The organism is Sulfitobacter marinus (assembly GCF_900116285.1).
GTDB classification, from domain to species: Bacteria; Pseudomonadota; Alphaproteobacteria; order Rhodobacterales; family Rhodobacteraceae; genus Sulfitobacter; species Sulfitobacter marinus.
Genome location: NZ_FPAJ01000001.1, coordinates 401,828 through 1,107,134, shown reverse-complemented (window position 1 = coordinate 1,107,134; position 705,307 = coordinate 401,828). Strand labels below are relative to the sequence as shown.

The following is a 705,307-nucleotide window of genomic DNA, read 5'->3' as shown; positions in this document are numbered from 1 at the left end:
AGCTATGGCGGTGACATTTCCGGAACGGGGTCCCTCACCAAATCGGGAGCAGGAACCTTGACCCTGACGGGGGCAAGCAGCCACACCGGGGGCACAACGATCTCTGCTGGTACACTGCAAATCGGCAATGGTGGCACCAGCGGCAGCCTGTCCGGCGATGTCACCAATAACAGCGCTTTGGCCTTCAATCGCAGCGATGCGTTAACCTATGGCGGCGACATTTCTGGAACGGGGTCCCTCACCAAATCGGGCACCGGCACCCTGACCCTGACGGGGACGAGCAGCCACACCGGGGGCACGACGATCTCTGCTGGCACGCTTGTGGTCAATGGCAGCACCGGTGCCATCACCCTGAATGGCGGCACCCTAGGCGGATCCGGCACGGTCGGCACTGTGGCCGTCAACTCCGGCGGCACGTTTGCGCCGGGCAATTCCATCGGAACCATCGCTGCGGGCAATACCGTTTTCAATGCGGGGTCCTCCTATGCGGTAGAGGTAAACGCCGACGGTGACAGTGATCTGTTAAATGTCACGGGCACGGTGACGATCAACGGCAGCGCGACTCTGAAAATCGCCCCGGAAACGAATGGCCAAGATGGCAGCACCTACGCGAAATCGACCGATTACACCATCATCAAAGCCAGCAGCGGTGTCACCGGCACCTTCGGGACCGTGACAGACAGTTTTGCCTTCCTTGATGCCAAGGTCAGTTATGACCCGAACAAAGTGAATGTGAAGCTGACCCGCAACGATGTCGCCCTTAAGGATTTGGCAACCACGTCAAACCAGGTCGCCACGGCAAATGCTGTGGACAGCCTTGGCAGCGGCTCTGCCCTTTATGATGCTGTTGTGGCGCTTGAGGACGATAAAGTTGAGGCGGCGTATGACAGCATGTCCGGCGAGGCGCATGCTTCCGCCAAAAGCTTTCTCTTCCAGAATGATGCGGCGATCGCGGGTAGTATTCTGGGTCATATGCGCGACACGTCCGCCACGGGGCCGGCCCCGGCTGTCACCCGTGGCATCCCGGCACCCTCACGCGACACCTGGGGCACGGTCTTTGGGTTCCAGGCCGAGACCGAAGAAACAACCGATGCTGCCGAGATGAAACGCAGTGGCGGTGGCGCGCTTGCGGGTGTCAACCTGATGACATCGCCGGATCTGCAGCTTGGTGTGACACTGGGGGTCAGCAGGTCGGAATATGACATCACCGGTCGTCAGTCATCCGGCACGGCCACTGCTGCGCATCTGGGGATTTATGGCAGCACTCAGCGGGGGCCGCTGAACCTGCGCTTTGGGGCAACCTACGGGTATCATGAGATCGATAGCGAACGCAGGGTCACGGTCGGCGCGACGACAGATGACCTGAGCGCCAGTTACAAAGCCCAATCGGCGACCCTGTTCGCCGAGGCCAGCTATGGCGTTGCGCAGTTCGAGCCCTTTATCAACGCCTCCTACACCATGCTTGATACGGATGGGTTTACCGAAAGCGGGGGCGCATCTGCGCTTACGGTGGATGCGGCCTCGCAAGATATGGTTTTGGCCACGCTGGGTGTGCGGGCCACGCATGACATCATGTTCGGGCCAAAATACGCCAGCCTTGCATGGTCTGTCGCCTGGCAGCATGCGGCGGGTGATCTGACGTCACAGATGGATGCGGCTTTTGACGGCGGCTCAAAGTTCCGCATCGAAGGCGTACCGATCGCAACCAACACAGCCGTCATCACGGCGGGTATCAATGTTGATCTGGGGGCAAGCACCAGCATCGGGTTCGGCTATACTGGGCAGTTCAGCAAAGGTGCCCAACGGCACACGCTGCAGGCCAACCTGACCAAATCCTTCTAACTAATCCCCTTGGCTGGCATGCGGTATCAATCCCATGCCAGCCAGTAGGGTTGTCTCTGCAGGGCACGAACACCAAAATGGGTCCGTCCTGTTCGCGCATGACATAGCGTTTGTCGCCGACAAGCTGTGGCAGGTTTATTCCCCCCGTCATGCCGGATGCGCAGCTCCTTCAGGGATGTTGATACCAAGGGCGTTCCGAATAGGTGCTGCCCTCATCAAGAGTGCGCGCCACGACTGTGATATGATTGAGCTTCAATAAAGACCCATGCGCCATTTTCTATCCTATCTGAGTGTTTCAAAGTTTCCGCATAAGCCAACCGATTGACCCGACATCGAGCGGGCGGCAGGCGAAGCGAGGAAACACGCGAGTTCTGCAATCTCATGTGGGTGGATTATGCGTCCAAGGGATGTATTCTAGACCTCGGCCGCTTGTGCAGTCTCTAGGGAAACACCTGTTGCTTCTGCCTTAGCTGCCAGTGCGGCATCCATGCGCGGGCCTGTTACTGAGCCCGGCAAGATTGCATTCACCGTCACACCGTGCGGCCCCAGCTCCAGCGCAAGAATTTCCTTTAGGCCGATACCCGGGCCAACTCTCGCTTCAAGAGGCCTGATCTCAGCGGCCTGTTCCGCAACCTCTGATCTGACGCGCGGTGACTTCGTAAGCTGCGCCTTCCATTTGTACAGCGACTTGGTGCTAATCCCCAATCGCTCGGCAACTTCGCTGACCGCGTAACCACACTCAACGACCTGCGCCACGGCGTCCTACTTAAACTCATCCGCAAATCGAATGCCCTTGTTCCTATCCGTCACTCCTTAGTTCCAAAATTACTGAAGCGGCGCCTTGCATGAATGTGCTCTACTTTGGTTCCGGCTGTCACGTCGTGATGGGCAGCGCACCGGAAGTTTTCAGTTGCCTAAGGATGAAATTAGTTGTCGTTGTCCGCACGACGCCAAGCCGAAGGAGTTTGTGCATGATGAAGTGCTCCAAAGCCTCTGGTTCAGTCGCTGCAACTTTCAGGATGTAGTCGAAGTCGCCTGTAATGGACGCGCATTCCAAGACTTGCTCGCTTTCTTCGACAAAAGTTTCAAACGTATCGATGGAAGATACATCGTGATTGATGAGGGATATTTGAACATGGGCAAGCGCGTTCAACCCGAGTTTTTTGCTATCGAGAATTGCCGCATATCGGGTGATGAAACCGTCGTCCTCCAACCGTTTGACACGCCGCCAGCACGGGGACGGCGATAGCCCGACTGCATCTGACAAGACTTGGGTGCTGGCGCGTCCGTCGTGCTGCAAGACCTTTAGTATCAATCGTTCAAATTCATCGAGCATGATTTCACCTGAAATATTAGGTTTTTGGGTGTGACTTTCCCCGTTTATATTTAATCCAGGTAAATGAGGAAGAAAAAACCACCTCATTAACGATAGCTTTTCTACGAAGGGCGTAGAAACAGCCATTTGCTAAACAAGCTCAAACTATCAACAGGGACCAGATTAATGAGCCAGAACATCCACGTTTATCAATCCATTGCACGCGCTATAGAGTCCCATGGGACCACGCTGCTGTTCGGACTTATGGGGGATGCAAACCTGTTCATGGTGGATAGTTTCGTGCGCGATTGTGGGGGCCGGTTTGTTCCGGCTGCACATGAAGGTAGCACAATTTTGATGGCATCGGCCTTTGCGCGCGTCTCGGGTAAGGTTGGTGTTGCAACGGTCACGCACGGCCCGGCTTTGACGAATTGCGTCACTGCGCTCACAGAAGCCGTGCGAGGGCAGTCGCCGATTGTTGTCCTTGTTGGTGATACGCCAGCCGACAACCCCCGACATTTGCAAAGCATCGACCAGCGCGAGGTTGTGAAAGTGACAGGTGCCGGATTTGAACAACTCCGCACACCAGCCACAGTCGGACATGATGTTGCACGGGCCTTTTACCGCGCACAGGTCGAGCACCGTCCTATAGTACTCAATATGCCAGCAGATTTCATGTGGCAGAAGGCCCCGTTCGACATGAAGGTACTTGACGTTTTCACCACACCGGGTGCCGTCGCGGAGGATGATACCCTTGATCAGGCGATTGGTCTGATCGCATCGGCACGCCGCCCTTTGATTTTGGCAGGCGGCGGCGCGGTCGCAGCACGTGACCAGATTGTACTTTTGGCGGATCGGCTGGAGGCACCGGTTGCGACGACACTTCAGGCCAAAGGCCTGTTCAATGAACACCCCTACAACATTGATATATTTGGTACATTATCCACACCAGCCGCCTACGAGCTGATCCAGAGATCTGACTGCATTATTTGCTTTGGAACACAGTTACACGATTTTACGACGGACCGCGGAAAGCTCATGCAAGGTAAACGCGTCGTTCAAGTTGATATCAATACGGCTTCCATTGGCGGGGGATTGCATCCTGACGCTGCATTGATTGGCGATGCCGGGCGGACTGCTGACAAAATCCTTTATTGGCTGAACGAGGCCGAAATTCCGGCAAGTGGGTTCACCCGTGAACTTGATTGCAAAACACTCACCACACATCCGGCAGGGGGGGACAAGGCGGCCAAGGGGGTTGTGAATTTTGTATATGCCCTTGAGCGCTTGGAAGATGCTTTGCCCAAAGACCGTGTGCTGGTGACGGATGGTGGGCGTTTCATGACAGAAGTCTGGTGTCGCCTATCGGTGCCGAACCCGCAGAGCTTTGTCAGCACAGTTAATTTCGGTGCGATCGGGTTAGGTCTTCAAGCTGCCATTGGAGCGGGTCTTGCGGCACCGGATCGACCCGTCGTTTTGTTCAGCGGCGATGGTGGTTTTATGATGGGTGGTATCAACGAGTTCAACACAGCGGTCCGTCTAGGACTTGATCTGATCGTGATAATCGCCAACGATTCCGCCTATGGTGCAGAACACATTCAATTCGTGGACCGCAAGATGGACCCAAGCTTAACTGAATTTCAATGGCCCTCGTTTGTCGAGGTTGCAAAATCTCTTGGCGGAAATGGCATTGAGGTCAGATCGAAAGAACAGCTCGAGACCGCAATCCAAGCCATCAAGAGCCGTAATGGCCCTTTCTTAATCGAACTGCGTCTGGACCCATCAGACGTTCCGCGCATGCGTACCTAACCAGTCGTTGCGAAGAACTGTTCAATCGCCGCAAGCGCTGCCGCCGGAGCTTTCTCAGGGACAAAATGGCCGCTGGGCATCGCAGAAAAGGGCATCTGGCGCACCACGCGCGCCAGATGCCCTCGACCTCGACCTCGACCTCGAAGTGCTTTCCGACAACGCATTGTTCTCCAAGCGGCCATCGCTAACGGATCATTTGCACAGGCTGTTCTGTCAGTGTCAGAAGCGCGCCTCCAGATACGCAACGATGGTATCTGACAGCTCGCGGTGAATATCCGCGCGAGGGCGGCCACCAGCATCATCGCAAAGTGGATCAAGCTCGCCTTCGTTGATCAAGATCTGTGCCCCCCGTGGTTTGCACTGCGCTAGAAAGCTGAAATGGATCGCATCGCCAACCACGGTATAATGCGCCGTGGGTATCTGATCAGACGCCGCGCGGGCATAAACTCCGACGGGAATGGTTTCCTCGTCACCAAGGTTGATCACCAACATCGGGATGTCGATCTGTTCAAGGCTTTGTTCTGTCAGCGTTTCAACGATACCGGGGTCGATAATGACGGCTGTTTTGATCCGAGGGTCGCGCAGATCCTGTGACGCTGGCGACAGATCAAAGTCGTGTAAGTTAACGCCAAAATGGGCCAGAAATGCGCAATCGGACATGCCATGATCTGTTTCATCGCAAAAACTTTGCAACAGATCAGGATCAACGCGCGCACCCGCTGTTGCCATTGCCGTATATCCGCCCGCCGAAAACCCCAAGATCGAGATGTTATCGGTATCGATATAGGGATACGCAGCCGCATTTCCGGTGATTTCGTCCAGAACCGCGGATACATCGGCAGGGCGTTCCCACACACGTATCGCGGCTTCGGCAGATGCATTTCCGGTCGTGGTGCCGGGGTGGTTTGGCAAAACAACAACGAAGCCTGCTTGCGCAAGTTCCGACGCGATCCAGCCAAACTGGCCTGCGTTCCCACCCGCCCCATGCGATATAACAACCATCGGAAAGCGGCCAGTTTGATGGGGCGCATCGCGGCCGGCGGGCGTGCCATGGAAAACGCCGTTCCCACCAACCGTGATGGCTTTGCCGCCCGGTGTTGCGGGGTACCAGATGTTGAAATCAATGTCTGTGCTACGGATTGGCGCGGGCGCGGTGCCATAGGTGATCCCCGCGTTACCGTCATATGGCGGGCGCGTGAGATCATAGGCAACCCAGCCTGACACTCCGAGGACTGTGGTAAATGCGATCGCTTTGGCAAATGTTATGAATTTCGACATCGGTTTTCTCCTTGCGAGCCGGATAAGTGATGTCCTTGTTATGGGGAGAATGTTCAAAACCAGCGTCCTGAAACGCGTTTAAGGTCGTGCTGAAACGCGTTTCAGGATACATGTCATCGCAATAGTTCTCCAGAATGAGCGCGCATTTCATGCTTTTTGTCCCTCTTCCTTTGTTCGCCACATTGTTTTTGGTGCTTTTGCTGTGCCGTTTCATGTTGACCCGGGACATGACAATGCGCGCCCATCAGTTATTCGCGGGCCTTTTGGCACTATACGCAGTGCAATCGCTTTTGGTGTCGCTGCGTTGGGGGTATGAGCTTGAGGGCGTCGCGCCTTACCTGATCGTATTGGCACCTGTTTTACCTGCCGTGGCATATCTGTCTTATGCTGCCCTTGCAGGTGGCCAAAAGGGACTCAGGCTATGGCCGCTCGCCGTGGTCGGGTTGAACTGGATCGCATTTGCAGTGCTGCCTGTCATTCCGGATCCGCTTATTCTGATGACCTATCTTGTTTTTGGCTTTCTGCTGCTTGGGTTGTGGTGGAAGGGCGCGGATACCTTATCGCTGTCGCCCATAAACGATGAACGCGAAATCCGTTTTGCGATGCTGCTGACCGGCGCTGCCTTGGTTGCATCAGGGCTGACCGACATCTTTCTGGTCGTCGATTTCATACGCAATGAAGGGCGCAACGCGGGGCTGATTTTGACCTTAGCCCAAACCGGATTTGTTATCGTGATTGGCCTGGCCGCGTCCTTTGGGCGTGCGGCGACTTTGCCGGACCAAGAAGACGACACTACTGCGTCGCCCCCTCAGCCGACCGAGCATGACAGTGAAATCGTGGCACGGCTCGAACGGCTTTTTGCCGAAGACAGGCTTCACCGGGACGAAGATCTCAGCTTGCGACGTCTCGCCCGTCGACTTGGCCTGCCAGACCGTCAGGTATCAAACGCAATCAACCGAACCCGAGGCATAAGCGTGTCGCAGTTCGTGAATGATTTTCGTATTCAGGAAGCCTGTTTGCTTTTAAGGACAACAGACAAATCGGTGCTTGAGGTCTCGCTCGCTGCAGGGTTCGCAACGAAATCCAACTTCAACCGAGAGTTTTTGCGTGTGACTGCGCAAACGCCATCAAGCTGGCGCAAGAAAAAACCGGCGCATTGAACTTGAGACATCGGCCCCTGTGCGCAGAAAGCGGGCAGGGGCTTGATGGTGCGACCGACCCAAAGCCGACATGACCCGTTGCCAAACCTTCCACGTCGATCAAAGCTATTGCGGCGGCGTCAGATGGGGCGGGTCTTCGGGTGCTGATATCGGTCAGGGCCATAGGGCCACCGCCGCCAGAAGAACGGTCATGCCGACCAAGGCCTGCACGATTGCTCCGCCCGTCAGAATTCCGATGGCGCGCCCTTCGCTATGCTCATCTGCCAGAGCGTCCCGCCGGACAAGCCAGTAGTAGCTGTCGTTAGGCAGGATCGCGATGAAAGAACCGAGGCAAATCGCGAAGACGGCTGCAATTTCGTTGACGCCGCTGGCCAGCACCATCGGGGCCGCGACGGGCGCGATAGCTGCGAAAGTGGCCATAGAGGACCCCTGCGCCAGCTTGAACAGCACGGTCAAAACAAAGAGCGCAATCAGGGTGAGGGCCCCATCGCCCTGTGGCACCAGCCGGTCGAGTTGTACCATATCCGTCAGCACGGCACCAAAGGCACTCGCAGCACCAATAACCAGCAGAAGCGATCCTGTCCTTCGAACCGCACTATCCAGACATGCGCGCCGCTCGTGAGGTGGAGTTTGCAAAAGTGCAAGGATAGCAGCGGTGATCAGCGCACCCTTGGGCAATAAGAGAAAGTCAAATACCCCAACGCCGGTCTTGCCGACAACGCCGCCGAGAACCAGCAACCCAGCCATCACCAGAAACGGCGCGAAGGCGCGCAGCAGGCGTCCATTATCTGCGGCGCTGTCCACTTCAGTTTGCGCCGCATTGCTTTTGATCGCAAAGCGACCCCAGATGACGCCCGCTGCCCAGACCGGCAACGTCAGAAGCGCGCCGCACAAGAGCAGCATGGCAGGTTCAATCCCTGTGGCACCAAGCCCTGCCGCGACGATCAAGGGGCCCGCCGGATAGAGCAGTTTGAACCCTGCATAGGCCCCGAAAGCCGTATCCATCTTATAGCGCCCCGCCGCCGGAGAAAGCGCGGCATAAGCTGTGTCCGGGCAGATCATGCCAGCGCCCGCCACCGGCGAGGCCAACGCGACCGTCCGGCCCGCCGCTTTGGACGCGATGTTCTGCCGTGACAGCACCGCAGCCAGCGTAAATGACGGCAAGAGGATCAAGGCAAACTCGCCCAGTGCCCGCCCAAACCCTGTGTTGAACGCCGTCACAACCTCGCTGGCATCCATGCCCGCTGACAGCCCAAGACCGAGCGTCAGAAGAACCATCCAGATCACCAATGGCAAATCCGGCATGTGGCTTTTTAGACCGGATGATGTGAGCGGTGTTAAGGAAGCGTCTGTCATGGCGGGACCAATCTTTTATTTGAGTTCAGATCATGCTAAATCCAGTTATAGGATTATCAAAATGAGAAATGTGAAGCCTACCATGTGTTCAACTCATGCAAAGCCACCACTGCGTTCCCTACAAGTCTTTGAAGCAGCCGCGCGTTGTGGCGGCTTCACCGCAGCTGGAAAAGAGCTTGGCATCACCCAAAGCGGTGTATCGCGCCAGGTCTCGGATCTGGAGGCAATGCTCGGTGTGGCGCTGTTTCTGCGCAACGGCGCGAGGCTAAGCGTGACACCGGCAGGCGAGCGTCTGGCAGCCCAGTTGTCAGAGGCGTTTGCGCATACTTGGTCCGCTGTGGCAGATGCGCGGCGTTCAGATCAGGTTGTCACGCTTTCGATGTTGCCATCCGTCGCGGCGCGTTGGTTTGCGCCGCGACTGGCGGATTTCATGGCAGCAAACCCGGGTATTGATCTTCGTATTACGGCTTCCCGGCATTTGGTGGATTTTGCCTCTGAAGGCGTTGACGCCGCGATCCGCTATAGCCCTGCGCCCCCAAGCGATCTGGAAGCGACCAAGCTTGGCACAGAGAGCATAACGCCCGTTTGCTCTCTGAAATATGCCGAAGACCACGGGTTGCACGCGCCAGCTGACATGTATCGCGCCACTCTTCTTTGCGGGGATATTCCCGAAGACTGGCCCACATGGTTCGAAGCCGCCGGTTGCCAGCACCCTCCACCCACCGGGCCGCGCTTGGGCGATGATGGTGCTATCTTGCAGGCAGCGGTCGATGGTCAAGGCGTGGCTCTCGGGCGATCACGTCTTGTCGCGGATGATATTGCCACGGGGCGGCTAGTAGCACCTTTCGCCGTGTCGCTGGATGCCAGTCATGCATATTGGTTTGTTCGTCCCAAAAATATGGCAACGACGCCTGCGATCGACGCGGTTAAGACCTGGCTTGTTGATCAGTTCGAAGAGTAACACTCAAACGCCGTCGTCGGGCAATGCGCCAACATCTGGCGCACCCCCATGTTTTTAAGGCGTATCAAAGGCTACGACTTTGCCCACTTTCTTTCAAACTCCCAAACCTCTTCAAAGCCGATCAACGTGTTGAACTCGGCGAAGTCGAACAATGGCAAATTGGAAGAGTTTGAGCTGCCCTCTGACTTAAGGACGTTGAGCGCATTTTCGACAGCTTTGGCAGCGGCCAATCCGGAAATGGATGGAAATATCGCCAGCTGGTACCCAATGTCTTGCAGTTCGTCCGCGGTTTTAATTGGGGTCTTTCCACCGTCAGCCATATTGGCAAGCATGGGGGCAGAAATGCGTTCGCAGGCTTGCCGCATTTCATCTTCGCTTTCGAGCGCTTCGACAAAGACGATATCGGCGCCTGCATCCTGAAAACGGAGCCCCCGCTCGACAGCGCCTTCAAAGCCTTCAACCTGACGGGCATCTGTGCGCGCAACGATGAGCGTGTCATCGTTTTCGCGTGCCTGACATGCGACTTTGATCTTATCGCACATGTCTTCCGTGGAAATGACCCTTTTGAACGGCGTGTGACCGCATTTCTTTGGAAACTCTTGATCCTCCAATTGAATGGCGGCCACCCCAGCGGCTTCATAGCCCTTGACGGTGTGATGAACATTCAACAGCCCGCCGTATCCTGTGTCTGCGTCGGCAATCACGGCCGCGTTTGAGGTCCGACATAGGGTTGCGACGCGGTTCAACATTTCCGTGTAGGTGCTGATCCCTGCGTCAGGAATGCCTTCGACGGATGCGGTGCCCCAGTAACCTGAAGAATAGACAAAGTCGAAACCCACTTTGTTGCTGACAACAGCGGAAATCATATCGTGGATACCCGGTGCTGCAATAAACTTGCCTGCTTTCAGGGCGTCGCGGAGGTTGGGTTTTGTCATGAATTATCTCCAATAGTGTCAAGATAAGCTATGGTTTCAGCTTCGGTCACCACGTCGCCGTATTTCGCGTTCATGTCGAAAAGGTTGGCTTCGTGAGGTGCTTCGTGACGGTCCCCGACTGCGTCCCGCACAACGATCGGAATGAAGCCGTGGGATGAGCAATCAACGCATGTCGCGCGCACGCATCCGCTTGTGCTGAGACCGGTCAAGATCAGCGTATCGATGTTCCAGGTTGTCAGTGTCGATGCCAGAGAGGTGCCGAAAAATGCGCTTGGGTATTGTTTGGTGATGACGAGTTCGTCATCCGGCACTTTCAATGCTGCTGGCCAAGCCCCCATGGGGTTGCCGCGAGTGAAGTTGCGCAGCGGCTTTGCCTTTTGGAAAAAGCGGCCGCCGTCAGAGCCGTCGGGCAGATAGCTAACATTGGTATAGATCGTCGGCACATTTTTTGCCCGCGCGGCCTCTCGAATGCGCAAGGCCGACGCCAGCGCATCGTCAACATCTGCATAAAGCTCGCAGTCCTTGTTAAAGTACGCTTCGACGAAATCGATGAATATAAGGGCAGGGCGTTTGCCAAACCCGATTTTGTTGTCGTAAGCGATCCGGTAGTTTTCGCCAAGATCCGGTGAATTGGGCATTTTAGTCTTCCATTTTCGAGGCTGGGTTTGTTGCGGTTTTGGTCAAGGACAGCCATGGCATCGTGAGATCACGTTGTTTTTCATACGCTTCGATTGTGGCTATGTCGTCTTGCAGGATCATTCCCGCCTCATCGAGACCGGACAGAAGCGCCCGCTTGTTATAAGATGAGATATCGAAGGGCAGGGCTGTGCAATCGGGCAGCGAAATGATCTGTTCGCTTAGATTAAGGCTAAGGTTTTGACCCGCGATTGCGGCTGCCTCGACCTTGGCCATTTCAGGGCCGGCACAGACGATCGGCAGCACACCGTTTTTGAAACAGTTGGCAAAGAATATCTCGCCAAAACTGCGGGCAATGACGCAGCGAACACCCAAGTCTGCAATTGCCCATACGGCCTGTTCACGGCTGGACCCGGTGCCAAAGCTTTTTCCGGCCACTAGAAAAGTCGCGTTCGCGTACTGAGGTTGATTGAGCGCGAAGTCAGGGCTGTGACGTTTCCGCTCATGAAATGCGTATTTTCCGAGCCCGTCGCGATCGGCGATCAAAAGAAACCGTGCCGGGAAGATCACATCCGTATCTATGTTGTTTTCCAGGATGGGAACGGCAATGCCTGTCAACTTATCTAGCTTTTCCATGGGGTTAAATATGCTCTCTTACATCGGTCAGATGACCCGTGAGCGCAGCCGCTGCTGCCATTTGTGGACTGACAAGATGGGTGCGTCCGCCCTGTCCTTGGCGCCCTTCAAAGTTTCGGTTGGAGGTTGAGGCACAACGCTGTTTGTCTGACAGACGGTCATCGTTCATTCCGACACACATTGAACATCCGGCTTCCCGCCACTCGAATCCGGCGTCGAGAAATATCTTGTCCAGACCCTCTTCTTCCGCGGCAGCACGTGTTTGTGCAGATCCCGGCACGACCATTCCAGATACATTCTTGGAGATATGCTTGCCCTTCACGACTGATGCGGCGGCGCGCAAATCTTCTAATCTGCCATTCGTGCAAGACCCAATAAAGACCCGATCAATTGCGATATCGCGCAACGCAGTGCCGGGCGTCAGGCCCATGTATTCAAGGCTTTTTTTAAGTTTGCGACGACGATCCAGATTAGGTTCGTCCTGCGGAAACGGAATATGGGCCGTGACGCCAGACGTTTGTTCGGGGCTGGTGCCCCAGGAAATCTGCGGCTCAAGCGACGACACATCGACCAGTGCATACGAATCGTAGACCGCCGTTTCATCGGACTTGAGGGTCCGCCAGTTTTCCACAGCAAGGTCCCATAGTGCACCTTTGGGCGCGTAGGGTCTATCTTTCAGGAAATTCAAAGTTGTGTCGTCCACGGCCACCATGCCGACGCGACTGCCCGCTTCAATCGCCATATTGCACAGTGTCATGCGCGCATGCATGGACAAATGCGGAATGGTCGATCCCGTAAACTCCAACGCATGACCGACGCCGCCATCCGCACCAATCTGCGAGATAAGTGACAGTATGATATCTTTGACGGTGACACCAAAGGGTAGGGGGCCCGAAAGCTCTACCTGCATTGTTTTCTGCCGCTTTTGCCGCAAAGTCTGGGTGCTGAAGACATTCGCGCATTCACTGGCACCAATGCCAAAGGCCAGACAACCAAAAGCACCGTGCGTACAGGTGTGGCTATCACCGCAGACAAGGGTTGTGCCGGGCAATGTAAAACCCAGTTCGGGCCCGATCACATGTACGATTCCGTGGCGCTGATCGTCGGGCGCAATGTATTCTACGTTATGGTTTATTGCATTTGCGCGCAGACGTTCGACTTGTCGGGCTGCCAGACCATCCGCGAAGGTCGCATTTTTGCGAATTGTCGGCACCGCGTGGTCAGGCAATGCGATATGGTTTTCCGGCTTGCGGATCTTATGTCCATCGTCGTCTAACTTGGCAAATGCCTGCGGGCTGGACACCTCTTGTACCAGATGCCGGTCGATGTAGAGCAGGCTGTCTCCATCGTCATACTGCCGCACAACATGCGCGTCCCAGATCTTTTCGTACAAGGTTTTTCCAGCCATAGACATCTCACCACAAGTTAGGGCCTCGGGAAGCCTAGATGTTCCTGAGGGCGTTTTTGGATTGCTGCAAAAATAGTAAAAATATTGCTTGATCTATTTTCGAACTTACGCTTACCTGAATGCGCATTCAGTAAAATCTTGTTGCGACGATTTCGTCAAGGCAAAAGATAGGCGAGGGGATCAAAATTATGAGGCTTGGTGTTGACGTGGGGGGTACCTTTACGGACCTGCTCCTACACGATGAGAAATCTGGAAGAACGTTTCGTGCAAAAACGCCGTCAACGCCGGAGGACCAATCTAAGGGCGTTGCAAACGGTGTGCAGCTGATTTGTGAAAAGGCTGGCATCAAGCCGTCGGATATTTCGCTGGTGCTGCACGGTACAACAGTTGCGACAAATGCCGTTTTGGAAGGCAAGGGGGCGCGGGTCGGTCTGTTGGTTACAAAAGGTTTTGAAAACACGCTGCATCTGGCCAAATCCTGGACACCCGGCCCCTTGTTTGGCTGGATTAACATGGAAAAACCCGAACCTCTGGCGTCGCTACAGGATACGCGTGGCATTCCAGAGCGCATGACCGCGCGTGGTGAAGTCGCTGACGCTTTGGATGAAGACGCGGCGCGTCAAACCATTAAACAGCTGTGCGAGTCCGGGATCGAAGCGCTGACAATCTCCCTGATGCACTCCTATGCCAATGACGTGCACGAACAGCGGCTGAAGGCGCTTGTGGCAGAACAATTCCCGGATATGTCGGTTTCCGTCTCATCGGAAATTCTACCTGAGTTTCGTGAATATGATCGTGCGATCACGACTGTTATGAACGATTACGTCCGCCCGATAATGATCAGATATTTGTCCCGGATTGAGCAACGGTTGGCCGAAGTAGGCGTGACCTGCAAGCTGCACATCGTCCGGTCTGATGGGGGATTGATGAGCGCCGCTGCCGCTGCCGAACGCCCCGTGCATACGGTGTTGTCGGGACCTGCTGGCGGTGTCACCGCAACGGCAATGACGGCGCGGCGCACAGGGCTGAACAAGCTGTTGGCCTTTGATATGGGGGGGACATCGACGGATGTATCTGTTGTGCAAAACGGCGTCCCCGAAATCTCGCGCTCTACCGAAGTTGGCGCATTTCCAGCCAAGGTGCCGACACTCGATGTAAAGAGCGTGGGCGCAGGTGGCGGTTCTATTGCAGAGGTTTCGGAGCTGACGAAATCCTTGCGCGTTGGTCCGCGCAGTGCGGGCGCGATGCCTGGTCCGGTTGCGTATCGCCGCGGTGGTACGGAGCCGACTGTCAGCGATGCCAATGTTGTGCTGGGATATCTGCCCTCCAAACTGTTGGGTGGGGATATGGAGCTTGATGTCGAAGGTGCGCGTCAAGCTGTGGCTAAGATCGGGGATTCACTGGGTCTCACTCCTGAAGATGCGGCACAGGGTATCCTAGATATTGCGAATGAGGTGATGCTGGGCGCGCTGCGCCTTATCACTGTGCAGCGCGGCCTTGATCCACGGGATTTTGGCATGGTTGCCTTTGGTGGTGCCGGGCCGTTGCATGCAAATGCCATGGCGGAACTTCTGGGTTGTTATCCGGTGGTTGTCCCTGCAAACCCCGGTGTGTTGTCCGCCCTCGGATTCCTTGAAGCGGAATTCAAGAACGAGTTTGTGAAGACGCTGATCCGATCCGCATCCGAAGAAGATGAAAAAAAGATCTGGGACAGTTTCACCGCGCTTAAGGCCAAAGCACAGGCTTGGCTGGTAGAACAGAACGTCGATGAGGCGGACCAAGGCATCAGCTATTCGCTGGATCTCCGTTACGAACAGCAGGGCTTTGAAGTCAGTATCCCCGTATCTGCTGATGCGGTCGAAAGCCGAAGCGGCATGGCGCAGGTTCATAAGGATTTCCACGAAACGCACGAGCGTTTGAATGGCGTCCGTTTCGATCTTCCAATTGAGTTGGTGACACTCAGAGCAGTTGCGACAGGGAGCACGCCGCCGGTTGATGAAACGCCGCCGAAGGGGGGGACGACCGATGCCAATGCCGCGATCATGGATACGCAGAAAGCGTATTTTAATGGCAAGTGGTACAACACGCCGCACATAGACCGCGATCGTCTTGCTGCGGGCGCGCGCATCCCTGGCCCCGCCATCATTCGTCAATACGATACAACAACCGTCTTGATGCCCGATCACTATGCCGATGTGGACGAACGCGGCAATTTGATGATCTGGCCAACTGCGAAGGGAGCGTAAGACAATGACTACATCAGTTGATCCAATTACCCTCGACCTGATCGAAAACGCTCTGTTAAACGCGCGCTACGAAATGGATAGCGTCGTTGTACGCATCGCGCTTTCGCCGGTTATCCGCGAACAGCACGACGAATTCCCAATGATCTGCAACGAAAAAGGTCAGATGATCGTCGGGCAGTTCGGGTCGTATATTCCTGCCATCGTAGAACAGTTTGATAGCGACATAAACGAGGGCGATGTCTTCGTTTGGAACGACCCATACGCCTGTAAAGGCTCGATTTCGCACAATAACGACTGGTGCGTGATGATGCCGATTTTCCATGAAGGCAACCATGTCGGCTTTAGTTCGATCTTTGGACATATGGTCGATGTCGGTGGCAAGGTTCCCGGCTCAATGCCGTCGGACGCACGCACCATTTGGGAAGAGGGGTTGAGGGTTCCACCGGTCAAGGTATATGAAAACGGCGTGTTGAACGAAGGCGTTTTGGCCATCATGCTGAACAACACGCGTACGCCCGATATGAACCGCGCCGACCTGATGGCGTTGATTGCAGGGTGTCGGGTCGCAGCCCAGCGAGTGGGCGAGATTTGCTCTCGGTTCGGGCGCGACGCCTACATGACAGCCTGTGATCAGCTGCTTGACCGGACCCGTGATGCCATGCGTGTTCTTATCAACAACTACATCTCGGAAGAGCCGGTGACCTTTACCGACTATGTTGATGATGACGGTGTCGGCAACGGCCCGTTCAAGATGCATCTGTCAATTTACCGCCGCGGCGACGTGGCTGTCATCGACTGGACGGGTACGGATGATCAGGCCGAAGGGCCGATCAACTTCCACATTCACGAGGGGCTTTGTAAGCTGTTCTTTGGTGTCTACATGATCATGGCATTTGACCCGAAGATCATGTTCAACGAGGGCTTCTACGATCTGTTTGAAATCGTTTTGCCCGAGGGGAGTTTGCTGAATCCCAAATTTCCTGCTGCGCTGTCGAACCGTCTGAACACGCACACGCGGTTCTTTGACTGTCAGGCGGGCGCACTGGGTCAGAAGGCACCGCACCTCGCGATGGCCGCTGGCTACGGCACCAGCCCGCACTTCATCTTTACGGGGCATGACAAGAACGGAAAGTACTTTCAGCTGATGGAACTCCTGTTTGGTGGCGTTCCGGGACGGCCCTTGGGAGATGGCTTTGACGGCCATGCATGGTGGCCATTGTTCAGCGCTACGCCATTGGAATATATCGAGAATTACTATCCGGTGCTGGTCGAAAGCTATAAGCCGGTTCGCGATTCCGGCGGCGCAGGAATGCATCGCGGCGGTGCTGGGATCGAAAAGATCTATCGGTTGCTTGAGCCCGGTTCCATCTCGATCCATGACGACCGCGAAGTTGTTCCGCCTTGGGGGATCAACGGCGGCTTGCATGGCGGTACGTCAAGCAAATGGCTTTTGCGTGCTGGTGAAACAACACCTGAACGCATTGCATCCAAGCTGGACAATCTCGCCGTTGAGGCGGGCGACAAGGTTATCTTTATCACGGCCGGTTCCGGCGGATGGGGTGATCCGCTCGAGCGTAAACTTGCGAGTGTTCAGAAGGACGTCCGTGCCGATCTTGTCTCGGTCGAACAAGCAAAGTCCGACTATGGCGTGATTTTCGATGACACACTGACTGTCGATGAGGCGGCCACATCGGCACTGCGCGAGAGCAAGCGTGCTGAACGGGGCGAAGCGGCAGCGTTCGATTTCGGCTTTATTCCGGGTGTTACCGAAGCCGCTGAATGACGCGAAAGCTCTGCTGAATAGCAAGTGGGTGCTAAGGGATCTTAGTGCCCACTTGCTCCATTTGGGTGACCGTTGATCCCTCAAAGAAACGGCCTGGAATGACGCAGCTGTCGGCTTTTACGGTGTCTTCCTCGTCCCCGATCGCGGCTAAAAGTTCCAGTGTTTTCAAGACCATTGCATTAATGGGCTGACGTATCGTTGTAAGCTTATAGGGTTGAAGCTGGCCTTCGCGGATGCCGTCAAAACCGACGATCATAATGTCTTCCGGAAACTTAAGATCAAACCTCTCGCGCAGCTCATCAATGCAACCAATCGCCATGATGTCATTCACTGCATAAATTGCATCGGGAAAGGTCGGGTTCGGGCCTTTAAAGCGCTCTCGGATCGCGTCACGGGCGCCATCATAGCTTGAATTTCCGTCAATTTCCTCAATGCGGACCGCCTCGATTGCTTTGTCCTGAACGGCAAGGCGAAACCCTGCGACGCGGTCGCGGCTGGTTGAACCCTGAGGGTCGCCGCGCAAGATCAAGACTTTGCGTGCGCCGGCATCATAGATAACCTTTCCAAGTTCCTGGCCGCCGCCAAAGTTATCGCAGCGCACCGATAACAATGTCGGATCGTCCGAGCTGCGATTGAATAAGAGAATCGGAATGCCAGCACCCTTTGTCATGCTCACAAGGTCGTTTGAAAGCGGCGCTGATGTCACGATGATCGCGTCGACATTGTATTTCAACGCTTCGAGTACGGCATCATCACAGGCTTTCCCTTGGCTAATCGTGAAGCTGAGGACGTGTTTTCCTGACGCTTGCAGATGCGTGATGAAGGCATGCAACGATTCCACATAAAACGGGTTGTCGAGATTGCCGACGATGACCGCGATTATGTTGGTGCTTGCGCTCGCCAAAGAGCTGGCGATTGAGTTTGGGTAGTAATTCAGCTGTTTGGCCGCGGCGAGGACCCTGTCCTTTTTATCCTTTGCGATCTGGGCACCGGCCGTGAATGCCCTTGAAACGGTGGCCTGCGATACACCGGCAAGTTTAGCAACTTCGTATGAAGTCACCCTTTGTGATTGACGTTTGCGTGCCATAAGCGCCTCGCGGTTGTTTCGTCCTAAAACAGTCATTGACAGAAATGAGAGAAATGTCGAATGTAAAATTGTGAATGCGCATTCAGTGGCTGCTGAAGTGCAAAAAAAAGACGACCCAACCAGTCCAACAAGAGGAGTTATCAATGACCTTAAAGAAGGTATCAACAATTGGAGCGTTCGCATTGCTTGCGACCGCGGGAGCTGTTCACGCTGACCAAGCCGGTATTGATCGGGCGCAAGAGCGGCTCGCCGTTTATTCGAACGAACCGGTGTTCACCAGTCCGGGTGAGCCGTTCGACATTAAAGCATGTGTTGCCGACAAGAAGATGTTGTCGATTCCCAATAGCAGCGCAAATCCCTTTTTGAAGGGGATTATTGATCGCATGAGGGCGGTCGGCGAAGACATCGGTCTTGAGGTGACAGAATGGGAAAACCAGGGTCAACCAAGCCAGTGGGTGCAAGGTTTTGATTTTGCGGTACGCGATGGGTACGATGTCATTAACCTGATTTCTGGCATTTCACCGGATACAGTTCTGCCTCAGGTACAGGCTGCGACCGATGCTGGCGTCAAGGTGACGACCTCGCACTTCTACGATCCGTCATTCGAACCGAATGAGCTTCTGTCGTCGACATTGCCGGTTGGCTTCAACGAGATCGGCAAGATTTTGGCGAACTGGACCACGGTGAATACCGACGGCAAAGCCAAGATCGCCTTGATTGTGTCGCGCGAAGTGCCGCCGACGATCCCCTTGGTGGATGGCTTCATGTCCGAGCTGGCAGAGAACTGTCCTGACTGCGAAGTCGTTCAGGAAATCAACGTTGGTGTGGCTGAATGGGGGACAAAGATCCAGTCATCGGTTCAATCCGTCCTTCAGGCAAATCCCGATGTTGATGTCGTGATCCCGATCTACGATTCAATGTCGCAGTTTGTTGTTCCTGCTTTGCGTCTGACCGGCAAACTGGGCAAAGTGAAGGTTGCGACCTTCAACGGCACGCCATTTGTATTGGACTACATCACAGATGGCTCAGTATCGATGAACATCGGCGAAAGCCTTGACTGGATCGCTTATTCAACGGTCGATGCGACAGCACGGGATTTATGTGATCTGCCAATTCCAGAAAAGCTGAATGTGCCGTTCTTTATCTTCGACAAAGACAATGTTGCTTTGGCAGGCTCGCCTGCGCAATTTGATACGGGCTATGGGGATTCATATGTTTCCGGCTTCCGTACTCTGTGGGGCCTCGAATAAATCCCATGGCGATGACATCTGAAGAAATGTCAAATGATCCGGTGGCAGTGGAAACACTGCCACCAACACTTCGGCTTCGTAATATTTCGAAAGTTTTCGGCGCGACCAAGGCTTTGGACAATGTATCCTTGGATGTTTTGCCGGGGGAAGTGCACGGTCTGCTGGGTACGAATGGATCGGGAAAATCCACACTTATCAAGGTTTTGGCAGGATATCATTCGCCAGAACCGGGCGGCACGCTCGAATTCAATTCAGATAACGTCAAACTCCCGCTTAGGCCCGAGGACTTTCGCCGTCTCGGCATGAGCTTCGTTCACCAAGACCTTGGCCTCGTGCCATCGCTCACCGTCTTGGAGAACTTGCGCATTGCTGAAATCGCGCTGGCCAAAGGTGGTTTGATCAACTGGAAACATGAGAAAGCTGCCGCGAAAACTATTCTCGAGCGGTACGACGTCAATATCGAGATTTGGCGCCGCGTCGACGAGTTAAGCGCGGTGAACCGGGCTTTGCTTGCGATTGTGCGCGCGTTCGAAGACGTGCGCCGCCGTAGCGAGGAAACGGGCAAACCGGGGCTTGTTCTTTTGGATGAACCTACGCCGTTCTTGCCGAGGGAAAGCGTCAATCAATTGTTCGACCTCGTGCGCCGCATAGCGGAGCAAGGATCGAGCGCGATTTTCATTTCGCACGACATCGATGAGGTCATGGAGTTTACCGACAAGGTGACCGTGCTGCGTGACGGCCGCGTGTCCGGCCAGGCCGAAACAAAAACGGCCACGCATGATGATATGGTTGAACTTATCATCGGCCGTCGGTTGGAAAAGACAACAACCACGAAGACGGCAAGCACTGCCAAGCGTACCGTTTTGGCCAAATTTTCGGATATCTCGTCAAAGACCGTGAAGGCGCGGCCCTTCGAAATTGGCAAGGGCGAGATTATCGGCATGACCGGTTTGATCGGTTCAGGCTATGAGCAGCTGCCCTATCTGATGTTCGGCGCGCAGCGCGCTGACGCCGGTACAGTGCAGATTGAAGGGCAAAGCCCGATTGTTTTGTCGGGCCTCACACCCAAGGCTGCGCTTGAACATCAGTTTGCGTTGCTTCCCGGCGACCGGCTGGAAAAAAGCGGTGTCGGCAGCATCAGCATTTTCGAAAACATGCTGTTGCCTGGCATTACCGATTATTCGGCGCGTGGCTTCTTGAATAACGCTGCGATGAAGAAAGAAGCACGCCGCCTTGGCGCGCAATTCGAAGTACGGCCAAATAATCCGGAAGCGCCCCTTGGATCATTGTCAGGCGGCAATGCCCAAAAGGTGTTGATCGCCAAATGGATGAAGCGCAACCCAAAGCTGCTTTTGCTGGATGAACCGACCCAAGGCGTCGACGTTGGCACGCGCGATAATATCTTCAAGGCGCTCCGCGCCGCTGCGCAGCAGGGGATGTCGATCGTCTGCGCCAGTTCGGACGCAGAGCAACTGGAAGCCGTTTGTGACCGGGTTCTGATTTTTGCGCGCGGCCGCATTATCGATGAACTCACCGGTGCGCGACTGACAAAAGATGAAATTATGCAGGCTTGCTATGGGTCTTTGTCAAAACTCACCGAAACTGATCGATCTCAAGAAGTGATAGAGAGCTAAAAATGACCAAATCTACAGAAACTGCCGGTGCCACTACAAGCTACCTCAGGATTTTTGAACGCTTTGCTCTCATCGTCGTGTGGGCTTTGTTGATCCTGTTTTTTAGCGTTCTGATGCCGAGCTCGTTTTTTAATTGGGGGAACTTTGCGATCCTCTTTGCGTCATACGCTCCGGCTGCATTGCTCGCTTTGGCAATCATCGTGCCTTTGACGGCTGGCGACTATGATCTGGCTGTCGGCGCTACTTTGACACTTTCGTCGTGTTTGGTGGGCGTGCTGAATGTCTGGATGGGCCTGCCGATTGTCCTGTGTATCGTGATCGCCCTGTCAGCAGGTGCCGCTGTTGGGTTGTTTCATGCGCTTTTTATCATCTACTTCCGCATACCGTCACTGGTGGTGACCTTGGGCACCACGTCCCTGATGACGGGAATTGTGCAGTGGATGACAAATTCGTCCACGATTGGTGGAATTGACAACAGTTTGATCATGGCCGTGGTGGGCGGGCGTATATTTGGTATCCCGTATTCGTTTTATTACGCCATCGCGGCTGTGCTTGTGCTTTGGTACGTGTTCGAATTCACCCCGCTGGGCCGCAGGCTGCTTTTCGTAGGCCGTGGCCGTGAAGTGGCCCGATTGAACGGCGTATCCGTTGATAAAATGCGTGTTGGGGCGTTGGTTTCATCTGGCGTGATCGCGTCGGCTGCAGGTGTGCTCTATGCGGGAACCTTGGGGTCGGCCGATCCGTATTCAGGCTTGAATTATCTTCTGCCCGCATTTGCCGCTGCATTCCTTGGTTCAACCACGATTTTGCCGGGACGGTTCAATGCGCTTGGTACCTTGGTCGCTGTATATTTTCTTGGGACAGGGATCACGGGTTTGACCATGTTGGGTATCCCGCTTTGGGTGACGAACGTCTTTAACGGTGGCGCACTCATTGCCGCTGTCACCATTTCCCAGTTAACGCGCGGTCGCGAGGCGACTGATATCGGTTGAAAGAGGCTGACTTGGCTGCGTGCCCACGGGCGGCCTTGGCGCGTTCAGGCGCGTGGCACATCGGCTCAAGTTTAGACGCATGACCCGTGGTGGCGGAGGACATCTGCCCTATGGCGCGGCGGCAGAATAGTCGACCCGTCAGATCAGTCGCGGTTTCGTTCCCAACATGGAGGGTTCCACCTTGGACCAATTTCAAAGCAACTTTACTTTTAACACGGTGCCTCGCATCCATTTTGGCAATGGTCGCATGTCAGAGATTGGTACGCTTGAGGCCGCTGCCCTTGGTAAACGCTGCATGATAATCACGGATGTCGGCATCGTCGCGACCGGCATTGTTGATCAAGCTACGTTTGCTCTAAGCTCCTGCGGCATCGCGTACTCTGTCTTTGACAAGGTCGAAGCCGATCCGTCTGAGGCAACAGTACTGGCGGCGGTGAAAGAATGCCGGGAAGCTGATGTAGACAGCGTAATTGGACTTGGCGGTGGCTCATCCCTCGATGTTGCGAAACTGGTCGCGTATTTGTCTGGCACGGATGAGCAACTCGACGACATTTATGGCGTCGGGAAAGCGACAGGTCAGCGCCTGCCTCTCGTGTTGATCCCGACAACGTCCGGCACCGGATCAGAGGTGACACCAATCGCGATTGTAACAACAACCGAACAGGAGAAGATGGGCGCCGTCTCACCGGCACTGTTGCCGGACGCCGCGATCCTTGACCCGCAGCTTACAATTGGGCTGCCTCCAGCGGTCACAGCGGCGACGGGTATTGATGCGATGGTCCACGCGATTGAGGCCTACACCTCAGCGAGCTCAAACAATAATCCGCTATCAGCCACGCTGGCGCTTGAAGCGCTGCGTTTGCTTGGCGGATCGTTGTTGCGTGCGGTGACCCATGGTGACGACATTGAAGCAAGGTCGCGCCTCCTTGTTGGGGCGATGTTGGCGGGGCAGGCTTTTGCGAACTCTCCGGTGGCGGCGGTGCACGCATTGGCTTACCCGATTGGGGGCCACTTTAAGGTGCCACACGGGCTTTCAAATGCGCTTGTCCTGCCACATGTCCTGCGGTTCAACGCTGTAGAAGCACCGGAGGCTTACGCTGAAATGGCACCTGCCGCGTTCCCTGAACTTGCCGCTGTTCCCGCGTCTGCGCGCGCTGCTGCATTTTGTGATGCGTTGACGAAACTGTCGAAAGACTGCGGGCTTCCACAACAGCTGCGTGATCTTGGAATAGGCAAGGACAGTCTGGCCAGGATGGCAAAAGACGCTATGAACCAAAGTCGGCTCCTTGTGAATAATCCCAGAGCCGTTACCCAAGCGGATGCTTTGGCGATCTATGAGGCTGCATGGTAATCTACGACGGGCTTGGTAAATGAGGGAGCGCTTCAAAAGGGTTGCGCAGTTTCGCGTATCTGCCTGATGTGCCTGAGCTTAAACACTAAACTGGCCAGAAGGATCATCAGATGCGCTTGCCGCAAACCCCGTCCTTTCGGCTTGATGGTAAACGGGGTTCTCTCATCAATATCTCCAGCCAATTGGCCCATGTCGGAGCGACCGACCGCGCGGTGTACTGTGCCACCAAACACGCGGTTGAAGGTTTCACCAAAGCCATGGCGATCGAATGGGGCCCTTTGGGCATTCGGGTCAATACGATCTGTCCAACGTTTATTCGGACGGCACTCACTGAAACGACGTTCCAAAATCCAGATCGCGTTGCCTGGCTGACAGAAAAGATCAAACTTGGACGCGTCGGTGAGGTCACCGACATCATGGGGCCTGTCGTCTATCTTGCCTCGGAAGCCTCAGCGCTTATGACAGGCACGCACCTTCTGATTGACGGTGGGTGGACGGCAGACTGATATCGTTTCTGCGCATCCGAGCATCGCAGGCATAACACTGGTGCATTGGATCGCGCATTCAACGCTATGTAGGCGAACGATCAGATCGCTTCTTGCGCAGCAGGTCCGTCCACGATCATAATAGGGTTGCCGCGTGAGCAACGTTCTACCCGGCTTTCGATACCATACAGGCGGCGGATCAGGCTGGGGGTCAACACGTCGAGGGTGGGACCAAAGGCAAGGGTGCGTCCTTCCGCCAGTGCTATGGTCGCTGAGCAGCAGCGCATCACCTGATTCAAGTCGTGCATAGCCAAAATCAGCACCGCTTGGGTTTCCTCGGCATACGCGCGCAGTGACTCTAACACTTCGTACTGGCGGTTGAGGTCCAGCGCCGAGGTTGGTTCGTCCATGAGAACGACTTTTGGGCGGCTCACGAGAGTCTGCGCGATCGAAACTACCTGTCGCTGCCCCCCGGAGAGCTCCGACAGTTGTTGATCCACCAAATGCGTGATGTTGAAGCGATGCACGGTCTCGTCAACGGCGCGCAGTTCTTGGGTGCTCAACCGCCAGCCACCGCCACCCTGTTTCAGCGATAGTATGATCGATTCATAGACCGTTAGTGCGGCGGTCATGCCGGTGTCTTGGGGCATATACCGCAGGTCATGGGTATGGGCCCCTTCAAGTCGGACGGCACCCGCGCCACGTAGATGCCCAGCGATGCGGCGAAATAGGGTGGATTTTCCGGCCGCATTCGCCCCAACCAATGCCGTCAGCATACCGCCTTGCAAATGTGCTGAGGCTTCAAACAGAATTTGACGTCGGCCATAGCGCGCGCCAACTTTATCCAGGGTCAGGCTTACCATGATTTGCGTCCCTTCGTCAGGATCAATGCCGCGAAGAATGGCACGCCTACAAGGGCGGTGATAATCCCGATAGGAAGCACGGCCCCCGGCAGAATTGCCTTGGATAGAACTGAGGTGGCTGAAAGGATCACTGCGCCAGACAGCATCGAACCGGGTAGGAAAAACCGTTGGTCCTCGCCTAATAGCAGCCGCGCCACATGGGGTCCGACGATGCCGATGAACCCGATTGTGCCGACAAAACTGATCGGGACCGCGGCAAGAAGCGACACCAACACAAGGGCTTCGAGGCGCAGCCGTTTCACGGGGACACCCATGGCCGAGGCCCGAACCTCTCCCAGCCGTATTGCCGTCAGCGCCCAAGCGCGTCGGGCAAACAACGGCGTGCAGATCGCCAGAACTATGGCAGTGACTGCGACCTTGCCCCAAGTCGCTTTGGACAGGCTTCCCATGGTCCAGAACACCACCGCCGAAAGTGCTTGTTCGGAGGCAAAATATTGAAGCAAGGCCAGAGCCGCATTAAAGGAAAACACCAATGCGATACCCAGCAACACGATCGTTTCGACAGTCACGCCCCTAAGCGTCGACAGGCCAAAAATCAAAAGAGAAGCCGCCATAGCCATGGCAAAAGCATTGATCGGTACCATTAAAGAAATAGCGCCGGGAAACAAAGCAACGCCCAGCACCATCGCCAAAGCCGCACCGAAACTGGCAGCCGCTGAAAGGCCCAAGGTAAAGGGACTGGCCAGCGGATTTGCCAAAATCGTTTGCATTTGCGCGCCGGCCAGCGACAGGCTTGCGCCAACCGTAACAGCGAGCAATGCCATCGGCATCCGAATATCCCAAACGACGACGCGTATCTGGAGGTCTGCGGCCCCGGGCGCAAAAAGTGTTTTCAGAACGTCCCATACGGCATAGCGCGCAGGCCCCAGTGAGACGTCCACCGCCACCGACAACACTAGCGCCACGGTCAATCCGACAAGGATCGCGATGCGACGGGCCACCAGCCCGCGGTAACTTTGTACGCTTGCGGATTCTGATGGATCTAATTCGGCGGTTGTCATCGTGTATCCAATGGTATTCGGCGGCCCATTACGGGCCGCCCAGTTTAGATGAAAACAGACTTAGTTGTTGGCTGTGTCACCAAGAGAAACCCAATAGCCCGGGCTGTAATCCACTGGCAAAAAGCGGGAATGCAGCTCTTTCAGCGTCGCTTCGGGGTCGAGATCAGGGAACAGGTCAGGGTGAAGCCATGTTGCCAACCTCTGCACCGCGATGAAGCTGTAGGGCGAGTTGTAAAACTGGTGCCAAATGCCGTGAACTTGACCGTTATTTACTGCTTTCACGCCTGTATAGGCGGGCCGCTCCATCAGGGCTGAAAGTTTCCGATCTGCTTCGGCCATGTCCGAGCCGGGACCCATGCCAATCCATGCGCCGCCGGGTACATAAGCGTCCCAATTGCCGCCCGTCACCACGATCTGATCGGGGTCTGATGCGATAACTTGCTCAGCGTTCACTGTGCCAAAGGTGCCGGGAATAAATTCTGACCCCATGTTGACGCCCCCCGCAAGTTCGACAAAACGGCCAAAGTTGCCATTACCAAAGGACATGCAGCAATCCTCGGAATAGCCCCCGGCGCGCTCCACGAAGACCAACGGACGGTTCAGATCCGTCTGCGCTGCGATAACATCAGTGACGAGATTAAGCTGCTCTTCGTAGAAGGCCTGGAATTCCGCAGCTTTATCTTCCTCGCCAAAGAGTTTCCCGACGATATTCATGGACTGCGTGGTGTGCTCGAACGGCTTTTCACGAAAGTCGACGTATACGATAGGAATGCCAACCTTGGCCAACTTGGCTTCGTAGCCTGCCTCGTCTGTCGCAGCCTTGGATTCAAGGTTCATGATCAATACATCAGGGTTCAACGACACCGCTTGCTCGATATCGAAAGACCCGTCCTTGAACCCGCCGAAGGTCTGGATATCCTTCAATTGTGGAAATTTCTCGGCGTAAATATCATAGCTTTCCGGCGAGGCTTGGCGGAGATCGTCGCGCCAACCCACTACGCGTTCGAAGGGATTGTCGTTGTCCAAGACGGCGGTAAAGAAGATCTGCCGACCCTCGCCTAGAATAACGCGCTCGACCGGTGCGTCGACCGTAACCTCGCGACCGGCGATGTCGGTCAGGGTGATGGGATCGGCTTGCACAAGGCTGGCTGCGAAAAGGCTCAGCGCACTTGCGCAGAGAAGAGGGCGAAGGGTCATATAAAGCTCCTGAAGAATAATCTCTTCAAACCGCCTAATATTTCCGACTGTTCTAGTCAATTAATAAGTTGACAGTTTTAATCGACTAAATGAAACAGCAACAACACCACCAGAGAAACGTCATGACATCAACCAACCGAGATCTGCGCGACGATATCCGCGACTATTGGTCAGATCGCGCGGCCACTTTCGACAATGACCCTGGCCATCGCATTGATGACGGTGCCGAAATGGCAGCATGGGAGGTTCTGTTCCGGCGTCACCTTGGCGATGGAGAGGGGCGCGCACTCCTCGATCTTGCATCAGGCACAGGGGAAATCTCGCGTTTGTGCCAGCGGCTGGGCTTCGCTGTGACGGGCCTTGATTGGGCGGAACCGATGCTGGAACGCGCGCGCGGAAAACTACCGGACGTGACATTTCTACAGGCCGATGCAGAGCGTACGACACTGCCCACGGCAAGCATGGATGTAATTGTCACGCGCCATCTGGTTTGGACCTTGGTGGACCCGATGGCCGCCTTTGCGGAATGGTTTCGTGTGCTCAGGCCAAAAGGAAAACTGCTGATTGTGGACGGCGATTTTGTATCCCGCAGTTTGCTGGGCAGGATATTCCAGCGGTTGGCACCAAATGGATCGCACAGCGCAATATCCGCTACCAATGCCGAGCGCCACAAGGATATCCTCGCCAGGGTATATTTCAGCGGTGGGGCGCGGGCCGATCAAGTGGCCGCATTGTTGTATTCCAGCGGATACGACGAGATTGTCATCGACAAACGCCTCGCGCCGATTCATCGCGCACAAGCCACACAACTTGACTGGCGAAAATCGCTTCTGCGGCGATCCGAACATCGCTACGCAATATGTGCCTCCAAGCCCAGAATACCCGAATAAACATCAGAAGTGGCGCGACGCATGGTGCGGGTCTCTCAAAGCGCAGCATTGCAACCACTTGCAGCTCACGGAACGTACGTCGAAAGCTTTTTACTGCTTCGCTGTCAGTGACATTTTCGCGTTGGACCGGGCGAACTTCGGGGACGTTCCAGCAAAGGTGGCGGAGCAGATCAATATCATGAAGCATGGCGGGTCCTGTGCGCCGCGTTGCGTCCAAATATTCGTCTGGCTTGTATAGCAAAACTGGCTGTTGTCCGTCCTGATGTCTCCGATGTGTCGGCGTCTAATCAGGCGGGCATCAAAGACGGCGATAGAAGGGGGCAACACAGCCTAGTCTCGGGTCTTCTTCGCGCTGTCGCGGTGCAGTTCTGCTCCGATGATGTCCTCGATCACACGGGTGCAGACCCAGTTGTCGCCGTCGGGATAGCGCGTGCGGCCTGCGTGAAACAGCTGCATTGCCGCTGCCGCAGTATGGAGGGGCACGCCGAGTTCTTCACCCAGCCCCATCGAGATCGTTAGGTCTTTGTGCATCGTGTGGATGCTGCTGCCTGTGCCTTCAAACTGGCGGTCAATGATCTTTTCCAAGGCATTGTTGACCACGCCGCATCCCGCAGATGAGGTTGAGAAAACATCGAGCAAGACCTGACCTGATACCCCGGCTTTGGCGGCCAGCGCAGCGGCTTCGAAGGTCGCTGAAAACTGTGCACCAATCAGGGATTGAAGGCAGGCTTTGACGGTTTGGCCATCCCCGGGTGCGGTGCCGACGCGGTGGATATTGGCCGAAACGGCCTGCATCACTGGCGCGAACTCATCAAGCACATCCACCGGTGCGGCGGCCATCATGGTCAGTGTCCCACCCTGCGCGCCGGGAAACCCGCCCGAGACGGGGGTATCAATCAAATGCACCCCACTGCCGGCCATATCTTTGCCGATTTCGCGGGCCTCATGGGGCTGGATGGTTGCGGTTAGGATGATCGCGGACCCGTTGGCCATGTTGAGGGCCAAGCCATCGGGGCCCAGAATAATGCTTCGGGCCTGATCGCCATTCATCACCATGACAAAAACGACATGACAGGCCGTGGCCATAGATCTGACGTCCGTCAACACCTGACCACCCAAGTCCTTGAAGGCCGCGACGCGAACGGGATCAAGATCCAGTCCATGTGTCTCAAACCCATTTGCGATCAGGTTCTTAGCGAGGCCTGACCCCATGTCGCCCAGTCCGATGACACCGACCTTCATGTGATTATCTCCTACCTTTGAATTATGATGCCGCGATTTTCGATTGCTTGCGCGGCCAGCTCATTGCCCGCACGAAACGTGGTCACGTTGCAAGTTCCACGAACGTCTCGCTGATCTGTTTCCACGCGAAGGCCAGATGGTCACGCAGCGCTTCTTCGGCTGTGTCCGCATCGCGGCGCAAAATGGCTTCAAAAATTGCGCGGTGGAAATCATAATTTTGCTGATTGCGCGATTCTATACGCTGCATCTTTTGCAACCGCGTCGAAAGCCATTCTGTATAGGCCTTGTGGATCGACGGCAAAATTGGGTTGCCTGGTATTTCATAAAGAACGCGGTGGAACGCGACATCCGTTTCATAAAAGAGCGGCGTGTCCGAAATCGCGGCGAAGTTGTCAGCGAGCGCAGCTTCCAATCGTTTGATGTCATCGGCATTCGCATGAAGAGCGGCTTGGCGCACCAAAGAGGCTTCCATCAGAATGCGAAGACTAAAGAGGTTACGCACACCAGTGGGCTGACCAAGCAACTGGGTTACAATGCTGCCAACTGCGGTGATGGCTGCGTCATAGCCGGGTTCTGCAACAACGGGGCGAAAACCGGGGCGGGCATAGATCAGCCCCTTTCGCGCAAGTGCCTGTATCGCTTCGCGGGCCACCGTGCGGCTTACACCATGCTGTTGAACGATTTCGCGTTCCGTTGGCATGGGCTGACCCGCGCCGGGGTTTCCGTTTAGGATCTCGCGTTCAAAGTGATCGATCAGAAGATCAGCTGCCCTGTTTTTCGGGTGGCGCATTTGTAAAGTCATCGAATAACTCTCTTCCACAATGAACGGTGTCGTTTTTGTATATCCAAAATATGGCGGGGGCACCAGTAAGCGCGGGTCAAATCTGTCTCTGGACCTCTGTTGCAATTATTGTCATACCAAAATCTAATGTCATTAGGTGCCAAACTGAAGTGTCATTATCTGCACAACAGGAGAGGCCTTGATGAACCCGATCGAAAACGTCGAAACTCGCTTGTTCAATGTTCCATTGGTAGAGGTTTTGACGGATGCAAAGCATGGCGACCACACGCATTTTGAGTTGGTTATTTGCACAATTACACTGGCAGGCGGGCAGACGGGCACTGGATATACCTATACCGGCGGCAAGGGCGGGCAGGCCATTGCGGCGATGATCCGTTATGATCTGGCCCCGTTCTTGGTTGGTAAAGATGCCGCTGCGGTTGAGTCATTGTATGACGAAATGCAGTGGCATGTACATTACGTGGCACGCGGCGGGATCGCGTCTTTTGCGATTTCTGCGGTCGATATCGCATTGTGGGATCTGCGTTGTAAGGCGGCGGAGCATCCACTTTGGAAGATGGCGGGAGGGGCGCGCGACCGGTGCAAGGCCTATGCTGGCGGGATTGATCTAAACTTCCCTTTACCAAAGCTGATCAAGCAAACCGAAGGCTATCTGGCGGCAGGATATAACGGTGTAAAAATTAAAGTAGGCCAGCCTGATCTGGCCGATGATATCGAACGCGTCGCGGCCATCCGCGCGGCAATAGGACCAGACCGCGCATTGATGGTCGATGCGAACTATTCCATGACAGTGCCAGAGGCGATTGCCGCCGCGAACGCCTTTGCCGACTATAACGTTTTGTGGTTCGAAGAACCGACCATTCCAGATGATTATGTGGGCTATGGCGAGATAGCAGATGCGACAGGCGTGCCACTGGCGATGGGTGAAAACCTCCACACGATCCATGAATTCGAATATGCGTTTCGCGATTCCAAGTTGAGCTTTATTCAACCAGATGCGTCCAACTGTGGTGGTATTACGGGTTGGTTACAGGTTGCGGCGCTTGCCAAACAACATGGCATTCCGGTGTGCAGCCACGGGATGCAAGAACTCCACGTAAGCCTGGTATCCAGCCAAGTGGATGCGGGCTGGCTTGAAGTGCACAGCTTTCCGATTGATCAATATACAACACGGCCCTTGCAAGTTGAAAACCACTTGGCCGTTGCCCCAAATGATGCAGGGATAGGCGTGACTTTTGATTTTGAAAAACTCGACGCGGCTCATGCGTCCATGACACCGAGGTAACATCATGACCCAGACAATTCAGGCCGCGTTTTATCGTGGTGATCGCACGTTCACCGTTGAGACAGCAGAGGCCGCTGGCCCTGCTGCGGGCGAGGTGTCTATTCGCATTGCCTATTGCGGAATTTGTGGCACCGACATGCATGTCTATCACGGCAATATGGATGCGCGCGTCGGGTTTGAACGTGTGATCGGTCATGAAATGTCAGGTGTTGTTGCCGCTGTCGGTGACGGCGTTACAGGTTTTGCCGAGGGTCAAAAGGTCGTCGTGCGCCCCTTGGATCACTGCGGCGATTGTCCGGCGTGCAACGCAGGGCATCAGCATATCTGCCACAATCTGAAATTCCTCGGCCTTGATACGAACGGCGCGATGCAGGAAATCTGGACGGTGCCGTCCCACACGGTGCATTTGCTGCCCGATGATATGCGTCTGGATCATGCCGCGTTGATCGAGCCGGTTGCAGTGGCCTGTCACGATGTGCGCATGTCGAATTTGCAAGCGGGCGAGGATGTGCTGGTCATTGGAGGCGGACCCATCGGGATGCTCTGTGCGATGGTCGCACGGGACGCGGGGGGCAATGTGGTTGTCTCCGAAGTTAATGAGGCGCGTTTGGCGATTGCTGAGAAGCTGGGATTTGACACAGTGAACCCCGCGAAAGCGGATTTGGCTGCTGCGATCCAGGAGCGGACCGGGGGCAAGGGGGCCGATGTGGTGTTTGAGGTGTCCGGTTCGCAGCCCGGTGTTGATGCAATGACGGCCTGCGCTGCCACGCGCGCGCGTATCGTCATGGTCGCCATCCATGCGCAAAAGCCGCAGATTGATCTGTTCCAGTTTTTCTGGCGCGAGCTGCAGATGGTCGGCGTGCGGGTGTATGAGCCGCAAGACTATGACAAGGCGATTTCCATCGTTGCATCTGGCGGTGTCGATGCGGAAACCTTTATCACCGACGTCAGCCCGCTGGCAGATATCCAGAAAGCGTTTGAACAGCTTGATAGCAGTCCGACCGCCCTTAAGAGCCTGATCAAGGTGGGGGATTTCGCATGACCCTGTTTGATCTTACGGGAAAAACCGCCCTTGTGACGGGCTGCAAACGTGGCATCGGGCGCGGCATGGCCGAGGCCTTGGCAGATGCAGGTGCGGACATTATCGGGGTCAGTGCAACCCTTGAGCCGGGCAGTGATGTTGAAACGGCGATCACTGCAAAGGGGCGCAGCTTCAAAGCTTATCAATGCGATTTTTCTGATCGCGCTGCGGTGCGCGGGTTTGCCGCCCAGCTCGAGGCCGATGGGATCGCGCCTGATATTCTGGTCAACAACGCAGGCACGATCAAACGTAAGCCTGCGGCAGATCATGATGACGCGCTTTGGGACGAAGTGATTGACGTGAACCTGTCGTCGCAATTCATCCTCAGCCGTGAAATCGGGCGGGGTATGGTGGCGCGCGGGTCGGGAAAGATCATCTTTACGGCGTCCCTTTTGACATTTCAGGGCGGGATCACCGTGCCGGGGTATGCTGCATCCAAGGGGGGCATCGGGCAACTGACAAAAGCATTGGCGAATGAATGGGCACCCCATGGCATCAACGTCAACGCAATCGCGCCCGGCTATATCGCGACCGACAACACCAAAGCGCTCCAAGATGATGCGGCACGGTCCAAATCGATCCTTGAACGTATCCCGCAAGGGCGTTGGGGCACGCCGCAAGATTTTGCAGGGCCGGCCGTGTTTCTTGCTTCATCCGCATCCGATTACGTGAATGGCGAAATCCTGGTTGTCGATGGCGGCTGGATGGGGCGCTAAAGCAACGCCGCGATTTCAGGGACGGGCGATTGTGACCTCGCGCATCCCCAAAAGATCGGCCATCAGTGGCTGTCCCGCGGCATGCTTTTGCGGGCCACATCGCGGTAGGATGGGGCACCGCGCAGGGTCATGCCCTTGTCCAAGCCGTTCGTAAGATCACGGAAATATTGCTGCCACGGCGTCTGGCTTTCGGGCACCTGATATCCACCATCGGCCAACAATTGGCGCGCCCGTTCGGCAAGTTCATCCAAGGGCACCAACATGTCCGCCGTGCCTTTCGCCAGATCGAACCGCACGCGGTCGCCGGTCTTGAGCAAGGCAAGCCCGCCGCTTTCGGCGGCTTCGGGGGACGCATTCAGGATCGACGGGGACCCAGACGTACCCGATTGGCGACCGTCACCAATGCAGGGCAGGGCCTCGATCCCTTGCTTCAGCAAATACGACGGCGCTCGCATGTTCACGACTTCAGCGCCGCCGGGATAGCCCTTCGGACCCGCGCCGCGCATGAACAGCACACAGTTTTCGTCAATGTTTTCTGCGGGATCGTCGATGCGCCGGTGATAGTCTTCGGTGCCGTCAAACACGATTGCGCGGCCTTCAAAGGCGTCCATATCACCGGCGTTGGACAGATACCTTTTGCGGAAATCGTCAGAGATCACGCTGGTTTTCATGATCGCACTGTCAAACAGATTGCCCTTGAGGTTAAGGAATCCTGCGTCTGTCACCAGCGGGTTTTCCAACGGGCGGATGACGTCGGTATTGGTGGCGGCGCGACCTTGGCAGTTATCGCCCATGCTGACGCCATTAACCGTAATTGCACCGGGGTGGGGCAGCAGCCCACCACCAATCAGATGTGCCACGACAGAGGGCACGCCACCCGCTCGGTGGTAATCTTCGCCCAGATACTTGCCCGCCGGTTGCAAGTTCACCAACAACGGCACCTTGTGGCCGATGTTTTGCCAGTCGTCGTTGTCCAATGGCACGCCAAGATGCGCCGCGATCGCGTTAAGATGGATCGGCGCATTGGTGGAGCCACCGATGGCCGAATTGATGACGATCGCGTTTTCGAACGCCTCGCGCGTCATGATGTCAGACGGACGCAGGTCATCCCAAACCATCTCGACGATGCGTTTGCCGGTCTCATAGGATATCTGGCCGCGTTCACGGTAGGGTGCGGGGATGGCGGCGGAGCCGGGGAGTTGCATGCCCAAGGCTTCGGCCAGTGAGTTCATGGTCGTCGCGGTGCCCATGGTGTTGCAGTACCCCACGGACGGCGCGCTTGAAGCGGCGATTTCCATGAACTCATCGCCGTCGATATCGCCCTTGGCCATGAGTTCACGCGCTTTCCAAATCACGGTGCCCGAGCCCGCGCGTTCGCCGTTCCAATAGCCGTTCAGCATCGGGCCGACGGACAGTGCAATCGCGGGGATGTTGACTGTGGCCGCCGCCATCAGAAGGGCAGGTGTGGTCTTGTCACAACCGATGTTGAGGACAACGCCATCAATCGGATAGCCATACAGCGTTTCCACAAGTGACAGATAGGCAAGGTTGCGGTCTAGGTTCGCCGTGGGGCGTTTGCCGGTTTCCTGAATGGGATGCACCGGGATTTCGATACAAGTGCCCCCCGCTGCAATGATGCCGTCCCGGACACGTTTGGTAAGCTCGATATGGTGGCGGTTGCAGGGCGAAAGGTCACTGCCGGTCTGAGCAATTGCAATGATCGGCTTGCCGCCCTGAAGTTCCTCACGGGTCAGACCATAGTTGAGATACCGTTCCAGATAGAGCGCGGTTATTTCCGGATCACCTTCGCGGTTGAACCAATCGCGAGACCGCAATTTGTCCTTGGTCATCTTTGACATGTTGTGTCCTATCTCAGCTAGATTCTTTTTTGTGATCGGGTTCGGTATTGTAAGACCATACATCGCTCGAAAGGTTTTGAAAGGCCAGACTTATCCTCAGAATTGTTTGGCAATAATATCAATTCTCCCTTTTAAAACATGTATCTACAGATTTGTTAGCGCAATCGAGAATTTAGATTGCCTAAATTTTACCTTCACTCTAGTTTCGTCATACCAAAATGAGGGGCAGTCAATGCTTCCGGACAATTTACCAAATGGGAGGAACGATATGTCCGCACTGAAAAACCTTAAGCTTGCCGCGTCTGCGGCCGCCTTGGCGATGACGGCAGCTGCCGCTGATGCGCAGCAAACGAACCTGCGTATTCAGACGCATTTTAGCCAAGAAACATTGTCCGGCAAAATGGCTGCGACGTTCATCGATGACGTTCATGCGATGTCTGGTGGAGATATCCAGATTGAGATGTTCTATGCATCATCCGTCGTGAAATCCGCCGAAACCTTCGACGCTGCTGCAACAGGTATCCTTGATTGTGATATGACTGGTGGCTCTTATCAGACCGGTAAGAACCCGGCGTTCCAGTTTACAGGCGATCTGACAGGCGGCTATGCAAACCCCTATCAGCAATACGCATGGTTGCTGCATGGCGGTGGCTATGAAGCGCTGAATGAACTCTATAACCCTTACGGTATGGAATTTGTCGGTTGGTGGATTCCGGGTCCGGAATCGCTGTCCTCCACAAGCCCCTTGGCTGGTGTTGCGGACCTTGAAGGCTGGAAGTTCCGGTCGCCTCCCGGTGTGATCACGCTGATCTTTGAAAACCTTGGCGCGTCTCCAATCGTGATGGACTTTAACGAGATCTTTACTGCGCTGGAAACAGGCATCATCGACGGTGCGGATGCGGCAAACCTGACCAACAACATCGGCCTGGGTCTTTATGATATTGCAGAGCACACAAACTACCCTGGTTTCCACTCAATGCCCGCTGACCACCTTGCGTGTAACAAGGGTGTTTGGGACGCGATGCCGGCCCACCATCAGGCGATCATGAAAGTTGCGATGCAAGCACTTGCCCTGCGCAACACAACGATCAACGAAGTTGCGAACGCAAAGAACTCCGTCATTTTGGCTGAGCAAGGCCTGAATATGTACCAGTGGTCCGAAGAGGACATGGCAACTTATCGCGGTGCGGTTCAGGACGCATGGGCTGAATTCTCCACGACGCCAGAATCCGAGGCGCTGTTGAACAGCCACCTCGACTTCCTGCGCGGCATTGGTGCCATGAAGTAAGGCCGAGAGGTTTGAGATCAGAAAACGGCGGGGGCTTTCCCCGCCGTTTTCACCTTAGAGAGTAAGCAAGTTAGACCATGGCGGGGGCACATGATGAGCGATGCACAAACAGGTGGATTGAAAGAATGGATATATCCTTCAGCGTTTTTGATCTGCGCGGGCTGGGTCGTCTGGCATATCCCCGCATTTATCCTTGATTGGTTCCGCCCCGAAAGCGAAAGCCTTTTCCTTCAGATTTCAGAACTGCACATGCGCAAAGGCGTGCTGCCTAATTTGGGTGGCTTGTTTGGCGGCTTCGCGAATGTGATTGATTGGGTTGCACTGATACTGATCCCGGTTTTCGCGTATCTTGGGTCGCGGTCTGTTGTGGTCGCGCCAATGGAATTCGAACGCTGGCGACGGTGGGACCGTTTCGCGCTGTTCATTGGGCGCGCTACGATGATGATGATCCTAGCCATGACCTGCGTGATGCTGTTTGAAGTATTCATGCGATACGCCGTTGAAAAACCAACAAAATGGGCGAACGAGCTGACGCTTTGGATCGCCGGTTTCGTGTTTCTATGTTCGGGCTTTTACGCCATGCAGCAACGCTGCCATATCCGCATTTCGATCTTGTATGACGTGGTGCCGCGCCCCATTCGCAAGCTGTTTGACGTTTTGTCGACGCTGATGATCGTGACCTTTTCGGTCGGGTTGGTGTTTGGCAGCTATAAGCAGGTGTTCATCAACAAACTATACCGCTGGGAGATGTTCGGCACGGCCTTTGATCCGCCGATCCCGGCGACGATCCAACCGATGATCCTGATCATCCTTATGCTGATTTCCGTACAGGCGATTGCCAACCTTATTGCCGACTGGCACCTCGACCCGGAATTTTACTCACACGACGAGATCGACGAAGATGAAATCGCCGCAATCAAACGCAGCATCGGAGTCGAATAATGGATATTGGCTCAATTTCAATGATCGTCGTCTTGGGCATGATCGTCTTGCTGGCGATTGGTATGCCACTTGGATTTGCATCTGCCGTACTTGCGCTTTTGGTACTGGTGTTGAAGTTCGAACCCACCATCCTGACCGCGCCGTGGACCATTGGGGACGGGATGCTGACGGGCAACCCGGGGACGGGGGCCCTTTATCTTCTGACGCAGAAGATATTCGATCTGATGACCGAATATGTCCTCATATCCGTGCCGTTGTTTATCTTCATGGCGGCACTGCTTGAGCGTTCGGGCATCGCCAAGGAAATGTACAACGCACTTGATTTCTGGTTGGCACGGGTACGTGGCGGCGTGGCGATTGTGACGTCCTTGATGGCTGTCATCATGGCTGCGATGTCTGGGATTATTGGGGGCGAAGTTGTGCTGCTGGGCCTGATCGCGCTGCCGCAAATGCTGCGCCTTGGCTATAACCAGAACCTCGCGATTGGCACGATCTGTGCCTCGGGGTCCTTGGGCACGATGATCCCGCCTTCGATTGTCCTCATCATCTACGGGTTGATCACCGAGACGTCGATCAAGGCTTTGTTCACGGGGGCGTTTGTGCCCGGTTTCATGCTTGCGTCGATGATCATTATCTACATCCTGATCCGGGTGAATTTGGATCACAGTCAGGCACCGTTGCCTGAAGACCCGCCCGATGGCGGCATCTCCGAGGTTGGGATCTCGGCCGCGCCCAAGCTGGTCTTTAGCGCGTTGTGGACCGCCTTTACCGTGATGTTGCTGACCCTCTTGGTGGGCTGGATACTGACTGTGTCAATCCCGACATTGGGCGAAATGGTTGCGGGGCGGCCCAAGACGGTGATCTTTGGTTTCATCATAACCGGCCTGATGTTCTTGATGTCACGATCCGGAAAAGGGCAAGCATTTTTAGCGTTCCTGAGCGTGCTTGGCGCGGGCTTTGCCGCATTGCTGTTGGCCCGGGTTCTGTTCTTTACGATCTTCGGTCAAAACATTCTGGAAGAGGGCGAAGACCCCATCGTTATGGGGATGCCCCATCACATCCCGTACATTGCGGGGGCCGTTGCCATTGGATTGGCGTTGGCGTTTGGGCTTTTCGGGGCCAGACGTACTGCCATCGGGTGGGAGCACGGCAAAGGGCTGGTTCCCCCGATCACGGTTATTGGCGTTGTTCTGGGGTCCATTTATGGCGGCATTACCGGCATCACTGAGGCCGCGGGCATGGGCGCATTTGCTGTTCTCGTCATCGCATTACTGCGCGGTGAGGCCAGTGTTGGGCTGTTGTGGGACGCAATGATGCGCACGCTGAAATCCACAGGTACGATTATCTGGGTCACCATCGGGGCTGCAGCCTTGGCGGGCGCATACACGCTGGCAGGGGGGCCGAACTACATCGCCAACCTGATCGTCGGGTCGGAAATGCCAACGATGCTGGTGTTGCTGACCATGATGCTGATCCTGCTGTTCATGGGCGCGTTCATGGATTGGGTCGGTATCGTTTTGCTGATTATTCCGGTATTCTTGCCTATCGTAAAACGCCTCCCGATTGAGGAAATCGGCCTGATCGGAACGTTGGACCCCAAGCACGTGTCGGTCTGGTTCGGGGTGCTGTTTTGTATGAACATGCAGGTCAGTTTCCTGTCGCCGCCCTTTGGGCCAGCGGCGTTCTATCTCAAATCCGTGGCTCCGCCGCACATCACATTGGTCGACATCTTCAAGGGTTTCCTGCCCTTCATCGGTGTCCAACTGTTGGCCTTGTCTGTGCTGCTTATCTGGCCGAGCATTGTAACATTGCTGCTGTAAGGAGCCGTCACCATGCTGACCCAAGTCCAAATAGACCAATTCAATCGCGACGGATATCTCGTGATTGACGATGTGGTCGATACGGCGACACGGGCGGCGGTAGAAGCAGAATACGCAGAGCTGATGGCAACGCTTTATGACACTTGGCACGCCAAGAGGCTGGTGCCCGCAGCAACACCCGGCATAGGCTTTTGGCAGATGTTGGACGTGGCATATCGTGGCGGGTTTGATTGGTATCAACCGTTGGATATATCGCTGCCGCATGCAGACATCACGGCCCAGACGCCGATGCACATCGGGCCTGCGGTGTTTAATATGGCGACGCATCCGCGCTTGTTGGATATCATCGAAAGCCTGATCGGGCCGGAACTGACGTCCAATCCCATCCAGCACGTGCGCATCAAGCCGCCCGAGGATCGGGTCGCGGAAGATGAAATCCGCGCCCATATCATAGCGACCGATTGGCATCAGGACAAAGGCGTAACGCTCGAAAGCGCAGATGAGACCGAGATGGTGACGGTCTGGCTGGCGATTACAGACGCCACGGTTGAAAACGGGTGCCTACAAGTAAAGCCAGGCATGCGCGATGAAATGCTGCCTCATTGCACGCTCAAGCAAACGGGTATCACTGATACTTACCTGCCAAAGGACGGCGCAGTTCCAACACCCGTCAAAGCAGGCGGTGCCGTTATTTTTCACCCGCTGACGCCGCATTCCAGCCTGTCCAACACATCGGACGGATACCGCTGGTCGTTTGATTTGCGTTATAATGTGACAGGCCAATCCACAGGGCGTGATCAATTCCCAAGTTTTGTAGCGCGGTCTCGCAGTGATCCGGAAACAGAGCTTCGGGATTGGAAAGTCTGGCGCGACATGTGGAAAGATGCAAAAATTCAATTATCCCAAAGCGAACATATTCCACAGCACCGTTGGCCGTCTGATGGCCCTTACTGCGCATGATCTCGGTGTTGAAGCTTGACCCGACTAACAATGCTACCGTTTCGTGCAGACGGCTGAAGATCGGGCAAGGGGGGCGATGGGGCTACGGCACCCGTGTTGAGAACAGAGGGCGCACAATCTATGCTGCGGTCCTAAGGGCCGCGTCACGAACAGAAACCAAATCCGAGGCGCAAGGCTTGGGCGATTTCGTATTCGTCCCCTGGCAAATCGGCACCGTCATATAGGAGACAAAAATGACAAAACCACACATCGGATTTATCGGTCTTGGATTGATGGGCGGGGCAATGGTGTCGCGGCTGCAAGATCAAGGATATGACGTAACTGTCCTGGGCAACCGCGACCGCACGGAAATCGACAAAGCCATTGCGCGTGGCGCGCGCGAGGCCTCGTCCGCCAAAGAGGTCGCGCAGAACAGTGATATCGTCATGCTGTGCATGGGTACCTCCGAACAGGTTGAGGGGCGGCTACAGGGCGACGATGGTGTTATCGCGGGTCTGACCGCCGGCAAGGTTGTTATCGATTTTGGGACCTCCTTGCCCGCATCAACCAAAGCGATGGGCGACGCAGTTGCCGCGGCTGGCTGCACCTATCTGGATGCGCCGATCGGGCGGACGCCGAGCCATGCACTTGAGGGCAAAATCAACCTCATGTGTTCAGGTGACAAAGACGCCTACGATCGCGTGTTGCCGGTTCTCAAAGATCTCGGTGAGAACGTCTTTCACCTTGGCCAGCTTGGCAACGGGCATGCGATCAAACTGATCAACAACTTTTTTGGTCAGACCGTGGCAAGCGCTTTGGCCGAAGGTTTTGTGATGGCTGACATCGTTGGGGTTGACCGAAAGGACCTATACGAGGTGATGCACGCCGGGCCGCTCGGCTCTGTCTTTATGGACCTTATGGCGGCTTATGCGCTGGAAGGTGATCCAACAAAGCTTGCGTTTTCCATTCGCAATGCAGGCAAGGATGTTGGGTACTACGATCAGATGACCAAGGATGCGGGCGCGCCCTCGATCATGGCTGCGGGCGCTTTGGGCGCATTGCGTGATGCTGACGCTCAAGGGCGTGGTGATGCGATGGTGCCGGAACTTCTCGATTACTTTGCGGATCGTTTGAAAAACCGCTGAACAAAACGCCGCGCCAATCGACATGATTTGGCGCGGCGTTGGCCTGATGATCTTGGCCAACCTGCTGTTTTATTTATGGTATCCCGACGAAATGGGTGATCGGGACAGGCCGGATGGTCGTCCAGCCTGCGTTTAACACTTTGAAGCGGCTGAGCGCCCCAAAATGCTAAGCCTCGACCTCTAAGTATATCAGTCGTCCCTAAGTATTTTGGGAGCCTGCCTCTGTGCAGCACGGCTCTCATCTTACTTACGCTCTCCTCGTGGGTGCGATGCTGCATTCAATCCAGCCAATATTCTCAAACCCAAGGCCGCCTCTCAGTAAAGGGCGCTTGGGCGTTCTGAATACATGAATCCCGTGTTCAATCGTCAGAAATACCTCTGGTTGATGGAGTGTGTGATGTTTTTTTGTGCAAGCTTATCCGTTGACGTCTCTCCGGGCGCACTGATCGCATAATTGCTTGACTTCGAATCTTCCTGAACCATTATAAAATTGGTTCAGGCGTAGATTCGAAGCTGACGGGGATAAATTGCGGATGCCAAAACAAGCTAAACCAGATCAGCAACCTGATGGATGCGAAGACATATTGATGTCTCTTCATGATCTGGCTTTGCGGTTTAGAGGCCAAACCAACGATGTCATTGACCGCATTAGCCTGACCGTCAAACGCGGTGAAGTTCTGTGCGTGGTTGGTGAATCCGGGTGCGGCAAGAGCGTAACAGCAATGGCACTAATGGGGCTGTTACCCACTGAATTTGCAAAGATTTCATCGGGAATCTTGGGTATTCAGGCCACCCGGCTGGACCTGTCCAAAGTGACCATGCCAACCGCTATGCGTGGCAACGACATCGCTATGATTTTTCAAGAACCTATGACTTCGCTTAACCCCTCATTCACCATCGGCAACCAGATTATCGAGGCTATTTTGCAGCATAGCGCAGGCAGTCGTACGGACGCGCAGGCGCGTGCTTTGCACATGTTGCAACGCGTTGGGATCGCCAATCCCGAGCAACGACTGTCGGAATTCCCGCACCAATTGTCAGGTGGTATGCGCCAACGGGTGATGATCGCCATGGCGCTGGCCAATGACCCCAAAATACTGATTGCGGATGAACCAACGACCGCGCTGGATGTGACGATACAGGCGCAGATCCTCGATTTGATCCGCGATCTAAGCGATGAGACAGGCATGGGTACGATCATGATCACCCATGATCTGGGCGTTGTGGCGGAAATCGCTGACACCGTTGCGGTAATGTATGGGGGGCAGGTGGTCGAACGAGGCGCGGTTGCCGAAGTGTTCAACGATCCTCAGCACCCCTACACAATCGGCCTGATGAGCGCGATGCCTCAGCTGGACAAGCCGGGGGGCAAACTGGCAACGGTTCCAGGCACCGTGCCCTCGGTTGCAAATATGCCAGAGGGGTGCCGCTTTCGCACCCGCTGCGTTTTTGCCACGCAACGCTGCCAGGTCCGGCCGCCGCTGTCCAATACCACACAAGGGCACGACGTGGCCTGCCATTACGCCCCAATCGAGGCGAACCTGTCGGTGGCGCTATGACAGATGATATCATCCTCGACGCCGTCGACCTTGTGAAAAATTTTGGCGATGCAAGCTCTTGGCTCTCGCGGGCACCCGTTGTGCAGGCGGTGTCGGGCGTGTCGTTGCAGGTCAGACGCGGTGAAACTTTCGCAATTGTGGGCGAAAGCGGATGTGGGAAATCAACCCTGGCACGCGCGTTGATGCGGCTTTTGGCACCGACCTCGGGCAAGGTCTTGTTTGATGGAAATGACATCAGCGACACGCGCGGCGCTGACCTGCGCAAGCTCAGAAAAGACATGCAGTTCATTTTCCAAGACCCGTTTTCGTCGCTCAACCCGCGCATGAGCGTGGGCAAACTGGTGGGCGAACCGCTAGAGGTCCATGCCCCCGAGCTGAGCGCGCAACAGCGGCGTGATCGGGTCGCGGATTTACTGCGCCGCGTCGGGCTACGGGCTGAATATGCGGGACGCTATCCGCATGAATTCAGCGGTGGACAGCGACAGCGGATCGGGATTGCACGCGCACTTGCCTCTGGCCCCAAGCTAATCATCGGCGACGAACCTGTATCGGCGCTGGATGTCTCGGTTCAGGCTCAGGTGATTAACCTGCTTGGGGACCTATCGCGCGATATGGGACTGACGTTGGTGATCATTGCCCATGATCTGGCCGTGATCCGCCACATGAGCGACCGTGTCGCGGTGATGTATTTGGGCCAGATCGTCGAGAGCGGGCCCACAGCGCAGGTATATGACAGCCCGCGTCACCCTTATACGCAGGCGCTGCTGGCGTCGATCCCGGTCATGGGCAGCACGCCCGGCAGAGATAAGACAACCGTATTGGGCGAGATGCCCAGCCCGGCCGCACCGCCGCAGGGGTGCCGTTTTCATACGCGCTGCCCGCATGCGCAGGCCATATGCAAGACGGACAGGCCTGCGCTGGAAGGCGATACATCCGATGGTCATCAGGTTGCATGTCACTTTTGGGACAGCCTTGCCAGTGCCGCACCATTGCCAAACCCACAACCAAAAACCAAGGCCGCAGAAGCCCGGTTTGCCCTGTACCGCGCTGCGGTCGAGGGTGGGACCGTAAAACACAACACCGAACAATAAACAGAGAGGACCTGACCTATGCTAAACTTAAAAACTGCTGTAATCACCGCCTTGTTGGGGGCCACAGCGCTGACCGCCAGCCCGGCCTTTGCCAAGGATCTGCGCATTGCGCTGCAATCTGATGCCGATGTGCTTGATCCCGATCAATCACGTACCTTTGTGGGGCGTATTGTATATGCGTCCTTGTGCGACAAGCTGGTGGATATCACCCCTGATCTGGAAATCATTCCACAACTGGCGACCTCATGGGTAACCTCGGATGACGGCACGTCGGTCACTATGCAACTGCGCGAGGGCGTGTTGTTCCACGACGGCACCGCTTTCAATGCCGAGGCCGTCGCGGCCAATATCGAACGTTCGCAAACCATGGACGAGTCGCGCCGCAAGTCCGAGCTGAAATCAATCACCTCGACCGAAGTGACGGGAGAGTATGAAATCAAGCTGAACCTCGCGGGTCCGGATGCCACGCTTCTGGCACAACTGGCGGACCGCGCAGGCATGATGGTGTCCCCGACGGCGGCAAACGCAGCGGGCGTGGATTTTGGTTTGAACCCCGTTTGCTCGGGCGCGTTCAGCTTTACCGAGCGTGTCGCGCAGGACAAGATTGTACTAACGAAGTTCGCCGACTACTGGAACGCGGATGAGATCCACTTTGACTCCGTGACGTTCCTGCCGATCCCCGACACCACCGTGCGCTTGGCCAACCTGCAATCGGGCGATATCGACATGCTTGAGAGGCTGGCAGCCACCGATTTGACGCAGGCCAATGGCGATGACAGCATCGTCGTCGAAAGCGCCGTGTCGCTCGGCTATCAGGGTATCACCTTCAACATCAACAACGGTGAAAAAGGCGACAATCCTTGGGGCAATGACAAACGTCTGCGTCAGGCGCTGAGCTATGCCATTGACCGCGAAGCATTGAACCAAGTGGTTTTTGAAGGCGCGTTCGCGCCGGGCAACCAGTCCTTCCCATCGTCCTCGCCGTGGTACAACGCCAGCCTGCCACTCGAGGGGGCGGATGTAGCAAAAGCCAAGGCGCTTTTGACCGAAGCCGGTTTCGCAGATGGGATTGACCTTGAAGTGCAAGTGCCAAACTCGACCGAGCCGCTTGCCGTGATGCAGGTGGTGCAGGCGATGGCTGCGCAGGCGGGGATCAACATCCAACTGACCTCCAAAGAGTTTGCGACATTGCTGGCCGACCAATCCGCTGGCGACTTCACCGCAAGCCAGATCGGCTGGTCGGGCCGCGTCGACCCGGATGGCAACAACCACTCCTTCATGGTCGAGGGTGGCGGATTGAATGACGCGAAATACTCCAACCCCAAGATGGACGAGCTGATGAATGCCGCGCGGGTCGCCCCGACAACGGCGGAACGCAAAGCGTTCTATGACGAAGCAATGGTTATTATGCTCGACGATTTGCCGCGTTTGTTCCTGTACCACGTGAACTGGATCTGGGCCTACAGCGACAACATGAAGGGCTTTACCGCCTATCCTGACGGGATGATCCGCCTAGAAGGCGTCACCTGGACGGAATAATTCCTTCGCCCGCGCGGGACATCGCTGCCGTGCGGGCATTTACACAAAAGGACTGACATGCTGCCGTTTCTGTTTCGACGCATTCTGATTGCTTTGCCGACGATCGTGCTGATCTCGATCTTTGTGTTCGCACTGCAAAAATTATTGCCCGGTGATCCTCTGTTGGTTCTGGCGGGCGAAGAGCGCGACCCCGAGACATTGGCGTTGCTGCGCGAAAAATACCGATTTAACGATCCCATCTGGATGCAATATTTCGCGTGGGTCGGAAACGCGCTTCAAGGTGATCTGGGCGTTTCCCTGCGCACCAACCAACCGGTGACTGAACTGATGGGCCAAAAGCTGCCCGTCACAATCCAGCTGGCCGTGATGTCCATGATCTTTGCTTTGGTGATTGGCATTCCCGCGGGCATTCTATCAGCGGTCAAAAAAGGCACCGCGACAGATTACATTGCAAATCTTGTGGCGCTGTCGGGGCTTTCAATACCGAATTTCTGGCTTGGCATCATGCTGATCCTGCTGGTGTCGGTGAAATGGCAATTGCTGCCCGCTTCGGGCTACGTGCCTTTGTCCGAAGATATTTGGCAATCCGTTCGTACAATGCTGATGCCATCCTTTGTCCTTGGGACGGCTTTGGCCGCAACTCTCATGCGGCACACGCGATCATCGATGCTAAGCGTCATGAACGCTGATTACGTGCGCACGGCACGGGCCAAGGGATTGGCGGAGCGGGTTGTGATCCTCAAGCATGCGCTGCGCAATGCGCTGACCCCGATCGTGACGCTGACAGCGCTGTTGTTTGGCGAACTTGTTGCCGGTGCCGTCCTGACCGAGCAGATTTTCACCATCCCCGGCTTTGGCAAGCTGATCGTGGATGCAGTTTTCAACCGTGATTACGCGGTTGTGCAGGGCGTCGTTCTGGTCACAGCGGCAGGTTTCATCGTGATGAACCTATTTGCCGACATGATGTATTTCGTTCTCAACCCACGCCTGAGGGAGCAATAATATGACCAACACTGCCCTCGCTTCCGAGCCGGTTCTCACCGCAAAAACGGAAAACCGTGTCTGGAAGAAATTCCGCAGCCATAAAAGCGCAATGGTTGGCGGCGTGCTGGTTGCCTTCTTCATTCTTATCGCCATCGCGGCCCCCATCCTGCCGATCCCTGATCCCGCTGCCACTGATTGGGGGGCGGTGCGCAAGGCACCCAGCTTGGCGCATTGGATGGGAACGGACGAGATTGGCCGCGACGTCCTGTCCCGCATGATCTGGGGCGCGCAGGCGTCCCTTCTTGCGGGGGTCGTTTCGGTCAGTATTGCGATTGCGATAGGGGTGCCGCTGGGGCTGATTGCGGGCTTTTTCGGCGGTTGGTCTGATGCAGTGATCTCGCGCTGCACAGAGGCGCTTTTGGCGGCTCCCTTTCTAATCCTCGCTATTGCGCTAGCGGCATTTCTGGGGCCATCGCTGACAAATGCGATGATTGCGATCGGGATATCGGCAACGCCGATCTTTATTCGCCTGACGCGCGGCGAGGTTATCAACGTTAAATCAGAGGATTACGTCGACAGCGCCCGCGCGATTGGCCTGCCAACACCGCGCATCCTCAGCCGCTATATACTGCCCAACGTCCTGCCGCCGATCCTTGTGCAGGCCACGCTGACGATTGCCACGGCAATTATCGCAGAAGCGGCGCTTTCCTTTCTGGGCCTTGGGCAACAACCGCCCGACCCAAGCTGGGGGTCGATGCTGAACACAGCGAAAAACTTTCTCAACCAAGCACCATGGATGGCACTGTGGCCTGGAATTTCAATCTTTTTGGTCGTGCTTGGCTTTAACCTTTTGGGCGACGGGCTGCGCGATGCGCTTGACCCGCGCGAACATTAATCCGGAGATATAATGACTGACTTTACAACTCGCCCCGAGATACGTGGGACATTCGGTGCCGCCACCTCGACACATTGGATTGCGTCAGCCGTTGGCATGAGCATCTTGGAAAAAGGCGGTAACGCGTTTGACGCAGCCGTGGCCACCGCGCTGGTATTGCAGGTGGTAGAGCCCCATCTGAACGGTCCGGCAGGGGATATGCCCGCAATCTTCTATTCCGCCAAAACCGAAAAGGTAGAGGTGCTCTGCGCGCAGGGTGTCGCCCCCGAAGCTGCGACAATCGCACATTTCAAAGAGCAGGGGCTGACGTTGATCCCGGGTTCCGGTTTGCTGGCTACGGTGGTGCCGGGCGCATTTGACGGCTGGATGCTGATGCTGCGCGATCACGGCACCATGGGCCTGCGCGACGTGATGCAACCGGCCATTGATTATGCCCGCGACGGGCATCCGATGTTGCCCCGCGTGGCACATACGATTGCCGGTCTGGCAGATTTTTTTGCGCAGGAGTGGCCCACATCCGCGGATGTCTGGACACCGGGCGGCAAGGCCCCCGAACCCCACGCATTGTTCAAGAATCCCGACCTTGCCGCGACCTACGACCGGCTGGCGTCAGCCGCTGGCGAAACGCGCGAGGCGCAGATCGACGCCGCCCGCGCAGAATGGCGCGAAGGCTTTGTGGCGGATGCGATTTTTGACTACCTCAAGGACGCCAATGTGATGGACGTGTCCGAAACCAAGCACGCGGCCGTTCTCGCTCCCGCTGATATGGTGGCTTGGCGCGCAAGCTATGAGGCCCCCTTGTCCTATGACTATCATGGCTGGACGGTTCACAAGACCCAGTCGTGGTCGCAGGGTCCGGTCATGTTGCAGGCTTTGGCGATCCTCAAGGGCGTTGATCTGGCATCCATGGATCCAAATGGCGCAGAATTTGTACATACGGTCATTGAGGCCATGAAACTGGCCTATGCCGACCGCGAAGCCTATTATGGTGATCCGGATTTCAGCGAGATCCCGATGGAAGCACTGCTGAGCGACGCCTACAATGACGAACGCCGCAAGCTGATCGGACGCCAAGCGTCGACGGAACAACGACCTGGCCGTGTGGCAGGGTTCGAGGCGTTGGCCGACGCCTATATTGAGCGCAGCCAACGCGATTTCAACGTGGGCGCAGTCGCGGCACAGGAACCGACCATGTCGCATCTGACCGAGAAACGCGGCGACACAGTGCATCTCGACATCATTGATCGCTGGGGCAATATGGTGGCTGCTACGCCGTCTGGCGGCTGGCTGCAAAGCTCGCCGGTCATTCCGGGCCTAGGCTTCCCGCTCAATTCGCGGGCACAAATGTTCTGGCTCGATGACGGTCTGCCGACATCGCTGGTGCCCAAAAGCCGGCCGCGTACAACGCTGACGCCCAGCCTTGCCGAAAAGGACGGCACGCAGCTGGTGTTTGGCACACCGGGCGGCGACCAGCAGGACCAGTGGCAGTTGATCTGGTTCTTGCGCTTTGTGCATTTTGGCTGGGACTTACAGAAAGGGATGGACGCACCACTTTTTCATTCGATGCATTTCCAAGGCTCCTTTTTCCCGCGCGAAGTCCGAACCTGCGAGATGATGATCGAACCGGGTGTCGGCGAGGATGTCATCGCAGACCTGCGGGCGCGGGGGCATAAGGTGATCGTTGCTGACCCGTGGACCGTTGGCCGTATGACCGCCGCGATGCGTGAACCCGACGGGATCTTGCGCGCCGCCGCAACGCCGCGCCTGATGCAAGCTTATGCGGTGGGCCGATGACCTATTCTCTGATTGCACGAGATACCGATGGCAGTATCGGGCTGATCGTGGCCAGCAAGTTTTTTGCCTGCGGGGCGGCCGTGCCATATGTATCGGGTTCCTGCGCCATCGCGAGCCAAGCCTTCTGCAACCCGATCTGGGGCACAGAAGGACGCGCGCGCATGATGGCAGGGGAAAGCGCCAAAGATGTGTTGCAGGATTTGGTCGCGCGCGACCAAGGACGTGCAATCAGGCAGGCCCATATGATGGACACATCGGGGAATTTTGCCGCCCATACCGGTGCAGAATGTGTGGATTTCGCCGGGCATATTTTGCACGAGGATCATTCGGTTGCCGGCAACATGTTAGCCGGTCCACGTGTGATCGAAGCAACCTCGGAGGCGTTCATAAAAAACTCAAACCTCGCTTTTGCCGACCGCCTCATCACGGCAATGAAGGCCGGCGAAGAGGCGGGTGGTGACAAACGCGGACGGCAGGCTGCGGGTTTGGTGATACATTGCGGTGAGGACCACCCGTGGCTTGACCTGCGTGCGGATGACCATGCCGACCCATTGTCAGAACTGGCGCGGCTTTGGAACGTCGCGCAAGAGCGCTATGTGCATTTCGCCAAAGGCATGCCTACCAAGGCGCGGTTTTCTGGCAATCCTACACGCGACAGCATCGACGCCGATATCGCAGCGGCGTTGGAAAAGCGTATCGCAGAGGGTAGGACAAGTCAGTCACATGCAGTAGAGAACGAGCAATAACAAATAGCAATGCCTGCAACCAACTGACAAAAGAGACATCCAATGAATGAAATGTCTACAAATAACGCTTCAGGCCAACTGCGACAAAGACTGCTTGATTTGATAAAGTCAGGTGATCTTAGCGCTGATGGCCGTCTCCCGACAGAGCGCGCACTGGCTGAAAAATTTAATGTGGGCCGACGTTTTGTGCGGCAGGCGCTTGACGCGCTCGAGACCGAAGGGCTGGTGTGGCGCAGGCAGGGCAAGGGCACATTTGCAGGACAGCCCGCAGATCCGATGGGCAACCTTGCGGCAAGGATCACGGGCCAGACGAACGCGTTTGAAGTTATGGAAGCGCGTCTGTGTATCGAACCGGAACTGGCCGCCCTGTGCGCCAGACGCATGCGCCCCGAAGAAATTGCGCGGCTCCGAACCCTAACACAGCGCCATCAAGAAGCGGCCGACGCACAGGCCATTGAACTTTGGGATGGCGCGCAGCACCGCCTGATCGCGCAATGCGCCCGCAACAAACCCTTGCTGACGGCGTTCTCTCTGCTGGACGAGATTAGGTCTAATCCCGACTGGGTTTCGCTGCGATCCAAAAGCCGCACCCCCGCGTCAATGCAGGTCAGTTATAACGAACACATGGCCATTGTAGACGCGATTGCCGCAGGTCACGAACAGGCCGCGCGCCTTGCGATGCGCGATCACCTTGAGACACGGTTCGCCGCGATCCAGCGCGATTTGGATATCACGACAGATCGGAGTGACGAGCCGGTTTTCGTGGCAGCCCAACCCAAACCGCTCACAGCGGATGAATGAGGCAAAACTTGGTACACACTCAAGTTGGCTCGATGATAAAAGAACAAAGGCTTTTTTCGAGGTTTTATCAGCAACGGAATAGGCGTTGCTGCACAAAACGAGTAGATTTCGGCCCTCCCCTGAAATACTTGGCGTAAGCGCTTATGGAGTCAAATAAGGTGATTTGATAAGATAGGGTTCTTGGCTCATCTTAAGCCTACGGCGACTTTGCGTGGCTCGGATTTAGGAACATATCCAGCATGGCCTCCAACCTTGGGCGACCACTGATCGTATCGTTTTTCGCCTCGAACATACCGGTTAATCTAAGGTCGGTATAGCCGTGCACCAACGACCACAACGCAATCGCATAGGTTTCGGTGTCTTGCTCGCTACACAGTCCGGCCCCTGCAATTTCAGCCCGGCAAGCGTTATAAAACTGATCCATGACATCAAGCAATTCCGGGTCATCATGATTGACTAATCCGGTGTGCCAAAGCAGCCTGTAGCGGTTAGGGTACGCCATTGCATATTCGAACAGTACAATCGCAAAGGCCGAGATGCGCGTGCTCGCGGGTAGGTTCTTGTCGCTCAGTTTTTCCTGAACAGAAGCCAAGATGTCTTTGAACAACACCGTCGCAAGAGCAGTAAGAAGTGCCTCTCGATCTTTATAGTGATTAACCGGAGCGGCATGAGAGACCCCGACTTCCCGCGCGATCGCTCTGATCGTAACGCCTTCAGGCCCCTGTTGATCCAGAAGAGCGCCTGATGCGTCCAGCAATGCCTGTTTCAAGCTGCCATGATGGAAGGGTTGTTTCGTTTTCATCCGACCATATTGACAGCGTCAATTATGATGTCAATATTGACAACGTCAACTTAAAGGAATGGACCATCACTATGACGTATAAAATTCTTGGAAACCCGCTCTCACCGTTTACCCGCAAAGTGGCATTGTTCGCGGCGGAGATGGGCCTGAACACTGACCTAACGCTGGTGAATCCCTACGCTCCACCGGATGGGTTTGAGACAATCAGCCCGCTCAAGCGTGTGCCAGTTCTGCAGGCGAACGGCTTTACGCTGAACGACAGCTCAGCCATTTGCGCCTATCTCAATGCAGCTCATCCCGCGCATACAGCGCTGTTTCCAACGGAACCCGAACATCTGGGCCATGCATTGTGGATCGAAGAATATGCAGACACGGCCCTTTTTTCCGAGATCAGTACCGGTGTGTTTCGGCCCATTTTCATCAACGAGATGCGGGGGCTGCCTATTGATACGGAAACTGTGAAGGCGTCGGTTGCTGAGCATCTTCCGCCCTTGTTGACCTATCTGGAGACACAAATCTCGGGGAAAGACTGGTTTTGCGGGGGCGCAATCTCGATCGCAGATGTGTCGGTCTATTCTCAAATGGCGAACTTACTGCATTCAAAGTGCTTGCCGGATGGAAACCGTTTTCCCTATTTGATGAAGCACTTTGAGCGGATATCCTCACGCCTTGCTGCCGTCGGGCTGTATGAGGCTGAGCTGCTCTATCTCGAACAGGTGCGTGCGAGCTTGCGGTCGTCAGCCTGACTTAGCGACGGGTAAGGATTATTCCGCGATTAGTTCTTTATCGTCATCGTCTGCATTTTACTGCGTTCCTGATTTTACTATTTGTACATGAGAGCCTAAAACCAACCAACCGTCTGGCGCGCGGCACCTACTAACTTTCATAAAGGCGTGTCCCATGGCCACCACACCAAAGCTGCATCCCCGCAATCAACATTCAGATGGTTACGACTTTGAGCGTTTGGTGGCGCAAACACCTGAACTTGAATCTTTTACAACTCGTAATCCAACCGGTCAGGCGACGATTGATTTTCAAGACGTGAACGCTGTCCGTATGCTTAATCGGGCTTTGCTTAAGACGCATTACAATATTGATTTTTGGGATATCCCCAACGGCTATCTATGCCCACCAATTCCCGGTCGTGTCGACTATATTCACTATCTTGCGGACCTGCTTGCCGACGGCAGTAGCCAAGAGATCCCACGTGGGCGTCACATCAAAGCATTGGACATCGGCACGGGTGCAAGCTTGGTTTACCCCCTGACAGGTCAAAGCGAATACGGCTGGCACTTTACAGGCGTTGAGATCGATGCGGGTGCTCTTAAATCCGCTACGCAAATTCGCGACGTTAACGGTTTGAACATTACCCTTAGGCAACAAAATAACCCTAAGGACATCTTCAGAGGTGTGATCAAGACCCACGATACCTTTCACGTAACGCTGTGCAACCCGCCGTTTCATGCGTCGATGAAGCAAGCGAACAAAGGCACCCAACGCAAGTGGGCAGGCCTTGGAAAGGGACACTCTAGCAAACTGAATTTTGGGGGTCAGAATGCTGAACTTTGGTGTCCGGGCGGCGAGATAAAGTTTATCGCCCGAATGGTAGAGCAGAGCATGGAATTCGCCGACCAGTGCCTGTGGTTTACGTCGTTGGTATCGAAAAAGGACAACGTCCAAACGCTTCGCAGAATTTTAGGGAAAGCCAAAGTTGCTGATCTTAAAATCGTCGAAATGGCACAGGGGCAAAAGACCAGCCGGTTTATTGCTTGGACCTATATGAATAAAAAACAACGCGCGTTGTTTTCGGTCGGGTAAGCAACCCAGCAGGTTCCCTTAATTGATCAGCTGCGATCGAGCTGGATGGAACACAGCAGCACAATATGGATTTCAAGAACAAGCGCATCATAGCGATTGTCAACGCGGCGGAACATGGACGAAAAAAATTTGGGGTTTATACTATTTAGATCAATTATTTAGCGAAGTGCAAAGGCCAATAGAAGCAGGCAAAAGATCACACTCACCAGCCAAATCGCGACCGACACGCGCTGGCGTGAGCTCAGACGTTTGAGCGGGTTAATCATAGCTGAACCTCTCTGAGAGGATGCGATCGGACGGCGTGCCGCGCTTAAGCAGGTGGTTCTCGACAATATCCATCATAATCGGCGGCCCGCAGATGACGAAAACCCAGTTTTTGTAATCCTCGGATGTGAAGGCACGGTCCAGCAGGGGGCCGTCAATGAACCCGGTTTCGCCTTGCCAGTTTTCTGGCGGATCTGACAGCACCAAGGTTACGTTTCGGGTGCCAAGTTCGTCGCGATATGCAATCTGATCGACCGACCGATTTGCGTAGATCAGTTTGACCTGTCGCGGATCATCGGTCAGGCGCATCTGTCTGAGCATTCCGAGCAGCGGTGCCAACCCGACGCCGCCCGCGATTAGCGCGACGCCCGGTTCCGGGCGGTCATCGATGGGTAGGTTCCCGAAAGGGCCATCAAGATAGGCAACCGTACCGGGCTGTATCTGGCCAATCGTCTGGGTGAAGTCGCCAAACTCCTTAATCATAAAGGATATTTCTGGCCCAGCCGCCGGGGCAGAAGAGATCGAGAACGGGTTTTCCTGCATTGAAAAGCTACTATGGCCGACATTCAGCCAGACAAATTGTCCTGCTTTGTAGTCAAGACCGGCATGGCCGTTGGGCGCGACCGTTAGCTCCCATTGTTTTGGTGTCATCTGCCTTACAGCGCGCACGCGCCATGCCCGGGTTTTATCGCGAAGCGGGGCCAGCAGGTAGACGTAGCAGAGCGACCCGACCGCTATTGCGGTCATCGCCACCCAGACAGCCGTCATCACCGGCTGCGCGCCGTATCGCCCGGCGTAGATGGTGTGGTGCAGCAATAGTGCGGCGATTAATAGCGCACCGATACCATGCATCCAGCGCCATGTTTCGTATTTCATGTCCAGTTTGCTGCGCCCGATGGCCAGCAAAACAAGGCTGGGAAGCAGCAGATATGCCACGATGCCGGTGGAAAGATCTGACATATCAGTGGTGATCACCAACTGGCGGGTGGGGTCCCACGGGCGCGGGCCGCCAGCGGGCGTGCCGCGGTATAGCAACGGATGAAGCAGCGCAAAGCCAAGCGCAACCCGCGCCATCAACTGATGAACCCGCATCGTCACATCCATGCCGATATCAGTCGATACCGCTTTGAACCGGCCGGACAGGACAAACTCCATCAAGATCATGGCAAATGCCAGAATACCCATGCCAGAGGCCAATTCCTGATGGAACACACGCGGCGGGCCACCGACGAGCCAAGACAGCACCAGAGGGAGCGCAATAACAGCGATGTAGCAAAGGATCAAAAACAGCGGTTTCATATGTTCTGTTGATCCATTTCTCGTAAGGAGGTCAGGTTACCTTTGTAGAAGGATCTTCTACGCCATCGTGGATCGCGGAGTTGAGATATATCAACTTTTGTTCAGAAAGGCGCGCATCTGTGGGCGCATGGCCAGTCATTGCGGCGGTGACGGTTTAGGGCGGCGTTTATACAAAACCCATGCAAAGAGGTTGATGATCAACAAGCTAGTCAGCGATGGCATGATCGAGGCCATACCTGCCTCTTGTCCAAAGGCGATGCTGACAATGATCTTTAGGATTGTACCGGCGTTGATGACCACGAGGCCGTACCAAACGTTCCGTTGCCAAAATGCGTAAAACAGCAGGAAGAGGAAAATGATGACGCTCAAGGTGAGTGCGACAAGGGGCAGTTTACTAGTGTTGGTAAAGAACAGGCGCTCTTCCCACTGGAGATATGCGCTGACGGTTGGCGATACCGTCGTCGGCGCATCGAACCAGAACAGGCTGGTTGCAAGAAGGGCCATTAACCCAAACACGTGATATAGTTTCCGCCGGTAGGCGTAATAGGCGGCAGGGATCATAAAGATTGGCCGCGAATACCAGGAAAACTGATTTTGATGCCGGTCCCAAACCCATGTGCCCATATGCACACCAGAGAGATATGCGGCGACAAAGATGACAGCTGAATAAACCAAGATTGCGCCTATGAGCCATAAGACAAGGCGATCCAGTTTTTCAATATTGACCGTTTTCGTCACGTGGCTTTCTCCCCTTGGGCAGCGAAGTGATTGGCCCGAAATGGCTGTGTTTTCTATCTAGGCCGCGGGTGCCTGTTACAAAACTATAACCAAACCACCACAAAAGTGAATCGATTGCTGCGTAGGCACACCGCAACACGAAGGGGGCGTTATGCTGCAATTTGATCAGATCACCAAAACATTTGGCGCGAATACCGCCGTGGATGCGGCAAGCTTTGTTGTCGATAAGCCTATGATGATCGGGATTATCGGTCGCTCGGGGGCGGGAAAATCCACGCTTTTGCGGATGCTGAACAGGCTGACGGATGCATCATCGGGTGCGATTACTTTTGACGGCGTGAATGTGACGGGTCTGCGCGGCGCGGCCAAGCGCAGCTGGCAGTCACAATGTGCCATGATCTTTCAACAGTTTAACCTCGTGCCGCGCATGGATGTGGTGTCCAACGTGCTGCACGGCACCCTGAACCGCCGTTCGACCTTGTCCACCATGTTCAATCTGTACCCCGACGAGGACATCCACCGCGCCATCGACATTCTGGAACGGCTCGGGATTGCCCAGCACGCGCCAAAGCGCGCCGAGGCGTTGTCGGGGGGGCAGCAGCAACGGGTCGCCATCGCACGCGCCCTGATGCAGGACCCCCGGATTATTCTGGCGGATGAACCGATTGCCTCGCTTGATCCGATGAATGCGCAGGTGGTGATGCAATCACTGCGCGACATCCACGAACAAGACGGCCGTATGGTGATCGCCAACCTACATACGTTGGACACCGCGCGGCGCTATTGCGACCGGGTCATCGGGATGCGTGACGGCAGGATCGTCTTTGACGGGTTGCCAGAGCTGCTGACCACCGCTGCCGCCCGCGAAATCTATGGCGCTGATGCCAGCTTTTCCGAGGCAACAACATCGACCCAGATCGAAACGACCGCCCCGGCCAAGGAACACCTGGCCGGTATCGCAGCGCTATAGCGCGACCCCCTTTACCCGCACTCCAACACCGGGTGCATCAACTGAAGAGAGACCAAAGATGAAAAAGACGATCACACTTGCCCTTCTGACGACAGCGCTGGCGGGCACGGCATGGGCCGAAACCCACGCCATTGACGAATTCCGCATCGGCATTCTGGGCGGCGAAAACGCCCAAGACCGCATGAACAGCAATGAATGTTTGCGCGGTGCCATTGAGGACGCTCTTGGCGTGCCAACCAAGCTGTTTGCACCTGCCGATTACAATGGCGTCATTCAGGGTCTTTTGGGCGGCACGATTGATCTGTCACTGATGGGCCCGTCCTCCTATGCGGCGGTTCACATCGCGGATGAAACCGCAGTGTCGCCGATCCTTGTAAAGGTCAATGTTGACGGCAGCACCGGTTATTACTCGGTTGGTTTTGCCCGTGTGGACAGCGGCGTAAAATCGCTTGAGGACATGAAAGGCAAGGTGTTCGGCTTTGGTGATCCGAACTCCACCTCCGGCTATCTGATCCCGTCGGTCGAGATCCCCGGCCAGATCGGTGCCTCCATGGAAAGCGGCGATTACTTTGGCGAAGTCAAATTCACCGGCGGCCATGAACAAACCATCGTTGCTGTGAACAATGGCGACGTGGATGGCGGCGTGACCTGGACGGATGGACAGGGCAACTGGGAAGACGGTTATACCTTTGGTGCACTGCGCAAAGCGGTGGATGCGGGCCTTGTTGATATGAACGATTTGGTCGAAATCTGGCGCTCCAAGCTGATCCCGGGCGAGCCTGTTGTTTTGCGCAACGCCCTGCCTGACGATGTGCGTGCGACAGTGACAAACATCATCGACACCATGGGCGAAACTGATCCCGAATGCGCGGCGGCCCTTGCCGGCGGCGAAGTCAGCGGTTTCGATCCGATCACCCATGATGCCTATACATCGATCGTCGCCGCCCGTCTGGCGAAATCAAATTAAATCAGTCGATTACATGATTTTTCTGGCTCCGGATTGTCCGGGGCCAGTCACTTAGGCGGGGTAGGGCATGGCAGACAAGACAGAAACCGGCGGGAATGCCACCACAGATGGCGGCGCATATCTTGAGCATATCAAGAAGAAGCGGCTGATGAATTTCATCATGATGGTGGTGTTTTTGGCGCTTTTGGTGTCGGGCTTTTACACCGCCGACAAGCGGAATGCAGGCGGCTTTTGGGACGGGCTTTCCCACATTTTCGACTTTCCGGCCGCCATGTTCAGCGAGGCATTTGAACGTGCACCGTTGATGCCCGGCTATCTGATCAAGTATTTTCCGTCTTTGATCGAGACAATCAACATTGCCGCGGCATCGACCCTGATCGGCGGTTTGTTGGGGTTGGCGATGTCCTTGCTGGTCACGCGCGGTTTTGCGCCCGTGCCATGGCTGGTGAACCCGCTGCGCCGGGTGCTGGATATCCTGCGGGCCATCCCTGAAATCGTCATCGCCTTGGTGCTGATCTTTATGCTGGGCGGCGGGCCTGTGCCTGCGATGATCGCGATTGCGCTGCATTCCGTTGGGGCCTTGGGTAAACTGTTCTCCGAGGTCAATGAAAACGCTTCTCTCAAACCCGTCGAAGGGCTGGCCTCGGTCGGGGCAGGCTGGACGCAGCGGATGGTGCTCGGCGTCATCCCGCAGGTCGCACCGAACTATCTAAGCTACGCGCTGTTACGGTTCGAGATCAATATCCGTGCCTCGGCTATCCTAGGTTTTGTCGGGGCAGGCGGCATTGGCTATGACCTGCGTAACACCATGAGCTGGGGCATCGGGAAATACGACGAAGCCGCAGCGATCTTTATCCTACTTTTCCTGACCATTGTCGTTGTGGACCAGCTATCGGGTCTGCTGCGCAACCGACTGACCCATGGTGCCGCAAACCCACAGGTGATCCTATGACAACCGCCACCCTTCATGCTGCCACGCTGACGGCATTCAGCCGCAAGAAACGCCTGACCATAGCCGTGCCATTGGTCATTCTGGCCTATTTTGCCTATATTTTCGTCTCTTTCGATGTGGCGGGCCTTGGCGACCGGATCAACCTGAACAACGCCCGCACGCTGCTGTCTGACAGCTACAGCTACAAAACCCATGTTGCGCAGAATAACCGAGACGGGGCGATTTCCATCTCGGTCGAGGGCGAGCGCAAGGGGCAATACCCCGGCGGCACCGCGCCCGATTGGGTCAGCTTGGGCGATGCCACAGTGGTTGATCTGGGTAAGGGCCATGTAATCACCCTGGGGCCTCAGGTCAGCTATGACATTCCCGGCTACGGGGTGGTGACGGCGCGGCCTAATGGCACGGGCGTGAATGCGGTGTTTCCGAGAGGTGATCTGCCTGATTATATCAACGCCTCAAAGAACCGCGTTATGATCGCCACCGATGCGGGGCGCTTTACAATCACCCGCGCCCGCGCCGAGGTGTTCAAATACAGCTACGGCTGGGAGCTGTTCTTTTTCACACTCGACAGCCCCTATTATGGCATGGGACCTGTTGAGCTGGCCAGGCATGCCCTGAGCGGTGAGGCGGGGGCGATCTGGCAGGATTTTTGGACCAATAAGATGTGGCGGCACGGGGATGTGCTTTGGGCCTTGTTCGAGACCTTGCTGATGGCGTTTCTGGGCACCTTTGGTGCGGCGATCTTTGCCTTGCCGCTGGCCTTTTTGGCGGCGCGTAACTTTACCCCCTTGGGCATCTTCCGCTTTGCCGCGCGGCGGGTGTTTGATTTCTTGCGCGGTGTGGACGGGTTGATCTGGACCATCGTGCTAAGCCGCGCGTTCGGCCCCGGACCCCTGACCGGTTCGCTTGCGATCTTGCTGACGGACACAGGCACATTCGGCAAGATGTTCTCGGAAGCTCTTGAGAATGTGGATGAAAAGCAGATCGAAGGGATCACATCGACAGGGGCCAAGCCGATGCAACGCTATCGTTTCGGGGTCTTCCCGCAGGTGTTGCCGGTCCTGATAAGCCAGGTGCTGTACTACCTTGAATCCAATACCAGATCGGCGACCATTATCGGGGCAATCACCGGTGGCGGCATCGGCTTGCTGTTGACCCAGGCCATCGCGACCCAAAAGGACTGGGAAGAGGTCACCTATTACATCGTTTTGATCATCTTGCTGGTCATGGCGATGGACAGCCTGTCCGGCTGGTTGCGCCGGAAGCTGATCAAGGGCGATGGCTGATGGCGCGATTGAAAGCGGATGCGCCCTTTCTCCACCCTGATTGCGAGGTGAATGATGCGCGTTTCGGAGCCTTTGTCGAAATCGGACGCGGGACCAGATTGGCGCATAGCCATTTCGACGACTACGCCTATTGCGACAGATATTGTGACATTGCCAATACCGCCGTGGGCAAGTTCGCCAATATCGCGGCCTTTGTCCGGATCGGGGCCACGGATCACCCGATGGACAAGGCCAGCTTGCATCACTTTCACTATCGGTCGGGCGACTACTTTGACGATGCAGATCACGATGCGGCTTGGTTCGACCACAGACGCACGAGGCGCGCGGTCATCGGGCATGACACATGGTTGGGCCACGGCGCACAAGTCCGGCCAGAAGTGACCATCGGTCATGGTGCGGTGGTGGCAGGAGGCGCAATCGTGACCAAAGACGTCGCGCCCTACATGATCGTGGCGGGCATCCCCGCTGTGCCGTTGCGGGCGCGTTTTACCGTTGATATTGCAGATCGGCTGATGGCGCTGGCATGGTGGGATTGGCCCCATGACCGATTGCGGCAGACGCTGACCGATTTCCGGACCCTTACGGCTGAGGCTTTTCTGGAGCGCTATGAATAGTCGCGCCGGGGGTTATGGGTCTGACAGCGTCAATGTCACCTTATCTGCGGCAAACCATGTGCGCCCGACCTCGATCGGGGTGCCATCGGGGGCGACATTCACGTTGATGGTGCGTAAAATTGGTGCGTTCTCGGCAATCCGTAGATGCAGCGCCTGTGTGGCGGTGGCCAGCTTTGCGTTCACCCGTGTCGATGCTCGGGTATAGTCCTCCACACCGCATTTGGCCAAAGCTGCTGTCACCGAAGGATCAGCACGTAGATAGTCGAGCATTTCAGGAAAACGGTCGGCGGGAAAGACACTGCGAAACAGCGCGATGGGCAGGTTTTCGACCAGCGACAGACCCTCGTAGGCATGTACCTTTGCCCCGCTGGCGATCTGCAGGGCGTCCGTCTCGGATGCGTTGGCGGGGCGGGTTTCCAACAGCAGGGCGGTTTTGGCGGGGGTGCGCCCGGCAGCGGTCAGGTTCTGGTGAAACCGGACCCGGCGGCCGATGGGATAATCGGTTGGCGTCATGGTCACGAAAACACCCGAACCGCGCCTTGCATGGACGATCCCCTCATCGGCCAAAGCGGCCAAGGCCTGACGCACCGTGTGCCGGTTAACGCCGAAGCGCGCGGCAAGGGTTGCTTCGGTCGGCAGCTTGTCACCGGCGCAGTAGACACCGCCGGTGATATCTCCGCACACAGTGTCGGCAATGGCTTTCCAGATCGGTGTGCGACGGGTCATGTCATGAAAACTTCATATTATGGGGGATTGGCAGCATGAGAGTTGTTGAGTAGTATTTGTCTAGTTGTATAGGCAACTAAAGAAGGTGTCTAGATGAATATGATGAGTGATCCAAACGCGTCGCGAAAAAGCTGGCTTGGTCTTTTGGCCAAATCTGCGGCCTCAGATGTTGCCCGTCATTGGGCGGCGCTGAACATGACGCCCGACCATACCGTTTTGCGCAGCCCCGAGATTGGCGGCGTTATGGTTCGGGGGCGGGCAGGGGCCGTTGGTGCGGCGTTCAACTTGGGCGAAATGACCGTCACTCGCGCCTCTGTCAGGTTGGCCGACGGAACGGTTGGGCATGGCTATGTGCAAGGCAGGGAGAAAGACCATGCGCTCCACGCGGCCTTGGTTGATGCGCTGATGCAAACGGATGCGGCCGAAACGGTCGAGGCAGTAGTTTTGACCCCGTTGCGCGATGCCATGACGGCCCGCAAGACCGGGCGCGCGGCCAAGGCAGCCGCAACCAAAGTTGATTTCTATACCATGGTGCGGGGGGAAGACTGATGCAGGCACAAACCCTTGAAGGCGGCTTTGCCAATCTGCCCGTTGATGCATCCCATGCCTTTCGTGCGGTGATGACGGCGATGGCACGCCCCGGCGACATTGCCCGCGTGCAGGGCGCGCACCCTCCGTCCCCGATGAGCATGGCCGCCGGTGTTGTCGTCCTGACATTATGCGATCCGGAAACGCCCGTTTTTCTTGCGGCCAGCCATGACACGCCGCAGGTGCGTGACTGGATTACCTTTCATACCGGTGCCCCCTTTACCGATGCGCGGGGCGCGATGTTTGCCCTTGGCGCATGGGATGAATTGCCGCTGTCGGATTTTCCGATTGGCACGGCGCAATATCCCGACCGGTCGGCCACCGTTATTGTCGAAAGCCGGACGTTGTCCAATGACGACGCGATCCTGCGCGGACCGGGGATCAAGGACAAAGCAACCTTATCCTTGCCCGAAACGCAGCGATTTCAAACCAACGCGGCACTATTCCCGCTGGGGCTGGATTTCATTTTCACCTGCGGCGACCGCCTTGCGGCGCTGCCCCGCACAACGAGGGTCGGCTGATGTATGTTGCTGTAAAAGGCGGCGAGCGCGCCATTGATAATGCCCATGCGTGGCTGGCGGATGAACGGCGCGGCGATACCGCTATCCCCGAGCTAAGCGTCGCGCAAATCCGCGAGCAGATGGCGCTGGCCGTGAACCGTGTCATGGCCGAAGGGTCGCTTTATGATCCCGATCTTGCCGCCCTTGCGATCAAACAGGCGCGCGGTGATCTGATCGAGGCGATCTTTCTGATCCGCGCCTATCGCACCACCTTGCCGCGTTTTGGCGGATCGAACCCGATTGAGACCGAAGACATGGCTTGCGACAGGCGGGTGTCGGCAACCTTCAAAGACGCGCCGGGGGGGCAGGTTCTGGGGCCGACCTTTGATTACACCCACCGGTTGCTGGATTTCAAACTGGCCGCTGATGGCGAGGGTGCAGATGTACCGACAGCCGCGCCTTCAGACGCTGCGACGCCCCACATCATGTCCTTTCTGGACCGCGAGGGGTTGATCCAGACCGAACCGACCGGCGACGCAGTACCAGACGATCTGACCCGCACGCCGTTGGAATTGCCCGCAAGCCGCGCCTTGCGCCTGCAATCGCTGACGCGGGGGGACGAGGGGTTTTTGCTCGGCATGGCCTATTCCACCCAACGTGGATACGCGCGCAACCATGCCTTTGTCGCTGAATTGCGCATCGGGACGGTCGCCGTTGAAATGGAAATCCCCGAGTTGGGCTTTGCCATCGAGATCGGAGAGATCACCGTGACGGAATGCGAAACCGTCAACCAGTTTCAAGGCTCAAAAACGCAACCGCCGCAGTTTACCCGCGGCTATGGGCTGGTGTTTGGCATGACCGAACGCAAGGCGATTTCCATGGCCTTGGTCGACCGCGCATTACGCTGGAAAGAACTGGGCGAGGATAACCTCGGCGCACCAGCGCAGGATGAAGAATTCGTTTTATATCATGGCGATAACATTCAGGCGACAGGGTTTTTGGAGCATATCAAACTACCCCATTACGTCGATTTCCAATCCGAACTGGAACTGATCCGCAAGCTGCGCCGCGAAGCGCATGATAATATCAGCCGGGAGGCCGCGGAATGAGCGATTACAACTTTGCCTATCTCGATGAACAGACCAAACGGATGATCCGCCGTGCGATCCTCAAGGGGCTTGCGATCCCCGGCTATCAGGTGCCCTTTGCCAGCCGCGAAATGCCGATGCCCTATGGCTGGGGCACGGGCGGGGTGCAGGTGTCGGCGGCGGTGCTGACGCCCGATGATACATTCAAGGTTATCGACCAAGGGGCGGATGACACAACCAACGCCGTGTCGATCCGCCGGTTCTTTCAAAAGACCGCAGGCGTCGCCGTGACCGAGGCCACATCACAGGCCAGCGTCATTCAGACCCGTCATCGCATTCCCGAAGAGGCGCTGCGCGACGACCAAATCATCGTTTACCAAGTGCCGATCCCCGAACCTTTGCGCTTTCTCGAACCCTCCGAGGTCGAGACCCGCAAGATGCATGCACTTGAGGAATACGGGTTGATGCATGTGAAGCTGTACGAAGACATCAGCCAGCATGGCGATATTGCAACGGCCTATGCCTATCCGGTCAAGGTTGAGGGGCGCTATGTGATGGACCCGTCCCCGATCCCAAAATTCGACAATCCCAAGCTGGAAATGTCAGGCATTCAACTGTTCGGCGCGGGGCGCGAGCAGCGCATTTATGCGATCCCACCCTATACAAAGGTCGTTAGCCTTGATTTCGACGACTACCCATTTCAGCCGACCAAGGCCGATCACGCCTGCGATCTGTGCGGTGCGCCCGACAGCTATCTGGACGAATTGATCGTCGATGACGTGGGCGGACGCATGTTCATGTGCTCGGACACCGACTACTGTGCTACCCGCCGTAAACAGGGGCATGTCGGTGCACAAGGGATGCCCTATGAGGAGGACGCCGCATGACCCCGTTGTTGCAGGTTGAAAACATTGCCAAATTTTATGGTGCCCGGATCGGCTGTACCGATGTGTCCTTTGATCTTTATCCCGGCGAGGTCATGGGGATCGTGGGCGAAAGCGGGTCGGGCAAGTCCACTTTGCTGAACTGTCTGGCAGGGCATATGACCCCTGATCGCGGGGCCGTGCGCTTTGACACCCGTGCCGAAGGGCTGCGCGATACAATCACCATGTCCGAGCCCGAACGGCGGATGTTGGGGCGCACAGACTGGGCGTTTGTGCATCAACATGCCCGTGACGGGCTGCGCATGAATGTCAGTGCAGGTGGCAACGTGGGTGAACGGTTGATGGCGGTGAATGCGCGGCACTATGGCGATATTCGCGCGGAGGCCATCGATTGGCTGGGGCGGGTGGAGATCACCGAAGACCGCATCGATGATCGCCCCACAGCCTTTTCCGGTGGTATGCAGCAACGCCTGCAAATCGCGCGCAATCTGGTGACGCGGCCGCGCTTGGTGTTTATGGATGAACCAACTGGCGGGCTTGATGTGTCCGTGCAAGCGCGCCTGCTGGATCTTTTGCGCGGCCTGGTCCGCGAGATGAACCTAAGTGCGATTATCGTCACCCATGACCTAGCAGTTGTGCGCCTGTTGGCGGACCGGCTGATGGTGATGAAGGACGGCCATGTGATTGAAACGGGGCTGACGGATCAAGTGCTGGACGATCCGCAGCATGCCTATACCCAGCTTCTTGTTTCCTCTGTCTTGCAGGTTTAAGTAAATGATAAGTATAGAAAATATTTCAAAATCTTTCGTGTTGCACAATCAAGGCAGCGCTGAAATTCCGGTGATGCAGGGGGCCTCAATAAAGGTGGCTCCGGGGGAATGTGTGGCGTTGACCGGGGCGTCGGGTGCGGGGAAATCCACGTTGATGCGGATGATTTACGGCAATTATCTTACCGCCTCGGGCCGGATCATGATTGGCGATATTGATGTGGCAACCGCCGCCCCGCGCGAGATTATCCAGCTGCGCCGGCGCACGCTTGGCTACGTCAGTCAATTCCTGCGCGTCGTGCCGCGTGTCTCGACGCTGGATGTGGTGACCGAACCGTTACGGGCCACAGGCACGCCCCGCGCGGCCGCTGTTGCGCAAGCCAAGGTGCTGTTGACCCGGCTGAATATTCCCCAACGGCTGTGGCAGTTGAGCCCGACAACCTTTTCGGGCGGCGAACAGCAGCGGGTGAATATCGCGCGCGGCTTTGCCTATTCCTATCCGGCGCTTTTGCTGGATGAACCGACCGCCAGCCTTGATCCGACCAACCGTGCCACGGTGCTGGCCATGATTACCGAGGCAAAGGCGCGCGGGGCCGCGATCATCGGGATATTTCACGATCATGCGGCGCGTGACGAAATCTGCGACCACCAGTTTGACGTGACCCAGTTCACCCCGGGGCTGGCCGCATGAGCGGGGGGCGCTTTATCGCGATTGTCGGCCCGTCAGGTGTTGGCAAGGACAGCGTGATGCAGGCCATGGCAGCCCGTGACGCGCACATCGTGCTGGCCCGTCGCATGATCACCCGGCCAAGCGACGCGGGTGGCGAGGATTTTGATGGCGTAACGGTCGAAGATTTCCACGCGCTGCACGCCGCCGATGCCTTTGCGCTCAGCTGGGAGGCGCATGGACTGCACTACGCCATCCCCGCGGCGGTTGATGCGTATCTGCGAGAGGGGCGCGATGTGCTGGCAAATCTGTCCCGTGCCGTGCTGATATATGCCAAAGACCGTTTTGCTAATTTTGAGGTGATCAATCTGACGGCTGACCGCGATGTATTGGCCGCGAGGCTGGCAGCCCGGGGCCGCGAAACGGCGGAACAGATCGCGGGTCGGCTCGATCGGGCGGATGCGCGCTTGCCCGGTGGCATGACAGCGCTTCATCTCGACAACAGCGGATCGCTTGATCAAACGGTTCAGGCCGCGCTTGACCATCTTTATCCGGATGTAACCGCGCAGGCGGGCAGGGTACCGCACAAGGTGAAATGATCATGAAAACCATCACATATCACCGGATAGCAAATGGCAGCCTCTTCAATCCCTCAAGTTCCCCGCAGATGCCGAACATCTGCCAAACCAGCGTGACATGCCCATGACCCAGCAGACAACTTTCGCCAATGCCCGCCTGATCTTGAAGGACGAGGTCATTACCGGATCTTTGACCATTGCGGATGGCGTCATCACGGATATCGCCCAAGGTGCCAACGTGCCAAAAGGCGCGATTGATCTTGACGGCGACTACCTCGCCCCCGGCTTGGTAGAGCTGCACACCGACAACGTGGAGCGGCATCTGGAACCGCGTCCCAAGGTAAGCTGGCCGTTTCGCGCGGCCATTCTGGCCCATGACCGAGAGCTGGCAGGAGCCGGGATCACAACGGTTTTCGATGCGATCCGGATCGGGTCCATCGTGTCGGACACGGGGGCAGGCTACCCCAAATACGCGCGCCAGATGACCGACGAAATCATGGGGGTCCGCGCGGCGGGATTGCTGCGGATCAGCCACCACATTCATCTGCGGGCAGAGGTGTGTTCCGAAACCCTGATCGACGAACTTGATGAGTTTTCGGAGGAGGACCGCATCGGCATCGTGTCGATGATGGATCACACACCGGGCCAGCGCCAATTTGTCGATATCTCAAAATTCGAGACCTACATTCGGGGCAAGCGGTCCTATTCGGACGCGCAATGGGACGGGTATGTCGATTTTCTCTACGGGCTTCAGGCGCGGCTTGGGGCCAAACATGAGGCCGCGACGGTGGCCGCTGCAAAACGGCTTGGCGCAACCTTGGCCAGCCATGATGACACGACCGTTGATCAAGTCGCCACTAGCCATTCTTATGGCGTGAGCGTGGCCGAATTCCCCACAACTGTCGCTGCTGCCGACGCATGCCGCGCCAAGGGCATTACCACGATCATGGGGGCCCCCAACCTGATCCGCGGCGGGTCGCATTCCGGCAATGTCGCCGCGGCCGATCTGGCGCAGATGGACCTGCTGGATATCCTGTCGTCTGATTACGTACCTGCGGGGTTGCTGATGGCTGCGGTCCAGCTTGGCGATATCTGGGGCAACCTTGCACGCGGGATGCAGGCCGTCACAGCCACGCCCGCACACTCCGTCGGGCTGATGGACCGCGGGGCATTAGAGGTGGGTCAGAGGGCCGACATCATCCGCTTTGCCCTGCAAGACCAGACACCCGTCCTGCACGAAACCTGGAGCGCCGGAAAGCGCGTGTCCTGAGGGGGACTGCGGCTGGACGGGTGTGGTGAGTGGCTTGAGTAGGGAAGGACGGAGGCTTTGGAGGCAAGCTTTGCGGGACAAAGGGTGCATTCGCGGCGCTTGTGCCAATGGCCGCTTAGTTTTTGGCCTCTCGGACACCAGCCCAAACCAAGCTTGCTCCCATTGCTCCAAAAGCTGCGGCGAAAACACCCTCGAACCACCGTGAGAAACGAGAGTAACCGCGCATCGCGACGCCAGTCGAAAAGAGCCACGCATACGTCCCGTATATGACCAAACCCGACAATGCGCCCATTGGTCCGAATGCAAGCACATGCCAAGCGCTCAATCCTTGCCCAAACAGGAAGGACGCGACCGCTGCCCACATCAGAGCAGCCTTGGGGTTGGTCAGCAGAACCAAAACGCCTCGACGCCACGCAAGTCCATTGGTGAGTGAGCGCGGATCAGGTGCAAATGTTGCGCTACCACCGCCCTTGAGTGTTGCGCGGGCTGCCTTGATTCCGAGAAAGAGCAGGTATCCACCACCCACGAACTTTAGGAAAAGAAGTGACAGCGGAAACGCCTCTATCAAAGCGCCAAGTCCTAAAGCCGTCGCTGCTGACCAAACTAGCATCCCCGAAGAAATTCCAGCCACTACGCAGAGTGCGGGTTTCCGTCCCTGTGCCAATCCGACCGATGCGACTGCTGCAAGGTTTGGCCCAGGCGATATCTGTGCTGCTAAGACACCAAGCCATGTAAGTGCATAAATTGATAACATTTCCGTCCCTCCAATTTTCTGTCTTTTAACATCGTCGCTGAGCACCTTTTTCTTGGCAAGGTTATTCCTCAAGAAGCCGCCATTCATGCATGACGGAGCAACCGTCACTATGGGCTCAAACCCGACATCAACACCTAGGTATCTCCCAATTATATCTGCCGACCAAGCCACCCGCACCGCTCCATCCGCGTGTTTCGATGCCTCTACGCGCACAAGCCGCTTAAAAAACAGGCAGCGCAACAAACTTGGCCCCATTCTCCACCCGATTAGATTTCCTATCCGGTACGCCTGCGCTACCCCAGATACGTGAGAAAAGATCTTCGTATTCTTGTCGTCGAGGCTGATACCGCCAAAGCGAAAAACATCATCGACGCGCTGCTTGAGGCAGGGTGGAGCGATGTGCATGCGATTGCCCAAGTGTCGGGTCTTGAACAGTCGATCCTGAAACATGCCCCCGACATCGTGTTGATCGACATGGCGAACCCGGATCGTGACACTTTGGAACATATCGGCGTGGTGTCGGATACCAAATCGCGCGCGGTGGCGATGTTTGTGGATCAGACCGACCAGGATTTGACCCAAGCGGCGCTGGCCGCAGGTGTCAGCGCCTATGTCGTCGACGGGCTGCAAATGAACCGTATCAAATCGGTGATCGAGACGGCGATCGCGCGGTTCCAGATGATGCGGCAGATGCAATCAGAGCTGGAGGCGGCCAAGCAGGCGCTTGAGGATCGCAAAACCATCGACCGCGCCAAGGGTATCCTGATGCGCCGCCGTGATATGTCCGAGGACGCGGCCTATAAGCTGTTGCGCAAGGCGGCGATGGATCAGGGGCGCAAGGTGATTGATGTGGCCCAAGCGCTGGTCACAGCATCGGATCTTTTGACGTGAGCCGCACCGTTCTGAATTGCGGTTATGTGCCTCTGATCGATAGCGCGCCGCTGATCATCGCGCGCGAATTGGGGTTTGCCGCGGAGGAGGGGCTTGACCTTAATCTCGTTCGGCAACCGTCATGGTCCGCGTTGCGCGATATGCTGGCCTTGGGGCATCTGGATGCGGCGCAGATGCTGTCACCGATGCCGGTCGCGATGTCGCTGGGGTTGGGCGGGTTGCCTGCGAAAATCGACAGTCTGATGGGGTTGTCGGTTAACGGGACGGTGTTTGGTGTGTCGCAAAAGCTGGCGGGCGATCTGGGGCCTGTGCCGTTTGGCGATCCGCATGCGTTGCTGCGCGCGCTGGCCGGGCGGGGGCGCGGCCCCTTGCGCGTGGGGGTGCCGTTCCCGTTCTCAATGCACCGGCTGCTGTTGTCCTATTGGACCCAATCCGCCCCCGATCTTGCTGTTGAAGTGGTCACCGTGCCGCCGCCGCGCATGGCCGATGCGGTTGCCGACGGGCATGTCGGTGCCTTTTGGGTCGGAGAACCCTGGGGCAGTGCCATTGTCGGGCGCGGTGTTGGCAGCATTTTGATGGCGGGGCGGCATGTTTGGGGCTTCGCGCCCGAAAAAGTGCTGGCCGCGCGCCATGACTGGATTGCCGACAATCCCGACCCCACGCGGCATCTGATGCGGGCTGTGTACCAATCCGCCCGTTGGCTCGACATTGAAAAGAACAAACCGCTGGCGGTCGAGATTTTGGGGCGCAGCGAGCATCTGAACCTGTCGCAAGAGGTGATCGAGCCTGCGCTTACGGGGCTGTTGACGCTGACCCAAGGTGGCACGCCGCAGAGGATCGACCAGTTTTTGATGTTCCATAACCACGCCGCGTCTTTCCCGTGGCGCAGTCAGGCGGCGTGGATCGCGGCACGGCTGGGCGCGGATGCGGCGGGTATTGAGCGAGCCAAGCAGTGTTTTCGCAGCGATCTTTATCGCGCAAACCTTGGCCCGATTGGCGCAGACTTGCCCGGCGCATCGGAAAAAGTCGAAGGGGCCATTGCCGAAAAGACCGCCGTTGCGTCCTCTCGTGGTCAGATGATTCTGGCCCCGGATGCGTTTTTTAACGGCCGGATGTTTGATTTTTCAGCATCAAGTGACCAATAATTATGCATTTCGCTGCACGGGCACATATATTTATGCGGCGGTGCAGAATATTTGTTGAACCCGTGTTTGGATTGATGAACTCTAGAATTCAACGGTCGGGCACTGCTGCCTGATCCCTTTCCGCCAATGACGGTGGAAACCTTCCAAGAGCAAAGCCGCTCGTAAGAACCACGAATTTTTCGTGATGCTTACGTGCGGCTTTTTGTTTTCGGGGCGCTTCCCCAACCAGACACAGGATATCACAGATGATCAGAAAACTGCCCTTTGTACTCGCGGCGTCAGGCCTGATGGCCAGCGCGGCCACCGCCGAAATGCTTGATCTGGAAAAAGACGAACTGACCGTCGGCTTTATCAAGCTGACCGATATGGCCCCCTTGGCTGTGGCCTATGAGAACGGGTATTTCGAGGATGAGGGCCTGTTTGTCACCCTTGAGGCGCAGGCGAACTGGAAGGTCTTGCTGGATGGTGTGATCGACGGGCAGCTTGACGGTGCACATATGCTGGCGGGCCAGCCGCTGGCCGCCACCATCGGGTATGGTACCAAGGCACATATCATCACGCCCTTTTCCATGGACCTGAACGGCAACGCCATCACCGTCTCGAACGAGATTTGGGAGAAGATGAAGCCGAACGTGCCCAAGATGGACGATGGCCGTCCGCAGCACCCGATTTCCGCCTCGGCGCTCAAGCCCGTGGTTGAGGACTACAAAGACCAAGGCGTTCCGTTCAACATGGGCATGGTTTTCCCGGTTTCCACCCACAATTACGAACTGCGCTACTGGTTGGCTGCGGGCGGTTTGCAGCCCGGCTATTACTCTGATCAGGATATCTCGGGCCAGATCGGTGCCGATGTGTTCTTGTCCGTGACGCCGCCGCCGCAGATGCCTGCCACGATGGAGGCCGGTACGATCTTTGGCTACTGCGTAGGCGAGCCGTGGAACCAACAGGCGGTGTTCAAAGGCATCGGCGTGCCCGTCATCACCGACTATCAGCTGTGGAAGAACAACCCCGAGAAAGTCTTTGGCATCAGCGCTGAGTTCGCCAAAGAGAACCCCAACACCACGCTGGCCATGACCAAGGCGCTGATCCGCGCGGCGATCTGGCTGGACGAAAACGACAACGCGAACCGACCAGAGGCGGTCGAGATGCTGTCGCGGTCCGAATATGTGGGCGCGGATTACGAAGTTATCGCCAATTCGATGACCGGCACTTTTGAGTTCGAAAAGGGTGACAAGCGCGACATCCCTGACTTCAATGTTTTTTTCCGCCACAACGCGACCTATCCTTATTACTCCGACGCCATCTGGTACCTGACGCAGATGCGCCGTTGGGGTCAGATCGCCGAGCCGAAGTCGGATGAATGGTTCGTGGAGACGGCCAAGGAAGTCTACCGCCCCGATCTTTACCTTGCTGCCGCGAAAATGCTGGTGGATGACGGCACGGCCGACGCGGCGGATTTCCCATGGGACAGCGACGGCTTCAAAGCGCCAACACCTGCCGAGGATATCATTGACGGCATCGCTTACGACGGGCGCGCACCCAACGCCTACCTTGATAGCCTACCGATCGGCCTGAAAGGCGACCAGATGATCGTCGACAACCAGATCAAGGGCTAAGCCCTGCGCGCCCTTCGCGGCATTTACCGCGCGGGGCACCCCCCATGTTTGCCCAGAACACAGGATACACCCCATGTCTGTCACCGACCCCGATACATTGTCCGCCGTCACCTTGGACAAAGAGGCCAAGCGCGCCCGCCTTTTCACCCGCATCAACAAGGCTGACAACTGGTTTCAGGTGTTAGGGCTGGCCTGGCTTACGCCGATCCTGAAAGCGGCCGCTGGCGACAACCCAAAGGCGCAGATCGGTGAAGTCTGGCGTTTGCTGGGTGTTCCTGTTCTGGCAATTGTGATCTTCCTGCTGGCATGGGGCGCTTTGGCCCCCAAGGTACAAACCTCGCTTGGGGCGGTGCCGGGTCCGGTGCAGGTCTGGGAGCAAGCCATCAGCCTGAACGCCGATGCCATCCGCGAACGTGAAAAAGCCGCAGCGTTTTACGAGCGTCAGGACGTGCGGAACGCAAAGCTGATCGCGGACGGTCGCGCAGATGACGTCAAACAGCGGGTCTATACTGGCAGGCCCACCTATTACGCGCAAATCTGGACCTCGATCAAAACGGTTTTCTTCGGCTTTCTGATTGCGTCGATCATCGCCATCCCGCTTGGCATCGCGGCGGGTTTGTCGCAGACGGCGAATGCCGCCTTGAACCCGCTGATCCAGATTTTCAAACCGGTCTCGCCGCTGGCGTGGCTGCCGATTGTGACCATGATCGTGTCGGCGGTCTATGCCAGCAATGACGGCATGTTTTCCAAATCCTTCCTGATCTCGGCCATCACGGTCACGCTGTGTTCGCTGTGGCCCACGCTGATTAATACGGCCCTTGGCGTGTCCAGCATCGACAAAGATCTGGTCAGTGTGTCGCGGGTTCTGAAAATGAATACATGGACCAAGATCACCAAACTGGTGCTGCCCTCGGCGCTGCCGCTGATCTTTACCGGACTGCGCCTAAGCCTTGGTGTGGGCTGGATGGTTCTGATCGCGGCGGAAATGCTGGCGCAGAACCCCGGCCTTGGCAAATTTGTCTGGGATGAATTCCAAAACGGGTCGAGCCAGAGCCTGGCCAAGATCATGGTGGCGGTCTTTACCATCGGGATCATCGGCTTCCTTCTCGACCGCGTGATGTACGCGCTGCAATCCATGTTCACCTTCTCGGCAAACCGGTGACCCGCGCTCAAGCAGCGAAGCGGTAGCGCATAAAGGAAAAACCATGAGCATTCTGTCCATCAAAAATGTGAACAAGGGTTTCGGCGTCGGCACCCACCGCGCCGAGGTTCTTAAAAACATCAACCTCGAGGTTAAAGAGGGCGAATTCCTTGCGATCCTCGGGTTTTCCGGCACGGGTAAATCCACGCTGATGAACCTGATCGCGGGGCTTGAGACACCTGATAGCGGCAGCCTGACCTTCAAAGGTGCGCCGATCACAGAGCCGGGGCCGGAACGTGGCCTGATCTTTCAAAGCTATTCCTTGATGCCGTGGTTGACAGTGGGCGGCAATGTGGGGCTCGCGGTCGATGCTGTGTTCCCCAAGCTTTCTAAATCTGCACGGCAAGAGAAGATCGACCACTACGTAAGCATGGTGGGTCTGTCCCATGCCACGGCGCGGCGGCCGGCGGAATTGTCGGGCGGGATGCGCCAACGGGTCGCTGTGGCCCGTGCGCTGGCGATGAACCCCGAAATGCTGCTGCTGGACGAGCCGTTGTCGGCGCTGGATGCGCTAACGCGGGCCAATCTTGCGGACGAGATCCTTGATATTTGGGAGCAGGATAAAAAGACCTGCATCCTGATTACCAATGATGTGGACGAGGCGATCTTGCTGGCCGACCGCATCGTGCCGCTGAACCCTGACGGCACGCTGGCCGACCTGATTGAGGTGAACATCCCGCGCCCCCGTGACCGGATGGCCATGAACAACGACGATACATTCAAGGCGCTGCGGGCCAGTGTCACGAAATACCTGATGGATGTGGGGATCGAGGCGAAGGTCGAAGAGACCAAGACCCTGCCGGGGGTCACGCCCATCCACGCAGTGCCACGTGCGGTGACCGCAGCACAGCACAGCCCCATAGAAGAGCGGTATCTGAATTTCTCACAACTGCACAAAGTCTATCCAACGCCCAAAGGGCCGCTGACGGTGGTCGAGAATTTCGATCTCAAGGTCAACAAGGGGGAGTTCATCTCGCTCATCGGGCACTCGGGCTGCGGTAAATCCACGGTGCTGACCATGGCGGCAGGGCTTAATCCGATTTCCAAGGGGGCGATCCGGCTGGACGGCTGGAACGTGGAGGGCGCAGACCCCGAACGCGCTGTTGTGTTCCAATCGCCCAACCTTTTCCCATGGCTCACGGCCAAGGAAAACGTCGCCATCGGTGTGGACAAGGTCTATCCCAAAGCCTCTCAGGCAGAGCGGCAGGACGTGATCGAATACTACCTTGAACGCGTCGGTCTGGCCGACAGCATGGACAAGGATGCAGCGTCCCTTTCGAACGGTATGAAACAGCGGGTCGGCATCGCGCGGGCCTTTGCGCTTTCGCCCAAGCTGCTGCTGCTGGATGAACCTTTTGGCATGCTCGACAGCCTGACCCGCTGGGAGCTTCAGGAAGTTCTTATGGAGGTCTGGTCGCGCACCAAGGTCACCGCCGTTTGCGTCACACATGATGTGGATGAGGCGATCTTGCTGGCAGACCGCGTCGTCATGATGACCAACGGGCCACAAGCGACGATAGGCAAGATCACGGATGTGAAACTGCCCCGTCCACGCACGCGCAAAGCGCTGCTAGAGCATCCCGATTACTACACCTACCGGCAGGAGGTGCTCGATTTCCTAGAGGAATACGAGCATGGCAACACCTCGAAAAATGCCAAAGCCGCATCCCCAAAACCCATCGCAGCGGAGTGATGATATGAAACAGAAGCTGATTATTATCGGGGCGGGGATGGCCACCGGACGCGCGCTTGAAACCTTGCTGGAAACCGCGCCGGACGCCTATGAGGTGACGCTGTTCAACGCCGAACCGCGCGGCAACTATAACCGCATCATGCTATCGCCTGTATTGGCGGGCGATAAAACCTATGCTGAGATCGAGACCCATAGCGCGCAGTGGTACAGCGATAACAACGTAACCTGCCGTTTTGGCGAAAAGATTGCCAACATCGACCGTGCCGCCAAAACGGTGACGGCGCAGAATGGCGATGTGCTGCCCTATGACAAGCTGATGTTTGGCACCGGGTCCACCCCCTTTATCATCCCGCTGCCCGGTCATGATCTGGAAGGCGTGATTGCCTACCGCGATCTTGAGGACACCGAACGGATGATGTCCCTAGGACCGGACAACACATGCGTTGTCATCGGTGGTGGTCTGCTGGGGCTTGAGGCGGCGGCTGGCATGGCCGCGCGCGGTGTTGATGTGACTGTGGTGCATATCATGGGCCACCTGATGGAGCGTCAGCTGGACGAAGCGGCGGGATATCTGCTGCGCAAAGCCCTGGTTGATAAAGGCATCACCATCAAATGTTCGGCCAACTCAAAGGAAATACTGGGCACAGACGGTCACGTTCGCGCTTTGCTGCTGGATGACGGGACCGAATTGCCTTGTGATCTGCTGGTTATGGCCGTGGGTATCCGGCCCAATGTGGCATTGGCGTCCGAGGCCGGGTTGGCCGTGGGGCGCGGTATTCACGTGGACGACCAGATGCTGACATCAGACCCTGATATTCTTGCGGTCGGTGAATGCGTCGAACATGACGGCGCGATCTTTGGTCTGGTGGCCCCCTTGTATGATCAGGCCAAGGTCGCCGCCCAAACCCTGCTGGGCACCCATGCAGCATTCGCGCAAAAAGAACTGTCGACCAAGCTCAAGGTGACGGGGTGTGATCTGTTCTCGGCGGGTGATTTTGCCGATGGGGAAGGGCGCGAAGATATTGTGTTCCGTGATCCCGCCCGCGGGGTCTACCGTCGGTTGGTCATCGAAAATAACATCGTCATCGGGGCGGTGATGTATGGCGATACCGCCGACAGCAACTGGTTTTTCGGCCTGATCCGCGACAAGACCGATATCAGCGACATGCGCGATACGCTGATCTTTGGCCCGGCTTATCAGGGGGGAACCCAGCTGGACCCGCTCGCAGCCGTTGCAGCCTTACCGCGTGATGCGGAAATCTGTGGTTGCAACGGCATTTGTAAAGGTCAGATCGAAGACGCGATTGCCGCAGGCGCGGGCGATCTGGCGGCGATAAAGGCGACCACCAAAGCATCGGCATCCTGTGGCACCTGCACGGGGTTGGTCGAACAGGTTTTGGCCGTCACGCTGGGGGATGATTTTGTACTGCCCGCCGCTGCGTCGATCTGTGCCTGCACCGACATGACCCACGAGGACGTGCGCCGCATGATCAAATCGCAGCGCCTGACCTCAATGCCTGCGGTCTGGCAGGAATGCGGCTGGAAGACCTCCTGCGGCTGCCATGTGTGCCGTCCTGCGCTTAACTTCTATTTGCTGGCCGATTGGCCGCTGGACTACGCCGATGATCCGCAAAGCCGTTTCATCAACGAACGCAAACACGCCAACATCCAAAAGGATGGTACGTTCAGTGTCGTACCGCGTATGTGGGGCGGGATCACCACACCGGACGAACTGCGCGCGATTGCCGATGCAGCGGATAAATATATGGTGCCCACGGTCAAGGTGACCGGCGGGCAACGGATCGATCTGCTGGGGGTTAAAGGCGAGGATCTGCCGGCAATCTGGGCCGATCTGAATGCTGCCGGAATGGTGTCGGGATACGCTTACTCCAAAGGGCTGCGTACCGTTAAGACCTGCGTAGGCACGGATCATTGCCGCTTTGGCACCCAAGACAGCACCGGCCTTGGCATCAAGCTGGAAAAGACCCTGCACGGCGCGTGGACACCGCATAAATTGAAACTTGGCGTGTCGGGCTGCCCGCGCAACTGCGCCGAGGCGACGTGCAAGGATATTGGCATCATCTGTGTCGACAGCGGCTTTCAGATCAGCATCGGCGGTGCGGCTGGTATGGATGTCAAAGAGACCGAATTGCTGATGCAGGTCGCGACCGAGGACGAGGCCATCGCGGTGATCAAGGCCGTTACCCAGCTCTATCGTGAAAACGCCAAGTATCTGGACCGTATATATAAATGGATGGCCAAGGTGGGGCTGGACTGGATCAAAGAGCGTATCCAGGACGATCTGGACGGGCGCGCGGCATTGGTCAAACGGTTCGAGTTAAGCCAAAGTATCTATCGTCATGACCCGTGGGCGGCCCATGCCAAAGACAAGGCGGCAAGCTATCAGCCGTTGGCGCGCTTTGATCTGGAGGCGGCGGAATGAGCAAGTGGATCGACATTGCTGCCCTAGAGGATATTCCAAAGCGCGGCGCACGGGTGGTAAAAACTGCGCAGGGCTGTGTCGCCGTGTTCCGCACCGCCAGCGATGAGGTCTTTGCGCTGAATAACAGTTGCCCGCACAAGGGCGGCCCCTTGGCCGAAGGCATTGTGCATGGGGCGTCCGTCACATGTCCGCTGCACAATTGGGTGTTTTCGCTGGAAACCGGCTTGGCGCAGGGCGCGGATGAAGGGCAGGTGGGTACCTATCCCGCACGCGTCGCGGGCGGGCGGATCGAGCTTGATGCCGCATTTCTGGCCGCACGGTCTGCCGCATGAGCCTGACACGCACCACCTGTCCCTATTGTGGCGTCGGATGTGGTGTGCTGGCCGGAGCCGATGGCACCATCAAGGGCGACCCGGACCATCCTGCAAACTTTGGCCGCCTGTGTTCCAAAGGCTCGGCGCTGGGCGAAACCATTGATCTGGACGGCCGCCTGTTGCATCCGCAAATCGGGGGGCAGCGGGCTACGTGGGATAGCGCGCTTGATCAGGTCGCGACCAAGTTCAGCGACGCGATCCGCGACCACGGCCCTGACAGCGTCGCGTTTTATGTGTCGGGTCAGTTGCTGACCGAAGATTACTATGTCGCCAACAAGCTGATGAAAGGCTTTATTGGGTCGGCCAATATCGACACCAATTCGCGCCTGTGTATGGCGTCATCCGTGGCAGGGCATAAACGGGCTTTTGGCACTGATACCGTGCCGGGCACTTATGCTGATCTGGAAGAGGCTGATTTGATCGTGCTGGTCGGGTCCAACCTCGCATGGTGCCATCCGGTGCTGTACCAGCGCATCGTCGCGGCCAAGCAAGCCCGGCCCAATATGCGCGTCGTCAACATTGATCCGCGCAGAACGGCCACCTGTGATCTGGCCGATCTGCACCTGCGCGTGGCACCGGATGGTGATGTGGCCCTGTTCAACGGTTTGCTGACGTATCTGGCGGACCACGGCCAGCTTGATATGGCATATGTCACCGCGCATGTGGGCGGGTGTGAGGCAACGCTGGCGGCGGCGAGGGCCAGTGACCCGCTGCAATCAGGCGCTGCCCCCGAAGACATCACGCAGTTTTTCGCGCTATGGGCGGGCACGAAAAAGGTCATGACCGTCTATTCCCAAGGCGTGAACCAGTCACAATGCGGCACCGATAAGGTCAACGCGATCCTGAATTGCCATCTGGCGACAGGGCGTATTGGCAAGCCGGGGTGCGGCCCGTTTTCGGTCACCGGCCAACCCAATGCCATGGGCGGCCGCGAGGTCGGTGGTCTTTCGAATATGCTGGCAAATCACCTTGATATTGAAAACGCAGACCACCGCGACACCGTGCAAACCTTCTGGAACAGCCCGACGATTTGCACGCAGGCCGGTTTTAAGGCCGTCGATCTGTTTGACGCCTGTGCGGCTGGCAAGATCAAGGCACTGTGGGTGATGTCCACCAATCCTGCGGTCTCAATGCCGAACGCCGAGAATGTCGCGCAGGCGATCAAGAACGTACCCTTTGTGGCCGTCTCGGACATTATGGCGCGGACGGATACCGGCGATTTGGCCGATGTGCTGCTGCCCGCGACGGGATGGGGCGAAAAGGACGGTACGGTCACCAACTCAGAGCGGCGGATTTCGCGACAACGCGCCTTTCTGTCCGCACCAGCCGAAGCGCGCCCCGATTGGCGTATCATCAGCGATGTGGCCGCGCGCATGGGGTTCGCCGACGCCTTTGCCTATGACAGCCCCGCAGATATCTTTGCCGAATACATCGTGCTGGACGCTGCCACACGCCCCTTTGCCCGTGATCTGGACCTGAGCATTTTCGCCGATGCCGATTATGCAAAGCTGGTCCCGACCCAATGGCCACGCAACGATGTACGGTTCTTTGCCGACGGGCGGTTTTACCACGCGGATGGCAAGGCGCGGATGTTGCCTGTGCAGGCACCTGTGGCGCAGCAAACGGGTCTGACCCTGAACACGGGCCGTAACCGCGACCAGTGGCACACGATGACGCGCACCGGAAAATCGCCAAAACTGGGCGCGCATTTGGCAGAGCCGTATCTTGAGATACATCCCGTTGATGCCGCAGAGATCGGCATCGCCCATGGTGATCTGGTCGAGGTGCACAACGTGCAAGGCCGCAATATTCTGCGGGCGCTGGTCACCGATCGCGTCGCATCGGGGCAGCTTTTTGCCCCCATGCATTGGACCCGCCAGACGGCGCGGGGGGCGACGGTCAATGCCCTTGTGGCACCCGTGACCGACCCGTTTTCCGGCCAACCTGCGTTAAAGCGGGGGGATGTGTCTGTTCAACCGTTTAAGGCAGAATGGTACGGGTTTCTGGCGTGTTTGCATCAGCCCGAGGCCCATACACCCTATGCCGCGATTGCGCGGACGGCGACTGGCTGGCAGGTCGAAATGGCAGGCAGTGAGGCCCCAGACAGCTGGACCGAAATGCTGGGCGGCATGATAGGTTTATCCAACGCGGAAACATCTGTTTTTGAAGACCGCGCGGATGGGACCATCCGTGTCGCGCTGCACCGCGAGGGCGTGATACAGGCCGTGTTCTTTGCCGCCCGGACACCGGTGATCCTGTCACGTTCCGCCGCGATTTCACATGTAGGGACAGTCACGCCGCCGCTTGAGGCGTTGGCCGGACGGATGCGCCAAGATCAACCCGATCCGGGTGTTGTTGTCTGTGCGTGTTTCAACGTGGGACGCAACACTTTGCAGGCGGCGGTAACCGCTGGTGCATTTTCGGTTCAGGCCCTGGGAGAGATCACATGCGCAGGCACGAATTGTGGCTCGTGCAAACCTGAGTTAGCTGATATTATTGAACAAAACACAGTTCCGGTGGCCGCAGAATGACCCTCGCCTCCTTTGTCAGAATCGTCGCACAAGGCAAGGGTCGCGCCCGCGCCCTGACGCTGGCTGAGGCTCAGGAAGCGATGAGCGTGATCCTTGAGGGACGTGCGGCACCCGAGGCAGTGGGTGGTCTTCTTATGGTGCTGCGCTTGCGGGGGGAGGAGCCACAAGAAATTGCCGGTTTTACGGCGGCTTTGCGGGCACATGTTTCGGGGGTGCTGCCTGCTGCCGATCTGGATTGGCCCAGCTATGCCGCGGGTCGTAGCCGTGGCGCGCCGCTATACCTGCTTGCGGCGCGTCTGGTGGCACAAAGCGGCGTGCGGGTTTCAATGCACGGGCATAACGCGTTTCAAAATGTCACGATGACCCCGCAAGACATGCGCATGCTGGCCGGGCCGCAGGTTTGCTATGATCCACTGACTGATCTGTGCCCCGAAGCCTTTGCCTTGCTGGGTTTACGGGCTGATCTGGGTTTGCGCTCTTGCATTAATACGGTGTTGCGGATGTGGAATCCGTCCCGTGCAACAGCCACTGTTCAGGGCGTATTTCATCCCTCATACCGCAGCCTTCAGGCACAGGCGGCCGAGATGTTGGGGCAGCAAACCCTGAGCATTATCAAGGGCGGCGGCGGAGAATTCGAGCGGCATCCCTCCAAGGATATTGTCTGTTTCGGCCTGCGTTCGGGGCAGCATATCCAGCACAAAGCGCCCGCGCTGCTGTTGGAAACCCGCCGTTTGCACGAAGAGGATGCGACGGTTGATCCCATGGCGCTTTGGCAGGGCGAAACGCGTGATGCATTCGCCCAAGCGACGGTAACAGGCACTGCGGCACTTGCCCTGTGGACCCTCGACCCCGACGCAACATTGGCGCAGGCCCAAGCCAAGGCGGATGCGCTGTGGTCGAACCGCGCCGCATATGAAGGATGCCTCGCATGAAAACCTTTCCCATGTTTATCAAGATGGCGGGCCGTCGGGTCGTGATTGTGGGCGGCGGCGAACAGGCCGCGCAAAAGACGCGCCTGATGCTCAAGACCGACGCGCAGATCGTTGTGCTGAGCGACATGCTTGACGACGAGCTGGCAGCATTGGCGGCCTCTGGCCGGATCACGCAACAGCGCGGCACCATCAGCACCCGCGATTTTGAACAGACAGCATTGGTTTTCATTGCGACCGGATGCCCCGGGGCAGACAGCGCGCTGCACGGCGTGGCCAAGGCTGCGGGGGCGACGGTGAACGTGGTCGATCAGCCTGCCTTATGTGATGCGATCACCCCGTCCATCGTGGACCGTGACCCCGTTGTGGTCGCCATTGGAACAGAGGGCACGGCCCCGGTTCTAGCGCGCCAGATTAAGACGCAGGTCGAACAGATGTTGGAGCCTAATCTGGGTGATCTTGCGGCCCTTGCCGGACGGCTGCGCGCCAGTGCCGCGCAGCGTCTTGCGCCGCGCTTGCGCCGTGATCTGTGGCGTTGGGTCTTTGGCGATGCACCGCGCCGCAAATACACAAGCGGCGGCGTGCGTGAGGCTGCGCAGATGATCAAGCAGGCGATCGCTACGGGTGATTTCGAACACGACACCGGCGGAAGCGTCGCGTTGGTTGGTGCTGGCCCCGGTGCCAAAGACCTGATTACCCTGCGCGGGGTACAACGGCTGCAAGAGGCCGACGTGATCTATTACGACCGCTTGGTTGATCCCGAAATCCTAGAGCTGGCCCGAAGAGATGCGCAACGTGTCTATGTCGGCAAGCGGCCCGGATGCCACAGTTGGCCGCAAGAGAAAATCACCCAAACGATGCTGGCCAGCGCAAAATCAGGCGCGCGCGTGGTTCGGTTGAAGTGCGGCGATCCCGGCGTCTTTGCCCGCAGCTTGGAAGAGATTGACGCCCTGCGCGACGCCGATATTCCGTTTGAAATCGTCCCCGGTGTGACTGCGGCCTGCGGTGCTGCAGCGGCCGTGGGCCAGACGTTGACGGAGAGAGAGGCGATTGACACGCTGATTCTGACAACGGGGCATTTTACGGACGGGTCCGCGATACCCAACGCGGTTAAAAACCTTAGCCCCGGCAGTTGTGTGGCGCTTTACATGGCGGTCGCTGCGGCACCGGCGATTAGCACCTACCTGTCCGCTCGGCATGCGGCAGACCAGATCAGCGTTACCATCGTCGCACATGCGCAAACTGATCGGCAGATCGTCGCCACATGCGATGTCGCGTCACTGCCTGCGACGCTTGCACAGCACGGCATAAAAAACACGGCGACGCTGCTGCTGAAACTGCGCAAAAATACGGTGCCGGTAAATTCTGCTGTGCCGCCTCATACGGCAAAAACCGCGGCGTTCAGGGTGGCCGAGGGTGCAATGGCGCATGTGACACCGTAGGCGTGATCTGGAGCGCCAGACTGACAATCAGTAACCCGGGACATGCCACCGGCCCGACCAAGGCCGTCTTGACCGAAACCAGAACCGAGACGATGACCAGCACCTTGAGGGTCAGCAGGTAAAGCGCATCAAAGCCCACGACCGCAAGCGTCCGGATGTGGTTTCGCGTGATCTTCTGAAATAACAAGGCGTGATTTTTCGTGCCTTTCGATCTGGATTTAGGCGTCTGTGCCCGCAGCACTTTAACAGGGTCGAACATCAGCCGCGTAGAGCGGCACTTTTCCCATAAATCTAACAGCGTCACGTAGTAAGAGGACGTATTTACGCCTTAATTTGAGGCGTGTGAGGCAGGGGCGCATCGCTATCGTGGTTAAACAACTTGAAATTGAAATTTTGTCACCTCCATGCTTGGCGGAAGTTATGGACCTGTGATACTAAAAATTGGTACGATAATTACTCGAGACGGTGCTACGGCAAGCGGCCTGCTATCCTCTTGGCGGCGTCAAATTTTAACCACAACCGCGTGATGTTTATCGCCTGAAAAATTTAGGTTTAGGCAGAGAAGGTGATGACTTGTTTTGATGACTTGCTTTGCTGACATCCTCATATCCCCGATTTTCTTGGGGGTTCTTGGCGTAAGCGCTGTGGCTGCCTTTGTCATGGTCTGGATGTTGAAGTTCCAGCGGTTCAGCGCAAAACCTTACTATGCAATGGCTTTTGTGGCTTTGATCTGGACGCTGATCGTTGTCGGGGCAGAGGCCGCATCTGATGATTTTACCTGTCAGTATAGATTCGCCATTTCGGCGTGGTTAGGTAATGCCACGGTGCCTGTTGCTTGGTGTTTCTTTATCTTTGGCTATATCGACAACGCGCCGTGGGTCGCGAAGCGGTGGGTCTATGCAGTGCCTGCTGTCATAACGGCTACTGTCTTTGCCTTGGCAGCGACAAACCAGTGGCACCATTTGGTCTATGCTGATGGGACAGGTATGTGGCCAGGGCAAGATCATGTGACTTATGTTCACGGTCCCGGATTTTATGTGATCATCGCGACCCTGTATTCCTTCGTAATGGCGACACTTTGGTGCCTTTTACGCGCCTTTACCCGCTCAAGGTTTTCCGCTTGGCCGTTTTTGGGGGTGTTGGTGGCGGTTACGATAACGCCGTTGGTCACGAATGCGGCTTATGTCATGTTCGGCTTTACGATTTTCGGCCTCGACCCCACTGCGTTTATGTTCACATTCGCCGTCGTCGCCTTTAGCTCGCTGCTGGTGACGAACAAAACCCTGGACATGGCCACGGTCGGACCGTCAATCCTATTCGACACGATGAGCGAACCTGTCGTTTTGATCGACCGGACCTACAACATCGTACAGATGAATTCGGCCGCGAAACGCAGCGGATTACATGACGGGTCAGGGCACCTACTGAAGGAGGTACTAAAGAACATCGAACGTTCGAATACCTCGGAAGAGGTTGAAAACCTGGAGATCAGCGACCGGTTTTATGAGCCGAGAATTCAGGAGGTCGCAAGCCCGCTGGATCCCGCGCGGGCCATCCTTGGGTGGAGCATCACTTTCGTTGACATCACGGACCGGATCGCCATCAGCGCGGAGCTGGAACGGGCCGTCGAAGCGGCGGATCAGGCAAATGAGGCCAAAGACGAGTTTGTATCGGTGGTCAGCCATGAAATGCGGACCCCGTTAACCTCGCTGACGGGCGGGCTGGCGCTGGCGCTGAGCGACCGTTTTGGCGATGTGTCCGCCCCGTTGAAATCCCTGCTTGAGATTGCGCATCGCAACGGCCGGCGGTTGTCGCGGTTGGTCGACAATATCCTGCTGGCCCAGAAAATCGACATTGGTGCCCTGCCTTTGGATACAAAACGTGTCGATCTGGGGGGGCTGCTGCACGAAAGCCTTGAAGAAAACAAGATGTTCGCCTCGACGCGGGGCGTGCGTTTTGTCACCAAGAAAAACGATACCACGGCCTTTATTGTCGGAGATGCTTTTGCCCTGCGCCAGATCGTCGATAATCTGGTCTCGAACGCCATCAAGTTCTCAAAGGAAAATGGCGTGGTCGAAGGCGCGCTGATGATCGATAACGGGCGTGCCAGATTGTCGATCAAGGATTCCGGTCGCGGCATCCCCGAAGGTATGGAAAGCCAGGTTTTTGGGCATTTTGAACAGGTGAAAAGCAGCGGGCAATCCTCGACCCAAGGCTCAGGGCTTGGTCTGCATATCTCCAAAAAACTTGCCCAACAGATGTCGGGGGATGTTTTCTATGACAGTGAGGTCGGTGTCGGCTCGACCTTCCATGTCGAATTTGCCTTGGTTGATGAAGGCGATACCGAACCGGCGCAGCTGGCTGGGTGACATAACTCGCAGAGAATGAACGTGGCTGGCTAACATGCCTGCGCTAAAGGGATGATATCTTCGCCGTCGAGTGCATTTGTTTGCGGGTCGGCTAGCCGACTTGTCCAACATTCTTACGGGGGGCAGGCATTGCTGCCGACCGTCTGACCTCAGAACCCCAAGCCCCGACAGATATAACGTTTCGGTTCAGGTAGAGTTTCAGTGTCGGGACAACAATAAGATCTAGAATTCCGGACAATTGGGCATAATTCACACCGGACAATAAGTCCGAATGCGGTCGTTCCAAAACAGAAAAGGGCGAACCCTAAGGCTCGCCCATTCTACATAACTATCAAGTAGTTAATTGGCTCCGACGGTAGGGATCGAACCTACGACCAATTGATTAACAGTCAACTGCTCTACCGCTGAGCTACGTCGGAACGGTCTGGGCGATATAGCAGTGGTGTTTTGTGCCGTCCAGTGGGTTTGAGCAGTTTTTTACAGCTTTTTCGAAATTGATTTCAGATCAGCTTGAATTCGGCGTCAGCGGATAGGGTTTCAACAGGCGTCACTCGGTTTTTTCCATTCAGATCAACAAGGTGAGCAAGGACATTGCGAGCTGCCGCCCCCAGAAGAGCGGGCGGTGTCTGGGTGTAAATTTGCGCCGCGAGGGCCTGTGCGGTGGCCGGGCCTGCAGCGAGAGCATCCAAAATATCTGCCTCTCTGGATTGGCGGTGCCCGATTAGCCAGGCCAAGCGCCCGGCAGGATCGTCGATCTCGGCCCCGTGACCGGGGTAAAATGTCCGCCAGGCACGTTTTTGCAGACGGGTACACGAGGCCATGAAATCGGTCAGGTCGCCATCAGGCGGCGACACAAGCGAGCTGGCCCAGCCCATCACGTGATCGGCCGTAAAACAAGCATCCTGCCACCCGAGACTGATGTGGTTGCCGATGTGACCGGGGGTGTGAATAACCTCGAGCGACCAGTTGTCGCCGGTGATGTGGTCGCCGTCCTGCACAATCTGGTCGGCGTGGAAGTCTTCATCAATGCCTTCGCCGCCCCCGATCTGTGCGCCTTTGGCCAGTTGGGTCATGACGTCAGAGCGGCCCGCCGAGGCATCGCCAAAGGCCAAGATCGGCGCGCCGGAGGCCTGAGACAGATCGCGTGCGAGAGGAGAGTGATCAAGATGGGTATGGGTGACGATGATGTGGCTGATGTGCTGGTCTGATCCGACGGCAGTCAGAATCGCGTTTAGATGTGCCTGTGACGCCGGGCCGGGATCGATCACTGCCAGAGCGTTCGTGCCAAGCAGATAGGTATTGGTGCCGCGATAGGTCATGGGAGACGGGTTATCGGCCACAATTCTGCGCAGGCCGGGCTCTAGATCCTGGGCGATCCCTACGGGCGGGGCAAAGTCATCGGGGGGCAGCATGGTTTGGCCTTTCGTAGGGGCGGGTGTCTGGCTAAGGTCTACAACATGTTCTTTATGTGGCTCAAACGATATATGCCCCGAGGCATCTATGGGCGCGCGGCGCTGATCTTGCTGTTGCCGGTTGTGATTTTACAGCTGGTGGTGACGGTGATCTTTGCGCAGCGCAACTATGAAGGGGTGACTACCCAAATGACCACCACGGTGCTGCGCGAGGTGGCGCTGGTGCTGGACGTGGTCGCGGATGCCCCGTCGCCCGACGACATTGCGCCGATGGTCACAGAACGGTTGGCCCCTTTGATGATGCGGGCGACGCCGGTACCCTTGGATGAGGTGCCCCGCCAGAACAGCCTGTCTTGGTATGATTATTCGGGCCGCGTGATGATCAAGCTGTTCAGGACCCGGTTGTCCGGGTTTCTGTCGCTTGATCTGAGCGATCCGGACCTTGTGTATTTGTTCGCCGACACAGATAGGGGGCCGATCAAGATCAGCTTTGACCGGCGCCGCATTTCGGCGGCGAATCCGCACCAGCTGTTTGTCTACACCTTTACCTTCGGCTTTCTGATGACGTTGATTTCATTCGTATATCTTCGCAATCAGCTGCGGCCGATCAAACGTTTGGCCCGCGCTGCCGAAGCGTTCGGGCGCGGCCGCCATATTCCGTATACCCCCGCAGGGGCCGTAGAGGTGCGTGCAGCGGGCAGTGCGTTTGTTGACATGCGCGCCCGGATCGAGCGGCATATTGAGCAACGCACATTGATGTTGTCGGGGGTGAGCCATGATCTGCGCACTCCGCTGACGCGCATGCGTCTGAGCCTTTCGATGATGGACGACGAAGACACCGGCCCCTTGCTGCAGGACGTCGATGATATGCAGCGGATGTTGGATGAATTCCTTGATTTTTCCAAAGGCACTGCCGAGGGCGAGTTTGAGAAACTGGACCCGCATGTATTGCTAGAAACCGCTGTGGCTGAGGCGCAACGAGCGGGGCGTAATGTGACCTTGCTTCCCGCCGAAGGGACCGGGTCGGGGACAGTGCGTTTGCGCAAGGTGGCGATCTTGCGGGCAGTGGATAATCTGATCTCGAACGCGGTGCGCTATGGCTCCAAGGCCGAGGTGTCCGTCATGCTGACCGACAAGACGATGCGTATCCGTGTGGAGGATGATGGCCCCGGTATTCCTGAGGCGCGTCGCCATGAGGCCGTGCGCCCGTTTTCGCGGTTGGATTCTGCGCGCAGCCAGAACCAGGGTGGCGGCGGCGTTGGCCTGGGTCTGGCCATTGCCACCGACATTGCCCGTGCCCATGGCGGCGTGCTGCGCTTGGGGGTGTCTGAACGCTTGGGCGGCCTGCGGGCCGATATCGTCATCGCTCGTTAGGTCCATTTGCATCCGCAAAAGTAAATACACTCCGAAACGGGCGGAATGTGTTTTGGGATACGGCCTAGTAAATGCTATAACTTTGCCAATGGTATGAAATTTGCGGCTGCTTTGAGGATTTATCTCTCGTGTTATGGTTGCAAATTTTGTGAATTTGGCCTTTCAATGAAGCGGTATTGTTGGGGTGTGCGCCGGACCGCTGGAGATGTGGGAAACGTTCTTTTTGCGACGATCTGCTAGGTATTTGAAAATACTAACAAATCGGGTTGTTAAATGGAACGAGATGCGCATTATCTTTTCAGTCAGGATCGTGCCGGAAATGCGCCCAAAATTTGGCGGATATCGGCGTGATGGTGAAGGAGGGGGCTAAGGAAACGAGAAGATCGTCAGTCAAGCCAGATATGACGGCAGAGTTTCCATAGCCGATACAGGGAATGTTGAGAAAAAATGATCGATAGCGTCAAAAATTATCTAGCTTCAAAGTCGTTTCTTTTGATGGCTGTAATTGTGATCGGTAGCGTGTCGGGCATCGGCTATACCATCATCAAACTGGACCGTGACAGCCACCTTGCATCGGTGAAACGCGACGTTGAAAACGGGCTTTATGCGACGGCTGAACAGGTTCAGCAGCGGTTCTTTGAGACCGTTCTGACTGCGAAAAGAATTGAAAATATTCTAAGCATTTCCGGCGGCGCGGTTGATACGCAGGTCGTTAATATTGTCACAAAACTGCAAAAGGATTCCCCCACGATTGTCGCCGTGGCTCTGGCCCCCGGACTTGAGGTCACGCATAGTTTTCCACTGAGCGATGATGAGACCGCGATTGGTTTGAAATACTGGCAGGTGCCGGAACAGATGGCCAGTGTGGCGCGGGCGTACCGGGGGCAAAGTGCTGTGGTGGACGGGCCGCTGTCGCTGCTGGGCGGCGAGATGGGTTATATCCTGCGTTACCCCGTGTTCCTACCGCTCCCTGATCGCGATAGGGACCGGTTTTGGGGGATTATTTCGATCGCGATCAGGGCGGATAGTTTGTTCAGCTCGGAGCGTCATGACTTTGGCGACGCCTCGAAATATCTTTTTGAATTGAACGAGATACCAGCCTCTGGTGTGCCTGTGGCGACCGCTGGGAACGGCAATCAATCGTGGCGTTTTGAACCTGTTGTCGTTGACTTTAGCATGTTGGGCAACAGGTGGCAGGCCTTGGCACGGCCGACGGCTGGATGGCCATCATATTCACCGCAAAGCAGCTATCTGGTGGCGTTCTCGTTGTTTTCTGCCGTGGTTCTGTTGGTCGTCTTGTCGGCCTATCGCAGGCTTGCGTTGAAAAAGGACGATGCGCATGCGCTGCTGGCCGAAGCGGTCGGCTGTATCAGTGAAGGGTTCATCGCCTTTGATGACAAAGAACGGCTGATGATCGTGAACCAAAAATATCTTGATTACCACGCCAATATTGCTGATCTGGTGGTCCCCGGCATGACAATGGATGAACTGGTTCGCATTGCCGCGACGCATCAGGCGGCACCGTTTGTCCCCGAGGACCGTGAGGCATGGATTGCCGACCGGATGGAAAATTTCCGTAATCCCGGTGAATCCTTTCTTCAACAGATCAGTGACGATCTCTGGCTCAAGGTTACAGAAGCCAAGACCCCACATGGCTATACGGTGGGGATATGGACAGACGTGAGCGCCGAAAAACATGCGCAAGGTGTTGCCGAGGCCGCGGACCGCGAAAAGACTGATTTCTTGAATAATGTATCCCACGAGTTGCGCACGCCGCTGACGGTGATTTTCGGGCGCGCGACCTTTATGCGCAACAGTGAAAGACTGCCGCAGTCCAAAAAACTGACCAAGGCGATCAGTGCCGATGGCCCGCCAACCCCCGCGGTGACGACGGCGATCAATAAGTACCAGGACTTTATTTCAGAGCAGGGCGCAGGCATTGCGGATTCCGCGCAGCATATGATCCGTCTGGTCGAGGATTTGCTGGATTGGACAAAGGTCGCCCGCGGCAAGTTGGAGCTGGATATGCAGCTTTTGCAGTTGGATGAACTGGCGGCGTCGGTCGTTGAGGATTTACAGCCCAATGCCGAAGCAAAGGGTTTGGATTTAAGCTATGCAGGTGACAGTTCGGCCGAGGCAATGGCTGATAAGGTCAGGCTCAAGCAAATTCTGTACAACCTGATCAACAACGCGATTAAGTTCACCGACAAGGGATCAATCCATTTGGAGATGACCAGAGAAAACGGGCAGATCGTTTTCAATGTCACAGACACCGGGCATGGTATCTCGGAGGAAAATCTGGAACGTGTTTTTCAGCGTTTTCAGCAGGTTGACGGATCTATGTCGCGTAAAAGCGGCGGCCTTGGCCTTGGGTTGGCAATTTCCGAGCAACTGGCCGCGCTCCATGGTGGTACCTTGTCGCTGACCAGCAAAATCGGTCGCGGCAGCACTTTCACGCTTAAGATGCCAAGCAGCGAGCGTGCGGATCAGGGCAGTGAGGGGGCCGGGCAAACCAGCATCACCATCGAGAATGTCGCCTAACAGCAAAGGCACTCTCGGGCGGGCCCGCTCGCTAGATGATTAAAGGGGATATGGCTCGATCTTATCGGCGGACAACGCATAGCCAATGTCTGCCAGTTGCGTCGATACGGAGGAAACGCCGAACATCCCGATCACATTAACTGCCTCGAACAACCCTTTGTTTTCATAGGGAGTTGAGGTGGTCACAAAGACCAGTTGATTGGCGGGCGGAGGCGGTACATGGACACAAGCCCCTACGTAAGGCACCAGAATAAATGCCATAACGCCGATGCCTCTTTGGTCGATGGGAACGATAAACCCGGGCAGGCGGACGATCTGGCCATTCCAATCGGTTCTGACGCCGGTTGATTCAGGCTGTTGCCGCGAGAGCATCATGTCTTCGTCATGGGGCAGCAAGCTGCGCAATGCGTTGGGAATACCTGTTTGGTCTTTCGGCAGCAGGTCTTCCCATTCTAGGTCGATATACCCTTGGGCGCGCGCCAGACGCGGGATAAGCGTTGCGGTGGCCAGCCCGGCAAGAACGGCGCGGCGGTGCAATCCTTGGCTCACCACTCAAAGACCTTCATCTTGTCGGCGGTGAGGGAATAGCCGGTTTGCCCCAGCTTGGTTGATTGCAACTGCGTGCGCAGGGTTCCGGTGACCCAGACCGCATCCCACAGCTGATCACTGGGCCATGGTTTTGCGCTGTTTACCATGACCAGCTGGTTCGCGGGCGGTGGCGGCGTGTGGATACAGGCCCCGACATAGGGCACAAGCATAAAGCTGGTGACGCCCTTGGCGCTGATATCAAAGGGAATGATGAAGCCCGGCATGATGATATAGGCCCCGTTCAATGCCTCGTTCAGCTTGACCGCGTTGGCGTCATATACCGGGTTCCAGGTATCGTTCAGCATGTCGATCTCGCCTTCGCCGATGATCTCGGCATAGGGCAGGCCGGGCGGGATCAGATCATCCCACATGATTTTCCGCGGGCTTGCCGCCAAGCTGGCCTGAGGCGCAAGCGAAAACCCGGACAAGAGCATCAATGCAGTTCTGCGATTTACCATTGCACCCTTCCGATTTTGCGCGTCACGTTCGGACCATCATACCATCAGCAACCGACATTCTGTAAGCCCTCAATGCGGGTAAAAGGCTCACGATTGCGCCAGCACAGATCACGCCGGTGATCACCCAGAGTTCGCGCAATGTTGGTGTCTCGATTGGCAACCAAAGCCCGAAAGACGCATCAAGGACCGGCTGCGCGATGGTCAGCCCGATGTATAAAAACACCAACCCCAGCAATGCACCGACTGCTGCCATCACCATGGCCTCGAGCACCAGCATGCTGAGGATCGTAAAGGGGCGGGCCCCCATGGCCCGAAAAATCGCCATCTCGCGGCGGCGCTCGTTCAAGCTGGAAAAGATCGTGGCCATCATCCCGATCAGCGCGGTCACGACGACCATTGCAGACACCGCAAGCAGAGCGGTTTCTGCGATGCCGACGATGCCCCACAGTTCCTGCAAGGCGACGCCGGGAAGAATGGCGAGCAACGGTTCCTCTGGGTATTCATTGATCGCCCGTTGTAGGGCAAAGGTCTGGAGCGGGCTTTCCACCCCTATCAACGCGGCTGTCACAGCCTTGGGGGTCAGGCCCATCTCGCGGATAACATCTGGTGATGTCGACTGACCGGGCACCTGTGCGCCGCTTTGCCAATCCACGTGGATCGCCTCGATTGCTTCCATGCTGACAATCACGGTGCGGTCAACGGGTGTGCCGGTCTTGGCCAGAATACCCGACACGCGAAAGGGTTGATCCTTGTGCTGGGTAAACGATGCCAGCCCATGCGCCACAATGATCGGATCCCCTACACCATAGCCCAGCGTCGCGGCGACATCGGCACCAATGACGGTATCGAAAAGGTCATCCATGATGACGCCTTCCGCGACTTCCAGCGATCTGCCCTGCCGGTATTTGTAATGTTCGAAAAAGGCAGGTGTGGTGCCCATCACGCGGAACTGGCGATGGCTGTCGCCCAGCGAAATTGGCACGATCCAATCCACCTCGGGGCGCGCTGCAATGTCGAGATAGCTTTCCCAGGTCACATTATTGGTGGCATTGCCGATGCGAAAGACGGAGTAGAGCAGCAGTTGCACCGCACCGGAGCGCGCGCCGACGATCAAATCCGTGCCCGAGATCGTATCGGCAAAGCTGGATTTAGCCCCGGTGCGTATCTTTTCTACACCCAGAAACAGCGCCACTGACAAAGCGATGGCAAGGATGGTCATGCCGACGGTCAGCGCACGGGCAAAAAGCGATGCAAGGGCGAGCCGAAAGATCATGCGACCGTCCTTTCGGTTTGGGCAATCTCTTCCATCTGGATCACCCGGTCAAAGCGTGCGCCAAGGCGGGGATCATGGCTGACCATCAAAAGCGATGTTTCATTTGTGCGCGTCTGCGCAAAGAGCAGATCAAGAAAGGCCGCTTGACTGTTGGCATCCAGGGCAGAGGTGGGTTCATCGGCAATGATCAGCGGCGGTTGCCCGATCAACGCCCGCGCCACGGCGACCCGCTGCTGTTGGCCGACGCTCAGGGCGGAGGCTTTGGCTGTCATGATGTCGGCGGGCAGGCCAAGTGCCGTACATAGGTCTGCGGCATTGGCGGCGGCATCTTGTACGCGTTTGCGCCGGGCAGGGGCAAAGCGCAGCGGCAGCAGGATGTTATCTGCGACAGAGCCAAAGGGCAGCAAGTTAAATTGCTGGAAAATAACACCAATATGTTCGGCACGGAACCTATCGCGCGCGCCGCCCGAGAGCGCGGCGATATTGCGCCCTGCGATATTAACCGTGCCACGGTCCGGCAAGATCGTCCCGCAGATCAGCGAAAGCAGCGTCGATTTTCCCGACCCGCTTTCACCCAGCAGCAATACAGTTTCGCCTTTCGCGATGTGAAAGCTTGGCACGGTCAGCGCGAAACCAGCCCGCCCCGGCCAGTGATAACTGACATCACAAAGGTCGAGAACCGGGCCGGCCACGTTTGATCAGCGCTCCAGATCAAGCAGAGGTGTCGAGCGCTCAACTTCGAACGCCCGCGCACCTGATGCGCTGATAAGCTGCACGTCGATTTCCTGCGCATTGGGGAAGGTTTGGAAATAAGCAAAGTTGATTTCCGTTAGTGCGTCCGGTGTGTCGCAGGTCAGGGTGTAGGTAGCGTGGAATTCCGTGTGACCCGCGTCTTCGGCATGGTCATCATGCCCGTGGTCGTCATGTCCATCATGACTGTCGTCTTTATGGCCGTGATCATCATGCCCATGATCATCATGTCCGTGGTCGTCATGGCTTTCCTCGGCGTGATCATCGTGATGTTCGTCACCGTGCTCTTCATGTTCGCCATGCGCGTCACCACCTTCAAGTTCGGCCTTTGCATCGACCACAGCGCAGCCCGCAGCATCCGGCATCACGAACAGATCAAGCGGCGCGCCCAGTGTTTTGACAGCCTGTGCAATCGCCGCCAGATCGGCCTCGCTGGTTGCCGCATATTCGAACCCGACAATATCCGCGCCGGGTGCCTCAAAACTCAGCGCGACTGTCGTGCCTTCGATGGCGATATCCAATGTGCCTACACCATGTTCATGGGCGTCAAGCTGGCGGGCATGGTCGGCCAAGGCGGGCAGGGCTGCGACGAGCGTGATGAGGGAGAGTGCTTGTTTCATGATCTATCCGTGTTTTGAGTAAGAAAGGTCAGTCTGCGCAGGTGCCGCATTGCCCGTGAATTTCAACAATATGGCGCGCGGCCTGAAAGGCGTTTTGATCTGTCAAACGGGTGAATGTCGGCAAAAGATCGCTTCCGTCATGTTCTTCGACCGATCCGCAGTCTTCGCAGATGGCAAGGACGGGTACGCTTTCGACGTGGTTACAGCGGCACGGTACAAACGCCTTGATTGATTCAAGCCGATGTGCCTGCCCCTGATCGGTCAGGGCTGACAACGTGCGATACACCGTTGGTGGCGCAATGTCGGGCTCACTGACTTGAAGTTGTTCAAGAATTTGGTAGGCGGTCATCGGTCTGGGGGATGCTTTCAGCAATGTCAAAACGTCTGTTTGCCGGGCGGCTGCGCGCTTTCTCATCGGGTGACCTCCATCTTTGTGAAATTGGTATTTTATAAAGTAACAAATGGCAAGGTGGATGCTGTTTCGAACGCCGTTCAGGCAGCGCATATCACCTGTCAACGGCCACAAGTTGCGGGCGCTGCTGAAATCGCCCGCAAAGCTGGTTCAGATTGCGTTATGCGGTCTGCTCAATCTGGATTTTACCGTCATGCAGAAAGCATCTTTTGCTGAACAGCGATAGGTCGACGTTATTTGGCAGGCGGATGTCGTCCATGCCGGGCATACCATTAACCGAAAGATCAAAGCGTCGGTCGATCTGCGAAAGCAGGATAACGCTTGCGCGTTGCGCGACTGCAAAGGCCTTTAGTTTGCGGATCTGCACTTCTAGTGGCGGATTACTGCGCTTTTGATCAAGCAATTGCAGGTAATCGACAAGGATCAACGCAGGCTTTGCCGTGTTGTCGATGCGGCTTATGATATGGTCGGCGCAGATATCATCTGAGGTGTCGATGGTGACGGTCTGGTCGAACTGGTCGGGATCTATGCCAAGCTTGTCCAAGCGGTTCCGTATGTCCAGAACGGTGTCGCTTAGGGTGAAGAAATACCCCGTCCGGTTGGACTTCTCAGCCATGGCGACAAGCTCCAGCCCCAACAGCGTTTTGCCGTGGCCGGGGCGCGCTGCGATGAGGGCCATGTCGCCAGCATCAAGCTGTTGCAGAACGGCCTTGGAGGGTGTGTTCTTGGCATAGCTCGAGGCCAAATGGCCCCAGTCCTGAAACCCCTCGCGCTTTGCTATTTGGTCAAGCGCTTGGTGAAGCTTGATCTCGGTGCTGCGTGTCAGCAGTTTTGCCTCACGCTTGAGTGTGTAAATGGGTGATGACAGTCTCATCTTGAACCTCCTCTTTCGAGCGGTCGACGCAATCCCCCCTTATGCGCGTGCTCGAACAGGATCAGTTCGACATGAAACCGCTCTGCATGGCAAATGCTGCCCCGATGGAGGGAGGAGGCCCGAGCAAGGCCTGATATCGATGCTAGCGCGGATTTTTGAGGTGCGCAATCGGGTATAACCAGTTTTACTGGTGGCGCAGCGCTTCGATCGGGTCGAGCCTGGCTGCCCGGCGGGCGGGGAAATAGCCAAAGACCACCCCGACGACTGCCGAGAACAGGAACGCGCCACCGACGACGGCAGGGTTGGGGGCGAAGGGGATCGCCATCATGTTCGAGGCAAAGATGGCAAGGACCAGACCCAGAATGATGCCAATCAGACCGCCAATGACCGAGAGCACAATCGCCTCAACCAAAAACTGCATCAACACTTGGCTTGATTGCGCGCCCACCGCCAGCCGGATGCCAATCTCGCGGGTGCGTTCGGTGACGGAAACCAGCATGATGTTCATGATGCCGATGCCGCCGACCAACAGGCTGACCGCCGCCACAGCCGATAAAAGGCCGGTCAGCACGTCGGTAATCCCTGACAGCATTTCGGCGATCTGCTTCATGTCCATGACCGTGAAATCATCTTCTTCGCCTTCGCTGATGCGGCGGCGCTCACGCATCAGCGCCTTGATCTCGCCCATCACACGGTCTGTCGATTTTCCATCCTGCACCGCCACAAAGATCATCGCGACATCGCTGCTGCCGGAAATGCGCCGTTGAAAGGTTTTTATGGGCAGGCCGACGACATCGTCCTGATCGGTGCCAAAAGACGATGCGCCTTTGGCCTCGAGCAGGCCGACCACCTCGCAGGTCAGAGAGCTGAGGCGGATTGTCTCGCCGATGGGGTTGGTGTTGCCGAAAAGGTTCTGGCGCACGGTTTCACCAATGATGCAGACGGGCCGGCCCGATGTTTCCTCGGTGTTGAGGAACGCGCGTCCCATCACCAGCGGCCAATCGACAGCATCCAGATAGCGGTTGTCGGTACCGACCACCTGCGTCGTGGTGCTTTCGGGGCCGTATATCGCTGTCATGGATGTTTGCGCATAGGGGGCGGCAGTGTCGACGCTGCCGATCTGGTCAATGATTGCTTCGACGTCCTTAAGCTTGAACGCTTCGGCGACCGATTGGGTGCGCGGGCCTTGTTCCATTCCGCCGGGCATGATCATCACGATATTGGTGCCCAGTTTTTCAACATCTGCGGTAACCTGACTGGACGATCCTTCGCCCACAGTGACCATGGCGATCACCGCGGCGACGCCGATGACGATACCCAACACGGTCAGAACCGACCGCATTGTGTTACGAAAGATCGCTTGAACCGCCAGTCGTATGGTTTCCCAGATCATCGTTTGCCGCCTCCGCCGCTTGGTTTGCCGTCTCGCTCGACCTTGCCGTCCACCATCCAGATCAACCGGTGGGCATATTCGGCCATGTCTTCTTCGTGGGTGACCATGATGATTGTCATCCCTTCGTTGTCATTAAGATCGCACAGCAACTGCATGATTTCGCGCGACATTTTTGTATCGAGATTACCTGTTGGTTCATCCGCGAGGATCACATCAGGGTTGGCTATCAGGGCGCGGGCGATGGCCACACGTTGCTGCTGGCCGCCCGACAGTTCAGACGGCGTATGGTGTTCGCGTCCCTTCAGGCCGACCTTGCTCAAGGCCTCGAAGGCCCGCTGTTTGCGTTCGGCGCGACCAATACCCTTGTAGATGAGCGGCAGTTCGACGTTTTCCAATGCAGACCGCCGCGCCAGTAGGTTGTAGCCCTGAAACACAAAGCCCAGATAGTTCCGGCGTAGCAGGGCGCGCTGGTTGCGATCAAGGCTTGCGACGGGCACGCCGTGGAACAGGTACTCCCCCGACGATGGTCTATCGAGACAGCCGATCAGGTTCATCGCAGTGGACTTGCCTGACCCCGAAGGGCCCATGATTGCCACGAACTCTCCGGTTTTTATGGTGAAGCTGGCACCGTCCAGAGCACGGACTTCGGCCTCGCCCTGACCATAGATTTTGGTGACCTTGCGAAACTCGATGAGTGGTGCTTCGCCGGCCACGTCAGGTGCCCTCGCTCATCTCGACGATCACCTTGTCTCCTTCTGTGATATCGCCCGCCAGAATACGGGTCATCTGGCCATCCGTATCGCCTTTTTCCACGGGCACCTCGACGGCAACGTCGTCGCGCAGTACCCAAACGGATCGGGTAGACCCGGACGTATTGGCGGTATCGTCGCGCGACGGCATCAGCAGGCCCAGCAACCCGCCGCCTTGGGTTTTGTCGTCATCGCTATCCTCGACAATCTGCGGCGGGGCAAAGCGCAGCGCGGCGTTTGGGACGACAAGGACATCATCATACTCAGCAACCGTGATATCAGCCGTTGCGGTCATGCCGGGGCGTAGCATGAGGGCAGCGTTGTCGATAGATAGGATCGCCTTGTAGCTTACTACTCCATCAATGGTTTCAGAGGCATAGCGGACCATGGAAATGACCGCCGGAAATGTCTGATCATCATAGGCGTCGACGGTAAAGGTCGCCAGCTCGCCGGAAGCGACCCGGCCGATATCAGCCTCGGAGACATCCACCTGAAGCTCCATCTTCGTCAAATCCTCGGCGATGGTGAACAGGATCGGCGCAGAGAGCATCGCGGCTACGATCTGCCCTTCATCGACGTTGCGCTCCAGCACCACACCTTTGATCGGCGAACAGATACAGGCCTTCTCCAGTTCGGCCTGTTGCGCCTCAAGCTGGGCCTTGGTCAAATCCATATTCGCGGTGGCGCTAGCCAGATCTGCCTTGGCACGGGCCAGCTTTGCCTCGGCTGCGTTCATATTGGTGCGGGTGGTCACGCCGCGTTCATCCAGTTTTCGAACCGTGTCGTAATTCAACTGGGCTTCCAGCAGCGTTGCCTTGGCACTTGAGACCTGCGCCTCGGCCACGGCATGTGATGCTTTTTGAACGGCCAGCTGCGCCTCTAGCTGGGTCGTGTCGAGCTGCGCCAAAAGCTGCCCCTCCGACACCGTATCGTTGTAGTCAACCAGCACCTTCTTCACGGTCCCCGACAACTCCGAGGAAATTTCGACCAGATTGGTGGGCTCGATGGAGCCTGTTGCCGTCACCGTGACCTGAAGATCCGCGCGGGTTGCTGCTTCGGTCTGGTACGTCACCGCGTTGCGTGTGGCGCTCTGGGTCTGCCACCAGTACAGGCTGGCCCCAAGAAGCGCGAAAGCTACGATATAATAAACCCAACGCGGGATGGGATGCTTATGCTCCCCGACCCCAAGTGCCGCTTCGATTTCGCTTTTCTTATCCGTCATGGTGCCGCTCCGATGGGGGGTGTGGGCGTTGTAGCACCGCGCCGCATCGCGGTGCCTTGATACATGTCAAACGGGGCAAGATCGCAGTTGGCGGCGTGATTTCGGGCAGGGCACCGCCTTAGACCCCACAAAACAGCAACATTAATGACACGATTGCGAATTGCTTGGACGGCTCGGACCCCGAGACAATTGACCAGATACACGCCGAATTCTATTTCCTTAGAAAACAGTTAAAGCTGCCTCACAGGCCTAGATCATTCATTTCTTCCAATGCTGATCAAAGATATTGTTTCGAAAGGAAATTAAATGGCACGAATTTCCGAGTTTGAACAAACTGGTGGTGACCGGTTTGAGATCGCGATCAGCCCCGACGAATATGTTGCGCTTGCGAACGGATTTCAACTGCGTTTGACAGCCTTCGACGAAGACGGGAACGAGGCGACCGACACCGTAAATGGTGGAACGCTGAGCTTTCTTTTGCCGACCGATCAGGCACAGTGGACACAGGATACGAGTACGGGTGAATATATCTATATCCAGCCGGTGCTTGGCGGGAGCTTTTCAGACAATAACCATAACGTAACTTATCAAGGCGTCGTTCTGAGTTCGGTAAACTCATCCGGCTATGACACTGTCGAACAGGCCTACATGATTGGTGGGTTCAATGAACCCTACAACAATAACTTCGCAACCGAGATTAATTCCTCGACCTTTATTGAGCCGGGCGTAGATTTCACCGCAGTCGACCAGCAAAATGTTATAAACGGTCGCGGCGATGCTTCGGTCAGATGGGATGCGCCAAATATTGACACACCGATTGTGTCCTTACGGCCTGGAATGGGCGACAGTGGATCAACGCCGCCGCCGTGTTTTGTGGCCGGAACAATGATTGCCTGCGCGGGCGGTGAACGTCGGGTTGAGAGACTGAAGGTGGGCGATCAGGTGAGGACCCAGCAACATGGGTTGCAAACGATCCGTTGGATTGGTCACCGGCATTTCTCGGGTGTTGAGATCGTTGCAGATGAAAAAATTCGTCCGATCCGTATCGCGTCTGATGCGTTGGGCCCCAGAATTCCCACGCAAGATTTATTGGTATCGCGTCAGCATCGGATCGTCATGGAATCCATGGCGGTTGCCGAACTGTCCGATGCGCAGCGTGTGCTGATCGCGGCGCATCATTTGGCGCAGCTTCAGCGGATATCCTGCGTTTGCCCTGCCAAAGGCGTGACGTATTATCATATCCTGTTTGATCGCCACGAGGTGATATTCGCAAATGGGGTCGCCGCCGAAAGCTTTTACCTCAGCAAAACGGCCGAAAGCGCCAAGTGTCTGTCCACCGATGATTTATTGGATATCGAAGAGCGCGGGCTGTTGAACGATCTTGTTCCTCCGGCCTTGCCAATCCCGAACAACAAGCTGCAACGCGAAATCGTCAAGCAGCATGCAGCACGGGCGCGCAAATTCGCGCTACCGATCTCGGCGCGAAACGTTCAGATAAAAGAGCTTATCTAACCCCTCTGCATTCGCATTTCATCGTATATGATCTTCGCACAGCGGATGCGCTGTTTGGGGCGCGTGATGCCGTTGGGTGTATGTGCACAACGAACCCAGTATTGGGTAGGCAGCGATGCCTCGGTGCTTCATTTTGGCGCGAGCACTGGGTGCGTGCCAGCCACAGGTTTATCGCCTAGGCCGCGCGCGGCAAGGGGCATATCGTATAAAATCGGCAGATTTTTATAGGCTCGCTTAACAGCTTGCAAAGACTTTTCCCTTTAAAGGGACGGGCTGGCAACGGGGCTGGCACACCACAAGGGGTCTTTCTAGTGCTGGCTGTACTGCGCGTGATGGCTGTGATCTTTGGCTTTGCGGGGGGCGCTGCCTCTGCGGCGAACACAGCCGAAGAAAACGCGGTGGCCTACGTCCTAGCGCAGGTCGTCAATCTAGAGCACGAGGGGTCGATCTGGGCAGCTCTTGCTAAAAGCAATTTTCGAAACATGAACTTGAGCTCCCAAGAAGTGCTGGCCCAAGACGACCAGTGGCGCAGGGAAATCGGAACCGGCGATCCGGCGCTGATTGGCCTTGTTACAGCCGTATCTGCATCGGCCTATCTGCGTGCGTTGGTTCAGGGGTCAGGGGGGCGCATTACCGAAATTATCGTGATGGATGCGTTGGGTTTGAATGCGGCGATCAGCAATGTCACCACCGATTATTGGCAAGGCGACGAAGCCAAATTTCTGGAGACTTTTCCAAAAGGTGCAGGGGCCATCCATAAAGGAGGGATCGAATTTGACGAATCCGCAAACACCTACCAGCGGCAAGTTTCGGTGACATTGGTCGATCCGATCACGCGAACCCCGGTCGGTGCAGTGACGTTCGGCATTGATGCCGCCGCGTTCCCCTAAGTCCCCAAGGTTGTGAGAGCTAGAAAATGCCGATGCCAAACCGCGTGAATATCCTGCATTCAGTTGCGACAAAGTTTGCACTTGCCGCTGTGCTTTCTATTTCGATTGTCGTGCTTCCGCTGCTGGTTCTGCAAAATGCATCACTCAGCTACCTCGCGGGTGAAACCTTGGCCGCCCGGGCCGAAGACCGCGGTCAGTTGCTGGCGTCCGCATTGCCTGCGCCGGTTGCCTATAAAAAATATCGCGATATCAACAGTTTGTTCGCGCAGTTCGATGACCGAGATGAAAATTCCTTTATCAGCTATGTCGTCGTCGATGCCGATGGTTGGGTGGTTGCCGAACACGGGGCCAACACGGATGCCGCATTGGCCGATTTCGCGCGCAGTGCCGTCGGGGCCGAAACCCGGATCGTGTCGAAACAGACCAATCTGGTCGCTTTCCCGCTGATACATGGAACGGCCCGAAACGTAGGCGCATTTTCAATGCGCTGGTCCGCTGACCCGCTGGCCGATTTTTTGGCATCCACTCAGATGAAATCACTGATGGCCACGGGCATTATTGGCCTGATTGCGGTGATTGCGACGTTTCTGGCGTTTCACGGCATTATCCTGCGGCCGATGTCGGCCTTGACCAAAACGGTTGAGGCTTTGCGCCAAGGTGATTTCAAGACAGAAGTCGCGAGCGCAGCCCGGCAGGATGAATTTGGTATGATGGGCAAGGCGGTGGAGCATCTGCGCGCTGATCTTGCTGAGGCGGCTGACGGCGCGCGCGAGGCAAGTTTCAAGCGCGAAGCGTTCAACAACTCATCGGCGGCGTTGCTCCTTGCCGATCAAACAGGGGAGATATTTGCCGTTAACCCGGCTTTCGAAGAGCTTTGCCAAAACCGCATCACCCAGTTTCAAAACAGGTTTTCCAGTTTTGATCCCAAAAACCTGGTCGGTAGATCATTGGAGCTTTTTGATGTTATCTCCAGCGATATGTTGGCGGATATCGGTGGGGGCGATGACGCGGCATTTGCGACCACGATTTCAATTGATGACGTCCGTATCTCTCTCAAAATCAAGTCCATCCGCGATAACAAAGACACGAAAATCGGCTTTGTCCTTGAATGGCAAGACGTCACGGATGTTTGGAAAAGCACCGCTCTTATCAACGAGATAAACGCGACCCAGCTGAGGGCTGAGTTTTCCCCCGAAGGAACGTTGCTTGACGAGAACAAAATATTTTCTGCGACGATCGGCAGGCCAAAGGGCATGCCGGGGCATGTAACACTGGCGTCTTTGATGTCGAGCGACGCGGAAGATTTGGTAGCAAAACTCAAAAAGGGCCGTTCTTTCATCGGTAAAATGGTGTTTCGCGGGGTTGATGGCAGCGATGTTATTGTCGAAGGCAGCATTACATCGGTCATCGGTACCGACAAGAAACCGTACCGTCTGTTTTTATTGGGCCGTGACATAACCGAGGCAACGCAAGCCACCGAGCAAGCCCAATGGGAGCGTGCAGAACTAAGCCACGAGCGCGCCAAGGTCGTCGATACGTTGCGCGTTGCCTTTAAACGGTTGCGAGACGGCCATTTGCACGCAAATCTGTCCGAACCTTTCGCAGATCGTTTCGAGGAATTGCGACAGGATTATAATAATGCGGTGGGACAGCTGTGCCAAGCGCTTGGCGGTATCGCCAGCCGCGCTGAAACCATTCGCAATGAATCGCAAGACATCAGCGGCACCACCGAGGTGTTATCGCGTCGAACAGAGGGGACCGCCGCCACGTTGGAGCAGGCGGCCTCGGCCTTGGACGATCTGACCGCCGCCGTGCGCGGCACCGCCGAAGGGGCCCAGAAAGCCGATACTATTGTCGCAGAAGCAAGGAAAAACGCGGAAAAGAGCGGGGTTGTTGTTCTGAAAACGGTTACGGCGATGGACGAGATTTCGATCTCCTCCAAAAAGGTCGCGTCGATCGTCAAAGTCATTGATGATATTGCATTTCAGACCAACCTTCTTGCCTTGAACGCAGGGGTCGAGGCGGCGCGCGCTGGTGATGCTGGCCGAGGCTTTGCTGTGGTTGCATCTGAAGTCAGGGCGCTGGCCCAACGCTCGTCGGAAGCCGCAACCGAGATCAATGGTCTGATCGCGCAGTCGGTTGCCCAAGTTAGAATCGGCGTGGATTTGGTCGGCGAAACAGGAAAGTCTCTGCAAGAGATTGCCACGTCTGTTCATGATATTTCAACGCAGGTTTCCGAAATTGCAATTTCGGCCAGCCAGCAATCTTTAAACCTAGAAGAAATCAACAGTTCGGTAACCAAGCTTGATCAATCAACACAGCAAAACGCGGCACGACTGGAGGAGACCACCGCCGCAAGTGATGCGCTGAAACGAGAAGCCGCAGCCTTGGTCGAGACCATCTATCACTTTCAACTGACAGAACAAGTTGTGGATTTTGCCGAACCCAAAGCCATTGTCGAAACGGCCCAGAAACCAAAGAAGGGGAAAATTGAACGCTTAGAGCCGCCAGTAAAACAGGCGATTGAACCTATGGCCACGGCTACCGGCACATGGACAGATTTTTGATGTGGATAGGGATCATGGACCAATGCAACTGGGAAGGGACCGTTAGATGGCACTATGTCTGAGCGATTCACAGATGTGGCCTGATCAAACCGATGATATTTTCGTCGCACAAGGCGAATTTCAGGTCAGCGATGCCCCCGACGTTGTTTTGAAAACCCTGCTGGGGTCCTGCGTTGCCACATGTCTTTTTGATCCCGTGGCGCGGGTTGGCGGGATGAACCATTTCCTGCTGGCGACGGGCCCCGACGGCGACAGCCATTCCGAGCGATACGGGCTTTTCGCTATGGAGATATTGATCAACGGGCTGTTGAAACTTGGAGCCAGAAAATCACGATTGCGCGCCAAGATTTTTGGTGGGGCGACGATGTCGGGAAGAATGGGCCATATCGGTGCAAAAAATTGCGAGTTTGCGATTAGTTTCCTTGAGATAGAAGGCATGCCCGTTGTGGGAAGTAGCTTGGGCGGGCAGCAGGCGCGCGCTATTCGCTTTACGCCTACGACCGGCCGGGTCAGCCAGTTGCTGGTCGATGATGACGAAGCCGATGTGGTGATGCGGCAAGCGCAAAACCAGTCTTTGGACGATATCCAGTTTTTCGGGAAATGATGAGATGACCTGTAAGATAATGCTTTCCGATCGACTGCACTCTGGCAAGGCAGATGACCTGATCCGATTGCTTGCCCAAAAGAGTGGGCAGGACATCACTATAGACGGCCTCAAGGTGCTTTCTGTGGGCGCGCGCGCGGCTGAAATTCTGCTGCGTTTCCAGCGTTTCTGCCTGTCTTCCGGTCATGTATTCCAAATTGAAGCCTCCCCAGATTTTGTGGATGACTTGAGGTTGATGGGCATGGCTGAGGCCCTTCTAGGAGGAGAGCAACCGCTATGAGTATCAGTATTCTCGCGATTGACGATTCCCGGACGATGCGCGATCTGCTGCGACTGACCCTTGAGGACGCCGGGTTTTTCGTGACCACAGCAGAAGACGGTGCCGATGGCGTGCGAAAATTGGCTGACACAAACCCTGATGTCATCATCACAGACATCAATATGCCGGGTATGGATGGGTTTGGGTTTATTGAAACTGTCCGCAGCACGGGCCAGAATACATCAATTCCAATTCTCGTTCTCAGCACCGAAAACAGTCCCGAGCTAAAGGATCGGGCGCGCAGTGTTGGGGCGACCGGTTGGATCGTAAAGCCGTTTAACGACAGCCGACTGGTTTCTGCAATCCGCCGCGTGGCAAGGTTGTGACCATGTCCTCACTGACCGAATTGCGCGCAATATTTTTCCAAGAATGTGAGGAGCAGCTTGAGGATCTGACGGATGGGTTGAACGCGATAGAGGCGGAAGTCGAAGAGACAAGCCCCGACCCTGATCAGGTGAATAGCATGTTCCGTGCGGTGCATTCGATCAAGGGGGGGGCGGCGTCTTTTTCTCTGGACGCAATTGCGCAATTTGCCCATGCGTATGAAACCATTTTGGACGAATTGCGTGGCGGGCAGCTGTTAACAACCTCTGACAGTATCCCTGTCTTATATCGCGCAGCTGATTATCTGGCGGATTTGATATCCCTCGCTGCGGCAGGTTTTGAGCCGGATCCAGACAGGCTCGCGCTTCAGACCTCCGAGATTATGTCCCTGTCTCAAGCCGAGCCAGTGGCGGAGCCGGAAGGGGATTTTCTGGCGGATTTTGTGCCCCTCGCCTTGGATGATGACGGGGCTTTACCCGTCGATAATGGGCCGGAACTACCCGTTTTCAATATCTCATTCACCCCGACGGCTGCGCTATATGCAAACGGGCATGAGCCTGTTCAGTTGTTTCGCGAGCTTGAAACGTTGGGACGGCTGAAAGTGGATGTTGAATTGGACGAGCAGGCACCCTGGGACGATCCACACCCAGCAGCAACCTGGCGGTTGAGCCTCGCCTCGGACCGGTCAGAGAGTGACATTCGCGAGATATTTGAATTCGCAGAGCCACATGCGCAACTGCAAGTGTCACTCAGTGACGGCACGGTTGATGTGCCACAGCACCCCATGGCCCAAACTGACAATGCGGCCAATGTTCAAGAAGTTGAGGTCGATGACCCGGCAGGCATTACAGAGCCGGATACCCCAGACTCAGTACTGCCCGAGCCGACAATAAAACCGCCCGCGCCGCATAAATCGACGGTGCGTGTCGATTTGGGGCAGGTGGATGAATTGATCAATCTGGTCGGCGAGTTGGTGATCACCCAATCTGTGATGACCCAGTCCCTTTTGGAACACAGCGGCCCGGTCAGCAGGAACGTGATGGCGACGCTTGATGATTTCAAATCTCTGACCAGAATCATTCAAGAGGGGATCATGGCCATTCGCGCGCAATCGGTGAAGCCGTTGTTCCAGCGCATGGCACGTATTGTACGGGAAACCGCACAGATGGCGGGTAAAGAGGTGCGCTTTACCTCGGAGGGAGAGGATACCGAGGTGGATCGCATTATGATCGAACGCTTGGTGGACCCGTTAACCCATATATTAAGAAACGCCGTGGATCATGGGGTGGAAATGGGGCCAGACCGTCTGCAAGCAGGAAAAGAGGAGGCTGGATGCATCAGGCTGTCGGCCGCACATCGGTCCGGCCGCGTGGTGATTGAAGTATCTGACGATGGTGCTGGCGTAAAACGCGATAAAGTTCTGGCCTCGGCCATTGCTAAGGGGCTGATACAGGCGACGGCTCAGTTAAGTGAAGGCGAAATTGACCGACTGCTTTTCATGCCGGGGTTTTCGACGGCGGATGTGGTGACAAATCTTTCTGGCCGCGGGGTCGGGATGGACGTTGTGAACAGTGAAATTCGCCGTCTTGGGGGGCGGGTTTCAATCATTTCAAGCCCGGGCGAAGGGACAACCATATCAATTAGCCTACCGCTCACCCTTGCGGTTTTGGATGGGATGATTGTTGACGTGGGGGGCGAAACTTTGGTGGTGCCCATATCGGCAATCCTTGAAACGATCCGCCCCGATCCGTCGCAAATCCACCAAATAGGCCCGTCCTCTCGTATGGTGGCGGTCCGCGATATGATGGTCCCGATTATCGAACTCGGGCAGGTCTTTGGATATGAGAACAGTTCATGCCGCCGCGACGAGCACATTCTTTTTATCGTCGAAGATGAAAATGGAACGATGTTCGCACTGGCGGTCGATCAGATACGGGATCAGCGACAAGTCGTTATCAAGAGCCTGGAATCGAATTATGGCCATGTGCCCTTCGTCGCTGCGGCCACAATTTTGGGGGACGGTCAGATCGCCCTGATTGTCGATTTAGACGAAGTAACCCATCGAATATCAAATCCGCCGCCGACTTCTGTTAAGCACAAGAGGGCATACGCATGAGTTTTAAAGAACGAAGAAAGTCTTTGCAGAAGATTGAATTCATTACACTTTCAATCGGCGCGCAAGATTTTTGTATGGATATCATCCTTGTGAGAGAGATCCGCGGCTGGAGTAAGGTCACAACGCTTCCTCACTCTCCGTTGGATGTGTTGGGGGTGATGAACTTGCGCGGCGCTGTCGTGCCCATCGTCGATCTATCTGCGCGCTTGGGTTTGGGCCGATACGAGGCGACCGATCGTGACGTGATTATCATTACCCTTATCGGGGATCAGACCGTCGGATTTGTCGTGACGGCCGTGTCCGACATTGTTGAACTGTCACGTGATGAAATTCAGCCAATGCCAAATATTGGTGAGGGGGCTGAAAACCTGTTCGTGAAGGGGATTGTCACATCTGACGATAAAACCCTGCGCGTTCTGGATATTAATAACATAGGGGACTCCATGGCGTTGGCGCGTGAAATTGCATGAGAAACATCATGAGTCCCACAGCTGCCGGCCACGGCGAAATTCTATTATCAGCGGCGGCGTTTGAGGGTATTCGCGCGCTCCTGAAATGCAAGACAGGAATCCATTTGGAGGAAAATTCTGATAGTATGATCTTGTCACGGCTTTCGTCGCGTGTGCGTCGTCAGCGATTGCCTGATTTTGACGCCTACCTTGCGCATGTCCGCTCCGAGGCGGGCGCGCAGGAACTCGTTCAGATGATTAACGCGTTAACCACCAACACCACGCGGTTTTTTCGAGAGCCGGGTCATTTCGATCTGCTCGAGACCGACGTGCTGCCAAATTTGATCGAAAAGGCAAAAAGGGGTGCGCGGATCAGGCTTTGGTCGGCAGCATGCGCAAGCGGAGAAGAAGCATATGGCATCGCGGCCCTTGTTCTTCAAAATTTTCCTGACGCGCGGGATTTCGATATTCGTATTCTGGGAACGGACATCGATACGCATATGTTGCAGCGTGCAAAAGCAGGAATTTACCCCAAAAAATCCATAAGTGGGGTGCCAGACCGCTTTGGGGATATCATGTTCGAACCTGACGGGGGTGATGGTAAACTTCACATCCGGCAACGGTTAAAAGACATGACCACATTTCGCTATCTGAATTTTGTGGATCCCTGGCCGGTGCGTGGTCCATTTCAAGTAATTTTCTGTCGAAATGTAGCGATTTATATGGCTCCAGATACACAGTCGCGCATCTGGCAGGGCTTGGAAAACGTTTTAGATCAAGAGGGTGCGCTGTTTATCGGCCATTCTGAACGGATCAGTCCCGATTTGGCACTTCAACTGGAATTGTTTGGCCCAACATCTTTTCGTCGACCATTAAGCTTTATCGGTCAGAATGCGAACCAGAAGGAGCGCGGCGATGTCACTACGTGAAACTGTTAAAGTACTTGTCGCTGACGATACAAGTGTAAGCCGCGGGCTGATTTGTAATGCGTTGTATGAAATTGGAATTACAAATGTCGATGTTTGCAATTCCGGGGACGCCGCGTTTGTCAAAGCGACGCGTGAGGGGTTTCACCTGATCATTTCGGATCAAAATATGCCCGGCATGTCGGGGCTTGAGCTGTTGGCAAACCTAAGATCTCAAAAAACGACCTCCCGGATTGGTTTCATACTGATTAGCGGCTCGATGACACGGGAAATTCTTGCCGCAGCGCAAAAATGGGGGCTGAATAATTTCCTTACAAAGCCATTTGATACCCCAAAAATGAAATCATGCGTCGAAACTGTTATCGGTCGCCTATGACATCTGTTAAATCGACTTGGCCGGAGGTCCTGCATGGCGTTGAGAGCGAGCTTACCCACGTCGAGACCATGGCACGCAGGGTAGACAAAGCGTTGGCGTCGATCTTGGTGGCCCGCGGAACGTTGACCCAAGATCAGACTGCGGTATTTCAAGAAATGGATATTCTCATCCAGACGGTGGAGGACCTTAGGAATTTTGCCGCACATCTGAAAGAGAACATCCCTGAACACCAAGCTTTTGATATCACTTCAGCTTTAAAGGTTCTACGTCTGGACCGCGTCCGGGACAATTTAAGTCAGGTTAAGCGGGATAATCTCTCGGATGAGGGGCGAGTTACTTTGTTTTAGGGTCGCTATCCACTGTTTTTAAACTTTTTTCGCCAATGGTAGCCGCAATGCGGTTGTCTCAAATCGTTGATTTTCGTGCGTGTTGCTAGCCGGTGCGGAAGCCCACCGTATAGCAGTGTGCATATTAGTATGCTGGGTATGTCTACAATACAGGAGCCTGCAAGCGATTGAATACTATGGCTGAAATTCCTGAAATCTGGCCAAAAACGGGGGGCAGGCGGGCGGTAGCCCTGACATATGCGCCATGGGTTTTGGCCGTATTCTGTCTTGTGGCGATTGTCGGACCTCTCACCTCTATTCTATCCAATGCAGGGCAGCTTGACCGGCAAGAGCTTTACCTCGTCCTGTCATTTGATCCTCCCAACCGCCTCCAAGAGGAACTGGAACGGGCTAGTGGCAGGGAATTGGGACCCGTTCGGGGTATTTTCTCTCGTCTGATTACAGTCGCACCAGCGGGGCATGCTCAACTGGCCCATGCGGGCTATCATCTTATTCCTGCTAGTATATTGGCCGATATTTGCGGTTTCTCACCTAACTTGCCACGGTTCACGGGACGGAGTTCGTGAAGATGGAAATCAACTCGTTAGCAACGTCGGTGAAAATGGTCTTTGGTCTTGCCATCGCCCTCGTGCCTTGCGTTGCAATTACTGCGATTATGGTCGACGGAAACTATATTTTGGCCATCTCTGTTTCGCTCTGTTTTTTGTTGTTGGGTGCTCTGATGTCTCGGGGTCAGCGGCTGTTGACTACAATCGGTGCCGCACTTGCGCTGCTGGGGCAAGCGATCGCATTAAACGGGGCGTTTCAGGGGCATGCGTGGCAGATTGACAGCCATATGCTGTACTTTGCCTTGCTGGCCTCTCTGGTCATTTTGCGCAGCATACCTGTGTTGCTTTTCGCCGCGGCGGTCGTCGCCATTCACCATGCCTCGCTCTCCATACTGATGCCGACGCTCATTTACCCATCCGGAGGGCTATGGGACAATATCGAACGGACCTTGCTTCACGCTGGGGTTGTCATATTGGAAACTGGGGCGCTCGTGATTACGGTTTTGCAGCTTAAACGCTTGCAGAAAGAGATGCAGTCAAAGACGGATGAGGTTTTGCAAAGCTTGGTGCTTTCTGATGCGGCGCGAAAAGAGGCACAGCTTTCGCAAAGACAAGCCGAAGAGGCCAAGCAGGAAGCGCAGTTGGCGCGAGAACGGGCCGAGGCAACGGTGCTGCAATTGGAAGCAGCAGAGGTGACGCGGCGTTCGGCGGAGGTTGAGAAACGCAAAATCCAGAAAGAACATATCGAGCGGGACCAGGCGAAATCGCAAGAGCAGGCCATGGTTGTTGAGGCATTGCGCATCGGGTTAAGGCGGCTTGGAACGGGGGACCTGACCGCGCGGATATCCCGGTCGCTGCCAAAGGAGTATGACGAGTTGAGAGACGGGTTTAACGCCGCTATTCGCTCACTTGAGGAAATGGTGTCCGAGGTCGCGATGCGGTCGATGCAAATGGACGCGGAAATCCATGAAATTTCCATGTCCACCAATGACTTGGCCCTTCAAACAGAGCAGCAAGCCATGACCCTTGGGAGCACATCACTGGCGCTGGATGCCTTGACGCGGATCGTCAAGGAAAATGCCGACAGTGTCGAAAAGGTGAATGCGTCGTCGCAAACCGCGCAGTCGAGCGCGAGACAAAGTGGCGAAATCGTATCTGATGCATCTGTTGCAATGGAGTTGATCAAGGCAGAGGCTCAGGAAATCGCTAAGATTGTCGAAGTTATTGATGCCATATCGTTTCAGACAAACCTACTTGCCCTGAACGCCGGGGTTGAGGCTGCAAGGGCAGGGGATGCGGGGCGTGGCTTTGCTGTTGTTGCCTCAGAAGTACGCGCGCTTGCACAACGTTCCGCGGAAAGTGCGACAGATATCCGTACCATTATTAGCCGGTCAGAAGGGCAGGTCGCGAATGGGTCCGACAAAATCTCGGACAGCGTTTCCGCGCTTGAGAAAGTCGTGGCTGGGGTACAGGCGATAACCGAAAAAATGGAGCTTATTGCCAGCAGCACGCAACAACAAAGCATGGAAATATCGTCGGTCAACGCCTCCGTCGGCGATTTAGGTACAGCGACGCAACGCAATGCAGCGCGATTTGAACAAACCAACGCGGCCTGCCTGAGCCTTGCACAAAATGCCAGCACTTTGCGAGAGCTTACCGAGCGGTTCAAAACCGCCAAAGCAGAGAGGGAAACCTGGAAAGTCGCATAGGTGCCGAAAAGTTCAATTTCGGAGAGACCCTTTGGCGTCTCGCTTATCTGGTTTGCTATCCAGAAATTGGTAGGTACGAGAAACAGGCGATCACAGCGGGAAACGGGTGCATTTCCCATCACATTCAGCCGCGCAGGCTCGTGCTCCCATAATGCTCCTATAGTTGTATTTGTTTCGTGCCGAGGCGCAAAAATTTGAGTTTATCACAGTCGATGAGGAGGCTTTGGAAGCATGCCCTGTTGGAGTGAGTAGGTGGCCTGTTATCACAGCGCGGGCTGAGCCCCAGATGTCCTGTCCGCATACCATTAAGTGGATCGATCAAGCGCATATCCAGTACTGCATTCAAGTTCATAGTGATGATAGTGTTTTGAACGCACATGTCTGAATTGTACGCGCGTTAAAATCTGGGTGGCGACATTCGCTTTTCTTTACCCTAGTGTTCAGCGAAGTGCAGGTAAGGCAAGGAAGAGTAGCGATGGCAAAACCCGAGATTCATACGATGGAGGAGCTGTCAGCCGCCATTGGCGTGTCGCGGCCGACTTTGTCGCGGTATTTTCAGGATCCGAGTAAGGTCAGCAAATCCTCAGTCGAGCGGATCCGCCGCGGATTGGAGCAGGTCGAATACATTCCGAACTTCTTTGCGACACGGATGAACCGAAAGAAAACGGGCATGATCGGCGTGATTATTCCCTATTTGAATGACCTGTTTTTCACGCGCTTGCTAGAATCGATTGAGCGGGCTGCCATGCGGGCCGGATACACCGTCATTACGCAATGTTCGCATTCTGACCCCGAGATCGAGGCCCGCGCGGCCGAGACCTTTTTGTCGATGAATGTGGATGGGGCGGTTGTGGCCCCCCTTGGAAACCGCAGTGATCTTAAGGTGTACGAACGGCTGAATGCGCGGCTGCCTTTTGTATTGATGGATTCGCGCCCTGCACGGCTTTCGGGGGTTGATTTCGTTGGCACGGACCATGTGCAGAGCACCGGTCTTATTACCGAATACCTTTCTCGGGTTGGTGCTCCGCCCGTGTTTTTGGCGATGCCGCGTGTGAATTTTAACGCCCTCGAGCGCGAGATGGCGTACATCTCAAAGATGGAGGAATTGGGGTTTGAGCCGACCATTATCGGCATCGAGTCGCTGAATGGGGAAGGGTATTTTGAGGCACATGGCCTTGCGGTATTGGATGATCACTTTTCCAAGGGCAATTTCATCGATGCCTCAATCCTATGTGCAAACGACCGTGTGGCGATTGGTGCACTGCGGGCGGCTGCACGTCACCGGCTAGAGCCTGGGGCCTTGCACCGGGGCGGTTTACGAATCGCCGGGCACGACGATTATCCGCTTTCGGAGTTCATGATCCCCACATTGACGACCGTCGCGCAGAACGTTCAGGCGATCGGGCAGGCGGCCGTGGACCGATTGATCGAAAAGTTGCGCGTGGAAAAACCTCATGACAATCAAGCAGTTCAACTTATGGATGGTGTTTTAAAGGTCCGCGACTCTGCTTGATGGCATTTCGATTGCTGCGTTGCGGCGTCCCTGGTTGAAATATTGAGTTGACGGAACGCTAATTTGCTCCCTATTCTTAACACGTGTAAAAACGTCTTTGGGAGGACAACCATGAAACTGAAGCAAATTTTGCTGACCTCTGCGGTCGGCTTTGGCCTGTCTGCCAGCATCGCAGCCGCGGATGCGCATGGCACAACCATTACAATCGCAACCGTAAACAACGGTGATATGATCCGCATGCAGGGTCTGACCGAAGACTTCAACGCCAAGCACCCCGGCATCAACGTCGAGTGGGTTACGCTGGAAGAGAACGTGCTGCGTCAAAATTTGACGACAGACATTTCTACCGGTGGTGGTGCGTATGATGTGATGACCATCGGCACCTACGAAGTGCCAATCTGGGCCAACAACGGTTGGCTGGTGTCGTTGAACGAAGGCATGGCCGACGATTACAACAAAGATGACCTGTTGCCTGCCATCGCTGGCGGTCTGACCGTCGACGGAGAGCTTTATGCATCGCCGTTTTATGGTGAATCCTCGATGGTCATGTATCGCACGGACCTGATGGAAAAAGCCGGCCTTGAAATGCCCGACGCGCCAACATGGACATTCATCCGCGAAGCCGCCGCAGCCATGACGGACCGTGCTAACGACATCAACGGCATCTGCGCACGCGGCAAAGCGGGCTGGGGCGAGAATGGTGCCTTCCTGACCGCGATGTCCAACTCCTTTGGCGCGCGCTGGTTCGACGAAGACTGGAATGCGCAGTTTGACAGCCCGGAATGGGCCGACACGCTGAGCTTTTATCTGGACATGATGAATGAATCCGGCCCGGCGGGTGCAGCAAACAACGGGTTCAACGAAAACCTGACGCTGTTCCAACAAGGCAAATGCGGCATGTGGATCGACGCGACTGTTGCGGCATCGTTCGTAACCGGCGCAGATTCAACTGTTGCGGACAAAGTTGGTTTCGCACTGGCACCTGACAACGGTCTGGGTAAGCGCGGCAACTGGCTCTGGGCATGGTCCTTGGCAATCCCGTCCTCCTCGGAAAAGCAAGACGCCGCCAAGACCTTCATTTCCTGGGCAACTGGCCCGGCCTATGCCGAACTGGTTGCGGGTAACGAAGGGTGGGCAAACGTGCCTCCGGGCACACGTACATCCTTGTATGAAAACGCCGATTACCTTGCCGCGGCACCTTTCGCTAAAATGACGCTTGAGAGCATTTTGGCGGCGGACCCGACGAACCCGACTGTTAAACCCGTGCCATACACAGGCGTCCAGTTTGTTGCGATCCCCGAATTTGCAGGCATCGCCAACCAAGTGGGTCAGCAGTTTTCGGATGCTCTTGCGGGCAACCAAACAGCCGAGCAAGCCCTGGCAAACGCGCAAGAATTGACCACAGAAGAAATGGAAGCAGCAGGCTACTAAGCTGCCGCAAAATCCAAAGGGCGGCGCGTTCGGCGCGCCGCCCGACCATCGTAAATACCACTAAAGCAGCAATTGACTGAAGGCTGGCTTTTTCGTGAGGTCCATGTGACCTTTCGTAAGTGCCACCCACAATCGTTCTTCAAACTTAACCGTCAGGAGCTTTGTTATGGCGACAGCACATTCAAAATCCGCAGCCCGTTTCATGATCGCGCCCGCTGTTTTTGTCTTGTTGGTGTGGATGCTGATCCCGCTGTGCATGACGCTCTATTTCTCTTTTGCCGACTATCGGCCGATGCGCGGCGTGTTCGAGGCGTGGATCGGGTTTGATAACTACGCACGGTTTTTCAGCTCCAGCTCCTTTATCAAATCGCTGGTGACGACGCTGTGGATGGTGGGCAGCATCTTGCTGATCACAATCACCGGTGGCGTTATGATGGCGCTGCTGTTGGACAAACCGATGTTCGGGCAGGGTATCGTGCGCATTCTGGTGATCGCGCCGTTCTTTGTTATGCCAACGGTGTCGGCGCTGGTGTGGAAGAACATGTTCTTTAACGTCGATAACGGTCTTTTTTCATACGCATACAAGTTCTTTGGCCTGCAACCCTATGACTTTCTCAGCCAGGCACCACTGTTTTCGATTATCATTATCGTTGCCTGGCAATGGCTGCCCTTTGCGACCCTGATTTTGCTGACGGCTGTGCAATCGCTCGACAGTGAACAGCTTGAGGCCGCCGAGATGGACGGTGCCCCGGCACTGGCGCGGTTTAGGTTTATCATTCTGCCACATCTGAGCCGCGCGATCACCGTTGTGATCTTGATCCAAACGATCTTTTTGCTGTCGATTTTTGCTGAAATTTTCGTCACCACGAATGGTGCCTTCGGGACCCGCACATTGACCTATCTGGTCTATCAGCGGGTGCTGGAAAGCCAGAACATTGGGCTTGGGTCCGCTGGTGGTATCGTCGCTGTCATTCTGGCCAACATCATCGCAATCTTCCTGATGCGGATTGTTGGCAAGAACCTCGATAACTGAGGAAAAGGAGAGCCCTATGGCCCGCGCCATCACCCCCCAGAAAAAGGTCATGTGGACTGCGCTTGCGTGGGCATTTGGTCTGCTGATGTTCTTTCCGATCCTCTGGACGTTTCTGACATCGTTCAAAACCGAAGCTGCGGCAATTTCGGACCCGCCGGTCTGGCTGTTCTTTGACTGGACGCTTGAAAACTATGCCGCTGTTCAGGAGCGGTCTAACTATCCCAAAGCGTTGATGAATTCGATCATCATCGCGGTCGGGTCGACCTTGCTGGGCATCCTGATCGCTGTGCCTGCCGCTTGGGCGATGGCCTTTGTGCCCGGTCGCAAAACCAAGGATATCCTGCTGTGGATGTTGTCGACCAAAATGCTGCCTGCCGTTGGTGTTCTGTATCCGCTGGTGTTGCTGGCAAAATGGCTGGGTGTGATGGACAGCCGAATTTTGCTGATCGTCGTGCTGATGCTGATCAACCTGCCGATCATTGTCTGGATGCTGTATACCTATTTCCGCGAAATCCCGGGCGAGATTCTAGAGGCCGCCCGTATGGACGGGGCGGGCCTGCGGTCCGAGATCATCTATGTGCTGACGCCAATGGCCTTGCCGGGCATTGCATCCACTGTGCTGCTGAACATCATTCTGGCCTGGAACGAGGCGTTCTGGACCATTCTGCTGACCACGGTGAATGCGGCCCCTTTGACTGCCTTTATCGCCAGCTTCTCGGCACCCGAGGGGTTGTTCTATGCCAAGCTTTCAGCCGCCTCGATGATGGCCATCGCGCCCATTTTGATCATGGGCTGGTTCAGCCAAAAGCAGCTTGTGCGCGGTCTTACCTTTGGTGCGGTCAAGTGATGATGCCACGCCATCCCTTCAAATCCACGTCGGTCTGCGACCAACTTGGGGTCTGTGCAGGGCCCCACCTAACGGGAGAACTTTCATAATGGGCAAGATATCCTTGAACCAAGTCACCAAAAGCTTTGGCGATGTGCAAGTCATCCCGCCGCTTGATCTTGATATCAACGAAGGTGAATTCGTGGTTTTCGTCGGCCCGTCCGGCTGCGGTAAATCCACCTTGCTGCGTCTGATTGCAGGTCTGGAAGACACGACATCGGGCCATATCAGCATTAATGACCAAGACGCGACCACCTTGCCCCCGGCCAAGCGCGGCCTTGCGATGGTGTTTCAGTCTTACGCGCTTTATCCGCATATGTCGGTGCGCAAAAACATCGCTTTTCCGATGCGTATGGCGGGAGTGGATGAGGCCACGCAAAAGGCCAAGATCGACGCGGCTGCGGCGGCGTTGAACCTGACCGATTACCTGGACCGCAAGCCGGGCCAACTGTCGGGCGGGCAGCGTCAGCGTGTGGCCATTGGCCGTGCGATTGTCCGCGAACCAGCGGCGTTTTTGTTCGACGAACCGCTGTCGAACCTTGATGCCGCCTTGCGCGTCGGCATGCGGCTCGAGATTATGGAGCTTCATAAAAAGCTTGAAACAACAATGATCTATGTGACCCACGATCAGGTCGAAGCCATGACAATGGCCGATAAGATCGTCGTGCTGCAGGCCGGTGTGATCGAACAGGTTGGGTCGCCGCTTGAGCTATACCACAGCCCGCGCAATAAATTTGTTGCGGGTTTTATCGGGTCGCCCAAGATGAACCTGATCGAAGGGCCAGAAGCCGCCAAGCATGATGCCACCACCATCGGTATCCGCCCCGAACACCTGATCGTTTCCAAAACCGAAGGCGCATGGAAGGGCCGTGTTGGCGTGGCTGAGCACCTTGGCTCTGACACCTTTATCCACGTGCACGACACCGGCCTGATGGACATGATGACCGTCCGCATCACCGGCGATATCGAAGCGCGCCACGGCGACACCATCTATCTGACGCCGATGGAGGATCAGATGCACCGGTTTGACGCCCGGGGTTTGCGCATCGAATGACACGTCTGTCGGGGAAATCGGCCCTGATCACAGGGGCTGCGCGCGGCATTGGCCGTGGCTTTGCAGCGGCTTTTGTCGCTGAGGGCGCGCAGGTGGCTATCGCTGATATCAATCTTGAGGCGGCACAGGCGGCTTCGGCTGAACTGGGCGATGCCGCCTATGCCGTGCAGATCGACGTCAGCGATCAGGTCAGCATTGATGCGGCGGTGGCATCCGTAGTTTCGCAGGCGGGCAAGCTGGATATTCTGGTCAATAACGCAGCACTTTTCGACGCGGCTGAGACGGTGAACATCACCCGCGAAAGTTTTGACAAGCTTTATGCAGTGAATGTGGCGGGCACGCTTTTTACCATGCAGTCCGCTGCCGCGCAGATGATCAAACAGGGTCATGGCGGCAAGATCATTAACATGGCTTCCCAAGCGGGGCGCAGGGGCGAACCGCTGGTGCTGGTCTATTGTTCGACCAAGGCTGCCGTAATCTCGATGACGCAATCGGCAGGGCTGGACCTGATCCGCCACGGCATCAACGTTAATGCCATCGCCCCCGGCGTGGTGGACGGCGCGCATTGGGATCATGTCGATGCGATGTTTGCCAAGCTGGAAAACAAGAAACCCGGTCAGAAAAAGGCCGAAGTCGCAGCAGGGGTGCCAGCGGGCCGCTTTGCTGTGCCTGCAGATTTGGCGGGTATGGCGGTCTTTCTTGCGTCGTCCGACGCCGATTACATCGTGTCCCAGACCTATAACGTCGACGGTGGCCAGTGGATGAGCTAAGCGCATCCGGCATCCGCCCCCTTTACCGGAGAATTTAATGGCTAAGCCGTTGACTCTAGATACTATTAAAGACCTTCCCGCAGATATTCGTGTACCGTCTTATGCGCGTGCTGACCTGTCCCCGGGCATCGTTCATATTGGCCTTGGCAACTTTCACCGCGGCCATCAGGCGTGGTATCTGCACCGTCTGATGGACATGGGGCTGGCCCATGATTGGGCCATCGTCGGGGCCGGAGTGCGTGCCGCCGATGCGGCACAGCGCGAACGTCTGAAGGCCCAAGATTACCTGTCGACCCTGATCAAGCTAGACCCAAACGGCAAATCGGCAGAAATCACCGGATCGATGATCGATTTCGTTCCGGTCGAGGATGATAACGCGGCGTTGATTGCGCAGATGGCTGATCCTGCGATCCGTATCGTTGCGTTGACCGTGACCGAAGGCGGTTATTACCAAAACGGGGCAGGCGGGTTCGATGCGGATCATCCCGATATCGTGCATGACGGGGCGCATCCCGCGACACCCAAAACCGCCTTTGGCGCGATGATTGCCGCGTTGAAACGGCGCCGGGATGCGGGCCATGGCCCGTTTACCTGCCAGTCTTGCGACAACCTGCAAGGCAATGGCGCGATCCTGCGCCGGACCGTGGTGGGGTTGGCGAAACTGTCTGACCCTGATCTGGCGGATTGGATCGATACCAACTGCACCTTTCCCAATGCTATGGTCGATTGCATCGTGCCTGCCACGGGGCCTGCGGAGCTGACCCTTGCCCGTGAATTTGGTGTGGTCGACATGGCCCCCGTTACCCACGAAAATTTCCGCCAATGGGTGATCGAAGACAAGTTTTGCGCCGGTCGCCCCGATTGGGATCTTGCCGGTGCGACCTTTACCGATGATGTGCATGCTTTCGAGGCGATGAAGCTGCGTTTGTTGAACGCGGGCCATCAGATTATCGCAAACCCCGGTGAAATTCTGAACATTGAAACCATCTCGGAATGTATGGCGCATCCGACCATTCGCGCCTTTCTGCGCAAGGTCAGCCTGACCGAAAGCGCCCCGCATGTTGATGCGGTGCCGGGGATGAGCGCGGAGGCCTATATCAATTTGATCGACACGCGGTTCAGCAACCCTGAAATTCGCGACACCGTGCGCCGCGTCGCCTTTGACGGCACTTCGCGTCATCCCGGGTTTGTGCTGCCCATCATCCGCGACGCTCTTGCGGCGGGGGCGGAGGTCGACGGGCTTGCCCTGGTCGAGGCGCTTTGGGCGCGGATGTGCGAGGGGACGCGCGAAGACGGGACAGAAATTGCGCCCAACGATCCCTATTGGAATGATCTGCAAACCGCAGCACAGGCGGCGAAAACCAACCCGCAAGCCTGGCTTGATCAGACGCGGCTATATGGTGATCTGGGTCAAAACGCAGTCTTTGCCAAGGCTTTCGACCGTTGGCTAAGGGCGATCTGGGCCGGCGGTGCAACCGCCGCCATGCAACGCTATATCGACGCATAACACCTTATTTGAACGGCCCGTTATGGGGGAGACAGAGGGCCCACGCTCTACTGCTGATCAGCGGCTGCTCGTTTTTTAAGCGGCGGCACCTTGATGCTTAAACCCTAGCGTGTAGGGCCGCTCCATGTTTTGACCATTTGGTAGAATATAGCTTGACTGGTTCATTGCTTACAAAGCAGGCTTTGAACAATCAAACACCAAATGGGGGTCTATTACGATGGCAAAACTGAATTCTCGGGTCGGTCGGCGCGGCTTTTTGGCGACAACCGCTGCGGCTGCTGTGCTGGCGGGAACACTTGGCGTGCCTGCCTTTGCAGCCGAGCCGATCAGGGTCGCTGGCATCTATACGGTGCCCGTTGAACAGCAATGGGTCAGCCGCATTCATAAGGCCGCGATGACGGCCCAAACCCGTGGCGATATCGAATATGTCTATTCGGAAAATGTCAGTAACACCGACTATGCCCGTGTCCTGCGTGAATACGCCGAGGCGGGCAATACGCTGATCATCGGCGAGGTTTTCGGCGCAGAGCAAGAGGCCCGCGAGGTTGCCGCCGATTACCCGGAAATCGCATTCCTGATGGGATCAAGCTTTAAGGAAGACGCGGCGCTGCCCAATTTCGCAGTCTTCGACAACTACATTCAAGACGCATCGTATCTATCTGGTATTATTGCAGGTTCCATGTCTAAAAGCGGTAATATCGGCATGGTTGGTGGCTTTCCAATCCCCGAGGTCAACCGCCTGATGCATGCCTTTATGGCCGGTGCGACGGAGATGAACCCGGACATCAAATTCCAGGTCAGCTTTATTGGCTCCTGGTTTGATCCGCCCAAAGCCAAAGAGACCGCCTTCGCGATGATCGAGAATGGCACTGACATGCTCTACGCCGAGCGCTTTGGTGTGTCGGACGCAGCAAAGGAAAAAGGCGTGCTGGCGATCGGCAACGTGATCGACACGCAATCCGAATACCCTGAAACCGTCGTTGCCTCGGCGATCTGGAACTTTGAGCCGACCTTGGACAAGGCGATTGCCGAAGTGCAGTCAGGCACGTTCAAGGCGGCCGATTATGGCGTCTATTCCTTTATGAAGGAAGGCGGCACCGTGTTGGCCCCATTGGGCACGTTCGAGGGCAAAGTACCGCAAGCAGCGCTTGATCTGGTGAACAAGCGCCAAGCTGAAATAATGTCGGGTGATTTCGTGGTTGATGTCAACGATACAGAACCGTCGTCGTCGTAACCCCATGACGTCAAACGCAGAAATCGTTCTGCGCCTTGACGCCATCACCAAACGCTTTGGCAAACTGGTCGCGAATGACGCGATCAGTTTGTCTTTGCATCGGGGTGAGGTCGTGGCGCTGCTAGGTGAAAATGGGGCGGGTAAAACGACCCTGATGAATATCCTGTTTGGCGGCTACACGGCCGACAGCGGGTCTGTTCAAGTGTTCGGGCAAACCCTGCCGCCGGGCAATTCACGCGCAGCATTGGACGCAGGCGTGGGCATGGTGCATCAGCATTTTACCTTGGCGGACAATCTGACGGTTCTTGAAAACATTGCGCTTGGCGCACAACCGATGACAGATGTTCGCCTGAGTAAGAAAGAAATATATAATAAAATCAAAATACTGTCAGATGAATTTAATCTGAAGGTTGATCCATCGGCACGGGTTGGCAGCCTGGCAGTTGGGGAGCGTCAGCGGGTTGAGATCCTCAAGGCGTTATACCGTGATGTGAAAATCCTGATCTTGGATGAACCCACCGCTGTTCTAACCCCGCAAGAGGCAGATGATCTGTTTGGCACCCTGAGTTTGGGGATCAAGAATGGTTTGTCGATCATCTTTATTTCCCATAAGTTACATGAGGTTATGGCGATATCTAACCGTGTCGCGGTGCTGCGCCATGGCAAGCTGGTCGCCGAGACCCTTACCGCTGATACTGACAAAAACGCGCTATCGGCTTTGATGATGGGCACGGCGGCCAAGTCCCCCGATATCACCCTAGCTAATCCGGGTAAGACATTGCTTTCATTGCAAGATGTTACCACGCCCGACATCGGTAACAGCCCGGGTCTGAAATCGGTCTCGCTTGAGCTTAAAGCGGGGCAGATTGTCGGGTTGGCGGGTGTGTCCGGCAACGGACAAGCGGCGTTGGCCGATGTGGTTGGCGGGATGCGGATGCCGTCCCAAGGCGCGCTGGTACTGAATGGTAAGACGCTGACGCAGTGGTCACCGCGGGCTGCGGTTCAAAACGGTATCGCCCGCATTCCCGAAGACCGTCACAAGACCGGCACCATCGCGGATTTTGACCTGACCGAGAACGCAATTCTTGAGGGCTATTCGACCGCACCCTTTAGCAAGGGCGGATGGATATCATGGAAGAACGCCAAGCAGTTCGTGACTGATATCATTGAAAAATATGACGTGCGCTGCCCCGGTCCAGACACGCGTATCAGGTTGTTATCGGGTGGAAATATGCAAAAACTGATCCTTGGCCGCGTGCTTGAGGCTGATCCGCAGATTGTGTTGGCCAATCAACCCGTGCGCGGCCTTGATATTGGTGCGGTGAACTATGTGCACAGTCAGCTGTTGGCGGCGCGGGATCGCGGGGCTGCTGTGTTATTGATATCCGAAGATTTGGATGAAGTTATGGACTTGTCTGATGTTATTCACGTCATCGCGGGAGGGCGTCTTTCGCCCGGCTTTGCACGCGGCACCATGACCCCGGCAGAACTGGGCATTTGGATGGCGGGCCAAGGGTTTGATGCGCAGGTGGCCCATGCGTCTTGAACCTATCGCGGACCCGTCTTTGGCGCGCAGCATTGCGCCACCAGCAATCGCAATCATTGCAACGGTCGTGATCGCGTCGCTGCTGGCAATGTTAGCAGGGGCAAACCCGTTTTCCGTGCTGGGGCTCATCCTGAAAGGCGCGTTCGGATCTCAGTTCGCGTTGTTAGAGACGTTGAACCGGGCAACGCCGCTGATCTTTACGGGTTTGGCCATTGCGGTCGCGTTCAAGGCCAAGTTCTGGAACATCGGGGCCGAGGCGCAGCTTTATGCGGGGGCGTTGATCACGGTGGTCTTGGGGACGGGGGCGCTGCCGTGGCCCAGCTTTGCCCTGATCCCGGCGCTGGCGATTGGCGCGGTGCTGGCCGGAGCGGTTGTGCTGCTGGTGCCAGCGATCCTTAAAACCCGTTTCGGCGTGGACGAGGTCGTGACGACCTTATTGTTCAACTTTATCTTTTTGCTGTTCATCTCAATGCTGCTTGAAGGCCCGCTCAAAGACCCGATGGGCATGGGCTGGCCCAAATCCGCACGTCTGATCAGCGAGGCGCGTCTGCCGCGGATTTTCGATGGCTTGCGGCTGCATTGGGGGTTCGCGCTTGCGTTACTTTGCGCCTGTGCGGTGTGGGTAATTCAGACGCGCAGTACCTTGGGATACGAGATGCGCGCCGTGGGTTTGAACCGTGATGCGGCTGCGTTTGCGGGCATTCCGGTGAATGCGGTGCTGGTGAAAACGGCGTTGCTGTCGGGCGGCTTGGCAGCTTTGGCAGGGTTTTCCGAAGTGGCGGGCCTCAAGGGGAGCCTGACGCTCGATCTGTCGCCGGGGTTTGGGTACACGGGCATCATCGTGGCGATGCTGGCGCTGCTGAACCCGCTGGGTGTCATCGTATCCGCGCTGTTCGTCGCGGGGATTTTCGTGGGGGCCGACAGCATGAGCCGCGCTGCGGGTGTGCCCACCTATCTGGCGGATATGATGCTGGCCACGGCGCTGCTGCTGATGGTGCTGGCGATCATGTTGACCAGGTTCAGAGTGGTACGTGACTGATGGAAATTCTTGATATCCTGATCTCGGCCAGTTTCTGGGCCGCCGCCATCCGCATCGCAACGCCGCTGATTTTGGCTACCATGGGCGAATTGATCTGCGAACGCGCTGGCGTGCTGAACCTTGGTATTGAGGGGATCATGGTCGCAGGGGCCTTTGCCGGTTGGATGGCGGTGTATTCGGGGACAGGCCTATGGGTCGGCGTGGCCGTGGCGATGGTGGTCGGCATGGGCTTTGGCCTGTTGCACAGCGTGCTGACCGTGCCGTTTGGGTTGTCGCAGCATGTGGTGGGGCTGGGCGTGACGTTGCTGGCCACGTCCTCGACCTACTACGCCTACCGGCTTGCGTTGCCGCAGGTGAACAGCCCGCCCAAGATTGACGCATTCCAGCCTTATGAAATCCCGCTCCTGTCAGACATCCCATTGCTGGGCCAAGCGTTGTTTTCGCAAACGCCGTTCACCTATCTGGCATTCGCTTTGGTCGCGGCGACCAGCGTGATGCTGTACCGCACGCCAGTTGGCTTGGCTGTGCGCGCAGCGGGCGAAAGCCCCGCAGCCGTGGCCGCGCAGGGGCTGTCGGTGACGGCAATCCGCATGGGGGCCGTGATCGTGGGCAGCGGGTTCATGGCGATGGGCGGCGCGTTTCTGACCATGTCCGCCTTTGACAGCTTTTTCTTTGAGATGGTGAACGGGCGCGGCTGGATTTGTATCGCGCTTGTGGTGTTCGGATCATGGATGCCCGGCAAGGCGTTGCTGGGCGCGGTGTTGTTCGCTGCCTTTGACGCATTGCAAATTCGAGTGCAGCAAACCGGTTTTGGGGCAGATATCCCCTATCAAATCTTCCTGATGGCACCTTATATCTTGTCCATCGTCGCCTTGGTGCTGGTGTCACGCCGTGCCCAAGTGCCTGCGGCCCTGATGGTGCCGTTCAACAAAGGAGAACGCTGATGTTTGATCTGATCGTAAAGGGCGGCACGCTGCCCGATGGACGTGTGACGGATATTGGTATTGCGGGCGGCACAATCACCGCGATGGACCAGCTAGGTGATGCGCAGGCGGGCGAAGTGATTGACGCGACCGGCGATCTGGTTAGCCCGCACTTTGTCGATCCGCATTTTCATATGGATGCGACCCTCAGCTATGGCATCCCGCGCATCAATGCGTCCGGCACTCTGCTTGAGGGGATCGGGCTGTGGGGTGAGCTCAAGCAGGTCATGACGCAGGACGAGGTCGTTGCCCGCGCGCTGACCTATTGCGATTGGGCGGCGTCCATGGGTCTGCTGGCGATCCGCAGTCATGTTGACGTTTGCGATGACCGTCTTTTGGGTGTCGAGGCCCTGTTGCAGGTGCGTGAGCAGGTCAAGGATTACATCGATCTGCAACTGGTCGCCTTTCCGCAAGACGGGTTCTATCGCGATCCGACCGCCCGCGAAAACACGATACGCGCGCTTGAAATGGGCGTAGACGTGGTGGGCGGCATCCCGCATTTTGAACGCACCATGGCCGACGGGGCCGCATCGGTGCGCGATCTGTGCGAGATCGCCGAGGCACGCGGCCTGATGGTGGACATGCATTGCGACGAGACCGATGACCCGATGTCGCGGCACATTGAAACGCTGGCCTACCAGACCACACGTTTGGGGTTGCAGGGGCGCGTGGCCGGATCGCATCTGACCTCGATGCATTCGATGGACAATTATTATGTGTCCAAGCTGCTGCCCCTGATCGCAGAGGCTCAGATTAACGCGATACCGAACCCGCTGATCAACATCGTGCTGCAAGGGCGGCATGACACCTATCCCAAACGCCGTGGCCTGACGCGGGTCAAGGAAATGCTGGCAATGGGGATCAATGTCGGTTGGGGGCAGGATTGCGTGCTGGATCCGTGGTATTCGCTGGGGACGGGCGACATGCTGGATGTGGCATTCATGGGCTTGCACGTGGCGCAAATGACCAGCCCTGACGAGATGTGTAAATGTTTTGAAATGGTGACCAGGGCCAATGCACGCACGATGGGGTTAGAGGATTACGGCCTGCATGTGGGGGCCAAGGCATCATTGGTGGTGCTGGATGCGGGCGATCCGATCGAGGCATTGCGCCTGCGGGCCAACCGGTTGTGCGTGATTGCCAAGGGCAAGGTGATCGCACGGGGGCCACGGTCGGATACAGCGCTGACGCTACCGGGCCGTCCGAGCAGCGTTGTGCGACGGCATAAGACGGCTGGATGATCCTGCTAGGATAATCGCGCTAGGTTGATCGTGTGAAATCCAGCCAGATCGGCAGGTGATCCGACCCGCGTTGCGCGTCATGTGTCTCGACCACGCCGCCGCCCACGACGGTCAGATCATCATCGATTGCAATCCTGTCTAAGGCGGCTACCGGCATGCGCGCATGAAAACTTTTGCCCGGGGCATGGATGGTAAAGTGATGCGCCAAACGGCCAAGACCTACGGTTTGCGACCATTCGTTCATATCGCCCGCGATCAACGTCGGGCGGCGGTCACGTTCGTCCAGATGGGTGATCAAAGAGGTCAACTGCGCGCGGCGGGCCCACCGCATCAGCCCCAGATGGGTTGCAATCACACGCAGTTCGACACCGGCGATTTCGGCATCGACCACCATTGCGCCGCGCGGTTCAGCGCCGGGCAGATTGATATGCTGCACATCTTGGATATCCGCGCGCGGCGTTATCAAGACCGCATTGCCATGCCAGCCGATGCTGACGGGGCTGGGCACGGGCACGGCGACCAGACCTGTTTCAGCTGTCAGTATATCCAGCGGCAGGGCCGAGGGGCGCTTTCCCAGCCGCATGTCGGCCTCTTGCAACACGACAATCTCGGCGTCCAGATCACGGATAATGCGCATGATCCGTTCAGGATCGCGCTGACGGTCCGTGCCTTTGGCCTTGCGCATATTATAGCTGGCGATACGTAGCGTGGGGTGGGTCACAGGATCGGCGCTCCGATACGAAAGACCCCTTCGGCCAGACGGCGTGGCAGATGGGGGTGGGGGCTGTTGCTGTGGCAATCTTTTTGGCGGGCCATAAACCAGTCTGCAAGTTGGGTGACCGATCCGGCATCATATAGAAATATCATCGCCTCAAAGTTCAACAGCATGCTGCGCACGTCGAAATTGGCGGTGCCGACGACCGCCACATCATCAATTACCGCCGCTTTGGCGTGGATCATGCGAGGGGTGAAGTAATATACCTTTGCCCCTGCGGCCTCGGCATCGCGCAGGTATCCGCCACGGGCGAAGTCAGCGATATGCTGGTTGGATTTCTGCGGCACGATGATGCGCACGTCCACCCCACGCAGCGCAGCGATCCGTATCGCATTGGCCAAAGGTTCGGTCGGCACGAAATAGGGGGTCGCGATCCAGATACGGGTATGGGCCAGATGCAGCGCGCGGATCAGCCCGTCGTGCAGCGGGTCTTCGTCGATATCTGGGCCCGAGGCGATCAATTGCAGCGTTGCATTACCAGCGGTGTCGGGGGCCTTGGTAACGGCTTCGACGTCTTTGCCGCTCGCGACCTCCCAATCTGATCGGTACACATCGCAAAACGCCTGCACGCTCATCCCTTCGATGGTGATGGCCAGATCAACCCAATGGTCATCGGCGGGTGCGTCGGTCATGTAGTGGCAGCCGATGTTCATCCCGCCCGAAAAGACGCGCGCATTGTCGGCAATGATGATTTTGCGGTGGTTGCGCAGGTTCAGATGACCCGTGCCGGGCAATTGCAGAAACGGCGAGAAATACAGCACATCGCCGCCTGCCTTTTTAAGCGCATCAAGTGCTTTGTGCGGCCCGCGCATGGTGCCAAAGCGGTCCATCAGAAGCCGGACCTTTACGCCGGCCTTGGCCCTGTTGGTCAGAGCGTTGACAAACCGTTCCCCGGTGTCGTCATCGGCAACGACGTAGAATATGCAATCAATGCTGTGCTGCGCGCCTTGGATCATCTGCATGACCGCGTCGAATGCCGCCTGCGGTGTTTCAAGCAGCTTGAAATGCTGTGCCTCAAGGGCGGGGGGCATCTCGAAGTTCTGAAAAGTGTGATCTAGATCATGGACCGGGGTTTGGTGATGCTCACGGCGTGTGAAACGGATCGGCGCATAGCGTTTGCCCTGTTTGCGGAAACCCAATCCGACAAATACCGGTACAGCCACATAGGGCAGCAACACCAGAAACAGGATCCATGCGGCAGTGGATTGCGGGCTGCGGCGTTGTTGCAGCAGGACAAAGGCCACCATCAGCGTCAACAGGGTGACGCCGACCACTTCGATATGGGCAATGATGAAGTCGATCATGGATGTCTCCGCCAAAGGTCCGGGCGCGGGGGCCGCATGGCAGCCCCCGTCCACACAGATTTAGCAGAGCATTTGATGAAGTCACGGAGAGAGTTACGCCCTAGGCGGGCAGATGGATGTTGAACCGTTCGCGGATCATGCGGTCTGTCTGCGCGTCGAACCGTGCGCTGGCACGTTGCGCAAGAATGTCGTCCTTGCGGGCGGTGGCGCGGGCCAGCAGGTCGGGCCTGCCCAGTTCGGCCCATTCCTTGGGCGATGTGCGGTCCGCCAGCGTGGGATAGATATATTCGGTCTGCATTAGGCCCAGTGTTTGGTCAGACCCCAGATAATGCCCCGGCCCGCCAATGCAGGTGGCGCGGATCACCTCAAGGCTGACGCTGTCCTCGGTGACTTCGATCCCGCGCACGCAGCGCAGGGCTTGCCCGATCAGATCATCGCCCAAGATCAGCGATTCAAGGCAGAACCCCAAGAGCGACGCATGCATGCCCGCGGCCTCGTACACCATGTTCAGGCCGGACATGCCTGCCATCACATTTGACATCGCCTGTTCCCAACCGGCTTGCATGTCGGGCAGCTTGGCATCTGCAATACCTGCCGCCGCGCCGCCGGGCAGATCGTAATACCGGTGCATTTGCGCGCATCCGGCGGTGAGCAACGCCTGTTCGCCCGACCCGCCGGACATCGCACCGGTGCGCAGGTCGCTGACAAAGGGCCAGGTGCCAAAGATTGCAGGATGACCCGGTTTTACGGCGTTGACATAAACCAAACCGGCCAGACATTCCGCAACGGCCTGCACGATTGCACCGGCAATGGGGGCAGGGGCGGTGGCACCGGCCTGACCTGCTGACAGCAGTAGTATCGGCATGCCGCCTTCGATCAAGGCCTCCATCACCAGACAGCTTTCGGTGGCAAATTTCATTGGCGGGACGACAAAGCAGTTCGTGTTCGACACAAAAGGCCGTTCGCGCCATTTATCCTCGCCGCCCGCAATCATGTGCAGCAGTTCCAGACCGTGTGGCACAAAGGAGGGCTCGGTAAAGGAAACGCCCACATGTTTGGTCGTGCCCGCACAGCAGGCATAGATCGAATTGAGATCCATCTCGAGGTTGTCGGGGATGTCGCGGCACACCATGGGGCGCTGAACGAAATGTAAATTGTCGAGCTGGTCGGCGATGTGGGCGGCATCATGCAGGTCTTGCACACCACATTCGCGGTAGGTGCGCCCATCGACGTCAACCAGATGCACGGCTGCCCCGGCGGTGCCGTAATGAACACGCGTGCCAGACAGCTCCAGATCATGTTTGGGGTCACGGGCGTGCAAGGTGACAGACCGGTTGGCGCGGGCAATCGTGTCTTCGATCAAGGCACGCGGAAAGCGGAGCCTGCCATCATCGCCCAAGATCGCGCCCGCAGCTGTCATGTAGGCAATGCCAGAGGGCGGCGCATCAGCAAGGCCGATTTGTTCCAACGCATCCAAGGCGGCATGGTGAATGCGTTCCATCGCGGCGGGGGACAACGGATTAAAGGTACCGCCGGACATGCCCGCGCGAACGGGGCGCAGATGATCGGCAAGGGGGGCGGCGCGGGCCGCACGGCGTGCAGCGCGACCACCAGAGCGGTGAGGTGTTTGTATGGTCATATGGGGTTCCAGCAAGTGAAGGAAAAAGGGGTGGCGGTTGCTAGGCCCGCGCTGGCGCGCCCCGTGCTGCGCGACCCCGTTCAGCCCCGATGGTGCGGATGATACAGATGATGATGCAATGCTCTGTTTTCATGCAGCCTCCCTCCGAATGGTTCCAATGCTGCGCAGATAAATTTTGACCATCTGTCTTGTTTGCGACGCTTATTCTGTTTGCGACCCAATGTTTCTTGGGTCCGGCGGCAAATCCCCGCCGATGAGGTGACGCAAATCAGCAACAAATGACCGATCACCAACCCGTTACTGGGATCGCGTGAACCTAAATCCTACATGCAGCGTTGTGTAACCGAAGCGGGATGACCCGCTGAGTAATTACGAGAGATCAAGGAGTTATGATCATGAAACGTTCAATGAAATATACAACGCTCGCCGCGGCTGCTACTTTTGCCATGGGCGGCGCTGCCCTTGCCGGTAGCTTGGAAGAGCCGATCGTTGAGCCTGTGATGACTGCACCTGTTGTTGTGGCCGATATGGGCGGCAACTGGACAGGTTTCTACACTGGTTTGCAGCTGGGTTACGGTGATGCAGACGGCCAAGGCGCACAAGATGGCGACAATGGCCTTTACGGTTTCCACGCAGGCTACGACCATGACTTTGGTAAGTTCGTCCTGGGTGGTGAACTTGACTATGACAAAACCGACATCGATCTAGGTGGTGTTTCGACGCTTGATTCCGTTGCGCGTGCAAAAATCAAGGGCGGTTATGACCTTGGCAACACTATGATCTATGCAACTGGTGGTTATGCTTTGGCTGACACATCCGGCGGTGACGAAGATGGTGCGTTTTACGGTATCGGCATGAGCTATAAAGTGTCCGAGCAGTACACAGTTGGTGCCGAGCTTCTTGAACACCGCTTTAGCGATGTGGGTGGTACAGCCGGTAACGATCTGGACGCCACAACCTTCACTCTGCGTGGTTCCTACCGCTTCTAAGCGAAACGTCTGAATAATACTGGCGGTGTGCCGTTCGGGGGCGTCTGGAAAGGCGCCTCCGGCGGGGATATTTAAAAGCCAGAGAACAGGGGCCGGAGTATATTCTCCGGCCCTTTTTTTGTTTTTCGCTAAGTGTGTCTACTGTGCGCGGCTTTCCGCGAAGGTACACAGCGTTTTCAGGGCCTGCGCGAATGCGCTGTCTTCGATGGTCATAGCGACCCTGATATGGCCAGCGGCGGCGGTGCCAAAGCTTTCACCCGGCATGACGGCGATATGATGAGTGTCCAGTAGGGCATAGGCGAAATCCTCGCCCGACATGCCTGTGCTGCGTATATCCAGCATCAGGTACATCGCGCCGTCCGCAGGCACCAAGCTTACGGCGTTTTGCTGTGCAATGATGTCTTGCGCCAGAACCCGGCGGCGTTTGAACGGGGCGGCGATGTCTTCCTCGAAGGCGGGACCTTGGTTCAACGCGAATTCGGCGGCGTCCTGGATATAACCGGGTACGCCATAGGTGGTGTGTGTCGCGAGGTTGGTCAGATGTTCAACGGCGTCCTCGGGCCCGATGATCCAGCCGCAGCGCGATCCGGTCATGGCGTGGCTTTTTGACATGGACCCGACCACTAGCGTTTTATCCGCCATATCGGGTAATGCGCGCGGCGATATATGGGTGCCGTTCCACACTTGGGTATCATAGACCTCGTCCGAGATCAGCCACAGCGCGTTATCCTTGCACACCTGTGCAATAGCATCGAGCGTTGGGCGGGTATAAACCACACCGGTGGGGTTGTTGGGCGAGTTGATGAGCAGCGATTTCGCCCCAGGGGCCGCTGCGGCGATTTCGTCGCCCTGGGGTTGGAAGGCGTCCTTGGCATGCGCTGGGATCGCCTTGGGAATGGCGCTGACGCCGCGAATGGTGCCGGGGTAGGTCGCGTAGTAAGGATCAATGAACAGGGCCGTATCGCCGGGATTGGTCGCTGCCGCATGGGCGGCAAACAGTGCGGATTGCCCGCCGGGGGTGATGACCACATTGTCGCGGGTGGTTTTCACGCCAGTGCGGTCCTGCACGCGTCGGGCCACGGTATCGCGCAGGGTTGTGGTGCCCGAGATCGCGGCATAGCCCGTGTGACCGCCAAGGGCGGCGCGGTGCATGTCTTGCAGGATCGGGGCCGCCGTGCGGATGTCATGTTCCCCAATCGTCAGCTCGGTCACGGGGGTGCCGTCGGCAATCATTTGACGCGCCCGTAGGAAAACACCCCAACCGTCTGAACCGCCGCCCAAAATGCTGGTAAGCCGCTTAGATATCTGCATGGTTTGTCTCCCTTTGTGATGTGCTGGCGCAGGGGCGCAGAGGCGGGGAGGATTGTCAATCAGCCTTGACCTTGGGTGCGGCACCGCGCTAGGCAGGTGCCATGAATATGAACGCAACAATTATTTGCTGTATTTCCTGCTGAGACTTTCCAGCGGGCCTGTTCATAGCGTTTTCTTTTCAAACCAAATGTGCCATGCCCGCGCCATACTTGCGTAAGGACGCGCCATATGACGACGATCAAGCTGCACAACACGAAAACCCGCAAACGCGAGGAATTTGTTCCCATCGATCCTGAAAACGTGCGGATGTATGTCTGCGGGCCGACGGTCTATGACCGCGCGCATTTGGGCAATGCGCGGCCTGTGATCGTGTTTGATGTGCTGTTCCGGTTGCTGCGCCATGTGTATGGGCCGGATCACGTGACCTATGTGCGCAATTTCACGGATGTGGATGACAAGATCAACAAACGCGCTGCTGAAAGTGGCCGGTCAATCGGAGAGATCACCGCCGAGACGACGCAATGGTTTTTGGACGATATGGCCGCCGTTGGCGCGCTTGAGCCGAACGAGATGCCGCGCGCGACGGCCTATATCCCGCAGATGGTCGCGATGATCGAAGACTTGATTGCCAATGGGCATGCCTATGCTGCCGAGGGACATGTGCTGTTCCGTGTGCGCAGTTACGAAAAATACGGGGCGCTATCGGGACGGTCGGTCGATGACATGATCGCCGGCGCGCGGGTCGAAGTGGCCCCCTACAAAGAAGATCCGATGGATTTTGTGCTGTGGAAACCGTCGGATGACACAACGCCGGGTTGGGACAGTCCGTGGGGCCGTGGCCGTCCCGGCTGGCATATCGAATGCTCGGCCATGGCGGATGAACTGCTTTGGAAAAAACCGTTGGGCGAGGGGCGGTTGTCGGATGAAGCAAAAAAGCACCCCCATGTGTTCGATATTCATGGTGGCGGTTTGGATTTGCAATTTCCACACCACGAAGACGAGATCGCCCAAAGCTGCTGCGCAAATGGCACCGATGAGATGGCCCGGTATTGGCTGCACAACGAGATGTTGCAGGTCGAGGGCAAGAAGATGTCCAAGTCCTTGGGCAACTTCTTTACCGTGCGCGACTTGTTAGATCAGGGCGTGCCGGGAGAGGTGATCCGGTTCGTGATGTTAAGCACGCATTACCGCAAGCCGATGGACTGGACCGTAGGAAAAGCTGAATACGGAGAAAAAGTATTAAGAGGTTGGAGAAAAGCAGTAAAAGGGGTGAAGGCGAGTAAACCAAACCAAGAAATCATTGCAGCGATTGCCGATGACTTAAACAGCACCTTAGCAATATCAATCTTGATTAGCATGTTTCATGATATTTGGGAGGCTTCTCGAGAAGATGGCGTCAAAAAGCCTTCTGAGTACACTATTGAAGAGTTTCTGGCTTCTGCGCAATTCTTGGGGCTGCTTACGGATGAATTGGGTGATTGGTTCGCCGCAGATGAATCTGTTAACCTGGTTAATTTTGCCAATTTGCTCCAAAAATTAAGGGAAGAAGCTCTCCAAACTAAGGATTTTGCTCCGGTGGATAGCTTGAAAAAGGCTCTAGTAGAGGCTGGGGTCGAGGTGCGTATGTCGAAGGCGGGTGTAGATCTAGCACCAGCTGTAGGTTTCGACCCAGCCAAGCTAGAGGCCATCAAATGATGCGCCTCGTAACACAGGCCAGCCCCCGGCCGAGGGTTGGGGCGAAGCCCCCGCCGTCGTGCTGGAAGCACGCCTGCGGCGTGACTGGGGCGGTCGGGGGCTGGTCGTGCAAAGTGCACGACGTAAGGAAGAATAAGGGAAGGGGGGCGATCTCATGACTAAACAACGCCTCTACCTCTACGACACCACCCTCCGCGACGGGCAGCAAACCCAAGGGGTGCAATTCTCGACCGCCGAGAAGATCACCATCGCCAACGCCCTAGACACGCTTGGTGTGGATTACATCGAAGGCGGATGGCCGGGGGCGAACCCGACCGACTCTGCGTTTTTCGACGATGCGCCGCGCACCCGCGCCAAGATGACGGCGTTCGGGATGACCAAACGGGCGGGCTTATCGGCCGAAAATGACGACGTGCTGGCCGCAGTGATGAATGCGGGCACGGATACCGTGTGCCTTGTGGGCAAAACCCATGATTTTCATGTGACCGCCGCCCTTGGCATCGAACTGGCTGAAAACACCGGAAACATTTCAAAATCAATCGCCTATCTGGTCGCCCAAGGTCGCGAGGCACTGTTTGATGCAGAGCATTTCTTTGACGGGTACCGCGCCAACCCCGATTATGCGCTGACGGCGATCAAGGCGGCCTATGACGCAGGTGCGCGCTGGATCGTGCTGTGCGACACCAATGGCGGCACCCTGCCAGCCGAGGTGGCGCGCATCACCGCCGAGGTGATCGCGGCAGGCATTCCCGGCACCCATCTGGGCATCCATACCCATAATGACACCGAAAACGCCGTGGCCTGTTCGCTGGCCGCAGTGGATGCGGGCGCGCGGCAAATTCAGGGCACGTTGAACGGGCTGGGCGAACGCTGTGGCAATGCGAACCTCACCACGCTGATCCCGATTTTGCTGCTGAAAGAACCCTACGCCAGCGCCTATGACACCGGGATCAGTCTGGAGGCGCTTGAGGGGCTGACTCAGATCAGCCGCAGTTTGGATGAAATCCTGAACCGTGTGCCGATGAAGCAAGCGGCGTTTGTCGGGTCTTCCGCCTTTGCCCATAAGGCAGGGCTGCACGCCTCTGCGATCCTGAAAGACCCCAGCACCTACGAACATGTCCAGCCCGAGCTGGTCGGCAATGCGCGCATCATTCCGATGTCGAACCAAGCCGGGCAATCCAATCTGCGCCGTCGCCTTGAAGGCGCTGGTTTGTCCGTGGCCAAAGGCGATCCGGCGCTTGGGTTGATCCTGGATCAGGTCAAGGCGCGCGAGGCGGATGGCTATAGCTATGACACCGCGCAGGCGAGCTTTGAGCTGTTGGCGCGCCAAGCCTTGGGGCAGATGCCGGACCTGTTCGAGGTCAAGCGCTACCGTGTCACGGTCGAGCGGCGTAAGAACAAGTATAACCAGATGGTGAGCCTGTCCGAGGCGGTGGTGGTCGTCAAAGTCGACGGTGAAAAGCGTCTGTCTGTCAGCGAAAGCATGGATGCGGAGGGCTGTGATCGTGGCCCGGTGAACGCGTTGTCCAAGGCGCTGGTCAAGGATTTGGGCCAATATTCCGCCCTGCTGGAAGACATGCATCTGGTCGATTTCAAGGTGCGCATCACCCAAGGCGGTACCGAAGCGGTCACGCGTGTCATCATCGACAGCGAAGACGGGCAGGGGCGGCGTTGGTCCACTGTTGGGGTTTCGGCAAACATAGTGGATGCGTCGTTTGAGGCGCTGTTGGACGCGATCCGTTGGAAGCTTATCCGCGATAATAAGGCATAAAGGGCAATGAAAACGCTGTTTAAGATTGCTCTGACCATTGTGCTGAGCGTGGCGATCACGCTGGGTGTCGCCGTTGTTCTGGTTCTGACCGATCCGCCCAAACCTGTGGCCGAGCGTAAGGTGTTGGATTTCGACGCATATCTTTCGCAAGACGCGGCCATGCCGGTAATCCCGCCGTTGCTAAGCACCCCCATGCGCGATGGCTATGCGTTGAAATATCGCCGGTTTGACGGGCCTGCGGGCGCGCCGCTGCTGGTGCTGGTACACGGGTCTGGCTGGCACGGTCTGCAATTCGTCGAAATGGCCCAAAAGCTCAGCGAAAAGGCCGCGGTGCTTGCCCCTGATTTGCGCGGCCATGGGACAGCACCGGGCCAGCGTGGGGACATTGATTATATCGCACAGCTTGAGGATGATTTGATCGACCTGATCACCGCCGTGCATGTGCCGGGCCAAAAGATCGTGATGGGCGGGCATTCCTCTGGCGGCGGTTTGGTCGCGCGGTTTGCGGGCAGCGAATATGGCCCGCTGCTGGATGGTGCGGTGCTGCTTGCTCCGTTCCTCAAGTACAACGCGCCGACAACGCAGCAAAACTCTGGCGGGTGGGAAACCGTGCAACTGCGCCGGATGATCGGGTTGTCGATCCTGAACGCATTCCGCATTACGGCGTTGAATGATAGAACGGTGATCCAGTTTGCCATGCCTCAGCAGGTGTTGGACGGCCCCTTGGGTGACACCGCGACCACGGCCTATAGCTACCGGCTGAACTCGGGTTTTGCGCCGCGCGGCGATTATCTGGCGGATGTGGCGGCGTTGCCAAAGTTTTTGCTGGTGGCCGGTGCCGATGACAGCGCGTTTTATGCGGATAAATACGAGGAAACGATGGCATCCGTGAACGATAAAGGCACCTATGTGATCGTGCCGGAATACGGACATTTGGCCATCGTAGACGCCCCTGAAGCGGCTCAGGCCATATCGGATTTCTTGGATGAAATTTAACGACGACCTGACCGCCTGCGCCGCGATTGTTGAACGCGCAGACCCGCTGCGGTTTCGCGCGGCCATGGCGGCCCCGCTTGCGGCGCGGCGTGTTCTGTTCCCGCTTTACGCGTTCAACATCGAAGTGGCGCGTGCGCCTTGGGTGACGCAAGAGGCGATGATTGCTGAAATGCGCCTGCAGTGGTGGCGTGATGTGTGCGATGAAATTGGCAAATCCGGTGCCGTGCGCCGGCACGAGGTTGCAACGCCCTTGGGTGCTGTGATCGCGGCGGATCAGGCGCATCATCTGGATACGCTGGTGGGCGCGCGCAGGTGGGATATCTACCGCGACCCGTTCGAGGACGAGGCGCATTTTGACGCCTATATTGACCAGACGGCGGGCAGCTTGATGTGGGTTGCTGCATCGAGTTTGGGCACGGCGGACGAGGTTGTTGTACGCGATGCGGGCTATGGCGCTGGTGTGGCGGCGTGGTTGCAGGCGATCCCGCAATTGGTGGAGCAGGGGCGCATTCCGTTGCTTGATGGTACCGATGCAGGTGTGTCAGCATTAGCCCGCAAGGCACTGACTCGGCTGGAAAAAGCCCGTCAATCGCGTGGTAAAGTTTCGGCAGCCGCACGGCCCGCACTGTTTAGCATTGGGGCGAGCGCTGCGGTGCTGGAAGCCGCGATTGAGACGCCGTCGCGCGTCGGGTCGGGTACCTTGCCGCCGCTTGACCGGTTTGCGCTGTCATGGCGCGCCCTTAGCGGACGTTGGTAGGCTACGCCTGTTCAGGTTTCTGGCGCAGCACCAGCCAGATCAACGCACCACCGGCGAGCACCAGAAACGGGATCATCGCGATGTTCACGGCGGCCCAGCCTTCGACAGCGCTGCCGCCTGAACAGTTCATCAGCCCGCCACTGGCCAGCGACGCAAAGGTCACGCCACCGAACACCAGCAGATCGTTCAGCCCCTGCATGCGCCCGCGTTCATGGGGTTCATGTGCGCCAGCCAACATCGATGTGGCCCCGATAAAGCCAAAGTTCCAGCCAATGCCCAGCAGGATCAATGCGATATAGAAATTGCTCAGTTCGACCCCTTGCAAGGCGACCATCCCGGCCACGGCAAGAATTGCGATGCCAAGGCCAAGGATCTTTTCGACCCCGAAACGTGCGATCAGATGCCCGGTAAAGAACGACGGGGCATACATCGCCAACACGTGGCCGGTTACGATATGCGACGCGTCCACGATGTCATAGCCACAGCCCACCACCGCCAGCGGTGTCGATGTCATCACCAAGTTCATCAACGCATAAGACACCATGCCGCAAACCACAGCCACGGCAATGCGCGGCGTCTTGAGCAGTTCCATTCGCGAGCGACCCTTGGGCGCATCAACGGCTGGGATCGGCGGCTTGGGGATTTTTAAAAATGCGAACAGCGCCATGCCCGCAGCGTTCAGCGCAATCGCGGCGATATAGACCGGCAAAAACCGCACAACGGTCGCATCCGGGTTGGCCCCGGTCAGCAGGCTGACCAATTGCGGGCCAATGACAGCGGACAGCAGCCCGCCGGCCATCACATAGGAAATCGCCTTTGGCCGGTATTCATCCGATGCGGTGTCCGTCGCCGCAAAACGGAAAAAACCCTGCGAAGACATGTAGATACCAGCCAGATAGCTGCCCAATAGAAAAACCAGAAAGCTCTCAATCATGAGGGCATAGGCGCAAAGTGCTGCGCCCGACATCCCGCCAAACGCCCCCACCACAAAACCCGCGCGGCGTCCGAACCGTTGCATGACGCCCGACAGCCAAGGCGCGGTTGTCATGGATCCGAACACGATCATCGAGATCGGCAAGGTGGCAAGGCACAGGTTGGGCGAAAGCTGTTGCCCCGCCAATCCACCGACCACGAAATACATCGGCATCTGGCTGCCAAGGAAAGCCTGCGCGATGACCAGAACGGCCACATTGCGCTTGGCGCGGGTGTCATCAATCATTGTCATGCGAACGGGGTAAACTCAGGTTTTGGGATCGGCAAGCCCCTTGTGTCTGCGCGCTGGCTGGGCGACGGTTGGCTGATGGATCAGACCTCTCATATATTGTTGATCGCTGGCAGCGCCGAGGCGCATGATATTGCATCCCAATTCACGCAGAATGGGCAACGAATGCAGGCGATTTTGCGCGCGCCGGAACGCAGTTTTGGCCCCTTGGCCGTGCCCTCGCAAATTTGGGCACCCGCGTCTGTGGGGGATATGAAGTTTTTTCTGGCACAGCAGCGCATCACCGCGATTTGCGACGCGGGCCACGGGTTCGATAGCGATGTGGCTGATATGGCCGCAGCGGCGGCCGCCGAAATGGGCCTCGCTTATGCGCGGGTGTTGCGGCCGATTTGGCCGATCGATCCACCCGTCCTGCGCGCCGCGTCTGTCCGAGCCGCTGCTGATATGATTTTTCCCGGCGCACGGGTCTTTGCCGCGACGGGCAGGGGATCTGTGCCCGAATTTACGCTGTTCAAGGGGGACACGCTTTTCCTGCGCCAAAATGACCCAAAGATGCGCAGCGCCTTGCCTGATTTTGTGCAGCCTGTGTTCGGGACACCGCCCTTTACCGTCGCACAGGAAGTGGCCCTGTTTCGAGAACTGGACATCGACACCCTAATTTGCCGGAATGTGGGTGGGTTGCCCAGCCGGCCCAAACTGGACGCCGCGCGGGAAATGGGCCTGCGCAGCATTGTAATCGACAGATCAGCCCCGCCAGCGGGCGCGTTGGTGTTGTACAGGGCCAAGGACGCGCTGGAATGGCTGGATACCCTATGAGCGGCGGGAAGTGAGCGTAATGAAAAATGTCGGTCGGATCATCACCTGCGATGCGGATGTCGCCGAAGGGGCGGCGTGGCTGGCCAACACACAGCCCCGTTTTGCCGATGCGTTGCAGGCCACTGGCCCTTTGCCGCTGCGATTACGCGCCGACGGGTTTGATGCTTTGATCGGGGCGATCATCAGCCAGCAAGTATCCGTTGCCTCCGCCAACGCGATGAGCGCCAAGATGGATGCGCAGGGCCTGACCCACGAGGCCGCGATTATCTCGGCTGGCGAAGAAGGCTTGCGCGCGGCAGGTCTGAGCCGGCAGAAAATTCGCTATGCTTTGGCGCTGGCGCAGTCGGGGATCGATTATGACGCCCTGCGCGATGTACCCAATGATGAGGTGATCAAAACCCTTACCGCGATCCCTGGCGTTGGCACTTGGACGGCGCAAATCTATGCAATGTTCTCGCTGGGCCGCGCCGATGTGTTTGCCGAGGGTGATCTGGCCTTGCAAGAGGCCGCAAAAACGCTTTTTGATCTGCCAGTGCGGCCAAAGCCGAAACAGCTTGCACAGATGGCCGAGGCTTGGTCGCCGTGGCGGTCGGTTGCAGCCCGCGCGCTGTTTTCGTACTACCGCGTTGTAAAACAAAGGGAAGGGATCACATGACACGTGTCTTAAATGCAGAACGCCGCGAACCGGTATCGGGGGAAACGCGGTCTGCCGTCGTGTTCTTGCACGGTTATGGGGCCAATGGTGCTGACCTGTTGGGGCTGGCTGATCCCTTGGGCGAACATCTGCCCGACACGCTGTTTATTGCCCCCGACGCGCCAGAGGCCTGCGCCGGTGCCCCAATGGGGTTTCAGTGGTTTCCGATCCCGTGGATCGATAACTCCTCCGAAGAAGAGTCCGAGCGCGGCATGATGCAGGCGGTTGATGACCTGAATGCATTCCTTGATGCGTTGATGGTGGACGAAGACTTGTTGCCCGAACAAGTGGTGCTTTTGGGGTTTAGTCAGGGCACGATGATGGCGCTGCATGTGGCCCCGCGCCGCGAAGATGCCGTGGCCGGTATTGTCGCGTTTTCGGGCCGATTGCTAAGCCCCGATAGCCTCAAGGACGATGCAACCGTGCGCCCACCGGTTCTGTTGGTCCATGGCGATGCAGACGACGTTGTCCCGCCGCAATCGCTGCCCGAAGCGGCGCAAGCCCTGCAAGACGCGGGTTGGACGGATGTGTACGCCCATATCATGAAAGGCACAGGCCACGGCATTGCCCCCGACGGGTTGAGTGTGGCACTGGCCTTCATGCGCGATAAACTTGGGCTCTAAACGCCCCCTTGGCGGCGTGTCCATTCATCGGCCACGTCGCCCATTGTTTTCGGCACGCCGCTTCGGATCCACGCCATAAACGGGCGGTCAAATTTAAACGCATCGCCGCACTGATTGCGTAGATACCGCCTCACATTCTGGGTCGATTTATAATTGCCATCCAGCGGCGTCGCGCGGTTGATCTCATCCGCATGCCAGTCAAACTTCACATCCTCTCGCTCCTGTGTCGACGGTATTTCGATCATTATATCCGTTATACGGTCATTCTTCACATGCCTGTTACTTAACCATCATACCGTTTCTGCGACATCTTGTGCTTATTTGCGACTTGTCAGGCGCAAAACACGAGATATAGTTTTAACCATCGGCGGGGCTGTTCCCGCCGGACCGGACGCGGAACGGCAAAGGGTTTAAGTTACATGGACGGCGATTTCAGAACAGAATTCACGCGCAGCCCGGCAGGGCTGAAACACAAACCGGCCTTGGTGCTGAATGCGGATTACAGGCCATTGTCCTACTATCCGCTGTCACTTTGGCCCTGGCAAGACGCGATAAAAGCGAAATGGCTGGACAGGGTAGATATCGTCGCCGAATACGATGAATACGTGCACAGCCCCTCGATGGAGATACGCATCCCCTCGGTGGTCGTCCTCAAAGATTATGTAAAACCTCAAAAGCGCGTGGCCTTCACGCGCTTTAATTTATTCCTGAGGGATGAATTCTGCTGCCAATATTGCGGCGCGCGTGGCGACTTGACCTTTGACCATGTGGTACCGCGCGCATCAGGGGGCATCACAAGCTGGCAGAACGTTGTCGCGGCATGCAGTCCGTGCAATCTGCGCAAAGGCTCCAAAGCTCTGCACCAAACCGGGTTTCAACTGCGTAAACCACCGCGCCAACCCGATGCAGAGGAATTGCGCAACATGGGGCGCAAGTTTCCGCCAAACCACCTGCATGAAAGCTGGATGGATTTCTTGTATTGGGATGCCGAACTTCAGGCCTGATGCCTATATTCTCTGGCTTTGAAATATCCCGGGGGTCGGGGGGCTGGCCCCCCGCCGCTTGCCTCAAAAATAACGGCTAGATATCCAGATCAACCCAGACCGGCACATGGTCCGAAGGCTTGTCCCGCCCGCGCACATCCTTGTCGATCTGGCACTCTTGCAAGCTATCGGCCACGGCGGGGCTGAGTAGGAAATGGTCAATGCGGATGCCATTGTTGCGGTTCCACGCCCCTGCCTGATAATCCCAAAAACTGTAATGCCCCGGCCCTTGAGTGCGGGCGCGAAATGCGTCTGTCAGCCCAAGTGCGATCAACCGCCGCCACGCGGTGCGAGATTCCAGACGAAACAAGGCATCCTCGCGCCAGGCGTCCGGTTTGGCTGCGTCTTCGGCTTGGGGGATGATATTGTAATCCCCTGTCATCAAAAATGGCGTTTCTTCAGCGAGCAAGGCGCGGGCCCGGTCCTGCAAACGTTGCATCCATGCCAGCTTATACGCATATTTTCCACCAGCGACGGGCGCGCCATTGACGTCCAACTCCACCGGATTGCCATTGGGCAGGTAAAGCCCGCAGATGCGGATGGCCTGCTTCTCGCCCATCACCGACGCCTCAATATAGCGGGCTTGTTCATCGGTGTCGTCACCGGGCAGACCGCGTGTTACGTCTTCGAGGGGCAGTTTTGACAGAATCGCGACCCCGTTGAAGGATTTCTGCCCATGGGTTTCGACATTATATTCACGGTCCTCGAACAGTTCGCGGGGGAAGTTTTCATCGATCGATTTGATCTCTTGCAGCACCACCACGTCCGGCTGCGCCTCGTCCAGCCACTGGGGCAATGCGTCGATGCGGGCCTTGATGCCGTTAATGTTGAACGTCGCGATTTTCATGATTGCCCCCAAGCCGGTGATTGTTCTCAGCTATCGCGTATCCGGCAGCATGGGGCAAGTGCCGCGCGCGTCAAAATTTGAGACGGGTCACAGCGATTCGGGCAGGAATTTTGCTTGATTCTGGCGGGTTCAACCTAGGATAGATGATGTGGATTATGGCCGAGTTTTGTGGATAACTTTTGGAATGTGTAGTTTGGTAAGAGGCTTATGGCATGCATTCTGTGGGGCCAGAATGTGGATAAATTGACGAAAATTCTACTATAAGAAGAATTAACGCGTGAGTAACTACTTTTCCGATTATTTAGTGACAGATTGCTGCCTCCGGTTGCAATTCAGAAACCTTAACCTCACAGAGGACTAAAAATGACCGCACTAGCCTATGTCGATGAAACACAATTTGCCGCAGCTCCAACGGGGATGGCATCCATGCATGCTGGACAGGGAACAGAGCTGTTCACCACTGGCTCCAGCGCAGGGCCTGTCCAGATGATGACGGGCGGCGGAACAGAGTTGTTCACTACCGGATCCAGCGCGGGGCCTGTTCAAATGATGACCGGCGGCGGTACGGAACTGTTCACCACAAGCTGCGGTCCTGCGGGGACTGAAATGACCTCGGGCCACCTGGTCGAGCTGTTTACAACCAGCTGCTGAGCCTAAGATAAAATCGGTTCTGCGCCCGGCACCTGGCGCAGAACCTTGCCGGAGACTGCTAATGTCAAATATTCTTTCCTTCACACCGCGCCCCAAGGGTACCGCGACCGCCGCCGGGCCTGAGGCCTTGAGCGTAATGTTCGCAAACCAGCGTCGCGCGCGAGGGGATGTGTTCTGGTTGAAAGAAAACGCCGAATGGCTGGGTATTCTGGCGAGCATGTCCGTAGATGGTATTGATGCAGCGCTTGATCCTTATGCGGCGTTTTATGATACGATCCGCCGTCAGCTTGAGTTTTTCCCGCAGTATTATCGGTTTTACCTGTCAATTTGTCTGGATCTTGAGGATCTGGGCGCAGGCGGAACGCAAGGCGAGGCACTGTGCCACTGGGTGGCTGCCCAAGGGCTGGTCGAAGCCGAGCTGTCGGATTTGCAGCGGGGCGAGGCTGCGCGGCTTTTGGCGCGGCGCGGGGTGCAGACGAAATGCCACGCGGCCGGCCTTGGCGACAGGTTGCAGAACTTTATCGCGCGGCCCCGGACCTTTGCGGTGCCCAACAAGAAAGCCGCTTATGAGTTGGCTCATATTGTTTTCTATCTCAGTGATTATGGCCGCTGTGATCCGGGGGTGGCACCTGAGGCATTGACCAGCCTTGAATATGCTGGGCTGTTGGCGTTTTTGGATCAAGATATTGATTTACTATCAGAAATTTGTGCCGCATTGCGCCTTGCGGGCGCGGTGCCCAGCCCGATCTGGGAACGGTTGGTAGTCGAGGCCCATGCAAACTGCACCATGATTTGCGGTGCACCGGGGGCGAGCGATGTCTATCACGGGTATCTGGTCACCGGTTGGCTGACGCATCTGGTGGATCGCCCCGCGTTCAACCATGCGGTCCCTACGGGCCAGGTCTCAGTCCATGGGGCAATGGTCGGGCAGGGCGCATTGCGTGGTCTGTCAGAAAGCCTGTTCGAGCTCGGGCCCAAACGTCTGCCGGATTGGCCGCGGATGCGCCAGACGCTCACAGATCATCTTAGCGGTGTCGAGCAGTCCGTGATCGCACTGGCAGAGCAGTCCAGCCCAAGGTTTGAGGCCTTTTTTCAAGGTTTCTCGCGCGCGTGTTCTGGGGCGATGACCTCATTGGCATGAGGTCAGCCTCCGGCGGGAGTTTTTTTGGCAAAATGAAACCTGGGGCCGGAAGCTACATCGAGAAGGATGTACCGCAACCGCAGGCGCTGGTCGCGTTGGGGTTTTCAATCACGAAACGCGCGCCGATCAGCTCTTCGGAGAAGTCGATTGTCGCATTTGCCAAGAAGGGGAGCGAGATGCTGTCGACCACGACTTTCTGACCGGCCCCCTCGAGGATCATATCGTCGTCCTTGGGATCATCCAGGATGATTTCATATTGGAAGCCAGAGCATCCGCCCCCTTCGACTGCGACGCGCAAGGCCTTGCCATCTGCGGCCGCGCCGATTTCGGCAAGACGGTCAAATGCACGAGAGGTAACTTTGGGTGGCAGGTTCATTTTCGGGCTCCGGTGTGATCGGTTTCCATCTGTCGTTGCTTACAATATAGAAAGCCACAGGACAGGCCACAAGGACCACTGAACATGCGCGCTTCTTTTGCCTCTGATCCGGCAGCGACCCGGGGACGGTTGATGCCGGAGGAGGAGAGTACTTTTCGGTCTTGCTTTCAGCGGGATCGTGACCGGATCATCCATGCCAGTGCGTTTCGCAGGCTCAAGCACAAGACGCAGGTGTTTATTGAGCATGAGGGCGATTATTATCGCACACGTCTGACCCATTCGATTGAGGTTGCTCAAGTGGCGCGCACGATTTCGGGGGCATTGGGGTTGAACGCCGAACTGACCGAGGCCGTTGCATTGGCGCATGACTTGGGCCATCCGCCTTTTGGCCACACCGGAGAGGACGCATTACAGGTATTGATGCAGCCCTATGGCGGGTTTGATCACAACGCGCAGGCGATCCGGATTGTGACCCATCTTGAGCGGCATTACGCGGAATTTGATGGGCTGAACCTGACGTGGGAAACCTTGGAAGGCATTGCCAAGCATAACGGTCCGGTGACCGGGCCATTGCCCTGGGCGCTTGAGGCCTATGGTCGCCAGCATGATCTGGAGCTGGAAACCTATGCCAGTGCCGAGGCGCAGGTCGCCGCGATCGCCGATGATGTGGCCTACAACCACCATGATTTGCATGACGGGCTGCGCGCCGAGTTGTTTTCGACGGATGAGCTGGCCAAGCTGCCCATTCTTGAACGCAACTTTGCCGAAGTGGACCGTTTGTACCCCGGTCTGAACTATTACCGCCGCCGTCACGAAGCGCTGCGCCGGTTCTTTGGCGTGCTGGTCGAGGATGTCATTACTGTTGCAAAGGCCCGTTTGGATGAAATGCAGCCGCAATCCGCGACCGATATTCGCATGGCGGGCCGCACCCTGATCCAGTTTTCGGACCCTGTTTTTCAAGACCTCAAAGTGATCCGCGCGTTTTTGTTCGACCGCATGTACCGTGCGCCGTCTGTTGTGATCATGCGCAAGCAGGTGACCGAAGTGGTCGAGGATCTGTTTCCGCATTTCTGTGCGCACCCCGAAGAATTGCCAAAACAGTGGCGCAAGGATGTCGAGGACGCACAGGATGAAACGGCGCTCGCGCGGATCGTCAGCGATTATATCTCGGGAATGACCGACCGCTTTGCGATTCAGGAACATGAACGGCTGATCAAGGGCTAAGCGCTCTTGATGTTTGGCGGTTTTTCAGGTGATACACAGGGCCAAGCCGAAGGAATGCCCCAATGAACCTATTTGCCGATATCCGCACCCATGTGCTGTCCACGCTTGATGCGCTTGTTGCTGATGGGTTTTTGCCCGCTGGCCTAAGCTTTGACGCCATTGCAGTGGAACCACCACGCGATGCGGCCCATGGCGATATGGCCACCAATGCCGCGATGGTGCTGGCCAAACCGGCAGGCATGAAGCCCCGTGACATTGCCGAGAAACTGGCGGAGAAACTGGCCGAAGATCCGCGGATCACATCCGCCGAGGTCGCCGGGCCGGGGTTCTTGAACCTGCGTCTGGCCCCGTCGGTCTGGCAAGGCGTTGTGAGCGCGATTTTGGCCGAGGGCACTGATTTCGGTCGCGGTGATCTGGGTACAGGAAAACGGGTCAACGTCGAATATGTGTCCGCCAACCCGACCGGTCCGCTGCACGTGGGCCATACACGTGGTGCGGTTTTTGGCGATGCCTTGGCATCCTTGCTGGATTTTGCGGGCTTTGACGTCACGCGCGAATATTACATCAACGATGGTGGCGCGCAGGTCGATGTGCTCGCACGGTCGGTCTATCTGCGGTATCTTGAGGCCCATGGCCAAGAGGTTGCCTTTCCCGATGGCACCTATCCCGGTGACTATCTGATTGCGGTCGGCGAGGCGCTGAAAGCCAAGGTTGGCGACGCCTATATCGGCAAGGACGAAGACGTCTGGCTGGAAGACGTGCGCAGCTTTGCCACCGAGGCGATGATGGACCTGATCCGGGCTGATCTGGCGTCTTTGGGCGTTAAGATGGACGTGTTCTTTTCCGAAAAGTCGCTGTACGGAACCGGTTTGATCGAGGCGGCGATTGAGGATCTGAAATCCAAGGGTCTGATTTACGAAGGTGTGCTTGAGCCGCCAAAAGGCAAGCTGCCCGAGGATTGGGAACCGCGCGAACAAACGTTGTTCAAATCCACTGCGCATGGCGATGATGTGGACCGGCCGGTGATGAAATCCGACGGCGGCTGGACGTATTTTGCCCCTGATATTGCGTATCACTATGACAAGGTGCAACGCGGTTTTGACATGTTGATTGATGTGTTCGGGGCCGACCATGGCGGTTACGTCAAGCGGATGAAGGCGGCTGTATCCGCGCTGTCCGGTGGCACCGTGCCGCTGGATATCAAGCTGACCCAACTGGTTAAGCTGTTCAAAGATGGCAAAGAATTCAAGATGTCCAAACGGGCAGGGACGTTTGTTACCCTGCGCGACGTGGTCGATCAGGTCGGCCCTGATGTGACCCGCTTTGTGATGCTGACGCGCAAAAACGATGCGATGCTGGATTTCGACTTTGCCAAGGTGCTTGAGCAATCGCGCGAAAACCCCGTGTTCTACGTGCAATACGCCCATGCGCGGGTAAACTCGGTTCTGCGCAAAGCAAATGAGGCTGGCGTGGCCACGGATATGGCGGCCTTGCAAGCCGCTGATCTGTCGCTGTTGGACCACGAGGCTGAACTGAAACTGGCTGGCAAGCTGGCGGAATGGCCGCGCCTGGTTGAGACAGCCGCACGCAGCAATGAGCCGCACCGGATTGCCTTTTATCTCTACGAATTGGCGGGCGATTTCCACGGGCTTTGGAACCGCGGTAATGACGTGCCGTCTCTGCGTTTCTTGCAGGATGATGCTGCCGTGTCTCAGTCAAAAATCGCTCTGGCAAAGGCCGCAGCGATTGTAATTGCGTCAGGTCTTGGTATTCTTGGGGTGACCCCGGCAGAAGAGATGCGTTAAACGCACGCCTGCCGGACAGGTAAGTTCAAAGTATAGGACCCGCGCCGATTAATGAGCGGCGGGCAGTGAGGCAAAGATGGCAGATTACACGTCTTCCCCCCAAGCTGGGGGATATTACGCAGATTCCGATATGTACGATGTGGCCCCTCAGCGGTCTAACTCATTGGCGAATATAACCAATATCGCCGGTGCTGCATTGTCGACGGCGCTTGTTATTGGCATCGGCGTCTGGGGTTATAAGCTGATCGTGCGCGATGTCAGCGGGATTCCCATTGTCCGCGCCGCCCAAGGCGACATGCGTGTGCGCCCCGAAAATCCGGGCGGTCAACTGGCCCTAAATCAGGGGCTGTCGGTCAATGCTGTCGCCTCTGAAGGGACGGCGGATCAACTGGCGGAACGTGTTATTTTGGCCCCCAAACCCCTTGATCTTGAGGCCGAAGATCAGCCCATTCTGGCGTCAATGGTTGCACCTGTGCCACAGGCGGCGGCGGTGCATCCTGCGGCAGGTGACGTGCATGCCGCCCTGAAAAGCGGCGATGTCGATGATCTGGTTGCGCAATTGACCGACGGAATGGAACCTATGGACACCGCCGAGATCGAGCCGATCCAAGCGAGTGTTTCAATCGATCCTGCATCGCTGGATTTGGCCGTCTCAAACGCCATTGCAGTTGCCATGGTCGCAGAGCCGGGGGTCAAAGCGTCACTGCGTCCCAAAAACCGGCCCGCTGTGCGTGCAGTTGTGACCCCTGCGGCATTCGACACCAGCGCATCAGCGAGAGAGGTCAAGGAACTTGCTGCTGACAGCCTGCCCACGGGCACGCGCTTGGTCCAGTTGGGAGCTTTTGACACGCCCGAGATCGCGCGAAGCCAATGGGATAAGCTGAACGGTCGCTTTGGGGCCTATCTCGAAGGTAAGTCCCGCATTGTTCAGCAAGCCAGCAGTGGCGGGCGCACGTTCTACCGCCTGCGTGCGCATGGGTTCCTGGATATCGCCGATGCGCGCCGCTTTTGTTCGGCCCTTGTGGCGGAAAACGCTGATTGTATCCCTGTCGTGACCCGTTAATGCGGTTTGGCGCGACGATACTGGATGCCACCGGCTTACGTCTGACAGCGCAGGAAAAGGCGTTGTTCCGGGCAGTTAAGCCCTTTGGGTTTATCCTGTTTGCCCGCAATATCGATACGCCTGATCAGGTCCGCGCCCTGTGCGATGAAATGCGCGACGCGGCGGGCCATAACGCAGTGATTACCGTCGATCAGGAAGGCGGACGTGTGCAGCGTCTGCGCGGCCCGATCTGGCGTGACTGGACGCCGCCGCTTGATTTCGTGCAGGCCGCCGGTGCGCAGGCGGCCGAAGCAATGTACATCCGGTATCGCCTGATTGCGCAGGAGCTTTATGCCGTGGGTATCGACAGCAATTGCGCCCCGATGGTTGATGTCGTCGGCTCGCACACTCATGAATTTCTACGCAACCGCTGCTATGGGACAGATGTCGCGCAGGTGGTAGCATTGGGCCGCGCCGCCGCTGACGGGATGCTGGCGGGCGGTGTGCTGCCCGTGGTGAAACATATGCCGGGGCATGGGCGGGCGACGATGGACAGCCACTTTGATCTGCCGTTGGTCGACGCTGCGCATGGTGATCTGGCGCGCTGTGATTTTGCGCCGTTCAAGGCGTTGAACGATCTGCCGATGGGGATGACGGCGCATCTGGTGTATGATGCGATTGATCCGCGGCCTGCGACGCTGTCACCGGTGATGATGGGGCTGATCCGCGACGAGATCGGGTTTGATAACCTGATCATGACCGATGACATCTCGATGAAGGCGCTTGACGGCAGCCCCAACCAAATCAGCCGGGATGCGCTGGCGGCGGGCTGTGACGTGATCTTGTACTGTAATGCATCCCTTGCGGATCGTGCTCTGGTGGCCGATGCGGCCGGGGAAATGACAGATATGGCGCAAATTCGTGCCGAACGTGCACTATCTATGCGCAGGCCCCCCGATGAGATTGACATTTCTGCCCTGACTGCGAAGCTTGACGCGCTTCTGGGCGAGGAATTGCATGGCTGAAAACCTTTTTGAGGAAGACCAGACAACGGTCGCCGAAAGGCTGGCCGCCGAAGCATTGATCGTGGACGTGGACGGGTTCGAGGGCCCGTTGGACCTGTTGTTGACCCTCAGCCGCACCCAGAAAGTCGACTTGCGCAAAATTTCGGTCCTTCAGCTGGCGCGGCAATATCTGCTGTTCGTGGAAAAAGCCAAGGCGTTGCGGTTGGAACTGGCCGCCGATTACCTGGTGATGGCCGCATGGCTGGCATTCCTGAAGTCGCGGCTGTTGCTGCCGCCTGACCCGACCGAGGAAGGCCCCACAGGCGAGGAACTGGCAGCCCATCTTGCGTTTCAGTTGGAACGCTTGCAGGCGATGCGCGATGCAGCCGCGCGGCTGATGGCGCGCGATCAGCTGGGGCGCGACTTTTTTGCGCGCGGTCAAACCCACGAGGTCAAACGCACGCGCCGCGTCACCTATAGCGCGACCTTGCTGGATCTGATGCAAGGCTATGCGCGCATCCGCACCCGCGATGAATTCCGGCCCTTTGTGATGGACCGTGAAAAGGTGTTCACGATGGAACAAGCCTTGGAGCGGATGCGAGGCTTGATCGGATTTGCGGGGGACTGGGGCGATCTGACCAGTTATCTGCCCGACGGCTGGGCCGAGGACCCGGTCATGCGCCGCTCGGCCACGGCATCGACCTTTGCCGCCTCGCTTGAGCTGGTTAAAGAGGGCCATCTGGAAATCCGGCAGTCCGACAGTTTTGCCCCGATTGAACTGCGAAAAAGAGAGGGACGTGGTGACTGAAGCCATTGAAGATCAAGAAGAAAGCCTGTTTGAAGCCCCACCCGTTGCTGAGCAGGAGCGCATGCTTGAGGCTATTCTTTTTGCCACTGCCGAACCCGTCACGCTGCGCGAGATTGAAACGCGCATGCCTCACGGCTGCGATGCAGCCGAAGCGATGGTACATCTGCGTAAGCGCTATGAAGGGCGGGGCGTGCAGGTGGCCAAGATCGGTGATGCCTATGCGATGCGCACCGCTGCTGATCTGGGGTATCTGATGCAAAAAGAGACGGTTGAGGTGCGCAAGCTATCGCGGGCCGCGATCGAAACCTTGGCCATCATCGCCTATCACCAACCCGCGACTCGCGCCGAGATCGAAGAAATTCGTGGTGTTTCTGTGTCTCGGGGTACATTGGATCAACTGCTTGAGCTTGACTGGATCCGTTTTGGCAGGCGCAAGATGACCCCGGGGCGGCCCGTTACTTTTGTCGTCACCCAAGGGTTCCTGGCGCATTTCGGTCTGGAAAGCCCGCGCGATCTACCTGGCCTGAAAGAGCTACGCTCTGCCGGGCTATTGGAAAGCCGCCCGGCCTTTGGCGGGCTGCCGCTGATGGCGGGAGAAGAGGACGATGTTGACGAAGACGTGGAAGGTCAAAGCGAGCTTTTTGAAGATTAAAGCTGTGGAGGGCCTGAAAAACGTCCCGGACTCTGTTATATTAGGACCAACAGTCAATTTTCACGTGCAATCGACGGGGTCGAGAGATGAACCAGATAGTAAACATGATTATGCGCCGGGTTATGGGGCAACTGATCAACCGCGGTGTGAACCTTGGCTTTGATCAGGCATCCAAAATCGGCAAGGGCAAAAAGAGCACGGGCGAACAGTCTGATGTATCGCCCGAGGAAGATGCGCGCCGTAACCGTGCGGCCCGCGCCCAAGGCAAACAATCACGTCAGATGTTGAAAGCCATGCGACGCTTGGGGCGTTTTTAAGCGTCGTAGTCGGGTGTTGTAGGGGGCTCTGCCCCCCCCCGCTCCAAAAGGGGCGTCCCCCGGGATATTTTTAAGCCAGAGAAGCGGCTTAGCCGGGGGCTGCGAAATGTTTGCTTAGTTTGAGGCCTTGACCTTGGTAGTTTGAGGCAATGCCGGCCCCGTAAAGCTGGGTTGGGACTTCCGCCATCTTTTCATAGACCAGCCGGCCCACGACCTGGCCGTGTTCCAGCACAAAGGGGGCCTCGTGGCAGCGGACCTCGAGGACGCCGCGTGATCCGGCTCCGCCTGATTTATCATGACCAAAACCGGGGTCAAAGAAGCCCGCATAATGGACACGGAATTCGCCCACCATGGCAAGGTAGGGGGCCATTTCTGCGGCGTATTCTGGCGGGATCGTCACGGCTTCTCGGCTGACAAGGATGTAGAACGCGCCGGGATCCAGAATGATCTGGCCGTTGTTGCTATGTACTTCCTCCCAATAGTCGGCGGGGGCGTAGTGGCCGATTTTATCCAGATCAATGACGCCGGTATGCGGCTTGGCACGGTAGCCGACCAAGGTGGTGCCGGGCAGGCGCAGATCAACAGAGAAGCCCAAACCGTCGTCAATGACCGGTGTGCCATCGACCAACGGGGTGGATTTATGCAAGGCGCGCAAGGCGTCGTCGTTCAACGTGGCATCACCGGTCGAGAACCGGATCTGGTTCAGACGCATGCCCGGCCGTACCAGCACCGAGAATGAGCGCGGGCAGATTTCAGCATAAAGCGGGCCGGTGTAGCCGGCGCTCACGCGATCAAATTCGGTGCCGCCATCTGTGATGGTGCGGGTCAGCAGGTCGAGCCGTCCGGTCGAGCTTTTGGCGTTGGCGACGGCAGAGACATCGTCGGGCAGGGCGAGCCCTTCCATCAGCGGGACGACATAAACGCAGCCCTTTTCAAGAACGGCCCCATCGGTGAGGTCAACGCGGTGCATCTCAAACTCGGCCAGACGGTCGGCGACTTTGGCACCATGCCCCGCAAGAAACGAGGCGCGCACGCGGTAGGCAACTGTGCCAAGGCGCAGATCAAGGCTGGCGGGTTGAATTTGGGCGGGGTCAATCGATAGCGTACCGGTTATCTGTCCTGCGCTGATCATTTCGCTGATTTTCTGGTTTGGGATAACACCGCCCATAGCAGGACCTTTCAAATGCAAACACCCGCACCGTTACAGGCGCGGGCGTTTGTTTTATGTCGGTTGGTCGGGCTAGCAGGACTCGAACCTGCGACCTTCCGTCCCCCAGACGGACGCGCTACCAGGCTGCGCCATAGCCCGACATGAGGCGGTAAATACCTGATAATTGCGGGTGCGCAAGGGGGAATTGCCGCAAAGCGCATGGGGTGTCAGTCTTTTGTCGTTGGACTGTGGTCTGAGACCCCAGCAGCCATGGAATCGCGCAGTGCGACAAGCCGGGCCAAGACCGGTGCGATGTCGGTTGCGGCGGCGGGGCTGATCTTGCGGATGCCAAGGGCCGAGGACAGCAATGCCGCGCTGGCGGGGATGTCGGTTTCCGACGGCAAGGTGACATCGACCACACGAGGCTGTGCTGCCTGTGTCGGTGGCGTTGCGGTGGAAGGTGGGCTGGCTTTGGCAGGGGGAGTATTGTTCTCCGCCGTTTGGGCGTCTGCAGCCTCTTGGCGGGGGGCGGCGGCCGATTGCGCAGGTTCAGGTGACGCTGTTTCAGGTGTTTCTGCGGGGGCCTGCGGCGGTATGTCGGGCGCGGCGTCGAGCCTTGGTGAAGACGTTTCTGGTGATTTTATCTGTTTTTCTTCAATGGGTTGCGAGGCGCTCTTAACGTCATCGTTGAGAGAGGCTGACGTGCTTGCGGGGGCAGAGACCGCTGGTGTCTCGGGCCCTGATGGCGTTGGCTCTGCCACAGGTTCCGCGGATGCCTCCGTTACGGGCGGGGCGTTCTTAGCAGCGGCGTCCTGATCGGTCGGTGTTTCTTTTGCGGTTACCTCAGGTGCAGGGTCTGCCGGGCGCGCGGTTTCAAAGGGAAGCACGACGCTTTCGGGTTTGACGGGCTCAGGGGATGGTGCGGCCATGTCAACAGTATCGCCCGTACCTTGGCTCACGTCGTCATGGCCAAGCTCGTCGAGCGGCGCAGACAAGGCAGAAACATAGTTCATACCTTCTTCGCGCAACACTTTCTGGACGCCTTTGATCGTCAGGCCATCCTCGTGCAGCATGCGTTTTATGCCGCCAAGCAGCAGCATGTCGGCGGGGCGATAGTAACGCCGGCCACCGGCGCGTTTTATCGGTTTGATTTGGGTGAATTTGCTTTCCCAGAACCGCAAAACATGGGCTTGGATGCCCAGCCAATCAGCGACTTCTGAGATGGTACGGAATGCGTCCGGAGACTTGGGCATCAGATCAACGCTTGTTCCCGTTTGCGACCCTGTCCTTCATCAAATGGGAGGGGCGGAATGTCAGAACGCGGCGGGGGTTAATCGGAACTTCCTCGCCTGTTTTTGGATTACGACCGACCCGCGCCGATTTATCGCGCACGGAAAACGTTCCGAAGGAAGAGATTTTGACCTGCTCACCTTGCACCAAGGCGTCAGACATGTGCTCAAGAACAGACTCTACCAGTTGGGCGCTTTCATTGCGGGACAATCCCACTTCGCGAAAGACAGCTTCGCTTAGATCCATGCGGGTTAACGTTTTATCGGCCATTATATACCCCTAATTTTTTTTCAGCATAGGCAGGGAATTTTTCACCTGTCAACAACTATGGGTCGTAAGGCCCTGTTTGCGCGGCGAAAAGCGCGTTTACCAGCGCAGAACGACCGCGCCCCATGCCAGTCCGCCGCCGATTGCTTCGGTCACAATCAGGTCGCCTTGCTTGATTTGGCCGCGTTGTTTACCGACAGATAACGCCAGCGGAATGGAGGCGGCCGAGGTGTTGCCGTGATCTTGCACCGTCACGACAACCTGATCCATCGACAGGTTCAGTTTCTTTGCAGTGCCTTGAATAATACGGATATTTGCCTGATGGGGCACGACCCAATCGATATCTTCCGAGGTCACATTGGCGCGTTCCATCGCGGCTGTTGCCGTCGCGGCGAGCTTTTCAACCGCATGGCGAAAGACTTGATTTCCTTGCATCCGCAAGTAGCCTGAGGTGCCCGTGCTGATGCCGCCATCGACGTAAAGCAGGTCGCGGTAGCGCCCATCGGAATTTAGATCCGTGGACAGGATGCCGCGATCAGCAGGTGTGCCGGTGCCTTCTTGAGCTTCAAGCAGAAGCGCGCCTGCGCCGTCACCAAACAACACGCTGGTGCTGCGGTCTGTCCAATCCATTATTTTCGAGAAGGTCTCGGAGCCGATGACCAGCACGCGTTTGGCCTGACCTGACAGAATCAGCGCATTGGCGTTGGCCAAGGCATAGATAAAGCCGGCGCATACTGCTTGAACGTCAAAGGCAAAGCCGTTTTCCATACCCAACTCGGCCTGCACCATGGTTGCAGCAGAGGGGAATGTCAGATCGGCGGTCGATGTTGCAACGATGATCGCGTCTACATCTGCGGCGGCTTTTCCAGCCTCTTTGAGGGCCATCTTTGCTGCTGCCGCGGCCATTGTCGAGGTGGTTTCGCCTTCGCCTACGAAATGGCGGCGTTCAATGCCCGAACGGGATCTGATCCATTCATCATCGGTGTCTATTTTGCCTTCGAATTCAACGTTTTCGACGACACGCTTGGGTAAATAATGCCCGGCACCAATAACAACAGCTCGGATGGTCATTCTTCGATCTCTTTCACCGGCGGGGCGGTGGCAACGCGTGCCGCAAGCCGGTTGGTAAATTCACTTTCCGCCAGACGCGCGGCGAGCTTGATGGCGGATGATACGCCCGTTGCGTCAGCGGCACCATGGGATTTTACAACGGTGCCATTCAACCCCAAAAACACGCCACCGTTCACACGGCGCGGATCAAACCGTTTTTTGACGCGGCCAAGTGATCCATAGGCAAGCAGCGCTGTAAAGCGTGACCAGATCGAATGCTGAAAGGCTTCACGCAATCCGTTGCCGATCAATGTCGCCGTGCCTTCGCCGGTTTTGATGGCGATATTGCCGGTGAAACCATCCGTGACAATCACATCAGCGACATCGCCTGACAGATCGCTGCCTTCGACGAAACCGACGAAATCATACTCGGATTCATCGGCAGCGTCGCGAATCAGCTCAAAGGCTTCTTTCAGCTCGGTGCGGCCTTTGTGCTCTTCTGTGCCGACGTTCAAAAGCCCGATGCGCGGCCGTTCAATATCCATGCCGTTGCGCGCGTATGATTTGCCCATCAAGGCAAAGCGCAACAGATCATCGGCGTCAGCACGCACGTCGGCACCAACATCCAGCATGACGTTAAACCCTTGCGGGCCGGTCGACGGATAGAGCACGGCAATTGCAGGGCGGTTCACGCCGGGCATCTTTTTCAGGCGGATCATCGAAATGGCCATCAACGCGCCAGTATTGCCGCAGCTTACGGCAACCGATGCTTCACCCGTGCGCACGGATTCGATGGCAGACCACATCGATGTGTCCTTGCCATTGCGCAGCACATTGCTGGGCTTGTCGTCCATTGTCACAACACCAGAGGCATCGCGTACGATGCAACGGCCCGCCAGTTCAGGCCGCTTGGCTACCAATGGTTCCAGCGTTTCCGCAGGCCCATGCAGCACAAAACTGATGTCGGCATTTCTGGCCGCAGACTCAGAACACCCGGCAACAACGATTGCCGGGCCCTGATCGCCCCCCATAGCATCAACTGAAATAAGGGTACGCTGAGCGTTCGCTTTCGGGTGATCGGACGAAACCGTCATCTGGTGCGAAGCCTTTTGTAAACTGCGGTCAACGAAAGCAGCTTACGCTGCTTCTTCGTCTAGGTCGATCTCTTCGTTCTGAGCGATGATTTCGTTATCATCATAGTGACCGCAAGCTGCACAAATGTGGTGTGGACGTTTCAGTTCACCACAGTTTGCACATTCGTTTGGGTTCGCTGCGCTGAGCGAATCGTGTGCGCGACGGTTGTTGCGACGCGATTTGGAAACTTTATTCTGTTGGACAGCCATGTCTGGTGCCTTTGCCTTCGGGGTCGTTCAGCGGCATATAGCCAAAGACGACCGTGTTTCAGATCAACTCCCAGTTTGGGCGTGACGTGCGTTTAGGCCGAAGCCTATCCGATGTCCAACCTTAATTGGGGTGAAGGGCGCAAAATACTGCGAAACTTTGCCGATGCAACCCCGTTTTGCCGCGTTTTTCCTGACGATCTACTCTTTGGGGTCTTCCAGCTTTTCACGCAGCTGTGCCAATCCGGCAAATGGGCGCGCGTCTTCGTCTGTCATTGGGGCAACGCCCGGCTCGGCGTAAACGGCCTGTCCCAACTCCGCGCCGTCTGCACGGGGATATTGCGGGATCTCGAGGGCGAGGGCCTCGATCATCACGGCGGCGGGGTCGATCCAGGCTTTCAACGGCTCAGAGCGGTCGTCCTCGGGCATTTCTGCCTCGGGTTCATCCGGCTGTTCGTAATCCTTGGTGAAAAACCGTGTGATGTTTACATCAATGCGGGTCGTCACCGGCTCAAGCGTAACGACACAAGGTTGCACCACCGTCGCGCCGAGGCGGGCATCAAGCTGCCAATCTGTTTTGCCCGAGGCGGCTAATTTCCCTTCGAAGGATAATTTACGCACGGCGCTTAGCCCCAGTTCTTCGGCGATCTGTCGCAGGGTGTCTGCGTCAGGACGCAAGGAAAAAGGGGTGTCAGCGTTCTGCGGCAGATCTGCAACGCGCAATGCAGTCGATGTGGGGGGCGTGCGAGACATGATGTGTTGCTTTCGTTTCTTGAACCATAGGGCATGCTTGGTGTATGCGAGATAAAAGCCATGATCCCCAAGGGCAAGAGGGCACCAAGAATGCGTATCGACCGCCATCTCACAAAGACACTGATGTCTGCCGCTCTGATCAGCGCGGGTCTTATGCTTGGGGCTTGTGCGCCTCAATATAAGAATCACGGCTATGTTCCGCTGCAAGAGGACCTGGATCAACTAACCATTGGCCAGGACACGCGCGATACGGTGACTGCGATGGCTGGCGCACCTGCGGCATCCGGACTGCTCGATTCTTCTAGCTTTTACTATGTACGTTCGCGCCGCAGGGCGTTGGGGTTTCTGGCACCCAAGGAGATCGAACGCGAAGTTGTCGCCATCCGCTTTAGTGATAATGGCGTCGTCGAAAACGTCGAGCGGTTCGGGCTGGAGCGTGGCAATGTCATCGCACTGGACCGGCGCGTGACCAGTTCTTCGGTCAAGGACAAAGCCTTTATTCGCCAGCTTTTGGGCAATATCGGCCGGTTTAACCCTGCCGGTCTTGGCGGCTAGGCATCATATCTTGGCCCATGGGACGCATGTGAGGACATGATCACCATGAGCAAGGGTCGATATGATGTTGTGACGGCGCAAACGTCTCAGGATATCCAATCTGCACAGGCGCTTAGGGCTTTGGCCTTTGGGGTGAAGGCCCCGTTTGACAGCGACGTCTTTGATGACTGCCAACACCATATTCTGGTGCGCGACCGCAGGGACGGGCAGCTTGTCTGCTGTTTTCGGATCGCGGTGTTCGAGGGGGCGGATATCAAACGTAGCTATGCCGCGCAGTATTACGGGCTGGACCGTCTGGCCGGATTTGAGGGCAAGATGATGGAGCTTGGGCGGTTTTGCGTGCATCCGGATGCCTCTGACCCTGATATCGTGCGTATCGCCTGGGCCGCGTTGACCCGGTTTGTCGATTCCCAAGACATCAAATTGTTGTTTGGCTGTACGTCGTTCAAGGGCACTGACCCTCAAGGGTTTCTGGGCACCTTTGCAGTGCTGGCGCGCAGGCATCTCGCTCCTCCCGCGTGGTGCCCCGACGAGGCCGCGGATGAGGTGTTTCGATTCGCGGATCTTGCGCCCACCACAGTCGACAGTGAATACACCATGCGGCAGATGCCGCCGCTGTTGCGTACCTATCTGTTGATGGGGGGCTGGGTCAGTGATCACGCAGTGGTGGACCGGCAGATGAACACGCTGCATGTGTTCACCGGACTTGAGATCGAAGCGATCCCAGAGAATCGCAAGCGTTTGCTGCGCGGGTTGGTGTAATAGATTCTATGCCTTCGGCGAGGATTTAGAACCATTTGGAAACAGGGGTCATTGACCCGGGCGCGGCGCGGATATAGCTGGCAGCCATGGCACGCGCACCCTTATTACAAGTGAACGAGATTACGCTGACTTTCGGCGGCGATCCCGTATTCGAAGATATGTCATTGGTCGTTCAACCGGGCGACCGGTTGGCTTTGGTCGGGCGGAATGGCTCGGGCAAGTCGACCTTGATGAAAGTCATGGCTGGCATTGTTGAGGCGGATAGTGGCGACGTCATTGTCGGCCCCGGTGTATCGGTCGGCTATATGGAGCAGGACCCGGATCTGAATGGGTTTGAGACCTTGGGCGATTTTGCATCCCATGGGCTGGACCCGTCCGAGATGTACAAGGTTGAACGCGCGGGCGAGGGGCTGAAGTTTGACCCGGCGCGCCCGGTCAGCACGGCCTCTGGGGGGGAACGCCGCCGCGCGGCTTTGGCGCGGTTGATGGCATCCGAGCCGGAATTGATGTTGCTGGACGAGCCGACAAACCATCTGGACATCGAAGCGATCCGCTGGTTGGAAGACGAGTTGAAAACCACACGTGCGGCTTTTGTGATTATTTCGCACGATAGGGCGTTCTTGCGTGAATTGACCCGTGCGACCCTGTGGATCGACCGCGGTGTGACGCGCCGGCAGGAAATCGGCTTTGGCGGGTTTGAAGCATGGCGCGACCAGATGTGGGAAGAAGAGGACATGCAACGCCACAAGCTGAACCGCAAGATCAAGGCGGAGGCACGGTGGGCTGTTGAGGGTATTTCCGCCCGGCGCAAACGCAACCAAGGCCGCGTACGTGCCTTGCAAGACCTGCGCGCCGAACGGGCCAGCCAGATCAAACGGCAGGGCACAGCGGCCATGGCACTTGAGGCCGGACCCAAGTCGGGCCGCAAGGTGGTTGAGGCGGTGGGCATTACCAAAGCCTTTGGCGATAAAACGATTTTGCGTCCCTTTGACATTACCATCCAACGTGGCGACAGGATTGCGCTGGTGGGGCCGAATGGCGTGGGTAAAACCACGCTTTTGAACATGCTGATCGGCAAGGAACAGCCTGACAGCGGCACGATCAAAATGGGCACCAACCTTGAGATCGCCTTGTTCGATCAGGCGCGCGCGCAGTTGGACGGGGACATGTCGCTGTGGGACAGCCTGACTGGTGATCCTGAGATGCGCGTTTCAGGTAAAGCGGACCAGATTTTGGTGCGTGGCCAGCCGAAACATGTGGTGGGATACCTAAAGGAATTCCTGTTCGACGAAGGGCAGGCACGGGCACCTGTGCGGTCCTTGTCGGGTGGGGAAAAGGCACGGTTGCTGCTGGCCAAGATCATGGCGCGGTCCAGCAATATGCTGGTGCTCGATGAACCGACAAACGACTTGGACGTCGAAACCCTTGATTTGATGCAGGAATTGCTGTCGACCTATGATGGCACTGTGCTGCTGGTCAGCCACGACCGCGATTTCCTTGACCGTGTTGCCGCGACCACCATCGCGATGGAAGGTGACGGCAAAGCGACGGTTTATGCAGGGGGCTGGACCGATTATCTGGCGCAGCGTCAGCAGGATGATTTCGACCAAAGTGTCGTGGCCAAGACCAAGCCGGGGGCCAAGGGCGAAAAGCCGAAAGCCGCCGCGCAAAAGGGTTTGAGCTTTACCGAAAAGCACCGGCTTGAGGCGCTTCCTGCCGAGATTTCGCGCCTGGAGGCCGAGATTGCCAAGTTGGAAGAGCTCATGAGCGATCCGGCGCTGTACACAGACAATCCGGTCAAGTTCCAAAAGGCCACAGATGCCTTGGTCGAGCGGAACGAAAAGCTGCAGGATGCAGAGGCCGAATGGCTTGTGCTTGAGGAGAAGGCGGAAGGCTGAGGGTGTTTTGTTTTGGGCCGTTTTCTAGGGTCGGAACGCCTAGGTCCGTTTTGCGGACGAAGCTGCCATTTAGAGTTGCTTTGGCTAGGCCTGTCTTCCTTAGGGTTTCTTCAATTTCCAGCCATATTACGCAGCTATTTCGCAGTATTTATGGTGCCTTTGACCAACTCTTTCGTGCTTCCCACCATGTGTGCATTTCCTTGAATACGGGCATCAGCCCAACGCCGTCTTCAGTGGCGCTGTATTCAACTTTTGGCGGCACCTCGGCATAGACCACTCTTTCAACGAGACCGTCGCGTTCGAGGTCCCGTAGTTGCTTTGTCAGCATCGTCTGTGTGATTTCAGGGATCGCTTTCCGAAGCTCTCCAAACCTCTTTGTCCCATCAAAGATGAGTATCTGCAGTATCGACAGCTTCCATTTTCCACCGATCATCGCGAAGACAAGTGGTGCGGGACAAAGGTTCGAACTGGATTTGTCGTGCAATTGAAGCTCCATTAGTATCGTTTTGATACTTAAGTATCAAAATACTGCCTACTTTTCAAACCGATTGCATTGAGTAAGTCTAGATCAACCCAGAAAAATGGAGCCTAGCGTGGTCGAACCGTCAAAAAACTATGAAGAAGTCATTCAAGTGTTTGCACCTCAAGAGGCGTGTTTCCAAGCTGTTTCGAAACAGATGGACAAGTGGTGGACCCGATCTGTCGAAGGTGGCCTCGGCGGGGTTGGTGACAAAGTGACTGCGCGTTTCCCGCCCGATTACGGGTTTTGGACGTTTGAGGCCACTTCATTCGAAAGACCGGACCGCATCGAGATGATTTGCACAGACGCGCATCACAAAGTCGAAGGCCAACCCAAGGAGATCGATCAAGAGTGGCTGGGAACAAAGATCATCTGGGAGTTCAAAACGGTTGGAGACAAGACCGAGATCAAGATGATCCACGATGGATTGACACCGACGCTAAACTGTTGGGAGATTTGCCTTGATGGCTGGAACCATTTCTTCAAGAACAGCCTGAAGTCGTTCTTGTGTGGCGAGGAACCAAGCCCGCATGTCTAAACTTTGCAGGCACTAGTCCAACGCGCAGCGTCTGTTGGCTTGGGCTCGAAACGGAACTTAGATACTTTTTGCAGTAGAGGGCAGAGTGACCCGCCCCCCGTTATGTCTACCCCAGTTGCACCAGCGCATGGCGTTTCTTACCCGCGCTCAGCTTGATCGGAGCGGCAAGGGCTGCCGCGTCAATCATCATGCCTGCGTCCGTCAGCGGCGCGTCATTGATCCGCGCGCCGTTTTCCGAGATCAGGCGTTTCGCCTCTTTCCCGGAACCCGCCAGCCCGGATTTCACGATCAACTGCACGATCGACATGCCGTCGCCGATGTCTGAGGCGGTCAACGTCAGGGTGGGTAGGTCATCGCCTACGCCACCCTTTTCAAACACTTCACGGGCGGTCGCTTCGGCGGCTTTGGCCGCTTCGGCACCGTGCAGCAGGGTTGTGACCTCGTTGGCCAGCTTGATCTTTGCGACGTTGATGTCGGACCCTTCCAGCGCGCCCAAACGGTCGCATTCGTCAACCGGCAATTCGGTATAAAGCTTGAGGAAGCGACCCACGTCAGCGTCGGTCGTGTTGCGCCAGAACTGCCAGAATTCGTAGGGCGACAACATGTCAGGGTTCAGCCAGATCGCGCCGGATTGGGATTTGCCCATCTTTTTACCGTCAGATGTGGTTAGCAGTGGCGTGGTCAGGCCGTAAACTTCGCCATCGATCACACGGCGGGTCAGGTCGATACCGTTAACGATATTGCCCCATTGGTCCGATCCGCCCATTTGCAGGATACAGCCATAGCGGCGGTGAAGCTCCATGAAATCATAGGCTTGCAGGATCATGTAGTTGAATTCGAGAAAGGACAGAGACTGTTCGCGGTCAAGGCGTGACTTAACGCTTTCAAACGACAGCATCCGGTTGATCGAAAAATGCCGCCCGATGTCGCGCAGGAAATCGAGGTAGTTCAAATCGTCCAGCCATTCAGCATTGTTGATCATCTGCGCAACATTTTCTGGCCCTACCGCTTCGCTACTTGAGGGCATCGGCCCTTCTTCATAGGTCAGGTAGGCGCTGAACACTTTCTTAATGCCCGCAATGTTATCGTCGATCTGGTCCGGGGTCAGCAGCGGGCGTTCGTCCGCGCGAAACGACGGGTCGCCCACCTTGGTGGTGCCGCCGCCCATCAGGGTGATCGGTTTGCCGCCGGTCTTTTGCAGCCAGCGCAACATCATGATCTGGATCAACGATCCGACATGCAGGGACTTGGCAGTCGCGTCAAATCCGATATAGCCGGGTTGCGCGCCCTTCAACAACGCCTCATCGAGGCCTTGATAATCCGTGCAGTCGGCGACAAAGCCGCGTTCCATCATGATGCGGATAAATTCGGATTTGGGGTGGTATGTCATGGCGCTTGCCCTCAGCTTGGGTGGTGGTGCACTCTATAGGTGCTGAGCAGACAAAGGAAAAGGCCATGAATAAGGCTCACAGGGATCCTATTGCGAAAACAGGTGTATTACGGGCCGCCGGCGCGATGAGCGGGACGTCGCTGGACGGGGTCGATGTGGCTGTGATCGACACGGATGGCCACGATATCATGGGCTTTGGCACATCGGGATACCGTGAATATTCGGGCGAGGAACGCAAGGTGATTGCAGCGGGTTTTGGCAAGTGGTCTGGCCCCGAGGTGCAGGCCGCCACGCAAGTGATCGAGGCCGCGCATCTGGAGGTTTTACAGGATTTCACAGACGTTGATGTGATCGGCTTTCACGGCCAAACGCTGGCCCATGCACCACGCGTCCAAGGAACGTTGCAAGTGGGTGATGGGGCGGGTTTGGCGGACGCTTTGGCCACGCCTGTGGTCTGGGATTTTCGCAGCGCTGATGTTGAACTAGGGGGCGAGGGCGCGCCGCTCGCGCCGTTTTTCCACCATGCCTGCGCACGCTATGCAGGGCTAAGCGGGCCGGTCGCTTTCCTGAATTTGGGCGGCGTGGGGAACCTTACCTGGGTCGATCCGAGTATCAACCGGCCCGAGGCTGAGGGCGCGCTGCTGGCCTTTGATACCGGTCCCGCAAATGCGCCGATCAACGATTTGATGCAATCACGACTGGGATTGACCTATGACATGGGCGGCAAGATCGCGTCAAAAGGCACGGTCGAAACCGGCGCGCTTGAGCTGTTTTTGGCGGAACCCTATTTCGCACGTATGCCGCCCAAGTCATTGGACCGTAATGATTTTGCCGAAATGGTAGCGTTGGTGGGGGAGCTATCTGACTCTGATGCTGCTGCAACCCTGACTGCTATGTGTGCGGCAGGCGTGGCCGAGGCGATGGCCCATTGCCCGCGTGTGCCTGACCGTGTGCTGGTGACGGGCGGCGGGCGGCATAACCCGATATTGATGAAGATGCTGGCGGTTAGTTTGGATTGCCCCGTTGTCCCTATTGAAGATATCGGGCTGGACGGTGATATGCTGGAGGCGCAGGCGTTTGCCTATCTCGCCGTGCGCGTCGCACGGGGGCTGCCGACGTCCTGTCACAGTACCACGGGTGTTCGGGCGGCCGTCGGTGGCGGTACAGTAAGCCTGCCCAAACAAGAAAAAAGCGCGCCGGAACAGCGCGCCTTTTAAATTTAACGGTACAAAACGCCCGCGCTTACCCTTTGAGGATCGAGCGACCTGCGTATTCCGCCGTAACGCCAAGCGCCTCTTCGATGCGGATCAGCTGGTTGTATTTTGCCAGCCGGTCTGACCGCGCCAAGGATCCTGTTTTGATCTGGCCACAGTTTGTCGCCACGGCGAGGTCCGCAATCGTCGCGTCCTCTGTCTCGCCCGACCGGTGGGACATCACGTTGGTAAAGCCCGCGCGATGCGCCATATCGACGGCTTGCAGGGTTTCGGACAGGGTGCCGATCTGGTTGACCTTAACCAGCATCGAGTTTGCCGATCCGCGCTTGATCCCTTCGGCCAGACGGGCAGGGTTGGTCACGAACAAATCATCGCCCACCAGCTGGATCTTATCGCCCAAACGGTCGGTCAGCAGTTTCCAACCGTCCCAGTCATCCTCTGACATGCCGTCTTCGATCGAGATGATCGGATAGTCGGCGCAAAGGGCGGCCAGATAGTCAGCATTTTCGGCGCTCGACAGCGTTTTGCCTTCGCCGGACAGGACATAGTTGCCGTCTTTGTAATACTCAGTCGCCGCGCAATCGAGCGCGAGATAGATTTCCTCGCCGGGTTTGTAGCCTGCTTTTTCAACAGATTTCAGAATAAAATCAAGCGCATCTCGGGTGGAGTTGATGTTGGGGGCAAAGCCGCCCTCATCGCCGATACCGGTGGACAGGCCTGCGGCAGACAGCTCTTTCTTCAGGGTGTGGAACACTTCGGAACCCATGCGCACAGCGTCGCGGATGTTTTCGGCGGCCACTGGCATGATCATGAATTCTTGGATGTCGATGGGGTTGTCCGCGTGTTCGCCGCCATTGATGATGTTCATCATCGGTACCGGCAGCATCCGCGCAGATGTGCCGCCGACATAGCGGAACAAGGGTTGCGAACAGAAATCTGCGGCAGCTTTGGCAGCCGCCAGTGACACACCCAAAATGGCGTTGGCCCCCAGACGTTCCTTGTTATCGGTGCCGTCCAGTTCGATCATTGTTCCGTCGATTTCAACCTGTTCGGTCGCATCAATGCCCACCAGCGCATCCGCAATCTCGCCGTTCACGGCTTCGCAGGCTTGCAACACGCCTTTACCCATATAGCGCGCTTTGTCGCCATCGCGACGCTCGACCGCCTCGTAAGCACCTGTAGACGCGCCCGATGGCACTGCTGCCCGGCCCATTGTGCCGTCTTCCAACGTTACATCGACCTCGACGGTAGGGTTGCCCCGGCTGTCCAGAATTTCGCGGGCATAGATGTCTACGATGGTGCTCATGAGGGGAGATCCTTTTGGCATGGGTGTTTTCGCGCCGCTTTTAACCTGCGGGGGGCAAGATGGAAAGTGTTCAGGCGATGTCTTTGACTTTGCGCTCGCGCCACACGGTATAGATCCCCGACGCAACAATGATCGCAGCACCGATATAGGTCAGCAGATCGGGGCGCTCGCCAAAGATCATGATGCCGATCACAATGGCGAAGAGCAAACGCGTATATCGGAACGGCGTGACAAAGCTGATCTCGCCGATCCGCATAGCCGCAACGATGCCGTAATAGGCCGCCATTCCGATGGACAGCGCCGACACCATGTAAACGCATTGCAAAGCCGTCATAGGGGCAAAGAATGTGCCCGTGGACACCATATGCAGCAACCCGGTCGGTACCAGGGCCAAAAACGCCAGAAATGACAGTTGGAAACTTGAGGTGTGCGTGGGGACGCGCCGGGTTGCCAGATCGCGCATGGACAGGCCTATAACGCCAACCACAGCCAGTAATGACAGCGCTTCAAAGCTCTCCATGCCGGGGCGGATGATCAGGAGTACGCCAAATAGCCCGACCAGGATCGCGCTCCACCGGCGCCAGCCTACGGGATCGCCCAGAAACAGTGCCGCGCCCAATGTAACGGCCAGCGGCGTTGCCTGTAAAATCGCAGAGGCCGAGGAAATCGGCGTAAGTACGATGGCCGACACAAAACCCAAAGTGCCTACGATCTCTCCGAATGCGCGCAGCATAATGGGCCGCGTCAGCATGGACCGCTCAAGCAATGGCTGCGCCTTGACCCGAACGACGATGCCGAAACAGAGCGCACCGCCCAAGCCCAGAATGAACAATATCTGGCCGATTGGAATTTCGTCGCCCATCAATTTGATGAACATATCCTCAAAGGCAAAACCCAGCATCGAAAACACCATGATGATAGCGCCGCGCAGATTGTCCATTTGTCCAAGCCTTTCAAATCATTCCGTCGATCCATGCCGATTTGGCAGGCAATGTGCAAGCGGGGTCGCAGGCCCGTGGGGTGGCGCTGTGGTGTTTGGCTTCACCTTAGTTTGCTACAAGGCGTTGACTTTGCCCGGCGATGCGCCCATCTAGCGTTCAAGCGATGCCTTCTGCCGCGTGAGCAGTTCAGCCTTTGACCCGGATGGGCCATGTCAGTGCAGAGAGATAAGGCCGCCGATGTTCCCAAAATCACGCGTGGGGCCAAGCGCAACAGACAGGGTGTTGGCATCAGGCCGCCCCCTGTGATCTGTTTTGCGTCCCTCGCGGTGGTGCCCTTTGTGCGGCAGCCGCGTGATTTAGACAGGGCCGGCGTTTTGCCGCGCCCTTCGGAAAGACGATAGAAGATGAGCGATTTTGAAATGATGGGCCTGCCGCGCCGTTTGGTCAAAGCCTTGACCAAGATGGGCATGACAGACCCGACCCCCATTCAAAAACAAGCGATCCCCCATGCCATGAATGGCCGCGACGTGATGGGCCTTGCCCAGACGGGCACTGGTAAAACAGCGGCGTTTGGTGTGCCCTTGGTGGCCCAGATGCTAGAGATGGAGGCGCGCCCCGAACCGCGCACTGTGCGCGGGCTCGTGCTGGCCCCGACCCGCGAGCTGGCCAATCAGATCATGGAGAACCTTAAAGGGTTCTGCGAAGGCACCCAACTGAAGACAATGATGGTTGTGGGCGGTCAGTCGATTAACCCACAGATCAAACGCATGGAACGCGGTGTTGATTTGCTCGTGGCCACACCGGGCCGTTTGCTGGACCTGATGGACCGCCGCGCGGTGCTACTGCACAAGACCTCGTTTCTGGTACTCGACGAGGCCGACCAGATGCTGGACATGGGCTTTATCCATGACCTGCGCAAAATCGCGTCCGTGTTGCCCAAAGAGCGCCAAACCATGCTGTTCTCGGCCACCATGCCCAAACTGATGAACGAGATCGCCAACAGCTATCTGATCAGCCCGATCCGCATCGAAGTATCCCCTCCCGGCAAGGCCGCCGATAAAGTCACCCAAGAGGTGCATTTCATCGCCAAGGCCGAGAAAAAATCATTGCTGATCGAATTGCTGGGCAAGCATACCGAAGAACGTGCATTGGTCTTTGGCCGTACCAAACATGGCTGTGAAAAGCTGATGAAGGATCTGGTCAAGGCCGGATTCAAAGCGGCCTCAATTCACGGCAACAAAAGCCAGGGCCAACGGGACCGCGCCATTGAGGCCTTCAAAAAGGGCGATGTAACCGTGTTGGTCGCAACCGATGTGGCAGCGCGCGGTTTGGATATTCCCGATGTGAAACATGTCTATAACTACGAATTGCCCAACGTGCCTGATAACTACGTGCACCGGATCGGCCGCACGGCCCGTGCCGGCAAGGATGGTGCTGCGATTGCCTTTTGCGCGCCCGATGAGATGGGCGAATTGAAAGACATCCAAAAGACCATGAAAATCTCGATCCCTGTTGCCTCCGGTCGCCCGTGGGAGGCGATTGACGAACCGGCCAAGCCCAAAGGCGGCCGGGGGCGTGGTCGCGGCCGTGGTGGGCGTCCAGGTGGCGGTCGCCCGGGTGGTAACGGTGGCGGCGGTAATGGCGGCGGCGAGGGCAAGCCCGTAGGCGCATCCCGGCGTCGGCGCAAGCCCGGTGGCGGTGGCAAACCCGGTGGCCAGCGCGCAGCGTGATCCCGTCTTTACATAAACTGACGATCGGCATTCTCTATGTCGCGGTGGCGCTGCTTGTTGCAGTGCCACCCGTCTACATTATGGGGCTGCCCGCGTCCTGCACGACCCCGCCCTGCGCATTTTCGTCCAGCATGCTTTTCAAGGGTGATGTCATCCTGCTTTGGCTGCTGCCGTTCAGCGTCGCAGCTGTGCTATTGGCGCTGGCGTTTCGGTTAAAAACCACCCGCTGACCGCTTTCCAAATGGACTAAAATCCTCGCCCGAAGGGCGAAACCAGCGCGCTTTACTACACAAGCCTACGCTGATGGTTCACGCACCGCCGCATCTCTTTTGGCAATCCGCCCCATCCGAAGCATCAGTAAAAAACCGGCCGCAGCCAGCGCCAGCACCGACGTGATCAACAGATCAATATCGCCGTCGAACATCAATCCGATGGGGGAGGCGATTAGCGCTGCCAGCACTGTTGATACGGCACCAATCACGGATGCGGCCATGCCCGCAATATGACCCATCGGCTCCATCGCCAAGGCGCTTAGATTGCCCAGGACCAGCCCGGCCTGGAAAAATAGCGACACCTGCCAGATCATGTAAAAGCCAAAGCCAAGAGGATCGGGCAGATTGTCTAGGCCCGCAAACAGCATGATTGCAGAGAGAATGATCTGCGCGCCAAGGGTCAGCGTCACAATCCGCTGCATGCCCAAACGCACCACCAACAGCGCGTTAATCAGGCTCGAGGACCCCGATATCAAGGCGATAACCCCAAACCACAACGGAAAGCTGTCGGCGCGTTCATAGACTTGATCGAAGATGGGCTGCACCAACATCAATGTCGCAAAAAGGATCGACATCGCAAGCGTTTGTACCGCGATTGACAGCCGCACCATGGGGTTGCTGAAAATCTCGACCACGGCGTTCCATAGCAGGCCGATACGCATCGGGCGCCTGTCTTCAACAGCCAGAGTTTCAGGGAGCCGGACCCGCATCCAAATCGTTGAAATTGCTGAGAATACGATAAAGCTGACGAATATACCGCGCCAGCTGGAGAAACTGATAATGACCGCGCCCATGGCGGGGGCAAAGGCGGGCACCAGAACAAAAATCATCATCGCAAATGACATGATCCGCGCCATTTGACGCCCGGAATAAAGGTCACGAATGATCGCAAGCGATACGATACGCGGCCCCGCAGCACCCAGCCCTTGAACGACACGCGCGGCCAGCATCACGTCAAGCGACTGGCTGGCCCAGGCAAGGACGGTTCCCGCGATATACAGTGCTGCTCCGCAGTACACGATGTTTTTCCGCCCATATGCATCAGATAGCGGACCGGTAAAGAACGTCCCCAGACCAAGGCCAAAGATAAAGGCTGTCAGGATCAGGGGCACACGCTCGGGCGTGGCGGGGGCCAAATCAGCTGTGATTTCGGGCAGGGCGGGCAGCATTGCATCGGTGGAAAACGCGATCGTGGCAAATAGCATCGCGATCAGCGCCACAAATTCGGCGCTGCCCATGGGAAAATCAGGTCTGTCGGATTGCATCTGCGCCGCTCCTAGGGGATAGAGCAGCAAATTGCGCCCGTTAATTCACGTCTAGCGTGCACTGCTGGGGAGTGCAATGCGGTGAATAATCAGGCCGACTTTAGGGTGGTATTGTTCCAGTGCGGTATCGGACCTGCGGGCAGATTTACGACCTGCACAATATCGTGCAAATCCTCTATCATGCCCGGGTTGCCACCGCGCAGGGCCAACACCGAAACGTTGTAGTTCACGATGTCGGTACGACGTTGGTCCCAACTGTCCCATGCGATCACACGCGTGACATAGCGGCAGCTTTCCAGGATTGCGCGGCGTGTTTCAAAGGGGGTTGCCGCTCTGTTGCCCACCTGTGCGCAAAACGCATCTGTGGCACATCCCACGATCACTTCGGTGCCCATGCTGGACAGGTCCGCCAGCAGTTTTGCATGGGATGTTTGAAACCCGTCAAAGCGGCCATAGGTCAACACGCTGCGTGACGGCTGGATGGGTCTCTTGATGACACCGGGCACAGCCTGCGCCCGATTACGCACCCCAAGGGGTGGTGTGGAATGATCTAACGTACTGCCCGCTCAATTTTTGAACTGGGGTCTTTGCCCCGTTTAATGAGGGTGATTCTAGGGGGACTGGCCCGCAAAGGCAAAGTGTTTCTGCGGGTTTAGCTGCGGTTTTTGAACGATCAGCCTTGCTGGCGCAAATCGGCCAGCACTTGTTTCCACAGCTCGGGCGGTTGTGCGCCGGGCACAGCATGTTTGCCGCCGACGATAAAGGTGGGGACAGAGTTAATGCCCATCTTGCGGCTATGGGCGTCGCGGTCACGAATGTCTTGCACATCTGAATCCGACGCCAACAAGCGACCGACGACAGATGCATCCATCTCGATCCCGTCAGCGATATCGGCCAGAACTTCGGCATCGCCAATATCGCGCGCATCCACGAAATACGCCTTGAACAGGGCGGATACGGCGGCGGTCTGACGCCCCTCGATACCGGCCCAATGGATCAGCCGATGGGCATCCAGCGTGTTTGGCGTGCGCTTCATGTCCTCGAAATTGATGGTCAGACCGGCCTTTTTCGCGTGCTCTACCACGGGGGCATAGGCTTTGACCGCGCCCTCTTTACCGCCGAATTTGCCTTCCAGATAGGCGCGGCGGTCCATGCCTTGCGCAGGCATGTCGGGGTTCAGTTGAAACGGGTGCCATTCAATCACAAACGGGTGGTCCGGTTCCGACGCCAAGGCGCGGTCCAGATGGGCCTTGCCAATATAGCACCACGGGCAAATCGGATCGGACATGATATCAAGCTTGATCGTCTCAGTCATTTTGCGCCTCATAGCCCGCGCGCAAGGCGCGGCGCAGCAATTTGCCGTTTGCCCCCATGGGCAGCTCTGGCAGATGAACATAAAGGCGCGGTTGTTTGTAGCGCGCCAGATTTTCTTGTGCATAAAGCGCCAGTGCGGCTTCGTCCAGCGGGCTATCTGCTGTGTAAAATGCTGCAATCACGGTCACGTCGGCACGTACGGACACCTCGGTCGCGCCAATGGCCGTGATGCCGGGATATTGGGCCAGCTTTTGTTCCACCTCGATAGGTGACACACGAAACCCGCCGGCGTTCATCATATCGTCGTTGCGCCCCAGATAGGTGATCTGTCCATCCGCGCCCATCACGCCCTGATCGCCTGTCATAAACCAACCATCCTGGAACTTTTCGGCGGTCTGTTCCGGCGCGCCGAAATACCCCAGCATCAGGCCCGGATCGGTTTTATAGACGGCAATCGTGCCCTCGGTACCATAGGGCACAGGGCCGTCGGGGCCGATCAGCGCCACACGCCGCCCCGGTTGCGGGTATCCCAATGATCCGTCGGGCGCAGGACGCGCAGGCGATCCTGACAGAAAGGTTGAACATTCCGACATGCCGTAGGCCTCGTATATCTGCGTGCCGCTGGCCGATTGCCACGCGCTGCGCAGGGCCTCAGGCAATTTCTCCCCCGCGCTTAAACCGTGGCGTAGGCTGGGGATGTCGATGCCGTCATTATGTTTCAGGATCTGCCGGTACACGCCCGGTGCCGCGGCAAACAGGCTCGCGTTCTCTTGGCGCATGATCTGCGGAAGATCGGCCGCCGCGGTGCCCGCTGCGGGGATCAACGCTGTGGCCCCCATTGTCCAAGGGTCCATCAGGCCGGTGCCCAATGTATAGGTCCAGTTGAATGCGCCCGCATGCATTACGCGGTCGGTCTCACGCAGGTCGTACCAACCATCATACATCATTTGCCGCGCCCAGATCGCGCGATGCGCATGCATGACGGCGCTTGGTTTGCCCGATGTGCCTGAGGTGTAAATGATATAGCCCAAGCGCTCGGGATCGCCCATGTGCCAATCGGCGGGCGGCAGATCGCGCATGGTCCGTAAATCCTTGACATCAACCACGCCAGAGCCCTTGGGGCAGGGCACGAGGGGATCACGCAGGATCGCCTTGGGGCGCAATGTGTCAATGATCGCAGATACTTCGGGTTCGGTCAGTGCGGCGGCAGTGGGGACAGGCACCAACCCGGCAGCCAAGGCCCCCAGATAGGCCAGCGGAAAGTCCACCGTATTGCCAAGCCGCATCAAGACGATATCGCCGGGCTTCAGCCCAAGCGCCAAAAGCCCCGTTGCCGTGCCCCGTACCGCGCTCTCAAGGACGTGGTAGCTCCAGTTCTCAGCCCCGTCCTTGCCAATGATCCGCAAGGCGGTTTTATCCCCCAGCCGCCCCGCATGTGTCAGCACATGGGCCGCCATATTAAACGGCGCAGGGCAGGGCGCGTATCCGTCCGAGGGGGAGAGTGATAACATAGCCCATCGCTAGCGCGGGTTCCGGCCCGTTGCAAGCGGCGGGACCGGGCGATATACGCGGTATATGACAGATCAAGCGCCTAAATCCATGATCCAGATCGCCCGCGAAAGCGGCGAAGCCGAAACCGCCCCTCCGGTTAATCTGGGCGCGCGGGTACGCGAATTGCGCAAGGCCCGCAATTGGACGCTGGAACAGGCGGCGACGCAGGCCGGGCTGGCACGTTCAACCCTTAGCAAGATCGAAAACGGCCAGATGTCACCCACATATGACGCGCTGAAAAAGCTGGCTGTCGGGCTCGAGATTTCTGTGCCGCAGCTCTTCACACCGCCCTCCGCTGCGCAGATCAACGGGCGCATGTCTGTGACCAAATCCGGTGATGGCACCAGCAAGGCGACAACAACCTACGAGCATGAATTGCTTGCAGATACCCTGCGCAAGAAACAGATGCTGCCCTACCGCGCCCGCATTCGCGCCCGCAAAATGGAAGAATTCGATGGCTGGGTCCGCCATGACGGCGAAGAATTTCTATACGTCCTCACAGGCGTCGTGCGGCTTTACACCGAATTTTACGAACCCGTTGAAATGCGCCGCGGTGACAGTGCCTATTATGATGCTACCATGGGCCATAATGTCGTCTCAACCAGTGACGAAGACGCGACAATCCTCTGGGTCACATCCCTGACGTAAAGCCACCCAGTTTCATTTTGCCAAATAAACTCTCCCCGAAGGGTCGGTCTGCGACTGGGCGCTAAAACCGCTATTATCCACTCACTGCCCGGCTTCAATCCACCAGACTTCGGGCATATAATTCGGCCCATCCCCATACAGCGGCACGTGATCGGGATATTTCATCTCGGCGATATGGGCGATACGATCCTGAGTGAACTGCCAGAACGGCACCACATAGCGCCCCGCAGTCAACAACCGATCAAGCGCGCGTGTTGCGGCAATGAAATCCTGCGTCGTGGTGGCATTGACCATTGTGTCAATCATCGCATCAATGGCGGGCGATTTCACCCCCATCAAGTTGCGGCTGCCCTGCTGGTCTGCCGCCTCGGATCCCCAATAATACCGCTGTTCATTCCCGGGGCTCAGCGACAGCGCGCGGCGAAAGATCGCCATGTCAAAGTCGAACTCGGCATTACGCGCCACGAATTGCGCATCGTCAACCGCCTCGACGATGGCCTCAACGCCAAGCCGTTTGAGCGCCTGAATATAAAGCTCTGCAATCGCCATATTCTCGGTACTGCCCTTGGACATCAAAATGCGAAAGCTCAGCGGCTTGCCATTTGTATCCCGCATGATCCCGCCTTGCGCGGAATAGCCAGCCTCTTGCAGGGCCTTCATTGCGTGGCGAATGCCGCGCCGATTGCGGGCGGATCCGTCCGATACGGGCAAGGCATAGCCTTCCATCGCACCCATTGGCAGGCTGTCTTTGAACGGGGTCAGCAATTCGGCGACGTGGCCCTCGGCCGGACCATGGGTCATGGCCAGAGGCGAGTTTGAAAAATACGAGGTGATCCGCGGCTGCGCACCGCCGGTCAAGGTCTCGTTGATATATTCAAAGTTAAACGCAGCAATCATCGCCTCGCGCACGCGGATATCGTCAAAAGGCGCGCGGCGTGTGTTCATGACAAAGCCGGTCATGCCGGATGGTTTCTGGTGGGTGAAGGTCGACTTTACGACATCCCCCCGATGAACCGCTGGAAAATCATATTGGGTGGCCCAAGTTTCGGCGTTGAATTCACGAAGGGCGGAAATCGCGCCCGCTTTGAATGCCTCGAACAGCACATTGGCATCACCATAAAAATCAAGCTTGATCTGATCGATATTATGGGTGCCGCGCCGAAACGGGACATCCTTGCCCCAATAGTCGGGATTGCGTGTCAGCGTCACCTGCCGCCCGGCCTGATAATCCGTGACACTATAGGGGCCGGATCCAAGCGGAATATCGGCCAAAGCGGCATTGGCGAAATCGCGCCCTTCCCATTGCGCTTTGCTCAGGATCGGGCGCATCCCCGCCAGCAGCGCCAACTCGCGGTTTTCGGCGTTGAACGTCATGCGTACGGCCCGCGGCCCAGTCTGCACGATACTGTCGATCTGCGCACGCAGCCCGTGATAGCGCGGATGCCCCTCAGAGCCGAGTATATCGTAGCTAAAGATCACGTCATCAACGGTGACCGGGCTGCCATCAGAAAAACGCGCTGTGGGCCGCAGGGTGAATTCTACCCAAGCGCGGTCCTCGGGGACTTCAACCGATTCGGCCAAAAGACCGTAAAGTGTGAACGGTTCGTCCCATGAGCGGCCCATCAACGCCTCATGTGTGAAAAATGCAAGCTGCCAAGGTGCGGTGCCTTTGCGCACGAAAGGGTTAAGGCTGTCAAAGCCTCCGGTGTTGCCCAAAATGATCGAGCCGCCCTTGGGCGCGTGCGGGTTCGCATAAGGGAGCGACACAAAATCCGGTGGTAGAGCAGGGGTCCCATACATAGATATCCCATGCGCTGGCTCGGCTTGGGCAGGGCCTCCGAATAGAATCAGTGAAGAAACAGTCGCAACCGCCCGACAGGTTTGGAAAAAATTTAGCACCATTTTTGAAACAATCCCGCGCTGCCCTTGTTTTATTACGCCAACTCTTAGCGGCGTGGCGGGGGCTAATCAAACTTTAAGCTTGGATTGCGGCGAAGCTTTGCGTATAAAGACATCACTGCTCGATAGGTTTCTTGCCTGTATGAAACCTGCCTCAATAACTTAACGTCCGCTTCGTGCGGACGTTTTTTTTTGACCATTTTGGCGCGGCAGAATTCTCTCCAATATTGGCGAAACCGCGCCGTTGAGATTCAATTAGTTATTTTCATTCTCGGGGTAGCGTTCCATGATGCAGTTGCAGCAAACCGCAGGAGAACACCATGGCCTATAGCATCGACCTTTCGCAAAAAACCGCCCTGATCACGGGGTCGAACTCGGGCATCGGGCTTGGCATTGCTTGGGCGCTGGCGCGGGCTGGGGCGGATGTCGTGTTGAACTCCTTCACCGACCGCGATGAAGACCACGCTATCGCCGCAGAGATCGCCAAAGAGACCGGCGTAACCGCACGCTATATTCAGGCCGATATGTCCAAGGGCGACGACTGCCGCCGGTTCGTGACCGATGCAGGGCGCTGCGATATTCTGGTCAACAACGCGGGCATTCAGCACGTGGCCCTGATCCCCGACTTTCCCGTGGAAAAATGGGATGCGATCATCGCCATCAATCTAAGCTCGGCGTTTCACACCACGGCGATGGCGCTGCCGATGATGCGCAAGGCTGGCTGGGGCCGGGTGCTGAACATCTCATCCGCACATGGGTTGACGGCGTCGCCCTTTAAATCAGCCTATATCGCCGCAAAACATGGCATCGTCGGTCTGACCAAAACCACCGCGCTTGAAACCGCCAAAGAACCGATCACCTGCAACGCCATCTGCCCGGGTTATGTTTTGACCGACATTGTGGAGAAACAAATTCCTGACACGATGAAAGAATACGGGATGAGCCGTGACGAGGTGATTAAAAACGTGATGCTTGAACGCCAACCCAGCAAAGAATTCGCGACCGTTGAGCAGTTGGGCGGCACGGCCACATTCCTGTGTTCGGACGCAGCGGCGCAAATCACCGGCACGACCGTCAGCGTCGACGGTGGCTGGACCGCGCTTTAAGAACTTTTATGCCTTCGGCGAGGATATTTAAGAGCCAGAGAATATAGAACCGGTCCAGGGCTTCTCTGGCTCTTAAATATCCCCGTCGGAGGCGGTCTTTCTTGAAACGGGGCGGGGCAATCCAATGGTGAAAAAACAGATAAATCTGGGCTTGCAAGGTGGCGGCGCGCACGGGGCCTATACGTGGGGTGTTCTTGATCGGTTGCTTGAGGAAGACGATCTGGAGATTTCAGCGATTTCTGGCACGTCTGCGGGTGCTTTGAATGGGGCCGCGCTTAAGGCGGGGATGATTTCGGGCGGGCGTCAGGGCGCAAGGGACAATCTGGACTGGCTTTGGCAGAAAGTGTCTGGCGTGGGCGAAAGCCAATTGTCGGGTTGGCTGGCCCCTTTCGGCGTTGGGGCAATCAGTCGGGCGATGGAATACAGTTGGCATAGCGCTGTCAGCACTGCGATGACGCAAATCGTATCGCCTTATGTGTACGGCCCAGCCTATAAAAACCCGCTGCGTGATATCGTTGAAAAGTTCAATTATGATCTGGTGTGCGGGCAGGATGCGCCTCGGTTCTTTGTCGGGGCCACGAAGGTGCGCGATGGCAAAATCAAGATTTTCGAGGGCGACGAGATTGGCCCGGACGCATTGTTGGCCTCTGCCTGTCTGCCGACCTTGTTTCAGGCGGTTGATATCGTTGATCCGGAAACCGGAAAATCCGAGGCCTATTGGGACGGTGGCTATACCGGAAACCCTGCGCTTTTCCCATTATACACCCGTAATTTGCCGCCGGATATTGTCGTTATCAACATCAATCCGTTGGAGCGCGCCGACCTGCCGAAAACCCCGATAGAGATTCAGAACCGGATCAACGAGATCAGCTTTAACTCCAGTTTGTTGCGCGAATTGCGGGCCATCGAATTTGTGCAGCGATTGCTGGACATGGGGCGGATCGAAGAGGGGCAAATGAACCGCGTCTACATTCACATGATTGCCGATGATGATCTGATGTCCAAGCTGTCGATCGCCACCAAAACCGTGCCGAACCCGGCGGTGATTTCTGCGCTTCGGGCGGCGGGGCGTGTCTCGGCCGAGCAGTTTCTAACCCATGATATTGATCACGTGGGCAAACGCAGTTCGGTCGATTTGAAGCAGATGTTCAGCTAGGCTCTATCGGGGGCGGTCGCCCCGTTTGACCATCAACGGGCAGGGGGTGCTCTGGCGGATACACAAGCCCTGCCGAGATGACCAGCTTGGCCGCATCTTCGACGGACATATCCAATTCGATGATGTCATTGCGGGGGAAAAACAGTAAAAAACCGGATGTCGGGTTGGGCGTTGTGGGAATGAAAACGCCGACCAGTTCTTTGTCGACCCCGACGTGGCGGGCAACCTCGCCCTTGGCCGAGATCGAAATAAACCCAAGCGCCCAAGCCCCTTTCCGGGGGTATTCCACCATGCAAGCGGTTTCAAAGCTGCGTTCGCTTTGGGCAAAAATTGTCTCGGAAATCTGTTTGATGCCTGAATAGATGGTGCGCACGACCGGAGTACGCTGCACCAACCCTTCGGCAAAGCGGATAAAGGACCGGCCGATGATGCCCTTGGCCAGCCAGCCCACAATGATGGTGAACAGTAAAAAGATGATAACGCCAATGCCGCGCACGTTGATCTGCGCCGACGGGTCTAGCCCGAAATAGGTTTGGATCAGCCGGTCAGGGTGATAGGCGAGCGGCACCATAGGAAGCACGATGCCGTCGATCCAGCCGATGACCGTCCAGATCAGCCATATGGTCAGGCCCACCGGTGCAATCACTACCAAACCCGTCAGGAACGACCCGCGCAGCCGCGCAAAAAGGGTCCGCTTTGGCGCTTCCGGTGGCGGTGAAGGTGAAAATGGCGTGTTCATCGGCGTGTTTTTCTTCCCAATCATTCCATTTCAGAGCTAAGTGCTTTGTCCGCCTGCTACAATGGAGTGCGCATAAAATTTGGGCTTCAATTGCTGTTTGAGGCCAGTTCAGCCGCAATTTTGGAGGCCAAACGGGCATTGTTGCGCACCAGCGCGATGTTTGCTGTCAGCGAACGCCCCTCGGTAAGCTCGAATATCCGTTGCAACAGATAGGGCGTGACGGATTTGCCACTGATGCCGTGGGCGATGGCGTCGTTTTGGGCGGTGGCGATGATCGGGGCCAGTTCGGCTGCGGGAATTTCATCGGCCGCGGGGATCGGGTTGGCCACCAATTGTCCGCCCGGCAGTCCAAGCTGCGCACGAAGGCCATGGGCCGTGGCGATCTGCGCGGGATCATCCATGCGCAGGGGGGATTTCAACGGCGACGTGCTGCTCCAGAACGCGGGAAAGCTGTCTTGGCCGACGGTGATCACCGGCACGCCTTGGGTTTCCAGCACCTCAAGGGTTTTTGCCACGTCAAGGATTGCCTTGGCCCCGGCGGCGATCACGGTGACGGGGGTTTGGGCCAGTTCCAGCAAATCGGCTGAGATGTCAAAGGTGTCTTCGGCCCCTTTATGCACGCCGCCGATGCCGCCTGTGGCGAAGACGGCGATGCCCGCCAGATGCGCGGCGATCATTGTGGCGGCAACGGTGGTGGCCCCAGTGCCACCTGTGGCGATGCAGGCGGCCATGTCGGCGCGCGACAGTTTCGCAACGCCTTTGGCCTGGGCCAGTTGGCTCAGTAGCGCATCCTCAAGCCCGATATGAAGCTGCCCGTCGATCACCGCGATTGTGGCAGGGGTCGCACCGGCGGCGCGCACATCCGCCTCGACCTGGCGGGCGACTTCCAGGTTTTGCGGATAGGGCATGCCATGGGTGATGATTGTGCTTTCAAGCGCCACAATCGGGGTGCCTTTGCTATGGGCTGTGGCAACTTCTTGTGAGCGGTGTAGCGTGATCATATTTTGGTTTCTCCGGAAACATATTGTGCAGCAGCGGCAAGGGCTTGGGTCAGGGCCGCATCTGATGCAGCGCCATGGATTTCAGCCGCGATATGGGCTGCCATAAAGGTATCGCCTGCGCCGGTCACACGGATGACAGAAACGGCGGGCGGGACTTGGGTGATCAGACCGCTGGCCTGTCCTACGGTCGCAGGATTGCCGCCATCGGTGACAACAGCCCGCACAGCACCGCGTTCAAGCAAGGCCGCAGCGGCATCGCGTGAGCTGTCAAAGGTGGTTTGGCACAGCAGGCCCGCCTCTTCGAGGTTTACGTAAAGCGTGCCGCGTTTGGCCTGAATAAAGGGGCTAAGGCGCATTGCCTTGCCGGGGCTGGCAGGGGCCACGCGCAAATCAGCCTCGGTCAAAAGCGGGCTACGGGCCATCTCGGCAAGCAGATCAAGGGTCAGGTTGCCATCAAGGGCGACGGTCCCGCGATAGGGCGCAGGCAGTGATCCATCGGCAAAGGGGCGCAGGATCTTGCTGCCAGCCGCCTCAAGTGAATGCGCGTCCGCGATGGCGGCGATCAGGCCGTTTGTCCCCTCAACAGCCATATAGCGGTCGGTGGGCAGATCATCCGAGCGGTAGACGAAATTGGTGTTCAATCCGCGCAGCTGGCAGGCCGAGATCAGCTCGTCGCCTTCGGTGTCGCGGCCCACGGCGCTGATCAGCGCGGGCGATAGGCCAAACCGGGCCAGCGCCATCGCGATATTAAGGGCAACGCCGCCGGGCAGTCGTGTGATACGGCCCGGCATATCCGACCCTAGCCGCATTTGCGTCTCGGCGCGCCCGATGATGTCCCACAGGACCGAGCCAATACAAAGTATATTTGGTGTATCTGTCATATTGCCCGTTCTGCCGAGACCTGCGCCGGGGCGCAAGCCCGGTTAAGCGATTGAGCGGTCAAGATTGCGGCGATTAATTTGGTACAGCAAAGGTAAGCGAGGCCCAAAGGCTTTCCCACTGCGGGCTTTTTGATGTTTCGCCCGCATCCGGGGCCGGGCGCAGGACCACGGAATCCACCAGGTAGGTCATGCCGCGCGCGACCGGAAAGGTAAGATGCCCCTGATCGTCGCTGCGATAGACGGTGACTGTGGGGGCGATCTTGGCAGATTTTTCATAAACTTCGATCTGCACGTCTTGGCGTGGGGCCCCGTCATAGGTCAACGCAACTGTCATCATCCCGTCAAAATCCGCGTCATATGGATTGGTTAGCGCAACAAATTCGGTCGCAAGGCCAAGTTCGCGGTCACTGCCATGGCCATCGCCAATCGCAATCAGCGCTTTGGAGTGGCGGGTATAGCGTTCGCGCACGTTTTCCTTGGGGTAGCCTGCGTTCAAATGGTCGACGAGGGCGGTCTTGAAATCCTTGTGTTCGGTAAAGCCGACGAAGGTTTTCCAATCTTTATAAGTCAGTGAGGATGGAGAGGCCTCGTGCGCCACGATCAGCAAACCATCCCTTGGCGGGGCTGTGATCTGCAGGGCGGGGACGTCGCCCATGCGCCCTTGAACGGGGAGGGTATCGCCCTCAAAACTTAGATCGAAACGGTCTGTGCGATTTGCGAAATAGGCAAGATTGGTGCCTTCAAAAAGCTGGCCGTTCTTAATGTTGGTTGTCAATTCCGCGCCGGGCTGTACTTGATATACGGGCGCTTCGAGCCAGTATTCATGGGCACTGGCAGGCAGCGCGCCCAAAGCGAATGAAATAACGAGTATGAGACGGGACAAAAACATGAAGAACACCTTATATGCGGTCATTCTAAAGCTGGCCTACGCGGTGCTTTTGTCAAGTGTCGCAACGGGGGCCGCCCGCGCGCATGAGGTTGTTCCGACCATCGCAGACCTGACCGTGGCTGAAGGTGTCGCGGATCTGGTGCTGCGTGTGAACCTTGAGGCGTTGATGTCTGGCATTGATCTGGATGCAGTCGCCGACACCAATGATGCTGAAAACGCTGAAGATTATGACAACTTGCGTGCCATGTCCGCCGACCAGATCGCTGCGCGCGTGCCTGAACTGCTGGCCGGATGGAACGCGGCACCCTTGCTGCGCGCCGATGGTGAGGCCGTAAACCTGACCACCGTGTCCGTCACCGTTCCCGAAGATGTGAATGCTGAGCTGCCGCGTATTTCGCAATGGGTGCTGCAAGGGCAGGTGCCTTTGACTGCGCGTGGCGTTGTGGTGTCGTGGCCTGCTGGATCAGGGGCGATGGTCCTGCGTCAACAAGCTGTTGATGAACCCTATACCGGATATCTGGAGGGCGGTGCCCAAAGCCCCGAGATCGAGCTGGCAGGCGGCGGTCAGGAAACCGCGTGGCAGGCCTTCATGGGCTATATTCCCGTCGGATTTGACCACATTTTGCCCAAGGGGCTGGATCATATCCTGTTCGTGCTGGGCCTGTTCTTTTTGTCGACCCATCTGAAGCCGCTGATCTGGCAGGTGTCCGCCTTTACCGCCGCGCATACCGTGACGCTGGCCCTTGGGGCGCTTGGGCTGGTGACGGTGCCGGGATCGATTGTCGAGCCGCTGATCGCAGCCTCGATAGTCTATGTGGCGGTCGAGAATATCTTTACCTCGGGGTTAAACCCTTGGCGGCCTTTTGTGATTTTCGGTTTCGGATTGTTGCACGGGCTGGGATTTGCGTCGGTTCTGGGCAAATTCGGCCTGCCAAGCGATCAGTTCGTTCCAGCGCTGATCGGCTTTAACATCGGGGTCGAGATTGGCCAACTGACGGTGATTGCGATCATGGCGCTCTGCGTCTGGCAAGCCTTGCGCGTGGCGCGGGGTGAGGGCGGTGCAGAGCGCACCAAGCTGATTTATGTCGGGCTGGCTGTCGTGGCGCTGGCGCTTTGCTTGGTACCGATGCCCGGTGTCGCGGCGGCGTTGGAAGCGCCCGTGCCGCTGTTTTTGGTGCCACTGGCGCTGGTCTTTACCGCGTGTTTCCTGTCGGTCCAGTTCCGCCAGACAGAAGAACCCTATCGCCGTTTCGTGGCGATCCCGGCGTCTGTCGGAATCGCGGCCGTCGGGGCCTATTGGTTCATTGAGCGGGTGTTTTTATAACGCCCCGCCTGGTTCACGCTATCGCGGCGACCAGTGTTGCCAAGGCTTGCGCCGGATCGTCTGATGTCCAGATTTCATCGCCGATGCCAAAGAAATCGGTATAGGGGCTAAGGTTGCGGATCAGGTCCTCGTCCAAGCCGCCTTCGGCGACGCAGGGGACTTCGATCACTTCGGACCACCATTGAAACAGGTCCAGCTCGGCGTGTGACCCGTCGTCCAATGCACTTGGGCGCACCGGACCAAAGCTGATGTAGTCCGCACCTGCTTCGCCTGCTGCCATGCCGTCATGGCGCGAGCCTGCGCAATAGCTGCCAACGATGGCGTCATCGCCCAAAGTCTTGCGGGCGTGGCGGATTGAACGTGCTGCGTCGGTAAGATGGACGCCGTCCAAGCCAATACGTTCAGCCAGCAACGTGTGATCTGCGATCACCAGTGCGATATCGCGTGCATCAGTGATTTCGCGCAAGGCGTCGGCGGCGCGCAATACGACATCTTCGTCGCGGGTGCTGAGGGCAAGGCGCACGCAGGCGATGGGCTGGCTATCAAGAACGCGGGCCAAGGTCTGGGGAAAGGTTTCCAGCTCAAACGCGGGGGGTGTGATCAGGTAAAGCTGCGGTTGTTCGGGCGTCGTCATGGCAAGCGGTCCTTTGCTGTGTTGGCGTCAATTAACGGATCGCGCGCAGAAAGAAAAACTTTTATGCCTTGGGCGAGGATTTTTTACCATTTGGAAATACGGCGTGTTCTTGTGAGAGCGCTGTTGCGCGGGTAAGAGGCGGGGATGAATGACAGTGTAGAGAACCCCAAAATACCGGCTTTTGTGTTGGTGCGCCCGCAAATGGGCGAGAATATCGGTGCCGCCGCGCGCGCCATGTGGAACTTTGGTCTGGACCGGATGCGCATTGTCGCACCGCGTGATGGCTGGCCGAACCCTGCGGCTGATGCAATGGCATCGGGTGCGGGGCGTTTGCTGGACGAGGCCATTGTTTATGACGATCTGGCGGGATCACTGGGGGATGCAGCGTTTGTGTTTGCCACCACTGCACGGGACCGGGATTTGACGAAGCCCGTTTATAGCCCCGAGGCCGCGATGGCTAAGGCTGCCGAGCTGATCGCCCAAGGCCAGCGGGTCGCGGTGATGTTCGGGCCCGAGCGTGCGGGGCTGGAGAATGACGATATCGCACGGGCTAATGCGATTGTATCTGTCCCTGTAAACCCGCAGTTTGCATCGCTTAATCTGGCGCAATGTGTGTTGTTGATGGGGTATGAATGGATGCGCGCCCAGGCGGAGATTATTCCCGAACAGGTCGAGATGGCCGGCACGGATTGGGCGGATAACAGCGAGATCGAACATCTGGCGCGGCATTTCGAGGAGCGGCTCGATGTGGCGGGGTTTTTCTATCCTGAGCACAAGGCGGCCAGCATGAAAGTTAATCTGCGCAATATGTGGTCGCGCCTGCCCTTGACCCGCGCGGATGTACAAACCTTGCATGGTACCCTGCGACAGATGGTGCGCTGGAAAGAGCGCGGCTAGACCTTTGCGCCTGTGTGACCTATTTCTGCATCAAACCTAGCAGACAAGAGGCACCATGGCCGAGAAACGTAAGCTTTTTGAGGAAGTGGGCGATGCACAAGCGGCACGCCCTGTTGCGAACGCTGGTATGATCGACCGGGGTCGTGGTGGCGCGCGTGGCGCGATCCGCGTTTGGCTGTTCATATTGTTCGCGCTGGTCTTTGTGATGATCGCGGTTGGCGGTTTGACGCGTCTAACCGATAGCGGGCTGAGCATCACCGAATGGAAACCCTTTACCGGGGCGATGCCCCCGTTGAACGCGGCGGATTGGCAATCGGAATTCGCGAAATACCAAGAGATTGATGAGTTTCAGGTTCAGAATGCGTGGATGGAACTGGCCGATTTTAAACGGATTTACTGGTGGGAGTGGGGCCATCGCCAGCTGGGCCGTGTGATCGGGCTGGTTTGGGCAATCGGCTTTTTATGGTTCTTGTTGCGCCGTCAGATCCCGACCGGCTGGACCGGTCGCTTGTTGCTGTTAGGCGGGCTAGGCGGCCTGCAAGGGGCGATTGGCTGGTGGATGGTGTCATCGGGCGTCAGCACTGGCGGGGCGGTTCTGGATGTTGCGAGTTATCGGCTTGCCACCCATCTGGGGCTGGCCTTTGTGATCCTTGGGTTCATCACCTGGTATGCTTTGATGCTGGGCCGCACCGAAAAGGATTTGATGCAGGCGCGTCGGGCCAAGGAGAGTAAACTGTTTAGGATGTCGACAGGGCTGCTGCATTTTGCATTCCTGCAGATTTTGCTGGGGGCCTTGGTTGCGGGGATTGATGCGGGGCGGTATTTCGTTGATTGGCCATTGATGCAGGGGCAGTTTTTTCCGCCAGATGCGTTTAACATTGCACCTGTCTGGCGGAACTTCTTTGAAAACCCGGGCCTTGTGCAATTCATGCATCGGATGGCGGGCTACCTGTTGTTTGCCTTTGCTGTGGTTGTCTGGCTGCGCGGGCGCAAATCTGCGCACCCGAACACACGCAATGCCTTTAACTTTATGATGCTGGCAATGGCCGGGCAGATCGTTCTGGGCATTGTAACTGTTCTGAACGCGGCCCCCGTGCATATCGCCATCTGGCATCAGGTGCTGGCTGTCATCCTATGGGTGCTGATCCTGCGGGCGCGGTTCCTAAGCGGCTATCCCATTCCAACATCCCTAAGAGGAAAAACCCAATGAGTGCTTTTGACGATCTGATGGTCTTTCAACGCGAGACTGAGGCGTTGGCTCAGATTGCAGGCCGTTTGGGGTGGGATCAGGAAACCATGATGCCACGCGGGGCAGCTGCACAACGCGGCGAAGAAATGGCCGCCGTCGAAGGCGTGCTCCACGCGCGCCGTGTTGATCCGCGCATTACGGACTGGCTTGAGATGATCGACGAGGGCCATCTGGACGACGCCGGCAGCGCGCAGTTGCGCCATATCCGGCGGTCCCATGCCCGCGCCAGCAAAGTCCCTGCAGCGCTTGCCGCCCGCTTGGCGCGTATCACATCCGAGGCGCAGGGCATTTGGGCCGAGGCGCGCGAAAACGAGGATTTTGCAGCCTTTGCGCCGACCCTGTCCGAGGTGATCACCTTGAAGCGCGAAGAAGGTATGGCGCTGGCGGCTGGCGGCGACATCTATGATGCGATGCTGGACGACTATGAACCCGGTGCCACGGGGGCCGAGCTTGAGGCGATGTTTGGCGCGCTACGCCCTGAACTGACCCGTCTGCGCGAAGCGGTCCGCAGTGCAGAGGCCCCGCCCGTGCTGCAAGGCAAGTTCGACGAATCTGCGCAGATGAAGCTGACCCGGCAATTGGCCAAGACCTTTGGTTATGACATGAGCATGGGCCGCGTCGACAAGGCCGTACATCCGTTTTCAAGCGGTTCGGGCCTTGATGTGCGGATCACCACGCGCACCAACGAGACGGATCCGTTTAACTGCTTTTATTCGACCATCCACGAGGTCGGCCATGCCTGCTATGAACAAGGTATCGACCGCGCCTATCTTCTGACGCCGTTGGGCGCGGGGGTATCGATGGGGGTCCATGAAAGCCAAAGCCGGATTTACGAAAACCAGCTGGGCCGCAGCCGCGCCTTTACCGGATGGTTGTTCGGCCAGATGAAGGATGCCTTTGGCGATTTTGGCGTCGCGGACGAGGATACATTCTATCGCATCGTGAACCGGGTGTCCGACGGCTATATCCGCACCGAAGCGGACGAGTTGCAGTACAATCTGCACGTCTTGCTGCGCTTTGATCTTGAGCGGGCGTTGATGGGCGGCGAGTTGCAAGTCGATGATTTAGAGGCCGCGTGGAATGACCGGTTCAAGGCTGATTTCGGCTATGAGGTGGATAAACCATCAAATGGCGTGCTTCAGGATGTGCATTGGTCCGTCGGGCTGTTCGGCTATTTCCCGACCTATTCGCTGGGCAACGTCTATGCGGGCTGCCTGAATGATGCTTTGCGCAAGGATGTCACGGATCTGGACGACCAGCTAACGGTTGGTGACACGCGCGCCGCCACAGGCTGGCTGCGCGAAAATGTGCAAAGTCACGGGGGGCTGTATCACCCAAAAGAGTTGATCACCCGCGCGACTGGCTCAGCGCCGAGCGAGGCCCCTTTGTTGTCGTATCTCAGTTCAAAGTTCGGAGAGTTGTACAGCCTTTGAAGCCCGCCGGGGATGTCTGTGAGTGGCTGGCCTATAACGGTCGCTGTTGGTCTTACTAACGCTAAGTCCCTAACTATAGCCGCTGCTCTGGACGATGAGGTAAACACCACAACCCGCACAAAAAAAAGACCGTCCAGTATAATACTGCACGGTCTTTTGCGTTAACCAGCTTGGCGCGCTTTGGGTCAGGTTTCCTCTGTAACCTCGCCATCGATTGCATCGTCATCCCCTTGATCTGCGATCCATGCAACACTGACAACGACCTCGCCCTTGCCGGTGTCGAACACCTTCACACCGCCTGCGCTGCGCGAGCGGAAGGAAATGCCTTCGACCGGAACGCGGATCGATTGCCCTTTGGACGTGGCCAGCATGATCTGGTCGTCCAATTCAACCGGGAAGGACGCCACGATCTCGCCGCCGCGCATCGCCTTGTCCATTGCTGTCACGCCCAAACCGCCGCGGCCACGTACAGGATAGTCGTGGCTGGATGACAGCTTACCCGCGCCTTTTTCTGTGATGGTAAGCAACAGGTTTTCGGCGGCTGACATCTCTACATACCGCTCGTTCGAGAAGTTCGGATCGGCGGGCGCTTCGTCTTCGTCTGCTTCTGCATCGTCAGTCAAACCTGCCATCGCACGCCGCATCTTGAGGTATGCGGTGCGTTCCTCCGATGTTGCGTCAAAGTGGCGGATGATCGACATGGAAACGACTTTGTCGTCGCCGTTCAGTTTGATCCCGCGCACCCCAACCGACGCGCGGCTGTTGAACACGCGTACATCCGTGGCCGGGAAACGGATCGCGCGGCCCGAATTGGTGACCAGCATCACATCGTCATCATTCGACGCAATCCGCGCATTAATGAGCGTGGTGTTGGCGTGATCGTCCTCGAATTTCATCGCGATCTTGCCGTTGCGCATGACGTTGGTGAAATCGGACAGCTTGTTGCGGCGCACGGTCCCTGCTGAGGTGGCAAAGACCACTTGCAAGTCGTCCCATTCGGCCTCGTCCCGATCGACGGGCATAATCGCTGCGATCGACACACCGACAGGGATCGGCAGGATGTTGACGATTGCCTTGCCCTTTGATGTGCGGCTGCCTTGTGGCAGGCGCCAGGTCTTGAGCTTGTAGACCATCCCATCGGTCGTAAAGAACAACAGCTGCGTGTGGGTATTGGCGACGAAAAGCGTCGTAACCACGTCTTCTTCTTTGGTCTGCATGCCCGACACGCCTTTGCCACCACGGCGCTGGCTGCGGAAATCCACCAAAGGTGTGCGTTTTATATAACCGCCTGACGTGACGGTCACGACCATGTCTTCTCGCGCGATCAGGTCTTCGTCGTCCATGTCACCGGACCAATCGACGATCTCGGTGCGGCGCGGTACGGCAAACTGGTCTTTGACCTCGGCCAATTCGTCCGAGATGATGCCCATGATGCGTTCACGGCTGCCCAAAATCTCAAGGTACTCCTTGATCTTCTTGGCCAGCTCTTCCAACTCATCTGTGACTTCCTTGACGCCGATCTGGGTCAGGCGCTGCAAGCGCAGTTCCAGAATGGCGCGGGCTTGCGCCTCGGAGAGGTTATAGGTGCCATCGTCGTTGGCGGTATGGGTCGGGTCGTCGATAAGTGCGATGTAAGGCAAGATCGCTTCAGCGGGCCAACGGCGCGTCATCAGCTTTTCACGTGCTTCGGCAGCATCGGCTGAGGACCGAATGGTTGCGACGATTTCGTCGATATTGGTGACGGCCACGGCCAAACCACACAGGATATGGCTGCGCTCACGGGCCTTGCGCAGCAAGAATGCAGTGCGTCGGGCAACCACGTCTTCACGGAAATCAATGAAGTAAGTCAAGAACTTGCGCAGGGTCAGCTGTTCGGGGCGGCCACCGTTTAGCGCCAGCATGTTACAGCCGAAATAGGTTTGCATTGGCGTGAACCGGTACAATTGGTTCATCACGACTTCGGCCGTCGCATCACGCTTCAATTCGATCACGACGCGCACACCATTGCGGTCGGATTCGTCTTGAACATGGGCGATGCCTTCGATCTTTTTCTCGCGCACCTGTTCGGCGATCTTTTCGATCATGGTGGATTTATTCACCTGATAGCAGATTTCGTCGATGATAATGGCAAAGCGGTCTTTACGGATCTCTTCAACGCGGGTCTTGGCGCGCATGATAACGCTGCCACGACCTTCAAGATATGCTTTGCGCGCACCTGCACGGCCCAACATGACGCCGCCGGTTGGAAAGTCGGGGCCGGGGATGTATTCGATCAAATCTTCGGAGGTCAGATCAGGATTTTCGATCAACGCCTGACAGGCATCGATAACTTCGCCCAAGTTATGGGGCGGGATATTGGTTGCCATACCGACGGCGATACCGCCTGCGCCGTTCACCAACATATTCGGGAAACGCGCTGGCAAAACAGTGGGTTCACGTTCCTTGCCATCGTAGTTGTCGATGAAATTAACGGTCTCTTTGTCCAGATCGCTCGTCATGAAGGATGCGACCTTGTCCAGTCGCGATTCAGTATAGCGCATCGCGGCCGCGCTATCGCCATCCATGGAGCCGAAGTTGCCCTGACCGTCAATCAGCGGCAAAGACATCGAGAAATCCTGTGCCATCCGCACAAGCGCATCATAAATCGCGCTGTCGCCATGCGGGTGATAGGAGCCCATCACATCGCCCACGGATTTCGCAGATTTACGATAGGTTTTGTCGTGGGTAATACCCTTTTCATACATCGAATAGATGATGCGGCGGTGAACCGGTTTCAGGCCGTCCCGCAGGTCGGGAATGGCGCGGCTGACGATGACCGACATGGCATAATCCAGATAGGATGTGCGCATCTCGTGTTCGATGGTGACCGATGGGCCATCAAACACAGGGCGCGAAGCCGGAATTTCATCATCATTTTCAGGTGTTTCTGGCGTGTCGTTCACGTAATCGGCCTAGCTCTTGCTGGTTCTATATCTTGGGGTTTTGTATAGCAGATGGCGTATATAGGGTGCAATGCCTGCGGGCTTTCTGGGCTCATTTGAATCGGGCGGATCGGCTAAGGCACTGAAAACACGTGCGATTAAATCAACCATATTTCGCGTGGCGTAACGTCAGAATAATAGAATTTCCAAATCTCACGAGAACCGGACTAGGATAGGCGCGGGGTCATCAGGGAGGGACAGATCATGCAGCGCATTTTGGTAAACCAAACATCAATTGCACAGACTCGGACAGAGAATGTGGAAAGCGCGCCGCTTGAGGCCGGTCAGGTCCGTCTCGGGGTGGAAAGCTACGCGTTGACCTCGAACAATATCACCTATGCGGCAGCGGGATTTGATATTGGCTATTGGCACTTTTTTCCAAGCGGAACAGAAGGTTGGGGCATCGTTCCTGTGTGGGGTACTGCCAAGGTGATCGAAAGCCGCAGCGACCAGCTGGAGGTGGGGACGCGGCTTTACGGGTTCTACCCGATGGCGGAGGAACTGGTCATTACGCCCGCATTCGCACCGGGCGGGTTTATCGACGCGGCCGAGCACCGCGCGAAACTGCCGCTGATCTACAATCAATATACGCCCACGCGGTCTGGAAATGACGATGACGATCACCTGCGCGCCATTTTGCAGCCGCTGCTGGCGACGTCATTTTTAATATTTGACTGGTTGCAGGATAATGCATTTTTCGGGGCCGATCAGATCGTTATCGGCAGTGCGTCGTCCAAAACCGGGCTGGGCCTGTGCAAATATCTGGCTGAACCTGCGGACCGTGCCTATCAGATCGTGGGGCTGACATCCGAGAAAAACCGTACCTTTGTCGAAGGATTGGGGGCCTGTGACAGCGTTCTGACCTACGATCAGATCGACGACATTGCACAGATCCCGTCGGTCTATGTGGATATGTCCGGCAACACCGAGGTCAAGATGGCGCTGCATGATCATCTGGGCGACCAGCTTAAGCATTCTTCGGCCGTGGGGCTAAGCCATTGGGATCATTTTGCCCCCGCGCAAAAGCTGTCAGGCCCCAAGCCGGAATTCTTTTTCGCCCCGTCGCAGGTTGCGAAGCGACGCGCGGAATGGGGCCCGGGCGAGATTGAAAAACAGATCACAGCCGCGTGGAAAAGGATCGCGGCTGATGCGTCAAACTGGATGGATGTGAAGGTCTATAACGGTGTCGCCGCATCCGAGGGCCCGTATCACGCATTGGTCACGGGGCAGGCGGATCCAAAGGTCAGCGTCGTTATCCGGCCCTAAGGATTAGGCCGAACAGCTGGCGCCGCCCAAAACGCAGAATTTAGCGCAATGGGGATGATTCAAGGCCACGTCTTTTTCGGCCTCTTCAAGGCTATTACCCAGCTCGAATTCAGGGCTGTAGGGCAGCAGTGTGCAGGCCAGAACGGCGGGTTTTTCTGCGCCCTTGCGTTTGACCACCATCCGCGAACTTGCGCACATGATCGCATCAGGGGACTTGTTTAAGATACCCCAGCAAGCTGTTGTAATTTCAGGAACTTCGACGGTTTCGTCCATCTCGGGGAACAGCACGGTCATGCCAGGGTCATAGGCGTCGATGTCAAATCCGTGCTCGGCGTAGAAGGCACCATATCCTGCGCGGCTGTCTTCGTCGCTGTCACCAAAAACGGATCGTCCAGCGACTGCCATGCGAAAGCCGTTATCGCGCAGCCATGTCATACCTGTAATGGTCTTTTCCAGCGCGCCCGCGCCGCGTTCGGCATCGTGTAGATCGGCGTGGTAGTGATCCACGGAAATGCGCAGCGTCAGCTTGCCGGGGTAGGCCGCGTTCAGCCGTGTCAGGCCCGCCAACACCGATTTTCGCATCATCGGCCGCATGGCGTTCGTCAGAATCAGCACGTCATACCCCGCCTCAAGCGACGCCTCGGTGATGTCGATCATCTGTGGGTTCATAAAGGGTTCACCGCCGGTAAAGGCAATCTCGGTCACGGGCCAGTTGCGCGCAGTGATCTGGCCCAGATAATCGCGCACTTCATCGGCGGTGATATAGACCAACGCATCGTTGGTAGGGCTGGATGCGATGTAGCAGTTCACGCATTCTATGTTGCACAGGGTGCCGGTATTAAACCACAATGTTTGGGGGTTGGTGAGGCTGACGGTCGCGCGGTCTTCGCCCTTGGCCGTCACCGCGGGGTTTTCGAATTTGCCTGCGTTTGCCTGTGCAAAGTCTTTCATAGACACTGCGCCCTTAGATGGTTTGCGTTGTTTCTTTGTCTAGGCGAATGGTAAAATCAATAAAACCCTGTGTATTCTTTTGCACAGACTTGTGAAGCGCGGCAAAATCTATATGTTTGCGCTAACATTAATTGAACGCCCAAGCGCTGCGCCCCTGCAGCAAGGAGAGTTGCCCGATGGTCTCACGCGTTATTCCAGTTGATCCGTTTGATCTGGTGATTTTTGGCGGCACCGGCGATTTGGCGCGCCGTAAAATCTTGCCGGGCCTGTTTCGCCGCTTCTGTTCAGGTCAAATGCCCGAGAATGCCCGCATTGTCGGTGCCGCGCGCACAGATATGGACGCCGATGGCTACCGCGAGATGATTGCCGAGGCGATTGCAGAGTTCAACACGGATTTCGAGCATGAGAAGGGCCAGCTTGAAGCGTTTTTGGCCAGCTTGGAATATGTGACCATCGACGCCAAAGGCACCGATGGTTGGGAGGCATTGCAAAAGCTGATGGCCGGAACGGATCGGGTCGAGGCGTATTATTTCTCGGTATCACCGGCGTTGTTTGGCGACTTGGCAGAGCGGTTGCAACATTGGGGCATGGCAGATGCACGCAGCCGGATTGTGGTCGAAAAACCCTTTGGCCGTGATCTGGAAACCGCCCGCGCCTTGAACGACACGCTGGCCAAGTATTTCGACGAAAGCCAGATTTACCGGATCGATCATTATCTGGGCAAAGAGACGGTTCAAAATCTGATGGCAGTGCGTTTTGGTAACATGTTGTTCGAGCCGCTTTGGAACAGCCAATATGTCGATCATATTCAGATCACGGTGGCCGAAACCGTGGGCGTCGGGGGCAGGGGCGAATATTACGATAAATCCGGTGCGATGCGCGACATGGTGCAAAACCATTTGATGCAGTTGCTCTGCTTGATCGCGATGGAACCGCCTGCACGGTTTGACCCTGACGCTGTGCGTGATGAAAAGCTCAAGGTGATCCGCGCGCTGGACCCGGTTTTGCCGCATCATATCTCACGCGGGCAGTATCAGGCCGAACCATGCAACGAGACGGAGCACCCCGGCTATCGCACTGCCGTCGGAGACCCCCGTTCGCGCACCGAAAGCTTTGTCGCGCTCAAGGCGCATATCAGCAACTGGCGGTGGGCGGGCACGCCGTTTTATCTGCGCACCGGCAAACGTATGGCGGCGCGGTCCTCGGAAATCACGGTCGTGTTCAAGGAAACCCCGCATTCGATTTTCGCGGAAGACGCGGGCCGGCACCGCAACGTGTTGTCGATCCGCTTGCAACCCAACGAAGGTATCACCCTTGGCGTGACGATCAAGGAACCGGGCCCCGGTGGGATGCGTCTGATTGATGTGCCGCTGGACATGACCTTTGCCGAAGCGTTGGGGCCGGACGGATCCGAGAATGTGGATGCATATGAGCGCCTGATCATGGACGTGATCCGCGGCAACCAAACCCTGTTCATGCGCGGAGACGAGGTCGAGGCTGCATGGGCGTGGACCGACCCGATTATTCAGGGTTGGGAGGCGCGTAATGACGTGCCTAAACCCTATGACAGCGGGTCAGATGGCCCAACGGATGCCAATGAAATGATGCGGCGCGACGGTCGAAAATGGCGGGAGCTTTCGATATGAAACTGATTAAATATTCTGACCGCGAGGCGCTTGCGATTGACGTGGCGAATATACTGACGGGTGAGTTGAAAAATGCGCTGTTGTCCAATGATCGCGTCAGTTTGGCCGTGCCCGGCGGCACAACGCCGGGGCCGATTTTTGACAGCCTGAGCGCGGCCAGCCTGGATTGGTCACGGGTGCAGGTCATGCTGACCGATGAACGCTGGGTCGCCCCCGATCACGAGATGTCGAACGCGCGTTTGCTGCGTCAGCGTCTGTTGGTGGGTCCAGCGGCAGCGGCGGGATTTACGCCGTTTTTTGTGGATGGGCTGACAGCCGCCGAAGCGTCGGAAAGCCTGTCCGATACCGTGTCCCAGTACCTGCCGCTTTCGGTGCTGGTGTTGGGTATGGGAGCGGATATGCACACGGCCTCGCTTTTCCCCGGATCAGACGGTTTGGCGGAAGCTATGGCCAGCGATGCCCCGGCGGTCTGTCCGATTAATGTTGCAGGCCAGGACATTGGCCGGATTACGCTTTCTCGTCCCGCGCTCGAAGGGGCCATGGCAACGCATCTGGTGATCTTTGGTGATGAAAAACGCGCAGCGGTGGAGCGGGCCTTGACCCTCCCGGCCCATGAGGCCCCCATCGGTGCCCTATTGAAAGAGGCGGTAGTCCATTGGGCGGCATGACAAAATTCGACGATCTGATGGCGATGGAAGCAGCGGTGCGGGGGCGCTCAATCCTGTCCTTGTTTGACGATGCAGACCGCGCGGCGACCTTCAGCGCGCAAACCGGCGACATGTTGTTCGATTTCTCCAAGACCAACTTGGATACCGACACGCTGGGCGCTTTGCTGGCCTTGATCGATGATGCCGATGTTTCGGCGCGCCGCGACGCGATGTTTGCGGGCGACAAGATCAACGACACCGAAGACCGCGCCGTTTTGCACACCGCCTTGCGCAATCTTGACGGTGGGCCGGTGATGGTCGACGGCGTCGATGTGATGCCGGGCGTTCTGGCCACGCTGGACCGGATGCGCGATTTTGCCGATCAAATCCGCGCCAGTGACATAACCGATGTGGTGAATATCGGCATTGGCGGATCTGACCTTGGCCCTGCGATGGCTGTGCAAGCGTTGTCGCCTTACCATGACGGGCCGCGCTGCCATTTCGTATCAAACGTGGACGGCGCGCATATCGCTGACACGCTGCGCGGGCTGGATGCGAAAACCACGCTGGTGATTGTCGCGTCCAAGACGTTCACGACTATTGAGACCATGACCAACGCCCGCACCGCGCGCGCTTGGATGACGGAAAACGGAGGCGATCCTGCGCGTCAATTTGCAGCACTCAGCACGGCCCAAGACAAAACCGATGCCTTCGGGATCAACCCCGCGCAGGTGTTCGGCTTCGAAGACTGGGTGGGCGGGCGTTATTCGGTCTGGGGGCCGATCGGCCTGTCCTTGTTGATCGCAATCGGGCCGCGCGCTTTTCATGCGTTCCTGCGCGGTGGGCAATCGATGGACCGTCATTTTTGCGCCGCAGCCCCTCATGAAAACCTGCCGATGCTGCTGGCGCTTGTCGGCATATGGCACAACCAAATTTGCGGCTACGCAACCCGCGCCGTACTGCCCTATGATCAACGGCTGGGTCAATTGCCCGACTATTTGCAACAGCTTGAGATGGAATCGAACGGCAAGACCGCCCAGATGGACGGTGCCACCGCGCCTTTCAACACTGGCCCCGTCGTTTGGGGCGCGCCGGGGACCAATGGCCAACACGCGTTCTACCAGCTGATCCACCAAGGCACCCGTGTCATCCCATGCGAATTTCTGATCGCGGCAAATGGCCATGAGCCCGATCTCACCCATCACCACAAATTGCTGATCGCCAATTGCCTCGCCCAGTCCGAGGCCCTGATGCGCGGGCGCAGCCTGCAAGAAGCGTCTGAAATCATGGCGGCCAAGGGCCTGACAGGGGCCGAGCTTGACCGTCAGGCGCGCCACCGCGTGTTTCCGGGCAACCGCCCATCCACAACCCTCAGCTATCCACTGCTCGACCCGTTCACACTTGGCCAGATCATCGCGCTCTACGAACACCGCGTCTTCGTCGAAGGGGTGATCTTAGGCATCAACTCCTTCGATCAATGGGGCGTGGAACTGGGCAAAGAACTCGCCACATCCCTGCAACCCATTGTTGATGGCTCGGAACCGGCCACAGGTAAAGACGGATCAACCGCAGCGCTTGTCGACTTCATCGCAAAACACGCAGACTAATCCCTTAATCTGTTTCATTTTGCCAAATAAACTCCGGGGAGTTTGAGGGGCCGCGCCCCTCATTCACCTTACAAAAGACCTATACCAAGTCCGGATGCCGCCCGACACGGTTGGCCAATCTGGCGACACTTAGGCCTTGGACAATGATCGAAAACACCACAACGATATAGGTGCAGGTCAGGATCAGCGGCTTCCATTCCCCGTCCGGCAGCGACAGCGCCAAAGCGACGGAAATCCCGCCCTTCAAGCCGCCCCATGTCATGATCGGGATCACCCCTTGGTTAAAATCTCGGAACGGGCGCAAAATCGCGATAGGGACTGCAACGGCGACCAAGCGACCCAGCAGGGCCAGGATGATCGCGGCCATGCCCGTCAGGAACAGGTCCCCGTTAAACGCGATGGCGAATACTTCGAACCCGATCATCAGGAACAGCACCGCGTTCAAAATTTCGTCGATCAGCTTCCAGAACGCATCGACATAGCGGCGGGTTTGCTCAGACATGCCACGTGCCGCGCCCACATCGCCAATCAAAAGCCCCGCGCAGACGGCCATGATCGGGGCCGAGACATGCAGTGCTACGGCCAATTCATAACCGCCAAAGGCCAGGCCGAGCGTCAACAAAACCTCAAGCGGATAGTCGTCAATTCGGCGCATCACGCGAAAGGTCAGCCAGCCCAGCACCAGCCCCAAAACCGCGCCGCCAACGGCCTCTTGCAAAAACAACTGACCTGCGGCCACCACGGGGTTTCCGTCTGAGCCATGATCACCTGCCATCGGATAGGCCAGACCCACCAAAATTAGGAACACCACATAGCCGACACCGTCGTTGAACAGGCTTTCGCCCGCGATCTTGGTCTCCAGCGATTTGGGCAGATCCGCCTCGCGCAAGACGCCTAAAACGGCAACCGGGTCGGTGGGCGTTATCAGGGCCCCGAACACCAGCGCGGTTAGCAACGGCATGCCTGTCAGCCATGAGAAACCAACGCCCACGATCGTGGTCGACAGGGCAACGCCCAGCGTTGCCATCAGCGCCACAATTACCCATTCGCGGCGCAGGTCCGAGGTTTTGACATGCAGCGCACCTGCGAACAGCAGCAAGCCCAACATGCCCTCCAGCAGTGCCTCGGAAAAATCGATGCCCGTCACGACCCCGCGCACAGAATCCGCGATGCCCAGACTGGGCACCAGCAGATCTATCCCCAGCAATCCAAAAGATGCAATCAGTGCCACCACCAAAATACCGATGGAGGAGGGCAGCTTCAGGAACAGATAGTTAATTGCCCCAAACCCGCCAGCCAGGACGATCAACAGGGACGCGATTTGCAAGAAGGTCATGGCACTGTCTTTCGTGGTTTATCGTGATCGGGTTTACAGTTTGATGTCGTAGGTAACCCACGGCGTGCGCGTGGCTAGCTTGTCATAAACCGCGCGGCCGCGATAGTTGTCTTCGGCGGTGATCCAGCGCACGGTGCCCCAGCCCTTGTCTTGGGCCACGGTTTTCACCGCCCCGATCAAGGCTTGCGCGGCCCCTGATCCGCGCGCGGCAGGATCCACAAAAAGATCGTCCAGAAAGCAATTGGTCATGGCGCGCAACTGGCTGACAAAGGGCCGGAAATGCGTGAACCCGATCACTGTGCCTTGGGCGTCTTCGGCGACGATGCAATTGCTGCTATGTGTATCATCCATCAACCAGCCAAACACAGTTTCGCGCATGTCTGGCGTCTGATCGACCTTGTAAAATTCTGCGTATCCGGCGAACAGGCGCTCCCACTCGGGGCGGTCTGTGGGCGCAAGCGGGCGTGTTTTCAGAGTCATATCAAATGCCTTTCAGCCGAGATTAGGTTTCTGCGGTTGCCTTGTCGTGGGTCTCAAAATGGCGTTTCAAACGGTCGGGCAGGGGATAGCGGCCTGATCCGTCCTTTTTCAGCAAGACCAGCACACAATCAAAGGTCGCGCGGAGCTGCCCGCCGACCCAGATTTGCTGGCTGATGCTATAGGATGTGTTGCGAAACCCTGTGCAGCGGCAGGTCACAATGTAATCTTCACGTTCCAGCAATTCGTGTAAATACCGGATCGATCCTGACCGGATCACGACGCGCGGCCCTGGGGCATCCATCAACCTCTGTTCCACCAGCGTTTGCGTATATCTGATGCGCAGCCGTTCGAACCATTCAAAGTAGGTGCAGTTGTTGACGTGGTTGTTGGTGTCCAGATCGGAATACCGCACTTGATCAGCCATCGCCAAGGGTTGTGGGTCGATCAGACCGGCGTCGCGCTGTTGATCTGCGCTAAGTGGCGAATGGTAAACAAGTTTCATTCACCCTGCGTAATCATGTGTGTGTTCGCTTGCAAGACCCGGTTGGATTGGTAAATGTGTGGCCAAACCAAAATCGGGAGGAAGCGCCATGCTTGGCCAAATGATGAATAAGTCGCTAACGATCTCTAGCCTGATCGAACACGCGCAGCGCTATCACGGGACGGGCGAAATCTATTCGGTCAATACCGGCGGCGGGGTCGAGGAAACCACTTGGGGCCAAGTGGGCCGGAATTCGCGCGCCTTGGCATCGGCACTGACGAACCTTGGTCTGGAACCACAGGCGCGTTGCGGCACCATTGCATGGAACAACCGTCGTCATCTTGAGATTTATTTCGGTGCGTCCGGTGGTGGCTTTGTCTGTCACACGATCAACCCGCGCCTGTTCCCCGAACAGTTGGTGTATATTTTGAACCACGCCGAAGATAAGGTGTTGTTTATCGACAAAACATTCGTGCCGTTGATCGCGGCGATCAGGGACAAGCTTGAGCATCTGGACCACATCGTGCTGATGGAAGGCACCGACGCTGAGGCCGCCAAACAGATCCCCGGCCTCAAGTTCTATGATGATTTGATTGCCAGCGGTGATCCCGAATTCGACTGGCCTGAACTGGATGAAAACACCGCCTCCAGCCTGTGCTATACCTCTGGTACCACCGGCAATCCCAAGGGTGTGCTGTATTCGCACCGCTCGACCGTCTTGCACAGCTTTGGCATTAACCTTGCCGACAGCATCGCGATTTCCGCGAAAGAGGTCGTGCTGCCCGTTGTACCTATGTTCCACGTCAACGCATGGGGCGCGCCCTATGCATGCGCGATGGTTGGTGCGCGTATGGTGATGCCGGGCCCCGGTCTGGATGGACCGTCGCTGGTGGGGTTGATCGACACATACAAGATCACGCTGGCACTTGGCGTTCCGACGATCTGGCTGGGTCTGCTGGGCGAGGCTGATAAAATCGGATCGTCCCTGAGCAGCCTCAAGCGCACGGTCGTTGGCGGCTCGGCCTGTCCGCCGTCGATGATGACAGCATTCCGCGAGAAATACGGCGTTGAGACGATCCACGCCTGGGGCATGACAGAAATGTCGCCCGTGGGCAGTATCAACCAGCCCTTGGCCAAGCATCTGGACCTGCCAGAGGCCGACCAGCACAAGCTGCGCGAAAATCAGGGGCGTCCGGTGTACGGGGTCGAACTTGAGATCATGGATGATGAGGGCAATCCCGTCCCCCATGATGGCAAAACCCAAGGCGATCTGGTGACCAAAGGCTTCTGGATTTTGGACTCCTACTTCCGCAAAACCCGCGAGGAAACCCTGACCAAAGATGGTTGGTTTGACACCGGCGACGTCGCGACGATGGACGAAGACGGCTATGTTGAGATTCGGGACCGGTCCAAGGACATCATCAAATCGGGCGGCGAATGGATCAGCTCGGTTGAGCTGGAAAACATCGCGATTTCGCACCCCAAGTTGTCAGATGCCGCCGTTATCGGTGCGCGTCACGAGAAATGGGACGAACGCCCGATCCTGATTGCTGTCAAAGCCGAAGGACAAGAGCCGACAGAAGAAGAAATTCTGGCGGTGTTCGACGGCAAGATCGCGAAATGGCAGATCCCTGACCGCGTGGTGTTTACCGATGTACTGCCACGCAACGCGACGGGCAAAGTGCTCAAGCGGAACCTGCGCGACAGCTTTGGCGAAGTGCTGATGATGGGCTGATATCGTCGGTTGCTGGCCCTGAAACCGGGTCAGCAACCGTCTGGGCAGCCGTTGTTTAGGCACGTCAATACAATGCCCCGCTTTGCATTGCGGCCTGACCGATTTCACATGGCAGACTAACGCTTTGGCTTGAATTTAGCAGCCTGCCATAACGACGCGACCATCCGCAAGGTATTCTCCTAGGGGATGAGGGACTTGAACCCCCAGCCAAAGCGTTATGAGCGCTCTGCTCTAACCAATTGAGCTAATCCCCCAGGAGCAGCCGCTGACTACAACAATCATGACAGCGCAACAAGACGTGTCTGGCGCAAATCTGCGTTTCTTGCGCGCGGGTGGTCCGGGGCGCACGCGTTCCCTTTGAACAATGATTTCGAAACAGGCATAAAATATCAGCGTTTGACTTAGACCTTGGTGTTCGTTGTGTCTTGCATTGCGCGCCCGCGTCGGGTGATGTAACCCGCTTTCGCATAGGCAATAAGCGGCGGGGCCCGACGATGACCAACTCCAAAAACGGAATCACCTATGCGGATGCAGGGGTGGATATTGATGCGGGCAACGCGTTGGTGGAACGGATCAAACCAGCCGCCAAGCGGACCAAACGCCCCGGTGTGATGGCGGGCTTGGGCGGATTTGGCGCGCTATTCGATCTCAAGGGGGCAGGGTACACTGACCCGATCCTTGTCGCGGCCACGGATGGTGTGGGCACCAAGCTGCGGATCGCCATTGATACCGGCAATGTCGACGGCGTCGGTGTCGATCTGGTGGCGATGTGTGTGAACGATCTGGTGTGCCAAGGGGCCGAGCCACTGTTTTTCCTAGACTATTTTGCCACGGGCAAGCTGGAAACCGAAGAAGCCGCCCGCATCATCGAAGGTATTGCGCGCGGCTGTGAGGGATCGGGCTGCGCATTGATCGGGGGCGAAACCGCCGAGATGCCCGGCATGTATTCTGACGGTGATTTCGACCTTGCAGGCTTTTCTGTCGGTGCGATGGAACGTGGCGCGGATCTGCCCAGTGGCGTTGCCGAGGGCGATGTGTTGCTGGGGCTCGCCAGCGACGGTGTTCATTCCAACGGCTACAGCCTTGTGCGCAAGCTGGTCGCGATGTCAGGCCTTGGCTGGAACGCCGATTGCCCATGGGCCGACGGCAGCCTGGGCGAGGTGTTGCTGACGCCCACGCGGCTTTATGTAAAACCGGCGTTGGATGCCGTGCGGGCAGGCGGTGTACACGCGCTGGCCCATATCACGGGCGGCGGTCTGACCGAAAACCTGCCGCGTGTATTGCCGGATGATCTGGGCGCTGACATCAATCTGGATGCATGGGAATTGCCCGGTGTTTTCAAATGGATGGCGCAGGTCGGGGGCATATCTCAGGCCGAGATGCTCAAGACCTTTAACTGCGGTGTTGGCATGATTTTGGTCGTGGCCGCCGATCAGGCAGATGCGCTACAAAAGCTGCTGAGCGACGCGGGCGAAACCGTCTATCCGATGGGGCATATCACCACGGGTGCCGGGGTTGAATACACGGGCCAATTGCTGTGACCAAACGGGTCGCGATTTTTCTGTCAGGTGGCGGCTCTAACATGCGTGCGCTGGTCGAGGATATGACCGGCGACCACCCGGCGCGGCCCTGCGTTATCGTGTCGAATGTGGCTGATGCGGGTGGTATCGCATGGGCCAAGGCCCGTGGGATCGCCACCGAAGTCGTTGATCACAAACCGTTTCAAGGCGACCGTGCGGCGTTTGAGGCTGAACTGTCATCGCGCCTTGCCGCCCATGCGCCCGATATCATCTGCCTTGCGGGCTTCATGCGTAAACTGACCGCCGGCTTCACTGACGCCTGGGCGGGGCGCATGATCAATATTCACCCGTCATTGCTCCCATTTTACAAAGGGTTACATACCCATGCTCGCGCGCTTGAGGCCGGGGACAAGGTCCATGGCTGCACAGTGCATGAGGTTACGGCGGCTTTGGACGACGGTCCTATTTTGGGGCAGGCACGGGTGCCGGTATTGGCGGGTGATACCGCCGATGATCTGGCGAAACGCGTCTTGGTCCAAGAACACCGCTTGTATCCGGCGGTATTACGGCGCTTTGCAGCCGGGGATCGCAGCCTTTTAACCCTCGATAGTTGACGATCAGGTCTTTTGCCCTGACTTGTTCCGATTACACATTGCCTGTTGGCTCAGCTCTGGTCAAAGTACTGATATGAAAACAATTACCACAACCGACGCGCTTGAGGCGTTTTGCCTCGAAGCTGCAACCCATGAATATGTCACCGTTGATACCGAATTTCTGCGGGAACGGACCTATTATTCGAAGCTCTGTCTGATCCAGCTGGCAATGCCGGGCACGGATGATTCCAACGCCGTGCTGGTTGATCCGCTGGCCGGCGACATGTCGTTAGAGCCTTTGTATACGCTGTTTCGCGATACGTCCGTGGTCAAGGTGTTCCACGCCGCGCGTCAGGATCTCGAGATATTTTTCGTAGATGCGGGCGTGTTTCCCGAGCCGTTGTTTGACACGCAGGTCGCGGCGATGGTCTGCGGTTTTGGCGAACAAGTCGGCTATGAAACCCTCGTGCGCAAAATCGCGCATCAGGCTGTCGACAAGACCTCGCGGTTTACCGATTGGTCGCGCCGCCCGCTGAGTGAGGCACAGGCCAAATATGCATTGGCAGACGTGACGCATTTGCGGCAGGTTTATGAATTCCTGTCCGCCCAGTTGGAGAAAACTGGCCGCGCGCGGTGGGTCGCAGAAGAGCTGAAAACGTTGACCAGCGCCGATACATATACGACGGCCCCACGGGACGCGTGGAAGCGGGTAAAAACGCGTACAAATTCAGCGAAATTCCTTGCTATTGTGCGCGAGCTTGCCGCCTTTCGCGAGGAATATGCCCAAACGCGAAATATTCCACGCAGCCGGGTGTACAAGGATGATGCGCTGGTCGAATTGGCCAGTAACAAGCCCAAGAACCACGAAGAATTAGGCCGCGCCCGACTGTTGCTGCGGGATGCCCGCAAAGGCGAGATTGCAGAGGGTATTTTGAAAGCCGTCGCTGCTGGTGTGCAGTGCCCGGCATCGGATTTACCGCAACCGGACCGCAGCCGCGACAAGCTACAAGTGAACCCGGCGCTGGCCGATCTTTTGCGCGTGTTGCTTAAGGCGAAAACAGAAAGCGCAGGGGTCGCGGCCAAGCTGATTGCACCTGCCGCTGATCTGGATGCGATTGCCAGTGGTTTGCGCGATGTCGCTGCGCTGAAGGGCTGGCGCCGCGAAGTGTTCGGCGATGATGCATTGCGCCTCTGCGAGGGTAAGATCGCGTTGACCGCCGCAGGGGCGTCGGTCCAAGTGGTTGAGCTTTAGTCCGTAACTACTTGTAAAGTAATTGTAAATTTTAGCGTCGCGCCGTCATTGCGTTGCGTTGGCCTTCGACGCGGATGACGCGAACACCTGCCAGCATTTGATCGGTCAGCTTGCGACCTGCAATAACTTCGCGGGTTGGCTTTGGGCCGATGGCGGTGTTTTTCGCGGGTGCGACCCCCTCAAGGCGGTAGGTCAAAACCCCATCGACGGGCATCTCTTCAGGGTTTTCCGGGGTCAGCCGTACTTCGTAAATACCCTGCCGCGCTGCCAGCCCTGTGGCGCGCACGATGGCACCGCCCGGGATACGTTCAATCGTCAGGTCTGTGACCTGATCAAAGGATCGCCCGGCATAGGTCGCTTTGGCCTTGCGCATCCCGGAAAACAGCCCCGAGGACTGCGGAATAAGAGGGTTGGTGCTGGCTTCGCTGCTGGCAATTGGTTCGGAACGGGCAGAGCCGAACCAGTTGAACGGGTTGACCCGGCTGTCGCGCACTGTCGAACAGCCCGTCAGAACCAGTGTTGATACCAAAATGGCCGAGAAAATTTTGCGCATAGGGTCCGCCGTGAAATTGCCGTGTCATTTGACTAACCGATCCCAAGGCGGTTGGGAAGGGGTGGACCTTTGCCAATACGCAACCTACCTGTGGGCTACGAAAAGCGAGGGCATAACCGTGGCGACTGAAGTATTTGAAGAACTGGTCGAGGATTTTGAATTTCTGGACGATTGGGAAGATCGTTACCGCCATGTCATCGATCTGGGCAAGGCGATGGAGCCTTTGGAAGACGCCTTGCGGGTGCCTGCCACCAAGGTGGACGGTTGCGCCAGTCAGGTCTGGCTGCACGCAAATTTCGAGAACGGTGTTTTGCATTTTGACGGGGCCAGCGATGCGATGATTGTATCGGGACTGATTGCGGTTTTGCGCACGCTTTACAACGGATTATCCCCTAAGGATGTGCTGGGCGTGGATGCCCGCGCCGAGATGGGCCGGCTTGGACTAAACGAACATTTGTCTGCGCAGCGGTCTAACGGGCTGACCGCGATGATCGAACGGGTACGTGAAACCGCTGCCGCGCAGGCGTGATGGCCGGGTGCGGTTTTGTCTAGTGGTCGGACAGTTGAGTTTATTTGGCAAAATGAAAATCAAAGGGTTTTCAGTGTTTCCTCAAGATCGCCATAGCCCGTAAAGCGCCGCTCGAACGCTAGTCCAAGCGTTTGCGCGCAGGTTTCGGCCTTGGCCGTCAGAGCGGGATCATCGGTTTGCGCTTGATACACCAGCTTTTCGTAATTGCCGAAATACATATCACGCAATTCAGGATGCCGGTCGAGGCCCATGGGTTTCATGATAAATGCGTCGAACTGGCGGACCAGAAAATCGGTCAGATAGAAGGTCGTGATTTCCGTTTGGGCGGTTTTGGCAAAGCTGTCGTTCCCCTCGAAAAAGCTGTAGCAATGCGGGCCGGCCACCATTCTTACACCCATCTCATCGCAGGCTTTTTGCAGCATGCCGCCGGTGCCGCAATCGGCATAAACCACAAATATATCAGCATATTGACCCCGGTGTTTTGCGACGGTGGCACGCACGGAGTCTGTGATCTTTTCCGGGTATAGATGCAGTTTGGCGGGCAGGCAGGTCAGGTCGAGATGGGTCCAGCGGTTGGCGGCCTTGAGGTCTAAAATCTCGCGGGCCAATGCGCCGCAGGCAATCAGCAAAATACGCCCTTTGCCTGCCGCGAGCGGCAGGCCTTTCTCAGTCAGATGGGTATCGCTGGGCGTGTCCATGTTGTTCCTATAACGCAAAAGGCCCCTCCGGTCAGGAGAGGCCTTGCACTTAAATGATCAAAACCTCAGGCTTTGGCGCTATTGTGTTTGCGGCTGACCCATTCCTTGGCGGTTTCCACGGCAACTGCTGCGTCGCGGCAATAGGCATCTGCGCCGATGGCCTTGCCGAATTCTTCGTTAAGGGGGGCACCGCCGACCAAAACGATGTAGTCATCGCGGATGCCCTGTTCGACCATCGTGTCGATGACCACCTTCATATAGGGCATTGTGGTCGTCAAAAGCGCGGACATACCCAAGATATCGGGCCCTTCGGTTTCCATCGCCTCGAGATACTTTTCGACGGAGTTGTTGATGCCCAGATCGACGACCTCGAAGCCGGCACCCTCCATCATCATCGACACAAGGTTTTTGCCGATGTCGTGAATGTCGCCTTTGACCGTGCCAATGACCATTTTACCAACGCGCGGCGCGCCGGTTTCTGCTAGCAAGGGTTTGAGGATGGCCATGCCGCCCTTCATCGCGTTGGCGGCCAGCAGCACCTCGGGCACGAACAAAATACCGTCACGGAAATCCGCACCAACGATGGTCATGCCGCCAACAAGCGCCTTGGTCAGCACGTCATAAGGGGCCCAACCGCGACCGATCAGAATGTTTACGCCTTCTTCGATTTCTTCGCGCAAGCCGTCATAAAGATCGTCAAACATCTGTTGAACAAGATCTTCGTCGTTCAGTTCGGCAAGGATAATTTCGTCTTCATCCGACATCGTCGTTCCTCATCGGTTAGCGTGCCCATGGGGCTTTTGTTCTTGTGTCATGAAATCAGGACAAACCGCGTGCATTTTGCGACACGGTCGGCTTCACAAGCGACGCATTCATGCAGGTTAAATTAGCGTCAATGGTCCTGTAAAACAATGGCTTGGCAGTCTTTACTTGACGATGTTCTTATTTTGTTCCAGAAGATTTTAATGGATCGTGAGGACATCAGATTTAAACTTGCTGGGCGGGGTACATCGTCAAACCACGCGGGGCGGTTTGAACGGTTTTCCACCACTGCAATTGATGACGGATGGGCGGGCGATGATGATCCTTTGCCCGTGTTGCGGACCCAGGTCAGCGTGGAAATACCGCGCAGTGTGATCAGCTATAATCGGTCGCCGGATTTGCCGTTTGACAGGTCGATTAATCCATATCGGGGATGCGAACACGGGTGTGTTTACTGTTTTGCCCGGCCCAGCCATGCGTATCTGGGAATGTCGCCGGGTCTGGATTTTGAAACCCGGCTGATTGCGCGGCCCGACGCGCCGGATGTGTTGCGCCGCGAATTGGCAGGCAAACGCTATCAGGTTGCCCCGATCGCGATTGGAACGAACACCGATCCCTATCAGCCGATCGAGAAAGATCACCAGATCATGCGGCGGTTGCTTGAGGTTTTGTCAGAGGTGAATCATCCCGTGGCGATTGTCACCAAGGGAAGCCTGATTGAGCGGGACATTGATATTTTGGCGGACATGGCGCAGCGGGAGCTGGTGCGGGTTGGGGTTTCGGTTACCACGCTTGATGCGAAGCTTGGCCGGTTGATGGAACCGCGGGTGCCCGCGCCAAAACGCAGATTGCAGATCATTGAGAGGCTGGCAAATGCCGATATTCCGGTGCGGGTCATGGCCTCGCCGCTTGTGCCTGCGTTGACCGACCCTGAGTTGGAGGCGATTTTGCAAGCGGGGCGTGATGCGGGGGCGCAATCTGCCAGCTGGATTATGCTGCGCTTGCCCCGCGAAGTGTCGATGTTGATGCAAGATTGGCTGCAGCAGCATTACCCGGATCGGGCGGAGCGCATTATGTCGCGTTTGCGCGAAATGCACGGCGGCAAGGAATATGACGCCAATTGGCATACCCGCATGCGCGGCGAAGGCCCCTATGCCCAGATCATCGCGCAACGCTTTGATCTGGCGGTCAAACGGCTGGGGCTTTCCACGCTATTGCCGCCCATGCGCTGTGATCTGTTTCGCCCGCCCAAACGGGCAAGCGCGCAGTTGGATTTGTTTTAGCTGGTTTTTGAACCGCGGCGGCCGCGGCGGGGGGCGCGTACCGGACCTTCGCCATCAGTGCCATCGCTGGCTGACGAAAACGGGCCCAAGGCTTCGACGATTTGTTCCAAGCTGGGTGCGTCACCTTTGGGGCGGCTATCAAGGGCCGCGCGCATATGCACCAGATGTTCGGGCATGGTGCCGCAGCAGCCGCCGATGATGGACGCGCCGCAATTGCGGGCCAGTTCAGCGTAATCGGCCATCAATTCGGGCGTGCCGTCATAGTGGATGTGGCCTTCGACATATTTTGGGATGCCCGCATTGCCCTTGGACACGATCGGGGTTGGCATGCCCTTGGCGGCAAAGCCCAAAACCGTGCGCAACACGTCTGACGCACCTGTGCCGCAGTTTGCGCCATAGGCCAGCGGCATGTTTTCAAGTTCGTGAACCATGTCGACCATGGCCGCAGATGTCATGCCCATCATGGTGCGTCCGGCTGTGTCAAAGCTCATCGTGCCAACCCAATCGAGACCGGCCAGTTTGAACCCTTCGGCAGCGGCGCGGTATTCTTCGGGGGCGCTGATTGTTTCAAGCCAGCCCACATCGGCACCGCCAGCCTTTAGGCCATCAGCGGTCTCGTGAAACATCTCGACGGCCAGCGCGTGGGTCAAGGGGCCTACGGGTTCCATAATCTCGCCGGTGGGACCGACGGAGCCTGCGACGATCACCTTGCGTCCTGCGGTGTCTGCCACTTCGCGGGCCAATTCGGCGGAAACGCGGCTTAGCTCATGCGCGCGTTTTTCCGCGCCGTGCAGTTTCAGCCGCGATGCATTCGCGCCAAAGGAATTGGTCAGGAAGATATCGCTGCCTGACTCAACGGCACCTTTATAGAGTTTGATGATATTTTGCGGCTCGTCCGTGTTCCACATTTCGGGCGCGTCACCAGACATCAGCCCCATGTTGAACAGGTTTGTGCCAGTGGCACCATCCGCCAGCAGCGTGCCTTTTTCAGCCAGAAGATCGGTAAGAGGATTTGACATGAAAGGCTCCGCAAAAAGATGTGATTTCGCGTCATCTCACGATGCTAAACGTGGGGCAACCTCATAATTTTCATCATCGTAATGAGATTGGCTATCATTCGGAGGGCGGCCGGGCCGGTGAACGGCGCGGGCGATATCCACCAAGGCAAGCGTAAGCAGCGCGCGGTTTGGGGCCGCAGCATAGAGCGGCTGCCAGTTGGGGCGGAAGTTTGATTTGAACTGGCGCAGACCCGGCCCGCCCATTTTGCGCACCACGATCTGAGACAGCTTAACCATTAGTGCCGAGGAAGGATCGGGGCAGGCTGGCACGGCAGCAAGGCTGAGACGGGCAATGCCTTGGCTCGCGGCATCGCGGATTGCGGCGTGAACAAGCGTGTGCATGGTGCCATCTGGGGCGTCCGGATCCTGACGCATCAGGTCAAGGCACCATTCGCGGCTGGTGCGGTGAAAGCTGGCAAAGGCGACAAGGCGGCCCTTGTGATGTGCCAGATACACTTGTTGATGGGCCACATATTCCGGGGCGAATATCCCCATCGTTCCGCCACGCGCGCCGCCACGGGTCTGCTGCCAACGATGATCAATGCGAGCCATGTCAGGCAGGGGCAGGTGCGCTGGCTGCGATATGATTATCTGTGCCTTGTCAGCGGCACGCAGCTTGCGGCGCAGGCTTCGAAATGGGGCGGTGGTGGTGGCAAACTTTATTGGATTCACGACAGCCTCGTCCGCGACATGGGAAACAAACCAGCCTTTTTGACGGGCCGGTAGCGCAGTGCGGGCAGAGCATTTATATAGGGCCGGGATCAGGTTTCGGTCACGCGCTTGGGTTGAAACCGTCGCAATAGGGTCCTGTGCGTCGCCCGTCAGCGGGTCAAACAGGGCGCAAAGCGTTTGGCTGCAGGGCCAAAGGGCGCTGTGATCTGCAATAAAACCACCGTTCTGCCGGATCACGCCAACTTCGGCCCTTGGGGCGGTTGAGATATCACCTATTGCGTGGGATTTTGTCTCGTGGCTGCGGGTATAGGGCTTTAGCATCAGCGCCATCGCGATCAACGCCGGTACTGCATAGTAAATTGCACGAAAGGCGATGATCCCGGTCAGAACCGGCACCGCGTCGCCCCCCGGAAGGGCGGCGAAAAACACCAATTCAAATGGCCCAACACCCCCCGGTGTCCCGCTGAGCAATGCCGAGCCGAGGGCGATCAGAAACAGGGGAAGTACAACGGTAAAAGATATCTCGCCCCCCGGAATAAGCAGGTATAGCGCCGTTGCAGCGGCCAGCAGATCAATTACCGTCCACAGCAAGATCGAGGCGAGCGCACGCAGACTGGGCAGGCGAAACTTGAAGCGGCCCAGAGAAATTACAGGACAGAGATACAGGCCAGTCACCGCGGCGGGCAGGGTGGTGACAACAATGACAGAAGGCCAGAACATGAAGGCCGGTGCCGGAAAGATAAGGCAGGCCACAGCCGCCACAACCAGCAATGCCACCATGAATGTCAGGCAGACAAAAACCGACAGACGCAGGGCCATCGCCATCGAGATATCGGGCAACATGCGCCAGCGTGCAAGCGCACCGGTCAGCACCCCGAGGCCGAGGGTCTGCGCCAAAGCAATGGCGATGGTGCCCGCACCGCAAGCCTGCAAGGTTGGCGTACCGGTTCCCAAATGACGGTGCGCCACCGCGTCGTAGCGGCCAAGCGCAAGAAAGCTGAGACCTGTGCAGCAGGCCGCCAGCACGACAGACAACGGATCAAGGCCGCGCAATTCGGCGGTAACATCCCGCCAGAACCCCGCAGACAGCTGACCGGTCAAGACCCACAAGCACACCGCGCCAATTGCAACCGAGACGGCAAGCTGCGCAGCGCGCGCGCCTTGCCCCGAAAGAAGCCATTTAATCATGGTTGTGTTCCCCGACCCAACGTGGGCCGGAATATGAGGCCGGCATCCTTCCAATAAGTTAAGATCACCAAAAAACGCGCCCCAGATTTAACTCAAAGGCGCGCTTGTTTTTCTACGATGTCGTGGTGGGTTAGCTTAGGTCCTGCATCAGCTGCGCCTTGGCCTCGGTCGTCAGCTCGGCCATCTTGGCGCGAATTGTCGCCTCGTCTGCGCGGCTGCCCAGATCGCCGGAAACTTTACGATAGACGTCTTCTTCGCCGGCTTCTTCAAAATCTGACTTCACAACCTCGGCGGCATAGGCGGATGCATCATCGCCTGTCTTGCCGAGCAAACCCGCTGCCCAAAGACCCAGCAATTTGTTTCGCCGCGCCTCGGCTTTGAACTGCATTTCCGAATCGTGTGCGAACTTGTTTTCAAAGGCGTTCTCACGGTCATTAAAGGTCGACATATGTGTTCTCCTGAAAATGTGACTTGGGTGATTAATAGATGGGAATGGTTTCGGCCTGCCACAAGTGTTGGCAGCGGTGCGGCACTGCAGGTCATACGCTTGCGCGAAAGGGATGGTTGGACTATGTGACACCTCAAAGGCCCGACGGCCCCTGCCGTTCGCCTGATGTCTGGAAGGTATGCGCATGGCCCGTCGCACCAAAATCTATGAAGGCAATGCCAAGATCCTGTACGAGGGGCCGGAGCCGGGGACGATTGTCCAGTATTTCAAGGATGACACTGCCTCTATCGGGTCCGGCAAACAGGCCGTGATCGAAGGCAAGGGTGTGTTGAATAACCGGTTGTCCGAGTTTTTCATGACCGGGCTGAACAGCATCGGTGTACCGACCCATTTCATCAAACGTCTGAACATGCGCGAGCAATTGATCCGTCAGGCCGAGATTGTTCCGCTGGAAATCGTCGTGCGCAACTATGCCGCGGGAAGTTTTTCAAAGCGGCTAGGGATCGAAGAAAGCATGCAATTGCCGCGCCCTATCGTTGAATACCACTACAAAAACAACGAACTCGGGAACCCGCTGGTCACCGAGGAACATATCGCGGCCTTTGGTTGGGCGGGCCAGCAGGATATGGAAGACATCCTGAGCCTGTCCTTGCGCGTCAATGATTTCATGTCCGGCGTGATGATGGCCGTCGGCATCCGGCTGCTGGATTTCAAGATCGAGGTTGGCCGCGTCTATGACGGTGATTTCCAGCGTTTGATCATCGCAGACGAGATCAGCCCGGACAGCTGCCGCTTGTGGGATATGGAAACCGGCCAAAAGCTGGATAAGGATGTGTTTCGCCGCGACCCAGGCGCGCTGGCAGATGCCTATACCGAAGTCGCACGGCGTTTGGGGGTGATGCCCAAGACGTCGACACCGATGATGAAACCGACGTTGATCAATTGAGGCAGGCGTCGGATATGAGTTTATTTTGCAAAATGAAGCAGGGGGACGCGCCATGAAAGCACGGGTGCATGTGATGTTGAAGAACGGTGTTCTGGATCCGCAAGGCGAGGCCGTGCGCCATGCGCTTGGGGCCATGGGCTTTGACGGGGTCAAAGGCGTGCGTCAGGGCAAGGTGATTGAGCTTGATCTGGATGCAGGCGTGACCGAGGCCGATGTTGAGGCGATGTGCGAGAAGCTGTTGGCCAATACGGTGATCGAATCCTACAGCGTGGAGATGATCTGATGCATGCAGCCGTCGTCGTTTTTCCGGGTTCCAACTGTGACCGTGATCTGGCGGTTGCATTCGAGGCCGCCGGGGCCAAGGTTTCGATGGTTTGGCACAAGGACACGGAACTGCCCTCTGGTGTCGATATCGTCGGCGTACCTGGCGGTTTTTCCTATGGTGATTACCTGCGCTGCGGGGCGATTGCGGCGAATTCACCGATCTGCCGCGAAGTGGCTGCACATGCGGAGCGTGGCGGCTATGTCATGGGGATCTGCAACGGCTTTCAGGTATTGACGGAAACCGGTCTGTTGCCGGGCGCGTTGCTGCGCAATGCCGGTTTGAAATACATCTGCAAGACAGTGGGACTGAAGGTTGCCACGTCGGATAGTGATTTCACATCCGGTTATAACGCCGGTGCCGTGATCGATATTCCCATCGCGCATCACGATGGCAACTATTACGCGGATTCCGATACCATCACCGAGTTGCTGGCAGAGGACCGTGTTGCCTTTACCTATGAGGACAACCCGAACGGCGCGCAGGCTGATATTGCGGGCATCTTGTCGGCCAACCGGCGCGTGCTTGGCATGATGCCGCACCCCGAGCGCCGGGCCGACCCTGTGCATGGTGGCACCGACGGGGTGGCGCTCTTCCGCGCATTGGCGGGTGCACTGGTCACAGCGTGACTTGAGTGCATGGCCGAGGTTGCGTAGATTGGGGTAATGAGCCAATCAACGCCCCCTAGCGCCTATCCTATATCAGTCAGCTGGCGTTTGCGGCTGGCTTTGGCGATCTTATTGGTGATTGCGGTTGCCACGATTGCGATCACAAACAAGCTGCTGACGGACAGGTTCACCGACAGCACCCGTAACCGAGCCGAACTGCGGATTGCATTATACAGTGGTAACCTGCTGGCTGAATTGCGGCAGAATGCGATTGTGCCGCAGCTGCTGGCGCGGGACCCCACGTTGATCCAGGCCTTGATCCAGGCCGATTATTCCCTGTCCACGCAGCGCTTGATCTCATTTGTTGAAGAAATCGGCGCGGCGTCTTTGATGCTGTATGACATCGATGGGCGGATGGTGGCGGCGACGGATCGTAATCGTTTGGGCGCAACGCACCGTACGGATGCGTATTTTGTGGATGCTTTACGTTCAAACTCCACAGTATTCAGCGTTATTCCGCGCGAAACCGGCGGTTATCAGTTCTTTTATTCGCGGCGCATCCAACAGGGTGGCGCGACCCTTGGGGTGATTGCAGCCGAGGTGGATTTGCAACGGTTTGAACGTGCTTGGGCCGGTATTTCGGATGCGGTGATCGTGACCGACAGCACTGGTAACATCATCATGGCGACCGAGCCCCGTTGGCGCGGCCTGACCGAGACCGAGGCGCTGTCGAACCAGACCCCGCAAAGCGCGATTGAACGCGCGATCAAAGCCACAGCAGATTGGACGGCCTTGCCCCCCGATGCCTATCTACAGGGCGAGGCCGTGATGCGGCTTTCCTCGCGTATTCCGTTTCGCGGCTGGCGGATTACCAGCTATACGACCTATGCGTCGGTGCGTGAAAAGGTGAATGGCGTTCTGGCGCTTGAGGTGATGGGCTTCGCGATCTTGCTGGCCCTGACATTCTATGCGCTAAGCCGGCAAACCGCTGGCAGGGCGGCCTTGTTCCAGCGCGAATCCACTGAACTGCGGGCGCTGAACGCGGCCTTGCAACGGGAAATTGCCGAGCGCAAGCGTATGCAAGAAACTTTGGCCGTAGCCGAGCAAACCCTTGAGCAGTCAAGCAAATTGGCAGCCTTGGGCGAGATGTCAGCCGCGGTCAGTCACGAGTTAAACCAACCGCTCGCGGCGATGAAAACCTATCTGGCAGGCGCGCGGTTGTTGATCAGGCGTAACCGCACGGATGAGGCGTTGTCGTCTTTTGGCCGAATTGACGATCTGATTGAACGGATGGGGGCGATCACCCGGCAACTCAAAAGCTATGCACGCAAAGGGCAAGAGAGTTTCTCGCCCTTTGATATGCGTGATGCGCTGGCATCGTCGCTGTCGATGATGGAACCACAATTGCGACAGCGTCAGGTACATATCAACCGCATCTTGCCTGATGCGCCCGTGCGGGTGATGGGCGACCGGATGCGGGTGGAACAAGTGTTGGTCAATCTCTTGCGCAATGCGTTGGATGCCACCAAGTCAGAACGTAACCCACAGGTCGAGATTATGCTTTCGGCGGGCGAGACCGCCACCTTGACTGTGCGGGATAACGGCCCGGGCATCGAGGATCTCGATGCGTTGTTCGAACCGTTTTACACAACCAAGCAGCCCGGCGATGGAGTTGGGCTAGGGCTTGCGATCTCATCCGGTATTGTCACCGAATTGGGGGGCAGGCTGACAGCGCGCAACGGCCAAAATGGCGGCGCGGTCTTTGAAATGCAGCTGCCCATTATGGCCAGCACAGATAACACACAGGCGGCAGAGTAAATTATGGCTCAGGCAATGAAAATCGCGATTGTTGATGATGAACAGGACATGCGGCAATCGATCAGCCAATGGTTGGCGTTGTCAGGATACGACACTGAAACCTTCCCAAGCGCGGAAGATGCGTTGAAAAAGCTGGGGCCGGATTACCCCGGCATCGTGATTTCCGACATCAAGATGCCCGGCATGGGCGGGATGGAGTTCCTGAAAAAGCTGATGGGCAGTGACAGCGCGCTGCCGGTGATCATGATCACTGGTCACGGCGATGTCCCAATGGCGGTTGAGGCAATGCGCGTGGGAGCGTTCGACTTCCTTGAGAAACCCTTTAATCCCGACCGGATGAGCGAGCTGGCAAAGAAAGCCACCAGCGCGCGGCGTCTGGTGATGGACAACCGTGCCCTGCGTCGGGAATTGTCCGACGGCACCCAGCTGATGAAAAAGCTGATCGGCGGGTCGCCGGTGATGGAACGTCTGCGCGAGGATATCCTTGATCTGGGGCAAGCCGACGGTCACGTGTTGATCGACGGTGAAACCGGGACGGGCAAGACACTGGTCGCCCATGCGCTCCATGCGGTCGGGTCACGTGCGGGCAAGAAATTTGTGCTGGTCAGCTGTGCCGCGCTTGAGGAAGACGCCCTGAGCAAACGCCTGTTTGGCCCGATGATGCCCGAAGACGCGCAATTGCCCGCGATTGAGGAAGCCCGCGGCGGCACGCTGGTGCTTGAGGGGATCGAGGCGCTGAGCGAGACGCTGCAAGCGCGGCTGTTAAGTGCGATCAACGAACAAGGCACCCCGGCCGAAACGCGGATTGTCGCGATCTCGAACCTGCAAGAGGCGGGGCGTACGTCGGAGGACGCGCTGCGCCCGGATCTATTCTATCGGTTGGCGGCGTTGCGTATCACCGTGCCGCCCTTGCGCCAGCGTGGTGAGGATATTCTGACCCTGTTCACACGGCTGAGCGAAGAGTTTGCCGATGAATACGGTTGCGATGCGCCGCAAGTATCCGCGCAGGAAGCTGCGCAACTGTTGCAGGCCCCATGGCCCGGCAATGTGCGCCAGCTGATCAATGTGGCGGAGCGTGCGGTGCTGCAATCGCGGCGCGGATCGGGGTCAATCGCATCGCTGCTGATGACCGATCACGAGGAAATGCAGCCGGTGATGACCACGGACGGTAAACCGCTCAAGGAATATGTTGAAGCATTCGAGCGGATGCTGATCGACAACACCATGCGCCGCCACAAAGGGTCAATCGCATCCGTGATGGACGAATTATGCCTGCCGCGCCGGACCTTGAATGAAAAGATGGCGAAATACGGATTGCAGCGCTCGGATTATCTCTGAACGTTGATCGTTTTGCCTAAACCCAGATTAGACGCGCGAGGTTACAGCCGCGTCTCGATCAACTGCTTTGCGGCACCGTTTTCATCGGTATAGCAGGTCCAGGGCGCGATGCCCGGCACGTTGATGATATATTGGCGCGTCTCGACGATTGGGATCGTCGTGTTGATCACACCGCCTGAAACACCGGTGTGTTTTTCAACAGCGCGAAGGCAGCTTCTGTGGGCCTTTAGTTCGGCGCGCGCTGCAGGGTCGTTTGCAACAGCCATATCTTCGCAAGCGGTAAGCACCATGAATGGCAGGCAAAGCGCAAAGCGCAGGGAAACGTGCATCTTATCTTCCTTATTTTCGGGGCAAGCCCCACCGTAGGTCCAATCCCAATATCGACCAACAGGCCTGATACGAGTGTTTCCCACACGCAGACGTGATGTCAAGCAATGGCACTTTTGGCCGCGCAATGGCCCATACCAAATCGCTCCAAACGCGATTGACCATTGTCATTTGCCCGCTTCTACCTTTAATTGGGTACAGGGCTGATTGCGTTACAGACGCAATCGCAGACCCTTTGACAGTTTCGCTGCCTCGGTTACCCGGCAAACCGGTGTCCAGGCAGACCGATAAGGCCCTTAAAAAAGGCCAGAGAACCGCTGACGGATGGCATGGGCCAAGGCCCTGATCAAAAGCAGTAATTAATGGATGTGAACCGCGCCAAGGTGCCTTTCACGTCGGAGAAGAACCGCGATGACGCGCGCAGACGCCACGAGCAGACAAACAGGCGGCCTTTTGGGCCCTGTTTTAGCCGCGTCACCTATCGCCCTGACAAGACATACCCTGCCGCGAGGTGCCCCACCCGGACACCTGCGTGCGCAGCTGTGCAAAATGGATTTATGCCTAAGAAAATGCTTATCGATGCCACCCACGCTGAGGAAACTCGCGTTGTTGTGGTTGACGGAAACAAGGTCGAGGAATTCGACTTTGAATCAGAGAATAAACGCCAGCTAGCTGGCAACATCTACCTCGCGAAAGTCACGCGGGTAGAGCCTTCATTGCAGGCGGCCTTTGTGGATTATGGTGGAAATCGCCATGGTTTCCTGGCGTTCTCGGAAATTCACCCTGACTATTACCAAATCCCCGTCGCCGACCGTATCGCGCTGATGGAGGAAGAACGTGCCTATGCCGAAGCGCAAGCCGCCAAGGACGAGGACGACGAAAAACCCAAGCGCCGCACCCGGTCACGCAGCCGCAGCAAGGCCAAAGCCGAAGACACGGTAAGCGAAGATGCCGTGGCCACCAAGGATGCGGATAGCGATCAAATCGACGGTATGGAAACCGTTGATCTGGACGACGAGGAAGGGTCCTCTCCGATGGAGCGTGTCGCCGAGACGCCCGTTGAAGAACCCGATCAGGATGAGGCATCTTCGGATGCTGACGACAGCGACGCCGATGTAGATGGCGACGATGACGAGCCCGAAGCGAAAGCCAAAGACGCATCTTCAAAAGATGACAGCATCGAATCTGTTGCGGATGATGACGACCAGGAAGACCTGCGTCCGGCGCGCAAGCCACGCCCGAAGCGCTATAAAATTCAGGAAGTCGTAAAAGTACGTCAAATCCTGTTGATTCAGGTCGTCAAAGAAGAGCGCGGCAACAAAGGCGCTGCCTTGACCACCTATTTGTCGCTGGCAGGCCGTTATTGCGTCTTGATGCCCAACACCGCACGTGGGGGCGGGATCAGCCGCAAGATCACCAACGCCGCAGACCGCAAGAAGCTGAAAGAGATCGCAAACGAAATTCAGGTGCCCAAGGGCGCGGGCCTAATTGTCCGGACCGCCGGTGCTCAGCGCACCAAGGCCGAGATCAAGCGTGACTATGAATATCTGCAACGCCTGTGGGAGCAAATTCGCGAGCTGACGTTGAAATCAATCGCGCCTGCGAAAATCTATGAAGAGGGCGACCTGATCAAACGGTCGATTCGCGATCTTTATAACCGCGATATCGACGAAGTATTTGTCGAAGGCGAGCGCGGCTACCGCATTGCCAAGGACTTCATGAAAATGATCATGCCGTCCCACGCGAAAAACGTGAAGCTCTACAGTGATTCATTGCCGTTGTTCGCGCGCTATCAGGTCGAAAGCTATCTTTCGGGTATGTTCAACCCAACGGTACAATTGCCGTCGGGGGGCTATATCGTGATCGGCGTGACCGAAGCCTTGGTTGCAATCGACGTCAACTCGGGTCGTGCCACCAAAGAAGGTTCGATCGAACAGACAGCGACCAAGACAAACCTTGAGGCCGCCGCCGAGGTTGCCCGTCAATTGCGTCTGCGCGATCTGGCTGGTCTGATTGTCATCGACTTTATCGATATGGACGAGCGCCGGAATAACATCGCCGTCGAAAAGATGATGAAGGACAAGTTGAAAACCGACCGTGCGCGCATCCAGGTGGGCCGAATCTCGGGCTTTGGTTTGATGGAAATGTCCCGCCAACGTCTGCGCCCCGGCATGATCGAGGCAACGACCCAGCCCTGCCACGTGTGCCACGGCACAGGGTTGATCCGGTCGGATGACAACCTTGCCCTGTCGATCCTGCGCGAGATCGAAGAAGAGGGGACACGCAAACGGTCCCGCGAGGTGTTGGTGACAGCGCCTGTCGGTATCGCCAACTTCTTGATGAACCAAAAGCGTGAGCATATCGCCCATATCGAGGGCCGCTATGGCATGTCCGTGCGCATCGAAGGCGACCCGACATTGGTCAGCCCCGATTTCAAGATCGAAAAGTTCAAAACGGCCACACGTGTGGTTGCACAAATCGAACATGTCGTGTCGGTCGATACTAGCCTGATGGATGAAATCGACGAACAAGAGGCCGAGACCGTAGACGCTGATGAAGGCGCGAACGAAGATCAACCGGCGAACCGTGGCAATGGCCGCGCGCATGACAATGACGGTGAGGATAACGAGGGCGAGGGTAAACCAAAACGCCGTCGCCGCCGTCGCCGTCGTCGCGGTGGTAAATCCAACGGGGATGATGCTGCAAACGGTGAGAACAACGGCGCTGAAAGCGCAACGTCGGACGATAACCAGCCTGCTGAGGCCAAGCCCGACGATAGCGATGCTGGTGCCAAGGCAGATGATGCGGCTGAAAAAACCGCTGACGCTGACGCAACCGAGGCAAAACCCGAAGCTGCTGAAAAGCCCAAGCGTACCCGTCGGCCCCGCAAGCCCAAGGCCGACGTCGCAGCGGAGGCCGATAGCGCCGATGCGACAGTGAGTGCTGAAGCGACAGACGCGGCCGAGGAAGCGGCCGAAGAAAAGCCCACGCCTAAAAAGCGAACCCGCACGCGCAAGCCCAAGGTTGCAGAGGAAGACAAAGCCGACGGCAAATCCGACGACAAGCCGGAGAAAAAGCCAGCTAGAAAGTCGAAACCAAAGCCGGAGCCAACGCCGGTTCCAGCGCCCGAGCCTGCGCCGGTAGAGCCAACACCGGCACCGGTTGAGGTTCCGATTGAAGCGCCAGTCGAGGTACCGCCAACGCAAGAGGTGGCACCCGCACCGGCAGTGGAAGAGGTCCCCGACCAGACCGCTGCGCCAGCGCCTGAAAAGGTCGAGGGAAAACCCGCCAAGCCAAGACGGCGCGGTTGGTGGTCATTGGGCGGCTCGTAAGCTGACAAAATACTGAAAAGGCAGGCCTTCGGGTCTGCCTTTTGCATTTGGGGGCTATTTCTTGCGGATCACATAGGTCTGCGGGGTCGTATCCAAATCCTGACGGATCAGATCATGCCCTGCCTCGGCGCAAAAATGCGGGATATCGATGATCGCGGCAGGATCATCAGCCTGAACTTCCAATACGCCGCCCGACGGGATCGCCTGCAACCGCTTGCGCGCTTTGAGCACGGGCAGGGGGCACAGCAGCCCGGTCGCATCAAGGATATGTTCATCATTCATAAGTCTCAGATAAGGCAGATGTTTCAAAGCGTCCACAACCTTGTGACAGGCCGCCGCGCAACAACGCGTGACGCCACCGCCAAAGCGCAGTAAAGATGCGATATGTTTGGAATTGATCTGATTGACGCTGGCCTGCTGCCCGCCATTTTCATCGCATTGACGGCGGGGATTATCAGTTTCCTCAGCCCTTGCGTCTTGCCGATTGTACCGCCCTATCTGGCCTATATGAGCGGCGTCACCCTAAACGATATGTCCGCCGTCGGATCAGCGCGGCGCAAGGCGATCATTGCAGCGCTGTTCTTTGTCATGGGGCTTAGCACAGTCTTTTTGATCCTCGGCTTTACCGCGTCGGCATTCGGTGCATTTTTCTTGCAAAATCAACTGCTTTTCGCCCGCGTGTCCGGCATTGTAGTGATCATTTTTGGCCTGCATTTTCTGGGCGTCTTCCGCATTCCGTTTCTGGATCAAGAGGCGCGATTGGATGCAGGTGACAAGGGCGGATCGTCCTTTGGGGCCTATGTGTTGGGCCTTGCATTTGCCTTTGGCTGGACGCCTTGCATCGGGCCGCAACTGGGGGCGATCCTGTCGCTTGCCGCGTCCGAGGCATCGGTGGCACGCGGTACCTTGCTGCTGGGGGTCTATGCGGCGGGGCTTGGCATTCCGTTCTTGCTGGCCGCGATGTTCATCACCCGCGCTACGCTGCTGATGAACCGGATCAAACCCTATATGAAGCTGATCGAACGGATCATGGGATTGCTGTTGATCGCCGTCGGCGTCGCGCTGCTGACCGGTGCTTTCTCGGCGTTTTCATTCTGGCTACTCGAAAGCTTTCCTGCACTCGGATCACTGGGCTAGACACCTTACACTTGGCTAAAAACCTGTCTAAGCTGCGGCTAACGACAGGTGGGACATGGCCGCAGAAATCGATCAATCAGTCAAACGGCGCCGGGTGTTCTACATTCCGGGCTATGACCCGATCCATCCCCGTCGCTACCGCGAATTATACCGCAAGGAATCCGGGGATCAGGCGCGGATTTCCGGTTATGAAATCGGGCTAAAGCCGAAAACCACCAAGGGTATTTATGGCTGGGTCGTTGATGCCGAAATCGACGGGGCGCAGGTGAATGCGCAGGTTGAGGTGTTGGTGTGGTCCGACATCGTGCGCGTGTCGATGCACAATTCGATTTTGGCGACCTATGCGCAATTGATCCGCACTGCATGGGTATATATCGCGTCCGGCGCGTTGTGGCGGTTGATGCAACTGCGCAAAGGTCCCGTGATTGCAGCGCTTTACCCTGTGGGGATGTTGTTGTTGCAGTTGGCGGTTGCCGTTCTGATCGGGGCGTTGGCCTATGCCGCGCTGACCTATTTCGGCGGACCCTTTTGGACCAGGGGCCTTGCAGCGGCGGTTAGTGTGGTTGTGGGATGGGCGGTGTTGAGCGGGTTCAAGAAACGGGACGGCAGGTTCTACGCCCACTATCTGATGCATGATTTCGCCTATGGCGCTGCCTTGCGCGGCGCGAACCCGCCCGCGCTTGAGGCGCGAATGACTCAGTTCGGCACGGCAATTGCCGAGGCGTTGAAATCCGATGTGGATGAGGTGTTGGTGGTCGGTCATTCCTCGGGCGCGCATTTGGGTGTGTCCGTTCTGGCCGATCTGGTGCGGGCGGGGGCGGTGCCTGACAAGGGTCCCAAGTTGGGGTTTCTGACACTGGGGCAGGTGGTGCCGATGGTATCGTTTCTGCGTGACGCTCATCGGTTACGCGCCGACCTGCGGTATTTGTCGCAGCGGGACGAACTGACCTGGATCGACGTGACAGCTCCGGGCGACGGTTGCTCCTTTGCGCTGTGCGACCCCGTGGCGGTGTCCGGTGTCGCACCGGAAAATCAGAAATGGCCGTTGGTCTTTTCGGCGGCGTTTACCCAATCGCTCAGCCCTGCACGTTGGAAGGAATTACGCTGGCGGTTTTTTCATCTGCATTTTCAGTACCTTTGCGCATTCGATGCGCCCAAAGACTATGATTACTTTCAGATCACGGCGGGGCCAAAAACGCTTGCTGAACGCTATGCGGACCGGCCCGCGTCAAAGTCGCGTATCGTGAAACCGGTGAATAAATTCACCTCGGTTACGCCATGACCCAGCCGCCCAAACCAGACAGTAGGCCTGATAAGGTGTCCCTGTGGCGCTATGCCAAGCTGTTTCGGCGCGACATCCTGTCGGCGCAACCTGTCCGTTTGTACCGTGCTTGGATGGCCGAGTTTAAGACGCCGTTTTTCCGCAGCTATCTGATCAACCAGCCTGATCTGATCAAAACCGTGCTAAAAGACCGGCCTGATGACTTTCCCAAATCGAACCGCATTGGCGAAGGGCTGCGGGTTTTGCTGGGGAACTCTGTGTTTTTGACCAATGGTAAAACATGGAAACGTCAGCGGCGCATTATCGATCCTGCCTTTGAAGGGGGGCGGTTGCGCAGCAGCTTTCCCGCCATGTGGGAGGCGGCCGAGGCGATGGCCAAGCGGCTGGAGCCGCAAGCGGGCCAAGTAATTGAGATCGAAGCGGAAACCAGCCACGCCGCGGCTGATGTGATTTTTCGCACGCTGTTTTCATTGCCTATCGAACATCATCTGGCGCGCGAGGTGTTTGAAGAGTTCAAAACCTATCAACGTAGCCAGCCGATCCTGAACATCGCGGCATTTATCCCATTGCCGCGCTGGTTGCCGCGTTTGTTTCGCAAAGACACAAAATCAAGTGCGGCGAAGATCCGGCGCTTGATCACAGAGCTGACCGAAGCGCGGATGGTCGAGATTGCAAAAGGCACCGCGCCAGAGGATCTGGCCACCAAGATCATGACAACTGTCGACCCCGAGGACGGCGGCACCTTTAGCACCCAAGAAATGGTCGATCAGGTCGCGATCTTTTTCCTAGCGGGGCACGAGACCAGCGCATCGGCGCTGGCGTGGGCGTTGTATTTGATGGCCACGCACACTGACTGGCAGGATAAATTGGCCGAAGAAGCGCAGCAAATCGATATCTGCGACTTCGCTGTTATGTCCAAGCTCCGCCTGAGCCGGGATGTGTTCCGAGAGACGCTGCGGCTTTATCCTCCGGTGCCTATGATGGTCCGAGAGGCAACCTGTCCGGAGCAGTTCCGGGGCCGTGACGTTAAAACGGGCGCGCAAATCGTGATCAGCCCCTGGCATCTGCATCGGCAGGAACGTTTGTGGGACAATCCCGATGGCTTTGATCCCATGCGGTGGCACAGCGAAAACGGGCAGAAATGTCAGCGCGAGGCCTATCTGCCCTTTAGCGCGGGGCCACGTGTCTGCCCGGGGGCGGGTTTCGCGATGATCGAAGGGCCGTTGATCCTGTCGCGTCTTTTGCGTGACTATCGGGTCGCGGCGGTTGCATCAAAACTGCCCGTGCCGGTCGCACATCTGACGGTAAGGTCACAGAACGGCATTTGGCTGCGTCTTGTCCGACGCTAACGATATATCATCGCGCGTTGAGATGCATTAAACCATGCAAAACGGAATCAGTAAGGGCCGAACCACCATGAGCACGACAGACGCACAACGCACACAGATGGCAACCGGCAACGGCTTTGTTGCCGCATTGGACCAGTCCGGTGGGTCAACGCCAAAGGCGCTTAGCTTGTACGGCGTTGAACCGTCGGATTATTCTGGCGACGCGGAAATGTTTCAAGCGATGCATGACATGCGCGCGCGGATTATCCTCGCAGATGATTTCACCAGCGACAAAGTTCTGGGTGCGATCCTGTTTGAACGCACGATGGACGATACAATCAATGGTAAACCCGTCGCCGATGTTTTGTGGAATGATCGCGGCGTCGTGCCGTTTCTAAAGATCGATAAGGGCCTTGAGGACGAAGCAAATGGCGTTCAACTTCTCAAACCGATGCCCGATCTGGATGCATTATTGAAGCGGGCCAAGGCGGCCGGGATTTTCGGTACGAAAGAACGCTCTGTGATCCAATCGGCCAATGCATATGGCATCCGCGAAGTGGTTGCACAGCAATTCGAGGTCGCAAAAGCCGTCTGCGCCGCAGGTTTGGTGCCGATTATCGAGCCCGAGGTGAACATTCATTCCGATAGTAAAACGGACTGCGAGGATATACTGAAAACGGAGTTGGAAAACCAGCTTGCCTTGTTGGGTCCGGATCAAATTGTGATGCTAAAGCTGACACTGCCCGAGAAAGCAGGGTTGTATGATGATCTTGCTGACTTGCCGAATGTTTTGCGGGTTGTTGCACTGTCGGGGGGCTATTCGACCGATGATGCCAGCGCACGTCTGAGCAAAAATAGGAAGATGATCGCAAGCTTTTCGCGTGCTTTGACCGAAGGGTTGAACGTGAAGATGACGGATGCAGAATTTAACGCTGCATTGGGCGCAAACATCGACAAGATTTACAAAGCATCAGTGGCGTAACAAGACGGAATTTTTCAAAAATTCCGAACCGTTTTCTTTCAAAGAAAACGTCTACAGAACAACGCGGACCGGTTCCTGATTACAGAAAATCACGAGCTGGCCCGCGTTCTCTACCGCGTGAAATCCGCGGCGCATTAATTCCTGCTCGAATTCTGCTTTCCCCACATATCGTTCAATGTCCCGCATTTTGCGGCGTATCACACCGCCGCTACGCGCAGATTTAGAACTGAATAAATCTAGAACCCATTGATTGGGGGATAAGGGGGAAGGGCGTGCCAGTATCATACGAAACGTTATTCCGACGTTGGTAAACGTTCCTTTAAGCTCCGCAGAACAAAGACCCGAATAGCCGAGGCAAGGCCGGCTTCCATTCCACGATCTGCATCAATTTTCGTCACAAGCGCATTGATCGGAAGATTAAGATCCGCGGCGATTTCCTTGAACTCACTCCAGAATTCATCTTCGAGAGAGATCGATGTTCGGTGACCCCGTAGGGTCACCGAATGTTTGACAGGCCGCGCGCTCATGTCTCGCGCTTATGGGCTTCCAGATTGCGCGAGATTTGCGCCAGACGTTCTTTCAGCACCTCTTTTTGGTCCTTGCTTTGACCGAATTGCACTGAATTTTCATCAGCGCGGGCCTTGCGAGACGCGCGGTTGCGCTCTTTCTTGACCTTATTGAGGTTAATGGGGGCGCTCATTCTTTTGGTCCGATCATTTGCTCCGGCCGCACCACGCGGTCGAATGTTTCTGCATCAACAAAGCCCAAGGCGATTGCTTCTTCCTTGAGGGTCGTGCCGTTCTTGTGGGCGGTTTTGGCAACCTTGGTCGCGTTGTCGTAACCAATGGTCGGCGCGAGGGCCGTTACCAGCATCAGGCTTTCTTTCATCAGCTTGTCGATGCGTTCGACATTGGCTTGCGTGCCGACAACCATATTGTCCGTGAACGCCGACGCGCTATCACCCAAAAGCTGCATGGATTGCAATACGTTATAGCTCATCATCGGGTTATAGACGTTCAGCTCAAAATGGCCCTGCGATCCAGCAAAGCCAACGGCGGCGTCATTACCCATGACATGGGCGCAGACCATTGTCAGCGCTTCGGCCTGCGTGGGGTTCACCTTGCCCGGCATGATCGATGATCCCGGCTCGTTCTCCGGCAAGATCAGCTCGCCCAGACCGGACCGCGGGCCGGAGCCCAGCAAACGCATGTCATTGGCGATCTTGAACAGCGATCCCGCAACGGTTTTCAACGCGCCCGAGAACATGACCATCGCGTCATGGGCGGCCAGCGATTCAAACTTGTTTGGTGCCGTGACAAAGGGCAGGTCGGTGATCTGCGCCATGTGCGCGGCGACCGCCTCCGCCCAGCCTTTTTTGGTGTTCAAACCGGTACCGACCGCTGTGCCGCCTTGGGCCAGCTCGTAGATGTCGGGCAGGCAGGCGTTGACGCGTTCAATGCCTTTGGCGACCTGATGCGCGTAGCCGGAAAATTCCTGGCCCAGCGTCAGTGGCGTCGCGTCCTGGGTGTGGGTGCGGCCGATCTTGATGATGTCCTTGAAATCTTCCGATTTGGCGGCCAGCGCATCGTGCAGCTTTTGCAAGCCGGGCAGCAACACATCACGGGCCTGCATGGCAATCGCCACATGCATCGCCGTGGGGAATGTATCGTTGGACGATTGCCCCATGTTACAGTGATCATTGGGGTGAACGGGTGTCTTAGACCCCATTTCGCCGCCCAGCATTTCGATGGCACGGTTCGAGATAACTTCGTTCGCGTTCATGTTCGACTGGGTGCCAGAACCTGTCTGCCACACAACCAAGGGAAAGTTATCGTCGAACTTGCCGTCAATCACTTCGGAGGCCGCGGCGACAATCGCGTTGCCAACCTCGGCGCTCAGCCCGCCTTGCTTGAGGTTCTCCATCGCACAGGCTTTCTTCACCACACCCAAGGCGCGGATGATCGGCACCGGCTGTTTTTCCCAACCAATGGGGAAATTGATGATCGACCGCTGGGTCTGCGCCCCCCAATATTTATCGGAAGGGACTTCCAACGGGCCAAAGCTGTCTGTTTCTGTGCGTGTATCGGCCATGTGCAGGCTCCTGATCTTGGCAATATGTTGGATCAGGGTTTAGCCTGCGCGGGGGCGCGGCGCAATCAAGCGATGGCGCTAACGCCACTGCAATCTGCCAAGTTATTTGCGAAAACTGTCCAAAGACACGATTTCGGCAGCCTTGGGCGTGTCTTCAGCGACCTCAAGCTCGCTTTCGTCTTGTTGGGTCAGATCCGCGTCATCGTCTTCGACGCTCTCTTGTTGCTCGAATTTCAGGCCAAACTCGACAGAGGGGTCAACGAATGTGCGGATCGCGTCATAGGGGATATACATCGGCTCTGGCGCGTCGCCAAAGTTGAGCGTTACCGAGAATCCCTCGTCTGTGACCTCAAGCTTGTCATACCAATGTTGCATGACTACGGTCATCTCGCCGGGATAGCGGTCAGAGAGCCAATCAGCCAACTCTGCATCGGGATGTTCGGTGTCGAAGGTGATGAAAAAATGATGATTTCCGGGCAAACCATTCGCTGCCACGTCCAAAAGCACCTGCCGGATCAGTCCGCGCATGGCGTCGTGCATCAGATTGCCATACTCAATGCTTCGGCTCATTGTACCTGTCTAACTCCCAAAGTTGTTAGAGCTAGCATACGCCATTTAGCATCAGTGAAAAGGGGCAACCTGAAGCAGATTTAAAATGGGTCCCGCAGGATTTACCCAACGAGGGCAGGAACAAGCGCTGCGGCACCGAGCACAGCCATGGTGAAGACAAATCCGCGTCCGAGAACAAGCATTAATATGCCAGCCAACCCGGTCAGGATCATCGCCGTAAGGTTAAAGCTGGACCAGACCGGCAAGGGCATCGCCAGAATGCCGGCGGGTATAACCTTTCCAAACAGGACATGCAGGCCAAACCACACAGAAAGATTACCGATCACCCCGACGACAGCGGCGGTAATGGCGCGCAGGGCAGATCCAAGACGCGGTTGTGTCGAAATCGCTTCAAGATAGGGGCCCGCAAGGAATATCCAAAGAAAACACGGGGTAAAGGTCACCCACAGCGCCAATAGACCAGCCACGATCGCACCGGTGACGCCACTTTGCGCGAATCCGGCCAGCAGGGCGACAAATTCGGTCACTAAAATCAGCGGGCCGGGGGTGGTTTCGGCCAGACCCAACGCATCGATCATCTGCTGGGTGGTGATCCAGCCGTAATCTTGCACAACGCTTTGGGTCATATAGGCTAAAACCGCATAGGCACCGCCAAACGTCACCACCGCCAGCTTTGAGAAAAACAAACCCAGTTGCAGCAGAAACTCCTGCCCCATGGCCCAAACCAGCAGCAGCGGCGCGGCCCATAGCGCGCCCCAAATCAATCCGGTCTTCAGCGGTCTGGCGGCCCCCGCAGACGGGGCATCCACCGGTTCAACCGGCCCGGATTGACGGCTAAAGCCCCACAGTCCCGCGGCGAGGATGATCAACGGGAAAGGCAGCCCCAAGATGAAAAGCGCCGCAAAAGATGCAAGCGCCAGCACCCAACCTTCGGTGCCGGTCAATGCCTTTGCCGCGACCTTTCTAAGCGCTTGGAAAACCACGATGATCACGGCGGCTTTGATGCCCAGAAACGCGGCCTGAACCAGGGGCAGCTGGCCGTAATAGGCATAACCCAAGGCCAATATGCCAATCACCACCGCGCCGGGCACCACAAACAGAAGCCCCGCCAACAGCCCGCCCGCCGTCCCGCGCAATCGCCAGCCTGCATAGGTAGCCAGTTGCATGGCTTCGGGTCCGGGCAACAACATGCACAGCGACAGCGCCCGCAGATATGCGGCCTCGGTCAGCCAGCCGTGCTTTTCCACCAATTCCCGGTGCATCAGCGCGATTTGGGCGGCAGGCCCGCCGAAGGACAGCAGGCCAATCCTTCCGAAAACCTGCCCCATGCGAGACCAGCTTGGCGCGCTCATGCGCTGCGATCCCCGGGCCAGTCATGGGTTTCACCTGCGCCGTCGCGGGCCCAACGAAACAATGCATCATACATCAGCAAACCCTGCGCCAACTGGTCTTGGTCCTCTTTAAACTGGCGGGACAACCCCACAGACAAGGCCAACAGCCCGGCCGCCTCGGGGGCCAGATCATGGCGGTTGGTATCGGCGGCTCGTATGACCAAGGCCAGTTGATCCAATGGCGCGCAATGCAGTTCAAACACGTCCAGCATTGTGTCAAAGGTGCAGTTCTCTCCCTGATGGGAAAACGCGACCCCTTCAACATCAAAGGGCACCGCTCCAAAGCGATCTGCCACCGCCAGCACTTCGCTTGGCGAAACGAACAAGAACCGCGCAGCCGGATCGACAAAACGCCGGATCAACCATGGGCAGGCAATGCGGTCGATCTTGGGCCGGTGGCGGGTCACCCACAGGCTCGCGCCGTCCACAGGCTCGGGCAGGGCAGCAGCGGGAACACGCACAGTGTCGGGGTGATCGCGCCACGCCTGCATGCCGCCCGCCAGATATTCCGCGGCAATGCCATCAGCGCGCAGCCGCGCCGCGAGCCCTTGGCCCAGTTTGATGCCTCTTGCACAGATTATGACGCAAGGCCGCCCGGCCAGAATGTCCTTTAGGCCTGCAACATCTTTATGGGTGTGCCGAATGGCACCGGGGATCAGATAGGGATCTTCGTTGAAATCAGAGTCTGTGCAAATATCAACCAGCACGGGCGCATCAGTTGTGCCGATCAGGCGCAACAGTTGCGGGACGGTAATTCCATTCAGAGCAGCCATAGCATGCATCCTTTCATAGCGGAAACATGCGAACTTCTGGCTGGCGCCTCACGGGGCGTTCGCGGAAATCCCCATGAAAACTTTCTGACACACCAACATACACCACGTCAAGCTGCGCGGATCGTCTATTCCAAATGGAAAAAATCCTCGCCGAAGGCATCTTTTGGACAGTCAGCAGCATCAGGAGGGACGGCAGCAATGGACCAAAAAGCCAGATCAAGGGGCAAATCAGGGGGAGGGGTAAAGTGCAGGTTTCTGTTGCCAGGTACCTGCGAACCCCGCCTTAGGTCGCTAAACGTAAGGACTTAAGTTTCAATAGTTCCGGTCGCTTACGCGGCCATCGCCATTGGAGCACGATTGTCATTTGCAATTGTACATTTTACGCCGATAACGGTGGCAGTCAGCCGAGATAAGGCTACATCTTTAGACGTTCGTCGATCCTATTTCGACCCCATGATCCGCAAATGACGGATTATTGGTGGAGTCGCCGGGTACCGCCCCCGGGTCCGAACCGCTTATTACATGCGCGTTTATACCCATAGTCCCGAAGGACAATCATAACATAGGAAGCTGCGCAGGGTTTGCAAGGCGTCATCGGCGCGAAAACCGATAAAGATAGCAGGTCAAACTTGAGCAGTATTTCCGCTGCGCTGCGCAAAAATACGGTGGGCAAGGGCTTGGGTCTCGGCCTCAAGCGCAGTGAGCCCGGCACTGGCTGCGGCACCGTCGCCAGCCTCGATCGCATCGGCAATTGAGATATGCAGCGCGATGATTGCATCGCGGGATCGGGCGGTGAAGGTGATCATGTTCATCAGCGGCTGCATTGCCTCGACCGCACCGGCAAGCTGATAGGACAGCACCGGATTGCCCGCGCCATCGACCAAGGCACGGTGAAAGGCGACATCAGAGGCGCAAAATTCCTCATCGGTCAAATTCGCTTCGCCTTGTACCTTAATTTCATCCCGCATTGCATTGATATGGTACTGTTTTCGGCGCTCAGATGATAGCGGCGCGCAGGCGCGTTCCAAGGCATATCGCGCTTCGCAGGCGGTCTCGAAACTCACATCATTCATCGACAACAGCAGCGTCGAGGTGGTGATCTGCTGGGCTTGCGCTGCCTCAAAGCTGATACGATTGACGAAAGCGCCGCCAGTTGCCCCGCGCTGTGTGCGGATCAGGGATTGCGCTGCCAGCCGTTTCAGCGCCTCTCGGACTGTGGCGCGGGATACGTTGAATTTCAGCGATAGCTCCGCCTCCGAGGGCAAGCGCTCGTCCACAATCAATGCACCACTTACGATGGCATCACGAATATTCGCAGCGATCTGCGCCGATAGGTCGGCTGAGGGGACAAGTTTAGATTTCATATGTCTTACATTTAATATTTGGAAAAACTTTAAATGTCTGACATTATTTTTTCAAGCACCGAGTCGCGCAAGTCTGGGAGGATAGCGTCACATGGCACCCGTCATTCGTTCCGCTCTTTGGCTTGGCTTTTTCGGCGTGATTTTGGCCGCTTGGGTCATGATGTATGTGATGAGCACTGGCATGGGGCTGGATCTGCTGGGCCGTCCCGACGCCATGGGCCAAATGATGCGCGGCATGGACCCGCGCATGGACATGTATATGCCCATGGCCAGTTTCGGGCCTTTGGCCGTGATGTGGGCGGCGATGATGGCGGCGATGATGCTGCCTACGATGATCCCGACTCTGCGCAGCTACGAAGACCTCATGGTCAGTGCCAACGGCACGCGGGCAGGGTGGTTTGGCGTGTTGCTGGGCTATTTCATCATGTGGGTCGGCTTTGCGCTTGTCATCGCGGCGGTGCAGATGGCGCTGCTGTATGGTGGGGTCATCGACATGCTGGGCATCGCGAAATCACGCTGGTTTGCCGCCGCATTATTGCTGGCCGTGGGGGTGTTTCAATTCACCCGCGCCAAGGAAATCTGCCACGGCGTGTGTCATTCCCCGATGATGTATTTCATGGGCCATTGGCGCGCGGGCTTTGCGGGCGGTGTGCGCATGGGGCTGGGGCTTGGCACGTTTTGCGTGGCCTGTTGCTGGGGTTTCATGGCGCTTGGCTTTGCGGGCGGTGTGATGAATTTGGCATGGATGGGGCTGGCCACGGTATTCATGGTTCTCGAAAAATTGCCCCAGATCGGGTTGAAAGTGATAAAACCGTTGGGTGTCCTGCTGATCCTTGGCGCATGCGCCGTGGCAGCTTGGCCCTTGTATTCAGGAGGATAAGATGGCGACCAACAAAAGAGCGGACGCAGACCGTTTGCCGATCAGTCAGCGCATTGATCAGCGCATGCCCAACCCGAAACGGCGCGAGGCGACCCCGACAAACTGGCAGATCAAGGGCGAATTATTCCTCAATTGCTCGTGCGAGATGTTCTGCCCCTGCGTTGTCAGCCTTGGCGCGCACCCACCCACAGAAGGGCATTGCCACGCGTGGATGGCCATCGCCATCGACGAGGGCCATTATGAGGGTGAAGACCTGTCGGGGCTGAACGTGGGCTTGCTGGTTGATATTCCTGGCCGCATGGGCGAGGGCAACTGGAAAGTCGCGGCCTACGTCGATGAAAATGCCAGTGGCAAAGCCTATAATGGTATTTTGCAGATATTTTCCGGTGCGGCGGGCGGTACCACGGGCCTGTTTACCATGCTGGTGTCCGAGATCATCGGGGCCGAGCGCGCGCCCGTGAAAATCATCCGAGATGGCAATAAACGGTCGATCCAAATTGGCCGCAAGATCGCAGGCGAGATCGAAATGATCGCGGGTAAATCGCCGGATCATCCGGTGATGATCTCAAATTCGAAATACTGGATGGGGCCGGATATTATCGCGGCACGCGGGTTGAAATCCAAGGTGCGGGACTATGGCAGGGTCTGGGATTTTGGCGGCAAATCAGCCGAGATTTGCCCGATCGATTGGCAGGGCCCGAACCCATGATCAACGTCGGCTATGCACGGATGATGGCGCGTTATAACAGTTGGCAAAATGATCAACTGATACCGCTTTTTCTGGATATGTCGCAGGCGGATTTGACCAAAGATCGCGGGGCGTTTTTTGGCTCGATCCTGAGCACGGCAAACCATATCCTAGCGGCTGACATGTTGTGGTTGTCGCGGTACGACCCGTCGATGGAGTCCCCAATCGAGAGCTTTGATAAATGGTTGATGCTGCATAAGGACGCCCGCGATTGGGCAGCGGATCGGCAGCGGGTGGACGGAAAAATCAGCCATTGGGCAAACAGTTTGCGCGAGGTGGATTTGCTGGGTGATCTGCATTGTGTCCCGGCGGGGGGCGGCCCGGCTTATGACCTGCCAAAAGGGCAGGGCGTGTTGCAATTGTTCAATCACCAGACCCATCACCGGGGTCAAATCCACGCGATGCTGACGGCGGCGGGTCAAAGCGCACCTGTTACGGACATCGCCTTTTTGCCGGAGACCGCATAAATGGCCCTGATTTCCCCCTCGCGCCGGATCAGGCGCACGATGTTTTCCGAAGGTGTCGAAGCAGCGGGGGTCAAGGCCTATACGGTCTATAACCACATGCTTTTGCCCACGGTTTTCAAAAGCGTGCAAGAGGATTATCACCACCTGAAAGAGGCTGTGCAAGTCTGGGATGTATCCTGCGAACGACAGGTGGAACTGCGCGGGCCGGATGCGGCAAAGCTGATGCAAATGCTGACGCCACGCGATCTGCGCGGGATGTTGCCGGGGCGGTGTTTTTATGTGCCCATTGTTGATGAAACCGGGGGGATGTTGAACGATCCGGTGGCCGTAAAGCTGGCCGAGGACCGCTGGTGGATTTCTATCGCCGACAGTGATTTGATGCTGTGGGTCAAGGGGATCGCCAATGGCTACCGGCTGGATGTATTGATTGATGAACCCGATATCAGCCCGTTGGCGATCCAAGGCCCCAAGGCGGATGATCTGTTGGCGCGCGTCTTTGGTGACGCGGTGCGTGATATCCGGTTTTTCCGCTTTGGTATGTTCGATTTTGAGGGGCGATCCATGGCGGTGGCCCGGTCTGGTTATTCAAAACAGGGCGGGTTCGAGATTTACGTTGATGGCGAAGATAAAGGTATGCCGCTGTGGAACGCGTTGATGGAGGCGGGCCGTGATCTGGACGTGCGCGCAGGCTGCCCCAACGGGATAGAGCGCGTCGAGGGCGGTATGTTGAGTTATGGCAATGATATGACCGACGATAACACGCCCCATGAATGCGGCTTGGGCCGGTTCTGTGACACCCAAACGGCGATTGGCTGTATTGGTCGGGATGCGTTGTTGCGGGTTGCCAAGGAAGGCCCCACCAAACAGGTCCGCGCGATAGATATTGCGGGCGAGGCCGTGCCACCTTGTGACCGCGTTTGGGACATCGAGGTAAAGGGAAAGAAGGTCGGTCAGGTGACCTCGGCCGCGTATTCGCCGGATTTCAAAACAAATGTGGCGATTGGCATGGTGCGGATGACCCATTGGGACGACGGATGCGAGGTGCAGGTACGCACGCCCCAAGGGCTGCGCGATGCGGTGGTCCGCGAGAAATTCTGGGCGTAATCGCCTGGATGAGAGTTGGGGATCGAGGGGCCAGCCCCTCGGGCTCCCCGGAGTTTATTGGCAAAATGAAAAGGGTGGCGAAGTGTCATCTGGATAGGAGAGAATATGTTTGATGCGTTGATGGTGACCAAGGATGAAGAGAGCGGTAAGACCTCTGCCGCGGTGACGCAGATTGAGCTGGATCAGTTGCCTGCCGGTGAAGTGACCGTCGCGGTCGAATATTCGACTGTGAATTACAAGGATGGTTTGTGCATCGGGCCGGGTGGCGGATTGGTGCGGAATTATCCGCATATTCCGGGCATCGATTTTGCAGGCACGGTCGAGGCGTCGGATGATGATCGCTATAAGCCCCGTGACAAGGTCGTTTTGACCGGCTGGCGTGTGGGCGAGGCGCATTGGGGCGGGTATTCGCAAAAGGCGCGGGTGCGGGCCGATTGGTTGGTGCCGCTGCCCAAGGGCCTTGATACCCGTCAGGCGATGGCCGTGGGGACCGCCGGGTTCACTGCGATGCTTGCAGTGATGGCGTTGGAGGATCATGGGTTGAAAACCGGCCATGGTCCTGTGCTGGTTACAGGTGCCGCGGGCGGTGTCGGTTCGGTTGCCGTTGCGATTCTAGCCGCTTTGGGTCACGAGGTTGCCGGTGTGACGGGACGGCCCGAGACGTCGGATTACCTTAAGGCACTTGGGGCCAGTCAGATCGTTGCACGGGACGAGATCAACGAGACGGTCAAGCGCCCGCTTGAGGGCGAAACCTGGGCCGGGTGCATTGATGCCGTAGGCGGCGCGATGTTGGCGCGCGTTTTAGGGCAAATGAAATATAGCGCGTCTGTTGCCGCTGTTGGCCTGGCCGGTGGCGCGGCCTTGCCTGCGACGGTTATTCCGTTCCTGTTGCGCGGTGTGAACCTGTTGGGGATTGATTCCGTGATGCAGCCCTATGACAACCGTTTGCGCGCGTGGGAGAGGGTCGCCAAAGACCTGCCGATGGCCAAGCTAGAAGATATGGTTGTGCCTGCGACGCTTAAGGATTTACCACAGCTCGGCAAGGATATCCTGAATGGACAGGTGCGGGGCCGTGTCGTCGTTGACGTCAACGGCTAAACGCCGCGCGACCGGGCCGCGCCGACAGGCAGCGGCCCGTTTGATTATCGCGCAGGCGGGGCGGCTTTTGGTCTTGAAAGCCGGCATTACGGGCTATGTTCGTTCATACCCTATGAAGAAGGTTAACATTGTCTGATACGTCCCCGATCCTTGTGTGGTTTCGCCGTGACCTGCGGTTGACCGATCACCCTGCCTTGTACGCGGCGGCGCAAACCGGCCGGCCGGTTATTCCCGTTTTCATCCATGACGATCTCGTTGAAGGTCTTGCCGCCGCCCCGAAATGGCGGTTGGGGCTGGGGATCGGGTGTTTCGCGGACGCATTGCGCGATAAATCCAGCCAGCTGGTGCTGCGCAAAGGTGATGCGTTGGAGGTGCTGCAAGAGTTGATCACCCAAACCGGTGCCGGGTCGGTCTACTGGTCGCGGCTGTATGATCCGGAAACCACGGCGCGGGACCGCCGGGTAAAGGATGCGTTGAAAAACCAAGGCGTTGAGGCGCGGTCTTTTGGCGGGCATTTGATGTTTGAGCCTTGGACGGTCGAGACTAAGACCGGCGGGTATTACAAAGTCTACACGCCGTTCTGGAATTCGGTGAAAAATCGCGCGGTTGATGCGCCGCTTGCCGCGCCCGCGACGTTGACGACGCCTGCGCAATGGCCGGATAGCGATGATTTAGCAGACTGGAACCTGGGCGCGGCCATGCGGCGCGGTGCGGATGTGGTACGGCCCTTTGTTCAGCTGGGTGAAAAAGCAGCTCAATCCCGGCTTGGCGCATTCATGGCGCATGGTGTGGCCGAGTACAAAGCAAACCGGGATCTGCCGGGGGTGGATGGCACATCGAACCTGTCGGAAAACCTATCGCTTGGCGAAATCAGCCCGCATCAATGTTGGCATGCGGGGCAGCGCGCCTTGCATGATGGTAAAAAAGGGGCAGAAACTTTCCTCAAGGAACTGGTCTGGCGCGAATTTGCCTATCACCTGATGCATCACACACCGCGCCTTCTGGATCAGAACTGGCGCGAGGAATGGGCGGGGTTTCCGTGGAACGAGGACGAGCGGTGCGCCGAGGTCAAGGCATGGAAACAGGGCCGGACGGGCGAGCCCTTTGTCGATGCAGCGATGCGAGAGCTGTACGTAACGGGGCGCATGCACAACCGCGGGCGCATGATTGTGGCGAGTTATTTGACCAAACATCTTATGTGTCATTGGCGTATCGGCCAGAAGTGGTTCGAGGACTGCCTGATCGATTGGGACCCTGCCAGTAACGCAATGGGGTGGCAATGGGCGGCGGGGTCCGGGCCGGATGCAACGCCGTATTTCCGGGTGTTCAACCCTGCAACCCAGCTGGATAAATTTGACAAGAACCGAGATTACACCAGCCGCTGGATCGCCGAAGGGCGCGCCAAAGCGCATCCCGATGCGTTGGCGTTTTTTGAAGCGATTCCAAAGCATTGGAATATGTCGCCCGATGATGACTACCCCGACCGGATTATCGCATTGGACGCGGGCCGTCTGCGGGCGCTGGATGCCTATAAGAACAGAAATTTTTGATGGGTGATAATCGCGTTTTTGGTGTATAAACCTTAACGCGGCTATGACCCCACGTACAGGGACCCGAGATGATATTTACCAGTACAGAAGGGCAAAAATCCCTTCCCCGATATTTCGCAAGTGTTTTTGCAACGGCCCAACAGATGCATCACGGGCAGATCGATTTTGTTCTGCCGGATGGGCGCAGGTTCCGGGCTACAGGGGCAAACCCGATGCCGGTGGCTGAAATTCAGATCCACAATGCTGATCTGTTTGCACGGCTGATCCGCGAGGGGGATTTGGGTTTTAGCGATGCCTATCTGGACGCGTGGTGGAGCACCCCGGATCTGCAAGCCTTCATGGATGTCGCCCATGCCAACGAGGATATCTACGATTCATTTCCGGCGATGGGGCTGGTGCGCAGGTTTGAATCCCTGCGGTTCTGGCTGCAAAGCAACAGCAAAAAACAGGCGCGCAAGAACATCAGCTATCACTATGATCTGGGTAATGATTTCTACAAGCTGTGGCTGGATGATACGATGACCTATTCCAGCGCTTTGTTCGAGGAAGGCCCGCAGCAATCACTGGAATCTGCCCAGACGGCAAAATATGCGTCGATGGTGGATCAGATGGGCGTGCAGCCCGGCGATCATGTGCTTGAGATCGGATGCGGTTGGGGCGGATTTGCCGAATATGCTGCCAAATCACGCGGGCTAAAGGTGACATGCCTGACCATCAGCACGGAGCAGTTTAACTACGCCAAAGAACGCATTGAAAATGCTGAAATTTCTGATGTTGTTGAGATCAAGTTGCAAGACTACCGTGATGAACGTGGCGTCTATGATGGTATCGCGAGTATCGAGATGTTCGAGGCTGTGGGCGAGAAATACTGGCCCGCTTATTTCAATACATTACGGGATCGGCTGAAGCCGGGAAAATTCGCGACCTTGCAGATCATTACGGTGCAAGACCGCCGTTGGAAGGTATATAAACGAGGGGTTGATTTCATTCAGAAATACATTTTCCCCGGTGGCATGCTGCCAAGCCCGACAGTGCTGCGTGAACAGATTGAAAAGGCCGGCCTGGCGGTAGAAAAATCGATAGAGTTCGGCAAAAGCTATGATCTGACCCTGCGCCGTTGGCATCAAAACTTTAACGAAAAGTGGGATGATATTGCGGCCATGGGCTTTGACGAGCGGTTCAAAAGGATGTGGGATTTCTATCTAACCTCCTGCGCTTCTACCTTTGACAGTGGCAATTGCGATGTGACACAAATCACGGTGAGACGCCCCGGATAAAGGGCCCGTGTGATCCAAGGAGCAGTCGATGCCTACAGGTGCCAAGTTGGCCGCCGCCATGTGTTTGGCCGTCTTGGGCGTGGTTCTATCGGTGATCATCACATCGTTGATACCCGAGCTTTCCCGTTTCAAATATCTGGTGCCGTTGACAGTCGCTCTTGGTGGGGTGATTGGCTGGTTTTTCATGGCCCCGCGCGCCGGTGGCGGTGTGGGCCATGCGATTGCCAATGGGGTAACTTGTGCTGTAGCCTTGGCGTTTTGGATGCTGACGGCGCTTGCGGTGATCCGGGTGATCGATTTGTCTTTGAAAGGTCAGTATCGCGGGCTTTCTGACGCCATTGTTGCGGTCGTTATGATCGGCGCTGAATATGCCTTGTTGCTGGCGATTTTGCCGGTTGCTGCGGCGTTGGCTGTGGGCGGTGTTGTCAGCGGGTTTGTCACAAATTTTGCCGACAGGAAGTGGTCGTAAGTTGATGAAAAACTTTTTCTTTTACGGCACGCTTCGGCATGTTCCTTTGCTTGAGATCGTGCTGGGCCGCGCCGCAGCTGACATCAAATTCACCTCAGAAAAATTGCACGATCACGCCGCCCTTGCCGTTGCCGAAGGGCCATTTCCCTGCGTGGTAGAGCGTGCTGGTGCCGTTACCGATGGGCTGCTGGTCGAAGGGTTAACCGATACCGATATCGCGCGGTTGAATTTCTACGAAGGCAGCTTTGATTATGACTTGCACGATGTGGTGCTGGCGGGCGGGCAAACGGCGCAGGTGTATTTCCCCGCGCCGGGGGCTTGGACCACAACGGATGCGTGGGATTTGCGTGCATGGGAGAACGACTGGGCCGCCCTAAGCTGTTTCGCGGCGGACGAGGTTATGGATTACTTTGGCAAATACACCGCGGCACAGGTGGCCAAGATGTTCCCGATGATCCGCACACGGGCTGCGGCGATGGTAAACGCCGCCCATTCGAAACACGGCGCAGGGACATTGCATGGCGCAATCGATGTTCAAAAGATTGACCGCGCGTATACCAACTATTTCGCGCTGAACGAATACAAGCTGCGCCATGAACGTTTTGACGGCACCATGTCACAGCCGGTCGACCGTGCCGTTTTTGTGGTGTCAGATGCGGCGCTGGTGTTGCCTTATGACCCTGTACGCGACCGTGTCATGGTGGTGGAACAGGTGCGCATGGGGCCTATCGCGCGGGGGGATCGGTCGGTTTGGCAGTTTGAACCCATCGCAGGCAGGGTCGACCCGGGCGAGACCCCGCAGCAGGCCGCTCACCGCGAAGCCGCCGAAGAGGCGGGGATCGTGTTGCAATCTCTCGAACCGGTAGCCGAAGTATATGCGTCACCGGGATGCACCACGGAATTTTTCTATATCTACGTGGCGCTTGCCGATCTGCCGGATAAAGCGACCGGTGTGGCCGGTTTGGACAGCGAAAATGAAGATATCCGGTCGCATTTGATGTCTTTTGACGCTTTGATGGCGATGGCGGACGCACAGCAAGCCGCCAACGCACCGCTGGTGACCGCAGCATATTGGCTTGCACGTCATCGCGACCGCTTGAGGTTGGTCCCCCCCAAGGCTACACCTGATATAACATGATTTAGGAGCACCCCATGCACGTCGCATCTGATCTGGCGCAAGCCATTGGCAACACCCCTCTTATCCGTCTGCGCAAGGCAAGCGAGGAAACCGGGTGTGACATCTATGGCAAGGCGGAATTCATGAACCCGGGCCAATCGGTCAAGGACCGTGCGGCGTTGTTCATCATTCGCGATGCCATTGAAAAAGGCACGCTGCAACCCGGCGGCACAATTGTTGAAGGGACCGCGGGCAATACCGGCATCGGTCTTGCGCTGGTCGGTGCCTCTATGGGGTTCAAAACGGTGATCGTTATCCCCGAAACCCAAAGCCAGGAAAAGAAAGACATGTTGCGTCTGGCAGGCGCGGAGCTTGTACAGGTGCCAGCCGCGCCTTACCGCAACCCCAACAACTTTGTCCGCTATTCCGAACGGCTTGCGGCCGAACTGGCCCGTTCAAGCAACCATGGGGTGATTTGGGCCAACCAGTTTGACAATGTGGCCAACCGTCAGGCGCATATCGAAACGACGGGGCCTGAGATTTGGGACCAAACCGGCGGCAAGGTGGACGGATTTTGCTGTGCTGTGGGATCGGGCGGTACGTTGGCGGGCATCGGCATGGCGTTGCAGCCAAAAGGCGTGAAAATCGCATTGGCCGACCCTGACGGCGCAGCGCTGCACAGCTATTACACCACAGGCGAACTGGTGGCCGAAGGCGGGTCCATCGCCGAAGGCATCGGTCAGGTCCGCATCACCAAGAACCTCGAAGGTTTTACCCCCGATTACAGCTATAATATCCACGACAGCGAGGCGCTGCCGATCGTGTTTGACCTGTTGCAGCACGAGGGCCTGTGCCTTGGGGCGTCGTCGGGTGTGAATGTTGCCGGTGCGATCCGGATGGCACGCGAGATGGGGCCGGGCCACACTATTGTGACGATCCTGTGCGACTTTGGGACACGGTATCAGTCCAAACTGTTCAACCCTGATTTCCTGCGCGAAAAAGGCTTGCCCGTTCCTGAATGGTTGGACCGCGCGCCGCAGTCCATCCCCGGCGTTTTCGAGGACCAATGAGCCAGCCTTTGCGCATGGTCTTTACCGGGCTTTGCCTGACGTTTTGGCTGATGGTCGGGGCGGCGTTCGCCCAAGAGGAGCCAGCGCAGCCTGCTGACCGCTGGAATAATGTCGCCACCCGTGCCGAGACAGTCGTGCAGGACGCGACAACCAGTGACACTGTTTTGGAAACATTGCGGGCGCGGGTTGTCGATTTCCGTGCGGTTTTTGATAGCGAACGCAATGCCAACGCCGCGCGCATTGCCACGCTGCGCGAACAGATTGCAGCACTTGGCGATCCGCCCGAAGGGGAAAATGCCGAACCCGAGGCCTCGGCCTTGGCGCAGACTCGTGCCGATCTGAACCAGCAGCTGAACGCGCTGTTGGCCCCTGTCCAAATAGCCGAACGCGAATATTTACGCGCTGACGGGCTGGTGCGCCAGATTGACCAGATATTGCGGACGCGGCAGGCGGAAAAATTGCTGACCACGACGCCCAGCCCGCTGAACCCCGAACATTGGGTACCGGCGCTGCGTGACCTGACGGATGCCTTTGGCGCGATGTTGATTGACCGCGGTTCGCTTAGCAGCGCGCAGAAATTCGCGGCGCTGCGTGAAAACCTGCCCTTGGTGTTTTTTGCAACGGTTGTGGGGCTTTTGCTGCTTTTGCGGGGCCGTCCTTGGGCGATGATGATGGTGTCGGGGCTGCGCAGACATCAGGCGCGGGGCATTGGGATCTGGCGCTTTGTCGTCTCATTGCTGCGTATTATTCTGCCTTTATGCGGATTGTTCCTGTTGGCCACGGCGGCCCGTCAAAGCGGCTATCTTGGGGTGCGCGGCACCGAGGTGATCCGCCTGCTGCCCTTTATGGGTGTTATGGTCTTTGGCTTTCGATGGGTGTCGGAACGGGTATTTTCGCGCGACGATGACGAAGCATTATTGCTGCTGGATCAAACCCAACGGCGTCGGGCCCGGTTTTATGTAAATGGTATTACTGTGGTGATGATTGTGTCGATTATCACCAATCAGATCCTCGAGTTTGAGCTGCCAGGTGCCGCAACGACTGCGGTGATCGCGTTTCCCTTTGCGGTGCTGATCAGCTTTGCGCTGTTCCGGATTGGCCAAATCCTGCGCGGCTATCAAGACGCCGAGGAAGAAGCCCAAGACCCGGATGACCCACAGCGCAGTTCGACACTTGCACGAGTTGTGCGCAGTTTCGGGCTGGGGGCAATGGCGATTGGCATCTCCGCGCCGCTGTTGTTTGCCTTTGGCTATCAGGATCTGGCGGATGCGATTTTGCGCCCGTTTGTGGTGACACTGGTGATTTTAGGGCTGGTCATGGCGCTGCAACGCTTTGCAGCAGACGTATATGGCGCGATTACGGGGCAGGGGATCGCGGCACGAGAGGCATTAATGCCGGTGTTTTTCGGCATGATCCTGTTAACGCTGGCCACGCCGGTTCTGGCGCTGGTCTGGGGCGCGCGGCTGACCGATCTTAGCGAATTATGGGCGACATTCTCGAACGGTTTTTCGATTGGCGATACGCGTATTTCGCCGACGAACCTGCTGACCTTTGCGGTAATATTCGCTGTCGGTTTTTTGTTAACGCGGCTTTTGCAGGGCGCGTTGCGGTCAAATGTGCTGCCTAAGACGCAGATTGATATAGGCGGGCAAAACGCGCTGCTGTCAGGCTTGGGCTATGTCGGTATTTTCCTCGCGGCGCTGGCGGCGATCACCGGGGCGGGCATTGACCTTAGCTCGCTTGCGATTGTGGCGGGGGCCTTATCTGTCGGTATCGGTTTTGGCCTGCAAAACATCGTTAGTAACTTTGTTTCGGGGATCATCTTGCTGATCGAGCGTCCCATTTCTGAAGGGGACTGGATCGAGGTCGGCGGTAAAACCGGTTATGTGCGTGATATTTCCGTACGCTCGACCCGGATTGAGACTTTTGACCGCACCGATGTGATTGTGCCCAACGCCGATTTGGTAAGCGGTACCGTTACCAACTACACCCGCGGGAATACCGTGGGCCGTGTGATCATTTCCGTCGGTGTGGCCTATGGCACCGACACAAAACGGGTCGATAAAATCCTGCGCGAAATTGCCGAAGATCAGCCGATGGTATTGGCGAACCCGGCCCCTAATGTCTTGTTCATGAATTTTGGCGCTGATGCATTGGAGTTTGAAATCCGCGCATTCCTGCGTGATGTGAACTGGATGATGAGCGTTAAAAGCGATATCAACCACGCCATTGCAAAACGCTTTGCCGAAGAAGAAATCGAAGTGCCCTTTGCGCAGCGCGACATCTGGCTGCGTAACCCCGAGTCGCTGAAAGGGAAGACCGACACATGACGCAGCCGCTGTATCTGGATGATGCCTATCAACGCGAAGCACCCGGCCGCGTGACGGCGATCACCGAAGAGGGCGGGATCGTGCTGGACAAGACGATCTTTTATCCCACGGGCGGCGGTCAGCCCGGTGACAGCGGTTGGCTGATGTGGGACGGTCAGCGCTTGCCGATTGCGACCACGGTCAAGGGGCAGGGCGATGCGATTGCCCTTGTCCCCGCCGAACCGTCGCATCTGCCCGATGTGGGCACCCATCTCACGCAGCAGCTTGATTGGGACCGCCGCCACAAACACATGCGCGTGCATACCATGCTGCATCTGTTGTCGGTGGCCGTGCCGTTCGGGGTCACTGGCGGGCAGATTTCGGCACGCCATGGCCGCCTGGATTTTGATATGCCGGACGCACCAGAGGATCGCGATGCGATCGAGGCGGTGTTGAACGACTATGTCGAAGCCGATTTGCGCGTGACGACCCATTGGATCACCCAAGACGAACTGGCCTCGGCGCCCGAATTGGTCAAGACGATGGCGGTCAAGCCGCCCAAGAGTGCAAACAAGGTGCGACTGGTCGAGATCGGCGATGGCACAAGCTGGATTGACCTACAGCCCTGCGGTGGCACCCATGTGGCGCGCAGCGGCGAGGTCGGCGCGCTTGTACTGGGCAAGATCGAAAAGAAAGGCCGCAGAAACCGCCGTATTTACGTACATTTGGATGGTTAACGCTGTTGTTGAAATTGGCGTGATTTACCCCTTGCGCCCAGACCATACCTCACGCTAAACACCGCCCTAATGGATCGGTGGCCGAGTGGTCGAAGGCGCACGCCTGGAAAGTGTGTAGGCGGGAGACCGTCTCCAGGGTTCGAATCCCTGTCGATCCGCCATTACCCCCTTTTGTTGGCCAAGATACGGTTTTTCTGTTCTGGTTCAGCCGGCGTTGAACATCAATTTGAACCCAGTTATCTGCAAAGGGTGGTCCCGTTTTAACCTGCAAAGTTAAATTTCGATGATCGGATATTTTGGCCTGTTTTCGGCTGCGTTCATCGCCGCGACTTTTCTGCCGATGCAGTCCGAGGCCTTGCTGGTCGCGTTGATGCTGGGCAATCAGCACGTGTTGGCGGTTTTGCTTTTGGTCGCGACGGCGGGCAACGTTCTGGGGTCGGTGGTGAATTGGGTCTTGGGGCGGGTTGCTTTGCAGTTCAAACATAAACGCTGGTTTCCGGCCAATGACGCTCAGTTGGCGCGGGCGGAAATCTGGTATCACCGCTATGGGCGCTGGTCGCTGCTGGTCAGTTGGTTTCCAGTGGTGGGTGATGCGCTGACGATTATGGCAGGCGTTCTGCGCGAACCACTTTGGTCGTTTGTAGCAATTGTCACGGTGGGCAAAGCGGCGCGTTATGTCGCGTTGGCGATGATAACGCTGGCGTGGTTTCCGCCAAGCGTGGACTGATTTTCAGTATGCAGCAAAAGAAAAGCGCCTTTCGGCGCTTTGTTCTCGTATTGAGATCGGCAAGGGGGGCTTAGCCGCCCCAGCTGCGGACCACACCGCAATCCATATGCACGAAATTGGAACCAGAATATTTGCCAACCCCGCCGCCATGACATGCGATTGCCGCCTTGGCCATTTGGTTGACGGAACGTGACGCCAAACGCAAATCTGCTGCCTGACCCCGCATGTGGAGAGAGTTTTTTGCAACACCGCGCGAGCGCGACCGGAGCATCGCGTTTGTTTGCGGGCTGCGGTAGCCGGACAAGAGCATGTAAGGTTCGCTGACATCCAGCAGATTATGGGACGCGGCCATGATATCAATTGTGCGCAGATCCATGGATTTGACACTATTGGTCCGCCAGTCGCGCATGAAATGGTTCACTTCCTTCACGGCGTCTTTGATATAGTCACCCTCGATCCAATAGATCATGTCGAGGCGTTCACCTGTGCGGCCCGAATACATCTTGATGCGGCGAATATCACCGGCACCGCGCAAAAAACCTGCTGCATTTGCGAAAGTGGGGGCGGCTGTTACTGCTGTTGCTGCGAACGCGCCCAATAGGGCACGGCGGGATAAACCCGAAGAATTGATACCAGTCATGCGTCTTACGTCCCGTACTAAACCCGATCTTTCATGATGTTACATGCAAGATCTCAACCATCCCCAGATGCAACGCATTTATGTCATAGGGCGATTCTTTTACCAAGGGCTGAATTGAAAAGGTTCCATCTATCAACAAATTTAGGCGAATAATTGCGCAAACACCCAGAGTGTGGTCATTTTTGCAACATCGGCGATGCTCAAACACATCAGCGCCGAACAATATGCTGACGTCACACGTAATGTTATTGGACAAAATCAAACGCTTGTACCTGTTATAAGGCTCTAGTCGCGTTTTAGGTATTTGGGGGATAGGATGACTAAAATTCTAGGTATCAAACAAGGTGCCACAGGTAGATTAACCACAATTCTTGGTGCTGCCGCTGTCGCTTGTGCGATGCTTATCAGCCCTGCGCCCGTTTTTGCGCAGTCGATTGCCTTTAAGCAGGCGGTCGCCGAAGCCGCGTCTCGTGACGCCGATATTGCGGCCTATTACCGGTCCCACGATTACGCACCTGTCTGGACCGACGGGTCAGATACGCAACGTGGCCGCCGTGCCGCGCTGATGGCGGCGATCTCAACCGCTGATAAACATGGGCTTCCCATGGCGCGTTATGATCCCATCGGCCTGATGGAACAGCTGAAAAATGCCAAAACCGCCCGTGATCGCGGCCTTATCGACGTCGAGATGACCAAGGTATTTTTGCAATATGCCCGTGATCTGCAAACTGGCGTGGTGGTGCCGTCTCGGATCGACAGCGCCATCGTGCGCGAAGTGCCGTATCGCGACCGCCAAGGGTATATGACCGATTTTACGGCCTCTGAGCCGATGCAGTTTTTGCGCAATCTGCGGCCTCGGACGCTAGAGTATAATGCGCTGATGCGCGAAAAGCTGGCAATGGAATATCTGCTGGCAAAGGGCGGTTGGGGCCCTGCGGTGACTGCAAAATCTCTGAAACCCGGTGCGCAGGGTGCTGCGGTCGTAGCGTTGCGTAACCGGTTGATTGCAATGGGCTATCTCAAGCGGTCCAATTCCATGACCTATGATGCGGTGATGGAAGAAGCGGTGCGCGAATTCCAGCAGGATCACGGTTTGAACACCGATGGCGTGGCGGGTAGCGGGACCATGTCCGAGATCAACAAAAGCGTCGAGACACGCCTGAAATCTGTGATCGTTGCGATGGAGCGGGAACGCTGGCTGAACAAAGAGCGCGGCGCGCGCCATGTGCTGGTCAATATCCCGGCGTTCACAGCTGCGATTGTCGATGATGGCCGCGTGACCTTTGAAACACGCTCGGTTGTGGGGGCCACAAAGGCGGGGCGCTACACGCCCGAATTTTCCGACACCATGGAATATATCGTGGTTAATCCCACTTGGAACGTCCCCCGGTCTATCGTGACCAAGGAATATCTGCCCTCGATGAAGACGAACGCGGGTGCGGCGGGACATATCGATTTGATTGACGGGCGCGGGCGTGTCGTCAGCCGGGATTCTGTGGATTTCAGCCAGTATAACGCGCGCAATTTCCCCTTTAGCATGCGTCAGAAGCCCGGTTCGCGGAACGCGCTTGGCTTGGTGAAATTCATTTTCCCGAACAAGCACAACATCTATTTGCACGATACACCGTCAAAAAGCCTGTTCGCGCGCGATGTGCGTGCGTTCAGCCATGGCTGCGTGCGTTTGCAAGACCCGTTTGATTTTGCCTATGCGCTATTGGCGCGGCAGGAGGCCGATCCGGTAGCCTTTTTCAAGGCGCAACTGGCCACGCGGCGCGAGACCTTTGTGCATCTGGACGTCGAATTGCCGGTACATCTGATTTATCGCACTGCCTTTACCACACCGCGGGGCCACACCCAGTACCGCGCTGACATCTATGGCCGTGACGCCAAGATATGGGATGCGCTGAGCAAGGCAGGGGTAGCAATGGGCGCTGTTCAGGGTTAATTCATCCCCGATAAGGGGAACAAACCATGCGTCACACGATCCAAGAAATTGCCGCATCACTGGGGGCGGTTGCCGTTGGTGACACGTCTTTGACGATCCGGAAACTTTCCGAACCGGCGCAGGCTGGTCCGGAGGATCTGGCCCTCGCGATGAACCCCAAATATGCCGCCAGCCTGACCGAAGGGTCTGCGGTTGCCGCGATGTTGTGGCCAGATGCGGATTGGCAGGCGCTTGGCCTTAAGGCCGCAATCCTGCCCGACCGTCCGCGCTATGCCATGTCGGGCCTTACGAAAATGATGGATCCGGGGCAGGGGTTCGAGCCGGGCATTCACCCGTCGGCAATTATCGACCCCACCGCCGAGCTGGATGCTGATGTGTCTGTTGGCCCCTTCACCATTATCGCGGCAGGGGTGAAAATCGGTGCAGGCAGCATGATTGGTCCGCAATGCTACATCGGCAACGACGCGGTTTTAGGCACAAACGCCTATCTACGCGATCACGTGAGCATCGGCGCGCGGGTGACCATTGGCGATGATTTCATCGCGCAGCCCGGTGCCTGCATCGGCGGAGATGGATTTTCATTCGTTACGGCCGAGCCGAGCACGGTTGAACAAACCCGCAAGACATTGGGCGATCGGGGCGACACAAAAGCGCAACAATGGACGCGTATCCACACCCTAGGCAGTGTAACGATTGGGAATGACGTTGAATGCGGCATGAATTGTACCATCGACAGCGGCACCATCCGCGACACGGTGATCGGCGATGGCACCAAGTTGGATAATCAGGTGCATCTTGGCCATAACGTCGTGATCGGCACCAACAGCCTGATTTGCGGGCAGGTTGGCATCGCGGGCTCCGCGACCATCGGCAACAACGTTGTGCTGGGCGGGCAATGCGGCGTCAGCGACAATATCTTTGTCGGGGATGGTGTGATCGCGGGCGGTGGCACCAAACTGATGTCGAATACGCCCGCGGGCCGGTCGATGCTGGGCTATCCTGCGACCGAAATGGCCAAGCAGATCGAAAGCTACAAGTCGCTGCGGCGTCTGCCGCGGTTGTTGCGTGAATTCACGGCGTTAAAGAAAGAGTTGTCGAAACCCGAAAGCGACGCCTAGCGCGGGGCAAAATCGGACGTAGTGTAAGGAGAGTTTCGTTGGGTATCCAAGATCAAGTCATTCATATTCTTGCAGAACAAGCGGTGCTTGAGCCGTCAGATGTGACGATGGATAGCACGCTTGAGGATCTGGGCATCGATAGCATGGGAGTGGTCGAAAGCATCTTTGCGATCGAGGAAGCATTCGATATTTCCGTACCGTTCAATGCCAACCAGCCTGCGGACTCAGATTTCGATATCTCAAGCGTGGCCAGCATCGTGGCGGGTATCAAGCAGTTGAAAGCCGAGCAGGGATAAGCCGGTGAAACGCGTCGTTATCACCGGTGCGGGGACGATCAACGCGCTTGGTCTGAATGTGCCGGACACAATGACCGCCATGAAGAATGGTGTCTGCGGGATTGGCCAGCTTGAGTTTCGGGACGTGGAGCGGCTATCGATCCAGATAGGCGGACAGGTCAAGAATTTCCCGCCCCCCGAACGCTACAACCGCCAGCAACTGTCGCTGTATGACCGGTTTACTCAATTCACGCTGGACGCGGCAGAGCAGGCGATTGCCCAGTCTGGCCTTGTCTTTTCGGGCGATCTTTCGGCCAAGGCTGGGGTTGTTCTGGGCACTGCCGGGGGCGGTGTCAGCACATGGGACGACAATTACCGCGCCGTTTATGAAGAGGGTAAAAACCGCGTTCATCCCTTTGTTGTACCCAAGCTGATGAACAATGCGGCCGCCAGTCATGTCAGCATGGAATACAACCTCAAAGGGCCGTCGTTTACCGTGTCGACCGCCTGTGCCTCGTCCAATCACGCGATGGCGCAGGCCTTTGCGATGGTGCGTTCCGGCATGGCCTCGGCGATGATCACCGGCGGGTCTGAATCCATGCTGTGTTTTGGCGGCGTCAAAGCCTGGGAGGGCCTGCGCGTCATGAGCCGCGACGCCTGCCGCCCGTTTTCAGCCAACCGCAATGGTATGGTGCAGGGCGAAGGTGCAGGCATCTTTGTGTTCGAAGACTACGACCACGCCCGCGCCCGCGGTGCTGATATCCTGTGCGAGGTTGCCGGTTTCGCCATGACCTCAGACGCCAGCGATATTGTAATGCCTTCCAAGGCCGGTGCCGCCCGCGCTATGCAGGGCGCATTGAGCGACGCGCAGATCAACGCCGATGAGGTGGGGTATATCAACGCTCATGGCACCGGCACGGCGGCGAATGACAAAACCGAATGTGCGGCGGTGGCGGATGTATTTGGGCCCCATGCGGACCGGTTGATGATCAGCTCGACCAAGTCGATGCATGGCCATCTGATTGGCGGTACTGGCGCGGTTGAACTGCTGGCCTGTATCATGGCGTTGCGGGACGGGGTGATTGCCCCGACAATCGGCTATCAGGAACCTGATCCCGAATGTGCCCTTGATGTGGTCCCGAACACGGCACGCGATGCCGATGTATCAGTCGTCTTGTCCAACGCTTTTGCCTTTGGCGGATTGAACGCGGTGATGGCGCTGCGCAAGGTATAGCTGTGCATTGGATAGGCGCTGACATGAAAAAGGCCGCCTCGGTATCGAGACGGCCTTTGGTTCTCTGAAATCGATCTTTATTTACTGATCAATAACGGACGATTTATCAAAGCTTGCGGTAAAGCCGTCCAGTGACAGGACCAACTCGACCTTTTGGTCGGGGGCCAGCGCGGGCACGATGGAAATCACCGCCTCTTTACCCCGTTTAAACGCGGCAACATCGTCCTTGGTCAGACCCATGCGGACATAGCAGCCAACGGGGTTACAAAACGCAAAGGGGTAGCGGCGGGCCTTACCACCATCGACCGCAAGGCTCAGCTGCGCGGGCAAGGCAGTTTCAAGCGGTACAACGACTGTCGCACCTGCTTCGGCCTTGCCATTTCCGGGCAAGCGGAACAACGAAAATTCGGCAACTGGAACACCTTCGCCATCATCCATCAGCTGGTACATCTGGCAGGGGTCATTCTCTTCTTCGGTCTTGATGCAGCGCATTTCCCACGCGCCGATGACTTCTTTGGTATAGGGTTTGCCCAGATCGGGGTCGCCATCCGCATCGGTACCCATGCTGAGCTGCGATTCCACTGAACTGGCGGCGGGTGCATCTTCTGTGGCGGGTGCGGCAGCAGGGGCTGGTTTTTCACTGGTTGTGGTTGTCGTCTGTGCAAAGGATCCCGCAGGCAAGGTCATCGCCAAGGCGGCACACAGGGGAAGGATGTTCAAATACTTGTTCATGCTCGTTCCAAATCTATGAAATTTATTGCCATCTATCACGGCACGAAACGGTTGTCCCGCAAGTTGCACATGGTTTTACCGCTGTTCCGGCATTTTTTTGCTGATGACTAAGGGGGAGCCTAAAAAGAAAAAAAGGACGCAAGCGCCCTTTTTTCCTGTTCTTCGTTTCTCCCCGTCGGACTGGGCCGACTTATTGGGGGAACGTTACGAAAGCAGATCAACGCGGTCAATAGGAAATATGCAACCCTGCCGATAACTTAACCGTAAAAAAAGGGCCGTACCCGAAGGCACGGCCAGTCTGACAGGGAGGAAGTGTTCACGGATCGAAAGGACATGTAGATCCGGAACAATTTCACTATGGTGCCGAAAGGTTAAGTTTGTATGCTTATGCGGCACTTTGCCTGCTATGGCGGGACCCAAAAGGATGATGAATACGTGACAAATGATATCTTTATCGGCGGCGGCGGCACGGACTACGCCACGCAGCAGTTTCTTAACATTGGATATGCCAACCGCCACGGCCTGATCGCAGGGGCAACGGGCACCGGTAAAACAGTGACGCTGCAAATTCTGGCCGAAGGGTTTTCCGCTCAAGGCGTGCCGGTGTTTCTCTCCGACGTTAAAGGGGACCTGTCCGGCCTCGCCGTCGCCGGAACGCCCTCGCATAAACTGCATGAACCCTTCATGTCCCGCGCCGAAACCATCGGGTTCAGCGATTATAGTTACGGCTCCTTTCCGGTCGCGTTTTGGGATATGTTTGGCAAACAGGGCCACCCTGTGCGCACCACCGTGTCCGAGATGGGGCCGCTTTTGCTGGGCCAGCTCCTAGGCCTCAGCGAAGCGCAAGAAGGCATCTTGAATATCGCTTTCCGCGTGGCCGATGAGGAAGGCATGCCGCTGCTCGATCTCAAAGACCTGCAAGCCCTGCTTGTCTGGGTGGGCGAAAACGCCTCCACGCTGGCCTTGCGTTATGGCAACGTCTCGCCGGCTTCGGTGGGCGCGATCCAGCGCCGCTTGCTGGTGTTGGAAAATCAAGGGGCGGCTGATCTCTTCGGCGAGCCGGCATTGGAACTGTCCGATCTGATGCGCACCGATAAAGATGGCCGTGGTTTCATCAATATTCTTGCCGCGGACAAGCTGATGAGCGCGCCCAAACTATACGCAACATTTCTGCTGTGGCTGCTTTCCGAGCTGTTCGAAGAACTCCCCGAGGTAGGCGACCCCGACAAACCCAAGCTGGTGTTCTTCTTTGACGAGGCGCACCTACTGTTTGACGACGCGCCCAAGGCGCTGGTGGATAAGGTGGAACAGGTCGCACGGCTGATCCGGTCCAAGGGGGTTGGGGTTTACTTCATCACACAAAACCCGGCCGACGTGCCCGAAGACATCTTGGGCCAGCTTGGCAACCGCATCCAGCATGCCCTGCGCGCCTTTACCGCCAAGGACCGCAAGGAGTTGCGCATGGCTGCGCAAACCTACCGCGAAAACCCGCGCTTCGATACCGAAGAAGCCATCCGCGAGGTCGGCGTCGGCGAGGCCGTAACATCCATGCTTCAGAAAAAGGGTGTGCCCGGCGTAGTCGAGCGGACATTGATCCGCCCGCCTTCGTCGCAGCTCGGGCCGATTGATTTGGGAACCCGCGCGGTTTTGATCGCGCAAAGCGCCATGGCGGATAAATACAACACCCGTTTAGATCGTGAATCCGCCTTTGAAATTCTCACCAAACGCGCGGACGAGGCTGCCAAAGCCGCCGCCAAAGCAGAGGAAGAAGCAGAAGAAGCTACGCCCGTCTTGCGCGAATTCAACGCCGCGCGCCGTTATGCAGGCAAGGGCGTGTCCCGTTCGTCTTCAAAACGCACATCAAAACCCAGCGAAAGCTTTGGCGGTGCGATTGCAAGTGTGGTGATCAAGGAACTCAAGGGGACAACAGGCCGCCGCATCGTGCGCGGTATCTTGGGCGGGCTGTTCAAAGGGCGCTAACGCCCTCGTTCCAAATGGACTAAAATCCTCGCCGAAGGCTAGCCTTATCCCGTTTGGGATAAGGCTATTTCTTTAACTGCAGATGATACCCTATTTCTCAGGGATCAATCCGCGCGGGCTGAACCGCAGGACCAGCAGCAGAACCGCGCCCATGGTCATCAGCCGCATATGGGCGGCAGATTCAATCAGATGATCCTTCAGCCAATAGCCATCCGCCATGCCATAGGTGATCGCATTCATCAGCCACAGGCCCATGGGTTCAACCATCACCCACAGATACCACATCAGGAAGCCGCCCAAGACGGCCCCAAAGTTATTGCCCGACCCGCCGACAATCACCATCACCCAGATCAAAAAGGTAAAGCGCAGCGGCTGATACGACCCGGGCGTCAGCTGGCTGTCCAGCGTGGTCATCATCGCGCCTGCGATCCCGCAGATGGCCGAGCCAAGGATAAATACCTGCAGATGCCGCGCGGTGACGTCCTTGCCCATAGCCTCTGCCGCGACTTCGTTGTCACGAATGGCGCGCAGCATCCGGCCCCAGGGGGAATTCAGCGCGCGTTGGCTCATCCACAATAGGATCAGCAAGACGGCGGCAAAGAGCAGAATGTATAGAAACTTGACCCATAGGGTGGATGCCTCAACCGGATCAAAACCGAAACCTGCCGCACGTTCGACAAAGCCTGCGTTATTCTGCAGGTCGATCTCGTAGGGGACGGGGCGCGGGATGCCGATCACGTTTTTCACGCCCCGCGACAGCCAGTCCTCGTTCTTGAGGATGGCAATGATGATCTCGGCGATCCCCAGCGTCGCAATGGCCAGATAATCGGACCGCAGCCCAAGCGCGGTTTTCCCGATCACCCAAGCGGCCCCGGCGGCGAACAGCCCGCCCACGGGCCATGCGATGATCACCGGCAGGCCAAGGCCACCCAGATATCCGGTATGGGCAGGGTTGATGTCTTCGACCGCCGCGACAGAAGGGTCAAAAATCGCGCGGAACAAGAAGAACCCGCCGATCAACAGCGCCAGCACCACCAGCGTGCGCAACCAGCCTTTGGCCATGCGCTTCATCACTTGGACCGCTGCAACCACAGTCGCAGCCCCCAGCAGCAGTGCACCCAGAATGCCCCAACCGCCCGCAGACCAAGCACCTTCGGTTGCGGGCATGCCGATCAGGATCGCAGCAAGGCCACCCAAGGCGACAAAGCCCATGATGCCAACGTTAAACAGCCCGGCAAAACCCCATTGCAGGTTCACCCCCAAGGCCATGATGCTGGAAATCAGCCCCATGGAAATGATCAGCAGCGCGGCATTCCAGCTTTGTGCAAAGCCGGTATAGACAATAAGGGCAGCAATAATCGCGAAAAGCGCGGTGTTTCTAAGCGTCTCGTTCATACCGATTGCCCCTTGAACAGACCTGTGGGTTTGAACAGCAACACGATCAACAAGATCACAAAGCTGACGGCGAATTTATAGTCGGTGGACAAAAGCTGAACCAAGCTGTCGGGCGCAAGGCTGTCGGGCAGCAAATAGCCCAGCACCTTCTTCCACGCATAGGTGATGGTGACTTCGGAAAAGGCGATGACGAAGCCACCGGCAATAGCGCCCACAGGATTGCCCAATCCGCCGACAATTGCCGAGGCAAAGATCGGCAGCAGCAGTTGGAAATAGGTGAAGGGTTTGAACGACTTGTCCAGCCCGTACAGAACGCCCGCGGTGGTCGCCAAACATGCCACGATGATCCACGTGATCATCACCACACGTTCGGGGTTGATGCCTGACAGGAGCGCCAGATCTTCGTTATCGGAATAGGCGCGCATGGATTTGCCGGACCGGGTTTTGTTCAGGAACCAGAACAACACCGCCACCACGATAATAGCGGTAATCACGGTCAGCCCTTGGGTGGTTTTGATCGCCAAACCTTCTTGTAGACCGGTCATTTTCTTAAAGGTACGTGCCGAGATGATGAACCGTTCGCCATCAAGGAAATTCTTGTCATCCGACCCGATGATAAAGCGCGTGATGCCGTTATAGATGAACGTCACCCCCAGCGATACGATCACAAAAATCACCGGTTTGGCTTTTTTCTCGCGGTAGAATTTATACACCACCCGGTCGGTGCCCAGCAGCAACCCGATGGTCACTAAAATCGCAAAGGGCAGGGCCAGCAGCGCGGTGGGCAGCACCCATAGATGCAGACCGATGGCCTGAAACCCCCAAGTAATCAGCACGGCCGACATCGCCCCAAGCGCCATGGTGTCCCCATGGGCAAAGTTCGAAAACCGCAAGATGCCGTAAACCAGCGTCACCCCAAGCGCACCAAGTGCGAGTTGCGAGCCATAGGCGATGCCGGGGACCAGCACATAATTGGCCAGCGCCACGAAAGCGTTCAATAAATCCATCAGTTGCATGTCCCTAGATAGCTGATGACGAAAGGCCCGTCAGCATAGTGCACGGTATAGCGTGTCGCACCGTTTTCTGTGATCGTGATCATGTGGCGTGCAGCAAAGGTGCCACCGGCCAGTGACATCGATTTGCCCGAGGTCACCCCAAGCAGTTCGACGGTTTCGGCATCCGTGATCATTTGCGCCTGAACGCCCAGATCATCCGCAGTGAGCCCGCCACCGATGCCCGTGATCTCGGGGGTGAATTCTGTTTCGGTGCAGGGTTCGTTCTCAACGCATTCGGTTACAAAATCGCATATCCGCAAGATGTCTTGGCGGTAGGGCGCGGTCTCAAGCGCCGTGGCTTCGTCTGGCGTGATGTCCGCCACCGCCGCGTCGGGTGCTTTTTCCTGCGCCACGGCGGGCAGGGTCGAAATCAGCACAAGGGGGAAAATCCAGCGCATTCCTAGCCCCCCAAGAATGATTTGCGGACTTCTGGATCGTTTAGCAGCTCTTTGCCCGTGCCGGTAAACGCATTGGCACCTTGCACCAAAACATATCCTTTGTCAGCGATCTCAAGGGCTTGTCGGGCGTTCTGTTCCACCATCAAGATGGGAATGCCGGTGCGTGCGACCTCAATAATACGGTCAAACAATTCATCCATCACAATGGGGCTGACGCCTGCGGTGGGTTCATCCAGCATCAACACCTTGGGCTGGGTCATCAGCGCGCGGCCCACGGCAACTTGTTGGCGTTGACCGCCCGATAATTCACCCGCCGCCTGAAGCCGCTTTTCCTTGAGGATTGGAAACAGGTCATAGACCTGTGCCATCGTATCACGGAAATCATCGCGGCGGATAAAGGCACCCATCTCAAGGTTTTCCTCGACCGTCATCGAGGTAAAGATATTCGACGTTTGCGGTACAAAGCCCATGCCCTTGGCCACGCGATCCTGTGGCGACAGCTCAGTGATGTCTTCGCCGTCCAGCCGTACGTGACCCTCGCGCAGGTCCAGCATGCCGAACACGGCCTTCATCGCGGTGGATTTGCCAGCGCCATTGGGCCCAACGATCACGGCAATTTCGCCCTTTTCCACGGCGATGGTGCAGCTGTGCAGGATGTCCGGTCCTTTGCCGTAGCCGCCCGTCATTGCCTCGCCAATCAGGAAAGGCCCGCCGGGGGCCGGGTGGCTTTTGCCGCCTTGTTTGACAGGCTGCGCGGTGCCTTGGCCTTTGGTATTTCCGATCGACAGGTCTTTGTTGCCTCGATCACCATATGGGTCGCTCATATCAGTCTCTTTCAATCGGTGCCGCTGTGCAGCGGCTCAATGGTGTCAGCGCAAGACAACGGGTCCTCGCAGGTGTCGCGCAGCATCATGGCCACGTCAAAGGACATCTTTTCCATATCCTCAAACGGTGTTGTGTCGGCTGTATCCAGGTACAACATGATCCGCGCAGGGCCGACCTGTGACAGCATGACAGCACTTAGGGTGCGGTCGCCGTTGATTAGGTCATATTGCAAATGGCGCAGGGTCAGGCCGCGTGGGGTCACGATTTTGTCCACCTGCAACACTTCAAGCGGGGCATTGCCATCTGCGTCAATCCAGGCGTCATAGGTCGCGAATTGTTCCTCAAGCGTGGCGATCGTGTCGGTGATCTCGTAACCAGGCCATTCTTGTGTGAAATTCAGGATGTAATCGTCGATATAACGGGCCGATCCATCCCCGATCACGTCCCATTTCGCCGCTTCCCACACGGTACCCCGGTCGCACATCCACACATCCGCCGACAATTGCGCACAGGCGGCAGATGCCTGCGGCAACGCCATGGCGGCGGCGAATACAATGAGGGAAGGGCGGTGCTTCATGCGGTCTTGTTCTTGAGGCCGGTGCCCAGATAGGCCTCGATCACCTGTTCGTTGGCTTTGATTTCGGGCAGGGTGCCTTGGGCCAGAACCTTGCCTTCGGCCATACAGATGACCGGATCACACAGGCGTCCGATGAAATCCATGTCATGTTCGATGACGACAAAGGTATAGCCGCGTTCCTTGTTTAGGCGAATGATCGCGTCGCCGATGGTGTTCAGCAGCGTGCGGTTCACGCCTGCGCCAACCTCGTCGAGAAACACAATCTTGGCGTCGACCATCATGGTGCGGCCAAGTTCCAGCAGTTTTTTCTGCCCGCCCGAGATTTGACCGGCCTTTTGCTCGGCCAGATGTTCGACCGTCAAAAATTCCAAGACTTCATCAGCTTTGGCGCGCAGGGCGCGTTCCTGATCGGCGATGCGTTTGCGGCCAAACCATGTATTCCAAAGGGTTTCGCCCGCTTGATCGCCGGGCACCATCATCAGGTTCTCGCGGCAGGTCATGGACGAAAATTCGTGTGCAATCTGAAACGTGCGCAGCAGACCTTTGTGGAACAGCTCGTGCGGGGGCAAGCCGGTGATGTCCTCACCGCCCATGGTGACACGGCCCGAAGTTGGTTTAAGAACGCCTGCGATCACATTGAAAAGGGTGGTTTTTCCAGCGCCGTTAGGGCCGATCAATCCGGTGATTGAGCCTTGTTCAATGGTCAGGCTGGCACCGTCGACGGCATGAAAACCACCGAAGTGTTTGTGTACATCGTCAACGACGATCATATGGTTATCCCCGTGTCCGCGTCGTGAATGCGCGGTTATATCTAGAAAACAGCAGCCCGGTTGCCCGGACTGCTGCAATGTCACTGTAAGAAAGGCTTACTTGAAACCGATGGTTTCGATCACGCCGTCTTTGACTTCAATCATGCGGTATGTACCGGCGGATTCACCGGGGCCGATCAGTTCGACTGCGGATGCGCCGACATAGTCAACATCCTTGCCAGCTGCGATCAGCTCAAGCGCTTTTGCCAGTTCGCCGGGATAGATTTTTTCGCCCGGTGCGTTGGCCACATCAAGGATCTTGGGGCCGTACACGGCTGGATCTGTGGATTCTGCCGCCTGCATCGCCAACATGAACAGCGCCGCTGCGTCATAGGATTCAGGGGTGTAAGGCGATGTCCCGTTAAAGCCTTCGCCTTCGGCCATTTTGGCGAAAACATCGATGCCTTGACCCTCGGAACCGGCGATTTGACCGTAAGAACCGTTCAGATCATCGCCGATACGACCGGGCAATGTGTCACCGATCATACCACCTGGCAGACCGAATGTGTCGAATGCACCGGTATCAAGGGCGGCGTTGATGATGCCAGGACCACCTTGGTCAAGGTAACCCGCAACAACCAGAATTTCACCACCAGCAGACGCCAGCGCGCCAACTTCGGCAGAGTAATCTGCTTTGCCGTCTTCGTGGGCCGCAACGATTGTCACTTCACCACCTACGGCCTCGAACGAGGTTTGGATCGCGTCAGCAAGACCCTTGCCGTAGTCGTTGTTTGTGTAGGTCAGGGCGATGGATTTCACGCCACGCTCTTGCAGGATTTCCGCCATAACCTGACCTTCACGCGCATCCGATGGGGAGGTGCGGAAAAACAGACCGTTGTCTTCCATTGTGGACAGACCGGGCGATGTGGCGGAGGGCGAAATCATGACCATGCCGTTTGGAATGGCGACGTTTTGCAAAACCGCACCTGTCACGCCGGAACAATCCGCGCCGATCAGACCGTTGATGCCCTCGGAAATCAGACGTTCAGCACCGGCAACCGCCAGCGCGTTGTCGATACAGCCGGAATCCGCGCGCAGACCTGTGACAGTCGCGCCGCCCAGCAGTTTGCCGCTGTCGGTGACTTCTTTCATCGCCATTTCAGCGCCAGAGGCCATGGGGCCGGTCAGCGATTCAATTGGGCCGGTAAATCCGAATTCGATCCCGATTTTCACTTCTGTCGCGTGCGAACCCGCAAAAGCGTTTGTCGCAAGCAGTGCCGCAGCCGTTGTGGCCATAAGCATCTTTTTCATTGTTATCTCCCTTGTTGGAACTTTTTATGTTCGGAGCAAAGCCTATGCGGGGTTTTTCAAAAAGAAAAGCGCAATCAAGCGTTCACCGTAGGTCAAGCCGCGCTGGCGATTGAAAAATCCTGCCCTGCGGTGCCAGATTTGGAAAAAATCGCGCGCTGGTCAATGTAGGGCACATTCGAGTTGCCTAAATGGACAACCGTGCTGCATGTGATCCGCGTTCGCGGTACGGGGTGGTGTCGTAATGCGCCCGGTAGCATTTTGAGAAATGTGAGGGCGAGGCAAAGCCGCAGGCCAGCGCCACGTTGATCACGCTCATATCCGTTTGCATCAACAGGTTGCGCGCCTTTTGCAGACGCAGTTCCATATAGTACCGTTTAGGGCTGCGGTTCAGATAGCGGCGGAACAGGCGCTCCAACTGGCGGGTCGACATACCCACGTCTTTTGCCAAGGTCGAGGGGCTGATCGGTTCCTCGATATTGCGTTCCATCATCTGGATGACTTGGCTTAATTTGGGGTGGCGCACGCCGATGCGGGTTGGCACGGACAAACGTTGGGTGTCTTGGTCTGTGCGGATCGACGAATAAATCAGCTGATCGGCCACCGAATTGGCCATTTCCTCGCCCTGATCATCGGCGATCAGTTTCAGCATCAGGTCAATCGAGGACGTCCCACCCGCTGTGGTCATCCGATTGCCGTCAACCACGAAAACCGATTTGGTCAGGGTGACGTCTTCGAATTCCTCGGTAAAGCTGTCTTGATTTTCCCAGTGGATCGTCGCCTTTTTGCCATCCAGCAATCCGGCTTTGGCCAGTGTAAAGGCCGCAGTACAAAGCCCGCCGACCATCATGCCCTTGCGGGCCTCGCGGCGCAGCCAGCCCAACAGCTTTTTGGTGGTGGCGGCCTGAACGTCGATGCCGCTGCAAATCACCAGCGTATCCTCGCGGCGCAATTCGTCCAGATCGCCATCAAGCGTGAACTGTGCGCCAGCTGAGCAGCTAACATAGGTCCCGCCTTCGCCGATCAAACGCCAGTTATACACCTCGCGGCCCGCCATCCGATTGGTTATGCGTAAACATTCCACAGCCGACGCAAAGCTCAGCATGGTAAAGTTTTCGAGCAAGACAAAAACAAACAGCTTTGGCCTATCTTCGTTAACCGGGATGCGGATGGCCGATTGCGTGTCTGACATCGCTGCTCTTTCAGTAATGTGGAAATTTTCGTAGGTCAGGTTCCTCTGGCGTAAAAACCTGCCGAAAACCTTGCCCGCGTGAGGGGGCAAAGGTCAATAGGGGGAATTCGGTTCTGGTCACTGGGCGCTGGCTTTTGTATACCGTTGGCTCAACCGTTAGCGCAGGACATCCGGCGCTATGCCTACTTCGGAGAGAGAAGATGACCGATTGGACAAAATCAAGCTGGCGCGACAAACCGCGGATCCAGATGCCCGACTATCCAGACCAGGCTGCACTGCAGGCTGTCGAGGCAGAATTGTCCCGGTATCCATTGTTGGTTTTTGCAGGCGAAGCACGCCGGTTGAAAAAGCATCTGGCCGCCGCTGGTCGCGGTGAGGCGTTCTTGCTTCAGGGCGGCGATTGCGCCGAAAGCTTTGAGCAATTCAGCAGTGACATGATCCGCGATACATTCAAGGTCATGCTGCAAATGGCGATCGTGCTGACCCATGGTGCCAAGGTGCCTGTGATCAAAGTGGGGCGTATGGCGGGTCAGTTCGCCAAACCGCGTTCCGCCCCGACAGAGGTGGTCGATGGCGTTGAGCTGCCCAGCTACCGTGGTGATATCATCAACGGGCTCGACTTCACTCCGGAAGCCCGCATTCCAGACCCGCAAAAGATGCTGCGCGCCTACACGCAGGCGGCTGCGACGCTGAACCTGATCCGCGCCTTTTCAACGGGCGGCTATGCTGATGTGCATCAGGTACATGGATGGACCTTGGGCTTTACCGAAAGCGAAAAGGCCGAGAAATACCGCGACATTGCCAACCGGATTTCCGACACTTTGGATTTCATGGCGGCAGCGGGTGTCACGGCCGAGACGGCTCATACCCTGCAATCGGTGGAATATTATACAAGCCACGAATCGCTTTTGCTTGAGTATGAAGAGGCGCTATGCCGTCAGGACAGCCAAACCGGTAAATGGTTGGCAGGCTCTGGCCACATGATCTGGATCGGCGACCGTACCCGTCAGCCGGACGGTGCCCATGTGGAATTCGCGCGTGGCGTACAAAACCCAATCGGGTTGAAATGCGGCCCGACCATGACCAGCGACGACCTGAAACTGCTGATGAAAAAGCTGAACCCGCAAAACGAGGAGGGGCGCTTGACCCTGATCGCGCGGTTCGGTGCGGGCAATGTGGGTGAACACCTGCCGCGCTTGATCAAAACCGTGCAGGAAGAAGGCGCGAACGTGGTTTGGACCTGTGACGCCATGCATGGCAACACGATCAAATCGTCCAGCGGCTATAAAACGCGGCCCTTTGATTCCGTCCTGCGCGAAGTCCGTGAATTCTTTGCAGTGCATGCAGCCGAGGGGACCGTTCCGGGCGGCGTACATTTCGAGATGACCGGCCAGGATGTGACCGAATGTACCGGTGGTGTGCGTGCTGTGCAGGATGAAGATCTGTCAGACCGTTACCACACAGCTTGTGATCCCCGTCTGAACGCCAGCCAGTCGCTGGAGCTTGCGTTCCTTGTGGCCGAAGAGCTGTCGGCGCGCCGGACGGCACATCAGGCCAAGGTCGCAATCTAAGCGGTTAAAAAGGTTGAGTAAAAAGGCCGCGCATCATGTGATGCGCGGCCTTTTTTGTGGGAGGTTATGGATAGCTGCCCGTCAGCTGTCGGACTTTACCAGCCGCAGATAGGGAACGCTGCCCCCGTCCGTGCACTGCTGTCGTACAGGGCGCTGCGCTTTTGGGGCGTCAGCCACGGGGGGCTGAGGCGCGCGGTCAAACACAGGTTGCTGAGCCATAAGCGGGCGAACTTGGATATCTTCGATGTTAAATCGGCACGGGTCGGCGGCAATGTCACCTTTGGTCACGAAACAGCCCAACATGCGGGTGACATCGCCCATGTCGCTTTTCAACGGCAGCAATACCATGCGCCCTTCGGCGGCCCCTGTCTCGTTGCGCAGGGCAAGGGTGCCTACAGCGGGGGTGCTAAACAGCTCTTCCAGCGTGTCACTGAACCTGCGCCGCGACTCCGTCGACAAGAATGCAGTGATCGGCATGCCGCGTACTTCCATGCCCATCAGATCGCTCAGATGGCTACCTGCGATGCGCATCCGCGCGACGCCGGGGGCGACCCGTTCCAGGATAAAGGCATATTCCAGCGCCGCTTCGATCCCGCGCGGGTCGATGTCCGACCGTTTGGGCAGCAGCCTGTCTTGGCGCAGACCTTCCCAATAGGCTTCGACCTGGGCGATGGCCGAAAAGCTGTGATGCGCGTGAAAATCGTTCAACTTGACGATATTCTGGGGGTCTTTTGGATGCTCGTACATGAATTCCGTCTCGTCTTGGTTGCGTCTGTGTTGTGGTCGGCGCTTATTGGTTGTTTCGACCGCTGCTCGTATTTGAGGGCAGCACAAAAGTGCCGCTTTGATCCTGTTATAACAATTTCATCGCAAATTTGCATACAAATCTCATGAAGTGGTTAACTTTTGGCTAGGGATAGCGGGCGCGGGAACTTGCCCATGGGGCTTGCCCAGAACCGCAGTTTGGATTTTAAAGCGGGGCAGAGCCCCAGCCCACAGGATGCCCTATGATACGTTCAATGACCGGTTTTGCCTCAGCCAGTGGCGCATTGCCTCCCCATAGTTGGGGGTGGGAATTGCGGTCGGTCAACGGCAAGGGGCTTGATCTGCGCTTGCGCGTGCCAGATTGGGTGGACGGGCTAGAGGCGGGACTGCGCAAACAGCTTAGCGCGCAGATCGCGCGGGGAAATGTTTCGTGCAATCTGCGGATCGCCCGCGACGAAAATACGGGCAGCCTGACGGTGAATGCCGCCCAGCTGGATACCGTGCTGGAGGCGCTGCAACAGATCGAAACGCGTGCAATGGATGCGGGCGTGTCGCTGGCCCCGTCCAAAGCAAGCGATATCGTGACCATGCGCGGTGTCTTGGAACAAGCGACCACTGATGATGATGTCGAAAGGCTGGCCAAGGCGCTGCTGGCCGAGTTCACAACGGTTCTGGCGGCTTTCAACGCCATGCGTGCCCGCGAAGGGGCAGCGCTGGAACAGGTACTACAAACACAACTGGCTGAGATTGAAGCGCTCACCCTGCAAGCCGCGGCGCTTGCCGAACAGCGCAAAGCCGAGATGGCACAGAACTTGCAGCGCAATCTGGCGCGGGTGCTTGAGAACACCGAAGGCGTGGATGCGGACCGGCTGGCGCAAGAACTGGCGCTGATCGCGGTCAAGGCGGATATCACCGAGGAAATCGACCGTTTGCATGCGCATGTCAGCGCGGCGCGTGATCTGCTGGGCCAGGGCGGGCCGGTCGGCCGTAAGCTGGATTTCTTGATGCAGGAATTCAACCGCGAGGCTAATACCTTGTGCTCAAAGTCCCAGAATACCGAGTTGACGCGCGTCGGGCTGGCGTTAAAGGCCGTCATCGATCAGATGCGCGAGCAGGTGCAGAACGTCGAATAAATCCTGCGGGCAGGGTGCTTACTGATTGGTGTCCTGCTGTGCACAGGCCTCCTCAATCAAAGCTTTTTTCTACCAGCCTTCAGTAGTTGAGTATAAAAGTCGGGATTGTCGCGGCGCCGTTTGTTTGGTAGCAAACGTGGAATCACGCGTTTTGGTGAAATTGTTTAATTTCCAGCGCCGATGACCAGCCAAGGGCGCACGCCGTCTTAGCCAACACAGCAACCATTACCCGGTCAGGAGTCTCCATGCCCCGTTTCCGTTTCGCCTTTCTGGCGGTACCGCTTGTTTTGTCGGCGCAGATCGCTTGCGCACAACAATCTGACACCGGCGGTCATATCGCGGTCGAGCTGAATGCCGCTGAATCAAGCGCCGAGGCCTGCACGTTGTCTTTCATGATCACGAACGGGATGAAAACACCTGTTGATAAACTGGTCTACGAGGTCGCCTTGTTTGACAAGGCAGGTCAGGTCAGCCGCTTGACCCTGTTCGATTTTGGCACATTGCCGCCCGAACGCCCCCGTGTGCGTCAGTTCGCCGTGCCGCAAATCAGCTGCGATGATCTGGGTCGCGTATTGTTTAACGGTGCCAGCACCTGCGAAGGCGACGGCATTGCGCCAGATGCGTGTGAAACCGGTCTGCGCCCATCGTCGCGTGCCGACATCGAGGTGTTGGGCTGATGATGGGTATCGTGAACGCCATCGCAGAGTCCTTTGCTCAGATCGCCGAGACCGGCGGCCCGGTTGTGGTCGTTCTGATGGCAGTCGCTGTGCTGACCCTTGCCGTATCCATATATAAAGCATGGCAATTTTGGCGTTCGGCTGTTGGCCGTCACACGGCGCTGTCTCAGGCCGTTGCGGCATGGGATCAGGGGGACCGCGCTGGCGCACGGACGGCATTGGGCCGGTCCAAAAGCTATCTGGTGCCTGTGGTAGATCAGGCGATGTCAGCGCCCCAAACCGGGGCAGAGCGGCTTCAGGCCGAGGCTGAGGCCCAGTTTGCCAAGCTTGAAACCGGTTTCCGTTTGCTTGATTCCGTTGCGCAGTTGGCCCCGTTGTTGGGGCTGTTCGGAACGGTATTGGGGATGATTGAGGCGTTCCAGGCTTTGCAAGCTGCCGGGTCGCAGGTCGATCCGTCAATTCTGGCCGGTGGTATCTGGGTGGCGCTTTTGACCACAGCCGTGGGGCTGGTGGTGGCCATGCCCACCGCCGTGATCCTTAGCTGGCTTGAACAGCGGATGGAGGCCGAGCGCGTGATCGCTGACAAGGCGATCCTGACCGTTCTGCACCCCGCCGCAGGGCCATCACCTAGTCAGGCCAGCGCATATGAGGGGGCAGTTGCCGCCCATGGCTAGGCCACGCACGCGCAGACGCAGATTATCGATGACGTCGCTGATTGATGTCATTTTTCTGCTGCTCTTGTTCTTTATGCTCACTTCTACCTTTTCAAAATTCTCCGAGGTGGAGCTGGCCGCGGCGGGACCGGGGACGGCCGCCCCTAGTGATGCCAAGCCGTTGTTTTTGCAGCTTGGCACTGAAACCCTGCGGGTGAACGGCGACGATGTGGGGCTGGACGCATTGGCGTCATCCAGCGTCGGTCAGGCTCAAGAAGGTACGGTTTTGCTGGTCTCGCTCAAGGCGGGTGTCGATGCGCAACGGCTGACGGATTTGCTGGTGGCGCTGCGCGGTTTTCCTGCTTTGCAGGTCTCGGTTCTGGGGGGCTGAACATGCGTAAGTTTGCAAAAGCCAAGCCCCAACGCGAACCGACCATCGCCTTGATCAACATCGTCTTTTTGATGCTTGTGTTCTTTATGGTCGCGGGCACCTTGGCTCAGCCGCTTGATCCGTCCCTGACGCTGGTTGAGACCCGCGAATTGGACGGCCAAGCCCCGCCAAATGCCTTGGTCGTCTATCCCGATGGGCGCATCAGCTTTGAGGGCGAAGATCAGGCCGACGCTGCCACCTTTGTCGCGAGCCTGTCTGAGGAAGACCGGGAAACCGTGCGCATCGTGCCGGACCGTACGCTTCCTGCGGCGGCGCTGGTCAGCCTCACACGGGATTTGCGCAGCGCAGGGGCACAGCGCGTCATGCTGGTTACAAAAAGGGCTTTGGAATGATATTTCGCTCTCATCTTGCCAGGGGTGTGTCGTTGGTTCTGGCGACGGGTATTGTTGCTGGCGCGGCGCAGTTCAGCGTGCCCAAAAACCGGATCGAAATGGCTGGCGGGGGTGCCCCGGTTGAAGCCAGAATGGGGTCCACATTTGAGGATATGGCCGTTGGCACCTTGACGGCAAAGACGCCCGATACCGAGGTAGAACAACCTGTCGAACCTGAAGTGATCGAGCCTGTAAAAGCGGAGCCCGTTCGACCCGAGCCCATTGCGAAGCCGGAACTGGCACTGACGCCCGAGCTGACACAGCCGGTGACACCGACCCCTCTCGTGATGGCGGCGTTGACGCCGGTGCCTGCGACCCCTCCGGCACCCACTGGGGCCCCAAAGCCCGAGACGATTGTCACCGAAACGCCCAAGACCGATGCCCCGTTGCAGTCGCAGCGCCCCAAGGAAAAGACCCCCGAAGTCGTCAAGAAAAAGCCCAAAAAGAAACCGGTAAAAAAGGCGACGGCGCGTGGCAATGCAAAGCGTAACAACACCAAGGGCGCAGAGACGGGCAAAAACAAAAACGCCAAGGCGACAACCACAGGCAAGGCCAAAAAAGCCGCCTCTCAGGCGGGGAATGCTGCGGTCAGCAACTACCCCGGTCAAGTGATGCGCCGGATCTCGCGGGTGGGCAAACCGCGGGTCAAATCCAAGGGCGAGGCCGTGATTGCCTTTACGATCTCGGCGAGCGGCGGTTTGGGCGGGGTTTCTGTTGCGCGCAGTTCGGGGTCGGCTGCGCTGGATCAGGCGGCTCTGACGCTGATCCGCAAAGCTGCGCCATTTCCCAAACCGCCGGCAGGCGCGCGGCGTCAATACACGATCAAGATCAAGGGGCGCTAGGCCAGCTGCGCCGTGCTCCTCAGCACTAATCATATAATCAGAGTAGGAAGTTTCATGTTACGCGTTTTGATGAGTATCGGGGTCGCTTTGTGGGCAACGTCAGCGGCAGCGCAGGAATTCCCGGTCACAATCGAACACGCCTTTGGGCAGACAGTCATCGAAGCGCGTCCCACCCGTGTGGCATCGGTCGGCTGGGCCAACCACGAGGTGCCGCTGGCCTTGGGCATCGTTCCTGTGGGCTTTGCCCGTGCGTCCTGGGGCGATGATGATGGTGACGGGTTGTTGCCTTGGGTGACTGAAAAGCTTGATGAATTGGGCGCGCAGGCCCCGGTTTTGTTTGACGAGGGCGACGGCATTGATTTTGAAGCGGTTGCGTCGACCAACCCTGATGTGATCCTTGCGGCCTATTCCGGTATTTCGCAATCGGATTACGACACGCTTAGCCGGATCGCCCCTGTTGTGGCCTATCCTGATGGCGCGTGGACCACCACATGGCGCGAAATGATCCGCCAGAACGCGGCAGGGCTTGGCATGGCGTCCGAGGGCGAGGCGATGGTTGCGCAGATCGAAGAGCGTATCGCGACAGCCCTACAGGACTATCCCCAGCTTGCGGGGAAAACTGGCATGTTCGTGACCCATCTGGATATTCGCGACCTTAGCACGATTGGCTTTTACGCCGCAGCGGATCAGCGGGTGCAGTTTCTGGAAGACCTAGGCATGGCCACGCCCCGCGCGGTGCGCGAAGCCAGCGAAGCGGGCAAATATTCCGGCCGTGTCAGCGCCGAGCGGATTGATTTGTTCAATGATGTCGATGTTGTCGTGACATATGGCGACATGGCGCGTCTCAGTGAGTTGGTGAAAAACCCGCTGATTGCCCGTTTCCCGGCGATTGCACGCGGGTCGGTGATCTTGCTGGCCAATGATCCGATGGGCACCGCAGCCAACCCGACGCCGCTTTCGATCGACTACGTGCTTGAGGATTATCTGACCCGTTTGGCAGATGCTGTGGCGCGCGGCGAGGGGTGACCCTAAGCCGCGATCATAAGGCCATGCGTGTGTTTGGTGTCGTTGCGCTGCTGTTGGCGACCGTTGGGTTGTCGCTGGCCGTTGGGACGCGCAGCGTGCCATGGTCCGAGATTTGGGACGGGCTGACGGGGCGGATCGAAACCATTGGTGCCGCTGCTGTCGCAGTGCGGATGCCGCGCACGGCACTGGCCGTTCTGGCAGGCGGAGCCTTGGGGATCGCGGGAGCGGTGATGCAGGGTATTACCCGCAACCCGTTGGCCGATCCGGGAATTTTGGGCGTGAATGCCGGTGCTGCCCTGTTCGTTGTGGTGGGCGTCGCGTGGTTCAACATCAGCGGTGCGACAACATTTCTATGGCTGGGCATTGCCGGCGCGGGCTGTGCGGCGGTTTTTGTCTACGCGATCGGATCAACCGGGCAGGGCGGTGCGACGCCTCTCAAGCTGACCTTGGCGGGTACGGCGACCTCTATTGCCGCATCTGCGTTTATCATTGCGGTGGTGTTGCCGCGCAACGACATCGCGGGCAGCATTCAGTCTTGGCAGGTGGGCGGCATCGGCGGCGCGCGGTTTGACACGATCCTGCCCAGCCTGCCGTTCCTTGCTATCGGGCTTTTGCTTAGCTTGGGATCGGCGCGCATTCTGAATGCACTGGCCTTGGGCGAGGAAATGGCCGCAGGGTTGGGGCAAAACGTAGCGTGGGGCCGCGCGATGGCGGCAGCTGGGGCGATTGTGCTGTGCGGTACGGCGACAGCGCTGTGCGGCCCCATTGGCTTTGTCGGGCTGGTGGTGCCGCATATGTGCCGGATGATTGGGGGTATTGATTACAGAACCATTCTGCCGTTGTCGGCGCTTGGCGGTGCGATCCTGTTGGGGATGGCCGATGTGTTGGGGCGCATCGTCGCGCGTCCGAACGAACTGGACGTGGGGCTTGTCACGGCATTCGTCGGCGCGCCGTTCTTTATCTGGACCGTTCGGCGGCAAAGGATGCGCGGGTTGTGAGCGTTCAAACGGCAGAGGCATCGGACGCGGTGCAAGGCGCAATCCGTCAACGGGTTAACCGGCGCAGTGTGGTGATCTTGGCCTTGTTGATCGCGACCGCACTGATCCTGACGGCTATCACCCTAAGCTGCGGGCGCGGATGCTTTGCGCCCGGTGACGTGATTGCTGCGTTGATGGGCGATGATGCATCTGGGGCGACATTTGTGGTCAACGACCTGCGGTTGCCGCGTGCGCTGATGTCGGTGGTAACGGGGCTATGCTTTGGCTTGGGCGGGGTCGCATTTCAGGTGATGCTGCGCAACCCTCTTGCCAGCCCCGACATCATCGGGATCAGCGCCAGCGCCGGTGCCGCAGCGGTTTTTGCGATTGTTATTTTAGCTTTTGACGGCTGGCTGGTTTCTGCCGTTGCCGTTGTATCCGGTTTGCTGGTTGCGACCCTGATCTGGGCGTTGTCGTCCAATCGGGGTGCGGCCGGGGCGCGGTTGATCCTGATCGGGATCGGCGTGTCGGCGATGTTGGACAGCGTCACGGCCTATATCCTGCTTGAGGCTCCCGCATGGGACCGCGCCGAGGCGATGCGCTGGCTGACGGGCAGTGTGAACGGGGCGCAATTGCCGGATGTTATTCCCGTTCTGGGGGCGTTGATTGTTTTTGGCGGGCTGCTGGCGGCCAGCGCGCGGGATTTGAATATCCTGCGTTTGGGCGATGACGCGGCCCGTGCCCTTGGCGTGCATACCGAAGCCACGCGGCTGCGCGTCACCTTGGCGGCCGTTGGGTTGGTGGCTTTTGCCACGTCCGCTGCGGGGCCCATCGCCTTTGTCGCGTTTTTGTCCGGGCCTATTGCCGCGCGTTTGCTGGGCGGGTCGCGTGGTATTCTGGCGGCTGCGGGCCTTGTCGGCGCGATCCTGGTGCTGGCGGGCGATTTCACGGGTCAGTTCTTGCTGCCCGCACGGCTGCCTGTGGGCGTTGTCACGGGGGCGGTTGGTGCACCGTTTCTGTTGTATCTGATCGTGCGCACCAACCGGAACGGGGGCACAATATGAGCTTTGATAGAACGCTTGAAGCACAGATGCTTTACGCCGGATACGATCAACGCGCGATCCTTGAAGATGTCACGCTTGGGCTGAGGCCGGGGCAGATCACGGCAATCGTCGGCGGCAATGCATCGGGTAAATCGACGCTACTGCGCACGTTGGCGCGGATTTTGCCGACGCAGTCCGGGACGGTTTTGCTGGATGGCAAATCCTTGCATCAAATGCGGTCACGCGATGTGGCGCAGATCATGGGGTTGTTGCCGCAATCGCCCATCGCCCCCGAAGGCATTACCGTTGCCGATCTGGTCGGGCGGGGCCGCCATCCGCATCACGGGCTTTTCTCGCGGTGGGGCGATGATGACGAACGCGCCGTGTCTGAGGCGCTTAAGGCGACGGGAATCGAAGCGCTGGCCGAGCGCGAGCTGGATACATTGTCAGGCGGGCAGCGGCAGCGGGCCTGGATCGCGATGGCCTTGGCCCAAGAAACCGAGCTGCTGCTACTGGATGAACCCACCACATTTCTGGATGTATCGCACCAGGTCGATGTGCTGGATGTGCTGGTTGATATGAACACCAGCCGGGGCACCACCATTGTGATGGTCCTGCATGACCTGAACCTTGCGGCGCGGTATGCGGATCATCTGATCGCGGTGGCGGACAAGGGGATCTACGCCGAAGGCGCGCCCGCTGACATCCTCACCGAAGCGCTGGTGCGCGATGTTTTCGGGCTGGAATGCCAGATCATCAATGACCCGGTTTCCAACACGCCAGCCATGGTTCCTATCGGCCGCCACAAGGTCGCGCGCCGCACGAACAACGCCGCATAAAAATAACCTACAAAAAGAGTCGCATTAGGCTAGAGCTTTGAGGCTATGCGATTTATAGCCTTATCTTAGTGATTCACTAAGTTATATCGGAGCTTCCCTTGTTACCTTCTCTTTCTACACCCCGCCGCTTTGGGCATGGATCCCTCAAGTCATTGTTGATGTGCTGCACGGCAATGTTGCCAGCTGCCGCAGTCGCGCAGGAATCCTACCGTCTGGACGACGTGACACTAGAGGCCGAGGGTTCCCACAGTGGTGCCTCTGATGCGCAATCGGTGGTGGCAACTGGTATCGATTCGGGGGGCAAGTTTTCCGGCGACCTGTTGGACATCGCGGCAAGCGTTTCGGTTGTAACCAGCAAAGAGATCAAGCAGCGCAATGCCGACACCGTCGAAGAGGTGCTGAACTACACCGCCGGTGCCTCCACGGATAGTTACGGTGCAGATGATCGGTATGATTATTTCACGTTGCGCGGTTTCACGGCGCACACCTACCGCGATGGTCTGATGATCGGGAAAAACTTTGGCGGTTTCCGCGAACAGCCGTTCGCCTATGAGCGGGTCGAAGTCTTCAAAGGTGCGAATTCCGCTACTTTTGGTATCTCTGATCCCGGCGGTTCGGTGAACTACGTCACCAAAAAACCGCGCGATGAGAAATTTGGCGAAGTTTACACCCAAATCGGATCTTTCAATACGCAAGAAGTCGGTCTGGATTTTGGTGACAAACTGAACGACGATGGCACGCTAAGCTATCGTTTGACAGGTCTGCTGCGCAACGGCGAGCTTGAATACCCGTTCTCTGAAAACGATGAACTGTTCATCATGGGTGGGCTGACCTGGCGCCCGTCTGATGCGACGGAACTGACCCTTGTTATTGACCATGTTGACATGGACTATGTGCCGGGCAGCGGTGGTTTTCCTGTCGGCTATGATTTCGATCGCAGCTCTGCCTTTTATGGCGAGCCGGACTATAACTATCGCGGGGCCGAGCGGACCTCCGTGTCACTTATGGCCGACCACAATTTCGGCAACGGGCTGAAATTCTCGGGAAATCTGCGCTATGTTGATCGCGAAGACGACTTTGGCTACGCCTATGTGAACGGCACGACTGGGACCACCGTCAACCGTGCGTTCTTCCAAAGCGCCGGCACCACCAAAGCGCTGATCGCTGATGCGCATCTGACCTATGATACCGTCATCGGGGGCGTCAAAAGCAAGACCGTTGCAGGTGTCGAATTTTCGCAATCCGAAACCACCGACCATCGGGATTGGGGATCGGCCCCGTCGGTTAATTTGAACAACCCTGTGCCCACCGGTGCACCGACCAGTGTAGCGGATTATGCTGACGAGGATACCGACACCGATAGCCATGCAGTATATGTGCAACAAGAGCTGAACTGGAGCGATAAAACGATCCTGTCCTTTGGCCTGCGCCACGACTGGATTGATATCACCAAGCAAAACAACCTCAAAAACACCACCACTCAGAATGACATATCTGAGACGACAGGCCGCATCGGGTTGACCTACAAGATCACCCCCGAGGTATCTTTGTACGGTAGCTACGCCCAATCGGTTGTGCCTGCGGGCGCAGGGGTCGATCCCGAAAGAGGTGATCAAATCGAGTTTGGCACGAAATGGCGCCCGGCTGGCACCAATGCGTTGTTCTCGGCGTCGGTCTATCAGCTGTCCAAGACCAACATCAGCCGGACTAACCCGGTGACCAACATGTCCGAACCCATTGGTGAGGTCCGCGTGCGCGGTCTGGATCTGGAAGCAAAGGCCGAGTTCGGTGCATATGATGTGACGGCAGCCTACAGCTTCCTTGATGGCGAGATCGTCGAGAATGGAACATCGGGTAACGTCGGCAACACGCCTGCGTTGGTGTCGTCGCATATCGCGTCGATCTGGGGCAGCCGCACCTGGGAAAACGTTGGACGCGGTGATCTGACAGCGGGTGTCGGCCTGCGCTTTAACGGCGGCTATTACTTTGCCGACTCGAACACGTCTGGTGAGACAGGCAGCTTCTTTGTTGTGGATGCGGCGGTGTCTTATGATGTGACCAAGCAGACAACACTGTCTGCAAGCGTGACCAATCTGTTTGATGAAAAGCACGTGGCCTATGGCGGTGCTTATGCAAACTTCTACAGCCCTGGCCGCGAAGTACAGGTCAGACTGACCCATAGTTGGTAACCAGTACGAGGGCGGCGCATATCTATGCGCCGCCCTTTTTTCATTGGTTAACGTCCATATTCCTTAGCCAAACCAAAGGTTAGCTATGCAAAAAGTCACTGCAGAAACCACCATCGCCCTCGCTGCACCACAGGCGTTGCTGGGTGAGTTTGTCGCGCATATGCGCGACGATCATGGCATGTTCTTTAACGTCGCCGATGATGGCGCGCATAGTTTTGAGAATGATGGCTACCGGATTGAACTTTTCCCGCAGGACCGAGGTCTGCGCATCCGCCTTGAGGCCCCGGACGAGCACGCGATGAGCTTTACCAAAGAGGGGATCGTTCATCACGTTGAAGAATTCGATGTCGCTGCAGCTGAAAGCATCCGCTGGAATAACGAGCAGGCACAGATTGGCACCACGCCCGAGAATTTTCGCGTGCTTACCGTGCTAAAAAGCGAAATGTTGTTTGACGGCATGCAGCGGGTCACCTTGCATTACCCGGATATTAAGGCGCTTCAGTCCCGTGGGATTCATCTACGGCTCATCTTGCCTTGTGATCCGTCCCGTGTGCCGGTCTGGCCGGTGATGGGCGAAAACGGCGCGCCGATTTGGCCCGTGGGCGCAGACGAGTTGCACGCCCGCTATGTCACCTTGAAAAACATCCGTGCGGATGTCGAAGAGGTCGATATCGATATTGTGCGCCATGGCACCGGTATGATTTCGCAATGGGCCCAAAACGCGAGCCAAGGGCAATTGGTCGGGGCGATGGGCCCTGCAGGTATACGAAACCTGCCCGAGGCGAAATCTTATTTTCTTGCGGCTGATGGCACCGGACTGCCAGCGGTTGCGCAATTGCTGTCGCGGCTGTCGCAGGATGCTATGGGCGATGTGGTCGTAGCGCTGCCTGCCTCCGTCGACTATCGTAGCTATCTGCCAGAAACGGGGCTGACCGTTCACACCCTGTCGCCAGACGCGTTTGAGGAAAACGTCGTCGCGATGGCCGAACGGTTGACCATCAAGGACACGACCGGATACGCGTTTTTCGCCGGTGAGTTTGGCAACGCACAAGCCCTGCGCGCGCATTTTAAAAAGGTGCTGGGCCTCGATAAAACAACGCAGATCAGCGCCACCTACTGGCGTCGGGATCGGTGATTAAATCCCGGCTATAACACGGCGGAATCTGCCCTATGCTTGTTGACAGTCGCCAGTTCATGCATTCTTTGTCCGTCCAACAAAGTATGTGGAGACAAACATGAGCGATCGTCGCGGCCTTTTGATTATCCTCAGCTCCCCCTCGGGGGCGGGTAAATCGACCCTTGCGCGCAAGCTGCGCGATTGGGACCCGTCGCTGCAGTTTTCCGTGTCCGCCACCACTCGTACCCCTCGCGTGGGCGAGGTCGATGGCAAAGACTATTTCTTTACTGACGAAGACAAGTTTCGCCACATGGTGAAATCCGGCGAGATGCTGGAGCATGCGCGGGTCTTTGGCAATTACTACGGATCGCCCAAGGGACCGGTGGAAGCCTCTATCGACGAAGGCCGTGATGTGTTGTTCGATGTCGACTGGCAAGGTGCGCAACAGATCAGCACCTCAGCGCTCAAGCAGCATGTTTTGTCGATCTTTATCCTGCCGCCCACGATCCGCGAACTGCGCCGCAGGCTGGAAACACGCGGCCAGGATACCGCCGAAACCATTGCCCTGCGCATGGAAAAAAGCTGGGACGAGATCAGCCATTGGGATGGCTACCACTATGTTTTGATCAACGATAATCTGGCCGAGACCGAGGCCAAGCTGAAGGCGATCATCGTGGCAGAGCGGTTGCGGCTTTCCCAGCAGCCCAATCTGGTGGATCATGTCCGTACACTGCAAGCCGAATTTGAGGAAACAGAATGACCCTATATGCCTTGGTCGATACGGCCCCGAGGGTTGATGCAGATGCGTGGGTTGCACCGGATGCCAATGTGATTGGCAATGTCGTGCTGATGGCCGGAGCGTCGGTTTGGTTCGGCTGCACCCTGCGCGGTGACAACGAGCTGATCACCGTCGGCACGGGCAGCAATGTGCAGGAAAACTGCGTGTTTCATACCGATCCGGGCTGCCCGCTGACCATCGGCGAAAACTGCACCATTGGTCACAAAGTCATGCTGCATGGCTGTACCATTGGCGACAATTCACTGGTGGGCATGGGGGCGACGGTCCTGAACGGGGCCAAGATCGGCAAGAACTGCCTGATCGGGGCAGGGGCGTTGATCACGGAAAACAAGGTGATCCCCGACGGGTCGCTTGTGATGGGCGCGCCGGGCAAAGTTGTGCGCGAACTGGACGCAGCCGCGATTGCAGGGCTGACCGCCAGCGCCAAGCATTACCAAGAAAACGCGCGCCGGTTCCGCCGCGATCTAAAACCCGTCTAGCGGATGGTGATCCGGCCGCTCTTGCCCGATCTGCTGGCGGCATTGCCTTTGCCGACCCTTGCGGTTGATCGCGCTGAACGGATTGTTGCCATGAACACGGCGGCACAGACCCTTGTAGGGACTGCCGCATTGGACCGGCATTATATCAATGTTTTACGCCAGCCCACGGTGGTCGACGCGGTTGAACAATGCCAACGTGATGGCAAACCCCACGAGGCACATTACCTGTCCAGTGACGGGGGCAATGACACGCGATTTCAGGTCTATGTCAGCGCGGTCAGCGGGTCCGATTATGTGTTGCTTAGCTTTCAGGACATCACCCAACTGACCAAGGCCAGCCAGATGCGTCGCGATTTTGTGGCAAATGTCAGCCATGAATTGCGCACGCCGCTGACCGCCTTGATGGGGTTCATCGAAACCTTGCGCGGGCCGGCGCGCGATGATGCACCTGCACGTGACCGATTTTTGGGGATCATGACCGGAGAGGCCGAGCGCATGAACCGCTTGGTGGGCGATTTGCTGTCGCTCAGCCGGGTCGAATCCGAAGAACGGCTGCGGCCAACGCAAAAGGTTGATCTGCGCTATGTGGTGCAATCGACCTTGCGCAACCTGAACCCCCTCGCGGTCGAGGCCGAGGTATCCTTGGTGCCGCGCATGGCCGATAATGATTTGCCGATGATTGGCGATTCTGATCAGTTGTTGCAGGTGTTTACCAACCTCATTGAAAACGCGATCAAATATGGCGGCAAAGGCAAAACCGTCGAGATTGACGTTGAAACTACCTTGCGTGATCCGTCTTTGCGCGGCCCAGCGGTACGGGTCACGGTCATTGACCACGGCCCCGGCATTGATCCGCTACATATCCCGCGCCTGACCGAGCGGTTTTACCGCGCCGACAGCCACCGCAGCCGCGCACTTGGCGGGACGGGGCTGGGTCTGGCGATTGTAAAACATATATTAAGCCGTCACCGCGGACGGTTGAAAATCGACAGCGAGCTTGGAAAAGGCAGCCGGTTCACGGTGATTCTGCCCTTGGACCCGGCCCAAGACTAAGGGCAGGTGAAAAAAAAGATGACAGTTTCCTGCGCTGTCATAAAACTGTAACACTACTGTCACAAAAGCCAAACGAAGCGCACATAGTGCTGCGGAGAGATCACCATGGGGGTGGTCAAAAATTTTTGCTGACAGGAGACATCATGTCGCTCGTTAAAATCACTACATCCGCATTGGCCATTTCCGCCGTTTGCGCGACAGCTGCCGTTGCTCGCGATCAGGTCCAAGTTGCTGGTTCTTCCACAGTTCTTCCTTACGCGTCCATCGTTGCCGAAGCATTTGGTGAAAACTTTGATTTCCCAACACCTGTTGTTGAATCCGGTGGTTCTTCTGCTGGTCTCAAGCGTTTTTGCGAAGGTGTGGGCGAAAACACAATCGACGTTGCAAACTCCTCGCGTCCGATCCGTGACAGCGACATCGAGCTGTGCACCAAGAACGGCGTGACAGACATTATCGAAGTTCGCATCGGTTACGACGGCATTGTTTTCGCCAGCCAGATCGACGGCCCGGCATATACTGCCTTTGAGCCTGCCGACATCTTTAACGCTTTGGGATCCAAAGTGCTGGTTGACGGCAAAGTCGTCGCAAACCCGCATACACAATGGGCCGACTTTAACGCTGATCTGCCAGCGTCCGACATTCTGGCATTCATCCCCGGCACCAAGCACGGCACCCGCGAGGTGTTCGAAGACAAGGTTCTGCTGCAAGGCTGTGAAGATACAGGCGCGATGCAGGCCATGATGGACGGCGGCATGGACGAAGATGCGGCAGAAGATGCATGTATCGAAGTACGTGGCAACGGCATCACCGTCGATATCGACGGCGACTACACCGAAACCCTTGCACGGGTAGACAGCAACCCCAACGGCATAGGCGTGTTCGGTTTGGCGTTCTACGAGAACAACACAGACAAGCTGAAAGTTGCGACAATCGGTGGCGTCGAGCCAAAGACAGAAACCATCGCGTCCGGTGAGTATCCTGTGTCCCGCCCCTTGTTCTTCTTCATCAAGAAAGCCCACATCGGCGTTATCCCTGGCCTAAAAGAATACGCTGAATTCTTTATCGCAGACGAGATCGCAGGCCCAGACGGCCCGCTGTCCGCCTACGGCCTCGTATCCGACCCCGAGCTGGCAACGACACAAGAAGCCGTCAGCAACGAAGACACATTGAACTAAATCCATCTGGGCGGCCCGTTCGCGGGCCGCCTTACTCTCGGGGTCCCGCACAATCGCTTGTAATCGCGGGGGTCGCGATCCCACATTCAACCAAAGAGGCCCCCCGCAATGCCCGCCAGCTGGATCCTTCTAAGCGTACTGGCTCTTACCCTGATCGGGTATTTCCTTGCACGCCAACGCGCCGTTGCATCGGCAGGGGGGGATCGGCGCTTGCTGCATTCCCTGCCCAATTACTACGGGCTGAACGCAGCCCTTGCCGCCGCTGTTCCCGCGCTCGCATTGCTTTGTGCCTGGATGATTATCCAGCCCCTTGCCATCAACAGCTACATTTCAAATGACCTGCCCGCCGAAGTTCGTGCAGTCCCCGGCGAGCTGTCGCTGGCCATGGCCGATATCAGCCGGGTTGCCGACGGGCTGAGCGAAGCGGTCGCCCGCGGGGCAATCACCACCGAGGAACTGGACAAGCTTGATGCGGAGGCTTCGGACGTGCGCAGCCTGCTTGCTGGCGTTGGTGTAGCACTTGGGTCTGACGTGGATGCGCAAAGCCTTGATCTGGCCCGCAGCTACCGCGCAGCGACCAATACCGGAAACATCCTGCGCAATGTGGTTGTGTTGCTCGTTGCACTGGCAGGCATGGCCATCGCGGTCATGATCACCAACAAGGATTTCCGCGCCCGCAACTTTGTTGAACGCGCAATTCTTTTTCTGCTGGTCGCGGCGGCCTCCGTCGCGATTTTGACCACCATCGGAATCGTCTTTTCACTGATCTTCAACACCGTTGATTTCTTCTCGCGCTATCCGGCGGACGATTTCTTTTTCGGAACACGGTGGGAGCCAAGCTTTTCTGGGCGTGGCGGGGCATCGGATCTGGGCTTTCTGCCGCTGATCTGGGGGACCTTGTTTATCTCGCTGATCGCGCTGATTGTCGCCGTGCCGCTTGGGTTGATGTCCGCGATCTATCTTTCTGAATACGCCTCAAAACCGGTGCGTGCCGTCGCAAAGCCCTTGCTTGAAGTCTTGGCCGGTATTCCAACCATCGTTTACGGGCTTTTCGCGCTGCTGACGGTGGGGCCGCTGCTGCTGGATATCTTTGGTCGTGACGGTGCGCTTGGCGTCAACTGGATGTCGGGCGGTACGGCTGCGATGACAGCGGGGTTGGTCATGGGCATGATGCTGATCCCTTTCGTATCTTCTCTGTCAGACGATATCATCAACGCCGTTCCCCAAGCGATGCGCGATGGGTCATACGGGTTGGGTGCCACACAGTCTGAAACGCTCAAGCAGGTGATCCTGCCTGCCGCGCTGCCGGGTATTGTGGGTGCCATTCTTTTGGCGGCGTCCCGTGCCATCGGCGAGACAATGATCGTTGTTCTTGGGGCAGGGGCGGCGGCATCGCTTTCGATGAACCCGTTCGACGCCATGACCACCGTCACCGCCAAGATCGTCAGTCAACTGACCGGAGATGGTGAATTCAACAGCCCTGAAACGCTGGTCGCCTTTGCGCTTGGGATGACGTTGTTCGTTATCACACTGGCCCTGAATATCTTCGCCCTTTGGATCGTCCGCCGCTATCGGGAGCAATACGAATGACCGACACAAACACATCTATGGCCCCCGCTGGCGAACCCAAACGATTTGGGTCACTGCTGGAGCAATCGGACCGGACAAAGCGCCGCAATGCAAAGGAAAAACGATTTCGTTTGTACGGTGTTGCAGCCATCGCGGTTGGTCTGATTTTTCTGACGGCGCTGGTTGTGACGATCATTCTCAACGGTATCCCGGCGTTCACCCAAACCCACATGACGCTGCAAATCGAACTGCCCGCAGACAAGCTGGACAAGAAGGGCGAACGCAATCTTGCGGACATCAAAAAGGTTTCGACATTCGGGTATAATCCGCTGATTGACGCCGCCTTGGTACGTGCCGTCACCGAGGCTGGAGTTGAGACGGATATTACGAAAGGCAAAGACCTTCGTGACATGCTGTCCAGCGGGGCAGGTGCTCAATTGCGCAATGCCGTGCTGGAAAACCCTGATCTTATTGGCACCACCCATGCTTTTACGCTGCTGACCTCTTCACGCGTGGACGGCTATATGAAGGGACGCGTCACACGCGTTAGTCTGGCCCGGGATAAAAACCTGACGCCTGAACACCTGAATATTGTGGATGGGCTTGTCGACACGGGTGCAATCCGCCGTAGCTTCAGCTGGAATTTTATCACCGGTACGGATGCCTCCGAAAGCCGCCCTGAACAGGCTGGCATGGGCGTTGCGATGCTGGGGTCGTTTTTCATGATGCTAGTCGTGCTCGTGCTGTCCCTACCAATCGGGGTTGCCGCATCGATCTATCTCGAGGAATTCGCCCCCCAGAACACCTTCACCGACTTTATTGAGGTGAATATCTCCAATTTGGCGGCGGTGCCCTCTATCGTGTTTGGTATCTTGGGCCTTGCCGTGTTCATTCAGTTTGCGCATCTGCCGCAATCGGCACCTATCGTTGGTGGCTTGACCCTGACCTTGATGACCCTCCCGACCATCGTGATTTCGACCCGCGCCTCACTTAAATCGGTGCCGCCGTCGATCCGCGATGCTGCACTTGGGGTTGGGGCGTCCAAGATGCAGTCCGTGTTGCACCATGTTTTGCCGCTGGCCATGCCCGGCATCTTGACCGGCACAATCATCGGGTTGGCCCAAGCTCTTGGCGAAACAGCGCCATTGCTGCTCATCGGGATGGTCGGCTACATCGCGACGAACTACCCCGACGGGATCGCCTCTGGCTTTTTGGACCCGAACTCGGCCATGCCCGCGCAAATCTATGAATGGGCCAAACGCGCAGACCCGGCATTTTACGAACGTGCCTGGGGTGGTATCATTATCCTGCTGGTGTTCCTTGTTACCATGAACGCCATCGCCGTTATGCTGCGGCGCAGGTTCGAGCGGCGCTGGTAGGAATGGGCGGTAAGGCTATGAAAGACAATATTATTTCGGAGATGGACGTGACGACAGACAAGATCAAAATCTCGGCCCGTGACGTGCAGGTCTATTATGGTGACAACCACGCCATCAAGGATGTCTCGGTCGAGATCCAGGATAAAACCGTTACGGCCTTCATCGGCCCATCGGGCTGCGGTAAGTCAACTTTCTTGCGTTGTATCAATAGGATGAACGACACAATTGATATCTGTCGCGTCGAAGGAGATATCCTGATTGACGGCGAAGACATCTATGACAGCAACGTTGACCCCGTGCAGTTACGCGCCAAGGTGGGGATGGTGTTTCAAAAGCCGAACCCGTTCCCCAAATCGATCTATGACAACGTCGCCTACGGCCCTCGTATCCACGGCCTTGCGCGCAACAAAAGCGAGTTGGACGATATCGTTGAACGCGCCCTGAAACGAGCGGCGATCTGGAACGAGGTCAAAGATCGCTTGCATGCGCCGGGCACCGGCCTGTCAGGTGGCCAGCAGCAGCGTCTATGCATTGCGCGCGCCATCGCGACTGAACCTGAAGTGCTGCTGATGGATGAACCCTGTTCCGCGCTTGACCCGATCGCCACCGCGCAGGTCGAAGAGCTGATTGACGAACTGCGTCAGGATTATTCCGTGGTGATCGTCACGCACTCCATGCAGCAAGCGGCGCGGGTCAGCCAGAAAACCGCGTTTTTCCACCTGGGTAACTTGGTTGAATACGGCGAAACAGACAAGATTTTCACATCGCCCGAGGACCCTCGGACGGAAAGCTATATCACAGGCCGGATTGGATAAATATCATGTCAGATCAACATATTGCCTCTGCTTTTGACCGCGATCTGGAAAGCGTTCAGGCGCAGATTATGAAAATGGGCGGGATGGTCGAAGATGCCATTCGCCTTGCCGCGCAATCGCTTGAGGCGCGCGATGAAGAACTGGCCGCGCAGGTCCGTGACGGTGACAAGGCGATTGATGCGCTGGAAGAACTGATTAACGAACGCGCCGCCCGCGTTATCGCGTTGCGTGCGCCAACGGCGATTGATTTGCGTCTGATCCTCAGTGTGATCAAGATCAGTGCCAGTCTGGAACGTATCGGTGACTATGCGAAAAACATGGCCAAGCGGAACACGGTTCTGGCGCAACTGCCCGAGGTCAGCGACAGCACCGGCGCGATCCGTCGCATGTGTAAAACCGTTGAGGCCATGCTGAAGGACGCGCTGGACAGCTATGTGCAACGCGACGCCGAGCTGGCGATGGACGTCATTGGCCGCGACAAGGACGTCGACCAGATGTACAACGCCTTGTTCCGCGAATTCCTGACCTTTATGATGGAAGATCCGCGCAATATCACCTCATGCATGCATCTGCATTTCATCGCCAAAAACGTGGAGCGCATGGGCGATCTGGTGACATCCATTGCCGAACAGGTCGTGTATCTGGTCACCGGCACGCAACCGGACGAAGATCGCCCCAAAGCCGATGATACTTCGACCCAGCTAAAGGCGTAAATCATGTCTGTGGCACATCCTCAGATACTGCTGGTGGAAGACGAACCGGCACAGCGCGAAATCCTCGCCTATAACCTGACATCCGAGGGCTTTGAGGTGCGGCGGGCCGAGAATGGCGAAGAGGCGATGCTGCTTGTTTCCGAAGCGCTGCCGGATTTGGTGATCCTTGACTGGATGATGCCGCTGCTCAGCGGGATCGAGGTGTGTCGCCAGCTTAAGAACCGTGAGGACACGCGCCATATTCCCGTGATCATGCTGTCCGCCCGATCCGAAGAGGTCGACACCGTGCGCGGCCTTGAAACGGGCGCGGATGACTATGTGGTCAAACCCTATTCCATGCGCGAATTGATGGCCCGTGTCCGCACCCAATTGCGCCGCGTGCGCCCGGCCTCGGGAGGTGTATCGCTAAGCTTTGACGACATTACCCTTGATCCCGAAACGCACCGTGTGAACCGTGATGAACAGGCGTTGAAACTGGGGCCGACGGAATACCGGTTGCTGGTGACCTTGCTGGAGCGTCCGGGGCGGGTATTCAGCCGCGATCAGCTTTTGGATCACGTATGGGGGCGTGACATATATGTGGATACGCGCACCGTGGACGTCCACATCGCACGTCTGCGCAAAGCATTAACCCAGCACGGTGGTAATGATCCGATCCGCACAGTGCGCGGCGCAGGGTATGCATTAGGGTAGCCTGTTAATCGTTTGATTTTGTTTGATTTTCATCCAAGTAGATGTTTTGAAAATCTTAATGTATTGGTTTAAATTATATTCATAAGATTTTGAAATGTTAACAAAATTTAATGTAGCGAAGGCGGTCCGTCTTATGCCCTTTATGGCAAATTGATACTGATCAACTCACCTGTCCAGCCTCTTGCATAGTGTTTCCGCATACTGAACCTATCAAAGGAGAGTGACGATGATCGGACTGATGAGAGTGCTCACGACCTGCGCCGCGATGATCATTGCTGGGCAAGCCGTGGCTGAGACGGCGGAACGCACGCTTGGCGATGACATATTCCGCGCTGGAGATACCACAATGCCCGTGCAAGGCGCACGGGATGTGTTCGCGACAGGGACCACGGTGACATTGCAAGGCGAGATTGCCGAGGATGCGCATGCCGTCGGGTTTGACGTGGACGCGGAGGTGGCCACGGGCGGCGATCTTTACCTTATTGGCTTTTCTGTCAGCCTAAGGGGCAGTGTTGGCGGTGATTTGAATGCGTCCGGGTTCCGGGTCAGGACAGCCCCCGACGCGAATGTGGTCGGCAATGCCCGGCTGGCAGGTGGGCAAGTCACGATTGACGGGCCTGTGGGCGGTGCACTGATGGCGGCAGGCGGGAAGGTGACGCTGAATGCGCCTGTAGGCGGTGACGTTTTGATGACCGGCGAAACTCTGGAATTCGGCAAGGACGCGCGTATTGATGGCAGGCTGACCTATTCTGCGCCGACCCGCCTGAATATCCCCACCGATGTCATCGCGGCGGACCGGGTCACATTCGAGCCCTATCACCGGGGCGATGTTATGAAAGACGCGCGTGACATGTGGTCTGATTGGGAAAACCCTGTCCTGCCGACCTTTATGTCGATGTTCAGCGCGTTTTTGGTGACCGTGGCGTTCTTTGTGGTGATCGGTGCGTTGTTTCTGACGCTTGTCCCCAACCGCGTGCGCGCTCTGCGTCGCAAAATCGAGGCGCGGCCCGGCAAGGCGTTGTTGTTTGGTGTGGTGGGGCTGTCGATTTTGGTCGGTTTGGTCCCGATCAGCGCGATGACGGTGATTGGCCTGCCGCTTGTGCCGATCGTCTTGCTTGGGGTGGTTGCGATCTGGACGCTTGGCTACATCCTTGGGGCCTATGCGCTCACGATCCGCGTCTTGCACAGCTTTGGCTCTGACGAGAACCCGAAAATCTGGGTGCGGCTGCTGGCGCTGGTTGCCGGCGTTACCTTTGCGTCGCTGTTGAATTTTATCCCCGTGATCGGATGGATTGCGAATTTTGCCTTGGTATTGCTGGGGATCGGCGGCATGACGATCGTGCTTTTCGAACGCATGGGCGGCGACACCGGCCCGGTTCTGGATGCGCCAGACTGATCGCGGCGAGACGGTCATAGGGGGCGGCGCTGTGCAAGGCCCCCTATAAAACACGACCCTCTGCAAACAAAATGACCGCTGGCAGAAATGTCAGCGGTCATCGTTTGTGCCTGTCATGGCCTGTCGGCCAAGGCCGGGGTGCTCAATCTTCGGATTGTGACGCGTCCAGCAGGGCCCCCGTGTCGAGCACCAGAACCGTTTGAGGTGTCTCAAGAGAAATGACGCCGTCCTTGCGCAATATGCTGAACGTGCGGCTGACGGTTTCAACGGTAAGGCCCAGAAAATCGGCAATGTCAGCGCGGCTCATGGGTAAGGAAAACGCGGTGTAATTGCCAAGCGGTGCGCCGGTGCGATTGGAAATGGCCAAAAGGAAAGACGCCACTTTCTCGGCTGCGGATTTGCGGGCAAGCATCATGAAATGATCTTGCATGGCGGTGATTTCGCGCAAGGCCGCGCGCAAAAGGCGCTGATGCGTTTCAGGATCACCCGCGCCGGTTTCCAGTTTAGAGCGGCGATGCGCGATGATTTCGGCGGTGGCTACCACATCGCAATCGGTGTGGTGTGCGTCGCCGTTGGGAAAGCCGATGATGTCGCCGGGCAATCCGAATGCAATCACCTGCCGCCGGCCATTCTCAAGCACCCGCGTCAGACGCAAAACACCGGACTTCACCTCGTAGACATGGTTGGCGGTGTCACCTTCGTGAAACAGGTTGGCACCCGTGGCATAGGTTCTGTGTTGCGTGTGAGAAGCGGCGGGCTGCGACAAAAGGCGTGCGCCCATCGCTTGATCTGCTGATGTGGATTCGCTTGAAAGTGTTACGTACATGATGCATTCCCCAATTTGATTGAGGAGACATTCTCAAGTAATGGTCGCAGCAGGACGTGCATCAGAGTATCAAATTGTATCGGTTTGTATCCGGAGACGACACCACTCATACGGGTGGAAAATATTTGGCATTTACTTTATGTTATTAACTTCGAGGGGACCGGAGCTATGACGCAGAAGAGAATTCTTGTCGTCGATGACGATCTGAAAATTCGTACGCTCCTTCGGCGGTGTCTTGAAGGGGATGGATATCACGTGGACGAGGCCACCAATTCCCAAGAGGTGCGCGACGCCTTTGGGGCCGGTATGCCGGATCTGGTGACCCTTGACCTGAACCTTGGCGACGAGGACGGGTTGAACATCGCCCGTGACATTCGCCGCGACCACGAAGTCCCGATCATTATGGTGACCGGTAAGGACGACGTTATTGACCGCGTTGTCGGGCTGGAACTAGGTGCTGATGACTATCTAACGAAACCGTTTCATGTGCGCGAAGTTTTGGCGCGGGTTCATTCGGTGCTGCGCCGCGCCGAACGGCATGCACCTGTAAAGGCCGATGCCAGTCCTAAAACGCCGCAAAACGACGGCTTGCTAGATCTGGATGGTTTGAAAATCGGGCTGGACCAAATGCTTTTGGTTGACCGCGCGGGGCAGCATAGCGAATTGACCACTGCCGATTTCAAGCTACTGGCGGCCTTTTTGAACAACCCGCAAAAGCCGCTGTCCCGTGACAGGTTGATGGATTTGATCGGGGGGCATGACTGGGCCCCGCTGGACCGGACCATCGACAATCAAGTGGCGCGCCTGCGCAAGAAAATCGAGCGGGACGTGTCGCGGCCCGTGTTGATCAAGACGGTGCGCGGCATCGGCTATATGCTGACAGCGCGCGCCGTGGATCAGGGCGCTGTTTCGTCGAACACCGCCTGAAGCGCCTGGGCCAGTTCGGCCTGACGGTATGGTTTGCGCAGGATCGCGGTGTCGGCACCGATTTCTTCTGCGCGCAGCACGCCTTCGAAAAACCCTGAGGTCATCAACACCCGCAATTGCGGTTTCTCTGCCGCGATCCGCTTGGCCAAGTCATGGCCTGTCATCTTTCCGGGCATCACCAGATCGGTGAACACCAGATCGATATCGTCGCGCTCTTGCAATATGGCCCATGCCGCATCTGCGGTTTCGGCGGTGATGCAGCGAAAGCCAAAGGCTAGCAGGCGGGCCTTGGACAGGCGCATGACACGCACGTCGTCCTCGACCAAAAGGATCAGCCGGTCCGCGCCGATGGTCCCATAGGCCTGGTCATCATCCTTGGCGGCGACCTCTTTGGTTTTAGCATCCATTGAGGCCGGGAAATACAGGCTGATTGTGGTGCCTTGGCCCAGCTCACTGTAGATCGTGACATGGCCCGAGGATTGTTTGACGAAACCATAGACCATCGACAAGCCAAGCCCGGTGCCTTCGCCGGTTGGTTTCGTGGTAAAGAACGGCTCCATCGCGCGGTTACGGGTTTCGGGCGACATGCCTTCACCGGTATCACTGACAGACAGGCGGACATAGCTGCCGGTATCAATCCCGATTTCCTGCGCGATATAGGAATCGTCCAACACGACATTGCGGGTTTCAAAAAACACTTTGCCGCCATTGGGCATCGCATCCTGCGCGTTCAGGGCAAGGTTCAGCACAGCGGTTTGCAGCTGTGTTGCGTCCGCGCGGGTGTGCCAAAGATCATCGGCCAGCGCGGCCTCGACGGTGACATGGGCACCGATTGTCCGCCGAAGCATGGACACGGCCCGCGATACCTCATCATTCATTGCGACGGTATCAAGCTTGAGGTTGGTGGTGCGCGCAAATGCCATCAACCGCGAGGTTAGGTCCGCGCCCAACTCGGCTGCCTCAAGCGCGTCGGTGATCATCGCGCGGCTTTTTTCACGGGTTTCATCCATCTCAAGCAGCTCAAGATTTCCGATAACAACGGCTAGCAAGTTGTTGAAATCATGCGCGATTCCGCCTGTCATCTGCCCAATCGCATCCATGCGCTGAGATCGCGCTGCGGCTTCCTCGGCGGCACGTCTACGGGATTGATCATGCAAAATACCGACAAAGGCGACTTCGCCGGCAATATCGGCACGCCCGACCGACAGATGCAGCGGAAAGATCGTGCCATCCGCGCGTATGCCCTCGACATCCCGGCCCAGCCCGATGATCCGCTTTTCGCCCGTCTCAAGATGGTGGCGCAGAAAGCCGTCATGCTGCACGGCCATGCTTTGCGGCATCAGGACCTTTACGTTCTGACCTGTAAGGCCCTCGACCGTATGCCCAAAAAGGGTCGCAGCGGCCTTGTTCACACGCAGTATTGTGCCCGATTGATCCGAAATCAGAATTGCATCAACCGCCGCATCCAGTAGTGCAAGCAGGACAGCGCCGTCGTCCTCAATTTCCATCTATTCACTTCCGCGTCAAAAAATCCGGGCCGGTCATATTGATGACCATCGGCCTAGTTTTCCACACATAGAAGAGACGCGCTAGTTAATATCCCGTGAAACGTTCAACAGGGCCATCATATTGGCAAGCGTAATCACCCCAACAAGGTCATGCGCCTCGACAACCAGGAATTTGCGTCGGCCGGTTTTCTGCATCAGTTCGATCAGATCCACGGCCATCACGTCAAAAGACACAGTGTTTTCGGACGATGTCGGTTCTACAACGTCTTCGACGATGGTGGTGGTCCAGTGCTCACGGTCGATCTTGTGCAGAATTTGGGTATCGACATACCCCAGCAAGGTGCCGCTTTCGACCACGGGGGCAAAGCTGATCGAATGTTTGAGAAAGACCCGGTTGACCAGCTCTGACAACGACATGTCGGGTTCAGCCGTCCATGGGTTCCGTGTCATCAGGCTGGCCACGCTACGCCCCTCCAGCGCGGTTTTTGTCTCAAGCTGGGTCAATGTCGCGCGCGAGGTTGCGAGCAGGAACAGCCCGATCAGGACCGGCCAGAAGCCTGACGTCGGCGCGCCGGAAAACACGGCATAAAGGCCAAGCGCCATCAGCCCGTAGGCAAAAAAGCTTGAGATCGCGACTGCTCTGCGCGTGGATGCCATCAGATCGCCGGACCGTGCCCAGAGCCATGCGCGCAATACGCGGCCCCCGTCCATCGGAAAGGCGGGCAGCAAATTGAACAGGGCCAGAACCAGATTGATGACCGCCAGATAGGACAGGATCGCCTGCACCGGAACAGATAGCCCGGCAAAAGAGGCCGCCAGCTCACTGAACCAAAACGCCAGGGCGATGGCGGCGCTGGCCAAGGGGCCGGCGATGGCGATCCAGAACTCAGTGTTGCCGCTTTGAGGTTCTGACTGGAGCTCGGCCACACCGCCGAACAGAAACAAGGTGATCCCGGCGACCTTAACCCCGAAACGCGCGGCGACCACGGCGTGGGCCAGTTCATGCAGCAGCAGCGATCCGAACAGCCCCAGCATCGAGATCACAGAGATGGTCAGGATCGTCGGTCGGCCAAGGTCTGGCAATTGGCTGGGGAAATAGGTCGTTGAAAGGCTCCAAACCATGAGCGCGGCGATCAACACCCAACTGGCATCAATCTTGATGTCAAATCCGCGCAGCTGCGCGATCTTTATGGCATTACCCCACATATTTTACCCCGTCGGCATCTTTGTTATTTTTGATCTGGCGGGCCGACCTGCGTGCTGCATATGCGCAGGGCAGGGCGGCTGGACGCGTCTTTGTACGTTTCGTTTCTGGACATGCTGGATTCCTGTGCCCGGCACCTTACCCCTTTGTTAGCTCAGTTTTTTTGATAGGGGTTGATGGAAATCAATCGATCAAATGGCTACGGGACCTTGCCGCTAGGCAGTGGCATCGGGGAGGCTGTGCCGCTTTCAAAAGCCGGCAAGTTTCATGCGTGAGGGTTCGACGGGGCGTGTCAGAGATACGCTGCTCATGCGACGGCGGCAGGGGCTGTTGCATGGGCCAGCAGCTGCGCCATCGCGGCCGAGGCGATGCGCGATAAAACACCATCCGCGCGGCTGGTCAGTATGATCGGAATGCGCGCCCCCACCACAACCCCGCCTGCATCTGCACCGGCAAGATAGATCAGCTGTTTTGCAATCATATTGCCCGCCTCAAGGTCTGGCACGATCAAGATATCCGCCTGTCCCGCCACGTCTGATGTGATCCCTTTGGCGTCAGCCGCCGCCTTCGAGATGGCATTGTCAAATGCAAGCGGCCCATCCAGCAAACCGCCGGTGATCTGGCCGCGGTCCGCCATTTTGCACAGCGCCGCCGCATCGACGGTCGAGGGCAGGCTTGATGTCACTGTTTCAACAGCAGAAAGTAGCGCGACCTTGGGCAGATCGACCCCCAGAGCCGTGGCAAGGTCAATGGCATTTTGGACGATATCGCGTTTGGCGGGCAGATCGGGAAAGATATTGATCGCCGCGTCGCTGATCAGCAAAAGCTTGGGGTAGGTGGGCACATCCAGCGCGAAAATATGGCTCATCCGGCGTTCCGTGCGCAAACCGGTGACTTTGTGCAAGGCAGGTTTCAACAGCTCATCGGTGTGAATCTTACCTTTCATCAGCATATTAACCTTGCCCGCACGGGCCAGTGCCACGGCCTGTTCGGCGGCGGCATGGCTGTGGGGGGTGTCGATGATTTCGATGCCGGACAGATCGCAACCTGCATCTTGCGCCGCCGTTTCGATCTTGGCGCGGGGCCCGACCAGAACAGGGATGATGATGTTCTTCTCGCCCGCCTCAAGCGCCCCTTGTAACGACGCGGCATCACAGGGATGCACGACGGCAGTACGGACGGGGGCCAACGCCGAGGTCGCTTTGATCAGGTCTTCAAAGCGGCTGCCGCGCTCGTGCAGGTGTACCTCTGGCAAAATGGCGCGGGGGCGACGAACTTTGGCGGTGGGGGCCACGACAACGGCTTGCCCCTCGATGACAGTTTCGCCTTTTTGGTTGGTGCACAGGCAATCAAGCGTGACGTGATGATGCTTGGCGTCTTTGGCGGTGACGATCACCTGAATTGTCACCGTATCGCCGATCCCGACGGCCTGCAGGAATTTCAAATTCTGGTTAAGATAAATCGTGCCCGGACCGGGCAGCTCGGTGCCCAAAACCGCTGAAATCAGCGCGCCGCCCCACATGCCATGTACGATAACTTTGTGGAACATGTCCGAACGGGCGTATTCCTCGTCCACATGGGCGGGGTTCACATCGCCGGACATGACCGCAAACAGTTCGATATCCGCAGGCCTGAGCGTCCGGGTCAATTCGGCGCTTTCGCCCAGTTTAATCTCGTCGAAGGTGCGGTTCTCAATGAATTGCATCAAAGCATGCCTTTAAAGGGGGGCGTTGGTATCGGGATTTACTCCTGAAAAACATAGGTGCCTGGGGCGTCGCAAAGCGGGGCGTATTTTTCGTCTTTGGTGCCCATGGGTGGCGGCGGGACCGGTTCGCTTGATCTGTCCTCCAGCCATGCCACAAGGGCCGGCCACCACGATCCATCAACCGTTTTGGCGGTGTCGGCCCATTGCTCGGGGTCATGATAAGGCGCGTCCTTGTGCTTGACCCGCATGCGGTAGTGGCGATGGGGGTGGCCCGGTTCTGACACGATGCCAGCGTTATGGCCGCCGCTTGTCAGAACAAAGGTGACATCAGTATCGGACAGCAGGTTGAACTTGTACACAGATTGCCACGGTGCCACGTGATCGCGTTCTGTGCCCACCATAAAGACGGGCGCGCGGATATCCGTAATCGCGACGGGCTGCCCCCCGGCAAGGAAACGCCCCTCGGCAAGGTCGTTGTTCAAAAACAACTGCCGCAAGTATTGTGAATGCATCTTGTAGGGCATGCGCGTGGCATCCGCATTCCAGGCCATCAGATCGTTCATCTCGGAGCGGCCGCCCATCAGATAATCATGGACCACCCGCGACCAGATCAAATCATTGGAGCGTAAAAGCTGGAAAGCGCCTGCCATCTGTTTGCTATCAAGATAGCCCTTGTCCCACATCATATCATCAAGATAGGCAAGCTGGCTGTCGTTGATAAACAACGTTAATTCGCCCGCTTGGGTGAAATCAACCTGCGCGGCCAGCAGTGTCATGCTTTGTAGTCGGGGGTCATTGTCGCGTGCCATCGCTGCTGCGGCAATCGACAAGAGCGTGCCACCAAGGCAATAGCCGATCGCGTGTACCTGCCTGCCGCCTGTGATGGTATCAACTGCGTCAATGGCATCCATCACGCCACAAGACAGGTAATCATCCATGTCTAGGTCACGGTCATCGCTGTCCGGGTTCCTCCACGAGATCATAAACACCGTAAAGCCCTGCGCCGTCAGATAGCGAACAAAGGAGTTTTCCGCGCTCAGGTCGAGAATATAATATTTCATGATCCATGCAGGGACAATTAAGATGGGCTCTGGCCGCACCTTGTCGGTCGTGGGCGCATATTGGATCAGTTCGATCAAGTGATTGCGATAGACGACTTTGCCGGGGGTGGTCGCCAGGTTTTCGCCGACTTTGAATGCCTCAAGGCCGACGGGTTTTTCGCCGTTGTTGGCCCGCGCCGCGTCTTCGATGAAATTCTGCCAGCCGCGTATCAGGTTCATCCCGCCCTCGCGTGCGGTTTTGGCCAGTACCTCGGGGTTGGTCAGCGCAAAGTTCGAGGGGGAAAAGACGTCAAGAATCTGGCGCGTGACGAATGTCACCACATCTTCGTGTTGACGGGTCACGCCCGACACGCCGGTTGTCGCGTTTTGCCACCATTGTTGGCTTAGCAAAAATCCCTGCGACATCATGTTAAAGGGCCATTGTTGCCAAGATTCGTCTTTGAACCGTTTGTCCTGAGGCAGCGGCGTGATGCAGGTTTCCGACGTGTTGGGGTTCTGAGCGCAGCGTGCGGCGTAGGTTGAAAAACGCCATATCTTTTGGCCGGCTTTCTCAAGCAGCTGCAGCTGTTTGCCGGGGGCAGACGACAGATGCAAAGCCCAGTCCGAATAGGCAGCAGCAAGGGCGATTGGGGAGATCCCCCCGGTGAAATGCGCCTGCGCGGCTTTCATCCCCTTGTCCAAGGCTTGTTCCATCGTCGCATGCACATGTGACCGGTGTTTCACATCCATCTCGCCGGACAGGGCGTGCGCCTTTGGGGGGCTGCGGTGCGGTGCATGGGATGTGTTGGGATGGAGTGAGGCGACGTTTGCCATCTTCGGGCCCTTTCCAATTAACGCGACTTTATCCCCCGATACACATGATCCGCCGATAGCAAATTGACCTGCATCAATCATCGGCCTGTCATGCACGTGTTTTGCGCTGTCCGGCTGGCGGGTTTACGTCGCCAAGGGCGTGATCCGCAGCGCGCGAAGGGCGTTCAGAATAACGGCTACGTCGATCACTTCTTGGATCAGCGCGCCCTGAACGGGCGTCAGATAACCCAAGGCCGCCGCGATCATGCCGATCACTGACAACCCGATCCCCGCGACCACACTTTGCAAGGCAATGCCCCGGGATCTGCCCGCGATATCCATACCCAAGGCCAGCCGGTCAACACGGTCAATCAGTAGCACAACATCTGCCGCCTCGGCCGATGCCGCAGCGCCACGTGCGCCCATTGCCACGCCCACATCGGCAGCAGCTAGGGCAGGGGCGTCGTTCACGCCGTCGCCGACCATCATCACCGGGCCATTCTTGCGTTCAGTCAGGACCAGCAGCACCTTTTGTTCCGGGGTCAGATCGGCCCGGATTGCGTCCAGCCCCAAATCCTTGGTCACCTGTTCGGCCACCGCCACGCGGTCGCCGGTGGCAAGCAATATCCGCCCAACGCCGATCCGGCGAAGATTGGCCAGCATGGCGGCAATCCCCTCGCGCAGGGGATCTGCCATCACCAGATGCCCCGCCATCACGCCATTTACCGCGACAGCAACGACGACGGACCCCGCCGTGCGCGACAAATCCGACGGTACTGTCGCACCGACCTGATGGGTCACAAAGCTTTCTCCGCCGACGATGACATTGCGTCCGTCGATCTGGCCAGAGAGACCTTCGCCCGGGGTCTCGATCACTTGGGAAGGAACGGGCAGCGACAAATCGCGCGCCTTGGCGGCGGCAACGATGGCCTGCGCGACCGGGTGGGTCGAGGTCTGGTCAAGCGCTGCGGCAAGGCAGAGCATGTCATTTTCACCAATATCCCCAGAGGTTTGAATTTCAACGATCCGGGGCCGCCCGTCGGTCAAGGTGCCGGTCTTGTCCAAAATCAGCGTCCGAATGCGCGCCATTTTTTCCAGCACGCCCGACCCTTTGATCAGGACCCCGAAATGCGCGGCGCGCGACAGTCCTGCGACCAACGCAACCGGCACAGCAAGGATCAGCGGGCAGGGCGTTGCAATCACCAGAACGGCCACGGCGCGGATTGGATCGCCCGTAAACCACCACGCGGCAAAGGCGATTGCCACTGTTACGACCAGAAAGCCAAGCGACCAGCGATCAGCCAGCCGCGCCATCGGCGCTTTGGAACGTTGGGCTTCTTCGACAAGGCGCATGATGCCGGCATAGGTGCTTTCGCTGGCGCGGTGTGTCGCCGTCAGTTCGAACGGGTCGCCCGCATTTGTGGACCCGCTTAGCGCCGGTGCGCCGCGCGCAAGCCGTGCTGGCAAGGATTCTCCGGTCAGCGCGGATGTGTCGACAAAGGCAATATCTGACGCGACCGTCCCGTCGACCGCCACGGTGTCACCCTTGCGGATCAACAGCAGATCCCCCGGTTCGATATCCTCAAGCGGGATATCTTCGAGGCTGCCGTTTTTGTGCCGCGTCGCGGTGCGCGGCACCCGCGCCAGCAGGTCGTGCATTTCGCGGCGCGCGCGGCCTTGGGCAAAGATTTCCAGAAACGTACCGCCGGAATACATCACCGCAACAACCGCCGCCGCAAGGGTTTCGCCAAAGACAAGGGCCGCGGTCATCGACAGTGCCGCAACGATGTCCAACCCGACATCACCGCGCGACAGACTGCGCAAAATCTCGACCAGCAGGGCGATCAGCACGGGCACCACGCCTACAGTCCATAGCAGCGTGGCAAGATCAGCTTGGCCAGCCAAATAGAGGGCAATACCCGACACCAGACCAAAAACAGCGCAGATCAGCAGCGCAATTTTCACCCAGTCATTAGCGGCTCGTGTCATATGGCGTTGCTTCCTTGGTCAAACGGTGGCTGTCGCGTGGTGAAAAAACGGGGTGCCGGGCGGAATATGGCCCGGCACCCCAATATGGCATAACTTTACCCTGCGCGCCCTGATAGGCACCTAAGGGAGGATCAGGTTTTCTGGTTCTTCTTCCATGCATCTTTAAACGCTGCTTGGGCTTTTGCATTCGCAGCATCAAAAGCGGAACGGGATTCGGTCAAAGCGGACCGTAATGCGGCCCATGAGGCCTTGCTTGCGTCACTCATGTTTTCAAGCTTTGCCCCGGCATTCTGGGCAATATGGTCCGCTTTGGCGACGGCTGCGTCGACTTCGGCATCGCGTTCTGCCTTGAGGTCGGCGGCAGCCTGCCTGATGCGCTCTGCGGTATCGTTCCATGCTTTTTGCTGGGCTTCGGCCTGTGCCTTAAACGTGTCTGCGACTGCATCGGCTTTTTCGCCCACGTCTTTCCAATAGGCCTCTATATCATCCTCGAACGCGTCCCATTCCGCTTCGAGTTTCGCACTTGTTTCTTTCCAAACCTCCGCGTCGTCTTTGTATTCAGCCTTCAGCTTGGCCCTAAACGCATCGCGGCGCTTCCTCATGTCCTTAATCGCCTGATCGGCATTCTTGCTTGTATCTTTCTTGACGCCTTCGACCGTATTTTCAAAGACTTTCAATACGGCTTCCATCTCGTCGAGGCGGCTTTTGACCCATTCTGTATAGGGGGAAATGTCTGCTTTCTTTTTCATGTCACTCTCCTGATGCATGCCTTAGGGTTATCTTTCCAGATAGGAGGTCCATCCTCCAAGGCGGGTTTGATATTCGGTCAAATGGCGTGGTCGGTTTCAGAAAAATCGCCAAAGGCGCGGCTTACCGCGATGGGGATCATCACAAAGCTCCAGCCTGAAATCATGATGCTGATCCCCGCCAACGTGCCCAAGGCCCAGAGTGCGGCAGATGGCATCTGCCAGATCAACAGGCCGCCCAAAAGGGCGGTGATCAGACCGTCAAAAAGAAGCCAGCCCCAACCGGACAGCGGCCGCATGCGGAACGAAAGAACTGTCTTGATGACACCTTCCGTCAAGAACATCGCGGCGAGGACAATGGTCAGGACAACCACCCCTTCCAATGGGAAGAACATCAAATACACCCCGGCAAACAGCCAGACGGCGGCGACCAAGAGGCCCAGGATGACGCCGCTCCACTTGGGGTAGCTGAACGCACCTATCGTTTGCGCGATGCTGGCAATGATCAGCATGACTGCTGTGATCCACACGACGCTTAATGTGCTGATGAAGGGAAAGACGATGGCGGTAAAGCCGACAATGATCATCACGACGCCAAGGGCAATCATCACGTTGCGACCGCGTTTTATGCCGTCAGCGAATGGGAATTCTTCGGTAGGGTTCATGGTCATGGAAAATCTCCAACTCTATTTCTAACGTTCATGCGCGCCGCTTTGCTGAGAATGAAAACGGCCAATTTGAAATCTGTTTTGCTGCGCTTATTGCGGTCGGTTTAGGCGCAAATTGGTGTAGGGGCGGTAGCAATGCCCCCAGTACCTGAGAAAACGATTACACGATTCGTGGTCTTCCAGATTGACGCACATCAATTGTTGATCGGGTGCACTTGATGCCGATCAAGTCAGGCCTGCAAAGGAGCGGTAGTTTGGTCCCGGCCTCAAGCAAAGGAAAAATCATGTCCAACGCAAATTCTCGTCCGCCTTCCGACAAGCCTGCCAAGGAAGTGCCCGCGCCAAACGATCCCAAGCCAGCCCCAGAGCCGCCGCAGCCAACCGGGCCGCAAGATCCACAGCAAAACCCTGCCCCGTCAGAGGTTCCGCAGCCCGACATCGGGCCCGAGGATCCTGCTTATGATCCGTTTGATGATGGGAACTTCCCTGTTTAAGGCATTCAAAATCTGATGCTTTTAAATGCATTGAAAGCGGGCCGCTGCTGTCTTGCGGCCCGCCGTCTGAAATGTCGTTGTGATACGCTATGCGATGGGAAAACAGCGCATCAATGCGCCAAGAACACCGGCAGGTCCGTTTGCTCAATCATCGACCGTGTCGTGCCGCCCAGAACGGCTTGAACCATCCGCGCGTGCCCATAGGCCCCCATGACCACAAGGTCGGCCCCGAATTCCTGCGCGCGGTCCTGAATGCATTTTTCGATAGATAGTTTTCCGCTTGGGTACTGTGAAACGGTGACGTTGCAGCCGTGGTGGCTTAGCCATGCGGCGACATCGGTGCCGGGATCCTGACCATCTGCGTCGGCCATCATCACCGGATCGATGCTGGCGATCAGCACTTCTTTCGCCTCGATCAGATAGGGCAGGGCGGCGTGCAGCGCGCTTGCTGCGGCCTCACTGTCATCCCAAGCGACAAAAACACGGGCGATCTTGTCGGCGATTGACCCGTTGATGCGCAGCCCGATCGGCGAGTGGAACAAAACACCCGACGCAGCTTCGCGCAGAAAGTCTGGCGTGTCGCGCAGGTTGTCGGCCAGATACGCCTCGTCGCAGACCCGTGCGAACCGTGCGACGGCATGTTTTGCATCGGCAGTGGCGCAGATGACCGACTGCACATCGCCCGCTGCATTGCTTTTGGCCAGCAGCGCTTCGACTTCTTGGACGCGGTCTTGTTGGGTTTGTTGTACCTCTGCAACCAGTTCGCTCCAGTTATCCGGGACGGTGCCGGCCCCGTATGGCGATACATAGACCGGAAAGAATGGCGATGCGCCCAAGATTAGGCAAACCAAACGGTGGCCTTGCTCGGCTGCGGCTTCGGCGGCCGCGCTGATCAGGGTGTCGGCGGTGTCGATGTTCATCACAAATAATATCGTGCGGCGCTTCATGCTGTTCTCCGTTCCAAAAATGCACCCCGTCAACGGGTGGGGCAGTTGTGTAGAGGTTAACAGCCCGCTGAACCAAAGAAATGATACAGATCAAACGGCGGCTGAAATTTGCGGGCATTATGAAATCAACAACTTTCAATGGACGATTGGCAAATGGATTTCAAAGATTACTACAAGGTGCTTGGCGTCGCACGCGATGCAAGCGATGACGAGATCAAGAAGGCGTTCCGCAAGGGCGCGCGCAAATACCATCCCGACATCAATTCAGATGCGGAATCCGAGGCAAAGTTCAAAGATGTGAACGAGGCCTATGAGGTTCTAAAAGACCCCGAACGCCGCGCGGCCTATGACCAACTAGGCCAGGAGCCGCCGCAAGGCCAGGGCCGCTATCAGCCGCCGCCCGGCTGGGACAGTGGTTTTTCATTCTCTGAAGGCGGGCCAGAGAGCGACGAAGGGTTCAGCGATTTCTTTGAAAGCCTGTTTCGCCGGGGCGCTGGTCCGTCAGGCGGTATGGGCGGTATGGGTATGGGCGGTGGCCGTGGTGCCGACAGCCACGGGCGTATCGAAATCTCGATCGAGGATGCCTATCGTGGTGCTGATCGCACCTTAAGCCTAAGATCGCCGGTTGTGGGCCCAAACGGCACCGTCACCATGCAAGATCGCAAACTGTCCGTCCACGTGCCCAAGGGGGTATCGCAGGGGCAGCATATTCGGCTGGCAGGTCAAGGCGCACCGGGTGCGCAGGGCGCAGGTGATCTGTTTCTTGAGGTCGCCTTTGCGCCGCATCCCATATACCGGCCGGACGGGCGGGACCTTTACCTTGATCTGCCCATCACCCCATGGGAGGCCGCATTGGGGGGGCAGGTCGTGATGCCCACCCCCGGTGGCAAGGTCGATCTGCGTATTCCCAAAAATGCGCGATCAGGCCAGAAAATGCGACTGAAAGGCAAGGGGCTGCCCGGCAAACCTCCGGGCAATATCTATGCCACGTTGAAGATCGTAAATCCGAAAGTTGAAACAGAAGAGGCACGCGCGTTCTTCGAGAAAATGGCCAAAGAGATGGCCTTTGATCCGCGGGTCGGGCTTGGAGGGAAATGAAATGAAAAAGACAACGATAAAGTCAGACGTCGTTGATGCGCTGTCATTGCCTGACCTATGCCGGTTTTGTCAGGCTGATGAAACATGGGTCATCGAACTTGTCGAACATGGTGTGATTGATCCGATGGGCAGCAACAGCGGCGATTGGCGGTTCATAGGGGCCAGCATTTCGCGTGCGAAAAAGGCGCGGCGGCTTAACCGCGATCTGGGGATCAATACTGCGGGCGTTGCCTTGGTGCTGGACCTGCTGGAAGAACGGGACGCGATGATGCGCCGCCTTGCGCGTCTCGAGGCGATTTGATTGAGTTAGGGGCGCATATTGCCCCAACGCGCAGCACTTCAAAGCCAGCTGAAAGCCGTCGATGACCCGTTTAGAAGACCAAACACCCGTTTTTGAGATGACCGATACCCATTGGCGGTCGCTGCAAAAATCGGGCGCGGCCCATAAACACCGCTATGGGCACGCCGCGGTTATTGCCGGTCCCTTTGGTCAAGGTGGTGCCGCGCGGCTGGCCGCCAGAGGTGCGTTGCGGATCGGGGCAGGGCTGGTCAGTGTGGTATGTCGCAGTGATGCGGTGGCCGAACATGCCGCTCAGTTGAATGCAATTATGGTTAAACCCTACACGCAGGACGGCGAATTTCAGGACCATCTCACGGGGATCAAGCCACAGGCGATTTGCATTGGCCCTAATCTGGGATTGTCATCCGGCAACAAAACGCAGGTCGGGCAGACGCTGACGCTGGGGCTGCCGATGTGCATCGATGCCGATGCGATCACCCATCTGTCAGACAGGGGCGATCCGCTGCCCGGCATTTCCAATCCGCAAAGTGTCATGACCCCGCATGAGGGCGAATTGCGCCGGTTTATTCCAGAGGCATTCAACACAACATCCTGCCGCGTGACCCTTGCCCAGCATGCCGCAAAGAAAGCCGGCTGCGTTGTTCTGTTCAAAGGGCCCGATACCGTGGTTGCAAGGCCCGCGCACGCGCCCATGATCGTATCCTCCAAGCGTTTCCAACACAGCAGTTGGTTGGCCACGGCGGGATCGGGGGATGTGCTATCGGGTTTTATCACCGGCCTGCTGGCCCGAGGCTTTGATGCGTTCGATGCGGCCTGCCTTGCAGCCGAGCTGCATTTTCGCTGCGCCGAGGCCTTTGGCCCCGGCCTGATCGCAGTGGATATTCCCGAAATGCTGCCAAAGGTTCTGCGTTGACCTAGATCAATCCGCCGCGTGTCTCGACGTTTAGTCTGACCGAAACACAGGTGAAAATATGATCAGAAAACACGAATGGCGCGCTGCATTTCCGGATCTAGCCGGGATATCTGACGATGTGTCGGACCAGCTTGACCGGCACGCCCGCCTGATAACGCGCGCGCAGGGTGCTGCGATATCAGGCGCGGATAACGTGACCGATAACCTGTTGCTTGTCGTGACCGGCACCGTTCGGGTGCAGCAATATTCGCCGATGGGCCGGAAAATCGCGATGTACCATATCCATTCCGGCGAGAGCTGCGTTTTGACCTCGGCCTGTTTACTGGCCTATCGTGGCCGCGCTGTTCAAGCGGTTGCCGAAACCGACGTCGAGGCGGTGTTGATCCCCTGCAATGTATTCGACGCGCTGATGCTTGAATCCAAGGCGTTCCGCGCCTTTGTTTTCGCCTCATACTCCAAACATCTGTCAGAGCTGATGGGCAGCGGGCCCGCCCAAAGCCCCGCAGGCCCGCATATTCGTATTCACTAAGTACCCGTAAGAATGGAGAGTAAAATGAACGTAAATGTTGGAAATATCGACCGCGCCCTAAGGATCATCCTTGGGCTTGCGCTGATCGGTGCGCGGGTTTTGAACATCCCCGATATCTGGAGCAATCCAGTGCTGGGCTATGGCAGCCTGCTGGTGGGGCTGGTGCTGGTTGTCACCGGGATTTTCCGGTTCTGCCCGCTCTACCGCTTGCTGGGCATTTCGACCTGCAAGGTGTGACAGGCGGCTTCGGCGGCTCATGAACCCTCGCCCCCGAAATGGGGCGCACCTCGCGAATAATGAAGGATACAACATGCTTGACCACTCTCACTACGCCGGATTGATCAAGGCGCGATTGCAGGAATTAGACGCCCGCATGCACGAGGTTGATCACGAGTTGGGTACGCCCAAATCGCCCGATATGGACGATCAATCCATTGATCTTGAGGACGATGAGGTGCTCGAAGGCATCGGGATCGCCGCCCAAAAGGAAATTGCATTGCTTAGGCTCGCCATGGAGCGGATCAAGAATGGCAGCTATGGCGTATGTAAAAAATGCGGCGGGCCGATTTCCGACGCCCGTTTGACCGCCGTTCTTTACACCCCGTTGTGTAAAAATTGCGCCGCAAACCGATAACCATCCTGCGCGGATTGGCCGGTAAGGCGGCAGATGCAGTGCAATATGTTAGTGAGGGTATCGGCGCATTGTCGGGGTCTTCGCCATACAACCAAGGGGCTGCTGTCACAAAGAATGATGGTGCCCACAGCCCCGACACTTTAGGATAAATGGCATGACTGAACCCGCCGCCATGCCAGCCAAGACGATCCAGAGTTCGACGTTCGATGGGACGTTGACCCTGTCGGGGCGTTTGCTGATCGACACGCTGCTGCAGCTTGAGGGGCGCGGGGGCCATGCCGCCGCTGAACCGTTCCATTCTATTGATATTACGGACTTATCCCAGATGGACACCGCAGGCGCGTGGTTCTTGATCGATCAAAAGATGCGGGCGGCACGGCACAATATCGCGCTCGAAATTCGGGGCGCGTCTCAGGCGCAGGCGCAATTGATCGCGACGGTTGAAAAGAACATGCCCCCCAAGGACGCGGCCGCTGCCAAACCTCTGAGCATCGCCGACCGGTTCGAAGTCTATGGCCGCAAGGTCGTGCGCGCATTGCGCATGACGGTTGAGCTGACCTCGTTCCTGGGGCAGGTGATTGCAACGCTTGGCGGTATTATCCGTCACCCCAGCCGGTTGCGTCTGACATCGGTGGTGCATCACTGTCAGGAAATCGGCGTGAGCGCGGTGCCCATTGTGGCGTTGATGGCTTTCTTGATCGGGGTGGTCTTGGCCTTTCAGGGGTCGGCACAGCTGCGCCAATTCGGTGCCGAGGTGTTTGTTGTTGATCTGATAGCCATTTCGATCCTGCGTGAACTGGGTATCCTGTTGACGGCGATCATCGTGGCGGGCCGGTCGGGATCGGCGTTTACCGCGTCTATTGGGTCGATGAAAATGCGCGAAGAAATCGACGCCATGCGTACTCTTGGCCTTGATCCCGTGACGATCCTTGTGGTGCCGCGCGTGCTGGCGCTGATGCTGATGTTGCCAGCACTGGGGTTCATCGCGGATATTTCCGGTCTGGTCGGCGGCGCGCTGATGTCGTGGATCGATATGGGGGTGTCCCCTGCGGTGTTTCAAACGCGGCTGGTCAACAACACAGATGTTTGGCATTTTAGCGTTGGCATGATCAAGGCACCGTTTTTCGCGCTGATCATCGGGATTATCGGTTGTTACGAGGGGATGAAAGTTGGCGGCGACGCGGAATCGCTGGGGCGGCTGACCTCTGCCTCGGTGGTGCTTTCGATCTTTATGGTGATTGTGATGGACGCGTTGTTTTCGGTCTTTTTCGCGGTGGTGGGTGTGTAATGACAGCAGTAAGTGACCCTATTATCCGTGTGCGCGGTTTGGTGACGCGGTTCGGAACGCACACGGTGCATGACGGTCTGGATCTGGATGTGAAACAAGGCGAAATCATTGGCGTGGTCGGCGGGTCCGGCACCGGGAAATCTGTGTTGCTGCGGGCCATTGTTGGTCTGCTTGAACCCGATGCGGGCCAGATCGAGGTGTTCGGACAAAGCGTGCGGTCCACATCTGACGCAGAGTTTCGCGCCCTGCGCCGCCGCTGGGGCGTGATGTTTCAGGACGGTGCGTTGTTTTCATCGCTGACCGTGCGCCAAAATGTCGAGGCACCGATGCGCGAGCAGTTGGCCTTGCCTGACGACTTGCGTGAAACGCTTGCCGGTATCAAGGTGCGCATGGTCGGATTGCCGGAAAATGCGATGGCGAAATACCCGTCGGAATTGTCTGGCGGTATGCGCAAACGTGCCGGTTTTGCCCGCGCCATTGCCATGGACCCCGAGATTGTCTTTCTGGATGAACCCACCGCAGGGCTTGACCCGATCGGGGCGGCGGCGTTTGATATCCTGATCAAACAATTGCAGGCTTCGCTGGGGCTGACGGTGTTTCTGGTGACACATGATCTGGACAGCCTGCATGCGATCTGTGACCGCATCGCGGTATTGGCTGATCAAAAAGTATTGGCCGTAGGAACAATGGACGACATGATGCAGGTCGATCACCCGTGGGTGCATGAATATTTCCACGGTCCCCGTGCGCGGGCGGCTTTATCCTCTGCCCAAAGAGAAGGGGCGCAATGATGGAAACCCGCGCGAATTATATCCTGATCGGGATATTCACCCTGCTGTCCATCCTTGGGACCTTGGCGTTTTTCATCTGGTTGGCCAGCGTTCAGATCAACAAGCAATATCAAACCTACGGTATTCTGTTTGAAAACGTGTCGGGGCTGGATACGTCGGGCGATGTTTTGTTCAATGGCATTTCGGTCGGCAAGGTTGTCGGTTTGAAAATAGCCGATGAGGACCCGTCAAAGGTATTCGCGACCATCGAGATCGAAGGCGATGTGCCGGTCCGGTCCGATACGGTGGCCCAGCTGCAATCGCAGGGGGTGACGGGGGTGGCGTATATTTCGCTGTCGGGGGGCACGCCGACGGCACCGCCGCTGGTTGCGAATGCTGATGGCTGGCGGATGATCCCCTCGCGCCGGTCAACCGTGCAAACGCTGGTCGAAGACGCGCCGGACATTCTGATCGAGGCCAAGAAACTGCTTGTGCAGTTTCAGAACCTTGCAGGCCCCGAGAACCAAGAACATGTGACCAACATCCTGCGCAATATCGACACCTCTTCCGATCGTCTGGATGAGGCGCTGAGCGATTTTTCAAAGATCAGTGGCACAGTGCGCGATGCGACCGATCAGATCACCCGGTTTACCGACCGGCTTGATAGCATTGGTGCTGCGGTGACAACGACCCTTGAGCAAGCTGACAGTACGCTCGAAGCGGCCACAGTGACGTTTGGCACAGCGGACAAGGCGCTGACAAGTTCGGTCGCTGCCATCGATAGCGCCAAAGAAACCTTTGATCAGGCCAAGGCGCTGTTATCGCAACAGGTTCCCGAGATTCTGGCGCTGGTGTCACAGGCGTCAGCGCAGGCGAATGAGGCGATTGCTGATGTACAGCACCGCACGGGCACCACACTGGATGGGTTTGCCCAGACGGCTGAATTACTGAACGCGCGCCTGATTGAGCTTGAGACAGCACTTGAGGGGGCCAATACCGCCTTTACTGCCGTAACCGAAGCGTCAGACAGTTTCGACCATCTGGTAGATGGTGATGGGACGCTTTTGGTGGCCGAGGCGCGTGTGGTTCTGGCAGATGCAAAAACAGCGATTGATGCGATCAACGCGGTCGTTGCGAATGACGTCCCTGCGATCACCGCCGATATCCGCAGCGGCGTTGCCACGGCGAACCAAGCTATTGAGGACGTCGCGGCGCAATTGACGGGCTTTACCGGGCGGTTGGACCCCATGGCGGATGACGTGCAGGCGGCGCTCCTGTCTGCCAAAACGCTCTTTAATCAGGCGCAAGGCAGTTTGACCCGCTTGGATACCACGCTCGTTGCTGCCGATGGTGCGCTTGGATCGGCGCAAACCACGTTTGATGCGGCGACGGAGGTTCTGGACACCGATCTGGAACCCATGATGACCGATATCCGCGCGGCCGCGGACGAGATCAGCCGTGCCGTAACGGACGTGACCCGCGACATGCCTGCCATCACCTCCGAACTGCGCGCGCTGATCGCCCGCAGTGATGCCGTCGTGCAGCAGATACAGAACGCTGTGGCAAACAGTACCCCGGGGATTGGCGATTTTGCCAACAAGGGGCTGCCGGAACTCACAAAGCTCGCCACCGAGGCGCGCATATTAATCGACACATTGGGCAGTCTTACGCGCCGCATTGAACGCGATCCCGCCCGCTTTATCTTGGACGGCCGTGTCCCTGAATACAGGAGATAGACCTATGCAAACCATAACCCGCCGCGCCGCTTTGTTGGGGGCGGTGTCCACGCTCAGCGGCTGCGCGGCGATATCGTCGATCAACAGCGCTGCAGCACCGCTGGATACCTTTGATCTGCACCCCGTCGCCGGATCCACCAGCGGTGGCCGCAGATCACGTACCTTGCTGGTCGCGCGCCCGCAAGCGTCGGCTGCGCTGGCCACGGACCGGATTATGATCAAGCCGGGTGCGGCGTCGGTTACCTATCTGCCCGATGCCCGCTGGGTCGATGAATTGCCGGCGGTCTTGCAATCCTTGTTGATACGCAGCATCTCTGGCACCGGGCGTATCGCATATGTCGGGCGCAGCGACGCGGGGCCAATCCCGGACAAGGCGTTACTGGTGCGCATCGACGCTTTTGAGGTCAACGCATTGGACGGCGGTACATTCGACGTCACTGTCGATCTTGATCTGACGTTGATCAATGACAGCAACCAACGGGTGGTTGCGTCGCGGCGGTTTACGAAAACGACCCTGGTTGCCTCGGACGATGTGGCTGAAATCGTTGGCGCATTTCAAAGCGTGTTGAATGACCTTTTGCCTGAGATGGCAGATTGGGCGGTCGCGCGGACCTGAAAACATCGGCGCGCGCTTGGTCATATAGGGCAGGGGCACAGGGTTGATTTGGATCAATATGCAGGCAGGCGGCCCGTCTAGATTAGGGCCAAATCCCGTATTGCCCAAAAGGACGATCCCATGACCGCGACAAACGAGCCAGACCACAAACCCACCGTCATTAAAATCCCGGAGGCCGTCGGCGTTTTTGACAGTTACGAAGACCTGCAAAAGGCATTTTATGATTTGCGGATGGTCGGTTTCAGCCGGTATGACATCAGCCTTCTGGGCGGCGAGGACACGCTGAAGGAAAAGCTGGGCACTGCTTATTGGCGCTCGCCCGAGCTGGAAGACGACCCGAACGCGCCCCGCGCGGCATTCGTTTCCGAAGAAGCAATCGGCGAGCTTGAAGGCGGCATCGCAGGCGGTTTTTTCTTTCTAGGTTCATATGTTGCCATGGCGGCGATGCTCACGGCGGCCAGCACATTGGCCGCGTCGATTGCTGCTATCGCGGTCGGAGGCGTACCTGCGGCAATCGTCGGCGCGCTGCTGGCCCGGCGCGTGGGACAGCACCACAAGGACTATTATGCCACCCAGATCGAACATGGCGGGATTTTGCTGTGGGTCCGGGTAAAAGACAAAGAGCACGAAGATCTGGCGGTCAAGATTATGAAAGAGCATTCGGGACGCGATGTTCATGTCCACGGCTGGAGTGAATAAGCTTCTGATATAATTGGCCGAAACGCCCTTGAAGGCCTGAAATCAGGCCCTTTCGTTGTATCTATCCCAGTTGCGCCTGTACCATGGTCACCGGCACGCTATGCTTGGCCAAGGGACTGAGCGGAAAGGGCTGGGGCTATGCGGTTGGAAGCGCCGTTGTGGATCGACAAAATACGCGCAGAAGAAGACGCGCGCGGGGCATTGACCGCCGTTTTGAACACCAAGCACGAGGTGCAACGGTTTACCTTGGGCGACGCCCTGAAAGTTAGCTTGAAAAGCTGGGTGTTTCGGGCAACGATCAACGGTGAAGATGCTGTCGTAAAACGGTTTTTCGACGGCGATGTGCCGCAGGTTCTGCGCAACCTCAAGGTGGAGCTGGACTTTCTAGAGCGATCCTTTGACGACCCGCGATATCAGGCGAACCGGTGCCTTTACACTTGGCCCGAGGACGGTATCGCTGTGCTGAGCTTTGCGCCGGGAAAGCGGCTGGGTGACGAGATCGCACAGGCCTCCGGCGATGCCCGGCGACAGCTTGTGTGGCAAAGCGGTGAATGGCTTCGCCGCTATTGTGAATTCCGGAAAAGAGATAGCCGTTTCGGCCCCAGACATTGGGTGAAAAAGATGACATCGGTCAAGACAGATCGGGTGTCGGTCCCGGCGGATCGATTGCTTTTGGACCGTCTGCGCGCGTCCGTGGTGGGGCAAACTGATGCGGTAAGGGGCGTGCCTGTCGTACAGGCCGCGACCCATAGCGATTACGTCGGTTTGAATGCCCATTATCATCAGGGCACGATCTATGGCGTTGATATTCAAGGCGAAAGCTGGCTCGCTGTTGCCAAAGACGTCGCGCGTTTTCTGGTCTGGTTGCAGATACACGTCCCAATCTCCGAAGGCGGACAGCGTTATGGGATTGCACTGGAATATATTGATCCGTTTTTGGAAAGCGGCGTTCTGAGCGCGCAAGAGCAGGTGACGACGTTGCCATTTTTGATTGGCGAGCAGCTGAACGGTAGGTTTGTTGAGGTCTACGCGCGCCCCCATCTGCGCGACATCACACGCGCCGCGATTGAGATGTATCTGGCGTAAAGCAGGGGCATCGTGCCGCGTGTACGTGACAATTTTGATGCCCATGATGGATTGAATTGACAACTGGTATAACAAGGTACTAGTCATGGAGAATGTCTAGAAAGATCAGCACCCCGAGCGGTGGCGATACGCCCCTGCCTGCTCAGAAACCGCGTGTCGCATGGTATGCGGACGACTTTACCGGTGCGGCCGCGACGATGGAGGTTTTGAACTTTGCTGGTATCAAAACCGTCCTGTTTTTGGACGTGCCGACGCCCGACCAACTGGACCAGTTTCCCGGTATTGAGGGGTTTGGCGTCGCGTCGACCGCGCGGGCGCAAACGCCTGATTGGATGGACCAGAATCTGCCCACAGCCTTTGACCGGATCAAGGCATTTGAGCCCGAAATTTTCCACTACAAGATATGCTCAACCTTGGATTCCGCGCCGCATATCGGATCGATTGGAAAGGCCATAGAGATCGGCGCAGATTGTTTCGATAGCCAATCAATCCCCGTTCTTGTCGCGGCCCCAAAAATGCTCAGATATCAATGCTTTGGCCAGCTTTTCGCGGGAATGGGCGATCGGATATTTCGTTTGGATCAGCACCCGGTGATGGCCCGGCACCCGGTTACGCCCATGCAGGAACCCGATGTCGCTGCACATATCCTCAAGCAATCAGGGCGTCTGGACGCAACGTTGATACCGCTCAATGAGATGGGCGCATCTTTCAGCTATACGCCGCAGGCAGACGCGCGGCCGGATGGATTATCGCTTGTTTCGATTGATAGCGTGAATGATGATACGGATGCGATCGCAGGGCGTATTCTATGGGAAAACCGTCGCCAGATGCCTTTTGTCGTCGGCTCGCAAGGAATTGAATATGCGCTGGTTGAACATTGGCAGCGGACCGGAATTATCGCGCAGACGGCACCGCCGACCAGCATCGGAAGGGCAAGTGCTATGATGTGCGTCTCGGGGTCGGTATCGCCCACAACGGCCAGCCAGATTGAATGGTCGCGGCAAAACGGGTTCGAGTGTATCGCATTTGACGCGACCCAACTCTGCCGTGACCCCGAAGCGGTAAACCGCGAGGCGGCCCGTGTAATCGCCGCGTCCAAGGAAGCACTGTCCAAGGGGCACGATCCGTTGGTGTATTCGGCGGCGGGGCCTGATGATCCGATGGTGGCACAGCTCATCGAGGCGGTGGCGAAGTCCTCTCACAGCATGGCTGAGATTAACCGGAAAATTGGCGAAACTCTGGGGCTGATCCTCAAACAGATATTGACCGATTGCGGTGTCCGCCGTGCTGTCGTGTCGGGTGGGGATACCTCTGGCAGCGTCACGCAACAGCTCGAGATATTTGCCCTAACCGCGCTGGCCCCAACCATTGCGGGCGCATCGATTTGCCGGGTGCACGCCAGTAATGGGTTCGACGGCCTGGAGCTGGCACTGAAGGGTGGGCAAATGGGATCACAAGACTATTTCGGGTGGGTCCGCGATGGCGGCGGCCCACGGCAGTAACAGCGCAACACCAACCAAAGGCCCAAGCCCTTATGAACAGCGAATGGATCCACGTAACCTACCGGCTTGAAACGTCAGGCGATGTTGGCGCTTTGGCCGAAAAAATCGCCTCTGATCAATCAACTGGCACCTTTACAGAGCTGCCCGGAGAGACCGAGGCCGTGCGCAAACGCTGTGCCGCGCGGGTTGTGAAGCTGACCCCGTTGGAGCCTGCCGAACAACCGTCGCTGCCGGATGCGCAGGGGCAGGGGCCGTACAACCGCGCGCACGCCGTGATCGCATACCCGCTCGAAGCCGTTTCTACGGATATCGCGGCCTTGATGACGATTACCATTGGCGGCGTGTTCGCCGTGCGCGGGCTGAGCGGGGTTCGGGTGATGGATATTGATCTGCCTCAGGCGTGGGATTGTCATCCGGGGCCGCAGTTCGGCATCGCCGGGTCGCGCCGTCTGACCGGGGTTGAAAAAGGGCCGATTGTCGCATCGATTATCAAACCCTCGCTCGGGCTGCTGCCGGCCGAGACTGCCGAGGTCGTGCAGTTGCTTTGTGATGCGGGTGTCGATTTCATCAAGGACGATGAAAAGCTGATGAACCCCGGCTATTCCTCTGTCGCGGATCGCGTAAAGGCGATCATGCCTGTGATCAAAAACCACGAGCAAAAGACCGGTAAGAAGGTGATGTATGCATTTGGGATTTCCTCGGCCGATCCCGATACGATGATGAAAAACCATGATCTGGTCGTCGAAGCCGGCGGCAATGCAGCGGTGATCAACATCAACTCTATCGGCTATGGCGGCATGTCATTTCTGCGCAAGAGATCGCAGCTTTGTCTACATGCCCATCGCAATGGCTGGGACATTCTAACGCGCCATCCCGGTCTGGGGATGGAGTTTCGGGCCTATCAGAAAATCTGGCGGTTGCTGGGGGTAGATCAGTTTCAAATTAACGGCATACGCGCCAAATACTGGGAACCGGACGAGAGTTTCGTGAAGTCCTTTGAGGATGTCACAACCCCGATTTTCCGCGAAGACGACTGCGCGCTGCCAGTGGTGTGTTCGGGTCAATGGGGCGGGCAGGCTGTCGAGACTTATAATCGCACCGGGCGCAGTCTGGATCTGATGTATCTGGGCGGCGGCGGCATCCATGGGCACCCCATGGGCGCGGCGGCGGGCGTTAAAGCGATCAAACAGGCGTGGCAAGCCGCCGAGCAGGGCGCCGAGCTTGAAGCCTTTGCAACCACGCATCCAGAGCTGGCCGCAGCACTGGCCAAATGGGGCTAATCACGGCACCCGATTTGATCCGCGTCCGCTGAGGGATTGATGTTTTTGTGATGTGCCCGAGCGCGCCGAGATATCTTGCATTACCTCTAAAAGCATAATAATCATGTGATCATACCAGTTGGTATGAATACGCGAGGTCGGGAGCGTTCAAGCATGAAATGGGTCGGAACCAGTTGGAAGATGAACAAGACTCTGCCCGAGGCAGAGGTTTTCGCTTCAAAGCTGGCGCAGGCTGACATTGATGCGGATCCAACCATCCAGCGGTTTGTCATCCCGCCATTCACCACGCTACGAGAGGTGAAACACCTTTTATCCGCTACGTCGGTCAAGGTAGGTGCGCAAAATATGCATTGGGCCGATAAAGGGGCCTGGACCGGCGAGATTTCGGCGCCAATGTTGGTCGATTGCGGGGCGGATATGGTCGAACTGGGCCATTCCGAACGGCGTGCGTTCTTTGGTGAAACGGATGAATTCGTCGGACGCAAAACCGCAGCCGCCGTGAAAAACGGCCTTATCCCTTTGATTTGTATCGGGGAAACGCTGGACCAGCGTAACGCGGGCGAGGGGCCCGAAGTACTGGAACATCAGGTACGTGCCGCATTGGGTCTGATCCCCGAATCCAAATATGATGCAACAGTTCTGTTCGCATATGAGCCGGTCTGGGCCATCGGAGAGAACGGAACGCCCGCCAGTTCCGGCTATGCTGATGACCGTCATGCCGAGATTATAGACGTTGCAACACGTGTGTTGGGGCGGCGTGTCCCATGTCTTTACGGTGGGTCGGTCAACCCGGGCAACTGCGCCGAGCTTATCGAATGTCCGAACATCGACGGGTTATTCATTGGCCGCTCCGCATGGAACGTCGACGGCTATCTGGACATTTTGAAACGCTGCGCTGCCGCGCAAACCAACTAGGAGAGATGTCATGAAAATTGCAGTCGCAGGCGACAGCGCCGGAGAACCATTGGCCATTGCCTTGGCGGAATACCTGTCAGCACGTTTCGACGTTTCCGAGATATCGCGCACCGAGAACGGCCCGGATGACTATTACGCCAATCTCGCAGATCGCGTTGCATCGCAAGTGGTGGACGGCACGTATGACCGTGCGATTTTGTGTTGCGGCACGGGGATCGGCGTTTGTATTGCGGCAAACAAAGTACCCGGCATTCGTGCGGCGCTGGTCAGCGACAGCTATTCAGCCGGCAAAGCGGCCACATCAAACAATGCGCAGATTATCACGTTAGGCGCACGCACCATTGCCGTTGAATTGGCCAAGACGATTGTCGACGCGTATCTGGAGAAAGAGTTTGATCCTAACGGGGCGTCCGCACAAAACGTCGAAGCGATTGATACCGTTGGCGGGCGTTATACGGCTGGCTAACAAGAGCGTCAGGGCATTGGACGGACGGATATCGACAATACTTATAATTGGTATTATGTAATATATTGATGTGCTGAGATGGTGATGGATGTGCGCAACTAAGCTTTTGGTATCTAGTATAAAAACACCTAAAGCGTCTATTTCCGTGGTCTCACATAGTGCTGGCCTTTGTAGGCCCTGACATCAACCTCACTGTCTTGGCCCGCCTTTACCTCTCTTGATCTACTGTTCATAGTTCGCCGTGAAGGCGTCGGCGCGATCTCATGTGTATCGATACCGTCGTGAACGGATGACGGCTGGCTTGAAAGGGTTTGAAAATGGCCAAATTGAAAATCTCCTCTGCGCAGATGGTACAGGCCGCGCGTGCCCGGATCAGAGAGGTCGAAACCCCGGATTTGATCGCGATGCTGGTGGATCCGGCGATTGTGATCGTCGATCTGCGCGACATACGCGAACGCCAGCGCAGCGGTTATATCCCGGGCAGTTTTCACGCGCCGCGCGGCATGATCGAGTTTTGGGTTGATCCGGATAGCCCCTATTTCAAACCGATTTTCGGCGAGGATAAGACCTTTGTTTTTCATTGCGCGTCGGGCTGGCGGTCGGCCATCACCACGGCAACATTGCAGGACATGGGGTTTGAGGCCACACATCTGAAAGAAGGTTTCTCCACCTGGAAAGACCATGGCGGGCCCGTCGAATTCCCTGAAAAGAAAGACTAAACAGGCGTTGGCGGCTGTGCTAAACCTGCGGGAAGACGACAAAAGGCATGGCTTATGACATCTATTCTGATCCTGAACGGACCTAATTTGAACCTTTTAGGCACACGCCAGCCCGAGGTGTATGGCGCGACTACATTGGCGGATGTCGACGCGCTGTGCCGCGCCCATGCCGATACGCTGGGTCTAACGATCGGGTTTGAGCAGTCAAACCACGAGGGTGCGATGATCGATCACATTCACGCGGCCAAGGGCAACCATGCGGGAATTATCCTGAACGCGGGTGCCTATACCCATACGTCGATTGCGCTGATGGATGCGATTTCGTCGGTCGAATTGCCCGTGGTAGAGGTACATCTGAGCAATATCCACGCCCGAGAAGCATACCGGCACAAATCCTATATCGCACCTGTTGCGGTGGGTCAGATCTGCGGTTTCGGCGCGCAGGGCTATGTATTGGCACTGGATGCACTGAAGGCGCATTTGGCGATTTAACCCGCTAGTATTAAACGAAAAAAGGCGGAAACGCATCTGCGCCCCCGCCCCTCAATCTTGCTGTTGGATCGCTTAGCCTTTGGCGGCTTTTGCAACTTCGGCAGCAAAGTCTTCTTTGACGACTTCGATGCCTTCGCCAACTTCCAAACGTACAAAACCGGTGATGGTTGCGCCGGCTTCTTGTGCGGCGGCACCCACGGTCAGGTCTGGGTTCACAACAAAAGACTGGTTCAGCAATGTCACTTCGGACATGTATTTTTGCATCCGGCCAACGATCATCTTTTCGATTACGGCGTCAGGCTTGCCGGATTCGCGTGCGATATCCATTTGAACCTGCTTTTCTTTTTCGACTACAGCCGGGTCCAGATCAGCTTCGGACAGGGCTGCTGGGTTGATCGCTGCGATGTGCATGGCGACCTGTTTGCCGAACGCTTCATCTCCGCCGGTCATGGCAACCAGAACGCCGATTTTGCCCATGCCAGGTGCCGCGGCGTTGTGCACATAGGACACAACGATGTCACCATCGAGCGCCTGCATACGGCGCACGGACATGTTTTCACCGATTGTCGCGATGGCGTCTGTGATCACGGTCGAGACGGGCTTGCCGCCCATGTCGGCTGCGTTCAACGCGTCAACGTCCGAGACATTGATCGCGACATCAGCAATGCCGGAAACCATTTTCTGGAAGTCGGCGTTTTTGCCAACAAAATCGGTTTCGGAGTTTACTTCGACTGCAACACCGTGGCCGCCTTCGACTTTAACGGCGACCAGACCTTCTGCTGCGGTGCGACCGGATTTTTTAGCCGCTTTGGCCAGACCTTTGGTGCGCAGCCAGTCAACGGCGGCTTCCATGTCACCGTCGTTTTCCGTCAACGCCTTTTTGGCGTCCATCATGCCGGCACCGGTGGTGTCGCGCAGTTCTTTGACCATGGATGCTGTGATTGCCATCGCTTTGGTTCTCCTTGAATTGGGATGATATGAGGGGCAGGTTTGGCTGCACTCATGTCTCAAAAATGTATCGGTTTGACGACAGGCAGGGGAATGTCCCCTGCCCGCCTCCGGGTTCAGTCGCTTAGGACTTTGCCGCTTCTACAGTTTCCTGCTTGGATTCGATATCCAATGGTGCGTCGGCGCTCATTGCGTCGTTGGAAACAGTTTCGGTGGATGCTGCGCCCACTTCAACGCCGCCGCCTACCAATGCTTCTTCCTCGGGTGCTTCTTCCATGGCACCAAGGTCAACACCGGCCGCACCAAGCTGAGCGGACATACCGTCAAGCGCTGCACGTGCTGCAAGGTCGCAATACAGGCCGATGGCGCGTGCCGCGTCGTCGTTGCCTGGGATGATATAATCGATGCCATCTGGCGAGCAGTTGGTGTCAACAACGGCGATCACAGGGATCCCCAGCTTGTTGGCTTCTGCAACGGCCAGCGCTTCTTTTTTCACGTCGATGACGAAGATCAGGTCAGGACGGCCACCCATTTCGCGGATACCACCAAGGGAAGCTTCCAGTTTGAACTGGTCACGCTCCATGCCAAGACGCTCTTTCTTGGTCAGGCCGGTAAAGCCGTTTTCGGATTGCTCGTCGATGGATTTCAGACGCTGGATCGACTTGGAAACAGTCTGCCAGTTGGTCAATGTGCCACCCAACCAACGGTGGTTCATGTAATACTGTGCGCATTTTTCTGCGGCATCAGCGATCGGCTGTGCGGCCTGACGCTTGGTACCAACGAAAAGAATGCTACCGCCTTTGGCGACGGTGTCACGGATGGCTTGCAGGGCCTGGTCCAGCATTGGAACAGTCTGTGTCAAATCCATGATGTGGATGCCGTTACGCGCGCCATAGATGAATGGACCCATACGTGGGTTCCAACGCTGCGTTTGGTGGCCGAAGTGTACGCCTGCTTCAAGCAGTTGGCGCATGGAGAACTCTGGAAGAGCCATGTCTTTATACCTTTCCGGTTTTGCCTCGTCGGGGGTCTCGATCCCGTGTTGGGACCAACCGGCGGACATTCAAGGATTTCTCCCTCAAAGGCCCAACCCCGACTGCGGGTTTAAGTAGCGCGCGTATAGGATGGTTTTTCCCTATGCACAAGGGGTGTTTTCGGGCCTCCGGGCTAGGGATGACCGTCGATATCATCTAAAAAGGAGAAATTTCAAAAAAGCCTCTCGCAGAAGTTGATGCTTTGCGATGTTTGCTGTTATTGGGTCCCTATTGCGCGATTTTGAACCATTTTTGCCAGCCGTATTGCTAAGGAGCTTATTTTTTTGGACGATCCCATCCCGCTACCGCCGCGCGTGATCTCTCGATCCAAGGCGGTCCCGATGATCGATGTATTTGCTCATGATGTGCAAAATATCCTGGGCGAGCAAGGCTACTTGATTAACGACCGACTGCTGATGCTTTTGGTTTTGGCGCGTGATGCTTTGCGGATGGAAGATGTTTGCATTACGCAGTTTCGCAAAAAGCGGGTGCGCGTGCTATGCGCCACAAGCTCTGCTCTTTGGCCGCAATCTGTGCCGGTCAAGGATATCGATCTGTACACGACCGGACAGATCATTCAGCAAAAGAGAATGGTCACCTCGGATGTGCTCAACGCGACGCCGATGACGAAAACGGTGGACCTGACCGGCCGCAAACCTGAACGGTATATTGGCGTTCCTATTCTGTTTGACGGTACGGTTTGGGGCACCGTCGAGATGTCAGGCACCGCGCAGCCCGGTGGTTTGAAACCGGACGAGATTACAGCAGCGGTGTTTCTTGCGGCGGTTCTGTCGGTACCACTGGCGTTGCTGGCCTAGGCATCGCTGCCTAAAAGGTCGGCCTGATGTCCGGCACGGACAATGCGTTCGCAGGTCATGGCCAGTGTTTTGCGATCGGAAAAGTCAGAGACCCTGAGCGGCTGGTGATAGCGTGTAATCACCACCCCGTGGTCCTTAGCCGCGAGGGTCGCCAGCAGATGCGCGCCAAAGGACATATCGCCCCACCAGCCATAGAAGCGGTCATCTGACCCGTTCGGCGTATTATAGGTCACGCTGACTGGCTGGATCCAGATGACATCGCGCAGCTGCGGGGCCATGAAGGCCTGAAACAACGTTGTTTTAAAGGGCAAAACCCGCTGCCCGTCGGTGCTTGTGCCTTCGGGAAAGAACAGCAAACGGTGATTGTGCAACAGCCGCTGTTGAAACAATTCGGTCTGTTCGCGCGCGCGCTTGGGGTTGCGTTCGATAAAAACAGTGCCCGTGGCGCGGGCCAGCCAGCCGATACCGGGCCAGCTGGCGACCTCGGACTTAGCGACGAAATAGATCCGTTGGCTGGCATTCAGCGAAAAGACATCCAGCCAGCTGGCGTGGTTTGCCACCACGGCACCGGGGTGCTGCATGGCGGTGCCGATCCGGCGGCGGCGCAGCCCGATGATCCAGAAAGCAATGCGGCAAACCGCTTGGGTCACATAGGGCGATACCGGCCTGCCCTGCCCGCACAAGGGTCGTTCAACCAGCCGGATCAGCATCAGGATGATCAAGCCGATGGTGACAAGCAGCGCGAGCGCCACACCACGCCCCAGAACGCGCAGCCACCCGACCGGGCCAATCTGATGCTCGATCTGTGGGTCCGAGCCGTCCCAACGTGCGTTCATCTTGCCGATCCACTATAGATGCGCGCCTGCCGGCTGCTGAGTTTTGCCGTGTCCATGATCAGGCAGACGTCGGTTGTGTTAAAGCTGTGATCAATAAACGCGCCATCGCCGACGCAGCCGCCAAGGCGCAGATAGGCTTTGATCAGGCTGGGCACCTGAACCATGGCGCGGCGGCGATCCAGTTCTTCGGCGGGTATGATGTTCATATCCTGATAGGCATCCTCGTGGGCGCGCACCCGTAAATCGGGCGGCGCAAGATGGTTCAGATGCAGCAATGACAAGGGCTGTGCAAGCGCTGAAATGTCGGTTCCGTGAAAGCTGGCAACGCCGAACATGATTTCGATGCGGTGCTCTGCGACATAGCTGGCAAGACCGGACCACAGATGATGCATCGCCATTCCGCCACGGTAATCGGGGTGCAAACAAGAGCGGCCCAATTCCAGCAGACGTCGGCCCGAATGTTTGAGCGGGGCCAGATCATATTCGGTCTCGGAATAGAAACCACCTGCCCTTTCAGCCGCCTCGGCGCGCAAGAGCCGGTAAACGCCCGCGACCCGCCCAGTGGTCTTGCACGACAGGATCAAATGGTCGACAAATTCGTCGAAGCGGTCCTGTTCGAGCTGCTGTTCATGATCAACAAGCGCACCGCCCGCGCCCAATTCGGTCACGAATACATCATACCGCAATCGCTGCGCGGCGCGCAGCTCGGCTGGCGTTTGGGCCAGCTTAAGCTCAAAATCTGCGGCGGTTCCAATGGTCAATGGGCGATTCCTTGGTCGTGGTGGTCGAAGGCACATGGCCAAAGTAGCCTTATAGTGGTTAGGCTGATATTAACCTTTTGCTAACCTAGAACTGTCACCAAAGACAGGCGTCAAACCGACCCGGAAACTATCTATGACCATTTTGCCTTCGCTGCGAAAGTTCACTGTCACTTTACCATCTATGTTACTTTGGACCTGTCCGACACCCCAGTTTGGGTGTTCGGGGTGCTGTACCAACATGCCCGGCGTCAAAATGGCATTCAGATCATCCATGGGGTTTCCTTTAGCGGGGGTGGCAACGCATGCCTAATTCAGAGATCGAGCTTGCGGCGTTGGTGGGCAGCCGCATTTGCCATGATTTGATATCGCCCATCGGCGCTGTCAACAACGGGTTGGAACTGCTTGCGATGGCGGGCACCGGGTCAAGCGCGGAAATGAGCCTTATTGGTGATAGTGTGTGCAGCGCCAGTGCGCGCATACGGTTTTTTCGGGTGGCATTTGGTGCAGCAGAAAATCAGGTTATCGGCGTGCCGGAAACCATCGGCATTCTGGATGACTATCACCACAATACACGCTGGAATGTCGACTGGGCCCTGAAAGAGGCGCAACGGCGGACAGAGACCCGGATGTGCTTTTTAGCGCTGCTGTGTATGGAAACGGGTATGCCTTACGGTGGCACCATTACGGTTAGCGCGTCCGGCACCAAATGGGTGCTGACCGGACGGGCCGAAAAGCTCAACATCGATGCTGAGCTTTGGTCGGTTCTGGCCACCGGGCAAGCTGCGGTCAAGCTGCGGCCAGCGCAGGTACAGTTTGGGTTGCTGCCGATCATCGCACGCGAGGCGGGCAAACAGGTGACGTCCCAGATTCTCGAAAACGAGATTACGTTGTCGTTTTAAGGCCCGCTATTCAGTAGGTTAGCTGCGCACAGCACCATCGCCGCGCACAAGATATTTAAAGCTGGTCAACTGCTCGGCCCCCACTGGGCCACGTGCGTGCATTTTCCCGGTGGCGATCCCTATCTCGGCGCCCATGCCGAATTCTCCGCCATCGGCAAATTGCGTGGATGCGTTATGCATCAAGATTGCGGAATCCAGACGCGTCATGAATTTGGTCGCTGCCGCATCGTCTTCGGTGATGATGCAATCGGTGTGGTTGGACCCGAATTCGCGGATATGCGCGATGGCCCCATCGATATCAGGCACGGTTTTGGCGGCGATAATCATGTCGAGATACTCGTGCCCCCAGTCTTCATCGGTCGCAGGCACGGTGCCCTCGATATCGGACAATGGGGGCGCGGCGCGGACTTCGACGCCTGCGTCGATCAGCGCTTTGATCACACCTCTACCGATGGTGCGCGCGACTTTTTCGTGGATCAGCAGACATTCGGCCGAGCCGCAAATACCTGTCCGGCGGGTTTTCGCGTTCAACACGACCTTTAGAACCTTTTCGGGATCGGCAGCCTCGTCGATGTAGATGTGTACGATCCCTTCGAGATGGGCAAAAACCGGCACACGGGCCTCGCGCTGGACAAGGCCGACCAACCCTTTGCCGCCGCGGGGCACGATCACGTCAATCGTATCGGTCATGGTCAGCATTTCGGTGACCGCAGCACGGTCACGGGTGGGCACAAGCTGGATCGCGTCCTTGGGCAGGCCAGCGGCCTCAAGCCCCTGTTGCAAGGCGGCATGGATCGCGCGCGAGGAATGAAAGCTTTCCGAGCCTCCGCGCAGAATAACCGCATTCCCGGCTTTCAGGCACAAGGCTCCGGCATCGGCAGTCACATTGGGGCGCGATTCATAGATCACGCCGATCACACCCAAAGGCGTGCGCACGCGCTGGATATGCAGACCTGACGCCTGGTCCCACTCGGTCAGAACCTCGCCAACGGGGTCTTTTTGCGCCGCAATGCTGCGCAGGCTGTCGGTGATCGCCTTGATGCGCCCCTCGTCCAGCAACAGACGGTCCATCATCGCGTCAGACAGCCCCTTGTCGCGACCAAATTCCATGTCTTGCGCATTTGCGGTCAAGATATCAGCGCGCGCCTCCCACATGGCGTCGGCGGCGTTTTCAAGGGCGGTTTGTTTTTGATTGGCGCTGGCAAATCCAAGGGTCGCGGCGGCGGCTTTGGCACGGCGGCCAATGTCTGCCATCAACGCGGGAATGTCGGATGTCTGTGTCATGTCCAAGGTCATCGTTTCAGATCTACTTTTATTCATTTCGGCTAAGCACTACCTAAAGCCTTCGGCGAGGATTTTAAACCATTTGGAAATCAAGAGAGTGCCAGATCATCCCGGTGGATCAAAGCTGCACGGCCCGGAGAACCCAAAAGCTCTTCTATTTCAGTGCTTTGGTGGCCTTTGATGATCTGCGCCTCGTGAGAGGAATAGCGCGTAAGCCCGTATCCGATGGGGCGCCCGTCCGGCGTTAGGATCGAGATGCTATCGCCCCGCGCAAAGGGGCCCTGCACCGCCGTGACGCCGGCAGGCAGCAACGATTTGCCCCGTGACATGGCGGCCACGGCACCGGCATCAAGGGTCACACTGCCGCGCGGTTTCATCGCTGTGATCCAAAGCTTGCGGGCGGTTTGCGGGTCGGACTGCGCGGTGAACCACGTCGCATTCGCACCGTTTTCCAATGCAAATAGCGGCCGCAGAGGCGACCCTTCGGAGATGGCCATGGCGCAGCCCGCGGCAGTCGCTGTTTTAGCGGCCATCAATTTGGTTTTCATACCGCCCTTGGACAGACCGGAGCCAGCATCGCCGGCTTGTGCTTCGATCTCGGGGGTGATGGTGGTGACGGTTTCATAGCGGATGGCAGCGGGGTCATCATTGGGGTTGGCTGAATAAAACCCGTCCACATCGGACAGCAAGATCAGCTGATCCGCCCCCACTGTCACCGCGATTTGCGCAGCAAGGCGGTCGTTGTCGCCAAAGCGGATTTCATCGGTGGCAACGGTGTCATTTTCGTTGACGATGGGCACGGCGCCTAGCGACAACAACTGCTCGAGCGTGGCGCGGCTGTTCAGATAACGGCGTCGGTCGGCACTGTCTTCGAGGGTGACCAACACCTGCGCCGTGGTAATGTCGTGTGGTTCCAGCACCTCTTCATAGGCGCGGGCCAATCGAATTTGCCCAACGGCGGCGGCTGCTTGGGATTGTTCCAACGCCAGCGTAGTCATGGGCAAACCCAACACACCACGGCCTAAAGCGATGGAGCCTGAGGAGACAAGCACAACATCTTTGCCCTGCCCCTTGAGCCATGCCACATCTTGCGCGAGCGAGCGCAACCAATCGGCGCGCAGCTGGCCTGTCGCCCTGTCCACCAACAGGGCCGAGCCGATTTTAACAACGATACGTTTGCCGTCGCTTAGGGTTGCCAAGGCGCTTCTTCCTCGGCGGGGCGGAACCGCAGACGGTCGTCGTCGATCTGGCCACGCAAGGCACGCAGCACATCGGTCACGCCTTCGCGGGCAACGCCGGACATCATCATCACGTCGCTGCCGCAGGCTTCTTCCAGTTCGGCCCGCGCGGCTGCGCGTTCTTCTTCGTCCAAGGCGTCGATCTTGTTCAGCACGGTCACGCGAGGTTTGTCGGCCAGATCACCGCCGTATTTCTCAAGCTCGGTGATAATGGTTTGGTAATCCGCGGCAATGGTCGCAGAGGTGCCGTCGATCAAATGCAACAGCACGGCGCAGCGTTCCACGTGACCCAAGAACAGATCGCCAAGACCGCGCCCTTCGGACGCCCCTTCGATCAGACCGGGGATGTCGGCGACGACGAATTCGGTGTTATCCACGCCCACAACGCCCAAATTCGGGTGCAATGTGGTGAACGGGTAATCGGCAATTTTCGGACGCGCGTTAGAAGTGGCGGCCAGAAACGTGGACTTGCCCGCATTTGGCAGCCCCAGCAGACCCACATCGGCGATCAGTTTCAGACGCAGCCAGATCGTGCGTTCAACGCCTTCTTGGCCGGGGTTGGCGCGACGAGGAGCTTGGTTGGTGGCCGATTTAAAGTGCAGGTTACCCCAACCGCCATTGCCGCCACGGGCGAGTTCGATCCGTTGGCCCAGTTCGGTCATATCGGCGAGAACGGTTTCCTGATCTTCGTCCAGCAATTCAGTGCCAACGGGAACGCGCAGAATGATATCATCGCCATCTTTGCCGGTGCGCTGTTTGCCCATGCCGGGCTGGCCGTTACGGGCAAAAAAATGTTGCTGATAGCGGAAATCGATCAACGTGTTCAGACCGTCAACCGCTTCGGCCCAGACAGAGCCACCGGCCCCGCCATCGCCGCCATCAGGACCACCATATTCGATGTATTTCTCGCGGCGGAACGACACACAGCCGCCCCCGCCTGCGCCAGAGCGGATGTAGACTTTGCACAGGTCGAGAAACTTCATTTCAGGGGCCTTTCCGGGGCACGGCAGATCACAGTTTGATGCTATATGTCCATGTAGGTACGCAGGTCTCGCGCGCCAGACAATAGCTTTCGGCAGTCCCGAGATAGCGGAAACCTGCGTTGGTTAATACTTTGGCCGAGGCCGGGTTGTCACGGAACACCGACGCGAACATGTTATTATTGCCAAGCGGGTTTGCCTGAACCAGCGCTTGCACGGCTTCGGAGGCGAGATGGGTGTTCCAGAATGCAGGTGCCACCCAATAGCCAACCTCGGATTGGTCGCGGTCCATTTTGACAAGGGAGATGACCCCCATCACTTCGGAGCCACCGGTTTTCAACCCGTCCATCACCCACACGTCTTCGATACGCTCATCGCTGGTGGCGCGTTTGATATAGGCCTCGATCACGCCGGGGGGGAGCGGATGGGGAATGGAGACGGTGTTATTGGCCACGCGCGGATCGCTAGCATAAAGTTCGATCAGGCCCAGATCGGACTGGCGTACGGGACGCAGGTCAAAGCGCTCTGTTTCAATCACGGGCTGCGTGGGGATTTGTAGAGTTTTCATCGTCATGCTCCTCCTCCGAACAATACGAATAGGACTGATGCAACTGTCAAAGTGGCCAGAAACCACATCAGATATTTTTCCCAGATGGTACCGGCGACAGTCTTTGCAATACCTGCCCCGGCCAGTGTCCAGAGGGGGTGCAAAATAGCCTGACAGCATAGCAACACAGCGGCGACTGTCGCGGTGGCAGCCAAGGTTGGCGTGCCGGGGGTGACAAATGCGGTAAAGCTGCCAACGATCATCGCCCATGCCTTAGGGTTCAGGGGGTGCACAATCAGCCCTGCCGCAAATCCGGGGGCATTTTCCGTCTCGTGCCCCTGCCCCAACCGCAGGTTTGCCACCTTCCATGCCAGCCAGATGATATAGGCCGCTGATGCGAATTTCAGCAGTGTGAACAACAGCGGTGCCTGTTCGGCCAGTTGCATCAGGCCAAAACCGATGGGCCAGATGATCAGTTGTTTGCCCAATGCCACGCCTGCGACGAATGGCAATGCGGCACGAAAGCCAAAGCGCGCGCCGGTTGCCATCATCGCCATATTGGCGGGGCCTGGTGTGCCGACCTGACTGACAGCAAATACCGCGAGTGATGCGATTGCGACGCTCATGAGGGCACCCTAACCGATAGGGATGCTGACAACAGTCGGAGGGCCACAGATGCGCAGATTTCACGCGCCGCCGTCGCAATGATCCGGAAAGAGCGTTGTGGCAGTGTCATCTAAGCCCTTCCTTTCTGGACAGAGAAATTAAACAATTGATTAACAACAAAAAGGGACCGGCGTTTCCGCCGATCCCTGAATTTTTTCAAAACCCTTGTAGGTACGGCTTACTCTGCGGCTTCTGCCACTGGCAGGACCGAGATAAACGTGCGGTTTTTCAGACCCTTGTGGAACTGAACCTTACCGTCGACCTTGGCAAAGATGGTGTGATCTTTGCCCATGCCAACGCCTTCAGCTGGCCAGAATTTTGTGCCGCGCTGACGCACCAGAATGTTGCCGGGAATAACAGCTTCGCCGCCGTATTTTTTTACGCCAAGACGACGTCCTGCGGAGTCGCGACCGTTACGGGATGAACCGCCTGCTTTTTTATGTGCCATTGGTGTCTCTCCTTAGCCTTTTGCCAGTTCTTTGGCCTGTGCGATCCAGTCTTCACGACCCACACGACCTTTGAACGACAGTTTCTCTTCGATTGCTTCTACGTCTGCATCTGTCCACGCTGCGATTTGTGCAAATGTGGTGATGCCTTCGCCGTTCAGCTTACCAACGATGACGGGGCCAACGCCAGAGATCTTGCTCAGATCGTCTGCGCCTTCAGCTGCAGCCGCTTTTTTGGCTGGCTTTGCTTTGGCTGCCTTCGCGGGCTTTTCAGCAGCAGGGGCTGCCGCTTTTTTCTCTGCTTTGGTTTTCTTCGCAGGCTTGGCTGCGTCAACCTTGGCGGCTGCTTTGGATTCGATGGCTGCAACGGCTGCTGCGCTGACCGACCCTGTGCCGATGGCTGCTTTTGCGCCGGACTTGCCTGCGCCAGATGCCATGATCTCGCCGATTTTAACCAGCGTCAGCTTTTGACGGTGGCCTTTGGTGCGCTTGGAGGAGTGCTTCCGGCGGCGCTTGACGAAGTGGATGACTTTCTCGCCCTTGATCTGGTCAACAACTTCGGCCTGAACGCCGGCATCGTCTACCATGGGGGAGCCAACAACAGGGCTGTCGCCGCCCAGCATCAGAACTTCGTTGAATTGGACTGTTTCGCCCGCGTCAGCAGCCAAACGTTCTACCCGAAGCATATCGCCGGATTGAACTTTGTACTGCTTGCCGCCTGTCTTGATGACCGCAAACATGCGTTTTCCTTTTTCGCTTTCGCGTCCTGTGGTCCCCTTATCGGGTGTTTTCGGGCCTTGGCCCACCTCGGACAGCGCACCCCATTTCGGGATGATCATAAAATAATAAAGGCATCCGAGACGGATACCTTTGGGTTGAGAGCTGCCAAATGCACCACTGCCGCCTTTATGTCAAGCGGCGAACCGGCGTTTTAGGGGCTAAAGCTCCTCTGCGACCATATTCAACGCAACGGCCCGACCCAAGGTATAAGAAATATCAGCATAGGCGGCACCATAGCCATCAAACAGCGCCCGGTTCAAAGCCATGCCAGCCTTTGTCTGCGCAAAGGTAATATAGCGGTCCAGCGCGTCATCCTCCAGCGGTGAATAGGCCATGAGTAAATAACCGTACAGCCAGCCTGTAGTATCTTCAGTAATCTCTTCTTGCTGTTCGCCGACTTCCGCCAGAATCTCTTGCTCGGTCATGTCCACGGCACCGCCATCGGCCAGACCGCGCATGAACTGATAGTTCGCATTCATCGCGGCGGTAACATTGCGGTTGATCATATCGCCAGCATCAATCAGCGCGGTAATTTGGGCCAGACGCGCATCATCGCTGCCCTCCAGCTCGGCAAACTTGGTGCGGGCGGCGTTTTCAATCTCTTGATCCGTGATGGCGGCGCGGGCGGCATTTTCCAGAGTGATGATCTGCGCGCCGATGCCCGAAGCGAAGAAATCGATCGTCAGCTCGCGCATGTCACCTTGCAGCTCAGCCTCTAGAAAACCGCGCAGGGTTTCGACCATCCGCTGAGGGCTGTAAATCGCATCGACCTGTATCTGCCAGCCTGCACCACCCTGCCCGCCCAACATGTCTTGGTTCAAGGTCTGGGCATAGTCCAACCCCTCGGCCTGCAAAATCGCGGCGACCTCGTCGATCTTAAGAGCATCCATTAACACCTGCGCCCGCGCATCGGCCCAGAGCGGTGCCGCCAACAGCCATAGCAGCGGCAGCCATAGCAGCGGCGAGATAAACAGCAGGCGCATCAAAGGTCCTGACTGGGCTGCATGCCCGCCAAGCGCGCCGCCACCGCCTCAAAACGATTGGCCATGATCTCGTATTGCACGGCATTCATTAGCGCATAGACCTCTTGCATCGTGGGGTGTTCCAGCGCTTGCGCATAGGCCTGCACCTCATCGTCGGAAAATGCCTGATAAGTGTAGGCTGACGTTTCCAGTGCGTTTTGCTGGATTGATGCGCGCATCTCGGGCTCTTGGCTACGCAAAACCTCGCGCAGGTCGGGTTCTTCCATCTGCAAGCGGATCACCCCTGCCCCGGCTGCGGCCATCAAAAACCTGATCTGCACCTCTTGGATCGCCCTGATTGAGCTGTCTTCGACATCGCTGGCCTCGTTTAACCTGGTAAGCAGCGCAGCGCGGGCCGGATTAACACGCTGGACCCCTTCAAGAATGGCAATGCCAGCCTCGGACTTGGCCGCGCCATCATCCATCATATGCGACGCGTTTTCCGCCGTCACCAAACGTTGACCCAGATCTGACGCATAAAACCCCGCCGCATGTTCAAGCGCCTCTTCGCTTAGCGTTTGCGTCAGGATGTCAGAGCCCATCTGCAACATCACATCTGTGTCAAACACTTCGCGCACCAGCCGGGACCATTCAGACCCGAAGGCCTGAGCATCAATGCCGAGCATTTCAGGCGCAGAATCCGCCGACAGCCGAATGCTTTCCAGCGCCACTCCAAACCCCGTTACCTCAAGAAATGCATCAACGCGCCGCTGATCCGCGGCATGCCCGGGGCTTGCAACCGCCGTCATCCAGACGGCCGCGGCCATGATTGCCACGTGACAAATTCGTTCCAGCGCCCGCATTGCATGATCCTTGTATTACCAACCGCTGTGATCTTAGGACAAATAAGGCGGGCGGCAATGAAAATCCCCGTGACCCAGAATTATCCCCCCGCCCCCCTTGTCACCCCGCCAAATCGGGACTAAACGAGCGCACCACACCGATGCGGAGAGGTGCCGGAGTGGTCGAACGGGGCGGTCTCGAAAACCGTTGAGCCTTCACGGGTTCCCAGGGTTCGAATCCCTGTCTCTCCGCCATTATTTCCAATCAGATAACAAAAACCCTCAGGTGGTACCGCGCCGGCGTGGTGTGCTTTCAACTGATGCTTGAAATCACATGCCGATAATCGTGCGGGCAGTCTTAGAATTGCCAATTTCCTTTTATATCATCTGGAAAGCGCCAATGAACGCACTGGTAATTTTTAAGGAGTGTTCCCTTTCAAAAGGTGACACAAATATTACCCCAAGGAGATTTTGGCCGGGCTGGTCTTGGGGGAAATGAGGTTAGAATGATCTGCATAACGTTAATAATTTTAGCACACGCTGCACTATTGGGGACTGATGCATGATCCTCCCGCCTGTCCCAAAAAATGAAGCGGAACGGCTGGCATATATAGATCTGTTGGGCCTCGACTTAGCTATTCCATATGAGGAGATACAAGGGCTGTGCGAGGTGGCGTCGGCCTTGGCGGGAGCACCGGTTGCTTTGGTGACATTGATTGCCGAGACCCAGCAACATGTGCTGGCTGGCGTCGGCTTGGGCGGGGTAAAGCAGACCAGCAGGGACGTCTCATTTTGTGCCCATGCGATCATGGGTAGCGCGCAGTTCGAGGTGACAGATGCACAAGCGGATCCCCGGTTTGAAGATCATCCGTTCGTTGTGGGGCAACCGGGTTTTCGGTCTTATCTTGGGACCGTTTTGGAGCCTGAAGAGGATATGCGTCTTGGCACGCTTTGCGTTCTGGATGTTGAGCCCAAGACCTATTCTGACGATGTAAAGGCGGGTCTTTCAAAGATTGGCGCGGCGATCACCGCATTGATTGTGTCCTATCGCGAAAAGAGGGATCTCATCGGTTACGCCAAGGAACTTGCCACACGGAACACAGAGATGATCGACCTCACAGGGTCGCTTCGGCAGTCGATGGAAAAGCTGGTCGCGGCAGAGAATACCAAGAACGAGTTTGTATCGATCGTCAGCCACGAGTTGCGCACGCCGCTGACCTCGATCAAGGGCGCGTTAAGCCTGATGCGCAAAGACATGCAGGAAGCCAGTTCGGCAAAGGCGCAACGTCTGGTTCAAATCGCCTATGAAAACAGCGAGCGGCTGCTGTCTTTGGTTGATGATATTCTTAGGCTGCGAAAACAAGAATTTGGCACCGGGCAAGTCAGCTTTGGCCCGGTTGATCTAAGTGCGCTGATCGACATGTCAGCGGAGGCCTATCGCAATTATGCCGCAGACCGGCAAGTGACGCTTACGGTTTCGGGAACAGGCCAGCCCTGCATTGTAAGCGGTGACAAAAGCCAACTGGATCGGGTATTGGCGAATATCCTGTCTAATGCGTTCAAGTTTTCCAAACGGGGCGGTAATGTCGAGATTAGCCTGCACTGTGACGAAGACGGGCCTCAGATCATAATAAAAGATGACGGTGTGGGGATCCCGGATGGGTCAAAGGAAAAGGTTTTCGGTCTGTTCTCGCAGGTGGATGGGTCCGACGCGCGGTTGCAGAACGGGGCCGGCCTTGGAATGCACATCTGCAAGCAGATTTTGACGCAACACGGGGCCACCATCGACTATGAAAGCGAGCTTGGCGTCGGAACGATGTTTACGATCCGCTTCGCAGCGGCCGACCAGAGTGAAACGGCAGGTTAATTGGCTCATTCACAGGCGTTTATCCCGTGCCAATAAGGCGTGACTGTAGCCACAGCAGTGACGGATAGGCCGCAATCCAGAACCATAAAAACCGGTTCAACCCGAACAGCCAGGCGTTCGCCAAATGGAATGTCGCGGCAATGAACAGCGCGGCGATCAGCAGTGTCTCGTTTAGAAAGCTAAGCGGGAAGAGCACCTCAAAAAGCATGACAGCCCATGATGCCCCCCACAGCAACCGCGGGAACTGCGCCAAACCGCGTAGGTTTTCGGCGACGGGATAGGCCGAAAAGCTGAATACGTCGGACAGCGCCCGCCCGCTGCGCCATTCGGGGTTCACGATCTTGACCTGCCCCGAGATGAAGTAGGACAGGATGACCTGTATGCCCAGATATCCGAATGCGGCTTGGGCCAGCAGACCATCAGGCAGCCAACGTGACAGGCACAGGCAATATAGTATCAATAGTCCCATACGGTCACTGCCGCCGTTATAGGGCCCCTGAAAGCGATGCAAAATCAGTACGCTATGGATGCAGAGCGCCAGCAGAACCCAAGAGCTGTACCAGCCTGAAATCAACGCAATGCTAAGCATCGCACGCGGTAAAAACAGCAACGGTGCCGTATGGGTGCCGGTCAGATGTTCGGCCGATTGCTGCAAAAATGCGAGAGCCAAGAGGATTTCCGTGGCCCGCAGCGCGCATTCAAACGTCATTATGCTGCTGCACCTGCGACGGGAAAGGGATCGGATTGAAAAAGGGTTTCCTGACGCATCCCTGTTCCTTCGCGAGATATAAATACCAACCGGAACTGTGCAGCATGCGCGTCTGAAACGGATGATCCATGTGTCAGGTCGTCATGTGTCAGGTCACTTAGAATACGCCGTTGTATTTCGCTGATGCTGTGCGCGGTTGGGCTTTCTGTAATGCGTTCCGCGCAGCTGACCACAAACAGCGCGTCGTTCCGGGCACCGTTCCAGATCAGCCGTGTCAGCATTTGCAGCACAGTTATCGTCGCGGGGCGCGGTCTGAATTCCCGCCAGTCGGCCACGCCGTCCTTTGACAACAGGGTCCACTGCACCCGGGGAGAAGGCTCAATCGTTTGGAAAAACCGCCAGGACGGCAGGAGCACAGGTAGAACAAGCGACAGGGTTTTGAGCATGAAACACAGTTAACGGGCTGGTCATTAAGATCACGTGAATTCGACCCGCAGATGTAGAGGCCCGCGTCTAGTGCATTGTTTCCGATGTCAAAATACGCGCTTCATGGGCACGTAGCAACCGGCGTGCAGCGGCGTAGTTTGTCAGGCCTCCGGGGCGCTTCAACTCTGGGAACAGGGTCAGAACTTCGTCGCGTTGCTCGGGCAGGATACCTGCCATTGAATGCTCACCGGGTTGAAAGCTTTCTGCCCACGCCCCATCCGCCAGCACGACCTCGTGTTGGTCGAACAAGATATGGATATAGCTGACCCGCGCCGCGCGAATTTGGTTAACACCATCCAGCCCGACAAGATGCTTTGCCGCGACCAGAACTTCGCGTTCAAGGAACATCACCTCGGCCAGATTAGATGTTATCAAGATGCGGTGGTTCGGGCTGACCACCATATCCCATTGCGGCAGATTGTTACCCAAGGCCCCTGCCCGGATCATAATCGGATGAAAGCGCGGTGCCGCGACAAGCTCTGCGCGGCTGAGGTTGCGGCGACCGATCCAGCGGACCGGCTGCAAACCATTGTCACGGGTGATCAAAAGGTCGTCGACCTTCAACTGCTGGACCGGAATTTCGCCGCGCCGGGTTGCGATGCGTGTGTCAGGCGTAAAGCAAATAACCACGTCTTCGATTTCGGAATAGGTTGTTGTCCCTGTGATATTCCCGCGGGAATCCTGAAATTCGATCCTACCGGATTCCGGCCCTTCTTTGATCAATTTGTAACTCGACTTGTCGAGCCCGGTCAGATTAAGAACATCGTTATCAAGGCCATCAGCATCTTCACCACCGACGATCGTGTGATTGCCACCTGAGGTAAAGTTGATTAGATCGGAGCCCTGCCCGCCGTCAGCCAGATCATCGCCGCCCCCGACGGTCAGCGTGTCGTGGCCTTCGCCGCCGGACATCTTGTCGCTTCCTACGCCGCCATCCAGATTGTCATCGCCGCCTTGGCCCAGCAGCGTGTCATCGCCCAACCCGCCAAAAAGCGTGTCATCGCCTGCCACGATCGGCACTTCGACCGGTTCATCAATCAGATCACCCGACAACGTGAAGCCGGACTGCGTTGTGCGTGTCTCCAAGGTGAATTCGATGAATTCACGATCCTCGAACCGGCCTGAAAACCACGAATCCTGATCGTTGGGGTCATTTTGTTGGGTGCCGGTTGCTGTGACAGTACCGTTTTGGGTTGTCACGTTCAGCGCGGAATCGTCGCTGGTGGCAAAGGCGGTAAAACTGTCGGCGTCCAGCGTAACGGATTCCTGATCGCCGTCGCTGTTTCTGTCGAGGTCATTGAACGTCGCGGTAGAATTCAGCGAGACAGGTAAACCGGTGTTCGGGTTAAAGAATTCCAACCGGAAGCTCGCAGTTTCCCCACCATATTGGGGTCTTGACTGACTCCCCGCGTTCAACAGGATTTCGAACCCCTCGCCGCCCGACAGGTTTATTGGCATGTTCTCGTTCGAGGTGCTGACCAGAACCAGTCTGGCATATACCGGTGTTCCATCGGTCAATGTGGCGACGTCGCGGTACACGACCTTATCGCCCGGTTTGGCCGTATCGCCGCCGCCGCTGGAAACCCGATTGTCAAAGGATAGCGTGACCGGCGTTGCGTCGTTGCCCGGCGCCGTGCCGACACCCGCATCACCGTACAGCACGTCATTGCCCGCACCGCCGTCAATCAGGTCATTTGCACCTTCGCCGGACACGCGGTCATCGCCGCCGCCAGTTTGTATCTGGTCGTCGTCAGCCGTGCCCTGAATCGTGTCAGAGCCCGACGTCCCATTTATCGTTGCCATCAAAGCAGCCTTTAAGTGTCGTATCGTCATGAAAGGTTCAGCAGCGAACCCGGTTTCAGACGCAGTAGAATTTGACCCTCACCTACATATAAAGTTGCAGGAGCGACAGCCGACATTCGAAATTGTGACCGCATTTTGGCGGTCGTAAGCGTCGAATGACGTAACGATTCTATTATTCAGCATGGTTTTTGGGCACGACTTTGCCGACCCTCAACCGACGCGTGTTACACGGGGTAAAAATATGCGCGCCAGATTCCCACAAACATCAAGATGCTGCCGATGTTGACCCATATGTGCCAGATGGCATAGCGCATCGGCATGGTCTTGCGCGCATAAAACGCCGTCCCCACCACATAGGCAGCCGCACCGGCAAGGACACACCACAGCGTCTCGGCGGGCACCATGTTCAGATCAGGGAGCGCTGATAGGCCAATCGCCCCCAGTCCTAGGTATGAGGCCGTCGACCAGCGCGATTTTACCTGTTCGTTGGTGATCTTGTTCCAGATTGCCACGGCGGTCAGGACCCAGCATAGACATAGCAAAAACATCGTCCACGGGGTGCCTGCCAGTACAAAAAACGGCGTGAAGGTGCCTGAGATACTAGGATAAATGGCGGCGTGATCAATGCGGCGCAACTGTACGCGCTGCGCATGCCAAGGCAGGAAATGATAGGCCCAAGAGGCCAGATTGGACGCCAAAGCGCTGAGCACGTAAACCCACACGGCAATGATTGGGGCGATGCCCAACTCGGCTGTGGTCTTGCTGATTAAGGCACCACCTGCCCCCAGAACCAGTACCAAGCCAAAGATGTGAACAGCCATATCCGCGCGCCTGTGGCGGGGGTTGGCACTGGGGAATGTCGTATCTATCATGGGCGTCTCTGGCAAAGCTTGCAACGTCGGTAGCCGCCGCCCCGCCAAAAGTCCACCACGCCGGTACGTAAGCTTGGCGCGTTTACGGCGCTGGCGCGGATTTGCCTGCCAAGATGGCTTCGATCAGGATTTGAACGCGCAATGCCTCGGGCAAGGTTGCCAGACGGTTCGGTTTGCCCTCGATCAGCAGCACCAGATCATCCAACTGCGCGCGCAGGCTGGTTGCGCGCGGGTCGGCGTATTCCTCAACCACCGGGGTGAAAGCACCGCCTGTTGACACATCATCCAGATAGAACTCTGAGATACGTCGGCTGGCCTTGGTCCCTTTGATGGTCAATTCCTGACGGTCCGGTTGTGCGCCACCGACGCTGCCCATGATGGTGACAGGCGCGCCAGTTGCCGATACCAGCCGTGCGGCGACATGGGTTTCACACAGATCGGTGCCCGCTGGATAGTCGGGTTGCGCCCAGACCAGTTCGAGCGGGCCCAATATACGTTCGGAAAAGAACAGAAAATGCGAGATTACTTCGCGAGTCAGGCCGCCCTCGGCACGAAAGCGCAGCCAATCTGCGGCTTGCTGCCACGCACGCGGCCATGCGGCATAGGTCACGATGATATCCGCACCAGCCAGATCGCCCAGATCGCCTGCCTTGGCCGCCGCGTGAACATCAGTCAGGGCTGCCCCAGCCGCTTGGGTGAAGTTCACCGCAGCGGGAACCCCAAAGGCATCAATCTTGGCAACCAGATCGCGGCTTTCTCCGATATCGATGCCAAGGGGTTTTTCAAGGAACACGGCCTTGCCAGCCTCGGCTGCGGCCAAGGCATAGGCCTTGCGCGGAACGGGCGGACAGGCAAGGTAGACCAGATCGGCAGCGGCAATCGCGTCTTCGGCGGTGGCTGTCAGCGTTACATCCGGGGCGGCAGCCCTAGCTGTGGTGCAGGCATCATCGCTGGGGTCCCAAATCGCGACAACCGAATAGGCGGGATGCTTTTGCATATGCTCAAGCATGCGCTGACCCATAATGCCCAGACCGATGATTGCTGTCTTAATTGTCATGTCGTCCCTCAAAATTCAGATGCCCGCGCACCCAATTCATACAGGGGCATCAACGGCTTGCGTTGCTTTAGCACAGGAACATCCCGAACCGCGAGGCGAAAACCCTGCCCTAAAATATGAAACCCCCGCATAGCGCCGGGCCATGCGGGGGTGAAATCTCTGGGTGGGTTCTTGGCGCGGGTTAGCGCAGAACGCCTGCCTGTGCGGCAATATGGCGGATTTCGCCGCGCGCAACGCCGATATCGGCCAGGTCGCGGTCGCTCATCGCGGCCAGTTCGTTATAGGTTTGACGTTCGGCGCGCTTTTGGGCGCGGTTCGCGCGAAAGCCTTCGATCAGGCTGTGCATTCTTGCAGCGACGTCAAAGCTTGATGTGGTTGCTGTTGTATAGCTCATTTTATTCTCTTCTCATCTTCGGTTTGCGGTGGCCTATCCACCGCAACGGGTTGGTATCGCGTTTTGGTCCCTGTTATAATTTGGGGACAAGTCGCATGATTTACGCAGGAACGGCCCCACGTGGTGTTTTCGAAAACAGACCGCGCAGTTTTGCGGATGCTTTGATCGCGAGCGATGCGATGAACGCGCTGCGCTCTGCATTGGCACGCGCAAGGATCCGGTCAACTTCTAGCGGTGTGGCGGTACGGTATGTGACGTTGGTAGTCATGTTCAGCTTTCCATTTCTGGGCTTCATTGCCCGTGGACTGCATATGTGCCTGACCGTGCAAAGGTGCAAACCATAGTCGATATGCAGTTTTTGCATGGCTTTCGAAATGGCGGAATACTGCCGAATTTGGGCGCGGTGCAGGCACGAAATGGCCATATAATTGCCCTTGGCCTGCCTTGGGATGGACAGAGTGGTACGGCTGAATTAACCGGCCCGCGAGATAAAACTTCGCACCCTAATGGAGCAGTTAAATGGCCCAAAGCATCCCCACCCCCGTCAAGGCGGCACCCGTGCCTACAAAACCCGTACAGCCTCAAACAAAACAGCCGGTTTTCACGGATTACGCCAGCATCTGACGGGTGACAGCAGGTGGCCAAGACGATACACTTTTCGTCATGACAGACCCTGTTTCCTCGATCCGCAATCTTGGCCCCGCGTTTGAACAAAGCCTGGCCAAGGTTGGCGTGCACAGCGCCGAACAACTGCGCGACCTTGGCGCGGATGCGGCCTATGAAATGCTGCTGCGCGCCGGACACCGGCCCCACTTTATCGGCTATTACGTACTGGTGATGGGCCTTCAGGGCCGCCCGTGGAACGATTGCAAAGGCGAAGAAAAGAAAGCTTTGCGAGTCAAGTTCGACGCGATGAAGGAACGGGCCTTTGATCCCGCCCAGTCAGAGTTTGAGCGCATGATGGACCAGATCGGTATCAGGGCACCCGGAACGTAAAAGGCAGCCCATAGGAACCGGATGATCCCCGAGCGCGTTATCTTTTATATTATAGATGACAGCTAATGAGGACCCAATGGCGCTGCACTCTACCACTGAAAAAGATCTGGATCGCTTGCAAGGGCTGGCCCGCAGTATGGATTATGCATTCCGCATCCCTCTGCTTGGCATTCGGTTGGGTTGGGATTCACTCTTGGGCCTGGTGCCGGGGATCGGGGATGCACTTGCCTTGGCCCCTGCTGGCTACATCATGAAAGAGTCGCACCGCATGGGCGCAAGCGCCGCAGTATTACGGCGCATGGGGGCAAATGTGGGCATCGACCTTGCGATTGGGGCCATCCCACTTGTCGGTGATCTGTTTGACATCGGCTGGAAGGCAAACACCCGCAACGTGGCCTTGTTGAGGGATCATTTGAATCACCGTAGCTCGGCCGAGGATGTGGTTGAGGGGAAACTTTCGTCGCATCACCCCATCCTGCGAGGGTAAGCGGCTGATACGAAAAAGGGCCGCAGTTGCCTGCGACCCTTAATCAGTTCTCAAAATCAGGAAGGCTTAGCCAACCAGTTCAAGACCAGAGAAGAAGTAAGCGATTTCAACTTCGGCTGTCTCAGGTGCGTCCGACCCGTGAACCGAGTTTTCGCCAACTGATTCAGCAAATTCAGCGCGGATGGTGCCGGCCGCTGCGTCTGCAGGGTTGGTTGCGCCCATAACTTCGCGGTTTTTCGCGATGGCGTTTTCGCCTTCCAGAACTTGGGCAACGATTGGCGCGGAGGCCATGAATTCGCACAGTTCGTCATAGAAGGGACGCTCGGCGTGTACTTTGTAAAACTCGCCTGCTTGCGCTTTGGACAGGTGAATACGCTTGCTGGCAACAACGCGCAGGCCTGCGTCTTCGAATTTCTTAACGATTGCGCCGGTGAGGTTGCGGCGTGTTGCGTCTGGTTTGATGATCGAGAATGTGCGCTCAAGGGCCATGATAGCTCTCCTATAGGGGTTAAATTGGGCGCTCCCTAACATGGGGATTGCCGCGTGAAAAGGCGCGATTGACGCGGGGCCAGACATGGTTCACACCGCGCCCATGTTACGCATTTCAGAAATCAACTATTCCATCGAAGGCCGTCCCTTGTTTGAGGAGGCCAGCGCCGTCATTCCCGAAGGTCATAAAGTGGGCCTCGTCGGCCGCAATGGCGCGGGCAAAACCACCTTGTTTCGCATTATTCGTGGGGAATTGGGGCTGGACGCCGGTGAAATCACCCTGCCGTCGCGCGCCAAGATTGGCGGCGTCGCCCAAGAGGTGCCATCGTCGGAGGTTTCGCTGATTGACACGGTGCTGGCGGCAGATATTGAACGCGCCGCGTTGATCGTGGAATCCGAAACCACCAAAGACCCCGCGCGCATTGCCGAGGTGCAAACCCGCCTTGCCGACATCGACGCGTGGTCGGCCGAAGGGCGCGCGGCCTCGATCCTCAAGGGGCTTGGTTTTGACGATCACGACCAGCAACAGCCCTGCTCCGCCTATTCTGGCGGCTGGCGCATGCGTGTGGCCTTGGCCGGTGTGCTGTTCGCCCAGCCTGATGTGCTGCTGCTCGATGAGCCGACCAACTATCTCGACCTTGAAGGGGCGTTGTGGCTGGAAAACTATCTGGCCAAATATCCCCACACGGTGATCATCATCAGCCACGACCGTGGATTGCTGAACCGCGCCGTCGGTGGGATCTTGCACCTCGAAGACCGCAAGCTGACCTATTACCAAGGTAACTATGACCAATTCGCCAAAATGCGCGCCGAAAAACGGGCGCAACTGACGGCGCAGGCGAAAAAGCAGCAGGCGCATAAGGCGCATATGCAAGCCTTTGTGGACCGGTTCAAGGCCAAGGCATCCAAGGCCAAACAAGCGCAGTCGCGGATGAAAGCCATTGAAAAGATGGTAACAATTACCCCACCCGAGGAAGCGGCGCGCAAGGTCTTTACCTTCCCGCAGCCTGATGAGCTGTCCCCCCCGATCATCAGCATCGAAGGCGGGTCGACAGGCTATACCGAAGGCAATCCTGTGCTCTCGCGGCTCAACCTGCGCATCGACCAAGACGACCGCATCGCGCTTCTGGGCCGCAACGGTCAGGGCAAATCGACCCTGTCGAAGCTGCTCTCCAACCGTCTGGTCCTGTTCGAAGGCAAAGCGGTTAATTCCAACAAACTGCGCATCGGATTCTTTGCCCAGCATCAGGTGGATGAGCTGATCATCAACGAGACCCCGTTGCAGCACATGATCACTGCGCGCCCCGGCGTGATGCAGTCCAAACTGCGCGCGCAACTGGCAGGTTTTGGCCTTGGCCCCGACCAAGCCGATACCGAGGTTGGCCGCCTGTCCGGTGGTCAAAAGGCACGCCTGTCGCTGTTGCTGGCAACCCTTGATGCGCCGCATCTGCTGATCCTCGATGAACCGACCAACCACCTTGATATCGAATCCCGCGAGGCTTTGGTCGAGGCGCTGACCCGTTATTCCGGCGCGGTGATCCTTGTCAGCCACGACATGCACCTGCTGTCGATGGTCGCAGATCGTCTGTGGCTGGTGTCCGATGGCACGGTCAAACCCTACGAGGACGACCTCGAAGCCTATCGCAAGATGCTGCTGACGGTTGAAAAGCCCGTGAGTAAGAACCCTAAGCCTGTTAAAGAGGCCCCAAAACCCAAGCGCGCCAACCGCGAAGACATCCTTGCCCTGCGGTCAGAAGTCCGCACAGCCGAGGCCCGCGTGACCAAAATCAACGACATGCGCGATAAGCTGGCCAAGAAACTTGCCGACCCTGCCCTTTACGAAAAGGAAAAAGTCGGCGAACTTGAGGTGTGGAACAAAAAATACGCCGAAGTCATGGCAGCCCTTGAACGTGCGGAAGCGATCTGGATGGCGGCTCTGGAAAAACTGGAAACAGCCTCCGCCTAAGATTTCTCTGGCTGACAAATATCCCGGGGGATGGTTTCTAGAAACCACTTCTCAAGCGAAATGGATGGGGCTGGCCCCCGGTATTACATATGATGACACTCGACATTGCCTTTATGATCACGGCCTTTGCCACGATGATCGTCATCATCGACCCCTTTGCGATTGGGCCGATGTTTCTGGCCCTCACCCCCGGCCTGTCCCATGCGCAGCGCCGCCGTGTCGCATGGCGCGGTGTGTTTATTGCCGGGCTGATCTTGTTTATTTTCGCCGCCTTCGGCGAGGCCGTGCTGGGTTTCATCGGCATTTCCATGGCCGCCTTTCGGGTGGCTGGCGGGGTTTTGCTATTTCTAACTGCGCTTGAAATGCTGTTTGACCGGCGCACAAAGCGGCGCGAGCAAGCCACGACAGACCCGGACCATGACGCCGAGGATCACGACGACCCGTCAGTGTTTCCGCTGGCAATTCCGTTGATTGCGGGCCCCGGTTCGATTGCTTCGGTGATCCTGCTGACTGGCGAAAAGCCGGGTATCGAAGGGTTCGTGACGGTGATGGGGATCACCTTTGCGGTGTTGGCCCTGATGGGGATCACGATGCAGGCAAGCGGTTATCTTGAACGTGCTTTGGGCAAGGTTGGCATTAACGTGATCACCCGGCTTTTGGGCATGCTTTTGGCAGCACTTTCGGTGCAATTCGTGCTTGATGGCCTTAGCGCCTTTGGTTTTGGGCCGGGTGCGGGCTGACAAACCCCATCACGCGCCCCATATTCCACCCAAGGAACAACGGAGCGTCCAATGGCAGAATTTGAAACCGGTCGTTTGATATATCTTTTGGTCTTGCTGGCGATGGTCGCTGGCTGGTTCTTCATGCAGGGCCGCGGCGAAGGATTTAACAAAACCCTGCAACAGGCCGCAATTTGGGGCATGATTTTTGTTGGTGCCGCAGCAGGTTACGCGCTGTGGGATGACATCGCGCGCAATTCCGGCGCGCCCCAGCAAAGCTATTCAGGCGGGATCGGCACCGTCACCCTGCCCCGTGCCCAAGATGGCCATTATTATTTGACGGTGCAGATCAATGGCGCGCCGATCCGCTTTGTCGTGGATACCGGTGCCAGTGACATGGTCCTCACCCGCGAGGATGCGCAGCGCGTCGGTCTATCGCCTGATACGCTCAACTATCTTGGTCGCGCCAATACCGCCAACGGAGAGGTGCGCACCGCCTTTGTGCGGTTGAACGAAGTGCAATTGGGCGATGTGCGCGATTTCGACGTGCCTGCCGTGGTGAATGACGGCGAGATGCAGCAATCTCTGCTGGGGATGGGCTATCTGCAACGCTGGGGCCGGATTGAGATTTCAAATAACGAGCTGATTCTGACACGTTAGCGTCGCGCAGTAACCTGTTCAGGTCTCGGCCTTTTTCTCCCAACGGCCGCTTTCTTCCGACCAGTATTGCGCTGACGCACCTGCATCCTTCAGTTTCTTCCACTGCCCGCGCGCTTTGTTCAGGGCCAGATCATCCAACCCGTCAAACAAAATGCACACGCGATCAAGGGCCGCGACCTCGTCCGCTGTTACGTCGGCACCGTGGATCGAAAACACACAAGTGGCCCCATTTGGCGCATCGGTTTGGGTGGTCAACAGAACCGGTTGTTCCGCATCATGGGGACCGCCAGCCAACCCGTGTGGCAGAAACCCGTCGTCGGGGCCCTGCCACAGGGCGGCATCCATTTGCGCCAATAAATCGGTATCGGTGCCGCGCACCGCCACGCGCCACCCAGCCCCTTGGGCCTTGCTCAACAGCATGGTTAACGTCTCGACCAAAGGTCGCTGTGTCAGATGGTAAAAATACGCGGCACCCATTGGGTTATTCGCCCTCGAAATTGTCCGAAATCAACCGGTTCAGGGATGCAACGCCCCATCCAGTAGCCCCGATCGGCGACAAGGTTGTCTCAGTTTTAAGCGAGGCAACCCCGGCAATATCAAGATGGATCCAGGGGGTTTCGTCCTTGACGAAGCGCCCCAGAAATTGCGCCGCTGAAATGGCACCGCCATCGCGCCCGCCGATGTTTTTCATATCCGCGATCCGGCTTTTCAACAGCTTGTCATAGCCCGGCCCCATGGGCATCCGCCATGCGCCTTCGCTCTCGGCCTCAGCAGCCTTGAGAAAGGCATTGCATAGCGCGTCATTATTCGAGAACACGCCGGCATTTTCATGGCCAAGGCCGATCACGATGGCGCCTGTCAGGGTGGCCAGATCAATCATACCAGCAGGTTCGAAACGGTCCTGCGCGTACCATAACACATCGCACAGCACCAAACGGCCCTCGGCGTCGGTGTTGATCACCTCGACTGTGTCACCCTTCATCGTTTTAATTACGTCACCGGGGCGCGTTGCCGTGCCCGAGGGCATGTTTTCGACCAGACCGACCAGACCGACAACATTTGCCTTGGCCTTGCGCAGGGCCAAAGACCGCATAACCCCGGCCACGACCCCGGCGCCGCCCATGTCCATGGTCATATCCTCCATGCCGACGCCGGGTTTCAGGCTGATGCCGCCTGTGTCAAACACAACGCCTTTGCCGATCAGCGCCAGTGGGGCTGCGTCTTTTTCGCCGCCATTCCATTTCATAACAACGACATAAGACGGGCTGGCCGATCCTTGACCGACGGATAGAAGGGTCCGCATCCCCAGCTTCTCCAGCGCATCATCGTCCAGCACCTCGACCTCAAGGCCGATGTTTTCCATTTCGGCTAGGCGGTCAGCGAATTCGGTGGTTGTGAGCACATTGGCCGGCTCATTGGTCAGGTCGCGGGTCATAAAGACCCCGTCAGCGATGGCCAGCAGGGGTTCTGCCGCCTCTTTCACCTCATCGGGTTTGCTGGCCATGATTGTGACCGTCCCCTTGCGCGGTTTGCCATCGCTTTTGTTGTCCTCAAAGCTGTAGTCGCGCATGGCAAGGCCAAAGCACAGCTCGGCCGATTTGCGCAACCCGCCTGTCAAAACCAGCAAATCGGTCGCACCGCGCAGCTTGGCCAGGCTTGCCCCAGCTTTGCGCAGATCATCAATATTCGCGTTGTTTGCCAAGTGGATCACATCGACCGCTTCTGCCGTCATGCCGGTGGGATAGCCCATGCTCAGTACCTCGCCGGGTTTAAGATCGGCGAATTTGGTTGTTTGAATTAGACGTTCCAGCGCACCTTTGGTCAGTTTGTTGATCCGGCGCGCGCTTGGGTTCATCTTGCCTTCGGAATCAATGGTGACGGCAACACGGCCCGCGTGCCCGGCAATTTGGTCGATGTCAGTTTGGGCAAAGCTGATTGGGGTCAATGCGGTCATGATCGGCGTCCTTTTCATATGAATTACCTACAGACCTAGCGCGCAGTCGCCGCTAAGGCCAGATAGCAGTTTTCGCCGAGGAAAATTTGTTTTATCCTGCGTCGAAAATATCCGCTAAAAACCCAAGGGACGCAGAATGGCTAAGTTCGACCGCTATATGTTGTCCCAGTTTCTGATCCTGTTCAGCTTCTTTGCGCTGGTCCTGGTCGCGATTTTCTGGATCAACCGCGCCGTTATCTTGTTTGACCGCCTGATTGGCGATGGCCAGACGGCGCTGGTGTTTCTGGAATTCACCGTGTTGGGTCTGCCCAAGTTGATCACCACAGTATTTCCCATCGCGGCATTTGCAGGATCGGTCTATGTGATCAACCGCATGACCAGCGAGGCTGAGCTAACCGTGCTTCAGGCGACGGGCAGCGGCCCTTGGCGTTTGGCACGCCCGGTGCTGGTCTATGGGATCTGCGTTGCGGCGATGTTGTCTGTTCTGACCCATTTTTTGGTGCCAATGGCCAAAGCGCAACTGACCCAACGCGAGGCTGAGATTTCACGAAACGTATCCGCGCGGCTGCTGACCGAGGGCGAATTTCTGCACCCCACGTCCAAGGTGACGTTCTACACCCGTTTGATCGGCCCGAATGGCGTTTTGCGCGATGTATTTTTGTCAGATCGCCGTGATCCTAATGAGGGCATGATATATTCCGCATCCGAGGCCTATCTTGTGCGCAATGGTGACGGGAAGACCGTGATTATGGTAGACGGTCTGGCGCAACGTCTGAACAATGAAACCAACCAGCTATCGACGACCAAGTTCCGCGACTTTTCCTTCGATATATCGGCGCTCGTTAGCGACATCACCAATAATTATACGTCGGTCGATACGATGGTGACCCCTGCGTTGTTCACAGGTTGGTCCGCCCTTGGAGCCAAGGTCAGGGTATCCCAAGGGATGATCGCTGAAGAATTTCACAGTCGGTTTGCTGCGCCGCTGTTTTGTATCGTCGCGGCCATGATTGGCTATGCCACATTGATTTTGGGCGGGTTTTCACGGTTTGGCGTCTGGCGTGAAATTGTGATCGCTTTTGGGCTGTTGATTGCCATTGACGGTTTTCGTGGAACGATAGAAGGCGTGGTGCGCAGCGATGCCAGCCGGTGGCCGCTGATCTACCTGCCAAGCTTGATAGGACTAACTATTGCGCTGGCGATGATCTGGCAAACCGCGCATCCCGGCGCGCTGCGCCGGATGCTACGGGTGAAGGGGGCGGCATGATCCTGCATTTCTATTTCGCGCGCCGTTTTCTGACGGGCTTTTTGCTGATATCGGCGGTGCTGTTTGCACTGTTGATCTTGATCGATATGGTTGAACATGCGCGTAAATTCGGCAGCTATGATATCGGGTGGCAGCGCATTTTGGGGCTGACCCTGCTTAACACCCCCGAAACCATGAACCTGATTTTACCCTTGATCATGATCTTGGCGACCGTTGTTTTGTTTTTGTCTCTCGCGCGATCTTCCGAACTTGTCGTGACACGTGCGGCGGGGCGGTCCGCGCTTGTTGCCTTGCGCGCACCTATTGTGACTGCGTTTCTCATCGGTGTGATGGCCGTTGGCATGCTCAATCCGATTGTGGCCGCCACTGCGAAACGTTATTTGCAGCTGACCGAGAATATTCGCGCGGGCGGTGCCTCTGCTTTGTCGATCAGCGCCGAAGGTCTGTGGCTGCGTCAGGGCGGTGAGCTGGGACAAACGGTGATCCGAGCGTGGCGCTCTAATGAGGACGCGTCGGTGCTCTATGATGTCACCTTTATTGCCTACGCCCCCGAGGGTGGCCCCATTCGCCGGATCGAGGCGACTAGCGCCGCGCTGGAAGATAACACTTGGGTGCTGAGCGGCGCAAAGTCATGGCCGCTTGAAGTCGGGGTGAATGCCGAAGCCAATGCCGAGTATTTCGAGACGCTGACATTGCCATCCAATCTAACGCTGGACCGTATCCGCGAAAGCATCAGTGATCCGGGGGCGGTCTCGATTTATGACTTGCCTGATTTTATCCGTCAGCTGGAGCAGGCAGGGTTTTCGCCCCGCCGCCACAAAGTCTGGCTTCAGACCGAAATGGCGCGCCCGTTTTTCCTGGTGGCGATGGTTCTGGTTGCGAGCGCATTCACCATGCGCCATACGAGGTTCGGGGGCACAGGCATTGCCGTGTTGGCATCTGTTCTGTTGGGGTTCGGTTTGTATTTCATTCGCAGTTTTGCACAGATTTTGGGGGAAAACGGACAGATTCCAGTTGTCCTGGCGGCTTGGGCACCACCGTTGGCGTCGATCCTATTGGCGCTTGGCTTGTTGCTGCATGCGGAGGATGGCTAATATGCGGCAGTTGTTGTTGGCGCTTTGCTTGCTGCTGCCCCTGCCCGCAGTTGCGCAAACACCCGATGAGCGTCCCGCCGTTTTGGTGGCGGATGACCTGTTGATCACTCGCGATCGTGTGTTGATTGCGCGCGGCAACGTCGAGGCGTTTCAAGGCGATACCCGCATTCAGGCCAAATCAATCAGCTATGATGAGCAAACCGGCGCGCTTACGATCGAAGGGCCGATTGTACTGACGGATGGCGGGGATACTGTCATTTTGGCTGATGAGGCGCAATTGGACAGGGATTTGCAAAATGGTCTGTTGACTGGCGCACGTATGGTGATGGACCAACAGGTGCAATTGGCAGCGGTGCAGCTCGACCGGGTGGATGGGCGCTATAGTCAGCTCTATAAGACGGCGGTAACATCCTGTAAGATATGCGAAAATGGGGAAGTCCCTTTGTGGCAAATCCGGGCGCGCCGGGTGATCCACGACAAGGTTGAACAGCAACTTTACTTTGATGACGCGACCTTCCACATCAAAAACGTGCCGGTCTTTTACCTGCCCCGTTTGCGCATGCCAGACCCGACATTGTATCGCGCGACCGGTTTTTTAACATCATCAATACGGACAACATCGCAACTGGGCACCGGCCTCAAAATTCCATATTTTATAAAATTGGGCGACAGCCGTGATCTGACCCTGACCCCATATCTGTCGAGCGCTACCCGCACATTAGAATTCAGATATCGGCAGGCATTTGTCGACGGGTATACCTCACTCGAAGGGGCCTATACCCGAGATGACGAGATCCCCGGTACAAACCGCGGCTACATTAATTGGCTGGGCTGGTTCGATTTGGAACGCGATTTTATACTGAGCTTCAACATCAAGATCGTCAGCGACGAATCCTATTTGACCGAATACGACTATCTGGGCGGCGTGGGCGGAGACCGTTTACGCAGCGATATCGTCGTCAGCCGTACACGGCGCGATAGTTACGTACAGGCGAGCCTGTATAATTATGAATCGCTTCGCGACGGCGAGATAAATTCGACCTTACCAACCATCGTCATTGACGGAGAGTTTGAGCGTCGCTTCTTTCCTAAATCGGTTGGCGGCGAAGTACGCCTGTCACTGAATGCGCATAGCCATCGCCGTAGCTCGACCGTGGACATCACCGGCCGCGATCTGGCGCGCATCAATGGCAAGTTGGAGTACTTGCGCCGGTTTACCCACCAAAGCGGCTTGGTGTCGGACGCCCGTGCTGGCTTGGGGTTTAACGGCTTTGATATCACCCAGGATTCTACATATGCCCAAAACCACACCGATCTGGTGCCATTCGCCTCCGTTGGCCTAAGCTATCCGATGGTGCGCGCCGGGGCCGGTGGTGTGACGCAAATGCTGACGCCGCTGGCTCAAATCGGCTGGATCGGTGGTGATCGTCTGGACATCCCGAACGAGGAAAGCACACGGGTCGAGTTCGATCAGGGAAATTTGCTGAGCCTGTCGCGTTTTCCCAGCCCGGATCGTCAGGAACGCGGCACTGTGACTGCGGTGGGCATGAACTGGTCGCGCTTTGATCCGCAGGGGTGGGATGCTCATATTTCGGCGGGTCAGGTGTTCAGGGCGATCCTGGACGAAGATTTCACCGAATTGTCGGGGCTTTCGGGACACCAATCAAATATCTTGCTGGCCGGTCAACTCCGTAATCAAACGGGAATGTCGCTGACAGCCCGCAGCTTGTTTGACACCGATTTTGAACTGACCAAAGCCGAAATACGTGGCGATTGGGGCTTTCGGAACATCGTCCTTGGCGGCACATATGTCTGGATGGAAGCCGATGCAGCAGAAAATCTCAACGAACCCGTGTCAGAGATTTCTCTGGATGGAACCTATGATTTCCACAATCATTGGGCGGCGAATGGTGATGTCCGTTATGACATTGAAAACAACCGTGCGACCACGGTCGGGCTTGGGCTGACCTATATCAATGAATGCGTCAGCGTCGACCTTTTGGTGCGCCGTCGCTATACCTCATCAACAAGTGTTGAGCCCTCGACAGATATCGGGTTTAACATCGGCGTGCGGGGCTTTTCTGCCTCCAACGGAAAAGAAAGATATGTGCGATCATGTGGGATGTAACTAAGATGAACCTGAGCCGTCTGACACAGCGCCTTGCGATTGCTGGATTTGCGGTCATGGCCGCCGCACCCGCCTTTGCGCAAAACCTTTATGCGCCTGTCGCTAAGGTGAACCAATCCGTTGTGACCGAATACGAAGTGCAGCAGCGGCAAAAGTTTTTGCAGCTTTTGAATGCACCTGGTGCCACCCGTGACAGGATCGTAGACGTCTTGATCGACGAGCGCATCCGCAACGAAGCGGTGGCCGACGCGGGGATTGAGCTGACCCCCGAAGGCATCGATGAAAGCCTTGCAGAATTTGCAGCCCGCGCAAATCTGAGCACCGAGGAATTTACCAAAGCGCTTGGCCAGTCCGGCGTCTCGCCCGAGACATTTCGCGATTTTGTGGTGAATTCCATCGGCTGGCGTGAGTTGGTGCGGGCGCGCTATTCATCGCGGGTCCAGATCACCGATGCGGAAATCGACCGCGCACTGGGCACAGCCAGTAACAGCGGCGTGCGGGTGCTTGTCTCCGAGATTATTATTCCAGCCCCGCCTGAGAACGCTGAACAAGTGACGGCCTTGGCCGAACAAATCTCGCAGTCGCAATCGGTGGGGGAGTTCTCCAATTATGCCACGCAATATTCCGCAACCGCCTCGCGCGGACGTGGAGGCCGTCTAGGCTGGCAAGACCTGTCCTTGCTCCCGCCGACATTGCAGCCGCTGATCCTTGCGCTTGCACCGGGCGAAGTGACAGCACCCCTGCCGATCCCCAATGCGGTGGCTCTGTTCCAGTTGCGCGATATTCAGGAAACCGGCAACCCTACCAGCAGCTATTCCTCGATTGAGTATGCCGCGTATTATCTGGCTGGTGGCCGTAGCCCCGAAACCTTGGCCCAAGCTGCGAAAATTCGCGCCCGCGTTGATACCTGCAACGATCTCTACGGGGAGGCCCAAGGCCAGCCCGCCGAGGTGCTTGAGCGTACCACGAAGGCCCCCGGCGAGATCGCCCAAGACATCGCGATTGAACTGTCCAAGCTTGATCCGGGTGAAGTGTCCACGGCGCTGACCCGCTCCGATGGCCAAACGCTCATGTTCCTGATGTTGTGCAGCCGCACAGCCACCGCGAACCAAGAAGCCAGCCGCGATGCGGTGATCAATGCGCTGCGTCAGGAACGTCTGGCGGGCTATGCGGATCAATTGCTTGATCAGCTCAAGGCCGACGCCCGTATCGTGCGCAAATGACCGGCGCGCGGCCTGTCGTCATCTCATGCGGTGAACCGGCAGGCATCGGGCCAGAGGTCGCAGCCCGCGCTTGGGCTGTGCTGGCCGGCGAAGTGCCAATGGTCTGGCTCGGCGATCCGCGCCACTTACCGGCGGATATTCCGCACCGTGTGGTTAATGATTGCGATCAGGTACTAAATACATCCCCCGACGCGCTTCCGGTTTTAGCACATGCCTTTCCTGCGGATAACGTGCTGGGGCAAGCCAACCCCGCCAATGCCCAAGCCGTGATTGACGTGATCGCACGCGGGGTGGATCTGGTGCGCGCGGGTGATGCCTGCGCCCTGACCACGGCCCCTATTCATAAAAAGGCGCTCAAGGACGGCGCGAATTTCGCTTATCCGGGTCATACGGAATACCTCGCCGCACTTGCCGGTGTCGATGACGTGGTGATGATGCTGGCCTCGGATCAGCTGCGTGTTGTGCCCGCGACGATCCACATCGCGCTGGATCAAGTCCCGCATGTCCTGACACCCGCCCACCTGCGCCGGGTAATCGAAATCACCGCTGCTGGCCTGAAAACCCAATTCGGCATCGCGCAGCCTAAAATCGCCATCGCGGGCCTGAATCCCCATGCGGGCGAAGGCGGCACAATGGGTCGTCAGGAAATCGACTGGATGAACGATCTGGTCAAGACCATGCAAGACGAAGGGTTTGATCTGATGGGGCCCTTGCCCGCTGATACGATGTTCCATGCCGCCGCCCGTGCTCGCTATGATGCGGCGATTGCGATGTACCACGATCAGGCGTTGATCCCGATTAAAACACTGGATTTTGACCGCGGCGTGAATGTTACGCTGGGGTTGCCTTTCATTCGCACCTCACCGGATCATGGCACTGCCTTTGACATCGCAGGCACAGGCATCGCAAACCCCACCAGCATGGTCGAGGCGATCCGCCTAGCCTATAAAATGGCGACGTCCTGATGCTTCTCTGGCTCTTAAATATCCTCGCCGAAGGCGAAATCACAACATGACCGCAATCGATACGCTTCCGCCTTTGCGCGATGTCATCAACACCCATGATCTCAAGGCGCGCAAATCGCTGGGGCAGAACTTCCTGCTTGATCTCAACCTGACCGCCAAGATCGCGCGCCAAGCGGGCGATATGTCCGGCTGCGACGTGCTCGAGATCGGTCCTGGTCCCGGTGGCTTGACCCGCGGCTTGCTGGCCGAAGGGGCGCGGCGGGTGCTGGCCATCGAAAAGGACAAACGCTGCCTGCCCGCGCTGAACGAGATCGCGCAGGCCTATCCCGATCGGTTGACCGTGATCGAAGGCGACGCGCTTGAAATTGACCCGCTGGCCTATCTGACTCCGCCCATCAGGATCGCGGCCAATCTGCCTTATAACGTGGGCACGGAATTGCTGGTACGCTGGCTGACCCCTGCTGAATGGCCGCCGTTCTGGGACAGCCTGACATTGATGTTCCAACGCGAAGTGGCGCAAAGGATCGTGGCCCAGCCCGGTTCCAAGGCTTATGGCCGGTTGGCCTTGTTGGCGCAGTGGCGGGCGGACGCACGGATCGTGATGAACCTCCCGCCCGAGGCCTTTACACCGCCGCCGAAAGTATCCTCTGCCGTGGTGCATTTGACCGCCCTTGCGGAACCCCGTTTTCCCGCTGATCCTGCTGTGCTGAACCGCGTTGTTGCGATGGCCTTTAATCAACGGCGCAAAATGTTGCGCGCAGCGCTCAAGGGGGCTGCACCGGATATTGAGGATCGTCTGATCGCTGCGGGTATCAAACCAACGGAGCGGGCTGAACAAATCCCTCTTGAAGGGTTCTGTGCCTTGGCGCGCGAGATCGCCAAACCTTAGGCCCCCTAACCCGGCCCTAGAAATAACGGCCCTGAAATGTGAAAGGCCCCGCATAATGCGAGGCCTTTTTAAATATTTCTACCGGTCTATTCAGCAGCTTCGTTGTGATCACCGCCGTCAGAAATCGGCCCTGATGCATCATCCGGTTTGGCCTGCGGCTTGCGCCGGGGTGCGCGGCGTGGCTTGGGCTTGTTCTCGGGTGTTTCAACCAGCGTGCTACCGTCGTCCCCGCCCTGCGCCGCGCTATCGCCTTGAAGAAGGTCGGGTTGCTTGGCATTGCGGTTGTTGTTGCGACGGCGCTTGGGCTGCTGATCTTTGTTGTCTTGACCATGTTGCTGGGACTGGTCAGTGCCGCCCTGATTGCCCGTGTCAGCATCACCGTCATTTGACGGCCCACCATTGGCCGCTTCGCGTTCCTGACGCTCGGCCCGTTCGCGGTCACGTTCGGCTTGGCGTTCGCGGTTCTGGCGCTCCTGCTCTTCCTGACGTTCGCGCTGCTGGCGTTCTTGTTCCTCGCGGCGCTGGTCCATTTCTCGCTGTGCTTCGGATAGCATGCGCAGGTAGTGTTCTGCGTGTTGCTGAAAGTTTTCAGCTGCAACACGGTCATTGCTCAACTGTGCATCGCGGGCGAGCTGGTTGTATTTCTCAATAACCTGCTGCGGTGTGCCGCGGACCTTGCCTTCGGGGCCAGAGCTGTCGAACACGCGGTTCACGACGTTGCCGCCACCATGTGGTTGACGGTTGCGACTGTTCTTGGATCTGGAACGTGATCTTGAAGATTTCATGTAATTCGTTCAGCCTTGTTGTGCTGTGCTTCGAGAAAGCCGCCGGATGCATCGGCATCCTTCAAAAGCGCGCCATACGATTTGTTGGGCTTAACGCCGCGCGGGACCGCCAATAGGCATCCACCGCTGCAACATGATTGAATAAGCACGGCTGTCAGGCGTGATCAAGCACAAACTGTCAAGAATGCGATAGATCGTGCTGATTTTGCGATATCATGCTGGTGTATCGGCCCAAAGCACACGATCACGCCCGTCAAGATCAGGTAAAATGCGCACGCGGCCCCATCCGGCGGCTTTGAAAATCCTGGCGACATCGGCCCCTTGCTGCCAACCGATTTCCGCCAAAACCCGTCCCGTCGCGGTCAGATACCCTTGGGCTTGCGACGCGATCACGCGGTAGGCACTTAACCCGTCAAGCCCGTCCGTCAGCGCCATTTCAGGCTCATGTAGCCGCAACTCGGGTGACACGGCGGCCATTTCCGATTTTGCCAGATAGGGCGGGTTTGCCACAACCAGATCAAACCGGCCATTTGCGGCCTCGAACCAATCAGATTGGCGGATGTCGGCGCGGGTGTGCACACCGTGCAAAACGGCATTGGCGCTGGCTTGCAGGCAGGCTGATTCTGACAGGTCCAACCCAACGCCTTGCGCCTCTGGCCGTTCAGCCAGCAATGTCACCAGAATGCAGCCCGATCCGGTGCCAAGGTCCAGCACAGTGTCAAACGGTTCAGACAGCGCCAGCTCGATTAGGGTTTCGGTTTCGGGTCGTGGGTCCAATACATCGCGGCTGACTTTGAAATCGCGTCCGTAAAAGGCGCGCTGCCCGACCAGATGCGATACCGGCACCCGCACCGCGCGCAACGCGATCAGGTTCTCATAGCGCTCTGCGATTTCTGGCGCGATCTCTTCCGGTGCGATCAAGGTGACGCGTGAGGCGTCCACCGATGCCGCATGGGCCAATAGCAGCCGTGCATCGCGTGCGGGGTCTGGCACGCCAGCGGCGCGCAATCTTGCAACCGCCGCCGCCATCGCCTGCGCCGCAGTCGGTGCGCTCACTGGCCCATCTCCGCCATCATCCTGGCTTGGGCATCCGCCGTCAGCGCGTCGATGATTTCATCCAGATCGCCCTGCATAATGGCATCAAGCCGATAGAGCGTTAGATTGATCCGGTGATCGGTCATCCGCCCTTGGGGAAAATTATAGGTCCTGATCCGCTCTGACCGGTCGCCCGACCCAACCTGCGCCGCGCGATCCGCCGACCGCGCGCTGTCGACCCGCTGACGTTCCGCATCATACAGCCGCGCTTTCAGGACCTGCATCGCGATCTCGCGGTTGCGGTGCTGTGATTTTTCAGACGACGTCACAACGATGCCGGTTGGAATATGGGTGATACGGACCGCGGAATCGGTGGTGTTGACGTGCTGCCCCCCTGCCCCCGAACTGCGCATCGTGTCGATCCGCAAGTCATTGGCGTCGACGTGAATATCCACATCCTCCGCTTCGGGCAGTACGGCAACAGTTGCCGCCGATGTATGAATGCGACCGCCGCTTTCCGTTGTCGGCACACGCTGCACGCGGTGCACACCGGATTCGTATTTCAACCGGGCAAAGACGTTCTGACCCTTGATATGGGCGACGACTTCCTTGACGCCCCCCAACTCGGTCATTTGCTCTTCGATCAGATCAAACTTCCAGCCCTGGGACTCGGCATAGCGTTGGTACATCCGCAACAGATCAGCGGCAAACAGCGCAGCCTCGTCCCCGCCGGTGCCGGGCCGTATCTCAAGCATCGCAGGTTTCGCATCCGCTGCATCCTTGGGCAGCAACGCCAATTGCAGAGCGTCCTCCGCTTTGGGCAAGGCTGCCTTCAGGCGCGGCAGTTCCTCCTCGGCCAGCTCCGCCATCTCTGGGTCTTTGAGCATGGCGCGCGCATCGTCCATGTCTTGCAACAATTGGCGGTATTCTTCGATCTGCTCCACCACCGGGCGCAGGTCGGCATATTCCTTCGCCAGCTTGGCAAAATCAGCGCCGTCTGATCCAGACGACATAGACGCCTCCAGAAACTGGAAACGTTGAGTAATTTGGGCAAGGCGGTCCATGGGGATCATCGGGTTTCTGTCGCTGATGATAGCGCTTTGGTCAAGGGCCGCCGCGTGTTAATATGATGGCTCATGAAACAGATTGCTCTGATATCGGGGCTGATACTTGGCCTGACGGCACAATCGGTGCCGGCACAAGCGACCTATCCCAGTGGTAAGGCGGTTGATTGCTACTGCACCAACACCCAAGGCCACCGCGTCGAGCTGGGCCAAACCATTTGCATGAAAATCGGCGACCGTATGTTTCAGGCGCAGTGCCAGATGTCGTTGAACGTGCCGATGTGGCGCGAGGTTGGGCAAGGCTGCCAGACCTCAAGCTTAGACAGCGATGCCAATGGTGCCTAAAATCTCGCGCAACCGTTTGCGGTTTACCCCCATATCCGATTTGCCAAACCGCAACCGGCTATAGAATGTCGCGCGGGTTTGATCGTCTGACAGCGCAGCGGTTGTGTAGTCGGGAAAGCCCCAAAGCAACGACCGCGTCACATAGATCCGCTGCCTGTCCACCACACCCAGTCTGTGCGTGCGCGGCTGCGCCATCATGGCGGTGTCAAAGCCATCCAGAACAGCATCCGGTGCGTTACCAACCTCCGCTACCACCCGAAAGCCACCCTCCTTAGGGTATGTACCGGGTGCATTTGCATTGGCATCCACCGTCCAGTTCTCGGCGTCGCTGGGCGCAAAGCGGATATAGGCTTGCAGTCCTGCAAACACCAAGACCGCGACCCAAAAGAAACTCATCATTCGCGTTGCTTTCATTTTGCCTTGTAAACTCCCCGCGGAGCGTCCGGCAGGTCAACGGTATGCAACACCGGGAAGGATGCACATGATTTCAAACAGGATATTTGCGCCGGTCAGCGCCGTGTTGCCTGTCGTGTCATAGGGCGGCGACACCTCGACCAGATCGGCCCCAACAATGTTCAGCCCCTTCAACGCCCGGATCAGTTCTAACGCTTGCGGGGTGGTCAGGCCGCCGATTTCCGGCGTACCGGTGCCCGGCGCATAGGCGGGGTCCAGACTGTCGATATCATAGGTGACATAGACAGACGCGTCGCCGATATCGCGTCTGATTTCGGCCCCTAGTGGTGACAGGCTGCGGTGCCACAGCTCTTGCGCGGGAAACTGCTGAAAGCCCCAGCCGGTGGCTTCGGTGAAATCATCCGCGCCATAGCCGGTGCCGCGCAGGCCGATTTGATAGGTTTTATGAGGGTTAATAAGGCCTTCCTCATAGGCACGGCGAAACACGGTGCCGTGGGTCTCGCGTTCGCCGAACATATCGTCGTTCACATCCGCATGGGCATCCACATGGACCAAGGCCAAAGGTCCGTGCCGTTTGGCCATGGCGCGCAGAATGGGCAGCGTAATCGAATGATCCCCACCAATCGCCAAGGGCATCGCGTCTGACCTTAAGATTTCGGTGTAACTATCTTGAATAATTGACAAACTATCTGAAAGCGAAAACGTGTTGATCGCCAGATCGCCGATATCTGCGACCTGAAGTGAATCAAACGGTGCCGCCCCGGTGCCCAGATTATAGGGCCGCAGCATCGCGCTTTCTGCCCGGACTTGCTTGGGGCCAAAGCGGGTGCCAGATCGCCATGACGTGCCGATGTCCAGCGGAATGCCCAGAACCGCGACGTCCAACCCCTTGAGGTCATTTGCAGCGGGCAACCGCATGAAGGTGTTCGGGCCTGAAAAGCGCGCCAGATCATTGCCGCTGATAGGTTGATTTTTTACGTTCATCTGTTCCGCATTCTCCATCCCAGCAGGCACAGGATCTCGGTCGCCACATGGGCACCTGCAATGGCTGTGGCCCCGGTTGTATCAAAGGGCGGTGATACTTCGACCACATCGCCGCCCACAATATTGATCCCCGCCAGATCACGCAACATGATGGCGCATTGCGCCGAGGTCAAACCGCCCCAAACCGGTGTGCCGGTACCGGGCGCAAAGGCTGGATCAAGTGCGTCAATGTCAAAGGTCAAATAGCAAGGCCGGTCGCCAAGTATTTGTTTTATCTTGGTAACTGCCGCTTGCGGCCCTTTTTCATGAACCTCGCGCGCGTCAATGGTGGTGACGCCCAAAGTATCGGGGTTCGTGGTTCTGATGCCCACCTGAAGGGATGTCGCCGGGTCAACGATGCCAGATTTTACGGCCTTGTAGAACATGGTGCCGTGGTCGATCCGGTCCATATCGTCGTCGGGCCAAGTGTCGGAATGTGCATCAAATTGCAGCAGGCTGATCGGCCCGTATTTTTCTGCATAGGCCTTGAGGATCGGAAAGCTGATATAGTGATCGCCTCCCAGCACCACGCTTGCGGCACCGGCATCCAATATCCCCTTGATATGTTTGGTCAATGTGGCGGGGAACTGGCTGGTGTGGCCATAATCAAACGCCATGTCACCATAATCGGCGATGGCACATTCGCTCAGCACATCGAAATCCCAGCCATAGGGCGGATCATAGGGTTGCAGGCTGGACGCCTCGCGGATCGCACGCGGGCCAAGCCGGGTGCCGGTGCGGTTTGTCACCGCCTGATCGAACGGCACGCCCGTCACAGCAATATCAACGCCCGTCAGGTCCTTTGTATAGCGGCGGCGCAGAAATGAGGTCGCCCCGCCAAATGCATTTTCAAAGCTGGGCCCCTTCAGATCATCGCGGGTAAAAGCCTGATCTACTTGTGTTTTTGCGTCTTCTAGCGCCATTATTTACCCGCCGCCGGTTGTAGCTGTTCAACCAACTGCACAAAGAACGACGCGCCCACGGGGGCCACATCATCGTTGAAGTTGAATTTGGGGTGGTGCAATCCGGCACCCTCGCCCGCGCCGAGGAAAAGATAGGCACCGGGACGTTCTTCCAGCATATAGGCAAAGTCTTCGGCACCTGCGACACGGGGGAATTCGGCGTCGACATTTGCGTCGCCTGCAACCGTCCGCGCCACATCGGCAGCCAGCGCTGTCTGTTCGGGGGCGTTTTGGGTGCTGGGGTATCCGACCTCGTAATCAAGTGCTGCGGTCACGCCATAGCTGGCCGCTTGGCCTTGTACGATTTCCTCCATCCGGGTGCGGATCAGCGCCTGCACGTCCTTGTCAAAGGTCCGCACGGTGCCGTTGATCATCGCCGTGTCGGGAATGATGTTGCTGGCCGAACCCGTGTGGATTTGTGTGACCGAGATCACCATTTCCTGCGCCGATGGCACGTTGCGGCTGGTGATTGTCTGGATCGCCTGAACGATGCCGCAGGCCGCGACGACGGGATCGGCGGTTTCGTGCGGCATGGCACCGTGCCCGCCGCGCCCGTTGATCTGGATAGTAAAGGAATCAACCGCCGCCATGATCGGCCCCGGTGTGGTGAAAAACGAACCAAATTCGGCCCCCGGCATATTATGGATGCCATAGACCTGCGCGATATCGAAACGGTCCATCATGCCTTCGGCACACATGACTTGGGCACCGCCGCCGTCTTCTTCAGCGGGTTGGAAAATAAGCGCGACGCGCCCCGCGAAATTGCGTGTTTCGGCCAGATATTTTGCGGCCCCCAGCAACATGGCCGTGTGCCCGTCATGGCCACAAGCGTGCATTTTGCCCGCATGGGTCGACGCATAGTCAACGCCGGTTTCCTCAAGGATCGGCAGCGCATCGAAATCAGCACGCAGGCCGATTGTGGGGCCATCACCGTTGCCATTAATGATTGCCACAATACCGGTTTGCGCGATGCCCTCGTGGATTTCGTCCGCACCCAGTTCCTGCAACCTCTCTTTGATAAACGCCGCTGTTTTTGGGCAGTCAAAGCCCAGTTCCGGGATCGTGTGCAGATGTCTGCGCCATTCTTTCATCAAGGGGGCGAAATCCGCGATACGGTTCACGACGGGCATTGGGTGGACTCCTGCATATATCTTGGTCAGGTTGCATCTGACACCAGACACGCGGGGGCTGCAATGGGCGAGACATCGAAAGATGCACTGATCTTTGATCAAAGCGCAGGGATTGAGCGGCTTTTGGAAATCATGCGCCGATTGCGTGATCCCGAAACCGGCTGCCCGTGGGATATCGAACAGGATTTCGCCAGCATTGCCCCCTACACCATCGAAGAGGCCTATGAAGTCGCCGATGCGATTGAACGCGGTGACTGGCCTGAACTGGAGGGCGAGCTGGGCGATCTGTTGCTGCAAACCGTCTATCACACGGCTATGGGCGAAGAGGACGGACATTTCACCTTTCAATCGGTGGTGCGCAATATCAGCGATAAGATGGTCGCGCGGCATCCGCATGTATTCGGCGATGAATCGCGTGATAAATCGGCCGATCAGCAAACCGCAGATTGGGAAAAGATCAAAGCAGCCGAACGGGCTGGCAAGGCCCAAGGCGGCGCGCTTGATGGGGTGGCTGTCGGCCTGCCAGCCTTGCTGCGCGCTTACAAGCTGCAAAAACGTGCGGCACGGGTCGGGTTTGACTGGCCTGATACCGGCGAGGTCGTCGCTAAGATCGCTGAGGAAGCCGCTGAGCTGGTCGAGGCCCGCGATATCCTGACCCAAGCAGAAGTCGAAGAGGAGTTCGGCGATCTTATGTTTGTGATGGCCAATCTGGGCCGGCATCTGGGCCTTGACCCAGAAGCGGCCCTGCGCAGCGCCAACGCCAAGTTTATACGCCGTTTCGAGGGTGTCGAGGCGCGGCTTGCGCAGATCGGGAAAACCCCAGAACAAAGCGATCTGGCCGAGATGGACGCGTTGTGGGACGCAGTGAAACAGGCGGAACGCAGCTAGATCAAGCGCTTGTGCTGGACAAGGACCGTCGCATCCGGCAAGGCTCGGGCAACATAAAAGACAGGAGATAGGCCATGACACCGCGCAAGATTATCATCGACACCGACCCCGGTCAGGACGATGCGGTGGCGATTTTGCTGGCGCTGGCCAGCCCCGAAGACATCGAGGTTTTGGGGATCACCTGTGTTGCGGGAAATGTGCCACTGGATCTGACGGTGCGAAACGCGCGGATCGTTTGCGAATTGGCGGCCAAAACGGACGTGAAAATCTTTGCCGGATGTGACCGCCCGCTGGGCCGTGAATTAGTCACGGCGGAACATGTGCATGGCAAAACCGGCCTTGATGGGCCTGTGCTGCCCGAACCCACAATGCCAATCGCAGATGGTCATGCGGTGGATTTTATTATCGATATGTTGCGCGAACACGCGCCCGGCACCGTGACGCTCTGCCCGCTGGGGCCGCTGACAAATATCGCGACGGCGCTGCAAAAGGCCCCCGATATCGCCAACCGCATTGCGAAAATCGTGCTAATGGGCGGTGGCTATTTCGAAGGGGGGAATATCACCCCTGCGGCCGAGTTTAACATTTACGTCGATCCGCAAGCCGCTGATATTGTGTTTAAATCCGGTGCGTCGATTGTGGTTATGCCGCTGGATGTCACCCACAAGGCGCTTGTTACGACCGCCCGCAATGACGCGTTTCGCAACATCGGCAGCCGCGTAGGGATCGCCGTGGCCGAGATGACTGAATTCTTTGAACGGTTCGACAAGGAAAAATACGGCTCTGAAGGGGCGCCGCTGCATGATCCTTGCGTGACCGCCTATCTGATCCGGCCTGAGTTGTTCAAAGGCCGTCATATCAACGTCGAGATCGAAACTGAGTCAAAGCTGACCATGGGCATGACCGTCGCGGATTGGTGGGGCGTCACGGACCGCGTGCCGAACGCAACCTTCATGGGTGATCTGGATGCGGACGGGTTTTTCACCTTGATAACCGAACGTCTGGCTAGACTGTGAGCGCCGCCTTTACCCTTGCCAAGCCCGAACATCTTGAGCGGTTGATTGCCTTGGTGGCGGCCTTTCATGCCGAGGAGGGAATTGAACAATCCGACGAGGATCGCCGCAACGCGATTGCGCCGCTGCTCGACGGTATTCCCCACGGCATCGCCTATTTGATGGGGCCACCACGGGCACCCATCGGGTATGTGGTGATCACCCTTGGCTGGTCGCTCGAGTTTGGCGGGTTGGACGCGATCATTGACGAAATCTATGTCCGCCCCGGCGTGCGCGGTCGCGGGATCGCGTCCGAGGCGCTGCTGGCGCTGCCCAATGCCTTGTCACAGGGTGGTGTGAAAGCCGTGCATCTTGAGGTCGACAAGGAAAATCAGATTGCGCAGAAACTATATACCCGTGCAGGGTTTAAGCCACGTGATAACTATATGTTCATGACGCGAAAGCTTTGATCGCACTGGCAAAGTAACTTTTGATCGTTATATCTAAGCCATGACATTCAGCGCCCCCTTCGATAACAGCTTTGCCGCGTTACCGGCCAGCTTTTACACCCGCATCACCCCGACCCCTGTGGCTGACCCCAAGCTGTTGGCTTTCAATGCTGATTTGGCCAAAACGCTTGGGCTCGGTGAGGCGGGGGACGAGGATCTGGCCTTTACCTTCAGCGGGAATGAGCTGCCGCAGGGTGCCGACCCGTTGGCGCAGCTTTATGCGGGCCACCAGTTCGGTAACTTCAATCCCCAGCTTGGTGATGGTCGTGCGATTTTGCTGGGCGAAGTCGTGGACAGCACCGGCACCCGCCGCGATATCCAGCTTAAGGGCTCTGGCCCGACGCCTTATTCGCGCGGCGGTGATGGACGTGCGTGGCTGGGTCCGGTTCTGCGCGAGTATGTGGTGTCCGAGGCAATGCATGCGCTTGGCATTCCCACCACCCGTGCCCTCGCTGCCGTCGCCACGGGCGAAGACATCTACCGCGAAACCGCCCTGCCCGGCGGTGTGTTGACCCGCGTTGCGGCCAGCCATTTGCGCGTCGGCACCTTTCAGGTCTTTGCCCACCGTGGCGAGGTCGAGAACCTGAGCACCCTTACCGATTACGCGATCGAGCGGCATTATCCCAACGCCGACGGCCCCATGGGGCTGCTGCGCGCGGTTTGCGCCGCGCAGGCCGAACTGATCGCGGCGTGGATGTCCGTTGGTTTTATCCACGGCGTGATGAACACCGATAACTGTTCGATTTCGGGCGAGACGATTGATTACGGTCCTTGTGCGTTTATGGATGCGTTTCATGCCAATCGGGTGTTCAGCTCGATCGACCGTCAGGGGCGCTATGCGTTCTCGAACCAGCCGCAAATGGCGGTGTGGAACATGGCGCAGCTGGCCACCGCGCTGATCCAGCAGTTGGACGACCCGGACGCCGCTGTCGCCGAGGCGACCGAGATTGTGCACGCCATGCCTGCACTGATTGAGGCGGCTTGGCTGAAACGCTTTGGCGCGAAAATCGGGATCGCTGAGCCGCTGGCAGAGGACGCGGCGCTGATTGATGATCTGCTGGCGCTGATGCAGCAAGACGGTGCAGACTTTACCAACGCCTTTCGCGCGTTGTCTGGCGAGACCCCACAGGATCAGTTCCTTGACCAAGGTGCCTTTGCCACGTGGCAAGCCGAATGGCAGGCGCGCATCGCATCAGAAAGCGATCCGGTGGCCGTGATGAATGCGGCCAACCCTGTGATCATTCCGCGCAATCACCGGATTGAGCAGATGATCCAAGCTGCCGTTGCCGGCGATATGGCACCGTTTGAACGCTTGATGAAAGCGCTGGCAACGCCTTATCAGACCACAGATACCGATCTGCGCCGCGCGCCGACGGATGGCGAAATCGTACCGGCGACGTTTTGCGGGACCTAATGAGCCACGCGCGGTTTGCGGTTGATCAGGTAAATCCCGAGGGCCACCAATATCAACGCGGCCCAGACCGATAGGGTGACGTCCTCGGACAGCAGCAACCAGCCAAGGATCACCGAAAACACCGGCGACAGAAAGCTGAACGAGGCCACGGTCGAGGCCGGATATACCGACATCAGCCAGAACCACGCCAGAAACCCGATGCTGGCAACCGCAATAATCTGAAAGGCCAACCCCGCGATATGAATCATCTGCACGTCGCGGATCAGGGGCCCGAACAGCGGGGCGATCAGCACCAGAATGGGCCCCGAGATCGCAACCTGGCACATCAGCTGCTGCGCAGGCGGCACCTTTTCCAGCGGGGTCGCGCGTACCAAAAGGGCAATGGCCGCCCAGCATACAGCAGCACCCAAGGCCAGCAAATCGCCTGTCCAACTTACATGTCCACCGCTGCGCGCGCCAAGCGCCACAGCCACGCCCGCCATGGCCAGCGCGAGGCCCACGATCTTGGCCCTTGTCAGGCGTTCGTCAGGCAGCATGAAATTGGCCGCAATCGTTACCCAGACCGGCATGGAGTAAAATATCACCGATGCCCGACTGACCGTTGTGGTGTCCAAGGCGATGAAAAGACAGGTGAATTCAAAAGTAAACAACAGCCCCGACAGCACGGCCCAGCCCCATGTAGGCCGTGGAAATGAAAAGCTGACCCCGCGATATTTCATCCAGAGCGTCAGGATGACAACCGCCCCAAGGGATCGGAACCCCGCCGCAAGAACCGGATTGAAGCCCCCATTCGTGACCTTGATCACGACTTGGTTAAAGGCAAGGTTCAGCGCAAAGGCGGTTAGCGCGAGCGCGCCGAATGTGTCGATTTGGGTTTTGCGGTCCATGCCCCCACAGACCCGCGTTAACCGCCTATTGTCAATCGCAATAAAACGCCGAGTTTCGCGCAGATGATCGCTATCTGGTTGTGTCCGGCGCTGATTTACAACACAATTCCGTGCATAATTTACCAACGGGGAAATCGACAAGATGAGCTTGATGAAAACTTTGGCCAAAGTGGCTATCGGCGTGGCCGTGGCCAAAGGAGCCAGCGCCATGATGAAGAAAAACGGCGGAGGTTCGGCCGGCACAGCGGGCGGTCTTGGCGGTTTGCTGGGCGGATTGGCCGGCGGCTCCGCAAGCGGGTCTTCTGCGGGGGGCTTGCAGGACATGCTGGGCGGCCTGATGGGCGGCAGTGCAGGGTCAGCTGGCGGTTTGGGCGGCTTGCTCAACCAGCTTGGCGGCAGCTCTGGTGCCTCCGGCGGCTTGGGTGGTTTGTTGAACCAGTTGGGCGGCGCTGGCGGGTCTGGCGCGTCCGGTGGCGGTCTGGGCGGATTGCTGGGCGGTTTGGCCGGTGCTGCGGGCGCAGGCGGCTTGATGGCAGGCCTTGGCGGATCAACCAGCGGCAAGCCCGAGCGTGAAGAAGCCGATTTCGGCGCGGTATTGAATTCGCAATTTGATGCAAACCCGACCCCCGCGATCCAACCCTCGCAGGACCAGGAAGTCTTGGCTGCGCTGATGATCGCCGCGATGATCCAAGCGGCGAAATCTGATGGCACATTTGATCAGGCAGAGCGTGAAAAGCTACTTAGCCATCTTGGTGATGTTGATGCCGAGGAAGCCGCGTTTGTAAACGCCCGCATGGATGCGCCCGTCGATGTCGATGGCTTGGTTGCGCAGACGCCCGAGGGCATGGAAGCGCAGGTTTACGCAATGTCCCTGCTGGCCATTGATCTCGATACCCAAGACGAGGCGCAATACCTGCATCAGCTTGCCAAGGGATACCGGATGAAGCCTGCGACCGTGAATGAAATCCACGCGCAAATGGGCGTGCCGTCGCTTTATACCTGATCCAGATAGCCTAAATGACAGCGTGAAAGCCTGGGCCTCAAACGGCTCAGGCTTTTGCCTTTTTAGCTTTCTTTTCCTTGGCGATGACATGTTCGGCCAGATCACGGGCAATGGCGAAGGCACCTTTGATCTTGTCCGCATCCGTTGCCCAATCGCGCTTCACAACGATCTTGTTGTCTTTGACCTTGGCCAACCCGCGCTGATCTTGGATGAAGGTTACCAGCCCCTCGGGTGAGGCGAATTTATCGTTGTGGAACTGGAGCGTCACGCCTTTTGGCCCGCCGTCCAGCTTGGCGATCCCTGCCCGTTTGCACATCGCCTTGATGCGGATCACGAGGATCAGCGTGTTAACCTCGCGCGGCAGCTTGCCAAAGCGGTCGATCATTTCAGCGGCAAAACCTTCCAGTTCGACCTTGGTGGTCAGGCTGGACAAGCGCCGGTAAAGCCCCAGACGCACATCAAGATCAGGCACATAGGTTTCTGGGATCAGTACAGGCACGCCCAGATTGATCTGCGGTGCCCATTGGCCGTCGTCGTCGATCACGCCCTCCAGCTCGCCCGCCTTGATCTTGGCAATCGCGTCTTCCAGCATGGATTGGTACAGCTCGAACCCGACATCGCGCATCTGGCCGGATTGTTCCTCGCCCAGCAGGTTGCCGGCACCGCGAATGTCCAAATCCTGCGACGCCAGTGTGAACCCTGCCCCCAACGTATCAAGGCTGCCCAACACCCGCAGACGTTTTTCCGCGGTGGCGGTCAGTTTGGCGCGCGGTTTGGTGGTCAGATAGGCGTAAGCGCGGGTTTTTGAGCGGCCTACACGTCCGCGAATTTGATACAGCTGCGCAAGGCCGAACATATCGGCGCGGTGCACGATCATCGTGTTGGCAGTTGGAATATCCAGGCCGGATTCAACGATCGTGGTGGCCAGCAGGATGTCGTATTTGCCGTCGTAGAACGCGTTCATGCGGTCATCCAGCTCGCCCGCCGCCATCTGACCGTGGGCGACCAGGTAGGTCAGTTCGGGCAGCTGTTCCTTCAGGAACGCTTCGATCTCGGGGAGGTCCGAAATGCGCGGCACCACATAGAACGACTGCCCGCCGCGATAATGTTCGCGCAGCAAGGCTTCGCGCAGGGTGACGCTGTCGAATTCGCTGACATAGGTGCGGATCGCCAAACGGTCGACGGGCGGCGTGCCAATGATCGACAGATCGCGCACCCCTGTCAGGCTTAGCTGCAAGGTGCGCGGGATCGGCGTCGCGGTCAGGGTCAGCACGTGGATATCGGTGCGCATCGCTTTCAGGCGTTCTTTGTGGCCGACCCCGAAATGCTGTTCTTCGTCAATGATCAGAAGGCCTAAGTTGTTGAACTTGATGTTTTTTGCCAGCAGCGCATGGGTGCCGATAACAATATCTACGGTGCCTTTGGCCATACCTTCGCGGGTGGCGTTCGCCTCTTTCGTGGTGACGAAACGCGACAGTTGACGGACCTCAAGCGGAAAGCCGCGGAACCGTTCGGCGAAGGATTTATAGTGTTGCCGCGCCAGCAAGGTTGTGGGCGCAATGACCGCGACCTGAAGGCCGGACATGGCCGCGATAAAGGCGGCACGCATCGCGACCTCGGTCTTGCCAAAGCCGACATCACCACAAATCAGACGGTCCATCGGGTTGCCGCTGGTCAGGTCGTCGACCACGTCGTTGATCGCAGACATCTGATCGTCGGTTTCGGTATAGGGGAAGCGTGCGGAAAACGCGTCCCACATGCCCGGAGGCGGATCCATGACTGGCGCGCGGCGCAGTGCGCGTTCGGCGGCAATACGGATCAGTTTATCCGCCATCTCGCGGATACGTTCCTTGAGCTTGGCCTTTTTCGACTGCCACGCCCCGCCGCCCAGCTTGTCCAGCAGACCCTCATCATGGCCGTATTTCGATAGCAGTTCGATGTTCTCGACCGGCAGGTATAGCTTTGAATTCTCGGCATATTCCAGCAGCAGGCATTCATGGGCAGCCCCTGCGGCGGTGATGACCTCCATCCCCAGATAGCGGCCGATACCATGGTCCACATGCACCACCAGATCACCCGGCGTCAGCGATTGCGTTTCGGTGAGGAAGTTTTCAGCGCGGCGCTTGCGTTTGGTACCCCGGATCAAACGATCACCCAGAATATCCTGTTCGGAGATAACAGTCAGCTTTTGCCCGTCGCCGGATAAAGGTGCCTCGAACCCGTGTTCCAACGCCCAAACCGCCTGATAAAGACCGCGTTTGCCGATGCGTGTGCCATTGGCGATGGGGATGGTTTCGCCCATGCCTTCGTCTTCGATCAATCCGGTCAGCCGCTCGCGTGCCCCTTCGGAATAGCTGGCGACGACAACGGGGCCTTCGCTTAACTTTACCTTAAGATGCGCTGCCAAGGCACCAAAAAGGCTGATAGATTCCTGCTGGCGTTCCGGCGCGAAGTCGCGGCCGATACGCCCGCCTGCGTCCAGAACATTCGGCCCTGTGGGCTGCGGCAGGGGTTTGAACTGGATCACCCGCTTGCCGATCAACGCCTGTTCCCAAGCGGTATCTGTCAGGTACAACCCTTCAGGCGGAGCAGGTTTGTAAACGTTGTCCATCTTGGACCGGTTCGCCATGGCCAGCCGCCGTGTCTCGTATTGATCGGCGATGCTGTCCCAGCGTGACAGCCGCTGCGCGGTGATCTGATCATCCAGCGTGACCGTGGCCGTGGGCAGATAGTCAAATATGGTCTCGAGGTCTTCGTGAAAGAACGACATCCAATGTTCGGCACCCTGATGTTTGCGCCCTGCGCTGATCGCCTCGTAGAGCGGGTCGTCCGTGCCCGCCGTCCCAAACTCGATACGGTAGTTCTGTCGGAAACGGGTGATCGCCGCCTCGTCCAAAATCACTTCGCTCACGGGGGCGAGTTCAATCAGGTCCAGCTTTTCTGTGGTACGTTGGGTCAGCGGATCAAAACGGCGCGCGCCATCCAGTGTATCGCCGAACAAGTCCAGCCGCACGGGGCCCAGATCGCCGGGCGGATAGATGTCGATAATCCCGCCGCGAATTGCGTAATCACCGGGTTCAGTCACCGTTGGGCTTTGCACAAAGCCCATGCGCGCCAGAAAGTTGCGCAACGCGGCCTCGTCAATACGGTCGCCCACACGCGCAGAAAACGCAGCATCCCGCAGTACGGACCGTGCGGGCAGCCGTTGCGTCGCGGCGTTCAAGGTGGTCAGCAGGATAAACTGGTCCGGCATCCCATGCACAAGCCCCGCCAGAGTCGCCATGCGCCGCGCCGAAATATCAGCGTTGGGCGACACGCGATCATAGGGCAGACAATCCCACCCCGGAAAGGTAATCACAGGCACATCGGGCGCAAAGAAACGGCAGGCCGCCTGCATCGCCGCCATCCGCTTGTCGTCGCGCGCGACATGGATCACGGGGCGTTTGTTTTTGGTCAGCTCGTCCAGCAAGGCGCGGGCATCAAAGCCTTCGGGAACCCCTGAGAGCGTTATCTGAGCAGAATTCGACATGACGTGTCAGTTGATCCTTGGGCGATGTTTGTCAACCGCCGAACGGACCCACATAGAGGTTTTGATACATGCCCCAGATCGATGTGACGAAAATCGAGATGATCCCGATGATCTGCGTATAGAGACGATGGCGCGACAAACGTTTGTGCAACAAGTCACCGGTGGCGGATTCCTCGAATATCTGCTGGGCCGTAGAAACGTTCAGCAATCCGATCACGGACAGTGGAAACGCAAGAAACAACACGGCTTGGGCAAATTCGACGTCGTAATAAAGCGCCAATATGAACAGCACCGTCAGGACAAAGCTGGTGAGCGCCAAAATTAACATCCCGGAAACCTGCGTAATATAAAGCGTGCGGTTCACATTGATGCGGACCATGTCTTCGAGATCGATTTGGGTTTGCTCTCCGAAGCGGCGCGCCCGCAGGACCATATCATAAGGGACGCCCAAGACCCAGTGGCTGACCGACGACCATAGCGCAGCCAGCACAATCCAGAACCAAAGGTTTGAGAACGACCGCGTGTCGATCACTTCTAAGATTGTCTGGTACAAGTTCAAGGAATGCCTGTCTTTGCTGGTAAATAACTCGATCTGCGGCATTTCCTGCCGCTCTTACGCCCTCATAGCCGTGCTTGGTGCTAATTCCTAGCCTTGAGCCGTACAAAAATAAATGCAAAGCCTTGTATCGAAACATCTAAGGTATTTTGCATGAGACCCCAACAAGCCGCCTATCCCGCCACACGGTTGCGCCGTACCCGTCAATCTGCCGGTATCCGGGCGCTGGTGCGTGAAAACACGCTTGAGCTGGGGGATCTGATTTGGCCGGTTTTCGTGCGCTCTGGTGAAGGCATTGAGGAACCCGTCGCGTCTATGCCCGGCGTGTTCCGTCGCAGTGTCGACAAAGTGGTCGAAGCGGCGCGCGAGGCGGCTGATCTGGGGATCGGGGCCATGTGCATCTTTCCCTATACCGGGATCGAGGATCGGACAGAGGATTGCGCAGGCGCTTGGGATCCTGAAAACAACGCCAACCGTGCCATTCGCGCCATCCGCGAGGCAGTGCCAGAAATGGTGATCATGACGGATGTGGCGCTGGATACCTATAATATCAACGGCCATGACGGGTTTGTCGAAGACGGGATTATCGTCAATGACCGCACGGTCGAGGCATTGGTAAAGATGTCGCTGGCCCAAGCCGAGGCGGGCGCGAATATCATCGGACCGTCTGATATGATGGACGGGCGTGTCGGTGCCATCCGAGCAGGTCTGGAAGCTGCGGGCCACAGCGATGTGATGATCATGAGCTATTCCGCCAAGTACGCGTCAGCATTCTATGGGCCATTTCGCGATGCCGTAGGTGCCTCCGGGGCGCTGACGGGCGACAAGAAGACCTATCAAATGGATTACGCCAACAGCGACGAGGCTTTGCGTCTGATTGAACGTGATCTGCGCGAGGGTGCAGATATGGTGATGGTCAAACCCGGCCTGCCCTATCTGGATATTTGCCACCGGGTGAAAACCACCTTTGGTGCGCCGACATTCGCCTATCAGGTGTCGGGTGAATACAGCATGATCAAGGCCGCCGCGCAAAATGGCTGGATCGACGAAGAGCGTGTGATGATGGAAAGCCTGATGGGATTCAAGCGTGCGGGCTGTGATGGTGTGTTGACCTATTTCGCGCCGCAAGTGGCCCGTTTGATGGCGCAGGGGCGCTGATCAGGCGCAAAAGCCGTCGCTTGAGGGCAGTTCATCGCCGGTTCACGGCCTAAAATGGTGACATCCTCAATTTTTCGGCATAAGGTCGCGCATAAGTCGGGACAAACCGGCACAGGCAATTACAGGCATAGTATTATGAACAATTCTTCTTTTTCGCGCCGCGCGTTTGCGTTGGGCGCACTCGCAACTGCCGGGACCGTGGCAGCCTGCGGTAATGGGGTTGGCAGCGGCGGCAGCGGTTTGATCGATGCGCGGGCGGATGCAACCCTGCAAGAAATGTACCGCCAGTTTCCCAACACCCAACAGCTGGCTGCGAAATCAAATGGCATGCTGATCATGCCGTTGGTGACCGAGGCAGGCTTGGGTCTGGGCGGCGGTTACGGGCGGGGCGCGCTGCGGATCAACAACGTCTCGGTTGATTATTATTCGATGACCAAGGCGTCAGGCGGTTTGCAAATCGGCGCGCAGCAATATGCCCATGTTCTGTTTTTCATGACCGAGGACGCGCTGAACAGTTTCCGGCGCTCGCCCGGTTGGGTCGCCGGGGCGAATGTCGAATATGTGATCGATACTGTGGGCGACAGCGTCAACGCTGACACGACCACGTCGCTTTCGCCGGTTCTGGCCGCTGTGTTTGGCCGCGCTGGTCTGCGCATCGGTGCCACCCTTGAGGGCAGCAAATACACGCGCATTATCCCCTAAACGATATGGCCCGGCCCGCAGCAGCTGCGGACCGGGCTTTGCCCTTAGCCGACGGCGTTCAGACGTTTGATCAGGCTTGAGGTGTCCCACCGGCCACCGCCCAGTTTCTGCACATCCTTATAGAACTGATCGACCAGCGCTGTGACCGGCAGGCTTGCTTGGATTTCATCTGCGGTGTCCAGACAGATACCCAGATCCTTGCGCATCCAATCCACTGCGAAACCGTGGTTGAATTCATCGTCCAGCATCGTCTCGAACCGGTTGGACATTTGCCAGCTGCCTGCGGCACCTTGGCTGATGACTTCGACAACATCACGGCCATCAAGCCCGGCTTTCTGTGCGAAATGCAGCGCCTCTGACAGGCCCTGGACCAGCCCGGCAATGGCGATCTGGTTGCACATCTTGGTCATCTGGCCGGCACCTGTGTCGCCCAAACGGCAGCAAATCTTGGAATAAACCTCCATGATTGGCAGGGCGCGATCAAAGGCCCCCGCGTCACCGCCGCACATGATCGACAGCTGGCCGTTTTCCGCCCCCGCCTGCCCGCCCGAAATCGGCGCATCAATAAAACTGATCTGCGCGGCATTTGCGATGTCATACAGCTCGCGGGTTACGGCGGCGGAAACGGTTGTGTGATCGACAAAAATTGCCCCTTCAGCCATGCCGGCAAAGGCCCCGTCATCGCCCACACAAACAGACCGCAGGTCATCATCATTGCCCACACATGAGAACACGATATCGGCCCCTTGCGCCGCGGCGCGCGGGGTTTCCGCCATGTCGCCGCCATAGGTGTCGGCCCATTGGCGGGCTTTTTCAGTTGTGCGGTTGTATACGGTGACCGCGTGGCCCGCTTTTTGCAGATGACCGGCCATCGGCCCGCCCATTACTCCCAGTCCCAGAAACGCGAGTTTTGCCATCGTCTTTTCCTTATCTATTAGTTGCGCTATTGGCTGGTATAACATCTAACAGCCCACAGAGTTTGGTCAATCAACTGAGGGGTTTATTCAGGAGCACCCAATGGCAGTGGTATTTAAGTGGCTTATGCGTCTGGCCACCTTGTTGATTGTCTTAACGGTGGTCGCCGTTGTGGGCATTTATTGGCTCGCGTCGCGATCTTTGCCCGAATATGACGACACGGTTGTGGTGCCAAATCTGCGCGCCGAGGTCGAGATCGTGCGCGACAATGCCAATGTGCCGCACATTTTCGGTCAAAACGATCAGGACGTGTTTTATGGTCTGGGTTTTGCCCATGCGCAGGATCGCCTGTGGCAGATGATCACCATGCGCCGCACCGTTCAGGGGCGCCTGTCCGAGGTGTTCGGCACGGCGACAATCGGGATTGACCGCTTGCTGCGCCGGTTCGATCTCTACCCCCTTGCGGTGCGATCGGTCGACGCCCTAGACCCCAAAACCCGCGCCGCGCTCGAAGCTTACTCCGCAGGCGTGAACGCACGCCTCGACCAGATCAACTCAGAGGCATTGGGCCGTGGTGCGCCTGAAATGCTGATGTTTGATGTGCCCGTCGCCCCGTGGCGCCCCGCAGATTCACTGGCCATGGCAAAATTGATGGCGTTGCAGCTCTCGGGGCATTTGGCCGCAGAGGTGAAGCGCGCACGGACGTCGCTTGCCCTGCCCGATCAAAAACGTCTGCTGGATATTCTGCCAGACGCGCCAGGCAGCGGCATTGCGGCCCTGCCCGAATACGCGGCCCTTGTGCCTGGGCTGCCGCAATTTGCCGAAAACATCCCCCTTGATCGCAACCCGCTGTCGCCGTTCAAGCCCTTTGACCTTGCCGGTGCGTCCAACGCGTGGGCTGCGGCGCGCGATCGGTCTGCGTCTGGCGGCACGTTGATTGCCAATGATCCGCATCTTGGTTTTACCGCGCCCAGCATCTGGTATCTCGCGCGGTTGGAACTGCAATCCGGCGGCGTGATCGGCGGCACCATTCCGGGCCTTCCCGTGGTGCTAACCGGCCGCTCCGCCGCCTTGGGGTGGGGCATCACATCGTCCTATGCCGACGATCAGGACATCTATGTAGAAGAGCTGAACCCCGAAAATCCGGAAGAATACCGCACACCAGACGGGTTCAAACCCTTTGCCAAACGCGCGTCCATCATCACGGTCAAGGACTCCGATCCCATCACCCTGACGCTGCGCTGGACGGATAATGGCCCGGTGCTGCCCGGCAGCCACTACAACCTTGCGGCCATTACCCCGCCCGGCCATGTGGCAACCGTAAGCTGGACGGCGCTTAGCCCCGCCGACACGTCGCTTGCAGCCGCCATGGCGCTGATGGAGTCGAAATCGGTGGAAACCGGTCTTGCTGCCGTAGCCGATTATATCGCGCCGTCGCAAAACCTGACGCTGGTGGATTCCGAAACGATTGCGATGAAAACCATCGGGGCGCTGCCCGCCCGTGACCCGGCCCACCAAAGCCAAGGGCGTCTGCCAACGGTTGGCTGGAACGCCGCAAACCGTTGGCAAGGGGTCCTGCCCTATGCGTCCAACCCTGAATTTGTGGCACCGCTGGGTGGTATTCTGGGTAACACCAACAACAAGACGCTGGACCGACCCTTCCCCAACCATGTGTCGTTTCTATGGGGCGATACGCAGCGCATTCAACGCTGGCGCAATCTGATGCAACGCAGACAAGTCCACACGCGCGACAGCTTTATTGAGGCGCAGCTGGATACGGTCAGCTTTACGGCGCGCAGTTTGCTGCCGCTGATCGGGGCCGAGCTGTGGTTCACCGGAGAGGCCGCCGCCGAAGGTACCGCTGAGCGTCAGCGCGAACGCGCGTTGATCCTGCTTGCCGGATGGTCGGGTGAGATGAACGAACACCTGCCCGAACCGCTGATCTATGCTGCGTGGCTGCGCGCCCTGCAAGACCGCCTGATCCAGGACGAACTTGGCCCGCTGGCGCAGGAGTTCGACCATGTTGAGCCGCTGTTCATCGAACGGGTGTTCCGCGATGTCGATGGTGCCGCTGTCTGGTGTGACGTGCTGCAATCGGCACCAGTGGAAACCTGTCCTGACATGGCGCGGCTTGCCCTTGATGACGCGCTGATCTGGATCAATGAAACATGGGGCAGCCAGCTTGAATCCTTGCGATGGGGCGATGCGCATCAGGCCACGCATGATCACCCCACGTTGGGCGAGGTGCCAATCCTACGCTATTTCGTCAACATCCGCCAATCAACCTCAGGCGGCGATAACACCCTGCTGCGCGGCCGGACGAAAGGCACCAGCCCCGATCCGTTCTTTAACGTACACGGCGCAGGATACCGGGGCGTCTATGATTTCGCCGATCCGGATTCGTCGGTCTTTATCACCTCAACCGGCCAGTCCGGGCATTTCCTGTCGCGCTACTATGACAACCTCGCCCAGCTGTGGCGGCGCGGCGAATATATCCCCATGTCGCTGGACGAGGACCTGGCCCGCGCGGCTTCTGTGGGCGTGACCAAACTGATCCCCGCGCAACCATGAACCGCGTGATCCTGTTCAACAAACCCTTCGGGGTGCTGTCGCAATTCACCGACAAAGGCACCGAAGGGTCGCCGCGTCCGACCCTGTCGGCCTATATTGACGAAAAGGGGTTCTACCCCGCAGGCCGCCTTGACCGCGACAGCGAAGGCCTGATGGTGCTCACCGACAGCGGACCGCTACAGGCCCGGATATCACACCCCAAATACAAGCTCGCGAAAACCTATTGGGTTCAGGTCGAAGGAACCGCGGACGACGCAGCCCTGAATGCCCTACGCAGCGGCATCACACTTAAAGACGGTAAAACCGCCCCCGCCACAGTCAGTGAAATCGACGCGCCCGGAAATCTCTGGGGCCGTGACCCACCCGTGCGGTTTCGTAAATCCGTACCCGATGCATGGCTTTCGATCACCATCACCGAAGGCCGCAACAGACAGGTGCGCCGCATGACAGCCCATGTAGGCCTGCCGACACTTCGCCTGATCCGCGCCCAAGTCGGCGACTGGCAGCTCAACAACATGCAACCCGGCACATGGCGCTTTTCCTCAGAAACAGGGCGCTAATTCCAAATGGACCAAAATCCCGGGGGCGGCCAAAGGCCGGGGGCTGGCCCCAAACCCCATGTGCCGCCTAAGAAACCGCCCGCGTCACCCAAACACCAACGGTTGCAGAAACACCGGTTAACACCACACCCCATGAAAAATCAGTGGCGACCATCTGCAGTGTCCAGTCTTTCAGCGTCGCAAGATTGGTAAATTCATAGGTACCGTATCCCAACGCCCCAATCAGCGCGGCGTTTGCAAAGACCCAAAGCAAACTCCTATCCTGCATCAGCGCAGGCAAAGACACGAAATAGAGCAATACAGCGATGTAGAACGCATAAAAGGCCAAGGCCGGCACCATGCGAAACCGATCCAGCAACAGCGGATCAATGTAGCGCGAAAAGACGGGTTTGACCAAATAGGTCAGCCCTAGAACGTCCAGGCCCAGAAAAACTACAAAAGTTAGCACGTATAGAATAATCAACGTCATAAGGGCCCTCCTGCCATTTTACAGGCTACAATATGTAGCATGCGCCGAAAAATTCGAATTTTCCGGTCAAAATTTTTCGAAAAAATTTTGTTGCGTACGGATCAGCGCGTTATAGCCGCTGAAACTGGGCTTCCTGGGCGGCGGACCAGCGCACCTTCAGATCAAAACCGTCCTCGGTCTGCTTTTCATCCAAAACAACTTCTTGAGCAAAGAGCCAGGCGCGTTTTTTACCTTCAGCAAACCCAAGCACCAGATCGGCCTCGCGCACCGCCCCTTGCAGGGCTTCGGCAATCACCGACTGGAATTCATCCAGCCCCTCGCCCGTTAGCGACGATATGGCCAAGACGTTCTCATCGCGTGCCGCACGGGCACGCACGGCGTCTGCACGGTCCGGGCTGAGCAGGTCAATCTTGTTCCAGATCTCGAAGCTGCGGGTTTCTTTGGGCACGCCCAATGACGCCAGAATATCGCGCACATTCTGGGCCTGTTCTTCGGTCTCGGCATGGGAGATATCGCGCACGTGGCAGATGATATCGGCGGCCAGTACCTCTTCGAGGGTCGCGCGGAACGCGGCAACCAGTTCGGTCGGTAGGTCAGAGATAAATCCAACCGTGTCGCTTAGAATAATCTCGGGGCCATCGGGCAGCACAAGGCTGCGCATGGTCGGATCAAGCGTGGCAAAAAGCATGTCTTTTGCCATCACATCCGCACCGGTCAACCGGTTGAAAAGTGTCGATTTACCTGCGTTTGTATAGCCAACCAAAGCGACAATAGGGAACGGCACCTTGGCGCGGGCCGACCGGTGCAATGCGCGGGTCTTGACGACTTTGTCCAACTGGCGGCGCAGCCGGACCAACTGTTCATCAATCGCCCGTCTGTCCGATTCAATCTGGGTTTCACCCGGACCGCCGACAAATCCCAATCCGCCACGCTGGCGTTCAAGGTGGGTCCATGCACGCACCAGCCGTGTACGCTGATAGTTCAGCGCGGCCATCTCGACCTGCAGCACGCCCTCGCGGGTGGCGGCGCGGTCGCTGAAAATCTCAAGGATAAGCCCGGTGCGATCCAGCAGCTTCACGCCCCATGCTTTTTCAAGGTTTCGCTGTTGAACCGGCGTTACATGCCCGTCGACCAAGACCAGATCGACCTCGGCGTCCTCCATGCGATGCTTTAACTCTTCAATCTTGCCGGACCCGAACATCATACCTGCGTTCACGGTGCGCAGAATAACGACCTCCTGCCCCACGACTTCCAAATGAGGCAGCGCTTCGGCCAGCGCTACGGCTTCGGCCAGGGCCGGTTCCGCGATTCGGCGGCTGTTGTCTGTTTTGATGTCAGGGTGCAGCACCCAAGCCCGGGTTACCTTCGGGCCTGCCGTGTCGTCGATCTGGAAAGGAGGTCGCGTCAATTCGCGTCTTCACCCTCGTAAAGCGAGATCGGCTGGCTTGGCATTATGGTCGAGATCGCATGTTTATACACAAGCTGCGACTGGCCATCCCTGCGCAAAAGCACACAAAAGTTATCAAACCAGGTGATCACCCCTTGCAGCTTTACCCCGTTGATCAAAAAGATCGTTACCGGCACTTTGGTTTTGCGCACATGGTTCAGGAATGCGTCCTGAAGGTTTTGTCTGTCAGACGCCATATTGGTCTCGCCTTTATTCTTGTTGTTTTTTCGTGCTGATGCTCGCGGACCGAGCTCCGATTTAGAGCGATTATGTCGATGCCTGTCAGGAGTTTCCACCCCAAATGTCACAAGGCACCCTACGGCTGATCGCAATTCGTGTCACGCACGCCACAGGTCCGGGGTCAGCAAGGCGATGATGGCAAGGGTTTCCAGCCGTCCCAGCACCATCGCGCCGATCAGGATTATCTTGGCCGGATCGCCCAATTCGATCAGCGCAATCGGTGCGTCCGCGGCAAATTCGATCAGCGGTCCGGTGGTAGAGAGGCTGGCAACGGACATCACCAGCGCGTCCTCGAAGGGGGCCCCTACAAAGGTCAACAGCAGCGTGACGCCGGCCAAAGACAGCGCGAAGAGCATGAAAAATATCCAGGCGATAAAGGCACCGTTGCTTTGCAGGCGTCTGCCCGTGGTCCCTGCCCCCGATACCGAGTGCGGATGCACCAGCCGTTCCAACTCGCGCGCGCCGTTGCGATAAAGCGCAAAGACCCGCAGCAGCTTGACCCCGCCTGCCGTGGTCGCGACCCCGCCGCCGATCAACGCCAGCCCCATCAGGATCAGCCCCGGTGTTTCCAATCCGGACCAGCTTTGGGCCTCGGCCCAGGACGCGCTGACAAACCCCGTGGTGGTCAGAAAGGATGTGACGGTAAAAACTGCCCCCCAAAGGGCCCTGCCGCTTTCATAGGCTTCGCCGCTGGCAGATACGTCAAAAGCCCCCAGAAAATGCCGCGCAAATAGAATCAAGGGTACACCAATGATCAGCGCCAGCCCCATGCGAAATTCAGGATCGGTGCGTAATCCGCCTTGGGTGGCGGTCACCGTGTCTTTGGAAAAGGTCAGCCGCGACAACGAGAACAGCATGAACAGCATCATCACCGCCTCGGCCCCAAAGCCGACGCCGGTATCATGGGTGCCGCCCAGAGGCGAAATACCGGATGTCGCCATCACCGACATCGCATGGCACAGCGCCACCAGTGATCGGTCGCCATTGGCCAGCAGCAACACCCACAACAACAGGGTCAACGCCAGATAGGTCGGCGTCAGCGCGCCTGCCGCGCGCAACAGACGGCGGCGCGGATTGACCGGCGGGCTAACGGTGGTGCGCCGGTCGTCAGGGTTGCCCGGCTCGGCCTGGGATGTGACCTCGAACCCGCCAAGATGCAGGGGGGCCAAAATCGCTGAGGCCGCGATCCACATCAGCAATCCGCCCATCCACGCGACCTGTGCGCGCCACAGGTGCAATGTGTCGCTAAGCCGTCCGGGATCATCAAACAGGCTGGCCCCTGTCGTGGTGATGGAACTGACCATATCGAAATAGCCGTTCACAAACCGCGTGGTGGGCAATGCCTCGAGAAACGGGATCGCCAGAATTGCAGGTAAGATCACAAAGCTTGAGAACAGCGACAGCAGCGGCCCCAATGATCCATGCTGCGCCTTGCGCCCAGAATGGGTGATTGCAATCATGATGAAAACGATGACACCCAGCAGGCAGGAATAGAAAAACGCCCGCGAGGCCAGCAGATCGTCGGTGACAACAGCAAAGAATGCCGGGACGATCATCGAGGCGCTGAACACGCCGAAAATCAGCAAAAACAGCGGTAGATTATAGATTTCCCGGCGAATATGGCTTTTCCGTCTCATGATGGGGCATCCGCGTATCGCATCAGAAAAAGTCGATCGATACCTGCATCAACTGTTCGACCTGCGGCACATCCTTGGCCAGACAGAAAACAGCGATCACATCGCCCTCGTCAATGCGTGTGCTGCCCAAGGGACGGATCACTTCTTCGCCCTTTTGGACCATACCGACCAACACCCCTTCGGGAAAATCAATATCACTGATGCGCTTGCCGGCCAGCGGCGAAGTGGACAGCACTTCGGCCTCGATCACCTCGGCTTCGGCATCACCGATGGAATAGACCGACCGGACACGGCCATGGCGAATATGGCGCAGGATTGAACTGACCGTGGTGGCGCGTGGGTTGATATAGGCGTCAATGCCAAGGGGCTGCATCAAAGGGGCCAAGGTCGGATCATTGATCAGCGCAATAACAAACGGGCAGCCTTCGGCTTTGGCGCGCACGCAGGCCAGCATATTGGTTTTGTCATCATCGGTGATGGCCATCATGGCATCGGCGCGGCCGATCCCGGCTTCGGCCAACAAGGCCGCATCCAAACCGTCGCCATTCAGAACGATCGTGCGTTCCAAGGCCTCGGCGGCGCGTTCCGCAATGGCGCGGTTCTTCTCGATGATTTTGGTGCGGACGCGCTTTCCCTTGCTTTCCAGATCGCGCGCGACGGCCAGACCGACATTCCCGCCGCCGACCAGAACAACACGCTCCAGCTTGCTGGTTTTCTTGCCAAAAATATCCAAGGTGCGCGGGATATCATCACGGTGGGTAAAAACATAGCAGGCATCACCGGCAAACAGCTGGTCCTTGCTTTCGGGGGCAAACAACGTGCCGTCGCGGCGCACACCGACCACAACGGCGCGCAGGGTGGAGAACAGATCAGACAGCTGGCGCAGCGGCGTGTTGACGACCGGGCATCCCTCTTCGATCTGGATGCCGATCAGATGGGCCTTACCATCCATAAAGGTTTCCGTATCAAACGACGCGGGGGCCGACAGACGTTGCAGGGCGGCGGCCGCGACCTCTTTTTCGGGGCTGATGACCACATCGATGGGCATATGGTCGCGGCGGTAAAGATCGGAATAAATCGCCGTCAGATAGGATTGGCTGCGCAGGCGGGCGATCTTGCGGTTAATACCGAAAACCGAATGGGCCACCTGACAGGTAACCATATTCACCTCGTCCGAATGGGTGGCAGCGATGATCATTTCCGCATCACGCGCGCCTGCACGGTCCAACACATCGGGATAGCTGGCAAAGCCCGCAATACCCTGTACATCCAGCGTATCGGTGGCACGGCGGACCAAATCGGCATTACTGTCGACGATTGTCACGTCGTTGCGTTCGCCCGACAAATGGCGCGCGATTTGCCAGCCGACCTGACCTGCACCGCAAATAATCACTTTCATGAAAGGTTCCTTTGGTGTTGCGCCTGATCATGGGGCAAGGCGGAAACCACCCGCTTGTTTGTTGATTTGAATGACAGATGGCTTTGCAAGGGTCAATTCAAATGTCTACATGGGGCTGAAGGCAAAACAGGGGCTGTGCAATGAAACAAGCGACAAAGACGGCGGCGGTTCTGATCGGCCTTGGGGCCTGCGCACCGCTCAATACCTATTACAAGCCGGGTGCAGATATTACCGCCGTGCAGCGCCAAACCACTGCTTGCGAGGTCGAAGCGCTGGCCAAGGTGCCGGTTTCATCGCAAATCCGCCGCGCGCCGCCCCGCTTTATCCCGCCGCGCGAGATATGCAACAGCGCGGGCCGGTGCCGTGTCATTCCAGGGTATTACGAGCCGGGGGCTATCTATACGGTCGATCCTAATGTTGATCTGCGCGACCGGGTCGAGACCCAATGCATGGCCGATAAGGGGTTCGTTCCTGTTTCAATCCCCTCCTGCCCCAGTAGCGTCGCGGACGCGGCCCCAAAGCGGGCGACAACCACCCTGCCCGCTTTGAATGACCAATCCTGCGTAATCCGTTATGACGACGGCAGTTTTCAGATCGTTACACGGGGTTAATCGGCGACTTCGGCCTCTTCATCGACATGGGCGATACGGGTGCCGGATTTGGCCGATGTCACAACGCCCAAGCTCTTGAGCTTGCGGTGCAAGGCTGACCGCTCCATGCCGACAAAATTGGCGGTGCGGCTGATATTTCCGCCAAAACGGTTGATTTGCGTCAGCAGATATTCGCGCTCGAACGCCTCGCGGGCCTCGCGCAGCGGCAAGGTCGCCAAGGCACCTGACAGCACAACGCGGCCCTCTTGCTCGGCGGTATCATCCTCGCCGGGCAGCTCTCGGGCTTCGATGGGACCAGTGCCATCGCCTAGGATCAGCACCCGCTCCACAAGGTTTTTCAACTGACGCACGTTGCCCGGCCAGACCATAGTTTGCAGCAACGCCACCGCATCGGGCGAAAACTGTCGCAGCGGCAGGCCCTGACTGCTGTTGAAATCGGCGATGAAATGCTCGGCCAGCACCGGAATATCCTCGCGACGGTCCTCGAGCGATGGCACAGAAATCGGAACAACGTTCAGCCGGTGATACAGTTCCTCGCGGAATGTTTCGGCTTTGATTGCGGCATCAAGATCCTTGTTGGTGCTAGACACAACGCGCAAATCGACGCGGACCTTGTCATTGCCGCCAACGCGGGTGAACTGCTGATCCACCAACACCCGCAGGATCTTCGACTGGGTGCCAAGCGGCAGATCCGCGACCTCGTCAAAAAAGATCACGCCGCCATGGGCCTGTTCCAAAAGCCCCGGTTCAATGCCGCGCTCGGCGCTTTCAACACCGAACAACACCTGTTCCATCCGTTCGGGCGCGACGCTGGCACAATTGACGGTGACAAAAGGCGCTGACGCACGGGCGGAGTTGTTGTGGATATAGCGCGCGGCGATTTCCTTGCCCGATCCGGCAGGCCCGCGCAGCATCACGCGGCCATTGGATTTTGTGACCTTGTCCAATTGACCGATCAGCGTTTTGAACGCGGTGGAAGAGCCGATCATTTCGGCATTCACCACATCGCGACGTTTCAGTGACAGGTTCTCGCGGCGCAAACGGGATGTTTCCATCGCGCGGCGGATAACCACCATTAACTGGTCGATATTAAAGGGCTTTTCGATAAAGTCATAGGCACCTTGCTTGATCGCGGCGACGGCAATTTCGATATTGCCATGGCCCGAAATGATCACCACCGGCACATCCGGGTTATCCCGCTTCACGGCCTTGAGGATATCGATCCCGTCCATCTGACTGTCTTTGAGCCAGATGTCCAAGATCATCAGCGCGGGCGGTTCGGCGTTGATCGCGGCCACCGCTTCGTCTGAATTGCCAGCCAGACGGGTGGCAAAACCTTCATCTTCGAGAATATCAGAAATCAGCTCGCGAATATCGCGTTCATCATCCACGATCAGGATATCACTCATCTTGGGTCTCCAATGCGGGTGTCTTTGGTGCGGTGGCCAGAGGCAATGTAATGATTGCCATGGCCCCGAAGTGGGATTGTCCTTTGAACAATGGGGCATTTTCCAACACCAATGTTCCGCCATGCTCTTCGATTATCTTTTTCACTATCGGCAAGCCTAGGCCCGTCCCTTCACTGCGGGTGGTCACATAGGGCTCAAATAGCCGCGCGCGGTCTTCTGGCAAGCCTATTCCATTGTCTGCGATCGAAATTTTTAGGTTGGTATCTTGTACGGACAAGGTGACTTCGATCCGCGGATTAAATCCGTTAGGGGTACCTTTTTTTATCAAGCTTTCAATAGCTTCGCCTGCGTTCTTAATCAAATTCATCAAGGCTTGGGACAGCATGGTTGCGTCGACCTGCGCTATGGCAGGCGCGTCTGGTAACGTCGCGTGAATGGTCACATCGGGCTGGCCGCTTTGTTGCAACACCACTGCGTCCCGGACCAACTGGCAGACATCTTGCGTGGTTGTTTCCGGTTCCGGCATGCGCGCGAATTTTGAAAACTCGTCCACGATGCGGCGTAAATCGCCGGTCTGGCGGATAATCACCCCGGTCATCTGTTCAAGTGCTGCGGCATCATCGGGCAGTTTGCGGGCGAATTTGCGTTGGATACGCTCGGCGCTAAGCTGGATGGGGGTAAGCGGGTTCTTGATCTCGTGGGCGATGCGGCGAGCCACGTCGCCCCATGCCGCCATGCGTTGGGCGCTGACCAGATCGGTGACGTCGTCAAAGGCAACAACATAGCCTTCAAGGCGGCCATTTTCGCTGCGCCTTGTGGCGACGCGCACCAGCAGATTTTCCATCTGGCCCTGACGTGATACCTTGACCTCGCCTTGGGCAACTTCGTCTTGGCCGGACACCACGGTGTTAAACAGCGGCCCGAACTCCGGCACGGCGACAGAAAGCGCGAGCGATTGCTGATCCTCGGTCCAATCCAGCAGCCGCATCGCGGATTTGTTCACAAAGGCCACGCGCCCTTCGGGGTCCAGCCCGACAACCCCGGACGTGACCGAGCTTAGCACGGAATCGAACAGCCTGCGCCGACGTTCAATCTGGCGAGTATTGTCCAGCAGGGCCTCGCGCTGGCCCTTCAATTGCTTGGTCATCTGGTTAAAGTAACGGCCCAACATGGCGATTTCATCGTCGCCGCTTTCCTCGCGCACCTGCACCTCAAGATCACCAGCCCCGACCTGCTGCGCCGCCCCTGTCAACCGCCCCACGGGGCCGGACAGACGTTCGGCGAACCACAGGCCCAGCCACACGGCCGCCAGAATAAGGATCAGCGCGAAACCGACATACAAAAGGCCAAACTCGAATAGCAATTTGCCACGTTCGTTTTCAAGCTGTTGATACAGGCGTACTGTTTCTTTGGTATCGTCCAGCAGGGACAAGATTTCACCATCCACATCGCGGCTGATGTACAGCAAACGGTCCAGATATGAATTCAACGTGACAAGGGCGCGGAATTCGTTGTTCGGCCAATCTTCGATCACCAAGGGCTGGCCGTTGTTTTCCTGCGCGCGTCTGATCTGATCCGAATTTGGTGCTTCGTAGTTAAACAAATACGACCGGTCGCCACGCGCCCGGATCTGCGCCGTGCCGTCGATCAGATACGCCTCGCGCAGGCCGCGCTGAATCTGCAATTGCCCCTCGGCCAGCAGTTGAGAATCGGGCAGCGGCACGCCTTGGGCGCGGGCACGGTCGATGGCCCGGGCCAGCGATATCGCATCTTCGATCAGATCATCGCGCTGCTCGGATTCGTAGGCCTGTGCGGCAGCAAGCGAATTGCCGACAACACTGCGCACGCGGTCCGAAAACCATCCCTCGAGGCCCACATTGATGGTCAAACCGGCAAAAACCGCCACGCTGACCGTTGGGATAAGCGCCATCAGCGCGAACACCCCGGTTAGTCGCAGGTGCAAACGCGACCCTGCGGATTTCGCGCGGCGTGCTGCGATCAATCGGGCAACCTGAATGAAAACAAGGGCTGCCACCAACAAGATATAGACAAGGTCTGTCAGCAGGATCAGCCGCAAACTGGGCGTGTTGCCGCCCTGCCCGAGCGGCCCCAGCACCAGATAGGTGATGATCGCCAGAACAGGCCCCAGGCCCACCAGCCCAAGGGTCGCCAAGTTGCGATATCGCCGAATACGGCGCAGTCGCTCAAGACGTAACAGATAATAACTGCGTGACCGGGTTAGCACCCGCATTCCTCACCGATGATGTGATGCAAAACTGCATCCACTGCCTATTAATGTGGTCCTGATCGGGCTATGAGGCCCGATGGCCACGGTTATGTGGCTCTTTTACATCATCTTGCGACCGCGTGTCACCTCAATATCGAGGTCAGTGATCTTTTTTCTCAAGGTATTGCGGTTGATTCCCAGCAGATCGGCACATTTAGCCTGATTTCCGGCTGTCGCAGCCAGCGCTATTTCAATCAACGGGGCCTCGATTTCACGTAGAATCCGCGCATAAAGGCCCGGAGGCGGCAACATTGACCCGTGTTGATCGAAATACCGGCGCAGATGACGTTCGACAGATGCACCCAGCCTTTCTGTATTGGCTTGTGCCCGCAAAGGTTCGGGGTCGGGCTGCGCTCCCAAGACCTGTTCGGCCTCAATCTGGGTAATCTCCGGCGCGCGGCTGGTGAGCGCCAACTGGCGCATGGCATGTTCCAACTGGCGGACATTGCCGGGCCATTGATAATTGGCAAAGACTTTGGCAGCACCTTCTGACAATGCACGCGGGACGGTATTGCCGCTTTCCGACCGTTCAAGAAAATGGGCGGCAAGCAGGCTGATATCTTCGACCCGGTCACGCAATGCAGGCACGTGCAATGTGGCACCCGACAGGCGGTAATAAAGGTCGCGGCGCAAGGTGCCTGCCTTCATCGCGGCGGCCAGATCCGACTGGCTGGTCGCAAGAAAACGCGGTGCGTGCTCTCCGGGTGTGTCCATCATGCGTGCAATACGAGCTTGAATTTCCTCGGAAAAATCACCGATTTCATCGATCAACAAGGTGCCGCCCCGCACCCGAGCCAACACACGAGCTGGCCCTTCGATGTCTTGTAGATCAGCAGATGTCACTGTGACGAAAGGCAGGTTGCGCCGGTCAGAGAAGTCGTGAATGGCCTTGCCGATCAGAGATTTCCCGGTGCCGGATTCACCCCAAATCAACACCGGCAAATCTGTGTTCATCACCCGCGCCACCACGCGGTAAAGCGATTGCATCACCGGGGTGCGCCCAACGAGCGGTAGATCATCACGATCGCCTGCGTCATTGGCCTGCACGGCGCGCCGTGTTGCCCCGTTACGTTCCAACGCCCGCGCTGTGCGCTTCATCAGGTCAGGCAAATCAAACGGTTTGGGCAGATAATCATAGGCTTCGGCCTCGGCAGCCTTGATCGCGGTCATGATGGTGTTTTGCGCCGAAATAACGATGACCGGCAGGCCGGGGCGATCCTTGGCGATCTTTGGCAACATCTCAAGCCCGTTCCCGTCGGGCATCACCACATCCGAGATAACGACATCGCCTTTACCCTCACCGACCCATCGCATCAATGTGGTCAGGCTCGAGGTCGCATGCACCTTGCACCCAGCCCGGGTCAGGGCCTGCGTCAAAACGGTGCGAATGGTGCGGTCATCATCGGCGACCAGAACTGTGCCATCCATCTTTATGTCTCCTGTTCGGGGGCGAGGGCCGCCAGCATCGCCTTGTCGGCGCGTGGCAATGAAATGCGAAATACGGTTTTGCCGGGCGCAGAATTGACCGAAATCCAGCCGCCGTGGTCCGAAATAATCTTGCTGACCAGCGCCAGCCCCAGCCCGGTGCCGTTTTCACGGCCAGACACAAAGGGTTCGAACACGTCATCCTGAATGGATTGTGGCAACCCCGGGCCGTCATCGATCACCTCGATCTGCAAGGGTAACGATTGCCCGCTGCCATCCGCGCGGCGCATCCGAAAGGAATGCTCATAAAAGCTGTGCAGCCGAATGGTGCCGCCGGTCTCTCCTGCGGCTTCGGAGGCATTTTTCACAAGGTTCAGAACGACTTGGAGCAGTTGATCTTTATCCCCTGCGGCCAGTGGCAAGGACGGGTCATAGTCTTCGACGATAGTCATGCGCGCACCAAAACCCAATAGCGCCGACCGGCGGGCGCGGTCCAGTACGTCATGTAGGTTCACGGCCCCCAGTTCGGGTGGCATCAGATTGCCAAACTGTTCGACCTGTTCCAGCAGCTTTACGATCCGGCGCGATTCCGCGACGATCAAATCGGTCAGCTCAAGGTCTTCTGCGTTCAGGTTCATGCTGAGCAATTGCGCGGCACCGGTGATCCCGGCCAGCGGGTTCTTGATCTCGTGGGCCAGCATTTCAGCCATGCCAATTGCGGATTTTGCTGCGGATTTCACCTGATTATTATGGCTCATCCGCCCTACAAATTCGCGCGGGGTGATCATTAGCAACATGTGACATGGCATGCCGTTCAGCGGTGCCAGATGCAGATCGGACAGCGCCGGCGGGCGTTGGCCACTACCCACATCAACGTCATTCACAAACAGCGGCGTGTCATGCTTGCGCGCCCGGGCAAAGGCTTCTTCCAGCGGGGCGTTCACCGCAATCAGATCCCAGACAGGCACGTCTTTTGCCGATTTGGCCGAGGTGTTCAGGAACCCTTCGGCGGCAGAGTTCAGATCGACGATTGTATCATCCGGACCGATCAACACGGCGGGCACCGGCAGCGAGTTAAATACTGCATCGATCTTCATCATGCTGCTGCCTTTGCAGGGTGCGCGACCATGGCGTCATCAATCAGACGGTGCACAGTTTGCGGTTCGGGTGCTGTCAGAATGGCGCGGCGCAGATCGGTCGGGGTGGCGCAGGTGTCCATGTACCAGCCCAGATGTTTACGTGCGGCACGCAGCCCAATGGTGGTACCGTAAAAGCGGATGATCTCTTCGTAGTGATCGGCGACCATGCGGGTGAAATCCGCGCCCTGCGGCAACAGCGGTGCCGGCGTGCCATACATCTGATGCGCGATTTGCGCCAAGAGCCATGGCTGCCCTTGCGATCCGCGTCCGACCATCACGCCATCTGCGCCGGATTGCTTCAGGGCCGTCCGCGCGGTGTCACTGTCGATGATGTCGCCGTTTGCGATCACCGGAATTGATACGGCGTCTTTCACCTTGGCGATGGCGGCCCAATCGGCGGAACCTTTGTAGAATTGGCAGCGCGTGCGCCCGTGGATTGTGATCATGGTGATGCCCGCGTTTTCTGCCGCTGCCGCGATGTGCGGTGCGTTCAGCATCGCGTCATCCCAGCCGAGGCGGGTTTTCAATGTCACCGGTACCGATACGGCATTCACCACCGCCTCGATCAACGTCAGGGCATAATCGGGCGTGCGCATCAGGGCGGAACCGGAATAGCCTTGGGTGACCTTTTTGGCGGGGCAGCCCATGTTGATATCAATCACCCGAGCGCCTTGCGCTTCGACCATGCGGGCGGCCTCGGCCAGCGGCGCGGCTTCGCGACCGGCAAGCTGCACGGCGGTGCCTTCGATGCCCAGACCCAGCTCGGCTTTCTCGCGGGTGCCGGGGCGGGCGTTAATCATATCTTCCGATGCTACCATTTCAGATACCACCAGCCCTGCCCCAAAGGACGCGACCAGATTTCTGTAGGGCAGATCCGTGATCCCGGCCATAGGGGCGAGTAATACAGGCGGGTTCAGGGAAAATGGCAAATCGGTAAGACCCAAATGATTAATCCTTGTGCATTTCCATTCGGTGTAGCGACAGCCTTTGCTGAACTCAAGAAACGCTCAGGCTTTATGGCAGATATATGCGTATCGCTGCCTAATTTTTAAGCAGATACGCCAAGAGATTGCACCGCAGTCCTGCTTTGCCTAAAACCACGTTAAGACTTCAAGGGGCCGCCGATGTCATCACCGCCAAGAATTGCCGCCATTATCGTCGCCGCAGGTCGTGGCACGCGTGTGGGTGGTACTGTGCCTAAGCAGTGGCAGGCGCTGTGCGGCAAGCGCGTGATCGACCACACGGTGGCCGCGTTTCTGAACCACGACAGGATAGACTCTATTGTGGTTGTTCTGAACGACAGCGACATGGATCAGGCCGACGGGTTCCGCGCCAGCGGTTGTTTGATCGCCACGGGTGGTGCCGACCGCGCCGCGTCGGTACGCAATGGTCTGGCGTTGGTCGATGGGTCCGATCAGGTGCTGATTCATGACGCGGCCCGTCCTTGCGTTTCCCGTGCCGTGATTGATGGCGTGCTGGATGCCTTGGTCGATGGCCCCGCCGCCGCGCCGGGATTGCCGATTACCGATGCGCTGTGGCTGGGCGAAGATGGCGAGGTTGCGGGCACACAAGACCGCACAGCGCTTTATGCGGCCCAAACACCGCAAGGCTTTGACACCGCCGCCATTCGCGCCGCCCATGCCGCGTTCGAAGGCACAGCGGCCGATGATGTCGAAGTGGCCCGCGCCGCCGGATTGCCCGTTGCCATCACCCCCGGCAGCGCCGATAACCTGAAAATAACCATGCCCGGTGATTTGACCAGGGCGGCGCGCATATTGGAGAGCCAGATGGACATTCGCACCGGCAACGGCTTTGACGTACATGCCTTTGGTCCCGGCGATCATGTGATGCTATGTGGCGTGAAAATTGATCATAATCAGGGGCTTGTGGGCCATTCTGATGCTGACGTTGGCATGCACACGGTGACCGATGCGATCTATGGCGCGCTTGCCATGGGTGATATCGGCCAGCATTTCCCGCCCTCTGATCCGCAATGGAAGGGCGCTGCCAGCCATGTCTTTTTGACCCATGCCGCCGATCTGGCCCGATCCCACGGGTTTACCCTGACCCATGTCGATTGCACGTTGATCTGCGAACATCCCAAGGTCGGCCCACATGCCGCTGCGATGCGCGACGTTATGGCGATGTATCTGGGAATCGATGCGGATCGCGTGTCGGTCAAGGCGACCACATCGGAACGTCTGGGATTTACCGGTCGGGGCGAAGGTATCGCCTGTTTGGCCACAGCAACATTGGTGAAACTATGAAACTTGCAAAGCTGATAGCGACTGTTTTGGGCGTCGGATATATCCGCCCTGCCCCCGGCACATGGGGGTCGCTGGTCGCCCTGCCGTGGGGCTGGTTGTTGCATGTCATCGGAGGTTTCCCATTGCTGGTGATCGGCATCATCGTGGCCTTTGCCGCCGGTTGGTGGGCGACTTCGAAAATGACCGAAGGCAGCGATGACCACGACCCGTCCGAGATTGTGATAGACGAGGTCGCAGGCCAGTGGATCGCGCTTTTACCGCTCAGCTATGCGGCGTGGTCAATGGGCTTGAACATCCTTGTGATGTGGCCGGGCTGGATCGCCGCATTCGTACTGTTCCGTCTGTTCGACATCTGGAAGCCGCTGCTGGTGGGTTGGGCCGACCGGCGCGGGGATGCGCTTGGCGTGATGCTGGATGATGTGATTGCCGGTATCTTTGCGCTGATCTGCGTGATTGCCTTGGCGGGACTTTATCATGGGGTTCTCTGACGCGGCTGTATTGCTGGAGCGTGCGATCGCACGCGGCGTCATGATCACCTGTGCCGAAAGCTGCACAGGCGGCATGGTCGCGGCGGCCCTAACCGATTTGGCCGGATCATCTACAATGTTTGATCGTGGATTTGTGACATATACCAATGACGCAAAAATCGATCTGCTGGGCGTTTCGCCGGAAACCTTGGATCAATTCGGTGCTGTTTCTGAGCAGGCCGCGCGGGAAATGGCGCGCGGCGCGCTTGCCCATTCAAAGGCGGATATCGCGGTGTCGATCACGGGGATCGCAGGCCCTGGCGGATCAGAGCATAAGCCCGAGGGGCGCGTGTGCTTTGCCCTTGCCAAGGCGGATCAAGTCAAGGCCCATACCGTCGAATTCGGCCCCCTGGGGCGCGGCAACGTCCGCTTGGCAGCGCGCGATCATGCGCTGACGCTTCTTTTGGATGCAGTTTCAAACTGACTATAATTTAGTCACGCATGACCATATGCCGCCTATAATTAAGGCATTTACATAAACGCATCATTAAATGGCGGCTTTGCCTAGTTTTTAACTTTCGCTACTGGCGCCCATCCGCTTTGTCCCCTCCAAACTAGATAAATGGGGGGGATTTCACCAATGAATGCTGCTGATACAGCCTGGATCATGACCGCGACGGCCTTGGTTTTGTTTATGACACTGCCGGGGCTTGCGCTGTTCTACGGTGGCCTCGTGCGCGGCCGTAACGTGCTTAGCGTGTTTATGCATTGTTATGCGATTGCATGTTTGATGAGCGTGCTTTGGTTCTTTGTGGGCTATTCCATCGCCTTCGGCTCCGGCACCTCCGGTTTTTGGGGGGGCTTGGACAAAGCGGGCCTAAGCGGCGTTACAGCCGACAGCCTGTCTGGCACCCTACCCGAGATCCTGTTTTTCGCGTTTCAAATGACATTCGCCATCATCACGCCTGCGCTGATCGTCGGTGCCTATGTTGAACGGATCGGCTTTGGCTTTGTCATGTTGTTTTCAGGCCTGTGGATGCTGATCTGCTATGCGCCGGTGGTGCACTGGGTCTGGGGCGGCGGTTTTCTGGCCGACGGCGGTATCTTTGGTGACGTGGGCGTGCGCGATTTCGCGGGCGGCATCGTTGTTCACGAAACCGCAGGTATTGCAGCGCTGATCATCGCGTTCTTCCTGGGCGCACGCAAAAACCACAACACGCCCCCGCACAACCCCGGCTTTGTCATGATCGGTGCGGCGATGCTGTGGGTCGGTTGGTTCGGCTTTAACGGCGGTTCGCAACTGGCCGCTGACGGTGGTGCCGCCATGGCGATCACTGTCACCCATATCTCGGCCGCGACGGCATCGCTGTCTTGGGCATTGTGGGAGCGTATCAAGTTCGGCAAATCATCGATGGTTGGCATCGTCACCGGCACCATCGCCGGTCTGGCCTCGATCACCCCTGCATCCGGTTTCGTCGGCCCGTGGGAGGCATTGATCATCGGTGCCGTGGCTGGTGTGCTGTGCCAAGAGGCCGTTGTGCTGATCCGCAACAAAGCCAAAATCGACGACACGCTGGACGTCTTTGCCGTACACGGTGTGGGCGGTATTTTCGGTACGATCATGATCGCCGCCTTTGGTGCCGGTACATGGGCCGCGCAGCTCGGGTCACTGGCGATTGTAGGCATCTACACCACAGTTGTAACCGTGGCGCTGCTGTTCATCTGCAAAGCGATCACGCCCCTGCGCGTCTCGGAAGAGGACGAGATCACCGGCCTAGATCTGGCCGTGCACGGCGAACGCGCCTACGAGCTAACAAGCTAAGCGTTTAAGGGCCTGCACCGCCTTGGTGCGGGCCCCTTTTGTCGCGCCATTACTCCAAAAGTCATGACGAAACGGATGGTATCCGGGCAAAGCTGAAAACCAGCATCATGTCGGCGCGCTATCTAGAAAGCCGGGTAAAAGCATCTGACAAGATAGGTTTTCTATTCTTAAGGTGCCTTTGGACAAGCATTTTGCTTCTAAGTCCCTTGGCAAGCGGCGCCGCTGGCTTGGGTTGCCTATCAAGACCGAACTCGGGGAACATAAGAGAGATTTCCGCGCGAGTCGTATCTGGCAATGCCTTGAGCGCCTCTGCCCCGAGAAAAAGCGTTTCGGTTGGCGTGCCATTCGCAAAAACAACTTGGTGATCGTCACAGATGAAATGCCAATACTCGACATGCGCATCATCATCGACAATTTCGACGCCCGGTAACGGCAGCAGTTTTTTCGCCGGTATCAGCATATCGCTATCGTGAAACATGCGATCTGCAATCTTGGAGGATATAAGGATCCTGTGTTGTGGTGAAACGATCAGGTCACAGGCGGGAACGCCCTCATTATCCAATGCACCTTTCGAAATTTTGATGGGGCGCAAGTTCGGGTTCAAGCTTAAGTCTTCGGGGAATATGCGGCGCTTTCGGATCCATCGGATCGGTTGGACCCCATGGTGCAGCGTTTTGACCATGCTTCCCACCGTAAGGTTTTCGATGGGGGTTTCCCCCTGATCTGTCAGGATCAAGGTGCCTGCCGTAAAGCAAACCACCATTTCGGAATAAGGCACCGTGGGCGAATTGCTAACGATGGACAGAACATCGTAGCTTAGCCCCGGCACAAGCGGCGCGTCAGTGGCAACACCGTGGAGCGTGTTATCCATCCGGATACCATAGGCCGTAATGTTGTCTGCGGGATCGCTCGATCCTACGACACGTACGATATAGCTATATTCGACCTGAATGTTATCGCCCGGAGAAAACGAGGCACCGTCAAAACTGACAGCACTTGCAATATCCTGCGAGGTCGCATCGTCGTTTTCCAGGTTTGCGTCATTGTCGACCACGTCAATCGCGTGTTTGGTAGAACCACCGTTGATAGAGAATGTGGAAACGCCAACCGCGCCATCATTACCGTCCATCGTGTTGGAAAACACATCAGGACCGGACGACGTTATATCACTGATTTGCCAGAGATAGATGGTGGGCATTGGCGTGTAGGCTCCAAATTCTGGGGCGCTCTTCTGATCGTATTCTATTCGGCTAAATTCCGGCCTTGTGAATGGGTAACAGCGGTCAGTTAAAGAAGCGTTTCTATCGTTTTTGTTTTCACAATAGCCACGCTTGAAGCCGTGAGGCTGAAAGATAGCTAAGTCAAAGGTCAGAACCATAAATGAGGTGCCAATACACTTTTTTCAGCTTGCACTACTGAAGGTCAAAGGCCTTTGTTAGGCGGGTTTTGGTGGAGATGTCGGAGAGCCTTTCTGAACTGCGGCTCTGCTTCCTGGACCTTCCTGTCGGTCGTCGGTTGCTATAACCTGACAAAACGACAGATCAAAAGGTGGCGCGCATGCTGAAAACAATTTGGATGTCTGACCCTCATTTTTCAGATGAAGATGACATATTGGGCCACGATCCCCGCGTTCGGCTGGAAAACGCCTTGGATCACATCAACGGCAATCATTCTGACGCCAGTTTTTGCGTGATTTCTGGGGATATGGTCAACCAAGCGACACAGGAAAATTACGAGGCAATATCCAAGCTGCTTGAAAAGCTTGACGTTCCCCTACTGCCAATGGTGGGGAACCATGATGATCGTAAGCTGTTCAGGAAAAACCTATCGTTACCTGATGCTTGTATGAAAGAATTCATTCAATTTTCGGTTTCTACGCCCAGCGGATTGATTGTGTGTTTAGATACATTAAAGGTCGGATCAGACGCTGGCGAGCTATGCGAAGAGCGTCTGGATTGGCTTCGTAACCTATTGGAAAATAATGTAGGCAAACCAGTCTATATTTTCATGCACCATCCACCCATGGCTGTTGGTTTGCCGATGCAGGACACCGACGGTTTGGCTGATGGCGATGTTTTTCTGGAGTTGGTTTCGAAATATGACTGTGTGAAGTACTTGTTCATCGGGCATGTTCACCGTCCCATTTCGGGCACGATACGCGGTGTGCCGTTTTCGACGATGCGCTCAATCCTATATCAAGCCCCAGCTCCGCGACCACAATGGAATTGGGATACTTTTACGCCAAGTGAAGAGGCCCCAAATATCGGTGTCATCACGATTTCGGACTTGGGTGTGAACCTTCAATATGAGCAATTCTGCCGGTTTGAAGAAGGCATCTATCTCAAGTAAGTTTGGACCGATTGCTGCCGTTGCCGCGACATCCATCCTCCCCCCTTGCAGCTACCTCTTTTCCCCTAAGCCGACGGCCCATACAAATCGGCCGCGCGTTTCTCAAAAGCCCGCACCACGCGTTGCATGGCCTCATTAAACACCACGCCGATGATCTTTTGCAGCACAAGGTTCTTGAACTCGAAGTCGACAAAGAAATGCACCTTGCAGGTGCCCTGCCCCGCGTCCTCGAAATGCCAGTTGGATTTCATGAACTTGAACGGCCCGTCCAGGTATTCGGTGTCGATCTTTTTCGCCTCGGGCCACAGCACAACGCGGCTGGTGAACCGCTCGCGGAATACTTTGAAACTAATCACCAGATCAGCATCCATTACCTCGTGATCGCCTTTGTCGTCGCGGCTTTTGATGCGCGCGGCGGCGGTCCACGGCAAAAAACCGGGATAGGATGCCACATCGGCCACCAGATCGTACATCTGTTGCGCGGTGTAGGGCAGTTCGCGGGTCTCTGAATGGGTAGGCATTGATTTCCATCTGTCTAGAAGTTAGCCCTTATGAAATCTTAAATACCCCTTTTTCAAGGTTAAACCCATGCCAGCGCGTCCTTATGTTATCGATCAAATGATTTCGGCCAAATCGATTGCGGCGCGGATCGAGAGTTTGTGCGGCGAAATTCAAGCTGAGTTCGAGGGTACAGAGAAGCTGTTCGTGGTCGGTTTGCTGCGCGGGTCGTTCGTATTCATAGCCGATCTTGTGCGCGAACTGGACCTGCCGATCGAGGTCGACTTCCTTGAGGCGTCCAGCTATGGTGACGGTATGGAAAGCAGCCGAGAAGTTCGTATTCTCAAAGACTTACGCGGTGCAATCGAAGGGCGCGACGTGCTTGTTGTCGAGGATATCGTCGATACCGGACATACGCTTCACCACGTGCGCAACCTGCTGATGTCGCGTGAACCGGCGCGTCTGAAAACCATTGCGCTGCTGGATAAACCCAGCCGTCGCGAGGTGGACATGAAAGCTGACTGGATCGGCTTTGAAATACCGGATGAATTTGTTGTGGGCTATGGCATTGACTTCGCCCAAAGCGACCGCAATCTGCCCTTTATTGGCAAGGTGCGTTTCACATGATGAGCCCCGTCTGGTTTATGCGTATGAAACGCTGGGCGCAAAACCCGCCGTCGCCCGGGCGGGTCAAGTTTGTCTTTGCGATCATTCTGGTCGCGGCGATCATCTTTGGTCTGGAATACGCAGGCTATTGGCCTGAATGGTTAACCGCGACCCGTATCGGCCGCGGATTTTAACCTAACGCGCGGATAGTTTCGCCAGACGGGCCGCCCGCAGACGGGCAAAATCGTCGCCCGCGTGATAGCTGGACCGGGTCAGCGGTGTCGCTGATACCATCAAGAACCCCTTGCCGAATGCCGCCTTTTCATAGGATGCAAATTCATCAGGATGCACGAAACGATCCACGCGGTGATGTTTGGGCGTGGGTTGCAGATATTGTCCGATGGTCAGGAAATCGATGTCGGCGGCGCGCATGTCTTCCATAACCTGAATAACCGATTGGCGATCTTCGCCCAAGCCGACCATGATCCCGGATTTGGTGAACATCGACGGGTCAAGCTCTTTGACCCGCTGCAACAGACGCAAGCTGTGGAAATAGCGCGCGCCGGGGCGGACTTCGGGATAAAGGCCCGGTACGGTTTCAAGATTGTGGTTAAACACGTCGGGCCGCGCTTCGACCACGGTTTCAAGCACGGACGGATCACAGCGGATGAAATCAGGTGTCAGAATTTCGATCGTTGTATCGGGTGACCGTTTGCGAATAGCGCGGATGGTTTGGGCGAAATGTTCGGCCCCGCCGTCGTCAATATCGTCACGGTCTACGGATGTGATGACAACGTGGTTTAGGCCCAGCTTGGCCACGGCGGCGGCGACGCGGCCCGGTTCAAACACATCCAATGCCTCGGGCGGTTTACCGGTTGCAATGTTGCAGAAGGTACATGCGCGGGTACAGACCTCGCCCATGATCATCATGGTGGCGTGGCCCTGTGACCAGCATTCACCAACATTAGGGCAACCCGCCTCCTCGCACACCGTCACCAGTTTGTTTTCGCGCATGATCTTGGCCGTATCGGCATAGCCCTGACCGCCGGGGGCTTTCACGCGAATCCAGCTTGGCTTTTTCGGCTGCGGATTGTCGGGGCGTTTGGCTTTCTCGGGGTGGCGCTGTTCGGGAATCTTAAGGTCGCGCATGATCAGGCTCCGTATGGCGGTTCGTTGGCAATGTAGTCGGTTCGTGCCCTACAGGAAAGGGGCACCAGACGCATGGCGGGTTTTCGTAGGTGAACATGTTTCCAAACGGTTACGCACCCGCAGGGGACACGCGAGGATCGCCAGCATCCGCACATGTTTTTCCTTCGCCAAACAGGCTATAGACCCTATGACTGTCTGAAAGTTTAATTGTCACAGTAAAGAGGGAAATTTTATGTCTCAACCGACCGATATCCAAGACGTCTGCATTATCGGGTCCGGCCCTGCCGGGCTGCAGGCTGCCTATTATTTTGCCAAAAAGGGGCTGTCATTTACCATTCTGGAACGGTCGGACAAGATCAGCGCGTTTTTGCGTAATTTTCCGCGCCACCGCACATTTATTTCGATCAACAAGGTCCACACCGGGTTAAACAACCCCGAAACCCGCCTGCGCCACGACTGGAATTCGCTGCTGAATGACGAGGGGGTTTTGTTCAAGGACTGGAGCCGCAAGTATTTCCCCAGTGCCGATGACTTTATCAGCTATGCCGAAACCTTCGCCAAGCCGCTGGCCGATCACATCATCTGCAATTCCGATGTTCAGAGAATCGAAAAATCCGATACCGGGTTTTTGATCACCTGCGCGGACGGGGCCACCCACCGTGCGGCTAATGTGATCGTTGCCACCGGTGTCAGTCAGGCCTGGGATCCGGGCATCAAGGGCTTTGAACTGGCGGCGAATTACACCGAGTTCAAGACTGACCCCGCGCTTTACGAAAACAAGCGGGTGCTGATCCTAGGCAAGGGCAACTCCGCGTTTGAGACTGCGGATTCGCTGGTCGAACACGCCGCCAGCATCCACGTAATGAGTCCCAACCCGATCAAATTCGCGTGGCAGACCCATTTCGTGGGCAACTTGCGGGCAGTGAACAATAACTTTCTTGATACCTATCAATTGAAATCCCAGAACGCGGTAATCGATGCCAAGGCGCTTGAGATCACCAAAGACGGTGACGTCTACACCGTGCGCGCCGCAATGACGGCGGCCGAGGGGCATGAGATCGTGCTGACCTATGACCACGTCATCGCCTGCACCGGGTTCCAGTTCGACAATTCCATTTTTGCCCCCGACATTCAGCCTGCCCTGCGTCATTTCGATAAGTTTCCGGTCATGACTGGCGAATGGGAAAGCGAAAATGTCAAAGGGCTGTTCTTTGCCGGGACGATCATGCAATCCTGCGACTACAAGAAAACCATGTCGGGGTTCATTCACGGCTTCCGGCACAACGTCAAAAGCCTGGCTGATTTGATCGTGGCGCGGGTTCGGGGCACCGACTACCCCACCAGCCACACACCGCTGACCGCGACGGCTCTCGGCGACAGCATCATTCACCGGATCAGCACCGCTTCGGGGATTTTCCTCCAGCCCGGTTTCATGGCCGATCTGGTTTTTCTGGATGGAGATGAGGCGGGAAAAACCTATCACGATGTGCCGGTATCCTGGGCACAAAATGCGCCGTTTACCACTGGCCGGTTCTTGCAAATCACTCTGGAATATGGGGATTTCGGTGCAGACGCCCTTCATGTGAAACGCCAGAACAATGTCTTTGGCAAAGAGCCGGATGCGTTCATTCACCCCGTCATCCGTCTAATTCACGATGGCCAAGTCGTGGATGAAATGCACATGGCGGACCATCTTGACGCAGATTGGCGCCCCCGCGAAACCCGCGATGGCGATCAGGGCACCGTCTTGCAGATGACCTTTGCTGATGCAGGGGGCACGGTTGACCCTGCCGATGTTGCGCGCCGGCAGCTTGACGCATTTCTGGCCCGTGTGGGGATCGCCAAAGGACAGCAACAGGCTGCCGCTGAATAGAGAAACGGCGCGGCGATAATATGCCGCGCCGCCTCTGCCCCCGCCGTTTCCGTTTCAGGTCACCCGATCATCGCGCTTTCAGGCCCCAGCGTTTCATCGTAATGCGTGCGCAGCCGCATCAAGGCGATGCGCAGCACGATTTTGCCGGACCGCGCCGACCAGCCAAGCCGCCTTTCGGTGGTTTCCAGCCCTTCCAGATAGCAACAGCAACGCAATACGATATCCGATAGCCCCGGCCCCAGATCAGCCAGCGCCGACGCCACGCGTGCCCGTGCGGCTGACGGAGCGCTGCCGCTAAAACCACCGGTAGGTGCATCGCCACCGGGGGTCAGGAAACGGTCCCAGTTCTGGGTTGTCTTCTCGCCCATCTGGGCCAGCTCGAAATCCTCTCTGAGCCGCTCACCAGCCTGCACCAACCGGTCGGACAGGAAATTTGTCCCATCTTTGTCCCGGCGCCGCGCAAGGGCGGCCAAGGGGCTCTCGGCCAAACTATACCGTGCCCTGCGCGAGATGCGCGGCGCTTCGTCGGTGTCTTGCCGGGGGGTGAACTCAGCTTGCGCATCGGCGAAACCTTGGGGCGTGCGGGGTTTGTCCTGCTGCAACATCTGTTCAAGCGCCGTGCGCCCCGCGGCCGTAATGAAATAGCGTGTGATCCGCCCGTTGGTATTCGTCGCGATCCATCCTTTCAGGGCCATGGCCTGCGCAATGGGCCGGTCGACCACGGCAGTTCTGGTGCTTGTTCCCCCTGCGCCGTCGCGCACAACAACGGCCTTTTCCATTTCCGCCGCCACGGCCAAAACGGCACCGGTTTCGCACAAACGGCGTAAAATGCGGCGGGCTTCGCAGGTCAGCGTTTCGTCATCTGGCATATTCGGGTCATTGGGCTGGGTCATCGTGGGCCTTTCGATATCTGCGGGCTTCTCGCGGCGACTGGCGCGGCCCAGAGTTTCCAAAGCATCGTCAATCAGCGGATCATCGCGCCGCGTCTCGAGTTTTCTGATCTGACGTAAGATGGTTGAGGCATGGCAGTCAGCAGAGCGCGCGAGCGCCCGGATCGGCCGTCCCAGTTCCACATGTGAAAGGTAATGCCGCGCCTCTGTTGGCACCCAGCCCGGAATTCTCGATCCCGCAGAAAATGGCGGGGTGTGTGTGTTTAATAGCCCTGTCATAGTAAATGTCCTCTTCCAATAATGGCCAATTTATCCCCAGCTTTATCCACACAACCTACGGATTGACTGGTTACGTGATTGTTAAAATTCGACCGTCCCACCCATCATTGTTTCTAATTCGTAAACAGCCGTAACCGGTCCGTGCGGAGCGCCTAAAGGCGACGCAACGGATCAAAAAATCGTGGAAAGCTCGAGGTTCCCCTTGCGACAGATGCGGGGCCGTTCAACCCTTTAAGGATATGAAAACGTGCAAGATATTATTTCCCGACTGAACAACTTACACCGCCCGGCTCTCTTGATGCGGGCCGCGCGTATTGGTGCAGACAAGTACCGGCGCACGGGCCATTTATGCCGCTTGCTGGGGGCCGGTACCCCGCCCCGCCACGGGCCCGCGTTAATGCATTTGATCGAGATGGAGGCAGAGTTGAACGACCAACGAAAAATGGCGGACGCAAGCTATTGCCTGGTCCGCCATGTCGAGGTTGTCATTGCGATCATCGGCGAGGCCCGCATGCTGCGCAGCGGCCCTGACCAGATCACATAAAGCTGTCTGGCTCTGCCGCTTTGCGCTCTGCCACAAATGCATCGAGCGCCTCGCGAATGGCGGGGTCCATCGGGGGCTGAACATAGTCGCCCAACAGCTTCTCAACCCGCGCCGTTGCCAAGGTTTGGGTATCGCGTGCCCCCTCGTCGGACCAGGTTTCAAACGGTTTGTAATCCAACAGATCGGATTTCCAGAATGCCTGCTTGAAATTCGCCTGCGTGTGGGCGCAGCCCAGATAATGCCCACCCGGCCCAACCTCACGGATCGCATCCAGCGCCTGGGCGTTCTCGTCCATCTCAATGCCGCGGGCCAGATGGTGCAAGGTCCCCAGCTGATCGGCGTCCATGACGAACTTTTCAAAGGAGCTGACCAAGCCCCCCTCAAGCCACCCGCAGGCGTGGAGCATAAAGTTCACCCCCGACAGCAGGCCCATATTCAGGCTGTTCGCGGTCTCATAGGCGGCCTGCGCATCAGGCAGTTTCGACCCGCAGAACGATCCGGCAGACCGAAAAGGCAGTTTCATCCGCCGCGCCAATTGCCCCGCACCATAGGTAATATGCGCAGCCTCGGGCGTACCAAAGGTTGGCGCGCCGGAATTCATATCAATTGATGTAACAAATGCCCCGAAAATCACCGGTGCGCCTTTTCGGATCAGCTGGCTATAGGCGATACCTGCCATCACCTCGGCCAGAACCTGCGTCAATGTCCCGGCTACCGATACCGGTGCCATGGCGCCGCCCACGATAAAGGGTGAAATGACCGCGGCCTGATTGTTTTCGGCAAAAACCTTGAGCGCGCCCATCATTACATCGTCAAATGTCATCGGCGAGTTAATGTTGATCAGCGATGTCATCACCGTGTTTTGCTGTACAAAATCAGCACCAAACAGGATTTTGCACATGTCCACCGAATCCTGCGCGCGGCTCGGTTCGGTCACGGATCCCATAAACGGCTTGTCGCTCAACGTCATATGCGCGTGCAGCATGTCCAGATGGCGCTTGTTCACAGGCACATCCGTCGGCTCGCAAACGGTGCCACCCGAATGGTGCAGCCATTTCGACATATAGCCTAGCTTCACGAACTTGTTGAAATCATCCATCGTGGCATAACGCCGTCCGCCCTCCGCATCCCGCACAAAGGGGGGGCCGTAAACCGGTGCCAACACCAGATTTCGCCCGCCAATCACGACATTACGATCCGGGTTGCGGGCATGTTGCGTGTATTCAGACGGGGCCGTCTTGCACAATTCGCGGGCCAAACCACGCGGAATACGCACGCGATCCCCGGTAACATTTGCCCCAGCAGCACGCCAAAGCTCCAACGCTTCGGGGTTGTCTGGAAAATTCACGCCAATCTCTTCAAGAACGATGTCGGCGTTGCGTTCGATGATCTCAAGCGCTTCGTCATTCAATATCTCAAAGTTCGGAATATTGCGCTCTATATATTTTGCAGTTTCAAAGGATACGGCCGAACGCGCTGCCCGCCGTGCTGCTCCACCGCCGCCGCGCCCACGTCTTGCTGATTCCGCCATGATATTTTCCTTTTCGCCAAATCTGCGGCCTAGCTACCTTATTCTCAGGCACCGCTTCACGCAGATAACGGCTTTAGGCGTCAAAAACCGACATTGTCCGACGTTCATCCCTTCTCTGGCTCAAAAATATCCCGGGGGTCTGGGGGCTGGCCCCCAGTCCTCTCTTGCCACGCGGGCCATCCGCCCATAATCAGTCTGCATGACAGATATCTCCCATGACCGCCTTCTCATCATCGACTTCGGCAGCCAGGTCACCCAGCTGATCGCCCGCCGGTTGCGTGAACTTAATGTGTTTTGTGAAATTCATCCGTTCAATACGGTGGATGACGCCTTCCTCAGGGAGTTTAATCCCAAGGCGGTGATCCTATCTGGCGGGCCGTCGTCGGTCTTTGCCGAAGGGGCACCAATGCCACCGCAGTCGGTGTTCGAACTGGGCGTTCCGATCTTGGGCATCTGCTATGGCCAGCAGGTGATGATGCATTGTCTGGGCGGCAAGGTGGAACGCGGTCACGGCACGGCAGAGTTTGGCCGTGCGTTTGTGACCCCCACCCCAGAGCGACTTGAATTGCTGGAAGGCTGGTTCCTTACCGAAAAAGAACAGGTCTGGATGAGCCACGGCGACCATGTCAGCGCCATTGCCCCCGGCTTTGAAGTCTACGGTACCTCGCCCAACGCGCCATTTGCCGTTACCGGCGATGTGTCGCGCAACTTTTATGCGGTGCAGTTCCACCCAGAGGTCCATCACACGCCAAATGGCGCGCGGCTGTACGAAAACTTCGTTAAGCTGGCCGGCTTCAAGGGCGACTGGACCATGCGCGCCTACCGCGAGGAAGCCATCGCCGCGATCCGCGAACAAGTGGGTGACGCCAAGGTGATTTGCGGCCTGTCCGGCGGGGTTGATTCGTCGGTTGCCGCCGTCTTGATCCACGAGGCCATCGGCGACCAACTCACTTGCGTTTTTGTTGACCACGGTCTGTTGCGCAAAGGCGAAGCCGAAGAAGTCGTGACCATGTTCCGCGACAATTACAACATGCCGCTGATCCATGCCGACGAACAAGAGCTGTTCTTGGGCGAATTGGATGGGGTTTCCGACCCTGAAACCAAGCGCAAGATTATCGGCAAGCTGTTTATTGATGTGTTCCAGAAACATGCGACAGCCGTGGGCGATGCCAAGTTTTTGGCTCAAGGGACGCTATACCCTGATGTGATCGAATCTGTGTCCTTTTCCGGCGGGCCGTCGGTCACCATCAAATCGCATCACAATGTCGGCGGTTTGCCCGAAAAAATGGGGCTGAAGCTGGTCGAACCCCTGCGCGAGCTGTTCAAGGACGAGGTCCGAGCTTTGGGCCGTGAACTGGGTCTGCCCCCCAGCTTCATCGGGCGCCATCCCTTTCCCGGCCCCGGCCTGGCCATTCGGTGCCCCGGCGAGATTACCCGCGAAAAGCTGGCGATCCTGCGCGAGGCGGACGCGGTCTATATAGATCAGATCCGTAAGCATGGCTTGTATGATGAAATCTGGCAGGCGTTTGTCGCGATCCTGCCCGTGCGCACGGTTGGCGTGATGGGCGATGGTCGAACCTATGATTTCGCCTGCGCCTTGCGCGCAGTTACGTCTGTCGATGGTATGACAGCGGATTATTATCCGTTTACGCATGAGTTTCTGGGCGAGACCGCGACACGTATCATCAACGAGGTGCCGGGCATAAACCGCGTCACCTATGACATCACATCCAAACCCCCTGGCACGATTGAATGGGAATAAAGGTCAAAAGAGATTCTTTGCCTTCGGCGAGGATTTTAGCCCATTTGGAAATAGTGTTGTGAGCCCGACCCTTACGGCAGCGTTTTGGATGGTCGGGTCGATCAGTTCATTTTCCGCGATGGCTGTCGCGGGTCGCGAGCTTTCGGGGGTTTACGATACCTTCGAGATTATGATGTACCGATCAGCGGTTGGTGTTCTGGTCGTTATGACACTTGCATTTGCCACCGGTGCGTGGCGGCAGATCAACACCCGTGATTTGGGGCTTCAGATCGGGCGCAATCTGGCGCATTTCACCGGGCAAAACCTGTGGTTTTATGCGGTGACGATGATTCCGCTGGCACAGGTTTTCGCGTTGGAATTTACGTCGCCCTTATGGGTGATCGTACTGTCTCCGCTGATTTTAGGTGAAAAGCTTACCAAGATCAGGGCCTTGGCGGCGATCATGGGTTTTGTCGGGATTTTGATTGTGGCCCGGCCCACGGTTGCAGGGATCAATGCGGGTGTTGTGACGGCGGCATCCTCGGCGATCTTCTTTGCCCTGACGATCATGCTGACGAAACGTTTGACGCGCACGCAGACCATCACCACGATCCTGTTTTACCTGACCGTGACGCAGTTGTTTTTTGGATTAGTTATGGCGGGATATGATGGGGATATTGCCCTGCCAGCCGGGCAGCACGGATTGCTTTTGCTGGTGATCGGGATCGCCGGGCTGGTGGCACATTATTGTCTGACGACTGCCTTGTCCATCGCCCCCGCCACGGTGGTCGTGCCGATCGATTTCATCCGCCTGCCCGTCATCGCGATCATCGGTATGCTGGTTTATGCCGAAGCGTTGGATGTTTGGGTCTTTGTCGGGGCTGCCATCATATTTGCAGGAAATTATATCAATATCTGGTTTGAAACCCACAAGCAGGCCTAGCGACATTGGGCCATAGTGTTCAATTTTGGCTGCGACAGCACGGGTGGCTAGTTTATCTGCAAGCCATTTGATAGTTAATGCAAAACCGTTTGGTCCAAGGACGATACCGATGCTTTACCCTTCTGCTGATGCATGGCGTGCGGCACCGCGCAAAAAGGTGCTGTTGTTTGCCATGTCGGGCCTTGGGAAAACCCACCTCGCCCATCTGTTGCGCGGCAATGGCAACTGGTTTCACTATTCCATCGATTACCGCATTGGCACCCGTTATCTGGGCGAAACCATTGCCGATAACGCCAAAGCCGAAGCGATGAAAGTACCGTTTCTGCGCGATCTTCTGCTAAGCGACAGCATTTATATCGGGTCGAACATCACCTTTGATAACCTAAGCCCCGTCGCCACATGGCTGGGCAAGCCGGGCGATCCGGCCAAGGGTGGTTTGCCGATGGCGGAATACGCAAAACGCCAGGAAGCGTTCAAACAAGCAGAGCTATCGGCGCTGATGGACACCGCGCATTTTGCCGAGCGAGCGCAAGCATTGTATGATTACCCACATTTCATCTGCGACACTGGCGGATCAATTTGCGAATGGGCAGACCCAAACGATGATCACGATCCGCTGATGACGGCGCTGGCCAAGGAATGCCTGCTGGTCTGGATCAAAGGCGATGAGGCGCATACGCAGGAATTGATACGCCGCTTTGATAAGGCCCCCAAGCCGATGGCCTATCAGCCCGAATTTTTGGCACGGGTTTGGGATGAATATCTGAGCGAAAACAATTGTGAAGAGGACGAAGTTGATCCTGATGCCTTTGTGCGTTGGACCTATGCCCAAGCGCTTGCCCACCGTCAGCCCCGCTATGAGGCGATGGCCCGTTGGGGTGTGACCGTGACCGCCGATCAAGTGGCCGCATTGACCTGTGAAGACGATTTTGTCGACCTCATCGCCAACGCAATCGACGGCTGACCCTTGGCAGTGACGCCCGCGCGCTCTATCTACTGATCACCCTTTTCTAGCCGTTTGTTTCAAGTTGGACTTCACCTATGCCGATCAAGCTCCCTTCTGACCTGCCCGCCTATGATGTGCTCACACACGAAGGCGTTATGGTGCTTGATGAAGGTCAGGCGGCCAAGCAGGACATCCGCCCGCTGCGCATCGCCTTGCTGAACCTGATGCCAAAAAAGATCCAGACGGAAAACCAGTTTGCCCGCCTGATCGGGGCGACGCCCTTGCAGATTGAATTAAGTCTGCTGCGCATGTCAGACCACCAGTCGCGCAACACGGCCGCCGAGCATATGGAAAGCTTTTACCGCCCTGTGTCCGAAGTCTGGGACGAGAAATTCGATGGTTTGATCATCACAGGCGCGCCGATCGAGCATATGGATTTCGAGGACGTCACCTATTGGGATGAATTGACCCGCGTGATGGATTGGACCCAAACCAACGTGCATTCGACCTTTGGCGTTTGCTGGGGCGGCATGGCGATGATTAACCATTTCCACGGTGTGAAAAAGCACATGCTGGATCACAAGGCCTTTGGCTGTTTCAGACATACAAACCTGATGCCGTCCTCGCCCTATTTACGTGGTTTTTCAGATGATTGCGTGGTGCCTGTCAGCCGGTGGACCGAAATGCGCGCGGCGGAAGTAGAGGCCGTGCCGGGTCTGAACATTCTGTTGGGCAGTTCCGAGGTTGGCCCCTGTCTGGTCGAAGATGCGGCGCACCGCGCGCTCTATATCTTTAACCACTTTGAATACGACCGCGACACGCTGAAAGACGAATATGACCGCGATGTCGAAGCGGGCGTGCCGATCAATGTGCCGGGTAATTATTATCCCAATGACGACCCCGCACAGGTGCCGCTGAACCGGTGGCGCAGCCATGCTCATCTGCTGTATGGCAACTGGATCAACGAAATTTACCAGTCGACGCATTTTGATATCACAAAAATTGGCACTTAACCTATGCTGACAACTGTCCTGCTGATTGTGGGGCTAACGGCCCTTGTCCAATGGCGCGCTTACCGTCGCGAGGCCGCAGCGAATGCACAATATCCCCCTATTGGTGAACTGCTGGATGTTGGCGGCACAAAGGTGCACGCGCTGGTCCGTGGCAGCGGGCCGGATCTGGTGCTGATCCACGGCGCATCGGGCAATATGCGCGATTTCACCTTTGACATGGTTGATGAACTGGCCACCCGTTACCGCGTGATCCTGTTCGACCGTCCCGGCCTTGGCTGGACCGACGTTTTGCCGCAGCACGCCGGTGCGTGGAACAAGCGCGCCGCATCACCTGCCGATCAAGCGGCGCTGTTGCAACAGGCAGCCGATCAACTGGGCGTTCATAAGCCGATCGTTCTAGGTCATTCTTACGGTGGGGCGGTCGCTTTGGCATGGGGTTTGGCACGGCCCGATCAGACCAGCGCGCTCGTTCTTGTCTCTGCCGTGTCCGAGGAATGGCCCGGCAGCCTTGGCTGGCAATATCAGCTGACCGGATCGACCCTTGGCAGTGGTTTGTTGATCCCTGTCATCATGGGATTTTGGCCTGAAAAACTGGTGCAGCACAGCATCGACAGTATCTTTGCGCCTCAGCCCAGCCCGGCGGGGTATATCAGTCATATCGGCCCCGACCTTGCCCTGCGCCGCGTTTCGATGCGGGCCAATTCCCAACAGGTGAATTCGCTTTTACCCCATATCAAGGAAATGGTCCCACGCTACAGCAGCCTGACCATGCCGGTTGAGGTGATCCACGGCACCGCAGATACGATTGTGCCGATGGATATCCACGCCAAGGTTTTGATGACGCAACTGCCCAACGCCCATCTGACCACCCTGCCCGGCATCGGTCATATGCCCCAACATGTTGAACGCCGCGCGGTTTTTGACGCGATTGACCGCGCAACCGCGCGTGCGGGTTTGCGCTAGGGGCCGGAACGCTTCATAACAAGATAACAACACCACTCAGGAGGCCGCCATGGACCTGCCATTTGACGGGGCAATCAGCGCCTATTTCGAAAATGAAGCCCCCGATTCAATCCGCAAAGAGATCAAGCGCGCGGAAAAGGACGATATTTTGGGCGACAGCTATCCGCATTCCGAACGGATGGGCCGCAAAAGCTATGACAAGGAAATGGCACGTCTGCAGATCGAACTGGTCAAATTGCAATCATGGGCGCGCGACACTGGGACCCGGATCGCCATGGTGTTCGAGGGGCGCGATACCGCTGGCAAGGGCGGCACCATTGAGCGTTTCCGCGAAAACCTGAACCCGCGCGAGGCGCATATCGTCGCCCTGCCCAAACCCACCGAAACCGAAATGGGTCAATGGTATTTCCAACGTTATATCCAGCACTTACCGACCGCTGGCAATTCGGCCTTCTTTGACCGGTCATGGTATAACCGTGGCGTGGTTGAGCCGGTGTTTGGCTTTTGCACCGATGCGCAGCGCGAACATTTTTTCTCTCAGGTCGTGCCGTTTGAGCAGATGATCGTGGATGACGGTATTCATCTGTTCAAGTTCTGGCTGAACGTTGGCCGCGCCGAACAGCTGCGCCGCATGCTGGCGCGCGAACGTGATCCGCTCAAGCAGTGGAAGCTCAGCATGATCGACGTCAAAGGCCTGGCCAAATGGGATGTCTATAGCGCCGCAATCAGCGACACACTGGCGCGCAGCCACAACGACATCACGCCCTGGACGGTCATCCGGTCCGATGACAAACGCCGCGCCCGATTGCAGGCGATCCGTACTGTGCTACATGCGTTTGATTATGCCTATAAAGACGTCCGCGCCATCGGCACGATTGACGATCAGATTTGCGGCGGTCCGGATATCTGGGATGCCTAAGCAAGGGTATCATCACGGCAATCTACGCCAGGCGCTGATCGACGCAGCACTCGAGCTGATCGAGCTGCGCGGTCCCACGGGATTCACCCTTTCAGAGGCGGCCAAACAAGCGGGTGTAACCCCCGCCGCCGTGTACCGCCATTTCGAGGGGCGCGAAGACCTGATCGCCGAAGGGGCGCTGCAAGGCTATGTGATTTTCGCAGAGCTGATGGAGACCGCGTATAATTCCGGACAACCCTCCGCGCTCAAGGCGTTCGAGGCAACCAGCCGCGCCTATCTGGCCTTTGCCCGGGCCAACCCCGGCCATTACATTGCGATGTTCGAAAGCGGCATTTCCGTCAATCGCACGCCCGAACTTGCCGCCGCAGCCAATCGGGCCAACAACGTTCTTGAGCAAGCTGCAAGCGATCTTAGCCAGCATATTCCGGTTGAAAAGCGGCCCCCTGCGTCAATGTTCTCGGCCCATGTCTGGGCGTTCAGCCACGGAGTGGTCGAACTTTTCGCGCGCAACAGCCCCGGGCGGGCATCGCCCTTTCCAGCCGATGAGTTGCTGGAAAGCGGCGTTGGCATTTACCTGCGCGGGCTGGGCTTGGTCGATCCCGACACGTAAGCGCGACTTATCAAGCAGCCACCTGCCCCGTCAGGTCTGACAACACTTCCGCCGCGATCTCAAAGGATTTGACCCGCGCCGCATGATCGTGGATTTGCCCCGTCAGGATCATTTCATCGGGTTGATAGCGTTCAATCAGCGCCGCAAGCTGGCTGCGCACGCTATCTGGGCTGCCGACGGCAGTGACCCGTAACGCCTGATCGACAGCGCGCCGCATCTGCGTGCCAACTTCGGCGTCAATATCATAGACAGGGCGCGGCAGCTTGCCGGGTCTTCCCGTCCGCAACCTGACAAAGGCTTGCTGCATTGAGGTGCGCAAATATGCCCCCTGTTCATCGGTATCTGCAGCAAACACATTTGCGGCCAACATAAAATGTGGCTTGGCCCATTGCGCCGAGGGTTTGAAATCACGTCGGTAAATCGCAATCGCATCCTCCAACGCATCCGGCGCAAAATGCGAGGCAAACGCATAGGGCAACCCGAAATGCGCCGCCAATTGCGCGCCATACAGCGATGATCCCAAAATCCAGATTGGCACATGGGTGCCTTGGCCCGGATGCGCCTTGACCGGCACATTGGGCTGCGCGTCGTCAAGATACCCTATCAACTCTGCCACATCATCGGGGAACCGGTCACCGCCCTGCATTCCACGCCGCAGCGCATGATACACGGCCTGATCACCCCCGGGCGCGCGGCCCAAGCCCAAATCGATCCGGTCGCCATGGATTGTCGCCAAGGTGCCAAACTGCTCTGCAATGGCCAAGGGCGCGTGGTTGGGCAACATAATCCCACCCGCGCCAACCCGGATCGTTGAAGTATGATCTGCCACATGGCCGATTAAAACCGACGTCGCAGCTGACGCAATCCCCGGCATGTTATGATGCTCTGCCATCCAGTAGCGGTGATACCCTACCGCCTCGGCCCGCTTTGCCAAATCAATAGTGTTTGCAATGGCTTGGCGCGCATCCGACCCTTCCGGGACGGGCGAAAGATCCAGAACAGAGTAACGCATGGGGATGTCTCCTTTAACCTTAACGTCAATCTAAGCACGCAAGGGTCAAAACAAAACCACCCCGCCCGTTTCATTTTGCCAAATAAACTCTCCCCGAAGGGCCGGTCCGCCCCAAGCACCACACGAAAAAGGCCGCCCCGGACAGGAGCGGCCTTTTCCAAATGTCTTGTAGATAAAACTTAGCGCTTGGAGAACTGGAAGCTCTTACGCGCTTTGGCCTTACCGTATTTCTTACGTTCAACAACACGGCTGTCACGGGTCAGGAAGCCTGCCGCTTTCAGCGCGCCGCGCAAGGAGGGATCATAAAGCTGCAGCGCTTTGGAAACACCGTGCTTAACCGCGCCGGCCTGACCGGACAGACCGCCACCTTTAACAGTTGCAACAACGTCAAACTGACCGTCAGTGCCTGTAATTGTGAAAGGCTGTGCCAAGATCATCTGCAAAACGGGGCGTGCAAAATATTCGTTTTGCGCCTTACCGTTTACGATGACCTTGCCGGAACCGGGCTTGATCCAGACGCGGGCAACCGCATCTTTACGCTTTCCGGTTGCATAGGAACGGCCAAGCGCGTCACGAACGGGCTCGCGTGGGGTCATTTCAACTTCGGTGCCTTGAACAGCGCCGATGTTCTCGGTTACAGCCGCTTCGAGGCCTTCGAGTGTTTTGATTTCATCAGCCATGCTTATGCACTCCGCGTGTTTTTAGGGTTCATGGATTTCACATCCAGAACCTCGGGGCTTTGCGCCTCGTGGGGGTGTTCGGAACCCGCATAAACGCGCAGGTTTGTCATGATTTGGCGGCTCAGGCGGTTGCCAGGCAACATACGCTTTACGGCCAATGTCACGACGCGCTCGGGGTGTGCACCCTCAAGGATCTGTGCCTTAGTACGTTCTTTGATCCCACCGGGGTGGCCAGTGTGCCAATAGAAGTTTTCTTCGCGCTTCTTGCCGGTCATCTGGATTTTCTCGGCATTGATAACGATGACGTTGTCGCCGCAATCCATGTGAGGTGTGTAGGATGCTTTGTGCTTGCCGCGCAAACGCATGGCGATGATCGATGCAAGACGGCCAAGGACGACGCCTTCAGCGTCGACAATGATCCATTTCTTGTCGATATCTGCCGGTGTTGCAGAAAAGGTTTTCATTGAGGGAATTCCCGTTAATTTGGTGAAGGGGCCCGAAACGCGAACCCCGCTATCTGATGGCTGGGTTATAAACACGCCCCATGTCGCGTCAAGCGCCGCTTTTCCGAAATAATCGTTCAAAAACAATGTCTTGAAAATTAGGTATAATAATACCCCATAAAATCACACGCTCAACTGCTCTGGCGGGTTGTCCAGAAGCTGACGCAGCCGCAAAATCGCCGCTTCATAACTTTCGAGCGAAACACCCGCATTCACGGCCATACGCACCGCATGGGGTGCGCGGGCGTCACGGCTGACGAATTCCTCGGCGGACCGGATCTGCACACCTTGGGCTTCTGCTGCCTGGCAAAACGCCCCTGCCCGCCAGCCGTGCGGTAAGCGCAGCCAAAGATAGGGCACGTTAGCCCGCCAGCTTACGTCATAGCCGCCCAGAATGTTCACAGCGCTTTGTACATAGACGTTAAAGCCTTGGCGCGTGTTTTCCGCCAAGGTGTCGATTTGGGGGTGGGTCAGCAGCTTGGCGCAGAGGTCAATCAACGGCGTAGCAAGGCCAAAGCAATTGTATTCCGCCACGCGGCGCAGATCGGGGGTGCGTCCTTCGGGGGCGATGGCAAAACCGATCCGCAAGGCCGGGGTCAGGATTTTTGCCAGCGACGAGATATACCAACCGCGTTCTGGTGCCAGCATGCGGTAGGTCGGTGCGCGTTCGACCCGCATCCGGTAACAATCATCTTCGACGATCTGAATATCATATTTCCGCGCGACCCGTACCAACTCATTGCGCCGTGCGACGGGGGTAAAGCCGCCGGTCGGGTTGTGAACCTCTGGCGATGTGCAAAAGATCTGCGCATCGTGATTTTTCGCGGCCTCTTCCATCGCCTCGGGGATCACACCATCGGCGTCCATCGCAAGCGGGATCACATCGGCGCGCAGCAGTTCGGCAGCGCGGCGAAAGCCGGGATAGGACAGCTCTTCGATCAAAATCGCAGGCCTGCGCCCGTGCAAGATTGCCTGAAACGCCAGCAATAGCGCATGCTGCCCCCCGTGTGACAGGACGATATCACTTTGACCAAAGGCACCCATCGGTGTGCCGGTTAACCATCGCACCACTGCTTCGCGGGCCGGTTGCGCACCGATACGGCTGGGATAATGCATGATGCCCGAGGGCGGTTCTTGCGCGACTTCTGCCAACAGCTTGCGGATCAGCGATGCCTGCCCGCGTGACGGTAGATGCGGCGAAAACATATTAACGTTATAGTGGTCATCCAGCTTTTGCGACTGGTGGGCGATCACATCAATTTCAATGGGGCCTTCTGGTTCGGGTGTCGGCGCCTTTGATGCAACAAAAGTCCCACGCCCGACCTCAGCCAGCAATGTGCCGCTTTCGGTCAGCATCGTATAGGCGCGCGCCACGGTGCCCGGAGTGATTTGTAAGGTCCAGGCCAGATCCCGCACCGGGGGCAGTTTGTCCCCCTCTTTCAGCGCGCCTGTTTCAATACCGCCCCGAATGGCTGCAATGACAGCTTTGTACTTAGGTCCCTGCCCGTGATCCAGCGAGGGCTGCCAAATTGTACCCATTACAATGTTTTCCTTTTCAAAGCGTATCAGTTTTTGTACCACTTTATTACGGTACATTCAATATTGTGTCAATACAATTAGAGATTAAGGAGATACTCATGACACAGACCCTTACCCTTTCCACTGAAAACGTGGCCATCCTGAACCAGCGCGGAACGCCAATTCTAGCTGTTATTGCGGTAAAATTTGCGGTCTGCGTCACGACAATGGCATCACGTCGCCGCACACGCCAGGCTTTGAAACAGCTAGAGCCATGGCAGCTGAATGACGTGGGACTGACACCCAAACAGGCTCATGACGAGTCTATTCGGGTGTTCTGGAAAGCGTAACGTCCCTGTGGCGCTTGCCAGACCTCTTCACTTGGGCCGGTAAATACCGGCCCTTTTTTCGATTGTACCGAACGTGCTTTGATACATTTATTTTGGCGGAATGGCATAGGTTAGCGATGCCCGCGCCACGGGTTGCTCCATCCCATCGGAAAACACCAAAACATCACAAACCGACAGTAGTTTACCCAGCTTGAGCAGCCGCGTTTTGGCGATCAGATCGACGCCGGCCTCGGGTTTGCGCATGAAATCAATCGAACAGTTTGTCGTCACCGCCAACGCCTTTGGCCCAATCCGCGCAAGTGTCATCAGATAGGCGCTGACATCGGCCAGCGCGAAAATCGACGGGCCTGACACCGTGCCACCGGGGCGCAGATGGCGGTCGCTGACCAACAGCCGCGTGGTCAGGTCGGTCTCTCCCACATGGTCAATGGCAAAATCATCAGCGACTTGTTTAAACACGTTTTTCATAAAAACGGCGAGCGCGTCGGCATCCATCATAATCGGCATACTTGTCTTCCTTCTTATGTCGGGGATACGCTCTGGCAAATTGATCCGGAGGGCAAGATGACAATTCTCGAAGTTGAAAGTGACGGTGCGGTAGCAAGGTTAACCATGAACGCGCCCGAGCGGTTGAATGCCCTCTCGGATGAAATGCTGGCAGCGTTGCAAACCACATTGGACAAGATCGCCGATACACCTTCGATACGGGTCGTTACCCTTGCCGGGCGTGGCAAAGCGTTTTGCGCAGGCCATGACCTCAAGCAGATGACAGCCATGCGTCAGTCCGAGGATGGAGGTGCGGCGGCGTTCAAGGATCTGTTCGAGCGGTGCAGCCGCGTGATGGCGCGCATTCAATCTATGCCGCAGCCGGTGATCGCTCAGGTTCACGAGATCGCCACGGCCGCCGGATGCCAATTGGTTGCGACCTGCGATATGGCCGTCGCCGCCGAGGGTACGCGTTTTGGCGTCAATGGCGTCAACATCGGTTTGTTTTGCTCGACCCCCATGGTCGCGCTGAGCCGTAATATCCCGCGCAAACAAGCGTTTGAGATGCTTACCACCGGCGACTTCATCGACGCTTCCCATGCCCAAGAGCTGGGGTTGGTTAACCGCGTCGTGCCCGAACATGAGTTGGCCATGGAAACACAAGCGCTGGCTGACCAGGTCGCGGCCAAACTGGGCGTCGCTGTCAAAATCGGCAAAGAGGCGTTTTACGCCCAACTGCAAATATCCACGGATCAAGCCTATGCTTACACGGGCGATGTTATGGTCGAGAACATGCTGCACCGCGATACCGAGGAAGGGATCAGCGCGTTTTTGGAAAAGCGTGATCCAAACTGGGAACAGTAACCGCAGCTTTGGCCACGTTTAGGTTTTGGCGGGGCTCTATTGCATAGATACCGCCCCTGCCCTACATCGCTCGTATGACACAAACACTTCATATCATCGGCGGCGGAATGGCCGGATCAGAGGCCGCTTGGCAGGCCGCGAACGCTGGCATTCAGGTCGTTCTTCACGAGATGCGGCCCAAGGTCGGCACCTTTGCCCATCAGACCGGTTTACTGGGGGAAATGGTGTGTTCAAATTCGTTCCGTTCGGATGATAATGAACAAAATGCGGTCGGCCTGCTGCATTGGGAAATGCGCGCGGCCAACGGGTTGATCATGGCCACAGCGGAAAAACACCGCCTGCCAGCGGGCGGTGCGCTGGCCGTTGACCGCGATCCATTCGCTCAATCGGTAACTGACGCGCTGATGGTTCATCCGAATGTGACTGTTGAGTATGGCGAGATCACCGAGCTGCCGCGCAACGGCCATTGGATCATCGCCACGGGGCCGCTGACCTCGGGCAATTTGGCGCAGGCGATTGCGGCTGAAACCGGTGCCGAGGCGCTGGCGTTTTTCGACGCCATCGCGCCGATCATCTATCATGACAGCATCGACATGACCAAGGCGTGGATGCAATCGCGCTATGACAAGGGCGAGACCGAGGAAGAGCGCACCGCTTACCTCAACTGCCCGATGTCCAAGGATCAATACGAGGCGTTCATCGACGCGTTGCTTGCTGCCGATAAAACCGAGTTTAAAGAAGGCGAAACCGCCGGCTATTTTGACGGCTGCCTGCCGATCGAGGTGATGGCCGAACGCGGCCGCGAGACCCTGCGTTTTGGCCCGATGAAGCCGGTTGGACTGACCAATGCCAATGATCCCGAGAACAAACCTTACGCCGTGGTGCAGCTGCGCCGCGATAACAAGCTGGGTACGCTTTATAATATCGTCGGTTTCCAGACCAAGATGAAATACGGTGCGCAGACCGAAGTTTTGCGGATGATCCCCGGCCTTGAAAACGCGTCCTTTGCGCGGCTTGGCGGCATTCATCGCAATACATTCCTGAACTCTCCGACGTTGTTGGACGATCAGATGCGCCTGCGCAGCCAGCCCAACATCCGTTTTGCGGGTCAGATCACTGGCGTTGAAGGCTATGTTGAAAGTGCTGCCATGGGTCTGCTGGCGGGTCGTTTGGCCGTGGCCGAGATTAAGGGCGAAGCCGCCGCACCGCCCCCACCGACAACAGCGACCGGCGCGTTGATCACCCATATCAGCGGCGGGGCTGAGGCAAAGACGTTTCAGCCGATGAATGTCAATTTCGGCCTGTTTCCCCCGGTTGAAGGGCTGAAATCCGGCCGACGTGGCCGCAAGGACCGCTACAAAGCCTATACCGACCGCGCCAAGCAAGACTGGCAGGCCTGGCTGAACGGCGCGCCCGTTTCCGCGTGAGTTTTGTGACCCGATTTGCGCCGTCCCCGACGGGGCCGCTGCATCTGGGGCATGCCTATTCCGCGCTGCTGGCCCATGACATGGCGCGCGCGGCGGGCGGCCAGTTTCTACTGCGGTTCGAGGATACGGACCTGGAGCGGTCAAAGCCCGAGTATATTGCGCAAATCATCGATGATCTGACGTGGTTGGGCATTACTTGGGATGCGCCACCCTTGATGCAGTCCGAACATTTTAATGCATATAATCAAAGCGTTGAGGCCTTGATTTCAATGGGGCTAACATACCCCTGCCGGTGTAGTCGCAAGGACATCACCGCCGCCTTGGCCGCTCCCCAAGAAGGAGTGCCACATGCGATCTACCCGCAGACCTGCAAAAACCGCAGCATGTCCGAGCGTGGTCCGACCGACGCGCTGCGTCTGCATATGGACCGCGCGATGGACGCTTTGGCCGGCAAGGAATTGGCATTTACCGAGCTTGGCGATTTGAGAAAAGGCGTTCATGTCATTGACCGGGATGAGATCATTCAATCGGTCGGTGATATCGTGATCGGGCGGAAGGACATTCACACGGCGGCCTATTTCCTTGCCTCAGCCCTAGATGACATCGCCCAAGGGATCACCCATGTGGTGCGCGGGATTGACCTGTTTGAATTTACGCAAGTACAGGTGCTGTTGCTGCATTTGCTTGGGCATAAGCCGCCGCTTTACCATCACCACAAACTGATCCGCGATGAACATGGCAAACGCTTGGCCAAACGTGACGACGCACGGGCGATATCGCTGTATCGAGATCAGGGCGCATCGCCGCAAGATATTCGTTTAATAGTAGGTATTTAGAGGGCGTTATTAATCCATAACCTCCAGCGTAATATGTTCGACACCATTATCGACCAAGGTGTAAAAGCAATTGCGCCGACCGGTGTGACAGGCCGCCCCGGTCTGGTTCACAATGACCAGCAGACAATCGCGGTCACAGTCGATGCGGAACTCTACCAGTTCCTGAATGTGGCCGCTGGTCTCGCCCTTGATCCAGAAGGATTGCCGCGAGCGGCTCCAATAGGTGACCCGCCCCGTCTCTAGCGTTTGGCGCACGGCATCGGCGTTCATCCAGGCCATCATCAGCACCTCATCCGATGTGGCATCTTGGGCGATTGCGGGGATCAGCCCGGCCTCGTTATACTTCAATGTGCTTGGATCGAATTCCATGAGGATCCCCAATTTATTTTTGCATCATCCGTTTAGTGGCTTATGTAGGATGTACGCGCAGAAAGGAACAGCCATGAGTGCCGACACGGATCTGATCAAGCTCTACTCCGCCCGAATTTTGGGCTTGGCGGCTGACATTCCACATGTTGGGCGGTTGGATCATCCCGATGCGACGGTCACGCGGCGTTCCCCCCTTTGCGGGTCCACGGTAACGGTGGATGTGGTTGTGAAAGACGGCAAACTGGCCGAGATGGGCCAAGACGTCAAAGCCTGCGCATTGGGTCAGGCGGCGGCGGCTGTATCTGGTGCGGCGGCAATCGGCACCACCTTGCCCCAGATTGAAACAGCGCGCGACCAGCTCAAAGCGATGCTCAAGGGAAAAGGCCCGGTTCCTGACGCGCCTTTTGATGGGTTCGAGGTGTTGACGCCCGCCGTGGACTATAAAAACCGGCATGCGTCGATCCTGCTCACGATCGAGGCACTGGCCGAAGCAATGCAGCAAAGCCAAACCGAAGGCGTTGTCCAAGCCCGTTAATCCTCCAAAGAGCGGCCAAAAAAAACGCCGCACATCCAAAGGGATGGCGGCGTAGTCACGCTATATTTGTGCAGGCTCGCGTTAATCCGGTGCCGAGGGGACAATCGGCAATCTCAACCAGTACAGGCAGTGTGGTTGAACGCATGAAGTTTGGGACCGATGCGTTTTCCAAATCAATGCGACACAAAATGCGCAGGCAGAAGTCAAACAAAAGAGGGGATATGCAAACCGGCAACAAGGATCACAACCAAGGCGGCCATACCAACAGCATCTTGTAAAATGGTATCTTGCGACCGTTTGGCGATGGCTTTGACTGTTCTCAGCATTGTCATGTGCGTGCTCCACTCTCTGTTGCTTCTTTGTTCTCATTTCTTTCACGAATTGTAAAGAACTTTTTAAGAACATTTGCGAACAAAAAGGGTGTGTATCCGCTAACCCACTGTAATCAAACGGATCGCCTCATCCTGCCGCATGAGCCACAATAACATCCGCGCGGCCTGCCCTCGGGGGCTCGCCAGTTCGGGGTCATCGGCCAGCAATTTGCGGGCGTCGGATTGGGCAGTTTGCATCAATGCGGCCTGACGTTCCAGATCGGCGACCCGAAAACGCGGAACACCCGATTGTGCCGTACCGATCAAATCACCGGTGCCGCGCATCTTAAGATCGGTTTCCGCGATCACGAACCCGTCCTCCGTCTCGCGCAGCACTTCGAGCCGTTGTTTGCCTGTCTCGCTTAGCGGGGATTTGTACAGCAGCAGACATGTTGATTCCGCCTGCCCCCGCCCCACACGGCCGCGCAACTGATGCAACTGCGCCAAACCAAAGCTTTCGGCGTGTTCGATCACAATGATGCTGGCATTGGGCACGTCAACGCCAACCTCGATCACCGTCGTCGCCACCAGCACTTTGGTTTCACCATTCTGGAACGCTCGCATGGCGGCGTCTTTTTCAGCGGGCGGCATCTGCCCGTGCACCAAGCCAACCACGCCTTCGCCCAGTGTTGCGCGCAGGCGCTTAAACCGTTCCTCAGCCGCAATCAGATCGCTGACCTCGCTTTCTTCGACCAGCGGACAAACCCAATAGCATTGCCGCGCTTCGTTAACAGCGGCGCGCAGGCGTTCGACCACTTCGGGAATGCGGTCGGTACTGACCAAGGCCGTGCGGATCGGTTTGCGCCCCGCTGGCTTTTCATCCAAGACCGACACGTCCATATCGCCATATTGCGCCAGCGCGAGGGACCGGGGGATCGGCGTTGCCGTCATGACCAACACATCCGCCAGATGGCCCTTTTGCCCCAGCTCAAGCCGTTGCCGCACGCCAAAACGGTGCTGTTCATCAACCACGGCAAGGCGCAAATCGGCAAAGCTGACATCGGCCTGAAATACTGCATGGGTGCCGACCAAAATCTGGATCGCACCACTCGCCAAGGCGGCCAATTTGGCCCGTCGTTCGGCCCCTTTGTCGCGGCCGGTCAGGATTTCCAGAACCACACCGGCTTGTTCAGCAAGCGGTTGCAGCCCCTCAAGATGCTGACGCGCAAGGATTTCTGTCGGGGCCATCAACACGCCCTGCCCGCCGGATTCAACCGCCGCCAGCAGTGCCATAAATGCGACCAAGGTCTTGCCCGCGCCCACATCGCCCTGCAACAGCCGGTTCATGCGCTGCGCGCTGGCCATATCCGCGGCGATCTCTGCAATTGCACGGGTCTGCGCGCCCGTCGGTTTATAGGGTAACGCGGCCAGAACCCGTTTTTGGAGCTCACCAGTGCCAATGCTGGGCCTGCCCTTTTTGCGCCGTTCCTTGGCGCGGGCCAAGGCCAGCGTTAACTGATGCGCCATGAATTCATCATAGGCCAACCGTTCCCGTGCGGGGGCCGTCGCCGATAAATCGGCCATGGTTTCAGGGTCATGGGCGGCGTGGATCGCCACGTTGAAATCGGGCCAACCAGCCTTGGCTTTCTGCGACGGATCAATCCATTCGTCAAATTCGGGTGCCCGGGCCAGCGCCGCCCGCGTGGCCTTGTACATCAGTTTTTGCGTGATCCCGCTGGTTAACGGATAGACAGGCTCGAACGCGGGTACCTGGTCTGCTTCATCATCGGCCACCATAAAGTCGGGGTGCACCATCTGTGCCATTCCGTCGAATAATTCGACCCGCCCGGACACAATCCGACGCGATCCTTCGGGCAATTGGCGTTTAAGATAATCCCCCCGCGCGTGGAAAAACACCAGTTGAAACGACGTTTGCGAATCTTCGACATGGATGCGGTACGCGCCGGTTTTATTCGCCGCGGGCCGGTGTGGGCCGACGGTGATGACCACGGTCACCGTGTCGGGCAAAATCGCGTCTTTGATGGTCGGCCGCAATTGCCGGTCAATCCCGGAATATGGCAGTGTAAACAGCAGGTCACGCGGTGCGAGAATGTTCAACTGTGCGAAATGCTGCGCCGTTTTCGGCCCGACCCCTTCAAGGGTTTCAAGCCCCGCGAACAGCGGGAAAAGGGGTTCGGGCCGGCCCGTCATAAGCCTGCAATCAGGTCAAGCCATTCGTCTTCGTCCAACGTCTTGATCCCCAGATCAGCGGCCTTTTTCGCCTTGGAGCCCGCGCCCGGCCCGGCCACCAAGATATCCGTTTTGGCGCTGACCGATCCCGACACTTTCGCGCCCAAACGTTCCGCGCGCGCTTTCGCCTCTGCGCGGCTCATTTTCTCAAGCGTGCCGGTAAACACAATCGTTTTGCCCGCGACGGGTGACCCTTCGGTCGAGGGGCGCTTGGTTTCTTGAATGGTTAACTTCGCCACAAGCCGGTCAATCGACGCGCGCTCGGCCTCTTGGTTAAAGCTGTTAACCAAAGATTGCGCCATCACCGCACCCACGCCATCGACACCAATCAGATCATCCCAAGCGGGCCCTTCCATCGGTGCCGCTTGGGCCATCGCGGCCTCGAACCCGGTCCAGGTGCTATAATGTTGGGCCACAAGATTTGATGCGGCTTCGCCCACATGACGAATACCAAGGGCAAAGATTAAACGAGAGAGAGGTATTTTGCGTTTATCCTCGATCGCCTGAAATAGCTTTTCCGCTGATTTCTCGCCCCAACCCTCACGGTTTTTCAACTGCTGCATGCCACTGCCGAAACGTTCTTTCAGCGTAAAAATATCTGCGGGCTCGCTGATCCAGCCGTCGGCATAGAACTGTTCGACCTGTTTTGCGCCCAAACCGTCGATATCAAAAGCTGCGCGGGAAACAAAATGCTTCAATTTTTCGACAGCCTGCGCCGGGCAGATCAACCCGCCGGTACAACGGCGCACGGCGTCCCCCTCTTCGCGGATCGCGTCGCTACCGCATTCGGGGCATATGGTCGGAAATTCATAGGGTTCGGTATCGGCGGGGCGTTTGCTTAGATCAGTATCAGCAATTTTAGGTATTACATCGCCTGCGCGATACACCTGAACCCAATCACCGACGCGAATGTCTTTGCCGCATCGGATTTTATTGCCCTTACTGTCCAACCCTTTGATGTAATCCTCGTTGTGAAGCGTGGCGTTGGACACCACGACACCGCCGACGGTGACAGGCTTCAACCGTGCCACAGGGGACAAGGCCCCGGTTCGCCCCACCTGAATCGTAATATCTTCAAGCCGCGTCCAGGCCAGTTCGGCGGGGAATTTATGCGCGATGGCCCAACGCGGGGTCGTCGACCGAAAGCCCAAGCGTTCTTGCAATGACAGATCGTTGGTTTTGTAAACCACGCCGTCGATATCGTAACCAAGCGTTGCGCGCTGTTCTTCGATCTTCGCATAGTGATCGATCAGATCCTGCGGTGTTTTGCAGATCGCCGTCAGTGGGTTGATCGAAAAGCCCAAGCCCTCAAGACGTTTGATCGCCCCATATTGGGTGTCCGACAACGGCGCGGACAAAGCACCCCAAGCATAAGCAAAGAATTTCAGCGGGCGTGAACGGGTGATTTCGGGATCCAACTGACGCAGCGACCCCGCCGCTGCGTTGCGCGGGTTGGCAAAGGGCTTGCCGCCGTTGGCCAATTGGCGGGTATTGAGCGCCTCAAAATCGGCGTGGCTCATATATACCTCGCCGCGTACCTCAAGCAGGTCGGGGGCACCTTCCAGCATTTGAGGAATATTGCCGATGGTTTTGGCGTTGGCCGTCACGTTTTCCCCAACCGCCCCATCGCCGCGTGTGGCTGCTTGGATCAATTTGCCCTGCTCGTAGCGGAGCGATAGTGACAAACCATCAATCTTTGGCTCGGCCGTGTATTCAAGCGTAGCTTCCTGCGACAGACCTAAATACTTACGGATCCGCGCATCGAAATCAATCACGTCCTCATCATCGAAAGCGTTGGACAGCGATAGCATCGCGACCGCATGGGTTACTTTGGAAAACCCTTCGGACGGGCCTGCCCCGATCTGCTCGCTGGGGCTATCGCCACGTTTGAGGGAGGGAAACCTGTCCTCAATCTGCGCGTTGCGTCGCTTGAGCCTGTCATACTCTGCATCGCTGATCCGTGGCGCATCGGCACCGTGATAGTCCAGATTGGCTTGCCCAAGGATGGATGCGAGTTCCTCTAACTCAGCCCGTGCTTGGGTTTCCGTGAGGTCGCGAACGGCGATATCTGAATTCAAGGCCCTGCCCCAGTTTACTGTCACTACTGGTGCATGAATACGCAGGCATCTTTGGCAGGTCTAGCAGATATCACACCCGCCGGATCAAAGTCCGACGGCCATTTTCTCTTGTCCGGACATTGCCGTCGGTTCGGGATCTCGCAGGACATAGCCCCGGCCCCAAACGGTTTCGATGTAATTTTCACCGCCTGTTGCGACGCTTAGCTTTTTACGCAGTTTGCAGATGAAGACGTCGATAATTTTCAATTCGGGCTCGTCCATACCGCCATAAAGGTGGTTGAGAAACATTTCTTTGGTCAATGTCGTGCCTTTGCGCAGGCTCAGCAATTCGAACATTTGGTATTCTTTGCCCGTCAGATGCACGGTCTTTTGATCCACAGTGACAGTCTTGGCATCTAGATTGACCGAAATCTTTCCGGTATTGATAACCGATTGGGAATGCCCCTTGGACCGCCGGATGATTGCATGAATGCGCGCGACCAGTTCTTCGCGGTGAAATGGCTTGGTCAGGTAATCATCGGCACCAAAACCAAACCCTTTGATCTTGCTTTCAGTGTCATCGGACCCCGAGAGAATGAGAATAGGCGTCTCAATTCGGCTGAGTCTAAGCTGTCTCAGAACCTCGTGCCCGTTCATGTCCGGCAAATCCAGATCAAGCAGGATAAGATCGTAATCATACAGCTTTGCCAGATCGATCCCTTCCTCCCCCAAGTCGGTCGCATATGTATTCAAATTGGCGTGGGTCAGCATCATTTCGATGCTTTTTGAGGTTGTAGGATCGTCTTCTACCAGCAATACGCGCATTCGGTTTCTCCGCTACTTCATTCTGTGGTCTACCCAAGCACACCGTGGACAAAAACAATTAATCACACGTTAATGGCATATAATCAAAACAAAAACAACCTAGAGTTGCCTGTATTTTTGTAACGCCGTCGTGCGCAAGGCTGCCTCTCCATGCTCTGACACAGCCCGGACCCATTCAAGGAACTCATCCTCGCTAATACTGTATCTCTCAAATACATCAGATTGACTAATCAATCCATAGACTACACCGCGCACCACCGCCGCCTTGCGTGATGCGACCCATCTGCGGGTCGCCCGATCAGGCAAATCCGCATGACTGAACGTTGTTCCGTCCGGCAATGTGACCGCCCTCGGCCCGTCGACTTTCTTTAGATACATACCATCTACCACCATTCACCAATCCTAGTCATAAAAGCGATTGTTGATCGGTAGCCTTAAGGACATATGAAGTGCCCCCTTGAGAATACGGCGCATTTTCTTATATATCGCATCAAACCTCCCGGAGAATTCTCATGCCACTCGATCGCACACCGCCGTTGAACTCATTGGGCTTTGCAAAAGCCCCGGCCGACACGCGGGTTGTCGTCGCCATGTCGGGCGGCGTTGACAGCTCGGTCGTGGCCGCGATGCTGGCCGAGGAAGGCTATGATGTCGTTGGTGTCACCCTGCAACTTTACGACCACGGTGCAGCTCTGGCGAAAAAGGGTGCCTGCTGTGCGGGTATCGACATTCACGACGCGCGCCGCGTGGCCGAAGACATGGGGTTTCCCCACTATGTGCTCGACTATGAGAACGTGTTCAAAGATGCGGTCATCGATGAATTCGCCGACAGCTATCTGGGCGGCGCGACCCCGGTTCCGTGCATTCGTTGCAATGAGCGGGTGAAGTTCAAAGACCTGCTTGAAACCGCCAAGGATCTGGATGCTGATTGCATGGCGACCGGTCACTACATCCAACGCAAAATGGGCGAGAACGGTGCGGAACTGCACTGCGCCGCCGATGCGAACCGCGATCAAAGCTATTTCCTGTTTTCCACCACCAAGGAACAGCTCGATTACCTGCGTTTTCCCTTGGGGCACCTGCCTTCCAAGAACGATACGCGCGCGCTTGCAGAGAAATACGGGCTGAGCGTGGCGGACAAACCCGACAGCCAAGACATCTGTTTTGTGCCAAATGGCGATTACGCGGCCGTCATCCGCAAACTGCGCCCCGAGGCCGCAAACCCAGGCGATATCGTCGACACAGACGGCAACGTTCTGGCGCGCCACGACGGGGTGATCAACTATACCATCGGCCAACGCCGCGGGCTTGGCATTGGGGGCCTCGCCGATCCGCTGTATGTCGTGCGCCTTGACGCCGATAAAGCCCAAGTCGTCGTGGGTCCGAAATCCATGCTGGCCACACGCACCGTCCCGCTGCGCGAGATCAACTGGCTGGGCGACACCCCACTAATGTCAAAATCCGAATGGCCAATCGCCGTCAAAGTACGCTCAACACGCCCGCCGATCGACGCCATCCTGCGCCCGATCAGCGACACCACAGCCGAGGTTGAATTGCTGGTGCCAGAGGAAGGCGTTTCGCCGGGCCAAGCCTGCGTGTTTTACGATCCCGAAAGCTCGCGGATCTTTGGCGGCGGTTGGATCCACAAAGGCTAAAATACTTCCAAATGGATTAAAATCCCGGGGAGTTTGAGGGGCAGCGCCCCTCATTCGTCCCGTGAAACCACCGCCATCCGGTCCAAAACAGCCCTCGCCGCGCGCAGACCGGGGGCCTCACCACCCTGCCCTAACCGCGCCATCGTCAGCGTCATCGCTGCTTTTTGCGCGTCAGGCGCTTCGAACACATCCCTTAATCCGCCTGCAATCTGATCCGGCGTACAGTCAGGGCCCAGAAACTCCGGCACGACACGGGTGTCGGATACCAAATTCACCAAGGTCACGGTATCAATCAGTGCCATCGCCTTGATCAAACGAAAGCTGAGCCAATGCATGCGGTAGGTAATGACCATCGGGGTCGCAGCAGCAGCAAGTTCCAACGAAACCGTTCCAGACGCCGCCAGCGCCAAATCTGCCGCGCGAAATGCTGCCAGCTTGCGCGCTTGTGCGTCCTCTCGGCTTAGCCCGCGTGGATCGAGGATAATTGGCATGACGTCCCAGCCCTGACAGGCCTCCATAACGGCATCGGCAACGGGGCCTGCCGCAGGGATGACAACGCGTAAATCCGGCACGCCTTTGGCAAACCGTGCCACGGCATCGCCAAATACACCCGAAAGCTTGGCCACCTCTGACCGCCGTGATCCGGGCAGAACCATCAAAATCGGCGCGTCGCCAATCCCGAAGTCCGAGCGAAACGCATCCGCTTCGTGCTGCGTCGCAACAGGTTCGGCCACAACCGGGTGCCCCACGAAGTCACAATCCATGCCTTCGGCCTGCATCAACGGCGGCTCGAACGGGAACAGCGCCAATACATGATCAATATAGCGGGCCATCTTTTTGGCGCGACCGGGGCGCCATGCCCAAACGGTGGGGGCGACGTAATGGACCGTGCGAATGTCGGACTTTGCCTTGACCCGCTTGGCCACGCGCAGCGAAAAATCGGGGCTGTCGATGGTGATCATCACGTCGGGCCGCGCTGCAATCACCGCGTCGGCCGTCTCGTTAATTCGGGCCATCAGCGCGCGGTATTTCGGCAGGATCTCGGCGATGCCCATGACTGATAATTCGGACATATCGAACCGGCTTTGCAGGCCTTCGGCGGTCATGTCACTGCCACCGATTCCCTCAAACGTCACATCAGGGCGCAGGGATTTCAACCCGGCCATAAGGGCACCACCCAAGCGATCCCCCGAGGGTTCGCCCGCGATGATAAACACCTTCATTCCGGCGCTCGCGCCCAAAGGACCAGACCCAGCTTATCTGCAAGGGTCGCACAGTTTTCAGGCTCCAGAACAATCACGCCGCCCGCCGCTATCACGACACCTGCAAGCCCTGCATTGTAGGCCGCCTCGATCGTCGCGGGTCCAATGGTGGGCATGTCGATCAAGCGGCTCTGACCGGGTTTCGGCCCTTTGAACAGGATGGCGCGCGAGGTTTTCACCCGCTCTGGCAAGGTGGCCAGCAAATGATCGGTGCCGCCGATGGCTTCGATCCCAAAGACCTGACCACCGCCAACAACACAACACTGCCCGATGTCCAAGGGCGCAAGCGTCGCGACCACTTGTGCGGCACGGGTCGCGTCCTGCTCCATCGCGGCATCAGGACCATGCGCGCCTAGAATGCCGGCTTTCGTCAACAGATCCGGTGCCAGTTCATGGGCGGCAATCACCGCCATGCCGGCCTGTTCGAAAATCTCGATCAACACGCGCAGGGCACCGTCATCACCGGCCGCCAAGGCCTTTTGAAACAACGGCACCAGAGGCATCGTATCCGCGTCCAGCTTTGACGGGTCAAAACGCGGGCGCGGTACGCTGCCACAGAAACAGACGCGGGAAACGCCCTTTTCTTTCAAAGCCTTAATCAAGCTGCCAAGAGTTTCTAGCCGAAACGTCAGCGCGGGCGCCAGCCCCTCAACGGGTACGCCCTCATAGCTACATACAACTGGTGCATCTGCCTGCGTGGCTGCCACCCGTTGGGGCAGTCCGCCGCCCCCTGCGATCAGCGCCAGCATCAGCCCGGTGTCAGAAAATGACGGCCCGTATCGGCCATGACAAAATCGACGATCTCACGCACATAGTCGCTTTCGGTTTCCTCGCCCAAGCGCTGTGCCCGGTTTTGGAATGTGCCCTCGCCTTGGGCCAACATCTGGAATGCCGCCCGCAATGCCGTGATATCGCTGCGGGCAACGCCGCGCCGTTTCAACCCGACAAGGTTCAAGCCGTCCAAGGCCCCCCGAGGGGCCTGCACAAGCCCGTAAGGAATCACATCATTGGTCACCATCGTTACGGCACCGATGATGGCGCCGTGGCCGATGCGCACGAATTGATGGATGCCCGCAAGCCCGCCGATGATCACGTCATCGTCAATAATGCAATGGCCTGCGACGGCGCTGCTGTTGGCCATGATCACCCGGTCGCCCAGAATGGCATCATGGGCCACGTGACAGCCCGCCATAAACAGACCGTCATCACCGACCTTGGTCAGCCCTCCACCGCCTTCGGTGCCGCAATTCATTGTCACATGTTCACGGATGCGGTTGCGCTTGCCGATAACCAGACGGCTGGCCTCGCCTTTGAATTTCAAATCCTGCGGAATTTCACCGATCACGGCAAACTGAAAGATAACCGTGCCCGCGCCGACCTCGGTCTGGCCGGTGACAATGGCGTGGGATTTCAGAACCACATCCGCATGCAGCACGACCTGAGGGCCAACGACGCAAAACGGCCCAACGCTGGCCGACGGGTCAATCTGCGCGCCCTCTTCGATTACCGCACTTGGGTGAATATGCCCCATCAGGACATGTCCATCATGGCTGTGAATTCGACTTCGGCAGCCATCTCACCCTCGACGCTGGCGACACCGCCAAAGCGCCAGACCTTGCCGCCTGGCTTGCCGCGCAGGGTTGTCAGCTCCATCTGCAATACGTCACCGGGGACGACTTTGCGGCGGAATTTACACTTGTCGATGGCCATGAAATAGACCTTCATTTCCTTATCCGCCATTTCGAGGGTTACACCGACCATCACCGCTGCGGTTTGGGCCATCGCCTCGACGATTGTGACGCCGGGCATGATCGGCAGGCCGGGGAAATGCCCCTGAAAATGCGGTTCGTTCATGGTCACGTTCTTAATGCCCACGGCGCTTTCAGTGCCCTGAATTTCGACCACCTTATCAACCAGCAAAAACGGGTAACGATGGGGAATGATCCGCTGGATCATCTGGATGTCAGCGCTTGGCAGGGTGTCAGTCATTGCGGGTCCTGTCTTTTAAAAAACTACGTGTGGCTAGCAATATTGCAGCGCTTGAGCAAGCGGGCGGTCTAGTCTTTCCCGCTGCCAAGTGATGCATCCAGACGCGCGATGGCCTGATTGGTGATGTCGATGGCATTTGCGCTCACAAAAACCGAGCGGCGCTCAAGGATCACGGCCGCACCTGTGTCACGCATCAGTTCTTCCAGCACGGGGCTTGCGGCATTCAGAAACAACTCGCGCTCCTGCTCGACCAGGTCATTCAGCGCGCGTCCCTTGGCCGCTTGGGTCTGGCGGGTCTGCTGTACCTTTTCATCAAAGGCATTGGCCATCGCACGAAAAGCCTCGGCGTTCATTGTCTTGCGCAGCGCGGTCAGTTTTTCTTCTTCTGCCTCAAGAGTTTTTTCAATCTTGCGGTTTTCTGAAGAAAGCTGCGCGCTTTGTGCTTCGATTTCGGCTGCGACCCGTAGACCAAAGGCGCTTTCGTTAAAAACGCGATCGGAATCGATGGTCAGGATCGGACTTTGGATCAAGGCCCCTGCCGCAGGGCCGCCGGCCTGCTGCGAAAATCCCGGCCCCGTCAATAACGACAAGGCCGGGATCAAACATATCATCAATTGTTTCAGACGCATCTGGTCATCAGAACTGGGTTCTCAGGGTGACTTCGAACGATTGATCCTCGTCATAGGTTTCCTTTTGCAAGGCCTTTGAGACGTTGAATTGCAACGGCCCAACTGGTGTCTCCCAGAAGATCGAAAAGCCGATGACATGGCGGAACGAACCGTCTTCGCCAACAATGTTACCACCTGTTGTGTTTACGTCAGACAGGTCCCAAAGGTTGCCCACATCATAGAACACACCGCCGTTGATGCCGTATTCCTCGGGCAAGCCGATGGGGAATTCAGCCTCGAACCGGGCAACCACATAAAGGTTACCACCCAGCGGATCATCGAAACTGCCGCTTTGGTCACGTGGGCCGATGCCACCAGCCTCAAAACCGCGCATAATGGATGGGGCCAGCAAGAAACGATCAACAACGCGGTTGGTGCCTTCATTCCACGCCAGCGCGCCGCCTTCAAGGCTGGCTCGCAGGGTGATTTCTTCGTTGAAGATTTGCTTTTCCCCAACAATCTTGGCGGTTGTTTTGACGAATTTCGCATCGCCACCCAAACCGGCAAAGTCCTGACCGAATTGTAGCAACATGCCAGTGGTTGGGTCAATGCCGGCCCGGCGCGTGTCATAGCTGAAAGTATAACCCACAGACGACGCGGTTTGCGAACCTGCGGCGATGTCATTGCCAATGACAGGTCCATGCTCTGCTGGATCGCGGGCGATCATCTCGAAGTCTTCATAGCTATAACGTAGCTGCAGACGGCCATTTTCGCTGACCGGGAAGGACAGGCTGGGGCTAAAGGTCAAACGTTCGGAATCAAAGGTCGCGTAGGACGAATTGGTTTCCACGTAATCAAGGTTCAGGCCAAAGGCCACGTCGCGGCCCAGCAGGCTGGGCTCGACAAAGCCTAGACCATAGCGTTTTGCGTCTTCTGCGGTGCTGACCGTCAAGTTCAGTTTCTGCCCGCGCCCAAGGAAGTTATCCTCGGCAAAGCTGACCGCAACACCAACGCCGTCTGTGGACGAGAACGACCCACCAAAGTTCAGAGACCCGGTTGGTTTTTCGACAACGTTGACGTCGATCACCACCTGTTCGGCGCTTGACCCTTCGCGGGCGTTGACCTCAGCAGTTTCGAAATAATCAAGCGCGCGAATACGTTCGGCACTGGCGCGGATTTCGCGGGGGTTGAACGGATCACCCTCAACGCTGTCAAACTGGCGGCGGACAACGCGGTCCATCGTTGTTGTGTTGCCTTCGATGTCGATCCGTTCGACAAAAACCCGCGGCCCACGGGTAATGCGGTATTCTACATCCAAGGTCAGATCGCGATCATTGCGTGTAATGACCGGCTCAATCCGCATAAAATCAATGCCGTCCCGGATCGCCTGCCGTTCCATCCGCGCGATATCGGTCTCAACCAATGTGGGCGAATAGACACCGCCGGACTTGGCTTTGACGATATTACGGTAAACGGCCGGATCAACGCCGTTGATTGTCGAGGTGACCGACATATCGCCGAACTTGAACTGCTGACCTTCCTGGATGTTGAACTGCACGAAATATCCGTCGCGTTCTTCGGTCAGTTGGGCGTTCACGGCGGAAATCCGCATGTCGACATAGCCACGCGAATTATAGAAATCACGCAACATCTGACGGTCAAGATCCGTGCGTTGCGCCACAAAAGTATCGCGTTTGATCAAAGCGCGGAACAGACCCGCCTGTTTGGTTCCCAAGACGCGGCGCAAACGGCGGTCGGAATAAACACGGTTGCCGACAAAGCTCAGGCGCTCGATCTCGACGTTGTCGCCTTCGAAAATCTCAAACACCAGATCAACGCGGTTTTGGCTGCGGCGAATGATCTTGGGCTGGACCCGTGCCGAAATGCGGCCATCGTTACTATAGGCCTCGGCGATGGAATTCGCGTCTTTTTCGGCCTGCGTAGGGTTAAAGACGCGGCGTGCGTCCGAGCCGATCATCGCGGCCAGCGCATCGTCTTTGATGCGGGCGTTACCCTCAAAGCTGATGCGGTTGATGGTAGGGTATTCGACAACTGAGATCACCAGTGTGCCGCCGCGCGGTTCAATCGCAACGGATTCAAACAGCCCGCTGGCCTGCAGGTTTTGGTAAGCGTCATTCAACTGACCACCTGACACAGCACGGCCCCGCACGATTCCAGCACGGCTTAGAACGGCGCTGTCGCCGATCCGGTTGTTACCTTCGATCTGAATGGTGCTGAATTGGTAATTCTGAGCCTGCCCCGGTGACCCAGGAACGAGCCAAGCAATTGATAGCATTACACAAAATGAAGCGCTACGCAGCGATCTTGAGAATGGCATTACCGCCGACGACCGGACGGAATTGCCCAACCCATTTTCATGCCGCATTTGATACACCTGTATTTGAATCTATTTTGAATCTGATTAGACAAATTAACGCCCATTGTCAAAAGCAACAAGCCGATGAAGCGCCCCGAATAAGGGCTTCAATCGGCTTGTTTCGCGGTCAGATTGTAACAGGTAGAAAGCTTAGGCAGAGCCGAGGCAGGCCCCCGCAGCCAGCGCAAGGATCAAAGCGCCCAAGTAAATCGCACGGTCCCAGTTGAGATCGATCAAAAGGCTTAGGCCACGGTAGTTGGATTTGATCGCATTCATGAGATACCCCTTTGCTCACACAGCAAAATGACTAGCGCTCAAATAAGGCGAAACTTTTCGCTAATTATGGCGATATTGCGGCGAACACATATCTTCCGCCCTTAGGGGCAGAAAATATCGTTGCCAAGCGCAAAGACCATCAATGCCAGCACAAGCGTCAACCCAATGGTCATCAAGAACCGCAACGCGCCATCGCTCGGTGGTTTTCCGGTCACGGCCTCATAGGCATAGAACACCAGATGACCGCCATCCAACGCGGGGATTGGGAACAGGTTCAGCAGCCCCACCGCCGTTGACAACACCGCGATGAAATAGATGAACGATTGCGCGCCTTGGGCCGCCATCGCGCCAGAGGTTTGGGCAATACCAACCGGGCCGGACAGGTTACAGGTGCTGATATTCCCGATGATCATATGCTTAAGGCCGGAAATCGACCCTTCGATAATGCGGCCCGTGTTGGCCACGCCAGCCCATAGCGCATCCAGCACGCCGGGGGATGTGGTGGCCGCGTCAAAGGCTGTGCCGCCCGCGATGCCAATCCGCGTCTGTGACTTGAAACTGCCGTCGGGCTGGGGTTCATCAACCAGCTTGGGGCGAAGGGTAAACTCAAGCGTTTCACCGTCCCGCCAGACGGTCAGCAACAACGGCCGTTCTTCGGACGCTTCCACAAATTTCTTGAGCTGGCTAAAGGCAAAGATCGGCGCGCCGTCGACTTCCGTGATCACATCGCCTGCGACCAGCCCCGCCTCGTAAGCCGCCGATTGTGGCATAACTTGCTTGACCAATGTCGGCATGAGATAGGGGCCCGGCACGGTCATTTGCTGCCCGTCGCGCATCACATCATAATAGAGCGGCTGCCCCAACGGGATTGCGTCAAACGCGTCTGCATAGGCGGTAGCATCATCTGCCGAAGGGATATCAATACCCGCCACTGACAGAATTTCATCACCCGGTTGAAGTTCGGACTGCTCAAAGGGCAAAGGGCGCATGTCGCCGACGGTCAGCGGATCTTTTGGCACACCGACCTGCAAGGCAATCACGGTGAAAATGATAATCGACATGGCAAAGTTGAACAGCGGACCCGCCGCAACTGTTGCCGCGCGTGCCCACAACGGGGCACCGTGCATCGTGCTGCGCAAGCGGACGGGATCATCCTGCGCCGCTTCCATCGCAGCGTCATCCTTGCCCGACGCCGCATTCGCGTCGCCTGCAAATTTCACATATCCGCCAAACGGCAGTGCAGCGATCTGCCAGACAGTGCCGCGTTTATCCACCCGGCTGTACAACACCGGCCCGAACCCCAGTGAAAACACATCAGCGTGAATGCCCGACCAACGCCCCACAATGTAGTGGCCGTATTCATGGATCGCGACAATCACCGACAGCGCGATCACAAAGGCCAAGAGCGTCCAGATCAGCCCGCCAAATTGAGGTATCAGTGCAAAAATATCCAAAACGCTATGCCGCCCTTTTTTTGATTATGGCCTGTGCTGCCTGTCTTGCCAGATGGTCCACCTGCGCCACGTTATCAAGGGTCATACCCGCATCAATCAGCCCGTTATCCGAATTTAACCGGTTTAGCGTGTCTTCAACCACTTCGGCCATCTGCGTGAACCCCAAGCGACCGTCAATAAAGCCGTCCAGCGCGGTTTCCTTGGCGGCGTTGAACACAGCCCCCGCCATGCCGCCGCGTTCCATCACTTCGCGCGCCAAACGCAATGCGGGCCAACGCGCTTCGTCCGGGGTGCTGAATTCAAAACGGCCGATCTTGGCTAGATCCAGCCGTTCCACCGGCAGTAGTTTACGCTGCGGGTGATGCAGGGCAAAGCCGATGGCGTGGCGCATGTCAGGTGGTCCCACATGGGCCATCAGCGCGCCATCATTGAACCCGACAAGCGCATGGATCATGGATTGCGGGTGTACCAAGACTTCGATTTGCGCCGGGTTGATATTGAAAAACTCATGAGTTTCAATGACTTCCATCGCCTTGTTGAACATTGATGCGCTATCAATGGTGATCCGCGGCCCCATGTCCCAATTGGGATGGTTCAACGCCTGATCCAACGTCGCATCCGCCAGCTTTTCCATCGGCCAATCGCGAAAGGCGCCGCCGCTGGCCGTGATGATGATCCGCTCGACGGCGGCCATATCCTCACCGATCAGCGCTTGAAAGATAGCGGAATGTTCGCTGTCCACGGGCAGGATTGCGGCACCGTGGGTCTGGGCCGTATCCAGTATCAACTTGCCCGCACAGACCAGCGATTCCTTGTTGGCCAGTGCCAGTGTCGATCCCTGCTTCAGTGCTTCGATCCCCGGTGCCAGCCCCGCCGCACCGATGATGGCCGACATCACCCAATCCGCCGGGCGGGTCGCCGCCTCGCGGATGGCGTTGGCCCCGGCGGCGGCCTGAACCCCACTGCCCTGCAAGGCGTCGCGCAGATCATCAAGCAGAGTGTCATGGGCCGTGATTGCAATATCTGCGCCCAGTTCTTTGGCATCCGCCGCAAGCTGCGCAATATTGCCCGCACCCGTCAGCGCCACGACATCATAATCCTTAGGCGCGCGCCGGATCAGATCAATGGTATTTTGCCCGATAGAGCCGGTGGCCCCGAATATACTGACACGCCGTTTCATATGGGATCAGTTCAAGGTCGGGGTGATCGTCAGAAACTGGCCAATGATCAGCAAGAACAAAGCCGCCCCGAGCATACCATCAAACCGGTCCAACAAACCGCCATGGCCGGGGATCAGGTTCGAACTGTCTTTGGCCCCTACCCGCCGCTTCATACCGGATTCGGCCATATCGCCCATTTGCGACGCCATGGACACCGCAACGGAAACACCGACCAACTGCATCCCGATGCCGGTGTTGACGGAGAAAAGATAGCCCACAATGGCAGCACCAACCCAACCAGCGGCCGTGCCGGACCATGTTTTCTTGGGGCTGACGCGGGGCCAGAATTTCGGGCCGCCAATCGCACGGCCCGCGAAATAGCCAAACACATCGGTAATCACAACGACCACCACCAACCACATCATCCAGCCAAAACCATAGCCGTCGCGAATTTGGACCAACCCAAAACCCGCCAGCATGATCATGACGGTAAAACACATGAAAATCGTGCGGTGTTTTTCGAGCTGCCCAAAGCCGACCAGCGCCGGGGCCAGCAGGACGGGCAAGGCATACCCCATTGGCAGATAGATCGCTGCAAGCGTCGCGCCGCCGACAAGCAGACCCATCTGGATTTTAACCTGAGGGCGGTCGGGGTTCAACATGCCCACCAGTTCCCACGCCATCAGCCCGCAAATTATGGCCACCAAGACATGAAAAATCGGGCCGCCCATTGCGATACCACCAAGGCCGATCACGATCATCGCAATCGCCGATCCGACCCGTGCTGCCAGGTCAGACCATTTTTCCGAAGTTCCCGTCATAGGACAAATCCTTTTGCACTGGCCTTTGTAATGGTCATGTTTTCACGGCACCAAACCGGCGATCCCTGCCGCCGAACGCAGTGCAAAGCTTGCTAAATTCTTCCTTTGAAAAATCCGGCCAGAGCGTGTCGATGAATTCATATTCCGCATAGGCGGATTGCCATAGCAGAAAGTTGGAAATCCGCGCTTCGCCACTGGTGCGGATCACCAGATCAGGGTCTGGAAGCACGTGGGTGTCAAGATAGCGCGGCAGCGTTTCCTCGCCCACGTCATCAGGATTGAGCAGCCCGGCGGCGACATCCTTGGCCAACCGTTTGGTGGCACGGGCAACCTCGTCCCGCCCTCCATAATTCAGCGCGACGGTCAGATGAGTGCGGGTGTTGTCTTTGGTCTCGTCCTCGAGATCGTTCATCAACTTGACCAGCTTATCGTCCAGGTTGACTCGATCCCCGATAAACCGCACGCGCACACCGTTTTCTTTCAACGCCTTTTTTTCCTTGGCGATATAGCGGCGAAACAGGCTCATGAGGCCCGCGACCTCAGTTTGGGTCCGTTTCCAGTTTTCGGTCGAAAAGGCAAAGATCGTAAGATATTCCACGCCGAATGCCTGACAGGCCTCAACGATCTCGCGCACGCGTTTGGCACCTGCGTGATGGCCCATTAGCCGCGGCCTGCCGCGCTGCGTCGCCCAACGGCCGTTGCCATCCATGATTATTGCCACGTGGCGTGGCGCTCCTGGAACCAGCTCGCATGTTGGGTGAGACGCGTTGGGCATCAGACCTGCATGATCTCGGCTTGTTTGGTCTCAAGTTGCTCGTCGATCATGGCGATGTATTTATTCGTCATATCCTGAACTTCGCTTTCCCAGACTTTCTGGTCGTCCTCGGACATACCATCGGCCTTGGCCTTTTTGATCTGGTCCATGCCGTCGCGGCGGATGTTGCGAATGGAAACACGGGCGTGTTCGCTGTACTGACCGGCGACCTTAGTCAATTGCGTGCGGCGTTCTTCGTTCAGTTCGGGGATCGGCAGCATGATGATGGTGCCGTTAAGTTGCGGATTAATGCCCAAGCCGGATTCGCGGATCGCTTTTTCGACTTTGCCCACCAATCCCTTATCCCAGACATTGACCGTGACCATGCGCGGCTCTGGTACGTTTACCGTGCCAACCTGGTTAATCGGTGTCTTGGTGCCGTAGGCGTCAACCATCACAGGCTCCAGCATGGAGGCCGATGCACGGCCAGTACGCAAGGATGCAAATTCGGTCCGCAAGGACGCGATTGCCCCATCCATGCGGCGCTGAAGGTCGTCGGTATCCAACATAAAATCGTCTGACATGATGTCCCCGGTCGTTTTCTAATTGTTTATATTTTTATCGATATAGCGGTATCGCCCCCCTTTTGTATAGAGAGCAACACCATGCGGGGCGCGTAGTTACCCTTGGACGCGGGTATATGTGCCCTCACCGGCCAAAATCCCGCGGAAACCGCCCGGCTCGTCCAGCGAAAAGACGATGATCGGCAGGTTGTTGTCCCGTGCCAGAGCAATCGCAGAGGCATCCATCACCCCGAGCCGCTTTTGCAGCACGTCGTCATAGCTAACGGTATCATAGCGCTTCGCATCGTCGAATTTTGCGGGGTCTTTGTCGTACACGCCGTCCACCTTGGTACCCTTAAAGATCGCTTCGCAGGCCATTTCATTGGCGCGCAGGGTCGCGGCTGTGTCGGTGGTGAAATACGGGTTGCCGGTACCGGCCGCGAAAATACACACGCGCTTTTTCTCAAGGTGGCGCACGGCGCGGCGGCGAATATAGGGTTCGGCGACTTCGTTCATGGTGATGGCGGAGATTACGCGGGTGTGGATATCCAGCTCTTCAAGGGCCGATTGCATGGCCAGCGCGTTCATCACTGTGGCAAGCATCCCCATATAGTCTGCCGTCGTGCGCTCCATCCCTTGGGCGCTGCCCTGAAGGCCGCGAAAGATATTGCCGCCGCCGATGACCATGCAAATCTCGACGCCCAGATCGTGCACGGATTTGACTTCGCGCGCGATACGCTGGACCGTTGGCGGGTGCAGGCCAAACCCCTGATCGCCCATTAACGCCTCACCCGAAATCTTGAGCATCACCCGATTGAATGTCACGGCGGGGAGGGTATCTGTCATGGAGCGCACCTTTCGAGGGTGAGAGAAGGGTTTTCATTGCGCTGTAAAATGTCGCAAATAGCAGAAATGTTCAATGCTCCGTCAAAGGTCCGTGCAAAGAAATGCCGCAAACTTCCCTTACGTCCATCGATGCTGTGATCGCATCTGTCGATCCCGCCCTGCCTGTGTTGATCGCAGGGCCCACCGCGTCAGGCAAATCTGCGCTCGCTTTGGCACTGGCTGAAACCCAAGGTGGGGTGATCGTTAATGCCGATGCAAGTCAGGTTTACAGCTGTTGGCGGGTGATCTCGGCGCGTCCCTCAGCGGCCGAGGAAGCGCGGGCCGAACATCTGCTATACGGTCACATTTCGCCTGATCAGTCTTATTCGGTGGGGCATTGGCTGCGCGAGGTCGCCGGGATTATGGCGCAAGGGGTCAGGCCGATCATCGTAGGCGGCACGGGTCTATATTTTGGTGCGCTGACACAAGGGCTGGCTGAGGTTCCCGCCACGCCAGACGCCGTTCGGGCCGCGGGCGACGCCATGACGCGCGAAGAAATGATTGCCCAGCTTGATCCGCTGACCTCCGCGCGGCTGGACCTGAACAACCCGATGCGGGTGCAGCGCGCCTGGGAGGTGTTGACCGCGACGGGGCGCGGATTGGCGCAATGGCAAGACGAAACACCACCGCCGCTGTTGCCCTTGTCTGCGTGCACCGCCATCGCGGTGGATGCCAACAAGGACTGGCTGAATGATCGGATTATCCAGCGCTTTGATCAGATGCTGGAACAGGGTGCGCTGGACGAAGTTGCCGCCGTGCGCCCTGACTATGACCCGTCCCTGCCCGCGCACCGCGCCATCGGTGTGCCAGAGCTGATGGCCTATCTTGATGGGAATGCGACCTTGGCCGCCGCCCGCGAGAACGCGATCATTGCGACGCGACAATATGCGAAACGCCAACGGACATGGCTGCGGAAAAACGCGAAATTGTGGCGGAAATACGGACCATCCTAAGTTAAAATAATATCACAAACAGGACTTTAATTCGCCACATAAGTGTATAATAGTTAAGATATCTGTAATAATTGTGATGGTTTCGTATGATGAATAAAGGCGTGGTTCAAATCCTTTCCTTGGCACAGCTTTCGCAGGGCCAGGACTGGCGATTATATTTGTCCCATGACCACCCGTCACATCTTCTGCTCTGGATCACCAGAGGCCAAGGGCTGTTACAGTTGGACGGGCAACGGCGTGGGCTGGGTGCGCATAACGCGATCTTCGTGCCGTCCGGTTCGTTGTTTTCCATGGAGCTGGGGCGGCAGGGCTTTGGGCAGGCCGTGGTCATTCCCGATGGTACGCCGCTGAACCTGCCCCATATACCGCGCCATTTGCGCGTCAGGGACGTACGCGCCCAATCTGAACTCACCGGCCTGATCGAGGCTGCACAGCGCGAACAACAAGATCCCCGCGCGCTGGCCAGTCAAGCGCTTGAGGCCCATGCGGCGCTGATGTCTGTCTGGTTGCGCCGCCAGATCATGCAGGATGAACATGTGCCCGACCACATCAGCGCGGGCGGTCGGCTGAGCGCACGGTTTTGCAGGATGGTATCGGAACGCTTTGCCACGGGTGCGCCTATGGCCACCTATGCCGATGTGCTGGGTGTCACCCCCACCCACCTGACCCGCGCCGTCAAAGCGGCTACCGGAAAAACCGCCGCTGACATCCTGACCGAACGTGTTGTCTATGAGGCACGCGATCTGCTGACGACGACCGAACATTCCGCCCAAAGCATTGCGCAGCAGCTTGGATTTGGATCGGCGGCGTATTTTACGCGATTTGTTCAGCAGCATACCGGACGCCCGCCCAGCAAGCTGCGCGCCGCCAATCAGGGGCTACCTCTCCAAGGCAATACCGCGCCCCCTGCACTTGCCAATGTCGCAAATAGAATTGCGTGATGTCGCATTTAATCCCTTAAACGCCGAAAGCTGACATTGACCTTTGGCCCGTTCTCGTGCCTCATGAGGCGATAATAAGGTGCCGCCGCGGATCAAAAGCCGTAAAATAGGTGCCAAGGGAGAGATGCAACACGCGAGAGCGGCCAAAGGCCCGATGATGTGCTGCGCAGACAATCAACAAGGGCCAAGCTGCCCGAAATCCGGTTGGGCGTATTCCGTCTGCCACGCAACAGGGATGTTTCATGGGGATTTTTATTCTGCGCCGTCTTGGCCTGATGCTTTTGACCGCGCTCTGTCTGACGTTCATCGTCTTCTGGCTGACCAATCTTTATCCCAATCTTGAAAAACTCGCCAAGACCCAAGGTAACTTCCGCATGTCGGACGAGGCCGTCACCAGCTATCTGGAAAACCGCGGCTATTTGCAGCCCACCCCTGTTAAGTTTGGCCAATGGTTGGGGGTTATGCCGGGCTGGGTGACAGAAGCCGAGGATGGCACTGTCACTGGCCGTTGTTTTAGCAGTACCACCCCGACCGAAGATCGCCCCCGGTTTTGCGGTGTCTTACAAGGCGATTGGGGCTTTTCCACCGTATTCAAGGAGAATGTCGGCGCGACCGTGCTGACCCGTCTGGCGCTGACCGGAAAGCTGATGCTGTGTGTCTTGGCGCTGATGGTACCGTGCGCGTTGATCGTGGGCGTGCTTGCGGGCATGCGCGAAGGGTCGCGTCTGGATCGGTCGCTGTCGACCTTTTCGATCGCCACCACAGCCACCCCTGAATATGTATCCGGCGTGATTTTTATCGCGCTTCTCGCCTCTTCACGCTTTGGCATATCACCATGGCTTGCTGAAATGGGCTGGATCGACGGCAAGACGTTGTTTCTGGGCTCTGCGACGTCGGCGATGAAGGACGCGACATTTTGGAATTTCTTCCTGCCTGTCCTGACCATCTCGCTTTATGGGATGGGCTATATCGCGCGGATGACCCGTGCGTCGATGACCGAGGTGATGACCGCACAATACATCCGCACGGCGCGGCTGAAAGGCGTCAAGTTCCGCGATATCGTGCTGAAACACGCGTTGCGCAACGCGTTGATCGCACCCTTTACCGTGATCATGCTGCAAATTCCGTGGTTGCTGAACGGGGTCGTCATCGTCGAGACCCTGTTCAATTACAAAGGCTTTGGCTGGCTGTTGGTGCAAGCCGCCGCCAATAACGATATCGAATTGTTGCTGGCCGTCTCGGTCGTGTCTGTCATCGTGGTTCTGGCCACACAGCTGATTTCCGATATCGGCTATGTGTTTTTGAACCCGCGCATTCGCATCACATAAAGAAAGGGCGGGCACATGGAAGCTTTGACATGGACAGGCTCGATGGCGTGGCTGAACCCGGTCTTGGGGGTCGCGGTGATCGTCGCGCTATGCGCTTATCTGCTGCAAATAGCACTGTCGTTTATCCCTAACGCCGAAATGCGCAGTGTGGGATCGGGCAGCGTCAGCACGGCGGATCAAGGACTATCGGGGCTGTTGGGACGCATCGGCGCTTACGGCTTTCTCGCAGCGCTTGCACTTTTGCTGGTCTACGTGCTGGCAGGGGTTGTAATGGGCCCCGGCGCGGGGATTTTTGGCGGCCTGTCACGACAGCTTTTGCCTGTGTGGATCGCCCTTGTGATGCTGTTCGCTGTGTCCATCACCTACAAGCGTCGGCTGGGCCTATATGGCAAGCTGTTCGACAGCACCGTCGGGATGATCGGTTTCGGACTGGTGATGTTCTGGGTTTTTGCAGGGGTTTTTGGCGGCGTTTTTGACATGCTGATCACCCATGACAGCCTAAGCCAGGTGTCGGGCATGAAGAACAAACTGCCCGGCACGCCGTTGGCACGGGCCGAGCCTGAGGACTATCAATGGTTTTTGCTTGGCGGCGATAATCTGGCCCGCGATGTGTTCAGCCGGTTGATCAAAGGGTCGTGGGTTGTGGTGCAGATCGCGCCGATGGCCACGCTGTTTGCCTTTATGGTCGGGATTACGCTGGGCCTGCCTGCGGGGTATTATGGCGGCAAGCTGGACGTGTTTTTAAGCTTTCTGGCCAACCTCATCCTCGCCTTTCCGGTGATCTTGCTGTTTTACCTGCTGGTCACGCCCGAGATCGTCCGGACCGGCATCCCGAACTATATGGCATTGGTTCTGTTCATCTTTCCCTTGGTATTTCTGGCCGTATTGCTGAATTCACGTTTCTATACGCAGCCGTCCCTGCGCACGCCGCTATTGATTGTCGCCCTCGGGATCGCCGGGTGGCTTTACCTGTCGCTGGTGTCCACCGGTGGGGCGATCGTTGACGCGCCGACGTACCGCATGCCCGGCTTGCCCGCATCGCTGGACCTTTTTGATATAGACCCCGGCGTTTTGGTGGTGTTCGTGTCGGTTGTGTTCGTAAATGCCCCTACAGTGTTCCGGATCGTACGCGGTTTGGCGCTGGACATCAAAACCCGCGACTATGTGGCCGCTGCCCAGACCCGCGGCGAAGGGCCTTGGTACATTATGCTATGGGAAATACTGCCCAATGCGCGCGGCCCGCTGATCGTCGATTTCTGTTTGCGCATTGGCTATACGACGATCCTTTTGGGCACCTTGGGGTTCTTTGGCTTGGGGCTGGAATCCGAAAGCCCTGACTGGGGTACCACGATCAACGCAGGGCGCCGTTTGCTGGCACTTTACCCCCATGCAGCGATTGCGCCTGCGGTGGCATTGCTGAGCCTCGTGTTGGGACTAAACCTGCTCGCGGATGGTTTGCGCGAAGAAAGCTTGCGGGATTGATGCAAAGACAGGACCGGGGGCCAGCCCCCGTACCCCCGGGATTTTAGACCATTTGGAAGCAAAATTTGCGGGCATTTGGGTGAAGGAGACTAACCATGGCGACGCAGGATTATGATGGGCCGATTTTAGAGATTGATAGATTGTCGATCTCGTTTTTCACGCGGTTGCGCGAAATTCCTGCGGTGATGGATTTCTCGGTCTCGGTCAAACCGGGTGAAGCCGTTGGTTTGGTCGGGGAATCGGGTTGCGGTAAATCCACCGTCGCCTTGGGTGTGATGCAGGATCTGGGCGTCAACGGTCAGGTGGTTGGCGGAACGATCAAGTTCAAGGGCCGCGATCTGGCCGAGATGAGCGATGAGGAACTGCGCGACATTCGCGGTAGTCAAATCGCGATGATCTACCAAGAACCGATGGCGTCGCTGAACCCTGCGATGCGGATCGGGCGGCAGTTGATGGAAGTGCCGATGATACATTCGGGCATGTCCGAAGCCGATGCCCACGCCCGCGCCTTGCAGGTGGTGACGGATGTGAAACTGCCCGATCCTGAGCGCATCCTGAAGGCCTATCCTCATCAATTGTCGGGCGGGCAGCAGCAGCGCATCGTGATTGCCATGGCGCTGATGGCCGAACCGGCCTTGTTGATACTGGACGAGCCGACCACAGCCCTGGACGTCACGGTTGAGGCTGCCGTGGTCGAGTTGGTCAAAGATCTGGGAAAGAAATACGGCACATCAATGTTGTTTATCTCGCATAATCTCGGCTTGGTCTTGGAAACCTGCGATCGGATTTGCGTGATGTATTCAGGCGAAGCGGTCGAGCGCGGATCAATCGAGGATGTGTTCGACGAGATGCAGCACCCCTATACGCAGGCGCTGTTCCGGTCGATCCCCCTGCCAGGTGCCGACAAGAATGCCCGCCCGCTTGTCGCGATCCCCGGCAATTTCCCCCTGCCCCACGAACGCCCGCCGGGCTGCAACTTCGGCCCGCGCTGTGATTACTTTGAGGCGGGGCGCTGCGATCAAGGGCCGATATTCATGGCGGACGTGCCCGGCAACGAGCGCCACGCAACGCGCTGTCTGAGGTTTCAGGAGATCGACTGGAACGCGCCGCTGGAACTGGCCGATGTCAAAACCAAAGGTCAGATCGGCAAAGTCGTTTTGAAGATGGACAAGCTGAAAAAATACTATGAGGTCGCTGCCAATTCCATGTTCGGCGGCTCGGCCACAAAGGTGGTGAAGGCCAATGAAGAGCTAAGCTTTGAGGCGCGCGAATCCGAGACGCTGGCGATTGTCGGCGAATCCGGCTGTGGTAAATCCACCTTTGCCAAAGTGTTAATGGGGCTGGAGACGGCGACCTCTGGTCAGGTCTTGCTGGATGGTGCGGATATTGGCGCGGTCCCGATCGAAGAGCGGAGCACGCAAAATGTGGCGGACATCCAGATGGTGTTCCAAAACCCCTTTGATACGTTGAACCCGTCGATGACCGTGGGCCGCCAGATCATTCGCGCGCTTGAGATTTTCAAGATCGGCAAGAATGAAAAAGAACGGCGTCAGCGCATGCTCGAACTGCTTGATCTGGTCAAGCTGCCCCGCGAATTTGCGGGCCGCATGCCGCGCCAGCTGTCGGGCGGGCAAAAGCAGCGTGTCGGCATCGCACGCGCCTTTGCCGGCGATGCACGGATTGTGGTCGCGGATGAACCTGTATCGGCGCTTGACGTATCGGTTCAAGCGGCGGTGACCGATCTGTTGATGGAGATCCAGCGCGAACAAAAGACCACGCTTTTGTTCATCAGCCATGACCTGAGCATCGTGCGCTATCTGTCGGACCGGGTGATGGTCATGTATCTGGGCCATGTGGTTGAGTTGGGTACCACGGATCAGGTGTTTTCACCGCCCTACCACCCCTATACAGAGGCGCTTTTGTCTGCGGTCCCCATTGCGGACACGCACGTGACCAAAAAACACATCGTACTGGAGGGTGACGTGCCTTCTGCGATGAACCCGCCCCCCGGTTGCCCGTTTCAGACACGCTGCCGTTGGAAATCACAGGTGCCGGGCGATTTATGCGAAACGGTCGTTCCCGGCTTGCGCGGTCTTGAAGATGGTCACGAGGTGAAATGCCATCTGACCGATGGCCAGCTGGCCGAAATGGAACCGGTGATTGAGGTCAACATCGCCGCCCAATAGCCCCCGAAACATATAAAGGCGGCCCGCGCAGCAAAGCACGGACCGCCCCCATAACAGTGACCGCGCAGTGGGGGCCGCGCGATCACTGTTTGTGCTTATCGCGGTTAATGCGTGTTGATTGTGTCAATCCGCTGCACGACCGTGTCGGCAAAACCTTCGATCATCGCCGAATAAAAATCCTCCTCGGAGGGCGGCACGGTGATGAACCCTTCGGGCGCGATCTGGTCGGCGGGGTATGCTGCGACATTCACGGCAAAGCTTTGTGCGCCAATGCTGTTATTGTCATCTGCGATCGCAACCACGCCCGAGATTTCGTTGAAGCCTTCAAGGGAGGTTAACATCGGGTTGCCGTTAAGGGAGATCTCGCGGATATCGATTTTGATCGTCGGCAGCGAGGCATCGGACCCGGTTTGCACGCGCGATGCGATGGCCTGTTCCAGATCGGTTACAATCTCGGGAAAGACATCCAGCGCATTGGTGTTTTCAGCGGCACCCATTGCGGCAGAGACGTTGATTTCCGAGAAAATGATTTCTTCATTTGCGTTGGCCACTGTGGACAGGGCTGCAAGGCTGACCGACGTGGCCAGAGCGATACGCTTTACTGAGTTAAACACTGAATAGTCCTTATCATCATACTTACACGCAGGGGTTATGTGACCCGAGTTGCGTTCTGTGTGATTAACCTTGGACTGTGGATTTGGTTCCCTGCGCGCCACCGATTATTGCGCGCAGCCTTTAGGGATTAAAACGCCTACCGACTATTATCATATTCAAAGTGGCACCTTAGAGGCCGGCAATGACCTTAACGTAATTTCTGGTTTCTTTGAATGGCGGGATGCCGCCGTATTTTTTCACCGCACCGGGGCCCGCGTTATAGGCGGCAAGCGCCAGCTTCCAACTGCCAAAGGCACGGTACTGCAGCTTGAGATAGCGCGCACCGCCATCAAGGTTTTCGTAAGGGTCATGGGGATCAACACGCAAGACACGCGCGGTTTCGGGCATCAACTGCGCCAACCCCAAGGCCCCCTTGTGAGATTTCGCCCGAGGGTTCCAGCCGCTTTCTTGCTGTACCAGGCGCAAAAACAGATCCTCGGGGATCGCGTTGCGACGCGCGGCCTCACGCGCCATGCTGTGATACTGGCCTTTGTATTTGCCTGCGTATTTCGGCAGATCCCATTTGGTCGGCGTGACCACGCGGGTCGGCTGCAAACGGACCGAGGCCCCGTATTGGCTGGATGCGCGCGTATCCAACAGCTTTTTCTGCGAGGCAAAAAGCTTGGACCGGCTTTTGGAAGAGAACACTTCGGCCGCGACCGGGTTGCACAGCAGAGCGACCGAGCACAGTGATGCGACGATAAACTTCTTCATAAAACCCTCAATCCGGCCATAATTCGCAAACATTAACAAAATGGCGCGCCGGTGCCACCACTTATTGACCCTATTCGAAATTGTGATCGTGCATTTAGCGGCCCTTTACGCTGTTTCTTGGGGGCAGCACTGATATAACAATCTTCAACGCAAGGGTCTGCGGGATTCGCATGGCACTTTCAATCGTATAGCAGACAGGGGGCATCATGGCCGGCTCAGTAAATAAAGTGATCCTTATTGGCAATCTTGGGCGCGACCCCGAGGTGCGTTCGTTCCAGAATGGCGGCAAAGTGTGCAACCTGCGCATTGCGACCTCCGAAACATGGAAGGACCGCAACACGGGCGAGCGCCGCGAGAAAACAGAATGGCATTCGGTGGCGATCTTTCAGGAAGGTCTGGTGCGCATCGCAGAACAGTATCTGAAAAAAGGGTCGAAAGTGTATATTGAAGGCCAGTTGCAGACCCGCAAATGGCAGGATCAGTCCGGGGCAGACCGCTACAGCACCGAAGTCGTTTTGCAGGGCTTTAACGGCACATTGACCATGCTGGACGGCCCATCGGGCGGCGGATCCGGCGGTGGCGGTGGCGGATATGACAGCGGCCCGTCTGATCAGGGCGGCTATGGCGGCGGTTACGATTCCGGTCCGTCCAGCAGCGGTGGCGGCAGTGGCCAGTCCTCGCGCGATCTGGATGACGAAATCCCGTTCTAATCAGATTGGGTTCATTGCGGCGGTTCAGAGCATCTGACGTCGCAAAGCACGATCCAAGATATAGAAACGTACAACGTAAAGCGCCGTCATTCTTTATGACGGCGCTTTCGTTTTAGAATTCGATTGTGATCGCGGGCTTGCTGCCTGCATTTACGGTTACCGCTGATCCAATGCGTCTACCAATACTTGTCGGACCATGTCGCGTGGAACATCGCCCGTCACGAAGGCGTCGCCAATCCCGCGCGCCAGAACAAAGCGCAATTCGCCGCTCACTACCTTTTTGTCTTGGCCCATCAGCTCCAACAACCCATCGGCATCCGGCAACTCACCGTCGATATCGCGCAGGTCCGTCATCATGCCCATGGTCTTCAGATGTGCGCGAACCCGGCTTGGGTCTTCTTGCGAACATAGCCCCAAACGTGCCGACAGCTCGAACGCAAGGGCGCAACCGATGGCGACACCTTCACCGTGCAACAACCGACTGGAATACTGCGTCGCAGCCTCGAGCGCGTGGCCAAAGGTGTGACCAAGGTTCAGCAGCGCCCGTTCGCCCTGCTCGGTCTCGTCGCGCATCACGATATCGGCCTTCATCTGAACCGACCGGCGCACCGCTTCGATCCGCGCGGTCATATCGCCCGCGGCCAGCGCCGGACCTTGGGTTTCGAGCCAATCAAAAAACGCGGCGTCGCCGAGCATGCCGTATTTCACGACTTCGCCGTAGCCGGCCAGAAAATCGCGCGGCGCAAGCGTGCCCAGCGTATCGGTATCGGCCATCACCAACGTGGGCTGGTGGAATGCCCCTACCAGGTTCTTGCCCTGCACCACGTTTATCCCGGTTTTACCGCCAACCGAGCTATCAACCTGCGCCAGCAGCGAGGTTGGAATTTGCACAAATCGAACACCCCGGCGCAAAACAGCCGCTGCAAAGCCCACCAGATCGCCAATAACGCCGCCGCCCAAGGCGATGACAATGTCATTGCGCTCGACCTTTTGTTCCAGCAACCAATCAACGCAATGGGTCAGTTGTGACCAGCATTTTGTCGCCTCACCGGGCGGCAGGCTTAGCGCGGTGAGCGTGATACCATCTGCGGCCAGACCTGCGCGCAGGCTATCCAGGTGCAGACCCGCAACGGTTTCATCACTGATCACCACGACCCGAGGGCGCGGCAAAAACGGCGCTATGTATTTTCCCGCCTCGGCCAAAAGACCCGGCCCGATCTGAATGTCGTATTCTCGGCCCGGCAGGCCCACATGTACGGTTTTATGCATCAGTTCTCTCAAGTACGTCAGGGCGTGACAGTAACGTATCCAGCACCTTGCTGGCCATTTTTTCAACGGACAGATCAGGCTTGGACGTCGTTGAAAGATTGGCAAGTTTATAGATCGGAACCCGTGCGGTGAATATCTCTTGCAGGGTTTTTCGCGGGTTATTGCTACGCAGCAATGGCCTTGTGTTGCGATGTCTTACGCGGTTCCAGATCAGATCAACATCGGCCTCAAGCCAGACCGAAACCCCCTTGGCAGAAATAAGATCGCGGTTCTCCTGCGCCAAGAATGCGCCCCCGCCGGTGGATAGAATACCGGGCTGCTCTTCCAAAAGCCGGGCAATCACCTCAGTTTCACGCTTGCGAAAAAACGGCTCGCCGTCGCGCGCGAATATTTCCGGCACCGTCAGGTTGGCGGCGGCCTCGATCTCGTGGTCGCTGTCCAGAAAGGGCACCCCCAGTTTGGCCGCCAGCGCGCGGCCCACTGCCGTTTTTCCCGCGCCCATCATGCCCACCAAGACGACCGATTTTTTCAAACGGTACTGCGGCTTTCCGGATGCCGGATCGGCTGGGGTTTGCTCAAATTCGTTCATTTGTCTTTGAATGACGTGATCTTAGTGAAAAGGCCATATATAGTTGTCCAAAATGTTCGAAAGAAAGCAGGCAGTAATTATGGGTAAACTAATCAAGTTATTGATTTTCCTTTTTGTTTTTTGGTTATTCAGTCTTGCGGTTTATGCGTATGTCGGCCCGTTTTTTGGCGCTGACTTCGCTCCGGATCAGGTCGAAGTGCGTGAACCTGTACAATTGCCGGCCCAGTGACACCGATGACGCGGCAGATTTTGACGTTTTGCTTACTGTGCTGGCCCATGTCCGTCATGGCGCAGGCCCCTGCGGCGGATACCGGCCCGCTGTCGGTGATCGACTGGCTGGGCGAGCAACCCAAAACCGAGCCGCGTAAACCCAAACGCCCCATGGCACCGGCCGAGGCACCCGTGGCGAAAACCGCTTTGCCGCCCCAGGTGACCGTAACCGTGTTGGGCGAAGGCCGCCCCCGCGCGATTGGTCTGGTTCCAGCCAAAGTCACCGGTTTGCCGCAGGATCTGTGGTCGGGCAGCACGGTTGGCGATATTACCGACCGACTTGATCGCATGCCCGATCTGCATTTACCAGCGGCGCGGGCGCTGTTTTACCGGCTTTTGCTGGCCGAGACGACTGCGCCTGCGGGCCGCGCTGCCGAAGGGGACGCCCTCGCCCTTGCCCGTGTTCAGGCGTTGATCGACAATGGGGCCGTCGACCCTGCGCTGTCTTTGATTGAACAGGCCGGTGTTGCCACATCGCCCGAACATTTTGCCCTGTGGATGCAAATCAGCCTATTGGTCGGAACAGAAGATCGCGCCTGCGCCTTGCTGACACAAAAGCCCTATCTGACCAGTGATTACAGCGTGCGCATTTTCTGTGCGGCGCGGGAGGGCAATTGGGATATGGCCGCATTGACCCTTGGATCGGCCCAAGCTTTGCAATTGCTCCCCCCAGAACGGCTGGCGTTACTGGACCGGTTTTTGAACCCTGACCTATTTGAAGGCGCACCCGGCCTGCCGGTGCCGCGCAGCATGGACGCCATGGGATTTCGCCTTTTCGAAACCATCGGCGAGCGCCCGCAAACCCGGCCCCTGCCCCCGGCTTTTGCGGTAGTGGATCTGCGTGATGTTGCAGGGTGGAAGGCCCAGCTGGAGGCAGCAGAGCGGCTGACGCGCCTTGGTGCCTTGCCCGACAACCGGTTTTTGGGAATTTATTCAGACCGTCAACCCGCTGCGTCTGGTGGTCTATGGGACCGCGTCGCGGCGCTGCAACGTTTTGAGACAGCTCTTGGCACGGGCAGCGTCGACGCCGTGGCAAAAACACTGCGCCCTGCGTGGATTGCCATGCAAGAGGCCGAGTTAGAAGTAAGTTTCGCAACTCTCTTTGCCGACCCGTTGCAAGCCATTCCCCTTGACGGTGCCGCCGCCGCATTGCGCGCGCGGATATTGCTGCTATCGCCGCTCTATGAAACGGTTGGGGCTGTGGATGACCAAGTTCCCGAGGCGGCATTTCTAGCGGCCATCGCGACCGGGTCTGCGCCAGAACATGTGCCGGATATGCGTCACGCTGATGCAATAGCCAGCGCGTTCACCGCACTGTCACCACGTGCGGCCCTGATTTCGGACGCCCAGAATGGCAAATTGGGCCTATCAATTTTGACCTGTATCGCGTTGCTTGAAGATGGCGCAAACGGCGATACCGCAGCCTTGCGCGATGCGCTGTCGACGCTGCGCGCGTTGGGCTTGGAAGACATAGCCAGACGCGCGGCGTTGCAGGTTCTTTTGCTGGAGCGTAGCTGATGCAAAGTGACACGGTTCATTGGATTTCCGCCTTTCTTGAGGCCCAAGCCGCCGAGTTGGGCGCCGCGACGAACACGCTGTTGGCCTATGGCCGCGACCTCAAGGATTTTGACAGTTTTCTGGCCCGTAAAAACCTTGATTTTGACAGCGCCGCACGCGCGGATGTCGAAAGTTATCTGGTCTGGTGCGACGCGCAGGGCCTTGCCAAATCGACCCGTGCGCGCAGGTTGTCGGCGGTTAAACAGCTCTACCGCTTTGCCTTCGAGGAAGGGTTGCGCACGGACAACCCCGCCATCCAGATCACCGGCCCCGGTCAGGAAAAACGCCTGCCCAAAGTGCTAAGCGAAGACGAGGTGGACCGCCTGCTCGACGCCGCCCGAAACTCTGGCCGTAACATGCAAGATCAACTTCGCAACACCTGCCTGATGGAGCTGTTATACGCCACCGGTATGCGGGTGAGCGAGCTGGTCAGCCTGCCCGTCAGCGCCACACGCGGCGATCCACGCTTGCTATTGATCATGGGCAAGGGGGGCAAAGAACGTCTGGTCCCGCTGTCACCGCCTGCCCGTCAGGCATTGGCTGATTGGCTCGTTGAACGCGACAAAATCGACGCTGCCGCACAGGAGAAAAAACAGCCGCCCTCGCGGTTCCTGTTTCCGTCCCGCGGCGCTTCCGGCTATCTGACGCGGCACCGGTTCTATCTGATGATCAAGGAATTTTCCGTCGCGGCCGGTGTTGATCCGTCCAAGGTCACACCGCACACGTTGCGCCACGCCTTTGCGACCCATCTATTGTCCAATGGGGCCGATCTGCGGTCGATCCAGACAATGCTGGGCCACGCCGATGTCGCCACGACCGAGATTTACACCCACGTTCTTGAGGCGCGGCTGTCTGAATTGGTGCTTGAAAATCACCCGCTGGCCAAAGCGGAACGCCGCAACGCCGGTGGCAACACATCCTCTGACGGCCAATAACCGCTCTGCAAGGCCGTGTGATAGCCTTGGGTGAGGCCGGCTTGTTCCATCGCGTGAACTGCACTGCCCACATCATAGTCAAGCGTGTGAAACGTCACCTGCCCTTGATCCAACACCGCAAACCGCGTCTGTTGCCCGCCGTCATGGGGCGGCATGCCAATCACGCCTGCATTGATCCAGCGGCCCTTGGCGCAGTTGCGCGTAAACGGTATCCCGCTATGCCCCGCAACGATCCCGTCCACCGCCCCAATTACGGCCTCGACGGCGTTCCATTCCCCCTCAAAAACATGCCCCGCAGAGGTTGGCCAAATGAACCGCGCAATATCTGTGACGCCTCCGTGGATCACGGCAAACCGCTGACCACTGTGGGTAAAGCCGATGATATCGGGCGCGTCCCCCATCCAGTCGCGCTGGCTTTGGCTCACTTGCACGTTGGCAACACTGTACCATCCGGCCGACAGAAGATCGCAGGTGGTGCCCGCATCAAAGCCGCAACCGCAGTCCAGCGCGTGCGCTGCCAGCTGTTTTTCACAATTGCCAGCAATCAAGGCGATCCCCGCCTGCCGCACCGCATCAACGGTCGCCGACGGATCCCCGCAATAGGCGACAACATCGCCAGTACAGATCATCTGGCGCGCAGGAATGCCCAGACGTTGCGCCGCCGCCATCAGCCCCTCAAACGCCTGTAAGTTCGAGTATGGACCGCCAAACAGCAAAACCGGCCCGGTCAGGACGCCTAAATCTTGATGCTTCACAATGCTCTTCCCTTGAATGAAACCGCCCGCACGCCCATAACGTAACAGCAACCGCAAAAGGTATATTCGCAAATGGACACGGCCCCCGCAATGCTAGACAGCGCGTTCTGGATCAGCATCGGTATCATTCTGTTTCTTCTGATCCTCTCGGGTTTCTTCTCGGGTTCTGAAACGGCGTTGACGGCGGCATCACGCGGCAAGCTGCGCGCGCAGGCCGACAAGGGCTCGCGGGGGGCGCAGCGTGCGCTTGTGATCACCGAAGATAACGAACGGCTGATCGGCTCTGTCCTGCTGGGCAACAATCTGGTGAACATCCTCGCCGCCTCTCTCGCCACGGCGCTGTTCACGCGGTTATTCGGCGAATCCGGTGTCGCCCTAGCGACCTTGGTCATGACATTCTTGGTGCTCATCTTTGCCGAGGTGCTGCCGAAAACCTATGCGATCACCAACGCCGAACGGGCTGCTGGCCTCGTGTCGCGCCCGATCTCGCTGGTGGTGTTGATCTTCAGCCCGATGGTGAGCGCCGTGCGCTTTCTAGTACGTGGAATGCTGCGTCTGTTTGGTGTCACCATCGACCCCGACAGTAATATCCTTGCCGTCCGCGAGGAAATCGCCGGCGCGCTGCAGCTTGGCCACTCCGAAGGCGTTGTCGAAAAAGAAGACCGCGACCGCATTCTGGGTGCCTTGGACCTGCGCGAACGCGTGGTGGAAGAGGTTATGCTCCACCGTTCGGGCATCGAGATGATCGATGCACGGCTAGAACCGGAAAAGATACTTGAGCAGTGCTTGGAATCCAATCACACCCGCCTGCCCGTTTACCGCGATGATCCTGAAAACATCGTGGGCGTCATCCACGCCAAGGACCTGCTGCGCGCCATGTACAAGCGGATCACCGATGCCCAAGGCGATGCCGAACCGTTCAAGGATTTCAACATCACCGACGTGGCGATGAAGCCCTATTTCGTGCCTGAAACCTCGACACTTGACGAACAGATGCGCCAGTTCCTGCGCCGCCGCACGCATTTTGCCTTGGTGGTGGATGAATACGGCTCCTTGCAGGGTCTCATCACACTCGAAGACATCCTCGAAGAGATCGTAGGCGAGATCACCGATGAATTCGACGCCGAGGCGGATATGGGCGTGACCAAGGCTGAAGACGGCCAATATTTCGTCGATGGGGCCATGACGATCCGCGACATCAACCGCGCAACGGATTGGAACCTGCCCGATGACGAGGCCAACACCGTCGCCGGGCTGGTGATCCACGAGGCTCAAATGATCCCGACCCCCGGTCAGGTCTTCGTTTTCCACGGATTCCGCTTTGAGGTTACCGCCCGCGACGGCAACCGCATCACCCAATTCAAGATCCGCCCCCTCTAACCCCCTTCTCTGGCTTTAAAATATCCCGGGGGTCTTGGGGGCTGGCCCCCAATCTGGCGACGGGTTTACCCGTCGCAATCCCTATTGCTATGGCAAGGTTAACCGCGCAGCCGTTCACCTTGGGGATCAAACGGCGCGTGTTCCAGCACGACAGCACCATGGGGCATACCTAGCACCATCACATCCACCCTTTCCCCGGCTTTCACATCTTTCACAAAGCCAAGTGCCAGTGATTGCCCGACAGCATATCCATAAGCACCCGACGTCACACGCCCGACACCTACACCATCCTTGAATATCGGCTCCCCACCCGTGGCATCCGCGTTCGACGCATCCGTCGCATCGGCATCCAACGCCAAGAGCACCAACCGCTCGCGGGCGGGCCTTTGCAGCACCTCCAACAGCGCGGGCTTATTCAGGAATTCCTTGTCCAGCTTACACAGACGGTCCAGCCCGACCTCTTGCGGCCAATATTCTGGGCTGTATTCGCGACCCCACGACCCATAGCCCTTTTCGATCCGCAGCGACATCAATGCACGTGATCCAACAGGGCCCGCCCCAACATCGCGCCCTGCGGCGATCAGCGCCTCATAAAGCGTGATCTGATCGCCAGCGGCACAATGCAATTCCCACCCCAAATCACCCGTAAAGGACACCCGCAGCGCCAACACGCGGACGCCTGCAACCTCCATCCATTGCGACCGCATGAACGGAAACTCAGCACTTTCCAGTGATGTATTCGTCAGGCGTTGCAACATCGCGCGTGATTTCGGCCCCGCGACATTGAACCCGCACATGTCATTGGTTTTGCTCTCAAACACTGTCCCATCGGGCAGCGGTACCGCGTTAAAGAACCGCTGGTAATAGCGTTCCGCCATGCCCGACCCGATAATCCAGAATTCATCCTCGGCCAGACGTGTGACGGTGAAATCGCCCGCGATCCCGCCACGCACGCCGATAAGCGGTGTCAGGCAGGATTGGCCAACAACCGATGGCATCCTGTTGGCGAAAATGCTGTTCAGCCAGCTTTCCGCACCCGGCCCTGCACAGCGGTATTTCGCAAAGTTCGAGATGTCGATGATCCCGGCGTGTTCACGCAGCATCCGGCATTCGTCGCCCACAGGCCCCCACCAGTTCTGGCGCGTGAACCCGTCGGTATCGACGGTGCCAGGGGTGTCAGAAAACCACAAAGGGTGTTCCCAGCCATAGTTCAGGCCGAACACCGCGCCCATCTGTTTTTGCAACTCATAAACCGGGCGCGTGCGCACGGGACGGCCGGCAGCGCGTTCCTCGTTCGGAAAATGTATCTTGAACCGGTTGGCGTATTGATCCCCTACCCGCGCCTTGGTGAATGCCGCATCGGCCCAGTCGTCAAGCCGCGCCACGTCCCACGCAAACATGTCATAGCGCGGCTCACCCGTGACAATCCAATCTGCGGCCAACAGGCCCATGCCGCCGGACTGTGAAAACCCCGGAATGATGCCGTTACAACAGAAATAATTGCGCAATTCTGGTACAGGGCCGAATAGCACATTGGCGTCAGGCGACCAGATCATCGGCCCGTTGATCACCCGCTTGATCCCGGCAGTGCCCACCGCTGGGACGCGGTCAATCGCGCGCATCATGTTGGGCTCGATCCGCTCCAGATCATCTGCGAACAGCTCATGCCCGAACCCTTGCGGCGTGCCATCTTCGGCCCAGAACCGCAGGTCCTTCTCATAGGCCCCGACCAGCAGGCCTTTGCCCTCTTGGCGCAGGTAATATTCGCCGTCGCGGTCGGCGACCGATGGCAGGCGTCGATCAAGGCCTGCGATCTCGGGGATGGTTTCGGTCACGAAATACTGATGCTCGGTCGGTTGCAGCGGCAGGGTCAGCTCCGCCATTGCGGCGACTTCGCGGCCCCACAGCCCTGCGGCGTTCACGATCCACTGTGTTGCGATATCGCCCTTTTCCGTGCGGACGATCCACGTCCCGTCAGGCTGTTGTTCCGTCCCTGTAACCGGGCAAAAGCGGATGATCTCGGCCCCGTTTTGCCGTGCGCCTGCGGCATAGGCGTTAGTCACACCGGACGGATCCACATTTCCACCTGATGCTTCGAACATAATGCAGCGGATGCCATCGAAGTTCACCAGCGGGTGCAGGCGTTCGGCCTCGTCCCGGCTCACCTCGTGAAAATTCAGGCCATAGTATTTTGCCTTGGCCGCTTGCAAGCGCAGTTGATGTTCGCGGGCTTCGGTCTGGGCCAGATACAGGCTACCGGGTTGAAAGACCCCGCAAGATTGGCCCGTTTCGGCCTCAAGCGCATTATACAGACCCATCGTGTAATTCTGGATGCGGGTGATGTTGTTGTTATCGTGCAGCCCGTGGATATTCGCAGCGGCATGCCATGTGCTGCCCGATGTCAGCTCTGACCGCTCCAGCAGCACAACATCGGTCCAGCCCAATTTGGTCAGATGATAGAGGATCGAGCAGCCAATGACGCCGCCCCCGATGACAACTGCCGATGCGTGGCTGCGCATGATCATATTTCCGTTTTGCTGTTCCGTCACCCTCAGACTGACCCGCGCGGCGCGGAGCGGGTTGCCCAAAACCGACAAAACCCGTCGCGCCCAAGACAGGCGGCGAAATGCGCCTAGTCGTTCTGGGCGTTATCCAGTTCGGCGGTGACATGATCGCGCACGTCTTTGGCCGCACTGCTGAGCAGCTGATCACGGTCTGGTCCAAAATCGATCTTTGACAGCGCCCGAAACAGATGGCGTTGCGCGGCGGCACCTGCGGCTTTGCGCAGCCCCTTGTCGGGGTGGCGCATCAATCCGGCCAAGGTAGATTGCAGGCATTGCTGCACCTCGACCACAGCGACGCCATCGCGGGCCAGGGCCCCGAAAGCATCCTGTATCAAATCAGCCGGATCAATGGGTTCGACAAAGATGCTGTCCAGAACTTCGTCCCGATCACGGCCTACTTCATCTTCGTAATCGGTCAGAATACGGCCAATGCGGTGGATAACATCAATCGCGGTGCCCGGATCATTCACCCCCGGCGATAGCGCTTTTGAGGCGACTTCACCCATCACGATCATGCCGAAACGTGGATCTTGGTCAAAGGTACGAACATCGCCAAGAATGATCGCCCGCTGGATGCCCCTGCGCAGGGTTTCATCGTTATGATCCTCGTCCATGGCATCGCCAATACGGTCGACCTGGACCAGGGGTTCGTTCATGAACACAAAGCTACCGATATTGCGCACCATATAGATGCGGACGCCATGGTTTTTGGCAAGCTCGTCAAGGGCTTCTGGAAAAATATGCTGAATATAACCGCTTTCGCTTGCAACGATGACCTCGGCGCTATCGGGGATGGGATCAACCAGCGGATTGGCCCCAAGACAGGGATTGGCCAAGCGGTCGCGGAACATCTGGCTGGTTTCGCTTTCAATCTGGCGGGAGGTGTCGATCAGGCTGCCAAAGCTTTGCAGGTGCAAGACCCAGCGGATCAGATAAAGCACGATCAGTACCAGAACCAGCACCGTGGTGATGAAAAGGACAAAGGCGCTTTTGTCGTCAAAAACGCCCAATTCACGCATGATAATCGCGATCAGCGCATAGACATAGGCACCGATGAACACCGCCAGCGTGTTTTGGGTGGTCTGATCCTGAATGATCAGGCGGTGCACGCGCGGGGTCCATTGGGTTGACGTACTGCGGTACACCGTGACCATGACGCTGAGTGAAAAGGTGGTGACAACCAACATGGCGTTGGCGATGATCGCCAGCAACCGGTCCGCCGCAGCACCTGTTAGCGTCGTGGCTAGTTCCTCGGGGATCCAGTGTTCGATCACTGAACTCAGCCCCACGGCGACCACAGCAAGCAGCCCCATGATCACCACCCGCACAGACAGTTGCCTGCTAAGATAGCCCGCTTTGCGGATCAGGGTCGATGGGTTGAGCATATCAATATCCATAGATTCCATATCTAATGCAGCGCGGGGCCTTGTCCAGCGCTGCATAGGTTGCGTGCCGTCCGAACCACAAGCAGGGCGCATGACCCAAACCCGACAGAAAATGTCGCTGCGCAGCATGCCGCCCGCTTGGCCCCTTGCAACGATCCCTTAAACCAACCCGATGGAGGCACCAGATGAAAACCACCACCCGTGCGCTTGTTATTGGGGGCGGCGTTGTTGGCGCGTCGGTTCTGTATCACCTGACCAAACTGGGCTGGAAAGACGTCATGCTGGTCGAACGGTCCGAGCTGACATCGGGTAGTACTTGGCATGCGGCGGGCGGTTTTCACACGCTGAACGGCGATACGAATATGGCTGCGTTGCAGGGCTATACCATCCGTCTGTACAAAGAGCTGGAGGAGATCACCGGCATGTCCTGCGGGCTGCATCATGTCGGTGGTGTAACCCTTGCCGACACGCCGGAACGCTTTGACATGATGTTGGCGGAACGGGCCAAACATCGGTTTATGGGGCTGGATACCGAGATCGTCGGGCCTGAGGAAATTGCCAAAATCGCGCCGATCACCAATCTGGATGGCATCATCGGTGGGTTGTATGATCCCTTAGACGGGCACCTTGACCCGTCGGGCACGACCCACGCCTATGCCAAAGCGGCGCGCATGGGGGGTGCCACGATTGAAACCCATTGCATGGTACGCGAAACAAACCAGCGGGCTGACGGCACATGGGATGTGGAGACCGACAAGGGGACGATCCACACCGAACATCTGATCAACGCAGGCGGGCTTTGGGCGCGTGAAGTTGGGGCCATGGCGGGCGTGTATCTGCCGCTTCACCCGATGGAGCACCAATATATCGTCACCGATGACATCGCCCAGATTTACGAACGTGACGCCGAGCACCCCCATGTGATGGACCCCGCCGGAGAAAGCTATCTGCGCCAGGAAGGGCGCGGGCTGTGTATCGGGTTTTATGAGCAATCCGCGCGGCCATGGGCGGTGGATGGCACGCCTTGGAGTTTCGGGCATGAGCTGCTCCCCGATGACTTTGACAAGATCGAGCAAAGCATTGATTTCGCGTATAAACGTTTCCCCGTTCTGGCCACCGCCGGGGTGAAATCGGTGATCCACGGGCCATTCACCTTTGCCCCCGACGGCAACCCGCTGGTCGGCCCCGTGCCGGGCCTACACAACTATTGGTCGGCCTGCGGTGTGATGGCCGGGTTCTCTCAGGGTGGCGGCGTCGGGTTGATGCTGGCGCAATGGATGATCGAGGGCGAGCCGGAACGCGATGTGATGGCCATGGATGTGGCGCGGTTTGGCGATTGGATCAGCCCCGGCTATACCCTGCCCAAGGTGATCGAGAATTACCAAAAGCGCTTCTCAGTCTCCTACCCAAACGAGGAACTGCCAGCCGCACGCCCGCACCGCACCACGCCGATGTATGATATTTTCAGCGACATGGGCGCGGTGTGGGGCCAGCAATACGGTCTTGAGGTCGCCAATTACTTTGCCCAAGGCGACGAGCCGACATTCGAGACCCCGTCTTTCCGCCGGTCCGACGCGTTCAGCGCCATCGCGCGCGAGGTTACTGCCGTCCGCGCCAGTGTCGGCATTAACGAGGTGCAAAATTTCGGCAAATATCTGGTCACAGGGCCTGATGCGCGGGCATGGCTTGACCGGATCATGGCCGGGCGCATCCCCAAGACAGGGCGCATGTCATTGACGCCGATGCTGTCCGGGAATGGCAAGCTGATCGGCGACTTCACCGTCTCCTGCCTGGGTGATGAAACCTTCCAACTGACCGCATCTTATGGCGCGCAGGCCTATCACATGCGCTGGTTCACCCAGCATCTAAACGGCGATGCCAAAGTAGAAGTTGAAGTTGAAGTTGAGAATATATCGGACAGGCGCAACGGGTTCCAGATCGCGGGGCCGAACGCGGCCAAGCTTCTGCAAGCCTGTAGCCGCGCAGATGTCAGCACGATCAAATTCATGGATGTGCGCGAAATGACCGTCGGCATGGTGAATTGTCTGGTACAGCGGGTCAGCTACACCGGCGATCTGGGGTTCGAGATTTACTGCGATGCGATGGACCAACGTAGCCTTTGGACCACCCTATGGAAGGCAGGCCGCGCCTTTGACATGGCGCCGTTTGGCATGCGCGCGATGATGTCCCTGCGCTTGGACAAGTTTTTTGGCAGTTGGATGTCCGAGTTTTCACCCGATTACACCGCCGCTGAAACGGGGCTGGACCGGTTCATAAATTTCAAGAAAGACGTTGATTTCATTGGGCGATCCGCCGCTGAGATCGAACGGGATAAAGGTCCGGATCGCACGCTTTGCGCCTTTGAGGTTGATAGCATCGACGCCGATGTGCATGGCTACGAGCCGATCTGGCACGACGGTCATGTGGTGGGGTTCTGCACCTCAGGGGGCTATTCGCATTTCGCGCGCAAATCCATCGCGCTGGGCTTTGTCCCGACGAACAGCAAGCGTGAGGGGCTGATGGTCGAGATCGAGATTTTGGGCAAGATGTGCCCTGCCCGATTGATCACCACGCCGCTGTTTGACGCCGACGGCACCCGCATGCGCGGCTAGGGCTTAACCACAGCCCGAAATCCCGTTAATGATAGAGCATGAGCACATCCAACATCCCGATTATCCTGCTTGCTGCAGGTCAATCAACGCGCATGGGCGGGCGCGACAAGCTGCTTGAGGTCGTCGATGGTATGCCCTTACTGAGACGTCAGGCGCTCATGGCTCTGGCAGCTAAGGCGGGTCCGGTATTTGTAACACTGCCACCGTGGCCGCATCCGCGATATGACACAATTGACGATTTAAAGGTAACCATTGTTCCTGTGCCTGATGCTGCCGAAGGGGTGAATACCTCGATCAGGCGCGGTGTTGCCGCCTTACCGCCGGACACCACGGCCGCAATGGTGCTGCTTGCCGACCTGCCCGATCTGACCACAGCGGATCTGGTCACCTGTTTGGCGGCTGTTGATTTCGGGTCAAGCATGTCGATCTGGCGCGGTGCGACACAAGACGGCAAACCGGGGCATCCCATCATCTTTACAGCCCGACATTTTGCTGCCCTGACCGATCTGCGCGGCGACAGCGGCGGACGCGATATCGTAGCGGCGGCACAGGCCCAAACCCATCTTATTCCCCTGCCCGGCAAACACGCCCGCCGTGATCTGGACACACCCGAAGCGTGGGAGACTTGGCGGCGCGAGAACCCGAATAGATAGCGTTTCGATCAGAATACACGGGCGCTGAGGCCGGCTTCATTGCACAAATCGCGTGAAGGATTCACTGTATGAATCCAGCATGATAGCTGGGAGTTGTGAGCAGTTGGTTCCCTACAAGATACCAGACGACCAACTGGTCGTCATACAATGACAGTTTGAAGCGTCGTGGCTCACGGTCGATCCATTGACTGACAGGGCATCACATAGCGATGTCCTGAGAGGTTGGTTTAATCCTGAGATGGTATGGGTACCACCACCGAGCGGCAAACTTGGTCGGCAACAGAACTTTGGTGATGCTTCGATCCAAGCATGTCTCACTTTGAAAGTGCTGTTCGGACTGCCTTTGCGACAGGCCACAGGTTTTATGCAAAGCCTGCTGCAACTTATCGGGCTGGATTGGGCGGTGCCAGACTTCAGCACCCTTTGCCGTCGTCAGAGAACGCTGAACGTAAGCCTGCCATATCGCGGTGAAACTGGTCCGCTGAACTTCTTGATCGATAGCACCGGCATCAACATTGGTGATGCGCTCGTGTTGCCCGATCTCTTGAACGAAATTCCGCCCTACCAAGACATCGACAGTGTCACCGCAGACGGAGCGTACGACACGCGCAAATGCCAGGAAGCCATTGCTGTCAGAAACGCTCACGCGGTGATCCCACCGCGCAAAAATGCCAAACCCTAGAAACCCCCTCTTGTGCATGCTGACATGCACTGTTTGAAACTGATGGGCCAATCGCTCATGGCACGGAACTTCGACAGGCAGGTTGCGGAAATCCAAATCCGTATCGCCGTGCTCAATCGCTATTCTGCGCTTGGCATACCTGTCACTGAGCCCCTAAGCTAAATCCGTATGGGGTAAGGGGAAGAACGTCCTTCACCCGATTTGTGCATCAAAGCCTATAGAAGAGATAAAAGCCGCCACGCCTGCTGTAAACGACCACACCAACAGCGTACTAATAACGGGATATTCGCTTGGTGCAACAGTCAGTGCTGTATTAGATATCATTCTGGAGATACTGATGAGATAGCCATTCACTGGCTCTAACAAGCTTGTCCAACCGTTGGCTGGGAATTGGGGTACAATGTATACGCCGTCTTCGTTCCATACTTGAGGGTTGGAGAGATGAGAACCTCGACGGCTATAGAGTAATGCGACTGCTGATATTGCCGCTATAAGTTCTGGGTTTATTTTTTTCATATACACCCTAGATCAACTAGGCCTATTTGTATGGCCACTTTAAGTGGTGCCAGGCCTGAGTGCGCGAAAGGCAAACAGAGGCTGTTCTAGTTTTTCGACCATTTTGTATTCGAGTTAAGGTGGATCAAGATTCCATGTCAAGCTGCTAATCTCGCTGGTTCTGTTTCACTCGCATAGACCTCGTTTGAGGCCAAACGGGGACAAGATCAATAAGTAACAATCCAGAAGAGGCACGTAAGCACGAGAAAATGATGATTGTGCCTGACGCAACAGGTTGGCGACCAAAATCAGTTGAAATTCGTCATCAATCCGGCTAGCGACTTGCCTAGCGCATAACCTCTTCGGTGTAGGTATTTAGTGACAATGAATTGGAACAGTAAAACAAAATGGTAAAATTTCTTGAACAAGACGTTTGCGAACCGACATATCAACCGCTCATCACGTCTTGGGTCGAGCATGGCCCCTTTGCAATGTGGTTGGTTCAGGCGCTACAGCCGAAGCGGATCGTGGAATTGGGTACCCATTACGGTTATTCGTACTTTGCAATGTGTCAGGCCGTAAAGCAGGCTAAACTTTCGACCGAATGCTTCGCCGTTGATACATGGGCTGGTGACGAACATTCAGGCCTGTATTCTGAAGATGTTTTTGATTGTGTACGTGCTGAAAACAAACAGTATGATGGCTTCAGCACCCTTTTGAGAAAAACATTTGACGAAGCGCTAAGCGACATTAAAGATGGTAGCATCGACTTGCTGCATGTAGACGGGCGTCATTTTTACGAAGATGTGAAACACGACTTTGAGAGCTGGGTGCCAAAACTCTCCAAGCGGGCGGTTGTACTATTTCACGATACGGTTGTTCAGGAACGGGGTTTTGGCGTCTACAAATACTGGGCTGAAATTTCAGATAGTCATCCGTCGTTCAATTTCACCCATTGTCACGGTCTTGGCGTCCTTTTGTGGGGGCCAGAAGTGCCGCTTGATGTTCAAAATCTTGTACCGCTATCGCATGCAAAAGGTGGCCCAGGTATTATTGAGAGTTTCTTTGAGGCTGTTGGCGCGTCTGCTACCCAAAAACGTTTATTGGAAGATAAAGCTGAGCAAATTAGAGCTGAGCAAATTGAAGCGGCTCAAATTAGAGCTGCGCAAATTGCAGCTGAAACGGCTGCACAGATCGGGGAAGCTGAAGGAAATATCAAAAAGCTCGCAGGGCTTTTGGCGGATGCGCGTAGACGCCCGCTCAAACAGTTTAAACGGCTGATCGTTCGGCAGCTTCTTCTGGCGCTGTCGAAGGCAAGCCCTCCGTTATCAAAACGGACCGCAAAGCGGTTTACGCGTTCTGCCGAAAAGCGAGATCCAAATCGCTCGGAAATCAGACGCGAACGCTCTGCCAACAGTTATGAAAATATCCTTGAAGAGTGGTCCAGACAACGTCTCGCCATGTCCAAAGAAACCAATGACCTTGTGCAACGGCTATCAGATGGGCCAATGTTTTCGGTTATTGTGCCAGTCTATAACACCGAGCCAAAACTGCTTCGGGAGATGATCAATTCTATCCTTAACCAAAGCTACGCGAACTGGGAACTTTGTATCGCTGACGATGCCTCGACCGATATGCGCACCCAAGAAGTTCTGCGCGATGCTGCAAAATCTGACAACCGCATCAAAGTCGTGTTCCGTACAGAAAACGGCCATATCAGTAACGCGTCGAACAGCGCCATTGAGGTTGCAAATGGCGATTTTCTTGTGTTGGTCGATCATGATGATCTACTTGACCGCGATGCGCTGTTACACGTGGCAGAGGTTATTGACCAATATCCAGATGCAAAAATCATTTATACAGATGAGGATAAAATCCGCGAAGATGGCACCCGCTATGACCCACATTTCAAACCGGATTGGAATCGTGAGCTGCTTTACAGCATTAATTACGTTTCGCATTTGGGATGTTACGATACACAACTGGTGAAAAAAATCGACGGTTTCCGTGTTGGTTTTGAAGGCGCACAAGATCACGATCTGTTGCTGCGGTGTCTGGCGCATGTATCAGACGCCCAAATCCAACATATCCCTAAAGTATTGTATTCATGGCGTGCTTCGCCAGGGAGCACGGCAGATTCGGCCGACGCTAAACTTTATGCTTGGGACGCGGGCGTACGCGCTGTTTCGGCTGCTCTAACTGAGCAGCACGGGCAAGAAATTGAAGTTGCAAGGGGGCCCCACCCGTTCACCTACATACCCCGCTGGCCAAATGATGCAGAGCCTTCCGTAACCATCATTATTCCGACACGTGATCGGCTGGACATAACCAAACTGACGGTGGACTCAATCCTTGAAAAGACAGATTATGAAAACTATGAAATTATCATAGTTGACAACGGAAGTATAGAACCGGAAACGCTGGCGTGGTTTGAAAAAATTTCTCGTTCTGCTTGTGTACGCGTCATTCGAGACGATGGGCCCTTCAACTATTCTGCGCTGAACAACAAAGCCGTGGCTCAAACCAAGGCCGACATTGTCGCGCTGGTCAACAACGACATCGAAATAATCTCAAAAGGGTGGCTGCGTGAAATGGTAAGCCTCGCCAGCCGCCCGGATGTCGGTTGTGTCGGAGCAAAGCTATATTACCCTGACAATCGTATCCAACATGCAGGCGTGATTGTCGGAATAGGAAGGGTGGCTGGACATGCATTCAAGCGCGCGATGCGATCAGACTTTGGATACTTCGCGCGACTAAATTTACCCCAAGAATACACCGTTGTTACGGGGGCCTGTCTAGTTGTGCGCAGGGACGTTTACAATGCGGTTGGTGGTTTGAATGAGGAACACCTTGCTGTTGCATTCAACGACGTGGATTTGTGCTTGAAGATAAAGGCGGCAGGGTATCGCAATCTGTGGACCCCACTTGCCGAAATGTATCACCATGAATCTGCCTCTCGCAAAACTGATGATACCCCCGAAAAAAAGGCACGTTTTGATAGTGAATTTCAATATATGATTGATAAGTGGCAAACCGACACTTTTGAAGATCCTGCCTATAATCCCAATCTTTCGTTAGATCATGAAGATTTTAGGTTTGGAGCGGCGCGATGGTGAAAAAGACAAATTCAGCCGCGTGGAAGCATTCGTAAGGGAACAGGTGGTCAAAGCGAACAACTGCGCGACCTCGATAATCACAGTCACATCTGGCCAGTCAGTACCGAAAATGGCCGGATAAGTTCTACGAATGCAAACGGTTAAAAATGGCGGATTAGATTTCTTTTGAAAAATATTCCGAGTACTGCGTCATGATATCCGGCAAACGTGCGATGGTGCCAGACAGATGTGTGCGCATGGCATCGGTGGCGGCGTGCCGGTCACCCGAACGGATAGTTTCGACAATGTTGTCATGTAGGTTGACCACTGATTCCAGCTTGCCTTCGCTTGGCAAATCCAGATTTCTTAGTCGCGTCATCTGGATCGTGCGTTCGGACGAAAACTGATACAATGTGCCCTGCCCCGCAAGTTCAAATAGCGCTTGGTGAAAATCTGCGTCGAGTTTTCGAAACAGATCCAGTTGATCGTGGTCTTCCAGCAGAACGCGTTGCATTTTCACGATCGCCGACACTTTGTTCAGAGGTTCTTTGTCTTTCATCGCGGCAAGGGTGTTGACGACCTCACACTCAACGGCGGTGCGCAGGAAATGTTCGCGCTGCAGCTGGCCGCGGTCGATGCTGGTAACAACGGTGCGGGATTGGCGAAAGGTGGCGACCAGCCCGTCGCGTTCAAGCTGTTGGATTGCTTCGCGCAGGGGTGACGCGCTGACGCCGAATTGTTGCGCCAGATCAGGGCGCGACAAACGCTGCCCAGGCGGTATCGCCAAAGAAATGATCTGCGCGCGCAATGCCTCGTAAACGCGTGTCGAGGCTGGAAGATGCGGCGCTGGCGCTGTTACATCAATCCCGTTCACCTGAATTTCCCCGGACTGTAACATCGCGATAACCTTTTCAAAAAACTGCCCATGCTACATCAGCGCATTGGGCAGTGCCGTGGACAAGGACGGTAGCATTGCAAGGACAATAAAGAAAACAAGCAGGGCGAAAAAGAATGGCAAAGCTGCGCGTGTGTAGGCCCCTGTTTTGACGTCCAGTATCCCGCACACGGTAAACATGATCACCCCGACAGGCGGTGTCAGCCCGCCCAGATTGATCAAAAGCACCATCAAGATGCCCATATGGATCGGGTCAAAACCTGCGGCCGTCAGCACTGGCATGACAATTGGTGTAACCAGAAGAATATTGGCGGCACCTTCCAGAAACATCCCTGAAATCACCAAAACCCCTGTGATCATCAAAAGAATTATTGCGGGGTTATCGGACAAGGTTGTGACAAATTCGGTCACTTTCTGCGGTGCGCGTTCGATCGTGATCGCATAACCCAGCACGCCCGCCATCATGATCAACAACATAATCATGCCCAAATCATGCAGGGATGTTTCCAGCGCCTCGAACATTTTGGCGAGGGTCAGTTCGTGATAGATGAAGATGCCGATGAACAGTGCATAGAACACCAAAAACGCGCCTGCCTCGGTTGCGGTGAATATCCCGAACCGAAAGCCCACGATCAAGATGATTGGAAACATCAGCGCCCAGACACTGTCTTTGAAACTGGCCCAAAGTTCGCCGCGCGTGGGCGGTGAGGCAAGCACGGGTGCATAGCCGTTACGCTTTGCGATCACCCATGCGGTGAACATCAAGACCAGAGTCAGAATGGCCCCTGGCACGATCCCCGCAAGAAACAAACGCCCGATGGATACTTCGTTGATAAAGCCAAACAGGATAAGCCCGATTGACGGCGGGATTGTCGCTGTGATGATCGACCCGAACGCAAGGATCGCGGCGGTCATCGGTTTGGAAAATCCCTGCGCGATCATTGAGGGCCCCAACAACCGGCTTTCCATCGACGCATCTGCGACTGCCGAGCCTGAGATCCCCCCCATCATAAATGACAGGATGATCGACACCTGCGCGAGCCCCCCAGCAAGCCATCCGGTCAGCAGTTTAGAAAAGTTCACCAACCTGTCGGTAATGCCCGTGATGTTCATCAGGTTACCGGCAAGAATAAAGAACGGCACTGTCAGCAAAGGAAAGCTTTGTGTTGCCGAAACCATCTTTTGGATCGCGACAGTAGGCGGCATCGTTCCGGTGATCACAAATACCGGAATAGCTGCAATTGCCAGCGCAAACGCGACAGGCTGGCCCAGCAACAGAAATAGCATGAAAAGCACTGCAATCAGGATCAGCATCTAAAGGGTATCTTTCATAAATGACGTGCCGCGCCACACAGCATAGGTCTGCGCAATCATGGTGCGCAGCAAAAGGCAAAGCCCTACAACCATCGACGCATGCAGGTATGACCCGTGCATCTGCGTAGCCCCGATCAACCGCGGATGCATCAGATGCGCGTTGTGCCAAGCGTAGTACAACAAAAGCCCCAGCAGGATGATCAGAACGGCGCGGTTAAACAGCTCAAGCAGCCGTTTTCTTGCGGGCGACAGCGCGTCAGACAGCAGTGACAACCCGAAATGGCGTCCGTTTTGCATGGCAAGATCCGCGCTTAGCATGCACAGCCAGACAAGACAAAGCTGGGCAATTTCAACCGACCAGATGATCGGGCTGCCAACCACACGGGCGATGGATGCAATTGCGACAAGAACGACAATCGCAACCAGAAGCAGGACGGCGCAGACTGTTTCGACACGTTGGCCAAAGTTGGTAGCATGACGAAACATTCTGCGCCCTCCCTTTTTTTGCAGACTACTCCGCGATGATCTCGCGGACAATCGCGGCCTCTGCCTCAAGGTTCAGCATCGGGAAAACACCCGCGACCGCTTCTTTGAAGGGTGCAAGATCAACCTCGGACACTGTGACGCCCGCAGCGGCAACATTGGCCAACGCCTCTTCGCCCAACTCGATTGTCAATGCAGACGCATAGCGACCGTTTTCAACTGCCAGATTGCGCACAATGGCCTGATTTTCGGCGGACAGTTCGTTCCAGCTTTCGGTTGAAACGACAAGCGCGGTCACCAGTTGGATGTGCCCTGTCTTGGTCACGTGGTTGATCACCTCAAACAGTTTGGCACCCCAAATCGCGGTGGGCTGTGCTTCTGCGGCGTCAATCGTGCCAAGCTGCAAGGCGGAATAAACCTCGCCCCATGCGATTGGTGTCGGCTCGGCACCCATTGCGCGAATGGTTTCGATCCAGACGGGTGCACCGATTGTGCGCATTCGGACGCCTGCCAGGTCAGCAGGACCTGTAACCGGATCCTGTGTCAGCGCGTGGCGCGCGCCTTGATACCAGTTTGACGCCAGCATCACGAGGCCGGCCTCTTCTACCAGCTCATCACCCCAGCCCAGATAGACATCTGATCCCGCGAATTTGTCGGCCTGATCATATGTGTCAAACAAGAACGGGGCCGACATTATCGCCAGCGACGGCACAAATGACGACAGGCGCGCGACATCTGTGATCGTGCCGACATTTGCACCCGCGCGGGCCTGGTCGATCATTTCGGTAGTATCGCCAAGCTGGCTGTTGTGGAAAATCTCCACAACGACATCGCCGCCTGTTGCTTCTGCGACTTCGCTGGCAAATTTATCCAGCCCCTGACCCATCGGGTCATCGGGGGCCAGAACTGTCCCGATCCTAAGCGTGGTTTCGGCGGATGCTGTTCCTGCGATGGTAAAGCCCGCGACAACAGCCGCGGCAAGTATGCGCATTTTTTTTGAATGTTTCATGTTGTTTTCCTCCCTAAATGGCGTGATGACCAAACCCCCAACTGATATATTAGTTGAAGTGGGACATTAATTATACGAAAAGAATTATGTCAACCACCATTCAAAATAGCCAATATGGCAAGGGTATTATGACCTACGACATCGTCGACGCACTCTTTGTACCACTCACACAGACCCGCGCCAAACTGGGCGAAAGCCCTGTGTGGTCTGACGCGCATGACGCCATTTGGTGGGTGGACATCCAAGGGCACAAGGTTCTCCGGACCACACTAGCAGGCGAAACGCAGGCATGGACAACACCGGAGATGCCGGGCTTTGTGCAATGTATTGGGCGCGACGTTTTTATCGGAATGCAAAGCGGTATTTTTGTGTTCGACGATCAGGCGGCGACCTTTCACAAGGTCGCGCCACTTTACCTAGAGAATCAACGGTTCAATGATGCCTGTACCGATGCCCAAGGGCGTATCTGGGCGGGGACGATGGACATCGACAACCAGCACGCCAACGGGGTTCTGTATTTGTTTGACCCCGCCGCCCTGACGCTGACATCCAAAGCCGAGGGCTCTCGCACCATCAACGGATTGGCGTGGGATAACCGCAATCAGCGCCTGTTTTTCTCCGACTCGCACCCCAGCATCCAGACCGTCTGGACCGTTAAGATCAATCAACACGATACCATGTCCCCCCGAACCGTTTTTGCGCGGTTTGACGATCTGTCAGGCCGACCGGACGGGGCCGCGATTGACGCAAAGGGGCGCTACTGGATTGCGGGGGTCGGTGGCGGCGCGATCTATTGTTTTGAACCCGATGGGACACTTGGCACGAAATACAATGTGCCGTTTCAGTCGCCGACAAAGCCCGCCTTTGTGCCGCCAGATAACCACGCGATGGTCCTGACATCGTTCACTGACAACGGCGACGACGGCAAGCTTGGGATATATCGCGGCGATTTGTGACGCAGCCAACTGGCCGTTGTCTAAAAGAACGCGGGGTGGCGCGCCATGATCATGTCAATCTGGCCCAAGGTGCCGGACAGGTGGGTCCGCACTTGGTTTTCTGCGTCATCTGCGTCTTTGCGTTCGATCGCCGCGACAATTGCGCTGTGCGCCTTGATGATTTCTTTGGTCTTGCCCGCAACGGGCAGATTAAGTTTTCGCAGCCGGTCAATCTGGCCAGACCTTTCGTCAATCAAATGCCAGAGATTTTCCAGACCCGCAGCGGTGAACAACGCTTTGTGGAATGCACGGTCGAGTTCCTGAAAATACGGCAGATCGTCTGCGTCAAATGCAGACTTTTGACGCGTGATGATTACCTTGGCTTCTGCGACACAGTCATCGGTACCAGACGTGGCCAACTTTCTGACCACTTCGGTTTCTAGCGACACGCGCAAGAATTGCGTTTCGCGTGCTTGATCGATGTTGATACGCGACACTTCGGTTTTGGATTGGGGAAAGATCACCAACAGGCCTTCTTCCTCCAGTTTAAGCATCGCGTCGCGCACGGGGGTCTGACTGACGCTATAGAAATCCGCGATCTCGACACGCGACAGGTTCAGACCGGGCACAAGTTCCAGGTCTATGATGCGGTTGCGCAATGCCTCATAGACCTGCTGGCTGATGGATGTCTTGCGCAGCGGTCCGCGCATCGGGGGCACGGCGTTGGCGGGTGGGGGCGTGTTTTGGTCGTTCATTCGAAATGCTCAATACTGATTTTTAGCTGCCTGTCGTCGCACCATAGAACAGGCTTGCTCCTAAGGCACTAATATATTAGTATATAAGACTGCGGAGGAGGAGAGCGCCGCATTTTTCCATTGGGAGAAAATAATGAGACTCATAAAACACGCGCTGCTTATGGCGACGGTTTGTGTTACGGCAAACGCTGCGACCGCTGAAACATTCACAATTCAAACTTCATTTAACGCCGGAGATTTCTCAACCCAGTACCTGACCGAAACTTGGCTGCCAAAAATTTCACAGATGACCGAAGGTCGTGTTGAGATCGTCTTCACACCGAACGGATCGGTTGTTCCGGCGCGCGAAACACCAGAGGCCGTGGCCGTTGGCGTGCTTGACGGTAATTTCACATCCGTGAACTACTTTGCCGGACTGGAACCCGCATTTGCGATCATGGGTGATCTGATTTCAGGATATGATACCCCGCAACAGATGCTTGGATTTTGCCGCGATGGTGGCGGTGAGGCGATGATGCAGCGCGCGGTTGATGAAATCACCCAAGGCGAAGTGCATGTTGTGGCCTGTGGCCCCTACTCACGCGAAGCGTTGCCGGCCCGCACCCCGATCCGCACGTTCGAAGATCTGGCAGGGCAGAAAATCCGGTCCCCCGAAGGATTGGCCGCAGCCGTTTTTCAGGCCGCAGGGGCGTCACCTGTCTCTATCCCGTTTTCGGAAGTGTTCGGCGCACTTGAAAAGGGGATCGTCGATGCTGCGGATGCATCGGCTTATGTAAACAACGACCGGACGGGCCTGCACGATGTGGCACCCTACCCGCTTTACCCTGGCATCCACTCAATGCCGTCCATGCAGTTCACGATCAGCACGGCCAAATGGGAAACGCTGTCAGCGGACGATCAGGCCGCACTGCGGACGTGGTGGTATGATGCCATGTACGCGATGGCCGAAGAGGTGTCGAAACTTGATGTTGAACTGGCCACCCGCGACGATGCATCGGATGATATCGAAGTGATCAACTGGGCGCAGGTCGACCGCGACAAGCTGCGGGCGGTGGCACGCGAACAATGGGAAGTTTTCGCCCAAAAATCCGATCTGGCCCAAGAAGCGCTGGAAGCTCACATCGCTTACATGACAGAAATCGGTTTGTTTTCTGAATGAATTTGCGAGTGTCGCCCATCTTGGCATGGGCGACACTATATTTTCCTAGATCAGGGGTAGCGATGAAACGCTTGCTTGCCCGCTGGGCCGATTTCATGAGCCACTTCAGTGTCTTTATCGGCCAAGGCTGCTCAGTTCTTTATTTTGCCTGCATCGCGATATCCGCGTTTGAGGTCGTGATGCGCTACGGATTTGATCGCCCGACGGTTTGGTCAACCGAACTGGCCATGACGCTTTGCGCAACCGCTTGGGTGATGTCAGTCGGCTATGTCACCGAACGCAAACGGCATATTTCCATCACCATGCTAGAGCTGATGGTCGGGCGAAAAATCTGGCGCGCATTTGAACTGTTGCAACAGCTGATTGCCTTTGCGGCCATCCTTGTACTCACATTTGCGCTATGGGGCCCTGCAATGAAAGTCCTTGGCCGGACCGAGCATTCGGGCACTGCCTTCAACTCGATCCAGCCGACGCTGTTTAAGGTGATGATCGTTGTGGGGTGCATTCTTTATCTGGCTCAGTTGGCGGCGAATATCGTTCGCTGGGCCCAAGACGAACAAAGGGACATGTCCGTTGGGAATTGAAATCATCACACTGCTGATTGTGGTCTCGCTGTTTTGCTTGATGGCACTTGGCGTCCCGCTGGGCATCACCACGCTCACGGTGTCTTTGGCGACTGCGGTGCTCTATTTTGGCGTACGTGCAGGGTATTTCATCGTTGCGGCCAACGTCAGCGAAGTCTTGCATAAATACGAACTGATCGCGGTGCCGTTCTTTGTGTTTATGGCGAACGTGCTTGAGCGTTCGGGGATCGCCAAATCGCTTTTTGATTCCATGGCAATTCTGGGCGGACGGTTCCGCGGATCGGTTGGGGTGCAAACCTGCATCGTGGCTGTCGTATTGGCCGCGATGTCGGGGATAATGGGTGGCGAAATCGTCATGCTGGGCCTGATTGCGCTGCCGCAGATGTTGCGGCTTGGGTATGATAAAAAGCTGTCAATCGGCATCATCTGTGCAGCAGGAGCCCTAGCCACACTGATCCCGCCGTCTGTCGTGTTGATCATCTACGGGCTGGCCGCGCAGGTTTCGATTACAAAGCTGTTTGCGGCTTCGGCCACGCCGGGGCTTTTGCTGGCGTCGCTTTATATCGCCTACATCCTCGCACGGGTCCGTTTGAACCCTGCACTGGCCCCGATCTACGACATCCCGGAAACGGGTTTGCCTTTGTTCAAGCGGTTGAAATTCATGAAGGGGGTGATCCTGCCCGCTGTGTTGATCGGAACCGTGCTTGGCGTGATCTATTCCGGCGTGGCCACCGTGATCGAGGCCGCTGCGATCGGGGCTGTTGGCGCGCTGGTTGTGGCCGCAGCACAAGGTGAGCTGCGCTGGACGATGGCACGCGATGCGATGCGCCAAACGGTGCTGACGGTGGGGTCTATCATCTGGCTGGTGCTGGGTGCTGTTTCGCTGATTGGCATCTATAACCGGATTGGCGGGGGCGAGTTTTTGCACGGACTGCTGACCGGCCTGGACGTGCCCCCGCTGATGGTCATCGCGGTGATGATGTTGATTGTCATGTTGCTGGGCACATTTCTGGAGTGGATCGCGATTATCTTTATCACGGTGCCGATCTTTGCACCGGTTGTAATCGACCTAGGGTTTGATCCGATCTGGTTTGGCGTCCTTTTTGCGATGAACATTCAGATTTACTATCTTTCACCGCCCTTTGGACCTGCGTGTTTCTTTCTGAAATCCGTGGCACCCAAAGGGGTCGAGCTTCAGGACATCTTTGTTGCAGTTCTTCCGTTTATCGCGCTGCAAATAGTCGGGCTGTTTCTTGTGCTGTTTTTCCCCCAGTTGGCGCTTTGGCTGCCAGCGATGATGGATTGAGGTCGCACAATGGAGAACCCAAAACTCACCAAGCAGGATGAAGACATCTCTGCCCCCGAATTCACCCACGAAGAAACGCAAGACGACACCAAACATGGGAATTGGCCAGAAGTTCTGGGCGTGGTCCTGACGGCGGTTCTTGTGTGGCTTATGTTCGCATTCACTGGATGACCCGATGACACAAAAAATTGCAAAAGACCTCAGATCAGCGCGTTGGTTTGCCCCTGACGATTTGCGCACCTTCGGACATAAAAGCCGCATGATGCAGCTAGGTTACGCCGAAGATGATTTTCGCGACAAACCCGTGATCGGCATTCTGAACACATGGTCGGAACTCAATACCTGTCACGCGCATTTCCGCGAAAGGGCACAGGACGTAAAACGCGGGGTGTTGCAGGCTGGCGGGTTCGGTGTGGAGCTGCCGTCGCTGTCGGTGGATGAAAGTTTCACCAAACCGACCTCGATGATGTACCGCAACATGCTGGCCATGGAAACCGAAGAAATGATCCGGTCGCACCCCCTTGATGGGGTCGTGCTGATGGGGGGCTGTGACAAGACCACGCCGGGGCTGGTGCTGGGGGCGATTTCCGCAGGCGTGCCGCTGATTTATTTGCCCGCAGGTCCGATGCTGCGCGGCAATTATGCGGGGCGGATTTTGGGATCAGGGTCGGATGCGTGGAAATACTGGGACGAACGCCGCGCGGGTAATATCAGCGACGCGGAATGGCTGGGCGTGCAAGGCGGGATCGCCCGCTCGGCGGGCACCTGCATGACGATGGGCACAGCATCGACCATGACGGCAATCGCCGATGCGATGGGGATCACCCTGCCCGGTGCATCGTCAATCCCAGCAGTGGATGCAGGGCACCAACGCATGAGCGCGGCCTGCGGACGCCGCATCGTTGACATGGTCTGGGAGGACCTGACCCCCGAAAAGATCATCACCGCGCCAGCCTGTCGTAATGCGGCAGTTGTGGCGATGGCGACGGGCTGTTCGACCAACGCCGTTGTGCATCTGATCGCGATGGCGCGCCGCGCGGGCGTTGATCTGACCCTTGATGATCTTGATGATCTGGGCCGCAAGACACCGCTGATCACCAACGTGCGCCCCTCTGGTCAGGATTACCTGATGGAAGATTTCTATTATGCGGGTGGCCTGCGCGCGCTGATGAAGCAAATCGAATCCATGCTTGATACAAACTGCCTGACCGTCACAGGCCGGTCGATGGGTGAAAACCTGCAAGGCGCCGAGGTCTACAATGATGACGTCATCCGCCCCTTATCAAACCCCGTCTACAAAGAAGGGTCTTTGGCCGTGTTGCGTGGCAATCTGTGCCCTGACGGGGCCGTGATCAAACCGGCGGCCTGTGATCCCAAGTTTTATCAGCACCAAGGGCCTGCTTTGGTGTTCGATAGCTATCCCGAAATGAAAGAATCGGTCGATGATGAGAACCTGACAATCACACCCGACACAGTGATGGTGCTACGCAACGCTGGGCCGCAGGGCGGGCCGGGATTTCCTGAATGGGGCATGTTGCCGATCCCCAAGGCACTGATCAATCAAGGCCAGCGCGATATGCTGCGCATCTCAGACGCGCGCATGTCTGGCACCTCCTACGGGGCCTGCGTGCTGCACGTGGCCCCTGAAAGCTATGTGGGCGGCCCGCTTGCGCTGTTGCAAACCGGTGATATCGTGCAGTTGGATCTGGACGCACGCCGATTGGACATGTTGGTTGATGATGACGAATTGGCCCGTCGTCGCGCTGCATGGCAGGCCCCAAAGGGCCGTTATGAACGCGGCTACGGCTATTTTTATGCGAAACATGTGACGCAGGCCGACAAAGGCTGCGACTTTGATTTTCTTGAAACTGGGTTTGGCCGCACTGCCGACGAACCCGATATTTTCTAAAGGAACGATATGGCCGACTATGTTCTTTCCGATGAGACGCGCAAACAGCTGATGCGCGTCTCGACCGCCTCGATTGCTACACAATTGTTCAAACGGGGGCTGCGCAACCAGTTCATCCAAGGGGTGTCTGCTGTCTCTGCCAAAGACGAAACCATGGTCGGGCAGGCCTTTACCCTGCGCTATATTCCCGCCCGCGAAGATCGCAACCCGCTTGAGGTTTTCCGCAACGCCGATCACCCCCAGCGGGTCGCTGTGGAAACCTGCCCCGAAGGACATGTGCTGGTGATGGATGCCCGCAAGGACGCGCGCGCGGCAACGGCGGGGTCAATCCTTGTGACGCGGTTGGCCGTGCGCGGATGCGCTGGCGTCGTATCAGACGGTGGTTTTCGCGATGCCCACGGGATCGGCGAACTTGATATGCCCGCGTTCTGCGCCAGACCCTCAGCCCCTACAAACCTGACCCTGCACGAAGCCATCGAAATCAACGGTCCGATCGCCTGTGGCGATGTCGCGGTCTTTCCCGGGGATGTGGTTGTAGGTGACCGCGACGGCGTGATGGTGATCCCTGCGCATCTGGCCGATGAAATCGCCGATGTCTGTTCTGGCATGGAAAGCTTTGAGGATTTTGTTCTTGAAGAGGTCATGAACGGCACGCCGATCATCGGGCTGTATCCCTGCACCATCGAGGAAAACCAGCAAAAATTTGCTGCTTGGCGTAAACGGACGGGCCGCTAGGCAACCACCTGCCCATCTGGGTTGGGACAAGCGGACGATTGCGCGACGTGATTTTCGGGGGATTGACGGGACCGTGACGACCTTTGCGATTGTCGAAAGGATGCGGGGTTGTCTGCTCCCATCCCATGTGCAGCAGCAGGAGAAAGGCCACCAAAGAAGCAGCCTTTCTCCTTCTTTTGCTATTCAGGTTACTGCGTCTGGGCCACATTGGGTTGCCAGAAACCGTATCTGTCACCTCGGCTTGCAATACGTCCCAATGCTCGACGGTTTTACCATCTGAAACGCGCATATTATCAACGCCGATCATGGGTTCCGGGGCAAAACCAACGACCCGGAAATGGATGGCCACCAGCCCCTGATCTTCGTCTGCGATGACATTACCAATCTGGTAGGAAAATCCTTCTGGCATATTGGCAGCAAACCCTTTGAGCGTGTCCAGCCCCTTCGGAAACATCGGGTTGTGCTGAATATAGTCAGGGTCGAAATAAGCATCGATTGCGGCTACATCGCGGTCGATGAAAACGGCCTTCAAGCCATTGATCGCGATGTCACGGGCGTTCTCAGCGAAGCCCGCAACTGGCGCAGCGCAAAGCTAGAAGGCAAGGGTCAAACCTTTGCTCATTGAGTTGATCATTGATTTAACGCCTCTTTCAGGACTGTTTCAAGGGATGTGGTTGGGCGACCAATAAGTTTCGAAAGTCCCTTTCTATCGTCAAACAACGAGCCCTCTTTGGCCGCGACATCGGCATTGGCCAACAATGACGCCATCAGGCCGGGTACCCCTGCACTTTCCAGCGCTTGCTGATAGGCAGCTTCCGGCATGTCGACGTAGGCGATGTCTTTACCTGCGAGTTCCCCAATGGTGCTCGCGTATTCGGGGTAGGTAAAAGCGTCATCACCGGCCAGTTCGTAAATCTTGCCTTCATGTCCGGCGCTGACAAGCACTTCCGCTGCCGCCTGAGCGAGATCAGCGCGTGTCGCGGGTGCAAATTTAGCATCGCCAGCGGCCCCAAAATGCTGCCCCATCTCAAGAATTTGTGGCAAAGCCATAAGGTAGTTCTCTGTATACCAGGCATTGCGCAACAAGCAGTAGTCGAGCCCTGATGCCGCCAATGCTTCTTCCGTAGCAATGTGTTCGGGAGCGAAACCGATCTTGCTCGTATCGGCCTTCAACAACGACGTGTAAGCGATGAATGACACGCCCGCCGATTTGGCAGCTTTGATCACGTTGAGATGCTGCGGAACGCGTTGACCTATCTCGGGGCTTGAGATGAACAACAACCGATCCAGCCCTGCAAAAGCGGCCTCCAGGTTGTCAGCATCCGAGTAGTCGCCTAAGCGCACGTCGTAGCCTTTGGCTTGGAGTTCGGCGGCGGCCTCTTGGCGGCGCACCAAAACAGCGATGGTTTCAACGGGAACAGCCTTGGCGGACAGGGCATCAAGAACAAGCTGGCCAAGTTGGCCGGTTGCGCCGGTGATCAGGATTTTTGTCATAGTGTTTTCTTTCAGTCTAGAATTAAGTACAAGTCTCATTTAGAGACCGCTGCTGAAAAGAAAAGGACGCACTTTTATCTCCACAGGTAACACCAAGGGAACCTGTTGCGGGGAAACGGCTGCATAGAAGGGACTGATGATGCGCGACATTCAACAAAACCGTCTGGATGAATGGAAGGCCATGGGATTTCATCCCAACAATTGTCCTGTGCGACAGGTGCTTGATCACGTGGCAGCAAAGTGGACCACTCTGATTTTGCTAGAGCTAGAGGGCGGGCCACAGCGGTTCAACGCGCTAGGTCGGGCTCTGCCAGATGTGTCAAAACGCATGCTGACGCAATCCTTGCGAAATCTGGAGCGTGATGGACTCGTGAATCGTGAAGTTTTTGGTACTAAGCCGCCATCAGTCGCTTATGGTTTGACCGACCTAGGCGCGTCCTTTCTCGCGCCACTTCACGCGATGATCTCTTGGGCGGATGAGAAATTCCCAAGCATCAATGCCGCTCGCACTAAGTTCGACATGGAGTGACAAGAACGAGAGTTTTCGCCCAGATTGAAGGACGACCAGTAGACTGTATTTGTCTGCGAGGTAACCCCGCATACTGCTCAGATCCACGAACAGGTCTATCGTGCGCAGCAGGTGATTCTGAAGCACATGATCGTCGATGGAAAACTAATAAAAGAGTGCGCCTTGCGCTTCTTGCTGGGGTCCTAACATCGTCAATCCCCCTGCGTTCACCCCACAGGTTCATATCAGGTTGAGATTTCAAATAGACCGAAGGATTGAAGTGCTACAGTCTCGGATCAAATATCTTATCTTCAAGCTCGAGCTGATTGTAATACATGATGGCACTGCCCACAATTTTTTCCTGTGTGCTCGCATCGTCTTCCTTCACAAATGAAACACCTGTTTGATCGATACGATAAAAACCGCGGCCGATCGCCCCCCAATTCACCTCGGGCCGGAATTGCGTGTCAAAGATAGACGTGCCAAGAAACGCATGCTCAACTTCTGTCACTCCCATCATATTCAATATCGTTGGCGTCAAATCGAGCGATGTCCGCACCCCATTTTCAAATCGCATTGGTTCGACAACCCCCGGAATATGAAGAATAAGAGGGATTTGGTCGATGAAGTGGGTCGTGAATTTCGCGCTATCTGAAAAGGCTTCAACAACGGGCGGCTCTGCATAGGATGAATGATCTGCCGTAATGACAAGCAAAGTGTTGTCCGCAAATGTGGATGCCTCGAATGCATCAAGGAACGCTGCTAAGCTCGCATCAAGTTCATGAAACCGATTGAGAGCTGCATTACGGGCATCACCATATGACGCTGCGCCCGATGGCGTGTTGAGAAAGGCATGGGATCCGATGTTGTAGGACGCCCAGAAGAACGGGGTCTGATTGTTAGATTGTTCCAGTGCTTGCAGGTCGTCTGCCATCGCAGCAAACAAATCCCGATCGCTCAGAAAATCGGGCGGGTTGTCTGGTACAACGTCTTCGGGCGTTACGACCTGTTCAAACCCGACCGCGCGCAGGAAGTCGTCAAATGGCCTAGTTTCCGAATGGGGCGAATAAATCTTCGTATCATAGCCGCGCTTGTCCAAAATTTTTGGCAGGGTCGCGTAAGAAATCGCACTCAGCCCGCCCAAGCGATCTTGCGAACTTTCCCAGCCGCCAGCGCCGCCGGCCAGTGGAAACCCTGACGATAGAGACCCCTGGATGCCGCGATAGGTCGCCGCCGTATGATTATAATAACTGTCGATCGTGACCGCCTGCTCTGCAAAGCGATTAAGGTTGGGTGTCAGGTCAACATAAGGGCCACCGTAGTGACCTAGTGCGCGCGCGGACAGGCCCTCTAGAAACAAGACAATCACATTCACTGGCTCGCTCGACGCCTTGACAACAAACGGTAGCGGGCCTGAACGGAGGCTGGTTTGCTGGAAGGGGTAATCCGCTGTGACGTCCACATAAAAAGGGGATTCTACGTCTCCGCTTGCAACATCATCCACAAATTTCACGATACGGTTTGCATCAAACCGGACCTTCGAAAATTTTCTATAGGTTTTATGCATTCCGATCGCGGGGGCAAAACTTGTATCCAAGGATATCGGGATACCTAAATTGTTGGCATGATCGACGAACCGATCGCGTTCGTTATAACCGATGCCCATCAAAAAAATTAGCGCAAACCCAACGATAGCGGACCGACCCGCAAACTGACCTGGAGTGCTCTTGCGTGCTTCGGAAATGGAGAAAAAAACGATGGTTGCTATTAAGCTCACCATTCCTACGCATAGCGCAATTGTCGTCGTATTCGTAATGTACGCCACCTCTCCTGAGTTTTCCATTGCAAGGACGGTGATGTACCTTCCCGAGGTCACGATTGAGATGAATTGCACCAAGTAGAACGATCCAACGACGGCCGGAAAAAAGATACACCCTAAAACGACGAGGTACCGGGTCCACTTTGAGCGCAGTCTCCAAAGTGTGAGTGTTAATATGCAAAAAAAGGCCAACTCGAATGCCGGAAGGCCAATCGTCGACACGCCCCACACAAAACCCTCAGGCTTGACGGGCGAGACACCAAGAACAGCCAGATAGATTAAGAACAAAACGGCAAAATAGCCGCACACTACTTTTTCAAACAAAGACGCCCGCATTCAGATCACTAAATTATGGTTCAAGGTGCAATGTGTATTATCGAAAGCACGTTTTATCCGACAATATGACAGAGTGTAAGGGGCAAACTGTGTTGCCTATGTTAAGCAAATCGTTCAGCTTATCCAAAGCCATAGGTCAGGTGCGCGATGAAACAGATCATTTCGGAACAGTTTGAACGGATACGGCAACGAGCCGTCTGGTCGTGGGCGGGCTTTGCTCATGTTTACCAGACCGAACACTCCTTGAAACAATGGCTGGTTTGCAACGCGTTCTTTGCGATATTGGCGTGCATTTTACCGCTGGATGCAGCCACTCGAGGGATGCTTTTAATGGGTGGTGTCTTTGTGTTGGCGATGGAGTGCGTCAACACTGCAATTGAACGCATAGTAGATGACATCTCACTCGAAAAGCGAGACCTTGCAAAGCAAGCTAAAGATTGTGGCTCGGCGGCAGTTGCCGTGACTGCTATCGGAGTCGGTGTCGGATGGCTCACGGCACTTATTGAGTTGATGTAAGGTATTGCGGATACAGCGCATATCGCGTTCATTTTTCTACAACGCTCCCTTTTGGTACGTGCCGAAACCACCCCCAATTTGGTGCACCAGAAACCCCGTTCAAAACCTCGGTAGTTATGAAAGGTTTGAGACTATTCTGTGTTTAGCGGCCATTCCTACATGGCCCAGCATTTTGTACTAAGGGCTCCTTGCTGCGGATAGCCGCACCGCCGAGGTCCAACCAAACGATCTCGATTTGATCTACACGTACGGCCCTGTGCCGGCATTCGTTGTCCTCGTTAGCGCTGCAGCGCAGCTTCACCGAACCGGTCATTCGTCCATCGCGCAGCATTTTCAGAGGGTGAAGGTCGGCAGAGCGGACTTTGCGGACTCGACCCTTTCGGGTGTTTGCTGACGCAGCATCCCCTCGCAGGTGCCGCACACTCATTGCTGCGTTGCAGCCGATGTCAGCAGACCGGTCATTGAAAGCCAGTTCGAGGCGGGACAGTAAATCTGACTATTCGCCCCTTACCGGAAACGACCATTGCGGAGTGGGCAAGCGGGATTTGCGCCTCCTCCGCCACCCCGCTTGTCAGTGCATACTTGACATGTATGACCAGAACCGTTCGACGTCGCTTCGGCTGCGTTCCATGGAGCGGTAAAGGTGGATTGAAATCGGATTCTCGCTGCCGTCATCGCTGATCTTTACCAAGCGGCCTTCATTTAACTCACGTTCGGCAGCTGCCATCGGGAGCCATGCCACGCCCATGCCCTCTAGGCTGGCTGCCTTGAGGGCTTCGCAGACCGAATTCTCATATTGAAAGACGCAGCGGTCTCTGAGGCCCGTTCGCTCGAGAATGAGGTTTGTCATTTTCCCCAAAAAACTGTCGCGGGTATAAGACAGCAGCGGAAAGGGCTCTTCGCTGTCGAGCCTGTAGCGAGCGGAGCCATCAGGCGCGGCGGCGCTAACAGCCACCATGCGATCTTCGGCGATCTTCATTGAGGGATATCGCGCATCGTCCGCGATCATTGGAACCGTTGGATGGTGGTAACACAGCATGAAATCGCTGGATCCAGACAGGATCGCCTCAACACAACCAGAGAAATTTTCGGCAACCACCCGAGATTTTATTGGCCCCAAGGTCTTGCCAATGCTTGTGATCCACCCCGGAAAATAGGAGATGGCCAGCGTATGGAGTGCGACGAAGTCGAGCACTTCTCCCTCTCGTCGCACCAGCCCCTTAGCCTCGGCACGGGCCGTTGACAGCGTATTGATCATATCATGGGCAACCGGCCGAAAAGCTTGCCCAGCTTGCGTCAGCACCACTGGATGAACGCTGCGGTCAAATAGCGGCGTGCCGATCCAATACTCTAAGTTTTTGATTCGGCGCGTAAAAGCCGACTGACTTATGTTTCTCGCATCTGCAGCCTTTGCAAAAACTCCTGCAGCGCTGAGCGCAAGAAAATCTTCGAGCCAATCTATTTCCATCATGTCACCTACGTTCGTTAGTTGCGTCGAACCTAACCCGGTTTGCGTGAAAAGCATGTTGCAAATTTTGCAATCAAATTGCGCCAAATGTCATGGCGTTGCAGGGCACGCCCGCTCAACATGACCTCAGATCACGGACCAATCGGATTGAACCCGTGGCACTCACGTCGGCACCGCGTTTGCCGCCATCAACATGGAGAGTATCAATGAAGAAATTTTTGGGCGGCATCGCGCTTGCCGCGACCCTGATGACCACGACGGCTGCGGTCGCGCAGGAACAATCCAATGCAACCTGGAACAAAATCATGGAGCGCGGCGTCATTGTCGTTGGCGTTAAGGCCGATACACGCCCCTGGGGTTTCCGCGATGAAAACGGCAACATCATCGGTATGGAGGCCGACATGGCCCAGCAAGTTGCAGACACACTGGGCGTTGAGCTGGAACTGGTCGCGGTTGAATCCTCGAACCGGATGCAGTTTTTGGAAGGCGGACGCATTGACCTGATGATTGCCACGATGTCCGACCGGGCCGATCGTCGCGAAATCGTCGGCATTGTTGGTCCGAACTACTATTCCTCCGGTACGAACGTTATGACGCCTACGGCGCTTGGCGTGACCGCTTGGTCTGATCTTGCCGACAAACCTGTCTGCGGCAAACAAGGGGCGTTCTACAATCAGATCGTTGAAGAGCGCCACGGCGCCAACGTCATTGCCTTTGGCAGCAACGCCGAGGCGCTGCAGGCCCTGCGCAACAAGAAGTGCATCGCTTGGGTTTATGACGACAGTTCAATCGCTGCCGATCTGGCCTCGGGCCAATATGACGACTTCGAAATGCCATTGGTCTCCGAAGACAACAACCCATGGGCCCTTGCAGTCCCAATTGCCGAGCGTGATGGCATCTTTGGCCGCTTCATGTCGGGTATGCAGTACAACTGGCATCAGTCCGGCGAACTGATCGCGCTGGAAGAAAAATGGGGCATTCAGTCTACTGACTACCTGCAAGAGCAAAACGAGCGTTTTGCTGACTGGCTCGCTGAATAAACCCTAACCCCGCACCTCGCGCCATTTTCTCCCGTGGCGTGAGGTGTCTGTATGCAGGTGGCTTTGATGCTTGACGCTTTTACAGAATTCTTCCGCCAGCTCGCGGCGGATTACCCGCGTTGGAACTTTATCTTCTTCTATCAGGAAGTGCAGGCCGGAAAGATCTGGCTTGGGATCAAGTACACCATCTTCCTATCAATTGCCTGCCTGATGTTCAGCGTTATCATTGGCGTCGTGGGTGCATGGCTTCAAGGGTCAAAGCTGCGGTTGCTGCGCGCCGTTGTTCAAGGCTATATCCAACTGTTCCGCAATACGCCGCCTTTCGTACAACTGCTATTCTTCTACTTCGCTCTTGGGCAGTTGACCCCAACTTATTCTCCCGATGGGTGGCTCGAAGTTCCGATCATTTCAAACGTTGGCTGGGCGATCATTTCGCTGTCGTTTTTTGCCGGAGCGTTCAATGTCGAAATCTTCCGGTCCGGCATCGAAGCTGTGCCAGAATCGACCATCGAAGCGGCGGATTCACTCGGCATGTCGCGGCTGCAAATTTATCGCTACGTGGTCTTGCCGCTTGCATTCCGCGTCAGCCTACCTGCTCTGAACAACAATTTGGTCAACCTGATCAAGACCACCACGCAAGCCTTCGCCATAGCTGTGCCGGAGTTGCTGTATCAGGCTGTCACCATCTGGAATGACTACCCCTCAGCCCAATACCCGGCAATGTTGCTGCTGTTTGTCGTCTATGTCGGCCTTGTTGGCATCATGGTCTTTGGCATGAACCGTTGGGAACGCAAACTGCGCATTCCCGGCTACGGCAACTAAGGATATTCAAAATGACACAATCCGCTCTATTCGCCGTTCTCAAACCGATGCCTCATCGCGCCAGTTTGCAATATGACGCGATGACACCGGTGCGCTGTCTCGGCGCAATACCGGCTTGGATACCCTTCGCGTTCTTTGCGCTGGCGTTGATCTGGCCGACCATTGCTGCTGCCCAATCGGGCGAAGCCGCGCAGCCCTTCAACGCCTTATGGCGATGGGCCCCGTTCCTGATCACCAAGGGCTTTTTCTTCAACGTCCTGATCTCATTCCTCTGCCTTCTGATCGGCACCTTCGTCGGTGTCCTGCTGGGGCTGGGGCAAATCTCTCTGCTGCGTCCGGTCCGCGCGCTTTGTTGGTTCATCACGCAGCTATTTCGTAACTCACCCTGGCTAGTGATCCTGTTCATCGTGATGCTGGCACTGCCTTTTGAGATTACGGTTTTCGGAACCCCCTATTTCGTGCCGGGCTGGATCAAGGCCGTGATCGGACTGTCCCTGCCGATCATGGCGAACATTTCTGAAATCGTGCGTGGCGCTGTTGGGTCTGTGCCAAATACCCAGTGGGAAGCAGCCGAGTCGCTTGCCTTTACCCGCACCCAGACCCTGTGGCGGATCATCTTGCCCCAGTGTTTCAAGCGGATGATCCCGCCATGGATGAACTGGTATGCGATCCTGACCATGGCCACACCGCTGGTGTCGATCCTTGGGGTGGAAGAGGTTGTCAACCTGACCCGTCAGGCCATCGTCGCCGAAAACAATCGCCCGGAACTTCTGATGCCCTTCTACGGCTTCGTTCTGATCCTATTCTTTGCCTATTGCTATCCGATTGCCCGACTGACGCTGCGGTTGGAACGCAAATTCGCTGTCAAGCTGTGAGGACATCCAAATGACCGCAACCGACACATGGTCCCCCGAACAACCGATCGTTTCCATCCGCAATATACGCAAATCCTTTGGTGCGCTGGAAGTGCTGAAAGGCATCAACATGGACATAATGAAGGGCGAGGTGATCTGTATCATTGGCCCCTCGGGATCCGGCAAATCCACACTGATCCGCTGCATCAATGCGTTGAATGATATTCAGGAAGGGTCGATCAAGGTCGAAGGAATGGAAGTGCACCGCCCTGACCTGGACAAGCTGGAACTGCGCAAGAAGATTGGGATGGTCTTTCAGCAATACAATCTGTTCCCCCACAAAACCGCGCTTGAAAACATCATGATGGCCCCGGTGCTTGTTATGAAGGAAAACAAGACCGAGGTTGAGGAACGCGCCCGCGCCCTTCTGAAAAAGGTGCGATTGGACGGCAAGGAAAACGCTTATCCCGGCGAATTGTCTGGCGGCCAGCAGCAGCGCGTCGCCATCGCACGCTCACTCGCCATGCAGCCCGATGTGATGCTCTTTGATGAGGTGACGGCGGCCCTTGACCCTGAAACGGTCAAAGAAGTGTTGCTGACCATCAAGGAACTCGCGGCAGATGGGATGACCTGTATCCTTGTGACCCACGAAATGGGGTTTGCCCGCGAGGTCGCTGATCACATTTATTTTACGGATCGCGGTGTAATCGTGGAACATGGCACGCCTGACACTTTCTTTGACAATGCGCAGGACGAACGAACCAAGCTTTTCCTCAGCCAAATTTTATAGAGGCCTTCAATGACGAAATTAGCAGACCTGCCCCGTGCCGAGACCGATAGTCTTGGTACGGTCCAAATCCCTGCGGGCGCGGCCTGGGGCACTCAAACACAACGCGCTATCGAGAACTTTCCCATAACAGGGGTTGCGATCAATCATTATCCGGAGGTCGTCGTCGCCCTCGCGCAGGTCAAGGCGGCCTGCGCGCGCACCAATGCAGAGTTGGGTGGTCTGCCTCCTAAAAAGGCGCAAGTGATTTCTAAGGTTTGCGACGAGATTATCGCAGGCCAGCACCACGAACACTTTGCAGTCGATCTGATGCAAGGTGGCGCTGGAACTTCGACAAACATGAATGCCAATGAGGTCATCGCCAATATTGCACTGGCCCACATGGGGCGGTCCTTCGGCGACTACGTGGCACTTCATCCAAATGATGACGTCAATTGCTCGCAATCAACGAATGACGTCTATCCCACTGCAATTCGGCTGGCGACGTTGGCAAAAACCAGACCCCTTGTCGCAGCAATGACGGGTTTGGTTGCAGCCTTCCGGTCCAAAGCTGAAGAGTTGAACGATGTGATCAAAGTAGGGCGGACCCAATTGCAGGATGCGGTGCCCATGTCGCTGGGGGACGAATTTCGCGGCTTTGCCACGACCATTGCCGAAGACATCGACCGGATTGTGGAACTGGCGAAACTGCTGACAGAGGTCAACCTAGGCGGCACGGCGATCGGAACCCGGATCAATACGCCAAAGGGCTACTCGGAGCGTGCAGTTGCGCATTTGAGCGCGATTTCGGGGCAAGACCTAAGCCCCGCCTCGGATTTGATCGAGGCGTCGTCTGACCTCGGAGCATTCGTGATGTTTTCCAGCGCGCTGAAACGCGTTGCGATCAAACTGTCCAAGATAAGCAATGATCTGCGCCTGCTCAGCAGTGGTCCGCGCGCAGGAATTGGGGAGATCATTCTGCCCGCCGTGCAGGCTGGGTCGTCGATCATGCCGGGCAAGGTCAATCCGGTGATCCCCGAAGTCGTCAATCAGATTTGCTTTCAAGCGATTGGCAATGATCTGGTGGTCACCGTGGCTGCCGAAGCGGGGCAGTTGCAGCTTAATGCCATGGAGCCGGTGATCTTTTACAAGATCATGGAAACCATGACGACCCTGACCAACGGAATGGACATTCTCACTGAACGCTGTGTCATCGGCATAGAGGCCGACCGGACCCGCTGCGCCGAACTTTTGAATGGCAGTCTGGTGCTGGCGACCACACTAGTGCCTCTTATGGGATATGAAGCTGCAACAAAGCTGGCCAAGTATGCTCAGGCAGAGGGGTTAACCTTGCGTGACGCAGGCGCAGCACAGGGCGTGCCAAACTCCCTTTTTGACGAGATCGCGTGATGGCACGACCCGGTTTGAAACTGGGCATCGTTGGCGGCCTGGGCGCACGCGCAGGTGCCGATATTCTAAACCAGCTGGTGCGCTTGACCCCAGTGAAATCCGAGGGTGACCACCGGGAAATCTCGTTCGAACAAAAGCCGCTGGTTGAAGCCCTATCCGTAGCCAGCCCCGATTACGCGCCCGTGCACCGCAAGTTCTATGTCTTCGATGCCCTGAGCCGCATGGAAAAATCCGGCTGCGACGCGGCCATGCTGCCCTGCTTTATCACCCATACCTTTCTGGAAGAACTGCGCGCTGAGTTGGGTCTCAAACTCATTTCCATGTCTGACGCGATCCGGAAATACCTTGATCAGCACCACTCAGATGCAAGTCAGGTCGGCATTCTGACAACGCCTTTTGTACGCAAGGACGGGTTGTTTGACCGCATACTTGGGCCGAACAGAGCGGCAGTCTTTCCCGCACCATGGGCCGAGGATGCCATGATTAAAGCGATCTATGGCCCTACGGGATTCAAGGCGGGTGGGCCGGTTGACACAATCGAAGCCGCGATTCGTACCGCCATCGAAAGTCTGGAGGATCAGGGGGCGGAAGTGATCGTGCCGGGGATGACCGAGATCCCTGTCATTCTGTCGGATTTTCCGAAGGATCGCAGGTTCACAATCCTGTCCACCAACGAAATTTACGCCCGGTTCGCGCTGGAAGAAACCGGTCAGGCCACGCAGAAACCATTTAAGATCGGCGTATTGGGCGGTGTCGGCCCGGCGGCGACCGCTGACTTTATGTCCAAGATCGTCAACACCACGCAGGCTGAAAAAGATCAGGACCATATCAAGGTGATCGTTGAACAAAACCCCCAGATCCCGGACCGCACCGCCAACCTCGTCGCAGACGGCGCTGACCCGACACTCGCGCTTTATGCAACGGCCAAAAAGCTGGAGCGCGGTGGCGCAGATATCATCGCAATCCCCTGCAACACGGCCCATGCCTATGTCGACCGATTGCAACGACATTTGGATATTCCAATCGTGAACATGCTCACGGAAACGGTTGATCATATTGCGAAGATCTCTCCGACGGTGCGAACGGTTGGTATTCTGGCGACATCGGGCACTATTGCCAGCAGACTCTATCAGGATGCGCTCCGGGCAGCGGGAATCCGTGCTGTCATTCCCAACAAGAGCGAACAGGATCGCGTGATGGACGCAATCTATGGCCCATTGGGGGTCAAGGCAGGCTATACCTCTGGCCTATGTGCAGAACACATCACTGCAGTGGTGAAATCGCTCAGGGCGCAATATGCAGACGCGATCATCCTGGGGTGCACTGAACTCCCATTGATTGAACTCGACGATGATCTGGCCCGATCCATGCGCCTTATTGACCCGACCCAGGTTCTTGCCAGTAAATGCATCAGCACTTCTATCGCAATGCAGGGCGCGCGCTGATTGTGGAACGTTCTCGGCCCGTGAGTTAACCAACTCGTTTTCGCAGCGTTTCGTCTGAACGACCGGTTTCTTTGCTGCATGGCAGCAAAGGTGATCGTGCACGTACCGCAAAGTCGACGCTGCGAGCGCGTGCAGCACAAATTCAACACTTCTGCTATGGGCTCTTTCCTGCCGTTCTCCGCTTTGCGGCATCTTAGGCGTTCGGCTTAAATCACGCAGTATCGAACGGCCCATTCCGGACATTTGACCCAGAACCCGAATGCTGCGCGGCGGCCCGTCAAACGGGACATCCGCTACCGTAGCAAAGCAGCTTTTGACTCTGCTAATCTAACGCGCTTATCGTTTGACACGTTTACGAGGCTCGTCTATGAAAGATCCACTCTTTACGCGTTTGAACCTGCGTGGTTCCGTCGGGCGTTTAGCCAGACGACATGTTATTGGGGGGTCTTATCGGCAGGTAGATCGTGGACTAGCCATCTCTCGGCTATCGCCTCGCCTACGGTCGATGGCTACTCCACGATCTACCTGCCTCTTTAAGGGTAAAGAGAACGTTGCCTGAAAGTGTCCCAGAACTGTTGAGCTATGTAGATTTGAATGAGCTTCGGCTTAGATGGCCTTCTGCATTCATTTTTTTTTTGCGGCGGCAGTTCCACAGGAAGTCCAAATGATCCGGTCAGCCTTCGACATTACTTATTGAGCGAGAGAAACATCGGGTCGCGCTTAGATGGTAAGGTGATCTTGGCTGAGGCGGCTAACCAACTGTATCGTGACAGTTCATACAAAGACCTGATTACATACGAAGAAGACATTGCCAAGATTTCGCGAGTCATTCTTCTGATTGCTGAGAGCGCGGGTTCACTAGCTGAACTTGGTGCCTTTTCGTCTTCAGCTCAGATAAAAAAGAAACTTAGCGTCTTGATGCAACAAAAGTATTACGCGGCTGAGTCTTTTGTGCGCTTTGGACCGATTGAACGTTTACAGCAGGAAGATGAGAAAAGGGTCGCATTTTTCCCTTGGCGCGTTAATGGCAATGGTCGCGTAATTAAATCAAGCGTGAAGTCCCATGTGCCAGAAATCGTTAAGTTCATTAATGAGAGAATATCTGAGGTTCCTGAGACCTTTCAATTTGGAGTTGAATTAAATAAAGATTCGAGAGACTTTGCAGTGGTTCTTTGGTTAGCTGGTGTTGCACAAGCAATTTCCGCAGAGCGCATTTCAGAATATGCAAAAACGCTGGGGTATCAGATTTCCAGATCAAGAGTTTTGGACTGTTTTTATTGCATGAAGTTGGCGGGTTGGATGGATCAATGCCCATACTCAGGTTCGACATACCTAATCAAAAAATCTAAAGCAGATATAGTTGATCGGTTTGCTTTCAAGGAAGGCAGTTCTCTAAAAGACGCAGGTCGTTGGCTTGCACTCACTCAAGCGGCAATAAAACATGAAACGGGGTTGTCCACTCCCTTGCTACGCACTGTAATGGAGATGCGTAATGAGTGAGCTCGATCTTCTCAGAACGGTAGCGCTCAATGTCGGCCTGTCGGAGGAAAGCACCTTGGAGATCATCCGGGACGCTCCACAGCGCTACAAAGTTTATCCAATACCGAAAAAAGGAAAAGGCCATAGAATTATGGCTCAACCCGCGAGAGAGCTAAAGCCGATTCAGAGATCTATAGCCGATATAGTACTTGAAAAGTTCCCAGTTCATCCGTCGGCAATGGCTTACCGCAGGGGTGTTAGTATTGCTGACAATGCCAAAGTCCACGCGGGGAAAAATTCGATATTGAAACTCGATTTCGAGAGTTTCTTTAACAGTATCTCCGCTGCGGCATGGCGAAGGTTCATGAAGGCACAGGAGATAATTGAACTGGAAAGCCACGAATTAGCATTGCTAACCAAGGCTCTGTTTTGGGGAGCAGGTCAACGAACACCGTACTGTTTGTCAATTGGAGCGCCTTCATCACCTCTCGTCTCGAATATTATCATGTTTGAGTTTGATCGCCAAATGCATGACTTTGCAGAAAAGCACGGTATTCGTTACACGCGTTACGCTGACGATATTACAGCTTCAGCCAGAGAGTTTAAGAATCTGGCTGCATTTGAAAGACACCTGCGAACCTATATATCTCGAAACAAGACGCCTTCATTGAAGATCAATGAAGAGAAGAGAGGAATTTACTCTTCATCAGATCGTAGGTTAGTCACAGGGTTGGTTTTGACACCGGACGGCAAAGTATCACTGGGACGAGAACGGAAACGAGAAATATCGTCCCTTGTTCATAAAAGTACTCTTGGTCAACTGGATATTGAACAGCTTGGGTACCTTCATGGAATGCTCGCTTTTGCTATATCTAGTGAACGCGATTTTGTGAACCGGCTAAGAATCAAGTATGGAGAAGATGCGATTTCTTCAGTCTTGAGATACCGTGTTCCGCGCCGGGATGGGACTGCCCGATAGCGCAATCTATTTTTCAGATGGTAAGTGAAATTGCGGACGCACTTTTTGCGTGTGGAATGTCCGCTTTGGCGGTGTACATCGGATGCTCTGGCAGCAGCGGCGAATGTCTGCAAACCGCCTAACTTGTGTCAACGATCATGAACTGCGGATAGCCCACATCGGTGCAAATTTCAGCGAAAGTTGGCTATAAATTAAAGGTAGCAACCGGATGCATAGGCTTTAAGCTATTCACACACCCATCGAACATTTTGATGAATACAAGATCATATCCGCTCATCAAAATCAGCAAAATTTCACGGAAAACCTTGCAAAAACAAGGTGGTACCCAAGGCCGGACTCGAACCGGCACGCCTCGCGGCGGGGGATTTTGAATCCCCTGCGTCTACCATTCCGCCACTCGGGCACTGAGGGGCTGATACCGTGCAACGCGCGGGTCGGCAAGGGCAAATTTACCGGTTTCTCTTGACCACGCGGCATAGTCGTGGTGTTGCCAATAAAACAAAGTCCTACCAGCGGAGAACATCCTATGATCCGAAGCCTTTATGACTGGGTGCTTGGCCTTGCCAATCATCCACGCGCGCTTTGGGCGCTGGCATTTATCGCCTTTATCGAAAGTTCGGTGTTCCCAATTCCGCCTGACATCATGATGATACCGATGATTCTTGCGCGGCCAAGCCGGGCATGGCTGATCGCGGGCGTCGCGTTGGTCGCGTCGGTTGCAGGCGGCCTACTGGGATATGCCATCGGGGCATTCGCCTTTGAAACGATCGGGGCACCGATTTTGGCCAGCTTGGGCAAAGCAGATGCGATGGCCGAATTCTCGACCCGGTTCAATGACATGGGGTTCTGGGCGGTGCTGACGGCGGGCGTCACCCCGTTCCCCTACAAAGTCATCACAATCATGTCGGGCTGGACGGCCATGCCATTGGGCACCTTTATCGCCACGTCAATTCTTGCAAGGGCGCTGCGGTTCTTTATCGTCGCGGCCTTGTTGTGGAAATACGGCGCACCAATCCGTGACTTTATTGAGCGCCGTTTGCCGCTTATGTTCACGCTTGCCGTCGTCCTTCTGTTCGGCGGATTTTTTGCGGTGAGGTACCTGTGATGACGCGCAACAGCTTGGTTTTATTGGCGACACTTGGGTCAGCGGCACTGCTGTTGGGTGCGTTCGGGTTTCAGCATATTGGCGGATTGGCCCCGTGCAAGATGTGCCTGTGGCAACGATGGCCCCACGCCGCGGCGATATTGCTGGGTGGTGCCGTGTTGCTTGGTGCGCCGCGCGCGTTGACCTGGCTGGGTGCCTTGGCCGTAACCGTCACCGGTGCAATCGGCGTGTATCACGCGGGTGTTGAATGGAAATGGTGGCCCGGCCCGTCAAGCTGTACCGGCGGCGGGATGGACTTGGGTGCGCTGAGCGGCAGTGATCTGCTGTCAACGACTGCGCCATCCGGCCTTGTCATGTGCGACGAGATCGTCTGGCAATTTCTGGGCCTGTCCATGGCTGGCTGGAACGCGGTTATCAGCGTCGTCCTGCTGGCGATCTGGGTCGCAGCGGCGCGCGCGCGGGCCTAAGCCGCCCCTGCGCCCTGCCCCGTTTTACGCGTTTTCAGCAGCAAGCTGGTTTCACTGGCCACGACCCCTTCCAGCTTGCGAATGCGGGCCAATACCGCATCGAATTCCTCGAGCGTTTTTGTGCCGATTTCAACGATCACATCCCATCGTCCGTTGGTGGAATGAACCGCGCGCAGCTGCGTCATGCCCATCAGGGTGCGCGTGATACGGTCTGTGCCACGGCCCTCGATCTCAACCATCATTAACCCGCGCACCGGATCGGTCAGGACATCCGACCGGGTGACGACGGTAAACCCCAGAATTTCACCGCTTGATTGCAGCCGTTCCATGCGCGCGCGCAGGGTTGTGCGCGAAATCCCCAGCTTGGCCGCCAGGTCTGACAGCGACGCCCGTGCATCCTCTCGAAGGGCAGCAATCAGAGCTTCGTCCGAAACGTTCATTTAGATTATCCATATTGATCAGTAATGGTCCAATTTGATCACTTTACTGCATTGTCGTGATCCAGACCACCCAGTTATGCCTGATACAAAGAATTTTTGGAGCTTAGCTATGATACAGCAGAATTGCATCCTTGTGGGCGCACCGATGGACAGTGGCAAGCGCAGCCGTGGTTGTCTGATGGGGCCTGATGCGTACCGCACGGCAGGTCTGGCCACCGCGCTAACCGATCTGGGGCACAGCGTTACGGATAGCGGCAATGTGGCCCCCGCGCCGTTCACCCCCGGCCAACATCCCAAGCTTTATGCACTTGAAGAAACCGTGGCTTGGACGCAGGCCCTTGCCGACGCTGCCGAAGCTGCGTTTCACGAGGGCCTGCCGATCTTTATGGGCGGCGATCATGCGCTGGCCTCTGGCACTGTTTTGGGCGCAATGCGGTACGCGCAGGCACAGAACCGTCCGTTGTTCGTGTTGTGGCTGGACGCGCATAGCGATTTTCACACCCCCGAAAGCACGGACAGCGGCAATTTGCATGGCACACCACTGGGCTACGTGACGGGGCGCGAGGGCTTTGATGCCTTTCCCAACCTGCCCTATGCCCTGCCCCATGATAATATTGCAATCATCGGTTTGCGGTCGGTGGATGCGGCAGAGCGTGCTGCCCTGCAAAAAACCACAATCCAGCGTGTTGATATGCGCGAGATAGACGAAACCGGTATCGCCACGCCGCTGAATGCATTCCTTGAGAAAGTCGCCGCTGTTAACGGCATGCTGCATGTGTCGCTGGATGTTGATTTCCTTGATCCCTCCGTGGCCCCTGCCGTGGGCACGACCGTGCCGGGCGGTGCCACCGTTCGCGAGGGCCATCTGGTAATGGAAATGCTGCATGATAGCGGGTTGATCACATCTATGGATCTGGTCGAGCTGAACCCTTTTCTGGACGAACGCGGCCGCACAGCGCGCTTGATGGTTGATCTGACAGCATCGGCCTTTGGGCGCCGCGTGTTTGACCGCCCGACCCGCGCATATTGATTTTGAAGGATAGTAAAATGACCAACCTGAACCCCTCTGAAAAGGCGCTTGTCCCCTTTGTATCCGTTCACAACATGATGAAACTGATCCACCACATTGGCGTTGAACCGATGCTGGTGGGTCTTGGTGACTATATCGAGGCCGATTTCAAACGGTGGGAGCTGTTCGACAAAACGCCGCGTGTGGCCAGCCACTCCGAAAAGGGTGTGATCGAGCTTATGCCCACTTCGGACGGGGATGTGTACGGGTTTAAATACGTCAACGGTCACCCCTCGAACACCGCAGATGGGTTACAAACGGTGACGGCATTCGGGTTGCTGGCCAATGTGGCCAATGGCTATCCGGTATTACTGTCTGAAATGACCATGCTCACAGCGCTGCGCACAGCGGCAACTTCGGCGGTGGTCGCGCGTCTACTGGCCCCCAAAGGCGCGCATGTGATGGCGATGATCGGCAATGGCGCGCAGTCGGAATTTCAAACCTTGGCGATGAAAGCGATTGTCGGCATTGACGAGGTGCGTTTGTACGACATCGACCCCGCCGCCACTGCGAAATGTGCGGCGAACCTTGCTGGCCAAGGGATCAAGGTCGTGTCCTGCGATACAGCCGAGGAGGCGATACTCGGCGCGCAGATTGTCACCACCTGCACCGCAGACAAGCAATATGCCACGATCCTGACCGATAACATGGTCGGCGCGGGCGTCCACATCAACGCGATTGGCGGCGATTGCCCCGGCAAAACCGAACTGGCCCCCGCGATTTTGCACCGCGCTGGCATTTTCGTCGAATACCCCGAACAAACCCGGATCGAGGGCGAAATCCAGCAGCTTGACGCCGATCATCCCGTCACTGAAATCTGGCAGGTTCTGACCGGGCAAGCCCAAGGCCGCACCGATGACAAGCAAATCACCCTGTTCGACAGCGTTGGTTTCGCGATCGAGGATTTCTCAGCGCTGCGCTATGTGCGTGATCAGATTGCCACGACGGGCTTGTTTGATCCGCTTGATCTGCTGGCCGATCCCGAAGACCCGCGCGACCTGTTCGGCATGCTGCAACGGGCGGGCTAACGCCTATTTACTGGCGGTCACATCGTGATGATACAGCCAGTTAAACGCACCGACCATCGCCCCCGGAACCAGTTTGCTGGCCACACGCAGGCCGGTGTGTGCGATGGTCCGTTTGATGCCGGGCACCATGTGGTAGCGGGCCGCGTTGCCAGCGGCTGCTGTGATCACCCGTTGCGCGCGGGGTTTACGCAGGTCCTGATAGCGCTGTAACGCCTGATCCTCCGGCGCATTCAACACGCACGCGGTCAGTACCCATGCGTCTTCCAGCGCCATATTCGCCCCTTGAGCAAGAAACGGCAGTGTCGGGTGCGCCGCGTCGCCGACCAGTGCAACACCGCCTTGGTGCCACGTTTCGGCGACCGGATGCAGATGCAAACCCCATAAGGTGCAGGCGTCCACGGCGGCGATCATCTCGACGGCGCGACCGCCAAACCCTTGAAACGCCTTGCGTAAATTCGCCGGATCATCGGCGATGGACCATCCCTCGGGTGCCCAATCGTCGCGTTCTTCTACCGCCACAAGATTGACCAGCGATCCGCCCCTAATCGGGTAGCTGACCAAATGACGACCCGGGCCCATGGTGACATGCGCCTCATCCGGGTGATTAAACGCGTTTGGCACCACGGCCCGCCATGCCACCTGACCACTAAAGCGCGGTTTGCTTGCACCGTTCAGCACCGCGCGGGTGTTGGAGTGAATGCCCGTGGCATCAACGACCAGCTTGGCGCGTCGCACCGTATCATCCGCCAGCCTCACTTGAGGCAGCGCACCGGGCAGGCAAGCGTCTGACTGCACGCCCAATTCGATGGAGACATTGCCCCGTTTTGCGGCCCCCAACAGCACATCAATCAGATCAGCGCGGTGCATAAACATGTACGGGTGATCCGCCTGCCCGCGCATCAGATCGAGCCGCGCCACCTGCGCACCGTCCCTATAATCTTGCAAAACAACGGCTTCACCGCGCACGGCACTGCGGGCTTCCAACTGCGGCTCAAGGCCCATCGCGCGCAATACGGCCATGCCATTGGGGCTGATTTGCAAGCCGGCACCCACCTCGGAGATCGCGGGGGCCTGTTCCAGCAAGGTCACGGCCATACCGCGCCGCGACAGACACGCCGCTGTGGCCAACCCACCGATCCCTCCACCGATCACCACTGCATTACTTATGGCCATTTAGCCCCCTAAACGACAAAAGCGCCGGAAATGGACCCCGGCGCTTTTGCTAAAACTTCGAACTAGAGATCAATCGTCACGATGCACTTTTTCGCGACGCTCGTGGCGTTCCTGTGCCTCAAGGCTCATCGTGGCGATGGGCCGCGCATCAAGACGTTTCAACGAAATTGGGTCGCCAGTGACCGAACAATATCCGAACTCGCCCTCGTCAATGCGGCGCAAGGCGGCGTCGATCTTGCTGACCAGCTTGCGCGCCCGGTCCCGTGTGCGCAATTCCAACGCCCGGTCTGTTTCTTCCGAGGCGCGATCGTTCACATCAGGGATGTTGCGTGTGCCATCCTGCAGACCTTCGATTGTGTCGCGGCTGCCTGCCAGCAGCTCTGCTTTCCAGTTTAATAACTTGCGTCTAAAATATTCAACTTGCCGATCGTTCATGAACGGCTCGTCTTCGGCAGGGCTGTAGCCATCTGCCAGAAAAACTTCCTGCTTCATATCATTCCCCATAGCGGTCTTCGATCCAGTCATTGATGTCAGTCTCCCGACTCCGCTTCTGATGCAGGCATCTAACGTAGCGTTCACCGATTGTCACTACACAATGCACAGGAAAATTGGTTTAAGGATCCGGAATGATGCGCCAAAAAGGGTTGATAACAAGATGAAATTCCAAGGAACGGACGATTACGTCGCTACGGATGATTTGACAATTGCGGTTAACGCCGCCGTCACGCTGGAGCGGCCTTTGCTGGTTAAGGGAGAGCCCGGCACCGGTAAAACCGAACTGGCGCGGCAGGTCTCAAATGCCCTTGGCCTGCCTATGATTGAATGGAATATCAAATCTACAACCCGCGCCCAGCAAGGCCTGTATGAATATGACGCCGTCAGCCGCCTGCGTGACAGCCAACTGGGCGAAGAACGCGTGCATGATGTGAAAAATTACATCCGCAAAGGTAAACTGTGGCAGGCCTTCGAGGCAGAGGGCAAAACCGTTCTGTTGATCGACGAAATCGACAAGGCCGATATCGAGTTTCCAAACGACCTTTTGCAAGAACTCGATAAGATGGAATTCTTTGTCTATGAGACTGGCGAAACGATCAAAGCCGTGAACCGTCCCATCGTCATCATCACCTCCAACAACGAAAAAGAACTGCCTGACGCGTTCCTGCGCCGCTGTTTTTTTCACTACATCCAGTTCCCTGAAATGGACACGCTGCGCAAGATCGTCGAAGTACATCACCCCGGCATCAAGGAAAGCCTGCTGACCACTGCCCTGACGCAGTTTTATGAGATCCGCGACCAGCAGGGCCTCAAGAAAAAACCATCCACATCCGAGGTGCTGGACTGGCTGAAATTGCTGCTGGCCGAGGACATGGATGCGGCCGATCTGAAGCAAGACGGTAAAAACGCGCTGCCCAAATTGCACGGTGCCTTGTTGAAAAACGAACAAGACGTACATCTGTTTGAACGTCTTGCCTTTATGGCGCGCGCGCAGAAATAGCCGCACAAACGACAAGCGAAGGCGGCGGTTTCGCCGCCCTCTACACTTGTGGCGAGCATGACACGCAGATCGCATGCTTGCCGCATTCGTTAACATTTCCCTCTCTTTTGACATCATTAGTCCTTAGAAAGGACTGACTGGTGGTTAATATTGACCCTGTAATCGGCTCCAAAGGGCAAACAGGCAAATGACGTATATGATCTCGGTGCAGGACGCGCCGTCAGGACGCACAGGGGGGATGCAGCGCGGCGCGTTCTTGCGTTACCATGTGCCAGCGGCGGCATTTTTTCGCGGTGATCGCCCATGAGGGGCCCGTTTCTGCTGGCCTTGATGCTGCTGCTCCACGCCTGCGCCCCCGCTGTTGACGATGCGGTCGTCAGCCGCGCTTCCATAGACGGCGCGCCGTCCTCGCTACCCCCGATGAAGAATTTTGCCGCTGGTGCCCCGCGATCCACCCCTCGTTCAAACAATGACCTGTCGCTTGATTTCATCGAACTTTCGTTTCGAATGGAAAGTGGCAAGGATCTGCGCGTCTTAACCCGGTTTGAGGGACCGATCACGATCCGTGTCACTGGCGCAGCACCCACGACCCTTGGCCCCGATCTGGCGCGCCTGATCTCGCGCCTGCGTACGGAGGCCCGGATCGACATCAGCCCCACCACGTCCACCGATGCCAACATCACCATCGAAGCGGTCAGCCGGTCGCAAATCCGACAGGTGCTGCCACAAGCCGCCTGTTTCGTGGCCCCCAATGTGACCAGCCTGAAAGAGTATCGCAAAGCGCGCCGCACCGCCCGTACAGATTGGGCGCAGATGAGCACGCGGCAACAGGTCGCGATTTTTCTGCCCAATGATGTCAGCCCCCAAGAAATCCGTGATTGCCTGCACGAGGAAGTCGCACAAGCGCTTGGGCCGCTGAACGATCTCTACCGTTTGCCGGATTCAGTGTTTAACGACGACAATGTCCACACGGTGTTGACCGGTTTCGATATGATGGTGTTGCGGGCATATTACGATCCGACCCTGCATTCTGGCATGTCGCGCGGCCGGGTGGCAAACGCCCTGCCCGGCATTCTGGCCCGCATCAATCCGCGTGGCACAGCGACAAGGGCACGTTACGTCACACGGACCCCACAAGAATGGAAAACAGCCATTCAACGCGCGCTTGGCCCCGGCCAAACGGCTGGTCGTCGCCAGAACGCTGCCTATAGCGCCATCAAGATTGCCGAACGCCTGGGCTGGCAGGATCACCGCCGCGCCTTTGCGCATTATGCCATGGGGCGCGCGCTGCAAAGCGGTGACCCAGAGGCCGCCCATAAGCAATACCAGTTGGCGGATCAGTTCTATGCCCGCAATCCCGGCACCGATCTGCACCGCGCATATGTCGCCACCCAGTTGGGCGCTTATGCCATCACCCAAGGCAACGGTGCCGAGGCGTTGCGTATTATTGGTCCGCATGTGCAAACCGCAATGCGCCGGGAAAATGCGGCCCTGCTCAGCACACTTTTGTTGCTGCGCGCCGAAGCGTTGGAACTGGAAAACCGGCCCGCCGAGGCACGTCTGGTGAGGCTGGACAGTCTTGGCTGGGCGCGCTACGGCTTTGGGACTGATTGGGCTGTGCGGGCCAAGATGGGCGAAATCGCGTCGCTGAACCCGCTCAAATAACACGAAAAGCGGGCTGACATGATCGTAATACTATTCGCGCTGATCGGCGCAATCTGGGGCGGATTAACCGCCCGCAAACGCCAGGGCAATCGCAAGGACATCGCGCAATACGCCGCCGGATATGCCATGGCATTCGTGATCGTCGGCATGATCCTCACCGTTATCCTCGACCGTGTGCTGACGGGGGCCTAAGCGATGTTCCTGCCGTTCTTCGATGAATTGCGTCGCCACAAAGTTCCCGTTTCCATGCGCGAATTTCTGGCATTTCTGGACGGGATGGCGGCGGGTCTTGCGACCTATGATGTGGATGCGTTTTATTATCTCGCCCGCGTCAGCATGGTCAAAGATGAACGCAACATCGACAAGTTCGACCAAGCTTTCTCCGCCGCATTCAAAGGGCTGGAAAACATCAGCCTGGACGACGTTCTTGAGGCGGTCGATGTTCCCAAGGACTGGCTGGAAAAGATGGCTGAAAAGCATCTAACAGCCGAGGAAAAAGCCGAGATCGAAGCCGCCGGCGGTTTTGACAAACTGATGGAAACCCTGCGCAAGCGGCTTGAGGAACAAAAGGGACGCCATCAGGGTGGCAATAAATGGGTCGGGACGGCGGGTACCTCGCCTTTTGGCGCATACGGCTACAACCCCGAAGGCGTCCGTGTGGGCCAGGACGGCTCGCGCCACCAACGCGCGGTCAAGGTCTGGGACAAACGCGAGTTCAAAAACCTCGACGACACCGTTGAACTGGGCACCCGCAATATCAAGGTGGCCCTGAAACGTCTGCGCCGTTGGGCCCGCGATGGGGCCGCCGATGAACTCGACCTAGGCGGTACAATCCGCGCCACCGCCGAACACGGCTATCTTGATGTGAAAACCCGCCCCGAACGCCGCAACGCCGTCAAAGTGCTGCTGTTTTTGGATGTCGGCGGCTCGATGGACCCGCATATCAAAACCGTTGAGGAATTGTTCAGCGCCGCAAAGGCCGAATTCAAACATCTCGAATATTTCTACTTCCACAATTGCCTCTACGAGGGCGTGTGGCGCGATAACCGGCGCCGCTGGTCCGAACAGCAATCCACCCACGAGGTGCTGCGCACCTATGGGCCCGATTATAAATGTATTTTCGTGGGTGACGCCTCAATGTCTCCCTATGAAATCGCCTATCCCGGCGGGGCCAATGAGCATTGGAACCCCGAGGCCGGCTCCGTCTGGCTCGACCGTGCGCGCGAACAATGGAACAGCAGCCTGTGGATCAATCCGATCCCCGAAAAATACTGGCCCTACACCCAATCCATCAAAATGGTGCAGGAAATATTCGGCGCGGATGCCATGGTCCCCATGACACTCGAAGGGCTCAGCCGGGGCATGCGGGCGCTCACCCGTTAACGCCACGACTGTAATCTGGCCACCCCCCATCGCTTCACCCTTTCACAAATACTCATCTGCGCTTGCCCTTCCGCGCAGACCGCCCATATTGATCACATGATACGCGTCATTCCCATATTACTTGCGGTGCTCTACGGCCTTGCGATGTACCGCTTTTCTGCGTGGCGCACGGCCAAAGAACTCGACGAGAAATCAACCGAACTTGTCGATCCGGCTTTGGCAGAGATGAGCCGGAAAATGGCCAAGGCGCTCGATCTGCCACGGATCAAAGTGCATATCTACGAAGTCGCTCCGGTCAACGGGCTTGCTGCCCCCGACGGGCGCATTTTCATTACGCGCGGGTTCTACAACAAGTTCAGATCAGGCGAGGTCACAGCCGAAGAATTGGCCAGTGTCATCGCCCATGAGCTGGGCCATGTTGCCCTTGGCCATTCCCGCCGCCGCATGATCGATTTCTCAGGCCAAAACGCGATGCGGGCAGCACTTGGCATGATATTGGGCCGTCTGATCCCCGGCATCGGGGTCTGGATCGCCAATATGGTGGCCAGCCTGTTGGCGGCGCGACTGTCACGCTCTGACGAATACGAGGCCGACGCCTATGCCGCGGCGCTGCTGACCAAAGCAGGCATTGGCGTCGCCCCGCAAATATCGCTGTTTAAAAAGCTCGAGGCCTTGACCCAAAGCAACCACGGCACCGCCCCTGCATGGCTGCTGAGCCACCCCAAAACAGATGAACGCATCGCCGCGTTGACCCGCCTGCAAACACGCTGGATGTCCTAGCCAAGCGCTTTGGCAAGCCGCGGCAAGCGTGCCTTTTTTAGCAGCGCCCGCATTTCCCAGTCCTGCCCCGAAAGCTGTCTTGCTTGCGTCAGCACGCCCGCGGCCACGGTTTCGATCATCGCAGGCTCTGCCAACCAGATACCATGCAGATAGCTATCAGGATCAACCCGCGACAGCCCTTCCTCGGCCAAGGTGCCACGGGGAAAATCCTTTGCATTCAGTGTCATGATACTGTCCGCATTGCCAGAAACCGCCGCGGCCAACACGTGAATGTCATTCTCGTCGGGCAGGTATAACCGCCGCTCCAGCCCGTGATGTGGTGCGATCTCAGCCTGCGGCCATGCGGCGCGCAGCACTGCGATCTCAGCGCGGGCCTGTGCCTCGCCTGTGGGGCTAATCTTGACGGCAGCGCGGGCCCATTCCTCAAGGATACGGGCTGACCAAAGCGGGGTGAACCCGCCAGCGCGCGCCGCCCCCAACACGATTTCTCGCATCACTGTGGGGTATAAAACGCAGGCGTCGATCAGGACCCGTACCGTCATTTAAAGGCGAAAAAACAACGACTTGAGGTAACCGGTTTCAGCCAGCTGTGGCAATTGCGGATGGTCCGGCCCGGCAAATCCGGTGTACAGCAGCGCAGCGCGCCGCCCTGCCCGGCCAATCCCACGCACAGACGCAGTGCGGAACTGCGTCAGGTCAGCGGCATGGGAACAGGAACACAGCCCCAGAATGCCGTTTTCCGCCACCAAGGGCGCGGCAAGCCGTGCAATACGTTCATAGGCCCGCAATCCGGCCTCAAGCGCGGGTTTACCTGGGGCGAAGGCTGGTGGATCACAGATCACCACGTCAAATTCGGCACCTTCGGCCCGCAAGGCCGTGAGAACATCAAAGGCATCGCCCTGGCGCGTTGAAAACCGGTCCGCCACCTTCATCGCGTCGGCCCCTTTTTGCGCCAGTTCCAGCGCAGGCGCAGAGCCGTCCACCGCCAGAACAGAGCTGGCCCCGTTCGCCAGTGCAGCAAGGCCAAAGCCCCCCACATGGGCAAATACATCCATCACACGTTTACCATTGGAGAGGTTGGCGGCAAAGGCATGGTTGGGCCGTTGATCGTAGAAGATACCGGTCTTTTGGCCACCGGTCAGATCGGCCATATAAATCGCGCTATTCATCGGCACTGGGAGCGGCCCGTCGGGGGCCTGACCTTGCAGGACAGCGCTCACATCATCCAGACCTTCCAGCGTCCGCGTGCGGCCAGATGCGTTTTTCAGCACGTTTTTGATGCCCGTCACGGCCACCAATGCGGCGCTCAGCGCGTAAATGTGCACATCAGCCCATGCCGCGTTCGGCTGGACCACGGCGGTATCACCGAAGCGGTCAATGATCACGCCCGGCAGCCCGTCGGCTTCGGCATGAATCAAGCGGTAAAAAGGCGCATCATAAAGCTGTTCGCGCAATTGCAACGCGCGCCCGATGTGGGCGGCAAACCAGCTTTGATCAATCACGTTTTCCGAATTTTGATCCAGCATCCGGCAAAAGATTTTTGACAGCGGGTTCACCGCAACGATGCCCATCACCTGCCGGGCGCTATCCTCCAGAATAGCAAGGCTGCCGGGGGTCAAGTTCTTGGTCCGGCGATCGACGACCATTTCATTGGCGTAAACCCATGGAAACCCGTGACGAATGGCACGTGCATTGGCTTTCGGCAGCAGGCGAACGACTGGCAAATCAGCGGCGGAGGTCGGGGCGGATGCGATAGGAGATGTTATCATACCGCTTCCTCTAGTCGGTTCTGATGGATTGGGAAAGCCTTAGCGTGCGGCCCTGCCCTGAAACGATCTGCCTTGGTGACTTAATTAGTGTCTTGGGCGGCTCTTCCAGCCGCCGCGCCGCTGCGGTGCGGCCATGCCTTGTAACCCCTCGCGCATGACGTCGGTCATCGGGTGGCCGTCACCCGCGTTGTCATATCGCTCCAGCATCTGCCGAATGGTCTGGCCGGTTTCGGCATCCAACGGCAGGCTAAGCGCCCAGTCCAGAAAAATGGTTCTGCATTCGGCCTTGGTGATGCCGTCGATCTGATAAGATTCGTAAATCAGCCCTTTGGGGTCCAACGCATCGCCTTTGGTCATGGTGCTTTCCTTTTTGGGCCGGTTTTCGGCGCAGCGTCATAAACTTGCAAGGCATTTCGAATGATCGCGCCCGCGGCATCATAGGTTTGGGCCAGATGGGTTTTGAGCGTCTCTAGACTGTCGCAGTGCAGGCTACGCGTCAGGAACCCCTTGCCCGCCTGCCCCAGTTGATCACTGCGCAAGACCGTTGCCGACAACAGCCGGGTCGCCGATTGCAAAGACCAGCAGGTCGCATAGGCGTCTTTCAGGGTTTGCGTGTCGTCGTCACTGATAATCCCTGATGCTGCCGCGGCGTCCAGCCCCGTTTCGATCTGACTGGCAGTTTCGCCCTGCAGCAAGGCCCCTGCTTGGGCCAACAGTTCAATGTCCTGCAACCGTCCCGGCCCGTTTTTCGCATCCCAGGTTCCATTTGCGGCCTTGGCTGTGGCGAGCCGTGCGCGCATTTCCGCCACCTCGCGCAGGGTATCAGACCGATCCCGTGGCTTGGCCAGTACCTTGGTGCGAAGGGCCGTAAAATCATCCGCCAGATCCTGTGGTCCCGCGATCACATCCGCACGGGTCAACGCCAGATGTTCCCAGACCCACGCCTGCGTCATCTGATAGCTTTCAAAGCTGGCAAGGCTGGTGGCCACCGGCCCCTGATTGCCCGACGGACGCAGGCGCATGTCGATCTCGTAGAGCTTGCCTTGCGACATCGGCGCGGTCATCGCGGTGATCATCGCTTGGGTCAGGCGCGCGTAATATTGCCGCGCGGCCAAGGGGCGTTTACCATCTGACGCATCCACATCCAGCGGATCATAGATCACGATCATATCCAGATCAGAGGTCGCCGTCAGACGCCGCGCGCCAAGCGACCCCATGCCTACCAATACCGCGCCACGTCCGGGGGGCGACCCGTGTTTGCGGGCGAACTCCGCGACCACTACGGGCCAGAGGGCTTGCAAAACAGCCCGGGCCAGATCGGCGTATTGAGCTCCTGCCGTGCGCGCATCGGTCAGCCCGCGCAGATGGTGAACCCCAACGCGAAAATGCCACTCGCGGGCCCAGCGTCGGGTGGCGTCCAGCTGAGTTTCATAGTCATCTTCAGCGCTTAAGGTCTCCGACAGCGCGTCGCGCAATGCCGCCTCTCCCGGCCAATCGCTAAAGAAATCCCCGCCAATCACCGCATCCAGCACCGCCGCATTACGCGACAGGTAGGCCGCCAATTCCGGCGAGGTGCTAACGATATCAATCAACAGCTCTGCCAAAGACGGATTGACCTTGAGCAGCGAAAATAGCTGCACCCCCGCAGGAAGCCGCGACAGGAAGCCGTCAAAGGCCAGCAGCGCCTCGGCCGGTTTATCGGCCTGGGCCAACCGCGCCAGCAAACCCGGTTTAAGTTCGGCAAACAGATCGGCCCCACGCGCGCTGCGCAAGGCCGGATAGGTCAACCAACGGTCCAGCACCGCGCTGTCAAATACATGCGGTGCAGGCGCGTCCGCGTCCGAACTGTCTGATCCGGCAAAGAAACCTTCGGTCAACTGATGCACCTCAGCCAGACGGCGGTGCAAGTCCGATTGCAGGTCACCCACGTCCTGATCCATCATCGCGGCCAACCGCGCGAACCCGTCCTCCGTTTGGGGTAACATATGGGTTTGCGCGTCGCGGATCATTTGAACGCGGTGCTCTACAGTGCGGTGCGCCCGGTAATGGTCGGTCAGGGTCTCGGCCACATCCGCGGGCAGCCATTTCTTTTCGGCCAGTACAGCCAAGCCATCACAGGTGCCGCGCACCCGCAGATCGGCATCACGCCCGCCTGCAATCAACTGCCGGGTCTGGGTGAAAAATTCGATCTCGCGAATACCGCCGCGCCCCAGTTTCATATCATGGCCGGGCAAGGTAATCGGCCCGCCCAGACCTTTATGTTCGCGTATCGCCAGCCGCATGTCATGGGCATCTTGGATCGCAGCGAAATCCAGATGACGCCGCCATACGAACGGCCTCAAAGCGGTTAGAAACCGATCCCCCGCAGCCACATCCCCCGCCGCCGGACGCGCCTTGATATAGGCCGCGCGTTCCCACGTCCGGCCAAGGCTCTCGTAATACCGCTCCGCCGCCTCCATCGCCATACACACCGGCGTCACCGCCGGATCGGGGCGCAGCCGCAGGTCGGTGCGAAACACATAGCCATCACCGGTCAGATCGCTCAACGTGCCGCTCATCGCGCGGGTGGCGCGTAAAAAGGCGGTCCGCGCGTCATGGAAGTCATCCGTCTCGAACCGGGTTTCATCAAACAGGCAGATCAGATCAATATCGGACGAATAATTCAGCTCGTTCGCGCCCATCTTGCCCATTGCCAGTACCACCATACCCGCGCCGTTCTGAGCATCATCCGCCGTCATGCCGGCCAGCTTGCCGCGTTTGATCTGTGTGCGCAGCCCGGCGCATAGGGCAGCCTGACATGCGGCATCGGCAAACTGGCTTAGCGTGTTGGTCACCTGTTCCAACGTCCAGGCCCCCGCCAGATCGGCCAGCCCCGTCATCAGCGCAATCCGCCGTTTGCCCCGTCGTAAATGCCCAGACAGCTGATCATCTGCCACAGCCCCCGCCTCTGCGATCACCGTTCGCACAGCATGTTCAGGGTCAAGGAACGCCTCTGCGCACCAGTCACTCTCTTTTTGCATCAGATCCAGCAGGTAGGGCGACACCGACCCGGCACCGGCGACCAGCTCCGTCAACTCGGGCGCAAGTCCCGGCAGCGCCATGCGGGCTTCGTTGGCCTGATCCGCATTGAAAAGACGCGGCACGCGGATGATTTGGCTGGCAAGGTTCGTCATAGACCCAGCATTCGCTGTTTCACAGGTTTGGGTCAATGGCTGGTTTTTCTACATTAAAACAAGCCTGTTCGGAGTTTTTGCGAAAATGATGTAAAAAAGATTCACATCACCCCTTGTGCAAATGCCCAGCAATCACAATCTAATGTAATGTGAAAGGGATTTACATACACCCGCACAACATCAGGCCCGAGGTATTGAGGGCCACCACACTCTGACCGAAAGGGACTTTAATGACACAGACCTATTCCCCCGCCTATACCGCCGAGCGCAGTTGGTTGGGCCGCGCCGAAGACCTGTTGGATGCCAAAGGCAAACCCGCCTGGATCGCTGCCACGGTTATCGGTTTCATCGTCTTCTGGCCTGTTGGCCTTGCCCTTCTTGCTTATATGATCTGGAGTAAACGCATGTTTAAATCATCCTCTTGTGCCAAACGCCGCAGCCATCGGTCGATGACCAGCCGGTCCACAGGCAATGCTGCTTTTGACGCCTACAAGGCCGATACGCTGGCCCGTCTCGAAGAAGAGCAAAACAATTTCGAGGCCTTCCTGACCCGCCTGCGCGAAGCCAAAGACAAGGCCGAGTTCGACCAGTTCATGGCCGACCGCGCTCCCAAGAAAGACAATGCAGAACCTGCATAAGCTTGCCAAACCCCATGCCCCCCAATCCTTGGGGGGCATATCCGCGCCTCATAAGGACACTGAAATGACCCTGCCCCCCGATCCCGACACCCAACCCGAATTCTACAGCGGCGTCGCCACCAAGCGTCTGTTTGCTTGGGTCGTCGATGCGATTATCATCCTGATTGCCTGCCTTGTGGTTCTGCCCTTTACTGCCTTTACCGACCTGTTTTTCTTTCCGCTCATGATGCTTGTGATCGGCTTTTTCTACCGCGTGGCGACCCTAAGCAGCGGATCATCGACATGGGGTATGCGCCTGATGGGGATGGAACTGCGTACCCAAAACGACGAACCTCTGGATACGGGCACGGCCTTCCTGCACACAGTGGGATATACGATCAGCATAAGCGTCATGCCATTGCAACTGATTTCCATCGTTCTGATGGCCACAACCGCACGTTGTCAAGGGCTTAGCGATATGGTATTGGGAACAGTCGCCCTGAACCGGCGCAAGGAAATCTAACACGGCAGAAAACTGGGGCTTGGCGTCTCGAAATCCTGTTGCTATCATTTTTATAACTTTATCGGATTAGCATGCGCCATACCCTTCCCATTGCCCCGCAGTTCTATGTAACAGCGCCCCAGCCCTGCCCCTATCTTGAGGGCCGGACCGAGCGGAAACTGTTCACTGCATTGCAAGGCGAAACGGCGGCCAGCCTGAACGACAGCCTGTCTGCACAGGGGTTTCGGCGCTCGCAAAATGTGCTGTACCGTCCGTCTTGCGCCGATTGCTCGGCCTGCCTCTCGGCGCGGATCAATGTCGCCGATTTCACCCCCAGCAAAAGCCAAAAGCGCACGCTCAAGAAGAATGCAGACCTGACCAGGCGGGCCACATCACCTTGGGCGACTGAAGACCAGTATGACCTTTTTCGCCGCTATCTGGACAGCCGCCATGCCGATGGGGGAATGGCGGATATGGATGTGTTTGAATTCGCCGCCATGGTCGAGGAAACACCAATCCGAAGCCGCGTCATTGAATACACAGACAAGACCACAAACACATTGACCGGCGTCTGCCTGACCGACGTGCTGAGTGACGGCGTCAGCATGGTCTATTCATTTTATACGCCCGACCAGCCCCAAAACAGTTTGGGAAATTACATCATTCTCGACCACATCGACATCGCCCGCGCCGCCGACCTGCCCTATGTCTATCTTGGCTACTGGGTGCCGGGCAGCCCCAAGATGGGCTATAAGGCCAAGTTCTCGGGCCTTGAGGTCTATATGGGCGGCGCGTGGCACAAGATGAAGGATCCCGCCGATTTCAACCCGGACCGTCACCCGTTGAACACCGATCCCATCGCCGAACAGGTCGCCAATATCGCCCTGCCCGATCTCAGCTCTAAACGCCGCTGATGGTCCGCTCTTCTCTGGCTTGAAAATATCCTCGGGGGAGTTTGAAGGGGCAGACAGCCCCCATCATTCATCACGAGGTACCACAACCTAAATCCGCATCACCTGAATCGAATGAGGGCACCCAGTTGGGTGCCCTCTCTGTTTAGCTGGACCATGATATCGAGGCTCAGTTCGGGATAAGGTCCGGAACAAGCGTCACAATCGCCGGGAACATCCACAGCAGCGCCAAGGCACCCACCTGGATCAACACGAAAGGTATGATCCCACGATAGATATGGCCCGTCGTGACGCTCGCCGGTGCGACCCCACGCAGATAGAACAGTGCAAAGCCAAAGGGCGGCGTCAGGAACGAGGTTTGCAGGTTCACCGCGATCATGATGGTTACCCATTTTGGATCAAACGTACCGCCATAAATCACCGGCCCCACAATCGGGATGACGATGTAAATGATCTCAAGGAAATCCAGTACAAAGCCCAGGATGAACAGGACCAACATGACGATCAGGAACACCGTCAGCTCGTTGTCAAAGCTCTTAAGCCATTGCTGGATATAATGTTCCCCGCCAAAGGAGATCACCACAAGGTTCAGCAGTTGCGACCCGATCAGGATGGTGAATACCATCGACGTGACCTTGGCGGTTTCGCGCACAACTGGGCTCAGAACGCCGGAGGTGTACAAAATCCAACAAGAGAACAGCAAACCGAACACCGCGTAAAGATAGGCACCGTAGGCCACAAAGAACGCGGCCCAGTTTTCGAAACCGACATCTTCTTGGTTGATACGCAGATCAAAGTTCACCCCTACAAGGATACAGATCACGATGGCCAGTGTTGACCAGATGATCACTTTGGGCGACCGGTCCAGATCGGTCAGCTTGCGGTACGCGGCCAGCATGATCGCCCCACCCGCGCCAAGTGCCGCAGCCGGCGTCGGGTTGGTGATACCGCCCAGGATCGACCCCAGCACCGCCACGATCAGAACCAGCGGCGGGAATACCACGCGGATCAGCTCGTTGCTGGCACAAAGTTTCAAACCATAAAGTATGCCGTAGATTACTGCGACAAAGGGTAACGCCATCAGCACCACCATGGTACCCGGCGATGTCGTTGGCCCAACCAGCATGATATCGATCAGCACGGTCAGCACCAATCCGATCCCGCCGATGATCAGCGGCCGCCGGCTGGCAGATGGCGACACACCGCGTGCGGTTGTCATGACCAGAGCCAACAGAATGACAATGATTGCAACGCCGGTGCCAATCGGTGCGGCGCTGTTGATCTTGTCTGCCTGCTTTTCTGCCAACGCTTCCTCGGACAGTTTTTCGCTGGCCTGTTGGCCGCCTGCAGCTTCAATTGCGGCCTGTTCGGATACGGCGGTATCCCATGCCTCTTGACCGTGCAGTTCAATCATCGCGGCCTGACATTCAGGCCCGACATTCGTGCGCAGGCTGGCCCCTTCGCTAATCTCGCTAAAGCTGGAAACGACAGTGGACTGGCTGCCCACGATCCCCATGTTGCCAAGGAAGATCGTCCCGACAATCAGCAGGATCGGCGCGCCAAGGAACCAGGTAAAGCCTTCGCCGCGGGTGATAGGTTCCGCATTGGTTGATCCCATTGGCACGGCAGGTGCTTTTTCCGGGTTAAACAACGCATAGACAAAGGCATAAAGCGCATAAAGCAGCGCCAGCATGATGCCCGGCAGCAATGCCGCCTGGAACAGGGTGCCGACGGAAACCACCGCAGGCTGCCCCAGATAGGTCAAGGCATCGGTACAGCCAGCGGATGTGGCGCGGGCTTCTTGCGCGGCGGAATACAAATCCCCCGCCAATGTACCCAGCAAAACGATGACGATGGACGGCGGAATGATCTGGCCCAAGGTACCCGATGCCGCGATAACACCCGTCGACAGCTCAGGCGAATAGCCATTGCGCAGCATGGTCGGCAGCGCGAGCAGCCCCATGGTCACAACGGTCGCGCCCACAATACCGGTCGAAGCGGCCAGAAACGCGCCCACAACAACGATGGACACGGCCAAACCGCCGGGCAGTGGGCCAAAGACGCGGGCCATAGTGGTCAGCAGATCGTTGGCAATCTTGGATCGTTCCAGCGTGATGCCCATCAAAACGAACATCAAAACGGCCAGCAACGTCTCGATCGATTGGCCGGCAAGTACGCGTTCGTTCATGCGGTTCACAATGAACGATACGTTGCGGTTCATCGCCTCTTCCCAGCCTTTAGGGAAGACGCTTTCGGCGATACGCGGTAAATCAGGGTATCGGAAGACCGACACCGCATCATTGGGCACGCCCGAATTGACCAGATCGCGATAGGCTTGCGAGGATTGGTCGATCGCCTGATGGACCAACAAACCCGCGCTATCAAGTGCTGCGATAATCGCGAATGAAATAACCCCGGCACCGCCGATGGCAAACGCCACCGGGAAGCCGGATAGAATGCCGCCAAACAGACAGACAAAAACGATGATTAGGCCAATTTCGACCCCGTCGAGACCAAAAAGCATGGGACGTCCCTTAAATTAATGTGTGCCCTCAAAGGCTTCTTCGCCCTCGCCCAGCGTATCGCGGTCGAGATATTTATCTTCGCTCTCGGGCCCTTCGCGGTACTCAAGAATGGCGCGATAGAACGTGGATATCGCCTGCAAAATCACCATGACGCAGAAGGCGCAAAGCAGAATTTTGAACAGGAAATAGCCATTGAACCCGTTGGGTGAAAAGCCGATCGTTTCGACGTTCCACTTTAGCAGGCGTGATTTACGCAGCAGCAGTTCCAAGCGGTCAGATGCCGACGGGTTTGGCGTGACAAGGTGACGCCACAGGAAAAACCAGCCGTAAAGCCATGTCACGATCGCGAATGGCAGCATAAAGAATACCGCGCCAAACATGTCGATCAGCCGTTTCGTGCGATATTTCACACCCGCATAGAACAGATCGACCCGCACATGACCGCCTTGCACGAAGGTGTAAGATACACAAAGACAGACGACCAACGCATTGAAAAGCTTTAACTCTTCAGCAAACCAGCTGATATCGAACTGAAGCGGAATACCAAAGCCGATCGAGATATCAGGCCGGGTGAAAATCCGCTGCATGAACACGATGATGATCTGTTGCAACACCATCAAAAGGCCGGCCCAGGCGAAAAAGCGACCAACGGTGTTGGCGAACCCTTCTAGCGCGCGCACGCAGCCCCACATGAAATTTTTGCGCCAAAAGCCAACGGCGGTGACGATCACCAAGCCGATGAACAGCACGAAAAACAGCTCGACCGACGCGCCATAATAGATAAAGCGCATGAGGGATTCACTGTTTGACCAGTCCAGCCACATGCCCGGATTCAGCAGCGCGGCGAAAAAGTTGTAAAATGCCTCAAGGATATTGCCGAGAACGAAATTGATCAGATTACCGTCCTGAAACTTGTCCAGACAGCTTATCTTGGCACCTTCTGCTGCGCGGAAAAAGCCGTCGCACACCACATCATCTGCCATGTATCTCCCCCTCTTCGCATGCCCTGTTTCTGACAAGGCTTGGTGCGAAATCTTTGTTGCCCCGGCGGATCAGCCAAAGGTCGTGTAACTGCATCAGGGGCCGCACGACGGCGGCCCCTGACAGATCGGTGATAAAGCTTAGCCTTGGCCGAGAACGCGCTGACGCTGGTTCACGTAATAGGCGTCAGACTTGGACAGCCACTCTGCAGAAGACTGCAAAGACGACTCAAAGCTGTTGCGGATGTCCGCAAACAGGCTGTCGCCCATGTTTTCGTCCATGACTTCTTTGGAAGCGGCACCGAATGCATCCCAAACATCGTCAGGGAATTGCATTGTTTTAACGCCCTGCTGCTGCAGACGCGCCAAAGCGGCACCGTTGTTTGCCAGCGTTTCGGCCAAACCTGTGTGCGTTGTCGCCATGCAGGAATATTCGATGATCTTTTGCTGAGCAGGTGTCAGGTCGTTGAACACATCCAGGTTCACGGATGCGGTCAAGCCGGAGCCTGGCTCGTGGAAACCAGCTGTGTAGTAGATTTTGGCAACTTCCTGGAAGCCCGCGCGTTCGTCAGCGAATGGGCCAACCCACTCAAGACCGTCAAGTGCGCCCGAGGACAACGCCTGATACAGTTCACCGCCCGGGATGTTCTGAACGGATGCGCCCAGTTTACCCAGAACCTTGCCACCAAGGCCTGGCATGCGGAATTTCAGACCGTTAAAGTCAGCGGCAGAGTTGATTTCCTTGCGGAACCAGCCACCGGACTGTGAACCGGAGTTACCGGCAAGGAACATCTTCATGTTGAAGATTTCGCCGACTTGGTTGTGCAGCTCGTGGCCGCCGCCGTGCAGGTACCAGTTTGTCAGCTCTTGCGCTGTGCCACCGAATGGAACGGCTGTGAAATACGCCAGACCTGGGTGCTGACCGATAAAGTAGTAGTCAGCCGCGTGATACATGTCGGCCTGACCGGACGATACCGCGTCAAAAACTTCGAACGCGCCAACCAGTTCGCCGGGTGCTTTCTTTTCGATGGTCAAGGTGCCGTCAGACATCTCGTTGACCATGTTGTTCAGATAGGTTGCAGCGTCATCAAGAACAGCAAAGCCGCGTGGCCATGCGGTAACCATTGTCAACGTGCGTTTGCCTTGGGCGTACAGTGGTGCGGCCAGCGTGGATGCTGCTGCAGCGGTACCGCCAAGCGCGGATGTCTTCAGAAATGAACGACGGTCCATATTGGATACTCCTCCCGAGTATAGGATGCCCGCGCAGTTTATTTGCGCGCGGGTCGTTTCAAGTAGGGGCAATTTAACCGATATGTTATCGTTGAAAATACCAACTAATGCGTAGAGACGCCCCCATCCGCAATATTATGACAAGTTTAACGCCCAAACTTTGGGCAAATCTACATTTCGGGATGCCCAAAGGTCATGTTGTGCTTGTGAACTCCCCCTTTGATTCGGTTTTGATTCCCTTTACCAGAATCACATGCGTCGACTGATTTCCCGCCTTGCCCCCACCTACGCCCAAAAGCTGACGCTCCTCGCTGCAGTACCGCTGGTGCTGGCGGTTGCGGGCATCGCTATTGTCGTGGCGCTACAGGCTAAGGCATTGGCAGACCGCGAGATTAACACACTCGAAAACCAGTTGATTGCCGCCAAAAAGATCGAGCTGCGCAATTATGTGACCCAGGCGCGCAACGGGTTCTATTTTGTTTACGGGTCCGCATCCCCGCAGGACGAGGCCGCCAAGGCACAGGTTGCGCAGATTTTGTCTGCGATGATTTACGGCGAGGAAGGGCAGTTCTTTGTCTATGATTTCGACGGCAACGCCCTTGTTAGCCCTCGCCAGACCGACCGGATCAATAAAAATTACAGTGGTGAAACCGACAGCGCCGGTACCCCAGTGGTCGACGAATTGATCCGCATCGCCCGCGCAGGCGGCGGCTATCACACCTATCTGTGGCCAAAACCGTCTACCGGGGTCGAGGCGCAGATGATCACCTATGTGACGTCATTTCCCAGTTGGCGGTGGGCAGTTGGGACAGGCGTTTATATCGACGATATCTTGTCCAGCGTCGCGTCGGCCCGTGCTGATGTTCTGGCCCGCGTGCAGCGTACCTTTCTATATATCGGTGCCATTACCCTTGCCGCGCTGCTGGTGGTTTTCGGCACTGGCATGTTGGTGAACCTGCGCGAACGCAGACTGGCAGATGCCAAGCTGAAAAAGCTGACCCAACGGGTGTTTGACGCCCAAGAGGAAGAACGCGGCCGTGTCGCCCGCGAGTTGCATGATGGCATCAGTCAGATCTTGGTCGGGGTCCGCTATGCCCTTGATAACGCACGCCGTCGTCTTGATCGGGGCGACCGGCGCGCTGCAGAACCGCTGGGCAAAGGGATCGATAGTCTGGGCGAGGCCATATCCGAAGTCCGTCGCATCAGCCGCGATCTGCGCCCCGGCGTGCTGGATGATCTGGGGCTGGGCCCTGCCCTGAAAACGCTGGTCGAGGAGTTTTCAAGGCGCACCGGAATTACCTGTCGATTTAACACCGTGGTTTTTCGCAATCGGCTGGATAACGACGCCAAGATCGCGCTGTATCGTATCGCCCAAGAAGCCCTGACAAATATTGAACGTCACGCTGGCGCAACCGAAGTAAAGGTTGATCTGCGGGGCCACCGCCAAGGGGCCACCCTTGAGATCACGGATAATGGCCGCGGCATTTTCACCCAAGAGCAAGGCGCTGGTGGCCTTGGTCTGCGCAATATGCAAGAACGCATGGATCAGCTGGGCGGTAGCCTTTCGTTGGAAACCTCAAGCGAAGGTGGCACGCGGGTCCGGGCGTCGGTCCCGTTGACACATCTGCTGCCGCCGGAACCCAGCCTTGGCACCTCTGCCCGGAACCCTTAGAAAGTCTTACCATGTCCGCCCCCGTCAAAGTCATGATTGTCGATGATCACCCCATGGTCGCAGAAGGCATCCAATCGATCCTCGAAAGCTATGACGACATCGAAGTGGTGGGCTGCCTGTCGAATGGCCGCAGGGCGATTGATCAGTTCGAGGATCTGAACCCCGATGTGATTTTGATGGACCTGAACATGCCTGATGTGGGCGGGCTATCCGCGACCGAGATCGTGCTGGAACGCCGCCCCGACATGCGGATCGTGATTTTGTCGATGCATGATAACCCCGAGTATATATCCTCGGCGCTTAGTCACGGGGCGATGGGCTATATCCTCAAAGACGTGCCAACTGACGAGATCAAGCTGGCCATTGATACGGTGATGCAGGGCCAGCGCTATCTTTGCACCGGCGCGCAAGGGTCGCTTGAACCCAAAGATACGTCTCGTGATGCGCTGACGGAACGCGAACAGACCATTCTTTTGCAGCTTGCGCAGGGCAAGGCCAACAAGGAAGTCGCCGCGACCCTTGATATCTCGGTGCGCACGGTTGAAACCCACCGAAAGAACATCAAACGCAAGCTGGGTATATCCTCGACCGCCGGTTTGACCCGCTACGCAATGGAACATGGTGTGCTGCAAGGCACCGGCGTGCGTATCTAAAAGGCCTGATTCACCCGCTCCATTGCCCAAAACTTCAAAAAAATGGAATCTCGCGCAATAAGTGCAAAGATTTTTTACCCATAGCGACATATTTTGTTTAAAATGCCCATTGACGCCCCTTTGCCCTGAACATAATCTCCCCGCAACGCAAAAGGAGCCTTTGGCCATGACTATTCTAGTCGTCATTGTAGGACACACGCGCATGGGCCGGTAACGGCAGACCATAATCGTCACCATGCGCCCCCGCCAAAACCGGGGGTTTTTTTATGCGCTACGACAAAGATTGAAACGACACACAAGACCCGAAACACCACCCCACGGAGCACCAAGATGACACGCAAAATGACCGGAGCGAAAATGATCGTTCAAGCCCTGATTGATCAGGGTGTCGATACCGTATTTGGCTATCCCGGCGGCGCTGTCCTACCGATTTATGACGAGGTGTTTCAGCAAAACAGCATCAAGCATATTTTGGTGCGCCATGAACAAGGGGCCGTTCATGCCGCCGAAGGCTATGCCCGTTCAACCGGCAAGCCCGGCGTTGTTCTGGTGACCTCCGGCCCCGGTGCCACCAATGCGGTGACCGGTTTGACCGACGCCTTGCTGGATTCGATCCCGCTGGTTGTTTTGACCGGTCAGGTGCCGACATTCATGATCGGGTCTGATGCTTTCCAAGAGGCCGACACTGTTGGCATCACGCGCCCCTGCACGAAACATAACTGGCTGGTAAAAGAGACGGACAAGCTGGGCGGCGTTCTGCACGAGGCGTTTCATGTTGCGACCTCTGGGCGCCCCGGCCCGGTTCTGATCGACATCCCTAAGGACGTACAATTTGCCACGGGCACCTACGAGCCCAAGAAACCGTCGGTGTCCCATTACCAACCACCGCTCAAGGGCGATATGGAATCGATCACCGAATTGGTCGCGGCGATGGAGACGGCCAAGCGCCCTGTGTTCTACACTGGCGGTGGCGTGGTCAACTCCGGCCCTGCCGCATCGCAATTGCTGCGTGAACTGGTCGAGGCGACGGGCTTTCCGATCACTTCCACCCTGATGGGTTTGGGCTGCTATCCTGCGTCCGGCGAAAAATGGCTGGGGATGCTGGGGATGCACGGCCTTTACGAGGCCAACATGGCGATGCACGACTGTGATCTGATGATCAACATCGGCGCGCGTTTCGACGACCGGATCACCGGTGTTGTTGACATGTTCAGCCCCAAATCGACCAAAGCACATATCGATATTGATCCGTCCTCGATCAACAAAATTATCCGCGTCGACATCCCTATTGTGGGCGATGTGGGCCACGTGTTGGAAGACATGCTGAAGGTCTGGAAATCCCGTGGCCGCAAAACCAACAGCGAAGCCGTCGCGAAATGGTGGAAACAGATCGACGAATGGCGCAGCATTGACTGCCTGAAGTTCGAGCAGAACGGCAAGGTCATCAAGCCGCAGCATGCGCTGGCCCGGCTTGAAGCCCTCACCAAGAAATACGACCGCTATATCACCACCGAAGTGGGCCAGCATCAGATGTGGGCCGCGCAATACCTTGGCTTTGAGGACCCGAACCGCTGGATGACATCGGGCGGTCTGGGCACCATGGGCTATGGCTTTCCTGCATCCATCGGCGTGCAAATGGCGCATCCTGATGCGTTGGTTATTAACGTCGCTGGCGAGGCCTCATGGCTGATGAACATGCAAGAGATGGGCACCGCGATGCAGTATAACCTGCCCGTTAAGCAGTTCATCCTGAACAATGAACGGCTGGGCATGGTACGCCAATGGCAGGAATTGCTGCACGGCGAGCGCTATTCACAAAGCTGGTCTGAATCCCTGCCCGACTTTGTGAAACTGGCCGAGGCTTTCGGGGCCAAGGGTATTTTGTGTTCTGATCCCGATGATCTGGACGACGCTATCATGGAAATGCTGACCTATGACGGGCCGGTGATTTTCGATTGTTTGGTGGAAAAGCACGAGAACTGTTTCCCGATGATCCCGTCAGGCAAGGCGCATAATGATATGATGTTGGCCGGTGTGGATACGCAAGGTGTGATCGACGCTAAGGGTAGCGTTTTGGTGTAACGCGTTTTCTTTCAAAGAAAACGGACCGGAATTTTGAAAAACTCCGGCGACGCAATCAGATGAAAAGGACAGTCACATGTCAGCGCTAAAAATCAAAAAAGGCTCTACCAGCCATTCCGCCTATAACCTGCGTCCAAATTTTTCGGACGTGATCGAACGCCACACCCTTGCTGTTCTGGTCGAGAACGAACCAGGTGTCCTAGCACGGGTGATCGGGTTGTTCTCGGGACGCGGGTATAACATCGACAGCCTTACCGTCGCCGAGGTTGACCACACCGGACACCGGAGCCGGATCACGATTGTCACCTCGGGCACGCCGCAGGTCATTGAACAGATAAAAGCGCAACTGGGCCGGATCGTTCCTGTGCATGAGGTTCATGATTTGACGGTAGAAGGCCCGTCGGTCGAGCGCGAGTTGGCGATGTTCAAAGTATCGGGGACCGGCGACAAGCGCGTAGAGGCCCTGCGGCTTGCGGATATCTTTCGCGCCAATGTTGTGGATAGTACGCTCGAAAGCTTTGTATTCGAGATCACCGGCGCGCCGGATAAAATTGACGCTTTCGCAGATCTGATGCGGCCCTTGGGGCTGACCGATGTGGCCCGGACCGGCGTTGCCGCCCTGCCCCGCGGCGATTAGGCTATTCTGCCCCCGCACGCGGGTGAACACACATGCTGTCTGCTTTGAAACGGGAGAATTTCAGCAGACGGCTGAGCCGCTCTTTTAACGGGGCCGTTACCCAATAATTTAGCAGGAAGATCAACGTCCAGCTTTTCGCGAACGACTCGCGGATTGCTGGCTGTTCTAAGCTTACTTTTCAACGTGACGTCGAATTCAACAAGATCACCGGCATCAAAAGTGATGTTTTGACTGTCCTGAGAACCGCCGAAATAGGCCAAATCGCCGTGATCTTCGCACCAAAAGACGGCTTTTTTGTCTGAAACATCGCTCCACAGAACAACACCGTACATTTTGCACCCCTTCTTATAATCAAAATCTAGAGTTGAGTTATCGCCAAAATTCAATGGTTTGTCGATTTTTTTGCCTTCTCATTTTGTGTCGTTCGCTATGTGTTTTGACGCGGATTAGCGTCAACTGCCTGTTAACCATATGTCCCTTGTAAAGAATATATAATTAATACAACCTTGAGTGATCGGGGGGGGCGGAGCATGGCCAAGACTGAAAACCCTGCAAAAATTAGATCGGTATTTGGTGAAAATCTGCGGCTTTTGTCCAAGGATCAGCCGTCAATCACCGCCCTCGCAAGCGCGCTTGGAATAAACAGAACCCAATTCAACCGCTATCTATCGGGTGAAAGCTTTCCTAGGCCGGACATCCTTGCCCGTATCTGTGCTTTTTTCGATGTGAATGCACGGATTATGCTTGAACCCCTGGACGAGATCGTCAAGCCGGCCTCTGTCAGCTTGGGCAATTACGTTAACGACTTCTTGATGGCAGACATCACCTGCATCCCCGAAAGCGTCTTTCCAAGCGGCTTTTATCGGTTCTCAAGGCGCAGCTTCATTGACAGTGATGTTTTCGTCATTGGCCTTGTCTACGTCTGTCGCAAAGGCAATGCGACCTATCTGCGCGGGTACGAGACTGCCGAAGCAATGCGCATGCAATCTTTGCCGACGGCCCCCAAATACCGCGAGTTCAGGGGCGCGGTCCTGCCCCAAGAAGAAGGCCTCGCGGTCATCGCAGGGCGCAAGAACGCGATGACCTCGTCTTTCAACTATCTGGGGCGCGTGGCGTCTTTTGGGAATAACTTTTGGGTCGGCTATACCACTCGGACGATCCCCGAAGGGTCCGCAGGGATGCGCGTGACCCGCGTGGTCTATGAATACCTGACCCAAGAGACGCATTACGTGCTGCAGGCTGCGCGGGAAAAAGGCTTCTATTCCGTCCACGACCTGCCGGTGTTTCACCAACGGTTGCTACGCCCGGATGAGGAATTCTCGTAGGGCAGCGCCCGTCCCATGTCGCAGTCGAGAAAAACAGGTCGCAAAATGCACGGACATTTTACCCATAGCCAGTAGCGTTGACGCACCAGCGAGGAGAGCGTCATGAACATGCCCCATACCGATCTGCGCCAGGTGCGCCGCCCGATTGAACAGGCAAACGGTCTTGGCAATGCCCATTACATCGATCCGGCCCTGTTTGCTGAGGAACGCCAAGCCGTCCTGTTCAACAACTGGTCCGGCCTTGCCACCGCATCTGATGTGCCTGCCGTTGGAGACGCTGTTCCCTTGAATTTTCTGGGCATGCCCCTGCTTGTGCTGCGGGATAAGTCGGGCGCGGTGCGGGTGTTTCAAAATACCTGTCGGCATCGCGGCATGATCCTTGTCGATGCCCCACGCAATATTCAAGGTGCCATCCGCTGCCCCTACCACAGTTGGTGCTACAGCACCGAAGGCCGTCTTGTCTCCACGCCGCATGTGGGCGGGCCGGGGCAGAACACCCACCCCGGCATTGATCGCGATCTGTTGGGCCTTGTCGAAATCCGCAACCATGTCTGGATGGATGTCATCTGGATCAATATCTCGGGCACGGCCGCGCCATTTGACCAGGCCAACGCCGATCTGATTGCAAGGTGGGCCGAATTTGGCAAGCCGCTGCATCACGGCGGTGCCGACAGCCGCTTTCAGCTCAGCGTGAATTGCAACTGGAAGCTGGCGGTCGAAAACTACTGCGAGAGCTATCACCTGCCGTGGGTGCATCCGGGCCTGAACAGCTATTCCCGGCTGGAGGATCACTATAGTATTGAAAAGGCGGGACAATACTCTGGTCAGGGCACACGGGTATATCGCCAACTTACCGATGAAAATGGACAAAGCTTTCCCGATTTTGCCGGTCTTTCAGAGCAATGGAACACCGGGGCCGAATATGTCACGGCCTATCCCAACGTGCTTTTTGGGGTGCACCGAGATCACACATTCGCAATCATTCTGGTTCCCGAAGGCCCGGAAAAAACCACTGAACATGTCCATATATACTATGCCGACCCCAACACCGACCCCGAACTGCGGACGCGCAATACCGAGCAGTGGAAGCTGGTTTTCAAAGAGGATATTTTTGTCGTCGAAGGAATGCAGCGCGGCCGACATGCGGTTAAATTTGATGGGGGGCGGTTTTCGCCAGCCATGGATGGGCCAACCCATATGTTTCACGACTGGATCGCGGCACTGCTGGAAAGCCACCGCAAAACATCATGTGCGATCTGAACGCGCAGCTCCTAGCGGCCCATACGGCACGCGATCACGGCGCATTGGTCGGGCTCTATAGGGCCGCTGCGGCGCGCACGCATGATCCTAATGCTGCCGGATTTTATCTGACCCACGCCTATGTTTTTGCGCTGGAAACAGATCACCAAGACACATCGGCATTGCGCGCCGATCTGGTGGCCCAAGGGCGCGAAACCCCGCTTTAACGGATCATGGCCGCCGGACTTGCGGCCAATGCGTGGCCTCATGCCATTGCTGCGCCAGTCTAAGCAATTGCGCATCGCCGCCCGGACGCCCGATCAGTTGCAATCCGCCGGGCAAGCCGTCATTGCCAAACCCCGCGGGCACATTCACCACCGGCAAACCGATCAAACTGGCTGGCACGACCACCTGCATCCAGCGGTGGTAGCTGTCCATCGCTTGTCCGACGATCTCGGTGGGGTGAACCTCTTCCACCGCAAAGGGCCACACCTGCGCCGAGGGCAAAACCAGCACATCAACACGGTCGAACAAATCCATCGCAGCGCGGTACCAATCCGACCGGGCCTCGCTGGCGCGCTGCACGTCCCGTGCGCTCAAGCCCAGCCCACGCTCTATCTCCCAGATAGCGGCCGGCTTAAGTCCCTGCCTTTTCTCCGGATCCTCGAAAAGCGCACCAAGCCCACCTGCCACAGCAAAGGAGCGCAAGGTTATCCACGCATCCCACATGCGCCCCGCGTCAAAGGGCGGCGGCACATCTGCCACCTCATGTCCCAGATCCGCGATTTGCCCCACGGCCGCCTCGCTAAGCGCACTAATCCCATCGGCATAGGGAAAGGCCCCGCCCCAGTCACCAAGCCAGCCGATCCTCATGGTAGCAGCCTGGCCGCCCATCTGTGGCAAAGTGGCGTCAGCGCTGGTCCCGAACGGTTGTCGCCGGTCAGGCCCCGCCATCGTATCCAACAAGGCCGCCAAATCCCGTGGGCAGCGTGCCATCGGCCCCGATGTGGACAGCTGGTGCAGATACATATCGCCCTCAGGCTCGCCCGGTACCCTGCCCCAACTGGGCCGCATCCCGTACACGTTGTTCCACCCCGCCGGGTTGCGCAAGCTGCCCATCATGTCCGACCCGTCGGCAACACTGACCATCCCGCAGGCCAAAGCCGCCGCGGCCCCGCCCGACGACCCACCCGCCGATTTAGCCAGATCATAGGGGTTACAGGTCGCACCATGTACCGGGTTGAACGTGTGACTTCCAAGACCAAATTCCGGCGTGTTGGTCTTGCCGATGATAATGGCCCCGGTCGCACGCAACCGCCCGACGAAAACACTGTCTGTTTGTGCGACCTGACCGGCAAACAACGGCGACCCCATCGAGGTCGGCAGCCCCTCCGCATCCGCCAAGTCCTTGATCGCCATCGGCATGCCATGCAGCCAGCCCTTGCGCGGCATCGCATCTGCGGCCTGCGCCTCCGCCATCAATGCGTCTTTACTGCGCAGCGACACGATTGCATTGACCTGCCGGTTTGCCGCCTCGATCCGCCCCAGACTGGCTTCCATCAGTTCCACGGCACTCAGACTGCCTGCAGCCATTGCCTCGGATTGCGCCAGCGCGCCCATGCCCAAAATATCCACGCCAATCGCCTCCCTGATGTCGCGCCATCAAACGCGCTGAACAATCCGGACGCAAGCCCCCGGCAGAGTTGCAGCTGGCTTCTCTGGCTCTCAAATATCCCGGGGGAGGCCGCAAGGCCGGGGGCAGCGCCCCTTCGCCGCCTAGCTCGCTTGGGCTTCGGCCCGGCTTTTGCCCGACACGGCCAGGGCCAATGCAGCGCCCATCAGCCCGTCCAGATCACCGTCCAAGACCCCCTTGGTATCGGAGGTCTCGTAATTCGTGCGCAGGTCTTTGACCATCTGATAGGGCTGCAAGACATAGGACCGAATCTGGTTGCCCCACCCTGCATCGCCCTTGTTTTCATGGGCTTCGTTGATCGCAGCGTTGCGGCGGTCCAACTCCATTTGATACAGGCGCGATTTCAGGGCCTTCATGGCGATGTCACGGTTCTGGTGCTGGGATTTCTCAGAGCTAGTGACCACGATCCCGGTCGGATGGTGGGTGATGCGCACGGCAGAATCCGTGGTATTCACGTGCTGACCGCCCGCGCCCGAAGACCGATAGGTATCAATACGGATGTCGCTGGGGTTCACGTCAATCTCGATGTTGTCGTCGACCACCGGATAGACCCAGATCGAACTAAACGATGTATGGCGCTTGGCCGCCGAATCAAACGGGCTGATCCGCACCAGACGGTGCACGCCAGACTCCGATTTCAGCCACCCATAGGCATTCAAACCGCTGATCTTGTAAGTCGCCGATTTGATCCCCGCCTCTTCGCCGGGGCTCTCCGATTGCAGCTCGACCTTATAGCCTTTTTTCTCGGCCCAGCGGACATACATCCGCGCCAGAATATTGGCCCAGTCGCAGCTTTCTGTACCGCCCGCGCCTGCGTTGATCTCAAGGAAGGTATCATTGCTGTCCGCCTCGCCGTTCAGCAACGCCTCAAGCTCTTTTTGAGCGGCGGTTTCGGCCAGCGCCTTCAGCGCGGCCTCGGCCTCGGCGACGACTTCGGCGTCGTCTTCCATCTCGCCCATCTCGATCAGCTCGACGTTGTCGGCAAGCTCTTGCTTGATCCCCTCGTAGGTCGCCATGGAATCCACCAAGGCCTGACGTTCGCGCATCAGCTTTTGCGCCGCATCGGGATCATCCCAAAGGTTGGGGTCTTCGACGCGGGCATTGAATTCTTCAAGACGGTAAGGTGCCGTTTCGACATTCAAACGCTGTGCCAACAGCTCCAGCGACTTGCTGATCTGATCTGCTGTATTTTGTGCCTCTGCGCGCATCGTTTGTGCCCTTTAAATTAACTGCGGCCCCGAAATGCCGGGGCCGCGTATGAGATAGACCAGCCTTGCTGCATGGGCAAGCGTTTGGCGATGGGATCGCTAGTAAAGCCCACCGGAACTGATCGTGCCAAAGCTGGCTTTGGGGCCAACGACGGCTTTTTTACCGGTTGATGTCGTGACCGAGCGGCCCCCACCATTGCTGATTTCCTCAAACAGCGGCAGGTCCGACCCCATGGCAAAGCCGCCATCAAAGGTGATCCCAAAGATCGGCAATTCGCCATCACGGAAGTATTCCGCAACCACATTCGGCCCGCTTGCATCATCGGGCAGCCGTGCGCCGGTGAAACGGTCGATGTTGATGAAATTACCGCCCGGAGGCACCTCAAACGGGCCGCCGCCGTATTTCTTGATGGCTTCGCTCATGAAACGTTGGAAAACTGGGCCACACATCCCCGCACCATAGGCGCGCTTGCCCAGGGATCTGGGGTTGTCGAAACCGATATAACATCCGGCCACAATGTTGCTGGAAAAGCCCACAAACCAAACGTCTTTGGCGTCATTTGTTGTCCCGGTTTTGCCTGCGATTGGCACTGGTAAATTGATCGCACTGCTGGCGGTGCCGCGGTCCACGACCCCTTTCATCATCGCCGTCAATTGATAGGCGGTGATCGGGTCCATCACACGTTCACGGTTGGATATGATGCGCGGCGCAACACCGGGATCAAGCGTGGGCAGTTGGCAATCATTACAGATGCGTTGGTCATGCCGATAGACGGTGCGCCCATAACGGTCCTGTACCCGGTCCACGAGGGTCGGCGCGACCCGTTCGCCGCCATTGGCGAACATCGCATAGGCGGATACCATTTGGTAAAGCGTGGTTTCCTGCGACCCCAAGGCGTTGGCCAAAACCGGGGACAGCTGATCATAAACGCCAAACCGTTCTGCATAGTCCCCGACAACATCCATACCGACCTCTTGTGCCAAGCGGATTGTCATCAGGTTACGCGATTGTTCGATGCCTGTGCGCAGTGGCGTGGGACCGTAAAACTTGTTCGACGAATTGCGCGGCCGCCACATGCCTTGGGGCGTGTTAATCTCGATCGGGGCATCCACCACGATGGTCGCCGGAGTATAGCCGCTATCAAGGGCCGCCGCATAGACAAAGGGCTTAAAGCTGGAGCCGGGCTGCCGTTTGGCTTGGGTGGCGCGGTTGAACACCGACGCCTGATACGAGAACCCGCCCTGCATCGCGATCACGCGGCCGGTGTTGGCGTCCATCGCCACAAAACCGCCCTGCACCTCGGGGACCTGGCGCAAGGACCAGCGAATAAAGGACCCGTCATCATCCGAGGTCATACGGCGCACCAATACGACGTCGCCGACCTCCAGCAAATCGCCCGCCACCTTTGCTTTGCGCGCCAGCTTGCCGTCAGCGAGACGTTTGCGGGCCCATTGCACGTCTTTGGCAGTAATATAATGGCCTTCGGCGGTTTCCGGCACGCCCTCAATACCGATCCGCGCATCTTTGTCGCCCACGCTCAGCACAACGGCAGGGAACCACGGGTTTTCCAGATCAACATCACGCGACACGCGCTGCTCGGCCAGTGCTTCGCGCCATGTGGCTTCGTCGGTCAACTGTTCCGCCGGGATCGTTTTGCCGGTGCCGCGCCAGATGCCAACGCCGCGATCATATTCCTCAAGTTGCTGCTGCAAGGCCTGCGCGGCGATAGGCTGCATTTCGTTGTCGATGGTGGCGCGCACGGTCAAACCGCCGGTGAAAAACTCGCCCTCGCCAAAGTTCTCGGACAGTTGGCGGCGAATTTCATCGGTAAAGTAATCGCGCGGCGGCAGTTCGGCCTTAAAGCTTTCAAAGTCCCCGTTTTGAACCGACCGAAGCGGTTGCGCGACTTCGGCTTCATAAACGGCTTGGCTGATATAGCCGTTTTCCTTCATTTCGCGCAGAACGAAATTCCGGCGCTGGATCAGACGGTCCTTGCGGCGCACCGGATGGTAATCTGATGGTGCCTTGGGCAAAGACGCCAGAAAAGCGGCCTCATGCGGGGCAAGCTCGCTCAGCGTCTTGTTGAAATAGGTCTGCGAGGCGGCGGCGACCCCATATGAATTCTGGCCCAGAAAAATCTCGTTCAGGTACAGCTCAAGGATTTTCTCTTTGGGCAGGGTTTCCTCAAGCCGGGCGGCAAGGATAATTTCCTTGATCTTGCGTTCAGCACGGCGATCACCGGACAGCAAAAAGTTCTTCATGACCTGCTGGGTGATCGTCGACGCACCGCGCACATCTTTGCCACGCGTGCGCACCGCATCCACCGCAGCAGCGCCGATGCCGCGCAAATCATACCCCTCGTGGGTGTAAAAATTCTTGTCTTCCGCCGAAATAAACGCCTGCTTGATCAGCGGCGGGATCGTATCGGCGGGTGCAAACAGACGCCGTTCCTTGGCGAATTCATCAATCAAGCGCCCCTGACCGGAATAAATCCGGCTGATGGTTGGCGGCGTATATTGCGCAAGGGATTCGTGGCTGGGCAAATCGCGCCCATACATCCAAAACACCGCCCCAACGGTCAAAACAACCATGCCGATGCCCATGGTCAGGGTGGTGAAAATACCCCCAAAGAAGGATAGGATTAAGCGAAACACGTGTGGCAGTCCCTTGCAAGGCTGTAGATTAACCCGTCTATACGCGGGCGAATTGGAATCGTCAAAACACGATGCGGTGGGCGTTTGGCGATAACCCGCGCAGGTTGGATCCGGCTATCACGTCAAGGGTTACTGGCGGATCAACGGCTTAAGTGCTGCATCCTGATCCCGCCATTTTTTGATCGCATCAGCAATCGCCGCAACCATCACCGCCCGCCAGATCGGATCGCGCAGGTTGTTCATGTCACGGTCATTGCTTAGAAACCCGACCTCGATCAGAACCGACGGAATATCCGCCGATTTCAGGACCGAAAAACCGGCATTGCGCAACGGGCGGCTGTTCATCGGCGCGCCTGCGGCCTTCATCCCCGCCACCAGCGTTTTCGCTGCCGCAACCGAGCGGGGTTCGGTTTCCTGCCGCGCCAAATCCAGCAAAATGCCTGCGACCTGATCATCCGATCCGGTCAGATCGGCCCCCGCAATGATGTCAGACCGGTTGTGTCGCGCCGCAAGATGTTCGGTGGCGGTATCGCTGGCCTCTTCCGACAGGGTATAGACTGTGGCCCCTTTTGCCCCGCCCTGTTGCAGGCTGTCTGCGTGCAGCGATATAAACATGTCCCCCTGCGCCTGATGCGCAATCGCGACGCGGGTCTCGAGCGCAACAAACATGTCGCTATCGCGGGTCATCACCACGTCGATGCCATCCCGTTTCAGGGTATCGCGCAGCGCATGGGCCATAGTCAGCATCAGGTCCTTTTCCAGAATGCCGCTGTTTTCTGCCCCCGGATCAACACCGCCGTGGCCCGGATCAAGGATAACCAGAAACTGATCCTCGCCTTGGGCTTTGGCAGGTTTGGGCGGTGCTGCCAGCGCCAAGGTCCAGGCCGGATCCGTCGGCGCACCGGCGGCGGCTGAAAACGCGCTCGCCTCAACCCGCTCCAGCGTGATCTCAAGCTTCGCCTTACCCGAGCCACTGTCCACCGGCATTGCGATATCACGCGGCACCATCGGTTTGGCCAGATCAGCCACCAGCCGCGACCATCCGGGTTGAAACGGACCAAAGCGTAAGTCGCTGATATTGCCCGGTTCTGCCAGCAAGTCAGCAGTTTTGACGCCCGACCAATCTGCCTCGCGAAAATCAACGACAAGGCGCGCAGGATCATCCAGCAGAAACACCCGAAATGGCACACCCTGACTTAGGTGCAGCGTCAGCGTGGTGCTGCCAAACCAGCCATCTGAAATCTCGCTCGGCCCCGGGTCCACGCGGGCAAAGGCCGTCAGCTCTTGGGCCGGTACCGGATGTGCAAACGCCAAAAGCGTTGCCAATATTGGGAAAAACCGCATGCCTGTCACCGTTCTGATCGTGGTGTTTGCGGGCAATCTATCACCTGCGGTCCCGCGCGACCAGCCTTTCAGCGCGCCGCCATATACGCCTTGAACCGCGCAATACCCTCGGCGATATCGGCTGTGCTGCGGGCATAGGAAAACCGCAAGGTCTGATGCCCGCGAATGGGGTCGAAATCCAGCCCCGGCGTGACGGCAACCCCTGCCTTATCCAGAATGTCGCGCGCCAGAACGCGGCTGTCATCGGTGATACCGGACACATCGGCATAGACGTAAAACGCCCCGTCTGGTGGTGCAAAGCTGGTGAAACCCGCGGCACGTAACCCGTCGATCATCAACGTCCGGTTAGCGCGATACACATCCATGTTGGCTTGCAATTCACCGTCGCAATCCATCGCTGCAAGGGCTGCAACCTGACTGGCGTGGGGCGCACAGATAAACATGTTCTGTGCAATACGCTCAACCACGCGCACGTGGTCTTCGGGCACGACCATCCAACCCACGCGCCAGCCGGTCATGGAAAAATATTTGGAGAATGAATTTATCACATAGGCGTCATCGGTGATCTCAAGCGCAGTAACGGCCTTTTTCTGGTATTCGATGCCATGGTAAATCTCGTCCGAGACAAACGACGCCCCCTGCCCTTGGGTCGCCTCAATCAGCGCCTTCATTGACGGGTGATCCAGCATTGTTCCGGTGGGGTTTCCGGGTGACGCGACCAACAGCCCCTTGAGGTCCATGCCTGCGAAATCGGCCGGAACAGGCTGATAGCGGTTGTCGGGCGATGTGGGCAGATCGACGGGGTTCAGCGCCAGCGCCCTAAGGATCTGCCGGTAGCTGGGGTAACCCGGCGCGCCGATGCCAACCTTGTCACCGGTGTCAAATAGCGCAGTAAAAGCGAGGATGAACCCGCCCGACGACCCCGACGTAATCACCACGCGGTTCGGGTCCAGATCAACATTGTACCATTCGCCATACATCTGCGCGATGCGCGCGCGCAAGGCTGGCAGGCCCAAGGCGACGGTATAGCCCAATGCGCCGTCATCCATCGCCTTGGCCAAGGCAGCAGTTGCGCCCGTCGGCGCACCGGTGCCGGGTTGCCCCACCTCCATGTGAATAATGTGGCGGCCAGCGGCCTCGGCAGCCGATGCGGCTTGCATCACGTCCATCACGATAAAGGGATCGACCTGAGAACGGGTTGAAATGCGCATGGGCTTAATCCTAAACTTCGGGCAATGACCTTTCACCGCACCATGTTGGTGTCGTCAACCCTTGTGCGATGGCCCAAAATCGCGCACCACCTGTGCCAAAGCCGCCCAAGGCCCGCGCAACAACAGTGAGTACCCCAATGACCAAAGCGATCGCTTCTTCTCTTTTCTCCGGCGCAATGATGGCCTTGGCCCTTGGCGGGTCCGCGCAAGCCATGGATTTGACCGAATTGACCGATGCAGAGCGGGCGCAGTTCGGCGTCGAGGTGCGCGCCTATCTGATGGAAAACCCCCACGTGATCATGGAAGCGGTGAACCAGCTGCAAGCCAATGAAGCCGAAGCGCAGGCCCAGGCCGATCTCAATCTGGTCGCCGACAATGCCGATGCGATCTTTAACGATGGCTATTCCTACGTAGGCGGCAACCCCGAGGGCGATATCACCATCGTGGAATTCATGGATTACCGCTGTGGCTATTGCAAAAAGGCGTTTTCCGAAGTTGAAAAACTGGTGAACGGCGACGGCAATATCCGTTTTGTCGTCAAAGAGTTACCGATCCTGGGTGAGCAATCTATGGTCGCCTCGCGCTTTGCGATTGCCACCAAGCTAATCGCAGGCGACGAAGGCTATAAATCAATCCATGACGCGCTGATGAGCTTTAACGGCGATATCACACCGACCTCGCTGGGCCGCTTGGCCAAAAGCTTTGATCTGGATGCAGATGCCATCACAGAAAAAATGGACAGCGCAGAAGTGACCGCGGAATTGGCCAAAACCCGTGCCTTGGCACAGGTTCTTTCGATCACCGGCACCCCCACATTTGTCATGCAAGACGAGTTGCTGCGCGGGTATTTGCCTTACGATCAGATGAAAGCCATCATGGAAGAAAAACGCGGCTAAGGTAGATATAATTATGATGTGTGGGGTTTCTGTCCGGCAACTTCATACATTATTAACATTTAATATCAAAATCTTAACAGTTAAACTTAAACCTATATATTAAGTGATGATGCCATCCATCGGTCCATCACAAAAAGCGCTGATGATATCGAACCATCCGCGCAAAATGCGCATCAAGCGACCGCTTTAGATGCGGGGCCTCTTTCACCGTCAGGATGTAATCCACCAAAAGGTCATATTGCTTGATCTGACGGGGCAGCCGGTTTGACGGGATCAACCGCGATTGCCGCTCTTCCTCCTCGATCACTTGGGCGACCTGTTTTTCCGGCCACGTCACAGTGCCACCGCCCGGCACCATGGCCTTGCCGTTCATCAAAGGCAGCTCGGCGTCATAATGGGCAAAAATAGCCCGCTCCAATGGTTCAACCTGATCGGCACTTTCAACAGGCCACGCCCAGACGAAGGCGATTTCCCATACATCGATCTGACGGTTGGCGATCACGTCAGACCGCGCCGAGGTCAGATGCCGGCGTACCCGCGTGCGAATGCCATCCACCGACTGACCCACATAAATCGGCTGCTGATCCAGATCGCAAAGCGCATAGACACCGATTTGATTGGTCAGCGCGCTTAGCGCCTTACCGCGAAAACTTTGCGCGGTTGTCATGCGACGGCTTCCAAGCTGCGGCGCGCAAGGATTGGCGCAAAGAGCGCATGATCAAGGTAGCGCACCACCGGCACGGCGACGCCATCACCCGCGACTCGGTAGGCGTTGTTATAAGTGTCCGGCATCCGGTAACTGTCGGCCAGCCCCATCAGGCGCGCCACCTCGCGCGAGGAAACGAGCCGTGCGCGGGTACGATTGCCCTTGATAAACAACAGAATTTGCCGCGACGATCCGCCCGCAGGTGTGCGCAAGCACCCCGCCAAGCCATCGGTGCGCAGCTCTGCCCGTTGGCGCACATTACCGTCCGCATCTGGCCGACCGCGTTTGTAGATCGTGCCAACAACCGTGCGCCCTGCCTTGCGGGCCACGCGCAAACGCTCAAGACTGGGCGGCGACATCAGGGTCACAAGGCGGTCTGTATCAGCGTCCGAAAACCAAGGCATCGACGCACGTTTTTCCAACACGTCTTCCAATGCATAATCGGCAGCGGGCGCATCGTCCAACTTCCACCAGACCCAGTTTGACCGCACGGGCCGCGTCGCCGCACCCAGAAACTTTTGCAGTTTTTTGCCGTGAAACGCGTGGGACGGCTTGGGTGCCGTCAGCCCGGTAATATCAATGTCGTTGCGCACGCAGACCACAAACAACCGTGGGCGGCTTTGCGGCAGGAAACGGCGCGCATCAATCTCGAGCGCGCCAACCTTGTAGCCAAGGTTAACAAAAGTCGCGAGGACCGTGTTCAGATCAGCGCCCCCATTGCGCGACACCAGCCCAACCACGTTTTCAAAGGCGATAATCCGAGGCGCAAAGCCCGCCTTGATCGCCGTCGTGATCTTGTCCGCCCAAAGGGAAAACACACCGCTGCGCGCCCCAGACAGCCCGCGCCCCTTACCTGCCAGACTGAAATCCTGACAAGGGCTGGACGCCCAGTAAAGGTCGATCTGTTCGCACAGCAGCGCATCATCAAGGACCGCGATATCGCATTCATGAAGGCCCCCAGTGCCCCAGTTTTGCCCGTACACCTTGCATTTCATCGCATCAATGTCGTTGGCCAGCACGCACTCCCAGCGGTCTTGCAAAGCAGCACGCACCATCCCGCCGCCGCAGAAAAATTCGGCGTATTTCGGGGAATGATCGGGGGTTTCAGCCATAGCTATTAGTATGAAATGCGGTTTTGCGTGTCGATGGCTAAATCACCATCCGAGGCGCGCCGCATCACTCTGCTGCTTGCTTTTCAGCCTCGATCACGGCGGCACGTTGTTCGACTTGCTCCACGATGTGATCGATCATTTTGTCGTTGCCCAGCTTGTGGCTTTGCTTGCCCGCCAGATACACCATGCCCGCGCCGTTACCGCCTCCGGTAAAGCCGACATCGGTCATCAGTGCCTCTCCGGGGCCGTTCACCACGCAGCCAATGATGCTCAGGCTCATCGGGGTTTTGATATGCTCTAGCCGTTGTTCAAGGGTTTCTACGGTTTTGATCACGTCAAACCCTTGCCGCGCACAGGACGGGCAGCTGATGATGTTCACACCGCGATGCCGCAGGCCAAGGGATTTAAGGATTTCAAAGCCCATTTTGACTTCTTCCACCGGGTCGGCAGACAGGCTGACACGGATCGTGTCGCCAATGCCCATCCACAGCAGGTTGCCCATGCCAATCGCGGATTTGACCGTGCCGCTGATCAACCCGCCTGCCTCGGTGATGCCAAGGTGGATCGGCGCATCCGTTGCTTCGGCAAGCTGTTGGTAGGCGGCGGCGGCCATGAACACGTCAGAGGCTTTGCAGCTGATCTTGAACTCGTGAAAATCGTTGTCTTGCAGGATCTTGATGTGGTCCAGCCCGCTTTCCACCATCGCGTCGGGGCAAGGCTCGCCGTATTTCTCAAGCAAGTGCCGTTCCAGCGACCCCGCGTTCACCCCGATCCGAATGGAACAATTGTGATCGCGGGCGGCTTTGATGACTTCCTTAACGCGTTTTTCATCGCCGATATTGCCGGGGTTGATCCGCAAACAGGCGGCTCCTGCTTCGGCGGCTTCGATCCCGCGTTTGTAATGAAAATGGATGTCGGCAACAATGGGCACCGATACCTCGGGCACAATCTGCTTCAGTGCCTTTGAAGATGCCTCATCCGGGACAGAGACCCGCACGATGTCGGCCCCCGCATCGGCAGCCGCTTGGATCTGCGCGATGGTGCCTTTGACATCCGTCGTCAGCGTATTGGTCATGGTCTGCACTGAAATCGGCGCGTCGCCCCCCACCGGTACATTGCCCACCATGATCTGCCGGGATTTCCGGCGGTAAATATTGCGCCAGGGACGGATGTGATTCAGCGACATGGACAGCACCTTTGGCAATAGATCAACGTTGCCCGCAACCTATTCAGCCGCGGCGCTGCTTGCAATGGTAACTGGCTTATTCTGTCGGGCTGGTCGCGGCGTTTTGAAGTTCGGCAACCATGGTCGCGAGGGCCGAGTTTTCTTCGAACAAGGCCGGCTGGTACAGATCAGCCACGGCCTGACGCTGCAACGGCAGGTTCGACGTCACCGTGCCGCGGTCGCCAACGGGTCCGTAGTACTGACCGTCCATGGCAAAATACAGCGCACCGGATTCGCCTGTGCGCAGCATGGGTGGTTCCTGCGTTGCCGGGACATCCCAGCTGTCGCCCTTGTTCATGATCCCTTCAAAGATCACCTTACCATCTGCGGCGCGAATGCGGACCCAAGACGGGTACGCGGCAACCAAACGCAGCTCGGGTGCCGCATCTTCGACGACCTGCGGCATGGCAAAATCAACGAACGACGGATCAGCATGGGTGTTACCAAAGGCAATGCCAGCAATAACCTGATCATCCATCGCGGGCGGTACAAAGCTACCGACGGTATGCGGGTCAATCGATGCAATAGGCGCGTCACGGGCGATCAAAACCGGCACATCAAGGGCGGCAGGGCGGTACAGACGGTCCAGCGCATCCGTACGCGGCACGGTCATCAGGCTTTGCGCAACAACAGCATTCGTAGATGCTTGCGGTGCGGGGCTAAGCGCACCTTCCAGCGGGTCAAGGTCAGACAGCACAACCGGCGTTTCATCAACCGGCGTGACCTGCACACGCTGCACTTCTTTCAGCACGCTCCAGCCGCCAAAGCCGATTGTCCCGATCAAAACGACCAGCACGAGCACAGACCCCAATGCACCGGGCTCAATCCGGCTAAGCAGGCTGTCCCCCATCGGGGTAAAGGGTGTGGCAGGACGGTTGAAAATATCGCTCTCGGTTTTGCGCATCAAACGCTCTTCGCGCGGCGTCTTTTTGATCACGGACGCCTTGTCGGACATACCATGCGCAACAGAGAAACCGGATTCAGCACAGAAAGACGCGAACGCCTCGTCCGGGTCCATGTTCAGATATCGGGCATAGGACCGGACATAGCCAGCAATAAAGCCGGGCGTGTCAAAAGCATCAGGATCGGCATTTTCGATGGCAGCAATATAAGATGCTTTGATCCGCAATTCGCGTTGGACATCAAGCAGGGATTTACCCATCGTTGCGCGTTCGCCGCGCATCAAGTCACCTAGCCGCAACTCATACGCGTCAAAGCCACGGGCTTCAACTTGCTCGTCCTCATTCGCCTTGGAAACCCAACGCCCGATCATACCTACGTCCCGTCGTTTTCGTGCCTGTTACACTTTCCCGGGTCGTCTTCTACGATTCGAGATGTGTTGTTTCTTGCGTCATGCTTAACACAAATCAACGGGCGACGAAGAAAAAACGTATTTATCCGGCTAATTCGGCACGATTCAGCGCACAATGTGACCACAACCCGTCCATTGCATGGACAAGTCCGTCCATTTCGCGGGGGCCGTGAACGGGGGACGGGGTAAAGCGTAAACGCTCGGTCCCGCGGGGGACCGTCGGGAAATTGATCGGCTGCACATAGATGCCGTGCTGCTCCAGCAACATATCCGACAGGATCTTGGTGTGCACAGGGTTGCCGACAATCACCGGCACGATGTGGCTGCCGTGATCAATGATCGGCAGACCCAACCCTTTCAGGCGTAGTTTCAGTATCTTAGCCTGCTGTTGGTGCTTTTCACGCAGCTCAGGTGCGGTCTTGAGATAGGCAACCGAAGCCGCCGCGCCAGCCGCCACAGCAGGCGGCAGCGACGTGGTAAAGATAAAGCCCGGCGCATAGGACCGGATCGCATCGCACATTTTCTCGGACGCGGCGATATAGCCGCCCATCACGCCATAAGCCTTGGCCAAAGTGCCGTTAATGATGTCGAGCCGGTGCATCAGGTTGTCACGCTCTGCAACACCGCCGCCGCGCGGGCCATACATGCCCACAGCGTGTACTTCGTCGATATAGGTCAGCGCACCAACCTCGTCAGCAAGGTCGCAAATTTCCTCGATCGGGCCAAAATCGCCATCCATCGAATAAATTGATTCAAATGCAATCAATTTTGGGGCTGCAGGGTCGTCCGCCGCGATCAATTCGCGCAGGTGATCGACATCGTTATGGCGGAAAATGCGTTTTGCCCCGCCGTTGCGGCGCACACCTTCGATCATGGACGCATGGTTCAGTGCATCAGAATAGATAATCAGACCGGGAAAAAGCTTGGGCAAAGTGCTAAGGGTCGCGTCATTGGCGATATAGGCGCTTGTGAATAGCAGCGCGGCTTCTTTGTGGTGAAGATCGGCGATCTCGGCCTCAAGGCGTTTATGGTAAACGGTGGTGCCAGAAATATTGCGCGTCCCGCCGGACCCTGCCCCGGTTTGCTCCAGCGCTTCGTGCATGGCTTCAAGCACAACGGGGTTTTGCCCCATCCCCAGATAGTCATTGCCACACCATACGGTGATGTCTTTTTTCTCACCGTCGGGCTGCGTCCACTCCGCATGGGGGAATTGCCCGTTGCGACGTTCGATATCAATAAAGGTGCGATAGCGCCCTTCCTCGTGCAGGCGATCAATCGCCTGTTCAAGCTGTTTGGTGTAATCCATCGCGCCTTCCTCCTGACACTCGACCGGGCCTTAAAGGCGAAGGACCCAATCGCCATATTCGTGTTTTAGAATGAATACAGTTCTAACACTTTTGTTTCAATGCCTTAATCTGTCCCAATTGTCGCAGGTCCATGATTATGACGCTTCGCCCGTATTCCTATGCCCCTTGTCCTTGCATGGCTTGATCGAAATCAAGTTAACGTGGACGAAATTTCGTCTTTGAAAAGTACCCCTTTGGTATCGGTCCAAAAAAAACAACCCAAGACATGGGCCGGTCAGCCGTCATATCGCGCGGAATCATGCATGGCCACCCCCTGCCCCTGCCAATAATAAGCGCCGCGCGGCCAGTTGGCTGATCTGCGGGCCTGCCCCCTAGACACCGCGCGGCGCACTGATACGGTCGCGCCAAACTCTATGTATATGAAAGGTTTCTCCCATGTCCTTAAGTGATGTTCTGACCCGGATCGACAGCGATCTGGATGCCGCGACCGACCGTCTGTTCGAACTGCTGCGCATCCCGTCCATCTCGACTGAACCCGCCTATAAGGCCGATTGTGACCGTGCCGCCGATTGGCTGGTTGATGACCTGAACGCCATTGGCATTACGACGACCAAACGTGTGACCCCCGGCCATCCGATGGTTGTGGGCCATGTGGACGGGCCGGCGGATAAACCTCATATCCTGTTTTACGGCCATTACGACGTACAGCCCGTTGACCCGCTGGAATTGTGGAACCGCGACCCGTTTGATCCAGCCATCGAAGACACAGCCAAGGGCCGCGTGATCCGGGCCCGTGGTGCGGCGGATGACAAGGGCCAGCTGATGACCATCGTCGAGGCCCTGCGCGCCTGGAAAGCCGTCAACGGCGATTTCCCCTGCCGCATCACCATGTTCCTGGAGGGTGAGGAAGAATCCGGGTCGCCCTCCCTGATCCCCTTCATGCAAGAGCACGCCGAAGAGCTGAGCGCCGATTACGCGATGATCTGTGACACCGGCATGTTCCAGTCCAAAGTGCCGTCCATCGTCACCATGCTGCGTGGGTTGCTGGGCGAGGAAATCACCGTCACCGGCCCCGATCTGGACCTGCATTCGGGTATGTATGGCGGTATCTCGATCAACCCCGCGCGGGTGCTGGCCAAGATCATCGCGTCGCTGCATGACGACACGGGCCGCATCACCGTACCTAGTTTCTATGACGGCGTGCCCGAACTGCCCGATGACATTCAGGCGCAGTGGCAGGGCCTTGCCTTTGATCACGCGACGTTCCTGGGCGATGTGGGCCTGTCACAGCCAGCAGGCGAGCAAGACCGCATGCCGATTGAAATGCTCTGGTCGCGCCCAACCTGCGAGGTCAACGGCATGTGGAGCGGCTATACCGGCGCGGGCTTTAAAACCGTGCTGCCGTCAGAAGCCCACGCCAAAATCAGCTTTCGTCTGGTGGGCGACCAAGACCCCGTCGCCATCCGCGAGAGTTTTCGCAAAATGGTGACCGACATGCTGCCCGTCGACTGCAAAGTCAGCTTCAAAGACCACGGCACCAGCGGGGGATCGGTGTTCGAGACGACCAAACCCGCGTTCGAAAAAGCCCGCAACGCGCTGACCGAAGAATGGAACATCCCCGCCGCCTATATCGGCTGCGGCGGGTCGATCCCGATTGCAGGGCATTTCCAGCAGATCGTGGACACAACACCCGTGCTGATCGGCTTTGGCAAAGACGACGACGCAATCCATTCACCTAATGAGAAATACGATATGGAAAGCTTTCATAAAGGCATCCGCAGTTGGGCGCGGATACTGGACGCTTTGACGTAAGAAGGATGCTTGGGGCGGTGTGCGTGATGGCTGCGCCGCCCCTATTCGATGCAGTGCGGCAGGTATATCCTGCTAACTGGTCGTCCGTGCAGACATAATAGAGGCGCGCATCCATTTTGGTTAAGCCCGGGGCCGTGAATGCCCTTATCCGGATCACGGACATCGCAGGACGTTATTTTTTCTGTGTATAGGTCTGTCCTGAAAACCAGATCAAAAGGGTGCCTGCCAATGCCGCAAACGCGAGGTACAGGCTTTCAACCTCAAAACGTGACGTGTCCAGCAAGCCGACAGCAACTGCGGCTTGTTCAAACATCATGCCAAATAAAGGGAGCAGTGAGATTGCCGCGGTGTACCCTTGCGCCCCTGCAGCACTGACTGCCCAGAAGGCCAAGAACATTGACGGCGCTCTTAGCAGTACACCGACGATGACACTCGACAAGATCAAAGGAGCGGTGATCTGGGTGAGGATTTCTTGGCCTTGCAATATCCGCAGACATAGAAACAGTGCCGCAGTAATGGCAAGGACGACACCGGTAAACCATGCCCGACCCGACAAGGTCGCCGTTTTGTTTTCTGGGTGCTGTTCCGCGATGAGGTTCATTGCGCCAAGACACATCGCATTCAGCCCCATCAGGCCAAGAACGGTCAACTGCAGGTCACTTTCAAGACGTCGGGCCATAACCGTCACAACGACCAGCAAGATTGCATGCCCGACCCAGGCAATGACGGCAGGGCGCTGCTTGTGTAAAACCCATACGAAAACGGCGACGACCGGCAAGTTTAAGGCACTGATGATGCCCGTCTCCAACACACTGATGATGGCCAACACGGCTGTATAAAGCGCGGCGGACAGTACCCGCAGCGCGCCCAGAACCCAAGTGGATGGTCTGGCAAAGCTGCTGGCACCACCCGCGCCACGATAGCCAATCAGCAGCAAAGTAAGACCGCCCGACACAAGCTGCAGAAAGCTGAACATCCACGGATCAAGATCGAAGTTCACCAACAAAATGCGGCTGACGACGCTCAGGAGAGCCCACGATATGATTGCAGAAACAGTAATGGTGATAATCTGCATAAGGGGCTTCTCTGATTTACTTCGACCGGACCCTCGCCGCATTGCAGGGAAATGGCAAGACAGGCTCTGACCAGGCATTCGATGCCGTGAGTGAAAGGGAATTCTCCGCTGACAAAAGCTGACCCACCCAGATGCGGAAACGCCGCCTCTATCGGCTGCGGCAGTTCGATCCCGATTGCGGGGCATTTCCAGCAGATCGTGGACACAACGCCCGTGCTGATCGGCTTTGGCAAAGACGACGACGCGATCCATTCCCCGAATGAAAAATACGACATGGAAAGCTTTCACAAGGGTATTTGCAGCTGGGCGCGGATACTCGACGCTTTGACGTATGAAGAACGCTTGGGGCGGTGCGCGTAATGGCTGCGCCGCCCCTATACGGTGCGGTACCTAAGTGAGGCTTCGGCACCTGTATTTTCCATCAAATCGCGCGTTGCCCCAATGACTTAACAGTTTTCATCCACGGCTTGATTTGCGCTGGTCCTGCATGGCTTGCAGGCGCAAAATATGTGATCTTTGTTGGCTTTATTCCGACAAAGTGGAAAATCTGGCCTTTGATCTGTCGTAGCAATGCTTTGCTATATAACAAACCAAAGAAAAAGCCGGGCGTATCGGACGTAACAATCACCCGCGCGGTTCGTCCTGTAAGCATTGGCGCTGGCATCCCCATCTTGATCGTGCGGGTGTCAAACGCCCAGCCCGGCAAGAAAGCGCGATCAATCAGGCCTTTCAGCTTGGCCGGAAGCCCCCCCCACCACATCGGCGTACTAAGGACAACATGCTGGGACCATTCGACATTCGATTGAAAGACTTCCAAATCCGGCTCCAGGGGCTTGTAGTTACTATAACCTGAAAAGCCATAATCCATATCGAAGTTAAGGTCGTGAAGATGCATGATCCGCACGTCGTGGCCTGCGGCTCTTGCCGCTTGCGCATAGGTCTCGGAGAACGCTTTTGAGAGCGAGGTGGCTGCCGGGTGGCCGTTTAGAACGAAGATACGTTTGCTGGACATTGGATTTCCTTTGGTGCCTTATAAATATTGACCACGGTCATATTTATAAAAATGACTTCGGTCAATTTATATTTTGACCGCAGTCAGAAATTCTGTAACTATGCGGTATGAAAAAAGCCGTTCAAAAACGCACATTGGCCACGCGCGCTAAACTGATAGAATCAGCTTGGAAAATCATTTCGTCAAAGGGCTATGGTGCCCTACGCGTTGAGGAAGTGGTGCAAGACGCTGCCGTGGCAAAGGGTACTTTCTTTGCACATTTCCCTGACAAAGATGCCTTAATGGAAATTATTATTGGCAGTAAAATCGACACACATCTTGATGCGCTTGAAAGACAGACTCCACCAGAAAACACAGACGATTTTATTCGGTACCTGCAACCTCTGATGCTGTTCATGACCAGTGAAAGATACGTGTTTGACGTTATTCTTCGCCATTCCGGCGCAGCCGCTAAGGAGGAGATTGGCCCAATTGCGCAAACATTCGACCGTCAAGTCCGGGTGCTTGCGCAATGGCTTTCTGATGGCCCCTATCGCAAGGATGTGCCCGCGATGATCTTGGCAGAGGGCATTCAAGCCTTTGCAATACAGTGCATGGCCTTGCACTTCTGCGCTATCAATAATGAGCTTCCGATACAAAAGCGCATGAAGCTTTATCTGGATGCATGGCTGTGTCCGCAAAACGTTTCGTGATCAAAACGCTATTGGCGAAGATTACTTTGGTGCGCAGGTTGGGCGGATGTACAGTAAAGCCCGGCGTTAGACTTGACCAAGTCGTTTGCAGCCCCCCACAAACGAAAAAGACCACCCGAAGGTGGTCCGTTTCGTACCCTGTAAAGGGAGGATAGTGGCGCGGTTGACGGGGCTCGAACCCGCGACCCCCGGCGTGACAGGCCGGTACTCTAACCAGCTGAGCTACAACCGCGCGATGGGGGCGGAATAGGCCAAGGTGGCGCAGGGGTCAAGCGATTAACGCGTCGATATGTCAGGAATAATTTCACGCCGTGCTGCGGGCTATTCCGGCAGTTTGAAGGCGCTTCAAACGCAGGCAGTCAGCCCCCCGAGGGCAGCGCGCCTGACGGCGTAAATTTTGCACATGTTTTGAAAAATGCAGCGGTGGCGCGGTTGACGGGACTCGAACCCGCGACCCCCGGCGTGACAGGCCGGTACTCTAACCAACTGAGCTACAACCGCCCACTGCACGCTTTGTCGTAAACTTCAAAGCGTTTGGTGGTCATAGGGTCTGGCCCTGCCCCCGTCAAGCGCGGTTTTAACCAGATATCGGGTTTTGGCGAAAATAATTTCATCGTCCCCAAGGACGCAGCGAAAAGCCCGCAGATTTCGCTGCGGGCCTTTGGGTTATTTTTCGGAATAGGTGCTCCAGACCGGATCGCCCGGCGGCGGTGGCAGCGCCTTTTTCCCGCGCAACCGGTGCATGTTTACCTTGGCGATGAAATTGGCCGAGATGGGAGCCGTGGCAAAAAGGAACACCATCACCAGAATTTCATGCACGGAGCCGTCCGAGGTCTGAAAGGAATAGACCACCGATGCAATCAGCAGCGACCCTACCCCCAAGGTTGATGCCTTGGTCGGGCCGTGCAGTCGCGACATGCAATTGTCGAGCTTGATCAGACCGATGGAGCCGACCAGTGTAAAGAATGCGCCAATCACCAGCAGTGCTGCGATGATTGCTTCGGTTATTATGCCAAGATCATTCAATGATATCACCTCGTAAGACAAAGCGCGCGATGGCGACGGTGGACACAAAGCCCAGCATCGCAATGATCATCGCGCTTTCAAAATAAACCTGTGTGCCAAGGCGCATGCCCAGCAGGATAATCAAAGCGATTGCATTGATCACCATCGTATCGAGCGCCAGAATGCGGTCCCCGGTCGAGGGGCCTTTGACAAGGCGCAGCATCGCCAGAAGTTGTGACAGAGCCACCGCGACGAATGCAAAGTTCAAAGCCATCAGGATCATTCGAAAATCTCCTTTAGTCGGCGCTCGTAGCGCTGTTTGATGTCGTCGCGCACCGCGTCCGGGTCTTCCGCATCCAGCGCGTGAACCAGCAGTGCCGCGCCGTCTTCGGACAGATCCGCGCTGACGGTGCCGGGGGTCAGGGTGATGGTGCCTGCGAGCATTGTAATCGCCTCGGGGGTGCGCAGGTCCAGCGGAATGACCACCCATTGCGGGCGCATGTTCTTGTTGCTTTTAAACAGCACGATCATCGCGACCACAACATTGGCGACGATGATATCCCACATCACCAGCAGCAGATACGAGGCCAGCTTGATCGGTCTGCCGACGGGTGGGCGGTCGGGCCAATAGGCCGCGGTGATGATCGGGATAAGCAGGCCAAGGATGATGCCGAACACCACGGTGCCTAGTTTGACCTCATTGACCAGCACACACCAGACGATGGCCAGCAACACGGTCAACAGCGGATGCGGAAACAGACGTGCGCGCATATCAGTGATCCTTTTTCGTGGCTGCAGGGTCTACGGCGTCAGACCCATGCGACCCGTCATCGCCATGGCTGTCGGCACCATGATCGTCTTCACCGTGGTAATCCTTGATCACCTTGCCGGGCGTGGTCAGTACCACTGCGATATAGCTTTCGGGATTAAACAGCTGCTCTGACGTGTCTGACAGCACGCGGGTAATCGGCCCTGCCCCGACTGTGATGGCCACAAGCAACGCCAACAATCCGCCGGTAGATACCATGGGCAGCACCGATGCGGGCTGGGGCTCAGGCTCCGCCATTTCTTCGGGGGTGCCCTCAACGGGCTGGTGCGCCTTCCAGAACACCACGCTGCCCGCGCGGGCAAATCCGACGATAGCAACCAGCGATCCCACCAAGATAATACCCCAGCTCCACCACATCAGATCAGAGCTGCGCGCCGCATCCAAAATCAGCAGCTTACCAATAAAACCCGACAGTGGCGGCAGGCCCGTCATCCCGATGGCCGCAACAAAGAACATGCCAGCCACTAACGCACCGCCCATCATCGGAGGGGCCACATCAAAGCCGCCACCAGCGTCGCCCCGACGTGAGCGGATCACATCCACCAACAAGAACAGCGCAGCGGTCGCAAAGGTGGAATGGAGCGCATAATACAGCGCCGCCGTCACCCCTGCAGGGGTGAATACCGCCACGGCAGAAAGCAACATCCCCATCGACCCAATCACCGAGAACGCGACCAGACGGCCAACATCTCTGGCCCCCAACACCCCTGCCATGCCCAAGGCGACGGTCAGCAATGCCGCAGGGATCAACCACAGACCGAACAGGCCTTGGGTAATCTCAAGGTCGGGCGGAAAAACCAGCGTGAACATACGGATGATGCAATAGGCACCGACCTTGGTCATGATCGCAAACAGGGCCGCAACGGGTGCAGGTGCCTCGGAATAGCTGGCAGGCAGCCAGAAATGCAGCGGCAGGATAGCAGCCTTGACCGCAAAGACCATCAACAGCAACACGGCAGCCACGCGGATACCGGCACCATCTGCGGCATCCAGTGTCGCGACACGTACCGCCAGATCAGCCATATTCAAGGTGCCAGTTTCGGCATAAAGCATGCCAAGCGCGAACAGAAATAGGGTCGACCCCAGCAGGTTATACAGCACATATTGCGTCCCTGCCCGCAGCCGTTTCTGGCCGCCCGCATGGATCATCAACCCGTAGGACGCGATCAGCAGCACTTCGAAAAACACGAAAAGGTTAAAGGCATCGCCGGTCAGGAAAGCACCCAGAATGCCCATAAGCTGGAATTGGAACAGCGGATGGAAATGCTGCCCGCGTGCGTCCCAGCCCGACCCGATTGCATAGAGCAACACAGGCAAGGCGAGCACACAGGTCAGCAGCACCATCAAGGTCGACAGGCGGTCAGCAACCAGCACAATGCCAAAGGGCGCGGACCAGTTGCCCAGCAAATACAGGCTTACCGTGCCGTCAGACGCCTGCCAGAACAGCCCCAATGCAAGGCCAAGCAACGTCAGCGATCCCGCGACCGAGAACACCCGCTGGATGGTCAGGTGATACCGCGCCACCAGAACCAGCAACGCCGCCAGCATGGCTGGCAACAAGATAGGAAGAACGAGCCAATGGGTCATGCCGCGCCCTCCTTGGTTTGGTCAGCGTCGGCATCGGGATCGTTCACCATATCATCATCCGAGCTGAGGTAAGACCCAACCGCGATCATCACGATCACAGCCGTCATCCCGAAGGAGATCACAATCGCCGTCAGCACAAGCGCTTGGGGCAGCGGATCGGTATAGACCTCGACCCCGTCGCGCAGAACCGGCGGCGCGTTCAACGCGAGCCGACCCGAGGCGAACAAAAACACGTTCACCGCATAGCTGAGCAACGATGTGCCGATGATCACGGGGAAAGTACGCAGACGCAGGATCATATAGATACCCGCAGCTGTCAGCGTGCCGATGGCTGTTGCAACAAGAAGCTCCATATCAGCTCTCCCCTCCCGTTAGCGTTTCGATGCGGGACGGGTCGATATCCATGGCATAATCGCTTTCTTCGATGCCAGCGCGCCGCCCCAGCCGCGAAAAGCTTTCGAGCGATAGCATAACGGCACCGACGACGGCCAGGAACACGCCGAGGTCAAAGCCCATGGCGGTGGCCAGCTCGAACTTCTCCATCGGGGGGATGCGGAAATAGCCAAAGGCCGAGGACAAGAACGGTGCCCCCGCAAACCATGCGCCAATGCCGGTCAGACCCGCACACAGCACTCCTGCCCCGATGATACCGTGATAGGGATAACGCTGGCGGCGTTCTGCCCAGCTGAACCCGCTGGCCATATATTGCATCAGCACCGCAATCGCGACGACCAGACCGGCGATAAAGCCGCCACCGGGTTCGTTATGACCGCGCAGGAAGATAAAGACGCCCACCATCAAAACCAGCGGCATCAAGACGCGAGTCAGTACCACCATCATCAACGGGTGTGCATCGCCTGCGCGGGCTTCTTCGTATCCACGGTTCAGCAGACGCGCACGGACGGGGCCGGCAAGCAAGGCTTCGGTCAGGGCATAGATCACCAGCGCCGCGATCCCCAGCACGATGATTTCGCCAAAGGTATCAAAGCCACGAAAATCAACAAGAATCACGTTCACCACATTGGTGCCGCCGCCGCCCTTATAGGAATTGGCCAGATGGTATTCCGAGATCGACGTAATCGGGAAATCCGACATCAGCATCGCATAGGTCAGCCCCATGGCCGCGATGCCCCCGGCCAGTGCCAGAATGATATCGCGCGTGCGTTGACCCGCAGTCGATTCCACCGGCGTTGCATTGGGCAAAAAGTTCAGCGCCAACAGCAGCAACACGATTGTCACCACCTCGACCGAGATTTGCGTGAGCGCCAGATCGGGGGCCGAGAAATAGTTAAATCCGACCGACACCATCAAGCCAATAACGCCCATCAAGATCAGCGTGGCCAAGCGGTTACGGTGAACCGTGACCAGAAATACCGTGGCGAGGATCAGCATCAGCCAGCCTGCAAACCCAACCGGCGTGATCGCCAGCATGTCGCGCGTCGGTGCTGCATTTACACCTGTGAACCACGCGTGCGCACCGATGGCGATGACGGTCGCGGTGAAGATCGCAGCATAACGGGTGAAGGAACTGTTGTGCAAACGCTCCGCAAAAACATAGGCCAGCGACACGGCCGCCGCGATGATGCGGTCAAAAATATCCTTGGCCTCGGGGCGCGGCGTTGCGGCCCACAGTCTGGCCAGCGGGGCAAATGCCGCCAGCAGGATCAAGCCACCCACCACGGCGATCACGGACATCCACAGCGCAGGCACCAACCCGTGCCAGATTTTAAGATGCGCATCCGGAAGCGCGGCCGCATTGCCGATCACCGCTTGGGTCACGATTTTCACGAAGGGCTCTGCTAGAAACGGCGCAACACCGATGGCAATCACCGGAATGATCAGCAACGCAGGGGGCAACAACAGGCCGACCTGCGGATCATGGGGCGTGTCAGGGTAATCATCGCGCACAGGCCCCAAAAACGTATGGGCGACAAAGCGAAAGCTATACCCCGCCGAAAACAACGCACCCAACGTCGCGACCACAGCCACCAGATAGGGCGAGCCGAACAGCGTGGTGTGATACGCCTCTTCCAGCATCATTTCTTTGGATAGGAAGCCGTTGAGAAGCGGTATCCCCGCCATCGACAGCGCCGCAATGGTCGCCACGGCAAAGGTTAGCGGCATCAGGCGGCGCAAGCCACCCAGCCGTTTCATATCTCGGGTGTGCACCGCGTGATCGACAATACCCGCCGTCATAAACAATGCCGCCTTGAAACTGGCGTGGTTCAGGATGTGAAACACCGCCGCCATCGCGCCAAAGGCTGTGCCTGTCCCCAAAAGGAACGTAATCAGCCCCAGATGTGACACGGTCGAAAACGCCAGCAATGCCTTGAGATCATCCTTGAACAGGGCAATCACCGCGCCCAGAACCATGGTGATCAACCCCGCAGAGCACACCAAAATCACCCAAAGATCCGTGCCAGACAGAACCGGCCACAGCCGCGCCATCAGGAACAGCCCCGCCTTCACCATCGTGGCCGAATGCAGATAGGCCGACACCGGTGTCGGCGCCGCCATCGCGTGAGGCAGCCAGAAATGGAACGGGAACTGTGCGGATTTCGTGAAACAACCGACCAAGATCAGGATCAGCGCGGGCACATACAGAGGCGAGGCTTGGATCAGCTCGCGGTTTTCCAGAATGGTGGTCAGATCATAGCTGCCCGCGATCTGCCCCAGCAACAGCATACCACCGATCAACGCCAGGCCGCCCATGCCCGTGACGGTCAACGCCATCCGCGCACCTTGGCGGCCGTCAGCCGTGTGCTTCCAAAAGCCGATCAGCAGGAAAGACGACAGCGAGGTCAGTTCCCAGAAAACCAGCAACATCAGGATGTTGTCGGACAGAACGATCCCAACCATCGCGCCTTGGAACAGCAGCAGATAGGTATAGAATTCACCCATATTATCATCACGCGACAGATAGAACCGCGCGTAAGTGATAATCAGCAAACCGATCCCCAGGATCAGCCCTGCAAACATCAGCCCCAAGGGATCAAGGAACAGATTGACGTTCAGACCCAGCGACGGCAACCAGTTCAGCTGCGCGGTCACCACATCCCCTGCCAGAACAGCGGGGGCGTGGGTGGCAAGCCCGATCAAGGCCGAGGCCGTCACCAGAAATGTCATGATAAAGCAGCTTTGACGGCCGGCCTGAATCATCAGACCGGGCAGCAATGCGCCAAGAAACGGGAGGGCAATGATCAAAAATAAAGACATGCCGCAATTATCAGCGAGCGGTGCCAAAACAACCAGCCCCTAATTGATGATTTTCGCGCCAAACGGTCGATTTTTCGAGGATTTCTATACGGCTAATGCACCGTGCCCGCCGTGCGTTAAACAGACGATAAACCGAGATAGGGTAACGGCTTGCCAAATAAAGGGACGGCAGACCAGATTAGTGCAAAAAATTATGACGGTCGAATAGCGATTTCCCGCCCCTCATATCACAGGTTAAGCGGCTCACCCGCGCGGGTCGACCTCATCCTCGGGCAATTGCCCCTTAAAGCCGGTGGCGACGACGAATTTCTCGGAGCTGTCCTGACGGCTTGCTGGCGGCTTGATGTTCAACACTTTGGTAAAGCGGCGTTTTAACAGCTTTTGCAGGTCACCTTCTGCACCACCCGCCAATACCTTGGCGACGAAGGTGCCGCCCTCTTCCAGCACATCAAACGCGAAATAGGCGGCAGCCTCGCACAGGGCGATGATCCGGTTGTGGTCGGTTTGTTTATGCCCCGAGCTGGACGCCGCCATGTCAGACATCACCACATCCGCCTTGCCGCCCAGCCAATCCTTAACGGTTTGATCGGCGTCGTCTTCCATGAAATCCAGAACGTGCAATTCGCAACCGGCAATCGGTTCCATCTCTTGCAGGTCGATGCCCAGAATGGTGCCGACGTTCTTGCCCTTTTTCTCGCCCAGCACATTGCAACGCTTGACCGCAACCTGACACCACCCACCGGGGGCGGCGCCCAGGTCCACGATCCGCGCACCGGGTACCAGAAAGCGGAACTTGTCATCCAGTTCCATGATCTTATAGGCGGCGCGTCCGCGATACCCTTCGGCATTGGCGCGTTTCACGTATGGGTCATTCAACTGTCGTTGCAGCCACCGAGTCGAGCTTAGCTTGCGCCCGCGCGCTGACTTGACCTTGACCTTCAAATCGCGTTGGCCGCGCCCCGACGTATTTTTGCCGGTTGGCGTTTTACCTGTCGGTGGCTTGCCCGTTGGTGTTTTAGCCATCAGCTTGGTCCTTCTTCCAAAACGCCATCCGCGCTCATCTGGGCATATAGCAGCCCCTCGCGCAGACCACGGTCTGCAACACTTAATCTATTTGTCGGCCAGCACCGCATCAAGGCCTGCAAGATCGCAGCCCCCGACATGATCAACGCCTGACGGTCCTGACCAATACGCGGATCAGCGCGCCGCCCCCCCGGCCCCATCGCCAGATAGGAATGGATCACCTTATCGATCTGGGCGCTGCTCATGCGCAAGCCATCCACCTTGGTTCGGTCATAGCGCTTTAGCCCCAAATGGCTGGCAGCGACAGTGGTGACCGTGCCCGATGTACCCACAATCTGAAAATGATCTTGGGACTGAGTAGATTGATAGGGGGTGAAATCGGCCAGATTTTCCTCGAAGAACCAGCTCATCAGCGCGAAACGCGCGGCGTCGTCTTCGACGTCCGAGAACTGGTCGCGCAAGGTGGCCACGCCCAAGGGCACGCTGATCCAATCGACCACCCGCGCCTCGGGCACCTTGGACTGGGCCTGATGAAACCCGCCATGCAGCCGCATGATCGACCGCGCGCGATCGGCTTTGGGCACTTTGGAAATGTCGATCCAGACCAGTTCGGTCGACCCGCCGCCGATATCGACCACCAGCAGGTTGTGGGTTTTCCGGTTCACCAAAGGCGCGCAGGAAATCACCGCCAGCTGCGCCTCTTCCTCGGGTTTGATGATATCAAGCTTGAGGCCGGTTTCGCGCTGGATACGCGCCATAAATTCCGCACCATTGCTGGCACGGCGGCACGCCTCGGTCGCAACCAGACGCATCCGGCGCACCTTGTTACGGCGCAGTTTCTGCTGGCAGATGCGCAACGCCTGAATGGTGCGCGTCATTGATCCGCGCGACAATCGCCCGGTCTTTTCAAGCCCCGCACCAAGCTGGACGGACTTTGAAAAACTGTCAACAACATGGAAACCGCTCCCCTTAGGTTGAGCGATCAACATGCGACAACTATTTGTGCCCAGATCAAGGGCCGCATAGAGTTCGGTCGATCTGGGCGGAACTGGCGCGGGGCTCAGAGCCGGCGGTGTGTCGAGCGCGCCCGCACCTTTGGGACGCTGTGGCGCCATGGTTTGCGCCTTTCATTACGAGTTACCTTGAAGGTAGTATTTCTTGGTCGAAGGGGCAAGCGCGAAACGCCGCCGTTAACGCCGCTTTATGCAATCTACCTCACAACCTTCTTGAGAATTATGAGGGCGCGCGCCCCTCGCCCCTTAGGGCTGCCCTGTGTACTGTAATGACGTCGCAGACGCCGTTCTGAGTGTCGAAAAACGGCGACGTGGACAGATCAACAACCGCTAGAAAAATGCTAGTGCAGTCAAAGGAATCGACCATGCCAGAAGTAACCATCGTCTATTGGCGTGATATTCCTGCCCAAGTGATTGTCGGCAAGGGCCGTCGCGGATCAAAGCGGGCACTGCCCGAACGGTTTGAACAAGCGATTGACCGCGCCGCCATGAAGGTCGGGGCCGACGGGTCCGATGCCTATCTGGCGGAATGGCGCAAGGCGGATCCCTACACGGTCGAAGGCGATCCCGATGCCGTCGCCGATGCCGAAGCCGCGCGCATTGACGCGGAATACGACCGCACCCGCATCAAGGCGCTGATTGCCAAAGACGGATGGGCCTAGCCCCATGCTACCCAGTTGATCTCTTTCATGAAGGACACGCTCATGGCTCTTCTCAATTTCCGGCTAAAAGACACCCCTGCCCCCGACATGCCAAATCCGGCGGTCGAGGCATTCTTGCAGGATTATTCCATCGAAGTAATGCCGCGCACCGCCGAGAAGATCGACAATTTCCGTGATCTGCTGCCAGCGGGCACCCGCGTCTATATCGCCCATATCGAGGGCACCCCCATCGAAGATATGGTCGCCACTGCCGCGCGGCTGAACGCCGACGGGTTCAAGGTCATGCCGCACATGCCCGCCCGGATCATCAAGGATAAAGCCACGCTGGAAAACTGGATCGCCATGTACCAAGGCGAGGCTGACGTGAAACAGGCGTTGCTGCTGGCCGGTGGTGTGACCACGCCCCACGGCGATTTCAGCGACTCCATGCAGTTGATGGACACGGGCCTGTTCGACAAGCGCGGGTTTGAACGGCTGCACGTGGCCGGCCACCCCGAAGGCAACCGCGACATTGACACAGACGGCACCCGCCTGCGTGTCGATGATGCGCTGCGCTGGAAACAGGGCTTCTCGGAACGGACCGACGCCAAAATGGCCATCGCCACGCAATTCGCGTTCGAGGCACAGCCGATCATCGAATGGGCCGACAGCCTGAAAGAGGCAGGTATCGATCTGCCGATCCACATTGGCATCGCAGGTCCGGCCAAGCTGCAAACCCTGATCAAATTCGCCATCGCCTGTGGTGTCGGCCCATCGCTGAAGGTGCTGCAAAAGCGCGCGATGGACGTGACCAAGCTGCTGCTCCCTTACGAGCCGACGGACGTGATCACCGAACTGGCCGCCCACAAGGCCGCCAACCCCGACTTTAACATCACCAATGTGCATTTCTTTCCGCTGGGTGGGATCAAAACGAATGCCAATTGGGCCATTGAAAACGGCGGGGCTTCTGCCCGACCTGCCAGCGCCGTTTGAACGCGTTTAACTGAAAGAAACACCATGACCAGAACCGTCGTCGAATCCAAAACCAAAACAGCGATCATCGGCTTTGACGAGCCCTTCTGCGTTATTGGAGAACGCATTAACCCCACGGGCCGCAAGATCCTGGCCGAAGAGCTGGAGCGCGACGATTTCAGCCGCGTCGAGGCAGACGCCATTGCGCAGGCAGCGGCGGGTGCGAATATCTTGGACGTGAATTCGGGTGCCGTCTTCTCGAACAAAATGGCCGAAGACCCCCGCTATGCGGATAATAACTTTGTTGAACCCACATTGATGCGTCAGCTGATCGAAGTCGTGCAGCGCGTGGTCGATATTCCGCTGTGCATCGACAGCTCGGTTCCCGGCGCGCTGGAAAATGGTCTGGCCGCTGCCGAAGGGCGCCCGCTGTTGAACTCCGTCACCGGAGAGGAAGAACGCCTTGAGCTGGTGCTGCCGCTGGTCAAGAAATACAACGTGCCGGTCGTGGCGATTTCCAACGATGACACCGGCATTTCCGAAGACCCCGATGTGCGCTTCAACGTCGCCAAAAAGATCGTGGAACGCGCCGCTGATTTCGGCATTCCCGCCCATGACATCGTGGTTGACCCGCTGGTCATGCCCATCGGTGCGATGGCGACTGCAGGCCATCAGGTCTTTACCCTTGTGCGCCGCCTGCGCGAGGAGTTGGGCGTCAACACCACCTGCGGCGCGTCCAATATCAGCTTTGGCCTACCCAACCGTCACGGCATCAACAACGCGTTCCTGCCAATGGCCATGGGCGCTGGTATGACGTCGGCGATCATGAACCCGATCACCCTGCCCGTGAACCAAACGAAAATCGCGGAACACAAGGCACTGGTCACGGCGGCAGGCATTATCCTGCCCGATGGCATCGACGACGAAACATTCGTCACGCTGTTCGGTCTGGGATCGACCAAAGCGACCCCGGGCAAGGAAATGGAAGCCATCCGCGCCGCCAACTTCCTTTATGACCGTGACCCGAACGGCACCGAATGGATCAAGTTCAACAAAGTCGCCCCCAAAGCCGGCCAAGAAGGCCGCGGCCGTGCTGGTCGCAAAGGTGGACGCCGCCGCGGGTAAGATTTCATCCGGTGATTTGATTTAGGAAACCCCTGATGGACCATGGTCTTTCGGGGGGTTTTCATCGAGGTTATTGGCAATATGCGGTTGTCCGCATTGCGGGACACTACTGCCATTCATCGGACGAGCGCTACAGCTGCGAACTCTGCTTTGCCCTCATCAATGCCACCCGTGAAACTAGCAACCGTAATTGGGTCATCTACATCTGGAAAATGATAAACGGCATTGACGCAAAACGGTCCGGCTCCAGAGTGGCCAATTGAACGGCCGATACCATCAATGGACCCCGACATAAGCCCCAGAGCGTATCCGCATTGGGACCACGGCCGACCGGGCAGTGGGCCACCAAGCAGCTTTGTGTCAATCATCAGTCTCAGAGTATCGCGCCGCAACAGGTCACCTGAGAACAAACCGTGAAGCAGGCGCGCGGCATCAGCCGCATTGCCAATAAGACAACCATGGTACACCCAGAGAGGATCGTAATTTGCAGCCGCGCGCCAATGTAGTTTTGTAAACTGCTCACGCGTATCTGCAAACTCAATGCTATCGAGGTGCAAAGGCCTACAGATCATGGAAGAAACAACCTGCCCAAGCGATTGCCCGGTTGCATCTTCGATCATGTCCCGGACAAACATGTAGCCAATGTTTGAATAAGACCACCCTTGTTCCGGCTCGAATAGCATCCCTTTGGACAAAGACAAATCCAGCATTTTTTCGCGGGACCAAGGAGCTTCATGTGCGCGCACTGCTCGTCCGTATTCCGGAAATTGGCCATAGTCTGGCAGGCCGGATGTATGCGCTAGAAGTTGACGACATGTATAGGCAGCGCCTTTAATTGGCGCATCCAAATCTAACACGGAATCTTCGCACAACTTCAGTGCGCAAATCGCAATCGTCGTTTTAGTGAAACTCCAGTAAGGAAATATGGCTGACTGAGACCCTCTGCTGCCTTCATTTCCGGAAGAGCTGATCCAATGGGAGCATGTGTTTTCGGTTCTCATATGTGATGTGTTTGGTCTTTGGGTAAAAATGTCAATGTGGGGCTCGAAGCGGCCGTTAGCTGCGTGACGCATCGATAATCGCTTTTGCGGGACCTTTCGGACTTTCGCCGTAGATGACCGAAAGTCCGGTTCGGCAAACCATCCAACAAACGGTGGTTTTTGGAAGGTGGTGAATGGCGGCGCGGGAACTGCGTCTTGCTAACTGTCTCTGCCTAAGTAAATGTCCACTCCTAGAGGACTTAGTTGCGGAACAATCAAATGATACTTCTCAAGCCAAGCATTGAACGCATTCCCGCTTATGTTTCGGCTCTGCGCAGAGGCTGGTCGCCAGACAACCTGCGGTCCGAAGCGGCCCAAGAACAGATAGCCAACATTTCAAAAGACGCCGGGTTATTTGTCTCAAATCTCGATGATCCGACCGCAAAGGCCGGACCGATTACACTGCCAGACGGTTCGAAAGTGCCGCGCTTGCCCAGTATCCGTCGATGGATATGGGATGCTGAATTTTGCGGTCACATAAGCTTGCGATGGAAACCCGGGACAGAAGAGTTGCCTCCCACTTGTTCGGGTCACATCGGGTATGCCGTCGTGCCCTGGAGACAAGGGGAAGGGCTCGCGTCTGCCGCGCTTGTTGCAATTCTCCCCGATGCGAAGGCTGTCGGACTGAAGCACGTTGTAGTTACCACCAGCCCTGACAACCCTGCGTCTGTGAGGGTTATTGAAAAAGCAGGCGGTACTTTGGCAAGGTCCTATACCGCTGAGAGATCTCTTGGGGGGCACGAGAAGCTGGAGTTCAAAATTTCACTGATCGAGTAAACCAACAAGGTGGAAGCCGCCGAGGGTAAGATCTCCTACGGTGAGTTGATTTAGGAAACCCCTGATGGACGATGGTCTTTCGGGGATTTTCATCGGGGGTGCAACCATCGTGTGTCGCGCTGCCATGTCCGAATAATCCGTGGTTTAAAACAATTGAGCCAAAAGAAGCTTAACGAAAACTTAACCGGTACGGCATATCTCAAAAACCAAATAGCCTTGCAATACAACCTAAATCATCAAATGCTCTACCTATAGCTGATCGCACATAACTTGTGATAGAGTTGGTGGCCTAGTCAAACGATAGGAAGCAATTTGATTTTCCCATTTGCAATACACGTGTGCTTATTCTCCGGGTTTGCGTTGGTAATAACGTTCTTACCCAAGCCATATCGCGCAGTGTTCTTCTACGCCTATCTATCGATCATCTTGGTCATTGGTGGTTTTTTGGGGAACTTGTATTCACTGCCTATCGCGGACGGAATTGTCGTCAGTGGCGGGAACCTCGCATATGGCGCGCTCATGATGACCTCGGTTTTGTTCGTGCTGGTAGAGCGCGACATATTCGTATTGCGACGGATCGTTTTCCTCGTCGTCGCAGTGAATGTATTCAACATATTACTGATGATCGTGGTCGCAGATACCCTGTCCTCTCCGGACACCCTTAACCCTCACAATACATCTGCCGCGCTGTTTGCAACATCAATCCCGTTCATCATTTTGGGTGGCACTTTGATCGTTCTGGCATTGGGGATCATGCTCTATCTCTTTGAGTTGATAAAGCGGGCCACGCAGTCACCGATTTTAGGATTGATCGCCTACCTAATCGTATTCATTGCGATTCTTTGCCTAGATGGCATTGCATTTCCTCTTATCGCTTTCGGCACGTCGAAAGATGTTATTGCGATGGTAGCGGGCGGCCTGACAGGCAAGCTGCTGACCGCTACCGCGTATAGTATGGCAATTTTGACCTTCTATGTGATCTCTCCAACGCGATTTTCAGAATACTTGAAACAGAACGTTTTCAATTGGGGCACGCTGCTTAGGTCAAGCAGCGACATCATAAAAAGCATCGCACAGAAAGATGAGCAGCTAAGCCGGACGAACTCGCGAATTGCGCATTCGGCTGAACTTGCCGGGCTTGGTTACGGCGTTTCCAATAGAAAAACAGGTAAGATTGTGGACTGCGATGTAGCCTATGCAAAAATGCACGGGCTGAAGGTCGACGATATTTTGTCGCTTGATATTGATGAAGGTATGATCGGAAAGATCGTTCACCCTGACGACCGCCAGAAAGCCAAAGTGTATCGTAACACCGTTTTCGGAATGCAACCTGCGATCAGTGAGTTGCGGTATGTGATGCCCGATGGGGACGTTCGCACGCTCCGAAAAATCTTCTCACCGATCGACGTATCAGATGAAGATGGTGACCTTTACGAGGTCGTTAGCCAAGACATCACAGACACAACGCGGCTCCAAGAACAGCTCTTCAAAAGTCAAAAAATGGACGCCATTGGCAATCTAACAGGCGGTGTTGCACATGATTTCAACAATCTTCTCGCCGTGATCTTGGGAAATCTTGAGCTTCTTCAAGATGAGATTACCGATGCGGATCAAAAGGAACTTTTGAAAAACAGCATCACCTCGACGTTGCGGGGCGCTGAATTGACGCGAAACATGTTGAGCTTTGCAAGGAAGGCACAGCTGGAACCCACGACGGTTGATCTTAACGGCCTTATACGAAACATGAAAAACTGGATCGGGCGTACGCTACCCTCAAACATTGACGTCAAAACCTCTTTTTTGGAGGAGCTTTGGGAAACGGAGGTCGATGCAAGCTCTGCAGAAGCTGGTATTCTGAACCTCATTTTGAATGCGCGTGACGCGATGCCTGACGGTGGACAGCTGACGATCGAGACGATGAATGTCATCGTTGATGATGACTATGTTGAATTATACGATGAAGAGGTCGATCCCGGTCAGTATGTGCTTGTCGCCATCAGTGATACTGGTGAAGGCATCTCAACCGAAAACCTGAAGCACGTCTTCGAGCCCTTTTTCACAACCAAGCCTGTTGGTTCTGGGTCTGGGTTGGGGCTCTCGATGATTGAAGGGTTCATGACGCAATCCAAAGGCATGGTTCGGGTTTACTCTGAGTTGGGGGTTGGCACCACGTTCAAGCTATATTTCAGAGCCTCCGAAGTCGCCAAGGTCGACGTGCAGACACCTCAAGACCCAGTATTTCAGGTCAATGCAGAAAGCAGCCCTACCATCTTATTGGTTGAGGATAATGTAGACGTTTTGACGGCTATTCGGACGACGCTGACGAAACTTGGCTATCGCGTCATTCAGGCGACCTCGGGTGATGCCGCCTTCAAGATTTTCACCTCTGAGCCCAAGATCGACTTGCTGCTCACAGATATTGTCATGCCGGGGGAGCTACAGGGAACAACTCTTGCAAAAGCACTGCGAAAATTACGGCCCGACCTCCCTGTCGTGTTCATGTCGGGCTACGCGAGCGAGGCGACAGTCCACGGCAATGGTCTCAGACCAGAAGATATACGGCTTATGAAGCCCGTTCGACGTGAGGATCTGGTGCGGGCGGTCAATAAGGGGCTGTCGATGGTTAACAAGAAAGACCCCAGAAAGGCCGATCGCACATAATATCGAGAAAATGGTGAACCCAGCAGGATTCGAACCTGCGACCTCTGCCTTCGGAGGGCAGCGCTCTATCCAGCTGAGCTATGGGTCCGTCTAGGGGCGGTATAGCTAGGCAGGCCGCCTCCTGCAATTACAAAATCAAGCCAATTCAAGCCCGTTGGCCCAAAACCGTTTCACATCAGGCAAACAGGTCATGCGCCAGCTCGAGCGCCTCGATCAGGGTGTCGACCTCGGCCTTGGTGTTGTACATGCCAAAGGACGCGCGGCAGGTGGCGGTCTGGCCGAGATGTTGCATCAGCGGGCCACAGCAATGCTGGCCAGCGCGCACAGCTACACCCTTTTTATCCAGAATAGTCGATATGTCATGGGCATGCCCTGCCCCGTCCAGCGTAATGCTGAATATCGCGGCCTTGTCGGGCGTTGTGCCCTGCACCTGAACCCAGTTCAGGCCCGCCAGACGCTCAACAGTATAATCGCGCAAGCTGGCCTCGTGGGCGGCGATGTTCTCCATCCCGATGCCCATCATATAATTCAGCGCCACGCCAAGGCCGATGGTCTGGACGATCCCGGGTGTGCCCGCCTCAAACTTCATCGGAGCGTCGTTATAAATCACGTTGTCTTTGGTGACTTCGCGGATCATGTCGCCGCCACCCAGAAACGGACGCATCTGCGCCATGCGGGATTTCTTGATATAGATCGCACCGGACCCCGACGGACCATAGAGCTTGTGCCCGGTGATCGCATAGAAATCACAGCCGATATCCGCGACATCCACAGGCATATGCACGACGGCCTGCGACCCATCGACCAGCACCGGCACCCCCTTGGCATGGGCCCCTGCGGTGATCGCCTTTACATCCACAACCGTGCCCAGCACGTTTGACACGTGGGTCACAGCAATCAACCGGGTCTTGGGCGTGATCGCATCCAATACAGCCTGAGGATCAAGCGCACCTGATGGATCCACATCAACCCATTTGATCACCACCCCCTGACGTTCACGCAGGAAATGCCAGGGCACGATATTCGCGTGATGCTCCATCACACTCAGGATGATCTCGTCGCCTGGCTCAAAGTTGGGCATGGCCCAACCGTAAGCCACCAGATTGATGCCCTCGGTCGTGCCCGAGGTGAACACGATCTCGTCCTCATCACCCGCGTTCAGAAACTTGGCGATGATGCCGCGCACAGATTCGTAATTGTCGGTCGCCAAATTAGAAAGGTAATGCAAGCCCCTGTGAACATTAGAGTATTCATGACTATATGCGTGACTGATCGCGTCAATTACCACCTGCGGCTTTTGCGCAGAGGCCCCGTTATCAAGATAGACCAACGGCTTGTCATTGACCGTACGTGACAGGATCGGAAAGTCGCTGCGGATTTTATTGACGTCATACATTTGGCGATACTCCTCAGGCGAAGATGCCGATTATGGACAAAAGAAAGCTAAGCCCCAGCACGATCACGGCCATGGAAATGAGCAATGTCGCCACCGCACGACCCAGACTATCAAATCTATGGGCCGCGGCGATAAAATTAACCAATATCCACACCCCCAAAATACCGGTGATCAGTGACAAGATAAACGACAGGGTTGGGGCCACGAACATGACAAGGAATATGACAATTTGCGCCATGACCCTAAGCACTTGCAGGAATAGGATAACCGACAGTACATCGCCCAAACTGCCCGTCCCGCCAATGGCGCGCCCGGTCCAGTAAAGCCCGTGAACCGTGATGGCCAACACCCCGGCCAGCAACAGGAAGATCGCCAGAGGGCTGGTAAAGATCAGCGGCATCGCTGCCGACGGCTGCAAAAGCACACTGACAGAAAAGACAATTGTGTTGGCCGCAGCGGCCAGTGCAAGACCGGTCCACAGAACATCGCGATCCAACTGCCACCCGATGATTTGCTCGGCGGCTTTGCGTGGATCACGTAGCGACAGGACGACCAGTTCGATCAGATATAGGCGCAGATCGGATAAATTCATTTCAACTGCCTATAAGCGACGCGCAAGCCGCTGATCCAAAACCATAAAAATACACAAAGCCAGACAAGCCCAACAATCTGCAACTCAATCCCCGGCCCGATAAACCCCGCCGTCAGGCCATGTAACAGCACCAGCGGGCTAGACGCCAGCAGTGCCCAGAACAGCGCCAGACGGGTGGAATAGCCCGATGGATTGCCACGCAACAGCTTTAAAATCAGATATGTCACCGCCGCCAAGCCATAAAGCAAAAGCGGCGCGATAAAGAGCCACGCCATCAGCGCGGCCCCCAGCAACATATTCAGTTCCGCGCCCTCGATAAATGCCTCGCGGGCAAGGCGCGGTGTCTGCGCGACAAAGAACATCAGGCAGGCCACCATCAGATAGATCAGGTTACGATCCTCTCGGATGCCCTGCCCCAGCAGCCGTGAAACCACGGCGACCGGGTTGCGATAACTTGCAATGATGTCGCGCGTGGCTGTCATCAGGCCGCGTGCCGCTCAAGCCAAGATGCAAGGCGGCCTGTGACTTCTTCGCGCAGGTCTTCGTCTTCGACCTCCAACACCGCTTCGGCCAGAAATGCCAAGGTCAGCAGATCGGTCGCTGTGCTATGCGGCACACCGCGCGAACGCAGATAAAACAATGCATCCTCGTCAATCGCACCCGAAGTCGAGCCGTGCGAACAGGCCACATCATCGGCGTAAATCTCAAGCTCGGGCTTGGCGAGGAACTGGCTGTCATCATCCAGCAGCAGGGACTGGCTGATCTGGTAGCCATCGGTTTTTTGCGCGCCCTCTTTGACCAAAATCTTGCCTTGGAACACACCAGTGGCCCCGTTGCGCAGCACCTTTTTGAACACCTGACGGCTTTCGCAATTCACGGCGTCATGGGTGATGAATACCGTGTCATCATGGTGGAAATCACGGCCATCGCCGACACAGGCACCCGCCACATGGGCAGCGGCATCATCGCCGGTCAATTCAATCACGCAATCGTTGCGTGTCATCACGCCATTGGCTGTGAGGGTAAAGGATTTGAACGTCGATTCCGTACCAAGACGCGCAAAAATATGCGTGGCCGCACGTTGTTCATGGTCACGACCTTGGGCGCGCACGTGGTGGAATGCGGCTTTGTCCGCAACCTCAACCTCAAGCACACCGTTAAAGCGCGCGGCAACCGGGCCATTCTCCAGCAAGGTCAGTTCGGCACCGGCGTCCAGTTTGATACAGTGGTGCAGCATCGCGTCGGCGGTGGTCGATGTGCGACGGTAAATAATGTTCACTGGCTTGGACGGCTTGCCGGTCACATGGATCAACACACCATCAGCGGCAAAGGCCGTGTTCAGCGCGGCCAAGGGGCGCGGCACCGGGTTCTGACCGTTGTTTTCCAACACGCCATAGAGGTCACGCCCCCAATGCAGATCAGATGTCGCATCGGCAAGACGTTCAATCGTGATCCCTTCAAGCGTCAGATCATCTGAGGCGTTAGCGTCAAAAACGCCATCGACAAAGACGATTTTTAGCCGGTCAACGGCGTCGAACAATACGGTGTCGTCGCCGTCGCGCAACGCAGCCGGAACCGCCTGCGCCTGCACAAGCGTATCTGGCCGCGTGTATTTCCAATATTCATCACGGCGTCCGGGCAAGCCCATGGCCTGCACCCGCGCCAGCGCGTCGCGACGTGCGGCATCCGACCACCCGCCTTGGGGCATGTCGAGCGTCGCAATCATCGCGTCGGTCGGGGTTTGTTTTACTGCTGCTTCGGCCATTACGCTACCTCGGCAAGGATATCCGCATATCCGTTGTTTTCAACTTCCAGCGCCAGTTCAGGACCACCGGTTTTGATGATACGACCATCCGCCATGATGTGTACGACATCAGGTTTGATGTGGTCCAGTAGACGTTGGTAGTGGGTGATCACCAGAAAGCCGCGCCCTTCGGTCCGAAGGGCATTCACGCCTTCGGCCACCAGCTTCATCGCGTCGACGTCCAGACCGGAATCGGTTTCATCCAGAATGCACATCTTTGGCTCAAGCATGGCCATCTGCAGGATTTCATTACGCTTTTTCTCACCGCCCGAGAAACCAACGTTGACCGGACGCTTGAGCATATCTGCGTCGATCTTTAGTTCTTTCGCACGGGCACGCACGACTTTCAAGAACTCGGCAGCGGTCATTTCTTCTTCGCCGCGGGCCTTGCGCTGTGCGTTCACTGCGGTGCGCAGGAACGTCATGTTGCCGACACCCGGAATTTCAACAGGGTATTGAAACGCGAGGAACAGACCAGCAGCGGCGCGTTCTTCGGGTTCCATATCCAGCAGATCAACACCTTCTAGGCTGGCCTCGCCGCCTGTCACTTCGTAGCCGTCTTTGCCGGACAGCACATAAGACAGCGTCGATTTACCCGACCCGTTGGGGCCCATAATCGCGTGCACCTTGCCAGCTTCGATCTCCAGATCGACACCTTTAAGGATTTGCTTGTCTTCGTCTTCGAGTTTGACCTTCAGGCCTTTGATGCTCAGCATGGGAGGCTCCTTTTCTTGCGCTTATGCGCTGCAATGACAGTGAATAGGGTGAATGAAAAGCCCGCGGTCGCGGTGCTTTCGTTTGCGGGGATCATGCAACACCTCCGGCGCGTAACGCCTTGGGGAAGCTTGCATAAACGGCATCTTTGCAGGCATCAATGCCCGCTTGATAAGGCAGCTCTGCATCCGGTTTGGGCAGATCGACCATCGGAATGTCCTCGACCATGATCGGGGCCGACATGGCCCGCCCGACGGCGGCCGCATAATCCAGATATTTCAGGCGCGACTGGCCCATAGGGGCAAGCCAGCTGTTCGGCACCCCATAGGCATCGGCCACGATCAACCCATGCAAGGACGAAGCAAAAACATGGTCGCAGGCGGCAATGGCGGCACAGACATCTTGGGCGGGGTCACGCGGATCGATCAGTTGATATTTCGCATCGCTGTCCAACAACGCAGTCAAAACCAGATCATCCATCAGCGAATGATGCGGCACGATCCCGATCTTGCCATTAGGCGTGCGGTCGTGCGGCCAGACATCGCTGATCAACAGCCCCGGATCGCCAAAGCGTGACATTTCAATATCCAGCAAGGCGGCGGTAATCGGGCCGCGCAGCAGCGCAATATCCACATTTTTGGTAAACTGCGTGCCATTCACCGCATGCAAAAGCCCCGTACCCCACACCACCGGTCGCAGGTCTTTCTTGGCGGTATAGGCCCGCTTGACCACTTGCAAAAGCGATCCAATGCCCCAGATATCGGCCTTGTTGACACCTGCATGCACCACCTTGCGGCCCGACACATGGGACAGCACCACAGGGCTGATCGCGTCCCCGAAATTCGGGACCGCCTGCCACCAATGCAGCGACAAGGGGCTGGTATCGACCACAGCGTTCATCAGACCAGCCGCACCGCCGTACCTGAGACAGAAACCATCATCATGCTATCGCCGATGATTTCATAATCGATGTCTATGCCCACAACGGCATCGGCCCCTTTGGCGCGCGCCTCTTGCTCAAGCTCTGCCATCGCGGCCTCGCGGGCATGGCGCAGCTTATTTTCATACTGCCCCGACCGGCCCCCGACGATATCCGTGACCCGCGCGAACATATCGCGCACGATGTTGGCCCCCATGATCGTCTCGCCGACGACAATGCCGTGATAGGCGGCGATGTTGCGCCCTTCGATGGTGGGTGTTGTGGTCAGGATCATTCGTCATTCCCCTTGCGCAACACCACCAAAGCGACACGGATCGCGGCATAGACCATCGCAAAGATCAGCACCGAAGGAAGCGTCGATTTAAATGCCTCGATCGAGATACCACCCACCCGGAAAAAGGTGATCAGCACCCAGAATACCAAAGCGGCAATGGCCACGTCCCATGTCAGTTTACGCATCATCTGGCTTACCCAACCGATCCTTCGAGGGAGATCGCAACAAGCGCTTGCGCTTCCATCGCGAATTCCATCGGCAGGGCTTGCAGCACGTCCTTACAGAACCCGTTTACCACCAGCGCCACGGCTTCTTCCTCGTCCATCCCACGCGAGCGGCAATAGAACAGCTGATCGTCGTCCACTTTGGATGTGGTGGCCTCGTGCTCGACCCGGCTGCTGTTATTCTTGACCTCGATATAGGGCACAGTGTGCGCCCCACAGTCAGAGCCGATCAGCAAGCTGTCACATTGGGTATAGTTGCGTGATTCCTTGGCCTTGGGGTGCATCGACACCAACCCACGATAGGTGTTTTGCGCCTTCCCGGCCGAAATCCCCTTGGAGACAATGCGCGACTTGGTGCGTTTGCCCAGATGGATCATCTTGGTGCCCGTATCAGCCTGCTGCATGTTGTTGGCGATGGCGATGGAATAGAACTCGCCTTGGCTATCGTCACCACGCAGAATGCAAGACGGGTATTTCCACGTCACAGCAGACCCGGTTTCGACCTGCGTCCACATCACCTTGGCCCGATCACCACGGCAATCGGCACGCTTGGTGACAAAGTTATAAATCCCGCCCTTGCCGTTTTCATCACCGGGATACCAGTTCTGAACGGTGGAATATTTCACCTCGGCGTCTTCTTCGATGATGATCTCGACCACGGCAGCGTGCAGCTGGCTTTCGTCACGTTGTGGCGCGGTACAGCCCTCAAGGTAGGACACGTAGGACCCCTTATCGGCGATGATCAGCGTGCGTTCAAACTGGCCGGTATTCTCCGCATTGATGCGAAAATAGGTGGACAATTCCATCGGGCAGCGCACGCCCGGCGGGACGTACACAAACGATCCGTCGGAAAACACTGCCGAATTCAACGTGGCATAAAAGTTGTCATTCACCGGCACGACCGAGCCAAGGTATTTTTTCACAAGCTCGGGGTGATCACGGATCGCCTCGGAAATCGAACAAAAGATAACGCCAGCGGCCTTCAGCTCTTTCTGAAAGGTTGTGCCGACGGAAACGGAGTCAAATACCGCGTCCACAGCCACCTTGCGCGGCGCATCCGTCAGCTCCTCAGCCCCTTCGACACCCGCCAAAAGCGCCTGTTCTTTCAAGGGGATACCCAGCTTATTATAAGTCGCGAGCAGTTTGGGGTCGACCTCATCCAGTGACTTGGGCTTGACCGCCATCGATTTGGGCCGCGCATAGTAATACTGCTGCTGGAAATCGATCTCGGGATAATCAACCATCGCCCAGTCGGGCTCTTTCTTGGTCAACCACACATTATAGGCATCCAAGCGCCACTGCGTCATCCACTCCGGCTCGTCATTCTTCTCCGAGATCAGCTTGACGATATCGGTGTTCAACCCCAGAGGGGCATACTCCATTTCGATATCGGTGGACCAGCCATGCTTATAGGCACCGCCAACTTCGCGTACCGCATCAACTGTCTCTTGATCGACGCCTTCTTTTACAATTGTCGTGTCCAAGCTCATATTCCTCTCGCTTCGGGCATCACGCCGCCCGCATCTGATGTTTCTCGAATTTTATTGCCCAGGCTTTCGCAAAGCGCTGCACATCTTCTTGTGTTGTCTCCAGGCCCAACGACACACGGATCGCACTTGCGGCGTCGGTGTCATTATATCCCATGGCTTGCAAGACCTTGCTGGCTTTTACCTTGCCGCTCGAGCAAGCTGATCCTGCCGAAACCGCAAACCCCGCCAGATCCATTTGCATCACCTGCGTCTCGCCCTTCCAACCGGGGGTCAGCATGCAGGTGGTGTTCGGCAAGCGCGGCTTGTCTTCACCTACAAAAATAGTCTGTTCAGACGCAGTCGCAATAGTCTGTTCTAGAATATTTCTAAGTTCCGCCACCGCCTCCCAGCGTCCAGCGTCAACATCACGGCCTGAGGCCTCTGCCGCGGCCCCAAATCCCGCAATCCCGATAACGTTTTCGGTCCCCGACCGGCGATTCATTTCCTGCCCGCCACCCCGCAAAACCGGTTCCGGATCATCCGCGGTAAAGTTGATCAACGCACCAACACCCTTTGGCCCGCCCATCTTATGGGCCGATAAAATCGCATAGGATGGCGTTTCAGCCTGATAGCGCACGGCCATTTTTCCGGCCAACTGCGTGATGTCACAAACAGTCGAATACTGCGCTGTGCTGCCAATGACACGGCCCGCATCGCCCAAAATACCTGTTTCGCTATTTGCCGCTGAAATCGCGACCAAGTCGGCCCCTGCCAGATCCCCGGACGCCAGGTCAATCTCAACCTCGCTCCAGACCCCCAGGCAATCATGCTCGGTCGCCAACGCGCCAAATACCCCGCCGTGGTGCCCCTTCTGCGCCACAGCTAAACCCGCGGCCTCGGTCGCACTGCTGGTAAAGATCACCTGCGTGGTTTTGCACCCGACCAATTGCGCCACCTGCGCACGAGCCCGCTCCACCAGCATCTTGGCCGCGCGTCCCTCGGAATGCACACTGGACGGATTGCCCACGACATCCATCGCGGCAATCATCGCATCCCGCGCTTCGGCCCGCAAAGGCGTGGTCGCATTATGATCCAGATACACTCTCACAGCAGCTTCCAAATGGTCCTAAATCCCAGGGAGTTTGAGGGACAGCGTCCCTCATCATCTATCACAAAAGGAATCGCGCTTGCGCGGCCTTTAGTTTCATTCCTCATCCACGACGGCAAACAGGTTCGGCACCGCCGGACATGGGGCCAACTCATTGGCCACCACGTCGGACAAACGCGTTTGGTGCAAGAAAACATAGACTTGCGCGCTTAGGCCTTCCCACAGGCGGTTGGTCAGCGATTGCGCGCGGCTGCCCGACGATCCGCCCGACGCGCCCGCGCCCACATGCATGGCATCGACCTTTTCATCGACGGCCACCAGAATATCCGCCACACGAATGTCAGATGCTGGCCGCCCAAGGCGATAGCCGCCGCCGGGCCCCCGCACCGATGTCACCAATCCGGCCCGGCGCAGCTTTACAAATAGCTGCTCAAGATAGGGCAGAGAGATCGACTGCCGTTCGGCGATATCGCCCAAGGACACCAATGCCCCGCCGGGTTGCAACGCTATATCGGTCAGTGCCACCATGGCATAACGTCCTTTGGTTGACAGCTTCATCGCAATGATCCCTTTGTCAAAATCGCCTGTTTGATTGACGGCGACGCTTGAAATGCCTAAGTGCAATGCCTGACACCCAGAAACGCTGGGATCAAACAAGTTAGAACCGTTCTAAGGTGGCTTAGCGAATTCGTCAACTATTCCGCTGAACCTTTAGGACCCAAAGCAGGGATGCCCATGCCCGAGGTTATTTTTCCCGGACCCGAAGGCCGCCTCGAAGGCCGCTACCACCCACAAAAAGAGCGCGACGCGCCGATCGCCATTCTGCTGCACCCGCACCCACAGTTCGGCGGCAACATGAACCACAAGGTCGTGTATAATCTGCACTACGCCTTTTATAACATGGGCTTTACCGTCCTTCGGTTCAATTTCCGTGGCGTTGGCCGCAGCCAGGGCGAATATGATCAGGGTATCGGCGAATTGTCCGATGCCGCATCTGCGCTGGATTACCTGCAATCGATGAACAACAACTCCAAGCATTGCTGGGTTGCCGGTTTCTCGTTCGGGGCTTGGATCGGCATGCAGCTTTTGATGCGCCGCCCCGAGATCACAGGTTTTATCTCGGTCGCACCACCTGCCAACATGTATGACTTCAGCTTCCTTGCGCCCTGCCCTGCCTCCGGTCTGATCATCAACGGCTCGGCTGACCGCGTTGCACCGCCTGCTGATACCGTTAATCTGGTAAACAAGCTGCACGAGCAAAAAGGCATCACCATCACCCACCAAGAGATCGAGGGTGCCGGCCACTTCTTTGAAGAGCCGCATATGGACACGCTGATCACGTCGACGACTGACTACGTCAAACGTCGCCTGACCGAGACAACGCGCTGATAGCCAACAACACAGCAAGGACCCACTCACCATGACTGAACGACTTGAGCAGCAGATCGCCTTTCTGAACGAGGCGGACAAGCTCAAGTCGGTCATGCGCGGCACCTTGCTTTGCGATGCGTCGCGGTCTGAGAATTCCGCCGAACATAGCTGGCATCTAACGCTTTACGCGTTGGTGCTTGCCGATCAAGCCGGCCCCGACGTGGACATCACCCGCGTGATCAAAATGCTGATCCTGCATGATCTCGTCGAAATCGACGCCGGCGATAACCCGATATTCGGCGATCATGACATCACCGATATGGAAGCGCAGGAACAAGCCGCCGCAGATCGTATATTCGGCCTTCTACCCAGCGACTTGCGTGACGATCTGCGTGCCACCTGGGAAGAGTTCGAAGCCAACCAGACCCCGACCGCGCAATTTGCCAAATCCCTTGATCGCTTTCAGCCGCCCATTCAAAATCTTGCTGCGGGCGGCGGCAGCTGGATCGAATATAATGTGACCGAGCCCCAGTTTATCAAAAAGGTCGGCACCAAGATCAATACCGGTGCGCCGGGGCTTTGGCACTATGCCCGCGCCCGGGTTTCCACATGGTTTGCCGCACATAGACAAAGCTGATTTACCTAACATTTACCCTGATGCTGCACACAACAATAGTGATAGACCAGCCCTCGATAGCCAACCTTAAAGGAACCGAACACCCATGACCAAGATCAAGGTGGACAACCCGATTGTCGAACTCGACGGCGATGAAATGACCCGCATCATCTGGGATTTCATCAAGAAAAAGCTGATCCTGCCCTATCTCGACATCGATCTGAAATATTATGATCTGAGAATGGAAGTTCGCGACGAGACGAACGATCAAATCACCATCGATGCCGCCCATGCGATCAAGGAATATGGCGTCGGCGTTAAATGCGCGACCATCACCCCGGACGAGGCGCGCGTTGAAGAATTCGGCCTGAAAGAGATGTGGCGCTCCCCGAACGGGACGATCCGCAATATTCTGGGCGGGGTGATCTTTCGCCAGCCCATCATTTGCAAAAACGTGCCCCGCCTTGTGCCCGGCTGGACCAAGCCGATTGTCGTGGGCCGTCATGCCTTTGGCGACCAGTACAAAGCCACCGATTTCAAATTCCCCGGCAAAGGCAAGCTGACGTTGAAATTCGTCGGTGAAGACGGCACCGAGATCGAGCGTGAAGTCTTTGACGCGCCTGATGCAGGCGTCGTGATGGCGATGTACAACCTTGATAAATCCATCATCGATTTCGCCCGCGCCTCGATGAACTACGGCCTGAACCTTGGCTGGCCGGTGTATCTGAGCACCAAAAACACCATTCTCAAGCAATATGACGGCCGCTTCCTTGAGCTGTTCCAGCACATCTACGAGACTGAATTTGCTGATAAATTCAAAGCAGCTGGTATCACCTATGAACATCGTTTGATCGACGACATGGTGGCCTGTGCGATGAAATGGAACGGTGGCTACGTCTGGGCGTGCAAAAACTACGATGGCGATGTGCAGTCCGATACCGTGGCTCAGGGCTTTGGCTCGCTTGGGCTGATGACATCCGTTTTGATGACCCCCGATGGCAACACGGTCGAGGCCGAAGCCGCCCACGGCACCGTGACCCGCCACTACCGCCAACATCAAAAGGGCGAGGAAACATCGACCAACTCCATCGCCTCGATCTACGCGTGGACCGGCGGGCTCAAGCATCGCGGCAAGCTGGATGGCAACGCCGCCCTCACAAGCTTTGCCGAGACGTTGGAAAAAACGGTCGTCGATACGGTAGAATCGGGCTTCATGACGAAGGATCTGGCCTTGCTCGTTGGCCCCGATCAGGGCTGGTTGACCACAATGGGCTTCCTTGAGAAGGTCGACGAGAACCTGAACAAGGCCCTCAAAGGCTAATCCGGCAAGGGCCGCACATATCAGTGCGGCCCTTTTTTTGTGCGGTTAAGCAGAATTACGCGGCGGAACGCTGCAGCGCGGCATAAACTTGGGTCACACCCCTAGACAGGTCAATAGACCTGTCCTATCTCAGAAGCATGAAAAAGCCGCTGAGCCCCGACCATAATCTGACCGATGATATCCAAGGCCTTAGCCTTGGGGTGTTTCTATGCGGGTTGGGCATGCATGTTCTGACCTCGGTCGGTTTGATCACCGGACAGACCGCCGGTTTGGCCGTGATCATCGCCTATCTCAGCGGCTATTCCTTTAGTCTGGTGTTTTTCGCGATCAACCTGCCGTTCTACTTTATCGCCTACAAACGGCTTGGGATTGAATTCACCATCAAATCCCTGATCTCTGTGACGCTTTTATCCGTCGTTACCACGTTACTGCCCTTGGGTTTTACTATAGAAAAACTTGATCCTGCCTTGGGCGCTGTGATTTTCGGGTCCTTGGTCGGCCTCGGCCTGCTGGCGATGTTCCGGCACAACGGGTCCTTGGGCGGGCTGGGCGTTATCGCACTGCTGGTGCAAGACACCACCGGTTTCAAAGCAGGCTGGGTGCAGTTGATCACCGATGCTGTGATCTTTGCGGTGGCCCTTTTCCTGTTCCCCGCCTCGGTCGTGATCTATTCGCTGCTAGGGGCCGTGGTGCTAAACCTGATTATCACCTTCAACCACCGCAGGGACCGCTATATCGCGGCCTAGAATTGTGACATCAAAGCTCTGGTCATTTTGATTAAAATTCTTCAGGACTGGAGAGGCGGCCCAGCGACAGTTTGAAAATCAGCAAACGCCGCCCGACACCCCAAGCGATAAGGATTGTACGAAAATGCATTACTTTTGGTTGTTTATCGCGATTATATCCGAGACTTTAGGCACCACGGCGCTTCAGGCGTCGCAGCAGTTCACGCGGATATGGCCATCGGTCGGGGCGGTCGTGTTTTATGTGATCTCGTTCTATTTTATGGCGCTCGCGCTCAAGGTGATGCCGGTGGGAATCGTCTATGCAATTTGGTCCGGCCTCGGGATCGTGTGCATCGCGGCGCTCGGCTATCTCATCTTTGGGCAAAAACTTGATTTCGCCGCGGTGATGGGCCTGATGATGATCGTCGCGGGTATTTTGGTGATCCATCTGTTTTCAAATACCACAACACACTAAATCCTGCTCAACCACCGTACCGGATCGGGATTAGGGCTGGCTTTCTGGCGCGCACCACGATATGCGCGGCGCAAATGCTGCGGTGCAACAGTGCGCGCGGCCCTCTTTCCTATCAAAGGCATACCCCAATGGACATGCGCAACATCGCAATCATCGCTCACGTTGACCACGGCAAAACGACGCTGGTCGACGAACTTCTGAAACAATCCGGCACCTACCGTGAAAACCAGGCGACCACTGAACGCGCCATGGACAGCAACGATCTTGAGCGTGAGCGCGGCATCACGATCTTTGCCAAACCGACATCGGTCGAGTGGAAAGGCCTGCGGATCAACATCGTTGACACCCCCGGCCACGCCGATTTCGGTGGCGAAGTTGAACGCATCCTGTCGATGGTTGATGGCGTTGTTCTGCTGGTGGATGCGGCCGAAGGCCCGATGCCTCAGACCAAATTCGTGACATCCAAAGCACTGGCACTGGGCCTGAACCCCATCGTTGTGCTGAACAAAGTTGACAAGGGCGATGCGGAACCCGATCGCGCGCTGGACGAATGTTTCGACCTCTTCGCCAGCCTTGGTGCCAATGACCAACAGCTCGACTTTCCGCACATGTATGCGTCGGGCCGCAACGGCTGGGCCGATATGGAGCTGGACGGCCCGCGCAAGGACCTGTCTGCGCTGTTCGACCTGATCGTCAAGCACGTACCGGCACCCAAGCAGCTGAAAGATATCGACAAGCCGTTTACCATGCTGGCCACCACCCTTGGTGCAGACGCGTTTATCGGCCGCATGTTGACCGGCCGCGTAGAAACAGGCCAGTTGAAAACAGGCGAGCAGGTCAAGGCGCTGTCGCGTGATGGCAAGCTGATCGAAAACTTCCGCGTGACCAAGATCATGGCGTTCCGTGGCCTGATGCAACAACCCATCGACGTGGCCGAAGCCGGCGACATCGTATCCATCGCAGGCATGGCCAAAGCGACGGTTGCAGATTCCATTGTGGCCACAACGGTTGACACCGCCCTGCCCGCGCAGCCGATCGATCCGCCCACAATCACCATCACATTCGGCATTAACGACAGCCCGTTGGCTGGCCGTGACGGCAAGAAAGTTCAGTCCCGCGTCATTCGTGACCGCCTGATGAAAGAAGCCGAATCAAACGTGGCGATCAAAGTCACCGATAGCCCCGGCGGCGAATCCTTTGAAGTTGCCGGTCGTGGTGAACTTCAGATGGGTGTTCTGATCGAGAACATGCGCCGTGAAGGGTTTGAACTGTCGGTATCGCGCCCTCAGGTTCTGTTCCGCGAAGGCGAGAATGGCGAGCGTCTTGAGCCCATCGAAGAAGTCACCATCGATGTGGATGACGACTATTCCGGTGCCGTGATTGAAAAGCTGACCGGCCCACGCAAGGGTGAACTGTCCGAGATGAAACCCGCAGGGGCCGGTAAGACCCGCATCATCGCATTGGTACCATCGCGTGGCCTGATCGGGTATCACGGTGAATTCCTGACCGATACACGTGGTACAGGCGTTTTGAACCGCGTGTTCCACGGCTGGGCCCCGCACAAAGGTGCGATCCCCGGCCGCCGTGCTGGTGTTCTGATCTCGATGGAAAACGGTACATCGGTGTCTTACGCGCTGTGGAAACTGGAAGACCGAGGCAAATTCTTTATCGGCGCACAGGAAGCTGTCTATCAGGGCATGATCATCGGCGAACACAGCCGCGAGAACGACCTGGAAGTGAACCCGTTGAAGGGTAAGCAACTGACCAACGTGCGTGCCTCCGGTACGGATGAAGCAGTGCGCCTGACCACGCCTGTCACGCTGACGCTGGAACAGGCGATCGCCTATATCGACGACGATGAATTGGTGGAAGTGACGCCAAACGCCGTGCGTCTGCGCAAGCGCTATCTTGACCCGCATGAGCGCAAGCGGATGTCGAAGTCTGCCTGATTTAAATACCGGACCGGGGGCCAGCCCCCGGCCCCCCGGGATTTAGGACCATTTGGAAAAGGGGGGCTTTGCGGCCCCTCTTTTTTGTTGGCCGTTTAGCCGCGTGATCTGCAGAGGGTTGGAAACGCAAAAGGCCCGCCGAGGCGGGCCCATGCTATGTCTGGTAAGCGTTTAGATGGGGATCAGTCTTCGATCTCGACAACCATCAATTCGCGTTCAGACGCGTCTTTGGCGTGGCTTAGCGCCTCTTGATAGGCAGGCGAATTGTAGCAGGCGACGGCTTCTTCTAGCGAGGGGAAGCGGGCGACGACATTGCGCGGGCGTTCTTTGCCTTCAAGCTGCACAAAGCGGCCGCCACGGGCCAGAAACTTGCCGCCGTGATCGGCAATCGCCGGGCCGGCGAGTTTGGCGTATTGGCCGTATGCGTCTTCGTCGGTGACGGTGACATGGGCGATCCAGAGAGCTGACATTGTATTATCCTTTCAAGATGGCTTCGGCAGCCGCGATAGCCGCGTCAGCATTTGCAACGCCTTTTGCGCCGCCTTGGGCCATATCCGGACGGCCACCGCCGCCTTTGCCGCCCAGTTCGGCGACCACGGCCTTGACGATATCAACGGCAGATGTGTTAGCGGTCAGATCAGAGGTCACACCGGCAGCCACTGCCGCTTTGCCATCGGCATCAGCGATCAGTAGCACGGCACCGCTGCCCAGCTTGGACTTATATTCATCCACCAGCGCCGGGAGATCCTTGCCCGTCACGCCAGACAACACCTGCGAGATAAACTGAATCCCGCCGATATCGCGCGCCTCGGGGGCTGTGGACCCGCCCCCGGACATCGCAAGTTCGCGGCGCAATTGCGCGACCTCGTTGGCGAGTTGTTTGCGTTCATCCATCAAGGCACGCACGCGGTCCGGCACATCGGCGGTCGATGTTTTCAATTCCGATGCCACACGGGACAAGGTGCATTCCTGCGTACGCAACCAGCCAAGTGCCTCGTCACCGGTCAAGGCTTCGATCCGGCGGATGCCGGAGCTGCTGGAGCTGTCGCCAAGGATCACAAATGCGCCGATATCGCCGGTCTGCCGCACATGGGTACCGCCACAAAGTTCGAGCGAATAGGTTTCTTTATCCGCGCCCTTGCCTGACCCGACCTCGCGGCCCATCGACACCACGCGGACCTCGTCACCGTATTTTTCGCTGAACAGCGCCTGTGCGCCCAAAGCGCGGGCATCATCGGGCGTCATAATCCGGGTATCAACGGGCGCATTCTGGCGGATATAGGCGTTTACTTCCTGTTCGACCTGCGAAATTTCATCCGGCGTCATCGCGTGATTATGGCTGTAGTCAAAGCGCAGACGGTCCGCCGCATTCAATGACCCGCGCTGCGCAACCTTATCACCAAGCGCGTTGCGCAAGGCCTCGTGCAACAGGTGGGTGGCCGAGTGATTGGCACGAATGGCGGTGCGGCGGGTGTGATCCACGTCTAACACAGCGGCCTGCCCGGGGGTCACAGTGCCCTCGACCACATCGCCAAAATGGATAAAGACGCCAGCCGTTTTGCGCGTATCGGTGACTGAGACGCTGCCCGTATCGGTTTTGATGATCCCAGTGTCGCCTACCTGCCCGCCGCTTTCGGCATAAAACGGGGTTTGGTTAAGGGCAATCTGCACCTTATCGCCGGCCTTGGCCGTCTGAACTTGGTCACCATCTTGGACCAATGCAACAATCTGACCCTCGGCAGTTTCTGTATCATAGCCCAGGAAATCAGTGGTGCCGCCAGCCTCTGCCACGTCGAACCAAACGGTCGCATCCGCCGCTTCGCCCGAACCGGACCACGCCGCACGGGCCTGTGCTTTTTGCTTGTCCATGGCAGCGTTAAAGCCATCCAGATCCACGCCGCGGTCTTTTTCACGCAGGGCATCCTGGGTCAAATCGACGGGGAAACCATAGGTGTCATAAAGCTTGAACGCAGCCTCGCCAGACAGGTTTTCACCGGCAGGCAGATCGCGCAATTCGTCGTCCAGCAGCTTGAGCCCACGGTCGAGCGTTTTCTTGAAACGGGTCTCTTCGAGCAAGAGCGTTTCAGTGATCAGCGACTGCGCCTGGCTCAATTCGGGATAGGCCCCGCCCATTTGGCGAACGAGTTCAGGCACCAGACGGTGCATCAGCGGGTCTTGGATACCCAGCAAATGCGCGTGGCGCATGGCGCGGCGCATGATCCGGCGCAAAACGTAGCCGCGCCCGTCATTTGAAGGCATCACACCATCAGCGATAAGGAAAGACGTCGACCGCAGGTGGTCGGCGATCACACGATGATGGGTTTTACCCGGCCCGTCAGGATCGGTATTTGACGCATTGGCGCTGGCGATAATCAGGTTGCGCATCAAATCCGTGGCATAGTTATCGTTGGTGCCCTGCAGCAAAGCTGCGACCCGTTCGATGCCCATGCCCGTATCAATCGACTGGTTCGGCAACGGCTTGCGGGAGCCATCCTCGAATTGTTCATATTGCATGAAAACGAGGTTCCAGATCTCGACAAACCTGTCGCCGTCCTCCTCCGGAGATCCGGGAGGGCCACCCCAGATGTGATCGCCGTGGTCATAGAAAATCTCGGAGCATGGACCGCAAGGACCAGTCGGCCCCATCATCCAAAAGTTATCATCGGTCGCGATGCGAATGATGCGGTCATCGGGCAGTCCTGCGACCTTTTTCCAGATATCCGCAGCCTCGTCATCGGTATGGTAAACGGTGACATAAAGCCGCTTGGGGTCAATGCCCAATTCCTTGGTGATCAGCTCCCATGAAAATGCAATTGCTTCGGCTTTGAAATAGTCGCCAAAGCTGAAATTTCCCAACATTTCAAAGAACGTATGGTGGCGCGCCGTATAGCCGACATTATCCAGATCGTTATGTTTGCCGCCTGCCCGCACGCATTTCTGCGCCGTCGTCGCGCGTTTGTAATCACGGGTTTCGACGCCGGTGAACAGGTTTTTAAACTGCACCATGCCCGAGTTGGCAAACATCAATGTGGGATCATTGCGCGGCACCAGCGGGCTGGATGGCTGCACCGAATGGCCGTTCTTTTCGAAATATCCCAAAAAAGTGGATCGGATATCGTTTAGCGTCTTCATATGCGGGGCCTTTCGAGGGGCAAAAAAGTGTTGCACTCAAATAGCCTTGCGACGGGGCACTGTCCACAGTTCCCCCAAACGAAAAAGGGCGCGCCCATTGGCACGCCCCTTAAACTTTTCGCTAAAGGCGGATTATGCCTCGAGAATGTCGATATCGTCTTTTTCGGACCCGTCGAAATCAAGCCCATGGGCGGCGCGAATTTTGTCTTCGATCTCCAGCGCCATGGCTTCGTTTTCTTTCAGGAAGGTCTTGGCATTCTCACGCCCCTGCCCGATCCGTTCGTCACCATAGCTGAACCATGATCCCGATTTATCGACCACGCCTGCCTTGACGCCCAGATCCAACAGCTCGCCCATCTTCGAGATACCTTCGCCATACATGATGTCGAATTCAACCTGTTTGAATGGCGCGGCAACCTTGTTCTTAACGATCTTAACGCGGGTGGCGTTTCCGACCACTTCGTCACGATCCTTAAGCGCGCCGATCCGGCGGATATCAAGCCGCACAGACGAATAGAATTTCAGCGCGTTGCCGCCTGATGTCGTCTCGGGGGAGCCGAACATCACGCCAATTTTCATCCGGATTTGGTTAATAAAGATCACCATGCAGTTCGACCGCGAGATAGACCCCGTCAGTTTCCGCATCGCTTGCGACATCAGCCGCGCCTGAACACCGACAGAGCTGTCACCCATATCGCCTTCGAGTTCGGATTTTGGTGTCAGCGCCGCAACCGAATCGACAACAACCATGTTAACAGCGCCTGAACGCACCAAAGTATCCACAATTTCAAGAGCTTGCTCGCCCGTGTCCGGCTGCGAAATCAGCAATTCGTCGATGTCGACGCCAAGTTTTTTCGCGTATTGCGGGTCAAGCGCGTGCTCGGCATCAACGAATGCACAAACGCCGCCCTGCTTTTGCTGCTCAGCAACACAATGTAGGGTCAGTGTGGTCTTGCCCGAGCTTTCCGGGCCATAAATCTCGACGATACGGCCCATTGGCAAGCCACCAATGCCAAGCGCGATGTCCAAGCCAAGCGAGCCGGTCGAGCTGTGTTTGATGTCTTGTATGGCACCTTCGGCACCCAGTTTCATGATCGACCCCTTGCCGAACTGGCGTTCAATCTGTGCCAGCGCGCTATCAAGGGCTTTTTGCTTTTCAGCTTGTTTCTTGTTGTCCATTGTCAAAAGATCTGCCGTTGCCATTTGAGGGTATCCCTTTACTGTCACAGTGGTGTCCAAGCCGCAATCGCTGCATGCGCCACTCGGGTTTTGTTCCTTATATGTTCCATATGAGACCAAATGCAGAACATTTCAATCAATTTGTTTCATGTTCCATCTTTTAGCCGAAGTGATTAACATCAGATTTACAACGGATAGGCCGTAAGAATTAAACTTGGAAAATCGTCTATATGCTTGTTTTCTTTAAAGAACGGCTTGCTTTTTTGTCGGTCCCCAAGACGGGAACAACCGCCTACGAGACCGCATTGGCCCCACGGGCAGATTTGGTGATCTCGGAGCCCCCCATGCTCAAACATGCGCCGGTCTATCGATACAACCGATTCATCAGGCCGATGTTCTTGAAAGTGTGCGACGCGGAAATGGAGCTTATGGCCGTGATGCGCGAACCCATCAGCTGGCTTGGTAGTTGGTATCGCTACCGCCAGCGGCCCTTTATGCGAGGCAAACCGAACGCCACTTTCGACATTAGTTTTGATGACTTTATCCTGGCTTACATGAAAGGCAAAAAACCGGGGTTCGCAGATGTGGGGAGCCAGCTGAACTTTATGGCGGCGCAGCCCAATGGCACGAGCATTACTCATTATTTCAGATATGAAGATCAACCTAGGTTGCAGTCGTTTCTATCTGACAGGCTGGGGGTAACATTTGATCTTAAACGGGAAAATGTGTCCCCGCAGATGGAATTAACCTTGTCCCCCGACGTGGAGCAACGGTTTCGGCGCAAGTTTCACGAGGAGTTTGCACTGTACGCTTCCATCCCATGATCAGCGCATTTGGCTATGGACCGTGTTCGTCAAATCAGTAAGCGAGAATGGTTTTGGCAAGAAAACAGAGTTTGGAATGGCCGTTTGCTCCGCGCCAAAACTATCCTCTGCATAACCTGACACGAATACGACGGGCACGCCTGGCCGGTCTTTCAGCGCCTCACGCACCCAACTTGGCCCGTCCATCCCCGGCATAATCACATCTGTGACGAAGACATCGACGTTCAATGTCTCATCCTCAAGGGTTTTCAGCGCCATCTCGGCAGATTCGGCCTCTAGCACGGTATAGCCCCGCATCCGCAAGGCACGGCTGGCAAAGGCGCGCACCGGTGCTTCATCCTCTACCAGTAGAATGATGCCATCGTCGAAATTTGTGGCCGCTGCTGCTGGCGCGGCCGCCTTGTCTGGTTTTTGTGTCATGGCTCTTGTTAACACAGGAAAATAAAGGGTAAAGACGGTTCCGACGCCGACGGTGCTATCCGCAAAGATGAAACCGCCCGATTGCTTGATAATCCCATAGGCCGTCGACAGCCCCAAGCCGGTCCCCTCGCCTGTACGCTTGGTCGTGTAGAACGGCTCAAACACCTTTTGCAGCTTATCCTCAGCTATCCCAGTGCCTTCGTCCGCGACCTGCAACGTTACATATTGGCCCGGCGGTACGCTCACGCGGTCGCGGGACAGCGGTTCTTGCAAGTCCAAGCATTCGGTGGTGATCTTGATCTCTCCGCCGTCCTGCATTGCATCGCGGGCGTTCACGACAAGGTTCATAAGAACCTGTTCTAATTGCCTTTTGTCAGCGCGTATCGGTTTAAGCACCGGATCATGGCGTAGGGTCAGGGTCACTTTTTCACCCACAAGCCTATTCAACAGATGCGTCAGATCGGCCAGCGTATCGCGCAGATCCAGCGTTTCCGGTTGCAATGTCTGTTTGCGGGAAAACGCCAGCAACTGCCCTACCAATGCAGCGGCACGGTTGGTATTTTGGTTAATTTGGATCAGGTCACTGTAATCAGAATCCCCCTGATCATGGCGCAAAAGCAAAAGATCACAATGGCCGGAGATCGCAGTCAGCAGGTTATTGAAATCATGTGCAACCCCCCCAGCTAATTGCCCGATTGCCTGCATCTTCTGGCTTTGCACAAACTGCGCCTCAAGGGTTTTTAGCTGTGTCGCATCGTTCAGCACCGCGATTAATGCAGGCTCCCCCTGATCGGTCACAAGGCTTAACGTCACTTGGACAAACGCCTCGCGGTCATCGCGTTTCAAGCGCAAAAACTCGGATTTCTGCATCAATTTGCCGTCAAGCGTTTCCGTCAGCCAGTCATTGATCGACCGCCCCAAACCTTCCATCAGAGACGCCAAGGGCGCTCCGGGCTGTAGCTGGGGGCCAACCAGATTTTCCGCCATCTGATTATACGACATCACTGCGCCATTCGGGGCGATCTTGATTAAAGGAATCGGTAATTCCTGAAACCCGCGCCATTCCGCATCCTGCGATCGTGGCGCGTAGGCGGGCAATAAATACAATGCCTTACGACCCGCACCGGCCTCAAGCTCTCCGACCAGCATGGTTTCTTCGCCCTCGACGGTCATGACCTCGGCCAGATCGCCATGAGTAACAGGCAATGCCTTAAAGACGCGGTCCAGCGTTTTGACCCGGCTGCCAATCAACCCGCGCGACGCCTCGTTCATGAACAAGACGGCACCGGATCGGCCCACCATCATCATGGGCAAAGACTGTTCAAAATCACGCGACCGCGCGGGGCCCTTTTCCTGGATGGTTTCCACACGCCACAGAAATCCATCCGTAACCCGGTGCAGGGAAAGACGCACATGACCCGACCGTGTGACGATATCCTCGCGCGCGGCACCGGTTTTTTCCGCGCGATCTTGCAACCGGAAAACAATGGCCGAAGGATTAGCGAACTGGCTGGATAAAAACGCCGTCACGGACTCTGCCGGGTTGACCTTGCACAATGCTGCTGCGGCCAAGTTTTGCGCAGTGACCACCCCATCTTCGGTGGCAAAGACACTAGGGCTGGCGTCATTGGCGATAAAATCGACAATGGCCTGTCGGTCCTTGCCGCGCCGGTTAACCGAAATGACATCTGCGACAAACCCGAGGGCCGCAACGCTTAAAAAAGCGCCTGCTGCCGCCATAAACACGATGGTAAGGGGATGATTTTGCGAAACAACCGCTGCAATAGCCGCAACGACGGCCGCGAAAACAACGATAAGCAACCGCTTGCGCCTAACCAGTGCTTCGTTGTTCGGCTTTGACAAAAACGACCCTCCTGCACATAGAACTTACCATCGATCTACGTGAAGTAAGGTTAAGGGAAGATGAAATAGCTCAGCACAACCCAAAAAACACGTATAGGTTGACAATACACAGTTCTAATTTCGCCTCAAGTGTGCTGTGAAAAATCCGTCGCCATCGTCGTTTGTGTCAAACCGCTTTTGAAACCCGACCGACCAATCAGGATGCCGCTGTAAGAAGGCGTTAATTCGATCTTCATTTTCACACGCAAGTATCGAACATGTGGCGTACACCAAACATCCATTCGCGGCGGTCAACGGTATTGCCGCGTCCAAAATACTGTCCTGCACCTGCGTTAACTCTTCCAGTCGGGTGGCTGAGAGCGTCCACTTTCCTTCGGGGGAGCGGCGCCATGCCCCGCTGCCTGAACACGGCGCATCGCATAAAACCACATCAAAGGGAGCTTCATTCCGCAAATTATCTGTCTCGATCTGACGAATAGAGCTGCCTGCACGGGCAGCGCGGGTTGGCAGATCCTGCATGCGCCGCGGGTCAATATCATGCGCGGCGGTTTCTGTCGCCGGACCCGCCGCCAGCGCCAGTGATTTACCACCGCCGCCCGCACAGTAATCCAGAACGCGGCCCGCAGGTGGTATGGCGGCAACAACTGCTTGGCTCGACGCGTCCTGCAGTTCAACCATTCCCTGTAAGTAGCTGTCAGAATTGCGAATTTTACGCTCTCCTGCGGTTACCGTCAGCGCCGTGTCTGCCAGTGGATTAGCCCGTGTTTCAATGCCCTGCTCGGCCAAGGCCACCGCTGCGGCCTGTGGTGTCGTCTTGGCCATATTGACCCGCAATGTGATCGGCGCACGCGCCTGAAGAGCAAGGGCAACGGCTTCAACCCGGTCTTGAAGCGATGCTTTGAACTGAGGAATAATCCAGTCCGGCAGGTTCCAATGCACCGCCTCCTCAGCTGCGACCGACAGCGGTTGCTCTGCCTCGGTCAGAGGCTGAGGCGCATGCCCTACCCCGTTTAAAAGCCCATTGATATCAGCGTGTTGTGCACGCAATATCCCGATCATCAAAGCGCGCCCGGTCTCGCCCCCGCCAAGATGCGCAGCAGTCCGGCGCTGGCGCAGCACGTCAAACACATGATCGCGTATTGCGGCGCGATCCTTGGATCCGGCAAAGCGGTTCCCCCGCCCCCAACGTGTCAGGGCCTGCTCAGCAGGAAGCCCGTCAGACATCGTGTTCAAAATCTCGATCGCCGCTGCGACGCGTGCGCCGGGGGTCATGTAAGTGCCACGTTCATTTGCCTTTCAAAGCAGTGCCTTATCAGCGTTACCCGATACGGTAGTTCGGGCTTTCACGGGTGATCTGCACGTCATGCACGTGGCTTTCTTTCAGGCCCGCACCGGTGATTTTGACGAATGAGCAATTCTTGCGCATCTCGTCGACTGTTGCACATCCGGTATAGCCCATCGCCGCACGCAAACCGCCGACCATTTGATGCACCACAGTCGCGGCAGAGCCTTTATAGGCCACTTGGCCCTCAATCCCTTCGGGGACCAGTTTGTCGCTGGCCGCATCTTTCTGGAAATACCGATCAGCAGAGCCGCTGGCCATCGCGCCGAGCGATCCCATACCGCGATAGCTTTTAAAGCTACGCCCTTGATAAAGAATGACTTCACCGGGGGATTCGTCTGTGCCTGCGATCATCGATCCGACCATGGCACAAGACGCGCCCGCCGCGATGGCCTTGGCAAAATCACCCGAGAATTTGATGCCGCCATCGGCAATGACCGGCGTGTCGCCCGCCGCGTTCGCGCAATCCATAATCGCCGTCAGCTGTGGCACGCCGACACCGGCAACCATGCGCGTGGTGCAGATCGACCCCGGCCCGATGCCGACCTTAACCGCATCCGCACCGGCACCGATCAGGGCACGTGTCGCCTCGCCCGTGGCCACGTTGCCGGCCACGACTTGTACTTCGTTGCTAAGCTTCTTGGCGCGCTCGACCGCAATGGCCACGCCTTCGGAATGCCCATGCGCCGTGTCGATAACGATCATATCCACGCCTGCGTCCACCAGCGCCTGAGACCGCTCAAACCCAGCATCGCCCGTGGTGGTCGCCGCCGCCACACGCAAACGGCCCAAGTCATCCTTGCAGGCGGTGGGGTTCAAAACGGCCTGTTCCGTGTCTTTGAGGGTCAGGAGCCCGGTCAGTTTGCCCTGATCATCGGTCACCAGCAGCTTTTCGATGCGGCGCGCCTTCATCAGGCTGATCGCTTCTTCCCGGTCGGCAGGCTCGTGCAAAATGGCCAGATTATCCACAGTCATCATCAGATGTACTGGCGTATCGTCCGCCCGGGCAAAGCGCATATCGCGGTTGGTCACGATACCCACGACCCGGCCCATTTCATCCACCACCGGAAAGCCGGTGACGTTATAGCGTTGCTGCAATGCCTTGGCATCGGCAAGGGTTTGATTGGCCCGCAGGGTGATCGGGTTATATACGATCCCGCTTTCAAAGCGTTTGACGCGGCGGACCTCTTCGGCCTGTTCGGCGATGGTCAGGTTGCGGTGAACCACCCCCATGCCGCCCGCTTGGGCCATGGCAATCGCCATGCGCCCTTCGGTCACCGTGTCCATCGCCGAGCTGAGCAGCGGAATGTTCAATGCGATCGATTTGGTCACATGGGTGCGTGTGTCAGCCGTGGACGGCAACACGCTAGATGCCGCTGGCACCAGTAGTACATCATCAAAGGTCAGAGCCTCACGAATCTCCATTTTGCACCTCGGCTTGCATGGGTTCATTTGGCGGTTTCCTATTTCATGGATTACGCCGATTGGAAAGGGCCATTTGCCGCGCAGCGCCATTGCAAATATGCATAGCTCGGTCAAAGCTGCGGAGAACAGGTTTTAACGGAGCGTTACTATGGCCAATCACGGATATGACGGCGGCAGGCTGGATCTGCCTTTTGTGGGCATTTCGACCTTTGGTAAACGCCCCTATCAGCCAGATTGGGCCGCGCTGGACGCCGATGTCGCCATTCTGGGTGCCCCCTTTGATGCAGGCACGCAATGGCGCGCAGGGGCACGGTTCGGCCCGCGCGGCGTACGCGAGGCATCGACCCTGTTCAGCTTTGGCCACGCGGGGGCCTATGACCACGAAGATGATGCGGTATACCTGCCGGGTGACGTGAACATCGTCGATATTGGCGATGCCGACATCGTGCATACCGACACCGAACAAAGCCATGCCAATATTGAAACCGGCGTGCGGGCGATTTTGGATGCCGGTGCCCTGCCCGTCGTGATTGGTGGCGATCATTCGATCAACATCCCCTGTATCCGCGCGTTCGATGGTCAAGGCGACATTCATGTTCTCCAGATCGATGCGCATCTGGATTTTGTCGATGAACGCCACGGCGTGCGCCATGGCCACGGCAACCCCATGCACCGCGCAGCAGAGCAGGATTATGTCACCGGGTTGACGCAGGTCGGCATCCGCAATGTCAGCTCCACCGCGCGTGAAGGCTATGACGATGCCCGCGCGATGGGGTCTGACATCATCTCGGTCCGGCAAGCGCGCAAGATGGGGACAATGGGCGTCTTGGCTCATGTGCCCGAGGGTGCGCGGCTGTATGTGACGATCGATATTGATGCGTTTTGCCCGTCGATTGCACCGGGGACTGGAACGCCGTCACATGGTGGGTTCTTGTACTACGAGGTTTTGGAGCTGCTGCAAGCCGCCGCCAAACGCCACGAGATTGTGGGAATTGATCTGGTTGAGGTCGCGCCGGATTATGACCCCACGGGATCGACATCCATTCTGGCCGCGCAACTGTTGTTGAACTTTCTGGGCTTCATCTTTTATGCGCGTGGGGCTTGAGGTTTATGCGTTTCTATTTGGCTTTGCGTGGAACGGGGCGTTGCCCCGAACCCCAGAATATTTGAAAGCCAGAGAAGCGAGGGCGCGGATGCGGCATTTTGCGACGTATCTTGGCTTTCGTCTCGCGCAGCCTTCGCTATGTTGCGGCAAAGGTTTTGAGGACTGATTTGATGAGCAACGATCCACTGGTGGTATTCACGCCTTCGGGCAAGCGCGGCCATTTTGCGAAAGGCACCCCCATTCTGACAGCGGCACGTCAATTGGGCGTGGATCTGGATTCGGTCTGTGGCGGGCGCGGGATATGTTCAAAATGTCAGGTGACCCCGGGCTACGGTCAATTTCCCAAACATGGCGTGACGGTAAAAGATGACGCGCTAAGCGACTGGAACAGCGTTGAGCAGCGGTATCAGGACAAGCGCGGCCTGATCGACGGGCGACGGCTGGGGTGTCAGGCGCAGGTGATGGGCGATGTGGTGATTGACGTCCCCGCCGAAAGCCAGGTGCACAAACAAGTCGTCCGCAAGCGGGCCGAGGCACGCGACATTGTGCTGAACCCGTCAACCAAGCTGTTTTATGTCGAGGTGCAGGAACCTGACATGCATGATCCCTCTGGCGATCTGGAGCGTCTATGCGCCGCACTAAAGGATCAATGGGAGCTTGAGAACGTTAAGGCCGATTTGCAGATATTGCAGGTGATGCAAAAGATTTTGCGCAAGGGCGATTGGAAAGTCACCGTGGCCGTGCATCTGGGCGATGATGAAAACCCGCCCCGCATCATGCATCTGTGGCCGGGGTTTTACGAGGGCACGGTTTACGGGCTGGCCGTCGATCTGGGCTCCACCACCATTGCCGCGCATCTGTGCGACTTGCAGACCGGAGAGGTTGTCGCGTCCTCAGGTGTGATGAACCCGCAAATCCGCTTTGGTGAGGATTTGATGAGCAGGGTCAGCTATTCCATGATGAACGAGGGTGGTGCGGATGAAATGACCCGCGCGGTGCGTGCTGGCATGAACACCCTGTTCGACGAGATTTGCGCCGAGGGTGGCGTAGATAAGGGCCTGATCGTGGATGCTGTTTTCGTCTGCAACCCCGTCATGCACCACCTGTTTTTGGGCATTGATCCGTTCGAGCTGGGGCAAGCCCCCTTCGCCTTGGCCACATCCAACGCGCTGCGTATGCGCGCGGTTGAGCTGGACCTGACCATTCATCCGTCCGCGCGGATCTATTTCCTGCCTTGTATTGCGGGCCATGTGGGGGCCGATGCCGCCGCCGTCGCGCTGTCAGAGGCACCGGATAAATCCGACGATCTGGTATTGGTCGTCGATGTCGGCACCAACGCTGAAATCCTGCTGGGCAACCGCGAGAAGGTGCTGGCTTGTTCCTCGCCCACCGGCCCCGCATTCGAGGGCGCACAGATCAGCAGCGGGCAACGCGCCGCCCCCGGCGCGATTGAGCGGGTCGAAATTGACCCCGTGACCAAGATCGCGCGCTTCAAGGTGATCGGCAGCGATCTGTGGTCGGATGATCCGGCGTTCGAGGCCGAGATCGGCGCAAGCGGTGTGACCGGTATCTGCGGGTCGGGCATTATCGAGATGGTCGCCGAGATGCGCATTCACGGTATCGTGGACGCCCCCGGCCTGATCGGCACTGCCGAGCAAACCGGATCGCCTATGGTTTTTGCCGACGGACGCACCAATTCCTATCTGGTCTATGACGGCACCGCCAATGGTGGTCCCAAGATCACCGTGACCAACCGCGATATCCGCGAAATCCAGATGGCCAAGGCCGCGCTGTATTCAGGTGCGCGCCTGCTGATGGATAAATTCGGCGTCGATAAGGTGGACCGCGTCGTTCTGGCCGGTGCCTTTGGCGCACATATCAGCACCAAGCACGCGATGGTTTTGGGGATGATCCCCGACGCCCCGCTGGACAAGGTCACATCAGCCGGGAACGCCGCAGGCACCGGCGCGCGGATTGCCCTGCTGAACAGCGCCAGCCGTGCGGAGATCGAAGAAACCGTGCGCAATATCCACAAGATCGAGACCGCGATCGAGCCACGCTTTCAAGAGCATTTTGTAAACGCCTCGGCCATCCCCAATGCCGTTGAACCGTTCCCGATCCTGAACAGTATTGTCACCCTGCCCACCGCGACCTTTAACACAGGTGGTGGCGATGGTGCGGGGGGTGGCCGTCGCCGTCGGCGCGGTTAACAAAGCCCAAGGATAAATACCCATGTCGCTTGCCAACCACGACCAAGAGGAATTCTGGACCAATAACGCTGGGCCAACCTGGGTCACCTATGAGGGACCGCTGGACGCATTCTTGGCCCCCGTGTTGGACGGGGTCATTGCCCGCGCAGGATTGCAGCCAAATCAAAGTGTTCTGGACATCGGCTGCGGCACGGGCGGGTCAGCGGTGCAGGCCGGGCGCGCCGTCGGACCGGACGGCCACGTGCTTGCCGTCGATATATCGGCCACCATGGTGGCACGGGCGCGCGAACGGACGGCGCAAATGCCATGGACCCAGATTGAATTGGCCGATGCCGCCGATAGCCCGTTAAAGGCGGCGCATTTCGATTATGTCATCTCGCGGTTCGGGGTGATGTTTTTTGCCGATACGCAGGCCGCGTTTGAAAACATTGGCCGGGCGATGAAACCCGGTGCCACGCTTAGCTTTGCCACATGGGGGCAAATCCCTGCGAACCCGTGGTTCACGCTGGCCGCCCAGATTGCCAAGGCCGAACTGGGCGCGCCGCCGAAGACCGACCCGGACGCCCCCGGCCCCTTTGCCCTGCGTGATCTAACCAAAACATGCGCGATGCTGGACCGCGCGGGGTTCACGGATATCGACGGTTCGGCCGAGAGCATGCAATTCACCCTGCCCGGCGGTGCAGCCGACGTCGCTGCGCTGTCCATGCATGTCGGCCCTGCCGCAGGGACAATCAAACATTTCGACGCAGACCTGCCCGCCCAAGCCCGCATTCAGGCCACAATGACCGATGCCTTTGGGCAATTTGACAACCACGCCATCCCCGCCGAGATTAACTTTTTCACCGCCCGCAAGTCCTGACTTGACGCCTTGTGCGCCACGACCTAAATCAGGTCCACGGCGCGCGGGTATGGTGAAAAGGTATCACGGCAGCTTCCCAAGCTTTAGTTACGAGTTCGATTCTCGTTACCCGCTCCAAGCCGAAATCAAGGTCAGTTCCACAGTGCTACCGCTTCGGCGACAAGGCTTGCGTTGGAAGGTGCCACTGATTGGTCTTGTAACAAACGTCCATCTTCAAGCCCGACACGAGTTGACCACCCTCTTACGCGCGCCTTGCGCACGAAATGCCAAACTGTGGCGTCGAAACCGTGTAGCAGGATAGAACGGTGTATCCCCGCGTCCTCCAATACTGCGACAATGCCAGCTAGGATGGCTTCGGCGCGGTCCAAGTCCTGCTCTTCGATTTCGAACAATACCCGAAACACCTTGTGGCACTCGGGTAAGGTCACAAACCGCTTCGCATCTGCGACTGTGGCGAGACCGGCTTCGATACCGACGCCTTTCTTTGAAAGCAGTGAAAAGATGGCTGGTGCGTCGGCTTCTGAAAGGTTGACGGATGCATAGTCGGGAAGCACCGACCACGCCGCGATCCGTTCTCGTGTCAGTTCAATGTCATCCTCAATCCAAGCCCCAGTCGAAACCCCTACCAGAGTACCCGGACAGGCCTGACGGATACCGCGCATAAGTGGGTCCACATCAGCAAGGCTTTCGCGTTCGTCGAGCCCGCGAGGGTGAATGTGCAGCTCGTTCGCGCCTGCGGCAACGCACTCCGCCGCATCCCGTATCATAGCCTCTATCGTAAGCGGTAGCGCCGGATGGTATTCCTTTGGACGTGCCCCGTTCAAACATGCCTGTATGATCATTTTATACCCTCAATAGAACGCGAACTTCATCTGCAATCAAAGTGATCACTTTGATTGCTAGGGTATACATAATTTTCTGACGTTCTAGGGCATTACAGCCCCCTAATCGGACAGGCGCACGTTCTCTGACGACGTGCCCGCTTTGGCCGTGGACACGTTGATAACCTCTAAAATCTGATAGGCCCCCGCAGCAATGACAACCATGGCGACGACGGCGGTTAGAAACGCTTTCATGTTATGGCTCCTTGCGTGCTGCGGGTTTTGGTCCGGCGACTTCTTCGGCCCAGATGCTGTGATGTTCGCGGGCCCATTGTTCTTCGACTTCGCCCTTGCCCATGGCATCAAACGCGCCTTCCATGCCGATGGAGCCTAGATAGATATGTGCGAAAATAATCGCGGTCAGGATCAGGCTGATCAGCGCGTGCCACAGTTGGGCGTATTGCATTTCCTCTTGCGGAGCGAGCGGGTATGGCAGATCGGCAAATCCGAACCATCCCGGCGCGCCCAAGCCGTTCAGCCACGAAAACGTATGACCGAAGAGGTTGAATTCAAACGGGAAAAGCAAGGATAAACCGAAGAGAGAAATCGACCCGCCCAGCAGGATCACCGCCCAGAAAATCAGCTTTTGGCCCGCGTTGAACTTTTTCGCAGGCGGGTGGCCGCCCCCGATCAACCCGCCACCCTTTGCCAGCCAGCGCAGGTCTGTGCGGTCGGGGATATTGTGGACGACCCATATGATGAACACGAATATCAGCGCGATCATAAAGGCCCATGACACGTTGTTATGCACCCATTTGCAGACAATCGCGACGGATGAAAACGCCTCGTGACCAAAGGCGGGGATCAGCACGGTGCGGCCAAACAAGGAAATCAGGCCCGTCACCCCGAGCAGCACAAAGGACGATGCCAGCATCCAGTGGCCAAAGCGTTCAAAGGCCTGAAACCGCAGCAGCGTCCGCCCGGTTTTTTCGCCCTCGATGCGGATACGGCCCCGGATCAGATAGAACAGTGCCAGCGCCAGCAAGGTGCCGCCCAGCAGGTAAATCGCAATCGTTTGCAGGGGGCCACGACGAAAGTCGAGCCACCACATGCCGCCGTCTTGAATCAGGGTCGTGGCCGCAGGCACGCGCGCCTGGGTGGTGATGTCAGCCTTGCCAAAGCGGAAGGCGCGCCACAGATCGGCGTCAGACGCCCCGCCAAGGGTGCCCAATTGGTCGGTGGTGGGCATGGCGGCATCCGGATCGCCCGTTTCATTCGCGCGGATCACATCGTCTGCGGTTTTCAGCCCCTCTTGCCGCCGCAAGATGTCATCCAGCTTGGACACGGCAGGGTTGCTATCAACCGTGCTGGTTTGAGGCGGTACATTGGTTTGCGCGTCGGCCTCCGACCCAGCGGACAGACCCAGCAAAACGGGCAGGCAAATCAAGAAAACGGCAATGAAGCGCGACATCGTTATATCCCTTTTGGCGGATCAAATAAGGGCGGTCCCGTAACAGGCCGCCCCTATGATTGTCATATCATAACGGGCAGTTAGCCGCCCTTTTGTTCATAGGCGGTGCCCCAGCCCCATGCGCCGGAGCCAAAGCCCCGTGCCACAACCCGTTCGCGGTAGATGCCCGAGACGACATCGCCGTCACCGGCAAGCAACGCCTTGGTTGAACACATCTCGGCGCAGATCGGCAGTTTGCCTTCGGCGATGCGGTTGCGCCCGTATTTCTGGAATTCGGCGGTGGAGTTGTTTTCTTCGGGGCCACCGGCACAGAAGGTACATTTGTCCATTTTCCCGCGCGACCCGAAGTTGCCCGCTTGGGGGTACTGCGGCGCACCAAAGGGGCATGCGTAAAAGCAGTAGCCGCAGCCGATGCACAGGTCTTTTGAGTGCAGCACCACACCGTCGTCTGTTTGATAGAAACAGTCGGTGGGACAAACCGCCATACAAGGTGCGTCCGAGCAGTGCATACAGGCGACCGAGATCGACCGTTCGCCGGGTTTGCCATCGTTGATCGTGACAACCTTACGGCGGTTGATGCCCCATGGCACTTCATGTTCGTTTTTACAGGCGGTAACGCAGGCGTTGCATTCGATGCAGCGTTCAGCGTCGCAGAGGAATTTTGCTCTAGCCATCTTATCTCTCCCTTACGCTGTCCAGATTTTGCAAAGAGTAGCCTTGGTCTCTTGCATCTGGGTTACACTGTCATAGCCATAGGTTTGCGCGGTGTTGGAGCTTTCGCCCAAGACATATGGATCGGCCCCTTCGGGATATTTATCCCTCAGATCAACACCTTCCAGATGTCCGCCAAAGTGGAACGGCATGAACGCCACACCTTCGCCGACCCGCTCGGTGACCATGGCCATCACTTTGACCTTGCCACCTTCGGGGCCTTCGACCCAGACTTGCTGCCCGTCACGGACGCCCAGATTGTTGGCATCCCGTGTGTTAATTTCGACAAACATGTCTTGTTGGAGTTCGGCCAGCCACGGGTTTGAACGGCTCTCGTCGCCGCCCCCCTCGTATTCAACCAAACGACCAGAGGTCAGGATGATCGGATAATCCCCCGAGAAATCCTTCTCCTGGATCGAGGCATACATGGTGGGGACCCGCCAGAATTTTTTATCCTCATAAGTCGGGTAATCGGCCACCAGATCGCGCCGGTTCGAATACAGCGGCTCGCGGTGGATTGGCACCGGATCGGGGAAAGTCCAGACCACGGCGCGGGCCTTGGCGTTGCCAAAGGGCGCACAGCCATGGGCAATTGCGACCCGCTGAATACCGCCGGAAAGGTCGGTCTTCCAGTTCACGCCGCCCGTCTTTTTGACGTAATCTGATGGAATTTCACCAGTCTGCGAGGTTTCACCGACTTCTTCATTGGCACCACCGTCATCCGATGCGTTGCCCATATTCGGATCGCCATCAGGGAAGCCCGCAACAAAATTGATCGATGCGCGTTCTTCGTCGGTCAGGTCACCGTCCCAACCCAGATCACGCAGCATTTGCATGGTGAACTCGGGGTAGCCGTCCTCGATCTCGGACCCAGCCGAGAATACACCCTCGGCCAGCAGGTTATCGCCGTCGCGTTCCACACCGAAACGGGCGCGGAAGGTCAGCCCGCCCTTGGCCACCGGCAGCGACATATCATATAGGTTCGCCGTGCCGGGGTGGTTCATCTCGGCTGTGCCCCAAGACGGCCATGGCATCCCGTAAAAATCGCCATCGGCCGGCCCGCCATTCGCCCGCAAGGTTGTGCGATCGAAGGTGTGTTGATTGGCCATGTGCATCTTCATCCGCTCGGGGCTTTGGCCCGTATAGCCGATGGTCCACATACCACGGTTAAACTCGCGGGTGATGTCCTCGACGTTTGGCTCACCACCTTCATCGATTGCGATGTTGCGGAAGATTTTGTCGTGGAAACCGAATTTTTCGGCAAACATTGCGATGATCGTGTGATCGGGCAGCGATTCAAACAGCGGATCAACCACCTTGTCGCGCCATTGCAGCGACCGGTTGGACGCCGTCACAGAACCGCGCGTTTCAAACTGCGTACAGGCCGGCAGCAGGTACACCCCGTCGCTGCGGTCTTGCAGCACGGCGGACACTGTCGGATAGGGATCGACCACGACCAGCATGTCGAGCTTTTCCATCGCCGTTTTCATTTCTTTTTGACGGGTCTGAGAGTTCGGCGCATGGCCCCACAAAACCATCGCCCGTGTGCTATCGGGCTGGTCGAGGTCTTCGGCCTCTTCCAAAACGCCGTCAATCCAACGACTTACGGGGATACCGGTCAGGTTCATCATTGGCGTATCGCCAACGGTCTCACTGCTGAACCGTCCTTTGAGGTAATCTAGGTCTTCTTCCCACACCCGCGCCCAGTGGGCCCAGGCACCGGCGGAAAGACCGTAATACCCCGGCAATGTATCAGCCAGAACGCCAAGGTCAGTCGCACCCTGTACGTTGTCGTGGCCGCGGAAAATATTGGTGCCGCCGCCTGCGGTGCCCATGTTGCCAAGTGCAAGCTGCAAGATGCAGTAGGCGCGCGTGTTGTTGTTACCATTGGTGTGCTGCGTGCCACCCATACACCAGATCACGGTGCCCGGGCGGTTGTTAACCAAGGTCCGCGCCACACGCTCAAGCTGGACACCGGGTGTACCTGTGACACGCTCAACCTCGTCCGGCGTCCATTTGGCCACTTCGGTCTTGATCTCGTCCATGCCCCAGACACGGGTGCGGATGAATTCTTTGTCTTCCCATCCGTTTTCAAAGATGTGCCACAGGATACCCCAGACAAGCGCCACGTCCGATCCGGGCCGGAAGCGCACATATTCGTCAGCATGGGCCGCCGTGCGGGTGAAGCGCGGGTCGCATACGATCAGCGGCGCGTTGTTTTGTTCCTTGGCCTTCAGCAGATGCAGCAGCGATACCGGGTGTGCCTCCGCCGGGTTGCCCCCGATGACAAAAATCGCCTTGCTGTTGTGGATGTCATTATAGCTGTTGGTCATGGCACCGTAGCCCCAGGTGTTCGCAACACCCGCAACCGTGGTTGAATGGCAGATACGCGCCTGATGGTCGACGTTGTTGGTGCCCCAATAGGCCGCAAACTTGCGGAACAGGTAGGCCTGTTCGTTGTTATGCTTGGCGCTGCCCAGCCAGTACACCGAATCCGGCCCGCTTTCGTCGCGGATTTTCATCATGCCGTCGCCGATCTCGTTGATCGCCTGCTCCCAGCTGATGCGAACCCATTCGCCGCCTTCTTTTTTCATCGGATATTTCAGGCGACGTTCGCCATGGGCATGTTCACGTACCGATGCCCCTTTGGCACAATGCGCACCTAGGTTGAACGGGCTGTCCCAGCCGGGTTCCTGCCCCGTCCAGACGCCATTATCGACCTCGGCAATCACGGTGCAACCGACGGAACAGTGGGTACATACCGATTTAACCGTCTCAACCGCGCGGGTCGCAGCGGTTTGGGCAGTCGCTTTGGTAACGGAACCACCCGTGGCGGCGATGGCCGTTAGCCCGCCAATGGCAAGGCCCGATCCGCGCAGAAACCCGCGTCGGTCAATCGTACTATTGCCGTTGTTCACGACGATCGGCGCGCGGCCTGATCTGCGTGTATACCCGTTGGTCTTTTTCCTCAGCATGGTATTTCTCCCCTTTTTCCAGCATCAGCCGGAGAATTCTACGTCGCTCACCGCGTTGGCATGTCAGGCCCGTCACCGGTGTTGAGTTGGCTATTAGAAACTAGAAACGTGTGCTTTCCAGATAGGCGCGGGTGTGCGCGGTATCCTGCATGGTCTCGGATGACAGGTCTGCCGGTTGTGCTTCGGCCCCCGTTGCCCCGCCGGCAACAATTGCGGCGGCGGCCGCGGGTGCAGCTGTGCCTGCAAATTTCAGAAAGTCGCGGCGGCTTGCGCCTTTTGTCTTGTCGGTCATTTGGTACCTTCCCTTCAAGTTAACCGGCGGGCGTCCCCACCGACATGTTACGCATTACCGTTCAGCTTTGGTCATGCGGAATGCTTCGCGTTCGATATCCATAAAGGCCGCGCCAACGGCCCCCACAGACGCGTATAGAACTGATGATTTGGCAGCTTGCAGATCGGCAAAATAATGCGCTGCCCAACTGCCGATATGTGCGTTAAAAAACTGTTGTTGTTCGCTGATTGTGGCCACGCGACCAAACCGCCCGACGATCATGCCGGCCATCATCTCCATCAAGGATGCGATGTTGTCTTCGGGTTCGAACACATCTTGGGCGCGGGTCATCCCGAGGCTGGCCATGGTCTTGCGCAAATTCGCCAGCGGTTTTTCGTTCAAAAACCCGGTCAGATAATAGCTGGCATAGGGCAGCAATTCGCCACGCCCTAGCCCGATAAACAAAGCGTTGAACTCTGTGCGCACCGATTTTGGCCGCGATACCTTGGCCACGCGCGCCAGCCCTTGGATCGCTTGGCCCAATGGAGTCTCGTCGCCCTCAAGGTTTGCGGTTTGATCCAGCAACATCTGATCGGGCGGCCCGGACAGCATCACCCCAAGATAGTTGTACAGATCGGCGCGCAGGCGGTCCTCTTGGGTGACTTCAGGCAATGTTGCGGCCACATTCATGTGCTTTGCCCTTCGAAACGAAATTGCATACGGCGGCGGGTCGGCGCGGTTTGTTCGATGTCTTCGGCCTCTTCGACTTGGGCGTCATCAACCGATACCTCGTCCGTGGCGGCGATCACCTCACCCTCCACCACCAGCACCTCTTCGTCTTCATCGGTGCCGTCAGCATCCACCAACGCGGCCTCGGCAGGCGCGGCCGCTTGGCGCTCCATCTCGAGCAGATGCGCCAACATGCCTTTGCCAACTTGATAACCGGTCTTGATCGGCCCCTGCCCCGTGCTGCCGGTCAGGTAATCATCGTCATAGTCATTCAACCCGTCAACGCAGGCCAGAACGGGATTGCTCCGCCATAGGGATCGCAGCGCCCGGTTGCGCAGGTGTTGCGGGACGGTCTTAACCATGAATGCCTTAACGTTATCACCCAGAACCAGCGCATCAGGATCCGGCAGGCCCAGCTCCTCTAAAATCTCGGCATCGGTTTTCTCGGCCAGCTCCGCCTGCTGCTCTGCAACAATGGCATCATCGGCTTCGCGCTTCAGCGCGGCCTCTTCGGCGGCGACGGCGGCACGTCTGCGGGACCATGATGAAAGCGTTGAGGTCAATTGGCCACCTCGCGGCGGCGCGGGGCGCGGTACACATCGGTGGTCTGGCGGATACGGGCATCGCCTATACCATCATCGGTCTGATCCACCCGCGCGTTTTTACGGCGACGCTTCACAAAGGCCTCTTCCTCGTAGTGTTTATCCACGAATTCAACGATCAATGCGTGCAACCCATGCGGCATTGGCAGCTTTTCGACCAACTCTTCGGCAGAATCGCAGTAATCCTGTGCCTCGTAGGGGGATGCCGTCACAAGGGCGACAGACCACGGCACGCCGCCGCTTTCTGCATTGGGGCGTAGCACCGTATAGATCGACGGGATGCGGGCCTGCAATTCATGCGCGTAGGCCTCGGCATCAGGGACATATAACGTAAGTGGCAGGGTCGCCGCGTGGTATTCGGTAACGTCGCCTTCAGACCTTAGAACCTTCCAATCAGCAGGTGCTGCGCCCGGCAAAATATCTGTGACCGTCCAGGCATATTTTGCCCAACGCGTAACCCCAGGCGTGCGTCGAACAACGACACCAACCGGAATGGTCACTGAATTTGGATGGCTACGCGGCAATTAAATCCCCTCGTTTGGCTGCCCTTATGGTGACGCAAAACTTTGAAAACGACAAAGGTTTTTTTGATATTTCCCTTCACGCGGTTGTTATGCCGCGACGCGGCATCCACAGACATCAATGATTACTGGTTAATGCGGTTAAGTGATTGCACATAAATATTATTCAGCTCGGGTGATGCTGCACCTGCATTAGGCCCCGACCCACACAGAAACCAGATTTGCGGTTTACTGTGGGCCCATTTCCTGACTACCTGAAGCACGATCCACAATCGGCACAAGGGGATATCATGACGAAAACGTTGTTGGTTTGTGATTGTCTCGGCTCACAGCAGGTCGATTTCAAAGCCTTGGGCGAAGCAACCGGATTGAGCTGTTCGGGATGCCACACAAGCCTGTGCACCACGCAGATCGAAACCGCGGCTAAGGCGATCTCGGCCGGTGATGTGGTCATTGCCTGCGCCCAAGAAGCCCCCCGTTTTGCCGCATTGGCCGAAGAGCTGAACGCCGATGAACCCCTATGTGTCGATATTCGCGACCGCGCGGGCTGGACCGCCGATGGCGATGATACCACACCCAAGATGGCCGCGCTGATTGCCGACGCAATGCTGGCCCCGCCGTCGCCAAAATCAATCGATATCATCAGCGAAGGCACCTGCCTGATCATCGGTGGTGAAGACGCCGCCATCGCAGCGGCTGAAAAATTATCTGACGCGCTGGCCGTAACCGTGCTGCTGGCACCGGGCAGCGCATTTTTGCCCACACCCGCCTATGATATCGTGATTGGCACCCTACGCGGTGCCAGCGGCACCTTGGGGCAGTTCGACATTCGCATTGATCAGTTTCAACAAAGCCTTGCCGGTGGCCGTGGCACCCCTGCCCTGACCGATCCGCAAGACGGTGCTGTGTCGCAATGCGATGTGATCCTTGATCTGACCGGTGGCCAGCCGCTGTTCCCCGCGCCCGAAAAACGCGACGGCTATCTGCGCGCCGACCCGGGTAGCCAGACTGCCGTCGCCGATGCTGTTCTGGCCGCCAGCCAGATTGTCGGCACCTTTGAAAAACCACTTTATATCCGCATGGAGCCGACGCTCTGTGCCCATTCCCGTGCCGAACAACCCGCCTGTTCGAATTGCCTGAACGTCTGCCCCACGGGTGCCATCCTGTCTGCAGGCGAAACCGTCAGCATTGACCCGATGATTTGCGCTGGATGCGGTGCCTGTAGTGCCGTCTGCCCCTCTGGTGCCATCAGCTATGACGTGCCCGGCCCTGACCACATGTTCCGCCGGATCAGCACGCTGGCACGCAACTATCGCATGTCGGGAGGAGAGAACGCGGCCCTGTTGGTCCATGATGATCACGGCGCTGAAATGATCGAGCTGGCTGCCCGCTTTGGGCGTGGCCTGCCCGCCCATGTGATCCCGATGGAGGTCAGCGCCCTGTCCGGCTTTGGCCATTCCGAGATGCTCGCGGCGCTATCCAGTGGCTTCAGCCACGTCGATATCCTGTTGGGGCCGAAAACCGAACGCGACGCCCTTGACCCGCAGCTTGCGCTGGCGGATGCGATTGCGCCGGGTCAATCCATGTTACTGGACATCGCTGACCCTGATGCGCTGTCAGACCATCTGTTTGACCGCGCGCCCATCCCCCCCACGGTCGAGCCGATCCTACCCATCGGCAGCCGTCGGCAGGTCGCGCGTTTGGCGGCTAAGGCGTTGAACCCAGATCAAAAGGTTCTACCGCTGCCCATCGATGCCCCCTATGGCGCGGTTCTGGTCGATACAGACGCTTGCACCTTATGTCTGGCCTGCGTGTCTTTGTGCCCGTCAGGTGCCCTTGGCGATAATCCTGACATGCCGCAACTACGTTTTCAGGAAGACGCGTGTCTGCAATGCGGGCTTTGCGCCAATGTCTGCCCCGAAAACGCCATCACGCTAGAGCCGCAGCTCAACCTGACCGAAACCGCCCTGCAACAGGTGGTCTTGAACGAAGAAGAACCCTTTGCCTGCGTGGAATGTGGGACGCTGTTCGGGGTTAAATCCACCGTTGAAAAGATCGTCGAGAAACTGGCCGGAAAGCATTCGATGTTCGCCAATTCCGACACGGCGCGGATGATCCAGATGTGTGACGGCTGCCGCATCAATGCGCAGTATCATTCCCAGAACAACCCGTTTTCAGGTGCCGAACGCCCCCGCCCGCGCACCACCGATGATTATCTGTCAAAGCGCAAGGATCACTGATTTTGCAAGCCAGCGCCCCGATCCGCCAGTTACAAAAACACATACCCCTTTCCCATTGCCGCCACCGCACCAGCCCACAAGGTTGACCGCACAGCGGCCCCAGACATCGGAGACCCGAAAATGAGCGAAGATTTCAACATGTCGATGCGCAAGTTCCTGAAACAGGTTGGCGTGACATCACAACAAGCCATCGAAGAGGCGCTGCGCAACGCCGGCGACACCACGGGCAAAAGCTTTGACGCCAAGATGGTGTTGACCATCGACGGGCTGGACATGGAACATGTCGTTACCGGCAAAATCGAGGGGCAATCCTAAGGTGAGCGTCACCAGAGAAACCGTTCTAGCCGTTCTGGCAGACCTAAAGGACCCGATCAGCGGCACATCTATCGTCGAGGCAGGCATCGTCAAGGCTTTGACCGTCGAGGATAGTGTTGTACGTTTCGTGATGGAAGTCAGCGGCGATCACGCGGCGGCCTACACGACCCTCAAAGACACCGGCGAGTCGCAGATCAAAGCGCTGGACGGGGTCAAATCCGTCTCGATCGTGTTGACGGCCCATAGCGCCCCCAAACCGCCACCTGATCTGAAAGGATCACGCAGCTCTGCGCCCGCAGGCCCGCAAAAAGTGCCCGGCATCGACCGGATTATCGCCGTGGCATCCGGCAAGGGCGGAGTGGGTAAATCAACCGTTGCTGCCAATCTGGCCTGCGCGCTGGCCGCCGAAGGCCGCCGCGTCGGCTTGCTGGATGCGGATGTTTACGGGCCCTCGCAACCGCGCATGTTGGGGGTGTCGGGGCGGCCCGCGTCACCCGATGGAAAAACGATCCTGCCGATGCGTAACTACGGCGTAACCATGATGTCGCTGGGCCTGATGACCAACGAGGATCAGGCCGTTGTCTGGCGCGGCCCGATGCTTATGGGCGCGTTGCAACAAATGCTGTCTCAGGTGCAATGGGGCGCGCTGGATGTTCTGATCGTTGATCTGCCGCCCGGCACCGGTGATGTGCAGATGACACTTGCGCAAAAGGCCGAACTCAACGGCGCAATCATCGTGTCGACCCCGCAAGACATCGCCCTGCTGGACGCCCGCAAGGGGATCGACATGTTCAACCAGCTTGGCACGCCCCTGATCGGCATGATCGAAAACATGTCCACGCATATCTGTTCGGCCTGCGGTCACGAGGAACATCTGTTCGGCCATGGCGGTGTCGCTGCGGAAGCGCAGAAGCTGGACGTGCCGTTGCTGGCAGAAATCCCGCTACATATCGACATTCGTCTGGCGGCAGATGGCGGTGCGCCGATTGTGGTGTCCAAACCCGAAAGCGCCCAAGCCTTGGCTTTCCGCAAAGTGGCAAAAGACCTGATATCCCAAGGGCATGCATGACAAAGCCCGCGTTTCCACCGCTGTTTTCCGGCCAGGACGCCAAGGGCGATGATCCCTTTGTCTTGGCTTGCGCAGCTGCAGAAGCGGGCTGTGATGCAGGGTTGGTGATCTACGATCTAGGGTCCAGTAATTTGCGCGCGGCCATCGTCTTTGCCCCCGATGTGCCGCTTGCCGATGCTGTGGCGATGCTGCCGGTGTCCGGCGTCGGATTTCAGAACGCGCTTGGGGCCTTGGCCCCGCCCGAGGTGGGCGTGCATCTGGGCTGGGATGGCGGTCTTTATATCAATGGCGGGCGTGCGGGGCAGTTGAAAATGGCCGCATCAGATGTCGACCCTGATGCTGTGCCCGATTGGCTGGTCGTTGCGCTGAACTTGTCGATGTGGCCCGATCAAGATGACACCGGCCTGACCCCGGATCAAACAGCGCTCTACGCCGAAGGTTGCGCCGATCTGGCCCCTGATCAAATGCTTGAAGCTTGGGTACGCCATACCCTCGTCGGGATCAACAATTGGGCCGACGGCGGCATGGCCAAACTGCATACAGAATGGGCTGGCCTTGCCCATGGCCTTGACGGCGAAATCACGGTGGCCGGGCAGACCGGTGGCTACGTCGGGCTTGATGAAAAGCTGGGGTTGTTGTTGAAGATCAACCAAGAAACCGTATTGATACCGCTGACCGCAACCCTCACGAGGCCCGTATGAACCTAGCCCGCGCCATCCATTTTGACGAAAGCGACACCCGCGTTTTTCACAACCCTGCGCGCACCGGTGAATGGTGTATTTCCGGCGGGTTCGAGTTTTCAAACTGGAGCGAAGGTGATTTGGTCGGCAAGGCGCGGCAAGCGTTCGCCAACGGATGGATGGGGATGGAGACCTTTGGCAGGGTCAGTTTTGTCGCGGTGACGCAGATTGAGCCGCATGAACATGATGTGCTGGCAGGTCTGCTGGCCCAGCATTTCGTCGACATCTATGGCGCGCCAGATCTTGAGGCCGCGATTGCCGTCGCCAAAGAGGAAATCGCCCAGATGGCCGAGCTGTGCGAAGATCACGGGCCGAACACCCTGCTGACCGTGTCGCGCGAATTGACCCCCGCAGGGGTTAAAGAAGCCTACCGCGTGATCGAAGCGCAGGATGCCGACATTATGCAATTCGCCGTGCATGGATCACTGGACGAGGATGATGCCCATGACCATAATCATGGGCATCATCACGACCCTTAAGGTGTCGCGTTAAACACGAACAACGGTTGGCCGTTGATCTTGTAGCCATTGATCAATTCAGCGGCGCGCGGGCTGGTCAACCAGCCTTCAAGCTTCATCGCCAAGTCGTTGCGAATGTTGGCATTTTTATCGGGGTTCACCGGCAGCAGTGCGTATTGATTAAACAGGGCCGGATCGCCGGAATACAGCAGCGCCAGATCGGCTTTGTTGCCAAAGTTCAGCCAGCTGGCGCGGTCGGCCAGAATATAGGCATTCATGCCAGCAGCCGTGTTCAATGCGGCCCCCATCCCTGCCCCGACCGGACGGTACCAATCGCCGAAGGCAGCACTGTCCAGCCCCGCACCGGCCCAGATCTTTTTCTCGGCCTTATGGGTGCCGCTGTCGTCACCACGGCTGACGAACGAGGCTTTGACACCCTCGATCCGCTGCACCGCATCCGCCGCACTGGTCGCACCTGCAATCTCTGCGGGGTCAGCGTTGGGGCCGACAAAAACGAAATCATTATACATGATCTCGCGGCGGTGCGTGCCGTGACCCTCGGCAACGAATTTTTCCTCTGCCGCTTTGGAATGAACCAATACGGCATCGACATCCCCCGCCTCGCCCAAGCGCAATGCCTGACCGGTGCCCACCACCAAAAGCCTTACATCCAGATCAACATCAGCCTTGATCGCCGGCAGCAAGACATCGGCCAAACCCGAGTTATCAAAGGATGTGGTCACCGCCATACGCATTTCATCGGCGCTGGCCGTCTGTGCCCATAGCAGCAGTGTGACAGCAGTTAAAAGTCGTTTCATGTTACAATGTCTCCTCTTAAAAAAGCAGCAAGTGCTTGGGTTTCGGGGGTCGAAAACTTGGTAGCCGCCGGCCCCGTTTCGTGAATTTTTCCGTCCAGCATAAACACCAGATCATGGGCCAACCGCCGTGCCTGCCCCATGTCGTGGGTGGCCATCACCAGATGCGTGCCCGCCTCTGCAATCTCTTGCAGCAGAGTCTCGATCTCGTGGGTGGCGCGGCCGTCCAGATTGGCGCAAGGTTCATCCAGAAACAGCACATCAGGTTTGCGGACCAAGGCGCGGGCAATGGCCAGTTTCTGCCGCTCGCCGCCCGACAGACGCGTTGCAGGGCTGTTTTGCACCGGCGTGAGCCCGATCCGGTCCAGCCAATAATCCACCGTTTCCTTGATCTGCGCCGCGGGGGTTTTCACCAGCCGCAGCGGATAGGCCAGATTTTCAACCACCGACCGGCGCATGACAATAGGCGACTGAAATACAAACGCGTGTTTTGAGCTGTCCGGCGCGGCCCAAGTGGCAGAACCGGCACTGATCCGTTCAATCCCGTGCATGACGCGCAGCAATGTGGTTTTGCCCGATCCGTTCGGCCCGATCACCATCGTCGGACCCGACGGATCCAGCACCATATCAATGGGACCAATGATCCGCTTACCCTGTCTGCGGACGGCAACATCTTGTAATGTCAGGGGAAAGAGACGGCTCACCATTGGCCCTCCCGTTCTGTGCGCGACAGGGTGTGGATCGCCAAATTCACCACAATCGCCAAGCCGATAAGGACAAAGCCCAGCCCCAAGGCCAGCGCAAAATCGCCCTTTCCCGTCTCAAGCGCGATGGCGGTGGTCAGCACACGGGTCACATGGTCAATATTGCCGCCGACGATCATGATTGCGCCCACCTCGCCTATGGCGCGGCCAAAACCCGCCAGCGCTGCGGTCAGCAAATTACGCCGTCCATCCCGGACCAAGGTCGTGATCCGCTGCCATTTCGATGTGTTCAGCGAGATTAGCAAATCATGATATTCAGCCCATAATTCGCGCATCGACTGGTGGGCAATGGACGCGATAACGGGCGTGATAATGATCACCTGCGCGATGATCATCGCCGTCGGTGTAAACAGCAGATTCAATACGCCAAAAGGGCCAGAGCGGGACAGTAAAATATACACGACCAACCCCACAACGACCGGCGGCAAGCCCATCAACGCATTGATCAGCGATATCGTAAAACGCCGATAGCGAAACCGCTGCACCGCCAGATATGTCCCCAAGGGGATGGCAATTACGGATGCGATCACCAAGGCGGTCAGGGTCACACGCAACGATCTTAGGCTAATTTCCCAAAGCTCGGTATCGAACTGCACGATCAGCCAGAATGCCGCGCTCAATCCCTCCCAAATATCAACCATATGCCGCGCGATCCCGTTTCCCGCCCTACGGAATTTACGGTCGGGTTTTCCCCTAGGAATGGCAAGTAGAAAGTGCTGAGATCACCCCTCAAGAAGGTCCAGCCCTTTAAAATGATTGGGGTATTTCCTGCGCATCTTTGAATAATGCATAGGAAAGTTAGGACCCTGACGGCCCCGCCATAGGCCCCTGCAGCCGCCTATCTCAAAACTTTTGCAGAAAATTTGAAGTCAGCGCATTAATGGGGTTGAAACACCCGTGGGGCTTGGATAGTAGAACGCTCACGGGTCGTTAGCTCAGTTGGTAGAGCGCTTCGTTTACACCGAAGATGTCGGGAGTTCGAGCCTCTCACGACCCACCATCCCCCATTCAAAACACAGCCTAATATCCTGAGATAATGGGATATTTATCTGCAGTCCTGATATGCTCACGGCTTTTACCATAGCGCGGCGGCGCTTGTGTGTCTTAGCCGTCTGCTTTGATCTCGGCGTTCCTGCGCGGCGCAGCTGCGGTTTTCACTTGACGCACTTTCACACGCATCATTTTGCCGTTTGCCAGATCTTTCTCGTTCAAGACTTTGAATTTCCCCATCGGCAGGAGGTTTAATTCGCGGCTGTCGCCCAATGCCTCCCCCAGTACTGAAAGCATGGCTTCGACGACGGGCTTGGCATCCTTTTTCTTGATGCCTGACCGCTCGACGACCAGATCGATTAGCTCTTTCTTGCGCATGACCGGGCCAATAATCACCGGGCGCGGTGCGTCGGGGTTTGGTGTAGCCGCTTTGGTTGCCTGCGCCCTGCGAGAGGCAGGTGGCGTGACGGTTTGTATGGATTTGCTTCTCATGGCGGCGGGCAATTTCGACCGGTCTGCTGTCGATTTTCTCGGTTTTGTTGGACTGCTCATGAGACGCTCCCGCCGATTTGCCGCTACACAACTTTATAGCGTGAGAATTTAGTGAACACCAGCATTGCGGTCGCAGTACTGTTCAAGTGGTTCTTATTTAGGCGCAGTGTCCTGAACTGCAAAAGCCGCCCCGTTTCCAGGGCGGCCATGTTTTTGCGTATCAGCGGGATCAATGCGCAGTAGCATTGTCCGCGCTTGGGGATTTTTTAGCCAGCGCAGCTGCCGCCGCATCTTCGGCTTCTTGATCCCACTCAATTGGATCAGGCTGCCGCACAAGAGCATGCTGCAAGACTTCGGACACATGTTCGACCGGGATGATTTTCAGCCCTTCCTTCACGTTGTCGGGGATATCCGGCAGATCCTTTTCGTTCTCTTTGGGGATCAAAACCGTGGTAATTCCACCGCGCAAGGCGGCAAGCAGCTTTTCCTTGAGCCCACCAATCGGCATCGCATTCCCGCGCAGCGACACCTCGCCCGTCATGGCGATATCACGCCGGACGGGGATTTGCGTCAGCACCGATACGATCGACGTCACCATCGCCAAACCAGCCGAGGGGCCGTCCTTGGGTGTGGCACCATCGGGCACGTGCACGTGGATATCGAGCGTGTCGAACTTGGGCGGCTTGACCCCGATCTGCGGGCTGATCGACCGTACATAACTGCTTGCGGCGTCGATGGATTCCTTCATCACATCGCCCAGCTTACCCGTGGTCTTCATCCGGCCCTTACCCGGCAGGCGCAATGCCTCAATCTGGAGCAATTCACCCCCGACCGACGTATAGGCCAAGCCGGTCACCACACCGATCTGATCTTCAAGCTCGGCCAGACCATAGCGATACTTCTTAACGCCAAGGAAATCCTCGATGTTGTCAGCATTCACCGTGATGCTTTCGGCCTCTTTCTTGACGATTTTGGTCAGCGACTTGCGCGCCACTTTCGCGATTTCACGCTCAAGATTACGCACGCCGGCCTCGCGGGTGTAATACCGGATCATGCTGGTCAAGGCACTGTCTTCAATGGCAAATTCCTTTGCCTTCAGACCGTGATTCTTGACTTGTTTGGCGACAAGATGCTGTTTGGCAATCTCGCGCTTTTCATCCTCGGTATAGCCCGACAGCGGGATAATCTCCATCCGGTCAAGAAGCGGGCCCGGCATGTTATAGCTGTTCGACGTTGTCAGGAACATCACGTTCGATAGGTCATATTCGACCTCAAGATAGTGATCCACGAAGGTGGAGTTCTGTTCCGGATCAAGCACCTCGAGCATCGCCGACGCGGGATCGCCGCGGAAATCCTGCCCCATCTTGTCGATTTCATCGAGCAAGATCAGCGGGTTATTCGTCTTAGCTTTTTTGAGCGCCTGAATGATCTTACCCGGCATGGAGCCGATATACGTCCGGCGGTGACCACGAATTTCGGATTCGTCACGCACGCCACCAAGGCTGATGCGAATGAATTCGCGCCCTGTGGCCTTGGCCACTGATTTACCAAGCGACGTTTTACCCACACCAGGAGGGCCGACAAGGCACATGATCGGACCTTTCAGCTTGGAAGACCGCTGCTGCACAGCAAGGTATTCCACGATGCGTTCTTTAACCTTTTCAAGGCCATAGTGATCATCGTCCAGTACTTGCTGCGCTTTGACCAAGTCCTTTTTGGTGCGTGATTTGACATTCCACGGGATCGACAGGATCCAGTCAAGATAGTTGCGCACAACTGTGGCCTCGGCAGACATGGGCGACATATTCTTGAGCTTTTTCAGCTCGCTGTCGACCTTTTCCTTTGCCTCTTTGCTCAGCTTGGTTTCAGCGACACGCGCCTCAAGTTCGGCCAACTCGCCTTTGCCTTCCTCGCCGTCACCCAGCTCGGTCTGAATGGCTTTCATTTGCTCATTCAGGTAATATTCGCGCTGTGTTTTTTCCATTTGGCTTTTTACGCGGGTCTTGATCTTTTTCTCGACCTGCAACACGGACATTTCGCCCTGCATCAGCCCGTAAACTTTCTCAAGACGTTCAGACACGGAAAGCGTTTCAAGCAAATCTTGCTTTTGCTCGACCTCGATCCCTAAATGCCCCGCCACCAAATCAGCAAGACGTGCAGGTTCGGTCGCTTCCAACACAGCTGTCAGCGCCTCTTCGGGTACGTTCTTTTTGACTTTGGAATAACGCTCGAACTCTTCGGCAACCGTCTTGATCAGCGCCCGCGTAGTGGTTTCATCACCGGGAATCTCGCTCAGATACTCTGCCGTAGCTTCGAAAAAGCTATCGTTTTCAAGGTATTCAGTGATGCGCACACGTGATTGCCCTTCGACAAGCACCTTGACGGTGCCATCGGGCAGTTTCAGCAGTTGCAACACATTCGCCAGCACACCTGTCTGGAAAATACCATCTGCGTCTGGGTCATCCATGCCGGGGTCAATCTGGCTGGACAGCAGGATCTGCTTATCGTCAGCCATCACTTCTTCCAAGGCACGCACGGATTTTTCGCGACCCACGAAAAGCGGGACGATCATATGGGGGAACACCACGATGTCGCGCAGGGGCAACACGGGGTAGGATGCGTTCAGAGGCTCTAACATGCTCTTTTCCTTATTCTGCAAGATGACACTGGCCCCTATTCTAGGCAGCCGATCGGTCATCTCCTGTTCTAGATAGGGTATTTGGGAACCCTACCCGCCTGTTTCAATCCCCTTGGCGCTACCGCCTTACAAGGCTTGGCCACCTGATTTGGGGTTTATGCCAGAATGAACCGCTATCAGCGGACAGACAAGCACGGATCGATTAATTTCCGGTCAAAAATCCCATTCAAAACGGATTTGACCCGGAAGGTTCCGGCCCATCCCAAGGGACAGGCCGGAAAATGCAGGCTTATTCCGCCGCGATTTCTTCCATGAAAGGATAATCGATATAGCCTTCCTTGCCGCCCGCATAGACCGTCTTGGGGTCGTTTTCGTTCAGCGGTGCATCAAGCTCAAGGCGTTTGGCCAGATCCGGATTTGAAATATAAGGCCGGCCAAAGGCGACCAGATCGGCCGTGCCACCCGCAACCGCTTTGATCGCCATCTCGCGGTCATAAAGATTGTTAGCCATATAGATCCCGTCAAACAGCTGGCGCAGCTTGGCCAGATCCTCGCCTTCCTTAAGATCGCGTGATTGGCCGGTCGATCCTTCGACAATGTGCAGATAGGCCAACCCGAATTTATTCAATTCGCGGACAACATATTCAAACGTCTCTTGGGGGTTGTCGTCGGCAATATCATTGGCCGGAGAGAACGGCGACAAACGCAGGCCAACATGATCACCATCCCACGCATTGGTGACGCCTTCCATAACCTCAAGCAGCAGACGCGCGCGGTTCTCAACGGACCCACCATAGGCATCCTCACGTTTATTGCTTGAGGTCTTCATGAACTGATCCAGAAGATAACCGTTAGCACCGTGCACCTCGACCCCGTCAAAGCCGGCTTTCTTGGCCATCTTGGTCGCGTGGACATAATCGGCAACGATGCGGGGCATCTCTTCCAGCTCCAACGCGCGTGGCTCGGATGTGGGGACCATACCGTCGCCGGTAAAGGTTTTCATATTCGCGGCAATCGCGGAAGGTGCCACAGGTTTTTGGCCGTTTGGCTGGATGTCTACATGGCTGATCCGGCCCACATGCCAAAGTTGGATGACGATCTTGCCGCCCGCCTTGTGCACGGCATCCGTGACCTTCTTCCACGCCGCAACCTGCCCTTCGGTATAGATACCGGGGGTTTTGATATAGCCTTTGCCCTCGGGACTGATTTGCGCAGCTTCGGTGATGATAATGCCAGCACCGGCGCGTTGGGCATAATATTCAACGTGCAAATCGTTGACTTCACCGGTGTCGTTATCGGCGCGGCTGCGGGTCAGCGGGGCCATTACGATACGGTTCTTGGCCTCGATCGCGCCAACCTTCAGCGGTGTGAATAATTCTTGTGTCATGGGGTACGTCCCGTCCTAATTATTTCTTGTCTTCATCACCTAACCAAAAGACGCGCGACGACAAGGATCGGTTCACAAGTTTATTTTTCACGCCGCCGGTTGAAAAGCTACAGCGGCTCTATATCCCCCTGCGCCCTTTGGGCATGAAAATCAGCCTGCCACGTGTCAAACGTACCTGCGGCAATCGCCCCACGCATACCGGCCATGATTTCCTGGAAGTAATGTAGGTTGTGCCACGTGAGCAGCATGCCCGAGATCATTTCCTGACTGCGAAAGACATGGTGCAGATAGGCGCGGCTGTAGTTTGAGCAGGCCGGGCATGTGCAGTCTTCATCCAACGGGCGCGGATCATCGGCGTGGCGGGCGTTTTTGATGTTCACAACACCGTGGCGGGTGAACACCTGCCCCGTGCGGCCCGAGCGTGACGGCAACACACAGTCCATCATGTCGATGCCACGGGCCACAGCGCCGACGATGTCGTCGGGCTTGCCCACCCCCATCAGATAGCGCGGACGGTCCACGGGCAGCATGTCGGTGGCGAAATCAAGACAGCCAAACATCGCCTCTTGCCCCTCGCCCACGGCCAGACCGCCGACAGCATAACCGTCAAAGCCCACGTCAATCAGCGCCTTGGCGCTTTCCTCGCGGAAATCCTGCTCAAGCCCGCCTTGCTGGATGCCAAAGAGCGCATGGCCGGGACGGTCACCAAAGGCGTCGCGGCTGCGCGCGGCCCACCGCATCGACAGGCGCATGGATTCCGCGATGCGGTCGCGGTCTGCGGGCAAGGCGGGGCATTCGTCAAAACACATGACGATGTCAGAACCGAGCAGCTTTTGGATTTCCATCGACCGCTCTGGTGTCAGTTCGTGCTTGGACCCGTCGATGTGGCTTTTGAAGGTCACACCCTTTTCGGTCAGCTTGCGCAGGTCGGCAAGGCTCATCACCTGAAAGCCGCCTGAATCGGTCAGGATCGGTTTGTCCCAGTTCATGAACTTGTGCAGACCACCCAGCCGGTCGATCCGCTCGGCGGTGGGGCGCAGCATCAGGTGATAGGTATTGCCCAGCAAAATATCGGCACCCGTGGCCACGACGCTTTCGGGCATCATCGCCTTGACGGTGGCGGCAGTGCCCACGGGCATAAACGCAGGTGTGCGAATGTCACCCCGAGGGGTCGAGATGACGCCGGTGCGGGCAGACCCGTCACGCGCCTGAAGATCGAATGAGAATTTTTCCATGACAGCGCCTATAAGAGGTCGTGCAATCGCGTGCAATCACCATGACATATTGCTTTTGCTGTGGCATAATCTAAGCGCCCTGGGAATTAGGCAAAAAAAGCGGCGCACAGCCGATATGGGCAAGCGAGGCGCATTGCCGCAACCGCCTCGGGGCTCTGCCCCGAACCCCGGGATGATTTACCATTTGGAAACATCTGTGACGCCTTGAGAGGTGTCATGCGACCTGTTAGTCGGCGGCATCAATGCAGCGGTCTTGGAGCCTTGTGATATGGAAGAATTGAATTTCGGTTGGGAAGAATGGATCGCCCTGCCCGGCTTGGGGTTGCCGTCGATCAAAGCCAAGATTGACACAGGCGCCAAGACATCATCGCTGCACGCCCATGACATCGAGGTTTTTGGGCCCGACGCCAAACCAAAGGTGCGGTTCAACGTCTATCCGGTGGCGGGCAACGACGATATTGTCATCACCTGCTCGGCTCCGATTATTGACCGCCGCGAGGTGACATCATCGAACGGCGAATCCGAATTGCGTTATGTGATTTCGACCACATTGGACGTGAACGGGCAGAGTTGGCCCATCGACATCACCCTGACCAACCGGGCGGGCATGGCCAGCCGGATGCTGCTGGGGCGGCAAGCGCTGACCGACCACATCACGATTTCGGCCACGGAAAAGCGCCTGCAACCCGAGCTGAGCTATGACGTCTATCATTCAGCCGCCGTGCGCCACACCGCCCCGAAACGGGCGTTGCGCATTGCGGTGCTGAGCCGTGAGGCCGAGAATTACTCCACACAGCGTCTGGTCGAGGTCGGCGAGGCACGTGGCCATACGGTTGAAGTTATCGACACCACACGTTGTTATATGGCGATCAACGCGATGGCCCCCGAAGTACATTATGACGGCAAACGTCTACCGCGTTATGACGCTGTGATCCCGCGCATTGGCGCGTCGATCACGCCCTACGGCTGTGCGGTGATCCGGCAGTTTGAAACCATCGGCACCTATTGTGTGAACGGATCTGCCGGTATTCTGGCCAGTCGCGACAAGCTGCATGCGCATCAGGTGTTGGCCTCAAAGAAGATCGGCATGCCGACCACCGCCTTTGCCGCGTCGCCCAAGGACACGTCGAACCTGATGGCGCTTGTGGGCACCGCACCCTTGATTGTGAAACTACTGGAATCCACCCAAGGCAAGGGGGTCGTTCTGGCCGAAACCAAAAAGGCCGCGGAATCCGTGATCGACGCCTTTCGCGGGCTTAAGGCGAATTTTCTGGTGCAGGATTTCGTCAAGGAAGCCGCCGGAGAAGACATTCGCTGCCTGGTGATTGATGGCAAGGTCGTGGCCGCCATGAAACGCACCGGCGCGGATGGCGATTTCAGGTCGAACCTGCACCGTGGCGGGTCGGCCAAGGTGGTGCGGATCACCAAACAGGAGCGTGAGACAGCCCTGCGCGCGGCGCGTGCCTTTGGCTTGGGCAAAGCCGGCGTTGACCTATTGCGATCCGAAAGCGGGCCCAAAGTGTTGGAGGTCAATTCCTCCCCCGGTTTTGAGGGGATCGAGAAGGCGACCAACAAGGATATCGTTGGCATGCTCTATGATATGGTCGAGGCGCGGGTAAAACCGCAGCCCGTACGCAAACGCAAGGGATAAACCCGAAGGGCCAACGCAGCGCCGCACCACTAGACGCTGGGCGCACTGATCCCTATATAAAGTGTCAGAAAAAGAAGTGAGGCACCCGATGAACGACAGCACCCAACCCCTAGAAGGTACACCACTGATTGCACCCTCTACCACCGACCATCCGCTGTATGAGCAGATCGTTGAAGCATGCCGCACCGTCTATGACCCTGAGATTCCAGTCAATATTTATGAACTTGGCCTAATCTACACCATCGATATCAACCCCGAAAGCGAAGTGAACATCAAGATGTCGCTAACCGCCCCCGGTTGTCCTGTTGCGGGTGAAATGCCCGGCTGGGTGGCCGACGCGGTCGAACCGCTACCCGGCGTCAAAACCGTCGATGTCGAACTGGTCTGGGAGCCACCATGGGGCATGGATATGATGTCGGACGAGGCCCGGCTTGAACTGGGGTTCATGTAGATGTCAGTCATACTTCACGAGACCATCATGAAACCATCGTAGAAATGTAACATCTGGCCGCGACATACGCGCCAGATGTTTTTTTATCTGGAGAGATCATGCGTATCACAACTGCCCTAACCGCTTTGACCCTGCTGCCGACCGCCCTTTTGGCTGGCAACCACGCCCTGCAAACCCCCGTCGAATATGGCCCGCGTCCGGCCTATCTGGTCGACAAGCTGCCCGAGGGTGCGCTGAAGGACAAGCTGGCGTCCTGCATGGGTCAAACCCCACAGCAGACCGCGTTTTCAATCGGTCACCGTGGTGCGCCGCTGTTGTTTCCTGAACATACCGTTGAATCAAACGTTGCTGCGGCGCGGATGGGTGCGGGCATCCTGGAATGCGACGTGACCTTTACCGCCGATCACGAACTGGTCTGCCGTCACGCGCAAAATGATCTGCACACCACCACCAATATCCTCGTGTCCGATCTGGCCGACAAATGTACCGCGGACTTTACCCCTGCTGCGGAAGACAGTGCTGCAAGCGCCGAATGCCGCACATCCGACCTGACACTGGCCGAATTCCAGACGTTGACCCCGAAAATGGACAGCGCCGATAAAACCGCAACCACGGCCGAAGAGTACCAGGGCGGCGTGGCCCCTTTCCGCACCCAACTTTATTCCGATGGTGCGCATTTGATGACCCACGCGGAATCCATCGCATTGTTCAAATCTTTGGGTGCGAAATTCACACCCGAGCTAAAATCCCCTTCGGTCGAGATGCCGCATAACGGCTTTAGCCAAGAAGACTATGCGCAAAAGATGATCGAAGAATACAAAGCGGCCGGTGTCCCTGCCTCCGACGTATGGGCGCAATCGTTCAATCTTGATGACGTGCTCTACTGGATCAAGGCAGAGCCCGAGTTCGGCAAACAAGCCGTTTATCTGGTTGAGTGGTCCGACGGGTTTGACGAACAGGACCAATCAACCTGGTCGCAAGATTTTGCACAGCTCAAGGCGCAAGGCGTCGAGTATATCGGCGCGTCGCTGAATATGCTGCTGACCAACGAAGATGGCAAACTGGCAGCATCGGCCTATGCAAAGGCGGCCAAAGCTGCGGATATGAAACTGATCGCATGGACGCTTGAACGCTCTGGTCCGCTGGCGTCGGGCGGCGGCTGGTACTTCCGCTCTGTGGGCGACATCATCAGCGATGACAGCGATTATCTGGTGGCGCTTGATGTGCTGGCCCAGGATGCAGGCGTAGAGGGCGTGTTCTCGGACTGGCCCGCGACCGTGACCTACTACGCCAACTGCATGGGTCTCTGATCCCGCCGAGCGTTGACAAAAAATCAGGGGCCGTTCCGTATTTCGGGGCGACCTTTGTCATTTTGCACGCTACCGCTTGAGAATGCGCCGCGAACCTCTTATCTTTGCCGTAACAGGAGTATCCATGATGTTCGCAATTCCCGGCAAACAAGCAGTCACAATCACCCCCAAAGCCGCCTCGCAAATCAGCAAGCTGATGACGCAAGCGGGCCATGCAGGGTTGCGCATTGGTATCAAAAAGGGCGGTTGCGCGGGCATGGAATACACCATGGAATACGTCAATGAACCCGATGCAAATGACGAGGTCGTTGAACAAGACGGCGCGCGGGTGTTGATTGCCCCGATGGCGCAAATGTTCCTGTTCGGCACCGAAATTGACTATGAAACCTCGCTGCTGGAATCCGGTTTCAAATTCCGCAATCCCAACGTAACCGAGGCCTGCGGCTGCGGTGAATCGATTAAATTCGGCTAAGCCTCCGCGCAGGTGACGCGCAATATCGCGCTGTCGCGCGCCCCTAGCCGTTGCCCCGTTTCGCGCCCCCTGCTATCCCAGTGCAAAAAACACGAGGGATACCACTATGCGCCGCAAACTTGCCGCTGGAAACTGGAAGATGAACGGCACGGGCAACGCCCTGTCCGAACTGGCTGAACTGGCCCAACAGGTCAGCCCCGGTGATGCCGAAACCCTGATTTGCCCGCCTGCGACTTTGCTGTTTCCCGCCTGTGAGCGAATGCGCGGTACCCCCATCGTCATCGGTGCCCAAGATTGCAATAGCGAAGACGCAGGTGCCTTCACTGGCGATATCTCCGCGCCAATGATTGCAGATAGCGGTGCCAGCTATGTCATCGTCGGCCATTCCGAACGTCGCGAGGGCTATGGCGAAACCGACGCCACCGTGGCCGCCAAAACCCGCGCAGCTTGGCGGGCCGGCCTGACGGCAATCATCTGCATTGGCGAAAGCGGCGACGACCGCGCAGCAGATAAAACCCTCGATATCATTGCGGATCAACTGGCAGGTTCAGTGCCCGATACCGCAACCGGCGAAAACACCGTCATCGCCTATGAGCCGATCTGGGCGATTGGAACGGGCAAGGTCCCAAGCCTCGATCAGATCATCGAGGTGCATGACTTCATCCGCAACAGCCTGATCACCCGTTTTGGTGCCCCCCAAGGCACTGCAATCCGCCTACTGTATGGCGGGTCGGTCAAACCCAGCAACGCCGCCGAAATCTTTACCGCTGAAAATGTTGACGGTGCCCTTGTCGGCGGTGCCAGCCTCAAGGCCGCTGACTTTACCCCCATCATCAAGGCCCTGTCACAGTCCTGACTTTTGGCCTGATCTTCATTTTGCAAAATAAACTCACTGCACCACAGACGCAAAAGGGCGGCACGTCGATCTGACATGCCGCCCTTCAACTATTTCCTATCCCCAGATCGGCTAACGCACCAGAACCTCAGGTCCCATCATAAGGGTCGGCAACCAAGTCGAGATAATCGGTATGTAGGTGACCATGATCAGGAACACGAACAATACGGCGGTGAAGGGCAATGCGGCTTTTACCACTTTCATCATCGGCATGTTCGCCACGCCCGAGGTCACGAACAGGTTCAGACCCACCGGCGGCGTAATCATCCCGATCTCCATATTCACAACCATGATGATACCCAGATGGATCGGGTCGATACCCAGTTCCATCGCGATGGGGAACACCAGCGGTGCAACGATGATCAACAGCCCCGATGGTTCCATAAACTGGCCACCGATCAACAAGATCACGTTGACGATGATCAGGAACATGATCGGCCCAAAGCCAGCACTTAGCATCGCGGCCGAGATTTGCTGCGGGATTTGTTCGTCGGTCAGAACATGCTTCAGGATCAGCGCGTTGGCGATGATGAACATCAGCGTCACCGTCAGCTTGCCCGCCTCGAACAAGGTATCGCGCACGTCGCGGTGAAAGAACACCGATACCAATGCGGCAGGCTTGCGCAGCAGCGACAGGTTGCGCCCTTCGCCCTTCACATGCAGCGGCCCCATGTCGCGATAGACGAAACACGCGATAAAGAAGGCATAGACAGCGGCCACAGCGGCGGCCTCGGTCGGGGTAAAGATACCGCCGTAGATGCCGCCCAGAATGATCACGATCAGCATCAGGCCCCAGCCCGCCTCACGCCCCGAGGCAAAGACCTCGGCCCAGCCGCGCCATTCGCCACGCGGCAGGTTTTTAACCCGCGCCATGATATAGATCGTCAGCATCAGCATGAAACCGGCAAGCAAGCCCGGGATCACCCCTGCCAGAAACATCCGGCCCACGGATACGTCTGTGGCCGATGCATAGACCACCATGACGATGGACGGCGGGATCAGGATGCCCAAGGTGCCCGCGTTGGCGATCACGCCGGCCGCGAATTCTTTGGTATAGCCGGTTTCGCGCATGCCCGCGATCACGATGGACCCGATAGCCACAACAGTGGCTGGCGACGATCCCGAAAGGGCTGCGAACATCATACAGGCAAAGACACCCGCAATCGCCAGACCGCCCGGAAAATGCCCGACCAGCGCGATTGAGAAACGGATGATCCGTTTCGCCACACCGCCCGTCGACATGAACGAGGACGCCAAGACAAAGAACGGGATCGCCAGCAGGGTATAATGCCCGGCCATCGCCTGAAAAAATGTCTGCGCAATCGACGCCAGCGACGAATCCGACAAGACCAGCAGGAATACGATGGACGAAAAGCCAAGGCTGACCGCGATGGGCAGGCCCAACAGCATCAGCCCGACGATCATCAGAAATAGAATAAGGACTTCCATCCGCTCAGTCTCCCGCGTTCATATGTTTGACGGCCTCGATGTCGTCTTCGGCCTCGTGGCTGACGATCAGGCTGGTCGAAACACCTGTGAAAATCCGTACCGCTGCTTGGATAAAGCGGAACAAAAGCAATGCCATACCGATGGGCAGCATCACATAAGGAATAAAGCGCGGCAGCTTTTCATAGGCCTCGCCTTGGTTCATCGACGCCTCGATAAAGCGCAGCCATTCCGGCATGGGGATATCCACGGTCGAATACCACGCCTGATCGCGGCTGTTTTCAAACCCGGTGGGGAACCAGCGGCCCGACGTGGCATCAAGCCCGGCAAAAGGGGCCCAGTAATCCCATGCGCCTTTCAGCAAAAGCATCGCATAGACGATGCAAATCACCGATGCGACCAGCGCGATCACCCGACGCACGGGGGATGAAAACAGGTTAATCACCGCGTCAACGCCCAGATGTGCCGTCACTTTGACCGCATAGCTCATCCCGAAAAGGACCAACCATGCGAACAGAAAGGTCACCGCCTCAAGGCCCCAGATCAGGCCTGTGTTAAAGCCATAGCGCAAGACGACGTTGATAAAGGTGATGATCGTCATCAGGCCCAAGATCACGGCGATCGCCGTTTCCTCGAACTCGTGCACGATCCGGCCCAGGGCCGATGTGGGTTGGTATCCTGATGACATAAGAAAACTCCGCTTGAATGCAGAAAACTGGCACAAAAGAAGCGGGACGCCCCCGATTACCAGATGCAAAAAATGCCCCACCCGGATCGGGCGGGGCATTGATCAGATTTGTTTAGTGCTTGGCGTTGATCGCTTGCGCCGCGTCGATGTTTTCCTGACCAACATCGCCGGTAAACTCGGCCCAGACGGGCATCATTGCATCAACCCAGATCTGGCGCGTTGCAGCGTCCAGCTCGATGATGTTCGAACCTGCATCCAGGATCGCTTGGCGGGCTTCCGCATCCACTTCGCCAACGGCGGCGTTACGTGTGGTTGTGACCTCTTCGAGTATGGTCGCAAGCTGCGTGCGCACGTCGTCTGGCAGGCTGTTCCACCAGTCTGTGGATGTCACGACCATATAGTCCAAAACACCGTGGTTGGTTTCGGTGATACCGTCCTGCACTTCGAAAAACTTTTGGCCATAGATGTTGGACCATGTGTTTTCTTGGCCGTCCACAACGCCGGTTTGCAGCGCGCCGTAGACCTCAGAGAACGCCATTGGCTGTGGGGAAACGCCGATGGCTTCCATTTGGGCCTTGATCACGTCGGACGCCTGAACGCGGAATTTCAGACCGTCTGCATCGGATGGCAGGTTCAGCGGCTTGTTGGCCGACATTTGTTTCATGCCATTGTGCCAGAACTGCAGACCGGACAGGCCGCGACGTTCCATCGATGCTTTCATCGCCTGACCCGTTTCCGAGCTTTGGAATTCGTCAACAGCGTTGATGTTTTTGAACATGAACGGCAGATCGAAGATGCGGAATTGCTTGGTGAACTGTTCGAATTTCGACAGCGACGGGGCCGCCATTTGAACGTCGCCTTGCAGCATTGCTTCTAGAACTTGGTCATCGTTGTACAGGGTCGAGTTCGGGAACACTTCCATGCAGGCTTTGCCGTTCATCTCGGCGTTTACACGCTCGGCAAGCAGGGTCGCCGCGATGCCTTTCGGGTGCTTGTCCGTGTTTGTAACGTGGCTGAACTTGATCAGAATTTCACCGTCATCACATGCGGCAGATACGGCACCTGCGCTCACGGAAAGGGTCAGCGCGACTGCGGCTGTTGTCAGGAATTTCATGTGGTGTCTCCTCCCAGAGAACTGATTTTAATGTCTCGGCAATCGGGGGTCCGACTGCGGTGGCGAAATTAGATCGTTAAATTCACCACCTCACAAGCCTGTTACAAGGGAGGTCGGATTTCTGGATAAATAATAATAAATTCAGTTACCTATAGGATTTTTCGAGGCCTACAAAAACACCACTCGCAATGCCCTGTGCGAAAACCCGCACGCGCGCACGGGCCGTTGTGCGGAAAACCGCACAGGTTCAACTGCGGTAGTCTTCGGCCCGAATCCCGTAGCGGGTCAGCTTGTCGTAAAACGTCTTGCGCGGCAGTTTCAGCGCCGATGCGGCGGCACTGGCCTGCCCGCCTGCCCGCTTGAGTGCGGCGCGCAGCAATGACTGTTCCACTTGCGCCATTTGTTCGGCAAGCCCCAGATCCGCATCCGGGGCTACATCGTCCGCGACCCCCATCACGAACCGCATCGCGGCAGACATCAACGCGCGCGCATTTCCCGGCCAATCACGCGCCATCAACCCGGCAATCACCTGAGGCGAGATTGGCGGCACAGCAAGGCCCGATTGTTCTGCCGCCTGATCAACATAGCGCCGAAACAGGATCGGAATATCCTCGGGCCGTTCGGCCAATGACGGGATGCGCACAGGCATCACCTCAAGCCGGTAATAAAGATCGGCGTGAAAACGCCCCTCGCCGACCATCGCAGACAGATCATGGGTGCTGCCCGCGATCAGGCGCACCTCGGCGGTGTTTTCCAAGGCTTCGATCAGGGTCAGCTGGGTTTGCGCAGGCAGATGCGTGACCTCGTCCAGAAACAGACTGCCCCCGCCCGCCGTGGCCAACGCGTCGCTTAGATCAGACGGCGACAGCCCCTCGCCCGCGCGTTTCACAAACGGCGCTTTTGAGCGGGGCGAGGACAAATGGATCACCTCTGCTACCTTGGAAATCCCCGATCCATACGGGCCGGTGACCAGCACCTCGGCATCGGTGGTCGCGGCGCGCCGGACCTTGCTGCGCAAGGCTTCGGACAGGGCAGAGCTGCCAAAAATCAACCGTGCCGCCGGATCGCCGCTTTCGACCATCTGCAACAAGCGGCGGTTTTCCAGCACCAGCGCCCGGGTTTTCAACGCCCGTTCAACCACCGCCAACAAGGCCGCAGGCGCACAGGGTTTTTCCAGGAAATCAAAGGCCCCTGCCTCCATCGCGCGGACGGCCATGGGGATGTCGCCCTCCCCCGTCAGCAAGATCACCGGCAGATCGGGGTCTTGGTCATGGGCGTATTGCAGCAGGTGAAACCCGTCACGCCCCGGCATGCGCATGTCAGACAGGATAATACCGTCAAATTCGGGTGTTATCCGGTCTTTCGACGCCACAAATGACCCCGCCGCAATCACATCTATATCGGCCAGTTCCAGCGTTTGGGCCAAGGCCTCGCGCACATGGGCGTCATCATCTACCAGCAAAACGGTTCTGCTCATGCGGCGGCCTCGGTCATCTGTGCGCGTTCCAGCCGGACAGAAAACATTGCCCCGCCGCCGTCAAGGTTCCTGCCGCGAATTTGCCCGCCCAGACTTTGCACGATGCCATAGCTGATCGACAGGCCCAGCCCCATGCCGCTGCTGTCGTTACCCCCCACGGATTTTGTGGTGTAGAACGGATCGAAGACCTTGTCGGGCATTTCAATCCCCGGCCCTGTGTCCATAAAATGCACCAATACCGCGTCTTCCCCGCCAATATGGATCGTCAGCTTGCGCGTCTGCGCATCCGCCATGGCATCTGCGGCATTGGTGATCAGGTTCACGAACACCTGACTTAGCCGCACCTCTCCACCGCGCACCCAAACGGGAGCATCCGGCGGCGTATATTCCAGCGTCACACCGGCCTTGGCGAGATAGCTTTGCGTCAACTCAATCGCGCTTGAGACAACGCGCGTCACGTCAACTTGGGTCTGCGGCACGCTTTCCTGACGGGCAAAGGCGCGCAGGTTTTGGATAATCCGCGCCATGCGGTCGGCCATTTGTGAAATCCGCGACAGGTTTTCAGTCACCCGCTCGGGCTTGTCGCGGGCCATGAACTGACCTGCGTTTTCCGCAAAGGACCGGATCGCCATCAGCGGTTGGTTCAGCTCGTGACTGATGCCCGCCGACATCTGCCCCAATGCCGACAGTTTGCCCGCCTGCACCAGATCGGCCTGCGCGCGGCGCAAGGCGGTTTGGGCCTCTTCACGCTCGGCGGCCTCGCGGCGCAGTTCGGTGTTGCTGGCGTTCAGCGCGGCGGTGCGTTTGGCGACACGACGTTCCAATCGGACGTTCGCCTGCGACAAGGCGCGGCGGCGTTCGGTTGCCAGAAACAGCAACGCGCCAAAAGCCAGACACAATGCCGCCACCGCCGCCGCTTGCGACAGGGCCAAACGGCGTGCGGGTGCCACGTCAAGCAACACCTCGCCAATGAAACCAACGATGGGCAGCGGCGTGGTCAGATGCAGCGCCTCATCCGGCAGATATGGCCCCCAGCCCATCTGCCAAATCTCGTGCCCGTTGACCGATCTGGCTGCGAACCGGCGGACCGCACCGTCGGGCGGGATCAGCCCAGAGGTGCCTTCGGGCCGCTGCCAAAACAGCATTTCCGACCGGTTGGCGATTTGCACCACCCCTGCATCATCCGTGAAAAACGCTGCCGGAGTGCTGCCGCGCCAGCCGTAATCGATACCGTTCAAGTCGGTCGTGACCACCACGGCACCTCTCACCTCACCTGCAGCATCAAACACGGGGGCCGCATGAAAATAGGCACGATCCGTCAGCGGCAAGCTTGGCCCATGCCCCCAGCCAAGCGCCCCCCGAAGCGCGCGACGCACGAACGGCAGATCAATCAACAGCTCACCCGGCGCGCTTTGCGGCGAGGCCAGAACACGGCCCGTCGCATCGACCACACGCACATCCAAGGCCGCTGATTTATCCGCCACATCTTGTAAGAAATCCCGCGCGGTGCCCGGTGCCCTGCCCTGCAACACATCACTGATCTGCGGATGATCGGACAGAAACACCGCCAGATCACGATAACGCTGTATCTGCGCCACCAAACGGTCGCTGGCCACGGACAGATCCGCCTTGCCCCGTGCGCTGATCTGGTCCAGCCCCTGCCAATAGGCATAGCGCCAGACCCCTGCTGACAGGGCGGCGACAACCATCAAAAATATCAACCATGTCGCGATACGGCGACCAAACCCAATGTTCATTTTCACAATTTGGCACAGACCGGCTTGCAAAGACCAGAGGGCGCGGTATTGCTGCGGGCTATGAAAACCTTTCTCCAATCCCCGCAAGACCCTGATTTCGTGCAAAATCCCTATCAGGCCTATGCCCGTGCGCGCGCCGATGGCCCGGTACAGTTTTGGGAGGATTACGGGATGTTAGCCGCCTTTGATGCCGCCACCGTGCAGGCGCTATTGCGCGACAGACGTTTGGGGCGCGAAGTTCCCGCCGATCAGCAGCAGCCTGTTCCGGTACATCTGGCGGATTTCCATGCCGTCGACCAACATTCGATGCTCGAACTGGAACCGCCCACGCACACACGCCTTCGCGGTCTTGTGTTGCGGGCGTTTACCTCGCGCCGGATTGCCGGCCTTGCGCCCGAGATTGAAATGATAGCCGCTGAGTTGCAGACGGCCCTGCCCCAAGGCCCGTTTGATTTGATCCCGGCCTTTTGCACGCAATTGCCCGTACGCATCATCGCGCGCCTGTTGGGCGTCCCCGAGGAGATGTGGCCCGATCTGTTGCGCTGGTCCAACGCCATGGTCGCGATCTACCAAACCGGCCGCACCCGCGCGGTTGAGGATGCAGCCAACAGCGCCGCTGCCGATTTCACCGCGTTTTTGCGCGGTTATGTTGATCAGCGCCGCACGGACCCGCGCGATGATCTGATCACGCAGCTGATTGCCGCCGAACAAGACGGCGAACGCCTAAGCACTGATGTACTGATCGGGACCTGCATTTTGCTGTTGAACGCGGGGCACGAGGCGACGGTGCATGCGCTTGGCAACGGGGTCGCCTGCGCACTGATAAATGAAACACCTTTGGACGCCTTTCAGCCCGATACCATCGCCGCCACCACCGAAGAAATCTTGCGCTATGATCCGCCGCTGCATGTGTTCGAACGCTTTGCCTACGAGGACATTGACCTGGACGGTATCACCTTGGAAAAAGGTAAGAAAATCGCACTGGTGTTGGGGGCTGCGGGGCGTGATCCTGCCATATATCCCGACCCAGACCGCTTTGATCCGACGCGCCCCGTGAAACCACATGCGGCCTTTGGCGGCGGGTTGCATTTCTGCGTTGGGGCCCCCTTGGCCCGCCTCGAGATGCAGATCGGGCTGCGCGCGCTCTTTGACCACGCGCCTAAGCTACGGCTGGCGGAATCGCCGCGCTATGCGGAAACCTATCATTTCCACAAACTCGAACGTCTAATGGTCGAGATTTAGCTGCGCCCTAAAGCGGTAGCATTGTCGTCGATTTAATCTGCTCCATCGACAAAAGCGCCGTGACGTTATGCACCCGCACCTCTGAGATCAGCGCCTGATAGAACGCGTCATAGGCGCGCGCGTTTTTGACCCGAACCTTCAGGATATAGTCGATATCGCCTGCCAAACGGTGTGCTTCTTGCACTTCGGCGCGGTCTTGCAGCGCCTTGAGGAATGCCGCCTGCCACTCGGCCTCGTGCTCTGACGTGCGGATCAGAACAAAGAAGCACGCCTCGAACCCCAACGCATCTGCATCCAGCACAACAGTGTGCTGCCCGATCACGCCTGCCTCGCGTAATTTGCGAATCCGGTTCCACACAGGCGTCTTGGAAGACCCCACTTCACGGGCAATATCGTCCAAAGATTGGCTCGCATCACGCTGAAGCTGCGACAAAATCTTCCGATCTACCTCGTCTATACGAACGTCCATTCTGCGTATCCTTCGGTTAGTGGTCTTCTGTTCCAACTACTTGGTGAATTAGAACGTATGTTCTTATGTGTCCAGACGTCTAGCGCTGTGTTGGAATTATTTCCTATATTCACTCTAAGGCAAGCGCAAGGACAGCATGATGGATCATTTCCCAATTTTCCTTTCAACCAAAGGGCAACGCATTGTGTTGTCGGGCGGCGGTGACGCGGCATTGGCCAAGCTGCGCCTTTTGATGAAGTCCGAGGCCAAGATCAGCGTCTATGCGCCTGCCCCCGCGCCAGAGCTGGTGCAATGGGCCGATGCGGATCGCCTGACGCTGCATACCCGTGCGCTTCAACTTGGTGATGTGCTGTGCGCAAAACTGTTCTATGCCGCTGACGAAGATGATGTCGAAGACGCCCGCACAGCCACCATCGCGCGGGCCGAGGGCGCGTTGGTTAATATCGTTGATAACCTACACGACAGCGCCTTTATCACGCCCGCCATCGTTGACCGTGATCCGGTGACCATCGCCATCGGCACCGAAGGGGCAGCCCCCGTGCTGGCACGCGCAATCAAGGCCGATCTTGAGGAACGCCTGCCCACCACGCTGGGCACCCTCGCGCGCATCGGTAAAGGGTTCCGCAAGATGGCAGACGCCCTGCCCTTTGGTCGCCCGCGTCGCGATTTCTGGCGCGACTACTATTTTAACGCTGGTCCTCGTGCCGTCGCCGATGGTGAAGCTGCCGTTGGCGCGGCCCTTGATGGCTTACTGTCCGATCACGTGACCCGCGCCGCCCGCCCCGGGCACGTCGCCTTTGTCGGTGGTGGCCCCGGTGATCCCGAACTGCTGACGCTGAAAGCCCGCCGCGCCTTGGACGAGGCGGACGTGGTGATCTATGACCGCCTGATCAGCCCCGAGATCCTTGAGCTTGCCCGCCGCGAGGCCCAGATGATCGACGTTGGCAAGGAAGGCTTCGGCCCCTCCACGCCCCAGGAAACCATCAACGATCTGCTCGTCGAGCACGCGCAAAGCGGTGCCCAAGTGGTGCGTCTGAAATCCGGTGATGCAACGGTATTTGGCCGGCTGGACGAGGAAATTGACGCGGTCGATGCCCATAATATCGGCTGGCATATCGTGCCGGGCATTACCTCGGCTTCTGCTGCGGTTGCGGCCATCGGGCAAAGCCTGACCAAACGCGGGCGCAATGCCAGCGTCCGGTTCCTGACGGGCCACGATATGAAAGGGTTCGCGGATCACGACTGGGCCAATCTGGCCCGCCCTGGCGAGGTCGCAGCGATCTATATGGGCAAGAAATCCGCCCGCTTTATCCAGGGTCGCCTGATCATGCACGGTGCCGACCGCACCACCCCCGTGACCCTAATTGAAAATGCCTCGCGTCCTGAACAACGCATTCTGGAAACCACACTGGACCGTTTGCCCGTTGATCTGACCGATGCCGAAATGACCGGCCCCGCGCTGACATTCTATGGCCTTGCCCCGCGCGCGGCGGCACTGGCCGCAACAGAAATCCTGCAAGAGGAGATGGCATAATGGCCAAACCCTTCACCCCCAAAGTTGTCACCGCAAACGCCTTGCTTGAAGGCGACGTGATTTATCAAACCGCAACCGGTTGGACCCGCGACCTGACCCAGGCCGAGGTGCTGACCGACGAGGCAGACGCCGATCTGCGCTTGATTGATGCCAGCCAGCAGGTCGATCTGGTCGTCGGCGTCTATCTCGCCGACGTCGATCCCGATCCGGTGCCGCAGCCCGTCCATTTCCGCGAAGCGTTTCGCGCCAAAGGCCCGTCAAACTATGCCCATGGCAAACAGGAGACCCTGTAATGTATAGCTATACCGAATTCGACGACGCCTTTCTAGCGGAACGCAACGCGCAGTTCCGCGCGCAGGTTGAACGCCGTATCGATGGCTCCTTGACCGAGGATGAATTCAAGCCGCTGCGCCTGATGAACGGCCTATATCTGCAACTGCACGCCTATATGCTGCGCGTCGCGATCCCTTACGGCACGCTCAACAGCACGCAAATGCACAAGCTGGCTGATATTGCCGAGAAATGGGACAAGGGCTACGGCCATTTTACCACGCGCCAGAACATCCAGTACAACTGGCCCCAGCTGCGTGATGTCCCCGATATGCTGGACGCATTGGCCGAGGTGAACATGCATGCGATCCAGACCTCCGGTAACACGATCCGCAACGTGACTGCTGACCATTTTGCCGGTGCCGCCGCAGACGAGGTCGCAGACCCTCGCCCCGTGGCCGAACTGATCCGCCAATGGTCCACCGATCACCCCGAATTCCAGTTCCTGCCGCGCAAGTTCAAAGTCGCCGTTTCCGGTGCGCCGCACGACCGCGCCGTGATCAAAGCCCATGACATCGGGCTGCAAATCGTCGAACGCGATGGCGTGCTCGGCTTTCAGGTGATCGTGGGCGGTGGTCTTGGCCGCACCCCGATGATCGGCAAGGTGCTCTATGATTTCGTCGCCTCCGAAGACCTGCTGCCCACCCTCGAGGCCATCGTGTCGGTCTACAACCTGCTGGGCCGCCGCGATAATAAATACAAGGCTCGCATCAAGATCACCGTCCATGAAAACGGCATCGACGACATTCGCGCCCGTGTGGATGCACGCTATGCGCTGATCCGCCCGCAGTTCACCGGTGTCGATCAACAGATGCTGTCCCGGATCGAGGCGGATTTTGCCAAGCCGACGTTCAAAACCGCGCCGCTAGACGCCTATACCACGGCCTATGATAACGATCCCGTCTTCCGTAGCTGGGCCGATACGAACCTCGCCGATCACCACGCGCCGGGCTATGCGATCGTGTCCATCAGCCTCAAGGCCCATGGCGCGACGCCCGGCGACGCAACGGCGCACCAGATGCATGTGATGGCGGACATTGCCGCGCAATATGGCCATGATGAACTCCGCATCAGCCACGAGCAAAACGTGATCCTGCCCCATGTGCACCGCAACGATCTGCCAACCCTGCATGCCGCACTGAAAAGCGCGGGCCTTGCCACAGCAAACATCGGGTTGATCAGCGATATCATCGCCTGCCCCGGTATGGATTACTGCGCGCTTGCGACGGCCCGTTCGATTCCCATCGCCCAAGAAATCGCGACCCGCTTTGACGAACTCAAACTGGAACACGAGGTCGGCCCGCTCAAGATAAAGATCTCGGGTTGCATCAACGCCTGTGGTCACCACCATGTGGGGCATATCGGTATCCTCGGTCTTGATCGCGCAGGGGTCGAAAACTACCAGATCACCCTTGGCGGTGACGGCACCCAGGACGCGGCCATCGGCGAACGCGCCGGCCCCGGTTTCTCGGCCGATGAAATCATCCCCGCCATTGAACGTCTGGTGCGCGGCTATCTTGATCTGCGCAGCGAACCGACTGAGACCTTCCTGCAAACCTACCGCCGCCTTGGGTTGGCCCCTTTCAAGGCCGCCCTCTATCCAGAAGCCCGTGCCAATGCCGCGTGACACCCTCGTTCCAAATGGACAAAAAATCCTCCCCGAAGGGCCGGATCGCATCGCACAGCTGACCGCGCAAATGGAGGCGCTGAACGATCAGCTGCGCCATCACAGTGCAACTGACGTGCTGCGCGCGGCCATCAAACACGTGCCGAACCTCGCGCTGGTGTCCAGCTTTGGCGCGGAATCGGTGGCCTTGCTGCATCTGGCGGCGATGGTGAAACGCGATCTGCCGGTGATCTTTATCGACACCGAGATGCTGTTTGCCGAAACACTGGTCTATCAGCACGAGCTGGCCGAACGCCTTGGCCTGCGTAACATCCAGACCATCCGCGCCGCTGATATCGCGGAAAAAGACCCCAACGGCACCTTGCACCTGCGCGACACCGATGCCTGCTGCACGCTGCGCAAAACCCTGCCCTTGCAGACCGCCCTTGAGGGGTTCGATGGCTGGGTCACAGGGCGCAAACGGTTCCAATCCGGCACCCGCGCGTCACTGCCATTTTTTGAGGTCGAGACCCCACCAGACGCGCCTGCGCGGATCAAGGTGAATCCGATGGCCCATTGGCAGGCCTCGGATGTATCTGATTATATTGATGAAAACCGCCTGCCCCGGCATCCGCTGGTGGCCCAAGGGTATCCCAGCATCGGCTGTGCGCCCTGCACATCAAAGGTGAAACCGGGCGAAGACCCCCGCGCGGGCCGGTGGCGGAACAGTGAAAAAGAAGAATGCGGCATCCATTTTGTCGACGGTAAAATGGTGCGGATAGGAGCAGACACATGACACAATTGGTAACCGATCAGGGTTTTGTTGCAGATGACTGGGCAGCCGGGTTCACAGCCCTAGGATGCGCGAATGATGCGGCATCCCTTGATGTACCCTCGGACGCGCAGCCGGAGGATATCCAGCTCAGCTCGACCCTACAGATGATCCGCATCGATTTTCCCAGCTCTGCTGACGGTCGCGGTTTTACCATCGCACGCAACCTGCGCCTGCGCGGCTATACCGGACGGCTGCGCGCCCATGGTCATGTTCTGGCAGATCAATACGCCATGGCCCGCCGTTCCGGCTTTGACGAGGTCGAGATCCCCGATGATCTGGCCGCGCGGCAACCGCAGGATCAATGGCTGGCCCGCGCCAACTGGCAGGACCATGACTATCAGTCGCGGCTGCGCGGCTAAGACCGGCCTTTTCCCTCCCCCCCACTTGCCCCTATACAAAGGACGGCGGGCCAATTGCCTGTCGATGAAATAATGACCGAGCAGACAATCGTGCCCCAAACCGACGCCAAACCCGTTCCGACATTGCCCGACGCGCAAACCGTCACATCTGTAAAACACTGGACGGATCGGTTGTTTTCCTTCCGCGTGTCGCGCCCCGCATCGCTGCGGTTTCGGTCGGGTGAATTCGTGATGATCGGGTTGATGGGCGACCCAGACCCGAAAACAGGCAAGCAACGGCCACTGTTGCGCGCCTATTCCATTGCGTCGCCGTCATGGGACGAAGAGCTGGAGTTTTATTCGATCAAGGTGCAAGACGGGCCTTTGACCTCGAAATTGCAGCACATCCAGCCCGGCGATCAGATTATTCTGCGCCCCAAGCCTGTTGGCACGCTTGTGCATGACGCGCTGTTGCCCGGCAAACGTTTGTGGTTGTTTGCCACCGGCACCGGCTTCGCGCCTTTCGCATCGCTGCTGCGCGAGCCTGAAACCTATGAAAACTTTGATCAGGTCATCGTGACCCACACCGTACGCGACCTGGCCGAGCTGGATTACAGCCGCAGCCTGATCGAAGACATCCAGAACGACGAAATGATGCACGAGCTGATCGGCAAGGAGAACCTGGCCAAGATCGTCTATTACCCAACCACAACCCGTGAACAAAGCCCCAAGATGGGCCGCATCACCACGCTGCTGGAAGATGGCACTGTCTTTGCCGATCTGGGCATTGATGGGATCAACGCGGAAACAGACCGTGGCATGGTCTGCGGTAGCCTCGCTTTTAACAAGGACATCAAGGAGGTCCTTGAAGGTTTTGGACTTGAAGAGGGTGCGAATTCGGACCCCAAGCATTACGTGGTCGAAAAGGCGTTCGTCGGCTAAACAACTTTAGCCCCAAGACATGAAAAAACCGCGCCCTCTTACGAAGGCGCGGTTTTCTTTTGTCCGATGTTTCGGATCAGATCACATATCCAAAGCTTTGCGGATACGACCAAGGATCGCTTCCAACGCTTCGGGGTTGTCTTGTGCTGCGGTCAGGCCACGCTTGAACATGGTCTTTTGCAACTCGGGCAAGGAAGACTGATCAACAAGAGCTTGAGCCTCATCCAGATCGAACCCTGCAACTGTCGTCGCATCAGCAGATACGCCCGCGTCGACGGCTGGCGTCTCTACGGTTGCGTCTGCAGCCGCGTCCGCTGTTGCCTCGGCGGCAGTGTCTGTTGCTGCATCGACCGATGCTGCTGCATCTGTCGCGGCGTCTTCAGCGGCGGTCACGGCATCAGAAGCGACGTCGACTGCGTCAGATGCTGCTTCAGAAACGGCTGCTGCGGCGTTATCTGCGGCTTCAGCAGCTGCGTCTGTTGCCTCGGATGCTGTTTCGGACACGGCGGCGGCTGCGTCAGACGCGGCTTCCTCTGCGGCCTCAGTTGCGGCTGTTTCGGTCTCGGAAACTGCGGCGGCTGCCTCGGATGCGGCTTCTGCTGCAGCTTCTGTTGCGGCCTCGGCGGCTTCGGTTGTGGCTTCGACTGCGTCAGCGACAGCCTCTTCGGTGGCATCTACAGCTTCGCCAACCGCAGCTGTGGCGCTTTCCAGCGCTTCGGGTGCATTGACGGCATCGGCGGCCTCGGTTGCGATCTCTTGAACCGAGCGACCAGAATACAGCATGTATCCACCAATGGCGATCACCGCTGCGATAACGATCCAGACTAGATTTTTCATGATATATGTGTCCCTTTAGACCAACTAGCTTCGTTCCTGCACACGCGAAATACGTGTCTATTCGCTCAAATGAGGCCTAGAGTGCCTAGTTGCAACCCAATTTGCCCATTTTGCTCAAGTATAGCCCATTTTGCGTCTTGAAGAAGGGCGGTGGCGGGTTTACCTTCTGGCTTCGAGAATTCGGAACAATCAAAGGACGTTCATCATCGCTCGCAGACCCCATAACGCGCCGCCACAAAGAGATACCGGCCCGCGCATTAACGAAAATATCCGCTCTAATGAAATTCGCCTTATTGGTGCCGACGGTGAAAACGTCGGGGTCGTGACACCGGGCCGCGCCATGGAAATGGCCGAAGAAGCCGGACTGGACTTGGTCGAGATTTCTCCCAATGCCAACCCGCCCGTGTGCAAAATCATGGATTTCGGCAAGTTCAAATACGAGACGCAAAAGCGCGAAGCCGAAGCACGCAAAAAGCAAAAGATCATCGAGATCAAAGAGGTCAAGTTCAGACCGAACACTGATACCAATGACTATGATGTCAAAATGCGCAACGTGTTCAAGTTTCTGGACAATGGCGACAAGGTAAAGATCACGCTGCGGTTCCGTGGCCGCGAAATGGCGCACCAGAACCTTGGCCGCGAGCTGCTTGAACGTGTGGCAGAAGACACCAAAGACGTCGGCCGTGTCGAGAACTTTCCAAAGATGGAAGGCCGCCAGATGGTCATGCTGATCGGCCCGATGCCGAACAAGTAAGCCGCTTTATCGACCCTTAACTATATTAACTACAAAAGCCCCCGCGATACTCTCGCAGGGGCTTTTTCATTTTTACCTCAATCGCTTAGCGACCTAGCGTTATTGCCGCAACAGGCCGGTGATATTGCGCACCACAGCGCGGCGGTTTGCAGGCTCAGCATCGAATGTGCGGATTTTCAGCGTGCTTTCCCCATAGCCTTGGGTGATCAGGTTGGCGGGTGGCACGTCGAAATATTCAGTCAACGCCAGTGCCACGGTTTCCGCACGGCGGTCAGACAGCGCAAGGTTATAGCCCGCATCGCCCACCGCATCCGTGTGCCCCTCGACCAATATCACCGTGCGCGGATCTTTGCGAATGGCATCGCTGATTGCCGTCCCGATTTTAGCCAGCGATTTCGCCTGCTCGGGTCGGATCGCCGCAGACCCGGTGGCAAAGCGTACCGCGTCCAGTTCGATTTGCGGGGCCAACGCACGTACCTGACGAATGTCGCGCACCTGACGCAGCGAATAGCGCTGTGCCTGATCGCCGCGCAGCTGGGTTTCCAGCGCAAGACGCAACGCCTCTTCGTTCTGCTCGCTGGCCAGCGTGTTGCGCTGCTCAATCTGCGGCAGTTCGTTTACCACAACGCGGCGTTCTTCACGGGTGCCATCAAATAGCACGTATTCATCGCCCTGCGCGTCAATGTTAATGCGGCGCAAAACGGTGCCGTCGCGGCCCAAAATAGTTACGACCTGGCTGCCGTCGGGTTTGGTCACCGTTGTACGCGCAGACCCGTCGTTAAAGGTTTCGCGACGGACCTCATCACCGGCCTGGCGGACCAACGCATCATCATCCTTCAGCACCCGCAAATCGCCATATTGATCTTCGACTACCAGCCGATCGCCCGAGTTGCTGACAACCTTGGATCCGTTTTTCAACACCGCGCCGACTGCAACGGCCCCAAGACCCAACAGCAGCGCTTTTTCAAACTTGCTCATGCCGTCATCTTCTTGTGACGCGGCCTGCGGGGCGGCATTCGAAGATGCGTCGGCAGAGCTCTCACCCGTTACTTGGGTCTCAAACTCCTGATCGGAACTGCGGGTTTGTGCGGCGGTGACTTCCTCTGTCTCTACCTGCGCCTCTGCTTCGCCACTATCGGCAGCTGCAGCGGCCTCAGCGGCGGCAGACGCCTCGGCAGCGCGTTGCTCTAGGCGTGCTTCCTCTGCCTCTTGCTGCGCGGCCAGATCGGCGTCGGTCTGTTCTTCGGTTTGCGAAGCTTCGGCTTGTGGCGCGGCAGTCGCTTCCGCTTGCTGTTGCGCTGTTACTTCAGCTGGTGCCGCTTCCTCTACAGGAACGGCTTCTTTCACGGCCTCTTGGGACGCAGCCTGATCTGCCGCCTCTTGATCGGCGGCGGCTTTCGCTTCCGCATCCGCTGCGATTTGTGCGGCGATGGCTTCTTCCTGCGCCGCCGCTGCTGCGGCTTCAATCTCTGCCGTCGCCGCGTCGGCTTCCTCTGCTAAGGTTTCAGCCGCGTTTGTCGCAGCCTCAGTTTCTGCCTCTGCATCCGCTTCCGCCTCGACGCTCGCCTCGGCCTCAACTGCGCCCGTCCCGTCGATCACACCAGACACAACGCCCTGCACCTGATCGGCCAGTTGCTCAGCGTTCAGCACCTCGGTGCCATCCGCCAACACGCAAGGGAACACCGCTTCGGCACCTTCTGGCGCACAGTCAACCGTTGCTGATTGGGCAAACCCGCCCGAGGGTAACGCCAGTGCCACACAGATCGTCAAAGACGTCGTCGATTTCAAAACCTTAAACATTTCATATCCTTGTGAAATTACACTTCAACGCCGTTCGGGCAGCGCTTGGTGCTAAACACATGTCAGATGCTTCGGTTCCAAAAACCGCGAACAGACAGGGAAAAGCCGCCTTTGATCGCTCAAAGACGGCTTTGCCATATAGATTGCCTGTTGGTTTAGCTCAGCGCGGCCACCGCCCGCTTGGTCATGACGCCCACCAAATGCGCGCGGTAGTCGCCCGATCCATGCAGGTCGCTGATCATGCCGCTGCCATCCACGGTCAGCCCTTCAATGGCCCCAGCGTCGAAATTCGACGAAAGCGCAGCCTCGGCATCAGTCCAGCGGAACACGCCGTCTTCCGACGCGCCCGTCACCGCGACGCGCACGCCATCGCCGAACTTGGCGACGAATACGGCGACCAATGGGAAACGCGAGGCCGGCTGGATGAACTTCTCGTAATGCGCCTTTTCGGGGATCGGGAACTTCACTTCCGTCACGATCTCGCCCTCTTCCAGCGCGGTAGCGAACATCCCCTCAAAGAAATCATCCGCTGCAATTTCACGCGCGTTGGTCACAACAGTCGCGCCGCTGGCCAGAACGGCCGACGGGTAACAGGCGGACGGGTCATTGTTCGCGACCGATCCACCGATTGTGCCACGGTTGCGCACCGCCGGATCGCCGATCCGTGCCGCCAATCCGGCAAGTGCGGGATACTGCGCGGCCGCTTCTTTCGCGACCACCGCATGAAGCGTGCCACCGCCGATACAAAGACGCCCCTGATCATCGGTGCAGATGCCCTGCATCTCGTCGATACCACGAAGCGACACCAAGACCGACGGCATCGCCAAACGCGCCTTGAGTGTCGGAATCAAAGTCTGGCCGCCGCTCATTGGCTGCGCCTCTTCACGCCCCAAGGCCGCAACCGCATCCGCGATGCTGGTCGGCTTTTCTACATCAAAATTATACATCTTCCGTCCTTCCAAAAACTTGGCAGGTTTTCCCTGTCCTCGTCTTCATTTTGCCAAATAAACTCCGGGGGTGTGGGGGCTGGCCCCCACCTCCCGTCGTCTCAAATTATCCGTTCATCGCCGCCCACACGCGCGCGGGCGTCACGGGCATGTCGATATGGCCGACATCCTTGCCACCCGACCGCATCGCGTCCAGTACCGCATTCACCACCGCGGGCGGCGACCCAATCGCCCCCGCCTCGCCGCAGCCTTTCACGCCCAAGGGGTTGTGCGTGCAAGGCGTCTGGCAGGAATGATCGACCGTATAGAATGGCAGATCGCTGGCACGTGGTATCGCGTAATCCATGTAGGATGCGCTCAGCAGCTGGCCGTCGCTGTCATAGGTACAGTTTTCCATCAAGGCCTGACCGATGCCTTGGGCCAACCCGCCATGCACCTGACCTGTCACAATCATCGGGTTCACGATATTGCCAAAGTCATCAGCCGCCGCGAACCGTTCGATGGTGACCTGACCGGTTTCCGGGTCCAGCTCGACCTCGCAGGCGTAGGCCCCTGACGGGTATGTAAAGTTCGCCGGATCGTAAAATGCCGTCTCCTCCAGACCGGGTTCGATGTCCTCCAGCGGATAGTTATGCGGCACATAAGCGGCAAGTGTCACATCGCCCCAGGCCACAGATTTATCCGTACCAGCGACGCTGAACGCGCCATCCTTAAGCTCGATATCGCCCTCGGACGCTTCCAACAGATGCGAGGCGATCTTCTTGGCCTTGGCGATAATCTTTTCCGTCGCGCGCACCATGGCAGAGCCACCTACAGCGAGGGATCGCGACCCGTAAGTCCCCATACCCATTGGCGTATTCGCGGTATCGCCATGCACGATCTCGACCATTTCCTCCGGGATGCCGATCATCTCGGCGATCACTTGCGGGAACGCCGTCTCATGACCTTGGCCGTGGCTGTGCGATCCGGTCATAACCACCAGACCGCCAGTCGCATTCACCCGTACTGTGGCGGATTCGTACAGACCGGCCCGTGCACCAAGCTGACCCACAAGGTTCGACGGCGCGATGCCGCAGGCCTCGATATAACAGTTCACCCCGAAACCGCGCAGCTTGCCCTTGGCCTCTGACGCGGCGCGGCGGGCATTGAACCCGGCCATGTCTGAAATCTCTTCCAGCTTGTCCATGGTCGCCACGTAATCGCCGGTGTCATATTCCACCGCCACGGGCGTGGCATATGGGAATTCGGTGATAAAATTCTGACGCCGCAAGGCAATCGGATCAACGCCCAGCTCATGCGCGCATTTATCCACCAGACGTTCCAGCTGATAGGTCGCCTCGGGGCGGCCCGCGCCGCGGTAGGCATCAACGGGAACGGTGTTGGTGAACACGGCCTTGACGTTCACATAGATCAGCGGCGTTTTATAGTTGCCTGCCATCAATGTGCCGTGCAGCCATGTGGGCACCGACGGGGCAAAGGTCGACAGATAGGCACCCATGTTGGCGTAAGTATCTGTGCGCAAAGCAGTAAAGTTGTTATCCGCATCCAGCGCCATCTGGATTTTGGTGACGTGGTCGCGGCCATGGGCGTCGGACATGAACGCCTCGGACCGGCTGGATGTCCATTTAACCGGGCGATTACAGGCCTTGGCAGCGAAGGTGCAGAACGCTTCTTCTTGGTAGTGGAAAATCTTGGTGCCAAAACCGCCGCCCACATCCGGGGCCACAACGCGCAGTTTATGTTCAGGAATACCAAGAACGAATGCCCCCATCAGCAATCGGATGACATGCGGGTTTTGCGAGGTGGTATAAAGTGTGTGATCGCCGGTGCCGCGGGCGTAATCGCCAACAGCGACCCGTGGTTCCATCGGGTTGGCCACCAAACGGTTATTGACCAGTTCCAGCGTGGTGACATGGGCCGCGTCCTTGAACGCCTGATCGACGGCACCTTTGTTTTCCTCAACAAAACCCCAGTCGTAGCACAGGTTCGACGTCAGATCGTCGTGAACCTTGGGCGCGCCGTCTTTCACGGCCTCTTTCATATCAACGACGGCTGGGAGCTCTGAAATATCCACTTCGATGGCTTCAGCGGCATCGCGGGCCTCGCCCAAAGACTCTGCCACAACGGCTGCGATCGGTTCGCCCACATGACGCACTTTGCCATGTGCCAGAACGGGGTGGCGTGGCTCTTGCATCGCTTCGCCATGCTTGTCCGTCACCTGCCAACCGCAAGGGATCGATCCGACCGCCTCGAAATCCGCGCCGGTGAAAATCTTGACCACGCCGGGCATGGCTTCGGCCGCCGATGTATCCACTGAATTCAACGTACCATGCGCGATATCCGAGCGTAAAAAGAACACATAAGCCTGACCATTCAGGTTGATATCGTCGGTGTAATTGCCTTCGCCCGTCAAAAACCGGACATCTTCGCGCCGCTTACTGCTGGCACCAATTCCGCCATCCTTTGGCATAATATTATCCTCCCTATGGGGTGCCGCATGTGCTGGGCACCATCGCGTTTGCAGGTTTTATTCTGTTGGTGTGGCGCCACCCAGAACCGCAGGGATACGCCTTGTTGCTTGCGTGTAATTGCGTCTTTCTCATGCCTCCCCGCACAAGATCGACGCGGCGCTTTTACTCAGCCGCCAACGCGCTGACGTCCTGACCTGATGCGGCCATGATTGCTTTGACGATATTGTGGTAACCGGTGCAGCGGCAGATGTTGCCGTCCAGATAGTGGCGCACTTCGTCTTCGGTTGGCTTGGGGTTGTCTTTCAGCAGTGCCGAGGCAGACATGACCATGCCGGGGGTGCAAAAACCACATTGCAGCCCGTGATGATCCTGAAACGCCTGCTGGATTACGCTCAGCGATCCATCGGCATTGGCCATGGCTTCGATGGTTTTGACATCCGCCCCTTCGGCTTCAACCGCCAGCATGGTGCAGGCTTTGACGGCTTCGCCATCCACATGCACGACGCAGGCACCGCATTGGCTGGTATCACAGCCGACATGCGTTCCCGTCAGGTTCAGGTTTTCACGCAGAAACGACGCCAACAATGTACGGCCCTCAACCTCGCCAGACGCGGGCTTGCCGTTCACGGTCATTTTGACCTGTGTCATAGATATCCTCCCTTAAGTGTTCTTGATCTCGTTACGGCAAGTTAAGCATGCCACCCGCCAGTTGAGAACAAAAATTTTTTGCAATGCATGATTTTATGGGGAAATTTCGTGCAAATAGCGCTCATTAACCCCGGCGCGGTTGGGGTCGGGTCACAATTTCCTTGAGCAATCCACCAACGCCCATCGCCGCAATGTCACGGTCGGTCACAGCAATCCCGCAGGCGATCCGCGCCAAGACCCAATCCGCGCCATTCAGCGCAGGAGACCGCGCGCAACCGGGCAAGCCAATCACTTGGTGCGATCCTAGCGCGCCCAGAAACAGCAGGTTGCCCGGATCAACGGGCATGCCGAACCGTTCGACGGTGCCACCAGCGGCGCGCAAGGCAGACGGGGCAACATCATCAGTATCCGAGGTGGCCGATCCGGTCAGGATCAAAACCAGTGCAGTGTCAGCCGATTTGATCGCAGCACTTAGCGCCGCCGTCTGATGCGGCACCATGACAACATCCTTGAGCGTGATATTCAGCGCGGCAAGCCGGTTCGCGATGGCCTCGCGGCCCTTGTCCCCTGCCCCTTTCGCGATCTCGGTGATGATCAATGTCGCGTCTGGCAACACGGGCGGCGCAAGGCGGATTGCCCCACGTCCCGTTGTGCAGGCCCGCGCCAGATCATCCTGATCGACGCCATATGAGATAATCTTGATCGTCGCGACCATACCGCCATTCGCCATCTGCTGGAACGGCGGTACCGTGGCCAATGTGATCATCGGATGAACCGAATTAACCGCCTCAAGGGCGGCGACATCCAGTACCGACACCCCCGGCCCCTTAGCCATGAGGTTCACACGGCCAGTAAAGGCGTTGGTCATCTCAAGATGCGGGTGGTCGGCCAGCAGCGCTTGCGCAAGTTGCGCCGCAGCGGTGTTTTCATCCACGTCGCTGGCGGCCAGTTGCGCCACCGTGATCTGTGCGACCCCAGCGGCCAGCAGGTCGGCGATGTGGGTTTCATCCAGCCGCAATCCCTTGCGCAGCCGCCCAGCGGGCAAAGCGACGGAATGCGCCAAAAGCGCGCCCGCTGCATCTTGCGTGGCGACGGACCCGAACTTCACGGTTTTCTCAGGCTTTGGACCATCTGCGCGAGGGTCGCCACGGCAATCTCGGGCGGGCCAGCAGCCCCGATATCAAGACCAATCGGCCCCGCGATCCGCGCGATGTCATCGGCGCTGAACCCCGCCGCCGTCAGCCGCTCCACCCGGGATGTATGGGTGCGTTTGGACCCGAGCGCCCCAATGTAGAACGCGGGCGAGCGCAACGCGATGTGCAACGCCGGATCGTCCAGTTTTGGGTCATGGGTCAACAAGACCACAGCGCTGCGGGTGTCGACGCCGACCTGCTCAAGCGCCGCATCGGGCCAATCGTTAATTACCTTTGCCTCGGGAAAGCGTGCTTGCGATCCAAATGCCTCGCGCGGGTCGATCACCACAACGTCAAATCCAGCAATCTGGGCCATCGGGGCCAAGGCTTGGGCGATATGCACAGCGCCCACGATAATCAGGCGCAGCGGCGGGTTGTGGATCGCGACAAATGTATCGCCATCTTCCTCAACGCCCGAGCGGTCCATCCGAAAACGGTTCTCATACCCCTCGCTCACCAGACGCGCATTGCCGCCCGACAGCGACACCGCATAGCCGATTGGCGCGCGCGCGGCACGTGCCTTGACCAGATCGGCCAGAATATCAAAAGGCATGCCCGCATCGCCAATCGGCTCCACCAGCACGCGGATTTTACCACCACAGGCCAGCCCAACCGCGAAAGCGTCGCCATCGCTGACTCCGTACTCCAAGAGGCGCGATGTACCGTCTTCGACGGCCTCCAACGCCTCGATCACCACGGCACCTTCGACGCAGCCGCCCGAAACAGACCCCTGCATTTCGCCATCACCGGATATGGCCAGCTGCGCACCCACGCGGCGCGGGGCCGACCCCCAAGTTTCAACCACCGTGGCCAATGCGGCACCGCGGCCCGCTTGCGCCCATGCATAGGCGCGTTCTGGTGCGTCTTCAAAGATGTCCATCGGGGGTGTCTCCGGTTTTGCGGCGCGGTGCAGTTCAATATATGTAGTGCGTCATCGGCAATCGCTCAATCAGATAACTTGCACGCCGCCGCGCGCACTACTACATCTGGGCTAACACAATCGAACGGAGCCGCCCCAATGCCAATGCAAGCCAGCGATATCGAAAGCCTTCTGCGCCAGACCTTTCCCAATGCTAAGATTGAGGTGCAAGGCGACGATGGTGTCCATATGGCCGCAATGGTCATCGACGAGAGCTTTCGCGGGATGAACCGCGTACAACAACAACGCGCCGTCTATGGTGCCCTTAAGGGGAAAATGGACGGACCCAACGGGGATCTGCACGCGCTGGCCCTGACCACCAAGGCCCCCGATTAACCCCAAGGATTAACCCCAAGGAGCACGCCCAATGGACCTGACACTTGTCGTTATACTGGCAGTTCTGGTGCTGATTGTGGCGGTGCTGCGCGGCCTGCAATCCCTGCGTCATACCCGCGATACCGAACGCGGGTCGCTTCCCGGCAAGGGCTATCACGAGATCGAAACAACCTATCACTCTGGCGGCGGCGGGGGCGGACATCAGACCACGTACCGCATTCCCAAGGACCCGCAAGAATACGCCAAACGCTTTATACCAAAGGACAAATCGAAATGACCGACACGGCAACACAGATCAAAGAGACCATCACAGCCAACGACGTTGTGCTGTTCATGAAGGGCACAAAATCCATGCCGCAATGCGGGTTTTCGTCCCGTGTGGCAGGGGTGCTGAACTATATGGAAGTGGAATATGCCGACGTGAACGTGTTGGCCGACGAAGCCATGCGCCAAGGTATCAAGGATTTTTCCGATTGGCCCACCGTGCCGCAGTTGTATGTCAAAGGCGAATTTGTCGGCGGCTGTGACATCATCACCGAAATGATGCTGTCGGGCGAACTGGACACGCTGCTGGCTGAAAACAACGTCAAATTCGACCAAGACGCCGCGGAGAAAATCCGCGAAGCCAACGGTTGATTGCATAACGGGGCTGGCGCGAGCGGCGTGCCAGCCTCGTTGACTTACGTAAGCGACCTGCTTCGCCCCTTTGGCGCGAATGCCGACGAAACGCCGTGGTTTCGCTTTGGCTGAAATTATTTCCGCCAGCCCCCATTCTCCCCTTGTACAAGCGCCCTACTGATCCCCATTTGTGATCGCGGCAGGCTGATTGCCCGGGGATTTTCACTTTGGATTACATCTATGTTGCGGCCGGGCTCTTGGGCCTGTTCTTGGGCGGTGAAGCCTTGGTGCGTGGAAGCATTGGCATTGCGCAACGGCTGGCGATTTCACCGCTGTTGATCGGACTGACAGTCGTAGGGTTCGGCACCTCAATGCCCGAATTGCTGGTGTCGATCGAAGCGGCGTGGCGTGGTGTACCCGACATTGCCGTTGGTAATATCGTGGGGTCCAACATCGCCAATATCGCGTTGATTATGGGGCTTACCGCGCTGGTTTGGCCCATCCATATCACAGGTGCCACCTTGCGGCGCGACACGGCTGTGATGGTTCTGGCCGCCGTGGTTTTGGTACCGGTTTTTATGACAGGGCAGATCGGCAGACCAGCGGGCGTGATGCTGTTGGCGGGGCTGACTGGCTACCTAGTGTGGACGTATTTGCGGCCCGGTGACATGACCGAGGACGACACCCTTAGCGCAGAAAAACCCAGAGTGCTCATATCCGCATTATGGGTGGTCGCCGGTTTTATCGCCTTGCTTTTCGGGGCGCGGTTTTTGGTGGATGGCGCAGTGTCCATCGCCCGCGACGCGGGCCTGTCCGAGGCATTCATCGGGCTGACAATCGTCGCGGTGGGCACATCCCTGCCTGAATTGGCCACCTCGGTGGTGGCGGCGTTCCGGCGGCAATCCGAAATCGAAATCGGCAACGTGATCGGGTCGAACATCTTTAACGTCTTTGGCATCCTGGGCGTCACAGCCGTGATCCAACCCATTCCGGTCGCAGCCCGTTTCCTAACCTTTGATCTGCCTGTGATGGTCGCACTGTCGCTGATGATCACCGCAATCCTGCTAACGCGTCCAGTGATCGGGCGGGCCATGGGGCTGGCATTTTTGCTCGTATATGTGGCGTATGTGATGGCGGCGCAGGGGTAATCCCCCTGCCCGTCCCATCGCCGGTAGCGTGCAACAGTCTGCCTAGGTCACGAGTTATAGCGGGTTAGCTTGCCGCTTTTTCCTCGATCTCTTGGGCCAAAGCCTCGGCGCGGGCGGCCATTTCGCCCAGACCCTCCGTGACCTCTTGTGGCACAACGGGCACCTCAATGCGTTCCGGTTCGACCACAGTATCGCGCAGTTTTGCCAGTTCTGCCTCGCGCTCGGCCAGCTGTGCCTGCACTTCGGCGACTTTATCTTCAACGCTGGCGGTTTTGTCGGCCAGCAACAGGCCCGCCATCAAGAGCATCCGGGCCTCTGGCATCCGGCCCACTTGGTCCGATAGCACCTGCGCCTCGTCATCAAGCATTTTGGCGGCGGCGTGCAGATAGCTTTCTTCGCCGTCTTGGCAGGCGACCTCGAACTGGCGACTGCCAATGGAAATGGTAACTTCGGGCATCAATGATACTCCTGCGCGGATTCAACGAGGGGCGAAAGGGCAGACAAGATCGCCTCTGCCTCGGCGATTTGGGCCGTGCGCGCGGCGCGCAAGGCATCCAGCTCGGCCTGCATGGCCTTGTTGATCAGTTCCGGATCGCCCACACCTTCTTCGTTCGCATCCCGCAAGGCGGCGCAGGCCTCGGAGAGCTTTGCGTTTGCCCCGCGCACCTGCTGCAATTCAACATCCAGTTGCTCAATTCGGGATTGAGCTTCGCCCTCCTGGGCAAGCTTGGTTTCCATCTCGGCAATTTTTGCCTCGGCCTCTTCCAGTTTGGTTTGCGCCTCTGTTGCGGCGGTCTCCATCTGTTCGTTCAGGGCTTTAATCCGCTCGGTCAGTTGCGCGTTAGCTGTGCGTTCGTCTTCCAGATCCTGCGACAGGTCTGGCACGTCCTCTTTGACCGGTGCCAGATTTTCCAAACCGCGCGATGCGCGCTCCATCGCGGCCATAATTCGGCCCTGCAATTGTTCAATGTCGCTCATGCCCTCATGCCCTCGCAAGTTGCTTAGCCCAGTTTGCCAACCATCGAATCGATGGTCAACGCTGTTGCCGTCGATCCTACCTAAACCACAAGCGGATTACTGCCCCTTTAAGAACAACATCTTGGCGCCGCATTTTCACACATGCCCTGTGATGGGGTTGTGGCCCTTGATCTTTGCGGGGTGGCTGGTATTCATCCGGCAAATGTTAATCCCCCTTATAAGGAAGCAACACCGTGGACTTGAACGCACTTGCGAAAGCGAATCCTGAGCATTGGTCTAAAGCGACCGCCATTCGCGCCCTGACGCTGGACGCCGTCGCCGCCGCCAATTCTGGCCACTCCGGAATGCCCATGGGTATGGCCGATGTTGCAACCGTGTTGTTCGAAAAACACCTAAAATTTGATGCATCTAACCCGCTGTGGCCAGACCGCGACCGTTTCATTCTGTCGGCGGGCCACGGGTCGATGTTGATCTATTCGCTGCTGCATCTGGTGGGCGACGCGCAATTCCCCCTCGAAGAGCTGAAAAACTTCCGCCAGATGGGCGCGCGCACGGCGGGCCACCCCGAAAACTTCCTTGCAGACGCGATTGAAACAACCACCGGCCCCTTGGGTCAGGGGATTGCGAATTCCGTGGGCTTTGCGATGGCCGAAGAAATCCAGCGCGCCCAATACGGCAAGAAAATCGCAGATCACTTTACCTATGTGATCGCTGGCGACGGTTGCCTGATGGAAGGCGTCAGCCAAGAGGCCATCGCATTGGCCGGCCGTCACAAGCTGAGCAAGCTGATCGTGATGTGGGACAATAACAACATCACCATCGATGGCCCCGTCACCCTGTCCGACACCGTTGATCAAGTGGCGCGCTTTAAGGCCGCCGGTTGGCATGTCGTTGAAATCGACGGCCACAACCCCGATCAGATTGATGCCGCCCTGACTGAGGCTCGCAAATCCGATCTGCCGTCGATGATCGCTTGCAAGACCCACATCGCCTTGGGCCACGCCGCACAAGACACGTCAAAGGGTCACGGTGCCTTGACCGATGCAGATCAGATGGCCGCCGCCAAAGCCGCCTATGGTTGGACAACTGGCCCGTTCGAAGTGCCCGCCGATGTGAAATCCGCATGGGAAGCCATCGGCGCGCGCGGCGCAGACACGCGTAAGGAATGGGAAGAGCGTTTCGACGCCATGTCCCGCACCAAGCGCGAGGAATTCAACCGCGCATTGGCAGGCGATGCGCCCAAGAAACTGTCGGCCACCGTCAAGGCGTTCAAAAAACAGATATCTGAATCCGCACCGAAACTGGCCACCCGCGCCAGCAGCGAAAAGACGCTTGAGGTCTTGAACCCGCTGTATTCGGAAACCGTGGGCGGATCGGCTGATCTGACCGGTTCGAACAACACCAAAACCGCTGATCTGGGCGTGTTCGACATCGACAACCGTGGTGGGCGCTATGTCTATTGGGGCATTCGTGAACATGGCATGGCATCCGCGATGAACGGCATGGCTTTGCACGGCGGCATGCGCCCTTACGGCGGCACGTTCATGTGTTTCACCGACTATGCCCGCCCTGCGATGCGCCTTGCCGCGCTGATGCAAGTGCCAACCGTGTTCGTCATGACACATGACAGCATCGGTCTGGGCGAAGATGGCCCAACCCACCAGCCGGTCGAGCATCTGGCGATTTCACGCGCGACGCCGAACACCTATGTGTTCCGTCCCGCCGATACGATTGAAACCGCTGAAGCATGGGAAATCGCGCTGACCTCAAAGGACACGCCATCCGTGCTGTCCCTGACCCGTCAGGGCCTGCCCACCGTGCGCCTTGAGCATAAGAACAAGAACCTCACCGAACAGGGTGCTTACGTTCTGGCCGATGCCGAAGGCAAACGTCAGGTAATCCTGATCGCCACCGGTTCCGAGGTCGAGATCGCGTTGAAAGCACGTGATATCTTGCAAGAGCAAGGCATCGGCACCCGCGTTGTCTCCATGCCCTGTATGGAGCTGTTCGCCGAGCAAGACGAAGCATACCGTCGCCGGGTTCTGCCCGCCGGTCCCGTGCGCGTCGGTGTCGAAGCTGCCGTGCGTCAGGGCTGGGATCGCTGGCTGACCGGAGAGCGTGGCAAATGGAACAAAGCCGATTTCGTCGGCATGGACCGTTTCGGTGCATCCGCCCCGGCCAACGAGCTGTTCGAGAAATTCGGTATCACGGCGCAGAACGTGGCCGACACAGCCAAGGCGCTGCTATAAGTCAGCCCGTCTTTCAGACATTAAAAAGGGGGCCGCGATGGCCCCCTTTTGCGTTCCGGATTGCTGTGAAAATCAAACCGCGTGGACGTCTTTCTTTTTACGGCTGAACACGGCGCGCCACAGGGGCGTGACGATCTTTTCGCCAATAGGGATCAGGATCAAGCCAAGCGCCAGCCCAAACACCCCGTCCAACGCGGCCTTGGATATCCATTCAACAGCGGCGGTATAAGCAGCGGGCACCATGTGGCCCACATAAGCAGCCGCGTCATGGATCAAATGGCCCAAAGTTCCAAAGCCCAACTGCTCCATCCCGTGAATGATGATTGATCCGCCAACCCACAACATCGCGGCGGTGCCGATGACCGTAAGGGTCGTCAAGAACTTGGGCATTCCACGGACCACAGCGCGGCCGATGGTGCGGGTCACGCCAAGATTGCCATTTTGCGCCATGTACAGGCCCACGTCATCCGCTTTGACGATCAGCGCCACCGATCCATAGACCGCAACCGTGATCATGACCGCCGCCGCCGCCAATGCCGCTGCTTCCATCCAGAAATTCGACACCGCAAGGTTGGACAGGATGATCGTCATAATCTCGGCGGACAGGATAAAGTCGGTCTTGATCGCCCCTTGGGCCTTTGCCTCTTCCAGATGGGCGGGGTCATCTATTGTTTCTGCCTTGCCGGGGTGATCGTCATGACCTGCCCCGCCAATCCCCAAGGCATGGGCGACTTTTTCAGCCCCCTCGAAACAAAGATACGCGCCGCCCAACATCAACAGAGGCGGAATCGCCCATGGCGCGAAATTCGACAGCACCAACCCCGCGGGCAACAAGAACAGCAGCTTGTTTCTAAGCGACCCTTTGGTGATCCGCCAGATGATCGGCAGCTCGCGATTGGCCTCGAACCCATGTACATATTTCGGCGTCACGGCGGCGTCATCAATCACTGCACCTGCGGCTTTCGCACTGGCTTTGGCTGCTTGGCCAAATACATCGTCCACACTTGCCGCGGCCACCTTTGCAATCGCTGCGACATCATCCAAAAGCGCCAGTAAACCACTCATTTCGTCTCTCCAGATTTGTATGAAACAAACCTAGCCCAGTGCCGAACGAAGGCAAAGGCCCGCCAGCGTTTTAGATATACCGGCTTGGTTATCGCTAACATGTCAAGTTATCGCTAACATACGGAAATTATTCGCTTTTACCCTTTCAGTCACGCCTAGGCTGCCGTTATAGAGCGCGCAACGTCACCCGTATTTTTTCAAAGGACGCCCCATGACGATCAAAGTTGGTATTAACGGATTTGGCCGCATTGGCCGCTGCACCCTGTCACATATCGCCGCTTCTGGCCGGGATGACATCGAAGTGGTCCGCATCAATGCCACCGGCCCGCTTGAGACAGCGGCCCATCTGATCAAGTACGATTCCATCCACGGGCGTTTCCCGAACGAGGTGAAAGTCGGCAATGGCACGCTGGATCTGGGCCAAGGCCCGATCGAGGTCATGTCGACCTATGACATGAACGAGCTGAACTGGGACGGCTGCGATGTGGTTCTGGAATGTACCGGTAAGTTCAACGACGGCACCAAAGCCAACGTACATCTTGAGCGCGGCGCAAAGCGCGTGCTGCTGTCTGCACCGGGGAAAAACGTTGATCGTACAATCGTTTATGGTGTGAACGATCACGAATTGCAAACCTCTGATACGATGATCTCGAACGGGTCCTGCACCACCAACTGTCTGGCCCCGCTGGCCAAGGTTCTGCAAGAATCCTTTGGCATCGAATACGGTATCATGACCACGATCCACAGCTATACCGGCGACCAGCCGACACTGGACCGCCGCCATGATGACCTGTACCGCGCCCGCGCTGCCGCCATGGCGTTGATCCCGACCTCGACCGGTGCCGCCGCCGCCTTGGGCGAGGTCTTGCCCGCCCTCAAGGGCAAGCTGGACGGCACCGCCATGCGCGTGCCCACCCCTAATGTCAGTGCCGTTGATCTGACATTCCGTGCCTCGCGCGATGTCACCGTCGACGAGGTTAACGCCGCCATGCGCGCCGCCGCCGAAGGCCCGATGAAGCGCGTGCTGGGCTATGACCCCGAAAAGAAAGTCTCCATCGACTTTAACCACACCGAGGAAAGCTCGATCTTTGCACCGGATCAGACCATGGTTGTATCCGACCGCATGGTGCGCGTGCTGGCGTGGTACGACAATGAATGGGGGTTCTCCGTGCGCATGGCCGATGTTGCCGTTGCAATGGGCAAACTTGGCTAAGCCTTGCGGCACCGGCCCTGCGCTGTCATATCTGGGGCCCTGTTATACACGGGATCCCATGTATCTGGGCCGGGCACCGCGCAAGGAAGTTAGCAAATGAACACCCCCATAGCCCTCGCTTTGGCACTGCTTGTGATCTTGGGGGTGATTGTGGACGTTACCTATTTTGGCAGCGAACATCTTCTATTTTTAACTAAAAAGTTCCTCGACCTGCTCGAGTGGGTCGCTTTCTGGCGCTGATCGGAAACACCCGCCCCTCATTTTCGGCGCTTTTCTCCAATCCTGTCCTTATTTAATGGCCCATCGGTTGACTTTTCGCCTTGGATCATCATGTTAGCGCTATCAAACTCAGGAGGACGCCCAGATGGCAACCAAACTCGCAATCAATGGCTTTGGCCGTATTGGCCGCAACGTGCTGCGCGCGTTGATGGAACAGGGTGGCGATGACCTTCAGGTGGTCGCGATCAACGATCTGGCCCCGCTTGAGACAAACGCGCATCTGTTTGAATTCGATTCCGTGCATGGCCGCTATGGCCGTCCGGTGACGCTGGGCGATGGCACGATGGACGTGGGCCAAGGGCCCATTCGCGTCACCGCCGAACGTGACCCCGCAGCGTTGCCATGGGGTGATGTCGATATCGCGCTGGAATGCACAGGCATCTTTGTGACCCACGACGGTGCGGCCAAACATCTGGAAAACGGTTCCAAACGTGTGTTGATCTCGGCCCCCGGCAAAGACACCATGAAAACAATTGTTTACGGCGTGAACGACGATATCATCGATGGCAGTGAAACGGTGATGAGCAACGCCTCCTGTACCACAAACTGCATGGCACCGCTGACCAAAACGCTGCACGACGCTTTCGGCATTGTGCACGGTCACATGACGACGATCCACGCCTTTACCGGCGATCAGCCGACCCATGACACGGCGCATAGCGATCTGTACCGCGCCCGCGCCGCATCCATGTCGATGATCCCCACCACAACCGGTGCCGCGAAAACCTTGGGCAAGGTTCTGCCAGAGCTTGACGGCATCATCGCCGGCACCGCGATCCGCGTGCCTACCCCCAATGTTTCTTGCGTTGATCTGGTGATTGAGGTGTCCCGCAAGGTGACGGCTGAGGAGGTGAACAACGTGCTACGCGCCGCATCCGAAGGCTCGCTAAAAGGCGTCATGGGCATGGTCGACAAACCGCTTGTGTCGATTGACCTGAACCACGACAGCCATTCCTGCGTCGTCGCCACCGATCAGACGTCGGTTCAAAACGGCACACAGCTGCGTGTGATGGCGTGGTATGACAACGAATGGGGCTTTTCCAACCGGATGCTGGATACATCCCGTGTGATTGCCAAATTCCTCTAGGGGATTTACGCGCCGGAAAAGCGTTTCTTAAGCTCGGCGTTGACGGCGGGCGTCACAAATTTGCTGACGTCCCCGCCAAGCCGGGCAATTTCCTTGACCAGCTTGCTTGCAATCGCCTGATGTTCGGCCTCGGCCATGAGAAAGACGGTCTCGATGCTATCATCCAGTTTCCGGTTCATGCCAACCATCTGATATTCATATTCAAAATCGGCAACCGCACGCAATCCGCGAATGATCATCTGCGCCCCCACATCCCGGGCGCAATCGATCAGCAGGTTTTCAAAGGGATGCACAACAATATTTGTGCCGGTTTCTTCTGACAGGGCCGCACATTCGGAATTGATCAGCGCCACACGTTCTTCCAGCTCGAACAGCGGGCCTTTGTCGCGGTTGATGGCCACGCCGATCACCAATTTGTCGACCAATGTCGCAGCACGGCGGATGATATCAAGGTGGCCCAACGTGATCGGGTCAAAGGTGCCGGGATACAGGCCAACGCGCATAGGTACATCCAGTTTTCTTGTGTCTTAAAATTTGCGGCAGGCAAGCATTTAAGCGCCTGAAACGCAACGGCCTATTTTGTGCATTGGCGCGCGACGTTGGGGCTAATGCCCCATGATCATCCCCTCAAGGGCGTCTTTCTCCATCGACAGTTCCATCAGGCGGGCCTTGACCACGTCGCCCAGCGAAATCAATCCGATCAATGCACCATCTTCCAGAACCGGCATGTGGCGGAACCGCCCCTCAGTCATTTTGTTCAGGATCGCGTCAGATGTCTCGTTCTTGGTGCAGGTCACCAGCTTACGGGTCATCAGGCTCTCGACGGTCATGCTCAGACACGCGCCGCCCTGACGCCCCAGTTCGCGCACGATGTCACGCTCTGACAGGATACCGTCCGGGTTTTTGCCATCACTTGATATCACCAATGTCCCGATCCGTTTTTCCGCAAGCATCTGCGCCGCATCGGCGATCACCATGCCGGGCTTGACTGTGGTCACACTGTCATCTGCCTTGGTTTTAAGGATTTGAGATACAAGCATTATGGAGCCCTCCGCAAGAATATTGCTCTAAAGCCTAGGTTCACTTTAATGCTGTTACCTGTCAAGTATTTGCCTCAAGTTTTAACACTTCAGTTCGAATACCCTGCGCGAGTTCATCCGCAAAGCGGCTCAACCTTTGATTGCGACGATCATCCTCGTGCCGGATCAGATAAAATGCACGGCTCAGCGCCACCTGCGACGTCAAAACACGCGTGACATCAGGGGTGGCGTGCAGGCAGAAATCATGGACAATGCCAACGCCCCCGCCCTGCCGGATCATATTCACCTGCACGGAAACCGAATTTGATGCCAACGGGACACGGGTCATGCCCAATTCGGTCAGATAATCCAACTCGCGGTCAAAAATCATATCGGGGATATACCCGACCAAGCGGTGATCCTGCAGATCAGCAGTGGTTCGAATGGGCGCGCTGCTGTTCAAATACGCCTCCGAGGCCGCCAGATGCAGTCGGTAATCCGTGATCTTTTGCACAACCAACCGCCCCGCCGTCGGTGCACTGACACCAATCGCCATATCGGCCTCGCGACGCGATAGGTTGAACACCCGCGGCAAGGCCACGATTTGAATGTCCAGCTCCGGGTTGGCCTCAATCAGCCGCGCGCAGACCTGTGGCAAAAGATAGTTCGCGCAGCCGTCCGGCGCACCAATCCTGATTTGCCCCCGCAGCCTGTCTGATGGCTCCGCCACTTGGGCCGTGGCCACCCGCATCGCCTGCTCGGCCGCCTCAGCCCGCTCCAACAGCTGCACGCCCGCCTCGGTCAGCGCATAGCCCGTCGGCGATTTCACAAACAAAACCGCGCCCAACCCCTTTTCGACCCGCGCCATGCGCCGTCCCAAGGTCGCCGGATCCAGCCGCAAAATCTTGCCCGCCCCCGACAGGCTTTGCTCGCGCGCAACCGCCAGAAACAACCGCAGATCATCCCAATTCCCTAACACGCGCCACTCCTCATTTCATTTTGCCCCGTAAACTCCGGGGGAGTCCAAAGGACGGGGGCTGGCCCCCCTACCCGCTACGCAAACCGCACAAACGTCTTGCAAAAATGCAAAACAGTTTTGACCTCATGCCCCTTTCGCAATCATTTTTGCAAGCCTATCCTTCGCCCAAACTTAACCGGAGGATTCCCATGCAAGAGCTCACCCATTATCTGAACGGCGAACATGTCAAAGGCACATCGGGCCGTTTTGCTGACGTATTCAACCCCGCCACCGGCGAAGTGCAGGCAAAATGCCCCCTCGCCAACGAGGCCGAGATGGATCAGGCGGTGAAATACGCCATGGCCGCGCAGCCCGCTTGGGCCGCCGTAAACCCACAGCGCCGAGCCCGTGTGATGATGAAGTTCGTCGACCTGCTGAACCGCGACATGGACAAACTGGCCGAAGCGCTGTCGCGCGAACACGGCAAGACCCTGCCCGACGCCGCAGGCGATGTGCAGCGCGGGCTTGAGGTCGTTGAATATTGCATCGGCGCGCCTGAACTACTCAAGGGTGACTACACCGACAGCGCAGGCCCCGGCATCGACATGTATTCCATGCGTCAGCCCTTGGGTGTCTCCGCTGGTATCACGCCGTTCAACTTTCCCGCCATGATCCCAATGTGGATGTTTGCCCCTGCCATCGTCTGCGGCAACGCCTTCATCCTCAAACCGTCCGAGCGTGATCCATCTGTGCCGCTGATGCTGGCCGAACTGCTGGAAGAAGCAGGTCTGCCCAAGGGTATCATCCAAGTCGTGAACGGCGATAAAGAAGCGGTCGATGCGATCCTGCACCACCCTGTTATCCAGTCGGTCGGCTTTGTTGGATCGACCCCGATTGCCGAGTATATCTATGGCACGGGATGTGCGAATGGTAAGCGTGTTCAATGCTTTGGCGGTGCCAAGAACCACATGATCATCATGCCCGATGCCGATCTGGACCAAGCAGCCGACGCGCTGATCGGTGCCGGTTACGGTGCCGCTGGCGAACGCTGCATGGCGATTTCCGTGGCGGTTCCTGTGGGCGAAGAAACAGCTGACCGTCTGATCGAAAAGCTGGTCCCGCGCATCGAAAAACTGAAAGTCGGGCCTTATACATCCGGCAAAGACGTGGATTACGGCCCTGTTGTCACTGGTGCGGCCAAGGCCAATATCGAACGTCTGGTGCAAACCGGGATCGACCAGGGCGCGACTTTGGTTGTCGATGGCCGTGACTTCAAACTGCAAGGCTACGAAGACGGCTTTTTCGTCGGCCCACACCTGTTTGATAACGTCACGAAAGACATGGACATCTACAAGCACGAGATTTTCGGCCCCGTGCTGTCCACCGTGCGGGCCAAAACCTACGAAGAGGCGCTTGGCCTTGCCATGGATCACGAGATGGGCAACGGCACCGCGATCTTTACCCGCGACGGTGACGCCGCGCGTGATTTCGCCAACCGCGTGAATGTGGGCATGATCGGCATCAACGTGCCAATCCCTGTGCCGTTGGCCTATCACACCTTTGGCGGCTGGAAAAAATCCGTCTTTGGCGATCTTAACCAGCACGGGCCGGATGCGTTCAAATTCTACACACGCACCAAGACCGTGACCTCGCGCTGGCCATCAGGCATCAAAGAAGGCGGCGAGTTCAACTTTAAACCGATGGAATAATCCATCTGCTGCGGGGGTTCCGGCCCCCGCAGACCGCTTGCGCCCTGCGCATGCCTTGCTATAATTAAACGAACGTTCAATTCGACCGATCTTGGGAGGGATCATCGCTATGGATTTCGCACTTTCCGAAGAACAATCCGCCATCTTCGACATGGCCTACGGCTTTGGCCAGGAACATATTGCCCCCTTTGCGCGGCAATGGGAAAAAGACGAAACCATCCCCAAGGAGATCTGGCCCAAAATCGCCGAGCTTGGCTTTGGCGGTTTGTATGTGTCTGAAGACGCAGGCGGATCCGGCCTGACGCGACTTGACGCGACGCTGGTGTTCGAGGCGCTGAGCATGGCATGCCCGTCGGTTGCGGCCTTCCTGTCGATCCACAACATGTGCGCAAAGATGCTCGACAGCTTTGCCAGCGACGCATTGAAATCGCGGATCATGGACGATGTCTTGTCGATGAACACCGTGCTTAGCTATTGCCTGACCGAACCGGGCTCAGGCTCCGACGCGGCGGCTCTCAAGACCAAATGCGACCGCACAAATGACGGCTACACCCTGAACGGCACCAAGGCATTCATCTCGGGCGGCGGATATTCCGACGCCTATGTTGCCATGGTGCGCACCTCTGACGATGGGGCCGCGGGCGTGTCCACCGTCTACGTCGAAAACGGCACCAAGGGGCTGTCGTTTGGTGGGCTCGAGGATAAAATGGGCTGGCGCAGCCAACCAACGTCACAGGTGCAATTCGATGATTGCACCATCCCCGCCGGCAATCTGGTGGGCGAAGAAGGCAAAGGTTTCAAATACGCGATGATGGGGCTGGATGGCGGCCGTTTGAACATCGCGGCTTGTTCGCTGGGTGCGGCACAAACCGCGCTGACCTCGACCCTAAACTACATGGGCGACCGCAAGGCATTTGGTCAACCCATCGACCAGTTCCAAGGCCTGCAATGGCGTCTCGCAGATATGGAGATTGAGCTGCAAGCCGCCCGCACCTTCCTGCGTCAAGCCGCATGGAAGCTGGACAATGGTGCTCCCGATGCGACCAAATTCTGCGCCATGGCGAAAAAATTCGTAACAGAAACAGGCAGCAAGGTCGTCGATCAATGCCTGCAACTGCACGGCGGTTACGGCTATCTGGCCGATTACGGCATCGAGAAACTCGTGCGCGATCTACGGGTGCATCAGATCCTTGAGGGCACAAACGAGATTATGCGCGTGATTGTCGCCCGCGACATGCTGAAAAACAGATGAGCGATATTTCCATCCGCATTACGGGCCGTGCCGGTCGGATCACCCTGACCCGCCCCCAAGCGTTAAACGCGTTAACCTATGAGATGTGTCTGGCCATCGAAGACGCATTCGATGCGTGGCGCGACAATGATGCCGTTGATCTGATCGTGCTAGATGCCGAGGGTGATCGCGCCTTTTGCTCCGGCGGTGATATTGCCGAGCTGTACGCCACCGGCACCAAGGGGGATTACGCCTATGGCCGCAAATTTTGGGCCGATGAATACCGGCTGAACGCCAAGATTTTCGCCTATCCCAAGCCGGTGGTTTCCTTCCTGCAAGGCTTTACCATGGGCGGCGGTGTTGGCCTTGGCTGCCATGGCTCGCACCGTATTGTCGGTGAAAGCAGCCAGATCGCGATGCCCGAATGCGGGATCGGTTTGCTGCCCGATGTTGGCGGCACCTTGATGCTGGCGCTGGCACCGGGGTGCATGGGTGAATATCTGGGCACCACCGCCAACCGCATGACCGCCGAAGACGCGATTTATGCAGGCTTTGCAGACAGTTACATCCCACAGTCAAGCTGGTCAGACGTGATTGCCGCGCTTGAAACCTCGGGCGATGTGGCGGCAATCGACGCTGCCAAAATATCACCGCCAGACTCCGCCCTCGCCGCGCAACAAGACCAGATTGACGAGCTGTTCGACGGTGAAACGCTGAGCGATGTGCTGAACAATCTGCGCACCAAAGACAGCGATTTCGCAGCTGAGACCTACAATAAACTGTCCCGGATGAGCCCCCTTGCCATGGCCAGCACGATTGAGACCATTCATCGTCTGCGCGGGCCGTCCCTGACCATCGAAAAGGCGTTGGATCTGGAATACCGCTTTACCTTTCGCGCGATGGAGCACGGCGATTTTCTGGAAGGTATTCGCGCGGCAATCATCGACAAAGATCGCAACCCCAGCTGGAAATACGCCGATATGAATGTCCCCCTTGCGGCGGTGGCCACGATGTTGAAACCCTTGGGCCAAGACGCCCTGACACTGGAGAAAACGACATGAGCATGAAGATAGGTTTCATTGGGCTTGGCAATATGGGTGCGCCGATGGCGTCCAATCTGGCCAAGGCCGGACATCAGGTTACGGGTTTTGACGTAGCGGGCACCACCGCCGAAGGCGTCGCTGCCGCTGTCGATCTTGAGTGGGCTGTCAAAGGCATGGATGTCGTTATCACCATGCTGCCCAACGGATCGATCCTGCGCCAAGTCGCAGCACAGGCGATCCCGCATATGGGCAAGGGAACGCTGTTTATTGACTGCTCTACCGTGGATGTGGAAAGCGCCAAAAACACCTCGGAAGCTGCTGAAGATGAGGGAATTTTGGCCGTTGATGCCCCGGTGTCCGGTGGTATTGGCGGGGCCGCTGGCGGGACGCTGACATTCATGGCGGGCGGGTCAGAGGCCGCATTCGCCAAGGCAAAACCGCTGTTCGACATCATGGGTCAAAAGGCTGTGCATTGCGGTGACGCAGGTGCCGGCCAGGCCGCAAAAATCTGCAATAACATGATCCTTGGCGTCACCATGATCGCCACCTGCGAGGCCTTTGCGCTAGCCGATAAATTGGGCCTCGACCGCCAGAAAATGTTCGACGTGGTCAGCACGTCTTCGGGCTATAGCTGGTCGATGAACGCCTATTGCCCTGCCCCCGGCGTTGGCCCCACCTCGCCCGCCGACAATGGCTATGCGCCCGGATTTGCAGCTGAGCTGATGCTCAAGGATTTGGGGCTGTCACAGCAGGCCGCAGAGATGGCCAATGCCGACACGCCGATGGGCGAAATGGCCCGCACGCTGTATGCGCAGTTTGTCGAGGATGAAGACGGCAAGGGCAAAGACTTCTCGGCCATGCTGCCCCGGTTTGAAAAACGCAATCGGGGATGATTTTACGAGGGGAAGGCCGAGGGTTTCACACCCCCGGACCCCCGTGGAGTTTACTTGGCAAAATGAAGGATACCGCGCTATTCAGCGGCGACCTTGCGCGGTGACAGCATCGGCTTGAGGTAGTGGCCCGTGTGGCTTTCCGCGATTTCGGCAACCTGTTCGGGCGTGCCCGTGGCCACCACACGACCGCCGCCATCGCCGCCTTCGGGGCCGATATCGATGATGTGATCTGCCGTTTTCACCACGTCGAGGTTATGCTCAATCACGACGACGGAATTGCCCTGATCGACCAATTCATGCAGCACTTCCAACAGCTTGCGCACGTCTTCGAAATGCAAGCCTGTGGTAGGTTCGTCCAGAATATACAGCGTTCGCCCCGTGGACCGTTTGCTGAGTTCCTTGGACAGCTTGACGCGCTGCGCCTCGCCACCAGAGAGCGTGGTGGCCTGCTGACCAACCTTGATATAGCCAAGACCAACGCGCATCAGGGCGTCCATTTTCTCGCGAATACTTGGCACGGCGGCAAAGAAGGTCTGCGCGTCCTCAACGGTCATATCCAGCACGTCGGCGATGGATTTCCCCTTGAACTTCACCTCAAGGGTTTCGCGGTTATAGCGCTTGCCCTTGCAGGTTTCGCATTCAACATAGACGTCGGGCAGAAAGTGCATTTCGATCTTGATCACGCCGTCACCCTGACAGGCCTCGCAGCGACCGCCCTTGACGTTAAAGCTGAACCGCCCCGGCTTGTAGCCGCGCGCTTTGGCCTCGGGCAGGCCCGCGAACCAGTCACGGATCGGGGTAAAGGCCCCGGTGTAGGTCGCGGGGTTCGACCGGGGCGTGCGGCCGATGGGACGTTGGTCGATGTCGATCACCTTGTCCAGATGTTCCAGGCCCTTGATCGTTTCGCAGGGGGCCGGGGTTTGGCGCGCACCGTTCAGGTTCATCGACGCGGTTTTGAACAGGGTTTCAATGGTCAGGGTCGATTTGCCGCCGCCCGATACGCCGGTCACGCAGACGAACTGCCCCAAGGGGAAATCGACGGTGACGTTTTGCAGGTTGTTGCCCGTCGCCTTGACCACCTTGATCTTTTTCTTGTTCCCTTTGCGCCGCTTGGCGGGCACCGAAATCTCGCGTTTGCCGGTCAGGTATTGGCCGGTCAGCGAGTTGGGGTCGTTGGCCACATGGTCGGGCGTGCCGTGGCTGACCACCTGCCCGCCATGCACACCGGCCCCCGGACCGATGTCGAACACATAATCGGCCTCGCGGATCGCTTCTTCGTCATGTTCGACGACAATCACGGTATTGCCTTGGTCGCGCAGGTTTTTCAGGGTCTGCAACAGGCGGTCATTGTCACGCTGATGCAACCCGATGGAAGGTTCATCCAGAACATACAGAACCCCCGTCAGGCCCGAGCCAATTTGAGAGGCCAGACGGATGCGTTGGCTTTCACCGCCGCTGAGCGTTCCGCTGGAGCGGGCAAGCGTAAGATATTCTAATCCAACGTTATTCAGGAAACCAAGGCGTTCGCGAATCTCCTTGAGAATGGCGCGGGCGATCTCATTTTTCTGTGCGGTCAGCACGTCGGGGACGGTGTTACACCAATCAAACGCATCACGGATCGACATCTGCACGACCTCACCTGCGTGCAGGCGTTCTTCGGGTTTGCCATCGACCGGACCGATCTTGACGGCCAGGGCTTCGGGACGCAGGCGGTAGCCGCCGCAGGTGCCGCAAGGGCGGTTGTTCTGATAGCGCTCGAATTCTTCGCGGATCCAGTTACTGTCGGTCTCGCGATAGCGGCGCTCCATGTTGGGGATCACGCCTTCGAACACGCGGCTTACCTCGTAGACGCGGCCGCCCTCGTCATAGCGGAACTTGATCTCTTCCTTACCGGAACCACGCAAGAACACATGCTGTACCTTTTCGGGCAGGTCTTTCCACTTGGTGCTTTTGTTAAAATTATAATGCTTGGCGATGGCTTCGATGGTCTGCAGGAAATAGGGCGACTTGCCCTTGCGCCACGGGGCCAATGCGCCGTCATAAATCTTGAGGTTCTGATCTGGCACCACGAGGCGTTCGTCAAAGAAAAGCTCTTTGCCCAAGCCATCGCAAGATGGACAGGCACCAAAGGGGGCGTTGAAGGAAAACAGGCGCGGTTCAATCTCGGGGATGGTAAAGCCGCTGACCGGGCAGGCGAATTTCTCGCTAAAGGTAAAGCGTTCAGGCTCGCCCTCAGATGGTGCGGTTTCGATGATGGCGATGCCATCGGCCAGATCAAGGGCCGTGCGCAAGCTGTCGGCCAGCCGGGTTTCCAACCCTTCGCGTACGACGAGGCGGTCAACGACCACATCAATGTCATGGCGGAATTTCTTGTCCAAGGTCGGCGGTTCGTCCAGCTCGTAAAACGCGCCGTCCACTTTGACACGCTGAAACCCCTGCTTGCGCAGTTCAAGGAACTCTTTGCGATACTCGCCTTTGCGGTCGCGCACGATCGGGGCCAGCAAATAGGCGCGCGTCCCCTCCTCCATCGCCATGATCCGATCGACCATGTCCTGCACCTGCTGTGCCTCGATGGGTTTGCCTGTTGCGGGGCTGTAGGGCGTGCCGACGCGGGCGAACAGCAGGCGCATATAGTCGTAAATCTCGGTCACGGTGCCCACTGTCGAACGGGGGTTTTTCGACGTGGTTTTTTGTTCAATCGAGATTGCCGGGGACAGGCCGCTGATGTGATCCACATCAGGTTTCTGCATCATATCAAGGAATTGCCGGGCATAGGCGCTTAGGCTTTCGACATAGCGGCGCTGGCCTTCGGCATAGATTGTATCAAAGGCAAGCGAGGATTTACCCGAGCCCGAGAGGCCCGTGATCACCACCAGCTGATCGCGCGGAATATCCACGTCGATGTTTTTCAGATTATGTTCGCGCGCGCCGCGGACTTCGATGTTTTTCAGCTCAGCCATATCAGACCCCCATTACCAATTGGTACATAGGCGGATGGCACCGGTTTTCCAATAGAAAAATGAGAACGTATCAAGAACACGGCCCGCGATTGCGCAGATGCCCCAAAATCAGATGCACGCCAAGCCCCATAAGGCAGGCGACCCCGGCGACAACCGGCATCCCCGCATAGCCAAAGCCCAGCAGAACGGCCGCGACAACCGGCGTGCCAAGCGTGTTGCCAAGGTTACCCATCTGCGCCATCGCCCCGTTCGACTGCGCTTGGGTCGCCGCGTCTTCGTTCAACTGAGGCACGGCGGCAAAGCTGGCCCCTTGGATCAACCCCAAAGCAGCGGCCAACGCCAGACAGGCCAACGGCGCGCCGGGTACGGCCCAGAGCCAAAGCAGGCACAGCGCGGATCCGGCAAAGCCCAGCTCCACCACTTGCACCGCTTGCAAGTGGCGCAGCAACCACACGCCCGCCGTCATGGACACCGCAATGCTGACCAACGGCATCACACCAAGGATCATGTTGCGCAATTCAGGTGCCAGATAGGGCGGCAAAACCGTGAGGATCGAGACAAAGCAAAATGTATAGAACAGCCACCCCGCCGCAGGGGCGCTGATGCGCGGCGACCGGTAGATGGTGCCGTGGTCCCGTAAAATCTGGCGCAGGTTCAGCACCGGTTGCGCGCCCTCGGGCGGGAGCGCCTTGAGCCGTGCAGATAAAATCACTGCAAAACCAACCATATACACTGCATGCGCCACGAATAATGCCGAAATCCCCCAACTGTCGACCAAGGGACGGCCCAGCAAGGACAAGATCGCAAAGGCCACGCCAAAGAAAGTTCCCCATAGCGACAGGGTCAACCCGCGGTCCTTGGGCGCGCTCAGCTGCGCAATCAATGTCGGGGCCGCAACCACGATGGCCAGGTGCGATGCCCCTTCGACGACGCGGCTGGCCAAAAACAGCGGCAGGCTGGGCAATAGCGCCTGAAACGCCGACATGGCCGCCCCGACCCACAGCGCGCCGATCAATGCCCGCCGGTACCGCACCCGCGCCACGACCAACCCGGCCACAACGCCAAAGATAATGCCAACCAGCCCGACCAACGAGACCGCAAAGCCTAACGCGGCCCCTGCACCCGGATAGACGGCTGGCAGCGCATCGAACACCACGCTGACCTTGCCATATTGCGCGGCAGAGCCGAGGCCCGCGCCCCAAAGCGCGAAGATCAAAGGAAAGGGGGTTTTCATAACTGGAATACTCGTGTGATTTTAGGTTTTTCGGGCCAAGGCCCATGCGCAGATCGGCATGTTGGGGTCGTTGCTGATGTCGTCTGTGGCCTTGTCATATTCGGGGGGCCATTTTTCTTCCATGTTGCGCAGGGCGACGTGGCGGTTGCCCCACTGGCTGGATTGCACTTCTTCCTCGTCGAACCCGCATTCGATCAGCAGATTTTTCAGCCCCCGCGCAGACCAGCGCGAATTATCCATGGGGGCTGCATGAAACGGAATGAAGAACGGCACGGCAACCCAAAAATGCCCGCCTTTCTTGAGCATGCGGCGGATATTCTTGGTGGCAGCGTAGGGGCGATCCAGATGCTCCCACACTTGGTTGGCAAGGATCAGATCAAACTTGCGCGGGCGGTCCAGCTGTTTGTCCATGACCGGTCCGGCGCAGATGTCATATTCGGGGTATCGGAATTGTTCGTAGGATTTAAAATCGAACATCTCGCCCCATTTCCCGGAAATCTCTGCAACATCAAGCTGCTGCGGGATGAGGTTCTGGATCATCCGACGAGAAGCCGGGCCCATGACGACGCGATTAAGACTAACCATAGCCAATCTATGGCAGCGCTGCGCCACCCCGTCCAGAACGGAATGGCGCGGGGCGTTTTTACATGTGGATGACTTGGCCGTAAGCGTCGAGCACGGATTCGTGCATCATTTCCGACAGCGTCGGATGCGGGAAGACGGTGTTCATCAGGTCTTCCTCGGTGGTTTCCAGTTGGCGGCCCACGACATAGCCTTGGATCAGTTCGGTCACTTCGGCACCGACCATATGCGCGCCCAGCAATTCGCCGGTTTTCGCGTCGAACACGGTTTTGATCATCCCCTCGGGTTCGCCAAGCGCAATCGCCTTGCCGTTGCCAATAAAGGGGAAGCGCCCGACTTTGACATCAAAACCCAGCTCTTTCGCCTTGGCCTCGGTATAGCCGACGGATGCGACCTGCGGGTGGCAATAGGTGCAGCCCGCGATGGATTCGGGCTTCACCGGATGCGCATGTTTACCCGCGATCAGCTCGGCCACCATGACGCCTTCGTGCGATGCCTTATGTGCCAGCCAAGGGGCACCTGCGATATCGCCGATGGCATAGAGCCCATCAACGCCCGTGCAGCAATATTCATCTGTCACCACATGGGTGCGGTCGATTTTCACGCCCATATCCTCAAGACCCAGATCCTCGACGTTACCGACGATGCCCACGGCGGAAATCACGGTATCAAATTCGTGTTTCTCGACCTTTCCGCCTTCCTCGATATGGGCGGTCACCTTGTCAGCCGCGCGGTCCAGCTGTTTCACAACAGCCTTTTGCATGATCTTCATGCCCTGCTTTTCAAACTGCTTCTTGGCGAATTTGCTGATCTCTTCGTCTTCGACAGGCAGGATACGGTCCATCACCTCGACCACGGTCGTTTCTGCGCCCAAGGTGTTGTAGAAGCTGGCGAATTCTATGCCGATTGCGCCCGATCCGATGACCAGCAGCTTTTTCGGCATGTGGGGCGGGTTCAGCGCGTCTTTGTACATCCAGACGCGTTTTCCATCGGCCTCAAGGCCCGGCAGGTTGCGCGCGCGGGCACCGGTGGCAACGACGATATTCTTGGCGCTCAGGTCTTCGCTGCCCTTATCCGTTTTCACCGAAACCTTGCCCTTACCGGCAAGCTTTGCCGTGCCCATGAACACGGTAATCTTGTTCTTTTTCATCAGATGGCCAATGCCGCCTGACAGTTGCCCCGCAACCTTGCGCGACCGTTTTACAACCGCGTCCAGATCATAGCCGATATTGTCTGCTTTCAGGCCGAATTCCTTGGCCCTGTGCATCAGGTGAAATACCTCGGATGACCGCAGCAGCGCCTTGGTCGGGATGCAGCCCCAGTTCAGACAGATACCCCCCAGATGTTCACGCTCGACGATGGCTACGGACAGGCCCAGCTGCGCGCCACGTATCGCGGCGACATAGCCGCCCGGCCCGGCACCGATCACGATCAGATCAAAGGATTTTTCAGCCATAGGGAAACCTCGCAGCGTGGGAGAAGAAATATAGTTTAACGGTAAACTATATCAATCCGCTCAGCAACCGCGAGATTACTTCAAAAGGTGCAGGTGTCTTACGCAGCTTTGTCCTGCAGGTCGCGCATGGTGCTGCCGTAACCCCCAGCCTTGATATAGGACATTTCATCAGCGGTGCTATGCCGATCAAGCGCCTCGTTGCGGTAGGGGAAGCGGCCAAAATCACGGATCACTTGGCGGTGCGCGCGGGCATGTATCATTGTGCCGGAACCGGCGGGCATACGTTCGCAAATCAGCCGCACGCAGCGATCCTGATCCATCAGGTTTTCAGAATGCATCAGCGGCAGATAGAAAAACTGGCGCGCAGGTGGGTCAATCCGCAAATCCCAACCCTTGTGGATCGACGACTTGGCCGCTGCCAGCGCCGCCCGATCCGAGGAAAACGCACGCCCTTGCCCGCGAAACATATTGCGGGGGAACTGATCGGTCAGGATGAGATAGGCCAAGGCCCCGGCCGGATAGGTCAGCCAAAGCGAGAATTTACCCTCGCAGGCGGCCTCCCAGGTGGTTAGAAAGCGGTCCCTGATCTCTTGATCAAAAGCATCATCAACAGCGTACCATTTTTCCGGTCCGGCATCATCAAGCCAGAACTTCAGTATTTCCTCTGGGCCAGTCACATCGTTTTCCTTTGCCTACTCGATACACAAATATAGCTAACGACGAATATGAGAGCTTTGGAACTCAAGTTTTGTAACAAAAGCGTCACAAAACCCACGGTTAAGCGGCATTTTCCTCGGACTGTTCGTTTTCAATGGCATATTCTTGCGCAACTTCGACTGCCAAGGCCGCCGTGGCTGCCGAAAACGGCACATATTGGCTGGTGGCATCCGCAGCAATCGATGGCCGTACGGTGGCACGGTAGAAGGCATAGACAGCCAATGCGGCAAAAAGCACGGCTGTGAACAGATAAAAGCCCCCCGGCCCAAGCGCTGTTCCCATCATCCAACCGGTAATGACCGGGCCCATAATCGCACCTAGCCCGTTGATAAATATCATCCCGCCTGACGCTGCGGCCATGTCTTCGAGATCAAGAAAATCATTGGTATGGGCGATCAGCAACGAATACAGCGGGTTGGACATCCCACCGACGATAAACGCCGAGAGCAGCAAAAATGGGTAGACGTCTCCCATCATCATGCCCAGGATCGAGCCGACAAAACCAATAGCCGCTGTAATCACAATCAACAGGCGGCGGTCCATCCGGTCGGATATCCAGCCGATCGGATATTGCAGCAGCATAGAGCCGATGAAAAACACCGCCACAAAGACCGAAATTTGCGCAACAGTCAGCCCCGCCTCCGCGCCGTAAACTGACGCCATGCCGAACTGTGCCGAAAAGACGCCGCCCAGCAAAAACATGCCGACGCAGCCCAAGGGCGATACCGCCATCAGGCGGCTCAGGCTCATCGGTTTGGTCGTGTCAAAGGCCGGTGTGGGGCTCACCGCCAGCAAAATCGGTGTGACGGCAAGGCTGACCAACACGGACGGGATCACGAACAAGACAAAGCCCGACGGGTCAGCCGTGAGAAGCAAGGCTTGCGCAATCACGATACCTGCGGTTTGAACAATCATATAAAGCGACAGCGCCTGCCCCCGGTTTTCATTGGTGGCCGCGTTGTTCAGCCAGCTTTCTGCGGTCACATAGACGACGGAAAAGCAGAACCCGATCAGCACCCGGCCCAGCGACCAGACCACGATATTGGGAAAGGTCGGATACAGGATCATCACAGCAGAAATCAGCGATGCGACAGCGGCAAACACGCGCACATGGCCGACGCGGCGGATCATGCCCGGCGCCATACGCGAGCCACCCAGAAAGCCAGCAAAATAAGCCGACATGACAATCGACATCTCAAAGGTCGAAAAATTCTCGATGCCGCCGCGAATACCCAGCAGGGTGCCCTGCATGCCGTTGCCGATCATCAGCAAGCACATACCCAACAAAAGCGCCCATACGCTGGTAAAAACATTAAGCATCAGCCGAATCCTATTGAAAGCCAAGCCTCTCCCTGACTGGGTTCCGCGGATAAGTCATCCCTTGGAACGACACTCAGGCGGTTTTTTGCGCCCTCGGGAAAAGCAGCGATGCATCCCCATAGGAAAAGAACCGATAATTTGATTCAATTGCATGGGTATAGAGGGTTTTTATTGCATCTTGGCCCATCAGCGCGGCCACCAGCATCATCAAGGTCGATTTGGGCAGGTGGAAGTTTGTCATCAGCGCGTCAGCCACGTTAAATGTGAAGCCCGGCGTGATGAAAATATCGGTATCGCCTTCCCAAGGCTGGATCGACCCACTGCGCCCGGCGGTTTCAATCAGGCGCAGGGCCGTGGTGCCAACGGGGATAATGCGCCCGCCTGCGGCCTTGGTTTCGGCAATCTCGGACGCGGCTTGGGCACTGACCTGCCCCCATTCGCTGTGCATTTTATGTTCTGAGATGTCATCAACTTTGACGGGGAGAAACGTACCCGCCCCCACATGCAGGGTGACATGGCTGAACGTCACCCCCATCGCTGCCAGTTGCGCCAGCAGCGCCTCGTCGAAATGCAGCGATGCGGTGGGCGCTGCGACGGCGCCTTTGTTGCGGGCGAAAACCGTCTGGTAATCGGTCATGTCTTGGGCATCAGCGGGGCGTTTGGCGGCAATATAGGGCGGCAAGGGCATGGCCCCCGCAGCATTCAACGCCCTGTCAAAATCATCCCCGCCGCAGTTGAACCGCAGATGTCCCTGCCCGTCTTCCACGGCCTCAAGCGTGGCTCGCAGATCATCGCTGAACAGGACCTCTTCGCCGATCTTCAGCTTTTTCAACGGCTTGATTAACGCCGCCCATGTGCCATCGGCGCGTGGTTCCAGCAATGTGACCTCGATCCGGGCCTGTACCGGCCCTTGGGCGCTGTCGCGATGCCGCTGGCCGCTTAGACGCGCGGGAATAACGCGGGTGTCGTTCAACACCAGCCGGTCGCCTGCACGCAGCCAGTCGGGCAGATCGCTCACTTTTTTGTCGTGCAGCACAGGGCCATCGGCCACCAGCAAACGTGCCGATGTACGCGGCACCGCAGGGCGGGTAGCAATCAGCCGATCCGGCAAGTCAAAATCAAAATCACTTAGTTTCATGGCAGCCGCTTACCGCCCATATTCCGGTCTCACAACCGGTTTTTCCGGCACGGTCGGCGCGGTTTCCCCCTCGACCGGGGGCAAGGCAGGCGCAGGCGCACGCAAGATATTGCGAAGAAACCCCGGTGCCAGCCCGGACAGTGGGTTCACCGAGACATCGGGATTTTCCGCTGTGCCACCCAGACTGTAGTTGAAACCCAAAAGCCCCTCGCCCTTGCGGGTCAGAAAACTGCCAAGCCCGTTCAGCAAGTAGACCGGAGAGATCACCCCCTGCAACGCCATGCGCCCTGTATCCGTGGCATAGACCCCATCCATCGAGATCCCCAACGACGCGCCCGTCGCGCTGGCCTCGGACAGGGTCACGCGGTTCGGGGTCATGCGGAAATCAGCCTCGACCGTGTCAAAATAGATGCCATCGCCGTTCAGCTCGTTAACAAGGCCAACCACCGAGACCGCATTAACCAAAGCCGCAATGGCGGGTGCATCCTGGATAGCGACATCGGTAATCTGGGCGCGCCCATCAAAGGCACCGCCCGTGCCCACCGGCAACAGGGTCAGCGTCAGATTACCGCCGCGCACCTGCTTAAGCATATTGGCAGAGCGCAACACCCCGCCCGCATCCGCCGACACCAGTTGGATCGCGCTGCGGCCGTTTTTCGGGGCCACACGCCCCGCCACAGGCGTGCCACCGTTCAAGTTTGCCTCGAACCTGCCATCAAGCCCCCATGCCGTGTCGAACTGGCCGCGCATATTGGTCAGGGCGATCTTGTCGGTGACCTGAAGCCGGTCCAGTTTCAACAGCATGGGCGGCCCTTTGACACCGCTGGGGTCTGAACTGTCAAATTCGGCATTGCGCAGATCCAGACGACCGCCGCGCACCACCACCTGCACAGGCTTGCCCACGCCCTGCCCCAGCAGATCGACAGGAATATCCAGCCAGTTTCCAACGGTCAGTGTATCAAACCGGGCACGATCCAGCCCACCGGTATTGGCCAGCTTGACCGATCCCTTGGCGGTCAGGCCTGAGACTTTTGCCTCGATCAGGTCAATTTGCGGCACGGTGCCCAGCTTGCCCGACAGCTCAAGCAGACCTTTGGTCGTGGCAGGTTTGGTCCAGCCCAGTTGCGGCACGTTCAGCCGCAGCCCCTGCAAATCTGAGGCAAGAAAGAACGACGGCGCACGGCCCTTGGCCAAATCCAACGCGAACCGGGCGCGTCCGCTGCCTGATACACTGTTCGGCGGCAGCGTGATATTGAACTGGTTCAAAGTGTTCTGGCTGAGTTCGATATCAGCCTGCACCTGGCTTGGGGCATCCGGGCGGCCAAGGGGCTGGGACCAACCGCCATTAAAGCTGACCCCGTCCAAATCGCCCTGCCCCTCGATCGTAATATTCGCGTTCGAGGCAACAACCGTCAACCGATCCGCCGACAGCCTGTGATCCTTGACCAGTACATCACTTTGCACGTCCCGCAGATCACCGGTAAAGTCAAAGACCGTCAATTTCGGATCCGATCCCTTCTTGATCGGGAAGGACAACGTGCCCGACAGATCCGCAGTTCCCTCGGCCAGCGCCACGGGCAGATCCGCCTTGTCCATCGCGGCCAGCGGCGGCAGGTTCAGCAAGGCCAACACCGCCTCAATCGGGGCGCTGCTGTTCAGCCTGACGATCCCCGGCGGGGTGTCCTTGATCGTGACATCGGGCATAATAAAGGACGATCCGCGGATCATCACATCGCCGCCTTGGGGGGCTGTGATCTTGCCGGAATCCACCGAAACGACAAAGCGGTTTTTCAGCAGGCTGGCATGGCCGCTGGCATTTTTAAGATGCGGCATGCTACGCAAGAACCGCGCCTCGGCATTGTTGAAATCAAACGCAAGATAGGTGTGTGGCGGCGCATCGGGGTCTAGACGAAATGCCACATCCACATCCGTCAATGTGCCTGCATAGACGTTCTCGGCGACCCATTTGCGGGTTTTAGGCTTCACGTTCTCCGGCCACAGCTCCAGCAGACGCGTGGGCAAAATCTCGTTCAGGCCCGCATCAAGGGCTACCTGCCAGCCACGCGGCCCCGCATCCAGCGCGCCTGTGACATTCAGCGTGGTATCGGCGTCGCGAATATCCATACGGCCAACCGTCAAACTGAACGGGCTCAGCTTGACCTGCATGTCCAGATCGGCCCCTTCTATGCTGATGGGGGCATCGTAAACATCCGCCGGGTTTGCCACCAGATCACGCATGCGAATTTGCGCCGTCAGATCGCTGAGCTTGCCGTCCTGCAGCCCGCCAATGGTTGCCTCGCCTTCGATCCGGCCCGACACCCATTTACTTGCCACCGACAGCTCATCAAACTGCAGCAACTGTTGGTCGGGGTGATAGCTGAAATAGCTGCGCACGCTGTCAAAGGGTATCGGCTTGGCGCGCGCGTTTGGTTGCACAGCACCACTGCCAATCTGCAACGACGCGTTTAGCGGCTCAAACCTGCCGCCCTCGTCAATGCTGCTGCGCACGGAACCTGATATCGGGGCGCGCAACACCTTTAGCCACGCGAAGGCAGGGCTTTGCACCGCTATGTCCCCCGCATCAACACCATCGAAAGTCACGCCAAACTGCGCGGCGGTGTCCCCCAGAATGCTGGTGTAATTCGCCGCCAAGGTAGCCACATCAGCGCCACCGCTCAACACCGCCAGATCCGCCGATATGCGCAGCGTGTCGCCATCGCGGTTCAACCGCAACCGCCCGCCATCTGCGGTCCAGACCCGCTCCGACTTCAAATCGGAATAGTGAAGTGTCAGCGCACGGATATCCACCGACCGCAACCGCGACAGGCCGGGCCGTTGCAGCACCCCATCTAACTGGCCAATCAGTTCCGGCATGGTGGCGGCGCGGCGCTCTGCCGGGGCGGGCGCAGTGCTGGCGCGCAGGGCAACCCGCCCGTCAGAATCGCGGCGCAGATCCGCGACGATGCCCGACAAGGCCAGATCGCGCAGCTTTATCTGCCCCTGCAACAGACTGCGGGTTGAAAAACTGGCGCGAACTTCGCGGAAAGCGGCAAGTTCGGCCCCCTCCAGCGTCAGGATCGATACATCCTGTAGCCGGATGCGCGGCCGCCAACCGTCATCGACAATCAGCACCATCTCGCCAAATTCGACTTTGGCGGTGGGGATGTCCTGCGCCATCCGCCTTTCAATCCGCGCTTCGATCCAGTTGGGCACCACGATAGGACTGCGGATCAGATATAGCGCAGTACCCGCCGCCGCCGCCACGCATATCACGATAAACAGCAACGACCATTTGGTCGCCTGCCACAGACGTTTTGTTTTTTTGACCGGGATGCCGGCGGTTTCGTCTGACATGATCGTCCGTTTTCAAGGCGTAAGGGCTTTAAGTTCCGCCGCGCTGTTCTACTATGCCACTCTAAGATAAGGCTTCCAATACAATAGAAAGTGCCCCATGCCAGAAATTTCCCAACCGGCCCCCGATTTTACTGCCCCAGTGACAGGCGGCGGCAGCGTCACCTTGTCAGAGCTGCGCGGCAAAGCCGTCGTTTTGTACTTCTACCCGCGCGATGACACGCCCGGCTGCACGAAAGAGGCAATCGGCTTTTCCGAGCATCTGCAAGCCTTCAAGGACGCCGGTGCCGAGGTATACGGTGTGTCGCGCGATACCATGACCAAGCACGATAAATTCGCAGCCAAGCACGAACTGACCGTGCCACTACTGGCGGATGAAGATGGCAACCTGACCGAAAGCTATGGCGTCTGGGTTGAGAAGAACATGTACGGCAAGAAATCCATGGGCATTGAGCGCGCCACCTATCTCATTGATGCGCAGGGCAATATCGCGCGGATCTGGCGCAAGGTAAAAGTCCCCGGCCATGTCGAAGAAGTGCTGGAAGCGGTGCAAGCCCTATGATGCCACTCGCGCAAATGGCCGAAGCGGTACTGCGCACAGCAGATGGCCGCGAGAAGACCAAGCTCTCGCATGGCTTTGCCGCCGAATGGCGGGCTGCCCGCGACGCAGGCGAAACGCCTGAAATCGGCACCGCGACCCCGCCGATGCAGCCCGCGCGGCCCGAAAAACCCGAATTGCTGTCACCGCGCGATGTGCCGCAGCGCAAACCCGGTTCGCCCGAGGGGCGCATCGCCTTGCTGCATGCTGTGGCCCATATTGAATTGAACGCCGTGGACCTGCATTGGGACATTATCGCGCGGTTCACCGACATCAAAATGCCCATCGGGTTTTATGATGATTGGGTCAAAGCGGCGGATGAAGAATCCAAACATTTCAACCTGATGTGCGATTGCCTTGAGGCATTGGGCAGCTATTACGGGGCCCTGCCCGCCCATGCCGGGATGTGGCGCGCGGCCGAGGATACAGCCGATGATTTCATGGGTCGTTTGGCGGTGGTCCCCATGGTGCTTGAGGCGCGCGGCTTGGATGTGACACCCAACATGATCAAGATATTCAAACAAGCCAAAGCCACCCAAGCCGTTGAAGCCCTTGAGACGATCTATGCCGAGGAAGTCGCGCATGTGGCCTATGGGTCGAAATGGTTTCACTTTCTGTGCGGACGTCACGAAATGGACCCAAAGGACGTCTTTCACGCCTTGGTGCGCAAGTATTTCCACGGCGTGCTCAAGCCTCCTTTCAACGAGGAGAAACGCGCGGATGCCGGAATTCCACCGGATTTTTACTGGCCGCTAACTGAATCCGCGTAAGACAGCGGGATACAATCCTGAATAGGCGGTTTTTTGCCAACGGTTTTGCTAAACCATTCAAAAACCGCTCATTCAGGGGCAACAGGCTTGCCCGAACGGATGCCCTTGGCTAAGCACATCGGATGCAAACGGTGCCGTCATTCAAGGACAAGAGCACCGACGCATAACATGGAGACGATCAAGGGATATACGGAACGTGCGTACGAGGTTAGCGATTAAAATCCATTCGGTATTGGAACGGTATTTCCCAGAACGCCGCGTCTTTTTAAAATCCGATTCCGATACACGCTTTATCCGCCTCAGACCCGGTACCCAGCTTTTTGTCTTTGCAGGTTGTTCTGCCCTTGTTGCATGGGCGATTATCGCGACTGCGATCTTGCTGATGGATAGCATTGGGTCGGGCAATTTCCGCGAACAGGCCAAACGCGATCAAAGCACCTATCAGGCCCGGCTGTCCGATCTGTCCGCGCAGCGCAATGGCCGCGCAGAAGAGGCCGCGGCCGCGCAGGAACGCTTTAACGCAGCGCTAAAGCAAATCTCGGTCATGCAATCTGAATTGCTGGCCTCCGAAACCCACCGCCGCGAGCTGGAGACCGGGATCGAAGTGATCCAGTCCACCTTGCGTGACACTATGAAAGAGCGTGAGGCGGCACGCCAAAAACTGGCCGCTCTCGAAGGTGGCACCGGTGAAAACGGAGCGTCGACAACGCAAACGGCGCAAAGTTCTGCCCCGATCGACATTCTGGCAGATGCCCTGGCCCGCACGGCGCAAGAACGCGATCAGGTGGTGATTGACGCCCAGGATGCCCTGCTTGAGGCCGAAGAACTGTCGCAGGAACTGGCGTTGGTGCGCGATCAGAACGATGCGATTTTCCGCCAGCTCGAAGAGGCAATGACCGTTTCGGTGGCCCCGCTGGACAAGATGTTCCGCAGTGCAGGCATGCCCACGGACCGGATGCTGGAAACTGTGCGGCGCGGATATTCAGGCCAGGGCGGCCCTTTGATGCCGCTTAGTTTTTCCACGCGAGGCGAGGATCAGTCCCCCGATACATTACGCGCCAACCGGTTGTTAAATCAGATGGATCGGCTGAACATGTACCGTATCGCCGCGCAAAAAGCGCCCTTTGCGAACCCGGTAAAAAACGCCTTTCGCTTTACCAGCCAGTTCGGGTTTCGCCGTGACCCGAAGACCGGCGGGCGGCGCATGCACAACGGCGTTGACTTTGCCGCCGGCAACGGCACCCCGCTTTATGCGACGGCAGACGGCGTTGTGACACATGCCGGCTGGAGCTCTGGATATGGCCGGCTCGTTAAGATACAACATGAGTTCGGAATAGAGACACGATATGCGCATATGTCAAAATTGCGCGTGAAAACTGGCCAAAGGGTATCGCGCGGACAGCGTATTGGTGATATGGGAGCCTCAGGACGGGTAACCGGTGTTCACCTTCATTACGAAGTTCGTGTTGGTGGCAAGGCTGTAAATCCCATGATCTTTATTAAGGCTGCAAACGATGTTTTCTAAAAGCAAAATCAACGATCCCGCCCCCAAGTCAGACGCTCCAGCGTCCAGCCCAACGGCACCTTCCTCGTCTCCGGCGTCTGCACCTGCTGCGGCCAACCCGAACGAATTCAAGGCCAGCCCGCCCAAGGCCAAGCCGCCTGCGTCGGTTCTGTCGTCTGATTTGCACGTCACGGGCAATATGAAAACAACGGGCGACATTCAGGTCGAAGGCACAGTCGAAGGCGACATTCGCGCGCATCTTCTGACCATCGGTGAAACCGCAACGATCAAAGGCGAAGTGATTGCCGATGATGTTGTGATCAACGGCCGCATCGTGGGCCGTGTGCGTGGTCTCAAGGTTCGCCTGACGTCCACAGCACGGGTCGAGGGTGACATTATCCACAAGACCATCGCCATCGAAAGCGGTGCGCATTTCGAAGGCTCCGTTCAGCGTCAAGACGATCCACTGAACCCCGGCTCCAAATCTGCGCCAGTGCAAAAGCCGAACCCGGCTTCCTGATTTAAACCTCAGTTAAACTATCTACAGGCATCGCAATGGGCGGTGCCTGTTTTATTTTCAGCTTAGATATTTCTTAGGATTCTGGTGCCACGGTCGGTCGCAAGCCATTACGGGACCAACCTATGAACCTTTACCATTGCTCGATTGATCTGCGCGACACGGCCAAAGCGGTGGGATTTGCCGTCGCGGTCGAGGCCTGGATGACCTTGCTGCAAGATCGCGGCGTGATCCAGTCGTGGCGGCTGTGCCGTCGCAAATTGGGCTTTGGGGCACCAAGGGCACGGGATTTCCTGCTTGAGATCGAGGTGCGGGATCTTACGCAACTGGATGAAGCCTTTCGTTTGACCGGCACGCAAGATACGGAGGTCGAACGGCTTTATACCACGGTGCATCAGATGGTCGGGGAATTTGATATCGCGCTTTACCGCCCTTTCCCTGACCCCGAACGTGCAGAGCGGATGGCATTTATCTAGAATGCAAAAGGGGGCGTAGATACCCACGCCCCTTTCCCAATGCTCTTTGCCGACACTCTTATTCGGTAACAGTGACCGTTTTCATCATGTCAGGCGCGCCAACAACAGCGCCGTTGCCGCCTGTGCCACGCTTGATCGCGTCCAACACGTCCAGACCTTCGGTTACTTTACCGACGACCGTGTACTGACCGTTCAGGAAATAGCCCTGATCGAACATGATAAAGAACTGCGAGTTTGCAGAGTTAGGGTTTTGACTGCGCGCCATGCCCACGACACCGCGGTCAAACGGCAGGTCCGAAAATTCGGCCGGCAGGTCATCCATGTCTGAGCCACCCATACCCGCACGTCCGGTGTCACCACCAGCCTTGCCGTATTTAACGTCGCCAGTTTGCGCCATAAAGCCATCGATCACGCGGTGGAATACCACGCCATCATAGGCCCCTGCCTCGGCCAGCGCCGTCAGACGGTCCGCATGCTGGGGGGCCACGTCTTCGAGTAAGTCGATCTTGATCACGCCCTGGGCTTCGCCATCGACGGTGATTTCAAGACCGCTGGCGAAGGCTGTGCCGCCCATCAGGGTGGCGGCGACGGTGCCCGCAAACAGCTTACGCATCTGCGGCGACTTTCATGCTGATCATGCGGTCCGGGTTCGCAGGTGGCTCGCCCCGTGTGATCGCGTCCACATGTTCCATACCGGAAATAACCTGGCCGTAGACGGTGTATTGACCGTTCAGGAAATCATTATCCTTGAAGTTGATAAAGAACTGGCTGTTGGCGCTGTCAGGATTGGCCGAACGTGCCGCACCGATGCTGCCCCGTGCATGGGGCACTTTGGAGAATTCAGCCGGAACATTTGGCAAATCAGATCCGCCTGTGCCTGCGGCGCGCAGGTTAAAGTTGTCTTCCATGTTGCCGTTGGCCACGTCGCCCGTCTGCGCCATGAACCCTTCGATAACGCGGTGGAATGCCACGTTGTCATACTTGCCCGCACGCGCGAGCTCTTTCATGCGTTCAACATGCTTGGGGGCCACATCGGGCAGCAGTTGGATGGTGACGGTACCGCCTGTAAGCTCCAACAGGATCGTGTTTTCGGGGTCTTTGATCTCGGCCATGCCGCTCTCCTATTCATAAATCATTAGCAGTTACCTAAGACGACTTGCGGCAATTGCCAAGCAGGTGCATTGACCCCGCGCACGATAACGGCAAAACACTATGCCAACTGCGGAATGGATCGGGGAACATACGATGGGCTGGAAAACACTGGATGACATGGACCTGCGCGGCAAGCGGGTGCTGGTACGGGTCGATATCAACGTCCCCGTGGAAAACGGTAAGGTCACCGACGATACGCGCATCCAGCGGATCGTCCCCACAGTGCATGATATTTTGGACAAAGGCGGCAAACCCATCCTGCTGGCACATTTTGGCCGCCCCAAGGGCAAACGCGTGCAAGACCTGAGCCTGCTGGTGGTTAAACCCGCGCTTGAGGCCGCCCTTGCCCGCAAGGTCGTGCTGGCCGAAACGCTGGAAGCCGCTGAAAACGGCACCGACGAGATCAACGCCGCTGATGTGGTTTTGCTGGAAAACATCCGCTTTTACCCCGGCGAGACCGATAATGACCCCGCATTCGCGCAACGTTTAGCTGGTTTGGGCGATGTCTATTGCAACGACGCCTTTTCGGCGGCCCACCGTGCGCATGCATCCACCGAAGCCTTGGCGCGGCTGCTGCCCGCCTGCGCGGGCCGTTTGATGCAAGCAGAACTGTCCGCGCTTGAGGCCGCCTTGGCCGCCCCGAAACGCCCTGTTGGCGCGGTCGTGGGTGGGGCGAAAGTATCAACCAAGATAGAGTTGTTGGAAAACCTTGTGAACCGGTTGGACCTGCTGGTGATCGGCGGCGGTATGGCGAATACGTTTCTAGCGGCTATGGGCGCAAAGCTGGGCAAGTCCCTATCCGAGCCTGATTTTTTCGGCACTGCGAAGGACATTATGGCCCAAGCGGACAAAGCCGGGTGTCGCGTCTTGCTGCCTGTTGACGGGTTGGTGGCACGGGAATTTGCAGCGGGTGCCGCGCACGAGGTGATCAAATTGGGACCAGACACAGTGCTGGCAGACGACCAGATGGTTCTGGACGCTGGACCTGCGACGACCCAACTGGTCAAAGACGCCTTTGCCGGGTTGAAAACGCTTATTTGGAACGGTCCCATGGGCGCGTTCGAGATTGCCCCTTTTGACACCGGTACTGTGGCCGCGGCACAAGCAGCGGCACAGCTGACCCGCGATGGCGCGTTGATTTCGGTTGCTGGCGGCGGTGACACTGTGGCCGCGCTGAACCAAGCCGGTGCAGCGGATGACTTTACCTATATCTCGACCGCAGGCGGCGCGTTCTTGGAATGGATGGAAGGCAAAACCTTGCCGGGTGTTGCTGCGTTGGGCGGGTAGACGTTTTCTTTGAAAGAAAACGGCCCGGAATTTCCAAAAATTCCGTCACCGCTTCGTGAACAGAATTTTGCCAAAAACGAATCAGGGGGATTCCCTTTGCGAATCACCTGTGCCATACAAGGAATACGTCCATAAAGAGACGGCTTGAGGCAAACCCAGATGAACCGCAGCACCCGCCCCGCGTTCGGCACCGTTTTATTTTTCTCGACCGCCTTCGGGCTGGCGATGTATTTCGCATTTGCCGCCGTGCAGGGCAATTTCGGCCTGTTTCGCCGCGCCGAGATTCTGGCCGAAGCCCAAGACCTCAAGCAGCAGTTGAATCAAGTCCAGACCGATGTGGCACGGATGGAGAACCTGACCGCCCGCCTGTCCGATGATTATCTTGATCTTGATCTGCTCGATGAACAGACCCGCAAGGTGCTGGGCATGATCCGCGCCGATGAGATCGTGATCCGCTAACTTTATCTTCAATTCTTTTGCCGTAACTGCCTGTTCACAGCGCGCTTTCGCGTAACATCGCGGTTCCCGGCAAAAGCCTCTCGCCATCATTGGTCGAATCCGGTAATAGATAGTTTAACGCTAAACTATATTACGCGCGCTCGGGACCACTGTACGGAGGATTTGCCCCATGGCAGCCAAGAAACCGACCAAGAAAACCAATGCCAGTGCCGATGAACTCAAGGCCTATTACAAGGACATGCTGATGATCCGGCGCTTTGAGGAGAAAGCCGGCCAGCTGTATGGCATGGGTCTGATCGGCGGCTTTTGCCACCTGTATATAGGCCAAGAAGCCGTTGTTGTGGGCCTTGAGGCAACCGCCAAGGAAGGCGACAGCCGCATCACCACCTACCGCGACCACGGCCACATGTTGGCCTGCGGCATGAACCCCGACGGGGTGATGGCCGAATTGACCGGCCGTGAGGGTGGGTATTCGCGCGGCAAGGGTGGCTCCATGCACATGTTCTCGAAGGAGAAGAAGTTTTACGGCGGCCACGGGATTGTGGGCGCGAACGTGCCATTGGGTGCGGGCGTCGCCTTTGCCGATAAGTACAAAGGCAACGACAACGTCACCTTTACCTATTTTGGCGATGGTGCCGCGAACCAGGGCCAAGTCTATGAGACTTTCAACATGGCCGCCCTATGGAAGCTGCCGGTGATTTTTGTCATCGAAAACAACCAATATGCCATGGGCACCTCGCAGCAACGCTCGACTTCGAGCGCTGAGATCTGGGAACGTGGCAAGGCATTCGGCATCCCCGGTGAGGCTGTCGATGGCATGGATGTGCTGGCCGTCAAAGACGCAGGCGAACGCGCTGTGAAACACGCGCGCAGCGGCGACGGCCCTTATATTCTTGAGATCAAAACATACCGCTATCGTGGCCATTCGATGTCGGACCCGGCAAAATACCGCACCCGCGAAGAGGTGCAAAAAATGCGTGACGAGCGTGACCCCATCGAACAGGTCCGCAACATCCTGCTGGATCAGAAATACGCCACCGAGGATGATCTGAAGGCCATCGACAAGGAGATCAAAAAGATCGTCAACGACAGCGCAGAATTCGCCAAGACAAGCCCCGAGCCCGCCCCAGAGGAGCTTTGGACCGACATTTACGCAACCGAAGTTCCACAGGAGGCTTGAACCATGGCAACTGAAATTCTTATGCCCGCCCTAAGCCCCACCATGGAAGAAGGCACATTGGCCAAATGGCTGGTGAAGGAAGGCGATACCGTGTCTTCCGGCGATATCATGTGCGAGATCGAGACCGACAAAGCCACGATGGAATTCGAAGCCGTCGACGAAGGTGTGATCGGCAAGATCCTGATCGCTGAAGGCACCGAAGGCGTCAAGGTAAACACCGCCATCGCTGTGCTGCTGGAGGAAGGCGAAGACGCCTCTGCCGCAGACAATGTGTCATCTGACACCCCAGCGGCTGCCCCTGCCCCCGCAGCCGACAGCAAACCCGCCGAGGTCAAAGCGCCTACCGCGCCAGAGACAGACACTACCCCCGATTGGCCCGAAGGCACCAAGTTGAAAACACAGACCGTGCGCGAGGCCTTGCGCGACGGCATGGCCGAGGAAATGCGCCGCGACGAAGACGTATTCCTGATGGGCGAGGAAGTTGCCGAATACCAAGGCGCTTACAAAATATCCCAAGGGTTGCTGGATGAATTCGGCGCCAAGCGGGTGATCGACACACCTATCACCGAACATGGCTTTGCCGGGATCGGTGTCGGTGCCGCTTTTGGTGGTCTGCGCCCGATTGTCGAATTCATGACGTGGAACTTTGCCATGCAGGCGATTGACCACATCCTGAACTCTGCTGCCAAGACGCTCTATATGTCCGGTGGCCAGATGGGTGCCCCCATGGTGTTCCGCGGCCCCAATGGTGCAGCCGCCCGCGTCGGCGCGCAGCACAGTCAGGATTACGCGGCCTGGTACATGCAGGTTCCCGGCCTCAAAGTCGCGATGCCTTACTCGGCATCCGACGCTAAAGGCTTGATGAAATCAGCGATCCGCGATCCCAACCCGGTCGTGTTCCTCGAGAACGAAATCATGTACGGTAAATCCTTTGATGTACCTGATGTTGAGGATTACACCGTGCCTTTCGGCAAGGCCCGCATCTGGCGCGAAGGCAGCGATGTTACCATCGTCAGCTTTGGCATCGGCATGACCTATGCTCTTGAAGCCGCTGAGAAACTGGCCGAGAATGGCATCGACGCCGAAGTGCTTGACCTGCGCACTTTGCGCCCGATGGACACGGCCAGCATCATCAAATCGGTGATGAAAACCAACCGCTGTGTCACTGTCGAGGAAGGCTGGCCGCAAGGGTCGGTCGGCAACTATATCACCAGCGTCATCATGCAAGAAGCGTTCGATTACCTCGACGCGCCGGTGATCAACTGCACCGGCAAGGACGTGCCAATGCCCTATGCGGCAAACCTTGAGAAACTGGCGCTGCTGACCACCGATGACGTCATCGCGGCGGTCAAAAAAGTCACCTACAAATAAGGAGCGGACCACATGCCTATAGAAATCCTCATGCCCGCCCTCAGCCCCACCATGGAAGAGGGCACATTGGCCAAATGGCTGGTCAAAGAGGGCGATACCGTGTCCTCTGGCGATGTGATGTGCGAGATCGAAACCGACAAAGCAACGATGGAATTCGAGGCCGTCGATGAAGGTGTAATTGGCAAGATCATGATCGCGGATGGCACTGAAGGCGTGAAAGTGAACACGCCCATTGCCGTGCTGCTGGAAGACGGCGAAAGCGCGGATGACATTGGTGCGGCCCCCGCCGCCGCCGCTGCTGCTCCTGTTGCGCCCGCTGATGCAGCCCGCCCACCGGGTCCGAACACTGATGGCCCGTCGACGCCGCCAAAGCCAGAACCGACCCCCACCCCCAAGCCAGACACAACGCGGGTTTTCGCGTCACCGCTGGCACGCCGTATGGCCGGGATCGAAGGGATTGATCTGGCCGCTGTGTCCGGCTCAGGGCCACATGGCCGCATCGTCAAGGCCGATATCACTGCCGCATTGGCTGGCGGCACCGCAAAAGCCGCGCCAAGTGACGCCGCTGCAGCCCCTGCTAACGCGCCCAAAGCAGCGCTTGCTGCTGGCCCTTCCGCTGAAGCCGTGATGAAAATGTACGAAGGCCGCACGTTCGAAGAGGTCACCCTCAACGGCATGCGCAAAACCATCGCGTCGCGCCTGACCGAGGCCAAACAATCCATCCCACATTTCTATCTGCGCCGCGATATTCAACTGGACGCGTTGATGGCGTTCCGGGCTGACCTGAACAAACAGCTTGAATCACGTGGTGTGAAACTCTCGGTTAATGATTTCATCATCAAAGCCTGCGCTTTGGCCCTGCAAGCGGTGCCAGATGCCAATGCCGTTTGGGCCGGGGATCGCATCCTCAAGCTCAAGCCCTCCGATGTTGCCGTGGCCGTCGCTATTGATGGCGGGCTCTTCACCCCGGTGCTTCAAGATTCCGAGACGAAATCCCTCTCGACCCTCTCGGCCGAGATGAAAGACCTTGCCGCCCGCGCCCGCGATCGCAAGCTTGCGCCGCATGAATATCAGGGCGGCAGCTTTGCCATCTCTAACCTCGGGATGTTCGGCATCGACAATTTTGACGCGGTTATCAACCCGCCCCATGGCGCGATTCTCGCCGTTGGTGCTGGCGTGAAAAAACCGGTCGTCGGCAAAGACGGTGAACTCGCCGTGGCGACGATTATGTCTGTCACCCTTTCAGTTGATCACCGCGTCATCGACGGTGCCTTGGGTGCACAGCTCTTGGCCGCGATCAAAGACAATCTGGAAAACCCCATGGGCATGCTCGCCTGATCCCCTTCCAAATGGACTAAAATCCTCGGGGGGTCTTGGTGGGCAGAAGCCCCCTTTCCGGACATCAAACCGGGGCATACAGTCCTCGTCTATAGAACAGAACAAAGCCGGGATCGTATGATCCCGGCTTTTCCATTTTTTCAAAACCTATATTGAAATCTTACTCGCCTTGCGGCCCCAACATGTGATCCATCAGGACCGAAGGCTGTTCGCAGCCCGCCTCGCCCACGACACGCGCGGGAATACCAGCAACGGTTTTGCAAGGCGGTACGGCCTCCAGCACGACAGACCCCGCAGCGATCCGGCTGCAATGACCGACGGTGATATTGCCCAGCACCTTGGCCCCGGCACCAATCAGCACACCATCTTCAATCTTGGGGTGGCGGTCCTGCTCTTCCTTACCGGTCCCACCAAGGGTCACCGAATGCAGCATTGACACATTGTCACCCACTACAGCCGTTTCACCGATCACCACAGAATGGGCATGGTCGATCATGATGCCTTTGCCGATCTTGGCCGCCGGGTGAATATCAACGCCGAAAATCTCACTGACCCGCATCTGAACGAAATAGGCCAGATCATATTGCCCCTTCGTCCACAGATAATGCCCCACACGGTAGGCTTGAACCGCCTGATAGCCCTTGAAGTATAAAATCGGCTGAAGCAAACGATGGCAGGCGGGGTCACGTTCATAAATCGCCACCAGATCCGCGCGTGCGGCTTTGATCAAGGATGCGTCATTACTATACGCTTCTTCCACCATTTCACGTACCACCATCATCGACATTTCATTCGATGCCAGCTTTGCCGCGACTCTGTAGGACAATGCCTTTTCGATGGATTTGTGGTGCAGGATACAGGCATGGACAAAGCCGCCAATCAGCGGCTCATCCAAAACAGCCTGCTGCGCTTCGGTCAGAATTTGATCCCAAACCGGGTCAACTGATGCAATATTTCTGCGGGGCTCTGCCATGACAATATCCTTCTTTGCACCGACAATATATCAATTCAATGCAAAGTGCCAAACGCAAAGCCTTGATCCTTCGCATCAATATCTTTGATGAAAGGGATCAGGGTTGCCGGAATGTCGCTTACACGGTCACATATCCCGCAGGCCCCACGCCGTAACTGGCCGAGATTTGGGCAACAGACATCAGAACCTGCCCCGTCACACCGTCAGCAGAGCGCATCGCATCCGTATATTGCCAATTGGGAACATACGTATAGGTCTCGCGCAGGGTTTGACCGTTCAGCAAAACGCGCACCAGATATTGCTCGGTCTCTTCGCCAAGAGGTACCTCGATGTTTTCCCACCGGTCCCCGTCAACTCTGGTGCGCCGGATCCACGTCAGATCGGTGCCGCCAGTCACAGCTGTGGCGCGCAAATGACAGGGGCTGAGCGGGCGCAACCCATTGCCATTAAATGCTTCTATGCGATGAATATAAGACGGATCATCATAGCCGCGCTGCGCCGGTCCGATCCGGTAATGCTGCGTGATACGCCGCAAGTTGGGGCTGAGCGCCAATTGCGAGGGAACGCCGTTCAGCAAAACGAATTTTGAACCAACGGGCCATACCGGCGGCATTAGCGCATCCGAACCCGCCTGTCCGCGTAGCCGGTTTTTCAGCAAATAGGTGTTCGGGGCTACCAGCTCTGCCTCGCTGAATTGAAACACCTCCCACTTGTCGGCAGTGCCGTCACCAATCGCCGCCAGATTGGCCCCGCCAAGCAGCGCGGACTCCTCAACTCTTTCCAGGGTACCGCTGGTCAGACGCACCTGCAAAGCCCCGCCGCGATCAAACACACCCGGCCTTGCAGAGGGCAAATCCGTTTCCGTCACCCCCATGATGGCGCGGGTCGGCAGCACTTTATTCAAATGGTAATTCTCGTCCGTGGCGGCACTATAGACTGCCACGCTGCCCGGCCAAGGCTGCGCCGTCGTCGCGATATAGGGCGCATGCGGCACCTCGTCCCCACGCAGCAGCGGCAGGTCCATAAACACTGCGGACACCGGAACAGGCGCGAAAAAGGGTTTGAGCGTCGCCAGTTCATCTTCAAAGGGCGCGGGCGCATAAACTGACGGCTCAATGCGAACGGCCTCGACCACTTGCAAGTCGCCCAGCTCCACCCGGTCAATGCGGTAAAGTCCGCTCGTCTCTTCCCCTTCCGAGGGCAATTCAATTATGTCTCCCGCGCCGACGGCCAGCATCGAAGGCGGCAACGCCAGCCGCACAGTTTCCCGCGAGATCCGCGCCTCTGCAAGCCAACGTTCGATGGCTTGCCGTCCTTCAGCACGGGTCAGTGCCATGTTGAACTCAGACGCAGCCACAGCGTGGGTGGCATCTTGCGCCAACACGGCTTCCTCGGCGATGTTGTCGAAATTTCCGTCCGCCTGAACAAAACGCAGCCGCACGCGGCCAGCGATTTCGGCTTGCGATTCACGGATCTGCTCGAGCCCGCCGTTCACCTCGCCACTGTCAACCAGCTGTGTGGTGTCCAGACGCACAGGGTCCAAGCCGTTACGCATCACAAATTGCAAGACGCCGCCACGTTCAACAGCATCAAACCCATACCGCAGCATCAGCGGTTGCAAGCTTGCCCGTGCATCGTTGACCTGATCAACGACATAGCCCCGCACAACGCCATAAAGTGCGGAAGTATCAAAAGCCGTCAATCCGGCGCGGCGGCATATCTGGGCAACAACCGCAGACAAGGGTTGCGACGACGTGCGTCCATTCAGCCAATGCCCCCGCGCATAGTTTTGCCCATCACTCCACAGCCCGCGATTGTTTGGAAAGAATGGATAGGGGCGCGCGTCCCAGGCCCAAACGAACGCGCGCGACATATCAATCATCGGCCCCCCATACTCAGCCGAGATCGGATTATGCGCAGGGTTCCCCCAATGGTTGGTAAAAGCGCGCAAATATTGCACTTGGATAAACTCGTCCCGGGCGCCTGTGGAATGATACGGCAAACGGCTTTCCGAGCTTTTCAAATCCAGAAATTTGTTCGGCTGGTTCGTCGCACCATCAATCGCGGCGCAGCCATATTCAGTGAACCAAATCGGTTTTGACTCAGGCACCCAAGCGGTTGGGTTCGCGGCGCGCGTGCCACCGATGCGTTCGTGATGCGGGTTCGACCACCAGTTGCGAATGTCCTTATAGCGATAGATCCACGGTTCGTTTTCCTGCCCATCTGTGATCGGCGTTCGGATCTGCGCAGCGCGGGCTTCGTCTGAATGGTAATACCAGTCATAGCCCTCGCCCCCTTCAACATTGGACGTGAGATAATCAATATTATAGATCGCATCCCACTGCTGCGCGTCGAGATGGTCATGACCCTCGCGCCAGTCAGATAACGGCATGTAGTTGTCGATGCCGATAAAATCGATATTGGGATCAGCCCAAAGTGGATCAAGGTGAAAATACCGATCACCGCTGCCATCTTGCGGCTGATAGCCAAAATACTCTGACCAATCAGCTGCATAGCTGATATTGGTGCCAGCCCCAAGCAAGGCACGCGCCTCGGCTGCGAGGGCGCGGAAACGCTGCACAGCCGTAAACATCCCTCCTGCGCCCCGAATTTGGGTCAGCCCACGCATCTCGGTCCCAATGCAAAATCCATCGACGCCACCAGCGGCGGCGCATAAGGCCGCGTAATGCAGGATAAAACGTGAAAGCGACCATTCATCAGGCCCGGAATAGCTAACCTGCCCGCCCGACACGTGAAAATGCGCCGCAGTCACTGTGCCAAAAAAGGCTGCAACCTGCGCATCGGCGGTCGCGGTACCATCAGGGCTGCCGTTTTGCCCCGGTGCCTTGGACAAGGTGATCCGCCCACGCCACGGCAATACAGGCTGGCTATGCGCATCGCTATAGGGGTCTGGCAAGGTATTGCCAGCCAGTTGGTCCATCAGAATGAACGGGTAGAATAAAACGGCCTTGCCAGCCGCATTCATCGCGTGAATGGCCTCAATCACCGAGCGGTCGTCAGGCGTGCCGCCATATATCGGCCTACCGTGCTGTTGCACGATCACCTGCGCCCCACTGCGCGGCAGCGACGAGACGCGCCACGGCATATTTTCACCCTCAATCGTGGCGCTTTCAACCTTGGGCCGGACGGCGCACTCACCGCAGCGCAGATCGCTGCCAAACCAGGACACAACCAGCGATGCGGCCTCAAGCTTAGGCAAATCGGTACGCAGGTTTTCAAGCGATGTCAGAAAATTGGTCTTGCCCGATGGGGTCGATACATTGGCGCTCCACCTTGCGCCTGCCCCTTGCTTGTAATGCACCGGCGTCGTGGCCAGCGCATATTCGCCCGTGCCCGGGATCAAAGCCACGCCGCGCACATTATGTGTCACACTTTGCGCAGCTTCCGGTGATCCGACTTCCTCAGGGCGCGTGACCTCGAACGAAAACTGCGGCACGCGGTTGTCAAACTGACCAAGCGGCAGGTTATCGAACACAACATAGGCTGTTCCACGATATGCCGGGACGCGATCAGCGCCCTCAACAGCGGCAATTGTTGGATCAGGCAATTGATCAGATGTGCCACGATAGACACGGATGTTCAGATCACTCGGAGCAACTTCCTCTCCGTTGGCCCATATACGATGAACCCCAGTAATCTCGCCTTCGCACAGAGCCACGGCAAGACTCACCGAGTAACTGTACTCGGTCGTTGTCGTTTCCGGTTTCTTTGGTGCGCCTTTGCCTCCACCACCACCGCTGCGGGTCACCGTCGTCGTTTCGGCAAAATCTGACGCCCAGATAACCTGGCCACCAAGCCGCATACGGCCATATAGCTCGGTTACCGCAGCACCCTCCCCGGCGTTCGTCAAACGAAACCGGTCCACCTTGCCGGTTTCAACCGCTTGTGCACCCTCGCCCAGCAAGCGTTGATCGATAATCCGGCCCAATGTCGCGCCGACGGCCCGGCCCACCGCGACCGAGGACAACCCAGCAACCGTGCCCCCGATTGAGCCGCCAACCGCCGCACCCGCTGCTGAAAGTAATATCGTCGCCATCAGTTCGCCTCCGTCGGAAATGCAAATCGTGCCACAATCCTGCGCCGCCAAGGCGCACTGAGCGGACTTTCGGTCACGCCATGACCGCTATAGGCGTGAACAAACGTGGCATCCGGCCCCAGCCCTGCGGCCAGCCCCAGATGTTTTGCAACAGCGCCGCCGCGCATCCGAAACAGCAGCACGTCGCCCGCCGCTTCGTCGCTCAGTTCTTTCGGCTCAAGATGCCGAAGGGCGGCCCGCCACAAACGTTCGTCCCCTTGCGGTTCGGACCAGTCCATCGAATAGGCAGGAACCACTTCAGGCTCAGGGCCTAGAACCTCGCGCCACACCCCCCGCAGCAAACCCAGACAATCGCAGCCTGCATTTTTGACAGCGCCTTGATGAACATAAGGCGTTCCAATCCAACCGCGCGCGGCCGTCACGATCTGATCCTGAAATTCGGTCATCGCAGGGATCCACCGGTGTTCGAGCCCGACTGCTTGGGCACAGCCATCACCCAATCCTCATTAGGGATGTCGGGAAAACCCTGGAAATTGAGCATGTTTGTGAACTTGAAACGGCATGTCTCCATCCGCTTGTCGCACCCCGCAAACATCCGCACCTGCGTTCCGGTAGTCACGGCACCGCGAATAGGCTCCCACAACTCGATCTCGCGTTGATTATCTAGCGGGCGGTCATACTTGATCATTCCCCACAAACCGGCAGCAGGCCCGTCCAGAACTTCAAACCGTCCCCGCGCGAACCATCCATCAACATACCCATGCAAGCTGTCCCAGCGAAAGATCCGTCCCTCTTCGCTATAGTCTACAGCGACCAGCGCAGTATATCCGGGGGTGTCCAGATTAAACGCGCAATTGGTATCCCCCAGAACCGCGCTGCAGGGCTTTTGATAGATCCGGCCCAAGGGGCGGTTCAACGCCTCGGTCAACCCGCGCAACTCGGCCCGAAACGCCCCGGCTGACCGCTGCATTTCCCCGATGCTGCCGCCAAACAATACGGTACGCTGCGAGACATCGGCCCAGTTCACCAGCCAGCACGTCACCTCGGCCTCGTCATAACGGCCCTGTTCAATTTCATCTTCGCGGATCGCCCAATGGGTCAGTGCGCCCATGGCTTCGGTGTTATCGATCGACAGCCCCGTGCTTTGCGACAGAGCCCGCGCGCTGAGGCCACTGTCAGCGTTGTACGTTACCCCCTCAAAGGACAAAGTCCGGTCGTGATCGGTGAATCCAAGCACAATCCCGTCGCGCCTGCGGATCGACCATGCATGACAAAGTGAAGTCATGCCGGATTTCAGATGGGCATCCAGCTCTGCATTAAATTCAAACATCAGCCACGCACCTCGATCACTGGGACATTGGGTACTTGTCCGGCCTGAAAACTGGCGACGCTCACCAGGATGCGATCCGTGTCAAAACGTACCGGAACATCGAATTCAAAACCCGCCGACACGACCAGTTCACTGCCGGGTGCGTTGTCGAAACGGACGATTCCGGTGGTGGTGTCGATCTCGTAATCGATCCCCTCTTGCAGCTCGTCTTGTTCAATACCAACACGCACGGTTCCCTGCACCGGCTTGGCAATGGGGCGCAAATAGCTGTGATCACCGGACTCGTAAATTTTCACCAGCTGGAAATCGGTTTGAACGCCGTCGCCAAACCCAAGCACCTGATCGTCAAAGGCAACCTCAAGGGCAGAGCGGCACGATTTGAAATCAGACCAATCCTTCCAACGAAAGCCGTACATCTGACCAAACCGCGCCTCGAAAAACCCCGTCAGCGCCTGCAAATCGTCAATTGACCGCATGCCAAGCCCCGCATCATACACCCGCCGCGAATGCGACCATGGCGTATTGCGTTCCTCGAACCCGTTTGCGAGCGTGACAACATCCGTCCGCCGCTGCGGGCCACCAACGGACCCAAAGCTGAGGGAAGGTGGAAATTGAACATCATGGAAATTCATGTCGGCGCTCCTTTACCGGTTGCGGTTGCCGCTGCTCAGCGCCCGCGACATCTGTGCTGCAACCTGGCTTTGGCTGCGTTGAAAACCCTGCACATCCGGGGTCGAGATATTCATAACCACGGTTGTGCCTCCGCCGCCGCTGCCCTTCACCCCCAGCTTCCCGTCAGGGCCACGCGCCAGCGGCATGATGGCTTCTGGCCCCGCCTCTCCCATCACGCCCATGCCGCCGCGCATTCCGAACGCTGTCGCGCTGCTCACGATGCCGCCTTGGGCAAAGGGCATAACCTTGCCTTGGGAAAACGGTGCGCCATTGGCAAATGGCAAAATACCCTGAACAAGCGACCCGACGCCTTGGCTGATCATCCCGCCGACGTGATCGGAAACCGGTTTGATCGCCGCGTTATAAGTCGTGTCGGCCATAGAACGCGCGACGGTGGACAGCGCATCGGACAGTTTCATCCCATCAAACGCGATCCCATCAAAGGCGCGGCGCAGACCCCGGCTCAGCCCCTTTTCCAGCGTGGCAACATCCCTGCCTGTTCCGGCGATCGCCGTGCGCATCCGGCGCAATTCGCCATCAAAGCCAGAGACCAAGCTGCTGGTCTCTGCCAATGTGGTGTTCAGCCTCTCGGCCCCGTCCTCAAGACCCTCAAACCCATTATCTGTCATTTTTCGTTCCCTTCCGATGTGTCGGGATAGGCGGCCATCAACGCCGACAATCCATCGCTTAGTAACGGCGTTTGCGCCCCCGCCGTGCCCAGCATCAGCTGCAACTCTGCCGGAGTCAGCGCCCAGAAATCAGCAGGCGTCAGCCCCAACTCCTTAAGACCGGCCCGCATCATGGCAGGCCAATCAAGACCCTTCGGGCCTGTCACGCAGGCACCACAAACGCACGGGCCAACAGCTCAGCGGCGGCTTTAGCAGCGCCCATGGGGCCACCGTCAATCTGCGCCTGTCCCAAGGCGTCTTCGGACGTCTCGACCCCGCCTCCGCGCAAGCCCGCCACCAACAGACGCAATACGTCGCGGCTTGAGAAACGGTTGCTTTCAAACCGCTCGACCAGCGCCATCAAGGACGGCTCTTCCAGCGTATCCTCCAACTCGGCCAAGGCCCCCAGCGTCAGACGCGCCACATGGCGTTGCCCGTCAACGACAAGCGCGACATCCCCCCTCCACGGATTTGCCATGCGCCTATGCCCCGGTGCCCGGGTCAACGACCACATCGGGGGTAAAGACCAATTCCCCCGCCGACTGCATGCTGATCTCATAGGTAGCCTCGCCATTTAGCGATCCGCCGTATTCAATCGCGGCAACCTGAAACGGGCCTTCGATAATGCCAAAGCTGGGGATGACGATCTGGAAATCGGGGGTCAGCCCATCGAAAAACAACTGGCGCGCACGCTCGTCCGTGCCAGCGTCGCGAAACACGCCCGACCCGCTGATCGCAGCAGATCGCACACCAGCACCGGCCAGAAGCTCACGCCATCCACCATTGCTGTCCAACGATGTGACCTCGACCGGTTCAGCGTTGAAACTGATGCGCGTGGCGCGCAGGCCCGCGATGGTTTCGAACTGGCCATCACTTGTCATGTCCACTTTAACCAAAAGGTCTTTACCTGCTTGAACTGTCATCTGGGTTCTCCTTGAAAATGAATGTCGGGTGTTGCCTCAGCCGTCCTGCACACGTGCGCGAAACTGCATGTCGATTTGGCGAACCTGAGCGGCGGCGACATATTTAGCCGTCGCACGAGAGAATTGCAGGCTCACCAGATGCCCCTTGCTCAGCGTCAGATCCGCGTTGTGCAGAACATCACTGATTGCCCCTGCAACCTGTTTGGCATCTGCAAACCCCGGGGCTGCGCTGACGATGGCAATACCAAACTGGTGCACCGCCCCCGCGCCGCTCCCGTCCGAGGCATCGCGCACGTCTTCGTCGCCTAGGCGCACATATAGTGGCGGTACATCCCCCACGGGTCCGGCATCAAAGATATCCGTCCCGACCAGATCGGTCAGCGCAAGATCCGCCGAAAGAGCCGCAAATACCGCCTGCTGCAATGGTCCTGATATGGCATAACTCATACGATCAGCTCCTCTTGTGTGAGGCAAAGCAGGTAGCGCCCTTGGGGGTCACGCTCCGCCACCGTTTCAATGCTGTAGACCCGCGCGCCATCGCGAAACCGCTGTTGAGGTTCTGGCCGCTCAGCGCTGCCCATCGGTGCCGCGCGCACGCAAATCGCATAGCCCATACGGCTTACCGGCACCCCCGCTTGACTTACCTCGCGCCCACTGCGCGCAGTCACTTCGGCCCATAACGTGCCGAGCGCCGTCCAGACCACACGGTAGCCGCCGGCCCCGTCGCCCTCGCGCGTGGGGGCCTCTAGCACCAAGCGTCGGTTCAGATTCAACCGTTTCATGTACCCGCTCCAAAGCCAATGCGCATGGTCTTGTACCGCTCAATCAGGCTGCTGACGCCAAAGGGCATGCACCCGTCGCTCAGGCTGGTTTCATGGCGAAATTCGTAATAATGGGCGGCCAGCAAGAACACCGCCTGCCGCAGGTCAGGTGGAATTTGATCCCATGTCGTACCCAAGCCCGCATCCATCTCAATTGAGACCGTCCCGCCTTTGGGAATGGCGGGCAAAACCGCGTCAGCTGGGCGCAAAAGCGGGCGCTGCGCGTCCTTTTCCAACCAATAGCGCTCTGCCGCGATCACGGTCGAGATCCCCCCACGGGAAACGAGCGTCACGCTGCTCACCCCATGCACCGGGGCTACAGGAAGCACCTGTCCTTCGGGGCTGCGCCACGCATTCAGCGACCAAATAAACCCACGCCGCATCAACACCTTACCAGTCCGGACCTCTATTGCGGCCAGGGCGGCGCGCAGAAATCCAACCAATACCTCGTCTTGCAAGCTGTCGGTGCCAAACCCGCTCCCGAGCCGCAGATGGCCCTTGAACGCGTCAACCGGCAAGGCGGTATCCGGTACGCTTGTCTCTTCGATCAACATCATGGAAATCTCCATCTATTCCGTTCTTCCCTGTCCCCAAAAGGAACCCGGACGCGTACCGGGCTGCATTGCTCGGTCGGAGGGAGCAGCTAGACAATGCACCCACACCTTGCGGCACGCGCCCGGACCGGGGCCAAGTTGCCCCGGCCCCGTATTCGACGCCGCTTTACGCGGTGCCGAATTTCAAAAGCTTGATGGCTGCAAAATCGCTGACATCACCGCCGACACGTTTGGTGGCGTAGAACAGCACATGCGGCTTGGCACTGAACGGATCACGCAGGATGCGCAGGTCGGGGCGCTCAGCCACGGTATAGCCCGCCGCAAAATCACCAAACGCGACTGAAAATGAATCCGTCGCAACATCCGGCATGTCCTCAGCCACCAGTACTGGATAGCCCATCAGGCGTGCAGGCTCGCCCTGCGCCAGACCATCAGACCACAAGAAACGGCCATCGAGATCCTTGAGCTTGCGCACCCGGCCCGCGGTCTTCGAGCTCATGACAAAGCTCGCATTCGCGCGGTACTGGGCCCCCAAAGCGTAGACCAGATCAACCACAGCATCCGCCGTAACCTCGCCGTCAACGCCGGTCGGCACATAGCCCAGATTACCCCAGGCCCAGACGTCATTGTCCACGGCGGCATGCGCCAGCAGACCCTTGGGTTTGTCGATCCCATCACCGTTGATAAACGCCGCCGCCTCAGCCCGCGAAAACTTGTCCGCGATGCGTCCCGCCAGCCAGCCTTCGATGTCAAAAGCGGAATCGTCCAACAGCCGCTGTGACGCTTTGGGCAAGGCGCTCAGCTCGTGCAGTTGCACTGTGATGCGATCAATCTGCGGCGTGTCTGTTTCGCCCACGGCCCCTGCTTCGGTGGCCCAACCAGCGCCAACGTCAGTGTGGTCCACCAGCACATCATAAGATGTTGCCTCGACCTGTACGACCGATGCAATCGCTCGGATCGACGCCGTGGCATTCAATACCGATTTGACCCGGTCCGACGTCTGCGGATCCACCAGATAGCCGCCATCGGAGTTTACCGCCGACGACATGGATTTGCTTTCCATCTCAAGGCCGCGCAACCCGTCATCATCGCCGTTGCGAATATAGGCATTCATCGCTTTTTGATGGGGCGCGCCCGCATCCACAGCACCGCCTAAAGGTGTACGCGCAGGCAAAGTTATTTTTCTGTCCAACATGGTCATTCGCTCTTCTGTTTGTTGCAACTTGGTCGTCATTTCGGCCTGAAAGCCTTTGAAATCCTGAACAAAGCCGGTGACGGCTTCGCGGACTTCCTCAGCGGCTGACGCAGACGCGCCGCGTGTTTTCGTGTTCATCTGATCCATTCACATACCCTTGGTTAAAGTTGGTATTCGGGCCGGGCCTCTACAACTTCAGCTGTGCCCGCGCGTCTTCGAACGCCTCTGCCATTTCGTGCAGCACATCACCCACCGCGACGAAATCACTCTTTGCCGCGACCCGCGCGGTCGGCAGCATGGGAAACGTCACCAGTGACACCTCCCATAAATCCAGCTCGGTCAGCATGCGTTGGCCCGCGTCATTCTTGGCGGCCCGCACCGTGCGATAGCCGATGCTCAACCCGTCAATGGCCCCCGCCGCGACCAAGGCTGCTGCTTCGCGCCCCCGTGCCACACTGTCCAGAATGCGCCCCTTGACCCAAAGGCCCTTGGCGTCTTCGCGCACCTCATCCCACACGCCGATCGGCTGGCTTGGGTCGTGCTGCCACAGCATCTTGATCCGGTGACCCGACTTGGTTCCGGCGGCAAGCGACGCGGCATAGGCACCCTTGCGCACCACGTCCCCGCCTTGATCAGCCGCGCCAAACAGACTGGCATAGCCGCTGATCTCGGTGCCGTCCTCCACGGTGATCCCCCCCCCGAAACGGGCAAACTTATGCTCCAGACCGGTGCCGACTGCCGGCAAAACTCTCTCGTTCCCCGGCGCTTGGCCGGGGTTAAACATGTCATTTTCCATGACCGTCTCCTTTGAAATTCAAATCCCTAGGGCTGCACCACCAAGAACGACTGCACCCCTTGTGCCAGGATAACAGCCACGACACCGTAAACCGTCAGCCACAATCGCCGCTCCAGCCGCGACATCATCTCCTCCAGCCGGTCCAGCCGCTGCAAAAGGTTCTCGTGGTGGATCGCACTCACGCGCTCATGCGCCTGCAACCGCAACCCCGGTGCGCATTCAAACTGATCAAGCCGGATATCCTCACGCATCTGCGGCCACCGCAGGCAGGCCCAACAGGCTGCGCTTCTCTGCCTCGCTCAGGAAATCTGCTCCGGCCACACGGGCCCACTGGGCATCGCGCTCCTGCGCCAATGCTGACACCTGATCGAGATCCGGCTTCAACGCGAGCGTCTCCCCCGAAAAGCCGGACAACCAATGTGCCAAGGCAGCGGTCACACGGGTGGCCAGAGGTAACACAGTCAGCCGGTAAAACGCCCGATGCGCCTCTTGGTAGTTGGCATAGGTCGCATCCCCTGCGATCCCAAGCAGCATGGGTGGCACGCCAAAGGCCAAAGCGATCTCGCGCGCGGCGGCTTCCTTGGTTTTATGAAATTCCATATCCGAGGGGGAGAACCCCATAGGCTTCCAATCAAGCCCCCCTTCCAACAACATCGGCCGCCCCGCATTGCGCGCGCCTTGATGGTTGCTCTCCATCTCCGAAACAAGACGGTCATACTGATCGTCGCTTAGCTTGCCCTGCCCCTCCGCACCCCGATAGACAATCGCCCCGGACGGGCGCGCGGCATTGTCCAGCAACGCCTTGCTCCACCGCGAGGCGGATGTATGCACATCCATCGCCATCGCCGCCGCCTGCATGGGGCTGAACCCATAGTGATCATCCTGAGGGTGAAAATTCTTGATATGACACACTGGCGCGACAGGGCCGCTGGCGTCAAACCTGTGCTTGCGCCCGCCGACCGCATATTCATAGGCAACGGGCCATCCATCAGCGCCGGGTACCACCGACATCCGGTCCGACCGCAATACATGCAGTTCCACCGGCACATCGGCCTCGCCCCCCACGGCTTCGACATACCCGTTCCCTGACAACAGCAACTGCCCGTACAGCGCCTCCAGCAACTCCGCCCGGCCCTGACCGCCATTCGGACGGCTGATCAACGCCATCAAGGGGTGCGTCTCATAGCGGCGATCAGCATCCTGCAGGACCAGGGGCAAAGCCGCCGCAGCTTCCGCAATCAACTTAACCGACCGAAACCCTACCGGATTGCCGCAAAATCCGGCCCGTGTCAGGCTGACCGCATCACGCGGGCTCCACGCCACACGGCCACCGGTCTGATACGCCACTGTGGGGCCAGTCGCCGATGCTTTCTGCTCGGGCAATTCACCCGCCGCCCCGCGCCGTAGAAAATCAAAAACCATATCGCCCCACTCCTGTGCACGCGTCACTGCTGCGCGTCGTCCCAAAATCAAATCACCTGCAAAATCAAATTGCCAATAAACCTTTAACGCCTCTGAAACCGACCGTACGCTGCCCGCCGGCACGCGCCCGCTGCTTCATTTTGCCAAGTAAACTCTCCCCGAAGGGCCGGCCCGCCACGCGCGCGCCCAGTCACAGCAATCGCACCCCCGGTGCCCGCCAATGGGCAGCGGGTTCAATCAACAACTCGTGCAAGGCCCAGACCATCGCGTCCACCCGGTCCGGCGATCCACTGCCCTCATACCCCCGCGCGGTCATCCGACACATCTGATCCTCTAGCGCATCCATCCCCGCCACATGGGCAACCCGCCCCTGTTCATAAAGTGCGGCCACAGGCTCGGCCCGGGCCACCTTGCCCCGCGATGCATGAACCGATTTCAACGGCACCAGTGGATCGATCTGGCGCAGGACTTCGCCCACCATCAACCCGCCTTGGTTGGTCTCGACCACCAACCGATCCGCGCCGTGCTGCTCCATCGCCGAGATCGCGGCGCGCGCCCAACCCGATGGCGTGGCCCCTTGCACCGTGCAATCTGCCAGCACCACAGCCCGCCAGTTTTGTGGCGGCCCATTGGTCTGCGCGCCTACAACCACGATCCCGCATTCATCCGACGCCGATCCGGCGGTCGTGGCCGGATCAACCCCCACGACAATCCGGTCGAACACAGGCAAATCGCACACACGCCCTGCCTCCAGCATCTCTGATGTCCACAGCGCGCCTTCCGCATCGGCCAGCAACACGCCGTCCAACTCTTGCCGTCCCAACCGCGTCCCGCGATAACGCGCCCGTACCTCTTCCAGAAACGAGCCTGCGAGGTTCGCAGCATTCGCCTCGGTTGGCGCGTGCGTCTGTACCGTCGAAGGGGACGCCAAAAGCTTTTTCAGCACCCCCACATTGCGCGGCGTTGTCGTGACACAAACGCGCGGGTCATCCCCCAACCGCAAGGCAAACTGCAGCTGGTCCCACGTCTCTTCGGCTTTTTTCCACTTGGCCAGCTCATCCACCCAGGCCGCATCAAATTGCGGGCCGCGCAACCCTTCAGGGTCATGCGCCGTATGCACCGATGCTACCGCCCCGTTTGGCCAAACCAATCGCTTGCGCATTGCTTCCCAGTCAGGCCGCCGGTCTGCGGGCGAACAGGCCAGAATACCGCTGTCGCCAAAGATCATCACCTCGCGAACCTGTTCAATCGTCTCGCCCACCAGCGCTACGCGCCGGCAGCGTCCTGCGTCCAGGGGCCGCGCGCCTTCGACCTGCGACCGGACCCATTCGGCACCGGCGCGGGTTTTGCCCGCACCACGCCCGCCCAAAATCACCCATGACCGCCAATCGCCCTCTGGCGGCAATTGATGCGGCATCGCCCAAAACTCGAACAAAAAAGGGAGAGCCAAAAGCTCTCCCTCATCCAGTTCATTCAGAAACTGGTCTTGCAGCGCCGCATCGGCGGAGCCTATCCAGCTTGCACCCGATCTCAGCCCGCGCTCGGCCAAGATCAAGGGCATAGCCGCCGCGCGCGATGCCCGCTTGTCTGTTCCTACAGTCATTAAGATAGGTCTCCACTTTGACGCAAGTCGCCACCATGCCACTGGCTTTAGCCAGTGCCTTGGACGCCGCAGTTTCATTTAATTCCTCCCCGGAAATGGCCTGTTCTTTCAGGCTCTGGATTTCGCGACGCAGGTCGCGGATTGCTGATTGAAGCGCGCTGAAATGCTCTTCGCTTGTCGCAATCTCTTGCTCCGGGGTAATCATAGTCATTGTTGCTCAAGCCTCTCGTTTGGAACCTCCAAATCCGAGCGAAAACGAAAAACGGCCACCGGAAGTTAATCCGGGGCCGTCTGCCCATTTCGTCTAGCATGCCTAAATATCTACGTCAGAGCGGTCGCAAAGTCAAGGAAAACAAAGTTACCAAAACCTTCCAAGCCCTTACGATGGTTAAGAAATTCTTAAAATTCCAGCCCCAATCGCAGGATCAATCGCCCCCCGTTGACGCATTTCCTGCCGCCGCTGCACCACGCTCTGCCTCGATCACACGCCAAGCAGCCACATTGCGGTTATGCTCTTCCAGAGTCTGCGCAAATGCATGTCCGCCGGTGCCATCTGCAACAAAGAAAACATAATCCTCTTCAGCAGGTTGCGCGGCGGCCATCAGGCTTGCGCGACCCGGGTTTGCAATTGGTGTGGGCGGCAAAGCGTCGATGACATAGGTGTTAAAAGGCGTCGCTGCCCGCAGTTCGCTACGACGCAATCCGCGCCCCAGTACACCCTCGCCCTTGGTGATGCCGTAGATCACCGTCGGGTCGGTCTGCAACCGCATGCCTTGGTTCAAACGGTTGATAAACACGCTGGCCACCTGTCGGCGTTCTTCTGGCACGCCAGTCTCTTTTTCGATGATCGACGCTAGGATCAGCATCTCTTGCGGCGTCTCGATTGGCAGCCCCGGATCACGCGCTTCCCATGCTTCCGCCAGCCGCTGTTCCTGCACCGCCTGCATCAACGCCAGAATGGTATTACGGTCTTGGCCTTTGGTCGCCTCATAGCTGTCAGGGGCCAATGTGCCTTCGGCGGGGACAGCGGCAACAGTACCGTCCAGCAAATCAATCGACTTCATCGCCTCGACGATTTGCCAACTGGTCACACCCTCGGCGACGGCGATGCGATACCGCGTGTCGGCGTTGGCTTTGGTCTGGGTGTAAATCTCAGGCAGCTCGTCCACGCCCGGCGTAAACTCAACCCGTTCAACATACTTGCTGGTCGCAGGGTCAAGCTCGCGCACCTGTGTGCTGATTTGGTTGATGCCGATCCGGTACACAACTTCGGTGCCGCAGGTGCTTGCGCCGCCCCGTGTGACCGTGTCCACGATCTCTTTCATGCTGGATTCGGGCTGGATCAGAAAACTGCCTGCCTTAAGCGCTTGGGTCTTTTCCTCATATTCGGCCCCCAAACGGAAAACCATCGCCGAGCTTACGGCCTCTTGCGCGGCAAGGTTATTACCCACGGCACGCATGTTTGATCCACGTTCGACCTGCAGGCAAATCGCTTGTGCCAGCGGGCCGGGCGCATCATATTGCCCCCGCCCCCAAAGGATGACACCGCCCAAAAGGAACAGCCCCAAAATCAGGAACGTCACCGCGTTAGACGCAATATGTCGCCACATTAGGAGATCTTTCCGAACAGCACGCTCGCGTTGGTGCCGCCAAATCCGAACGAGTTGCTAAGCGCCACATCAATCTTACGCTCGACCTTTTTGTTCGGAGCCAGATCAATCTTTGTCTCAACAGCCGGGTTTTCCAAGTTGATGGTGGGCGGTGCCACCTGATCGCGGATCGCAAGGATCGAGAATATCGCCTCAATCGCGCCCGCAGCACCCAGCAGGTGTCCGGTGGCAGATTTGGTCGACGACATGGTGACGCCTTCAACCGCATCGCCCAGCATACGTTCAACCGCGCCCAATTCGATCACGTCAGCCATGGTCGATGTGCCATGGGCGTTAATGTAATCGACATCCTTTGGCTCAAGCCCCGCCCCGCGCAACGCATTGCGCATGGACCGTTCGGCCCCGTCACCGTCTTCGGCAGGTGCCGTGATGTGATATGCGTCACCCGACAGGCCATAGCCCAGAACTTCGGCGTAAATTTTTGCGCCACGCGCTTTGGCGTGTTCGTATTCTTCCAGCACAACGATTCCTGCGCCCTCGCCCATGACAAACCCATCGCGGTCCGCGTCATAGGGACGGCTGGCCTTGGTCGGGTCGTCGCCACGCTTGGTCGACAGCGCCTTGCAGGCGTTAAAGCCAGCCATGCCGATTTCGCAAATCGCGGCCTCGGCCCCGCCTGCGATCATCACATCGGCATCGCCGTGAATGATCAACCGGCTTGCATCACCAATGGCATGCGCGCCAGTCGAACAAGCGGTCACAACCGAATGGTTAGGCCCGCGGAAACCATAGCGAATCGAAACCTGCCCCGAAATCAGGTTGATCAGCGCGCCGGGCACAAAGAACGGGCTTACGCGGCGCGGGCCTTTTTCATGCATCATTACGGCTGTGTTCGCGATGGAATTCAACCCGCCGATGCCCGAGCCGATCAACACGCCGGTGCGGTCCTGATCTTCACGATCGGTCGGGGTCCAACCGGAATCCTCAATGGCCTGCTGTGCAGCGGCCATGCCGAACAAGATGAACGTATCAACCTTGCGCTGCTCTTTAGGCTCCATATAGGCGTCGGCATTGAACGTACCGTCGGTGCCATCGCCAAGGGGAACTTCGCACGCGTATTGCGTGACCAAACGGCTGGGATCAAAACCGGTGATCTGGCCTGCGCCCGATTGACCGTCCAGAATTCTCGCCCAGCTGGCCTCGACCCCATCGGCCAAAGGCGTCACCAGCCCCAAACCCGTCACAACTACTCTGCGCATATCAAGCCCCTTGGTGCATTTCTACGTTGGTCGGCTATACCTTGGCACCGTGTCGAATTTCAAGACGCGATAGACCAGTTCCATTTCAGTTCGGCGGGCCTTTGCGTGTCATCAGACGCACATTGGTGCCCTCGACCTCTACATTGCGTAGCGTCGCATAGCCCAATGTATCGGCCAAATGCAGCGACACATCGTTTTGCGCATCAATCATACAGACGGTGCGTCCGGTCACAACGCGGTCAAACCAATCATGGGCCGCAGTCGCCGCCTCAAGGCCCAACCCGTTGCCCTGCGCATCTGGGGACAAAACCCACCCGGCCTCGGGATAAGGGTCGAAATCATCACCAAATCCGCGCGCACCAAAGAAAAACCCGGTCTGCCCCGCCATCTCAAGGGTGCCGCGCGGCTGGATTGCCCATTGGCCAAATCCCGCGACCTGCCAATGACCGGCGTTGCGCAAAAATGCATCCCAAGACCGCGCTTTTGGCCAGGGTTTGCCGCTGATGTGGGTGACGACCTCAGGCGTGGCCCAGATTTCCGCAAAACGGGCGAAATCATCGGAACGCATTGACCTCAAGGTCAGTCGGGCGGTGTTGATCGTTGGTACAGCTCGAGACATATGGTGAATTACTTTCACGCTAAACTTATTACGCCGCCACTTTCACCCAACCTGCGGTGGTGAAACAAGTAAAATCGCCAAATCAAACGAAAAAAACGGCGTCCTTTCCATTTGAAAGAACGCCGTTTTCTAGAATTTTTACTGATCAACCCGCGTCGCGGGCCATCGAAAGAAGGCTTAGGAAGCTTCTTTGATGAATTTGACCGCGTCGCCGAAGGTTTGGATGTTTTCAGCTGCGTCATCTGGGATTTCGATGCCGAATTCTTCTTCGAACGCCATCACCAGTTCAACAGTGTCCAGGCTGTCTGCGCCAAGATCGTCGATGAACGACGCGTTCTCAACAACTTTGTCCTCTTCAACACCCAGGTGCTCTACTACGATTTTCTTTACGCGTTCTGCGACGTCGCTCATAATCTGTCCTCATTCATTCGGGCAACTCTTGCCCTCTTCTGTTTCCGCCCAAAGCCTGCAGGCCCGTTTGGATCGTGCCCCGAGGGGCGGCTATGGTTCTTGTTGACACAAGACATGGGGGGCGATCAAGCCTTCCCAAATTCGTTTCTGCGCCTCCTTTAGCATAAGACGCAAGTTTGGCAAACGCTTTGCAGCGCGCCGCTATAACATGGCCATACCACCATTCACATGCAAGGTGGTCCCTGTAACATAAGCCGCTTCTGCGCTGGCCAGATAAACAACGGCAGCGGCGATTTCCGCCGGCTCACCCATGCGTGCGGCGGGAATTTGCGACATGATTCCCGTTTTCTGATCATCGGTCAGTTTTTCGGTCATCGCCGTGGTGATAAAGCCCGGTGCAATCGCGTTCACCGTGATGCCGCGGCTGGCAACTTCATAAGCGAGCGACTTTGACATCCCCACCATACCGGCCTTGGATGCAGCGTAATTGGCCTGTCCGGGGTTCCCCGTTGCCCCCACGACGCTTGAGATATTTACGATCCGGCCCCAGCGGGATTTCATCATGCCGCGCATCACGCCTTTGCACAGTTTGAACGTTGCGGTGAGGTTCACGTTGATCACCGAATTCCATTCGTCATCCGACATGCGCATAAACAGGTTATCGCGGGTGATACCGGCGTTGTTGACCAAAATATCAACCGACCCCATCGCCTCGATCGCCTGTTTGGGCAGGGCTTCGACAGCGTCCATATCGCTTAGGTTACAGGGCAAAACATGGGCACGTTCGCCCAGCTCGGCCTTGAGCGCCTCAAGCGGCTCAGTGCGGGTGCCAGACAGTCCCACGGTCGCGCCTTGGGCATGCAAACTGCGTGCGATATCGGCCCCAATGCCCCCGGATGCCCCGGTGATCAGCGCGTTTTTACCTGTTAAATCAAACATATAAATATCCTTTAGTCGCGGCTTGCGCCGTATTTATCGGGTGGGTTTACGCGGTGTTCATTGCCGCTGCATCTGCGGCGGTGCCGACATTCACACAAGTTATTTCCTTGTTGATGCGGCGGATCATGCCGGACAATGCTTTGCCCGCACCGATTTCCCAGATCTCGGTGACGCCCTGCGCGCCCATCCATTCCACCGACGACAACCACCGCACCTGCCCAGTGACCTGTTCGATCAACAACTTGCGGATCTGGTCGGGATCGCTGACGGCCTCGGCCACCACGTTTGCCACGACCGGTACCGAGGGCGCATTCATCGTCACGCCGGCCAAGGCTTCGGCCATTTCCTCGGCAGCGGGGGCCATCAGCGCGCAGTGGAACGGTGCAGACACCGGCAGCAGCAAGGCGCGTTTCGCCCCGGCGGCCTTGGCCAGATCAAGCGCACGTTCGACGGCTGCCTTGCTGCCTGACACAACGTTTTGCGCCGGGTCGTTCTGGTTGGCGACTTGGCACACATCGCCTTGGGCCGCGTCGGCAGCAACCTGTTCGGCCTGCTCAAAGGTCAGCCCCAGCAGGGCAGCCATTGCGCCCTCCCCAACCGGTACAGCGGCTTGCATGGCGCGGCCACGGATGCGCAACAAGCGCGCCGTGTCTGCCAGCGAAAATGTGCCTGCCGCACAAAGTGCTGCGTATTCACCCAAGGAATGGCCCGCAACAAATGCGGCCTTTTCAACGGTAATCCCTTCGGCGTTCAGCGCGGCCATGGCGGCCATCGATGTGGCCATCAACGCAGGCTGCGCGTTCTGGGTCAGGGTCAACGCCTCGGCCTCGCCTTCCCAGATCAATGTCGACAGTTTTTCACCAAGCGCCTCGTCGACCTCGTCAAACACGGCCTTGGCCGCTGGATAGGCATCCGCCAGATCACGGCCCATGCCGATGGTTTGCGCGCCTTGGCCCGGATATACAAATGCAATGCTCATAAGGTCCCCCCGTTTCTGATTAAAACGGCTTTATCCTGTGGGGTCAGCGCAAACAAGCCTGCACCGACCCTGTGCGCATATCCGTAATTGCCGCCGCGCACCGCTTTGACGTAAACTATAACCCCATAACCCGGAGACCCAAATGGCCATTAGCAACACCGCAATCCGCTACGGCGGCGTCACAAAGTTTTTTCACTGGCTGACGGCTTTACTGATTATCGCTTTGATCGGGTCTGGCATGTTTGCCGAGGATTTACCCTATGAGACCCAAGACCAGCTGACGCAAAAAGCATGGTTCTTCTCGATCCATAAAACCATGGGTGTTTCGGTGTTTTTTGTGGCGCTGGCACGGATCATCTGGGCGATAAGCCAACCCAAACCGGGGCTGCTGAACGCGGATAAAAAGCTGGAAAGCTGGCTGGCGGGAACCGTGCATTGGGTGCTCTACGCGTCGCTCGTGATTGTGCCACTTGCAGGTTGGATCAGCCACGCCGCCGCGTCAGGTTTCGCGCCGATCTGGTGGCCCTTTGGCCAAAATTTGCCACTGGTCCCGAAAAGCACTGATGTAGAACATTTATTTGGTGCCATTCACGTCATTTCCGGCAAAGTTCTCATGGGCGCGTTGTTCCTGCATTTTGCTGGCGCGCTGAAACACCACTTTATCGATCGCGATTCGACCCTGCGGCGCATGCTGCCGGGCGAACCGCCCATCGGCCCCATGCCTGCCCAACATCACAGCAGCGCACCCGTGCTGACCGCTGCGGCGATCTGGCTAGCCACTGTGGCCGCAAGCGCTGCCGTGGGCCTGTCTGGCGAGAATGGCGGCGCGGCCCCTGCGCCCGCTTTGGAGCAGGTGGCATCCGAATGGACGGTCCAAGATGGCACAATCGGCGTCACCGTCAGCCAGTTCGGTTCGGCAGTCGAGGGCAGCTTTAGCGATTGGACCTCCGCCATTTCCTTTGACGAAACGGTAACAGAGGGCAAAGCGGGCAACGTCACCACGACAATCGCAATCCCGTCGCTCACCCTCGGGTCAGTCACGGATCAGGCAATGGGCGCGGATTTTTTCAACGCTGAAAACTTCCCCACCGCCACATTTGCGGCCGACATTACGGTGACAAATGGCGAATATCTCGCCGACGGCACGCTCACAATAAAAGACCAGTCAGTGCCGGTGTCCCTGCCCTTTAGCCTGACGATTGATGGCGACACTGCGACGATGCAGGCCACAACGACCTTGGACAGACGTGCCTTTGCCATTGGTGACAGCGTGACGGACGCCGGAACGCTAGGGTTTGATGTCGCTATTGATATTGCCCTGACGGCAACCCGCGCTGCGCAATAAACGGCCAGCCGCCAAATAAAAAAACGCCGGGGCACTAACCCCGGCGTTTTCATTTCAACCACTTGGCTAGAAAGCTTAGTCCGCTTTCATTGCCTCGATGGAAATGTTGATGCTGACTTCGTCGCTCACGAAAGGCGCGAACTTGCCAAGGTTGTAGTCCGAGCGCAAAACCGTTGTTGTTGCGTCGAAACCGGCCCAAGGTTTGCCCGCCATCGGATGATCGCCCATTTGGTTCAGCGTGGCATCCAGAACGACCGATTTCGTTACGCCGTTCATGGTCAAATCGCCGGTGATCAGGCCGGTTTTCTCGCCTGTCACTTCGATACCTGTCGACGTGAATGTCACCATGTCACCTTCGGCTGCGCCGAAAAAGTCTGGGGACATAAAGTGATCGGTGCGCGGCTGCCAGCCGGTGATCATATCCATAACCGGAAAGGACACGGTGACAGAAGAACTCGCAGGCTCTGCTTCGTCCAGCATGATTTCGCCATCAAAACCGCTGTACATGCCGGTCGTTGTGGAAAACCCAAGGTGGTTATAGGTGAAAACGATCTGGCTGTGGCTGGCGTCCAGAACATATTTTTCGGCGGCAAAGGCGGATGTTGCACCCAATGTCAGGGCCGTGGCTAGCAGGATGGATTTGAAAGTCATGATAAATACTCCGGTTGGATTGTCATATGGACTAAATGGCGCAATTACGGCGGTAGGCAACCCAGCAGGGGCAAACACTGTCTGCGCAAGAATGAACAGTTGCGCGCACAAAAAGTATAGCACAGTGGTTTTTGATCCGTGATAGTGACAGCAGCCGATCACACCCTTTTGACACAGCGCATTGCCCCTTGCCCTGCACGCGAAACCGTGTATATCGGCCCTTCGTTTTGCATCATCTTTTGAACCGCGCAGTCTCTCGTGGTGGGGCCGCAAAACGCAAATGCCTCGCCTATGAAATGCGCCTTGATATAAATAGGAGTGCACATGCCGCTTTATGAGCATGTTATGATTGCGCGTCAGGACTTGTCCAACACGCAAGCAGAGGGCCTTATCGAACATTTTGGCACCGTATTGGCTGACAACGAAGGCAAACTTGTCGACAGCGAATACTGGGGCGTCAAAACGATGGCCTATAAGATCAACAAAAACCGCAAGGGCCACTATGCCTTCCTGCGTTCGGATGCACCTGCAACCGCCGTTCAGGAAATGGAACGTCTGATGCGTTTGCACGATGACGTAATGCGCGTTCTGACCATCAAAGTTGATGAGCACAAAGAACTGCCATCCGTTCAAATGCAAAAACGTGACGAACGCCCCGAGCGCGGCGAACGCCGCGAGCGCCGTTGATCATCAGCTTGAAAGAAAGGACATAAACCATGGCCGCAAAACCATTTTTCCGCCGTCGTAAAGTCTGCCCCTTCTCGGGCGACAACGCACCGGCAATCGACTACAAAGACACACGTCTGCTGCAGCGCTACATCTCTGAGCGTGGCAAAATCGTGCCGTCCCGTATCACTGCAGTTTCTGCGAAAAAGCAGCGTGAATTGGCCCGTGCCATCAAACGCGCCCGCTTCCTCGCCTTGCTGCCCTACGCCGTTAAGTAAGGAGAAAGCACATGCAAGTTATCCTTCTGGAACGTGTAGCCAAGCTTGGCCAAATGGGCGAAGTCGTGGACGTAAAGCCCGGCTACGCACGCAACTATCTGCTGCCCCAAGGCAAAGCGCTGTCGGCTTCCAAAGCCAACATCGAAGCCTTTGAAGGCCAGAAAGCACAGCTTGAGGCGCAAAACCTCGAGACCAAAAAAGAAGCCGAAGCGATGTCGGACAAGCTGAACGGTCAGCAGTTCATCGTCATCCGCTCTGCTTCCGATTCGGGTGCTTTGTACGGTTCCGTTACAACACGTGACGCCGCCGAAGTAGCAACCGCCGAGGGCTTTACAGTTGACCGCAAGCAGGTTGTCCTGCGCAGCCCGATCAAGGATCTGGGCCTGCACGAGGTAACAGTTGTTCTGCACCCCGAAGTCGAAGCCACCATTCAGCTGAACGTTGCACGTTCCCCTGAAGAGGCCGATCTTCAAGCCGCAGGCAAGTCGATCCAGGAACTGGCAGCGGAAGAAGAAGCCGCAGCCGAGTTCGAGATTTCCGAATTGTTCGACGATATCGGCTCTGCCGCGAATGACGACGAAGATCTGGCAGAAGCTGTTGAAGCGCAGGAAGACGACGAAGCGAAAGCTTAAGTCTCTCAATGCCTTAGAAAATTTAACGCCGTCCCCGCATTGACCGGGGGCGGCGTTTTCATTTTGGGGGGCTCTATTTACCTCTGCCGATAACCATTGATAGAACCGGCCCCACGAAAGAAATTTTTTGCACGCCAATGCCCCCGATCTGCGGTTCTACGCCGATCAGAGCTGGTTTGGGCACCCCTCTGCCCATGCAATACCGCCACAGTTGCGCGACATCGCGTCCGTTGTAGTGTTTGCCTAGCAAAAACCAGAGTGCCCAGATGACAGCCCTATCCCGCCGCCTTTTGTGCCAGATGATCGTATGCTCCACCGCCCTTGCCGCTTGCGCAGGCACGTCGTCCCCCGGCCCAGCCCCTAAAATGCAGCTTCACCCGAATGAAACACCGGAACTGCGCGGGTTGATTAACAAATGGGCCGACTTTTACGAGGTTCCCCGCCCGCTGGTACATCGCTTGGCAATTCGCGAAAGCACACACCGCCCAGAGGCCCGCAATGGCACCTATTACGGGCTGTTGCAGATACTACCCGCCACAGCGCGCGGGATGGGCTTTCAGGGCAGCTCGGATGATCTGCTGAACCCTGATGTGAACCTGAAATACGGCGTGAAATATCTGCGCGGCGCTTGGCTGCTTGCAGATGGCGATCACGCGACGGCGATCAAATGGTATGCCAGTGGCTATTACTTTGAGGCCAAAAAACGCGGCATGCTCGTGGAAACCGGCCTGCGCAAAGGGTGATCGGAAAATTCGAATCTTCCGGCCCGGAATTTTGAAAAATTCCGCCACTGCCAGATAGCAAAAGGGCCACCCAAACGGATGGCCCTTCGCTAATTTTCACCGTGAAGGTCGTCAGACTTATTCGTCTTCCAGCGCTTCAACAGCTTTTTGAAGGTCTTCTTTAGACACTTCTTTTTCCTTCAATGTTGCTTGTTCAAACACGTGATCAACAACCTTGTCTTCAAACAATGGCGCACGCAGCTGCTGCTGCATTTGCTGGTTCTGCTGAACGAATTCAAAGAACTGGCGCTCTTGACCCGGGTACTGACGTGCCTGATTCATGATCGCTTGGGTCATCTCGGCGTCAGACACCTGAACTTCGGCCTTCTGACCCAGCTCTGCCAACAGCAGGCCAAGACGAACGCGGCGTGCTGCCAGTGTCTTGTGCTCTTCCGTGGTTTCGATCTCTGGGTGGTCATGGCCCTGAACATCAGGGTTGTCTTCGTGCCACAGCTGATGCGCGATTTGTCCTGCTTCAGCGTCCAGCAAGGACGGTGGCAGATCAAAGCTGACCAGCTTGTCCAGCTCGTCCAGCAGGCCGCGCTTCATCACAGCGCGGGATGCGCCCATGTATTCGGCTTCCAGACGTTCGGCGATTTGTGTCTTCAAACCGGCCAGATCTTCTGCACCAAACTTGGTTGCCAGTTCGTCATCGATCTTGGCAGCGACAGGCTTTTTAACGTCTTTGATTTTGCATTCAAACACGGCCTCTTTGCCGGCCAGATGCTCAGCTTGGTAATCATCCGGGAAAGAAACGGTAACGTCCTTTTCTTCGCCCGCAACGGCACCAACCAGCTGCTCTTCAAAACCGGGAATGAAGGAGTTCGAACCCAGTACCAAAGGATAATCCTCAGCAGCACCGCCCTCGAACGCTTCGCCGTCAACCTTGCCCAAGAAATCGAACACGATCTGGTCGCCGTCTTTGGCTTTGGTGCCCTTCTTGCGCGATTCAAAGTCTTGCGCGGTCTCCGCCAGGTTTGCCAACGCTTCTTCAACGGCGGCATCGTCGGCTTTGACGACCATTTTCTCAAGCTTGATGGATGTCAGATCAACGTCAGGAATCTCTGGCAGCGCTTCATAGGTCATGGTGACCTCGACGTCGTCGCCTTCTTTCCAGTCTTCGTTGGCCATTTTCACATCGGGCTGCATCGCGGGGCGATCGCCGGACTTTTCGAAATGCTCTTGCATGGCACCATCGATGGCTTCTTGCATGGCTTCGCCCATAACCTTTTGACCGAACTGCTTTTTCAGCAGCGCCATAGGTACTTTACCTTTGCGAAAGCCCTTCATTTCGACTTCGGGCTGTGCTTCGGCCAGCTTCTCGTTGACCTTGGCCTCCAGCTCAGCTGCTGTCACAGTGATGGCATAGCCGCGTTTCAGACCTTCGTTCAGCGTCTCGTTGACCTGCATGTTTGCTCCATAGGGTAAGGCCGCGCGATAATCGGCGCGGGCGGAAAAATTTCCGCTCTTCTATTTGGGCCTGCGCTTGGGCGCAAGCGGATTTGGGGTAGGCCCGGACCGGCGGCGCATAAAACCCGCCAAACCAAGCCCCGACTACATCCCCAAGGCTTCTTTATACATTTCAAGAACGGCTTCTTCTTCGGCGATGTCGTCTTTGTCACGTTTACGCAGCGAGATCACTTTGCGCAGCACTTTGGTGTCGTAGCCGCGCGATTTCGCCTCGGCCATAACCTCTTTTTGCTGCTCGGCCAGATCTTTCTTTTCTGAATCAAGACGTTCAATACGCTCGACGAACTGGCGCAGCTCGTTTGCGGTCACGCGGTAGGTTGCATCGCCAACAACGTCGGCGGATTCGGGATTTGTAGCACTGTCGCTCATTGCGGGATCCTGTGTCTGGAAAGGGTCAGCGCCCTGACTAACGCCGCGTCTGCCCTGCCGCAAGCCACACTTGCGATACCTTGCCGATTGAGATAGCTCGCGCCCCATGGAAAATACATCAATATTTTTGTTCGACATTCTCATCTGGTCCGGCGCGGTGATCACGCTGGTGGGATTTTTTGGCCTTGTTTGGTGTATCTTCACCGTAATGCGCGCAAAACGCGCCAACCTGCCGGAAGACGAGATGCGCGCGGTCTTGCAAAAAGCGCTGCCGCTGAACCTCGGGGCGTTGTTCCTGTCAGTGATCGGTCTGATGATGGTCGTGATCGGGGTCATGCTGGGCTGATTGCCCGGCGCGCGCATTAGAGCTTGAAACACATTCAATAATCTTTATGTATTCTGTTACCACGGGTCGCTAACGCGGCCCCTCCTTATGTGTGAACGGGAATGACATGATTGAAATCGAATGGATTTGGGGGCTGATTGGCGGCCTGATTATTGGCTGCGCCGGCGCGGTTTACCTGCTGGGCAACGGGCGCATCATGGGGGCGAGCGGTATCGTTGGCGGGCTTGTTGACGGAACCGGCCGTAGCCTTTGGGCCGAGAGGGTCAGCTTTATCGCGGCACTGATCATCGCACCTGCCGTGTTGATTTACTTTTCCGGCCGCCCCGCCGAAACCAACCTGACAGAAAACTGGGCGCTTATCGTGATTGCGGGCCTGTTGGTCGGCATTGGCACGCGGGTCGGCAATGGCTGTACGTCAGGCCACGGCGTTTGTGGCATCTCGCGCCTGTCACCGCGCGGGATCGTGGCGACATTGGTCTATATCTTTGCGGGCGCAGTGATGGTCGTTGCCCTGCGCTCCATGATGGGAGGGCTGTAAAATGCGGAACTTGATTGCTGTCGTTTCCGGTGCCTTGTTTGGCATTGGTCTTTATCTCGCTGACATGACCAACACCGTTAGGGTACAGGGTTTTCTTGATTTTCTTGGCAATTGGGATCCGACGCTAGCCTTTGTTATGGGCGGTGCGATTATACCGATGGCCGTCGCATGGGCGATGACGCGCAACCGCAAACCGCTGATTGGCGGCGCATTCCCTGCCCGCCCCGAGCCCAAGTTCGACCGCCGTCTGATTGTCGGCGCCATCTTGTTCGGTATGGGTTGGGGGTTGGTCGGTCTTTGCCCCGGTCCGGCGATGGCCTCGCTTAGTTTTGGCGGTATTGGCGGGTTGGTCTTTTTCGCGGCCATGCTGGTGGGTATGCGTATTGCCCCCAAAGTTTCGACATTGCTGGACAGCAAACCCGCAGCTGGTTAAATCACCTCATGGATATCCGCAAAATCACCCCCCGCTTCTTTGCTTCGCCTCAGATTGATCCGTCCGACATGGCCGCGATCCGCGAGGCGGGCGTTACCTTGATCCTCTGCAATCGCCCGGATGCCGAGGTACCGCCAAGCCACCAGCACGCCGCGATCAAGGCGGCTGCCGACGCGGCGGGGATCAAATTTGCGGTCCAGCCTTTGACCCACCAAACGATGACGCCAGACGTTATTGCCAACAACCGCGCAATTGGTGCCGGTCTGGAGGATGAAACCGTTCTGGCCTATTGCGCCTCTGGAACGCGGTCGACGATTGCTTGGGCACTGGGCCATGCGGGCGAGGTGCCAGCGGATGATCTGATCGAGGCCGCGCATAAGGGGGGCTATGATCTGTCCCACATGCGCGGCATCCTAAGCGCGCCCTACGCATAAGGCACGGATCACCCCGTATTAAGTTGGTCCATCTTCTCCGATGTGCCGTCGGCCTCGTCCTCGAATCCCGGTAAATCCGACAGATCGGGCATCGGGGCATTTTCAAAACCCATATCGGCGTCGGACTTAGTCGCACCATCGCCGCCTTGCCCTGTCAGAGCAGGCAGATCCTGAACGCTATAGAAATCGTCAAACTGGGCATCCTGTGCCGCTTCGGCACGCAAGGCAGCAGCATCCGATGATCGGCGCAGCGGAGTCTCGCGTTGTTTACTGCGGTGTTTGACCCGCACAGCGCGCATGCCTTCGCGCTGCCCCAGTACACCATGGCCGACAATCCGCCCTTCCATCGTCCTGACCTGCGCGTTGCTAAAACTGACGTGGCCCAACTCAAGGACCTGCCCAACCTCCAACGCCCCAACAGTCCGAATAGGCAGTTGGAGCTGGGTCAGTGACACGATTAGATCGGCTTTCAGCGACAAAACATTCTCGCAAAGGGTTTTATCGCCTTCCTCGGGAACGACGTCATCGTCTTCCTCAAAGGAAGGTTCAGCGATCTTTGGCGGAGGCTTGGGGACAGGCAGGCAAAACAGCAGTTCCCCCTGCCGGCTGCCTTGGGCCATATCAAGGGTCAGGCGCAAAATATGATAGGCGTCGGCCTCCAGCGCCAACATCAGCAAACGTAGGTCTTGTGCCTTTGCCCCGAACTTGAATCCAGCCATCAGCCGCCGTTCATCTTCGGTCTGGGGCAAGGGGGCAGCGCGTTCCAAAAGCGTGTTCAGAAACGGCTCGATCAGGGATGCATCGGTGGACGTCATGATGCGCGCCGGGGCATCGGCATTGAAGGGCTGCACCTCTCCCATCGTCTGCTGCTGGATCAGCCCCCCGACAAAGGCCGCATCCACCATGGCAGCACCGCGCGCACCGCCCGGCCCATCCAACAGAACCATCAGCTGGTCTTCGTTAAACACTTCGGCGCAGGCATCATTGCCGACGACGTCCTGCGTGGCACCCAAGACCGCCAACGGTAATTCGAAAAGATCCTGGCCGACCTTGGACATGCTCAACCGCAGCGCCCGGAGCACGGAAACAGTGCGCGACTGGTACATGACCCGTCCCGCCTGCGTCTTTCGCCGCATCGCTGATTGTTGCTGCTCTGTCACTGCATACTCCGCCGCACTCAGACCCCTTTAAGGCAGGTTTAAACGGTTAATCGTAAAGATGACCTTTATGCAGACGCCTCAACTTCATTATTGTCGGGGGTGCGGCCAGGTACCGCAATGGGCAGCGTGACGCGAAAACCGGCACCGGGACCACCTGGTAGATACACGATATCCCCTTGTAACTTCGTAATAATTTCACGGCATATAGCCAGGCCAAGCCCGGCCCCTTCGCCGCCCTGCCCCGGTACACGGCTAAATTTTTCAAAGATCAACGCCTGCGAAGCCGGATCAATGCCCGCACCGTTATCCACAAAATCAACCGCGACATACCCATCGTGACGCGTAACACTGATCCGCAGTTCGGGCATATCGGCGACACAGTATTTCTGCGCGTTGGTAATCAGGTTGATGAATACCTGCGCCAACCGGTCCAGATCGGTCTCGAGAATGACATCTTCGCTCTTGGTATCCCGGATGATCTGGATCGGCCCGGCATTTGCAGCCTTGCCCGTGGTGATCGCAAGGTCCAGCACATCGCGCAAGGACCCGCGTTGCCGGTTCAGCGTGACAGCACCGTTTTCAAGCACCGACAGCCCCAGCAGATCATCCAGCAGGCGCGTCAACCTGATGGTCTCGGAATGGATAATCGACGCATAACGGGTCTTTTCCTCGGCGCTCAAGGCCTGCGCATCGCGAAGAATCTCGGAGAAAGACCGGATCGAGGTCATGGGTGTGCGTAATTCATGGCTGATCTGGCTCAGAAAGCTGTCTTTTTGATGCGAAAGCTGGGTCAGCTTGTCATTGGCGCTGCGCAGTTTTTCTGCCGTGTCGGACAGTTCGCGCGATTTGATCTCGAGCTGGCTGGAATATTCCAACATCTGCGCGGATTCGTCGGCGACCGCCAGCAGATCACGCACAGAAACAGACGCGCCCCCAACAAGTTGCGCCACCATAGCATGGGCTGTTGCAGCCCCCACAGAGGCAGCCAGTTCGCGCTCCAACGCTTGCACGAAACGCGGCGTCGGCTCTGGCAATCCTTCGGCTTTTTCCTGCAATCGGGCCTGCGCACGAAAGAACGCCTGCGCCTCATTCGGGCCCAGAATACGCTGCGCCATGATCATCAGGTCTTCGGTGCCCGCCTCGGACGCGGTCCACCCGCGTGCGGGGCTTGAATGATCAAAGATGTTGACGAATTGCGCGCCCTGCAAACGCTCCATCGGGGTCGGAAAGCTGACCAGTGACCCCAGGATAAAGGCAAGCGTATTCAACGACAGGCTCCAGACCACAGCATGTACGGTGGGATCCAGCCCGCTGACACCGAACAGGGCCTCGGGCCGCAGCCACGACAGCCCCCACAGGCCTTGCTCAAAGGTCTGGGCCGACAGCGCCGCGCCGGGGCCAAAACTGGGCAAGAGCATCGTAAATATCCAAAGAGCAAAGCCGATGCACAACCCGAACACGGCCCCTGTGCGCGTAGCCCCGCGCCAGAACACGCCGCCCAGCAGGACCGGCAAAAACTGCGCCACCCCGCCAAAGGAAATCGTGCCAATCGCCGCCAATGCACCGCTGCCCCCCGAGGCGCGATAATAGGAATATCCAAGCGCGATGATGAACAGGATCGAAAAGCGCCGCGACAAGATCACCACATGACGCACATCGCCCGATTGCTGCACGGTCCCCTGCCCGAACGCCAGCCAGATCGGCATGACGATATGGTTGCTGACCATCGTTGAAAGCGCCAAGGTCGCCACGATCACCATCGATGTGGCAGAGGAAAACCCGCCCAGAAAGGCCAGCATCGCCAGATTGTTCTGGCCTTGGCTCAGCGGCAGGCTGAGAACGAACAGATCGGGGTTTGACCCCTCTGGCAGCAGATCAAGGCCGACCACGGCGATGGGCACTACGAACAGGCTCATCATCATTAAATATAGCGGAAAGGCCCAACTGGCGATTTGCAGATGACGTTCATCATCGTTTTCGACCACCAGCACCTGAAACATCCGCGGCAAACAGATCAAAGCCGCTGCCGCTAGCATGGTTAATGTGGCCCAGCGTCCGCCATCCACCTGCCATATCCCGATGTCAGAACGGTCAATCTGCGCCATCGCTTCGGACAGGCCACCGGCAAGGCCCCAGACCACAAACACCCCCACCGCGATCAGGGCAAGCAGCTTGACAATTGCCTCGACTGCGATGGCGATCACCACGCCGTGGTGGCGTTCGTTGACGTTCAGGTTTCGCGTGCCGAACAGCACCGTAAACAACCCCAGCCCCACGGCCACCCAGAACGCCGCCTGCGCCGTGTTGATCGGATCAGCCGTACCGCCCGCCAAATTTGAAGGTGCGGCAAAAATTGACAAGGACAGCGTAACCGATTGCAATTGAAGGGCAATATATGGTGTCACGCCAATCACGGCCATGACCGTCACCAAAATAGCCAGCAGGTTGGATTTCCCATATCGCGAAGAAATGAGATCGGCGACCGATGTCACACGGTGCGAGCGGCCAATGCGTACCAAGCGGCGCAGCAGCCACCACCAGCCGATCAGAACAAGACTGGGGCCAAGGTAGATCGTGACATATTCCAGCCCCGACCGGGCGGCATATCCAACAGCCCCGTAGAACGTCCAGCCGGTGCAATAAATCGACAGCGACAACGTATACACCAGCGGCGAGCGCAACAGCCAATCGCCGCGACCCTTGACCGCTGCGCGCTCTGCCGCAAAGGCGACGGCAAACAGGCCCACCACATACAACAGGCACACCGCAATCAGTTGGTTCAGCGACACCATCAGCTTTGGTTTTCTTGGGCGATCTTGCGCGCGGTGCGGCGCCACAGAAACAGCGCCAACAAGATCATGCCGAGCCAAACGCCGAATATGTAGCGCAGCGTGTGCGAGGTCGTAATCTCGGGGTCTGCGCCGGTATCGGGCACCGGCCATAACAGCGGCACCATCCACAATGCGAGGGCAAGAACCGGCAGCAAACGCACCGCGTCCATTAGCCTGCGAAACCGATAACTGCGCCGTGCCAGAAACAGGGGCGATCCGGGTCGGTTGCTCATGACGCGGTGGGGGTTGCCGCTGTCAGGGAATGAACCGCTTCAAGCATTTCCGCATTGGAAAACGGCTTGGTCATAAAGCGGCTGACACCGGCATCTTTGGCCATTTCGCGGTCACGGGCCTGCCCCCGCGCGGTTAGCATCAGGATCGGCAGATCGGCAAAAGCCGGATCGGCCCGCAGTTCCTTGAGGATTTCAAAACCGCTTTTGCCCGGCAACATCACATCAAGCATCACCAGATCGGGGCAGACCGTACGGATCACATCAACGGCGGATGACCCGTTGGCCAATGTCTCGACCCGCCAGCCTTCGCGGCCCAGCAGAAAGCGGATTGCCTCTGCGATATTTGTCTCATCCTCGACGAGCACGACGTGCTTTGTCATCGGTGTTTCCCCTCCCGTGGTGGTGCATGCCGCCCTTAAAAAGCGATCTCGGCCACCGGACCAAAGGATGCACCTTATTGAAGGGACTGTCAAAACCAGTTTGGAGCCAAACGTTTCTATTAAACACCATCATTCAGGATGGACGGTTCGCGGCGCGCGGGGCAGTTGCCGCGCGGACAGACCCGGCAGGTGGCCCCCACCTCAAGCCGCGGTCCGGTGGCCAGCCCTTGGGCGGGCAAAATCAACATCACCGATTGCACCAAAGGCTGCGCATTATAGCTGTGGACCGATTGGACCTCGCAGGCGGCGATACACTCAAATTCGGCATTGCCGCGCCCCAGTTGTTCCACCCGTTCCTTGACCACCAGTCCGGGATTGCCAAGCACGGCAAACAGCGGCCACAAGGGACAGCCCGCACCGAAACGCGGCACCATGAAACCTTCGATGGATTTGCGGAAAATCACAGTGCCGGACCTGTCGCACACGAGCAATCCGGCCCCAAGCTCGGGCATCGCCGCCATCCGCCGCAGCACCCGCCCCACAGGCTGGTGCACATGTTGTGCAAGCGCCATGGGATCACGGCCGACGGTTTCGATGACATCCCTGATCCGTTCAATCGGCAGGGCATCCGCATCCACCGCCACCTGTTGCAATACGGTGCGCGCAATATGCCGGGCAGCCACGCTTTTCAGCTCCGGCGCAGAGTTGACCAGATCTTGAATGGCCGTTTCGTCCTGTCCGGCCTGTTCAAGCACGGTAAACTGAAACCGGTGCGCAGCCAGAAACGCCTCCACTTCTTCTTGGGGGGAGCTTGCAGCGGGCGTGGTTTCGGGGTCGGCCTCTAGATATCCGACCAAAGACTGCGCGCTGTCCGCCAGCCGCCTGCTGTCTTGGTCGATATTGATGTGGAAACGGTCGCGCCATTCAGGCTCTAGCGTTTTGGTATCCGCCAAAATCGATGCCGTGGACCGGATGGCTGCCGCAGTGGTCAAAAGTTCGTGCATAGAGGCAGCAAGATGCGGATCATGGGCCAATCGATCGGTCAATGCCTCGATCGTGCGTTCCAAGGTTGCGATGCGGCGTTGCGCATTGGCCAAGACATCTGCCCAGCCGGGGAACCGCCCGGCAAATTCATCCGCGCGCCCTACCTCTGGCCCGCTCAACCCGGTATCGTCAGCTGCCTCGCGCAGCGCTGCGATCAATGCGGCTTCTGCCCCTTCGGTCAGGGTGGTCGGCTCAACCCCAAGTGCAGAGGCAATGTTCAACAGCAACTTGCCGCCGATTCTGCGTCGGTTATGCTCGATCAGATTGAGGTAGCTTGCCGAGATGCCAACAATCGCCGCAAGGTCGGCCTGCTTATGCCCGGCCATGATGCGCCGCTCTCGAATGCGGCTGCCGGTCAGCGCCTCACGTGACAAGATTACCCGCCCCCATTTTACTGCGCGATTCCAACGGCTTTCTGCGATGCAACATCATGAAATTTACAAACTCCGTCACTTCTTTGCGAATATATTTACAGAATAACCGTTTTTATCAAGGGGGTTATTGATCGGTTTTCAATATTCCCCTCATATCGTCTTTGCACCTTTGTGCATTGTGTACATGAAAAAATATTCATGACGCGGTTTCAACAATTGGGAGGAATTATATGTCATTTTCTAATTTGACACGTCGTGGTCTGATCAAGACGAGCGCCGCAGCCGGTGCTGGCCTTGCGCTGCCGACGTATCTAAGCGCGGCATCGCATGCCGGATATACCAACGCCCCACAAGGCGACACGGTCACGCTGGGCTTTAACGTACCACAGTCCGGTCCCTACGCGGACGAAGGCGCAGACGAGCTGCGTGCATTCGAGCTGGCTGTCGAGCACCTGAACGGTGGCGGCGACGGCGGCATGATGCAAACCTTCAGCTCCAAAGCGCTGAACGGCACGGGCATCCTGGGCAAGAAAGTCGAGTATGTAACCGGCGACACGCAAACAAAATCTGACGCGGCGCGCGCTTCTGCAAAGTCGATGATCGAAAAAGACGGCGCCGTCATGATCTCCGGCGGTTCGTCCTCCGGTGTGGCTGTGGCCGTTCAGGCGCTGTGCCAAGAGGCCGGCGTTATCTTTATGGCGGGTCTGACCCACGCCAACGACACGACGGGTAAAGACAAGCGGGCCAACGGTTTCCGCCACTTCTTTAACTCCTACATGTCCGGTGCCGCCCTCGCGCCGATCCTTGCCAATGAATACGGCAAAGACCGCAAGGCCTATCACCTGACCGCCGACTACAACTGGGGTTACACCACAGAAGAAGCCGTTCGTTCCTCGACCGAAGCCTTTGGTTGGGAAACTGTGAACGCGGTTAAAACACCGCTGACGCAAACCGACTTCTCAGCCTATATTGCGCCTGTTCTGCAATCCGGTGCCGACGTTCTGGTTCTGAACCACTACGGCGGGAACATGGTGAACTCGTTGACCAACGCGGTTCAGTTCGGCCTGCGCGACAAGATGGTGAACGGCAAGAAGTTCGAAATCGTTGTGCCGCTCTACTCCGAGCTGATGGCCCGCGGTGCGGGTGCCAACATCAAAGGCATTCTTGGTTCGCAAAACTGGGACTGGAAGCTCGAAGACCAATTGGGTTCGCGCTATTCTGGTACAAACGCCTTTGTTCAGTCGTTCGGCACCAAATACGGCTTCCCACCATCGCAGGCCGCGCACACATGCTATGTGCAGACCATGCTTTATGCTGACGCGGTTACACGCGCCGGTTCGTTCAACCCATGTGCGGTTGTCGAAGCGTTGGAAGGCTTTGAATTCGACGGTATGGGCAACGGTCCAACATTGTACCGCGCGGATGACCACCAGTGCTTTAAGGACGTTGTCGTTGTGAAGGGTAAAGAAAACCCAGAAAACGAATACGATCTGGTGGAAATCGTAGAAGTTACGCCAGCCGATCAGGTGACATATGCACCCGATCACGAACAGTTCGCAGGCGGTAGCCTGGGTTCATGTAACGCTGGCGCATAATCGCACCAAAAACTTGCGGGGCGGGCCACGCCGCCTGCCCCGCAGCACCACAAAAAACAACAGTACCAACCGACAGCGACCTCGCCCGATTTCGGGCGCGCAATACGTGTGACAGATGGGATAGACCATGGACGCAATTCTTCTTCAAATATTGAACGGTCTAGACAAGGGGTCCGCCTATGCGCTGATTGCCTTGGGCCTGACCCTGATTTTCGGCACCTTGGGCGTGGTCAACTTTGCCCACGGTGCATTGTTCATGATCGGGGCCTTCTGTGCCGTGACCTTTAGCAAGCTTCTAACCCTCAGCCACACCATTATCGACGACACGCGCAAGGATTTTCTGGGCAACCCGATGAAAGTCGATGTGCCGTATATCCATGAATTCGTTGGGCAAACCACAGGTGACGCGATCATTGATTGGGCCGTCCCGCTGTCGATCCTCTTTGCGGTCCCGGTCATGATCGCCATCGGCTTTATCATGGAGCGTGGGCTGATCAAGCATTTCTACAAGCGCCCGCATGCGGACCAAATTCTGGTGACATTCGGCCTTGCGATCGTGCTGCAAGAAGTCATCAAATTCTTCTACGGTGCCAATCCGATCCCGACGCCTGCCCCTGCGGTATTCGCCGGTTCGTTTGATTTCGGCGCGATGCTGGGCTTTGATCCCAACACTATCATCTATCCCTACTGGCGCTTGGTCTATTTTGGCTTTGCCGCTGTGATCATCGGCGCCGTGTTCGCCTTCTTGCAATTCACCACCTTCGGGATGGTCGTGCGCGCCGGTATGGCAGACCGCGAAACTGTTGGCCTGCTGGGCATCAACATCGATAAACGGTTCACCATCATGTTCGGTATCGCTGCGGCCGTGGCCGGTCTGGCAGGTGTGATGTACGCGCCGATCAATTCGCCCAATTATCATATGGGTATGGATTTTCTGGTGCTTAGCTTTGTTGTGGTCGTTGTCGGCGGCATGGGCTCTCTGCCCGGTGCTGTGCTGGCGGGCTTCTTACTTGGTATCCTCGAAAGCTTTGCCTCGATGTCGGCTATCCTAGAGCTGATCCCAGGCATCAACCAGATCATCATCTACCTTGTTGCAATCATCATTTTGCTTACGCGTCCCCGTGGTCTGATGGGCCGCAAAGGCGTGATGGAGGAATAAACCATGTTTGGACTATCAAAAAGAGACGCGGGCCTCCTCTTTGTTGTGGCACTGCTGTGCCTCTTCGCCCCCTTCATCCTGAATCCCTTTCCCGAAGGGTCTGCCATGGCGCAGTTCAACGGGGGCTATCCTGACTTGATGCAACGTCTGGTAATCTTTGGCATCTTTGCCATCGGCTTTAACATTCTGTTCGGCCTGACCGGCTATCTCAGCTTTGGTCACGCGGCCTTTCTGGGTGTCGGATCCTATGCCGCAATCTGGATGATGAAGCTGCTGACGATGAATGTGATCCCTGCGATCATGGTATCGGTGTTGGTGGCGGGCTTGTTCTCGCTGCTGGTGGGGTGGATTTCATTGCGCCGCTCGGGCATCTATTTCTCGATCCTGACCTTGGCCTTTGCACAAATGTCCTATGCGCTGGCTTATTCGGTTCTGACGCCAATCACCGGTGGTGAAACCGGGCTTCAGCCCAAGCATACCGATCCACGTATTCTGGACGGGGCCCTGCCCGCCGGTCAGTCGCCGCGTGCCAATCTGTTTGGCCTCGACATGAAGGCCAGCACACAGCTGCAATTGGGCGACTGGGTGTTTACCTTTAACGCGGGCTATTACATCGCCGCTGCCATCATGCTGGTCGCCTTTTACCTGTCGATCCGCATCTTCCGGTCGCCGCTTGGCATGATGCTGCGCGCTGTGAAGTCAAACCAGCAGCGGATGAACTATACCGGCCTCAACTCCAAACCCTATACGCTGGCGGCCTTTGTGATCTCGGGCATGTATGCTGGTCTTGCGGGTGGGCTGTTGGTGGCGATGGACACCCAAGTGGGCGCGGAACGCATGTTCTGGACAGCCTCGGGCGAGGTCGTGTTGATGACGATCCTTGGCGGTGCAGGTACGCTTATCGGGCCGATCCTGGGTGCGGGTTTCATCAAGTACATGGAAAACATCGTCTCCAAGATCAACGACAACGTTCTGCATGGCTGGTTTTCCTTCATGCCCGACGGCATCGAAAACTTTATGGTCACGATCATCCACCCCTTTGTGGGCAAAGGCTGGCACCTGACATTGGGCCTGCTGTTCATGCTGGTCGTGATCTTTCTGCCCGGCGGTTTGGTCGAAGGCGGTCAACGCATCGGCAACTTGTTTAAACGCAAGAAGGCGGATCCTAAATCGCCTGACGGCACCACAACAACACCTGCAGAATAAGGAGCGGACGCGATGAATATTCTTGAAATCAAAAACGTCAACAAGCGCTTTGGCGGTCTGCAAGCCCTCGGGAATGTGAACCTCAATGTGGCTGAGAAAACAGTGCATGCCATCATCGGGCCGAACGGCGCAGGCAAGTCCACGCTGCTGAATGTTCTGGTTGGCAAACTGATCCCGGACACCGGTTCGGTCATGTTCGACGGGCAATCTGTGCTGGGGCGTAAACCCTATGAAATCAACCAGATGGGCATTTCGCGCGTTTTCCAAACCCCCGAGATTTTTGACGATCTCAGCGTGCAGGAAAACATGCTGATCCCCTGCTTTGCCAAACGTGACGGCGCGTTTGCGATGAACGGCTACAGCTCGGTCGGCAGCCAACGCGATGTCATGGACAAGGCCGAAGAAATGCTGGTTGAGATGAAGCTGGCCGACAAACGTCACATGCATGCGGCGGCCATGTCGCGCGGTGACAAACGCCGGCTTGAGATCGCAATGTGTCTGGCCCAAGACCCTCGGCTTTTGCTGCTGGACGAACCGACCGCCGGCATGGCGCGCGCCGACACCAACAACACCATTGATCTGCTCAAGCAAATCAAAGAGGAACGCGACATCACCATCGCCATCATCGAACATGACATGCATGTGGTGTTCTCACTGGCCGAGCGGATCACGGTACTGGCCCAAGGCACCCCCTTGGTCGAAGACACACCCGATAACATCAAAGGCCACCCCAAGGTCCGCGAAGCGTATCTGGGCGAAACCCAGGTCGCTGCATGATGAAGGGCGGGGCCGCCCCCGCACCTCTCGTAAGGATAAAGCTATGAACACCACCCCCGATTTTTCCAAAAACGCCAACCACGCCTCGACGGCCCCCGCCTATCTGTCGGTGTGGGATATCCACGCCTACTATGGCGAAAGCTATATCGTGCAAGGCGTCAGCTTTAACGTGCACGAGGGCGAAATTTTGGCCCTGCTGGGCCGCAACGGGGCGGGAAAAACCTCTACCCTGCGGACACTTGCGCAGATCGGTGACCCCGAATTGCGCAAGGGCGAAGTCTGGTTGGACCATCAGCCATTGCACAAAATGGCCAGCCACGAGGCCTCTGCCTCCGGAATGGCCCTGGTTCCCGAAGACCGCCGTATCATCGCGGGACTAACGGTCGAGGAGAACCTGCAGCTTGCCCAGATCGCCCCGCCCATCGGCTGGTCGCTGGACCGCATATACGAACTGTTCCCCCGCCTCAAAGAACGCCGCAAACAAGAAGGTGTGACCTTGTCAGGGGGCGAGCAGCAGATGCTGGCCATCGCCCGCGCCCTGGCCCGTGACATCAAGGTGTTGCTGCTGGATGAACCCTATGAGGGTCTGGCCCCTGTGATCGTGGACGAGATTGAAAAGACGCTGGCCTTGATCAAATCCCAAGGGATTACCACCATTCTGGTTGAACAAAACGCCGTGCGTGCCCTGAAACTTGCGGACCGTGCCGTGATTATGGACACGGGCAGCGTCGTATTTGACGGCACCGCCGAAGAGGTGTTGAACAACGCCGAACTGCGCGCGGAATACCTCGCCATCTAAAACCAACAGCAGCGGGGGGCGCGGGATTTTTCAAAAATTCCGGCCCGGAAAATTTGAAACTTTCCGCCCCCGCTGCGGCCCTACTCCGCTAGCAG

Annotated in this window: 678 protein-coding genes, 11 tRNA genes, 1 other RNA gene and 4 pseudogenes (1 of these 694 only partly in view); 367 read left to right on the top strand and 327 right to left on the bottom strand. The window is 57.2% G+C overall.

The window, feature by feature from the left end; genetic code table 11:
- Window positions 1-1,842, top strand: a 1,842-nt coding sequence (locus BM347_RS05425) for an autotransporter outer membrane beta-barrel domain-containing protein (RefSeq protein ID WP_139226452.1), incomplete at its 5' end; no start/stop codon positions are given.
- 414 nt (window positions 1,843-2,256) lie between these two features.
- Here BM347_RS05425 and BM347_RS05420 read toward each other — a convergent pair.
- Together BM347_RS05420 and BM347_RS05415 are read right to left on the bottom strand one after the other, a co-directional pair.
- Window positions 2,257-2,598 (bottom strand): transposase, encoded by a 342-nt coding sequence (locus BM347_RS05420; protein WP_093915325.1) that lies wholly within the window; start codon window positions 2,596-2,598, stop codon window positions 2,257-2,259.
- 118 nt (window positions 2,599-2,716) lie between these two features.
- Window positions 2,717-3,178, bottom strand: coding sequence for an Lrp/AsnC family transcriptional regulator (locus BM347_RS05415; protein ID WP_093915324.1), 462 nt, complete (start codon window positions 3,176-3,178; stop codon window positions 2,717-2,719).
- Between the two features lie 165 nt (window positions 3,179-3,343).
- Here BM347_RS05415 and BM347_RS05410 point away from each other — a divergent pair, with 165 nt between their 5' ends.
- The gene (locus BM347_RS05410; protein ID WP_093915323.1) at window positions 3,344-4,966 is read left to right on the top strand and encodes a thiamine pyrophosphate-binding protein; all 1,623 of its coding nucleotides are present in this window, start codon (window positions 3,344-3,346) and stop codon (window positions 4,964-4,966) included.
- Window positions 4,967-5,185: 219 nt separating this feature from the next.
- Here BM347_RS05410 and BM347_RS05405 read toward each other — a convergent pair whose 3' ends face one another.
- A complete protein-coding gene (locus BM347_RS05405; protein WP_093915322.1) occupies window positions 5,186-6,244 on the bottom strand; it encodes an alpha/beta hydrolase family protein in 1,059 nt (352 codons plus the stop codon).
- 134 nt (window positions 6,245-6,378) lie between these two features.
- Here BM347_RS05405 and BM347_RS05400 point away from each other — a divergent pair, with 134 nt between their 5' ends.
- Window positions 6,379-7,404 (top strand): helix-turn-helix domain-containing protein, encoded by a 1,026-nt coding sequence (locus tag BM347_RS05400; protein ID WP_093915321.1) that lies wholly within the window; start codon window positions 6,379-6,381, stop codon window positions 7,402-7,404.
- Window positions 7,405-7,557: 153 nt separating this feature from the next.
- On the opposite strand, the gene BM347_RS05395 is transcribed toward BM347_RS05400, so the two are convergent.
- Window positions 7,558-8,760, bottom strand: coding sequence for a GntT/GntP/DsdX family permease (locus BM347_RS05395; protein ID WP_093915320.1), 1,203 nt, complete (start codon window positions 8,758-8,760; stop codon window positions 7,558-7,560).
- A 61-nt stretch (window positions 8,761-8,821) separates the two neighbouring features.
- Here BM347_RS05395 and BM347_RS05390 point away from each other — a divergent pair, with 61 nt between their 5' ends.
- Window positions 8,822-9,721, top strand: coding sequence for a LysR substrate-binding domain-containing protein (locus tag BM347_RS05390; protein WP_175498492.1), 900 nt, complete (start codon window positions 8,822-8,824; stop codon window positions 9,719-9,721).
- A 71-nt stretch (window positions 9,722-9,792) separates the two neighbouring features.
- On the opposite strand, the gene BM347_RS05385 is transcribed toward BM347_RS05390, so the two are convergent.
- From BM347_RS05385 to leuC, 4 genes are read right to left on the bottom strand one after another with little or no spacing between them, the layout of a single operon-like run.
- Entirely contained in the window at window positions 9,793-10,656 is an 864-nt protein-coding gene (locus tag BM347_RS05385) for an isocitrate lyase/PEP mutase family protein (RefSeq protein WP_093915318.1), read from the bottom strand.
- A complete protein-coding gene (locus BM347_RS05380) occupies window positions 10,653-11,294 on the bottom strand; it encodes an isochorismatase family protein (RefSeq protein WP_093915317.1) in 642 nt (213 codons plus the stop codon). The genes BM347_RS05385 and BM347_RS05380 overlap by 4 nt, the downstream gene beginning before the upstream one ends.
- A 1-nt stretch (window position 11,295) precedes the next feature.
- Window positions 11,296-11,928 (bottom strand): 3-isopropylmalate dehydratase small subunit, encoded by a 633-nt coding sequence (leuD, locus tag BM347_RS05375; protein ID WP_093915316.1) that lies wholly within the window; start codon window positions 11,926-11,928, stop codon window positions 11,296-11,298.
- 4 nt (window positions 11,929-11,932) lie between these two features.
- Entirely contained in the window at window positions 11,933-13,336 is a 1,404-nt protein-coding gene (gene leuC / locus BM347_RS05370; protein WP_093915315.1) for a 3-isopropylmalate dehydratase large subunit, read from the bottom strand.
- A gap of 188 nt (window positions 13,337-13,524) precedes the next feature.
- On the opposite strand from leuC, the gene BM347_RS05365 reads away from it, so the two are divergent.
- A complete protein-coding gene (locus BM347_RS05365; RefSeq protein ID WP_093915314.1) occupies window positions 13,525-15,582 on the top strand; it encodes a hydantoinase/oxoprolinase family protein in 2,058 nt (685 codons plus the stop codon).
- Between the two features lie 4 nt (window positions 15,583-15,586).
- On the top strand, window positions 15,587-17,365 hold the full coding sequence (locus BM347_RS05360) for a hydantoinase B/oxoprolinase family protein (RefSeq protein WP_093915313.1): 1,779 nt from the start codon (window positions 15,587-15,589) through the stop codon (window positions 17,363-17,365).
- Window positions 17,366-17,396: 31 nt separating this feature from the next.
- On the opposite strand, the gene BM347_RS17445 is transcribed toward BM347_RS05360, so the two are convergent.
- Entirely contained in the window at window positions 17,397-18,452 is a 1,056-nt protein-coding gene (locus BM347_RS17445; RefSeq protein ID WP_175498491.1) for a LacI family DNA-binding transcriptional regulator, read from the bottom strand.
- 143 nt (window positions 18,453-18,595) lie between these two features.
- Here BM347_RS17445 and BM347_RS05345 point away from each other — a divergent pair, with 143 nt between their 5' ends.
- The 5 genes and pseudogenes from BM347_RS05345 to BM347_RS05325 form a co-directional block, all read left to right on the top strand.
- Window positions 18,596-19,702, top strand: coding sequence for a sugar ABC transporter substrate-binding protein (locus tag BM347_RS05345; RefSeq protein ID WP_093915449.1), 1,107 nt, complete (start codon window positions 18,596-18,598; stop codon window positions 19,700-19,702).
- Window positions 19,703-19,707: 5 nt separating this feature from the next.
- Entirely contained in the window at window positions 19,708-21,336 is a 1,629-nt protein-coding gene (locus tag BM347_RS05340; RefSeq protein WP_245764191.1) for a sugar ABC transporter ATP-binding protein, read from the top strand.
- Between the two features lie 2 nt (window positions 21,337-21,338).
- Window positions 21,339-22,328, top strand: a complete 990-nt coding sequence (locus BM347_RS05335) for an ABC transporter permease (RefSeq protein ID WP_093915311.1) — start codon at window positions 21,339-21,341, stop codon at window positions 22,326-22,328.
- Window positions 22,329-22,494: 166 nt separating this feature from the next.
- On the top strand, window positions 22,495-23,679 hold the full coding sequence (locus BM347_RS05330) for an iron-containing alcohol dehydrogenase (RefSeq protein WP_093915310.1): 1,185 nt from the start codon (window positions 22,495-22,497) through the stop codon (window positions 23,677-23,679).
- A 146-nt stretch (window positions 23,680-23,825) separates the two neighbouring features.
- Window positions 23,826-24,185 (top strand): annotated as a pseudogene (locus BM347_RS05325) (SDR family NAD(P)-dependent oxidoreductase); the annotation flags it as partial.
- Between the two features lie 80 nt (window positions 24,186-24,265).
- Here BM347_RS05325 and BM347_RS05320 read toward each other — a convergent pair.
- From BM347_RS05320 to BM347_RS05310, 3 genes are read right to left on the bottom strand one after another with little or no spacing between them, the layout of a single operon-like run.
- Window positions 24,266-25,027 carry an ABC transporter ATP-binding protein gene (locus tag BM347_RS05320; RefSeq protein ID WP_093915309.1) on the bottom strand — a complete coding sequence of 254 codons (762 nt, stop codon included), beginning with the start codon at window positions 25,025-25,027 and terminating at the stop codon, window positions 24,266-24,268.
- Window positions 25,021-26,088 carry a FecCD family ABC transporter permease gene (locus BM347_RS05315; protein ID WP_093915308.1) on the bottom strand — a complete coding sequence of 356 codons (1,068 nt, stop codon included), beginning with the start codon at window positions 26,086-26,088 and terminating at the stop codon, window positions 25,021-25,023. Before BM347_RS05315 ends, BM347_RS05320 begins: the two co-directional genes overlap by 7 nt.
- Window positions 26,089-26,148: 60 nt before the next feature.
- Window positions 26,149-27,285 carry an ABC transporter substrate-binding protein gene (locus BM347_RS05310; protein WP_093915307.1) on the bottom strand — a complete coding sequence of 379 codons (1,137 nt, stop codon included), beginning with the start codon at window positions 27,283-27,285 and terminating at the stop codon, window positions 26,149-26,151.
- A 122-nt stretch (window positions 27,286-27,407) separates the two neighbouring features.
- Here BM347_RS05310 and BM347_RS05305 point away from each other — a divergent pair, with 122 nt between their 5' ends.
- Complete coding sequence (locus BM347_RS05305) at window positions 27,408-28,175, top strand: class I SAM-dependent methyltransferase (RefSeq protein ID WP_093915306.1); 768 nt, start codon at window positions 27,408-27,410, stop codon at window positions 28,173-28,175.
- Window positions 28,176-28,505: 330 nt separating this feature from the next.
- On the opposite strand, the gene BM347_RS05300 is transcribed toward BM347_RS05305, so the two are convergent.
- Window positions 28,506-29,417: an NAD(P)-dependent oxidoreductase gene (locus BM347_RS05300; protein WP_093915305.1), complete on the bottom strand. Its 912-nt coding sequence runs from the start codon at window positions 29,415-29,417 to the stop codon at window positions 28,506-28,508.
- Between the two features lie 82 nt (window positions 29,418-29,499).
- Window positions 29,500-30,219 (bottom strand): FCD domain-containing protein, encoded by a 720-nt coding sequence (locus tag BM347_RS05295; protein ID WP_093915447.1) that lies wholly within the window; start codon window positions 30,217-30,219, stop codon window positions 29,500-29,502.
- A 181-nt stretch (window positions 30,220-30,400) separates the two neighbouring features.
- Here BM347_RS05295 and BM347_RS05290 point away from each other — a divergent pair, with 181 nt between their 5' ends.
- Genes BM347_RS05290 through BM347_RS05280 form a run of 3 tightly spaced genes read left to right on the top strand, consistent with a single transcriptional unit; the run spans window position 30,401 to window position 33,301 of the window.
- Window positions 30,401-31,504 (top strand): mandelate racemase/muconate lactonizing enzyme family protein, encoded by a 1,104-nt coding sequence (locus BM347_RS05290; RefSeq protein WP_093915304.1) that lies wholly within the window; start codon window positions 30,401-30,403, stop codon window positions 31,502-31,504.
- Window positions 31,505-31,508: 4 nt separating this feature from the next.
- A complete protein-coding gene (locus BM347_RS05285) occupies window positions 31,509-32,546 on the top strand; it encodes a zinc-dependent alcohol dehydrogenase (RefSeq protein ID WP_093915303.1) in 1,038 nt (345 codons plus the stop codon).
- Window positions 32,543-33,301: an SDR family oxidoreductase gene (locus BM347_RS05280; protein WP_093915302.1), complete on the top strand. Its 759-nt coding sequence runs from the start codon at window positions 32,543-32,545 to the stop codon at window positions 33,299-33,301. The genes BM347_RS05285 and BM347_RS05280 overlap by 4 nt, the downstream gene beginning before the upstream one ends.
- 62 nt (window positions 33,302-33,363) lie before the next feature.
- Here the strand turns inward: BM347_RS05280 and BM347_RS05275 are convergent, their stop codons facing one another.
- Window positions 33,364-35,160, bottom strand: a complete 1,797-nt coding sequence (locus BM347_RS05275; protein ID WP_175498490.1) for an IlvD/Edd family dehydratase — start codon at window positions 35,158-35,160, stop codon at window positions 33,364-33,366.
- A gap of 268 nt (window positions 35,161-35,428) precedes the next feature.
- On the opposite strand from BM347_RS05275, the gene BM347_RS05270 reads away from it, so the two are divergent.
- From BM347_RS05270 to BM347_RS05200, 13 genes are all read left to right on the top strand, one after another.
- A complete protein-coding gene (locus BM347_RS05270; RefSeq protein WP_093915301.1) occupies window positions 35,429-36,448 on the top strand; it encodes a TRAP transporter substrate-binding protein in 1,020 nt (339 codons plus the stop codon).
- Between the two features lie 93 nt (window positions 36,449-36,541).
- Window positions 36,542-37,390: a TRAP transporter small permease subunit gene (locus BM347_RS05265; RefSeq protein ID WP_093915300.1), complete on the top strand. Its 849-nt coding sequence runs from the start codon at window positions 36,542-36,544 to the stop codon at window positions 37,388-37,390.
- Entirely contained in the window at window positions 37,390-39,210 is a 1,821-nt protein-coding gene (locus tag BM347_RS17660; RefSeq protein ID WP_245764189.1) for a TRAP transporter large permease, read from the top strand. Before BM347_RS05265 ends, BM347_RS17660 begins: the two co-directional genes overlap by 1 nt.
- A 12-nt stretch (window positions 39,211-39,222) precedes the next feature.
- Window positions 39,223-40,170, top strand: coding sequence for a phytanoyl-CoA dioxygenase family protein (locus BM347_RS05250; RefSeq protein ID WP_093915299.1), 948 nt, complete (start codon window positions 39,223-39,225; stop codon window positions 40,168-40,170).
- Between the two features lie 233 nt (window positions 40,171-40,403).
- Window positions 40,404-41,294 (top strand): NAD(P)-dependent oxidoreductase, encoded by an 891-nt coding sequence (locus BM347_RS05240; RefSeq protein WP_093915297.1) that lies wholly within the window; start codon window positions 40,404-40,406, stop codon window positions 41,292-41,294.
- 587 nt (window positions 41,295-41,881) lie between these two features.
- On the top strand, window positions 41,882-42,853 hold the full coding sequence (locus tag BM347_RS05235) for an ABC transporter ATP-binding protein (RefSeq protein ID WP_245764188.1): 972 nt from the start codon (window positions 41,882-41,884) through the stop codon (window positions 42,851-42,853).
- A complete protein-coding gene (locus tag BM347_RS05230; RefSeq protein ID WP_093915295.1) occupies window positions 42,850-43,944 on the top strand; it encodes an ABC transporter ATP-binding protein in 1,095 nt (364 codons plus the stop codon). Before BM347_RS05235 ends, BM347_RS05230 begins: the two co-directional genes overlap by 4 nt.
- A gap of 18 nt (window positions 43,945-43,962) precedes the next feature.
- Window positions 43,963-45,483 (top strand): ABC transporter substrate-binding protein, encoded by a 1,521-nt coding sequence (locus tag BM347_RS05225; RefSeq protein WP_093915294.1) that lies wholly within the window; start codon window positions 43,963-43,965, stop codon window positions 45,481-45,483.
- Window positions 45,484-45,540: 57 nt separating this feature from the next.
- Window positions 45,541-46,485 carry an ABC transporter permease gene (locus tag BM347_RS05220; protein WP_093915293.1) on the top strand — a complete coding sequence of 315 codons (945 nt, stop codon included), beginning with the start codon at window positions 45,541-45,543 and terminating at the stop codon, window positions 46,483-46,485.
- A gap of 1 nt (window position 46,486) precedes the next feature.
- Window positions 46,487-47,362 (top strand): ABC transporter permease, encoded by an 876-nt coding sequence (locus tag BM347_RS05215; protein ID WP_093915292.1) that lies wholly within the window; start codon window positions 46,487-46,489, stop codon window positions 47,360-47,362.
- 12 nt (window positions 47,363-47,374) lie between these two features.
- A complete protein-coding gene (locus BM347_RS05210; RefSeq protein WP_093915291.1) occupies window positions 47,375-49,156 on the top strand; it encodes a gamma-glutamyltransferase family protein in 1,782 nt (593 codons plus the stop codon).
- Window positions 49,153-49,902: a DUF1028 domain-containing protein gene (locus BM347_RS05205; RefSeq protein WP_093915290.1), complete on the top strand. Its 750-nt coding sequence runs from the start codon at window positions 49,153-49,155 to the stop codon at window positions 49,900-49,902. The genes BM347_RS05210 and BM347_RS05205 overlap by 4 nt, the downstream gene beginning before the upstream one ends.
- 42 nt (window positions 49,903-49,944) lie before the next feature.
- Complete coding sequence (locus BM347_RS05200) at window positions 49,945-50,703, top strand: FadR/GntR family transcriptional regulator (protein WP_093915289.1); 759 nt, start codon at window positions 49,945-49,947, stop codon at window positions 50,701-50,703.
- 196 nt (window positions 50,704-50,899) lie between these two features.
- Here BM347_RS05200 and BM347_RS17440 read toward each other — a convergent pair whose 3' ends face one another.
- Entirely contained in the window at window positions 50,900-51,505 is a 606-nt protein-coding gene (locus BM347_RS17440) for a TetR/AcrR family transcriptional regulator (RefSeq protein ID WP_139226449.1), read from the bottom strand.
- Between the two features lie 71 nt (window positions 51,506-51,576).
- Here BM347_RS17440 and BM347_RS05185 point away from each other — a divergent pair, with 71 nt between their 5' ends.
- Window positions 51,577-52,251, top strand: coding sequence for a glutathione S-transferase family protein (locus BM347_RS05185; RefSeq protein ID WP_175498488.1), 675 nt, complete (start codon window positions 51,577-51,579; stop codon window positions 52,249-52,251).
- Window positions 52,252-52,405: 154 nt separating this feature from the next.
- The gene (gene rlmF, locus BM347_RS05180; protein WP_093915287.1) at window positions 52,406-53,323 is read left to right on the top strand and encodes a 23S rRNA (adenine(1618)-N(6))-methyltransferase RlmF; all 918 of its coding nucleotides are present in this window, start codon (window positions 52,406-52,408) and stop codon (window positions 53,321-53,323) included.
- 258 nt (window positions 53,324-53,581) lie between these two features.
- Here rlmF and BM347_RS05175 read toward each other — a convergent pair whose 3' ends face one another.
- Together BM347_RS05175 and BM347_RS05170 are read right to left on the bottom strand one after the other, a co-directional pair.
- On the bottom strand, window positions 53,582-54,886 hold the full coding sequence (locus BM347_RS05175; protein WP_093915286.1) for a ferredoxin reductase family protein: 1,305 nt from the start codon (window positions 54,884-54,886) through the stop codon (window positions 53,582-53,584).
- 135 nt (window positions 54,887-55,021) lie between these two features.
- Window positions 55,022-55,447 (bottom strand): hypothetical protein, encoded by a 426-nt coding sequence (locus BM347_RS05170; protein WP_139226448.1) that lies wholly within the window; start codon window positions 55,445-55,447, stop codon window positions 55,022-55,024.
- Between the two features lie 328 nt (window positions 55,448-55,775).
- On the opposite strand from BM347_RS05170, the gene phnC reads away from it, so the two are divergent.
- The 5 genes from phnC to BM347_RS05145 all read left to right on the top strand — a co-directional run bounded on the left by phnC (window position 55,776) and on the right by BM347_RS05145 (window position 60,413).
- On the top strand, window positions 55,776-56,594 hold the full coding sequence (phnC, locus tag BM347_RS05165; protein ID WP_093915284.1) for a phosphonate ABC transporter ATP-binding protein: 819 nt from the start codon (window positions 55,776-55,778) through the stop codon (window positions 56,592-56,594).
- A gap of 58 nt (window positions 56,595-56,652) precedes the next feature.
- Complete coding sequence (gene phnD / locus BM347_RS05160) at window positions 56,653-57,561, top strand: phosphonate ABC transporter substrate-binding protein (RefSeq protein WP_093915283.1); 909 nt, start codon at window positions 56,653-56,655, stop codon at window positions 57,559-57,561.
- Window positions 57,562-57,628: 67 nt separating this feature from the next.
- Window positions 57,629-58,513 carry a phosphonate ABC transporter, permease protein PhnE gene (phnE, locus tag BM347_RS05155; protein ID WP_093915282.1) on the top strand — a complete coding sequence of 295 codons (885 nt, stop codon included), beginning with the start codon at window positions 57,629-57,631 and terminating at the stop codon, window positions 58,511-58,513.
- Window positions 58,510-59,799 carry a phosphonate ABC transporter, permease protein PhnE gene (gene phnE / locus BM347_RS05150; RefSeq protein ID WP_093915281.1) on the top strand — a complete coding sequence of 430 codons (1,290 nt, stop codon included), beginning with the start codon at window positions 58,510-58,512 and terminating at the stop codon, window positions 59,797-59,799. The genes phnE (BM347_RS05155) and phnE (BM347_RS05150) overlap by 4 nt, the downstream gene beginning before the upstream one ends.
- Window positions 59,799-60,413, top strand: coding sequence for an LbetaH domain-containing protein (locus BM347_RS05145; protein WP_093915280.1), 615 nt, complete (start codon window positions 59,799-59,801; stop codon window positions 60,411-60,413). Before phnE (BM347_RS05150) ends, BM347_RS05145 begins: the two co-directional genes overlap by 1 nt.
- Window positions 60,414-60,425: 12 nt before the next feature.
- Here BM347_RS05145 and phnF read toward each other — a convergent pair whose 3' ends face one another.
- Entirely contained in the window at window positions 60,426-61,139 is a 714-nt protein-coding gene (phnF, locus tag BM347_RS05140; RefSeq protein ID WP_093915279.1) for a phosphonate metabolism transcriptional regulator PhnF, read from the bottom strand.
- 93 nt (window positions 61,140-61,232) lie between these two features.
- Here phnF and phnG point away from each other — a divergent pair, with 93 nt between their 5' ends.
- From phnG to BM347_RS05100, 8 genes are all read left to right on the top strand, one after another.
- The gene (phnG, locus tag BM347_RS05135) at window positions 61,233-61,688 is read left to right on the top strand and encodes a phosphonate C-P lyase system protein PhnG (protein ID WP_093915278.1); all 456 of its coding nucleotides are present in this window, start codon (window positions 61,233-61,235) and stop codon (window positions 61,686-61,688) included.
- Window positions 61,688-62,248 (top strand): phosphonate C-P lyase system protein PhnH, encoded by a 561-nt coding sequence (gene phnH / locus BM347_RS05130; RefSeq protein ID WP_093915277.1) that lies wholly within the window; start codon window positions 61,688-61,690, stop codon window positions 62,246-62,248. Before phnG ends, phnH begins: the two co-directional genes overlap by 1 nt.
- Window positions 62,248-63,336: a carbon-phosphorus lyase complex subunit gene (locus BM347_RS05125; protein ID WP_093915276.1), complete on the top strand. Its 1,089-nt coding sequence runs from the start codon at window positions 62,248-62,250 to the stop codon at window positions 63,334-63,336. Before phnH ends, BM347_RS05125 begins: the two co-directional genes overlap by 1 nt.
- Complete coding sequence (locus BM347_RS05120) at window positions 63,333-64,202, top strand: alpha-D-ribose 1-methylphosphonate 5-phosphate C-P-lyase PhnJ (RefSeq protein ID WP_093915275.1); 870 nt, start codon at window positions 63,333-63,335, stop codon at window positions 64,200-64,202. Before BM347_RS05125 ends, BM347_RS05120 begins: the two co-directional genes overlap by 4 nt.
- Complete coding sequence (gene phnK, locus BM347_RS05115; protein ID WP_093915274.1) at window positions 64,199-64,969, top strand: phosphonate C-P lyase system protein PhnK; 771 nt, start codon at window positions 64,199-64,201, stop codon at window positions 64,967-64,969. The genes BM347_RS05120 and phnK overlap by 4 nt, the downstream gene beginning before the upstream one ends.
- Before the next feature lie 4 nt (window positions 64,970-64,973).
- A complete protein-coding gene (gene phnL, locus BM347_RS05110) occupies window positions 64,974-65,657 on the top strand; it encodes a phosphonate C-P lyase system protein PhnL (RefSeq protein ID WP_093915273.1) in 684 nt (227 codons plus the stop codon).
- Window positions 65,654-66,232 carry a phosphonate metabolism protein/1,5-bisphosphokinase (PRPP-forming) PhnN gene (gene phnN / locus BM347_RS05105; RefSeq protein WP_093915272.1) on the top strand — a complete coding sequence of 193 codons (579 nt, stop codon included), beginning with the start codon at window positions 65,654-65,656 and terminating at the stop codon, window positions 66,230-66,232. Before phnL ends, phnN begins: the two co-directional genes overlap by 4 nt.
- A 103-nt stretch (window positions 66,233-66,335) precedes the next feature.
- Window positions 66,336-67,481 carry an alpha-D-ribose 1-methylphosphonate 5-triphosphate diphosphatase gene (locus BM347_RS05100; protein WP_093915443.1) on the top strand — a complete coding sequence of 382 codons (1,146 nt, stop codon included), beginning with the start codon at window positions 66,336-66,338 and terminating at the stop codon, window positions 67,479-67,481.
- 115 nt (window positions 67,482-67,596) lie between these two features.
- Here BM347_RS05100 and BM347_RS05095 read toward each other — a convergent pair whose 3' ends face one another.
- Entirely contained in the window at window positions 67,597-68,322 is a 726-nt protein-coding gene (locus BM347_RS05095; RefSeq protein ID WP_245764187.1) for a LysE family translocator, read from the bottom strand.
- A 219-nt stretch (window positions 68,323-68,541) separates the two neighbouring features.
- Here BM347_RS05095 and BM347_RS05090 point away from each other — a divergent pair, with 219 nt between their 5' ends.
- From BM347_RS05090 to cysG (BM347_RS05045), 10 genes are all read left to right on the top strand, one after another.
- Window positions 68,542-69,126, top strand: a complete 585-nt coding sequence (locus BM347_RS05090) for an ANTAR domain-containing response regulator (protein WP_093915271.1) — start codon at window positions 68,542-68,544, stop codon at window positions 69,124-69,126.
- Window positions 69,123-70,271 (top strand): CmpA/NrtA family ABC transporter substrate-binding protein, encoded by a 1,149-nt coding sequence (locus BM347_RS05085; RefSeq protein WP_093915270.1) that lies wholly within the window; start codon window positions 69,123-69,125, stop codon window positions 70,269-70,271. Before BM347_RS05090 ends, BM347_RS05085 begins: the two co-directional genes overlap by 4 nt.
- A gap of 245 nt (window positions 70,272-70,516) precedes the next feature.
- Window positions 70,517-71,887: a CmpA/NrtA family ABC transporter substrate-binding protein gene (locus BM347_RS05080; protein WP_093915269.1), complete on the top strand. Its 1,371-nt coding sequence runs from the start codon at window positions 70,517-70,519 to the stop codon at window positions 71,885-71,887.
- Between the two features lie 73 nt (window positions 71,888-71,960).
- The gene (locus BM347_RS05075) at window positions 71,961-73,049 is read left to right on the top strand and encodes an ABC transporter permease (protein WP_175498487.1); all 1,089 of its coding nucleotides are present in this window, start codon (window positions 71,961-71,963) and stop codon (window positions 73,047-73,049) included.
- A gap of 43 nt (window positions 73,050-73,092) precedes the next feature.
- Window positions 73,093-74,781 (top strand): ABC transporter ATP-binding protein, encoded by a 1,689-nt coding sequence (locus BM347_RS05070; protein ID WP_093915268.1) that lies wholly within the window; start codon window positions 73,093-73,095, stop codon window positions 74,779-74,781.
- Between the two features lie 4 nt (window positions 74,782-74,785).
- On the top strand, window positions 74,786-77,224 hold the full coding sequence (gene nirB, locus BM347_RS05065) for a nitrite reductase large subunit NirB (RefSeq protein WP_093915440.1): 2,439 nt from the start codon (window positions 74,786-74,788) through the stop codon (window positions 77,222-77,224).
- A complete protein-coding gene (gene nirD / locus BM347_RS05060; protein ID WP_093915267.1) occupies window positions 77,221-77,556 on the top strand; it encodes a nitrite reductase small subunit NirD in 336 nt (111 codons plus the stop codon). Before nirB ends, nirD begins: the two co-directional genes overlap by 4 nt.
- A complete protein-coding gene (locus BM347_RS05055; RefSeq protein WP_093915266.1) occupies window positions 77,553-80,129 on the top strand; it encodes a nitrate reductase in 2,577 nt (858 codons plus the stop codon). The genes nirD and BM347_RS05055 overlap by 4 nt, the downstream gene beginning before the upstream one ends.
- Window positions 80,126-81,061: a glycosyl transferase family protein gene (locus BM347_RS05050; protein WP_093915265.1), complete on the top strand. Its 936-nt coding sequence runs from the start codon at window positions 80,126-80,128 to the stop codon at window positions 81,059-81,061. Before BM347_RS05055 ends, BM347_RS05050 begins: the two co-directional genes overlap by 4 nt.
- Window positions 81,058-82,500, top strand: coding sequence for a siroheme synthase CysG (cysG, locus tag BM347_RS05045; RefSeq protein WP_093915264.1), 1,443 nt, complete (start codon window positions 81,058-81,060; stop codon window positions 82,498-82,500). Before BM347_RS05050 ends, cysG (BM347_RS05045) begins: the two co-directional genes overlap by 4 nt.
- Here cysG (BM347_RS05045) and BM347_RS17535 read toward each other — a convergent pair.
- Entirely contained in the window at window positions 82,460-82,687 is a 228-nt protein-coding gene (locus BM347_RS17535; protein ID WP_217644006.1) for a hypothetical protein, read from the bottom strand. The genes cysG (BM347_RS05045) and BM347_RS17535 overlap by 41 nt on opposite strands.
- 394 nt (window positions 82,688-83,081) lie before the next feature.
- Between BM347_RS17535 and BM347_RS05035 the strand changes: the two genes are divergently transcribed.
- Entirely contained in the window at window positions 83,082-84,869 is a 1,788-nt protein-coding gene (locus tag BM347_RS05035) for a sensor histidine kinase (protein WP_093915262.1), read from the top strand.
- 344 nt (window positions 84,870-85,213) lie between these two features.
- Here the strand turns inward: BM347_RS05035 and BM347_RS05030 are convergent.
- Window positions 85,214-85,288, bottom strand: a tRNA-Asn gene (locus tag BM347_RS05030).
- A gap of 81 nt (window positions 85,289-85,369) precedes the next feature.
- Window positions 85,370-86,281 carry an MBL fold metallo-hydrolase gene (locus BM347_RS05025; protein WP_093915261.1) on the bottom strand — a complete coding sequence of 304 codons (912 nt, stop codon included), beginning with the start codon at window positions 86,279-86,281 and terminating at the stop codon, window positions 85,370-85,372.
- Window positions 86,282-86,326: 45 nt separating this feature from the next.
- Here BM347_RS05025 and BM347_RS05020 point away from each other — a divergent pair, with 45 nt between their 5' ends.
- Window positions 86,327-87,655, top strand: coding sequence for an ATP-binding protein (locus BM347_RS05020; RefSeq protein ID WP_093915260.1), 1,329 nt, complete (start codon window positions 86,327-86,329; stop codon window positions 87,653-87,655).
- A gap of 495 nt (window positions 87,656-88,150) precedes the next feature.
- Window positions 88,151-90,196 (top strand): ATP-binding protein, encoded by a 2,046-nt coding sequence (locus BM347_RS05015; RefSeq protein WP_245764186.1) that lies wholly within the window; start codon window positions 88,151-88,153, stop codon window positions 90,194-90,196.
- A 39-nt stretch (window positions 90,197-90,235) separates the two neighbouring features.
- Here BM347_RS05015 and BM347_RS05010 read toward each other — a convergent pair whose 3' ends face one another.
- The 10 genes from BM347_RS05010 to BM347_RS04965 form a co-directional block, all read right to left on the bottom strand.
- The gene (locus tag BM347_RS05010) at window positions 90,236-90,745 is read right to left on the bottom strand and encodes a DUF3299 domain-containing protein (protein WP_245764185.1); all 510 of its coding nucleotides are present in this window, start codon (window positions 90,743-90,745) and stop codon (window positions 90,236-90,238) included.
- Entirely contained in the window at window positions 90,742-91,242 is a 501-nt protein-coding gene (locus BM347_RS05005; RefSeq protein WP_093915258.1) for a DUF3299 domain-containing protein, read from the bottom strand. Before BM347_RS05005 ends, BM347_RS05010 begins: the two co-directional genes overlap by 4 nt.
- 22 nt (window positions 91,243-91,264) lie before the next feature.
- Window positions 91,265-92,515 (bottom strand): ABC transporter permease, encoded by a 1,251-nt coding sequence (locus BM347_RS05000; protein ID WP_093915257.1) that lies wholly within the window; start codon window positions 92,513-92,515, stop codon window positions 91,265-91,267.
- The gene (locus BM347_RS04995) at window positions 92,512-93,207 is read right to left on the bottom strand and encodes an ABC transporter ATP-binding protein (protein ID WP_093915256.1); all 696 of its coding nucleotides are present in this window, start codon (window positions 93,205-93,207) and stop codon (window positions 92,512-92,514) included. The genes BM347_RS05000 and BM347_RS04995 overlap by 4 nt, the downstream gene beginning before the upstream one ends.
- Window positions 93,208-93,213: 6 nt before the next feature.
- Window positions 93,214-93,885, bottom strand: coding sequence for a zinc uptake protein ZrgA (gene zrgA / locus BM347_RS04990; RefSeq protein WP_093915255.1), 672 nt, complete (start codon window positions 93,883-93,885; stop codon window positions 93,214-93,216).
- A 28-nt stretch (window positions 93,886-93,913) separates the two neighbouring features.
- A complete protein-coding gene (locus BM347_RS04985; protein ID WP_093915254.1) occupies window positions 93,914-94,300 on the bottom strand; it encodes a Fur family transcriptional regulator in 387 nt (128 codons plus the stop codon).
- Window positions 94,301-94,457: 157 nt separating this feature from the next.
- On the bottom strand, window positions 94,458-95,171 hold the full coding sequence (locus tag BM347_RS04980) for a DNA helicase (RefSeq protein WP_093915253.1): 714 nt from the start codon (window positions 95,169-95,171) through the stop codon (window positions 94,458-94,460).
- Window positions 95,172-95,355: 184 nt separating this feature from the next.
- The gene (locus tag BM347_RS04975) at window positions 95,356-96,564 is read right to left on the bottom strand and encodes an ABC transporter permease (protein ID WP_093915252.1); all 1,209 of its coding nucleotides are present in this window, start codon (window positions 96,562-96,564) and stop codon (window positions 95,356-95,358) included.
- Window positions 96,561-97,277, bottom strand: coding sequence for an ABC transporter ATP-binding protein (locus BM347_RS04970; RefSeq protein ID WP_093915251.1), 717 nt, complete (start codon window positions 97,275-97,277; stop codon window positions 96,561-96,563). Before BM347_RS04970 ends, BM347_RS04975 begins: the two co-directional genes overlap by 4 nt.
- 1 nt (window position 97,278) lies before the next feature.
- Window positions 97,279-98,535, bottom strand: a complete 1,257-nt coding sequence (locus BM347_RS04965; RefSeq protein WP_093915250.1) for an efflux RND transporter periplasmic adaptor subunit — start codon at window positions 98,533-98,535, stop codon at window positions 97,279-97,281.
- A gap of 306 nt (window positions 98,536-98,841) precedes the next feature.
- On the opposite strand from BM347_RS04965, the gene BM347_RS04960 reads away from it, so the two are divergent.
- From BM347_RS04960 to BM347_RS04845, 24 genes are all read left to right on the top strand, one after another.
- A complete protein-coding gene (locus BM347_RS04960; RefSeq protein WP_093915249.1) occupies window positions 98,842-100,047 on the top strand; it encodes a Hint domain-containing protein in 1,206 nt (401 codons plus the stop codon).
- Window positions 100,048-100,358: 311 nt separating this feature from the next.
- Complete coding sequence (locus tag BM347_RS04955; protein WP_093915248.1) at window positions 100,359-100,937, top strand: hypothetical protein; 579 nt, start codon at window positions 100,359-100,361, stop codon at window positions 100,935-100,937.
- 26 nt (window positions 100,938-100,963) lie between these two features.
- On the top strand, window positions 100,964-103,504 hold the full coding sequence (locus BM347_RS04950) for a methyl-accepting chemotaxis protein (RefSeq protein WP_093915247.1): 2,541 nt from the start codon (window positions 100,964-100,966) through the stop codon (window positions 103,502-103,504).
- Window positions 103,505-103,550: 46 nt separating this feature from the next.
- Window positions 103,551-104,108, top strand: a complete 558-nt coding sequence (locus tag BM347_RS04945; RefSeq protein ID WP_093915246.1) for a chemotaxis protein CheD — start codon at window positions 103,551-103,553, stop codon at window positions 104,106-104,108.
- Window positions 104,109-104,112: 4 nt separating this feature from the next.
- Entirely contained in the window at window positions 104,113-104,388 is a 276-nt protein-coding gene (locus BM347_RS04940) for a hypothetical protein (RefSeq protein ID WP_093915245.1), read from the top strand.
- On the top strand, window positions 104,385-104,753 hold the full coding sequence (locus BM347_RS04935) for a response regulator (RefSeq protein ID WP_093915244.1): 369 nt from the start codon (window positions 104,385-104,387) through the stop codon (window positions 104,751-104,753). The genes BM347_RS04940 and BM347_RS04935 overlap by 4 nt, the downstream gene beginning before the upstream one ends.
- Window positions 104,754-104,755: 2 nt before the next feature.
- Window positions 104,756-106,867, top strand: a complete 2,112-nt coding sequence (locus tag BM347_RS04930; protein WP_093915243.1) for a chemotaxis protein CheA — start codon at window positions 104,756-104,758, stop codon at window positions 106,865-106,867.
- Window positions 106,864-107,337, top strand: coding sequence for a chemotaxis protein CheW (locus tag BM347_RS04925; protein ID WP_093915242.1), 474 nt, complete (start codon window positions 106,864-106,866; stop codon window positions 107,335-107,337). The genes BM347_RS04930 and BM347_RS04925 overlap by 4 nt, the downstream gene beginning before the upstream one ends.
- A gap of 8 nt (window positions 107,338-107,345) precedes the next feature.
- Window positions 107,346-108,245, top strand: a complete 900-nt coding sequence (locus BM347_RS04920; RefSeq protein ID WP_175498486.1) for a CheR family methyltransferase — start codon at window positions 107,346-107,348, stop codon at window positions 108,243-108,245.
- On the top strand, window positions 108,232-108,618 hold the full coding sequence (locus tag BM347_RS04915; protein WP_093915240.1) for a response regulator: 387 nt from the start codon (window positions 108,232-108,234) through the stop codon (window positions 108,616-108,618). Before BM347_RS04920 ends, BM347_RS04915 begins: the two co-directional genes overlap by 14 nt.
- Window positions 108,615-108,965, top strand: coding sequence for a hypothetical protein (locus BM347_RS04910; protein ID WP_093915239.1), 351 nt, complete (start codon window positions 108,615-108,617; stop codon window positions 108,963-108,965). The genes BM347_RS04915 and BM347_RS04910 overlap by 4 nt, the downstream gene beginning before the upstream one ends.
- A 568-nt stretch (window positions 108,966-109,533) precedes the next feature.
- Window positions 109,534-111,222 carry a methyl-accepting chemotaxis protein gene (locus tag BM347_RS04905; protein WP_093915238.1) on the top strand — a complete coding sequence of 563 codons (1,689 nt, stop codon included), beginning with the start codon at window positions 109,534-109,536 and terminating at the stop codon, window positions 111,220-111,222.
- A gap of 475 nt (window positions 111,223-111,697) precedes the next feature.
- Complete coding sequence (locus BM347_RS04900) at window positions 111,698-112,735, top strand: LacI family DNA-binding transcriptional regulator (protein ID WP_245764183.1); 1,038 nt, start codon at window positions 111,698-111,700, stop codon at window positions 112,733-112,735.
- 111 nt (window positions 112,736-112,846) lie between these two features.
- A complete protein-coding gene (locus BM347_RS04895) occupies window positions 112,847-114,166 on the top strand; it encodes an ABC transporter substrate-binding protein (RefSeq protein WP_093915237.1) in 1,320 nt (439 codons plus the stop codon).
- A 166-nt stretch (window positions 114,167-114,332) separates the two neighbouring features.
- A complete protein-coding gene (locus BM347_RS04890) occupies window positions 114,333-115,199 on the top strand; it encodes a carbohydrate ABC transporter permease (protein ID WP_093915236.1) in 867 nt (288 codons plus the stop codon).
- A gap of 16 nt (window positions 115,200-115,215) precedes the next feature.
- Window positions 115,216-116,046: a carbohydrate ABC transporter permease gene (locus BM347_RS04885; RefSeq protein WP_093915235.1), complete on the top strand. Its 831-nt coding sequence runs from the start codon at window positions 115,216-115,218 to the stop codon at window positions 116,044-116,046.
- An 88-nt stretch (window positions 116,047-116,134) separates the two neighbouring features.
- Window positions 116,135-117,139 (top strand): ABC transporter ATP-binding protein, encoded by a 1,005-nt coding sequence (locus BM347_RS04880; RefSeq protein ID WP_093915234.1) that lies wholly within the window; start codon window positions 116,135-116,137, stop codon window positions 117,137-117,139.
- The gene (locus tag BM347_RS04875; protein ID WP_093915233.1) at window positions 117,136-117,909 is read left to right on the top strand and encodes an L-iditol 2-dehydrogenase; all 774 of its coding nucleotides are present in this window, start codon (window positions 117,136-117,138) and stop codon (window positions 117,907-117,909) included. Before BM347_RS04880 ends, BM347_RS04875 begins: the two co-directional genes overlap by 4 nt.
- A 37-nt stretch (window positions 117,910-117,946) precedes the next feature.
- On the top strand, window positions 117,947-119,416 hold the full coding sequence (locus BM347_RS04870; RefSeq protein WP_093915232.1) for a mannitol dehydrogenase family protein: 1,470 nt from the start codon (window positions 117,947-117,949) through the stop codon (window positions 119,414-119,416).
- A 217-nt stretch (window positions 119,417-119,633) separates the two neighbouring features.
- Window positions 119,634-120,650, top strand: a complete 1,017-nt coding sequence (locus tag BM347_RS04865) for a BMP family protein (RefSeq protein WP_093915231.1) — start codon at window positions 119,634-119,636, stop codon at window positions 120,648-120,650.
- Window positions 120,619-122,196, top strand: a complete 1,578-nt coding sequence (locus BM347_RS04860; RefSeq protein ID WP_425442441.1) for an ABC transporter ATP-binding protein — start codon at window positions 120,619-120,621, stop codon at window positions 122,194-122,196. The genes BM347_RS04865 and BM347_RS04860 overlap by 32 nt, the downstream gene beginning before the upstream one ends.
- A complete protein-coding gene (locus BM347_RS04855) occupies window positions 122,186-123,235 on the top strand; it encodes an ABC transporter permease (RefSeq protein WP_093915229.1) in 1,050 nt (349 codons plus the stop codon). The genes BM347_RS04860 and BM347_RS04855 overlap by 11 nt, the downstream gene beginning before the upstream one ends.
- Entirely contained in the window at window positions 123,235-124,179 is a 945-nt protein-coding gene (locus BM347_RS04850) for an ABC transporter permease (RefSeq protein WP_093915228.1), read from the top strand. Before BM347_RS04855 ends, BM347_RS04850 begins: the two co-directional genes overlap by 1 nt.
- Window positions 124,179-125,459 carry an amidohydrolase family protein gene (locus BM347_RS04845; protein WP_093915227.1) on the top strand — a complete coding sequence of 427 codons (1,281 nt, stop codon included), beginning with the start codon at window positions 124,179-124,181 and terminating at the stop codon, window positions 125,457-125,459. The genes BM347_RS04850 and BM347_RS04845 overlap by 1 nt, the downstream gene beginning before the upstream one ends.
- Window positions 125,460-125,478: 19 nt before the next feature.
- Here the strand turns inward: BM347_RS04845 and BM347_RS04840 are convergent, their stop codons facing one another.
- From BM347_RS04840 to BM347_RS04830, 3 genes are all read right to left on the bottom strand, one after another.
- Window positions 125,479-126,180, bottom strand: coding sequence for an endonuclease/exonuclease/phosphatase family protein (locus tag BM347_RS04840; protein ID WP_342742171.1), 702 nt, complete (start codon window positions 126,178-126,180; stop codon window positions 125,479-125,481).
- The gene (locus tag BM347_RS04835; RefSeq protein ID WP_093915226.1) at window positions 126,177-127,538 is read right to left on the bottom strand and encodes a phospholipase D-like domain-containing protein; all 1,362 of its coding nucleotides are present in this window, start codon (window positions 127,536-127,538) and stop codon (window positions 126,177-126,179) included. The genes BM347_RS04840 and BM347_RS04835 overlap by 4 nt, the downstream gene beginning before the upstream one ends.
- A 100-nt stretch (window positions 127,539-127,638) precedes the next feature.
- Window positions 127,639-129,177: a trimethylamine methyltransferase family protein gene (locus BM347_RS04830; RefSeq protein WP_093915225.1), complete on the bottom strand. Its 1,539-nt coding sequence runs from the start codon at window positions 129,175-129,177 to the stop codon at window positions 127,639-127,641.
- A 395-nt stretch (window positions 129,178-129,572) separates the two neighbouring features.
- Between BM347_RS04830 and BM347_RS04825 the strand changes: the two genes are divergently transcribed.
- Window positions 129,573-130,166, top strand: a complete 594-nt coding sequence (locus tag BM347_RS04825; protein ID WP_093915436.1) for an outer membrane protein — start codon at window positions 129,573-129,575, stop codon at window positions 130,164-130,166.
- A gap of 138 nt (window positions 130,167-130,304) precedes the next feature.
- On the opposite strand, the gene BM347_RS04820 is transcribed toward BM347_RS04825, so the two are convergent.
- Window positions 130,305-131,477 (bottom strand): pyridoxal phosphate-dependent aminotransferase, encoded by a 1,173-nt coding sequence (locus tag BM347_RS04820; protein ID WP_093915224.1) that lies wholly within the window; start codon window positions 131,475-131,477, stop codon window positions 130,305-130,307.
- Between the two features lie 228 nt (window positions 131,478-131,705).
- Here BM347_RS04820 and cysS point away from each other — a divergent pair, with 228 nt between their 5' ends.
- From cysS to BM347_RS04800, 4 genes are all read left to right on the top strand, one after another.
- Entirely contained in the window at window positions 131,706-133,172 is a 1,467-nt protein-coding gene (gene cysS / locus BM347_RS04815) for a cysteine--tRNA ligase (protein WP_093915223.1), read from the top strand.
- Between the two features lie 154 nt (window positions 133,173-133,326).
- Window positions 133,327-134,943 carry a citramalate synthase gene (cimA, locus tag BM347_RS04810; protein ID WP_093915222.1) on the top strand — a complete coding sequence of 539 codons (1,617 nt, stop codon included), beginning with the start codon at window positions 133,327-133,329 and terminating at the stop codon, window positions 134,941-134,943.
- Window positions 134,944-134,949: 6 nt separating this feature from the next.
- Window positions 134,950-135,939 carry an alpha/beta hydrolase gene (locus tag BM347_RS04805; RefSeq protein WP_217644005.1) on the top strand — a complete coding sequence of 330 codons (990 nt, stop codon included), beginning with the start codon at window positions 134,950-134,952 and terminating at the stop codon, window positions 135,937-135,939.
- Window positions 135,929-136,696, top strand: coding sequence for a squalene/phytoene synthase family protein (locus tag BM347_RS04800; RefSeq protein WP_093915221.1), 768 nt, complete (start codon window positions 135,929-135,931; stop codon window positions 136,694-136,696). The genes BM347_RS04805 and BM347_RS04800 overlap by 11 nt, the downstream gene beginning before the upstream one ends.
- Window position 136,697: 1 nt before the next feature.
- Here the strand turns inward: BM347_RS04800 and BM347_RS04795 are convergent, their stop codons facing one another.
- Window positions 136,698-137,921: an MFS transporter gene (locus BM347_RS04795; RefSeq protein WP_093915220.1), complete on the bottom strand. Its 1,224-nt coding sequence runs from the start codon at window positions 137,919-137,921 to the stop codon at window positions 136,698-136,700.
- Between the two features lie 42 nt (window positions 137,922-137,963).
- Here BM347_RS04795 and BM347_RS04790 point away from each other — a divergent pair, with 42 nt between their 5' ends.
- From BM347_RS04790 to BM347_RS04780, 3 genes are read left to right on the top strand one after another with little or no spacing between them, the layout of a single operon-like run.
- Window positions 137,964-138,734: a precorrin-6A/cobalt-precorrin-6A reductase gene (locus tag BM347_RS04790; protein WP_245764182.1), complete on the top strand. Its 771-nt coding sequence runs from the start codon at window positions 137,964-137,966 to the stop codon at window positions 138,732-138,734.
- Window positions 138,735-138,753: 19 nt separating this feature from the next.
- A complete protein-coding gene (locus BM347_RS04785) occupies window positions 138,754-139,389 on the top strand; it encodes a DNA-3-methyladenine glycosylase family protein (protein ID WP_093915219.1) in 636 nt (211 codons plus the stop codon).
- Complete coding sequence (locus BM347_RS04780) at window positions 139,386-140,051, top strand: alpha/beta hydrolase (protein WP_093915218.1); 666 nt, start codon at window positions 139,386-139,388, stop codon at window positions 140,049-140,051. The genes BM347_RS04785 and BM347_RS04780 overlap by 4 nt, the downstream gene beginning before the upstream one ends.
- Here BM347_RS04780 and BM347_RS04775 read toward each other — a convergent pair.
- The gene (locus BM347_RS04775) at window positions 140,048-140,260 is read right to left on the bottom strand and encodes a DUF6434 domain-containing protein (RefSeq protein ID WP_175498505.1); all 213 of its coding nucleotides are present in this window, start codon (window positions 140,258-140,260) and stop codon (window positions 140,048-140,050) included. The genes BM347_RS04780 and BM347_RS04775 overlap by 4 nt on opposite strands.
- A 210-nt stretch (window positions 140,261-140,470) precedes the next feature.
- Between BM347_RS04775 and BM347_RS04770 the strand changes: the two genes are divergently transcribed.
- Entirely contained in the window at window positions 140,471-141,055 is a 585-nt protein-coding gene (locus BM347_RS04770) for an HNH endonuclease (RefSeq protein WP_093915216.1), read from the top strand.
- A 76-nt stretch (window positions 141,056-141,131) separates the two neighbouring features.
- Here BM347_RS04770 and xth read toward each other — a convergent pair whose 3' ends face one another.
- Window positions 141,132-141,941, bottom strand: a complete 810-nt coding sequence (gene xth / locus BM347_RS04765) for an exodeoxyribonuclease III (protein ID WP_093915215.1) — start codon at window positions 141,939-141,941, stop codon at window positions 141,132-141,134.
- A gap of 363 nt (window positions 141,942-142,304) precedes the next feature.
- Between xth and BM347_RS04760 the strand changes: the two genes are divergently transcribed.
- Both BM347_RS04760 and BM347_RS04755 read left to right on the top strand, forming a co-directional pair.
- On the top strand, window positions 142,305-142,592 hold the full coding sequence (locus tag BM347_RS04760) for a DUF6749 family protein (protein WP_093915214.1): 288 nt from the start codon (window positions 142,305-142,307) through the stop codon (window positions 142,590-142,592).
- 61 nt (window positions 142,593-142,653) lie between these two features.
- Window positions 142,654-143,733, top strand: a complete 1,080-nt coding sequence (locus tag BM347_RS04755) for a DUF6902 family protein (protein WP_093915213.1) — start codon at window positions 142,654-142,656, stop codon at window positions 143,731-143,733.
- Window positions 143,734-143,785: 52 nt separating this feature from the next.
- Here BM347_RS04755 and BM347_RS04750 read toward each other — a convergent pair whose 3' ends face one another.
- Window positions 143,786-144,109, bottom strand: a complete 324-nt coding sequence (locus tag BM347_RS04750; RefSeq protein ID WP_093915212.1) for a HesB/IscA family protein — start codon at window positions 144,107-144,109, stop codon at window positions 143,786-143,788.
- 84 nt (window positions 144,110-144,193) lie between these two features.
- Here BM347_RS04750 and BM347_RS04745 point away from each other — a divergent pair, with 84 nt between their 5' ends.
- From BM347_RS04745 to BM347_RS04715, 7 genes are all read left to right on the top strand, one after another.
- Window positions 144,194-145,333 (top strand): deoxyguanosinetriphosphate triphosphohydrolase, encoded by a 1,140-nt coding sequence (locus BM347_RS04745; RefSeq protein ID WP_093915211.1) that lies wholly within the window; start codon window positions 144,194-144,196, stop codon window positions 145,331-145,333.
- 62 nt (window positions 145,334-145,395) lie between these two features.
- Window positions 145,396-147,138 (top strand): arginine--tRNA ligase, encoded by a 1,743-nt coding sequence (argS, locus tag BM347_RS04740; protein ID WP_093915210.1) that lies wholly within the window; start codon window positions 145,396-145,398, stop codon window positions 147,136-147,138.
- Between the two features lie 76 nt (window positions 147,139-147,214).
- Window positions 147,215-148,201: an SPOR domain-containing protein gene (locus tag BM347_RS04735; RefSeq protein WP_245764181.1), complete on the top strand. Its 987-nt coding sequence runs from the start codon at window positions 147,215-147,217 to the stop codon at window positions 148,199-148,201.
- Entirely contained in the window at window positions 148,201-149,205 is a 1,005-nt protein-coding gene (gene nagZ, locus BM347_RS04730) for a beta-N-acetylhexosaminidase (protein WP_093915208.1), read from the top strand. Before BM347_RS04735 ends, nagZ begins: the two co-directional genes overlap by 1 nt.
- Complete coding sequence (locus tag BM347_RS04725; RefSeq protein WP_093915207.1) at window positions 149,198-149,992, top strand: segregation and condensation protein A; 795 nt, start codon at window positions 149,198-149,200, stop codon at window positions 149,990-149,992. The genes nagZ and BM347_RS04725 overlap by 8 nt, the downstream gene beginning before the upstream one ends.
- 61 nt (window positions 149,993-150,053) lie before the next feature.
- Window positions 150,054-150,644 (top strand): SMC-Scp complex subunit ScpB, encoded by a 591-nt coding sequence (gene scpB / locus BM347_RS04720; RefSeq protein WP_425442447.1) that lies wholly within the window; start codon window positions 150,054-150,056, stop codon window positions 150,642-150,644.
- Window positions 150,645-150,730: 86 nt separating this feature from the next.
- Entirely contained in the window at window positions 150,731-150,961 is a 231-nt protein-coding gene (locus tag BM347_RS04715) for a hypothetical protein (RefSeq protein WP_093915206.1), read from the top strand.
- An 88-nt stretch (window positions 150,962-151,049) separates the two neighbouring features.
- Here the strand turns inward: BM347_RS04715 and BM347_RS04710 are convergent, their stop codons facing one another.
- The 8 genes from BM347_RS04710 to BM347_RS04675 all read right to left on the bottom strand — a co-directional run bounded on the left by BM347_RS04710 (window position 151,050) and on the right by BM347_RS04675 (window position 156,811).
- Window positions 151,050-152,129: a 2'-deoxycytidine 5'-triphosphate deaminase gene (locus BM347_RS04710; protein WP_093915205.1), complete on the bottom strand. Its 1,080-nt coding sequence runs from the start codon at window positions 152,127-152,129 to the stop codon at window positions 151,050-151,052.
- Between the two features lie 64 nt (window positions 152,130-152,193).
- Window positions 152,194-152,270, bottom strand: a tRNA-Pro gene (locus tag BM347_RS04705).
- Window positions 152,271-152,338: 68 nt separating this feature from the next.
- Window positions 152,339-153,364: a MerR family transcriptional regulator gene (locus BM347_RS04700; RefSeq protein WP_093915204.1), complete on the bottom strand. Its 1,026-nt coding sequence runs from the start codon at window positions 153,362-153,364 to the stop codon at window positions 152,339-152,341.
- 4 nt (window positions 153,365-153,368) lie between these two features.
- Entirely contained in the window at window positions 153,369-153,671 is a 303-nt protein-coding gene (gene ihfA / locus BM347_RS04695) for an integration host factor subunit alpha (RefSeq protein ID WP_093915203.1), read from the bottom strand.
- A gap of 96 nt (window positions 153,672-153,767) precedes the next feature.
- Window positions 153,768-154,739 (bottom strand): beta-ketoacyl-ACP synthase III, encoded by a 972-nt coding sequence (locus BM347_RS04690; protein WP_093915202.1) that lies wholly within the window; start codon window positions 154,737-154,739, stop codon window positions 153,768-153,770.
- Window positions 154,736-155,812: a phosphate acyltransferase PlsX gene (gene plsX, locus BM347_RS04685; RefSeq protein WP_093915201.1), complete on the bottom strand. Its 1,077-nt coding sequence runs from the start codon at window positions 155,810-155,812 to the stop codon at window positions 154,736-154,738. The genes BM347_RS04690 and plsX overlap by 4 nt, the downstream gene beginning before the upstream one ends.
- Before the next feature lie 42 nt (window positions 155,813-155,854).
- Window positions 155,855-156,061, bottom strand: a complete 207-nt coding sequence (gene rpmF / locus BM347_RS04680; RefSeq protein ID WP_093915200.1) for a 50S ribosomal protein L32 — start codon at window positions 156,059-156,061, stop codon at window positions 155,855-155,857.
- A 198-nt stretch (window positions 156,062-156,259) separates the two neighbouring features.
- Entirely contained in the window at window positions 156,260-156,811 is a 552-nt protein-coding gene (locus BM347_RS04675; RefSeq protein WP_175498485.1) for a YceD family protein, read from the bottom strand.
- A gap of 90 nt (window positions 156,812-156,901) precedes the next feature.
- Between BM347_RS04675 and BM347_RS04670 the strand changes: the two genes are divergently transcribed.
- From BM347_RS04670 to BM347_RS04660, 3 genes are all read left to right on the top strand, one after another.
- A complete protein-coding gene (locus BM347_RS04670; RefSeq protein ID WP_093915199.1) occupies window positions 156,902-157,366 on the top strand; it encodes an outer membrane protein assembly factor BamE in 465 nt (154 codons plus the stop codon).
- Window positions 157,367-157,402: 36 nt separating this feature from the next.
- Entirely contained in the window at window positions 157,403-158,128 is a 726-nt protein-coding gene (locus BM347_RS04665) for a GNAT family N-acetyltransferase (RefSeq protein WP_093915198.1), read from the top strand.
- Between the two features lie 86 nt (window positions 158,129-158,214).
- Complete coding sequence (locus BM347_RS04660) at window positions 158,215-160,026, top strand: ABC-F family ATP-binding cassette domain-containing protein (protein WP_093915197.1); 1,812 nt, start codon at window positions 158,215-158,217, stop codon at window positions 160,024-160,026.
- 148 nt (window positions 160,027-160,174) lie between these two features.
- Here the strand turns inward: BM347_RS04660 and BM347_RS04655 are convergent, their stop codons facing one another.
- Window positions 160,175-160,522, bottom strand: a complete 348-nt coding sequence (locus BM347_RS04655) for a winged helix-turn-helix transcriptional regulator (protein WP_093915196.1) — start codon at window positions 160,520-160,522, stop codon at window positions 160,175-160,177.
- Between the two features lie 97 nt (window positions 160,523-160,619).
- Between BM347_RS04655 and BM347_RS04650 the strand changes: the two genes are divergently transcribed.
- Complete coding sequence (locus BM347_RS04650) at window positions 160,620-161,084, top strand: SRPBCC family protein (protein WP_175498484.1); 465 nt, start codon at window positions 160,620-160,622, stop codon at window positions 161,082-161,084.
- 106 nt (window positions 161,085-161,190) lie between these two features.
- On the opposite strand, the gene tyrS is transcribed toward BM347_RS04650, so the two are convergent.
- The gene (tyrS, locus tag BM347_RS04645; protein WP_093915194.1) at window positions 161,191-162,474 is read right to left on the bottom strand and encodes a tyrosine--tRNA ligase; all 1,284 of its coding nucleotides are present in this window, start codon (window positions 162,472-162,474) and stop codon (window positions 161,191-161,193) included.
- Between the two features lie 65 nt (window positions 162,475-162,539).
- On the opposite strand from tyrS, the gene BM347_RS04640 reads away from it, so the two are divergent.
- Window positions 162,540-163,691: an anhydro-N-acetylmuramic acid kinase gene (locus tag BM347_RS04640; protein ID WP_093915193.1), complete on the top strand. Its 1,152-nt coding sequence runs from the start codon at window positions 162,540-162,542 to the stop codon at window positions 163,689-163,691.
- Between the two features lie 25 nt (window positions 163,692-163,716).
- Here BM347_RS04640 and eno read toward each other — a convergent pair whose 3' ends face one another.
- Together eno and BM347_RS04630 are read right to left on the bottom strand one after the other, a co-directional pair.
- On the bottom strand, window positions 163,717-164,994 hold the full coding sequence (eno, locus tag BM347_RS04635) for a phosphopyruvate hydratase (RefSeq protein WP_093915192.1): 1,278 nt from the start codon (window positions 164,992-164,994) through the stop codon (window positions 163,717-163,719).
- A gap of 70 nt (window positions 164,995-165,064) precedes the next feature.
- The gene (locus BM347_RS04630; RefSeq protein WP_093915191.1) at window positions 165,065-165,934 is read right to left on the bottom strand and encodes a DMT family transporter; all 870 of its coding nucleotides are present in this window, start codon (window positions 165,932-165,934) and stop codon (window positions 165,065-165,067) included.
- A gap of 405 nt (window positions 165,935-166,339) precedes the next feature.
- Between BM347_RS04630 and BM347_RS04625 the strand changes: the two genes are divergently transcribed.
- Window positions 166,340-167,665 (top strand): DEAD/DEAH box helicase, encoded by a 1,326-nt coding sequence (locus tag BM347_RS04625; protein ID WP_093915190.1) that lies wholly within the window; start codon window positions 166,340-166,342, stop codon window positions 167,663-167,665.
- Window positions 167,662-167,895, top strand: a complete 234-nt coding sequence (locus tag BM347_RS04620; protein ID WP_093915189.1) for a hypothetical protein — start codon at window positions 167,662-167,664, stop codon at window positions 167,893-167,895. The genes BM347_RS04625 and BM347_RS04620 overlap by 4 nt, the downstream gene beginning before the upstream one ends.
- Window positions 167,896-167,960: 65 nt before the next feature.
- On the opposite strand, the gene BM347_RS04615 is transcribed toward BM347_RS04620, so the two are convergent.
- From BM347_RS04615 to BM347_RS04600, 4 genes are all read right to left on the bottom strand, one after another.
- A complete protein-coding gene (locus BM347_RS04615) occupies window positions 167,961-169,202 on the bottom strand; it encodes an MFS transporter (RefSeq protein WP_093915188.1) in 1,242 nt (413 codons plus the stop codon).
- Between the two features lie 89 nt (window positions 169,203-169,291).
- Window positions 169,292-169,708 carry an adenylyltransferase/cytidyltransferase family protein gene (locus BM347_RS04610; RefSeq protein WP_175498483.1) on the bottom strand — a complete coding sequence of 139 codons (417 nt, stop codon included), beginning with the start codon at window positions 169,706-169,708 and terminating at the stop codon, window positions 169,292-169,294.
- A 167-nt stretch (window positions 169,709-169,875) separates the two neighbouring features.
- Complete coding sequence (locus BM347_RS04605; protein WP_093915186.1) at window positions 169,876-170,517, bottom strand: DsbA family oxidoreductase; 642 nt, start codon at window positions 170,515-170,517, stop codon at window positions 169,876-169,878.
- On the bottom strand, window positions 170,510-172,027 hold the full coding sequence (locus tag BM347_RS04600; RefSeq protein ID WP_093915185.1) for a class I adenylate-forming enzyme family protein: 1,518 nt from the start codon (window positions 172,025-172,027) through the stop codon (window positions 170,510-170,512). Before BM347_RS04600 ends, BM347_RS04605 begins: the two co-directional genes overlap by 8 nt.
- Before the next feature lie 64 nt (window positions 172,028-172,091).
- Here BM347_RS04600 and BM347_RS04595 point away from each other — a divergent pair, with 64 nt between their 5' ends.
- Window positions 172,092-172,715 carry a helix-turn-helix domain-containing protein gene (locus BM347_RS04595; protein ID WP_093915184.1) on the top strand — a complete coding sequence of 208 codons (624 nt, stop codon included), beginning with the start codon at window positions 172,092-172,094 and terminating at the stop codon, window positions 172,713-172,715.
- A gap of 81 nt (window positions 172,716-172,796) precedes the next feature.
- Here the strand turns inward: BM347_RS04595 and BM347_RS04590 are convergent, their stop codons facing one another.
- On the bottom strand, window positions 172,797-174,515 hold the full coding sequence (locus tag BM347_RS04590; RefSeq protein ID WP_093915183.1) for an extracellular solute-binding protein: 1,719 nt from the start codon (window positions 174,513-174,515) through the stop codon (window positions 172,797-172,799).
- Between the two features lie 419 nt (window positions 174,516-174,934).
- Here BM347_RS04590 and BM347_RS04585 point away from each other — a divergent pair, with 419 nt between their 5' ends.
- Both BM347_RS04585 and BM347_RS04580 read left to right on the top strand, forming a co-directional pair.
- The gene (locus BM347_RS04585; RefSeq protein WP_093915182.1) at window positions 174,935-175,720 is read left to right on the top strand and encodes a 3-hydroxybutyrate dehydrogenase; all 786 of its coding nucleotides are present in this window, start codon (window positions 174,935-174,937) and stop codon (window positions 175,718-175,720) included.
- 124 nt (window positions 175,721-175,844) lie between these two features.
- A complete protein-coding gene (locus BM347_RS04580) occupies window positions 175,845-176,876 on the top strand; it encodes a patatin-like phospholipase family protein (protein WP_093915181.1) in 1,032 nt (343 codons plus the stop codon).
- Here the strand turns inward: BM347_RS04580 and BM347_RS04575 are convergent.
- The 4 genes from BM347_RS04575 to BM347_RS04560 all read right to left on the bottom strand — a co-directional run bounded on the left by BM347_RS04575 (window position 176,869) and on the right by BM347_RS04560 (window position 180,386).
- A complete protein-coding gene (locus tag BM347_RS04575) occupies window positions 176,869-177,615 on the bottom strand; it encodes a DUF502 domain-containing protein (protein WP_093915431.1) in 747 nt (248 codons plus the stop codon). The two genes, BM347_RS04580 and BM347_RS04575, sit on opposite strands and share 8 nt — an antisense overlap.
- Window positions 177,616-177,701: 86 nt before the next feature.
- Window positions 177,702-178,616 carry a pseudouridine-5'-phosphate glycosidase gene (locus BM347_RS04570; RefSeq protein ID WP_093915180.1) on the bottom strand — a complete coding sequence of 305 codons (915 nt, stop codon included), beginning with the start codon at window positions 178,614-178,616 and terminating at the stop codon, window positions 177,702-177,704.
- Window positions 178,613-179,497: a PfkB family carbohydrate kinase gene (locus BM347_RS04565; protein WP_093915179.1), complete on the bottom strand. Its 885-nt coding sequence runs from the start codon at window positions 179,495-179,497 to the stop codon at window positions 178,613-178,615. Before BM347_RS04565 ends, BM347_RS04570 begins: the two co-directional genes overlap by 4 nt.
- A gap of 73 nt (window positions 179,498-179,570) precedes the next feature.
- Window positions 179,571-180,386: a DUF4198 domain-containing protein gene (locus tag BM347_RS04560; protein ID WP_093915430.1), complete on the bottom strand. Its 816-nt coding sequence runs from the start codon at window positions 180,384-180,386 to the stop codon at window positions 179,571-179,573.
- On the opposite strand from BM347_RS04560, the gene BM347_RS04555 reads away from it, so the two are divergent.
- Window positions 180,385-181,710, top strand: coding sequence for a HupE/UreJ family protein (locus BM347_RS04555; protein ID WP_093915178.1), 1,326 nt, complete (start codon window positions 180,385-180,387; stop codon window positions 181,708-181,710). The two genes, BM347_RS04560 and BM347_RS04555, sit on opposite strands and share 2 nt — an antisense overlap.
- 13 nt (window positions 181,711-181,723) lie before the next feature.
- Here BM347_RS04555 and BM347_RS04550 read toward each other — a convergent pair whose 3' ends face one another.
- Complete coding sequence (locus BM347_RS04550) at window positions 181,724-182,344, bottom strand: thiamine phosphate synthase (protein ID WP_093915177.1); 621 nt, start codon at window positions 182,342-182,344, stop codon at window positions 181,724-181,726.
- Between the two features lie 144 nt (window positions 182,345-182,488).
- On the opposite strand from BM347_RS04550, the gene BM347_RS04545 reads away from it, so the two are divergent.
- The 3 genes from BM347_RS04545 to BM347_RS04535 are packed head-to-tail and all read left to right on the top strand — an operon-like array spanning window position 182,489 to window position 185,923.
- Complete coding sequence (locus BM347_RS04545) at window positions 182,489-183,241, top strand: RNA methyltransferase (RefSeq protein ID WP_093915176.1); 753 nt, start codon at window positions 182,489-182,491, stop codon at window positions 183,239-183,241.
- 55 nt (window positions 183,242-183,296) lie between these two features.
- Complete coding sequence (ctaA, locus tag BM347_RS04540) at window positions 183,297-184,451, top strand: heme A synthase (RefSeq protein ID WP_093915175.1); 1,155 nt, start codon at window positions 183,297-183,299, stop codon at window positions 184,449-184,451.
- Window positions 184,448-185,923, top strand: coding sequence for a carboxypeptidase M32 (locus BM347_RS04535; RefSeq protein WP_093915174.1), 1,476 nt, complete (start codon window positions 184,448-184,450; stop codon window positions 185,921-185,923). The genes ctaA and BM347_RS04535 overlap by 4 nt, the downstream gene beginning before the upstream one ends.
- Window positions 185,924-186,108: 185 nt before the next feature.
- Here the strand turns inward: BM347_RS04535 and gyrA are convergent, their stop codons facing one another.
- Entirely contained in the window at window positions 186,109-188,865 is a 2,757-nt protein-coding gene (gyrA, locus tag BM347_RS04530) for a DNA gyrase subunit A (protein ID WP_093915173.1), read from the bottom strand.
- Window positions 188,866-189,108: 243 nt separating this feature from the next.
- On the opposite strand from gyrA, the gene BM347_RS04525 reads away from it, so the two are divergent.
- Window positions 189,109-190,170 carry a DUF2855 family protein gene (locus tag BM347_RS04525; RefSeq protein WP_093915172.1) on the top strand — a complete coding sequence of 354 codons (1,062 nt, stop codon included), beginning with the start codon at window positions 189,109-189,111 and terminating at the stop codon, window positions 190,168-190,170.
- Between the two features lie 3 nt (window positions 190,171-190,173).
- Here BM347_RS04525 and BM347_RS04520 read toward each other — a convergent pair whose 3' ends face one another.
- On the bottom strand, window positions 190,174-191,121 hold the full coding sequence (locus tag BM347_RS04520; protein WP_093915171.1) for a radical SAM protein: 948 nt from the start codon (window positions 191,119-191,121) through the stop codon (window positions 190,174-190,176).
- A gap of 176 nt (window positions 191,122-191,297) precedes the next feature.
- Between BM347_RS04520 and zwf the strand changes: the two genes are divergently transcribed.
- The 3 genes from zwf to pgi are packed head-to-tail and all read left to right on the top strand — an operon-like array spanning window position 191,298 to window position 195,021.
- Window positions 191,298-192,767 (top strand): glucose-6-phosphate dehydrogenase, encoded by a 1,470-nt coding sequence (gene zwf / locus BM347_RS04515; protein ID WP_093915170.1) that lies wholly within the window; start codon window positions 191,298-191,300, stop codon window positions 192,765-192,767.
- Window positions 192,764-193,435 carry a 6-phosphogluconolactonase gene (pgl, locus tag BM347_RS04510; protein WP_093915169.1) on the top strand — a complete coding sequence of 224 codons (672 nt, stop codon included), beginning with the start codon at window positions 192,764-192,766 and terminating at the stop codon, window positions 193,433-193,435. Before zwf ends, pgl begins: the two co-directional genes overlap by 4 nt.
- Window positions 193,432-195,021: a glucose-6-phosphate isomerase gene (gene pgi, locus BM347_RS04505; RefSeq protein WP_093915168.1), complete on the top strand. Its 1,590-nt coding sequence runs from the start codon at window positions 193,432-193,434 to the stop codon at window positions 195,019-195,021. The genes pgl and pgi overlap by 4 nt, the downstream gene beginning before the upstream one ends.
- Before the next feature lie 79 nt (window positions 195,022-195,100).
- On the opposite strand, the gene BM347_RS04500 is transcribed toward pgi, so the two are convergent.
- The 3 genes from BM347_RS04500 to BM347_RS04490 are packed head-to-tail and all read right to left on the bottom strand — an operon-like array spanning window position 195,101 to window position 197,339.
- Window positions 195,101-196,357 carry a cation:proton antiporter gene (locus BM347_RS04500; protein ID WP_093915167.1) on the bottom strand — a complete coding sequence of 419 codons (1,257 nt, stop codon included), beginning with the start codon at window positions 196,355-196,357 and terminating at the stop codon, window positions 195,101-195,103.
- A gap of 33 nt (window positions 196,358-196,390) precedes the next feature.
- Window positions 196,391-196,837, bottom strand: a complete 447-nt coding sequence (locus BM347_RS04495; protein ID WP_093915166.1) for a GNAT family N-acetyltransferase — start codon at window positions 196,835-196,837, stop codon at window positions 196,391-196,393.
- Window positions 196,838-196,859: 22 nt separating this feature from the next.
- On the bottom strand, window positions 196,860-197,339 hold the full coding sequence (locus BM347_RS04490; RefSeq protein ID WP_093915165.1) for an acyl-CoA thioesterase: 480 nt from the start codon (window positions 197,337-197,339) through the stop codon (window positions 196,860-196,862).
- Window positions 197,340-197,427: 88 nt separating this feature from the next.
- Here BM347_RS04490 and BM347_RS04485 point away from each other — a divergent pair, with 88 nt between their 5' ends.
- Window positions 197,428-199,053: a long-chain fatty acid--CoA ligase gene (locus tag BM347_RS04485; protein ID WP_093915164.1), complete on the top strand. Its 1,626-nt coding sequence runs from the start codon at window positions 197,428-197,430 to the stop codon at window positions 199,051-199,053.
- 180 nt (window positions 199,054-199,233) lie between these two features.
- On the opposite strand, the gene BM347_RS04480 is transcribed toward BM347_RS04485, so the two are convergent.
- Window positions 199,234-199,307 (bottom strand) — tRNA-Ile (locus tag BM347_RS04480).
- A gap of 240 nt (window positions 199,308-199,547) precedes the next feature.
- On the opposite strand from BM347_RS04480, the gene purM reads away from it, so the two are divergent.
- The 3 genes from purM to rnd all read left to right on the top strand — a co-directional run bounded on the left by purM (window position 199,548) and on the right by rnd (window position 202,418).
- Complete coding sequence (gene purM, locus BM347_RS04475; RefSeq protein WP_093915163.1) at window positions 199,548-200,594, top strand: phosphoribosylformylglycinamidine cyclo-ligase; 1,047 nt, start codon at window positions 199,548-199,550, stop codon at window positions 200,592-200,594.
- Window positions 200,591-201,187, top strand: coding sequence for a phosphoribosylglycinamide formyltransferase (purN, locus tag BM347_RS04470; protein ID WP_093915162.1), 597 nt, complete (start codon window positions 200,591-200,593; stop codon window positions 201,185-201,187). The genes purM and purN overlap by 4 nt, the downstream gene beginning before the upstream one ends.
- A gap of 73 nt (window positions 201,188-201,260) precedes the next feature.
- A complete protein-coding gene (rnd, locus tag BM347_RS04465; RefSeq protein ID WP_093915161.1) occupies window positions 201,261-202,418 on the top strand; it encodes a ribonuclease D in 1,158 nt (385 codons plus the stop codon).
- 31 nt (window positions 202,419-202,449) lie between these two features.
- Here the strand turns inward: rnd and BM347_RS04460 are convergent, their stop codons facing one another.
- On the bottom strand, window positions 202,450-202,971 hold the full coding sequence (locus BM347_RS04460) for a hypothetical protein (protein WP_093915160.1): 522 nt from the start codon (window positions 202,969-202,971) through the stop codon (window positions 202,450-202,452).
- A gap of 118 nt (window positions 202,972-203,089) precedes the next feature.
- On the opposite strand from BM347_RS04460, the gene BM347_RS04455 reads away from it, so the two are divergent.
- The gene (locus BM347_RS04455) at window positions 203,090-203,500 is read left to right on the top strand and encodes a SufE family protein (protein ID WP_093915429.1); all 411 of its coding nucleotides are present in this window, start codon (window positions 203,090-203,092) and stop codon (window positions 203,498-203,500) included.
- A gap of 59 nt (window positions 203,501-203,559) precedes the next feature.
- Here the strand turns inward: BM347_RS04455 and BM347_RS04450 are convergent, their stop codons facing one another.
- The gene (locus tag BM347_RS04450; RefSeq protein WP_093915159.1) at window positions 203,560-204,198 is read right to left on the bottom strand and encodes a DUF1638 domain-containing protein; all 639 of its coding nucleotides are present in this window, start codon (window positions 204,196-204,198) and stop codon (window positions 203,560-203,562) included.
- Window positions 204,199-204,263: 65 nt separating this feature from the next.
- Window positions 204,264-204,962 (bottom strand): corrinoid protein, encoded by a 699-nt coding sequence (locus tag BM347_RS04445; RefSeq protein WP_093915158.1) that lies wholly within the window; start codon window positions 204,960-204,962, stop codon window positions 204,264-204,266.
- A gap of 201 nt (window positions 204,963-205,163) precedes the next feature.
- Here BM347_RS04445 and BM347_RS04440 point away from each other — a divergent pair, with 201 nt between their 5' ends.
- Complete coding sequence (locus BM347_RS04440) at window positions 205,164-206,243, top strand: PA0069 family radical SAM protein (RefSeq protein ID WP_093915157.1); 1,080 nt, start codon at window positions 205,164-205,166, stop codon at window positions 206,241-206,243.
- Here BM347_RS04440 and bmt read toward each other — a convergent pair.
- The 3 genes from bmt to BM347_RS04425 form a co-directional block, all read right to left on the bottom strand.
- On the bottom strand, window positions 206,240-207,262 hold the full coding sequence (bmt, locus tag BM347_RS04435; protein WP_093915156.1) for a betaine--homocysteine S-methyltransferase: 1,023 nt from the start codon (window positions 207,260-207,262) through the stop codon (window positions 206,240-206,242). The two genes, BM347_RS04440 and bmt, sit on opposite strands and share 4 nt — an antisense overlap.
- Before the next feature lie 36 nt (window positions 207,263-207,298).
- Complete coding sequence (locus BM347_RS04430; RefSeq protein ID WP_093915155.1) at window positions 207,299-209,161, bottom strand: phosphatidylglycerol lysyltransferase domain-containing protein; 1,863 nt, start codon at window positions 209,159-209,161, stop codon at window positions 207,299-207,301.
- A 130-nt stretch (window positions 209,162-209,291) separates the two neighbouring features.
- Complete coding sequence (locus BM347_RS04425) at window positions 209,292-209,609, bottom strand: DUF1476 domain-containing protein (RefSeq protein WP_093915154.1); 318 nt, start codon at window positions 209,607-209,609, stop codon at window positions 209,292-209,294.
- Between the two features lie 184 nt (window positions 209,610-209,793).
- Here BM347_RS04425 and purC point away from each other — a divergent pair, with 184 nt between their 5' ends.
- From purC to BM347_RS04400, 5 genes are read left to right on the top strand one after another with little or no spacing between them, the layout of a single operon-like run.
- Window positions 209,794-210,555 (top strand): phosphoribosylaminoimidazolesuccinocarboxamide synthase, encoded by a 762-nt coding sequence (gene purC, locus BM347_RS04420; RefSeq protein ID WP_093915428.1) that lies wholly within the window; start codon window positions 209,794-209,796, stop codon window positions 210,553-210,555.
- A 52-nt stretch (window positions 210,556-210,607) separates the two neighbouring features.
- On the top strand, window positions 210,608-210,838 hold the full coding sequence (purS, locus tag BM347_RS04415; protein WP_093915153.1) for a phosphoribosylformylglycinamidine synthase subunit PurS: 231 nt from the start codon (window positions 210,608-210,610) through the stop codon (window positions 210,836-210,838).
- Window positions 210,838-211,506: a phosphoribosylformylglycinamidine synthase subunit PurQ gene (gene purQ, locus BM347_RS04410; protein ID WP_093915152.1), complete on the top strand. Its 669-nt coding sequence runs from the start codon at window positions 210,838-210,840 to the stop codon at window positions 211,504-211,506. The genes purS and purQ overlap by 1 nt, the downstream gene beginning before the upstream one ends.
- A 36-nt stretch (window positions 211,507-211,542) precedes the next feature.
- On the top strand, window positions 211,543-213,303 hold the full coding sequence (locus BM347_RS04405) for a sensor histidine kinase (protein ID WP_093915151.1): 1,761 nt from the start codon (window positions 211,543-211,545) through the stop codon (window positions 213,301-213,303).
- A gap of 3 nt (window positions 213,304-213,306) precedes the next feature.
- Window positions 213,307-214,641, top strand: coding sequence for a sigma-54-dependent transcriptional regulator (locus BM347_RS04400; RefSeq protein WP_093915150.1), 1,335 nt, complete (start codon window positions 213,307-213,309; stop codon window positions 214,639-214,641).
- A gap of 41 nt (window positions 214,642-214,682) precedes the next feature.
- On the opposite strand, the gene BM347_RS04395 is transcribed toward BM347_RS04400, so the two are convergent.
- Window positions 214,683-214,970: a hypothetical protein gene (locus BM347_RS04395; protein ID WP_093915149.1), complete on the bottom strand. Its 288-nt coding sequence runs from the start codon at window positions 214,968-214,970 to the stop codon at window positions 214,683-214,685.
- Window positions 214,971-215,525: 555 nt separating this feature from the next.
- Between BM347_RS04395 and BM347_RS04390 the strand changes: the two genes are divergently transcribed.
- On the top strand, window positions 215,526-218,300 hold the full coding sequence (locus BM347_RS04390) for an Rne/Rng family ribonuclease (RefSeq protein ID WP_093915427.1): 2,775 nt from the start codon (window positions 215,526-215,528) through the stop codon (window positions 218,298-218,300).
- Between the two features lie 54 nt (window positions 218,301-218,354).
- Here the strand turns inward: BM347_RS04390 and BM347_RS04385 are convergent, their stop codons facing one another.
- The gene (locus BM347_RS04385) at window positions 218,355-218,582 is read right to left on the bottom strand and encodes a sulfurtransferase TusA family protein (protein ID WP_093915148.1); all 228 of its coding nucleotides are present in this window, start codon (window positions 218,580-218,582) and stop codon (window positions 218,355-218,357) included.
- A gap of 102 nt (window positions 218,583-218,684) precedes the next feature.
- On the opposite strand from BM347_RS04385, the gene BM347_RS04380 reads away from it, so the two are divergent.
- The 4 genes from BM347_RS04380 to BM347_RS04365 all read left to right on the top strand — a co-directional run bounded on the left by BM347_RS04380 (window position 218,685) and on the right by BM347_RS04365 (window position 223,029).
- Window positions 218,685-219,437, top strand: a complete 753-nt coding sequence (locus BM347_RS04380; RefSeq protein WP_093915147.1) for a cytochrome c biogenesis CcdA family protein — start codon at window positions 218,685-218,687, stop codon at window positions 219,435-219,437.
- Between the two features lie 55 nt (window positions 219,438-219,492).
- The gene (locus tag BM347_RS04375; RefSeq protein ID WP_093915146.1) at window positions 219,493-220,719 is read left to right on the top strand and encodes a hypothetical protein; all 1,227 of its coding nucleotides are present in this window, start codon (window positions 219,493-219,495) and stop codon (window positions 220,717-220,719) included.
- A complete protein-coding gene (locus BM347_RS04370) occupies window positions 220,716-222,068 on the top strand; it encodes a cytochrome P450 (RefSeq protein ID WP_093915145.1) in 1,353 nt (450 codons plus the stop codon). Before BM347_RS04375 ends, BM347_RS04370 begins: the two co-directional genes overlap by 4 nt.
- Before the next feature lie 67 nt (window positions 222,069-222,135).
- Entirely contained in the window at window positions 222,136-223,029 is an 894-nt protein-coding gene (locus BM347_RS04365; protein WP_093915426.1) for a fructose bisphosphate aldolase, read from the top strand.
- A 293-nt stretch (window positions 223,030-223,322) separates the two neighbouring features.
- On the opposite strand, the gene BM347_RS04355 is transcribed toward BM347_RS04365, so the two are convergent.
- The 8 genes from BM347_RS04355 to BM347_RS04320 all read right to left on the bottom strand — a co-directional run bounded on the left by BM347_RS04355 (window position 223,323) and on the right by BM347_RS04320 (window position 229,218).
- Complete coding sequence (locus BM347_RS04355; RefSeq protein ID WP_093915143.1) at window positions 223,323-223,556, bottom strand: ribbon-helix-helix domain-containing protein; 234 nt, start codon at window positions 223,554-223,556, stop codon at window positions 223,323-223,325.
- Window positions 223,553-223,729 (bottom strand): DUF4169 family protein, encoded by a 177-nt coding sequence (locus BM347_RS04350; RefSeq protein WP_093915142.1) that lies wholly within the window; start codon window positions 223,727-223,729, stop codon window positions 223,553-223,555. The genes BM347_RS04355 and BM347_RS04350 overlap by 4 nt, the downstream gene beginning before the upstream one ends.
- A complete protein-coding gene (gene fumC, locus BM347_RS04345) occupies window positions 223,726-225,120 on the bottom strand; it encodes a class II fumarate hydratase (RefSeq protein ID WP_093915141.1) in 1,395 nt (464 codons plus the stop codon). Before fumC ends, BM347_RS04350 begins: the two co-directional genes overlap by 4 nt.
- A 102-nt stretch (window positions 225,121-225,222) precedes the next feature.
- Window positions 225,223-225,690: an SspB family protein gene (locus tag BM347_RS04340; RefSeq protein WP_093915140.1), complete on the bottom strand. Its 468-nt coding sequence runs from the start codon at window positions 225,688-225,690 to the stop codon at window positions 225,223-225,225.
- A 101-nt stretch (window positions 225,691-225,791) separates the two neighbouring features.
- Window positions 225,792-227,042, bottom strand: coding sequence for a chromate efflux transporter (gene chrA / locus BM347_RS04335; protein WP_093915139.1), 1,251 nt, complete (start codon window positions 227,040-227,042; stop codon window positions 225,792-225,794).
- Entirely contained in the window at window positions 227,039-227,854 is an 816-nt protein-coding gene (locus BM347_RS04330) for a chromate resistance protein ChrB domain-containing protein (RefSeq protein WP_093915138.1), read from the bottom strand. The genes chrA and BM347_RS04330 overlap by 4 nt, the downstream gene beginning before the upstream one ends.
- A 244-nt stretch (window positions 227,855-228,098) precedes the next feature.
- Window positions 228,099-228,445, bottom strand: a transfer-messenger RNA (tmRNA) gene (gene ssrA, locus BM347_RS04325).
- Window positions 228,446-228,477: 32 nt separating this feature from the next.
- Window positions 228,478-229,218, bottom strand: a complete 741-nt coding sequence (locus tag BM347_RS04320) for a FadR/GntR family transcriptional regulator (protein ID WP_093915137.1) — start codon at window positions 229,216-229,218, stop codon at window positions 228,478-228,480.
- A 91-nt stretch (window positions 229,219-229,309) separates the two neighbouring features.
- Here BM347_RS04320 and BM347_RS04315 point away from each other — a divergent pair, with 91 nt between their 5' ends.
- The 14 genes from BM347_RS04315 (at window position 229,310) to BM347_RS04250 (ending at window position 242,771) form a co-directional block, all read left to right on the top strand.
- Complete coding sequence (locus tag BM347_RS04315) at window positions 229,310-230,098, top strand: DUF2182 domain-containing protein (protein WP_093915136.1); 789 nt, start codon at window positions 229,310-229,312, stop codon at window positions 230,096-230,098.
- Window position 230,099: 1 nt separating this feature from the next.
- A complete protein-coding gene (locus BM347_RS04310; protein ID WP_093915135.1) occupies window positions 230,100-230,807 on the top strand; it encodes a DUF1326 domain-containing protein in 708 nt (235 codons plus the stop codon).
- A complete protein-coding gene (locus tag BM347_RS04305) occupies window positions 230,804-231,313 on the top strand; it encodes a DinB family protein (protein ID WP_093915134.1) in 510 nt (169 codons plus the stop codon). Before BM347_RS04310 ends, BM347_RS04305 begins: the two co-directional genes overlap by 4 nt.
- Window positions 231,314-232,417, top strand: coding sequence for a dimethylsulfoniopropionate demethylase (locus BM347_RS04300; RefSeq protein ID WP_093915133.1), 1,104 nt, complete (start codon window positions 231,314-231,316; stop codon window positions 232,415-232,417).
- A 105-nt stretch (window positions 232,418-232,522) separates the two neighbouring features.
- Window positions 232,523-233,515, top strand: a complete 993-nt coding sequence (gene acuI / locus BM347_RS04295) for an acryloyl-CoA reductase (RefSeq protein ID WP_093915132.1) — start codon at window positions 232,523-232,525, stop codon at window positions 233,513-233,515.
- Between the two features lie 128 nt (window positions 233,516-233,643).
- Window positions 233,644-235,065, top strand: a complete 1,422-nt coding sequence (locus tag BM347_RS04290; protein WP_093915131.1) for a cryptochrome/photolyase family protein — start codon at window positions 233,644-233,646, stop codon at window positions 235,063-235,065.
- 68 nt (window positions 235,066-235,133) lie between these two features.
- The gene (locus BM347_RS04285) at window positions 235,134-236,342 is read left to right on the top strand and encodes an SAM-dependent methyltransferase (RefSeq protein WP_093915130.1); all 1,209 of its coding nucleotides are present in this window, start codon (window positions 235,134-235,136) and stop codon (window positions 236,340-236,342) included.
- Between the two features lie 28 nt (window positions 236,343-236,370).
- Window positions 236,371-236,811, top strand: coding sequence for a TrgA family protein (locus tag BM347_RS04280; protein ID WP_093915129.1), 441 nt, complete (start codon window positions 236,371-236,373; stop codon window positions 236,809-236,811).
- A 4-nt stretch (window positions 236,812-236,815) separates the two neighbouring features.
- Window positions 236,816-237,949: an NUDIX domain-containing protein gene (locus BM347_RS04275; protein WP_093915128.1), complete on the top strand. Its 1,134-nt coding sequence runs from the start codon at window positions 236,816-236,818 to the stop codon at window positions 237,947-237,949.
- A 14-nt stretch (window positions 237,950-237,963) separates the two neighbouring features.
- Window positions 237,964-238,998, top strand: coding sequence for a cysteine synthase A (locus BM347_RS04270; RefSeq protein ID WP_093915127.1), 1,035 nt, complete (start codon window positions 237,964-237,966; stop codon window positions 238,996-238,998).
- Complete coding sequence (locus BM347_RS04265; protein ID WP_245764179.1) at window positions 238,995-241,328, top strand: DUF3772 domain-containing protein; 2,334 nt, start codon at window positions 238,995-238,997, stop codon at window positions 241,326-241,328. Before BM347_RS04270 ends, BM347_RS04265 begins: the two co-directional genes overlap by 4 nt.
- The gene (locus BM347_RS04260) at window positions 241,325-242,044 is read left to right on the top strand and encodes an alanyl-tRNA editing protein (RefSeq protein WP_093915126.1); all 720 of its coding nucleotides are present in this window, start codon (window positions 241,325-241,327) and stop codon (window positions 242,042-242,044) included. Before BM347_RS04265 ends, BM347_RS04260 begins: the two co-directional genes overlap by 4 nt.
- A gap of 71 nt (window positions 242,045-242,115) precedes the next feature.
- Window positions 242,116-242,205, top strand: a tRNA-Ser gene (locus BM347_RS04255).
- Between the two features lie 122 nt (window positions 242,206-242,327).
- Entirely contained in the window at window positions 242,328-242,771 is a 444-nt protein-coding gene (locus tag BM347_RS04250; protein ID WP_093915125.1) for a YqaA family protein, read from the top strand.
- A 70-nt stretch (window positions 242,772-242,841) separates the two neighbouring features.
- Here BM347_RS04250 and mepK read toward each other — a convergent pair whose 3' ends face one another.
- Window positions 242,842-243,411 carry a peptidoglycan L,D-endopeptidase MepK gene (gene mepK / locus BM347_RS04245; RefSeq protein ID WP_093915124.1) on the bottom strand — a complete coding sequence of 190 codons (570 nt, stop codon included), beginning with the start codon at window positions 243,409-243,411 and terminating at the stop codon, window positions 242,842-242,844.
- 316 nt (window positions 243,412-243,727) lie between these two features.
- On the opposite strand from mepK, the gene BM347_RS04240 reads away from it, so the two are divergent.
- From BM347_RS04240 to BM347_RS04225, 4 genes are read left to right on the top strand one after another with little or no spacing between them, the layout of a single operon-like run.
- On the top strand, window positions 243,728-245,356 hold the full coding sequence (locus BM347_RS04240) for a L,D-transpeptidase family protein (protein WP_093915123.1): 1,629 nt from the start codon (window positions 243,728-243,730) through the stop codon (window positions 245,354-245,356).
- Between the two features lie 26 nt (window positions 245,357-245,382).
- A complete protein-coding gene (gene lpxD, locus BM347_RS04235; protein WP_093915122.1) occupies window positions 245,383-246,474 on the top strand; it encodes a UDP-3-O-(3-hydroxymyristoyl)glucosamine N-acyltransferase in 1,092 nt (363 codons plus the stop codon).
- Window positions 246,475-246,512: 38 nt separating this feature from the next.
- Entirely contained in the window at window positions 246,513-246,770 is a 258-nt protein-coding gene (locus tag BM347_RS04230; RefSeq protein WP_093915121.1) for an acyl carrier protein, read from the top strand.
- Between the two features lie 4 nt (window positions 246,771-246,774).
- Window positions 246,775-247,983, top strand: coding sequence for a beta-ketoacyl-[acyl-carrier-protein] synthase family protein (locus tag BM347_RS04225; RefSeq protein WP_093915120.1), 1,209 nt, complete (start codon window positions 246,775-246,777; stop codon window positions 247,981-247,983).
- Window positions 247,984-248,064: 81 nt separating this feature from the next.
- Here the strand turns inward: BM347_RS04225 and BM347_RS04220 are convergent, their stop codons facing one another.
- A complete protein-coding gene (locus BM347_RS04220) occupies window positions 248,065-248,715 on the bottom strand; it encodes an invasion associated locus B family protein (RefSeq protein ID WP_093915119.1) in 651 nt (216 codons plus the stop codon).
- A gap of 387 nt (window positions 248,716-249,102) precedes the next feature.
- On the opposite strand from BM347_RS04220, the gene BM347_RS04215 reads away from it, so the two are divergent.
- Window positions 249,103-250,695, top strand: coding sequence for a helicase HerA-like domain-containing protein (locus BM347_RS04215; protein ID WP_425442446.1), 1,593 nt, complete (start codon window positions 249,103-249,105; stop codon window positions 250,693-250,695).
- A gap of 90 nt (window positions 250,696-250,785) precedes the next feature.
- Here BM347_RS04215 and BM347_RS04210 read toward each other — a convergent pair whose 3' ends face one another.
- The 8 genes from BM347_RS04210 to BM347_RS04175 all read right to left on the bottom strand — a co-directional run bounded on the left by BM347_RS04210 (window position 250,786) and on the right by BM347_RS04175 (window position 258,194).
- Complete coding sequence (locus tag BM347_RS04210) at window positions 250,786-252,090, bottom strand: branched-chain amino acid ABC transporter permease (protein ID WP_093915118.1); 1,305 nt, start codon at window positions 252,088-252,090, stop codon at window positions 250,786-250,788.
- Window positions 252,087-253,097 (bottom strand): branched-chain amino acid ABC transporter permease, encoded by a 1,011-nt coding sequence (locus BM347_RS04205; RefSeq protein ID WP_093915423.1) that lies wholly within the window; start codon window positions 253,095-253,097, stop codon window positions 252,087-252,089. The genes BM347_RS04210 and BM347_RS04205 overlap by 4 nt, the downstream gene beginning before the upstream one ends.
- The gene (locus BM347_RS04200; RefSeq protein WP_175498482.1) at window positions 253,097-253,543 is read right to left on the bottom strand and encodes a hypothetical protein; all 447 of its coding nucleotides are present in this window, start codon (window positions 253,541-253,543) and stop codon (window positions 253,097-253,099) included. The genes BM347_RS04205 and BM347_RS04200 overlap by 1 nt, the downstream gene beginning before the upstream one ends.
- A 2-nt stretch (window positions 253,544-253,545) precedes the next feature.
- Window positions 253,546-254,367, bottom strand: a complete 822-nt coding sequence (locus BM347_RS04195; protein ID WP_093915117.1) for an ABC transporter ATP-binding protein — start codon at window positions 254,365-254,367, stop codon at window positions 253,546-253,548.
- 11 nt (window positions 254,368-254,378) lie between these two features.
- Window positions 254,379-254,945: a hypothetical protein gene (locus BM347_RS04190; protein WP_245764178.1), complete on the bottom strand. Its 567-nt coding sequence runs from the start codon at window positions 254,943-254,945 to the stop codon at window positions 254,379-254,381.
- Window positions 254,942-255,715: an ABC transporter ATP-binding protein gene (locus tag BM347_RS04185; RefSeq protein ID WP_093915116.1), complete on the bottom strand. Its 774-nt coding sequence runs from the start codon at window positions 255,713-255,715 to the stop codon at window positions 254,942-254,944. The genes BM347_RS04190 and BM347_RS04185 overlap by 4 nt, the downstream gene beginning before the upstream one ends.
- A gap of 96 nt (window positions 255,716-255,811) precedes the next feature.
- The gene (locus tag BM347_RS04180) at window positions 255,812-257,005 is read right to left on the bottom strand and encodes an ABC transporter substrate-binding protein (RefSeq protein WP_093915115.1); all 1,194 of its coding nucleotides are present in this window, start codon (window positions 257,003-257,005) and stop codon (window positions 255,812-255,814) included.
- Between the two features lie 184 nt (window positions 257,006-257,189).
- On the bottom strand, window positions 257,190-258,194 hold the full coding sequence (locus BM347_RS04175) for a GlxA family transcriptional regulator (RefSeq protein WP_093915114.1): 1,005 nt from the start codon (window positions 258,192-258,194) through the stop codon (window positions 257,190-257,192).
- 200 nt (window positions 258,195-258,394) lie between these two features.
- On the opposite strand from BM347_RS04175, the gene BM347_RS04170 reads away from it, so the two are divergent.
- Window positions 258,395-259,765, top strand: coding sequence for a class II 3-deoxy-7-phosphoheptulonate synthase (locus tag BM347_RS04170; RefSeq protein WP_093915113.1), 1,371 nt, complete (start codon window positions 258,395-258,397; stop codon window positions 259,763-259,765).
- Window positions 259,766-259,846: 81 nt separating this feature from the next.
- Here the strand turns inward: BM347_RS04170 and BM347_RS04165 are convergent, their stop codons facing one another.
- A complete protein-coding gene (locus BM347_RS04165) occupies window positions 259,847-260,512 on the bottom strand; it encodes a PAS domain-containing protein (RefSeq protein WP_093915112.1) in 666 nt (221 codons plus the stop codon).
- 260 nt (window positions 260,513-260,772) lie between these two features.
- Here BM347_RS04165 and BM347_RS04160 point away from each other — a divergent pair, with 260 nt between their 5' ends.
- The 22 genes from BM347_RS04160 to BM347_RS04055 all read left to right on the top strand — a co-directional run bounded on the left by BM347_RS04160 (window position 260,773) and on the right by BM347_RS04055 (window position 281,919).
- Window positions 260,773-261,663 (top strand): YicC/YloC family endoribonuclease, encoded by an 891-nt coding sequence (locus BM347_RS04160; protein WP_093915111.1) that lies wholly within the window; start codon window positions 260,773-260,775, stop codon window positions 261,661-261,663.
- A gap of 245 nt (window positions 261,664-261,908) precedes the next feature.
- Window positions 261,909-262,340: a hypothetical protein gene (locus tag BM347_RS04155; RefSeq protein ID WP_093915110.1), complete on the top strand. Its 432-nt coding sequence runs from the start codon at window positions 261,909-261,911 to the stop codon at window positions 262,338-262,340.
- Window positions 262,341-262,342: 2 nt separating this feature from the next.
- Window positions 262,343-263,014, top strand: a complete 672-nt coding sequence (locus BM347_RS04150) for a MotA/TolQ/ExbB proton channel family protein (RefSeq protein WP_093915421.1) — start codon at window positions 262,343-262,345, stop codon at window positions 263,012-263,014.
- 28 nt (window positions 263,015-263,042) lie between these two features.
- Window positions 263,043-263,384, top strand: coding sequence for a biopolymer transporter ExbD (locus BM347_RS04145; protein WP_093915109.1), 342 nt, complete (start codon window positions 263,043-263,045; stop codon window positions 263,382-263,384).
- Between the two features lie 2 nt (window positions 263,385-263,386).
- Entirely contained in the window at window positions 263,387-263,776 is a 390-nt protein-coding gene (locus tag BM347_RS04140) for an ExbD/TolR family protein (protein ID WP_093915108.1), read from the top strand.
- The gene (gene tolA / locus BM347_RS04135; RefSeq protein WP_093915107.1) at window positions 263,773-264,657 is read left to right on the top strand and encodes a cell envelope integrity protein TolA; all 885 of its coding nucleotides are present in this window, start codon (window positions 263,773-263,775) and stop codon (window positions 264,655-264,657) included. The genes BM347_RS04140 and tolA overlap by 4 nt, the downstream gene beginning before the upstream one ends.
- Window positions 264,658-264,711: 54 nt before the next feature.
- Entirely contained in the window at window positions 264,712-265,683 is a 972-nt protein-coding gene (locus BM347_RS04130) for an iron-siderophore ABC transporter substrate-binding protein (protein ID WP_093915106.1), read from the top strand.
- A 23-nt stretch (window positions 265,684-265,706) separates the two neighbouring features.
- Window positions 265,707-266,681: a FecCD family ABC transporter permease gene (locus BM347_RS04125; protein ID WP_093915420.1), complete on the top strand. Its 975-nt coding sequence runs from the start codon at window positions 265,707-265,709 to the stop codon at window positions 266,679-266,681.
- Entirely contained in the window at window positions 266,678-267,724 is a 1,047-nt protein-coding gene (locus tag BM347_RS04120; protein ID WP_093915105.1) for a FecCD family ABC transporter permease, read from the top strand. The genes BM347_RS04125 and BM347_RS04120 overlap by 4 nt, the downstream gene beginning before the upstream one ends.
- Complete coding sequence (locus tag BM347_RS04115) at window positions 267,721-268,542, top strand: ABC transporter ATP-binding protein (protein WP_093915104.1); 822 nt, start codon at window positions 267,721-267,723, stop codon at window positions 268,540-268,542. The genes BM347_RS04120 and BM347_RS04115 overlap by 4 nt, the downstream gene beginning before the upstream one ends.
- Window positions 268,543-268,715: 173 nt before the next feature.
- The gene (locus BM347_RS04110) at window positions 268,716-270,731 is read left to right on the top strand and encodes a TonB-dependent siderophore receptor (protein WP_217644004.1); all 2,016 of its coding nucleotides are present in this window, start codon (window positions 268,716-268,718) and stop codon (window positions 270,729-270,731) included.
- A gap of 85 nt (window positions 270,732-270,816) precedes the next feature.
- On the top strand, window positions 270,817-271,866 hold the full coding sequence (locus tag BM347_RS04105) for a siderophore-interacting protein (RefSeq protein ID WP_093915102.1): 1,050 nt from the start codon (window positions 270,817-270,819) through the stop codon (window positions 271,864-271,866).
- 100 nt (window positions 271,867-271,966) lie between these two features.
- Window positions 271,967-272,608 carry a guanylate kinase gene (gene gmk, locus BM347_RS04100; RefSeq protein ID WP_093915101.1) on the top strand — a complete coding sequence of 214 codons (642 nt, stop codon included), beginning with the start codon at window positions 271,967-271,969 and terminating at the stop codon, window positions 272,606-272,608.
- Window positions 272,605-273,126 carry a gamma carbonic anhydrase family protein gene (locus BM347_RS04095; RefSeq protein ID WP_093915100.1) on the top strand — a complete coding sequence of 174 codons (522 nt, stop codon included), beginning with the start codon at window positions 272,605-272,607 and terminating at the stop codon, window positions 273,124-273,126. Before gmk ends, BM347_RS04095 begins: the two co-directional genes overlap by 4 nt.
- A gap of 3 nt (window positions 273,127-273,129) precedes the next feature.
- Window positions 273,130-274,179, top strand: a complete 1,050-nt coding sequence (locus BM347_RS04090) for an ATP-binding protein (RefSeq protein ID WP_093915099.1) — start codon at window positions 273,130-273,132, stop codon at window positions 274,177-274,179.
- Window positions 274,180-274,322: 143 nt separating this feature from the next.
- Window positions 274,323-275,354 carry a substrate-binding domain-containing protein gene (locus BM347_RS04085; protein ID WP_093915098.1) on the top strand — a complete coding sequence of 344 codons (1,032 nt, stop codon included), beginning with the start codon at window positions 274,323-274,325 and terminating at the stop codon, window positions 275,352-275,354.
- A gap of 108 nt (window positions 275,355-275,462) precedes the next feature.
- The gene (gene pstC / locus BM347_RS04080; RefSeq protein ID WP_093915097.1) at window positions 275,463-276,944 is read left to right on the top strand and encodes a phosphate ABC transporter permease subunit PstC; all 1,482 of its coding nucleotides are present in this window, start codon (window positions 275,463-275,465) and stop codon (window positions 276,942-276,944) included.
- Complete coding sequence (pstA, locus tag BM347_RS04075) at window positions 276,941-278,302, top strand: phosphate ABC transporter permease PstA (protein WP_093915096.1); 1,362 nt, start codon at window positions 276,941-276,943, stop codon at window positions 278,300-278,302. The genes pstC and pstA overlap by 4 nt, the downstream gene beginning before the upstream one ends.
- A 17-nt stretch (window positions 278,303-278,319) precedes the next feature.
- Window positions 278,320-279,117, top strand: coding sequence for a phosphate ABC transporter ATP-binding protein PstB (gene pstB, locus BM347_RS04070; RefSeq protein ID WP_093915419.1), 798 nt, complete (start codon window positions 278,320-278,322; stop codon window positions 279,115-279,117).
- 5 nt (window positions 279,118-279,122) lie between these two features.
- A complete protein-coding gene (phoU, locus tag BM347_RS04065; protein WP_093915095.1) occupies window positions 279,123-279,830 on the top strand; it encodes a phosphate signaling complex protein PhoU in 708 nt (235 codons plus the stop codon).
- Window positions 279,831-279,833: 3 nt separating this feature from the next.
- Complete coding sequence (gene phoB, locus BM347_RS04060; protein ID WP_093915094.1) at window positions 279,834-280,523, top strand: phosphate regulon transcriptional regulator PhoB; 690 nt, start codon at window positions 279,834-279,836, stop codon at window positions 280,521-280,523.
- 226 nt (window positions 280,524-280,749) lie between these two features.
- Entirely contained in the window at window positions 280,750-281,919 is a 1,170-nt protein-coding gene (locus tag BM347_RS04055) for a DUF8173 domain-containing protein (RefSeq protein WP_093915093.1), read from the top strand.
- A 142-nt stretch (window positions 281,920-282,061) separates the two neighbouring features.
- Here BM347_RS04055 and BM347_RS04050 read toward each other — a convergent pair whose 3' ends face one another.
- A complete protein-coding gene (locus BM347_RS04050; protein ID WP_093915092.1) occupies window positions 282,062-282,745 on the bottom strand; it encodes a helix-turn-helix domain-containing protein in 684 nt (227 codons plus the stop codon).
- Between the two features lie 168 nt (window positions 282,746-282,913).
- On the opposite strand from BM347_RS04050, the gene BM347_RS04045 reads away from it, so the two are divergent.
- The gene (locus BM347_RS04045; RefSeq protein ID WP_093915091.1) at window positions 282,914-283,672 is read left to right on the top strand and encodes a response regulator; all 759 of its coding nucleotides are present in this window, start codon (window positions 282,914-282,916) and stop codon (window positions 283,670-283,672) included.
- On the opposite strand, the gene BM347_RS04040 is transcribed toward BM347_RS04045, so the two are convergent.
- From BM347_RS04040 to BM347_RS04010, 7 genes are all read right to left on the bottom strand, one after another.
- Window positions 283,642-285,180 (bottom strand): ATP-binding protein, encoded by a 1,539-nt coding sequence (locus BM347_RS04040; RefSeq protein WP_093915090.1) that lies wholly within the window; start codon window positions 285,178-285,180, stop codon window positions 283,642-283,644. The genes BM347_RS04045 and BM347_RS04040 overlap by 31 nt on opposite strands.
- A gap of 81 nt (window positions 285,181-285,261) precedes the next feature.
- Entirely contained in the window at window positions 285,262-286,386 is a 1,125-nt protein-coding gene (locus tag BM347_RS04035) for a site-2 protease family protein (protein ID WP_093915089.1), read from the bottom strand.
- 305 nt (window positions 286,387-286,691) lie between these two features.
- Window positions 286,692-288,089 (bottom strand): bifunctional enoyl-CoA hydratase/phosphate acetyltransferase, encoded by a 1,398-nt coding sequence (locus tag BM347_RS04030; RefSeq protein WP_093915088.1) that lies wholly within the window; start codon window positions 288,087-288,089, stop codon window positions 286,692-286,694.
- A gap of 38 nt (window positions 288,090-288,127) precedes the next feature.
- Entirely contained in the window at window positions 288,128-289,879 is a 1,752-nt protein-coding gene (locus tag BM347_RS04025; protein ID WP_093915418.1) for a PHA/PHB synthase family protein, read from the bottom strand.
- A 207-nt stretch (window positions 289,880-290,086) separates the two neighbouring features.
- Window positions 290,087-291,931 (bottom strand): heavy metal translocating P-type ATPase, encoded by a 1,845-nt coding sequence (locus tag BM347_RS04020; RefSeq protein WP_093915087.1) that lies wholly within the window; start codon window positions 291,929-291,931, stop codon window positions 290,087-290,089.
- Between the two features lie 131 nt (window positions 291,932-292,062).
- Window positions 292,063-292,680, bottom strand: coding sequence for a sll1863 family stress response protein (locus tag BM347_RS04015; RefSeq protein ID WP_139226447.1), 618 nt, complete (start codon window positions 292,678-292,680; stop codon window positions 292,063-292,065).
- A gap of 77 nt (window positions 292,681-292,757) precedes the next feature.
- On the bottom strand, window positions 292,758-293,348 hold the full coding sequence (locus BM347_RS04010; RefSeq protein WP_093915085.1) for an HdeD family acid-resistance protein: 591 nt from the start codon (window positions 293,346-293,348) through the stop codon (window positions 292,758-292,760).
- 281 nt (window positions 293,349-293,629) lie between these two features.
- Here BM347_RS04010 and BM347_RS04005 point away from each other — a divergent pair, with 281 nt between their 5' ends.
- Window positions 293,630-293,839: a hypothetical protein gene (locus tag BM347_RS04005; protein ID WP_139226446.1), complete on the top strand. Its 210-nt coding sequence runs from the start codon at window positions 293,630-293,632 to the stop codon at window positions 293,837-293,839.
- A gap of 110 nt (window positions 293,840-293,949) precedes the next feature.
- Here BM347_RS04005 and BM347_RS04000 read toward each other — a convergent pair whose 3' ends face one another.
- Entirely contained in the window at window positions 293,950-294,786 is an 837-nt protein-coding gene (locus tag BM347_RS04000; RefSeq protein ID WP_093915083.1) for a universal stress protein, read from the bottom strand.
- Window positions 294,787-294,924: 138 nt separating this feature from the next.
- Between BM347_RS04000 and BM347_RS03995 the strand changes: the two genes are divergently transcribed.
- From BM347_RS03995 to aroQ, 18 genes are all read left to right on the top strand, one after another.
- Window positions 294,925-295,884, top strand: a complete 960-nt coding sequence (locus BM347_RS03995) for a DnaJ C-terminal domain-containing protein (protein ID WP_245764177.1) — start codon at window positions 294,925-294,927, stop codon at window positions 295,882-295,884.
- Window position 295,885: 1 nt separating this feature from the next.
- Entirely contained in the window at window positions 295,886-296,185 is a 300-nt protein-coding gene (locus tag BM347_RS03990; protein WP_093915082.1) for a chaperone modulator CbpM, read from the top strand.
- 61 nt (window positions 296,186-296,246) lie between these two features.
- Entirely contained in the window at window positions 296,247-297,098 is an 852-nt protein-coding gene (locus BM347_RS03985; RefSeq protein ID WP_093915081.1) for an NAD(P)H-hydrate dehydratase, read from the top strand.
- Between the two features lie 58 nt (window positions 297,099-297,156).
- Window positions 297,157-297,627 (top strand): Crp/Fnr family transcriptional regulator, encoded by a 471-nt coding sequence (locus tag BM347_RS03980; protein WP_093915080.1) that lies wholly within the window; start codon window positions 297,157-297,159, stop codon window positions 297,625-297,627.
- Window positions 297,628-297,651: 24 nt separating this feature from the next.
- Window positions 297,652-297,864 (top strand): YgaP family membrane protein, encoded by a 213-nt coding sequence (locus BM347_RS03975; protein WP_093915079.1) that lies wholly within the window; start codon window positions 297,652-297,654, stop codon window positions 297,862-297,864.
- A 73-nt stretch (window positions 297,865-297,937) separates the two neighbouring features.
- Entirely contained in the window at window positions 297,938-298,261 is a 324-nt protein-coding gene (locus BM347_RS03970) for a TraR/DksA family transcriptional regulator (protein ID WP_093915078.1), read from the top strand.
- A 154-nt stretch (window positions 298,262-298,415) separates the two neighbouring features.
- Window positions 298,416-299,549, top strand: coding sequence for an ABC transporter permease (locus BM347_RS03965; protein WP_093915077.1), 1,134 nt, complete (start codon window positions 298,416-298,418; stop codon window positions 299,547-299,549).
- Window positions 299,549-300,340 (top strand): ABC transporter ATP-binding protein, encoded by a 792-nt coding sequence (locus tag BM347_RS03960; RefSeq protein WP_093915076.1) that lies wholly within the window; start codon window positions 299,549-299,551, stop codon window positions 300,338-300,340. The genes BM347_RS03965 and BM347_RS03960 overlap by 1 nt, the downstream gene beginning before the upstream one ends.
- Window positions 300,337-302,055 (top strand): MlaD family protein, encoded by a 1,719-nt coding sequence (locus BM347_RS03955; RefSeq protein ID WP_245764176.1) that lies wholly within the window; start codon window positions 300,337-300,339, stop codon window positions 302,053-302,055. The genes BM347_RS03960 and BM347_RS03955 overlap by 4 nt, the downstream gene beginning before the upstream one ends.
- Window positions 302,056-302,059: 4 nt before the next feature.
- On the top strand, window positions 302,060-302,671 hold the full coding sequence (locus tag BM347_RS03950) for an ABC-type transport auxiliary lipoprotein family protein (RefSeq protein ID WP_093915074.1): 612 nt from the start codon (window positions 302,060-302,062) through the stop codon (window positions 302,669-302,671).
- A 120-nt stretch (window positions 302,672-302,791) separates the two neighbouring features.
- A complete protein-coding gene (locus tag BM347_RS03945; protein WP_093915073.1) occupies window positions 302,792-303,370 on the top strand; it encodes a hypothetical protein in 579 nt (192 codons plus the stop codon).
- Between the two features lie 138 nt (window positions 303,371-303,508).
- Window positions 303,509-304,456 carry a hypothetical protein gene (locus BM347_RS03940; protein ID WP_093915072.1) on the top strand — a complete coding sequence of 316 codons (948 nt, stop codon included), beginning with the start codon at window positions 303,509-303,511 and terminating at the stop codon, window positions 304,454-304,456.
- A gap of 92 nt (window positions 304,457-304,548) precedes the next feature.
- A complete protein-coding gene (locus tag BM347_RS03935; RefSeq protein WP_093915071.1) occupies window positions 304,549-305,958 on the top strand; it encodes a four-carbon acid sugar kinase family protein in 1,410 nt (469 codons plus the stop codon).
- Window positions 305,959-305,990: 32 nt separating this feature from the next.
- Window positions 305,991-307,238: a 3-oxo-isoapionate-4-phosphate decarboxylase OiaX gene (gene oiaX, locus BM347_RS03930; RefSeq protein ID WP_093915070.1), complete on the top strand. Its 1,248-nt coding sequence runs from the start codon at window positions 305,991-305,993 to the stop codon at window positions 307,236-307,238.
- A gap of 180 nt (window positions 307,239-307,418) precedes the next feature.
- Window positions 307,419-308,153 carry a triose-phosphate isomerase gene (locus tag BM347_RS03925; protein WP_245764175.1) on the top strand — a complete coding sequence of 245 codons (735 nt, stop codon included), beginning with the start codon at window positions 307,419-307,421 and terminating at the stop codon, window positions 308,151-308,153.
- Window positions 308,154-308,163: 10 nt separating this feature from the next.
- Entirely contained in the window at window positions 308,164-308,619 is a 456-nt protein-coding gene (locus BM347_RS03920; RefSeq protein ID WP_093915068.1) for an RpiB/LacA/LacB family sugar-phosphate isomerase, read from the top strand.
- Between the two features lie 317 nt (window positions 308,620-308,936).
- Window positions 308,937-309,338 carry a rhodanese-like domain-containing protein gene (locus BM347_RS03915; RefSeq protein ID WP_093915067.1) on the top strand — a complete coding sequence of 134 codons (402 nt, stop codon included), beginning with the start codon at window positions 308,937-308,939 and terminating at the stop codon, window positions 309,336-309,338.
- A 54-nt stretch (window positions 309,339-309,392) separates the two neighbouring features.
- Window positions 309,393-309,830 carry a type II 3-dehydroquinate dehydratase gene (gene aroQ / locus BM347_RS03910; RefSeq protein ID WP_093915066.1) on the top strand — a complete coding sequence of 146 codons (438 nt, stop codon included), beginning with the start codon at window positions 309,393-309,395 and terminating at the stop codon, window positions 309,828-309,830.
- A 72-nt stretch (window positions 309,831-309,902) separates the two neighbouring features.
- On the opposite strand, the gene tsf is transcribed toward aroQ, so the two are convergent.
- Complete coding sequence (gene tsf / locus BM347_RS03905; RefSeq protein ID WP_093915065.1) at window positions 309,903-310,778, bottom strand: translation elongation factor Ts; 876 nt, start codon at window positions 310,776-310,778, stop codon at window positions 309,903-309,905.
- Window positions 310,779-310,902: 124 nt separating this feature from the next.
- The gene (gene rpsB / locus BM347_RS03900) at window positions 310,903-311,772 is read right to left on the bottom strand and encodes a 30S ribosomal protein S2 (RefSeq protein ID WP_093915416.1); all 870 of its coding nucleotides are present in this window, start codon (window positions 311,770-311,772) and stop codon (window positions 310,903-310,905) included.
- 381 nt (window positions 311,773-312,153) lie between these two features.
- On the opposite strand from rpsB, the gene BM347_RS03895 reads away from it, so the two are divergent.
- Window positions 312,154-312,630 carry a GAF domain-containing protein gene (locus BM347_RS03895; RefSeq protein WP_139226445.1) on the top strand — a complete coding sequence of 159 codons (477 nt, stop codon included), beginning with the start codon at window positions 312,154-312,156 and terminating at the stop codon, window positions 312,628-312,630.
- On the opposite strand, the gene olsA is transcribed toward BM347_RS03895, so the two are convergent.
- The 3 genes from olsA to BM347_RS03880 all read right to left on the bottom strand — a co-directional run bounded on the left by olsA (window position 312,627) and on the right by BM347_RS03880 (window position 314,500).
- The gene (olsA, locus tag BM347_RS03890; RefSeq protein WP_093915063.1) at window positions 312,627-313,466 is read right to left on the bottom strand and encodes a lyso-ornithine lipid O-acyltransferase; all 840 of its coding nucleotides are present in this window, start codon (window positions 313,464-313,466) and stop codon (window positions 312,627-312,629) included. The genes BM347_RS03895 and olsA overlap by 4 nt on opposite strands.
- Entirely contained in the window at window positions 313,463-314,227 is a 765-nt protein-coding gene (olsB, locus tag BM347_RS03885) for an L-ornithine N(alpha)-acyltransferase (protein ID WP_093915062.1), read from the bottom strand. Before olsB ends, olsA begins: the two co-directional genes overlap by 4 nt.
- Before the next feature lie 69 nt (window positions 314,228-314,296).
- A complete protein-coding gene (locus BM347_RS03880; protein WP_093915061.1) occupies window positions 314,297-314,500 on the bottom strand; it encodes a DUF3553 domain-containing protein in 204 nt (67 codons plus the stop codon).
- Between the two features lie 29 nt (window positions 314,501-314,529).
- Between BM347_RS03880 and BM347_RS03875 the strand changes: the two genes are divergently transcribed.
- Window positions 314,530-315,126: a histidine phosphotransferase family protein gene (locus tag BM347_RS03875; protein WP_093915060.1), complete on the top strand. Its 597-nt coding sequence runs from the start codon at window positions 314,530-314,532 to the stop codon at window positions 315,124-315,126.
- 18 nt (window positions 315,127-315,144) lie between these two features.
- On the opposite strand, the gene BM347_RS03870 is transcribed toward BM347_RS03875, so the two are convergent.
- The 9 genes from BM347_RS03870 to BM347_RS03830 all read right to left on the bottom strand — a co-directional run bounded on the left by BM347_RS03870 (window position 315,145) and on the right by BM347_RS03830 (window position 322,892).
- Window positions 315,145-316,410 carry a glutamate-5-semialdehyde dehydrogenase gene (locus tag BM347_RS03870; RefSeq protein WP_245764174.1) on the bottom strand — a complete coding sequence of 422 codons (1,266 nt, stop codon included), beginning with the start codon at window positions 316,408-316,410 and terminating at the stop codon, window positions 315,145-315,147.
- Window positions 316,411-316,499: 89 nt separating this feature from the next.
- Window positions 316,500-317,609, bottom strand: coding sequence for a glutamate 5-kinase (gene proB, locus BM347_RS03865; RefSeq protein ID WP_093915058.1), 1,110 nt, complete (start codon window positions 317,607-317,609; stop codon window positions 316,500-316,502).
- The gene (gene obgE / locus BM347_RS03860) at window positions 317,597-318,631 is read right to left on the bottom strand and encodes a GTPase ObgE (RefSeq protein ID WP_093915057.1); all 1,035 of its coding nucleotides are present in this window, start codon (window positions 318,629-318,631) and stop codon (window positions 317,597-317,599) included. The genes proB and obgE overlap by 13 nt, the downstream gene beginning before the upstream one ends.
- A 28-nt stretch (window positions 318,632-318,659) precedes the next feature.
- Window positions 318,660-319,196 carry a GNAT family N-acetyltransferase gene (locus tag BM347_RS03855; protein ID WP_093915415.1) on the bottom strand — a complete coding sequence of 179 codons (537 nt, stop codon included), beginning with the start codon at window positions 319,194-319,196 and terminating at the stop codon, window positions 318,660-318,662.
- Window positions 319,197-319,198: 2 nt separating this feature from the next.
- Window positions 319,199-319,801, bottom strand: coding sequence for a LysE family translocator (locus tag BM347_RS03850; protein WP_093915056.1), 603 nt, complete (start codon window positions 319,799-319,801; stop codon window positions 319,199-319,201).
- 218 nt (window positions 319,802-320,019) lie between these two features.
- On the bottom strand, window positions 320,020-320,289 hold the full coding sequence (gene rpmA, locus BM347_RS03845) for a 50S ribosomal protein L27 (RefSeq protein ID WP_008225807.1): 270 nt from the start codon (window positions 320,287-320,289) through the stop codon (window positions 320,020-320,022).
- A gap of 12 nt (window positions 320,290-320,301) precedes the next feature.
- Entirely contained in the window at window positions 320,302-321,027 is a 726-nt protein-coding gene (locus BM347_RS03840; RefSeq protein WP_093915414.1) for a 50S ribosomal protein L21, read from the bottom strand.
- Window positions 321,028-321,225: 198 nt separating this feature from the next.
- Window positions 321,226-322,050 carry a hypothetical protein gene (locus BM347_RS03835; protein WP_093915055.1) on the bottom strand — a complete coding sequence of 275 codons (825 nt, stop codon included), beginning with the start codon at window positions 322,048-322,050 and terminating at the stop codon, window positions 321,226-321,228.
- Complete coding sequence (locus BM347_RS03830; RefSeq protein ID WP_093915054.1) at window positions 322,050-322,892, bottom strand: DUF2059 domain-containing protein; 843 nt, start codon at window positions 322,890-322,892, stop codon at window positions 322,050-322,052. The genes BM347_RS03835 and BM347_RS03830 overlap by 1 nt, the downstream gene beginning before the upstream one ends.
- A gap of 144 nt (window positions 322,893-323,036) precedes the next feature.
- Here BM347_RS03830 and BM347_RS03825 point away from each other — a divergent pair.
- Window positions 323,037-323,126 (top strand) — tRNA-Ser (locus BM347_RS03825).
- 307 nt (window positions 323,127-323,433) lie between these two features.
- On the top strand, window positions 323,434-324,738 hold the full coding sequence (locus BM347_RS03820) for a GAF domain-containing sensor histidine kinase (RefSeq protein ID WP_093915053.1): 1,305 nt from the start codon (window positions 323,434-323,436) through the stop codon (window positions 324,736-324,738).
- A gap of 19 nt (window positions 324,739-324,757) precedes the next feature.
- Here the strand turns inward: BM347_RS03820 and BM347_RS03815 are convergent, their stop codons facing one another.
- The 7 genes from BM347_RS03815 to BM347_RS17530 form a co-directional block, all read right to left on the bottom strand.
- Window positions 324,758-325,447, bottom strand: coding sequence for an HTTM domain-containing protein (locus BM347_RS03815; RefSeq protein ID WP_093915052.1), 690 nt, complete (start codon window positions 325,445-325,447; stop codon window positions 324,758-324,760).
- Complete coding sequence (locus BM347_RS03810) at window positions 325,447-325,893, bottom strand: hypothetical protein (RefSeq protein ID WP_093915051.1); 447 nt, start codon at window positions 325,891-325,893, stop codon at window positions 325,447-325,449. The genes BM347_RS03815 and BM347_RS03810 overlap by 1 nt, the downstream gene beginning before the upstream one ends.
- A 67-nt stretch (window positions 325,894-325,960) precedes the next feature.
- Window positions 325,961-327,736 carry a Hint domain-containing protein gene (locus tag BM347_RS03805; RefSeq protein WP_093915050.1) on the bottom strand — a complete coding sequence of 592 codons (1,776 nt, stop codon included), beginning with the start codon at window positions 327,734-327,736 and terminating at the stop codon, window positions 325,961-325,963.
- Between the two features lie 224 nt (window positions 327,737-327,960).
- The gene (gene trhA, locus BM347_RS03800) at window positions 327,961-328,608 is read right to left on the bottom strand and encodes a PAQR family membrane homeostasis protein TrhA (RefSeq protein ID WP_093915049.1); all 648 of its coding nucleotides are present in this window, start codon (window positions 328,606-328,608) and stop codon (window positions 327,961-327,963) included.
- 82 nt (window positions 328,609-328,690) lie between these two features.
- A complete protein-coding gene (locus BM347_RS03795; RefSeq protein ID WP_093915048.1) occupies window positions 328,691-329,665 on the bottom strand; it encodes a Gfo/Idh/MocA family protein in 975 nt (324 codons plus the stop codon).
- 181 nt (window positions 329,666-329,846) lie between these two features.
- On the bottom strand, window positions 329,847-330,059 hold the full coding sequence (locus BM347_RS03790; protein WP_093915047.1) for a DUF1127 domain-containing protein: 213 nt from the start codon (window positions 330,057-330,059) through the stop codon (window positions 329,847-329,849).
- Between the two features lie 100 nt (window positions 330,060-330,159).
- Window positions 330,160-330,327 carry an RSP_7527 family protein gene (locus BM347_RS17530; RefSeq protein ID WP_175498480.1) on the bottom strand — a complete coding sequence of 56 codons (168 nt, stop codon included), beginning with the start codon at window positions 330,325-330,327 and terminating at the stop codon, window positions 330,160-330,162.
- Window positions 330,328-330,722: 395 nt separating this feature from the next.
- Here BM347_RS17530 and BM347_RS03780 point away from each other — a divergent pair, with 395 nt between their 5' ends.
- Together BM347_RS03780 and BM347_RS03775 are read left to right on the top strand one after the other, a co-directional pair.
- Window positions 330,723-331,055: a TfoX/Sxy family protein gene (locus tag BM347_RS03780; protein WP_093915413.1), complete on the top strand. Its 333-nt coding sequence runs from the start codon at window positions 330,723-330,725 to the stop codon at window positions 331,053-331,055.
- Between the two features lie 76 nt (window positions 331,056-331,131).
- Window positions 331,132-331,542, top strand: a complete 411-nt coding sequence (locus BM347_RS03775; protein WP_093915045.1) for a DUF4112 domain-containing protein — start codon at window positions 331,132-331,134, stop codon at window positions 331,540-331,542.
- 66 nt (window positions 331,543-331,608) lie between these two features.
- On the opposite strand, the gene ndk is transcribed toward BM347_RS03775, so the two are convergent.
- Window positions 331,609-332,031: a nucleoside-diphosphate kinase gene (gene ndk, locus BM347_RS03770; RefSeq protein ID WP_093915044.1), complete on the bottom strand. Its 423-nt coding sequence runs from the start codon at window positions 332,029-332,031 to the stop codon at window positions 331,609-331,611.
- A 103-nt stretch (window positions 332,032-332,134) separates the two neighbouring features.
- Here ndk and BM347_RS03765 point away from each other — a divergent pair, with 103 nt between their 5' ends.
- The 3 genes from BM347_RS03765 (at window position 332,135) to BM347_RS03755 (ending at window position 335,376) form a co-directional block, all read left to right on the top strand.
- Entirely contained in the window at window positions 332,135-333,997 is a 1,863-nt protein-coding gene (locus BM347_RS03765; protein WP_175498479.1) for an ABC-F family ATP-binding cassette domain-containing protein, read from the top strand.
- A gap of 92 nt (window positions 333,998-334,089) precedes the next feature.
- Entirely contained in the window at window positions 334,090-334,737 is a 648-nt protein-coding gene (locus BM347_RS03760) for a MarC family protein (protein WP_175498504.1), read from the top strand.
- A 51-nt stretch (window positions 334,738-334,788) separates the two neighbouring features.
- Window positions 334,789-335,376, top strand: a complete 588-nt coding sequence (locus BM347_RS03755; protein WP_093915041.1) for a retropepsin-like aspartic protease family protein — start codon at window positions 334,789-334,791, stop codon at window positions 335,374-335,376.
- Window positions 335,377-335,394: 18 nt separating this feature from the next.
- Here BM347_RS03755 and BM347_RS03750 read toward each other — a convergent pair whose 3' ends face one another.
- Complete coding sequence (locus BM347_RS03750) at window positions 335,395-335,853, bottom strand: DNA polymerase III subunit chi (protein WP_093915040.1); 459 nt, start codon at window positions 335,851-335,853, stop codon at window positions 335,395-335,397.
- Window positions 335,854-335,857: 4 nt separating this feature from the next.
- A complete protein-coding gene (locus tag BM347_RS03745; RefSeq protein ID WP_093915412.1) occupies window positions 335,858-337,330 on the bottom strand; it encodes a leucyl aminopeptidase in 1,473 nt (490 codons plus the stop codon).
- Window positions 337,331-337,466: 136 nt separating this feature from the next.
- Here BM347_RS03745 and lptF point away from each other — a divergent pair, with 136 nt between their 5' ends.
- Genes lptF through rsmA form a run of 6 tightly spaced genes read left to right on the top strand, consistent with a single transcriptional unit; the run spans window position 337,467 to window position 344,896 of the window.
- Window positions 337,467-338,597: an LPS export ABC transporter permease LptF gene (gene lptF / locus BM347_RS03740; RefSeq protein WP_093915039.1), complete on the top strand. Its 1,131-nt coding sequence runs from the start codon at window positions 337,467-337,469 to the stop codon at window positions 338,595-338,597.
- Window positions 338,594-339,691, top strand: coding sequence for an LPS export ABC transporter permease LptG (gene lptG, locus BM347_RS03735; protein WP_093915038.1), 1,098 nt, complete (start codon window positions 338,594-338,596; stop codon window positions 339,689-339,691). Before lptF ends, lptG begins: the two co-directional genes overlap by 4 nt.
- A gap of 1 nt (window position 339,692) precedes the next feature.
- Complete coding sequence (locus BM347_RS03730) at window positions 339,693-341,819, top strand: LPS-assembly protein LptD (protein ID WP_093915037.1); 2,127 nt, start codon at window positions 339,693-339,695, stop codon at window positions 341,817-341,819.
- Window positions 341,807-343,042: a peptidylprolyl isomerase gene (locus BM347_RS03725; RefSeq protein ID WP_245764173.1), complete on the top strand. Its 1,236-nt coding sequence runs from the start codon at window positions 341,807-341,809 to the stop codon at window positions 343,040-343,042. Before BM347_RS03730 ends, BM347_RS03725 begins: the two co-directional genes overlap by 13 nt.
- Window positions 343,039-344,007, top strand: a complete 969-nt coding sequence (pdxA, locus tag BM347_RS03720) for a 4-hydroxythreonine-4-phosphate dehydrogenase PdxA (RefSeq protein ID WP_093915035.1) — start codon at window positions 343,039-343,041, stop codon at window positions 344,005-344,007. The genes BM347_RS03725 and pdxA overlap by 4 nt, the downstream gene beginning before the upstream one ends.
- A gap of 46 nt (window positions 344,008-344,053) precedes the next feature.
- Window positions 344,054-344,896, top strand: a complete 843-nt coding sequence (gene rsmA, locus BM347_RS03715) for a 16S rRNA (adenine(1518)-N(6)/adenine(1519)-N(6))-dimethyltransferase RsmA (RefSeq protein WP_093915034.1) — start codon at window positions 344,054-344,056, stop codon at window positions 344,894-344,896.
- A gap of 86 nt (window positions 344,897-344,982) precedes the next feature.
- Here rsmA and BM347_RS03710 read toward each other — a convergent pair whose 3' ends face one another.
- The 3 genes from BM347_RS03710 to prfA form a co-directional block, all read right to left on the bottom strand.
- Window positions 344,983-345,681: a DUF4167 domain-containing protein gene (locus tag BM347_RS03710; protein ID WP_093915033.1), complete on the bottom strand. Its 699-nt coding sequence runs from the start codon at window positions 345,679-345,681 to the stop codon at window positions 344,983-344,985.
- Between the two features lie 213 nt (window positions 345,682-345,894).
- Window positions 345,895-346,737 carry a peptide chain release factor N(5)-glutamine methyltransferase gene (prmC, locus tag BM347_RS03705; protein ID WP_093915032.1) on the bottom strand — a complete coding sequence of 281 codons (843 nt, stop codon included), beginning with the start codon at window positions 346,735-346,737 and terminating at the stop codon, window positions 345,895-345,897.
- Window positions 346,734-347,789, bottom strand: coding sequence for a peptide chain release factor 1 (gene prfA, locus BM347_RS03700; RefSeq protein WP_093915031.1), 1,056 nt, complete (start codon window positions 347,787-347,789; stop codon window positions 346,734-346,736). Before prfA ends, prmC begins: the two co-directional genes overlap by 4 nt.
- A 63-nt stretch (window positions 347,790-347,852) precedes the next feature.
- Between prfA and BM347_RS03695 the strand changes: the two genes are divergently transcribed.
- Complete coding sequence (locus BM347_RS03695) at window positions 347,853-348,125, top strand: hypothetical protein (protein WP_245764172.1); 273 nt, start codon at window positions 347,853-347,855, stop codon at window positions 348,123-348,125.
- Here BM347_RS03695 and BM347_RS03690 read toward each other — a convergent pair.
- Genes BM347_RS03690 through BM347_RS03675 form a run of 4 tightly spaced genes read right to left on the bottom strand, consistent with a single transcriptional unit; the run spans window position 348,099 to window position 351,654 of the window.
- Window positions 348,099-348,524, bottom strand: a complete 426-nt coding sequence (locus BM347_RS03690; protein WP_093915030.1) for a DUF1499 domain-containing protein — start codon at window positions 348,522-348,524, stop codon at window positions 348,099-348,101. The genes BM347_RS03695 and BM347_RS03690 overlap by 27 nt on opposite strands.
- A 51-nt stretch (window positions 348,525-348,575) precedes the next feature.
- Complete coding sequence (gene speB, locus BM347_RS03685) at window positions 348,576-349,523, bottom strand: agmatinase (RefSeq protein ID WP_093915410.1); 948 nt, start codon at window positions 349,521-349,523, stop codon at window positions 348,576-348,578.
- Entirely contained in the window at window positions 349,520-350,485 is a 966-nt protein-coding gene (speB, locus tag BM347_RS03680) for an agmatinase (RefSeq protein ID WP_093915029.1), read from the bottom strand. The genes speB (BM347_RS03685) and speB (BM347_RS03680) overlap by 4 nt, the downstream gene beginning before the upstream one ends.
- A complete protein-coding gene (locus tag BM347_RS03675) occupies window positions 350,485-351,654 on the bottom strand; it encodes a M20 aminoacylase family protein (protein WP_093915028.1) in 1,170 nt (389 codons plus the stop codon). Before BM347_RS03675 ends, speB (BM347_RS03680) begins: the two co-directional genes overlap by 1 nt.
- A 63-nt stretch (window positions 351,655-351,717) precedes the next feature.
- On the opposite strand from BM347_RS03675, the gene mazG reads away from it, so the two are divergent.
- The 4 genes from mazG to BM347_RS03655 all read left to right on the top strand — a co-directional run bounded on the left by mazG (window position 351,718) and on the right by BM347_RS03655 (window position 355,457).
- On the top strand, window positions 351,718-352,542 hold the full coding sequence (gene mazG, locus BM347_RS03670) for a nucleoside triphosphate pyrophosphohydrolase (protein ID WP_093915027.1): 825 nt from the start codon (window positions 351,718-351,720) through the stop codon (window positions 352,540-352,542).
- 74 nt (window positions 352,543-352,616) lie between these two features.
- On the top strand, window positions 352,617-353,558 hold the full coding sequence (locus BM347_RS03665; RefSeq protein WP_093915026.1) for a nucleoside hydrolase: 942 nt from the start codon (window positions 352,617-352,619) through the stop codon (window positions 353,556-353,558).
- A complete protein-coding gene (locus BM347_RS03660; RefSeq protein ID WP_093915025.1) occupies window positions 353,555-354,004 on the top strand; it encodes a GNAT family N-acetyltransferase in 450 nt (149 codons plus the stop codon). The genes BM347_RS03665 and BM347_RS03660 overlap by 4 nt, the downstream gene beginning before the upstream one ends.
- 40 nt (window positions 354,005-354,044) lie before the next feature.
- Window positions 354,045-355,457 carry a protein adenylyltransferase SelO gene (locus BM347_RS03655; protein ID WP_093915024.1) on the top strand — a complete coding sequence of 471 codons (1,413 nt, stop codon included), beginning with the start codon at window positions 354,045-354,047 and terminating at the stop codon, window positions 355,455-355,457.
- On the opposite strand, the gene BM347_RS03650 is transcribed toward BM347_RS03655, so the two are convergent.
- A complete protein-coding gene (locus tag BM347_RS03650) occupies window positions 355,454-356,344 on the bottom strand; it encodes a DMT family transporter (protein WP_093915023.1) in 891 nt (296 codons plus the stop codon). The genes BM347_RS03655 and BM347_RS03650 overlap by 4 nt on opposite strands.
- Before the next feature lie 142 nt (window positions 356,345-356,486).
- Between BM347_RS03650 and BM347_RS03645 the strand changes: the two genes are divergently transcribed.
- A complete protein-coding gene (locus BM347_RS03645) occupies window positions 356,487-357,347 on the top strand; it encodes a DUF533 domain-containing protein (protein ID WP_093915022.1) in 861 nt (286 codons plus the stop codon).
- A 46-nt stretch (window positions 357,348-357,393) separates the two neighbouring features.
- Here BM347_RS03645 and mfd read toward each other — a convergent pair whose 3' ends face one another.
- A complete protein-coding gene (gene mfd, locus BM347_RS03640; protein WP_093915021.1) occupies window positions 357,394-360,876 on the bottom strand; it encodes a transcription-repair coupling factor in 3,483 nt (1,160 codons plus the stop codon).
- A 31-nt stretch (window positions 360,877-360,907) separates the two neighbouring features.
- Window positions 360,908-361,435, bottom strand: a complete 528-nt coding sequence (locus tag BM347_RS03635) for a component of SufBCD complex (RefSeq protein ID WP_093915409.1) — start codon at window positions 361,433-361,435, stop codon at window positions 360,908-360,910.
- A 150-nt stretch (window positions 361,436-361,585) separates the two neighbouring features.
- Here BM347_RS03635 and hemB point away from each other — a divergent pair, with 150 nt between their 5' ends.
- Both hemB and BM347_RS03625 read left to right on the top strand, forming a co-directional pair.
- Window positions 361,586-362,590, top strand: a complete 1,005-nt coding sequence (hemB, locus tag BM347_RS03630) for a porphobilinogen synthase (RefSeq protein WP_093915020.1) — start codon at window positions 361,586-361,588, stop codon at window positions 362,588-362,590.
- A 135-nt stretch (window positions 362,591-362,725) separates the two neighbouring features.
- Window positions 362,726-363,292 carry a lipid-binding SYLF domain-containing protein gene (locus tag BM347_RS03625; protein ID WP_093915019.1) on the top strand — a complete coding sequence of 189 codons (567 nt, stop codon included), beginning with the start codon at window positions 362,726-362,728 and terminating at the stop codon, window positions 363,290-363,292.
- Between the two features lie 44 nt (window positions 363,293-363,336).
- Here BM347_RS03625 and BM347_RS03620 read toward each other — a convergent pair whose 3' ends face one another.
- Window positions 363,337-364,254, bottom strand: a complete 918-nt coding sequence (locus BM347_RS03620) for an NAD(P)-dependent oxidoreductase (RefSeq protein ID WP_281247835.1) — start codon at window positions 364,252-364,254, stop codon at window positions 363,337-363,339.
- A gap of 55 nt (window positions 364,255-364,309) precedes the next feature.
- On the opposite strand from BM347_RS03620, the gene BM347_RS03615 reads away from it, so the two are divergent.
- Together BM347_RS03615 and BM347_RS03610 are read left to right on the top strand one after the other, a co-directional pair.
- A complete protein-coding gene (locus BM347_RS03615; RefSeq protein WP_093915017.1) occupies window positions 364,310-366,778 on the top strand; it encodes a penicillin acylase family protein in 2,469 nt (822 codons plus the stop codon).
- Complete coding sequence (locus tag BM347_RS03610; protein ID WP_093915016.1) at window positions 366,775-367,338, top strand: pseudouridine synthase; 564 nt, start codon at window positions 366,775-366,777, stop codon at window positions 367,336-367,338. The genes BM347_RS03615 and BM347_RS03610 overlap by 4 nt, the downstream gene beginning before the upstream one ends.
- Window positions 367,339-367,405: 67 nt before the next feature.
- Here BM347_RS03610 and BM347_RS03605 read toward each other — a convergent pair whose 3' ends face one another.
- The 5 genes from BM347_RS03605 to trkA form a co-directional block, all read right to left on the bottom strand.
- Entirely contained in the window at window positions 367,406-367,807 is a 402-nt protein-coding gene (locus BM347_RS03605; RefSeq protein WP_093915015.1) for a DUF2177 family protein, read from the bottom strand.
- 109 nt (window positions 367,808-367,916) lie between these two features.
- Complete coding sequence (gene hflX / locus BM347_RS03600) at window positions 367,917-369,215, bottom strand: GTPase HflX (RefSeq protein WP_245764171.1); 1,299 nt, start codon at window positions 369,213-369,215, stop codon at window positions 367,917-367,919.
- Window positions 369,212-369,451, bottom strand: coding sequence for an RNA chaperone Hfq (gene hfq, locus BM347_RS03595; RefSeq protein WP_093915014.1), 240 nt, complete (start codon window positions 369,449-369,451; stop codon window positions 369,212-369,214). The genes hflX and hfq overlap by 4 nt, the downstream gene beginning before the upstream one ends.
- Before the next feature lie 141 nt (window positions 369,452-369,592).
- A complete protein-coding gene (locus BM347_RS03590; protein ID WP_093915013.1) occupies window positions 369,593-371,131 on the bottom strand; it encodes a TrkH family potassium uptake protein in 1,539 nt (512 codons plus the stop codon).
- Between the two features lie 22 nt (window positions 371,132-371,153).
- Window positions 371,154-372,530 carry a Trk system potassium transporter TrkA gene (gene trkA, locus BM347_RS03585; RefSeq protein ID WP_093915012.1) on the bottom strand — a complete coding sequence of 459 codons (1,377 nt, stop codon included), beginning with the start codon at window positions 372,528-372,530 and terminating at the stop codon, window positions 371,154-371,156.
- Window positions 372,531-372,670: 140 nt separating this feature from the next.
- Here trkA and BM347_RS03580 point away from each other — a divergent pair, with 140 nt between their 5' ends.
- Complete coding sequence (locus BM347_RS03580; RefSeq protein ID WP_093915011.1) at window positions 372,671-373,141, top strand: hypothetical protein; 471 nt, start codon at window positions 372,671-372,673, stop codon at window positions 373,139-373,141.
- Here the strand turns inward: BM347_RS03580 and ntrX are convergent.
- From ntrX to dusB, 5 genes are all read right to left on the bottom strand, one after another.
- Window positions 373,138-374,550 carry a nitrogen assimilation response regulator NtrX gene (ntrX, locus tag BM347_RS03575; RefSeq protein WP_093915010.1) on the bottom strand — a complete coding sequence of 471 codons (1,413 nt, stop codon included), beginning with the start codon at window positions 374,548-374,550 and terminating at the stop codon, window positions 373,138-373,140. The genes BM347_RS03580 and ntrX overlap by 4 nt on opposite strands.
- Complete coding sequence (locus BM347_RS03570) at window positions 374,543-376,801, bottom strand: sensor histidine kinase NtrY-like (RefSeq protein ID WP_093915009.1); 2,259 nt, start codon at window positions 376,799-376,801, stop codon at window positions 374,543-374,545. The genes ntrX and BM347_RS03570 overlap by 8 nt, the downstream gene beginning before the upstream one ends.
- Window positions 376,802-376,897: 96 nt before the next feature.
- A complete protein-coding gene (locus BM347_RS03565) occupies window positions 376,898-378,265 on the bottom strand; it encodes a response regulator (protein ID WP_093915008.1) in 1,368 nt (455 codons plus the stop codon).
- Window positions 378,266-378,267: 2 nt separating this feature from the next.
- Window positions 378,268-379,359 carry a two-component system sensor histidine kinase NtrB gene (locus tag BM347_RS03560; protein WP_093915407.1) on the bottom strand — a complete coding sequence of 364 codons (1,092 nt, stop codon included), beginning with the start codon at window positions 379,357-379,359 and terminating at the stop codon, window positions 378,268-378,270.
- Entirely contained in the window at window positions 379,359-380,345 is a 987-nt protein-coding gene (gene dusB / locus BM347_RS03555) for a tRNA dihydrouridine synthase DusB (RefSeq protein ID WP_093915007.1), read from the bottom strand. Before dusB ends, BM347_RS03560 begins: the two co-directional genes overlap by 1 nt.
- Before the next feature lie 180 nt (window positions 380,346-380,525).
- Between dusB and BM347_RS03550 the strand changes: the two genes are divergently transcribed.
- From BM347_RS03550 to BM347_RS03535, 4 genes are all read left to right on the top strand, one after another.
- The gene (locus tag BM347_RS03550; protein WP_093915006.1) at window positions 380,526-381,668 is read left to right on the top strand and encodes a bifunctional 2-C-methyl-D-erythritol 4-phosphate cytidylyltransferase/2-C-methyl-D-erythritol 2,4-cyclodiphosphate synthase; all 1,143 of its coding nucleotides are present in this window, start codon (window positions 380,526-380,528) and stop codon (window positions 381,666-381,668) included.
- Window positions 381,665-382,156 carry a phosphatidylglycerophosphatase A family protein gene (locus BM347_RS03545; RefSeq protein ID WP_093915005.1) on the top strand — a complete coding sequence of 164 codons (492 nt, stop codon included), beginning with the start codon at window positions 381,665-381,667 and terminating at the stop codon, window positions 382,154-382,156. Before BM347_RS03550 ends, BM347_RS03545 begins: the two co-directional genes overlap by 4 nt.
- On the top strand, window positions 382,143-382,619 hold the full coding sequence (locus BM347_RS03540; RefSeq protein WP_093915004.1) for a CinA family protein: 477 nt from the start codon (window positions 382,143-382,145) through the stop codon (window positions 382,617-382,619). Before BM347_RS03545 ends, BM347_RS03540 begins: the two co-directional genes overlap by 14 nt.
- 156 nt (window positions 382,620-382,775) lie before the next feature.
- Window positions 382,776-383,957: an ammonium transporter gene (locus BM347_RS03535; RefSeq protein ID WP_093915003.1), complete on the top strand. Its 1,182-nt coding sequence runs from the start codon at window positions 382,776-382,778 to the stop codon at window positions 383,955-383,957.
- A gap of 118 nt (window positions 383,958-384,075) precedes the next feature.
- Here the strand turns inward: BM347_RS03535 and BM347_RS03530 are convergent, their stop codons facing one another.
- Window positions 384,076-385,335, bottom strand: a complete 1,260-nt coding sequence (locus BM347_RS03530) for a Hint domain-containing protein (protein WP_093915002.1) — start codon at window positions 385,333-385,335, stop codon at window positions 384,076-384,078.
- 179 nt (window positions 385,336-385,514) lie between these two features.
- Between BM347_RS03530 and BM347_RS03525 the strand changes: the two genes are divergently transcribed.
- Window positions 385,515-386,306: a phosphodiesterase gene (locus BM347_RS03525; RefSeq protein WP_093915001.1), complete on the top strand. Its 792-nt coding sequence runs from the start codon at window positions 385,515-385,517 to the stop codon at window positions 386,304-386,306.
- Window positions 386,307-386,371: 65 nt separating this feature from the next.
- Here BM347_RS03525 and BM347_RS03520 read toward each other — a convergent pair whose 3' ends face one another.
- A complete protein-coding gene (locus tag BM347_RS03520) occupies window positions 386,372-386,827 on the bottom strand; it encodes a type II toxin-antitoxin system RatA family toxin (protein WP_093915000.1) in 456 nt (151 codons plus the stop codon).
- Window positions 386,828-386,894: 67 nt separating this feature from the next.
- On the opposite strand from BM347_RS03520, the gene hpt reads away from it, so the two are divergent.
- Entirely contained in the window at window positions 386,895-387,431 is a 537-nt protein-coding gene (hpt, locus tag BM347_RS03515) for a hypoxanthine phosphoribosyltransferase (RefSeq protein ID WP_093914999.1), read from the top strand.
- Entirely contained in the window at window positions 387,428-387,604 is a 177-nt protein-coding gene (locus tag BM347_RS17525) for a hypothetical protein (RefSeq protein ID WP_175498449.1), read from the top strand. Before hpt ends, BM347_RS17525 begins: the two co-directional genes overlap by 4 nt.
- 1 nt (window position 387,605) lies before the next feature.
- Here BM347_RS17525 and lipA read toward each other — a convergent pair whose 3' ends face one another.
- Window positions 387,606-388,559: a lipoyl synthase gene (gene lipA / locus BM347_RS03510; protein ID WP_093914998.1), complete on the bottom strand. Its 954-nt coding sequence runs from the start codon at window positions 388,557-388,559 to the stop codon at window positions 387,606-387,608.
- Between the two features lie 232 nt (window positions 388,560-388,791).
- Here lipA and BM347_RS03505 point away from each other — a divergent pair, with 232 nt between their 5' ends.
- Window positions 388,792-390,432 (top strand): NAD(P)-binding domain-containing protein, encoded by a 1,641-nt coding sequence (locus BM347_RS03505; RefSeq protein WP_093914997.1) that lies wholly within the window; start codon window positions 388,792-388,794, stop codon window positions 390,430-390,432.
- 59 nt (window positions 390,433-390,491) lie between these two features.
- On the opposite strand, the gene BM347_RS03500 is transcribed toward BM347_RS03505, so the two are convergent.
- Window positions 390,492-391,601, bottom strand: a complete 1,110-nt coding sequence (locus BM347_RS03500) for a DUF6456 domain-containing protein (protein ID WP_093914996.1) — start codon at window positions 391,599-391,601, stop codon at window positions 390,492-390,494.
- Between the two features lie 247 nt (window positions 391,602-391,848).
- Here BM347_RS03500 and BM347_RS03495 point away from each other — a divergent pair, with 247 nt between their 5' ends.
- Window positions 391,849-392,145 (top strand): DUF6477 family protein, encoded by a 297-nt coding sequence (locus BM347_RS03495; protein WP_093914995.1) that lies wholly within the window; start codon window positions 391,849-391,851, stop codon window positions 392,143-392,145.
- Here the strand turns inward: BM347_RS03495 and BM347_RS03490 are convergent.
- On the bottom strand, window positions 392,138-393,676 hold the full coding sequence (locus BM347_RS03490; RefSeq protein WP_093914994.1) for a trimethylamine methyltransferase family protein: 1,539 nt from the start codon (window positions 393,674-393,676) through the stop codon (window positions 392,138-392,140). The two genes, BM347_RS03495 and BM347_RS03490, sit on opposite strands and share 8 nt — an antisense overlap.
- A 199-nt stretch (window positions 393,677-393,875) precedes the next feature.
- Here BM347_RS03490 and guaA point away from each other — a divergent pair, with 199 nt between their 5' ends.
- The 7 genes from guaA to BM347_RS03455 all read left to right on the top strand — a co-directional run bounded on the left by guaA (window position 393,876) and on the right by BM347_RS03455 (window position 400,811).
- Window positions 393,876-395,438 carry a glutamine-hydrolyzing GMP synthase gene (gene guaA / locus BM347_RS03485; RefSeq protein ID WP_093914993.1) on the top strand — a complete coding sequence of 521 codons (1,563 nt, stop codon included), beginning with the start codon at window positions 393,876-393,878 and terminating at the stop codon, window positions 395,436-395,438.
- An 88-nt stretch (window positions 395,439-395,526) separates the two neighbouring features.
- Window positions 395,527-396,360 carry a DMT family transporter gene (locus BM347_RS03480; RefSeq protein WP_093914992.1) on the top strand — a complete coding sequence of 278 codons (834 nt, stop codon included), beginning with the start codon at window positions 395,527-395,529 and terminating at the stop codon, window positions 396,358-396,360.
- Window positions 396,361-396,469: 109 nt separating this feature from the next.
- Window positions 396,470-397,324: an ATPase gene (locus BM347_RS03475; protein ID WP_093914991.1), complete on the top strand. Its 855-nt coding sequence runs from the start codon at window positions 396,470-396,472 to the stop codon at window positions 397,322-397,324.
- 77 nt (window positions 397,325-397,401) lie between these two features.
- Window positions 397,402-398,319, top strand: a complete 918-nt coding sequence (gene metA, locus BM347_RS03470; protein ID WP_093914990.1) for a homoserine O-acetyltransferase MetA — start codon at window positions 397,402-397,404, stop codon at window positions 398,317-398,319.
- A gap of 3 nt (window positions 398,320-398,322) precedes the next feature.
- Complete coding sequence (locus tag BM347_RS03465) at window positions 398,323-399,282, top strand: alpha/beta fold hydrolase (protein WP_093914989.1); 960 nt, start codon at window positions 398,323-398,325, stop codon at window positions 399,280-399,282.
- Window positions 399,283-399,331: 49 nt separating this feature from the next.
- Window positions 399,332-400,201, top strand: a complete 870-nt coding sequence (ppk2, locus tag BM347_RS03460; protein ID WP_093914988.1) for a polyphosphate kinase 2 — start codon at window positions 399,332-399,334, stop codon at window positions 400,199-400,201.
- Entirely contained in the window at window positions 400,194-400,811 is a 618-nt protein-coding gene (locus BM347_RS03455) for a TetR/AcrR family transcriptional regulator (protein WP_093914987.1), read from the top strand. Before ppk2 ends, BM347_RS03455 begins: the two co-directional genes overlap by 8 nt.
- 10 nt (window positions 400,812-400,821) lie before the next feature.
- Here the strand turns inward: BM347_RS03455 and BM347_RS03450 are convergent, their stop codons facing one another.
- The 4 genes from BM347_RS03450 to BM347_RS03435 all read right to left on the bottom strand — a co-directional run bounded on the left by BM347_RS03450 (window position 400,822) and on the right by BM347_RS03435 (window position 404,545).
- Window positions 400,822-401,823 carry an LLM class flavin-dependent oxidoreductase gene (locus BM347_RS03450; protein WP_093914986.1) on the bottom strand — a complete coding sequence of 334 codons (1,002 nt, stop codon included), beginning with the start codon at window positions 401,821-401,823 and terminating at the stop codon, window positions 400,822-400,824.
- Window positions 401,824-402,002: 179 nt separating this feature from the next.
- On the bottom strand, window positions 402,003-402,503 hold the full coding sequence (rpsI, locus tag BM347_RS03445; protein ID WP_093914985.1) for a 30S ribosomal protein S9: 501 nt from the start codon (window positions 402,501-402,503) through the stop codon (window positions 402,003-402,005).
- A gap of 2 nt (window positions 402,504-402,505) precedes the next feature.
- Complete coding sequence (rplM, locus tag BM347_RS03440; RefSeq protein ID WP_093915406.1) at window positions 402,506-402,967, bottom strand: 50S ribosomal protein L13; 462 nt, start codon at window positions 402,965-402,967, stop codon at window positions 402,506-402,508.
- A 162-nt stretch (window positions 402,968-403,129) separates the two neighbouring features.
- Entirely contained in the window at window positions 403,130-404,545 is a 1,416-nt protein-coding gene (locus BM347_RS03435) for an aminotransferase-like domain-containing protein (protein ID WP_093915405.1), read from the bottom strand.
- Window positions 404,546-404,643: 98 nt separating this feature from the next.
- Here BM347_RS03435 and BM347_RS03430 point away from each other — a divergent pair, with 98 nt between their 5' ends.
- Window positions 404,644-404,874 (top strand): DUF1127 domain-containing protein, encoded by a 231-nt coding sequence (locus tag BM347_RS03430; protein WP_093915404.1) that lies wholly within the window; start codon window positions 404,644-404,646, stop codon window positions 404,872-404,874.
- An 87-nt stretch (window positions 404,875-404,961) separates the two neighbouring features.
- On the opposite strand, the gene BM347_RS03425 is transcribed toward BM347_RS03430, so the two are convergent.
- On the bottom strand, window positions 404,962-405,381 hold the full coding sequence (locus BM347_RS03425; RefSeq protein ID WP_093914984.1) for a PaaI family thioesterase: 420 nt from the start codon (window positions 405,379-405,381) through the stop codon (window positions 404,962-404,964).
- Between the two features lie 57 nt (window positions 405,382-405,438).
- Between BM347_RS03425 and BM347_RS03420 the strand changes: the two genes are divergently transcribed.
- From BM347_RS03420 to gluQRS, 3 genes are all read left to right on the top strand, one after another.
- Complete coding sequence (locus tag BM347_RS03420) at window positions 405,439-406,224, top strand: enoyl-CoA hydratase (RefSeq protein WP_093914983.1); 786 nt, start codon at window positions 405,439-405,441, stop codon at window positions 406,222-406,224.
- 74 nt (window positions 406,225-406,298) lie between these two features.
- Complete coding sequence (gene trmFO, locus BM347_RS03415) at window positions 406,299-407,651, top strand: methylenetetrahydrofolate--tRNA-(uracil(54)-C(5))-methyltransferase (FADH(2)-oxidizing) TrmFO (protein WP_093914982.1); 1,353 nt, start codon at window positions 406,299-406,301, stop codon at window positions 407,649-407,651.
- Window positions 407,648-408,487 carry a tRNA glutamyl-Q(34) synthetase GluQRS gene (gene gluQRS, locus BM347_RS03410; RefSeq protein ID WP_093914981.1) on the top strand — a complete coding sequence of 280 codons (840 nt, stop codon included), beginning with the start codon at window positions 407,648-407,650 and terminating at the stop codon, window positions 408,485-408,487. Before trmFO ends, gluQRS begins: the two co-directional genes overlap by 4 nt.
- Window positions 408,488-408,496: 9 nt before the next feature.
- On the opposite strand, the gene hisI is transcribed toward gluQRS, so the two are convergent.
- Complete coding sequence (hisI, locus tag BM347_RS03405) at window positions 408,497-408,856, bottom strand: phosphoribosyl-AMP cyclohydrolase (protein WP_093914980.1); 360 nt, start codon at window positions 408,854-408,856, stop codon at window positions 408,497-408,499.
- Between the two features lie 73 nt (window positions 408,857-408,929).
- Between hisI and BM347_RS03400 the strand changes: the two genes are divergently transcribed.
- Window positions 408,930-409,391: an iron-sulfur cluster assembly scaffold protein gene (locus tag BM347_RS03400; protein ID WP_093915403.1), complete on the top strand. Its 462-nt coding sequence runs from the start codon at window positions 408,930-408,932 to the stop codon at window positions 409,389-409,391.
- 203 nt (window positions 409,392-409,594) lie between these two features.
- On the opposite strand, the gene BM347_RS17760 is transcribed toward BM347_RS03400, so the two are convergent.
- The 5 genes from BM347_RS17760 to sciP all read right to left on the bottom strand — a co-directional run bounded on the left by BM347_RS17760 (window position 409,595) and on the right by sciP (window position 415,212).
- A complete protein-coding gene (locus tag BM347_RS17760) occupies window positions 409,595-409,723 on the bottom strand; it encodes a hypothetical protein (protein ID WP_281247834.1) in 129 nt (42 codons plus the stop codon).
- Window positions 409,724-409,822: 99 nt separating this feature from the next.
- On the bottom strand, window positions 409,823-411,913 hold the full coding sequence (recG, locus tag BM347_RS03395) for an ATP-dependent DNA helicase RecG (protein ID WP_093914979.1): 2,091 nt from the start codon (window positions 411,911-411,913) through the stop codon (window positions 409,823-409,825).
- On the bottom strand, window positions 411,910-414,030 hold the full coding sequence (gene ligA / locus BM347_RS03390) for an NAD-dependent DNA ligase LigA (protein WP_093914978.1): 2,121 nt from the start codon (window positions 414,028-414,030) through the stop codon (window positions 411,910-411,912). Before ligA ends, recG begins: the two co-directional genes overlap by 4 nt.
- Before the next feature lie 84 nt (window positions 414,031-414,114).
- Complete coding sequence (gene ctrA / locus BM347_RS03385; RefSeq protein WP_093914977.1) at window positions 414,115-414,834, bottom strand: response regulator transcription factor CtrA; 720 nt, start codon at window positions 414,832-414,834, stop codon at window positions 414,115-414,117.
- Between the two features lie 99 nt (window positions 414,835-414,933).
- Window positions 414,934-415,212 (bottom strand): CtrA inhibitor SciP, encoded by a 279-nt coding sequence (sciP, locus tag BM347_RS03380; RefSeq protein ID WP_093915402.1) that lies wholly within the window; start codon window positions 415,210-415,212, stop codon window positions 414,934-414,936.
- Window positions 415,213-415,346: 134 nt separating this feature from the next.
- Here sciP and mnmA point away from each other — a divergent pair, with 134 nt between their 5' ends.
- Window positions 415,347-416,489 carry a tRNA 2-thiouridine(34) synthase MnmA gene (mnmA, locus tag BM347_RS03375; protein ID WP_093914976.1) on the top strand — a complete coding sequence of 381 codons (1,143 nt, stop codon included), beginning with the start codon at window positions 415,347-415,349 and terminating at the stop codon, window positions 416,487-416,489.
- Between the two features lie 50 nt (window positions 416,490-416,539).
- Here mnmA and lpxB read toward each other — a convergent pair whose 3' ends face one another.
- The 13 genes from lpxB to pyrH all read right to left on the bottom strand — a co-directional run bounded on the left by lpxB (window position 416,540) and on the right by pyrH (window position 428,599).
- Window positions 416,540-417,712: a lipid-A-disaccharide synthase gene (lpxB, locus tag BM347_RS03370; RefSeq protein WP_093914975.1), complete on the bottom strand. Its 1,173-nt coding sequence runs from the start codon at window positions 417,710-417,712 to the stop codon at window positions 416,540-416,542.
- Entirely contained in the window at window positions 417,709-418,500 is a 792-nt protein-coding gene (locus tag BM347_RS03365; protein WP_093914974.1) for an LpxI family protein, read from the bottom strand. Before BM347_RS03365 ends, lpxB begins: the two co-directional genes overlap by 4 nt.
- The gene (gene lpxA, locus BM347_RS03360) at window positions 418,500-419,282 is read right to left on the bottom strand and encodes an acyl-ACP--UDP-N-acetylglucosamine O-acyltransferase (RefSeq protein WP_093914973.1); all 783 of its coding nucleotides are present in this window, start codon (window positions 419,280-419,282) and stop codon (window positions 418,500-418,502) included. The genes BM347_RS03365 and lpxA overlap by 1 nt, the downstream gene beginning before the upstream one ends.
- Window positions 419,282-419,740, bottom strand: coding sequence for a 3-hydroxyacyl-ACP dehydratase FabZ (gene fabZ / locus BM347_RS03355; RefSeq protein ID WP_093914972.1), 459 nt, complete (start codon window positions 419,738-419,740; stop codon window positions 419,282-419,284). The genes lpxA and fabZ overlap by 1 nt, the downstream gene beginning before the upstream one ends.
- 68 nt (window positions 419,741-419,808) lie before the next feature.
- Window positions 419,809-420,351, bottom strand: coding sequence for an OmpH/Skp family outer membrane protein (locus BM347_RS03350; RefSeq protein WP_245764169.1), 543 nt, complete (start codon window positions 420,349-420,351; stop codon window positions 419,809-419,811).
- Between the two features lie 25 nt (window positions 420,352-420,376).
- The gene (bamA, locus tag BM347_RS03345; protein ID WP_093914970.1) at window positions 420,377-422,644 is read right to left on the bottom strand and encodes an outer membrane protein assembly factor BamA; all 2,268 of its coding nucleotides are present in this window, start codon (window positions 422,642-422,644) and stop codon (window positions 420,377-420,379) included.
- 231 nt (window positions 422,645-422,875) lie between these two features.
- Complete coding sequence (locus tag BM347_RS17755; protein ID WP_281247833.1) at window positions 422,876-423,001, bottom strand: hypothetical protein; 126 nt, start codon at window positions 422,999-423,001, stop codon at window positions 422,876-422,878.
- A 101-nt stretch (window positions 423,002-423,102) separates the two neighbouring features.
- Window positions 423,103-424,455 carry an RIP metalloprotease RseP gene (gene rseP, locus BM347_RS03340; protein WP_093914969.1) on the bottom strand — a complete coding sequence of 451 codons (1,353 nt, stop codon included), beginning with the start codon at window positions 424,453-424,455 and terminating at the stop codon, window positions 423,103-423,105.
- 4 nt (window positions 424,456-424,459) lie between these two features.
- Window positions 424,460-425,635 (bottom strand): 1-deoxy-D-xylulose-5-phosphate reductoisomerase, encoded by a 1,176-nt coding sequence (gene dxr / locus BM347_RS03335; protein WP_093914968.1) that lies wholly within the window; start codon window positions 425,633-425,635, stop codon window positions 424,460-424,462.
- Window positions 425,636-425,641: 6 nt separating this feature from the next.
- The gene (locus BM347_RS03330) at window positions 425,642-426,436 is read right to left on the bottom strand and encodes a phosphatidate cytidylyltransferase (protein ID WP_093914967.1); all 795 of its coding nucleotides are present in this window, start codon (window positions 426,434-426,436) and stop codon (window positions 425,642-425,644) included.
- Between the two features lie 34 nt (window positions 426,437-426,470).
- On the bottom strand, window positions 426,471-427,211 hold the full coding sequence (locus BM347_RS03325) for an undecaprenyl pyrophosphate synthase (protein ID WP_093914966.1): 741 nt from the start codon (window positions 427,209-427,211) through the stop codon (window positions 426,471-426,473).
- Complete coding sequence (frr, locus tag BM347_RS03320; RefSeq protein ID WP_093914965.1) at window positions 427,211-427,774, bottom strand: ribosome recycling factor; 564 nt, start codon at window positions 427,772-427,774, stop codon at window positions 427,211-427,213. The genes BM347_RS03325 and frr overlap by 1 nt, the downstream gene beginning before the upstream one ends.
- 96 nt (window positions 427,775-427,870) lie before the next feature.
- The gene (gene pyrH / locus BM347_RS03315; protein ID WP_093914964.1) at window positions 427,871-428,599 is read right to left on the bottom strand and encodes a UMP kinase; all 729 of its coding nucleotides are present in this window, start codon (window positions 428,597-428,599) and stop codon (window positions 427,871-427,873) included.
- A 101-nt stretch (window positions 428,600-428,700) separates the two neighbouring features.
- Between pyrH and miaA the strand changes: the two genes are divergently transcribed.
- The 5 genes from miaA to BM347_RS03290 all read left to right on the top strand — a co-directional run bounded on the left by miaA (window position 428,701) and on the right by BM347_RS03290 (window position 435,528).
- On the top strand, window positions 428,701-429,591 hold the full coding sequence (miaA, locus tag BM347_RS03310; protein ID WP_093914963.1) for a tRNA (adenosine(37)-N6)-dimethylallyltransferase MiaA: 891 nt from the start codon (window positions 428,701-428,703) through the stop codon (window positions 429,589-429,591).
- A gap of 89 nt (window positions 429,592-429,680) precedes the next feature.
- On the top strand, window positions 429,681-430,532 hold the full coding sequence (locus BM347_RS03305; RefSeq protein WP_093915401.1) for a helix-turn-helix domain-containing protein: 852 nt from the start codon (window positions 429,681-429,683) through the stop codon (window positions 430,530-430,532).
- Window positions 430,533-430,774: 242 nt separating this feature from the next.
- A complete protein-coding gene (locus BM347_RS03300) occupies window positions 430,775-431,860 on the top strand; it encodes an ABC transporter permease (protein ID WP_093914962.1) in 1,086 nt (361 codons plus the stop codon).
- A gap of 15 nt (window positions 431,861-431,875) precedes the next feature.
- The gene (locus BM347_RS03295; protein WP_175498477.1) at window positions 431,876-433,342 is read left to right on the top strand and encodes an ABC transporter permease; all 1,467 of its coding nucleotides are present in this window, start codon (window positions 431,876-431,878) and stop codon (window positions 433,340-433,342) included.
- Between the two features lie 95 nt (window positions 433,343-433,437).
- Entirely contained in the window at window positions 433,438-435,528 is a 2,091-nt protein-coding gene (locus BM347_RS03290) for a dipeptide ABC transporter ATP-binding protein (protein ID WP_093914961.1), read from the top strand.
- 104 nt (window positions 435,529-435,632) lie between these two features.
- Here the strand turns inward: BM347_RS03290 and BM347_RS03285 are convergent, their stop codons facing one another.
- Window positions 435,633-436,142, bottom strand: a complete 510-nt coding sequence (locus BM347_RS03285) for a hypothetical protein (protein ID WP_093914960.1) — start codon at window positions 436,140-436,142, stop codon at window positions 435,633-435,635.
- 169 nt (window positions 436,143-436,311) lie between these two features.
- Window positions 436,312-436,896 carry a lytic transglycosylase domain-containing protein gene (locus BM347_RS03280; RefSeq protein WP_245764168.1) on the bottom strand — a complete coding sequence of 195 codons (585 nt, stop codon included), beginning with the start codon at window positions 436,894-436,896 and terminating at the stop codon, window positions 436,312-436,314.
- A gap of 206 nt (window positions 436,897-437,102) precedes the next feature.
- On the opposite strand from BM347_RS03280, the gene BM347_RS03275 reads away from it, so the two are divergent.
- Window positions 437,103-437,606 carry a single-stranded DNA-binding protein gene (locus tag BM347_RS03275; protein ID WP_093914958.1) on the top strand — a complete coding sequence of 168 codons (504 nt, stop codon included), beginning with the start codon at window positions 437,103-437,105 and terminating at the stop codon, window positions 437,604-437,606.
- A gap of 156 nt (window positions 437,607-437,762) precedes the next feature.
- Here BM347_RS03275 and aroB read toward each other — a convergent pair whose 3' ends face one another.
- Window positions 437,763-438,875 (bottom strand): 3-dehydroquinate synthase, encoded by a 1,113-nt coding sequence (gene aroB, locus BM347_RS03270; protein ID WP_093914957.1) that lies wholly within the window; start codon window positions 438,873-438,875, stop codon window positions 437,763-437,765.
- Window positions 438,868-439,464 (bottom strand): shikimate kinase, encoded by a 597-nt coding sequence (locus BM347_RS03265; RefSeq protein WP_093914956.1) that lies wholly within the window; start codon window positions 439,462-439,464, stop codon window positions 438,868-438,870. Before BM347_RS03265 ends, aroB begins: the two co-directional genes overlap by 8 nt.
- Before the next feature lie 79 nt (window positions 439,465-439,543).
- Here BM347_RS03265 and BM347_RS17520 point away from each other — a divergent pair, with 79 nt between their 5' ends.
- The 3 genes from BM347_RS17520 to BM347_RS03255 are packed head-to-tail and all read left to right on the top strand — an operon-like array spanning window position 439,544 to window position 442,226.
- Window positions 439,544-439,693 (top strand): hypothetical protein, encoded by a 150-nt coding sequence (locus BM347_RS17520; RefSeq protein WP_175498476.1) that lies wholly within the window; start codon window positions 439,544-439,546, stop codon window positions 439,691-439,693.
- A 5-nt stretch (window positions 439,694-439,698) separates the two neighbouring features.
- Window positions 439,699-441,252: a hypothetical protein gene (locus BM347_RS03260; protein WP_093914955.1), complete on the top strand. Its 1,554-nt coding sequence runs from the start codon at window positions 439,699-439,701 to the stop codon at window positions 441,250-441,252.
- Window positions 441,252-442,226, top strand: coding sequence for a site-specific tyrosine recombinase (locus BM347_RS03255; protein WP_093914954.1), 975 nt, complete (start codon window positions 441,252-441,254; stop codon window positions 442,224-442,226). Before BM347_RS03260 ends, BM347_RS03255 begins: the two co-directional genes overlap by 1 nt.
- Here the strand turns inward: BM347_RS03255 and BM347_RS03250 are convergent.
- On the bottom strand, window positions 442,163-442,981 hold the full coding sequence (locus BM347_RS03250; RefSeq protein WP_093915399.1) for a metallophosphoesterase family protein: 819 nt from the start codon (window positions 442,979-442,981) through the stop codon (window positions 442,163-442,165). The two genes, BM347_RS03255 and BM347_RS03250, sit on opposite strands and share 64 nt — an antisense overlap.
- Before the next feature lie 72 nt (window positions 442,982-443,053).
- Between BM347_RS03250 and BM347_RS03245 the strand changes: the two genes are divergently transcribed.
- On the top strand, window positions 443,054-444,361 hold the full coding sequence (locus tag BM347_RS03245) for an HlyC/CorC family transporter (RefSeq protein ID WP_093914953.1): 1,308 nt from the start codon (window positions 443,054-443,056) through the stop codon (window positions 444,359-444,361).
- Between the two features lie 98 nt (window positions 444,362-444,459).
- On the opposite strand, the gene BM347_RS03240 is transcribed toward BM347_RS03245, so the two are convergent.
- Window positions 444,460-446,880: a GcvT family protein gene (locus BM347_RS03240; RefSeq protein WP_093915398.1), complete on the bottom strand. Its 2,421-nt coding sequence runs from the start codon at window positions 446,878-446,880 to the stop codon at window positions 444,460-444,462.
- 113 nt (window positions 446,881-446,993) lie between these two features.
- A complete protein-coding gene (locus tag BM347_RS03235; RefSeq protein ID WP_093915397.1) occupies window positions 446,994-448,322 on the bottom strand; it encodes a DUF2254 domain-containing protein in 1,329 nt (442 codons plus the stop codon).
- Window positions 448,323-448,495: 173 nt separating this feature from the next.
- Here BM347_RS03235 and BM347_RS03230 point away from each other — a divergent pair, with 173 nt between their 5' ends.
- From BM347_RS03230 to BM347_RS03220, 3 genes and pseudogenes are all read left to right on the top strand, one after another.
- A complete protein-coding gene (locus tag BM347_RS03230) occupies window positions 448,496-450,922 on the top strand; it encodes a GcvT family protein (RefSeq protein WP_093914952.1) in 2,427 nt (808 codons plus the stop codon).
- 38 nt (window positions 450,923-450,960) lie between these two features.
- Window positions 450,961-451,575, top strand: a complete 615-nt coding sequence (locus tag BM347_RS03225; RefSeq protein ID WP_093914951.1) for a nucleotidyltransferase family protein — start codon at window positions 450,961-450,963, stop codon at window positions 451,573-451,575.
- Window positions 451,576-451,670: 95 nt separating this feature from the next.
- Window positions 451,671-452,419: pseudogene (locus tag BM347_RS03220) on the top strand (transposase).
- A gap of 30 nt (window positions 452,420-452,449) precedes the next feature.
- On the opposite strand, the gene BM347_RS17430 reads toward BM347_RS03220, so the two are convergent.
- Entirely contained in the window at window positions 452,450-452,773 is a 324-nt protein-coding gene (locus BM347_RS17430; RefSeq protein WP_139226443.1) for a hypothetical protein, read from the bottom strand.
- 386 nt (window positions 452,774-453,159) lie between these two features.
- Here BM347_RS17430 and BM347_RS03215 point away from each other — a divergent pair, with 386 nt between their 5' ends.
- Window positions 453,160-455,868 (top strand): glycosyltransferase, encoded by a 2,709-nt coding sequence (locus tag BM347_RS03215; protein WP_093914950.1) that lies wholly within the window; start codon window positions 453,160-453,162, stop codon window positions 455,866-455,868.
- A gap of 154 nt (window positions 455,869-456,022) precedes the next feature.
- Here the strand turns inward: BM347_RS03215 and BM347_RS03210 are convergent, their stop codons facing one another.
- Genes BM347_RS03210 through BM347_RS03195 form a run of 4 tightly spaced genes read right to left on the bottom strand, consistent with a single transcriptional unit; the run spans window position 456,023 to window position 459,548 of the window.
- Window positions 456,023-456,745, bottom strand: coding sequence for a GntR family transcriptional regulator (locus BM347_RS03210; protein WP_093914949.1), 723 nt, complete (start codon window positions 456,743-456,745; stop codon window positions 456,023-456,025).
- Window positions 456,746-456,775: 30 nt separating this feature from the next.
- On the bottom strand, window positions 456,776-458,056 hold the full coding sequence (locus BM347_RS03205; protein ID WP_093914948.1) for a TRAP transporter large permease: 1,281 nt from the start codon (window positions 458,054-458,056) through the stop codon (window positions 456,776-456,778).
- Complete coding sequence (locus tag BM347_RS03200; protein ID WP_093914947.1) at window positions 458,057-458,542, bottom strand: TRAP transporter small permease; 486 nt, start codon at window positions 458,540-458,542, stop codon at window positions 458,057-458,059.
- Window positions 458,543-458,567: 25 nt separating this feature from the next.
- Window positions 458,568-459,548: a C4-dicarboxylate TRAP transporter substrate-binding protein gene (locus BM347_RS03195; RefSeq protein ID WP_217644003.1), complete on the bottom strand. Its 981-nt coding sequence runs from the start codon at window positions 459,546-459,548 to the stop codon at window positions 458,568-458,570.
- A gap of 86 nt (window positions 459,549-459,634) precedes the next feature.
- Here BM347_RS03195 and BM347_RS03190 point away from each other — a divergent pair, with 86 nt between their 5' ends.
- Entirely contained in the window at window positions 459,635-460,504 is an 870-nt protein-coding gene (locus BM347_RS03190; RefSeq protein WP_093914946.1) for an SMP-30/gluconolactonase/LRE family protein, read from the top strand.
- Between the two features lie 20 nt (window positions 460,505-460,524).
- Here the strand turns inward: BM347_RS03190 and BM347_RS03185 are convergent, their stop codons facing one another.
- Entirely contained in the window at window positions 460,525-461,238 is a 714-nt protein-coding gene (locus BM347_RS03185; protein ID WP_245764167.1) for a GntR family transcriptional regulator, read from the bottom strand.
- Window positions 461,239-461,371: 133 nt separating this feature from the next.
- On the opposite strand from BM347_RS03185, the gene dctP reads away from it, so the two are divergent.
- From dctP to BM347_RS03160, 6 genes are all read left to right on the top strand, one after another.
- Window positions 461,372-462,397 carry a TRAP transporter substrate-binding protein DctP gene (dctP, locus tag BM347_RS03180; protein ID WP_093914945.1) on the top strand — a complete coding sequence of 342 codons (1,026 nt, stop codon included), beginning with the start codon at window positions 461,372-461,374 and terminating at the stop codon, window positions 462,395-462,397.
- A gap of 62 nt (window positions 462,398-462,459) precedes the next feature.
- Entirely contained in the window at window positions 462,460-462,981 is a 522-nt protein-coding gene (locus tag BM347_RS03175; protein WP_093914944.1) for a TRAP transporter small permease subunit, read from the top strand.
- Complete coding sequence (locus tag BM347_RS03170) at window positions 462,971-464,287, top strand: TRAP transporter large permease (RefSeq protein WP_093914943.1); 1,317 nt, start codon at window positions 462,971-462,973, stop codon at window positions 464,285-464,287. Before BM347_RS03175 ends, BM347_RS03170 begins: the two co-directional genes overlap by 11 nt.
- A gap of 9 nt (window positions 464,288-464,296) precedes the next feature.
- A complete protein-coding gene (locus BM347_RS17515) occupies window positions 464,297-464,458 on the top strand; it encodes a hypothetical protein (RefSeq protein WP_175498475.1) in 162 nt (53 codons plus the stop codon).
- Between the two features lie 4 nt (window positions 464,459-464,462).
- Window positions 464,463-466,196: an L-arabinonate dehydratase gene (gene araD, locus BM347_RS03165; protein ID WP_093914942.1), complete on the top strand. Its 1,734-nt coding sequence runs from the start codon at window positions 464,463-464,465 to the stop codon at window positions 466,194-466,196.
- Window positions 466,197-466,205: 9 nt separating this feature from the next.
- A complete protein-coding gene (locus BM347_RS03160) occupies window positions 466,206-466,931 on the top strand; it encodes a ribonuclease activity regulator RraA (RefSeq protein ID WP_093914941.1) in 726 nt (241 codons plus the stop codon).
- Here BM347_RS03160 and BM347_RS03155 read toward each other — a convergent pair.
- Both BM347_RS03155 and BM347_RS03150 read right to left on the bottom strand, forming a co-directional pair.
- A complete protein-coding gene (locus BM347_RS03155; RefSeq protein ID WP_217644002.1) occupies window positions 466,855-467,463 on the bottom strand; it encodes a nuclear transport factor 2 family protein in 609 nt (202 codons plus the stop codon). The genes BM347_RS03160 and BM347_RS03155 overlap by 77 nt on opposite strands.
- A 98-nt stretch (window positions 467,464-467,561) precedes the next feature.
- On the bottom strand, window positions 467,562-468,425 hold the full coding sequence (locus tag BM347_RS03150) for an SDR family oxidoreductase (protein ID WP_093914939.1): 864 nt from the start codon (window positions 468,423-468,425) through the stop codon (window positions 467,562-467,564).
- Window positions 468,426-468,564: 139 nt separating this feature from the next.
- Here BM347_RS03150 and BM347_RS03145 point away from each other — a divergent pair, with 139 nt between their 5' ends.
- Window positions 468,565-468,954, top strand: coding sequence for a winged helix-turn-helix transcriptional regulator (locus BM347_RS03145; protein ID WP_093915394.1), 390 nt, complete (start codon window positions 468,565-468,567; stop codon window positions 468,952-468,954).
- 22 nt (window positions 468,955-468,976) lie between these two features.
- On the opposite strand, the pseudogene BM347_RS17825 reads toward BM347_RS03145, so the two are convergent.
- A pseudogene (locus BM347_RS17825) lies at window positions 468,977-469,092 on the bottom strand (transposase); the annotation flags it as partial.
- A 124-nt stretch (window positions 469,093-469,216) separates the two neighbouring features.
- Window positions 469,217-471,076 (bottom strand): LTA synthase family protein, encoded by a 1,860-nt coding sequence (locus BM347_RS03140; RefSeq protein WP_175498474.1) that lies wholly within the window; start codon window positions 471,074-471,076, stop codon window positions 469,217-469,219.
- A gap of 159 nt (window positions 471,077-471,235) precedes the next feature.
- On the opposite strand from BM347_RS03140, the gene BM347_RS03135 reads away from it, so the two are divergent.
- Window positions 471,236-471,604, top strand: a complete 369-nt coding sequence (locus BM347_RS03135; protein ID WP_245764166.1) for a diacylglycerol kinase — start codon at window positions 471,236-471,238, stop codon at window positions 471,602-471,604.
- A 571-nt stretch (window positions 471,605-472,175) separates the two neighbouring features.
- Here the strand turns inward: BM347_RS03135 and BM347_RS03130 are convergent.
- Window positions 472,176-473,129, bottom strand: a complete 954-nt coding sequence (locus BM347_RS03130; RefSeq protein WP_093914937.1) for a LysR family transcriptional regulator — start codon at window positions 473,127-473,129, stop codon at window positions 472,176-472,178.
- 149 nt (window positions 473,130-473,278) lie between these two features.
- On the opposite strand from BM347_RS03130, the gene BM347_RS03125 reads away from it, so the two are divergent.
- From BM347_RS03125 to BM347_RS03090, 8 genes are all read left to right on the top strand, one after another.
- Window positions 473,279-474,112 carry a transporter substrate-binding domain-containing protein gene (locus BM347_RS03125; protein WP_093914936.1) on the top strand — a complete coding sequence of 278 codons (834 nt, stop codon included), beginning with the start codon at window positions 473,279-473,281 and terminating at the stop codon, window positions 474,110-474,112.
- A 66-nt stretch (window positions 474,113-474,178) separates the two neighbouring features.
- Window positions 474,179-474,934 (top strand): amino acid ABC transporter permease, encoded by a 756-nt coding sequence (locus BM347_RS03120; protein ID WP_245764165.1) that lies wholly within the window; start codon window positions 474,179-474,181, stop codon window positions 474,932-474,934.
- An 11-nt stretch (window positions 474,935-474,945) separates the two neighbouring features.
- On the top strand, window positions 474,946-475,809 hold the full coding sequence (locus BM347_RS03115; protein WP_245764164.1) for an amino acid ABC transporter permease: 864 nt from the start codon (window positions 474,946-474,948) through the stop codon (window positions 475,807-475,809).
- Between the two features lie 10 nt (window positions 475,810-475,819).
- Entirely contained in the window at window positions 475,820-476,578 is a 759-nt protein-coding gene (locus BM347_RS03110; RefSeq protein ID WP_093914934.1) for an amino acid ABC transporter ATP-binding protein, read from the top strand.
- 9 nt (window positions 476,579-476,587) lie between these two features.
- Window positions 476,588-477,964: an aspartate ammonia-lyase gene (locus tag BM347_RS03105; protein WP_093914933.1), complete on the top strand. Its 1,377-nt coding sequence runs from the start codon at window positions 476,588-476,590 to the stop codon at window positions 477,962-477,964.
- Window positions 477,964-479,409, top strand: a complete 1,446-nt coding sequence (gene cuyB, locus BM347_RS03100) for a cysteate racemase (protein WP_093914932.1) — start codon at window positions 477,964-477,966, stop codon at window positions 479,407-479,409. Before BM347_RS03105 ends, cuyB begins: the two co-directional genes overlap by 1 nt.
- Before the next feature lie 594 nt (window positions 479,410-480,003).
- Window positions 480,004-480,909, top strand: coding sequence for a retron St85 family effector protein (locus BM347_RS03095; RefSeq protein ID WP_139226442.1), 906 nt, complete (start codon window positions 480,004-480,006; stop codon window positions 480,907-480,909).
- Window positions 480,902-481,867, top strand: coding sequence for a retron St85 family RNA-directed DNA polymerase (locus tag BM347_RS03090; protein WP_093914930.1), 966 nt, complete (start codon window positions 480,902-480,904; stop codon window positions 481,865-481,867). Before BM347_RS03095 ends, BM347_RS03090 begins: the two co-directional genes overlap by 8 nt.
- A gap of 319 nt (window positions 481,868-482,186) precedes the next feature.
- Here the strand turns inward: BM347_RS03090 and BM347_RS03085 are convergent.
- A tRNA-Leu gene (locus tag BM347_RS03085) sits at window positions 482,187-482,270 on the bottom strand.
- Window positions 482,271-482,393: 123 nt separating this feature from the next.
- Here BM347_RS03085 and BM347_RS03080 point away from each other — a divergent pair.
- Both BM347_RS03080 and BM347_RS03075 read left to right on the top strand, forming a co-directional pair.
- Window positions 482,394-482,972, top strand: a complete 579-nt coding sequence (locus BM347_RS03080; protein ID WP_093914929.1) for a YqaA family protein — start codon at window positions 482,394-482,396, stop codon at window positions 482,970-482,972.
- The gene (locus tag BM347_RS03075) at window positions 482,972-483,439 is read left to right on the top strand and encodes a disulfide bond formation protein B (RefSeq protein WP_093914928.1); all 468 of its coding nucleotides are present in this window, start codon (window positions 482,972-482,974) and stop codon (window positions 483,437-483,439) included. The genes BM347_RS03080 and BM347_RS03075 overlap by 1 nt, the downstream gene beginning before the upstream one ends.
- Here BM347_RS03075 and BM347_RS03070 read toward each other — a convergent pair.
- Window positions 483,436-483,879, bottom strand: a complete 444-nt coding sequence (locus BM347_RS03070) for an Lrp/AsnC family transcriptional regulator (RefSeq protein ID WP_093914927.1) — start codon at window positions 483,877-483,879, stop codon at window positions 483,436-483,438. The genes BM347_RS03075 and BM347_RS03070 overlap by 4 nt on opposite strands.
- Before the next feature lie 109 nt (window positions 483,880-483,988).
- Here BM347_RS03070 and rocF point away from each other — a divergent pair, with 109 nt between their 5' ends.
- Window positions 483,989-484,909 (top strand): arginase, encoded by a 921-nt coding sequence (rocF, locus tag BM347_RS03065; protein WP_093914926.1) that lies wholly within the window; start codon window positions 483,989-483,991, stop codon window positions 484,907-484,909.
- Between the two features lie 17 nt (window positions 484,910-484,926).
- Complete coding sequence (locus BM347_RS03060) at window positions 484,927-485,976, top strand: ornithine cyclodeaminase (RefSeq protein ID WP_093914925.1); 1,050 nt, start codon at window positions 484,927-484,929, stop codon at window positions 485,974-485,976.
- A gap of 3 nt (window positions 485,977-485,979) precedes the next feature.
- On the opposite strand, the gene BM347_RS03055 is transcribed toward BM347_RS03060, so the two are convergent.
- The gene (locus BM347_RS03055) at window positions 485,980-487,149 is read right to left on the bottom strand and encodes an FAD-dependent oxidoreductase (protein ID WP_093914924.1); all 1,170 of its coding nucleotides are present in this window, start codon (window positions 487,147-487,149) and stop codon (window positions 485,980-485,982) included.
- Between the two features lie 69 nt (window positions 487,150-487,218).
- The gene (gene dksA, locus BM347_RS03050) at window positions 487,219-487,641 is read right to left on the bottom strand and encodes an RNA polymerase-binding protein DksA (protein WP_175498473.1); all 423 of its coding nucleotides are present in this window, start codon (window positions 487,639-487,641) and stop codon (window positions 487,219-487,221) included.
- 163 nt (window positions 487,642-487,804) lie between these two features.
- On the opposite strand from dksA, the gene BM347_RS03045 reads away from it, so the two are divergent.
- The 5 genes from BM347_RS03045 to BM347_RS03025 all read left to right on the top strand — a co-directional run bounded on the left by BM347_RS03045 (window position 487,805) and on the right by BM347_RS03025 (window position 492,472).
- Entirely contained in the window at window positions 487,805-488,644 is an 840-nt protein-coding gene (locus tag BM347_RS03045; protein ID WP_093914922.1) for an AAA family ATPase, read from the top strand.
- Between the two features lie 303 nt (window positions 488,645-488,947).
- Entirely contained in the window at window positions 488,948-490,309 is a 1,362-nt protein-coding gene (locus BM347_RS03040; RefSeq protein WP_093914921.1) for a DUF2927 domain-containing protein, read from the top strand.
- An 18-nt stretch (window positions 490,310-490,327) separates the two neighbouring features.
- Window positions 490,328-490,501 carry an apolipoprotein acyltransferase gene (locus BM347_RS03035; RefSeq protein ID WP_093914920.1) on the top strand — a complete coding sequence of 58 codons (174 nt, stop codon included), beginning with the start codon at window positions 490,328-490,330 and terminating at the stop codon, window positions 490,499-490,501.
- A 3-nt stretch (window positions 490,502-490,504) separates the two neighbouring features.
- A complete protein-coding gene (locus BM347_RS03030; protein ID WP_093914919.1) occupies window positions 490,505-491,692 on the top strand; it encodes a vWA domain-containing protein in 1,188 nt (395 codons plus the stop codon).
- A gap of 96 nt (window positions 491,693-491,788) precedes the next feature.
- Entirely contained in the window at window positions 491,789-492,472 is a 684-nt protein-coding gene (locus BM347_RS03025) for a M48 family metalloprotease (protein ID WP_093914918.1), read from the top strand.
- Here the strand turns inward: BM347_RS03025 and BM347_RS03020 are convergent.
- The 4 genes from BM347_RS03020 to BM347_RS03005 all read right to left on the bottom strand — a co-directional run bounded on the left by BM347_RS03020 (window position 492,469) and on the right by BM347_RS03005 (window position 497,414).
- Window positions 492,469-493,014 (bottom strand): RSP_2648 family PIN domain-containing protein, encoded by a 546-nt coding sequence (locus BM347_RS03020; RefSeq protein ID WP_093914917.1) that lies wholly within the window; start codon window positions 493,012-493,014, stop codon window positions 492,469-492,471. The two genes, BM347_RS03025 and BM347_RS03020, sit on opposite strands and share 4 nt — an antisense overlap.
- Window positions 493,015-494,241 (bottom strand): RSP_2647 family RNA methyltransferase, encoded by a 1,227-nt coding sequence (locus tag BM347_RS03015; RefSeq protein ID WP_093914916.1) that lies wholly within the window; start codon window positions 494,239-494,241, stop codon window positions 493,015-493,017. It lies immediately after the preceding gene.
- Between the two features lie 84 nt (window positions 494,242-494,325).
- The gene (locus tag BM347_RS03010; RefSeq protein WP_093914915.1) at window positions 494,326-494,598 is read right to left on the bottom strand and encodes a hypothetical protein; all 273 of its coding nucleotides are present in this window, start codon (window positions 494,596-494,598) and stop codon (window positions 494,326-494,328) included.
- The gene (locus tag BM347_RS03005) at window positions 494,595-497,414 is read right to left on the bottom strand and encodes a bifunctional [glutamate--ammonia ligase]-adenylyl-L-tyrosine phosphorylase/[glutamate--ammonia-ligase] adenylyltransferase (RefSeq protein WP_093914914.1); all 2,820 of its coding nucleotides are present in this window, start codon (window positions 497,412-497,414) and stop codon (window positions 494,595-494,597) included. The genes BM347_RS03010 and BM347_RS03005 overlap by 4 nt, the downstream gene beginning before the upstream one ends.
- Before the next feature lie 230 nt (window positions 497,415-497,644).
- Between BM347_RS03005 and BM347_RS03000 the strand changes: the two genes are divergently transcribed.
- From BM347_RS03000 to BM347_RS02990, 3 genes are all read left to right on the top strand, one after another.
- Window positions 497,645-498,052, top strand: a complete 408-nt coding sequence (locus BM347_RS03000; RefSeq protein ID WP_093914913.1) for a DUF2852 domain-containing protein — start codon at window positions 497,645-497,647, stop codon at window positions 498,050-498,052.
- Between the two features lie 64 nt (window positions 498,053-498,116).
- Complete coding sequence (locus tag BM347_RS02995; RefSeq protein ID WP_093915391.1) at window positions 498,117-498,554, top strand: RDD family protein; 438 nt, start codon at window positions 498,117-498,119, stop codon at window positions 498,552-498,554.
- Window positions 498,555-498,625: 71 nt separating this feature from the next.
- Window positions 498,626-499,447: an arginyltransferase gene (locus tag BM347_RS02990; protein WP_093914912.1), complete on the top strand. Its 822-nt coding sequence runs from the start codon at window positions 498,626-498,628 to the stop codon at window positions 499,445-499,447.
- 166 nt (window positions 499,448-499,613) lie between these two features.
- On the opposite strand, the gene BM347_RS02985 is transcribed toward BM347_RS02990, so the two are convergent.
- The 3 genes from BM347_RS02985 to BM347_RS02975 form a co-directional block, all read right to left on the bottom strand.
- Window positions 499,614-501,968, bottom strand: coding sequence for a TRAP transporter large permease (locus BM347_RS02985; RefSeq protein ID WP_093914911.1), 2,355 nt, complete (start codon window positions 501,966-501,968; stop codon window positions 499,614-499,616).
- Window positions 501,969-501,983: 15 nt separating this feature from the next.
- Window positions 501,984-502,952 carry a TRAP transporter small permease subunit gene (locus BM347_RS02980; protein ID WP_093914910.1) on the bottom strand — a complete coding sequence of 323 codons (969 nt, stop codon included), beginning with the start codon at window positions 502,950-502,952 and terminating at the stop codon, window positions 501,984-501,986.
- 138 nt (window positions 502,953-503,090) lie between these two features.
- Window positions 503,091-504,179, bottom strand: coding sequence for a TRAP transporter substrate-binding protein (locus BM347_RS02975; protein WP_093914909.1), 1,089 nt, complete (start codon window positions 504,177-504,179; stop codon window positions 503,091-503,093).
- A 253-nt stretch (window positions 504,180-504,432) separates the two neighbouring features.
- Between BM347_RS02975 and BM347_RS02970 the strand changes: the two genes are divergently transcribed.
- The 4 genes from BM347_RS02970 to ilvN all read left to right on the top strand — a co-directional run bounded on the left by BM347_RS02970 (window position 504,433) and on the right by ilvN (window position 509,223).
- Window positions 504,433-505,851, top strand: coding sequence for a cache domain-containing protein (locus BM347_RS02970; RefSeq protein WP_093914908.1), 1,419 nt, complete (start codon window positions 504,433-504,435; stop codon window positions 505,849-505,851).
- Window positions 505,852-505,862: 11 nt separating this feature from the next.
- Entirely contained in the window at window positions 505,863-506,504 is a 642-nt protein-coding gene (locus tag BM347_RS02965) for a response regulator transcription factor (protein WP_093914907.1), read from the top strand.
- Between the two features lie 330 nt (window positions 506,505-506,834).
- Window positions 506,835-508,586 carry an acetolactate synthase 3 large subunit gene (locus tag BM347_RS02960; protein WP_093914906.1) on the top strand — a complete coding sequence of 584 codons (1,752 nt, stop codon included), beginning with the start codon at window positions 506,835-506,837 and terminating at the stop codon, window positions 508,584-508,586.
- A 76-nt stretch (window positions 508,587-508,662) separates the two neighbouring features.
- Window positions 508,663-509,223 carry an acetolactate synthase small subunit gene (ilvN, locus tag BM347_RS02955; protein WP_093914905.1) on the top strand — a complete coding sequence of 187 codons (561 nt, stop codon included), beginning with the start codon at window positions 508,663-508,665 and terminating at the stop codon, window positions 509,221-509,223.
- On the opposite strand, the gene BM347_RS02950 is transcribed toward ilvN, so the two are convergent.
- A complete protein-coding gene (locus tag BM347_RS02950; RefSeq protein WP_093914904.1) occupies window positions 509,220-509,555 on the bottom strand; it encodes a hypothetical protein in 336 nt (111 codons plus the stop codon). The genes ilvN and BM347_RS02950 overlap by 4 nt on opposite strands.
- Before the next feature lie 198 nt (window positions 509,556-509,753).
- Between BM347_RS02950 and BM347_RS02945 the strand changes: the two genes are divergently transcribed.
- From BM347_RS02945 to BM347_RS02935, 3 genes are all read left to right on the top strand, one after another.
- Window positions 509,754-510,548, top strand: coding sequence for a helix-turn-helix domain-containing protein (locus tag BM347_RS02945; protein WP_093914903.1), 795 nt, complete (start codon window positions 509,754-509,756; stop codon window positions 510,546-510,548).
- A gap of 102 nt (window positions 510,549-510,650) precedes the next feature.
- Entirely contained in the window at window positions 510,651-511,808 is a 1,158-nt protein-coding gene (locus BM347_RS02940; protein ID WP_093914902.1) for an aromatic ring-hydroxylating oxygenase subunit alpha, read from the top strand.
- Window positions 511,796-512,014, top strand: a complete 219-nt coding sequence (locus tag BM347_RS02935) for a hypothetical protein (protein ID WP_093914901.1) — start codon at window positions 511,796-511,798, stop codon at window positions 512,012-512,014. Before BM347_RS02940 ends, BM347_RS02935 begins: the two co-directional genes overlap by 13 nt.
- Window positions 512,015-512,018: 4 nt before the next feature.
- Here the strand turns inward: BM347_RS02935 and BM347_RS02930 are convergent, their stop codons facing one another.
- The 5 genes from BM347_RS02930 to BM347_RS02910 all read right to left on the bottom strand — a co-directional run bounded on the left by BM347_RS02930 (window position 512,019) and on the right by BM347_RS02910 (window position 519,898).
- Window positions 512,019-513,422: an amidase gene (locus BM347_RS02930; protein ID WP_093914900.1), complete on the bottom strand. Its 1,404-nt coding sequence runs from the start codon at window positions 513,420-513,422 to the stop codon at window positions 512,019-512,021.
- A 141-nt stretch (window positions 513,423-513,563) separates the two neighbouring features.
- The gene (prfB, locus tag BM347_RS02925) at window positions 513,564-514,688 is read right to left on the bottom strand and encodes a peptide chain release factor 2 (protein WP_093914899.1); all 1,125 of its coding nucleotides are present in this window, start codon (window positions 514,686-514,688) and stop codon (window positions 513,564-513,566) included.
- 99 nt (window positions 514,689-514,787) lie between these two features.
- Entirely contained in the window at window positions 514,788-517,343 is a 2,556-nt protein-coding gene (locus BM347_RS02920) for a penicillin-binding protein 1A (RefSeq protein WP_093914898.1), read from the bottom strand.
- A 129-nt stretch (window positions 517,344-517,472) separates the two neighbouring features.
- Complete coding sequence (locus BM347_RS02915; protein ID WP_093914897.1) at window positions 517,473-518,687, bottom strand: N-acetylmuramoyl-L-alanine amidase; 1,215 nt, start codon at window positions 518,685-518,687, stop codon at window positions 517,473-517,475.
- A gap of 68 nt (window positions 518,688-518,755) precedes the next feature.
- Window positions 518,756-519,898, bottom strand: coding sequence for a pyridoxal phosphate-dependent aminotransferase (locus BM347_RS02910; RefSeq protein WP_093914896.1), 1,143 nt, complete (start codon window positions 519,896-519,898; stop codon window positions 518,756-518,758).
- A 137-nt stretch (window positions 519,899-520,035) separates the two neighbouring features.
- On the opposite strand from BM347_RS02910, the gene BM347_RS02905 reads away from it, so the two are divergent.
- Window positions 520,036-520,794, top strand: a complete 759-nt coding sequence (locus BM347_RS02905) for a DsbA family protein (RefSeq protein ID WP_093915390.1) — start codon at window positions 520,036-520,038, stop codon at window positions 520,792-520,794.
- Between the two features lie 127 nt (window positions 520,795-520,921).
- Here BM347_RS02905 and BM347_RS02900 read toward each other — a convergent pair whose 3' ends face one another.
- The 5 genes from BM347_RS02900 to hemA form a co-directional block, all read right to left on the bottom strand.
- Window positions 520,922-521,461, bottom strand: a complete 540-nt coding sequence (locus BM347_RS02900; protein ID WP_093914895.1) for a GIY-YIG nuclease family protein — start codon at window positions 521,459-521,461, stop codon at window positions 520,922-520,924.
- Window positions 521,458-522,612 (bottom strand): DNA cytosine methyltransferase, encoded by a 1,155-nt coding sequence (locus BM347_RS02895; protein WP_093914894.1) that lies wholly within the window; start codon window positions 522,610-522,612, stop codon window positions 521,458-521,460. Before BM347_RS02895 ends, BM347_RS02900 begins: the two co-directional genes overlap by 4 nt.
- 64 nt (window positions 522,613-522,676) lie before the next feature.
- A complete protein-coding gene (gene ispG, locus BM347_RS02890; protein WP_093914893.1) occupies window positions 522,677-523,798 on the bottom strand; it encodes a flavodoxin-dependent (E)-4-hydroxy-3-methylbut-2-enyl-diphosphate synthase in 1,122 nt (373 codons plus the stop codon).
- A 76-nt stretch (window positions 523,799-523,874) separates the two neighbouring features.
- Window positions 523,875-525,110, bottom strand: coding sequence for a helix-turn-helix domain-containing protein (locus tag BM347_RS02885; protein ID WP_093914892.1), 1,236 nt, complete (start codon window positions 525,108-525,110; stop codon window positions 523,875-523,877).
- A 121-nt stretch (window positions 525,111-525,231) separates the two neighbouring features.
- Complete coding sequence (gene hemA, locus BM347_RS02880; protein ID WP_093914891.1) at window positions 525,232-526,455, bottom strand: 5-aminolevulinate synthase; 1,224 nt, start codon at window positions 526,453-526,455, stop codon at window positions 525,232-525,234.
- Window positions 526,456-526,891: 436 nt separating this feature from the next.
- On the opposite strand from hemA, the gene BM347_RS02875 reads away from it, so the two are divergent.
- Window positions 526,892-528,268: a M20/M25/M40 family metallo-hydrolase gene (locus BM347_RS02875; RefSeq protein WP_093914890.1), complete on the top strand. Its 1,377-nt coding sequence runs from the start codon at window positions 526,892-526,894 to the stop codon at window positions 528,266-528,268.
- Between the two features lie 172 nt (window positions 528,269-528,440).
- On the opposite strand, the gene BM347_RS02870 is transcribed toward BM347_RS02875, so the two are convergent.
- Window positions 528,441-529,343, bottom strand: a complete 903-nt coding sequence (locus BM347_RS02870; RefSeq protein WP_093914889.1) for an EamA family transporter — start codon at window positions 529,341-529,343, stop codon at window positions 528,441-528,443.
- A gap of 141 nt (window positions 529,344-529,484) precedes the next feature.
- Between BM347_RS02870 and BM347_RS02865 the strand changes: the two are divergent.
- Window positions 529,485-529,703 (top strand): annotated as a pseudogene (locus tag BM347_RS02865) (M20/M25/M40 family metallo-hydrolase); the annotation flags it as partial.
- A 61-nt stretch (window positions 529,704-529,764) separates the two neighbouring features.
- Here the strand turns inward: BM347_RS02865 and BM347_RS02860 are convergent.
- Window positions 529,765-530,355: an NAD(P)H-dependent oxidoreductase gene (locus BM347_RS02860; RefSeq protein ID WP_093914888.1), complete on the bottom strand. Its 591-nt coding sequence runs from the start codon at window positions 530,353-530,355 to the stop codon at window positions 529,765-529,767.
- Window positions 530,356-530,462: 107 nt separating this feature from the next.
- Here BM347_RS02860 and BM347_RS02855 point away from each other — a divergent pair, with 107 nt between their 5' ends.
- Complete coding sequence (locus BM347_RS02855; RefSeq protein WP_093914887.1) at window positions 530,463-531,047, top strand: TetR/AcrR family transcriptional regulator; 585 nt, start codon at window positions 530,463-530,465, stop codon at window positions 531,045-531,047.
- Between the two features lie 155 nt (window positions 531,048-531,202).
- On the opposite strand, the gene BM347_RS02850 is transcribed toward BM347_RS02855, so the two are convergent.
- From BM347_RS02850 to BM347_RS02805, 10 genes are all read right to left on the bottom strand, one after another.
- Window positions 531,203-531,279, bottom strand: a tRNA-Asp gene (locus BM347_RS02850).
- A gap of 192 nt (window positions 531,280-531,471) precedes the next feature.
- Window positions 531,472-531,548 (bottom strand) — tRNA-Asp (locus BM347_RS02845).
- A 165-nt stretch (window positions 531,549-531,713) separates the two neighbouring features.
- The gene (locus BM347_RS02840; protein ID WP_093914886.1) at window positions 531,714-532,073 is read right to left on the bottom strand and encodes a Na+/H+ antiporter subunit G; all 360 of its coding nucleotides are present in this window, start codon (window positions 532,071-532,073) and stop codon (window positions 531,714-531,716) included.
- Window positions 532,066-532,335 carry a K+/H+ antiporter subunit F gene (locus BM347_RS02835; protein WP_093914885.1) on the bottom strand — a complete coding sequence of 90 codons (270 nt, stop codon included), beginning with the start codon at window positions 532,333-532,335 and terminating at the stop codon, window positions 532,066-532,068. Before BM347_RS02835 ends, BM347_RS02840 begins: the two co-directional genes overlap by 8 nt.
- Complete coding sequence (locus BM347_RS02830; RefSeq protein ID WP_093914884.1) at window positions 532,332-532,823, bottom strand: Na+/H+ antiporter subunit E; 492 nt, start codon at window positions 532,821-532,823, stop codon at window positions 532,332-532,334. The genes BM347_RS02835 and BM347_RS02830 overlap by 4 nt, the downstream gene beginning before the upstream one ends.
- 1 nt (window position 532,824) lies before the next feature.
- Window positions 532,825-534,468, bottom strand: coding sequence for a monovalent cation/H+ antiporter subunit D (locus BM347_RS02825; protein ID WP_093914883.1), 1,644 nt, complete (start codon window positions 534,466-534,468; stop codon window positions 532,825-532,827).
- Window positions 534,465-534,821, bottom strand: coding sequence for a Na+/H+ antiporter subunit C (locus tag BM347_RS02820; protein ID WP_093914882.1), 357 nt, complete (start codon window positions 534,819-534,821; stop codon window positions 534,465-534,467). Before BM347_RS02820 ends, BM347_RS02825 begins: the two co-directional genes overlap by 4 nt.
- A 1-nt stretch (window position 534,822) precedes the next feature.
- Window positions 534,823-537,684, bottom strand: a complete 2,862-nt coding sequence (locus BM347_RS02815; protein WP_093914881.1) for a monovalent cation/H+ antiporter subunit A — start codon at window positions 537,682-537,684, stop codon at window positions 534,823-534,825.
- Between the two features lie 243 nt (window positions 537,685-537,927).
- Window positions 537,928-538,707 carry an RlmE family RNA methyltransferase gene (locus tag BM347_RS02810; RefSeq protein WP_093914880.1) on the bottom strand — a complete coding sequence of 260 codons (780 nt, stop codon included), beginning with the start codon at window positions 538,705-538,707 and terminating at the stop codon, window positions 537,928-537,930.
- Window positions 538,707-539,822: a Ppx/GppA phosphatase family protein gene (locus BM347_RS02805; protein WP_093914879.1), complete on the bottom strand. Its 1,116-nt coding sequence runs from the start codon at window positions 539,820-539,822 to the stop codon at window positions 538,707-538,709. The genes BM347_RS02810 and BM347_RS02805 overlap by 1 nt, the downstream gene beginning before the upstream one ends.
- Before the next feature lie 263 nt (window positions 539,823-540,085).
- Here BM347_RS02805 and BM347_RS02800 point away from each other — a divergent pair, with 263 nt between their 5' ends.
- Genes BM347_RS02800 through BM347_RS02790 form a run of 3 tightly spaced genes read left to right on the top strand, consistent with a single transcriptional unit; the run spans window position 540,086 to window position 542,458 of the window.
- Window positions 540,086-540,382 (top strand): virulence factor, encoded by a 297-nt coding sequence (locus tag BM347_RS02800; RefSeq protein ID WP_093914878.1) that lies wholly within the window; start codon window positions 540,086-540,088, stop codon window positions 540,380-540,382.
- A 42-nt stretch (window positions 540,383-540,424) separates the two neighbouring features.
- Window positions 540,425-541,354, top strand: a complete 930-nt coding sequence (locus tag BM347_RS02795) for a methylenetetrahydrofolate reductase (RefSeq protein WP_093914877.1) — start codon at window positions 540,425-540,427, stop codon at window positions 541,352-541,354.
- Window positions 541,355-541,378: 24 nt separating this feature from the next.
- The gene (locus tag BM347_RS02790; protein ID WP_093914876.1) at window positions 541,379-542,458 is read left to right on the top strand and encodes a dihydropteroate synthase; all 1,080 of its coding nucleotides are present in this window, start codon (window positions 541,379-541,381) and stop codon (window positions 542,456-542,458) included.
- Between the two features lie 116 nt (window positions 542,459-542,574).
- On the opposite strand, the gene BM347_RS02785 is transcribed toward BM347_RS02790, so the two are convergent.
- Window positions 542,575-543,459: a serine hydrolase domain-containing protein gene (locus tag BM347_RS02785; protein ID WP_093914875.1), complete on the bottom strand. Its 885-nt coding sequence runs from the start codon at window positions 543,457-543,459 to the stop codon at window positions 542,575-542,577.
- Window positions 543,460-543,717: 258 nt separating this feature from the next.
- On the opposite strand from BM347_RS02785, the gene BM347_RS02780 reads away from it, so the two are divergent.
- Window positions 543,718-544,275 (top strand): GNAT family N-acetyltransferase, encoded by a 558-nt coding sequence (locus BM347_RS02780; protein ID WP_093914874.1) that lies wholly within the window; start codon window positions 543,718-543,720, stop codon window positions 544,273-544,275.
- Window positions 544,276-544,671: 396 nt separating this feature from the next.
- Entirely contained in the window at window positions 544,672-546,936 is a 2,265-nt protein-coding gene (locus BM347_RS02775) for a PAS domain-containing hybrid sensor histidine kinase/response regulator (protein ID WP_093914873.1), read from the top strand.
- Between the two features lie 11 nt (window positions 546,937-546,947).
- Here BM347_RS02775 and BM347_RS02770 read toward each other — a convergent pair.
- The 12 genes from BM347_RS02770 to iscR all read right to left on the bottom strand — a co-directional run bounded on the left by BM347_RS02770 (window position 546,948) and on the right by iscR (window position 556,015).
- Window positions 546,948-547,024 (bottom strand) — tRNA-Arg (locus BM347_RS02770).
- An 87-nt stretch (window positions 547,025-547,111) separates the two neighbouring features.
- Window positions 547,112-548,332 (bottom strand): cysteine desulfurase, encoded by a 1,221-nt coding sequence (locus tag BM347_RS02765; RefSeq protein ID WP_093914872.1) that lies wholly within the window; start codon window positions 548,330-548,332, stop codon window positions 547,112-547,114.
- A gap of 13 nt (window positions 548,333-548,345) precedes the next feature.
- Entirely contained in the window at window positions 548,346-548,924 is a 579-nt protein-coding gene (locus BM347_RS02760) for a Yip1 family protein (protein WP_093914871.1), read from the bottom strand.
- Window positions 548,921-549,406: a YIP1 family protein gene (locus BM347_RS02755; protein ID WP_093914870.1), complete on the bottom strand. Its 486-nt coding sequence runs from the start codon at window positions 549,404-549,406 to the stop codon at window positions 548,921-548,923. The genes BM347_RS02760 and BM347_RS02755 overlap by 4 nt, the downstream gene beginning before the upstream one ends.
- Window positions 549,406-550,689: a SufB/SufD family protein gene (locus BM347_RS02750; RefSeq protein ID WP_093914869.1), complete on the bottom strand. Its 1,284-nt coding sequence runs from the start codon at window positions 550,687-550,689 to the stop codon at window positions 549,406-549,408. The genes BM347_RS02755 and BM347_RS02750 overlap by 1 nt, the downstream gene beginning before the upstream one ends.
- Window positions 550,689-551,444, bottom strand: coding sequence for a Fe-S cluster assembly ATPase SufC (gene sufC, locus BM347_RS02745; RefSeq protein ID WP_093914868.1), 756 nt, complete (start codon window positions 551,442-551,444; stop codon window positions 550,689-550,691). Before sufC ends, BM347_RS02750 begins: the two co-directional genes overlap by 1 nt.
- A 91-nt stretch (window positions 551,445-551,535) precedes the next feature.
- Window positions 551,536-552,342 (bottom strand): polysaccharide pyruvyl transferase family protein, encoded by an 807-nt coding sequence (locus tag BM347_RS02740; protein WP_093914867.1) that lies wholly within the window; start codon window positions 552,340-552,342, stop codon window positions 551,536-551,538.
- Window positions 552,342-552,656, bottom strand: a complete 315-nt coding sequence (locus tag BM347_RS02735) for a heavy metal-binding domain-containing protein (RefSeq protein WP_093914866.1) — start codon at window positions 552,654-552,656, stop codon at window positions 552,342-552,344. Before BM347_RS02735 ends, BM347_RS02740 begins: the two co-directional genes overlap by 1 nt.
- Window positions 552,653-552,844 (bottom strand): hypothetical protein, encoded by a 192-nt coding sequence (locus tag BM347_RS02730; RefSeq protein WP_093914865.1) that lies wholly within the window; start codon window positions 552,842-552,844, stop codon window positions 552,653-552,655. The genes BM347_RS02735 and BM347_RS02730 overlap by 4 nt, the downstream gene beginning before the upstream one ends.
- Before the next feature lie 5 nt (window positions 552,845-552,849).
- Window positions 552,850-554,370 (bottom strand): Fe-S cluster assembly protein SufB, encoded by a 1,521-nt coding sequence (gene sufB / locus BM347_RS02725; RefSeq protein WP_093914864.1) that lies wholly within the window; start codon window positions 554,368-554,370, stop codon window positions 552,850-552,852.
- A 19-nt stretch (window positions 554,371-554,389) separates the two neighbouring features.
- A complete protein-coding gene (locus BM347_RS02720; RefSeq protein WP_093914863.1) occupies window positions 554,390-555,457 on the bottom strand; it encodes a cysteine desulfurase family protein in 1,068 nt (355 codons plus the stop codon).
- 96 nt (window positions 555,458-555,553) lie between these two features.
- Window positions 555,554-556,015 carry a Fe-S cluster assembly transcriptional regulator IscR gene (gene iscR, locus BM347_RS02715; RefSeq protein ID WP_093915389.1) on the bottom strand — a complete coding sequence of 154 codons (462 nt, stop codon included), beginning with the start codon at window positions 556,013-556,015 and terminating at the stop codon, window positions 555,554-555,556.
- Window positions 556,016-556,192: 177 nt separating this feature from the next.
- Here iscR and BM347_RS02710 point away from each other — a divergent pair, with 177 nt between their 5' ends.
- The 6 genes from BM347_RS02710 (at window position 556,193) to typA (ending at window position 561,914) form a co-directional block, all read left to right on the top strand.
- Window positions 556,193-556,846, top strand: a complete 654-nt coding sequence (locus BM347_RS02710; protein ID WP_093915388.1) for an alpha/beta hydrolase — start codon at window positions 556,193-556,195, stop codon at window positions 556,844-556,846.
- 31 nt (window positions 556,847-556,877) lie between these two features.
- Window positions 556,878-557,465, top strand: coding sequence for an HD domain-containing protein (locus BM347_RS02705; RefSeq protein ID WP_093914862.1), 588 nt, complete (start codon window positions 556,878-556,880; stop codon window positions 557,463-557,465).
- 85 nt (window positions 557,466-557,550) lie between these two features.
- Window positions 557,551-558,765 carry an NADP-dependent isocitrate dehydrogenase gene (locus tag BM347_RS02700; RefSeq protein ID WP_093914861.1) on the top strand — a complete coding sequence of 405 codons (1,215 nt, stop codon included), beginning with the start codon at window positions 557,551-557,553 and terminating at the stop codon, window positions 558,763-558,765.
- 137 nt (window positions 558,766-558,902) lie between these two features.
- Entirely contained in the window at window positions 558,903-559,511 is a 609-nt protein-coding gene (locus BM347_RS02695; RefSeq protein WP_093914860.1) for a YitT family protein, read from the top strand.
- A 124-nt stretch (window positions 559,512-559,635) separates the two neighbouring features.
- Window positions 559,636-559,965: a DMT family transporter gene (locus tag BM347_RS02690; RefSeq protein WP_093914859.1), complete on the top strand. Its 330-nt coding sequence runs from the start codon at window positions 559,636-559,638 to the stop codon at window positions 559,963-559,965.
- A gap of 128 nt (window positions 559,966-560,093) precedes the next feature.
- Window positions 560,094-561,914: a translational GTPase TypA gene (gene typA / locus BM347_RS02685; RefSeq protein WP_093914858.1), complete on the top strand. Its 1,821-nt coding sequence runs from the start codon at window positions 560,094-560,096 to the stop codon at window positions 561,912-561,914.
- 182 nt (window positions 561,915-562,096) lie between these two features.
- Here typA and BM347_RS02680 read toward each other — a convergent pair whose 3' ends face one another.
- The 3 genes from BM347_RS02680 to recA all read right to left on the bottom strand — a co-directional run bounded on the left by BM347_RS02680 (window position 562,097) and on the right by recA (window position 566,249).
- Window positions 562,097-562,384, bottom strand: coding sequence for a DUF1330 domain-containing protein (locus BM347_RS02680; protein ID WP_093914857.1), 288 nt, complete (start codon window positions 562,382-562,384; stop codon window positions 562,097-562,099).
- Between the two features lie 4 nt (window positions 562,385-562,388).
- Window positions 562,389-565,046, bottom strand: coding sequence for an alanine--tRNA ligase (gene alaS / locus BM347_RS02675; protein WP_093914856.1), 2,658 nt, complete (start codon window positions 565,044-565,046; stop codon window positions 562,389-562,391).
- 132 nt (window positions 565,047-565,178) lie between these two features.
- The gene (gene recA / locus BM347_RS02670) at window positions 565,179-566,249 is read right to left on the bottom strand and encodes a recombinase RecA (protein ID WP_093914855.1); all 1,071 of its coding nucleotides are present in this window, start codon (window positions 566,247-566,249) and stop codon (window positions 565,179-565,181) included.
- A gap of 206 nt (window positions 566,250-566,455) precedes the next feature.
- On the opposite strand from recA, the gene BM347_RS02665 reads away from it, so the two are divergent.
- Window positions 566,456-567,049: a gamma-glutamyl kinase gene (locus tag BM347_RS02665; protein ID WP_093914854.1), complete on the top strand. Its 594-nt coding sequence runs from the start codon at window positions 566,456-566,458 to the stop codon at window positions 567,047-567,049.
- Here the strand turns inward: BM347_RS02665 and BM347_RS02660 are convergent, their stop codons facing one another.
- From BM347_RS02660 to guaB, 3 genes are all read right to left on the bottom strand, one after another.
- Window positions 567,050-569,254 (bottom strand): hybrid sensor histidine kinase/response regulator, encoded by a 2,205-nt coding sequence (locus BM347_RS02660; protein ID WP_425442445.1) that lies wholly within the window; start codon window positions 569,252-569,254, stop codon window positions 567,050-567,052.
- Between the two features lie 192 nt (window positions 569,255-569,446).
- Entirely contained in the window at window positions 569,447-570,604 is a 1,158-nt protein-coding gene (locus BM347_RS02655) for an RsmB/NOP family class I SAM-dependent RNA methyltransferase (protein WP_093914853.1), read from the bottom strand.
- Between the two features lie 46 nt (window positions 570,605-570,650).
- On the bottom strand, window positions 570,651-572,099 hold the full coding sequence (gene guaB / locus BM347_RS02650; protein ID WP_093915386.1) for an IMP dehydrogenase: 1,449 nt from the start codon (window positions 572,097-572,099) through the stop codon (window positions 570,651-570,653).
- A gap of 148 nt (window positions 572,100-572,247) precedes the next feature.
- Between guaB and speB (BM347_RS02645) the strand changes: the two genes are divergently transcribed.
- From speB (BM347_RS02645) to BM347_RS02625, 4 genes are all read left to right on the top strand, one after another.
- A complete protein-coding gene (gene speB, locus BM347_RS02645) occupies window positions 572,248-573,204 on the top strand; it encodes an agmatinase (protein WP_093914852.1) in 957 nt (318 codons plus the stop codon).
- A gap of 170 nt (window positions 573,205-573,374) precedes the next feature.
- On the top strand, window positions 573,375-575,414 hold the full coding sequence (locus BM347_RS02635; protein ID WP_093914850.1) for an ASKHA domain-containing protein: 2,040 nt from the start codon (window positions 573,375-573,377) through the stop codon (window positions 575,412-575,414).
- 22 nt (window positions 575,415-575,436) lie between these two features.
- A complete protein-coding gene (locus BM347_RS02630; RefSeq protein ID WP_093914849.1) occupies window positions 575,437-576,273 on the top strand; it encodes a class I SAM-dependent methyltransferase in 837 nt (278 codons plus the stop codon).
- A 43-nt stretch (window positions 576,274-576,316) separates the two neighbouring features.
- A tRNA-Gly gene (locus tag BM347_RS02625) sits at window positions 576,317-576,390 on the top strand.
- A gap of 14 nt (window positions 576,391-576,404) precedes the next feature.
- Here the strand turns inward: BM347_RS02625 and BM347_RS02620 are convergent.
- The 9 genes from BM347_RS02620 to BM347_RS02585 form a co-directional block, all read right to left on the bottom strand.
- On the bottom strand, window positions 576,405-577,115 hold the full coding sequence (locus BM347_RS02620; RefSeq protein WP_093914848.1) for a 3-keto-5-aminohexanoate cleavage protein: 711 nt from the start codon (window positions 577,113-577,115) through the stop codon (window positions 576,405-576,407).
- 102 nt (window positions 577,116-577,217) lie between these two features.
- Window positions 577,218-577,349, bottom strand: coding sequence for a hypothetical protein (locus BM347_RS17750; protein WP_281247830.1), 132 nt, complete (start codon window positions 577,347-577,349; stop codon window positions 577,218-577,220).
- A 1-nt stretch (window position 577,350) separates the two neighbouring features.
- Window positions 577,351-578,565, bottom strand: coding sequence for a formate dehydrogenase subunit gamma (locus BM347_RS02615; RefSeq protein WP_093914847.1), 1,215 nt, complete (start codon window positions 578,563-578,565; stop codon window positions 577,351-577,353).
- An 80-nt stretch (window positions 578,566-578,645) separates the two neighbouring features.
- Window positions 578,646-579,239, bottom strand: coding sequence for a formate dehydrogenase FDH3 subunit beta (gene fdh3B, locus BM347_RS02610; RefSeq protein WP_093914846.1), 594 nt, complete (start codon window positions 579,237-579,239; stop codon window positions 578,646-578,648).
- A gap of 12 nt (window positions 579,240-579,251) precedes the next feature.
- Window positions 579,252-582,251 carry a formate dehydrogenase subunit alpha gene (locus tag BM347_RS02605; protein ID WP_093914845.1) on the bottom strand — a complete coding sequence of 1,000 codons (3,000 nt, stop codon included), beginning with the start codon at window positions 582,249-582,251 and terminating at the stop codon, window positions 579,252-579,254.
- Between the two features lie 100 nt (window positions 582,252-582,351).
- The gene (locus BM347_RS02600) at window positions 582,352-582,543 is read right to left on the bottom strand and encodes a twin-arginine translocation pathway signal protein (RefSeq protein ID WP_093914844.1); all 192 of its coding nucleotides are present in this window, start codon (window positions 582,541-582,543) and stop codon (window positions 582,352-582,354) included.
- Between the two features lie 54 nt (window positions 582,544-582,597).
- Window positions 582,598-583,212 carry a TorD/DmsD family molecular chaperone gene (locus tag BM347_RS02595; RefSeq protein WP_093914843.1) on the bottom strand — a complete coding sequence of 205 codons (615 nt, stop codon included), beginning with the start codon at window positions 583,210-583,212 and terminating at the stop codon, window positions 582,598-582,600.
- Window positions 583,209-583,814 carry a DUF3306 domain-containing protein gene (locus BM347_RS02590; RefSeq protein ID WP_093914842.1) on the bottom strand — a complete coding sequence of 202 codons (606 nt, stop codon included), beginning with the start codon at window positions 583,812-583,814 and terminating at the stop codon, window positions 583,209-583,211. Before BM347_RS02590 ends, BM347_RS02595 begins: the two co-directional genes overlap by 4 nt.
- Window positions 583,811-584,377 carry a DUF3305 domain-containing protein gene (locus BM347_RS02585; RefSeq protein WP_093914841.1) on the bottom strand — a complete coding sequence of 189 codons (567 nt, stop codon included), beginning with the start codon at window positions 584,375-584,377 and terminating at the stop codon, window positions 583,811-583,813. The genes BM347_RS02590 and BM347_RS02585 overlap by 4 nt, the downstream gene beginning before the upstream one ends.
- Before the next feature lie 287 nt (window positions 584,378-584,664).
- Between BM347_RS02585 and BM347_RS02580 the strand changes: the two genes are divergently transcribed.
- From BM347_RS02580 to BM347_RS02560, 5 genes are all read left to right on the top strand, one after another.
- Window positions 584,665-586,614 carry a 4Fe-4S binding protein gene (locus BM347_RS02580; protein WP_093915385.1) on the top strand — a complete coding sequence of 650 codons (1,950 nt, stop codon included), beginning with the start codon at window positions 584,665-584,667 and terminating at the stop codon, window positions 586,612-586,614.
- Window positions 586,615-586,734: 120 nt separating this feature from the next.
- The gene (locus BM347_RS02575) at window positions 586,735-586,929 is read left to right on the top strand and encodes a DUF6494 family protein (RefSeq protein ID WP_093914840.1); all 195 of its coding nucleotides are present in this window, start codon (window positions 586,735-586,737) and stop codon (window positions 586,927-586,929) included.
- A 1-nt stretch (window position 586,930) separates the two neighbouring features.
- On the top strand, window positions 586,931-587,998 hold the full coding sequence (locus BM347_RS02570; RefSeq protein ID WP_093914839.1) for an Mrp/NBP35 family ATP-binding protein: 1,068 nt from the start codon (window positions 586,931-586,933) through the stop codon (window positions 587,996-587,998).
- Window positions 587,995-588,699, top strand: a complete 705-nt coding sequence (locus tag BM347_RS02565) for a biotin/lipoate--protein ligase family protein (protein ID WP_093914838.1) — start codon at window positions 587,995-587,997, stop codon at window positions 588,697-588,699. The genes BM347_RS02570 and BM347_RS02565 overlap by 4 nt, the downstream gene beginning before the upstream one ends.
- Window positions 588,696-589,217, top strand: a complete 522-nt coding sequence (locus tag BM347_RS02560; protein ID WP_093914837.1) for a DUF6505 family protein — start codon at window positions 588,696-588,698, stop codon at window positions 589,215-589,217. Before BM347_RS02565 ends, BM347_RS02560 begins: the two co-directional genes overlap by 4 nt.
- Here the strand turns inward: BM347_RS02560 and BM347_RS02555 are convergent.
- The 3 genes from BM347_RS02555 to BM347_RS02545 are packed head-to-tail and all read right to left on the bottom strand — an operon-like array spanning window position 589,214 to window position 591,416.
- A complete protein-coding gene (locus BM347_RS02555) occupies window positions 589,214-590,014 on the bottom strand; it encodes an ABC transporter substrate-binding protein (RefSeq protein ID WP_093914836.1) in 801 nt (266 codons plus the stop codon). The genes BM347_RS02560 and BM347_RS02555 overlap by 4 nt on opposite strands.
- On the bottom strand, window positions 590,011-590,718 hold the full coding sequence (locus BM347_RS02550) for an ATP-binding cassette domain-containing protein (protein WP_093914835.1): 708 nt from the start codon (window positions 590,716-590,718) through the stop codon (window positions 590,011-590,013). Before BM347_RS02550 ends, BM347_RS02555 begins: the two co-directional genes overlap by 4 nt.
- Window positions 590,712-591,416 (bottom strand): ABC transporter permease, encoded by a 705-nt coding sequence (locus BM347_RS02545; RefSeq protein ID WP_093914834.1) that lies wholly within the window; start codon window positions 591,414-591,416, stop codon window positions 590,712-590,714. Before BM347_RS02545 ends, BM347_RS02550 begins: the two co-directional genes overlap by 7 nt.
- 283 nt (window positions 591,417-591,699) lie before the next feature.
- Between BM347_RS02545 and BM347_RS02540 the strand changes: the two genes are divergently transcribed.
- A tRNA-Val gene (locus BM347_RS02540) sits at window positions 591,700-591,775 on the top strand.
- A 104-nt stretch (window positions 591,776-591,879) separates the two neighbouring features.
- Here BM347_RS02540 and BM347_RS17650 read toward each other — a convergent pair.
- The 4 genes from BM347_RS17650 to tgt all read right to left on the bottom strand — a co-directional run bounded on the left by BM347_RS17650 (window position 591,880) and on the right by tgt (window position 597,517).
- Complete coding sequence (locus BM347_RS17650) at window positions 591,880-592,317, bottom strand: HU family DNA-binding protein (RefSeq protein ID WP_245764162.1); 438 nt, start codon at window positions 592,315-592,317, stop codon at window positions 591,880-591,882.
- A gap of 169 nt (window positions 592,318-592,486) precedes the next feature.
- The gene (gene lon, locus BM347_RS02530; protein WP_093914833.1) at window positions 592,487-594,895 is read right to left on the bottom strand and encodes an endopeptidase La; all 2,409 of its coding nucleotides are present in this window, start codon (window positions 594,893-594,895) and stop codon (window positions 592,487-592,489) included.
- Window positions 594,896-595,184: 289 nt separating this feature from the next.
- Window positions 595,185-596,282: an alkene reductase gene (locus BM347_RS02525; RefSeq protein ID WP_093914832.1), complete on the bottom strand. Its 1,098-nt coding sequence runs from the start codon at window positions 596,280-596,282 to the stop codon at window positions 595,185-595,187.
- Window positions 596,283-596,389: 107 nt separating this feature from the next.
- Window positions 596,390-597,517 carry a tRNA guanosine(34) transglycosylase Tgt gene (gene tgt / locus BM347_RS02520; RefSeq protein ID WP_093914831.1) on the bottom strand — a complete coding sequence of 376 codons (1,128 nt, stop codon included), beginning with the start codon at window positions 597,515-597,517 and terminating at the stop codon, window positions 596,390-596,392.
- Between the two features lie 268 nt (window positions 597,518-597,785).
- On the opposite strand from tgt, the gene rimK reads away from it, so the two are divergent.
- From rimK to tpiA, 5 genes are all read left to right on the top strand, one after another.
- Window positions 597,786-599,168 (top strand): 30S ribosomal protein S6--L-glutamate ligase, encoded by a 1,383-nt coding sequence (rimK, locus tag BM347_RS02515; RefSeq protein WP_093914830.1) that lies wholly within the window; start codon window positions 597,786-597,788, stop codon window positions 599,166-599,168.
- An 88-nt stretch (window positions 599,169-599,256) separates the two neighbouring features.
- Complete coding sequence (locus BM347_RS02510) at window positions 599,257-599,619, top strand: SUF system Fe-S cluster assembly protein (RefSeq protein ID WP_093914829.1); 363 nt, start codon at window positions 599,257-599,259, stop codon at window positions 599,617-599,619.
- A 98-nt stretch (window positions 599,620-599,717) separates the two neighbouring features.
- Window positions 599,718-600,929, top strand: coding sequence for a glycerophosphodiester phosphodiesterase family protein (locus BM347_RS02505; RefSeq protein ID WP_093914828.1), 1,212 nt, complete (start codon window positions 599,718-599,720; stop codon window positions 600,927-600,929).
- A 127-nt stretch (window positions 600,930-601,056) separates the two neighbouring features.
- Window positions 601,057-601,401: a HesB/IscA family protein gene (locus BM347_RS02500; protein ID WP_093915383.1), complete on the top strand. Its 345-nt coding sequence runs from the start codon at window positions 601,057-601,059 to the stop codon at window positions 601,399-601,401.
- A 106-nt stretch (window positions 601,402-601,507) separates the two neighbouring features.
- Window positions 601,508-602,257, top strand: a complete 750-nt coding sequence (gene tpiA, locus BM347_RS02495; RefSeq protein WP_093914827.1) for a triose-phosphate isomerase — start codon at window positions 601,508-601,510, stop codon at window positions 602,255-602,257.
- A 111-nt stretch (window positions 602,258-602,368) separates the two neighbouring features.
- On the opposite strand, the gene BM347_RS02490 is transcribed toward tpiA, so the two are convergent.
- The 5 genes from BM347_RS02490 to BM347_RS02470 form a co-directional block, all read right to left on the bottom strand.
- Window positions 602,369-603,745, bottom strand: a complete 1,377-nt coding sequence (locus BM347_RS02490; RefSeq protein ID WP_093914826.1) for a TRAP transporter large permease — start codon at window positions 603,743-603,745, stop codon at window positions 602,369-602,371.
- A 4-nt stretch (window positions 603,746-603,749) separates the two neighbouring features.
- On the bottom strand, window positions 603,750-604,430 hold the full coding sequence (locus tag BM347_RS02485; protein ID WP_093915382.1) for a TRAP transporter small permease: 681 nt from the start codon (window positions 604,428-604,430) through the stop codon (window positions 603,750-603,752).
- 112 nt (window positions 604,431-604,542) lie between these two features.
- Window positions 604,543-605,544 (bottom strand): DctP family TRAP transporter solute-binding subunit, encoded by a 1,002-nt coding sequence (locus BM347_RS02480; protein WP_093914825.1) that lies wholly within the window; start codon window positions 605,542-605,544, stop codon window positions 604,543-604,545.
- Window positions 605,545-605,791: 247 nt separating this feature from the next.
- Complete coding sequence (locus BM347_RS02475) at window positions 605,792-607,021, bottom strand: sigma-54-dependent transcriptional regulator (protein ID WP_093914824.1); 1,230 nt, start codon at window positions 607,019-607,021, stop codon at window positions 605,792-605,794.
- Window positions 607,018-608,778 (bottom strand): sensor histidine kinase, encoded by a 1,761-nt coding sequence (locus tag BM347_RS02470; RefSeq protein ID WP_093914823.1) that lies wholly within the window; start codon window positions 608,776-608,778, stop codon window positions 607,018-607,020. The genes BM347_RS02475 and BM347_RS02470 overlap by 4 nt, the downstream gene beginning before the upstream one ends.
- Window positions 608,779-608,838: 60 nt before the next feature.
- On the opposite strand from BM347_RS02470, the gene BM347_RS02465 reads away from it, so the two are divergent.
- Window positions 608,839-610,020 carry a cytochrome P450 gene (locus BM347_RS02465; protein WP_093914822.1) on the top strand — a complete coding sequence of 394 codons (1,182 nt, stop codon included), beginning with the start codon at window positions 608,839-608,841 and terminating at the stop codon, window positions 610,018-610,020.
- A gap of 7 nt (window positions 610,021-610,027) precedes the next feature.
- Here BM347_RS02465 and BM347_RS02460 read toward each other — a convergent pair whose 3' ends face one another.
- On the bottom strand, window positions 610,028-610,489 hold the full coding sequence (locus BM347_RS02460; RefSeq protein ID WP_093914821.1) for an Lrp/AsnC family transcriptional regulator: 462 nt from the start codon (window positions 610,487-610,489) through the stop codon (window positions 610,028-610,030).
- Window positions 610,490-610,628: 139 nt separating this feature from the next.
- Here BM347_RS02460 and cysG (BM347_RS02455) point away from each other — a divergent pair, with 139 nt between their 5' ends.
- The 6 genes from cysG (BM347_RS02455) to BM347_RS02430 all read left to right on the top strand — a co-directional run bounded on the left by cysG (BM347_RS02455) (window position 610,629) and on the right by BM347_RS02430 (window position 616,074).
- Window positions 610,629-612,023, top strand: a complete 1,395-nt coding sequence (cysG, locus tag BM347_RS02455; protein WP_093915381.1) for a siroheme synthase CysG — start codon at window positions 610,629-610,631, stop codon at window positions 612,021-612,023.
- On the top strand, window positions 612,023-612,316 hold the full coding sequence (locus BM347_RS02450; protein ID WP_093914820.1) for a DUF2849 domain-containing protein: 294 nt from the start codon (window positions 612,023-612,025) through the stop codon (window positions 612,314-612,316). Before cysG (BM347_RS02455) ends, BM347_RS02450 begins: the two co-directional genes overlap by 1 nt.
- Window positions 612,316-613,980 (top strand): nitrite/sulfite reductase, encoded by a 1,665-nt coding sequence (locus BM347_RS02445; RefSeq protein ID WP_093914819.1) that lies wholly within the window; start codon window positions 612,316-612,318, stop codon window positions 613,978-613,980. Before BM347_RS02450 ends, BM347_RS02445 begins: the two co-directional genes overlap by 1 nt.
- Window positions 613,970-614,755 carry a phosphoadenylyl-sulfate reductase gene (locus tag BM347_RS02440; protein ID WP_093914818.1) on the top strand — a complete coding sequence of 262 codons (786 nt, stop codon included), beginning with the start codon at window positions 613,970-613,972 and terminating at the stop codon, window positions 614,753-614,755. Before BM347_RS02445 ends, BM347_RS02440 begins: the two co-directional genes overlap by 11 nt.
- On the top strand, window positions 614,752-615,153 hold the full coding sequence (locus BM347_RS02435) for a DUF934 domain-containing protein (protein WP_093914817.1): 402 nt from the start codon (window positions 614,752-614,754) through the stop codon (window positions 615,151-615,153). The genes BM347_RS02440 and BM347_RS02435 overlap by 4 nt, the downstream gene beginning before the upstream one ends.
- Before the next feature lie 72 nt (window positions 615,154-615,225).
- Entirely contained in the window at window positions 615,226-616,074 is an 849-nt protein-coding gene (locus BM347_RS02430) for a ferredoxin--NADP reductase (protein WP_093914816.1), read from the top strand.
- 81 nt (window positions 616,075-616,155) lie between these two features.
- On the opposite strand, the gene BM347_RS17425 is transcribed toward BM347_RS02430, so the two are convergent.
- Entirely contained in the window at window positions 616,156-616,911 is a 756-nt protein-coding gene (locus BM347_RS17425; RefSeq protein WP_139226440.1) for a translation initiation factor 3, read from the bottom strand.
- Between the two features lie 130 nt (window positions 616,912-617,041).
- On the opposite strand from BM347_RS17425, the gene infC reads away from it, so the two are divergent.
- Window positions 617,042-617,665 (top strand): translation initiation factor IF-3, encoded by a 624-nt coding sequence (gene infC, locus BM347_RS02420; RefSeq protein WP_425442433.1) that lies wholly within the window; start codon window positions 617,042-617,044, stop codon window positions 617,663-617,665.
- 99 nt (window positions 617,666-617,764) lie between these two features.
- Here the strand turns inward: infC and BM347_RS02415 are convergent, their stop codons facing one another.
- The 6 genes from BM347_RS02415 to BM347_RS02390 all read right to left on the bottom strand — a co-directional run bounded on the left by BM347_RS02415 (window position 617,765) and on the right by BM347_RS02390 (window position 625,604).
- Window positions 617,765-619,465, bottom strand: a complete 1,701-nt coding sequence (locus BM347_RS02415; protein WP_093914815.1) for an OmpA family protein — start codon at window positions 619,463-619,465, stop codon at window positions 617,765-617,767.
- Window positions 619,466-619,620: 155 nt separating this feature from the next.
- Window positions 619,621-620,412 (bottom strand): FAD binding domain-containing protein, encoded by a 792-nt coding sequence (locus BM347_RS02410; RefSeq protein ID WP_093914814.1) that lies wholly within the window; start codon window positions 620,410-620,412, stop codon window positions 619,621-619,623.
- A gap of 106 nt (window positions 620,413-620,518) precedes the next feature.
- Window positions 620,519-622,882 carry a xanthine dehydrogenase family protein molybdopterin-binding subunit gene (locus BM347_RS02405; protein ID WP_093914813.1) on the bottom strand — a complete coding sequence of 788 codons (2,364 nt, stop codon included), beginning with the start codon at window positions 622,880-622,882 and terminating at the stop codon, window positions 620,519-620,521.
- 163 nt (window positions 622,883-623,045) lie between these two features.
- Complete coding sequence (locus tag BM347_RS02400) at window positions 623,046-623,531, bottom strand: (2Fe-2S)-binding protein (RefSeq protein ID WP_093914812.1); 486 nt, start codon at window positions 623,529-623,531, stop codon at window positions 623,046-623,048.
- Between the two features lie 124 nt (window positions 623,532-623,655).
- Entirely contained in the window at window positions 623,656-624,639 is a 984-nt protein-coding gene (locus BM347_RS02395) for a molybdopterin-binding protein (protein ID WP_093914811.1), read from the bottom strand.
- Window positions 624,636-625,604, bottom strand: coding sequence for an XdhC family protein (locus tag BM347_RS02390; RefSeq protein WP_093914810.1), 969 nt, complete (start codon window positions 625,602-625,604; stop codon window positions 624,636-624,638). The genes BM347_RS02395 and BM347_RS02390 overlap by 4 nt, the downstream gene beginning before the upstream one ends.
- 138 nt (window positions 625,605-625,742) lie before the next feature.
- On the opposite strand from BM347_RS02390, the gene BM347_RS02385 reads away from it, so the two are divergent.
- The 4 genes from BM347_RS02385 to BM347_RS02370 all read left to right on the top strand — a co-directional run bounded on the left by BM347_RS02385 (window position 625,743) and on the right by BM347_RS02370 (window position 627,745).
- Window positions 625,743-625,979, top strand: a complete 237-nt coding sequence (locus BM347_RS02385) for a BolA/IbaG family iron-sulfur metabolism protein (RefSeq protein ID WP_093914809.1) — start codon at window positions 625,743-625,745, stop codon at window positions 625,977-625,979.
- Window positions 625,980-626,010: 31 nt separating this feature from the next.
- On the top strand, window positions 626,011-626,256 hold the full coding sequence (locus tag BM347_RS02380; RefSeq protein WP_093914808.1) for a hypothetical protein: 246 nt from the start codon (window positions 626,011-626,013) through the stop codon (window positions 626,254-626,256).
- Complete coding sequence (grxD, locus tag BM347_RS02375) at window positions 626,253-626,615, top strand: Grx4 family monothiol glutaredoxin (protein WP_093914807.1); 363 nt, start codon at window positions 626,253-626,255, stop codon at window positions 626,613-626,615. Before BM347_RS02380 ends, grxD begins: the two co-directional genes overlap by 4 nt.
- Before the next feature lie 209 nt (window positions 626,616-626,824).
- On the top strand, window positions 626,825-627,745 hold the full coding sequence (locus BM347_RS02370; RefSeq protein ID WP_093914806.1) for a calcium/sodium antiporter: 921 nt from the start codon (window positions 626,825-626,827) through the stop codon (window positions 627,743-627,745).
- 64 nt (window positions 627,746-627,809) lie between these two features.
- Here BM347_RS02370 and BM347_RS02365 read toward each other — a convergent pair whose 3' ends face one another.
- Together BM347_RS02365 and BM347_RS02360 are read right to left on the bottom strand one after the other, a co-directional pair.
- A complete protein-coding gene (locus BM347_RS02365; RefSeq protein ID WP_093914805.1) occupies window positions 627,810-628,202 on the bottom strand; it encodes a cell division protein ZapA in 393 nt (130 codons plus the stop codon).
- Complete coding sequence (locus tag BM347_RS02360; RefSeq protein ID WP_093914804.1) at window positions 628,202-628,723, bottom strand: hypothetical protein; 522 nt, start codon at window positions 628,721-628,723, stop codon at window positions 628,202-628,204. The genes BM347_RS02365 and BM347_RS02360 overlap by 1 nt, the downstream gene beginning before the upstream one ends.
- A gap of 233 nt (window positions 628,724-628,956) precedes the next feature.
- Between BM347_RS02360 and tkt the strand changes: the two genes are divergently transcribed.
- Window positions 628,957-630,972, top strand: coding sequence for a transketolase (gene tkt / locus BM347_RS02355; RefSeq protein ID WP_093914803.1), 2,016 nt, complete (start codon window positions 628,957-628,959; stop codon window positions 630,970-630,972).
- 72 nt (window positions 630,973-631,044) lie between these two features.
- On the opposite strand, the gene BM347_RS02350 is transcribed toward tkt, so the two are convergent.
- Complete coding sequence (locus BM347_RS02350; protein WP_093914802.1) at window positions 631,045-632,037, bottom strand: DUF808 domain-containing protein; 993 nt, start codon at window positions 632,035-632,037, stop codon at window positions 631,045-631,047.
- Window positions 632,038-632,248: 211 nt separating this feature from the next.
- Here BM347_RS02350 and gap (BM347_RS02345) point away from each other — a divergent pair, with 211 nt between their 5' ends.
- The 3 genes from gap (BM347_RS02345) (at window position 632,249) to gap (BM347_RS02340) (ending at window position 634,616) form a co-directional block, all read left to right on the top strand.
- Complete coding sequence (gene gap / locus BM347_RS02345) at window positions 632,249-633,250, top strand: type I glyceraldehyde-3-phosphate dehydrogenase (protein WP_093914801.1); 1,002 nt, start codon at window positions 632,249-632,251, stop codon at window positions 633,248-633,250.
- Window positions 633,251-633,346: 96 nt separating this feature from the next.
- On the top strand, window positions 633,347-633,490 hold the full coding sequence (locus BM347_RS17510; RefSeq protein WP_175498472.1) for a hypothetical protein: 144 nt from the start codon (window positions 633,347-633,349) through the stop codon (window positions 633,488-633,490).
- Window positions 633,491-633,614: 124 nt separating this feature from the next.
- A complete protein-coding gene (gene gap / locus BM347_RS02340; protein WP_093914800.1) occupies window positions 633,615-634,616 on the top strand; it encodes a type I glyceraldehyde-3-phosphate dehydrogenase in 1,002 nt (333 codons plus the stop codon).
- A 5-nt stretch (window positions 634,617-634,621) separates the two neighbouring features.
- Here the strand turns inward: gap (BM347_RS02340) and coaD are convergent, their stop codons facing one another.
- The 3 genes from coaD to BM347_RS02325 form a co-directional block, all read right to left on the bottom strand.
- Window positions 634,622-635,119 (bottom strand): pantetheine-phosphate adenylyltransferase, encoded by a 498-nt coding sequence (gene coaD, locus BM347_RS02335; RefSeq protein WP_093914799.1) that lies wholly within the window; start codon window positions 635,117-635,119, stop codon window positions 634,622-634,624.
- 102 nt (window positions 635,120-635,221) lie between these two features.
- The gene (locus BM347_RS02330; protein ID WP_093914798.1) at window positions 635,222-635,656 is read right to left on the bottom strand and encodes a CBS domain-containing protein; all 435 of its coding nucleotides are present in this window, start codon (window positions 635,654-635,656) and stop codon (window positions 635,222-635,224) included.
- Between the two features lie 61 nt (window positions 635,657-635,717).
- A complete protein-coding gene (locus BM347_RS02325; protein ID WP_093914797.1) occupies window positions 635,718-636,614 on the bottom strand; it encodes a LysR family transcriptional regulator in 897 nt (298 codons plus the stop codon).
- Between the two features lie 188 nt (window positions 636,615-636,802).
- Between BM347_RS02325 and BM347_RS02320 the strand changes: the two genes are divergently transcribed.
- The 4 genes from BM347_RS02320 to mmsB all read left to right on the top strand — a co-directional run bounded on the left by BM347_RS02320 (window position 636,803) and on the right by mmsB (window position 641,469).
- Window positions 636,803-638,302: a CoA-acylating methylmalonate-semialdehyde dehydrogenase gene (locus tag BM347_RS02320; protein ID WP_093914796.1), complete on the top strand. Its 1,500-nt coding sequence runs from the start codon at window positions 636,803-636,805 to the stop codon at window positions 638,300-638,302.
- Between the two features lie 109 nt (window positions 638,303-638,411).
- Window positions 638,412-639,554, top strand: coding sequence for an acyl-CoA dehydrogenase family protein (locus BM347_RS02315; RefSeq protein ID WP_093914795.1), 1,143 nt, complete (start codon window positions 638,412-638,414; stop codon window positions 639,552-639,554).
- Window positions 639,551-640,594, top strand: a complete 1,044-nt coding sequence (locus BM347_RS02310; protein WP_093914794.1) for an enoyl-CoA hydratase/isomerase family protein — start codon at window positions 639,551-639,553, stop codon at window positions 640,592-640,594. The genes BM347_RS02315 and BM347_RS02310 overlap by 4 nt, the downstream gene beginning before the upstream one ends.
- 2 nt (window positions 640,595-640,596) lie before the next feature.
- Complete coding sequence (gene mmsB, locus BM347_RS02305; RefSeq protein WP_093914793.1) at window positions 640,597-641,469, top strand: 3-hydroxyisobutyrate dehydrogenase; 873 nt, start codon at window positions 640,597-640,599, stop codon at window positions 641,467-641,469.
- Between the two features lie 77 nt (window positions 641,470-641,546).
- Here the strand turns inward: mmsB and uvrA are convergent, their stop codons facing one another.
- The 8 genes from uvrA to BM347_RS02265 all read right to left on the bottom strand — a co-directional run bounded on the left by uvrA (window position 641,547) and on the right by BM347_RS02265 (window position 654,230).
- Window positions 641,547-644,429: an excinuclease ABC subunit UvrA gene (gene uvrA, locus BM347_RS02300; RefSeq protein WP_093914792.1), complete on the bottom strand. Its 2,883-nt coding sequence runs from the start codon at window positions 644,427-644,429 to the stop codon at window positions 641,547-641,549.
- A gap of 70 nt (window positions 644,430-644,499) precedes the next feature.
- The gene (locus tag BM347_RS02295) at window positions 644,500-645,663 is read right to left on the bottom strand and encodes an MFS transporter (protein ID WP_093914791.1); all 1,164 of its coding nucleotides are present in this window, start codon (window positions 645,661-645,663) and stop codon (window positions 644,500-644,502) included.
- 21 nt (window positions 645,664-645,684) lie between these two features.
- Complete coding sequence (locus BM347_RS02290; RefSeq protein ID WP_425442432.1) at window positions 645,685-646,203, bottom strand: class I SAM-dependent methyltransferase; 519 nt, start codon at window positions 646,201-646,203, stop codon at window positions 645,685-645,687.
- A 103-nt stretch (window positions 646,204-646,306) separates the two neighbouring features.
- A complete protein-coding gene (gene lpdA / locus BM347_RS02285; protein WP_093914789.1) occupies window positions 646,307-647,701 on the bottom strand; it encodes a dihydrolipoyl dehydrogenase in 1,395 nt (464 codons plus the stop codon).
- 98 nt (window positions 647,702-647,799) lie between these two features.
- On the bottom strand, window positions 647,800-648,378 hold the full coding sequence (locus tag BM347_RS02280) for a DUF924 family protein (RefSeq protein WP_093914788.1): 579 nt from the start codon (window positions 648,376-648,378) through the stop codon (window positions 647,800-647,802).
- 100 nt (window positions 648,379-648,478) lie between these two features.
- Window positions 648,479-649,738: an MFS transporter gene (locus BM347_RS02275; protein ID WP_093914787.1), complete on the bottom strand. Its 1,260-nt coding sequence runs from the start codon at window positions 649,736-649,738 to the stop codon at window positions 648,479-648,481.
- Between the two features lie 73 nt (window positions 649,739-649,811).
- Window positions 649,812-650,876, bottom strand: coding sequence for a tRNA preQ1(34) S-adenosylmethionine ribosyltransferase-isomerase QueA (gene queA, locus BM347_RS02270; RefSeq protein WP_093914786.1), 1,065 nt, complete (start codon window positions 650,874-650,876; stop codon window positions 649,812-649,814).
- A gap of 9 nt (window positions 650,877-650,885) precedes the next feature.
- A complete protein-coding gene (locus tag BM347_RS02265) occupies window positions 650,886-654,230 on the bottom strand; it encodes a YhdP family protein (RefSeq protein ID WP_093914785.1) in 3,345 nt (1,114 codons plus the stop codon).
- A 97-nt stretch (window positions 654,231-654,327) separates the two neighbouring features.
- On the opposite strand from BM347_RS02265, the gene BM347_RS02260 reads away from it, so the two are divergent.
- From BM347_RS02260 to BM347_RS02240, 5 genes are all read left to right on the top strand, one after another.
- The gene (locus BM347_RS02260; RefSeq protein WP_093914784.1) at window positions 654,328-654,789 is read left to right on the top strand and encodes a peroxiredoxin; all 462 of its coding nucleotides are present in this window, start codon (window positions 654,328-654,330) and stop codon (window positions 654,787-654,789) included.
- Window positions 654,786-655,595 (top strand): ferritin-like domain-containing protein, encoded by an 810-nt coding sequence (locus tag BM347_RS02255; protein WP_093914783.1) that lies wholly within the window; start codon window positions 654,786-654,788, stop codon window positions 655,593-655,595. The genes BM347_RS02260 and BM347_RS02255 overlap by 4 nt, the downstream gene beginning before the upstream one ends.
- A gap of 196 nt (window positions 655,596-655,791) precedes the next feature.
- Window positions 655,792-657,120, top strand: coding sequence for a M23 family metallopeptidase (locus BM347_RS02250; protein ID WP_093914782.1), 1,329 nt, complete (start codon window positions 655,792-655,794; stop codon window positions 657,118-657,120).
- A complete protein-coding gene (locus tag BM347_RS02245; RefSeq protein ID WP_093914781.1) occupies window positions 657,110-657,619 on the top strand; it encodes a bactofilin family protein in 510 nt (169 codons plus the stop codon). Before BM347_RS02250 ends, BM347_RS02245 begins: the two co-directional genes overlap by 11 nt.
- 122 nt (window positions 657,620-657,741) lie before the next feature.
- On the top strand, window positions 657,742-658,092 hold the full coding sequence (locus BM347_RS02240) for a DUF6614 family protein (protein ID WP_093914780.1): 351 nt from the start codon (window positions 657,742-657,744) through the stop codon (window positions 658,090-658,092).
- A 58-nt stretch (window positions 658,093-658,150) separates the two neighbouring features.
- Here BM347_RS02240 and BM347_RS02235 read toward each other — a convergent pair whose 3' ends face one another.
- A complete protein-coding gene (locus BM347_RS02235) occupies window positions 658,151-658,705 on the bottom strand; it encodes a peptidylprolyl isomerase (RefSeq protein ID WP_093914779.1) in 555 nt (184 codons plus the stop codon).
- Window positions 658,698-659,204, bottom strand: a complete 507-nt coding sequence (locus BM347_RS02230; protein WP_093914778.1) for a peptidylprolyl isomerase — start codon at window positions 659,202-659,204, stop codon at window positions 658,698-658,700. Before BM347_RS02230 ends, BM347_RS02235 begins: the two co-directional genes overlap by 8 nt.
- A gap of 133 nt (window positions 659,205-659,337) precedes the next feature.
- On the opposite strand from BM347_RS02230, the gene BM347_RS02225 reads away from it, so the two are divergent.
- From BM347_RS02225 to BM347_RS02205, 5 genes are all read left to right on the top strand, one after another.
- Window positions 659,338-660,531 (top strand): phosphoglycerate kinase, encoded by a 1,194-nt coding sequence (locus tag BM347_RS02225; RefSeq protein WP_093915379.1) that lies wholly within the window; start codon window positions 659,338-659,340, stop codon window positions 660,529-660,531.
- Between the two features lie 159 nt (window positions 660,532-660,690).
- Window positions 660,691-660,990 (top strand): FtsB family cell division protein, encoded by a 300-nt coding sequence (locus BM347_RS02220; RefSeq protein ID WP_093914777.1) that lies wholly within the window; start codon window positions 660,691-660,693, stop codon window positions 660,988-660,990.
- 169 nt (window positions 660,991-661,159) lie between these two features.
- Window positions 661,160-662,170 carry a pyruvate dehydrogenase (acetyl-transferring) E1 component subunit alpha gene (gene pdhA / locus BM347_RS02215; protein WP_093914776.1) on the top strand — a complete coding sequence of 337 codons (1,011 nt, stop codon included), beginning with the start codon at window positions 661,160-661,162 and terminating at the stop codon, window positions 662,168-662,170.
- A gap of 3 nt (window positions 662,171-662,173) precedes the next feature.
- Window positions 662,174-663,541, top strand: a complete 1,368-nt coding sequence (locus tag BM347_RS02210) for a pyruvate dehydrogenase complex E1 component subunit beta (protein WP_093914775.1) — start codon at window positions 662,174-662,176, stop codon at window positions 663,539-663,541.
- Window positions 663,542-663,553: 12 nt separating this feature from the next.
- Window positions 663,554-664,879 carry a pyruvate dehydrogenase complex dihydrolipoamide acetyltransferase gene (locus BM347_RS02205; protein ID WP_093914774.1) on the top strand — a complete coding sequence of 442 codons (1,326 nt, stop codon included), beginning with the start codon at window positions 663,554-663,556 and terminating at the stop codon, window positions 664,877-664,879.
- Between the two features lie 160 nt (window positions 664,880-665,039).
- On the opposite strand, the gene cysE is transcribed toward BM347_RS02205, so the two are convergent.
- From cysE to fabD, 23 genes are all read right to left on the bottom strand, one after another.
- Window positions 665,040-665,852, bottom strand: coding sequence for a serine O-acetyltransferase (cysE, locus tag BM347_RS02200; protein ID WP_093914773.1), 813 nt, complete (start codon window positions 665,850-665,852; stop codon window positions 665,040-665,042).
- A 118-nt stretch (window positions 665,853-665,970) separates the two neighbouring features.
- Window positions 665,971-669,909, bottom strand: coding sequence for a baseplate multidomain protein megatron (locus tag BM347_RS02195; protein WP_093914772.1), 3,939 nt, complete (start codon window positions 669,907-669,909; stop codon window positions 665,971-665,973).
- Window positions 669,909-670,355: an NlpC/P60 family protein gene (locus BM347_RS02190; protein WP_093914771.1), complete on the bottom strand. Its 447-nt coding sequence runs from the start codon at window positions 670,353-670,355 to the stop codon at window positions 669,909-669,911. Before BM347_RS02190 ends, BM347_RS02195 begins: the two co-directional genes overlap by 1 nt.
- Window positions 670,352-671,239: a DUF2163 domain-containing protein gene (locus BM347_RS02185; RefSeq protein ID WP_093914770.1), complete on the bottom strand. Its 888-nt coding sequence runs from the start codon at window positions 671,237-671,239 to the stop codon at window positions 670,352-670,354. Before BM347_RS02185 ends, BM347_RS02190 begins: the two co-directional genes overlap by 4 nt.
- Window positions 671,239-671,871: a DUF2460 domain-containing protein gene (locus tag BM347_RS02180; RefSeq protein WP_093914769.1), complete on the bottom strand. Its 633-nt coding sequence runs from the start codon at window positions 671,869-671,871 to the stop codon at window positions 671,239-671,241. The genes BM347_RS02185 and BM347_RS02180 overlap by 1 nt, the downstream gene beginning before the upstream one ends.
- Before the next feature lie 12 nt (window positions 671,872-671,883).
- Window positions 671,884-672,540: a phage tail tape measure protein gene (locus BM347_RS02175; protein WP_093914768.1), complete on the bottom strand. Its 657-nt coding sequence runs from the start codon at window positions 672,538-672,540 to the stop codon at window positions 671,884-671,886.
- Window positions 672,537-672,713, bottom strand: a complete 177-nt coding sequence (locus tag BM347_RS02170; protein ID WP_245764193.1) for a rcc01693 family protein — start codon at window positions 672,711-672,713, stop codon at window positions 672,537-672,539. Before BM347_RS02170 ends, BM347_RS02175 begins: the two co-directional genes overlap by 4 nt.
- A gap of 29 nt (window positions 672,714-672,742) precedes the next feature.
- Complete coding sequence (locus BM347_RS02165; protein WP_093914766.1) at window positions 672,743-673,057, bottom strand: gene transfer agent family protein; 315 nt, start codon at window positions 673,055-673,057, stop codon at window positions 672,743-672,745.
- Window positions 673,058-673,061: 4 nt separating this feature from the next.
- Complete coding sequence (locus BM347_RS02160; RefSeq protein ID WP_093914765.1) at window positions 673,062-673,502, bottom strand: phage major tail protein, TP901-1 family; 441 nt, start codon at window positions 673,500-673,502, stop codon at window positions 673,062-673,064.
- 36 nt (window positions 673,503-673,538) lie between these two features.
- Entirely contained in the window at window positions 673,539-673,949 is a 411-nt protein-coding gene (locus tag BM347_RS02155) for a DUF3168 domain-containing protein (RefSeq protein WP_093914764.1), read from the bottom strand.
- Window positions 673,946-674,284 carry a head-tail adaptor protein gene (locus tag BM347_RS02150; protein ID WP_093914763.1) on the bottom strand — a complete coding sequence of 113 codons (339 nt, stop codon included), beginning with the start codon at window positions 674,282-674,284 and terminating at the stop codon, window positions 673,946-673,948. The genes BM347_RS02155 and BM347_RS02150 overlap by 4 nt, the downstream gene beginning before the upstream one ends.
- Window positions 674,281-674,880 carry a head-tail connector protein gene (locus tag BM347_RS02145; protein WP_093915378.1) on the bottom strand — a complete coding sequence of 200 codons (600 nt, stop codon included), beginning with the start codon at window positions 674,878-674,880 and terminating at the stop codon, window positions 674,281-674,283. The genes BM347_RS02150 and BM347_RS02145 overlap by 4 nt, the downstream gene beginning before the upstream one ends.
- A 163-nt stretch (window positions 674,881-675,043) precedes the next feature.
- Window positions 675,044-676,219: a phage major capsid protein gene (locus BM347_RS02140; protein ID WP_093914762.1), complete on the bottom strand. Its 1,176-nt coding sequence runs from the start codon at window positions 676,217-676,219 to the stop codon at window positions 675,044-675,046.
- Between the two features lie 40 nt (window positions 676,220-676,259).
- Complete coding sequence (locus tag BM347_RS02135; protein ID WP_093915377.1) at window positions 676,260-676,856, bottom strand: HK97 family phage prohead protease; 597 nt, start codon at window positions 676,854-676,856, stop codon at window positions 676,260-676,262.
- 38 nt (window positions 676,857-676,894) lie between these two features.
- Window positions 676,895-677,119, bottom strand: coding sequence for a GTA head formation protein, RCAP_rcc01685 family (locus BM347_RS02130; RefSeq protein ID WP_093914761.1), 225 nt, complete (start codon window positions 677,117-677,119; stop codon window positions 676,895-676,897).
- The gene (locus BM347_RS02125) at window positions 677,112-678,290 is read right to left on the bottom strand and encodes a phage portal protein (protein WP_093915376.1); all 1,179 of its coding nucleotides are present in this window, start codon (window positions 678,288-678,290) and stop codon (window positions 677,112-677,114) included. The genes BM347_RS02130 and BM347_RS02125 overlap by 8 nt, the downstream gene beginning before the upstream one ends.
- A 190-nt stretch (window positions 678,291-678,480) precedes the next feature.
- Window positions 678,481-679,851 (bottom strand): DNA-packaging protein, encoded by a 1,371-nt coding sequence (locus BM347_RS02120; RefSeq protein ID WP_483883286.1) that lies wholly within the window; start codon window positions 679,849-679,851, stop codon window positions 678,481-678,483.
- Window positions 679,852-680,318: 467 nt separating this feature from the next.
- The gene (gene mltG / locus BM347_RS02110; RefSeq protein ID WP_093914759.1) at window positions 680,319-681,503 is read right to left on the bottom strand and encodes an endolytic transglycosylase MltG; all 1,185 of its coding nucleotides are present in this window, start codon (window positions 681,501-681,503) and stop codon (window positions 680,319-680,321) included.
- The gene (gene fabF, locus BM347_RS02105) at window positions 681,503-682,762 is read right to left on the bottom strand and encodes a beta-ketoacyl-ACP synthase II (RefSeq protein WP_093914758.1); all 1,260 of its coding nucleotides are present in this window, start codon (window positions 682,760-682,762) and stop codon (window positions 681,503-681,505) included. Before fabF ends, mltG begins: the two co-directional genes overlap by 1 nt.
- Before the next feature lie 85 nt (window positions 682,763-682,847).
- Window positions 682,848-683,381 carry a GNAT family N-acetyltransferase gene (locus BM347_RS02100; RefSeq protein ID WP_093914757.1) on the bottom strand — a complete coding sequence of 178 codons (534 nt, stop codon included), beginning with the start codon at window positions 683,379-683,381 and terminating at the stop codon, window positions 682,848-682,850.
- A 177-nt stretch (window positions 683,382-683,558) separates the two neighbouring features.
- A complete protein-coding gene (locus tag BM347_RS02095) occupies window positions 683,559-683,792 on the bottom strand; it encodes an acyl carrier protein (RefSeq protein WP_093914756.1) in 234 nt (77 codons plus the stop codon).
- Between the two features lie 201 nt (window positions 683,793-683,993).
- Window positions 683,994-684,731 carry a 3-oxoacyl-[acyl-carrier-protein] reductase gene (fabG, locus tag BM347_RS02090; RefSeq protein ID WP_093914755.1) on the bottom strand — a complete coding sequence of 246 codons (738 nt, stop codon included), beginning with the start codon at window positions 684,729-684,731 and terminating at the stop codon, window positions 683,994-683,996.
- 46 nt (window positions 684,732-684,777) lie between these two features.
- A complete protein-coding gene (gene fabD, locus BM347_RS02085) occupies window positions 684,778-685,710 on the bottom strand; it encodes an ACP S-malonyltransferase (protein WP_093914754.1) in 933 nt (310 codons plus the stop codon).
- Between the two features lie 142 nt (window positions 685,711-685,852).
- On the opposite strand from fabD, the gene BM347_RS02080 reads away from it, so the two are divergent.
- Window positions 685,853-687,055, top strand: coding sequence for a cytochrome b/b6 domain-containing protein (locus BM347_RS02080; protein ID WP_093914753.1), 1,203 nt, complete (start codon window positions 685,853-685,855; stop codon window positions 687,053-687,055).
- A 75-nt stretch (window positions 687,056-687,130) separates the two neighbouring features.
- Here BM347_RS02080 and BM347_RS02075 read toward each other — a convergent pair whose 3' ends face one another.
- Entirely contained in the window at window positions 687,131-687,706 is a 576-nt protein-coding gene (locus BM347_RS02075) for a YceI family protein (protein ID WP_093914752.1), read from the bottom strand.
- Between the two features lie 324 nt (window positions 687,707-688,030).
- Between BM347_RS02075 and rpsF the strand changes: the two genes are divergently transcribed.
- The 4 genes from rpsF (at window position 688,031) to BM347_RS02055 (ending at window position 690,025) form a co-directional block, all read left to right on the top strand.
- Entirely contained in the window at window positions 688,031-688,393 is a 363-nt protein-coding gene (rpsF, locus tag BM347_RS02070) for a 30S ribosomal protein S6 (protein ID WP_093914751.1), read from the top strand.
- Between the two features lie 29 nt (window positions 688,394-688,422).
- A complete protein-coding gene (rpsR, locus tag BM347_RS02065) occupies window positions 688,423-688,650 on the top strand; it encodes a 30S ribosomal protein S18 (RefSeq protein ID WP_005852865.1) in 228 nt (75 codons plus the stop codon).
- Between the two features lie 11 nt (window positions 688,651-688,661).
- A complete protein-coding gene (gene rplI, locus BM347_RS02060) occupies window positions 688,662-689,282 on the top strand; it encodes a 50S ribosomal protein L9 (protein WP_093914750.1) in 621 nt (206 codons plus the stop codon).
- A 299-nt stretch (window positions 689,283-689,581) separates the two neighbouring features.
- On the top strand, window positions 689,582-690,025 hold the full coding sequence (locus tag BM347_RS02055) for a lytic transglycosylase domain-containing protein (protein ID WP_093915375.1): 444 nt from the start codon (window positions 689,582-689,584) through the stop codon (window positions 690,023-690,025).
- A gap of 117 nt (window positions 690,026-690,142) precedes the next feature.
- Here the strand turns inward: BM347_RS02055 and tig are convergent, their stop codons facing one another.
- Window positions 690,143-691,474 carry a trigger factor gene (gene tig, locus BM347_RS02050; RefSeq protein ID WP_093914749.1) on the bottom strand — a complete coding sequence of 444 codons (1,332 nt, stop codon included), beginning with the start codon at window positions 691,472-691,474 and terminating at the stop codon, window positions 690,143-690,145.
- Between the two features lie 144 nt (window positions 691,475-691,618).
- Window positions 691,619-691,903, bottom strand: a complete 285-nt coding sequence (locus BM347_RS02045) for a DUF2312 domain-containing protein (protein ID WP_093914748.1) — start codon at window positions 691,901-691,903, stop codon at window positions 691,619-691,621.
- Window positions 691,904-692,009: 106 nt separating this feature from the next.
- Here BM347_RS02045 and BM347_RS02040 point away from each other — a divergent pair, with 106 nt between their 5' ends.
- From BM347_RS02040 to BM347_RS02025, 4 genes are all read left to right on the top strand, one after another.
- Window positions 692,010-692,249 (top strand): hypothetical protein, encoded by a 240-nt coding sequence (locus BM347_RS02040; protein WP_093914747.1) that lies wholly within the window; start codon window positions 692,010-692,012, stop codon window positions 692,247-692,249.
- A 106-nt stretch (window positions 692,250-692,355) separates the two neighbouring features.
- Window positions 692,356-692,787 (top strand): YeeE/YedE family protein, encoded by a 432-nt coding sequence (locus BM347_RS02035; protein ID WP_093914746.1) that lies wholly within the window; start codon window positions 692,356-692,358, stop codon window positions 692,785-692,787.
- Window position 692,788: 1 nt separating this feature from the next.
- Window positions 692,789-693,220: a DUF6691 family protein gene (locus tag BM347_RS02030; protein WP_093914745.1), complete on the top strand. Its 432-nt coding sequence runs from the start codon at window positions 692,789-692,791 to the stop codon at window positions 693,218-693,220.
- A gap of 8 nt (window positions 693,221-693,228) precedes the next feature.
- On the top strand, window positions 693,229-693,654 hold the full coding sequence (locus BM347_RS02025) for a protein tyrosine phosphatase family protein (RefSeq protein ID WP_093914744.1): 426 nt from the start codon (window positions 693,229-693,231) through the stop codon (window positions 693,652-693,654).
- Window positions 693,655-693,662: 8 nt separating this feature from the next.
- On the opposite strand, the gene BM347_RS02020 is transcribed toward BM347_RS02025, so the two are convergent.
- The 5 genes from BM347_RS02020 to BM347_RS02000 all read right to left on the bottom strand — a co-directional run bounded on the left by BM347_RS02020 (window position 693,663) and on the right by BM347_RS02000 (window position 699,676).
- Entirely contained in the window at window positions 693,663-694,814 is a 1,152-nt protein-coding gene (locus BM347_RS02020) for a FliM/FliN family flagellar motor switch protein (RefSeq protein ID WP_139226439.1), read from the bottom strand.
- Between the two features lie 65 nt (window positions 694,815-694,879).
- Window positions 694,880-697,606 carry a sensor histidine kinase gene (locus tag BM347_RS02015; protein WP_093914742.1) on the bottom strand — a complete coding sequence of 909 codons (2,727 nt, stop codon included), beginning with the start codon at window positions 697,604-697,606 and terminating at the stop codon, window positions 694,880-694,882.
- Complete coding sequence (locus BM347_RS02010) at window positions 697,606-697,878, bottom strand: hypothetical protein (protein ID WP_093914741.1); 273 nt, start codon at window positions 697,876-697,878, stop codon at window positions 697,606-697,608. Before BM347_RS02010 ends, BM347_RS02015 begins: the two co-directional genes overlap by 1 nt.
- Window positions 697,875-698,258 carry a response regulator transcription factor gene (locus BM347_RS02005; protein WP_093914740.1) on the bottom strand — a complete coding sequence of 128 codons (384 nt, stop codon included), beginning with the start codon at window positions 698,256-698,258 and terminating at the stop codon, window positions 697,875-697,877. Before BM347_RS02005 ends, BM347_RS02010 begins: the two co-directional genes overlap by 4 nt.
- Before the next feature lie 119 nt (window positions 698,259-698,377).
- Window positions 698,378-699,676: a helix-turn-helix transcriptional regulator gene (locus BM347_RS02000; RefSeq protein ID WP_093914739.1), complete on the bottom strand. Its 1,299-nt coding sequence runs from the start codon at window positions 699,674-699,676 to the stop codon at window positions 698,378-698,380.
- Window positions 699,677-699,906: 230 nt separating this feature from the next.
- Between BM347_RS02000 and BM347_RS01995 the strand changes: the two genes are divergently transcribed.
- The 5 genes from BM347_RS01995 (at window position 699,907) to BM347_RS01975 (ending at window position 705,212) form a co-directional block, all read left to right on the top strand.
- On the top strand, window positions 699,907-701,271 hold the full coding sequence (locus BM347_RS01995) for a substrate-binding protein (protein ID WP_093914738.1): 1,365 nt from the start codon (window positions 699,907-699,909) through the stop codon (window positions 701,269-701,271).
- Between the two features lie 127 nt (window positions 701,272-701,398).
- Window positions 701,399-702,430 (top strand): branched-chain amino acid ABC transporter permease, encoded by a 1,032-nt coding sequence (locus BM347_RS01990; protein WP_093914737.1) that lies wholly within the window; start codon window positions 701,399-701,401, stop codon window positions 702,428-702,430.
- Window positions 702,431-702,433: 3 nt separating this feature from the next.
- Window positions 702,434-703,636, top strand: coding sequence for a branched-chain amino acid ABC transporter permease (locus BM347_RS01985; RefSeq protein WP_093914736.1), 1,203 nt, complete (start codon window positions 702,434-702,436; stop codon window positions 703,634-703,636).
- A gap of 12 nt (window positions 703,637-703,648) precedes the next feature.
- Window positions 703,649-704,413: an ABC transporter ATP-binding protein gene (locus BM347_RS01980; RefSeq protein ID WP_093914735.1), complete on the top strand. Its 765-nt coding sequence runs from the start codon at window positions 703,649-703,651 to the stop codon at window positions 704,411-704,413.
- Window positions 704,414-704,456: 43 nt separating this feature from the next.
- The gene (locus BM347_RS01975) at window positions 704,457-705,212 is read left to right on the top strand and encodes an ABC transporter ATP-binding protein (protein WP_093914734.1); all 756 of its coding nucleotides are present in this window, start codon (window positions 704,457-704,459) and stop codon (window positions 705,210-705,212) included.
- 80 nt (window positions 705,213-705,292) lie between these two features.
- On the opposite strand, the gene BM347_RS01970 is transcribed toward BM347_RS01975, so the two are convergent.
- A protein-coding gene (locus tag BM347_RS01970) for a class I adenylate-forming enzyme family protein (protein WP_093914733.1) crosses the window boundary here: on the bottom strand, window positions 705,293-705,307 show its end. It continues 1,479 nt past the right edge of the window; 15 of the gene's 1,494 nt are visible here — the last part of the coding sequence; the start codon falls outside the window, past its right edge; the stop codon is at window positions 705,293-705,295.

Bases quoted from the DNA above. Each gene is read 5' to 3' on its own strand.
- BM347_RS04010 (WP_093915085.1), bottom strand. From the start codon at position 293,348: ATGACCATGAACCCTACCGAAGAATTCCCATTCGCTGACGGCATAAAA.
- BM347_RS02255 (WP_093914783.1), top strand. From the start codon at position 654,786: ATGATGCCACTCGCGCAAATGGCCGAAGCGGTACTGCGCACAGCAGAT.
- BM347_RS03775 (WP_093915045.1), top strand. From the start codon at position 331,132: ATGGCGCTGCACTCTACCACTGAAAAAGATCTGGATCGCTTGCAAGGG.
- BM347_RS05410 (WP_093915323.1), top strand. From the start codon at position 3,344: ATGAGCCAGAACATCCACGTTTATCAATCCATTGCACGCGCTATAGAG.
- BM347_RS05340 (WP_245764191.1), top strand. From the start codon at position 19,708: ATGGCGATGACATCTGAAGAAATGTCAAATGATCCGGTGGCAGTGGAA.
- BM347_RS02365 (WP_093914805.1), bottom strand. From the start codon at position 628,202: ATGCCCGAAGTTACCATTTCCATTGGCAGTCGCCAGTTCGAGGTCGCC.
- pgl (WP_093915169.1), top strand. From the start codon at position 192,764: ATGAAACTGATTAAATATTCTGACCGCGAGGCGCTTGCGATTGACGTG.
- BM347_RS02135 (WP_093915377.1), bottom strand. From the start codon at position 676,856: ATGTTTAACCCCGGCCAAGCGCCGGGGAACGAGAGAGTTTTGCCGGCA.
- BM347_RS03505 (WP_093914997.1), top strand. From the start codon at position 388,792: ATGTCTCAACCGACCGATATCCAAGACGTCTGCATTATCGGGTCCGGC.
- BM347_RS03815 (WP_093915052.1), bottom strand. From the start codon at position 325,447: ATGACGTTTGAATGCGCGCTGCGGGCCACGGAAATCCTCTTGGCTCTC.
- BM347_RS04600 (WP_093915185.1), bottom strand. From the start codon at position 172,027: ATGTTATCACTCTCCCCCTCGGACGGATACGCGCCCTGCCCTGCGCCG.
- BM347_RS05235 (WP_245764188.1), top strand. From the start codon at position 41,882: ATGTCTCTTCATGATCTGGCTTTGCGGTTTAGAGGCCAAACCAACGAT.
- BM347_RS03750 (WP_093915040.1), bottom strand. From the start codon at position 335,853: ATGGGTGCCGCGTATTTTTACCATCTGACACAGCGACCTTTGGTCGAG.
- BM347_RS03480 (WP_093914992.1), top strand. From the start codon at position 395,527: ATGGTCGGGTCGATCAGTTCATTTTCCGCGATGGCTGTCGCGGGTCGC.
- nagZ (WP_093915208.1), top strand. From the start codon at position 148,201: ATGCGGTTTGGCGCGACGATACTGGATGCCACCGGCTTACGTCTGACA.
- BM347_RS04715 (WP_093915206.1), top strand. From the start codon at position 150,731: ATGAACCAGATAGTAAACATGATTATGCGCCGGGTTATGGGGCAACTG.
- BM347_RS04770 (WP_093915216.1), top strand. From the start codon at position 140,471: ATGGACGGCGATTTCAGAACAGAATTCACGCGCAGCCCGGCAGGGCTG.
- BM347_RS03185 (WP_245764167.1), bottom strand. From the start codon at position 461,238: ATGAACGACCAAAACACGCCCCCACCCGCCAACGCCGTGCCCCCGATG.
- lpxB (WP_093914975.1), bottom strand. From the start codon at position 417,712: ATGAAGGTGTTTATCATCGCGGGCGAACCCTCGGGGGATCGCTTGGGT.
- BM347_RS04180 (WP_093915115.1), bottom strand. From the start codon at position 257,005: ATGAAAAAGATGCTTATGGCCACAACGGCTGCGGCACTGCTTGCGACA.
- BM347_RS03005 (WP_093914914.1), bottom strand. From the start codon at position 497,414: ATGACGAACCTTGCCAGCCAAATCATCCGCGTGCCGCGTCTTTTCAAT.
- BM347_RS03690 (WP_093915030.1), bottom strand. From the start codon at position 348,524: ATGATGAGTTTCTTTTGGGTCGCGGTCTTGGTGTTTGCAGGACTGCAA.
- BM347_RS03840 (WP_093915414.1), bottom strand. From the start codon at position 321,027: ATGTTTGCGGTCATCAAGACAGGCGGCAAGCAGTACAAAGTTCAATCC.
- BM347_RS04490 (WP_093915165.1), bottom strand. From the start codon at position 197,339: ATGAAACTTGTTTACCATTCGCCACTTAGCGCAGATCAACAGCGCGAC.
- BM347_RS03985 (WP_093915081.1), top strand. From the start codon at position 296,247: ATGACCCGTTTAGAAGACCAAACACCCGTTTTTGAGATGACCGATACC.
- BM347_RS04780 (WP_093915218.1), top strand. From the start codon at position 139,386: ATGACACGTGTCTTAAATGCAGAACGCCGCGAACCGGTATCGGGGGAA.
- ispG (WP_093914893.1), bottom strand. From the start codon at position 523,798: ATGTCGCTGAATCACATCCGTCCCTGGCGCAATATTTACCGCCGGAAA.
- BM347_RS02035 (WP_093914746.1), top strand. From the start codon at position 692,356: ATGATTGAAATCGAATGGATTTGGGGGCTGATTGGCGGCCTGATTATT.
- rpsR (WP_005852865.1), top strand. From the start codon at position 688,423: ATGGCCGCAAAACCATTTTTCCGCCGTCGTAAAGTCTGCCCCTTCTCG.
- BM347_RS03615 (WP_093915017.1), top strand. From the start codon at position 364,310: ATGGCAGTGGTATTTAAGTGGCTTATGCGTCTGGCCACCTTGTTGATT.
- BM347_RS05360 (WP_093915313.1), top strand. From the start codon at position 15,587: ATGACTACATCAGTTGATCCAATTACCCTCGACCTGATCGAAAACGCT.
- BM347_RS03330 (WP_093914967.1), bottom strand. From the start codon at position 426,436: ATGACGGGAACTTCGGAAAAATGGTCTGACCTGGCAGCACGGGTCGGA.
- BM347_RS04950 (WP_093915247.1), top strand. From the start codon at position 100,964: ATGCCGATGCCAAACCGCGTGAATATCCTGCATTCAGTTGCGACAAAG.
- BM347_RS02095 (WP_093914756.1), bottom strand. From the start codon at position 683,792: ATGAGCGACGTCGCAGAACGCGTAAAGAAAATCGTAGTAGAGCACCTG.
- prfA (WP_093915031.1), bottom strand. From the start codon at position 347,789: ATGATCCCCATGGACCGCCTTGCCCAAATTACTCAACGTTTCCAGTTT.
- BM347_RS02975 (WP_093914909.1), bottom strand. From the start codon at position 504,179: ATGGACCGTCGTTCATTTCTGAAGACATCCGCGCTTGGCGGTACCGCT.
- BM347_RS02465 (WP_093914822.1), top strand. From the start codon at position 608,839: ATGAAAACCTTTCTCCAATCCCCGCAAGACCCTGATTTCGTGCAAAAT.
- BM347_RS03550 (WP_093915006.1), top strand. From the start codon at position 380,526: ATGTCATCACCGCCAAGAATTGCCGCCATTATCGTCGCCGCAGGTCGT.
- BM347_RS02240 (WP_093914780.1), top strand. From the start codon at position 657,742: ATGAACCTTTACCATTGCTCGATTGATCTGCGCGACACGGCCAAAGCG.
- BM347_RS02995 (WP_093915391.1), top strand. From the start codon at position 498,117: ATGACCCTGCCCCCCGATCCCGACACCCAACCCGAATTCTACAGCGGC.
- BM347_RS03135 (WP_245764166.1), top strand. From the start codon at position 471,236: ATGAAACAGATCATTTCGGAACAGTTTGAACGGATACGGCAACGAGCC.
- BM347_RS04355 (WP_093915143.1), bottom strand. From the start codon at position 223,556: ATGAGCGCGCGGCCTGTCAAACATTCGGTGACCCTACGGGGTCACCGA.
- BM347_RS04615 (WP_093915188.1), bottom strand. From the start codon at position 169,202: ATGCAATCCGACAGACCTGATTTTCCCATGGGCAGCGCCGAATTTGTG.
- BM347_RS03430 (WP_093915404.1), top strand. From the start codon at position 404,644: ATGACACAGACCCTTACCCTTTCCACTGAAAACGTGGCCATCCTGAAC.
- BM347_RS03675 (WP_093915028.1), bottom strand. From the start codon at position 351,654: ATGCCCGTCGTGAACCGTATCGCGGATTTCGCCCCCTTGATGAAAGAA.
- BM347_RS02805 (WP_093914879.1), bottom strand. From the start codon at position 539,822: ATGGCGCCACAGCGTCCCAAAGGTGCGGGCGCGCTCGACACACCGCCG.
- BM347_RS03055 (WP_093914924.1), bottom strand. From the start codon at position 487,149: ATGGCCATAAGTAATGCAGTGGTGATCGGTGGAGGGATCGGTGGGTTG.
- BM347_RS05025 (WP_093915261.1), bottom strand. From the start codon at position 86,281: ATGCTGCCCCCCGATGACTTTGCCCCGCCCGTAGGGATCGCCCAGGAT.
- fabD (WP_093914754.1), bottom strand. From the start codon at position 685,710: ATGAGCATTGCATTTGTATATCCGGGCCAAGGCGCGCAAACCATCGGC.
- BM347_RS02155 (WP_093914764.1), bottom strand. From the start codon at position 673,949: ATGAGTTATGCCATATCAGGACCATTGCAGCAGGCGGTATTTGCGGCT.
- BM347_RS02970 (WP_093914908.1), top strand. From the start codon at position 504,433: ATGCGTCGACTGATTTCCCGCCTTGCCCCCACCTACGCCCAAAAGCTG.
- BM347_RS02480 (WP_093914825.1), bottom strand. From the start codon at position 605,544: ATGAAATTCCTGACAACAGCCGCAGTCGCGCTGACCCTTTCCGTGAGC.
- purC (WP_093915428.1), top strand. From the start codon at position 209,794: ATGGCCCGTCGCACCAAAATCTATGAAGGCAATGCCAAGATCCTGTAC.
- BM347_RS02030 (WP_093914745.1), top strand. From the start codon at position 692,789: ATGCGGAACTTGATTGCTGTCGTTTCCGGTGCCTTGTTTGGCATTGGT.
- BM347_RS04050 (WP_093915092.1), bottom strand. From the start codon at position 282,745: ATGTACGTAACACTTTCAAGCGAATCCACATCAGCAGATCAAGCGATG.
- BM347_RS04215 (WP_425442446.1), top strand. From the start codon at position 249,103: ATGCGGCACTTTGCCTGCTATGGCGGGACCCAAAAGGATGATGAATAC.
- BM347_RS03245 (WP_093914953.1), top strand. From the start codon at position 443,054: ATGGACACGGCCCCCGCAATGCTAGACAGCGCGTTCTGGATCAGCATC.
- BM347_RS04830 (WP_093915225.1), bottom strand. From the start codon at position 129,177: ATGACCATACAAACACCTCACCGCTCTGGTGGTCGCGCTGCACGCCGT.
- BM347_RS03300 (WP_093914962.1), top strand. From the start codon at position 430,775: ATGGGGATTTTTATTCTGCGCCGTCTTGGCCTGATGCTTTTGACCGCG.
- BM347_RS17440 (WP_139226449.1), bottom strand. From the start codon at position 51,505: ATGAAAACGAAACAACCCTTCCATCATGGCAGCTTGAAACAGGCATTG.
- BM347_RS02160 (WP_093914765.1), bottom strand. From the start codon at position 673,502: ATGACAGTTCAAGCAGGTAAAGACCTTTTGGTTAAAGTGGACATGACA.
- purM (WP_093915163.1), top strand. From the start codon at position 199,548: ATGACCAACTCCAAAAACGGAATCACCTATGCGGATGCAGGGGTGGAT.
- BM347_RS02705 (WP_093914862.1), top strand. From the start codon at position 556,878: ATGACTGAACGACTTGAGCAGCAGATCGCCTTTCTGAACGAGGCGGAC.
- BM347_RS04160 (WP_093915111.1), top strand. From the start codon at position 260,773: ATGATACGTTCAATGACCGGTTTTGCCTCAGCCAGTGGCGCATTGCCT.
- BM347_RS04935 (WP_093915244.1), top strand. From the start codon at position 104,385: ATGAGTATCAGTATTCTCGCGATTGACGATTCCCGGACGATGCGCGAT.
- BM347_RS02855 (WP_093914887.1), top strand. From the start codon at position 530,463: ATGAAAAAAGCCGTTCAAAAACGCACATTGGCCACGCGCGCTAAACTG.
- BM347_RS03075 (WP_093914928.1), top strand. From the start codon at position 482,972: ATGACGCGCAACAGCTTGGTTTTATTGGCGACACTTGGGTCAGCGGCA.
- BM347_RS02500 (WP_093915383.1), top strand. From the start codon at position 601,057: ATGTTCGCAATTCCCGGCAAACAAGCAGTCACAATCACCCCCAAAGCC.
- BM347_RS17760 (WP_281247834.1), bottom strand. From the start codon at position 409,723: ATGACAATGCTGAGAACAGTCAAAGCCATCGCCAAACGGTCGCAAGAT.
- BM347_RS04800 (WP_093915221.1), top strand. From the start codon at position 135,929: ATGAAATTTAACGACGACCTGACCGCCTGCGCCGCGATTGTTGAACGC.
- BM347_RS04025 (WP_093915418.1), bottom strand. From the start codon at position 289,879: ATGGATGTGAAACACCGGTCACATGTGCATGCGACGATGGAACAAGCC.
- BM347_RS02405 (WP_093914813.1), bottom strand. From the start codon at position 622,882: ATGCCAAAGGATGGCGGAATTGGTGCCAGCAGTAAGCGGCGCGAAGAT.
- ntrX (WP_093915010.1), bottom strand. From the start codon at position 374,550: ATGAGTGATATCCTGATCGTGGATGATGAACGCGATATTCGCGAGCTG.
- BM347_RS05210 (WP_093915291.1), top strand. From the start codon at position 47,375: ATGACTGACTTTACAACTCGCCCCGAGATACGTGGGACATTCGGTGCC.
- BM347_RS05075 (WP_175498487.1), top strand. From the start codon at position 71,961: ATGTCTGTCACCGACCCCGATACATTGTCCGCCGTCACCTTGGACAAA.
- BM347_RS03025 (WP_093914918.1), top strand. From the start codon at position 491,789: ATGATACGCGTCATTCCCATATTACTTGCGGTGCTCTACGGCCTTGCG.
- mepK (WP_093915124.1), bottom strand. From the start codon at position 243,411: ATGACTGGTATCAATTCTTCGGGTTTATCCCGCCGTGCCCTATTGGGC.
- BM347_RS03560 (WP_093915407.1), bottom strand. From the start codon at position 379,359: ATGAAGATCGATGCAGTATTTAACTCGCTGCCGGTGCCCGCCGTGTTG.
- BM347_RS02010 (WP_093914741.1), bottom strand. From the start codon at position 697,878: ATGAGCAACCGACCCGGATCGCCCCTGTTTCTGGCACGGCGCAGTTAT.
- BM347_RS02460 (WP_093914821.1), bottom strand. From the start codon at position 610,489: ATGGACGTTCGTATAGACGAGGTAGATCGGAAGATTTTGTCGCAGCTT.
- BM347_RS03150 (WP_093914939.1), bottom strand. From the start codon at position 468,425: ATGACAAAAATCCTGATCACCGGCGCAACCGGCCAACTTGGCCAGCTT.
- tpiA (WP_093914827.1), top strand. From the start codon at position 601,508: ATGCGCCGCAAACTTGCCGCTGGAAACTGGAAGATGAACGGCACGGGC.
- BM347_RS02620 (WP_093914848.1), bottom strand. From the start codon at position 577,115: ATGATCATACAGGCATGTTTGAACGGGGCACGTCCAAAGGAATACCAT.
- purQ (WP_093915152.1), top strand. From the start codon at position 210,838: ATGCATGCAGCCGTCGTCGTTTTTCCGGGTTCCAACTGTGACCGTGAT.
- BM347_RS03540 (WP_093915004.1), top strand. From the start codon at position 382,143: ATGGGGTTCTCTGACGCGGCTGTATTGCTGGAGCGTGCGATCGCACGC.
- BM347_RS04175 (WP_093915114.1), bottom strand. From the start codon at position 258,194: ATGTCAGACACGCAATCGGCCATCCGCATCCCGGTTAACGAAGATAGG.
- BM347_RS04165 (WP_093915112.1), bottom strand. From the start codon at position 260,512: ATGTACGAGCATCCAAAAGACCCCCAGAATATCGTCAAGTTGAACGAT.
- lpxA (WP_093914973.1), bottom strand. From the start codon at position 419,282: ATGGGGCATATTCACCCAAGTGCGGTAATCGAAGAGGGCGCGCAGATT.
- pgi (WP_093915168.1), top strand. From the start codon at position 193,432: ATGACAAAATTCGACGATCTGATGGCGATGGAAGCAGCGGTGCGGGGG.
- BM347_RS02475 (WP_093914824.1), bottom strand. From the start codon at position 607,021: ATGAGCAGAACCGTTTTGCTGGTAGATGATGACGCCCATGTGCGCGAG.
- BM347_RS05120 (WP_093915275.1), top strand. From the start codon at position 63,333: ATGAGCGATTACAACTTTGCCTATCTCGATGAACAGACCAAACGGATG.
- BM347_RS02755 (WP_093914870.1), bottom strand. From the start codon at position 549,406: ATGACAGCCACGCGCGACATCATTGCAAGTTATCGCAACCCGGTCGCC.
- BM347_RS03290 (WP_093914961.1), top strand. From the start codon at position 433,438: ATGGCGACGCAGGATTATGATGGGCCGATTTTAGAGATTGATAGATTG.
- BM347_RS05315 (WP_093915308.1), bottom strand. From the start codon at position 26,088: ATGACAACCGCCGAATTAGATCCATCAGAATCCGCAAGCGTACAAAGT.
- BM347_RS05080 (WP_093915269.1), top strand. From the start codon at position 70,517: ATGATCAGAAAACTGCCCTTTGTACTCGCGGCGTCAGGCCTGATGGCC.
- BM347_RS04125 (WP_093915420.1), top strand. From the start codon at position 265,707: ATGCGTGTGTTTGGTGTCGTTGCGCTGCTGTTGGCGACCGTTGGGTTG.
- BM347_RS02185 (WP_093914770.1), bottom strand. From the start codon at position 671,239: ATGTTTGAATTTAATGCAGAGCTGGATGCCCATCTGAAATCCGGCATG.
- BM347_RS17650 (WP_245764162.1), bottom strand. From the start codon at position 592,317: ATGAGCAGTCCAACAAAACCGAGAAAATCGACAGCAGACCGGTCGAAA.
- BM347_RS02175 (WP_093914768.1), bottom strand. From the start codon at position 672,540: ATGACAGATAATGGGTTTGAGGGTCTTGAGGACGGGGCCGAGAGGCTG.
- BM347_RS03125 (WP_093914936.1), top strand. From the start codon at position 473,279: ATGAAGAAATTTTTGGGCGGCATCGCGCTTGCCGCGACCCTGATGACC.
- phnE (WP_093915281.1), top strand. From the start codon at position 58,510: ATGACAACCGCCACCCTTCATGCTGCCACGCTGACGGCATTCAGCCGC.
- BM347_RS17525 (WP_175498449.1), top strand. From the start codon at position 387,428: ATGATGAGCCCCGTCTGGTTTATGCGTATGAAACGCTGGGCGCAAAAC.
- BM347_RS03810 (WP_093915051.1), bottom strand. From the start codon at position 325,893: ATGCTCAAAACCCTGTCGCTTGTTCTACCTGTGCTCCTGCCGTCCTGG.
- BM347_RS05000 (WP_093915257.1), bottom strand. From the start codon at position 92,515: ATGATCTTTCGGCTCGCCCTTGCATCGCTTTTTGCCCGTGCGCTGACC.
- BM347_RS04860 (WP_425442441.1), top strand. From the start codon at position 120,619: ATGTCAACGATACAGAACCGTCGTCGTCGTAACCCCATGACGTCAAAC.
- BM347_RS02400 (WP_093914812.1), bottom strand. From the start codon at position 623,531: ATGACACAGGTCAAAATGACCGTGAACGGCAAGCCCGCGTCTGGCGAG.
- hisI (WP_093914980.1), bottom strand. From the start codon at position 408,856: ATGGAATTCGATCCAAGCACATTGAAGTATAACGAGGCCGGGCTGATC.
- BM347_RS03225 (WP_093914951.1), top strand. From the start codon at position 450,961: ATGAGCACATCCAACATCCCGATTATCCTGCTTGCTGCAGGTCAATCA.
- BM347_RS03950 (WP_093915074.1), top strand. From the start codon at position 302,060: ATGCAAACCATAACCCGCCGCGCCGCTTTGTTGGGGGCGGTGTCCACG.
- BM347_RS03020 (WP_093914917.1), bottom strand. From the start codon at position 493,014: ATGACGGTACGGGTCCTGATCGACGCCTGCGTTTTATACCCCACAGTG.
- miaA (WP_093914963.1), top strand. From the start codon at position 428,701: ATGCCGCAAACTTCCCTTACGTCCATCGATGCTGTGATCGCATCTGTC.
- BM347_RS03010 (WP_093914915.1), bottom strand. From the start codon at position 494,598: ATGACCAAAGGCGATGCGTTGGACCCCAAAGGGCTGATTTACGAATCT.
- bmt (WP_093915156.1), bottom strand. From the start codon at position 207,262: ATGTCAAATCCTCTTACCGATCTTCTGGCTGAAAAAGGCACGCTGCTG.
- aroQ (WP_093915066.1), top strand. From the start codon at position 309,393: ATGACATCTATTCTGATCCTGAACGGACCTAATTTGAACCTTTTAGGC.
- BM347_RS02100 (WP_093914757.1), bottom strand. From the start codon at position 683,381: ATGTCTCGAGCTGTACCAACGATCAACACCGCCCGACTGACCTTGAGG.
- BM347_RS02965 (WP_093914907.1), top strand. From the start codon at position 505,863: ATGTCCGCCCCCGTCAAAGTCATGATTGTCGATGATCACCCCATGGTC.
- BM347_RS04045 (WP_093915091.1), top strand. From the start codon at position 282,914: ATGACGCAGAAGAGAATTCTTGTCGTCGATGACGATCTGAAAATTCGT.
- BM347_RS04305 (WP_093915134.1), top strand. From the start codon at position 230,804: ATGATCAACGTCGGCTATGCACGGATGATGGCGCGTTATAACAGTTGG.
- BM347_RS03475 (WP_093914991.1), top strand. From the start codon at position 396,470: ATGCTTTACCCTTCTGCTGATGCATGGCGTGCGGCACCGCGCAAAAAG.
- BM347_RS03780 (WP_093915413.1), top strand. From the start codon at position 330,723: ATGACAGACCCTGTTTCCTCGATCCGCAATCTTGGCCCCGCGTTTGAA.
- BM347_RS04030 (WP_093915088.1), bottom strand. From the start codon at position 288,089: ATGCAATTCATTGAGAACCGCACCTTCGACGAGATTAAACTGGGCGAA.
- BM347_RS05385 (WP_093915318.1), bottom strand. From the start codon at position 10,656: ATGACAAAACCCAACCTCCGCGACGCCCTGAAAGCAGGCAAGTTTATT.
- BM347_RS02125 (WP_093915376.1), bottom strand. From the start codon at position 678,290: ATGGTTTTTGATTTTCTACGGCGCGGGGCGGCGGGTGAATTGCCCGAG.
- BM347_RS03520 (WP_093915000.1), bottom strand. From the start codon at position 386,827: ATGCCTACCCATTCAGAGACCCGCGAACTGCCCTACACCGCGCAACAG.
- BM347_RS02430 (WP_093914816.1), top strand. From the start codon at position 615,226: ATGACCGAGCAGACAATCGTGCCCCAAACCGACGCCAAACCCGTTCCG.
- BM347_RS02710 (WP_093915388.1), top strand. From the start codon at position 556,193: ATGCCCGAGGTTATTTTTCCCGGACCCGAAGGCCGCCTCGAAGGCCGC.
- BM347_RS02190 (WP_093914771.1), bottom strand. From the start codon at position 670,355: ATGACCGAATTTCAGGATCAGATCGTGACGGCCGCGCGCGGTTGGATT.
- BM347_RS02265 (WP_093914785.1), bottom strand. From the start codon at position 654,230: ATGTCAGACGAAACCGCCGGCATCCCGGTCAAAAAAACAAAACGTCTG.
- BM347_RS01980 (WP_093914735.1), top strand. From the start codon at position 703,649: ATGAATATTCTTGAAATCAAAAACGTCAACAAGCGCTTTGGCGGTCTG.
- BM347_RS04605 (WP_093915186.1), bottom strand. From the start codon at position 170,517: ATGACTGAGACGATCAAGCTTGATATCATGTCCGATCCGATTTGCCCG.
- oiaX (WP_093915070.1), top strand. From the start codon at position 305,991: ATGAACAGCGAATGGATCCACGTAACCTACCGGCTTGAAACGTCAGGC.
- trmFO (WP_093914982.1), top strand. From the start codon at position 406,299: ATGACACAAACACTTCATATCATCGGCGGCGGAATGGCCGGATCAGAG.
- ctaA (WP_093915175.1), top strand. From the start codon at position 183,297: ATGGCCGAGAAACGTAAGCTTTTTGAGGAAGTGGGCGATGCACAAGCG.
- cimA (WP_093915222.1), top strand. From the start codon at position 133,327: ATGACTAAACAACGCCTCTACCTCTACGACACCACCCTCCGCGACGGG.
- BM347_RS02695 (WP_093914860.1), top strand. From the start codon at position 558,903: ATGAAAAAGCCGCTGAGCCCCGACCATAATCTGACCGATGATATCCAA.
- BM347_RS03060 (WP_093914925.1), top strand. From the start codon at position 484,927: ATGACCAACCTGAACCCCTCTGAAAAGGCGCTTGTCCCCTTTGTATCC.
- BM347_RS02470 (WP_093914823.1), bottom strand. From the start codon at position 608,778: ATGAACATTGGGTTTGGTCGCCGTATCGCGACATGGTTGATATTTTTG.
- BM347_RS03830 (WP_093915054.1), bottom strand. From the start codon at position 322,892: ATGCGGGCGCTGGAACGAATTTGTCACGTGGCAATCATGGCCGCGGCC.
- BM347_RS05320 (WP_093915309.1), bottom strand. From the start codon at position 25,027: ATGGTAAGCCTGACCCTGGATAAAGTTGGCGCGCGCTATGGCCGACGT.
- BM347_RS03755 (WP_093915041.1), top strand. From the start codon at position 334,789: ATGGCAGAATTTGAAACCGGTCGTTTGATATATCTTTTGGTCTTGCTG.
- BM347_RS03745 (WP_093915412.1), bottom strand. From the start codon at position 337,330: ATGACCGCATTGACCCCAATCAGCTTTGCCCAAACTGACATCGACCAA.
- leuD (WP_093915316.1), bottom strand. From the start codon at position 11,928: ATGGAAAAGCTAGATAAGTTGACAGGCATTGCCGTTCCCATCCTGGAA.
- BM347_RS04520 (WP_093915171.1), bottom strand. From the start codon at position 191,121: ATGAAAGACTTTGCACAGGCAAACGCAGGCAAATTCGAAAACCCCGCG.
- BM347_RS05225 (WP_093915294.1), top strand. From the start codon at position 43,963: ATGCTAAACTTAAAAACTGCTGTAATCACCGCCTTGTTGGGGGCCACA.
- BM347_RS02870 (WP_093914889.1), bottom strand. From the start codon at position 529,343: ATGCAGATTATCACCATTACTGTTTCTGCAATCATATCGTGGGCTCTC.
- BM347_RS03955 (WP_245764176.1), top strand. From the start codon at position 300,337: ATGATGGAAACCCGCGCGAATTATATCCTGATCGGGATATTCACCCTG.
- BM347_RS04875 (WP_093915233.1), top strand. From the start codon at position 117,136: ATGACACGTCTGTCGGGGAAATCGGCCCTGATCACAGGGGCTGCGCGC.
- BM347_RS04320 (WP_093915137.1), bottom strand. From the start codon at position 229,218: ATGAAATCTAAACTTGTCCCCTCAGCCGACCTATCGGCGCAGATCGCT.
- BM347_RS03200 (WP_093914947.1), bottom strand. From the start codon at position 458,542: ATGTTTCGTCATGCTACCAACTTTGGCCAACGTGTCGAAACAGTCTGC.
- BM347_RS02045 (WP_093914748.1), bottom strand. From the start codon at position 691,903: ATGAGCGACAGTGCTACAAATCCCGAATCCGCCGACGTTGTTGGCGAT.
- BM347_RS03965 (WP_093915077.1), top strand. From the start codon at position 298,416: ATGACTGAACCCGCCGCCATGCCAGCCAAGACGATCCAGAGTTCGACG.
- BM347_RS02410 (WP_093914814.1), bottom strand. From the start codon at position 620,412: ATGTATAATTTTGATGTAGAAAAGCCGACCAGCATCGCGGATGCGGTT.
- purS (WP_093915153.1), top strand. From the start codon at position 210,608: ATGAAAGCACGGGTGCATGTGATGTTGAAGAACGGTGTTCTGGATCCG.
- BM347_RS05285 (WP_093915303.1), top strand. From the start codon at position 31,509: ATGACCCAGACAATTCAGGCCGCGTTTTATCGTGGTGATCGCACGTTC.
- BM347_RS05310 (WP_093915307.1), bottom strand. From the start codon at position 27,285: ATGACCCTTCGCCCTCTTCTCTGCGCAAGTGCGCTGAGCCTTTTCGCA.
- speB (WP_093914852.1), top strand. From the start codon at position 572,248: ATGGCCAATCACGGATATGACGGCGGCAGGCTGGATCTGCCTTTTGTG.
- BM347_RS04980 (WP_093915253.1), bottom strand. From the start codon at position 95,171: ATGAGACTGTCATCACCCATTTACACACTCAAGCGTGAGGCAAAACTG.
- BM347_RS04915 (WP_093915240.1), top strand. From the start codon at position 108,232: ATGTCACTACGTGAAACTGTTAAAGTACTTGTCGCTGACGATACAAGT.
- BM347_RS04285 (WP_093915130.1), top strand. From the start codon at position 235,134: ATGATATTTACCAGTACAGAAGGGCAAAAATCCCTTCCCCGATATTTC.
- rsmA (WP_093915034.1), top strand. From the start codon at position 344,054: ATGACCGCAATCGATACGCTTCCGCCTTTGCGCGATGTCATCAACACC.
- BM347_RS05070 (WP_093915268.1), top strand. From the start codon at position 73,093: ATGAGCATTCTGTCCATCAAAAATGTGAACAAGGGTTTCGGCGTCGGC.
- phoB (WP_093915094.1), top strand. From the start codon at position 279,834: ATGTCTGTGGCACATCCTCAGATACTGCTGGTGGAAGACGAACCGGCA.
- BM347_RS03535 (WP_093915003.1), top strand. From the start codon at position 382,776: ATGAATGCTGCTGATACAGCCTGGATCATGACCGCGACGGCCTTGGTT.
- BM347_RS04190 (WP_245764178.1), bottom strand. From the start codon at position 254,945: ATGAAGCACCGCCCTTCCCTCATTGTATTCGCCGCCGCCATGGCGTTG.
- BM347_RS04910 (WP_093915239.1), top strand. From the start codon at position 108,615: ATGACATCTGTTAAATCGACTTGGCCGGAGGTCCTGCATGGCGTTGAG.
- BM347_RS03240 (WP_093915398.1), bottom strand. From the start codon at position 446,880: ATGCGCAGCCACGCATCGGCAGTTGTCATCGGGGGCGGCGTCATTGGC.
- BM347_RS04960 (WP_093915249.1), top strand. From the start codon at position 98,842: ATGGCACGAATTTCCGAGTTTGAACAAACTGGTGGTGACCGGTTTGAG.
- BM347_RS04140 (WP_093915108.1), top strand. From the start codon at position 263,387: ATGCGTAAGTTTGCAAAAGCCAAGCCCCAACGCGAACCGACCATCGCC.
- BM347_RS04565 (WP_093915179.1), bottom strand. From the start codon at position 179,497: ATGACAGATACACCAAATATACTTTGTATTGGCTCGGTCCTGTGGGAC.
- BM347_RS02905 (WP_093915390.1), top strand. From the start codon at position 520,036: ATGACCAAAGCGATCGCTTCTTCTCTTTTCTCCGGCGCAATGATGGCC.
- BM347_RS02360 (WP_093914804.1), bottom strand. From the start codon at position 628,723: ATGAGCGACATTGAACAATTGCAGGGCCGAATTATGGCCGCGATGGAG.
- BM347_RS03645 (WP_093915022.1), top strand. From the start codon at position 356,487: ATGAGCTTGATGAAAACTTTGGCCAAAGTGGCTATCGGCGTGGCCGTG.
- rocF (WP_093914926.1), top strand. From the start codon at position 483,989: ATGATACAGCAGAATTGCATCCTTGTGGGCGCACCGATGGACAGTGGC.
- BM347_RS04000 (WP_093915083.1), bottom strand. From the start codon at position 294,786: ATGAAGCGCCGCACGATATTATTTGTGATGAACATCGACACCGCCGAC.
- cysG (WP_093915381.1), top strand. From the start codon at position 610,629: ATGGATCATTTCCCAATTTTCCTTTCAACCAAAGGGCAACGCATTGTG.
- BM347_RS17750 (WP_281247830.1), bottom strand. From the start codon at position 577,349: ATGAAAGCGTTTCTAACCGCCGTCGTCGCCATGGTTGTCATTGCTGCG.
- BM347_RS04835 (WP_093915226.1), bottom strand. From the start codon at position 127,538: ATGATCGACTTCATCATTGCCCATATCGAAGTGGTCGGCGTCACCCTG.
- BM347_RS02830 (WP_093914884.1), bottom strand. From the start codon at position 532,823: ATGCGCGCACGTCTGTTTCCGCATCCGCTGTTGACCGTGTTGCTGGCC.
- BM347_RS04095 (WP_093915100.1), top strand. From the start codon at position 272,605: ATGACCCTATATGCCTTGGTCGATACGGCCCCGAGGGTTGATGCAGAT.
- grxD (WP_093914807.1), top strand. From the start codon at position 626,253: ATGACCGACACGGCAACACAGATCAAAGAGACCATCACAGCCAACGAC.
- rpsF (WP_093914751.1), top strand. From the start codon at position 688,031: ATGCCGCTTTATGAGCATGTTATGATTGCGCGTCAGGACTTGTCCAAC.
- olsA (WP_093915063.1), bottom strand. From the start codon at position 313,466: ATGAACGCACGTTGGGACGGCTCGGACCCACAGATCGAGCATCAGATT.
- BM347_RS04085 (WP_093915098.1), top strand. From the start codon at position 274,323: ATGTCGCTCGTTAAAATCACTACATCCGCATTGGCCATTTCCGCCGTT.
- BM347_RS05270 (WP_093915301.1), top strand. From the start codon at position 35,429: ATGTCCGCACTGAAAAACCTTAAGCTTGCCGCGTCTGCGGCCGCCTTG.
- BM347_RS04550 (WP_093915177.1), bottom strand. From the start codon at position 182,344: ATGACGACGCCCGAACAACCGCAGCTTTACCTGATCACACCCCCCGCG.
- BM347_RS02180 (WP_093914769.1), bottom strand. From the start codon at position 671,871: ATGAATTTCCATGATGTTCAATTTCCACCTTCCCTCAGCTTTGGGTCC.
- BM347_RS04330 (WP_093915138.1), bottom strand. From the start codon at position 227,854: ATGGCTGCTCTGAATGGAATTACCGTCCCGCAACTGTTGCGCCTGATC.
- phnF (WP_093915279.1), bottom strand. From the start codon at position 61,139: ATGACCCGTCGCACACCGATCTGGAAAGCCATTGCCGACACTGTGTGC.
- BM347_RS02875 (WP_093914890.1), top strand. From the start codon at position 526,892: ATGTCCTTAAGTGATGTTCTGACCCGGATCGACAGCGATCTGGATGCC.
- cuyB (WP_093914932.1), top strand. From the start codon at position 477,964: ATGGCACGACCCGGTTTGAAACTGGGCATCGTTGGCGGCCTGGGCGCA.
- BM347_RS04440 (WP_093915157.1), top strand. From the start codon at position 205,164: ATGGATCGTGAGGACATCAGATTTAAACTTGCTGGGCGGGGTACATCG.
- prfB (WP_093914899.1), bottom strand. From the start codon at position 514,688: ATGCGCGCAGAGGCACAAAATACAGCAGATCAGATCAGCAAGTCGCTG.
- rpsI (WP_093914985.1), bottom strand. From the start codon at position 402,503: ATGGCTGATGAAATCAAAACACTCGAAGGCCTCGAAGCGGCTGTAACC.
- BM347_RS03790 (WP_093915047.1), bottom strand. From the start codon at position 330,059: ATGAGCTATACAACAGCAACCACATCAAGCTTTGACGTCGCTGCAAGA.
- BM347_RS04945 (WP_093915246.1), top strand. From the start codon at position 103,551: ATGGCACTATGTCTGAGCGATTCACAGATGTGGCCTGATCAAACCGAT.
- BM347_RS04670 (WP_093915199.1), top strand. From the start codon at position 156,902: ATGCGTATCGACCGCCATCTCACAAAGACACTGATGTCTGCCGCTCTG.
- BM347_RS02275 (WP_093914787.1), bottom strand. From the start codon at position 649,738: ATGCTTAATGTTTTTACCAGCGTATGGGCGCTTTTGTTGGGTATGTGC.
- BM347_RS03120 (WP_245764165.1), top strand. From the start codon at position 474,179: ATGCTTGACGCTTTTACAGAATTCTTCCGCCAGCTCGCGGCGGATTAC.
- BM347_RS04675 (WP_175498485.1), bottom strand. From the start codon at position 156,811: ATGTCTCGCACGCCCCCCACATCGACTGCATTGCGCGTTGCAGATCTG.
- BM347_RS05005 (WP_093915258.1), bottom strand. From the start codon at position 91,242: ATGGTAAATCGCAGAACTGCATTGATGCTCTTGTCCGGGTTTTCGCTT.
- BM347_RS02150 (WP_093914763.1), bottom strand. From the start codon at position 674,284: ATGAAACGGTTGAATCTGAACCGACGCTTGGTGCTAGAGGCCCCCACG.
- BM347_RS05305 (WP_093915306.1), top strand. From the start codon at position 27,408: ATGACATCAACCAACCGAGATCTGCGCGACGATATCCGCGACTATTGG.
- BM347_RS03895 (WP_139226445.1), top strand. From the start codon at position 312,154: ATGATCGATGTATTTGCTCATGATGTGCAAAATATCCTGGGCGAGCAA.
- BM347_RS02140 (WP_093914762.1), bottom strand. From the start codon at position 676,219: ATGGATCAGATGAACACGAAAACACGCGGCGCGTCTGCGTCAGCCGCT.
- BM347_RS03970 (WP_093915078.1), top strand. From the start codon at position 297,938: ATGCTTGACCACTCTCACTACGCCGGATTGATCAAGGCGCGATTGCAG.
- BM347_RS03210 (WP_093914949.1), bottom strand. From the start codon at position 456,745: ATGTTACAGTCCGGGGAAATTCAGGTGAACGGGATTGATGTAACAGCG.
- BM347_RS04630 (WP_093915191.1), bottom strand. From the start codon at position 165,934: ATGGACAATCTGCGCGGCGCTATCATCATGGTGTTTTCGATGCTGGGT.
- BM347_RS03855 (WP_093915415.1), bottom strand. From the start codon at position 319,196: ATGAAAACTCTACAAATCCCCACGCAGCCCGTGATTGAAACAGAGCGC.
- fdh3B (WP_093914846.1), bottom strand. From the start codon at position 579,239: ATGGCTAGAGCAAAATTCCTCTGCGACGCTGAACGCTGCATCGAATGC.
- BM347_RS03130 (WP_093914937.1), bottom strand. From the start codon at position 473,129: ATGCTTTTCACGCAAACCGGGTTAGGTTCGACGCAACTAACGAACGTA.
- BM347_RS02490 (WP_093914826.1), bottom strand. From the start codon at position 603,745: ATGGAAGTCCTTATTCTATTTCTGATGATCGTCGGGCTGATGCTGTTG.
- ctrA (WP_093914977.1), bottom strand. From the start codon at position 414,834: ATGCGCGTATTGCTGGTAGAAGACGATCCTACAACCTCAAAAAGCATC.
- phnD (WP_093915283.1), top strand. From the start codon at position 56,653: ATGAAAAAGACGATCACACTTGCCCTTCTGACGACAGCGCTGGCGGGC.
- BM347_RS05390 (WP_175498492.1), top strand. From the start codon at position 8,822: ATGAGAAATGTGAAGCCTACCATGTGTTCAACTCATGCAAAGCCACCA.
- BM347_RS03450 (WP_093914986.1), bottom strand. From the start codon at position 401,823: ATGCGTTACTCTGTTCTGGATCTTTCGCCCGTCCCGGAAGGGTCGGAT.
- BM347_RS04885 (WP_093915235.1), top strand. From the start codon at position 115,216: ATGGCCCGCGCCATCACCCCCCAGAAAAAGGTCATGTGGACTGCGCTT.
- BM347_RS04425 (WP_093915154.1), bottom strand. From the start codon at position 209,609: ATGTCGACCTTTAATGACCGTGAGAACGCCTTTGAAAACAAGTTCGCA.
- BM347_RS04595 (WP_093915184.1), top strand. From the start codon at position 172,092: ATGACAGATCAAGCGCCTAAATCCATGATCCAGATCGCCCGCGAAAGC.
- BM347_RS02765 (WP_093914872.1), bottom strand. From the start codon at position 548,332: ATGTATGACGTCAATAAAATCCGCAGCGACTTTCCGATCCTGTCACGT.
- BM347_RS03000 (WP_093914913.1), top strand. From the start codon at position 497,645: ATGACACAGACCTATTCCCCCGCCTATACCGCCGAGCGCAGTTGGTTG.
- BM347_RS02800 (WP_093914878.1), top strand. From the start codon at position 540,086: ATGCCAGAAGTAACCATCGTCTATTGGCGTGATATTCCTGCCCAAGTG.
- recA (WP_093914855.1), bottom strand. From the start codon at position 566,249: ATGGCAACGGCAGATCTTTTGACAATGGACAACAAGAAACAAGCTGAA.
- xth (WP_093915215.1), bottom strand. From the start codon at position 141,941: ATGAAAATCGCGACGTTCAACATTAACGGCATCAAGGCCCGCATCGAC.
- BM347_RS03625 (WP_093915019.1), top strand. From the start codon at position 362,726: ATGAACAATTCTTCTTTTTCGCGCCGCGCGTTTGCGTTGGGCGCACTC.
- BM347_RS05395 (WP_093915320.1), bottom strand. From the start codon at position 8,760: ATGACAGACGCTTCCTTAACACCGCTCACATCATCCGGTCTAAAAAGC.
- BM347_RS05405 (WP_093915322.1), bottom strand. From the start codon at position 6,244: ATGTCGAAATTCATAACATTTGCCAAAGCGATCGCATTTACCACAGTC.
- BM347_RS03945 (WP_093915073.1), top strand. From the start codon at position 302,792: ATGACCGCGACAAACGAGCCAGACCACAAACCCACCGTCATTAAAATC.
- rlmF (WP_093915287.1), top strand. From the start codon at position 52,406: ATGGCCACCACACCAAAGCTGCATCCCCGCAATCAACATTCAGATGGT.
- pstA (WP_093915096.1), top strand. From the start codon at position 276,941: ATGACCGACACAAACACATCTATGGCCCCCGCTGGCGAACCCAAACGA.
- hemA (WP_093914891.1), bottom strand. From the start codon at position 526,455: ATGGATTACACCAAACAGCTTGAACAGGCGATTGATCGCCTGCACGAG.
- BM347_RS04035 (WP_093915089.1), bottom strand. From the start codon at position 286,386: ATGTGGGGTAATGCCATAAAGATCGCGCAGCTGCGCGGATTTGACATC.
- BM347_RS02935 (WP_093914901.1), top strand. From the start codon at position 511,796: ATGTGCGATCTGAACGCGCAGCTCCTAGCGGCCCATACGGCACGCGAT.
- BM347_RS02565 (WP_093914838.1), top strand. From the start codon at position 587,995: ATGACAAAGCCCGCGTTTCCACCGCTGTTTTCCGGCCAGGACGCCAAG.
- BM347_RS03305 (WP_093915401.1), top strand. From the start codon at position 429,681: ATGAATAAAGGCGTGGTTCAAATCCTTTCCTTGGCACAGCTTTCGCAG.
- gmk (WP_093915101.1), top strand. From the start codon at position 271,967: ATGAGCGATCGTCGCGGCCTTTTGATTATCCTCAGCTCCCCCTCGGGG.
- BM347_RS04495 (WP_093915166.1), bottom strand. From the start codon at position 196,837: ATGACTCTGAAAACACGCCCGCTTGCGCCCACAGACCGCCCCGAGTGG.
- mmsB (WP_093914793.1), top strand. From the start codon at position 640,597: ATGAAGATAGGTTTCATTGGGCTTGGCAATATGGGTGCGCCGATGGCG.
- BM347_RS02525 (WP_093914832.1), bottom strand. From the start codon at position 596,282: ATGACACAAGAATTATTCACACCGCTGAAGGTTGGCGCGATCGAGGCC.
- BM347_RS03880 (WP_093915061.1), bottom strand. From the start codon at position 314,500: ATGGATGATCTGAATGCCATTTTGACGCCGGGCATGTTGGTACAGCAC.
- rpsB (WP_093915416.1), bottom strand. From the start codon at position 311,772: ATGGCTCTTCCAGAGTTCTCCATGCGCCAACTGCTTGAAGCAGGCGTA.
- BM347_RS03655 (WP_093915024.1), top strand. From the start codon at position 354,045: ATGACATTCAGCGCCCCCTTCGATAACAGCTTTGCCGCGTTACCGGCC.
- hpt (WP_093914999.1), top strand. From the start codon at position 386,895: ATGCCAGCGCGTCCTTATGTTATCGATCAAATGATTTCGGCCAAATCG.
- BM347_RS02835 (WP_093914885.1), bottom strand. From the start codon at position 532,335: ATGATCCTGATGGCTTTGAACTTTGCATTCGTCGCGGTGGCTCTGTCA.
- BM347_RS02900 (WP_093914895.1), bottom strand. From the start codon at position 521,461: ATGACAACCGCGCAAAGTTTTCGCGGTAAGGCGCTAAGCGCGCTGACC.
- BM347_RS05230 (WP_093915295.1), top strand. From the start codon at position 42,850: ATGACAGATGATATCATCCTCGACGCCGTCGACCTTGTGAAAAATTTT.
- BM347_RS05050 (WP_093915265.1), top strand. From the start codon at position 80,126: ATGACCCTCGCCTCCTTTGTCAGAATCGTCGCACAAGGCAAGGGTCGC.
- BM347_RS04560 (WP_093915430.1), bottom strand. From the start codon at position 180,386: ATGTTTTTGTCCCGTCTCATACTCGTTATTTCATTCGCTTTGGGCGCG.
- coaD (WP_093914799.1), bottom strand. From the start codon at position 635,119: ATGCGCGTTGGCCTGTATCCCGGCACCTTTGACCCGATCACGTTGGGC.
- BM347_RS04450 (WP_093915159.1), bottom strand. From the start codon at position 204,198: ATGGACACGCCCAGCGATACCCATCTGACTGAGAAAGGCCTGCCGCTC.
- BM347_RS03500 (WP_093914996.1), bottom strand. From the start codon at position 391,601: ATGACAGGGCTATTAAACACACACACCCCGCCATTTTCTGCGGGATCG.
- BM347_RS02630 (WP_093914849.1), top strand. From the start codon at position 575,437: ATGTCGCTTGCCAACCACGACCAAGAGGAATTCTGGACCAATAACGCT.
- BM347_RS02910 (WP_093914896.1), bottom strand. From the start codon at position 519,898: ATGCGCATTTCAACCCGTTCTCAGGTCGATCCCTTTATCGTGATGGAC.
- cysS (WP_093915223.1), top strand. From the start codon at position 131,706: ATGACGACGATCAAGCTGCACAACACGAAAACCCGCAAACGCGAGGAA.
- BM347_RS02615 (WP_093914847.1), bottom strand. From the start codon at position 578,565: ATGTCGCGCTTCATTGCCGTTTTCTTGATTTGCCTGCCCGTTTTGCTG.
- BM347_RS04625 (WP_093915190.1), top strand. From the start codon at position 166,340: ATGAGCGATTTTGAAATGATGGGCCTGCCGCGCCGTTTGGTCAAAGCC.
- BM347_RS02235 (WP_093914779.1), bottom strand. From the start codon at position 658,705: ATGCGTAAGCTGTTTGCGGGCACCGTCGCCGCCACCCTGATGGGCGGC.
- mnmA (WP_093914976.1), top strand. From the start codon at position 415,347: ATGCCACTCGATCGCACACCGCCGTTGAACTCATTGGGCTTTGCAAAA.
- BM347_RS04310 (WP_093915135.1), top strand. From the start codon at position 230,100: ATGGCGACCAACAAAAGAGCGGACGCAGACCGTTTGCCGATCAGTCAG.
- mltG (WP_093914759.1), bottom strand. From the start codon at position 681,503: ATGTGGCGACATATTGCGTCTAACGCGGTGACGTTCCTGATTTTGGGG.
- BM347_RS04155 (WP_093915110.1), top strand. From the start codon at position 261,909: ATGCCCCGTTTCCGTTTCGCCTTTCTGGCGGTACCGCTTGTTTTGTCG.
- BM347_RS04940 (WP_093915245.1), top strand. From the start codon at position 104,113: ATGACCTGTAAGATAATGCTTTCCGATCGACTGCACTCTGGCAAGGCA.
- phnK (WP_093915274.1), top strand. From the start codon at position 64,199: ATGACCCCGTTGTTGCAGGTTGAAAACATTGCCAAATTTTATGGTGCC.
- pdxA (WP_093915035.1), top strand. From the start codon at position 343,039: ATGACCGGCGCGCGGCCTGTCGTCATCTCATGCGGTGAACCGGCAGGC.
- hemB (WP_093915020.1), top strand. From the start codon at position 361,586: ATGAGACCCCAACAAGCCGCCTATCCCGCCACACGGTTGCGCCGTACC.
- BM347_RS02895 (WP_093914894.1), bottom strand. From the start codon at position 522,612: ATGGCTGAAACCCCCGATCATTCCCCGAAATACGCCGAATTTTTCTGC.
- guaB (WP_093915386.1), bottom strand. From the start codon at position 572,099: ATGGAGATTCGTGAGGCTCTGACCTTTGATGATGTACTACTGGTGCCA.
- queA (WP_093914786.1), bottom strand. From the start codon at position 650,876: ATGAAACTAAGTGATTTTGATTTTGACTTGCCGGATCGGCTGATTGCT.
- BM347_RS02165 (WP_093914766.1), bottom strand. From the start codon at position 673,057: ATGGCAAATCCGTGGAGGGGGGATGTCGCGCTTGTCGTTGACGGGCAA.
- zrgA (WP_093915255.1), bottom strand. From the start codon at position 93,885: ATGAAACAAGCACTCTCCCTCATCACGCTCGTCGCAGCCCTGCCCGCC.
- BM347_RS04265 (WP_245764179.1), top strand. From the start codon at position 238,995: ATGAGCCAGCCTTTGCGCATGGTCTTTACCGGGCTTTGCCTGACGTTT.
- BM347_RS04130 (WP_093915106.1), top strand. From the start codon at position 264,712: ATGTTACGCGTTTTGATGAGTATCGGGGTCGCTTTGTGGGCAACGTCA.
- BM347_RS01995 (WP_093914738.1), top strand. From the start codon at position 699,907: ATGTCATTTTCTAATTTGACACGTCGTGGTCTGATCAAGACGAGCGCC.
- uvrA (WP_093914792.1), bottom strand. From the start codon at position 644,429: ATGGCTGAGCTGAAAAACATCGAAGTCCGCGGCGCGCGCGAACATAAT.
- BM347_RS03175 (WP_093914944.1), top strand. From the start codon at position 462,460: ATGAAACGCTTGCTTGCCCGCTGGGCCGATTTCATGAGCCACTTCAGT.
- BM347_RS02295 (WP_093914791.1), bottom strand. From the start codon at position 645,663: ATGAAAACCCCCTTTCCTTTGATCTTCGCGCTTTGGGGCGCGGGCCTC.
- BM347_RS02485 (WP_093915382.1), bottom strand. From the start codon at position 604,430: ATGTCATCAGGATACCAACCCACATCGGCCCTGGGCCGGATCGTGCAC.
- BM347_RS05055 (WP_093915266.1), top strand. From the start codon at position 77,553: ATGAGCCTGACACGCACCACCTGTCCCTATTGTGGCGTCGGATGTGGT.
- BM347_RS02080 (WP_093914753.1), top strand. From the start codon at position 685,853: ATGGCCATTAGCAACACCGCAATCCGCTACGGCGGCGTCACAAAGTTT.
- BM347_RS02575 (WP_093914840.1), top strand. From the start codon at position 586,735: ATGAGCGAAGATTTCAACATGTCGATGCGCAAGTTCCTGAAACAGGTT.
- BM347_RS02545 (WP_093914834.1), bottom strand. From the start codon at position 591,416: ATGGTTGATATTTGGGAGGGATTGAGCGCGGCATTCTGGCTGATCGTG.
- BM347_RS04820 (WP_093915224.1), bottom strand. From the start codon at position 131,477: ATGCAGATATCTAAGCGGCTTACCAGCATTTTGGGCGGCGGTTCAGAC.
- BM347_RS04395 (WP_093915149.1), bottom strand. From the start codon at position 214,970: ATGCACGTTTCCCTGCGCTTTGCGCTTTGCCTGCCATTCATGGTGCTT.
- dksA (WP_175498473.1), bottom strand. From the start codon at position 487,641: ATGAAGCAGGAAGTTTTTCTGGCAGATGGCTACAGCCCTGCCGAAGAC.
- BM347_RS03760 (WP_175498504.1), top strand. From the start codon at position 334,090: ATGACACTCGACATTGCCTTTATGATCACGGCCTTTGCCACGATGATC.
- BM347_RS02145 (WP_093915378.1), bottom strand. From the start codon at position 674,880: ATGATGTTGATCGAAGAGACAAGCGTACCGGATACCGCCTTGCCGGTT.
- BM347_RS04855 (WP_093915229.1), top strand. From the start codon at position 122,186: ATGCGTCTTGAACCTATCGCGGACCCGTCTTTGGCGCGCAGCATTGCG.
- BM347_RS05330 (WP_093915310.1), top strand. From the start codon at position 22,495: ATGGAGGGTTCCACCTTGGACCAATTTCAAAGCAACTTTACTTTTAAC.
- BM347_RS04745 (WP_093915211.1), top strand. From the start codon at position 144,194: ATGCGCGCTTCTTTTGCCTCTGATCCGGCAGCGACCCGGGGACGGTTG.
- phoU (WP_093915095.1), top strand. From the start codon at position 279,123: ATGTCAGATCAACATATTGCCTCTGCTTTTGACCGCGATCTGGAAAGC.
- BM347_RS02820 (WP_093914882.1), bottom strand. From the start codon at position 534,821: ATGGAGCTTCTTGTTGCAACAGCCATCGGCACGCTGACAGCTGCGGGT.
- BM347_RS03110 (WP_093914934.1), top strand. From the start codon at position 475,820: ATGACCGCAACCGACACATGGTCCCCCGAACAACCGATCGTTTCCATC.
- BM347_RS04535 (WP_093915174.1), top strand. From the start codon at position 184,448: ATGAGTGCTTTTGACGATCTGATGGTCTTTCAACGCGAGACTGAGGCG.
- BM347_RS05100 (WP_093915443.1), top strand. From the start codon at position 66,336: ATGACCCAGCAGACAACTTTCGCCAATGCCCGCCTGATCTTGAAGGAC.
- BM347_RS02960 (WP_093914906.1), top strand. From the start codon at position 506,835: ATGACACGCAAAATGACCGGAGCGAAAATGATCGTTCAAGCCCTGATT.
- phnG (WP_093915278.1), top strand. From the start codon at position 61,233: ATGAATATGATGAGTGATCCAAACGCGTCGCGAAAAAGCTGGCTTGGT.
- BM347_RS03045 (WP_093914922.1), top strand. From the start codon at position 487,805: ATGAAATTCCAAGGAACGGACGATTACGTCGCTACGGATGATTTGACA.
- BM347_RS02390 (WP_093914810.1), bottom strand. From the start codon at position 625,604: ATGGACATCTTTGAAGACGCACCAGAACGCGCCTATGCATGGGCGCAA.
- ndk (WP_093915044.1), bottom strand. From the start codon at position 332,031: ATGGCCCTTGAGCGCACATTCTCGATCATCAAACCAGACGCAACACGC.
- phnH (WP_093915277.1), top strand. From the start codon at position 61,688: ATGCAGGCACAAACCCTTGAAGGCGGCTTTGCCAATCTGCCCGTTGAT.
- BM347_RS03580 (WP_093915011.1), top strand. From the start codon at position 372,671: ATGAAACAAGCGACAAAGACGGCGGCGGTTCTGATCGGCCTTGGGGCC.
- BM347_RS04170 (WP_093915113.1), top strand. From the start codon at position 258,395: ATGACCGATTGGACAAAATCAAGCTGGCGCGACAAACCGCGGATCCAG.
- BM347_RS05365 (WP_093915314.1), top strand. From the start codon at position 13,525: ATGAGGCTTGGTGTTGACGTGGGGGGTACCTTTACGGACCTGCTCCTA.
- aroB (WP_093914957.1), bottom strand. From the start codon at position 438,875: ATGCATAAAACCGTACATGTGGGCCTGCCGGGCCGAGAATACGACATT.
- BM347_RS04105 (WP_093915102.1), top strand. From the start codon at position 270,817: ATGCAAAAAGTCACTGCAGAAACCACCATCGCCCTCGCTGCACCACAG.
- frr (WP_093914965.1), bottom strand. From the start codon at position 427,774: ATGTCAGACGATTTTATGTTGGATACCGACGACCTTCAGCGCCGCATG.
- BM347_RS02130 (WP_093914761.1), bottom strand. From the start codon at position 677,119: ATGCGTGAGGATATCCGGCTTGATCAGTTTGAATGCGCACCGGGGTTG.
- plsX (WP_093915201.1), bottom strand. From the start codon at position 155,812: ATGACGGTTTCGTCCGATCACCCGAAAGCGAACGCTCAGCGTACCCTT.
- BM347_RS03015 (WP_093914916.1), bottom strand. From the start codon at position 494,241: ATGATAACATCTCCTATCGCATCCGCCCCGACCTCCGCCGCTGATTTG.
- BM347_RS03995 (WP_245764177.1), top strand. From the start codon at position 294,925: ATGGACGATTGGCAAATGGATTTCAAAGATTACTACAAGGTGCTTGGC.
- BM347_RS02245 (WP_093914781.1), top strand. From the start codon at position 657,110: ATGTTTTCTAAAAGCAAAATCAACGATCCCGCCCCCAAGTCAGACGCT.
- BM347_RS03160 (WP_093914941.1), top strand. From the start codon at position 466,206: ATGGCCGACTATGTTCTTTCCGATGAGACGCGCAAACAGCTGATGCGC.
- BM347_RS02940 (WP_093914902.1), top strand. From the start codon at position 510,651: ATGAACATGCCCCATACCGATCTGCGCCAGGTGCGCCGCCCGATTGAA.
- BM347_RS03525 (WP_093915001.1), top strand. From the start codon at position 385,515: ATGCTGAAAACAATTTGGATGTCTGACCCTCATTTTTCAGATGAAGAT.
- BM347_RS05295 (WP_093915447.1), bottom strand. From the start codon at position 30,219: ATGACTTTACAAATGCGCCACCCGAAAAACAGGGCAGCTGATCTTCTG.
- BM347_RS04380 (WP_093915147.1), top strand. From the start codon at position 218,685: ATGTTTGGAATTGATCTGATTGACGCTGGCCTGCTGCCCGCCATTTTC.
- BM347_RS04575 (WP_093915431.1), bottom strand. From the start codon at position 177,615: ATGAACACGCCATTTTCACCTTCACCGCCACCGGAAGCGCCAAAGCGG.
- BM347_RS02195 (WP_093914772.1), bottom strand. From the start codon at position 669,909: ATGGCGACGATATTACTTTCAGCAGCGGGTGCGGCGGTTGGCGGCTCA.
- BM347_RS04665 (WP_093915198.1), top strand. From the start codon at position 157,403: ATGATCACCATGAGCAAGGGTCGATATGATGTTGTGACGGCGCAAACG.
- BM347_RS02560 (WP_093914837.1), top strand. From the start codon at position 588,696: ATGAACCTAGCCCGCGCCATCCATTTTGACGAAAGCGACACCCGCGTT.
- BM347_RS05215 (WP_093915292.1), top strand. From the start codon at position 46,487: ATGACCAACACTGCCCTCGCTTCCGAGCCGGTTCTCACCGCAAAAACG.
- BM347_RS04640 (WP_093915193.1), top strand. From the start codon at position 162,540: ATGAATAAGGCTCACAGGGATCCTATTGCGAAAACAGGTGTATTACGG.
- BM347_RS03795 (WP_093915048.1), bottom strand. From the start codon at position 329,665: ATGACAATTAAGACAGCAATCATCGGTCTGGGCATTATGGGTCAGCGC.
- BM347_RS04220 (WP_093915119.1), bottom strand. From the start codon at position 248,715: ATGAACAAGTATTTGAACATCCTTCCCCTGTGTGCCGCCTTGGCGATG.
- cysE (WP_093914773.1), bottom strand. From the start codon at position 665,852: ATGGCAGAGCCCCGCAGAAATATTGCATCAGTTGACCCGGTTTGGGAT.
- BM347_RS03235 (WP_093915397.1), bottom strand. From the start codon at position 448,322: ATGGATATTGATATGCTCAACCCATCGACCCTGATCCGCAAAGCGGGC.
- BM347_RS02750 (WP_093914869.1), bottom strand. From the start codon at position 550,689: ATGGCCGAAGCAGCAGTAAAACAAACCCCGACCGACGCGATGATTGCG.
- BM347_RS04865 (WP_093915231.1), top strand. From the start codon at position 119,634: ATGGCAAAACTGAATTCTCGGGTCGGTCGGCGCGGCTTTTTGGCGACA.
- BM347_RS04590 (WP_093915183.1), bottom strand. From the start codon at position 174,515: ATGTATGGGACCCCTGCTCTACCACCGGATTTTGTGTCGCTCCCTTAT.
- BM347_RS03035 (WP_093914920.1), top strand. From the start codon at position 490,328: ATGATCGTAATACTATTCGCGCTGATCGGCGCAATCTGGGGCGGATTA.
- BM347_RS03975 (WP_093915079.1), top strand. From the start codon at position 297,652: ATGAACGTAAATGTTGGAAATATCGACCGCGCCCTAAGGATCATCCTT.
- BM347_RS04580 (WP_093915181.1), top strand. From the start codon at position 175,845: ATGGTGAAAAAACAGATAAATCTGGGCTTGCAAGGTGGCGGCGCGCAC.
- BM347_RS05015 (WP_245764186.1), top strand. From the start codon at position 88,151: ATGGCTGTAATTGTGATCGGTAGCGTGTCGGGCATCGGCTATACCATC.
- BM347_RS03530 (WP_093915002.1), bottom strand. From the start codon at position 385,335: ATGGTTCTGACCTTTGACTTAGCTATCTTTCAGCCTCACGGCTTCAAG.
- BM347_RS03920 (WP_093915068.1), top strand. From the start codon at position 308,164: ATGAAAATTGCAGTCGCAGGCGACAGCGCCGGAGAACCATTGGCCATT.
- dxr (WP_093914968.1), bottom strand. From the start codon at position 425,635: ATGAAACGGCGTGTCAGTATATTCGGGGCCACCGGCTCTATCGGGCAA.
- rnd (WP_093915161.1), top strand. From the start codon at position 201,261: ATGAAAACAATTACCACAACCGACGCGCTTGAGGCGTTTTGCCTCGAA.
- BM347_RS05170 (WP_139226448.1), bottom strand. From the start codon at position 55,447: ATGATCCCTGCCGCCTATTACGCCTACCGGCGGAAACTATATCACGTG.
- eno (WP_093915192.1), bottom strand. From the start codon at position 164,994: ATGAGCACCATCGTAGACATCTATGCCCGCGAAATTCTGGACAGCCGG.
- BM347_RS17520 (WP_175498476.1), top strand. From the start codon at position 439,544: ATGGGTAAACTAATCAAGTTATTGATTTTCCTTTTTGTTTTTTGGTTA.
- BM347_RS02860 (WP_093914888.1), bottom strand. From the start codon at position 530,355: ATGTCCAGCAAACGTATCTTCGTTCTAAACGGCCACCCGGCAGCCACC.
- leuC (WP_093915315.1), bottom strand. From the start codon at position 13,336: ATGGCTGGAAAAACCTTGTACGAAAAGATCTGGGACGCGCATGTTGTG.
- BM347_RS03915 (WP_093915067.1), top strand. From the start codon at position 308,937: ATGGCCAAATTGAAAATCTCCTCTGCGCAGATGGTACAGGCCGCGCGT.
- pdhA (WP_093914776.1), top strand. From the start codon at position 661,160: ATGGCAGCCAAGAAACCGACCAAGAAAACCAATGCCAGTGCCGATGAA.
- BM347_RS04570 (WP_093915180.1), bottom strand. From the start codon at position 178,616: ATGATCACGCTACACCGCTCACAAGAAGTTGCCACAGCCCATAGCAAA.
- BM347_RS03610 (WP_093915016.1), top strand. From the start codon at position 366,775: ATGAACCGCGTGATCCTGTTCAACAAACCCTTCGGGGTGCTGTCGCAA.
- BM347_RS03260 (WP_093914955.1), top strand. From the start codon at position 439,699: ATGACGCGGCAGATTTTGACGTTTTGCTTACTGTGCTGGCCCATGTCC.
- BM347_RS04250 (WP_093915125.1), top strand. From the start codon at position 242,328: ATGATCGGATATTTTGGCCTGTTTTCGGCTGCGTTCATCGCCGCGACT.
- dctP (WP_093914945.1), top strand. From the start codon at position 461,372: ATGAGACTCATAAAACACGCGCTGCTTATGGCGACGGTTTGTGTTACG.
- rimK (WP_093914830.1), top strand. From the start codon at position 597,786: ATGGAAGAATTGAATTTCGGTTGGGAAGAATGGATCGCCCTGCCCGGC.
- BM347_RS04655 (WP_093915196.1), bottom strand. From the start codon at position 160,522: ATGGAGCTTCAATTGCACGACAAATCCAGTTCGAACCTTTGTCCCGCA.
- BM347_RS03070 (WP_093914927.1), bottom strand. From the start codon at position 483,879: ATGAACGTTTCGGACGAAGCTCTGATTGCTGCCCTTCGAGAGGATGCA.
- BM347_RS17660 (WP_245764189.1), top strand. From the start codon at position 37,390: ATGGATATTGGCTCAATTTCAATGATCGTCGTCTTGGGCATGATCGTC.
- BM347_RS03040 (WP_093914921.1), top strand. From the start codon at position 488,948: ATGAGGGGCCCGTTTCTGCTGGCCTTGATGCTGCTGCTCCACGCCTGC.
- BM347_RS04795 (WP_093915220.1), bottom strand. From the start codon at position 137,921: ATGACAATGATTGATGACACCCGCGCCAAGCGCAATGTGGCCGTTCTG.
- BM347_RS03420 (WP_093914983.1), top strand. From the start codon at position 405,439: ATGACAATTCTCGAAGTTGAAAGTGACGGTGCGGTAGCAAGGTTAACC.
- BM347_RS17510 (WP_175498472.1), top strand. From the start codon at position 633,347: ATGAACACCCCCATAGCCCTCGCTTTGGCACTGCTTGTGATCTTGGGG.
- BM347_RS03425 (WP_093914984.1), bottom strand. From the start codon at position 405,381: ATGCCGATTATGATGGATGCCGACGCGCTCGCCGTTTTTATGAAAAAC.
- BM347_RS04270 (WP_093915127.1), top strand. From the start codon at position 237,964: ATGCACGTCGCATCTGATCTGGCGCAAGCCATTGGCAACACCCCTCTT.
- lpdA (WP_093914789.1), bottom strand. From the start codon at position 647,701: ATGGCTGAAAAATCCTTTGATCTGATCGTGATCGGTGCCGGGCCGGGC.
- phnN (WP_093915272.1), top strand. From the start codon at position 65,654: ATGAGCGGGGGGCGCTTTATCGCGATTGTCGGCCCGTCAGGTGTTGGC.
- BM347_RS04350 (WP_093915142.1), bottom strand. From the start codon at position 223,729: ATGAGCGCCCCCATTAACCTCAATAAGGTCAAGAAAGAGCGCAACCGC.
- BM347_RS03190 (WP_093914946.1), top strand. From the start codon at position 459,635: ATGTCAACCACCATTCAAAATAGCCAATATGGCAAGGGTATTATGACC.
- BM347_RS05185 (WP_175498488.1), top strand. From the start codon at position 51,577: ATGACGTATAAAATTCTTGGAAACCCGCTCTCACCGTTTACCCGCAAA.
- BM347_RS01985 (WP_093914736.1), top strand. From the start codon at position 702,434: ATGTTTGGACTATCAAAAAGAGACGCGGGCCTCCTCTTTGTTGTGGCA.
- BM347_RS03590 (WP_093915013.1), bottom strand. From the start codon at position 371,131: ATGAGACGGAAAAGCCATATTCGCCGGGAAATCTATAATCTACCGCTG.
- BM347_RS02635 (WP_093914850.1), top strand. From the start codon at position 573,375: ATGAGCAACGATCCACTGGTGGTATTCACGCCTTCGGGCAAGCGCGGC.
- ppk2 (WP_093914988.1), top strand. From the start codon at position 399,332: ATGGACCTGCCATTTGACGGGGCAATCAGCGCCTATTTCGAAAATGAA.
- BM347_RS05250 (WP_093915299.1), top strand. From the start codon at position 39,223: ATGCTGACCCAAGTCCAAATAGACCAATTCAATCGCGACGGATATCTC.
- BM347_RS02225 (WP_093915379.1), top strand. From the start codon at position 659,338: ATGGGCTGGAAAACACTGGATGACATGGACCTGCGCGGCAAGCGGGTG.
- rpmF (WP_093915200.1), bottom strand. From the start codon at position 156,061: ATGGCTGTCCAACAGAATAAAGTTTCCAAATCGCGTCGCAACAACCGT.
- BM347_RS02780 (WP_093914874.1), top strand. From the start codon at position 543,718: ATGATACTTCTCAAGCCAAGCATTGAACGCATTCCCGCTTATGTTTCG.
- BM347_RS04185 (WP_093915116.1), bottom strand. From the start codon at position 255,715: ATGATCGTCGTTGACGATGTACACAAACACTTCGGTGGTTTTCATGCC.
- BM347_RS03805 (WP_093915050.1), bottom strand. From the start codon at position 327,736: ATGGCAACGATAAATGGGACGTCGGGCTCTGACACGATTCAGGGCACG.
- BM347_RS04545 (WP_093915176.1), top strand. From the start codon at position 182,489: ATGAATGACAGTGTAGAGAACCCCAAAATACCGGCTTTTGTGTTGGTG.
- BM347_RS04500 (WP_093915167.1), bottom strand. From the start codon at position 196,357: ATGACCTTCTTGCAAATCGCGTCCCTGTTGATCGTCCTGGCTGGCGGG.
- BM347_RS04145 (WP_093915109.1), top strand. From the start codon at position 263,043: ATGACGTCGCTGATTGATGTCATTTTTCTGCTGCTCTTGTTCTTTATG.
- BM347_RS02740 (WP_093914867.1), bottom strand. From the start codon at position 552,342: ATGAACGCTGTGGTCGATACCAGCCCCTTGTCGCTGCATTGGTGGCAG.
- BM347_RS04365 (WP_093915426.1), top strand. From the start codon at position 222,136: ATGAGCACGACAGACGCACAACGCACACAGATGGCAACCGGCAACGGC.
- BM347_RS03465 (WP_093914989.1), top strand. From the start codon at position 398,323: ATGCTGACAACTGTCCTGCTGATTGTGGGGCTAACGGCCCTTGTCCAA.
- BM347_RS17445 (WP_175498491.1), bottom strand. From the start codon at position 18,452: ATGGCACGCAAACGTCAATCACAAAGGGTGACTTCATACGAAGTTGCT.
- BM347_RS03295 (WP_175498477.1), top strand. From the start codon at position 431,876: ATGGAAGCTTTGACATGGACAGGCTCGATGGCGTGGCTGAACCCGGTC.
- BM347_RS04400 (WP_093915150.1), top strand. From the start codon at position 213,307: ATGGCTCAGGCAATGAAAATCGCGATTGTTGATGATGAACAGGACATG.
- argS (WP_093915210.1), top strand. From the start codon at position 145,396: ATGAACCTATTTGCCGATATCCGCACCCATGTGCTGTCCACGCTTGAT.
- BM347_RS02005 (WP_093914740.1), bottom strand. From the start codon at position 698,258: ATGACAAAGCACGTCGTGCTCGTCGAGGATGAGACAAATATCGCAGAG.
- BM347_RS05020 (WP_093915260.1), top strand. From the start codon at position 86,327: ATGTTCTTTATGTGGCTCAAACGATATATGCCCCGAGGCATCTATGGG.
- BM347_RS05335 (WP_093915311.1), top strand. From the start codon at position 21,339: ATGACCAAATCTACAGAAACTGCCGGTGCCACTACAAGCTACCTCAGG.
- alaS (WP_093914856.1), bottom strand. From the start codon at position 565,046: ATGAAGACGCTAAACGATATCCGATCCACTTTTTTGGGATATTTCGAA.
- BM347_RS03350 (WP_245764169.1), bottom strand. From the start codon at position 420,351: ATGATATGTTTGATCCCGGCCTTGTCGTTATTGACGGGGCCGGGATTT.
- BM347_RS03325 (WP_093914966.1), bottom strand. From the start codon at position 427,211: ATGCCCAACGCGTCTCACCCAACATGCGAGCTGGTTCCAGGAGCGCCA.
- cysG (WP_093915264.1), top strand. From the start codon at position 81,058: ATGAAAACCTTTCCCATGTTTATCAAGATGGCGGGCCGTCGGGTCGTG.
- BM347_RS04460 (WP_093915160.1), bottom strand. From the start codon at position 202,971: ATGCGCAAAATTTTCTCGGCCATTTTGGTATCAACACTGGTTCTGACG.
- BM347_RS02385 (WP_093914809.1), top strand. From the start codon at position 625,743: ATGCCAATGCAAGCCAGCGATATCGAAAGCCTTCTGCGCCAGACCTTT.
- BM347_RS04375 (WP_093915146.1), top strand. From the start codon at position 219,493: ATGGCCGCAGAAATCGATCAATCAGTCAAACGGCGCCGGGTGTTCTAC.
- BM347_RS05035 (WP_093915262.1), top strand. From the start codon at position 83,082: ATGACTTGCTTTGCTGACATCCTCATATCCCCGATTTTCTTGGGGGTT.
- pstC (WP_093915097.1), top strand. From the start codon at position 275,463: ATGCCCGCCAGCTGGATCCTTCTAAGCGTACTGGCTCTTACCCTGATC.
- sufB (WP_093914864.1), bottom strand. From the start codon at position 554,370: ATGAGCTTGGACACGACAATTGTAAAAGAAGGCGTCGATCAAGAGACA.
- BM347_RS04585 (WP_093915182.1), top strand. From the start codon at position 174,935: ATGGCCTATAGCATCGACCTTTCGCAAAAAACCGCCCTGATCACGGGG.
- BM347_RS04240 (WP_093915123.1), top strand. From the start codon at position 243,728: ATGACTAAAATTCTAGGTATCAAACAAGGTGCCACAGGTAGATTAACC.
- BM347_RS03490 (WP_093914994.1), bottom strand. From the start codon at position 393,676: ATGGCGGAATCAGCAAGACGTGGGCGCGGCGGCGGTGGAGCAGCACGG.
- BM347_RS03925 (WP_245764175.1), top strand. From the start codon at position 307,419: ATGAACAAGACTCTGCCCGAGGCAGAGGTTTTCGCTTCAAAGCTGGCG.
- BM347_RS02445 (WP_093914819.1), top strand. From the start codon at position 612,316: ATGTATAGCTATACCGAATTCGACGACGCCTTTCTAGCGGAACGCAAC.
- BM347_RS03095 (WP_139226442.1), top strand. From the start codon at position 480,004: ATGAGCTTCGGCTTAGATGGCCTTCTGCATTCATTTTTTTTTTGCGGC.
- araD (WP_093914942.1), top strand. From the start codon at position 464,463: ATGACACAAAAAATTGCAAAAGACCTCAGATCAGCGCGTTGGTTTGCC.
- phnL (WP_093915273.1), top strand. From the start codon at position 64,974: ATGATAAGTATAGAAAATATTTCAAAATCTTTCGTGTTGCACAATCAA.
- BM347_RS04925 (WP_093915242.1), top strand. From the start codon at position 106,864: ATGAGTTTTAAAGAACGAAGAAAGTCTTTGCAGAAGATTGAATTCATT.
- guaA (WP_093914993.1), top strand. From the start codon at position 393,876: ATGACAGATATCTCCCATGACCGCCTTCTCATCATCGACTTCGGCAGC.
- BM347_RS02600 (WP_093914844.1), bottom strand. From the start codon at position 582,543: ATGACCGACAAGACAAAAGGCGCAAGCCGCCGCGACTTTCTGAAATTT.
- BM347_RS04115 (WP_093915104.1), top strand. From the start codon at position 267,721: ATGAGCTTTGATAGAACGCTTGAAGCACAGATGCTTTACGCCGGATAC.
- BM347_RS03650 (WP_093915023.1), bottom strand. From the start codon at position 356,344: ATGGACCGCAAAACCCAAATCGACACATTCGGCGCGCTCGCGCTAACC.
- BM347_RS03400 (WP_093915403.1), top strand. From the start codon at position 408,930: ATGAGTGCCGACACGGATCTGATCAAGCTCTACTCCGCCCGAATTTTG.
- BM347_RS02315 (WP_093914795.1), top strand. From the start codon at position 638,412: ATGGATTTCGCACTTTCCGAAGAACAATCCGCCATCTTCGACATGGCC.
- pstB (WP_093915419.1), top strand. From the start codon at position 278,320: ATGAAAGACAATATTATTTCGGAGATGGACGTGACGACAGACAAGATC.
- BM347_RS03030 (WP_093914919.1), top strand. From the start codon at position 490,505: ATGTTCCTGCCGTTCTTCGATGAATTGCGTCGCCACAAAGTTCCCGTT.
- BM347_RS04805 (WP_217644005.1), top strand. From the start codon at position 134,950: ATGAAAACGCTGTTTAAGATTGCTCTGACCATTGTGCTGAGCGTGGCG.
- BM347_RS04920 (WP_175498486.1), top strand. From the start codon at position 107,346: ATGAGTCCCACAGCTGCCGGCCACGGCGAAATTCTATTATCAGCGGCG.
- BM347_RS02690 (WP_093914859.1), top strand. From the start codon at position 559,636: ATGCATTACTTTTGGTTGTTTATCGCGATTATATCCGAGACTTTAGGC.
- mfd (WP_093915021.1), bottom strand. From the start codon at position 360,876: ATGTCGAATTCTGCTCAGATAACGCTCTCAGGGGTTCCCGAAGGCTTT.
- BM347_RS03620 (WP_281247835.1), bottom strand. From the start codon at position 364,254: ATGTTATACCAGCCAATAGCGCAACTAATAGATAAGGAAAAGACGATG.
- BM347_RS03230 (WP_093914952.1), top strand. From the start codon at position 448,496: ATGAAAACCACCACCCGTGCGCTTGTTATTGGGGGCGGCGTTGTTGGC.
- BM347_RS03365 (WP_093914974.1), bottom strand. From the start codon at position 418,500: ATGCTGGCGCTGATCGCAGGGGGCGGCGGACTGCCCCAACGGGTGGCA.
- BM347_RS02220 (WP_093914777.1), top strand. From the start codon at position 660,691: ATGAACCGCAGCACCCGCCCCGCGTTCGGCACCGTTTTATTTTTCTCG.
- BM347_RS05205 (WP_093915290.1), top strand. From the start codon at position 49,153: ATGACCTATTCTCTGATTGCACGAGATACCGATGGCAGTATCGGGCTG.
- BM347_RS03195 (WP_217644003.1), bottom strand. From the start codon at position 459,548: ATGAAACATTCAAAAAAAATGCGCATACTTGCCGCGGCTGTTGTCGCG.
- BM347_RS02025 (WP_093914744.1), top strand. From the start codon at position 693,229: ATGGATATCCGCAAAATCACCCCCCGCTTCTTTGCTTCGCCTCAGATT.
- BM347_RS04735 (WP_245764181.1), top strand. From the start codon at position 147,215: ATGGCAGATTACACGTCTTCCCCCCAAGCTGGGGGATATTACGCAGAT.
- zwf (WP_093915170.1), top strand. From the start codon at position 191,298: ATGGTCTCACGCGTTATTCCAGTTGATCCGTTTGATCTGGTGATTTTT.
- BM347_RS03875 (WP_093915060.1), top strand. From the start codon at position 314,530: ATGCCTAATTCAGAGATCGAGCTTGCGGCGTTGGTGGGCAGCCGCATT.
- phnE (WP_093915282.1), top strand. From the start codon at position 57,629: ATGGCAGACAAGACAGAAACCGGCGGGAATGCCACCACAGATGGCGGC.
- gap (WP_093914801.1), top strand. From the start codon at position 632,249: ATGACGATCAAAGTTGGTATTAACGGATTTGGCCGCATTGGCCGCTGC.
- BM347_RS02680 (WP_093914857.1), bottom strand. From the start codon at position 562,384: ATGTCAGCTCTCTGGATCGCCCATGTCACCGTCACCGACGAAGACGCA.
- BM347_RS05125 (WP_093915276.1), top strand. From the start codon at position 62,248: ATGTATGTTGCTGTAAAAGGCGGCGAGCGCGCCATTGATAATGCCCAT.
- BM347_RS02785 (WP_093914875.1), bottom strand. From the start codon at position 543,459: ATGAGAACCGAAAACACATGCTCCCATTGGATCAGCTCTTCCGGAAAT.
- BM347_RS02510 (WP_093914829.1), top strand. From the start codon at position 599,257: ATGAACGACAGCACCCAACCCCTAGAAGGTACACCACTGATTGCACCC.
- BM347_RS04150 (WP_093915421.1), top strand. From the start codon at position 262,343: ATGGGTATCGTGAACGCCATCGCAGAGTCCTTTGCTCAGATCGCCGAG.
- BM347_RS04900 (WP_245764183.1), top strand. From the start codon at position 111,698: ATGGCAAAACCCGAGATTCATACGATGGAGGAGCTGTCAGCCGCCATT.
- BM347_RS03570 (WP_093915009.1), bottom strand. From the start codon at position 376,801: ATGCGGGTGCTAACCCGGTCACGCAGTTATTATCTGTTACGTCTTGAG.
- BM347_RS02580 (WP_093915385.1), top strand. From the start codon at position 584,665: ATGACGAAAACGTTGTTGGTTTGTGATTGTCTCGGCTCACAGCAGGTC.
- BM347_RS02985 (WP_093914911.1), bottom strand. From the start codon at position 501,968: ATGCTTTTTGGTCTCGACGGGGTCGAAATTGGCCTAATCATCGTTTTT.
- BM347_RS05265 (WP_093915300.1), top strand. From the start codon at position 36,542: ATGAGCGATGCACAAACAGGTGGATTGAAAGAATGGATATATCCTTCA.
- typA (WP_093914858.1), top strand. From the start codon at position 560,094: ATGGACATGCGCAACATCGCAATCATCGCTCACGTTGACCACGGCAAA.
- BM347_RS03265 (WP_093914956.1), bottom strand. From the start codon at position 439,464: ATGAACGAATTTGAGCAAACCCCAGCCGATCCGGCATCCGGAAAGCCG.
- hfq (WP_093915014.1), bottom strand. From the start codon at position 369,451: ATGGCGTCTGACAGACAAAACCTTCAGGACGCATTCCTGAACCATGTG.
- BM347_RS03080 (WP_093914929.1), top strand. From the start codon at position 482,394: ATGATCCGAAGCCTTTATGACTGGGTGCTTGGCCTTGCCAATCATCCA.
- BM347_RS03115 (WP_245764164.1), top strand. From the start codon at position 474,946: ATGACACAATCCGCTCTATTCGCCGTTCTCAAACCGATGCCTCATCGC.
- fabF (WP_093914758.1), bottom strand. From the start codon at position 682,762: ATGCGCAGAGTAGTTGTGACGGGTTTGGGGCTGGTGACGCCTTTGGCC.
- scpB (WP_425442447.1), top strand. From the start codon at position 150,054: ATGCTTGAGGCTATTCTTTTTGCCACTGCCGAACCCGTCACGCTGCGC.
- BM347_RS02450 (WP_093914820.1), top strand. From the start codon at position 612,023: ATGGCCAAACCCTTCACCCCCAAAGTTGTCACCGCAAACGCCTTGCTT.
- BM347_RS02435 (WP_093914817.1), top strand. From the start codon at position 614,752: ATGACACAATTGGTAACCGATCAGGGTTTTGTTGCAGATGACTGGGCA.
- BM347_RS04725 (WP_093915207.1), top strand. From the start codon at position 149,198: ATGGCTGAAAACCTTTTTGAGGAAGACCAGACAACGGTCGCCGAAAGG.
- BM347_RS04985 (WP_093915254.1), bottom strand. From the start codon at position 94,300: ATGAGAAAGCGCGCAGCCGCCCGGCAAACAGACGTTTTGACATTGCTG.
- BM347_RS03280 (WP_245764168.1), bottom strand. From the start codon at position 436,896: ATGAAGAAGTTTATCGTCGCATCACTGTGCTCGGTCGCTCTGCTGTGC.
- trkA (WP_093915012.1), bottom strand. From the start codon at position 372,530: ATGAAAGTGATTATTTGCGGTGCAGGTCAGGTCGGCTGGCAAATCGCG.
- BM347_RS05200 (WP_093915289.1), top strand. From the start codon at position 49,945: ATGAATGAAATGTCTACAAATAACGCTTCAGGCCAACTGCGACAAAGA.
- BM347_RS04975 (WP_093915252.1), bottom strand. From the start codon at position 96,564: ATGATCTGGGAAACCATACGACTGGCGGTTCAAGCGATCTTTCGTAAC.
- BM347_RS03990 (WP_093915082.1), top strand. From the start codon at position 295,886: ATGAAAAAGACAACGATAAAGTCAGACGTCGTTGATGCGCTGTCATTG.
- BM347_RS02700 (WP_093914861.1), top strand. From the start codon at position 557,551: ATGACCAAGATCAAGGTGGACAACCCGATTGTCGAACTCGACGGCGAT.
- BM347_RS02760 (WP_093914871.1), bottom strand. From the start codon at position 548,924: ATGAATTTATCCGATCTGCGCCTATATCTGATCGAACTGGTCGTCCTG.
- BM347_RS02330 (WP_093914798.1), bottom strand. From the start codon at position 635,656: ATGCTTGTATCTCAAATCCTTAAAACCAAGGCAGATGACAGTGTGACC.
- BM347_RS03940 (WP_093915072.1), top strand. From the start codon at position 303,509: ATGCGGTTGGAAGCGCCGTTGTGGATCGACAAAATACGCGCAGAAGAA.
- BM347_RS02040 (WP_093914747.1), top strand. From the start codon at position 692,010: ATGGAAAATACATCAATATTTTTGTTCGACATTCTCATCTGGTCCGGC.
- lpxD (WP_093915122.1), top strand. From the start codon at position 245,383: ATGCGTCACACGATCCAAGAAATTGCCGCATCACTGGGGGCGGTTGCC.
- mazG (WP_093915027.1), top strand. From the start codon at position 351,718: ATGGGCGAGACATCGAAAGATGCACTGATCTTTGATCAAAGCGCAGGG.
- BM347_RS02665 (WP_093914854.1), top strand. From the start codon at position 566,456: ATGCTTGTTTTCTTTAAAGAACGGCTTGCTTTTTTGTCGGTCCCCAAG.
- tsf (WP_093915065.1), bottom strand. From the start codon at position 310,778: ATGGCAATCACAGCATCCATGGTCAAAGAACTGCGCGACACCACCGGT.
- rpmA (WP_008225807.1), bottom strand. From the start codon at position 320,289: ATGGCACATAAAAAAGCAGGCGGTTCATCCCGTAACGGTCGCGACTCC.
- BM347_RS02260 (WP_093914784.1), top strand. From the start codon at position 654,328: ATGCCAGAAATTTCCCAACCGGCCCCCGATTTTACTGCCCCAGTGACA.
- BM347_RS01990 (WP_093914737.1), top strand. From the start codon at position 701,399: ATGGACGCAATTCTTCTTCAAATATTGAACGGTCTAGACAAGGGGTCC.
- BM347_RS17515 (WP_175498475.1), top strand. From the start codon at position 464,297: ATGGAGAACCCAAAACTCACCAAGCAGGATGAAGACATCTCTGCCCCC.
- BM347_RS04340 (WP_093915140.1), bottom strand. From the start codon at position 225,690: ATGAGCCGAAGCATTGAGTATGGCAATCTGATGCACGACGCCATGCGC.
- BM347_RS03545 (WP_093915005.1), top strand. From the start codon at position 381,665: ATGAAACTTGCAAAGCTGATAGCGACTGTTTTGGGCGTCGGATATATC.
- BM347_RS04005 (WP_139226446.1), top strand. From the start codon at position 293,630: ATGTCCAACGCAAATTCTCGTCCGCCTTCCGACAAGCCTGCCAAGGAA.
- BM347_RS02290 (WP_425442432.1), bottom strand. From the start codon at position 646,203: ATGATCCAGAACCTCATCCCGCAGCAGCTTGATGTTGCAGAGATTTCC.
- tgt (WP_093914831.1), bottom strand. From the start codon at position 597,517: ATGGAAAAATTCTCATTCGATCTTCAGGCGCGTGACGGGTCTGCCCGC.
- BM347_RS04370 (WP_093915145.1), top strand. From the start codon at position 220,716: ATGACCCAGCCGCCCAAACCAGACAGTAGGCCTGATAAGGTGTCCCTG.
- BM347_RS04870 (WP_093915232.1), top strand. From the start codon at position 117,947: ATGGCTAAGCCGTTGACTCTAGATACTATTAAAGACCTTCCCGCAGAT.
- BM347_RS04825 (WP_093915436.1), top strand. From the start codon at position 129,573: ATGAAACGTTCAATGAAATATACAACGCTCGCCGCGGCTGCTACTTTT.
- BM347_RS05300 (WP_093915305.1), bottom strand. From the start codon at position 29,417: ATGAAGGTCGGTGTCATCGGACTGGGCGACATGGGGTCAGGCCTCGCT.
- BM347_RS05275 (WP_175498490.1), bottom strand. From the start codon at position 35,160: ATGTCAAAGATGACCAAGGACAAATTGCGGTCTCGCGATTGGTTCAAC.
- BM347_RS04315 (WP_093915136.1), top strand. From the start codon at position 229,310: ATGGCACCCGTCATTCGTTCCGCTCTTTGGCTTGGCTTTTTCGGCGTG.
- lptG (WP_093915038.1), top strand. From the start codon at position 338,594: ATGATCCTGCATTTCTATTTCGCGCGCCGTTTTCTGACGGGCTTTTTG.
- fabZ (WP_093914972.1), bottom strand. From the start codon at position 419,740: ATGACTGACACCCTGCCAAGCGCTGACATCCAGATGATCCAGCGGATC.
- ilvN (WP_093914905.1), top strand. From the start codon at position 508,663: ATGTCAGCGCTAAAAATCAAAAAAGGCTCTACCAGCCATTCCGCCTAT.
- BM347_RS02505 (WP_093914828.1), top strand. From the start codon at position 599,718: ATGCGTATCACAACTGCCCTAACCGCTTTGACCCTGCTGCCGACCGCC.
- nirD (WP_093915267.1), top strand. From the start codon at position 77,221: ATGAGCAAGTGGATCGACATTGCTGCCCTAGAGGATATTCCAAAGCGC.
- BM347_RS02440 (WP_093914818.1), top strand. From the start codon at position 613,970: ATGCCGCGTGACACCCTCGTTCCAAATGGACAAAAAATCCTCCCCGAA.
- BM347_RS02075 (WP_093914752.1), bottom strand. From the start codon at position 687,706: ATGACTTTCAAATCCATCCTGCTAGCCACGGCCCTGACATTGGGTGCA.
- BM347_RS02555 (WP_093914836.1), bottom strand. From the start codon at position 590,014: ATGAAACGACTTTTAACTGCTGTCACACTGCTGCTATGGGCACAGACG.
- BM347_RS02815 (WP_093914881.1), bottom strand. From the start codon at position 537,684: ATGTCTTTATTTTTGATCATTGCCCTCCCGTTTCTTGGCGCATTGCTG.
- BM347_RS03665 (WP_093915026.1), top strand. From the start codon at position 352,617: ATGACACCGCGCAAGATTATCATCGACACCGACCCCGGTCAGGACGAT.
- BM347_RS04895 (WP_093915237.1), top strand. From the start codon at position 112,847: ATGAAACTGAAGCAAATTTTGCTGACCTCTGCGGTCGGCTTTGGCCTG.
- BM347_RS03765 (WP_175498479.1), top strand. From the start codon at position 332,135: ATGTTACGCATTTCAGAAATCAACTATTCCATCGAAGGCCGTCCCTTG.
- BM347_RS04485 (WP_093915164.1), top strand. From the start codon at position 197,428: ATGCTTGGCCAAATGATGAATAAGTCGCTAACGATCTCTAGCCTGATC.
- tyrS (WP_093915194.1), bottom strand. From the start codon at position 162,474: ATGACATACCACCCCAAATCCGAATTTATCCGCATCATGATGGAACGC.
- recG (WP_093914979.1), bottom strand. From the start codon at position 411,913: ATGACGGGCCGGCCCGAACCCCTTTTCCCGCTGTTCGCGGGGCTTGAA.
- BM347_RS03820 (WP_093915053.1), top strand. From the start codon at position 323,434: ATGATCCTCCCGCCTGTCCCAAAAAATGAAGCGGAACGGCTGGCATAT.
- BM347_RS04905 (WP_093915238.1), top strand. From the start codon at position 109,534: ATGGAAATCAACTCGTTAGCAACGTCGGTGAAAATGGTCTTTGGTCTT.
- BM347_RS04690 (WP_093915202.1), bottom strand. From the start codon at position 154,739: ATGACCATCCGAGCTGTTGTTATTGGTGCCGGGCATTATTTACCCAAG.
- BM347_RS02205 (WP_093914774.1), top strand. From the start codon at position 663,554: ATGCCTATAGAAATCCTCATGCCCGCCCTCAGCCCCACCATGGAAGAG.
- BM347_RS04430 (WP_093915155.1), bottom strand. From the start codon at position 209,161: ATGATTAAATGGCTTCTTTCGGGGCAAGGCGCGCGCGCTGCGCAGCTT.
- BM347_RS04930 (WP_093915243.1), top strand. From the start codon at position 104,756: ATGTCCTCACTGACCGAATTGCGCGCAATATTTTTCCAAGAATGTGAG.
- BM347_RS04200 (WP_175498482.1), bottom strand. From the start codon at position 253,543: ATGCGCTGGATTTTCCCCCTTGTGCTGATTTCGACCCTGCCCGCCGTG.
- BM347_RS03275 (WP_093914958.1), top strand. From the start codon at position 437,103: ATGGCCGGCTCAGTAAATAAAGTGATCCTTATTGGCAATCTTGGGCGC.
- BM347_RS02380 (WP_093914808.1), top strand. From the start codon at position 626,011: ATGGACCTGACACTTGTCGTTATACTGGCAGTTCTGGTGCTGATTGTG.
- BM347_RS02120 (WP_483883286.1), bottom strand. From the start codon at position 679,851: ATGCCCTTGATCTTGGCCGAGCGCGGGCTGAGATCGGGTGCAAGCTGG.
- BM347_RS02055 (WP_093915375.1), top strand. From the start codon at position 689,582: ATGATCGTATGCTCCACCGCCCTTGCCGCTTGCGCAGGCACGTCGTCC.
- BM347_RS02210 (WP_093914775.1), top strand. From the start codon at position 662,174: ATGGCAACTGAAATTCTTATGCCCGCCCTAAGCCCCACCATGGAAGAA.
- BM347_RS04275 (WP_093915128.1), top strand. From the start codon at position 236,816: ATGAAAAACTTTTTCTTTTACGGCACGCTTCGGCATGTTCCTTTGCTT.
- ihfA (WP_093915203.1), bottom strand. From the start codon at position 153,671: ATGGCCGATAAAACGTTAACCCGCATGGATCTAAGCGAAGCTGTCTTT.
- metA (WP_093914990.1), top strand. From the start codon at position 397,402: ATGCCGATCAAGCTCCCTTCTGACCTGCCCGCCTATGATGTGCTCACA.
- BM347_RS03605 (WP_093915015.1), bottom strand. From the start codon at position 367,807: ATGACGTTGATTATTCTATACGTGCTAACTTTTGTAGTTTTTCTGGGC.
- BM347_RS03935 (WP_093915071.1), top strand. From the start codon at position 304,549: ATGTCTAGAAAGATCAGCACCCCGAGCGGTGGCGATACGCCCCTGCCT.
- bamA (WP_093914970.1), bottom strand. From the start codon at position 422,644: ATGCTATCAATTGCTTGGCTCGTTCCTGGGTCACCGGGGCAGGCTCAG.
- BM347_RS03255 (WP_093914954.1), top strand. From the start codon at position 441,252: ATGCAAAGTGACACGGTTCATTGGATTTCCGCCTTTCTTGAGGCCCAA.
- BM347_RS03835 (WP_093915055.1), bottom strand. From the start codon at position 322,050: ATGCGCCTGCTGTTTATCTCGCCGCTGCTATGGCTGCCGCTGCTATGG.
- BM347_RS04300 (WP_093915133.1), top strand. From the start codon at position 231,314: ATGGCCCTGATTTCCCCCTCGCGCCGGATCAGGCGCACGATGTTTTCC.
- BM347_RS05400 (WP_093915321.1), top strand. From the start codon at position 6,379: ATGAGCGCGCATTTCATGCTTTTTGTCCCTCTTCCTTTGTTCGCCACA.
- BM347_RS02885 (WP_093914892.1), bottom strand. From the start codon at position 525,110: ATGATCGGGCGTTGGGTTTCCAAGGCGAATGAGGACGAGCAAGTTGAA.
- BM347_RS05280 (WP_093915302.1), top strand. From the start codon at position 32,543: ATGACCCTGTTTGATCTTACGGGAAAAACCGCCCTTGTGACGGGCTGC.
- gap (WP_093914800.1), top strand. From the start codon at position 633,615: ATGGCAACCAAACTCGCAATCAATGGCTTTGGCCGTATTGGCCGCAAC.
- BM347_RS04390 (WP_093915427.1), top strand. From the start codon at position 215,526: ATGCCTAAGAAAATGCTTATCGATGCCACCCACGCTGAGGAAACTCGC.
- BM347_RS03850 (WP_093915056.1), bottom strand. From the start codon at position 319,801: ATGAGCGTCGCAATCGCATCACTCGCGGTATTTGCTGTCAGTCAGGTC.
- BM347_RS04055 (WP_093915093.1), top strand. From the start codon at position 280,750: ATGATCGGACTGATGAGAGTGCTCACGACCTGCGCCGCGATGATCATT.
- BM347_RS04845 (WP_093915227.1), top strand. From the start codon at position 124,179: ATGTTTGATCTGATCGTAAAGGGCGGCACGCTGCCCGATGGACGTGTG.
- BM347_RS04850 (WP_093915228.1), top strand. From the start codon at position 123,235: ATGGAAATTCTTGATATCCTGATCTCGGCCAGTTTCTGGGCCGCCGCC.
- BM347_RS02320 (WP_093914796.1), top strand. From the start codon at position 636,803: ATGCAAGAGCTCACCCATTATCTGAACGGCGAACATGTCAAAGGCACA.
- chrA (WP_093915139.1), bottom strand. From the start codon at position 227,042: ATGAGCGCGCCAAGCTGGTCTCGCATGGGGCAGGTTTTCGGAAGGATT.
- BM347_RS03870 (WP_245764174.1), bottom strand. From the start codon at position 316,410: ATGACACAGACATCCGACATTCCCGCGTTGATGGCAGACATTGGCCGC.
- BM347_RS05095 (WP_245764187.1), bottom strand. From the start codon at position 68,322: ATGAATGGCGGCTTCTTGAGGAATAACCTTGCCAAGAAAAAGGTGCTC.
- BM347_RS02350 (WP_093914802.1), bottom strand. From the start codon at position 632,037: ATGAGTGGTTTACTGGCGCTTTTGGATGATGTCGCAGCGATTGCAAAG.
- BM347_RS04710 (WP_093915205.1), bottom strand. From the start codon at position 152,129: ATGGGCGGTGTTATCCCAAACCAGAAAATCAGCGAAATGATCAGCGCA.
- BM347_RS02595 (WP_093914843.1), bottom strand. From the start codon at position 583,212: ATGAATGTGGCCGCAACATTGCCTGAAGTCACCCAAGAGGACCGCCTG.
- BM347_RS02810 (WP_093914880.1), bottom strand. From the start codon at position 538,707: ATGGCTAAAACACCAACGGGCAAGCCACCGACAGGTAAAACGCCAACC.
- BM347_RS02550 (WP_093914835.1), bottom strand. From the start codon at position 590,718: ATGGTGAGCCGTCTCTTTCCCCTGACATTACAAGATGTTGCCGTCCGC.
- BM347_RS04195 (WP_093915117.1), bottom strand. From the start codon at position 254,367: ATGAGCGACCCATATGGTGATCGAGGCAACAAAGACCTGTCGATCGGA.
- BM347_RS04755 (WP_093915213.1), top strand. From the start codon at position 142,654: ATGTCAAATATTCTTTCCTTCACACCGCGCCCCAAGGGTACCGCGACC.
- BM347_RS03215 (WP_093914950.1), top strand. From the start codon at position 453,160: ATGGTAAAATTTCTTGAACAAGACGTTTGCGAACCGACATATCAACCG.
- BM347_RS05145 (WP_093915280.1), top strand. From the start codon at position 59,799: ATGGCGCGATTGAAAGCGGATGCGCCCTTTCTCCACCCTGATTGCGAG.
- BM347_RS04525 (WP_093915172.1), top strand. From the start codon at position 189,109: ATGCAGCGCATTTTGGTAAACCAAACATCAATTGCACAGACTCGGACA.
- BM347_RS17430 (WP_139226443.1), bottom strand. From the start codon at position 452,773: ATGAAAAAAATAAACCCAGAACTTATAGCGGCAATATCAGCAGTCGCA.
- BM347_RS04210 (WP_093915118.1), bottom strand. From the start codon at position 252,090: ATGAACGAGACGCTTAGAAACACCGCGCTTTTCGCGATTATTGCTGCC.
- BM347_RS05240 (WP_093915297.1), top strand. From the start codon at position 40,404: ATGACAAAACCACACATCGGATTTATCGGTCTTGGATTGATGGGCGGG.
- BM347_RS04445 (WP_093915158.1), bottom strand. From the start codon at position 204,962: ATGTCGGATGAAGACGAAATTATCCTTGCCGAACTGAACGACGAAGAT.
- BM347_RS02730 (WP_093914865.1), bottom strand. From the start codon at position 552,844: ATGATGCGTAAACTGACATGGGACGTGGCCATTGCCGCTTTGGTATTC.
- BM347_RS01975 (WP_093914734.1), top strand. From the start codon at position 704,457: ATGAACACCACCCCCGATTTTTCCAAAAACGCCAACCACGCCTCGACG.
- BM347_RS04260 (WP_093915126.1), top strand. From the start codon at position 241,325: ATGACGCAGCCGCTGTATCTGGATGATGCCTATCAACGCGAAGCACCC.
- BM347_RS02825 (WP_093914883.1), bottom strand. From the start codon at position 534,468: ATGACCCATTGGCTCGTTCTTCCTATCTTGTTGCCAGCCATGCTGGCG.
- iscR (WP_093915389.1), bottom strand. From the start codon at position 556,015: ATGAAGCTGTCAACCAAAGGACGTTATGCCATGGTGGCACTGACCGAT.
- lon (WP_093914833.1), bottom strand. From the start codon at position 594,895: ATGTTAGAGCCTCTGAACGCATCCTACCCCGTGTTGCCCCTGCGCGAC.
- BM347_RS04760 (WP_093915214.1), top strand. From the start codon at position 142,305: ATGACCGCACTAGCCTATGTCGATGAAACACAATTTGCCGCAGCTCCA.
- BM347_RS04660 (WP_093915197.1), top strand. From the start codon at position 158,215: ATGGCACGCGCACCCTTATTACAAGTGAACGAGATTACGCTGACTTTC.
- speB (WP_093915029.1), bottom strand. From the start codon at position 350,485: ATGGCGCTAGAAGACGCAAAAACACAAGTAGATCAGGCTTTTACCCGC.
- speB (WP_093915410.1), bottom strand. From the start codon at position 349,523: ATGAACGTAAAAAATCAACCTATCAGCGGCAATGATCTGGCGCGCTTT.
- BM347_RS05380 (WP_093915317.1), bottom strand. From the start codon at position 11,294: ATGCCCAATTCACCGGATCTTGGCGAAAACTACCGGATCGCTTACGAC.
- obgE (WP_093915057.1), bottom strand. From the start codon at position 318,631: ATGAAGTTTCTCGACCTGTGCAAAGTCTACATCCGCTCTGGCGCAGGC.
- tig (WP_093914749.1), bottom strand. From the start codon at position 691,474: ATGCAGGTCAACGAGACGCTGAACGAAGGTCTGAAACGCGGCTATGCC.
- BM347_RS02945 (WP_093914903.1), top strand. From the start codon at position 509,754: ATGGCCAAGACTGAAAACCCTGCAAAAATTAGATCGGTATTTGGTGAA.
- rplI (WP_093914750.1), top strand. From the start codon at position 688,662: ATGCAAGTTATCCTTCTGGAACGTGTAGCCAAGCTTGGCCAAATGGGC.
- BM347_RS04385 (WP_093915148.1), bottom strand. From the start codon at position 218,582: ATGAATGATGAACATATCCTTGATGCGACCGGGCTGCTGTGCCCCCTG.
- BM347_RS05415 (WP_093915324.1), bottom strand. From the start codon at position 3,178: ATGCTCGATGAATTTGAACGATTGATACTAAAGGTCTTGCAGCACGAC.
- BM347_RS04405 (WP_093915151.1), top strand. From the start codon at position 211,543: ATGAGCCAATCAACGCCCCCTAGCGCCTATCCTATATCAGTCAGCTGG.
- BM347_RS03710 (WP_093915033.1), bottom strand. From the start codon at position 345,681: ATGAAATCTTCAAGATCACGTTCCAGATCCAAGAACAGTCGCAACCGT.
- BM347_RS02990 (WP_093914912.1), top strand. From the start codon at position 498,626: ATGCGCCATACCCTTCCCATTGCCCCGCAGTTCTATGTAACAGCGCCC.
- tolA (WP_093915107.1), top strand. From the start codon at position 263,773: ATGATATTTCGCTCTCATCTTGCCAGGGGTGTGTCGTTGGTTCTGGCG.
- BM347_RS03960 (WP_093915076.1), top strand. From the start codon at position 299,549: ATGACAGCAGTAAGTGACCCTATTATCCGTGTGCGCGGTTTGGTGACG.
- BM347_RS04700 (WP_093915204.1), bottom strand. From the start codon at position 153,364: ATGCCCAAGTCTCCGGACGCATTCCGTACCATCTCAGAAGTCGCTGAT.
- BM347_RS03730 (WP_093915037.1), top strand. From the start codon at position 339,693: ATGCGGCAGTTGTTGTTGGCGCTTTGCTTGCTGCTGCCCCTGCCCGCA.
- sciP (WP_093915402.1), bottom strand. From the start codon at position 415,212: ATGTATCTAAAGAAAGTCGACGGGCCGAGGGCGGTCACATTGCCGGAC.
- BM347_RS03435 (WP_093915405.1), bottom strand. From the start codon at position 404,545: ATGGGTACAATTTGGCAGCCCTCGCTGGATCACGGGCAGGGACCTAAG.
- BM347_RS03090 (WP_093914930.1), top strand. From the start codon at position 480,902: ATGAGTGAGCTCGATCTTCTCAGAACGGTAGCGCTCAATGTCGGCCTG.
- BM347_RS05345 (WP_093915449.1), top strand. From the start codon at position 18,596: ATGACCTTAAAGAAGGTATCAACAATTGGAGCGTTCGCATTGCTTGCG.
- sufC (WP_093914868.1), bottom strand. From the start codon at position 551,444: ATGCTGAGCATCAAAGGCCTGAAGGTCAAACTCGAAGACGAAGACAAG.
- BM347_RS03980 (WP_093915080.1), top strand. From the start codon at position 297,157: ATGATCAGAAAACACGAATGGCGCGCTGCATTTCCGGATCTAGCCGGG.
- BM347_RS04880 (WP_093915234.1), top strand. From the start codon at position 116,135: ATGGGCAAGATATCCTTGAACCAAGTCACCAAAAGCTTTGGCGATGTG.
- BM347_RS04555 (WP_093915178.1), top strand. From the start codon at position 180,385: ATGAAGAACACCTTATATGCGGTCATTCTAAAGCTGGCCTACGCGGTG.
- phnC (WP_093915284.1), top strand. From the start codon at position 55,776: ATGCTGCAATTTGATCAGATCACCAAAACATTTGGCGCGAATACCGCC.
- BM347_RS03565 (WP_093915008.1), bottom strand. From the start codon at position 378,265: ATGGATGGCACAGTTCTGGTCGCCGATGATGACCGCACCATTCGCACC.
- rplM (WP_093915406.1), bottom strand. From the start codon at position 402,967: ATGAAAACCTTTTCTGCAACACCGGCAGATATCGACAAGAAATGGATC.
- BM347_RS04280 (WP_093915129.1), top strand. From the start codon at position 236,371: ATGCCTACAGGTGCCAAGTTGGCCGCCGCCATGTGTTTGGCCGTCTTG.
- BM347_RS02230 (WP_093914778.1), bottom strand. From the start codon at position 659,204: ATGGCCGAGATCAAAGACCCCGAAAACACGATCCTGTTGGAGCTTACA.
- trhA (WP_093915049.1), bottom strand. From the start codon at position 328,608: ATGATAGATACGACATTCCCCAGTGCCAACCCCCGCCACAGGCGCGCG.
- BM347_RS02735 (WP_093914866.1), bottom strand. From the start codon at position 552,656: ATGATCCTGACCACAACACCCACCATCGAAGGGCGCAACATCGCCGCC.
- BM347_RS02915 (WP_093914897.1), bottom strand. From the start codon at position 518,687: ATGCGGTTTTTCCCAATATTGGCAACGCTTTTGGCGTTTGCACATCCG.
- BM347_RS04090 (WP_093915099.1), top strand. From the start codon at position 273,130: ATGGTGATCCGGCCGCTCTTGCCCGATCTGCTGGCGGCATTGCCTTTG.
- BM347_RS02170 (WP_245764193.1), bottom strand. From the start codon at position 672,713: ATGATGCGGGCCGGTCTTAAGGAGTTGGGGCTGACGCCTGCTGATTTC.
- BM347_RS04015 (WP_139226447.1), bottom strand. From the start codon at position 292,680: ATGAAAAAGAAAGCAGACATTTCCCCCTATACAGAATGGGTCAAAAGC.
- BM347_RS04890 (WP_093915236.1), top strand. From the start codon at position 114,333: ATGGCGACAGCACATTCAAAATCCGCAGCCCGTTTCATGATCGCGCCC.
- BM347_RS17755 (WP_281247833.1), bottom strand. From the start codon at position 423,001: ATGAATGCGATCAAATCCAACTACCGTGGCCTAAGCCTTTTGATCGAT.
- BM347_RS04040 (WP_093915090.1), bottom strand. From the start codon at position 285,180: ATGGAAATTGAGGACGACGGCGCTGTCCTGCTTGCACTACTGGATGCG.
- BM347_RS02310 (WP_093914794.1), top strand. From the start codon at position 639,551: ATGAGCGATATTTCCATCCGCATTACGGGCCGTGCCGGTCGGATCACC.
- BM347_RS02415 (WP_093914815.1), bottom strand. From the start codon at position 619,465: ATGTTTAAGGTTTTGAAATCGACGACGTCTTTGACGATCTGTGTGGCA.
- BM347_RS03105 (WP_093914933.1), top strand. From the start codon at position 476,588: ATGACGAAATTAGCAGACCTGCCCCGTGCCGAGACCGATAGTCTTGGT.
- BM347_RS17530 (WP_175498480.1), bottom strand. From the start codon at position 330,327: ATGACTACCAACGTCACATACCGTACCGCCACACCGCTAGAAGTTGAC.
- BM347_RS04205 (WP_093915423.1), bottom strand. From the start codon at position 253,097: ATGGATTTATTGAACGCTTTCGTGGCGCTGGCCAATTATGTGCTGGTC.
- fabG (WP_093914755.1), bottom strand. From the start codon at position 684,731: ATGTTTGATTTAACAGGTAAAAACGCGCTGATCACCGGGGCATCCGGG.
- BM347_RS02655 (WP_093914853.1), bottom strand. From the start codon at position 570,604: ATGACCCCCGGCGCACGCGTCGCAGCGGCGATCGAGATTTTGAACACG.
- BM347_RS17425 (WP_139226440.1), bottom strand. From the start codon at position 616,911: ATGAAAAATCTAGTCTGGATCGTTATCGCAGCGGTGATCGCCATTGGT.
- nirB (WP_093915440.1), top strand. From the start codon at position 74,786: ATGAAACAGAAGCTGATTATTATCGGGGCGGGGATGGCCACCGGACGC.
- BM347_RS02795 (WP_093914877.1), top strand. From the start codon at position 540,425: ATGGCTCTTCTCAATTTCCGGCTAAAAGACACCCCTGCCCCCGACATG.
- BM347_RS02790 (WP_093914876.1), top strand. From the start codon at position 541,379: ATGACCAGAACCGTCGTCGAATCCAAAACCAAAACAGCGATCATCGGC.
- BM347_RS02980 (WP_093914910.1), bottom strand. From the start codon at position 502,952: ATGGCAGATGATGTGGTGTGCGACGGCTTTTTCCGCGCAGCAGAAGGT.
- BM347_RS04965 (WP_093915250.1), bottom strand. From the start codon at position 98,535: ATGACGGATAAGAAAAGCGAAATCGAAGCGGCACTTGGGGTCGGGGAG.
- lipA (WP_093914998.1), bottom strand. From the start codon at position 388,559: ATGCGCGACCTTAAGATTCCCGAACAGCGCCACCCCGAGAAAGCCAAA.
- BM347_RS03205 (WP_093914948.1), bottom strand. From the start codon at position 458,056: ATGCTGATCCTGATTGCAGTGCTTTTCATGCTATTTCTGTTGCTGGGC.
- BM347_RS02605 (WP_093914845.1), bottom strand. From the start codon at position 582,251: ATGCTGAGGAAAAAGACCAACGGGTATACACGCAGATCAGGCCGCGCG.
- BM347_RS03145 (WP_093915394.1), top strand. From the start codon at position 468,565: ATGCGCGACATTCAACAAAACCGTCTGGATGAATGGAAGGCCATGGGA.
- lptF (WP_093915039.1), top strand. From the start codon at position 337,467: ATGGCTAAGTTCGACCGCTATATGTTGTCCCAGTTTCTGATCCTGTTC.
- BM347_RS04750 (WP_093915212.1), bottom strand. From the start codon at position 144,109: ATGAACCTGCCACCCAAAGTTACCTCTCGTGCATTTGACCGTCTTGCC.
- pyrH (WP_093914964.1), bottom strand. From the start codon at position 428,599: ATGACAGATACCCTCCCCGCCGTGACATTCAATCGGGTGATGCTCAAG.
- BM347_RS02015 (WP_093914742.1), bottom strand. From the start codon at position 697,606: ATGGTGTCGCTGAACCAACTGATTGCGGTGTGCCTGTTGTATGTGGTG.
- BM347_RS03455 (WP_093914987.1), top strand. From the start codon at position 400,194: ATGCCTAAGCAAGGGTATCATCACGGCAATCTACGCCAGGCGCTGATC.
- BM347_RS04785 (WP_093915219.1), top strand. From the start codon at position 138,754: ATGAAAAATGTCGGTCGGATCATCACCTGCGATGCGGATGTCGCCGAA.
- BM347_RS05290 (WP_093915304.1), top strand. From the start codon at position 30,401: ATGAACCCGATCGAAAACGTCGAAACTCGCTTGTTCAATGTTCCATTG.
- BM347_RS03695 (WP_245764172.1), top strand. From the start codon at position 347,853: ATGAAACAGATTGCTCTGATATCGGGGCTGATACTTGGCCTGACGGCA.
- BM347_RS04110 (WP_217644004.1), top strand. From the start codon at position 268,716: ATGTTGCCAGCTGCCGCAGTCGCGCAGGAATCCTACCGTCTGGACGAC.
- BM347_RS05220 (WP_093915293.1), top strand. From the start codon at position 45,541: ATGCTGCCGTTTCTGTTTCGACGCATTCTGATTGCTTTGCCGACGATC.
- BM347_RS05175 (WP_093915286.1), bottom strand. From the start codon at position 54,886: ATGAAACCGCTGTTTTTGATCCTTTGCTACATCGCTGTTATTGCGCTC.
- BM347_RS03725 (WP_245764173.1), top strand. From the start codon at position 341,807: ATGTGGGATGTAACTAAGATGAACCTGAGCCGTCTGACACAGCGCCTT.
- fumC (WP_093915141.1), bottom strand. From the start codon at position 225,120: ATGGCCGATACACGCACAGAAACAGACAGCTTTGGCCCGTTGGAAGTC.
- BM347_RS04020 (WP_093915087.1), bottom strand. From the start codon at position 291,931: ATGACACGAGCCGCTAATGACTGGGTGAAAATTGCGCTGCTGATCTGC.
- BM347_RS02950 (WP_093914904.1), bottom strand. From the start codon at position 509,555: ATGTACGGTGTTGTTCTGTGGAGCGATGTTTCAGACAAAAAAGCCGTC.
- acuI (WP_093915132.1), top strand. From the start codon at position 232,523: ATGTTTGATGCGTTGATGGTGACCAAGGATGAAGAGAGCGGTAAGACC.